The sequence below is a fragment of the Holophagaceae bacterium genome (assembly GCA_016720465.1).
Taxonomy (GTDB): domain Bacteria; phylum Acidobacteriota; class Holophagae; order Holophagales; family Holophagaceae; genus JANXPB01.
Genome location: JADKKO010000001.1, coordinates 1 through 922,746 on the forward strand (window position 1 = coordinate 1; position 922,746 = coordinate 922,746).

General features: G+C 64.0%; 791 protein-coding genes, 12 tRNA genes, 2 other RNA genes, 12 pseudogenes and 1 riboswitch (1 of these 818 only partly in view). Of the genes and pseudogenes, 363 read left to right on the plus strand and 454 right to left on the minus strand.

The annotated features are described in order from the left end of the window. The first annotated feature begins 394 nt into the window (after positions 1-394). The 3 genes from IPQ13_00005 (at position 395) to IPQ13_00015 (ending at position 2,127) form a co-directional block, all read left to right on the plus strand. Positions 395-913: a YvcK family protein gene (locus IPQ13_00005; protein MBL0209294.1), complete on the plus strand. Its 519-nt coding sequence runs from the start codon at positions 395-397 to the stop codon at positions 911-913. Between the two features lie 438 nt (positions 914-1,351). Further along, a complete protein-coding gene (locus IPQ13_00010; GenBank protein MBL0209295.1) occupies positions 1,352-1,816 on the plus strand; it encodes a DUF4388 domain-containing protein in 465 nt (154 codons plus the stop codon). Then, positions 1,813-2,127, plus strand: coding sequence for a hypothetical protein (locus IPQ13_00015; protein MBL0209296.1), 315 nt, complete (start codon positions 1,813-1,815; stop codon positions 2,125-2,127). Before IPQ13_00010 ends, IPQ13_00015 begins: the two co-directional genes overlap by 4 nt. Before the next feature lie 1,640 nt (positions 2,128-3,767). Here the strand turns inward: IPQ13_00015 and IPQ13_00020 are convergent. From IPQ13_00020 to IPQ13_00040, 5 genes and pseudogenes are all read right to left on the minus strand, one after another. Continuing rightward, positions 3,768-4,646, minus strand: a complete 879-nt coding sequence (locus tag IPQ13_00020) for a hypothetical protein (protein MBL0209297.1) — start codon at positions 4,644-4,646, stop codon at positions 3,768-3,770. A 61-nt stretch (positions 4,647-4,707) separates the two neighbouring features. Next, entirely contained in the window at positions 4,708-4,863 is a 156-nt protein-coding gene (locus IPQ13_00025; GenBank protein ID MBL0209298.1) for a hypothetical protein, read from the minus strand. A gap of 149 nt (positions 4,864-5,012) precedes the next feature. Continuing rightward, entirely contained in the window at positions 5,013-5,378 is a 366-nt protein-coding gene (locus IPQ13_00030) for a hypothetical protein (protein ID MBL0209299.1), read from the minus strand. Between the two features lie 108 nt (positions 5,379-5,486). Then, on the minus strand, positions 5,487-6,119 hold the full coding sequence (locus IPQ13_00035) for a hypothetical protein (GenBank protein ID MBL0209300.1): 633 nt from the start codon (positions 6,117-6,119) through the stop codon (positions 5,487-5,489). After that, positions 6,116-6,788 (minus strand): annotated as a pseudogene (locus IPQ13_00040) (ABC transporter ATP-binding protein). The gene IPQ13_00035 and the pseudogene IPQ13_00040 overlap by 4 nt, the downstream one beginning before the upstream one ends. A 62-nt stretch (positions 6,789-6,850) precedes the next feature. Between IPQ13_00040 and IPQ13_00045 the strand changes: the two are divergent. Beyond that, positions 6,851-8,026 (plus strand): penicillin acylase family protein, encoded by a 1,176-nt coding sequence (locus IPQ13_00045; GenBank protein MBL0209301.1) that lies wholly within the window; start codon positions 6,851-6,853, stop codon positions 8,024-8,026. Further along, positions 7,975-9,786 (plus strand): penicillin acylase family protein, encoded by a 1,812-nt coding sequence (locus tag IPQ13_00050; GenBank protein ID MBL0209302.1) that lies wholly within the window; start codon positions 7,975-7,977, stop codon positions 9,784-9,786. Before IPQ13_00045 ends, IPQ13_00050 begins: the two co-directional genes overlap by 52 nt. Before the next feature lie 63 nt (positions 9,787-9,849). On the opposite strand, the gene IPQ13_00055 is transcribed toward IPQ13_00050, so the two are convergent. From IPQ13_00055 to IPQ13_00065, 3 genes and pseudogenes are all read right to left on the minus strand, one after another. Further along, positions 9,850-10,248, minus strand: coding sequence for a hypothetical protein (locus IPQ13_00055; GenBank protein ID MBL0209303.1), 399 nt, complete (start codon positions 10,246-10,248; stop codon positions 9,850-9,852). A 191-nt stretch (positions 10,249-10,439) separates the two neighbouring features. Further along, the gene (locus tag IPQ13_00060; protein ID MBL0209304.1) at positions 10,440-11,201 is read right to left on the minus strand and encodes a cytochrome-c peroxidase; all 762 of its coding nucleotides are present in this window, start codon (positions 11,199-11,201) and stop codon (positions 10,440-10,442) included. A gap of 253 nt (positions 11,202-11,454) precedes the next feature. After that, positions 11,455-12,346: pseudogene (locus IPQ13_00065) on the minus strand (3-hydroxybutyryl-CoA dehydrogenase). A 180-nt stretch (positions 12,347-12,526) separates the two neighbouring features. On the opposite strand from IPQ13_00065, the gene IPQ13_00070 reads away from it, so the two are divergent. Further along, positions 12,527-12,952 (plus strand): SRPBCC family protein, encoded by a 426-nt coding sequence (locus IPQ13_00070; GenBank protein MBL0209305.1) that lies wholly within the window; start codon positions 12,527-12,529, stop codon positions 12,950-12,952. Positions 12,953-12,992: 40 nt separating this feature from the next. On the opposite strand, the pseudogene IPQ13_00075 reads toward IPQ13_00070, so the two are convergent. Continuing rightward, positions 12,993-14,601 (minus strand): annotated as a pseudogene (locus IPQ13_00075) (aldehyde dehydrogenase family protein). Positions 14,602-14,818: 217 nt separating this feature from the next. Between IPQ13_00075 and IPQ13_00080 the strand changes: the two are divergent. From IPQ13_00080 to IPQ13_00100, 5 genes are all read left to right on the plus strand, one after another. Continuing rightward, positions 14,819-15,592: a site-2 protease family protein gene (locus IPQ13_00080; GenBank protein ID MBL0209306.1), complete on the plus strand. Its 774-nt coding sequence runs from the start codon at positions 14,819-14,821 to the stop codon at positions 15,590-15,592. Between the two features lies 1 nt (position 15,593). Beyond that, entirely contained in the window at positions 15,594-16,583 is a 990-nt protein-coding gene (gene trpS / locus IPQ13_00085) for a tryptophan--tRNA ligase (protein ID MBL0209307.1), read from the plus strand. A gap of 58 nt (positions 16,584-16,641) precedes the next feature. Next, positions 16,642-16,718 (plus strand) — tRNA-Lys (locus IPQ13_00090). Positions 16,719-17,366: 648 nt separating this feature from the next. Next, positions 17,367-17,957 (plus strand): hypothetical protein, encoded by a 591-nt coding sequence (locus IPQ13_00095; GenBank protein ID MBL0209308.1) that lies wholly within the window; start codon positions 17,367-17,369, stop codon positions 17,955-17,957. A gap of 131 nt (positions 17,958-18,088) precedes the next feature. After that, positions 18,089-19,084 carry a magnesium and cobalt transport protein CorA gene (locus tag IPQ13_00100; GenBank protein ID MBL0209309.1) on the plus strand — a complete coding sequence of 332 codons (996 nt, stop codon included), beginning with the start codon at positions 18,089-18,091 and terminating at the stop codon, positions 19,082-19,084. 30 nt (positions 19,085-19,114) lie between these two features. Here the strand turns inward: IPQ13_00100 and IPQ13_00105 are convergent, their stop codons facing one another. The 3 genes from IPQ13_00105 to IPQ13_00115 form a co-directional block, all read right to left on the minus strand. Then, a complete protein-coding gene (locus IPQ13_00105; protein ID MBL0209310.1) occupies positions 19,115-20,608 on the minus strand; it encodes an aminopeptidase in 1,494 nt (497 codons plus the stop codon). Between the two features lie 127 nt (positions 20,609-20,735). Further along, positions 20,736-21,113, minus strand: a complete 378-nt coding sequence (locus tag IPQ13_00110) for a carboxypeptidase regulatory-like domain-containing protein (GenBank protein MBL0209311.1) — start codon at positions 21,111-21,113, stop codon at positions 20,736-20,738. Between the two features lie 126 nt (positions 21,114-21,239). Then, positions 21,240-21,605, minus strand: a complete 366-nt coding sequence (locus IPQ13_00115; protein ID MBL0209312.1) for a response regulator — start codon at positions 21,603-21,605, stop codon at positions 21,240-21,242. A gap of 288 nt (positions 21,606-21,893) precedes the next feature. Here IPQ13_00115 and IPQ13_00120 point away from each other — a divergent pair, with 288 nt between their 5' ends. After that, positions 21,894-24,926 (plus strand): DUF11 domain-containing protein, encoded by a 3,033-nt coding sequence (locus tag IPQ13_00120; GenBank protein MBL0209313.1) that lies wholly within the window; start codon positions 21,894-21,896, stop codon positions 24,924-24,926. Positions 24,927-25,344: 418 nt separating this feature from the next. On the opposite strand, the gene IPQ13_00125 is transcribed toward IPQ13_00120, so the two are convergent. Both IPQ13_00125 and IPQ13_00130 read right to left on the minus strand, forming a co-directional pair. Then, positions 25,345-25,926 (minus strand): hypothetical protein, encoded by a 582-nt coding sequence (locus IPQ13_00125; GenBank protein ID MBL0209314.1) that lies wholly within the window; start codon positions 25,924-25,926, stop codon positions 25,345-25,347. A gap of 114 nt (positions 25,927-26,040) precedes the next feature. Next, complete coding sequence (locus tag IPQ13_00130) at positions 26,041-26,580, minus strand: hypothetical protein (GenBank protein MBL0209315.1); 540 nt, start codon at positions 26,578-26,580, stop codon at positions 26,041-26,043. Between the two features lie 234 nt (positions 26,581-26,814). Between IPQ13_00130 and IPQ13_00135 the strand changes: the two genes are divergently transcribed. From IPQ13_00135 to IPQ13_00150, 4 genes are read left to right on the plus strand one after another with little or no spacing between them, the layout of a single operon-like run. Beyond that, positions 26,815-27,831, plus strand: a complete 1,017-nt coding sequence (locus tag IPQ13_00135; protein ID MBL0209316.1) for a 3-oxoacyl-ACP synthase III — start codon at positions 26,815-26,817, stop codon at positions 27,829-27,831. A gap of 12 nt (positions 27,832-27,843) precedes the next feature. Continuing rightward, on the plus strand, positions 27,844-28,737 hold the full coding sequence (locus IPQ13_00140; protein MBL0209317.1) for an alpha/beta fold hydrolase: 894 nt from the start codon (positions 27,844-27,846) through the stop codon (positions 28,735-28,737). Between the two features lie 12 nt (positions 28,738-28,749). After that, complete coding sequence (locus IPQ13_00145; GenBank protein MBL0209318.1) at positions 28,750-30,438, plus strand: AMP-binding protein; 1,689 nt, start codon at positions 28,750-28,752, stop codon at positions 30,436-30,438. Then, positions 30,435-31,427 (plus strand): NAD-dependent epimerase/dehydratase family protein, encoded by a 993-nt coding sequence (locus IPQ13_00150; GenBank protein MBL0209319.1) that lies wholly within the window; start codon positions 30,435-30,437, stop codon positions 31,425-31,427. Before IPQ13_00145 ends, IPQ13_00150 begins: the two co-directional genes overlap by 4 nt. Before the next feature lie 112 nt (positions 31,428-31,539). Here IPQ13_00150 and IPQ13_00155 read toward each other — a convergent pair whose 3' ends face one another. Further along, the gene (locus IPQ13_00155) at positions 31,540-38,247 is read right to left on the minus strand and encodes a hypothetical protein (protein MBL0209320.1); all 6,708 of its coding nucleotides are present in this window, start codon (positions 38,245-38,247) and stop codon (positions 31,540-31,542) included. A gap of 535 nt (positions 38,248-38,782) precedes the next feature. Next, positions 38,783-39,241 carry a hypothetical protein gene (locus IPQ13_00160; GenBank protein MBL0209321.1) on the minus strand — a complete coding sequence of 153 codons (459 nt, stop codon included), beginning with the start codon at positions 39,239-39,241 and terminating at the stop codon, positions 38,783-38,785. 333 nt (positions 39,242-39,574) lie between these two features. Here IPQ13_00160 and IPQ13_00165 point away from each other — a divergent pair, with 333 nt between their 5' ends. After that, positions 39,575-41,245 (plus strand): putative transporter, encoded by a 1,671-nt coding sequence (locus tag IPQ13_00165; protein MBL0209322.1) that lies wholly within the window; start codon positions 39,575-39,577, stop codon positions 41,243-41,245. Positions 41,246-41,313: 68 nt separating this feature from the next. Further along, positions 41,314-41,766, plus strand: a complete 453-nt coding sequence (locus IPQ13_00170) for a DinB family protein (GenBank protein MBL0209323.1) — start codon at positions 41,314-41,316, stop codon at positions 41,764-41,766. Positions 41,767-41,820: 54 nt separating this feature from the next. Here the strand turns inward: IPQ13_00170 and IPQ13_00175 are convergent, their stop codons facing one another. Then, on the minus strand, positions 41,821-42,474 hold the full coding sequence (locus tag IPQ13_00175) for an MBL fold metallo-hydrolase (protein ID MBL0209324.1): 654 nt from the start codon (positions 42,472-42,474) through the stop codon (positions 41,821-41,823). Between the two features lie 101 nt (positions 42,475-42,575). On the opposite strand from IPQ13_00175, the gene IPQ13_00180 reads away from it, so the two are divergent. Continuing rightward, positions 42,576-43,808: an aminoacetone oxidase family FAD-binding enzyme gene (locus tag IPQ13_00180; GenBank protein ID MBL0209325.1), complete on the plus strand. Its 1,233-nt coding sequence runs from the start codon at positions 42,576-42,578 to the stop codon at positions 43,806-43,808. Here IPQ13_00180 and IPQ13_00185 read toward each other — a convergent pair. Next, positions 43,805-45,076 carry a GGDEF domain-containing protein gene (locus IPQ13_00185; GenBank protein ID MBL0209326.1) on the minus strand — a complete coding sequence of 424 codons (1,272 nt, stop codon included), beginning with the start codon at positions 45,074-45,076 and terminating at the stop codon, positions 43,805-43,807. The two genes, IPQ13_00180 and IPQ13_00185, sit on opposite strands and share 4 nt — an antisense overlap. Before the next feature lie 171 nt (positions 45,077-45,247). Here IPQ13_00185 and IPQ13_00190 point away from each other — a divergent pair, with 171 nt between their 5' ends. Further along, positions 45,248-48,154: a carboxypeptidase regulatory-like domain-containing protein gene (locus tag IPQ13_00190; protein MBL0209327.1), complete on the plus strand. Its 2,907-nt coding sequence runs from the start codon at positions 45,248-45,250 to the stop codon at positions 48,152-48,154. A gap of 3 nt (positions 48,155-48,157) precedes the next feature. On the opposite strand, the gene IPQ13_00195 is transcribed toward IPQ13_00190, so the two are convergent. After that, the gene (locus tag IPQ13_00195) at positions 48,158-51,997 is read right to left on the minus strand and encodes an AAA family ATPase (GenBank protein ID MBL0209328.1); all 3,840 of its coding nucleotides are present in this window, start codon (positions 51,995-51,997) and stop codon (positions 48,158-48,160) included. Positions 51,998-52,066: 69 nt separating this feature from the next. On the opposite strand from IPQ13_00195, the gene IPQ13_00200 reads away from it, so the two are divergent. Beyond that, positions 52,067-53,743, plus strand: coding sequence for a carotenoid biosynthesis protein (locus tag IPQ13_00200; GenBank protein MBL0209329.1), 1,677 nt, complete (start codon positions 52,067-52,069; stop codon positions 53,741-53,743). Positions 53,744-53,813: 70 nt separating this feature from the next. On the opposite strand, the gene IPQ13_00205 is transcribed toward IPQ13_00200, so the two are convergent. The 7 genes from IPQ13_00205 to IPQ13_00235 form a co-directional block, all read right to left on the minus strand. Continuing rightward, entirely contained in the window at positions 53,814-56,936 is a 3,123-nt protein-coding gene (locus IPQ13_00205) for a hypothetical protein (protein ID MBL0209330.1), read from the minus strand. 49 nt (positions 56,937-56,985) lie between these two features. Beyond that, on the minus strand, positions 56,986-57,792 hold the full coding sequence (locus IPQ13_00210) for a hypothetical protein (GenBank protein MBL0209331.1): 807 nt from the start codon (positions 57,790-57,792) through the stop codon (positions 56,986-56,988). Positions 57,793-57,960: 168 nt separating this feature from the next. Then, complete coding sequence (locus tag IPQ13_00215; protein MBL0209332.1) at positions 57,961-59,286, minus strand: ABC transporter permease; 1,326 nt, start codon at positions 59,284-59,286, stop codon at positions 57,961-57,963. Next, positions 59,283-60,533: an ABC transporter permease gene (locus IPQ13_00220; protein MBL0209333.1), complete on the minus strand. Its 1,251-nt coding sequence runs from the start codon at positions 60,531-60,533 to the stop codon at positions 59,283-59,285. The genes IPQ13_00215 and IPQ13_00220 overlap by 4 nt, the downstream gene beginning before the upstream one ends. Further along, positions 60,533-61,210, minus strand: coding sequence for an ABC transporter ATP-binding protein (locus IPQ13_00225; GenBank protein ID MBL0209334.1), 678 nt, complete (start codon positions 61,208-61,210; stop codon positions 60,533-60,535). The genes IPQ13_00220 and IPQ13_00225 overlap by 1 nt, the downstream gene beginning before the upstream one ends. A gap of 80 nt (positions 61,211-61,290) precedes the next feature. Further along, complete coding sequence (locus tag IPQ13_00230) at positions 61,291-62,508, minus strand: efflux RND transporter periplasmic adaptor subunit (GenBank protein MBL0209335.1); 1,218 nt, start codon at positions 62,506-62,508, stop codon at positions 61,291-61,293. 123 nt (positions 62,509-62,631) lie between these two features. Further along, positions 62,632-63,540: a thiamine pyrophosphate-dependent dehydrogenase E1 component subunit alpha gene (locus IPQ13_00235; GenBank protein MBL0209336.1), complete on the minus strand. Its 909-nt coding sequence runs from the start codon at positions 63,538-63,540 to the stop codon at positions 62,632-62,634. A gap of 17 nt (positions 63,541-63,557) precedes the next feature. Here IPQ13_00235 and IPQ13_00240 point away from each other — a divergent pair, with 17 nt between their 5' ends. Further along, entirely contained in the window at positions 63,558-64,040 is a 483-nt protein-coding gene (locus IPQ13_00240; protein MBL0209337.1) for a GNAT family N-acetyltransferase, read from the plus strand. Then, positions 64,037-65,434, plus strand: a complete 1,398-nt coding sequence (locus IPQ13_00245) for an HD domain-containing protein (protein MBL0209338.1) — start codon at positions 64,037-64,039, stop codon at positions 65,432-65,434. Before IPQ13_00240 ends, IPQ13_00245 begins: the two co-directional genes overlap by 4 nt. Before the next feature lie 25 nt (positions 65,435-65,459). Here IPQ13_00245 and IPQ13_00250 read toward each other — a convergent pair whose 3' ends face one another. From IPQ13_00250 to IPQ13_00260, 3 genes are read right to left on the minus strand one after another with little or no spacing between them, the layout of a single operon-like run. After that, entirely contained in the window at positions 65,460-65,903 is a 444-nt protein-coding gene (locus IPQ13_00250) for a hypothetical protein (protein MBL0209339.1), read from the minus strand. Positions 65,904-65,956: 53 nt separating this feature from the next. Next, complete coding sequence (locus IPQ13_00255) at positions 65,957-66,445, minus strand: 2-C-methyl-D-erythritol 2,4-cyclodiphosphate synthase (protein ID MBL0209340.1); 489 nt, start codon at positions 66,443-66,445, stop codon at positions 65,957-65,959. Next, a complete protein-coding gene (locus IPQ13_00260; protein MBL0209341.1) occupies positions 66,442-68,007 on the minus strand; it encodes an FHA domain-containing protein in 1,566 nt (521 codons plus the stop codon). The genes IPQ13_00255 and IPQ13_00260 overlap by 4 nt, the downstream gene beginning before the upstream one ends. Positions 68,008-68,127: 120 nt before the next feature. Here IPQ13_00260 and ruvB point away from each other — a divergent pair, with 120 nt between their 5' ends. Next, positions 68,128-69,144 carry a Holliday junction branch migration DNA helicase RuvB gene (gene ruvB, locus IPQ13_00265; GenBank protein MBL0209342.1) on the plus strand — a complete coding sequence of 339 codons (1,017 nt, stop codon included), beginning with the start codon at positions 68,128-68,130 and terminating at the stop codon, positions 69,142-69,144. A gap of 235 nt (positions 69,145-69,379) precedes the next feature. Here ruvB and IPQ13_00270 read toward each other — a convergent pair whose 3' ends face one another. Beyond that, entirely contained in the window at positions 69,380-69,787 is a 408-nt protein-coding gene (locus IPQ13_00270) for an arginine repressor (protein MBL0209343.1), read from the minus strand. A 191-nt stretch (positions 69,788-69,978) separates the two neighbouring features. On the opposite strand from IPQ13_00270, the gene IPQ13_00275 reads away from it, so the two are divergent. The 8 genes and pseudogenes from IPQ13_00275 to argC all read left to right on the plus strand — a co-directional run bounded on the left by IPQ13_00275 (position 69,979) and on the right by argC (position 79,051). Then, positions 69,979-71,130: an aspartate aminotransferase family protein gene (locus IPQ13_00275; GenBank protein MBL0209344.1), complete on the plus strand. Its 1,152-nt coding sequence runs from the start codon at positions 69,979-69,981 to the stop codon at positions 71,128-71,130. After that, positions 71,127-72,116, plus strand: coding sequence for an N-acetylornithine carbamoyltransferase (locus tag IPQ13_00280; protein MBL0209345.1), 990 nt, complete (start codon positions 71,127-71,129; stop codon positions 72,114-72,116). The genes IPQ13_00275 and IPQ13_00280 overlap by 4 nt, the downstream gene beginning before the upstream one ends. Before the next feature lie 250 nt (positions 72,117-72,366). Further along, positions 72,367-73,307, plus strand: a pseudogene (gene argB, locus IPQ13_00285) (acetylglutamate kinase). After that, positions 73,304-74,392: a M20/M25/M40 family metallo-hydrolase gene (locus IPQ13_00290; GenBank protein ID MBL0209346.1), complete on the plus strand. Its 1,089-nt coding sequence runs from the start codon at positions 73,304-73,306 to the stop codon at positions 74,390-74,392. Before argB ends, IPQ13_00290 begins: the two are co-directional and overlap by 4 nt. Further along, a complete protein-coding gene (gene argH, locus IPQ13_00295; protein ID MBL0209347.1) occupies positions 74,382-75,764 on the plus strand; it encodes an argininosuccinate lyase in 1,383 nt (460 codons plus the stop codon). Before IPQ13_00290 ends, argH begins: the two co-directional genes overlap by 11 nt. Continuing rightward, a complete protein-coding gene (argG, locus tag IPQ13_00300) occupies positions 75,757-76,950 on the plus strand; it encodes an argininosuccinate synthase (GenBank protein MBL0209348.1) in 1,194 nt (397 codons plus the stop codon). Before argH ends, argG begins: the two co-directional genes overlap by 8 nt. After that, positions 76,947-78,002, plus strand: coding sequence for a hypothetical protein (locus IPQ13_00305; GenBank protein MBL0209349.1), 1,056 nt, complete (start codon positions 76,947-76,949; stop codon positions 78,000-78,002). Before argG ends, IPQ13_00305 begins: the two co-directional genes overlap by 4 nt. Beyond that, complete coding sequence (gene argC, locus IPQ13_00310) at positions 77,999-79,051, plus strand: N-acetyl-gamma-glutamyl-phosphate reductase (protein ID MBL0209350.1); 1,053 nt, start codon at positions 77,999-78,001, stop codon at positions 79,049-79,051. Before IPQ13_00305 ends, argC begins: the two co-directional genes overlap by 4 nt. On the opposite strand, the gene IPQ13_00315 is transcribed toward argC, so the two are convergent. The 16 genes from IPQ13_00315 to IPQ13_00390 all read right to left on the minus strand — a co-directional run bounded on the left by IPQ13_00315 (position 79,048) and on the right by IPQ13_00390 (position 94,549). After that, positions 79,048-79,623 carry a polymer-forming cytoskeletal protein gene (locus IPQ13_00315; GenBank protein ID MBL0209351.1) on the minus strand — a complete coding sequence of 192 codons (576 nt, stop codon included), beginning with the start codon at positions 79,621-79,623 and terminating at the stop codon, positions 79,048-79,050. The genes argC and IPQ13_00315 overlap by 4 nt on opposite strands. Before the next feature lie 47 nt (positions 79,624-79,670). Further along, positions 79,671-80,678 carry a M23 family metallopeptidase gene (locus IPQ13_00320; protein MBL0209352.1) on the minus strand — a complete coding sequence of 336 codons (1,008 nt, stop codon included), beginning with the start codon at positions 80,676-80,678 and terminating at the stop codon, positions 79,671-79,673. 61 nt (positions 80,679-80,739) lie between these two features. Next, a complete protein-coding gene (locus IPQ13_00325) occupies positions 80,740-81,627 on the minus strand; it encodes a UbiA family prenyltransferase (GenBank protein MBL0209353.1) in 888 nt (295 codons plus the stop codon). Positions 81,628-81,816: 189 nt separating this feature from the next. Beyond that, positions 81,817-84,303 carry a heavy metal translocating P-type ATPase gene (locus IPQ13_00330; GenBank protein MBL0209354.1) on the minus strand — a complete coding sequence of 829 codons (2,487 nt, stop codon included), beginning with the start codon at positions 84,301-84,303 and terminating at the stop codon, positions 81,817-81,819. After that, the gene (locus IPQ13_00335) at positions 84,300-84,461 is read right to left on the minus strand and encodes a hypothetical protein (protein ID MBL0209355.1); all 162 of its coding nucleotides are present in this window, start codon (positions 84,459-84,461) and stop codon (positions 84,300-84,302) included. The genes IPQ13_00330 and IPQ13_00335 overlap by 4 nt, the downstream gene beginning before the upstream one ends. 2 nt (positions 84,462-84,463) lie before the next feature. Continuing rightward, a complete protein-coding gene (locus IPQ13_00340; GenBank protein MBL0209356.1) occupies positions 84,464-85,807 on the minus strand; it encodes a 4Fe-4S binding protein in 1,344 nt (447 codons plus the stop codon). Next, entirely contained in the window at positions 85,804-87,744 is a 1,941-nt protein-coding gene (locus IPQ13_00345) for an FAD-dependent oxidoreductase (GenBank protein ID MBL0209357.1), read from the minus strand. The genes IPQ13_00340 and IPQ13_00345 overlap by 4 nt, the downstream gene beginning before the upstream one ends. A gap of 4 nt (positions 87,745-87,748) precedes the next feature. After that, on the minus strand, positions 87,749-88,072 hold the full coding sequence (locus tag IPQ13_00350; protein ID MBL0209358.1) for a hypothetical protein: 324 nt from the start codon (positions 88,070-88,072) through the stop codon (positions 87,749-87,751). Continuing rightward, complete coding sequence (locus IPQ13_00355) at positions 88,069-88,245, minus strand: hypothetical protein (protein MBL0209359.1); 177 nt, start codon at positions 88,243-88,245, stop codon at positions 88,069-88,071. The genes IPQ13_00350 and IPQ13_00355 overlap by 4 nt, the downstream gene beginning before the upstream one ends. 7 nt (positions 88,246-88,252) lie before the next feature. Continuing rightward, positions 88,253-88,822, minus strand: coding sequence for a cbb3-type cytochrome c oxidase subunit II (locus tag IPQ13_00360; GenBank protein MBL0209360.1), 570 nt, complete (start codon positions 88,820-88,822; stop codon positions 88,253-88,255). A gap of 22 nt (positions 88,823-88,844) precedes the next feature. Beyond that, positions 88,845-90,245, minus strand: coding sequence for a cbb3-type cytochrome c oxidase subunit I (locus tag IPQ13_00365; GenBank protein MBL0209361.1), 1,401 nt, complete (start codon positions 90,243-90,245; stop codon positions 88,845-88,847). After that, positions 90,226-92,040, minus strand: coding sequence for a c-type cytochrome (locus tag IPQ13_00370; protein ID MBL0209362.1), 1,815 nt, complete (start codon positions 92,038-92,040; stop codon positions 90,226-90,228). The genes IPQ13_00365 and IPQ13_00370 overlap by 20 nt, the downstream gene beginning before the upstream one ends. A gap of 10 nt (positions 92,041-92,050) precedes the next feature. Next, complete coding sequence (locus tag IPQ13_00375) at positions 92,051-93,352, minus strand: cytochrome b N-terminal domain-containing protein (GenBank protein MBL0209363.1); 1,302 nt, start codon at positions 93,350-93,352, stop codon at positions 92,051-92,053. After that, positions 93,349-93,774 carry a Rieske (2Fe-2S) protein gene (locus tag IPQ13_00380; protein MBL0209364.1) on the minus strand — a complete coding sequence of 142 codons (426 nt, stop codon included), beginning with the start codon at positions 93,772-93,774 and terminating at the stop codon, positions 93,349-93,351. Before IPQ13_00380 ends, IPQ13_00375 begins: the two co-directional genes overlap by 4 nt. A gap of 40 nt (positions 93,775-93,814) precedes the next feature. Beyond that, positions 93,815-94,018, minus strand: a complete 204-nt coding sequence (locus IPQ13_00385; protein MBL0209365.1) for a cbb3-type cytochrome oxidase assembly protein — start codon at positions 94,016-94,018, stop codon at positions 93,815-93,817. Positions 94,019-94,057: 39 nt separating this feature from the next. Next, positions 94,058-94,549 carry an Rrf2 family transcriptional regulator gene (locus IPQ13_00390; protein MBL0209366.1) on the minus strand — a complete coding sequence of 164 codons (492 nt, stop codon included), beginning with the start codon at positions 94,547-94,549 and terminating at the stop codon, positions 94,058-94,060. A gap of 231 nt (positions 94,550-94,780) precedes the next feature. Here IPQ13_00390 and IPQ13_00395 point away from each other — a divergent pair, with 231 nt between their 5' ends. Beyond that, positions 94,781-95,554, plus strand: a complete 774-nt coding sequence (locus IPQ13_00395) for a DnaJ domain-containing protein (GenBank protein MBL0209367.1) — start codon at positions 94,781-94,783, stop codon at positions 95,552-95,554. A 29-nt stretch (positions 95,555-95,583) separates the two neighbouring features. Here the strand turns inward: IPQ13_00395 and IPQ13_00400 are convergent, their stop codons facing one another. Then, complete coding sequence (locus IPQ13_00400; GenBank protein ID MBL0209368.1) at positions 95,584-97,422, minus strand: long-chain fatty acid--CoA ligase; 1,839 nt, start codon at positions 97,420-97,422, stop codon at positions 95,584-95,586. Between the two features lie 51 nt (positions 97,423-97,473). Between IPQ13_00400 and IPQ13_00405 the strand changes: the two genes are divergently transcribed. After that, positions 97,474-98,391 (plus strand): tyrosine-type recombinase/integrase, encoded by a 918-nt coding sequence (locus tag IPQ13_00405; protein ID MBL0209369.1) that lies wholly within the window; start codon positions 97,474-97,476, stop codon positions 98,389-98,391. Between the two features lie 14 nt (positions 98,392-98,405). On the opposite strand, the gene IPQ13_00410 is transcribed toward IPQ13_00405, so the two are convergent. The 9 genes from IPQ13_00410 to bshC all read right to left on the minus strand — a co-directional run bounded on the left by IPQ13_00410 (position 98,406) and on the right by bshC (position 107,661). Beyond that, the gene (locus IPQ13_00410) at positions 98,406-99,227 is read right to left on the minus strand and encodes a DUF4388 domain-containing protein (GenBank protein ID MBL0209370.1); all 822 of its coding nucleotides are present in this window, start codon (positions 99,225-99,227) and stop codon (positions 98,406-98,408) included. After that, positions 99,227-99,592 carry a response regulator gene (locus tag IPQ13_00415; GenBank protein ID MBL0209371.1) on the minus strand — a complete coding sequence of 122 codons (366 nt, stop codon included), beginning with the start codon at positions 99,590-99,592 and terminating at the stop codon, positions 99,227-99,229. Before IPQ13_00415 ends, IPQ13_00410 begins: the two co-directional genes overlap by 1 nt. Beyond that, positions 99,589-100,332, minus strand: coding sequence for a pyridoxine 5'-phosphate synthase (locus IPQ13_00420; protein MBL0209372.1), 744 nt, complete (start codon positions 100,330-100,332; stop codon positions 99,589-99,591). Before IPQ13_00420 ends, IPQ13_00415 begins: the two co-directional genes overlap by 4 nt. A 70-nt stretch (positions 100,333-100,402) precedes the next feature. After that, on the minus strand, positions 100,403-101,719 hold the full coding sequence (gene glmM / locus IPQ13_00425) for a phosphoglucosamine mutase (GenBank protein MBL0209373.1): 1,317 nt from the start codon (positions 101,717-101,719) through the stop codon (positions 100,403-100,405). A gap of 125 nt (positions 101,720-101,844) precedes the next feature. Next, on the minus strand, positions 101,845-102,666 hold the full coding sequence (gene folP, locus IPQ13_00430; protein MBL0209374.1) for a dihydropteroate synthase: 822 nt from the start codon (positions 102,664-102,666) through the stop codon (positions 101,845-101,847). Beyond that, a complete protein-coding gene (gene ftsH / locus IPQ13_00435; protein ID MBL0209375.1) occupies positions 102,663-104,573 on the minus strand; it encodes an ATP-dependent zinc metalloprotease FtsH in 1,911 nt (636 codons plus the stop codon). The genes folP and ftsH overlap by 4 nt, the downstream gene beginning before the upstream one ends. A 72-nt stretch (positions 104,574-104,645) precedes the next feature. Beyond that, entirely contained in the window at positions 104,646-105,659 is a 1,014-nt protein-coding gene (gene tilS, locus IPQ13_00440) for a tRNA lysidine(34) synthetase TilS (protein MBL0209376.1), read from the minus strand. 28 nt (positions 105,660-105,687) lie between these two features. Continuing rightward, positions 105,688-106,491, minus strand: a complete 804-nt coding sequence (gene bshB1 / locus IPQ13_00445; protein MBL0209377.1) for a bacillithiol biosynthesis deacetylase BshB1 — start codon at positions 106,489-106,491, stop codon at positions 105,688-105,690. Positions 106,492-106,494: 3 nt separating this feature from the next. After that, complete coding sequence (bshC, locus tag IPQ13_00450) at positions 106,495-107,661, minus strand: bacillithiol biosynthesis BshC (protein ID MBL0209378.1); 1,167 nt, start codon at positions 107,659-107,661, stop codon at positions 106,495-106,497. A gap of 220 nt (positions 107,662-107,881) precedes the next feature. Here bshC and IPQ13_00455 point away from each other — a divergent pair, with 220 nt between their 5' ends. Beyond that, positions 107,882-108,349, plus strand: a complete 468-nt coding sequence (locus IPQ13_00455) for a hypothetical protein (GenBank protein ID MBL0209379.1) — start codon at positions 107,882-107,884, stop codon at positions 108,347-108,349. Positions 108,350-108,402: 53 nt separating this feature from the next. Here the strand turns inward: IPQ13_00455 and IPQ13_00460 are convergent, their stop codons facing one another. The 4 genes from IPQ13_00460 to IPQ13_00475 all read right to left on the minus strand — a co-directional run bounded on the left by IPQ13_00460 (position 108,403) and on the right by IPQ13_00475 (position 111,448). Then, complete coding sequence (locus IPQ13_00460) at positions 108,403-109,014, minus strand: hypothetical protein (protein MBL0209380.1); 612 nt, start codon at positions 109,012-109,014, stop codon at positions 108,403-108,405. Between the two features lie 75 nt (positions 109,015-109,089). Further along, positions 109,090-110,127: a type I glyceraldehyde-3-phosphate dehydrogenase gene (locus IPQ13_00465; protein MBL0209381.1), complete on the minus strand. Its 1,038-nt coding sequence runs from the start codon at positions 110,125-110,127 to the stop codon at positions 109,090-109,092. 22 nt (positions 110,128-110,149) lie between these two features. Further along, positions 110,150-111,154 carry a type I glyceraldehyde-3-phosphate dehydrogenase gene (gene gap / locus IPQ13_00470; GenBank protein ID MBL0209382.1) on the minus strand — a complete coding sequence of 335 codons (1,005 nt, stop codon included), beginning with the start codon at positions 111,152-111,154 and terminating at the stop codon, positions 110,150-110,152. Between the two features lie 69 nt (positions 111,155-111,223). Further along, a complete protein-coding gene (locus tag IPQ13_00475; GenBank protein ID MBL0209383.1) occupies positions 111,224-111,448 on the minus strand; it encodes a histidine kinase in 225 nt (74 codons plus the stop codon). A gap of 145 nt (positions 111,449-111,593) precedes the next feature. Here IPQ13_00475 and pyk point away from each other — a divergent pair, with 145 nt between their 5' ends. Then, positions 111,594-113,015 carry a pyruvate kinase gene (gene pyk, locus IPQ13_00480; protein MBL0209384.1) on the plus strand — a complete coding sequence of 474 codons (1,422 nt, stop codon included), beginning with the start codon at positions 111,594-111,596 and terminating at the stop codon, positions 113,013-113,015. A 55-nt stretch (positions 113,016-113,070) separates the two neighbouring features. Next, positions 113,071-113,232 carry a hypothetical protein gene (locus IPQ13_00485; GenBank protein MBL0209385.1) on the plus strand — a complete coding sequence of 54 codons (162 nt, stop codon included), beginning with the start codon at positions 113,071-113,073 and terminating at the stop codon, positions 113,230-113,232. 189 nt (positions 113,233-113,421) lie between these two features. On the opposite strand, the gene IPQ13_00490 is transcribed toward IPQ13_00485, so the two are convergent. Further along, the gene (locus tag IPQ13_00490; GenBank protein ID MBL0209386.1) at positions 113,422-113,700 is read right to left on the minus strand and encodes a hypothetical protein; all 279 of its coding nucleotides are present in this window, start codon (positions 113,698-113,700) and stop codon (positions 113,422-113,424) included. Between the two features lie 65 nt (positions 113,701-113,765). Between IPQ13_00490 and IPQ13_00495 the strand changes: the two genes are divergently transcribed. From IPQ13_00495 to IPQ13_00520, 6 genes are all read left to right on the plus strand, one after another. Further along, the gene (locus tag IPQ13_00495) at positions 113,766-115,001 is read left to right on the plus strand and encodes a CinA family nicotinamide mononucleotide deamidase-related protein (protein MBL0209387.1); all 1,236 of its coding nucleotides are present in this window, start codon (positions 113,766-113,768) and stop codon (positions 114,999-115,001) included. A 4-nt stretch (positions 115,002-115,005) separates the two neighbouring features. Then, a complete protein-coding gene (gene plsY / locus IPQ13_00500) occupies positions 115,006-115,686 on the plus strand; it encodes a glycerol-3-phosphate 1-O-acyltransferase PlsY (protein MBL0209388.1) in 681 nt (226 codons plus the stop codon). After that, positions 115,679-116,692, plus strand: coding sequence for an NAD(P)-dependent glycerol-3-phosphate dehydrogenase (locus IPQ13_00505; protein MBL0209389.1), 1,014 nt, complete (start codon positions 115,679-115,681; stop codon positions 116,690-116,692). The genes plsY and IPQ13_00505 overlap by 8 nt, the downstream gene beginning before the upstream one ends. Positions 116,693-116,761: 69 nt before the next feature. Further along, complete coding sequence (locus tag IPQ13_00510; protein MBL0209390.1) at positions 116,762-117,820, plus strand: zinc-binding dehydrogenase; 1,059 nt, start codon at positions 116,762-116,764, stop codon at positions 117,818-117,820. A gap of 382 nt (positions 117,821-118,202) precedes the next feature. Further along, positions 118,203-119,252, plus strand: a complete 1,050-nt coding sequence (locus tag IPQ13_00515; protein MBL0209391.1) for a bifunctional UDP-4-keto-pentose/UDP-xylose synthase — start codon at positions 118,203-118,205, stop codon at positions 119,250-119,252. An 81-nt stretch (positions 119,253-119,333) separates the two neighbouring features. After that, positions 119,334-121,013 (plus strand): glycosyltransferase family 39 protein, encoded by a 1,680-nt coding sequence (locus IPQ13_00520; GenBank protein ID MBL0209392.1) that lies wholly within the window; start codon positions 119,334-119,336, stop codon positions 121,011-121,013. A 17-nt stretch (positions 121,014-121,030) separates the two neighbouring features. Here IPQ13_00520 and IPQ13_00525 read toward each other — a convergent pair whose 3' ends face one another. Further along, positions 121,031-121,345 carry a hypothetical protein gene (locus IPQ13_00525; protein ID MBL0209393.1) on the minus strand — a complete coding sequence of 105 codons (315 nt, stop codon included), beginning with the start codon at positions 121,343-121,345 and terminating at the stop codon, positions 121,031-121,033. Here IPQ13_00525 and IPQ13_00530 point away from each other — a divergent pair. The 3 genes from IPQ13_00530 to IPQ13_00540 all read left to right on the plus strand — a co-directional run bounded on the left by IPQ13_00530 (position 121,344) and on the right by IPQ13_00540 (position 126,081). After that, positions 121,344-122,837 (plus strand): glycosyltransferase family 39 protein, encoded by a 1,494-nt coding sequence (locus IPQ13_00530; GenBank protein MBL0209394.1) that lies wholly within the window; start codon positions 121,344-121,346, stop codon positions 122,835-122,837. The genes IPQ13_00525 and IPQ13_00530 overlap by 2 nt on opposite strands. A gap of 19 nt (positions 122,838-122,856) precedes the next feature. Then, positions 122,857-123,234 (plus strand): 4-amino-4-deoxy-L-arabinose transferase, encoded by a 378-nt coding sequence (locus IPQ13_00535; protein ID MBL0209395.1) that lies wholly within the window; start codon positions 122,857-122,859, stop codon positions 123,232-123,234. 69 nt (positions 123,235-123,303) lie between these two features. Next, positions 123,304-126,081 (plus strand): TonB-dependent receptor, encoded by a 2,778-nt coding sequence (locus IPQ13_00540; protein MBL0209396.1) that lies wholly within the window; start codon positions 123,304-123,306, stop codon positions 126,079-126,081. Between the two features lie 54 nt (positions 126,082-126,135). Here the strand turns inward: IPQ13_00540 and IPQ13_00545 are convergent, their stop codons facing one another. After that, entirely contained in the window at positions 126,136-128,181 is a 2,046-nt protein-coding gene (locus IPQ13_00545) for a flotillin family protein (GenBank protein MBL0209397.1), read from the minus strand. Positions 128,182-128,322: 141 nt separating this feature from the next. Between IPQ13_00545 and IPQ13_00550 the strand changes: the two genes are divergently transcribed. Together IPQ13_00550 and IPQ13_00555 are read left to right on the plus strand one after the other, a co-directional pair. After that, the gene (locus IPQ13_00550; GenBank protein MBL0209398.1) at positions 128,323-128,964 is read left to right on the plus strand and encodes a hypothetical protein; all 642 of its coding nucleotides are present in this window, start codon (positions 128,323-128,325) and stop codon (positions 128,962-128,964) included. A gap of 30 nt (positions 128,965-128,994) precedes the next feature. After that, a complete protein-coding gene (locus tag IPQ13_00555; protein ID MBL0209399.1) occupies positions 128,995-130,149 on the plus strand; it encodes an MFS transporter in 1,155 nt (384 codons plus the stop codon). Here IPQ13_00555 and IPQ13_00560 read toward each other — a convergent pair. Then, positions 130,118-130,855: a class I SAM-dependent methyltransferase gene (locus IPQ13_00560; GenBank protein MBL0209400.1), complete on the minus strand. Its 738-nt coding sequence runs from the start codon at positions 130,853-130,855 to the stop codon at positions 130,118-130,120. The genes IPQ13_00555 and IPQ13_00560 overlap by 32 nt on opposite strands. Before the next feature lie 34 nt (positions 130,856-130,889). On the opposite strand from IPQ13_00560, the gene IPQ13_00565 reads away from it, so the two are divergent. Further along, entirely contained in the window at positions 130,890-132,305 is a 1,416-nt protein-coding gene (locus IPQ13_00565; GenBank protein ID MBL0209401.1) for an aminopeptidase P N-terminal domain-containing protein, read from the plus strand. A gap of 111 nt (positions 132,306-132,416) precedes the next feature. Here IPQ13_00565 and IPQ13_00570 read toward each other — a convergent pair whose 3' ends face one another. Continuing rightward, entirely contained in the window at positions 132,417-132,971 is a 555-nt protein-coding gene (locus IPQ13_00570) for a hypothetical protein (GenBank protein ID MBL0209402.1), read from the minus strand. Positions 132,972-133,074: 103 nt separating this feature from the next. Between IPQ13_00570 and IPQ13_00575 the strand changes: the two genes are divergently transcribed. From IPQ13_00575 to IPQ13_00600, 6 genes are all read left to right on the plus strand, one after another. Continuing rightward, the gene (locus tag IPQ13_00575) at positions 133,075-133,587 is read left to right on the plus strand and encodes a transcriptional repressor (GenBank protein ID MBL0209403.1); all 513 of its coding nucleotides are present in this window, start codon (positions 133,075-133,077) and stop codon (positions 133,585-133,587) included. A gap of 50 nt (positions 133,588-133,637) precedes the next feature. Next, positions 133,638-134,705: an adenosine deaminase gene (add, locus tag IPQ13_00580; GenBank protein MBL0209404.1), complete on the plus strand. Its 1,068-nt coding sequence runs from the start codon at positions 133,638-133,640 to the stop codon at positions 134,703-134,705. Positions 134,706-134,747: 42 nt separating this feature from the next. Next, on the plus strand, positions 134,748-135,101 hold the full coding sequence (locus IPQ13_00585; protein ID MBL0209405.1) for a hypothetical protein: 354 nt from the start codon (positions 134,748-134,750) through the stop codon (positions 135,099-135,101). Positions 135,102-135,190: 89 nt separating this feature from the next. After that, positions 135,191-135,760 carry a hypothetical protein gene (locus IPQ13_00590; protein MBL0209406.1) on the plus strand — a complete coding sequence of 190 codons (570 nt, stop codon included), beginning with the start codon at positions 135,191-135,193 and terminating at the stop codon, positions 135,758-135,760. Positions 135,761-135,850: 90 nt separating this feature from the next. Then, a complete protein-coding gene (gene ribA, locus IPQ13_00595; protein ID MBL0209407.1) occupies positions 135,851-136,507 on the plus strand; it encodes a GTP cyclohydrolase II in 657 nt (218 codons plus the stop codon). Between the two features lie 357 nt (positions 136,508-136,864). Next, a complete protein-coding gene (locus IPQ13_00600; GenBank protein ID MBL0209408.1) occupies positions 136,865-139,627 on the plus strand; it encodes a glycosyl hydrolase in 2,763 nt (920 codons plus the stop codon). 80 nt (positions 139,628-139,707) lie between these two features. Here the strand turns inward: IPQ13_00600 and IPQ13_00605 are convergent, their stop codons facing one another. The 3 genes from IPQ13_00605 to IPQ13_00615 form a co-directional block, all read right to left on the minus strand. After that, positions 139,708-140,418, minus strand: a complete 711-nt coding sequence (locus tag IPQ13_00605; GenBank protein ID MBL0209409.1) for an rRNA pseudouridine synthase — start codon at positions 140,416-140,418, stop codon at positions 139,708-139,710. A gap of 99 nt (positions 140,419-140,517) precedes the next feature. After that, the gene (locus IPQ13_00610) at positions 140,518-141,585 is read right to left on the minus strand and encodes an AI-2E family transporter (protein ID MBL0209410.1); all 1,068 of its coding nucleotides are present in this window, start codon (positions 141,583-141,585) and stop codon (positions 140,518-140,520) included. Continuing rightward, complete coding sequence (locus tag IPQ13_00615; GenBank protein MBL0209411.1) at positions 141,582-142,145, minus strand: CDP-alcohol phosphatidyltransferase family protein; 564 nt, start codon at positions 142,143-142,145, stop codon at positions 141,582-141,584. Before IPQ13_00615 ends, IPQ13_00610 begins: the two co-directional genes overlap by 4 nt. A gap of 163 nt (positions 142,146-142,308) precedes the next feature. Here IPQ13_00615 and IPQ13_00620 point away from each other — a divergent pair, with 163 nt between their 5' ends. From IPQ13_00620 to IPQ13_00630, 3 genes are read left to right on the plus strand one after another with little or no spacing between them, the layout of a single operon-like run. Continuing rightward, positions 142,309-142,599, plus strand: a complete 291-nt coding sequence (locus tag IPQ13_00620; protein MBL0209412.1) for a ferrous iron transport protein A — start codon at positions 142,309-142,311, stop codon at positions 142,597-142,599. Positions 142,600-142,605: 6 nt separating this feature from the next. Further along, a complete protein-coding gene (gene feoB, locus IPQ13_00625) occupies positions 142,606-144,804 on the plus strand; it encodes a ferrous iron transport protein B (GenBank protein MBL0209413.1) in 2,199 nt (732 codons plus the stop codon). Then, entirely contained in the window at positions 144,801-144,995 is a 195-nt protein-coding gene (locus tag IPQ13_00630; protein MBL0209414.1) for a hypothetical protein, read from the plus strand. The genes feoB and IPQ13_00630 overlap by 4 nt, the downstream gene beginning before the upstream one ends. A 3-nt stretch (positions 144,996-144,998) precedes the next feature. Here IPQ13_00630 and IPQ13_00635 read toward each other — a convergent pair whose 3' ends face one another. Continuing rightward, positions 144,999-145,937: a hypothetical protein gene (locus IPQ13_00635; protein MBL0209415.1), complete on the minus strand. Its 939-nt coding sequence runs from the start codon at positions 145,935-145,937 to the stop codon at positions 144,999-145,001. Between the two features lie 386 nt (positions 145,938-146,323). Here IPQ13_00635 and miaB point away from each other — a divergent pair, with 386 nt between their 5' ends. The 3 genes from miaB to IPQ13_00650 all read left to right on the plus strand — a co-directional run bounded on the left by miaB (position 146,324) and on the right by IPQ13_00650 (position 154,063). Continuing rightward, positions 146,324-147,628: a tRNA (N6-isopentenyl adenosine(37)-C2)-methylthiotransferase MiaB gene (gene miaB / locus IPQ13_00640; GenBank protein ID MBL0209416.1), complete on the plus strand. Its 1,305-nt coding sequence runs from the start codon at positions 146,324-146,326 to the stop codon at positions 147,626-147,628. A gap of 74 nt (positions 147,629-147,702) precedes the next feature. Continuing rightward, entirely contained in the window at positions 147,703-150,852 is a 3,150-nt protein-coding gene (locus IPQ13_00645; protein ID MBL0209417.1) for a diguanylate cyclase, read from the plus strand. A 151-nt stretch (positions 150,853-151,003) separates the two neighbouring features. After that, positions 151,004-154,063 (plus strand): diguanylate cyclase, encoded by a 3,060-nt coding sequence (locus IPQ13_00650; protein MBL0209418.1) that lies wholly within the window; start codon positions 151,004-151,006, stop codon positions 154,061-154,063. 157 nt (positions 154,064-154,220) lie between these two features. On the opposite strand, the gene IPQ13_00655 is transcribed toward IPQ13_00650, so the two are convergent. Continuing rightward, positions 154,221-155,096, minus strand: coding sequence for a DUF1732 domain-containing protein (locus IPQ13_00655; GenBank protein MBL0209419.1), 876 nt, complete (start codon positions 155,094-155,096; stop codon positions 154,221-154,223). Between the two features lie 796 nt (positions 155,097-155,892). Between IPQ13_00655 and IPQ13_00660 the strand changes: the two genes are divergently transcribed. Further along, on the plus strand, positions 155,893-157,041 hold the full coding sequence (locus IPQ13_00660) for a nitronate monooxygenase (GenBank protein MBL0209420.1): 1,149 nt from the start codon (positions 155,893-155,895) through the stop codon (positions 157,039-157,041). Positions 157,042-157,138: 97 nt separating this feature from the next. Then, the gene (locus IPQ13_00665) at positions 157,139-158,047 is read left to right on the plus strand and encodes a DUF1684 domain-containing protein (GenBank protein ID MBL0209421.1); all 909 of its coding nucleotides are present in this window, start codon (positions 157,139-157,141) and stop codon (positions 158,045-158,047) included. A 49-nt stretch (positions 158,048-158,096) separates the two neighbouring features. Here IPQ13_00665 and radA read toward each other — a convergent pair whose 3' ends face one another. Continuing rightward, positions 158,097-159,473: a DNA repair protein RadA gene (gene radA, locus IPQ13_00670; GenBank protein MBL0209422.1), complete on the minus strand. Its 1,377-nt coding sequence runs from the start codon at positions 159,471-159,473 to the stop codon at positions 158,097-158,099. A gap of 250 nt (positions 159,474-159,723) precedes the next feature. Between radA and IPQ13_00675 the strand changes: the two genes are divergently transcribed. Both IPQ13_00675 and IPQ13_00680 read left to right on the plus strand, forming a co-directional pair. Continuing rightward, a complete protein-coding gene (locus IPQ13_00675) occupies positions 159,724-161,598 on the plus strand; it encodes a formate--tetrahydrofolate ligase (GenBank protein ID MBL0209423.1) in 1,875 nt (624 codons plus the stop codon). A 219-nt stretch (positions 161,599-161,817) separates the two neighbouring features. Next, positions 161,818-163,188 (plus strand): tryptophanase, encoded by a 1,371-nt coding sequence (locus IPQ13_00680; GenBank protein MBL0209424.1) that lies wholly within the window; start codon positions 161,818-161,820, stop codon positions 163,186-163,188. Between the two features lie 128 nt (positions 163,189-163,316). Here the strand turns inward: IPQ13_00680 and IPQ13_00685 are convergent, their stop codons facing one another. After that, on the minus strand, positions 163,317-163,475 hold the full coding sequence (locus IPQ13_00685; protein MBL0209425.1) for a hypothetical protein: 159 nt from the start codon (positions 163,473-163,475) through the stop codon (positions 163,317-163,319). 259 nt (positions 163,476-163,734) lie between these two features. Here IPQ13_00685 and IPQ13_00690 point away from each other — a divergent pair, with 259 nt between their 5' ends. From IPQ13_00690 to amrS, 4 genes and pseudogenes are all read left to right on the plus strand, one after another. Beyond that, positions 163,735-164,976: a chloride channel protein gene (locus tag IPQ13_00690; GenBank protein ID MBL0209426.1), complete on the plus strand. Its 1,242-nt coding sequence runs from the start codon at positions 163,735-163,737 to the stop codon at positions 164,974-164,976. After that, positions 164,976-166,190, plus strand: coding sequence for an MFS transporter (locus tag IPQ13_00695; protein ID MBL0209427.1), 1,215 nt, complete (start codon positions 164,976-164,978; stop codon positions 166,188-166,190). Before IPQ13_00690 ends, IPQ13_00695 begins: the two co-directional genes overlap by 1 nt. 212 nt (positions 166,191-166,402) lie before the next feature. Beyond that, positions 166,403-167,694 (plus strand): annotated as a pseudogene (gene amrB / locus IPQ13_00700) (AmmeMemoRadiSam system protein B). Positions 167,695-167,699: 5 nt separating this feature from the next. After that, positions 167,700-168,792: pseudogene (gene amrS, locus IPQ13_00705) on the plus strand (AmmeMemoRadiSam system radical SAM enzyme). An 86-nt stretch (positions 168,793-168,878) separates the two neighbouring features. Here amrS and IPQ13_00710 read toward each other — a convergent pair. From IPQ13_00710 to IPQ13_00730, 5 genes are all read right to left on the minus strand, one after another. Continuing rightward, on the minus strand, positions 168,879-169,565 hold the full coding sequence (locus IPQ13_00710) for an HAD hydrolase-like protein (GenBank protein MBL0209428.1): 687 nt from the start codon (positions 169,563-169,565) through the stop codon (positions 168,879-168,881). Positions 169,566-169,584: 19 nt separating this feature from the next. Beyond that, entirely contained in the window at positions 169,585-170,100 is a 516-nt protein-coding gene (locus IPQ13_00715; GenBank protein ID MBL0209429.1) for an inorganic diphosphatase, read from the minus strand. A 135-nt stretch (positions 170,101-170,235) separates the two neighbouring features. After that, positions 170,236-171,078 carry a hypothetical protein gene (locus tag IPQ13_00720; GenBank protein ID MBL0209430.1) on the minus strand — a complete coding sequence of 281 codons (843 nt, stop codon included), beginning with the start codon at positions 171,076-171,078 and terminating at the stop codon, positions 170,236-170,238. Positions 171,079-171,088: 10 nt separating this feature from the next. Continuing rightward, positions 171,089-172,294: an imidazolonepropionase gene (locus IPQ13_00725; GenBank protein ID MBL0209431.1), complete on the minus strand. Its 1,206-nt coding sequence runs from the start codon at positions 172,292-172,294 to the stop codon at positions 171,089-171,091. Positions 172,295-172,346: 52 nt separating this feature from the next. Next, positions 172,347-172,751, minus strand: coding sequence for a cobalamin B12-binding domain-containing protein (locus IPQ13_00730; protein ID MBL0209432.1), 405 nt, complete (start codon positions 172,749-172,751; stop codon positions 172,347-172,349). A gap of 217 nt (positions 172,752-172,968) precedes the next feature. Here IPQ13_00730 and gdhA point away from each other — a divergent pair, with 217 nt between their 5' ends. Together gdhA and IPQ13_00740 are read left to right on the plus strand one after the other, a co-directional pair. Further along, positions 172,969-174,318: an NADP-specific glutamate dehydrogenase gene (gdhA, locus tag IPQ13_00735; protein ID MBL0209433.1), complete on the plus strand. Its 1,350-nt coding sequence runs from the start codon at positions 172,969-172,971 to the stop codon at positions 174,316-174,318. Between the two features lie 176 nt (positions 174,319-174,494). Then, a complete protein-coding gene (locus IPQ13_00740; GenBank protein ID MBL0209434.1) occupies positions 174,495-177,500 on the plus strand; it encodes a hypothetical protein in 3,006 nt (1,001 codons plus the stop codon). 25 nt (positions 177,501-177,525) lie between these two features. Here the strand turns inward: IPQ13_00740 and rocD are convergent, their stop codons facing one another. Continuing rightward, a complete protein-coding gene (gene rocD / locus IPQ13_00745; protein ID MBL0209435.1) occupies positions 177,526-178,737 on the minus strand; it encodes an ornithine--oxo-acid transaminase in 1,212 nt (403 codons plus the stop codon). A 283-nt stretch (positions 178,738-179,020) separates the two neighbouring features. Here rocD and IPQ13_00750 point away from each other — a divergent pair, with 283 nt between their 5' ends. Continuing rightward, positions 179,021-180,871: an aldehyde dehydrogenase family protein gene (locus IPQ13_00750; protein ID MBL0209436.1), complete on the plus strand. Its 1,851-nt coding sequence runs from the start codon at positions 179,021-179,023 to the stop codon at positions 180,869-180,871. Positions 180,872-181,197: 326 nt separating this feature from the next. Here IPQ13_00750 and IPQ13_00755 read toward each other — a convergent pair whose 3' ends face one another. Genes IPQ13_00755 through IPQ13_00770 form a run of 4 tightly spaced genes read right to left on the minus strand, consistent with a single transcriptional unit; the run spans position 181,198 to position 184,842 of the window. After that, positions 181,198-182,172: a thiamine pyrophosphate-binding protein gene (locus IPQ13_00755; GenBank protein MBL0209437.1), complete on the minus strand. Its 975-nt coding sequence runs from the start codon at positions 182,170-182,172 to the stop codon at positions 181,198-181,200. Further along, positions 182,055-182,912 (minus strand): thiamine pyrophosphate-binding protein, encoded by an 858-nt coding sequence (locus IPQ13_00760; protein MBL0209438.1) that lies wholly within the window; start codon positions 182,910-182,912, stop codon positions 182,055-182,057. The genes IPQ13_00755 and IPQ13_00760 overlap by 118 nt, the downstream gene beginning before the upstream one ends. Beyond that, complete coding sequence (locus tag IPQ13_00765; GenBank protein ID MBL0209439.1) at positions 182,903-184,402, minus strand: GMC family oxidoreductase; 1,500 nt, start codon at positions 184,400-184,402, stop codon at positions 182,903-182,905. Before IPQ13_00765 ends, IPQ13_00760 begins: the two co-directional genes overlap by 10 nt. Further along, entirely contained in the window at positions 184,399-184,842 is a 444-nt protein-coding gene (locus tag IPQ13_00770; protein ID MBL0209440.1) for a hypothetical protein, read from the minus strand. The genes IPQ13_00765 and IPQ13_00770 overlap by 4 nt, the downstream gene beginning before the upstream one ends. Positions 184,843-184,982: 140 nt before the next feature. Between IPQ13_00770 and IPQ13_00775 the strand changes: the two genes are divergently transcribed. Beyond that, positions 184,983-188,225 carry an SMP-30/gluconolactonase/LRE family protein gene (locus tag IPQ13_00775; GenBank protein MBL0209441.1) on the plus strand — a complete coding sequence of 1,081 codons (3,243 nt, stop codon included), beginning with the start codon at positions 184,983-184,985 and terminating at the stop codon, positions 188,223-188,225. A 31-nt stretch (positions 188,226-188,256) separates the two neighbouring features. Here IPQ13_00775 and IPQ13_00780 read toward each other — a convergent pair whose 3' ends face one another. Together IPQ13_00780 and IPQ13_00785 are read right to left on the minus strand one after the other, a co-directional pair. Continuing rightward, a complete protein-coding gene (locus tag IPQ13_00780; GenBank protein MBL0209442.1) occupies positions 188,257-189,930 on the minus strand; it encodes a protein kinase in 1,674 nt (557 codons plus the stop codon). A 30-nt stretch (positions 189,931-189,960) separates the two neighbouring features. Further along, positions 189,961-190,683, minus strand: coding sequence for a hypothetical protein (locus IPQ13_00785; protein ID MBL0209443.1), 723 nt, complete (start codon positions 190,681-190,683; stop codon positions 189,961-189,963). Between the two features lie 196 nt (positions 190,684-190,879). Here IPQ13_00785 and IPQ13_00790 point away from each other — a divergent pair, with 196 nt between their 5' ends. The 5 genes from IPQ13_00790 to IPQ13_00810 all read left to right on the plus strand — a co-directional run bounded on the left by IPQ13_00790 (position 190,880) and on the right by IPQ13_00810 (position 194,462). After that, positions 190,880-191,212, plus strand: coding sequence for a hypothetical protein (locus IPQ13_00790; protein MBL0209444.1), 333 nt, complete (start codon positions 190,880-190,882; stop codon positions 191,210-191,212). 197 nt (positions 191,213-191,409) lie between these two features. Then, complete coding sequence (locus IPQ13_00795) at positions 191,410-191,931, plus strand: hypothetical protein (protein ID MBL0209445.1); 522 nt, start codon at positions 191,410-191,412, stop codon at positions 191,929-191,931. Between the two features lie 444 nt (positions 191,932-192,375). After that, a complete protein-coding gene (locus IPQ13_00800; GenBank protein MBL0209446.1) occupies positions 192,376-193,530 on the plus strand; it encodes a hypothetical protein in 1,155 nt (384 codons plus the stop codon). Beyond that, entirely contained in the window at positions 193,514-193,873 is a 360-nt protein-coding gene (locus IPQ13_00805) for an STAS-like domain-containing protein (GenBank protein ID MBL0209447.1), read from the plus strand. The genes IPQ13_00800 and IPQ13_00805 overlap by 17 nt, the downstream gene beginning before the upstream one ends. Continuing rightward, entirely contained in the window at positions 193,863-194,462 is a 600-nt protein-coding gene (locus tag IPQ13_00810) for a hypothetical protein (protein MBL0209448.1), read from the plus strand. Before IPQ13_00805 ends, IPQ13_00810 begins: the two co-directional genes overlap by 11 nt. A gap of 23 nt (positions 194,463-194,485) precedes the next feature. On the opposite strand, the gene IPQ13_00815 is transcribed toward IPQ13_00810, so the two are convergent. Continuing rightward, positions 194,486-197,947: an adenosylcobalamin-dependent ribonucleoside-diphosphate reductase gene (locus tag IPQ13_00815; protein MBL0209449.1), complete on the minus strand. Its 3,462-nt coding sequence runs from the start codon at positions 197,945-197,947 to the stop codon at positions 194,486-194,488. A 289-nt stretch (positions 197,948-198,236) separates the two neighbouring features. Between IPQ13_00815 and ffs the strand changes: the two genes are divergently transcribed. Further along, an RNA gene (gene ffs, locus IPQ13_00820) (signal recognition particle sRNA small type) lies at positions 198,237-198,332 on the plus strand. A gap of 160 nt (positions 198,333-198,492) precedes the next feature. Here ffs and IPQ13_00825 read toward each other — a convergent pair. After that, positions 198,493-199,323, minus strand: coding sequence for a TIGR02757 family protein (locus IPQ13_00825; GenBank protein MBL0209450.1), 831 nt, complete (start codon positions 199,321-199,323; stop codon positions 198,493-198,495). Positions 199,324-199,426: 103 nt separating this feature from the next. Here IPQ13_00825 and IPQ13_00830 point away from each other — a divergent pair, with 103 nt between their 5' ends. Continuing rightward, complete coding sequence (locus tag IPQ13_00830) at positions 199,427-199,834, plus strand: hypothetical protein (protein ID MBL0209451.1); 408 nt, start codon at positions 199,427-199,429, stop codon at positions 199,832-199,834. 152 nt (positions 199,835-199,986) lie between these two features. Here IPQ13_00830 and IPQ13_00835 read toward each other — a convergent pair whose 3' ends face one another. After that, positions 199,987-200,499, minus strand: a complete 513-nt coding sequence (locus IPQ13_00835; GenBank protein ID MBL0209452.1) for a hypothetical protein — start codon at positions 200,497-200,499, stop codon at positions 199,987-199,989. Between the two features lie 236 nt (positions 200,500-200,735). Between IPQ13_00835 and IPQ13_00840 the strand changes: the two genes are divergently transcribed. After that, complete coding sequence (locus tag IPQ13_00840) at positions 200,736-200,981, plus strand: GIY-YIG nuclease family protein (protein MBL0209453.1); 246 nt, start codon at positions 200,736-200,738, stop codon at positions 200,979-200,981. Here IPQ13_00840 and IPQ13_00845 read toward each other — a convergent pair. The 18 genes from IPQ13_00845 to IPQ13_00930 all read right to left on the minus strand — a co-directional run bounded on the left by IPQ13_00845 (position 200,978) and on the right by IPQ13_00930 (position 217,949). After that, the gene (locus tag IPQ13_00845; protein MBL0209454.1) at positions 200,978-201,646 is read right to left on the minus strand and encodes an ATP phosphoribosyltransferase; all 669 of its coding nucleotides are present in this window, start codon (positions 201,644-201,646) and stop codon (positions 200,978-200,980) included. The genes IPQ13_00840 and IPQ13_00845 overlap by 4 nt on opposite strands. Beyond that, positions 201,643-202,623 (minus strand): ATP phosphoribosyltransferase regulatory subunit, encoded by a 981-nt coding sequence (locus IPQ13_00850; protein MBL0209455.1) that lies wholly within the window; start codon positions 202,621-202,623, stop codon positions 201,643-201,645. Before IPQ13_00850 ends, IPQ13_00845 begins: the two co-directional genes overlap by 4 nt. After that, positions 202,623-203,324: a bifunctional phosphoribosyl-AMP cyclohydrolase/phosphoribosyl-ATP diphosphatase HisIE gene (locus tag IPQ13_00855; GenBank protein MBL0209456.1), complete on the minus strand. Its 702-nt coding sequence runs from the start codon at positions 203,322-203,324 to the stop codon at positions 202,623-202,625. The genes IPQ13_00850 and IPQ13_00855 overlap by 1 nt, the downstream gene beginning before the upstream one ends. Next, positions 203,312-204,082, minus strand: a complete 771-nt coding sequence (gene hisF / locus IPQ13_00860) for an imidazole glycerol phosphate synthase subunit HisF (protein MBL0209457.1) — start codon at positions 204,080-204,082, stop codon at positions 203,312-203,314. Before hisF ends, IPQ13_00855 begins: the two co-directional genes overlap by 13 nt. Further along, positions 204,082-204,798, minus strand: a complete 717-nt coding sequence (locus IPQ13_00865; GenBank protein MBL0209458.1) for a 1-(5-phosphoribosyl)-5-((5-phosphoribosylamino)methylideneamino)imidazole-4-carboxamide isomerase — start codon at positions 204,796-204,798, stop codon at positions 204,082-204,084. Before IPQ13_00865 ends, hisF begins: the two co-directional genes overlap by 1 nt. A 106-nt stretch (positions 204,799-204,904) precedes the next feature. Continuing rightward, positions 204,905-205,513 (minus strand): imidazole glycerol phosphate synthase subunit HisH, encoded by a 609-nt coding sequence (gene hisH, locus IPQ13_00870; GenBank protein MBL0209459.1) that lies wholly within the window; start codon positions 205,511-205,513, stop codon positions 204,905-204,907. Next, on the minus strand, positions 205,510-206,094 hold the full coding sequence (gene hisB / locus IPQ13_00875) for an imidazoleglycerol-phosphate dehydratase HisB (GenBank protein ID MBL0209460.1): 585 nt from the start codon (positions 206,092-206,094) through the stop codon (positions 205,510-205,512). Before hisB ends, hisH begins: the two co-directional genes overlap by 4 nt. Continuing rightward, positions 206,091-207,839 carry an aminotransferase class I/II-fold pyridoxal phosphate-dependent enzyme gene (locus tag IPQ13_00880; GenBank protein MBL0209461.1) on the minus strand — a complete coding sequence of 583 codons (1,749 nt, stop codon included), beginning with the start codon at positions 207,837-207,839 and terminating at the stop codon, positions 206,091-206,093. The genes hisB and IPQ13_00880 overlap by 4 nt, the downstream gene beginning before the upstream one ends. A 139-nt stretch (positions 207,840-207,978) precedes the next feature. After that, complete coding sequence (hisD, locus tag IPQ13_00885; GenBank protein ID MBL0209462.1) at positions 207,979-209,223, minus strand: histidinol dehydrogenase; 1,245 nt, start codon at positions 209,221-209,223, stop codon at positions 207,979-207,981. Positions 209,224-209,351: 128 nt separating this feature from the next. Then, entirely contained in the window at positions 209,352-210,290 is a 939-nt protein-coding gene (gene lpxC, locus IPQ13_00890; GenBank protein MBL0209463.1) for a UDP-3-O-[3-hydroxymyristoyl] N-acetylglucosamine deacetylase, read from the minus strand. An 86-nt stretch (positions 210,291-210,376) separates the two neighbouring features. After that, positions 210,377-211,006, minus strand: a complete 630-nt coding sequence (locus IPQ13_00895) for a 2-C-methyl-D-erythritol 4-phosphate cytidylyltransferase (protein MBL0209464.1) — start codon at positions 211,004-211,006, stop codon at positions 210,377-210,379. Between the two features lie 40 nt (positions 211,007-211,046). After that, positions 211,047-211,889: a septal ring lytic transglycosylase RlpA family protein gene (locus tag IPQ13_00900; GenBank protein ID MBL0209465.1), complete on the minus strand. Its 843-nt coding sequence runs from the start codon at positions 211,887-211,889 to the stop codon at positions 211,047-211,049. Between the two features lie 120 nt (positions 211,890-212,009). Next, a complete protein-coding gene (locus IPQ13_00905; GenBank protein ID MBL0209466.1) occupies positions 212,010-213,836 on the minus strand; it encodes a hypothetical protein in 1,827 nt (608 codons plus the stop codon). Then, positions 213,833-215,029 carry a tyrosine--tRNA ligase gene (locus IPQ13_00910; GenBank protein ID MBL0209467.1) on the minus strand — a complete coding sequence of 399 codons (1,197 nt, stop codon included), beginning with the start codon at positions 215,027-215,029 and terminating at the stop codon, positions 213,833-213,835. The genes IPQ13_00905 and IPQ13_00910 overlap by 4 nt, the downstream gene beginning before the upstream one ends. Before the next feature lie 32 nt (positions 215,030-215,061). Continuing rightward, complete coding sequence (locus tag IPQ13_00915; GenBank protein MBL0209468.1) at positions 215,062-215,607, minus strand: hypothetical protein; 546 nt, start codon at positions 215,605-215,607, stop codon at positions 215,062-215,064. Beyond that, positions 215,607-216,095: a hypothetical protein gene (locus IPQ13_00920; GenBank protein MBL0209469.1), complete on the minus strand. Its 489-nt coding sequence runs from the start codon at positions 216,093-216,095 to the stop codon at positions 215,607-215,609. Before IPQ13_00920 ends, IPQ13_00915 begins: the two co-directional genes overlap by 1 nt. An 11-nt stretch (positions 216,096-216,106) precedes the next feature. Then, the gene (locus tag IPQ13_00925) at positions 216,107-216,613 is read right to left on the minus strand and encodes a hypothetical protein (protein MBL0209470.1); all 507 of its coding nucleotides are present in this window, start codon (positions 216,611-216,613) and stop codon (positions 216,107-216,109) included. 7 nt (positions 216,614-216,620) lie between these two features. Continuing rightward, positions 216,621-217,949 carry a PhoH family protein gene (locus IPQ13_00930; GenBank protein ID MBL0209471.1) on the minus strand — a complete coding sequence of 443 codons (1,329 nt, stop codon included), beginning with the start codon at positions 217,947-217,949 and terminating at the stop codon, positions 216,621-216,623. Positions 217,950-218,071: 122 nt separating this feature from the next. Between IPQ13_00930 and IPQ13_00935 the strand changes: the two genes are divergently transcribed. Together IPQ13_00935 and IPQ13_00940 are read left to right on the plus strand one after the other, a co-directional pair. Then, a complete protein-coding gene (locus IPQ13_00935; protein ID MBL0209472.1) occupies positions 218,072-220,174 on the plus strand; it encodes a S9 family peptidase in 2,103 nt (700 codons plus the stop codon). A gap of 35 nt (positions 220,175-220,209) precedes the next feature. Further along, positions 220,210-220,284: transfer RNA gene (locus IPQ13_00940), tRNA-Thr, on the plus strand. Between the two features lie 1,058 nt (positions 220,285-221,342). On the opposite strand, the gene IPQ13_00945 is transcribed toward IPQ13_00940, so the two are convergent. Next, a complete protein-coding gene (locus IPQ13_00945) occupies positions 221,343-223,415 on the minus strand; it encodes a S46 family peptidase (protein MBL0209473.1) in 2,073 nt (690 codons plus the stop codon). A 376-nt stretch (positions 223,416-223,791) separates the two neighbouring features. Between IPQ13_00945 and IPQ13_00950 the strand changes: the two genes are divergently transcribed. From IPQ13_00950 to IPQ13_00970, 5 genes are all read left to right on the plus strand, one after another. Then, the gene (locus tag IPQ13_00950) at positions 223,792-224,277 is read left to right on the plus strand and encodes a hypothetical protein (protein MBL0209474.1); all 486 of its coding nucleotides are present in this window, start codon (positions 223,792-223,794) and stop codon (positions 224,275-224,277) included. Positions 224,278-224,387: 110 nt separating this feature from the next. Continuing rightward, positions 224,388-225,797 (plus strand): FHA domain-containing protein, encoded by a 1,410-nt coding sequence (locus IPQ13_00955; protein MBL0209475.1) that lies wholly within the window; start codon positions 224,388-224,390, stop codon positions 225,795-225,797. After that, positions 225,794-226,909, plus strand: a complete 1,116-nt coding sequence (locus tag IPQ13_00960) for a hypothetical protein (protein MBL0209476.1) — start codon at positions 225,794-225,796, stop codon at positions 226,907-226,909. The genes IPQ13_00955 and IPQ13_00960 overlap by 4 nt, the downstream gene beginning before the upstream one ends. After that, positions 226,909-227,523, plus strand: a complete 615-nt coding sequence (locus IPQ13_00965; protein MBL0209477.1) for a hypothetical protein — start codon at positions 226,909-226,911, stop codon at positions 227,521-227,523. Before IPQ13_00960 ends, IPQ13_00965 begins: the two co-directional genes overlap by 1 nt. Before the next feature lie 25 nt (positions 227,524-227,548). Next, on the plus strand, positions 227,549-228,859 hold the full coding sequence (locus IPQ13_00970) for a hypothetical protein (GenBank protein ID MBL0209478.1): 1,311 nt from the start codon (positions 227,549-227,551) through the stop codon (positions 228,857-228,859). Between the two features lie 387 nt (positions 228,860-229,246). On the opposite strand, the gene IPQ13_00975 is transcribed toward IPQ13_00970, so the two are convergent. Next, positions 229,247-229,705 carry an Lrp/AsnC family transcriptional regulator gene (locus tag IPQ13_00975; protein ID MBL0209479.1) on the minus strand — a complete coding sequence of 153 codons (459 nt, stop codon included), beginning with the start codon at positions 229,703-229,705 and terminating at the stop codon, positions 229,247-229,249. A 91-nt stretch (positions 229,706-229,796) separates the two neighbouring features. On the opposite strand from IPQ13_00975, the gene IPQ13_00980 reads away from it, so the two are divergent. The 4 genes from IPQ13_00980 to IPQ13_00995 all read left to right on the plus strand — a co-directional run bounded on the left by IPQ13_00980 (position 229,797) and on the right by IPQ13_00995 (position 234,529). Further along, on the plus strand, positions 229,797-230,996 hold the full coding sequence (locus tag IPQ13_00980; GenBank protein MBL0209480.1) for an aminotransferase class I/II-fold pyridoxal phosphate-dependent enzyme: 1,200 nt from the start codon (positions 229,797-229,799) through the stop codon (positions 230,994-230,996). A 40-nt stretch (positions 230,997-231,036) separates the two neighbouring features. After that, entirely contained in the window at positions 231,037-231,534 is a 498-nt protein-coding gene (locus IPQ13_00985; GenBank protein MBL0209481.1) for a YajQ family cyclic di-GMP-binding protein, read from the plus strand. Between the two features lie 219 nt (positions 231,535-231,753). Beyond that, positions 231,754-232,752 carry a polyprenyl synthetase family protein gene (locus IPQ13_00990; protein MBL0209482.1) on the plus strand — a complete coding sequence of 333 codons (999 nt, stop codon included), beginning with the start codon at positions 231,754-231,756 and terminating at the stop codon, positions 232,750-232,752. Positions 232,753-233,560: 808 nt separating this feature from the next. Then, positions 233,561-234,529, plus strand: a complete 969-nt coding sequence (locus IPQ13_00995) for a hypothetical protein (protein MBL0209483.1) — start codon at positions 233,561-233,563, stop codon at positions 234,527-234,529. Positions 234,530-234,661: 132 nt separating this feature from the next. Here the strand turns inward: IPQ13_00995 and tadA are convergent, their stop codons facing one another. The 4 genes from tadA to IPQ13_01015 all read right to left on the minus strand — a co-directional run bounded on the left by tadA (position 234,662) and on the right by IPQ13_01015 (position 237,180). Next, the gene (tadA, locus tag IPQ13_01000) at positions 234,662-235,147 is read right to left on the minus strand and encodes a Flp pilus assembly complex ATPase component TadA (GenBank protein ID MBL0209484.1); all 486 of its coding nucleotides are present in this window, start codon (positions 235,145-235,147) and stop codon (positions 234,662-234,664) included. A gap of 129 nt (positions 235,148-235,276) precedes the next feature. Next, the gene (locus tag IPQ13_01005) at positions 235,277-235,618 is read right to left on the minus strand and encodes a DUF86 domain-containing protein (protein ID MBL0209485.1); all 342 of its coding nucleotides are present in this window, start codon (positions 235,616-235,618) and stop codon (positions 235,277-235,279) included. Next, positions 235,608-235,901: a nucleotidyltransferase family protein gene (locus IPQ13_01010; GenBank protein MBL0209486.1), complete on the minus strand. Its 294-nt coding sequence runs from the start codon at positions 235,899-235,901 to the stop codon at positions 235,608-235,610. The genes IPQ13_01005 and IPQ13_01010 overlap by 11 nt, the downstream gene beginning before the upstream one ends. An 82-nt stretch (positions 235,902-235,983) precedes the next feature. Beyond that, the gene (locus IPQ13_01015) at positions 235,984-237,180 is read right to left on the minus strand and encodes a PilT/PilU family type 4a pilus ATPase (GenBank protein ID MBL0209487.1); all 1,197 of its coding nucleotides are present in this window, start codon (positions 237,178-237,180) and stop codon (positions 235,984-235,986) included. Positions 237,181-237,905: 725 nt separating this feature from the next. On the opposite strand from IPQ13_01015, the gene sucC reads away from it, so the two are divergent. From sucC to IPQ13_01035, 4 genes are all read left to right on the plus strand, one after another. Next, a complete protein-coding gene (sucC, locus tag IPQ13_01020; protein ID MBL0209488.1) occupies positions 237,906-239,063 on the plus strand; it encodes an ADP-forming succinate--CoA ligase subunit beta in 1,158 nt (385 codons plus the stop codon). A 6-nt stretch (positions 239,064-239,069) separates the two neighbouring features. Then, on the plus strand, positions 239,070-239,471 hold the full coding sequence (locus IPQ13_01025) for a hypothetical protein (protein MBL0209489.1): 402 nt from the start codon (positions 239,070-239,072) through the stop codon (positions 239,469-239,471). Positions 239,472-239,591: 120 nt separating this feature from the next. Continuing rightward, complete coding sequence (gene sucD, locus IPQ13_01030; GenBank protein ID MBL0209490.1) at positions 239,592-240,473, plus strand: succinate--CoA ligase subunit alpha; 882 nt, start codon at positions 239,592-239,594, stop codon at positions 240,471-240,473. Between the two features lie 43 nt (positions 240,474-240,516). Next, positions 240,517-240,945: an acyl-CoA thioesterase gene (locus IPQ13_01035; GenBank protein MBL0209491.1), complete on the plus strand. Its 429-nt coding sequence runs from the start codon at positions 240,517-240,519 to the stop codon at positions 240,943-240,945. A 296-nt stretch (positions 240,946-241,241) separates the two neighbouring features. On the opposite strand, the gene IPQ13_01040 is transcribed toward IPQ13_01035, so the two are convergent. From IPQ13_01040 to IPQ13_01090, 11 genes are all read right to left on the minus strand, one after another. Beyond that, positions 241,242-243,605 (minus strand): HEAT repeat domain-containing protein, encoded by a 2,364-nt coding sequence (locus tag IPQ13_01040; protein MBL0209492.1) that lies wholly within the window; start codon positions 243,603-243,605, stop codon positions 241,242-241,244. A gap of 5 nt (positions 243,606-243,610) precedes the next feature. Continuing rightward, positions 243,611-246,274, minus strand: a complete 2,664-nt coding sequence (locus IPQ13_01045) for a HEAT repeat domain-containing protein (protein ID MBL0209493.1) — start codon at positions 246,272-246,274, stop codon at positions 243,611-243,613. Beyond that, complete coding sequence (locus tag IPQ13_01050; protein MBL0209494.1) at positions 246,271-247,059, minus strand: HD domain-containing protein; 789 nt, start codon at positions 247,057-247,059, stop codon at positions 246,271-246,273. Before IPQ13_01050 ends, IPQ13_01045 begins: the two co-directional genes overlap by 4 nt. Further along, on the minus strand, positions 247,056-248,549 hold the full coding sequence (gene hutH / locus IPQ13_01055; protein ID MBL0209495.1) for a histidine ammonia-lyase: 1,494 nt from the start codon (positions 248,547-248,549) through the stop codon (positions 247,056-247,058). The genes IPQ13_01050 and hutH overlap by 4 nt, the downstream gene beginning before the upstream one ends. A 104-nt stretch (positions 248,550-248,653) precedes the next feature. Next, positions 248,654-249,925, minus strand: a complete 1,272-nt coding sequence (locus IPQ13_01060) for an MFS transporter (GenBank protein MBL0209496.1) — start codon at positions 249,923-249,925, stop codon at positions 248,654-248,656. A 237-nt stretch (positions 249,926-250,162) separates the two neighbouring features. Continuing rightward, positions 250,163-251,221, minus strand: coding sequence for an ABC transporter permease (locus IPQ13_01065; GenBank protein MBL0209497.1), 1,059 nt, complete (start codon positions 251,219-251,221; stop codon positions 250,163-250,165). 45 nt (positions 251,222-251,266) lie between these two features. After that, on the minus strand, positions 251,267-252,187 hold the full coding sequence (locus IPQ13_01070; protein MBL0209498.1) for an ABC transporter ATP-binding protein: 921 nt from the start codon (positions 252,185-252,187) through the stop codon (positions 251,267-251,269). Between the two features lie 122 nt (positions 252,188-252,309). Continuing rightward, positions 252,310-252,507: a hypothetical protein gene (locus IPQ13_01075; protein MBL0209499.1), complete on the minus strand. Its 198-nt coding sequence runs from the start codon at positions 252,505-252,507 to the stop codon at positions 252,310-252,312. A 57-nt stretch (positions 252,508-252,564) separates the two neighbouring features. Next, entirely contained in the window at positions 252,565-253,065 is a 501-nt protein-coding gene (locus tag IPQ13_01080; GenBank protein MBL0209500.1) for a hypothetical protein, read from the minus strand. A gap of 40 nt (positions 253,066-253,105) precedes the next feature. Further along, a complete protein-coding gene (gene ispE / locus IPQ13_01085; protein MBL0209501.1) occupies positions 253,106-253,948 on the minus strand; it encodes a 4-(cytidine 5'-diphospho)-2-C-methyl-D-erythritol kinase in 843 nt (280 codons plus the stop codon). A 48-nt stretch (positions 253,949-253,996) separates the two neighbouring features. Next, entirely contained in the window at positions 253,997-257,446 is a 3,450-nt protein-coding gene (locus tag IPQ13_01090) for a protein kinase (GenBank protein MBL0209502.1), read from the minus strand. Positions 257,447-257,553: 107 nt separating this feature from the next. After that, positions 257,554-257,622: riboswitch (S-adenosyl-L-homocysteine riboswitch) on the plus strand. Between the two features lie 70 nt (positions 257,623-257,692). On the opposite strand from IPQ13_01090, the gene IPQ13_01095 reads away from it, so the two are divergent. After that, positions 257,693-259,102: an adenosylhomocysteinase gene (locus IPQ13_01095; protein MBL0209503.1), complete on the plus strand. Its 1,410-nt coding sequence runs from the start codon at positions 257,693-257,695 to the stop codon at positions 259,100-259,102. A 115-nt stretch (positions 259,103-259,217) separates the two neighbouring features. Here the strand turns inward: IPQ13_01095 and IPQ13_01100 are convergent, their stop codons facing one another. Further along, positions 259,218-259,769 carry a hypothetical protein gene (locus tag IPQ13_01100; protein MBL0209504.1) on the minus strand — a complete coding sequence of 184 codons (552 nt, stop codon included), beginning with the start codon at positions 259,767-259,769 and terminating at the stop codon, positions 259,218-259,220. A gap of 41 nt (positions 259,770-259,810) precedes the next feature. Here IPQ13_01100 and larE point away from each other — a divergent pair, with 41 nt between their 5' ends. Both larE and larB read left to right on the plus strand, forming a co-directional pair. Then, positions 259,811-260,641 (plus strand): ATP-dependent sacrificial sulfur transferase LarE, encoded by an 831-nt coding sequence (gene larE, locus IPQ13_01105; GenBank protein ID MBL0209505.1) that lies wholly within the window; start codon positions 259,811-259,813, stop codon positions 260,639-260,641. Between the two features lie 62 nt (positions 260,642-260,703). After that, positions 260,704-261,363, plus strand: a complete 660-nt coding sequence (gene larB, locus IPQ13_01110; GenBank protein MBL0209506.1) for a nickel pincer cofactor biosynthesis protein LarB — start codon at positions 260,704-260,706, stop codon at positions 261,361-261,363. Positions 261,364-261,482: 119 nt separating this feature from the next. On the opposite strand, the gene IPQ13_01115 is transcribed toward larB, so the two are convergent. Further along, on the minus strand, positions 261,483-262,118 hold the full coding sequence (locus tag IPQ13_01115; protein MBL0209507.1) for a hypothetical protein: 636 nt from the start codon (positions 262,116-262,118) through the stop codon (positions 261,483-261,485). Positions 262,119-262,298: 180 nt separating this feature from the next. On the opposite strand from IPQ13_01115, the gene udk reads away from it, so the two are divergent. The 3 genes from udk to IPQ13_01130 all read left to right on the plus strand — a co-directional run bounded on the left by udk (position 262,299) and on the right by IPQ13_01130 (position 264,797). Then, positions 262,299-262,970, plus strand: a complete 672-nt coding sequence (gene udk / locus IPQ13_01120; GenBank protein MBL0209508.1) for a uridine kinase — start codon at positions 262,299-262,301, stop codon at positions 262,968-262,970. 100 nt (positions 262,971-263,070) lie between these two features. Beyond that, positions 263,071-263,577, plus strand: coding sequence for an NUDIX hydrolase (locus IPQ13_01125; GenBank protein ID MBL0209509.1), 507 nt, complete (start codon positions 263,071-263,073; stop codon positions 263,575-263,577). A gap of 32 nt (positions 263,578-263,609) precedes the next feature. Beyond that, positions 263,610-264,797, plus strand: coding sequence for a glycine C-acetyltransferase (locus IPQ13_01130; protein MBL0209510.1), 1,188 nt, complete (start codon positions 263,610-263,612; stop codon positions 264,795-264,797). Between the two features lie 9 nt (positions 264,798-264,806). Here the strand turns inward: IPQ13_01130 and IPQ13_01135 are convergent, their stop codons facing one another. Continuing rightward, positions 264,807-268,991 carry a DUF3857 domain-containing protein gene (locus IPQ13_01135; protein ID MBL0209511.1) on the minus strand — a complete coding sequence of 1,395 codons (4,185 nt, stop codon included), beginning with the start codon at positions 268,989-268,991 and terminating at the stop codon, positions 264,807-264,809. Between the two features lie 226 nt (positions 268,992-269,217). On the opposite strand from IPQ13_01135, the gene tdh (IPQ13_01140) reads away from it, so the two are divergent. From tdh (IPQ13_01140) to IPQ13_01155, 4 genes and pseudogenes are all read left to right on the plus strand, one after another. Further along, positions 269,218-270,252 (plus strand): L-threonine 3-dehydrogenase, encoded by a 1,035-nt coding sequence (gene tdh / locus IPQ13_01140; protein MBL0209512.1) that lies wholly within the window; start codon positions 269,218-269,220, stop codon positions 270,250-270,252. Between the two features lie 187 nt (positions 270,253-270,439). Then, a pseudogene (tdh, locus tag IPQ13_01145) lies at positions 270,440-270,586 on the plus strand (L-threonine 3-dehydrogenase). Further along, positions 270,586-271,503 carry a serine/threonine dehydratase gene (locus IPQ13_01150; protein ID MBL0209513.1) on the plus strand — a complete coding sequence of 306 codons (918 nt, stop codon included), beginning with the start codon at positions 270,586-270,588 and terminating at the stop codon, positions 271,501-271,503. The pseudogene tdh (IPQ13_01145) and the gene IPQ13_01150 overlap by 1 nt, the downstream one beginning before the upstream one ends. 45 nt (positions 271,504-271,548) lie before the next feature. Beyond that, a complete protein-coding gene (locus IPQ13_01155) occupies positions 271,549-272,772 on the plus strand; it encodes a threonine/serine exporter family protein (GenBank protein MBL0209514.1) in 1,224 nt (407 codons plus the stop codon). Positions 272,773-272,808: 36 nt separating this feature from the next. Here IPQ13_01155 and IPQ13_01160 read toward each other — a convergent pair whose 3' ends face one another. Then, positions 272,809-273,930: a metallophosphoesterase gene (locus IPQ13_01160; GenBank protein ID MBL0209515.1), complete on the minus strand. Its 1,122-nt coding sequence runs from the start codon at positions 273,928-273,930 to the stop codon at positions 272,809-272,811. Between the two features lie 70 nt (positions 273,931-274,000). Beyond that, the gene (locus IPQ13_01165) at positions 274,001-276,757 is read right to left on the minus strand and encodes a hypothetical protein (GenBank protein MBL0209516.1); all 2,757 of its coding nucleotides are present in this window, start codon (positions 276,755-276,757) and stop codon (positions 274,001-274,003) included. A 172-nt stretch (positions 276,758-276,929) separates the two neighbouring features. Here IPQ13_01165 and IPQ13_01170 point away from each other — a divergent pair, with 172 nt between their 5' ends. Then, the gene (locus IPQ13_01170) at positions 276,930-277,961 is read left to right on the plus strand and encodes a proline iminopeptidase-family hydrolase (protein MBL0209517.1); all 1,032 of its coding nucleotides are present in this window, start codon (positions 276,930-276,932) and stop codon (positions 277,959-277,961) included. A 65-nt stretch (positions 277,962-278,026) separates the two neighbouring features. On the opposite strand, the gene IPQ13_01175 is transcribed toward IPQ13_01170, so the two are convergent. Then, the gene (locus IPQ13_01175; GenBank protein ID MBL0209518.1) at positions 278,027-280,015 is read right to left on the minus strand and encodes a winged helix-turn-helix domain-containing protein; all 1,989 of its coding nucleotides are present in this window, start codon (positions 280,013-280,015) and stop codon (positions 278,027-278,029) included. A gap of 220 nt (positions 280,016-280,235) precedes the next feature. Here IPQ13_01175 and IPQ13_01180 point away from each other — a divergent pair, with 220 nt between their 5' ends. Further along, on the plus strand, positions 280,236-280,805 hold the full coding sequence (locus IPQ13_01180; GenBank protein ID MBL0209519.1) for a hypothetical protein: 570 nt from the start codon (positions 280,236-280,238) through the stop codon (positions 280,803-280,805). A gap of 212 nt (positions 280,806-281,017) precedes the next feature. On the opposite strand, the gene IPQ13_01185 is transcribed toward IPQ13_01180, so the two are convergent. Further along, a complete protein-coding gene (locus IPQ13_01185; protein ID MBL0209520.1) occupies positions 281,018-281,893 on the minus strand; it encodes a 3-hydroxybutyryl-CoA dehydrogenase in 876 nt (291 codons plus the stop codon). A gap of 369 nt (positions 281,894-282,262) precedes the next feature. Beyond that, entirely contained in the window at positions 282,263-282,979 is a 717-nt protein-coding gene (locus IPQ13_01190; GenBank protein ID MBL0209521.1) for an HAD family hydrolase, read from the minus strand. A 26-nt stretch (positions 282,980-283,005) separates the two neighbouring features. Here IPQ13_01190 and IPQ13_01195 point away from each other — a divergent pair, with 26 nt between their 5' ends. Together IPQ13_01195 and IPQ13_01200 are read left to right on the plus strand one after the other, a co-directional pair. Beyond that, positions 283,006-283,341: a hypothetical protein gene (locus IPQ13_01195; protein ID MBL0209522.1), complete on the plus strand. Its 336-nt coding sequence runs from the start codon at positions 283,006-283,008 to the stop codon at positions 283,339-283,341. 181 nt (positions 283,342-283,522) lie between these two features. Further along, the gene (locus IPQ13_01200; protein ID MBL0209523.1) at positions 283,523-283,711 is read left to right on the plus strand and encodes a hypothetical protein; all 189 of its coding nucleotides are present in this window, start codon (positions 283,523-283,525) and stop codon (positions 283,709-283,711) included. A gap of 5 nt (positions 283,712-283,716) precedes the next feature. Here IPQ13_01200 and IPQ13_01205 read toward each other — a convergent pair whose 3' ends face one another. Further along, positions 283,717-285,744: an elongation factor G gene (locus IPQ13_01205; GenBank protein ID MBL0209524.1), complete on the minus strand. Its 2,028-nt coding sequence runs from the start codon at positions 285,742-285,744 to the stop codon at positions 283,717-283,719. A 215-nt stretch (positions 285,745-285,959) separates the two neighbouring features. Between IPQ13_01205 and IPQ13_01210 the strand changes: the two genes are divergently transcribed. Both IPQ13_01210 and IPQ13_01215 read left to right on the plus strand, forming a co-directional pair. Next, on the plus strand, positions 285,960-286,970 hold the full coding sequence (locus IPQ13_01210) for an aldo/keto reductase (protein ID MBL0209525.1): 1,011 nt from the start codon (positions 285,960-285,962) through the stop codon (positions 286,968-286,970). Between the two features lie 30 nt (positions 286,971-287,000). Further along, a complete protein-coding gene (locus IPQ13_01215) occupies positions 287,001-287,603 on the plus strand; it encodes a histidine phosphatase family protein (GenBank protein ID MBL0209526.1) in 603 nt (200 codons plus the stop codon). Here the strand turns inward: IPQ13_01215 and IPQ13_01220 are convergent. The 7 genes from IPQ13_01220 to IPQ13_01250 all read right to left on the minus strand — a co-directional run bounded on the left by IPQ13_01220 (position 287,569) and on the right by IPQ13_01250 (position 295,494). Then, positions 287,569-288,618: a hypothetical protein gene (locus IPQ13_01220; GenBank protein ID MBL0209527.1), complete on the minus strand. Its 1,050-nt coding sequence runs from the start codon at positions 288,616-288,618 to the stop codon at positions 287,569-287,571. The genes IPQ13_01215 and IPQ13_01220 overlap by 35 nt on opposite strands. A gap of 3 nt (positions 288,619-288,621) precedes the next feature. Next, complete coding sequence (locus IPQ13_01225) at positions 288,622-290,241, minus strand: FAD-dependent oxidoreductase (protein ID MBL0209528.1); 1,620 nt, start codon at positions 290,239-290,241, stop codon at positions 288,622-288,624. Positions 290,242-290,284: 43 nt separating this feature from the next. Then, on the minus strand, positions 290,285-291,787 hold the full coding sequence (locus IPQ13_01230; protein MBL0209529.1) for a polyamine aminopropyltransferase: 1,503 nt from the start codon (positions 291,785-291,787) through the stop codon (positions 290,285-290,287). A gap of 97 nt (positions 291,788-291,884) precedes the next feature. Further along, positions 291,885-292,103 (minus strand): DUF350 domain-containing protein, encoded by a 219-nt coding sequence (locus IPQ13_01235; protein ID MBL0209530.1) that lies wholly within the window; start codon positions 292,101-292,103, stop codon positions 291,885-291,887. Next, positions 292,103-292,282 (minus strand): hypothetical protein, encoded by a 180-nt coding sequence (locus tag IPQ13_01240; protein MBL0209531.1) that lies wholly within the window; start codon positions 292,280-292,282, stop codon positions 292,103-292,105. Before IPQ13_01240 ends, IPQ13_01235 begins: the two co-directional genes overlap by 1 nt. Next, on the minus strand, positions 292,282-294,249 hold the full coding sequence (locus tag IPQ13_01245) for a DUF4178 domain-containing protein (GenBank protein MBL0209532.1): 1,968 nt from the start codon (positions 294,247-294,249) through the stop codon (positions 292,282-292,284). The genes IPQ13_01240 and IPQ13_01245 overlap by 1 nt, the downstream gene beginning before the upstream one ends. 78 nt (positions 294,250-294,327) lie before the next feature. Next, positions 294,328-295,494 (minus strand): pyridoxal phosphate-dependent aminotransferase, encoded by a 1,167-nt coding sequence (locus IPQ13_01250; GenBank protein MBL0209533.1) that lies wholly within the window; start codon positions 295,492-295,494, stop codon positions 294,328-294,330. A 50-nt stretch (positions 295,495-295,544) separates the two neighbouring features. Here IPQ13_01250 and elbB point away from each other — a divergent pair, with 50 nt between their 5' ends. Next, on the plus strand, positions 295,545-296,222 hold the full coding sequence (gene elbB / locus IPQ13_01255; protein MBL0209534.1) for an isoprenoid biosynthesis glyoxalase ElbB: 678 nt from the start codon (positions 295,545-295,547) through the stop codon (positions 296,220-296,222). An 11-nt stretch (positions 296,223-296,233) separates the two neighbouring features. Here the strand turns inward: elbB and IPQ13_01260 are convergent, their stop codons facing one another. Together IPQ13_01260 and IPQ13_01265 are read right to left on the minus strand one after the other, a co-directional pair. Then, the gene (locus IPQ13_01260) at positions 296,234-298,666 is read right to left on the minus strand and encodes a PAS domain S-box protein (protein ID MBL0209535.1); all 2,433 of its coding nucleotides are present in this window, start codon (positions 298,664-298,666) and stop codon (positions 296,234-296,236) included. Positions 298,667-298,721: 55 nt separating this feature from the next. Next, positions 298,722-299,423 carry a hypothetical protein gene (locus IPQ13_01265; protein ID MBL0209536.1) on the minus strand — a complete coding sequence of 234 codons (702 nt, stop codon included), beginning with the start codon at positions 299,421-299,423 and terminating at the stop codon, positions 298,722-298,724. A 31-nt stretch (positions 299,424-299,454) separates the two neighbouring features. On the opposite strand from IPQ13_01265, the gene IPQ13_01270 reads away from it, so the two are divergent. From IPQ13_01270 to IPQ13_01285, 4 genes are read left to right on the plus strand one after another with little or no spacing between them, the layout of a single operon-like run. Continuing rightward, positions 299,455-300,111: a DUF2520 domain-containing protein gene (locus tag IPQ13_01270; protein ID MBL0209537.1), complete on the plus strand. Its 657-nt coding sequence runs from the start codon at positions 299,455-299,457 to the stop codon at positions 300,109-300,111. Between the two features lie 13 nt (positions 300,112-300,124). Further along, positions 300,125-300,802, plus strand: coding sequence for a TetR/AcrR family transcriptional regulator (locus tag IPQ13_01275; protein ID MBL0209538.1), 678 nt, complete (start codon positions 300,125-300,127; stop codon positions 300,800-300,802). A gap of 53 nt (positions 300,803-300,855) precedes the next feature. Beyond that, on the plus strand, positions 300,856-302,697 hold the full coding sequence (locus IPQ13_01280; GenBank protein MBL0209539.1) for a M61 family metallopeptidase: 1,842 nt from the start codon (positions 300,856-300,858) through the stop codon (positions 302,695-302,697). After that, on the plus strand, positions 302,694-303,374 hold the full coding sequence (locus IPQ13_01285) for a glycosyltransferase family 2 protein (GenBank protein MBL0209540.1): 681 nt from the start codon (positions 302,694-302,696) through the stop codon (positions 303,372-303,374). The genes IPQ13_01280 and IPQ13_01285 overlap by 4 nt, the downstream gene beginning before the upstream one ends. 379 nt (positions 303,375-303,753) lie before the next feature. Here the strand turns inward: IPQ13_01285 and IPQ13_01290 are convergent, their stop codons facing one another. From IPQ13_01290 to ruvA, 3 genes are read right to left on the minus strand one after another with little or no spacing between them, the layout of a single operon-like run. Continuing rightward, complete coding sequence (locus IPQ13_01290; protein MBL0209541.1) at positions 303,754-305,295, minus strand: tetratricopeptide repeat protein; 1,542 nt, start codon at positions 305,293-305,295, stop codon at positions 303,754-303,756. A 43-nt stretch (positions 305,296-305,338) separates the two neighbouring features. Further along, positions 305,339-306,274 (minus strand): D-glycerate dehydrogenase, encoded by a 936-nt coding sequence (locus tag IPQ13_01295; protein MBL0209542.1) that lies wholly within the window; start codon positions 306,272-306,274, stop codon positions 305,339-305,341. Continuing rightward, complete coding sequence (gene ruvA, locus IPQ13_01300; GenBank protein ID MBL0209543.1) at positions 306,271-306,861, minus strand: Holliday junction branch migration protein RuvA; 591 nt, start codon at positions 306,859-306,861, stop codon at positions 306,271-306,273. The genes IPQ13_01295 and ruvA overlap by 4 nt, the downstream gene beginning before the upstream one ends. 161 nt (positions 306,862-307,022) lie before the next feature. Here ruvA and IPQ13_01305 point away from each other — a divergent pair, with 161 nt between their 5' ends. Beyond that, on the plus strand, positions 307,023-307,745 hold the full coding sequence (locus IPQ13_01305) for an alpha/beta hydrolase (protein ID MBL0209544.1): 723 nt from the start codon (positions 307,023-307,025) through the stop codon (positions 307,743-307,745). A gap of 247 nt (positions 307,746-307,992) precedes the next feature. Here the strand turns inward: IPQ13_01305 and IPQ13_01310 are convergent. Further along, positions 307,993-308,068: transfer RNA gene (locus IPQ13_01310), tRNA-Ala, on the minus strand. Between the two features lie 98 nt (positions 308,069-308,166). Between IPQ13_01310 and IPQ13_01315 the strand changes: the two genes are divergently transcribed. Beyond that, positions 308,167-308,649 (plus strand): hypothetical protein, encoded by a 483-nt coding sequence (locus tag IPQ13_01315; protein ID MBL0209545.1) that lies wholly within the window; start codon positions 308,167-308,169, stop codon positions 308,647-308,649. A gap of 64 nt (positions 308,650-308,713) precedes the next feature. On the opposite strand, the gene IPQ13_01320 is transcribed toward IPQ13_01315, so the two are convergent. After that, positions 308,714-309,751 (minus strand): 2-oxoacid:ferredoxin oxidoreductase subunit beta, encoded by a 1,038-nt coding sequence (locus IPQ13_01320; protein MBL0209546.1) that lies wholly within the window; start codon positions 309,749-309,751, stop codon positions 308,714-308,716. A gap of 8 nt (positions 309,752-309,759) precedes the next feature. Continuing rightward, on the minus strand, positions 309,760-311,580 hold the full coding sequence (locus IPQ13_01325; GenBank protein MBL0209547.1) for a 2-oxoacid:acceptor oxidoreductase subunit alpha: 1,821 nt from the start codon (positions 311,578-311,580) through the stop codon (positions 309,760-309,762). Between the two features lie 199 nt (positions 311,581-311,779). Between IPQ13_01325 and lexA the strand changes: the two genes are divergently transcribed. Continuing rightward, positions 311,780-312,529, plus strand: a complete 750-nt coding sequence (lexA, locus tag IPQ13_01330) for a repressor LexA (GenBank protein MBL0209548.1) — start codon at positions 311,780-311,782, stop codon at positions 312,527-312,529. 19 nt (positions 312,530-312,548) lie between these two features. On the opposite strand, the gene IPQ13_01335 is transcribed toward lexA, so the two are convergent. After that, positions 312,549-313,610: an isocitrate/isopropylmalate dehydrogenase family protein gene (locus IPQ13_01335; GenBank protein MBL0209549.1), complete on the minus strand. Its 1,062-nt coding sequence runs from the start codon at positions 313,608-313,610 to the stop codon at positions 312,549-312,551. 58 nt (positions 313,611-313,668) lie between these two features. Here IPQ13_01335 and IPQ13_01340 point away from each other — a divergent pair, with 58 nt between their 5' ends. From IPQ13_01340 to IPQ13_01350, 3 genes are all read left to right on the plus strand, one after another. Further along, on the plus strand, positions 313,669-314,196 hold the full coding sequence (locus IPQ13_01340) for a peroxiredoxin (protein ID MBL0209550.1): 528 nt from the start codon (positions 313,669-313,671) through the stop codon (positions 314,194-314,196). Positions 314,197-314,287: 91 nt separating this feature from the next. Then, complete coding sequence (locus IPQ13_01345) at positions 314,288-315,646, plus strand: hypothetical protein (protein MBL0209551.1); 1,359 nt, start codon at positions 314,288-314,290, stop codon at positions 315,644-315,646. A gap of 4 nt (positions 315,647-315,650) precedes the next feature. Continuing rightward, the gene (locus IPQ13_01350; GenBank protein MBL0209552.1) at positions 315,651-316,250 is read left to right on the plus strand and encodes an outer membrane lipoprotein carrier protein LolA; all 600 of its coding nucleotides are present in this window, start codon (positions 315,651-315,653) and stop codon (positions 316,248-316,250) included. A 40-nt stretch (positions 316,251-316,290) separates the two neighbouring features. Here IPQ13_01350 and IPQ13_01355 read toward each other — a convergent pair whose 3' ends face one another. The 5 genes from IPQ13_01355 to IPQ13_01375 all read right to left on the minus strand — a co-directional run bounded on the left by IPQ13_01355 (position 316,291) and on the right by IPQ13_01375 (position 320,328). After that, complete coding sequence (locus IPQ13_01355) at positions 316,291-317,505, minus strand: 2-isopropylmalate synthase (GenBank protein ID MBL0209553.1); 1,215 nt, start codon at positions 317,503-317,505, stop codon at positions 316,291-316,293. 61 nt (positions 317,506-317,566) lie between these two features. Next, positions 317,567-318,370 carry a twin-arginine translocase subunit TatC gene (gene tatC / locus IPQ13_01360; GenBank protein MBL0209554.1) on the minus strand — a complete coding sequence of 268 codons (804 nt, stop codon included), beginning with the start codon at positions 318,368-318,370 and terminating at the stop codon, positions 317,567-317,569. Between the two features lie 39 nt (positions 318,371-318,409). After that, entirely contained in the window at positions 318,410-318,589 is a 180-nt protein-coding gene (locus IPQ13_01365) for a twin-arginine translocase TatA/TatE family subunit (protein MBL0209555.1), read from the minus strand. A 42-nt stretch (positions 318,590-318,631) separates the two neighbouring features. Next, positions 318,632-318,979: a hypothetical protein gene (locus tag IPQ13_01370; protein ID MBL0209556.1), complete on the minus strand. Its 348-nt coding sequence runs from the start codon at positions 318,977-318,979 to the stop codon at positions 318,632-318,634. Beyond that, positions 318,976-320,328, minus strand: a complete 1,353-nt coding sequence (locus IPQ13_01375) for a UDP-glucose/GDP-mannose dehydrogenase family protein (protein MBL0209557.1) — start codon at positions 320,326-320,328, stop codon at positions 318,976-318,978. Before IPQ13_01375 ends, IPQ13_01370 begins: the two co-directional genes overlap by 4 nt. A gap of 67 nt (positions 320,329-320,395) precedes the next feature. On the opposite strand from IPQ13_01375, the gene IPQ13_01380 reads away from it, so the two are divergent. The 8 genes from IPQ13_01380 to IPQ13_01415 all read left to right on the plus strand — a co-directional run bounded on the left by IPQ13_01380 (position 320,396) and on the right by IPQ13_01415 (position 327,229). After that, the gene (locus IPQ13_01380) at positions 320,396-321,091 is read left to right on the plus strand and encodes a MotA/TolQ/ExbB proton channel family protein (protein ID MBL0209558.1); all 696 of its coding nucleotides are present in this window, start codon (positions 320,396-320,398) and stop codon (positions 321,089-321,091) included. Continuing rightward, the gene (locus IPQ13_01385; protein ID MBL0209559.1) at positions 321,088-321,957 is read left to right on the plus strand and encodes a DUF3473 domain-containing protein; all 870 of its coding nucleotides are present in this window, start codon (positions 321,088-321,090) and stop codon (positions 321,955-321,957) included. Before IPQ13_01380 ends, IPQ13_01385 begins: the two co-directional genes overlap by 4 nt. Beyond that, entirely contained in the window at positions 321,954-322,682 is a 729-nt protein-coding gene (gene yaaA / locus IPQ13_01390; protein ID MBL0209560.1) for a peroxide stress protein YaaA, read from the plus strand. Before IPQ13_01385 ends, yaaA begins: the two co-directional genes overlap by 4 nt. Positions 322,683-323,074: 392 nt before the next feature. After that, positions 323,075-323,449, plus strand: a complete 375-nt coding sequence (locus IPQ13_01395; GenBank protein MBL0209561.1) for a DUF309 domain-containing protein — start codon at positions 323,075-323,077, stop codon at positions 323,447-323,449. Beyond that, positions 323,446-325,017 carry an L-aspartate oxidase gene (gene nadB, locus IPQ13_01400; protein ID MBL0209562.1) on the plus strand — a complete coding sequence of 524 codons (1,572 nt, stop codon included), beginning with the start codon at positions 323,446-323,448 and terminating at the stop codon, positions 325,015-325,017. Before IPQ13_01395 ends, nadB begins: the two co-directional genes overlap by 4 nt. 42 nt (positions 325,018-325,059) lie before the next feature. Then, positions 325,060-325,662 carry a CDP-alcohol phosphatidyltransferase family protein gene (locus IPQ13_01405; protein ID MBL0209563.1) on the plus strand — a complete coding sequence of 201 codons (603 nt, stop codon included), beginning with the start codon at positions 325,060-325,062 and terminating at the stop codon, positions 325,660-325,662. Continuing rightward, positions 325,659-326,603, plus strand: a complete 945-nt coding sequence (locus IPQ13_01410; GenBank protein ID MBL0209564.1) for a phosphatidate cytidylyltransferase — start codon at positions 325,659-325,661, stop codon at positions 326,601-326,603. Before IPQ13_01405 ends, IPQ13_01410 begins: the two co-directional genes overlap by 4 nt. Further along, positions 326,603-327,229: a 1-acyl-sn-glycerol-3-phosphate acyltransferase gene (locus tag IPQ13_01415; protein MBL0209565.1), complete on the plus strand. Its 627-nt coding sequence runs from the start codon at positions 326,603-326,605 to the stop codon at positions 327,227-327,229. The genes IPQ13_01410 and IPQ13_01415 overlap by 1 nt, the downstream gene beginning before the upstream one ends. Before the next feature lie 10 nt (positions 327,230-327,239). Here IPQ13_01415 and IPQ13_01420 read toward each other — a convergent pair whose 3' ends face one another. The 11 genes from IPQ13_01420 to IPQ13_01470 all read right to left on the minus strand — a co-directional run bounded on the left by IPQ13_01420 (position 327,240) and on the right by IPQ13_01470 (position 335,421). Beyond that, positions 327,240-327,860 carry a threonylcarbamoyl-AMP synthase gene (locus tag IPQ13_01420; GenBank protein MBL0209566.1) on the minus strand — a complete coding sequence of 207 codons (621 nt, stop codon included), beginning with the start codon at positions 327,858-327,860 and terminating at the stop codon, positions 327,240-327,242. Then, positions 327,857-328,540: an NUDIX hydrolase gene (locus IPQ13_01425; GenBank protein ID MBL0209567.1), complete on the minus strand. Its 684-nt coding sequence runs from the start codon at positions 328,538-328,540 to the stop codon at positions 327,857-327,859. The genes IPQ13_01420 and IPQ13_01425 overlap by 4 nt, the downstream gene beginning before the upstream one ends. A 167-nt stretch (positions 328,541-328,707) precedes the next feature. Continuing rightward, positions 328,708-328,977: a 30S ribosomal protein S15 gene (gene rpsO / locus IPQ13_01430; GenBank protein ID MBL0209568.1), complete on the minus strand. Its 270-nt coding sequence runs from the start codon at positions 328,975-328,977 to the stop codon at positions 328,708-328,710. A 280-nt stretch (positions 328,978-329,257) separates the two neighbouring features. Further along, positions 329,258-329,343: transfer RNA gene (locus IPQ13_01435), tRNA-Leu, on the minus strand. A gap of 113 nt (positions 329,344-329,456) precedes the next feature. Beyond that, on the minus strand, positions 329,457-329,969 hold the full coding sequence (locus tag IPQ13_01440) for a prepilin-type N-terminal cleavage/methylation domain-containing protein (GenBank protein ID MBL0209569.1): 513 nt from the start codon (positions 329,967-329,969) through the stop codon (positions 329,457-329,459). Then, positions 329,969-332,347 carry a hypothetical protein gene (locus IPQ13_01445; protein ID MBL0209570.1) on the minus strand — a complete coding sequence of 793 codons (2,379 nt, stop codon included), beginning with the start codon at positions 332,345-332,347 and terminating at the stop codon, positions 329,969-329,971. Before IPQ13_01445 ends, IPQ13_01440 begins: the two co-directional genes overlap by 1 nt. A 54-nt stretch (positions 332,348-332,401) precedes the next feature. After that, positions 332,402-333,064 carry a hypothetical protein gene (locus IPQ13_01450; protein ID MBL0209571.1) on the minus strand — a complete coding sequence of 221 codons (663 nt, stop codon included), beginning with the start codon at positions 333,062-333,064 and terminating at the stop codon, positions 332,402-332,404. After that, positions 333,061-333,657, minus strand: a complete 597-nt coding sequence (locus IPQ13_01455) for a hypothetical protein (protein ID MBL0209572.1) — start codon at positions 333,655-333,657, stop codon at positions 333,061-333,063. The genes IPQ13_01450 and IPQ13_01455 overlap by 4 nt, the downstream gene beginning before the upstream one ends. Further along, the gene (locus IPQ13_01460; protein ID MBL0209573.1) at positions 333,654-334,505 is read right to left on the minus strand and encodes a hypothetical protein; all 852 of its coding nucleotides are present in this window, start codon (positions 334,503-334,505) and stop codon (positions 333,654-333,656) included. Before IPQ13_01460 ends, IPQ13_01455 begins: the two co-directional genes overlap by 4 nt. After that, the gene (locus IPQ13_01465; protein ID MBL0209574.1) at positions 334,505-335,245 is read right to left on the minus strand and encodes a hypothetical protein; all 741 of its coding nucleotides are present in this window, start codon (positions 335,243-335,245) and stop codon (positions 334,505-334,507) included. Before IPQ13_01465 ends, IPQ13_01460 begins: the two co-directional genes overlap by 1 nt. Next, entirely contained in the window at positions 335,242-335,421 is a 180-nt protein-coding gene (locus tag IPQ13_01470) for a hypothetical protein (protein ID MBL0209575.1), read from the minus strand. The genes IPQ13_01465 and IPQ13_01470 overlap by 4 nt, the downstream gene beginning before the upstream one ends. Positions 335,422-335,709: 288 nt before the next feature. Here IPQ13_01470 and smc point away from each other — a divergent pair, with 288 nt between their 5' ends. The 9 genes from smc to IPQ13_01515 all read left to right on the plus strand — a co-directional run bounded on the left by smc (position 335,710) and on the right by IPQ13_01515 (position 346,000). Beyond that, entirely contained in the window at positions 335,710-339,222 is a 3,513-nt protein-coding gene (smc, locus tag IPQ13_01475; GenBank protein MBL0209576.1) for a chromosome segregation protein SMC, read from the plus strand. A gap of 82 nt (positions 339,223-339,304) precedes the next feature. Beyond that, positions 339,305-340,117 carry a ribonuclease HII gene (locus IPQ13_01480; protein MBL0209577.1) on the plus strand — a complete coding sequence of 271 codons (813 nt, stop codon included), beginning with the start codon at positions 339,305-339,307 and terminating at the stop codon, positions 340,115-340,117. After that, positions 340,114-340,500 carry an NUDIX domain-containing protein gene (locus IPQ13_01485; GenBank protein MBL0209578.1) on the plus strand — a complete coding sequence of 129 codons (387 nt, stop codon included), beginning with the start codon at positions 340,114-340,116 and terminating at the stop codon, positions 340,498-340,500. The genes IPQ13_01480 and IPQ13_01485 overlap by 4 nt, the downstream gene beginning before the upstream one ends. After that, entirely contained in the window at positions 340,497-341,381 is an 885-nt protein-coding gene (locus IPQ13_01490; GenBank protein ID MBL0209579.1) for an ABC transporter permease, read from the plus strand. The genes IPQ13_01485 and IPQ13_01490 overlap by 4 nt, the downstream gene beginning before the upstream one ends. Further along, on the plus strand, positions 341,378-342,145 hold the full coding sequence (locus IPQ13_01495) for an ABC transporter permease subunit (GenBank protein MBL0209580.1): 768 nt from the start codon (positions 341,378-341,380) through the stop codon (positions 342,143-342,145). Before IPQ13_01490 ends, IPQ13_01495 begins: the two co-directional genes overlap by 4 nt. 84 nt (positions 342,146-342,229) lie before the next feature. After that, positions 342,230-343,594 carry a PD40 domain-containing protein gene (locus IPQ13_01500; GenBank protein MBL0209581.1) on the plus strand — a complete coding sequence of 455 codons (1,365 nt, stop codon included), beginning with the start codon at positions 342,230-342,232 and terminating at the stop codon, positions 343,592-343,594. 74 nt (positions 343,595-343,668) lie between these two features. Continuing rightward, a complete protein-coding gene (locus IPQ13_01505; protein ID MBL0209582.1) occupies positions 343,669-344,217 on the plus strand; it encodes an OmpA family protein in 549 nt (182 codons plus the stop codon). A gap of 72 nt (positions 344,218-344,289) precedes the next feature. After that, positions 344,290-345,015 carry a tetratricopeptide repeat protein gene (locus IPQ13_01510; GenBank protein MBL0209583.1) on the plus strand — a complete coding sequence of 242 codons (726 nt, stop codon included), beginning with the start codon at positions 344,290-344,292 and terminating at the stop codon, positions 345,013-345,015. Continuing rightward, positions 345,005-346,000, plus strand: a complete 996-nt coding sequence (locus tag IPQ13_01515; protein ID MBL0209584.1) for a hypothetical protein — start codon at positions 345,005-345,007, stop codon at positions 345,998-346,000. Before IPQ13_01510 ends, IPQ13_01515 begins: the two co-directional genes overlap by 11 nt. Here IPQ13_01515 and IPQ13_01520 read toward each other — a convergent pair. The 4 genes from IPQ13_01520 to aroF form a co-directional block, all read right to left on the minus strand. Next, a complete protein-coding gene (locus tag IPQ13_01520; protein ID MBL0209585.1) occupies positions 345,972-347,099 on the minus strand; it encodes an A/G-specific adenine glycosylase in 1,128 nt (375 codons plus the stop codon). The two genes, IPQ13_01515 and IPQ13_01520, sit on opposite strands and share 29 nt — an antisense overlap. Before the next feature lie 88 nt (positions 347,100-347,187). Continuing rightward, positions 347,188-347,273 (minus strand) — tRNA-Leu (locus tag IPQ13_01525). 51 nt (positions 347,274-347,324) lie between these two features. After that, the gene (gene secG / locus IPQ13_01530) at positions 347,325-347,702 is read right to left on the minus strand and encodes a preprotein translocase subunit SecG (protein MBL0209586.1); all 378 of its coding nucleotides are present in this window, start codon (positions 347,700-347,702) and stop codon (positions 347,325-347,327) included. A gap of 54 nt (positions 347,703-347,756) precedes the next feature. Beyond that, a complete protein-coding gene (aroF, locus tag IPQ13_01535; protein MBL0209587.1) occupies positions 347,757-348,791 on the minus strand; it encodes a 3-deoxy-7-phosphoheptulonate synthase in 1,035 nt (344 codons plus the stop codon). Positions 348,792-348,915: 124 nt separating this feature from the next. Here aroF and IPQ13_01540 point away from each other — a divergent pair, with 124 nt between their 5' ends. Together IPQ13_01540 and IPQ13_01545 are read left to right on the plus strand one after the other, a co-directional pair. Continuing rightward, positions 348,916-349,701 (plus strand): hypothetical protein, encoded by a 786-nt coding sequence (locus IPQ13_01540; GenBank protein MBL0209588.1) that lies wholly within the window; start codon positions 348,916-348,918, stop codon positions 349,699-349,701. A gap of 7 nt (positions 349,702-349,708) precedes the next feature. After that, positions 349,709-350,458, plus strand: coding sequence for a zf-TFIIB domain-containing protein (locus IPQ13_01545; GenBank protein MBL0209589.1), 750 nt, complete (start codon positions 349,709-349,711; stop codon positions 350,456-350,458). Positions 350,459-350,478: 20 nt separating this feature from the next. Here IPQ13_01545 and IPQ13_01550 read toward each other — a convergent pair whose 3' ends face one another. The 3 genes from IPQ13_01550 to IPQ13_01560 are packed head-to-tail and all read right to left on the minus strand — an operon-like array spanning position 350,479 to position 353,223. Further along, entirely contained in the window at positions 350,479-351,189 is a 711-nt protein-coding gene (locus IPQ13_01550) for a triose-phosphate isomerase (GenBank protein MBL0209590.1), read from the minus strand. A 53-nt stretch (positions 351,190-351,242) separates the two neighbouring features. Continuing rightward, complete coding sequence (locus IPQ13_01555; protein MBL0209591.1) at positions 351,243-352,439, minus strand: phosphoglycerate kinase; 1,197 nt, start codon at positions 352,437-352,439, stop codon at positions 351,243-351,245. 52 nt (positions 352,440-352,491) lie between these two features. Beyond that, the gene (locus tag IPQ13_01560; protein ID MBL0209592.1) at positions 352,492-353,223 is read right to left on the minus strand and encodes a class I SAM-dependent methyltransferase; all 732 of its coding nucleotides are present in this window, start codon (positions 353,221-353,223) and stop codon (positions 352,492-352,494) included. Positions 353,224-353,377: 154 nt separating this feature from the next. Here IPQ13_01560 and rbfA point away from each other — a divergent pair, with 154 nt between their 5' ends. Beyond that, on the plus strand, positions 353,378-353,779 hold the full coding sequence (gene rbfA / locus IPQ13_01565; GenBank protein ID MBL0209593.1) for a 30S ribosome-binding factor RbfA: 402 nt from the start codon (positions 353,378-353,380) through the stop codon (positions 353,777-353,779). After that, entirely contained in the window at positions 353,779-354,672 is an 894-nt protein-coding gene (gene truB / locus IPQ13_01570; GenBank protein MBL0209594.1) for a tRNA pseudouridine(55) synthase TruB, read from the plus strand. Before rbfA ends, truB begins: the two co-directional genes overlap by 1 nt. Positions 354,673-354,675: 3 nt before the next feature. Here the strand turns inward: truB and IPQ13_01575 are convergent, their stop codons facing one another. Then, positions 354,676-355,455 (minus strand): EAL domain-containing protein, encoded by a 780-nt coding sequence (locus IPQ13_01575; protein MBL0209595.1) that lies wholly within the window; start codon positions 355,453-355,455, stop codon positions 354,676-354,678. A 147-nt stretch (positions 355,456-355,602) separates the two neighbouring features. On the opposite strand from IPQ13_01575, the gene murD reads away from it, so the two are divergent. Next, on the plus strand, positions 355,603-356,958 hold the full coding sequence (gene murD, locus IPQ13_01580) for a UDP-N-acetylmuramoyl-L-alanine--D-glutamate ligase (protein ID MBL0209596.1): 1,356 nt from the start codon (positions 355,603-355,605) through the stop codon (positions 356,956-356,958). On the opposite strand, the gene IPQ13_01585 is transcribed toward murD, so the two are convergent. The 6 genes from IPQ13_01585 to IPQ13_01610 form a co-directional block, all read right to left on the minus strand. Then, entirely contained in the window at positions 356,959-357,204 is a 246-nt protein-coding gene (locus tag IPQ13_01585; protein MBL0209597.1) for a 4a-hydroxytetrahydrobiopterin dehydratase, read from the minus strand. It abuts the gene before it with no gap. A gap of 15 nt (positions 357,205-357,219) precedes the next feature. Beyond that, on the minus strand, positions 357,220-358,791 hold the full coding sequence (locus IPQ13_01590) for an aromatic amino acid hydroxylase (GenBank protein MBL0209598.1): 1,572 nt from the start codon (positions 358,789-358,791) through the stop codon (positions 357,220-357,222). A gap of 80 nt (positions 358,792-358,871) precedes the next feature. Then, positions 358,872-359,795: a LysR family transcriptional regulator gene (locus IPQ13_01595; GenBank protein ID MBL0209599.1), complete on the minus strand. Its 924-nt coding sequence runs from the start codon at positions 359,793-359,795 to the stop codon at positions 358,872-358,874. Between the two features lie 280 nt (positions 359,796-360,075). Continuing rightward, on the minus strand, positions 360,076-360,621 hold the full coding sequence (locus tag IPQ13_01600; protein ID MBL0209600.1) for a hypothetical protein: 546 nt from the start codon (positions 360,619-360,621) through the stop codon (positions 360,076-360,078). Between the two features lie 34 nt (positions 360,622-360,655). Beyond that, entirely contained in the window at positions 360,656-361,441 is a 786-nt protein-coding gene (locus IPQ13_01605) for an SDR family oxidoreductase (GenBank protein MBL0209601.1), read from the minus strand. 5 nt (positions 361,442-361,446) lie between these two features. Next, complete coding sequence (locus tag IPQ13_01610; protein MBL0209602.1) at positions 361,447-362,742, minus strand: dihydroorotase; 1,296 nt, start codon at positions 362,740-362,742, stop codon at positions 361,447-361,449. 225 nt (positions 362,743-362,967) lie between these two features. Here IPQ13_01610 and IPQ13_01615 point away from each other — a divergent pair, with 225 nt between their 5' ends. Genes IPQ13_01615 through IPQ13_01635 form a run of 5 tightly spaced genes read left to right on the plus strand, consistent with a single transcriptional unit; the run spans position 362,968 to position 370,768 of the window. Next, positions 362,968-363,906 (plus strand): NADH:ubiquinone oxidoreductase, encoded by a 939-nt coding sequence (locus IPQ13_01615; GenBank protein ID MBL0209603.1) that lies wholly within the window; start codon positions 362,968-362,970, stop codon positions 363,904-363,906. Positions 363,907-363,960: 54 nt separating this feature from the next. After that, entirely contained in the window at positions 363,961-365,490 is a 1,530-nt protein-coding gene (locus tag IPQ13_01620; GenBank protein ID MBL0209604.1) for a nickel-dependent hydrogenase large subunit, read from the plus strand. 1 nt (position 365,491) lies between these two features. Next, on the plus strand, positions 365,492-365,947 hold the full coding sequence (locus IPQ13_01625) for a hydrogenase maturation protease (protein ID MBL0209605.1): 456 nt from the start codon (positions 365,492-365,494) through the stop codon (positions 365,945-365,947). 2 nt (positions 365,948-365,949) lie between these two features. After that, positions 365,950-368,979, plus strand: a complete 3,030-nt coding sequence (locus tag IPQ13_01630; protein MBL0209606.1) for a response regulator — start codon at positions 365,950-365,952, stop codon at positions 368,977-368,979. Positions 368,980-368,983: 4 nt separating this feature from the next. Beyond that, positions 368,984-370,768: a response regulator gene (locus tag IPQ13_01635; GenBank protein MBL0209607.1), complete on the plus strand. Its 1,785-nt coding sequence runs from the start codon at positions 368,984-368,986 to the stop codon at positions 370,766-370,768. A gap of 24 nt (positions 370,769-370,792) precedes the next feature. Here the strand turns inward: IPQ13_01635 and IPQ13_01640 are convergent, their stop codons facing one another. Continuing rightward, positions 370,793-372,307: a Ppx/GppA family phosphatase gene (locus IPQ13_01640; protein MBL0209608.1), complete on the minus strand. Its 1,515-nt coding sequence runs from the start codon at positions 372,305-372,307 to the stop codon at positions 370,793-370,795. 127 nt (positions 372,308-372,434) lie between these two features. Between IPQ13_01640 and fbaA the strand changes: the two genes are divergently transcribed. Next, a complete protein-coding gene (gene fbaA, locus IPQ13_01645) occupies positions 372,435-373,463 on the plus strand; it encodes a class II fructose-bisphosphate aldolase (GenBank protein MBL0209609.1) in 1,029 nt (342 codons plus the stop codon). Between the two features lie 10 nt (positions 373,464-373,473). Here the strand turns inward: fbaA and IPQ13_01650 are convergent, their stop codons facing one another. Together IPQ13_01650 and IPQ13_01655 are read right to left on the minus strand one after the other, a co-directional pair. Then, complete coding sequence (locus IPQ13_01650; GenBank protein MBL0209610.1) at positions 373,474-374,298, minus strand: OmpA family protein; 825 nt, start codon at positions 374,296-374,298, stop codon at positions 373,474-373,476. 229 nt (positions 374,299-374,527) lie between these two features. After that, positions 374,528-375,754, minus strand: a complete 1,227-nt coding sequence (locus tag IPQ13_01655; GenBank protein MBL0209611.1) for an HD domain-containing protein — start codon at positions 375,752-375,754, stop codon at positions 374,528-374,530. A 391-nt stretch (positions 375,755-376,145) separates the two neighbouring features. Here IPQ13_01655 and IPQ13_01660 point away from each other — a divergent pair, with 391 nt between their 5' ends. From IPQ13_01660 to IPQ13_01670, 3 genes are all read left to right on the plus strand, one after another. Then, positions 376,146-376,742, plus strand: coding sequence for a PAAR domain-containing protein (locus IPQ13_01660; protein MBL0209612.1), 597 nt, complete (start codon positions 376,146-376,148; stop codon positions 376,740-376,742). A 94-nt stretch (positions 376,743-376,836) separates the two neighbouring features. Further along, a complete protein-coding gene (locus tag IPQ13_01665; protein ID MBL0209613.1) occupies positions 376,837-377,763 on the plus strand; it encodes a class I fructose-bisphosphate aldolase in 927 nt (308 codons plus the stop codon). A 140-nt stretch (positions 377,764-377,903) separates the two neighbouring features. Next, positions 377,904-378,365, plus strand: coding sequence for a DUF1857 family protein (locus IPQ13_01670; protein ID MBL0209614.1), 462 nt, complete (start codon positions 377,904-377,906; stop codon positions 378,363-378,365). A 138-nt stretch (positions 378,366-378,503) separates the two neighbouring features. Here IPQ13_01670 and IPQ13_01675 read toward each other — a convergent pair whose 3' ends face one another. From IPQ13_01675 to IPQ13_01700, 6 genes are all read right to left on the minus strand, one after another. Continuing rightward, positions 378,504-379,202 carry a Bax inhibitor-1/YccA family protein gene (locus tag IPQ13_01675; protein MBL0209615.1) on the minus strand — a complete coding sequence of 233 codons (699 nt, stop codon included), beginning with the start codon at positions 379,200-379,202 and terminating at the stop codon, positions 378,504-378,506. Between the two features lie 16 nt (positions 379,203-379,218). Then, the gene (locus IPQ13_01680; GenBank protein ID MBL0209616.1) at positions 379,219-379,788 is read right to left on the minus strand and encodes a metal-dependent phosphohydrolase; all 570 of its coding nucleotides are present in this window, start codon (positions 379,786-379,788) and stop codon (positions 379,219-379,221) included. Positions 379,789-379,925: 137 nt separating this feature from the next. After that, positions 379,926-380,855 (minus strand): tRNA pseudouridine(38-40) synthase TruA, encoded by a 930-nt coding sequence (locus IPQ13_01685; GenBank protein MBL0209617.1) that lies wholly within the window; start codon positions 380,853-380,855, stop codon positions 379,926-379,928. After that, positions 380,852-381,253: a response regulator gene (locus IPQ13_01690; GenBank protein MBL0209618.1), complete on the minus strand. Its 402-nt coding sequence runs from the start codon at positions 381,251-381,253 to the stop codon at positions 380,852-380,854. Before IPQ13_01690 ends, IPQ13_01685 begins: the two co-directional genes overlap by 4 nt. A gap of 218 nt (positions 381,254-381,471) precedes the next feature. Continuing rightward, a complete protein-coding gene (locus tag IPQ13_01695; protein MBL0209619.1) occupies positions 381,472-382,314 on the minus strand; it encodes a PHP domain-containing protein in 843 nt (280 codons plus the stop codon). Positions 382,315-382,366: 52 nt separating this feature from the next. Further along, positions 382,367-383,878, minus strand: coding sequence for a glycosyltransferase (locus IPQ13_01700; GenBank protein MBL0209620.1), 1,512 nt, complete (start codon positions 383,876-383,878; stop codon positions 382,367-382,369). A gap of 167 nt (positions 383,879-384,045) precedes the next feature. Here IPQ13_01700 and IPQ13_01705 point away from each other — a divergent pair, with 167 nt between their 5' ends. Continuing rightward, positions 384,046-385,935, plus strand: a complete 1,890-nt coding sequence (locus IPQ13_01705; GenBank protein MBL0209621.1) for a serine/threonine protein kinase — start codon at positions 384,046-384,048, stop codon at positions 385,933-385,935. Between the two features lie 246 nt (positions 385,936-386,181). Here the strand turns inward: IPQ13_01705 and icd are convergent, their stop codons facing one another. The 5 genes from icd to IPQ13_01730 form a co-directional block, all read right to left on the minus strand. After that, the gene (icd, locus tag IPQ13_01710) at positions 386,182-387,426 is read right to left on the minus strand and encodes an NADP-dependent isocitrate dehydrogenase (GenBank protein ID MBL0209622.1); all 1,245 of its coding nucleotides are present in this window, start codon (positions 387,424-387,426) and stop codon (positions 386,182-386,184) included. 71 nt (positions 387,427-387,497) lie between these two features. Continuing rightward, positions 387,498-387,677: a hypothetical protein gene (locus IPQ13_01715; protein ID MBL0209623.1), complete on the minus strand. Its 180-nt coding sequence runs from the start codon at positions 387,675-387,677 to the stop codon at positions 387,498-387,500. Continuing rightward, positions 387,678-388,601: a metallophosphoesterase gene (locus IPQ13_01720; GenBank protein ID MBL0209624.1), complete on the minus strand. Its 924-nt coding sequence runs from the start codon at positions 388,599-388,601 to the stop codon at positions 387,678-387,680. It lies immediately after the preceding gene. 98 nt (positions 388,602-388,699) lie between these two features. Next, the gene (locus IPQ13_01725) at positions 388,700-389,566 is read right to left on the minus strand and encodes a 5'-nucleotidase C-terminal domain-containing protein (GenBank protein ID MBL0209625.1); all 867 of its coding nucleotides are present in this window, start codon (positions 389,564-389,566) and stop codon (positions 388,700-388,702) included. Then, complete coding sequence (locus IPQ13_01730; protein ID MBL0209626.1) at positions 389,556-390,566, minus strand: hypothetical protein; 1,011 nt, start codon at positions 390,564-390,566, stop codon at positions 389,556-389,558. The genes IPQ13_01725 and IPQ13_01730 overlap by 11 nt, the downstream gene beginning before the upstream one ends. 240 nt (positions 390,567-390,806) lie before the next feature. Between IPQ13_01730 and IPQ13_01735 the strand changes: the two genes are divergently transcribed. The 7 genes from IPQ13_01735 to trpA all read left to right on the plus strand — a co-directional run bounded on the left by IPQ13_01735 (position 390,807) and on the right by trpA (position 397,311). Next, positions 390,807-392,186: an anthranilate synthase component I family protein gene (locus IPQ13_01735; GenBank protein MBL0209627.1), complete on the plus strand. Its 1,380-nt coding sequence runs from the start codon at positions 390,807-390,809 to the stop codon at positions 392,184-392,186. After that, entirely contained in the window at positions 392,183-392,761 is a 579-nt protein-coding gene (locus IPQ13_01740) for an aminodeoxychorismate/anthranilate synthase component II (GenBank protein ID MBL0209628.1), read from the plus strand. The genes IPQ13_01735 and IPQ13_01740 overlap by 4 nt, the downstream gene beginning before the upstream one ends. Positions 392,762-392,932: 171 nt before the next feature. After that, a complete protein-coding gene (gene trpD, locus IPQ13_01745; protein MBL0209629.1) occupies positions 392,933-393,901 on the plus strand; it encodes an anthranilate phosphoribosyltransferase in 969 nt (322 codons plus the stop codon). Further along, positions 393,901-394,746 carry an indole-3-glycerol-phosphate synthase gene (locus IPQ13_01750; protein MBL0209630.1) on the plus strand — a complete coding sequence of 282 codons (846 nt, stop codon included), beginning with the start codon at positions 393,901-393,903 and terminating at the stop codon, positions 394,744-394,746. Before trpD ends, IPQ13_01750 begins: the two co-directional genes overlap by 1 nt. After that, entirely contained in the window at positions 394,743-395,378 is a 636-nt protein-coding gene (locus IPQ13_01755) for a hypothetical protein (protein ID MBL0209631.1), read from the plus strand. Before IPQ13_01750 ends, IPQ13_01755 begins: the two co-directional genes overlap by 4 nt. Further along, positions 395,365-396,552 carry a tryptophan synthase subunit beta gene (gene trpB, locus IPQ13_01760; GenBank protein ID MBL0209632.1) on the plus strand — a complete coding sequence of 396 codons (1,188 nt, stop codon included), beginning with the start codon at positions 395,365-395,367 and terminating at the stop codon, positions 396,550-396,552. The genes IPQ13_01755 and trpB overlap by 14 nt, the downstream gene beginning before the upstream one ends. Positions 396,553-396,564: 12 nt before the next feature. After that, entirely contained in the window at positions 396,565-397,311 is a 747-nt protein-coding gene (gene trpA, locus IPQ13_01765) for a tryptophan synthase subunit alpha (GenBank protein MBL0209633.1), read from the plus strand. A gap of 21 nt (positions 397,312-397,332) precedes the next feature. Here the strand turns inward: trpA and IPQ13_01770 are convergent, their stop codons facing one another. The 7 genes from IPQ13_01770 to IPQ13_01800 all read right to left on the minus strand — a co-directional run bounded on the left by IPQ13_01770 (position 397,333) and on the right by IPQ13_01800 (position 405,073). Then, positions 397,333-397,947, minus strand: coding sequence for a hypothetical protein (locus tag IPQ13_01770; protein MBL0209634.1), 615 nt, complete (start codon positions 397,945-397,947; stop codon positions 397,333-397,335). 209 nt (positions 397,948-398,156) lie between these two features. Continuing rightward, positions 398,157-399,470, minus strand: a complete 1,314-nt coding sequence (locus IPQ13_01775) for a DUF2252 domain-containing protein (GenBank protein MBL0209635.1) — start codon at positions 399,468-399,470, stop codon at positions 398,157-398,159. Then, entirely contained in the window at positions 399,467-400,561 is a 1,095-nt protein-coding gene (locus tag IPQ13_01780) for a glycosyltransferase (GenBank protein MBL0209636.1), read from the minus strand. Before IPQ13_01780 ends, IPQ13_01775 begins: the two co-directional genes overlap by 4 nt. A gap of 241 nt (positions 400,562-400,802) precedes the next feature. Then, positions 400,803-402,506, minus strand: a complete 1,704-nt coding sequence (asnB, locus tag IPQ13_01785) for an asparagine synthase B (GenBank protein ID MBL0209637.1) — start codon at positions 402,504-402,506, stop codon at positions 400,803-400,805. A gap of 330 nt (positions 402,507-402,836) precedes the next feature. Further along, the gene (locus IPQ13_01790; protein MBL0209638.1) at positions 402,837-404,009 is read right to left on the minus strand and encodes a thiolase family protein; all 1,173 of its coding nucleotides are present in this window, start codon (positions 404,007-404,009) and stop codon (positions 402,837-402,839) included. Between the two features lie 249 nt (positions 404,010-404,258). Further along, complete coding sequence (locus IPQ13_01795) at positions 404,259-404,804, minus strand: DivIVA domain-containing protein (GenBank protein MBL0209639.1); 546 nt, start codon at positions 404,802-404,804, stop codon at positions 404,259-404,261. A gap of 14 nt (positions 404,805-404,818) precedes the next feature. Next, positions 404,819-405,073 (minus strand): YggT family protein, encoded by a 255-nt coding sequence (locus tag IPQ13_01800; protein ID MBL0209640.1) that lies wholly within the window; start codon positions 405,071-405,073, stop codon positions 404,819-404,821. A 79-nt stretch (positions 405,074-405,152) separates the two neighbouring features. Here IPQ13_01800 and bshA point away from each other — a divergent pair, with 79 nt between their 5' ends. From bshA to IPQ13_01815, 3 genes are all read left to right on the plus strand, one after another. Then, positions 405,153-406,508 carry an N-acetyl-alpha-D-glucosaminyl L-malate synthase BshA gene (bshA, locus tag IPQ13_01805; protein ID MBL0209641.1) on the plus strand — a complete coding sequence of 452 codons (1,356 nt, stop codon included), beginning with the start codon at positions 405,153-405,155 and terminating at the stop codon, positions 406,506-406,508. Positions 406,509-406,520: 12 nt separating this feature from the next. Further along, positions 406,521-406,597, plus strand: a tRNA-Met gene (locus IPQ13_01810). Positions 406,598-407,193: 596 nt separating this feature from the next. Further along, positions 407,194-407,850: a hypothetical protein gene (locus IPQ13_01815; protein ID MBL0209642.1), complete on the plus strand. Its 657-nt coding sequence runs from the start codon at positions 407,194-407,196 to the stop codon at positions 407,848-407,850. 257 nt (positions 407,851-408,107) lie between these two features. Here IPQ13_01815 and IPQ13_01820 read toward each other — a convergent pair whose 3' ends face one another. After that, positions 408,108-409,601, minus strand: coding sequence for a hypothetical protein (locus IPQ13_01820; protein MBL0209643.1), 1,494 nt, complete (start codon positions 409,599-409,601; stop codon positions 408,108-408,110). A gap of 242 nt (positions 409,602-409,843) precedes the next feature. Here IPQ13_01820 and IPQ13_01825 point away from each other — a divergent pair, with 242 nt between their 5' ends. Then, complete coding sequence (locus tag IPQ13_01825) at positions 409,844-410,494, plus strand: YceH family protein (GenBank protein ID MBL0209644.1); 651 nt, start codon at positions 409,844-409,846, stop codon at positions 410,492-410,494. 37 nt (positions 410,495-410,531) lie between these two features. On the opposite strand, the gene IPQ13_01830 is transcribed toward IPQ13_01825, so the two are convergent. Next, positions 410,532-411,146, minus strand: a complete 615-nt coding sequence (locus IPQ13_01830; GenBank protein MBL0209645.1) for a peptidyl-prolyl cis-trans isomerase — start codon at positions 411,144-411,146, stop codon at positions 410,532-410,534. Between the two features lie 39 nt (positions 411,147-411,185). Continuing rightward, positions 411,186-411,258: transfer RNA gene (locus IPQ13_01835), tRNA-Ile, on the minus strand. A 94-nt stretch (positions 411,259-411,352) separates the two neighbouring features. Here IPQ13_01835 and IPQ13_01840 point away from each other — a divergent pair. Genes IPQ13_01840 through mnmA form a run of 4 tightly spaced genes read left to right on the plus strand, consistent with a single transcriptional unit; the run spans position 411,353 to position 416,711 of the window. Next, on the plus strand, positions 411,353-412,366 hold the full coding sequence (locus tag IPQ13_01840) for a KpsF/GutQ family sugar-phosphate isomerase (GenBank protein ID MBL0209646.1): 1,014 nt from the start codon (positions 411,353-411,355) through the stop codon (positions 412,364-412,366). Positions 412,367-412,413: 47 nt separating this feature from the next. Further along, positions 412,414-414,609, plus strand: a complete 2,196-nt coding sequence (locus tag IPQ13_01845; GenBank protein ID MBL0209647.1) for an LptF/LptG family permease — start codon at positions 412,414-412,416, stop codon at positions 414,607-414,609. A 57-nt stretch (positions 414,610-414,666) separates the two neighbouring features. Next, positions 414,667-415,563, plus strand: a complete 897-nt coding sequence (locus IPQ13_01850; GenBank protein MBL0209648.1) for a 4Fe-4S binding protein — start codon at positions 414,667-414,669, stop codon at positions 415,561-415,563. Positions 415,564-415,586: 23 nt separating this feature from the next. Next, positions 415,587-416,711: a tRNA 2-thiouridine(34) synthase MnmA gene (gene mnmA / locus IPQ13_01855; protein MBL0209649.1), complete on the plus strand. Its 1,125-nt coding sequence runs from the start codon at positions 415,587-415,589 to the stop codon at positions 416,709-416,711. A 215-nt stretch (positions 416,712-416,926) separates the two neighbouring features. Here the strand turns inward: mnmA and IPQ13_01860 are convergent. From IPQ13_01860 to IPQ13_01870, 3 genes are all read right to left on the minus strand, one after another. After that, positions 416,927-417,001 (minus strand) — tRNA-Cys (locus IPQ13_01860). A 57-nt stretch (positions 417,002-417,058) separates the two neighbouring features. Further along, positions 417,059-417,133 (minus strand) — tRNA-Gly (locus IPQ13_01865). Positions 417,134-417,168: 35 nt separating this feature from the next. Next, the gene (locus IPQ13_01870) at positions 417,169-417,558 is read right to left on the minus strand and encodes a transcriptional repressor (protein ID MBL0209650.1); all 390 of its coding nucleotides are present in this window, start codon (positions 417,556-417,558) and stop codon (positions 417,169-417,171) included. Positions 417,559-417,667: 109 nt separating this feature from the next. Here IPQ13_01870 and IPQ13_01875 point away from each other — a divergent pair, with 109 nt between their 5' ends. From IPQ13_01875 to IPQ13_01935, 13 genes are all read left to right on the plus strand, one after another. Then, complete coding sequence (locus tag IPQ13_01875) at positions 417,668-419,338, plus strand: PAS domain S-box protein (GenBank protein MBL0209651.1); 1,671 nt, start codon at positions 417,668-417,670, stop codon at positions 419,336-419,338. A gap of 343 nt (positions 419,339-419,681) precedes the next feature. Beyond that, positions 419,682-420,059 (plus strand): RNA chaperone Hfq, encoded by a 378-nt coding sequence (locus tag IPQ13_01880; GenBank protein MBL0209652.1) that lies wholly within the window; start codon positions 419,682-419,684, stop codon positions 420,057-420,059. Positions 420,060-420,181: 122 nt separating this feature from the next. Further along, the gene (locus tag IPQ13_01885; protein MBL0209653.1) at positions 420,182-421,540 is read left to right on the plus strand and encodes a 4-hydroxythreonine-4-phosphate dehydrogenase PdxA; all 1,359 of its coding nucleotides are present in this window, start codon (positions 420,182-420,184) and stop codon (positions 421,538-421,540) included. A gap of 98 nt (positions 421,541-421,638) precedes the next feature. Then, complete coding sequence (locus IPQ13_01890; GenBank protein ID MBL0209654.1) at positions 421,639-422,265, plus strand: aminotransferase class IV; 627 nt, start codon at positions 421,639-421,641, stop codon at positions 422,263-422,265. Then, complete coding sequence (locus IPQ13_01895) at positions 422,265-424,298, plus strand: PAS domain-containing protein (GenBank protein ID MBL0209655.1); 2,034 nt, start codon at positions 422,265-422,267, stop codon at positions 424,296-424,298. Before IPQ13_01890 ends, IPQ13_01895 begins: the two co-directional genes overlap by 1 nt. Then, a complete protein-coding gene (glmU, locus tag IPQ13_01900) occupies positions 424,295-425,683 on the plus strand; it encodes a bifunctional UDP-N-acetylglucosamine diphosphorylase/glucosamine-1-phosphate N-acetyltransferase GlmU (GenBank protein ID MBL0209656.1) in 1,389 nt (462 codons plus the stop codon). The genes IPQ13_01895 and glmU overlap by 4 nt, the downstream gene beginning before the upstream one ends. A gap of 43 nt (positions 425,684-425,726) precedes the next feature. Further along, positions 425,727-426,500: an ABC transporter permease gene (locus tag IPQ13_01905; GenBank protein MBL0209657.1), complete on the plus strand. Its 774-nt coding sequence runs from the start codon at positions 425,727-425,729 to the stop codon at positions 426,498-426,500. Then, positions 426,497-427,291, plus strand: a complete 795-nt coding sequence (locus IPQ13_01910; GenBank protein ID MBL0209658.1) for an ABC transporter ATP-binding protein — start codon at positions 426,497-426,499, stop codon at positions 427,289-427,291. The genes IPQ13_01905 and IPQ13_01910 overlap by 4 nt, the downstream gene beginning before the upstream one ends. Further along, complete coding sequence (locus IPQ13_01915; protein MBL0209659.1) at positions 427,288-428,754, plus strand: MCE family protein; 1,467 nt, start codon at positions 427,288-427,290, stop codon at positions 428,752-428,754. Before IPQ13_01910 ends, IPQ13_01915 begins: the two co-directional genes overlap by 4 nt. 39 nt (positions 428,755-428,793) lie before the next feature. After that, complete coding sequence (locus IPQ13_01920) at positions 428,794-429,570, plus strand: DUF116 domain-containing protein (GenBank protein ID MBL0209660.1); 777 nt, start codon at positions 428,794-428,796, stop codon at positions 429,568-429,570. A gap of 34 nt (positions 429,571-429,604) precedes the next feature. Then, positions 429,605-430,531 (plus strand): UbiA family prenyltransferase, encoded by a 927-nt coding sequence (locus IPQ13_01925; protein ID MBL0209661.1) that lies wholly within the window; start codon positions 429,605-429,607, stop codon positions 430,529-430,531. Positions 430,532-430,552: 21 nt separating this feature from the next. Further along, complete coding sequence (locus IPQ13_01930; protein MBL0209662.1) at positions 430,553-431,200, plus strand: polyphenol oxidase family protein; 648 nt, start codon at positions 430,553-430,555, stop codon at positions 431,198-431,200. A gap of 75 nt (positions 431,201-431,275) precedes the next feature. Then, positions 431,276-431,638, plus strand: coding sequence for a septation protein SpoVG family protein (locus tag IPQ13_01935; protein ID MBL0209663.1), 363 nt, complete (start codon positions 431,276-431,278; stop codon positions 431,636-431,638). Between the two features lie 6 nt (positions 431,639-431,644). On the opposite strand, the gene IPQ13_01940 is transcribed toward IPQ13_01935, so the two are convergent. The 5 genes from IPQ13_01940 to IPQ13_01960 all read right to left on the minus strand — a co-directional run bounded on the left by IPQ13_01940 (position 431,645) and on the right by IPQ13_01960 (position 436,287). Further along, on the minus strand, positions 431,645-432,454 hold the full coding sequence (locus IPQ13_01940; protein ID MBL0209664.1) for a hypothetical protein: 810 nt from the start codon (positions 432,452-432,454) through the stop codon (positions 431,645-431,647). Positions 432,455-432,543: 89 nt separating this feature from the next. Then, positions 432,544-433,698 carry a zf-HC2 domain-containing protein gene (locus tag IPQ13_01945; GenBank protein ID MBL0209665.1) on the minus strand — a complete coding sequence of 385 codons (1,155 nt, stop codon included), beginning with the start codon at positions 433,696-433,698 and terminating at the stop codon, positions 432,544-432,546. Continuing rightward, positions 433,695-434,315, minus strand: coding sequence for a sigma-70 family RNA polymerase sigma factor (locus IPQ13_01950; GenBank protein ID MBL0209666.1), 621 nt, complete (start codon positions 434,313-434,315; stop codon positions 433,695-433,697). Before IPQ13_01950 ends, IPQ13_01945 begins: the two co-directional genes overlap by 4 nt. Positions 434,316-434,364: 49 nt before the next feature. Then, a complete protein-coding gene (locus tag IPQ13_01955; protein MBL0209667.1) occupies positions 434,365-435,483 on the minus strand; it encodes a N(4)-(beta-N-acetylglucosaminyl)-L-asparaginase in 1,119 nt (372 codons plus the stop codon). Between the two features lie 729 nt (positions 435,484-436,212). Continuing rightward, positions 436,213-436,287: transfer RNA gene (locus IPQ13_01960), tRNA-Gln, on the minus strand. A gap of 82 nt (positions 436,288-436,369) precedes the next feature. On the opposite strand from IPQ13_01960, the gene IPQ13_01965 reads away from it, so the two are divergent. The 5 genes from IPQ13_01965 to IPQ13_01985 all read left to right on the plus strand — a co-directional run bounded on the left by IPQ13_01965 (position 436,370) and on the right by IPQ13_01985 (position 440,196). Next, positions 436,370-436,978 (plus strand): YigZ family protein, encoded by a 609-nt coding sequence (locus IPQ13_01965; protein ID MBL0209668.1) that lies wholly within the window; start codon positions 436,370-436,372, stop codon positions 436,976-436,978. A 279-nt stretch (positions 436,979-437,257) separates the two neighbouring features. Continuing rightward, positions 437,258-437,644, plus strand: coding sequence for a hypothetical protein (locus IPQ13_01970; protein ID MBL0209669.1), 387 nt, complete (start codon positions 437,258-437,260; stop codon positions 437,642-437,644). Continuing rightward, entirely contained in the window at positions 437,641-438,384 is a 744-nt protein-coding gene (locus tag IPQ13_01975; protein ID MBL0209670.1) for a hypothetical protein, read from the plus strand. The genes IPQ13_01970 and IPQ13_01975 overlap by 4 nt, the downstream gene beginning before the upstream one ends. 4 nt (positions 438,385-438,388) lie before the next feature. Further along, the gene (locus IPQ13_01980; GenBank protein MBL0209671.1) at positions 438,389-439,447 is read left to right on the plus strand and encodes a histidine kinase; all 1,059 of its coding nucleotides are present in this window, start codon (positions 438,389-438,391) and stop codon (positions 439,445-439,447) included. Beyond that, complete coding sequence (locus IPQ13_01985) at positions 439,444-440,196, plus strand: LytTR family transcriptional regulator DNA-binding domain-containing protein (GenBank protein ID MBL0209672.1); 753 nt, start codon at positions 439,444-439,446, stop codon at positions 440,194-440,196. Before IPQ13_01980 ends, IPQ13_01985 begins: the two co-directional genes overlap by 4 nt. Here IPQ13_01985 and IPQ13_01990 read toward each other — a convergent pair. The 7 genes from IPQ13_01990 to gcvT form a co-directional block, all read right to left on the minus strand. Then, a complete protein-coding gene (locus tag IPQ13_01990; protein MBL0209673.1) occupies positions 440,177-440,872 on the minus strand; it encodes a biotin--[acetyl-CoA-carboxylase] ligase in 696 nt (231 codons plus the stop codon). The two genes, IPQ13_01985 and IPQ13_01990, sit on opposite strands and share 20 nt — an antisense overlap. Next, positions 440,872-441,681, minus strand: coding sequence for a type III pantothenate kinase (locus IPQ13_01995; protein ID MBL0209674.1), 810 nt, complete (start codon positions 441,679-441,681; stop codon positions 440,872-440,874). Before IPQ13_01995 ends, IPQ13_01990 begins: the two co-directional genes overlap by 1 nt. 573 nt (positions 441,682-442,254) lie before the next feature. Beyond that, positions 442,255-444,237: an ABC-F family ATP-binding cassette domain-containing protein gene (locus IPQ13_02000; protein ID MBL0209675.1), complete on the minus strand. Its 1,983-nt coding sequence runs from the start codon at positions 444,235-444,237 to the stop codon at positions 442,255-442,257. Between the two features lie 166 nt (positions 444,238-444,403). Next, positions 444,404-444,479, minus strand: a tRNA-Ala gene (locus IPQ13_02005). 48 nt (positions 444,480-444,527) lie between these two features. Beyond that, positions 444,528-446,579, minus strand: coding sequence for a LysM peptidoglycan-binding domain-containing protein (locus IPQ13_02010; protein ID MBL0209676.1), 2,052 nt, complete (start codon positions 446,577-446,579; stop codon positions 444,528-444,530). 12 nt (positions 446,580-446,591) lie between these two features. Further along, on the minus strand, positions 446,592-446,978 hold the full coding sequence (gene gcvH / locus IPQ13_02015) for a glycine cleavage system protein GcvH (protein MBL0209677.1): 387 nt from the start codon (positions 446,976-446,978) through the stop codon (positions 446,592-446,594). Between the two features lie 71 nt (positions 446,979-447,049). After that, the gene (gcvT, locus tag IPQ13_02020) at positions 447,050-448,156 is read right to left on the minus strand and encodes a glycine cleavage system aminomethyltransferase GcvT (protein ID MBL0209678.1); all 1,107 of its coding nucleotides are present in this window, start codon (positions 448,154-448,156) and stop codon (positions 447,050-447,052) included. Between the two features lie 45 nt (positions 448,157-448,201). Here gcvT and IPQ13_02025 point away from each other — a divergent pair, with 45 nt between their 5' ends. Further along, positions 448,202-448,699: a hypothetical protein gene (locus IPQ13_02025; protein ID MBL0209679.1), complete on the plus strand. Its 498-nt coding sequence runs from the start codon at positions 448,202-448,204 to the stop codon at positions 448,697-448,699. 42 nt (positions 448,700-448,741) lie between these two features. Next, a complete protein-coding gene (locus IPQ13_02030; GenBank protein MBL0209680.1) occupies positions 448,742-449,479 on the plus strand; it encodes a response regulator transcription factor in 738 nt (245 codons plus the stop codon). Between the two features lie 85 nt (positions 449,480-449,564). Here the strand turns inward: IPQ13_02030 and IPQ13_02035 are convergent, their stop codons facing one another. From IPQ13_02035 to IPQ13_02050, 4 genes are all read right to left on the minus strand, one after another. After that, entirely contained in the window at positions 449,565-453,200 is a 3,636-nt protein-coding gene (locus IPQ13_02035) for a M4 family metallopeptidase (protein MBL0209681.1), read from the minus strand. 185 nt (positions 453,201-453,385) lie between these two features. Beyond that, complete coding sequence (gene sfsA / locus IPQ13_02040) at positions 453,386-454,117, minus strand: DNA/RNA nuclease SfsA (GenBank protein MBL0209682.1); 732 nt, start codon at positions 454,115-454,117, stop codon at positions 453,386-453,388. Next, positions 454,117-454,674, minus strand: coding sequence for an HAD family hydrolase (locus IPQ13_02045; protein MBL0209683.1), 558 nt, complete (start codon positions 454,672-454,674; stop codon positions 454,117-454,119). The genes sfsA and IPQ13_02045 overlap by 1 nt, the downstream gene beginning before the upstream one ends. Continuing rightward, the gene (locus IPQ13_02050) at positions 454,671-455,744 is read right to left on the minus strand and encodes a PD40 domain-containing protein (GenBank protein MBL0209684.1); all 1,074 of its coding nucleotides are present in this window, start codon (positions 455,742-455,744) and stop codon (positions 454,671-454,673) included. The genes IPQ13_02045 and IPQ13_02050 overlap by 4 nt, the downstream gene beginning before the upstream one ends. 80 nt (positions 455,745-455,824) lie before the next feature. Here IPQ13_02050 and IPQ13_02055 point away from each other — a divergent pair, with 80 nt between their 5' ends. From IPQ13_02055 to IPQ13_02100, 10 genes are all read left to right on the plus strand, one after another. Next, complete coding sequence (locus IPQ13_02055) at positions 455,825-456,541, plus strand: CoA transferase subunit A (protein ID MBL0209685.1); 717 nt, start codon at positions 455,825-455,827, stop codon at positions 456,539-456,541. A 39-nt stretch (positions 456,542-456,580) separates the two neighbouring features. Beyond that, on the plus strand, positions 456,581-457,945 hold the full coding sequence (locus tag IPQ13_02060) for an MFS transporter (protein MBL0209686.1): 1,365 nt from the start codon (positions 456,581-456,583) through the stop codon (positions 457,943-457,945). A gap of 114 nt (positions 457,946-458,059) precedes the next feature. Then, positions 458,060-458,794, plus strand: coding sequence for an HAD family hydrolase (locus IPQ13_02065; protein ID MBL0209687.1), 735 nt, complete (start codon positions 458,060-458,062; stop codon positions 458,792-458,794). Between the two features lie 4 nt (positions 458,795-458,798). Continuing rightward, a complete protein-coding gene (locus tag IPQ13_02070) occupies positions 458,799-460,970 on the plus strand; it encodes an LTA synthase family protein (protein ID MBL0209688.1) in 2,172 nt (723 codons plus the stop codon). Next, on the plus strand, positions 460,967-462,049 hold the full coding sequence (locus IPQ13_02075) for a metallophosphoesterase (protein ID MBL0209689.1): 1,083 nt from the start codon (positions 460,967-460,969) through the stop codon (positions 462,047-462,049). The genes IPQ13_02070 and IPQ13_02075 overlap by 4 nt, the downstream gene beginning before the upstream one ends. After that, positions 462,049-462,939: a hypothetical protein gene (locus IPQ13_02080; GenBank protein MBL0209690.1), complete on the plus strand. Its 891-nt coding sequence runs from the start codon at positions 462,049-462,051 to the stop codon at positions 462,937-462,939. Before IPQ13_02075 ends, IPQ13_02080 begins: the two co-directional genes overlap by 1 nt. A 3-nt stretch (positions 462,940-462,942) precedes the next feature. Next, the gene (locus tag IPQ13_02085) at positions 462,943-464,670 is read left to right on the plus strand and encodes a DNA primase (protein MBL0209691.1); all 1,728 of its coding nucleotides are present in this window, start codon (positions 462,943-462,945) and stop codon (positions 464,668-464,670) included. A 196-nt stretch (positions 464,671-464,866) separates the two neighbouring features. Then, entirely contained in the window at positions 464,867-466,591 is a 1,725-nt protein-coding gene (gene rpoD / locus IPQ13_02090) for an RNA polymerase sigma factor RpoD (protein ID MBL0209692.1), read from the plus strand. Between the two features lie 78 nt (positions 466,592-466,669). Continuing rightward, the gene (gene alr, locus IPQ13_02095) at positions 466,670-467,812 is read left to right on the plus strand and encodes an alanine racemase (GenBank protein ID MBL0209693.1); all 1,143 of its coding nucleotides are present in this window, start codon (positions 466,670-466,672) and stop codon (positions 467,810-467,812) included. Between the two features lie 62 nt (positions 467,813-467,874). Further along, positions 467,875-469,209, plus strand: a complete 1,335-nt coding sequence (locus IPQ13_02100) for a diguanylate cyclase (protein MBL0209694.1) — start codon at positions 467,875-467,877, stop codon at positions 469,207-469,209. A gap of 84 nt (positions 469,210-469,293) precedes the next feature. Here IPQ13_02100 and IPQ13_02105 read toward each other — a convergent pair whose 3' ends face one another. The 8 genes from IPQ13_02105 to IPQ13_02140 form a co-directional block, all read right to left on the minus strand. Then, positions 469,294-470,025, minus strand: a complete 732-nt coding sequence (locus tag IPQ13_02105) for a hypothetical protein (GenBank protein ID MBL0209695.1) — start codon at positions 470,023-470,025, stop codon at positions 469,294-469,296. Between the two features lie 2 nt (positions 470,026-470,027). Beyond that, positions 470,028-472,016 carry a hypothetical protein gene (locus tag IPQ13_02110; protein MBL0209696.1) on the minus strand — a complete coding sequence of 663 codons (1,989 nt, stop codon included), beginning with the start codon at positions 472,014-472,016 and terminating at the stop codon, positions 470,028-470,030. 77 nt (positions 472,017-472,093) lie between these two features. Continuing rightward, positions 472,094-473,737 carry a hypothetical protein gene (locus IPQ13_02115; GenBank protein MBL0209697.1) on the minus strand — a complete coding sequence of 548 codons (1,644 nt, stop codon included), beginning with the start codon at positions 473,735-473,737 and terminating at the stop codon, positions 472,094-472,096. 137 nt (positions 473,738-473,874) lie between these two features. Beyond that, positions 473,875-476,229, minus strand: coding sequence for an LPS-assembly protein LptD (locus IPQ13_02120; GenBank protein ID MBL0209698.1), 2,355 nt, complete (start codon positions 476,227-476,229; stop codon positions 473,875-473,877). Between the two features lie 6 nt (positions 476,230-476,235). Beyond that, the gene (locus IPQ13_02125; GenBank protein MBL0209699.1) at positions 476,236-476,961 is read right to left on the minus strand and encodes a ZIP family metal transporter; all 726 of its coding nucleotides are present in this window, start codon (positions 476,959-476,961) and stop codon (positions 476,236-476,238) included. A gap of 28 nt (positions 476,962-476,989) precedes the next feature. Further along, positions 476,990-479,338 (minus strand): Rne/Rng family ribonuclease, encoded by a 2,349-nt coding sequence (locus tag IPQ13_02130; protein MBL0209700.1) that lies wholly within the window; start codon positions 479,336-479,338, stop codon positions 476,990-476,992. A gap of 35 nt (positions 479,339-479,373) precedes the next feature. Beyond that, positions 479,374-479,610 carry a hypothetical protein gene (locus IPQ13_02135; GenBank protein MBL0209701.1) on the minus strand — a complete coding sequence of 79 codons (237 nt, stop codon included), beginning with the start codon at positions 479,608-479,610 and terminating at the stop codon, positions 479,374-479,376. A gap of 150 nt (positions 479,611-479,760) precedes the next feature. After that, positions 479,761-479,943: a hypothetical protein gene (locus tag IPQ13_02140; protein MBL0209702.1), complete on the minus strand. Its 183-nt coding sequence runs from the start codon at positions 479,941-479,943 to the stop codon at positions 479,761-479,763. A 118-nt stretch (positions 479,944-480,061) separates the two neighbouring features. Here IPQ13_02140 and IPQ13_02145 point away from each other — a divergent pair, with 118 nt between their 5' ends. Further along, on the plus strand, positions 480,062-480,760 hold the full coding sequence (locus IPQ13_02145) for a WYL domain-containing protein (GenBank protein MBL0209703.1): 699 nt from the start codon (positions 480,062-480,064) through the stop codon (positions 480,758-480,760). On the opposite strand, the gene IPQ13_02150 is transcribed toward IPQ13_02145, so the two are convergent. Next, positions 480,757-481,374: a hypothetical protein gene (locus IPQ13_02150; GenBank protein MBL0209704.1), complete on the minus strand. Its 618-nt coding sequence runs from the start codon at positions 481,372-481,374 to the stop codon at positions 480,757-480,759. The genes IPQ13_02145 and IPQ13_02150 overlap by 4 nt on opposite strands. 112 nt (positions 481,375-481,486) lie before the next feature. Here IPQ13_02150 and IPQ13_02155 point away from each other — a divergent pair, with 112 nt between their 5' ends. The 3 genes from IPQ13_02155 to IPQ13_02165 all read left to right on the plus strand — a co-directional run bounded on the left by IPQ13_02155 (position 481,487) and on the right by IPQ13_02165 (position 483,380). After that, complete coding sequence (locus IPQ13_02155) at positions 481,487-481,999, plus strand: Rrf2 family transcriptional regulator (protein MBL0209705.1); 513 nt, start codon at positions 481,487-481,489, stop codon at positions 481,997-481,999. 2 nt (positions 482,000-482,001) lie between these two features. Then, positions 482,002-482,871: a tRNA 2-thiocytidine(32) synthetase TtcA gene (gene ttcA / locus IPQ13_02160; protein ID MBL0209706.1), complete on the plus strand. Its 870-nt coding sequence runs from the start codon at positions 482,002-482,004 to the stop codon at positions 482,869-482,871. 122 nt (positions 482,872-482,993) lie between these two features. Next, the gene (locus IPQ13_02165) at positions 482,994-483,380 is read left to right on the plus strand and encodes a HEPN domain-containing protein (GenBank protein MBL0209707.1); all 387 of its coding nucleotides are present in this window, start codon (positions 482,994-482,996) and stop codon (positions 483,378-483,380) included. A 22-nt stretch (positions 483,381-483,402) separates the two neighbouring features. On the opposite strand, the gene hemG is transcribed toward IPQ13_02165, so the two are convergent. The 9 genes from hemG to IPQ13_02210 form a co-directional block, all read right to left on the minus strand. Then, complete coding sequence (hemG, locus tag IPQ13_02170; GenBank protein MBL0209708.1) at positions 483,403-484,692, minus strand: protoporphyrinogen oxidase; 1,290 nt, start codon at positions 484,690-484,692, stop codon at positions 483,403-483,405. Then, on the minus strand, positions 484,689-485,705 hold the full coding sequence (gene hemH, locus IPQ13_02175) for a ferrochelatase (GenBank protein ID MBL0209709.1): 1,017 nt from the start codon (positions 485,703-485,705) through the stop codon (positions 484,689-484,691). The genes hemG and hemH overlap by 4 nt, the downstream gene beginning before the upstream one ends. Beyond that, positions 485,705-487,069 (minus strand): oxygen-independent coproporphyrinogen III oxidase, encoded by a 1,365-nt coding sequence (gene hemN, locus IPQ13_02180; GenBank protein ID MBL0209710.1) that lies wholly within the window; start codon positions 487,067-487,069, stop codon positions 485,705-485,707. Before hemN ends, hemH begins: the two co-directional genes overlap by 1 nt. 106 nt (positions 487,070-487,175) lie before the next feature. Then, positions 487,176-488,168: a uroporphyrinogen decarboxylase gene (locus IPQ13_02185; protein MBL0209711.1), complete on the minus strand. Its 993-nt coding sequence runs from the start codon at positions 488,166-488,168 to the stop codon at positions 487,176-487,178. A gap of 49 nt (positions 488,169-488,217) precedes the next feature. Beyond that, a complete protein-coding gene (locus IPQ13_02190) occupies positions 488,218-489,477 on the minus strand; it encodes a glutamate-1-semialdehyde 2,1-aminomutase (protein ID MBL0209712.1) in 1,260 nt (419 codons plus the stop codon). A 168-nt stretch (positions 489,478-489,645) separates the two neighbouring features. Continuing rightward, positions 489,646-490,329 (minus strand): hypothetical protein, encoded by a 684-nt coding sequence (locus IPQ13_02195; protein ID MBL0209713.1) that lies wholly within the window; start codon positions 490,327-490,329, stop codon positions 489,646-489,648. After that, a complete protein-coding gene (hemC, locus tag IPQ13_02200) occupies positions 490,326-491,210 on the minus strand; it encodes a hydroxymethylbilane synthase (GenBank protein MBL0209714.1) in 885 nt (294 codons plus the stop codon). Before hemC ends, IPQ13_02195 begins: the two co-directional genes overlap by 4 nt. 135 nt (positions 491,211-491,345) lie before the next feature. Then, entirely contained in the window at positions 491,346-492,470 is a 1,125-nt protein-coding gene (aroC, locus tag IPQ13_02205) for a chorismate synthase (protein MBL0209715.1), read from the minus strand. 94 nt (positions 492,471-492,564) lie between these two features. Then, positions 492,565-493,782: a glycosyltransferase family 4 protein gene (locus IPQ13_02210; protein MBL0209716.1), complete on the minus strand. Its 1,218-nt coding sequence runs from the start codon at positions 493,780-493,782 to the stop codon at positions 492,565-492,567. A 165-nt stretch (positions 493,783-493,947) separates the two neighbouring features. Here IPQ13_02210 and IPQ13_02215 point away from each other — a divergent pair, with 165 nt between their 5' ends. From IPQ13_02215 to IPQ13_02230, 4 genes are all read left to right on the plus strand, one after another. Continuing rightward, a complete protein-coding gene (locus tag IPQ13_02215) occupies positions 493,948-494,865 on the plus strand; it encodes an NAD-dependent epimerase/dehydratase family protein (GenBank protein MBL0209717.1) in 918 nt (305 codons plus the stop codon). After that, positions 494,862-495,911, plus strand: a complete 1,050-nt coding sequence (gene gmd / locus IPQ13_02220) for a GDP-mannose 4,6-dehydratase (GenBank protein MBL0209718.1) — start codon at positions 494,862-494,864, stop codon at positions 495,909-495,911. The genes IPQ13_02215 and gmd overlap by 4 nt, the downstream gene beginning before the upstream one ends. After that, a complete protein-coding gene (locus tag IPQ13_02225; GenBank protein ID MBL0209719.1) occupies positions 495,908-496,903 on the plus strand; it encodes a hypothetical protein in 996 nt (331 codons plus the stop codon). The genes gmd and IPQ13_02225 overlap by 4 nt, the downstream gene beginning before the upstream one ends. Before the next feature lie 67 nt (positions 496,904-496,970). Beyond that, entirely contained in the window at positions 496,971-498,827 is a 1,857-nt protein-coding gene (locus IPQ13_02230) for a peptidylprolyl isomerase (protein ID MBL0209720.1), read from the plus strand. A 40-nt stretch (positions 498,828-498,867) separates the two neighbouring features. Here the strand turns inward: IPQ13_02230 and IPQ13_02235 are convergent, their stop codons facing one another. From IPQ13_02235 to IPQ13_02260, 6 genes and pseudogenes are all read right to left on the minus strand, one after another. Continuing rightward, positions 498,868-499,794 (minus strand): TIGR01777 family protein, encoded by a 927-nt coding sequence (locus IPQ13_02235; protein MBL0209721.1) that lies wholly within the window; start codon positions 499,792-499,794, stop codon positions 498,868-498,870. Between the two features lie 20 nt (positions 499,795-499,814). After that, positions 499,815-501,593 carry a protein kinase gene (locus IPQ13_02240; protein MBL0209722.1) on the minus strand — a complete coding sequence of 593 codons (1,779 nt, stop codon included), beginning with the start codon at positions 501,591-501,593 and terminating at the stop codon, positions 499,815-499,817. Between the two features lie 563 nt (positions 501,594-502,156). Beyond that, positions 502,157-503,795, minus strand: a pseudogene (locus IPQ13_02245) (TlyA family RNA methyltransferase). Further along, positions 503,792-504,160, minus strand: a complete 369-nt coding sequence (locus IPQ13_02250; protein MBL0209723.1) for a hypothetical protein — start codon at positions 504,158-504,160, stop codon at positions 503,792-503,794. The pseudogene IPQ13_02245 and the gene IPQ13_02250 overlap by 4 nt, the downstream one beginning before the upstream one ends. Next, positions 504,157-505,140, minus strand: a complete 984-nt coding sequence (gene mltG / locus IPQ13_02255) for an endolytic transglycosylase MltG (protein MBL0209724.1) — start codon at positions 505,138-505,140, stop codon at positions 504,157-504,159. The genes IPQ13_02250 and mltG overlap by 4 nt, the downstream gene beginning before the upstream one ends. Positions 505,141-505,316: 176 nt before the next feature. Beyond that, positions 505,317-506,975 (minus strand): serine/threonine protein kinase, encoded by a 1,659-nt coding sequence (locus IPQ13_02260; protein ID MBL0209725.1) that lies wholly within the window; start codon positions 506,973-506,975, stop codon positions 505,317-505,319. A gap of 110 nt (positions 506,976-507,085) precedes the next feature. Between IPQ13_02260 and purE the strand changes: the two genes are divergently transcribed. Further along, the gene (gene purE, locus IPQ13_02265; GenBank protein MBL0209726.1) at positions 507,086-507,577 is read left to right on the plus strand and encodes a 5-(carboxyamino)imidazole ribonucleotide mutase; all 492 of its coding nucleotides are present in this window, start codon (positions 507,086-507,088) and stop codon (positions 507,575-507,577) included. A gap of 39 nt (positions 507,578-507,616) precedes the next feature. Here purE and lspA read toward each other — a convergent pair whose 3' ends face one another. Together lspA and ileS are read right to left on the minus strand one after the other, a co-directional pair. Then, positions 507,617-508,111 (minus strand): signal peptidase II, encoded by a 495-nt coding sequence (gene lspA, locus IPQ13_02270; GenBank protein ID MBL0209727.1) that lies wholly within the window; start codon positions 508,109-508,111, stop codon positions 507,617-507,619. After that, positions 508,108-510,936: an isoleucine--tRNA ligase gene (gene ileS / locus IPQ13_02275; GenBank protein ID MBL0209728.1), complete on the minus strand. Its 2,829-nt coding sequence runs from the start codon at positions 510,934-510,936 to the stop codon at positions 508,108-508,110. Before ileS ends, lspA begins: the two co-directional genes overlap by 4 nt. A 187-nt stretch (positions 510,937-511,123) precedes the next feature. Here ileS and IPQ13_02280 point away from each other — a divergent pair, with 187 nt between their 5' ends. Further along, positions 511,124-512,095 carry a DUF2344 domain-containing protein gene (locus IPQ13_02280; GenBank protein ID MBL0209729.1) on the plus strand — a complete coding sequence of 324 codons (972 nt, stop codon included), beginning with the start codon at positions 511,124-511,126 and terminating at the stop codon, positions 512,093-512,095. A 157-nt stretch (positions 512,096-512,252) separates the two neighbouring features. Here the strand turns inward: IPQ13_02280 and ftsW are convergent, their stop codons facing one another. Further along, positions 512,253-513,365 (minus strand): putative lipid II flippase FtsW, encoded by a 1,113-nt coding sequence (gene ftsW, locus IPQ13_02285; protein MBL0209730.1) that lies wholly within the window; start codon positions 513,363-513,365, stop codon positions 512,253-512,255. 109 nt (positions 513,366-513,474) lie between these two features. Further along, positions 513,475-515,130: a methylmalonyl-CoA mutase gene (locus IPQ13_02290; GenBank protein MBL0209731.1), complete on the minus strand. Its 1,656-nt coding sequence runs from the start codon at positions 515,128-515,130 to the stop codon at positions 513,475-513,477. Positions 515,131-515,196: 66 nt separating this feature from the next. Here IPQ13_02290 and IPQ13_02295 point away from each other — a divergent pair, with 66 nt between their 5' ends. From IPQ13_02295 to IPQ13_02310, 4 genes are all read left to right on the plus strand, one after another. Then, positions 515,197-516,822 carry an amidohydrolase gene (locus IPQ13_02295; protein MBL0209732.1) on the plus strand — a complete coding sequence of 542 codons (1,626 nt, stop codon included), beginning with the start codon at positions 515,197-515,199 and terminating at the stop codon, positions 516,820-516,822. Positions 516,823-516,825: 3 nt separating this feature from the next. Continuing rightward, positions 516,826-518,109, plus strand: coding sequence for a GGDEF domain-containing protein (locus IPQ13_02300; GenBank protein ID MBL0209733.1), 1,284 nt, complete (start codon positions 516,826-516,828; stop codon positions 518,107-518,109). A 98-nt stretch (positions 518,110-518,207) separates the two neighbouring features. Then, complete coding sequence (locus tag IPQ13_02305; protein MBL0209734.1) at positions 518,208-518,735, plus strand: hypothetical protein; 528 nt, start codon at positions 518,208-518,210, stop codon at positions 518,733-518,735. Between the two features lie 53 nt (positions 518,736-518,788). Beyond that, the gene (locus tag IPQ13_02310) at positions 518,789-519,499 is read left to right on the plus strand and encodes a ribulose-phosphate 3-epimerase (GenBank protein ID MBL0209735.1); all 711 of its coding nucleotides are present in this window, start codon (positions 518,789-518,791) and stop codon (positions 519,497-519,499) included. Here the strand turns inward: IPQ13_02310 and IPQ13_02315 are convergent. Beyond that, a complete protein-coding gene (locus tag IPQ13_02315; protein MBL0209736.1) occupies positions 519,489-519,956 on the minus strand; it encodes a hypothetical protein in 468 nt (155 codons plus the stop codon). The two genes, IPQ13_02310 and IPQ13_02315, sit on opposite strands and share 11 nt — an antisense overlap. A 150-nt stretch (positions 519,957-520,106) precedes the next feature. Between IPQ13_02315 and IPQ13_02320 the strand changes: the two genes are divergently transcribed. After that, positions 520,107-521,567, plus strand: coding sequence for a PLP-dependent aminotransferase family protein (locus tag IPQ13_02320; protein ID MBL0209737.1), 1,461 nt, complete (start codon positions 520,107-520,109; stop codon positions 521,565-521,567). 121 nt (positions 521,568-521,688) lie between these two features. On the opposite strand, the gene IPQ13_02325 is transcribed toward IPQ13_02320, so the two are convergent. The 5 genes from IPQ13_02325 to IPQ13_02345 form a co-directional block, all read right to left on the minus strand. After that, positions 521,689-522,513: a hypothetical protein gene (locus tag IPQ13_02325; GenBank protein MBL0209738.1), complete on the minus strand. Its 825-nt coding sequence runs from the start codon at positions 522,511-522,513 to the stop codon at positions 521,689-521,691. Then, a complete protein-coding gene (locus tag IPQ13_02330) occupies positions 522,510-524,327 on the minus strand; it encodes a hybrid sensor histidine kinase/response regulator (protein MBL0209739.1) in 1,818 nt (605 codons plus the stop codon). Before IPQ13_02330 ends, IPQ13_02325 begins: the two co-directional genes overlap by 4 nt. Continuing rightward, positions 524,324-525,991, minus strand: coding sequence for a HAMP domain-containing protein (locus tag IPQ13_02335; protein ID MBL0209740.1), 1,668 nt, complete (start codon positions 525,989-525,991; stop codon positions 524,324-524,326). Before IPQ13_02335 ends, IPQ13_02330 begins: the two co-directional genes overlap by 4 nt. A 71-nt stretch (positions 525,992-526,062) precedes the next feature. Beyond that, positions 526,063-526,587 carry an RsmD family RNA methyltransferase gene (locus IPQ13_02340; GenBank protein MBL0209741.1) on the minus strand — a complete coding sequence of 175 codons (525 nt, stop codon included), beginning with the start codon at positions 526,585-526,587 and terminating at the stop codon, positions 526,063-526,065. A 40-nt stretch (positions 526,588-526,627) separates the two neighbouring features. After that, on the minus strand, positions 526,628-527,629 hold the full coding sequence (locus IPQ13_02345; protein MBL0209742.1) for a ketoacyl-ACP synthase III: 1,002 nt from the start codon (positions 527,627-527,629) through the stop codon (positions 526,628-526,630). 248 nt (positions 527,630-527,877) lie between these two features. On the opposite strand from IPQ13_02345, the gene kdsB reads away from it, so the two are divergent. From kdsB to IPQ13_02370, 5 genes are all read left to right on the plus strand, one after another. Further along, positions 527,878-528,669: a 3-deoxy-manno-octulosonate cytidylyltransferase gene (gene kdsB, locus IPQ13_02350; protein ID MBL0209743.1), complete on the plus strand. Its 792-nt coding sequence runs from the start codon at positions 527,878-527,880 to the stop codon at positions 528,667-528,669. Positions 528,670-528,860: 191 nt separating this feature from the next. Next, the gene (gene trxB / locus IPQ13_02355) at positions 528,861-529,835 is read left to right on the plus strand and encodes a thioredoxin-disulfide reductase (protein MBL0209744.1); all 975 of its coding nucleotides are present in this window, start codon (positions 528,861-528,863) and stop codon (positions 529,833-529,835) included. A 76-nt stretch (positions 529,836-529,911) separates the two neighbouring features. Continuing rightward, positions 529,912-530,892, plus strand: a complete 981-nt coding sequence (locus tag IPQ13_02360; GenBank protein MBL0209745.1) for a serine/threonine protein kinase — start codon at positions 529,912-529,914, stop codon at positions 530,890-530,892. Between the two features lies 1 nt (position 530,893). Continuing rightward, the gene (locus IPQ13_02365) at positions 530,894-535,009 is read left to right on the plus strand and encodes a translocation/assembly module TamB domain-containing protein (protein MBL0209746.1); all 4,116 of its coding nucleotides are present in this window, start codon (positions 530,894-530,896) and stop codon (positions 535,007-535,009) included. Positions 535,010-535,040: 31 nt separating this feature from the next. Further along, positions 535,041-535,268, plus strand: coding sequence for a MoaD/ThiS family protein (locus tag IPQ13_02370; protein MBL0209747.1), 228 nt, complete (start codon positions 535,041-535,043; stop codon positions 535,266-535,268). On the opposite strand, the gene dnaX is transcribed toward IPQ13_02370, so the two are convergent. Continuing rightward, positions 535,255-536,901 carry a DNA polymerase III subunit gamma/tau gene (gene dnaX / locus IPQ13_02375; GenBank protein ID MBL0209748.1) on the minus strand — a complete coding sequence of 549 codons (1,647 nt, stop codon included), beginning with the start codon at positions 536,899-536,901 and terminating at the stop codon, positions 535,255-535,257. The two genes, IPQ13_02370 and dnaX, sit on opposite strands and share 14 nt — an antisense overlap. Positions 536,902-537,009: 108 nt before the next feature. Here dnaX and IPQ13_02380 point away from each other — a divergent pair, with 108 nt between their 5' ends. Then, complete coding sequence (locus IPQ13_02380) at positions 537,010-537,930, plus strand: NAD(P)H-binding protein (GenBank protein MBL0209749.1); 921 nt, start codon at positions 537,010-537,012, stop codon at positions 537,928-537,930. Between the two features lie 91 nt (positions 537,931-538,021). Here the strand turns inward: IPQ13_02380 and IPQ13_02385 are convergent, their stop codons facing one another. From IPQ13_02385 to IPQ13_02400, 4 genes are all read right to left on the minus strand, one after another. Then, on the minus strand, positions 538,022-539,056 hold the full coding sequence (locus tag IPQ13_02385) for a radical SAM protein (protein MBL0209750.1): 1,035 nt from the start codon (positions 539,054-539,056) through the stop codon (positions 538,022-538,024). 44 nt (positions 539,057-539,100) lie between these two features. Further along, positions 539,101-539,565, minus strand: coding sequence for a DUF421 domain-containing protein (locus tag IPQ13_02390; protein ID MBL0209751.1), 465 nt, complete (start codon positions 539,563-539,565; stop codon positions 539,101-539,103). Positions 539,566-539,606: 41 nt separating this feature from the next. Then, entirely contained in the window at positions 539,607-540,500 is an 894-nt protein-coding gene (locus IPQ13_02395; GenBank protein MBL0209752.1) for a DUF481 domain-containing protein, read from the minus strand. A gap of 99 nt (positions 540,501-540,599) precedes the next feature. Next, positions 540,600-541,787: a class I SAM-dependent rRNA methyltransferase gene (locus tag IPQ13_02400; GenBank protein MBL0209753.1), complete on the minus strand. Its 1,188-nt coding sequence runs from the start codon at positions 541,785-541,787 to the stop codon at positions 540,600-540,602. 111 nt (positions 541,788-541,898) lie between these two features. Here IPQ13_02400 and IPQ13_02405 point away from each other — a divergent pair, with 111 nt between their 5' ends. Then, complete coding sequence (locus IPQ13_02405; GenBank protein MBL0209754.1) at positions 541,899-543,038, plus strand: alkaline phosphatase family protein; 1,140 nt, start codon at positions 541,899-541,901, stop codon at positions 543,036-543,038. Here the strand turns inward: IPQ13_02405 and IPQ13_02410 are convergent, their stop codons facing one another. Continuing rightward, on the minus strand, positions 543,039-544,079 hold the full coding sequence (locus IPQ13_02410; GenBank protein MBL0209755.1) for an aminotransferase class V-fold PLP-dependent enzyme: 1,041 nt from the start codon (positions 544,077-544,079) through the stop codon (positions 543,039-543,041). Between the two features lie 63 nt (positions 544,080-544,142). Between IPQ13_02410 and IPQ13_02415 the strand changes: the two genes are divergently transcribed. Beyond that, positions 544,143-545,120, plus strand: coding sequence for a 5'-nucleotidase (locus IPQ13_02415; protein MBL0209756.1), 978 nt, complete (start codon positions 544,143-544,145; stop codon positions 545,118-545,120). A 42-nt stretch (positions 545,121-545,162) separates the two neighbouring features. Here IPQ13_02415 and IPQ13_02420 read toward each other — a convergent pair whose 3' ends face one another. The 9 genes from IPQ13_02420 to IPQ13_02460 all read right to left on the minus strand — a co-directional run bounded on the left by IPQ13_02420 (position 545,163) and on the right by IPQ13_02460 (position 556,518). Further along, entirely contained in the window at positions 545,163-547,685 is a 2,523-nt protein-coding gene (locus tag IPQ13_02420) for a protein kinase (GenBank protein MBL0209757.1), read from the minus strand. 3 nt (positions 547,686-547,688) lie between these two features. Beyond that, complete coding sequence (locus tag IPQ13_02425) at positions 547,689-548,792, minus strand: CofH family radical SAM protein (protein MBL0209758.1); 1,104 nt, start codon at positions 548,790-548,792, stop codon at positions 547,689-547,691. Between the two features lie 29 nt (positions 548,793-548,821). Then, positions 548,822-548,986: a hypothetical protein gene (locus IPQ13_02430; GenBank protein ID MBL0209759.1), complete on the minus strand. Its 165-nt coding sequence runs from the start codon at positions 548,984-548,986 to the stop codon at positions 548,822-548,824. Positions 548,987-549,171: 185 nt separating this feature from the next. Further along, entirely contained in the window at positions 549,172-549,510 is a 339-nt protein-coding gene (raiA, locus tag IPQ13_02435; GenBank protein ID MBL0209760.1) for a ribosome-associated translation inhibitor RaiA, read from the minus strand. Positions 549,511-549,622: 112 nt separating this feature from the next. Next, entirely contained in the window at positions 549,623-551,212 is a 1,590-nt protein-coding gene (rpoN, locus tag IPQ13_02440; GenBank protein ID MBL0209761.1) for an RNA polymerase factor sigma-54, read from the minus strand. A 13-nt stretch (positions 551,213-551,225) separates the two neighbouring features. Then, on the minus strand, positions 551,226-551,957 hold the full coding sequence (gene lptB, locus IPQ13_02445; protein MBL0209762.1) for an LPS export ABC transporter ATP-binding protein: 732 nt from the start codon (positions 551,955-551,957) through the stop codon (positions 551,226-551,228). A gap of 11 nt (positions 551,958-551,968) precedes the next feature. Then, the gene (locus tag IPQ13_02450; protein MBL0209763.1) at positions 551,969-553,882 is read right to left on the minus strand and encodes a hypothetical protein; all 1,914 of its coding nucleotides are present in this window, start codon (positions 553,880-553,882) and stop codon (positions 551,969-551,971) included. Next, on the minus strand, positions 553,879-555,582 hold the full coding sequence (locus IPQ13_02455; protein MBL0209764.1) for a DHH family phosphoesterase: 1,704 nt from the start codon (positions 555,580-555,582) through the stop codon (positions 553,879-553,881). The genes IPQ13_02450 and IPQ13_02455 overlap by 4 nt, the downstream gene beginning before the upstream one ends. 3 nt (positions 555,583-555,585) lie before the next feature. Next, on the minus strand, positions 555,586-556,518 hold the full coding sequence (locus tag IPQ13_02460; GenBank protein MBL0209765.1) for an acetyl-CoA carboxylase carboxyltransferase subunit alpha: 933 nt from the start codon (positions 556,516-556,518) through the stop codon (positions 555,586-555,588). 132 nt (positions 556,519-556,650) lie between these two features. On the opposite strand from IPQ13_02460, the gene IPQ13_02465 reads away from it, so the two are divergent. From IPQ13_02465 to IPQ13_02485, 5 genes are all read left to right on the plus strand, one after another. Next, positions 556,651-557,178: a hypothetical protein gene (locus IPQ13_02465; GenBank protein MBL0209766.1), complete on the plus strand. Its 528-nt coding sequence runs from the start codon at positions 556,651-556,653 to the stop codon at positions 557,176-557,178. Between the two features lie 28 nt (positions 557,179-557,206). Beyond that, complete coding sequence (locus IPQ13_02470) at positions 557,207-559,291, plus strand: dephospho-CoA kinase (GenBank protein ID MBL0209767.1); 2,085 nt, start codon at positions 557,207-557,209, stop codon at positions 559,289-559,291. 47 nt (positions 559,292-559,338) lie between these two features. Then, on the plus strand, positions 559,339-559,521 hold the full coding sequence (locus IPQ13_02475) for a type II toxin-antitoxin system HicA family toxin (GenBank protein ID MBL0209768.1): 183 nt from the start codon (positions 559,339-559,341) through the stop codon (positions 559,519-559,521). Positions 559,522-559,536: 15 nt separating this feature from the next. Beyond that, a complete protein-coding gene (locus IPQ13_02480) occupies positions 559,537-559,941 on the plus strand; it encodes a type II toxin-antitoxin system HicB family antitoxin (GenBank protein MBL0209769.1) in 405 nt (134 codons plus the stop codon). Between the two features lie 179 nt (positions 559,942-560,120). Continuing rightward, a complete protein-coding gene (locus IPQ13_02485; GenBank protein ID MBL0209770.1) occupies positions 560,121-561,488 on the plus strand; it encodes a TldD/PmbA family protein in 1,368 nt (455 codons plus the stop codon). A gap of 427 nt (positions 561,489-561,915) precedes the next feature. Here the strand turns inward: IPQ13_02485 and IPQ13_02490 are convergent, their stop codons facing one another. The 4 genes from IPQ13_02490 to IPQ13_02505 all read right to left on the minus strand — a co-directional run bounded on the left by IPQ13_02490 (position 561,916) and on the right by IPQ13_02505 (position 569,013). Beyond that, positions 561,916-563,484 (minus strand): peptide chain release factor 3, encoded by a 1,569-nt coding sequence (locus tag IPQ13_02490; GenBank protein MBL0209771.1) that lies wholly within the window; start codon positions 563,482-563,484, stop codon positions 561,916-561,918. 62 nt (positions 563,485-563,546) lie between these two features. Next, positions 563,547-564,242, minus strand: coding sequence for a hypothetical protein (locus IPQ13_02495; GenBank protein MBL0209772.1), 696 nt, complete (start codon positions 564,240-564,242; stop codon positions 563,547-563,549). Positions 564,243-564,266: 24 nt separating this feature from the next. Next, positions 564,267-566,327, minus strand: coding sequence for a S9 family peptidase (locus tag IPQ13_02500; GenBank protein ID MBL0209773.1), 2,061 nt, complete (start codon positions 566,325-566,327; stop codon positions 564,267-564,269). Positions 566,328-566,508: 181 nt separating this feature from the next. Then, positions 566,509-569,013, minus strand: coding sequence for a sodium-translocating pyrophosphatase (locus IPQ13_02505; GenBank protein ID MBL0209774.1), 2,505 nt, complete (start codon positions 569,011-569,013; stop codon positions 566,509-566,511). 299 nt (positions 569,014-569,312) lie between these two features. Here IPQ13_02505 and mdh point away from each other — a divergent pair, with 299 nt between their 5' ends. The 5 genes from mdh (at position 569,313) to IPQ13_02530 (ending at position 575,124) form a co-directional block, all read left to right on the plus strand. Next, complete coding sequence (gene mdh, locus IPQ13_02510) at positions 569,313-570,245, plus strand: malate dehydrogenase (protein ID MBL0209775.1); 933 nt, start codon at positions 569,313-569,315, stop codon at positions 570,243-570,245. A 46-nt stretch (positions 570,246-570,291) separates the two neighbouring features. Further along, on the plus strand, positions 570,292-570,966 hold the full coding sequence (locus IPQ13_02515; protein MBL0209776.1) for a succinate dehydrogenase cytochrome b subunit: 675 nt from the start codon (positions 570,292-570,294) through the stop codon (positions 570,964-570,966). A gap of 9 nt (positions 570,967-570,975) precedes the next feature. Next, a complete protein-coding gene (locus tag IPQ13_02520) occupies positions 570,976-572,892 on the plus strand; it encodes a fumarate reductase/succinate dehydrogenase flavoprotein subunit (GenBank protein ID MBL0209777.1) in 1,917 nt (638 codons plus the stop codon). 9 nt (positions 572,893-572,901) lie between these two features. Beyond that, positions 572,902-573,693, plus strand: coding sequence for a succinate dehydrogenase/fumarate reductase iron-sulfur subunit (locus IPQ13_02525; protein MBL0209778.1), 792 nt, complete (start codon positions 572,902-572,904; stop codon positions 573,691-573,693). 108 nt (positions 573,694-573,801) lie between these two features. Beyond that, on the plus strand, positions 573,802-575,124 hold the full coding sequence (locus IPQ13_02530; protein MBL0209779.1) for a bacteriohemerythrin: 1,323 nt from the start codon (positions 573,802-573,804) through the stop codon (positions 575,122-575,124). A 111-nt stretch (positions 575,125-575,235) separates the two neighbouring features. On the opposite strand, the gene IPQ13_02535 is transcribed toward IPQ13_02530, so the two are convergent. The 6 genes from IPQ13_02535 to IPQ13_02560 all read right to left on the minus strand — a co-directional run bounded on the left by IPQ13_02535 (position 575,236) and on the right by IPQ13_02560 (position 587,672). Further along, complete coding sequence (locus tag IPQ13_02535; protein MBL0209780.1) at positions 575,236-581,976, minus strand: PAS domain S-box protein; 6,741 nt, start codon at positions 581,974-581,976, stop codon at positions 575,236-575,238. A 19-nt stretch (positions 581,977-581,995) separates the two neighbouring features. Further along, positions 581,996-582,448, minus strand: a complete 453-nt coding sequence (locus IPQ13_02540; protein MBL0209781.1) for a response regulator — start codon at positions 582,446-582,448, stop codon at positions 581,996-581,998. Further along, a complete protein-coding gene (locus IPQ13_02545) occupies positions 582,445-584,676 on the minus strand; it encodes a PAS domain S-box protein (GenBank protein ID MBL0209782.1) in 2,232 nt (743 codons plus the stop codon). Before IPQ13_02545 ends, IPQ13_02540 begins: the two co-directional genes overlap by 4 nt. Positions 584,677-584,690: 14 nt before the next feature. Next, on the minus strand, positions 584,691-585,671 hold the full coding sequence (locus IPQ13_02550) for a phosphate/phosphite/phosphonate ABC transporter substrate-binding protein (protein MBL0209783.1): 981 nt from the start codon (positions 585,669-585,671) through the stop codon (positions 584,691-584,693). Between the two features lie 673 nt (positions 585,672-586,344). Beyond that, complete coding sequence (locus tag IPQ13_02555; GenBank protein MBL0209784.1) at positions 586,345-586,809, minus strand: VOC family protein; 465 nt, start codon at positions 586,807-586,809, stop codon at positions 586,345-586,347. Positions 586,810-586,841: 32 nt separating this feature from the next. Further along, on the minus strand, positions 586,842-587,672 hold the full coding sequence (locus IPQ13_02560) for a M48 family metalloprotease (GenBank protein ID MBL0209785.1): 831 nt from the start codon (positions 587,670-587,672) through the stop codon (positions 586,842-586,844). A 105-nt stretch (positions 587,673-587,777) separates the two neighbouring features. On the opposite strand from IPQ13_02560, the gene IPQ13_02565 reads away from it, so the two are divergent. The 5 genes from IPQ13_02565 to IPQ13_02585 all read left to right on the plus strand — a co-directional run bounded on the left by IPQ13_02565 (position 587,778) and on the right by IPQ13_02585 (position 593,265). Further along, positions 587,778-589,259, plus strand: coding sequence for an APC family permease (locus IPQ13_02565; GenBank protein MBL0209786.1), 1,482 nt, complete (start codon positions 587,778-587,780; stop codon positions 589,257-589,259). 345 nt (positions 589,260-589,604) lie between these two features. Further along, entirely contained in the window at positions 589,605-591,035 is a 1,431-nt protein-coding gene (locus IPQ13_02570) for an amino acid permease (protein ID MBL0209787.1), read from the plus strand. Between the two features lie 96 nt (positions 591,036-591,131). Beyond that, on the plus strand, positions 591,132-591,497 hold the full coding sequence (locus IPQ13_02575) for a four helix bundle protein (protein MBL0209788.1): 366 nt from the start codon (positions 591,132-591,134) through the stop codon (positions 591,495-591,497). A 145-nt stretch (positions 591,498-591,642) separates the two neighbouring features. After that, complete coding sequence (locus IPQ13_02580) at positions 591,643-592,767, plus strand: saccharopine dehydrogenase NADP-binding domain-containing protein (GenBank protein ID MBL0209789.1); 1,125 nt, start codon at positions 591,643-591,645, stop codon at positions 592,765-592,767. A 48-nt stretch (positions 592,768-592,815) separates the two neighbouring features. After that, positions 592,816-593,265, plus strand: coding sequence for a hypothetical protein (locus tag IPQ13_02585; protein ID MBL0209790.1), 450 nt, complete (start codon positions 592,816-592,818; stop codon positions 593,263-593,265). 50 nt (positions 593,266-593,315) lie between these two features. Here IPQ13_02585 and rapZ read toward each other — a convergent pair whose 3' ends face one another. From rapZ to IPQ13_02615, 6 genes are all read right to left on the minus strand, one after another. Beyond that, on the minus strand, positions 593,316-594,188 hold the full coding sequence (rapZ, locus tag IPQ13_02590; protein ID MBL0209791.1) for an RNase adapter RapZ: 873 nt from the start codon (positions 594,186-594,188) through the stop codon (positions 593,316-593,318). 81 nt (positions 594,189-594,269) lie between these two features. Then, positions 594,270-594,704, minus strand: a complete 435-nt coding sequence (locus tag IPQ13_02595; GenBank protein MBL0209792.1) for a hypothetical protein — start codon at positions 594,702-594,704, stop codon at positions 594,270-594,272. A gap of 21 nt (positions 594,705-594,725) precedes the next feature. Next, complete coding sequence (secA, locus tag IPQ13_02600) at positions 594,726-597,368, minus strand: preprotein translocase subunit SecA (GenBank protein MBL0209793.1); 2,643 nt, start codon at positions 597,366-597,368, stop codon at positions 594,726-594,728. 91 nt (positions 597,369-597,459) lie between these two features. Beyond that, entirely contained in the window at positions 597,460-597,915 is a 456-nt protein-coding gene (smpB, locus tag IPQ13_02605) for an SsrA-binding protein SmpB (protein MBL0209794.1), read from the minus strand. Positions 597,916-597,978: 63 nt separating this feature from the next. After that, positions 597,979-598,932: a cysteine synthase A gene (gene cysK / locus IPQ13_02610; GenBank protein ID MBL0209795.1), complete on the minus strand. Its 954-nt coding sequence runs from the start codon at positions 598,930-598,932 to the stop codon at positions 597,979-597,981. A 216-nt stretch (positions 598,933-599,148) separates the two neighbouring features. Beyond that, on the minus strand, positions 599,149-600,570 hold the full coding sequence (locus tag IPQ13_02615) for an adenylate/guanylate cyclase domain-containing protein (protein ID MBL0209796.1): 1,422 nt from the start codon (positions 600,568-600,570) through the stop codon (positions 599,149-599,151). Positions 600,571-600,639: 69 nt separating this feature from the next. Between IPQ13_02615 and IPQ13_02620 the strand changes: the two genes are divergently transcribed. Genes IPQ13_02620 through IPQ13_02630 form a run of 3 tightly spaced genes read left to right on the plus strand, consistent with a single transcriptional unit; the run spans position 600,640 to position 602,953 of the window. Then, entirely contained in the window at positions 600,640-601,509 is an 870-nt protein-coding gene (locus tag IPQ13_02620) for an RluA family pseudouridine synthase (protein MBL0209797.1), read from the plus strand. Next, positions 601,506-602,006: a hypothetical protein gene (locus IPQ13_02625; protein MBL0209798.1), complete on the plus strand. Its 501-nt coding sequence runs from the start codon at positions 601,506-601,508 to the stop codon at positions 602,004-602,006. Before IPQ13_02620 ends, IPQ13_02625 begins: the two co-directional genes overlap by 4 nt. Next, positions 602,003-602,953: a hypothetical protein gene (locus IPQ13_02630; protein ID MBL0209799.1), complete on the plus strand. Its 951-nt coding sequence runs from the start codon at positions 602,003-602,005 to the stop codon at positions 602,951-602,953. The genes IPQ13_02625 and IPQ13_02630 overlap by 4 nt, the downstream gene beginning before the upstream one ends. A gap of 48 nt (positions 602,954-603,001) precedes the next feature. On the opposite strand, the gene IPQ13_02635 is transcribed toward IPQ13_02630, so the two are convergent. Continuing rightward, complete coding sequence (locus tag IPQ13_02635; protein ID MBL0209800.1) at positions 603,002-603,874, minus strand: hypothetical protein; 873 nt, start codon at positions 603,872-603,874, stop codon at positions 603,002-603,004. 137 nt (positions 603,875-604,011) lie between these two features. On the opposite strand from IPQ13_02635, the gene IPQ13_02640 reads away from it, so the two are divergent. The 5 genes from IPQ13_02640 to IPQ13_02660 all read left to right on the plus strand — a co-directional run bounded on the left by IPQ13_02640 (position 604,012) and on the right by IPQ13_02660 (position 610,281). Continuing rightward, the gene (locus IPQ13_02640) at positions 604,012-605,376 is read left to right on the plus strand and encodes a UDP-N-acetylmuramate--L-alanine ligase (protein MBL0209801.1); all 1,365 of its coding nucleotides are present in this window, start codon (positions 604,012-604,014) and stop codon (positions 605,374-605,376) included. A gap of 18 nt (positions 605,377-605,394) precedes the next feature. Further along, positions 605,395-608,073 (plus strand): hypothetical protein, encoded by a 2,679-nt coding sequence (locus IPQ13_02645; protein ID MBL0209802.1) that lies wholly within the window; start codon positions 605,395-605,397, stop codon positions 608,071-608,073. 68 nt (positions 608,074-608,141) lie between these two features. Next, complete coding sequence (locus tag IPQ13_02650; protein MBL0209803.1) at positions 608,142-608,801, plus strand: CoA transferase subunit B; 660 nt, start codon at positions 608,142-608,144, stop codon at positions 608,799-608,801. 4 nt (positions 608,802-608,805) lie between these two features. Further along, entirely contained in the window at positions 608,806-609,240 is a 435-nt protein-coding gene (locus IPQ13_02655; GenBank protein MBL0209804.1) for a hypothetical protein, read from the plus strand. Between the two features lie 6 nt (positions 609,241-609,246). Beyond that, on the plus strand, positions 609,247-610,281 hold the full coding sequence (locus IPQ13_02660) for a quinone-dependent dihydroorotate dehydrogenase (GenBank protein MBL0209805.1): 1,035 nt from the start codon (positions 609,247-609,249) through the stop codon (positions 610,279-610,281). Here the strand turns inward: IPQ13_02660 and IPQ13_02665 are convergent. The 3 genes from IPQ13_02665 to IPQ13_02675 form a co-directional block, all read right to left on the minus strand. After that, entirely contained in the window at positions 610,278-610,979 is a 702-nt protein-coding gene (locus IPQ13_02665; protein MBL0209806.1) for a TetR/AcrR family transcriptional regulator, read from the minus strand. The two genes, IPQ13_02660 and IPQ13_02665, sit on opposite strands and share 4 nt — an antisense overlap. A 115-nt stretch (positions 610,980-611,094) precedes the next feature. Further along, positions 611,095-611,490, minus strand: coding sequence for a hypothetical protein (locus tag IPQ13_02670; GenBank protein MBL0209807.1), 396 nt, complete (start codon positions 611,488-611,490; stop codon positions 611,095-611,097). Positions 611,491-611,935: 445 nt separating this feature from the next. After that, the gene (locus IPQ13_02675) at positions 611,936-612,553 is read right to left on the minus strand and encodes a hypothetical protein (protein ID MBL0209808.1); all 618 of its coding nucleotides are present in this window, start codon (positions 612,551-612,553) and stop codon (positions 611,936-611,938) included. Positions 612,554-612,728: 175 nt separating this feature from the next. On the opposite strand from IPQ13_02675, the gene IPQ13_02680 reads away from it, so the two are divergent. After that, positions 612,729-613,412 (plus strand): phosphoribosyltransferase, encoded by a 684-nt coding sequence (locus IPQ13_02680; protein ID MBL0209809.1) that lies wholly within the window; start codon positions 612,729-612,731, stop codon positions 613,410-613,412. A gap of 19 nt (positions 613,413-613,431) precedes the next feature. On the opposite strand, the gene IPQ13_02685 is transcribed toward IPQ13_02680, so the two are convergent. From IPQ13_02685 to IPQ13_02710, 6 genes are all read right to left on the minus strand, one after another. Beyond that, on the minus strand, positions 613,432-614,055 hold the full coding sequence (locus IPQ13_02685; protein MBL0209810.1) for a hypothetical protein: 624 nt from the start codon (positions 614,053-614,055) through the stop codon (positions 613,432-613,434). A 216-nt stretch (positions 614,056-614,271) separates the two neighbouring features. After that, the gene (gene hutU / locus IPQ13_02690; protein ID MBL0209811.1) at positions 614,272-615,933 is read right to left on the minus strand and encodes a urocanate hydratase; all 1,662 of its coding nucleotides are present in this window, start codon (positions 615,931-615,933) and stop codon (positions 614,272-614,274) included. Between the two features lie 69 nt (positions 615,934-616,002). Next, on the minus strand, positions 616,003-616,863 hold the full coding sequence (locus tag IPQ13_02695) for an MBL fold metallo-hydrolase (protein MBL0209812.1): 861 nt from the start codon (positions 616,861-616,863) through the stop codon (positions 616,003-616,005). 12 nt (positions 616,864-616,875) lie between these two features. Next, a complete protein-coding gene (locus tag IPQ13_02700; GenBank protein ID MBL0209813.1) occupies positions 616,876-617,547 on the minus strand; it encodes an SDR family NAD(P)-dependent oxidoreductase in 672 nt (223 codons plus the stop codon). A gap of 226 nt (positions 617,548-617,773) precedes the next feature. Beyond that, the gene (locus IPQ13_02705; GenBank protein MBL0209814.1) at positions 617,774-618,436 is read right to left on the minus strand and encodes an NAD(P)H-dependent oxidoreductase; all 663 of its coding nucleotides are present in this window, start codon (positions 618,434-618,436) and stop codon (positions 617,774-617,776) included. A gap of 55 nt (positions 618,437-618,491) precedes the next feature. Next, positions 618,492-619,346, minus strand: coding sequence for an SDR family oxidoreductase (locus IPQ13_02710; GenBank protein ID MBL0209815.1), 855 nt, complete (start codon positions 619,344-619,346; stop codon positions 618,492-618,494). Between the two features lie 105 nt (positions 619,347-619,451). Between IPQ13_02710 and IPQ13_02715 the strand changes: the two genes are divergently transcribed. From IPQ13_02715 to IPQ13_02725, 3 genes are all read left to right on the plus strand, one after another. Next, positions 619,452-619,850 (plus strand): helix-turn-helix transcriptional regulator, encoded by a 399-nt coding sequence (locus tag IPQ13_02715; protein MBL0209816.1) that lies wholly within the window; start codon positions 619,452-619,454, stop codon positions 619,848-619,850. Positions 619,851-620,238: 388 nt separating this feature from the next. Beyond that, positions 620,239-620,529, plus strand: coding sequence for a hypothetical protein (locus tag IPQ13_02720; GenBank protein MBL0209817.1), 291 nt, complete (start codon positions 620,239-620,241; stop codon positions 620,527-620,529). Between the two features lie 59 nt (positions 620,530-620,588). Continuing rightward, positions 620,589-621,263, plus strand: coding sequence for a DUF2306 domain-containing protein (locus tag IPQ13_02725; GenBank protein MBL0209818.1), 675 nt, complete (start codon positions 620,589-620,591; stop codon positions 621,261-621,263). A 13-nt stretch (positions 621,264-621,276) separates the two neighbouring features. On the opposite strand, the gene IPQ13_02730 is transcribed toward IPQ13_02725, so the two are convergent. Genes IPQ13_02730 through IPQ13_02745 form a run of 4 tightly spaced genes read right to left on the minus strand, consistent with a single transcriptional unit; the run spans position 621,277 to position 625,487 of the window. Next, complete coding sequence (locus IPQ13_02730) at positions 621,277-621,861, minus strand: nucleotidyltransferase family protein (protein ID MBL0209819.1); 585 nt, start codon at positions 621,859-621,861, stop codon at positions 621,277-621,279. After that, a complete protein-coding gene (locus IPQ13_02735; GenBank protein ID MBL0209820.1) occupies positions 621,858-622,844 on the minus strand; it encodes an XdhC family protein in 987 nt (328 codons plus the stop codon). The genes IPQ13_02730 and IPQ13_02735 overlap by 4 nt, the downstream gene beginning before the upstream one ends. Next, on the minus strand, positions 622,841-625,006 hold the full coding sequence (locus tag IPQ13_02740) for a xanthine dehydrogenase family protein molybdopterin-binding subunit (GenBank protein MBL0209821.1): 2,166 nt from the start codon (positions 625,004-625,006) through the stop codon (positions 622,841-622,843). Before IPQ13_02740 ends, IPQ13_02735 begins: the two co-directional genes overlap by 4 nt. 1 nt (position 625,007) lies before the next feature. Continuing rightward, on the minus strand, positions 625,008-625,487 hold the full coding sequence (locus tag IPQ13_02745; GenBank protein MBL0209822.1) for a (2Fe-2S)-binding protein: 480 nt from the start codon (positions 625,485-625,487) through the stop codon (positions 625,008-625,010). 292 nt (positions 625,488-625,779) lie between these two features. On the opposite strand from IPQ13_02745, the gene IPQ13_02750 reads away from it, so the two are divergent. The 3 genes from IPQ13_02750 (at position 625,780) to IPQ13_02760 (ending at position 632,021) form a co-directional block, all read left to right on the plus strand. Continuing rightward, on the plus strand, positions 625,780-626,793 hold the full coding sequence (locus tag IPQ13_02750; protein MBL0209823.1) for a bifunctional methionine sulfoxide reductase B/A protein: 1,014 nt from the start codon (positions 625,780-625,782) through the stop codon (positions 626,791-626,793). 81 nt (positions 626,794-626,874) lie between these two features. Further along, positions 626,875-629,766 (plus strand): insulinase family protein, encoded by a 2,892-nt coding sequence (locus tag IPQ13_02755; protein ID MBL0209824.1) that lies wholly within the window; start codon positions 626,875-626,877, stop codon positions 629,764-629,766. Between the two features lie 101 nt (positions 629,767-629,867). After that, positions 629,868-632,021: a hypothetical protein gene (locus IPQ13_02760; protein ID MBL0209825.1), complete on the plus strand. Its 2,154-nt coding sequence runs from the start codon at positions 629,868-629,870 to the stop codon at positions 632,019-632,021. Positions 632,022-632,030: 9 nt separating this feature from the next. On the opposite strand, the gene IPQ13_02765 is transcribed toward IPQ13_02760, so the two are convergent. The 3 genes from IPQ13_02765 to IPQ13_02775 form a co-directional block, all read right to left on the minus strand. Further along, positions 632,031-634,718, minus strand: coding sequence for a PAS domain S-box protein (locus tag IPQ13_02765; GenBank protein ID MBL0209826.1), 2,688 nt, complete (start codon positions 634,716-634,718; stop codon positions 632,031-632,033). A gap of 107 nt (positions 634,719-634,825) precedes the next feature. Beyond that, positions 634,826-635,539, minus strand: a complete 714-nt coding sequence (locus tag IPQ13_02770) for a hypothetical protein (GenBank protein ID MBL0209827.1) — start codon at positions 635,537-635,539, stop codon at positions 634,826-634,828. A gap of 472 nt (positions 635,540-636,011) precedes the next feature. Then, positions 636,012-637,193, minus strand: coding sequence for an SCP2 sterol-binding domain-containing protein (locus IPQ13_02775; protein ID MBL0209828.1), 1,182 nt, complete (start codon positions 637,191-637,193; stop codon positions 636,012-636,014). Between the two features lie 245 nt (positions 637,194-637,438). Between IPQ13_02775 and IPQ13_02780 the strand changes: the two genes are divergently transcribed. Beyond that, the gene (locus IPQ13_02780; GenBank protein ID MBL0209829.1) at positions 637,439-638,776 is read left to right on the plus strand and encodes a hypothetical protein; all 1,338 of its coding nucleotides are present in this window, start codon (positions 637,439-637,441) and stop codon (positions 638,774-638,776) included. Between the two features lie 126 nt (positions 638,777-638,902). Further along, positions 638,903-639,748, plus strand: coding sequence for a GNAT family N-acetyltransferase (locus IPQ13_02785; GenBank protein MBL0209830.1), 846 nt, complete (start codon positions 638,903-638,905; stop codon positions 639,746-639,748). A gap of 7 nt (positions 639,749-639,755) precedes the next feature. Here the strand turns inward: IPQ13_02785 and IPQ13_02790 are convergent, their stop codons facing one another. Beyond that, positions 639,756-640,961, minus strand: coding sequence for an acetyl-CoA C-acyltransferase (locus IPQ13_02790; protein MBL0209831.1), 1,206 nt, complete (start codon positions 640,959-640,961; stop codon positions 639,756-639,758). Positions 640,962-640,978: 17 nt separating this feature from the next. Between IPQ13_02790 and IPQ13_02795 the strand changes: the two genes are divergently transcribed. Both IPQ13_02795 and IPQ13_02800 read left to right on the plus strand, forming a co-directional pair. Continuing rightward, on the plus strand, positions 640,979-641,419 hold the full coding sequence (locus tag IPQ13_02795; protein ID MBL0209832.1) for an FHA domain-containing protein: 441 nt from the start codon (positions 640,979-640,981) through the stop codon (positions 641,417-641,419). A gap of 7 nt (positions 641,420-641,426) precedes the next feature. Continuing rightward, positions 641,427-642,197 carry a hypothetical protein gene (locus IPQ13_02800; protein ID MBL0209833.1) on the plus strand — a complete coding sequence of 257 codons (771 nt, stop codon included), beginning with the start codon at positions 641,427-641,429 and terminating at the stop codon, positions 642,195-642,197. Between the two features lie 65 nt (positions 642,198-642,262). Here IPQ13_02800 and IPQ13_02805 read toward each other — a convergent pair whose 3' ends face one another. Next, positions 642,263-643,060, minus strand: a complete 798-nt coding sequence (locus tag IPQ13_02805) for a hypothetical protein (GenBank protein ID MBL0209834.1) — start codon at positions 643,058-643,060, stop codon at positions 642,263-642,265. A gap of 146 nt (positions 643,061-643,206) precedes the next feature. Between IPQ13_02805 and IPQ13_02810 the strand changes: the two genes are divergently transcribed. The 4 genes from IPQ13_02810 to IPQ13_02825 all read left to right on the plus strand — a co-directional run bounded on the left by IPQ13_02810 (position 643,207) and on the right by IPQ13_02825 (position 647,176). Continuing rightward, positions 643,207-643,884 carry a response regulator gene (locus IPQ13_02810; protein MBL0209835.1) on the plus strand — a complete coding sequence of 226 codons (678 nt, stop codon included), beginning with the start codon at positions 643,207-643,209 and terminating at the stop codon, positions 643,882-643,884. Between the two features lie 61 nt (positions 643,885-643,945). Then, positions 643,946-645,235 (plus strand): HAMP domain-containing protein, encoded by a 1,290-nt coding sequence (locus IPQ13_02815; protein MBL0209836.1) that lies wholly within the window; start codon positions 643,946-643,948, stop codon positions 645,233-645,235. 115 nt (positions 645,236-645,350) lie between these two features. Further along, a complete protein-coding gene (locus IPQ13_02820) occupies positions 645,351-646,580 on the plus strand; it encodes a hypothetical protein (protein MBL0209837.1) in 1,230 nt (409 codons plus the stop codon). 143 nt (positions 646,581-646,723) lie between these two features. Continuing rightward, complete coding sequence (locus IPQ13_02825) at positions 646,724-647,176, plus strand: Rrf2 family transcriptional regulator (protein MBL0209838.1); 453 nt, start codon at positions 646,724-646,726, stop codon at positions 647,174-647,176. A 43-nt stretch (positions 647,177-647,219) separates the two neighbouring features. Here IPQ13_02825 and IPQ13_02830 read toward each other — a convergent pair whose 3' ends face one another. From IPQ13_02830 to IPQ13_02855, 6 genes are all read right to left on the minus strand, one after another. Then, positions 647,220-647,729 carry a hypothetical protein gene (locus IPQ13_02830; protein MBL0209839.1) on the minus strand — a complete coding sequence of 170 codons (510 nt, stop codon included), beginning with the start codon at positions 647,727-647,729 and terminating at the stop codon, positions 647,220-647,222. 62 nt (positions 647,730-647,791) lie between these two features. Then, complete coding sequence (locus tag IPQ13_02835) at positions 647,792-648,469, minus strand: YafY family transcriptional regulator (protein MBL0209840.1); 678 nt, start codon at positions 648,467-648,469, stop codon at positions 647,792-647,794. Positions 648,470-648,603: 134 nt separating this feature from the next. After that, positions 648,604-649,866, minus strand: coding sequence for a transcription termination factor Rho (rho, locus tag IPQ13_02840; protein MBL0209841.1), 1,263 nt, complete (start codon positions 649,864-649,866; stop codon positions 648,604-648,606). Positions 649,867-649,957: 91 nt separating this feature from the next. Further along, positions 649,958-650,794: an alpha/beta fold hydrolase gene (locus tag IPQ13_02845; GenBank protein MBL0209842.1), complete on the minus strand. Its 837-nt coding sequence runs from the start codon at positions 650,792-650,794 to the stop codon at positions 649,958-649,960. Positions 650,795-650,948: 154 nt separating this feature from the next. Further along, positions 650,949-651,449 carry a hypothetical protein gene (locus tag IPQ13_02850; GenBank protein ID MBL0209843.1) on the minus strand — a complete coding sequence of 167 codons (501 nt, stop codon included), beginning with the start codon at positions 651,447-651,449 and terminating at the stop codon, positions 650,949-650,951. Next, positions 651,446-652,507, minus strand: a complete 1,062-nt coding sequence (locus tag IPQ13_02855; GenBank protein MBL0209844.1) for an acyl-CoA thioesterase — start codon at positions 652,505-652,507, stop codon at positions 651,446-651,448. Before IPQ13_02855 ends, IPQ13_02850 begins: the two co-directional genes overlap by 4 nt. A gap of 234 nt (positions 652,508-652,741) precedes the next feature. On the opposite strand from IPQ13_02855, the gene IPQ13_02860 reads away from it, so the two are divergent. Continuing rightward, on the plus strand, positions 652,742-654,277 hold the full coding sequence (locus IPQ13_02860) for a DEAD/DEAH box helicase (GenBank protein ID MBL0209845.1): 1,536 nt from the start codon (positions 652,742-652,744) through the stop codon (positions 654,275-654,277). A gap of 150 nt (positions 654,278-654,427) precedes the next feature. Here the strand turns inward: IPQ13_02860 and IPQ13_02865 are convergent, their stop codons facing one another. Further along, positions 654,428-656,872 (minus strand): PBP1A family penicillin-binding protein, encoded by a 2,445-nt coding sequence (locus IPQ13_02865; protein ID MBL0209846.1) that lies wholly within the window; start codon positions 656,870-656,872, stop codon positions 654,428-654,430. 471 nt (positions 656,873-657,343) lie between these two features. Here IPQ13_02865 and IPQ13_02870 point away from each other — a divergent pair, with 471 nt between their 5' ends. Further along, the gene (locus tag IPQ13_02870) at positions 657,344-658,213 is read left to right on the plus strand and encodes an NAD(+)/NADH kinase (GenBank protein MBL0209847.1); all 870 of its coding nucleotides are present in this window, start codon (positions 657,344-657,346) and stop codon (positions 658,211-658,213) included. 105 nt (positions 658,214-658,318) lie between these two features. Here IPQ13_02870 and IPQ13_02875 read toward each other — a convergent pair whose 3' ends face one another. After that, positions 658,319-659,407, minus strand: coding sequence for a phospho-N-acetylmuramoyl-pentapeptide-transferase (locus IPQ13_02875; GenBank protein MBL0209848.1), 1,089 nt, complete (start codon positions 659,405-659,407; stop codon positions 658,319-658,321). A gap of 287 nt (positions 659,408-659,694) precedes the next feature. Here IPQ13_02875 and IPQ13_02880 point away from each other — a divergent pair, with 287 nt between their 5' ends. Continuing rightward, complete coding sequence (locus IPQ13_02880; GenBank protein ID MBL0209849.1) at positions 659,695-662,970, plus strand: class I SAM-dependent DNA methyltransferase; 3,276 nt, start codon at positions 659,695-659,697, stop codon at positions 662,968-662,970. A gap of 556 nt (positions 662,971-663,526) precedes the next feature. Here IPQ13_02880 and IPQ13_02885 read toward each other — a convergent pair. The 5 genes from IPQ13_02885 to mtgA form a co-directional block, all read right to left on the minus strand. Next, positions 663,527-664,885: a UDP-N-acetylmuramoyl-tripeptide--D-alanyl-D-alanine ligase gene (locus IPQ13_02885; GenBank protein MBL0209850.1), complete on the minus strand. Its 1,359-nt coding sequence runs from the start codon at positions 664,883-664,885 to the stop codon at positions 663,527-663,529. Between the two features lie 138 nt (positions 664,886-665,023). Beyond that, entirely contained in the window at positions 665,024-665,638 is a 615-nt protein-coding gene (locus tag IPQ13_02890) for a tetratricopeptide repeat protein (GenBank protein ID MBL0209851.1), read from the minus strand. A gap of 131 nt (positions 665,639-665,769) precedes the next feature. Continuing rightward, positions 665,770-666,882, minus strand: coding sequence for an exo-alpha-sialidase (locus IPQ13_02895; GenBank protein ID MBL0209852.1), 1,113 nt, complete (start codon positions 666,880-666,882; stop codon positions 665,770-665,772). A gap of 2 nt (positions 666,883-666,884) precedes the next feature. After that, positions 666,885-667,154 (minus strand): MoaD/ThiS family protein, encoded by a 270-nt coding sequence (locus tag IPQ13_02900; GenBank protein MBL0209853.1) that lies wholly within the window; start codon positions 667,152-667,154, stop codon positions 666,885-666,887. 75 nt (positions 667,155-667,229) lie between these two features. Then, positions 667,230-667,985 carry a monofunctional biosynthetic peptidoglycan transglycosylase gene (gene mtgA / locus IPQ13_02905; GenBank protein MBL0209854.1) on the minus strand — a complete coding sequence of 252 codons (756 nt, stop codon included), beginning with the start codon at positions 667,983-667,985 and terminating at the stop codon, positions 667,230-667,232. A 587-nt stretch (positions 667,986-668,572) separates the two neighbouring features. Here mtgA and IPQ13_02910 point away from each other — a divergent pair. Then, positions 668,573-669,583, plus strand: a complete 1,011-nt coding sequence (locus IPQ13_02910) for a DUF2235 domain-containing protein (protein MBL0209855.1) — start codon at positions 668,573-668,575, stop codon at positions 669,581-669,583. 442 nt (positions 669,584-670,025) lie between these two features. Here IPQ13_02910 and IPQ13_02915 read toward each other — a convergent pair whose 3' ends face one another. From IPQ13_02915 to IPQ13_02925, 3 genes are read right to left on the minus strand one after another with little or no spacing between them, the layout of a single operon-like run. Further along, a complete protein-coding gene (locus tag IPQ13_02915; protein ID MBL0209856.1) occupies positions 670,026-670,733 on the minus strand; it encodes a 16S rRNA (uracil(1498)-N(3))-methyltransferase in 708 nt (235 codons plus the stop codon). A 7-nt stretch (positions 670,734-670,740) separates the two neighbouring features. Further along, on the minus strand, positions 670,741-671,187 hold the full coding sequence (locus IPQ13_02920; GenBank protein MBL0209857.1) for a DUF3828 domain-containing protein: 447 nt from the start codon (positions 671,185-671,187) through the stop codon (positions 670,741-670,743). A 21-nt stretch (positions 671,188-671,208) separates the two neighbouring features. Continuing rightward, positions 671,209-671,550, minus strand: coding sequence for a TfoX/Sxy family protein (locus tag IPQ13_02925; GenBank protein ID MBL0209858.1), 342 nt, complete (start codon positions 671,548-671,550; stop codon positions 671,209-671,211). Between the two features lie 242 nt (positions 671,551-671,792). On the opposite strand from IPQ13_02925, the gene IPQ13_02930 reads away from it, so the two are divergent. Then, positions 671,793-672,665, plus strand: a complete 873-nt coding sequence (locus IPQ13_02930) for a hypothetical protein (protein MBL0209859.1) — start codon at positions 671,793-671,795, stop codon at positions 672,663-672,665. A 41-nt stretch (positions 672,666-672,706) separates the two neighbouring features. Next, positions 672,707-674,413: a phospho-sugar mutase gene (locus IPQ13_02935; protein ID MBL0209860.1), complete on the plus strand. Its 1,707-nt coding sequence runs from the start codon at positions 672,707-672,709 to the stop codon at positions 674,411-674,413. A 409-nt stretch (positions 674,414-674,822) separates the two neighbouring features. On the opposite strand, the gene IPQ13_02940 is transcribed toward IPQ13_02935, so the two are convergent. From IPQ13_02940 to IPQ13_02950, 3 genes are read right to left on the minus strand one after another with little or no spacing between them, the layout of a single operon-like run. Then, a complete protein-coding gene (locus tag IPQ13_02940; GenBank protein ID MBL0209861.1) occupies positions 674,823-676,523 on the minus strand; it encodes a hypothetical protein in 1,701 nt (566 codons plus the stop codon). A 3-nt stretch (positions 676,524-676,526) separates the two neighbouring features. Next, positions 676,527-677,783 carry a CapA family protein gene (locus IPQ13_02945; protein ID MBL0209862.1) on the minus strand — a complete coding sequence of 419 codons (1,257 nt, stop codon included), beginning with the start codon at positions 677,781-677,783 and terminating at the stop codon, positions 676,527-676,529. Next, positions 677,780-678,676 (minus strand): radical SAM protein, encoded by an 897-nt coding sequence (locus IPQ13_02950; GenBank protein MBL0209863.1) that lies wholly within the window; start codon positions 678,674-678,676, stop codon positions 677,780-677,782. Before IPQ13_02950 ends, IPQ13_02945 begins: the two co-directional genes overlap by 4 nt. 235 nt (positions 678,677-678,911) lie before the next feature. On the opposite strand from IPQ13_02950, the gene ndk reads away from it, so the two are divergent. Further along, positions 678,912-679,331, plus strand: a complete 420-nt coding sequence (gene ndk, locus IPQ13_02955) for a nucleoside-diphosphate kinase (GenBank protein MBL0209864.1) — start codon at positions 678,912-678,914, stop codon at positions 679,329-679,331. A 119-nt stretch (positions 679,332-679,450) separates the two neighbouring features. Here the strand turns inward: ndk and IPQ13_02960 are convergent, their stop codons facing one another. From IPQ13_02960 to IPQ13_02975, 4 genes are all read right to left on the minus strand, one after another. Next, positions 679,451-679,924: a hypothetical protein gene (locus tag IPQ13_02960; GenBank protein MBL0209865.1), complete on the minus strand. Its 474-nt coding sequence runs from the start codon at positions 679,922-679,924 to the stop codon at positions 679,451-679,453. Between the two features lie 3 nt (positions 679,925-679,927). Then, entirely contained in the window at positions 679,928-681,727 is a 1,800-nt protein-coding gene (locus IPQ13_02965; protein MBL0209866.1) for a proline--tRNA ligase, read from the minus strand. A gap of 145 nt (positions 681,728-681,872) precedes the next feature. Beyond that, positions 681,873-682,322: a GatB/YqeY domain-containing protein gene (locus IPQ13_02970; GenBank protein ID MBL0209867.1), complete on the minus strand. Its 450-nt coding sequence runs from the start codon at positions 682,320-682,322 to the stop codon at positions 681,873-681,875. Positions 682,323-682,434: 112 nt separating this feature from the next. After that, positions 682,435-682,689 carry a ferredoxin gene (locus tag IPQ13_02975; GenBank protein ID MBL0209868.1) on the minus strand — a complete coding sequence of 85 codons (255 nt, stop codon included), beginning with the start codon at positions 682,687-682,689 and terminating at the stop codon, positions 682,435-682,437. A 98-nt stretch (positions 682,690-682,787) separates the two neighbouring features. Here IPQ13_02975 and IPQ13_02980 point away from each other — a divergent pair, with 98 nt between their 5' ends. From IPQ13_02980 to recR, 4 genes are read left to right on the plus strand one after another with little or no spacing between them, the layout of a single operon-like run. Then, entirely contained in the window at positions 682,788-683,735 is a 948-nt protein-coding gene (locus IPQ13_02980) for a hypothetical protein (protein MBL0209869.1), read from the plus strand. After that, complete coding sequence (locus tag IPQ13_02985) at positions 683,732-684,367, plus strand: DUF2062 domain-containing protein (GenBank protein ID MBL0209870.1); 636 nt, start codon at positions 683,732-683,734, stop codon at positions 684,365-684,367. Before IPQ13_02980 ends, IPQ13_02985 begins: the two co-directional genes overlap by 4 nt. Beyond that, positions 684,288-684,590, plus strand: coding sequence for a YbaB/EbfC family nucleoid-associated protein (locus IPQ13_02990; GenBank protein MBL0209871.1), 303 nt, complete (start codon positions 684,288-684,290; stop codon positions 684,588-684,590). Before IPQ13_02985 ends, IPQ13_02990 begins: the two co-directional genes overlap by 80 nt. Next, a complete protein-coding gene (recR, locus tag IPQ13_02995; protein ID MBL0209872.1) occupies positions 684,590-685,192 on the plus strand; it encodes a recombination protein RecR in 603 nt (200 codons plus the stop codon). Before IPQ13_02990 ends, recR begins: the two co-directional genes overlap by 1 nt. A 140-nt stretch (positions 685,193-685,332) precedes the next feature. Here recR and IPQ13_03000 read toward each other — a convergent pair whose 3' ends face one another. Both IPQ13_03000 and truA read right to left on the minus strand, forming a co-directional pair. After that, a complete protein-coding gene (locus tag IPQ13_03000; protein MBL0209873.1) occupies positions 685,333-685,584 on the minus strand; it encodes a hypothetical protein in 252 nt (83 codons plus the stop codon). A gap of 33 nt (positions 685,585-685,617) precedes the next feature. After that, positions 685,618-686,415, minus strand: coding sequence for a tRNA pseudouridine(38-40) synthase TruA (gene truA / locus IPQ13_03005; protein ID MBL0209874.1), 798 nt, complete (start codon positions 686,413-686,415; stop codon positions 685,618-685,620). A 394-nt stretch (positions 686,416-686,809) separates the two neighbouring features. On the opposite strand from truA, the gene IPQ13_03010 reads away from it, so the two are divergent. The 4 genes from IPQ13_03010 (at position 686,810) to IPQ13_03025 (ending at position 691,006) form a co-directional block, all read left to right on the plus strand. Further along, positions 686,810-687,106 carry an HU family DNA-binding protein gene (locus IPQ13_03010; GenBank protein ID MBL0209875.1) on the plus strand — a complete coding sequence of 99 codons (297 nt, stop codon included), beginning with the start codon at positions 686,810-686,812 and terminating at the stop codon, positions 687,104-687,106. Between the two features lie 312 nt (positions 687,107-687,418). Then, the gene (locus IPQ13_03015; protein ID MBL0209876.1) at positions 687,419-688,270 is read left to right on the plus strand and encodes a bifunctional hydroxymethylpyrimidine kinase/phosphomethylpyrimidine kinase; all 852 of its coding nucleotides are present in this window, start codon (positions 687,419-687,421) and stop codon (positions 688,268-688,270) included. Then, positions 688,261-689,472 (plus strand): hypothetical protein, encoded by a 1,212-nt coding sequence (locus IPQ13_03020; GenBank protein ID MBL0209877.1) that lies wholly within the window; start codon positions 688,261-688,263, stop codon positions 689,470-689,472. The genes IPQ13_03015 and IPQ13_03020 overlap by 10 nt, the downstream gene beginning before the upstream one ends. A 52-nt stretch (positions 689,473-689,524) precedes the next feature. Beyond that, entirely contained in the window at positions 689,525-691,006 is a 1,482-nt protein-coding gene (locus IPQ13_03025) for a DUF853 family protein (protein ID MBL0209878.1), read from the plus strand. A gap of 89 nt (positions 691,007-691,095) precedes the next feature. Here the strand turns inward: IPQ13_03025 and dusB are convergent, their stop codons facing one another. The 6 genes and pseudogenes from dusB to hemB all read right to left on the minus strand — a co-directional run bounded on the left by dusB (position 691,096) and on the right by hemB (position 698,008). Continuing rightward, a complete protein-coding gene (dusB, locus tag IPQ13_03030) occupies positions 691,096-692,079 on the minus strand; it encodes a tRNA dihydrouridine synthase DusB (GenBank protein ID MBL0209879.1) in 984 nt (327 codons plus the stop codon). Between the two features lie 66 nt (positions 692,080-692,145). Then, positions 692,146-693,630 carry a serine/threonine protein kinase gene (locus IPQ13_03035; protein MBL0209880.1) on the minus strand — a complete coding sequence of 495 codons (1,485 nt, stop codon included), beginning with the start codon at positions 693,628-693,630 and terminating at the stop codon, positions 692,146-692,148. Positions 693,631-693,675: 45 nt separating this feature from the next. Beyond that, entirely contained in the window at positions 693,676-694,584 is a 909-nt protein-coding gene (locus tag IPQ13_03040) for a response regulator (GenBank protein MBL0209881.1), read from the minus strand. A gap of 12 nt (positions 694,585-694,596) precedes the next feature. Next, entirely contained in the window at positions 694,597-696,276 is a 1,680-nt protein-coding gene (locus tag IPQ13_03045) for a diguanylate cyclase (protein ID MBL0209882.1), read from the minus strand. A gap of 282 nt (positions 696,277-696,558) precedes the next feature. Next, the gene (locus IPQ13_03050) at positions 696,559-697,005 is read right to left on the minus strand and encodes a hypothetical protein (GenBank protein ID MBL0209883.1); all 447 of its coding nucleotides are present in this window, start codon (positions 697,003-697,005) and stop codon (positions 696,559-696,561) included. Positions 697,006-697,025: 20 nt separating this feature from the next. Continuing rightward, positions 697,026-698,008: pseudogene (gene hemB / locus IPQ13_03055) on the minus strand (porphobilinogen synthase). 124 nt (positions 698,009-698,132) lie between these two features. On the opposite strand from hemB, the gene IPQ13_03060 reads away from it, so the two are divergent. From IPQ13_03060 to IPQ13_03145, 18 genes are all read left to right on the plus strand, one after another. Continuing rightward, a complete protein-coding gene (locus IPQ13_03060; protein ID MBL0209884.1) occupies positions 698,133-698,708 on the plus strand; it encodes a UbiX family flavin prenyltransferase in 576 nt (191 codons plus the stop codon). A gap of 7 nt (positions 698,709-698,715) precedes the next feature. After that, the gene (locus tag IPQ13_03065; GenBank protein ID MBL0209885.1) at positions 698,716-699,708 is read left to right on the plus strand and encodes an alpha/beta fold hydrolase; all 993 of its coding nucleotides are present in this window, start codon (positions 698,716-698,718) and stop codon (positions 699,706-699,708) included. 158 nt (positions 699,709-699,866) lie between these two features. After that, positions 699,867-700,232, plus strand: coding sequence for a hypothetical protein (locus IPQ13_03070; protein MBL0209886.1), 366 nt, complete (start codon positions 699,867-699,869; stop codon positions 700,230-700,232). After that, positions 700,154-701,011, plus strand: a complete 858-nt coding sequence (locus IPQ13_03075; protein MBL0209887.1) for an NUDIX domain-containing protein — start codon at positions 700,154-700,156, stop codon at positions 701,009-701,011. The genes IPQ13_03070 and IPQ13_03075 overlap by 79 nt, the downstream gene beginning before the upstream one ends. Positions 701,012-701,146: 135 nt before the next feature. Continuing rightward, on the plus strand, positions 701,147-702,286 hold the full coding sequence (locus IPQ13_03080) for an acyl-CoA dehydrogenase family protein (GenBank protein ID MBL0209888.1): 1,140 nt from the start codon (positions 701,147-701,149) through the stop codon (positions 702,284-702,286). 175 nt (positions 702,287-702,461) lie between these two features. Next, a complete protein-coding gene (locus tag IPQ13_03085) occupies positions 702,462-703,127 on the plus strand; it encodes a helix-turn-helix transcriptional regulator (GenBank protein MBL0209889.1) in 666 nt (221 codons plus the stop codon). A 1-nt stretch (position 703,128) separates the two neighbouring features. Then, positions 703,129-704,256 carry an ABC transporter permease gene (locus IPQ13_03090; protein ID MBL0209890.1) on the plus strand — a complete coding sequence of 376 codons (1,128 nt, stop codon included), beginning with the start codon at positions 703,129-703,131 and terminating at the stop codon, positions 704,254-704,256. 68 nt (positions 704,257-704,324) lie between these two features. Then, positions 704,325-704,735 (plus strand): DUF3995 domain-containing protein, encoded by a 411-nt coding sequence (locus tag IPQ13_03095; GenBank protein MBL0209891.1) that lies wholly within the window; start codon positions 704,325-704,327, stop codon positions 704,733-704,735. Positions 704,736-704,753: 18 nt separating this feature from the next. Continuing rightward, the gene (locus IPQ13_03100) at positions 704,754-705,422 is read left to right on the plus strand and encodes an ABC transporter ATP-binding protein (protein ID MBL0209892.1); all 669 of its coding nucleotides are present in this window, start codon (positions 704,754-704,756) and stop codon (positions 705,420-705,422) included. 11 nt (positions 705,423-705,433) lie between these two features. Then, entirely contained in the window at positions 705,434-705,853 is a 420-nt protein-coding gene (locus IPQ13_03105) for a biotin/lipoyl-binding protein (GenBank protein ID MBL0209893.1), read from the plus strand. Continuing rightward, positions 705,831-706,091 carry an HlyD family efflux transporter periplasmic adaptor subunit gene (locus IPQ13_03110; GenBank protein MBL0209894.1) on the plus strand — a complete coding sequence of 87 codons (261 nt, stop codon included), beginning with the start codon at positions 705,831-705,833 and terminating at the stop codon, positions 706,089-706,091. The genes IPQ13_03105 and IPQ13_03110 overlap by 23 nt, the downstream gene beginning before the upstream one ends. Continuing rightward, complete coding sequence (locus IPQ13_03115) at positions 706,079-706,312, plus strand: hypothetical protein (GenBank protein MBL0209895.1); 234 nt, start codon at positions 706,079-706,081, stop codon at positions 706,310-706,312. The genes IPQ13_03110 and IPQ13_03115 overlap by 13 nt, the downstream gene beginning before the upstream one ends. A 285-nt stretch (positions 706,313-706,597) precedes the next feature. Continuing rightward, entirely contained in the window at positions 706,598-707,185 is a 588-nt protein-coding gene (locus IPQ13_03120) for a hypothetical protein (GenBank protein ID MBL0209896.1), read from the plus strand. After that, positions 707,182-707,400 carry a TolC family protein gene (locus IPQ13_03125; protein MBL0209897.1) on the plus strand — a complete coding sequence of 73 codons (219 nt, stop codon included), beginning with the start codon at positions 707,182-707,184 and terminating at the stop codon, positions 707,398-707,400. The genes IPQ13_03120 and IPQ13_03125 overlap by 4 nt, the downstream gene beginning before the upstream one ends. Continuing rightward, positions 707,397-708,182, plus strand: a complete 786-nt coding sequence (locus tag IPQ13_03130) for a TolC family protein (GenBank protein MBL0209898.1) — start codon at positions 707,397-707,399, stop codon at positions 708,180-708,182. Before IPQ13_03125 ends, IPQ13_03130 begins: the two co-directional genes overlap by 4 nt. An 84-nt stretch (positions 708,183-708,266) precedes the next feature. Continuing rightward, entirely contained in the window at positions 708,267-708,770 is a 504-nt protein-coding gene (locus tag IPQ13_03135) for a winged helix-turn-helix domain-containing protein (protein MBL0209899.1), read from the plus strand. A gap of 43 nt (positions 708,771-708,813) precedes the next feature. Next, positions 708,814-708,999 (plus strand): hypothetical protein, encoded by a 186-nt coding sequence (locus tag IPQ13_03140; protein MBL0209900.1) that lies wholly within the window; start codon positions 708,814-708,816, stop codon positions 708,997-708,999. Between the two features lie 93 nt (positions 709,000-709,092). Continuing rightward, the gene (locus IPQ13_03145; protein ID MBL0209901.1) at positions 709,093-709,314 is read left to right on the plus strand and encodes a transposase; all 222 of its coding nucleotides are present in this window, start codon (positions 709,093-709,095) and stop codon (positions 709,312-709,314) included. 116 nt (positions 709,315-709,430) lie between these two features. Here IPQ13_03145 and IPQ13_03150 read toward each other — a convergent pair. The 6 genes and pseudogenes from IPQ13_03150 to IPQ13_03175 form a co-directional block, all read right to left on the minus strand. Beyond that, a pseudogene (locus IPQ13_03150) lies at positions 709,431-710,590 on the minus strand (acyl-CoA dehydrogenase family protein). Positions 710,591-710,960: 370 nt separating this feature from the next. Beyond that, positions 710,961-711,590 carry a thymidine kinase gene (locus tag IPQ13_03155; GenBank protein MBL0209902.1) on the minus strand — a complete coding sequence of 210 codons (630 nt, stop codon included), beginning with the start codon at positions 711,588-711,590 and terminating at the stop codon, positions 710,961-710,963. A gap of 4 nt (positions 711,591-711,594) precedes the next feature. After that, complete coding sequence (locus tag IPQ13_03160; protein ID MBL0209903.1) at positions 711,595-712,818, minus strand: DUF4388 domain-containing protein; 1,224 nt, start codon at positions 712,816-712,818, stop codon at positions 711,595-711,597. 25 nt (positions 712,819-712,843) lie between these two features. Then, positions 712,844-714,199: a hypothetical protein gene (locus IPQ13_03165; protein ID MBL0209904.1), complete on the minus strand. Its 1,356-nt coding sequence runs from the start codon at positions 714,197-714,199 to the stop codon at positions 712,844-712,846. A 176-nt stretch (positions 714,200-714,375) separates the two neighbouring features. Further along, a complete protein-coding gene (locus IPQ13_03170) occupies positions 714,376-714,714 on the minus strand; it encodes a hypothetical protein (GenBank protein MBL0209905.1) in 339 nt (112 codons plus the stop codon). Positions 714,715-714,765: 51 nt separating this feature from the next. After that, a complete protein-coding gene (locus IPQ13_03175; GenBank protein ID MBL0209906.1) occupies positions 714,766-715,059 on the minus strand; it encodes a DUF1844 domain-containing protein in 294 nt (97 codons plus the stop codon). A gap of 145 nt (positions 715,060-715,204) precedes the next feature. Here IPQ13_03175 and IPQ13_03180 point away from each other — a divergent pair, with 145 nt between their 5' ends. Beyond that, positions 715,205-716,224 (plus strand): carboxypeptidase regulatory-like domain-containing protein, encoded by a 1,020-nt coding sequence (locus IPQ13_03180; GenBank protein MBL0209907.1) that lies wholly within the window; start codon positions 715,205-715,207, stop codon positions 716,222-716,224. A 38-nt stretch (positions 716,225-716,262) separates the two neighbouring features. Here the strand turns inward: IPQ13_03180 and xth are convergent, their stop codons facing one another. The 5 genes from xth to IPQ13_03205 all read right to left on the minus strand — a co-directional run bounded on the left by xth (position 716,263) and on the right by IPQ13_03205 (position 719,868). Beyond that, positions 716,263-717,042, minus strand: a complete 780-nt coding sequence (xth, locus tag IPQ13_03185; GenBank protein ID MBL0209908.1) for an exodeoxyribonuclease III — start codon at positions 717,040-717,042, stop codon at positions 716,263-716,265. Positions 717,043-717,063: 21 nt separating this feature from the next. Then, on the minus strand, positions 717,064-717,405 hold the full coding sequence (locus tag IPQ13_03190; protein MBL0209909.1) for an arsenate reductase: 342 nt from the start codon (positions 717,403-717,405) through the stop codon (positions 717,064-717,066). Continuing rightward, positions 717,402-717,749 carry a hypothetical protein gene (locus IPQ13_03195; GenBank protein ID MBL0209910.1) on the minus strand — a complete coding sequence of 116 codons (348 nt, stop codon included), beginning with the start codon at positions 717,747-717,749 and terminating at the stop codon, positions 717,402-717,404. Before IPQ13_03195 ends, IPQ13_03190 begins: the two co-directional genes overlap by 4 nt. Before the next feature lie 134 nt (positions 717,750-717,883). After that, positions 717,884-718,816: a methionine--tRNA ligase subunit beta gene (metG, locus tag IPQ13_03200; GenBank protein MBL0209911.1), complete on the minus strand. Its 933-nt coding sequence runs from the start codon at positions 718,814-718,816 to the stop codon at positions 717,884-717,886. Between the two features lie 2 nt (positions 718,817-718,818). Then, entirely contained in the window at positions 718,819-719,868 is a 1,050-nt protein-coding gene (locus IPQ13_03205; protein MBL0209912.1) for a methionine--tRNA ligase, read from the minus strand. A 276-nt stretch (positions 719,869-720,144) separates the two neighbouring features. Here IPQ13_03205 and IPQ13_03210 point away from each other — a divergent pair, with 276 nt between their 5' ends. Next, positions 720,145-721,170, plus strand: a complete 1,026-nt coding sequence (locus IPQ13_03210; GenBank protein MBL0209913.1) for an IS110 family transposase — start codon at positions 720,145-720,147, stop codon at positions 721,168-721,170. A 381-nt stretch (positions 721,171-721,551) separates the two neighbouring features. Here the strand turns inward: IPQ13_03210 and IPQ13_03215 are convergent, their stop codons facing one another. Next, complete coding sequence (locus IPQ13_03215) at positions 721,552-722,013, minus strand: peptidylprolyl isomerase (protein ID MBL0209914.1); 462 nt, start codon at positions 722,011-722,013, stop codon at positions 721,552-721,554. Positions 722,014-722,169: 156 nt separating this feature from the next. Between IPQ13_03215 and IPQ13_03220 the strand changes: the two genes are divergently transcribed. From IPQ13_03220 to IPQ13_03235, 4 genes are read left to right on the plus strand one after another with little or no spacing between them, the layout of a single operon-like run. Further along, positions 722,170-722,637 carry a hypothetical protein gene (locus tag IPQ13_03220; GenBank protein MBL0209915.1) on the plus strand — a complete coding sequence of 156 codons (468 nt, stop codon included), beginning with the start codon at positions 722,170-722,172 and terminating at the stop codon, positions 722,635-722,637. A gap of 36 nt (positions 722,638-722,673) precedes the next feature. After that, a complete protein-coding gene (locus IPQ13_03225; GenBank protein MBL0209916.1) occupies positions 722,674-723,114 on the plus strand; it encodes a hypothetical protein in 441 nt (146 codons plus the stop codon). Beyond that, entirely contained in the window at positions 723,111-723,404 is a 294-nt protein-coding gene (locus IPQ13_03230) for a (2Fe-2S)-binding protein (protein ID MBL0209917.1), read from the plus strand. Before IPQ13_03225 ends, IPQ13_03230 begins: the two co-directional genes overlap by 4 nt. Further along, a complete protein-coding gene (locus tag IPQ13_03235; protein MBL0209918.1) occupies positions 723,401-724,375 on the plus strand; it encodes a hypothetical protein in 975 nt (324 codons plus the stop codon). The genes IPQ13_03230 and IPQ13_03235 overlap by 4 nt, the downstream gene beginning before the upstream one ends. 85 nt (positions 724,376-724,460) lie before the next feature. On the opposite strand, the gene IPQ13_03240 is transcribed toward IPQ13_03235, so the two are convergent. The 4 genes from IPQ13_03240 to IPQ13_03255 all read right to left on the minus strand — a co-directional run bounded on the left by IPQ13_03240 (position 724,461) and on the right by IPQ13_03255 (position 727,110). After that, on the minus strand, positions 724,461-725,186 hold the full coding sequence (locus IPQ13_03240) for a hypothetical protein (GenBank protein ID MBL0209919.1): 726 nt from the start codon (positions 725,184-725,186) through the stop codon (positions 724,461-724,463). A 24-nt stretch (positions 725,187-725,210) separates the two neighbouring features. Continuing rightward, positions 725,211-725,516, minus strand: coding sequence for an integration host factor subunit beta (locus IPQ13_03245; GenBank protein ID MBL0209920.1), 306 nt, complete (start codon positions 725,514-725,516; stop codon positions 725,211-725,213). A gap of 122 nt (positions 725,517-725,638) precedes the next feature. Then, on the minus strand, positions 725,639-726,343 hold the full coding sequence (locus tag IPQ13_03250) for a hypothetical protein (protein ID MBL0209921.1): 705 nt from the start codon (positions 726,341-726,343) through the stop codon (positions 725,639-725,641). Then, complete coding sequence (locus IPQ13_03255; GenBank protein ID MBL0209922.1) at positions 726,268-727,110, minus strand: hypothetical protein; 843 nt, start codon at positions 727,108-727,110, stop codon at positions 726,268-726,270. Before IPQ13_03255 ends, IPQ13_03250 begins: the two co-directional genes overlap by 76 nt. Positions 727,111-727,332: 222 nt before the next feature. Here IPQ13_03255 and IPQ13_03260 point away from each other — a divergent pair, with 222 nt between their 5' ends. Then, positions 727,333-728,628 (plus strand): anthranilate synthase component I family protein, encoded by a 1,296-nt coding sequence (locus tag IPQ13_03260; protein MBL0209923.1) that lies wholly within the window; start codon positions 727,333-727,335, stop codon positions 728,626-728,628. A 49-nt stretch (positions 728,629-728,677) separates the two neighbouring features. Here the strand turns inward: IPQ13_03260 and IPQ13_03265 are convergent, their stop codons facing one another. From IPQ13_03265 to IPQ13_03310, 10 genes and pseudogenes are all read right to left on the minus strand, one after another. Further along, complete coding sequence (locus IPQ13_03265) at positions 728,678-729,184, minus strand: HNH endonuclease (GenBank protein MBL0209924.1); 507 nt, start codon at positions 729,182-729,184, stop codon at positions 728,678-728,680. A 96-nt stretch (positions 729,185-729,280) separates the two neighbouring features. Next, a pseudogene (gene rmuC, locus IPQ13_03270) lies at positions 729,281-730,170 on the minus strand (DNA recombination protein RmuC). A gap of 523 nt (positions 730,171-730,693) precedes the next feature. Next, positions 730,694-731,197, minus strand: a pseudogene (tsaE, locus tag IPQ13_03275) (tRNA (adenosine(37)-N6)-threonylcarbamoyltransferase complex ATPase subunit type 1 TsaE). A gap of 253 nt (positions 731,198-731,450) precedes the next feature. Continuing rightward, positions 731,451-732,446 (minus strand): hypothetical protein, encoded by a 996-nt coding sequence (locus IPQ13_03280; GenBank protein MBL0209925.1) that lies wholly within the window; start codon positions 732,444-732,446, stop codon positions 731,451-731,453. Between the two features lie 44 nt (positions 732,447-732,490). After that, positions 732,491-734,020 (minus strand): glutamine-hydrolyzing GMP synthase, encoded by a 1,530-nt coding sequence (gene guaA / locus IPQ13_03285; GenBank protein ID MBL0209926.1) that lies wholly within the window; start codon positions 734,018-734,020, stop codon positions 732,491-732,493. A gap of 20 nt (positions 734,021-734,040) precedes the next feature. Next, complete coding sequence (locus tag IPQ13_03290) at positions 734,041-736,008, minus strand: hypothetical protein (GenBank protein MBL0209927.1); 1,968 nt, start codon at positions 736,006-736,008, stop codon at positions 734,041-734,043. Further along, complete coding sequence (locus IPQ13_03295) at positions 736,005-737,960, minus strand: hypothetical protein (protein ID MBL0209928.1); 1,956 nt, start codon at positions 737,958-737,960, stop codon at positions 736,005-736,007. The genes IPQ13_03290 and IPQ13_03295 overlap by 4 nt, the downstream gene beginning before the upstream one ends. A gap of 168 nt (positions 737,961-738,128) precedes the next feature. Next, a complete protein-coding gene (locus IPQ13_03300; GenBank protein ID MBL0209929.1) occupies positions 738,129-740,081 on the minus strand; it encodes a hypothetical protein in 1,953 nt (650 codons plus the stop codon). Positions 740,082-740,245: 164 nt separating this feature from the next. Then, the gene (locus IPQ13_03305) at positions 740,246-742,315 is read right to left on the minus strand and encodes a glycine--tRNA ligase subunit beta (GenBank protein MBL0209930.1); all 2,070 of its coding nucleotides are present in this window, start codon (positions 742,313-742,315) and stop codon (positions 740,246-740,248) included. Further along, complete coding sequence (locus IPQ13_03310) at positions 742,312-743,235, minus strand: glycine--tRNA ligase subunit alpha (GenBank protein ID MBL0209931.1); 924 nt, start codon at positions 743,233-743,235, stop codon at positions 742,312-742,314. The genes IPQ13_03305 and IPQ13_03310 overlap by 4 nt, the downstream gene beginning before the upstream one ends. Before the next feature lie 499 nt (positions 743,236-743,734). On the opposite strand from IPQ13_03310, the gene IPQ13_03315 reads away from it, so the two are divergent. Beyond that, positions 743,735-744,496 (plus strand): Crp/Fnr family transcriptional regulator, encoded by a 762-nt coding sequence (locus IPQ13_03315; GenBank protein MBL0209932.1) that lies wholly within the window; start codon positions 743,735-743,737, stop codon positions 744,494-744,496. A 98-nt stretch (positions 744,497-744,594) separates the two neighbouring features. Continuing rightward, positions 744,595-745,818, plus strand: a complete 1,224-nt coding sequence (locus IPQ13_03320; protein ID MBL0209933.1) for an ABC transporter permease — start codon at positions 744,595-744,597, stop codon at positions 745,816-745,818. A gap of 35 nt (positions 745,819-745,853) precedes the next feature. Here IPQ13_03320 and IPQ13_03325 read toward each other — a convergent pair whose 3' ends face one another. Both IPQ13_03325 and IPQ13_03330 read right to left on the minus strand, forming a co-directional pair. Continuing rightward, positions 745,854-747,005, minus strand: coding sequence for a diguanylate cyclase (locus tag IPQ13_03325; GenBank protein MBL0209934.1), 1,152 nt, complete (start codon positions 747,003-747,005; stop codon positions 745,854-745,856). A gap of 12 nt (positions 747,006-747,017) precedes the next feature. After that, complete coding sequence (locus IPQ13_03330) at positions 747,018-751,238, minus strand: glycogen debranching enzyme N-terminal domain-containing protein (GenBank protein ID MBL0209935.1); 4,221 nt, start codon at positions 751,236-751,238, stop codon at positions 747,018-747,020. Positions 751,239-751,436: 198 nt separating this feature from the next. On the opposite strand from IPQ13_03330, the gene glgP reads away from it, so the two are divergent. Together glgP and IPQ13_03340 are read left to right on the plus strand one after the other, a co-directional pair. Continuing rightward, positions 751,437-753,560, plus strand: a complete 2,124-nt coding sequence (gene glgP / locus IPQ13_03335) for an alpha-glucan family phosphorylase (GenBank protein ID MBL0209936.1) — start codon at positions 751,437-751,439, stop codon at positions 753,558-753,560. Between the two features lie 24 nt (positions 753,561-753,584). Then, positions 753,585-754,721, plus strand: a complete 1,137-nt coding sequence (locus IPQ13_03340) for an HD domain-containing protein (GenBank protein MBL0209937.1) — start codon at positions 753,585-753,587, stop codon at positions 754,719-754,721. Between the two features lie 297 nt (positions 754,722-755,018). Here the strand turns inward: IPQ13_03340 and IPQ13_03345 are convergent, their stop codons facing one another. From IPQ13_03345 to IPQ13_03380, 8 genes are all read right to left on the minus strand, one after another. Further along, positions 755,019-756,149, minus strand: a complete 1,131-nt coding sequence (locus tag IPQ13_03345) for a hypothetical protein (protein ID MBL0209938.1) — start codon at positions 756,147-756,149, stop codon at positions 755,019-755,021. A 76-nt stretch (positions 756,150-756,225) separates the two neighbouring features. After that, positions 756,226-757,488 (minus strand): glucose-1-phosphate adenylyltransferase, encoded by a 1,263-nt coding sequence (gene glgC / locus IPQ13_03350; protein ID MBL0209939.1) that lies wholly within the window; start codon positions 757,486-757,488, stop codon positions 756,226-756,228. A gap of 213 nt (positions 757,489-757,701) precedes the next feature. Then, entirely contained in the window at positions 757,702-758,997 is a 1,296-nt protein-coding gene (locus IPQ13_03355; GenBank protein ID MBL0209940.1) for a DUF58 domain-containing protein, read from the minus strand. 35 nt (positions 758,998-759,032) lie between these two features. Continuing rightward, the gene (locus tag IPQ13_03360) at positions 759,033-760,004 is read right to left on the minus strand and encodes a MoxR family ATPase (GenBank protein ID MBL0209941.1); all 972 of its coding nucleotides are present in this window, start codon (positions 760,002-760,004) and stop codon (positions 759,033-759,035) included. Next, positions 760,001-761,251 carry a DUF4350 domain-containing protein gene (locus IPQ13_03365; protein MBL0209942.1) on the minus strand — a complete coding sequence of 417 codons (1,251 nt, stop codon included), beginning with the start codon at positions 761,249-761,251 and terminating at the stop codon, positions 760,001-760,003. Before IPQ13_03365 ends, IPQ13_03360 begins: the two co-directional genes overlap by 4 nt. After that, positions 761,248-762,774, minus strand: a complete 1,527-nt coding sequence (locus IPQ13_03370; GenBank protein ID MBL0209943.1) for a hypothetical protein — start codon at positions 762,772-762,774, stop codon at positions 761,248-761,250. The genes IPQ13_03365 and IPQ13_03370 overlap by 4 nt, the downstream gene beginning before the upstream one ends. Further along, positions 762,764-763,756: a stage II sporulation protein M gene (locus tag IPQ13_03375; GenBank protein MBL0209944.1), complete on the minus strand. Its 993-nt coding sequence runs from the start codon at positions 763,754-763,756 to the stop codon at positions 762,764-762,766. Before IPQ13_03375 ends, IPQ13_03370 begins: the two co-directional genes overlap by 11 nt. Positions 763,757-763,760: 4 nt before the next feature. Next, on the minus strand, positions 763,761-764,438 hold the full coding sequence (locus IPQ13_03380) for an RDD family protein (GenBank protein MBL0209945.1): 678 nt from the start codon (positions 764,436-764,438) through the stop codon (positions 763,761-763,763). A 112-nt stretch (positions 764,439-764,550) separates the two neighbouring features. Here IPQ13_03380 and IPQ13_03385 point away from each other — a divergent pair, with 112 nt between their 5' ends. Beyond that, complete coding sequence (locus tag IPQ13_03385) at positions 764,551-765,507, plus strand: carbamate kinase (protein MBL0209946.1); 957 nt, start codon at positions 764,551-764,553, stop codon at positions 765,505-765,507. Between the two features lie 337 nt (positions 765,508-765,844). On the opposite strand, the gene IPQ13_03390 is transcribed toward IPQ13_03385, so the two are convergent. Then, positions 765,845-768,889, minus strand: a complete 3,045-nt coding sequence (locus IPQ13_03390) for a hypothetical protein (GenBank protein MBL0209947.1) — start codon at positions 768,887-768,889, stop codon at positions 765,845-765,847. A 153-nt stretch (positions 768,890-769,042) separates the two neighbouring features. On the opposite strand from IPQ13_03390, the gene IPQ13_03395 reads away from it, so the two are divergent. Next, entirely contained in the window at positions 769,043-769,336 is a 294-nt protein-coding gene (locus IPQ13_03395) for a hypothetical protein (protein MBL0209948.1), read from the plus strand. A 44-nt stretch (positions 769,337-769,380) separates the two neighbouring features. Further along, positions 769,381-769,926 carry a hypothetical protein gene (locus IPQ13_03400; protein MBL0209949.1) on the plus strand — a complete coding sequence of 182 codons (546 nt, stop codon included), beginning with the start codon at positions 769,381-769,383 and terminating at the stop codon, positions 769,924-769,926. A gap of 85 nt (positions 769,927-770,011) precedes the next feature. Here IPQ13_03400 and IPQ13_03405 read toward each other — a convergent pair whose 3' ends face one another. The 3 genes from IPQ13_03405 to IPQ13_03415 form a co-directional block, all read right to left on the minus strand. Next, positions 770,012-770,539 (minus strand): biotin/lipoyl-binding protein, encoded by a 528-nt coding sequence (locus IPQ13_03405; GenBank protein ID MBL0209950.1) that lies wholly within the window; start codon positions 770,537-770,539, stop codon positions 770,012-770,014. Between the two features lie 221 nt (positions 770,540-770,760). Next, positions 770,761-772,383, minus strand: coding sequence for an acetyl-CoA carboxylase biotin carboxylase subunit (locus IPQ13_03410; GenBank protein ID MBL0209951.1), 1,623 nt, complete (start codon positions 772,381-772,383; stop codon positions 770,761-770,763). A 15-nt stretch (positions 772,384-772,398) separates the two neighbouring features. Next, entirely contained in the window at positions 772,399-772,575 is a 177-nt protein-coding gene (locus tag IPQ13_03415) for a hypothetical protein (GenBank protein MBL0209952.1), read from the minus strand. A gap of 34 nt (positions 772,576-772,609) precedes the next feature. Between IPQ13_03415 and IPQ13_03420 the strand changes: the two genes are divergently transcribed. Further along, positions 772,610-773,053 carry a hypothetical protein gene (locus IPQ13_03420; protein ID MBL0209953.1) on the plus strand — a complete coding sequence of 148 codons (444 nt, stop codon included), beginning with the start codon at positions 772,610-772,612 and terminating at the stop codon, positions 773,051-773,053. A gap of 162 nt (positions 773,054-773,215) precedes the next feature. After that, positions 773,216-773,737: a DinB family protein gene (locus tag IPQ13_03425; protein MBL0209954.1), complete on the plus strand. Its 522-nt coding sequence runs from the start codon at positions 773,216-773,218 to the stop codon at positions 773,735-773,737. Between the two features lie 43 nt (positions 773,738-773,780). On the opposite strand, the gene coaBC is transcribed toward IPQ13_03425, so the two are convergent. Both coaBC and IPQ13_03435 read right to left on the minus strand, forming a co-directional pair. Next, the gene (gene coaBC / locus IPQ13_03430) at positions 773,781-775,007 is read right to left on the minus strand and encodes a bifunctional phosphopantothenoylcysteine decarboxylase/phosphopantothenate--cysteine ligase CoaBC (GenBank protein MBL0209955.1); all 1,227 of its coding nucleotides are present in this window, start codon (positions 775,005-775,007) and stop codon (positions 773,781-773,783) included. 81 nt (positions 775,008-775,088) lie between these two features. Continuing rightward, on the minus strand, positions 775,089-775,559 hold the full coding sequence (locus IPQ13_03435; protein MBL0209956.1) for a DinB family protein: 471 nt from the start codon (positions 775,557-775,559) through the stop codon (positions 775,089-775,091). A gap of 213 nt (positions 775,560-775,772) precedes the next feature. Here IPQ13_03435 and IPQ13_03440 point away from each other — a divergent pair, with 213 nt between their 5' ends. Beyond that, the gene (locus tag IPQ13_03440; protein MBL0209957.1) at positions 775,773-776,054 is read left to right on the plus strand and encodes a hypothetical protein; all 282 of its coding nucleotides are present in this window, start codon (positions 775,773-775,775) and stop codon (positions 776,052-776,054) included. A gap of 95 nt (positions 776,055-776,149) precedes the next feature. On the opposite strand, the gene IPQ13_03445 is transcribed toward IPQ13_03440, so the two are convergent. From IPQ13_03445 to IPQ13_03465, 5 genes are all read right to left on the minus strand, one after another. Next, positions 776,150-777,607, minus strand: coding sequence for a UDP-N-acetylmuramoyl-L-alanyl-D-glutamate--2,6-diaminopimelate ligase (locus IPQ13_03445; GenBank protein ID MBL0209958.1), 1,458 nt, complete (start codon positions 777,605-777,607; stop codon positions 776,150-776,152). Positions 777,608-777,609: 2 nt separating this feature from the next. Beyond that, positions 777,610-779,751 (minus strand): hypothetical protein, encoded by a 2,142-nt coding sequence (locus IPQ13_03450; GenBank protein MBL0209959.1) that lies wholly within the window; start codon positions 779,749-779,751, stop codon positions 777,610-777,612. Between the two features lie 192 nt (positions 779,752-779,943). After that, complete coding sequence (locus IPQ13_03455; protein MBL0209960.1) at positions 779,944-780,339, minus strand: hypothetical protein; 396 nt, start codon at positions 780,337-780,339, stop codon at positions 779,944-779,946. Between the two features lie 24 nt (positions 780,340-780,363). Continuing rightward, positions 780,364-781,353 (minus strand): 16S rRNA (cytosine(1402)-N(4))-methyltransferase RsmH, encoded by a 990-nt coding sequence (gene rsmH, locus IPQ13_03460; GenBank protein MBL0209961.1) that lies wholly within the window; start codon positions 781,351-781,353, stop codon positions 780,364-780,366. Continuing rightward, entirely contained in the window at positions 781,354-781,815 is a 462-nt protein-coding gene (locus IPQ13_03465) for a division/cell wall cluster transcriptional repressor MraZ (GenBank protein MBL0209962.1), read from the minus strand. 260 nt (positions 781,816-782,075) lie between these two features. Between IPQ13_03465 and IPQ13_03470 the strand changes: the two genes are divergently transcribed. Further along, positions 782,076-783,323, plus strand: a complete 1,248-nt coding sequence (locus IPQ13_03470) for a PAS domain-containing protein (GenBank protein MBL0209963.1) — start codon at positions 782,076-782,078, stop codon at positions 783,321-783,323. Between the two features lie 142 nt (positions 783,324-783,465). Here the strand turns inward: IPQ13_03470 and IPQ13_03475 are convergent, their stop codons facing one another. After that, complete coding sequence (locus IPQ13_03475; protein ID MBL0209964.1) at positions 783,466-783,813, minus strand: histidine triad nucleotide-binding protein; 348 nt, start codon at positions 783,811-783,813, stop codon at positions 783,466-783,468. Between the two features lie 10 nt (positions 783,814-783,823). Here IPQ13_03475 and IPQ13_03480 point away from each other — a divergent pair, with 10 nt between their 5' ends. Next, positions 783,824-784,279 (plus strand): tRNA (cytidine(34)-2'-O)-methyltransferase, encoded by a 456-nt coding sequence (locus IPQ13_03480; protein ID MBL0209965.1) that lies wholly within the window; start codon positions 783,824-783,826, stop codon positions 784,277-784,279. Positions 784,280-784,310: 31 nt separating this feature from the next. Here the strand turns inward: IPQ13_03480 and IPQ13_03485 are convergent, their stop codons facing one another. From IPQ13_03485 to IPQ13_03495, 3 genes are all read right to left on the minus strand, one after another. Next, positions 784,311-785,987 (minus strand): putative Ig domain-containing protein, encoded by a 1,677-nt coding sequence (locus IPQ13_03485; GenBank protein ID MBL0209966.1) that lies wholly within the window; start codon positions 785,985-785,987, stop codon positions 784,311-784,313. An 86-nt stretch (positions 785,988-786,073) separates the two neighbouring features. Continuing rightward, complete coding sequence (locus IPQ13_03490; GenBank protein MBL0209967.1) at positions 786,074-787,144, minus strand: hypothetical protein; 1,071 nt, start codon at positions 787,142-787,144, stop codon at positions 786,074-786,076. A 3-nt stretch (positions 787,145-787,147) separates the two neighbouring features. Further along, positions 787,148-787,579, minus strand: a complete 432-nt coding sequence (locus IPQ13_03495) for a hypothetical protein (protein ID MBL0209968.1) — start codon at positions 787,577-787,579, stop codon at positions 787,148-787,150. 92 nt (positions 787,580-787,671) lie between these two features. Here IPQ13_03495 and IPQ13_03500 point away from each other — a divergent pair, with 92 nt between their 5' ends. After that, a complete protein-coding gene (locus IPQ13_03500; GenBank protein ID MBL0209969.1) occupies positions 787,672-788,028 on the plus strand; it encodes a hypothetical protein in 357 nt (118 codons plus the stop codon). A gap of 38 nt (positions 788,029-788,066) precedes the next feature. On the opposite strand, the gene IPQ13_03505 is transcribed toward IPQ13_03500, so the two are convergent. The 7 genes from IPQ13_03505 to IPQ13_03535 all read right to left on the minus strand — a co-directional run bounded on the left by IPQ13_03505 (position 788,067) and on the right by IPQ13_03535 (position 797,031). Beyond that, positions 788,067-790,661 carry a protein kinase gene (locus IPQ13_03505; GenBank protein ID MBL0209970.1) on the minus strand — a complete coding sequence of 865 codons (2,595 nt, stop codon included), beginning with the start codon at positions 790,659-790,661 and terminating at the stop codon, positions 788,067-788,069. Positions 790,662-791,158: 497 nt separating this feature from the next. Continuing rightward, positions 791,159-792,289, minus strand: coding sequence for an ABC transporter permease (locus IPQ13_03510; GenBank protein ID MBL0209971.1), 1,131 nt, complete (start codon positions 792,287-792,289; stop codon positions 791,159-791,161). 2 nt (positions 792,290-792,291) lie between these two features. Further along, the gene (locus IPQ13_03515) at positions 792,292-793,425 is read right to left on the minus strand and encodes an ABC transporter permease (protein ID MBL0209972.1); all 1,134 of its coding nucleotides are present in this window, start codon (positions 793,423-793,425) and stop codon (positions 792,292-792,294) included. Then, positions 793,422-794,396, minus strand: a complete 975-nt coding sequence (locus tag IPQ13_03520; GenBank protein ID MBL0209973.1) for an ABC transporter ATP-binding protein — start codon at positions 794,394-794,396, stop codon at positions 793,422-793,424. Before IPQ13_03520 ends, IPQ13_03515 begins: the two co-directional genes overlap by 4 nt. Further along, complete coding sequence (locus tag IPQ13_03525) at positions 794,393-795,328, minus strand: ABC transporter ATP-binding protein (GenBank protein ID MBL0209974.1); 936 nt, start codon at positions 795,326-795,328, stop codon at positions 794,393-794,395. The genes IPQ13_03520 and IPQ13_03525 overlap by 4 nt, the downstream gene beginning before the upstream one ends. Next, a complete protein-coding gene (locus tag IPQ13_03530) occupies positions 795,325-796,299 on the minus strand; it encodes an efflux RND transporter periplasmic adaptor subunit (GenBank protein ID MBL0209975.1) in 975 nt (324 codons plus the stop codon). The genes IPQ13_03525 and IPQ13_03530 overlap by 4 nt, the downstream gene beginning before the upstream one ends. Positions 796,300-796,341: 42 nt before the next feature. Then, positions 796,342-797,031, minus strand: coding sequence for a TetR/AcrR family transcriptional regulator (locus IPQ13_03535; protein MBL0209976.1), 690 nt, complete (start codon positions 797,029-797,031; stop codon positions 796,342-796,344). 492 nt (positions 797,032-797,523) lie between these two features. Here IPQ13_03535 and mqnE point away from each other — a divergent pair, with 492 nt between their 5' ends. Both mqnE and IPQ13_03545 read left to right on the plus strand, forming a co-directional pair. Beyond that, a complete protein-coding gene (gene mqnE, locus IPQ13_03540) occupies positions 797,524-798,684 on the plus strand; it encodes an aminofutalosine synthase MqnE (GenBank protein MBL0209977.1) in 1,161 nt (386 codons plus the stop codon). A gap of 3 nt (positions 798,685-798,687) precedes the next feature. Further along, a complete protein-coding gene (locus tag IPQ13_03545; GenBank protein MBL0209978.1) occupies positions 798,688-799,239 on the plus strand; it encodes a 5-formyltetrahydrofolate cyclo-ligase in 552 nt (183 codons plus the stop codon). 3 nt (positions 799,240-799,242) lie between these two features. On the opposite strand, the gene IPQ13_03550 is transcribed toward IPQ13_03545, so the two are convergent. The 3 genes from IPQ13_03550 to IPQ13_03560 all read right to left on the minus strand — a co-directional run bounded on the left by IPQ13_03550 (position 799,243) and on the right by IPQ13_03560 (position 802,398). Continuing rightward, a complete protein-coding gene (locus IPQ13_03550; GenBank protein MBL0209979.1) occupies positions 799,243-799,890 on the minus strand; it encodes a hypothetical protein in 648 nt (215 codons plus the stop codon). Between the two features lie 441 nt (positions 799,891-800,331). After that, positions 800,332-800,658, minus strand: coding sequence for a YhbY family RNA-binding protein (locus IPQ13_03555; protein MBL0209980.1), 327 nt, complete (start codon positions 800,656-800,658; stop codon positions 800,332-800,334). 57 nt (positions 800,659-800,715) lie between these two features. Next, on the minus strand, positions 800,716-802,398 hold the full coding sequence (locus IPQ13_03560) for a SpoIIE family protein phosphatase (GenBank protein MBL0209981.1): 1,683 nt from the start codon (positions 802,396-802,398) through the stop codon (positions 800,716-800,718). Between the two features lie 110 nt (positions 802,399-802,508). Here IPQ13_03560 and IPQ13_03565 point away from each other — a divergent pair, with 110 nt between their 5' ends. The 3 genes from IPQ13_03565 to IPQ13_03575 all read left to right on the plus strand — a co-directional run bounded on the left by IPQ13_03565 (position 802,509) and on the right by IPQ13_03575 (position 808,146). Next, positions 802,509-803,921 (plus strand): peptidase M64, encoded by a 1,413-nt coding sequence (locus tag IPQ13_03565; GenBank protein ID MBL0209982.1) that lies wholly within the window; start codon positions 802,509-802,511, stop codon positions 803,919-803,921. Positions 803,922-803,944: 23 nt separating this feature from the next. After that, positions 803,945-805,477, plus strand: coding sequence for a hypothetical protein (locus IPQ13_03570; protein MBL0209983.1), 1,533 nt, complete (start codon positions 803,945-803,947; stop codon positions 805,475-805,477). A 104-nt stretch (positions 805,478-805,581) separates the two neighbouring features. Continuing rightward, positions 805,582-808,146 (plus strand): protein kinase, encoded by a 2,565-nt coding sequence (locus IPQ13_03575; protein ID MBL0209984.1) that lies wholly within the window; start codon positions 805,582-805,584, stop codon positions 808,144-808,146. A 9-nt stretch (positions 808,147-808,155) separates the two neighbouring features. Here the strand turns inward: IPQ13_03575 and uvrB are convergent, their stop codons facing one another. The 3 genes from uvrB to acpP all read right to left on the minus strand — a co-directional run bounded on the left by uvrB (position 808,156) and on the right by acpP (position 812,037). Beyond that, positions 808,156-810,189 (minus strand): excinuclease ABC subunit UvrB, encoded by a 2,034-nt coding sequence (gene uvrB / locus IPQ13_03580; GenBank protein ID MBL0209985.1) that lies wholly within the window; start codon positions 810,187-810,189, stop codon positions 808,156-808,158. A 198-nt stretch (positions 810,190-810,387) separates the two neighbouring features. Then, positions 810,388-811,635 carry a beta-ketoacyl-ACP synthase II gene (gene fabF, locus IPQ13_03585; GenBank protein MBL0209986.1) on the minus strand — a complete coding sequence of 416 codons (1,248 nt, stop codon included), beginning with the start codon at positions 811,633-811,635 and terminating at the stop codon, positions 810,388-810,390. Positions 811,636-811,797: 162 nt separating this feature from the next. Next, positions 811,798-812,037 (minus strand): acyl carrier protein, encoded by a 240-nt coding sequence (acpP, locus tag IPQ13_03590; GenBank protein ID MBL0209987.1) that lies wholly within the window; start codon positions 812,035-812,037, stop codon positions 811,798-811,800. Between the two features lie 86 nt (positions 812,038-812,123). Between acpP and IPQ13_03595 the strand changes: the two genes are divergently transcribed. The 10 genes from IPQ13_03595 (at position 812,124) to map (ending at position 823,208) form a co-directional block, all read left to right on the plus strand. Next, positions 812,124-813,059, plus strand: a complete 936-nt coding sequence (locus tag IPQ13_03595) for a tyrosine recombinase XerD (protein MBL0209988.1) — start codon at positions 812,124-812,126, stop codon at positions 813,057-813,059. A 248-nt stretch (positions 813,060-813,307) separates the two neighbouring features. After that, a complete protein-coding gene (locus IPQ13_03600; GenBank protein ID MBL0209989.1) occupies positions 813,308-814,276 on the plus strand; it encodes a phosphate ABC transporter substrate-binding protein in 969 nt (322 codons plus the stop codon). A gap of 75 nt (positions 814,277-814,351) precedes the next feature. Further along, positions 814,352-816,472, plus strand: a complete 2,121-nt coding sequence (locus IPQ13_03605; GenBank protein MBL0209990.1) for an ABC transporter permease subunit — start codon at positions 814,352-814,354, stop codon at positions 816,470-816,472. Beyond that, positions 816,472-818,061 carry a phosphate ABC transporter permease PstA gene (pstA, locus tag IPQ13_03610; protein ID MBL0209991.1) on the plus strand — a complete coding sequence of 530 codons (1,590 nt, stop codon included), beginning with the start codon at positions 816,472-816,474 and terminating at the stop codon, positions 818,059-818,061. Before IPQ13_03605 ends, pstA begins: the two co-directional genes overlap by 1 nt. 17 nt (positions 818,062-818,078) lie before the next feature. Continuing rightward, complete coding sequence (locus IPQ13_03615; GenBank protein ID MBL0209992.1) at positions 818,079-818,954, plus strand: phosphate ABC transporter ATP-binding protein; 876 nt, start codon at positions 818,079-818,081, stop codon at positions 818,952-818,954. Then, entirely contained in the window at positions 818,954-819,631 is a 678-nt protein-coding gene (gene phoU, locus IPQ13_03620) for a phosphate signaling complex protein PhoU (GenBank protein MBL0209993.1), read from the plus strand. Before IPQ13_03615 ends, phoU begins: the two co-directional genes overlap by 1 nt. Before the next feature lie 29 nt (positions 819,632-819,660). Further along, positions 819,661-820,398 carry a response regulator transcription factor gene (locus IPQ13_03625; protein MBL0209994.1) on the plus strand — a complete coding sequence of 246 codons (738 nt, stop codon included), beginning with the start codon at positions 819,661-819,663 and terminating at the stop codon, positions 820,396-820,398. A 120-nt stretch (positions 820,399-820,518) separates the two neighbouring features. Further along, positions 820,519-821,166 (plus strand): DUF47 family protein, encoded by a 648-nt coding sequence (locus IPQ13_03630; GenBank protein ID MBL0209995.1) that lies wholly within the window; start codon positions 820,519-820,521, stop codon positions 821,164-821,166. 13 nt (positions 821,167-821,179) lie between these two features. After that, complete coding sequence (locus tag IPQ13_03635; protein MBL0209996.1) at positions 821,180-822,271, plus strand: inorganic phosphate transporter; 1,092 nt, start codon at positions 821,180-821,182, stop codon at positions 822,269-822,271. A 142-nt stretch (positions 822,272-822,413) separates the two neighbouring features. Next, positions 822,414-823,208: a type I methionyl aminopeptidase gene (map, locus tag IPQ13_03640; GenBank protein MBL0209997.1), complete on the plus strand. Its 795-nt coding sequence runs from the start codon at positions 822,414-822,416 to the stop codon at positions 823,206-823,208. A gap of 202 nt (positions 823,209-823,410) precedes the next feature. Here the strand turns inward: map and IPQ13_03645 are convergent, their stop codons facing one another. Genes IPQ13_03645 through IPQ13_03675 form a run of 7 tightly spaced genes read right to left on the minus strand, consistent with a single transcriptional unit; the run spans position 823,411 to position 828,970 of the window. Next, positions 823,411-824,577, minus strand: coding sequence for an acetate kinase (locus tag IPQ13_03645; GenBank protein ID MBL0209998.1), 1,167 nt, complete (start codon positions 824,575-824,577; stop codon positions 823,411-823,413). A 19-nt stretch (positions 824,578-824,596) separates the two neighbouring features. Continuing rightward, positions 824,597-825,187: a phosphoribosylglycinamide formyltransferase gene (locus tag IPQ13_03650; protein ID MBL0209999.1), complete on the minus strand. Its 591-nt coding sequence runs from the start codon at positions 825,185-825,187 to the stop codon at positions 824,597-824,599. Beyond that, positions 825,184-826,170 (minus strand): phosphate acetyltransferase, encoded by a 987-nt coding sequence (gene pta / locus IPQ13_03655; protein MBL0210000.1) that lies wholly within the window; start codon positions 826,168-826,170, stop codon positions 825,184-825,186. The genes IPQ13_03650 and pta overlap by 4 nt, the downstream gene beginning before the upstream one ends. 32 nt (positions 826,171-826,202) lie before the next feature. Further along, entirely contained in the window at positions 826,203-826,550 is a 348-nt protein-coding gene (locus tag IPQ13_03660) for a hypothetical protein (protein MBL0210001.1), read from the minus strand. 20 nt (positions 826,551-826,570) lie between these two features. Further along, a complete protein-coding gene (locus IPQ13_03665) occupies positions 826,571-827,227 on the minus strand; it encodes a hypothetical protein (protein ID MBL0210002.1) in 657 nt (218 codons plus the stop codon). Between the two features lie 58 nt (positions 827,228-827,285). After that, positions 827,286-828,608, minus strand: a complete 1,323-nt coding sequence (locus tag IPQ13_03670; GenBank protein ID MBL0210003.1) for an aldehyde dehydrogenase family protein — start codon at positions 828,606-828,608, stop codon at positions 827,286-827,288. Beyond that, a complete protein-coding gene (locus tag IPQ13_03675) occupies positions 828,605-828,970 on the minus strand; it encodes an Hpt domain-containing protein (GenBank protein MBL0210004.1) in 366 nt (121 codons plus the stop codon). The genes IPQ13_03670 and IPQ13_03675 overlap by 4 nt, the downstream gene beginning before the upstream one ends. A 70-nt stretch (positions 828,971-829,040) precedes the next feature. Here IPQ13_03675 and arfB point away from each other — a divergent pair, with 70 nt between their 5' ends. Further along, on the plus strand, positions 829,041-829,466 hold the full coding sequence (gene arfB / locus IPQ13_03680; GenBank protein ID MBL0210005.1) for an aminoacyl-tRNA hydrolase: 426 nt from the start codon (positions 829,041-829,043) through the stop codon (positions 829,464-829,466). Positions 829,467-829,576: 110 nt separating this feature from the next. On the opposite strand, the gene IPQ13_03685 is transcribed toward arfB, so the two are convergent. Further along, positions 829,577-829,804: a YdcH family protein gene (locus IPQ13_03685; protein ID MBL0210006.1), complete on the minus strand. Its 228-nt coding sequence runs from the start codon at positions 829,802-829,804 to the stop codon at positions 829,577-829,579. A gap of 213 nt (positions 829,805-830,017) precedes the next feature. Here IPQ13_03685 and IPQ13_03690 point away from each other — a divergent pair, with 213 nt between their 5' ends. Together IPQ13_03690 and guaB are read left to right on the plus strand one after the other, a co-directional pair. Then, complete coding sequence (locus tag IPQ13_03690) at positions 830,018-830,935, plus strand: ABC transporter ATP-binding protein (GenBank protein MBL0210007.1); 918 nt, start codon at positions 830,018-830,020, stop codon at positions 830,933-830,935. 50 nt (positions 830,936-830,985) lie between these two features. Further along, positions 830,986-832,446 (plus strand): IMP dehydrogenase, encoded by a 1,461-nt coding sequence (gene guaB / locus IPQ13_03695; protein ID MBL0210008.1) that lies wholly within the window; start codon positions 830,986-830,988, stop codon positions 832,444-832,446. Positions 832,447-832,656: 210 nt separating this feature from the next. Here guaB and IPQ13_03700 read toward each other — a convergent pair whose 3' ends face one another. The 10 genes from IPQ13_03700 to IPQ13_03745 form a co-directional block, all read right to left on the minus strand. Beyond that, on the minus strand, positions 832,657-833,469 hold the full coding sequence (locus IPQ13_03700; protein ID MBL0210009.1) for a GNAT family N-acetyltransferase: 813 nt from the start codon (positions 833,467-833,469) through the stop codon (positions 832,657-832,659). Between the two features lie 403 nt (positions 833,470-833,872). After that, positions 833,873-834,241: RNase P RNA component class A (gene rnpB, locus IPQ13_03705), an RNA gene on the minus strand. Between the two features lie 78 nt (positions 834,242-834,319). After that, positions 834,320-834,946 carry a DNA-3-methyladenine glycosylase 2 family protein gene (locus IPQ13_03710; protein ID MBL0210010.1) on the minus strand — a complete coding sequence of 209 codons (627 nt, stop codon included), beginning with the start codon at positions 834,944-834,946 and terminating at the stop codon, positions 834,320-834,322. After that, a complete protein-coding gene (locus tag IPQ13_03715) occupies positions 834,946-835,410 on the minus strand; it encodes a YqgE/AlgH family protein (protein ID MBL0210011.1) in 465 nt (154 codons plus the stop codon). Before IPQ13_03715 ends, IPQ13_03710 begins: the two co-directional genes overlap by 1 nt. A gap of 49 nt (positions 835,411-835,459) precedes the next feature. Continuing rightward, positions 835,460-835,708 carry a hypothetical protein gene (locus IPQ13_03720; GenBank protein MBL0210012.1) on the minus strand — a complete coding sequence of 83 codons (249 nt, stop codon included), beginning with the start codon at positions 835,706-835,708 and terminating at the stop codon, positions 835,460-835,462. A gap of 9 nt (positions 835,709-835,717) precedes the next feature. Continuing rightward, a complete protein-coding gene (locus IPQ13_03725) occupies positions 835,718-837,193 on the minus strand; it encodes a M14 family metallopeptidase (GenBank protein MBL0210013.1) in 1,476 nt (491 codons plus the stop codon). 89 nt (positions 837,194-837,282) lie between these two features. Beyond that, positions 837,283-838,941: an N-acetylmuramoyl-L-alanine amidase gene (locus IPQ13_03730; GenBank protein MBL0210014.1), complete on the minus strand. Its 1,659-nt coding sequence runs from the start codon at positions 838,939-838,941 to the stop codon at positions 837,283-837,285. Further along, positions 838,929-839,516 carry a hypothetical protein gene (locus tag IPQ13_03735; GenBank protein ID MBL0210015.1) on the minus strand — a complete coding sequence of 196 codons (588 nt, stop codon included), beginning with the start codon at positions 839,514-839,516 and terminating at the stop codon, positions 838,929-838,931. Before IPQ13_03735 ends, IPQ13_03730 begins: the two co-directional genes overlap by 13 nt. Then, on the minus strand, positions 839,513-840,124 hold the full coding sequence (gene rdgC / locus IPQ13_03740) for a recombination-associated protein RdgC (GenBank protein MBL0210016.1): 612 nt from the start codon (positions 840,122-840,124) through the stop codon (positions 839,513-839,515). Before rdgC ends, IPQ13_03735 begins: the two co-directional genes overlap by 4 nt. Next, positions 840,124-841,050, minus strand: coding sequence for a serine/threonine-protein phosphatase (locus IPQ13_03745; protein MBL0210017.1), 927 nt, complete (start codon positions 841,048-841,050; stop codon positions 840,124-840,126). The genes rdgC and IPQ13_03745 overlap by 1 nt, the downstream gene beginning before the upstream one ends. Before the next feature lie 186 nt (positions 841,051-841,236). Here IPQ13_03745 and IPQ13_03750 point away from each other — a divergent pair, with 186 nt between their 5' ends. The 3 genes from IPQ13_03750 to IPQ13_03760 are packed head-to-tail and all read left to right on the plus strand — an operon-like array spanning position 841,237 to position 842,491. Further along, a complete protein-coding gene (locus IPQ13_03750) occupies positions 841,237-842,103 on the plus strand; it encodes a 3-hydroxybutyryl-CoA dehydrogenase (GenBank protein MBL0210018.1) in 867 nt (288 codons plus the stop codon). Further along, a complete protein-coding gene (locus tag IPQ13_03755) occupies positions 842,100-842,246 on the plus strand; it encodes a hypothetical protein (GenBank protein ID MBL0210019.1) in 147 nt (48 codons plus the stop codon). Before IPQ13_03750 ends, IPQ13_03755 begins: the two co-directional genes overlap by 4 nt. Positions 842,247-842,278: 32 nt before the next feature. Then, the gene (locus IPQ13_03760) at positions 842,279-842,491 is read left to right on the plus strand and encodes a hypothetical protein (GenBank protein ID MBL0210020.1); all 213 of its coding nucleotides are present in this window, start codon (positions 842,279-842,281) and stop codon (positions 842,489-842,491) included. Between the two features lie 60 nt (positions 842,492-842,551). Here the strand turns inward: IPQ13_03760 and pilQ are convergent, their stop codons facing one another. From pilQ to IPQ13_03795, 7 genes are all read right to left on the minus strand, one after another. Then, the gene (pilQ, locus tag IPQ13_03765) at positions 842,552-844,789 is read right to left on the minus strand and encodes a type IV pilus secretin PilQ (GenBank protein ID MBL0210021.1); all 2,238 of its coding nucleotides are present in this window, start codon (positions 844,787-844,789) and stop codon (positions 842,552-842,554) included. After that, positions 844,786-845,289: a hypothetical protein gene (locus IPQ13_03770; protein MBL0210022.1), complete on the minus strand. Its 504-nt coding sequence runs from the start codon at positions 845,287-845,289 to the stop codon at positions 844,786-844,788. Before IPQ13_03770 ends, pilQ begins: the two co-directional genes overlap by 4 nt. Positions 845,290-845,303: 14 nt before the next feature. Then, entirely contained in the window at positions 845,304-845,882 is a 579-nt protein-coding gene (gene pilO / locus IPQ13_03775) for a type 4a pilus biogenesis protein PilO (GenBank protein ID MBL0210023.1), read from the minus strand. Between the two features lie 8 nt (positions 845,883-845,890). Continuing rightward, positions 845,891-846,481, minus strand: coding sequence for a PilN domain-containing protein (locus IPQ13_03780; protein MBL0210024.1), 591 nt, complete (start codon positions 846,479-846,481; stop codon positions 845,891-845,893). Beyond that, positions 846,478-847,560 carry a type IV pilus assembly protein PilM gene (gene pilM / locus IPQ13_03785; GenBank protein ID MBL0210025.1) on the minus strand — a complete coding sequence of 361 codons (1,083 nt, stop codon included), beginning with the start codon at positions 847,558-847,560 and terminating at the stop codon, positions 846,478-846,480. The genes IPQ13_03780 and pilM overlap by 4 nt, the downstream gene beginning before the upstream one ends. Before the next feature lie 66 nt (positions 847,561-847,626). After that, entirely contained in the window at positions 847,627-848,343 is a 717-nt protein-coding gene (locus tag IPQ13_03790) for a serine/threonine-protein phosphatase (GenBank protein ID MBL0210026.1), read from the minus strand. A gap of 65 nt (positions 848,344-848,408) precedes the next feature. Continuing rightward, positions 848,409-849,140, minus strand: coding sequence for a DnaJ domain-containing protein (locus tag IPQ13_03795; protein MBL0210027.1), 732 nt, complete (start codon positions 849,138-849,140; stop codon positions 848,409-848,411). A 247-nt stretch (positions 849,141-849,387) separates the two neighbouring features. On the opposite strand from IPQ13_03795, the gene gatA reads away from it, so the two are divergent. Both gatA and IPQ13_03805 read left to right on the plus strand, forming a co-directional pair. Next, positions 849,388-850,905 carry an Asp-tRNA(Asn)/Glu-tRNA(Gln) amidotransferase subunit GatA gene (gene gatA, locus IPQ13_03800; protein ID MBL0210028.1) on the plus strand — a complete coding sequence of 506 codons (1,518 nt, stop codon included), beginning with the start codon at positions 849,388-849,390 and terminating at the stop codon, positions 850,903-850,905. Beyond that, a complete protein-coding gene (locus IPQ13_03805; GenBank protein MBL0210029.1) occupies positions 850,895-852,244 on the plus strand; it encodes a 2-oxo acid dehydrogenase subunit E2 in 1,350 nt (449 codons plus the stop codon). Before gatA ends, IPQ13_03805 begins: the two co-directional genes overlap by 11 nt. A 3-nt stretch (positions 852,245-852,247) precedes the next feature. Here the strand turns inward: IPQ13_03805 and dnaB are convergent, their stop codons facing one another. Together dnaB and IPQ13_03815 are read right to left on the minus strand one after the other, a co-directional pair. Further along, complete coding sequence (gene dnaB / locus IPQ13_03810; GenBank protein ID MBL0210030.1) at positions 852,248-853,618, minus strand: replicative DNA helicase; 1,371 nt, start codon at positions 853,616-853,618, stop codon at positions 852,248-852,250. Continuing rightward, positions 853,618-856,761, minus strand: coding sequence for a hypothetical protein (locus IPQ13_03815; protein ID MBL0210031.1), 3,144 nt, complete (start codon positions 856,759-856,761; stop codon positions 853,618-853,620). The genes dnaB and IPQ13_03815 overlap by 1 nt, the downstream gene beginning before the upstream one ends. A 184-nt stretch (positions 856,762-856,945) precedes the next feature. Between IPQ13_03815 and IPQ13_03820 the strand changes: the two genes are divergently transcribed. The 4 genes from IPQ13_03820 to IPQ13_03835 all read left to right on the plus strand — a co-directional run bounded on the left by IPQ13_03820 (position 856,946) and on the right by IPQ13_03835 (position 860,793). Beyond that, positions 856,946-857,605: a YdcF family protein gene (locus IPQ13_03820; GenBank protein MBL0210032.1), complete on the plus strand. Its 660-nt coding sequence runs from the start codon at positions 856,946-856,948 to the stop codon at positions 857,603-857,605. Positions 857,606-857,622: 17 nt separating this feature from the next. After that, a complete protein-coding gene (locus IPQ13_03825; protein ID MBL0210033.1) occupies positions 857,623-858,738 on the plus strand; it encodes a thiolase family protein in 1,116 nt (371 codons plus the stop codon). Beyond that, positions 858,735-859,976 (plus strand): MFS transporter, encoded by a 1,242-nt coding sequence (locus tag IPQ13_03830; GenBank protein ID MBL0210034.1) that lies wholly within the window; start codon positions 858,735-858,737, stop codon positions 859,974-859,976. Before IPQ13_03825 ends, IPQ13_03830 begins: the two co-directional genes overlap by 4 nt. 85 nt (positions 859,977-860,061) lie before the next feature. Further along, entirely contained in the window at positions 860,062-860,793 is a 732-nt protein-coding gene (locus IPQ13_03835; protein MBL0210035.1) for an ABC transporter ATP-binding protein, read from the plus strand. 43 nt (positions 860,794-860,836) lie between these two features. Here IPQ13_03835 and IPQ13_03840 read toward each other — a convergent pair whose 3' ends face one another. The 4 genes from IPQ13_03840 to IPQ13_03855 all read right to left on the minus strand — a co-directional run bounded on the left by IPQ13_03840 (position 860,837) and on the right by IPQ13_03855 (position 868,263). Beyond that, the gene (locus tag IPQ13_03840; protein MBL0210036.1) at positions 860,837-862,714 is read right to left on the minus strand and encodes a CocE/NonD family hydrolase; all 1,878 of its coding nucleotides are present in this window, start codon (positions 862,712-862,714) and stop codon (positions 860,837-860,839) included. After that, positions 862,714-864,594: a CocE/NonD family hydrolase gene (locus tag IPQ13_03845; protein ID MBL0210037.1), complete on the minus strand. Its 1,881-nt coding sequence runs from the start codon at positions 864,592-864,594 to the stop codon at positions 862,714-862,716. The genes IPQ13_03840 and IPQ13_03845 overlap by 1 nt, the downstream gene beginning before the upstream one ends. Before the next feature lie 75 nt (positions 864,595-864,669). Continuing rightward, positions 864,670-865,485, minus strand: coding sequence for a crotonase/enoyl-CoA hydratase family protein (locus IPQ13_03850; protein MBL0210038.1), 816 nt, complete (start codon positions 865,483-865,485; stop codon positions 864,670-864,672). 78 nt (positions 865,486-865,563) lie between these two features. Then, positions 865,564-868,263 (minus strand): polysaccharide deacetylase family protein, encoded by a 2,700-nt coding sequence (locus tag IPQ13_03855; protein ID MBL0210039.1) that lies wholly within the window; start codon positions 868,261-868,263, stop codon positions 865,564-865,566. A gap of 154 nt (positions 868,264-868,417) precedes the next feature. Between IPQ13_03855 and IPQ13_03860 the strand changes: the two genes are divergently transcribed. Continuing rightward, a complete protein-coding gene (locus IPQ13_03860; GenBank protein MBL0210040.1) occupies positions 868,418-869,230 on the plus strand; it encodes a hypothetical protein in 813 nt (270 codons plus the stop codon). A 318-nt stretch (positions 869,231-869,548) separates the two neighbouring features. Here IPQ13_03860 and IPQ13_03865 read toward each other — a convergent pair. The 3 genes from IPQ13_03865 to IPQ13_03875 form a co-directional block, all read right to left on the minus strand. Next, a tRNA-Leu gene (locus IPQ13_03865) sits at positions 869,549-869,636 on the minus strand. Between the two features lie 72 nt (positions 869,637-869,708). After that, the gene (gene nadE, locus IPQ13_03870; GenBank protein ID MBL0210041.1) at positions 869,709-871,421 is read right to left on the minus strand and encodes an NAD(+) synthase; all 1,713 of its coding nucleotides are present in this window, start codon (positions 871,419-871,421) and stop codon (positions 869,709-869,711) included. A gap of 110 nt (positions 871,422-871,531) precedes the next feature. Beyond that, on the minus strand, positions 871,532-872,683 hold the full coding sequence (locus IPQ13_03875) for a hypothetical protein (protein MBL0210042.1): 1,152 nt from the start codon (positions 872,681-872,683) through the stop codon (positions 871,532-871,534). Between IPQ13_03875 and IPQ13_03880 the strand changes: the two genes are divergently transcribed. From IPQ13_03880 to egtD, 3 genes are read left to right on the plus strand one after another with little or no spacing between them, the layout of a single operon-like run. After that, positions 872,682-873,539: a kinase/pyrophosphorylase gene (locus IPQ13_03880; protein ID MBL0210043.1), complete on the plus strand. Its 858-nt coding sequence runs from the start codon at positions 872,682-872,684 to the stop codon at positions 873,537-873,539. The genes IPQ13_03875 and IPQ13_03880 overlap by 2 nt on opposite strands. Then, positions 873,536-874,696, plus strand: a complete 1,161-nt coding sequence (locus IPQ13_03885; protein ID MBL0210044.1) for an ergothioneine biosynthesis protein EgtB — start codon at positions 873,536-873,538, stop codon at positions 874,694-874,696. Before IPQ13_03880 ends, IPQ13_03885 begins: the two co-directional genes overlap by 4 nt. Before the next feature lie 33 nt (positions 874,697-874,729). Continuing rightward, positions 874,730-875,677 (plus strand): L-histidine N(alpha)-methyltransferase, encoded by a 948-nt coding sequence (gene egtD / locus IPQ13_03890; protein ID MBL0210045.1) that lies wholly within the window; start codon positions 874,730-874,732, stop codon positions 875,675-875,677. A 19-nt stretch (positions 875,678-875,696) separates the two neighbouring features. Here the strand turns inward: egtD and IPQ13_03895 are convergent, their stop codons facing one another. Continuing rightward, positions 875,697-876,899, minus strand: a complete 1,203-nt coding sequence (locus IPQ13_03895) for an AmpG family muropeptide MFS transporter (GenBank protein ID MBL0210046.1) — start codon at positions 876,897-876,899, stop codon at positions 875,697-875,699. Between the two features lie 264 nt (positions 876,900-877,163). Further along, positions 877,164-878,639 carry a polyphosphate:AMP phosphotransferase gene (gene pap, locus IPQ13_03900; GenBank protein MBL0210047.1) on the minus strand — a complete coding sequence of 492 codons (1,476 nt, stop codon included), beginning with the start codon at positions 878,637-878,639 and terminating at the stop codon, positions 877,164-877,166. Between the two features lie 61 nt (positions 878,640-878,700). Between pap and IPQ13_03905 the strand changes: the two genes are divergently transcribed. After that, positions 878,701-879,135, plus strand: a complete 435-nt coding sequence (locus IPQ13_03905; protein ID MBL0210048.1) for a GNAT family N-acetyltransferase — start codon at positions 878,701-878,703, stop codon at positions 879,133-879,135. A 20-nt stretch (positions 879,136-879,155) separates the two neighbouring features. Here the strand turns inward: IPQ13_03905 and IPQ13_03910 are convergent, their stop codons facing one another. From IPQ13_03910 to IPQ13_03920, 3 genes are all read right to left on the minus strand, one after another. Then, positions 879,156-880,796 carry a hypothetical protein gene (locus IPQ13_03910; protein MBL0210049.1) on the minus strand — a complete coding sequence of 547 codons (1,641 nt, stop codon included), beginning with the start codon at positions 880,794-880,796 and terminating at the stop codon, positions 879,156-879,158. Positions 880,797-880,891: 95 nt separating this feature from the next. Next, positions 880,892-881,701, minus strand: a complete 810-nt coding sequence (locus tag IPQ13_03915) for a DUF4349 domain-containing protein (GenBank protein ID MBL0210050.1) — start codon at positions 881,699-881,701, stop codon at positions 880,892-880,894. Between the two features lie 175 nt (positions 881,702-881,876). After that, complete coding sequence (locus tag IPQ13_03920; protein MBL0210051.1) at positions 881,877-883,421, minus strand: hypothetical protein; 1,545 nt, start codon at positions 883,419-883,421, stop codon at positions 881,877-881,879. A gap of 122 nt (positions 883,422-883,543) precedes the next feature. On the opposite strand from IPQ13_03920, the gene IPQ13_03925 reads away from it, so the two are divergent. Beyond that, entirely contained in the window at positions 883,544-884,320 is a 777-nt protein-coding gene (locus IPQ13_03925) for a hypothetical protein (GenBank protein ID MBL0210052.1), read from the plus strand. Between the two features lie 45 nt (positions 884,321-884,365). Here the strand turns inward: IPQ13_03925 and IPQ13_03930 are convergent, their stop codons facing one another. Continuing rightward, positions 884,366-885,145: an energy transducer TonB gene (locus IPQ13_03930; GenBank protein MBL0210053.1), complete on the minus strand. Its 780-nt coding sequence runs from the start codon at positions 885,143-885,145 to the stop codon at positions 884,366-884,368. Between the two features lie 344 nt (positions 885,146-885,489). Beyond that, positions 885,490-886,224, minus strand: coding sequence for a DNA repair protein RecO (recO, locus tag IPQ13_03935; GenBank protein ID MBL0210054.1), 735 nt, complete (start codon positions 886,222-886,224; stop codon positions 885,490-885,492). A gap of 188 nt (positions 886,225-886,412) precedes the next feature. Between recO and IPQ13_03940 the strand changes: the two genes are divergently transcribed. The 5 genes from IPQ13_03940 to IPQ13_03960 all read left to right on the plus strand — a co-directional run bounded on the left by IPQ13_03940 (position 886,413) and on the right by IPQ13_03960 (position 895,555). After that, the gene (locus IPQ13_03940) at positions 886,413-886,898 is read left to right on the plus strand and encodes a Spy/CpxP family protein refolding chaperone (protein ID MBL0210055.1); all 486 of its coding nucleotides are present in this window, start codon (positions 886,413-886,415) and stop codon (positions 886,896-886,898) included. Between the two features lie 449 nt (positions 886,899-887,347). Next, a complete protein-coding gene (locus IPQ13_03945; protein ID MBL0210056.1) occupies positions 887,348-889,114 on the plus strand; it encodes a transglutaminase domain-containing protein in 1,767 nt (588 codons plus the stop codon). A gap of 103 nt (positions 889,115-889,217) precedes the next feature. Next, a complete protein-coding gene (locus IPQ13_03950) occupies positions 889,218-891,164 on the plus strand; it encodes an ABC-F family ATP-binding cassette domain-containing protein (protein ID MBL0210057.1) in 1,947 nt (648 codons plus the stop codon). Positions 891,165-891,260: 96 nt separating this feature from the next. Continuing rightward, positions 891,261-892,544 (plus strand): hypothetical protein, encoded by a 1,284-nt coding sequence (locus IPQ13_03955; protein MBL0210058.1) that lies wholly within the window; start codon positions 891,261-891,263, stop codon positions 892,542-892,544. After that, positions 892,541-895,555, plus strand: a complete 3,015-nt coding sequence (locus tag IPQ13_03960) for a sigma-54-dependent Fis family transcriptional regulator (GenBank protein ID MBL0210059.1) — start codon at positions 892,541-892,543, stop codon at positions 895,553-895,555. The genes IPQ13_03955 and IPQ13_03960 overlap by 4 nt, the downstream gene beginning before the upstream one ends. Before the next feature lie 20 nt (positions 895,556-895,575). On the opposite strand, the gene mutL is transcribed toward IPQ13_03960, so the two are convergent. From mutL to IPQ13_03985, 5 genes are all read right to left on the minus strand, one after another. Then, positions 895,576-897,381, minus strand: coding sequence for a DNA mismatch repair endonuclease MutL (gene mutL / locus IPQ13_03965; GenBank protein MBL0210060.1), 1,806 nt, complete (start codon positions 897,379-897,381; stop codon positions 895,576-895,578). Between the two features lie 156 nt (positions 897,382-897,537). After that, a complete protein-coding gene (locus IPQ13_03970; protein MBL0210061.1) occupies positions 897,538-898,005 on the minus strand; it encodes a hypothetical protein in 468 nt (155 codons plus the stop codon). Continuing rightward, the gene (locus IPQ13_03975) at positions 898,002-898,520 is read right to left on the minus strand and encodes an FMN-binding protein (GenBank protein MBL0210062.1); all 519 of its coding nucleotides are present in this window, start codon (positions 898,518-898,520) and stop codon (positions 898,002-898,004) included. Before IPQ13_03975 ends, IPQ13_03970 begins: the two co-directional genes overlap by 4 nt. Before the next feature lie 7 nt (positions 898,521-898,527). Beyond that, complete coding sequence (locus tag IPQ13_03980; protein ID MBL0210063.1) at positions 898,528-899,850, minus strand: hypothetical protein; 1,323 nt, start codon at positions 899,848-899,850, stop codon at positions 898,528-898,530. Beyond that, positions 899,847-900,815, minus strand: coding sequence for an FAD:protein FMN transferase (locus IPQ13_03985; GenBank protein MBL0210064.1), 969 nt, complete (start codon positions 900,813-900,815; stop codon positions 899,847-899,849). The genes IPQ13_03980 and IPQ13_03985 overlap by 4 nt, the downstream gene beginning before the upstream one ends. Positions 900,816-900,955: 140 nt before the next feature. Here IPQ13_03985 and IPQ13_03990 point away from each other — a divergent pair, with 140 nt between their 5' ends. Beyond that, positions 900,956-903,655, plus strand: coding sequence for a hypothetical protein (locus IPQ13_03990; GenBank protein ID MBL0210065.1), 2,700 nt, complete (start codon positions 900,956-900,958; stop codon positions 903,653-903,655). Positions 903,656-903,745: 90 nt separating this feature from the next. After that, entirely contained in the window at positions 903,746-904,963 is a 1,218-nt protein-coding gene (locus IPQ13_03995; GenBank protein ID MBL0210066.1) for a metallophosphoesterase, read from the plus strand. On the opposite strand, the gene IPQ13_04000 is transcribed toward IPQ13_03995, so the two are convergent. The 3 genes from IPQ13_04000 to IPQ13_04010 form a co-directional block, all read right to left on the minus strand. Further along, positions 904,960-905,319, minus strand: coding sequence for a hypothetical protein (locus IPQ13_04000; protein MBL0210067.1), 360 nt, complete (start codon positions 905,317-905,319; stop codon positions 904,960-904,962). The genes IPQ13_03995 and IPQ13_04000 overlap by 4 nt on opposite strands. Continuing rightward, the gene (locus IPQ13_04005; protein MBL0210068.1) at positions 905,316-906,935 is read right to left on the minus strand and encodes a M28 family peptidase; all 1,620 of its coding nucleotides are present in this window, start codon (positions 906,933-906,935) and stop codon (positions 905,316-905,318) included. Before IPQ13_04005 ends, IPQ13_04000 begins: the two co-directional genes overlap by 4 nt. 89 nt (positions 906,936-907,024) lie before the next feature. Further along, positions 907,025-908,308 carry a hypothetical protein gene (locus IPQ13_04010; GenBank protein ID MBL0210069.1) on the minus strand — a complete coding sequence of 428 codons (1,284 nt, stop codon included), beginning with the start codon at positions 908,306-908,308 and terminating at the stop codon, positions 907,025-907,027. Positions 908,309-908,782: 474 nt separating this feature from the next. Between IPQ13_04010 and IPQ13_04015 the strand changes: the two genes are divergently transcribed. Genes IPQ13_04015 through queC form a run of 3 tightly spaced genes read left to right on the plus strand, consistent with a single transcriptional unit; the run spans position 908,783 to position 910,999 of the window. After that, a complete protein-coding gene (locus tag IPQ13_04015; protein MBL0210070.1) occupies positions 908,783-909,628 on the plus strand; it encodes an Hsp33 family molecular chaperone HslO in 846 nt (281 codons plus the stop codon). After that, positions 909,625-910,332 (plus strand): lysophospholipid acyltransferase family protein, encoded by a 708-nt coding sequence (locus tag IPQ13_04020; GenBank protein MBL0210071.1) that lies wholly within the window; start codon positions 909,625-909,627, stop codon positions 910,330-910,332. The genes IPQ13_04015 and IPQ13_04020 overlap by 4 nt, the downstream gene beginning before the upstream one ends. Beyond that, a complete protein-coding gene (gene queC, locus IPQ13_04025) occupies positions 910,325-910,999 on the plus strand; it encodes a 7-cyano-7-deazaguanine synthase QueC (protein ID MBL0210072.1) in 675 nt (224 codons plus the stop codon). Before IPQ13_04020 ends, queC begins: the two co-directional genes overlap by 8 nt. Before the next feature lie 179 nt (positions 911,000-911,178). Here the strand turns inward: queC and IPQ13_04030 are convergent, their stop codons facing one another. Then, positions 911,179-911,838, minus strand: a complete 660-nt coding sequence (locus IPQ13_04030; GenBank protein MBL0210073.1) for a 50S ribosomal protein L25 — start codon at positions 911,836-911,838, stop codon at positions 911,179-911,181. Between the two features lie 355 nt (positions 911,839-912,193). Between IPQ13_04030 and ppk1 the strand changes: the two genes are divergently transcribed. The 5 genes from ppk1 (at position 912,194) to IPQ13_04055 (ending at position 917,617) form a co-directional block, all read left to right on the plus strand. Further along, positions 912,194-914,326 carry a polyphosphate kinase 1 gene (ppk1, locus tag IPQ13_04035; GenBank protein ID MBL0210074.1) on the plus strand — a complete coding sequence of 711 codons (2,133 nt, stop codon included), beginning with the start codon at positions 912,194-912,196 and terminating at the stop codon, positions 914,324-914,326. 240 nt (positions 914,327-914,566) lie between these two features. Beyond that, the gene (locus IPQ13_04040) at positions 914,567-915,604 is read left to right on the plus strand and encodes an Mrp/NBP35 family ATP-binding protein (protein MBL0210075.1); all 1,038 of its coding nucleotides are present in this window, start codon (positions 914,567-914,569) and stop codon (positions 915,602-915,604) included. Positions 915,605-915,671: 67 nt separating this feature from the next. Further along, complete coding sequence (locus IPQ13_04045; GenBank protein MBL0210076.1) at positions 915,672-916,073, plus strand: carboxypeptidase regulatory-like domain-containing protein; 402 nt, start codon at positions 915,672-915,674, stop codon at positions 916,071-916,073. Between the two features lie 64 nt (positions 916,074-916,137). Beyond that, entirely contained in the window at positions 916,138-916,581 is a 444-nt protein-coding gene (locus IPQ13_04050; protein ID MBL0210077.1) for a PaaI family thioesterase, read from the plus strand. Between the two features lie 19 nt (positions 916,582-916,600). Beyond that, complete coding sequence (locus tag IPQ13_04055; protein ID MBL0210078.1) at positions 916,601-917,617, plus strand: potassium channel protein; 1,017 nt, start codon at positions 916,601-916,603, stop codon at positions 917,615-917,617. 42 nt (positions 917,618-917,659) lie between these two features. Here IPQ13_04055 and IPQ13_04060 read toward each other — a convergent pair whose 3' ends face one another. Further along, the gene (locus IPQ13_04060) at positions 917,660-919,120 is read right to left on the minus strand and encodes a M20/M25/M40 family metallo-hydrolase (protein MBL0210079.1); all 1,461 of its coding nucleotides are present in this window, start codon (positions 919,118-919,120) and stop codon (positions 917,660-917,662) included. 16 nt (positions 919,121-919,136) lie between these two features. Here IPQ13_04060 and IPQ13_04065 point away from each other — a divergent pair, with 16 nt between their 5' ends. Then, a complete protein-coding gene (locus IPQ13_04065; protein ID MBL0210080.1) occupies positions 919,137-920,258 on the plus strand; it encodes a prephenate dehydrogenase/arogenate dehydrogenase family protein in 1,122 nt (373 codons plus the stop codon). Positions 920,259-920,405: 147 nt separating this feature from the next. Here the strand turns inward: IPQ13_04065 and IPQ13_04070 are convergent, their stop codons facing one another. From IPQ13_04070 to IPQ13_04085, 4 genes are all read right to left on the minus strand, one after another. Continuing rightward, the gene (locus IPQ13_04070) at positions 920,406-920,984 is read right to left on the minus strand and encodes a hypothetical protein (GenBank protein MBL0210081.1); all 579 of its coding nucleotides are present in this window, start codon (positions 920,982-920,984) and stop codon (positions 920,406-920,408) included. Between the two features lie 387 nt (positions 920,985-921,371). Further along, on the minus strand, positions 921,372-921,815 hold the full coding sequence (locus IPQ13_04075; protein MBL0210082.1) for a DNA starvation/stationary phase protection protein: 444 nt from the start codon (positions 921,813-921,815) through the stop codon (positions 921,372-921,374). A gap of 53 nt (positions 921,816-921,868) precedes the next feature. Next, positions 921,869-922,417 carry a hypothetical protein gene (locus tag IPQ13_04080; GenBank protein MBL0210083.1) on the minus strand — a complete coding sequence of 183 codons (549 nt, stop codon included), beginning with the start codon at positions 922,415-922,417 and terminating at the stop codon, positions 921,869-921,871. After that, positions 922,414-922,746: the 3' portion of a rubrerythrin gene (locus tag IPQ13_04085; GenBank protein MBL0210084.1), read on the minus strand. 105 nt of this gene lie beyond the right edge of the window; only the last 333 of its 438 coding nucleotides appear in the window; the start codon falls outside the window, past its right edge — the gene reads right to left on this strand; the stop codon is at positions 922,414-922,416. Before IPQ13_04085 ends, IPQ13_04080 begins: the two co-directional genes overlap by 4 nt.

The following is a 922,746-nucleotide window of genomic DNA, read 5'->3' on the forward strand; positions in this document are numbered from 1 at the left end:
CCATCGAACGTTCCTGACCTTCATGGCGCTGCATCCGGACCTGCCCCTTCGAGTGGTGATCCTCGGGGCGGGACGGGCCGGGCTGCCCTGCTCAGGGCCCCGAAATCAGAATGGGAGCGGCCGACCAGCTCTGGCAGCTCACCGGCATCGTCACGGTGTCGGACAACGGAGGATCTTTCGGGACGGCCTGGAGGAACTCGGCGTAATCCCGCCCGGGGATCTGCGCTACTGCTCGTCGGCGCTCACCCGGCAGGAATCCATCCTCAGCGACCTGTTGAGCTACCGGTTCAAAGGCGAAGGAGCCTGGCGGGACACAGCCTGGGCAACCTCATGCTGCTGGCCATGGTGGACATCACCGGGGACTGGGTGAAGGCCATCCGGGAGCTGAGCTGGCGTGCTGGTGACCGCGGGGCGGCTCTTTCCGTCCACCACCGTGCCTGTGACCCTTTGCGCCACGGATGCCGAAGGTCGTCCCTGGCGTCGGCGAAACCGCCGTCAACGAAACCAAGGCGCCCATCCGGTCCATCTGGCTGGAGCCCGGAAGCCCCGGAACCGCTGCCGGAAGCGATGCTCGCCATTCTGCGGGGCGGACCTGATCCTCCTGGCGCCGGGAAGCCTCTACACCTCCACCCCGCCGAACCTGTTGATTCCAGAATTGCGGCGCGCCCTCCAACAGACGAACGCCCTGATCCTGTACGTGGCCAACTTGATGACCGAAAGCCGGCGAAACCACGGGGTTGGACTTGGAGGCCACCTCCGGGCGATCCTGGACATCGGCGGCGTGCGGCCCACAGCGGTGCTGGTCAATGATTCCCCGCCTTCGCCTGGAGGTCCTGGCCCGCTACCTGGAGGAAGGCGGAGCTCCGATCCTGCCATCGGGTCCGGAGACCGCGGGCATTCCCGTGACCGCTAGACCCTTGCTGGACCTGGATGCGTCCGCGGCGAGGCATCATCCGTCGAAGTTGTTGAAGGCTGTCCGGGAATGATTACAAATTATTACCAGGCCAATTTGCCCTCGGGACGCAGCCAGCCTATTCATCTGTGCGTAAATATTTGCCTGAGCTACTGGATATCTGGGATGGGGTGCCGCTGAATGGGGTTGAAGGGCGAATTTGCCACGATGGGCCTGGAAGACATCTTCCAGTGGCTGGCCGTTGCGGAAGAAGACCGGAATCCCTCGAAATCAAAGGCACGTCCCACACCAAGCGCGTGAGCTTCGCCGACGGCAAAGTCACCTCCGTGTGGTCTTCGGATCCCAGGGACTACCTGGGCCAGTTCCCTGCTGGCCTCCAACCGCATCACCGAACAGCAGCTCGCGGAAGCGCTGGCCGCCCAGGAGGATGAGAACCAGGTGCTCGGCAAGATCCTGGTGAACCGCAACCTCATCAGCGAGGCGGAAATCCGCCGGATGGTGCAGACCAAGACCGAAGAAAGCATCTACGACACCTCTCTGGGGCGTGGGGACTTTCGAATTCCCGACAACCGGCTGCCGGACCAGAAGACCATGCTCATCAGCCTGGAGGTCACGGGCATCGTGCTGGAAGGCGCCCGCCGGATGGATGAATGGGAAGGTCATCCGCCAGACCATCAAGGGCGAGGATGCAGTGCTGGGGCCGGTTTCGGAAGTCATCGCCAAAATATGCTGCCGCTCTCGCCGGAAGACGCCGATGTGCTGTTCCGCCTGGACGAGCGCAAGACCATCGCCCAGCTCATGCAGGAACTCCGCAGGTCGGAATTCATCCTCAGCAAGCATCTGCACGGAAATGCTCGAGCGCGGCATCTTGCGGACCATCGATCCGGGCGGGCACCTGAATGACGCCACCCGCCCAGCTCATGAAGGCCAGGGGATTGATGGAAAGGAGAAGCTCCAGAGAGGCCCAGAGTGAACTCCGGCGCCTGCTGCAGGTGGACCCGAAGATCCAGGAAGCCAGCCGCATGCTGGAGATGGTCCAGCACAAAGCTGGAAGACCAGAACCTGGACCAGGAGCAAGTGCTCGGAGCTGGCCCTGGAGCATGGACGAACTGATGCAGACCCACCTGGAATCCAGCGCGAGGCCTTCTGGCCACCCGCGTGAACGGGGTCTGGAGCATCCGCGATGTCATCGCTGGGAGCCCATTTCCTCCTGAAGAGTGCCTGGCCATCTTCGCGAAACTCATCCGCCGTGGGGTGCTGGAAGTGAGCAATGCCGGGCCATCCGGACCCGGACCGCGACGTATAATTGAATTGTGAGAAGCTGGATGCTTCCAATGGGAGGTTCATGCGCCTTGCCACGACCTGCTTCGCGCTGGCGGCCCTCACGCTGCCCCCCTGTGCGCCGCGTCCGCGCCCCCAGTCCAGATCGAAACCCAGGACCAAGGCTCCGAAAGCTTCCCAGGCTGTGGCGAACCCTCCAGGCCCAGGTGAAAAAACTGACCGCCGAGCGCGATGATCTCTCCACGAAGCTCGGGAAGCCGAGTGCAGCAGGAAGACCTCGCCGCGGCCCAGAAGAGCCGGGACCAGCCCAAGGAAGAAGCGGCCTCCGTCCGCAAGGAACTGGAGCAGATCAAGGGGCAGCCTGAAGGAGAACCAGCAAAGCGGCGACAGCATCCTGATGGACCTCCAGGGGCCGCGAAGCCCTCAAGGCCGCGCAGGAAGAGAACGCGAAACTCAGAGCAGACCTGCTCGCCGCCAACTTGCCAAGCTGGCGGAAAGCAGGGGGAAGGCGCCCCGCTTCCCATCACCCCAGACGTGAATCCCGCCCGGCCCATCAACCTGAACCAGGTGCGTCCCAAGGCGAAGAAGGTGGACACCGGCGTGGGTGGTGGTCAACGTGCTCGTCAATGAGAGCGGCGAAGTGCCGGCCACCAAACTGCTGCAGGGCCTGCCGGGCACTGGCGAGTGGGTGGACAAGGCCAACGAGGCTTGCGTGGAGGCGCCAAGCGCCTGGTGTTCGAACCGCTACCGTCGGCGAAGGCAAGACCCGCGTGCGGGTATGGCAGGGCGTGGGATTCTTGTGATCGACTGGAGGCCGAAAAGAAGTCCCAAGTCTCAAGTCTCAGTAAAGCGGCCCCGTGGGGCCTTACTGCATCTCACCGAGACTTTGGACTTGAGACTTGGGACTTCTTGCTCCTCTACTTCCCCCTCGCAGATCCTTCCCCTCTTCTCCCACTAAGCAGCTCACGTCGCCCTGGGGCCCATGCCTGGCAGGCCAGGCGCTGGTCCGGGGAGGCTTTGAGGATGGCGAGGATGCGCTTTTCAGCGGAGAGCGGCTCGCTGAGGTTTTGAGCGCCGCCTTCGATGGTGACGAGGCAGGTTCCGGGCAGCGCATGGCCGCCGCAGCGGTGGTGGAGGTCCACCTCCGGCCTTGGTCGCGATGGCCAGGAGGCTCAGCTCCCGCTCCAGCTGCACCTCGCCTGCGGCTTGCCTTCTGGAATGAAACCAGGAACATGGATGTCCCCGCCAAGAAGGCGCCCGGCGCGGCAGCACAGCATTCAAGGCCGCGGCCGCACCGGGCGGAGCTCCATGTTAGCAGGCGCCTCGGGAGAGGCAGCGCAGGGGGCCGGGTTCCTCCGGATCTCAGCGCATCCAGGGGTTTCGCGTTCAAGCTCCTCCAGGATCCCAGCAGGCCCACCGCGGCCGTGAGCAGGGCGGCCGCCGCCAGCAGCACAGGCGCGGCCCATGGATCCGTTGGCGGGCAGTTCCAGGATTTTCTTCGCGTAGAGGTCCGAGAGGATCCGGGCCCATGCGCTGGCGATGAGGGGACCGCGCTGGCCCCAGCAGCAGGAATTCAGAGCAGGCTGCCCAGCAGGGTGCCGTGGGTGGCGCCGAGGGGTGCGCAGCAGGGCCAGATCCCGCTGCCGGCCCAGGCGGCCCGCCAACAGGCTCGCGGCCAGCACCAGGAGGCTGGAGGCCAGCATGAGCGTGGCGAGGGGCGCGGGCCACGGTCGAGATCAGGTCCAGGATCCGGCCCACCTTGCGGGCCACTTCCGGAGATGTCGATGACCGTGATGTTGAGGGAAGGCCTGCGCCACCTCCGTCTGGATGCGGGCGCGGGGGTCTCCCCGCTTTCAGCTTCGAGGGCCACCAGATCCAGGCGCGGCGCCCCGCTCAGCAAGGAAGGGTGCAGGACAATGAAGAAATTAGGACGCATGGTCTGCCACACCACCTTGCGCAAGGAGGTGACCTTGCCGCGGATTTCCTGGCCCTGCACATCGAAGGCGAGTTCATCGCCGAGCCTGGCCTGGATGCTTTGCGCGAAGAATTCCTCCAGGGAGATTTTCCGCGAGGGGCGCCCTGGGATCGCTCCAGAAGCGCCCGGCGACGAGGGTTTCGCCTTCCTCCAGCACCGCGCGGTAGGTGAGGTTCTGCTCTCCGGGTGCGGAAGCCCTCGCGGCGGGTTTGCTCCTCGTTGCCTTCCACCGCCCCGGGCCCCGCGGACAGGGCGGCCGTTGATCGCCTTGAGGCGCGCCCGCACCAGGGGCGCCACCAAGGGGCTCGCGTCCGGAAAGGCGCTTGGAGCCGGGTTCGCAAGGCCTCGCTCTGGTCCGGCTGGACATCGATGAAAAAGATTAGGGCGGTTGCCCGCGCCGCGCTGTTTCAGGATCGGGCCCACCAGGTCGTCCTTGATGAAAGACGTGGCGAGCGTGAGGAAGATGGCCAGTCCCATCACCGCCATCATGCAGGCGAGGTGAGGGCCGGCTTGGCGCCCAGCTGCGCGAAGCCGAGCTTCATGGCGAGGGCATGCGCGGGGCGAAGCGGCCATAGAGCCAGAGCATCAGGCGCGTGGCCCCCATGAGCAGCGCGAAGAGCAGGGCCAGACCCGCCAGCGTGGCGAAGCCGGCCTTCAGGCTCGGGGCGTTGCGCAACACCAGCCAGGCCGCCACCAGCAGGGCCGAGCCACTGCAAAGCCAGGTCGCGGCGCGGTCCCCTCTCTGGACGGTGGATTCCCGCAGCAGCTCAGGGCCTGACCTTTCCCAGGCGCAGGAGGGGCGGAAGGGAAGGCAGCAGCACCATCGCCGCGGCCGCCAAGGTCTCAGTCAACGGGGGCCATTGAGCCGGGGCGTTCTTCGCCGCTGCGGGGATGATGTCGCCGAGGATCCTGGGGATCGAACGCCGCGGCCGCCGAGCCCGCGGTGAAACCGAGAGCCAGGGCCGCGCCCAGCAGGATCAGGGTGAGTCCGCTGTAGATCAGCACCGGCGCGTTGGGCGGAGCGCCGAGGCAGCGCAGAATGGCCGCGTCGCGCCGCCGGCCATCGAGAAAGGCCGCGAGGATGGCCCAGGCGCCCAGGAGCGCCAGCAGCAGCGTGAACAGGCCCAACTGCTGGATGAACCGATTGAGGTTGCGGATGGGGCGCGCCAGGGCCCCGCTGGCCTCCTCGTGGCTCTGGGCCCGCACCATCGGCCCCGCGTTTCCCGCGAGGGACCGCAGCTTTGGCAGGGAGGCTTCCGACCCCGGCGCCGGGCTTGAGGGTCACCAGCAGGCGTCCCGTCATCCGCGAGCGCTGGGTCATGAGACCCAGGGACCGAGCTGTTGCCAGTTCCATGTGCACCCGCGGCCCGAGCGTGAAGGCCGAGGCCTGGCGGGATTCATCCTGGCCACGATGCCCCGTACGGGCAGGTCGCTGGTGCCGATCCGCAGGGAGGCGCGCGGTTGGATTTCCGTAGATGGAGGGTCCCGCCACCGACAAATGGAAGTTCTCCGCGAGAATCCCTTCCACGAACACGCCGTGGTCCAAGGCCGGGCGGCCCCGGCATCGCCAGCAGGGCCGCCGGTGATGTCCAGCGCTCCCGCCAGCGGATACCCGGGGCCCGCCGCGCGCTCCCCACGAGTTTGGGCGGGAGCCTCCACCGTGGCCATGGTCGCGAAATCATAGACCAGGCAGGCGCGGTCCACCTCAGGAAGGGCCCGGACCTTGGCTTCCAAGCCTTCGGGCATCAGGCCGGTGGCATTCAGGGCCGCATCGCCGCCGAGGATGGCCCGGCTCTCGGAGTGGATGGCGCCCAGCACCCGCGCCGAGAACCCGTACGTGGCCGCAAAGGCTGCGAAGCCCAGGGACAGGCAAAGCGCGATGAGCAGCAGCCTTCCCTTCTGGCGGTCCAGTTCCCGGCCCACCATGCGAAGAAGGAAACCAGCCGTCATGCCGCGCCGTTCCCGAAGCGCCCGCCCTCCAGGAAGACTTGGCGATCCAGGCGGTCCGCCAGGTGGGGATCGTGGGTCACGAGCACCAGCGTGGTGCCCAGGTCCTGATGCAAGGCCAGCAGCAGCTCGAAACACCTTTGAGGCGTTCACGCGGTCCAGGCTGCCGGTGGGTTCATCGCAAAGCAGGATCTTGGGCCGGGCCACGACGGCCCGCGCGATGGCCACCCGCTGGCATTCGCCGCCGCTGAGCTGGCCGGGCAGGTGCGCCATGCGGTGTTCCAGCCCCACCCGGGCGAGGGGCCTCCTGCGCGGATTTTATGGAGAGCCAAGCCCCGCGATCTCCGCGGCGATGACGACGTTTTGCAGTGCCGAAAAATGCTGGAGCAGGTGGAAGGCCTGGAACACGAATCCCAGGTTCCGGGCCCGGAAACGCGACAGGCCCGCTTCGCCGAGGGTTCCCAGCCGGTGGCCCGCGACGTTGACCTCGCCGGAAGTGGGCTGGTCCAGGCCCGCCAGCAGGCCCAGCAGGGTGCTCTTGCCGCTGCCGGAAGGGCCCTCGATGGCCACCGAAAGGCCGGCCTCGAAGGAGCAGGACAGGTTTTCCAGAACCGTGAGGGATTCACCCGAGGGGGATTCAAATATCCGCGACACCGCGCGCAGTTCGATCATGAACCCAGCGTACCGGAACAGACCACGTGAATCCTGGACCCTAGCCGTGAGAATCTTTTCCTATGCGCCATTGGCTGTCCATCCTGCTGTTCCTGCCCACCTGCGCGGGACATGCCACGGCTCCATCCGAAACCCGCCGCACGGTCGTGTTCCTGGGCGACAGCCTGACGGCGGGGCTGGGATTGCCGCTGGAACAGTCCTTTCCGTCCCTGATCGAAGCCCGCCTCCGGGCGGAACGGAGGCCCTGGAAGGTCGTGAACGCGGGTGTCTCCGGCGACACCACCGCCGGTGGATTGGCCAGGCTCGACTGGATCTACAGGCAGAAGGTGGATGTGCTGGTGGTGGCCTTGGGGCAAACGACGGCCTGCGCGGACTTCCCGCCGTCCAGACCGAACAGAACCTGCGGGGATCCTCCAGCGGGCCCGCAGGAAGGCTCCGCGTGCTCCTGGCGGGCATCCGCCTGCCGGATAATTTCGGTCCCCGGGCCCAGGCCCGCTTCGCGGCCATCTATCCGCGCCTGGCGGCGGAATTCCGCGTGCCGCTGGTGCCTTTCCTGCTCGAGGTGTGGCCATGGAACCGGGATTGAACCAACCGGATGGCATCCATCCCAACGCCGAGGGCGCGCCGGGTGGCGGACCACCTCTGGAAGAAGTTGGGACCGATGCTCTCCGGCCCGCGCTGAAGAGCTACACTGCACCAAAGCAATCGTAATGGGTGGAACTGGAGCCTTCATGAAGTGGTTGAAGCGGATCGTGCTGATCCTGGGTGCGGCCTTGGGGCTTGGAGCTCTCTGGGCCTGGTGGACCATCCAGCGCCAGCTCCCGGATGGCGCGGTTCCCGTGATCCATGGCCTCGCCAACCGCGTCCAGGTGGTGTTCGATGCGCGGGGAGTCGCGACCATCAAGGCTGGATCCTTCCAGGACGCCTTCCGCGTGCAGGGCTATCTGTCGGCCCGGGAACGCCTGTTCCAGATGGAATTGCAGCGTCGCACCGCCGACGGGCTGCTGGCCGAAATCTTCGGCCCCTCGGCCTTGCCGGTGGACCGGATCCACCGGGTCTATGGCTTCCACCAGACGGCCGATGCGGCTTCGCCCCAATTGCCCGAAGACGAACGGGACGCCTTGGAGGCCTTTCGAGACGGGGTCAACGCCTTCATCCAAAGCCATCCCGATCGGTGGGGACTTGAATTCCAGTTGCTCGGCATCAACCCCGGCCCTGGACCCCCGCGGATTGCCTGAAGGGCCTGCTGCTGATGCACGAGGATCTCTCCAGCACCTGGAAGACGGAGCTGCGCAACGAAGCCTTGAAAGTCCTGCCTGAACCCCAGCGGCGCGCGATCCAGCCCGTGGCGACGGATTGGGACCAACTCATCATTCCGGATGTGGAAGCGCCGCGCCTGGATGCGGAGCTGCTCTTCCAGGCCCAGCCGCTGTTCAAATCCTCGAAGCTGCCCGGCTTGCCCAAGGATGGGCTCGGCCTCAGCCCATCCGCCGGAGAACGCGATCCCTCCATCGGCTCCAATGCCTGGGTGGTGAGCGGGAGCCGCACCGCGAGCAGGAAGCCGATCCTCGGGAACGATCCCCACCTGGGGCTTTCGAGTCCCGGCATCTGGCTGCCCCTGCGCATCGAAATCGGCGAGCGGCACGCAGAGGGCGTGGCGCTGCCCTTCCTGCCGGGCATCACCCTGGGCCGCAACCAGGCCATCGCCTGGGGATTCACGAATCTGGGCACCGACGTCCAGGATCTCTACCGGGAAGCTCCGAAGGGTGAGCGCATCGAGGACATCCCCGTCAAAGGCCGGGCGGCCGAGCGGTTGCGGGTGCCCTTGGGCGCCCACGGGCCACAGGTGCGGCCGGGCTACAGCCTGAAATGGACCGCCCTGGATCCCGCGAATCTGCGGATGCCCGTCACGAAGCTGATCCGCGCCACGGATTGGGACAGCTTCAACGCCGCCTGCGATGGGTTCCTGGGTCCCGCGCAGAACATCGTCTATGCCGACGCGGAGGGCCACATCGGCTACCGCGCGACTGGTCTCGTGCCCCTCCGGAAGAAGGGCGACGATGGTTCCCTTCCGGTGGACGGCAACGACCCCAGCAACGATTGGCAGGGCTTCGTGAGCCAGGCGGAAATGCCCCGTGTGCTGGATCCGGCCAAGGGCTACCTGGTGACCGCCAACCAAAGGATATTGGGCAGCGGTTTTCCGTATCCGGTCGCCACGCGCTGGGCGAGCCCCGTCAGGGCCAAGCGCATCGCAGAGCTGATCGAAGCCGCGGGCAGGCTGGATCATCAAGGCGCCGAGCGCATCCAGCTGGACATCGCCTCGCCTGAACATCGTGAATTCATGAATCTGGCAACGCAGGCCCTGGACGCGGGCTGGCGGACCGAATTCCAGGGATGGGATGGCCTGGCGGAGGCCGGCTCAAGAAAATTCCTGGAGGCCGATCTGCTGAAGAAGCATTTCCGGGCCCAGTTGCTGAGCCGCCTGCTGCGGGGCACCGGGTGGGACGCGGACAATTTCAGTTCGGACACCGACGACGCCTTGCTGCGGGAAGCCCTGAAAGCGGATCAGGATGCCTGGACCCGCGCAGGCCTTGGCGACAAACAGGAAGCCCTGTCGGAAGCCGCCCGCCTCGCCAGGAAACAGCTGGAGGCGGGCCCCAGGACCTGGGGGGAATCCAACCGCCTGGCCATCCAGAATCCCCTGGGCCGGGCGGGCGGCGTGCTGGGCTGGGCCTACAATCCGCCCCGGGTCGGCCAGAAAGGCGCGAACCACAGCGTCCGCGTCGCCAAGCCGGGATTCGGCCAAAGCATGCGCCTGATCGTGGATTGGGGAGATGCCGACGCCACCACGCTGGTGGTTCCACTGGGCGTGAGCGGCCACCTGGGTTCCAGCCACCGCCACGACCAACTGAAACACTGGCGCGAGGGCGATCCTGCCGGCCAGGCGACCCGGCTCAAGCAGGCAGAACGCGGCAGCGGGCTTGTGTTCCCGAATTGAGCCCTCAGCCCGATGGTTCTCCCGCTGCCATGCCGCGGGAAACGATGGGTTCAAGAATGGTGATCAGTCCGGCACGGGCAGACCGCTGGGAACCGAGGACGGGACTTCTCCGCTCTGGTCGAGCGCGCCGGGATCCGTCAGGGAGTGGAGGAACTCCACCAAGTCGCCGATTTCCGCCTCCGAAAGGGCCAGCGGCGCCGCCACGATGGGATCCAAGGTGTTGAACACTCCTGCCTGGATGATGTCCTGATTTCGCACCTGGCTGGCGAAGCGGGAGGGCAGTTGATTCGGATCGTAGGTCTGGAGCGACTGCCTTGGATTGAGATGATGCCTGACCACGGCTTTGAGGGAGGCATAACCTCCGGCGTGGGTCCAGGGACCGGTCAGGGCTACGTTCCGCAATGGGGGAGTGCGGAATTTGAAACGGTCCGGGGCCAGGCCCTGTTTCGCGCCCCCGGCCATAGTCCAGGGGGGACTCCGCCCCCTTGCCGGGGCCGACCTGGGGCATCGCGAGGTTGTGGAATTTCAGGTCGGTCATCGAGGGGCCCGAGTGGCATTCAGAACAGAGCGCTTTTCCATAGAACAACGCCGCGCCGCGTTTTTGGGCCGCGGAGAGGGTGGTGGAATCCCCGGCCACATAGCGGTCGAACGGGCTATCCGCCATTGCCCAGACGCTGGCTTCGAAAGCTCCGATGGCGTTGGAAGCATGTTGGAATCCCCACTGGGCTTGGGGCACAGCCGGATAGGCGGCCGAGAACAGCCGCACATATTCCGGTATGGCCATCAGACGCGCCATCAGGCCATTCCAGATCCCGGAGAAATCGCTGTCGGCCAGGGCCGCCAGTTCGTTGGGCTGGCCGTCCACCCGGGTCTCTCCCGCGCTGCCCCGCATCTCGTCGCGGGAAGTGACCGGGAACATCGCCTGGGCTGCCAGCGCATTTTCCAGTCCCGGCAGAAGCTTTGGGCCCGCCGGCGTGGTCAAACCGGGTTTGGGCGGTGCCGCTGACCCGGCCATCCCAGAAGAGGACGTTGAAATCGCCGGCGCCGCGGTTGAACACCTCGGGCGCATTACGGGGAATGAAATTCCGGCCGGGTCCATTTTCCCGGTTCGCCCCCAGCCCGGCGCCGCCGGTGCCGATGGAGACGCTGAGCGCGTCCGCGGTGTGCGCGGCCGGGTGATGGCAAGTGGCGCAGGAGATGTCCATGTTGCCGCTCAGGATCTTGTCGAACATCAGGGCCTTCCCCAAAGCGACTTTTTGCGGAGCCTGGGCGGGCGTCTGGAGGGCCCGGACCCCGGCCTTCTCCAGCTTGGAGCGGAGCAGCCCATCCTCGGAGGCGCGGTCTTCCTGGCGGCCGCCGCAGGCTGACAACAGGACCACGGAAAGCAGTGTAGGCAGCAGTAGGGATTTCTTCATGAGTCCTCGCTCGAAGCGTGGGGATGGAAGGGCGCCTGGAACCGGCGTAGCGGTTGGTTTGCCTGGGGCCGAATGGGGGGAGATGCATCATTCTCAACCAGAACCGGACATTTGCCCAGGGTGGCGCCGGATGCAACGCTCCACCTGCGGCGCAGGCCATCCGAGCAGGCGGAACTTCGTTGCGAGGAGGCGTCCTGGCTGGCTGAAGCATCCTGGCGTCGCGCTGGGGGGCCGCGGATGCCCGCGAAAAGGCCTACAAGGAGGCGGGCTCCATGCGCTGCTCGCCTTCCCAGCGGTAGAAGCCCGAGCCGCTCTTGCGTCCCAGACGCCCCGCCGCCACGAGCTGTTTGAGCAACGAGGGCGCCTTGAACCGGGGTTCGCCGAGAGCGTCGAACATCACATCCGCCACGTTTGCGATGGTGTCCAGCCCGATGAAGTCCGACAGATGCAGCGGGCCCATGGGGGTGGCCGCAGCCCAATTTCATGCCCGCGTCGATGTCGGCGGTGCTCGCGAGATGCTGCTCGCGGGAGCGGATGGCGTCCAGCAGGAAGGGCACCAGCAGGCGGTTGACGATGAAGCCCGGCGCATCCGGCGCCAGCACTGGGGTCTTGCCCACCCTCCGGACGAAGTCCTGGAGTGCTTCCACCGTGTCGGCGGAGCTGAGCACGGTCCGGATGATCTCCACCAGCGGCATGGCGGGCACGGGGTTGAAGAAATGCAGCCCCGCCGTGAACGGCTGGCGATCGGGCCCCAGGGCGGCGGCCAGCTCGGTGATGGAGATGGATGAGGTGTTCGAGCAGAGCAGGGTGGAAGGGGCCATGACGCGGTCCAGCTCGGCGAACATCTTCAGTTTCAGGGACAGGATTTCAGGCACCGCCTCGATGACCAGTTCGCAATCGCCCAGGGCGCTCCATTGCAGCGTGCCCTGGAGCTTCGCGCTGAAGACATCGGCCTCCTGCTGGCTGCGCTTGCCCTTCAGCACGGCCCGGTCCCACTGGTTCTGGATGCGGACCAGGCCGCGGTCCAGAGCAGGCTGGTCGACCTCTTTCACCACCACGCTGAAACCCGCTTCGGCCGCGATCTGCGCGATTCCTGCGCCCATGAGCCCGCATCCGACGATGCCCACCGTGTTGACCGAGCTCATGTCCATGGAGGCCTCCGGAATGAAAACAGCTTAGCTCCCCGCCCCGGGATTGCGGGAAACTCTGGGTCGTTGTTCTGGAATAACTCAGTCCTTTCATCCAATGGCACGACATAAGGATCCGTAACTCAACAACCAGAAAAGCATTGGTTGTTTCGTAACGGCTCCTAAGGTGGAGACCCCATGATCATCGCGCAGCACACCCTTGAAACGACGGCCACACCCGAAAACATCTGGGCGCTATGGGCGGATGTGGCTCGCTACCCGGAGTGGGATGGCGGGACCGAATGGGCCAGGCTGGATGGTGGATTCAAGGCGGGTAACCACGGCGAACTGAAGCCGGTGGGCGGCCGGGCCGCAGCCTTCACCATCACCGAGATGGTGGAAGGGCGGTCCTTCTCCGACCTCATAGGGCTGCCCTTCGCTCGGCTGCGGTTCCACCACTCGATGGAACCGACCGGCATGGGCGCCCGGCTGACCCACCGCATCGAGGTGGAAGGCCTTCTCGCCTGGATCTGGGCACGCAGGTTGGGACCGGCGTTCCGGACGGACCTTCCGGCCTCCATGCGGAAACTGGCGCGGCTGGCCGAGCGGCCCGAAGGCCGCTGAAACGCTGGAGCCAGCCGCCAGCGCTAGACCGGGAAGCCGATCAGAGCGAGGCCCAATCCGTCGGTTCCGCGGCAGCAGCACCATAGTTGGTTTCGATCTGCGCGAGCTGCAGCTTGCCGCTGGCGTCGTCGTTCACGGCGTGCCACTTGGTGTAGGAGTCGATGACCCAGATGCCGCTTTCGCGGGTGCCGTTGCCGCTCCAGCCGTTGCCGCCGAAGGGCATGTGGGCTTCGGCGCCGGACGTGGTGTTGTTGATGGAGCTCATGCCGGCCTTGATCTCGCGCTTGAAGCGCTCCACCCAGTGGCGGTTCTCGGTGTAGAGCGAGCTGGACAGGCCGTAGGGCGTGCCGTTGGCGTAGTCCATGGCCTGGTCGAAGTCCTTCACGGTGGAGATGTTCACCGTGGGTCCGAAGACCTCGTTCTGGAACAGCCACATATCGGCGGTGACGTTGTCCCACACGGTGGGCTGCATGTAGATGCCGTGGCTGATATCGCCCTTCACAACCGCGGTGCGGTTGGCGTCAGTCCATTGCGCGCCGCCGCTCAAGCGCTTGGCGCCCTTGTCCTTGGCACCCTCCGCCCAGTGCTCCTCGAAGCCCTTCGCGAAACGCGCATTGATCATGGGGCCGTAGGTCACTTCGGGGTGCGTGATGGGGTTGCCGATCTCGAGCTTGGCGAGGCCGTCCATGAAAGCCTGCTTGAATTCAACTGCGCAGGCCTCGTGCACGATGATGTTGGCGAGGCTGGTGCAGCGCTGGCCTGCGGTGCCGAAGGCTCCCCACAGCGCGCCGCGCACGGCGTTGTCCATGTCGCAGTCCGGCATGATGATCATGGGATTCTTCCCGCCCAGCTCCAGGCTCGGGATCATCAGATTGCGCCCGCACATTTCGCCGATGGTTCGGCCCACCTGGGTCGAGCCCGTGAAACTGAATTTCTGGTAGTAGCCCTTGTCGATGCCCGCCAGGAAATGCTTCCCGCAGCCCGCGCGGCCCTTGCCGTTCACGGTGTTCACGACGCCATCGGGGACGCCCGCATCCTGCATGGCCTTCAGGAAGAGATACGCGATGGTGGGCGCGTCGTCGCTGGGCTTCCACACCACGGTGTTGCCGCAGAGGATCGCGGGGATGATCTTCCAGGAGGGCACGGCCATGGGGGAAGTTGTTGGCGGCCAGGATGCCGCACACGCCGATGGGCCGGCGGTAGGTGTAGAGCTCCTTGTGAGCCATCTCGGAGGGCACGGTCTGGCCGTACAGCCGGCGGCCTTCGGAGGTGAAGAAGGTGCAAGTATCAATGGCCTCCTGCACTTCGCCCGCGGCCTCCCGCGGGGTCTTGCCGATCTCGCGGGTGATGACGTGGGCCAGTTTATCCTTCTGGTCGGCGAGGATCTGGCCGATGCGCTGGATCACGGCGCCGCGGATCGGCGAGGGCGTGGCGGACCAGGTCTTGAAGGCCTTCGCGGCGGCCTTGGCGGCGTTCTCCACATCCTGTTCGCCGCTGTCCGGGAAGACACCCACGAGATCGCGGTCATCCACGGCGGAGCGGGATTCGATGTGGCCGACCCCCTCGACCTCCTTGCCATTGATGTAGTTGAAGCCCTGGATCGTTTTTCCCGCGTGGGCTGCTTCGGGGGCGTTGGGTTTGAGAATCATGTGGGTCGCTCCATATCAAACCCTCAAGGATAACGCGGCCTTCCCAAGTTGTCCGAAATGGTTCCAGGACTCCCTCATAGGATTGGAGAACCGCCCTTCCACGGGTTAGTCTGGATGTCTAAGGGAGAGCGCAGGTGCGCCGCTTCCGGGAAGGCCAGCCCATCTCTGAAACTTCGTGATCCGATCCGGCATCAGGATCCCTCCCTGATCCGGAGCAATGACACTGTCTGGAGTCAGATTGTCTGAAACATTTTCGCTGCCCACGGTCCTCGTCACCTATGTCGCGCTGCTCTTCGCCCTGAGCGTCCACGAGGCCTCCCACGCCACCATGGCCTACTACCTGGGGGACGATACCGCCAAGCGGATGGGCCGGATGACCTTGAATCCGATCGCCCACATGGACCTTCTTGGCACCCTCATCCTTCCGCTGTTGGGTATGCTCACGGGCTGGCGGGTGCTGGGCTGGGCCAAGCCCGTTCCTGTCGACCCCAGGAACCTGACACGCCACATGCGGGCCAGGGTGGGCATGGCCGCAGTCGCGGCCGCCGGGCCTCTGTCCAACTTATTGCAGTCCCTCATCTTCATCCCGATTCTCGCGATCCTGATCCGGAACCTTCCCGGTGCGGTCGAGGCAGAGCGCATGAAGATATTCCAGGCGGCCATGTTCCTGCCCGTGGATGCCTTCACCGGTGGCAGCCTCAGCAATCTTCAGGTGTTCGGCCTGACCCTCCTGGGCCGCCTCGTGATCATCAACGTGGCTTTGGCCCTCTTCAACCTGCTGCCGGTCGGACCCCTGGATGGTTCCAACATCATCCGCGGGTTTCTGCCGGTGGAGTGGCTGTCCAAGTACGATCGGGCTCAGCCTGCCATCTCCATCGCCCTCCTGGTGATGTTCCTGTTCGGGTTCATCGGCATCATCCTGGGGCCGCTCTTCTTCCTGGCCGAAACCTTCTATCTGAATCCAACTGCCCGGTTTTTCCTCGGAGTTTGAAATGCAGCGTGTCCTCTCCGGAATCCAGCCTTCCGGCTCCCAGCACATCGGCCACCTGGTCGGCGCGCTCGACAATTTCGAGAAGCTCCAGCACGGCAACGAAGCCTTCTACATGATCGTGGACTGGCATGCGCTCACGTCGAAGTACGAAGCCGTCGAAGAGATCTGGCCTGCCACCGAAGAGCTCACCGCCTGCTTCCTGGCCACAGGGCTGGATCCGGATAAGGCGACGATCTTCATCCAAAGCCAGGTGAAGGAGCACGCGGAACTGCACCTGCTGTTGAGCATGATCACGCCCCTCTCCTGGTTGGAGCGCGTACCGACCTACAAGGAGAAATTGCAGAATTCCGTGGCCGATCTCAGCAGCTACGGGTTTCTGGGTTATCCCCTGCTCATGGCGGCGGACATCATCCTCTACAAGGCCGACAAGGTGCCCGTGGGCGAGGATCAGCTCTTCCACATCGAGCTGGCGCGGGAGGTGCTGCGCCGCTTCAACTTCATGTACCGCAAGGAGGTCTTCCCAGAGCCCGCCGCCGTGCTCACCCAGACCCCCAAGGTGCCGGGCCTCGATGGCCGCAAGATGTCCAAGAGCTACGCCAATTGCATCTACCTGCGGGACACCGACGCCGAGATCCTGGAGAAGTGCACCCGCCAGATGGCCAGCGACCCTGCCCGGGTCAAGCGCACGGATCCAGGCAATCCGGAGGTCTGCCCGGTCTTCGAATTCCATAAGCTCTTCAGCGACGACGAGACGGTCCAGTTGGTCAACACAGAATGCCGCCGCGCAGGCATCGGCTGCTTTGATTGTAAAAAGAAGGTCGCCGAGGCCATGGTCCGCCGCATTGCCCCGGTGCGCGAAAAAATCGAAGACAACCTCTCCCGCAAGGACCACCTTCGCGACATCCTGCGCACCGGCAGCGCCAAGGCCCGCCTGGTGGCCCAGGGCACCATGGCCGAAGTGCGCGAAGCCATGCAGTTGCCCAGTCTGTGACCCCCCGCGATGAATCTTCACCTTGCGGATATTCCCCCCATTGCTACACTGGAGCGTCGGTTCCTTAGCTCAGTTGGTTAGAGCAGCTGACTCTTAATCAGCGGGTCCAGGGTTCGAGTCCCTGAGGAACCACCACCAACCAAAAGGGCCACCCAAAAAGGGTGGCCCTTTTGGTTGGTGGTGGTTACGGATGGCGCGCAGGTAGCGGTAGGCGTAGGGCGCGTGAGCGCCCGCAGCCGGTTCCGCGAAGCGGAAACCGCGTGCGCAGCCAGCCGCGTGCAAGCTATGGGACGAAACCACCAATGTTTCGAAGTTCCTGCCCACCCAGGAACTCGGCCCCAAGGGCGGCTCTTTTTGTTGGTGGTTACAGTTGACTCGGGCCGCGGGCCCTCGCCCTTCGGGCGGCAATCGGCTGCGCCGATTCCGTCCTATCCTCCCTCCGCTGCGCCTCGGTCGGATGGTGGCGTGCAGGTCGCAGTAGGGCTGGATTGGCGGCAGGCGGGTTCCGAAACGGGGCGCTATCGGCCGGGTGCCACCCTGCTCATTACCTTCTCACTCCGTTTCGTTCCGGTGTCCATCTCCTTTGCCATCGGCGCCTCCGGATCCAGCTCCCTGGCGGCCATTTGGGGGTGTTTGAATTTCCCATCAACCCGATTGACAGCGGGGTGCGAAAGGAGCAAGCTCACTGCGCTTTCCAGCGCATTGACCGTGCGGACCCTCCCGGGTGGCCTTGTCCAACTGGCTTGGATCCGGTTTTCTCCTTCCTTTCCTCGCGGAGGCTTTATGCCTGACCGGTCCCTCTTCTCACGCCTTTATTCCGGCCCGGCCGAATGGCTGATCATCGTCGGACTTGCGCTCACGCTGTTCACGCACATCATCCCGAGCTTCAAGGATGGCGCGGTGGAGAGCGCCCGGGTCCGGGTCGAGACGGCCGAGGAATTGATGCGCCTCGACATGAAGATGTTCGAACGCGACCAGGAGGCGGAGCGGCGGAAGCTGAGTGCCGATGCGGCCATCACTCCGGAGGACCGGCAGAAGCAAGAGCAGGTCCTGAGGGACGCGGCGGACCGGATGCGCAAGGACCTGGAGCAGAAGAACGACACGATGGTGCTCCAGCGGGACTACCTGCGGGCGAAGGCCTCCGCGGCCGGCAGCCGGATCCATCTTCTGTTCGGGTGGGTCGGAAGGCTCATGCTGCTGGCGGGGCTACTGGCCATCACGTTCATGAGCGAAGGCGCCAAGCAGAAGATCGTGCTGGTGGTCCTGCTGGTGGTCCTCTTCAGTTCGCTGGCCGGCGCGAACCTGAGCATTCTCGGAGCGGGCCAGTTCGGGGACTCGTCCGACATGGTCCGCCAGTTGAAATTGAACCGGTGAGCGGGGGCCGCTGAGGCTTAACAGAGATATCCACATCGGGTTCCGGCGGGCCCGGCAAACCGCCCGCCGGTGGAAGGTCCGCCCCGGCGTGGCAGAATGGACCGAACCCACGCCATCGCCAGGATCGCCCCATGTCCACCGTCATCAACAGCGTCGCCTACCGCAACGGCAAACGCCTCGCCGATGTGCCCGTGCCGGAAATCAGCGAGGCGATCAAGGAACCCGGCACCTTCGTCTGGCTCGGCCTGCACGAATCGGATCCCTCCGTCCTGTCGGACATCCAGGAGGAATTCTCGCTGCACGACCTCGCCATCGAGGACGCGCGGAAGGCGCACCAGCGGTCCAAGATCGAGACCTACGGCGATTCGCTCTTCATCGTCATCAAGACGGCGCAGTTGAAATCCGGCAGCGCCGCAGGCCGGGAGGATTGCACCATCGAATTCGGCGAGACGCATTTTTTCGTCGGCCGGAATTTCCTGGTGTCGGTGCGGCACGGCAACGCCCAGGGTTACGCGGACCTGCGGAAGCGCTGCGAGGATAAACCGGACATGCTGGCCAAAGGGCCCGCCTTCGCCCTGTACGCGCTGATGGACTTCATCGTCGACAACTACCAGCCGATCGTGGAGCGGCTGACCGAGGAGTTCGACGCGCTGGAAGTGGATATTTTCCGGGGCCAGTTCGACCAGCTTTCGATCGAACGCCTGTACGAGCTCAAAATAAAATTGCTGCAGCTGCGCCAGGCGGTGCTGCCGGTGGAGGACATCTGCCTGCAATTGATGCGCCTGCATCCGGAGATCATCCACAAGGACCTGCGCGCCTATTTCCGGGACATCCACGACCACGTGGCCCGCACCATCGAAACGCTGGACAACCTGCGTGAAATGCTGACCACCGCCATGACCGTCAATCTGGCCCTGGTGACGGTGCGGCAGAACGAGGTCGTGAAACGCCTGGCGGGCTGGGGCGCGATCCTCGCGGTGCCCACCGTGGTGTTCAGCCTCTACGGCATGAATTTCCACGAAATGCCCGAACTGAAATGGCATTACGCCTATCCGGCGCTGTTGTTCTCCACGCTGGCCGTGTGCGGCGTGTTCTACCGGAAGCTGAAGAATTCCGGCTGGCTGTGACCCACGAGGACAAGGTCCGGGGCCGCCCGATCAGCGCAGCGGCCTCCTAACCACGAAGCTATCCATCAGGTCCATCACAGCATCTTGGGAACGCAGCGGGGTGGCGGGCTGGGGCGCGACCGGGGCGCCGAGCCATTGGCCCAGCAGGGCATAGGCCTGCGCTGCATCGGAGGGCGTGAGCGAAGCCAGCTTGGAGCTGTGGTTGCCGCCGGGAGCGAGGTATTTCCAGACGCCCCGGGACTGGGCCGCGGCCGGAACCGCCAGGGCGCCGGCGGTCCAGGGATCGTTCTCGCCGTAGACGAGGATCACCCGCTGGGCGGAGGTGTCCAGCCATGCCTGGATGTCCTGCATGGACGCGCCGCCATCATAGGCCTTCGAGGCGCCCGCGGGCGGGTAGACCGCGGGCACGTCCTGGCCCGGATACAAGAGCTCCGCGAGGTGGCTCTCCTTGTTGGCGGGATAGCCCAGTTGGTTCGCGCACTGCTGGTAGTAGGCCTGGTAGTAGTCCAGGGTGCTGTCGGCCCAGGTGTACACCACGCCCCGGTTGACCAGGTCCAGGTAGGCATAGAGCGCCTGCGCGGAGGCATCGGCGGGGGGCACCTGGGCCGCGAGATCCGCGTAGCCGTACTGCCAGAGGATGAAGGGGGATTCCAGCACTGCGAATTCAAGGGTCTTGTCGGCGCCGATGAACGCGAAAGTCTCGCCCTTGGACGCCGCATCCGCCTGGAACAGGGTGAGCACTTCGGCCCGCTTCCCGAGGACGGCCCGCTGCCAGGCTTCGATGGCCAGGCTGGTGGCGGCGCTGCCGCGGGATTCGATGAACGGGGGGTAGCGGGTGTCGCCGTTGGCGAGGTTGATGGGCGCGACATAGGCCAGGGTGGCGTCCACGTCGTCCGGGTAGAAGCGGCGGTGGAAGAGGGCGGTCATGCCCCCCTTGCTGCCGCCGGTGTTCAGCCACTTGCCGCTGAAGAGCGGCTTCAGGGCCGTCACGAGCTGGTGTTCGTCCGCCGCGGATTGCTGGATGGTGAGCTTGGACCAGTCCTTGGGCGAGGGCGTCGATGTGGCGAAGAAACGGTGCTCCATGGTGATCTGGTTGGCGGAGAGGATGCGCGTGGGTTCGCCTTGACCGGGATTCTGGGAAATGCTGTAGCCGGTGGTGGCGAGCACCACGGGCGCCGTGCGGGAGCGGTAGAGCAGGGTGACCACCTGCTGGAAGGTAGGACCGCCGCCGGTGGTGTGGTCCGCGGGCTGGGCCAGCGTGAAGCGAAAGAACCGCGTGCCGCCGATGGTGCTGGCCACCTCCGTGACGCCTGAAATCCCAGCGGTGGCGCGCAGGGCCGCGTCGATCTCCAGGGTGGGTGGCGGGGGCGGGATGGGATCCGGGGTGTTCCCCCCGCCGCTGCAGGCCAGCGGCAGCAGGAAAGCCAGGAGCAGCAAGGCGGAGGCCCGCATTGCCCCCAGGACGCGGCGGCCGCCCCTGAAGCCCGATTGAGTTGGCTGCGCGTATCGATCCTTGCGGTTCATGCTTCATCCCCGGCAGAAAAACATCCACTGGGTCCATCTTCGCCCAGGATCGCGGGCAGTCCAGGAGGTTCTTGCAGCGCCTTCAGCGCATCGGGGTGCCGAGGCCGCTGGTGGGGCCAGCCGGTGTTCATCTCGCCTTTTTCTTGCCGATCAGGTGGGCGGTGAAGTTCACGTTGGGCACATCGTGGTTGGTGATGGCCACGGTATGGAAGGAGGGCGAGAAAGTGAATTTGGCGTGGGAGGGACGAAGCGAGTAGCTTCCCGGAGGAACGCTGCGGAAGGCGTAGGTGCCATCGGCCTGGGCAGTGATGGTGCGGGTGGGCTTGCGGTTTCCCGTCAGCGTGAGTTTCGCCCGGAAATCCGCGGAAAGATCCGCGATGTGGCCGGTGATGTCGTACTTCGCTGGAGGGGCGTTCTTGTCGCCCCCGGGAGCGGCGGCTCCGAGGGTCAGGGCAACGGCGAGAAGCAGGCTTGAAGGCCCGAGGAACAAGCTCCGGTTGGCCATGGCAGACTCCCTGGTGGTTAGGTCCGCTCCCAACATAAGGTCCGGGCGGGTGCGCAGGGCCCGGGTCCCAGGTCTTTTGCCGCAGGGCACAGCCGCCATGGCGCCGATTCCATGGAAGGTTGCCGGCTACACGCCGATGCGTTTGAGCAGCTCCAGCAGGACCTCGGGCTCGAATGATTTGCAAAGGTAATGGTGGCGCGGGTTTATCGGCGAATCCTGGGGCTGGTCCGGCGAGATCAGGGCGCTCAGGAAGATGATCGGCGTGGCGGCCGTGGCGGGTATCTGGCCGAGCCGCTCCGCGAGCTGGACCCCATCCATGCCCGGCAGCATCACGTCCATCAGGACCGCATCGGGCTTGAATGCGGTCAGCCTCGCCATCAGATCCTCCCCGTTGGCGGCTGCCATCACCAGGTAGCCGCGCCCCACCAGAAGACGCGTGAGGATCTTGATGGCGATGGGGTCGTCATCGACGATCAGGATGTGCTTGGGCAAGGTTTCCTCGATGCACGGTCCTCCGCCGGGGGGAGGAACAGGTGGGTCCAGCCTGCTGTTGGACGGGCTCCGTCCAGGATCGAAGCCTAGCGCAATTTCCGGGCCCGCGGCCACTCGGTCCGCGAAGGGCCGCCACCGTGCTTTGCGTTCTATGCCACCGTGAACATGCGAAAATTGTCTAAAAAACTAGAGCAATAATAATGCCATTAAATAAACACAAAAATCACAAATGTCCGTTGTCGGGCATATTTTGCCGATGCTATCTTCAACCAGTCCCAGGAGACCACCATGCGCCATGCCGTCTTGCCCTCGCTTCAGGCCTTCCTTCGCGGGTTGGTGCTTCCTGTCCTGATGCTTTCGGGGACCCTCGCTTCCGCCCAGGCGCTCACCAACGGCGACTTTGAATCCCCGTACGTGGCTCCCAATATCGATGGCTGGCTCAAGACGAAGTTCCTGAATACGGGCCTGACGGGCGCCACGCCATACAACGGCACCAGCATCGTGAGGGTCGCCGGGGGAAACGACTTGACGAACGTCGTGACCGCCCCGCCTCCGCCGCCCCTGCCTGAATCCCAGGTGGACGCGGATCTCGGGGCCGCCCAGTCCCTTCGCTGGCCCAAGTTCGGAGCGAAGTGCGTCCTCATCAATCCCCTGTCATCGAGCGCTTTCGGAAACGGCCGGAACGGCAACTCGGTGAAGCAGACCTTCACCCTGGACAGCAGCATGATCGATCCTGCGCTGGCCGGCGGGGACGACAGGCTCCACATCCGCTTCGCCTTCGCGCCGGTGCTGCAAAACCCCGTCGGGCACGGGGCCAACCAGCAGCCCTACTTCTACATCGGCGTCAAGGATGTCAGCAAGGCCAACGTGAGCCTTTATGACAACCTCAACTTCTCCAACCAGCCCGGAAGCCCCTGGAAGTCCGTGGTGATCGGCGGGCAGGCGGTCGTCTACACGGACTGGCAGGTGAAGGACATCGCCCTGGATCCGGCGGTGTATCTCAACGACATCATCGAGATCGAATTCCTGGCGGCGGGCTGCTCGCCGACCGGCCACTGGGGCAAGCTCTATGTGGACGGCTGCTCCGCGGTGATTCCGGGCCTCTGGGTTTCGGTCGTGGCGGACCGGACCACCGTGCCGGTGGGCGGCACCATCCGGTACACCTACACCGTGCGGAACACCGGCGCCACGTCCCAGGCGAACGTCATCGTCGACGCCGTCGCCCCCGTGAACACCACCTTCTTCTCCCTCCAGGACCCAGGCGGGCTGCTGGCTCCCGGCGGTTTCCCCACCCTGGACAACATCGGCACGCTGGCGCCGGGCGCGAGCTACACGTTCAGCGTGGATGTCACGGTGAATGGCGGGACGCCCGCAGGCACCGAGATCACCAGCGGCAACTATTACGCCAAGGCGGACCTGTACGGGGCGTTGTACGGCTCCCCGGTCAAGACCTACGTCGAAGGCCTTGGAACGGACCTCGCAGTGAGCATGACGGCGGGCGTCTCTCTGGCCAACGCCTGCAACACCGCATTCACCATGACGATCACCAACAGCAATCCTGGGGCCATCGCGAGCCAGGCGCAGGCCAGCCTCCCCCTTCCCGCCAATACGCAGCTCGTGAGCGCCACCACGACCTTGGGCCTCGTGACGGGCGCCAATCCGGTGGTGGCCTCGTTGGGCGACATGGCCGTCGGCGGCAGCGCGACCTTCACGGTCACGGTGCGTCCCACCACCACCGCGGCCGTTTCGGGCACCGTCACCGTGTCCGGCAATTTCACGGATACCGTTCCGGCGAATGACACGTCCACGGCCTCCTTCGCGAATCCCTCGGGCGGACCCCAGGTGAGCATCACCACCCAGCCGGTGGGCGCGACCATCTACCCCGGCTCCACCCATTCCATGAGCGTGGTGGCCCAGGACGGCTGCGGCGGCTTCACCTACCAGTGGTACCTGAACGGCGTGGCCGTCGGCGGCGCCACGGCGGCGAACTACACCACACCGGTGCTCCCGATCGGCACCCACAATTACACGGTCCGCGTCACCGAGGGCTCTGGTTTCTACGTCATCAGCAACGTGGCTGTCGTGACGGTGCGGAACCCCATCGTGACGGTGCCGGCCCTCACCAACGGCACGCTTGACCCGGCCACGCCGTCCCCCGCCTCGGTGCCCCTCGGCGGCACCACTGCGTTCACGTTCAACGCCAACACCGGCTACCACGTGGCCTCCGTTTCCGGATGCAGCGGAGCGCTTTACACCAACACCTCCAATGCAGTGAGTTCGTACACCTACACCACCGGGGCCATCAGCGGCGATTGCACTGTCACGGCCACCTTCGCTCCCAACATCTACCAGGTGACGGCCACGGCCCTCGCCAACGGCAGTTTGGATGCGACCACTCCGTCCCCCGCTTCGGTGGCCTACGGAAGCACCACCAGCTTCAAGTTCAACGCCGCCCCGGGCTACCACGTGGCGTCCATTTCCGGATGCGGCGGGCCGCTCTACACCAACACGTCCAACGCGGTGGGGAGCTACACCTATACCACCGGGGCCATCAGCAGCGACTGCGCCATCACCGCCAGCTTCGCCATCAATGTCTACCAGGTGACCGCCTCGGCCCTCGCCAACGGCAGCCTGGACGCGGGCACGCCGTCACCGGCCTCGGTGGCCCACGGGAGCACGACGAATTTCACGTTCAACGCCAACGCTGGCTACCACGTGGCCTCGATCTCCGGCTGCAGCGGAGCTACCTACACCAACACATCCAATTCGGTCGGCACGTACACCTACACCACCGGCCCCATCACCGGGAACTGCGGCATCACCGCCACCTTCGCGCTCAACCTCCTGTACAGCTTTTCCCCGGCTTCGGGCGCGCCTGGCACCGTGGTCTACCTGTCCGGTTCCGTCCTGGGCAGCGCCATTTCGGTGAGTTTCAACGGCGTCCCCGCCACCTTCACACAGGTTTCGCCGACCCAGCTCCGGGCGGTGGTCCCCGCCGGGGCGACCACGGGCCCCATCTTCGTCACCAACGCTGCCGGAACCATGCAATCCACCTCGAACTTCACGGTTCCGGTGCCAGCGCCGCGCATTCTCTCCTTCTCGCCCAACGCGGGTTCGACCGGCACCGTGGTGTTCATCAATGGGTTGAACCTGGGCGGCGCCACGGCCGTCCGCTTCAATGGCACCGCGGCGGTGTTCACAGTTGTTTCCGCCACCCAGCTCAAGGCCACGGTCCCCGCCGCCGCCACGACCGGGCCGATCTCGGTCACCACGCCCTCGGGCACCGCGACCACGGGAATCGTCAAGTTCAAGAAGCTTTGAAGAAAACCTCCAGACAATGGTTCTTCACGGAATTGAGGGAAAAGCTAACCACGCGGAGGGCAGCGGAGGCGCGGAGGGTAGCGGAGAAAAGAGTCTGGCTTTCGTTCTAATCAGGTCAGGTGGGGGTTGAGGGCCGGATGCCGTTGCCGGAATCGTGGCACATAGGAAACCCAGGAAAGAGCCAAAGATGAACCCGCCCCTTTACTTCCTCCGCTTCCCTCCGCAATCTCCGCTACCCTCAGCGTGGTGTTTTTAAGACGCCACGGTGCCTGCTCTTAACTGAAGCAGTTGCTACGTGCCACTTCCCGCATATCCGTGAAGAGCCCAGACAATAGACGAAGCGGGCGCAGGGAAAACCGATTTCCCTGCGCCCGTTGAATTTCTGTCCACCCAGGAAGGATGGCGGAAAGGCCCCGGCCTACCCCCGCGATTTCTCCAGCAGCGCCATCATCAGCAGGCTCAACAGCGCCCGCGTTTCCTCAGCCTCATTCAAAGTGCCATCTTTCGTGATCTCGAACCTGCCTTCGAAGAAGGCTGGCAGTTTCTGGATGCGCATGACCGCGCTGCCCTGGCGGGAAACCAGGTAGGCGGGGTGGAACACGTAGCCCGAGAACATCCCGAGCACCGGGATGCCGCTGAAGATTCCATCCAGCAGTTTGATCCACGGGTTCTCCTCGCCGACTTCCATGGCCAGGATGGAGCCGTCGAAAATGTCGTAATGGGCCTTCCACAGGGATTTCATGCCGCGCTTCTTGACGGAACCCAGGTCGGCTCCCGCCGCGCTGCGGAAATGGTACTGGGCGGAGAAGTCGATGATGCGGTCCGCATTGATGGTGAACAGCAGGTTCGCCTGCTCCTTGTCGGCGAAGACATTGACTGCTTCCTTGAGTTTGAACAGCTGCTGTTTGAGGTAGAAGATGAGCCTGCCGTCCGCATCGGTGACGCTGATCTGCGGAGCCAGCGCGATGGTCTTGAAGGTGAGCGTGAGCGGGTAATTCATGGTTTTCTCCCTTGGGCCATGCACGGTTCCTGGACCTGCCGTTGCCCTGATGGTGCGCGGTCCGCTCGGTCTGAAGCAAGCCTGTCCGTCTTGAATTCGGGGCGGGTGGCGGATTCAGGCTTCGCGGGCTTCCCGGTCGAGGCTGCGCCAGAGGCCCACCGCCAGGATCCCCAGTCCTGCCGCCATGGCCGTGTGGGAGATTCCGTAGAGCGAGGCCCTCAGGGCGTGGTTGCCGAAAATGAAGCTCTGGTCGAGCGCGCCCAGGTCGAGCGCGCCGCCCCGCATGCCGAGCAGCAGGTGATAGCCCTTCCACAGCATCAGCAGCACGCTCGCCAGAGAACCGGGGATGTAGAGGCGCAGTGCCCAGGCCAGCGATCGCGCGGAAAGCGGCGCGGCCCCGAGGGCCAGGCCGATATGAAGGGCCCAGATGGCGGCCAGCGGCAGCAGCACGCCGATGAGGATGGCGTGCCCATGCACCAGGGCCAGGGACAGGACCGACTCCAGATGCATCCCCGCGGGGATGGCTGCGGTGATGGGCAGCTTCCGCGCGGATTCCCGGAACGCGATTCCCGCCAGCAGCCCGAAGACCAGCATGATCAGCGCATAGCGGAGGTGGGCGCGGTAGAAGCGGCGGTAGGGTTCGGGAAGATTCATCTCGGCTCCGGAAAGGGCATCAAGAAAAGTACCGTGAAAGTCCAGGCTGCGGACCCGCGAGCGGACGGCCATCCGGGGCCCAGGTCCGGTAGACTGGTGGAACAGGCTTGAAATCCTTGGCCTGCCTGGTCCATGACCGCCGGCGGAGAAAATCCGCCTGGACCGAATTCCCGACTCCCAACCAAGTATCCGGGCCCAGATGGCAGACTCCCGGTTCCCAGCTCCGGATGGCCCATGCAATTCAGGAATGTTTCGATCCTCGGCCTCAGCCACGTAGACGCCCCGCATCGCGTGGCCTCCGCCGACATGTGCGCCCGCCTCGCGCCAACGCTCGAGCGCCTGGGCATGCGGCCGGATCTGCTGGAGAGCGCCTCGGGCATCGTGGCCCGCAGGTATTGGGATCCTGGGACGCAGCCCAGCGAAGTGGCGGCCCTGGCCGCGGAGAAGGCCATCGAATCGGCGGGCGTCGACCGTTCCCGCATCGGCATCATCATCAACACCTCGGTCTGCCGCGACTACATCGAACCCTCCACGGCCTGCCTCGTCCATAACCGGCTGGGACTGCCGGCGGAGTGCCTGAACTTCGACCTTGGCAACGCCTGTCTGGCCTTCATGAGCGCCATGGAGGTGGTGGGCAACATGATCGAGCGGGGCCAGATCGACTACGGTCTGATCGCCAACGGCGAGAGCGCGCGCTTCGTGCAGGATGCCACCATCGACCGGCTTCTGGGCCCTGACACCACCGAGGAGGAATTCCGCAGCCAATTCGCCACGCTCACGCTGGGCTCCGGGGCCGCGGCGATGGTGATGTCCCGCTCGGACCTGGCGCCCGATGGCCATCGATTCCTTGGCGTCGTGAACCGCGCCGCCACGCAGCACAGCGGCCTCTGCAAGGGGCAGGTCGACGAGATGCGCACCGATGCCAAGGCATTGCTGTTCGCGGGCCTGGGCCTCGCCACCGAGACCTACGCGGAAGCCAAGGACGCGTTCGGTTGGGATGGCGGCAATGTCGATGAATTCGTGCTGCACCAGGTGAGCGGCACCCATACCGCGATGCTCTGCCAGACCCTTGGACTGGACCCGGACAAGGTCATGGCCATCTTTCCCGAGTTCGGCAACATCGGGCCCGCCTCGGTGCCCATCGTGCTTTCCAAAGCTGCGGAATCCGGCCGGATCCGCAAGGGCCAGCGCGTGGCGCTCATGGGCATCGGATCGGGGCTGAACTGCAGCATGGCCGAGGTCGTCTGGTGAGGCGGTAATCCAATGGTGGGGCCTTTCAACGCATCGCTCTTTCCCTTTCCGCCGCACCATTTCGATCGCGGCGCAGGACTCCGGATGCACTACCTGGATGAAGGGAACGGCCCGCCGGTGCTCATGGTGCACGGCAACCCATCCTGGTCCTTCCACTATCGGAACCTGGTGCTCGCCCTGCGCGGAACGCACCGCTGCATCGTTCCGGACCACGTGGGCATGGGCTTGTCGGACAAGCCGGACGACCAGGCCTACACCTACACCCTCGCCCAGCGCATCGATGACCTGGAAGCCCTCGTGGCCTCCCTGGATCTGCGAGAACCGCTGACCCTCGTGGTCCATGATTGGGGCGGGATGATCGGCTTCGGGTGGGCGATCCGGCATCCAGAGCAGGTCGCCCGGCTGGTGATCCTCAATACCGCGGCCTTCCCTCTGCCGGAGGGCAAGCGGCTGCCCTGGCAGTTGAAGCTGGCCCGCACGCCTCTGGGCGCGCTGCTGGTGAGGGGTTTCAACGCCTTCGCATGGGGCGCCGCGCGCGCAGGCTGCGCCCGGCACCCCATGCCGCCGGAGATTTCGGCCGCCTACCGGGCGCCCTACGATTCCTGGGCGGACCGGATCGCCACCTTGCGCTTCGTCCAGGACATCCCGCTGCACCTAGCCGATCCATCTTTCGCCCTGGTGCACCACATCGCCGGGAATCTGGAGCAATTCAAGGCCACGCCCGCGCTGATTGTTTGGGGGGGCAAGGATTTCGTGTTCGACGAGGATTTCCTGGCCCAGTGGCGGGTGCATCTGCCCGCAGCCAGGCTGCGCTACCTGGCTGACACCGGGCACTTCGTGCTGGAGGACGCCTCCGACGAGGTGGTCCCGCTGATTGCCGATTTCGTGCGATCGGGCCATTCTTGACGTGGCCCGCTCATGACTGAACCCGATCCTGAATTCCAGCCTACGCAATCATGCAACATCGCCTCATGGCTGCCAAGGATGGCGCGCCAGCAGCCTGGCACGCTGGCGGTCGTCTTCCCTGACGGCCTGGATGCCGGCGGCAAGCGCGCCTACTCGCACCTGACCTACCGGCAGCTCGACGAGCGCAGCGATCAGATCGCCGCGGGATTGCGGCGCCACGGGCTTCGGCGGGGCATGCGCACGGTCCTGATGGTGAAGCCGAGCCTCGAATTCTTCGCCCTAGCCTTCGCCCTGTTCAAGGCGGGCATCGTGCCGGTGATGATCGATCCGGGCCTGGGCGTGAGCCAGCTCAAGACCTGCCTGCGGGAGGTGGAGCCCGAGGCTTTCATCGGCATTCCAACCGCCCACGCCGCCCGCGTGCTGCTGGGCTGGGGGCGCGCCACCATCTGGCGGAACATCACGGTGGGGTCCCGCTGGTTCTGGGGCGGCAAGACCCTGGCCCAGGTGGCGCCCGCCGGGAAAAGCGCAAGCCCCGTGCTGGAAGACACAGGCGCCGATGAGACCGCCGCCATTCTCTTCACCAGCGGCAGCACCGGCATCGCCAAGGGCGTGGTCTACTCCCACGGCCAATTCATGGCGCAGGTGGACCTCATCCGCGACACCTACGGCATCCAGCCCGGCGAGATCGACCTGCCCACCTTCCCCCTCTTCGCGCTATTCGATCCCGCCCTGGGCATGACTACGGTGGTTCCGGACATGGATTTCACGCGGCCCGCCCAGGTGGACCCCGAGAAAATCAGGACGGCCATCGAGGACTGGGGCGTGACGAACGTGTTCGCCTCGCCCGCCCTGCTCGCCACCGTTGGGCGCCACGGGGAGAAGCACGGGGTGAAGTGGCCCACCGTGCGGCGCATCCTCACGGCCGGGGCGCCTGTGCAGGCCATCACCCTGGAGCGCATGCACCGGATGCTTTCGCCGGAGGCTTTGATCCACACGCCCTACGGCGCCACAGAGGTGCTGCCGGTCACCAGCATCAGCAGCCGCGACATCCTCCGGGAGACGCGGGAGCTGACGGACCGCGGGGCCGGTGTCTGCGTGGGCCGCGTGGTGGCGCCCAACGACGTGCGCATCATCGAGATCACCGACGGGCCGTTGGAGGAATGGTCGCTGGCCAAGGAGATGCCCGTGGGCCAGGTGGGCGAGATCGCCGTGTCCGGTCCGACGGTCACCGCCAGCTACTATGGCCGCCCCGAGGCTACGCGCCTGGCGAAAATCCGGCGGGGAGGCACCATCGTCCATCGCATGGGCGATGTGGGCTACTTCGATGCGGAGGGCCGGCTCTGGTTCTGCGGCCGCAAATCCCATCGCGTGGAACTGAGCGACATGACGCTGTTCTCGGCTCCAGTGGAGGAGATCTTCAACACCCACGTGGGCGTCTTCCGGACGGCCCTGGTGGGCGCCATCATCGGCGGCATGAAGGTGCCCGTCCTGCTCATCGAACGGGATCCGGACGGAGGCGCGGACGCGAATATCGGGGACCAGGATCTCTTCGAGGCCCTCAAGGCCATGGGCGCCAACTTCGCCCACACCCGCGTCATCACCCACTTCATGGTGCACCCCGGGTTCCCCGTGGACATCCGCCACAACGCCAAGATCGGCCGCGAAAAATTGACCGCCTGGGTGCAGGAAAAAATTTCATGATCCTGGTCACCGGCGGCGGCGGCTTCCTGGGGGGCGCCGTGGCCCGGCTGCTGCTCGCCCGCGGAGATTCGGTGCGCTCGCTGCAGCGGAGCGACGCGCCCGCGTTGCGGGATCTGGGCGCGGAGATCGTGAGGGCGGATCTTGCGGATGCGGAAGCCGTCGTTTCCGCCGCAGAGGGATGCGATGCGATCCTCCATATCGCCGCCAAGGCCGGCGTGTGGGGTCCTTTCCAGGCCTACTACCACGCCAACGTGATCGGCACGCGGAACGTCCTCGAGGCCTGCCGCAAGCAGGGGATCCAGCGCTTGGTCTACACCAGCACCCCATCGGTGATCCATGTTGGCGGGGATGTGGAGGGCGTGGATGAAAGCGCGCCGATCGCTTCTCGTTTCGACACCGCCTATCCCGCCACCAAGGCCGAAGCCGAACGTATGGTGCTGGCCGCCAATGGGCCCTCTCTCGCCACGGTTGCGCTCCGCCCGCATCTGATCTGGGGACCCGGCGACCCTCAGCTTGTCGCCCGCATCCTGAGCCGGGCCAGGGCAGGGCGCCTGCGCCTGGTGGGCGGCGGCGCGAAGCTCATCGATTCGGTCTACATCGACAATGCGGCCCACGCCCACCTGCTGGCCCTGGATCGCTTAGAGCCCGGTTCAACCTGCGGCGGCAAGGCCTACTTCATCACCCAAGGCGAGCCCATGGCCCAGCGGGACCTCATCAACGGCATCCTCAAGGCCGGGAACCTGCCGCCTTGCGAAAAATCCATATCGCCGAAGGCGGCCTACGCCGTGGGCGCCGCCCTGGAAATCGTCTGGCGGATCCTGGGACGCGAGGACGAACCGATGATGACGCGGTTCCTGGCCCGGCAGCTCGCCACGGCCCATTGGTACAGCATCTCCGCCGCTCGGCGGGATCTGGGCTACACACCCGTAGTGAGCGTGCGTGAAGGCCTGGCACGCTTGGAAGCGTATCTGCGGATCCACGGGCATTGATCCACCCCTTTCGAGATGTGCATTTCCGAACCCGTGGCATCTATTGCTTTTTGCCCGCAAAGAGAAAAGCCGCCGGTTTCCCGGCGGCTTTTCCTGCTTTGGTTTGTAGGGTCTAGATGCTGTTGATGATGTAGACCGTATTGGCCACGGTGCCTGCCGGATTCTGGACGGTCAGGCGGACCCGGCGCTGCTGGCCTGCGACTGGAGCCGCATTGATGGTCAGGGAGTCGCCATTGCTGACGGTCCAGGTGGTGCCGGTGACCTCTTCCAGGACTCGGGCGGTGGTGTTGCCCGTGAAGGTCATGGTGAGGGTCACGGGCGTGCCCGCGGCGATGGAGAGCGGGCTCGGGAGCGCGCCGGCTTCGGTGATCGTGGCAGTGGGCAGTTCCCAGACCATGACGGTGCGGGTGGTGTCCACGGTGCTGGTGCCCTGGACCAAGCGCAGCGTGAAGCCGTACAGGCCATAGGGAGGAACCACGAGCGACACAGGCACGGAGGTGCCGGTGCCAGGGCTGCCTGCTGGGCCAAAGGGACCATAGATGGTCGTCACTACGCCGCCATCGTCGGTCTGGAGGACAGTGGCGGTGCCGGTGGCATCCAGGTTGTATACCCAGTTCATGAAGATCGAATCACCGACGCTGACGATGGCCGGAGACACCGTGAAGCTGCTGGAGAAGGGCAGCGCGAGGACCGTGACCGTGGCCGTGAAGGTGTCGATGGCGCCCGCGGCGTTGGTGACGACCAGGGTGTAGGTCGTGGTCACGAAGAGCGTGACATTGTAGGACCCGCCGTTCACCACGTTGCCGATAGCCGTGATCACGCCGGTGCCGTCGGAGAAGGTCGGCACCAGGACGCTGGCCTGTCCAGCGTTGATGGTGGCCGGTGTGGCGACCAGGCTGGTGGCGACGGGGAGCGGAACGACCACGACCGTGGCGGTCCGGGTCACGATGGTGCCGGCCCCGTTGGTGACAGTCAGGGTGAAGGTCGTCGTGGCCCCAAGTGCGGCGGTCGGGGCGGGCACGCCCGAAAGGACAGCTCCGATACCGTTGTCCACCGAACCGGTGGCACCGGTGCCGGAGAAGATCGCCGTCAGATTGCTTGTTCCACCGACCGAAACAACGGCCGGCGCTGCGATGAAGCTGGTGGCGAAGGGACCGGACAGCACCGTGATGGTGCGCTGGGCGAAGGCCTGGAAACCCGCAGCGTTGGTGACCGTGAGCTGGTAGGTCGTGGTGGCTGCCGGGGTCACGTTGTAGATGCTGTTGCTTTCAACGATGCCGAGGACCGGGGCCACAACGCCATTGCCATTGGCGAAGATCGGGCGCAATTGCGCGCTTTCGCCGGCGGAAATCGGAGCCGCACCGCCGACCTGGTTCAGGGCTGCGGTGGGAGCCAAGAGCACATCCACGGAGACGGTTTCAAGATCCGTGCTGCCGGCCGTGTTGGTGACCAGCAGGCTGTAAGTGACGGTGGTGCCTGCCGCGGCAGCGGTGGGCGTGACGAGCACCGGGACGCCGGAGGTAGGCGTGGCCGGCAACTGCGCTCCTGTGAAGGAGTTCGCGGAGCCGGTGAGGCCGCCCACGGCGGTGCCGTTGATGAAGAGGGCGGTCAGGTTGATGGAATCGTTGACTGTGATGATGCGGCGGCTGGCCGCAAGGCTGATGGCATTGGGTCCGGACACCACGGTGACGGTGGCCTGGGTGATGGCCGTGTCACCGGCGGTGTTGGTGACCGTCAGGGTGTAGGTGGTGGTCGCGAGCGGCGTGACAGGATAGCCCGCGGCGTTGATCACGGTTCCGACGCCGTTGTTGACGACGCCGGTGCCGTCCGAGAAGGTCGGCGTCAGGGTCGAGGATGTTCCCGCGGTGATCGTGGCGGGGACGGCCACCAGGTTGGTGGCGACGGGTGCCGCGACGACCACGAGGGGCAACGTGCGGGTCACCGTCTGGCCGGCGAGGTTGGTCTCGGTCAGGGTGTGGGTCTGGGTTCCCACCGTGCCAGGGATGTAGGGAATGGCTGATCCGCTGGAGGGAACAATAGGCGACGCAGGATTGCCGAGCGCGTCGCCGTGGGTGATCTCATTGCCATTGACAGCGGGCGTCGAATTGCTGAAGACCGCGGTCAGGTTGGTGACGGCGCCGATGGTCACGGGATTCTTGGAAGCGGTGAAGCTGGTGATGCTCACGGGCTGGATCACGGTGATGGTGAGGGAAGCCGTGGCGGTCTGGCCCAGGGAATCTCTCACAACCAGGTTGTAGGTGGTGGTGATAGTGGGTGCGACCGTGTAGGCCACGCCGCTCAGCACCGTCCCGATGGCGGGAGTGATGGTGCCGGTCGGGTTGACGCCGCCGCCGAAGGTCGGCGTGAGGTCTACGCTGGAACCCGCGGTGATGGTGTCATCCGCGTCGTTGGAGACCAGGGTGGGCACCGTGAGGGCGGGAACCGGATTGACGTCGCGGGTGGTGGTGCTGTTGCAGGAAGCCGAGGCCGCGTTGACCACGGTGACGCCCAGGCCGAATGCGCCCACGCCGGTGGTAGCCCCGACGGTGTACGTGATCTGGCTCGTGCCTTGGCCGGCGGTGATGATGCCGTTGGTGATCGTCCAGGAATAAGTGGATCCGGACTGGTTGGGCACGCTGGCGAAGTGGCCGGTGGTCGTGGCGATCAGGGGTGAAGCTTCAGCGGTGATGATGCAGATCGGTGCATCCACGACCCTGACGGTGGTGTTGGCGGAGGCCGTGCCACCGGTGCCGACGACGGTGAGCACGTAGACGGTGGTGGCCGCCGGAGTCACGGTGAGGGGCGTTCCGGAAGTGATGGCCATCGCGCCGGGATTCACGACATTGGGGCCGACGGTGGCGTTGCTGAAGGTGGCGAAGAGCTGGGTGCTGTCGCCGACGGTGATGATGGCCGGCACGGCGGTGAATTGGGAGATGGACGGGGGCTGGACCACGGTGATGGTCTGGGAATCCGAGGCCGAGGTGCCGGCCCCGTTGGTGACCGTCAGGACGTAGGTCGTGGTGACGACTGGATTGACGCTGTAGCCGACGCCATTCACGGCGGTGAGGGTCATGCCGCCGCCGCTGAGGATGCCGACGCAGTCAGGGCCGCCGGTCCATGTGGGGGTGAGGGTGACCGTTTCGCCCACGGTGATGTTGTTGCTGGAGGCTGCGAGAGCCACGAGCGTGGGAGCGGCCACGATCTTGACCAGGACGCCGGTGGTGTGGGTGACGCCCGCGCCGTTGTCGGCGGTCAAGGTGAAGATGCGGTCGGAATTGTCAGTGCCATCGAGGGCGACGGCGAAGGGCACGCCAGTGAGGAGCGCAGGCGTGGCCAGCAGGCCGGTATCCGTGCCGACCGAGGAGGTGACGGCCGCGTTGGCGGGCGGAGCCGGGAGCGGAATATTGAAGAGCGCGGTCAGGTAGAGCGTATCGCCGGAGGTGGCGACCAGGCGGTCGGACACCAGAGCCTGTGAGAAAGGACCGGCGATCACAAAGATGGTCTCGGAATCCGTGACCTGCAGGCCGGCGGCGTTGGTGACCGTCAGGGTGTAGGTGGTGGAGACGAGGGGCGTGACCACATAGGAAGCGGCGCTGACCACCGGGCCGAGGCCGTTGTTGATGGAACCGGTCCCATTCGTGAACACGGGATTGAGGGTCGCACTCTGGCCGGCCGTGATGGTGTAGGGCGGGCCAAGTGCCGGGACCGCCACGTTCAAGGCCGCGGTCGGAGCAGGCACCACCGTTAAATTGGTGGTGGTGGTGTAGGTGGTGAGGGCCGCGTTGGCGACCGTGAGGGTATAGGTATAGATGCCTGCGGAAACTGCGGCTGCGGTGACGGTCTGAGGCGTGCCGCTGATGACCGTAGGATCTGGGAATGCGCTCGGCGCGACAAAGCCGGCGGCATTGCTGGTGATGTCCTCGGTGGTCGTGTTGTTGAAGATCGCGTAGAGCTGGGTGCTGTCGCCTTCGGTGATGATGTTGGGCTGGAAGTAGAAGGCGCTGGCGAAGGGTCCGGCGAGGACCGTGACGGTGAGGCTGGCCGTGGCCGTAGCGCCGACAGGGTTGGTGACGGTCAGGACATAGGTCGTGGTGGTGGCCGGGGAGACCGGGTAGGCCTGCGCGGAGGTCACGGTGCCGATGCCGGAGATGACGCCGGTTCCGTTGGTGAACGTGGGCGTGATGCTGGTGGTCTCACCGATGGTGATCGGGTTGTTGGACCCGGCCGTGATGGCGAGGGCCGCCGTGGGAACGCCGTAGACGGTGACGGTCGCACCATGGGTGGATGTGACGCCCGCGCTGTTGGTGACGGTCAGCGTATAGACATAGGTGCCGGTCGCGGTGGGTGTGACCGGGAATGGCACTGCATTGAGAGGATTGATCGCTGCGGGGAGGCCGCTGGTGGCTGCGTTCGGGCCAGTGCCGACAACGGAGGCGGTGCCGCCGGTGCCGATGGTGAAGTAGGCGGTGAGATAGGCGGATCCGCCCAGGGTGATGCCCTGGGGTGCCGCGGCCAGGGCGGCCGCGTTAGGACCGGTCAGCACGACGACCGTATGGACGATTCCCGTGGTGGCGCCGATCGAGTTGGTGACCGTCAAGGTGTAGGTCGTGGTCTGGGTGGGCTGGACCGCGTAGGCCGAGCCGCTGAGCACGGGGCCGACGCTCGGCGAAACCACGCCGGTGCCGCCCGCGAAGGTCGGGGTCAGCATGGTTGTATCGCCGGCCGTGATCGGATTCACCGAAGAGGTGAGGCTCGTCGCGGTGGGCAGGCCCACCACGAGGATCGTGACTGAGCGATTGACGGAAACCAAAGCAGCGTTCGTCACCGTCAAGGTGTAGGTGGTGGTGGCGGTGGGATTCACGAAGAGCGAGACACCGCTGGTGACCGGGATTCCTGCTCCCGGGAAGGGCGGGAAGCTGCCGCTGGGAGGAGCGGTGATGACGCCGTTCCCGCCCGAGAAGATGCCGATCAACTGGGAGTAATCCCCGGCGGTGATGGTGGAGGGGAAGGCGATGAAACTATCGATGACGGGATCGCCCACCACGTGGACCGTGAGGATCCGGGTGACGAAGTCGCCGGCGGGGTTGGTTACCGTCAGCGTGTAGGTGGTGGTCTCGAGCGGATTGACCGTGTAGGAGTTGCCGGTGATGACCGAGCCGACGCCGCCGATGAAACCGGAGCCGTTGGCAAAGGTCGGCAGGAGCTGGACGGGGCTGCCGCCAGCCACGGGCGGAGGCGTCGCCGGGTTGGAGAGGAAGGAGATGATGTCTGGCGGAGGAACCACGGTGACGACGGTGCCCGTGGTGGCCGAGGCGCCGGCGGCATTGGTGACGGTCATGGTGTAGGTCGTGGTCACGGGAGGCGTGACCAGGTAGGGCACTCCGTTGAGCACGGGTCCGACCGCATTGTCGACGATGGCGGTGCCGCTGGAGAAGGTTCCGATCAAGCGCGTGGAATTGCCGATGGTGATGATCGGCGGAATCGCGACCAGGCTGATGCCGGTGGGGGCGTCCACCACTTTGATGGTCGTCGAGATCTGGACGAAGGCTCCGGCGGAGTTGGTGACGGTGAGGAGGTAGGAAGTGGTCTGGACTGGCGAAACCTTCACGGGAACGCCGGTCTGGACCGTGCCCAGGCCGTTGTTGATGGAACCCATGCCGTTCGTGAACACCGGCGTCAGGTTGGCGCTGTTGCCGGAGGTGATGGTGCTGGGGCTGGCGGCGAAGGAAGTGATCACGGGCTTGAGGACCACCGTGACGGTGGCGACCGCCGTGGCAGAACCGCCAGCCGCATTCGTGACTGTGAGGATGTAGCTCACCGTGCTGGCCGGGGTGACTGTGACCGGCACGCCTGTGATCGGATTGATGGTCGTCCCATCCAGCGTGTTCGTGATGACCCCGGAACCAGAGGAGAAGCTGGCGGTCAGATGGACGCTATCGCCGATGGTGATCGTGCTGCGGTCGGCGATGAGGCTCAGGTTGGCGGGGAATCCCGTGACCGTGACGGTGACGCCGGACACTGCGGTGTTGCCGGTGGCATTGGTGACGGTGAGCAGGTAGGTCGTCGTCACGGCGGGGCTGACCGCCGAGGTGAGGCCCGGGAACACGGGGCCGACGCCGTTGTTGATGAAACCCGAGCCGCCCGAGAACGAATAATTAAGCGTGGAGGTGGCGCCCTGGGAGATCAGGGCGGGGTTGGCGGTGAAGGAGGCGATGGCTGGCGCGCCCTGGACCACTATGATGAGGCCCTGGGTCACCGAGGCACCCGCGGCGTTCGTGACGGTGAGCGTATAGGTAGTGGTGACCGCCGGCGACACCAGGAAAGGAACGCCGCTCACGGGCGTGATGGAGGTCGCGTTCACGCTGTTGGTAACCGCGCCAGCGCCGCTGCTGAAGGTGGCCGTCAGCGCCACGCTCTCGCCGACCGCGATGGACGTCTTGCTGGCAGTGAAGGAAACCCCCGTGATGGGCGGTATCACATTGATGGGAAGCGTCCGGGCCGCGGTGGAACCGGCCGCGTTCGTCACGGTCAACACATAGGTCGTCGTGACTTGAGGCGAGACCGTGAACGGCTGGCCGCTCGGAATCGAGACTGGCCTTGGATCTGATCCCGGACCAGGAGACACGGAGCCGGTGCCATTCGTATAGACCGCGGTGAGGATCGCGCTCTCATTTTGAGCGATGGTGGTCCTATTCGCGCTGAAGCTGGAAATTGTCGGCTCGGGAACCGGAACAGGAGTACTGCTGCTCCCTCCGCACGCCACCATCAACGCTAGAACCGCGGCGGAAAGGAAGGAGATAAACCTGGCGAGTGGGTTCATAACAATACCCCTTGGAATAGGAAAGTGGTGGAGTGGGCGACGGCAAAAGGATAGTTCTGATCCTTTTTCCCCTAAGGGAGGTGAAAAGTCAAAAAAAAACTGCCCGGCAGCAGGTAAATAATCGATATGTAAATTTTCGCACTTTCCCACTCAAAGTTACTTGAACCTGTTTTTATCTCTGTTTGAAAAATCCTGGTCTAAAGTGGCGCCCGGCGCCCGGAGCGGATTGAGCTTGAGAGATAGCTGTCTAATGAATTTATATAAATACAATATTTACAATACTTATAATATACATGAAGATGGGGCAACGAATTGAATCGTGTTCCCGCTGGCGCAACAGTTGCTTCAAAGCACATCTTGCCAGTCCGGCCAGCGCTTCAAGGGCATTGAGCACTCTTTGCCGGTGATACCAGGTTCAAGCGCGGGGCCTGAAGGGTGGCGTGGCGCGTGTCGCCCCGCATGGCCTAGGGTCCTTGTGTCAACACCGGCGCGGGTCTAGGAATTCCTGTCTTCTTTCCTGACCCGCAGACTGCAATCAGCGGCCATCGGTGCCGGAGAAGAGGGCCTGGAGATTGAGGGATGGCACCCGTGCCTGGGTGGCGAGAGAGACATACTTCCTGGCGAGGGCGTCCTTGCCTGCTCCGAGCACCGTGCTCACGAGCCCAAGGGCTTCCGCCTGTTCAGGCGAAGGCAGTCGTTTGAGGATGCGCAACCAGACAGCTTCCTCCAAAACGTTGAATGCGGTCTGCACTTCGGAAAGGTCGAAGCCGCCGTCGAAACGTTCCTGGGCCACGGCATTGGCATGGGCCACCATCGGGGCCAGATTGCGCTCCGCCACAGCGGCGAGGGTCAGGGAGAGAAGGTTGTCGAGCCGCTGGCAGAGCTGGCCGGCTCCTGCCTTCTCGTAGTGCTCCAGGTGCGCCCGTTTCAACGAGGCAGCCGCTTCAGCGATGATCTCCTGCCGGCTTTCCAGCAAGAACGAATGAAGGTCCATGGAACGCCTCCCCGCTTCGAAGCGCCGCCGCGTGTCGTTGTCGCGTGGACAGGTGCCGAAGCTTTCCTATGTTCGATCCATCGGCCCGTGACTTACGTCAAGACGTGCTTCGATCGCCAACGGGTTTACGCGTGGATCCGAGACTACTCCCCGCAACTTGAAGCCGGCCCGCAGGGACGATTTCAGTGGAGAGAGGGCGGCCGGAATCGACACATCGCCAGGGCTTGCGGATGGGGCGGCCGAAGAGCTGCGCTTCCCCGGGCCCTTGGGAGCCGAGTAGAGCTATCATCAACCCGTTGGCCCCCGCCCGCGCGAAGGGCCGGAGGGGGTCCGATGGACTGGCTCGTGGCGCTGTTCAAGGATGGGTCCGTCGCCCAGGGGCTGCTCATCCTCAGTCTGGTGGTCAGCGCGGGGCTGGCTCTTGGAAATGTCCGCCTCTTCAAGGTGACCCTGAGCGTCGGGGGCGTACTTTTCGCAGGGCTCCTGGCGGGCCACCTCGGTTTCCAGGTCAATGCCGAGATCCTGGAGTTCACCCGGGAATTCGGGCTCGTCCTGTTCGTGTACGCCATCGGGCTGCAGGTGGGTCCCGGCATTGTCTCTTCGCTCCGGGCGCAGGGCTTGACCCTCAACCTGCTGGCGGCTGCGACGGTTCTCGGAGGAACGGGGATCACGATCCTGATCGTCTTTTTCGGAGGGGCGAACCTCCCGGTGGCGTTGGGACTTCTGTCGGGGGCGGTGACGAATACCCCAAGCCTCGGCGCGGCCCAGCAGGCCTTCAAGGACTTGAAGCCTGTCATCGATGACGCCCCGGCGCTCCTGGGCGTCGGCTATGCGGTGGCCTACCCGTTCGGGATCCTCGGCATCATCCTGACCATGCATCTCGTCAAGCGGCTGTTCCGCATCGACCCGGACAAGGAAGCCGAGGAATTCGAGCGCCTGAGGACGCGGCAGGTCAAGCCGATCCTCACCCGCAATTTCGAGGTGACCAACCCCAACCTCGCCGGCTTGAAGGTCGACCGCTTGGTGGAATTGGCCGGCACCGGCGTGGTGGTGACCCGGGTCTACCGCGACGGAAAGCAGCAGGTGGCCACACCCGAGACCACGCTCCAGTTGGGGGACCTTCTCCACGCCGTGGGCACCGAGGCGCGCCTCGAAGGATTCCGCGTCATCATCGGGAAGGCCAGCGAGGTGGAGCTTCCCGCCCTCCCGAGCCAGATCTCGTTCCGGCCCATCATCGTGACGACCAAGGAGGCGGTGGGGAAGGAGATCGATGAGCTGGAACTGGATGAGAAGTACGGGGTCATCATCACGCGGGTGATCCGCTCCGGGGTCGAGTTCTCCCCCACCAAGGGGCTCCAGATCCAGTTCGGCGACCGGCTCATGGCGGTGGGCGAGGAGCAGGCGCTCGCGCAGGCCTCCCGCGAACTGGGCGATTCCATGCGGGACCTAGAAAAGCCCCAGATGATCCCGATCTTCATCGGCATCGCGCTCGGCGTGATCCTGGGCACCTGGCCCATCGCGGTCATCGGGATGCCGGCGGCGGTGAAGCTCGGACTGGCGGGCGGGCCGCTCATTGTGGCGATCCTGCTTTCGCGGATCGGCAAGGTGGGGCCCTTCATCGTCTACATGCCCAACGCCGCCAAGTCGCTCCTGCGCGAGTTCGGGATCTGCCTCTTCCTGGCCTCGGTCGGCCTGAAGGCGGGCGAGCGGCTGTTCTCGATCCTTTTCTCGCAGCAGGGGATCGCCTGGGTGGGGATGGCGGCGCTGATCACGATCGTGCCGCTGGTCCTCGTCGGCCTCGTGGCCAGGGGCATCCACAAGCTCGACTACGTGACAATCTGCGGCCTGCTCGCCGGGAGCATGACCGATCCGCCGGCCCTTGCCTATGCCACCGAGACCTTCAAGAACGATGCGCCCTCCGTGGCCTATGCGACGGTCTATCCCCTGACGATGCTGCTCCGCGTCCTCATCGCGCAGCTCTTCGTCATCGTCGCCCTGAGCTGAGAGCCCCGCTTCCCGGCGGGAGGCCGGGAATTCCGGAACGCCGAGCGGCCGGACGGCATCCCACTCCCATGTCCACCATCGCCGATCCAGCCACCCTTGCGCAGTTGATCGCCCGCCTGAACGCCCTGCAACCCGGCTCTTCCCGCCGCTGGGGCGCCATGACAGCGGGAGAGATGCTCTGCCATCTGGCGGATGTGCACCTAACCGTGATGGACCCGAGTGCCAGGCGCCCAGCGCCCCGGTGGCGCCCTGTGATGAAGTGGATCGCGCTCTATGCGCCCCTCCCCTGGCCCAAGGGGTTCAAGTCGCCGGCCCGCGTGGACCAGCGGAAGGGCGGCACGAAGCCCACTACCTTCGAGGCGGACCGCCAGCGCGCTCTTGGGACCCTCCGGACCTTCGCTGCGGTGCCACCGGAAGCCCTGCCCCCCAACCACGCGGTGTTCGGAACGCTCAGCGCCGGCGAGTGGCACAGGTGGGCCTACCGGCATACGGACCACCACCTTCGCCAGTTCGGGCTCTGATCCACGGCCGCCCCGCACCGCCTCCCTGACGGCCTGTCGACGGTTCCGCTGGCGCTACTTCAGTCCATGCTGAGCCTTGAAGCCAGCCCATCGGGCTTTCAGGCGGATGAAGGCTTCGACATCCTCGCAGCGGAGGAAGGGATTGGTCTCCCGCTCCCAGGCCAGTGTGGAACTGGGCCTGGCGCCGTAGTCGTGGCCCGGCCAGATCGTCGCATGCTCAGGCCATCCGTGGAGCAGGCGCTGCAGGCTGTCCCACTCGATGCGGGCATCCGCGTCGCTTCCGGTGCCACCGACTTTTCCCACAAAGAGAAGATCCCCGGTGATCCCCGCGGCCATTTCTTCCACGAGGAAGGCCAGGTGGTCGTGGTAGTGGCCGGGCACGTGCCAGGCCAGGAGATGGTAGGCGCCGAAGGCCAGGCGCTCCCCATCCCGGAGCACGCGGTCCACGGGCCCCGGGTGGCCCGGTCCGCCCGCCACCACCGCGCCGGTGAGCGCCTTGGCCGCGGCATTGCCATTGCTGTGGTCCGCGTGTCCGTGGGTGTTCAGGATGTGAGTAATGCCAAGGTTCTGGGCTTCGGCGCGCGCCACCAGGAGCCCGGGATCGAAGGATGGATCGATGAGGATGCCGGCGCCCGCCTCCCGGTCCCCGAGCAGGTAGCCGAAATTACGGTCGCCACCCATCCGGACTTGTTCGAAGATGAAGCGCATGTGTTCTCCCGCTCGGGTGGGGCAACCGGTGGATGGTAGATCCAATCATGCCCGCCCGCGCGGGATCGCCGGTCAACGGGGGATCCTGCGATAGTTGAGCCATGGCTGCAATCATCGTGGTAGGGGGAGGCGCGGCGGGCCTGGTGGCCGCTTGGCGGGCGGCCATGAAAGGCCACCACGTGACGCTGCTGGAGGCCAACGGGAAGCTGGGCGTGAAGCTCCGCATCAGCGGTGGCGGGAAATGCAATATCACCCACGATGGGACCATGAAGGCCGTGGCCGAGGCCTTTTCCAAAGCGCAGGCCCGCTTTCTCAAGCCTTCCTTCCACGCCTTCAGCAATGAGGATGTGGTCGCGCTCCTCCATCGCGAAGGCGTCGAAACGTACGTACGGGACAATGGCCGCATCTTTCCATTGGACCGCCCGGGAAGCGCGGCGGCGGTGGTGGCGGCCTTCGAAGCTGTGGTGCGGCGAGCCGGAGTGCTGCTCCGGACCGGAAGCCGCGTGGTGGGGCTCGAGGGCAGTCCTCCCCGGGTCGAGGCGCTTCGGCTTGGAGATGGAACCAGGCTTCCGGCAGATGCCTTCATCCTCGCGACCGGGGGCGCGAGCTATCCCGAAACCGGGACCCGAGGCGAGGTGGCGGGTTGGCTGGAGCAACTGGGCGTGCCGACGCAGCCATGGACACCCGCCCTCGCGCCGATCCCCCTCAAGACACCGCATCCCGGCTGGGAGGGCGTGGCCTTCCGGGATGGGATCTTGAGATTGCAGGAGGGCGAAGGGGGCCGGAGGATCGGCGCCTTCGCGGGCGACATCCTGTTCACCCGGAGTGGCATCAGCGGTCCAGCCGCTTTGGAATTGAGCGCCCGGACCGAATCCGCCCGCAGGGCGGGCCGGGCCTGGCTCGCCTACGATTTCACAGGCCTCAGCGAAGCCGTGTTGGATGCGGAACTCCGCCACGGACAAATCGAAAATCCGCACCTGTCAGCCCGGAACTGGCTTCAGCATTGGATTCCCGAACGGGTGGCGGATTCCCTGTGGCGGGCGGAAGGATTTGGCGACATCCGTCTGAAGCACCTTCCCAAAAGCGTGCGATCCACGCTGGTGAGCTGGGCCTGCGCCTTTCCGCTCGGCCTGCCCGGGGCCGTCCCCCTGGAGCGCGGGGAGGTGGCCGCGGGCGGTGTCGACCTGTCGGCGGTGGATCCCCATACGATGCGGGTCCGGAACTGGGACAACCTCCTGGTCTGCGGGGAGCTCCTGGACGTCGATGGGCCCGTGGGGGGATACAACCTGCAGGCCGCCTTCAGCACGGGTTTCCTGGCAGGGGAATCGGTCTAGCTCCTTGCCTCGCCCACAAGCTTCACCAGGCCTTCAGCCTGGGCCTGGTCCAGGCTCTGTTCAAGGCGGTTCAGCACATCGGAATCGGCCCGGACCTGGTCCCCGGCCATGACGCCCACGCTCCGGTCGCGGCCATGGGTCTTCGCGAAGTACATGCCGGTGTCCGCCACGGAGATGATCTGCTCCCAGGTCAGAAGGGCGGGCAGTTTTTCATCGAAGGGGAAGACCGAATACCCGATGGAGCAGGTGACCTGGATAGTCTGGCCGGAGGGCAGGGTGAAGGGATGGTGTCCGACCCGCTCCCGGATGCGCTCCGCCAGACGGGATGGCGGCCGCCGGTCCGTGTCGCGGGCCACGATGACGAATTCCTCGCCGCCCCAGCGCACCACCACGTCGGGCTTGCGGGCTGTTTCCTCGAGGATGGTGGCGATCTGTATCAGCACCGCATCGCCGGCAAGGTGGCCGTGCGTGTCATTGATGGCCTTGAAGTGGTCGATGTCGAGCATCAGCAGGCCGAGGCTCAGGGCCACCTTCGGGTGGGCGGGATCCATGGTCGGCCTCCAGGAGCGCAGCACCTGCTCTGATTCCATGGACATGAATTCCAGGAGCGCACGCCGGTTCCTGAGCTGGGTGAGATTGTCCCGCAGCGCCATTTCCGCCATTTCCAGGCGCAGAAGCACCTCCCGCCGGTGGGCCCTCGCCAGTTCGAAGGCCAGGAGCATCAAGGCCGCGAGATAGATGCAGAGCAGCAGCAGGAAATTGTGGGTCCAGCGCGTGGATGGGCCCAAAGCCACCATCAGGGCCAGGGACCCGATATTCGGGACGATGTAGAGCGTGTAGGCGAGGAAGCTGCTGCCCATGCTGATCAAGGCCCCGGAACAGATGCCCGCGTCGATGATGCCCAGCAGGGCGACCTCTGAGGGTTCGAGGTCGGGATAGCTGATGATGTTCAATTCGGCGAATCCGAAAGCGATCAGCGTGGAGCCGGTGATGAAGCCCCAAAGCTTCAGGCGGGGGCTCGGAACCTTCCTGAGCAGCAGGAGGCTGAGTGTGCGGAGCAGGGTCACGGCGACCATGAGCATGAGGACCCGGCCGATGGAAGGATGCTGTTGGATCGCCTCGCTCAGGACCGAGCTGGCCACCGCGAGGACCAGCAGCAGGGTCGCGAATGCGGCCCAGGCCCGCTTGTAGAGTTCGTCCACGATGGCCTGTTCCAGCTCCGGCGCGAAGCGCGCCTGGGCATCGGGAAGTCTGAACGGGTTTCGCATGGAAACACCAGAATGGGAGGCCGGGTCCCGAGGGATTCTAGCCCGGAAATCCCCAAGGTCCACCATGGCTCCATGCGATCCGCCGAGTCGGTCCCGCTTGGCACGGGCGGATCCCGTTTGTGTTAAAACTCCATCACGCATTCCCATTCATCGACCGCGATTGGAGTTCCTGTGGGCATACCCATTCTTCGCGCACTTCAGCTTGGTCTGGTCCTCGGAGCGCTGCCCGGGGCGCTGGCGGCGCAAAGCGCGGGCGTGACCACCTCGGATTTGAAAGGCGTGGTTCGCTCCCCGCAAGGGGAACCGGTGCCGGGCGCGGCGCTGACCTTGCGGCGGGCGGATCTGAATGGGACCTGGACCACCACGAGCGACGGGGCAGGCCGCTACCGCTTCCGCATGCTGCCGGCCGGGAATTATCTACTCAAGGCGAAGGCCAAGGCGGAGCACGCCGCCCAGGCACCCGTGACGCTTCAGGTCGGCGGCACCGCCCAACAGGATTTGATGCTGGCCTCGTCCGTTGCTGAACAAACCGTGGCGGTGGAAGCGCCAGGGGATTCCGAACGCACCCAGGTCGCCAGCGTGGTGGACGAGTCCAGCATTTCCAATCTCCCGATCAACCTGCGGAATTTCGCGGGGTTCAGCCTGACCACGCCCTTCGCGGCGGTGGGCAATCTGCCGGCCGGCAAGGGCAGCCCTGATTCTGGTCTGAGCTTCGCGGGCATGACGCCGCGCCAGAATGCTTTCCTGCTGGACGGGTTGGACAACAATGATTTGGGGCTTGGCGCGCCCCGGTCCAGCCTCAGCCAGGAGGCGGTCCAGGAATTCCAGGTCATCAGCGGCGGGTTCTCCGCGGAACACGGCCGGGCCCTGGGCGGCATCGTGAACACCGTCACGAAACAGGGAACCAACGAATTGAAGGGATCCCTGTTCTGGTTCTCCAAAACCGGAAGCCTGGACGCGACCTCCACCACCAGCGCGGAACACCGCCAGCAGTATGGAGCTTCGGTGGGCGGGCCGATCCTCAAGGACCGGCTCTTCTACTTCGCCGCCGTGGAACGCATGCAGCGGACGGACCAAAATATCGTGGCCATCGACCCCGCCGTGGCCGGCCTCATCCGGGCCTCTGGGTTCCAGCTCGAAACCGGAAAACTGCCCTTCGAAGAAGGGGATTCCTCCGGATTCCTGCGCCTGGATTGGGTGCAGAATTCCTCGAGCCGGTGGATTTTCCGGGTTCTCGCGGGGCAATCGGAAAATGAGAACGAGATCCCCTGGGGCGGGCTCACGGCCCGCAGCGCCGGGGGCGCCCGCAGCACGCGCGATCAGACGTTCACCCTCGCGCACCAATGGGCGGGCTCTGCCTGGTTCAACGATTTCAGGCTGATGTTCGCCGACCGGGACACGCGCATCGACAGCCTCGATCCGCAACGGGCGGTCTACGTGGAGATCCTGGGCGCGGCGTATTTCGGGACCCAGCGGCTGGCGGACCAACGATCCCGGATCCGCTACACCCAACTGGCGGACACGCTCTCGACGGTGCGGGGAAACCACACGCTGAAGGGGGGCATCGATCTGCTCCACTCGGAGAACGACGCCACCGTGCCGCAGAATTTCTCGGGAGTGTACCGGTTCCAGGCCATTCCGGAAATCGGCATCGGCAGTTCGATGGCGGCTTTCGCCGCGCCCAATCCCTTCGGCGGTACGGGCATCCCTGTGGCCTTCGTGCAGAGCTACGGCAATCCCCACGCGCGTTTCACCGCCAGGAGCGAGGCTATTTTCATCCAGGATGATTGGCAGGCGCATCCCGCTTTCCTTCTGAAAATGGGCCTGCGGTTCGAACGGGAATCCCTGCCGCCCTTCCCGGACACCGCGGACTATGGCGCAGTCCAACACCCGCCCTCGACCGTGGATCCCGTGCTGGGTCCCACGCAGCTTCCGGCGGGAGCCTACGACTATCCGGCGAATTTCCGCATCCAGCGGGACTGGAGCGCAAATCTCGTCCACCCACGGCTCTCCTTCAGTTGGCAGGCGCGGCCGACCTTGCGCATGTTCGGGGGCGCCGGGCGCTTCGGCGGCCCCACGAACCTGGGCCCCTACTACGGCCTCAGGCTCTTCAACGGGCGCGATGTCCAGACCGTCATCCGGACGCTGCGGGACCCGGTTCTGCTGGGCCCCTTGCCCTCCTGGGCCAATGCGGATGGCGTGGCCCAAAACCACCGCTATGCCACGCTGCCGCCGGGCCCCACGACCTTCGTCCTGCCCGGGGACACAGCCTTCCCCACCATGTGGCAGGAGAACCTGGGCCTTGAATGGATTCCGCGCCCGGCCCATCGTTTCGCCTTGGAACTGGTGCATTCGAAAGCCAAGGGCTTTATGAATGTGCGCGACGTGAACGCCTTCCAGGTCTACTTCAATCCTGCCACAAGCCAGCCGGTCCTCCGGCGCCCGGACCTGCGCTACAGCACACTCAACCGGGTGGATGGAAGCGGCCGCGCCGACTATGACGGGCAGAGCCTCGCCTGGACCTGGAAACGGAGCGGACAATTCCTGCTGAACGCGAGCTATACCCATTCCCATGCCTGGGACAACTTCACGGATTGGACTTCGGATTTCACGCCGCAGAACACCTTCGATCCTTCGAGCGAATGGGGCCCGAGCCTGCAACACCAGGCGCACCGGCTCAGCGCCGCCGCCGTGTGGAGCACGGGCCAGGAAGGGCCGGCCCTGCGCCGCGACTGGACCTTCAGCGGCATCCTGCATTGGGCTTCAGGGCGGCCGTACACCCAATTGGCTGGTTCCGACGCCAACTATGACGGGGATGGCACCTCGGACCGTCCGGCCGGCGTGGGCCGCAACTCGGAGGCCACACCCTCCACTTCGACACTGGATCTGCGCGCTTCGCGGACCTTCAGTTTCAGCGGTTCGAAGCTCGAGCTCATTCTGGAGGTCTTCAATTGCTTCAACCGTTCCAATGTGCTCCAGGTCCAGAACGTCCACGCCTCCGTTACGCCGGAGTACGGAACACCCATCCGCTACGGTCCCAAGCGGCAGTTGCAGTTCGGCGCGCGGTACAAGTTTTAGAGCCTACGCGATCCCAGGCGCGAACAGCCGGGCGGTGGCCTCCGGATTGCGGTAGCCGGCCTCCTTCATTGCGGCGGTGGCCGCCGCCTTGAGATCCTGGCCCTGGGCGTTGCCCAGGAGATGTCCCCGCACCCAGCGCACCGCTTGGACATGCGTGGCCATCCCTTCGTTTTCCAAGGATATTTCCGCTTCCACCAGGCTGGCTTGGGCCTCGTCGTTGCGGCCTTCCAGCGCCAGGGCCACCGCCTGGTCCTTCAGGGCCTGGGCTTTGGAGTTGGCAGAGGGTTCATCGAAGAGGGACTGTATGTCCCGGCGCGCGGCCTTCAGCAGGGCCGCCCGGTTCGCGGGTTCAGCGGCGGCCGTGGCCAGCAGGCAGCGGGCCCGGAGTTCGACGCAGGAGATCCGGGCGCTTTGGGACCGCAAAAGGTGGGATCCCTTCAGGGCGGGCCACTGGGATTGCACGAAGTCCAGGGCGGCCCTGGGTTGTCCCCTGTAAAGGTGGACCGAGGCCCGGCCGATGAGGCGATGGAAGTGCTGCGTGAGGAACCCTGTTTCCGGCCAGCCTTCCAGGGCCCGGTCCATTTCGGTTTCGGCGAGTTCGGGATCGTCCGCGGCCAGGTGGATGTTCCAGCCCACGATTCGCAGGTTCGCGAGCATCAGGACGTCCCCGAGATCCTCTGCCTCGCTGAGCAGCTCTGGGTACCGCTGGGTCGCCGGCCGGATCCGGCCCATGATGATGTTCGCCATGAATGCGAAGAACTGGACGGTGTGGATCTCGTAGGTGACGCCCGTGCAGCTTGCCCTCAGGACCGTTTCGGCCTTCTCCAGCCAGTCGGCTGACGAACGCCAGCGCCCGGTCACCAGGGCGGCGATGCCGGCTCCGATATAAGCCCGCGCCAGGGGCTCAGGCTGGCCGAACCGTTCGGCGAGGGCCATGGTGGTGGCTTGGATGCGCCGCGAAGCACTGAGGTCGCCGCTGCCGCTTTCGGCCGCGCGCAATGCCATTTCATGCGCGAGGCCCCGCACCAGCCGGTAGGGCTCCCCCGCCTCCAAAGCCAGGAGCAGTTGCCGGGCCTGGAAATCAGCGGCCCGGATGAAATCGAATAACCCGAGGCCCATGGTCACCGACCACAGGGTGTCGATGCGGTCGAGCAATTCGGCGGGGATCGCCTCCGCGCTGCGCTCGGTGAATTTGATGCCCCGGAAGTAGAGGCGCAGGCGGTGGAAGACGAGGGAGACAAGGGCCCCCGTGGGCGTGGCGGGGATGCGAACCCCGATTGCCGCCAGCACCTGGCGGGTCGTGGCGAGGCCCTGTTCCAAGTGGCCGCTGCGGAAGAACTCCTCGGCGGCCCGCCGCCGCCAGACGCGGTGGGATGGAGAATCGCCATGGGAGGCGGCATCCAGGAAGACCTGGGCCGCGGCCGCGCCCCGGCCTGTGTTCACCAGGGCCTGGGCCAGCCGGATGCGCAAATCCTGGAGGGAAGGATCCCCGGCCTGCCGCAGGTCGATGGCTTGTTGGTACAGCGTGGCTGCCTGGTCGAAGGCCAGCGCTTCGGCCGCGAGGTCCGCGGCGCTGGAGGAGAAATCCGCCGCCTTGCCACGCTCGCCGCCGGCGAGGTAATGCTGAGCGAGGGCCTGGGGATCCGCGCCGGGGCTCTGCTCCAAGGCCTCGGCCAGCATGAGGTGGCGGCTGGAAATGGCTTCCGCGCCGAGGCTGCGGGCCACCGCCTCCCCGACCCGGTCATGATAGACCTCCAGGGTCCTGTGGTCCGAGGTCCCCCGCGCCCGGGCCAGGTGGCCCGCCCTCAAAGGCGCGAAAGGGTCGGCCTGGCCGGGTTCCGCCTTCACGGCCCGCCGCACCGCGGACCAGGGCAGGGGATAGCCTGCAACCGCGAGCAGTTCCAGAATCTGCCGCGAAATTTCCGGAAGCATCTGGACGCGGATGAGCAGGAGCCGTTCAAGATCTGCTGTTCCAGTGGCGGGCAGCAATTCCGCTCCACCTGGATGGCGGGCCAATTCGCTGATGAAAAGCGGACTTCCGCCAGCCTCGTCGGCGATGTTCCGGGCCCTTGTCTCGTGATCGTCGTGTCCGGGGCGCTCGGGCCCCATGAGCGAAAGCGCCAGTTGGGCCGAGGCCTCGGCGTCCAGCGGTTCCACGGGCAGATCCACGTGGCGCGCTGATTTCAGCATGGGCAGCAGTTCCAACAGGGCCGGGCTTGTCCCGGATTCCTCACGCCGGTAGCAGGCCACCAGCAGGAAGGCCGGACGGTCGGGCGGACGCAGCAGTTCTCCCAGCAAAGCCACGCTGTCCAGGTCGCCCCATTGCAGGTCGTCGAGGACCAGCACCAGGGGGCGCTGGTCCGCCAGGCGCGACAGCAGCGCCCTCAGGGCGGAAAAGGCCCGCTGGCGGGTCTCCAATGCGTCCAGGGAGCCCACGCTTCGGGCCGCGGCCCGCGCGATGGACGGCACCTGCTGGAGCACCGGAAAGAGCTTCGCCAGGGCTCCTATATGCCTGGGCAGCAGTGGTTCCGTCTCCACCGAAGGCATGAACCGCATCACCTGGCTGAGGCCGTCGATCAGGCTGTCGACGGCTTTGAACGGGACCGATTCCTGTTCGAAACACCGGCCATACAGGACGACCGCGCGCGGGTTGTCCTCCTGCACGGAGCGGAGGAAGCGCCGCACGAGGAAACTCTTTCCGATTCCCGAGCTGCCATGCAGCAGCACGGTGCTCGGTTCATCCCGGACGGTGGATTCGAAAGCGGCCCTCAGGGCCGAGACTTCCTTGGCGCGCCCTACGAAAATCCGGCGCAGCGCCTGGGAACCTGGCTCATTCCAGGCCCCGGGTTTTACTGTCCCGGGGTGTCCCAGCCGTTCCATCAGCTCTTGCCGGCCCATGCGAAGCCGGGGATTCCGGTTCAGAAGGGCGACGCAGATCTCATCGAGGTCGTCGGGCACGCCGGGAGCGATGGTGGCGGGACGGGGTGGATCCAGCTCCTGTTTGGCCTGGAGCATCGCCATGGGCGACCCGGTGAAGGGCAGGCGGCCGGTGAGGGATTCGTAGAGCATCACGCCCACGGCATACCAGTCGCTGGCTTCGTCGGCGCGCTGGCCGGCCACCTGCTCGGGCGAGATGTGCGAGGGGGTTCCCACCAGCTTCGGCGGCAGGCCCGGGGCCCAGGCTTCATGGGGCGAAATATCCAGCACGAGCCCGAAATCCAGAATCACCAGCCGGCCCGCCGGGGTCACCAGCACGTTGCTGGATTTCAGGTCGCGGTGGAGTTTCCCGGATGCATGCAGCGCTGAAACGCCGTTGACAAGCTGGCGGAGGGTGTTGCGCAGGCGCGCCGGATCCTTTATGGCCTTGACTTCTCCCGTGTCCGGAACCTGCGCCGAAGGGCCGCTGTCCGCGAACATCGTGGGCTCTTCGCCGGTGACCGCATGGGAAGCGCTGTCCGAAAAATGGATTCCGGCAGGGCCTTGCTCGTCCATCCCCGAAGTCCGGTCTTCCCGACGACCCCCGAAAGCCCCGCGACCCGTCGGCCGCTCATTCCGGACCCAGGCGGAGAAGGGCAGGCCGTCGATGAGCTCCATGGTGAAGTAGGCGCGGTCGCCATCGCTGCCCAGTTCGAACAAGCCCACGAGATTCGGATGCGAGATGTCCGCCAGGGCCCGGAATTCCTGTTTGAACTGGTACAGCGCCTCGGGGCCGACGTTGGTGAGCGTCTTAAGGGCCACCACGGCCTGGCGGTCCTGGTCGAAGACTTCGAAGACCATGCCGAACGAGCCGGAGCCGATGCTCCGGCGGACATGGATGCGGTCGGTCCCCTGGAAATCCCCCACGCGATTGTTCCTGATGAATGGAATTCATAGGGTATCCTGCCATTCAAAATCCCTGTAGCGAGGCCGCGCATGAAAAACGAAGCGATGAAGGACCGCCTTCTCATCATCGCGATGCTGACATTGCTGTTCACTGGTGCAGCGCTCCAGACCCTATTTGGAGCCGCGCTGGGCTCCAAGCCGCCGTTCATCCTCAGCAACCTGGTCTTCAGCGGGCTGGCCCTGATCCACGCCTGGCACATGCTGGGCTGGCGGCGGGCCGCGACCTTCTTCGGGGTGGTCTTCGTGCTGGCCTGGATCGCCGAGAGCCTGAGCATCGCCACCTGCCTGGCCACCTGCTACCACTACACTCCCGTGCTCGGATGGCGCATCGGCCAGGTGCCGCTGTTCGTGCCCCTGGGCTGGTTCGCCATGATCTACAACAGCTACGTCATCGTGAATCTCGCCGCCGAAGGCCATCCGGTCAGCACCAAGGGCGACGGCGTCTGGATGGCCTGGCTGGCGCTGCTCACGGCCTTCGTGATGGCCACCTGGGACCTCACGCTGGATCCCTACATGGTCATCAAGGAGCAGGCCTGGGTCTGGGAGCAAGGGGGCATCTATTTCGGCATCCCGGCCGCCAATTATGTGTCCTGGGTGGAAGTCGTGTTCATCATCACCGTGGTCTACCGGATGGCCGAGCGGGGCTTGCCGCTGCCCAAGAAAAAAATATCTCCCTGGATGGCGGGCGTCCCGGTGGCGGGCTACGCGCTGATGAGCCTTCCCGCCGTGTTCATCGGCGTCCCCGATGCGACAAGGGTGCTCGCGCCCTTCACCGCGGGCATTCCGATCCTGATGGCCGTCGCCCCCCTCATGCAGATGGGGCGCCCCCACTTCAGGGAATGCGGAACGTACCTTCACCGATTGGTCGCGCCGGACCACGTGGTGAGCGACACCGGGTCGCGCATATTATTCATCATGCTGGCCGCGGCCTTCCTGGTCCACGTCGGAATGAACGGACTCCGCCTGCAGCAGGGCGGCCGCCTGCCGTTTGATCAGATGACGGTCTTTTTCAGCATCTTCGTCGTGCTCCACGCCTGTTTCATGCTTGGATGGCGGCGGGCCCTCTGGTTTTTCGGCGCCACGGCTTTCATCAGTTTCCTGTTCGAGTACATTGGCGTGAAGACGGGACTCGTCTTTGGACACTACTATTACACCGACGTGCTGGGCTGGAAGATCCTCGGCGCTGTGCCCTGGCCCATCCCGCTCGCCTATTTCATGGTGCTCTACCCCAGCACGATGATGGCGAACCTCGCAATCCACGGCGCTCCGGTGACGAACAAATTGCCGTGGGGCTGGTCAGCCTTCGCCGCGCTGCTGGGGGCCCTCATCATGAGCGCCTGGGACCTGACCATGGACCCGTACATGTCCCTGCAGCAGAAGGCCTGGATCTGGACCGATGGCGGGCGGTACTTCGGCATCCCCTTCCTCAACTTCTCGGGCTGGGTGTTCACGACCTTCACGGCAGGCCTGGCCTATCGCCTCATCGAATACCGCATCCCTTTGAAGCCCATGGGCCACATGAGCACCCTGGTCGTGATCGCTCCCATCCTCTGCTACGCGGTGCTTCCCATCGGCGATCTCGCCATGGGCTACCCCGAGGCCACGAAAGTCATCGCGCCCTTCTCCATGGGCATCGCGGTCATCGCAGCATTGATGCGCATGGGCGAGCCGGCGGATTTGAAGGCCGGCGAGGAGCATGCTGATTAAAAAAAGCCCGGACACCGCGTCTTAATGCGTCGCACCCATTTGAATGCGAGGGCCACTCCTGAACGGCGGCTCATTTCTTCTGGGCCTTCTGCCAGTCATCGCGGCTCATCGGCTTCAGGGAAAGTTGCAGGGAGGCCAGGCTCTGGTTCAATCCAGGCAGTTCTTTCTGGATATAGGTTTCGACCTCCTTGTCTGCGGCCGCGATGTCCTTTTTCAAGGCTTCCTTGCGATCCAATTGGGCGTTGCTGGGCTTGCCGGGGTAGCCCGTGATGGCGCCGTAGAGCAGCGCGACGAAGTCCCGCAGGCGCTCCTCGCCGGTGATGCCGCCGCCTTCCTTCACGGGGACGTACTTGTTGCGCAGGGTTTCAAGGGTGCCTGTAAAAGCCACGAGGTGTTTCCTCAAGGATTCGTCTGTGGCTTTCGCGCTGAGATCCTTGCTCTGGTCCCGCAGATCCACGATGCGGTCCACGGTGTAGGTCATGGCTTCCAGCACCTGGTACAGGTCCATGGCCGTGGAGAACTGGGCCTCCCGTTCCTGCCGCGTGTGGAGGCTCAAGGGGTCCGGCAGGATCTGCAGGCTGGTGGACAGCGTCTCCTTGCCCTTGGTCATCATCATTGTGTAGGTGCCTTCCAGCACCTGGGGCCCAAGGAAGGCGCCACCGGCGATGGAGGCTCCCGCAGGCACCTTGGGAGCCTTCATCCGCATGGACCAGTAGAGACGGTTCAGGCCCTTGCGCTTATCGCCCGCAAGGGTGTCAATGAGTTTTCCGGAGGCATCGAAAATCTCGAATTTGAGATCGCCGAAAATATGGCGCTTTTGCTGGTAGTACGCGATGGCGGCGCCATCCCGCGGACCACGGCCATCATATTCACCATCTCCGTCGCTCCACCCGTCATTGCCCAGTTCGTTGAAAGTGGAGGGCCGGGTGGGAAGGAAGGTGGCATTTTTCGAGAGCACATCCGGTGTCAGCGTCCGCAAGGGAGTGATGTCATCAATGATCCACAAGCCGCGGCCGTGGGTGGCCAGCACCACATCATGCTCGCGCGGGTGGATGGCGATATCGCGCACGGGAACCGGCGGGAAATCGCCGCCCTTGAAGGCCGCCCATTGGCCGCCGCCGTCCAGGCTGATGAACAGGCCCGCCTCGGTGCCCAGATAGAGCAGTGCCGGGTTCACCGGGTCCTGCTTCACCACATGGGCAAAACCTTTGACCTCCTGGGTGGAAAGGGATTTCCAGGACTTGCCGAAATCGCTGGTCTTGAAGACGCGCGGCTCCATGTCGCCGGTGCCGTGGCCATCGAAGGTCGCGAAGGCCGTGCCTTCATCGAAAGCGCTGGCTTCGATCCAGGAAACCCAGGTGTTTTTTGGGAGACCGGGAACATTGGCTGCGACGTTGGTCCAGCTTTTTCCGGCGTTGCGGCTGAGCTGCAAGTTGCCATCGTCGGTGCCTACCCAAATGGTTTTGGCATTTCGAGGGCTCTCGGAAATGGTGTAGATGGTGCAGTGGGTCTCGGCAGAGGAATTATCCACCGTAAGGCCGCCGCTCTCTTCCTGCTGCTGCTTCTTGGGATCGTTGGTGGTCAAGTCGCCGCCCAGCCTTTCCCAAGTCTGGCCGTGGTCGTGGGAGCGGAAGAGGTACTGGGCGCCCATGTAGACCGTCGTCTTGTCCGTGGGGCTGATCTGCAAGGGCGTGTTCCAGTTCCAGCGGAACTTGGGCTCCCCCGCACTGGGTTGGGGCTGGATGAAACGCGACTCCCCCAGGGTCAGGTTGATGCGGCCCGCATAGCCGCCCTGGCTCTCGGCGTAGACGAAGTTGGGGTCCGTGGGATCCGGCTGCACCCAGAATCCGTCCCCACCATAGAGATTCTTCCAGTGGCGGTTCTGGATGGATCCGCCCGTGCGCGAAGGGCCCATCCAGGAGCTGTTGTCCTGCAGGCCGCCGTAGACGCGGTAGGGCCGTGCCATGTCCACGGCCACGTGGTAGTACTGTGCGATGGGAAGATTGCGCATGAAGCGCCAGTTGGCGCCGCGATCCTCGGTGCCGTAGAAGCCGCCGTCGGTGCCTGCATAGATGCGCTCTGGGTTTTCGGGGTCTATCCAGGTGGCGTGCCAATCGCCGTGGGCGCTGCCCCCGATGACGCTGAAGGTCTTGCCGCCGTCGTCGCTGACGGTCATGTTCAGGCCCGGCTTGTAAACCCGCATGGGGTCTTTCGGGTCCACGAACAGGGCGGCGAAATAGAAAGGCCGGATTACGGTGTTGGCGCCGCTGTGGCCGCGGATCCAGGTCTCGCCGCCGTCATCGGAACGGAACAGGGCGCCGTCCTTGGCCTCCACCGTGGCGTAGACGACTTTGGGATTGCTCGGGGAGATGGCCAAAGCGATGCGCCCGAGATCGCCGGAGGGTAGACCCCGGCCGGTGCCTTCGCTGAGCTTGGTCCAGGTGGCGCCGCCGTCGGTGGATTTGAAAAGGCCGCTGCCGGGCCCGCCGCTCTCGAAAGCCCAGGGCTTGCGGCGGTACTGCCACATGGACGCATAAATAATTTTCGGGTCTTTCGGATCCAGGACCAGGCTTGCGCAGCCGGTGTCGTCATTGATGAATAATATGCGCTTCCAGGTCTTGCCTCCGTCGCTGGTCTTGTAAAGGCCTCGCTCATTATTGCTGTTCCAGAGGTGCCCCATGGCAGCCACGTACACGGTGCTGCTGTCGGTGGGATCCACCTCGATGGCCGCGATGCGCTCGGAATCCGGAAGGCCCATCATGGACCAGTTTTCTCCGCCGTCGGTGGTCTTGTAGAGTCCATTACCCACCGAAACACTGTTGCGCACCCAGGTCTCACCGGTGCCCACCCAAACCGTCTTGGAATCTTTGGGATCGATGCGGATGGCGCCGATGCTCTGGTTGTGCTTGTCGAAGACGGGCTTGAAGGTCGTGCCGCCATTGACCGATTTCCATACGCCACCGCTCGCGGCGCCCACAAAGAGCGTCATGCGCCCTTTCTCGTGAACTCCGTCCATGGCGGAGATGCGGCCTGACATGACCGCCGGGCCGATGTTGCGGATGCCCAGTCCGGAGATGGTTTCAGACTCCACCTTGATGCCCTCGGGATGGGCCACCTGGGCCAAGGCTTGCTGGGTGGAGAGCGCCGCGGCGCCGAGGGAAAGGCAAAGCGTAATTCGCGAAACACGGATCATCGGTTCTCCGTTGGGATATAAGGCTGTTTGATCGGGAACGGGCTCTGGTTCAGCCCTTCTTGACGGGGGCTTCGGGCTTGGCAGGCTCGGTCTTTTTCTCCAGCAAGGGTTCGGCCTTCTTCTCCGGCATCTTGAACTTCGCATCATCGATCGAGGGATTGATTTCAACCTTTTCGATGGTGATCTTCTGCTTCTCGGGGCGGCCCTTGACGCCTGACTCCATGGAATGGGGCATCATCACACCGCCCTCCTCCTTGTAGTCGCCAATGGCGGTTTCGGTCTCCACTTCGGTGCCGCGAATGACCCGCTTGCTGGTCTGCTTGATTTCCAGGAAGGAGTCGGCATCCAAGAAAATGGTCCTGATATTCCCCGATTTCAAGGTCACTTGGAGCTTGTGGGTCGGGCTTCCTTCCAGGTCTTCCTTGCCGAGGTATTCGACCTTGTGGCCCTTCTCCTTGTAGTCCACCAGAGGACCGTCGAGATCCGATTGGTCTTGGGCTGATTTGAGCTCGTCGGCATCCATGAGCTCTGGATCCTTCTTTCCGCCGTAGCCCGCGAAGGGGTTGATGGTCCAGCCGGTTTTGCCATCGAAGGCCTGGATCAAGTGCATGTTCTGGACTGTCACATCCTGATAGAAGCTGCCCGGCCGCTTGTGTTCCATGACGAAGGGCACTTCCATGGGGCCGCCGCTCGCTTTTCCAGTCATGCGCACGGATTTGATGGCCTTGAGCTTCGCCAGGCCCCCCATGGCCTCGATATTCTTGGCGATCACCAAGTCGGCGTTCAGGGCCTGGGCCGTGAGGGGAGCCGCCGCAAGGATAGGTAGGGCGATGAGGTGGAGCAGGCGTCGGGTCATGGGACCTCCGTTTGAGTGCAACAGTGTGAGAGGAAAACTAAAATTCAGGATGCGGGAAAAAGGATGCGGCGCGATCAATGATTTCCAGGGGCCGGCAAGTGCCGCCAACCTGCGGGAATGGGCCGCCGAATGGGAACGACGAGGGCGTTCGGAGGCCTCCTTTCCCAGTCACCGCATGGCTTCCATGGGGCTCAGGCGCGAAGCTTTCAGCGCCGGGTAGAGGCCGAAGATGAGCGCCAGGCCCAGGGCCACGGCCCATGCGATGACCAGGCCGATGGGATTCACCACGAGGCCATAAGGAAAATTGGCGGACAGGGCCTTGCAGACCATGGTTCCGCCAAGGGTCCCGCCGGTGGCGCCAAGCGCCGCCAGCACCACGGCTTCCAGCAGGAACTGGATGAAAATCTCATGGTCCGAAGCTCCGAGCGCTTTCCGGAGGCCGATCTCGAAGCGGCGGTCGCTGAAGCTGATGAGCATGACGCTCAGCACGCCCACGCCTCCCACCAGCAGCACCGTGGCCGCGAGGCTCTGCAACACCACCTGCCAGCCCCAGATCTGGTCCTTGAACTGCTGGTAGGCGCGCACCAGTTCGGCGCCCAGGTCCGCCACCTCGATGTCTTCGATGCCGTGGTGGGCCTGCTTGGCGCGGCTCAGGAGCATGGCGCCAACTTCATCCACATCCTTGTTGGATTTCAGTTTCACCGCCACCTGGCTCAGCTTGTGGCTGGTGTCCATGCGGTCCATGTAGGCTTCCAACGGCATGAGCACGCCATTGCCATCGAGCCAAGTGTCGTCGCTCATCACCTGCAAAGGCGCCAGGACGCCGACGATGAGAAAGCTCTGCCCTTCGAGCCGGACGGTGCGGCCCACCGGATCAGCGCCGCCGAATAGTTTCGAGGCGATGCTCGAACCCACCACCGCGACCGCGCTGCGGCGCTTGGAATCGTCTTCCGTGAGCCCGCGCCCCATTCCGATGCGGCGGTTCATCCAAGGAAAATAGTCCGGAGTCACGCCGATGGCGAAGGTGCGCTCCGTGCCGCCGAGGACGCGCACGGGCGTCTGCTTGTAGGCGCGTGGAAGGAAGGCCAGCACTTTGGCATCGGGCGCCGTGAGCCGCGAGAGATCCTCGTACCGGAGGCCGGGGCTCATGGCAAAACGCTTCTGCTCTTCAGTGGTCTCCGGGTCCTTGGGCGTCAGCATCACCGTGCCATCGAAACTGAGGCCGGAAAATCCGGTGCTGATCTTGTCCACCACGCCGTCCATCACGGAGGTCATGATCACCAGCGCGAAGACGCCGAGCATCAACAGCGTCAGCGTCAGGAAGCTTCGCAGTTTGTGGGCCACGAGTTCCGCCAGCCCAGTGCGGACCACTTCCAGCACCAGGGCCATGCGCGCCTGGAAGGAACGGCGTTGATCGAGGGAAACCGGCGGCGGCTCGACGCTGTCCAACAGGCTGGGGCCCGGCGGCAGGAGGATGGAGGCCGTGTCATTCATAGCGCAGGGCCTCCCATTGGTGACAGCCTCGAAGCCTTCCATGCCGGAACCAGTGCGAACAGGAATCCGAAAGCGATGGCCAGGGCAAAGGCCCATGCGAAGCTGCCCAGTTCCATGCCGAGCGGAACGCCGATGTAGTGGGTGATGAACCAGGAGAAGGCCACGCCGACACCGAGCCCGACAGTGCTTCCGAGCGCCGTGAGCAGAAGCGCCTCGGTCATGAATTCCTTGAAGATCTCTTTGCCGGCGGCTCCGATGGCCATCTTCACGCCCACTTCGCGGACACGCTCCTTCAGCGAAGCCAATTGGATGTTCACATTCACGATGCCGCCGCCCAACAGGGCCAGCACCCCGCTCAGCATGAAGATGATGTCGTAGGCGTCGCCGGTGTCCCGCCGCTTGCGTTCCCTCGCCGCCACGTCATCCAGGCGGAAATCATCCTGCAGGCGATGGTTGACCTTCAGGACCGACGTGAGGCTTTTCGCGAAAGCCTCGATGGTGTCCACCTTCGGGATCCTGAAGGTGAGCCGGTCCACCCGCTGATAGCTGTCCCCCTGCATGCGCTGCTGCACCAGGGTCGCGGGCAAGGCGATGATCCGGTTCTTCCGGCGGAACATGTTGCCCTGTCCCGGCGTGTCGCGGAACCGGAAGACGCGCTCCTGGAGCACGCCCACGACCGTCACGGGAACATCTCCCACGCGGATCACGGCGCCCAGGCCGCCACCGGAAGGGAAATAGGTCTGGTAGGCCTCGCTGCCGAGCACCGCCACCGCCGAGGCGCTGCCGACGTCCGTTTGTGAAAAACCGCGTCCTTGGGCGATGCTGTAGCCTTCGATGGCCAGGTAGTCGCCATTGATGCCGAGCACGCGCCGCTCCTGGTCCGCGAAGGCCGATCGCACCCGTGCACGGGCGTTGCGCTGCACGCTCACGCCCTCCACCTGGACCGGATCCAAGTCGCGGCCATCCTCCATATCCTGGCCGCGCAGCCCGAGGTTGGCATTCTGCAGGGCGGAGCGCGTGCCGTCGTTGCCGATGTTGTTGGGCTGGACATTGAGCTTGTCCAGGCCGCCGAGCTTCACGTAGAGCGTTTCGCTCCGCTTCCGGAAAGAATCGGTGATGGAGAATCCGCCCAGCACCGATGCCACGCCCAGCACGATGCCGAGGGTTTGCAGGCTTGAACGCCCCAGGTTCTCCCGAATCTCAGTCCAGGCAGATTCCAGCCGCAGGCGGAAGGCTCCAGTGCCCATCACGCAGCTCCTGCGATGAGGCCATCGCGGATCTCGACCCGGCGCTGGGCCAGAGCCGCGATGGATGGATCATGCGTCACCAGCACCAGCGTGTTGCCCGCGGCATTCAATTCCTGGAAGAGCGCCAGAACCTCCGCGCCGGTATGGGAATCCAGCGCTCCGGTGGGTTCATCCGCCAGCAGCAGGGCGGGCCCGTTGGCCAGGGCCCGCGCGATGGCCACGCGCTGCCGCTGCCCGCCGCTGAGGCTGCCTGGGAGCACCTTCGCTTTTTCGGGCATCCCGACCTTTTCCAGCAGTGCCATCGCCCGCTCTCGGCGCTCCCTTCCGCCCACGCCGGCATAGAGCATGGGCAGCTCCACATTGCGCAGGATGCTGGCCTTGGGCATCAGGTTGTAGCTCTGGAAGACGAAACCGATCTTCGTGTTGCGGATGCGTGCCAGCTCGCCGCCCGAAAGGCCCTGAACCTCCATTCCGTCGAGCGAGTAGGCGCCGCTCGTGGGCGCATCCAGGCAGCCGACGATCGCCATGAGGGTGGATTTCCCTGAGCCCGAAGGCCCGATGAGGGCCACGAATTCACCCTTGGCCACCGAGAGGTCGATGCCCCGCAGCGCGTGGACGGCGGTGCCGTTGGATCCGAAAGTCTTGGTCAGCGCCGTGGTCTGGATGATGGTGGACATGGCTCGCTCCGCTCGCAGCTATGAGGGATGAGGCAGGAGGCGTGAGGGCTCCTCGTCCCTCATGCCTCGACCCCCCAGCCCTAGTTGTTCTCGTCATCCTTTTCGACCTTCTTCTTGCTTACGTCTTCCAGGCTCACCTGGTCGTCCTTGGCAAGGCCGCTCAGGATCTCGACGCGCTCCAGCGTCGCCACACCGGCCTTCACGGGCACGGCGTCGAAGTATTCCTTCCAGTGGTCCGACAGCCAGATGAACTTCATGCGGCCCGACAACCCATCTTTCGCGCGCTTCAAGTCTTCGGGAGCCAGATTCTTTTTCAGGCGGAAGACCACGGTCTCTCCGTCCTTGCGCTGCAAAGCCTCCAGGGGGACGGATATCGCATTGACGCGCTTTTCCCCCAGGATTTCGACGTTGGCGCTCATGCCGGTCCTGAAGGATTCGCTGAGCTCATCCAGGGCGATCTCCACCTTGAAGACCTTGATTTTTTCCAGCAATTCCGCGGCCGGGGCCACGAAGCGGACCTTGCCCGTGAAGGTCCTCTGCGGGTAGGCGTCCAGGCTGATGCGCACGGACTGGCCCAGGGCGACCTTGGCGATATCGACCTCGTTGAGATTCACGCGGATGATCAGACTCTTGAGATCCGCCACGGTGAACACCACCGTGCCCGCATTGAAGCTCGAGACGCCGCTGGTGATGGTGTCGCCAAGCTCGACGCCCCGCTTGATGACCACGCCATCCATGGGGGCGGCCACCCGTGCGATCTGCGTGGAAGCGTTTCCATTGATGGGGATGCCCCGGTCCTCCACGATCTGGAACCGGGTTTGCGCCGATTTGAAAGCATCCCGGGCCAGGTCCCGTTTCATGACCGCGTCTTTGTAGGCTTCTCCGCCGATCAGTCCCTGATCAGCAAGCGCTTTCTGGGTGAGGAATTGGCGCTCGGCGTCCTTGAGGTTCAGTTGGGCTGTGCCCAGGCTGCTCTGGACTTCGGAAAGGCTTTGGGCCTGGGTGACGTCTGGTTCCACTTCAGCCATCACCTGGTTCCGCTTCACCATGGCGCCCTCGCGGACTTTCAAGCCCACCACGCGGCCCGATACGGTGCTCTTCACGTCCACCTTGGTGTAGGGGTCCACGATGCCCACCTCGCGCACGCTCACCTGGAGATCTTCGGCCTGGACCTTGCCGATGCGGAACGGCGTGTCTCCGGACTTCCCTCCTTTGTCTTTGCCGCCGCTCTTGGCGAAAAGAATGCCCCCCACGATCACCAAGGCAATGACACCGAATATCCACCACCGTTTATTCATGACCTTCCCCTTTGCCATGGAGGCTGAAAAAGAATCCGAGCCAGTCGGGCCTTGCATGGCTCTGGGTACGGGGGAAGGCCGCAGGCGTTTAAAGCGGTTTTGGGGTCTGGTCAGGCGAGGCTTTCAAGCCCCTGCTTTTTCCGCGCACAGGGCTTCCTCGGCCTGGCGTTCGACCGTTCCTTCGAGGTGCCCCGGGTATTCCGGCCCGGGGAGCCAACCCTGGCCTCTAAGCCAGGCTTCGAGGTGGGCGACGGGGTCTTTCCTGGACCAGGTCTCAAGCAGGCCCGGGTCCACGTAGCGCTGGTCGTCGTGTTCCGCATGGCCCTTCATGCGGAAGGTTTCGCATACCAGGAACACGGGGCCGCCGCCATCCAGGCAGATCTGCCGCGCCCGCTTGGAGGATTCCAGCACCTCCAAGGAATTGTTTCCATCCACCACCATCGTGCTGGCGCCCTGGGACCGTTCGCGCATGTGCCCCTTCATCTGCTTGTCGGGGGACGTGGAATAGGCGAACCCGTTCAATTCGCCGACCACGATGAGGGGGAGTTTCTGGACCACGGCGAAATTCAGGCCTTCGGAAAAGGCGCCGGTGGAGGATCCGCCATCCCCGATCCAGGTCATGGCGACCCTGGGTTCCTGCTTCTGCTGAAAACTGAGCGCGACGCCCGCCATGACAGGAATGAGCGCGCCGAGCATGGAGGTCGGGGCGATGATGCCCCGGGCCACGCTGCCGAAATGATTGTTGTGCTCCCGGCCGCCGCTGGGTCCTACGGCCCGCCCCAGGTATTGAAGGAAAATCTCCTTGGGGGTCACACCGCGGGCCAGCATGGAACCCAGGTTCCGGATCATGGGGCCGATGACATCCTGCGGACCCAAGGCCAGCGCCGTGGCGCAGGCGGTGGCTTCCTGGCCCAGGCTGCGGTAGACGCTGCCCATGGTATGGCCCTGGCGGAAGAGCTTGACCAGCCGCTCTTCGACCAGCCGCGTGAGCAGCATCGTTTCGTACAGGTGCAAGGCCGTGGATCGGTCCATATGGGTAGCATAGAACCATGCTCAAGCTCCGGCCCGCCATCCCAGAAGATGCTCCCCTGATCCTCCAGTACATCCGCGAGTTGGCGGAATACGAGCGGGATCCCCAAGCCGCCATTGCCACCGAAGCGGACATCCTGCGCCATGCCTTTTCAGACAATCCGCTCATCCATGTGGTGCTGGCCGAGTGGGAAGGCCAGCCCGCGGGTTTCGCGCTCTACTTTTTCAATTTCAGCACCTGGCAGGGGAAGCCGGGGCTGTACCTGGAGGATCTTTTCGTCCGGCCGCCTTTCCGCGGCTTCGGCATCGGCAAGGCCCTGCTCAAGCATTTGGCGCGCATCGCCGTGGACCACGGCTGCACCCGCTACGTGTGGCAAGTCCTGGACTGGAATGAACCGAGCATCAGGTTCTATGAAGCCATGGGCGCCCGGCTGATGAAGGATTGGATCACCTGCCGGGTGGATGGCGAAGCCTTGAGGCGGATGGCCGAAGGCGCCCCGTGAAGGAAGGCCCGGGTCCCATCCGGCAGGCGCTCGCCCGCGTGTCCGAGGCTCTGGCGCCAGGGGCGCAAGTGGTGGTGGTGGGCGGCTGGGTCCGCGATCACTTGTTGGGGCGCGAGGCCGGGGATATGGATCTGGCCACGGCGCTGATGCCGGAAGACGTGATGCGGCGCGCCAGGGCGGCTGGGCTGAAAGCCTTGCCCACCGGGCTCCAGCACGGCACGGTGACGGTTCTAGCGGATGGCCATGGATTCGAGATCACGACCTTTCGCGGCGATGGGGACTACCGCGACGGGCGCCACCCCGAATCCGTGCACCTGGGCGTGAGCCTCCAGGAGGACCTGGCCCGCCGCGATTTCACGATCAATGCCATGGCGTTGCCCGTGGAATCCCTGGAGGGGGCTGAAGCAACCGAGCGGGTCATCGACCCCTTCGGCGGGAAAAGCGATCTCGAGGAACGCCTGATCAGGGCGGTGGGCGATCCATTGAAACGCTTCGCCGAGGATGGCCTCCGCCCCTTGCGGGCCTGCCGCTTCGCCTCGCAACTGGGTTTCGGGATCGAGAAAGCCACGCTGTCCGCGATTCCGAAGCGGTTGGATGTGTCAGCCAAAGTGTCCGTGGAGCGGGTTTTCGTGGAATGGACCAAACTGCTCTGCGGGCTTGAACCCAAGCGCGGGCTGCAACTCCTGGCCGATTCGGGGCTGTTGGACCTCTGGTTGCCCGAGTTGAGGCCCATGCTCGGCTGCGCCCAGAACCGCCACCATCGATTTCCGGTCTGGGAACATACGCTGGAAACCGTCGCCTTCGCTCCTCCGGAACCTGCGTTGCGCTGGGCGGCGCTCCTGCACGATGTGGGCAAGCCGCCCACGCGGACCGAGGATGGCGGCAGCGGCGTGCACTTCTATGGCCACGAGGCGCTTTCGCTGGAAATCGCTTCCATCATTTTCGCGCGCTTGAAAGTCGGCCACGCCTTCACCCGGGAGGTCCTGGCCCTGGTGCGCCACCATGGAACCCACCCCACGGCCGAATGGAGCGATGCGGCCTGCCGACGCTTTCTCGGCAAGCTATCGGAAGATGGGCTGCCGTTGGAACAATGGGGCCGCTTTCGAATCGCCGACCAGTTGGCGAAGGGATTCGGCGAGGACCTCAACCGCCTTGAACACCAAAAAGTGATGGAGCGCCTCGGGCGGCTCGCCGAGGCCAGGCCTCCCTTGAGCGCCTCCGCCTTGGCCTTGGACGGCAAGGCCCTCATGGCTCTTGCCGGGAGGCGCGGCGGACCCTGGGTGGGCCTGCTTCAAAAACACCTGCTGGAGGCGGTGATCGAGGATCCCGATCGGAACACGCCCGAGGAACTCCGGCGTCGCGCCCTGGCATGGCTGGCGGATTCTGGACGCTAGCCGCTGTCGCGTCTTCCAGGCCAGCCTACTCGTTCTTCCGGGGCGCCAGGGTGCCGGGCAGCAGATCCAGATGGGGCAGGGCGATCGTCGGATCCTCGGTAGCCTGGAGGGAAATCAAGCGCCATTGCCCTTTGTGCAGCAGGAAATCGAACACGAAGAACACAGCGCCCTGGTCGAAGCCGGCCATCATCCAGTGGCGTTGCCAAGTGGCGGCGAGGTAGGGGAGATTCACGGATTCCCAATGCCCTACGCTTCGGGGACCTGGGATCAAGGCATCCAGCTTCGCCTTGAGTCTTCCATCCACATCCACCCAGATTCCATCCCGGGTCCACTCCTTGAGGGCCGTCTCCCAACTGCCTGTGCTCAGGGTCTTGAATCCTGTCTGGATTCTCTCCTGAGCGGGCTGGGCCGCAAGGGGCAGCGCAGCTGCCGCGAGGAGGGAAGCAAGGACGTGCGGGGGACGGAGCATGGGGACCTCTCCAAGAACTGTCGACAGCGCGCGGGAGGTTCCTGGGCCGAACCCTATCCCAAGCGTTGGAGGAGCGCCACGGCCTGGGCCGCCAGGCCTTCGCCGCGTCCGGTGAATCCCAGCCTTTCGGTGGTGGTGGCTTTCACGTTCAAGGCTTCGGCGCCGATGCCCAGGATGGGCGCGATCCGTTCCCGCATGGCCTGGCGGTAGGGGCCGATTCTGGGCCTTTCGCCGATGAGGCAGACATCCGCGTTTTCCACCCGCCACCCGCGGTTCCGCAGCTCGTCCATGACGCGCTCCAGCAGTCGCGCAGAATCCGAATCCTTGAATGCCGCATCGGTATCCGGAAAGTGCTGGCCGATGTCCCCGAGTCCCGCGGCGCCCAACAGCGCATCCATGAGCGCGTGGAGCATGACATCCGCATCGCTGTGCCCTTCGAGGCCGCGGTCGAAGGGCACCTGGATTCCCATGAGCATCAGGGGGCGCCCGGCTCCTGGATCCGCGAAGCGATGGACATCGAATCCAGAACCGACCCTGATCAAATGCTCCTCACGCTGCCGGGGCTCGGCGTGGGGGGATTGGTCCTGCGCAGGGAGCGGTTCTGGCCGGTGCTCGAAAGGCCGCCGGTGTTCTCCTTGGCGTTGACATGGTCGGGGATGGTCAGGATCACCACCGTCCCCTCGCCTTCCTCGCTTCTCACCTCGATGGACCCGCCGTGCTCTTCGATGATCTTCTTGACCGTGGCCATGCCGAGGCCCGTGCCCATCTTCTTCCCGTAGCTGAAGAACGGCTCGAAAATCCTGCGCTGGATTTTGCGGGGGATGCCTTTGCCGTTGTCCGTCACGCGGATCTGCACGCCTCCGGTCACCCGCTCCCAGGTCAAGGACACCTTGCCCTCGCCGGCCTTCTCCGCCACCGCGTCCATGGCGTTGGCTAGCAGGTTCTCGATGACCCGCGCGAAGCGTGCTGGATCCAGGTTCGCGGCGCAGGGAGCTTCGTCGCAGGTCAGTTGCACACCCAGGTCCCCGGCGTGGGGCCGGATGGCGTCCACCATGTTGGTGAGGAAGGGCGTGAGGTCGACCTTCTGGCGCCGGGGTTCCCTGACCTTCGCATAGTCCAGCACATCCATGCTCATTTCGCCCAGGCGCTGGACCGCTTCGAGGATCTTGGACACATGGTGCTTGGATTTCTCGTCGGGGTTCAGGACCTCGAGCAGCTCCGCATGGCCCCGGACCACGAACAGGGCGTTCTTGAAATCATGCACGATGCTGCTGGCCACCTGGCCCACGGTGGCGAGCACCTGGTTGCGCAGGTTGTCCTCGGAAAGCCGCGCCCGTTCGATGGCGATGGCGCAGAGGGAGACGATGGCCTCGAAAATCGGCCGGTCCACGGGTTCTGTGATGATGCGCTTGGAGTCCAGGTAGGCCACGCCGATGCGCTTCCCCTTGAGGGTGAGGGGCAGGCAGAGAATGGTCTTGAGCTGCAGATCCAGGATCGACTGCTGGCTCATGAGCTTTTCATTGTCCGAGACGTTGTGGATCCAGATGGGCTCGCCCCGCTCGAACACCGAATGCACGCTCGACATGGACAGTTGGATGCTGCGCTCCAGCTCCTTGCCCAGGCCGCGCTGCACCTTGGCCTCGAGTTCGCCGCCCTCCAGCAGCATGATGAAGCCCCGGTCCGTGCCGGAAATCGAGAGCAGCCGCTCCAGGGACTGGTCCAGGATGTCGTCCAGCTCGGCGTCTTCGGCCAGCAGTTGCGCGGTCTGCAGGATGGCCTGCATGTTCACTTCGGTGGCGGCCTGGGTTTCGGATTTGAGGGTGATGAAGTAGGCGCCGTCCGCCAGCCGGACGGTGTCGCCGGCCTTCCAGGGGACGCGGGTGATGGGCTTGTCGTCCATGAAGCTGCCGTGCGAGGACTTCAGGTCCTCGATCCACCACTGGCCCTCTTCCATTTCGATGCGGAGATGGGCGCGGCTGATCATGCTGTCCGTGAGCACGATGTCGCAGTGGTTCTGCCGCCCGAGTGTCACCGCCCGGTTCAGCAGCAGCGTCCGCTCGAACCCGTGGCGGTCCCTGAGAAGCATCTGGTGGCGCTGGGGCAAGTAAGCTCCGTGGACAAACCTTGTGAAGACAAAGGTATCCTTTCAGGAGCCCAGCACAAGCAAAGGCTTCGGCGGCGGATCATGTTGAAATGAATCTTCCAAGCTTCTTCCAGGATTGACGTGGATCATCAGCGACATCCCGATTTGGACGCTTTCCAACCCGAGGAAGGCGAATATTCCCTCAGGCCCAGGCGCCTGGGGGAATACATCGGCCAGGAAAAGATTAAGGCGAGGCTCGAAATCGCCCTCCAGGCGGCCCAGCTCCGCGGCGAAGTGCTGGATCACGTGCTGCTGTTCGGCCCGCCGGGGCTCGGCAAGACGACCCTCGCCCATGTGCTGGCCAACGAGATGAGCGTCTCCTGCAAAGTGATTCAGGCCCCGGCCCTGGAAAAAAAGGGCGACTTGGCCGCGATCCTGACGAACCTGGAGGAAGGCGAATTCCTGTTCATCGATGAGATCCACCGGCTGCCGGCGGCCATCGAGGAACTGCTGTATTCGGCCATGGAGGACCGGAAGCTGGACATCCTCATCGGCCAGGGGCCTTCGGCGCAGACGCTGAAGGTGGATCTCCGCCCCTTCACGCTGGTGGGCGCGACCACGCGCGCCGGGCTCATCTCCAAGCCCCTCCACGACCGCTTCGGCATGGTGCACCGGCTGGACTACTACAGCCGGACGGAACTGACGGTCATCGCGGACCGCAGCGCGAAGGTCCTGAAGATCGAGCTGGCCGCCGAAGGCGGCGTGGCCATCGCCCGGCGTTCCAGAGGTACGCCGCGCATCTGCAACCGCCTGCTGCGCCGGTGCCGGGACTATGCCGAAGTGAAGGGGCAGGGCATCATTACCTCCGACATCGCGGATGCCTGCCTCAAGCTGCACGAAGTGGACGACCTGGGCCTGGACGGCCTGGACCGCGACTACCTCGAAGCCCTCTGCGGCAAGTTCAAGGGCGGTCCGGTGGGTGTGCGCACGTTGGCCGCCGCATTGGGTGAAGGCGATGGCGGCGCGTTGGAAGATCTGGTGGAGCCCTACCTCATGCAGATCGGCTTCCTAGACCGCACCCAGCAGGGCCGGCGGGCCACGGAGGCGGCCTACTCCTACCTGGGCATCAAACCCAGCCCGGGACCGCTGTTCGGATGAGGGGCGCTTCTACCGAGTTCCGTTCAATCGAAAAGCAAAAAAAGGACTCACCACCAAGGCACAAAGGGCACAAAGGGCACAAAGGGACTCGTCATGAGCGAGCTTCGCGGATGAAATTCAGGGCCCCGGCGGGCCCGCTTAGGTGAATCGCGCGCGGGCTGGCGTAATCAGCCAAGTGGAGCTTGCGCTGTGTGGTGTCTTGGCGGTGAATCTTCTTGTTGTATGGAACCTCGGATTAACTTAGTGCCGAGGCCACCGCCGCCTTGACGGACGAGAGAAACCGCTGGCCCTGCACGGCGATGAAGATGGTGTCGTCGCCGGCGATGGTGCCCGCCAGCCCCGGGATCTGCAGGGTGTCCAGCTTGATGGCCAGCGCGTTGGCGAAGCCCGGCTCCGTCCGCAGGACCAGCAGGTTCGGCGGCGCTTCGCTGATGATGAAGGTCGGCAGGGTCGCATGGGCCGGTTCGACCCGGCGGTAGCGGCCTTCGACCTTCAGCACGTTCAGCTTCTTCAAGTGCCTGGACAGCGTGGGCTGGGTCAGGTCATGGCCCAGTTTCAGCAGCATGGCCCGGAGCGCGTCCTGGTCCGACAGGGCGTGCTTCTCGATGATGTGGAGGATGATTTCGTCCAGGGTCCGGCTCATGGCAGAAGTATGCAGCTTCATACGTGAATATTCAAGACGCCGGAGGCGGCCTGCAGGATTCGAGGTTGGCGGAAATATTGATGATCGCGCTGGAGATAAAATTTAGTGTTGACCGGCGCATCATGAAAATGTGCATAATATGCATTCAATGACCGGAATGGTCCGGTTCATGCGGATCTATGCGGCCACACGTGCATACAGTTGCCATTCCAGCCTTGCTTCCCACCTACGCGACCTATCCCTTCCCCATCATGAATGGCCGCGGGGACAGGGTCTTCGATGACGACGGCCTCGATTATTGGGACTTCTACGGAGGCCACTGCGTATGCGCCACAGGGCACAGCCATCCCACGGTGGTGGACGCCATTTCGGCCCAGGCCGGGGAGCTGATCTTCTACTCCACCGCCGCGCGGATCCCGCTGCGGGACCAGGCGGCGCGCGCGCTGGTGGCCTTCGCGGACGGGCCGGCCTCGGTATTCTTCTGCAACTCCGGCGCCGAGGCCGTGGAAAACGCGCTGAAGATCGCGCTGAAACTGACGGGCCGCAAGGCCTTCCTGGCCTTCGAGGGTTCCTTCCATGGCAGAACGCTGCTGGCCCTGTCCGTGACGGACGACGCGAAGCTCCGGAAGGACTACGAGGATTTCCTGGTGCCCACCACCTTCCTTCCCTTCGGGGACCTGGCGGCGCTGGAAGCCGCGGATTTCAGCGCCTATGCCGCAGTGATCCTCGAACCCATCCAGAGCATGGCCGGGGTGAAGACCGCTGGCGCCGAGTGGTTCCAGGCCGTCCGGACCAAGTGCCGGGAAGCCGGCGCGCTCCTGATCTTCGATGAGGTGCAAACCGGTCTCGGCCGGCTGGGCAAGCCGTTCGCATCCCATGTGTACGAGGTGCGGCCGGACATCACCACCTGCGCGAAGGGCATCGCCAGCGGCCTGCCCATGGGCGCCCTTTTGCTGAGCGCCGAGGTGGCCTCCCGGCTGAAACCGGGGGACCTTGGCAGCACCTTCGGGGGCGGCCCGATCGCCTGCGCGGCGCTGCTCGCCACCCTGTCCGTGATCCATAGCGAAGGCTTGATGGCCAGGGCGGCGGAAGCCTCCCGGCTCATCCGGCAGGGCCTGGCCGGAACCGTGGTCACCGCCGTGCAGGGGGAGGGGCTGCTGCTGGGACTCCGGGCGGGCGGCCAGGCCGGGGCCCTGAAGCAGTTCCTGCAATCCCGGCGGATCCTCGTGGGCGGTTCCGGCGATCCGGAGGTCCTGCGGCTGATGCCCCCCTTGAACCTGAGCGATGAAGCCATCCAAGCGCTGCTGGACGCCGTCCAGGAATTTCCGGAAGGAAGGCCATGAACCATTTCACTTCGATCCAGGATCTCGGCCCCGCGGGAGTGGAGGCCATCCTGGCCAAGGCGGCCAGATGGAAGGGGCACCATCCCAAGCACCTCGTGGACAAATTGCTGGGGATGGTCTTCTTCAATCCCTCCTTGAGGACGCGGGCCTCCTTCGAGGCCGTCATGGCCCGGGGCGGCGGCAACGCCGTAGTGCTGGAGGTCGGCAACGGCGTCTGGAAGCTGGAGGACCGCCTGGGGGCCATCATGGACGGCGACCGCGCCGAGCACGTGAAGGAGGCCGTGCCCGTGCTGGCGCGGTACGTGGACGCCCTGGCGGTGCGGACCTTCGCCACCTGCGCCGATGATGATGCCGACCATTCGGACCCGGTCATGAATGCCTTCCGGCAGTATTCGACGGTGCCCGTCATCAGCATGGAGAGCGCCCGGGAGCATCCCTGCCAAGGCCTGGCGGATCTGCTGACAGTGAAGGAGGCCTTCGGGGCCACCCGGAAAGTGCCCGTGACGCTGACCTGGGCGCCCCACATCAAGCCCCTTCCGAAAGCCGTTCCCAATTCCTTCCTGCTCACGGCTGCCGCGGCGGGCTGCGAGATCCGCGTGGCCCATCCCAAGGGATTCGAACTGCATCCTTCGGTGCTGGCGGAAGCCAAGGCCTTCGCGGCCTACACTGGGGGGAGCGTCACCGTCACGAATGATCAGAACGGGGCGTTGAAAGGATCCAAGGCCGTCTACGCCAAAGCCTGGGGACCTTCCACCGCGTCGGGCCTGGGCGCTGAAGCCGCGGCATCCAATGCCGACTGGATGCTGACCCGCGGGCACATGGCCAAGGCCTCCCTGGAGGCCATCTTCCTGCACTGCCTCCCGGTGCGCCGCAATGTCGAAGTCTCCGACGGCGTGCTGGACCATTCCAGCAGCCGGGTGGTGGATGAGGCGGAGAACCGCTTCCACGTCCAGCGCGCGCTGCTGGATTGGCTGCTGAACAACTGAGCGTCGGGCCGAAAGTCGGAAAGCCAAACAAGTCGAAAAAGTCGAAAAAGTTAAAAAGTTAAAAAGTTAAAAAGTTAAAAAAATCTAGGAGCCAACACTCGCGCTGCTTTCATCTCCTCTTTTAGAAAATTTCAATCTCAACTTCTCAACTTCTCAACTTCTCAACTTTTTAACTTTTTAACTTTTTAACTTTTTAACTTTTGAACTTTTAAACTTTTGAACTTTTAAACTTTCACCTCCGGAGCCGACCATGTCCCACACGCCGAATCCCTACGCCACCCTTCGGTCCGCCGCCAAGTACGTGCGGCAGTTCCGCCAGAAGACCTTCGTCGTGAAGCTGGGCGGGGAACTGCTGGACCAGCCGGCCATCCGGAAAGCCGTGGCGGAGCAGTTGGCGCTGCTGTGGAGTTTTTCCATCCGCCTGGTGGTCGTCCATGGCGGCGGCTCCTCCCTGGACCAGCTCTGCGAAGCCATGGATCTGCCCATCGCCAAGGTCGGCGGCCGCCGCATCACCAGCCCTGCGGTGCTGGATGCGGCGAAGATGGCCTTCGCGGGCAAGCTGCACATGGATCTGCTGGCGGATCTCCGGGCCGCCGGCCTGCCCTGCGTGGGATTAAGCGGCGTCGATGCGGGTCTCGTCAGCGCCACCAGGCGGCCTCCGGTCCTGGTGCAGGCGGATGGCGCGGTGGAACCGGCCTCCGTGGACTTCGGCCTGGTGGGCGATATCCAGTCCGTGGATCCTTCGATCCTCACCCATCTTCTCGAGGGGGGATTCGTGCCGGTCATCGCGCCCCTCACCGGAGACGATGATGGCGCGGTGTTCAACACCAATGCCGATACCCTCGCGGCCGCCGTCGCGGCGGCGATCAACGCGGAAAAGCTGTTCTTCCTGCTGAAGGTGCCGGGGCTCCTGGCGGATGTCAAACGGCCATCCTCCCTGGTTCCGTTCGCGACCGTGGAAAAGCTTGCCCAGCTTGAGGAGAGCGGGGCCATCACGGCCGGGATGAGACCTAAGCTGGATGCCGCCAGGAAAGCCCTGGCGGGGGCGTGCCCAGCATCCACCTGGTGAGCGGCCTGGCCCCGGATGCGCTGTTGACGGAGGTCTTCACCAACGAAGGCAGCGGCACCATGATCGCGGGGGAGCACGGCCTGGCGCCTTCCTCGCACCAACCCAGCGAGGTTGGCGTATGACCCCGGCCCAGATCCTGGAAAGCCTCGTGTCGATCCCAAGCCCCTCGGGCCATGAAGGGGCCATCGCCGATTGCATCACCTCCCTGCTTGAAGCGAGCGGCTTCGCGGTAAAACGCTCCAACAACAACCTCTGGTTCGAGGTGGGCGGCGGCCTCCCCCGGCTGCTGGTGAATTCGCACCTCGACACGGTGCCCCCGAGCGCCGGCTGGGATTCGGAACCCTTCCATCCCACGTGGCAGGATGAGCGGCTCTACGGACTGGGTTCCAATGATGCCAAGGGCTGCGTGGCCGCCATGATCTGCGCGGCCCTGCAGCTTGCGGAAGCTCCGCCGTCCGACGGAACGGCCGTGTTCGCGTTCACGGCCGAGGAGGAGACCGGAGGCGAGGGCATCGCGACCATCCTGAAGGATCTCGGTCCCCTGGATGCGGCCCTGGTGGGCGAACCGACGAACCTCCAGGCCTGCGGCGCGCAGCGGGGGATGCTCCTCCTCAGATGCGTAGCCCATGGCCGCAGCGCCCACGTGGCCCATTCGAACCTCGCAGACAACGCCATCCATCGTGCCGCCCGGGACATCACGAAATTGGCGGCCATGAGCTTTCCCGGCCATCCCCTGCTGGGGGCGGCCAAGGCGCAGGTGACCCAGTTGGCCGGGGGCCTCACGCGGAACCAGGTGCCCGATTCCTGCGAGTTCTTCGTGGACCTGCGGACCACGCCGAACCAGGATCACCAGGCCCTGGCACAGGATCTGGCCTCCCAGCTCGAAAGCGAAGTCATCATCCATTCCGCGCGCTACCTGCCCAAGGCCACCGGGGCGGAGCAGCCCATTCTCAAGGCGGCCCTGAAAGCCAATGGCAACAAGGGTCCCGTGGGGTCCCACACCACCAGCGACTGGGCCTTCCTGGGAGACATTCCCACCGTGAAGATCGGCCCGGGCGACACCCACCGGAGCCACCAGCCCAATGAATACCTCACCCGTTCGGAGCTGGAGGCCGGGGTGGACTGCTACCTGAAACTCATCCACGCCTATTTCGAGGAAGTGGCCTCGGCCCGGCAGGACAACCCTGAGGCCTGCCATGCCCAGTGAGAAGACCGGCGGCCCACAGCTCTGGGCCAAGGGGCTGCCTCTGGACGAAGCCATCCACCGCTTCACCGTGGGCGATGATCCGGCCACGGACCTGGTCCTGGCTCCCTTCGACGCCATCGGATCGGCGGCCCATGCGCGGATGCTGGCATCCGCCGGGTTGCTGGCCGTCGAGGACGCCAAGGCCCTGGTGGCGGAACTGAAAGTGGTCCTGGATCTGGCCAGGGCCGGGGCCTTCACGATCTCAACGGAGCAGGAGGATTGCCACACGGCCATCGAGGCCCATCTCACCGAAACGCTCGGCGAAGCGGGGCGGCGCATCCACTTGGGGCGATCGCGGAACGACCAGGTGATCCTCGCCCTGCGGCTGTTCTACCGGCAGGCGCTCCTGGATATCGGTGAAGGAGTCGCGGAGCTGGCCCAGGCCTTCCTGGATTTCTCAGCCACCCATCAACAGGTCCCGATGCCCGGCTACACGCATCTCCGGCGGGCCATGCCCTCGAGCTTCGGCCTTTGGGGCGCCGCGTTCGCCGAAGGACTGCTGGAGGAACTGGAGGCGCTGAAGGCGCTCCTGGTCCGGTTGGACAAATGTCCCCTGGGCAGCGCCGCGGGCTTCGGCGCGCCGCTGCCCCTGGATCGCCCCTTGGTGGCGGAACTGCTGGGGTTCTCCGCCGTTCAACGCAGCGTGGTGGATGTCCAGAATTCCCGGGGCAGACATGAATTGGCCATCCTCCACTGGCTGAATTCCGCGGCTTTCGTCGTGGAAAAAGCCCTCTGGGACCTGACCCTCTATACCACGCAGGAATTCGGCTTCATGGCCCTTCCGGATGCCTTCACCACCGGGTCGAGCATCATGCCGCAGAAGCGGAATCCCGACGTGGTCGAACTGCTGCGCGGCCGGGTGGCCGAGCTGCGGGGACTGGCGCACCAGGTGGAGCAGATCGCCATCGGCCTGCCCTCGAACTACCACCGGGAGCTGCAGCTCTTGAAGAAGCCGATGTTTGCGGCGCTGGCCGGCGGAGCGGAGGCCTTCAATATCCTCGCCCAGGTGGTTTCGGGCCTCGCGGTGGACGCGGACAAAGCCGGAGCGGCCTGCTCGGACGATTTGTTCGCCGCGCAGCAGGCCTTCGGACTGGTGGCGCAGGGCCTCACGTTCCGGGATGCCTACCAGGCGGTGGGGAAGCAGATCCAGGAGGGCGCATTCAGCCCGGATCGCGGCGCGCGGACCGCCACGCATGTGGGTTCTTCCTCGGATCTCGGCCTCGGCCAGACCCAGGCGGAATTGGATGGCCAGCGGGCTTGGATCCAGCAGAAAAGAAGTTTTTTCGCCGCCAAGGAATCAGCTCTTTTCGCATCCGGAGACATGAATGGCTAACCAGGTCCTATTGGCATTTTCGGGCGGGCTGGACACCTCCTTTTGCGTGGTTCATCTGCGGGAGCAGGGTTGGTCGGTCAACACCGCGACGGTGGATACGGGCGGCTTCTCCGCCGAGGAGCTGGCCCGCATCGAGGCGGCCAGCGCGGCGCTGGGCGCCGTGTCGCACCGGACGGTGGATGCGCGGGCCGCGCTGTTCGATGGTTTCCTGCGCTACCTGATCTACGGAAATGTGCTGCGGGGCCAGGCCTACCCGCTTTCGGTTTCCGCGGAGCGGGTCTGCCAGGCCCAGGCGGTGGTGGCGGCCGGCAGGGAACTGGGCGTCGACGCCCTGGCCCACGGCTCCACCGGCGCGGGCAATGACCAGGTGCGCTTCGATGTGGCCTTCCGCAGCCTGGCGCCGGAGCTTTCCATCCTCACCCCCATCCGCGACCTGGCGCTGTCCCGGGCGGACGAAGTGGCTTTCCTCGCGTCCAAGGGCGTCGAAGTGCCAGCCAAGACCGCAACCTATTCCATCAATGAAGGCATGTGGGGCACGAGCATCGGCGGCGCGGAGACTCTGGATTCCTGGTCCTCCCTGCCCGAACCGGCCTTTCCGGGCGGCGCGGTTTCCGCGGAGCTATCCCCTATCGAAATCATGATCTCCTTCCAGCAGGGCGTGCCGGTTGCGCTCAACGGCGCGGCCCTGGAACCTGTGGCCCTGGTCATGGCCCTGAACCGGCTGGGCAGGACTTATGGCATCGGGCGGGGCGTGCACCTTGGGGACACGATCCTCGGCATCAAGGGCCGCGTGGGCTTCGAAGCCCCGGCGGCCCACCTGCTCATCGGCGCCCACCGGGAATTGGAGAAGCTCGTGCTGTCCGGGCAGCAGCTTTTCTGGAAGGAATCCATCGGCAACCTCTACGGCTCCATGCTCCACGAAGGAAAGTTCTTCGACCCGCTGGTGCGGGATCTGGAGGCGTTCCTGCTGTCCAGCCAGGCGAGGGTGAGCGGCGACGTGCGGTTGACCCTGCGCCCGCGCTGTTTTTCGGTGGACGGGGTGCGATCGCCGTTCGGCCTGATGAATCCGCACATAGCCAGCTACGGCGAGTCCAACCACCTGTGGAGCGGAGCCGAGGCAGCCGGTTTCGCGAAACTCTACGGGGTTCCCCAGATGCTCGCCTTAAAGGCTGGAGGTGCTCGATGAGGATCCATCTCGACAAAGTCGCGTCCGTGACCCGGAACCTCCGGTTGGACCGGATGGTGACGCTGACCGAATCCATCACGGCTGAATCAGGCACGGTCCTGGCGGGCCGGATCCTGGGCGACAAGAGCGTCTACAACCAGCTGGAGGATGTGTTCGGCCGCATGAGCATGCTGCAGAAAGGCGATCTCATCGTAGGGGCCCTGGGCCACCGCAACGCGCTCCACGGCTACGAGGGCGTATTGCCCACGGCCGTGAAGGCCGGGGACCGGCTCAACGTGCTGAACCTGGGCGGCGTGCTCGGCCATTGCGTTTCCCATAACCCGGATGTGGGGCCGCCCTTCGAGATCGAAGTGCTGGGACAGGTCCTGGTCTACCCGGAATTCCAGAAGCGGCAGGGCCATCCCGCCAAGATCCAGCAGGGCGCTTTGAAACGCGGCGGCCCGCTGCCGACCTGCCCCGTGGTGTTCGTGGCGGGCACCTGCATGAATTCAGGCAAGACCGCCGCTGCCTGCGCCCTGGTGCGGCGGTTCCGGGCCGCTGGGATGCGGGTGGGCGGGTTGAAGCTCACGGGCATCAGCTTGATGAAAGACATCCTCGGGTTGCGCGATTACGGCGCCGAGGTGGCGCTGGATTTCACGGATGCGGGCGTCGTGGCCACCAACGCGGAAAATTCCGCGGCGGCGGCCAAAGTGCTCTTTTCCGAAGCCGCGTCCCGGGGCGTGGATATCATCGTGGCCGAAACCGGGGACGGCATCATGGGCGAGTACGGCGTCCAGGCCATCCTAGCGGACCCTGAGTTGAGAGCCCTCGCCGCGGCCTTCGTGCTCTGCGCCAACGATCCGGTGGGCGTGGCCGGAGGCGTGGAATTCCTGAAGGAGACCTTCGGAATCTCCGTGGATCTTGTGGCGGGCCCCGCCACGGACAACCGCGTGGGGGTGCGGTTCGTGGAAGAGCAGTTGGGATTGCCGGCCCGGAACGCCCGCACCGATGCCCAGGGCCTCGGCGATTACATCCTGGACCTCATCGAGAGCCGGAAAGCGGGGCACGCGTGAAAATCCGCGCGGTCATCCTGGGCGCCGCGGGCTATGGCGGCGGCGAGCTGTTGCGCCTCCTCGGCGGCCATCCCAACGTGGCGTCCATCCTGGCGGTGTCCAAGTCCCATGTCGGCCAACCGTTCTGGAAGGCCCACCCGAACCTCCGGGGATTCGTGGATGGCGTCTATGAGGCGGACGTGGACTGGGCGGCCCTTTCCGAAGATGAAGCCATCGCCGTGTTCTCGGCGCAGCCGCACTTCGACCTGGCGCATCAGCTGGCCGGCCTGGAATCCGCCTGGAAGCTCGCGGGCATCGCGGACCGCGTCCGGCTTATCGATCTCAGCGGCGATTTCCGCCTAGAGGACGGGGCTGCCTTCTTAGCGGCCTACGGCAAGCCGCACCCCTGCGCCGATCGGCTTGGGAGCTTCGTCTACGGGCTTCCGGAATGGAAGGGCGGGGCGTTGCGGGGAGCCACCCGCATCGCCAATCCCGGCTGCTTCGCCACCGCTGTGCAATTGGCCCTGCTGCCCTTGGATGGTCTCGATCTGGGGTTCATCGCGGTGAGCGGCGTCACGGGTTCCAGCGGATCCGGCGCCCTGCCTTCGGAGACCGCCCACCACCCCACGCGGGCCCATGATTTCCGGGCCTACAAGGCCCTGGAACACCAGCATCAGGCTGAAATGGATGGACTGGCGCGAAGCCTGGGGATCGCCGGCCTGCTTTCCTTCGTGCCCCATTCCGCGCCGCTGGTGCGGGGCATCTTCGCCACGCTGCAATTCCGGCTCCCCGAAGGCCTGGATGAAACCGCGCTGCGGCGCCGCTTCCAGGGTTCCTACGGGGAGGCGCCCTTCATCCGGCTGGTGGAAGGATCCCCGCGCATCGCGTCCGTCGTGGGCACGAACCTCTGCGAGATCGGCCTTGCGGTGAAAGGCCGCAGCGCCGCCATCCTCGTCGCTTTGGACAACCTGATGAAGGGCATGGCGGGGCAGGCCGTCCAGAACCTCAATGCATCGTTGGGTCTACCCGAGAAGACCGGGCTTTGGATGCCCGGGCTGTTCCCCGGCTAGCTGCGCTCGTTCCCTTTGCCGTTGGCCCCTGCGCCCACCAGCAGGCCGGCTGCGTCCTCGCCTTTGTGTTCGATGCCGGTGTGGGCCGGAATGGTCACGTGCACCGGGGCATGGGCCGTGGAGCCATTCTTCCTGGTCTCGGCCTTGGCCTTGTCGGTCTTGATCTCCGGCTTGGCTTCTGGCTTGTCCTCTGGTTTTCGGGCCAGGTTTTCGGGTTTGTTCATGCCCCGGCGGGTGCAGGTGCCCTGGAGGGTTCCGCCCTCGTCCACCACCAGGCTGCCGACCTCCACGTCGCCTTCGACGCAGCCGGTGCCGTGGATCTCCAGGCACTCGAGGATCTTGAACACGCCCTTGGCCCGGCCCGTGGCGATCATGTGCTTGGCGTGGATGGTGCCGTTCACGATGCCTGAGGGCGCGATGGTGACTTCGCCTTCGCTGTGGATCGTGCCTTCCACGGTGCCCTCGATCCGCAGGGAATGCTCGCCGGTGTGGATTTCGCCCTTCCAGAGCGTGCCCTTGCCCAGCAGGCTATGGACGACGGGGGAGTGTTCTTTGTTTTTCTGGATGAACATGGGGGGCCTCTGGGGTAAGGGTCGGGTTCGGTCGCCGGAGGAAGCGCTCAGGGCTGACCACCCAGTGTAGACAACCATTCTCGCTGGAGCCGCAAATAGTGCGTGGGGTTCACAGGCTTGCCGCGGAGGCGGACTTCATAGTGCAGGTGGACCCCCGTGGCATGGCCGCTCTGGCCCATCTTCCCCAGGATATCGCCGCGATGCACCGTTTGTCCCGCCTGGACATCCCAGCGGGCCATGTGGCCGTACACCGTTTCCAGATCCTCGTTGTGCTTGATCACCACCGCGTAGCCGTAGCGGTCCATCCAGCCGGCGGTTGCCACGATGCCATCCGCCGTGGCCTGGATGGGGGTGCCTTCGGCGTTGGTGATATCGAGTCCTGAATGGAATCCGAACCCGCCCTCGGCTTCGTCCCTGCGGGCGAAGGGATTCAGCCGCACCCCGAACCCTGAGCTCAGGTAGCCGGCGGTGGGCGGGATGGAGGGCGTATGGATCCATGCGTCGACGATGGGGGCCATCTGCGCTTTGATGGCGAGGGCGGCGCTCTCGCTTTTTTCGATTTCCTGCTTCAGCCTGCTCACCCGGAGCGCCGTGGAGTCCTTGGCATCGGCATTGGACTGGGCGTTGGATTTCTCCGGCTGCCCCGGCATCGGGGGAATCCGCGGGCCGGGATTTTTAGGATCCAGCAGGTGAAGCAGCTCCTCGTGCTGGCGGCGCAGCGCGTTGATCTCCCCCTCGAGTCCCGTGGCCTGGTCCAGCGTGGTGCGGAGGCGGTTCTGCTGCTCTTGGGTTTCCTTGTGGAGCCGGTCGAAACTCATGATTTTCTTCGTGGCCCAGAAGCCATAGCCGGATCCGACCACGGCGATCGCCCAGATCCCCACAGCGCCTCCCGCCAGCCAGGACAGCACTTTCTTGGAGACGGACCACCGGAAGGTGTTGTGGCTGAAGACCAGCATCAGGGTGATGAAGCGGCTGGAGTCCGGTCGGCTGAGCCGGAGCGCTCTGCGGCCATTCTGCGCCACCATCTTGCCGGGCTTCGAAGCGGGGTTGGGCATAGCCTGTCTACCTTAGGGTGGAATCGGGGGATTGTCGAGGAAGGATAGCCGTCGGTTCTCTTCAGGCCACGCCACTGAATCTAACGAGCATCCATTCAATGAAATGGCCGCAGAACAGCACCAGGCCCACCAGGCTGTTCATGGTGAAAAAGGCCTGGTCGATGCGCTCCAGGTCCCCATCCCTCACCAGCCATTGCTCCCGGACCAAGATGCCTGCCACCACAAGCCAGGCGAGCCAGGGGAAGAGGTGGGCCCCCATCTCGCGGTTGAACATCCCCCAGAGCAGCAGGGCCGCGATGTGCAGCCAGCGCGAGAGCCAGAGGGACCAGGGCGTCCCCAGCTTGGCGGGGATGGAATGCAGCCCGCGGTCCTGATCGAATTCCTGGTCCTGGAGCGCGTAAAGAATATCGAATCCCGCGGTCCAGCAGAGCACTCCGCCGGCCAGCAGCCAGGCGGGCGTGTCGATGCGGTTGGTGATGGCGATCCAGGCGCCCAGCGGCGCGCCGGAGAGGGAAAGACCGAGGACCACATGGGCCATGGACGTGAACCGCTTGCAGAGCGAGTACCCGAGGATGATGGCCAGGGCGAGGGGGGAGAGCTTCCAACAGAGCGGCCCGAGCGCTCCCGCCGCCACGCCGAAGAGCAGGGTGCCCGACCCGAGCATCAGCCAGGCGGCCCACTTGGGCAACCGGCCCGCGGGTAGGGCGCGCATGGCCGTCCGGGGATTCTGGGCGTCCACATCCTCGTCCACCAGCCGGTTGAAGGTCATGGCCGCGGTTCGCGCGCCCACCATGGCAGCCATGATCCAGAGCAGGGTACGGAGGGGCGGCATGCCCTGGGCGGCAGTCAGGGCGGCCAGGAACGCGAAAGGCAGCGCGAACACCGTATGCTCGAACTTGATCATTTCGGATGATTCACGTAAGTAATTTAAATAATTATGCTTAATCATGACGCAATGGGACTCCGGCAGAGGCTTCCAGGCTCATGGTCCGGCCGAGGCAAAGCGCTCGATGGTCACGGGGAGGAAGGCCTCCATTCCAGTATCGCATCAGGCGCGGTGGCCGGGCTTCGCCCGGACACCACGCGGGGGACGCGGAGCGAGCGGGCGGTCCCCCTCGTCCATATCAGTTCCTGTTCGTTAGGTGGCCCCTCCTTGACCGTGAAGCTGGAAGGGGAGCGAGGGCCTGTGGACGGCGGACGTCGCGGGTGTCCGCAAGGCATGGTGGAAACGATTCAGGCGCAGGGAATTTCCGATCACCGAGAGGCTGGAGAACACCATGGCCGCTGCGGCCAGGATGGGGTTGAGCACCCCGGCGATGGCCAGGATGATTCCGGCGGTGTTGTAGAAGAAAGCCCAGAACAGGTTCTGGCGCACGATCCGCAAGGTGTGGGCCGCCAGGGCGAAGGTCTCGGGAATGCGCAGGAGCGAATCGCTCATGAGCACCACCGGGGCCGTCTGCCTCGCCAGGTCGGCGCCGGACCCCATGGCGATCCCGAGATCCGCGACCGCCAGGGCTGGCGCGTCGTTGATGCCGTCTCCGACCATGGCGACCACGGCGCCCCCCGCCTGGAGGCGCTGGATAGCCGCTGCCTTCTCGCCCGGGGGCACTCCGCCCACCCATTCATCCGCGCCGACGGCCCTGGCGATGCGCTCGGTGGTGGATTGCGCGTCGCCCGACAGGAGCACAACCCGGATGCCTCTGGCCCTGAGGGCCGAGATGACTCCCGTGGCCTCCTGCCGCGGGCTGTCGCCGAAGGCCATGGCGCCCGCGCAGCGGCCATCCACGGCCGCGAAGGCCACGGTCAGCCCGTCGGTCTGCCAGGCTCCTGCCCGGGTCAGCAGCTCCGCGGGTAGATCGATGCCGTCGGCCAGGAACATCGAGAGGTTGCCCACGGCGGTCCGGCGGCCGGCCACGCTTCCCGCGATGCCCATCCCTTCGCGGACCTGGATATCCGTGGCGTCCTGTAGCGCCAGGCCCTGGTCGCTGGCGTGCCGCACCAGGGCCCGGGCCACGGGATGCTCGGAGTAGGATTCCAGGCTCGCCAGGAGATCAAGATGTTCGGCCATCGACTCCCGGACCCGGAAGACGCCATCGGTGACAGTGCCGGTCTTGTCGAGCACGAGGACATCCACCTTGCGGAAGGTCTCCAGGACCCGCACATCCCGGATGAGGATTCCGTGGGCCGAGGCCGACCCGACGGCGGCGGTGGTGGCCAAGGGCGTGGCGATGCCGAGGGCGCAGGGACAGGCGATGACCAGCACCGCGATGGCACGGAGCATCGCCGTGGTCGGAGGCAGCCCAGCCAGGAGGCAGCCACCCAGGGCCGCGAGGGCGATGACGAGGACGGCGGGAATGAAGATCCTGGAAACCCTGTCCACCACCCGCTCCAGGGGGCTCCGCCCGGCGAGGGCGTTCTCGACGGACCGGATGATCTGGGCCAGCGTGGAATCCTCCCCGGCCCGGGTCACGCGGACCTCCAACACGCCGGCGGCATTCAGGCTCCCGCACACCACCTCGTCGCCGACCCCCTTGGACCGCAATTCCGATTCCCCCGTCAGGACCGATTCGTCGACCTTCGAGGCGCCCTCGATGACGATGCCGTCCGCCGGAAGCCGCTCGCCCGGTTTCACCAGGTACGCGGTTCCCACGTCGAGGGCATCGATGGAGACGAACCGCTCCCGGCCTTCGATCCGAAGCCTGGCCTTCCTCGGCAGCAGGCGGTGGAGCATCGTGAGGGCCTTGGCGCTGCGCTCCTTGGCCCCGCGCTCAAGCATTTTTCCCGTGAGCATCAAGGTGACGATGGCGCAGGCGGTATCGAAGTAGTAATGCTGCCCTCCGAGGAAGGCCTGCGCGCTGCTGTACGCGAAGGCGGCGAAGACACCTGTGGAAATGAGGGCCTCCATCCTCAGGAAACCATGGCGCAGGCCGAGCCAGGCGATGCGGTGGATGGGCCAGGCTGAATACAGGACCACCGGCAGCGTGAGGAGCATCAGGATGAACGGCACCGCGCGCCTGGCCCATTCGGCGATGCCTTCCCAGTAGCTGGCATAGATCACCAGGCTGAACAGCATCACGTTCATCCACAGGGCCCCGGCGACGCCCAGCCGCAAGAGCAGATCCTGCCATTCGCGGCGGTCGCCCTCCCGCTCGGCGCCGTGTTCCACCGCGCGGTAGCCCAGCGCGGCGACCTGCTCTGGGATGCGTCCGGGCAATAGGAATTGGGGGCAGTACTTCACCTTGAGCAGATCGGACGCGAACAGCACTTCCGCCGAGACGATGCCTCGCTCCTTCGCCAGCACATGCTCCACCACCCAGCCGCAGGAGGCGCACCACATGCCGGACAACTGGTAGAGCGCTTCCTTGGTTTCGGCGTCGGCAGGAATGGCCTGGCGCCCCTCCTCGCCATCGCCTCCGCCGAGCAGGCCCAGCTTCAGGCTCTGTTGGAAGATGTCCGTCTGGCGGATGTCCACGCCCGAGGCGAGGATCCCGCTTTCGAAAAGGATCCCATAGACGTTCAAACAGCCCGTGCAGCAGAACCGCTTTTCCACCGCATCGAAGGCCTGGGTCCGGGGGCGCTTGTCCGCGGGCGCGCCGCAGAGGTCGCAGGTCGCGGCCGGGTTCATGAGTGCTGGGCTTGTTTGGGCCTGCCCTGCTCGTCCAGCATCACGGGATCGGCCTGCCTGGAGCCGCGGTAGACATAGATCATGATGCCGATGAACAACAGGCTGATGAGCCCGAACAGCAGCGGGAAGAGGGCGGCTCCCTGTTTCTTGGTCGTCATTCTCAATTCCCCTTGGATGGCATGATGAAGGTCAGTTCGGAGATGTCAGGCGTTTTCGCGTTCGAAGGCTGGGCCAGGATGCGGATCTGGTTCACGCTCTGGGCCCCCGCCCACGGTGGAACCCTCAGGTCCACAGTGTTCTCGAGGAGCTGCCCCGGCGCCAGCGGAACCGGGTTGGGAGCGATGGCCAGCTCCGCGTCCGGAATTCCCTCGACCCAGAGCCTGACCTCCACGGGTTGGCTGGACCGGTTCGCCAGCTTCATCCGGATCCGGTTGGCCACCCGGCCATCGGGCTGGATCTGGTACATGGTCGAACGGTCCGCCGCGATATAGACCAGGACCGGCCGCCGCATGGAAAGCGCCACCCCCAGCCCGGACAAGTAGAAGAGCAACACGAGCAGGATCACGACCCGCTTGGCGTCCCGGAAGCCCCAGCGGTGGTGCCACGGCTCCTTTTGCGTGGAGGCGGCGGTGTTTTTCTCGCCCCAGGAATAATGGATCAACCCCGGATGGCCGACCCTGCGCAGGACATCCTCGCAGGCATCCACGCAATCGCCGCAGTGGACGCACTCGATCTGGTAAGGCGAATCGCGGATGTCGATGCCCATTTCGCAGACGTTCACGCATTTCTTGCATTCGATGCAGGCGTTGGTTTCGTCGCGGTACAGGACCAGGAGCGTGTGCTGGTCCTGGAGCATGCCCTGGAGGTAGCCGTAGGGGCAGACGGTCTTGCAGAAGCCCTGGCGGACCAGGGTGAAATCCAGGAAGGTGATCAGCGTGACCGAAGCGCCGGTGATGCCCCCGGTGGTGACCAGGTCGAAATGGGCCAACCGGGCCATCAGATCCCGCGGCTCCACGAAGTAGGAGGTGAACACGAAGGCCAGGAACACCGATGCGACCGCGAGGATGGCGTAGAAGATGGCGCCCGCCGCGGCCTTCCGCCGGGCGGCCGGCCACCTTGGAACTGATTTCCGGACGAGGCCGGCGGCCCATTTCTCGACCGAGACGCTCCACTCGCTGAAGATCATCTGGGGGCAGGCGTAGCCGCAGTAGATGCGCCCATAGACGATGGCCGAAGCCGCGACCACGAACATCAGGAACATCAATGCGAAAAAGATGATGCTGAATTCGCTGACCCAGAGCTCGATGCCGGCGAAGTAGAAGCGCTGCCGGGGGATGTCGAAGCGCATCAGGTTGGAGAAGGGCAGGGCGACGAAGGCCAGGAAGAAGGCCAGGTGGAACCGTTTCCGGACGCGGTGGTAGTGCGTGTCCGCCGGCGGCAGGGGTGGGAGGCGCTCCACCTTGGGCTTCCGCGCGGGCACCGTTCCGGCGGCGGCCTCCATCACGTTCCGATCGGATACAGGAGCTTGGGATTCTGGGAGGGCACCGACACGCATTCCGTGAAGTGTTCGAAGCGCTTCATCAGGATGGCGTGGGTGGGGCACCTTGAGGCGCACATGGCGCAGCGGATGCAGGTGCTTTCATCCTTCAGCATGACGCCGCCCATCTCGTCTTTCTCCGCTGCGCCGAGGGCTGCGTATTCCGCTTTCGAAATTTCAGCGCCCGCCTGGGAGACCCGCTGCCAGGCGTCATCGTCAGGCAATTTGCTGAGGCCCACCAGCTTGATGAGGTCCTCCGGGCAGACATCCACGCAGCCGTTGCAGGCGATGCAGATGCTGGTGTCGAACACCGTGTTGATGTTGCAGCGCAGGCACCGCGAGCCCTGGCGGCGGGCTTCTGCCTCAGGGAAGCTCAGTTCCACGATGTCCAGAGAGGCGGCGCGGTGTTCGCCTTCCAGCACCGGCGGATTGCAGCGTTCCTGGCGGTGCCAGCCTTCGGCCATGGTGTAGGCCGCCGGGAGCCAGCGCTTGCGCAGCACGATGTCGGTGCGGGTGCCCCGCAGGAAATCGTGCATCGAGCGGGCCGCGGTGTGGGCCGATGCGATGGCGTCGATGAACAGCCTTGGTCCATGGGCGATGTCGCCGCAGGCGAAGATGTCAGGGGCCGTGGTCTGGTAGGTCTCGCGGTTGACCTTGATGAGGCCGCGGTCCGATTCCACGCCATCCTCGGGCTTGAGAAAGGAGAGATCCGAAGTCTGGCCGATGGCGAAGATCACTGAATCCGCGTGGATGTCCTCGATGGAATCCTCGTCGAACTTGGGCTCGAAGCGGCCCTCGGCGTTGAATACCGAGAGGCACTTGACCGTGCGCAGGCCGCCCACTTTGCCGTTGGAGACGATGATCTCCTTCGGACCGCAGCGGTTGTGGAGACGGAGCCCTTCTTCTTCGCCCTCGACCACTTCCACGTCGTCGGCGGGCATCTCCTCCCTGGATTCCAGGCAGACCACATGGACTTCCTTGTCGCCGCTCATGCGCAGGGCCGAGCGCGCCACATCGTAGGCCACCTTCTCGCCGTGGCCCATCTCCTCCAGGGCCTCCGACTTGCTGATGTTCTCCACGGGCCGCACTGCCGACCGCGCCACGTCGTAGGCGACATTGCCGCCGCCGATGACGACGACCCGGCGGCCCAGGGGCATGGGCTTGCCCTCGTTGAAGGCCCGGAGGAATTCCATGCCGTCATAGACGCCTTCGGTCTCGCCGCCAGGCAAGGCGAGCTTGCGCCCGTTGGGCAGACCCACGCCCAGGAAGATGGCCTTGAAGCCCTGGGCCCTCAGATCGGCGATGGTGAAATCGCGGCCGAGCTTCATGTTGCACTTCAGCTCGACCCCCATGGAAAGGATCGCCTCCATCTCATGGCGCACCAGTTCCCGCGGCAGCCGGAACACGGGCACCCCCACCATCAGCATCCCGCCGGGCTCCGAGTTGGCCTCGAAGACCGTGACTTTGTATCCGAGCTGGATCAGGTCGTGCGCCACCGTGAGGCCGCTGACGCCGGCGCCGATGATGGCGATGCGCTCGAAATCGCCCCGGTTGGCGGGCAGCATCCGCTGGTCGCAGCCGGAGCGGTACCGCTCGTAGTCCCCGGTTTCGGGCCCGAACTTATCCGTGACGAAACGCTTGAGTGCGCGGATCGCCACGGGTTCGTCCAGTTCGCCCCGTCGGCAGTTGGCCTCGCAGGGCGCGCCGCAGACCCGCCCGCAGATGGAGGCGAAGGGGTTCGTGGCCCGGGCGATGCGGTAGGCGTCGTCGTAGCGGCCTTCGGCGATGGCCGTCACGTAGCCGCAGGCGTCGGTGTGCACCGGGCAGGCGTCCTGGCACTTGACCATTTCGACCCAGTACTGCGAGTCGTCCGGAACTCTGAGCTGCCAACTTCCTTCGTTCACTGGGTCAATCCTCGTGGAAGGCGCGGATGGTGAAGAGGACCACGATGGCAACGTAGGCCAGGGCCAGCAGGGCCACGATGTACATCAGGGCCGGGCTGGTCTTGGTGGCGGCGTTGAACTGCTGCACCAAAGGGCCGCGGGTGGCGTGGCCGATGTCCCCGTACATCTGGACCACCAGGTAGGCCACGCAGCCAAGGCCGATGACCGGGAAGGCCAGCTTGAGGAAACCCGGCGCATCCGTGCCTTTGCGTTCGGTCATCCAGCCATCAGCGTACTCTTTCAGCTCCTGCTCTCCCTTTTCCGGGGAAACGCCGGTTTTTTCACTCATGGTTTTCTCCTTTCGGGATCATCGGAATCGAACATCGTGTACTTGGCGTCCTCGCTGTGCTCGCCCCAGTACCCGTCCCGCAGGGTCTTGATGAAGAAATGGACCGCGAGGAAGAACATGAGGGCGAAGAACAGGTAGGCGAAGAACACGCTTGGATAGGTGTAATCGTTCATCGCGCCCTCACTTTTCGTAGTCGTTGGCGGGGCGCCAGTCCTTAGCGCGGCCGAGGCTCTGCAGGTAGGCCACCAGCGCCTGGAATTCCGCCGGATTGTTCACGATCCAGGGGTAGGGCGGCATGACGGAGCCCTTGACCAGATCCCGGGGGTTGCGGAAGTGGGTCCGGTGCCACTGCTCGTCGTACTTGCCTCCGACCCTTGCGAGGTCCGGGCCCGTCCGCTTGGTGCCGAACATGTGGGGCGAGTCGTTCACGAATTCATCGGGTGTGGAGATGGGGGCGTCCACGCCCCGCCATCCGTAGCGCTTCGTGTCCGCGAGCAGGGTGCGCACCTGCTGGGTATGGCAGTACCAGCAACCCTCCCGGATGTAGATCTCCCGGCCTTTCAGTTGCTGGGCGTCGAGCTTTACCAGCTTGCCCGTGGGGCCCTTGGCGGGGTCGGTGTTTTCGAAGGGTTTGGACCAGGTCGTGTCCACTAATGGGGGCACCACCGTCGTGAGAAGGCCTCCGATCAGGAAGAGCACAAGGGATGCGATGACGGCCCATAGAGCGTTGTTGTCTGCTTTTTTCAACATGGTTGTTCTCCTCTCGCGCGGCCTAGACAGCCGGCTCCTCTTTGGCGCCCAGAGCGGTCGCAAGTACGTTGTAGGCGAACATCACGATGCCGACGAAAATCAGGACTCCCGAGAAGAAGCGCACGGCCCACACGGGTTTCAGCGCGACGACGGTGTCAATGAAAGGGATGGACCAGTTGTTCCACTGCCAGCCCTGCCAGAAGCCGCCGAGCCATAGGGTCACGAAGAACCCGAGGCCGCCGATCATCATCATCCAGTAGCTCCAGTTGGCCAGGGCTTCGGAGTGTAGCGCCTTGCCCCATAACCGGGGCACGGCGAAGTAGATTCCGGCGATGGCGAAGAAGCTGAAGGTCCCCAGCACGGCCATGTGGGCGTGGCCGGGAATCCAGTCGGTCTTGGAGACGATGGCGTTGACGGTGCGCAGGCTGTGCATGGGGCCCTGGAAGCAGGTCAGCAGGTAGAACACGACGCCGGACATGAGGAACTTCAGGGGCACGCTCTCGCGGAGCTGGTGCCATTGGCCCTTCATGGTGGCGAAGAAGTTGTACACCGCGGCCCACACCGGGATCAGCAGCATCACGGAGAAGGCGATGGCGATGGTCTGCAGCCACTGGGAAATGGGTCCGTGGATCATGTGGTGGGCGCCGGTCCAGACGTAGACGAAGGCCAGGGACCAGAAGCCGACCATGGACAGCTTGTGGCTGTAGAGCGGCGTGTTCGATGAGCGGGGGATCATGTAGTACGCGATGGCCAGCCCCACTGGAGTGAAGATGAGGCCCACGGCGTTGTGCACGTACATCCAATTCAGGTTCGCCTGGTTGGTTCCGGTGGCGAACAGGGTCGCGAAATTGCCGGTGAGGTACACGAAGGCCGTCCACACGATGGTGCCCATGATGTACCAGATGGAGACGTACATGGCCTCGTACTTGCGCTGCGCGATGGTCATGAAGATGTTCGCCCCGAACATGATCCAGGCCACGACCACCAGCACATCCAGGAACATGGGCAGTTCCGCGTATTCCCAGCCCTGGTTCCAGCCGGCCAGCAGGCAGACGACGGCGCCCAGGATGATGAAATTCCAGAGGGCCGCCGTGGCCAAGCCGAGCTTCTCGCTCCAGAGCTTCACGCCGCAGAGGCGGGGGATGATGTAGTAGGTCAGGCCCATGTCCGCGGCCAGCAGCCAGCCGAACAGCATGCCGTTGACGTGCAGAGGCCGGAGCCGCCCGTAGGTAAGCCAGGGGATCGTCCCCATCAGGTCGGGCCACACGAACTTCGCCGCGATGAGCACCGCGATGATGCCCACGATGAAGAAATAGGCGACGGCGCTCACGATGAACCACCTCGCGGTGGCGTCATCATGGACAAGGGCCCCCGAGGGTGCCGAAGCGCCCGCCCCTTCGGCCTTACTTAGTTGCAACTGCATTCTGGCCTCCTTTCGGCTTCTGATTGATGGAACGGATGAAATTGACTAGATCGCCGACATCGTTGTTGTTCAGGCCGTAGTCGATCCAGGGCGGCATGGCGGTGCCCTGCACGCCGTAGAGGATGGATTCGAAGAGCCGCCGGTCGTCCACGCTTCCGACGAACCTGGCGTTCCGCAGGTTGCGGGGCTTGGGCTGGATGTCCAGGGAGTTGGGCCCTTTGCCGTCGGCCTTCTTCCCATGGCAGCCCGCGCAGCGGTTGACGAATTGCGCCTCGCCGCGGGCCACGGATTCCGCGCTCATGGCGATGGGGTTCTTCTCCGGAAGCTGCCGCGCTTTCAGCTCGCGGCGCGGCTCCTTGGTGTAGGCGGTCTGGATGTAGGCGAGCACGCCTTTCGCCTGTTCATCGGTAAGCAACTTCCCCCAGGCGGGCATGGAAGTCCCCGCGACGCCGTTGCGGATGGAATCCACCAGCCGCTGGTCGGATTTGGAATTCATGAAGCCCGCTTTCGTCAGATCCCGCGGGAAGGGATCCAGGTGGATGGCGATGGGTCCGTTCCCGTCCCCCTTTTCGCCATGGCAGCGCAGGCACAAGGCCTTGTAGGTCGCCTCGCCGTTGGCCAGGGCCGGAGCGGCCTTGAGGCTGACGAGGTAGGCCGTCATGGCCTTGAATTCGTCGTCGGTGAACCGGAAGGTCGGCATGATGGAATCCGGCATGGTGGATTTCGGATTCCTGAAATGGTCCGAGATCCACTGCTCGTCCTTGATCGCGCCCTCGAAACTGAGATCCGGGGCGATGCCGCCGTCCCGCGCGCCGAGCTTATGGCAGGCGGTGCAGGCGCGGTCCAGGATGAGCTTCTCGCCCTGCTTGAGCATCTCCGCGGGCTTGATCTCCACCGGCTTGATGGTGGCCTGGACCAGCTCGGCCCCGCCCGTGAGCTTCACCTTGTAGCGCTGGATTTCCGTTTCGGCGAAATTGCGGCCCTTCCGGCTTTTCAGGAAGACCACGAGGGCTTTGATCTCGTCATCCTTCAAATTGAATTTGGGCATGATGGACGTGGCCAGGATCGCGCGCGGATCGGCGATGCGGCCCCACAGGTAATCGAGCTTCCATTTCTTGCCCACCTCCGTGAGGTCGGGTCCGATGGTGCCGTCCGACAGCCCCTCGATGCGGTGGCAGCCATAGCAGTTGGTGGCGAAGAAGAGCTTGCGTCCTTTCTCCACCGTGGCCGTGCCCGCGAACCCTGGGTCCGTGTGGCACTGCGCGCAGTTCGCTTCGAGGTATTCGCCGCCCTTGAGCTTGGGGGCGTAGTCCTTGCGCCAGCTCTCCTGGGTCGTGTGGCCCAGCAGGGGATCCGGCCAGTATTCGTCCTCGCCGTGGCTGTATTTCGGCTCCAGGCCGCGCCCCTGGCCGTCATGGCAGACGGTGCAGCCGAATTCCGAAAACTTGTGGCGCCGCTCCCACTTGCCGTCCTTCTGCGCATCGCCCATGGCGATCGAATAGGGATGGGTCCTGAGCGGCTGGGCATAGGTCGCGAAGCGGGGGTCATCCGAGGCGATGTGGCAAGTGGTGCAGCGGTCCACGCGGGTTTCGCCGAAATTGCTGACCACGATCTGTTCGATGCGGGGAGAACGGTCCGACAGGGCGGCGCGCTCGGCGTCGGTTTTGGCCATGGCGCGGGCCTGGTCGAAGTACGCGATCTGGTTCCGCTCCCAGCGGTGGAAGAACTGGTCGTAGAACACGATCCCGTGGATCAGCAGGATGAAGAAGGTTCCGATGGCAAGTGCGATTCTCATGCGCATCTCCTCACCAGGGCATCACGAAGGCCCAGTTGGGCCCGCGGAAGAAGGTGCCGATGACCACGAACACGAGGTTCGCCAGCACGAAGGTGAGGAAGATGGTGTTGGCCAGCAGCCGTTCCTTCGCGAACCACTTGCCGACGCCCGCCGGCGTCCGGTCGATGTAGGGGGTGATGAACAGCAGCACGACGAAGATGGTCGGGATGCCGATGCCGCCCCAGAAGGCCGAATAGCTGACCATCTCCTGCAGCCCGAGGAAGTACCAGGGCGCCTTGGCGGGGTTGGGGGGGTGCAGGATGTTCACCGGCTCCTCAAGCGGGGCGTTGAACAGCAGCGACAGGATGAGGATCGCCGAGAGGGTGATGACGAAGGTGAACAGCTCCGCCCGGAACAGGTCGGGCCAGGAGAAAACGGTATTGTCCGGCACCTGCCCGGCTTTGGTAATCGGTCCCCGCACCAGCCCCTGCAGGCCGTAGGTCTTGCGGGGTTCGGGCCCGGCGCTCTTCGTGGCGGCGGCCGGAGTGGTGAACTCCAACGTCGGCGTGGCGTCCGCCTCCGGTGGCCGGGATAGCCCGCCATCTTTGCGGATGCGCCAGAAATGGATGGCGATGCCAAGGGTCAGGATGGCGGGAAGCACCGCCACGTGCAGTACGTAGAAGCGCAGCAGGGCCTCCTGTCCGACGCTGGTGCCGCCCATGAGCAGGAACTGGATGTCCTTGCCCACCACAGGCGCGTAGCCGGCGATGGCGGTGCCCACGGTGATCGCCCAGAAAGCCAGCTGGTCCCAGGGCAGCAAGTAGCCGGTGAAGCTCATGAAGAGCGTGAGCAGGAAGAGGACCACGCCCACCACCCAGTTGAATTCGCGGGGCTTCTTGTAGGCGCCGGTGAAAAAGACTCTTGCCATGTGCAGGAAGACCACCGCCACCATGCCGTGGGCGGACCACCGGTGCATGTTCCGCAGGATCATTCCGAAAGCCACCGTTCCCCGCAGGTCCAGCATCCGGTCGTAGGCCTGGGTGGTGGAGGGCACGTAGTAGAACATCAGCAGGATGCCGGTGAGGATCAGGATCACGAACAGGAAGAAGGAGACCAGCCCGAGCCCGAAGGTATAGGTGGCCTTCAGGGAGTGCCGATGCACCTTCACGGGATGGATGTGCAGGAAGAAGTTCGTGAAGCTGGTCGCCGACCTTTCCAGATCATTCGAAGGCAGCGGATTGCGGAAGATGGAATTCCAGACGTTCTTCGGGAATTCCTTCGCCGCGGTCAGGAGATTGGCTTTGGGCGGGGCGGGTTCGGTGGAGGGACTCATAGGCTCAAGTAGCTCCCAGGCGTGATTTCGATGTCTTTGTCCACTTCAAGCTCGCCGTTCGGCGCGAGCGTGACCTTGTACCAGGGCAGGGGCCGTGGCGCGGGGCCACCGGTGACGGTCCCGTCCTGGTCGAAGCGCGATCCATGGCAGGGGCAGGCGAAGCCCGAGTCGCTCACACCCACGATGCAGCCCAGGTGCGTGCAGGTGGTCGAAAGGGCGGCGATCTTGTTGCCTTCCCGGACGACGCAGAGGCCCCGGGCCCCCAGCGTGGCCCGGACTCCGGGCGGAAAATCATCGGGCTTGCCGATGCTGAAGCGCTGGGGCTGGCCATAGGTGGCGCGCGGTTTGATAAAGACGAAATTCGAAATCGCGCTGAGGATGCCCGAGCCGAACAGGCCCAGGCCCGTCAGCCAGCCGAGCATCCGCCGACGCTGCATGGATTCCGGCGACGCCCCGGCGCCGCTACTTCTTTTCAGATTGACTGCCATTCACGCCCTCCTGCGAAGCATCCTTCTTTTTGGGGTCGTCGAGCTCCGACCAGAAAACCTGGTACTTGGTGTCCTCGATGTTCCTGAACCACCCTTTCTTCACCGCGAACACGAAGACGAACAGCGCCCCCAGCCCCATCAAGAGGCTCGCCGCGATGGAGATCCAGGTCAGTTCCATGGCCAGGCAGCCTGCAAAACCATTCCATCCGGGTTTCCCTCACACGCCCACATGGCGGCCGCCTTTCAGGGTCGAACTCTTGGAGTGGGAACTGTGCCGTTCCCGATGGGCCTGAACATGGCCTTCGGCTCCGTGGGCGAGGGCCTCGAACGTCACCGAGGCCAGATTGTCTTCCAGCGACCGGGTGGCTCCCGCCCAGGCGGATTGGACCGGACAGTGGCTGGACAAGGGACAGGTGTGCTCATTGCCGACGCAGTGGTTCAGGGTGATGCCGCCCTCCATGGCATTCACCAGGTCCAGAAGGGTGATCTCCGAAGCGGGGCGCCCCAAGCGGACTCCACCCTTCGCCCCCACCACCGTGGCCAGGATGCCTGCGCTGGACAGGGGCCCGATCAGCCTGCGGACGAATGCCACCGGGAGCATGCGCTCTTCGGCGATTTCGGCGATGGTGACCTGGGTGTTCTCGGCCAGGCTGGCCAAGTGCAGAACCAGGCGGGCTGCGTAGTCTGTGTGTCGTCCGATGCCGAGCATTTTTCTCCAATAAGGTTACGACATTAGTAATAATATAGATTCGATCACAAAATTCAAGCGTCGCCTTTTTCATTTTTTTTCCAAGGAATTGTCTCTCCATCGAGCGATCGAAAGGGGCGCCGCCCACCTTCGGTTTTAAAGGTGTCTTTCAGCGACACGAGCCTAAAATGATGTGAAGAAGCCCTCCGTGTTCCCGAAAAATCCCTATAGACTCTGTTCATCGGCGGCCGCATGAATCCTCACGAGGTACTCCAGATCAAGCCCGATGCTTCCGCCGAGGAAATCATGGCTGCGTACCTGCGGCTGGCCCAGCAATGGCATCCCGACCGCTACACCGGAGCCGAGAAGCTGGAAGCCGCCATGCGCTACCGGGAACTGGCCGAGGCCTTCACCCGGCTCAAGGGCCTCGGGCGCCCCCAGGCCCCGATCGCCTTGCAAAACCCGGCGCCGAACGTGGAACCCGCTCCCTCGGCTGCTTCGGCCGCGCCGATGCCGACCCCTTTTGAGTCCCAAAAGATCCGGATCCAGACCGAGGCGGAGATTGCGGATTCCGCCCCGCGCACGGAACGGACCCTTTACGTGAAGGCGAAAACAGAATTCGAGAACGGCCAATTCCCGTCGGCCCTTGAAAATGTCGCGGAGGCCATCAAACAGGATCCGGAGCAGTATGAAAACTATGCGCTCCAGGTGAAGATCCTGGACGCCATGGATGGAGACAAGCGTTCGCTGGTCCAGGCGCTGGAGCATTGCCTGCGCCTCGATAAAAAAGACGCCGACTCCGCCATCCACATCGCCCAGATCTACCAGTCCATGGGCATGCAGACTCGGGCCACCCGCTATTGGGAATGGGCCTTCAACCTCGCGCCGAAGCATCCCTTCTTCGAGCAGCAGGAGGTGGGCGCGAAGGGCAAGCTCCTGGAGAAGGCCGACGACATCAAGGGATCCATCACGGGCCTGATGGAGGAAGCCAAGGGCATCTTCGGACGCTTCGGGAAGAAGGGCTGAAGCTCAGCTGCCACCGCCTGGCCTTGTGGTCAATGCGCCTCGGACTCGCCTTTGTGGACCTCGTACAGGCCTTCGATCAGGCCGCCGTACATCTGGTTCACCACCCGCCGCTTGATCTTCAGGCTGGGGGTCAGGGCACCGTTCTCGACGGTCAGCTCGTCCGGGATGATGACGATCTTCTTGATCCGCTCGTAGTTCGACAGGGTCGCGTTCACCTTCTCGACGCGGCTCATGAGCTTGGCCATCACGATGGGCTGCTCCACCAGCTCCCTGCGGTTGGCGAAGTGCAGATGCTTGTACCCCGCCCAGCGCTCCAGGGAATCGAAGTTGGGCACGATCAGGGCGCTGATGAAATTGCGCTTGTCCCCGGCAAGCACCGCCTGGGACACGTACTTGTCGGTCTTCAATTCATTCTCGATGGGCTGGGGCGCGATTTTCTTGCCTCCGCTGGTGATGATGAGCTCCTTCTTGCGGTCCGTGATTTTCAACCGGCCCAGGGCATCGAATTCGCCGATGTCCCCGGTGTGGAAATAGCCATCCGTGTCGATGGCCTCCTTGGTGGCGGCCTCGTTGTCCCAGTACCCGAGCATCACGTTGGGCCCGTGGCAAAGGATTTCTCCGTCGTCCGCGATCTTCACGAAGGGCTTGCCGTCCCAGGTGTCGTAGAGGGGATTGCCTACAGTCCCCGGCCCGACCTTGCCCAGGCGGTTGGCGGTGATCACAGGGCTGGTCTCCGTGAGCCCGTAGCCTTCCAGGATCGGCAGGCCGATGGCCCAGAAAAACTCCATTACCTTGGGCATCAGCGGCGCGCCGCCTGAAACGGCGAACCGGATCTGGCCGCCCGTATGCGCCTTGATTTTGGAGAAGACCAGCGCTTTGGCCACGGCGAACCGGAGCGCCAGCCAGCCTGTGGGTTTTTTCCCTTGGTAGAGCAGGGGCACCACCTGCTGCCCGACGAGGTAGGCCCAGTGGAAGAGCTGATGTTTAGGCCATCCGGAGCCGGCGACGCCGTTCATGACCTTCGCGAAGATCTTCTCGTAGATGCGGGGGACGCTGCACAGCACCGTCGGCTTCACCTCCAGGAGGTTTTCAGGCACCGAGTTCACGCTTTCCGCGTAGTAGATGCTCGCGCCCATGTGCAGCATCACGTAGTGGCCGGCCATGCGCTCGAAGATGTGGGTCAGGGGCAGGAAGGAAAGGCAACGGTCCCTGGCCTGCACGGGAAGGGCCTTCAAGGAAGCGTGGACGTTTGAAACGATGTTGCCATGGCTCAACATGGCGCCCTTCGGATCGGCCGTCGTCCCCGAGGTGTAGATCAACGTCAGCAGATCTTCGGGCTTCCGCTCCAAGCCCCATTGCCTCACGAGCAGCCGCCGGCCATCCTGGGCCTTGCCCTCTTCCATGAGCTGAGACCAGGAGAGGACTGTGTGGCCGTGCGCTTCCGGCACAGGCCCTTGGATGAGCACGGCCAGTTCAAGGTCGGGCAGGGTGGGCCAGAGCTCAAGCACTTTGGCCAGCTGGGCCTGGTCGGAACAGAACACCCATCTGGATTTCGAATTGTTCAGGATGAAGGCGGCCTGGGAAGCGATCAGGGTCGCGTAGATCGTGGCGGTGGGAAGCCCTGAGATCGCGCACGCATAGTCGGTCATGGCCCACTCGGGGCTGTTTTCCGCCAGGATGGCCACATGGTTTCCCGGCCTCAGGCCGCGGTCGTACATGGCCAGGGCCAGGCGTTCCACGCTGATTTTCAGTTCCAAGCTCGAGATGGGGACGTAGCGGCCTTCCTTTTTCACCGCCAAGGCATCTGGCAGGTCGAGCTCGACCGCCGCATAAAATAATTCCGCGATGGTCGTGGCAGATTCGTTCACCGTTGTGACTCCGAGATGGAAGGGCTGAAGAGGTGATGGCATGGTAACAGGATGACGTCCCCTTCTCCGCTGGCAGAAGCAGTCCAGGCCTTCCATTTGGAACAACGCGCCAGAGGCGTTTCGCAGCACACTGCGCGGGCGCAAAAGGGCGACCTGGAAAAACTCGTTGCGCATGCCATCGGAGAATCTTGGGCGGGATGGGATGTGAGCCCGCGGACCCTGAGGCGCTTCGCCCTGGAACTCGGCGAGCGGGGCCTGGACCCCGCCAGCCAGGCCCGGATCCTTTCCACAGCCAGGGGATTCTTCAGGTGGCTTTGGGATACCGGGCGCATCCCCGTCAATCCGGCCTCGGGCCTCAGGAATCCCAAGCAGGCCGCCAAGCTGCCGGCCTTCCTGACCGAGGGCGAGAGCGCATCGCTGCTGGATCTGCCGGCCGCTGTGGATTTTCCGTCGGCCCGGCTGCGCTGCCTGCTGGAGCTGCTCTACGCATCTGGGCTGCGCGTTTCTGAACTGGTGGGGCTGGACCTCCAGGATGTGTATTTCGAGCAGCGGACGCTGCGCGTGCTGGGCAAGGGCAGCAAGGAAAGGCTGGTCCCGTTCCATCCGGAGGCCGCCAGCACGCTGGAAACCTACCTGTCGCATAGGGGCCGCCAATTGTCCCTGAAATCCCTGCCGCCGACCGCAGCGGTCTTCATCAACTTGCGCGGCGGCCGCCTGACCGCCACCAGCGTCCGGAATCTGCTCCAGAAGGCCGTGGAAGGCGCCGCGCTCAGGGCGCGCATCAGTCCCCACGCCCTCCGCCACAGCTTCGCGTCGCACCTGCTCGCCCGCGGCATGGACCTCCGCGCCATCCAGGAACTGCTGGGCCACGCCAGCCTCAGCACCACGCAGCGCTACACCCATCTGGACCTGGAGCAGCTCTCGAAGACCTACAATTCAGCGCATCCGAGGGCGAAGAAGAATTCCTGAAGGCTCTGGGCCGACTATGGGGCCGGCCGCACCTGCACGACGTCGCCTTCGTTCAGGCCCCAGGCGCCCAGGAGGTCCTTGGAGATGGCGATGGTGAAGTCGTTCATGCCGGTGACGAATTGGACGGGATCCACGGCGGGGCCGTGGGCCCACATCACGCGCAGGTTGGCGATGGGCGAGCTGCTGTAGGGTTCCAGCTGCCGCCAATGGGCCTCGAGGGACTTGGGCGCTTCCAGGTGGTCACCCTTCTTGAAGAATCCTGTTTTCAGGATTCCGACGTTCACTTGCACTTCGGGTTCGAAAAGTTTCAGGCGGCCTGCGTCGTGGAGGATGCTCGCGGCCTGGAGCACCTGGACTTCGTTCTGTTCCGTCGTCGCCATGACGTCCATGAAATCCCGGTAGCCGTCGAAGTACGGGATGATCTTCCGGTCTTCGGAGTAGATCTTGATTCCCTGCAACAGCGCATCGCCTTGAAGGGTCGGCCAGGGCACGGATTTGAGGTTCGGAAACAGGCTGCGCAGGCGTTTGCGGGAATCCGAGGTGCGGGCCGATTCCATAAGGAGGTCCGGCACCGATCGACGGATGCTGTTGGGGGCTTGGACTTTTTGGGCGATGAACTCGAATTCGCCCTTGTCCCATTCCAGGATCTCGAAGGCCGCCATCTCGCCTTTGCTGTGCGGCGTTTCCGCATGGATCACATCGCCGTTCACCACGAAAAGGGTTCCGGCGATCTTCCCGGCGCTGACTTTGAGCAGACCCGTTTTCTTGTTCACATGCAGCAGCTGGGCCACATCCGTAAGGGAAATGCTCGACAGGTTGCCGCGGAGGTTCGACATCAGTCGGCCTCCCCGATGAGTTCCCGGACCATGAGCAGGATGCGGTCCCGCCCGAAGGGCTTCACAGCATAGACATCCGCCCCCACGCGGAAGCCCTCCTGCCAGTGGGCCTCCTCCTCGAGGCCCGTGAGCATCACGACTTTCGGCGCGTCGGGAAAGCCTTTGATGAATTTGCAGAGCTCGTGGCCGCTTTCCCCCGGCATGTCCACATCGAGGAAGGCCAGGTCCACCTTTTTCACCGCCAGCAGCTTCCGGGCGGGGTCCGTGCTGTCCGCCGTCAGCACCCGATAGCCTTCGAGCGACAAAATATCCTGGAGGAGGCCCACGACCTCCGGCTGGTCGTCAACTACCAGAATGGTCTTCATGGGGCGCCGCCGCTGCCGCCCGGGCCGCCCATGGCGGCGAGCATCTCCTGGACCGCCCGCTCCATGCCCACGAACACCGCCCTGGCGATGATGCTGTGGCCGATGTTCAATTCCTCGATTTCTGGGATGGCGGAGATGGATCCCACGTTGCGCAGGGTGAGGCCATGGCCTGCCAGGACGCGCAGTCCCAGGTTCGCTGAGCGTTTGGCAGCCTCGCGAATGCGTCCCAGCTCAAGGTTGGAATCGCTTCCAAAGGGAATGTCCGAGTAGACGCCTGTATTCAGTTCCACCGCGTCCGCTTCGAGTTTGGCGGCCATCATCACCTGCTCCCGGGAAGGGTCGATGAACAGGCTCACGCGGATATCGGAGGCCTTGAGCTCGCGGATGATCTGGCGTAGGGGCGCCTGCAGGAAAATGGCATCGAGCCCGCCGGTGGTGGTGAGTTCTTCCCGGGTCTCCGGAACGAGCGTCACCATGTGCGGCTTGGGGCCGATGACCGATTCCAGCGCCTCCGGCGTGGCCGCGCACTCGACGTTTAGCGGCAGGGACAGCACTTCCTTCAGGACTTTGAGATCCCTGTCCTGGATGTGCCGCCGGTCCGCCCGCAGGTGCACCGTGATGCCGCTGCAGCCTGCGCTTTGGGCGGCCAGCGCCGCCGCGACCGGTTCCGGTTCGCGTCCCGCCCGCGCCTGGCGCAGCGTCGCCACGTGATCGATATTCACACCTAGGCGTGGACTCAAGAGGGGACTCCCGATGATGCAATTGTGTGGACAGCCCAAGATACCAGACTCCAGGCTTTCGTCAGGGGCTTCATGACATCCCCAGATCGGCCCGGGCGGCGGTCTCGAGGGAGCGCATGGCCGAGGCCAGCAAGGCGGGCTCCCGGGCCTCGACCATGAGGCGCAGCTTTGCTTCCGTGCCGGACCAGCGCACGACCAGCCTCAAGGACCCGTCCACCCCTCCGTGGCGGGCCTCCAGCTCGGCCATAGCGGCCCGCAGGGCCTTGCAGTCCTCCACGGCCCGGCGCTCTTTGGCCCGCAGGTTCACCAATTTCAAGGGCCAGGGCTCGAAGCGCCAGGACCAGCGCTCGGGTTTGGGACGGCGCAGCAGGGCCCGGAGCACAGCTTTAGCCGTGGCCAGGCCATCCCCGGAGGGTCCTTCGCGTTTCTGAATCAGATGGCCGGAAGCCTCCGCGGCCAGATCCCACCCGCGGGCCTGTAGTTCGCGCAGCAGGAATTTGTCTCCGACCGGGGTCCTTACGAAGGCCACGCCCCGCGAGGCGAGGGCTGCTTCCAGGGCGCCGTTGGTCATCACCGTCCCTACGACTCCGGGAAGCGGCTCGCCGGCCTCCAGGCGGTCCTGGGCCAGGAGCCATAGCATCTGATCGCCATCGACCAGTTCCCCCCGTGAATCCAACAGCAGGCAACGGTCGCCGTCTCCATCCAGGGCTATGCCCAGTTCGGCGTTCGCGGCGATCACGGCTTCCCGCAGGGCCCCCAGATGGGTGGACCCCACCCCCACGTTGATGCGCTTGCCATCGGCTGGGACGCCGACCCAGCCCAGGGCTCCCCGCAGCACCCCGGCCGCGAAGGGGGCCGTAGCCCCATGGGCGCAATCCACAACCACCGGAAAATCATCAGGCAGCGCCACGGAGCCGAGGTGGGCGAGGTAGCGTCCCACCGGATCTGAATCCACGCGCAGCGGCGGAAACGGCGGGCCCGGGTCCGCTGAGCATCCGAAGGCGGCTTCGATGGCTCGTTCCTCATCTTCCTCGAGCTTTTCTCCCAGCCGATTGAAGCCCTTGATGCCATTGTCCTCAGGCGGATTGTGGCTCGCGCTGAGCATGACACCCCAGGCCTGGGGCGTCTGTTGCGCGAGCCAGGCCACCGCCGGAGTCGGGACCACGCCGAGGACGGTGGAGCGGAAGTTTCCCAGGCCCCGGAGGAAAGCCTCGGCCATGGGCTCGGAACTCGTGCGGGGATCCCATCCCAGCACGAGGTTCGAAATGCCCCTGGATCCGGCCACCTGGCCCCAGGCCCGACCCCAGCGGGCCACTTCGGAAAGACTCAAGGGTGATTCATAGGCCCGGCCGCGGATGCCGTCGGTGCCGAAATAGCTCAAGGACATAGTTCCCCATGGGTGAAGGTCGATGGTCTGATTGGCATCCCCAGCTCCAGTCGAGCTTCAAGTGGAAACCGCAACTCGCAATCGAAAAGTGTTTCCGCTCCGCAAAGAATTCCGATCATCAGGGATTACGGTATCTCGTGCGTCCGGAAGACGCGATAGCCCATGGCCATGGCTTCCTGGTGGGCAGCTGCGGTGAGCTGGTCCCGCTCCATGGGAGGCAGCTCCGGCGTGCCATTCCGCCAGGCCAGGAACCTTTTCCGGGAGATGCCGATGCAGAACCGCTCCTGGGGCCAGGCAAGAAGCGATGGAAGCCGGGGGAGCAGTCCCCAAAGGGAGGAATCCTCCGGGTAGGTCGTCCCGAAGCCGAATCCAGGATCCAGCACGATCTTTTCCGGTTGGATGCCAGCTTTGAGCAGGCGCTCGAGCATTCCCTTCAGTTCAGAAAGGGCAGGTTCCGCGCTGCGGGGCCCAGGGTCGCCGTAGTCGGGCATCCAGAAAGCGTTGTCCTTCATCCGGCTGCGCATGGCGATGAGCCCGCAGGCCGACCCCTTGGCCAGTTCCAGCATTGGGGGATTTGAAAATCCAGTGACGTCATTCAACACCGAAATGCCCCCTTCCAGGCCCCGTTCGGCTACCTCGGCATGGCGCGTATCGAGGCTCAGGGGGAGTCCCGGGAGCTGTTCCCGGAGCGTCGCCACCACCGGGTCGAGCCGGGCCCATTCGTTCGCCGGCGCCACCTCGGCCGCTCCGGGACGGGTGCTTTCGGCGCCCAGATCGATCATGCCTGCGCCGTCGGCCGCCAGTTTCCGGGCCTGCGCCAGCGCCGCGTCCGGTGCCAGGAACCGTCCCCCATCGCTGAACGAATCCGGCGTGAGGTTCAGGATCCCAATGAAGAAAGGGCCACTCTTGGGGAGTGGCCCGATCGCCGGATGGCCGAACGCCATCATGCGGGATTCAAAGCGGGATCCAACCCTGGATCGGGACTTTTCTCGTTGGCGGCGCCGGAGCCGGCGGAGCCGCCGGGGGCTGGGCGGGGCGGCAGCGTGCCGCCTTTCATGAGCAGCTCCACCTCGGTGCCGTCCAGGGTTTCCCGGACCAGCAGCGCCTCGGCGATGGCGACCAGCGAATCGCGCTTTTCGAGGATGATCTTCTTGGCGCGCTCGTAATTCTTCATGACGATTTCATGCACTTCCGCGTCAATCACCCGGGCGGTATCGTCCGAGAAATTCCGCTGGTGGCCGTAATCGCGCCCCAGGAAGATCTCCTGCTGGGCGCCGCCGAAATTGAGCGGCCCGAGCTTGTCGCTCATGCCGTACTCCGTGACCATGCGGCGCGCGGTGTCGGTGGCCCGCTCGATGTCATTGCTCGCCCCGGTGGAGAGCTGGTTGAAGAAGATCTCCTCGGCGATGCGTCCGCCCATGAGGATGGCGATCTCGCCTTCCATGTACTCCTTGGTGGCGCTGTAGCGATCTCGCTCCGGCAGCTGCCAGGTGACGCCCAAGGCGCGGCCGCGGGGAATGATCGTGACCTTGTGGACCGGGTCGGCCCCCTTGACGCTGGCGGCAACGACCGTGTGGCCCGCCTCGTGGTAAGCCGTGTCCTTCTTGTCCTCATCGGTCATCACCATGGAGCGCCGTTCGGAGCCCATGTAGACCTTGTCTTTCGCGTTCTCGAAGTCCGACATCTCCACCCATTTCTTGTTGGTGCGGGCGGCATAGAGGGCCGCTTCATTGCAGAGGTTGGCGAGATCCGCGCCCGCGAATCCGGGGGTGCCCCGGGCGATGACTTCCAGGTCCACGTCCGGCGAGAGCGGGATCTTGCTGGCGGTGTGGACTTTCAGGATTTCGAACCGGCCCTTCACGTCCGGGCGGTCCACCACCACGCGGCGGTCGAAGCGCCCGGGGCGCAGCAGGGCGGGATCGAGCACGTCCGGCCGGTTGGTGGCGGCGATGAGGATGACGCCTTCGTTGCCTTCGAAGCCGTCCATTTCCACCAGCAACTGATTCAGCGTCTGCTCGCGCTCATCGTGTCCGCCGCCCAGGCCCGCGCCGCGATGGCGCCCCACGGCGTCGATCTCATCGATGAAGATGATGCACGGCGCGCTCTTCTTGCCTTGTTCGAAGAGGTCGCGCACCCTCGAGGCGCCGACGCCCACGAACATCTCGACGAAGTCCGAGCCCGATATGGAGAAGAACTGCACCTTGGCTTCGCCGGAAATGGCCCGCGCGAGCAAGGTCTTGCCGGTGCCCGGGGGGCCCATGAGCAGCACGCCCTTGGGGATCTTGCCGCCGAGCTTCACGAAGCGGGCGGGGTCCTTCAGGAAATCCACGATCTCCTTCAACTCTTCCTTGGCTTCCTCGCACCCGGCCACATCCGCAAAGGTGATGCGTTTGTTGGAACTCGAAAGCCCCTTGGCGCGGGCCTTCCCGAAGGAGAGGGCCTTGTTGCCGCCAGACTGGGCCTGGCGCATGAACACGAACCAGAGCACCACGAACACCAGCAGCGGGCCCCAGAAGATCAGCAGGTACATGAACTGGTTGTCCGAAGGCTTGGTGGCCTTGAATTCATCCAGCTTGGGCGGTTCTTCCTGGCGCCAGCTGAGGATCACCTTGCCGAGATCCTGCATGGGGGGGGCGATGGTCTTGAACTTCTCGATCTGATCGCCCTTGGCGTTCCGGAAGGATGCGCGGTAGGTGCCCTCCACATCCTGCCCTGAGAGCGTCACGGTCTTGTATTTCCCTGCCACGCCTTCGGCGATGAAGGTCGAGAATGGGACTTCCTGCACGTTGTTGGTCTTGGGGATCTGGATGATGGCCACGTACACCAGCACCACGATCCCAACCCAGACAAGCATGCTTTTAACGGCTGAATTCAAATTGAGCCTCCTTAGGGCCTACCCGAAAAGCCCTACGGGCTTCGCAGCCTTTCAGTTTAACCCGCCCGGGGAAGCAGGGCTAATGCCAGAAGGATGCAAACACCAATGCAAAGGTTCATCCCTGTGCGGATCCAGGGTCCAGTGGCCGAACTGGTGGTGCCTCCCATGACCCGCGAGGTGGGGCATCGCCCAGCCGCTCAGATCCCGCAGCAGCGCCGCTTCCCGCGGCCATCCCAGGTGGCGGAAGGCCGCTTCCAGCACCCACCGCAGCTCGTCTTCGCGCCAGGGTTCCGCGCAGAGCCACACCGCGGGCCGTGCGCCTTCCTCCAGGTTCCATCGCTCGCCCCGCCAGGCTTCGACCAGGCGGTCCCGCAGATCGCTGAGCTCACGCACCTGCAGGTGCGTTTCCCAGAGGTGCTGGTCCAGGGCCGGCGCTTCCTGCCGCAAAGCCGGAAGCAGGGCCCGCCAACGATTTCGCGGTGTGAAGCCGTCCAGGTTGCTGGTGTCCTCCCGCCAGGGAAGCCCTTCGCTTTTTAGGTAGTCCCTGAGCTCCTCGCGCCGGGCTTCGATGAGCGGGGACCAGCGATGCCTCTGGCGGGCTGGCAAGGGGACCAGGGATCCCACGCCGCCGCCCCGGCTGAGGCGCAGGAAAACCGTTTCGGTATGGTCTTCGAGGGTGTGCCCCGTGGCGATGAGATCGGCGCCGCAGGAGGCGGCTTCGCGGTGTAGCCAGGCCCAGCGCAGGTCCCGGGCCGCGGTTTCCAACCCCAGACGCTGCTGTTCCGCGTGGGCCGCCACATCGAGCCGCGCTTCCGCCAGATCCAGATCGAAATGCCGGGCCAGTTCCCGGACGAAGTGGCTGTCGTCCCGGGCCTCCGTCCGCAGTTGGTGGTCCGCGTGGGCCATGGACAATTCCAGACCGAGGCTTCCGCGAAGGGAGACGAGCAAAGCCAGCAGGGCCGTGGAATCCCCGCCCCCGGAACAGGCCACCACGACCCGCCGGTTGCCGAGGCTGTCGCCCCGGTGGCGGATGCGGGAGAGCAGGTTCGCTTCGAATCGGTTCACGGGAGAGTCCCGGTGGTGCGCCTTCGGATCACTTCAATCGCTCGAGCAGGCTCAGCAGAGCTTGGGGCACGGGCTTTTCGCACCAGAGGGCTTCGGCCCACTCGCAGAGGAGGAAGGAAGCGAAATGCATGGCCCTCCCCTCCACGCCGCGCCGGAAGGCCGGATGGGCGATGCGGGTGGGGGCATCCGGGGCCGGCGAAAACTGGCTGCCGAATGCGTCGAAGGCCGCCATCCGGGCAGTCCAGACTTCGCTGACATCGAACACCAGATCCGGCGGGCCGGGCATTTCCCCGGCCATCCAGGCAACGGCTTTCGGCCGCCAGGGCAGGCCTTGGCAGGGATAGTTTTTCAATCCTGCGTAATAGGCTGCCTCGCGGCTCAGCCGGTGGGCTCGGCGATGGTCCGGATGGCGGTCCCCGGGCGCCGGAAGGACGAGAACCTCTGGCCGGAGTTCCCTCAGCTTTTCCATCAAGGGGAGGCGGTAGCCCTCTTCCTCGGTGAACCGCCCGTCCGGGAAGCCCAGGCAAAACCGCTCGACGCCGAGGATCTTGGCCGAGGCGGCAGCCTCCCGGCTTCGGGTTCCCGCATCGCCCCGCGTGCCCAGATCGCCCTCGGTGAGATCCAGGATTCCGGCCCGGAGTCCCCGCCGCGAAGCCAGCGCCAGCAGTCCGCCGACATGCACCTCGGCGTCGTCTGGGTGCGCGCCGATGACGAGCAGATCAAGGCCTCCGGGGCGGTCCTCCGGCGGGGGCGGGGGGGCAGGCGGGGGGGCAGCCAGCGCGGGGTGGGGCAGGCTCTGGGTGCGCGCCGATGACGAGCAGATCAAGGCCATCGTTCATGTTTCCTCCACCAGGACCAGGCTTCGGTTGCCATCCATGGCTTCCAGCATGCGGTTGAGGAGCTTTTCATCCCGAAGCCAGAAAAGCCCCGGCAGCACCCGTTCCTGGGCCTTCCCGAATGGAAAGAGCACCTGCCTCAATCGTTCGGGATCCATGTTGAACTGCTGTGCCGCAAGGTCCCGCATCCACCGCCGGTCCAATCGTTCCATGCGGTGACGCGTGCGCTGCAGCTCCTTGGTGAAACGAGCACCGAGGACGGCTCCCCACCCGGGGTCTGGTGGCATCTCCTCGATTTGATGGGATGGGAGCGCCCCTTCCGGGCTTGCGAAGGTCTGCCATTGGCCGTCCCGCAGCGCCTCCAGATCTGAAAGGCGCTCCGCCTTCAGGCCGCAGCCTTTGGGCAGCACGAACACCGAGGGCCTGGCGATGATGCGTGGCGCCGGAAGTCCCACCTGCTCCCACAGAGGTTCGGTCAAGCGCCAGTAGGCCCGTTCCGAAGGTCCCAGCACGGCGGCCTCCACGGGCAGCAGCAGGGATTGCATCAGGGGCCGCAGGGCCGCGCCTGGGCTGAGCCAATGGTCCTTGGGACAAGCTTCATGACGTTCCAGGCGCCGGCGCCGGCCTGTCCGCGGATCCAGGGAAAACCAGGCCGCCTGCTGCCTTGGATCCAGGGGCAGCGGCGCGCCTTCGCGCTCCAGCCGCTCGGCCTGCCCCAATAGGGCGTGATCCAGATCGAGGCTGCGCCACCGCTCCAGTTCCGGTTGGATGGGCTCCCGCACCGAAGGATCCGTTGGAGAAAACGGCCTGAGGCCCAGGCGCCAGAGCGGTCCGCCGAGGCTCAAGGCGTGGCCCCGCAAGGTCTGGCTAGCGGAGTCCGGCACGTCGCCCCACCATGATTCCGCGTCGCGTTGCTGGGATGCGCCCCAGGGCAGCCAACCGGTGGCCGTCCCGTCTGGGGCTTCGAAGCGGAAGCGGTGATGCGCCAAGCGGCCGTTCCCGAGCCCCACTGTCGCCGCCACCTCGGCCCGGTCGTGGTCCTCATCCGCCATCCAATAGACCGCCTCCGCACCCAGGCGCCTGGCTTCCGCCAAGGCCGCCAGAGCCTTGGCCACAGACAACGCAGGCGTCCACCCGGCGCCGATCTGCTGGCCGGTGGCGATCACGGGCCTTCGCTCTGCAGCATTTGGAATCGGCATCCCCGAAGTCTAAGCCGTCGCGACAAGATATCTGGACTGAAAAATTCGCCGTAATGGACACAGTGGCGCCCGAAGTATTTCTTCGCGGCCTCCGGGACATCCATGGTTTGATGCAATTGGATCCTCGAAACAGCCATGCGAAAACCCACCTGGATGCGAAATCCGGCCAGTCCCTGCGAGTCCAGTCATGGTTGAATTGCGGGTCGAACCCTGGATCCTTCCACCCCAGCCGGACTTGGCCAGGCTTGCCATGGAGGTGGCGGACCAGTTCGAGGTCCGGGATCTGCGGGCCTGGCCCGAGGCGCGCAAAGGGGGCATCGGATTCGGTTCCCTGCCGCCCTTCCTGAGCTGGTTCGGGGCGCGGGAGGGCAAACCGCATCTAGTGCTGCTCCAACCGCGCGAGGTGGGCGCCCTGGTGCCAGGCGCCCGGACCGCGCCCATGCCGGACAAGTGGCTGGACACCCTCGATCTGGAATCCCTGGCCCGCCCGCTGGCCCATCATCCAACCTTCGAGGGCGTCGCCTCCGTCCATGTAGTCCACCTCGGACCTGGAGGGGAAGCGCGGGTCCGAACCTACGGAGAGCCCGCGCCGGATGTGGTCCGCGCGGTGCTGGAGAGGCTCAGCGATGTGCGGGTCTGGAGCTTTGCGGATTGAGGCAGAAGTGCTTCGGTTTCCAGACATAAAACGGGAGTTCTGTCCACCCGTGTTCACATGCCATATTTTTCACCCAACATCCGGTGGGCTTTTTTCCACCTTCGGGTTTGCAGCATACCTAAGAGTGTGGTCCCGCCAAGCACAACCCAAAGGCCTACCCAGGCTTGATGTCGAGCTTTCTTAGTCATTGATATTTCCTCGCGGGTCGGGCCAAGGCAGTTCATCGGCGGGTCGAAGGCATCGTCCAACCTGGTCAGAGCCTGGTCGTTCAATTGACGTAATAGCCGCTCCCGATCTTCAGCGATTAAGCCACTGGGCTTATGATTTAGGAAGCGTCTCAAGCTGTTCTCGGTGGCTCCAGCCTGCACAGACAGCCATTGGATCCGCTTAGCTTTGTCTGAATCAGACAATGACCGCCATGAGGCCGGTGGATTCGCAAAGGTCTGGTCCACGAACGAGGTAGGAAGCCTGATGGACTCTGGCTCGGATACATTGCGTGTTGGAAGTCTCTCTCCCGGCAAGAGTGGAATTTCATCCGGGGAATGAAGCACCACCGAGTAGGCGTGGGTGAGCCCAGGCAGGAAGATGCTCCATACGCCAACTAACAGCAGTATGGCTGCCACGATCACTGTTTGCATGGAACGCTGGATAAGGGTTGCGTTCATGATCAAGCCTTGGGAATGGACTCAACTTACGCATTTCCGAGCAAGCATGTGTCACGGCTTGGTCACACTCGCGCATTATTTTCTTCCGTGTTCTTCATTTGTGGTTTCTTCGATTTCCATTGTCAGCACCAATTCTGCCAGCCGTTCCGCATAGCCTGTCTCGTTGTCATGCCAGCCGCAGACTTTCACGAAGCGGTTGCCGAGCACGCGGGTGAGTTGGAGATCCATCACGACGCTCTCGGTGCGGCCGATGAAATCGCGGCTCACGCATTCCGGCTCGGCGAGGTCCAGGATGCCGCGCCAGCGGAGCGCCGCCGCCGCGTCCAGGAAGGCCTGGTTCACGGCTGCCGCATCCACGTCGCGCTTGAGGGTGGCCGTGATGTCCACCAGGTTCACGCTGAGGGTCGGCACCCGCAGGGCGGAGCCGCTGAAGCCGGGCGGCAGGCCCGGCAGGGCCTTGTGCAGGGCGCCGAAGGCCGACGATGTCGTGGGAATGATGCTCAGGAACGCATGGCGGGCCCGGCGCAGGTCCTTGTGGGGCGCGTCGGCGAGGCGCTGGTCGTTGGTGACCACGTGGACCGTACTCATGCCGGCGGCTTCGATTCCGAAAGCTTCCTCCAGAACCCGCAGCATCGGCGCCGTGGCGTGGGCGGTGCAACTGGCATTGCTGATGATCCGGTGCTGTGAGAGGTCCAGGGCGTCGAAATTGACCGGGGCGATGATGGTGATGTCCGCGTCCTTGCCCGGAGCTGAGATGATGACGTGCTCCACGCTGCCCCGGAGGTGCCTCGCCGCGGCGTCCCGTCCCGTGAAACGGCCCGACGCTTCCACCACCAGGGTGGCGCCGCAGCTTTCGAAAGGGATGCTTCCTGGATCTGGTTCATGGAAGAGGGGAAGTTCCAGGTCGGCCACACGAAGCCAATCGCGGCCACTCCGCTTCTCCCCCGTGACCACCATCGGACTGGGGCGGTGGACGGAATCATGGCGCAGCAGATGGACCAGGGTCTGCAGATCCGCCGGGTCGTTCAGCGCGCAGAGGCGCTGCGGCGCCTCCGCCGCCAAGCGTTGCACCAGGATCCGCCCGATGCGTCCCAGGCCGTTGACTCCAATCATGGGTGGATCGGGGTCTTAGAGGTCAAAGCTTCCCCAGCACGTGCAGGCAGAGATCCACGAGCCGCGCGGAGTAGCCCCATTCGTTGTCGTACCAGCCGAAGACCTTGACCATGCGGGGACCGAGCGCCTTGGTGAGGTAGGGATCGAAGCTGCAGCTCGCCGGGCAGCCGACGAGGTCCACGCTCACGAGCTCTTCCTCCAGGTACTCCAGGTAGGGCGCGAGCGGGCCTTCGAGGCTGGCTTTCTTGAAAGCCGCGTTGACGGCGTCCTTGGAGGCTTCGGTCTTGAGGGTCGCGGTGAGGTCCGTGAGGCTCACGTCGGCCGTCGGGACCCGGATCGCCACGCCATCCAGTTTGCCCTTGAGGTGGGGCATCACCAGCCCGATGGCCTTCGCGGCCCCGGTGCTGGTGGGAATCATGGACAGAGCCGCCGCCCGGGCCCGGCGCAGGTCCTTGTGGGGGAGGTCGAGGATGCGCTGATCATTGGTGTAGCTGTGGATGGTGGTCATCAGTCCGAATTCGATCCCGAACGCCTGGTCCAGCACCTGGACCATCGGCGCCAGGCAGTTGGTCGTGCAACTGGCGTTCGACAGCACCGTCTCCTTCGCGAGGTCCATCTCCGCTTCGTTGATGCCCATCACCACCGTGCGATCGGCGTCGTCCGCGGGCGCGCTGATGATGACGTGGCTGACGCTGCCTTGGATATGGGCCGAGGCTGTTTTTTTCTTGGTGAAGAGGCCCGTGCATTCCAGCACCACCTGCGCGCCGAGGGTGCCGAAGGGCAGGTTCTGCGGATCCTTCTCCGCATACACGCGGATGCGCTTTCCATCCAGCACAAGGAAGTCGCCGTCGGCAGCCACGGCGAAATCCGCAGTGCCGTGCACGGAATCGTGCTTCATGAGATGCGCCAGGGTGGCCGCGTCGGTGAGGTCGTTCACCGCGACCACCTGCACATGGGGATCCTTCACCAGCATGCGCAGGACCAAGCGGCCGATCCGGCCGAGCCCATTGATGGCGAGCTTCTTCATTTCAGCCTCCAGACCCGAGGCCTACCAGCCTACTCCACTCGACGGCAGGATGCAGCCGGCGTCCGCGGCTCAGCTCGCCAGGACCACGCGGCGGAGCCGCACCGGGGGCGCTTCGAGCTTTTTTGAAAAAGTGTTCCGGTGGATGCCGAGGTGCCGCGCTGCCGCGCTCTGGTTGCCCTGGTGGGAGTTGAGGACCTCCTCAAGGTAGGTCCGCTCGAATTCGCGCTTGGCCATCTCGAGGGGAATGCCCCTACGCACCATTTCTGCCACGAGGCTCCGCAGCTGCTCACGCATGCCAGTACTCCAGATTCAGACGAGTCCAAGGTTGTAGCACCGCTTCCAAGACGATGCAAAGCCCGATTTGACGGATTCGAACGGGTCCGAAGTCCTGCATTGTGGAAAACCATGTGGAATACTTGTGGATTGAAAGGCCTACTCCATGCGCAAAACCAAGATCGTCATCACCATGGGCCCGGCGCTTCAGGATTCCGCAAAGCTGAGGGAAATTTTATTGGAAGCTGATGCGGTGCGCCTCAACGCCAGCCATGGCGATCCTGTTTCCAGGGCTGAAGTCCTGTCGGACATCCGCGCCTTGAGCCTGGAACTGGGCCGCCACATTCCGGTGTTTCTGGACCTCCAAGGCCCCAAATGGCGCATCGGCCTGCTCGATGAACCGGCGCGGCTGGACGTGGGCAGCGTGGGCATCCTGGTCCCCCCCGGAACGCCCGTCCCAGGGGGATTCGCGTGGACCGCGCCGCTTCCCCATCCGGAACTTTTCGAAGCTGCCAAACCCGGCCAGATCTGGCTGCTGGATGACGGCGCGCTGAAGCTCGAAGTGGTGGAGTCCGGCGCGGGCCGGGTGACGGCGCGAGTGCTGGTCGGCGGCCTCCTGAAAGCGAGGAAGGGCATCCATCCCGTGGGCCTCGACGTGGCGATGAATCCCCTCACCGAGAAGGACCTTGCGGACATCGAATGGGGCGTGGGCCACGGGGTGGATCTGTTCGCCCAGAGCTTCGTGCGCGGCGCCCAGGATGTCCGCCAGTTGCAGGAGCGCATCAAGCAGCACGGCGGCTCGCAGCCCGTCATCGCCAAGATTGAACATCCCCTGGCCCTGGCCCACCTCGAAGAGATCCTCGAAGTTTCCTGGGGAGTGATGGTGGCCCGCGGGGACCTGGGCGTGGAACTCGGCGTGGAGTGCGTCCCGGGGCTTCAAAAACGCATCATCCGCGCGGCGCGCAGGGCCTTGAAGCCCGTCATCACCGCGACGCAGATGCTCGAATCCATGATCTCCAACCCCCAACCCACCCGGGCCGAAGCCAGCGATGTGGCGAACGCGATCTGGGATGGCACGGACGCGGTGATGCTGAGCGCCGAAAGCGCCATGGGCAACTACCCCGTGGAAGCGGTCCAGTGGCTCGCGCGGATCGCGCTGGAAGCCGATGCGCAGCAGCAGCGCGGCACCGATTCCATCCAGCGGGAACTGGCCACGAAAATCCATGGCCGGGCCGATGTGTCCGTGGCTTTTTCCGCCTGCCGGACCGCCGAGGAAATCCAGGCCCGCTGGATCGTCGCCTTCACCGAAGGCGGCGGAAGCGCCCGCATGGTTTCGCGCCTCGCGGGCAAGATATCGGTGCTGGGCGCCACCACGGACATTGCCACGGCCCGGTGCATGGGCCTGCTGCGGGGCGTGAAGGCCCTCATTATTCCGCGGGTGGAGAGCACCGATGCCATGGTTGAAGCCCTGCGTGAATTGCTTCTGGCTCAGCACGAACTGAATCCGGGCGACCAGATCGTGATGACCATGGGGCTGCCGCTCTGGAAGAGCGGCAGCACGAACACCATGAAGGTGATGGGATTTTGAATCCCGAGTCTGAAGTCCCAAGTCTCAAGTTCGCCTCATCGCACAGGGGTGAACAGTGAAAGGGATCCTCAGCCTGCTGCTCATGACCCTCGCCGGATGGGCCGGCTGGTGGCTCGGGGAATTCGTGGGGATCACTACGGCGGTGGTGCTTTCCATGGTGGCGAGCGGCTTCGGCCTGTGGCTGGCCCGGTGGATCGACCGGGAATATTTCGGGTGAGGAACCAGTTCGGAGCTTTGAGCTATGAGCCATGAGCCATGAGCAAATGTGGCTGCGCCTTCGGCGCACCTTGGAACAACAAAGCAAAAGCTCATAGCTCAATGCTCAATGCTCAATGCTCAATGCTCAATGCTCAAAGCTCATAGCTCAAAGCTCAAAGCTCATAGCTCAAAGCTCATAGCTCAAAGCTCATAGCCCCCAGCCCCGCAGCGCATCCAATAGAGCGTCCAACTGGCCTTTTTCGGTGGTGTGGAAGCGGCTCACGAGCTTGTAACCCTGCGCAACCTTCTGGTAGCGGTGCAGCCACAGGAAAGGCCCTTCCCACGGGGCTTCGGGACCGTTGCGGGTTTTGACGAAAAAGGCCACGGTGGTCCACGGCCCGCGGCTCAGCACACGGCGGCCCAACTCCTCGATGGCCGTCTCGTCGTCGTGGTCCAATACCAGATCGTCGATATCAGGGATGATCATTTTTCCAAGCTACTACGCCCACGGCTAATCTTGTTTCTTTATCCCTTGTTTCTGATGGAGCGCCAGTGCGGATCGAATGCATCGCCATCGGCTCGGAACTGCTCACCACGAAGCGGCTGGACACCAATTCGGTCTGGATCGCCGAACGGCTGGCTGGCATGGGCCTCGGGCTCCACCGGAAAACGGCCGTGGGAGACCACCGGGAGGATCTGGCGGAACTCTGCGAAGAGGCCTTCCGGCGCAGCGATGCAATCATCTGCACCGGCGGCCTGGGCCCCACCTTCGACGATTTCACCAAGGAGGTGTGGGCGGACGCCTTCGGCGTGGAACTGGTCGAGGATGCCGGGTGCCGGTCGGACCTGCTGGCCTGGTACGCGCAAAGGAACCGGGTGCCCCCGCCCTCGAATTTCAAGCAGGTGCTGTTCCCCGCTGGGGCGAAACCCCTGGGCAATCCGCTTGGCACTGCGCCGGGGGTTTTCTGGGAGAGGAACGGCAAGCTCATCTTCATGCTGCCGGGCGTGCCCCGGGAGATGAAACGCATGTGGATGGACCATGTGGAGCCCGTGCTGAAACCCCTGGCGGGCGCGGCCACGCACACCCTCCGCCTGGTGGTTTGCGGCGTGCCTGAAAGCACCCTGGATCAGCGCACCGAGGCCATCCGCGACCGCCATCCGCACCTGGAATGGACCATCCTCGCGGGCCTCACCCAGGTGGAGCTCGTCTTGCGGAGCGGCGATTCCATGGCTTTGGAAGCGGCGCGCGAGGAACTGGTGCCGGAGCTGGGACAGGACCTGGCCTGCATCGGGAGCGGCGACCTGGAAAGCGTGGTGTTGGACGCGTTGAAGGCGCGGGGCGAAACCTTGGCGGTGGCCGAGAGCATGAGCGGAGGCTTGGTGGCTTCCAGGCTCACGGCCATCCCGGGCTGCAGCGAAGCTTTCACGGGTGGCGCGGTGGTCTACAGCGCGGCGGCCAAGATCGCCTTGGCAGGTTTGGATCCGGCTTTCCTCCAGGAGCATGGAACCGTCGGCGGACCGACGGCCTTGGCGCTCGCCAAGGGCATCCGTGGAAAATGTGGCGCCACGTGGGGCCTCGGCATCACCGGCAATGCAGGTCCCACGCTCGATGCGGGAGGCAAGGACCGTCCGTTGGGCGACTGCGCCCTGGCTGTGGCGGGGCCATGGGGCGAAGAAACGCGCACCTTCATCGTTCCCGGCGACCGCGTCGATATCCAGCTTCGCAGCGCAGCCTGGGCGCTGGATCTGCTCCGGCGGACGATGCTCTCCGCACCTCTGTTAAGGTGATCCGATGGAATCGCCCCAACCATTTCTGCCTGTTCCGTTTCAGCTTGGGCTCTGGTGCCTGGGCGCCTTCCTCTGCGGGAGCATTCCGTTCGGATTGATCGTGGTGAAGCTGCTGGGGCAGGGCGATGTGCGCTCCAAGGGCAGCGGCAACATCGGCGCCACGAATGTCAGCCGGGTGGCGGGGAAGGGTGCCGGGATCCTGGTGCTGTTGCTGGATGTGGCGAAGGGGATCGTGCCTGTGTTCTTGGCCCGCAAAGCCGGAATCGCAGAATCCTTCCTTCCATGGATCGGGTTCGGAGCGGTGGCGGGCCATGTTTTCTCGCCCCTGCTCCGATTCAAGGGCGGCAAGGGCGTGGCGACGGCCTTCGGGATCGTCCTGGCGGTGCATTGGCGGCTGGGCGCCCTGCCGCTCGCCTTCTTCGTGGCGGCCCTCTGGCTCACGCGCCATGTGAGCCTGGGCAGCATCCTGGCGGCGCTGATGCTCCCCCTCGAGGTGGTGCTGCTGGCCCTCAGCGGGCCCTACGGCGGCTTCCGCGCCCTCGGCGAACATGCGCCCTACCTGATGGCCTGGACCTCCATCGCGGTCCTGGTCATCGCCAAGCACCATGAGAACATCCGCCGGCTGCAGGCGGGCACCGAATCCAAACTCTGGGGTCCCGCGCCCGAAGATGGAACCCATGCCTAGCCGTCCCGATATCGCGGTCTTCGGGGCCGGCGTGTGGGGCACGGCCCTGGCCATCGCGTGGGCCCGCGCTGGGCATCAGGTGGCGCTATGGGGGCATACCCCTTCCAAAATGGAAGCACTGGTCACGACCCGGCGCCATCCGCGGCTGAACGGCATCGAACTCCCCCAGAACCTCCATCCCATGTCCGATCCCGCCGAAGCCTTCACCGCCCGGCTGTGGATTTCCAGCATCGCCACCCAGGCCAGCCCCGCCGCCTGGGCCGCGCTGCGAGCCCAGGCGCCGGATTGGGGCGCCCAGGCGCCGGACCTGCTGCTGCACACCAGCAAGGGCATCCTGGCCCAGGGCCATCAGCGCCTGGCAGAAGCGCTGGAACCTCTGCTGGATAGGCCGGTGGGGGTGCTTTCGGGTCCGACCTTCGCGGATGAAGTCGCGAGGAATCTGCCCTCCGCCATGGTCATGGCCCTGCCTATGAGCGTAAGCGAGGCGCGTGCCGTGGCCCTTCAGCATGAACTGGCCACCGAGCATCTGCGGATCTACCTGAGCCGCGATGTCGTCGGGGTCGAACTCTGCGGTGCCCTGAAGAATGTCCTGGCCATCGCCGCCGGCCTGGTGGAGAACCTCGGCCTTGGGCATAACGCGCGGGCCGCCCTCATCACCCGCGGCCTCGCCGAGATCTCAAGGCTCGTGGCGGCCATGGGCGGCGGCCCCGACACGGTCATGGGCCTGGCGGGCATGGGGGACCTGCTGCTCACGGCCACGGGGCCCCAAAGCCGCAACCGGCGCCTGGGCGCTTATCTCGCGGAAGGCAGAACCCTGGAAGAAGCCCAGGATCTGATGGGTGGCCAGGTGATGGAAGGCGCGAGCACCACCAAAGCTGCGCTGGCGTTGGGGCGGCAATGGGGCGTGGAACTCCCCATCGCCGAAGAGGTGGCGCGTCTGTTGGATGGCGCCAATCCCCGGGAAGCCGTCGGGCGGCTCATGAACCGCTCGCTCAAATCGGAATGATGGCGCGCGGATTCCCTGATTGGGCCCTGCTGGGATAATCAAGCCGATTCAACGGGAATGGAGATCCGCATGAGCAGCCCCTATCGTTTCCGCGTGAAGGAGCACGGTCCCGCCGGTTCAGTGGCGCGAGAGGCCTTCGAGCCTCGAGATCCAAAGCCCGGCTGGGTGAGGCTCGAGCTGAGGGCCATGGCGCTCAACCATCTGGATCTGTGGACCACGGTCGGGCTGAAGGGCTACCCATTGGCGCTGCCGCTGACGCCTGGCAGCGATGGCGCGGGGACCGTGGCGGCCGTCGGGGAGAACACGGCCTTGCCGCCGGGCGTGGAACTGCACGGCAGCGCGATGATCGCGCCCGGGCTCTCCTGCGGCGTCTGCGCGGCCTGCCTGCGCGGCGATGACATGCTCTGCCGCGACTATAAAGTGATGGGCCACGCCTGCGACGGCACAGCGTCCACCCATGTGCTGGCGCCCGCGGCCAACCTGCTGCCCATTCCGGGCAACTGGGATTTCGAACAGGCGGCGGCCTTCCCCCTGGTGTTTCTCACCGCCTGGGAAATGCTGGTGCACAAGGCGAAGCTCAGGCCCGGTGAATCGGTCCTGGTGTGGGGCGGCGGCAGCGGCGTGGGCAGCGCGGCCATCCAGCTGGTGAAGTTCCTCGGCGGCCGCCCCATCGCGGTGGTCGGCGACCAGATGAAGGCCGTGAAGTGCTGGGAACTGGGAGCCGAACACGTCATCGTCCGCGGCATCCAGGATGTGGCGAAGAAGGTCAAGGATCTGACCCAGAAACGCGGCGTGGACCTGGTCTTCGAGCACACCGGCGCGGCGAGCTGGGAGACCAGCGTCTCCGTCGTTGCGCGCGGGGGCCGCATCGTCACCTGCGGGGCTACCACGGGCCGGGAGATCACCCTGGATCTGCGAACCCTCTTTGCAAAACAACTCACCTTTTTTGGTTCCTACATGGGCCGCCGCGAACATTTATGGACCTTGCTGGATCTGGTGCAGCGCAATCCCACCAATCCGCCATTCCGACCCGTCATTGATCGTGTTTTTGATCTTGCGGACTATCCCGAGGCCCAGCGGCATCTTGCGGCGGGGCAGGGATTCGGGAAAGTCGTGTGCCGGGTCTGACCACAAAGCGAAAAGCTGGACCACAAAGACACAAAGACACAAAGAAAAAGGTGGAGCCTTGTGGGGATCCAGGTAGCCGCGCGGGGTTCACTGCAACGCGCTGGTGCGCATTGGAGTGCTTCGATAACTGAGCTCCGACGATGATCTAGTACAGCCCAACAGCCGCATCCCCATCCGTCGGCACCGCATGGACGAACTGAGCCAGGCATTGGGGATTTGGTTCTGAACCTCATCTTTGCTTTTCTTCGTGTCTTTGGGTCTTTGTGGTCAATATTTTGTTCTTTTAATTCTCGAAATCTTTGTGGTCTCAGTGTCTTTGTGGTTCTAGGACTGCCTTTGTGGCGCACCGCTGGTAGACTCAATGGTTTGGCCTGGAGCGTGCATGAAAGTCCTCATCCTCGGTGTCAACGGATTCATCGGTTCCCATTTGGTGGGACGCATCTTGCGCGATACCAACTGGGAGGTGTTCGGGATGGATCTCGGCACCCACAAGGTCACGGAACATCTGGGCCATGACCGCTTCCATTTCGTGGAAGGCGACATCACGATTTCAAAGGAATGGATCGAGTACCACGTGAAGAAATGCGACGTGGTGCTGCCCCTGGTAGCCATCGCGACGCCGAAAATCTATGTCCAGGATCCGCTGCGGGTTTTCGAGCTGGATTTCGAGGAGAACCTCCGTATCGTGCGCCAATGCGTGAAGTACAAGAAGCGCGTGGTGTTCCCGAGCACTTCGGAAGTCTATGGCATGTGCCCGGACGCGGCCTTCGACGAGGAGACCTCTCCACTGGTGACCGGCCCCATCCCCATGCAGCGCTGGATCTATTCCACCAGCAAGCAGCTGCTGGACCGCGTGATCTGGGGCTATGGCCAGCGGGATGGTCTGAAATTCACCCTGATCCGGCCTTTCAATTGGATGGGCCCCAAGCTGGACAGCCTCAACACAGCGAAGGAAGGCAGTTCCCGGCTGGTGACCCAGTTCGTGTGGAACCTGATCCAGGGCGAACCGCTGCAGCTGGTGGATGGCGGCGCGCAGCGCCGGTGTTTCATCGACGTGGAAGACGCCATGGACGGACTGATGATGGTGCTGAAAAATGAGGGCGGGAAGGCCGACGGCCACATCTTCAACATCGGCAATCCCAAACTCGACCACAGCGTCCGCGAGGTGGCGGAGATGCTGCTGGAGCTGTGGCGGGTCCACCCCGAGCGCATCAAGCGCAATATCCCTTTGTCCGGGTTGGTGGAGACCAACAGCGGAACCTTCTACGGGAAGGGCTACCAGGATGTGCTGACGCGGACACCCAGCATCCAGCGGATGCAGGACGCCTTCGGGTTCGATCCCAAAGTCAGCATGAAGGAGGCCCTGGCCAAGAGCCTCGACTTCTTCCTGAAAGAGTACGAAGCCATGGAGCAGGTGGAGGAGGAGGCCTGAGTCCAAAGCCCCGGATCCCTGGGACTCCTTATGCGTCCTGCGGACCTCAAGATCCAAGACCCAGGACCCGAGACAGCCACCATGACGAAGCGTGACCGCACTACCTACCTGCTGCTCTGGGCCATCCTGGGGCTGCTGCCGCTGTTCATGCGGCCGATGTGGGAACCCGATGAGGGCCGCTACGCGGAAATTCCCAGGGAAATGCTGGCTTCCGGGGATTGGCTTACGCCAACCCTCAACGGCGTGCTGTATTTCGAAAAACCGCCGCTGCAATACTGGATTTCCGCGGCATCCATGAAGCTCTTCGGATTGAATGCGGCGGCGGCCCGGCTTCCGCTGGCGCTGGCCTGGCTGATCCTGATGTGGTGCGCCTGGCGCCTGGCCCGGCGCCTGGGCGCCCGCGGACCCATCTGGGCCCTGGTGATGACCGCCACGGTCCTCCTCACCTTCGTGTGCGGCCAACTGCTGACGCTGGACGCGCTCTTCTCCTCCTTCATGGTCCTGGGGCTCACTGCCGCGTTGGAGGCGGTGGCGGCCCGGTTTCGCCAGGAACCCCCGACCGGCTGGACGCTGCTGACCTACATCGCCTTGTCGGCCGCGGTGCTCACCAAGGGGCCCGTCGCGCTGGTGCTGCTGGTCGGGATCTTGGGATTATCGCTGCCCTTCGCTTGGAGGGATCCGAAGCTTCGAAGAGCGGTGCTGATGATGGGGTTCAACCCCCTCGGCTGGCTGCTCTTCTTCGCCTTGACTGCGCCCTGGTTCTACTTCGTCAACCAGGCCAATCCGGGGCATTCGCAATTCTTCTTCATCCATGAGCACTTCACACGGTTCCTCACCCACGAGCACGCGCGGCAGGGCTCGGACAATCCCTTCCTGGACAAGTTCTACTTCCTGGGAATCCTGGCGGTGGGGATGCTGCCCTGGCTCAGCCACAGCATCGTCGGGCTCAAGCGGGGCATTGCCTTCGTGCGCCGGAGCACAGGTCCACAGGGCATTGAAGGCGCGTTGAACCGTTGGACCGTCGCGACGATGCTGATGGCGTTCGCCTGGCCACTATTCTTCTTCAGCGTGTCGGGCTCCAAGCTTCCCCCCTACATCCTGCCGGTGGTGGTGCCGATGCTGGCCCTGGGCTGCACCTTCGAGGAAAAGGGGGAGGAATTCCGCAGCCTGAAGCGGATCGCCATCGAGCTGTTCGTGCTGGGCGCCATCTTTCTGATCGGCGGATTCGCCTTCGCCAAGGAACTCAACCAGGCCCACGGCTGGGTGGCCGGACTGGGCGCCGCGTTCGGGCTGGTGGGGCTGTTTGCCCTGTTCCCCAAGCACCTGACCGCGCCCCGCTGGATGGCCGCCCTGGGCGGTTGCATGCTCGCGCTGGTCTTCGTGTCGGATAAAGTGGCCAGCGCGGGCAAGGACGCGGCTCCCCTGATCCATCGCGCTCCTTCGAATGCCCAGTGGATCAGTTTCGGTGTCTACTTCCAGGGCCTTCCCTTCCACACTCATCAGCGTTGCGTGGTGGTGGCGGGCACGGGGGAATTGGGATTCGGCAAAAGACAGCTGGCCCAGGCCGAGCAGGATCGGTGGTTCATGGAGGATCCCCTGCAACTGGGTGCGGTCGCCCAGCGGATGAGGTCAGAGGATCCATCGCGGCCGGTGTTGGTCCTGGCCCACCGGGAGGATTGGGGCCGATTGCCCGAGGCGCACAGGGCGGAGTGGCAGGAGCTTGGGCGTAATCCGGGGATGGTGCTGGCCCGCTTCAAATAGGACCCGTCATTCCAGGCCTACTTTTCCTTCAAGGCCTTCTTCACGCCCTGGCCGGCTTCCCTGGCGCCTTTCGCGATGTCCTGGCCTGCTTTTTTCGCGCCCTTGCCGACGGCTTTTCCTGTCTTTTTTGCGGCCTTGCCGATGGAGCTGCCACTTTCTTTCGCCGCCTGGCCGACCTTTTTCCCGCCTTCCTTGGCGGTCCGTCCGACCTTCTTTCCCGCTTCGGCCAGGTCCTTTCCAGCCTGCTTGAAATCCGATTTGATCTGCTCCTTGGCGCCCTGGGCGGCGCAGGGCAGCATGGCGAGCAGGGTGCAGATGATGAAGGTGCGCATGGGGCCTCCGCTTCCCATCGAGTATGCGCTTTGCCCGGCGGGGGTGCCGGGTGACACTGGGTGGATGGATGAATTTGATGAATTTTCCGAGCACCGCGAAACGCCGGTTCCGGGACAGCGGATGGGGGAGTGGGTGCGAAAGCACCGCATCGTCATCCTGTATGCGATGTTGCTGCTCGCCGTAATGTCCAGCCGGGGCTTGTGGGGGACCGAGGAACTTCGAATCCCGGACCTGATCCATGACCTTCCGGCTTGGGGAAATCGGCCCCCCCAGGCCTCCGGTGGTCCATCCATCCTGTACCTCTGGCTGATAAAAGCTTCGGCGGGACTGGCCGGACCGCTCGGCAGCGGATCAATTTCAAGTTTTCCGACCTGGGCCTTGCGCCTTCCTTCTGTGGTGGGCTCCATCCTGTTTCTTCATTTTTTCCGACGGTGGGCGTCCCGCTTTCTCCAAAGTGATGTGGCTGGCCTGGCGACGCTGGTGCTCTGTTCCACACCGCTGTGGTTCTGGCAATCGCAGGCCATCCAGGTGGACCTGCTGTATTCCGCCCTGCTCGCCGGGAGCTGGCTCTGTTGGCTGGCCGGCTATCTTCTGCTGCGCCGGCTCGCCGATGGCACCCAGAATGAGCACCGGCGCTGGTTCGCCTGGTCGCAGGTCTGGTTCGGCCTCGCCATTCTGCTCAAAGGACCGCAACCGCTTCTTTTTTCGGCGCTGCTGCTTCTCCTCTTCCTAGCCTGGCAAGCTGATTGGAAGGCCCTGAAAGAAACCCTGATGAATTGGGGGCTGCCCATTCTTTTCATCCAGGGGGTCGTGGGATATGCCTGGAACCTTGTTCCGGTTCCAGACGTTTCCTCGGTGCTGCACGCCTTTTCAAGGATTCAATCCGGCTGGGTCTACGCTGAATACCTGGCGCGGGACCTGTTCCCATGGGTGCTGCTGCTGCCGGCTCTGATCCTTTTCCTGAGAGGCAGCGGCGCCCACAAAGCGCCTCTCGTCCGCTTCCTGATGCTCGCGTTCCTGGTTCCATTTTCTACTTGCCTCTGGGGAGATGGGACGCGGGGAACCGATCCGCTTTTGGCCTATCCGTTCGTGGCGCTGCTGCTGGCGGGATTGCTCCAGCCCGTCTACGTGGCAGGCGTCAGCGCCACCCGCATCCGCCGCATCGGCGCCGTCCTGGCCGCGGCCCTCGGGTTGGCGGCCATCGCTTTTTTCGCGGTGAGCGTGATCCGCCTGGGGGGTGCGGAACTTCAAAGCGCCATCGCACCCATGCTTGGATCCCTGCGCCTGGCAACGCTGGTGCTGGCCCTGGGGGCGCTTTCCGTGGCCATCCGATGCGCTTCGGGCGAAGGAGAATTCCTGGTGCGGGAAACCGCTGCGACCATGTGCGTGGTGTTTTTCATCGTGGGATCGTGGGGGTTCCGCGGTCTGGACTCCAAACTGCATACACCGACCTTTGCGAACGACCAGGCCAGACCCCAGTCCCTGAAATGAAATCATCGAGAGGTGAACCATGTCCCCCAACTTCAAGGCCATTCCGCTCATTCTGCTGGGGGTCTTGCTCAATGCCCTGGCCCAGATCTGTTTGAAGAAGGGGCTCCAGGCGGCTGGCGGGCTCCAGGTGGAACTGGGGTCGCTGGTCCGGGTGATGCTGCAGCCCTGGGTGCTGGCGGGGCTCCTGTGCTACGCCGTAAGCGTGGTGGTGTGGCTGGGGGCGCTCTCCCTGGTGGACGTGAACTATGCCTACCCGTTCCTGGCGCTTGGTTTCATCGCCAATGCGCTGCTGGCGCGCGCCTTCCTGGCGGAAGTGATCCCGCCCATGCGCTGGGTGGCTCTCGCCATCATTGTGATGGGGGTGGGGCTGCAGGCCTGGAGCGGCAAGGGGCATTGAATGGTTTTTGCCATGTACATTTAATGTTTTTGTCAGATAGACTGGCTCCTTCACCTCCTAGGAGTTTTAGTGCGTCTTCTGGCCATCTCCACAAACCGGCTTCGCATTTCCGCCCTCGCAACGCTTCTTGCGGGCGCCTCCCTTTGCGCGCAAACCACCGGTTCGCTGCGGGTGTCCGCCAAGGACGCCAACGGGAAGCCGGCGGCCGGCGCGCGTTTGAGCCTGGTGTCCCTGGACCGGGGCGAAGTCCGGACCCTCGAGACCGATGCCGAAGGCGTGGCTGGAACCTCCGGCCTGATCCCCGGCCGCTACCGGCTCAACGGCAAGGAAGTGCTGCTCCGTCCGGATGAACGGGTCTTCATGGCCGTGCGCATCGGGGACGCGCAGGCCACTGTCGCAGTGGAAGCTTCACCGCTGTTGGCGGAAACCAGCTCGGTGGGGGTGCAGACGCGGTTCACGCAGGCTGAATTGCAGAGCCTGCCCTTCGCGCCGCACCGCTTCGTGGAGCACAGCTACCTGGCGCCGGGCATCACCCCCAGCGGCAAGCCCGAGCCCGTGGTCTACGGCTCCATGCTGGACGCCAACGCCTTCCTGGTGGATGGCATGAGCACCAATCTCAGCTCCACCGGCCGCTTCGGCATGAACATGAGCAGCGAAATCCTGGAAAGCCAGGTCATCACAACCGGCGGCCACAAGGCGGAGGATGGATTCGCGGCCGGAGCCGTGTACAACCAGGTCACCCGGAGCGGCGGCAACGAGTTCCACGGAGCCCTTTTCGCGAGCCGCATCAACCGCGGGAACAATGCCAGGCCCGAGGCCGGCAAGACCAATTCCCCGGATGAGCGCCCCACGGATGCCTCCGAATTCGGCTTCTCCTTCAGCGGCCCGCTGCTCAAGGACAAATTGTTCTTCTTCGGGGCCTTCAACCGCCAATTGATGGCCCAGGATTTCGAGAATGTGCAGCCCATCGGCACGCCGCCCCATCGGCGGATCCAGTCCGAAGACCGGAGTTACCGCTTTCTCAAGCTCTCCTGGGTCATCAATGAGAACCATCGCCTGGACCTGAGCTGGTTCGGCGATCCCGTCATCCAATTCAATTTCGACCTGGCCGGGGACAGCTCCGTGAAGGATTTCCAACAGGCCAACCGCACCCGCGGCGGCAACAGTTTCCTGGCGAAGCACGTCGGGCTGTTGGGCGGAAATCTCGCGTGGGAAAACACCATCGGATTGCACCAGACGGCCTTCCAATGGTCGCCGGCCACGCCCGAGGCCGGGCCTTTCCGGGGCCAACTGGATGCGGCCGGCGGCGAGTCCTTTGGCCGCAGTCCGGAGGACCGCCTGGAGCGCGTGAAAAACCTGACCGTGAAGAGCGAACTCACTTGGTACTACGGCGAGCACGTGGTCAAAGGAGGGATCCAGGCCCTGGATTCGGAATTCACACGGGTGTATCTGCGTCCCTCCGGCGGTCTCTCCTACCTGGATCGTGCCGCCGGAGGCGCAGGTCCCAGCGGAGGGGATCTTGCTGCCATCCGCGCGGGCTTGATCGCCCATGGCGGAAGCGATTACGGGTATGCCAGCGCGGACAGCCTGGCGACCCCGAGCCCTGTGTCAGGCCAGCTCGCCGGCGGCCTGGCGAGCTTCCTCTACCGGCGGACCCTCAGCGACTTGAATGAGTACGGGAATCCGCTCAAATCCAGGACCATCGGCCTCTACTGCCAGGACGACTACCACCTCGACGCATTCTGGACCTTCAACCTGGGTCTGCGCGTGGACAGGGCCAGCGCCGATGGGGAGGACGGCCGGGAACTCTATAGCCAGACCCTATTCAGTCCGCGCCTGGGATTGTCCTGGACTCCCGACGGCCGCGGGCAGACCCGTGTGTTCGGCTATTTCGGCCGCATCTTCAGCCCGCCCTCGCCGGGCGCGCTGCGCCCCGCGGGCGCGACGACCGATGGGCCTTCCACCACGCAGCAGGTCTGGGTGCCATCCCAGGCGGCCTGGAAGACTTATGCCTCCGCTGGTGTCGTGGTGCCGAAAACACTCGCAGTGCAACCTGGTTTGAAGTCGCCTTCCACCGATCTGATCCAGGTCGGCGCCCAGCGCGTCCAGAATCTTGGGGCCTTCTTGGGCGAATGGACTTTGGATGCGCTTTACACCCGCAAATCCATGAAGGATCTCGTGGACACCTACAACCCTGCCTGGGGCTACCTGGCGCCCTCGGATCTCGGGCAGACGGCTTTCACGCCAGGAGTTCGGATCATCGGCAACCTGCCGGGTCTGAAGCGCGATTACAACGGAGTGGACCTGGTGGCCGAGCATGCCTTCCAGGGCGGCCATTGGATGCGGTTCAGCTACACGAATGCGCGCTTGAATGGCAATTCCGAGGTCGGTAATGTGGCCAGCAGCTCGCCGTCCAATACGGGGTTCGCGCAGATCCCAGGGCTGGCGGAGGATTACCGGCAAGGCCGGTACGACGGCCCGCTCAACGAGGATGTCCGCCACAACTTCAAGGCCTACGGCCTGGCCAAACTGCCCCGGAATCTTGAGCTTTCGGGCACCTTCAACATCCGTTCGGGTCTCCACTATGGGAACCTGGCCAGGATTTCCGGAAACACGGTTTTGGCGCCGGGCGAAATCCGCGGCAACCGGGAGCTGCCCTGGGCCCGCAGCTTCGACATCACCTTCGCCTGGCATAAGAAAGTCCAGGGCGCGGACCTGCGCCTGGGCCTGGATGTCCTGAATCTCACCAATGCGCAACCCTTGAGCGCCACGAACAACCTGGCCCAGAAGCCCAACAACTTCCAGCAGGGCCGGGTGATGCAATTCAGCGCCAGGGCTTCTTTCTAGGCAAAGGGGCGGGATCATCCCGCCCCTTTGCCACCTCATCGCCTCGGCCCCGGCTTACGCTTCGGGTTTTTTCATCTGCGCTTTCAGCGCGTCGCGCATGGCCTGGACCTCCGGGTCGCGCGCGGTGGGGGCCGTGACGCCGACGGTTTCGCCGAGCTTGGTGGTCATCAGCAAACCGAGCAGATTTTCGATGAGGTTGCCTCCGCCCGCGCCACCGCCGGACATGTTGATCTTCGGCACCACATCGATCTGGCCCTTCTCGATGGCCTCGGCGAAGCGGTTCATGACCTGCTGGGTGAGCTGGAACTGCGGGCCGCCGTAGGCGCGCACCTGCTCTTCGATGGCGATGGCCTGGGCGATTCCGACACGCGCCGCGCGCTCGGCTTCGCCATCGGCGATGGCCTTGATGCGCTTGCCTTCGCCTTCGCCCATGATGCGCACTTTCTCGGCTTCGGCGCCCGCCAAGGTCTGGATGCGGTTGGCCTCCTGCTGGGCCCGGGCGTAGTCCGCCTTGCCCTGGTTGCTCTGCACGGTGATGGATATCTCCGATTCCGTCAGCATGGTCTGCTGCTTGGCTTTGGCTTCCGCTTCGCGCAATTCCCGCTCTTTCACGGCCGCGCCCTGCTGTCGGGAATAGGTCTCCACCTGTTCGTTGGCGATCTGCCTTGATCGGAGCTGGATCAGGATCTGCTCGATCTGGCCGCCTTGAGTTCCGCTGGTGGGCGTGCCGATCAGGACTTCCTGCAATTCCAGGTTGTACTGTTCGAATTTGGTGCGCATCTGGACGCCGGACTGGTCCTGGATGGCGCTGCGGTCCTGGATGAGCTGGATGAGCGTGCGGGTCTGGCCGATATTCTTGAAGTAGGCGGCCACCATGGGATCGAGCGTCTGTTCCACCAGCCGCTTGATGTCGCCGAAGCGCTGGATGACGAGCGGCGCCTTGCGGTAGTCGATGTGCACCACCACCGACAGCGGCAGGCTGGGCTCGAAGGCGTCCTTGGTGATGAGGCTCACCTCCGCCAGGTTCTCGTCGTAGCGGTGCGCTCCCACTTCAGACTGGCTCCACTTCAGGATGAAGTTCGTGGTGGGCACCATCACCACCTTGCCGGCGTAGGTGTTGAAGGCGTACTTGCCCGGCAGCAATGGATCGTTCCACACGCCGCGGGTGCCCACGGCCACCAGCTCGCCGTGCTTGTAGTCCGCGCCGGTCATGTCCGTGCCCTCGACGCCGGTGTAGCTCACCACCACGCCCACGGTGCCCACTTCCACCACGGTCTTGGGGATGGACTCCACCGTCGCGAAGAGGCGGTTCACGTAGTAGGTGCCTTCCACGATGACCTGGAGCTGGCGGCCGCGAAGGCCTCCCGCCTTCAGGAATTTGTCCGGGTCCTGGAAGTTGTTGTGGTAGGTGTCGGGATGCGCGGGATCGTTGCCCACGGAGGGCGCGATGATCTCGTCGGACGGCAGGCTCGGCCCGTCGTGGACGGTGATGACGCCGATGATGTCGTCGGTGCCCTTGATGACCACGGGGCGGTAGCCGCCCCGCTCGGCGATCACAGCGCTCATCTTGGTGAAGGTGTCCACCTCGCTGCGGTCCAGGGGCAGGTAGAGCATCTGGTCCTCGGTGAGCACTACGAACTGCACCAGGTTGATGGCGTAGATGCCTTCCCGGAGGATCATGCGCTGGGGGCCCTTGGTGCCGCCATTTTGCAGGAAGGCTTCCACGTCCTGGAAATCCCGCGCGCGCTCATTGGAGGCCAGGGCCTGGGAGGCCGGGAGGTCCTTGCCGTCCCTTGCGAAGACGTAGCCGATCTTGCCTTGGGGGATGGTGACCAGCGGCATTTTATGGATGCGGTACTGGAAGGGCATGAGGAGATGCCAGCCGCCGCGGAGGAGACGAGGCTGGAAACCGGCCTCGCCATTCAGCGCGATGAGGCCGGTTTTCACGGACCCCTTCCCGCTGATGAGTTTTTCCACGATGCCTACGCGGTTGTTGGGGATGTACCGGATCCATTTCGAGAGCAGCACCAGCAGGAAGATGGAAAGCAGCGCCAGCAGGAAGGTGGTGCCGGGGTGGCCGAGGAACCATGCGAGGTCCATGAAGACTCCTTTCAAAGAGCAGCGTTGATTCTAACCCTGGCGAAAAGCGGCTCTCAAAGTTGTTCCATGGCGCCGCCAAGGGGCCTGAACCCATCGGCCAGCCGGAGGGTTGATGGGTTATGCTGGCTTCCAGGTTTGTGCATGGACGCTTACGAAAACGACTCGGAATGGCTCGCCTGGCTGAAGGTCCGCTGGCCGCTGGTGATAGGCGGCCTGGTGGTGGCGGCCTGGGGCTGTTCCAACTGGAATTCCCGCGCCGTAAGCCATTCGGCGGGTGTTCTGGTGGCCGAGGAGCCCTTGCAGGAGAACCTGGAGGCAGGCTCGTCCTGGAGCGCCAAAGACCACCGGTTCAAGGCGCTGGCCAACTTCCACATCCGGGCCAGGGTGCTCTCCACCGAACGCTACCGATTCGACCGCGCAGCGGAAATCTCGCCGGTAGATTTCGCGATGGGGTGGGGACCCATGTCCGATTCCGCCGTGCTCAACAAATTGAATGTCAGCCAAAGCGACCGGTGGTTCCACTGGAACGCGAGGACCTTGCCTTTGTCCATGGACGTGATTGTTTCCCACGCAGCCAATATGCATATGATCCCCGCCACCAAAGCGGTGGAACGCCGGCTCCTCAGCGTCAGGGAAGGGCAGGTCGCGACCCTGGATGGCTACCTGGTCCACGTGGATGGAAAGGACGGATGGAAATGGGACAGCTCCCTGACCCGCGAAGATGCAGGCGATGGAGCCTGTGAAGTGATCTGGGTGGAAAAGGTTTCGGCGGCCGACCGTTAGCGGTCCCCAGGGTCGTCTACCATCGAAGGCATGCCGCGTCCCTCGCCGAAGTCACTCGCTCTCTTCGTGGTGGGCTTGGCTTTTTTCACGGACATGTTCCTCTACTACCTGCTGGTGCCGCTCCTGCCGATCTACGCGCGGGAACTCCACCTGGGGCAGATGCGCATCGGTCTGCTCTTCGGCAGCTACGCCATCGCCCTGGTGGCCGTGACGCTTCCCCTGGGCAGCCTGGCGGATAGAGTGGGGCGCCGCCGCCCCATGCTTCTCGGATTATTAGCGCTTGGAGGGACCACGCTGCTTTTCCTGTTCGCCAAGAATTATTGGCTGCTGGTGCTGGCGCGCGGGCTCCAGGGCGCGGCGGGCGCGGCTACCTGGATACCCGGGATGGCCCTGCTCGCAGACCACTTCCCACGAGAACAGCGCGGAAAAGCCATGGGCACCGCCTTCGCCTGCGCCAACCTCGGCGTGCTCACCGGGCCGCCCATCTCGGGCTACCTCACCCAAGGGTTCGGTGCCTCGGCTCCCTTCATCCTCGGCATCGGATTGGTGGCGCTCGATGCCGCGGGCCGGGCTTTCCTGCTGGAGGAATCCTCGACGGACAGAGGCGACCGGATCAGTCCACGGGCCCTGGTGAAAAACCCCGTGATCCTAGTATTCAGCGGCGCCCTGGCCATGGGTTCGGCGTTGTGGGCGGTGCTGGAGTCCACGCTGCCGCTGCACTTCGATGCGGTGATGCATTTCGGTCCTGGCCAGATCGGCCTCTGCTTCGCCGCGGCGGCGGCCACCCATACGTTGACCTCGCCATTGATGGGGCATTTGTCGGATCGCATCGGCCGCAAGAAAGTGCTCATCCTTGGCCTGGCTTTGAGCGCGGTGTTCATTCCCCTGCCGGTGTTCTTCCGCCATACGGCTTTCGTCTTCGCCAGCATGATGGCCCTGGGCAGCATCGCGAGCCTGATCATGTCGCCCTCGAGCCCCGCGGTGGCGGATGCGGTGGAGAAGACCGGGAGCACCAGCTACGGGTCGGCTTTTTCGATCCTGAACATCGCCTATGCGGTCGGCATGATGGTGGGGCCCCTGGTGGGCAGCGCGCTGGTGCAGGTGCTGGGGCTGCAGGCGGCGCTGATCCTGGTGGGACTCGGTTTCGGCAGCTTCATCCTGGCGACGAGGAAAGTCGCGGCTTGAGGGCGCGGTAGATCCACCGGTCCGCGTCGTAGGTCCACGGTCCGCCGTGGAGCCCGCCGAAGGCATCTTCCAGATCGAAACCTGCGGCCTCCAGGAAATTCCGGACTTCCACGTCCGTGGGAATCCAGATGTCATGGCGGAAGGAACATCCGCCCTGCTTCCGCTCCGTCCAGATGCGTTTCCGGTCCGGGCTCCAGCGAACGCGCTCACGGTAGCCGAGGTCTTTCAGCTCCACCCATCGCCCCTCGCAGGACGCCACCCCGCGCTCCAGCGATTCGCGGCCGCAAAGATCCAGCAGCAGCGTTCCTCCAGGCCTCAGCACCCGGGCGAATTCCTGGAGCTGGCGGAGGTTTTCTTCCTCCGTGGCAAAGTACCCCCAGGACGTGAAGGCGCAGAAGACACCATCCGCGCAGGCCGCCCGGAAGGGGAGGGCCCGGAAATCCAGGCGCAGGATGGCGCCCGGGTGTTCCACGCGGTGGCGCCTCAGGTTCAGGGCGCTGAGATCGCCGCCGATGACCTCATGCCCACGGGCTTCCAGGGCGGGCCGCAGGCGGCCCCAGCCGCAGGGCAGATCCAAGACCAAGGCTCCGGCTTCCAATCCCAGCAGAGCCGCCAAGGCCGGGCCTTCGTGGGCGGCATCGCCTTCCTTGTCACGGTAGTGATCGAAGTAGGCGGGGTGGTCGAAGTCGTAGGCGAACCAATCCATGCCTGAAAGTGTAGATTGGAAGCTGGAGGCCAGGATGTTCCGACGCACGGCACTGATCTTTGGTTGCGCCGCGGCGGCGGCTTCGCTGTCGGCCCAGGTTCCGGTGGCGGGCTATCACGGGCTCCGCCTGCCAGTCGCCTTTTTTGCCGGAAACCGCGAGCGGCTGCTCCAGCACCTGAGGAACCTGGGACCGGGCACCCTGGCGATCATCAAATCCATGCCTGAGCAGCCCCGCAACGGCGATGCGGGACAACCCTTCCGGCAGGATTCGGATTTCTACTACTTGACGGGGGTGGAAGAGCCCGGTGCCGTCGCGCTGCTGTCCGCCGATGGCGACAAACCCTACACCTTGCTGGTGCGGTCCCGCGATCCCAAGCGGGAGGCCTGGAATGGACCGCGGCTGGGCGTCGAAGGCGCCAGGAACCTGGGAGCGGACCAGGCTTTTGATTTTCCAAAAGGCGACGAGGTGCTGCTCGAGGCCATCAAGAAAGCCCAGCGGATCGTGCTCGTCTGCAACCTGGACCGCGAGTTCCGGACCCGGATCCTCGATGCTGCGCTGCCGCTCGGGACGGACAACAACCACGGGCAGTTCAAGAAGTCCGTGGTGGACGGACGCCACCTGGTGGCAGAGATGCGTTCCATCAAACAACCCGCTGAGCTGGACATGATCCAGAAGGCGGTGGAGGTGAGCATCGAGGGCCATCTGGCCGCCATGCGGGCCACCCGGACGGCCGCCAATGAAGGCCAGGTGGCCGGGGCCTTCGAGGGTGCGGTCCGCGGCCTGGGCGCGCGCTTCCTCGGCTACGACACCATCGCCGGGGCCGGGAACCAGAGCTGCATCCTGCACTATCCCTTCAATGACGCGCCGCTGCATCAGGGCGAACTGCAGCTCATGGATGCGGGCGCCGAAGTGGGCTATTACACCGCCGACATCACCCGCACCTGGCCCGTGAACGGGAAGTTCTCAACGGACCAGCGGGCCCTGTATGATCTGGTCCTCAGGGCCCAGGAGGCTGGCATCGCCGCTTGCGTGGTGGGCAGCCCGCACATAGCCGCCCACTATGCGGCTTCGCGGGTCGTGAGCGATGGTCTGGTGGACCTGGGCATTCTGAAGGGCGGCAAGGACGAGGTTTATCAGCGCGGCGATTGGAAGCGGTTCTTCATCCACGGCACCGGGCACTGGCTGGGGCTGGATGTGCATGATGCGGGGGACTATGGTCCCAAGGATCCGATCTACCGCGCGGGAGGGCGGCGGCCCTTGGAGGCCGGCATGGTGGTGACGGTCGAGCCGGGACTTTACATCCCAAAAGGCAGCGAAGGCGTGGATCCCAGATGGCAGGGCATCGGCGTCCGGATCGAAGACGACATCCTGGTCACCAAAGCTGGACCGAAGAACCTCAGCGCGCGCCTGCCCAGGGAGGCCGAAGACGTGGAGCGAGCGCTCAAGTAGCTCGGAACAACGAGCCCTGGGCCAACCCGGTGGCGCCCTGCGCTCACCTCCAGGCGCAACTCAGGCCTGGGTTCGAGTCCCTCCCAGGGGCCAGGAACCAAGGGCAAAAGCTCAAGCTTCAGGAGTGTCGTCCTTCTTCACCAGTTTCACCGGGGCGGCAACCCTGGGGAGGTTGGCGACGCCCCTCCAGACGTAGCGAGTGCCCCTTTTCTGGCCCTGCTTGAAGATGACGCCCTCGTCTTCGAGTTCGGCGAAGAAGCGGCGGAGGGTGGCGGGGGCCCAATCACAATCGGAGAGTTCCAGGCCGTCCTGCGCTTCAAAGCTTGAAAGCGCGCCCCGGTCCTGGAGCAGGGCGACCAATCGGGACCTCAATTCTTCCAATTCCTGCCGGGAGCGGCGCACCTTGGTCTTGAAATCCTGCACCAGGCTGGGCGGCCCGGGGACGAATCCAGTGGAAGGCGGGGCAGGCTGGACGATCGAGGCGGGTGCCGCGGCTTCGTGAAGGAGGCCGCCATCCAGGTAAATATCAGTGTCTTCGGCCTTGAATAGCACCACCACGGTGCTGGCAGGGATGCCTTCATTGTGGAGCGCCTCGATGACCCGGTCGCCGATGCGCTGTTTCTGGACCCTGGAAAGAGTTGAGGTGTGTATAACGACCATTGCCATGGGCAACTCCAATTTGCGGGTGAGATACCAGTCTAAGTTTGCTAATAAACAGGTCAAGCAACTTTCCTGAAGAATCCTATTAAGCTGTTGGTTGGGGGTCCCCATGGTCAGAACCCAAGCTGCTCGTAGACACGCCTACCCGGAAGAACAAGCTCGTTTCGAAGCCTTCCTCAGGAGCCGGGACCTGAAGTACACCGGCGAGCGCAAAGCGCTGCTGGACGCGGTATTCACGGCCAAGCACCACTTCGACGCCGACAGCCTCCACCTGGCCTTGCGGCAGAAGGGCAATGAGATCTCGCGGGCCACGGTCTACCGGACCCTGGACCTGCTGGTGCAATGCGGGCTCGTGCGCAAGCAGAGCCTCGGCGACCAGCATGCCCATTACGAGGCCGTCCACGGCGATGAACATCACGATCATCTCATCTGCCTGAACTGCGACACGATCATCGAATTCTTCAGGCCTGACCTGGAAGCAATGCAGGAGACCATCTGCAAGGAATTCGATTTCAAGCCCCTGCACCACAGCCTGCAGATATTCGGGATCTGCCGCGCCTGCCAGGCCAAAGGCACCGAGGGGCTCGATCTGGCCCACCGCGTGAGCCAGCTGCACGCGTGAGCTGAACGCCCGGGATTTGTCTTAAGGACGGCCCGGCGCTAGCCTGGACCATGGCTAACCTCACGTACCAAGACATCCAGCGCCTTCCGAAGACCGACCTCCATGTCCATCTGGACGGGTCGCTGCGCATCCCGACCATCCTGGAATTGGCGGAAGAGCAGAAAGTGAAGCTGCCCGCGGACAGCGTGGACAAGCTCCGTCCTTTCGTGGAGGTGGGCGAAGAATGCAAGTCCCTGGTGGAATACCTGAAGGCTTTCGACGTCACGCTGTCGGTGATGCAGACCTACGATTCCCTGGTACGCACGGCCTTTGAACTGGCGGAGGACGCGGCCAAGGAGAATGTCCGCTACATGGAGGTGCGCTACGCGCCGATCCTCCACCAGCAGAAGGGCTTGACGCTGCACACCATCGTCCAGGCGGTGCTGGAAGGCCTCAAGCTGGCCAGCAAGAAATACGGCATCCGCACCGGCGTGATCATCTGCGGCATCCGGCACATCAGCCAGGAGATGGGCAACAAGATGGCCGATCTCACGGTGGCCTTCAAGAACAAGGGCGTGGTGGGTTTCGATCTGGCGGGGGCCGAGGAAAACTTTCCGGCCAAGAAATTCAAGGATGCCTTCGGGCGCGTGCTGGCCAACAACATCAATTGCACGCTGCATGCCGGCGAGGCCTACGGCCCCGAGAGCATCCACCAGGCCATCCACCTGTGCGGGGCGCACCGCATCGGCCATGGCGTGCGGCTCATCGAGGATGGCGACCTGATGAACTACGTCAACGACCACCGCATCCCCCTGGAATGCTGCCCCCTTTCCAACGTGCAGACCAAGGCCGTGAAGCGCATGTCGGACCATCCCATCCGGCTGTTCTACGACCTGGGGCTGCGGGTGACGGTGAACACCGACAACCGCCTGATGACCAACACCACCGTGAGCAAGGAATTCCTCACCATCCACGAACAGCTGGGCTTCAGCCTGGAAGAGATCAAGGAACTCATCATCATGGGCTTCAAGAGCGCCTTCCTGCCCTACGCCATCAAGCGCGCCATGCTGGGCGAAGTGGTGGAAGAGCTGAAGAACTTCAAGCCCAAGAGCCTGGAGAGCAAACGGGAGCATCTGTAGGGAAGGGCCTGCGGCCTGATAACCTGATGCCTGGGGCCTTCAATGCTTGACCGCCTGCAATCCTTCCTGGACCAGCATTCCCGGGTGCTGCTCACGACCCATGAAAACCCGGACGGCGACGGGATCGGGGCTTGCCTGGCTCTCGCCCATTACCTGCGGTTTCTGGGCAAGGAGCCGCGGATCGTGGTATCTCCAGCCGTGCCCGCGAACCTGCGCTGGCTGGACGCGGATGGCTGGATCGAGGTGTTCGATCCCACGGGCGCCCACGCGGAGTTAGCCGCTTGGCCGGAGGCCTGGCTGTTGGTGGATGCCTCCGAGCCCCATCGCCTGGGCGTGATGCGTCCGGCCTTCGAAGCCACCAAGGCCCCCCCCGCGCCTGCCTGGACCACCATCTGAAGGAAGCGCCCCGGGGCTTTGAATTCGAATTCACGGATCCAAAGGCCACGGCCAGCGGCGAGCTGGTCTATGATCTCGCGGCTCCCCGCATGGGGTTGCCGCTGCCTGCGCCCATGGCCGAAGCGGTCTATGCGTCCTTGATTTCCGACACGGGGAATTTCCGGTTCTCCAACTCCACGGGCAAGGTGCATCGCCTGGCCGCCGGACTCATCGAACAAGGCGTGCAGCCGGCCCGGAGCTACCAGAGGATCTATCTGCAGGATACGCCCTCGAAGGTGAGGCTCTGGGGCCGCGCCCTGGAGCGGATGGGGTTGTTGGGCGGTGGCGCCTTCGGCCTGATGGTCCTCAGCCTGGAGGATTTGAGGGTCTGTGGCGCCACCCACGATGATCTCGATGAACTGGTGCAGGAACCCACCAGGCTGGCTTCGGTCGAGGTGGCGGGGTTGCTTTACGAATTGGCGGATGGCCGCGTCAAACTATCGCTCCGGTCGAAGGAGGCCGTGGATGTGAACGCGGTCTGCAAGCTGTTTGGGGGCGGGGGCCACCGCCTGGCCTCCGGCGCCAAGCTCGACGGACCCATGCCGGCAGCCCGATCACGGGTGGAGGCGGCGGTTCTGGCCCAGTTGACCCAGGATCTGCCACAGACGCGAAGGCAATAAAAAGATGTTCAAACATTTGTCCCGGTTCCAAAATGACGGCATCAAATGGAAGGAGGACCCATCCTTCCTCCATCCTTGGAAAGCTGATTAATGTCCAAAGAGTGCAGCAACGCCCCCAAGCTGGACCTCGTCCAGAAGTTCGAGACCGAGGCGGTCCCCTTTGTCGCCAAGGCGGATGTGCCCTCGATCTTCGGCAAATTCACGGTCTATGGGTTCCTCGAAAAGGCCACGGGCAAGGAGCACCTGGCGGTCGTGGCGGGCGACATCGACAGCCGCAAGCGCATCAACGTCCGCATCCATAGCGAGTGCCTGACCGGCGAAGTGCTGGGCAGCCTGAAATGCGATTGCCGGCAGCAGCTGGAATCGGCCCTGCGCCACATCGGCGAGCACGGCGGCATGGTGCTGTACCTCCGCCAGGAGGGCCGGGGCATCGGACTGCTGAACAAGCTCAAGGCCTATGCGTTGCAGGAGCAGGGCCACGACACGGTGGAAGCGAACCAGCTGCTGGGCTTCGCGGACGACCTGCGCACCTATGGCTCGGCCATCGAGATGCTGCGCTTCTTCGGCATCCGCAAGGTGCGCCTGCTCACCAACAATCCGAAAAAGATCCTGGCCCTGGAGGACGCGGGCATCGAAGTCATGCGCGAGGTCCACCAGCAGGCCAGCAATCCGCACAACCTGCGCTATCTGAAGACCAAGGCCAAAAAAAGCGGCCATCTGCTGAGCTTCAAGGAAGAGCCGCTATAGGATCCGGCGGGTTTCAGCGGAAAAGCGTGGAGCCGCGAAATAGGCGAATAGGCACGAAAAATAGCACGGTGTTTATCCCGTGTCCTTTCGCACCGTTCACGGTCAGGCTTTTCCACCCATGCCACTGAACTCTGATGCGGTAATCTGGATGCCTCGTCTTACGAGCCCATTGCCGAGGTTTCAATGCGTCTTGGATCGCTTGCCTGTCTGGCCTTGCTTGGTATTTCGTTGGTGGCAGGTGAAAAGCCATTGACGAAGACGGAGCAAGGCTCGCGCTTCCATCCTGAGGTGCCCACACCATCGCGTGATGCCCGGGATCAGGCATTTGTGCTTCGGAACAAGCTGCTTTCTGAAAGCATGCTCAAGGCAATCCCTTTCCGCAGTGTGGGCCCATTGGGGCAGGGTGGGCGCGTAGTGGGACTTGCGGCCGATGATCGCAAGCCTTCGGCTTGGGTTGTCGCTTTCGCTACCGGCGGGCTCTGGCACACGAAGAACGAAGGCGCGGATTGGACCTCGCTGTTCGACCATGAAGGGGCCTTCGCGCTGGGCGCCATCGCCGTGCAATGGGGGGAACCCGGGCAGCCGAAAACCATTTGGGCCGGTAGCGGCGAAGCCAATGCCAGCCGCAGTTCCTACGGAGGCTCAGGGCTTTTCAAGAGTAGCAATGGCGGTAAGACCTGGGCCAACATGGGGCTGAGGAACAGCCACCGCATCGCGCGCATCGTTGTTGATCCACGCAATCCGGAAATCGTTTACGTGGCGGCCCAGGGACCGCTCTATACCAGCGGCGGCGAGCGCGGCGTCTTCAAGACCGAGGATGGCGGCAAGAGCTGGAAGCAGGTCCTGGCGGCGCCCAACCGCGCAGGAGCCGTGGATCTCGTGGTGGATTCCGCCAACTCAGGCGTGGTCTATGCGGCGCTCTGGGAGAAGGATCGCAAGCCCTATGATTTCCTGGAAAGCGGCGCGAACAGCGGGATCTACAAGAGCGAGGACGCCGGCGCCACCTGGAAGCGGCTGCAGGGCGGCTTTCCGAATGGCGATGGAATCGGGCGCATCGGCTTGGCCCTGAGCCGCCAGAATCCCTCCAAGCTCTATGCCTTCGTGGACAACCAGACAGCGCGGCCCGACTCCGAAAAGGATCCTTTTGAAGATCCCGAAAAGCTCACCACCAAGCAGCTCGAAAAGCTCAGCAAGGATGAAGTGCTGAAGCTCGATGACAAGAAACTAAAAGAATTCCTGAAAGACAACGGCTTCCACAAGGACATCACCGCCGAGAGCGTGAAGGCCGATCTCATGGGCGGCAAGATCGAGGTGAAGGACCTGCTGGCCTACGTTTCGGACGCGGAGCGGGCGCTCTTCGATGTGCACATCGTCGGCCCGGAACTCTATGTTTCTGAGAACGGCGGCACGACCTGGAAGCGCACGCACGCTGGTCGCCTGGACAACGTGGTCTACAGCTACGGCTACTACTTCGGACAGGTGCGCGTGGACCCAAAGGATGACCGCCATCTCTATCTCTTGGGCATGCCGATGCTCGAAAGCAAGGATGGCGGACAGACCTTTCACGGCGCCAACGGCACGCCGGAATACGCCGCCCACGCTGATTTCCACGCGCTTTGGATGGATCCATCCGATCCGGATCGCGTCGTGATCGGCCACGATGGGGGCCTGGATGTCAGCACCAACGGTGGCCGCAGCTGGCGCGGCATCAAGAATCTGCCCGTCGGCCAGTTCTACACCATCGCCACCGACAATGCCGAGCCCTACCGGATCTATGGCGGCCTGCAGGACAACAGCGTGCGCATGGGGCCTTCGGAACCGCTTCGGCCAGGCGCGCAAAGCGACGGCTGGCGCGACATCCTGGGGGGCGATGGCGGTTTCGTGCAGGTGGATCCCCGGGACAACGCCACCATCTACACCGAATACCAGTTCGGCTCCATGTTCCGCATCAATCCAAAAGCCGGTGAGTTCAAATCCATCCAGCCGCGCCACAAGCTCAAAGAGGCGCCCTACCGCTTCAACTGGATGACGCCGCTGCTGCTGAGCCCCCATAGCTCCGACATCCTTTATGCCGGCACCCAGCATGTGATGCGCAGCCTGGATAAGGGCGCCACCTGGAAGGCCATCAGCGGCGATCTCAGCACAACTCCGAAGGTAGGCAATGTGCCCTTTGGCACGGTGACTTCGCTCTCGGAGAGCCCCCTGCGCTTCGGTCTGCTCTACGCCGGGACCGATGATGGACGCGCCTGGATGAGCCATGACGGCGGGTATGCCTGGCGCGAGATCAGCAAAGGGCTGCCGGCGAACCGCTGGATCACGCGCCTGGAGCCCAGCCACTTCGACGAAGGCACGGTCTACGCGACCCTCAGCGGCCTGCGCAATGACGAGAGCGCCGCGCACCTTTTCAAATCCATGGATTTCGGCGCCACCTGGACCAGCCTCAAAGCCAATCTGCCCGAGGAAAACCTGAACGTGATCCGCGAGGACCCCGCCAACAAGAACCTGCTCTTCGTGGGTTCGGACTTCGGGGTCTACGCCAGCCTGGATGGCGGAGCCCATTGGCAGGCCTTCGCCCACGATATGCCCAATGTCCCAGTGCATGATCTGGCCATCCAGGCCAAGGCCCACGATCTGGTGGTGGGCACCCACGGCCGCAGCGCCTGGGTGGCGCCCATCGAGGCTCTGGAAAAGTTCACGCCGGAAGTGGCGGCGGAACCGATTCATTTGTTCGAACCGAAAAAAGTCCAAGCCCAGAAAAACTGGAAGCGCGATCGGCCCACCTGGTGGCCTCGCGGCGAAATCAAAAGCCAATCCTTCTGGTTCAGCGCATTCAAACCGGGTGCCATCGAACTTCAGCTTTTGACTGAAAAGAAAGAGGCAGTGCGGACCTGGAAAGTCAATGCCAGCGCGGGTCTCAATCGCGTGGACTGGGATCTGCTGGTGGATGCATCCACGATCAAAGGCCTGCCCGACGGCCGCCGCCCCTTCATCCTGCCCGGCAAGTACACGCTTGCCTTGAGCATGGGCGCCGAAAAGCGCGAAGCGCCGCTGGTAGTTGAAGCGCCTAAGGAACCCGTGACCGGCAAAGAAGATGCTGAAGAAGAAGGGGAAGTGATTTGAAACGGCTGTGGGCGGTGGGCTTCAGGCAGTAGGAAAACGATGCCGCACAGGGGCTTCGGCCTGCAACCCGCAGCCCAATTTTACAGGCTCTTAAGCGCTGCCATCTCCATGCCCGTGAGGAAACGCCAAGCGCCGGGCTTCAGGGCCGGGTCGGCAAGCGGCCCGTACTGGATCCGCTTGAGCTTGGACACGGGATGCCCCACGGCGGCGAACATCTTGCGGATCTGCTGGTTCTTGCCTTCGGTGAGCGTCACGCGGAGCCAGGGATTGTCGGCTTTTTCAGCTACTTCAATGCCGCAGGGCTTCAGTTTGCGGCCGCTGAGCCGGAAGCCATCGCGCATCTCCTGGAGCGTTTCCGGTTTCGGATTGCGGTGGACTTTCACAAGATAGACCTTCGGGATTTCGTGGTCGGGTTTCATCAAGGTCTGCGCCAATTCTCCATCATTGGTGAGCAGCAGGAGCCCCTCGGAATTGAAGTCCAGACGGCCCACGGGATAGACGCGCTGCGTGACCCCGTGGATCAGCGCCATCACGGTGGGGCGGCCCTCGTCATCCTTCACCGACGTGATGTAGCCCTTCGGCTTGTTCATGAGGATGTAGACCGGCTGCTCTTTCTCGATGGGCCGGAAATCCACCGTGATCTGGTCGCGGCGAGGGTCGGCCTTGGAGCCCAGCTCCGTCACCAGCTTGCCGTTCACGTGGATGTGGCCCTCGGTGATCAGCTTTTCGCTGGCCCGGCGCGAGGCGACACCTGCGGCGGCGAGAATTTTCTGGACGCGTTCCAAGGCCATTTCAGTCTCCTGTGGCGCCTCACGGCGCGATTGATTCCATCAGCCATGGATCGGCCCTCTGGAATATTCAGTCTGACACAAGTATGGGCAATGGCCCCATCACTGGGTTTCCGTGAACCACGGATGCTGGCGGTAGTCCTCCAGCAGCACGCGGAACACCACTTTCACCGTCACCATCAGGGGCACGGCGAAGAGCAGGCCCAGCAGACCGAACCAGTGCCCAAAGGCCACCAGCGCCAGCAGCACTTCCAGCGGGTGCAGTTTGCTGGCGCGGCCCACCCAAACCGGGGTCAGGTAGAGGCCCTCCACGGCCTGCACGGCCGCGAAAACCAGGACCACGCCGCCCAGCCTCGCGCCGCTGGCCCCCTGCAGCATTTCCAGCACCAGGGCCGGGGCCAGGCCCACCAGGTAGGAAGAATAGGGGATCACGGTGAAGAGCCCAGCGAGAACGCCCAGGATCCAGCCATAGGGAACGCCCATGATCGACAGCGCCAAGCCCTGCAGCAGGGCCATGGTGAAGGCCACGGCGATCTGGCCTCGGATGAAGCCTCCCAACCGCAGGTGGATCTCGGAAACCATGCCATTGGCACGCCCCCGGAACCTGGGCGGCACCAGGGATTCAAGCGAAGCGATCATCCGCGGGCCGTCCAGCAGCAGGTGGTAGAGGATCAGCGGCACCAGGATCAGCGTGACGGCGGTGAGAACGAAGCCCAGCAGGCCCGATCCCGCTTGCAACAATCCCTTCAATGCGGCCGCCGGGTCCAAGGTCTCCAATAGGTTGCGGACCTTTTCCACCCAGGCCGGGTGGGCCTGGATGATGGGACCCAATTTTTTCATCAGCAACTCCTGCCAGTGGGGCAGGGAAGCGTTAAACCTGTCGAATTGAGCCGACAGGAAGGGCACCGAAAGCACCAGCACCGCCGCCACTGAAGCCAGCGAGGCGAAAAGGACGAAGACCACCGCGAAGCTGCGGCGCACGCGCCGGGCCAATCGCTCCACTAGGGGGCCCAGCAGATACGCCAGCACCATGGCCACAAAGAAGGGCATCAGGGCCTGGCGAAGCAGCCACAACGCCACGATCAGGCCGAGGAAGATGGCGGTGAACCGCAGCGGCAGTCCGCCGAGCAGTTCTTCCAGCGCGTGGCGTGGGCGGGACTCGCCGCTCATGCTCCCTCAGCCTCGATGGGGCCGCGGAAGTAGTAGTGGATGCCGCTGGCCAGCACCAAGCCCGCCATGGCGTAGTAGATCCACGGAAGCGCGAACCGCTGCCAGGGCTGGGGGCCCTGGGCGTTTGCGAGCAGGCCCACCCCCAGGGACACGATCTGCGCGCCGGTGGTGAACTTGCCGAGCAGGGATGGCCGCCGGTTGAGGCCGATGTGCTGGACCAGGGAGAGCAGTGCCAGGAACGAGATCACCACATCGCGGCTGATGGAAAGGATCGCCACCCAGGTGGGGATGGGCATCTTCAGATGATCCTTGGGGAGGGCCATGAGGATGAAGGCCGTGGTCATCAGCAGCTTGTCGGCTGCGGGATCCAGGATCGCTCCAAGGGCCGAACCCTGGTTGAACCGCCGGGCGATCCAGCCGTCCAGAAGGTCGGTCAAACCAGCCGCCACGAAGATGGCCAGGGCTTCCCACAAATGGTTGTACCAGACCGCGATGGCGAAGAAAGGCACGGCCAAGATCCGAAGCAGAGTCAACGCATTCGGGATGGTGAGAGGAGTCATTCAGGGTCCAGGCGGCAGGTGTGGGAGGGGAAAAGAAGTGTATCCAACTCGGCGTCCCTGGACATGGCTGAAAAGCGTCGCACGCTTGCGGTCCAACTTGTGATCACAGGCACATTGAGAAGTGCGGCGGGAGCGGTACACTTAATGAAGTGGAGTTGAGACAATGACTCAAAATCAACCTAACCCGATTGCTCCCGAAGCCTCATCGGACTTCCGGTTCCTGAGTCAATTGTTGCCGGGAATGAGCGCCACGGTTGTGCAATTGCAGGCCAAGGGGGCCATCAGGCAGCGCCTTCTCGAGATGGGATTCATCCGCGGCGCGACCTTGAAGGTCGAGAAGCTGGCCCCTCTGGGCGACCCCATGGAACTCGTGTTGAAGGGCTACCACCTGAGCCTCCGCCGGGACGAAGGCGCCTGCATCCTGGTCCAGCCTGTCGCCCAACCCCTGGGCTAGCCTTCCATGCCCGTGATCATCGCGCTGGCGGGGAATCCCAATTCCGGGAAGACCACGCTTTTCAACGCCCTCACCGGTTCGCACCGGCACGTGGGCAATTGGCCTGGTGTGACCGTGGAGCGCCGCAGCGGGACGCTGCAAGCCGACGGCCGGGATCTCGAGGTGGTGGATTTGCCGGGGACCTATTCGCTTTCGGCGAGAAGCGAGGATGAGCGCATTGCGGCTTCGTTCCTGGCGGAGTCGAAGGTGGACCTCATCATCAATGTGCTGGATGCCTCGAACCTGGAGCGCAACCTGTACCTCACGACGCAGTTGCTGGAACTCGGCAAGCCCGTGGTGTTCGTGCTGAACATGATGGACGACGCGGAACGGCGTGGCATCCAGCTCGATATCCCCGCGCTGGAAACGCTGCTGGGCGGCCCGGTGGTTCCCACCATCGGCAACCGGGAAGAAGGCGTGGACGCGCTGAAGGAGGAATTGCTGAAGGTGCTGGATGGCTCGGAACCCAAGGTCCGCAATTTCCTCGCCGAGACCGCGGGCCAAGGACCCATGGACTACGGCCACGATATCGAAGGCGAACTGGCGAAACTCGCAGCCCATATCAAACGGGACGAGACCCTGGCGGAAGCCATCAAACCCCGGTGGCTGTCGCTGCAGTTGCTGGAGGGCAGCGTCGAGGGCATCAAGCTGGTGAACGAGAGCCACGCGCGGGAAGCCATCCTTGGACAGCTGGAAGCCAGCCGCGCCTTCCTGCACGCGCATCTGGGCGAAGACGCGGCCACCCTGCTGGCGGAATTCCGCTATGGCTTCCTGCATGGACTCGTGCTGGAAGTGGCCAAGTCGCCAGTCACCCCGGAGATCAGCCACACCACCAAGCTGGACCGCCTGCTCACGCACCGCTACCTGGGCATTCCCCTTTTCCTGGCCGTGATGGTCGCGATCTATACGCTCTCATTCGTCCTTGGCAAGTATCCGCAGAATTGGATCGATGCCGGATTCAAGGCTCTTTCCGCCGCCCTTTCCGCACGGCTCCCGGCGGGGGAGCTGACAAGCCTGCTCACCGACGGCATCATCCCCGGGGTCTCGGCGGTGATGGTGTTCCTGCCGGTGATCATGATCCTGATGGGCTGCATCAGTTTCCTGGAGGACACGGGCTACATGGCCCGGGCGGCCTTCATCATGGACCGGGCCATGCACCTCATGGGCCTGCATGGAAAAAGCTTCATTCCCCTCCTCATGGGTTCCGGCTGCAACGTGCCGGCGATCCAGGCCGCGCGCACCATCGAGAGCAAGCAGGACAGGCTCATCACGATCCTGGTCACTCCGCTCATCTCCTGCTCGGCGCGGCTGCAAGTCTACATCGTCATCGCGGGCACCTTCTTCACGCCCTTCAACGCGGCCTTGGCGGTCATCGGCATGCATTTCCTGGGCTTCGGCCTGGCCATGCTCATGGGCCGGGTCCTGCGGAGCGCCCTGTTCTCGGGCCCTTCGGCGCCCTTCGTGATGGAGCTGCCGCCCTACCGCATGCCGGTGCTGAAGGCCACAGCCATCCACATGTGGGACAAGGCCCAGGTCTTTCTCACGCGGGCCGGCACCACGATCTTCGCGGGCGCCACGCTGGTCTGGTTCCTCTCCCGGTATCCCGGGATCGCCAACACCGGCTGGAGCCAGGAGTACCAGCAGCAGCGTGCCGCGGTCACGGCTCTGGCCATCCCCCAGGACCAGAAGGACGGCCAGCTCAAGGATCTGGAACTGGCCAGGGAGAGCCGCATCGTGAACAGCAGCCTGGCCGCGAGCCTGGGCAAGATCGTGGAGCCTTTGCTGCGGCCCATCCTCGATCCGGACCAGAAGCGGACCGAGGCCTGGAAGGATGTCATCGCGCTCACGGCAGGTTTTGTGGCGAAAGAAATCGTGGTCAGCACCATGGCCGTGATCCACCAAGCCAGCGAGGCACCCAAGCCCGGAGAAAAGCTGAGTCCGCTGCAGGTGTCGCTGCGGGACCAGACGGGGCTCACACCTCTAACGGCCCTGGCTTTCATGATCTTCACGCTCATCTACACGCCTTGCCTGGGCACGGTGGCCATGATCCGCCGCGAGGCCGGAAGCTGGGGCTGGGCAGGTTTTTCCGTCGCCTACGGGCTGGGCTTGGGCTGGCTGCTGGCCTGGGGCACCGTGGTCATCGGCCGTATGATGGGATTCGCATGAACTGGCAGACGCTCATCGTCCTGATCCTCGCGGCCCTCGCCGCGCTCTACTTCGGCCGCGGCTTCGTGCTGGGCCTCATGGGCAAGGGAGAGTGTTCCAGCGGGGGCTGCTCCAACTGCGGCGAAGGCGGCTGCACCCTCAGCAAACTCGAAGCGCTCAAGCGCGAGTGGGAAGCCAAGAAGCAGGCCTGAGGCTTATTCCGGCTTGATCTCGCCGGTCTCGATCATCCCCTGGATGGTCCGCTGGATTTCCTCATCGCCGACGACCCCATGGCGTTGCAGGGTCTTGACCAATCCAAGGATCAGTTGCCGCGTGCCATAGGAATCCACCTTCTTGATGGAGGAAGGGGCAGCGACCCGGTCATGGATGATCAACGACCCGTCAACCGTTGGCTTGATCGACGGCTGGGTGCCCCGGAGCCCGGGCGCGTCTGTGATGTCGAAGGAAGGCACGGCGAATGGATCGAAGGGATCCGTCGGCGCGAAAACGCCCAGGGGCTCTTCGGCCGGGAGGTGGCGGGCCTCGGGCACCGCATCGAAAAATGGATCCCGGCCGAAACTGCCGGTGGCATTGGATTTGTTGGGTTCCCGAGAGGGCGTGAACTGGATGGCGGGAAGGTCGAAGCTGACCGGAAGCGCATCCTCGGAGGAGAAGGAGCGGCCTACCTCGAAGGTGGTCTCCGGCACCGGATCCGCCTTTCTATACTGCTCGGCGATGGCGGCCCTCAGCATGCTGTGGGAAGCCACCAGAGGCTCGATGCTCAGTCCCGAGGCGAACCGGGCGCTGTCGATGGCATTGAGGTCCGATGGATCGGCCATGGCCAGGATCAGGCTCTTGGGTTCCTTGAATTCGATGGGGAGGATGGTCAACTGCTCGGCCATCCGTTGCGGAATGCGCTTGAGGACTTCGGGCCGGATGTGTTCCAGGGCCTTGCCTTCCAGACGCGGCACTCCGGTCTGCTGGGCCAGGAAATCCATGAGCATGTCTTCGCTGATGAAGCCCAGGGAAACCAGGTTGCCGCCCATGCGCCCGCCGTGGAAACGCTGGTGCCTCAAGGTCTCCGAAAGTTGGACAGGGGTGAGCAGTCCCGCCTCGACGAGCAATTCACCCAGTTTTTTTGTAGGGGCCGACACGATGCATCTGCCTTTCTTGGGATTAGTGCCACAAGATAACCCCATCAAGGGTGGATGCGCTAGCTGAGGTTGCATCGATCTTGGGAAATGCATGGCTGAAGGCCATGATTGCTGGATTTTTCGGAGACAGCCCGAGTCTCCTCACCTAGAATTAAAGGTTTGGTCAGGGCCGCGATGAAGTTCCATATCCAGACCTGGGGATGCCAGAACGGGGCCCCCTCCGCGAGCCGGAGGCGAGCGGGAGCACAGTCCAGTGGACTGTGCGATCGGGGGGTAGTCCACGGGGCCCCCTCCGCGAGCCGGAGGCGAGCGGGAGCACAGTCCAGTGGACTGTGCGATCGGGGGGTAGTCGATTTCATCGGCATTCCCGGAAACGGGGAATAAGCATGAAATTCCATATCCAGACCTGGGGATGCCAGATGAACGACCACGACGGCGAAAGGCTGTCGGGCCTGCTATTAAAAGAGGGTTTCACCCAAGTCCCCGAGGCAGACGAGGCGGATCTGGTGCTCCTGAACACCTGCTCCATCCGGGAAAAAGCGGTCCACAAGGTCTTTTCAGTGCTGGGCCGATTGCGGGAGGAGAAGAAGAAACGGGACGTGCTCATCGGCGTAACGGGGTGCCTGGCTCAGCAGGAGCAGGCGGCGCTGTTCCGGCGGGCACCGCACATCGACTTCGTGCTGGGCACCATGGCCTTGAGCCAATTGCCGCGGTTGGTGGAAAAGGCCAAGTCCGGAAAAAAGCAGGTCATGGATACGGGGGAATATCCCGACAACCACCTATTCCCGCCCGAGGTCGCCAGGCGCCGGAGCACCGCCAAGGCGCTCGTGACCATCATCGAAGGCTGCAATCACGCCTGCACCTACTGCATCGTTCCCACCACCCGCGGGGTGGAGCGCAACCGCCCCTGGCAGGACATCGTGGGCGAAGTCCGCGGCGTCGTGGCAAACGGCTACCGGGAAGTGGAATTGCTGGGCCAGAATGTCAACTCGTTCAATGGCGGATGCAGCTTCGCGGAACTGCTGGACCGGGTTTCGGAGGTGGAAGGGCTGGAGTGGATCCGTTTCACCACGAGCCACCCCATGAATTTCACGAAAGAATTGGCCAGGGTTCTCGTGACGAACCCGAAAGTCGCGCCCTTCCTGCATCTGCCTGTGCAAAGCGGGTCCAATGCGATGCTCCGCCGGATGCTCCGGGAATACACGGTGGAGCAGTATCTGGAGCGCCTGGGCTACCTCGGCGAGGGCCGGACCAAGCTCGGCCTCAGCACGGATTTCATCGTAGGTTTCCCTGGCGAGACCGACGAGGATTTCGAGGCCACCGTGGAACTGCTCGAAACGGTGAAATTCGATTCCTCCTTCAGTTTCATCTACAGCCCCCGGCCAGGCACCGCCGCGCTCAGGCTGAAGGACGACATTCCCGCCAGCGTGAAATCCGGGCGGTTGCAGCGGCTTCAAAAACGGCAACTGGAGCTGGCCAAGGAGAGCAACCTGCGATTTGTCGGCCGAAGGGTGCAAACCCGGGTCGAAAGCCATGGCGCAACCCCTGAGGGGTATTGGATGGGCCGCACGGGAGATTGGAGAAACGTCCATATTCAGGCTGGAGCAGGCCGGATATTGCCGTTTGGAGAGCTGGTGGAGGTGGATGTCACCATGGCTGGTCCCCATTACTTGGGGGCTGAAATCGCCTAGAAGGTAGAACCATATTCTTGTACATAGTCGGCTTTTGGTTCGGTAATATACGGGAATCCCCTGCCTAGGCCCCCATGGTTCGCTCTCTCCAGACCCTCCAGTTGTACCTTATCAATGTCTTTGCGGCCCTGCTGGTGATGCTCATGGTACCTGCGGCGGCTTTCCACTGCGTGGCGGCGGATGCTGCCGAAACGGCACCGCCCGGTCGATATGCCTTCCGGACCTACAATGCCGAGCAGGGCCTGACAAGCCTGGCCATCACCCAACTGAACCAGGATGCCCAGGGCTTCCTGTGGGTGGGCACCGAAGATGGGCTCTTCCGCTACGATGGCAGCCGGTTCCAGGCCTATTCCCTGAAACAGGGATTGCCCTCCAGCCAGATCACCGCCATCCACCAGGATCCCCAGGGCGTGTTGTGGGTGGGGACGTTCGGAGGCTTGGCCCGGAAGGATGGCCAGGCTTTCCAGGCCATCCCGGGGGTTCAGGACGTGCAGGCCCTCGCCACGGGGCCAGACGGGAAGCTCTGGGTCGCCACCACCCAGGGGCCCTTCAGCCTTTCCGGGAAACCCTCCCGGCCCGAGCTCCTCCCCTCCCCGGGATGGCCCGGAGGAGAAGCTTCGGCGCTTTATTCCAAGGTCTCCGGCGGCGCGGTCTGGGCCGCACGCTGGACCCTGAAGAATGGCCGCCCTCTGGCTGAAGTCCTGCGATGGAAGGACGGGATCTGGAAACGGTTCGGCACCCCATCGAACTTCGGGCAGGAACGCATCGACGCCTTGCTGGCGGATTGGGACGGCCGGATCTGGGCCCGGAGCTCGGGCCACTTGTGGGTGCTTCCCACCGGAACCGATCAATTCATCGAGCCAAAAAGCGATCTGCCTTCCATCCGTTCACGGGGATATCTCGCCGCCAGCCGCGATGGAGGCGTGTGGGTCACCACCGACCAGGGGCTCTACCACATCCATGATGGGCAATGGCGCCATCTCGGCGCCGCGGAAGGACTGCCCACCGCCTGGACCCGCACCATGCATGAGGACCGCGAAGGCAATCTATGGTTTTCAAGCCTGGGCCTCTACCGCCTTCTGGGCCTGGAAGCCTGGCAGAGCCATGCGGTCAAGGATGGATTGCCGAGCGAGCTGGTCTGGACCATCCGCCGGGATAACCTGGGTCAATTGCTGGTCGGGACGGACCAGGGTGCGGCCAGGGCGACTGCCAAGGGCTGGAGCCTGATTCCGGGCACCGCCAAGAACGCCATCCGCAGCCTGGTGGAAGGGCCGGACGGAATCCTTTACATGGGCGGGGCCCCGACCGAGGTGCTGGCCTTCAATCCGGCCACCCGACAGACGGACCGCTTCGGCGCTGCCGAGGGTGTCATGGGCAAGCGGATTTTCCGGTTGCTCCTGGATCCTGAAGGCTCTCTTTGGGTGGCCACGGAGGGCGCGGGCCTCCTGCGGGGCAGACGCGAGGGACGCCGATGGTCATTCAAACCCGAGGCCCTGCCTGGCGGCGATGCCCAGGAGTATGTGAGCGATCTCCACCTGGACTCCCGCGGGCGGCTCTTCGCCGCGGGCGCCAAGGGATTGGCGGTGCGCGCCGAGGGCCGGTGGCGGCGGATCACCGTCAGCGACGGCCTCCGGAGGAACCATGTGTCGTACGTAAGCGGGACGCGGAATGGCGATCTGCTCATCGCGTATTTCGATCCTCTCGGCTTCACCCGAGCCCGGTTGGAGGGTGGCCATTTCCGAGTTTTGGGGCATGAGGACACATCCACTTCCCTGGCTTCCGACAAGGTCTACTCCATGGGAGAAGACGCCCTCGGGCGCATCTGGGCCGGCACGGCCCGCGGTGTGGACATCCTCAGCGCCAATGGAACCGAACATTTCGGCCTGCAGGATGGCTTGATCGGCGAAGATTGCGATGCCCAGGCCTTCCACGCGGATGGCGACGGCGGCGTGTGGATCGGCACCAGCGCAGGGTTGAGCCATTACCTCCCTAAGGGAGGCCAAGCCGCCAACCCACCCCCGCCTACGGTGATCCTGGGATTCAAACTGGGCGGGAAAACCTTTTCAGGAACGCCCGCCGCAAGCCTTGAAGTCGACCGGGCCCACAATGATTTCGAGGCGCGATTCGCCGGCCTCAGCTTCGCCAGGGAAGACGCGGTCCAGCAGGAAGTACGACTCGTGGGCCTGGAGGACAGGTGGCGCCCGACGGATTCCAGGGTCGTCCGGTATCCTTCGCTCCCAAAAGGGAGCTACCGGTTTGAAGTGAGGTCCCGGATCGGCGCGGGCCCTTGGGGGGAGGCCCAGAAAATCGGATTCAAGGTCCTCCCAGCCTGGTGGGAAACCTGGTGGTTCCGCGTGGTCGGCGCCCTGGCGGTCCTGGGACTTGGGTCCTGGGTGGTGCTTGGCTACAAGACCCGCGAGGAGTCGCGCCGCAAGGTTCTGGAGGCGCTGGTCCTGGAACGGACCCGGGACCTGGAAAACGCCAACCGCGCCTTGCAGGACCAGACCATCACGGATCCGCTGACGGGGCTCCGCAACCGGCGGTTCCTCCAGTTCCAGATGCCCGAGGAGGCGGCGCAGGCCCAGCGCCGCCACCGTCTGTTGTCCATCAGCCGGGCGGAACGTCTGGACCTGAACATCGATCTGCTGTTCCTGATGGTGGACATCGACCATTTCAAGGAAGTGAATGATCTCTTCGGACACGCCGCGGGCGACCGTGTCCTCGGGCAGGTGGCCCAAGCCCTCCAGGCGTGCATCCGGGACACGGATGCGGCGGTCCGTTGGGGCGGGGAGGAGTTCCTGGTGCTGGCCCGCAACACCAGCCGCAGGGAGAGCACGATCCTCGTGGAGCGCATCCGTTCCGCCGTGGCCCTGCATCCCTTCGATGTCGGCGAGGGCCGCATCCTCCATCGCACCTGCTCCATCGGCTACACCTGTTTTCCCTTCATTCCAGAACAGCCCGCAAGTCTGGATTGGGAGCGGGTCGTGGAGATCGCGGATCAGTGCCTGTACGCCGCCAAACAGGGAGGCCGCGACGCATGGGTGGGCGTCTATCCAAGCGATGACGCGCCAGCCGGGCATTTGATCGAGATGCTCAGGATCGGGAGCCTCAAACCGCTGGCCGAGGATGGCAGCCTGGTGGTGAAGTCCTCCATGCGAGGCACCGAGCAGCTCGATTGGAAGGACGCCCCCAATTACCAGATGGGCGTCCGAGTCGATGGGTGAGACTCAATCCGGGTTCCGGATTATTTCCAAGAAACTAAGTGCGAATTAATCCCGGGACCTGACGATACTTGGGGTAGCAATCACCAGGGAAGTCATGGCCTCCTTTTTCCGTCATCTCTGCGCTGCGGCCCTCCTGTCCGCGGCGGGGGCCATGGTTTTTCCTGCAGCGCCGCCGGCCGATGGAACGCCCGCCGGTCGTTTGACATTCCGCGCCTACAACGCGGATCAGGGGCTCACCAACCTGGCGGTCTGGCAGCTTGTGCAGGACAGCCACGGCTTCGTCTGGGCGGGCACCGAGGCAGGCCTGTTCCGGTATGACGGCGCCCGATTCGAATCCTTCGGGGTGAAGGAAGGACTCCCTTCGAGCGATACCTTGGCGATGTTTTCGGACCCGCAAGGCATCCTCTGGGTGGGAACCCGGCGGGGCCTGGCCAAGTGGAACGGCCAAACCTTCGATCCGATCAACCCGGAACAAGGACTGCCCATGGTTCCCATCGAGGGATTGGCAAGCGGCTCCGGGGGATTCTGGGTGGCCACGCATGAAGGCCCCTATTTTCAGGATCCGGCCGGACGTTTCACCAGGGCCCGCGACTGGCCCAGGGGAGAGGCGACCGCGATCTTCGGCGGCGGGAAATCCGGCCGCATGTGGGTGGCGAGGTGGGATGGCAGTTCCCAGGTGCTGGCGCACCGGGACAGCGGTTGGACGGGCTTCGAGGCTCCTCCGGGGTTGGAAAAGGAACGGATTGACGCCTTGGCCGAGGATGGCGCGGGCCGGCTTTGGGCCCGCACGCCCCGCAGCTTGTGGGTCCTCGATCCTGGCGCCGCCCGGTTCCGCCAGGCCAGCACGCCCATTTCGGTGGTCAGCGATCGTGGTTTCCTGATCCCCGGCCGGCACGGGGACATCTGGCTTCCGACCCAGCGCGGTCTGGCCCATTTGGAGGGCGACACCTGGTCGGTATTGGGCGCCAAGGAGGGCTTGCCGACCACCTGGTGCAGGACGGCGATGGAGGACCGGGAAGGGTCCCTGTGGGTGGGCTCGGTGGGTGTCTTCAGGCTTCTGGGAAGGGGAGTCTGGCGTGTGCACACCCAATCGGACGGGCTCCCCAGCGGGGTGGTCTGGCGCATCTTCCGGGACCGCGACCGCCAGCTCTGGGTGGGCACGGACAATGGCCTCGCCCGCGCCACCTCCACCGGATGGGAAATCCTTCCGGGCACCCTCGGGCGCGTCATCCGCAGCGTGGTGCAAGGGGCGGACGGGGACCTCTACATGGCCGGGGTTCCCGGAAACGAGGTGCTCAGGTACAACCAGAAACAGCGGACTTTCCAACGCATCGAACTGAGCCGGAATGCAGCCGCCAAGCGCATCTTCAGGCTCAACCTGGATCGAAGCGGAACCCTTTGGGCCGGCACGGATGGCGCAGGCCTTTTCAAAGCCCCGCCGGCGAAGGGAGCGCTGAAGTTCGAGCCGGTGGAGCTCCCTTTGGGCACACCCACGGAGTACGTCAGCGACGTACACCAGGATGCGGCAGGACGGATCTGGGTGCCCGGGGAACGGGGCCTCGCCATGAGGGAGAACGGCCAGTGGCGCCGGTTTTCAGCCAAGGATGGGCTCAAGCAGGACCATGCGGCCTACATCAGGTCCACCAAAGGCGGGGATCTGTTGATCTCCTACAACGAACCCCTTGGCCTGACGCTGGCCCGCTATGAGGAAGGCAAGCTCAAGATCATCAAGCAGTTCGATACAAGCGTCGGGCTTGTGGAGGATATGGTGTACCTCACCGGTGAGGACAAGCAGGGAGGCATCTGGATCGGCACCGGGAAGGGCGTGGACCTGATCAGGCCCGAGGGCATCGACCACTTTGGTGTCGCCGAAGGGTTGGTGGGAGAGGACTGCGACAACATGGCCTTCTTCCCGGAGGACAACGGCGATGTGTGGATCGGCACCAGCACGGGCCTTGCCCGCTTCGACGCCAAGGCCTACAAGGGCCTTGGGAAGCCGCCTCCTACGGTGATCACCTCCCTGAAACTGGGCAACCAGGCGTATCCGGCCGGGCCGAAGGCGGTCCAGGTCCCCTACGGTTCGAATACGCTGGATGCCCGCTTCGCCTGCCTCAGCTATCTTCGGGAACAGGCCGTGCACCAGCGGGTGCGGCTCGTGGGGCTGGAATCCGAATGGCATCCCACGGACACCCGCGAAGCGCGCTACCCGGCGCTGCAGCCCGGGAAATTCCGGTTGGAGGTCGCTTCCCGCATCGGATCCGGCGCTTGGGGTCCTGCGGCTGGATTCGATTTCGAAGTCCTGCCGGCCTGGTGGCAGACCTGGTGGTTCCGGTCCCTCGTCGGACTCGGCCTCGCCGGGGTGGTCGCCTTGATCGTGTGGTGGCGGCTGTTCGCCCTCAAGCAGCAGAACCGGCTGCTCGAAGAACAGGTCGCCGCCCGGACGAAGGAACTTGAAGCCGCGAATGAATCCATGGAACTGGCCAATGACGCCCTTGAGGCCGCGAACGAGGCGCTGCGGAACCAGAGCCTGACGGATCCTTTGACCGGCCTGCGGAACCGCCGCTTCCTCGGCGAATGCATGCCCGAGGACGTCGCGGTGGTGAACCGGGTTTTCCACCAGGTGAAGGGGCCGCGCAAGGACAGGCTGGCGCTCAATGTCGACCTGCTCTTCATCATGGTGGATCTGGACCATTTCAAGATCGTGAACGATGAACATGGGCACACTGCCGGCGACAAGGTTCTCCAGCAGATGGGGGAGATCATGAAGGATGCCACCCGGGACACGGACACCGTGGTCCGCTGGGGAGGCGAGGAATTCCTGGTGGTGGCCCGCAATGTCTGCCGCAAGGATTCCACCATCCTGGTCGAACGCATCCGCTCCGAGGTGGCCCTGCATGTTTTCGATCTGGGCGACGGCGGCACGCTGCACCTCACCTGCTCCTCGGGCTTCGCGCTGTACCCCTTCGTGCCGGAGCAGCCCCAGGCCGTGGCCTGGGAGAAGGTTGTGGATGTGGCGGATCACTGCCTGTATGCGGCCAAAAAGGCCGGACGCGATGCGTGGGTCGGCCTTTTCCCCGGCGAAGAGGGGGATGCCGACCTGGTGCTGGATGCCCAGGCCCTGCGCATTCCTGATCTGCTTGCGAAAGGCCTACTCCAGGCGAAGTCCTCCCTGCCGCCGGGAACCGAGCTGGAATGGGACTTGAGCGGCTGAATTCCGCTGTCATTCCAGATTCGCGGCTTGTTCGCGAATCTGATCAAGGACGCCCTTGGATTCCGGGGGTCCCGCTCCGCGAGCCGAAGGCGAGCGGGAGCACGGTCCAGTGGACCGTGCGATCGCGGGTCGCCCAGTGTGATGGCCCAAGGGCGCGCTATTCCAGATTCGCGGCTTGTTCGCGAATCTGATCAAGAACGCCCTTGGATTCCATCACCGCGCGGGTCATGGCCAGGCGCTTGCATTTGCTGCCGCAGGTGTTGAGCTCCCGGAGCACCTCCTGGCACCAGATGTCCACGGCCTTGCCTTCGAGCTTCCCCTTGGCCAGCCGCTCCCCGAAATCATCCAGGTGGGCGGAAAGCCGCATTAGCTCTTCGCGCACATCCTGGCGTTCGGCCAGGGCTCCAGCTTCGGCCACGACCCGTTCGGCCGGAAGCTGTCCCGCGAGCTGGGCATCCTTCAGGACTTGATCAAGGCGCAGGCGGTACAGTTCCGGGAGTTCCGCGGCTTGGGATTCGGCTTCGCGCTGGAGCGATTCCCGCAGCCGCCGCAGATCAGATAGGTTCGATTCGAAAGCTGGGCGCAACCGGTCGGCTTCCTTCGCGCGCCGTCCATTCCAGGTGTCCAGAAGCTCCTTCAGGGCGCCGAGGATCATGGCTTCCAAGCGTTCGGCAAGATCCGAGGCCGGAGGGAGCCAGGCGCCCGGCAGCCGGAAAAAGGCTTCGGCGGTGAGCGGCGGCAGGTTCAACCACTCCGCGTCCTCCTGCCAGGTCCGGGCGATGGAACGGAGCAGGGGCCGGTTCAATTGCGCCTCCAGACCAGGCTCATCCTGGACCTCGATGCTGAGATCCAGTTTCCCCCGGCCGGCTGCATCCCGCACTGCGGCCCTCAGTGCCGACTCCAGGGGGAACAGCGCCGGGGGCATCCGCAGGTTCAGGTCCAGGGCCTTGCTGTTCACGCTGCGCAAACTGAGCCGAAGCTGGCCCTGTTCCAAGGGACGCACCACCTCCGCGAAAGCAGTCATGGATTTCATGTGGACTCCCAGTGGCCGGTTCAGGATGGTCATTTGAACCCCATCCCCCTTTCGAGCTTGGTTCTAAAAGTGAAAATCTAAAATTGAAAAGTTAATCAGAGTCCCGCGCTCGCCAACGAGGACGCCGTCCACGAACGAATTCCGTGTCCCCGGTCACGGGTAGGGTCCATCATTGTCAATGGGTGCGCATCCGATCCTGGTGTCCGCATGCTTTGGAGGCCTGATGGCCCGATATCTTTTTGCAGACGATGCGACCGCCGTTCTCCAGGGCTGGCAGGCCCCCGGCGCCTTGGATCTGAGCGCGGCCTTCCTGAGGGCCGGAGGCTGGGCCCTGCCGCGGACCGAGGCCTTCCCGGATGCCGCCAAGCTGAAAGAACGTCTGCAGGAGCTCGCGGCTTCAGTCCGGGACAATGCCAAGCTCGGGCTGGATCTGAGGGGCCTCCGCGGCGGCACCGAGGGCGTGCTGGCGGCCGCCAGGGAAGCCGGTGTGGCCTTCCTGCTGCACACGGCCGAACTTCCGCCGGCGATGCAGTCGCTGCTGGGGGTCAATGTCCCGCGCATCGTCGCCGTCGCGAACGAGGATGAAGCCAGCCAGGCGCTTGCCCAAGGCGCCTCCGCATTATTGGCTCCGGCCGACAAAGTCCAGGCCCTGAACCACCATGGCCTGCCGATCCTCGCCATCGCCGAGGATGAGGAGCAGGCCAAGCTGGGCATGGAATCAGGTGCCCTGGGGCTTCAGCCCCGGTCTCCCGCGCTCCTGGGCGAGGCTTCCCTGCCGGCATTCACATCACGGTTGATGGAAGGACTGGGTGAAGCCGACCAGAGGTTGTTGCGCAAGGGCCCTGGAAACCTGTCGCGCCTGCGCATCCGCAACCTGGATCTGTCCTATCCGATCCAACAGGGCGGCATGGGCGTGGGCGTGTCCTGGGAGGGCTTGGCCGGGGCCGTGGCGCGGGAAGGTTGCGTCGGACTGGTTTCGGCCATCGGCACCGGCTACCACCCTTCTGCCCATGGGGCACAACGCTTCGGCAGGCCCGATGGAACCTTGTCCCTGAATCCGCCCGCCGCCCTTGAAACCATCCTGCGCGCTGCTTTGGAGCGGGCCGAAGGCCGTGGCGCCGTCGGCGTCAACATCCTGTGCGCCATCGAGGGCTATGAGGCCACCGTGCGGGCCGCCGTGGCCGCCGGGGCCCAGATGATCGTCTCCGGGGCCGGGCTCCCGTTGGCGCTCCCGGATTACGTCGGGGATGCGGATGTGGCGCTGGTGCCGATCGTTTCTTCGGCCAGGGCCCTGGGCGTCATCTGCAAGCAGTGGCAGCGCAAATACGGCCGGCTGCCGGACGCGGTGGTGCTGGAAGGGCCCGAAAGCGGCGGCCACCAGGGCTTCAGCCCCGAGCAATGCGTGGATCCGGCCTTCACCGTCGAGAACCTGCTCCCCTCGGTGCTCTCCGAGCGCGACCGCTGGGGCGATTTTCCGGTGCTGGTGGCGGGCGGCGTGTGGGACCGCGCCGACATCCTGCGCTTCATGGCGCTGGGTGCTTCCGGCGTCCAGATGGGCACCCGCTTCATCGGCACTTTCGAATGCGACGCCCATTCCAATTTCAAGGAAACGATCCTGAAGGCCAAGGCTGAGGACATCGTGCTGATGAAATCGCCCGTGGGGATGCCCGCCCGGGGCGTGCGCACGGCGTTGCAATCCCACATCGAGGATGGCACCGCGCCCAAAGTCCGTTGCGTGAGCCAATGCCTCACGCCCTGCGGCCATGGCAAGGGGGCTGTGCAGGCGGGATACTGCATCGCCGACCGCCTGGCGGACGCCTGGCACGGCGACCGTGACAGCGGCCTTTTCTTCTCTGGCAGCAACGGCGCGAGGCTCAAGGACGTGATGAGCGTCCGGGACTTGATCGAAGAACTCACTCAGGACCCGGGGTTGCAGGGGCGCTGAGTGGAAATCCGGCAGGCCGCCGAAAACAAAATCAGCCACTTGGGGCGCAAAGAACACAAAAATGGGTTTTGTGTTTTTTACGCCATTCGGAGGTGCCATGCCATTCCTTCCGCCAGCCATGCCGCCCGCGGCCGCAGCCGCCCCTGCAACGCCGTCCGATAGTTCGAAGCGAACCGCCTTCCTCAAGGAATTGGACCAATGGCGCAAGAAGCGCCAGGCCAGCCTGGGCAGTGAAAATGGATGGCTCACCCTGGTGGGATTGAGCTGGCTGGAGGAGGGCAGCAACGCTTTCGGTTCGGATTCGGCCAACCCGGTTCCTTTTCCTGAACAGAAAGCCCCCGCGAAGGCTGGCGTTTTCGTGTTGGACCAGGGGCGCGTGAGGGTGAAAGCGGCCGCAGGCGCCGGCGTGAAACTGAATGGCAAGCCCATCGAAACGGACCACGAGCTGGCCCTGAAAAGCGACGCGGAGGGTAAACCGGATGTGCTATCGCTGGGAGATCTTTCCTTCTACGTGATCAAACGGGGAGACCGCTTCGCCGTTCGGGTGAAGGATTCCAAAAGCCCAGTCCTGCTCGGCTTCAAGGGGGTGGTTTCCTTCAGGGCTGATCCCGCCTACCAGGTGGTCGCTGAGTTCGTACCCTACGCCACGCCCAAGGACATCCAGATCCCCACGGTGCTGGGGACTTCGGAGACCATGCAGGCTCCCGGCTACGTCAAATTCAAATTGCGCGGAAAGGCGTTGACCCTGGAACCCGTCGTCGAAGATCCTGCAGACCCGCAGCTCTTCTTCATCTTCCGGGACCGGACGAGCGGGAAAGGGACCTACCCGGCGGGGCGATTCCTGTATGCCGCCATGCCCAAAGACGGCAAAGTGACGCTGGATTTCAACCGTGCCTACAATCCTCCCTGCGCCTTCACCCCATTTGCCACCTGCCCTCTGCCGCCGCCCCAGAACCGGCTCCCCATCGCGGTCAAGGCCGGGGAGAAGGATTACGGCCATCACTGATTGCAGATGGGACCATGCTTTTCCGTGAGCCTCCGCGGGTGTTTTTCCCTTAAAAATTGTCTCCGCTTTCAGCCGCTTGCCGCAGCCAGGCCTTGGCCCGCAGCCGCTCGACATTGATTTCGGCCAGGACTTCGAGGGGGGGCTTGCCTTCAAGGCCCACCTTGGGCACCACGGCAGATGAAAACCCGAGGCGGGCGCTTTCCTGCATCCGCAGGGGAAGCTGGGCGATGGGCCGCACTTCGCCCGTGAGTCCGACTTCACCCATGAACAGGCTTTTTTCGGCGAGCAGGCGCCCAGTGGCGCTGCTCGTCAGAGCCGCCAGCACCGCCAGGTCCGCGGCTGGATCTTCGATCTCGAGACCTCCAGCCACGTTGACGTAGACATCGCGGTCATGCAGCTGAATGCCGCCTCGCCGCTCGGCCACGGCGCAGAGCATGGCCAGCCGCTGGCCGTCGATGCCGAGGGCGGTGCGCCGGGGGATGCCAAGGCCCGCGGACGCCACAAGGGCCTGGATCTCCACCACCATGGGTCGCGTGCCCTGGAGGACCACGGTGGCCGCGCATCCGGGCCGCGGCTCTGCATCCAGGAAGAACGGATTGCCCTCCGCAGGAACGAGCCCGCGCTCGGTCATGGCGAAAACGCCCAGCTCGAAGGCGGCGCCGAAGCGGTTCTTCAGGCTCCGCAGCAGGCGATGGTGGTGGTGCCGGTCGCCTTCGAAGGCCAGCACTGTGTCCACGAGATGTTCCAGCACTTTCGGTCCTGCCAGGCTTCCGTCCTTCGTGACATGGCCCACCAGCACCAGCGGGGTTCCCGTGGCCTTGGCCCAGCGGGTGAGCAATTGCGCGCAGCCGCGCACCTGGCTGACGGAGCCGGCGCTGCTCTCGAAATCCGGATCGAAGAGGGTCTGGATCGAATCGATGAGCAGCAGGGCCGGCTTCATGCGCTCCGCTTCCTCCAGGATGATGCGCACGTCGGTTTCCGCGAGCAGGTGGATGCCGGGGTTTTCGGTCCCTAGTCGCTGGGCCCGGAGCTTGATCTGCCGCTCGCTTTCCTCGCCGCTGGCGTAGAGCACGAGGCCCGGTTCCCGGGCCGCCCATTGCAGCACCAGAGTCGATTTGCCGATGCCCGGCTCGCCTCCGAGCAGCACCACCATGCCCGGCACAACCCCGCCTCCCAGCACCCGGTCCAGCTCCGTGAGGCCCGTGGCGGTCCGCTCGGTGTCGGCGATCTCCACATCGAGAATCGCCACGGGTCCGTTGTAGTGGCCCTGGGCGAAGGAACTGCGGGAGCGCTGCAGGTCGCGCTTCAGGGTGCCGCGGATCTCCTCGATGCTGTCCCAGGCGCCGCAATTCGTGCATTTCCCCATGGCCTTGGGGAAGCGGGTTCCGCAAGCTGTGCATTCGAAAACGGGGTTGGATTTGGCCATGGAAGAAGTGTAGGCCATTCGCTATTATTTCGCTAAATATTTTAAAGGCTACAAAGCGAAGCGGGAATGGACCGGGCGTCTGGGTCAGGGCAGTGGATGCGATCCCACCTTCATTTCCCCCATTGTGATGTAGGTCAAGACCCGTCGGCCTCTGGTCCGCGAGAGGCCTAAGGTAAAGAGAGACTGATGTTGCTTGGGAGTGGCCATGTCTTCTTCGACGGCATTGCATCCAGTGAAAAAGGGATCCCGGATGCCCAGGAAGTCCCCCGTGCCCTGCGACCTGGACATCGCCCAGGGGGCGGAAACCCGGCCCATCCTGGAGATCGCGGGGGAATTGGGCCTGAACGCCCATGATGTGGAACTCTACGGCCCCTACAAAGCCAAGGTGAAACTGGAAGTGCTGGAACGGCTGAACCATCGGCCCAGTGGGAAATACATCGATGTCACCGCCATCACCCCGACGCCTTTGGGTGAAGGCAAAACCACGGTCACAGTGGGATTGAGCCAGGCCCTGGGCGCCCAGCTGGGCCACAAAGTGGTCACCTGCATCCGGCAGCCCAGCCAGGGCCCGACCTTCGGCATCAAGGGCGGCGCGGCGGGCGGGGGCTACAGCCAGGTGATCCCCATGGAGGAATTCAATCTGCACCTGACGGGCGACATCCACGCCATCACCGCCGCCCACAACCTGGCGGCCGCGGCTTTGGATGCGCGGATGCTGCACGAGGCGAAGCTCGATGACGAGGCGCTCTTCGACCGGCTCTGCCCCAGGGACAAACAGGGCTTGCGCCATTTCGCCTCCAACATGCGCGGACGTTTGATGCGCCTTGGCATCTTCAAGTCCGATCCCGAGGACCTCACTTCGGATGAAAGGCGGCGCTTCGCGAGGCTGGACCTGGATCCGGACCGCATCGCCTGGCGCCGCGTGCTGGACACCAGCGATCGTTTCCTGCGGGGCGTGACCATCGGACGCGGCCCCGAAGAGCTGGAATTTTCCAGGGAATCGGGCTTCGACATCACCGTGGCCAGCGAAATCATGGCGATCCTCGCCCTCACCACGGGGCTCACGGACATGCGGATCCGCCTGGGGCGCATCGTGGTGGGTCTGAATAAAAACGGCGAAGCCGTCACCACCGAGGATCTCGGCGTGGCGGGCGCCATGACCGTGCTCATGCGCGATGCGTTGAAGCCGACCCTCATGCAGACCCTTGAAGGCACGCCGGTGCTGGTGCACGCGGGTCCCTTCGCCAATATCGCCCAGGGCAACAGTTCCATCCTGGCGGACCAGATCGCTTTGAAATTGGCCGACTACGTGGTGACTGAATCAGGTTTCGGCGCCGACATGGGCATGGAGAAATTTTTCGACATCAAGTGTCGCACCTCGGGTCTTGTGCCAGATGCGGTGGTGATGGTGGCTACCATCCGGGCGCTGAAAATGCACGGCGGCGGCCCCAAAGTGGTCGCGGGGAAGAACCTTGATCCCGTCTACCTGGAAGAGGACCTGGACCTGCTGGAGAAAGGGCTTCCGAACCTCTTCCACCACATCGCCACCGCGCGGAAATTCGGCGTGCCGGTGGTGGTGGCGGTCAACGGTTTCGCCACGGACTCCATCAGGGAACAGGAATTGGTGTGCAAGGCGGCCATCGAGCATGGGGCCGCGGAGGCAGTCGTGTGCAGCGTCTGGGCTGAGGGCGGCGAAGGGGCGGTGGAACTGGCGGAAGCGGTGATGCGCGCGGCGGACCAGCCCAACGATTTCCATTTCCTGTATCCCCTGGAAGCCAGCATCAAGGAAAAAATCGAAGCAGTCGCAACCGAAATCTATGGTGCTGACGGCGTGGATTATTCACCCGAAGCCGAAGCGCAGATCGCCGAGTACGCGCGCCTGGGCTTCGACCGGTTGCCCATTTGCATGGCCAAGACCCACCTGAGCCTGAGCCATGACCCGGCGCTGAAGGGCGCTCCCAAGGGTTTTCGCATCCCCGTCCGGGATGTGCGGGCGTCGGTGGGCGCGGGCTTCCTCTACGCCCTGCTCGGCAAGATGAGCACCATGCCGGGCCTCCCCACGCGGCCTGGCTTCTACGATGTGGACGTGGATCTGGAAACGGGCCGGATCATCGGGTTGTTCTGATGGGCGGATTGGCTCCCAGCCGCATTCTTCGGTATGGTCAAACCAGAGGTCTTGGATGAATCCTGGATGCCGACAGAAGAACCGGCGCGCGGAGCACGAGGCCAGGTCTGCCTGCGGAGAGGCCGCGGCCTGAAGCCTCTGCTGAGGCGGTCCAACTCCATCGAACGAACCTGCGCCTCTCCGGGGGCGCGCATTCCATTTTCAATTTCCAGGTGAACCATGATCCACACCATCATCGAACCCTTCCGCATCAAGGCCGTCGAACCCATCCGCATGAGCACACGCGCTGAACGCGAAGGCTGGCTTAAAGAGGCCAAATTGAATGTCTTTCTGCTCCCGGCAGAACACGTGCTGCTGGATTTCCTGACGGATAGCGGCACGGGCGCCATGAGCGCGAAGCAGTGGGGCGCCATCATGGAAGGCGACGAAAGCTACGCGGGTTCCAATTCCTTTTTCCGGCTGGAAGCGGTGCTGAAGGACCTCACGGGCTACCAGTACATCATCCCCACCCACCAGGGGCGCGCGGCGGAGCGGATCTTCTTCAGCGTGGCGACCAAGAAAGGCGACCTCGTCCCCAACAACACCCACTTCGACACCACCCGCGCCAACCTGGAATACCAGGGGGCCGAAGCCGTGGACCTGGTGATCCCCGAAGGCCTGCAGCCGCGCACCATCCACCCCTTCAAGGGCAACATCGACCTTGTCCGCGTGGAGGAGCTGCTCAAGCGCGAAGGCCACCGCATCCCCTTCGGCATGATGACCCTCACCAACAACAGCGGGGGCGGCCAGCCCGTGAGCCTGGCGAATCTGCGCGCTTACCGCGAGCTGCTGAACCGCTACGGCAAGCCGTTGATCCTCGATGTCTGCCGCTATGCGGAAAATTCCATGTTCATCAAGCTGCGGGAAGAGGGCCAGCAGGACCGCAGCGTGAAATCCATCGCCCAGGAGATCTTCAGCCTGGCGGACGGCTGCATGATGAGCGCCAAGAAGGACGGCCTGGTGAATATAGGGGGCTTCCTGGCCCTGAACGACGCCAATTGGGTGGAAGCTGCGAAGACCCTCCTCATCCTCACCGAAGGTTTTCCCACCTACGGCGGACTGGCGGGCCGCGATCTAGAAGCCCTGGCGGTGGGGATAGAGGAAGGCCTGCATGAAGACTACCTGCGCTACCGCCTGCGCACCGCCGAGTACATGGGCGAAAAGCTGAAAGCGGGTGGCGTCGCCATCGTGGAGCCCACCGGCGGGCACGCGGTGTACCTGGACGCCAAGGATTTCCTGCCTCATCTGGATCCTGAAAGATACCCCGCCTGGAGTCTTTGCAACGCCTTGTATCTCGAGGCCGGAATCCGCGGCGTGGAGATCGGCTCCGTCATGTTCGGCAAGCGCCTGGAAGATGGGACCGAAACCTACAGCGCGATGGAACTGGTGCGTCTGGCCTTCCCCCGCCGCATGTACACCCAGAGCCACTTCGACTACGCCGCCGAGGCCATCTGCGAACTGAAAGCGCGGGCCCACGAAGTGAAGGGCGTTTCAATGGTCAAGCAGGCCAAGTACCTACGGCACTTCACTGCTGAGTTCGAGAGCGCGTAAGCAGGAAAAAAACACCACGCGGAGGGTAGCGGAGGAGCTGAGGGTAGCGGAGAAAAGCATTTCTTCCTCAGCTACCCTCCGCTTTTTCTCCGCTACCCTCCGCGTGGTGTTTTTTTTCGCTATTCCGATTACCTGATGAACCGCACCACGGCGATCTTTCCGTTCTTCACTTCGTAGATGGCGACAGCGTGGATGGGGTCGCCGCCGGTGCCCGTGATGGCCTCTTCATCCAAGTCGTAATTCCCGACCACCATGCGTTTGACGAGATGGCAGTGGAGCGCCGTCAATTTCTGGAAACGGTCACGGTAGCGGGCCTTGAAGGCCTCTTTGCCGCGGGGCTGCTCTTTTCCGTTAAACTTCGGGACTTACCGATCTGGCGATGGTGTCCGCCCCATAACCGCTCCACGAGCTGCGTCGTCGTTGTAGAATCACCCAGCGAATCGAAGCCAAGCACGGCATAAGGGGCCGTAACAGAATAGTCAGAAGAGCACTGACTATTCTGTAACGACCCCTAATGGCGCCTGCGAACTCGATGGAGGCGTAGGCATGGGTAACTTGAAGCGAAGGCTGGGTTGGACCGCCTGGGATTTGGGCATGGGCTCGGCGGTGGGAGCGCTGTCCGGCGCGGCCTCGGCGGGATTTCTCTGGCTGCTGGGGCGGACGATCCGCCTTCGGCAAGAGCATCTCTGGTTGCTGGCGCTGCTGCCGGTCTTCGGCCTCATCTCCGCCTGGATGTACCGGCGTTTCGGCAAGGAATCCGAAGGCGGCGGATCGCTGATCCTGGACGAAGTTCTGGAATTCAGGGGTCGCGTGCCTTCGCGCATGGCGCCGCTGGTGCTCATCGGTACGCTGCTCACGCATCTCGGGGGCGGCAGCGCCGGCCGCGAGGGCACGGCGGTGCAGATGGGCGCGAGCCTGGCGCGCTCCTTGGGCAAGCTGCCCTTCGCCTGGCTGCGGTTGAACAACTCGCGGCAGCGGCTGCTGCTCATGGCGGGTGTTTCGGCGGGATTCGGCTCGCTCTTCGGGACACCCGTGGCGGGAGCGATCTTCGGCATGGAAGTCATCGCCATCGGCAAGCTGCACTACGAAGGCATCGTCATCTGCGCGGCGGCTTCGATGGTCGCCAATTGGGTCTGCCGCGGCCTGGGCGCGGATCCCATCCGCTACGCGGTGTCTGCGCCTGGATTCACCGGATCTTTGGGCCTCAAGGTGGCGCTCTTCGCCTTGCCGGTGGCCCTCACCGCGGCCGTGTTTTCGGAGTTTTCCCATCGCCTTGCAGCCTGGACGAAGGCGAAATTCGCAGACCGCTGGATGCTGCGTCCTTTGGCGGGCGGGGCGGCGGTCATCGCCCTGTTCTTGCTCTTGCGCGAAGACGGCTACCTGAATCTGGGCCTTCCGTTTTTGGATGCCATCTTTCAACAGCACGCCGCGCAGCCTCCTTGGGCCTTCGCAGCGAAGCTTGCCATCACCTGTGTGACCATCGGATTCGGGTTCAAGGGCGGCGAGGTGACGCCGATCTTCGTCATCGGCGCCCTGCTGGGCGCGGCCCTTGCCCCGGCCCTCCAGGTTCCGATCCCCTTCCTTGCGGCCATCGGGTTCATCGCCCTCGCGGCCGCCGCCAGCAATACGCCGCTGGCCTCCATGGTCATGGGCATCGAACTGTTCGGCGCAGCCTTCGCCGGGCCGATGGCGATTTCCTGTTTCCTGGCGTATGTGCTGGTCGGGCATCGGGGCATCTACGGCGGACATCGCGTCCATACTGCCAAGCAGAGCGGGGGAGAATCCTGATGGCAGGCGAGCGCTGGCTCAACCGCACGGTCTGGGGGATGGCCTTCACAAGCTTCCTCTCGGACCTGGGCCACGAAGCCCAAAGCACCTTGCTGCCTTCGTTCATGGCCGCTTTGGGCTTGCCGCCGGCGGCGCTGGGCGCGGTGGAGGGCATCGCGGACGCGGCATCGAGCTTCATGAAGCTGGGCGCGGGCTGGTTTTCGGATCGCATCGGGAAGCGCAAAGGCCTTGTGGTCTTCGGCTATGCGGCCACAGGACTGGCTTCGGGCATCATCGCCATGGCTTCCGGCTTCCCCCTGATCCTGTTCGGGAAGTTTTTCGGCTGGCTGGGACGCGGCGTGCGAGGGCCGCTGCGGGATGCGATCCTCACCGACAGCATTCCGGCCGATGCGCGGGGCAGGGCCTTCGGATTCCACCGCGCCGGGGACACCCTGGGCGCCATTCTCGGACCCGCATTGGTGGTGGGCTTGCTGGCCTGGGGCGCCGAAGCTGGATTCCCGGCCCTGCCTTGGAACCGCACTTTGATGATGTGGACGCTGTTGCCGGGGCTATTGTCGGCGCTGGCTTTCGCCCTGATGGTGGCAGAAAGGGCGCGCTCCAGACCGAAGCTGCTTTCTTTCCGGCATGCGCTCAGGCAGATGCCCTCCACCTTCCGAGGCTACCTGGCGGGCGTCGGCATTTTCGGCGCTGGGGATTTCGCCCACACGCTGCTGATCCTCGCCGCCACTCAGCTCTTGTCGCCGCGCATGGGAGCCGCCAAAGCCGCCACCTTCGGCGCCGGGCTCTACGTGCTGCACAATCTGTTCTACGCCTTGTCCACCTATCCCGCAGGCGCCATCGCGGATCGATTCAAGACCCACCGGAAAGTCCTGGGGCTGGGGTATCTTGCGGGGATTTCGGTTCCCCTCCTGCTCATCGGCTGCTTTGTGAAGGGCTGGAACAGCCTGCCGCTGCTGGCGCTGATCTTCTCCGTGGCGGGCCTCGTGAACGGGATCCAGGACACCCTGGAGGGGGCCACGACGGCGGAGCTGGCCCCAAGCGACCACCGCGGCCTCGCCTTTGGTCTGCTGGGCGGTGTGAACGGCTTCGGCGATCTGCTCTCAAGCCTGCTGGTGGGCCTCCTCTGGACCCTGCATCCCGCCTGGGGTTTCGGCTATGCGGCAGCCTGCATGGGCCTTGGCGCCTTTTTCACCCTGGCGGGAAAAGATCCATGAAACCCGTTATGCGAGCTGTGGTTCCGCTCTTGGCGTGCGCGGCCTGGGTTCCAAGATCGGTATAAAAAACAGCCACCCGTGGGACAGGAACGGGTTTTTCAACTGAGGTGGCCTATCTTTGGGACATGGGCGCGATCCAGGAAATCCGTGCGGCTGCTGTGGCCGGGCTTTTCTATCCTAGGGAAGCGGATAGGCTTAGCCGCGACATTCAGATGATGCTCAAAGGGGCAACCAGGCAGGAAGCTCTGCCCGGGACGATCAAGGCCCTGATCGTCCCCCATGCGGGGTACATCTATTCCGGGCCGGTCGCCGCCAGCGCCTATGCCCAGCTCCTTCCGCTCCGCGAGGCTATCCGCCGCGTGGTGGTGCTGGGTCCCACCCACCGCGTGCTGGTGTCCGGCCTCGCCTTGCCCGGGGTCCAGGCTTTTGAAACGCCCCTGGGAAGGATTCCGGTGGATAGCGACGCCGTGCATTTCCTCAAGCCGTTGCGCCAGGTATCCATCAATCCGGCCGCGCACGAGCCGGAGCATTCCATCGAGGTTCAACTGCCTTTTCTCCAGATGGTGCTTGCGGACTTCCAGCTGGTACCGCTGGTCGTAGGCGATGCCCCGCCCAAAGCCGTGGCGGAAGTGATCGAGGCCCTGTGGGGAGGACCGGAAACCTTGATCGTCGTGAGTTCGGACCTCTCCCACTACCATTCCTATGAAACCGCCCAGAACATCGACCAGCACACCTGCGCCGGCATCTCGGAACTGCAGGGGGTCGGCAGCCACGAGCAGGCCTGCGGAGCCACCCCCGTGAATGGCCTGCTGCTCGCGGCCAGGCAGCACCGGTTGACTCCCCACCTGCTCGATCTGCGCAATTCCGGGGACACGGCCGGGGACCGGGGCCGGGTCGTGGGCTATGCGTCCTTCGCCTTCACCGGGGAGCCCTAGGCATGGGAACCGACCGCGGGCCGACGCTCCTGGCCATCGCACGCGGCGCCATCGCCGAACAATTGGGCGAACCAGTTCCTGGTTACGAGGCGGCCGGCTGGCTTCAGGAACCCGGCGCGACATTTGTCACGCTTCAGTTGAACGGCGAGCTCCGCGGCTGCGTGGGAAGCCTGTCCGCGAAGAAACCGATCCGGGAGGATGTGGAATGCAATGCGCGGGCCGCGGCTTTCCAGGACTCGCGCTTCAAGCCCCTGTGCCGGAGCGAATATCCAGGCATCGAGATCGAGGTTTCCCTGCTTTCGCCCCTGGAACAACTGACCTTCGACAGCCAGAAACAGCTCCTCAGATTGCTGCGCCCCGGCGTGGACGGCCTGGTGCTGGAATATGATTGGCAAAGGGGCACCTTCCTGCCGCAGGTATGGGAGCAACTGCCGGATCCGAATGTCTTCTTGGCCCACCTGATCCAGAAGGCAGGATTGCCCGCGGGCTTCTGGTCCGATGGGGTCCGGATCTCCCGGTACACGGTGGAGAAGTGGTGCGAGCATGGCAGCCCGGCGTTGCACGGGTAGCGCCAATGGACCCATCCCTTTTCCCCGGCCGGTGGTGGCACCCGCTTGAGCAGGGACGCATCCAATGCGATCTATGCCCCCGCGACTGCAAGCTGGGGGAAGGGCAGCGGGGCGCCTGTTTCGTCCGGCGGAACATCGCTGGCGGGATGGTGTTGACCACCTACGGGCGCTCGTCCGGGTTCTGCATCGACCCCATCGAAAAGAAGCCGCTCAACCATTTCTATCCAGGATCGAGCGTCCTCTCCTTCGGCACCGCGGGCTGCAACCTGATGTGCAAGTTCTGCCAGAACTGGGATATCAGCAAGTCCCGGGACATGGACCGCCTGATGGACCAGGCCGAACCCGGCGCGATCGCCCGCTCGGCGGAAGAATGGGATTGCCGGAGCGTGGCCTTCACCTACAACGATCCGGTGGTGTTCGCGGAATACGCCATGGATGCCGCCGATGCCTGCCATGAGCGGGGCATCAAGACCGTCGCCGTGACCGCTGGCTACATCCACCCGAAGCCGTGCCGGGAGTTCTTCGCGAAGATGGACGCTGCCAACGTGGATCTCAAGGCGTTCACTGACGACTTCTATTTCAGGCTCAGCGTGGCGCATCTGGGCCCAGTGCTGGATACGCTTCGCTACATCAGGCACGAGACCAGCACCTGGCTGGAAATCACGACGCTCCTGATCCCCGGCCAGAACGATTCCACCGGAGAAATCACCGCCCTGTCCGAATGGATCCACCGGGAACTGGGCCCGGAGGTCCCGCTCCATTTCAGCGCCTTCCATCCCGACTACAAGATGGCCGACACGCCGGCCACACCCTTCGCCACCCTGGAGAGGGCCCGCTCCATCGCTCTCGCAGCGGGGCTTCAGCATGTGTACACCGGCAACGTGCATGACACTTCCGGCGGCTCGACCCTATTGCCCCGCGTGCAAGGCGCTGCTCATCGCCAGGGACTGGTATGAGATCGGGGAATACCGCCTGACGGAAGATGGCCACTGCCCGGATTGCGGGGCCAAGATCGCGGGCCGCTTCGATGCCTTTTCAAATCCCTTCGGCAACCGCCGCATACCCATCGGCGTTCACTCTGGAGGGAATCGGGAATGAAGCCACGAATACGACTCGAAGTCCTTTATTCGTGTCTCTTCGTGCGGCTTCGCGGCTGCATCAACTGAAGATTCATCCGCTGCCATTCACTCTGCTCTAGTGAAGGCGTCGTGGATTTCCGGATCGGTGAGTTCCTGCGCGAGCCATGAATCCAGGTCTGGCATCGAATCCAGCAGGATTTCCGCACCCGCAGCCAGCAATTCTTCCCGGCTGCCATACCCGTAGGTCACCCCGACAGCATGGAGGCCATGATCCTTGGCGGCGCGCATGTCGTCGCCCCGGTCCCCGATGAAATAGCCCCCAGGCTCGATCCGGCCCTCCTGCCGCAAGCGCTCCAGCACGGCCGTCTTCGGCTGCCAGGCGCCCTTCAGCTCGGCGCCGAAAATATCGTCGAAGATGAGGTTCAGATCGAACTGGTAGGTGATGCGGCGGGCGAAGAGCCCGGGTTTGCTGGACACGATGTAGATGCGGTGCCCCTGTCGCTTCAGCCGGGCCAGCATGAGGTGCGCGCCCTCATAGACTTCATGTTCGAAGACACCGTCCTCGCGGTAGGCCTCCACGTAGCGGTCCAGCGCCTCCTCCAGTTTTTTGGGGTCCTCTAGGCCGGGAATCATGGCCAGGCTTTCCCGCATCCCGAACCCGATCCAGTCCCGGATGGTGGCTTCATCGGGACAGACCAGGCCCATCTCGCGGCAAACCCGCGCCACGCAATTGCGCACACCGAGGAGCGGATCCACGATGGTGCCGTCGAGGTCGAAGCAGATCAGTGCCATTGGGTCCGCGTCGCCGGCTTCAACCGGGATAGGCTGCGATGCACTGCATGACGAAGGCCTTCGCGGCTTCCTTGCCGGCCCAGCCGTCGCTGTGGACATCCTTCTCCTCGAGATCCTTGTAGGTCAGGAAGAAGTGCTCCACTTCTTTCATGAAGTGGGGCGGCAGGTCCTCGAGGGTCTCGACGTGGGCGTAATTGGGATCATCGACCGCGACGCAGAGCACCTTGTCGTCCTGCCCATGGTCATCGTGCATCTTCAGCAGGCCCACGGGCCTCGCCTTGATGATCACCCCGGGATAGGTGGTGCCGTTGATGAGGACCAGCACATCGCAGGGGTCGCCGTCGGGGGCCAGGGTCTTGGGAATGAAGCCGTATTCCGCTGGGTAGTGGAAAGGGGAGAACAGCACCCGGTCCACGAAAATCATTCCGGTGTCGTGGTCGAATTCGTATTTCACGCGGGATCCCGTCGGGATCTCCACGATGGCGTTCACGACATCCGGCGCGAGCTTGCCCGGGCCGAGGCTGGGATGGGTCATGGGGGCTCCTGAAAGGCCACGGGGCCATTTAAGCACGGGGCCCGCCTCCACCGGGCCAGGAAGCTGTAGGACTCACATGCCAAAGCCGCCAAGTATCGCGAGCTTGGCGGCTTTGGGGGTTTCGTGGGGATCAGGCTATTGCGCGCAGGTTGGGAGCTGCGGTTTCAAGGGCGCCTGGCCCGCGGGCGTGATGGTCAAGGTTCCGCAGGGAAGGCTGAAAGCGGCGGATGCGCTTGCCGCGTCCTTCGTCAGGGAGATCGAACCACTGGTCGGATAGCAGCAGCCTGCGGTCCAGGTCATGGGCGTGGCGCTCGCGATCACGCCGCCGAGCGTGTGCGTGTTGGCCACCAGGTTGTAGCCCCCCGCCAGCTTGAAAGTGTCCGCGGTGGCCCAATCCGCATTCAGGTTCGCGTTGTACAAATAGGAACGGTTCAACTCCGGGTGCGCGGAGTCCGTGAGGACCGCGCTCAAGTTGGTGGCGATGAGAATGGCCTGTTTGGCGGCAGGATTGATGTTGAGGGTCTTCGTGCCATTGAACTCCCAGATCTGGGAGCCCCGGGTCGCTACGAGATGGTTGTATTCCACCGTGTAGGAGGTGGGTGCCAAGTTGCTGAAGGAAACGGAAATGGTGCCGCTCAAGCTGTTCGGGGTGACCATGACGTCGCCGCAATTGTTGAAGGTGTACAAAATGAAGGTGCGGCCTTCTTTCGTCGAGGTCACCTGGGTGATGCAGGACACGGTGGGCGGGCTGACGAGGAGTTGGGCATCCCCGGCCCGGACGAACGTCGGCATCTGCGAGGCGATGGTGGTCCCGTGCTCCAGCGTCAGAAATCCCCAAATTGCTGCCTGGGCCTCATCCGCAGGGATCGCCTGGGGAGCGGGGGGCGCCGGTTGGCGGGAATCCTGCCCTGAACCACCGCAGGCCAACAGGAAGGGAAGAGCTAACGGAAGCAAACGGTAGGACTTAGTGAATGTCATGGTGTCCTCCTCAGGGAGTCATGACTGGAATATAGGCTTCTCCGACCCAATAAACCAGGGCCAATGGGTCCTCCACCGGCCAAAGGGCAATGGGGCAGCGGGCCCCGGGATGCAGATGGCCGAGATCGCCGTGGCCGAGACTCCCGGCCGCATGCAACGTCATGGCTGTGAGGGCCTCCTCGAACGTGAGGCGCAGCTGAAGGCACCCCAAACGCAGCACCAGCAAGGGATCCAGGCATGGGCTCGATCCAGGATTGAAATCCGAAGCCAGGGCCACGCGGCACCCGGCCTCGATCATCTGCCGCGCTGGAGCCCAGTCCCGCATGCCCAGGCACAGGGTGGTCGCGGGCAGCAGGATGGGCGTGACTTCCGCTGCCGCCATGGCCTTCATGCCTGCCGCTGAACAGAACATCAGGTGGTCCGCGGAGGCGGCTCCCAATTCCGCCGCCAGTTCGGCGCCACCGGTCCAGCTCAGTTCATCCGCGTGGATGCGAGGCCGGAGCCCGAGCTTGAGGCCCGCTTCGAAGATCCGGCGGCCCTGCTCGACGGTGAACACGCCCGTTTCGATGAACACATCGGCGTAGCGGGCCACCCCCGGGTGCCGCCGCACCAATTCTGGCAGCCAAACATCCGCCACGATTCGGGAATAGCCTTCCGCATCCCCGGCAAACTCCGCGGGGATGTCATGGGCCGGGAGCAGGGTCGCATCCAGGCTCCAGCCCCTTCGCTTCAATTCCCCGTAGGCCTGCAGCAGCCTGGATTCCGCCTCCAGTTCCAGGCCGTAGCCGGTCTTGGCTTCGATGTGGACGACGCCGCGGGAATGGAGCGTGCGCAGGCGCTCCTCGCCCAGTTCCACCAGCTCCTCCACCGTGGCCGCCCGGGTGGCCCGCACGGTTTCCCGGATGCCGCCGCCTTCTTCGGCGATCTGCGCATAGGGAACGCCATGGAGGCGCCGGTTGAATTCGCCGCTGCGGTCTCCCGCGAAGAGCAGGTGCGTGTGGGGATCCACGAAACCCGGCAGGGCCCACGCGCCTTGGCCGTCGGTAGCCGGGGAAGCGGCCCAGCGAGAAGGCAGGTCCACGCGCCTGCCCATCCAGGCCACCCGCCCGTCGGCCATGGCGATGGCCGCATCCTCGATGCGATCCACCTTCCAGGGCGAATCAGGATCCGGGGTCAGGAGCCCCTTGAGGTTCGTCAGGACCGTCGCGCTGCTCATTCCAGCAGTCTCTCATCCCCGGCGTGGACTCCCGGGCGGGTTTTTCGTCCGGTCAGCCCCGTGCGGCCACTTCCCGCCGGATGAATTCGACCACGTCTTCGGTATTGGTGCCGGGCTGGAAGATCTCGCGGACACCCTGGGCCTTCAGGGCGGGAATGTCCTCGTCGGGAATGATTCCGCCGGCGAACACCAGCACATCTTCGGCCCCTTGGGCTTGCAACAGGCGGATGATTTCGGGGAAAAGCTGGTTGTGGGCGCCGCTCAGGATGCTGAGGCCCAGCACGGCGGCGTCCTCCTGCACCACCGCAGCGGCGATCTGGGCGGGCGTCTGGCGCAGGCCCGTGTAGATCACTTCCATGCCCGCGTCCCGCAGCGCCCGGGCGATGACTTTGGCGCCCCGGTCGTGGCCATCCAGGCCGGGCTTGGCGATGACAACGCGGATGGGGGCTTGGGACACGGTGACTCCAGGACTGCCAATCTTGAGTGTGCCCCAGGGCTTACTTGTGATGCCAATCAAGAAATGAAACGGTACAGTTCTCTAGTCCGGTATCGGCTGTCGTCTAAGTCGTCCATCGCCCTTAAGATTTAGTGGTGGGGCACATCACGCCCTTCGTGCGGATCCCCGCCTTGTTGGAGCTTCTGCTCCGCCTCGACACCTTCCACAAGGAGAAACCATGAGCCAGTACGTCGATGAAGTCCTTGAAGGCCTGAAAAGGCGGGCTCCGTGGGAAACGCTGTTCATCCAGGCGGCCACCGAAATCCTCCACTCCCTGGCCCCGGTGCTGGACAAGGAACCCAAGTACAAAAAGAACGCGATCCTGGAGCGCATCGTGGAACCGGAGCGCACCATCTGCTTCCGCGTGCCCTGGGTGGACGACAAGGGCCAGATCCACATCAACAACGGCTGGCGCGTGCAGTTCAACAGCGCCATCGGCCCCTACAAGGGAGGCATCCGCTTCCATCCCAACGTCACCATGGACACCCTGAAATTCCTGGGCTTCGAGCAGACCTTCAAGAACAGCCTCACCGGCCTGCCCATGGGCGGCGGCAAGGGCGGCTCCAACTTCGATCCCAACGGCAAGTCCGACGCCGAAGTCATGCGGTTCTGCCAGTCCTTCATGATGGAGCTGTGGCGGCATATCGGACCCAACACGGATGTCCCCGCCGGCGACATCGGCGTGGGCGGGCGCGAAGTCGGCTACCTCTTCGGCATGTACAAGAAGCTGCGCAACGAGTTCACCGGCGTGCTGACGGGCAAGGGCCAGTACTGGGGCGGCAGCCTCATCCGTCCCGAAGCCACCGGCTTCGGCATCGTGTATTTCGCCGAGGAAGTCCTGAAGACCAAGGGCGAAAGCATGAAGGGCAAGAAGGTCGCCGTCTCCGGCTTCGGCAACGTCGCCTGGGGCGCGGTCCAGAAGGCCAACGATCTCGGCGCCAAGGTCGTCACCATCTCAGGTCCCGACGGCTACATCTACGATGCGGACGGTATCTCCGGCGAGAAGATCCAGTACATGGAGGAGATGCTCCGCATCGACCGCATGAGCGTCGCCCCCTTCGCGAGCAAGTTCAAGACCGCTGCGTTCCACGAAGGCAAGCGCCCTTGGGAGCAGGTCGTCGACGTGGCGCTGCCCTGCGCCATCCAGAACGAGCTCAACCTGGACGAGGCCAAGCTGCTGATGGCCAATGGCTGCCAAGCCGTGGTGGAAGGCTCCAACATGTCCAGCACGCTGGAAGCGGTGGAATTCTTCCAGGCCAACGGCCACAAGATCCTCTTCTCCCCCGGCAAGGCCTCCAATGCCGGCGGCGTGGCCACCTCGGGCCTCGAGATGAGCCAGAACTCCATGCGCCTGGGCTGGACCCGGGAGGAAGTGGACGCCCGCCTGCACCAGATCATGGTCAACATCCACACCTCCTGCGTGGAGGCGGCCGCGCGCTTCGGCACTCCTGGCAACTACGTGAACGGCGCCAATATCGCAGGCTTCATCAAGGTGGCCGATTCCATGATCGACCAAGGCTTGGTCTGAACCCTGGCCGGCAAATAGGAAAAGGGAGGACCGGCAGCGGTCCTCCCTTTCTTATTCTCTTCAAGAAGCTCGGTTCCTTGGCCCCTTCCTGTTCCCAGGCTGGCGCATCGTACACTTCCAGTTCGCCCCGGCCACGGGGTGATCCGACGTGCCGATGCTCCTGACGAGGCTTTCTGATGATCAACCGTGAATTCAACGAGATCTTCCGGAAATACAAATCCGACAAGGAGATCTTCCACGACCTGATGCCCCTCCGGGCGCGGGAGATCCTGCTGGTGGCCCCGGCCTTCGATGCCTTCACGCTGGAGCAGGACGGCCTGCTGACCGAGATCCTCTTCGAAGGCTACTACCAGCTCAACATGAGCAACCCTCCGCGCGTGACCAATGTGTCCACCTGCGACGAGGCCCTGGAGAAGATCTCCAGCCGCCATTTCGACATGATCATCGTCATGAGCCGGCTCGGGCAGGCGGGCCACATCGAACTCTCCCGCGCCCTTAGGCAGGCGGATTCCAGGATCCCCATCTACCTGCTGCTCAACGACAACGTGGAAGTCGGCATCATGGACCGGCGGCGCCATGAGTTCCTGCAGCACTACGACCAGATCTTCGTGTGGAACGGGAATCCCGAGATCTTCATGGCCATGGTCAAGTTCATGGAGGACCGGAGCAACGTCCTCAATGACACCGCTGTGGGGCTCACGCGGGTGATCCTGCTGGTGGAGGACAGCATCCGCTACTACTCCCGCTACCTGCCCATCCTCTACAGCGAGATCCTGAAGCAGACCACGCGGCTGGCCAAGGACCGGACCATCGACGGGATGTCCCGGTCGCTGTCCATGCGGGTGCGGCCCAAGGTTCTGCTGGCGACCTCCTACGAGGAGGCGATGGCCTTCTGCGACAAGTTCCAGGAGTACCTGCTCTGCGTCATCTCGGACCGCAAATTCCCCAAGGACGGCGTCCTGGACCGGGAAGCGGGGGTCAAGCTGATCCGGGCCCTGAAAGAGCGGAATCCGGAACTTCCGACCGTGCTGCAATCCTCCGATCCGGTGAAGGAGGCCTGGGCGAGGGCCCTGAAGAGCGACTTCCTGAACAAGAATTCCTACACCCTGGGCGCCGAGCTTTCCCGCTTCTTCTATGACCGCCTGGGCTTCGGGGATTTCGTTTTCCGCGACGAATCCGGCCGGGAGATCACCCGCGCGGTGGACATGGACGACCTGCGGGAGAAGCTGCGCGACCTCCCGGTGGAATCCCTGATCTACCACGCTTCCCGGAACCACTTCTCGGCCTGGATCATGGCCCGCGGCGAGGTGCAGGTGGCGCAGGTGCTGGCGCGCTTCCGCATCGACGACTATCGCGATCCCGAGGAGATGCGCACCTTCCTGATGAATGTCGGGGACTACGTGCACCGCATGAAATCCCGCGGAAAGGTCGTCCCGCTCACGGAATCCACACCCGCCGAAGAACTCAACATCCTGCGCCTCGCAGCCGGATCCATGGGGGGCAAGGGCCGCGGCGTGGCCTACACCCACTCGCTGCTCTCCCGCATCGACCTGGCGGGCCTGCTGCGGGAAGCCAACATCCGCATCCCCCGCTCGGCGGTCATCGGAACCGAGGAATTCACGTCCTTCCTGGACCGGAACGATCTGCGGGCGCTGCTCCAACAGAGCGAGGACGACGGCGCCATCAAGCAGCGGTTCCTGGATGGATCGCTAACTCCTGAATTAATGGACAAAATCCGCCTTTATTTGGGCAAGCACGCAAAGTATCCGTTGGCCGTGCGCTCCTCGGGGCTCATGGAGGACAGCCTTTCCCATCCGTTCGCCGGGCTCTACAGCACCTTCTTCCTGCCCAACAACGACCCGGATCCGGCGGTGCGGGAGGCACAGCTCTGCGAGGCCATCAAGCTGGTGTACGCCTCGGTCTACTCCAAGGCCTCCCGCAGCTACTTCCAGGCCATCGACTACAAGATCGAGGAAGAACAGATGGCGGTGCTGGTCCAGGAGGTGGTCGGGAGCAGCTTCGGGAATCATTTCTATCCCCATATTTCCGGCGTGGCCCAGTCTTTCAACTACTACCCCGTGGCCTACACTCAACCCCAGGACGGCATCGCGACCATCGCCGTGGGGCTCGGCAAGTATGTGGTGGACGGCGAGCGGGCCTACCGGTTCGCGCCGCCCTATCCCGAAATGGACATGCTCCCGCCCAAGGAACAGCTCCGCACCACCCAGAAGCATTTCTACGCCCTGGACATGAGCCGCACCGTGCTGGATCTCCCGAGCGGAGAAGATGCCACGCTCATCAGCCTGGACATCAGGACCGCGGAACAGGATGGTGCGCTCCGGCACTGCGCCTCGGTCTGGGACAACAATGACGACCGGATCCGCGACGGCCTGGAGGTTCCGGGGCCGCGGATCGTGAATTTCCGGAACATCCTCAAGTACGATTCGTTTCCCCTGGCGCGGATCCTCAAACAATCCCTGGACCTCATCCGCGAGGCCATGGAAACGCCCGTGGAGATCGAATTCGCGATCAACCTGGATCCCGATCCCCAGAATGGAAGACCCACCTTTTGCCTTTTGCAGATCAAGCACCAGCTTGTGGATGGGGGCGATGTGAACCTCATCGCCTCAGAGCTGGACCCCGCCGACCTGTTCCTCTTCTCGGAGAAATGCGTGGGCAACGGCACCGTCGAGGGACTCCAGGACATCGTCTGGATCGATCCTGCAGGATTCGACAAATTCCACACACCCGAGCTGGCGGCCGGGCTGGAAAGGCTGAACGACCAGTTCCGCGCCCGCTCGGGCAAGTACGTGCTCCTCGGCCCCGGCCGCTGGGGCAGCAATGATCCGCACCTGGGGATTCCCATCGCCTGGTCGATGATCTCCTGCGCCCAGGTGATCGTGGAGTACGCCATGGAGAATTTCCAGGCGGATGCCTCCCTCGGATCCCATTTCTTCCACAACGTGACGTCGCTGAACATCGGCTATTTCACGGTGCCCTATCCCCGGGGATCCAGCCTGCTCGACTGGGATTGGCTGAGGCAGCAACCGGAAGTTTTCCGCCAGGGCTGCCTGGTGCACAGCCGCGTGGAAGCCCCCCTCCGCATCGTCATGGACGGACGCCGCAGCGCGTCCGCCATCTTCAAGCAGGCCCCGGCCCTTGTGAAGATGGACGAGGAATAGTTTCAGCCATTGTCGGCGATCCACATCACGCGAGGACTTCCGTCAACTGCTGCACGGCCCAATCGATCTGCTCCTTGGTGATGACCAGGGGCGGGGCCAGGCGGATGGTGTCCACGTGGGTGTCCTTGCAGAGCATTCCGCGGTCCTTCAGCAGGTAGCAGTATTTCCGCGCGCCGCCGGCCTCGGGTTTCAGGTCCACGCCGGCCCATAGGCCGATGCAGCGGATCGCGCTGATCTTGTCCTTGGGGATGGCTTCGAGCTTCGCCTTCAGGTGGGCGCCAAGCTCCGCGGCGCGTTCCACGAGCTTCTCGTCCATCAGCACGTCGAGCGCGGCCCCGGCCACGGCGCAGGCCAGGGGATTGCCGCCGTAGGTGGAGCCATGGATGCCCGGCGTGAAGACATCCATCACCTCATCCGAGGACAGGAAGGCCGACACCGGGTACAGGCCGCCGGAAAGCGCCTTGCCGATGGTGATGCCGTCGGGGCGGATGCCTTCGTGCTCGAAGGCGAACAGCTTGCCGGTGCGGCCCAGGCCTGATTGGATCTCGTCGAGGATCAGCAGAATGTTGTTGGCGGTGCAGAGTTCGCGTAGGCCTTTGAGGTAGCCTTTGGGGGGAATCACGACGCCCGCCTCGCCCTGGATGGGTTCCACGAACACCGCGCAGGTGTTGGGCGTGATGGCGGCCTTCACCGCCTCCAGGCTGCCGTACTCGACGACCGCGAAGCCCGGCGTGAAGGGCCCGAAGCGGCTGGTGCTGTCGGGATCCGTGCTGAAACCCACGATGGTGGTGGTGCGGCCGTGGAAATTCCCCGAGGCCACGATGATCTCGGCCTTGGGGTACTCGATGCCCTTCTTGTCGTAGCCCCACTTGCGCATGGCCTTGAGGGCGGTCTCGACGGCCTCGGCGCCGCTGTTCATGAGCAGGGCCTTGTCAAAACCTGTCAGTTTGCAAAGTTTTTCGAGCAGCGCCGGGAACTGGTCGTTGCGGAAGGCGCGGCTGGTGAGCGCCAGCTTCTGCACCTGGTCGATCATGGCCTTGGCGATGCGCGGGTGGTTGTGGCCCTGGTTCACCGCCGAATAGGCCGCCAGGAAATCCATGTACTTCTTGCCGTCCACGTCTTCGAGAAAGACCCCCTCGCCCCGCGTGCAGACCACGTCCAGGGGGGAATAGTTGTGCGCGCCGTAACGGGTTTCCAGCTCGATCAGTTCGAGCGCTTTCGAGGTCGCGGTGGACATGGCCGCCTCCAAAAAAAAGGGAACAGTGACTGGATCAAAAAGCCCTTTCCGGACCAGAAACGGGCTTGCTTCCATTCTACGGGATCAAGAGCGCTATTGGGCTGTGACAAAGGTCGTTTCCTCCAACCTGTGAGCTTCGGCGTAAAAACCGGGCCGGGACGACCGGCGGGGCGGAACGTCCTCCATTCCATCCCCTGCATCCCTGTTAAAAATAAAACCTGATTATCCCCCAACCTCAGCCAGTCGTTTTTCAAGATCAAAAGTTCATCCACAGATTCCACAGATGACACAGATTTACAAGTGCCGTCGGCCCGGAAGGAGTCATCATCCCCCTTCTGCTCCGCATGGGCCAACCGGTTTTCAGGGCGGCGGCGGACTCGCGCCTTTGGTGCGGAAGCGCCGCCGCCCTGAAAACCCGCCCGACGAAGTCGCGCGGCCCCGGCCAAGCCGGGGCGGCCCATGCTACTTGCCGGGAGCGGGCTTCATTTCTCCACGATCCGCGTTATTCAATCTGTGTAATCGGTGGAATCTGTGGATTCAAAGTCCCTTTCTCGCATTGTCGTCAAACCATTCCAAGCTGAGGTTCGGGGATCGCCAGGAAATCCTAATAAAGAGGGATGAAGGGGATGAAGACAAGCCAACCTCGGTCAACCAAACACTCCAGCTATCCTGGAACGAACCCAATGTCGGAGGCCCTGTGGATCCAGCATCCAATATTCCACCCGCTGAATTCCTCCGCGCCAACGTGCAGGCTGTCTTTGCCCGCCAGCAGGAAGCACGGTGGCGCATCGCTGCGACGGATACGGAAGAGCGCAAGGCCAAGCTGCGCCGGCTGCTCGATGCCCTCATGGAGCGCCGTGGCGAGGCCCAGGCAGCGCTGGCGGCGGACTTCCGCAAGGCGCCGGGGGAGGTGGACCTCACGGAACTGTACCCGGTGATCTGCGAAATCAAGGATGCGCTGCGGAACCTGGGCCGGTGGATGAAGCCCCGGCGGGTGCCGGCTCCACTGGCACTGCTGGGCAGCGCGGGCACGATCCGCCAGGAGCCCAAGGGCGTGGTGCTCATCATCAGCCCCTGGAATTACCCCATCAATCTGACGCTGGGCCCCCTGGTGTCGGCCATCGCCGCGGGCAATTGCGCCATGCTGAAACCCTCGGAGCATACGCCGCACACCACTGCCTTCATCCAACGGCTGCTGGGCGATCTATTCCCGGAGCACGAAGTCGCCGTGGTGGAGGGCGACGCCGAGGCCGCCCGGGCGCTGCTGGAATTGCCCTTCGACCACATCTTCTTCACGGGGAGCCCCGCCGTCGGCAAGCTGGTCATGGGCGCCGCGGCGCTGAACCTGGCCTCCGTGACCCTGGAACTGGGCGGGAAGTCTCCCGTGCTGGTGGACGCGGACGCGGATCTACGCGAAGCCGCGCGCAAGATCGCCTGGGGCAAGTTCCTGAACGCCGGGCAGACCTGCATCGCGCCGGACTACGTGCTGGCCCACGCAGGCATCCACGACCGCCTGGTGCAGGAACTCAAGCTCGCGGTGGAGTCCTTTTATGGCGCCGACGCGGCGGCATGGAAGCAGAATCCTGATTTGCCCCGGATTGTGAACGCGGGCCACCACGCTCGGCTTAAAGCCGTTCTCGAGGCGGCCGGAGGAAAGGTGGCGGTGGGCGGCGAAGTTGATTCCGCCGAGAACTACATGGCGCCATCCATCCTCACCGACATCGCGCCGGATTCCCCGGTCATGCAGCAGGAGATCTTCGGACCGATCCTGCCGGTCCTGAAAGTGGCGGACATGGACGAGGCCGTGCGCTTCGTGAACGCGCGCCCCAAGCCCTTGGCGCTGTACGTTTTCAGCGGCGACCGGAGGGCCGCGGAGTCCCTGCTTTCGCGGACCACCTCAGGCGGCGCCTGCATCAACGACACGGTCCTGCATTTCGCGCACATGGGCCTGCCGGGCGGCGGCATCGGCAACTCCGGGTTCGGGAAGGCCCACGGGCATTTCGGCTTCGAAGCCTTCTCCAACGCCCGCGGCGTGCTGCGCCAGCGTACGCGCTTCTCGGCCATCCAGTGGATGTATCCGCCCTACACGTCGCGGGTGCGGAAGCTGATCGATCTGACGCTGAAATATTTCTAGTCCGGCGGCATCAATCGAAAAATAAAAAACTCACCGCCAAGACGCCAAGACGCCAAGACGCCAAGAGCGCCAAGAAAAGCCTCTAGCAAGTCGTATAAAATACGATTAATCGTTTGCAAAACCTAAATCGCCTTACCCAACGGTGTTTTTAACGGCCTAAAATTGCTCGGCGCTTCCGCGAGAAAATTTGGAGCCGAAATCAAGATTGCTAGGGATTCTAGGTATTGGTGCCACCGCGGGCGCAAGACGTACAAAAACCTTGTGTTCTGCTTTTCTTGGCGTCTTGGCGGTGAATCTGTATTTTTAACGGCCAACGGTCACAACGTTCACTCGAAGAGCTTCCTGCCCACCGCCCGTCCCACGAAGCGGATGCGGTCCATCCAAGGGAGGCGGCCCAGGGTCGTCCGGACCACGCCCTTGGTGAAGAAGGTCTTCCGGGAGTAGTCGATGGCCACGTCGATGGCCACGGGACGGCCTTCCGACAGGATCGCTTTGGCTCGATCCAGGACCGGCGCGATGTCCGCATCCGTTTTGAGCTGCAGGCATTCGACGCCGGTCCCTGCGGCGATGGCCGCCAGATCGTAGTCCGGGAGTTCGCTGCAGGCCTTCCGGTTGTAGGCGACGCCCTGGAACTGCGCGATCTGCGCCAGCTCCCGGTCCCGCAGCACCAGGAAGGCCGCGGCCACGCCCTGGCTTGCGGCGGTGAGCAGTTCGAGGCCCGTCATCAGGAAGGCGCCGTCCCCCGCCAGGGCGGCCACGGGGACCTCCGGGCAGGCCAGCTTCGCGCCGATGGCCGCAGGCACGGAATAGCCCATGCAGGAGTAGTCCATGGGGCCGAGCAGCCGGCCGGGTTTATCAAGTGTCAGACCTTCAATAGCTAAAAATGTTCCATTACCACTATCAGTTGTGAAAATGGTTTCTGGGCCGAAGAGCTCCTGCAGGCGCTTCAGCAGCCGTCCCGGCGACACGCCGGTTTCCGATGGCGACTGGATTTCGGCGGCGGCTTCGGCGCGGCCTGCGTGGATCCGGTTCCGGAGCTCGTCGCACTTGGCCCGGCCAGGAAGCATCGGCAGCAGCGCCCGCACGAACTGCGCCGAATCGCAGCAGACAGCGACATCCGCCGGGAAATTCCTTCCGGGCACACTCGGGTCGATGTCCACGTGCAGCAGGGGCGAGGGCGGGTTCAGCCCGTAGCTGCCGGTGGCCACTTCGCCGAAACGGCAGCCGATGGCGAGGGTCGCGTCGCAGTCCCCGCCACGGCCCGGGCGAAGGCGGGCGCGGCCGCCCCGAAGCCCGGCCACAAGAACAAAGGGTGGCTCTCGGGGAAGACGCCCTTGCCCTGGAAGGTGCTGGATACCGGCGCTTCCAGCTTTTCCGCCAGGGCGACCAGGTCGGCCCTGGCGCCGGCGGCGCCCAGCCCCACGTAGATCAGGGGACGCTTGGCCTTCGAAAGCAGTTCGGCGCATTGCTTCAGCAGATCCTGGGGGACCGGCGGGACCGTGGGCGGCACCTCCTGCCAGGGGGCCGAGGCGGGCTGCTGCAGCAGGTAGAGGTTTGCCGGTATTTCCACGAAGACCGGGCCCGGGCAGCCTTCCCGGGCCAGGCGGCAGGCGGCGCGGATGGTGCCGTAGATGTCCTCGCCACGCTCGGGGCGGAAGGTACCCTTCGTCACCGGCGCGGCCAGGGCCTGCTGATCCACGTCATGAAGCTGGTAAGCCTTCCCGGTGTCCCGCCGGATGCCGCAGCCCAGCACCAGCATCGGGACGCAATCCATGAAGGCCTCGGCGATGCCGGACATGGCATGGGTCAGCCCCGCCCCGGGCACGACGTTGACGCAGGCCATGGTGCCCGAAGCACGCCAGGCGGCGTCGGCCATGAAGGAGGCGCTCTGCTCGTCCGTCACCAGGACGGACCGCACGGATTTCGAGGTGGCGAGCAGGTCGTAAAGCTCGATGTTGTGGGTTCCGGGAATCCCGAACGCCAGGCGGATGCCTTCATCCTCCAGGGCCTTCAAAACGTGCGCCGCGCCGGTCATTGCCATGCCTTGTCCTCCAGCAGCTTTCCGGCCGCCCGGCCCGCGAGCGCCATGATCGTCAGGTAGGGATTGATCTCCAGCGAGTCGGGAAAGAGGCTCGCGTCGGCCACGCGCAGCCAGGGAATGCCATGCACGCGGCCATAGGAATCCGTCACGGAATCCGAGGGCCCTGAGCCCATGCCGCAGCCGCCCATCAGGTGCGCCGCCGATACGGAGATCTTGCCTTCCTTGAAATGCCGCCCGTGGATGCGTTCGTCGATGGCGGGCGCTTCATCCCGTTCCAGCAGGGGCGGATCGGCGGAGGGCGCGTGGACCCGCTGCGCCCCGGCGGCGAAAAAGATCCGCGCCGATGCGCGGGTGGCGCGGATGAGCGAGGCGACCACCTCGGGCGTGAAACGGTAGTGCACCACGGGCTTTCCCGTCCGGTCCACGGCGACCCGGTTGCCGGGCACCGCCTTGTCGCAGGCCAGGACGAGGATCATCTGCAGCCTCGGGAAGGCGTGCATCAGCTTCGAATGTGGCGCGCCGAACCCTGCCAGGTTCTTCGCGGTGGTGAAGGGGAAGTACATGCAGGTTTCCAACAGGAAGCCCTCTTCAACCGACCGGTCCAGGAAGAAGCTTTTCGGATGGCCCACATCGTTCGTGATGGGGCGGGCATGCTCGGCCGCCAGGATATGCGCGGGATGGCAGGTGAAGCCTTCGCCGACGCGCTTGGATAGGCCGGGAAGGTTGGAACGCAGGAGCAGCGCAGGCGTGCCGATGGCGCTTCCCGCCAGGACGATGGCGCCGGCCTTGATCCGGTACTCGCCGGGCGCCCATTCCGACGGAAGGCCCTTCGAGCCGGGCTTCTTCTCCTGGACCCGGACCAGGATGGCCCGTTCCTCGATCCGGAGCGCTTCGGCGCGAGTGACGACCTCGACCCCCGCGCGCTCGGCGGCCGGGAGCTGGACGCGGTGGGTGCCCTGCTTGGCGGCGTTGGGGCAGCCTAGGTTGCAGAGGCTCGAACCCTTGCAGCCGCGGACATTGATGGGGAACTGCTCGGCCTTGTAGCCGGCCTTTTCACAACCCTCGACGAATAATCGATTGTTTTCGTTCAATAAATCAGGTGGAAGCAGATGGACGCCGTTCTCCTCCGCGTATTTCCTGGCCCTGGATTCAAGATCCGAAAAATCGAGCCCAGGCACGCCCCATCCGCGGATCACCCGCTCCGGCGGCTGCATGGAAGTCCCCGTGTAGACCACCGTGGAGCCGCCGTAGGCTGAGCCGAAGGCGAGGGTCATGGTGCCTTCGGCGGTGAGGAAGCCGCCTTCCTCGGCGTAGAGGGAAGGGGCCATGGACAATTCGCGGCCGTCGAACTCGCTGTCGGCGAAGCGGGGGCCCTTCTCCAGCACCAGGACCTTCTTCCCGTCCCGCGCCAGCCCGCCGAGTTCTTCGGCGACGGTCCCGCCCCCGGCGCCGGAGCCGACGATCACCACATCGTATTGCCGCTCGATCATCTAGGCGCCTCCCAGCCGCGCGGATCGGCGCGGTAGCCGGTTTCCGCCCGCCCTTCCTCGCGGCCGTAGTAGCCCATGAAGATCAAGGTCCGCAGGCCCCAGAAGCCCCGCCGCAGCAGCAGCAGCGGGGCATCCTGGATGCCCAGCAGGAAGGCGTTGCGCCGGGCCGCATCGAGCCCCTGGAAGGTCCTCCCGTACCGGAAGACCGGCAGCAGATCCAGGGCCCGGACGAAGAGCGCCAACTGGCGGCGGAGGCCCGCGGGGCGGGATTCCAGCGCCTGCGCGATGATTTGCTCCAATTCGGTCCAGCCCTGTTCATCCAGCCGGACCGCTTCGGGCACGACGGTGGCTGCCACGGACCGGAATACCTGGCGGACGGAATCGAAGGGCGAGGACGGCATGAGGCAGGGTAGGCCGTTTTGCGGAAAAAATCTCGCCATGAGTTCGGCCCTCCGGCCGCCGGGGGGCCGCGGAGCCGTGGCCGGGCTCAAGTTGCGGATTCGTGCGGGCCTGTTTCTGTTGTAAACTGGAGCGCTTGGTCCGGCTGGGTATCGGCCGACTGCCGTCTCTCGGAGTCCGAATGTCCTTCCGTCGGGTTTGCCTGCTCCTCGCCACCGCGTCCGGCCTCGGATTGGCCCTGTCCTGCGGCGGAGATGCGGGGACGCCGCCTCCGGTGCCGGTGCTCCTGTCCATCAACCCCACCACGGCGCAGGTGACCGCAGGCGACACCCTCCAGTTCTCGGCGACGGTCACCGGCTCCCAGAACACGGGCGTGACCTGGTCGGTGGTGGAAGCCACCGGCGGTTCCATCAATCCTGCCGGGCTCTACACGGCTCCTGAAACGCCGGGCTCCTTCCACGTGGTGGCCACCAGCCAGATTTCCAACACGCTCACCGCCACCGCGCTCGTCGGCGTGCAGGCCAAGCCCGTCATCACGCTCTTCTCGGCCTCCCCGGCCACCGTGAACGCGGGCGAATCCAGCCTGCTCCAGATCGCCTACACCGGCGGATACGGCATCATCGACAATGGCGTCGGCGCCGTCACCAGTGGGGACAATGCCAGGGTCGTCCCGGCGGCGACCACGACCTACACGCTGTCCGTGACGAACCTCATCGGCAGCAAGGCCACCCGCACCGCGACGGTCACGGTGCTCACGCAGCCTGCGATCACGTCGTTCACAGCGACGGCGAACCCCATGACCCTGGGTTCGGGCACGCAACTGAGGCCCGTTTTTTCCGGGGGCACCGGCGCCGTGGACCAGGGCGTCGGAGCCGTCGCCAGCGGCGCCGCGATCCCGGTGAATCCAGCGGCCACTACGACCTACACGCTCACCGTGGCCAATGCGCTGGGCGCGTCGGTGACGCTACCCCTGACCCTGACGGTCGTCCCGGCCCCGGCCATCACCAGCTTCGCGGCCGTCTCCCCCACCATTTCCGTGGGCGGGAGCACCCGCTTGCTCGGCATCTTCGCCAACGGGACGGGATCGGTGGACAAGGGCGTCGGCGCAGTCGCCAGCGGGACGCCCTCGGCGGTCGTGAGTCCCGCGGCCACCACCACCTACACCCTGACGGTCACCAATGCCGCCGGGGCCCAGGCCACCCGCACCGCCACCGTCACCGTCACGAACGGTCCGGCCATCACCTCGTTCACGGCGAACCACACCCAGGTGGATTTTGGCCAGACCGCCACGCTGCAATGGACCTTCACCGGAAATCCGACCTCACTGACGCTCGATGGCGTCGACGTGCTCAGCGGCCCCGCCAGCAAGGTGGTGAACCCCAGGCGCCGCCAGACCTACACCCTGGTGGCCACCAACGCCCAGGGCACCAACACGGCCCAACTCACCATCACCGCCCGGGGGCTGGATGTCTTCGCCGGGAACATCGGCGGTCCCGGCTCCCTGGATGGCACCGGAACCTCCGCCCAGTTGAACCAGCCCTTCTCGGGGGTCTCGGATCCGGCGGGGAACGTCTATTTCTGCGATACGGAGAACCACTCGATCCGCAAGGTCACGCCCGCCGGCGTGGTCACGACCTTCGCGGGGACCAGCGGCACGGCCGGGTACTCGGACGGAGTGTCCGTGTTCACGCTCTTCCGCAGGCCGAAGGGCATCTGCCGGGACGCGGCCGGCAATTTCTATGTGTCGGACACCGGGAACTACGTCATCCGGAAGATCGCCGCGGACGGCCAAGTCAGCACCATCGCAGGCTCGGCGCAGACGAACGGATTCCATGACGGGCAGGGCGCCGACGCGGTGTTCGACCTGCCCCAGGGCATCGCCGTGGACGCCAGCGGCAATCTCTTCGTGGCGGACTACAACAACCACGCCATCCGCCGCATCGATCCGGCCGGAAACGTCACGACCTTCGCGGGCCATGGGGGGCTCGCGGGGCAGACGGACGCCACCGGGACGGCCGCCTTCCTGTTCTGGCCCGTGGGCCTCGCCATGGATGGCAACTCGAATCTCTATGTCACCGAATTCGGCAACAGCACCATCCGCAAGATCACCTCCGGCGCCGTCGTGACCACCCTGGCGGGCAGCGCGCTCAATCCCGGAAGCCAGGATGGGACCGGCACGGCCGCGCGCTTCAACCAGCCGGCGGGCCTGTGCTTCGACCCGGCCGGGAACCTGATGGTGGCGGATATGGGCAACCACACCATCCGCAGGGTCACGTCCGCGGGCGTGGTGACCACCCCCGTCGGACAGGCGGGCGTGAGCGGATACGTGGACGCCAGCGCCAACCTAGCGACCTTCACGGCGCCGGGCGGCCTGGTGGCGCGGCCCGGAGGCACCCAATTGGTGCTCGACACCGGCAACGACCTGCTCCGGGTCATCTCGGTCGACGCGGCGGTGACCACCCTCGCGGGGACTCCGGTGCGCGCGGGATCCACGGACGGCGATCTCTCCCAGGCCCTGTTCTCCATGCCCCAGGGCCTGGCGGTGGGCGCCGACGGATCCGTCTACGTGGCGGACACCGGCAACCACACCATCCGGAAAATCAGCCCCGAAGGGCAGGTCACCACATTGGCCGGGCAGGCCGGGGTCCCCGGCGGGACCGATGGCGAGACCGGCGGGACCTTCAACGGTCCCCAGGCGCTGGCCGTGGACGGCGAGGGGAATGTGTACGTGGCCGATACGGGCAACCACGCCATCCGGGTCGTGTCCAGCCTCGGCGCGGTGCGGACCCTGGCGGGCAAGGCGGGCACGCCCGGCAGCGCCACCGGCCCGGGCGCCGATGCGCGCTTCGACACGCCCACCGGCATCGCCCTGGATGCGGCCGGCGCCGTGTACGTGGCCGACTCCAAGAACCATGTCATCCGCAAAGTGCTGAGCAATGGCACCACCACAACCTTCATCGGCGTTCCCAATGTCCAGGGCAACAACGACAACGCCTTCGGGCCGCCCCGGTTCTCCCTGCCCCAGGCCGTGGCCTTCAGCCCCGCCGGATTGCTCATCGCCGACACCGGGAACGGCACCATCCGCTCCGTCACGGCCGATGGCCAGTCCAGCACCCTCGCGGGGCTGCCGGGGCTGTTCGGCACCACCGACGGCCAGAGCTTCAACGCCCGGTTCAACGGCTCCTCCGGCCTGGCCGTGGACGCCGCGGGGGCGGCCTATGTCACGGACAAGCCCAGCCAGAGCATCCGGAAAGTGGCCGCGGATGGCACCACCACCACGCCCGTGGGCAACCTGGGCCGCGAAGGGATCCTCCTCGGCCTGCTGCCCGGCGGGCTTTTCAGGCCCCACGGCATCGCGGTGACGGCCCTGGGCGACGTGCTGGTGGTTTCCGGCAACGGCATCCTCCAGGTCACGGCGCCCTGAACAACTCCCGCGCCGGAACCCGCCCCTCGCCCTAGCGCCCGCGCTGCTTCGGCAGGGGGCTGAGGCGGATCAGTTCCGGGAAGGGGATGCCCGCATCCACCTCGGCCTCCCAGGGGATGTAGTTCTCGTGGATGATTTTCAAGTGGGAGGGACCCTCGGCCGGAATGCCGAGGTTCCGGATCGGCGACCAGCCCACGGGCTCGCCGTTCAGGAAAACCTGCGCCCCGGGCGGATCCGTGAGGATGGAAAGGACGTGCGGCGGCTTCTTCAGGACGGCTTTCACCGTGCTTTCGTCCGGCTGGACGGTCCGGCTCTGGGAGAGGTAGCCCTCCAGCTTGAACCGGAGCACCGGGCCGCGGCCCTTCAATTCCACCTGCTCCAGCGGCGTCTCGCCGAGCTTCTGTTCCCCGAGGTAGACCGTGGCGCCCGCGGGTTCGCTCAGGACCTGGATGGAGCGCGAGGGCTGCCAGAAGCCCCTGGAAAAATAGCCGCCCGCCCCGAGACCCCCCAGCAGCAGGATCACGAGCGCGGCCCTTCGCAGGCCCGGCCCGCGCTTTCCTGGCCGGCCCGGCGGGATCATGGGCAAGGTGGGCGCCGCAGCCGGAACGGCGGAGCCGTCCGTTTCCGCATGCGTTTCCTGGGAGACCTGGGCCAGCGCCACGGTGTCGGCGGAGATGGGCTCCGGCGTGGGATTCAGGCGCAGGGGATAGGTGGGCGGATCCGGAGCGCTTTGATGGGCCCTGGGATCCGTGCGGGTGGTGGTGGCCGCTTCCGGGGAGGACTCCGCAGGCGCCTGGGCCAGCGCCGGAATGGCATCGGAACTGGCCGGGAGGAAGATGAACGGCGAGGTGCTGGTGTTGGCGGCGTCCAGGCTGTCCAGCAGCTTGGACCGCTGCTCTGGATCCAGGGGCACGGCGCGGATCAGGGCCTCCATGAACAACGGCAGGCTCGGATACCGCTCCGCCGGATCCTTGTCGAGGGCCTTCAGGAAGACGGCCTTCAACTCCGGATCCAGATCCGGCGGAATCGTCGGGGGTTCGTGGACGATGCGGTAGAGCGTCGAGCCCACGCTGGAGGCCTGGTAGGGCAGGGCGCAGGTGAGGGCTTCGAAGGCCGTGACGGCGAAGGCGTAGCGGTCCGTGGCCGGCGAGGGGCTGCTGCCGGTCAGCAGCTCCGGAGCGGTGTAGGAAGGCGTGCCGAACAGCATCCCCTCGGCCGTGAGCCGGGAGTGGTCGCCCCGGGCCAGGCCGAAATCCATGAGCTTCAGGACGCCGGTCTGGCTCACCAGCATGTTTTCGGGTTTCACATCCCGATGCACGAAGCCCGCGAGCTGGGCCGCCTGCAGGGCCGACATGGCCTGCAGGAGCAGCCGCAGGATCTCGTCCGCCGGCAGCTCCATCCTGATGATATGGGCCAGGCTCGCGCCGGAGATGTACTCCATGGTGAGGAAGGGCCCCCACTCGGGATCCACGCCCACGTCGTAGACCGTGATGATGTTGGGATGGTTCAACTGCGCGCTGATCTCCGCCTCGCGCTTGAAGCGCTCGATGGTCTCGGCGGCGTTCCCGCTCTTCTCCTTCATGGTCTTGACGGCCACCGAGCGTTTCAGCAGGGGGTCCGTGGCCAGGTACACCACGCCCATGGAGCCCCGGCCGAGGGCGTATCCCACGTCGTAGCGGCCGATTTTCCGGGGTTCGGGGGTCATGGGGAGCCGGGGAAGGTCAGGGGGCGCGCTTCAGGCTTCAGCCTGGAGCCCGAACACGCGTTCGTAGGTGATCCAGTGGACCCCGAAGGTGATGGGCATGACGAGGAAGGCACCAACATAACAGAAGCATACGCCCACCAGGCTCAGGACGAAGGTCGCCAGACCCAGCCACGCCAGGCCCCAGATGTTGGCCCAGGCCGCGCGCAGGCTCAGCTTCACGGCTTCGAGGCCCTTCAGGCCGCGGTCGGCGATGAGGGGGAAGGTGAAGACGAAAAGCAGGTTGATGAGCACCGAGGCCAGCATGATCAGCAGGAAGGCCGCGACCCAGAGCAGGACCATCGCGGCCATGGTGCCCGCCTGGGCTTCGCGGGAGCCGCCCGAGGCGCCCATGGCCGCGAAAAAGCCCAGGAACAGGCCCGAGAACACCAGCGCCAGGATCAAGGGCACCACGATCACCAGGCTCGCCGCCATCATCAGCAGCGCGGCGATGAAGGATTCCAGGAAGCGGTCGAAGCCCTTGAACAGGGTCTCGAACTTCACCGGCTCCCCGCGCCCCTGGGCCTTGAAGCAGAGGTAGACGCCGCACATCATGGGCCCCAGCATCACCCCCATGGGCGCCAGCCCCCCCAGCAGCATCGCCACCAGCGTGATGCCCAGGAACATCCAGTACTGCCCCTTCACCCGCCCCCAGGCCTCGCCGATGTAGTCGATGGGGGAAATGGACACGCGGTTGAAGGGGATCGGCTCGGGCATGGCGGGCTCCTGCGACACAACCATAAAAGCATTACGCGGAGGAAGATGGGTTTTTCTCAGCTACGCTTTGTACTTCAGCCCCCAGGACAGCGATGTCATTGCATCCAAGGTTGCCCACATCTTCTGAGGCATTCAATAGAGGGGGACAACTTGTCCCCCTCCTTGGTCTGGAGTTCGAAACTCGATCGGAGCTGCCATGACGAATCAACCTGCATTCTTCGAGGGCCATGCCATCCGCCGCGTGTATGACGGAGCCGCAGATACTTGGCTTTTTTCGGTGATCGATGTCGTTCGAGTGCTCACCCAGCAGCCGGATTACCAAGTCGCCCGGAAGTACTGGAACAAACTGAAAGAGCGGCTGGGCAAAGAAGGAAGCCAACTGGTGACAGATTGTCACCAGTTGAAATTGCCCGCTGATGACGGGAAGCTCCGGCTCACGGACATGGCCAACGCGGAAACCCTGCCGATCATTCCTGCGAAGGCCACAGTGAAGAAGCCGGTCAAGAAACCACTATTCAAGAAAACCTAGCCAAAGCGTAGACTTACAGGGATTAATAACCAAAAAACTAAAACAATTTTAGCCACGGATGAACACGGATTAACACGGATGAAGACGAAGAAATTTTATTTTTCTCCGCTACCCTCCGCGCCTCCGCTGCCCTCCGCGTGGTGTAGTTTTTGTTATCCGTGTTCATCCGTGTTCATCTGTGGTTCCAGGAGGCTTGCATGTTCATCCTGTTTGGCCGATGGCACTTCGGGCGCAAGGCGGTGGCCTACCGCGCCGACTGGTGCACGGTCTGCGAACGGCGCATCGTCGCGCAGGCGATCCGGAGCTTCGACTGGTTCCACGTCTACCTGATCCCGCTCATCCCCTTGGGCCATTGGCGGCACTGGGAATGTCCCCACTGTGAGAAACAGCCGCACCTGAAAGGGACCGGGCTGCTGCAGGCCATCATCGTGGCGCTGCTCTTCCTGCCCTTCTTCCTTACCGCGATCCTCTACTGGACCATGTCGACCGCCGGAATGGATGGCGATAACGTCTGGATGATCCGGATCTTTCTCACGGTGATGTGCCTGGTCATGGGCTACTGGGCCTATGCCTACCAGCGCGACCCCAGCCTGAAGCAACGCCTGGCACAGATCGAACCCGCCAGCGAAACCGTCTGCGTGAACTGCGGGAGTGCGCTAAGGCCTTCGAAGCCGCCCTATTGCGAGAGGTGCCAGATGGAGAGGGTCTCGCTAGGGTAGGTGCCGGGAGTGGCATTCTCATTGGATTGAGGGGATGGTGGCTCCAAGATAAAAGCGCTACGCGGAGGGTAGCGGAGAAAAAGAGGAGGCAGCGGAGGAAATAGGGGTTTTCTCCGCTACCCTCCGCGCCTCCGCTACTCTCCGTGTGGTGTGGTTTTCTTTATCTGTGTTGATCTGTGTTCATCTGTGGTTCCAGGAGGCTTGCATGTTCATCCTGTTTGGCCGATGGAACTTCGGACCCAAGCCGGTGGCCTACCGCGACCATGGAAGGTGATATCTGGGTTCGTGGACAGAAAGTGTTGGTGCTAGTGTTGACGTTCCGGAGCCTTTGGTTTGATGACCTCTCACAACTTCACAAGAATTCGATTGTTAAATGTGGATCTAGTTATCTGCTCTTTACCTGATTCATCATCAACCTCGTTTTCATATGCATCGGCAATCTAGATGGCGAACCCAGAACCCAGACACCAGATCTCACTAGGCGACCAATCAAAAAAAGAAGTCGCAAAGCGATTCAAAAATAAAACGAATTTGTTAAAACGACGTGCAAGATCTATTGAAAGAAAAACAGCGAGACGTAGAGCAATTCATAAAGCGAGACGAAAGGAATTAAATTTATTACATTTTGGGGTTTCTAAAGAAGAGGCACGAGAAGATATTAAACTTATGTCTGCTACAAGAAGATATGAGAGGGTTGAAGCACCAGAAGTATTTTCTTTTAATGAGAATCCTGAAGGTGTGATTCAATTTATTAATAAATTAGAGAATTTATTTATAGAAAAACGAAAAACCTGTGTAATGTTGAAAAAAATTAAAACAATCGATTATGGGGCTATTGTTTCGCTGCTTTCCATAATGGTGCAATTCAAGGCAAAGAATATCAAATTTAATGGTAATATTCCGAAAAATGAGAATACAAAAAACATTTTAATAAAAAGTGGATTTTTTAAAAATTTAGCGCTTGAATTTAAAGACGAAGATCAATATCAGATCAATGATGGTGGAAAGAATGAAATTATTACTCATGCAGGTAAGTTGGTTGATTCTGAACTTGGTGACGCTATCATTCAATCCGCATCAAAAACCATTTGGGGTGAGGAAAGAAGGTGTCAGGGGGTCCAGCGCGTCTTAATCGAGCTCATGATGAATACCAATAACCATGCAGCAAATAGAGTTAAGGGTGAGAAACACTGGTGGCTTCATGTGAATCATGACGAACAGTCTGGCATCGTTGGGTTTGCATTCGTCGATTTTGGTGTGGGAATTTTTAAAAGCCTAAATGATAAACCAAATACAAGTAAGTTTTACAATTATTTATCTAAAATTGCAAAGCTATTAAAGCATGGCGATAATGCAGAAATACTAAAGTTAATGTTGAATGGCGAATTTCATCAAACGGTGACTGGAAAATATTTTAGAGGTAAAGGTCTGCCTGGCATCGCTGATGTTCAAAAACGAAATCAGATCACCTCGCTAAAAATTGTAACTAATGATGCATATGCCTCATTAGACGACGATGTATTCCAAAAACTGGATCATTCGTTCTCAGGAACCTATGTTTACTGGGAGATTAGGAGGGACAATGGAAACTGCAAATAAAATTATCTTTAGTATAGCCCGGGCTTTCAGTCGGACACCTGGTCCTCGATATAGAGATGAGGGAAAGAAATCAGGTCAAGAATTAAGAGAGGACCATATTATTGGTTTATTAAACATGTGTATCAAAGATTCTAAACAACTCGAAATCAATTTGGATGGGACGGCTGGGTATGCCACCTCATTTCTCGAGGAAGCATTTGGTGGTTTGATTCGTAACGATAAGTTCAACTTAGAAACGTTGAAGTCAAAACTGAAATTCGTTTCTACAGAAGAAGATTATTTAATTGATGACATTTGGGAATATATTCAAGAAGCAGATAGAGAAAACCGCAATGAAAAATAGAAAAAATTTATTTTCAATAATCTACATAATTATTATAGCCATTTTGGGTGGTTTTTTTGTGGGAAGGTTTTTGTCCCTGCCAGAAATCACATTAGATCAAAATATTAATGCAATTCAATTACTATCAGTCTTGACTACACTATTTGGAATAGTTTTTATTTCTATTATAGTTGACAGAAATAAAGAAATTGACAAAATTAAAAGAGATTTAGTTTTAAAAAGATTGGAAGATTTATACAATAAAGTAGATGAGTTACCACAAATAATTGAAGGCAATAAGGCCAATCAGTATACCATGAAATTAAAGCTTAAATATATTGGTTTACAATCAGTATTTTATAAAAAACTAACTAATAACGCAGCGATTGATGATGGACCAAATTCGATTCATTTCATTGAAATCCACCGTATTCTTAGATTTATGACAACAAACACTGAACTAAAGACTAGCAAAACAAGAGACAAAAACCTTCGAATTGACGGTGATGATTTTGTTTACAGTGATGAACGTATAACAGAAATAGACCAAGAAATTGAAATATTTAAAAATTCGATCAGTATGGAACAAATGAGAATAATTACTTTTTAGAATTTTTTAAAAGGTTATGTTAATTAGCTGCACCCTGTCGTCGCCCCGCACGTCTGGCACTTCATGCAGGCGCCGTTCCTGACCAGGGTGAGGTGTCCGCATTCGGGGCAGGGATCGCCGGTGTAGCCTTTTTCGCGGGCGATGCGGGCGGCGATGGCGGCGGCGGACTGGTGGGGCATGGAGGTGGTGGCGGTGTGCTGGGCGGCCATGGCCATCACTGGTGCTGGCGTCGGCGCTGGGGCCGGTGCTGGCGCGGAGCCTGATGCCGGAGCCGTTCCCGAGGAGGTTTCCGGGGGGAACAGGCTCGGCGTCACTTCGGTGCTGCGGCCGGGGATGCCCATGCCGGGGGCGTGGGTCTCGGGCTTGGCGGTGAGGTTCATGAGCTGGTCGGGCTCCACCTGCGCCAGCTCGTAGCGGCCCAGGTAGGAGATGGCCAGTTCGCGGAACACGAAATCGATGATGGACGTGCTGAACTTCACCGTGTCGCTGCCCTGCACCAGGCCGTTGGGCTCGAAGCGCGTGAACAGGAACGCATCGCAGAATTCCTCCAGCGGCACGCCGTGCTGCAGGCCCATGGACACCGCGATGGCGAAGCAGTTGAGCACCGCGCGGAAGGCCGCGCCCTCCTTGTGGATGTCCAGGAAGATCTCGCCGAGCTGGCCGTCCTCGTACTCGCCGGTGCGCAGGTACATCTTGGTGCCGCCCACGGTGGCGCTTTGGGTGTAGCCGCCGCGACGGTTGGGCAGGCGGCGGCGGTAGGTGCGCACCACCTGCTGGCCCAGCGCGTGCGTCTGCGCCGCGGCCATGGCTTCGATCTTGGCGGCGGGGGCCTTGGCCTCGTCCGCCAGTTCCTCGGCGGCTTCCAGGCCGTCCAGCAGGTCCAGGCTGGTGGCCATGGCCTGGCTCATCTTGGAGCCGTCGCGGTAGAGCGCCACGGCCTTCAGCATCAGGTGCCAGGACGCCGCGTAGATCTCGCCCACTTCACGAACGGTGCTTTCGCCGGGCAGGTTGATGGTCTTGCTGATGGCGCCGCTCAGGAAGGGCTGCGAGGCGCCCATCATGCGCAGGTGGCCCATGGGCTGGATGTACCGCTTGCCGGTGCGGCCGCAGCGGTTGGCGCAATCGAAGATCGGCAGGTGCTCGTCTTTCAGGTGCGGCGCGCCTTCCACGGTCATGGCGCCCGTGAGGGCCTGCACGAAGACATTGCAGGCGGCTTCGCCGAACTCCCGGGCCAGGCGGTCCAGGGGCAGCACGAAGCTGGGATCGAAGGCCGTGGGGAGCTTCTCCTCGATGGCGTTGATCTCTTCACTGGTCCAGCCCTTGGCCAGCAGGTCCCTGCGGCTGATGCCCGGCGTCTCGTCGGTGATTTCGAGCCAGCCCACCACGTAGCGTTCGATATCCGTGATTTGCTGGGGCGCGTAGCCCTGGCGCATCAGGGCTTCGGGGATGGCGCTGTTCACCAGCTTGAAGTAGCCGCCGCCGGCGAGCTTCTTGAACTTCACCAGGGCGAAGTCCGGCTCCACGCCGGTGGTGTCGCAATCCATGAGCAGGCCGATGGTGCCCGTGGGCGCCAGCACCGTCACCTGGGCGTTGCGGAAGCCGAAGGACTGCCCCAGCATGAGCGCCACGTCCCAGCTTTCCCGGGAGGCCTCCAGCAGGGATTTCGGGATGCCCGTGCCCACCAGGCCCTGGGGGATGACGCTCAGGGCTTCGTATTCGGCGGCTGGGGCGTTGTAGGCCGCGCGACGGTGATTGCGGATGACCCGCAGCATGTGCTCCTTGTTCCGTTCAAAGCCCGGGAAGGGGCCCAGCTCGCCGGCCATCTCGGCGGAGGCCGCGTAGGCGTCGCCGGTGAGGATGGCCGTGAGCGCGGCGCACCACTGAGTGCCTTCCACGCTGTCGTAGGGGATGCCCATGCGCATGAGCATGGCGCCCAGGTTCGCATAGCCCAGGCCTAACGTGCGGAAATCGTAGCTTAGCTTGGCGATGGCCTCCGAAGGGAACTGGGCCATGAGCACGCTGATCTCCAGCACCATGGTCCAGAGCCGGATGCCGTGGCGGTAGCCCACCAGATCGAAGCCGCCGTCGTCGGTCAGGAAGGTGCAGAGGTTCAGGCTAGCCAGGTTGCAGGCGGTATCGTCCAGGAACATGTACTCGGAGCACGGGTTCGACGCATTGATGCGGCCGTCCTCGGGGCAGGTGTGCCAGTCGTTGATGGTGGTGTCGAACTGCAGGCCGGGATCGGCGCAGGACCAGGCGGCGGTGTTGATCTTCTTCCAGAGGTCCCGCGCCGGCAGCTTCTTGGCTACTTTTCCATTGGTGCGGTTCTTAAGTTCAAAATAACCGTCACTCTCCAGCGCCCGCATGAAAGAGTCGGGGACACGCACGGAATTGTTGGAATTCATGCCGCCCACGGTGGCGTAGGCATCGCCGTCCCAGGAGGTGTCGTAGCCCTTGATGTCGCGGTCGAAATCGCATTCGGCGAGGCGGCCCAGGCACTGGGCCAGGAAGGCCGCGGGAACGCCCTCCTTCTTGGCGCGGGCCAGGGCGTGGCGCAGGGCCTCGTTGGTCTTGGGATCCGGATCCTTGGAGGTGGAGCCCTCCACGGCTTCGCAGATGAGGTTCCAGTGGCGCTTCACCAATTGGCTGCCCACCGCCAGCATGGCGACCTTGCGCTCCTCCGTCACTTTCCAGTCGATGAAGGCTTCGATGTCCGGGTGGTCCAGGTCCAGCGTCACCATTTTGGCGGCCCGGCGGGTGGTGCCGCCGCTCTTGATGGCGCCCGCGGCCTTGTCGCCCACCGCCAGGAAGCTCATCAGCCCGGAGCTGCGCCCGCCGCCGCTCAAGGGCTCTTCGGCGCCGCGCAACTTGGAGAAGTTGCTGCCGGTGCCGGAGCCGTACTTGAAGATGCGGGCCTCGCGGGTCCACAGGTCCATGATGCCGCCTTCGTTCACCAGGTCGTCGGAGACGCTCTGGATGAAGCAGGCGTGGGGCTGGGGCCGCTCGTAGGCGGACGTGGATTTCTTCAGTTCGCCGGTTTCCGGGTCCACGTAGCTGTGGCCCTGGGCCGGGCCGGAGATGCCGTAGGCGTAGTGCAGGCCGGTGTTGAACCACTGCGGCGAATTGGGCGCGCACATCTGCTTGGCGAGCATGTAGGTCAGCTCGTCGTAGAAGGCCTGGGCGTCCTTGGGGGTGTTGAAGTAGCCGTGGGTCTCGCCCCAGTGCTGCCAGCAGCCCGCCAGGCGGTGGAAGACCTGCCGGGCGTCGGTCTCGCCGCCATTGGCCGCGTTGATGCCTTTGCGGCGGAAATACTTCTGGGCCAGGATGTCCACGGCCACCTGGGACCAGGTGTCGGGAACCATCACGTCCTTGGCTTCGAAGACCACGGTTCCGTCCAGCTTGGTGATCTTGCTGACCCGCGGCACGAAGGTGATGCCCGCGAGAGGCTCCTGGCCTTCACGGGTAAAATGGCGCGCAATCTTCATTGGGACCCTCGGAACGTTATGAAAGATGTTGAATAGGGGGCGGTGCTGCTCGGTCGGAAAAAAGCCAGGACCAACTCATCATCCAGAACTGTGCCGAAATGTCGGCTGATGGCTTGGACCTGAAGGGTAAAACCTCAAGGGATTGTGTCGGAAGACAAGGATCACCCCAAGATATAGGGGTGTCAAGGGATGAGTCGAAAACAATTTAACGTCGTTTGCAGGCCCTTATTTCCTAGCTATTTGGGAGCGGGCTTTGGGTCCGGGGGGGCTCCGCGTTAACCTGATTTCAAGCCGGGCCCCATGCATCGGGGTGCGATGAACCGGGTCAGGTCGGAAGAAGCAGCCCTAAGTCGTTCCCCCGAGTGCCGTGGCAAGCCCGGCCCTTTTGCGCCTGCGGCGCAAAAGGGCCGGGAGTTGAAGAGTTGAAGCGTCGAAGAGTCGAAGAGTTAACAGCGTGCAACTCTCGGTGTTGGCCGCGGACCATTCAACTCTTCAACTTTTCAACTTTTCAACTTTTCAACTTCTCAACTTTTCAACTTCTCGCCTCATCCCTTCCCCGCCCGACAGATCCCCACCAACGGACAGCGCCTGCACCCAGGCAGGGCGCGGACGCCGGGGCAGTCGCCGAGGATGCCCAGGTGCGAGATGGCGAAGTCGTACTTCAGGGGATCCTGGCGGTCCCTTTTCTTGAGCGCGGCGGTGATCTCGGCGGCCATGCGGCCATCCACGGTGTTGCGCTGGGTGAGGCCCACGTAGCGGGCGATGCGGGCCACGTGGGTGTCCACGGGAATGACGAGCTGGTCCTTGGGATAGCGCTTCCAGAGCCCGAAATCCGGCCAGCCCTCCCGCACCATCCAGCGCAGGAACATGCGCCAGCGCTTGCAGGAGGCGCCCTCCAGGGGATCCGGCAGATTGAAGCGCAGGCCATAGGTCGGGGGCAGCTCCACCCGCAATCGCTGCACCAGACGCGAAAGAGCCCCGTCGGCGGTCTCGGCAGGGGCGGGCAGCAGGTGCGCTTCCAGGCCCGCGCCGCTCGCCTGGTCCAGGCGTTTCCAGGCCAGCAGCCACTGCACCAGGTCCGAGCCCGTGTGGAAGCGCCAGACCCAGCCCTGCAAGGCTGCCTCCAGCTCGGCCCGGAGGGCCGGCTCCGCCTGGCTTCGCAGGAATTCCGCCGGCCTTTCCCCCAGGGGCTTCAGCAGGCCTTCGATGGCCCGGAGCATGGGCGCCACCTTGCCGTAGGCGAGATGGGCCGCCACGAAGGCCGTGAGCTCCCGGTCCATGGGATCCGGGAAGCGGAGCGGCACGGCGATGGGGTCCAGGGCCAGGGCCGGTTCCGTTTCGTAGCGCCGACGCAGGGCTTCCAGGCTGGCTTTCATGGCTCCATTGTGCGACAAAACATGATGTTGGCTTGGCCTGCGGCCTTCCACCCGTTACGCTAATGGGTTGGGGTCTGTGCCCCGGTTGGAGACCTTAGACCACATGAGCAAGCGTTCCCTTGGCGGCCTGGCGGACCTGGCGAAGATCCTGGAGGAAGCCTCCAATCCTGAATCGGAACTGCGCGAAGACCGACAAGTGGCCAAGCCGAAGACCGCCCTGCGGAAGGGCGGTTCCGTCAAGCAGACGCGGCCCATCGATCCCAAGCGCATGGCCTGGTACAAGAAGCGGCTCCAGGACCAGGCGGAGAAATCCGAAACGCCCAAGGTAGAAACCGAAACGGTCCCCGAGGGCCCCGTGAAGCAGACCCTCACCCGGGCCGCGGCGGATTCCCTGGGCTCCAACCTGTTGATGGCGACCCTGCAGGCCGCCAAGACCGCCAAGCCCAAGCAGGACGGCGCCAAACAGCGCCCCGAAGCCTGGAAGCGCAAGCCGGGCGATCCGATTTTCTAAGCGCGACAGGCGAGCCCTGGGCAAAGGGTCAAGAGTCGAGGGTCAAGAGTCGAGGGTTCAGAGTTAAAAGCTGCGAACCCCTGACCCTCAACTCTCAACTCTCAACTCTCAACTCTCGACTCTCGACTCTCGACTCTCAACGCAAGCCCCCTTCACCCCACGCGGCTTTCAAGAGCTGCGCGGTGCTTCCGGGCGATCCAGGTTTTCGACAGGGGACGTTCAAGCTGGCCCGATCGCAACTGGCCCAGCTCCAGCAGGCCCAGGTCGATGACCGGCGTGGCCGCATCCAAGGTGCCGTTCTGGAGCAACGATTCCAGTTCGGTTTTCGCGACCACCCTGAGCCTGCCCGAGGCGCGGACGATGATGCTTTGGGCGTCCAGGAAGGGCAATTCCAGGAGCGAGGCGAGCTTGATGCTCTGGCGCAACATGGCGTCGATGGAACAGCCCGAAGGGGAGCTGCCCATGGTGTTCTCCACCACGACGAAAATCTGGTCCTCGATCAGCATCCAGCCGGATTCGATGGCCGTGCTGTGGGTTTTCCAGTGGGGACGGAAGGTGTCGAAGCCTTCGGCGAGCCTGGCCTTTTCCGCTTCATCCAAGGGGCGGGGAAAGGCCATGAGCCAGAGGCGGGCGGTGTCGGGAAAGCCTGAGAATGCGTCGCTCATGCCTTCAGTGTACGGCTTGAATGATTTCTGGTGCTCCGGCAATTGGATTTGTGCTCAACCGTGGGTCGAGGGTCGAGGGTCAAGAGTCGAGGGTCGAGGGTCGAGAGTCAAGAGTCCAGGGTTGAGAGTTGAGAGTTGAGAGGGCATGGGCATCGCTTCTGCCCGCGCTCCAATTGGCCATTGAAAATCGGCAATCGTAGATTCGTGGTCTCCGGCCCACAGCCTAGACTGAAGCCATGAGCACTTGGCACGTCTACATCCTGCGCTGCGGCGACGGATCGTTCTACACGGGCATCAGTCCGGATGTGGAGGCCCGCCTGCAGGCCCACCAGGCGGGCAAGGGCGCCCGCTACACCAAGGGCCGCGGACCCTTCGTGCTGGTCTACCAGGAATCCGCCGGCACCCAGGCCGAAGCCACCCGGAGGGAACGCGAAGTCAAACGGCTTACCCGGGAACAGAAGCAGACACTCATCCGGAGTTAGCCCCTGCCCAACAGCCGGATGAGTTCGGCCGCCAACGGCCGCATCCGTTCGGGATCCGCCAGGTAGGCGCCGCGGGCGGCCACGAGGCGTGATGACGTGGTGCCGAGGACGCTGATCTCCACGAGGCCATGGGCCTTCAAGGTGCCGCCGGTCTGCACGAGGTCCACGATGGCGTCGGCCAGGCCGAGGATGGGCGCCAGTTCCACGCTGCTTTGCAGAGGCACCAGCTCCGCGGTGAGGCCTTCACGCTTCAGCCAGGTGGCCGTGGCCTTCAGGAACTTCGTGGCAATGCGCAGGTGGGGTTTTTGCTTCAGGGCATCGAGGGTGAGGCCTTCCGCGCCGCAGAGGGAGAGCCGACAGGCGCCGAATTTGAGATCCGCGAGTTCCAGCAGGTCCACGTCCACTTCATCCAGGGTGTCCGATCCCACGATGCCCAAGCTGGCCACGCCCGCCGCCACGTAGCGGGGCAGATCGGTGCCTTTCAGGAGCAGCACTTGCACATGGGGCGTCGCCGTGGGAATGCGCAGGACCCTGGAGCTCAGAGCCGCTTCATCCAAAGCCAAGGCGGTGCCCGCGAGGCGAGAAAGCAGCTCCTCGCCTAGGCGGCCCTTGGGAAACGCGATGAGGATCGGCTCGCTGCTGAATGGGCCCGCCGGAAGATTCATCGCCCCGCTCCTTCGAGAGAATGGAAGAGATCGGGCCGCGTTTCCGCCAGATCCAGCAGGGGCGAAAGGCGCACGCAGAAGCCGGCGGCGAACCAGGGTTTGCCCAAGAATGGATAGAGGCCGTCATAGCGGCCGCCCGCGGCCAACTCCTGCTGCGCGCCCGGCGCGTAGAGCCGCAGCGTCGGTCCCGTGTAGAAGTCCAGGCCCTGCACATCCGCCAGGTCCAGCCTTAAGCGCAGGCCTTCGGGAACGAAGGGCGACAGGGCTTCCAGGGTCCTCTGAAGATGGCCCCGTTCGGCCTTCAGGAGGCTGGCATAAGGGCTGCGGTCCAGGACCTGCAATCCGGCGAGGCCGTCGGATTCCGAGAGCAGGGCCTCGACATGGGCCAACAGCCGCGGCGCGGCGGGATGGCCGCCCAGGGCCTCCTTCACGCGGTGGGGCGCCCGGCGCTGCAGGGCGCGGGCGACGGCATCGGCCAGTCCATCCGGCAGCCGCTCGGCTTCCATCGGGCACCGCAGCAGCGCGGCGCTGCCGATCTGGAGGATCGCGGCCCGGAGCCCCAGCGTTGCGGGCACGGCCATGAGGAGCCGGGCCAGCTCCACGTCGGCTTCATCGCGGCTGGCCTCGTCGGTGTGGAGCCGTTCGCAGCCCACCTCGAAGCGCTCCACCGGTTCCCAAGGCTGGTTGGCCCGGCGGAATACGGCGCCCGCGTAGCTCACGCGCGGGGGCGGTTCCGCGAACCGCTTCGACAGCATCCGCGCCAGGGCCGTGGTGTAGTCCCAGCGCAAGGCCAACAGGTGGTCGCCATCGAAAAAGCGCAAGGAAGCAGCCTCATGGGGCTCCCGCATGACGAGCGAGGATCGGAGTTCCTGGTAGCCTGCGCCCGCGAGCAGGCCCATGAGCAGGCCCTCCCAGCGGCGCAGGCGGGCGGCGCCGGGAAAGAGCAGGTCGGGAAAATGCGGCGTGTGCGTGGCCATTATTTTCCGCTCCGGCCGATGTGGCGGGCCTTCAGCAGCGCGACCACATCATGGAGGCTGAGGCCGCGGTCCACCAGCAGCAGCTCCAGGTGGAACACCAGGTCGGCGGCTTCACCGAGGAAATCGTCGCGGTTGGCCTGGGTGGATTCGCGTTCCAGGTTCTTGGCGGCCAGCACCACCTCGCCCGCTTCTTCCACCACCTTCTTCGCGATGCGGTCGGTGCCCTGGGCGAAGAGCTTCCGAGTGTAGCTTCCGGTCAGCGACGCGGTGGCCTTGCGGCTTTGCAGCAGCCTTTCCAGGCGGTCCAGCCAGGGCAGGGTCGTGGCGGCCGAGGCTTCGAGGGCCTGGACAGCCTCGGGCCCCTCGGCCGCGTCGTCATCGAAGCAGCTGCCGGTGCCGCGGTGGCAGGTGGGGCCGATGGGTTCCGCGATGATGAGCAGGCAATCGTGGTCGCAATCCGCGCGCAGTTCCACGAGCTTCAGGCGGTTGCCGCTGCCCTCGCCCTTGGTCCACAGGGTCTGCCGGGAGCGGCTCCAGAAGGTCACGAAACCGGATTGGAGGGTCTTTTCAAGGGCGTCGCGGTTCAGGTAGCCGACCATGCGGACCTCGCCCGAGGTCCCTTGCACCACCGCGGGAATGAGGCCCGTCTCGTCGAAGTGGAGCAGGTTCGGATTGAGCCGGAGCGCGTTCATCGCTTGCATGGTTCCTCCAATCGCATGAGCTGGCCGTGCCCGCTTAAGAATTTCTTGAGGCGGGCGATGGGCAGGGTGCCTTCATGGAAGAGCGTGGCCGCCAGCACCGCATCGGCGCCCGCTTCCAGGGCCTCAAGAAAATGCGATTCCGTCCCCGCGCCACCTGAGGCGATGACTGGAATGTCCAGCTTGGAAGCTGCGCGAAGCAGGTCCAGATCGAAACCTTCCAGGGTTCCGTCGCGGTCCATGGAGGTGAGCAGGATTTCGCCGGCGCCGAGTTCCTGGAGCCGCAGGAGCCAGGGCAGAGCCGATAGGCCGGTGGCGACCTTGCCGCCCTTGATGAACACCCGCCAGCCGCAGTCCGGGTCACGCTTCACGTCCACAGCAGCCACCACGCATTGGGTTCCCACCAGGGCCGCCGCCGCCTGCACCAGCGCCGGATCCAGGACCGCGGCGGTGTTCACGGCCACCTTGTCGGCGCCGTTCCGCAGCAACCGTGTGAAGTCTTCGGGCTTGGCCACGCCGCCACCCACCGTAAAGGGAATGGTAAGTTCCCGGGACACCTGGCGCACCCAGGCCTCCTGGGTGGACCGGCCTTCCTCGCTGGCGCTGATGTCCAGGAAGACCACCTCGTCCGCGCCCTCGGCATCGTAGCGCCGGGCCAGCTCCACGGGGCTTCCGAGATCGCGGAGATGCTGGAAGCGGATGCCCTTCACTACGCGCCCATTTTTCACATCGAGGCAGGGAATGACGCGCTTGGCAGGCATCAGAGCCCTCCCGCGAGCGCCGCGCGGGTGCGCGGATCATCCAGGGCGATGCGGCCTTCGAGCAGGGCCTTGCCGCTGATGGCGCCCTGGACGCCTGGGATCGCTTCCAGGGCGGCCAGATCTTCAAGGCTCCGCAGGCCGCCGGAGGCTTGCACGGAGAAGCCTTCCTTGGCGATCCAGGCGGTGGCTTCCAGGCCCGGCCCCAGCAGGGAGCCGTCCCGGCTCACATCGGTCACCAGCGCGCGGGTGAACCCGAGGGTGAGCAGGCTCTCGAAGACATCCGTCGAGTCGCAGGAACTGGCCGCCTGCCATCCTTTGGTGACCACGCGGTCCCCCCGCAGATCCAAGGCCACAATGACGCGGTCCGCGGGCAGGCCCGCCAATTCCCGTGGCTGCTCCACCGCCAAGGTGCCCACCACCGCATCGAAGCCGCTGTCCAGAACCTGCTCGATGATGCCCCGGCTGCGCAACCCGCCGCCCAACTGGAAGCGCACCTTAGGAAAGAGCCCCGGAAGCCGCTGGAAGTCCGGCTGGCGCGCCAGGCCGAAGGCGCCATCCAGATCCACCAGATGGATGCGGGCCGCCCCGGCGTCCACGAGCTGGGAGATCCAGAGTTCGGGGTCCACTTCGTAGCGGGTGGCCTTGTCGGCCTCGCCGTGCAGCAGGCGCACCACGCCGCCGCCCAGCAGATCGAGGGATGGAATGAGCTGGATCATTTCCCCCCCTGCGGGAATTCGCCGAGGTCGTTGCAAAAAATAAACTGGCCGATTCGGTAGCGTGCCGACATAAGGGGCCGTAGCAAAATAACCTGGACTGCACATGTCATTTTGGCACGGCCCCTAACCAGCGCAGGGACTGGTCCAGCAGGTCCCGGCCGAAGGCGCCGGATTTCTCGGGATGGGGCTGGAAGCCCAGCACCCGGCCATGGGCCGCCACGGCGGTGAAGGGGCGGCCGTGATCCGCGGTGAGCACGGTGCTGCCGCCGACTTCCAGCGCATAGCTGTGGACGAAGTACAGCCAGCCGGCGCCACCGTCCTGGAAGGCCGGATGGGCGGAGGCCTGCGAGGTCCTGGACCAGCCCATGTGGGGCACTTTCACGCCCGGGCCGAGGCGGCGCACGATCCCCGGGAACACGCCCAGACCCGTCGTCTCCGGAGCTTCTTCACTGCCTTCGGCCAGCAACTGCAGGCCGACGCAGATGCCCAGCAGGGGCTTGCCCTGGCGGATCCTGGATGCCAGCGCGGCCCACCAGCCGCGTCGCTGCAGATTGCGCTGGGCAGAGCCGTAGTGGCCGTCGCCGGGCAGCAGCCAGAGGCCGCCTTCCGCGGCATGGGCGGGCGTTTCGGCCCGCTGGTGGGTGTAGCCAAGGACATCCAGCGCCCCTTCCAGGGACGTCAGGTTGCCCGCGCCGTAATCCAGCAGCGTGATCATGTGGTCAAGGTCCCCTTGGTGCTGGGGAGTTCGTCGCCCTGCACGCGGACCGCCTGCTTCAGGGCCCGGGCGAGGGCCTTGAACAGCCCTTCGATCTTGTGGTGGGTGTTCTCGCCGTAGAGTACTGCGGCGTGGAGATTGAACGCGCCGCGGGCGCTAAAGGCCTGGAAGAATTCCCGCACCATCTCCACCTGGAAGCCGTTTCCGAGCATGATCTTCGGCAGCTCCGCCTGGAACACGCAGTAGGGCCGGCCGCTGAGATCCACCACCACGCGCGCCAGGGTTTCATCCATGGGCACATGGGCCTCGCCCCACCGGGCGATGCCCCGGCGGTCGCCCAGGGCCTCCCGCAACGCATCGCCCAGGCACAAGCCCACATCCTCCACCAAGTGGTGGCTGTCCACCTGCAAGTCCCCGGTGGCTTCGATCTCCAGGCCGAACCCGCCGTGCCGGGCGAGCTGCATGAGCATGTGGTCGAAATAGCCGAGGCCTGTGGAAATGCGCGCGTCTCCTCCCTCGAGGCAGAGGCTCAGGGTGATGTTCGTTTCATTCGTGGCGCGGTGCAGGGAGGTGGCTCTCATGGTCGCTCCTGGAGCAGGGGAAGCAGGTCGAGCAGCGTGGGCGCCGAAAGGTCCTGGGGATCCCGGAAGAGATCGCGGTCGGCCCCCACCGCCGCAAAACGCCAACGGAGATCCGGCCGGAGTTCCCGGGCCGAACGCAGACAGGCTGCGTCATCGCGGGTGTCGCCCACGAAGGTGATGGCCTCGGCGCGGAAGGCGTCGGCCAGTTGCAGAAGCCCGCTGGGAGAGGGCTTGCGAAGATGGGGGGCCGCATCGGCGAGGGCGGGCAGCCGCCATCCCAGCACGTCGAAGGCCATGGCCAGTTCCTCCGGCGGACGGCCCGTGAGGATGGCCAGATCGCACCCGAGGGAACGCAGGGCCTCCAGCTCGATCAAGGGCTTTTCCAGTTTGCAGGTCTCGGCGTAGTGCTGCTGGACCACTCTCTGGGCGGGCGGTTCCCGCCGTTGGATCTCGGATTCAAACTCCGGGAAGCCGACGCCGCCTGCGGTCCAAAGGCGCTCCATGGCGCCGTGCTCCGCCAGCACCCAGGCGGCGGAGCAGAGGCGGAAGTCATTGTTGAAACCGCCCACCCGCTTGAAGGCGCGGAAATGCTCGTCGGTCCAGGATAGTCCGGGCACCAGCTCGGCCAGTGCGCGGCTCACGGCCTCCATGAAACTGCGGTCGGCCTCGATGAGCACGCCGTCCACATCGAGCACGAGCAAAGCCCGGCGGGTGCGTGGCGAGGCTGCGGCCAAGGTCGCCTTCAGGGCCGCCGCGGTGCGACGGACCACCTCCTCCGTCCCGATTCCCACCCGGGCCGCGTTCGACCCGGGCAGGGCCCGGGCCAGCAAGCCAGCCTCCTGCAACGCCGGCGCTGGGTCTGGGGAGATGTGCAGGAAATTGGCGGCGCTCGGGGCGACCTCGCGATCCGGCAGCGAGGCCCTCAGGCGATCCCTCAGATCGGCCGTGGAGAAGATCCGCGATTCAAATTCCGCCGCGAAGTCCAGGGCCACATCCAGGGCTTCCAGGCTGGCCGCTGGGATCGAATAGGGCAGTTGCAGCGCGGCCAGTCTGCGGACCAAGGACGGGTCTCCCATCAGGTAGCCCAGGCGCCAGCTCGCCGAGGCCAGGGCCTTGCTGAAAGTGCGCAGCAGGAGCAGGTTCGGATAGCGGTCCACGGCCAGCCGATGGGTCTGCGGCGCGAATTCCGCATAGGCCTCGTCCAGCACCACCAACGGCGGCTCGGGGCGCGCGGCGGCGGCCTCCAGCAGGGGCTCCAGGTCATCGGGTGAAAGCCAGGCGCCGGTCGGATTGTTGGGCAGGGTGATCCAGAGCTGCCGGCAGTCCAGGGCCGTGAACCAGGGCTCCAACGGAAATCCGGTGCCCATGTCCAAGGGGCGCACCTGGCCCTGGTGGCGCCGCACCAGCATGGGGTAGAGGCTGAAGCCCGGCGAAGGGATGGCTACTGTGTCTCCGGGACGGAGGCCCGCCAGGGCCACATGATCCAGAAGATTTCCGCTCGACGGTCCCAGCAGCAGGCCGCCTTCCGGCGCGCCCAGCCGCAGTCGCAGGCGTTCCGCGAGCTCCGCCTGGCGTTCGGGATACTGCTGGAAGGGCAGATCTCGGAGCCGCGCCAACAGGGCTTCCTTGGCCGCGCTAGGCCAGTCGTCGGCTGCCTCGTTCATGTGCAGGCGCACCAGGCCCGCAGGCTCTGAAGGCCGCGAATAGGCTGGTGTTTCATCAAGATCGGGTCGTAGGAAGGACATTCAGGAATCCGTGGGCGAGGTCCGGTGAAGGTGGTAGTTATTTTTAACGGCGGCTTAACCGCGAAAGGCGCGAAAGTACGCGAATTCAAGAACATGATTTTTCGCGAATTTTCGTGATTTTCGCGGTTTCAACTATTTTTCAATGCCTACGATGCTCCGCGCTCAGAGCATGGTGGTAAAGCCCTTCCGCTTGGGCCAGGCGCTGGACCCAAGGGGCCATGGAAGCCGCATCTTCGGCACTGAGGTGGATCAGGCTTTGACGCTTCAGAAAGGTCGCGACGCCCAGCGGGCTCGAATACCGGGCAGTGCGGCTGGTGGGCAGCACGTGGTTGGGGCCCGCGCCATAATCGCCGAAGGCTTCGCCGCTGCTGGGTCCGAGGAACAGGGCGCCGGCGGTGGTCAGGAAAGGCACCCAGGTTTCGGGGTCGCCCACCGCCAATTCCAGGTGCTCCGGCGCCCACTCCTGGGCGAAGGCGATGGCCTGTTCCCGGGTGGCGCAGATGAGCAGGCCGTGGGCGGAAAGGCTCTGTTCCAGAATGGCGCGGCGGGGCGAAACCGCCGCCCGGGCCTCCAATTCGACTGCGACCCGGTCCAGCAGGGACTGCTCCTCGGAAACCAGCACCGCCGCAGCGTCCGGATCATGTTCGGCCTGGGCGAGCAGGTCCTCGGCCAGCACCGCGGCCTCCGCACTGCCGTCCGCAATGATGAGCAGCTCGGTGGGGCCGGCCACGGAATCGATGCCGCAGCGGCCCTGGAGCTGGCGTTTGGCTTCAGCGACGAACCGATTGCCAGGACCCGCGATAAGGTCCACCGCCGGTTCCCCGAAGGCGAGCCAGGCCACCGCCTGGGCGCCGCCCAGGGTGTAGATTTCATCCAGCCCCAGCAGCGCCGCGGTGGCCAGCACGAGTGGATCTGGCCCTTCGGCCTTGGGCGGTGTCACCGCCACGATGCGGCGGACGCCTGCGACTTGGGCCGGGATCACGGTCATGGCGAGGGTCGATGGGTAGAAAGCGCGGCCGCCGGGGACGTACAGCCCCACGCGGGCGAGCGGCACCCAGCGTTCCCCCACGGTGCCGCCCCCGGGCAGGACCAGGTTCAGGTCGGAAACGCAGCGGCGCTGGCCCTCCGCAAAGCGGCGCACATTGGCGATGAGGGATTCCAGGGCTTCGAGGAGTTCCGGGGCCGAGGCCCTGAGATCCGCCAGGGCCTTCCTCAAATCACCCGCGGGCACCCGTAGTCCGTCCGGATCCAGGCGCAGGCCGTCGAAAGCCTCGGTGTATCTGAGCACCGCGGCCAGACCCTCCTGGCGCACGTCCGCCAGGATCCTTGAAACCCGTTCCTGGGTGTCCTGCTCAACCTCCGCATCCCTGCTCAGTCTCGCCACCAGGTCGGAAATCCCACCGGGCAGCTGGGCCCGGTCAATCAGTCGGATGGAGTGGATGAAGCAACACCTGTGTACCTCGCGGGTGGAAAGGGAATCGTCTCAGGCGGAGCGGAAGGCAGCAAGCAGAATTACGCGGTCCCCGCGAACACCGGCGAAAAACGATGCTCGGGCCGTTTCCGGCTTCCGGCGGCAGTTTCGGGCAGTTCGGCCCAGGTCCAGGCGTCAGGCTGTTCCAGGATCGCTTTGGCCAGCTCCACGTGCAGGGCGTGCCCCGCGGCATGGGCTTCCACGAATCCTGCCAGGGGCGCCCCCAGCAAGGCTAGGTCGCCGATGAGGTCGAGCATCTTGTGGCGCACGGCTTCATCCTCAAAGCGCAGCACCTCGTTCAGGGGGCCGTCTGAACCGAAGACCAGGGCGTTGTCCAGGCTGCCGCCCAGGGCCAAGCCCCTGGCCCGCATGGTGCCGATCTCTTCTTCCAGGCAGAAGGTGCGGGCGGTGCCCACTTCCCGCCGGTATTTGTCCGGCGTGAGGCTGATCTCGCGGCTCTGGCGGCCGATGGCCGGGTGGTCGAAATCGATGGTGTATCGGATCCGCAGCCCGAACCCCAGGACCGGGGAGACCCGGATCCACTTGTCATGCTGGCGGACCTCCACCGGGTGGTTGATCTTGATGAAGCGGCGCTGGCCCGCGAGGGTCTGGACCCCAGCCTGGAGGATGGCCGAAACCCAGGGCTCGGCGCTCCCATCCAGGATCGGGAGTTCTTCGGCATCGAGTTCGATGAGCAGATGGTCCACTTCCAGGCCCACCAGGGCGGACAGCAGATGCTCCACGGTCTGAAGGCGGATGCCATCCTTCACCAGGGTGGTGGCCAGGGTCAGGTCCCCCGCCAGCTTCGCATTCACAGGGATATCGGTGCCCGAGGGCAGGTGGCGGAACACCAGGCCGGTGGCGCGATCCACCGGGACGAGCCGCACCGTGCAGGGTTGGTTGCCATGAAGTCCGTTGCCCTGGAGGCTCACAGGGACCGCCAAGGTCTGGGGGCGAGGGTTGCGGTTCCAAATCGTCATGAGAAAAATATCAGCAATATTAATGCCAATTAATAATTATTGATTTAATTATATTTAAATACAATTATTTGTCTCAAATCGTGGTTTTAGCGCCCACACTCTGTGGCCTGGTTCCAATCTTCCGCGGTGGTGATTTTCAAGTTGGAACCCGGAGATGGCACCATCAGGACCCGCAATCCGAGCGCTTCCAGCAGGGCCACATCATCGGTGGCTTCGAATCCCGTTTCCGCTGCCCAGGCAAAGGCCCGCCGCCAGGTGCCCAGCCGGGCGGCCTGTGGTGTCTGCGCCCGGAAAATGGCTTCCCGGGGGACTGTCTCCAACACCTGGCCCTGATGGTCCACCCGTTTCAGGGTGTCCGTGGAGGCCTCGCCCAGCAGGGCTCCGTCCCAGGCTCCGAGGGCGCGGATGGCCGCCATGATCGGAACCGCTGGCGGGAAGGGCCGGACGGCATCGTGGATGAGGACGGTGGAACCGGGTTCATCCGGAAGCGCTGAAAGGGCCGCCAGGACCGAGGCCTGACGGGAGGGACCGCCCTCCACGATCCAGGTCCGCACACCCAGATCCCAGCGCTTGGCCTCGTCCATGCGATCCGGAGGAACCGCCAACGAAATGCCCGCAAGGGCGGGCATCCCGGGCTGGAGAAAGGCCTCGAGGGTGGCCATCAGCAAGGGTCTGCCGCCAAAATCCCGGAATTGCTTGGGTACGCCCCCGCCCATGCGTTCCCCACGGCCGCCTGCGGGGATGACCAGATAGAGGTTAGCGCTGGCGGGTGATGAAGGGTTCGACACCACGGTCCTTGAAGAACTTGGCGACCTTGTCCGCGGCCTGTTCGGCATCCGACAGGTGGAGGTAGGTGCCGGCCCGCACGCGCTTCACCGGGCGGCCGTCCCGGGCGACGCCATCCAGCAGGCTCACGGGTCCGAAGGCGCCCAGTTCGAGTTCCCGGCTCAGGCGTTCGATATTGGCCTTCTCGGCCAGGGCGGCGACCTGGATGGTGTAGGGATTCAACTTGTCCAGGGCCGGGTCCAGCGCCTTCGGGGCCCCGGTATCGTCCACGGTCCGGATCGAGACCTGGGTGAAGCCGTCCGCCAGGAATCCCAGGTCCAGGGCCGCGCGCTTGGAAAGGTCGAGGATCCGCCCCTTCGCGAAAGGCCCCCGGTCATTCACTTTCACGACCACCCGCTTCCCGTTGTCCAGGTTCTCGACTTCCAGGTAGGTGCCCAAGGGCAGGGTGCGATGGGCGCAGGTCAGGTCCTTGGGGTTGAACAGTTCGCCGCTGGCCGTGGGCTTTCCGGAAAAGCCGTCGCCGTTGCCGCCATACCAGCTGGCTTCGCCGGTTTCCTCGTAGCCTCGAGCGGTGGAGGTCGCGGTGTTGGGCCGGTGGCTGCTCCGGCGCGCGGCGGGAGCGACGGCGATCCGGCTGCAGTGCAGCGTGAAGAGGAGACCGAGGGCCGCAGCCGAGGAGGGTGTGAATCGCCGCACCTTGCCCAGGAGGCCGCCGCCGGGGTGTTGGGAGGTAGCGGAGGCCAGACGGATTTCCACCTGGCGGGTCCAGATCAGACCCGCAGTCTTTCCGTTCATGGCCAGGGGCTGGGTCATGCATCTCCGGATAGCTGAAACCGTCGGCACGGTCTATCTGGCTAGTTTACCGGAATGCCTTGAGAAGTAAAGGGAAAATGCCCGGATTCACCCTATTTAAGGCGCGCTCATTGCTTGCCGTCACTGCTTCTCGGGGATCTCGGCCACCAGGAAGGGGCGGGGCTTGTTGCCCCCGGAAACGAAGACGGGAGGCAGGATTTTGATGCGCGCTTCCGCCTGTTCGCGGGACTGGAAAGACCCGCTGAAGATTTGTGTGCAAATTTTATTATCATTCATTTTAATCGGAAGCACGTAGTAGGGGATTCCTGCGCCATCCAGCAGCTTGGCCGCGTTTTGAACGGTCTCCTTCATGCAGGCGATTTCCAGGCGCAGGGTCCAGGCGTTTTTCGGAAGGCTGGCCTTGTGGGCCTTGCCTTGGGCATAGGATCTGCTCAGGTTGGGATCTTCCCGTATGGAAACCCTGGGGGTGACGGGCCCGGTCTTGGGGGAAGGAACCGATGCGGAGGCGCTGGCCGGAGGCTCGGTCTTCGTGGCTTTCGGGGGCTCCGGCGCCAGGTCAGGCGGAGGCGTGGGGCCGTAGGTGGACGTGGGCATGGTCTCCGGCGCCGAAGATTTCACTCCGCCTTTGCTGTCGGCGGAAGGGACTACCAGTTCGTGGGGCGGCAGATTGGAGGATCTGCGGGTCCACCAGTAGCTGGCGAGCGTGCCTCCTCCCACCAGCAGGATCAATCCAAGGATGATTCCCCACTTGATTCCGCCCGGGGCCGCCTCGGCCGGAGGCCCGGCGATGGAATGGCTTGGGGGCTCTTCGATTTCCGGCGGAAGCCGGAGCACGGGGATGGGAATGTTCGGCGTGGGCATGATGGCCTGGCCCGATTCGACCGTGTACGAAAGGGGAACCTGATCGCCGCTGTTGGGCGGGGGCAGGGCCTGGTCGTCTTCCTCATCGTCGCCTGGAAACCCAGGGTCGACCGGGACGTTGGAATCCCGGGAGTCTTCGGAATGCCAGGTCGCCTTGATGCGATCCAGGGCTGAAGAGAGATGGTCCAGGTTATGGGTGGGCGAGGAGGCGGCCTGGATGCTGTGGAAGAGCGGTGGGGTCGGAGACGGTTGTTCATCGAGCCCAGCGGGCGGTTCCGGAACCTCCGACAGGCTGATGATCGGTGGGATCAGGGAGGGCGTTTCCTCCGGCGATGCCGGGAGCGTGGCGGGGGTGGCGAGGGCATCCTCGCCACCGAGCGGCAGCTCGAGCAGATCCTGGGTGGAGGGCTCCGGCTGGTCCTGCAGATGCCCCCAGCCCATCTCCCGCAGGAAGAGCACGAAAGCCCCAAGCCGCACCGGTTCCGCGGCGGCGTCCCGGCTCAGTTCAAGCAGGGTGCGGCGTCCGTTGATGAGGCTGGGGATTCTCGCCAAGTCGGCGGGGAGTTCCAGGCCGTTCAGCCTCAACCGATCCAGCACCATGACCTGCGACAGGGGGCCCAGCAATTCCAGCAGCCGTTCCCGGTCCTTCAGATTCAACAGGCCGCCCAGGAGCAGGGCCGGGGTATCCAGGCTCAGCCGGACCACGGTGGCGTCCAGGGCCTTGGCCATGAAGACCGGAGCCACGTTGGCGGTGCCGATGGCGCCCCACACGACCCGCTCCACCTGGAGCTTGGCCATGTCCAGCAGGTCCCGCTGGGTGATGAAGCCGAGCTGGATGAGGTTCTTCCCGACGCTCATGCCTGGCTGGAGGTTGGCCATGGCGTAGTCCATCTGATCCTGGGTCAGGCGGCCTTTTTCCACCAGGAGGTGGGTCAACCGGTCCAGGGGATGGGTGCTCTGGGCGAAGACGATGCGGCCCTGGTCGAAAAAGATGTTCCGCTGGGGATCGGTGCCCAGGCGCCATTGTCCGGTGGCCCCTTCGCGGTGGCGCTGGAAGAGGTCCTGGAGGGCCGAAAGCGTCGTCATTTGACCACCCAGCGCTGAAGCTTGAGCTTCCCGACCTTGACCAGCAGCTTCATCGCAGTCTTCAGGGCCAGCCGGAACGAGGGATCTGATATTTTTTCCCCGTCGAGGCTCACGGCGCCCTGGGAAATGAGCCGCTCGGCTTCCTTGCGCGACGAAGCGAGGCCCCGTTCCACCAGCAGGCGGGCCAGTTGGATCTCGCCCTCGGTGGGATCCACGTCCACTTCCGGCGCATCGGCTGTCTGGCGTTCGGAGAACCGCTTGGTCCAGCGTTCCTCCGCCTGGGCGGCCTCGGCGGCGCCATGGAATTGGCTGACGATCTCCAGCGCCAAAGCCTTTTTGGCATCCATCGGATGGCCGGCCTTCATGGCTTCGATCTCCGCGGGCAGCTTGTCCGTGAGCAGCAGCCACCAATCCCACATGGTGCTGTCGCTGATGCTCATGGTCTTGCCGAATTGCGTGTCAGCATCCTCCATGAATCCGATGTAGTTGCCGAGGCTCTTCGACATCTTTTCCACGCCATCCATGCCCAGCAGCAGGGGTACCGTCAGCACCACCTGGGGCTGCTGTCCCGAGGCATCCTGGAGGTCCCGGCCGCGCATGAGATTGAAGAGCTGGTCGTTGCCGCCCAGTTCCACATCGGCTTTGAGGGCCACGCTGTCGTAGGCCTGCACCAGCGGATAGAGCAGCTCGTGGAAGCTGATGGGCTGCTGGTCCGCCATGCGCTTCTGGAAATCGTTGCGTTCGAGCAGCTGGGCCAGGGTGAACTTCGAGGCCAGCCGGATCCAATCCTCGCCTTTCAGCGCGCCCATCCATTCGCTGTTGAAGCGGATTTCCGTTTTTTCCGGATCCAGGACCTTGAAGACCTGGTGTTTATACGTTTCCGCATTGGCCAGGACTTCCTCCTGGGTGAGGGCGGGGCGCGTGGCCTTCTTGCCGGTGGGATCCCCGATCAATCCCGTGAAATCGCCGATGAGGAAGATGACCGTGTGGCCGAGTTTCTGGAACTGGGCCATCTTCCGAAGCAGCACGCCGTGGCCGAGATGCAGGTCCGGCGCGGTGGGGTCGAAGCCCGCCTTCACCCGGAGCGGCGCGCCCTTGGCCAGCTTGGCCTTCAATAATTCACGGGTATGGCAGGTCACCGTGCCCTTGAGCAGCAATTCCAGGGTGTCGGAAGTCAGTGCGACAGCAGTCATCCTTGAATCTTCGCGTAAAACCGGTTCATCAGCTAGCGCACCGTGAATTCGATGAGCTGATGGCTGTTCGGATCGCCGGTGGATTTGGGGCCATCCCAGGCGATCCGCACATGCCTTCCGCTGGGAAAGCGGTAGCTCAACCAGCCTCCTCCGACCCTTTGGGTGTATTGCAGATCATGGCTGTCGAGGTCCGGCATCGCCTCTGGGACGGGTTCCAACTCCGGCCGCCAGCCTCTGACTGCCTCCAGGAACTTGGCCTCGGAAGGATACTGCTCGGCGAGTTTCGGGTTGGCGGCGTAGAAGGCCTTCGCGCCCTCGTCGGTCCGGATCTGTTCCACAGCCCTCCGCAGGAAAATCCATTCATCCTGGATCTTCTTCTGCACCATGCCCTTGATCTGCCGCTTGAAGCCTTCAGGGTCCTGCTTGATCCTGTGTTGGAGATAGAGCGATCCGCCCACGCAGGTGCAGAGCAGAACCAGCACCGCGATCCCGCAGCCCAAGCTGATTTTCAGCCAGGTGGCCATCCCGCTTTTGATCGGGGCGTCCCTCCCGCCGTTGTCCCAGCTGGAATCCGCCATCAATTCACCGAGATCATCTGCAGCCGCCCGTTCTCCCAGCGGCTGGCGATGGCGGCGCCGCGGTTGTTGGTGTAGCCCAGCTCCACCTTGCGGAAGCCACCGTTCACCTGGACGTTGTAGCTGATCTTCCCTGTGAAAAGGCTGGGCATCTCCGAGGGCAGGGGCTCGAGTTTCGGGCGCCAGAGCCTGGCCTGCTGCAGGAAGTTCTCCTCCGAAGGATAGGCCTGCCAGAGGTCGGGATTCGCCTGATAGAGCGCCCTGGCCCCCTCGTCGCTCTGCAGTTGTTGGACAGCCTCTTTCAACTGGGCCCATTCACGGCCGTCCATGGTCTTGCCGATGGCCCGGGCGCAGGTGGTCCCCAGCACCACACACCCTCCCAGGCCCAGCAGAAAGATGACTCCGCAGCCCATGGCCACTTTGGCCCAGGTGGACATGCCCTGTTTCCGCTGCATGGGTTGGCCGCCATTGTCCCAACTCGAATCCGCCATGGCTTGCTCCTTCATTCAGTCCAGTCTAGCGAAAGTGCCAGCAACGATCCGTTCTCCCATTTCGTGGCGATCCGGAGGCCCTTCGAATTCCGGTAGGCGATCCAGGCCAGACGCGCCTTCCCGCGATCCTGGACCGTGCACGTAGCCCGGCCCCACAGGGCTCGCGGAACATGGGAGGGCAGGGGCTCCAGCTTGGGGCGGACCTGGGCCACCAGGCGCAGGAAGTCGGCCTCCGTGGAGCAGCCCTGGATGCGTCCGCCAACCTGGAGGTAGAGCGCCTTGGCGCCCTCATCGTCCTGCATCTGGTCCACCATCTGCCGAAGTCGAGGCCATTCCCGCTGCTCCACCGCGGCCGCGGAAGTCCGCTGCAGATCGAAGAGCCCGAACAAGGCCAGGCAAGCGAAGGCAAGCAGAACCAGGCCTAGCGTCGCGAAGGTCAGTTTCCATTTCAATTGCTTGAAGGTGGGCGGGCGCCTGGCCCGCAGCCCTTCGAGCGTTCCGTCCCCGGATGTCATCATCAGCGCATCAGAGGAGATTGCTGGCAAGCTCCGCCAATTTGCTGCGCTCGCCTTTGGTCAGGGTCACATGGCCGCTCACATCCTGGCGCTTGAAATGCTCCGCGAGGAAGCTCAGGCCGTTGGTGCTGGCGTCCACATAGGGATTGTCGATCTGCTGCGGATCACCGGTGAACACCACCTTGGTGCCTTCTCCGGCCCGCGTGAGGATGGTTTTCACCTCATGGGGCGTGAGGTTCTGGGCCTCGTCCACGATCATGTACTGTTCCGGAATGGATCGTCCCCGGATGTAGGTGAGCGGCTCGATGCTGAGGTAGCCGCCTTCTTCAAGCTGGCCTGCCGTGAGCGTCGAGCGCCGGCGCATGTCCATGTTGGCGGCCACAATGAAATCCAGGTTGTCGTAGATGGGCTGCATGTAGGGCCGCAGCTTTTCGTCCACGTCTCCGGGCAGGTAGCCCAGGTCCCGGCCCATGGGCATGACCGGGCGGCTCACCAGCAGCTTGTGGTAGCGCTCATCATCCACGACCTGCACCAGGCCCGCGGCGATGGCCAGCAGCGTCTTGCCGGTTCCGGCCTTGCCCAGCAGGGTGACCACCTGGACGGAATCGTCCAGGAGCAATTCCAGGGCGAACTGCTGTTCGCGGTTGCGGGGCTTGATGCCCCACGGGGGCTGCTCCAGGCGCTTGATGGGATGGATGAGCCCGTCGGACTGGTAGAAGCGGCCCAGGGCCGTATGGCTGGGATTGGCCCGGTCCTGGAGGGTGATGAACTGGTTGGGATTCAGGCGGTGGTCCTCGGGCGGAGCCATGCCCTTGTCGAAGAGCTGGTCGATCTGGGCGCCGTCCACATCCATGGTGGAGGTGCCGGTGTAGAGCTCCTCCAGCTCCACCATGTCGGTGGTGTAGTCCTCAGCCAGCAGGCCCGCCGCATCCGCCTTGATGCGCAGGTTCGAATCCTTGGTGACCAGGACGACTTTTTCTTTGCGGGACTTCAGCAGGGACTGGGCGCAGGCCAGGATATGGTTGTCCGCGTGGTGCTTGTCCAGGCTGGGAATGCCCAGGTCCAGCGGATGCATGGCCACATCCACTTTCACGGTGCCGCCGCCGTCCATCTTGACGCCCACGCTCAGGCTGCCCTTTTCCCGCAGGCGGTCCAGTTGGCGGGATACGGTCCGGGCATTCCGGCCGATCTCGGTCTGGTCCTTCTTGAAGTGGTCGATCTCCTCGATAACCACGATGGGAATCACCACATCGTGTTCCTGGAAATGGAAAATCGCGTTGGGGTCGTGCAATAGGACGTTGGTGTCGAGTACGAAGATTTTCTTGCTCGATGCGGCCAATCTTGCCTCCGATTGTTGTGGGGAGCCTACCACTGACTCCCATTATGGTCACCCCGAATGCCATCATCATGCGATGCTTAATTGCCCTTTGGATTTCGGAGACCCCCATGAGGATTCCCCTGATGACCTTGCTCGCCGCCACCGCGCTCATGGCCCAGACCCCCTTCAAATACCCCGAAACCCGGCGGGAGGCCGTGGTGGACGAGTACTTCGGCACGAAGGTGGCGGATCCCTACCGCTGGCTGGAAGATGACAATGCAGCGGACACCAAGGCCTGGGTGGAAGCCCAGAACAAGGTGACCCGCGCGTACCTGGATGCCATTCCCGAACGTGGGGCCATCAAGGCACGGCTCACGAAGCTCTGGAATTACGAGCGCTTCGGAGTGCCCTTCAAGCGCGGCGGCCAGTATTTCTATAACCGCAACGACGGACTGCAGAACCAGGCCGTGCTCTTCGTGACCGGAGACTTGAAGGATGGCGGCCGCGTTTTGCTGGATCCCAACACCTTGAGCAAGGACGGCACCATCGCCCTGAGCAGCATCTCGGCCAGCGAGGATGGCAAGCTGCTGGCCTATGGCATCTCCGTGGGCGGCAGCGACTGGATCACCTGGAAGGTGCGGGACGTGGCCACGGGCAAAGACCTCGAAGATGAAATCCAATGGTCCAAGTTCAGCGGCGCCTCCTGGGCGAAGGATGGCTCTGGGTTCTACTACAGCGCCTACGCGGCTCCCGCCAAGGGCGATGCGATGAAAGGCGTGAACAAGAACCAGAAGGTCCATTTCCACAAGATCGGGACCAAGCAGGCCCAGGACGTCCTGGTCTACGAACGCCCCGACCACCCGGACTGGGGCCTGGGCGCCCAGGTCACCGAGGACGGCCGGTGGCTCCTGATCCACCAAAGCGAAGGCACCGAAAACAAGAACCGGATCTTCCTGAAGGATCTGTCCCTGCCCGGCTCCGCCATCGAGCCCTTCCTTGATCATTTCGACGCGGACTACAGCGTGGTCGGAAATGACGGCGATCTGTTCTACGTCAGCACCGACAAGGACGCCCCCCGGCACAAGCTGGTGGCCATCAAGCGGGGCCGGCCCGAGAGCAAGGACTGGAAGACGCTGATCGCCCAGGGGAAAGACGTGCTGCGGTCCGTGGATCTCATCGACAACCGCCTGGTGGTGGTCTGGATGCACGACGCCAACGAAAAGGTCGAGGTCTTCGGCTTGGACGGCAAGAAACAGCGGAACATCGCGCTGCCGACCCTCGGCACCGTTGGCGGCTTCAGCGGGCGCCGCCTGGACAAGGAGGGCTTCTACGCCTTCACGTCCTTCACCTATCCGAGCACGGTCTACCGGTTCGATTTCACCACGGGGAAATCATCGGTGTTCAAGCGCCCGAAAGTCGATTTCAAGCCCGAGGCCTTCGAGACGAAGCAGGTCTTTTTCAAATCCAAGGATGGGACGAAGATCCCCATGTTCCTGGTGTCCAAGAAGGGCCTGGAGCTGGATGGCCAGAATCCGACGCTGCTCTACGGCTATGGCGGTTTCGACATCTCGCTGACGCCCAGCTTCGGCGTCCAGACCCTCACCTGGCTTGAAATGGGCGGCGTCTATGCGCTCGCCAACCTCCGGGGCGGCGGCGAGTATGGCTCCGAGTGGCACGATGCGGGCCGCCTGCAGCGCAAGCAGAACGTGTTCGACGATTTCATCTCCGCGGCCGAATGGCTCATCAGCCATAAATACACGTCCACCCCCAAACTCGCCATCCGCGGAGGCAGCAACGGCGGGCTGCTGGTGGGCGCCTGCATGACCCAGCGGCCGGATCTTTTCGGCGCCTGCCTGCCGCATGTGGGAGTCATGGACATGCTCCGCTTCCACAAGTTCACCATCGGCTGGGCCTGGAAGAGCGATTATGGGAGCAGCGAAACCAAAGCCGATTTCGATTCGTTGATCAAGTACAGCCCGCTCCAGAACCTGAAGCCCGGCGTGAAGTATCCGCCCACGCTGGTGTTCACTGGCGACCATGATGACCGCGTGGTGCCCGCCCACAGCTTCAAGTTCGCGGCCCAGCTCCAGGCCGACCAGTCGGGCCCGGCCCCTGCGCTGATCCGCATCGAGACCAATGCCGGCCACGGCGCTGGCAAGCCCACCGCCAAACTCATCGATGAAGCCGCCGATGAATGGGCCTTCGCCGCCAAGTCGCTCGGCATCAAGATCAGCCTCAACCCTTGATCCCGCGCCCCTTTCAGGGCACACTTACCCATTCGGCCGGTGTAGCTCAGGGGTAGAGCAGCTGATTCGTAATCAGCAGGTCGGGGGTTCAAATCCCTTCGCCGGCTCCAAAGATCGCAGTGGGAGGAACGAGAATTCAGCCCACTGCTTCTGCGTATGCGGTCCCGGGATTTGAACCCCCGATCGGGATGGCGCGCAGGTAGGGCAAGCCACGGGGGCGTAGGTTTGGGTGTGGTGGGGGGGTTGTAATGGGAGTGGGGGTGGGGGGGGGGAGGGGGGTTCAAATCCTTGGCTCCAAAGATCGCAGTGGGAGGAACGAGAATTCAGCCCACTGCTTCTGCGTATGCGGTCCCGGGATTTGAACCCCCGATCGGGATGGCGCGCAGGTAGGGAGCCACGGGGCGCGTAGCGTTCCGTGGCGGTCGCCGCAGGCGATGCCCGTGCGCAGCCAGCCCGCGGCCGGAGGCGGGGTTCAAATCCCTTCGCCGGCTCCAAAGATCGCAGTGGGAGGAACGAGAATTCAGCCCACTGCTTCTGCGTATGCGGTCCCGGGATTTGAACCCCCGATCGGGATGGCGCGCAGGTAGGGCAAGCCACGGGGCGCGTAGCGTTCCGTGGCGGTCGCCGCAGGCGATGCCCGTGCGCAGCCAGCCCGCGGCCGGAGGCGGGGTTCAAATCCCTTCGCCGGCTCCAAAGATCGCAGTGGGAGGAACGAGAGTTCAGCCCACTGCTTCTGCGTATGCGGTCCCGGGATTTGAACCCCCGATCGGGATGGCGCGCAGGTAGGGCAAGCCACGGGGCGCGCAGCGTTCCGGGGCGGTCGCCGCAGGCGATGCCCGTGCGCAGCCAGCCCGCGGCCGGAGGCGGGGTTCAAATCCCTTCGCCGGCTCCAAAGATCGCAGTGGGAGGAACGAGAGTTCAGCCCACTGCTTCTGCGTATGCGGTCCCGGGATTTGAACCCCCGATCGGGATGGCGCGCAGGTAGGGCAAGCCACGGGGCGCGCAGCGTTCCGGGGCGGTCGCCGCAGGCGATGCCCGTGCGCAGCCAGCCCGCGGCCGGAGGCGGGGTTCAAATCCCTTCGCCGGCTCCAGAAAAGGCAAAAGGGCTACAGCAATGTGGCTCTTTTGCTTTTTACGGGACAAGCTGTGGAAATTCGAGATTGCGATCCTATTTCCCGGTCAGCTCATCCGCCAGTTGGCCGGCGTCCATGATCTTCCGCAGCGCTTCCAGGATGGCGCGGGCATCGGTGGCCACGGCGCGTTTGGTGTCCGCGTCGTAGACGTAGTAGCCGCCCTGTCCTTCGTACACGCTGTCGAAATTGATGCCGACGAATTCGCCCTTCACGTTCAGCACCGGACTGCCGCTGTTGCCGCCCACGGTGTCGCAGGCGTAGATGAAGTTGAAGGGCGTGCTGAGGTCGAGTTTGGATTGCCGGTCCAGCCAGCGCTGGGGCAGCGTCCAGGCCCCGTCCTCCGCGGCCAGGGCATTGCCGCCCCAGCCCAGATGGCGGTCGTACATCCCCATGAAGGTCGTGAAAGGCTGGGCCTTGGTGCCGGTGCCGGTCGCATAGGTGGTGACGGGCCCGAATCCCAGGCGCAGCGTGAACGTAGCATCGGGATAGAGCGTTTTGCCGAAAGCCTTGAAGCGGGCCTCGGCGATGCGGGCGCCGTGTTCGCTGAACACGCTGGTGACCTCATCCTCCCACTGCTTCCGCGCGGCCCGGTTCAGCAGGTCGAGTTTTTTCGCGAGCAGGATCATGGGATCGACACTGGCCTCGATTGCGGCCTTGCCACCCTCGGCGAGCTGCTTGCGAGCAGCGGGATCGTTCAGGTTCGTGCCTTCCACGGCGGCCTTGGCGACGGCCTCGGGCGTCAGGCCTCCCAGCATGGCCTTCACGAAGGGATGGGCGGCCCCCAACTCATCCGCGGCTTCGCGCAGGCCAGCGGCGAGACGCGCGGCTTCCACGGGTTTTTCAATTGGCCGGGGCGAGGCCAGCCTTGTCCGGGTGGCCTTCAGGTTTCCGTCTGAGAATTCGATGAGCCGTTTCTCCGAAGGCTTGGCGGCTTCGTCCGGCAGACGCACCAGCGTCAGGGCATGGCCCAGGAGCGCCACGCTGCGGGGACCCATGAAGGTGTAGGCCTTCAGCATCGCCTTCTGGCGTTCCACCGCCTGCGCCACGCGCGACCAGCTTTCGCCGACCCTGGCCTGCTGGGCGGAATCCTTGGCCACGGCGGCCCTCAAGGCTGCTTCACCGTCCAGGACCTTGCGCAGGTTTTCGGATTTCGAAAGCCCCAGCAACTGGCCTGAGAGCCGCTTGAAGCCGTTTTCGATGCCGTAGATGGCATCTGCTGCAAGGCGCCGGGCCTCGGGCGAAGTCGCGGACAAAACCTGGAGCGCCTGCTTCTGCCGCGCCATGGACCGGAGCTGGAAGGGGATCCCGAAATCCCGCGCATAAGTCATCTGGGCGTGGGTCTGCTGCCGGAAGGTGGTGCCGGGATGGCCCGAAATGAAGGTGAGCTCGCCGATGGCGGCGCCCTTGGGCTGGAAAGGCAGAAAGGCGGCGGGCCGGTAGGGCTTGCCGTCCTGGTAGACGCGGAAGAGGGAGAAGTCCAGGTTGTGGCGCGGGTAGGTGTAGTTGTCCGGATCGCCGCCGAAGGCCGCCACCTGCAACTCCGGCGCGGCCACCAGGCGCACGTCCGTGAATTTCTGATACCGGTAGAGCCAGTACTCGCCGCCCTGGTAAAGGCTCACGGGTTCGCAGGTGAGGCCGGTCTTCGCCTCTTCGGCTTTCCGGATCTCGCCCAGGGCGTTGCGGCGGGCCGTGAGCGCATCTTTGTCCGCGGTGCCTGGCTTCACGGCGCCGTTCACCCGCGCCGTCACATCCTCCATGGACACGAGCATCATCAACTCGAGGCCGGGCACCTTGATCTCCTGATCGCGCGAATGGGCGGCGAACCCATCCTTCACCAGATCCACCTTCGCCGTGGACACCTGGGCGATGGCGTCGCGGCCCACATGGTGATTGGTGACCACCAGGCCGTCTTGGCTCACAAAAGCCCCGGTGCCGCCTGGGAAGCGCAGCGTGGCCAATTGCAGCCGCTTCAGCCAGGCCGTGTCCAATTCGACGCCGTACTTGGCTTTGATGGTCTTGGCGGGGATGTTGTCGAAGGTCCACATGCCCTCATCGGCTTGGAGCCCGGACATGGCGACAACAGCGAAGAGGAGGGGCGGGAGGCGCATGGGGGATCCAGAAAAAGCAATTCGGATGAAGACACTCTGTGGCTGGAGGCTCGGAAGATCGGCGAAGCAAAGGGTCCATTTTGAGCCGCAGACAGCATCCACGATAGGGAATTTAATGGCTCATGCCGTCGACCGGCCGCCTGGACCTTCATCGACTTGACGTGCCGGTGAAGGGTGCAATGCTGATTCCATCGCCCTGATCCTGGCCATTCCGGGCTGAATCAGTGCCCACATTACCTGCGCTCATCCATCGAGACCATCCGGCTTTTTCGCAATGCCACGTTTCAAGCTTTTTCATCCACGGGAAGGGGACACGCCAGTGATGCTCACAGCGCGGTCCTGCCCGTGACTTGGACGCGATGCGCCAGGAGGCGACATGCATTCGGCCCTGAAACAAATCCTGATCGGCGCGCTCATCGCGGTCACTGCCGTGTCCTGCCGTCCCAAGGAGCAGGCTGCCAAGGGCATGCCGATGGCCCAACTGCTCCAGGCGGGAATCTGCCCTGTGGAGGTTAGCGGATTGTCCCGCTCCATCGGGCCGGTGCCGGCCTTCCAGGTGACGCTGCGCAATCTCTCCGACCGCAAAGTGGATAGCATCCGCTGGACGGTCCTGGTCTTCAAGGGGGACGGATCCTTGGTGGACGGTGGCAAAGGCGAAGGCGGCTATGGCGAGTATCCGGGCATCGCGCCCGGCAGCGCGGTCCAAGGAATGTTTCCGGCGGGCTCGGATGCGGCAGCCACGGCCCGGCTCGTGATCCGGGATATCGTGTACACGGACAAGGTGATGGACATGGAAATCGCCAAGAAGTGGAGCAACGCCAACCACGACGCCGAGGTCCAGAAAGTCCTCGGGAAGCGATAGGAGCTGGCCGTGACCAGGACAAGCGCGGTTCGCCTCATCCAGACCGTGATCTGCCGACCGGCCAGCGCTTCGGGCACGGAGCCGCTTGGGCCGTCCAAGGGGAGATTCTGATGGCGGCGGCGCTGGTGCCCTGTCTCGTCCTGCCTGCGGATGGCCGTCGTTTCACACTCTCGGAAGGTCTGACCGTCGGCCGGGCCCAGGACAATGGCATTTTCATCGAGGATTCCAGCGTCTCCACCCACCACGCGGTCTTCCACAAGGTGGACGAACGCTGGACGGTGAAGGATCTCAATTCCACCAACGGCACCTGGCTCAATGGCGTCCGGATCCAGGGCATGGCCACCTTGTCCGAGGGCGATTCCCTGAAATTGGGCGCTATCCAATTGAAGATTGAAGGGCTCGCGCCTCCTCGGCCCGAAGCCAGGGCGGCCATGCCGCCCCCGCTTCCCGCGACGGTGTTGCCGCCACCCCTGCCGCCCGTCCAGCCGCCTCAGCGCCCTTTTTCCCCGCCCCCGCTGCCTTCGCCGGTGGCGGCTCCGCCGCCCTTGCCCGTTCGCCGGCCCGTGGCTGGCGGAAAATCCCACACCGGACTCTGGATCACCCTGGGCGCAGGTGTCGTGTTGCTGCTGGGCGGAGCCTGGTTTTTGTGGAGCGGCCTGATCCAAGGCGGGAACCTGCGGGGCGTCCTGGCCTTCCGCGAAAACGCCGGGAAGAACCCACGAGAGGCCTTCGCCGAAGCCATGGCTCCGAAGCGGTTGACGGAGCTCAACCAGGCGCTATGGCCCACGGTGGAACCCGAGGCGGGATGGACCTACTTCTTCCGCACCTGCGTGATGGCCGGCGGTCCGCGCATCGGCAAGCGCCAGGCGGTGCTCTTCTACCATCCCTGGTCCGACACGGCCCTGGTGACCCAGTGGGAGGGCCAGGAAAAGCTCACCGACATGGAAATGGTGCCTGGCGAAGCGCTGCGCAGGGGCGGAGCGCCTCCCTACGGGGGAACGCTCGGGTGGACGCGCCTCCAGGCCTACGCGCCGCCGGCGGTGGGGATGGTGACCGCCCAGACCCTCAAGGCTTTCGAAAAGGCTTTTGCCGCGAATACGTCTTTTGAAGCGGCGCTTCCCTGGCTGGCGAAGGCCCAGGCCCGCGAAGCCTGCCGTGTGGCGTGCAGCCTCCAATTCGCCCAGGTGGTGAAGTCCCTGGCCACCTTCAGCGCCTCCTACGACCAGCCTGCCCGCCTCGCGTTCATCCGGCTGCTGGCCATGGGAGAAGCGGCCATCGCCAAGGCTCCGGATACGCCATCGGACTCCGCGAAGGCCCTTCGGAATCTGCCCGGCAAGGCCTGGTCGGGTTTCCAGCCCACGGCCCTCGTGGACACGGATACCCGGGTGCTGGTCATGGCCCACCATCGGGAAAGTCCGGACCTGTTTCTGGGGGTGGTCTTCCGCCGGGACGGCGCGGAGCTCATTCCCGAACGCATGGACCTCATGAGCTTCAACGCCTGCTACGGAGCGCTGAAATGAGACGCCCGACCATCATGTTCTCACTGGCAATCGCCCTCGTCCTTCCGGCCTGGTGGCTCGTGGCCCAGGGCACCGCCGGGGATTCCGCGCATCTGGACCCGATCCTGAACGTCAATCCCGAAGATGGCAGCAAGGCCTTGTGGGATGCCATGGAAACCGTGGGCACCACGGTGACCACCGCCAAGACCGAAGGCGTGGACAAGACGCTGGAGACAGCCCAGAAGGCTTTCGAAGACGCCGCCAAGGGCAATCGCCATGCGGCCAAGCAGATGTCCGGTGCCACCAAGGGCGCCGATGCCCGGGCCTGGCAGGCTGGCCAGTCGGGAAAGGCGAATACCATCCGGAAGATCCGCATTGTGGGGGATCTGATCGAAATCTTCGACGCCTTCAGTTCCGCCGGAGGCTATCTGGCGGAGGGCGACACCACCGGAGCCGCCGCGATCTTCATCAATGCTCTGGGCAAGAAGGGGGCGGCGGGCCTGGGGGCTGCGGGAGGCAGCATCGCGGGACCTGCAGGGGCGATCGTGGGCGCGGAGGGCGGAGGCCAGGCCTATGACGCCTACGTGGCGGCCAAGGTGACCAAGCTGGCCGACGATAAGCGGAATCAGGATGCCCGCGACGCCAACCTCGGGTTTGCCATGACCGGGCGCTATGCGGGGCAGGTCACCTGGGTCACCACGCCCCAGTACGACGCCAGCACCGGCGCGCCTCCCATCACGTTCCGATTCCAAGGCCCCATGACCGCAGACGTGGACCGGGAGGGCAACCTGAAGATGCATTACGAGCTCAAGGGCAACATGGAAGGCCTCGGAATGGCCGGGGCGACGATGGGCATCGGCATGACCATGCAGATGAGCGTCAGCGCAGACCTGGCGGGCAAGGCCAAGGATGGCGTTTTCCAGGCCAAGGGCCATTCGTCCGGCACCTCCCAGTTCAACGTGGATTACAGAGGCCATGCCGGCGCACCGGCCAACCAGAGCCAGACCAGCACCGGCAGCGGTCCCGTGGAAGGCAGCGGGTCCTACACGCGGGAGACGCTCACGGGCACCATCACCTCCATCGGTGTGAAGGCCAAGCCCATCGCCTTCACGCTCACCAAGCAACGGTCCTGATGGTCTATTCCCGCGAAGAATGGGATTGGATGGAGGCGGAGTGGGCCTACCACCTGCATGGGCGGAGCGCCTTCCTGAGCAGCGAGGATTTCCGCCAGCTCCAGGTGTGGGAAGGCGAAAGCGTTCCGGCGGAACTCATCGTCAACGCCATGGGCGCCTACTTCGAACGGCGCGCCCGGCGGCCCCGCCCGAGAGCCTTCGTGAAGGTGGAACACATCGCCAAGGATGTGGCCAAAGGCCTGAAGACGAGGGAGGCCCTCCAGCGCGGCGAGGCGGCCGCCGCGGATTTCGGCGCCTGGTCCGGAGTCTCGGAGCCATTGCGCTCGGACCCGAAAGCCCGCATCGCCTTTGAAACCTGGCAGCGGCTAAAGGCTTCGGCGCCCCCGCCGGACGCGCCGGGTTTCCTGGATCATTTCGATGCGGAAAGATCGGCGCGGAAGGCTCTGCTGGCGCTGGCGGAGGCCCAGCTGGGAGCCGGCCAGGAATCCATCCGGAAGGAGCTGGAGGAACGGCTGATGGAGGCCCAGCTCATGCCTGGTTCGCTGGTGTGGAAACGGGCCTACCAGCATCATTGGGATCTCCGCGTGGCGGAAGCCTTCGGCATTCCAACCTAGAATGGATGCTTTCCCGCGGAGTCCGATGAGCAATCCGGAAGAGGCCTGGAAGTCGCAACTAGACCAGCCAGACGAGGCCTTCTTCAGGACCTTCGCGGCGCGGATCCAGGCGCCGGACGGCGTCCGGGACGCGGTGAGGGAGGCGGTCAAGACGCTCATTCCCCTCATCGATTGGGACGCCTATCTGCCGAACGTGCCCCATGGCTTGATGGGCCTCCGGGCCGTGTTCCGGGTGCGCCCGCTGCTCGCCGAGAAAAGCTTCCACCGGATCCTCGCCACCCAGCTCCATGCCTTCGCCCACGAAGGGCGGCGGTCCGGGACGGGCGGCCTGGCTTCCATCGGGCGGGGCAGCGGCTCCTGGCGGAATGTGCGGGCAGCTATCGCGACAAAGCGGCCGGCCATCGCCTACGGCGAGATGCTCGGGATCGAAGCGCCGACGCTGGACGACTTCCTGGCTGTGGGCGCCTTGGTGCAGAACGATATGGCCAACGTCGGCCACAAAGCGGTGATGGCGCATCACCTGGGCGATTTGTTCCTGGCGCTGGAATCGCCCAAGGCCACGGGCAAGCGCATGTTGGCGCTGGCCGCATGGCTCGCCGCCACGGAACTCACTGACACCTTCTGGAACCAGCGGGCCGGCAAACGGATCAGGGAAGAAGCCCTCCGCGTGGAACTGCGTCCCGCGGGCTTGGACCCCGAAACCCATGCGGCGGGTGCCCGGGAGATCTGCGATCTGGGCTTGGTGGAACTCCTGGACCGCTTCATGGCCAGGATCCGCGACGGCATCGGCGGGGCTGACCTGTTGGCCATGCTGGCGCTGGCCGCCTCGGAAAAGCAATTGGACGCGCGGCGCGATCTGGAAGGGAAGACCACCTGCACGTTCATCTATCTCGCGACCCATGCCCTGAGGCAGATGGAAGGCGGGGACCCGAGGCTCTATGCCCAGGCGGCGGCCCTGGTGAATCTGTTTCCCACCGACGAAGCGGAAGGCCGCGTGAGGCCGAAAGCGCCGCGGCAGATGCCCGGGGATCTGGCCGCCGGTCTTCTCGACGCGATTCTCGATTCGGAACCGCCCCAGGCGATGCACCTGGCCCAATCATTGTTGGAGGCGCAGGGGCCGGAGGCGGTGCTGGAGGTCCTCGCCGAAGCCGCCAGCCAGAACGATCCCGCCTTCAATCACAGCCAGCACCTCCTCAGCATGGCGGCGTTGTTGGATCTCCTGCCCATGCTGCCGGACCATGCCCAATCCGCCCTGTTGATTGCGGTGGCGAAATCCCTCGCCAACAGCCAGGGCACCGCCGATCTGGGGCGGCTGGCGGAGCGGGCGCTGGGATAGCGCAGGGCCGCGATACGCGCGCATCTCAGTCACATCCGAATTTGCATTCAAAAGAATGGCTCTTCACGGATATGCGGGAAGTGGCACGTAGCGACTGTTTCAGTTAAGAGCAGGCACCGTGGCGTCTTAAAAACACCACGCGGAGGGTAGCGGAGATTGCGGAGGGAAGCGGAGGAAGTAAAGGGGCGGGTCCATCTTTGGCTCTTTCCTGGGTTTCCTATGTGCCACGATTCCGGCAACGGCATCCGGCCCTCAACCCCCACCTAACCTGATTAGAACGAAAGCCAGACTCTTTTCTCCGCTACCCTCCGCGCCTCCGCTGCCCTCCGCGTGGTTAGCTTTTCCCTCAATTCCGTGAAAAACCTTATTTTTAAACGCAATTTGTTATCAAAGCTTCGGCAATTCCGTCTTCCGGATGGATTCGAAGATGAGGCTGGTGGCGATGCGCGAGACTTCGGGCCGCGTGGTGAACGCGTCCAGCGCCAGGTCCCTCAGATGGTGCGCGTCCCGCACGGCCACGTGGATCTGGAAATCGTATTCGCCGGTGACGTGGAAGACCGCCAGGACCTCGGGTAGGCCCAGGACGTGCTTCCAGAAGGCTTTCACGATGGGGCGGCTGTGTTTCTGGAGCTGCACGGCGATGAGCGATTGCAGGCCGATGCCCATGCATTCCGGGTCCACCTCCGCATGGAAACCCCTCAGGGCGCCCGTCTCCCGGAGGCGCTGCACCCGTGCCAGGCAGCTTGAGGGGGCCAACCCCACCGCGGCGGCCAGCTCCTTGTTGGATCGCCGAGCATCCTTCTGTAATAGCACTAATAATTCGAAATCTATTCGGTCAAGTTCGATTTTCACGGGTAAACTCCGCAATCAATTCGGCTGAAACCAAATTGGGCGAAATCCACACTGAATGCAACCGAAACCGGCCCCGGAGGCTTCCATGGCGCACCAAGACCATTCCTTTGAAACCTTGGCGGTGCACGCGGGACGGGAAGATCTGGCCGCGCTCGGCGTCCATGCGCCCCCGCTGGACCTCTCCAGCACCTACCCCTTGAAGGACTTGGCGCGCGGCGGCGAGAGCCTGGAACTCATGGCCATGGGCGGCCAGGACAAGGACAATCCGGTCTACTCGCGCCTCTACAACCCCACCGTGGGGCGCTTCGAAGAAGCCCTGGCGCAGCTCGAAGGCGCCGATGCATCCGTGGCCTTCGCCTCGGGCATGGCGGCCATGACCGCCTGCCTGCTGGCGGCCAAACAACGGGGCGGCCACGTGGTCGCCGTGCGGCCGCTCTACGGCGGATCGGACCATCTGATCGCATCGGGCATGCTCGGCCTGGATGTCACCTGGGCGGAGCCGGATGGCATCCACGAAGCGCTGCGCTCGGATACGGCCCTGGTGATCGCTGAGACGCCCGCGAATCCAACGGTCACGCTGCTGGACATCGAATCGGTGGTGGCCCAGGCCTGCGGCGTGCCGGTACTCGTGGACTCCACCTTCGCCACGCCGGTATTGCAGAATCCGCTGAAGCTCGGCGCCACGCTGGTGCTGCACAGCGCCACGAAATTCCTCGGTGGCCACGGCGACGTGCTGGCCGGCGTGGTGGCGACCAATGCCGAATGGGCCACGGAACTGCGGAAGGTCCGGGTCATCACCGGCTCGGTGCTGCACCCGTTCGCCGCCTACCTGCTGCATCGCGGCCTTCCCACGCTGTCTCTGCGCGTCCGCGCGGCCCAGGCCGGTGCCATGGCCATCGCCCGGAAGCTCCAAGGCCACCCGGGCGTCAAGGCCGTCCACTATCCCGGCCTGGAGGGCGGAGATCCCCGCGGCCTCATCGGCACGCAGATGCGCGGCCCCGGTTCGCTCATCGCGTTCGAGGTCGAGAATTTCGAATTCGCCTCGGAGGTCATGGCGGGCGTGAAGCTCATGACGCCGGCGGTGTCGCTGGGCTCCGTGGACACGCTGATCCAGCATCCCGCGGCGCTCACGCACCGGGTCGTGGATGCGGAAGCCAAGGCGCACAGCGGCATCGGCGCCGGCCTGCTCCGCCTGTCCGTGGGGATCGAGGATCCCGAGGATCTGTGGGCTGACCTGGAGCAGGCCATCCTGAAGGCCATGGCCAAAGCAGGGGCGCACGCCTGAGCGTGGAGCGCTGGTACATTAGTGGCTCTGGAGGATTTCCATGGCCGCTGAATGCAGTTTCGATGTCGTTTCCAAGGTGGACATCACCGAGGTGAAGAACGCCGTGGCGCAGGCCATGAAGGAGATCGGGCAGCGCTACGATTTCAAGGGGTCCACGAGCGACATCGAGATGAAGGATGACGCCGAGCTGATCCTCAAGAGCGACGACGAGATCAAGCTGAAGGCTGTGATCGACGTGCTGCAATCCAAGCTCCACAAACGCGGCGTGAGCATCCGCGCCATGGAATACGGCAAGCTGGAGCAGGCCATGAAGGGTACCGTGCGCCAAGTGGTGAAGATCAACCAGGGCATCCCCGTGGAAAAAGCCAAGAAGCTCGTGGCGGCGCTGAAGGACAGCAAGCTCAAGGCCCAGGCCAGCATCCAAGGCGATCAACTGCGGGTGTCGGGCAAGGACAAGGACGTGCTGCAAGAGGCCATGGCCCTGTTCAAGAAGAACGACCAGGGTGTGGACCTGCAGTTCACGAACTTCCGAAGCTGAGCCGCGGATTAAAACCATCAACCACGGATGAACACGGATAAACACGGATAACAATGCCCAAGCATTAGGTTCGGGCCTTTGTCGGGATGCGCCTTCACGCAGGCCATTCGTGCGTTTTTCGGGCCTGTGACCCGGTGTGGGATGAGGAAGCGGTTTTCATCCGTGTTCATCTGTGTTCATCTGTGGTTCCAGTTTTTTCACTTGTCCATCAGTGGTGCCATGTCCCGTCTTGATCTGAGCCGCTATTTCCTGCCCATCGCGCCCAAGCTGGCCGCGGTGGAGGTGGAATTGCAGCGGGTGCTGCGCAGCGATGTGGCGGTGGCGGAAAAGCTGGCGGCCCATGTGCGGGGCGGGCAGCAGGGCAAGCGGCTGAGGCCAGCCCTCGTGCTGCTTGGATCCCGGTTTTGCGGCGTGGATTCGGAGCTCGAAATCCGCTTCGGCGCCATTTTCGAGCTCATCCATACGGCCACCCTGGTGCACGACGACATCATCGACCACGCCAAGCTGCGGCGCGGCAAGCCCACGCTGAACACCATGTGGGGCAACACCCTGACGGTGCTCTTCGGCGATCTGCTCTACATCCACGCCATGTCCAGCGCCATCCAGGGCCGCGATTGGCGGCTCATGGAGATCCTGGCTGAAGTCACCACACGGATGATCGAGGGCGAACTCATCCAGAACGATGTGCTCTTCAGCCTGGAGACCTCGCGCAAGGATTATTTCGACATCCAGGAACGGAAAACCGCGCTGCTGTTCGGCGGCTGCACCGAATCCGCCGCGGTGATGGCGAAGCGCGGCGCGGCGGATTGCGAAGCGCTCCGAAGTTACGGCCTGGAGATCGGCCGGGCCTTCCAGCTCACCGACGATCTGCTGGACTACACCGCCACCAGCGAGCAGTTGGGCAAGCCCGCCTTCAGCGATCTGCGGGAAGGCAAGCTCACGCTGCCCATGCTGAACCTCCTCGAGCGGACCCCGGATTCAGTGAAACCCATCATCGAGCGCATCTGGTCCAATGGCGAAGCCGAGCCCGTATCAAGCTCGGATGAAGCAGAACTGCGCGATCTGCTGGCGACCCATGATGCCCTCCAGGAAACCCGCACCCTGGCCCACAAATCGTCTTCAGCCGCCTCGGAATTGATTCGGGGGCTTGATGGCGACGCGGAAACGAAGGCCCTGCTGCTGGACATTCCAGAGGCATTGCTGGAGCGGACTAAGTAGGGTGCTGCCCTGCAGCAACCCGAAAATCTGGAGCGCGAATCAATCCCGATCACCGTGGATCGCGGAAGCTCTGTCTTTCCCTTGACTCAGGCAGACGCTGGGAGTATCAACCAGCAGGAACCAACCCATGCCAACATCTTGGAACGCCACATTTTCCTTATTTCGCTCTCTTTTCCAACCCCATTCCAGGCTCAAGACCTGGAAACCATCCATCCCCACCGTCCAAATGAGGCCTTTAAAAACCCTATACAGGCAGACAAGGATCAAAAGCTTGTCCAACTTCGGAATGGGGCGGAGTGGACTGAGGGGAATTATACTTTGGTATTATCCGGTGTTAATGTTAGGCCTATACCTATTCGCAGTGGCCCTTCATCTTTGTTTAACATTCCTATTACAGTCAAACCACCAATAACCGATCCTCCGACTGTTTGCGGTGTTACAAAATTATTTAATAGTTTCACTGTCGCTGTGGAGTGGAGTTCAATAATGAACACTGGCAATGTTATATCAAAATCGTTTGATCTTGATATAATTGTGCCAATTGGTAATTGAGGTTTTTATGAATACTCATACGATAATATTAATTTTTATGGGGGTCGCTGGGTACTTCCCAAACCCTGCTATATCCTCCCAAAGCAAGCCACCTCAAGACGCCGTAATTGGAGGCGTTGTAACTCCTTTAGTGAGCGGGAAGGTTCCCGGACCCCCGCCAAAACATAAGGAACGTAAGCCCCCTGAGGGCTTGGTCATGATGGTCCAGGGGTGGTGCCCGAGCGGGGACTGTTCTTTCTCCCGCATTGTGGAGGATATGGCCTTTAGTCATCCGAACCCCACCAAATTAGCGTACAAGGGCACCACCTTTGTTACGAAGGCGGAGGCGGCCAGGCTTTCTTATTATGGAAAATTCTATAATAATAAATTAGCCGATGGTACGGTGGAGAAACAGCCATGGAAATCGGGAGCTACATTTACTTTTTTAGTGCCAAATTCCACGGGTAATAAGAAGACCCAGCATAGACCTATAGGAATTGATAAAAATGGAGATTATTTTTATTATGGCGGTGCTTATGTCAAGCCTGATGAGAAAATTAGAATTCGTACAGATAATTGGATCAATCTAAATGATGACGGCTATTTCGTTCCCTTGCCCATCATAGAAAATCTTGTCGGATACAGCCTGACTTGGGAGCCTGGGAGACGCTTTGCGACGGAGCCTCATATCGTAAATCCCGCTCGAGTGGAGGAATTTCCGGATGATGGCGTTGCCGTGAGCTTCGAGGCGCACCAAGAGAAGGACGCCCTTTTCTGGAAAATCAGCGAGGCTACCCACGGCCTGTCAGCCATGGTGAGTGAGGACGGGGGGAAGACCTGGGTCTCCATTTACGAACCCAATAACCACAAATGGGAAAAGGTAGCAAAGGACGACCATTCCGCCACCGGCTCCTACCGGTGGAAGGAAGGCGAAAAGGGTTACCCCGATCAAGTTAGCGAGGACAGCGGCAAGACCTGGCATGAAGGAAAAAGCCGAACCTGGGATGTAAAAAAGGGCGATTATTTGTGGCCCGACAAGGGGCCGGAGATCAGCACCGATGGCAGAAAAACCTGGCACAGACCCTTCGATGCCATGGCCGAGTGCCCCGGGAAAGAACACGCCTTCGAGCTTCGTCAATCGTCCACGAATGGGGGAGTGCCGCTTCGTTTCCTATTTCAAGGAACCAGGGGGATGCGCGTTTTCTGGAAAATTTTTGAAATTGGAAAGGGTTGGACGGATGAATAAGCACTTGCATGCACCTTCAGAACGGCGGCATGTTCTCCCCAATCCCCACTCAACGGACTGGGCGTGATAGAACTTCACTTGCGCTGATTCATGCGAGCTTATTCACTTCGACCCTGAGCCCAAAGCCTGCCTTCACATCTCCCCCGTCTGCCCCGCCCGCGGATCAAAATTGATCCCCGCCCGCTTGATGGTCTGGATGAAGCTCTCTTTGTCGGGGCACTTCAGGTAGGCGTCCATGGCGGTGACTTTCTTGTCCTGGATCAGGTCCATCAGCACGTCGTTCATGAGCCGCTGGCCATAGGCCCGGCCCACCTGCATGGCGCTGGGGATCTGGAAGATCTTGCCTTCGCGCATGAGGTTCGAGATGGCGGGCGTGATGAAGAGGCTTTCCAGCGCCGCCACCCGGCCGCCGCCGACTTTTTTCAGCAGGATCTGGGAGATGACGGCCTTGAGGGCGTCCGCCATCATCACGCGGATCTGCTGCTGGCGATCGGAGGGGAATTGGTCCACGATGCGGTCGATGGTGCCCACGGCGCTCGAGGTGTGCAGCGTGCCGAACACCAGATGCCCCGTCACGGCGGTCTCAAGGGCGATGGCGATGGTCTCCAGATCGCGCATCTCGCCCACCGGGACGATATTCACCCCCAGAACGACGCCATAAAAAAAGTTCCAAACCCCACGGATTGGGCGGCAATGCTATTCACTGGACTTAGATGTTTGATCCGTCGGTTCTGGGGAAAGGCGTTCTTATGGGAGGGACTTCATAAGCCGCCCCGCTTCCGCGACCAGGGCCGGAAGCTCGGTCGAAACCACCTCCCACACGGTGTCATTGTCCAGGCCGAAGTAGGCATGTGCGAGGTGATCCCTGAAACCGCAGATCATCCGCCAAGGGATATCCGGGGAGGCATCCCTCAGTTCTTGTGGGATTTGCTTGGCGGCTTCGCCGATGACCTCCAGGTTTCTGATCACCGCGTCATAGGCCATCCCGTTGGCTTCAAATTCTTCCTGGGTCATGCCGTTGCTGTAGGAAAACACCTTGGCAGAAGCATCCAGGATGTCCTGCAGAAAGAGTTTCGGGTCACGCAACATGGATAAGGTCCCGTTCGATGACGGGCCGCAAGGTGGGTCTCACAGCTTTGGGGGTGACGAGATCGACTCTTGCACCCAGGATGCTCTCCAACTCGAATTGGAGCCCCATGAAGGCTCGGAAGCGCGTTCGCCCATCGAAGGTCACCAGAACATCGACATCGCTGTTTGGACCCGCCTCATCCCTAGCCACGGATCCAAAGATCGCAAGATCCTGAACGCCAAAGCGCTCCCTGATCCCCGGCAGGGCATCGTGGAGAATCTGCATCGCTTTCTGGCGGTTCATGGTGCGCCCCCAGGTTCATTGTGGGGCTGACGCCACCCCGAGCCAAACGCTATCCGTATTGAAACCCAATCTTCATCCCTTGCTACATCTCCCCCGTCTGCCCGGCCCTGGGATCGAAGTTGATGCCCGCCCGCTTGATGGTCTGGATGAAGCTCTCTTTGTCGGGGCACTTCAGGTAGGCGTCCATGGCGGTGACTTTCTTGTCCTGGATCAGGTCCATCAGCACGTCGTTCATGAGCCGCTGGCCATAGGCCCGGCCCACCTGCATGGCGCTGGGGATCTGGAAGATCTTGCCCTCGCGCATGAGGTTCGAGATGGCGGGCGTGATGAAAAGGCTCTCCAGCGCCGCCACCCGGCCGCCGCCGACTTTTTTCAGCAGGATCTGGGAGATGACGGCTTTGAGGGCGTCCGCCATCATCACGCGGATCTGCTGCTGTCGGTCGGAGGGGAATTGGTCCACGATGCGGTCGATGGTGCCCACGGCGCTCGAAGTGTGCAGCGTGCCGAAGACCAGATGCCCCGTCACGGCGGTTTCAAGGGCGATGGCGATGGTCTCCAGATCGCGCATCTCGCCCACCAGGACGATGTCCGGATCTTCGCGCAGGGCCGCCCGCAGGCCGGATTTGAAACTCTCGGTATGGGTGTGGACTTCCCGCTGGTTGATGAGGCATTTCTTGCGGGGATGCACGAACTCGATGGGGTCCTCGATGGTGACGATGTGATCCATGCGCTGCTGGTTGGCGAGGTCGATGATGGCAGCGAGGGTCGTGGATTTTCCGCTTCCGGTGGGGCCGGTCACGAGCACCAGCCCCTTGGCCAGCAGGGCGAGCTGGCGGACGGGGTCCGGCAGGCCGAGCCGGTCCGGGTCCGGGATTTCATTGGGGATCACCCGGGCCACGAAGCCGGGCCCCACGCGGTCCTGGAAGAAATTCACGCGCAGCCGGCAGCCCCCCAGATCGAAGCCGAACGCGAAATCCGCGTCGCTCCGCGACTGGAATTTCCCCCAGGCGTCAGGGGTGGCCAGGGACTGCATCAGGTCCAGCAGTTGCGTCCGTCCCATGGGCCCGCATTCCCTGAAATCCTGCAACTCCCCATTGACCCGGAAGATGGGATTCTCGTCGCAGGTGCAGTGGATGTCCGAGCCCTTCCGCTCCAGCAGGGCGCTGAACAGCACCAGGGCCAGGGGATGGAGTTCCCGCGGCGCGGCGGGGCCGGCGAAGATGGATTCCACCTTAGGCGCTGGCTCCGGGGGCGGAGGCGGCGGGGGCGCAGGCTCCATGGCCGCCGGGGCCTTGGGTCTGGGCGCAGGCGAGGGGGCCAGTTCCAGGGCGATGGCTGGGGCGGGGGAAAGCGCCGCGAGGTCCGGCGAGGATGGCGGGTCCGACGGTGCGGCGCGTCCAAGCTCCACATCCACGAATTTGATGTCCTGGATTCCGCCGCCGGTGGGGAATCCGTCTTTGGGCTCGGCCTTCAGGCGGTTGCCGATGGCGGTGCGCTCCATGGCGATGCGGTAATTGACGCCTCCGTTCAGGTACTCGAAGGCGATCTGTCCCTGCTGGGACCATGCGTCCTTGTACTGCGGCGGGATCACTTCCTGGGTGATGTGTTCCAGCATGGTCGGGGGCAGGGCCTGGGGCAGCAGCGCCACGTTGCCTCCGCCGCTGAACTCCACGAAGGGAGGCTGGTTCGGCTCGATGCGCAGCGCGCGTCCGCCCCTGGTCACGATCTGCTGTAGGAGCTTGTCCAGCTGGGCCATGAGAGTCCTTTGACGGAGGGGATGAAGCATTCTTACATGGCGGGCACCGGGTCGTTCTCCGTCCGGCATAAAAGGTCGCTGCGCAGTGGCCGGGAATGTACTGGCCACTGCGTAACGGCCCTTAACGGAATACGGTCACAAGATTCCAAAAAAACGTTGGCGATTCCATCCCGGCTCTTAAACTGGACCTTTGGCCCAGGGTGCAGGATCCGCCTCCACGATCCCGCCGGGCACAACTCGGAGTGAGCATGAACATCCATGAGTTCCAAGCCAAAGAACTGCTCCGGCAGTACAAAGTTGCGACGCCGGATGGCCGGGTCGCGACCGACGCCGAGGATGCCCGGCAGATCACCAAGGCCTACGGCGGCCAGAGCGTCGTGAAGGCGCAGATCCACGCTGGCGGCCGGGGGAAGGGCGGCGGCGTGAAATTCGCCACCGACCCGGACAAGGCGGCGGAACTGTTCAAGCAGATGCTCGGCATGAACCTGGTCACCAAGCAGACCGGGTCCGAGGGCCGCAGGGTGTACACGGTCTTCATCAGCAACCCCGTGGACATCGACCGGGAGCTCTACCTGAGCTTCCTGGTGGACCGCGCCAGCTCGCGCATCACCATCCTCGCCTCCACCGAAGGCGGCGTGGAGATCGAGGAAGTGGCCGCGAAGACCCCCGAGAAGATCGTGCGGGTGGCCATCGATCCGGCGGTCGGCCTTTCGGCCTTCCAGGCCCGGGAAGTGGCCTTCGCCCTGAAGCTCGAAGGCGATGCGTTCAAGAAGGGCGTCATTTTCCTGCAGAACCTCTATCGGCTGTTCGTCGAGAAAGACTGTTCCATGGTCGAGGTGAATCCGCTGGTCGTCACCAAGACCGGCGATGTCATCGCGCTGGACGCGAAGATGGGCTTCGACGACAACGCCCTCTTCCGCCACCCGGACATCCTGGCCTTCCGCGACCTGAACGAAGAGGCTCCGGAGGAAATCGAAGCTTCCAAATTCAACCTCAATTTCATCAAGCTCGACGGCACCATCGGCTGCATGGTGAACGGCGCGGGCCTGGCCATGGGCACCATGGACATCATCAAGTACCACGGCGGCTCTCCGGCCAACTTCCTGGATGTCGGCGGCAGCGCCACCGAGGACGCGGTGATGAACGCCTTCCGCATCATCCTGCAGGACAAGGCCGTGAAGGGCGTGATGGTCAACATCTTCGGCGGCATCATGCGCTGCGACATCGTGGCCGGCGGCATCGTGAAGGCCGCGAAGCAGATCGGCATCCAGGTCCCCGTCGTGGTGCGCCTCGAAGGCACCAACGGCGAGGAGGGCAAGAAGATCCTCGCGGAAAGCGGACTCAACCTGATCGTCGCCGAGGGGCTCGAAGACGCGGCCAAGAAGATCGTCGCAGCGACGAAATAGCAGCCCATGGCCCAGGACCTGAAAGCCCAGTACGACGCCCTGTACCAGGAGTACCAGGACGTCATGTACAAAGGCGCCTGGCGCCTGGGCTGGAGCTTCTTCTTCGTGCTCGTGGGGCTCCTCCCCATGATGTATGTCTTCATCTGGCTGGCCGGCCCGCGGACCTGGGAAGCCACACTCTTCCACGCTCCCAAGATCATGTGGATCGCGGCGCCCCTCAACCTCGGAATCGTCGTGTTGCTGCTCTCCCGCCTCTACAAGAGGAATCTGGAGCTGGACGCCATCAAGCAGGATTACCTGGCCAGGCTCCGCGCCCTGAAATCCAACCTTCCATCCGAACCGAAGCCGGTCCCGGATCCAGCGCCAGAGCGGGATTGGGATACCTTTCAGGATGATCCACTGCCCTGACTGAACTCCCGCCGCAAAGCCCAAACTCTTCGACTCTTCGACTTTTCAACTCTTCAACTCTTCAACTCTTCAACTCTTCAACTCTCAAGCCCCAGATTCAATTTCCCAGCGGAGTCTCCCATGTCTGTTCTCGTCGGCAATAACACCAAGTTGATCGTGCAGGGCATCACCGGCCGGGAGGGCCTCTTCCATGCCATCGGCTGCCGCGATTACGGCACCAACGTTGTGGGCGGCGTCACGCCAGGCAAGGGCGGCACGGTGGTCGAAGGCTTTCCGGTCTTCAACACGGTCCAGGATGCGGTCAAGGCGACCGGCGCCAACGCGACGATGATCTTCGTGCCGCCCAGCGGCGCGGCCGACGGCATCCTCGAAGCCCTGGAGGCGGGCATCGCGCTCATCGTGTGCATCACCGAAGGCATTCCCGTGCTCGACATGATGAAAGTGAAGCGGGTGCTGCCGGACTACCCGAAGAGCCGCCTCATCGGTCCCAACTGTCCCGGCGTGATCAGTCCCGGCCAGGCCAAGATTGGCATCATGCCCGGCCGCATCCACCTTGCGGGCAACGTCGGCGTGGTCAGCCGCTCTGGAACCTTGACCTATGAGGCCGTGGGCCAGCTCACGGCCCTCGGCATCGGCCAGTCCACCTGCATCGGCATCGGCGGCGATCCCATCAACGGCACCAGCCACATCGACGCGCTCAAGCTGTTCAACGACGACCCGGACACCCACGCGGTCGTCATGATCGGCGAGATCGGCGGCAGCGCCGAGGAGGATGCCGCCGCTTGGGTCAAGGCCAACATGAAGAAGCCCGTCGTGGCGTTCATCGCGGGCCAGACGGCCCCTCCCGGCCGCCGCATGGGCCACGCCGGCGCCATCATCAGCGGGGGCCACGGCACCGCGGCCGAGAAGATGAAGGCCCTGGAAGCCGCGGGCATAACGGTGGTCCAGAGCCCCGCCGACATGGGCAAGGCCATGGCGCAGCGGCTGGGCGTGAAGGCCTGAAACCGCGAAAGACGCGAAAGTCCGCGAAAAAAGTGGGGTTTGAATGCTCATCTCGCGCGAAATGGTGCTCCAGCAGGACATCGGACTGAATGCCACGCTGTTCGGCGGGGTCATGATGGCGCGCATGGACAAGGCCGCGGGCATCTGCGCGGGACTGGTGAGCCACAACCGCGTGTTCGTGACCCTCAAGGTCTCGGAGCTGTTCTTCCACAGCCCCGTGCGGGCAGGGGAGATCATCGAGTTCTACGCCACGGTGACCCGGGCCGGGACCACCTCCATCACCGTGCAGCTTGAGGTGCGGGTCTACAGCCCCGTGAGCAACGCGCGGCGCGATGTGACCAGCGGCGAATTCGTGATGGTGGCCACCGACGACAACAGCCACCCCGAACCCATCCTTTGGAAGCCGGAGATGCTCAAGGAAGCGACGGCCGAGCCCAATGCGGCCGCCAAACCCCGGCGGCGGAAGCCCTGACACTAAGTTGCGTTCAAAGAAATAGAACCACCAAGCCACAAAGGGCGCAAAGGGACTCGTCATGTGCGAGCTTCGCAGATGAAATTCAGGTGGCCCGGCGGCGGGCTCACGCTTAGGTGTGATCCGCGCCGGGCCACCTGAATTTGCGGGCCTTCGGCCCGCAGGCGCTACGCGCCTCGCGAAGCGATTTTGAGCCGGAATCAGCCATGTTGGAGCTTGGTGTTTTCTTGGTGTCTTCGTGTCTTGGTGGTGAATTTTTATCTTTTCGAATGCAAATTCGTGTGAGGGGGCGGTCCTCATTTCCGGTTGAAGGCCTCCAGGATCCGCTGCATCGAATCCCGCTCCGGCCCTTTCGGCTCGGCCTCGACCGCCTTCTGCAGGGCCCATCGGGCTTCCGGGGTGCCGATGCCCTGAAGGGCCTTGGCCACGCCCATCCGGATCTCGAAGGTCTCGCTGCTGGTGCCGAAGAAGGTCTTCTTTTTCTTGAGTAATTCGGCGAGGGCGGGGACCGCGGCCGCGGCCCCGAGGTCTCCGAGGGTTTCCAGGGCCTTGAGCCGCAAGCGCTCCGGCGAACGGCGGTCCTCCGCCAGTTCCAGGACCGCCGGCGCGCTCGCGGCCGTCTTGATTTGCCCCAGCGCGAAGAGCACCTCGAACTTGGTTTCGGGATCCGTTTCCTTCAGGATGCCCAGGAGATGCGGTTCCGCGGCGGCGCCGCCCAGTTTCCACAGGGCCCTCACCGCGGCGCGGCGCACCCGGCCATCGGTGTGGCGCAGCAGCGGCACGATGGCCGGCAAGGACCCGGCATCCCCGATGTCGCTCAATAGATTCAAGGCATTCCGGACGATGAACCAGACATCCGAGCACATGCCTTCCTGCACCGCATCCACCGCCGCGGAGCCCAGGACCCGCAGGGCTTCGAGCAGGCGCCCCCGGCGGTGGCGTTCGGTCTCCTCGCCCAGTTTGGCCATCAAGAAACCAGCCGCCACCGGGCCCAGCCACTCCAGGAAGGGGAGCACTTCGGCGGTCAGATGCACCTTGTCCAATTCGAACAGCAGTTGCAGGATGCGCTCCACGCAATCGCCTCGCACCAGCCGCGCCTTCAGGTTTTCCAGGCCTTCCTGGCGCCAATCCTGGATTTCTTCGTGGATGCCGCAGAGGTCCTGCAGTTCCATGACGCAGGTCTGGGCGGCGCCGAGGTCCCCGCGGATGACCATGGTCCCCAGGATGATGCTCAGGGCTTCGGTGGCCACTTGATGGATGGGCGCGGAGGTTTCCACGGCGAAATGCGCTTCGAGTTTCTGGGTGAGGGGGCCCTCGGTGCCGGGCGGCAGGCCCGGCTCGCGCATCCAATGGGCGACGCCGGCCAGGGTCTGGGTGGCCGCGAGGCGGAGGTTCTGGTCTTCCACCGTCAGGGTCTCCAGCACCCGCTCCAGGACGCGCTGGAAGGCTTCGGTGCGGTCATGTTCGAGGAGTTCGCGCAGGAAGGCCAACCGCTGTTCAAGGTTCAGTTCCCAGAGCTGCCGGCTCTCCAAAGCCCGGACCACCTTGGCTTCGAGGGTCAGTGCTTCCCAATCCAGCCGGCGCAGCAGCGACTCCGCCAGATTGCCGTCGTAGCCGAGCTGCCGCATGTGGATGGCCAGGGCCCGGACCATGGATTCACGCTCTGGCAACGGCCGCAGCACGTCCTGCAGGGGGCCTTGCAGAAGGTTCCAGGAATAGCCCTGGCCCAGCAGCGTGGTGCCCGCTGCGGCCAGGATTTCCGGGGCCAGTTCCCGGATGCCCAGGGCCAAGCCTTCGGGTTGGCCGGGCAGGGTGGGGATGCCTCCCAGGAGGCTCAACTGGGCCTCCGGAGGCAGGCTCAGGAGGACTTGCCGGAGGACGCTCAATTGGGCCGCGGAAGGCATGCCTTCGCCGAGGCCGAGCTGGTAGCCCATGGCTCCCAGGTTGCCGAGGAAGGCCGGCTGCAGGGTCGCCAGGGCCAATCCGTCGCCGGTGGCCATGGCGCCGAGGATCTCCCCAAAGGCATCCCGGATGATGCTCATCAACTGCTCGGGCGGGCCCAGGAGCAGGGAAAGTTCAAGGGCTTCGGCCGCTTCGAGGCTCATCCCGCCTCCTGCGTCCTGTTCCTGGGCAGGTTCCTCCGCTGGCGGCTCCTCGGCGCTGTCTCCCGATTCCTTGCCGGATTCCGCTTTGGAGCCTGGTCCCGAGTCATCCTCTCCGTCCTCTTCGCCGCCTTCCCCCACTTCCTTGTACCGGGTGAGGCTCACGCGGATGCGCGTGATGCCCGCCCGCTCGAGGATCGGTCCGGGGCCTCCCAGCTCCTCGATCTTCGCGGGCTTCAGCAGCAGCAGGTTCAGCATGGCCAGCAGGTCGGCGCCATCCATGTCCCGCTGGATGATGAATCCCGCGATCATGCGGTCGGAGAACCGTTTGGCCAGCGCCTGGAGGTGGGGACTCGCTCCCTCCACCTTCACGCCATCGGCGAAGACTTTGTCCCTGGCCACGGCCAGATGGAGGGAGGCTTTTTCGGCGATCCACTCCACCAGGGAGTCCTTGGCCTCCGCCAGCGATTTCTGGGTCCTGGGGTGCTGGGCCGTATACATCTGCAGGGCCTTCAGCGCCACTTCCAGGGCCTTGGCTGTTTCGATGAAGGTGGGCATAGGCGTCAGTCCCCCATCAAGCGCATGCGTAAAAGAGCCTTCACTTCGTCTTTGGTTTCTATTTCAAGGGCCAGGGCCATGGCTTCCCGGGCCTCCCGCGTGCCGATGGCCCCCAGGGCCCGGGCGGCGGCCATCCGCAAGGGAAGGGGCTCCAGGCGGCCCAGGAAGCCTTTCTTCTTGAAGAGTTTGGAAAGGACGGGCACCACCTCGGGAGACCCGATGGCGCCCAGCGATTCCAACACCGTCTGGCGCAGTTGTTCAGCCTCGGGACCGGTGGCTTTTCCATCCTGGAGGAGTTCGACCAGGGGCGACACGGCCCTGGGGTCTTTCAGATCGCCAAGCTGGGCTACGAGTTCGAGCAGGGTGTTCGGATCGGCGGCGGGCATGGCCGCGATCAGCAAGGGCACCGCCCGGTCGGCATTCAACAGCCCCATGGACTTGGCGGCCATCCGCCGGACCCGGGCGTCCTTATGCGACAGCGTGAGGGCCACGTCATCGAATGCCGAGCTTTCGCCGATTTCCCCGAGCAGTGAAACCACATTCCGCACCAGGTACCATTCGGGCGCGGCCAGGGCTTCCCGAAGCGGCAGTTCGGCCTTCGGGCCGATGGCGCGGAGCGCGTCCAGGAGCTTGTAGCGTTTGGGGCGGTCCTCCTCCTGCCCCAGCCGGTAGACCAGGTGGCGCGCCGCCGGTTGGCCCAGGAGGCCCAGGAGCCGGTTCAACTGGGAAGCGGCCGGCTCCGCCTGCGGCTGGTAGATGAGCGGCAGCAGCGCATTGACGTTGCGCGCCCCGGCCATCCGCAGGTAGAGGTCGTGCAGGGCCTGGGAAATCTTGGTGCCGCCTGCCCTGGTGGCGCTCGCCACCGCGAGATTCAGGATGTTCTCCACCTGGCGGCTGGCGTAGTCCAGGTCAGGTTTCACCATGGCCTGGGAGACCATGGTTTCGATGCCCTGGCACATCCATCCAAGCGCTTCGGGGTCCATCTCCAGGGTGATGTGCTTCGCCAGGAGTTCCCGGAGCTTGATGTCGTAGTCGAGGGGAAGGCCTGGATCGATGATGCACTCGGTGAGATCCGCGAAAACCTGGGCGGCCTTGCGCCGCGGGGGGTCTTCCTGGCCCCAGAGCGCTTCCTCCAGGGCTTTCCAGAAGGTCTGGAATGCGTCCAGCCGTCCGCTGCGGATGGATTGGCGGCAGATGCTGCCGATCTGGGAGGACTCGAGATCCATCAGGCCCTGGTCCTGCACCGCGAGATTCAGCTTGGTGTCGGTGCCCTGGCATTCCCAGCGGATATCCGCGTAGAGGGCTTCCAGGTCCAGGATGTCCCAACCTTCGAATTGCAGGCGCCCTCTCAGGGCTTCAAGGCTCATCTCCCGGTCTTTCACGCAATGGAGCAGGGTGGCCACCAGGAGGGCCAGTTGGGGGCGGGGTGGGCGGAGGCGCAATTCCACTTCGGCCACGGTCTGCGCCAGCAGTTCCGGCGCCAGATAGTCCATGGCCCGCTGCAGGGCATGTTCGCCCGGCGGGAAGACCGGCAGGCCCAGCAGGATCGAGCCTTGGCTGGTGGGCGGAAGCGACCAGAGGGCCTGCCTCAATGCATCCCTGAGCGCCACGAAGTCCTCGCGGTTCAGCTCGTGCAGTTCCCCCGACCCTTGCAGGGCCGCGAGATCCGCAAAGCGCAGCTCGGATTTCTTGAGGACTTCCAATTGATCCGTCGACCAGGGCGCTGATGCTTTCGGCGGCACCGATTGCGCCGAGTCCGCGATGGGCCCGAACAGTTCCGCCAGCCGCTCATTGAGGGGCGGCAGCACCACCGGCGGGGGAACCGCGGAAACCGCTGGGGCCGGCGGGTCCGCATCCTGGGAGGGATTTGCGGAGAACACGGGCGGCATCGGCAGGGCTTCCTCCGCCGGCTGCTCCGGTTCCGGCAGGGGGTCCCCGAGCAGGGCCTTCAAGGTGTCCCGGGCAGAGGTGAGCTGGGAGGATGCCTTGGGCGTCGCGGGCAGGGGGGGCGGCGCAGCGGGCGGCACGTCGAACACGGAGGGATCCCACTCGGGCGGGAGGGGCCGCGTCAGCGCCCGTGGCGGTGTCGGCAGCTCCATGGGCACATTGGCCAGCGGCATGGTGGTGAGCACCGGGATGGGCGGCGGCGTGGGGACGCGGGGGGGCGTTGGGATGGGTTCCAGCGCGGGGAGCGGCCGCATGGGCACCGGTTCCATGGGAACCGGCCGGCTCAGCCCGCCGACCCCGGAGAGCGTGATGCCTTCGTTCAGCAGGATGTTCGGCATCTCGGACGAGAAGGTGGTCGGACCGCCCAGTTCCACCAATCGCTGCGGCTTGAGCTGGAGGAGGAAAAACAGGATGCGGAGCTCGTCCTCATCCATGCCGCGCTCGAAGCTGATGCGGTGGATGCGCCGGTCGATGAGGGACTGGGCCAGGGAGGTGACGGCCTGGGGCGGGCCATCCATCAGTTGGCCGTTGGCGAGCAACTGGAAGCGACCGCGGGATTGGAACACGTCGATTTCCAAGGAACCCGAGAAATCCAGCTGTTCCGAAAGCGCCTCGAACACGGCCTGCAAGGCCTGGCCGGCCTTGGGATCGTCCGGCGCGTAGAGCTGAAGGAATTTCAGCGTCCGCTGGAAGATCTCCAGCAATGAGAGGTGGGCGCTCATGGAACCAGGCTCTGGGTTGCGTCGGCGGGGGAGGGCTCCATGGGCTCCCTCCATTCCCGGCCGAGCTGCTGGTAGTGCGCCCGGAGGAAGGCGAGCCGGCGTTCCGCCTCCGCTTTGCCAGGAAGTGTGTTCATGCTCGCGGCGATGACTTCGCAGAGCTCCAGCCAGGCCTCGCCGCGCAGCAGGATGTCTTCGGTGGTGATGGGCTGGAACGCGCCGCTGATGCAGCCGAAATGGATGAGGCTGGCAGCGCCCAGCTTGCTCAGCTTGTCGCAGTCCCAGACGCAGGCGGTTTCGATGGGCGCGAGCTTTTTCGTCAGCCGCAGGCCGACGTGGTGCTCGATGGCGTGGCAGACCGCCGGGATCTTCGCCTGAGGGAAGTCGGTGCCACGGAGGATGGTGGAGACTTCGGCCGCCGCATCCGCCGCGTGGGTGTCCTTGGAGAAGGGGTCTTTCAGTTTTTTCCGGCAGTCATGGAGCCAGAGGGCGCACTCCACGATGTCCGGATCCGCCCCCACCTGCGGGCAGAGCCACCGGCCCAGCTTCACCGCCGCGGCGGTGTGCTCGAATCGGTAGTTGAAGACGGGCCGGGCTTCGCCCTCGACTTGATGGGCGATGCCCCAGAAGCGGATGGAATCCGCGTCCGAGAAGGCCCGCAGGTCGGCCTCGCAGCGCGCCCGCCAGGCTCGCGGCACCGCCTTCGCGGGGCCTTCCCCGGCAGCCTCCGGCCCGGGGCCGGAGGCCCCCTGTTTCATGCCATTGGCTTTCGCCCTGGGAGGGTTCATGCCTGGAATTCTCGCATATGGAGCCGCAGCGCTTGAAGGGAAAGGCTGATTTCCTCAAACATAGGCCGGTCCCGCCATACGGCGCAGGATTCCGAAAGTCTCGACATCAGGGGTTGCAGTCCCGCCGCCGGGGCGAGTCCCACCAGGCGGACGCCTTCCAGCGCCATCCGGGCTTCGATGGCCAGCACCTGTTCCAGGCCGTCCACGGCGCGAGTCAGCTTGCGGGCGGCGATGGGCCCCATGCTGACGTGATCCTCTTTGCCGGCGCTCGTGGGGATGCTGTCCACGCAGGCGGGATGGGCCAGGCCCTTGAGCTCCGAAACCAGGGCCGCCGAGGTGACGTGGGCCATCATGAAGCCCGATTCCAAACCGCCGTGTTCCGTGAGGAAGGCCGGCAGATCGCTGGTGGCGGGGTTCACCATCCGTTCCTGGCGGCGCTCCGAGATGCTCGCGAGGTCCGCGCAGATGATGGCCAGCACATCGCAGGCGAAGGCCGGGTACTGGCCGTGGAAGTTGCCGCCGGAGCGCGACTCCTGGGTGTCCGTGAAAATCATCGGGTTGTCCGTGGCGCTGTTCAGCTCGCGCTCCAGGATCCCGCCGGCGAAGCCCAGGGCGTCGCGGGCGACCCCATGGACCTGGGGCAGGCAGCGCAGGGAATAGGCGTCCTGGACGCGGTGGCAGTCGCGATGGCTGTCGGCGATCTCGGAGGTCGGGCCCAGGATGCGCCGCAGGTTCGCGGCCACCTCGATCTGGCCGGGATGGGGACGCGCCGCATGGATGCGCGGGTCGAAGGCGGCCCGGGATCCCCGCAGGGCCTCCAGCGACAGCGCCGCGACTTCGTCCGCCAGAGCCGTGAGATCCCTCAGCCTTTGCAGGGCCAGGCAACCTAGCGATGTGATGAGCTGGGTGCCATTGATAAGGGCCAGGCCCTCCTTGGCCTGCAACTGGATGGGATCCAGGCCCTCGGCTTTCAACGCGTCTCCGCCTGGAATCTGTTTGCCGCCGCGCCAGGCGAGGCCTTCTCCCACGAGCAGCAGGGCCATGTGCGCGAGCGGGGCGAGATCGCCGCTGGCGCCGACGCTGCCCTGGCAAGGGACGACCGGCAGAACATTCTGGTTCAGGCAGGCGGCGAGCAGATGGATGGGTTCGGGGCGGATGCCGCTGTGGGCCCGCAGCAGGCAGTTGATGCGCGCGGCCATGAGCGCGCGTGTCTGGTCCAGGGGCAGCGGTTCGCCCACGCCGGCGGCGTGGCTGCGGATGAGGTTGAGCTGCAATTGTTGAAGCTGGTCCGGCGGGATCACGACCGTGGCGAACTGTCCGAAACCCGTGTTGATGCCGTAGACCGTGCGGCCCTCCGCCAGGATCCGGTCGATCACGCGGCGGTTCTCCGAAACCGATGCGAGCGCTGAGGGGGCGAGTGAAACGGCCTCCCCCGCCGCAATGCGGGACAGTCCTTCGGCATTCAGATCCAGGCCATTCAATTCAATCATTTTTCTACCCGTAAACAGCCATTCTAGCTGGTTTCAACGGGCTCGACGGGTCTCAGAGCGTGTCTTGAAATTCCACAGCGCCCCGCTGGGAGCGCCGGGCTCCATCAACTGGGCACGCTGGCGCCACGGTGCACGTTGCGCAGCGTCAGCGCCAGCACCAGGCCCAATCCCACGGTGGCCGTGGCGATGAAGTAGGGCGACGCATAGCCCCATTTCGCGAAGGCGAAGGTGCCCACGGCGGGGCCGATGATCCGGCCCAGCCCCTGCATGGCTCCCATGGCGCCGAACAGGCTGCCCTGTTCCTCGGCGGGAGTGAGCTGGGAAGCCAAGGCGCTGGTGGCGGTGCTGTTCATGCCTGATCCCCAGGACAGGGGCACCATCAGGAGCAGGAAAGGCCATTTCCAGGGCGAGGAGGGAAGGAATGGCAAGGTGCAGGCCATCAGGGCGAGACCTGAAAGGACCGCCACCCGCTCGGGAATCCGCTTGCTCACCACACGGACCAGTCCGCCCTGATACAGGACGATCAAAATGCCGATGAAGGCGAACAGGTAGCCCACCTCCCGCTGGCCGAACCCGAAGCGCGCATGGGCCAGGAGGCTGAAGGTGCCCTCCATCATCGCGAAACCGGACATGGCGAGCAGCGCGATGAATAGCAATTGCGCCATGCCAGGCGTCCTCAACGCGACCATCAGCGCGTGCCCGCGGCTCTCTTTGGCCTTGGCCATCGCGCGCAATTCGGGTGTGAGCGTTTCGGGCAGCCAAGCCAGCACGAAGGTCGCTGCCAGGAAGGACAGGCCTGCGGCCACGAAGAAAGGCAGGTGCCAGCCGTGCTGCGCCAGCATGGATTCGCCGAACTTCGAGCCTGCCAGCACACCCGCCAGGGCGGGGCCGATCACGAAACCCAGGCCAAATGCCGCGCCGATCATGCCCAGCAGCCGAGAACGTTCCTCGGGCTTGGACCCGTCCGTCATGGCCGCCTGCGCCACGGCGATGTTGCCGCCGGTGATTCCGTCCAGGACCCGGGCCGCGAGCACCCATTCAAATCGCATGGTGAGGGCCATCATCAGGTAGCCGACCGCGGATCCCATCAGCGAGATCCAGAGCACCGGCTTCCGGCCGACCTGGTCGGAGATGCGCCCCAGAATCGGGGTGGCGATGAACTGCATCACCGAAAAGCTGATGAAGACGACGCCCGCCCAGAATGCGCCGACATCCTGCAGGCGCATCCAGCCCGTCACGGCCTGCATCCATGGGGCCTCTCCCTGGGCCGCGATGGATTCGGCGTAGAGCGGCAGGATGGGAATCACGATGCCGAATCCCAGCAGATCCATGAAGACCGTCAGGAAGATGGCCATTCGGGCTTTTCGATCAGTCATCCGTGTTCTCCAACCTTCAAGGATACCGGGCCGATCAGGGAATCAGGAATGCTCATTCCTCGATTTCGAGACGGCAGCCATCGGGGTTGAAGTGGCAAGTCGAAAAGTCGAAAAGTCGAAAAGTTGAAAAGTTGAGGAGTCGAGAGCTTCAAGCCACACTCTTTTAACTTTTCAACTTTTCGACTCTTCGACTCTTCGACTCTTCGACTCTTCGACTCTTCAACTCTTCAACTACGATCACGCCCACCTGAACCGCTTCACCGCGAGGCCGAAGCAGAGGGCGGTCCAGACGAGGATGATCCCGAGTCCGGCAACATGGCTGGTGAGCGCCGCGCCATCGTTGTAGACGGCCCGGAGCGCCTTCAGGAAGGGCGAGAGGGGCAGGGCGATGACGGCCTGCTGGAGCCATTTCGGCGCCGCATCCAGGGTGAAGTAGACGCCGCTCAGGAACATCATCGGGAAGAACAGCAGGTTCGAGATGGCGGCGTAGGTTTCGCTGGTCTCCGCGAAACTGGACAGCGCGAATCCCATGGCCATGAAGCAGGCCGTGCCCGCCACCATCACCACGCTCAGCAGGACGTAGGACCCCTGGTTCTCGATACCGAACACCAGGCGTCCGACGATGAGCAGGAAAATGGTCTGGATCAAGGTGACGGTGAGGCGGTGCATCACCTGGCCCATGAGGAAGATCCACTTGGGGAGCGGTGTCACGGCGAGCCGGCGGAATTTCCCTTTTTCGCGGTAGCTCACATTCACCATGCCCACGGCGAACAGCCCCATGCTCATCAGGTTCATGCCCAGCAGGCCCGGAAGCAGGAAGGCCGCGTAATTGGCCGCCTTGGCATGGCCCGGGCTCTCGGTGCTCACGGGGATGAGCTTCGGCATGGGCTGCCCCTGAAGCTGCGATTGCGAGATGAGAAAGGCCTGCTGGACGATCTGCGCAGTCATCTGGCCCTGGGCCACGAGATAGCTGTTCACCTTCATGCGGAAGCCGTCGCCGGCGGGTTCGACCTGCACCGCGGTCTCGCCCTTGGTCCACCTGGCTTCGGCCTCTTCCGGCGGCAGCGGGATCAGCTTCGTGGGAAAGGTCTCCAGGGTCTTCAGCAAGGCCACGTCCTTGGGCGCCATCTGGACCGGTTGGACCCAGACAACGCTCAGCTTCGGGGCGTCGCCGCCGCGGAAAATCACGCCGAAGCCGAGCAGCATGAGGACGGGGAAGGCGAAGGTCCAGAACATCGCCACCCGGTCGCGGCTGTAGAGTTTCCATTCCATCAAGAACTGGCGCCAGAGAAGCATGTTCACCACCAAGGAAAATCAGGTCGTATAGGGGCTTGCGTGAATTCAGTCTCTTAAGCTGTGGCCGGTCTTTTGAAGGAAGACATCCTCGAGTGTGGCCCGCCGCACATGCACTTGCCGATAGGGGATCCTTTCCCTTTCCGCGGCTTCCAGGAGTTTCGGCAACAGGGATTTCGGGTCCGGGGTCGGGATTTCCCAGAGGTCTCCGCGCAGTTGGATCGGAGTGCCGAGGCGTGATTGAAAGGCCTCCTTGGCGGGGGCCTGGCCCTCGAAACTCAGTTCCACCACGCTCGGTATGGCCAATTGCGAGATGAGCTCCGCCGGCGTTCCCTGGGTGAGCACCTTGCCGTGGTCCATGATGGCCAGGCGGTCGCATAGCGCCTCGGCCTCGTCCATGTAGTGCGTGGTGAGGATCACGGTCCTGCCCTCGGACTTGATATGCCGGACCACCTCCCAGAGGCTTTGCCGCGCCTGGGGATCCAGGCCCGTGGTGGGCTCGTCCAGGAACACCAGCTCCGGGTCGTTCACCAGGGCCATGGCCAGCGCCAGCCTCTGCATCTGGCCGCCGCTCAGGGTGATGTGGTAGGCATCGGCCTTGTCCGTGAGCTGCACCAGCTCCAGAAGTTCATCGGCGGTCCGAGCCTTGGGGTAGTATCCGCCGTAGAGGGTCAGGGCCTCCCGCGGCGTGACTTTGTTGAAGAGAGACGTGCTCTGCAATTGAACGCCGATGCGGGCCCGGATTTCCGATCCATGCTGTTTCCAGTTGAGGCCGAGGATTTCCATTTCTCCGGAATCCGGGTGTGTCAGGCCCTCGATCATCTCCAGGGTGGTAGTCTTGCCCGCGCCGTTGGGACCCAGCAGGCCGAACACTTCTCCTCGCACGACATCCAGGTCCACGCCCGCCACGGCCAGCACCTTGGGGTATTGTTTTTTCAGCCCGCGGACGCGGAGTGCCAGCTCGCTCATGAATGCCTCGTGGAATCCATGATGCCATCGGGGGGAGCATCAGTCGCAATCGCATCGGCGAACCGGCGGCCGGAACCGGTGAGCGGCGCCTGGAAAACTGGATGCCGCGGCGGTCTTCGTCCCTAACGCCCCAGGAACACCTGGCAGGCCATCCACAATGGCAAACCCACTCCACCGGCCGCCACCAGGGGAAACTCGAAAATCATCAGCATGGGCAGCCATCGTTCCGGACGGCGCCGCCGGAGGAAGACCACGCTGGCCGCGAAGATGAACAGCACCGGCACTTCGATGGCGATGAATGGCAGCAGCAGCGGGTGCATGGAGGCTCCCAACGCCCCCAAACATGGGCCCGGGAACAGGCCTGCGCCAGTGCCTTTTCAGAGCCCCTGGATGATCATGTGGTCCAGGTTTCCCGGCCCGGCCTTGGGTTTCCATACCGGGCTCACGGGCACGGTCTGGGGATTGTCATGCAGGGTGTTGCTTCCCTTGTCCCGGTAGATGCCCGTCACCAGGACCACCCCTTCCGCCGTGGCGTGGCTGCCGTCCAGATACACGGTGCCCAGCCGGGTGCCGGCCGGCCCGCTGACGAATGCGGGAGCCGCGGCTTCGTAGGGATTTCTCCGGCTGGAATGGCCGGATTTGGCCTGGAAGGCGCGGATGGCGTTCTCGGCCACCCGGTTCCAATCCACCTGGTCCTGCCGCGTGGAACTCTGTGCTTTGCTGGTGGCGTCTTCGAGCAGCGGGACGAGCTCCTTGAGCGCGGCCTCCGTGGCCTGCTGCGTGGCGATGGCAGGGTCCGAGGACGGCCTGTCCTTCAACCCGAACCAGGCCGCGACTCCGACCACCACAACCACGGCACCGATGACCTTGGGATTCATAGCGCTCCTTCTCGGGGATCCACCCCAATTCCACCACAGATCAATTCCCGGCGGTCCAGATTCCCCAGGACGGGTGGGCCAGGCGCAATCCGCCAGCGGCCATGTTCCGCTCCTCCGCGGTCCCGAAGCGGGCGGCCCAGCAGGAACCAGAACCGCAAAGCAGAGGTTCGCCGCCGCATTCCAGGAGCGCCTGCCGGACCTCCGCGAGCGGAGGGCAGACATAGATCGCCGCTCCGGTGAGATCATTCCGCCAGGGCGGGGCCTGGCGGTCCCCGAGGCCAGGCAGCGCCTCCGGAAACGGATATCCCAGCGAGGAGAGCGCCCGGTAGACCGAGGGCGTGCCCACATGGAGGTCCGGATGGACGATCAGGATCGGCTCCAGCGGGATGTCCCGGAGCGGGAAGACGCGCTCGCCCCGGCCGAGGCCCAGCACGCTGCCGCCCAGGATGAACAGGGGCACGTCCGATCCCAACGTGGCGGCCTGCTGCATCAAGGCTGCCTGCGAAAGGCCCAGGCCGAACATGTCATTGCCGAGCTTCAAGGCCGCGGCGGCATCGCTGCTTCCACCGCCCAGGCCGCCGCCGTGGGGGATCCTTTTTTCGAGATGCAGCGTTGCGGGGAGGGATTTCCCGGCGATCTGCTCGAGCCTTTGCCAGGCCCGCAGCACCAGGTTGGATTCGTCCACCTCAAGCCCTTCGGACTTGGGTCCAGAAAGGGTGAGGCTCAAGGTGCCGGCGGGCTCGGCGCGCAGCGTGTCGGTCAGCTCCGCGACCCCGTCCAAGACGGTGGTCACCAATTCCAGCTCATGGAAACCGTCCGGCCGGCGCTCCAGGATGCCGAGATACCGGTTGAACTTGGCTGGCGCCTGGATGCTCAAGGACATGGCTCCACCATAACCCAAGCAGGCATGGCCAGGAGCAGGTGCTGGAATTCACGCTCCCGCGCTCTTCGCGGCCTCCTCCAGCAGCGGTTGCCATTCGCGGCGCAGCAGCGGGTTGGCCTTCAAGGCGGCCTCGAATTCCCCACGGGCGGCCTGGGCATCTTCCTGCCGGGATTTCGCATCCTTCTGGGCGTTGGAACGGTTGATCAAAAGGGCTCCGCGAAGGGCCTTCGCTTCGGCCTGGTTGGAATTCAGCCTCATGGATTGGTCGATGGCCTCCAGCCCCATCCTCAGCGGTGAAGCCGCATCCGCCCTGGCCCTGAAGGCGAGGGCGGCCTGGGCCAGGGCAAGCCGCGCGCGCAGATTCAGGTTGATGGTCGTCTTGGCGCTGTGGAACTCCGCTTTTTGCAGGAGCGATTCCGCTGATCTGATGAACCCCGGCGCCGCGGCCGGCTGCAGGCGCGCCAGCAGCAGCTCGATCGCCACCTTGCGCTCCCACAGGGATGGCGACGTGGCATCGCGCTTCAAGGCGGCGTCCAAGGCTGCACGGGCCTCGGCCAGGACCGGTCCGTAGGGCCGATTCCGCTCCGCTAGAAGTTCAGCCTTCAGTTGAAGGATGTCGGCGAAGGTCGCCGCGATTTCGCCATAGTCCCGGTTGATTTCACGGGAACGCCGGGAGGCCTGCTCGGCATCCTCCAGGGGCTTCCAGGGCTCCTGTCCGGTTTCGCGGAGGTAGGTGGCCTTGAGCAGCCAAGCCTGGGCCTGGTGGACCATGGCCTGCGGCATGGCGGGGTTGCCCTTAAGGGCCGTCTGGAAATGTCCGAGGGCCAAATCGATGTCCGGCCGCGGATCCTCCCCGTGGGTGTGCCGGTAGGTGGCCAGCAGGTTCCGCACGGTGCCCCGCTCATCCCAGGCATCCGCTAGGTTCGGGTTCAATTCCACGGCCTTGGCCAGGCTGGCGTCGGCCTGTTCGAGGGTCTGCCTGGGGTCCTCGCCGCGGTCGTTCTGCATTCCGGCCATCAGGCTCAGGGCATTGGCGATATTGTTGTAAGCCTGGATGAAGTCGGGATCCAGTTCGATGGCTTTCCGGAAAGCCGCCACGCTCGCCTCAAGGTCGGGCTTGGGGTCGCCGCCCGTCCTGAATCGCGCTTCGGCCCGGATGCCATGGACCACCCCCATGTTCCGGTAGATGACCGAGCTTCGCGGATCCAGGGCCTTGCCCCGCTCCAGAACGGACTCCGCTTTCTGGAGCGCGGGTTCGCCGTCGGCGCCATGGCTGGTCTCCTGCTGGGACAAATACCAGCAGGCGGTGGACAGGCTTTCAATGTTCCGTATATCCATCGGATCGCGGCGGACGGCCTCCTCGGCAGCCGCGACGGAGGCTCTCAATTCCACCCGGCCGTCGCTCCCGTGGTTGGCGAGGTCGCTCGCGCGCTGCCAGCGCAGGCGGGCTTCGACCGCGTGGGTTTCGGCGCGCTCAGGATCCGCCCTCCGGGCCTCCCGCAAGGCTGCCATCCCTTTGGTGAACGGAACTTCGGTGGACTGGCCCTGCTCCCCGCTCACGATCATTTCCACCAACAGGGACTTGGCCTTGCCCAGGAACAGGGAATCGTCGCTCCGGGCGATGGGTAGGGCACGGTCGTAGGCTTCTTCGGATTTGCGGACTGCTTCGACCACCGCCACATATTCGCCCCGCTCCGCGAGGGAGCTTGCCCGGGCCCACCAGATCTGCCCTTCCAGGGCGATGGCCTCGTAGAACCAGGGAATCTGTTTTGAAGCAGCCACCGCTTTCACCAACGCTTCGTCAAAGCGTTCTTCCTGCAGGGCGATGAGGCCTTCGATGTAGGCGCCCGACCCGGAAAGGCTCCGGCCGGCTTGGAGATAGCGCAGGGCCGGATCCCGAAGCTCCGCGGCCAGGGCCTGTTTCCGTTTGGCTCTTTGGGCGGGATCCTGGATCTTCCGAGCTTCGGCCAGGGCCTGCTGGTACAGGCCCGCGAGGGATTGCCCTAACGGCAGGGCGGTTTCGGGCGTGCGGTTTCCGAGTTTCCAGGCGCGTTCCAAGGCCTTCCGGGCCTCCGGCAGATTCCCCAGGGCCAGATGCCCCCGGCCGAGCGCGGTGTTGCCCGGACCTTCAGCCAGGGCGCCCAACTGCTCCATCCGGGCGGTAATGGACTTCATCCGCTCGATGACCAGGGTTTTTTCCGTCCGGAGGTCATGCATGGGGAGCAGGTGCCCATAGCGCAGGATGGCATCGATCTGCTCAGCATCCTGCCCGAACCGCTGGGCCAGTGCCGCCTGCTCCCGGGACCGCAACGCCGTCCGGATGCCCCAGGCTCCCAGGGCCAGGGCCAGCAGGATGGAGCCTGTGATCAATGAACTGGCCACCGGATATCTGCGGACCCGCCGATCGAGCCGCTGGAGCGGTCCGATCTGGCGGGCCTTGATGGGTTCTCCGTCCAGGAAGCGGCCCAGATCGTCCGCCACCGCCTGGGCGGATTCGTAGCGCTTGGCGGGATCCTTTTCCAGGCACTTCAAGGTGATGCTCTCCAGGTCCGCCGGAAGGCTCGGCACGAGCTGGCGCATGGGCCTGGGTTCCTCCGTCAGGATCGCCACCAGGACGTCCATGGAAGACTTGGCTTCGAAGGGACGCTTTCCCGTGAGGATTTCGTAGAGCGTCGCGCCCAGGGAATAGACATCGCTGCGCCGATCCACCGCGACCTGGTCGCCCCTGGCTTGCTCCGGGGCCATGTACGCGGGTGTGCCGACGATCATCCCGGTCTGGGTGAGCCCGCTCGTCTCCTGCACCCGGGCCAGGCCGAAATCCATCACATAGGGCTGGAGGCGGCCGTCGCCGCCTCGTTCCACCATGATGTTGCTGGGCTTGATGTCCCGGTGGATCAGGCCCAATCGGTGGGCGGCGTGGAGGCCCTCGGCCGTCCGCCGGATCAAGTCCACCTTGGCCTCGAGCCCCATGCTCCCGAAGCAATCCAGAAGAGGTTTTCCGTCGATGTATTGCAGGGCGATGTAGGGTTGGCCGCGCCATTCCCCGACCTCGTAGATCCGGCAAACGGCTTCGTGCTCGACCCTGGCCTGGGCCTGGGCCTCCACGGCGAAGCGGCGGGGCGCGGTGCCGGAACCGGCCGAGACGAATTTCAGGGCCACCAGACGGCCGAGTTTCCGGTCCTGGGCCTTGTAGACCCGGCCCATGCCGCCCTGGGCGATGAACCCGAGGACCTCGTACCGCTCCCAGCCGGCAAAGGAGGCTTCCAGGGCCGTCAGATCAGGGTCCTGGGTGGGTTCAGCCTGGGTCGGTAGCTGGGAAGGGTCATTGGATTCCAGGTCGAGCCCAGCGCTGAGTTGATCCACCTGGGCCTGGGAGATGCGGCCGGATTGGATCAGGAATTCCAGACTCATGTTTCCGAGTTCCAGCTCCTCGAGCGAGAGCAATCCCAGGGCCTGGGCCTTGCGCAGGAGACTGGTTTCGCGGGGCTTTTCGTCCATGGTGCCTGGAGGGGAATCCCTCCATCATGCCACCGCGGCCCCTCAGGAGTTCGCTTTTGGCCAGGATTTTCCCTTCGCGGCCAGAGGCGATCTGGCTTAAAATACCTAAGTCCGAGGAGCGCTGCGAGGCAACTGTCCCAGGCTCGGATGCACCTGATCAACGGCGCTCACCTCACAACCCTGCCGGGGCTGGCGAATGGTGAGCGGGCCATCGCCTCCGGCTTTCAGAGCTTGAGGAGGCTTCGCATGGCTTCAGGAACCCAACAGGATTTCCACGTCCAGGATCTGTCCCTGGCCCCATGGGGCCGCCGCGAGATCGCCATCGCCGAAAGCGAGATGCCGGCGCTCATGGCCATCCGGGACGAGTTCGCCGCGGCCCAGCCGCTGAAGGGCGCGCGCATCGCGGGCTCGCTGCACATGACCATCCAGACGGCCGTGCTCATCGAAACGCTGAAAGCCCTCGGCGCGAACGTGCGCTGGGCCTCGTGCAACATCTTCAGCACCCAGGACCACGCGGCAGCGGCCATTGCCGAAACCGGCACGCCGGTGTTCGCCTACAAGGGGGAGAGCCTGGAAGCCTACTGGGAGTTCACGCACCGCATCTTCGACTTTCCCGAAGGCGCGCCGAACATGATCCTGGACGATGGCGGCGACGCCACGCTCCTGATCCACCTGGGCGCCCGCGCCGAGCAGGATTTGAGCGTCCTCGATCATCCGGACAGCGAAGAAGCCCGCGTGTTGTTCGCTTCCATCAAGAAGCGCATCGCCGCCCAACCCGGCTGGTACGCCAAGCAATTGGATGCCATCAAGGGCGTGACTGAAGAAACCACGACGGGCGTGCATCGCTTGTATGAAATGGCCAAGAAGGGCGAATTGAAATTTCCCGCCATCAACGTGAACGACAGCGTCACCAAGAGCAAGTTCGACAACCTGTATGGCTGCCGCGAATCCCTGGTGGATGGCATCAAGCGCGCGACGGATGTGATGGTGGCCGGCAAGGTCGCGGTGGTCTGCGGCTACGGCGATGTGGGCAAGGGCTGCGCCCAGGCCCTCAGCGCGCTCCGGGCCCAGGTCTGGGTGACGGAAATCGATCCCATCTGCGCCCTTCAGGCCGCCATGGAAGGCTACCGCGTGGTTTCAATGGACTACGCCGCGGACAAGGCCGACATTTTCGTGACCGCCACCGGCAATTACCACGTCATCGACCACAGCCACATGCTCCGCATGAAGGACCAGGCCATCGTCTGCAACATCGGGCATTTCGATAGCGAGATCGAAGTGGCCGCGCTGGAGCAGTACACCTGGGAGGAGATCAAGCCTCAGGTGGACCACATCATTTTCCCTGACGGCAAGCGCATCATCCTGCTGGCCAAGGGCCGCCTGGTGAACCTGGGCTGCGGCACGGGCCACCCCAGCTACGTGATGTCTTCCTCCTTCGCCAACCAGACCCTGGCGCAGATCGAGCTGTGGACCAAGCGTGACAGCGGCCAATACCCCATCGGCGTCTACACGCTGCCCAAGCATCTGGACGAACACGTGGCACGCCTGCAACTGCGGAAGATCAATGCCCAGCTCACCGAACTGAGCGACGATCAGGCCAAGTACATCGGCGTGAGCAAGGCCGGCCCGTACAAGACGGACAGCTACCGTTACTGAAAGAGCTATGGGCCGTGAGCCATGAGCTTTGAGGGCAGCAGAGAATTTTCTCTGCTGCCCTCAGCTCCTCAGCTGCCCTCCGCGTGGTGTTTTTTCCTCGTTGCGAGCAGCCAGTTCAATTCGCCTTCATGAATTTCTCGTCGGTTCCCATCAGGATCCAATCGCGGCCCTGCTTCTGATAGGTGGCGTGGCGGTCCTTGGTCTCGCCGATCTTCACGCCCGGGTGCAGCGCTTCAAAGAGCTGGAACTGGGTGGTGGGTTTCACCAGGCGAACCTGGTAGGTGACCACGGCGCTGTTGCCCGCGGGGTCCAGGCGCGTGGCCCGCACGAACTCGGCTTCGGCGGCCTTCACCTGGAAGCCGCCGGAAGGGGATGGCATGGCGGTTTTCGGCGCGTTGGAATTCAACTGGTAGGTGAATTCCTCCCGGTTTCCCAGGTCCCTGCGCTGGATGGCGAACCAGCCGGTCCGGGCCAGGTTGTCATGGAGCAGCAGCAGCTTCTTGTGGGCGTCGCCACCTTTCTCCGCGGACACCTTGGCCGGCACGGGCACCATGACCATCACTGGATAGTCCTTCTTGATGTCGTTCTCGGCCTCGCGCTTTTGCAATTTGGAGGAACCGCAGGCCAGCAGGACGAGGACGACGGGTGCGAGCAGGACACGGCGCATGGGATCTCCAGAGGTTTTGAAAATACTGCCACACTTGGGATATGGATGACGCGCTTGCCCTTGAATCCAGCCTTCTGGACCTGTTGCGGACCCGCGTGGGATCGCGGCGGGCCCTGGTCTGCTTTTCGGGCGGCGTCGATTCCACCCTAGTGCTGGCGGCGTCCATCCGGGCTGGCCTCGACACCTTGGCCCTGCTTGCGGTGAGCCCCTCGCTCCCCCAGGCGGAGCGGGCCGAGGCCCATGCCCTGGCTGGCGAGATGGGAGCGGATTTGCAGGAACTTTCCACCGGGGAAACGGATCTCCCGGCCTACCGCGCCAATTCTGGGGACCGTTGCTACCACTGCAAGTCGACCCTCTACGGCGCCGCGGAAGCCGAGGCCCGCAGGCAGAATCTGGCCGGGGTCCTGCTGAACGGCACGCAATTGGATGATCTTGGGGATGTGCGGCCGGGGCTGCGCGCAGCCTCGGAGCACGAGGTTTTCTCACCGCTGCTGGAGGCTGGATTCGACAAGGAGGCAGTACGCCGATTGGCCCGCCACTGGGGCCTTTCCAATGCCGACAAGGCCGCCGCGCCCTGTCTGGCCAGCCGGTTCCCGGTGGGGACCGAAGTGACGCCGGAGCGACTGCGGCAGGTGGAACAGGTGGAGGATTTCCTCCGCGCCCAGGGCCTCTGGCCCGCCCGGGCCCGCTGGCATGACAGTGTCGTCCGCCTTGAAATAGAACGGGACCTGATTCACCGCGCCCTCGAAGAACCCCTGCGCACGGAATTGGAACGCGCCTGTTGGCGCGCGGGCTTCCGCTTCGTGGCCGTCGACCTGGCGGGCCTCCAGAGCGGGAGCCTGGCAAAGTCCCTGGTGGCCATCGCAAAATAGCGGTCCTATTGCTTTGAAGTGAATTTCACGGTTCTGTTTTCCATTTCAGATCGAGGTAGTTCGTGGATATTCGTTGGGACCATGAACGCGAGCAGCGGACGGGCATCCCGGAGGTTATTTTTTCCCGCGGCAAATCCCAGGAGCAGTTGGTCCGACTCTTCGAGGAAGCGCGCCAAAACCAGCGGATCCGCATCGCGACGCAGTTGACTGAAGTCCAAATGGATGCGCTGGCTCCCATGGCCGCCGTGGACAGGGCCAGCCGGACGGCGGTGCTCAATCCCCGGCCCATGAAAGATTTGCCCCCGGTCGGGCTTCTCACCGGGGGGACTGGGGACATTCCGGTGCTTCTGGAAGCCAAGGCCGTGCTGGATGCTTTGGGCTATCCGTCCAAATCGTTCTTCGATGTGGGCGTGGCGGGCCTGCACCGGCTCCACGGCGTGCTGGACGAACTCCGGGTCTGCCCCATCCTGTTGGTGGCGGCCGGCATGGAAGGCGCCCTTCCTTCGGTGGTCGCGGGCCTTGTGGATGCCCCTGTGATCGCGGTTCCCACCAGCGTCGGCGCTGGCATCAGCGTGGGGGGCACCGTGGCCCTGCATACCATGCTCGCCTCCTGCAGCCCAGGCATCGCCGTGGTCAACATCGACAACGGCTTCGGCGCCGCCTGCATGGCGATAAAATTTCTAAACAGAATGGGAACCGCGATTCACCGCGAACAAAATTAGTCGACCTTGTCGAAGGCTCCGCTGGTGTGATCCTTCTCCTCGACCCTCGACCCTCGACCCTCGACCCTCGACCCTCGACCCTCGACCCTCGACCCTCGACCCTCGACCCTCGACCCGCCTCAGCGCACGGGTTGCGGCGTGGGCAGGGCCGGGAAGGTCTTTTCCTTCACCGGGTCCAGGATTTCACCATCCTTCACCAGGATGTCGGCGGCCATGCCGTAGCCGCCCGGCTCGAAGTCGGTTCCCAGGCAGCAGAACTGGTAGTGGTCGAGCTTGGTGTTGAACCGTTGGCTCAACTTGCCCCGGCGATCCGTGACGTCTTCGATGGGCACGCCCACGAAAGCGCGGTAGGCGAAGGGATGGCCCCAGGGCGCCAGAGGCGCGGATTCGAGGTATTCCGGCACCAGGTCCATGAGGCTGCTCGGATACTCGCCCTTTTTGGTGTTGTATCGCTTGAGCGCATCGATGACCCGCTTCACCGTGGTTTTGACCTCCTGCTGCCGCTGGGCCAGATCTTTTTTCTGCAGCGCGTCGATTTGATAAATATCTCTCCTGGCTTTGGTGGCGGCCTCGGAGTCCGGGAACTGCTTGACGATCTGATCCATCATCAGGCGGGCCGCGTCACCCTGGCCGGCCTGGTTCTTCTGGATCGCATCCTCGTAGAGATGGGTTGGCAGACGCGGATCTTCGCTGTTGCCGCAGCCAAGGGCAAGCAGCAACAGGATGGGCAGGGTGTAGGAAGGTTTCCGCGACATGGCGAATCCAGCATACGGTGCGCCCCGCCCCATGGCAATGAAGGCGCGTCCGCCTGCAAGGCAGGTACGATTGGAGCTGGACCGAGGGGCGGGCGCAGCCGGCCGCGAAGTCGAAGGTCCCGGGGGCCCGGCGGGCAAAGCGCGCATGCGGAACTCCCCGGCAACATGTCAGGGGGAGCGATGCAGGATCATCCGTGGCTGGTGGGAATCGTCGGGGGGTCCGGAAGCGGGAAGACCGCCGTCGCCAACGAGCTGGTGCGCCGCATCCGCAAGGGTTGGGCGAGTTCCGGGAAGGGGGCGGGCATCGGCTCGCTGCTGCTGGATATGGACGCCTACTACGCGCCGCTGGATGTGGTGAAGGCGCGCTTCGGCGACCAGCCCATCAATTGGGACCATCCCCACGCCTTCGACCTGGAATTGATGGCCACCCACATGGCCGCCCTCCGCCGCAAGGAACCCATCCGGAAACCCATCTACGACTTCGCCATCAGCGACCGGACCGGGTTCGGCCCCTCGCTGCCACCCCAGCCGGTGGTGATCCTGGAAGGCCTGCTGCTCCTCGCCCTGCCGGAGCTGCGGGAACAGCTAGATGTGAAGATCTTCGTGGACACGGACGCCGATATCCGCATCCTGCGCCGCATCCGCCGGGACACCAAGGAACGGGGGCGCACCCTGGACAGCGTGATGGAACAATACGAGCAGAGCGTGCGGCCCATGCACCTGGAATTCGTGGAACCCAGCAAACGCTGGGCGGATCTCATCGTCCCCACGGGCGTGGAAAACCGCCGGGCCCTGGAGATGATCACGCACCACATCCTGGGCCGCATCCACTCGGTGGCGGAGAAAGCCTGACATGCGGCTCCTGGCCCGGCATTCCGAAGGATTCGATCCGGGCGCGCCGTGGATCGAGGGGGATGTGAGCACCCGGCAGGACTCCCGGCTCTTCAAGCAGATGGTGGCCCGCCGCACTTCGCCCCACACGGGCCGAGAGCACGCCTTCTACCGCCTGCAGGGCCCTGACTGGGTGAATGTCATCGCCTTCACCGGGGACCTGGAATTGGTGATGGTGGAGCAATACCGGCACGGCATCGATGAGGCCACCTTCGAGATTCCCGGCGGCTGTTGCGATCCCGGCGAGGATCCGCTGGAGGCGGCCAAGCGCGAGCTGGTGGAGGAATCGGGCTTTACGGCTGACCGCTGGATTCCGCTGGGAAGCTGCACGCCCAACCCGGCCACCCAGACCAACCGCGCCCACACTTTCCTAGCCTTGGAATGCCAGGCCACCGCGGACCTGAAGCTGGATCCGGCCGAGGAAATCCAGGTATGGGCCTTCTCCTGGAAGGAACTTGAGGAGTGCCTGCGGAGCGGCAAAATCCACCATGCGCTCGTGCTCACGGCCTTTTTGAAGCTGCAGTATTGGAATGGCTGGCCGGAACTGAGGGCCCGCCTGGAGGCATGAATCTTAAAGGGCACATTTTTTCCGAGGCATCCATGAACCCAAATTTCCTGAACCACCTCCGCGCCGAAGCAGAGAAACTCCGCGAGGCAGGGCTCTTCAAGACCGAGCGCGTGATCTCCAGCGCCCAAGGCGCCCGCATCATGGCCAACGGCCGGCCCGTGATGAACCTCTGCGCGAACAACTACCTCGGCCTTTCAAACCATCCGGCGCTCGTCGAAGCCAGCAAGAAGGCGCTGGATTCCCGTGGTTTCGGGATGTCCTCGGTGCGCTTCATCTGCGGCACCCAGGACGTCCACAAAGAACTGGAAGCCAAGCTCAGCGCCTTCCTCGGCATGGAGGACACACAGCTCTATTCGAGCTGCTTCGATGCCAACGGCGGTGTGTTCGAGGCCCTTTTGGGCGAAGAGGACGCCCTCATCAGCGATGCGCTCAACCACGCTTCCATCATCGACGGCATCCGCCTTTCAAAAGCGCAACGCTACCGCTACGCCAACTCCGACATGGCGGACCTCAAGACAAAATTGAAGGAAGCGGACGGTGCCCGCTTCAAGCTCGTGGTCACCGACGGCGTGTTTTCCATGGATGGCTACATCGCCAAACTTCCAGCCATCTGCGACCTCGCGGAAAAGCATGGCGCCATGGTGATGGTGGATGACAGCCACGCGGTCGGTTTCATGGGCGAAAAAGGCCGCGGCACCCACGAGCACTGCGGCGTCATGGGCCGTGTGGACATCCTCAGCGGCACCCTAGGCAAGGCGTTGGGCGGGGCCAGCGGCGGCTACATTTCCTCGAAGAAGGAGATCATCGAGTGGCTGCGCCAGAAGGCGCGCCCTTACCTCTTTTCCAATTCCCTCGCCCCCGCCATCACCGCGGCAAGCATCGCCGCATTGGACCTGCTGGACAATGGCGATGATCTCCGCCGCCGCCTGCGCGCCAATGCTGCGCATTTCCGCTCCGGCATGAGCAAGCTCGGCTTCCGCCTCCTGCCCGGCGAGCATCCCATCATCCCGGTCATGCTCGGCGATGCGGCCCTCGCCCAGTCCATGGCCAACGCGCTGCTGGATGAGGGAGTTTACGTCATCGGCTTCTTCTTCCCCGTCGTTCCGAAAGGCGAAGCCCGCATCCGCACCCAGATGAGCGCCGGGCATTCGACGGCGGATCTTGATTTCGCCATCGCAGCGTTCGAGAAGGTGGGACGGAACGTGGGTGTGATTCAATAGGCCGCGGAATTAAAGCTTCACACCAAGCGCAACCATGCGTTTTTGGGAGAGGGCGAAGCAAGATGTTTCATCAGATTCCTCCTTTTTCTTATCTTTTACCCTGCGATAACACTGGATAGCAGCATCTGTCTCATTGAGCTTTTCTGCGATGCGGCCCAGAACGAACCACTCATTTCCGCCGGGCTCTTCGAGGCCTTGGGCGGACATCTCCAACCACAGCGTGTCCCTAGCTTCTGTAGTTCGGTCCAGCTCGGCCAGCACTGCTGCGAGTGTGTGCTGAGAGGAAGCATGAATTCGGAGCTGCAAGGAGTGACGGATTGTCTCCAATGTCGCGTTATTCACCTCCTGGCGGGCCACTTGGTCCCAGGCTAGGCTATTGAATTCTTCGGCGCTGGCAGTCCCATTGTTGATCATGGATTGGAGCATTCGGTTCCACTCTTCTCGTTTACCCATGGAATGCAGGGTATTCACCTTGAATTGCAGCAGACGCTGGTCTTCGGGGAACTTTGTCAAGCGGCGATCAAGAATTTCAATGACTGCATCCCATCGATGTTGGGCGGCTAGCATTCCCATCAAGAGCTTGCTGGCGCTTTCCGATTCCGGGTAGGCATCAGTGAGCTTACGAGCGTGAAGCTCAGCCACCTTCCAGTCCTCTCGAGCGGCGTAGGCGAAGGTAAGCGGCAGATCAAAGCGTGCCTTAGCAGCCTTGTCCTGGGCCTTTCTTTGTGACTCTTCCAAAATCTGGATCTGACCCCCATCCTCCTTTTCAAACGCCATCAACGCTGCGGCGGCGACCCTAATTTCCTCAGCGCTTCCTTCATTGCCTCGGGTCCAGAATCGAGCAAATGGATGGCCTTCGATCGGATCGTCACCACTTCCTAATTTGATCTGTTCACGGATTCGGTTTAAGCAGATTCGAGCACCAACAAGGTCTCCAAGCCCCAGCAATCGCAACGTCTCAATACCGTAACTGCCTCTCGCTGAGTCCATCACTGCGATGCGGTATGAATTGTCTTCCTTCACCACATAGAGGATTTCCTCGCTGTTGCCAGCCTGGTTGGAACCTTGGATCGTGATTCGATAACCTTTGGTGTCGTCACCATCCAAGGTATAGGGAACCACGGTGAGGGCGAAATCAAGGGCTATCTCCTTTGACACGCCTTTGGATTGCAGGGAATTGAACGCTGTTAGGATGGCCTGCCTAAAGCTGTTCTTATCGGCCGTGGCGTTCAGCAGTGTCGCAAAGGGGGTCGTGAAGAAAGGCCCGATCTGCGCAAGGCTCTCCTCCCCCGAGAGGGCCGCTTTCAGGTACTCCTTCACGACACTGCGCGGGTCGGATGGATCCAGTTTCACGGTCTCCCACCTACGCACCTTATTAAGGACTTCCACGCGGGCTTGAGTCTGGGTGGCGCTTTCGGTTCCCTTACTTCCTTCATTCAACATTGCAGCGGCCTCGGGGTAATAGCGCAACTGAACCAATGTTTCACCAACCGAGAGCAGTGTGGTCTTACGGGCGTTCGAGTCTGGCAGCAATTCCGCGGCTTCCCTCATGGCCTGATCTTGGCCCTTGTAAAGCAAGGTGGAAAGGATGAGCCAAGTGTTCTTGTGGGCACCCTTAAAGGATTTTTCGGCGAAAGCGTGTGCCTCCTCGAAACGTCCTGTGCGAACCAGCAGGATCTGTATATTCGGATTCATGTCTTCCACCTTCAGCTCAGCCTGGACCACTCGGTATTCCTTTAAGGCTTCTTCCAAGTGAGCGCCCTTGCCGTACCGCAAGCCTGCATGATTGTATTCCAGCAGGATTGCCATCTCGGCCCGGCAAGTCCATTCCTTAGGATCCAACTCGATGGCCTTGCGGTATTCGCGCAATGCGCCTTCCGGGTCCCATCCTTTTGCGAACCTTTGACTGATCAGGTTGTGCTGCAATACCCAGGCAAGAGTCTTATGGGCATAGATGGATCGCGGTTCGAGTAGAACTGCTTCCTGGGCGGCGCCTCGGGCCGCCTCGCCAAGCCCAGAGGCGAGGAAGGCTCTAGCCAGGTGAATGAGCGGGCCGGATTTATTCGGTTCCAGTTTGGCAAATTTTCGAGCCGAGGCGACGGCCTCTTTTACGCGATCCGCTGCAAGGTGTGTTTCCACTTCCTGACCGAAGATCAGGGTAACGACAGATTTGTTCTCGAATGTTTTCAAGAATTCCCGGGCTTGATTAACCTCCTCGGCGGTCCATCGTCGTTTCAAGCATTCCAAGCGGAAATTGGCCAAATACTCGCCGGAAGCGCCCTCCTTGTAGGTTTCGATGAGTGTGGCTGCGCCTATCTTGAAGGTGGAGTCTGGCGGATTAGCAGTGATCCGATAGCCTGACGGGGCGACCAGCCTGTATTTCCATTCACGTGTGGAGAGATTGGGATATTTTAGGTCGGATTTCCGAGGCCGGGAGCTCGAGTCGGTTTCTTTTTCTTCATTATCGTCAAATGCTGGTTGAGCGCGGATGATGGAGCTAAGGTTGGAAACCAGAGGCCAACGATTGATATTGGTCACCGCACTCTGGAAATCGGTGACCGCAACACCCGCCTCCAAGGCCTCGAGTTTCAAGGTGAATGGTTGGTTGAGGTCGCTTCGGATCCCCGGCTCCAATAGCCCCAGGTCCTTGGCAACGTATTGGTCCTTCACATATTTCTTTATGGACTCTCGAAATTTTTTCGGGTCATCGGCGCCTGCGATATTCCTCAATTCCAGTTCCCCGGAACCACTTCCGTAGCTGGTCTCGACGATTCGTGCTTTGCCATGATCCGCGAAAAAGATTTCTCTAGTTTCCCAGATCGCATTCTTTTCCGGTTGTTCTGGGGTGGTGATCAAGCCAACTGTTTCTGTCGCCGCCACCAACACGCGCCGACCTTGGTCGGCTTCGGGCAGTTCTCCTGCACGGGCGAATTCATGAGTAGGATCAATCCACACGGGTTTGTCATTCGCGGATGCGGCGGGCACATAGACGATGGCGTGATCAAAGCCGCTGATTCCCGGAAGGTCTGGATCAACGTCCACTGTATAGCTCACATTGAGGAGAGCTACATGGGCCTTGATACCCACACTTCGGAGCAACGCCACCAGCAAGGTGGCCTTGTCCTTACAGTCGCCAAAGCCGCGTTGAAGAGTTTCGTTCGGGGTGTGCGGGACGATGGCGCATTCTCCGAATTCAATGCCAACGTAGCGGATCTCTTTGGTAAGACGGGCTAGCAGAGCAGCGATCTTTTCCAACGGTTTTTCACGAGCACCGATGGCTTCCAATGCCCAAGCTGAAAGGTCTGATCCCTCGAGTTTGGATTCAACCAATGCCTCATAGGACTTCGACGCCACAGCCCAGGAAGGCACAGTTGTAAAGCTGAGAAGGGGTTGATCCACCAAGTCAGCTGGTCGGTAAGGCTCATTGTGGTGAGGTGCCTCGCGAACGCCGACCCGGAAGCTCATCATCTTTCGATCTCCGATCGAGGTATTCAGGGGCTGGACACCAGGGAGTCCCTTCAGCTTCCATTTCAGTGGCAGGTTTTCCGGCACTGTAAGTTGGACGCGCGTCTCCATGATCGGAACGCTCGATGAAAGGATTATTGTGTGTTTCCCCCCTGCCTTGGTGGAGGTGGAAGTCTCCTTTGTTATTACTTCAACTTCAGCCAGGGAACCCACGCTCAGTTTGGGCAGAGGTGCCGAAACTCGTTTGCGGTCATCGTAGACCTGGGGAGAGTTTTCATTGGCGGAGTAATCACCGATGGTTTTGGGATCGAGTAAATGAACCTTCCCATTGGGTGAGATTACACGCGCTCTGATTTTAGGGCGTTCCTCATGCCATGGGGACCAATCAGCCGAAACTGATCCCCAGGCACTGATGCCGGCCTCGGTCTCTACGCGGAAGACGTAACGATAACGCTGCTCAATGCGGCCATCTGTGTCTAAGGTGATGTGATAGTCCTCTAGCAGCTCCAAGATACTGCTGTTTTCACGCCGCTTGTGAATGGTTGAAGCAGCCAATACCGAGGCTGGATCCGCGCTTAAGGCTGGTGCATTCAACCATGAGGATTCCGGTATGGACTGGACCGATGCTGGACGCGATTTGGCTTGGGCTCCCGAGGTTGTTGAAAAAATGGATCCGGCAATCAAAGCGAGGCTGATTGGATAGACGGTGCGCTGGATGAAATCAATCATGCTTTGACTCCGGAAAGAGGAGGCCTCCTCTATGGATAGAAGGACCACCTTCATGTATAACTTATGTTCTTTGAATCAATCCATTTCATTCAAGCGCTTTGTGCTTTCATGGAATTTACGATCTGAGGAGGGGCCTGGGTGTCCCACCAGGTGACTGCATGACGCATGAAAGAAAAGTGCAGGCAAGATTCTCCTCGGGCAATAATCGGTCGTTCCGGAGGCTCCCATGAAGGCCCTGATCAAATCCAAATCCGAAGAAGGCATCTGGATCACCACGGAGGCGCCGGTGCCCGCGGTGGGGGTGCACGACGTGATGATCCGCATCCACAAGTCGGCGATCTGCGGCACGGATGTGCACATCTACAACTGGGACGAATGGAGCCAGAAAACCATTCCGGTGCCCATGATCGTGGGCCACGAATATTTCGGCGTGGTGGAGAAGATCGGCATCGAGGTGGATGCCTTTAAGCCCGGCGACCGGGTCAGCGGCGAAGGGCACCTGACCTGCGGGTTCTGCCGCAACTGCCGCGCGGGCAAGCGCCATCTGTGCCGCAACACCAAGGGCGTTGGCGTGAACCGGCCCGGTTCCTTTGCGGAATTCCTGGTAATCGATGCGGAAAACGTCTACCACATCCCTGACAACATCTCCGATGAGACGGCCTCGATATTCGATCCCTACGGCAACGCCACGCACACCGCGCTGAGCTTCGACCTGGTGGGCGAAGACGTCCTCATCACAGGGGCAGGACCCATCGGCGTCATGGCCGTTGCCATTGCGAAGCACGTGGGGGCGCGGCATGTGGTCATCACGGATGTGAATGAGTACCGGCTTGCCCTGGCGAAGAAAATGGGCGCCACAGCCACGGTCAATGTCACGAATCAGGACTTGAAGCAGGTCATGCAGGACCTGGGAATGACCGAAGGTTTCGATGTGGGCATGGAGATGAGCGGCAACGCGGCGGCCTTCCGCCAGATGCTGGATGTCATGAACCACGGTGGCAAGATCGCGATGCTTGGCATCATGCCGGGGGAGCAGGCCATTGATTGGGGGAAGGTGGTGTTCAAGGGACTGATATTGAAGGGAGTGTATGGAAGAGAGATGTTCGAGACCTGGTACAAGATGGTCGCCATGCTGCAAAGCGGGCTCGACCTCTCACCCATCATCACGCACCGCTTCGGCATCGATGATTTCCAGAAAGGCTTCGACGCCATGCGCAGCGGGCAGAGCGGAAAGGTGGTGTTGGATTGGGGGGTTAAGTGAGGAGGCGTACACCATGATTCCGACCCACGCCATCGTGGCGCCATCCTCGCCGGGGGCCGACTCCAGACGCGCCACTGAAGCCGCGTACACATTGATCCCGACCCATGCCATCGTGACGCCCTCCTCGCCGGGGGCCGACTCCAGACGCGCCACTGGCGCGCCTTCCGTCACCCGGCGGTCGGGCGGGTACAAGATGGTGGCCATGCTGCAAAGCGGGCTCGACCTCTCACCCATCATCACGCACCGCTTCGGCATCGATGATTTCCAGAAAGGCTTCGACGCCATGCGCAGTGGGCAGAGCGGCAAGGTGGTGTTGGATTGGGGCGTGCAGTAGTGCTGACGAGATCCGACATCGAGGCCGCCCGCTCGCGAATCGCTCCCTTCATCCGCTTCACCCCGATCCTGGACGTGATGCTGCCGACGCCGACCGGGACGATGCCGGTGTCGTTGAAGCTGGAGCACCTGCAGGTCACGGGCTCCTTCAAACCCCGCGGCGCTTTCAATTCGCTGCTGCAAATCTCCGGTGGCAACGTCATCGCGTGCTCGGGGGGCAATCATGGGTTGGCCGTGGCCCACGCTGCGAAGGTGTTGAATAAGCAGGCCATGATCTTCGTGCCCAAGAGCGCGGCGACTACCAAAGTCGAAGCCATGAGGCTCACGGGCGCCGAAGTGCGCCAGGTGGGCGATGTGCCCGCCGAGGCCTTCCGGGCGGCGGAGGATCTGGTGCGGGAAACCGGCTGGCCCCTGGTGCACCCCTATGACCAGGAACCCACGCTGGCGGGGCAGGGCACCCTCGGATTGGAATTGCTGGAACAGAGGCCCCGGATCCGTCGCTGGCTCCTGGCGGTGGGGGGCGGCGGCTTCCCGGCGGCGGTGGCCCTCGCTTTGGCGGGCGAAGCGGAGGTCATTCCCGTGGAACCCGAAGGCTGCCCTGGGTTGTTTGAAGCCCAGCGGGCGGGTCATCCGGTGACCACGAAAGCCGAAGGCATCGCGCGGACTTCCCTCGGCGCCCCGAGCATCGGGGCCTTGCCCTGGGCCATTCTGAAGGATCGCGTCGGCCCCACCGCGCTCGTGAAGGAAGAGGCCATCCAGGCGGCCCAGTCCTGGCTCTGGAGGGAGGCCAGGATCGTGGCGGAACCCGGCGGCGCCGCGGCTCTGGCGGCCCTCATGAGCGGCGCCTGGGTCCCGGATGAGCCGGGCCCCATCGGCGTGGTGGTGTGCGGGGGCAACGCGGACATGCTTCCAGATTGAGATTGAACGAGCTATTGCGGCCGCTTCGAAGGGAAGATGGTAACCATGGATGAATCCCGACCGCCTTCCCAGGATTCCCACATCGCCTTTTGCCTGGAGATCGGGAAGGCGCTGCACAGCTTTGGAACTCCGGCCCACCGCTTCGAGGAGGCTATGCAGCGGCTCGTGGCCTCGCTCGGCCTCGAAGGGGATTTTCTGGCCCACCCCACTGCCTTCTTCGCCGAGCTGCGGAGCGCGGCCGGGCGTGAAGTCTTCATGGTGCGGGCCGAGCCCGGAGAAACCAACCTGGAAAAACTGGTGAGCATCCAGGCCTTGGTGAAGGAAGTCATCCAAGGCAACCTGCCCATCGAGGAGGCCGCCGCTCGCGTCAGGGAGGTGGTGGCCCAGGCGCCGCGTTTCGGCAAAACCATGGTGGGAGCTAGTTTCGGGCTGTCCAGCGGCATGGCGGCGCGTTTCTTCGGCGGCGGCTGGCGAGAGATGCTGCTGGCGGCCATGCTCGGCGTGTTCATCTTCCTGCTCGGCTCCTGGACTTCGAAACACCACCACCTGGCCCAGGTGCTGGTGCTGCTGGCAGCGGCCCTGGCGGGCTTCGGCGGCGTCGTGGCGGCCCACTTCATCCCGAATACCGCGGCCTTCACCATCACCTTGGCGGGCATCGTCATCCTGCTCCCGGGGTTGAAACTCACCGTTGCGTTGCGCGAGGTGGCCACCGGGAATCTCGTGGCCGGGTCCGCGCGGCTCGTGGATGCGGTCATGATCCTGATGATGCTGGCCTTCGGCGTGGCCCTGGGGCGCCAGGTGGCCATGCAATTCGCCATGTCCTTCCGGGAATCGCCCTCGATTCCTCTGGCGGCCTGGACCGAATGGGTGGCGCTCCTGGCGGTTCCCTTCGCCTATCTGGTCCTGTTCCAGGCCCGGAAGCGCGATGTGGGATGGATCCTGCTCGCGAGCCTCGTCGCCTTCATCTCCTCGCGCTTCGGCTCGGCTTGGTTGGGACCCGAACTGGGCGCCGGCCTGGGCGCCATGGCCCTGGGCATCGCTGCCAACCTCTTCGGCCGCCGGACGCGCCTGCCCAACCAGATCATGGAACTCCCGGGCCTGCTGCTGCTGGTTCCGGGTTCCATCGGTTTCCGTGGGCTGGCCTTCCTGACGATGGGTGAAACCGAAGTGGGGCTCCAGACAGCTTTTCGAATGGTCTTCCTGGCGGTGGCCCTGGTGATGGGCCTGAGCCTGGCCAACGCGCTCGTGAGGCCGCGGAAGGGGCTGTGAGCCGGATGGGACGGTTCAGGGAACCTGGATGCGAGTTCAGGGCGTGAGCAGTTCCCTCTTACCAGCCGCATTCACCCGCCAGGCACGTCCGCCTTCCCAGAACCAGGCTTCACCGGCCCGGCCTCTGAGGATTCCCGCGTCGATGCCGAACACCTTTCCCCCATGGAAGGCCGTCACGTGATCGAGGGTCGTGTGCCCCACGACCATGGCTGTGGCCTGGAAATGGGCCAGGGCCTGCGTGACCTCCTCGTCGCTGGAGGAAGGCGGGCCACCGGGTGGCAGCAGGCCGCGGTACCAGATGGGCCCCATGGGGCCAAGCAGCATCGCAGCATCCCCTTCGGCGGTGTGCGATGGCACTCCCCAGGCCGCCTGGAGGCGGGCGTTGATCTGCTTCAAGCTCCAGCCCCGGGCCACCAGCTCCGGCGAGATTCCGCCATGAACGAACAGGATGTTTCCGAGTTTGAGGAGGATGGGGCGGCTGCGCAGCCAGCGCCCAAGTTCCGAGTCCGGACCCAGGAGTTCTGGTTGGGAGGGCAGGCCCTGGATGGTCCCGGCATATTTTGAATTCAGATACCTGAGATCGCCCGCGGCCACCATCACCTCGTGGTTGCCCGGAAGGACATGGACCCATCCGCCCTGTTTCCGGGCGCTCTCCTCGAGCGCTCGGAAAAACCACAGGCACTCCGTGACGCTGTTGCCCCGGTCCATGAGGTCGCCCACGACCACCAGATGGCCCTGGCCGAAGGTCCAGCGCAAGTGATCGTCGACCACCTTCTGGGCCTTGAGCAGGTTCAACAGCGTCTCGAAATGGCCGTGGACGTCGCTTACCGCCAGGATCTTCTTGGGGGCAGGAAAGACGGCCTGGGCTGGCAGCAGCTCCGCGGGCCCCAGGGCGAGCGGACGGGGCGCCACCCCCGGCAAGGCCAAGGCGAAGCGTCCGGTGGCGTCTTCCGTCTCCAACCGTCCACCGCGGATCCGGTAGATCCGGGCGCGGGAGCCCTTCCAGATCACATGGGGGCCATCGTCGGCCTGGAGCGTCTCGGACTGCGCGCCAGGCTGGGCCAAGGGCATCGGTCCGGCCGACAGTCCCGGTCCGAGGATCCAGACGAGGGTCGACAGGATCCGCAGCGCTGGGCGGAGGGGCAAAGCAGGGATCATCCAGGGCCTCGGGAAAGGTCCATTATGCCTGGCGCCTCCGGAATCCTGGGTTTCCTGCCCTTCGCCGGGGCTACCTGGATGCCTCAGGATTGGAGATATAAATGCGGATGAAGGGACGTTCGCCGAGCAGCCCGAACCCATCGAGATCCTTGGTCTTCTTGACCATGCTCTTCTGCCAGAAAACCTCTGATAGCCGGATGGTTTTACCGGAAGGGTAGAAGGTGATCTTGTGTTCCAGCTTGGGGACGTGCTTCTCGAAGCCGGTGATGTACTTGCCCGTTTCAAAGTCGAAGGCTTCCTGGATGAATTCTTTGGGGTCTGAAGGATTGACGGGGATGTCTTCCAGCTCGATCTCCCACCATTCCTCGCAGTATTTGACGCCGTTGGTCTTGCCGATCTTGTGGTTCTTCCATTTGAGATCGACAATGCGGTCCGCGGTGCGGTGCCCTTCAACCCGGCTTTCCGTGTCGCCGTCCATGCGGATCCCCGTGAAGGAACCACCCTCGCCGATGATGAAGCATCGCCACGCCCCCATGTTCTCGAAGGGCTGGAATCCTGAACGGGGCCAGGTCTGGCGGTCGTCCTTGTGGCCCTCCGTGTAGGAGACATAGAGCACCAGCTGGAGGTCCATGCGCAGCCTGGCATCCGTGGAGGGCTGGGGTTTCTTTTCGACGGGGCCGGCCAGGTCCTCGACCTTGACTTCGGCTCCGGCCTTGCCGCCGTCCGCCGTCCGGACCGCCAGGATGAAGAGCTGGTCGTCCTGTCCGAGCGTGAGGGTGCGCGGTTCTTTTCCTAGTTCTCCCTCGCCGCCGCCCCCTCCAGATTGACGCTGGCCGTGCGGTAATCGGTACAGGTATAGCGCCACCCCTGCATCGCGGCTGAGGGCCGTGACTTTGACGGTGCGGGTGGGTCTTGCGGCGTCCCATCCGGGCTTGATGCTCCACAGCTTGGCGGTGAAGGCTGTTTCCAGATCGAACGGGTAGGCCAGGGATGCCTTTGGCGCCAGCGTATCCGTCCGGGCGCCGGCCTTTTCCCGAAGGGTCTGACCGCTGGGAAGGGGCAGCGGGCTGCTTGGATCGAACAGGTAGAAACGCGCGAAATCCTTGTAGAAGCTGGACAGGCCTCGCCCCTTCCCGAAGGTCTCTTGCAGGTACTTGTCGAGCGGGTCCACCACCTGGGCGAGGTCCCCCAGCGAAGGATTGGCGACGGCGGACCACATCGCTTTGAAGTCCGCTCCGCGGGAAACCAGGTAGTCCACGAAATGGGAGGTGGAGTAGTCGTGGAACGAATGGGGATTGTTCCCGGTGTCGCCGGCAATGTGGAAGGTGATGCACTTTTCCAGGTAGCGGGGCTTGATGTCGGCGCCCATGAGGGGCGGTTTGCCGGTGATCTTCATTGCGAGGCGCGCTGCGGCGTAGTCGGCCGTGGCTTCCATCCACCAACGCCGGACGCCCATGGATGCGACATTGAAATACTGGTTCTGGACGGCGTGGAAGAATTCATGGCTGGCGTCATGCCGGGCCGCCTCCGGGTTCTTGAAATTGGCCGCGAACAGGATGTTGCCCGAATAGACATCCCACTGGGATTCCACCACCGTGCTGCCGAAGTAGGAAGTCGCTGAACCTACGAAGGCCCAGATCGGCGTTTTCTGCCGCACCACCGACAGGCTTTCCAGGGCCGAAGGAAACCCTTCGAATCCCGGAAGCGTGAATTTTGGGACGACGCGGGCCTCACGAACGGCGTTCACTGGAACCAGCTCGAATCCGGGAAGGTCGAAGCCCGCTTTCTCGTAGGCCTCGTAAGCCTGATCCAGCCACTCCCCCAAGTTTTTGACGAACCCGTCCGCCCGGACGACGGCGTCTTTTTTCAAGGCCAGGTAGACGATGGGCTCGGCAGGCTTGTGGACGAGGTTGAAATGCCGGGAGGTGTAGGTTTCCCATCCCAGCTTCTTGTAGAGGATGGTCCACCGGCTCAAGTGTCCGGAGCGGATGAGAATGCGCTTCCTTTCCATGTCCACCGCGCCCGGGACGGTCACCCAGGCCCTGGAGGCTTCGTCATAATAGGCCGCGGCCACTGAGGCGCGGGGATCAGCGCCGGCGGGCAGCCGGGAAGCATCATAGGCAAACGCCATGGCCAGGGGCCGGTCGGGCCGGGACTGCCCACGGCCGAGGCTGATGTCATAGGTTTCCCCGCGGGTCAGCGAATCCCACCCGGCAGCCGGGGCGTCCGCCACTGGACGGATCGTGAGCGTGGCGGGGCCGCGGACGGCCCCAGGGGGGATGGCGATCAACACCTGGTCCCCAAGGGCGAGTTTCTGGAATCCCCTGCCCGGCGTCAGTTGGCCTGAAACGCCTTGGCCGGTATCGATTCCGGCCTCGGTGGCGGAGCCTTCAATCCACGCCATCCCAGACCCGCCGGAGGCGGCATTTTGAGCCCAGGTGCCGGGGCTGGAATCCTCGATGGTGTAGGTCCCGGCCGGCAGGACCGCATTGGGATTGGCCACCCAGTAGGCCCGGTTTTCCACGCGAACCTGCCAGGGGCCGTAGCGTTCACCTGTGGAGCTGCGGAGCCCGACCGTTCCGGCCGGCTCGCCCTTACCGGCGTTCCAGTGATAGGTCGTGATCTTGGTGATCCGGGTCGGGCGGTCGAGCCGGAAGAGCGTCGCGCGCGTCGGATGATTCTCCACCGCCTGGACATTGCCGTTGTTGAAGACGGATTGGGCGCCGAGGCCAGCGCCCTGGGCATTTAGCGACCCAGCGAGGATGGGCAGGAAGCAGAGCGCAAGCCAGCGGAGACGATCGCCATGGGGCATGCGAAGGGTCGGCATCTGGGAATTCCTGCTCCTGCATACACCCGCCACCGGCGGGGGTCAAGGCAGGGCCAAAACCGATGTGGTCCGTCCTGGCCATGGCGGGAGTCCGGGAGCTCCCCGCCTTCAAGGCGCTACACCTGAGTCGGGGGTGGATGTATAAGGGAGCCAGCCCTCACCGGAGATGCGCATGCGCAAAATCCTAGGATTCCTTGGTTCGCTTCTCCTCGCCAGCACCGTCGGGTCAGCCCAGAATCAGCCCCCCGCCCTGCGCAGCTACTTCGCCAACAAGGAGGCCATCCAGGCGGGCGGAGCGAAGCTCATTCCCATCAAGACTCCCAAGGGCGAGTTCAAGGTGTGGACCAAGCGCTTCGGGAACAATCCCCGCATCAAGCTCCTGCTGCTCCATGGCGGCCCCGGAGGGACGAGCGAGTACTTCGAATCCTTGGAGGGCTTCCTGCCCGCCGAAGGCATCGAATTCATCTACTACGACCAGCTGGGTTCCTACCGCTCCGACCAACCCAAGGACAACGACTTGTGGGAGACCGCCCGTTTCGTTGAAGAAGTCGAACAGGTGCGCCTCGCGCTGGGACTGGGCAAGGACAACTTCTACCTGTTGGGGCATTCCTGGGGCGGCATCCTCGCCGTGGAATACGCCCTGAAATACGGTTCGAACCTGAAGGGCCTGATCATTTCCAACATGATGATGAGCATCCCCGACTACAACCGCTATGCCGAGACAGTGCTCGCCAAGCAGATGAACCCCGCCGTGGTGAAGGAAGTGAAAGAGTTGGAAGCTAAAGGCCAGTATGAGAATCCGCGCTACATGGAACTGCTGATGCCCAACTTCTATGCCAAGCATCTTTGCCGGCTTCCAGAGTGGCCGGATCCAGTGGTCCGGTCCTTCGCGCACATGAACAAGGACATCTATGTGCTCATGCAGGGGCCCAGCGAATTCGGCGCCTCGGGCCGCCTGGAGAAATGGGACCGCAAGGCGGATCTCAAGACCCTGGCCATGCCCACCCTCGTGATCGCGGGCAAGCACGACACCATGGACCCCGAGCACATGAAATGGGTGTCGCAGCAAGTGAAGAACGGCAGTTTCCTGTTGTGCCCCGAAGGCAGCCACATGTCCATGTGGGACGACCAGCGCGCTTATGGCCCCGGCCTCGTGAAATTCCTCAAAGAGACCGCCGCGGGGAAGAAGACCGTGGCCTTCTAAGATCCTATTTCCGAAGCCGGGAGCCACGCCAGCGATCCTGGAAATGGCCTGGAGGTTTTGAATGACTATCCCCGGTTGCGCGCCAATAAGGCGCGCAGCTCATCGAGCGGCTTTTCCATTGACTTTGGATACTCCCCCCGCGACTGCGCCGTTTCAGCCTGTTGGATGAAAAGCACGGCATATTTCCGTGAAGCAGCCAGCGCCTTGGCATAACGCGGATCAGCCTTGAGCTTCTGCATGTCAGGATCCGTGAGCAGCCAGTCATAAGCAGGCGCCAGACGGGCTACTGTGCACTTGTCGAGCAACCATAGCGCTTCTTCGTCCATACCCAGGCGCACCAACAGGGGACCGTAGAACATGGCCAGATTCGCCCAGTCGATGGATCGAATATCATCTTTTCGCCATTGCGCGGTTAGCTTTCTGGCCAATCCTTTTCCGCCTTCGGTGTCCCCAGCCATGAGGAAGCGCATCAACCGCGAAACAGGCCGCCAATCCGCTTCCGAGTAGGCTTGGCGAGCTTCGTCGAAACGCCCGGCATGGAAGAGACAATAAAACTTCATCCAGGAGTGGAAACCCGGCTCGGGTTCGATCCTGATGGCCCTCTCGATGACGGGGACCCCATCTCCAGCTCGCCCCGTCTGGGCTAGGCACATCGCAATCCAGGCATAACCGGTGGGGTTCATCGGATCCAGTTCCACCGCCCGGGATCCGGTGGCGGCCTGGAAGCCTGCCGTGGGAGACATTGATCCAAGTTTGATGAAGGTCCTGGCATCGTTCGGCGCGAAGCGGGCCGCCTTGAAGATGTATTCCACCGCGGCGGCCTGGTCGAGCGTGGGGCGATTGATTTCGATCATGCTCCGAACCGTCCAGGCCAGGCCGCAACGAGGATCAAGGTCTAGGGCACGCGCGACCCATTGCTCAGCCTCGGCCCATGCTTTGGCATCCTTGGTGTCGCGGTGCTGCAGCTGGAAGATCCATGCGATCTCCGCGGCAAGAAGCGCGCTTCCGGGCTCCATGGACTGAGCCTTCCGGTATGCCGACAGGGCCAGGTCGAAATCATGCAAGTCCTTGGAGGATGAGTACTGCCGCTGGAAATACTTTCCTTCCCGCAGGGCCAGTTCCACATAGGAGTTGAATGGTGGGTGCCCGCCAGTTCCCATCACGCTCCCTGGTTTGATCACTGCGGTGAGGGCTCGGGCGGCGTCGCGGAGAAGGCCGTTGTAGTTGTCCCGGGTTGCCTCGTACTGGCTGGCCCAGCGCACCTTCTGCGTGGCGGCTTCGGCCAGCTTCACGTTCAGGAGCAGGCGATCTCCCTCGGCCGTTACCGTCGTCAGGATCAGGAAATCTGCCTTGTAGGCCTCTGCGATCTTGGGGATGTCTCCGTGGATCTTTTCCACCTGGCCGCTGCTGGGGGGTACCTTTGTGTCCAGACCGACCTCCTGCGCGAGAAGCGTGGATAAAGTGTCGGGCACAGCGTCTGTGAGAAAGGCAGAATCCGGTGCGCCGAAAACTTTCGCCGGCAAGGCCACCACGGTGGGAACGGGAGCTGGAAGGCTCTCTGCGGACCGGCTTCCCCTTGGCTTCCATTGCCACAACCCTCCCGCGACCAGACTTGCCAGGAGCACAGTGGCGGCCCACACCGGATAGTGCCTTCTGCTCGGGATTGAAGGGTGGGGCTCGACACGGTCATCCAGGAAGTTCTCCTGCTCCATTTCCACCTCGACCTCTCCTGTGAAGCGGAATCCTCTTCCTGGTAACGTTTCGATGAAGCGGGGTTCCTTGGAGGAATCCCCGAGCGCGTGTCTCACCTTGAGCGCCGCCGTCCGCAGGGCCCCCTCGAAATCAAGGTTCACATCCCCAGGCCAGATCTCGCTCCGCAATTCATCACGGCTGCGAAGCTCTCCCGGGTGCTCCAGCAGCGCGGCCAGGAAGCGGAAGGGAACGTCCTGCAGAGGTACCGTCGACCCTGCCTGGCGGAGGAGGCCAGTACGGGTATCCACTTCGAAATTATCGAACCGATACCGCCTGAAAACCATGTGGGTTGGGTGGTACATGACTGAAATCCAGGAGGCCAATTCTATCCCCGGCCAGTAAAAAGCTCTGAAAAAAACGGCAATTCAATATTTCAAAGGGGTTTTGTACCTTTGTGGACGGGACCACGGCCTGTATGGACAGAAGTTCACGGCACCTCCACGGGATGTCAATGGCCTTCCTGCCTGGCGAGGAACACCTTCTCCCTCGGGTCAGGATGACCCCAAGCCCAAGGAGGCTCCCATGAAACGATCTGCCCTCGTCCTCTCCACCCTTTTCGCTTCAGGTCTGGTGGCCTTCGCCCAGACCAACGGCACGGACCAGATCCTGCAGGTGGCCGGCGCCACCTGGCCAGGCCCCCACAACGTGGGCATTGTCTGCGACTACTCCCGCAGCAAGGGAGCCGTTGACGCGATGATCGAGTCCTTCCCTCTGGGAAGCAGGATCTATGTTGCCGACATCCGCCAGAGCTCGCACGTCACCAGCGCGTGCAGCGTGCTTGGGAAGCTCCGTCCTCAATACGTCCTTCTGCTGCCGAAGGACCTCCTCGTCCACGATGGATCATTCAATGCCACCTTGGTCATCAGCAATATGAACCGGCGTCAGATCCCCACCCTTGGGACGCTACCCGTCGCACTCTCACAGGGGGCCTGGGCTGTGATGGGGCCGGCCACGGGCAACATGCTGCAGGTGAACCCGACCCTCAAGGAGTACATCGAAACCTATGGGGCGCCCATCAGCCCATCACGCCCGATCGCGAAGGCCCGCGAAGGCCAGGCGAGGTCCTCGCTTTCAGTTATCGCAGCCTATTGAGGAAGGCGAGGCGGGGCAGACTATAAGCATTCCCTTGTGATGATGCCCACGGCCATTCAGGCGTCCGGTTGAATCCACTTTAATCAAGGGGCAGAGACCCTGGGAGGTCTTGCGATGGGCGGGGCGGGTATAGATAGTCTTCTTTGGAAGACAACGTCCGCCTCGCTCGTCCAAGGGCCGGACTGGAGGCCGCCTCCTTTTTAGCTGAAATTTCAGAGTGCGGGCACTGGCTTCTCGCCGCGGTAATCGTAGAATCCGCGGCCGTTCTTCTTGCCGTGCCAGCCGGCGTCCACGAGCTTCTTCAGGAGCGGGCAGGGGCGGTACTTGGGATCGCCCAGGCCTTCGTGCAGCACGTTGAGGATGAACAGGCAGGTGTCCAGGCCGATGAAATCCGCCAGTGTCAGCGGCCCCATGGGGTGGTTCATGCCGAGCTTCATGATGCCGTCGATGCTTTCGACGCCCGCAACACCTTCGTGGAGCGCGAAGATCGCTTCGTTGATCATGGGCAGCAGCACACGGTTCGAGATGAAGCCGGGGCTGTCGTTGCAGGCCAGGGGCGTCTTGCCGAGCTTGACGCTCAGCGCCATCACCGTCTGGTAAGTCTCATCACTGGTGGCGAGGCCGCGGATGACTTCGATGAGCTGCATCACCGGCACGGGATTCATGAAATGCATGCCGATGAAGGCTTCGGGGCGCTTCGTGACCGCCGCGAGCTTGGTGATCGAGATGGAGCTGGTGTTGCTCGCCAGGATCGCACCGGGCTTGCATAGGCGGTCGAGGGTTTCGAAAAGCTGCTGCTTGATCTCCCATTTCTCCGTGGCCGCTTCAACCATCAGGTCCGCCTCCTTGAAGTCCTCCAAAGACGTGGTGGTGCGGATGCGCGCCAGCACGGCGTCCTTCTCGTCGGGCGTCATCTTTCCCTTGTCCACGCCCCGCTGAAGGTTCTTGCCGATGGTGGCGAGGCCTTTGGCGACGAATTCGGCGGAGATGTCCTGCATGACGACATTGAAGCCGCTTTGGGCGAAGACATGGGCGATGCCGTTGCCCATCTGCCCCGCGCCGATCACACCGATGGATTGAATGGACATGGATGCCTCCGAAGCTTCAAGGATAGCGAAGGGATTGCTAATTTAGATGGTTCGAACGTCGATGTGATGCCAGGCACAGGCTTAACCCGATTCGTAATTAAACAAAAGGTTTCACCGCCAAGACGCCATGAACGCCAAGGAAAATTCAATATCTTTCCACCTCGGGATGGATTTCAGGTGGTCCGGCAACTGCCGCGTGTCAGACCTAGTCTTTGCCTGGCCAACTTGATTTCCGGGCTTTTTTTCATATGCGACACGCACCCCGTGGAGCAGTACTGGTTCAAGATCACGTGTGCCGAGGCAGTCCGATTTGCTTTTCTTGGTGCGCTTGGCGGTGAATATTTCGTTCATATTGGATCAAACTCTGGATCAATCGCCCAACCGCGCCAATAGCTCTGGCAGCTCCGCCAGGCTCGCGATTTCGAAATAGTCATGGGTCTCGCGGTTCATGCCTTCAACGCGGTCGTGGGCCCACTGGAGTTCGTAGGGCACATGGACCGCGCGGCCGCCGATGTCGAGCACCGGCTGGATATCGGATTTCAGGGAATTGCCGACCATCAAGAAATGTCCAGGTCCGATGCCGTGGCGCTTCAGGATGGCCGCATTGGTGGGCGCGTCCTTCTCGGAAACCACCTCGACCCTGGTGAACAGAGATCCTAGCCCCGACCGGGCGAGCTTGGTTTCCTGGTCGAACAGATCGCCCTTGGTGATGACCATCAGTTCGTAGTCCCCTGAAAGGCTTTCAAGCGCCTGGGCCGCGCCAGGCATCAGCTCGATGGGGCGGTCCAGCATGTCCTTGCCAAGCTCGATGATTTTCTGGATCTCGGCGCCCTCGATGCGCGCTTCGGTGAGCTGGATGGCGGTCTCCACCATGGAAAGCATGAAACCCTTCACGCCGTACCCGAAATGGCGCAGATTGCGCATCTCGGTCTCGTGGAGCTGGGCGTCGATCCAGGCGTCTTCCCGATGGGGCCGCAGCAGGTCGCGGAAGCGCTCCTGGGTCTCCTCGAAAAGGTTTTGGTGGTGCCAGAGCGTGTCGTCGGCGTCGAAGGCTAGGGTGCGGATGTCGGGGGCTGGCAAGGGAATCCTGCGGTTTGAACCATAATGGCAGCATGACCTCCAACTCCCGATACGCCATGGCCCTCCTGCTCCTGCGTGTTTCCGTGGGCCTATCCGCTTGCTGGAACGCCTGGCCGCATCTGCATGCCTACGGCTGGCATGGCATCAACCTCCGCTCCGGCCTGGCACTGCTGGTCTGGCTGCTGCAATTCCTTAGCGGCGGCATGATGGCGCTGGGCGTGCTCATGCCTTGGTCCTGCGTTCCGCTGCTCATCCTGGCGGCCTCCGCCCTTCGCTGGCCGCCCCAGGCCGCGCCTCTCTTTCCATTGCTGTTGATCCTGGCTTCCATGGTAGGTGGGCCCGGAAAGTGGGCCGTGACCAGATCCTGACTTAGATCTCAATTTATTTTACAAAGGCCACAGCCATTCGTCGGGGAACCAACCTAATCCCTGCCGGCATTTGTCACGTAAGCATGATGGTTGGGGGAGCGTTCTGTACCGCATGGTGCGCCAGGGCGCTTCAGGCAGGGTAAAGCACGATGCGGCGGCGAGGGGATGCATGGAGGAGGGCATGGAAGTCGTCAAGCTGTCCGTGGACCACCGCATCCAATCGAGGCTGGAGGCGCTGACGCTGCTTCAGAATGAAGCGATGCCAGGCCTGCCCTACAACGAACAGGACGCTCTGAAGCAGGCCCTTGAACGGGGCCTGGACAACATGCTCCAGGAATTGTTGATCAGGACCGGGCACCGGGAAAATTGAAGGCCCTATTTTTCGAGCTCTTTCCGGCGGGTCTCCACCACACGCTCGGCTTCCTTGCCTTGCAGTTCCTGCAGGTGGTGGAAGGACCAACTGAAGGTGCCGACGCCCATGGTGAGTGACCGCAACTCCACGATGACGTCATTCATCTCCGCTTGGGGGATGTAGGCGCTGACCACGTCCCAGCCGTTCCATCCGTCGCGGCCGTCGAAGCCGAGGATCTGGCCCGCCCGGCGCGTGGTGACCAGGCGCTGGGCCTTGGCGGTGAATTCATTGGGCACGGAGATGCGCAGTTCGAGGATGGGTTCCAGCAGCACGGGCTCGCACTTGGGAACGCCCTCGGCCAAGGCCACGCGGGCCGCCTGCTGGAAGGCCGCGTCGGAGCTGTCCACCGTGTGGAAGCTGCCGTCGTAGAGGTTCACGGCGAAATCCACCATGTTGAACCCCAGGGGGCCGCGCTTCATGAATTCGAGGGAGCCCTTCTCGACGGAGCTGTGGTACTGCCTCGGCACCGAGCCGCCCACGATGGTTTCCGTGAATTCGAATCCCGAGCCGCGGGGCAGCGGCTTGATGTCGATATGCACATCGCCGAAGGCGCCGTGCCCGCCGGACTGGTGTTTGAAGCGGCCATGCTGCTTCACGGCTTTCTTGATGGTCTCCTTGTAGGGGACCATCGGGATCTCCGAGGCCACGTCCACATTGAAGCGTCCCTTCAGCTTGGAGAGCGCGACTTTGAGATGGATGTCGCCCTGGCCCCAGAGGAGTTGTTCCTTGGTTTCCGGATTGTGCTCCAGGGTGAGCGATGCGTCTTCTTCGCTGAGCTTGTGCAGGGCGCCGCTCAGCTTCACTTCATCCCCGGCCTTCACGGTCTTGATGGAAATGCAGGTGAGGGGCTGGAGAGGATTGGGCCAAGCCAGTTCCACGGAGCCCGTGGGAGCCAGGCCGATTCCCGTATTGGCTTTTTCCAGTTTGCCCAAGGCTACGATTTCGCCTTCCACCGCCTTCGACACCTTCGAGTTGGATCCCCCCTGCGCCTTGAACATGCCGCTGACGGTCATGCCGTTCAGGGCCATGCCGTCCGAGAGATCTCCACGCCAGGCGCGGACGAAACTCAGTTTGCCGATGTGCTGGGCATGGACGGTCTTGAACACCTGGGCCAGGGGCGACTTCTTGGGGACATTCAGGCGGTCGGCGGTCTGGGAGCACTCCGGAGCTTCGTGGCGCAGAGCCTTCAGCAGGCGCGTGATGCCAAGATCCTGCTCGGCGCTGCCGAAGAAGACGGGCACCATCAGATCAGATTGAAGATCCTTGCGCAAGTCCGCATAGATCTCTTCCAGGGGCGGCACGGACTCTTCGAGCAGTTCTTCCATCAGGTGGTCGTCGTGGTCGGCGAGGGCCTCGAGGAGGTATTGCCTCCGGGTGTGTTCTTCCGGCAGCAGGTTTTCGGGCAGCTTGATGAGGTCGGAATCCTTGCCGGGTACGAATTTGTAGGCCCGTTCGCTGACCAGGTCCACGAATCCGGTGATGCGGTCGTCGTCGCGGATCGGAATTTCGCGGAGCAGGAGAGGGCGTCCGCTTACGGATTGCAAGGCTTCCAGGACCTCGGCCACCTTCACGAGATGCGTGTCCACCTTGTTGATGAAGATGATGTGCGGGATGGAATGGTCGTCGAGGAACTTCAGGATCGGCGAGATCGTCAATGCGCGATAAGGGTCCGGTTCGCAGACCACCACGGCCACATCCACCACCATCAGGGCGTTGAGCGTGTCCTGGGTGAACTCCACGGAGCCGGGGCAATCCAGGAAGGTCCAGCTTTCGCCCAGGTAGGTGCAGGAGGCGAGGCTGGTCTCCACGCTCATCTGCCGTCCCCGGGCCTCGGGCGAGGGATCGCCCACGGTGTTGCCATCCTTGACGGTGCCTTTCTTGGGAATGGCGCCCGCTTTGTGGAGCAGGCTCTCCATCAAGGATGTCTTGCCTGAGAGATAAGGTCCGACGATGGCCGCCACCCGCGGCGAGGAAACTACTTTGCCTGGCATCTGGAACTCCTGCTTGAGGGCTATATGATGGCCCAAGTTTCACCCAAGCATGGAGGAAGGCAATAAAAAATGGGTCACATATTCGCAAGCCCGATTGGCGGTAGTCTGTTGCGGATACTCGAGTCCGGGAGGCGCCCGTGTCCGCTACGAACCTGACCGATTACCGGACTTTGGGCCGTTCGGGGCTGCGCGTCAGCCCGCTTTGCCTGGGCACCATGACTTTCGGCCAGGACTGGGGCTGGGGCGCGGATGCCACCACCTCCGAGGCGATGCTGGAGCGCTACCTGGGGGCCGGAGGCAATTTCCTGGATACCGCCAACATCTACACCAAGGGACACTCGGAAGTCATCATCGGGGACTATTTCAAGCAGCGCGGAGGACGCGAACGCGTGGTTCTGGCCACCAAGTTCTGCGGCAACCTGCACAGCGGCGACCCGAATGCCGGCGGGGCTTCCCGCAAGAGCATCGCCTTCAACCTGGAGGAAAGCCTGCGCCGGCTCAAGACCGATTTCATCGACCTGTACTGGATGCACTTCGCGGACCCCCACACCCCCATCGATGAAACCATGAGGGCCCTGGACGATGCGGTGCGGGCCGGGAAGGTGCGGTACATCGGCATCTCCGACACTCCCGCCTGGAAAGTCGTGCAGGGCCAGTACGAGGCCATCTTCCGCAACTGGACACCCTTCATCGCGCTCCAGGTCGAATATTCGCTGATGGAGCGCAGCGTCGAGGGCGACCTGCTGCCCATGGCCCAGGAAATGGGGCTGGGGGTCACACCCTGGTCGCCGCTCAAGGGCGGCCTGCTGTCCGGCAAGTACGGGCGCCACCGGCATCCGGAAAGCGAGGGCCGCCACAAACCGGATTCGAAATACCTCATCGAGCGCACCTACCAGATCCTGGATGCCCTCGACGCGGTGGCGATGGAACAGAGCGAGGATGCGGCGGCGGTGGCCCTGGCCTGGTGCCGCGCCAAAGCCGGCGTCGCCAGCCCCATCCTTGGCGCCCGCACCTTGGAACAACTGGACTCCAACCTCTCTGCCCTCAGGCTGGAACTGACCGCGGACCAGATGAGCCGGCTGGATGCGGCCAGCGAAACAGCCCAGGTGTTCCCGCACAGCTTCCTGGCCAACACCAAGCATGTTATGCAGGGTGGAACCTCCATAAATAAAATCAATTCCGAGATCTGGCCCTTGGCACCGAAGGTGAATCGGGAGCGATGGTAGATGGGACAGGCTCGGAATCCGGAGGCCTCTATGGCGCGCGCGAGCCGACGCATACGATGGATGGGCCTGAGGGCCCTGGTTTCGTGCTTCATGGCGGGACTGCTCCTGGCGGCCTGGGTTCCGGCCGCCGCCCAGGCCGGCGTCGCCCCGCCAACTCCGGGCGACCCCACCACCGTCATCATCCTGCGCCATGCGGAGCGGCTATCGGACGACAAGGACACGCCGCTTTCCGGAGCGGGCGAGGCCCGCGCCAGAGCCCTGGTGCCGCTGCTATCGGGACTCCAACCGGACGTGGTGGTCGTTTCCGAGCTGCGGCGCACCCGGCAGACGGTCGCGCCATTCCTGGAGCGCGCCAAGCGGAGCCCCTTGGTCCGCAGCAACGAGAAATGCATCGAGCTCGCTCAGGAAATCCTGAAGGAGTGGCGGGGCAGGACCGTGCTCGTGGCCTGGCATCGCGGTCCCCATGTGGACCTGGCACGGGCCCTTGGAGTGAAGGAGCCGTTTCCTTCCTGGACCCACGACACCTATGACCGCTACTGGGTGGTCACCATCGCCGCGGATGGCGTAGCCACGCTGGTGGAGAAGACCCAGCCTCCGGTCAAGGAGCCGCCGTCTTCCCCGACCTCCAGATGAAGCCGTCCAGCAGGTAGTGGGTGGCCTGGGGCAGGGCCAGGAGCGGAACGACGAAGACTTTGGCCATGCGGGAAAGGTCCCATCTTTCGCCGAACAGGGTTGGATGGTCGTGCCAGATCCCCAGGTCCCAGAGCCATTCTTCGCCGTAGGCGGCGAGGATCAGCATCGCTATGAAAGCCCATGGCCCGGCTTGGATCAGGGCACCGGCGGAGCCGGTTTTTCCGGGCTCCAGCTTGCTTCGCTGCCAGACCAGCACCATGTAAGGCAGGCCGTGGGGCAGCACGTTCAGCAGGGTGAAGGCCCAGTCGCTGTTGAAGGTGACGATGGCGAGATGCCAGGTGAGGGCAGTGGTGAGGACGATGAGGGTTTTTCCCACTGGGATGAATCGCTCCGATTTCCATCGGATGGATTGCCGGATGGCGAAGAGCCCCAAAAGTCCTAGGTAGAGCGGCAAAGTCGCGGTGGCCAGCCCTGCCGCCAGGGGGCCCGCGAAATCCCCCTCCAGGAACCAGGCGAAGGAACGGGGCAGGTGGCCGTGCCACCAGAGCAGCGGCCACAGGGTCGATGCGTAGATCGACGCCCGGTCGAGGTGGCGGTCAAAAGCCCTGATGCCGGGCTCCTTGCGTTGATAGAGGGCCACCCACCCGGCCTGCTGCCGGATGAAGTGGAAGACCGCCAGGTAGGCCAGCATCCGCCAGAAGAGCTGGCCTGATTGATGGTGCAGCGCCGCCCCCAGCAGCCAGGCGGCCAGCGGGACCAGCGAGTAGCGCGCCGGATGAGCCTTCAACTCCGCGGGGTCCAGATAGGTGCGCAGCCAGGTGGCGTGGACATGGGCCACGTCGACGCCCACCACGGCCAGCAGCCAGATCCAGATGGGCAGCGGCGCCTGGAGCAGCCCCAGCTTCCAGCCCAGGGCCGTCAGAGCCAGCGCCAAGGCGGAGGAACCGCCGAAAGCCGCCAGGTCCAGCCCGCGCGAGAAGAGCCAGGGCTGGGCGGGGGGAATTCGCGGGGCCACGTTTCACCGCCAACTGGGCGATACGATTCCGAAGCTCTCCAGGATTTCCTCGGCGGCCCGGAGGCCATGATCCTGGGCCTCTTCATACAGCGCCAGGCCGCTCAGGTCGGTGTGGGCGAAATGGATGCCCTGATGGGGCTCCTTGGCCCGCCGCAGGGCCTCGCTGAACAGGAAGTTGGGCCGCGGCTGCACCATGGCGTGGCCCCATTGGATGATGTCCACCCGCGCGACGTGGCGGTCCAGGTCCGGATGGGCCTTGCGGAGATCATCCAGCACGAGGTTGACGCAGGTCTGCCAGTCCATGTCCTGCATCCGCTTGCGCTCGGCGCGGTCGTCCAGGTCCGTGAACGGGTAGTAGTACGTCCACACCGTGGGGCCGTGGTCCCGGTAGCTCTGGTGCGTGGCCACCACGTAGCCAAGGCCCGGGCTGTCCCTCAGCACGTTGTCCCAGGCCAGCGGCATGCCCTCTTCCTTGGGCCGCTCCCGGAGGGTGATGTTCGCCACCAGCCAGGGAGCCACGTGGAAGGCGCTAGCACCCTCCGGGCGCTCGGTCCACAGGGTCGGAATCACGTGCTGGGCCAGATGCTGCGGTCCCGCGAAAACCACGCGCTTGGCTTTCCATCCCAGCGCGGTTTCGCTTTTCGAATCGAAACCGCTGACCTGGATGGCATCGGGCGAGATGCGGAGGATCTGGCCCACGGCGACGCCCGTGCGGATCCGGTCCTGGCAGGTGTATTTCATGTGGTTCACCAGGGCGCCGTTGCCCTCGGGCCAGGTGATGATCGGACGGCTGTCCTCGCCGGGATTGAGTTTGCGGGCAGCGAAATAGAAGAGGCCGGCCCAGGCGGAGGTGCTCTCCAGCCGTGTGCCGTAGTCATCCCGGCAGGCATAGTCCAGGAGCCAGAGCAGCCGCTCGGAGGTCAGCCCTTTCTTGTCCAGCCATTGCTTGAAACTTTGGCGGTCGAGGGCCTGGGGTTCCGGCGCGTCGCTGCACTTGGATCTGGGGATGGTGAAGGCGCGGCGCCCCTCGGAGTCCCGCCAGGCCACCCAGGCATCCACCTCGGTGAAGAACTGCTTGTACTGGCGGTCATCGGCCTTGGACATCCCGGCACGGAGGTAGAGGCCTTCCCACCATTGCCCCGCGGCGAAGATGCGCTCTTCGGGGGCTCTCACCAGAGCTTGTTCCGCGAAGACCGGATCGCCCTGCTCCGTGAAGGACTCCACGGCGCCGACTTCCTTGAGAATCCGCACCAGCGCGCGATTGTCGCGGTTCGGGGCCGGCACGTAGTGGCCGCCCCAGGGATAGGCGCTGATGCCGTTGCGCCCGGACCGCGAGGTGCCGCCCACCTGCGATTCCAATTCCAGAAGGAGGTACTTCTTGAAGCCCTGGCCCTCGAACCGCCAGGCGGCGCTCAGCCCCGCGATTCCGCCGCCCACGATGACGACGTCCACCTCTTCGAAGGCCGTGGGCTGGGGCAGCTGCACGTCGCGGACCTTGTGCCCCAGGTCAAGCGAAGGTCCCAGGATCTCGCCGTCGTAGTGCCTGCGCCGCTTGAACCGGTCGCAACCGGCTCCTGCAAGCCCCAGGGCCGCGGTCCCGGCTGTGAACGCGCGCCGCCGCATCACACCGCCGGAGGGCGGGGCGGGGAACTTCGAAGCCCATCGGTCAGGACCATCGTTTCCACTCGGTCGCGTAGAGATGCACCAGCACCTGGTTGTCCAGGCGGTTGATTTCCGTGGGAAGGCGGTCCATGTCGTGGGGGAAGGCGAACATGGCGGCCAACGTTCCATCGGTGAGGTAGCGCAGGTCCGGCAGGGTCGTCCTCGGCATGTCGAAGGGCGCCGGCGAAGCCAACACGAACCCCCAGACACCGAAGGAAGGGACCGGCAGATTGTAGGGACGCGTCTGGAAGCCCGCGGCCTCCACCGTGGCGTTGATGCACCAGAACGATTTCCGGGCCATCAGGGGCGAGGTGCTCTGGATGGCCGCGATCCCATCGGGCGCCAAGGCCTTGCGGAGCAGCTTGTAGTAGCGCGTGGTGTAGAGCTTTCCGACGCTGTAGGTGTGCGGATCCGGAAAATCGATGAAAGCCAGGTCGTAGGGTTCGAGCTGCCGTTGCTCGTTGAGCCAGACCATGGCGTCCTGGTTGACCACTTCCACCCGGCGGTCCAGGAGCGCGCCTTTGTTCAGCTCCCGCATCAACGGCATCTGCGCCGCCAGCGTGGTCATGGCGGGATCGAGATCCACCAGGGTGACTTTCTCGACTCCGGAATGCTTCAGGATTTCCCGCACCGCGAGGCCATCGCCGCCGCCGCAGACGAGGATCCGTTTGGCGCCGGGCTTGAGCGAGAATGCGGGATGGACCAGGGCTTCGTGGTACCGGTATTCGTCGGCGCTCGAAAATTGCAGTCCGCCATTCAGGAAGAGCTGGAAACTGCCCCGGCCGTGGGTGATGACGATGCGCTGGTAGGCTGTGTCCTTGGCATAGACGATCTCGTCGGCGTAGATCTCCTCTTCCACCATCAGTGTGAACCGCTGCGCGAAGACGAGGCCGGCGCCCAGGAGGAGGATCACCGCCACGCAGCGGATGCGCAGCATCTGGCGGTTGCCGAGCAGCGGTTTCAGCAGATGCGTGGACCACCAGCCCACCAAGGCGTTCAACATCCCGAAAAACAGGCAGGTCCGCACGAGGCCGAGCTTCGGCATGAGCAGCAGGGGAAACAGGATGCTGGCGGCCAACGCGCCGATGTAGTCGAGGGTCAGCACCTGGGCGATGAGATCCTTGAAGGCCACCTGTGGTTTCAGGATCCGCATCAGAAGGGGGATTTCCAGGCCTACGAGGGTGCCGATGGCCGCCACCAATCCGTAGAGCAGGGGCCTGAAGGCGTGGGTATGGGCGAAGGCCTGGAAAAGGATGGGCGCCGAAAATCCGCCCACCAGCGCCACAGCCAGCTCCAGATCGACGAAGCGCTGCGCCAGCCCCTTGTGCAGGTGGCGGGACAGGTAGGAACCCAGCCCCATGGCGCTTAAATACACGCCGATGACCGTCGAGAACTGCATGACGGAATCACCCAGCAGGTAGCTCGCCAGGGTGCCGGCCACCAACTCGTAGATGAGGCCGCAGCTGGCGATGACGAAGACCGTGAGGAACAGCAGAGGGACCTTCAATTGCGGTGCCGCGGGCCCGGTCCCCTGGCTCCCCGCGTCCCCCCTGTCAGCCGCTCCGTCCGCCGTCCCCGGCTTGGCTCCGGACGCGGCCTTGGCATCAGCCATGAATGGCCGCCGCGATGATGATGGAGATTCCCAGGATGAGGCTCCCCAGCACGATGCCCAAGGCGACATTCTGGTCTTCCTCCATTTCCTTGCGCATGGAGAAGGGCAGGATCTTGACGAGCAGCAGCCATACGAGGCCCATGATGAGCAGCCCCATCAGCGCGAAAATGCCGGCGGTCTTGAGGTGGGTCAGGAGATTGTAGGGTTCCATCACTTGCCTCCGTGAAATCCGTTGTTATGCAGAAAAGTGCGGTAGGCGCCGGGCGTCTGGCGGACGTCCGGCGGAAGCACAATCCGTTTGCGCGCGCCGAAAAGCTCCATGCCTAAAAATCCATTGGCGGTAACCAGGCCGAAGCCGCCCAACAGTGCCAGTGCGTAAAGGGTGCGCATCAGTCGTCTCCCGATGAGGAATCGCTCGAAGAAGCAGCCGTGTTGCCGTACATGCTTTCCGCCCAGCGGCGGCCCTCGAAGGCCATGACCCGCAGGAGCATCAGCAGCGGAAACAGGATGATGGCGAAGAAGGCGAGCACCACGTAGAGCCAGCGCACGACGCCGGACCTGATTTCCACCCTGAAGCCCTGCACAGGGGGCCGCGGGCCTTCCCAGACCGGGGCGAGGCGCAGCATGTAGGGGCCGGGTTTCAGGCCGCTCAGGAACACCGTCTCGGTGCGGCCGCCCTCGGACCAGGATTCGCCGCCGTCCGTGCCGTGGTAGTAGCTGGAGGTGAGCTCGAACAGTTCTGCTTCGCCGGTCTGCTCGCTCACCAGCGCGCCTTCCACCCCGAGCCAGGCATTCTCGACGGGCGCATCGAGTTTCACTTGCAGGTTCTGGCCGCTCTTGCCGATCTCGATGGGACCTGAAAAGAAGACCTGTTCCGCCTGGTCGGAGGCTGTCCCCGGGGAGGAAGGCCTCTGGCCGTTGAGCAGCGACGGCTGCGTGGCGTCCGGGGCCGGCAGGCGGTCCATGAGATTGTAGGTCTGGGTGAAAATTTTCCGGTTCCGGTGGGAGATGGAGATCACCATCACCAGCGCCACCAGCGCGCCCAGGGCCAGCACCATCCAAAGGGTCATCTGCTGCAGGCGGGGTTTCAAGGGGTTGGGCATGTGCGGCGCGACGCCCTTCGGCGCGGGCGGGGTTCCCGGAAGGCTGAAGGCGTGCCAGATCTCGCTTGGCTCGATGTAGGTGCTCAGGCTCCAGTTGATTTCTTCGCCGCCGCCTTTGTGTTGCTGAGTTTCCGACGCGAGGCTCATGGGCGGGCTGATGTATTCGGAGACGTGGGCCGTCTCGCCCCGTTCCACCTTCCAATAGAATTCGCCATAGACGCCGTCCACTTTGGCATCCACATCCTGGTAGCGGCGGAAGCTCTGGCCTTTCAAAACCACGAAGGATGGATTGGAGTGCCCTTGCACATCGCCTGCGCTCACGGAATCCACCAGGCTCCAGTGACCGTCGCTTTCGGTGAGCCAATGGAAGCCGTGCTTCCGGTCCAGCAGCAGGTATTCGCCCCAGGGATAGGTTTCGCCCTCCACCTTGCAGAACCGGCGCAGGTAGCCGATGCAGGTGTAGGGAACGCCGCGGATCACACCATCGGTGCCCAGCGGAATGAACATCCGCGCATCCGGCTGCTTCAGGGACTTCAGGAAGGCCAGCTTGCCGCCGGACGCGTCCAGCAGCGAACCGCAATAGGGGCATCCCACGCGCTGGGCCTGGTCCGGGCTGTGCAGCCTCAGGGCGCCGCCGCATTGGGGGCACTGCAGGTTCTTGGCCTGGAGCCGGGGACCGGCGTAGGGGTCGCTGCCGCCCTGGCGGATCGCCAGGTCATCGAGGCTCACTTCCCGGCCTGCGTAGAGCGTCGGCGGCTCATCGCCCGCGCCATAGTCCAGAGTCGCGAAGGCGCCGTGGGCGCCCTGGAGGTCGGCGAAGCGGTAGGTGGCGCCTGGCACCACTTTCCAGGGGATTTCGCCTTCGGCCGAGGCGAAGGCCGCGAAACTGGCCTCGCCCACGACCCACGGGATTTCACCCAGCCGCAGCACCGCCCCGGCCTGGAGCTGGTCATAGGCAGGGATTCCGGATCCCGGCGGCTCTTCAAAGGTCAGCAGGAATTTGCCCTGGGCCTCGGCCAGCCAGCCCCAACGCCCATCATCCAGGGCCATGTACCATTCGTCCCACACGCCGCCCAGCGGGTGCGACATCTGCACCCGGCCCGCCAGCGCGAACGCCCGTCCGGCATAGCGGCCCTCAACTCCGAGTTTCAGGGGCGAGCCTGTGTCCACCAGTGCGGCCATCTTGCCGATGAGTTCGGGGTCCCGGTCCGTGCGGGCCGAAAGCGAGCCGCAGGACGAGCACACGGACACCATCGTTCCAGGCCGGAAGCTCAAGGGTGCGCCACAGGTTGGGCAGGAGGATTGGTTGGCCATGGGTTCGGGAGTCGGGTTTCAGTCTACAGGGAGTCTGGGAAGGATGCGCGACAGGCCTTCCCGAAAGATCCCGGAAGGAGTGAGAAGACTTAATACCAGATATCCATCCCTGGACATATCAAAGAAGGAACCTGGATGCGCCAAGGTGGAGGTTTCGCCCAAAAGGCGCAATGCGCAGGCGACGTCATCTTCGCCGTGGATGGCCGGCCGGCGCAGCAGCACAGACCAGCCGCCTTCCACCGGAAGCCGGGAAAGGTGCGGGTGGGCCCGCAATTGGTCATCGAGGCTGTGCAAATTTTCGATGGCCCGTCCGAGCACCGCCTTCCGCCTTGAGGGCGCTTCCAGAAGCGCGGGCGCTGCGGCGGCCTGGGCCGAGGCCGATACGGAAAGATATTGATCCGCAAGAAAGGCCAGAGGATCGAGGCTGGTCTTTGCTTCTCCCCGCAAGAGGATCCACCCCAGTTTCACTTGCGGCAGCAGGGCTACCTTGCTGAGGCCGGACAGCACAAACACGGGGCAGGGCGGGTCCGGGTCCGACAGGGCGGTGCGCAGGGAACCGGCCGCAGGTTCCAGGGCGAAATCCGAGAAGACCTCGTCCACCAGCAAGGCCAGGCCCTTCCTTGCGCAGAGTTCTGTGAGGGCGCGCCATTCGTCCAACGAAAGGAATTGGCCGGTTGGATTGTTGGGATTCACCACCACGATGGCCCGGGTGCGAGGGCCGCAGGCGGACTCCAGCGCGGGGACATCCAGGCACCAGCGCTCATGGAGATAGGCTGGGACATCCACCGCGCTGATCCCTTCCAGGGCTGCCAGGTGCTCGAAGAGCGGGTAGCTCGGGCTGGGCACCAGCACCTGGTCCCCTGGATCGCAAAGCAGCTTGAAGAGCCAGGAGTACGCCTCGCTGGTGGAAGCCGTCAGCAGAATGTCTTCAGGCAAGACGCCGTGCCCGTGATGGGAGGCGATGGCTGCCCGGGCGTCAAGGCTGCCGCAGGGATCGGCCTTGTGGTCGAGCACTTCGTCCGAGGCCAGCGAATGCCTCCATTCCTCCAGCCCGAAATCGAAGCCGCAGCGGGTGGGATTGGATAGCGTGAGATCCAGGAATTCCGGCGAGCCGCGGCGGGCCTCTGCTGCCTTCGAAAAAGCCGTGGGCAGCAAGGAAGGCGGCAGGCGGTTGGAGATGCGCATCAGCCCTAGCATAACGGGAGCATAATGGAGGTCCATTCTCGGAGATTCCCATGGCCAGGGCTATGAATGTTGCGGTGCTGCTGGCGGGATGCGGGCACCTGGACGGCGCCGAAATCCGGGAAGCGGTGCTCACGCTGCTGGCCCTGGACCAGCACGGCGCGAAAGTCCAATGCTTCGCACTGGACAAGGACCAGCACCATGTCGTGAACCACCTCAGCGGCCAGCCCGTGGAAGGCCAGCGGAGGAACATCCTGGAAGAGGCCGCCCGCATCGCCCGCGGCGCCATATTGCCTTTGAGGGAAGCCGATCCCGGGGAATTCGATGCGCTCATCATGCCCGGCGGTTATGGGGTCGCGAAAAACCATTGCGGGTTCGCGTTCAATGGGATCGGCGCCGACGTGCAGCCTGAAGTGCTCCAGTTCGTGAAGGCCTTCTTCGACGCAAAAAAACCGGTCGGAGCCATCTGCATAGCGCCGGCCCTGGTCGCGCTCATTTTGAAGAACAGCGGCAAAAGCGCCGCGCTCACCATCGGCAACGACAAGGGCACCATGGCAGCGCTCAAGGCCCTCGGGGCCGCCCCCCAGGACCGCGCCACGGCCCGTGAAGTCGTCGTGGACGAGGCTTTGAATCTCGTCACGACACCCGCCTACATGTTCGGCGACGCTCGGCTTGCCGATGTTTTCGTGGGCATCGAGCGCGCGGTGGCCGAGGTGCTGAAACGCGCCTGAGTTTCAAATGTTCAGGGCGGCGAGAGCAGGATTCTTGCGAGTTCGGTCAGCAAATCCTTGTATTGGTATGGTTTCCTCAGGAAACCGGCAGGGTCTGCGCCTGTGAAAGGGTGGAGGGCTTCTTCCCGGTTGTAGCCGCTCGACAGGATGACCTTGGCGGAGGGATTCAATTCCTGGATGGCCTGGAAGGTGGCCTTCCCATCCATGCGCGGCATGGTGAGATCCAGGAGGACGAGGAGGATGTCGGTTCCTTGGGCTTGGTATATCTCCACCGCCTGGATTCCATCCGCGGCCTCCAGGACCTGGAAGCCGAGCGATTCAAGCATGGCGCCGGCCGTGGCCCGGATGGTGGATTCATCGTCCACGACCAGCACCGTGCCGGGGGGAAAGGCCGGGCGCGCCGGAGGCGGGGCTGGTTCGAGCGTTTTTTCCACGGCTTGGTGGGCGGGAAAATAGATCCGGAAGGTGGAGCCCTTGCCAAGCTCGGAATAGATGTTGATGCCCGCGTGGTGGCTCCGCAGGATGCCGAGCATGGCCGATAAGCCGAGACCCCGGCCGGACACCTTCGTGGTGAAGAATGGATCGAAGATCCGTGACATGGTTTCCGGGCTCATCCCGATCCCGGTATCCGAGACCTCGAAGATGACGTGGGGGCCTGCGTCCACGGCCTGCCTGGGCAGGTGGCTGGCGATGAAGGCTTCGTCCAGATCCGATGCGCAGGCGGAGATTCCGATCGTTCCTTCGGAGTCCCCGATGGCCTCGGAGGCATTGAGGACGAGGTTCATCACGATCTGCTGGATCTGGGCGGGGTCGCCCTCCAGGGCCGGCAGGGCCTCGGGGACCTGGCTGTGCAGCAACACTTTTTTCGAAATGGAGGCCATGAGGAGGTGGGTCATTTCATCCACCAATCGCCCCAGATCCACCGCCTGGATGAGGAACCGCCCCTTTCCGCTGTAGGTGAGCATCTGGCGGGTCAGGTCCGCGGCGCGCAGCACGGTGCCCTCGATATGGCCGAGATACGCCAGGCTGGGCGAAGCCTTCGGGAGATTCATCTGGGCCAGGTTCAAATTGCCGAGGATGGCCGTGAGCATATTGTTGAAATCGTGGGCCACTCCTCCGGCCAAGAGGCCGAGGCTTTCCAGTTTCTGAGCCTGCCGCATGGCCGCTTCCGCGCGAACCTGGTCGGTCACGTCGCGGGCCACCGCGCAGAGCAGATCCTGGTGGATCTCCTTCAGGTGGTTGGCGCTCACTTCGACTTCGCGGATCCGGCCGTCCTTGTGCCGGTAGCGGCGGCGGCCCACATGGTAGTACTGCTCCGACACCACATGGGCCACGTTCCGGTCCACGGATTCCCGGTCGGCCTCCACCAGGTCGTACAAGGTGAGGGTTTCCAGATCTCCGGCGCCGTAACCGAGAGTCAGCTGGAAGGCGTCGTTGGCTTCCACGATGCGTTTGGTGGTCACCTCGAAGAAGAAGATCATCTCCCCGGCTTGTTCCACCACGGCGCGATAGCGGGCTTCGCTGGCCTCCAGCGCGGCTTCCGTGCGCCGGGATTCGGTGATGTCCCGCACCAACGTGAATCTCAGACCCCGGCCCCCCAGTTCGATGGGCTGGGAAGTGACCTCCACGTCGATGAGCGCGCCGGCCCGGGTCCGGTGCTGGAACTTCCCACGGAGCACCTCGTCGGGGCCCAGGGCCGCCAACCGCGCCCTTGCTTCGAGTCTGGTCTCCGGGGTCCAGATATCTTCTAGGGATTTCCGCTGGAATTCATCCTTGGTCCAACCATAGAGGTCCGCCGCGGCCTGGTTCACCTCGACGAATCCGAGCGTCCGGGGATCGAAAATCCACACCGGATCCGGGATCACATCGAAGAGGTGCCGATATCTGGCTTCCCTCTGGCGCAAGAACTGGTCTCCCTGCTGGATGCGCAGGACCGCTGCGGCCAGCTCAGCGGCTGCCTCCAGAAGCGCCATTTCGGCGGATTCGAAAGGACCGGGTTCACGGTGGTAGAGCGCGAAAACGCCCAGCACAGCTCCGTCGGGACCCTGGATGGGAATCGCGGCGCACGCGGCCAAAGCATGGGCCAGAGCCAGGGCGCGGAAGTCGTCCCAGCGCGGCTCCTTGGCGATGTCCTGCGCCACCGCGGTCCGATTTTCCAAGGCGGCCGCGCTGAAAATCCCTGCATCCGGCTTCCCATCGAGGGCCTGCACGAACCCGGCCGGCAGGCCGGGGCCTGCGCCGTGACGGAGGGTCCGGCCATCCTCGCCGATCACCAGCACCGAGCAGATCGCCTGGCCGGCCCGGGACTCCACCCATCGGCAGAGAAAATCCAGAAGGTCTGCGCTGGAACGGCCCTGGGCAAGTTGTTCCAGCAGCAGGCGCCGGCCCTCCAGGAGCGGGTCAGGTCCTCCGTGCTCCGCGGGGCTGATGCCAGAACCTCCCATGGACGCCTTTCGATGCTTGATGGCCGGATGTTCGATAATGGATGGGGTGGCTCGATTATAGGCCGGATTCCTCCATGGCCGCGTCCACATGGACCCGGGCCATGCGCCGGAGGGCCGGGTGGCGCAGCCCCGTGGAAGCCAGGAGCCTCGCCTCGGGCTCCAGCACCTTGATCCAGTGCGCCGCATGGCCCAGCACCACCTGCGGCTCTGGCATGCGCAGCGTGGCATCGATCAGCTGGAGTATCCGGATCGCGATGGATTCCTGCTCCCTCCAGATGGATTTCTCCAAGGCCCAGAGTTGCGCCGGTTGGAGCGGCGCATGGAAAAGGGCCAGGAGGCCGCTCTCATGGAGCCTGGGGTTCTGGAGGAAGGCCTGGATGACCTTGCCATCCGGAACTTTCCAGACGAGGGGCCATAGCTGTTTTGGCGCCATGGGCGCCAGCGCGCGCCGCTCGCCGAGGGTGAGGCCGGGCCAGAGGTTCAACAGCCGCTCCGTGGCGAAGTTCCGGGCCTGGGGATGGGCCGAGGCATCCGCCGCCACCGCCGCCAGGATCCGCCAGGGCAGGCGGGGCATCAGCCGGGCGCGCAATTGCGCCGGGGCCTTGGGGTGCTGCGCGATCCAGCGCAGCAGCAGGGGGCGCTTCTGGAGATCTTCCAGTTCCGAAGCGGCTTCGAGCCAACCTACGGGCGGCGCGGGATTGCGGAGGAGCCGCAGGAATTTGGGCCATTCGATGGCGGGGGGAAGGGGCCAGCTCACAAAGAATATTCTGCGCTGGCACACTGTTCTGATGGCAGCGGAGTTCAGCATTCTTGGGCGGGGCCGTGCGGGGCGGGCCCTGGCGGGGGCCTGGGGCAGCGCTGTGCCGCTGTTGTCCAGGGAAGGGACTCCGGACGGCTTTGTGCTCCTGGCCGTGCCCGACGATGCCATCCCGGCCCAGGCTGCCCGCTTTCCCGGACGCTGCGCCCATCTCTCCGGCAGCCTCCACCTCGAGGGCGTGCCCTGCGTCCATCCCCTGACCAGTTTCGACGGCCAGGCCGCGGATTGGCGGGGCACGCCGCTGGCGCTCACGGGCGAAGTCCCTGGATTTCTCGTGGAAGCCTTCCAGGAATTGGGATTCGAGCCCTTCACCCTGGATCCGCGGTTCAAGGCGTTGTACCACGCGGCCGCGGTGCTCACGTCGGCCCATTCAGCATCGCTCTGGCTGGGCGCCGCGGAGCTGTTGCGGGCATCTGGAATCGAACTTCCAGGCCGGGGCCTCATGCCCCTGGTGGAGGCCACCCGGCACAACATCGAACGTCACGGAGCGGCGGGGCGCACCGGACCCTTCGTGCGAGGGGACGAGGAGACCATCGCGCGGGACGCGGCCGCGCTGCCCGAAGTCTGGCGGGAAATATTTTTGAAACTAGGGCATCTTGGATGTAGCCATGAACGCAAACCTGAATAACGGAACCACGGATATGCAGCCGGTTTTCAGTCCGGAGGCGCTTGGCGTCTCCACGCCCGGGGTGCGGTTCCGGGACGCCCTGGAGCGGTTGAGCTCCCAGGGCGAATTGAAGGCCAAGCTGCTGCTGGTGGCCCTGGACCACTTCGCCAAGCGTGGCTTCGATGGCGTGCAGGTGCGGGAAGTGGCGGAGGAGGCCGGCGTTTCGAAGCCCACCCTGTACTACCACTTCGGCAGCAAGGAAGGGCTGTTCCGGCAGCTCTGCCTGGTGGCGCAGGCGGTGGTGGCGCAGCGCGTGCTGAACCTGGTGAAGCCATTGCTGGAATCGGTTCCGGTTGGAGCCGAAGCCATCCAGGCCTCCGCGCTGCGATTGGCGAGAGGCTACGTGGACCTGCTCCGCGAAACTCCGGAATTCACTGGTTTCATCTTCCGGTCCATCGCCGTGCCGAGCCCCGACAGCGGCTTCCGGGACCTCATGCCTCTGGTGGAAAAGGCTCTGAGTCCCTTGGGCCTGTACATCCACACCGTCTTTGGCGTGAACCTGGAGCAGGCCCGGAAAGAGGTGCTCATCTTCACGGCGATTTTCGGCGCGCTCATCGAAGAGGGGCTCCGGCGGCCCGAATACGTGATCGACGAGAAGGAGCTCGCCTGGGCCGTGGACCGGTGGCTGCGGGGCCTGGAGCCTGTTTTGTGAAATTGGCGACTCAAGCGTGGGGATTGGCGCTGGGCCTGATGTTGTGGGGAGGAATGTCGATGGCCAAGGGACCTGCGCGGAACAGTGAACCGATCCGGGTGGTGGTCCGTCCCATCAACCTCGCCCAGCACGAAGTGGAAGTCGACCTCGAACTGCCCGGGGAAACCCTGCGAAAGGGGGCCGTGGCGGCGCTTCCGGCCTGGACGCCGGGCTCCTACCTGGTGCGGGATTACGCCCGGTTCGTCGACCGCGTGGTGCTGAAGGATGCTTGGGGGAGGGTCCACCGCCCGGAGAAACTGGACAAACAGCGATGGCAATTGCCCGCGCTGGAAGGGAAGGCGACGCTCAGCTACCGCGTGTTCTGCAACGAGCTTTCGGTGCGCACCAACCATGTGGACGCGGCCCATGCACAGCTGGTCGGCGCAGCCACTTTCATGTACCTGGAGCATGGGCAGGAACGGCCGTTGGAAGTCCGTTTCGAGGGGTTCCCGAAATCCTGGAAGGTGGCTTCGAGCCTGCCTTTGAAGGACGGCGCGCACCGCGCCTCGAATTATGAAGAACTGGTGGATTCGCCCTTCGAGCTGGGGACCTTCCGGCTTCATTCCTTCCGGGCGCTGAACGCGAAGTTCGAATTCGCCATCACGGGCGAACACAACGGGGACGAAGCGAGGATCGTGGATGGAGCGAAGCGGATCGTCACCCAGGCCGGCACCATTTTTGGCGGCTTCCCGTTCCAGCGCTACACCTTCCTTCTCACCTTCAGCCCCAAGGCCCGCGGGGGCTTGGAGCACAAGAACTGCACATCGCTCATGAGCGATCCCTTCCGGTTCAGCAAGACTGCGGGATACGAGGGGCTCTTCGGCCTCATCAGCCATGAGTTCTTCCACGCGTGGAACGTGAAGCGGCTGCATGATCCCGCGCTCGGCCCCTTCGATTACCGAGGAGAGAACTACACCAAACTGCTCTGGTTCCATGAAGGCATCACCGACTACATGGACGACCTGATCGGAATGAAGGCGGGCGTGATCCCATGGTCCACCGAGTCCAAGGAATGGGCCAAGCGTTGGACCGAGAACGGCGAACGGCCGGGACGGGTGGAGCAGAGCCTGGAAGAGGCCAGCTTCGATGCCTGGATCCGTTTCTACAAGCCGACGGAATTCACCCCAAACAGCACCGTGGACTATTACGAAGAGGGCGCCCTGGTGGGCTTGATGATGGATGCGCAGATCCGCCTGGGATCCAAGGGCGCCAAGGGCATGGAAGATCTGTTCGCCCTGCTCTGGCAGCGCCACGGGGAAAAGGGGCTCACCGACGCGGATATCCGGAAGGCTTATCAGGAATTGTCCGGTCTCGATCCGGAGCCCTTCTGGAACGCGCACATCCGCCATAGCGGGCCCTTGGATCCGGCGGCCATCGAGGCGGCTTACGGCCTGAAGTTCGAGGCCCGGGCGCCCTGGGAGTCGCTGCCGCCTGAAGACCTGAAGGACGCGTCGCTCGCCCGCTTCGCCAAAGGATTCGTGGGACTCGAATTCGGAAGCGCCCCGGATGCTGCCACCATCAAGAATGTGATTCCGGGCTCGCCTGCCTTCGAATCGGGCCTCAGTTACGGACAGGAGATCCTGGCCGTGGACGGCTGGCGCACGGCCTCGGGCACGGAAGTCCAGCAGCGCATCGCCGATGTCCCTGTGGGCGGCAAAGCCGAATTCACCGTGGCAGACCGCGGCCGCGTGAAGACCATCGCGGTGCCTGTGATCGAAAATCCCAGGCGCGCATTCCGGATCCTTCCTGACCCCAAGGCCAGTGAAGCGCAGAAGGCGATGTTCACCAAGTGGACCGGCCAGGCTTTTCCAGCTCAACTGCAACCGGCGTTGAAACCGAGAAGCGGGAAACCTTGAGCGCCGCACCGCGCATCGCGGCGATCATCGCGGCCCACGACGAGGCGGAGCATATCGGCGGAGTGGTGGCCGGACTCCTCCCCTACGGCCTTCAACGGATCCTGGTGGTGGATGATGCCTCGGGAGACGGCACCGCTGCGATCGCCGCAGCTGCGGGGGCCGAGATCCTGCATCTTCCGGCCGGCGTGGGCGGCGGAAAGGGCCAGGTGCTGCGCGCGGGCATCGCCCATCTGCGCGGGGGCGATTTCGACTACTACCTGTTTATCGACGGGGACGGACAGCATGATCCGGCGGATCTTGCGGGATTCCTCGATCACCTGGCTGCGCACCCCGAGGCGGATTTCCTCATCGGCAGCCGCTTCAGGGACCGCGGCAGGATCCCGGGGAAACGATGGAAGACGAATGCGCTGGGCTCCTGGACCCTGGGCAGGATCGCCGGGGTGAAATGGGAGGACAGCCAGAGCGGATTCCGCATGATCCGCAAGAAGGTGCTGGATCGCCTGGATCTCCGCAGCACGGGCTTCGCCATCGAGATGGAAATCGCCATGAAGGCGGCCGATTGGAAGCTGCAGTGGGCCCACATCCCCATCCGCGCCATCTACCACGATTGCGGCGGAAGCCATTTCCGCGGAGTGATGGACACCTGGCTGATCGCCTGGTTTTCCCTCCAGTGTTGACTCCGGGTCTGTCAACACGAAAGAAAACGAAAACTGCGGAAAACTAATGGGTTGGTCCGAACCGGAATGGCATTTTTCTGTGGTTATGTAAACACTGTTATAAAACAATTTGATTCATTGTTGATGATTCAGGGCAGGGTACAGAAGTTCATGGAAGATAGGGATTTAGGGCCTCCGGGCAGGGTCAATCCGCAGTGTTTTCCACAAAACATGCGGAAAGGCCACCAAAGGTCTTTTAGTACGTGTAAAGCCGCGCCCATTGCCCTTGTCCGGGGTTTTTCGCTGGGCGAATCGGCCTCCCGTCAAGCGAAAAGGGGTTCCAACATCTTCCGGCAGTCCGTGTGCGGAAAGGCCATGGTGTTCTGGCGGCGCCGTCGGATCATCCACCGATGGTGGTGGGCACTTCGCCTTTCAGGATCCAGGCATCCAGGGTCTCATCCGAGATGCCCAATTTTGTCAGGTGCTCGGTGGCCATGCGCATGCTCTGGCCTTCATCGCGGCAGATGAGCAGGCGGCGTTTCCAGGCATTGATGGTCTGTTCCTTCAAGCCTTCCTCGCCCAGGGACACGCGTTTCTCCAGCAGGAATCCCAGGTTGTTCGCAGCCTTGCGGTGGTGCGGATCCAGGCTCAGGGCCTTGTTGTAGGCCTGGGTCGCTTCCGGGAGTTTGTGGGCCACTTCAAGCGCCACCGCGTAGGCATTCCATACATCCGGATCATCCGGCGCCAGGGTCATGGCTTCCTTCACCATCCGCAACTGGTCTTCCGGGCGCTGGGCCTTGCGGGCGCATTCCGAGAGCCCCAGGTAGGCGCTGTATTCGCTGGGATCGGATTCCAGGGCTTTGCAGAAGGTATGCTCGGCTTCCTTCACGGTGCCCGTTTCCAGGAGCGTGTAGCCGAGCTGGACCTGCAGCTCCGCGGCCTCGGGATCCCTTGCCAAGGCCTCCTGGTAGCAGCGCAGCGCATCCTCCCAGCGTTCGTCCTCGCGCGCCATTTCACCCAGGGCAGCCCAGGGATTGGCGGCTTGAGGGTCCGTGTCCGCGGCCATGGTGAAGTAGGAGATGGCGCCATCGCGATCGCCCAGATCACGCTTGAATTCGCCCAGGAACGACTGGGCTTCCGAGAAGGTGGAGGCAGGCGGGGCCAGCAGGATCAGCTTGTGGAGTTCCGCCTGGGCCATGTCGAGCTGGCCTTGTTCGCCGAAGATTTCGGCCACCATGAAATAGCTGCTGGGTTCGGTGATGTTCAGGCTCCGGGCGCGGTGGATGCAGCGCATGCCTTCCTGGCTTTCGCCGCGCTGCAGGAGGAATTCACCCAAGGTATGCCAGCCCCAGTAGTAGTTGGGGTCGAGTTCCAGCGCGGCGAGCACTTGGGTTTCCGCGGCCGCATGGTCCCCCATCTGCTGGCAGATGATCCCCAGCATGCGCAGGGTCACGGGATTCCTGGGTTGAAGGCTCAGGGCCTTCAGAAGCGCCCCTTTGGCGGCTTCCGGGTGGTCCCGGTGGAGGGCCAGGAGGCCGGTCAATTCAAACGTCTTGGGATCCTGGTCGTCCTTGGCGAGCGCTTTTTCAATAAGGGACTCGGCCTCGTCCAGACGGTTCTCGATGATTCTCAGGAAAGCGAGGTTGCGGAGGTGGGTGGCTTCTCCCGGGTGCTCGTCGCGAACCGCTTCCAATTCGATGGAGAGCCGCCGCAGGTCCTCGGCGGTCGTGTGGTCGCCCTCGCACAAGATCCGCTCGAACCAAGCCTCTTCATGGGCCCGCTCCTCCGCCAAAATCCCATCCAGCACTTCGGCGGCTTCGACATGCAGGCTCCGGGAATTGAGGGCCTTCGCGTAGCGCAGCCTCGACGTGGCATCCGGGCCGAGAGAGGATCTGAAGGCGAAGAGATCAGGATCGAGCAGACGGAGCCAGGGACGCGCCATGGGATACCTCGTAGGTGCTGCCATAGGTTAGCACCGCAGGGTGTCAACCTAACGCGCGAAACACCCCGGCCAGTCCATCACAGAGCAGCTCCGACATGGCGCTTCGGGTTTCCACCGTGGCCGAGCCCAGATGCGGCAGAAGCACTGTCCGGGGAGCTGTTCTCCAGTTCGGGTCGAGATGCGGCTCACCCGCATAGACATCGAGACCGGCGCCTCCCAGGTGGCCCGACTCCAACAGCTCGATAGCGGCCGCTTCATCCAGAATCCCGCCGCGGGCCGTGTTGATGAGCACGGCTCCTCCGGGGAGCATCATCAGCGCATCCCTGTCCAGGAGGCCCTGGGTGGCATCCGTCAACGGGCAATGGAGGGACAGCACCGCGCACCGCGGCAACAGTTCCTGCAACGCCAATCGTGGCGCGGTTTCAGGCCCGAAGTCCACGGATCCTCCGCAGCCTTCCCTGTCCCAGAACAGCGGCTGCATCCCCAGGGCCCAGACCCGCTTGGCAAAGGCCTTCCCGATGGGCCCCGAGCCCAGGATTCCACAGGACTTGCCTGCGAGGCCGCAGCCCAGGAGCTGGTCCGGCGCCCAGCCGCCCCATGTCCCGGAGCGCACCAGGGCCTCTCCTTCCGCGATCCTCCGGGTCACCGAAAGCAGCAGCGCCAGGGCGACGTCGGCGGTTGCGTCCGTCAACACGCCTGGCGTGTTGACGAGGGTGATGCCCCTGGCTCCGCACAGTGAAACGGGCAGATGGTTCACGCCTACAGAATAGGTTCCGATGGCCTTGAGGCGGGGCGCCGCCTGGATGTCGGATTCCGTGACGGGCTCGGAGAGCAGCACCACGATGGCTTCCGCCGACCGCAGGGCCGCATTCCAGTTGGGTGAGCGGTAAGGCGCGACGAGCAGTTCGGGAAACGCCTTGCCCAGTTCTTGAAGCGCGCTTCCCACCAACGGCGAGGTGGAAAGGATCCGGATGCTCATCGCTGGAGCGCCCGCAGCGCCAGGCGGATGGCTTCCGGCAAGGGCGGCCGGGTGGCCCGCAATTCAATGATGGAAGGCATCACCGCGTCCTCTTTGAAACCCAGATTCGTCAGCGCGGAGCGCAGGTCCGATTCCCAGGCGTCGCCCGGCGCAGACGCGCCGCCCAATCCATCGAGGCCCGAAAGGCCGCCCATTTTTTCGCTGAGCTCGAAGCAGAGCTTCTCGGCGGTCTTCTTGCCGACGCCGGGAATGCGCACCAGTAGCTTCACTTCGCGGGTGCGGATGGCCTGGATCAATTCGCCCATGGGCAGCGCACCCAGGGCGGCCAGAGCGAGCTTGGGCCCCACACCATCCACCTTGACGAGCATCCGGTAGAGATCCCGTTCGGAGAGAGAATAGAAACCCAGCAGGGACAGCTCGTTCTCCCGCAGCAGCGTTTCGATCCACAGCGTGGCCTCGTGCCCCACCTCCGGCAGCAGGCCGTAGGTGCCCAGGCTGATGGCCGCGGAATAGCCCACTCCGGCGCATTCGATGAGCGCCTGGTTGGGCAGCTTCTGGATCAATTCACCCCGCAGTCGTCCGATCATGGGGATAGAGTAGCGCGGGGCTGCCCCGGAACGTGCGACCCTGGTCGCACACCCTGCAAGGAAGGGATTGGATTGCCGAGAGACATTGGGGGGGATAGTTTCTTGAATGTGAATAGGGAATGCGGGTTTCTCAGCGCAGGTGTGGGCGTGGGGAGCATCCTTTGAGGGCCATCCTGGTGCATGGCATGGGCCGCACGGCGGTATCCCAGATGTGGCTGGCGGCGAGGCTTCGCCGCCGAGGGGTGAAGGTGTCCCTGTTCTCCTATTCGGCCACCTTCAATACCTTTGACGCCACCGTGAAGCGGCTTGCGGAATTCATCGAAAAACGCAGCGTGAAGGACACCTGTGTCCTCGTCGGGCATTCATTAGGGTGCGTGCTGATCCGCTCCGCCCTGGCGGAACTGCGGGGAGCCGCGCCGAGCGCCTGCTTCTTCCTCGCGCCGCCCAGCAAGGCCAGCCGTGCGGCGAAGGCCTTCCGAAGCTCGGCCATCTACCGTGCGTTCAATGGCGAAATGGGCCAATTCCTGGGCGATCCTTCATTCATGGATTCGTTGCCAATCCCTACGATTCCCACAAGGGTCTACGCGGGCAACAAAGGCCCCAGGGGCAGGCATAGCCCCTTCGGCTTGGAACCCAACGACGGCATCCTCGCCGTGTCCGAAACGCCGCTCTATGAAGGCCAATCCATCATCGAAGTCCCCATGATCCATACCTTCATCATGAACTCCCGGAGCGTGTTGGAGGACATCCTGGAAGCCGCCCGGACAGGCGATATCCGTAGACCCGATCAGGATGGAGGCTCACGCGACGGCGGGCGCAGCGCAGCGAGCACCGGCGGCAACGAGGCCGCAAAAAGCAGCCTTGTTGAGCGGGATGACGACTGACACTAATGGTCGGCGAGGTCGTCCAACCAAATGAAAACGGCGGCCCAAGGACCGCCGAAAAGTAAAAGTTTGGTGGACCCGATCAGGATCGAGGCTCACGCGACGGCGAGCGCAGCGCAGCGAGCATCGGCGGCAACGAGGCCGCACAAAGCGGCCTTGTTGAGCGGGATGACGACCGACTTGAAAAATTGGTGAGGTCGTCCCCTCAATGAAAACGGCCGTCGAGGACGGCCGGAATAACTAACCTTGGTGGACCCGATCAGGATCGAACTGACGACCTCCTCATTGCGAACGAGGCGCTCTCCCAGCTGAGCTACGGGCCCGGGAAGAACCAGTCTATCGGAAGCCCGGCGAGGCTCCAAGTGCGGATTCGCAGCCGCTGGCGTTGACTGGGTGGCGGCTGGAACCGACACTTGCCCCGATGGTCTTCCTGGCGGTTTTCCCCCTGTTGATGCCGGTCCCCGGGCAGGACCAGGATGTGCCAAAGGCCCACCCCTTCGAAATATCCCGCATGGTGGTGTTGGTTCTGGATGGGCCTGGCTGGCGGCCATGGGACGAGCAGGGAACGCAGCCGTTGAAAGGGCGTTCCAAGGTGCCTTCCGCGACGGTCGAAGTGGTGGAATCGTCGGAACGGGATCGCCAACTTCGTTTGCAGGAGTTCAAGACCAGGACGGTTCCTGTGCTCCAGGCCGCTTTCGAGGTGGGGCACGCTTTCAGAACCAATGTCCAGATGCTCGCGGAATTCATGAGCCAGGATCCGGCCCAGCCGCATCCACCCTCGGTTCCAGCGGTCTTCTACAACAATTTCAGGCCACCGCCGGAAAATCCGGCGCTGCAGCTGCAGATGGCAACCGGTTGGTCCCGCTTTCGGGTGGCCGTCCGCAGGGAGGGCTCCACGCGATAAGTTTGCCGACCCCCCCAAAAAAAACCGCCCGAAGAGGCGGTTTTCTTTTTGGCCGATGGGAAAATCACATCAGCGCATCCATGCACTGGGCCAGGACGTCCTTACCGGGTTTCAGCGCGGCCTGGCCGAGGTGGACCAACGGCATGTCGGCGATGTGCGTGATGTCGTGGATGGTCGGTTTCTGGGTATTGACGTAGAGGAGTCCCGTGAGGAACTCGCCCTTCTCCACACCTTCATGCAGCACTTTCATGGCGCCGAAGCGGTCCGTGGGATCGTAGTCTTCGCGCAGGGCGCGGAAGGACACCCGGGAGCCATCGGGGAAGGTCACGACCTTGCTTTCGCCAGCGGGGATCTCCACCTGCTCCAGTTCGTTGAACTGCACGAACCCCAGCTCGTGGAGCGGGAAATCATGGTCCTTGGCGTTCTTGTAGGACTTGGTGGAGCTGTCGTGGTTATTGAAGGTCACGCAGGGGCTGATGACGTCGATAATGCAGGTGCCGTTGTGGGCCATGGCAGCCTTGAGGATGGTGTTCAGCTGCTTGGGGTCTCCGCTGAAGGAACGCGCGACGAAGCCGCAACCCAGCTCCAGAGCCAGGGTGCACGGATCGATGGGGGCCAGCTCGTTCACGGTGCCGTGCTTGAGCACCGAGCCCAGGTCGGCGGTGGCTGAGAACTGGCCTTTGGTGAGGCCGTAGACGCCGTTGTCCTCGATGATGTAGATCATGGGCACGTTGCGGCGGATCATGTGTACCAGCTGGCCGATGCCGATGGACATGGAATCTCCGTCGCCGGAGACTCCGATGTTGACCAGTTCCCGGTTGGCGACACAGGCCCCCGTGGCGATGCTGGGCATGCGGCCATGGACGCTGTTGAAGCCCCAGGCCTGGTTGAAGAAGTAGGCGGGGGTCTTCGACGAGCAGCCGATGCCGGAGTACTTGCCGACCTTGTGGGCCTCGATGTTCATTTCGAAGGCGGCGTTGATGAGCTGGGCCGTGATGCTGTCGTGGCCGCAGCCGGCACAGAGCGTGGACTTGGAGCCGACGTAGTCCTGTTTGGTGAGGCCGAGCTTGTTGGTGGGAGCGGCAGGCGCGGTGGTGGTCATCTCTACTCCTATTTCTCGAACGCGTTGATCTGGTCGACGATGGTCTGGGCATCGAGGGCCATGCCGTTGTAATGCAGCACCGACTTGAGCTTGGTGGCCGCCTCCGGGTAGAACTCGCGCAGCAGGGCCTTCATCTGCCCGTCGCGGTTCTGCTCCACGACGTAGATGACGTCGGACTCCTTGATGAAGGCATCCACCTCGGAGGTGAAGGGCAGGGCCCGCAGGCGCAGGTAGTCGGTCTTCTTTTGGAAGCGCTCCGACAGCACGTCGCGGGCCTCCATCACCGCGGGATCGCTGGATCCGAAGGCCAGGACGCCGCGTTTTGAACCGGTGCCATCCACGATGGGTTTTGGGACGTACTGCTTGGCGGTCTCGTATTTGGCGCGCAGGCGGTCCACCAGCTCTTTGTAGTCTTCTGGCTTCTCGGAATAGAGGGCCATGGCGTTGTGGCCGGAGCCGCGGGTGAAGTAGGCGCCCTTGCCCCCGGGTGTTCCCGGAAGCGAGCGGTAGGGGATGCCGTCCCCGTCCACATCCTTGTAACGGCCCCAGTCCTTCATGGCCGCCAGCTCCTTCTCGCCCACCACTTTTCCGCGGTCGAAGTCGCCTTCCGGGTAGGTGAAGGGTTTGGACATCCAGTTCTGCATGCCGAGATCGAGGTCGGTGACGACGAATACGGGTGTCTGGAAGCGCTCCGCCAGGTTGAATGATTCATAGGCGAAGTCGAAGCACTCGGACATGTTGCCGGGGTAGAGGTTGATGTGGAGGGTATCGCCGTGGCTGCACTTGGCGCAGATGTCGATGTCGCCCTGCATGGTGCGGGTGGGCAGGCCGGTGGAGGGGCCGGTGCGCGCGACGTTGAAGAAGACGCCGGGGATTTCCGAAAAATACCCCAGTCCGATGAATTCGCTCATGAGCGATATGCCGGGGCCTGAGGTCGAGGTCATGCTGCGGGCGCCAGCCCACCCGGCCCCGAAGACCACGCCGGCCGAGGCGAGTTCGTCCTCCATCTGCACGATGGCCACGGTGAGCTTGCCGTTCTCGTCCCGGCGGTGTTCGTCGGCATAGTCGATGAGCGATTCCACCAGCGAGGAGGACGGCGTGATGGGGTACCAGCCCACCACCTGGACGCCGGCGAACATTGAGCCCAGCGCGCAGGCCGCGTTGCCGTCGATGATGATGTTGCCCGTGGTCTTGTTGTCGGGCACGACTTTTAGGCGGTTCTGCGCGGGCATGTTTTCAGCGGCCCAGGCGTATCCCGCATCCACTGCGGCCTGATTGATCTCGATGGCCTTCTGCTTGCCTTTAAGCTGCTTGGTGATGGCATTCTTGGTCTCGTTCATGTCGAGGCCGAGCATCTGGCCGGCGACCCCCACGTAGATCATGTTCTTCACGAGCTTGTGGAGCTTGGGTTCCGGGCAGCTCGCCGTGACCAGTTTCTGGAAGGGCACCGGATAGTAGATGAGATCGTCGCGGAGCGTGTTGAGCTTGAGGGGCTCGTCGTAGATGACCAGCGCGCCCGCGGCGAGCTTCAGCACATCGTCCTTGGCGGTCTCGGGGTTCATGCAGATCATCAGGTCCACGATGGCCTTGCGGGCCACGTAGCCTTTGGTGTTGGCGCGGATCTGGAACCAGGTCGGAAGCCCCGCGATGTTGCTGGGGAACAGGTTCTTGCCGCTCACGGGCACGCCCATCTGGAAGATGGTCCGCATCAGCACGCTGTTCGCGGTCTGGGAACCGGAACCGTTCACGGTCCCGATCTCTATGGAGAAATCATTCACCAGGGTTTTCGTGTGGTCGAGCGTATGGCCGTTTGCGAGCGCGGTGGACATAGGTCCTTTTCCCCTTATCAAGACTCCTTGCGCAAACCGGTTCCTTGAATCAGGGCCGCGCGCCTAGAGAGCAACAATGAACCAGTATATGACGGCAGCTCCGCTCTTCCGAGCCCGGATTCGGGCGATGCGGGGGCTCTAGAAAAAAAACGAAAAAAAAGGGATTGACCCGGAAGCTGCAACTTCCTAATTTGAAATCATGACTTCCACTGATCTCACCAAACGCCAGCTCGCGGTGCTCCAGTTCATCCGCGCGTTCGTCAAGGCCGAAGGGCGCAGCCCAACCCTGTCCGAGATCGGGAAGGGCGTCGGTTCCAGCGCTGTGAGCACCATCCACAAACACGTGCAGCACCTCATCGACAAGGGATTCCTGGGGCGCAGCCATGGCAAGGGCAACAATATCGTGATGCGCGACAAGCGGGCCGCAGCCGGAGGGTTGTCCAAATCTTCCGCGTTGAATGCCGGCGCGGAGGCCGATTTCGAAGCGGAGGCATGGGATGACGAGGAGGGCGGCGGCGGTCCGGCCGGCGGGTCCGGCGCCAGTCCCCGGATCCCGCATCTGGTGCCGGCGCGGATCCTGCCCTTCTGTGGTGATGTGGCCGCGGGAGCGCCCCTCATCCCCGAGACCCGGGCCCTCCCGGTGGAAGTGCCCAATTCCATCCATCGTGAACGGGATGATCTGTTCGTGCTCCGGGTCCGGGGCGATTCCATGATCGAGGACGCCATCCTCGACGGCGATCTGGTGGTGCTGCAGCGCAAGGCCGAGGTCCGCAACGGCGAGCGCGTCGTGGCTCTCATCGATGGGGAGGAGGCCACCCTGAAGGAATACCGCAAGGACAAGCAGGGCGTCTGGCTCATCCCGCATAATCCGGAACTCAAGCCGACCTGCTACGATCCGCGCCGCATCGACCTGCAAGGCGTGCTGGTGGGCGTGATGCGCAGCTGCTGAATCCCAGAATTTCGGTAGATCAGACGAGATCGGCTCTTAGGGCTCGGCCCATTTCCATTGTAGTCAGGAGCCCCCCCAGATCCTTGGTGGCCGCGCCTCCCATGAGGGCGTGTTTCACGGACCTCTCCACGGCCTGGGCGTTATCAGCCCAACCTAGATGCCTGAACATCAAGGCAGTGCTGAGGATAGCGCCCGTGGGATTGGCGATTCCCAGGCCGGCGATGTCCGGGGCCGAGCCATGGACCGGCTCGAAGAGCGCACCGCATCGGAAGGGATGGCCCATGGCCGTAGGCTCGTCAACGACGGCAAGATTCGCCGATGCGGCCAGCCCCATGCCGCCCTGGAAGGCCGCCAGCAGGTCGCTGACGAGGTCCCCGATCAAGTTGTCTGCGGCGATCACGCCGAAGTCACCAGGGCGCTGCACCAGGGCGCACAGCAAGGCATCCGCGTGCATGGCATTGGATCGGACCATGGGAAATTCGGCCTGCATGTGTTTGAACACTCGAAGCCAGAGGCCATGGCCATGTTTCAGCACATTGGCCTTGTGGGCGAGGGTCAGTGGGAAATCCAGGCGTTCCGCCCGCTGGAAGGCGGCCTTCAGCAGGCAGGCCACGGCCACCTCGGTGTGGACCGCGAAGTCCGTGGCGCCTTGCTTGGTGGTTTCGCCCTTCAGGCAATAGGGGCCCTCGGTGTTCTCCCGGAATACCTCCACATGGATGCCGGCGGCCGCAATCCCCTTCAAGGGGACGTGGGCGTCCAGCATGGGCTCGCAGGGCCGGTGGTTCACCCGCAGCCGCAGATCTTTCCGCAGGCGCAGCAGGATTTCCTCCGCATGCCGTCCGTCGGGAACCCTCGGATCCCCGACGGCGCCAAACAGGATCGCATCGAAGCCGTCGCGAAGCCGCACGAACGTCGTGTCCGAGAGGGTTTCGCCAGAGGCAAGGAAATACTCCGCGCCATGGGGAAAAATCTCCCATTCCACCGGTCGGCCGCGGCCCCTGGCCCACTCGAGCAAAGGAAGCGCCTCGGCCAGGACCTCGGGGCCGATTCCGTCACCAGGGATTACTGCGATCCGTGCCATTGCCTAATAGTCACACGACTGGAAGGTGGGATACTGAGTCCAGGTTCAAGGAGCCCTCATGCACAGGTTCACGACTTCAGCCGTTTCAAGCCTTTCGCTGCTCGCCTGCTTCTCCCTCTTCGGCGGCGACGCCAGCGGCCTGAAGGAAGGCCAGCAGGCCCCGCCCATCCAGGCCCAGGACCAGAACGGCAAGACCATCCAGCTGTCGGATTTCGCCGGAAAATCAACCGTGGTCCTGTATTTCTATCCCAAGGACGACACCCCGGGCTGCACGAAAGAAGCCTGCAGCCTCCGCGATGGACACGCGGAGCTCAAGGCTGCGGGAGCCGTGGTGCTGGGGGTCAGCAGCGACGACGTCAAGAGCCACGAGGCCTTCGCAGCCAAGTACCACCTGCCTTTCAGCTTGCTGGCGGACCCGGGGAAGGCCATCATCAACGCCTATGGCGTGAAGATGTTCGGCCTGAACTATGCGAAGCGCGTCACCTTCGTGATCGACCGCAAGGGAGTCATCCGCAAGATCTTCCAGGACGTGAAACCCGCGGGCCATGACCAGGAAGTGCTGGCTGCGGTCAAGGCCCTCGGTTGAATTCAAGCCTTCACAATATTTAATCAAGCTTGGCTGGAAGGCTGATGGCCTTCGAGATACACTCAGTCTTCTCAGCCTTGAGGGTTCAACAATGGTGTTTTTCAATCACGCCACCCGTCAGATGACGGCCAAGATCGTTTATTACGGTCCTGGTTTGTGCGGGAAAACGACCAATCTCAACACGATCTATGGCAAGACATCCACCAAGGCCCGCGGTGAGATGGTGAGCCTCAATACCGAAACCGACCGCACGCTGTTCTTCGATCTTCTGCCCATGGATGTGGGAATGGTGGGCGGTTTCAAGACCAAACTGCAGCTTTATACCGTTCCTGGCCAGGTGTTTTACAACAGCACTAGGAAGCTCGTGCTGAAGGGTGTCGATGGCATCGTGTTCGTGGTGGACAGCCAAGTGCCGATGCTGGATGCCAGCAAGGAAAGCTTGCAGAATCTCGAAGAGAACCTTCGCGAGCTGGGCCTCAAACTGGGCGATATCCCCACCGTTTTTCAATGGAACAAGCGGGACCTGAAAAATATCGTCCCGGTGGAGCAGCTGGAAAAGGAATTGAATGTCCGGGGCCTGCCCAGCTTCCAGTCCTGCGCCCAGGACGGCACCGGTGTCTTCGAGACCCTGCGGGGCATCACCAAGCTGAGCCTCACCCACATCAAGACCCATGTGCTCGGCGAAACCACGGCGCCGGCGCCGACCGCCGGTTCCAGGGACGCCAAGCCGGCCCCCATCAAGATCGTCGTTCCAGACACCATTCCCGCGCCCACCCGGGATCCTTCGCTGCCCTCCGCGGTGGCGCTGACCACCAACGATCTTCCCGCCTTCTCCAAAATGCTGGATGAAGACACAGGCTACAAACCGGCGCCAACGCCGGCTCCCGTCCAACCCATCACGCCGCCCGCCTTCCCGCCCCTCACGCCGGTGTTCCAGGATGCGAACCCGCTTGAGACCCAGCCAATGACCGCCTTGAAGGACAAAGGCGACCATCCCGATTTGAGCGCGCATCCCCTGCCGGATGAAGACGTGGCGGATCTCCCCGCCGCCCAGCCGCCGGTGGCCATCCAGGCCGCGCCCGTCGCGCCTGCGCCGCACATCGAAGCTCCGCCGCCGCCCGCACCATGGTCGCCTCCGACCCAGCCGTTGCCGGAGCCCAAGAAGCCCACCATTTCCCTGGCTCCGATCAAGCATGTGGCGCCCGCGCCGAAATCGCCCAATCCCAAAGATGCGATCAATTCCCTGCTAGGCGAACTGACCATGGTCGGCAAGCTTGGGACTCCGTCGGTGGTGCGCGTGGATCTGCCGGGCGACATGGATCAAGGGGAAGTGGAAGTGATGGTCGTGGTGAAGCAGAAGGGCCAGATCATCGGCGAAGGAAGCCTGAAACGCCCCGCTCCGTCCAAGGGCGTTGCGGCCAAGCTCAGCGTCGAACTCAGGCGTCCCTGATTCCGTGGGGCTCCCCTCCGCATTTCATACCGCTGTTTATTTCTGCCTAGGCGCGGCCCTGGCCTATGGACAGGAACTCCCACCGTGGTGGAAGGCCTTCGCCAACGTGCCCCGCATCCAGTCGGCCTTCGTGCAGACTTCCGACAGCGCGGTCTTCGGCAAGCTGAAACGGAAGGGCAGCGTCCGGCTGGCCAAGGGCGGACGGCTGCGCGTGGTCTATGAGGACGGGTTGGAGCTCGTGGCCGATGGGCGATCCCTGATCCAATTCGATCCCGATACCCGCACCGCCCAGCGGATGGAGCTTTCGGAAGCCGCGCGGGAAGCGCCCTTGCTGCGGTTGCTGACGGATCCAACCAAACTCGGCGGCACCTACGCCATCGAACCCTCCCCCAACGGCCAGGTTTGGTTGAAGCCCCTGAAGAAGGGACTGCCGGAGGTCCGCGTCGAAGGTTCCGGAAGTCTTCCGAAGCGGTTGATGTGGACCGATGCTTCAGGCGCGGGCCAGGTCCTGGAACTGCTGGGCGCCAACATCCCGGCGAAACCTTTTCCGGCTGGCACCTTCGACTTCCAGCCTCCCAAGAACACGCGATGGCTGGGCAAGTAGAGGCGGCGAAGGATGCCTTTCCATAGGAAAACGGCCTGCCTCACAACAAGGCTTCGATCTCCGCGTCGGTGAGGATGCGGTTGCCGCGCTTGGCCCGGTCCAGGATCCGCTCCACCCGTTGGTCGTTCACATCATGTCCATTCATCTCGAGCCAGTAGACGACATTGCTGTGGCCCGCGACGGGGCCGATCTCGATTTCCTGCCGGCGGCCCACCAGGCTGGCGGGAACCGCGCTGTAGACCGCGTCCGCGAGCTGGGCATCGCCGCGCGTGAGCGCCTTCACGATGGCCGCGGCATGGACTCCGGTGCCCGTGCGGAAGGCGTCGCGGCCCAGCACCGGATAGTTGGCCGGAATCTCGACATCGCAAAGCTCCGCCACGCGTTCGCCCAGGGCCGGCAAGTCCGTGAGATCGCCCTCCCAATACCCCATCAGGATGAGGTTCATCATCAGCTGGTCCAGGGCCACATTGCCGCAGCGCTCGCCGATGCCGAGGATCGTTCCATGGAGCCGGTCCGCGCCGGCCTCGAAGGCCGCGATGGCATTCGCCACGCCGAGGCCCCGATCGTTGTGGCCATGCCAGTCCACGCGGATCCGCCGTCCTTCGAGCACTTCCTCGCGGATGAACCGGACGAGGTTGCGGACGCCTTCGGGGGTGGCGTGGCCGCAGGTGTCGGAAAGGCAGATGGCTTCGGCGCCTTCGTCCAGCGCCGCTCGGTAGATGGCCTTCAGGACTTCCGGATTGGCCCTGGTCGTGTCCTCCGTGACCATCATCATGGGAATGGAATGCAGGCGGCAGAAAATGGCTGCGCTGCGCACGGTCTGGACCAGGAAGGCCGCGTCCCAGCCCTCCACGTCCATCCGCACCGGACTGGAACCCAGGAAGGCGCCCACTTCCAGCGGTATGCCGACTTTCTGCTGGATCTCGGCGACATGGACCAGATCGGCCTCGAGGGTCCGCACCGCCGCATTGGGCGAGATGGGCAGACGGTGGTCACGGATTTCAAACAACAGGGCCTTCACGGCCGCCGAAGCCTTGGGTCCGGCCCCGGGCATGCCCAGGTCCACGCTGTGGATGCCCAGTTTCGACAGCCGATGCAGCAGATCCCGCTTGGCCGATATTTCCGGATCCCGCACCGAAGGGCTCTGTAGTCCGTCACGCAGGGTCTCGTCCAGAAGCAGAGGAACCCGTCCGTCCAGGGACGCGGGTGCCCGGCCAGCGCGGTTCCAATCATGGATGAGGGGCGGCCAATTCATTGGCCCAGCTTACCGGGGTCTGGCGCGTCGGCCATCGCAGCGAGGACTTCCCAGCCGCCCCTCATCGCGGCTCGAGGCCATCATGCTTCTGTTTTCTCGGTTCGGCGACCCAGGCCACCAGGATCGAGATGAAGTAGAGGCTGAGCAGGACCGCAGTGAAGAACACGGTGGTGAGGATCACGTCGCCGGGCGTGAAGAAGGCGCTGAACACGAGTATCAGAATGGTGGCATGGCGCCAGTATTTGAGCATCCAGCGGGCCGTGACGATCCGGAACCGCGCCAGGAAATAGAACAGCACCGGCAGTTCGAACATGATGCCGGTGATGAGCACGGTGCTGATGAACAGGTCCAGGTAGTCGGCCACGTGGAGATTGGCCCGCAGGCCCGCCTGTGCGGCCTCCTGGAACAGGATGTCGCCCAGGAACTTGAACGCCTGGTAGTAGGCGAACACGGCGCCGCCGATGAAACATCCGCTGGTGGCCACCACGAAGGGGATGGCCAGGCGCTTCTCGCGGTCATAGAGCCCCGGACGGATGAAGGCCCACAGTTGGTAGAAAAGGAATGGCGCCGCCAGGAAGGCCGCCGCCCATAGCGAGAGCCGCATCAGCGAGATGAAGGGCTCGGTCAGATCCGTGAAAGCGAAGGGCGCGTTGGGCCCGACCAATTCGGAAACCGGGCGGTGCAGTTGCCTCGCCATGGCATCCAGGAAGGGTTTTTCCGCCCATTCCAGCAGCTTGAAGCGCAGGGGCGGGATGCCTTTGTAGCCGAATGGAAAGCCATAGGTGAACGCGAAGGCCGCGATGACGATGAGCAGGGAACGCACGATCCGCATCCGCAATTCCTGCAGATGCTCCCAGAAACTCATCTGGTTGGGCGATGTGTCCGGCGCTGCCACTGAGGTGCGTTATTTCTTTTCGGCGGTGACGTCTTCCTTCACGGCATCCGTCAGCTCTTTGCTGGCCTTCTTGAACTCCTGGATGCCCTTGCCCAGGCTTTTGCCCAGTTCGGGCAGCCGCGAGGGGCCGAAGAAGATCAGCAATCCGAGGCCGATGAGGAGCATTTCCGTGAGTCCGAGATTGCCCATGTGAGCCTCCAATCAGATTTGATGTATCAAGCGTGGTTTTGTTTAAGGAATCAATTCTGCCATCGAAAGGCCGGCGGGGATCTGAATTTCCATGAGCAGCATGGCTTGGCCGTGGGTCTTGCCCTGGGCGTCGGTCTTCACGCTTTCGCTGCCGCCGCCGCCCAGCGAATCATGGAGCAGGAAATTCAGCGCCCGCAGGTTGGGCACCTCGAACCGCTCCACTTCCCCGAAGCAGATCTGGCTGAAGTGGCGCTTCACCCGTTCAGGCGTCACGGCTTCCCGGATGAGGCGGTAGCCCGCGTCGGTGTAGGCGATGAGGCCCACGTTGGAGCCGTCGCCTTTGTCGCCGGAGCGAGCATGGGCAATTTGTCCGAGCTGGATCGTGGTCATCCGACGCTTCTCCTACCGATGGAATGGTAAACCCACCCGTCGGCCTTCATGGCCTCGGGGCGGAAGAGGTTGCGGCCATCGAACATGATCTTGGCCTTGAGCTTGCGCGCCGCGGCATCCAGGTCCGCGGCCTTGTACTGGGGCCACTCCGTGGCGATGAGCAGGGCGTCGGCGCCTTCGCAGCAGGAAATGGGATCGTCCGCATAGGTCACCCGGTCGCCGATCTTGGCCTTCACTGCGGGCACGGCTTCGAAATCATGCACGGCGACGGTGGCGCCCAAGGCCAGGAGGCTATCGATCAGCTCGATGCTCATGGACTCCCGGATGTCGTCGGTATGCGCCTTGAAGGCCAGGCCCCACAGCGCGAAATGGCGGCCCGCCAGCGGCGATGGGGCGCCGCCCACCACATCGAAGTGTTTGCGGATCTTGGAAGCCAGCACCTGCTTCTGGTGGCGGTTGGCTTCCACGGTCGCCGAAAGCGCCATCAATGGGTGCCCGTGCTCCCGGCCGGTCTTGAGCAGGGCCTGCAGGTCTTTCGGGAAGCAGGAGCCGCCGAAGCCGGGACCAGGATTGAGGAAGGCCGGGCCGATGCGATGGTCGGCCCCGATGGCGATTTTCACGTGGTCCACATCGGCGCCGATGGCTTCGCAAAGTCCGGCGATCTCATTGATGAAGCTGATGCGCAGGGCGAGCATGGCGTTGGCGGCGTATTTCGTGAGTTCAGCGGAGGCGGGGTCCATGCGGAACCACTTGCCGCCGGAGGATTCCAGGAAGGGGCTGTAAAGCGCCTTCATCACGCCTTCGGCGAAATCGGTGGCGCAGCCCACCACCACCCGGTCGGGCTCCAGGAAATCGTGGATGGCGCTGCCTTCCCGGAGGAATTCCGGATTGCTCACCACCTCGAAGGCCCGATCCGTTCCCGTCCCGGCGATGAGGGCAGAAACCCGGGCTGCGGTTCCCACGGGCACCGTGCTCTTGTCCACGACGATGAGCGGCCGGGCGTCCTTCGGGCGGAGATCCAGGGCCGAGCCGATCTGGGCGGCCACCTGCAGCACGAAGCGCAGGTCCGCGCTCCCGTCCTCGCTCTGGGGGGTGCCCACGCAGATGAAGGCTGCATCCGCGCCGGCGATGCCATCCTTCAGATCGGTGCTGAAGGCCAGTGTTCCGCCGGCCAGATGGCGGTTGAATAGTTCATCGAGGCCCGGTTCAAAAATCGGAACCTCGCCTTTCCGCAACCGGGCGACCTTGCCCTCGTCCACGTCCACGCCCAGCACGGTATGGCCGGCTTCCGCGAAGCAGGCGGCGGCCACGAGGCCCACGTATCCCGATCCAATGACAATTACGCGCATTCAACCAGTGTACCCCGAGCAATCGGGGCCTGGCTCTTGCTAAGATGAGGGCAGATCAGGAGTTCGCATGTTCGCAATGGCCTTGCTGGAAGGCAATGGGATCAATCTGTGGGAAGTGGTGCTCCACGGCGGGCCCGTGGCCAAATTGGTGCTGTTGCTTCTGGTCTTCTTCTCGGTCGTTTCATGGGTCGTGATCATCCTGAAGGGACTGCTCATTTCCAGAAGCCGCCGGGCCACCGAATCCTTCCGCGCCGCATTCCGGCGCACCAATGACTGGCGGGAGCTGAAGCAGCAGGCGGGTTTCTTCACCATGAGTCCCCTGCTCGGCCTCTTCAATGCCGGCTATACCGAGGTGACCTACCAGCTCCGCACACCGGCCGCGGGCGGCCGGGCCTACATCCGCAGCATGGAAGCCGTGGAGCGCAGCCTCACCCGCGCCTCGGTGGTCGAAATGGGCCGCATGGAACGCCACCTGGGGATCCTGGCCACCATCGCCGCCGTGAGCCCCTTCGTCGGCCTCCTTGGAACGGTCTGGGGCATCATCTATGCCTTCCAGGGCATCGGCGCCACGGGCAACGCGAATCTCGCGACGGTGGCGCCGGGCATTTCTGAGGCCCTCGTGGCCACCGCCATCGGCCTGTTCGCGGCCATCCCGGCGCTCATGGCCTACAACTTCTTCCAGGGCCAGCTCAAGCAGTGGCAGACCGAGCTGGATGATTTCTCCCTGGAATTCATCAGCCTTTCCGAGCGGAATTTCACGTGACCCAGCCCTTGCTGCCGCTTTCCCTGGATTGGGAGGACTGGTTCCAGCTCTGTTGCCCGCCCTTTGACGGCCAGGATGCCCTGGATCGGTTCGAGGACCGCCTGGAGAAGGCCACGGATCTGGCCTTGCAGCTCTGTGCCGAGACGGGAGCCAAGGGAACCTGGTTCTGCCTCGCCGACCAGGCGAAACGCCATCCAGCCCTGTTGCGCCGCATCATCTCGGGCGGCCATCGGGTCGGCCTGCACGGCCTCACGCACCAGCGCGCCTTCACCATGGATCGGGCGGACTTCCGGCAATCCCTGGCGGACGGCAAGGCCCTTCTCGAAGATCTCTCGGGTGTCCGGGTATTGGGCTTCCGCGCGCCGGAATGGAGCCTTCGGGAGGGGGCCCTCGAGTATTGGCAGGAACTGCCGGCGCTCGGGTTCACGTTCGATTCCAGCCGCGCGCCCCTCAAGGTCTTAGGAGATCCTTCCTGGCCGCGGCGTCCCTATCGCCTCGCCCACGGGCTTTGGGAATTGCCGCCGCCAGTGCTGGGCCTCGGTCCAGTGACCGTGCCGCTCTGGGGATGGGCCATGCGCCTGTTGCCGGAATCCATTCTGTTGGCGGAACTCAACGCCTTGCAGGCCGGAAATGCCGGCACGCCCCTGGTCCTGCATCCCTGGGAGCTGGACGAAGGCCAGCCCTTGCTCCCCCAGGCCTCCCTCGGCCATCGCTTCGCCCATCGCGCGGGACTGCGGGGTTATGGGCGGCGGCTGAGGAAGCTCTGGTCCGGCCTGCGGTTGGTGCCGCTGGAGTCCTGGATCGAAGGCAGGGAGTTGGCCGAGGTCCGGGAGTCGGAGCTGGTGCTGCGGGAAGCGCACACGTGAAGCCACTGGTACTGCTGGCGCCATCGGAAGAGAAGGCAAGCGGCGGACATACCGGAAAACTGAGCGAGACCCCCGCCCAGAAGTGGGTGCGGGAGATGCTGGTGGAACTGGTGGTCCATGGCGGTCCGGATGCCTGCGCCAAGGCCTTTGCCGTGAAAGGCGCCCTGCTCGGCCAGGCCCGCGAAGAGGCCCTGGCCCTGCGCCATCCGGTGCCCCTGATGGCTGCGCTGGAGCGCTACCAGGGCGTCGCCTTCGGCGCCTTGGCTGCCGCGACCTTGCCTCGGGAAGCATGGAAGCAGGTCTTCATCCTCTCGAATCTCCGCGGACTGGTGCGTGGCGATGAGATGGTGCCCCCCTACAAGTTGAAGCTGGATGCGATCCCGAGGCTCAAGGCCCATTGGCGCATGCACCTGGGCCCGCTGCTGGCCACGATTCCCGAAGGCCCACTCTGGGAGCTGCTGCCGGGGGCGCACGCCGAACTGCTGAAGGAGTGGGAACGCCCGCGGCACACGCTTGACATCGCGGCTGAGGACGGGAGGGCCATCAGCCATTTCTCGAAGCTGTACCGCGGCCGCGTGGCGAGGTGGATCCTGGAACACGGGCAAGGGGAACCCGCCAAAGTGGCGCGCGGGAGGATTCCAGGGTGCCGTTGGGAGCGGCCCCAGGAGAATGCCAAGGGCGGGAAAATGCTGAGGCTGATCGTGCTTCATGGGGCCGGGGCGTGAGCTGTGGCGACGGCAGGCCTATCTTCTTCCAGCGCCAACCGACGCTTCCCCTTGCCGTGCAGGCATTTCTTAGAACACGGCTGGAAGCGGCGCTTGAGAACCCCGCGGACCGGGCGCTGCTGGCCTGGCCCACGGTGCTGGGCGCGCCAAGGCTGCGGCAGGAATTCCCAAGGGGGATTCCGGAGCAGGCGCTGCTCTCCCAAGCCGCAGGGATGCTGAGGGATCTCGGCGTGGCCGATCCCGGAGCCGCGTGGCGGGATGCCACCGCGCGCTTTCCCGGCACCGCGGAGCAGGGGGAGACGGGCTTCAGGCCCCATCGCGATTGGGGCTCCCTGGGACCTTTGGTGAGCCTGCGGTGCGGGGTCGCGCTGTCCGCGCTGACAGAGGTTCCCATGGATGGAAGCTATGGGTTGAAGGCCGGGGTGGCGCTGTTCAACAGCGCGCTCTACCACGAGACCCACGACGCGCTGGAGGCGCTCTGGAAGGATGCGCAGGGCCCGCTGCGGGAAGGCTTGCAGGGGCTCATCCTGATGGCCGCGGGCTACCACCATCTCCAACTCCACAACCGGAGCGGAATGAAGGCCGTATGGGAGGAATCCTTCCACCGCCTGGATGGATCTGGCGGACTGCTGGACACGCCCTGGGGCAGGGTGGATCATCGCGATGCGATCGAGCGCACAAGGGAGCGCATGGCCTGCATCCATTCCGGGACCGAAGATTTCGAGCCGCTCTGGGCCCTGCCCGTGCCGCGATGGGAGATTCCATGATCACGTGCGATGTGCTGGTGTTAGGCGCGGGCATCGCAGGTTGCGTATCGGCGCTGCGGGCCGCGGAGCTGGGCGCGGACGTGGTGCTGGTGGCCAAGGACGAGCTGGGCCTGACCAACACTTCCTGGGCTCAAGGGGGCATCGTCGGGCTCCCAGGCAGCCACGAAGACGATTCGCCTGCGCTGCTCGCCTCGGACATCGAAGCGGCCGGCGCGGGGCTGTGCCGCCCCGAGGCGGTGCGCCTGCTGGCGGAAGAAGGCCCCCAGCTTTGCAGGGACTTCCTTTGGAGCCGGCTGGGCGTGCCCTTCGACCAGAACGCCGAGGGCGAGCCGGATCCCACCCGGGAGGCCGCCCATAGCGCCAAGCGCATCTTCCACGCGAAGGATGCGACCGGCCTGGCCATCCAGCGCGCGCTCAATGAGGCCGTGGGCCTGCATCCGCGTATCCGCGTGATCGAGAACCGCATGCTGGTGGATCTGCTCACGCTGCCCCACCATGCGGCGGATCCGCTCCAGGTCTATGATCCGCTGCAGGTGTGGGGGGGCTACCTTTTCAACGAAAAAGATGGAGCGGTGACCGCCGCGGTGGCCAAACGGACCGTGCTCGCGACCGGAGGGCTGGGCTACCTCTACCTGCACACGACGAATCCCTCCTCCGCCACCGGGGATGGCCTGGCGGCCGCCTACCGCGCCACCGCGCGCATCGTGAATTGCGAATACATCCAATTCCATCCGACGGCGCTCTACGTGCCGGGCAAACCCCGGATGCTCTTGACGGAGGCCCTCCGTGGCGAGGGGGCCCTCCTCGTGAACCGCAAGGGCGAGCGGTTCATGGAGAAGTACGCGCCGGACCAGATGGAGCTGGCGCCCCGCGACGTGGTCAGCCGGGCCATCTTCCAGGAACTGGCCATGAGCGGAGAGGCTTCAGTTTATTTGGATCTGAGACCCTTGCAGGCCAGGCTCGACATCATGCAGCACTTCCCCACGGTCTACGCAGCCTGCATGGCGGAGGCGCTGGATCCCCTGAGACAGCCCATCCCGGTGGTGCCCGCGGCGCACTATTTCTGCGGCGGCGTGCTGGTGGACCTGGACGGCCGCACGAGCCTGCCGGGCCTCTACGCCGCCGGCGAAGTGGCCTGCACGGGTCTGCACGGCGCCAATCGTCTGGCTTCCACCTCGCTGCTGGAAGGACTGCTCTGGGGCCACCGCGCCGCCGAGGCCATCGCCGGCGAGTTGCCTGGGATCAAGGCCCCGGAGGCACGCCAATTCGCCGCCTGGCAGCCTCCGGTCGAATCCGAGGAACCCGATCCCCTGCTTGTGGATCAGGACTGGAGCCTCATCCGCGCGACGCTGTGGAATTATGCCGGCATCGTCCGCAACGGTGCGCGCCTGGAACGCGGCCGGGCGGACATGGGCTACCTCTACCACCGCATCGAGCGCTTCTACCGCGAAGCGCCCCTCTCCCGGCGGATCATCGAACTGCGCAGCGCCATCATCTGCGCCCGGCTGATCCTGAAAGCCGCGCTCCTCAATCGGGAGAGCCGCGGCTGCCACTACCGGGTGGATTGAACCAGCCCGCATTCTGAGCGATAAGGTACGATTCAGTCATCCATGCCGAGCGTCTACGATCTAAAACCCGCCTTCCAGGGCCTGCTGCGTCCGCTGTTGCGGCGCATGGCGGGCATCGGCGTGACCGCGAACCAGGTGACACTGGCAGCGCTGTTGATGTCCTTCGCCACGGGCGCGGTGATCCTATGGCGGCCAGCGCCCCGCACGCTCCTGCTTCTGCCTGCGGCGCTCTTCCTGCGCATGGCCCTCAATGCCATGGACGGGATGCTGGCACGGGAATTCGACCAGAAATCCCGCCTGGGCGCGCTCCTTAACGAGCTGGGCGATGTGGTGTCGGATACCGCCATCTACCTTCCGCTGGCGCTGGTGCCGGGGTTCCCGGTCTGGCTGGTGTTCGGCATTGTGCTGCTTTCGGCGCTTTCCGAGATGACGGGCGTGCTGGGCCTCATGGTCGGCGCCAGCCGGCGCTATGACGGCCCCATGGGCAAGAGCGACCGGGCCTTTGTTTTCGGGGCGCTGGGCCTGGGCCTTGGTTTTGGCGTGAAAGCCGGGCCTTGGCTGGCGTGGCTTCTCGCGATCGTGCTGGCCCTGCTCCTGGCCACGGTCTTCAACCGCGCGCGCCGGGCCTTGAAGGAGCAAGCATGAGCTGGTCGAACCTTCCGGAACCCTTGCGGTACGCCATTCTTGGCGTGGGCTCCATTCTGGTGGCGGCTTCGCTGCTGGTGGCATCGCTGGCGGTCCTGAGACCCACCAAGGATTTCTCGGAACTGAAATTGCGGGTGCGCACCTGGTGGATCATGAGCGCGGTGTTCCTGGGGGCGCTGGCGTTCAACCGCATCGGAATCCTCTGCTTCTTCGCGTTCCTGAGCTTCCTGGCCCTGAAGGAATTCCTGAGCATGATCCCCACGCGCCGCGCGGACCGCCGCGTGCTGTTCTGGGCCTACCTCGCCATCCCCCTGCAGTACCTGTGGATCGGCATGGACTGGTACGGCATGTTCCTGGTGTTCATCCCGGTCTACATGTTCTTGTTCCTGGCCATGCGCACGGTGCTCATCCAGGAGACCGACGGCTTTCTGAAGGCGGTGGGCACCCTGCATTGGGGCCTGATGGTCTCGGTCTACGCCCTGAGCCACGGGGCCTGGCTGGCGCTGCTGAAACCCACCTACGGCGTTCACGGTGGCGGACTGGGCCTGCTGCTGATGCTTGTCTTCCTGACGCAGTTCAACGACGTGTCCCAGTACATCTGGGGCCGGACGCTGGGCCGAACCCCCGCGTTGCCCAAGGTGAGCCCCAAGAAGACCCTGGAAGGGCTGCTGGGCGGCGTGGCCACCACGGTCACGCTTGCGGTGCTGCTGGCTCCGCGCTTCACGCTCCTGACGAAGTCTGAAAGCCTGATGGCGGGGCTCATCATCGGGTTTGGCGGCTTCATCGGGGACGTGGTGATCTCGGCGGTGAAGCGGGACTTGCATCTCAAGGACAGCGGCCAGCTACTTCCGGGCCATGGCGGAATTCTCGACCGCGTGGACAGTTTGTTCTTTACCACGCCCCTCTTCTTCCATTTTGTGAAGTACCTCGACCGGTTCTGATGCTGCGCTGGTGCTTCTATGCCCTGCTGGTGCGGCCCCTCACCTGGATCGTGCTGGGCCTGAACGTCCGCCACCGCGAACGGCTGCCCGAGGAGGGGCCCATGATCCTGGTGGCCAACCACAACAGCCACCTCGACACCATGGTGCTCATCTCGCTGTTCCCGCTGAGGCTCCTTCCGCGCTTGAGGCCCGTGGCCGCGGCGGATTATTTTCTTTCAAACCGCCTCATGGCCTGGTTCTCCGTGAGCATCATCGGCATCATCCCCGTGGTCCGGGGAGGCGGCGTGGCGGATCCGCTCCAGGGCGTCTCGGAGGCGGTGGCCCGGGGAGATGTGGTGATCCTTTTCCCAGAAGGATCGAGGGGCGAACCTGAACGCTTGGCGGAGTTCAAGAAAGGCTTGTGGCACCTTGGCAAGCGCCACCCGGAGGTGCCCATCCTGCCGGTCTTCCTGCATGGGCTGGGGAAGGCCCTTCCGCGCGGAGAAGCCCTGCTGGTGCCATTCTTCTGCGATGTCTTCGTAGGCGAGACCCTGGCCTGGACCCAGGACCGGGAGGCTTTCATGGCGGCCCTGCGGAGCCGCATGGCAGAACTCGCGGAGGAGGGCCAGTTGCCCCCCTGGGAGTGAATCCGCAAGCTCAAATAGGCCAGGGTCCCGCGCCCTCGCGCACCAGCACGGGTTCTTCTCCGGTGAGGTCCACGATGGTGCTGCCCCTGCCGATGGGCTGGCCGCAATCCACCACCAGGTCCAGGGCATGCCCAAGTTCCTCTTCGATCTCCCAGGCGGAGTTGAGTGTGGCTTCGCCGCTGAGGTTGCAGCTGGTGGTGATGATGGGTTCGTCGAGCAGCTTCGCGAGTTCGCGGCAGAACCGGTGGTCGGGGATGCGAAGCCCCACGATGGGGTGGGCTTTTCCTTTCCCGCTCGATTCCAGATACCTGGGGACCGCGTGGCTCGCGGGCAGCAGGGCGGTATAGGGACCCGGGAACATCTGTTTCAGAAGCCGGAACGTGGGCGTGTCCAGGTGGCGGGTGTAGCGGCAGAGCATTTCGAAATCCGCGCACAGGATGCTCATCGGTTTTTTTTGATCCCGGCCCTTGAGGGCCTGGATGCGGCTCACGGCTTTTTTCCGGGTCGCAAGGCAGCCGAGGCCGAAGAGCGTGTCCGTCGGATAGGCGATGACGCCGTCTTTCAGCAGCAGGTCCGCGATGCGCTGCATCTGCCGGGCCTGCGGGTTTTCAGGGTGGAGGGTGAGGATCATGGGCCGGGTTCCGGGAGGCGGTTCCAGCGGGCCCTTCCTGCGCTGGGGTGCTCGCCGGGGGCTTGGAAGAATCGCTCGGCCAGGCTTTGGTCCAGGAGCGCAGGGACGCCGTTGCGGCGGGCCTGCAGGCTCAGCAGCGCCATGGCGGTGAGGCCATCGCTGATCTCGCCGGCCAGCACTCTCTGGAGGCAGTGTCCGAAGGGCTCGCGATGGACGGCCAATTCTTCATCGTCCTCCGCCTGGTGGTGCCCGTTCGACGCGCGCAGATCCGTCGCGAGGAACAGGAAGGCTTCCTCATCGGTGCTGGAGTTGCTGGGGTGGAAGAATGCCAGGGGCTCCCAGGAATCCGCTTCGAGATTCGTCTCTTCGGCGAACTCGCGGCGGATGGTCTCGAAGGGGCTCTCGTGCGCCTCGCCGCCGCCCTCGGGAATCTCCCAACTGTAGCGCTCCAGCGGATAGCGCCATTGGCCCACCAGCACCACCCGGTCTTCATCATCCAGGGCCAGGACTCCGCAGGCGGAATGCTGGAATCCGCAGACCGTGTAGAGGCCTTCGCGCCCTCGGCGGTGGCGGAAGCGGTCCTCGCGCAGGCGGATCCACCGTGAATCGTAAAGCTGCCTGCGATCCAGGACCTCGTAGGGATCCGGATCCGCGGGGATGGGCAGGAGGGGAAGCTTCATGCTTTAAAGGTAAACCGGGATGAGGTGATGGAGTTCATCCAGATCGAGCTCGGGGGAAAACAGGCCCGCGAAGGGCCGCGAAAAAAGAGAAGGACCGCGAAGAGCTCGGGGTTGTCCTTCCCTATTCTTCGCGGCCCTTCGCGGGCATTCAGTTGGTGCCGGCCGGACTAGCGGCGCAGTCCGAGGCGTTCGATGACTGTGGCGTAGCGGGCCTTGTCCTTGCGCTTCAGGTAATCGAGAAGGCGGCGGCGCTGGCCCACCATGATCATCAAGCCGCGGCGGCTGTGGTAGTCCTTGGAGTGGACCTTGAAATGCTCGGTGAGATCGTTGATGCGCTTGGTCAGCAGGGCCACCTGGACTTCGGGCGAACCCGTGTCCGTGGCGTGCTGCTTGTAGTCCTCGATGATGATGGTCTTCTGATCCAGCGTGAGGGCCATGGTCGGCTCCTTTTCGGGGGTGTCTCCCGTCACCGGCCTCGCAGCCCCGTGCGCCGCTTGGTGGTCGAGTCCGGAGAAAGGCCGGACGCCTGGTGTCGCTAAAAATGGAATTCACTGAATGCCAGAAAGCAAGGTTTGGCACCATGTGAAGCCAGGTTCGTTGTGGTGGCACCCGCTGGGTGCCATCCCTGTCCTGCTGCGCAGGCCAGGGACCGCAATGCGCCCTATGGGTCGCATTCGGCCCTATTCTCCACGCGCCCCCGAAAGGGCGCATGTCGAATGGTGCGGATAGAGGGAGTCGAACCCCCACGTCTTTTGAACACTAATACCTGAAACTAGCGCGTCTACCAATTCCGCCATATCCGCTTCAAAGACCTGTCCGTTTCCCAAGAGAGACGGAAAAGACGAAACTCAAGACTAGCGCGGGCCTGGATCCGCATCAAGTGGAAATCGTGGCGGGCCAGGAACCCCGGCGACGCCTACCATTCCGAATAGGAAATGTTGTTCATGCCGGACCCCTTGGCCTGGCTGTAGACATCGAAGACATTGCCCCCGCCCCAACTGGTGCTGGTGGCTTCATCGTTGATGGAACGCCGGCCCCACTCCGCGCGGCCTGTGAACGGGTCCACGGGGATCCGCCGCAGGAAGCGGATTTTCCCGCTGAGTGTGCCGGTGGCCTGGGCGCCTTCCACGAGCGCTTCAAGGGATTCGGGATAGCCCATGTTCTCCGGGGGCGGCGGCTTGATCCTTTGCTGGTCCACCGCAAGCTTGTAGGCGTCGATCGCCATGCGCATCTCACGGAGGTCCCGACGCAATTCCAGCTCTTTCTGGCGCCTAATGCCGTTGTTGGCCATGGGGATCACCGCCGAGGCCAGGATCAGCAGCACCGTGCAGGTGATGATCAGCTCCATCAGCGTGAAGGCGCGCTGGGCAAGCCGGGACCCGAGGCCAGCCCGCAGCCGGTGAATGCCCCTGGGCCCGCGGAAACGCATCAATTCACCGTCACCAGCGCATTCACCCAGCGGCCGGGGATGGGATTCTTGCCCACCATGAACGTGCCGCTCTGGATGAGGACCGGAGCGTTGCCGGGAGCCAGGGCCTGCACCTGGAGCACGAGCAAGGCGCCGCTATCCACCGAGGCGCCGGCCTTCTTGAAGGTCACGGCGACCGCGCCGTCCTTGCCGGGTTTCTGCTCCAGGGAGCCGCCGTCCGCGGTCAGGAAATCTCCCGGCGTGACTGAAACCAGCTTCAGTTTGGGATCGATGAGCAGATTGAAGGTCCCGGTGGTGAGGCCTTTGGCGCTGCTGGCATTGAGCGTGATCTGCAAACGCTCCCCTTTGGCGAGCGTCTCCGAATAGGGCGACATGAAAAAGACCAGGTCCGCATTGTCCTCCGAACCCTTGGGCTCCGTCCCCCTCGCTTCAGGCGTGGGTTCGGGCTTGGCTTCAGGTTTGGGCTCGGATTTCTCCTCGGGCTTGGCGGGGACCGCAGCCGGCGGCGGCGCGGCCGGATCCGCGGCGGCTGGTTTCACAGGAGCCGGGGCCGCCGCAGCGGCGGGAGCGGCGGGTTTCACCGGCTCCGGCGCCTTGTCCTGATTCGGTTCATCCGGCGGCGTTTGGGGCTTCGGCGCGAAGGGACCGGCCCTCCGGGTGGCGAGATCCGGGTCGAAGGATTCGAGGTCTTCCTTCGTGTAGCTGGGCTTGCGCACCAGCACCGTGCGGATGGTGAGCAGCACGTCGGTCTTGGCTTTGTTCTTCCGCGTATTGCCCAGGAGTTTGCCGATAACCGGAATATCCGAGATGCCCCAGATGCCTTGCAGGCTCTTCTGCTCTTCTTCTTTCAGCAGTCCGCCGAACACCGCGGTTTCGCCGTCCTGAAGCCTCGCCATGGTCTTGATGCTGCGCTTGCCGAGGTCCGGCCGCCCCGCCGTGGACCCGGCTTTGAGCGTGGTGATGTCGGCATCGATCTTCATGGTGATGTCGCCATTGTGATGGACGCGGGGCTCGACCTTGATCTTCACGCCCACGTCCTCGTAGCTGAACTGGGTCGATGCGCCTCCACCCAGGATTCCTCCGAAGCCGCCGATGCCGCCGCTCTGGCCGGTGCTGCTGGTGGGCAGGGACAGCGCGCTTTGGGTGGTGGAGATCTTCTCGCCGATGTTCACTTCGCCGGATTCGCCGCTCAGCACGCGGACATTGGGGCTTGCCACCAGCTTGGCGTCGCCGTTGCTCTTGAGGATGTCCAGGGCGATGCTCGGGAAGAGGAAGCGCAGGTCCGACTTGCTGATGCGGATGGCGCCCTTGTTCTGGTTCAGGCCGCCGGTGTTGTCGATGGTCGCGCCGAGCCGGAAAATGCCGGCGCCGCCGCCCATGCCATCCGTGGGCTGGATCACCGGCAGCAGGCCCACCTGCTCCGCGCTGCTTTCCGTGACTTCCAGCAGCTCCAGGTAGACCATGACTTCGGGCTTGGCCTTGTCGAGCTGGGCCACGATGCGTTCGGCGATGGTCAGTTCATTGGGCTTGGCCTTGATGGTCACGGCATTGAGCCGCTTGTCCGTGAAGATCTTGAGCTGGGGGATCAGCGTTGTGAGGATCTGGCGGACGCCGTCCACCTCGGCGTTGCTCAGGTAGAAGGTCCGGATCAGGTGGTTTTCATAGAGTTCCCGGTTCTGCGGGTTGCTCTTGAAGATCATGATGGTCTGCGTATCGAGCTTCTTGTAGAAGAGATCGTTCTGCAGCATCAGCGTGTCCAGTGCCTGCTGGAAATTCAGGCCCTGCATGTCGATCTGGATCTGCATGTCCTGGAAGGAGGAATGGGGGATGATGTTCACCCCCGATGCCTTGCTCAGGATGGAGAAGATCTCCTTGAGGCTGGTCTTCTTGGAGAAGGTGAGGGAGATGCCTTCGATGGAGCGCGGGTTCAATTGCATGGGGGCCGTGGCTTCGGCCTTGGCCTTGGCCGAGGAATAATCCTCGGCGGATTCCTTGGCTTTCCGGCGCTGTTCATCCAGCTGCATGCGGGCCAGCCAATCCATGGCGATGGAATTGTTGGGGTCCAGCACCAGGGCCCGCTTCAACTCCAGGGCGGTTTCCTCCATCTGCCCGCGGGTCTCCAGGAGCTTGGCCTTCTCGATGTGGTCCGTGGCGGCCAGCGGCGCGGCGCGGCGGTAGCCGTTCCTGGCCTGCACGTTGCCCGGATCCTTTCGCAGGATGGACTGGTACTCGCGGGTCGCGTCCTCGTAGCGGCCTTCCGAAAACGCATGGTTGGCCCGGTGGAGGCTGCAGCCGAGGCCGGCCACCAGCATGACGGCCACGAGCAGGGTTTGAGCCATCCGGGGAGATGGGAATCGGAGGGATCGGTTCAGGTGCATGGGGCCATCCAGAGGGTCGGTTGAGTCTTTAAAAGAAGTTCAGTAAGTGGATTCTCAGAATTCGTTGGTGACTTGGGCCCCGGGGCTCAGGGCGCCGGCGAAGTCCCGGACTTCCAAGGCCATCCGCATGTCCGCGTACTTGGTGTTCTGGAATTCAGCCTGTTTTTCCGTGAGCTTCACGAGCTTCCAGGACGAGTTCTCGATATGGCCGATTTTGAATGTGAACGGTTCTTCGCCCTTGAAGAACGCTCCGATGGAGCCGGCGCTCTTCGAATGCAGGAATCCGATGTAGCGCAAGCCCTGGGGCCGCGTGGCCTCTTCCGCAACGCGAAGGGCTTTCAGGGCCGCAGCCTTCAACTCTTCCTCGGTGGGCGGTGGTGGAAGCTTCACTGGCTCAGGTGGTAGCGGCAGTGGCGCCGGCCCTTCGAAGAGGAACAGATCCCGGTGCATCTTGGCCTGGTTCGGCAGTTCTCCTGCCATGTCCAGCTTGGCGAGATCCGGGAGCTTTCCCAGCAGGCTCAACTGCCGGTCGTCCAGGCCCGCGGCCTGCAGCGATCCTACCCGGCCCGGGCCAGCCTTCCTTTTCGGCGCGCTGGGCCAGAGCCACACAAGGATGACCACGAATACCACCAGCATGCCTTGGGTGCGGCGGTTGGTTTTCAGTTCCTGGAGCAATGCCTTCACATCCAGGCCCTTGGCGAGGGAGCCGTTGCTCATGCTTCCTCCGGCGCGGCGGAATCGGATTTGGAAGTGACGCCGGAATGCCTGAAGGCGCGGAGGGTGACGCTCAGGCGGGCGCCTTCGGGGCTTTCCTCAAGCCGCGCGGAACCCACCGCGAACGGCAAGCCGCTGCCTTCGATCGCCAGCATGAACGGCTTCATGGCCGGGTAGATGCCGAGGGCGGTGAACTCCACATCGATGGATTCCAGGTCGGTGCCCTTGGCGCCTTCGCGGCTCGGGAGCCCGTACTTCACGGTCTGCAGGCGCACGCCGTGCTCCTTCGCTTTTTCGAAAAGGATCTGGCTGAGTTCCCATTGGAGCTGCCCGACATTGCCCGAAGGCATCTTTTTTTCAAGTTCCTCCAGGTGCTTCTGGTCCAGCGTCAGGCGGTCCACCAGCGATTGCCGCTCCGCCAATTGCTGGATCTGGACTGCGAGGAGGGACTTCGCATCCAAGCGGGCCTTTTCCTGCTCATCCCTCCGGCGGGTGGCGTCGGGCAGCACGAAAATGGCGACGCCAAGGGCGGCGAGCAGGAGGATCCCGCCTCCAGCGGCGCGGATCGAACTGGTCCGCAGCGTGGTCACGCTCATGGGCGGCCTCCAAAGCTTCTCTGGCCGTCGGCATTCCTGACGCTGCCATCCGCATTGATCTGGCGGTCCCTCGGCCTGGTCGGGTTGGCCCGTCCGGGGCGGCCCATGGGCCGGGCATCCGGGCGCTGGGGTGGCGGCACGGGCAGCCCGAATCGCTGGGCAGGCGCCTGTATGGCTGGCTGGGGTTGGGGCGGAACGGCGGTCTTGGCCTTGGCCTGGACCGGAGCCATCGGCGCAACGGCTTTCGCTTTTTCAGGCAACGGAAAGGGCTGGTAGGGCGAAGGCACCGAAACCACCGGAAGGAAAATTTCGAAATCGACGCCGCCGCCCGTGCGTTCGGCTTCACGCTCCAGGATCACCTGCAGGAACAGATCGTCCTTTCGGAGCGAATCCATGAACTTCTCCTCGGCTTCACGGGTCCTGGCCTCGCCCTTCAGCTTGAGGGCCACCCGCTGATCGGAACCGCGGACTTTCTGGATGGCCTTGAGCCGCACATCCTGCACCAGGCTCCGTTCCAGTTCAGCGGTGAGGCGGGACCAGGGCAGGGTGCGCTCGGTGAAGATGCGTTCGGCCAGCTTCCAGCGCGGCAGCTCTTTGGTGACGTCCACGGACTTCAGCTGCTCCACCAGCCTGTCCTGCTTCCTCGCGGCGGTTTGGGCGTCGCGGCTGATGAGAACCGCCTGGGCACCGGCTTTCCGCGCCTGGTAGGCGCGGAATCCCCAGACGCCCAAGGTGCCCGCGAGGCATAGGGCTCCGACGGCGATGGCGCTCCAGCCAAGGGTTTCGTGTTGCTGGCGCCAGATCGAAGGCTGTGGGGCCAGATTGAGTTTGAGGACCGGGATGGGCATCAGAGGGCCTCACTCACGGGGATCTCGGGCTGGATCATGTGGAGGGGAATGGAGGTCGGCGGAAAATTCGGCGCGCCCCAGACCCAGAGCTCCTGTGGAGACCGGTTCTCCCGTTGCAGAAAGGCGGAGGAAGGGAGGATGCGCTCGCTGATCCAGGCATCCACATCCACGGGTTCGCTCCACTGGCGCAGCAACGACAGGCTGCGTCCCCAGGCCGCCAGGGTGCCGGTGTACTTTCCGCCCGGAGCCGGGCACAGCGAAAGCAGCATCCCCGGCAGGGCACGGCTGGGGGCCAGCCGGTTGTAGAGCCATAACCAGCGGGGCAGCAGGACGTGCACGGCGCGCCCCATCTTCATCCCGAGCTGGACCCAGGCGTCCCGCTGGGCTTCGGGCATTCCCGCCAGCAGCCAGGCTCCGTCCTCCAGGGCCAGCGCCTGCACTGCGTGGGGCGCGTCCGAGGCCATGGCCTGATTGAACCGCCAGCGGAAGAAGGCATCCCGGGCCTCGGCCCCGGGAGGCAGTTCCACGATGTCCCTGACCAGGACCGCGGGGGCCATCAGGTCGTCCACGATCCATTGCGTGGGTCCGGTGGGCAGTTTCGCGAGCGCTTGGGCCAGATCGTCTTCGCTGGGAAGGCCGTCGGTCGAATGCACCGCGCGGTCGCCGCTCTCGGTGTGGAGGCGGTGGGGCTCGATCCACAGGACCGAGGCGCTCTTGGCCCCGAAAGAAAACAAGCTCATTTCACCTTCTCCTGGTTGCGCTCGTCCTGCTTCATCTTGAGGAACTTCGCGAACCGGGCCTGGGCACGGTTCTGGCCGTGGTACCAGCCCCAGCAGAAAATCACGGTGGCGCTGAAAGCGTGGAGCCACCACCAGCCGCTCATGGGATAGCGCATGGATTCGGGCAAGGGGGGCACAAGAGCTCCAGTGGAAGAAGGAGGCGGATGGATTCGCGGAATGAAGGCAAAGACCTAGTCTATCGCCCGGAGGCTGGAAGCCCAAGCGCGGATGGGACGTGGAAGAACGGCTTGCAGTTGGGTGGGGCGGTGGCGGCGTTCAAGCGCAGTCTGGCCCAAGGTCGATTCGTTCCTGTGCAAGACCAACGCCTGCATTGTTTCAAGCCTGGACCCTTTTGGGCGCGGGCTGAACATGGTATGGAGTAAACCGGGCGGAAGTTCCGCCGGCCTTCCTGGAGTGTTCCGCTTTTGCGTCTAGTCGCCCTCGAATTGAATGGTTTCAAGTCCTTCGCGGATCCCCAGAAACTCATGTTTCCTGGCGGGATGACCGCGGTGGTGGGGCCCAACGGATGCGGCAAATCCAACATCACGGATGCGCTGGCCTGGGTGCTGGGCGAGCAGCGGGCCAGCCTCCTGCGCGGCGCCGAGATGTCCGACGTGATCTTTTCCGGCACTTCGGACCGGCGGGCCACGGGGATGGCCGAGGTGAAACTGTCCCTCGAGATGGCCGATCCGGCGCTGCCCGGAGCCACCAAGGAAATCGTGATTTCCCGCCGCCTCTACCGGGACCAGGGCTCCGAATACCGCGTCAACGGCCGCGAGACGAGGCTGAAGGACGTGCAGGACCTGCTCATGGATACGGGCATGGGGACCCGGGCCTACTCCTTCATCCAGCAGGGGCAGATCGACCTCATCCTTTCCACCAAGCCGAAGGACCGCCGCCTTCTGCTGGAAGAGGCCGCGGGCATCACGCGCTTCAAGCTGCGCCGCACCGAGGCCGAACGGCGCCTCGTGGAAACCAAGGCCAACCTGGAACGCCTGCAGGACATTCTCTTCGAGTTGAACAAGCAGTTGGACAGCCTGCGGCGCCAGGCGGTCAAGGCGAAGCGGGCCGCGGAGCTGGACCAGACCATCAAGGCCACCCAGCGCGTGCTGCTGTCCGCGAAAACCGAGGAATTCCAGCTCCTGAAATCACGGCTGGCCGAGGCCAGGGACCAGTTGGAGCGCCAGGTCTCCCAGCTCACGGTGCAGGTGTCGGAAAAAGCGGCCGAAGTGGGCGCCCAGCGCCTGGCCGTGGATGAAATCCAGCGCAGCCTCGACCGAGGGCAGCGGGCGGTCATGGCCCTGGACCAGCGCCTGCAGTTCATCGAGCAGGAGAAGGGATTTGAAGAGAGCCGCGTGGCCGAATCCACCGGGCTCATCGAGCGCATGGGGTCCCGCCGCCAGGAGCTGGTGCAGCGCGTCACCGCCCTTGCCGCAGAAATCGCGGCGGTGCAGGAAAAGGAGGCCGAAGCCGCCCTCGCCCTGGCGGGACGCGAAACCGCGTTCTCGGAGGTCGAGGAATCCGTGGTGCTGGCGGGCGGGGCGCTGCGGCGCGCCGAAGCCTTCCTGCGCGATCTGCGCCACCAGAGATCCGAAGCCAAGGCCGCGGTCCAGGCCCACCACAAACAGAAAATGGAAGTGCAGAGCCAGATCGCCCAACTGGAAGGCCGGCTGGAAAGCCTCAACCACGAGGAGGCCATCCGGGCGCCGCGGCTGGAAGGTCTGGAGTCGGAATCGATCAGGCTGGGCAAGGAATTGGAAGGCAGCACGGAACGGCTGGAAGCCGTCGAAGAAGCCCTGCGCGTCCGCCGCGGCGAGGCCCGCGACAGGCAGGAGGCCCTCCGGACGGCGGCCAAATCGTTGCAGGAACTCGAAGGCCGGCTCGAAGCCGCCGAACGGCGGTCCAGCCACATCTCGGACTTGCTGCAGCAGGCCAGTGGCTCCGCGGAGATCAAGAAGGGCCTGGCCTGGCTCCGGGAGCGCGGAGTCCGGATCCGCAGCCTCGCCGAGTGCATCGAAGTGGACGAAACGCATCGTCCGGACCTGGAGCGCTTGCTGGATTCCTGGCTCCAGGCCATCGCCCTGGACCAGGCCACGATGGTCGGCACCGCCGAGGCGCCAGGCCAGCTCTGGATGGAAGAGGCAGCGCCCTCCGAACCTTTGCCTGCTCCGGACGGGTGCGCGGCATTGCGGGCGGGTGTCGCCTGGAAAACCGGAGCGCCGCGCATGTTCGAGGCCCTTGTGCATCGCGCCTTCCGTTGCGCAGATGCGGATCTCCCCGGCCTCGCCTTCCAGCATCCGGAACTCGCGTTCGTATCGCCCCGCTTCACGAAATTGCCCTTCGGCCCGGTGCAGCTTGGCGCCGCAGCGCCGGCCGCCTCGCCCCTGAAACTCCAATCCGAACTGGAACGGACCCGGAGGGACCGTGAAGACTTGCTGACAGAAACCGAAGCCGCCGAGGAAGGCCTCAAGCGGTTGCAGGAGGACCATTCAGAAGCCACAGGCCGGCTGGAGGAGATGGAAGAGGATTTCCGGGAAGGACGGCAGCGCACGGAAGCCCTGAGGGGCCAGTTGGCTTCAGCCAACAGCCAGCTCGGCGAGATCAGGGAGGCCGTGGAGCGGGCCGACGCCCTCTGGGACCAGCTTGAGCAGGAGATCAAGACCCACCAGGACCGGCTCCGCATCCTGGAAGAAGCCCCCCACGAGGCCGAAGACGCGGCCCTGGAGGCGGCGATCCACGATGGGGAGGCCAAGGTGCAGGAAGCCCAGGGCGCCCTGGACCAGCGTCGCGAAGTCCGCATGGAGGCGGCGCGCCTGCGCGACGCGGCCTGGGCTGAAAGGGATGCCCTGCAGCGCCAGGTGCAGCTCCAGCAGCGGGGTGTTTTCGACGTGGAAGCGGAATTGAAACGGGTGGAATCGGATCTCTCGGAATCGGACGGGAAGCGGGTCGAAGCCGGCAGCCACATCCAGGAACTCGAGGCCGAGGCCCAGGAGAAATTGAAGGAACGGCAGCTCGCGGGGGATGCGCTGGCTGGGCTGCAGCCGAGGCTGGAGGCCGAAGCCGAGACCCTTCGCGTGCAGGAGCGCGCTGCGAGGGAATTCCAGGAGGCCCTGGAAAACGCCAGGCAACTGCACCATGAGAACCAGGTGGCCGCCGCCCAGGTCCAGGGCGGCGTGGATGCGCTGACGAAGGAAGTGGAACTGGCCTTGGGCCTCGAAGTTCCGGCCTTCATGGCATCCATCACCGAGGAGGAACGGGCCGCCTGGGAGCTGGGAGAACTGGTGCACCAGACCCGGCTGAATGAAGCCCAGAGCAGCCGCCTGGACCTCGGCGGAGTGAATCCCCTGGCCATCCAGGAACTGGCGGAGGCTGAAGAACGCATGGCCTTCATGCAGCAGCAGCAGGGCGATGTCAACGAAGCCATCGGCAACCTGGAATCCACCATCGCGGAGATCAACGCCACCTCTGAGGAACGGTTCCGCGAGGCCTTCGAGTTCATCAACGCCCGCTTTTCGGAAGTGTTCAGGGAAACCTTCGGCGGAGGCAGCGCGCACCTCTCCCTCGACGAGCCCAAGGATCTGCTGGAATGCGGCATCGAAATCACCGCGCAACCTCCGGGCAAGAGCGCCAAGGCCCTCACGCTGCTGAGCGGCGGCGAAAAGGCGTTGACCGCCATCTCCCTGCTCTTCGCGATCTTCCACTACAAGCCCTCGCCATTTTGCGTCCTGGACGAGGTGGACGCGCCCCTGGACGAGGCGAATGTGGGCCGCTTCGTGGGACTGGTGCAGAAGATGAAAGCGGACACGCAGTTCGTCGTCATCACCCACCAGAAACCCACCATGGTGGCCGCGGACACGCTCTATGGCGTGACCATGCAGGAGAAGGGCATCTCGAAGCTCGTCAGCGTGCAGCTGCGCGAAGCGGAACAGCTTGTTTGAAGACCGGCTTTCCATCGCCGGGCATCGATTGTCCAGCGTCCATGGCCCAGCGCCCGACTCGCTCCCCTGCTAGTCTCAACGCATGAATCTCCTGGACTGGGACCTCGGCAATGTGTCGCACGGGATCACCTGGGGCGGCGTCGATGAAGCGGGGCGGGGGGCCTGGGCCGGACCGGTGGTGGCGGCCTGCGCGGTCCTGGACCACCGTACCATCCAGAAATGGCGGCATGTGCTGGAGGATGTGCGGGACAGCAAACAGCTCAAGCCGGCGCGCCGGGACGCCCTGGCTTCCGAGCTGAAGTCCCTGTTGCCCGCCTATGCCGTGACGGAAGTCGACAACCTTGGAATCGACCGGGAAAACATCCTGGAAGCCACGTTCATGGCCATGCGCGGGGCGGTTTCCCAGGTGGCGGTGAAGCCGAGGATCCTGTTCGTGGATGGCAACCAGGCACCGAAAACCGGGCTTCCGGAACGGCTCCTGGTGGACGGCGACGCCACCAGCTGCGCGGTGGCCTGCGCCAGCATCCTGGCCAAGGCCCACCGCGATGAAATCATGCGGGGCATGGATGACCATTACGAAGGCTACGGCTTCGGCCGGCACAAGGGATACGGCACGGCCAAGCACCGCGAAGCCCTAAGGGCATTCGGGCCCTGCGCCATCCATCGGATCAGCTTCGCCCCGGTGATTTCCGCCCAGGTGCCGAGCGAAGCGGTCCGGGACGAGCTGCGGCAGAATCTGGAAAAGTGCGACTCGGTGGTGGAACTGCACTGCTGGGTGGATGTGCATTTGCGGCCCGCCTACGGGAAACTGAAACTGGTCTGGGTTGAGACCCTGAGGCGCCGCTACGCGTCCCTGCTGGCCCGCCTGGTGGCTGGGGAAGCGGGGCTCGCATGAACCCCACGCGAGTGGTGCTGGGCCTGTTGCGGCGCGACGGGCGGTGGTTCCTCCAGCGGCGGGATCCGGGAAACCCGGTGTTGCCCGGATGTTGGGAGTTTCCCGGCGGGAAGGCCGGGATGGGGGAATCGGTTGAAGCCGCCCTGCGCCGGGAATTGCTCGAAGAATTGGGCTGGGAGCCGGCCTCATTCACTCCCATGGAAGGATTCCAGGCTGCGGAACACCGCTACCCCGGCCGCATCGTGAAGCTCCACCCTTTCTTCTGCGAGGGGGAGGCGAGGATCCGGACGGCCCTTTCGTGGGGCTGGTTCACCCTGGATGAGATGCGGGACCTGCGGATCCCAGAAGCCAACCGGTCGTTGTTGGAACACCTGTGCCCATGAGGCGGAGTCTCGCCTCTTCGATCCGCGCCGTAGCATCCATGGGCGGCGTGTGGTTTCTCCTCCAGGCGCTGCCTCGATGGTTGCCGGAGGATCCCGCCCGCATCGCCGCCGGGGAATGGGCCAGCGAATCCGAAGTGGCCGCCCTGCGCCACGCGCTGCACCTGGATCTGCCCCTGCACCAGGTTCTGGCCAATTCCCTGGATGAACTGGTCCACGGATCCTTGGGGATGAGCCTGCGCTTCCACCGCCCCGTTTCGGAATTGCTCCGCAGCGGGCTCTCCGTCAGCCTCCGGCTGGCCTTCTTCAGCCTCCTGCTATCCGGCCTGCTGGCCTGGCTGATGGCGGGGAATTCAGGACGCGCCAAGTGGGTCCGCGCGGCGGCGGTGGCTTCCCCGGTCTACGTCGCCGGTCCGCTGCTGCTCTGGGCCGTGGCCCAGCATGTGCGATGGATTCCCGTGGCGGGGATCCAGGGCTGGGCGACCTGGATCCTGCCTTGCCTCGCCCTGGCGATTCCGCTGGCCGGCCATCAAGCGCGCATTCTCGCGGCCCGCCTCGGATCCTTGCGCGGCAGCTTCGGCCTGCGCACATGGGAGGCCGCGGGGATTCCGGAATCCACCCAGTGGCTGAGATGGCTGGTTCCAGCGGTGGCCGGCCCTTGGATGACCGTGGTGGGGCTCCAGTTGGGAGGGCTTCTGGGCGGCGCGGTGCTCACGGAAACGATTTTCTCGCTTCCCGGCCTCGGCCTGCAATTGGTGGGCGCCCTGTCGGCGCGGGATCTGCCGATGCTGCAAGGCACCGTGTTGTTGGGCGCTGCGTGCTACGTGGCGACCCAGCTGGCGGTGGAGTGGGTCCAGGGGTTCCTGGACCCGAGGTCGCGATGAACAAGGCGCGGTATTCGGCTGCCGCGGTGTTGCTGCTCGGATTCGCGTTCGGCGGCAACGGCGAGGTGGACCTCTTCCATCGTCTGGAGGGGCCCGGCCCGGCGCATTTCCTGGGCACCGACGAATTGGGGCGCGACCTGTTCCTCCGTTGGTGGCTGGGCGGCGCGCGCGCCTTGGCGCTGGGCCTCGGCCTGACCGCGCTCCACCTGTTCTGCGGCACCTCGGCGGCGCTGCTGGCCCATCCTTCGCCGTTGCTCCGCCGGGCCTTGCTGGCCGTGTCGGACACCCTGGCCTCCATACCCTCCTTGCTCCTCTGCCTCTTCCTGCTGGCCTTTCTGAGGCCGGGCTTTGGGGCCCTGGTGCTGGCCCTGGCGGTGGGCGGCTGGATTCCCTACGCGCGGCTTTCCCTTTCCCAACTGGACGCGCTCAAATCGGATCCGAGCCTCCAGCAAGCCAGGTTGTTGGGGGCCGGGCGGCTCCATCTCTGGAGGAGCCATCTGCTGCCGCGGCTCTGGCCCGTGCTTTCGGCCCAGGCCGCCGTGGGGATCGGGGCAGTGGCGCTCGCGGAAGGCGGCCTCAGCTTTCTTGGGCTGGGACTTCCGCCGGAGCAGGCCTCCTGGGGTTCCATGCTGGCTGCGGGCCGGGCCTTCCTGCTGGTGAGTCCATGGCAGGTGATCTGGCCTTCGCTCGGCCTGCTGACCCTGCTGCTGGCCACGGAGGCCATGCGATCCCAAGGAGGCGATGTCCGCGAGAAGACGGGTTGAATGGATATCGGCCTCGCAGGGCTGAAATCCGACGGGTGGGAAACAAGTTTGATAGTCTATGCACACCAAGCATACGGAGTTCATGTGCGCCGATCATTGATAGGGACATTGCTGCTAGCTGCGGGGGTCGGCCTGTTCGGACCCTGGGCCCAGGCCCAGACCAAACCCACGGGGCCGGGAACCGCGCCCAAGCCAGGACCCCAGACCGAGGTGACCGTCGATGCGCGCCAGGGGAAACTCGGCGTGGGCGTTCCCAATCCAACGCTCGCGGCCGGGATCGACGGCGAGGCCGTTGCATCCAATTTCACCGATGTCCTGCGCCGCGATCTGGAGGACGCAGGCCCGTTCGCGTTGTTGAAGGACAAAGTCCCGGCGGCTGTGGATGCTTCCACGGTCAAGCCCTGGCTCGACGCGGGCGCCGAGTGGGTGCTCGCCATGAAGATCACCAAGAACGGCGATATCGTGACGGTGGCGCTGCAGGTGCTCGATGTGAAGGCCACCGCGCAGGGAGAAGGCAAACAGCTCCGCTACGCCTTCAGCAAGAACTACACGGGCAATGTCTCGCTGCTGCGCCGCATCGCCCACACCTTGGCGGATGACCTGGTGGACCGGCTCACGGGCGATCGCGGCATCGCCAACACCAGGATCGTGTTCGTGCGGCAGATGGCGCCTGGCATCAAAGAGCTCTTCCAGGTGGACCGGGACGGCGCGAATCCCATCGAGCTGACCCGTTACGGGAGCCTGACCCTGTCGCCCACCGTGGCGCCGGACGGACGGCTGGCCTATGTCACCTACAAAGGCGGGTCGCCGGAGATCTGGGGCCAGAAGAAGCCCGGCGGCGCCCATGAACGGCTCTATCCGAATTCAGCCTCGGGCGCCCAGGGAAGTTGCTACGCTCCGGTCTGGTCCCCCGACGGGAAGCGGTTGGCCTTCACCCAAAGCGACAGGCGCGGCAACAGCGACATCGTGGTGTTGGACGTGCAGACCGGCCGGGTCCGCAAACTGACCGACGGCGGCTTCATCAACACCGAGCCCAGCTGGAACCCTGCCGGCACCCAGATCGCCTTCACCTCGGACCGCGAAGGAGGTCCCCAGGTCTACCTGATGGAAGAAGACGGCTCCAACGTCCGCCGCCTCACGGTGGAAGGCAGTTATAACGCCAGTCCCGCCTGGAGCCCGAACGGCGCCATGATCGCCTATGTCTCCCGCTTCGAAGGCAAATTCGATCTGTTCGTCTTCAAGCTCGGCGAAGGCAAGGCCTACCAGGTCACCACAGGCGTGGCTTCGAGCGAATCTCCCGCCTGGTCTCCCGATGAGCGCCGCCTAGTTTTTTCCAGCAACCGGGGTGGTAGCATGCAGATCTGGACCACGGACCTTTCGGGCAATTCCGTCAAGCGCCTGACCGGGTTCTCCCAATGCCAAAGCGCCAAATGGACAAGGAGCCGATAGATTTCTCTCGCCCTGCCAGAGCGACTTGTTAAGCTAAGTCGGAAATTCCCAGGGCCCTCATGGAGGTAGTTGTCATGCGATCGGTTCGAACTCTTCTTGTCCTTGGCGCATCGCTGGGGCTGGTCACGGTGTTGGGCTGCAAGAAGCCCGAGCCCACTCCTGAACCGCCTCCCTCCACCGTGGTCAAACCCGAACCGCCGCCGGCGGAAGTGAAGACGGCTCCGGTGGACACCACTAAACCCGTGGATATGAGCGCCGCGAAATACGCGGAGTTCCAGAAAGCCGCGAGCGCAGCGCTGAAGGACATCAACTTCGATTTCGACCGCTCGGATATCAGGGACGCGGACAAGCCTAAACTCCAGACCATCGCATCCTTCATGAAGGCTTTCGGGTCGGCCCGCATCACGATCGAGGGCCACTGCGACGAGCGGGGCACCGTGGAGTACAACCTGGCCCTGGGCGAGCGCCGGGCCTTTGCCGCCCAGAACTACCTTTCGGGCCTCGGCGTGAACCGCGAACGCGTGGGCACCATCAGCTACGGCAAGGAAAAACCCAAGGTCGTGGGCTCCAACGAGGAAAGCTACTTCGTCAACCGCCGCGACGAGTTCAAGCTCCAGAACTAAGCCCTCTTCAAATCCGGAAAGCCACGGGGGGCGTCTTCATGTCCCCCGATTTTTTTTCAAGATGGAGGTCCCATGAATCAGCGCAACCTGGCGCTTGCAGCTATCTTCGGAGGCGTGGCCTTTTTCACGGGGTGCGAATCCGAGGAGCGGCTCAAAGCCGTGGAGAGGGAAACCGGCGAATTGAAGGTGGAGGTCTTCAAGCTCCGGCAGCAGCAGGAAGAAAGCATCCGCAAGGCCGATGGCGACCGCAAGGACGCCGGGGAGTGGCGGGCCGAGGACCGGCAGTTCCGCGCGGATCTGCAGGAAACGCTGCGCCAGCTTTCGGATGCGACCAAGGTCATCAACAACCGCATGGGCAACATCAGCCGCACCGCCGCCGCGGCGCCCGCAGCGGCCGCAAGCGCACCGCCGACCAGCACCCCCGATGATGAAAAAGCCTTCGGCAGCGCGGTACTGGACTACAACCGCGGGAACTATGCCATCTCAGCCGAAGGGCTGGATCTCTTCCTGCGCACCTATCCCAACAGCGTGCGGAAGCCCGATGCGCTCTTCTTCCTGGGCATGGCCTACTACAACCAGAAAAACTACGAGAAGTCCCAGGGCGCCTTCGACCGCATCCTGCGGGACCACCCCAGCTCCAGCCAATTCCTCCCGGCCAAGCTCAAACGCGGCCAATGCCTGCTCAAGCAGGGCTTGAAGCCGGCGGCACTCCGGGTCTTCAAAGAACTGGTCGATGGGTTCCCCGGAACGCCTGAGGCCCGCACCGCCCAACAGGAAATGACTGATCTTGGATACTGAATCCAGGCCGGGCATCGAGCGCTGGCGCGTCCCCGTCCGCATCGATTTCGCGGGGGGCACGCTGGATCTCTGGCCCATCTACGCATTGATGGGCGGCGGCTGCACGGTCAACGCGGCCATCGATCTATGGATCGGGTTGGAGGCCTCCTTCGGCGGCAGCGCCCACACTGTCGAAAGCGAGGATCTGGGGCTTTCATTCCATGGGAAGGACTGGCCGCAAGCCGCGCCGCCCGGCCTCTCCTGGGTGTGGCGCGTGCTCCAGGCCTCGCCCCGGAGGCCTCATTATTTGAACATCAAGAGCCCGGTTCCGCGTGGTTCCGGGCTGGGCGTCTCAAGCTGCCTCGGTGTCGGCTTGCTGGGCCTTTCCATGGGCCTCGAAGCGGGCGAGGAACTTGCGGCCCAGGTGCCTCTGCTGAGGGACCTGGAGGCCCAGGAACTGCAGTCTCCCGCGGGGTGGCAGGATTACTATCCAGCGGCCCTGGGCGGTTGCCTGGCGATGCACTGGGGGCCTCAACCCCGTTGGGAAACGCTCGCGCCCCACCCGGAATTGCTGGAGGACCTGCTGATCTTCTACACCGGCCAGCCGCACCATTCCGGCGCCACCAACTGGGAAGCCTACAAGCGCTTCATCGATGGGGACGCCGCTACGCGCGCAGCCCTGAAGGACATTGCCGCGATCGCAGATGCAATGGTCCTGGCGATCGGGAAGGATCCGGCCGAGGTGGGTGGATTGCTGGAGCGCGAAGGCGCGGCGAGGGTACGGCTTTCCCCTTTCGTGGAGACCGAAGCCATGCGCTCCGTGCGGGACCGCGGCCGGCGTGAAGGCTGGTACTCGGGCATGAAACCCTGCGGAGCCGGTGGCGGCGGTTGCTGCATCCTGGTGGTCAAAAAGGGCGGCCGCGAAGCGGCCCAGGCGGCGCTGGAGGCCATGGCGCTGCCCGTGCTGAAGGCGGAGATCACCCAGCGCGGGTTGCATCGCCTTTGATCCTGGCGAGCAGGCTTGCGGCCGCGGGGCCTTGAACCGGCGTGGTTCCAGTGCCCTTGATAAGACTGCGGAGGCGCTGGTCCCGCTTGCCGAGCGCGATCTGATCCAATTCATTTCCGGTCAGCCACCGGCAGTCATCGGGTCCTTCAAACGCATGCGCCAATCTCAAATGCACAGGGTTCACCATCTCCCGCCGGTGGGTGTAGACCTGGGTCCAGCCCGGCCAGACCTGCATTTCGGTGGATGCATAAGCAAGCAGGGGATCGGCCGCCAGTCCTGATTCCGTCATGCCTGCGGCCTCCACCGTCGGCCATTTCCAAAGTCCAGCCAACATGCCTTGATGGGATGGTTGCCTCAGCAGCCATCGTCCCTCGGCTTCCACCGCCACCAGCCAAATTTCCGATTCTTTGGGTTTCAGGCGTTGAACCACCGGCGGAATCCGGTCCGTGGCATCCGCCTGATGCGCCCGGCAACGGGCAGCCATGGGGCATTTCCCGCACTTGGGAACGGGGGCGCAGATCGTGGCGCCCAGCTCCATGAGGCTCTGGGTGATGCGCGAGGCGCCATGCTTTTCGAGGGCTGGCCGCAGCCAGGAACGCAGATCCTTCGCATGGGGTTTCGGATCCCCTTCGAGCCCCAGGATCCGCGCCGCTACGCGGAAGGCATTGCCATCCAGGGCGGGCTCCGGCCATCCGAAGGCGATGGAAGCCACCGCTGCCGCGGTGTAGGGCCCCAGGCCCGGGAGCTCCATCAGGCCCTGGAAATCCGACGGCCAGCCCCCTGCCTCGATCAGCTTCGCCGAGGCCTGCAGATGCCTCGCGCGGCGGTAGTATCCGAGGCCTTCCCAGAGTTTGTGGATATCGTCTTCGCGCGCTTCGCTCAGGGCTTTGGCATCGGGAAAATTCGCCATCCATCGCTTGAAATACGGGATGACGGTCGCCACCTGGGTCTGTTGCAGCATCAACTCCGAAACCAGCACCGCGTACGGATCTGGATGGGGCCGATCCAGGTCGCCGTCACGCCAGGGCAGATCCCGGCGCTCGGTTTCAAACCATGGGCCCAGTGGCGCCAGCAGGGCGGGGGAGTCAGGCCAATGCATGTGGTCCGAGGGTAGGGGAATGGAGCGGAAACCCGAAGCGCAATTCCGCCGGCAATGGAAAAGAGCGCCCGGCGGGCGCTCTTTTGATTGGTGCCCGCGAGCAGACTCGAACTGCTACGGCTTTTGGCCACCACCACCTCAAGATGGCGTGTCTACCAGTTTCACCACGCGGGCATGAGTGAATGTCCAGGATGCCATCCAAGGGGGACTTGAGTCAATGACGGCCTACTTCTTGGCGGCGCCGGCGGGCGCAGCGGGGGGCGTTCCCGCGGGCGCGGCTCCGGCTGGCGCGGCGGGAACCGGGGCCGCGGGACTCGGCGCGGCAGCGGCCGGCTTGGGCTCCGGCAGCTTGTCCAGCACCGAGCGGTTCTCCTTGACCACTCGGTATTCGATCAGCAGCGAAGTGGCGAGGAGGCAGGCGGCAATGTAATAGGTGATCTTGGCGAGGACCGGCGCGGCGCCCTGGGCGCCGAAGGCCGTGTTGGCGCCGCCGCCGCCGAAGGATGAGCCAAGGCCGCCTCCCTTGGCGCCGGGCTGGAGCAGAATGACCGCCACCAGCACCACGCTGAGGACGATGTGAAGAGTGAGAAGGAAGCTGTTCATGAAAACCCCGAACCTTAGATTCTACCGCGGGATGGGCCATGGCCCAAGGCCGAATCAGAAGGCGAACCCCGAAGCCGGTCCGGCTTTTCGCAGCACGGCGTGGATGTCCATGGATTGATGCGCGAGCTGGATGAAATCCGAGGGCAGCAGGGCCTGCGGGCCGTCGCTCAAGGCTTTCTCCGGGTGGCAGTGGGTTTCCACCAGCAGGCCATCGGCGCCGACGGCCACCGCGGCCCGCGCGCAGGGAATGACCAGATCCCTCCGGCCCGTGGCGTGGCTCGGATCCACCATCACCGGTAGATGGGTCAGCGCTTTCGCGGCGGGCACCACGCTCACATCCAGCGTGTTGCGCGCGTGGTCGCTCCAGGTGCGGATGCCCCGCTCGCACAGGACCACGTTGCGGTTTCCCTCGGAGAGCACGTATTCCGCGGCATAAAGCCACTCCTCCAGCGTCGCCGATGGGCCTCGCTTCAAGAGGATGGGTTTTTCACTTCTTCCCGCCCGCTTGAGCAAAGCGAAGTTCTGCATGTTCCGGGCCCCGATCTGGATGAGGTCCGCGGTCGCCTCCACCGCATCGAAAGTCTCGATTTCAGTTGCTTCGGTGACGATGCCCAGATCGAATTCCGCCCTGGCTTCCTCCAACAAGCGCAATCCTTCCAGGCCCAGGCCCTGGAAGCTGTAGGGGCTCGTCCGCGGCTTGAAGGCTCCGGCCCGGAGCAGTTTGACGCCGGCTTCGGCCACATAGCGCGCCGTGGCAAAGAGTTGTTCGCGGCTTTCCACGCCGCAGGGTCCGGCCACCAGGGCCAGGTCCGGACCGCCAATCTTCACGCCTCTCGCCTCCACCACGGTGCGGCCCGGCGCGGAGTCGCTGGAGGCCAGCTTGAAAGGGGACGTGATGGGCACGACCTTCCGGACGCCTTCCATGGTCTCGAGGCGATCAGGCTTGAACGCCTTGGACGCGTGGGGCGCCAGGACGTGCTGCGCTTCGGCGCCGTCCTGGACCACCGCCCGCACACCGGCGCTTTCCAGCGTTCCAAGCACCGCCCGCACCTGTTCAGCGGTGGCGCCAGGTTCCATCAGAATCAGCATTCAACCCCCAGGTACCATCGTACTCATGGGAACCGCAGAAGTGGCACGGCTCTTGACAACGCATTCATGGAATACCCGTTGCACCCGTCCGTCCCAACCCACATCTTTGACGTAGGAGCGCGATATGAAACGAGAATTTCTTCTCCTTGCTGCCAGCCTGGCCTTCCTGGCTTGCACCCGGCCGGAAGTGGAAGCCTTCAGGTTGAAACCGACGCCCGTCACCGTGAAGATGAGCATCCCGAGTGAAATTCCGCAGGGCGAGGATGTTCGCAAAGAATACTCGGCGGCTTTGCAAGCCAAGCTGGCCACGCGCATCATGGTGGTTCCCGAGGGCGTCCAAGGCCCCGCGGATACTGCGGTGCTCGATGTTTCCATCACCGATGTGAAGCGCTACCGGAGCGGAGCCAATCCTGTGGCGGTGGGCGTCGCCACTGGCGTCGCGGTGGGGATCCTGGGCGCCGCCGCGGGCAACCGCTCCAGCGCCTTCGACGGATTCTGGTGGGGCCTCTTCGCCGCCCACCATGCGGTCCATGCCAGGCGCGCCGAGCTGGACCGGCTTGGGTACAGGCCCTTGGATGTGAGCGCGGTCGTCCGGCTCCGGCAGGCCGGCGGCGAAACCGGGAGAAACGAGCCTTTGGCGGAGTTCGACGTGGGCGGCGACGAGGTGATCGATGCTATGGATCCCCTGTCCCGGCGCGAAGCCGAGGATGTCGGCCGCATCCGCGAAGAAGAGGCCAGGGCTTTCGCCAGGGTCGTTGTGGGCAAACTGCAGGACCGCTTCGGGTGGAGCGCCCATGGCTCGCCGATGTTTTATCGGGCCCCAGGCCCAAAAAATGCGGAAGAAAAAACAGAGCCGGAGGCCACCCCCAAGGAACCGATGCCGACCGGATCAGCTCCGGCCCCGAACTGAGGCGCACATGGAAGCTGGCGTCATCCGATGTGAAGCCTGCGGCGGGCCCGTGGCCCTGGACGAGATCCGCTGCCGCAGTTGCGGGTCCCAGGTGGCCACCGTAGCCTGCCCCAAGTGCATGGGCATGGTCTCGGTCCATGCGCGCCACTGCGGCCATTGCGGCGCGGCCATCGTGCCCGCCGCGGCCAGGAATGAGATCCCATCGGACCTCGCCTGTCCCTCCTGCAAGTCCGTGATGCTCACCAAGACCCGCCTGGGCGATGTGGAAGTAGACCAGTGCTCTCATTGCGGGGGGGTCTGGCTGCGCCAGGACCTGTTCGACCAGGTGAGCGCCGAGAAGGAAGTCCGGGGCCGGGCCCTGGGCGTCCTGCCCATCGCCAGCGGCCCCAAAACCATTGGAACAGGGCCTGTCCGCTACCGCCCCTGCCCGGTTTGCAAGCGCATGATGAACCGCTACAACTACGCGCGGATCTCGGGCGTCATCATCGACGGCTGCAAGAACGACGGCCTCTGGTTCGACAAGGATGAACTCCGCCGGGTGCTGGAATTCATCCAGGGAGGGGGGCTCGACAAGAGCCATGAGCGCGAAGCGGCGCGGGTCGAGGAAGAGGCGCGCACCAAGGCCCAGATGGCCCGCCTGGATCTGGGAATGCACCCTTCCAGCTATGGGGAATTTTCAACCGGTGCCGGCGCCCGGAGGGAAGACAGCCTGTTTTCGGACCTGCTGGACGGTTTTCTGGGCCGCTTCATAATCTAGGCCGCGACGTAGCGGCCGGATCAGCTTTGCGCGATCTTCACCAATTGGGCGAAGGCCGTAGGATCCAGGCTCGCGCCGCCCACCAGGGCGCCGGAGACCTCCGGCACCGTGAGGATCTGCTCGAAATTATTGGGGGTCACGCTGCCGCCGTACAGGATGGGCACGGAGGCGCCGGGTTCTCCCAGGATGACCCGCAGTTCCTCCCGGATGAACGCGTGGGCTTCGCGGACCTGGCGGCCATCCGCGATGCGGCCGGTGCCGATGGCCCAGACGGGCTCGTAGGCCACCCAGATCGGACCGCTGGAAACGCCTTTGAGTACCGAGAGCTGGGACTGGAGCACGCTGTAGGTCTGCTCCCGCTCGCGCTCTGCCATGGTCTCGCCGATGCAGAGCAGGGGCAGAAGCTTGCATTCCTGGGCGGCGCGGACTTTTTTAGCCAGGGCTTCGTTCGTCTCGCCGAACATCTGGCGCCGTTCGCTGTGCCCTAGGATGACGCCGCTGCAGGCCGCATCGCGGATCTGGGCCATGGACATTTCGCCGGTGAAAGCGCCCTTGGGCTCGAAATGCCCGTTCTGCGCGAAGGTGGTGATGCCGCGCTCCCGCAGCTGCGAATGGATGGTCCACAGCAGCACGGTGGGCGGCGCGATGGCCACCCGCACATCCTCCACGGGCGTGTAGTTCTTTGCGAACTCTGTGCAGAAGTTGGAAGCGTCCGCATAGAGGAGGTTCATCTTCCAATTCGCCACGACACAACGCACGGCCGCTCCAGGTTGATGGAAAGAGTCTAGCGCGCCAGCGCAACCACGCCGGGCAATTCCAATCCGCTCAGGAATTCCAGGCTGGCGCCGCCGCCGGTGGAGACATGGCTCATGCGGGCGATGACCCCCGCCTTGGCGGCCGCGGCCACGCTGTCGCCACCGCCCACCAGCACGAAGGCGCCACCATCGGCCGCATCCGCCATCTCCTCGGCGATGGTCAGAGTGCCGCTGGCAAAGGGCTCCAGCTCGAAAACCCCCAAGGGGCCGTTCCATAGAATCGTTTTCGCGGCGCGGATCTCCTGGACGTAGGCGGACACGGTTTCCGGCCCGATGTCCAGCCCCATCCGCCCCTCGGGGATGTCCGCATCATTGGTGAGCGCGCATTCGGCGTCCTCCGCCAGGCGGTCGGCCACCAGGTGGTCCAGGGGCAGCAGCAGGCGGGTGCCCTTGGCCTTGGCCTCCTGGATGAGCCCCTTGGCCATTTCCACCTTGTCGTCCTCGCAGAGGCTCGTGCCGATGGGGATTCCTTCGGCCTTCAACAGCGTGTAGCTCATGGCCCCGCCAATGAGGATGGCGTCGGCCTTGCCCAGGAAATGATGGATGAGCTCGATCTTGTCCGATACCTTGGCTCCGCCCATGACCGCGACCAGAGGCTTTTCCGGGTTGTGCAGGATGCGGCCCAGCGCGGCGAGTTCCTTCTCCATGAGGAAGCCCGCGGCGACGCGGTCTTTCGGGAAATCCGCCACCATGCCGCTCACGGAGGCGTGGGCCCGGTGCGCGGCGCCGAAGGCATCGTTGACATAGGCATCCGCCAGCTTCGCCAGGGCCGCAGCGAATTCCGCTTTGTTTTTCGTCTCACCCTTGTCGAACCGGAGGTTCTCCAGGAGCAGGACCTGGCCGGGTTGAAGGGCCCGGGCTTCGGTTTCCACAGCCTCGCCCACAACGCCGGATGCGAGCCGCACATCGAATCCCTGCTCCTTGAGCCAAGCCGCCACCGGCGCAAGGCTAAAGGCCGCTTCAAAGCCTTCACCCTTGGGCCGGCCCAGGTGTGAAGCCAGCACCACCGACGCGCCCTGGTCCAGCAGGCGCTTCAAGGTCGGAAGGGTCTCACGGATGCGGGTGGGATCCGTGATCGCGCCATCTTTCAAGGGGACATTCAGGTCCGCGCGGAGGAACACGCGCAGGCCCTTTGCATCGAGATCCTTCAAGGTTCGGAAACTCATGGGGACTCCTGGAAGAAAAATTATCCGACAAGCAGCAAGCGGGCATCGGGGGCTATTCCCCCTTTGACCGCTCGAAGAAGGCCAGCCATCGCGGAGAATCCGGCCGGAACCCATTTCCGGAGTAGTCTCCGCATTCCGCGCGCAGCTTGAGCCCCGCTTCCACGGCCAGCCCGGCCAATTCCGCGGGCTCGTAGACGCGGACCGATTCCACCACTTCGCGGGTGGCGCCGGAATCGAGGTATTCGATGCTCATGCGCTTGACGATGCGCTTGCCCTCGATGGTCCGGCGGTTGTGGACGCGCCTGCCCGAATGCTCCTCCACGTCTTCGAGCACGAGGTTTTCCCGCAGGTGGGCCGCGTTCAGGTAATCCATGAGCGCCACGCCGCCTGGCCGGAGCAGGGCCGCCAGATTGTGCAGCAGGGCGCGGTTGTTCGAGTCGCTGAAATAACCGAAAGGGGTGAACCAGAGGCAGATTCCGGCCAGGGAATTCGCCCGGAGGGGCAGGTGGCGCATGTCCCCGCGGAGCAGATGCCCCCGCAAGTGCGTGGGCGCGGCGCGCAGGAGGCTCGGGGAGAGGTCCAGGCCGAAGGCTTCCGGATTGCTCCTGCGCAACCAGTCCAAGTGCCGGCCCGCGCCGCAGGCCAGGTCCAGCACCGGCCCCGAGGCCAGTTCTGGCGCCATCCGCAGGCCGGTTTCCACGGCCAATTCCGCCTCGGCCTCGTCGCGGTTCGCGTAGAGCGCCAGATAATCCTCGTCGAACCAGTCTTTGAACCAATCTTCCATTCCAACAGCCTAACGCTGTGGGGCATGAGCCATGAGCTATGAGCTATGAGCCATGAGCCATGAGCCATGAGCTTTGAGCCAAGAGGCTGAAGCCCACGGCCCGCGGGGCAGGGGTCATCCCCGTTACACTGGGCAACCACCTGAGGACCGATCCATGAACCGCCCCGAACGCCTTGAAGACCAGATCCAGTTCCTGCTGTCCACCATCGTCTTGAGAGAGCTGCGGGATCCGGAGCTGGGTTTTGTCACCATCACCGCAGTGCGCCTGACTCCGGACCGCAGCCAGGCGCGGGTCTACTTCACGGCCCTCCCCACGGAGGGAGGATCCGATGAGGCCCAGACCGCCCTGAGCAGGAAAGCCCTGGGGCGCGCCGCCGGATTCCTGCGCACCCATCTGGCCAAGGTATTGGACATGAAGCGGGTGCCGGAGCTGAAATTCTTCCCCGATGCCTCCCTCGCCGAAGGCAACCGCATGGAGAGCCTCCTCGCGGAACTGGAAAAGGAGCGGGCCGCGCGGCCCGTCGAACCCGAGGCCCCAGAGACGCCGGAAGCCTGATGGAGTCTGGGGTCTGTCTGGTCCACAAAGAAACCGGGGGCACGAGCTTTGATGTGGTGCGCGCGTTCTCGCGGGAAGCCCGGGAAGAAGGCCTGAAGAAATACCCCTTGGGCCATGGCGGCACGCTGGATCCCTTCGCCAGCGGCCTGCTGCTGATCCTCGCGGGCCAGGCCACGCGGCTCATGGAACTGATGCACCCGCTGCCCAAGACCTATGTCGCGGTACTCGCCTGGGGCGCCGAAACGGACACCTGCGACCATCTGGGCCGGCCAATGGCCGAAGGCGATGCCTCAGCTCTCTCTCCGGCCATGCTGGATGCTGCCCTGGCGGCGTTCCTGGGCTGGCGGGACCAGGTTCCGCCCGCGACGAGCGCGAAAAAGATCGACGGCGAAGCAGCCTATCGGAAAGCCCATCGCGGCGAGGAAGTCCTCCTTCCACCCTCGCGGGTCTACCTTCACGAGGCCAGGTGGCTGGACCACGATCTGCCGAAGCGCAGCCGCCTGGAACTCACCTGCCGGGGCGGCTACTACGTGCGGGCCCTGGCCCGGGACTTGGGCCGCCAACTCGGCTGCGGCGCCCATCTTGCCGGACTGGATCGGAGCGCCATCGGACCCTGGAGCGACCCCGCGCCCGGCGCGCGCGAATGGGTTCGCGGCGAAGCCCTGGTGCCGTGGTGCCGCTCCCGCTGGCTCACCGGCGACGAGGCGGCTTCCCTGGGCCACGGACGAGCCATCCCTCTGGGGGAAATGGAGGAGCCCACCTGGAAGCTGCCCGCTGGTTTTCCCGATCCAGTGGCTCCCATCCGCGCGCTCCATGAAGGCAGGCTGGTGGCGCTGCTCCGGGAGCAGGAAGGCGGGCTCCGGACCTTCGCGAATCTGCGCGGGGGGCTGTGAGGGCTACGACGCCTGCTGGCCCTGCCCCTGGGCGGCCTTGATGGCGGCTTCGAGGTCGAGGATGGGTTCCGGGCGGCCGTAGACGAACCCCTGGACCCAGGGCACGTCCGCGTCCATGACGGAGATCAGCTCTTCGTACAGCTCGACTCCCTCGGCGATGAAGCCCACCCGCATGTGCTCGGCAAAGTGGGCCAGGGCGTTCAACAGGGCCGCCTGATAGGGTCGGCGGTGGACCTGCTCCACGAGGCTCCGGTCGGCCTTGATGAAATCCGGCGCGAGCCTGGCCATGTGGGTCAGGGAGGCCACGCCTGCTCCGAGGTCGTCCACGGCGATTTTCAACCCATGATCGCGCAGGCGTTTGGCATACACCTGGAGCTCATCCAGGCGGTGCAGCGAATGGCTCTCGGTGAATTCCACCACCACCTGGCCCGGGTTCACTTCTAGGCCGCCTACCCAACGCGGCAGATGGCTCCAGAATTCCGGATGGGCCAGGGTGCTGGGTTCAAGGTTGATGAAATGCATCCGGTCCACGGGGACGGTCCCTGATAGCAGCTTGAAGGCCGCATCGAGGCAGACCATGTCCAGGCGGACCTTGTCTTCGTAGGGGACGGCGTCATCCGCGAAGATGGTCCCCACGGTGAGCATCTCGCCGCTTTCATCCTTGTAGCGGAAAAGCATCTCCTGAGCCATGATCCGCGCGCTGCGGACGCTGTAGATCGGGTGCGCATAAGGCACCAGGGGCCGCTGGAAGCTGAGGAGGCTGTGGAGGATGTCCGTGGTCAATCTGGCTCCGGGACCCCATGGTGACACTTCGCCGCGGGGTGGAGCAAAGCTTATACCTCAAGGGAGCGGATGCCCACAATTGAGGTTGTTAAGTGTTGTGAAGCGCGGGCGGAGGGTTCCCTGGGCTAGGCTGGAATGGGAGGAACCATGGCCAGGACGATCGTGTTGGGAGCTGGGAAATCCGGGTTGGCCGCCGCCCGCTTCCTGGCTTCCCGGGGCATCGAGGCCGTGGTCACGGACAGCAAAGCTCAGCCTTCGCCTGCCCAGATCGAAGCGCTGCTGCAGGGCCAGATCCCGGCGGTCTGGGGCGGCCATCCCCTCTCCCTGCTCGACGGCTGCGCCGAGGTGGTCCTGAGCCCGGGCATCAGCCCAGGGGTTCCATTCGCGGTGGAGGCCCTCCGGCGCGGCATTCCCGTCATCGGCGAGATCGAGCTGGCGCACCGCGCCCTGCGCGCAAGATCGGATGGCTCCCGCATTCTGGCCATCACGGGCACCAACGGGAAAAGCACCACCACGGACCTGCTCGCGCACCTCCTGGGGAGCAGCGGGCTCAAGGCCGTCGCCTGTGGAAACCTGGGAAAGCCCTTCCTGCAGGCCGTGGTGGAAAACGGTCCCGGCACGATCTACGCATTGGAGCTTTCCAGCTACCAACTGGAGACCATCCAGGATTTCCACGCGGAGGGCGCGGCCTTCCTGAATCTCACACCGGACCACCTGGCGCGCCATGGGACCCTGGAATCCTATCGCCGGACCAAACTGCGCATCTTCCAACGGCAGGCCGAGATGGATCTGCGCGTGGTGCCGGCCTCCCATCCGGAGTGGTGGTCGGACGCGCCTGGAACGGCTGCCACCGCGATGTTCGGATGGGAGGCGCCGGCTGGGCCGGGTGCCTTCTGCGGGTCCGATGGCTGGCTCCGCGCCAAGGATATCGATGGCTCCATCACTGACATCCTGCACCGCTCGGAGCTGAAGATTCCCGGCGGCCACAACGTTGAGAATGCGCTCGTGGCCCTGCTGCTGGCCTGGCATGGAGGCGCGCCCATGGAGTCGATCCGCGGCGGGCTGCGCACTTATCCCGGCCTGGCGCACCGCATCGCTTTCTGTGGGGAAAGGAACGGCATCCGCGCCTACAACGATTCCAAGGGCACCAACGTGGATGCCACGGCCATCGCCGTCCGGGCCCTCCCGGGGCCGCTGGTGCTGCTGCTGGGCGGTACGGACAAAGGCAGCGGCTATCTGCCGCTGCGGGAAGAACTGCAAGGGAAACTGCGCAAGCTCGTCTTCCTGGGGGAGGCCGTCCCGCAACTGGAGCGGGACCTGGGCGATCTGCCCCACGACGTGGTCCCCGCCTTCGATGAGGCCGTGCGCCACGCGCTAGGCCTTGCGAGGAGCGGCGATCAGGTGCTGCTGAGCCCGGCCTGCGCCAGTTTCGACCAGTTCAACAACTTCGAAGAGCGGGGCGAGCGGTTCGAGGCGCTGGTGAGGGAATGGGTCGAACCCTAGTCATGACCCGAAGTGCTTCACCGCCGCATCGATCATCTCCGCCAGCCTGCGGTCCTTATCGGTCACGCCGCCGGCATCGTGGGTCGTGAGCTTGATGCGCACATAGCCCCAGCCGAACTCGATGTCCGGGTGGTGGTTCATGGCTTCGGCGGGCGTCACCACCGCGCTCACGAAATTGAAGGAGGTCAGGAAATCAGGTGTCTTGATGTCGGCGTGCAGGGCCCCGTCGCGTTCGATCCATTGCATGGCTGGCTCCAATCCTCAAAGTATGTCCACGTTTCCAGGCTCCAACAGTTCTTGGATCTCTTCCGTCAGCAGCCAATCGTCCGCTGCTTCGGGCAGCCAGGCCTGGAGGCTGGCCGCGTCCAGTTTTCCGCTTTCCCGCATGGCTCGCACCGCCTCATAGATGGCGGCGGACCGCGGGCTCAGGGCTTCGGCTTTCCGGGCGCGGGCTTCGGCCTCGGCATCGCCCTCGGCGAAGGCATTCTGCTCGCCGAACCACCGGTCCCATTCGCCGGGGTCTGCGGGACCCCCGGCTACGGAGGGTAGGCCTTCGCTGATGAAAAGCAGGGCCCAGGAAGGCAAATCCAATGGCTCGCCATTCTGCTGGGCCCGCAGATTGATGGCCTCATGATCACTCACCATGAATCCGGAAATAACAAGCCCTGACAGTAATTTAAGTTCAAAAGCTCCATGACTTGGCAGCTCGGCTTGGCCGAAGGCCAGCAGGGCTTCGCCCGACCAGGGCTTTCGAATCGCATGACCTTCCCGGGACAAAAGGATGGGTCCTTCCAGGCGGGCGACGGAAGCGCGCAGACCGTTGGAGGAGCCGGGACCATTCGCCACTTCCACCACTTTGCCGCTCAGTTCCAGGCCATCAGAGAGCACCAGGTGGTTGACAGTCCGGGCCCGGAGAGCCTCGTTGAGACCGAAATCCCCGCCCCGCTTCCAGGCCATGGTGGATTCGAAGGCTTCCAGCACCTCGAAGAGATGGTCAAAGTCCCGAGCCACGAAAAGCTGCGGCTGCATGGTGGTGATGTCGTATTCGGTCTCGGCGCAAAGCAGGCTCAGGGGCAGCTTTTCCACTTCCCCGGACAGACAGCGCTCAGCCTCGCCGATGGAGGAGAGCAGGCCTGCTCCGTAGATCTTCGGGCGCTCCAGATCTCCCACCAGTCCGTATTCCGCGGTCCACCAGTAGAGGCGCGAAGCTTTGGTGTTTTCGCTGACGTAGCGGCGGCTGGCGCCGGCGGCCCGCAGGCGCTCCTCGGACAGCCGGATGTCCGACCCGGTGGCCGCGGGGTCCTCCTTCACCACGCTCAGATTGCGGATGGCCTCGAAAACCGCCTGGTCCTCCACGGAGGCGATCGCCTTGAAGCCCGCGACGCCGCTGCGCTTCAGGTATTCGGCGTAACGCGCATCCGCGAGGATCGGCGCATGGCCGGCGCTTTCATGCACGATGTCCGGGGCGGGGGTGTAGTCCACGTGTTCAAAGGTGCGGATGTCCGCGGCGATAGCCAGCACCCCCAGGCTCTGGAGTTCCGTGAAGACCGCCGGGGGGATGAAGCCCCGGACGGACACGGCGCTCCAGCCCAGCCCGGACAGTCTTTCATTCATCTCATCAAGGCTCGGAATGCGTTCCAGGCCGATGCCTGTGGCTTCCAGGCCCCTCAGGTAGCTCTCGACGGCCTTGTCCTTCAAATGTCCCGTCAGCCGGCCCAGGATGTGGCGCCAAACCGCATGGTCCCGAGGCGTATAGGCTTCGCAGTCCTGGGAAACGACGAATCGCTGGAGGTGCTTGGGCAGGGCTTGGATGGCTCGTTCGGTCGGCGTCATGGAGGCTCCAGTTATCAATATGGCGCCTGGGATTGCTGACGGAAATTCAATAAAGATCGATCTTATTGTCGGTTTAACGACTAACTGTGGAACCGGGCCAAGCGGGCCTTCAGGAAACCCAGGCAGGCCAAGGCCTCAGCGCGCGCGCCGCCGGCGGGCTCCAGGGCCACGACCTCCACGAATTGCGGCGTGGGTTCCAGGAGCCTCCAGACGCGCAGATCCGCCGGGAAGGGGGCCAGGGGCCTCAGGTCCGGCGTGATGGCGCCCGCCTTGTAGGCTCGCAGGGCGGGGTAGAGCTGGAGGAAACTCTCCACCCGGGCCACTTCGCGAACGGCGATGCCGGCTTCGGCGAAGCGCTGGCTGTTGGCGCCGCCGTAGGGATCGTCCCGCAGCCAATCCACGAAAGGCTGGTCCGCCAGATCCGCCACTTTCAGGTACTGGCGGGTGTCGTGTTTTTTTGCGGTGGGCGAACCCGGCGCTGCCAGGACGACAAAAGGCAGTCTGGCCAGCACCTGGCTTTCCACGCCTCGGTGCGGGGGCAGGGGCGTGAATCCAAGCGCCAGATCCAATTGCCGGGACTGCACCTGCCGCACCAGATCGAAAGCGCCGCCGTAGCTTGTCTCCAGTTTGATGTCGCGCTTGGCCATCTCCACCGTGATGCCGTCCAGCAGGGCCGTCGAGAGCGTGGGATTCAAGCCCAGCCTCAGGTTGGGTTCCAGACTCGCGAAATCCTGAAGCCGCTTGAGGTCCAATTGATGGAGGGGGCCCTGGGCCGCAGCATAGAGGCGCTCGCCCCGGGGCGTGAGCCTGAGCCGTTTTCCAGGCCCCCTGTCAAGCAGTGGCTCGCCCGCGGCCACGGAATCTTCAAGGGCCCGCAGGTGCTCGCTCACCACACTTCGTGCCACGCCGAGATGCTGGGCCGCGCCTTCCAGCGTCCCCGTCTCCACGGTGATGACGAAGGATTCCAGCCAAGTCAGGTGGCGCTGCAGTTTGCGGAGGGCCATGAGCGGATTATGCGGTGAATCGGCCTCGGGCAAGTAGCTTGAATGCGCGGACCGCTGGAACGCCCACGTTCCTGATGGGTTCTAGATCAGTCAGGGAAGTTGCGCCTTTCACGGATCTTCAGGATGCCACCCTGTCCAGCCAGGATGAAATGTAGTCGGCGACTTCTTCCCAATCCTTCTGGCCGATGGTTAAGTGCGTGCGGGCCGCGGATGCTAGGGACTCCGGGACGACATGGGTTTCATCGGCTGTCCGCTGTTCCGCCAGCGTTTTTGATGAGACTCAGTCCTTGCTGGAATCCTCGGACTTTCCGGCTTCATCCGGGCCGGAGAATCTGGCGGCCTTCAGATGGAATTCGTCCCGCCACACGGCCCGCGGTTGGCCGGGCAGCGGTTCGGCGGCCTTGATTTGAATGCGGCGGAGGCGGCGGATCGCCAGGAGCGCGAGCAGCAACAAGGGCTCTGGGTATTCCGTGAGCAGACGCAACGGAGTCAGCAGGAACTGGTCGGGCCGGGCGCCTCCGGCAAAGTAGTTGTCCAGGATCCAGACTTCTTCGCCGGCCTCGATCTTCAGGCACTCCTCTTTGGTGAGGACGAGGTTGCGCTGGCGGCCGCCGCGCCTAGCCTGCGCTTTGCCCGTGATGCGGCCCTGTTCATCGCGCTCCACGAGCAGAATCTCCACCTTGGAGATGCCCGGTGTCTGCCAGCTCCCGAAAGGCGCAAAGAACACGAGCATGCCCTGCACGAGCACCACGAAGGCGATGCCGGCCACCAGGATCCAGAGCCCCGTGATCGCGGCCCATCGCCAGTTGCCAGGGGAGATCTTCATGGGATGAGTATCGCAGCAGGTGAGTGCCGCGTCCTCAGGCCGTGTAGCCGCCGTCGATCAAAAGTTCACTTCCCGTCATCGTCGCGGCCGCATCCGAGGCCAGGAAATGGATGGCTGCGGCGATTTCCTCTGGCGTTGCGAAACGTCCCAAGGGTTGGGCGGCTTCCAGGCCGGCCCAGGCGGCCGCTTCGCCCTGGGCCGCGACGAGTTCCTGGAAGAAGGGCATGGACGTCCACATGGGTGTGCGGACGCCTGCGGGCACCACGAGGTTGATGCGGATGCCATCCTTGGCGGCAGCGCATTCCAGAGCGGCGGATTTCGCAAGCATATTCAGCCCCGCCTTGCTCGCCGCGTAGGCGCTGGCGCCAGGAGTGGCTTTGAGACCCGAAGCTGAGGACACCAGGACAATGCTTCCGCTATTGCGGCCCCGCATCGCGCGGATCCCGTGTTTCACTGCAAGGAAAGCGCCTTCCAGGTTCACCGCCATAATGTTGCGCCATTCGTCAATGGACATTTCATCCACGGGTTTGGCGAAAGAGATCCCCGCACAGGCCACCAACACGTCCAGGCGGCCGAAGGCTTTCATGGTTTCGGCCAGTGCGGCTTCCCACTGGACTTCATCGCTCACCTCCAGCTGAACGGCCAGGGCTTGGCCACCCGAGTCCGTGATGCCGTCCGCGAGTTCCGCCACCGCGGGAAAATTCACATCCGCCGCCACGACAACGGCGTCGTCCGCCGAGAACCGCAAGGCCGCCGCATGTCCGATGCCCGAGCCCGCACCCGTGATGAAGACGATTTTTCCATCTGGGCGGGACCGCATCTGCCTTAACCCCAAACCCGTTTTCCACCCATCCAGGTCCCAACGATTTTTCCTTCGAGTTCCCAGCCTTTGAAGGGCGTGTTGTAGCTGCGGCTCTGGATGAAGGCGCGGTCGACTTTCACGGTGTCGTCCAGGTCGGTCAGCGTGAAGTCGGCGGGCGCGCCCACCTTCAGCGAGCCGAGGCCTTTTCGGTCCAGGTGAAAGAGTTTCGCGGGGCCCCAGGTGAGCAGGCTGACGGCCTTCTCCAGAGAGACGACATTTTTCCGCACCAGCAGTTGCAGCGTAAGCGGGAAGGCGGTTTCCAGGCCGATGACGCCGAAGGCCGCGATGGGCAGTTCCACTTCCTTGTCGTCCCAGCCGTGGGGGGCGTGGTCCGTGGCGATGGCGTCCACGGTGCCATCCGCAAGGGCCTCCAGGACCGCATCGAGATCCGCATCGGTGCGCAGGGGCGGATTCATCTTGTAGTCCGAATCGAACTTCATCAATTCCTTGTCGCTGAGGGCGAAGTGGTGGGGGGTCACCTCGCAGGTCACGTTCAGGCCCCGGGCCTTGGCTTCGCGGACCATGCGCAGGGAGCCCGCGGTGCTGAGGTGCGCCAGATGCAGATGGCCGCCCGTGTGCTCCGCCAGCACGAGGTCCCTGGCCACCATGGCTTCTTCCGCGGCGCTGGGAATGCCCAGGCAGCCCAGGGCGGCGCTGACGGCGCCCTGGTGCATGTAGCCTTCGCCCGCGAGGTGCTTGTCCTCTTCGTGGGCCACGATGGGGATGTCCAACCAGGCCGTGTATTCCAGCGCCCGGCGCATGATCTCGGCGTTCATGACCGGCAGGCCGTCATCGCTGAAGGCGACACAGCCAGTGGCCTTCAGCGTTCCGAAATCGCAAAGCTCCTCGCCCTCCATGCCCTTGGTGACGGCGCCCAGCGGAAAATAGCGGCAGAGGCCTGCGGCATTGGCCTTGGCGAGCATGAGTTCGGTGATGGCCACGGAGTCGTTGGCGGGCCGCGTATTGGCCATGGCGCAGACGCTGGTGAATCCTCCGGCCACGGCGGCCCGGGAGCCCGTTTCGATGGATTCCTTGCGCGTCTGGCCTGGCTCCCGGAAGTGCACGTGGAGATCGATGAAGCCAGGGGTGAGCAGCTTCCCGTCGGCATCCAGGATCTCCGCGGCAGAGGCCGCAAGCGGATCCCGCCCGGCGTCGGCGCCGATGGCCCGCACCACTCCCTCCACCACCAGCAGGGAGCCGAGGACATCCAACTTCTGGGCCGGGTCCAGGATTCGGGCGTTCTTGACGAGCAGGGACATCGGGCAACTCCGGGTTCCATCATGGTAGCGGAGGAGAAACCCATCCACGGATTCCACGGACTCTGGGCCGGAGGAATGAATTCCCTATACACAATCCGTTCCGGCCATGGTGCAATGGACCCAACTTCAATACCTTTTGGTCCGATATATCCAAACTCGACCAATCGCCACGTTCCCGCAGCGAAGGGCATTCCCTACCCTGCAGGCCAGCGGCAGGGAGGACCGATGCCCCTCACGCTCTATTGGCTACAGTGCGGCGGATGCGGCGGCGACACCATGTCGCTCCTGAACCTCGATTCCCCGGACCTCGTCGAGACCCTCGGCCTGCTCGGCATCGGGATTCTCTGGCACCCATCGCTCTCCAGGGAAAGCGCCGCAGAGCACCGGAGGCTCCAGGAGGACCTGGCCTCCGGCGCGCGGCCGCTGGATTTCCTGGTGGTCGAAGGCGCCGTGATCCGCGGGCCCGGCGGCACAGGGATGTTCGACACCCAGGAGCGGCGGCCCAAGAAAGAACTTGTGGCCGCCTTGGCCCGGCGGGCCCGTTTCGTCCTGGCCGCGGGCACCTGCGCCAGTTTCGGAGGGATCAGCGCGGCGGGTGATATCGAAGCCACGGGTCTGCAATTCCTGCGGGACCGGAAAGGCGGCTTCCTGGGCAGCGGATTCACGAGCCTCGAGGGCCTGCCGGTCATCAACCTGCCCGGCTGCCCCTGCCATTGCGAGGCCTTGGCCGGAACGCTGGCGGCCCTGGCCGCGGGCGAGGCCCTGGAACTCGATGAGTGGAATTCGCCCATGGACTGGTACGGGATGCAGGTCCACCAGGGCTGCCTGCGGAACGAGTACCACGAGTACAGGGTGGAGGACGATGACTTCGGCAAGCGGGGCTGCCTCTTTTTCCACCTCGGCTGCCAGGGGCCTCTCACCCACGGTCCCTGCAACAAGCTGCTCTGGGGCCGGAGGAGCAGCAAGACCCGCATCGGCGCTCCCTGCGTCGGCTGCACCCGGCCGGATTTCCCCCCGCCCTATCCCTTCTTCCAGACCCGGAACATCGCGGGCATCCCCCTGGATCTGCCCGAAGGCGTGGACCGCGCGCACTACATGGCCTACAAGGGCATGGCGGCGGCCGCTGCGCCCAAGCGGCTGATCGACCGGAAGACGAGAATCTGATTCCCCGCGGCTCCCCGCGGGCCGTCCTTCCCCGAGAGGTCTCCAGTGCCACCCATGGTCACCATCAATGCGCCGCTCAACCGGGTCGAAGGGGATCTCGATGTGACCGCCGAGATCACGGATGGAGCCGTATCGGATGCCTGGTGTTCCGGGACCATGTACCGGGGCATCGAGAAGATCCTCATCGGCCGCGGCCCCATGGACGGCCTCGTCATCACGCCGAGGATCTGCGGCATCTGCAGCACGAGCCACCTGACCGCCGCGGCCAAGGCGCTCGACTGCATCACTGGAACGGAGCCGCCTCCGGACGCCGTCCGGATGCGGAACGTGCTCCTCATGGCCGAACATATCCAGAGCGATCTGCGGCACACCTTCCTGACCTTCACGGCCGACTTCACGAACCCGGCCCACGCGGGCATGGATGGCTATGCCGAGGCGGTGAAGCGGTACGAGCCCCTGAAGGGAGAAACGGTCCTCGAGGTGATGCGTGAGACCTCGAAGCTGCTGGAGATCATCGCCATCATCGGCGGCCAATGGCCGCATTCGTCGTTCATGGTGCCAGGGGGCATCGTCTCGGCGCCCAGCGCCCGGAACCGCCAGCAATGCCGGATGATCCTGCGGCATTTCCGCGAATGGTACGAACGCCGGATCCTGGGATGTCCTATCGAGCGCATCCAGGAGCTTGGCTCCTCGGCGGATCTGGATGCCCTCCTGGAACAGGTATCTTCGGGACGGAATAGCGACCTGGGTTGCTTCGCTGCGTTTTCCCGATCCCTGGGGCTTCAGGGCATCGGCCGGGGCCCCGGCGCGTTCCTGTGCTACGGCGCCCTGGAATTGCCCAACGGCACCGCAGTCAAAGGGGCCCAGGAAGGCCCGTTCCTGATCCCGGCGGGTTTCGCCCGGAACGGCCAGTCCGTTGGCTTCGACCAGGTCCATGTGGCTGAACATGTGGCGCACTCCTGGTACGAGGACTACGAGGGCGGCCTCCATCCTGCCATCGGCGAGACCCGGCCCTACGCGAGCGGCTACGAGGCTGGAAAGTATTCCTGGGCCAAGGCTCCCCGCTACGACGGATGCCCCGCGGAGACAGGTCCACTGGCAGAGATGGTCATGGCGGGCAGGCCCCTGTTCAAAGACCTCCTGGCACAATCAGGCCCCAGCGCCTTCGTCCGGCAATTGGCCAGGCTCCTCCGCCCCGCCTGGCTGATCCCGGCGCTGGACGCTTGGCTGGCGGAAGTCTCCGGGGAGGAGGGCTTCTACAAATCCCCGGAAGGAATCCAGGATGGGGAGGGTTTCGGCCTGACCCAAGCCTCCCGGGGGGCCCTGGGGCACTGGCTCCGCATCAGGAACGGGGCCATCGACCACTACCAGATCATCTCGCCCACAGGCTGGAACGCCTCACCGAGGGACTCCGCCGGCATTCGAGGACCCATCGAGGAAGCCCTGCTTGGAACCCCAGTGGCCGACCCCGAAAACCCGGTTGAATTGGGATTCGTTGTCCGTTCCTTCGATGTCTGCCTCGTGTGCACCGTGCATGCCCTCCACCGCGGCGGCCGGTCCACGCTGCGGACGATGAGACCCTGACGTGAAACGCATCATCTGCATCGGGAATGCATTCCAGGATGGCGACTCCGCCGGGGCCCGGGTTCTGGCGCGGCTGGCGGAGGCAGGCCTGCCCGAGGATGTCGAGGTGGTGGACGGCGGGCTGCGGGACCTCGATTTGTTGGGGCTGGTGGAAGGTTCGGAACGGGTGGCTTTCGTGGATGCGGTTTCCGGATTCGCTCCTCCGGGGGCTGTCATCCAACTGGAAGGCGCTTCCCTCGGCAAGGCGGGCGTGGACGTCTTCGGCCACGGAGGCGGATTCTCCTATTTCCTCGGAGCCCTGCCGGGGCTCCTCGGGACCCCCGTTCCTTATTGCCTGGTGGGTCTGGAATCGCCGTTCACTGAAGGATCCATCGAGGTGGCGGCGCGGTGCGCCCTGGCTTTCGCCTCCCAGCCGCCCGCGGCCTGTTCCGGCGCTCCGGGCCCGGAGAGGTGGTGACCATGGACGCTGCGAGGTCCGCGGAACACCTGTTCGCAGAGAACCTGATGCTGGCGAACGAGGTCCAGGTGGCCCACCAGGCCTCCGAGATCGCCGCGCAACTGGTGGTTGAGCAGTTTGTCGAGATGGAAAGGGCCCATCGCCGCCTGGAAGACATGGTCGCCCGGGAACGGGGCCTCAAGGACCGGCTGGAAAAGCTGGACGCCATCGTGAAATCGATCAACCAGAAGGTGGATTTCGAGGGGCTTCTCTGCGCGATCCTGGAGGAGGCGCGCGTCATCCCGGGCGTGGAGACCGCCGCGGTCCTGGTGCTGGATCCGGCCCGGGGCGTCTTCCGTTTCATGGCGAGCCTGGACTGGGAGACGGAACGGGAGGCCCTGGAAGGCATCGAACTGACCCTCCAGGAGGCGGAAGAGCGGTATGTCCTGGGTTCCGTCGAGGCCAGCGAAGACATCTTCCTGGTCCGGAACGTTACGGGCCGGACGGCGCAGGAGAAGATGCTCCACCTAGGCCTCCCCGAGTCGATGATGGCCACGCGGATCCGCATCGACGGCCGGGCCGAGGCCTATTTCATCTTCGACAACAAGCAGGATCCAGAGGCCTTCGGCCCCGATGCGGTGGCCCTCATGAAGGATCTCCAAGGGCATTTCGTCTCCGCCTTCATCAAGGCCCGGACCACGGACCTCCTGAAGCGCTCGCTGCGCGAGACCAACGAGTCCAGGGAAAGGGCCGAGGTCGCCACCCGCTCGAAGAGCGAGTTCCTGGCGAACATGAGCCATGAGATCCGGACCCCCATGAACGCCATCCTCGGATTTGCCGGGCTGGCCCTGAAGCAGGACCTCAATCCAAAGCTGAGAGACTACCTCGAGAAGATCGCGGCCTCCGGGCACCACCTGCTGGGCATCATCAACGACATCCTGGACTTTTCCAAGATCGAGGCGAACAAGCTGGAGCTGGAATCCGTGCCTTTCCATCTCCTGGATGTGCTCAGCCAGGTGGCGGACATGTTCTCGCAGAAGGCCGCCGAGAAGGACCTCGAGCTGATCGTGGGCGCCGCTCCCGAAGTCCAGGACTGGCTGGTGGGCGATCCATTGAGGCTCGGGCAGGTCCTGGTGAACCTGATGAGCAATGCCATCAAATTCACGCGGGAAGGGCATATCCGGTTGAAGGTCGAGGTGGCCGGCCGCATGGAGGGCCGGATCCGCCTGCGCTTCCTTGTGGAGGATTCGGGCATCGGCATGACTCCGGAACAAATGTCCAAACTCTTCCAGGCTTTTTCCCAGGCTGATTCCTCGACCACCCGGGAATTCGGCGGAACAGGGCTGGGCTTGAGCATCTCCAAGCGGCTGGTCGAGAAGATGGGCGGGGAGTTCGCCGTGGCCAGCCGGCCTGGAAGCGGCAGCACGTTCACCTTCACAGGCGTGTTCCCCATCTCCCAGGTGCCCGGTTCGGTGGTCCGCAAGGCTCCGGAAGATGTCCAGGGCCTGCGTGTGCTGGTGGTGGATGATTCGGCGCTCGCGCGGGAAATGCTGGAGGAGCAGCTCCACAGCTTCGGGTTCCGGGCCACCTCGGCCGGGTCCGGCGAGGCCGCCTTGAAGGAGCTGGAAACAAAACCCTTCGACCTGGTCCTCATGGACTGGAAGATGCCCGGCCTGGATGGCATCGAAACCACCCGCCGGATGAAGGACGATCCACGCCTGGCGGAGATTCCCGAAGTGATCATGGTGACCGCCTTCGGCCGCGAGGAAGTGATGAGGGCCGCGGAAAAAACGGGCATCCGCGCCTTCCTCATCAAGCCCGTGAACCCCTCGCTGCTGCTGGATTCGATCCTGGAAGTCCTGGGGCGGCAGGCCATCAGCTCCATGAAGGGGCCGGACCAGGCGGCCGTTTCCTCCGCCGAGAAGCGCATCGCAGGAGCCCATGTGCTCCTGGCGGAGGACAACCCCATCAACCAGCAGGTCGCCATGGAGATCCTGGAAAGCGCCCATGTCCGGGTGGACATCGCTTCCAGTGGCGTCGAGGCGGTCCGCATGGTGGACCAGAAGCGCTACGACGCGGTGCTCATGGACATCCAGATGCCGGAAATGGACGGCTACGAGGCGACGGCGCACATCCGCGAAAAGAACCGGCACGCGGACCTGCCCATCATCGCCATGACCGCCCACGCCATCGCGGGCTACCGCGAGGAGTGCCTCGCCGCGGGCATGAACGACTACCTCACCAAGCCCATCGAACCCCAGCGCCTCTATGAAACCCTGGCCCTATGGATCCAGGAGGGCGCGCGGCAGTTGGGGGAAGGCGTGGATGCGCGCCCGGTGGCGGACCCCGGCACTTGCGCGGCGCCGGCGAGGCCGCCCACCACCAGGTTCTGCCCGCCCTCCCTGGAGCCCCTCCTGCCGCTGATGGACGTGTCCCAGGCCATGGGCCGCATGAACGGCAAGGAAGCCCTGCTGCTCGGCATCCTGCAGGGCTTTGTGGCGGAACTTCCGCGCCCCGAGGAGGCCATCGCCAGGGCCGTCGAAGCCGGGGATGCGGATGCGGGTTTCCGGCGGGCCCACACCCTGAAGGGCGTCGCGGCCAATCTCGCCCTGGCCCAGGTGGCCGAAGCCGCTGGGGAGCTCGAAGGCCTGCTGCGGACCGGTTCCTGCGAGGGCTGTGCGGAGCCCCTGGCCCGGCTGGATGAAGCCATGGCGGGCTTCCGCGAGCTGGCGGGCCCTCTGCTTGCCCTGCGGCCGCCCACTGTGGCGCCGGAAGGCAAGTCCGGGGAGGCCGATCCGAGGAGGGTCCTCCAACTCCTGCTGGAACTCGATGCGCTGCTGAAGAAGAACAGCTACGAGGCCAAAGCGTCCTTGGCGCGGCTGGGCCCCATCCTGCTCGCCGAAGGGACCCAGGAGTCCTTGGATTCCATCCAGGCCCATGTGGCCCGCATGGACTTCCGCGGGGCCCGCGAAGCCCTCCAGCCGTTGATTGACGCCTGGCGGCTTTCGGCCGCGTCCCCCGAACCTGCTCCCACCGACCCGCCCGCGAGGTAGACCCATGAGCATCGATGCCCCAGTCCCCAATCAGCGCGGCCGGGTCCTGGTGGTGGATGATTCCCCCGCCTTGCTGGCCCCCCTCTGCGAACTGCTCTACGAGGACCATGAAGTCATCTTCGCCACGTCGGGGCAGGAAGCCATCGACCTGGCCCATTCCCACAATCCCGACCTGATCCTCCTGGACGTGGTGATGCCGGAGATGGACGGTTTCGAGGTCTGCAGCCGCCTCAAATCATGCCCAGGGACCCTCGATATCCCGGTGGTGTTCATCACCTCCATGGGCGAGGAAGTGGACCACCTCCAGGGGCTCAACGTGGGGGCCATCGACTACATCGAGAAACCCATCAGCCCGGAGGTCGTGAGGGTCCGGGTGAAAAACCACATCCGGGTGAAGCGCAAGCAGGACACGTTGAGGGGGCTCACCTTGCGGGACGGCCTCACGGGAATCGCCAACCGGCGCCGCTTCGACGAAGCCCTGCGGGAGGAGTGGTCCCGGGCCGCGCGCAACCAGACCCAGCTTTCGCTGATCATGCTCGACGTGGACCATTTCAAGATCTTCAACGACACCTACGGCCATGTGGCAGGAGATGATTGCCTGCGCCGGATCGCCGAGGCCCTGACGCGATCCCTCCTGAGGCCCGTGGACATGGTGGCCCGCTTCGGCGGCGAAGAATTCGTGTGCCTTCTCCCTGGCACGGATGCCGCTGGAACCCAGATGGTGGCTGAGCGCTTCCGGGAATCGGTGATCTCGATGGCCATACCGCATGAGCACTCACCCACCGAACCCGTGGTGACCATCAGCCAGGGGCTGGCCACCATGGTCCCGGTGGCCGAAGCGACGCCGGATCTCCTCCTGGTGGAGGCCGACAACCAGCTTTACGAGGCGAAGCGGAACGGCCGGAACCGGATCGAAAAGGCTATGGCTTCGGCGAAGCCGCTCTCCCGGCTCTCCGGGGAATCGCTGGGCAAGGCGCGGCCGGAGCTGCCCACTGTCTTGTTGGCGGACGACGACCAACACATGCGCGCCATCCTCGCGGGACGCCTCGCCTTCCTGCCGGCCAACGTGGAGGTGGTGGCCAGCGCGGAGGAAGCCCTGAACTTCCTCGCCCGCTCCAGGCCCCAACTGGTGCTCAGCGATGTGGTCATGCCTGGCATGGACGGCTTCAGCCTCTGCCTCAAGGTCAAGGAGAACCCGGCCCGGCGGGCCATTCCCTTCGTGCTGCTCACTTCCCTCAGCCGGAACCTTCGCGAACGCAGCGCCCTGGCGGGCGCGGACGATTTCTTGAGCAAGCTGGAGGAGGACCAGATCTTCCGGATGCGGACCCGGTTCCTGCTCGAACTGGGAACCCTGGACACGGCGGAACCAGGGGATCCGGCGGAAACGGAAAACCCGGAGGTGTTCCTTTGTTCTGCCTCCAGCACCATCCAGAAGCAGATGGAGGTCCAGCTCCTGTCCGCGAATATCCGCGTCCATCCAGCTTCCGGGCTGGAGGCCTTGATGCAGGACCTGGAACTGCGCCAGCCGGATATCCTGGTCCTGGATCTCGACCAGGATGCCGGCCAGCTTCTGGATTGCCTGGCCCGGCTGCGGAGCCGCCCCGATTTCGCCGCCCTGCCGGTGCTGCTGCTGGCCGGCAAAGGTGACGAGGACAGGATGCTCCCCCTGGAGGACTACATCACGGACCGGCTGCTCAAGCCCCTCGAAGCCCAGGAGACTCGCCACCGGATCAAACTCCTCCTCAGGCTGGCTGGCGTGCGGAAACGCGCAGGCAGAAGGAATCCATAAAAAAGGGGCCGACCCAGGGCTCTATTAATCCTTCCTCCCGCCGCTCTCCACGTGGATTTCCACGGGCATTTCCAGCATCCCGAAGAGCATCTCGCCCTTGTCCTCCACCGCTTCCAATTCGGCCCGGATGTCGCCTGCCGCCTGGAGGACCAGGCGCAGCTCATCGCCTCCGTTCTCCACGCGGAGGCTGAGCACGGACTGGCGGCGGCGGCGGTCCAGGGCATCGGCCACGCGCAGGATGGCGCACAGTTTTTCGACCACGTTCCGATGCCAGGGCTCCAGTTGGAGGAAGGCTTCGTGCTTGGCGGGGTCCGGCGCCTTGCCCCGGTGGTGGCGCACGACCTGGGAAAGGATCTCGATTTCCTCGGGCCAGAAGCCTTGCAGCGCGGCATTGCGGATCAGGTAGGCGCCATGCTTGTGGTGCCCCTTTTCGGAAATCGAGAAACCGATGTCGTGCAGCCGCGCGGCGTAGGAGAGCCACTCGCGCTCGGGATCGCCCAATTCGAAGTGCGGGCGCAGGGCGAGGAAAAGCTGGTCCGACAGTCGCTGCACGTGGAGGCTGTGGCCGGGATCCGGATCCAGGCGCGAGGCCAGCTGCTCCACCGAACCCCGGCGCCGCTCCGACAAGGGTGGAATGGCCACGCCGCCGTGCTTGAGGGCTTCCCAGACCATGCCTTCGCGCAGCCCCACGGGCAGCACCCGGACCTCGCTGGCACCCACCCATTCCAGCAGGGCCGAGGTCCAGGACGCGCCCACGTGGAGCACCTCGGCGCGCTTGGGATCCACCCCCAGTTTTTCGATCCTGTTCCTGGAATTATTCCGCCAGAGCCGCTGCCGGAACGGCCGGAGCTGTTCGGCCGTGAAGATGTAGGCGCCGCTGGCTCCGCGCCCCAGGTCCTCCAAGGTGCCGGAGGTGCCCAGCACAAGCCTTGTCTTCGACAGGTTCCTGGGCAGCCTCTTGCGCGCTTTCTTGAGCGCCTTGCGGATCAGGGCATTGACCAGCTTCAGGTCCTTGGCCGTGGGCGGGTCCGCCGTGGCGCTGGCATCCGCCAGGCGCTGCAGGCCCCATGGGATGGAGATGCTGGCCTCGATGTGGCCCAGGGCGATCCAGGTCATTTCGGTGCTGCCGCCGCCGACATCCATGAGCACCACGGGCTCTTCGGGGAAGGGGATGGCATGGCTCACAGCCTGGTGGATGAGGCGGGCCTCCTCCTCCCCGGAAATCACGCGGATGGGAATCCCGATCTTCGCGGCCTCGGCCACGAAGTCCGGGGCATTGGCCGCGTCGCGAAGGGCTGCGGTGCCGCAGGCCATCAAGGTTTCGCATTCGAACGAATCGATGATGCGCTTCATCTTCTCAAGGGCTTCCAGGCCTGCAGCGAAGGCTTCTCCGCCGATGCGGCCGCTCTTGGCGCCCCCCCGCGCCAGGCGCACCATGGCCTTTTCCCGGGCCAGCACGCGATGGCCGCCATTGCCGTCGCTCTCCACCACCACCAGGTGGATGGAATTGGAGCCCACATCGATGGCCGAAATCCGCATGGCCCAGGGTAACGCCGGACTGTGACGCCGGGGTACCATCCGGCAGCCGGATTAACCGGCCCGCCAGGCACTCCAATCCATGGCGATGGCGATAAGATGGGCCTTCGACACTCCGAGAGGTCCTCCCATGGCCGTGGTCAATCCCAAGCAGTACCTGAAGATGCTGGCACTCGCCAAGGACGGCCGCTTCGCCTATCCGGCCTTCAACGTGACCTCCACGGAGACCGTGAACGCCGTGCTGCTGGGCCTCAAGCAGGCGAATTCCGATGGCATCGTCCAGATCTCCACCGGCGGCGCGGAGTTCTTCAGCGGCCTGGGCGTGAAGAACATGGCCAAGGGCGCCATCGCCATGGCGGAATACGTGCATCTGATGGCGCGGGAATACGACGTGAACGTGGCCCTGCATACCGACCATTGCGCGCCCAAATACCTGGGCGGTTTCGTGCTGCCTCTTCTGGTGGAGGCCGAACGCCGCGCCGCCGCGGGCCTGGGCAACCTGTTCAACGCCCACATGTTCGATGGCAGCGAACTTTCACTCGAAGAAAACATCCGCATGTCAGGCGAGCTGCTTAAGCGCTGCGCCGCGGTCAATTTGATTCTGGAAATGGAAATAGGCGTGGTGGGCGGCGAGGAAGACGGCCACGACACCAGCGGCGTGGGCAAGGAAAAGCTCTACACCACGCCCCAGGACATGGTGGCGGTGCACCAGGCGCTTTCGCCCATCGGAACGTACATGCTCGCGGCGACCTTCGGCAACGTGCACGGTGTCTACAAACCCGGCAACGTCCAGCTCAAGCCCACCATCCTGCAGGATGGCCAGGCGGCCATCGCCAAGGCCTGCGGCGGCGCCTCGGTGATGCTGGTCTTCCATGGCGGTTCAGGATCGAGCCTCGGGGAAATCCACGAGACCCTGGACTACGGGGTCGCCAAGATGAACATCGACACCGACACGCAGTACGCCTTCACCCGGCCCATCGCCGACCACATGTTCAAGAACTATGACGGTGTGTTGAAGGTGGATGGCGAGGTGGGCAACAAGAAAGTCTATGACCCCCGCACCTACCTGAAGAAGGCAGAGCAGGGCATGGCCGACCGAGTGGCCCAGGCCTGCCAGGACCTGCGCAGCGCCGGAAAGAGCGCGGGGCGGGGGTTGTAGAGGCGCCGTCCTACTGCTTCACCAGCTCCACCCTCCGGTTCTTGGCGCGGCCTTCGTCGGTATCGTTGGTGGCGATGGGCGCGAGCGGTCCCACACCATAGCCTTTCAGACGCGAGGCGGCGATGCCGTGCTGGCTGACCAGGGCCTGTACGACGGCCTCTCCCCGGGCCTGGGAGAGCTTCATGTTGACGTCGTGGGAACCAGTTCCATCGGTGTGCCCCACGACTTTCAGCTTGAGGCCCGGATCCCGCTTCAGGAGCTTGGCAATTTCATCCAGGGCCGGCTTGGAATCGGGCTTCACTTCGGACTTGTTGGTGTCGAAGTAGATGCCGTACAAAGCGATGTGGCCAGTGGCTTTCAGATCATTGCCCATGGCCGCGGCGTCGGCGACGACCTCCTGGGCCATGGCGCCTTTTTCGACGATGGTCAACATATAGCCCTGGCCCCAGGCCGTATCGACCTGCACCCAGGTTTCCATCCCTCCCTTGGCGACCTTCAACGTGGTGTATCGGTTGTCCTCGAACAGGACGCTGCCGCCCACGGCGCGGAACGCCGACTGGTGGTTGCGCAGGATGGCCAGGGGCGACGGCGCCTCGAGCTTGTCGTTGATCTTGTACTTGATCTCAAAAAGCCGGCCTTCGGCGATGGCGGCTGCATCCTTCCCCTTGCCCACCTTGAAGGAAAACTTATCGAAGGGGTTGGTCCGGTAGGTCACGATGTGCATGTTCTGCATGCGCGTGACGAGCGGGTGGTCCTTGGACCCCGGCTTGTCCGCCTGGGCAAAGGCGGGCAGGACGCTGAGCAGCGCGACGAAGAAAAGGGCGAAGCGTTTCATGGAAGCTCCTAGGGGTTGAATGCATCATACGGACCGCATGCGACCAAGGCCCCGATCCCGGAACGATTCTGTTGTTGATAAATCAGCAAAGCACGATATATCAATCATTAAAATGCATGAATGTGCCGTATGGCACAGCCGATCGGAAGTCGGCAGTCCTGTCGCAGCGTGGGATGCACGGGTGCGGCGTCCTGGATCCATCGACCCCGGACTCCCCCCAAAATCCCGGCTAATCCACGGCCATCGAATAACAATCTTCCAGATTCGCACGGAGCAGCTCCACCATTTCGGTGTCCACGCAGCCATCGGATTGGAGCGCCTCGATCTCCTCGAAGACCTGAATGCAGCCAAGGGGGCCGCGGTAGGGGCGATCCTGGGACAAGGCCTGGAAGATGTCGGCGATGGCGATGAGGCGCGCCTCGCGCGGAATTCCCCGGGCCAGGCGGTGGAAAGGATAGCCGGTGCCCAGCAGGTTTTCGTGGTGCATGCTCGCCCATTCCGCGATCTGTTCGCCGGGAAACACGCGCCGGAGGATGTGGTGGGTGTCGTAGCTGTGGCGCATCATGACGGCGCGCTCCTCCACGTCCAGCTCTCCGGGCTTGTCGATGATCATCTCCGGCATGCGCAGCTTGCCGATGTCGTGGAGCAGGGCGGCGATCTCGATCTTGTCGAGAATTTCGCCCGTGAAGCCGTCCAGTTCCGCGAGATGGCGGGCGATGCGGGCGACCCGCGTGGAGTGTTCGTGCGTGTAGTTGCTCTTGGCGTCGATGGTGCGGGCGAACAGCCCGGCAATGGCGAGCGCGTCGCTGGTGCCCAGTTCGACGCCGCCCTCCGGGCCCAGGGCGTCGTCGACCTCCGAATCGATGTAGGACGGATCCATCGCCAGCCAGAAGGATTCCCGGGCGGCCGCGCGGCGGAACGCCTCGACGAATTCTGGCGCGAAGAGCCGCATGCCGAGGCTGGCGATGCGGTCCACGATCTTCGGATACTCCCACAGGATTTCGTTCTTCAGCGTCTGGCCAGCGTAGTAGGGGGACACCAGCGAGTCGACGCGGTCCACCAGGAAGATCAGGTTGGCGGCATCCCGGTCGGCGGCGTCCATGGGCAGCTTGAGCAGTTCCTCCCAGCGCGTGTGGTGCCTCAGGATCCTCGGGGCGAAACGGGCCAGCGGCGGGCAGGCCAGCAGGAAGGCCTCGCCGCGCAGGCAGTGCTCCTGGGCGCCCTCCCATTCCAAGGTCTCGGACAATTGCTTGTGCTCGCGGGTGCGCGACACGCCGCAGTCATGGATCAACCCCGCATGCAGCATCTCGGCGCGGCCCGCGGCATCCCAGCCCAGCTCGGCCGCCACCGCCGCGGCCATCAGCGCGACCCGCTTGCCGTGGTGGACTTCGTCGACGCCGATGAAGTCCAGGGCGCTGGTGAGCGAGCAGAGGGCGCGATGCAGATTGACTTTCATGGGGCGCCTCTCGGACAGTCCGGCAGCACGGGAAAGCAGATTGTGGCATGCGGCAGGTAAAGACGGCCTTGAGTTCTTGGGCGGCCCCGGCGGCCCGGGCGCGATCCATCGAGAAAGCCATCTACGGCTCCCGCGGAGTGCCCGAGATCACTTTCCCCATGGCCGTCCTTGCGCGGTGTCCACCTTCGGAGTCTGCTGGATGGATCTTCCACCCTTCAGGAGCGCGACCATGGCCATTCGACTCCGCACCGCAATGCGCGTTTCCACCATCGTGGCCGCATGTTTCCTCGGTTGGCTCACCGGCAATGCCCTCGGCGCCCAGGAATCGAGGCCATCGAAGCTCAAAGAGGCGGTGGATGGGTACAACCGGGAAGTGGAGAAGCTGAACCAGATGACCGCCGATGTGCAGGTTTCGCTTACCTTCCCGGCGGGAAAAAGCCCCAAGGTGTTCACCAGGGGATGGGTTTTCGGCGCGCGCTGCCTGGTCAATCCCGGCACCAAGGAGCAATTGGACATCTCGGATGAAGTCCGCTGGAAGGGCACCGGCACCTTCGTTCCAGACCACGGTCCCAGGAGCCGGCCGGTATTCAACGCGCCGGGAACGAACCGGATTACCCTCTATTTCGAGGAAGAGGGAAAGGTGGTTTTCGAGAAGACCTTCACAGTGGAGGCCGTAGACCCCGCCGGCTACGCGCGGGTGACCGACAAGGCCTCGTGTCCCGCGGATTACCACGCTTGTCCGGCTTGTCCCCATCCCGTGATCGGACCCATCACATCAGGAAGCCCAACAGTGTTCATCGACGGGTATTCCGCGGCCCGGGTGGGCGATGTGGGCATCCATGCCCCATGCTGCGGAAAGAACCAGTTCGTGATCACCCAGGGGGACCCGGCGGTCCTCATCGATGGGAAACCTGCGGCACGGCGCGGAGACCGCACCCAGCACTGCGGCGGCGTGGGCAAAATCATCGATGCGGCCAAGAAACGCTAGGCCGGGAGCGCAACCTGGAGCTTGCGCGATCGCCACCTTGAGGGTTTGATGGACACACCAATCCCCTCTCTGTTTTCAAATCAAGGAGTGCGCCATGGCCACCGCCCGCGTGAAGGAAATCCTTTCCTGGTATTCGTCGGAAAATCCTGGCGTGAAGGCGAACCTGGCGCGACTCATGAACCATGGGAGGCTAGCAGGCACGGGCAAGTTCGTGATCCTGCCGGTGGATCAGGGCTTTGAACACGGGCCCGCGCGTTCCTTCGCGCCCAATGCGCCGGGCTATGACCCCCGCTACCACGTGGAACTGGCCATCGAAGCGGGCTGCAACGCCTACGCGGCGCCGCTCGGATTCATCGAACATGTCGCCTCGGATTACGCGGGAGAGATTCCGCTGATCCTGAAATTGAACAATTCCGATTCGCTCTCCAAAGGCATCGAGCCCTGCAGCGCCGTCACGGGCTCGGTGGAAGATGCCTTGAGGCTGGGCTGCGCCGCCATCGGCTACACCATCTATCCCGGCAGCGGGGACCGCAACATTCAGTACGAGACATTGCGGGAACTGATCCTGGAGGCCAAGTCGGTGGGCCTGCCGAGCGTGGTGTGGTCCTATCCGCGGGGCTCAGGGCTCAGCAAGGAAGGCGAAACCGCCGTGGACGTGGCGGGCTACGCGGCGCAGATCGCCGCCCAGTTGGGCGCGCACATCATCAAGATCAAGCCGCCGAAAAAGCATCTGGAAGGGAAGGAAGCCGCCGCGGCTTTCGAGAAGGCGGGCATTCCCATCGAAACCCTGGCGGACCGCGTGCGCGAAGTGATCCGCAGCGCCTTCCACGGCCGGCGGATTGTGATTTTCAGCGGCGGCGAGGCCAAGGGCACCGAAGAAGTGCTGGCGGAAGTCCGGGAGATCGCCGAGGGTGGAGCATTTGGCAGCATTATGGGGCGCAACGCCTTCCAGCGGCCCCGGGCCGAGGCCATCGAGCTGCTGCACGCGGTCATGGAAATCCACGCGAAGCTGGGTGGGTGATAGGGCAGGGCTAGGCGGTCGTCCGGAGGCGCCTCTTTCCCTGGCGGATTTCCAGGGCCGGAGTAGGATGGCGGCACCTCTCCAAATCCCCAGACCCCGGCCCCAGCCCGTTGCGGACGGCACATCCAGCAGGAGCGATCATGTATGCGATTTCGGTATCCATGGCAGTGAATCCTCCGGGTGTGAAGCCGCTGCTCACGCTGGGAGAGCTTTGGCGGGGGCTGGAAGTGAAGGCCGAAGATCCGGTGCCCTTCGTCCCCGGCATGGAGTCCTGCAAAATCGTGAGCCGCACCGACGATGGCTTCATCCGGGAGGTGGTGGTGCGAGGCAACACCTTCCAGGAGGCCCTGACCTTCACGCCGCCGGTGCAGATCCTGTACAAACGGATGAAGGGCGAGGACAGCGGCTGGATCATGAACACCCTCAGCGAAGGACCCGCCGGATTCCTGCTGACCTATACCATCGCGCTGAGTTTCACGGGCGTCTGGCCGGGCTCCGATGAGGAAAAACAGAAGGGCGACGAGGTCCTCTTCAACTACGCCAATGCCCTGCGCCAGACGCTGGAATCCATACGATCGAGAATGGCCGAGGGGACGCTGTGATTTCCTTTTTTCGGTCGTGCCGCGGGATTGGACCAGATTTTTGATTGTTATTCGATTCGTCGATCAAGGCATGGGAATAGACGGAGCCAAGCGCTCTTCCTCCCTGTTCACCTTTGCATCGGGGATTCCGAAGCGGCATCAGTCCCTTCGGCTGAGCAGCCGCAGGATGGTGAGGAAGAGGTTGTAGATGTCCAGGTAGAGGCTGATGGACACATCTACGGCATTCCTTCCGGTGGCTGGGATGCTCAGGGCGCGATGGCAGTCGTAGCCGATGTAGAGCGTGAAAATGCCCGCCGCCAGCCAGTCGATCCATCCGGCCGCCGCGAGGGAAGGCACGAACATGGAAACCAGGCGCAACACCACGAGCGCGAGCAAGGATGCGAAAAGCACTCCGCCCAGCTTCGCGAAGATGTTCGGGTAGCTCAGGCCCAGCAGCGTCATCACGCCCACTGCGCAGCCCGTGAGCATCAAGGCCCGCGTCACCAGCGCCATCCCGCCGATGCTGATGTAAACCGTGAGGATCGGTCCCAGGATCAGGCCCATGGGAATGAGCAACAGGTGGTAGCCCAGCAGGGCCACGGGCACTGATTTGGCGCGGCTGGCGACGAAGATGCCCGCCATGGGCAGTCCCAGGGCCAGCAATAGCATCAGCAGGAGTCCAGGCTGGAACTTGATCTGCATGGCCCAGGCGGCCAGCGCGGCATTGAGCGCCAGCCCGTAGAACGTGAGCCCGCCGATGAGTCCCAGGAAGGCCCGGCGCGACAGGGAGTCGGTTCCGATGCGGTCCCAGACGCTGGCGTCGGAGGAGAGAAGTGAACGTTGCTGAGGGTCGGCCATGTTGCGCTCCAGCCTTCTATGGTAACCCCTGCGGCATCAGGCCGAGCTCCTCGCGGTGCGCGTGCAGCACGGCGATGATGCGGGCCAGGTGCCCGTCCTCGGTTCCGCCCGCTGCGTCCATGAGCATGCGGAGGCCTTCGGCGACCTCGGCCCGGTCCACGCCCGCTGCGAAGCTTTTGTCCTTCAGTTTCTTCTTCACCGACCGCGGCTCCAGACCCTCGGTGCGGGTGGGCCGCACCAGGGCGCAGGCCATGCAGAATCCGGTGATTTCATCAGAGGCGATGAGCGCCTTGTCCAGCAGCGAGTCGTAGCTCACTCCCCAGCGGGTGTAGTGCGCGCTGACGGCATGGGCGACGGCGGCTTCGCCCCGCGCTTCCAGCCAGGCCACGATGCGTTTTGGATGTTCCTCGGGCCACTGGTCATAGTCCGCGTCGTGCAGCAGGCCCGCGATGCCGAAGGGCTCGGCATCGGCGCCGAGCCCGGCGCCCAGATCCCGCATCACCAGCTCCACGGCCCGGGCATGGACCCGCAGTTTTTCGGAGGGCGTCCAGTCGCACAGCAGTTGCCAAGCTTCATCTCGGGTGATGGTCATGGTCCGGTCCTTGGCAAATGGCTGCTGGAATCAGATATCCAGATGAGCATTGGGGAAAAAGGAGTTTGCATGGATACTACTTTTATTTATTGGTATTTAGCATCTATGAGCAACTCTGCGAGTGTTTTTATTCAATAAACCGGAATCACCGGCCTCAATGCGCCAGTCTCCGGATCTCCGGAATAGCGGACCCGCTCCAGGAAGAGGCCCGCGGCGGGGGCAGCGAGCCTGCCCCAGCGGAGGTTGGCTTCTTCGGTGGGTGCGTTCAGGTCCGCGAGGATGCGCGCGGGATCTTCATCTCCCAGCGCGCAGGAGACCGCTGCGCCCACCATGCGGCGCACCTGGCTGCGGAGGAAGTGGGTGGCGGTTATTCGCAGCAGGACGAGCGAACCGGATTCCGCGGCTTCGCAGGCCCGGACCTGGACCATCGGCGCTTCCCCGGGTTCCAGGTCCGCGAAGGCTCCGAAATCGTGGTTGCCCTGGAATGCGCCCCAGGCCGCCAGGAGGCTGCGGGGATCCAGAGGGCGCTTCACCCACCAGATGTAGGGCTTCGCGAAGGCGCTGCGGCGGCGGCTGATCTGGTAGAGGTAGCTGCGTTCCATGGCGTCGTGGCGGGCGTGGAAGGCGCTGGAGCAGGGCCGCACCTCCCGGACCGCGAGATCGTGGGGCAGGGCATCATTGAAGAGGCGCTGCAGTTCATGGGACTTGGGCGCGGCCTTGGCCGCCAGATGCAGGTGGGCCACCTGGCCGAGCGCGTGCACGCCGGCATCGGTGCGGCCCGATCCCATCAGCGCCAGCGCGTCGCAACCGGCGTCATGGAGGATTTTTTCGAGAATGCCCGCCACAGTGCGGACGCCCGCGGCGGTCTGCTTGGGCCCCTGCTTCTGCCAACCGGCGAAGCGGCCGCCATCGTACTCGATGAGCAGGCGGAAGGCCGTGGCCTCCTGGGCAGGCCTCGGTCCCCGCTGGGGCTTTGGCAGGCTGCCCGCACGGCGGTGGTCCTGACCGGTTTTGGGGGATGGCGGGAATCCTTTTGGCGGTCCGCCCGGCCTGGGCTTCACGGCTTGGTGACCACGCTTTGCACTTCCCGGAGAAAGGAATCGGGATCGTGGATTGGCTTGGACAGGTAGCCCTCGGCGCCTGTTTCGGCGAGGAATTTCTCCCGATCGCCGTACATGGCATGGGCCGTAGCCATCAGCACGGGGATCTTGGCGGATTCGGGATCGGCTTTGATCAGCTTGGTGATGAAGATCCCATCCACCTTCTTGCCCTGGTAGCTGCTCCGGGCGAGGCTGATGTCCATGATGATCCCGGCCAGCGTGCCGCCTTTGGCCAGGGCCAGGATTTCTTCCACATCCTCGCTGACGATCACTTCGTAACCGCCCATGCGGGTCAGAACAACCTCGATGAACTTGACGTTGATCGGGTCGTCCTCGACCAGCAGAATTTTCTGAGCCATCGGAATCCTCAAATGCGATCTTACCAAGGATCGCAAAGACCGCGTTCAAGCCCTTGCGATAAAAACATCCAGGTCAGTGGGATGGTGGACCGGGAATGGAATGTTGTATGAAAATAGCCTGAACAGCACTGGGCATTCTGTATCAACTTCTATGCCGATGATGCGGCATAGAAGGGTAGACGAGTCAAATGCTTAACGCCTGATAATTCAGTTGCGGCTTAAAAACCATTATCACGGGCGATTTCCAATTCCGCCAACAATTCAGCCGGAACCCTCAACCCGCCCCATCCTGTGCCGAGTTTCAGACCGGGCTTGTTCGCGCCATGGTAGTCGCTGCCGCCGCTCCTGGCCATGCCGAGCCGCGCGGCCAGGGCATTGAAGTAGATCTGCTCGGAGGGGCTGTAATCGCCATAAAAAGCCTCGAATCCGGCCATGCCTTGCTTCTGGAGTTTCGGCATGGCTTCATTCCAGATGAATCCGCGGCCAAAGCGTCCAGGATGGGCCACCAGGGGGATGCCGCCCGCTTCCCAGATCCAGCGGATGGCTTCGGACGTTTCCAATTCCTCCCGCTCGACGTAGCCTGGCGCGTGGTCGCCCACATAGCGCTGGAAGGCGTCCGGCGGCGAACTGGCCGCGCCGCACGCCACCAGCGCCTTGGCGAAATGGGGGCGGGCGACCAGGGCCGTCGGGGCCTGGGCCTGGACCAGCTCCCAGGTGATGGAAACGCCCATGGACTGGAGCTTGCCCACCATGCGCAGGTTGCGGTCTTCCCGGCGCTGGCGCAGATCCACTAGGCGTTTCCGGAGCGTAGCGTCCTGGGGGTCCAGGAAAAGGCCCAGCACGTGGAGCGAGCGTCCCAGGAAACGGCAGCTCAGCTCGATGCCTGGGATCAGCCTGGTTTTCACCGAGGGCTGCTGCCCCAGGAACCGGGGCAGGCCATCGAGGGTGTCGTGGTCCGTGAGCGCCAGGGCCGCGAGGCCGGCTTCCACGCCCATGCGCACCAGTTCCTCCGGGCTATCAGTGCCGTCGGAGAAGAGCGAGTGGCAGTGGAGGTCGAGCATCGGGACGGGTCGCCGCGGAATGGCCGGCGGGCGCCCCAGGCGCTGGCCGGTCCTACTGGATGAGGGAGGATGCTTTCCGTTCGTCTTCCAGTTCTTCCAGGGCCAATCGCCGGAACAGCTGGACATCCATCAGCGAGAAGATGCTCATGTAGGCGAAGCCGTTGAAGAAGAGCACCAGGAACGGGACGGAGGCCCATTTTTGGATCATCACGGAGAAAATGACGGCCGCGAGGTAGTACAGAGCGAAGGCGGCTTCCAGGAAGGTGACCAGGCTCTTGGGCACCTTGTAGGCGTGCTTGCTCAGGGTCTTGCCTTCGGCGTCCATGCCCAGTTTCGGCGTGCGCTTGAATTCCTTGTCGTCGGTGAAGAAGCCTTCCAGCACGGCCTTGGTCTGGTTCATGGCCAGGCCGATGCCCAGGCTCATCAGGGCGGGGATGTACTTCAGCCGCTTGGTCCAGCCGCTGTTGTCCGTGAGTTCCTTCTGGGAAAGGCCGAAATAAAGGCCGACGCTCACGGCGTTCAGCAGGAAGAAGGGCCCGTCGGTGGCCAGCAGCACGTACCAGGGCGTTCCGGCCCGCAGGACCATGCACGGCACCATGATGACCGCGAGGATGACCATCAGGAGGTAATTGCAGTTGGCTGTGAGGTGGAACCAGCATTCCAGCTTCGTGTGCAGGCTCTCGTCGCTCATCCAGATGGTCTTCATGAGCTTGCGGATGACCTGGGCATTGCCCTTGGCCCAGCGGTGCTGCTGGCTCTTGAAGGCGTTCACGTCCACGGGCAGTTCGGCGGGGACGACCAGATCCTTGAGGTAGACGCCCTTCCAGCCTTTGAGCTGGGCGCGGTAGCTGAGGTCGGCGTCCTCGGTGATGGTGTCGTGCTGCCAGCCGCCGGCGTCGGCGATGGCCGCAACGCGCCACATGCCTGCCGTGCCGGAGAAGTTGAAGAAGGCGTTCGAGCGGTGCCGCGCGGTGTGTTCGAAAATGAAGTGGCCGTCGAGCAGGATGCCCTGCACTTGGGTCAGCAGGCTGAAGTCCCGGTTCATGTGCGCCCAGCAGCCCTGCACGAAGGCCACCTTGTCATCGGCGAAATGGGGCACCGCCTTGCGGAGGAAGTCCGCCGTGGGCAGGAAATCCGCGTCGAACATGGCGACAACCTCGCCCTTGGCGGTTTTCAGGCCATTGGCGAGGGCGCCGGCCTTGAACCCCGTGCGGTCCGTGCGATGGATGTAATGGATGTCGAAGCCCAGCAGCTTGTACTTGGCGCAGACCGCCTCGGCGAACTTGACGGTGTCGTCGGTGGAATCGTCCAGCAGCTGGATCTCCAGTTTCTCCTTGGGCCAATCCATGGCGGTGACGTAGTCCACCAGGCGTTCCACCACATTCATCTCGTTGAACACCGCCAATTGCACGGTGACCATGGGGAGATAACCGGCATCGCCCTTGGGCTGGGGCACATCTTTCTTATGGCGGTAATAGAGCAGCAGCATCCACAGGCGGTGGGCGCCGTAGATGCTGAGGATCGTCAGGATCGAAAAGTAGGCGACGAGGACGACAGTCTTCAGTGCTTCCATGGTCGGGTGGGCCCTTTCCGCAAGGCGGGTTGAGTTCACATACACGAGAACGCCTTATTTTGACACGTTTCCTTGGAAAAACAAAAGTTTTTATCGGCTTTGTCAAGCGCAACCTCCCTTATTTCGGTACGATTTTCGAATCAACTTTCCAGGTGACCATGGACGGACCCCAGAACTCATTGCCCTCTGCCATCGGCCGCTACGAGATCAAGCGGCTCCTGGGTTCCGGAGCTATGGGCAGTGTTTACCTTGCCGAAGACCCCCGCATCAAGCGCAAGGTGGCGGTCAAGGTCGTGAAGATGGATGCCATGCGCAGCGATGCGGACCGGCAGGAATTCATGCTGCGGTTCCAGAGGGAAGCGGAGATCTCAGGCCTGCTGAACCATCCGGGCATCGTGGCGATCTACGACGTGGGCGAAAGCGCGCTCGGGCCCTTCCTGGCCATGGAGTTCGTGCCCGGCCAGCCGCTGGACGACCTCATCAAGTCCGGCGCGCCCTTTCCCATCAAGGACAAGCTGCGGATCGCGGCCGGCGTCGCCGAAGCCCTGGACCACGCCCACGCGGCGGGCATCGTCCACCGGGACGTCAAGCCGGGGAATGTGATGATCACCGAGGATGGGCGCCCCAAGCTCATGGACTTCGGCATCGCCAAGCGGGAGGACGCGAATCTCACCCAGACGGGGACCTTCCTGGGCACCCCCAGCTATGCCAGCCCCGAGCAGATCCGCGAAGGCACCGTGGACGGCCGTTCGGACCAATTCAGTTTCGCCGTGCTGGTGTTCGAAATGCTCTCGGGCGTTTCGCCCTTCCCGGGCAATTCCATCAACACGATCCTCTATCGCATCGTCAACGAGCCGCCCATCGAGGTGCAGCCGCCGGTGCTGGGCATCCTGCCCGGCGGATGGCAGCGTATCTTCTTCCGCGCCCTGGCCAAAAAGCCCGCGGACCGCTATGCCTCCTGCGGCGCTTTCGTCAAGGACTTGATGGACGCCACCACCGAAATCGAGAAGGACGAACGGCGTGAACTGCTGGGCATCCTGCGCATGGGCGGCGATGTCCCCATGCCTCCCATCGTGTCCAGGGCCAGCGACGAAACCATGATGGAGCCCTCGTCTCCCTCGATCATGGTGGCGCCGCGCAAGAACAACGGCGGCCTGGTGGCGGCCGGCATCCTGCTCCTCGGATTGGCGGGGGCCGGCGGCTGGTATGTGCTGAAGGGAGGCACGCGGGTCATGGTGAAGTCGGACCCGCCCAAGGCCGCGGTGTTCATCAATGACAAGAAAGCCGAGGGTGAGACCCCCGTTTCCGTGCCGCTCAAGGCCGGGGACAAGGTGCGCATCGAGCACAAGGGCTTCGAGGCCGCGGAATTCACTTTCGCCGCGGGGGACAAGCCAGAACCGAAGCTCAAGCCCATCGTGCGCGAAATGACCCTGAACTCCGACCCGGCCGGCGCTTCGGTGACCATGGACGAGAAACTCCTACCGGGCACGACGCCGGTCAGGGTCACCTGGAACGAAGGCGTGACCCACCACCTGACGCTGCAGAAGGGCGATTCGCTGGGGTTCAACCACGACTATGCCGTGGGTGAAAAACCCGGCGACACGCCGTTGGTGCTGAGGCATCCCGACGATGTGTCCCCCCTGGATCCCACGGCGGCCGCGACCCTCAAGCTGAGCGGAGGATTCTCCGTCCGCCTGCGGGTGGACGGCAAGGACATGGGCGAACTCACCTCCTCGCGGCCGGTCGCGCTGGCGCCGGGCGTCCACAAGCTGGATCTCAGCAACGCCGCGGTCTTCTACCGCGATTCCCGCAGCATCACCGCGTCGCCGGGCCAGAGCATTCCCATCGTTGTGCCGGGCACCGCGAAAATCACCGTGGAAACCCACCCCGGTTCCGACAAGGTCTCCGTGGATGGCACGCCCACCCCGGTTGAAAGCGATGGCAGCGGGTCCATCACGGTCAGCCGCGGCCGCCATGTGATTTCTGTCCGGGGCACCAAGCAGCCGGTGGATGTCAACGGCGACCAGAAGGTGTCGTTCAAGATCTGAGGCTCCGGGTTCCAAAAAGAACGAGGGTCCGCGGTGCGGGCCCTCGTTCCATGTTTGTTGATTCCGGGCGCTACAAGTTCGCGATGATCACATCCGCGAAGCCGCTGCACTTCACTTCGATCGCGCCTTCCATCTGGCGGGCGAAATCGTAGGACGGGGCCCCCTCCGCGATCGCGAAGCGGGAGCGGGAGCACAGTCCTGTGGACTGTGCGATCGGGGGGTGGTCAGCGTGACCAAGATTTCGCGCTACAGATTCGCGATGATGACATCCGCGAAGCCGCTGCACTTCACTTCGATCGCGCCCTCCATCTGGCGGGCGAAATCGTAAGTCACTTGCTTGCTCGCGATGGCCTTGTCCATGGCGTTGATGATGGCGTCGGCGGCTTCGGTCCAGCCCATGTAGCGCAGCATCATCTCGCCGGAGAGGATCACGGAGCCGGGGTTCACCTTGTCCAGGTTGGCGTACTTGGGCGCGGTGCCGTGGGTGGCTTCGAAGACCGCGTGGCCCGTGACGTAGTTGATGTTGCCACCGGGGGCGATGCCGATGCCGCCCACCTGGGCCGCCAGGGCGTCGGACAGGTAGTCGCCGTTGAGGTTGAGGGTCGCGATGACATCGAACTCATCGGGCCGGGTCAGCACCTGCTGCAGGGTGATGTCGGCGATGGCATCCTTGATGACGATGCCGTTGGGCAGCTTGCACCAGGGACCGCCGTCGATCTCCACCGCGCCGAATTCCTTCTTGGCCAGCTCGTAGCCCCAGCGCATGAAGCCGCCCTCGGTGTACTTCATGATGTTGCCTTTGTGCACCAGGGTGACGCTCTTCTTCTTGGTGTCGATGGCGAACTGGATGGCCGCGCGCACGAGCCGCGCCGTGCCTTCCTGGGACACGGCCTTGATGCCGATGCCGCAGGACCCGGGAAAGCGGATCTTCGCGAACTGCTTGGGGTAGTTCTCCTTCATGAAGGCCAGGAATTTCGCGGCGTCCTCGGAGCCCTGCTCGAATTCGATGCCCGCGTAGATGTCCTCGGTGTTCTCGCGGAAGATGACCATGTCCACCTTTTCGGGGTGCTTCACGGGGCTGGGCACGCCCTTGAACCACCGCACCGGGCGCAGGCAGACGTACAAGTCCAGCTTCTGGCGCAGGGCCACGTTCAGGCTGGTGATGCCGCCGCCGATGGGCGTGGTCAGCGGGCCCTTGATGCTCACCAGGTAATCGCGGCAGGCCTGCACCGTCTCTTCGGGAAGCCAGGTGTCGAACTGCTTGAAGCTCTTTTCGCCCGCGTACACCTCCATCCACTGGATCTGGCGCTTGCCGCCGTAGGCCTTGGCCACCGCCGCGTCGAACACGCGCACCGAGGCTCTCCAGATGTCCGCGCCCGTGCCGTCGCCTTCGATGAAGGGGATGATCGGCCGGTCCGGAACGTGGAGCTTGCCGTTTTCGATGCGGATCTTTTCGCCGTTCGCGGGCGGGGTGATCTGGACTGCGGCCATGGAATTCTCCTAGAAATATCCTAGAGCAGCGTCCCATGAAGGCACGACCGGATCAAGCATTCATCAGGGTTTCAGGGCTCACCGCAGGGCGAGGATGGAGACTCCCGGACCACGGTTCCGCCCTTCATGTAACGCGGCTCGAAGGGGCAATGGCGGCATTTTGAGCCACAGCAATATCCGCGGCGGAGGTGATGCTGTTCCGTGAAGACCATGTACGGGCCTTCCCAATAGTGATCGGCATCACAGGCCATTCAAGCCAGCGCCGAGACGGGCATCGGCATTCCGCTGGCCGCCCGGACCTGCCCTTTGGACATGGCGAAATCCATGCGGCCGAGATTGATGCCGCCCCAGCCGACCTGGAAGACATGCGTCTCCCCGCGTTCCTGTTGGATCTTGGTGGGCTGATCCAGGAAGGTGTGGCTGTGGCCGCCGATGATGGCGTCGATGCCCGGCACCTGCTTCGCCAGGGTCAGGTCGTCGATGGCGTCGCCCTGGAGGTCGTAGCCCAGGTGCGACAGCAGCACTACGAGGTCCACTTTCTCTGTTTCGCGCAGGTGGCGGATGACCGGCTTCAGCGCCTCTTCCGGCGCGCGCCATTCCACACCCTTGTGGTTCTCGGGCGAGACGAGCCCCTGGAAGTCCACGCCCACGCCGGTGAGGCCCACCTTGAAGCCGGGGAATTCCTTTACCAGCCAAGGCGAGAGCCGCGCGGCCAAGGCCGGCGCGCCCTTGCAGTCGAAGTTGCAGTTCAGGAATGGGAACGTCGCGAAGGCCATGGCCTCCAGCAGCATGGCGATGCCGTTGTCGAAATCGTGGTTGCCCAAGGTGGAGGCGTCGTAGCCGATCTTGCTCATGAGCTCGAAGTCCAGCTTGCCTTTGTACTGGTTGAAGTAGGGCGTGCCCTGGAAGGTGTCCCCGGCGTCCAGCAGCAGCAGGTTGGGGCTCGAGGCCCGCAACTGCTTCACCATCGTGGAACGCCGGGCCATCCCCCCTTTGCCCGAGGCCTGGCCGCTGCCCGGCCCGAAGGGGTCGATGTGGCTGTGGGTGTCGTTGGTGTGGAGCAGGGTGATGCGCGAGGCAAGGCGCGGATCCGGGCTGCCTTCGGCGCCCCTAAGCGCGAGCTGGCTGGCCGCGGCGGCAGTGGCGATTGATGCGAGGAAATCACGGCGTTCCATATCAGCCTTCCAATCGTTTAATCTCTCAACTTCTCCAACTTCCTAACTTTTCAACTTTTCAGCTTTTCGACTTTTCAACTTTTCAACTTTTCAACTTCTTACTTGCCTAGTTTATGTTCGCGGGCCGCGGCGTAAAGCTCGGGAAGGATGTTGTAGCGGCCCAGGGGCGGCGCTTCCAGAGGCTTTCCGGCCTTGGCCAGGTCCCCGCAGGCGTCCAGCAGCATCTGGCGCATGGCCACGCCGGTGGTGAAGGGGCGGCGGCCATTTTTCAGCGCGGGGATGGCGTCGCCGCCGTTGTACAGGTAGTCCGTGGTGGCCGCCGTCACGACTTCGTCCGGCTTGATGGCGGTGCCATCCTCCCAGGTGATCAGGAGATCGGGTTTGTCCACCGTTCCGGACAGGACCACCTTCACGCCGGAGCTGGGTTCGCTTCCGCGGTGGAGGATGCCCTGCTTGATGGCGTCCATCACGTCCTGGCCGGTCATCTCGATGGTCACCAGCTCATTCTCGAAAGGCATGACGCCGTAGATGTCCGACACTTTGAGCTGCCCCGGCGGGAGATTGGCGCGAAGCCCGCCGCTATTGGTCATGGCGAATTTCACGGGCTTGCCGGCCAACCGGGCGGCCCGGGCGCGCATGGTGTCCGTGACCCAGTAGCCCAGCAGGTTCTCCTCGCCGTTGCGGCCCCGGAAAAGCCCCTTGGGACACGCGCAGAGGGGCAGGTCGAAGGTGGCCTTGATCTCCGCCTGCCGGGGCGCCAGGACCGCCATGATGGCCGGGTCGTCCGCGAATTCCTGGACCACGCCGACGGACTGAGCCTGGAGCAGTCGGGGGGCCGCCTTCGTATCTCCGACAAGGGCCGATGCGGCGGGGGCTGGTTTGGGCAGTGGCGCCGGTGCCACCTTCTGGCAGGCCAGGGGAGCGAGCGCGAGGATGAGCGCCAGTATCGATGTATCAAGCTTCATTTGTTCCGCCCATCCCGGATGTCCCGACCTGCTCGACGGAAATGGCCAATTTTCGGGCCACTTCCAGTTCCGCCCTCACGTTGCGAACTTTTTCATCCTGCCGCCAGAAGAGCGCCGCCAGGCGCAGGAACCAGCCCAGCATCCAGGCGTTGACCACCGCCGCGGCCAGCTCCAGCAGCAGGAACACCTGCACCCTTCTAGCGCTCCCGCCTCCCAGGTGCCAGCCGATCCAGATCGCCAGGAACGCAAGGCCCGCGCGCAGCGCCACGCCGCCGACAATGAGGCTCGTCCATTGCACCGGGTGCATCCAGAGCCGCACGAAACTGCGGCCCCAATGCCGCAACAGGCCCTTGGCACCCGCGCCGCGGCCCACGCGGCAAAGCCACCACTGAAGGCTCAGGGCTGAAACGAAGGCCATGGAGATGAGCGGGATGCCGATGAAGGCCGCCCAGCCGAGGCCCTGGATGCCCGTGCCCCGCAAGGTGGCCAGGATCCAGCGCGTCAGGCCGAACACGATCCCCAAGGGCACCAGGCCGATGAGCAGGGTGTCCAGCAGGCCCAGGAACCAGTGCCTCAGGCGGGCCCGGAACCCCAGGCAATCCGCCTGCATGGCCCATCCGGACCAGAACACCCATACCAGGCAAACAATCGCGAGAAGGGGCAGGGCCGAACCGAAGGGCTCGTGCTTCATGCCCCCGTTTTCCATGAGCTCCCAGATGTCTTTGGCGGTGAGGTGCTCCCCCCAGTTGTTCGGCAGGGAACTGCCGCCCGGCGAGCCCGGAAACCCCGCGAAACCGCCCAGGTGCCGGGCCCACACGAAACTCGTGAGCACTTGGAACGCCGCCCAGGCCGCCATCAAGTGCCAGGACCATTTCGAAAGCCCGCCGCCCACAGCTTCCTTCATGAAGCTCCAAGGCCCGCGCGGCTTCAGGGGATCCTCGGTGTGGATGGTCGATGGGCGTTCAGGCAGCGCGTCGGTAGGGGGTGGGATAGAATCCATCCCTCCATATCACCATAGGTGAGGCTTCACGTCCGTAATGAACGTGTTGACAAGTCCCTCCCGTGAATGCTGAGATACCTTTCATGACGTTCGTTTCCGGCACCTTCGCTCCCGCGGCCTATCTGGGCTGGTGGTGGCGCCGTTGCTCGGACGGGGACGCTACCACCTAGCTGATTTTTTCTCCCTTCCGAGCCCGGTTCCTTTTTGGACCCGGGCTTTTTCATTTGGACTTAAATCCCCATGCTGCTGCGCCGCCTGCTTCCCGCGGATCTCATCACGCCCCTTTCGGCCTTCCTGGCCCTGAAACCCGCGGGCGCCAGCCTGCTGCTGGAATCCTGCGATCTGGGGGAGCGGGTGGGACGCCACAGTTTCGTGCTGCTGGAAGGGCAGGGGGAAGTGCGCCTGGAGCCGCCGGGGAAGGACTGGGTGGAGGCGCTGCGCGAGCTGGCTTCCATTGCTCCGTTGCACAGCGAATCGGATGCTCGGGCGGATCTACCCGGCCCCCGCGAGGCTTTCCCCATCGGCGTGGGCTGCGCGGGCTACGTGGGTTTCGAGGCCATCGCCGCGCTGGAACCGAGCCTGCCGCTGCCCGCGAAGAACAGCCTGGGGCTTCCCACGGTGTGGATGCGGCGCTTCGAGGCCGCGCTGGTGTTCGACCACCTGCATCAGGTGGCGGAATTGCAGGTGCTGTGCGCCGATCGCAGCCAGGGCATGGCGCGGCTGGATGAGCTGGCGGAGCAGTTGACCCAGGTCGCCACGCCCGTGGAACCGGCGCATCAATCCAAAGCCACGGCCCAACTCAGCCAGGCGCAATACGAAGCTTTCGTCATGGCTACGCAGGAGCGGATTCTGGATGGCGATGTCTACCAGATGGTGCCCAGCCACCGCGTGCGCGTGGAGGATCCGCCTTCGCCCCTGGAGGCCTACCGGCGCCTGCGTCGCCTCAATCCCAGCCCCTATGCGTTCCTGCTGGAATGGGATGGTTTCGCGCTGGTGGGGGCATCCCCGGAAATGCTGGTGCGCGTTTCCGAAGGCCAGGCCGAAACCCTGCCCATCGCGGGAACGGTGGCCCGGGGCGGCAGCGATGAAGAGGACGCCGAGCGTTTCGAGGCACTGAAGCGCAATCCCAAGGAACTGGCCGAGCACCAGATGCTGGTGGACCTGGCGCGCAATGATCTGGGCCGCATCGCCATTCCCGGCGGCGTGCGGGTGGAAAAGCCCCTGGCCTTGCAGCGCACGAGCCACGTGCTGCACCTCACCACCACCGTGAAGGCCACGTTGAAGGATGGCCTGGATGCGCTGGATGTGCTGGCCTCCTGCTTCCCGGCGGGCACCGTGAGCGGCGCGCCCAAGCTGCGCGCCTGCCAGCGCATCGCCGAGCTGGAAGGCGACATGCGCGGGCCCTATGGCGGCGCGCTGGTGCGCCTCGGCGCCGATGGCGCCCTGGACACGGCGCTCATCCTGCGCACTGCGATCTATGCGGGCGGCGCGGCGTATTTGCAAGCGGGGGCGGGCGTGGTGCGGGCATCTAGCCCCGCATCGGAATACCGCGAGACCTTGCAGAAAATGGGCGCCGTGGCCGAAGCCCTCGGCGTGAATCTTTCGGAGATGGCGACATGATCCTGCTGATTGATGCCCTCGACAGCTTCACCTACAACCTGGTCCAGGCCTTCGAAACCCTGGGCGCCGAAGTCAAGGTCGTGCGCCACGATGCCATCACGCTGGAAGGCGCCAAGGCCTTGGCTCCCGAGGCCGTGGTGCTATCACCGGGCCCCGGCCACCCATCCGAAAGCCCCGGCCACATGGCCATCGCGCAAAGCGATTGGAAGCTCCCGGTGCTGGGGGTCTGCCTTGGGCACCAGGCCCTGGTGGCGGCCAGCGGGGGCCGCGTCATCCGCGCCCGGGAACCCCTGCATGGCGAAGCCACGCCGCTGCGGCATGAAGGCACGGGACTCTTCGAAGGGCTGCCCCAGGATCTTCCCATCGGCCGCTACCACAGCCTCATCGCTGAGACATCCAGCCTGCCTGCGTGTTGGCGCATCACGGGAACGAGCCCCGGCGGCGAGATCATGGCCATCGAGCACAAAACGTTGCCCCGTTGGGGGGTGCAGTTCCATCCCGAAAGCATCCTCACGCCGGATGGTCCGGCGCTGCTGGCAAATTTCCTGAAGCTGGCTGGGGTGGCGGGACGTTGAAGAGTTGAAGAGTTGAAAAGTTGAAGAGTTGAAAAGTTGAAAAGTTGAAAAGTCGAGAGTCGAGAGTCGAGAGTCGAGAAACCACAGCCCACTGCCGAAAGAATTCCAATGACCTTGCTCACCACGCACAACCCAATCCAACCCTTGCCGCCTGCTACGGCTCGGGAATTGATGAAGACTTTCATCGACCAGGACACCGACGCGCTGCTGGTGGGGGCCTGCCTGGCGCTGCTGGCGCAGCGGATCCCCGAAGCCGAGGAATTGGCGGCCTTTGCCGGAGCCTTGCAGGAGGTCGCCATTCCGTTTCCGGATTCAGGCATGCGCGTGCTGGACACCTGCGGCACCGGCGGCGATGGCGCGTCCACGGCCAATCTGAGCACCCTGGCGGCCCTGCATCTGGCGCATCTGGGCGTGCCGGTGCTGAAGCATGGCAACCGCGCCGCCACGAGTTTGTGCGGCTCGGCGGATCTGCTGGAGGCCCTGGGCTACGACCTGGCCCGCTCCCCTGAACAATTGCTGGCCGATCTGCGGGAGCGACGCTTCGCCTTCCTCTTCGCCCCGGCCTACCACCCGCTGCTGGGCCGCCTGCGGGAGATCCGCAAGCGCCTGGGCATCCCGACGATTTTCAACCTCCTGGGTCCCCTGCTGAACCCCGGCAAGCCGCAATTGCAGCTGCTGGGTGTGGCGAAGGAAGCCCTGGTGAAACCCATGGCGGGCGCCCTCGCGCAGGGGTCCGTGCAGCGGGCCTTCGTGGTCCATGGCAAGGACGCCGAAGGCCGGGGGCTGGACGAAGCCTCCATCGAAGGACCCACCGCGCTCCTCGAAATCCGGGATGGCGCGTTGAAATCCGCGCAGGTGCTGGTTCCCCGCGAGCTGGGGATTCCGCAGCCGGCCAAGAACGCGCTCCGCGTGGAGGACCGGGCCGAAGCGCTGATGGTGGCGAGAGGTCTGCACGGAGGCTCCAGCCATCCGGATTTCCGCCCCGCGGTGGCTGATGCGGTGGCCCTCCAAGTGGCGCTGGGGCTGGTGTTGCACCGGGAGGCGGGACTTGATTCCCTGCCCGATTATTTCCGCGAAGCCAGGAATTCCCTCGATGGTGGATTTGCCCTGCCGCTCCCGACCAGTGTGGAGGTGCGCTGATGGACGCTTTCCCGAGTCCCCAGGATCTGGTGCAGGGCACTGGCCTGGCGCCCAGTTCGCACCTTCAGAAAGTGCTGCTTTCGGAGTTGGAGCGCCTTCCCCAACTGCCCTCGGCGGCTGGCTCCCCAAGAGCGCCGCTATCCGCGGAGGAATGCGGTCCCTTCGAATCCGCGCTGCGCGATGCCTTTTCGAGGGCAGGCGGCGCCATCATCGCGGAATACAAGCAGGGCTCGCCCTCCCTGGGCCCCTTCGCGGCCGGGACCTCCCTGCAGGGCCAGCTCACGGCCTACCGGGAAGGCGGCGCCGCATGCTTCTCGATCCTCGCCGAGCCCCGGTATTTCCAGGGTTCCAGCGGCCATATCGCCCAGGCCGCGGAACTTGGTGTGCCAAGCCTCTACAAAGGGTTCGTGATCTCCGAGGGGCATCTTTTCGATGCCGCGGCATCGGGCGCGCAGGCGGCGCTGCTCATCGCCCGGGTGCTGAAGGAGCACACCGCGATCTTTGCGGAAGCCGCCCGGGCGCTGGGATTGGAACCGCTCGTGGAGCTGCACGACCTGACGGAAATTCCCACGGCCCAGGCCTCCAGGGCCCGCCTGGTGGGCATCAACGCGCGGGATCTCTCCACCTTCACCCTGGGCGCGCCCTCCGCTGCGCCCCTCCGGAAAGCCTTCCCCAACGCGGTCCTGATCCGTGAATCGGGGCTGGCCACACCGGAGGATGCGGTGGAAGCCTTCTCGGTGGGCTTCGATGCGGTGTTGATCGGCGAGGCCCTGATGCGCAGCGCCAATCCGAAGGGCTTCCTGGAGCGGATCCTGGCGGGGGCCAGGACGCGGGCGGCTTCGTGAAGGTCAAGATCTGCGGCCTGACGAATGCCGCCGATGCCGCCTTCGCCGCGGCCGAAGGCGCGGATTATCTGGGCTTCGTGGTGCATCCGCCCAGCCCGCGGCATTGCCCGGACCTGGCCGGGGCCGCGGGCGGGGTGCTGGACCGCGCCGTGCTGGTCACGGTTTCGGACGACGCCACGGCCATCATCCGGATGGCAGCCGCCGCGGGCATCCGGAACATCCAGCCCCACGTGTCTAAAGATCATCGGAAGGAAGTTGTACAACGACTAAAATGTGATGGTTATTTCATAATTCTCCCATGGACTGATGAACAGGCACAGGAGATCCTGCCGGTGGATCTCCACATCTGGGAGTCCGATCCGAAGGAAACGGGCCTGGCAGGCGGCTCTGGGCGCACCCATGGGATGCAGTTCCCGCCGCCGGGCCCCTACCTTTTGGCGGGCGGGCTCGATGCGGACAACCTGTGCAGCCGCGCGGCCCTCATCCCGGCGGAGGCCCGGATCCTCCACCAAGGCTTCGATGCGGCGAGCCGGCTGGAGCTGGCGCCTGGCATCAAGGATCCCGCGAGGGTCCGGGCCTTCATCCAAACCGCCAAATCCATGTTCAACGAGGCTCGCCATGCACGCGACTGAGTTCCTGCTTCCAACCCGTTTCGGCACCGGGGGACTGGGAGGCTGCTACGCGCCGGAGACACTCATGCAGCCCCTGCTGGATCTCGAAGCAGCCTTCCGGAATGCTCTGGATGATTCATCCTTCCTATCTGAATTAAAGTATGAATTGCGTCATTTCGTCGGGCGTCCGACGCCACTCACCTCGGCCCCCCGGCTGGCCGCCAGTCTTGGCTTGAAAGGCCTTTTCCTCAAACGCGAGGATCTCACCCACACCGGCGCGCACAAGATCAACAATGCCATCGCCCAGGCCCTGCTGGCGCGGCGCATGGGCAAGCTGGAGATCATCGCGGAGACCGGCGCGGGCCAGCATGGCGTGGCCGCCGCCGCCGCCTGCGCCCGCCTGGGCCTGAAATGCACGGTCTACATGGGCGTGGTGGACATGGCCCGGCAGGCCCCGAACGTGGCGCGCATGCGGCTCTTCGGCACGGAGGTGGTTCCGGTGGAAGCGGGGCAGGGGACCCTGAAGGAAGCCGTGAACGAAGCCCTGCGCGCCTGGGCCGCGCGCTGCGACAAGGCCCACTACATTCTGGGCAGCGCCCTGGGGCCCCATCCATTTCCGACGATGGTGCGCACCTTCCAGACGGTCATCGGCGAGGAAGCCCGGGCCCAGGCACTGGAACAGACCGGCGCCCTGCCGGAAGCGGTCATCGCCTGCGCCGGGGGCGGCAGCAACGGCCTCGGCTTGCTGGTGCCCTTTCTCGGGGATGGACTGCGCCGGTTCGCGGTGGAGGCAGGAGGACACGGGCCGGCCCTCGGCGAACATGCAGCCCGGCTGGACGGCGGGCGCATGGGCGTGCTGCACGGCTGCAAGACCCTGCTGCTGCAGGATCAGCATGGCCACACTGCCGAGACCGCCAGCATCAGCGCGGGCCTGGATTATCCGGCCCTGGGCCCCGAACTGGCCGCCCTCGCGCTGGATGGACAGATCGAAGTGCTCCGCGCTTCCGACGACCAGGCCTTGGCGGCGGCGCAACGCTTGTGCGAAGCCGAAGGCATCTTGCCCGCGCTGGAATCGAGCCACGCCCTGGCCCTGCTCCCGGAACTCGCAACGCGGGGCTTCGCGACGGTCCTGCTGGGCCTTTCCGGGCGCGGGGACAAGGACCTATCGACCTATCAAACAAAACTAGGCATTTAGGGAACAAAAAACATGAATAATTTGCTTCCTTTCATCATGGCTGGCGACCCTTCCCTGGAGTCGCTGCCGGGCCTGCTGGCCGAAGCCAGGGCCCTCGGCATCGAAGCCATCGAGATCGGCCTGCCCCATAGCGATCCCATCGCCGACGGCCCCGTGCTCCAGGCTGCCGCCCACCGCGCCATCCTGCGGGGCGCCACGCCTTTGCGGGTGCTGGAAACGCTGGCCGGAGCGGCGGAAAGTCCCGATCTGATCCTCTTCACCTACTTGAATCCCCTGCTCCAGATCGGCGCGGAACGCCTGGTCGGGCTGCTGCGGCGCACGCCCGTGAAAGCTTTGCTGGTGGTGGATCTGCCGGATTCCGAGGAACCGGAATTCGAAGCCGCGCTTCGATCCGCGGGCTACCCCATGATCCCGCTGCTTGCGCCCACCACGGATCTGGAACGGGCCAAGAGCCTGCTGGACCGCCGCCCTGATCCCGGTGCCGGCCATCCCTTCGCCCAGCGTTTCGCTTATGTCGTGGCGCGATTGGGTGTCACCGGCACCGGCGGCGCCCCGGACCTGGCGCCGGTCCGGGAGCGTGTGGCGGCCCTGCGAACCCTTTCGGACCGGCCCCTGGTGGTCGGCTTCGGGCTGAGCGATCCCCGGGTCCTGGCGGAAGTGCGGACCATGGGGGCGACCCCCGTCATCGGCAGCGCGCTGGTCCAGGCCCTGGCGGAAGGAGCGCGCCTGGGGGACTACTTGCGGCCGCGGATGGGTTGAAGCGGCTTCCTCGCTGCCGGATCAGGGCAGCGGTCCAGCGGGCGCGATGCTCCCGCGAACATCGGCGAAATCATGCCGCACCGCCTCCAGGCGGGCGCGGTAGGCCTCCATATCGCCGTAGTCGAAGAAGCGGCGGTAGCGGCTGTGGATCGACTTCGGGCGCAGCGCATGCTTGATGGGGCAGAAGTGCTGCTCGGTGCGGGCCGCGACCTCAGAGACCAGGGCCATGAGGCCGTTGAAGTAGCTGCAGTAGAAACAGCCGACCTTTTCGATCCAGTTCAGGTAGGGCAGGGGCCGCCGGTCCATCACCATGTAGTCCCTTCGCTTCACCCGCGGAATTCCATAGGCCGGGAAGCAGACGAACTGGTAGAGCATCACGAACAAATCCAGGAACAGGGCCGGGAAGATGCCTGCGTAGATGACGGGCGACACTAGGTAGGCCAGCAGCCTTCCCTCCCAGAGCCAGACATGGACCCGCTTCCGGCGGGCCCGGTGGGCTTTGCGGATGGTCTCCTGGATGCGGACCCTCCGGCCTTCCAGGTGGTAGCCCTGGCCTTCCCTAAGGCCGTTCAATTCTTCGAGGATCTCCTTCTCGAGCGCCTGGAGCCGTTGCTGGAGATCATCCATCCGGGTCATGAGGTTCTCCCGAGCCGCTTCTCGGGACAGCCGCCTAAGTCAGCATTGGTTCAAAGCCATCGGATCGCCATGAATGTTTATAGCAAGTTGCATAGGCGCGCGGGGGGGCGGCGGGGGGGGGGTGGTGAATTTTTATCTTTTCGGATGCAATTTCGTATTCGAGCGTGGCTTCCAGGCTGGAGAGGGCATCGGCATCGCTCGGGAATGGTTCATTCCCCGGGATCCCAGGCCTCCAGTTCGCCTCCCGCCACGGCCTGTTTGAGGGCTTCCCAGTCATCGGTGGCCTGGTCCGCGTAGCGCAGGGCGAAGGAGGATAGGGCCTCCAGCAACTCTTCGCTTTGCCCCAGATACCCCGCGATCCTGGCGGGATCGCCGCTGCGGGCGTGGGCCTTGGCGAGCACCGTGCCGCAAAGCTCCAGATAATCCCCCAGGATCGCGCCGGCCAAGTCCTGCACCTCGATGCTGGCTTTGTGGTCGGACCACTGCTTCACCAGGAAGGGCGCGCCCAGGACGGTGGTCCAGCCCAGGAAGGGATCCGCCCAGGTCTGCATCCGGTGCTGGCCTTCGGCGGTGTGGCGTCCAGGATGAGGAGTGATAGCCCCATTTAAATATTGTTCCCAAACACTGCCATGTTGGGCTTTGAACTCAATAAATAAGGAATCATCCAAGCCGTTGCCATGGGCCAGGACCAGCACGTCCATCATCCCCAGGGAGCCGCAACCCGCCACCCGGCGGCCGCAACAGACGGGTTGGTAGCCGTCCAGCACCTGCTGGCGCGCGGGGCCCAGGGTGCCGTGGTATTCGCTGAAGGAAGCAAGGAAGGGACTGGCCTCTTCGTCCGTGAGCGGCCGCAGGAAGGGCCCTTTGGTCCTGAACCGCGGTCCCGGGTCGATGGCCTTTTCCAGGAGCTTCTGGGGCGTGTCCCGGCGGGCCTTTTCGAATATGGGCGCCAGGGCGCCGCCATCGTTGTGCGGGCCGACCTCCTCCCGCGAGAGCGCCACGATGCCCATGTCCGCAAAACGGTCCATGCCTGCCATGTATGCGCGGGTGCAGCGGTTGGTGGCCTCCAGGCAAGCAATGTCCGTATGGCCGGCTTCGCGTCCCGCCAGGACTGCGCTGGCCAGGAGCCGCTTCAGATCCCATTCCCAGGGGCCGCGGCAGGTCTCGTCGAAATCATTGAGATCAAACACCAGGCTGCCGTCCTGCTTTCCGAAGGCCCCGAAATTGATGAGATGGGCGTCGCCGCAGAGCTGGCAGTGCAGGCCCGTGGTGGGCCAGGGCGCGAGATCCATGGCCATCAGCGCCGCGTTGCCCCGGAAGAAATAAAAGGGCGACTGGGCCATGCGCCCCCACCGGATGGGCAGCAGGGCCGGGTCCCGATGCGCCACCGCAGCCCGCAGCAGCGAAATCGGCTCAGGGCGGTCCACCGCGGCCGTCCAACGTCCCTGGTCGGCCCGCTTCAGCTGCTCCCGCAGGGCCTTGCCTGCGCTCCTCCGGGCTTCGGGACCAAGCCTCGGCATCATGGGTTCGTCTTTTGGATCACGGGGATCAGGGGCAGGCCCAGGGCCCTAAGGGAGAAGTTCAGGTTGTCGACGATCCTGGGGCGTTCATCCAGGGGCGCGCGGCCTTCCACGAGCAGGCGCTCGCAGAGGGTTTTCGACAGGGGGTACTGGCCCGTCCAGTAGGCCAGGATGGACCATTCGTCCAAGGCTCTCCAGGTGTACACGGAATCATCCAGGAACAGGATGTCCTCCGGCCGCGGAATGGCCGCGGCCTCCTTGGCGAAGCCAAAGCCCTGGGAGTACCGGTGCCGGGCGCGGCAGTAGGCGGCCAGATAGCAGAGCGCCTCGGCCCTGATGGGCCGCACCCGATGGGCCGTCATATAGGCCCGGATCACGAGCTCCTCGTCCATATCGAGCTGCTGGCTGAGTTTGGCGACCTCCAGGAGCGAGTACCAAACCTCCTCATCCCAACCGCCCATGGCCGCCCGCCGCAGATAGGCCTCCCGCGCTTTCAAGGGCTGCGCGGAATCACGGTAGCTCTGGGCCAGGTAGAAGGCATAGCGGGCGTTGTCCGGTTCCTCCGCCAACGCCGTTTCAAGCAGTCTCGCGTCCTTCTCGAATTTCAGCGGGTCCTGGCTGCGGGCCCCGTCCGTATTCACCCGGATGTAGGGGCCTTCCAGCACTTCCGGCTCGTAGGGCCCGCCGCAATCCAGGTGCTCGTGCAGGACGCCCTTGTAGCGCCAGGGCAGGCGGTTGGCCGCAAGGCTCGCGCGATGGTAGGTGGACTCGCCATCCCGCAGCACCACCGTGTAGATGTCTGCGGCCAGGTCCGGCATCCGCCATCCTTCCGGGGCGACGAATTCATTGTCGGCATCGATGAATATCAGGTAGTCCGCCTTGCTCCGGGCCAGCTCGGCCGCCTCGCTGCGGTTGTGGCCGAAGTCCTTCCAGGGCCGCTCCACCAGCTCGCCGGGGATGTCTTTCATATGGTCGCGGATGATGTCCTGGGTTCCGTCGGTGGAGCCCGTGTCCACAATGAGCCAGGCCTGGATGAAGGGCCGGATCGAATCCAGGCAGCGGCGGATCACCCTGGATTCGTTCTTCACGATCATGTTCAGGCAGAGCGTGGCCATAGTCCCAAGCTCAGCACAGATGGGCGGTGCAGGGAAGTGGGCATGGGATTCGGCGCAAAAAGAACCACGCGGAGGGTAGCGGAGGAGCGGAGGGAAGCGGAGAAAACATTTCTTTTCTCCGCTTCCCTCCGCCTTATCTCCGCTCCCGCCTATCGCGCGTGTACGCGCTCCTGTTCGTTTCACTCGCTGAGGCGGGAACCCTCCTCCGCGTGGTTTATTTTCATTCCGTCGTATACCCAGTTTCATGCACATCCATAACCGCCCGGCCCGAGGGATCGGCCATCTTCTGGAAGGCTTCGTCCCACAGCAGTGCTGTGGCGGTGCTGCAGGCTACGCTCCGCTCGAAGGGCACGCAGTTCACGGCCGTGGCGGACGGGAAATGGTGCTCGAAGAGCTGGCGATACAGATACGCCTCTTTGGTCTCGGGGGTCTTCACGGGGAAGCGTTCGTGGGCGCCGCGCATCATGCTGTCGCTGATCTCGTGCTCGGCATGGGCTTTCAGGCCGTTGATCCAGGCGTAACCCACGCCGTCGGAGAACTGTTCCTTCTGGCGCCACAGGATCTCGTCCGGAATCGTGCCGTCGAAAGCATTGCGCAATAAATACTTCTCGATGGGTTTCTCGCGCTTGGCGTTGCGGGGGAGCTTCAGCTCCGGATCCAGCATCATCGCCACGTCCAGGAATTCCCGGTCCAGGAAGGGCACGCGCGCTTCCACGCCCCAGGCGGCGCTGGATTTGTTGGCCCGCAGGCAATCATAGAGGTGGAGTTTCTGCAGCTTCTGCACGGTCTCGTCGTGCAGCGCGTGGCCGTCCGGCGCCTTGTGGAAGTACAGATAGCCGCCGAAGATCTCGTCGGCCCCTTCGCCCGACAGGATCATCTTGATGCCCATGGCGCGGATTTTCCGCATCATCAGGTACATGGGCGTGGAGGCCCGGATGCTGGTCACATCAAAGGTCTCCAGGTGGTAGATCACGTCGGAGAGGGCGTCCAGGCCTTCCTGCACGGTGAAGTGAATCTCGTGGTGGATGGCGCCGATGTGGTCCGCGACCTTTCTAGCGGGGCCCAGATCCGGCGCGCCTTCCAGTCCCACCGCGAAGGAATGGATCTGGGGCCACCAGGCCGGGGCCTTGTCATCTTCCTCCACGCGCTTTTGGCGGAACCGCGCGGCGATGGAGGCGACAATGCTGGAATCCACGCCGCCGGAAATCAGCACGCCGTAGGGCACGTCGCACATGAGCTGGCGGTGGACCGCGTCTTCCAGAGCCTTGCGGAGTTTCGCGGGATCGTAGGGATCGCTGGGGTAGAAACCGGGCTCCGCCCACTTCGGTTCGTAGTAGCGCTGGAAGCCCTTGTCCGCTTCGTGGCCCAGATAGTAATGGCCCGGCGGAACTTCGCGGATGCGCTCGCAGTGGCCCACCAGGGCTTTCATTTCTGATGCCACGAACAGGTTGTCCTGGCGGTCCCAGCCCACGTAGAGCGGGATGACGCCGATGGGATCGCGGGCGATGAGAAAGGTCTCGCGCTTGGGATCGTAGAGCACGAAGCCGAAGATGCCGTTCATGCGGTTCAGGAATTCCTTCGGCGGCAGTTCGTCGTAGAGGTAGAGGATCACTTCGCAATCCGAGGCCGTCTGGAAATCGTGCTCGTGCTTCAATCCCCGGCGCAGGTCCTTGTGGTTGTAGATCTCGCCGTTCACCGCCAGCACGCACCCTTTCAACGTGTCCACCAGCGGCTGGGCGCCATGCTCCACATCCACGATGGAAAGCCGCTCGTGGGCCAGGATCGCCCGCGCGTCGCTGTAGATGCCGCTCCAGTCGGGCCCCCGGTGGCGGATCTTCTTGGCCATGCCGAGCGCCAGCTTCCGCAGTTCGCCGGAATTCGAGCGGGTGGGGTCGATGTTGAGGATGGTGACGAGGCCGCACATGGGGGCTCCTGGAAAGGGCAGGGCACAAAGAAAAACCCCCGATCCGCTTTCGCGAATCGGGGGTGGTCAGGGGAAGTCGTCTGTTAGCTCAGAACCTCGCCGTCCCACGCACGATCCGCGCGGAGGGGCCGATTATTATTGAGGTTGATGAGGCTGTGGAGAGTCATTGATTGGGTTCCAGTAGTTGAGTCTGGCGGATGGGGATTGAAGTCGTCAAGGGGATTCCCGGATGGGATGTGGTAAAAAAACTGAAACCGCGAAAGTCGCGAAAGTACGCGAATTATAAAACTAGTTTTTTCGCGTTTTTTCGCGACTTTCGCGGTTTATTCTTTAGACGCGCTCCACCGCCATCGCAATGGCATTGCCACCACCCAGGCACAGCGCCGCGATGCCGCGCTGCTTGTCGTGGCGTTCCAGGGCGTGGAGCAGGGTGGCCATGACCCGGGCGCCGCTGGCGCCGATGGGGTGGCCCAGGGCCACGGCGCCGCCGTGCACGTTGATACGCTCCACGGGAATATTCAGATCGCGGTGGGTAGCCACGAGTTGAACGGCGAAGGCTTCGTTGATCTCCCAGAGATCCACGTCGTTCACCGACCAGCCGAGCTTGGCCAGCAGCTTCTTGATGGCATCCACGGGCGCCATGAGCACCCATTGCGGATCCAGGCCCGCGGTGGCGGTGCCGAGGATGCGGGCCTGGATCGGCAGGCCATGGGCTTCGGCGAAATCCTCGGTGGTCACCAGGGCCGCGGCCGCGCCATCGTTGACGCTGGGGGCGTTGCCCGCCGTGACGGTGCCGTCCTTCTTGAAGGCGGGTTTCAGCTTCGCCAGGGTTTCCATGGAGGTGTCCGCGCGCGGGCCTTCATCCAGATTCACGATCACATCGCCTTTGCGGCCGGGCACGGTGACGGGCACCAGCTCTGCATCGAAGGCGCCCGAGGCCATGGCATCGAGGGCCTTGCGGTGGCTGTCGACGCTCCAGGCGTCCTGGTCTTCGCGGCTGATGGAATACTTGTCGGCCACCAGATCCCCGGTCAGCCCCATGTGCTGATCGGTCATGGCGCACCAGAGGCCGTCCAGGATCATGCTGTCCAGGGCCTGGGCATGGCCCATGCGCGCGCCTCCGCGGAGTTTGGGCATCAGGTAGGGCGCGTTGGACATGGACTCCATGCCGCCCGCCAGGATGACTTCGTGGTCGCCCAGCCGCACGCCGTTGGCGGCCAGCTGGATGGCTTTCAAGCCCGATCCGCAGACCTTGTTGATGGTCAGCGCCGCCACGGAAGAGGGCAGGCCGCCCTTCAACGCCGCCTGGCGCGCGGGCGCCTGGCCCACGCCCGCGGAGACCACATTGCCGAAGATCGCCTCGGTCACCGGCAGGCCCGGAAAGCGCTCCAACAGCGCTTTGACCACGGGCGCGGCCAGCTCAGGGGCCGACAAGGCGGAAAGCGCGCCCTGGAATTTCCCGACGGGCGTGCGGAGGCATTTGAGGATCACGGCTTGGGACATGGAGCACCGATTGGAATAGAACTGCCACAGAGGAAAAACAAGGGTAAAGCAAACTTCTTAACCGCGAAACTACGCGAATGCACGCTAAAAAAACAAAACGGAATGGCAATGCTTCCCGTCCTCCTCATCCCTCATTCTAGGTCCCGGACGAATGTTTTACCCTCAAGCACTCCCCATTTTTAATTCGCGCTTTTTCGCGTAATTCGTGGTTTCCAGTTTTTTGGCCTGGAGTTACATTACATCCGTGGCTCAAAACCGCTGGCCCCTCGGCTTCAACGGCACATCCTCGTCCATGCTGTTGAAATCCATTTCATCGAGCTTCACGGTGTTGGATGAGGGCGGAAAGCGCTCGGGGGCTTCTTCCTGGAGGAAGCGCCGGGTGCGCTCCATGAGCGATTCCATGTCCTCCAGCATGCGGATCCGCTCCATCTTCATGTTGCGCATCTGCACCTCGAGTTCGGCCACGTGCCGATGGGCTTCGCGGACGATCTCGTCGGCCTTGAACTGGGCTTCCTTCAAGGTGAGATCCTTCTCGCGGTTGGCGGTGTCCAGCACATCTTCCTTGGTGCGCTGGGCCTGCAGCAGGGTCTCGCGGAAGATGCGGTCCTGGTCCTGGTACTGGCGGTTACGCTCCCGGAGGCTCAGGATCTCTTCGCGCATGCGGGAATTTTCGACCAGGATTTCTTCCCAATCGGCGGCGATCTCATGCAGGAACCCGCGCACCTCGCCTTCCTCGAAGCCCCGGAAGGCCTTTTCGAACTCCCGCCTTTGGATGTCCAGGGGTGTGAATTTCATGGAAGCTCCAGATTTCAGGAGGCTGCGCGAAGGAATATGTTCTTGATCAGCGACAGCAGGATGATGGCGATCATGGCGTCGAAGCTGAGCCCGCCGATGGGGGGGATCACGGCCCGGATGGGCAGAAGGATGGGCTCGACGATGGCGTTGAGCAATCGTACCAGCGGGTTTCCCGGGCTGGGCTTGAACCAGGACATCAGCGCCCAGATGATGATGAGGATGGACAAGCCGTCGATCACCTTGGCCAGAATGTAAAACATCAGGGGCATGCCGTATCCAATCAGATAGGTTCATGATAGCCCTAGAGGGTCCAGAATGGCCCTGGGGCTTGTGTCTTTGGAGTTTTCGATGAGGATCGGCATTTCCTGCTACTGGGGGGGGGGGGGGGGGGGCCCCCGCCGGGGAACGGGGGGGGGGGGGGGGGGGGGGCCCCCGGGGGGGGGGGCGCGGGGCCCCGCGGCCGGGGGGGCCGGGGGCCCGGGGGCCGCCGGGGCCGGGGGGGGGGGGGGGGGGGGGGGGGGGGGGGGGGGGGGGGGGGGGGGGGGGGGGGGGGGGGGGGGGGGGGGGGGGATTTCCTGTTACTCGACGTTTGGCGGTTCAGGCGTGGTGGCCACCGAGGTCGGAAAGGCGCTGGCGGCGCGCGGCCACGAGGTCCACATCCTGAGCCCCTCCATGCCGCCCCGGCTCACGGGCTTCGAAAACCGGATCTATTTCCACGAAGTCACCGCGAGTTCATATCCTCTTTTCGAAGCAGCGCCATTCTCCATCGCGCTGGCCTCGAAAATGGCGGATGTGGCCAGCCACCACGGCCTTGAAGTCATGCACGCCCACTATGCCATCCCCCACGCCATGGCGGCTCTGCTGGCGCGCATGGCTCTGGATGGGAAATTGAAGGTGGTCACCACCCTCCACGGAACCGATATCACGGTGGTCGGAGCGGATCCCAGCTACCTGCCCATGGTGAAGCTGGCCCTGCGGGAAAGCGATGCCGTCACGTCCGTCAGCCAGTACCTGAAGGACGAGACCATCCGGACCTTCGGCATGGGCGAACACATCGAAGTGATCCCGAATTTCGTGGAACCGCCCGCCATGGACCACCCGGAATGCCGCGCCTGGCTGGCGCCGGACCAGGCCTTCGTGCTCACCCACATCTCCAATTTCCGGCCCGTGAAACGGGTCATGGACGTGGTGAAGGTCTTCGAACGGGTGAGAAAGGAAGTTCCCACGCGCCTGGTGATGGTGGGGGACGGCCCGGACCGCGCCGAAGCCGAGAACTACTGCCGGGAGCACGGATTCGAAGACGAGGTGCGCTTCACCGGCAAGCAATTGGACATCGGGACTGTGCTGGCCTGCAGCGACCTGTTCCTGCTGCCCTCGGCCACGGAGAGCTTCGGCCTCGCGGCTCTGGAAGCCATGGCCCACCGCGTTCCCGTCATCGCCAGCCGCGTGGGCGGCATCCCCGAGGTCATCCGGCAGGGTGTGGATGGATTCCTGGAACCCGTGGGGGACGTGGACGCCATGGCCCTGGATGCGATCCGGCTGCTCAAGGACAAGGACCTGCGCCGCGCCTTCGGGGAATCGGCGCGGAAGCGCGCGGAAACCACCTTCGCCGAAGATCCGATCATCGATCTCTATGAATCCCTATATGAGCGGGTCCTCTCCACCCCGAAATCCAGCGTGGAAATCAGCGCCCAACCGAGATAAAATGATTGCTTCGGCTGGGTAGCTCAGGTGGTTAGAGCGAGGGTCTCATAATTCCTAGGTCGGCGGTTCGAGTCCGCCTCCAGCCACCATCACCGCCTCCTCAATTTATCCTTGTGGAGGCTTTTTTTTTCGTGTCCCTGGGCATGGGCGGACTCGACCCTTCGGGTTCTCGTCCCGTCTATCGCGCGCGGGGCGCGCTCCCAATCGCGCTTCGCGCTCTTGGAGACGGGAGCCCTCCTCCAGCCACCAATACCGCCTCCTCAATTTATCCTTGTGGAGGCTTTTTTTTTCGTGTCCCTGGGCATGGGCGGACTCGACCCTTCGGGTTCTCGTCACGCCTATCGCGCGCAGGCGCGCTCCCAATCGCGCCTCGCGCTCTTGGAGACGGGAGCCCTCCTCCAGCCTGTGGTGGTGGCCGCAGCGAAAGAAAGGGGCATATCTCTCTGGCCTAGGCCCATTGGTAGGCGCAAAATATCTATGTAGTAGAAACATCTTGAAAGTTGCCTGCCATGACTACTCTTACCGTCAAGCAAGTACTCCAGGCCTACGGGCCAAAGGTGGCTGGCCGGGCTTCTTTGAAGCTGAGGGACCCTATTGAACGCGATCTTCTCATCCGTGCTGGAGATAAACAGGTCAAGCGAGAGACCATCTCACGAACAAAGAAAGCAGGCACGAGGCCGAAGCCTTGAAAGGTCATGGGGATGAACCAGGCTTTAGCCCGTTTCCTTTCCACATCCCGAGGCAGTTGATCCATGCATTCCGGCAATTAGATGTCGACCCGGTGCTGGTCGGCGGTGGTGTTGTAGAAGTCTGGACCGGAGAGCGGGATGGCGTTTTCAAGACTTCGGACCTCGATTTCGTGGGCCCTGATTCCCTGACGGCCAACAGCATCCACCTTTTGGGACTTGAGGGAGTGGAAGGCGGCGATGTAGTAGGTTCTCGGCACGTCTTAGTCGAAGGTGTCCCAGTCGAATTTCCCACTGGGCCACTGGGGGTTGGTGATGCCTATCTGGATACAAGGGAATCCACGGTTGTCGTGCCGACCATTTCGGGGGACATGATTCGATGTCTCAGGCCAGAGGCCTGTGTTTTGGATCGGTTGGCCACTGTCGCCTTTGAGTTCGGCCACTTCGAGCAATACATTCAGGCCCTGGCTGTGGCGGTCGCGCAATGCAACCAGCCCGGTTGGTCCGATCCCTGGATGGAAGTAACGGCGAAGAAGGCAAGGCTCCACCGTATTTGGAGCTTCATGAAAGCAGAGCTGGAGTCGGGGCAGCCTCAGACAGAACGACTGGATGAAGCCATGGGACTTGGGTGGGACCCCATCGGGTACCACCCCTGATCACCCCTTGGGTGAATCAGGATTGAAAATGCTCTTTCTCCGGATTTTATAAAACCCCTTACCAGCACTGGCTTTCAAGAGATTCCATCCAGGTTCTCCTGATTCCTTGGCCGGGGTTCTCGTCCCGTCTATCGCGCGCAGGCGCGCTCTTGGAGACGGGGGGCCCTCCTCCAGCCACCTTCACCGCCCGGTTGAGGGGTCAGAGAATGAAAAAGCCCACCGATCGATCCGGTGGGCTTGGGCATAGGTGTGCGGACTCAGGGGGCGACGGTGACCATGGCCGTGAGCACATCTGCGGTGGCGAAGGGGAATGTGTTGAGCCGGAACGGAGCCTTGCTTGGCTCTGCGTCGTGGGCCTTGATGGCGCGGATGCGGAAGACGTAGCTTTGCCCGGGCTGGAGGATGCCGGGGGGAACGGTCAACGTAGTCTCTTCCGTGATCAAGGAGGCCACGGTGGCCGCGCGGGTGCTCATGCCCTGGGCGAACACTCGGAGCACGGCCACCGAGTAGGCCTCCGCTTCGCCCTTGGCGGGCTCGTTCCAGGCGAGGGCAGGGGACGTGGACAGCCCGGCCTGGGGCAGGAATGCGTCCAGCCCATCGATCGTGGCGCCGAGCACGGGGCTGATGGCCTGGACCATCGGATGGTGGTGCTTGGGCTCCTTGAGCGAATTGGTGGACAGGACACCTTGGATGGGCCGTGGATTGGTGGCGCCTGGCGCCGTGTAGTGGACGCTGTAGTTCTGGTTGATGCTGTAGATCCTTCCCCATTTGTGCGGGAAGGGGTTCCCGTATTGGGCCTCGCCAAGGTCCAGGAAGGTCGTGGCCAGGGAAGAGGGATAGAAGTTCACCAGGTCCGCGGTGGCCGCGATGAATCCTTTCTTGGTGCCCCAGGGGGGCGTATGGACCACGAAGCGCTGGAAGGAAGGCGTGGCGGCAGGATTCACCTGGGCCTGGTAGATGGCGCTGGGCGTGCGGTCCCAAGCCATCCGGACGCTCTGGTTCTGGGGCACGGAAGCCATGACCCCGTTCAGCGTGGAGGGCAGGCCGTCCGTTTGCACCAGCGCGGCTGGTTCAAAGATTCCCGACAGCGCCGAGTAGGTCTCGGGACCCGAGGTGACGGAGCTGAGCTGCGTCAGGCTGGGTACATCCCCCTTGGTGGTGTCCACCATCAGCAGGCCCGTGTCCGCCCAGTCCTGGGTCGTGCCGGCCATGGCGGTGTCGCCGGGCAGGGGCATGTTCGAGGGGGAATAATCTGCGAGGTAGGCGTAGACGCTATTCACGTTGGTGGCATACCACTGGAGGATGTCGGTGGCCGCGAAGGGCGCGAGGCCTGTGACATTGAAGGTCAGCAGCGTGCTCAGGTTGGCGGGCACCGCGTCGGGGCGGCCATAGGCGTAGGTGTCCAGGTCCAATTTATGTTTGTCGGTCCAGACATAGCTTGTGCCGAAGCGGAACCAGAACTCGCCGTGGGGAACCTGCGGAATGGTGAAAGTCCCGTTGGCCAGCCCCGTTCCAGGAATGGTGGTGAAACCACCCAGCCCATCGGGCACGAAAGCCCCGATCGCCGTGGTGGTCAGGTCCTGGGGCGCAGCGGTCATCCCGCTGTTGGTGATGGTCCGGATGAAGCGGGTGCCGGTCACATTCTTGGGGTGCCCGCCTGCCTGAAGCGGGGAGGGAAGGATGGCCGCGCAGATCAATAGCGCGGGGCCGCCCAGGGCAGGGAAGGGACGGCGGGATCTGGATGAAAGCATGCGTGCTCCGGGGTGGGGCGCACCTGAAATGCCGATCGAATGGGCAGATGCGCATGGGTTGGGTTGATGCATCAAAGGTTGCCTGAATCGCAGTCTCAGTCAATTATTAATATGAAATATAAGTGATCATTAATTGCCTACTTGATTATTTCACAAGGTTGTCCAACCGCGTTTCCAGGCTTGTGCCTCACGGGGAACTGAACCGTTCGGGATCGATGGCGGCCTTCTGGTAGAACTGATCCATGACCGATTCACCATTGAACGAGGTTGAATGCCGAATCCTGGGCTGCCTGATGGAGAAGCAGCACACGACGCCGGACTACTATCCGCTGACGCTGTACGCCCTGGTGGCGGCCTGCAACCAGACCTCCAACCGGCATCCACTGGTGGCCTATGACGAGGCCACGGTCTCGGACGGCCTGGAGTCGTTGCGCCAACGCCGCTTGGTCTGGCTGTTGAACGCCAGCGGCAGCCGCACGGTGAAGTACGAACAGCGGCTTTCGGAATCGCTGCACCTGGCGATCCAGGAAACCGCCCTCCTGTGTGTGCTGATGCTACGCGGAGCCCAGACCCTCGGAGAACTCCGGGGGCGTTCGGAGCGCATCTATCCTTTCGCCGACCTGGTGGAGGCGGAGGCGGCCATGCAGGCCTTGCTCCAGGCGGAGCCGGAACCCCTGGCCATGAAGCTTCCCAAGCTGCCCGGCACGAAGGAACCCCGGTACGCCCACCTGCTCGCGGGCCCCGTTGAATGCGAGACCTTGGCCGTGGTCCAAGAGGAAGTCAAAGCCAGAAACCTGCCGCCCCTTGCACACCTGGAATCCGAAGTGCAGAGCCTCCGCCTTGAACTCGCAGAATTGAGAGCCGCTTTTGAGTCTTTTAAAGCGCAGTTTTAAGCGCGGCAGACGCAGTTGAGGGAGCGGGAGCCAAGACTCACTTCTTTTTCGAGCCTGCCTTGGCCGGCGCTTTTTTCGCGGGAGCTTCGGTCAACTCCTGGGCGTCAGTGATGAGCACTGGCGTGACCGGCACATCGTTCATCTGGACATTGTGGGTTGGAACCGCCTTGATCTTGTCGACGGTGTCCATGCCCTCGACGACGTTGCCGAAAACACAATAGCCCCAGCTTTCAGCCCGGGGATCGAGGCTCTGGGAATTGTCTTTCACGTTGATGAAGAACTGGCTGGAGGCGCTATGGGGCTCGTTGGTGCGCGCCATGGCGATGGTGCCGCGGGTGTTGCGGAGCCCGGCTGCCATGGCGGCCTTGGCTTCGTTCATGATCGGCTGGTCCCCGGCCTTCTTTTTCAAATCCGCGGTGAACCCGCCGCCCTGGATCATGAAGGTGGAAATGACCCTATGGAAGGTCGTGCCTTTGTAATAGCCCTTGCGGACATAGCTCAGGAAGTTGGCGACGGTCTTGGGGGCGGCTTTGGATTCCAATTCCAGCGTGAAGGAGCCGAGATTCGTCGTGAACTTGACGCGCGGCTTCTCAGGCTGGCCGGTGGCGAGAAGGGGCAGGGCGAAGAGGAGGGCGAGCAATGTGGCGCGCATGGGCATTCCTTTCTGAAAAGAGTGATGATGGCAGCGGCGTGGCCCCTGTGGGATTCGAACCCACGCCTTAGCGCTTATGAGGCGCCCGCTCTGACCGCTGAGCTAAAGGGCCACCCCCATTCAAACACGGGTTGGATTCGTTTCGCACTGCGGGATGGCCGGGGAATGGCTGGTAACATGGCTCGATTCCCTATGGAGCCTTTGCCTTGGAACAAGAGACCAGATCCTTTGCCGGGCCCGGAACCGGACCGACTTCCGATGGTGAGCAGGGGAAGGGAGTCCTTCGCGCCGCCCTTGGCGCGCTGCAATGGCTGAATGGCCACTGGAACGCGGCCACCGTGACCGACTGGGTGGATTCGGTTTCTGACCAGAAGGGGCGGATCGTGCTTTCCGGCATGGGCAAATCCGGATTGGTGGCCCAGAAGATCTCTTCCACTTTGGTTTCCACGGGTTCCCCCAGCCTGTTCATGCATCCCGCGGAGGCTTTGCATGGCGACCTGGGCATGGTGGTCCCCGGGGATTCTGTGCTGCTGCTCTCCAACAGTGGGGAAAGCGAGGAAATACTTCGAATTTTGCCTAGTTTTTCCCGGCTCGGGATTCCGGTGGCAGCCATCACATCCAATAAAGACAGCTCACTGGGCCTTGCAGCACGCTGGTGCTTTTCTTATCAACTAACTGATGGTGAAGGATGTCCGATTGATTTGGCCCCCATGGCGAGCACCACCATGCAGCTGGTTTGGGGGGACATTCTCGCCGCTTGTCTGATGAACCGGAAAGGATTCACCGCCGAGCGGTTCGCGGAGCTTCATCCAGGTGGAAGCCTTGGTGCCAAACTATTAAAGATCAAGGACCTGATGCATGCTGAGTTCCCAGCGGTAAAGCCGGACGCGACTCTTATCGAAACGCTCAACATGATCTCCAACGGCAAATTGGGCATGGCGGTCGTCCAAAACGGTCCCGATCTCCTGGGGGTCATCAGCGATGGCGATATCCGGCGGGCGCTTGAACGCGCCCAGAGCCAGGGGATCAATCCGCTCCAATTGAAGGCGGCGGACATCCTGAGCGGCCACGCCCCATTCACGATCACCGCGGAACGCATGGCCATCGAAGCTGCAGGGGAGATGGAAAGCCACAAAATCACCTTCCTGGTGGTCATGGAATCAGATAAACCTTGTGGTGTCATTCATATCCACGACCTTCTCAAAGCCAAGGTGATCTGAGATCGTTTGACCGTAAGGTTACATAATATACATTATCGAAAGTAATCATGAAGGAAATTCTCTCCCGCTACACATTGCGCAGATGGCTCTTCCCTATCGGTGGAGCGGTGCTTCTCTATGGGGGATTGCTCCTCTCAAAGGAGCTGGTGGATCTGTCCAAGGAGGTTTTCAATCTCGGGGCTTCCTTCCGGTGGCTCATCCCGCTCCTGCTGTGCGCCGTCCCTGAAACCCTGATGATGGTGCTCCCCATGGCCGCCGTCCTGGGCGGCCTGATGGGCACCCAGCAACTGGTTCAAAGCTCCGAGCTCGTCGCATCCCAAGGATTAGGCATGGGCAGCCGGATGCTGCTCAAGCCCTATCTGCTCCTGTCCTTGTTTCTGTTTTTGCTGGCAGGGGCCAACAGCCACCTCCTGGTGCCTGCCGTGAACCACCTCCAGGCCTCGGTTCGGATCCAAATGTTAGAGGAGGCCCGAACCCGTTTCCTCAGGACAGGCCAAGCTCCCCGGGTCCCCCCTGGGTCTCCTGGCCAGTCGGTATGGATGGCTCCCAATGGTGAGATCCATGTGATGGAGGTCAGCCCCACTGGGATCCAACACATGGTGGCCAAAGGCATTTCCTACTCGATCCAGCCACAACCGGATGGTGGCCACGTCCTGGACATGCGCTTGAACAATTTGGCCGGCAGCGTGTACCAGATCCAGACCGGCAGCGTGGTGCACCTTCACCAGGAAAGCCAGGACCTGCGGTTTCGGCTTCCGGGTGTGTCCAGGATCCTGGCCCCTACTCCGCTTAGATATCTTAAAACATCCGAGATTTTGAAACTGAAATCTCCGGCATCCGCGGTGGAACTGAGTCGGCGTTTGTCTCTTCCATTTGCTTCTGTGGCCTTCCTCCTGCTCGGCATTGCCATGGGCCTCGGACACCCCCGTTTCCAAAGAAGTGGTTCTATCCTGAAGAGTCTCCTCGTCATTCTGATTTATTATTTTTTCAATATGTTATTTGAAAACATGATTATGCAATCAAAATATCAAGCTTTCTATGCTCAATTGTTGCTGCCCTGGATATTCCTTGGCGCTGGATTCTGGTTGTTCCATGGAAAGCTGAAGCCTCATGTATCGAACAACGCCCTCAGCAGAGTTAAAACCAGTGTGACCAAGCGCTACCAGTGGTTCATTGTTCGGATCGGCAGATTCCTGCAGGCGATGAAACCAATGAATCCCAGCACGAGAAATTCCACCGACCGCCATCGATCCAGTATCTTCAATCGCTGGGCTTGCTTGCTTTGGTTGAAGAGCTGGGGCGGCACCTTGGGGACGCTGCTGGCGTTGGACCTGTTGATCGAATACGTGACCCTGGTTGGAGATATCGCTCGCAACCACAAGAATATTATAGATTTCCTATACTATTGGATATTGAATCTCCCCACCTTCTTAAATACAGCCCTGCCCATCACTTTCCTGCTTGGAACCCTGTTCGCCTTCGGCCAAGCCACCCTTAGCGCTGAATGGGTGGCGCTCCGCGCGGGCGGGGTCAGCTTGATCCAATGGATTTGGTACGCCCGGAGAGCCTGGCTATCCGTGCTAATCTCCACGGCCGTTTTACAACTGTGGGTTGCGCCTCATGCTTATTTCAAAGCAGACAATATATATAGACAAATAGTCAATCGACCTACCAACATATTGAGCCGGAATTCCTGGTTATATCTGGGCTCCACGGGCGTGCTCTGGTACCAGCAGGGACAGGTTCGCTGGGGATTCCCGTTGAAACCGGCCATGGAGGCCCCCATCTTGCTCCGCTGGAAAACCGGAGCTGAATTCGCCCAGGGCCTGCCTTGGGGCGGGGCGAAACTCGTCCAGGGACCCGCAGCGGCCATGCTGTTCCCCGAGACTTCCCTGCGGGAACCCACCCACGCGGACATGTCCACCACCGGCGACCTGTTCACCTGGCAGCGTTGGGCTCCGGATCCCAACCGGGCGACCTTGCTTTGGACCCGCATCTTCGCCTGGCTGGCGGGTCCCTGCCTGGTGCTCGCCACGCTATCCTGGGCTTTCCCGGCTCCGCGCAGCGGACGCGGCCAGGCCCTTGGGATCGGGCTGGTGATCGGCCTGCTCTTCCTGGGCCTTCAAGGCGTCTTCCTGGGCGCGTCGAAATCAGGCGAGATCCCGGCGCCCCTGGGTGTGCTGGCACCGATGCTCTTCCTTGCTGGTTTCGGGTTCATGAGGCTCAAGCACCTCAGGACTTGAGTTCCCGCCGCCCTTCCCGCTTCGCGCTGCGCGCATCCCACCGTATTCTGGAAGGCTATGGCTCCAAGCGGCATCAGCATCTCCCGGCGCTACCATGTGTCCAGAAGGATCACCCAACTCCTGCTCCTGGCGCTCTGGGCGCTGCTGCCATGGCTGGATGTGGTCCGGATCGAAATCCAGGGGGGCCAGGGCCCTAGGATCATCTATCTCGGACAGAGCTACCCCATGGATTTTCCCTATGTGCTGGGGCTGATCATCCCTTTCGTCCTCCTCATCTGGGGGATCGCGCTCCTGACCTACTTCAAAGGCCGGGTTTTCTGCGGCTGGGCCTGCCCTTACGGGAGTTGCGTCGAACTATTCGATGGCCTCGCCACCGCCGTCTGGAAAGGCTCCAATCGCAAAGTGGCAGCCTGGATGAAGCGGTCTCCCCTTCACAAGTGGGCCCTCCGCCTGGGCGCTGGGACCACACTGATCGTGGCCCCGGTGCTTCTGGCCATGAGCTTGGCGGCCTACCTGGTGGCCCCGCGGCAGATGATCCACGCTCTCTTTGCAACGCCCTGGGGGCAAGGCGGCATGATCCAAGCCACCCTGCTCTCGTGGGTGGGCCTCACGGTCCTGATCTCCTGGCTGGCCGGCTTCGCCGTGAAATTCCATTTCTGCCGCATGGTCTGCATCTACGGAATGGGCCAGGCCATGGTGGTCTCCACGGCGCCGAAGAACAAGATCCTCCGTCCGCGTTTTCTTCAGGATTCAACCGAAGCCTGCGGGGGATGCCGGGCCTGCTTGAATGCTTGTTTCGTGGACCTAGACCCCCGCGCCAAGCACCTGGTCCTGGGATTTGGAACCGGCTGCTTCAATTGCGGGGACTGCATCGATGTCTGCACCACGGTGCAGGGGCACAGGGACGCCTCCCCGCTGCTTTCCTTCAGAACTTCCCTCAAGGCGGAGCGATGAAGAGACCCGGGGGTTCGGCGCTCATGGATCTGGCCTTGGCGCCGCTGAAAAACCATCCGAGGCTTCGCCCCGGAGACCGGGTGGTGGCAGCCATGTCGGGAGGCGTGGACAGCTCGGTCATGGCGGCCCTGCTGCACTGGGCGGGTTACGAAGTGATCGGCGTTTCCATGCAGCTCTTCGACAAGACCAGAGGCGGAACCACGCCCGAGACCGAAGGGAAATGCTGCACCCTGGACGATTTCCAGGATGCCCGCCGGGTGGCGCATGAGAAGGGTTTCCCCCACTATGTCGTGGATTTCGAGGAGCGTTTCCGGGAGACAGTCATTGATGAATTCGTGGAGGGCTACCTCCGGGGGGAAACCCCAAGCCCCTGCATCCGCTGCAACCAGCACGTGAAATTCAAGACCCTGCTGGAGCGCGCCGAGGCCCTCGGCGCGGGCTTCGTCGCCACGGGGCACTATGCCCGGATCATCCACGACGAGGCCGGATTCCACCTTCTCAGGGCTCAGGACCCAGCCAAGGACCAGAGCTATTTCCTGTTCAGCCACACCCAGGAAACCCTTGCCCGCACGCTGTTTCCGTTGGCGGAGCTGACCAAGCCGCAAGTGCGCCAGCTGGGCCGGGACCTTGGCCTCCACCTGGCGGAAAAAGCCGAGAGCCAGGAAATCTGCTTCGTGACCCAGAACCGGTATGACACCTACATTGAGGAGTCCGGCCGCGCTCCTGACGCCGGGCCGGGGCCCATCCGCCACATCGACGGCCGGGTCCTCGGGTCCCACGAAGGATATTGGCGCTACACAGTCGGCCAGCGGAAAGGCCTGGGTGTGGCCCATCCGACTCCGCTTTACGTGCTGGGCGTGGAACGGGACACCAACACCGTCTGGGTCGGGGATGATGCGGATTTATTCGGCAGCGAAATGCTGGTCCGGGAATTGACCTGGTGCGCAGGCGCGCCGCACAACCCCCTGCCCTGTTCCGCCAAGATCCGGAGCCGTGGCCTGGAGGTGGAAGCCATCGTGATGCCTTTGTCCGGGAACCGCGCGAAGGTGGCCTTCGCGGAGCCCCAACGAGCGATAGCGCCTGGACAGGCCGTGGTCTTCTATCGGGATGAGGAAGTCCTGGGCGGAGGCTGGATCAGCGCGTCTTGAACCATTCGACTCCGATCTGCGCAACGAAGAAGGCCCCTTGCGGGGCCGTTTTCTTGGAGGCGCCGATCGGAATCCGGTGCCCGCCGCAGGCTGGCTGCGCCCGCGGCTCATCCCTTCGATCGCTACGCGCTCTCCGGGGCCGCTAGCGGCGCGCCATCCTGATTCGACTCCGATCTGCGCGATGAAGAAGAAGGCCCCTTGCGGGGCCGTTTTCTTGGAGGCGCCGATCGGAATCGAACCGATGGATAGCGGATTTGCAGTCCGCGGCCTTACCACTTGGCTACGGCGCCTTGATGTCTGGCTTTCTAGCATAAACGACTCGGGCCGCTGATGCGGCCTAAGTTAGGTGGAGCGGGTGATGGGATTTGAACCCACGACTTCAACCTTGGCAAGGTTGCACTCTACCACTGAGTTACACCCGCACTGCTCCTAGATCTTATCAAACCACCGCAGAGCGTCAATGCCTTTTATCCGTGCGCTGGCATTCGGCGCAATGCCCGAAAAGTGAAAGCTGGTGCCGGGTGATGGAAAAACCGGACGAGATTTCCAACTGCTTGAGGGAATCCTCCACGCCGCACACATCCACTTCCACCATCCGCCCGCACCGCTCGCATTGCAGGTGGTGATGGTGGTGCTTCGAATTGCAGCGGACGAAGCGCATGACCTGGTCCTGGCCGAGGATGCTTTCGGCCCAGCCCTCCTGGATGAAGCGTTCCAGATTCCGGTAGATGGTGGGCAGGCCGGAGCGGTTTTCCTCCATGCGGGCCGAAATCTCCTCGACGGTCAGGGGCCGGTCCGAGGTGTTCAGGACGCGCAGGATTCCCTCCCGCTGGGGAGTCTGGCGCATGCCGGCTCCACGCAGAGAAGGCAAGGCCGAGGATTTCGGTGGGTGGCTCACGGGACCAGGATGACAAGAATGCGGCCCGGTGTGAATCCGTTCTCCCGGGACGCAGGAGATGCGGCATCCTGATGCCATGCTCCGCGATCTGATGGAAGCCTCCCCACGAGGGGCCACAGCGCCACCTTTCCTGCCGCTGGCCTTCCGCCTGGCGACCAGCTTCGGCCTCCTGGTGCTTCATCTGGCCTTCCCTCCGGATCCGATCAAAGCCGCCGCCAGCGAGTCCCTCTATCTGCTGCTGGTTTCCCTCTTCTTCATCGAAGCGGTCTGGGAAATCCAGCGGTCCTTGAAGGCCGGATTGGATCCTTTCGCGACCCCAGGACGCGCGAGCATCCGGTCGAATCTCGCCATGGACATCACGCTGGTGGCGCTGCTCATCGCCTTCCAGGGCGTGGACCAGGAACGATTCGCGGCCATCTACCTCTTCCCGATCCTGTCGTCCGCTTTCTACCTGGGCACCACCGAGATCGTCCTCGTCGGATTCATCGCCTTCGCCCTGCATCTGTCCAGCTTCCTGCTCTTCGGGGCCGGCATCCTGCCGCCTTTTGGCCACTCCGGCGCCCCCATGGACCTGGAAACGGCGGAGTGGATCCTGGCCTTCGCCTCGCTTGAGATCTTCGCCGCGACCCTGATCGTCGTCCTCATCCGGAGGAACCTCGAGGGCCTGCGAAGGACCCTGCTGGCCTCCGAAGCCAAGGTGGATGATCTTTCGGCGCTGCACCGCCGCGTGGTGGAGTCGATGGTTTCCGGCCTCATCACCACAGATCTCGACGGCCGGATCACTTCGGCGAATCCAGCCGCCGAGGCCATCCTCCAGCGGGCCCTTCCCATGGGGCGCACCATCGATGCGATCCTGCCCGTGGACCTGGCCCGGCAGGAGATCCTTCCCCGGGAACAGCGCTTCGAGGGAAGCTACATCGCGCCCAACGGGGCGTGGCGATTGTATGGCGGGAACGTCGCGCCGCTCCGGGATGCCGAGGGCAACCAGTCGGGGCACCTGATGCTTTTCCAGGACCTCACGGAGATCAAGGCCCTGGAAGAACGCACCCGGCTCAGCGAGCGGCTGGCGGCCATCGGCGAGCTGTCCGCCGGCCTGGCCCATGAGCTCAGGAATCCGCTCGCTTCCATCCTCGGCTGCGTGCAGATCCTGAAAGGCGAGGGCCATGCCCACGCCATGAATGAACGGGCGCTGGGGATCCTGAGCCGAGAATCCGACCGGGTCAGCGCCATCCTCACCAAGTTTCTGGACTTCACGCGGCCGAAGCCCGTGGAAATCCGCTGCGTCTATGTTCCAGATCTCATCGAGGAGCTCCGGGCGAGCTGGGAAACCGACCCTCGCGCCAAGGGGCTTTCCCTGGGCATCGCCCCGGTTCCCGAGGTCCGGATCAAGGCTGACGCCTTGTGCGCGCACCAGGTATTCACGAATCTCCTCACCAATGCCCGCAAGGCACTGGAAGGAGCCCAGGAGCCAAGAGTCCATCTGGAATTCGAGGAAGATGCAAACCACCTCCTGGTCCAGGTCCGGGACAACGGGTGCGGGATGGATGCCGAGCAGTTGCGGACCCTCTTCGTGCCCTTCTCGAGCACATTCAAAGAAGGCACCGGCCTGGGCATGAGCCTGGTCTTCCAGTTCGTCCAGGCGATGGGCTGGGACATCCGGGTCCAGAGCCAACTGAACCAAGGGACTCTGGTGAGCCTGAAAATTCCGCTTTGGGGCAGCCGGGGTTGAACGCCCCCGGGGGCAACCGATGCCCGGCCCCGTGTCCCAGGTGGCAGGGGGTCGCGATTGAGCCTAAACTTTTCCTACCATTCCCTCATAAACCTGGCAGAGGTTCCTTGTTGGATCCAGTCGGAGCTGTCAGATTCAAGGCCATTCCTAACAAGATTGGCCTATCCGTGCATCCGGCGCCTTTCCCCTGCTCGGCACCAAAGGTCGCACCGCAAATCCAGGACGTTCCATGAACCGCAAGCTGATTCGCCCCAACCTGAACGAAATCAAGGAAAAAATGGGCCGGGGAACCGCCTCGCCGGGACCGGGCGGCGGCGCCATGGTGCTCACGCCGACGCCGACCATGATCCAGCCCGATGGCGCCGTCACGGCCGTGGACCCGAGTGCGCCCATGGCACCCCAAGGCCTTGGCAGCCCCCGGCGGAAGATCGCGCCCCCGGAGCAGACCAATGCCGAAAGTTTTTACTATCTCAAGCAGATGCAGTCCAAAACCCCCGTGGTCGTCGTGCTCCAGGACGATGAGAAGCTCCGCGGCGTCATCGAGTGGTACGACAAGCACTGCCTGAAGATCAACCGGCTCAAGGAACCCAACGTGGTCGTGCCCAAACACAACATCAAATACATCTACAAGCAGGAAGAAGAACCCCGCATCCGCAGGAAGACCAGCGCCAAGAAGGAAGAGATCCTCTCCCCGGACGTGGACCTTCCGCTCTACGATTGAGGGAAGCCGTTGCAAATTAGCAACTCGGTCTTTCTGATCGCCGACAGGCATATGGGGACGCGACCAAACCGCCATGGAATCTCCGGCGGTTCCTAAGCGGCTCCAAACCAGGGGTCTGCTGTTTGAGCCAATCGTTTCCTCCACCCGCCCGCCGCCCGCGCATCGCCGTCACGTTGGGCGATCCCTGCGGAATCGGCCCAGAACTGTTGCTGGGATCCCTTTTCGCCATCAACCGATGGGCGGATGTCATCGTGGTCGGGGCCAAGGCTGGACCGGACCTGCTCGAACCTCAGATGGCGGATGGCCGGCGGGTGCAATGGCGCTGGGGTAACCCGCCCGGTGGCGGGCCTGAAATCCCCGGGGCCAAGTCCCACAGCCTGTGGACGGGCTCCGGAACCTCCTGGGAGCCAAGCCAGCGCCAGCTCATGGGCCACGCCCTCTGGATCGATCCGACCCCTGAAATCACCGCGTCCATGCTCCAGCTCGGGAAAGGCTCGGCCGAATCCGGAAAAGCTGCGGTGGAGGCGGTCCGCATCGGGGCGCATCTGGTGATGGTCGGCGAGGCGGATGCGCTGGTCACGCTCCCCCTCTCGAAGGCCGCAGCGCATCAAGCCGGGTACGACATTCCGGGCCATACGGAATTTCTGCAGGAAATGTCAGGATCGCAGATCACCCGCATGGCCTTTGTGAGCCCCAGCCTGAAGATCGTGCTTCACACCGTCCACCAGAGCCTGCGTTCGGTGGTGGAGGGCATCAGCGCCGAATCTGTCGCGCAGACGCTGAGCTTCGCGGCCGACCGATTCATCCAGCTCATGGGAAAGAATGATCTGCGGGTCGCCCTGTGCGCCCTGAATCCCCACGCAGGCGAATCCGGAGCCTTCGGCAAGGAGGAAACCGCCCTCGCCGAAGCGGTGGTGATCGCGGAAGCCGCGTTCATGGATTTCGACTTGAGCGAAGTCGCGATGCCCTTCGAGCATGTCGCCTCGCCGTTCAGCACCGCGGGTGTTCCGGATGGCTGGGAAATCTTCCCCAGCAAACCCCCGAACCGCCAGAACGCTGGTGCCGCACCCCGCGTGGCGACGACCATGCGTTCTGGGGTCGAAATCCAGCAGCGCTATGAACCCGCCCTGCCACCCAGGCCGAGCACGCGTCCCACTCCCCATTTTTTCGGCCCGCTTTCCGCCGATAGTCTTTTTCCCCGCGCGGCCAAGGGCGAGTTCGACGTGGTGGTGGCCCTGTACCACGACCAGGGACTCATCCCCATCAAAGTGTTGGAGCCATTGCGGGCGGTGAACCTCACTTTGGGCCTGCCGTTCATCCGGACCAGCCCGGACCATGGGACCGCCTTCGACAAGGCAGGGCTTTGGAAATCCGACGCCACGAATTTTCTCGAGGCGGTCGCCCTGGCTGTGCGGCTTGCGGCCCGGGCGAAACGGGAATCCTGGATTGCCGAGGTCGGCTCGGCGAAGGAAATCGGCTGAGCAGCGCCGTCCTGAATGACTATCCGGTCTGGCGGGCCTTCGGGCCTGGCGCATCACGCCTACTTGGCTGGAGCCCCCCCCAGCGGCCCTTCGATGCGGTGCCTCGAACGGCCCTGCGCATCGTGGATGGCCAAGCTCGGGATTGGAACCAGCATCAGGCCCGGCTTCAACGGGGCGCCGCCAGGCTCGGCTGGGAGGCCTCCTGGCTATCCGCAGCTTTGCCTGAGATCGCGGCCTGGGTCTCGACTGCACCCCTGGCCGCATGCCGGATGCAGCTATTCCCCGATGCGGTTTCCATCCGCCTGGAGACGGTGCCTGAGCCTTTTTCAATGTGCCGACTGCTCTCCATGGCTCATCCCCTGGGAGACATCAGGGGCGAGGCGGCGGCCGCCCTGAAAGGGCTTCTGGGGCCCTGGGACATACAGGCGCGGCAGCATGCCTTAGCAAGGCTTGCGGACGACGCCCTACTGCTTTGGCCGGATGGAACCATCGCCGAGACCGCCATCGCGGCCCTGGGGCTCGAAGTGGAGGGGAAGCTTCTCATGCCTCCGAAGGAAGGCCGGGTTTCAAGCATCACCGAAGAACAAGAACTGCCGCTCTGGGCCAGGTCCCGCGGGCTGGATATCCGATACGGACCCATCGGCCTGGATGAAGTTTCAGGCGGGCGCCTTTGGTGCATGAACGCCGTGCGTGGTTTGTGGCAGGCTGAGGTAGTCCAACTCTGATGCTTCAAGACCTGTTCCTCGCCCTGCTGCTTCCCCTGCCCCCCTGGCTCGGGTTCTGGATCTTCCGCCGGAAAGGGAGGGTCGGTCTGAGCTATGGCTATTTCCTGGGGGGAATCCTGGCGGTGCTTTCCCTGCCCTGGCTGACGGTGAGCCGCATCGCGGGCATCGAACCATTGCCCTCGGCCTTCCTCGGCGGGACGCTGTTCGGCTTCAGCCTCTTCGTGCAACTGAACCGCGAAGGCGCCCAGGGCATCCGGCGCCTGGGCTTCGGAGTGGGCGGAGCGACGATCTTCGCCTGGCTGCTGAGCCTGCAGGTGGGGCTCGACGCGATGGAGTCATTCCTTCTGTTCTGGGGCACCACCATCGCCCAGACCGCCCTCTGGATGCTGCTGTCCGATCTCGGGTACCGGCTCAGCAGGGGGCGCTGGCTGTCCGCCCGGGTGCCGGTCGTGGGCGGCATCACCGTGCTCATCTGCAAGGCGCTCTATCATTTCATTCCCGGCAACATCACCACCCTTTCCTTTCCAGCCTCGTTGCTGGTGGGGATGCTGCTCGGTCTCGTGGCGCTGCAGCAGCTCACCTGGCTCCGCGCCCAGGGCATCTGGGTGGAAGGACGCGGGGATGCGGTCCGCACAGCCCTGACGGCGCTGGATGTCGGCGAAAAGCCCGAAGGCCCATCCCTGCTCTATGGCATCGAGTCGGAGCAACCCATGCTCCTGGTCAACGATTCCGGCGCGATCGCCGAGTCCAACGGGGCCTTCAGCCACCTGGTCGGGCTGCCTCGCCATGAAGTCCGCGGCCTCCCGCTTTCCGCGATGCTCCAGGGCCAGGATGCCTCCACCTGGGATGATCTCCGCCAGCAGCTCATCCAGCGGGGACGGGGACGCACTGCCTCAGCCCTGGTCCACAAAGACGGGGCCTTCCAGGATGTGCAACTGGAGGCCGTGCCCTTCGACCGGAACATGGCCTTGATGTGGATCTCCGACCAGCGCGGTGGGACGCTGGCATTGCGCGGGGAATCCGCGGGTCCTGCCCTCATGGGCGGGGAGGTTGCCGGAGCCACCCAGCGCTCGCTCGCGAACGCGCTCGGCACCATCGTCCCGGCCGCGGAACAGATCCTCGGAGAAACCCTGGAGCACGGCACCCGCGAAGCCGCGGAACTGATCCTGCTGGCCGCCCAGCGCATTTCTCCAGGCGGACAGGGGAATGCCCCCGGGGCCTCGCTGGCGGCCGCCCTGGACGCTGCGAAGGCGCTCGATGGCCTGATCCCGAAACTGCAGCGCATGCTGCCTCCGCTCATCCAGATCCAGATCCGCGCCGAAGCGCTTCCGCTCGGAGTCTCCGAAGATGCGCTGCAGCGGGTGGCGACGCATCTGGTGTTGCACGGGCGGAAAGCCATGGGTGCCGGGACCATGACCCTGGTCGTGGAACTCCAGGAGCTCGGCGGCCGGCGCTGGGCCCTGCTTACGATGGATCTCGCTGGATCCCATCTGAAGCACCCCCAAGCGATGCTTGGCCTGCCCTGGCTCCAGCAGGTGGTGGGCGAATTCCGCGGGATGCTCGAACTGACCCAGGATGATCACGGCGGAATCTGGCCGCAGATCTACTTGCCGCTTGCCGAGCCCGAGGCCGCCGCAACGCCGTCGCCCCTGCTCTCCCGCTACATCTGGATCGTGGATCAGGATCCTCTGGTGCGGGAGGCCTTGGAAAACCTCGTAATAAGGAAGGGGGGGCAGGCGATGGCGTTTCCTGGCCTTGGAGACCTACTGCGGGCCAGCAAGAATCAGGATCCTCCCGATGCGCTGGTGCTCGAGCGGTCGCCGACCCTGGAACGCTTCGCCAAGGCCATGAGCGGATTCCAGCGGGAACCCATTCCCACGCTGGTGATGGGCAATGGCCAGGCCCAGCCCGTGAGCCCGCTGAGGCTGGGCCTGATCAAGCTTGGGTTCATCGAGAAGCCATTCCCGAGCCAGGAATTCGTGCAGAGCCTTTTGGCTCTCCTCAGAAAGACCAACGGACAGGAGCGGGCATGAAAACGGTGGCGGTGATTCTCGCGGCAGGCCTTGGCAAACGCATGAAATCCAGGATTCCCAAGGTGCTCCATCCGATCCTGGGGGATCCGGCCTTGCTCTGGGTGTTGCGGGCCCTTCCGGCGGGATTGGAGGCGGCCATCGTGGTGGTGCACCACGGCAAAGACCAGGTGCTAGCGGCATTGGAAAGCTGGCGGGCGGAGGGGCTGCTGCCCTGCCCCGTCCTGACGGTGGACCAGGGCCAGCCCCTGGGCACCGGCCACGCCGTGAGGGCCTGCGAGGCCGGATTGGACCGCCTGAAGGCAGGCCGGGTCCTGATCCTCTCAGGAGACGTGCCCTTGATCCGGGCCGAGACGGTCGAATCGCTTTGCGCATCGGAAGGCTCGCTGCTGGCGATGGAGATTCCGGATCCCACTGGCTACGGAAGGGTGGTCCAAAACCTTGATGGCAGCCTTTCCAGACTGGTGGAGCAGCGGGATGCGGGTCCAGGAGAGCGGGCCATCACGCTCGTGAACGGCGGGGCCTACGCCCTGCCCTGGGCGCCGTTGAAGCCAGCTCTCCACCGTCTGAAACCCAACAATGCCCAGGGCGAACTCTACCTGACCGATGCGGTGATGGAAGTCGCCGCAGAACGTCCCGTCAAAGTCGAGCTTTGCGATCCCGAAGAACTTGCGGGCATGAATTCCCGCGACGACCAGGCCGCCCTGCAGGCTTCGGCCCAATGGCGCACCACCCGGCGATGGATGGCTGTGGGCGTCAGTTTCCTGGATGCCTCCAGCACCTTCCTGGGACCCCGGGTCGTCCTCGGCCAGGATGTGCTGATCGAACCGTCGGTGCGCATGGAAGGTCTGGTGAAGGTCGGCGCCGGCACCCGGATCGGGCAAGGCTCCATCATCACCGGCGGCGATATCGGCAAGGATGTGTCCATCCGCCCCTACTCGATCATTGAAGGCGCCAGGATCGGGGACCATTGCGTCGTGGGCCCCTTCGCGCGATTGAGGGAAGGCACGGAGCTCCAGGCGGGCGCCCATGTGGGCAACTTCGTGGAGACCAAGCAGACCCTGATCAAGAAAGGCGCCAAAGCCAATCACCTGGCCTATCTCGGGGATTCCGAAGTGGGCGCGAACACGAACATCGGGGCCGGTGTGATCTTCTGCAATTACGACGGCGTGAAGAAGCATCGCACCACCATCGGCAAGGACGCCTTCATCGGCAGCGACTCCCAGCTCGTGGCTCCAGTGGCCATCGGGGATGGGGCCGTGGTCGCGGCGGGAAGCACCATCACGGGCGACGTCCCCGCCGGTGCCCTGGCCATGACCCGCCCGGCCCTGGTGCTCAAAGAAGAAGGCGCGGTCCGGTACTGGGAAAGGCTGAAAAAAAAGACATGAGTTAGACTCGATGTTTCGAATGAATCCATGATCCGGGAAACGAATGCTCACCTTTTTCAATAGAGTCGGCGAGTCGCTGGTGGAATTCTTCATCCAGGCGGGCGATTTCGCCGTGATTTCAGCCCGCGCCATCAGGGCCATCGTGAAGCGGCCCTTCGACGTGGAAAACCTGATGCGGCAGTTCGCCGCGGTGGGGGTGAATTCCATTCCCGTGGTCACCCTTACGGGCCTGGCCGTGAGCATGGTCTTCGCGGTGCAGCTGGCCTTCGGTTTCAAGCAGTTCCAGGCCCAGGGCCTTGCCTCCAGCGTCGAGGGGCTGGCCGTGGTCCGGGAGCTGGCGCCGGTCATCACTGGCCTGATGATGAGCGGGCGGATCGGTTCCGCCATGGCCGCTGAATTGGGCACCATGCAGGTGACGGAGCAGATCGACGCCTTGGAATGCCTGGCCACGGACCCGATCCACTACCTATTCGTGCCGAGACTGCTGGCCGCTCTGGTGATGCTGCCCCTCCTCACCGGCATCGCGATCTACGTCGGATACTGGGGCGGCTACCTGATCCTGGTCAACGTCGAAGGCCAGAGCGCCTACACCTTCGCCAGCGAATTCTACAAGCTGATCGGCACGCGGGATCTCCGCATCGCCCTGACCAAGGCCATGGCCTTCGGGCTCATCATCGCCCTGGTGGGCTGCTGGAGGGGCTACCGGACCCGGGGCGGCGCCGAGGGCGTGGGCAACGCCCCCACCAGCAGCGTCGTGACGTCCTCGCTGTGGATCCTGGTGACGGACTTCTTCCTGACCAAGTTGATGCTCGTATGAGCGCCGTCATCGAAGTCGCAAACGTATCGAAGGCCTTCGGCCCCAAAGTGGTGCTGAAGAACGTGAATCTCGAGGTTGAGAAAGGGGAGAGCCTGGTGATCATGGGCGGATCCGGCACCGGCAAGACGGTGCTGCTCCGCATCATCATGGGCCTGCTGACGCCGGACCGCGGGCATGTCGCCGTGGATGGAAAGACCATCCAGGATCTCAGCATCCCCGAGCTCTTCGAGGTCCGGAAGCAGATCGGCATGTGCTTCCAGATGGCCGCGCTCTTCGATTCCATGAGCGTCTTCGAGAATGTGGCCTTCGCCCTCAAACGGCACACGGACATGGGCAAGAAGGACATCGCGATGCGCGTGGACGAGTGCCTGGCCATGGTGGGCCTGAAGGGCAGCGACAAGCTCAAGCCTTCGGAGCTTTCCGGCGGCATGAAGCGGCGCGTGGGTTTCGCCCGGGCCATCGCCCTCAAGCCGAAGATCCTGTTGTTCGACGAGCCCACCACGGGCCTCGATCCGGTCATGACGGATGTCATCGGCCGCATCATCCTGGACTTGAAGCACGAGCTGGGCGTCACCAGCATCACCGTCACCCACGACCTGAAATCGGCCTTCATGATCGGCGACCGCGTGGCCCTGATCTTCCAGGGCGAATGCCTGGCGGTCCAGGAGCCCGAAGCGTTCAAGGCGAATCCCAACCCCGTGATCCAGCAATTCCTGCGGGGCGATGCGGACGGACCATTCCTGCAGGATCCCCCACCTCCCAAACGGTATCGCCAGGAGGCGAGCATATGAAAATCGAAACCAAGGTCGGACTTTTCTTCGTCGGCACCCTCGTGGTCCTGGGCGTCCTGATCTTCAATACGGGAAAATTCAGCTTCGGGAGCGACAACAATTCCAACCATTTCACCGTGTACTTCGACCAGGTGGCTGGTCTCGCAGTCCAGGCCCCGGTCCGCGTGGCCGGCGTGAAGGTGGGGGAAGTGAAATCCATCACCCTGGACCATGGCCGGGCCAAGGTGGACCTGAAACTGAACAAGGATTTCCAGCTTTACATGGACGCGCAGGCTTCCTTGAGCTCCATCGGCATTCTGGGCGAAAAGTACATCGACCTGACCCAGGGCCATTACGAAAAAGGGCCCATCGATCCGTCGATGCTCATCCCCAGCCGAAGCGGCGTGAGCCTGGATGACCTGATGGTCACCCTGGCCGCCATCAGCCGCGATATCAAGGGCGTCACTGGCGCGTTGAACAGCTCCATCGGCGGCGAAGAGGGCCGGGCCAAGCTGGACGAGATCGTGGACAACATCCGGGTGCTCACGGGTGAATTCAGGACCCTCTCCCAGGAGAACCATGCCGCCATCAACCACACCTTGGCGAACGCCGAGGCCATGACCGGGGATCTGCGGGAGCGCATCCCCCGCCTGGCCCAACAATTCGAAGACCTCGGCAAGCACCTGGATGCCCTGGTCCAGGAGACCCGTCCTGAGCTGCGCGGCACCATGCAGGATGTCCATAAGCTGGCGGGCAGCTTCCAGGAGACCTCCGTCAACCTGAAGAACATCACGGCCAAGCTCAACAACGGCGAAGGCACCATCGGCAAGCTGCTGAACGACGACACCACCATCAAGAAGATCAACACCGCCGTGGACAGCCTGAACGACATGCTCGGCGGCTTCAAGGCCATGGACCTGCGTCTGGACTTGAACGGCGCCCGCTGGACTTCCCGCGGGGACAGCCAGGTGGGCCTGGGCATCGAGCTCGTGCCGCGCCACGACTACTGGTATTCCCTGGACTTGAATTCCACGCCGGACGGCAAGATCGCCGATTCGACCCGCACCATCAAGAAAATCGATCCCGCAACGGGCCTGCCGGTCGAAGTTTTGGAGCATACCCGGAACGTGGTGTCCGACCAGGCCCTCACCCTCTCGGCCCAATTCGCCAAGCGCTTCGCGGAGAACTGGGTGCTCAGCGCAGGCATCGTGGAGGGCAAGGGCGGCGCGGGGATCGAGTGGCGCTCCTTCGAGGACCGCTTCCGCGTGGGGGCCCTGGCCTACGACTTCACCAGGCGCGACGACAAGCCCAACCCGCGCTACCGGCTCACCGCCAGCTACCAGTTCTGGAAGAACGTCTACATGAAAGTCGGCGGCCAGGACCTCGGCAACAAGGAACTGCGCACGTTCTTTGTCGGCGGCGGCATCCGTTGGAAGGATGACGATCTGAAGAAACTCGTGGGCCTGGCGAGTTCGGCGAAATAGCGATGGTCCCCCGTTCCCTTGTGGTTGAAAATGGAAGCCATGGCTCCCGACGCACTGCCCGCTGAACGCTACGGGATCTTCCTGTGGGTGCGGCGCGGCGTGCCGGTGGCCTTGATGCTGGGGTTCCTGCTGGTGGGCCTGCTGATGCCCCATGGATTCGGCTGGTGGGCCCTCGCGGCCATGGCCATGGCCGGAGTGGCCTGGCCGACTTTCAAGCGGGGGGAAGCCTATCTTCGGGCCCGCCGCGCGATCATCAGATGGGATGGCATGTGGGTCTGGCTCTTCCGCCCCCTGGCCCGGTCCCTGGGGCAGGAAGACGGCTGGATCCTATCGTTCTGCGGCTGGAACAACCTTCGTGTGCGCGAGGCCTTCGAGCACCGCAAAGCAAGGCGTTCCCTCATCCTCCTGCCCCATTGCGTCCAGCTTGCCAAGTGCAAGGCGCCCATCCTCGATGATATCGAGAAGTGCTATGACTGCGGCCTCTGCCCCGTCGGCGACTACATGCACGGCATTCTGGAAAACCGATGGGACAGCCGCATCACCAACCGCAGCCACAAGGCCTACCGGGAAGCCCGTGAATACCAGCCCGATCTGATCGTCGCGGTGAGCTGCACGGACCGGCTGCTGAAGGGACTCGTGAAGCTGTCTGAAGTCCCGGCCTACGTGATCCCGCTGACCCTGCCCCATGGAATGTGCGTGGACACGCAATTCAGCGTCCCCCACCTGATGGCGGCCATGCAGACCCTCGCCGAGCCGAAGCTGGGTCCGCGCCCCATCGAGGGACAGGACGGCCAGAACGCCGCCAGCGCAGCCTGATGCGGGCCGCCATCGGCAAGGTGTTCCTGATCCCATGAACTCCCCGAGATTCATGCTCCGCGGACTCTTTGAAAAGCTCCTTGGCAAGGAGCTGATGGCCTATCTCCTGCACCTGCGGCCCACGGAATGGCCGATCATGACCGCTCATTTCTTCCTCGGCACCCTGCTGGCGAAAGGCTGGCCCGCCTTCACCACCGGCGCCAAGGGAAGCCTGGCCGCATGGACCATCTTCGTGGTGCTCATGAACGGCGGCACGTTGGCCCTGAACTCGGCCTTCGACCAGGATGAAGGGGATATCGGCTACCTGAAGGCGCCGCCCAAGCCTCCGAGATTTCTGGTCCATTTCGGGTTCGCGCTTCTGGCCGGCAGCCTGGGATGGAGTCTGGTCTTCATCCGCGTGAAACCCGGCGGCCATTACTTCTTCGAGATCGTGATGACCTGCGTGCTCATGAGCATCCTCTACAGCGTGCCGCCCATCCGCCTGAAGGCGCGGGCGGGCTGGGACCTGCTCATCAACTGCCTGGGTTTCGGATTCTTCACGCCCATGGCGGGCTGGGTGTTCACCGGCCGGGGCCTTGAACCCGTGCTGATGAGCCTTTGCATCGGGTTCGGCCTGCTCTTCGCCGCGCTCTATCCTTTGACCCAGATCTACCAGGTCGAAGAGGACACCCAACGCGGCGACAAGACCCTGGTGATCCGCTTTGGCATCGGCCCAAGCCTCTCCTACGCGATCCTGGCCACCCTCAGCGCCCACCTTTGGTTCGCGCAAGCCTGCCTCAAGGCCCATGTCAGCCCGCTCTACCTGCTGATCTCCCTCGCGGCCTGGTTGGGGATCTTGATCCCGTGGCGGCTGCGCTGGCAGAGGATCAGCAGCCAGCAGGCCGAAGCCGGCATGTACCGCGGCCTGGCAGCCTGGGCTATCACGGATGTCAGCGTGCTGGTCCTGCTCTGGCCGAAATAGAAATCCTGAGGCCTGGTCCGGATGCTCATCCCTGCAGTGCGCCCCCCCTTCCCCCTTGCCTGGGGTTTCACCACCAAGCAGGATGACCCGGCTGGCTTGCCTCAGGTGCGGCTTTCCCAGGTGCACGGTTGCGGGGTGGTGGGCGCAACCGAGGCCGTGCAGGAGGCCGATGGCATCTGGACCATGGACCCGGGCGTGAAGATCGGCGTCCGCGTGGCTGATTGCGTGCCGATCCTGATGGCAGGACTTGTGGTTGGGAAACCCTGGATCGCGGCCCTGCACGCCGGCTGGCGGGGCGCAACGGCCGGGATCTTCCGCCACGGCATTGAACGGTTCATGGATCAGGGCGGCGACCTTTCATCCCTCGTATGGGTTTTGGGCCCTTGCATCCAGCCCTGCCATTTCGAGGTTGGCCCGGAAGTCATCGAGGCTGCCCGGCGGGATCCAGCGTGGCGCGAAGGAATGGAATCCCGCGGCCCATCGGGGAAGCCCCATCTTGATCTCCATGGCCTCCTGCGGGCCCAGGGCCTGGACATGGGCCTGGATCCTGCCCGTGAAGCCTCCATCCCCCTTTGCACCGTTTGCGAGGAAGCTAGCCTGTGGTCCTACCGGCGCGGCGATCGCAGCGAACGGCAGTGGGGGTGGATCGAGATCGGGGGCCGCGGGTGACCGCCGCTCAACACGGTTTTCATCCGCGCCCAACTGTGTTTATCTGGGGTTGAAGCTTCATCGGATTGGACGGGCATGCTCAACATCACCGAAGTGCGGATCAACAAGGTCGAAGGGGACGAAAAGCTGCGCGCTTTCGCGAGCCTCGTCATCGACGAGTGTTTCCTGGTCGGCGACCTGAGGGTATTGGAAAACGAAGACGGCTACTACGTGGTCATGCCGAGCAAACGCAAGCGGGACGGTAGTTTCAAGGACATCGCGTATCCCCTGAACACAGGGGCCAAGGATTTCATCCAGGAGAAGGTCCTGTTGGCTTTCGAGGCCGCCACCGGCCGCAAGGCCATCTCCCGCATCGAGCAGGGCGAACCGGGTCCTGTCCGCCCTGATCTGCTGGGTGTCGAGGAATTCGGCTTCACACCCAAGAGCACACCTGGCTGAGCCTGTTCAATACCGGCGCGGGGGTGGCGGCGCGAAATCGCCATCCCACATGCGGTTCCGCGGGGGCTGGGGCGGGTGGACCCGGATCACGCCCAGGCGGCAGAGGGTCTCGCGCCATTCGTACTTGATGAAGGTCTTTTCATAGGCAGTCGCTTCAGGCTCAAAGGCCACGGCGATGGAGGGGGAATACTCTTCGCTGCCGTAGCCTGTGCCGGCCTCATCCTTCTGCTCCATCTGCGGGGACGGCTTGGACAGTTCGCGCGCAGGTGCGCTCGGCGCCATCGAACCGGCACCAGACATGGATCGCCGTGGCTGGTCGTGTCGGAATTGCTCTCGATAACGGGGCATGGGCTGATGCCGGACTTCCGGGAAGGCCGCCAGGGCGATGACGCCCATGGCCGATTCATCATTGAAGGCCGCGGCATAGGAATCCGGCGCCTCGGTGAAGTAGAAGCGGTTGATCCGGTCCCGCCCGGTGCGCCAGCCACCGTATTCCGCCGTGGCGTAGGGCTCCAGGACGTACATCTGCTCGTTGTTGCGCAGCCAGGATTTCCCGCCGGAAAGGATGTTCCGGCCGTCCACCGCGATCACCACGCCCACCCGCCGGTCTAGGTTGTTCCGAATCTGGATGCGGTAGTGCTCGCCCTTCACGGCTTCGGCGTAGACGCGGGAGGCGCCGCCCCGGTTTGCCGCCGGGTAGAGCGGGAGTGTGCGGCCGGAATCGGTCCGGATTTCCATGGTGACGGCGTGGCCGACGCTGTCCGCCACCGCCGGGCCTGAGCAATTCACCAGTCCTGCCGCGAGCAGGAACATCATGGGGGATTTCATGGGAGCCTCCTATCGAATGGGCCTGCTCTGTTAGACAAGAGTCCCCATTCGAAAGTTCCCGAAGGCTGTCCTGGGAATCACCAGCGGATGGTGATGGCGATCATGGAAGGTTCTCCTCCCGAAAGGTCCGGCTGTTCCAGGACCCTGCCGACCCTCGCCAGCCGGGACACCAGTTCCGGCATCCGCCGCGGGTCGAGCCGAGCCCTCAGCATGCGCGAAGCATCGGAATCCCGCCGGGGAAGCAAGGTGGCGCCTATTCTGGCCAATTCCCGTTCGATCAATGGTCTGGCGGATTCAGGCTGGGGCATGTCCAGGCGGATCGCCCAAATTCTGTCATCTGATTTCTCTTTGGGTGCCGCCTGGGCTTGCAATTGCCCCGTGGCCTCGGCCGCCTTCTGCCTGGACGCTTCATCGGCGCGCCTGCTTCGGTCCTCGTGATCCGCGGTGGCCCGATTTTCTGCGTCTCTCGAACCTTTTTTCGACGCGGGGGCCGCTGCGGACTCGGCCAGCACCGGAATCGCTCCTCCCCTTACGGATGGAACCTCGGGAGTAGGTTTCGACGCTTCAAGGGATGGCGGGGGCTCAGGCCGCGCCCTGTCCTTTTCCTCCTTCGCCAAACCCAGCTGGGCGGCTGGGGCAGTCGGTGCTGGGGCGGGCGGAGGCGGCGGCGCGTATTTCGGAGAAAGAGCAAACCCTGATTCCGATGGCTTGGAATCTCCCTGCAGGACCTGGTCCACCGAGTCGGGCGCTGTTGTCGGCTTCTCCGCAAGGCCGCTCCTCGACCCCGGCGTGAGCTGAGCCTGGGCTGCCTCGGATTTTTGGGGCTGGCTCTGAGGTGTTGCCGGAGCCTGGGATCGTTCCAATTCCTTGAATACATCCTGTCCTGGACGCTGGGACTTCATCAGGTAGAAACCGGTGGCCGCCAACAGCAGGATGCTGGCCACCTGGAACTGCGGTCTCATCACCATGGGCCGCAGGAAGCGCCGCCAAAAGGAGTCCTGGAGCGGCGCCTCTGCCCGGACCCTGGCCATGATTTTCGAGGCGAGCCAGGGCGGAGGTTCCACCGGCCTCAGCCCCTTGAGCTGGGAATGGGTCCGCTGGAGTTCCTTCTGCGCGGTTCGGCATTCCGGGCACTGCGCCAGATGGCTGTCCAGCCGGGTCCGCGCCTCGGGCGACAGGGGCTGGTCCAGGGACATGGACAGCAAATCAAGGTATTCGCGGCAGGCCGTCATGGGGCCCCCATGGCGCGTTTCAGGCAATCCTTGATGCCCTCCCGCGCCCTGAACAACCGGGATTTCACGGTGCCTTCCCGCACCTTCAACATCGCCCCGATTTCCTCATAGGAATGCTCCTGGAGGTCCCTCAATACCAGGACTTCGCGGAAATCCTGAGGCAGCTCTGCGATGCACGCCTCTATTTTTCTCCGCATGGCCGTTTCTTCCATCTGCTCCAGGGCCGAAGGGGCCTGGGAAGGTGGCTCCTGGCGCAGTTCGCCGTCATCGGTCTGCCGCGCCGCGTCCAGGGAATAGGCTTCGTGGCTGCGCCGGGCCTTGATCCGCACCAGGCCGTTGCGCGCCTGGTTCAGGGTGATGGTGGTCAGCCAGGTGCTGAACTTGGCTTCTCCGCGGAAGGCCGCGAGGTTCTTATAGGCGGCCACAAAGGCATCCTGCACCACCTCGCAGGCCTCGTCGTAGTCGCCGACTACGCGGTAGGCCAGATTCAGCATGGCCTTCTGGTGGCGGCGCACCAGCCACTCGAAGGCGCGTTCGGACAATTCCGCGCCTCCTGACCGGCAGGCCGACACCAGCTCCACATCTTCGGACTCCTCGTTCAATCGCGGTGCGCTCATCACATTGGACAGTGTAATCGCCGGATATGTTCCCGGGCCCCGGTCCGGCTCATTCACTGGGCTTGCCGGAGAACAATGCCTCCGTGGGCTCTGTGCGCGGACCATGGGCATCGCAAACTGCGTACTTGGACGCGTACAAGGAAACGCCCGCGTGTTCGCCGAGGGCATTGAGGATGTAGAAACTCACGTTGAAGTTGGGAAGTCCCCGGGCATTCAGGAGCGGCTTCCGCACGGTATTGGCCTGGATGCGGCGCAGGGCTTCCATCCCCGCGTCTTTGGGCTTCATGCCCCGCCGCAGCAGCTCGACGATGAGGAAGGAACAGAGGCCATACAGATTCGCCTCGCCCCTCCCGGTGGATCCGGCGGCCCCCACTTGGCCGTCCACATAGAGGCCCGCGCCCAGGACCGGACTGTCTCCGACCCGGCCCGGGATCTTCCAAGCCAAGCCACTGGTGGTGGTTACACCAGAAATCTCCCCTTTTTGATTCACACCGTTGCAGTTGATGGTGCCGTAGAAGTGTTCGGGATCGATGAGCCCATCGCGCACCATCTGCAGGCCCGCTTCGAATCCCAGCCTCGATTGCTGTTTCGGATCCAGCCAGTGATTGGCGTCCGTGCGGCGTTTCCACTCCAGCCACAGCTTGCGGGAATGCTCCGTGTTGAGGTCCGCCTCGATGGTGAAGCCCAACTGGCGGGCGAAGGTCTGGGCGTCGCGGCCCACCAGCAGATGGTGGTCCGTCTGCTCCATCACCGCCTTGGCGACCTTCGATGGGGTGCGGACGCCCTCGATGCAGGCCACGCCGCCGGCCCGTTTCGTCGGCCCATGCATGCAGCAGGAATCCAGTTGCACCACGCCCTCGGCGTTGGGCAGGCCGCCATAGCCCACGCTGTCATCCTCGGGGTCCAGTTCCACAATGTTGACGCCCTGGATGAGCGCATCCAACACATCCGATCCCTGCTCCATCAATGCAAAGGCCTGGGCCACGCAGGTGAGCGGTCCGCCATTCTTGAATCGGTTGCCGTTGGCGCTGGAGACGACCACGGGCTGGGGACCTGCGCGTTTGACCGCAGGCGCCTGGGTCGGTTGGTCTTTCACCGGCAGCGAGGCCGCAATGCCAGCAGCGGCGCCGGTGGTCAGGAACGTGCGGCGGTCGATGGAATGCGGCATGGAACCCCCCGATGGCCTGTCTATCATGATTCACACCAAGCCTAATCGCTTCGGGGAGCCCAAGGCTATCTGTTGGGCAGGAAGGATTCGCTTCGCTCCCCGGCACTGGCTGCGCACGGGAATCCGCCTTCGGCGGACCGGCTGCGGTCGCTCCCGCGCCCTTCGCCTTTCCCTACCTGCGCGCCATTGCCGTTCGAATCCTTCCTCCTTACCGGAAGGCCTCCTCGGAGCAACTGGTTGGGGAGGAAGGATTCGCTTCGCTCCCCGGCACTGGCTGCGCACGGGAATCCGCCTTCGGCGGACCGGCTGCGAACGCTCTCGCGTCCTCCGCCTTTCCCTACCTGCGCGCCATTGCCGTTCGAATCCTTCCTCCTTACCGGAAGGCCTCCTCGGAGCAACTGGTTGGGGAGGAAGGATTCGCTTCGCTCCCCGGCACTGGCTGCGCACGGGAATCCGCCTTCGGCGGACCGGCTGCGAACGCTCTCGCGTCCTCCGCCTTTCCCTACCTGCGCGCCATTGCCGTTCGAATCCTTCCTCCTTACCGGAAGGCCTCCTCGGAGCAACTGGTTGGGGAGGAAGGATTCGCTTCGCTCCCCGGCACTGGCTGCGCACGGGAATCCGCCTTCGGCGGACCGGCTGCGAACGCTCTCGCGTCCTCCGCCTTTCCCTACCTGCGCGCCATTGCCGTTCGAATCCTTCCTCCTTACCGGAAGGCCTCCTCGGAGCAACTGGTTGGGGAGGAAGGATTCGAACCCTCGATACGCAGGATCAAAACCTGCTGCCTTACCACTTGGCTACTCCCCAGTGGAACGGAAAGTGTAGCGCAGGCGCAGGTCTCCGCAAAGCAGGGAGTGTCGTGGGGACCCATCCGTTGCGATACTAGTGCATGCGACGCCTGACGGCCCCGGCCCTGTTCAAACTCCGCGAGAAGGCTTCTGTCTTCCTGACGGAGCTGCACCCTGCGGCCGATGCGGAGGCGCGGAGCGCCGTGCTGGCGAGGCTCCGCAAGCGGGACTTCGATGCGACGCATCATTGCTCCGCCTGGCGGGAAGGCGTGCCGGTGGCGGCCTACGGCGCCGATGACGACGGCGAACCCGGCGGCACCGCGGGCGCGCCCATGCTGCGGGTGCTGGAGGGGAATGACCTGACGGATGTCATCGCCGTCTGCATCCGATGGTTCGGCGGCACCAAACTCGGCACCGGCGGACTGGTGCGGGCCTACACGGAAAGCCTGCAAGGCGCCATCGCTGCGGCCGAGGCCGCAGGCCTGTTCGAGGAGGTCCGGATCCTCCGCATCGGCGAGATCCATGTCAGCCCTGAATTGGCGCACCTGCCCTTCTCGGTGCTGGGCGCCTTTTCAGAAATCGAGATCATGGAGCAATCCTTCGAAGCTGGCGAATCCCTGGTCCGCTTTTCGATGCCCCCCGGCCGCGAAGCCGCCCTGGAGGCCGCCTGGCAGGAACGTAGCCGGGGCGGCCGCATTCGCTGGGCATGAGCACGGAACTTAGAGGCATGGGGTTCTAGCCTTAAGAGCGAAAAACCGCATAGACTCCACTCGCCGACTCCGTTCCGCCGTTCACCGATCAGCCGTAGTCCGCGTCCCTGGCGCTTCGTAGATTGGAAACCGGGGGGCGGATATGTACGGAATGGCGAATCCCGAAATGGTGGTCCCGAGCAACAGCTGGATGCCCATCGCTGCGGCGCTGATGTTGATTGTTGGACTCCTGTTTGCCTTGAAGATGACTTCCCGCCAGGACACCAAAGGAGACAGATCATGAAGGACCCAGGCACCTCGCGCTTCTCATCCAGGCTCATCATGGGCATTGCCGCCATCTTGGTGGGCATCGGGCTCCTGCTGGCGAACCTGGATATGCTGCCCTCGGATCAGATCTTCCGCTGGTGGCCCTTGCTTCTGGTGGCCTTGGCCGTGGGCCGGTTCCTGGACCGGGGCCTCGTCTGGAGCACCGGCGGCCATGTGCTGCTGTGGATAGGAGTCATCGGGCTCCTGGGCGAAACCGGCCACGATGGAATCATCCATGACTGGTGGCCCATGATCCTGGTCTACTTCGGCGCGCTGGTGGCCGTCCGCTCCTTCGTACCGCGTCCCCCGAAACCTGGCAAACCTGAGATCCTCAATGTAACCGACGAGACGAAGCCATGAACGACATGAACGAGACACCCGTAGAAAACAAATCTCCCGAAGGAGCCCCGCGGAGCGCCTTCACCCCGAGGCTGGTGCTGGGCGTGGCCCTGATCCTGGCGGGCGTGGCCTTCACCTTGGACAACCTGGGATTTATGAATGCCCACCTCCTCCTGAAGCTATGGCCCTTGGTGATCATTCTCTGGGGCCTTGCGAAACTTTGGCAGGAAGGCCTGCGCTACGGCGGGGGCGGCCTGTTCCTGGTGGCCATCGGGACCTTCTTCCTGTTGGTGATGCTCGGGCACGGCAACCTGGCGGAGTCCCTGGCGCCCATGGGCCTGGTGGCCTTCGGCATCTGGATGGTCATGCGCGCCCTGCAGAAAAAACGCACTCCGGCCCAGGGCCCCCTGAATTCCGAGCACTACGTCCAGGGCACCGCGATCTTCTGCGGAGCCAAGCGCAGAGTCGTGTCCCAGGCCTTTGAAGGGGGCGAATTCACCGCCATCTTCGGCGGATTCGAAGCGGATCTCCGGGGGGCAGCCGCGGCCGGAAACCAGGTGCGGATGGATGTCTTCGCCCTCTTCGGCGGCGGCCAATTGAAGATTCCTGAGTCCTGGGTCGTGATAAACCATGCCACCGCGCTGTTCGGCGGCATCGATGACAAGACCCAGGATGACTATTCCAAAGCGGCCGATCCCAACGCGCCGCGCCTCGTCCTCACAGGCGTGGTCCTCTTCGGCGGGCTGGAAATCAAACACTGAACCCATGCATCCGATCCTCACCAGCCGCACCCGCCTTCTGGCCTACCTGCTCCTGTGGGTGCCCTTGGGCGGGCTGCTGGCGGGCCTCGCCGTCATGCAGGGCTGGACCCGGCTCGAAGCCCTGGCCCTGGCCGTGCCCATGGCGGTGCTCGGCGCGGGGCTCTACCTCTCGCCCTATTACTTGTGCAGGGTTGTCAATGTGGAGAACCAGAGCCACAGCAACCTCGCCATCATCTGGGGATTCGCGGCCGTCATCGACGCGGGATTGTGGAGCGGCACAGCCTGGGGCGTGGCCCGGTTCCTGGGGCGCTTTGATTCCCTGCACTCCCTGCCCCTGAAAATCACCCCTGCCCTGCCGGTGCTCTGGTCCCTGGGGGTGGTCCTGTACCTGGCCACCGCCGCCTTCTACTACCTGCTCATCGCCTTGCAGCGCGCCCAGAAGGCCGAGGCGGAGCAGCTCCAGTTGCGGATGCTGGCCCAGGAGGCCGAACTGAAGGCTCTGCGCGCGCAGTTGAATCCCCACTTCCTGTTCAACAGCCTGAACTCCATCAGCGCGCTCACCACGGTGGATCCCAAACGGGCCCGGGAGATGTGCCTGCTGCTCTCGGACTTCTTGAGAAAAAGCCTGGGCCTGGGCGAGCGGCGCCAGGTGGCGCTGCGCGAAGAACTGGATCTGGTGCGGGCCTACCTGTCCATCGAGCAGATCCGTTTCGGCGAGCGCCTGAAAGTGGCCTGGGACATCGCGCCCGAAGCCGAGGGCGCGCTGGTTCCCACCCTGCTGCTGCAGCCCCTGGTGGAAAACGCCATCAAGCACGGCATCTCAGCCCTGCCCGAAGGCGGCGAACTGAGGCTTCAGGCCCTGGCGCAACAGGGCACCGTGACCTTCACTGTGGACAATCCGGCCAATCCGGACACCCCCGTGAAACCCGGCCTGGGCCTCGGCCTTCGGCAGGTGCGCCAACGCCTTTGGGGGCGGTTTCCCGACCGCTGCCGGTTCGAATCGGAGTATAAAGAAGGCCGCCATCGCGTGGTGTTGGCCTTTCCCCTGGAGACGGAGCCATGAGCAAGGACACCTTCACCGCCCTCATCGTGGACGACGAAGAACTGGCGCGGGCCCTGGTCCGGGAGCATCTGGAACCCCATCCGGAGATCAGGATCCTGGCCGAATGCGCCAATGGCTTCGAAGCCGTGAAAGCCGCCACTGAACAGAAACCCGACCTGCTGTTCCTGGATATCCAGATGCCGAAGCTGGATGGCTTCGAGGTGCTGGAACTCCTGGAAACGCAGCCCGCGACGGTGTTCATCACGGCCTTCGACCAGCATGCCATCAAGGCCTTCGAAGCCCATGCCGTGGACTACCTGCTGAAGCCCTTCAGCGAGGCCCGATTCGAAGAGGCCCTGGCCAAGGCGAAGGCCAAATGCGTCGCCGGCCAGCCCTCCGTGCCCCGTCCCGCGGAGCTCAGCGCCTCCGCCCGGGACAAGTGGCCGCTAGAGCGGCTCGTGGTCCGGGACGGCTCCAAGGTGACGTTCATCTCCCTGGACAAATTGGATTACGTGCAGGCCCAGGACGACTACGTGGAACTCAAGACCGAGGGCCGCAGCTACCTGAAGCAGCAGACCCTGTCGAGCCTGGAGAACCAGCTCGACCCGAACCGCTTCCTGCGGGTCCACCGCTCCTTCCTGCTGCCCCTGGACCGCCTGGCCCGCCTGGAACAGGGCCTCACCGACAGTTGGACCGCCATCCTGCGCGACGGGACGAAACTGCCCGTGAGCCGCAGCGGCTACGCGAAGCTCAAGGAGCTGATCGGGTAAGGCCGCTGATCTCAGCCGCGCTCAGCCGCTCAATTCCAGCCGCAGTGGCAACCTTCAGACGGCCATCCTCCTCCCAGCCCAACGCCACGCCCTGGCCTTGTTCCCATTGAATGGACGATCCGTTCTCGGGCCAACGGAAGGGGATGGCTGCTTCGGTTTCGAGGTGCTGCCAGGCATCGAGGATGGTGCGCGCCAGCGCGCGTGGATCTGGAACCGCGATGCTCAATTCCTGAAGGCTGGCCGCCGGTATGCGCCTGCCCTTCAGCCTTGGCGCGCTTCGCAGATTCACTCCCAGGCCCAGGATCAGCCGTTCGCCGGCCTTCTCGCCGATGATGCCACCAAGTTTCACGAGCCGCCCCTCGTGATAGGCCACGAGATCGTTGGGCCATTTGAGCCCTAGCTGCACGCCGCAGCCTTGCAGGCATTCCGCCACCTTGGCCATGGCCCGTTGCAGCACGATGCCCGGCATCAATTCCGGTGGTGGCAGGGCCACGGACATCCACAGGCCGGCCCCCGGCGCGCTGATCCAGGCGTTGCCCTGGCGGCCGCGGCCTTCGGATTGCGCATCGGCCACCACAGCGCAATGGCCGAGTTCAGGATGGCGGCGGAGAAAAGCCTGCGTGGAATCCAATTCGGCGAAATGGATGAGCAGCGGCCGCCGCGCAGAACCGGCCATCACGGATGGGTTTTGGCGCCGCGGCGCACCAGTTGCTCATTCCGCTGCCAGATCAGGCGCAGGCCTTCAAGGGTGAGGTCGGATTCCACATGGTGGATGTGGCGGCTCGATTCCGAGATGACTTTCGCGAGGCCGCCCGTCGCCACCACCGTCGCGCCGGGATGTTCCACCAGCAACCGCTCCAGGATTCCGTCCACCAGGCCCACGTAGCCATAGAAGATGCCCGACTGCATGGCTTGCACGGTGTTGCGCCCCACAAGCCGCTCGGGCTCGGTGATCTCGATGCGCGGCAGCCGCGAGGCCCGCTGAAACAGAGCTTCCGCGCTGATCTTCAGGCCCGGCGCGATGAGTCCGCCCAGGTATTCCTTCCGGTCGTTCACCACATCGAAGGTCGTGGCGGTGCCGAAATCCACCGTGATGAGGGGCGCGCCGTATTTCTCGATGCCCGCCACCGCGTTCACCAGACGGTCCGCGCCCAGCTCAGACGGATTCTCGATCAGGACTTTAAGGCCCGTCTTCACGCCGGGCTCGATCCACAGGGGCTCCACGTCGAAGTAGGTGCGCGCCCAGCTCTGCAGGACCGGGTGGAGTGGCGGCACCACGGAGGAAATCACCAGATGCTTGATCTGGGAGGGTTCCAGGTCCTGGTGCCGGAACAGCGCTAGGGTCGACAGCCCGTATTCATCGGCGGTGCGCTCCCGCGAGGTGGCCAGCCGCCACGAACACATGAGCGGCGCCTTCGCTCCCTTCGAGAGGTCGAAGACCCCCAGAACGATGTTGGTGTTGCCGACGTCGACAGCGAGAAGCAGGCTCATGGAAATAGTTTGCCAGATCGGAGTGGCCTGTGGCCTGCGGGCGGCGGACGGATGCCAGGTTGCGGTCATTCCCATAAGAAACAATTTCACCGCCAAGACGCCATATATCAATTCGTCTCCGGGCATCGGCTGAGCCGATACCGGGAAGTGCGCCAAGAAAAGGAATTCCTGATTTCCCACGGACCTCAGCCGGTTATCGCTTGGCACCAACAACGTGAAAAGGGCCATGAATCCACAGATTCCACCGATTACACAGATTGAATGATGCGAAAGGTGGAGAAATGAAGGTTGCTCTTGGCAGGGAGCATGGGCCGACCCCGGCCCTGCCGGGGCCGCGCGACCTCGTCGTGCGGGTTTTCAGGGCGGCGGCGCTTCCGCACCAAAGGCGGGAGGGAGGAGATTACCCCTTCCGGGCCGACGACACTTGGGAATCTGTGGAATCTGAGGAATCTGTGGACAAGCTTTTCATCCTGAAAAACAGGTGGCTGAACTTGGTTGGTCATCAGGAAATGGTATGAACGGGGCGGAACGGATCCCCCCTGATGTCCAGGGACCGAATGAGACCATTCAGCTCTTCGCTGTCTCCAGGGCGCCCTGGGCTTCCTCCCAGGTGTTCATGGCGTAGGCGAGCTCGGATTCCAGGTTTTTCTGCTCATCCAGCCTGGCCGTGAAGGCCTGCCAGTCGTTGGGATCCATGGCGGCCATCTCCGCGGTGAGCGCGGCGATTTTCCCTTCCAGTTCGCCTACCTTGACCTCGGCCTCCTGGGCCTTGCGTTCCAGCCGCTTGAAAGCCTTCTGGGCCTCCTTGTCCACCAGCCTGGGCTTGGACGAATCCTGAGGCTTGGGACTTGGGGCTTGAGGCTTGGGACTTGGAGCTTGAGACTTGGGACTTGCGCCTTGGGACTTGGGACTGGGTTCCTCGTCGGGTTCATCCGCCGTGAGGTCCAGGTCCACCCAGTCCTGATTCTCCTCATAGCCGCCCTCGCGGAATTCAGCCTGGCCTTCGTGGATGCGCAGCAGGCTGTCGGCCACGCGGCCCAGCAGGTAGCGGTCGTGGGTCACCACCACCGCGGCGCCGCTGAAGCTCAGGATGGTGTCCTCCATGGCTTCCATGGAAGGGATGTCCATATGGTTGGTGGGCTCGTCCAGCAGCAGCAGGTTCACCCCATCCCGGATAAGCGTGGCGATGCTGAGCCGCGCCCGCTCGCCTCCGGAAAGCGCCGTGACCGGCTTTTCCACCTCGTCGCCGCGGAAGCTGAACTTGGCCAGGAAGCCCATCACGTCCTGCTTCACCGCGCGTGGATTCACGGCGTGGATCTGCTGGAACACGTTGTTCCTGGGGTCCAGATTCTTGTGGTGCTGGTCGAAATAGCCGATCTTCACCTGGCTGCCGAGCCGGGCCTGCCCGGTGATGAACTGGATTTCTCCCGCGATGGCCTTCAGGAGGGTGGACTTGCCGGTGCCGTTCAGGCCGACGATGCCGAGCTTCTGGCCGCGCTTGATCTGCAGCTGTTCCAAGGGCTTGTACAGCGGATCGCCGTCCCAGCCCACGCTCGCGTTCTCCAACACCAGCGCCACGTCGCCGCCGCGCGTGGTTTCCGGGAACGAAAACTTCACTTTCCGCCGGTCCTGGATGGGATTCGCCAGGCGCTCAAGCTTGGCCAAATGGGTGCGGCGGCCCCGCGCCTGCTTGGTGTTCTGGCCCGCGATGTTGCGGCGGATGTACTCCTCCTGCTTCTTGATGTAGTCCTGCTGACGCTCAAAATGGCGCTCGGCCAGTTCCAGCTCCTGCTCCTTCTTTTCCATGAACTCCGAATAGTTGCCTTCATAGGCCCGGCTCTTGCCCAGTTCGATTTCCAGGATGCTGGTGGCCGTTTTGTCCAGGAAATAGCGGTCATGGGAGACGACCACCACCGTCGCGGCGCTGTCGGCGACGAAATCCTCGAGCCATCGCAGCGAGGGCAGATCCAGGTGGTTGGTGGGCTCGTCCAGCAACAGCAGGTCCTGGCCCTGCAACACGGCCTTGGCAAGCATCACGCGGCTCTTCTGGCCGCCGCTGAGGGCGTCCACGGGCTTTTCGAACTGGTCCTGGGCGAAGCCCAGCGCCTGCAGAATGCTTTCGGCACGGGCGCGGATGCTGAAGCCGTCGAAGCGCTCGAAGGCTTCGGTCACGTCCTGGTAGCGGGCCATGACCGCATCGAGATCCGCGCCGGCTTCGCTCATCCGATGCTCCAGCTCCCGCATCTCGTGCTGCAGTTTTTCCACGTCGCCGAAGGCCGCGAGGGTTTCTTCGAGGATGGTCCCGCCGGTCTCCGGCACCAGGTCCTGGGCGTAGTGGCCCAGGCGGATGCCCCGCTCCTTCGTGGGCCGCACCACGGTGCCCTTGTCCGCCTCCAACTGGCCCAGGAGCAGCTTGAAGATCGTGCTCTTGCCCGCGCCGTTGCGCCCGATGAGGCCCCAGCACTCGCCTTCTTCCAGCGCCCAGGTCACGTCCTTCAGGACCTCGTGGGGGCCGAAGTTGAGCGAGACATGGTTCAGGGAAGCGAGCAAGGCGGGTCCGGGGAAGTTGAAAAGTTGAAAAGTTGAAAAGTCGAGAAGTTGGGGGCGAGGCTTAAGCGATGAGAGTTGATATTCGGGGCTGTTGACTTTTAACTTTTTAACTTTTCAACTCCCGACTTGGCCCAGGCATGAAAAAAGCCGCCGTATGGCGGCCTTTTGGTGGAGCTTAGCGGGATCGAACCGCTGACCTCTTCCATGCCATGGAAGCGCTCTCCCAGCTGAGCTAAAGCCCCAAGGGAACCAGAAGTATCGCATCAAGCCGCGAATGGTTCAAGCCCGTTTCATGGACCGGAGACCTTCAGCCGCTGGCCCACCTTCACACGGTTGCCGCGCAGTCGGTTCCATTCCCGGAGCTTGGCGGCGGTGGTCCCATACATGGAGGCGATGGAAAAAAGGGTCTCCCGACGGCGGACCGTGTGCGTCCGGTCTGGACGGGCGGGCGCCGTGGCCGGGGCGGTCGCGGGCCTGGATGGCCTCGGACCAGGCGCGTCGGGCAGGTGGATGGCGGTGCCGGCGGCCAGTCCGCGGGCGGCGTCGGGATTCAGCGCCACCAGTTCAGACAAGGGCACTCCGAAAGCCTGCGCGATGCTCGCCAGGCTATCCCCGGAGCGGGCCTGGTAGTAGCGAGGCACCGAGGCGCTGTTGGAACTGGTTGGAAGTTCCGTGCGAGGATCGGTGCTCGCAGTGGATGGTGCGACGGCGGGTTGGGCAGGCCGAGAAGCGGCCGACGGAGTTGCCGCCGCGATGGGCCTGGCCGGTGCCGGAGCGCTGGCCGGGGCAGCCGGAGCCTTGATCTCCGCATCCCCGGGAAGGCGCGGAAGCGAAGGCAGGGGCTGGTCGCCGAGAATCCTGGCGCGCTCTTCCCGCGGAAGGAGATCCTTGCCGTCGATGGGAATCGCCGAGGGCGGGGGCACCTGGATCCGGCGTCCGCGCTTGAACTGGGACCTGCTCATATCGTTGGTGGCGAGCAGATCGTCCTCGCTCACCTTGAAACGGGAGGCTACCGTGGAAACCGTGTCCCCCCGGCGGATGACATAGCTCCTGAATTCCAGGAGCTGCTGGCGCGGCAGCCGGGCCAGGGCCCGGGCCGTGGGCGCGGCCAGGGTGGGCGGCACCCGCAGGGTGTAGCGGCCGGGCGGAGTGGTGGCCCGGAGCAGCTCGGGATTCAGTTCGCGGAGGGTTCCGACGTCGGTGCCCGCGAGCCGGGCGATGACCGTGAGGCTGGTCTGCCGCTCGATCTCGACGGTCTCAAAAACGTAAGGGCGCAACTGGGCCACGTTCAGGCCGTAGCGCTCCGGGAAACGGCCCACGAGGATGGCTGCGCAGAGCGAAGGCACATAATTTTTCGTCTCGTTGCGGAGGAAGCGGGAGCGGTAGATGTCCCAATAATTGCGTGTGCCCAGGGCCTGGATGGCCCGTTCGGGCGTGAGGGGGCCGGCGTTGTAGCCCGCCAGGGCCAGATACCAGTCTCCGCTCACTTCGCGGAGCCTTTTCAGGTATCGGGCCGCGGCGCGGGTGGCCTTCACGGGGTCGCGGCGCTCTTCCAGCCAGGCGTTGCCCGTGAGCCCGTAGATGCGGCCCGTGGAGCGGATGAATTGCCACATGCCCACCGCTGCGGCGCGGCTCCGGGCCTCGTTGCGGAAGCCTGATTCGATGACGGCCAGGTAGGCCAGATCCTGGGGGATCCCTTCTTCGGCGAACACCTGGCGGATCATGGGCATCCACTGCGAGGCCCGGGAAAGGGCGTTCTCGATGAACCCGCGCTTTTCAGTGGTGAAGGTGTGCACGAGGCCCAGCACCTTGCTGTTCAGGTCGATGGGAAAATCGAATACGGCGCCCTTCTCGGCCGACTTCACTTTTTCCTGCTCGGCCCGCAGGTCTTCGCCGCTGAGCGTGATGACTTCTTCGGTCACCAGCAGTCCCGGTTCAGGCCCGGCGGGGGCTTCCACTTCCTCGGTTTCGAGCTGTTTTTGAACCTGGTGAAGCCGTTCCAGCAGCGCGAGCACCTCGGGCTTTGTCAGAGTTCCGTCGGGCCAATCCGCCGTCAGGACCTCGGCCTCGTCGCAGCGCTCCGAGGCCGTGTCCCAATCTTCTTCGCCCTCGACTTTGACCGCTGCTTCAGCCGCCTCCACCAGCGCCTTGAGGCGAGGTATGCCGGTCAACGCCGCGAATTTCGGATCGTGCGTGGTTTGAACGGATGATGCCTCGGAGGGGGCCGCCGGCACTGTCGACTTGACCACGGTGGGTTGCAGGACCGCGGGAACCTGGCTTCCCAGGGGTGCGCCTGCCGCCAGCAAGAGCGCCAGGGAGGGTCCGCCAAGCCCCCGCTTCATCAAAAACGCCACCTAGTGGCTTTCCGATCCCACCAGCGCTTCGTAGGCGGTGGCGTCCAGCAGGTCCGCGGGGAGCTCCCCCGCAAGTTGGAGTTTGACCATCCAGCCTTTGCCGTAGGGATCCTCGTTCACATATTCCGGATGGTCGGCCAGATCGCTGTTCAGTTCGGTGACGGTTCCGCTGGCTGGCGCCAGGAGTTCAGAAACGGTCTTCACTGATTCCACGGTGCCGAATTCCTCCCCAGCCGCCAGATCGCCACCCACTTCCGGCAGATCCACGAACACCACGTCCCCCAACGCTTCCTGGGCGTAGTGGGTGATGCCCACCAGCGCGGTTCCGTTCCCCTGGACCCTGATCCACTCGTGGTCCTTGGTGTACTTGAGGTCTGCGGGATACATGAAGCCTCCGAAGCTGGAATGTCAGTGTAAGGGATCTGGGAGCTGGGCTCTAGGCCATGGGCGCTGGAGGATCACTTCTTCCGTTTGTAGAAAGGCGTGGGGATGATCTCCGCTTCGACCTCGCGGCCGCGGATGTCGATGCCGATCCTGCCCCCGACGGCGGACATCCCGGCGGGAACGTAGGCTAATCCGATGTTCGCGCCGATGGTTGGGCAGGGACCGCCGCTGGTGACATAGCCGATGCGCTGGCCATCCTTCACCACCGACATGCCATCCCGCGCGATGTCGCGTTTTTCGGCGGTCCGGAAGCCCACGACCTTCCGGTGGAGGCCCTGGGCCTTCGCGGCCAGCAGCGCCTTCTTGCCGATGAAATCCGCTTCCTTGTCCAGCTTGACGATCCACCCCAGGCCCGCTTCCAGCGCGTTGGTGGTGTCGTTGATCTCATGTCCGTACAGGGACATCCTGCATTCGAGCCGCAAGGTGTTGCGGGCGCCAAGCCCAGCGGGGATCAAGCCCAGCGGGGCGCCGGCAGCCAGGACCGCATGCCAGATTGTTTCTGCGGCCCCGGGCACCACGTAGATCTCGAAGCCGTCCTCACCGGTATAACCCGTCCGGCTGACCAGGGCCGGAAGGCCAGCGACGTGGCCGTGGCGGAAATGGTAGTAGCCGATTTCAGCCAGCGCGATGTCCGTGAGCGGCTGGAGGATTTTCTCCGAAAGGGGGCCCTGGAGCGCCACCTCGGCGGTGGCATCGCTCTCGTTGGTGACGCGGACTTCGAAACCCGTCGTGTGCTCAAGGGCCCAGTGGAAATCCTTCTCGATATTCCCTGCATTCACCACGAGCAGGTATTCGTCGTCCCTCTCCCTGTAGATCAGCAGATCGTCCACGAAGGTGCCGTTCTCGTAGAGAAAGGCCGTGTAATGGATCTGGCCGTTGGCCAGGCCCGCCACATCGTTCGGTGTCAGGTGCTGGAGGTAGTTCAGCGCATCCTTCCCGGCCACGCGCAATTCGCCCATGTGGCTGACGTCGAACAGCCCAGCCTTGGTGCGCACGGCCTCGTGTTCCGCCAGGATGCCCGCCGGATACTGCACAGGCATGTCCCAACCGCCGAAATCCACCATTTTTGCCCCCAGGGCCCGGTGGGCGGCATTCAAGGGCGTCTTTTTTATCTCGGACATGGAACCTCCATCTACTTCAGAGTAGCAATAGTTGAGGAACAACCCATGCGACGCTCGATGCTACTTGTGATCTCGGTCATGCCGCTCATGGCCATGGCGCCCCAGGGCCCGGTTTCCGCCCGGATTTCCAGGGCCTCGGTGCTGTTCGGCCCTGGAATCATCAAGGACCGAAGCGGCGAAACCCCTGCCCCGGCATTCAAGCCCAAGCTCAACGGCAGCCTCCAACTGGAGGGCCTGAATGCCAGGACCACCCCCCGCTTCCGCTTCTGGCTGGTGAAGGCAGGCGATGAAGGCAGGTTGAAAAGGGCCTCGCCCGGCTCCGTGAAGGCAAAAGCCTTGGCCGTCGTCCCCGCAGCCACCGGCATCAAGGCTGAAAACGGGTATTCCTTCGAGGTGCATTGGCCCAAAGGCGCCGTGGAGCCTGAGGACCGCCTGTTTGTGGAGGTTTTTCTCGGCCGCCGCCGGGCGGCCACGGCCATTTCACCCATCCAATCGCTGTTCCTGCCGGCATCGCGGCCCCGAGACAACGAAGAAAAAAGCTGATCCAATGATCCAGACCCCCCTTCGAAGAACCGTTCTGTCCACATGGCAGCCCCTCCTCCAAACCATCTCCAATCCCCTGACGATGGCCTCGCCCTGCCGAGAATCTTCGTGGTCGAGGACGAGCCCAGCCTCCGCAATCTCCTGGTGTCGGACCTGGCCGCGGAAGGCTATTGCCTGGAAGGCTTCAACGACGGGATTCCCGCCCTGCTGCGCCATCGCGAGCAACCCGCCGACCTGCTGATCCTCGACCTCATGCTGCCCGAGATGGACGGGTTCCAGGCGCTCCGCTCCCTGAGGGACTCCGGGGATGACACGCCCGTGCTGATCCTCACGGCCCGCGGGGAGGAACCCGCGCGGGTCCAGGGGTTCCTCCTCGGCGCGGATGACTACCTCGTCAAGCCGTTCTCCATCCTGGAGCTCCTGGGCCGGGTCAAAGCGATCCTCCGCCGCACGCGGAAGCTGGCGGAATCCAAGGTGACGCGGCTTTCCTCAGGCCCCTTCCTGCTGGACCGGGTCCGCATGGAGATCCTCCTCCACGGCGAGAAATTGGACCTGGGCGTCCAGAGGGTCCGCCTGCTGGAAGTGCTTTGGCGCCGCCCTGGGCACACGCTTGCCCGCGCCGAATTGCTGAATCTGGCCTGGGAACCCGACGCGCGCCCCGGCCTCCGGACCGTCGATGTGCACATCGGCCAGCTCCGCAAGCAATTGGGCGAAAAGTGGATCGTCACGGTGGAGGGCCTGGGCTACCGCTGGACGGAACCCGTGGAACCGCTGGACTGAGGCGCTCGCGCTGATGCAAATCGAAAGGAGGGAAGGCCTTCTGGGCGCTTCCCTCCGGTTGTTCGCGGATTGGCAGGCGCCGGCTTCAGCGGATCAAGGCGAGGTTGTAGGGCGTCGTTGCGGTGAAGGCGCCGCTCCAGCCGACCACCTTGATGTAGTAGGTGCCCGTGGCCGCGGTGGTGTTGGTGTAGGTTACGGTTTCCGTCGCGGACCCGCCCGCGCTGGTCTTCAGGATGCTGCCGGTGCTGCTGAGCAGATACAGATCATAGTCTTTCGCCGGGCCGGTCATGTTCACCGTCACCGTGCGGCCGGCGGCGACCGTGATCTTGAAGAAATCCTGATCGGTGGAAGTGCCGATGTAGCCCACGATCTTCGTGACGGTGCCGGCCACGATGTTGGCGGTGGTGGTGGTGCCGTTGCTCTCGACCTCGTTGTAGGTGGTGGATGGCGGCGGATTGCTGATGGTGAAGGCAACGCTGGCGGAAGTGCCGATGTTGCCTGCGGGATCCGTGGCCTTGACCACCAGGGCGTGGCTCGCATTCGTCAAGGTCGTGCTGTCCAGGGCCATGCTGTAGGGCGAAGTGGTGTCCGTGCCCTTGAGCACGCCGTCCACGTAGAAATCGACCTTGGCCACGCCGCTGGCGTCCGAGGCGGTGGCGGAGAGCGTGATGGTCCCTGCGGTTCCGGATTCGCTGGCGGCCACCACCGGGGCCGTCGTATCGGAGCCGACCGTGAACACGAAGCCCGTGGAGGTGCCGATGTTGCCAGCGGCATCAAAAGCTTTGCCCACGAGCGTGTGGCTGCCATTCGCGAGGGTTGCGCTGTCCAGGCTCATGCCATACGGAGCGGTGGCATCCGTCCCTTTCAACACGCCATCCACATAGAAGTCGACCTTGGTCACGCCGATGTTGTCGGAAGCCGTGGCGCTGAAAGACAGGATGCCTGTGCTGCCGCTTTCACTGACGGAAACGGATGGAGCCTGGGTGTCCGCGTTGTTGATGGTGAAGGCCACCGACGTCGACGAACCCACGTTGCCTGAGGGATCATAAGCCTTAGCCACCAAGGCATGGCTGCCATTGGCCAGGGTGGTGCTGTCCAAAGCCATGCTGAAGGGCGAGGCCGTGTCCGTGCCCTTCAAGGCGCCATCCACATAGAACTCGACCTTGGAGACGCCGTTGGCGTCCGTCGCCGTGGCGGCCAGGGTGATGGCGCCCGCGGTGCCGGACTCCGTAGCCGAGACCGACGGCGGCGTGGTATCGGCGGGGCCGCCGCCCACCACCAGCAGGTTCACCTTGTCCAGGATGAAGCCCGTGGAGATCGCTGAATCTTCGGTGCCCACGAAATACACTTGGACCGTCTGGCCCTTGAAGGCGGCGACATTGAAGTTGTACAAGGTGTAGCCCGCCGCGGCGTTCAGGTTGCTGTAGGTCGCCAGGGTCTGGAGGATCGTCCCGGCCGTGTTGCGGATCTGGACCGCGAAGGTATCGTGGAGGCCGCCGGTGGTCTCCTTGGTCTCGATATGCAGGGCGAAGCTGAGGGTGGCCGAGGCCGCGGTCGCTGGAATGGCCACGTTTTGGAAGATGGCGACGCTCCCGGCCGATCCCCGTCCGCCGAATTTGGCGCACTTGGCGCCATCGTAGGGCGGGGTGTTGAGGATGGCGCCGATTTCCATGCCTGAGGTGTTCGACCAGCCCACCCCGTAGCCCTTCTCGAAGCTCCCGTTCTTGATCAACTGGCCGTTGTTGATGAGGAAATTCATCGTGGCGTTGGTGAAGAGCCCGACCGTGTCGGTGGCCTTCGCGACCAGCGTGTGGGTGCCGTCGTCCTGCATGAGGGAGTCATAGGCCATGGCGTAGGGAGATGCGGTCTTCGTGCCGACCAGGAGGCCGTCGAGGAGGAAATCCACTTTCGTGACGCCCTTGTCGTCCGTGGCAGTGGCGCTGAACGTGACCGTTCCCGCCGCGCCGCTCTCGCTGACGGTGACCACAGGCGCGGCATCGGCGCCGGCCCAGGGCCCGCCGACATTGATGCCGGCGAAGGCGTTCCAGACCGCGATTTCCTCAGGGCCTGAAACCGGGTACAGGTCGCGTACGGCCTGGATGCAGGCGATGCGGGCGGCCGCGTAGTCCGTGGATGGCGTCATGTACGTGGTGAGGGCGCGGTACCAGATCTTGGCCGCCTTCTGATTCCCGATGCCCGTCATGCCGCCGGGAAGGAAAGTCGTGGAGGTATCGCCCGAGGTGGTGGCGCCCTGGCTGATGAAATAGAAACAGCGGTTCATGGGGCCGGAGCTGTAGTGCACGTTCAGGGTGGAGAGCGTGGAACTCCAGGCATCTGCGCTTTTCCCGTCCAGGCTCGGCTTGTACATGCGGCGGAACTGGGGCGATGCGGGGGTCGCGATCTGCTCGCCCTGGGTCCAGTTCCCGCCGGTGTCCGGAATGACGCTGCCCTGGCCGTTCGCTCCGCGGTAGTAGAACTCCGTCATGACGCCCATGATGTCGGAGTTGGATTCGTTCAGGCCCCCGGATTCCTTGTTGTAGATCAGCGCCGCGGTGGTGGAGCAGACCCCGTGGCTGAATTCATGGGCGGCGATGTCGAGCGGGGTGTAGGGCAGCCGCTTGGTCCCGTCGCCGTAGGTGATGCACATGCACTGGTCTGAATAGAAGGCGTTGTCGTAGCCGTTGTCGTAGTGCACCCGCGCGTAGGTGTAGCGGCCGAGCCCATCGATGCCGTTGCGCCCGTGGATGTTCTTGTACATGTCCCAGGTGGCCTGGAGGCCGAAAGCCGCGTCCACCGCGACAGTCTGCCCGTTGGCGGAGGTGGTGGGTTCGGGGGCTTCCTTGTAGTCCAGTCCATCGCCCCATGTGTTGTCGGCGTCCGTATACACGGTTCCGGTGCCCGAGGTGGCGTGGTTCATGTCGTTGACTGTGTTGCCTGCGCTCGCAGGCCTAGTGTTGTCCCGCAGTTCAAAACCGGAAGCAGTGGTGTTGGTGTAGAGCTGGACAGTGCCGCTGTACTGGCTGTTGCCGGTGCCGACGGCATTCGAGGTCTGGAGGCTGTCCCATTTTTCGATGATCGCGCCGGTGTGGGCGTCGACCATGTAGTCCGTATGGCGCGTGTCGCCAGGGTTCTCGATCTCCGTGCGGACATGGTAGGCGAGCACGTAGCGGACCAGCCGGGTCTCGAAGGCGGTGGCGTCCAGCTCCCTCGCGCCATCCGTTCCGGACGCATCATCCAGCCCAGCAGTGCGGATCTTGGCCCGGTTCGGGTTGAGGACGCGGGTCTCCAAGGGCAGGATCACCAGTTCCACCCGGGGCGGATGGGCGTAGGCCCCTTGGGGGGACAGGTCGGCGTGGACCAGGCCACGGATCTCCGACTCTCCAATGGACGGCGTCACGTTCAGGAAGATGTGGCGCTTGTGGGCCAGCGTCGGAGGCAGATCCTCGCCTTCCTTCCCGGCATGGACGATCGCTTCGCCACCCCATACCCGCACGCCCTGGTGGTACTGCTGCAGGCGCGTGTGGGTCTGGCCCAGATCATCGTCGTGGACGGCGCGGGAGGTGAAATGGTCCAGTTCGCCGAGGCCGATCTGGGCACGCATGGATTGGATCCGCTGCACGGCGCGGTTCGCGCGGAGCTGCAGCTCGGGTTGGCCAGCGCAAAGCGGCGCTGCCACAAGGACGGTTGCCAGGATGGAAAGGGGTCGCGCGAGCATGGCCATGCCAGCCTCCGTTTCAAATGGACAGGAGCTAAGGAAAGCGCCCAGGAATTTCTGCTGGGTTGTCAGGACAATGAAAAAAAGCGCTGTGGAAAAACAGCGGAAGGCGAGGACGGATGACAACGAACGGAGGAATTCATCAGCCTAAGCAGGCCACCTGCCGGAAGGGTCATGAAATGTTGTGAAATCTATGGCCGCGGCGCCCAGGGCAGCAGCCCTGGAAGCTCCCAGCGCAGCGTGAACAGGCCGTTCTCCTGCTCCTCCACGGCTAGGCCTGCCGCCAAAGGAAGCACTTCCACACCCGCGGCTGCAGCGCGGTCCAATTCCTCCGCGTAGGCCGGATCGATTTCACGGGCCACGTCGAAGGCAGCCACGTCCCCCCGCTGGACGAAGAACACCAGGGCCGCCCGGTGCCCCTGCCCGGCCATGGCGCGCAGTTCCCTCAGATGTTTGGCGCCCCGCTCCGTGACCGCGTCTGGAAAGCAGGCATGGGAGCCGATTCTCAGCGTGGTGTTCTTCACTTCGATGAAAACGCAGCGGCCCTGGCCATCCCTTGCAAGCACATCGATGCGGCTGCGCTCCGAGCCATATTTCTGTTCCGTGCGCACCTCCACCAGGCCAGGCAGCCCGGGCAGGGTCCCGCGCCGCGCCGCATCGGCGACCACCCGGTTCGGCATCCCGGTCTCCACGCCCACCCAGGCGCCCGCGCGTTGGCATGCGAGCCAGGTGTATTTCAGCTTCCGGGCCGGATCGTCATGCTGCGAAAGCAGCACCGCATCGCCGGACTCCCAGCAGGTTTTCATGGATCCCGTGTTGGTCGTGTGGGCCGTGGCCACAGAGCCGTCGGGCAGTTCGACGTCCGCCAGGAAACGCTTGTAGCGATGGATGATCCGTCCCTGGATGAGGTCGCGCTTCTCCATCAGGTCCAAGTTTCCAGGATCCTGTCCACCGCTTCGGGAAGGTCCGCGGCCACCAGGTCCGCCAGCCTCGCTTCCACGCTTTTCCCATAGCCCGTCCGCACCAGGGCAACGCGGCATCCGGCCCTGCGCCCGGCCTCCAGATCGCTTTCCTTGTCGCCGATCATCCAGGACCGCGAGAGATCCAGTCCATGCTCCAGCGCGGCGCGGGTCAGCATCCCGGCATTGGGCTTCCGTTCGGGATGGTCGGGATGGGCATAGTCCCCCTGTCCCTTCTCGTGGTGGGGGGCCACGTACACCGCGTCCAGATGCGCCCCTTCTCCGGCCAGCAATTCGGCCATGCGGGCCGTCACCTGGTCAAAGTCATGGAACCCGAAATAGCCGCGGCCGATGCCGCTCTGGTTGGTGACGACCGCCACCGGTATCCCCAGCGCATTGAGCTTGGCCACGGCTTTGGCCGCGCCAGGGATGAGCACCAGTTCCTCGGGTCTATGCAGATAGTCCACCTCTTCGTTGAGGGTCCCATCCCGGTCGAGGAAGATGGCGGGCTTTCCACTCATGGATGGTATTCGGCGACGAAGACATTGAACTGGCGGGGCGCGGCGGCCTCGCGTCCGCTGACCCACAGCAGCTTCTTCCCATCGGCGCTGAAGTGCGGGAAGGAATTGAAATTCCCCGTGTAGGTGAGCCGCTCCAGCCCCGTGCCGTCCAGGTTCACCTTGTAGATCTCGAAATTCCGGCCCTTGCCCTGGCGATCCTCCCAGTTGCTGGAGAACACCACGGCTTTGCCATCGGGCGAAAAGACCGGCGCGAAGGCGGCGCCGACCAGGTGGGTCACCTGCCTTTTTCCGGTGCCATCGGCGTTCATCACCCAGATGTCCATCTCCATGGGTTCCACGAGGTGTTGCTTCAGGAGTTCGCGGTATTTCTCGGTGGCGGGACCGCCTTTCGGGTAATTGGTGCGCCAGGCGATGAGCTTGGAGTCGGGGCTCCAGACAGCTCCGCCATCGTATCCGACGGCATCTGTCAACCGCTGGAGGCGTTTCCCTTTGGTGTCGGCCTTCCAAAGATCGATGTCGCCGCTGCGTTCCGAGGTGAACACGATCCATTTGCCATTGGGCGCCACGGTGGCTTCGGCGTCGTAGCCATCATGGGCCAGCAGAGACCTCACATCGCTGCCATCGGGTTTGGAGGTGTACAAGTCGTAGCTCGAAAACACCGGCCAGCGATAGGTTCCTGGGGTGAAGGGGGGACTCGGCGGGCAGTCCGCGCCTGCGCCATGGGTGCTGCCGTAGATGATCCGCCGGTCGCCGGGCATGAAGTAGCCGCAGGTCGTGCGGCCCTTCCCGGTGCTGGCCAGGTGCTGGTTTGATCCATCCGCATCCATCACATAGATCTGGTCGCACTCCCGGCCTTCCCGGGTGCTCTGGAAAACGATCCGCTTGCCGTCCCAGCTCCAATAGGCTTCGGCATTGGAACCTGTGTTGGTAAGTTTTTTCACATCTCGAAGATGCGTTTCCCGCAGGTCCCGATGAGGATCTCCAGGGGCGGGCTGGAATGGATTGGGGGTGGGCGAGGCTACCGCGTGGGCCGGCGCAGCAGGCGGCCTGCCCGGTTCCGGGGCCTGCACGCCCAAGGCAAGTACCAGAATTGATGCTGCGATTCCCACGTTCAGTCTCCTCCGCCAAGTCTGGCATCATCAGAGCATCAATGGCATTGGAGGCTCAAGTGATCGACAAGCGTGTGGCTTCGGCCCATGAAGCCGTGGCGGACATTTTTGATGGCGCGTCCCTGGCCGTCGGCGGATTCGGCCTCTGCGGCATTCCTGAGCATCTCATCGCAGCGCTGGTGGAAAAGGGCGTCACAGGATTGACCTGCTACTCCAATAACGCAGGCGTGGATGATTTCGGCCTGGGCCTGTTGCTGCGGAACCGGCAGATCAAGAAGATGGTCAGTTCCTACGTGGGCGAGAACGCGGAATTCGAACGCCAATACCTGCACGGGGAACTGGAGCTGGAATTCTCGCCCCAGGGCACCCTGGCCGAACGCATGCGGGCAGGCGGAGCCGGGATTCCGGCCTTCTACACCCCCACGGCCGCAGGCACCGTCGTGGCGGAAGGCAAGGAAAGAAAAGTGTTCAATGGCCGGGAGTGCGTGCTCGAGCAGGGCATCGTGGCGGATTTCGCGCTCGTGAAAGCCTGGAAAGCCGATCGCCTGGGCAACCTCGTCTACCGGAAAACCGCCCGCAACTTCAATCCCATGGCTGCCACTTGCGGGAAGATCTGCATCGCCGAAGTGGAGGAAATCGTCGAGGTGGGCGATCTTGACCCGGATCACATCCACACGCCGGGAGTCTATGTCCATAGGCTCCTGCTTGGCAGCCACTACGAGAAGCGCATTGAAAAGGTAGTGACGAGGGCTTTGTAGCAAGATTGTTACAACCTGGCCATAGGCTGAACAGGCCTCTTGGCTGCATGGAAGGATCTCGTGGACCACACCAAGGAATACAGAACACGGCGTTTCCTGAACTGGTTCCCGCTGGGGCTCACCTACGCCACCATGTACATGGGCCGCTATAACTTCAACATCGTCAAAAGCGATATCGGCGCCTGGTACCACCTGGACAAGGCCGAAATGGGCATTGTCGCCACCGCGGGCTTCTGGACCTATGGCTTGAGCGTGGCGCTCAACGGACCTCTGGCGGACCGCATCGGCGGACGGAAGGCGATTCTGGTGGGCGCGTTAGGCGCGGCCCTGCTGAACCTGCTGATCGGACTGATGTTCCTGGGCGGCCACACCACTCAGCTCCTGGTGAGCCTGAGCCTGCTTTGGTCCGTCAACATGTACTTCCAGAGCTTTGGGGCGCTGTCAGTGGTGAAGGTGAACAGCACCTGGTTCCATGTCCATGAGCGGGGCGTCTTCGGCGGCATATTCGGCATCATGATCTCGTCGGGTTATTTCCTGGCGACCACCATCGGCGCCTGGCTGCTAGCCAGCTTCCAGAGCTGGACCGTCATCTGGTTCGTGCCGGCCGCGGCCATGGCCGGCATGTTCGCCATCGACTACTTCCTGGTGCGCAACCGCCCCAGCCACGCGGGTTTCCCCGACTTCGACACCGGGGACGGGTCCAACGCCCACGAGGCCGAGGATGCGCCCCTGCCCCTCGTCGATCTGTTCAAGAAGGTCTTCCACAACCCCGTCATTTTGTTTCTGATCGCGGCGGAATTCTGCACGGGCTTCGTGCGGCAGGGCGTGATGCTCTACTTCACGGAGTATCTGGCGGAGGTCTACGACCTCTCCAAGAAGACCCACCTTTTCTGGTGGACCGGTGTGGCCTTCATGTTCGGTGGAATCCTTGGCGGCCTACTGTGCGGCTGGATGAGCGACAAGCTCTTCCAGTCCCGCCGGCCTCCCGTGGCCTTCATCTTCTATTTGGTCCAGGTGGTCATGCTGGCACTGCTCGGCATGACCCTGGGGCGAGGCACCTGGCTCGGCCAAGTATGGGCGATCATCCTGCTTGGGCTGACGGCCATGTTCATCTTCGGCGTCCACGGCATGCTCAGCGGCACGGCCAGCATGGATTTTGGCGGGCGCAAGGCGGCGGCCACCGTGGCCGGCGCCCTGGATGGCATCCAGTACATCGGCAGCGGCCTCACGGGATTCGGGTTGGGCTGGATTCTCAAGACCTATGGCTGGGACGGCATCGCCGCCAGCGGCCACGCGCCCACCCACGCCTGGGTCTGGGTCGGCGCCATCATTCCGTTCAGCCTCATGGGCGCCTTCATCATGACCCGCATCTGGAACGCGAAACCCAGCAGCGCGGCCCATTGATAACTCCCCCGCGGTGGCAAGACGATTGTCCAGAGGCACGCAGAAAAAATCCCCTGCGATTCTCCGCAATCTCCGCGCGCCTCTGCGACAGTATTTCCATTGCCACAGGAACCCATGTCCCCCCACCGGCCCATCCTCGAAGCCCTCGAACGCCTGAAATCCAGGCCTGCCAGCGCACCGCGCCCCATCGCGGTCTATGACCTCGACTCGACGCTGTTCTGCACGGGCCCGCGCAATCTGGCCATCGCACGGGCCTTTTCCGAATACCGCCATCAATTGCGACCTTTTGTGGACCGGCTGGAAGCGCACCGGATGGGCTGGAACGTCATGACGGATCTCCAGGAACTCGGGTTCGCCGACCAGGTGATCCTCACCGAACTACGGCATTTTTGGCGCGCCACCTTTTTCACGGACCACTTCGTGAAAATGGACAGCGTCTACCCCGGCGCTGTGGAACTGGTGCAGGCACTGCGCGAGGCCGGCTGCCTGACTTTTTATCTCACGGGCCGGGACGATCCAGGCATGCGGCAAGGCACCCTCCAGGCCCTTTCCGCCGCCGGTTTCCCGATGCCCGCCGAGGACGTGGTCCTGCGCCTCAAGCCCACCTGGGAAGAAGATGACCTGGCCTTCAAGACCAAGGTCTTCGATGAACTGAATGCCTTGGGCGACGTGGCACTGGCTTTCGAGAACGAGCCCACCAACGCGAACCGATTCCTCCGCGCCTTCCCGGCGGCCACGGTCGTCCTGCACGCCACCATCCATTCGCCGGATCCGGAACCGCTGGATCCGGGCGTCCACGTGCTGAAGACCCTGGCGGCCGACTGGATCCAGAGCTCTGACCTACAATAAACGGATGGCGCTATCATCCCGTTCCAAGACTGAATTCTTGGCCTTGGCCGGCTTTGGACTGCTGGCGCTGCTCACCCTGGGCCGGCTCGCGTTCCTCGCGCATTTCCAGGGCCTGGCCTGGGAGCCGGGCCTGGGCCGCGCGCTGTACCTCGGTTTCAAATTCGACGCCCGGTGGGTCGCCATCCTCCTGGTTCCCCCCTGGCTCCTGTTGCGGACCGAGGGCGGCACAGCGGGTTCTGCGGCCACTCTGCGGCGCTGGGCTGCGCTCTCAGCCCTCATTCTCTCCTTGCTGGTCTATGGCGGTCTGGTGGCCGTGGCCATGGTCGACGATCGGCGCGGCCGGGTTTGGCTCGTGGCGTTTCTGCTGTCAGCCTGGCTGGCCCGTTGGGCTAGCCGGCCCCTGGGGTTGGCCAAGGCCGAAACCAGGATCTGGGGCGCCTACGGAAGCCTGATGATCGGCTTCACCCTGCTCTGCTACGCCTTCGATTTCGGGGCCTTCTCCTACATCCACACCCGGCTGAACGGCACGCTGTTGATGTTCCTCGAAAACTTCGGCACCAGCGCCCGCATGGTCTGGGAAAGCTATCCCGTGATCCCCGGGATGCTTGGGATGCTGGCGCTGCTCGGGTTGGTGGCCTGGCTGCTGAAGAAATTGGCATCTGGACTCAAGCCCCCGGTTCCAGCCAAGGGCCGCAGGTGGGGCGTCGCCTGGCTCGGGGCCCTGCTGCTGGTCTCGGCCATGTGGGGGAAATGGAGCCTCTATCCGCTGCGGTGGGGCGAGGCGTTTGAAGCGCCCAAACCCTTCCACGCGCACCTTGCCCTCAATCCCGTGCTGTTTTTTCTGGAAACTCGGGAAGAGATGGACGGCGGCTACGACTTGAAGGCCGTGCAGGAGAGCCAGGCGCTGATGTCCGCCCATTTCCACACCGTGCCTGCCAACGATCGGGATGGCTTGCCGACCTTGCTTCGCCGTATCGTCCCCCGGCCGCAGGTCCAGGGCCGCCCCAACGTGGTCTTCATCCAGTGCGAAAGCCTGGCGGCCTTCAAAACCTCGCCTTTCGGCAATCCCCTGGATCCGACACCGACCCTGGCGCGCCTGAGCCGCGAGGGCATCTTCTTCGACCGTTTCTACGTGGTCATGGAGAACACCAGCCGCTCCATGTTCGCCACGCTGTTCGGCACCCCCGATGTCAGCAGTGTGCAGAATGCCACCCGCAATCCCCTGCTGGTGGACCAGCACACGCTGCTGAGCTACCTCACGGATTACCGGAAACACTATTTCCTGGGCGGCAGCGCCAATTGGGCGCAGATCCGGGCTGCCCTGCACCACAACCTGCCGGATCTGGCGCTCCATGAGGAAGGCTCCTTCAAAAGCCCCAAAGTCGATGTGTGGGGCATCTGCGACCAGGACCTGCTGCTCGAGGCCAACGAAACCCTGGCGCGGGAACAGCAGCCTTTCTTCGCCTATGTGCAGACCAGCGGCAACCATCCGCCTTTCACGATTCCCCCGCACATCGCCAATTTCCATCGGGCCTCTCCTGGCGCGGCGGAATTGAAAGCCGCAGGTTTCGTCAGCGGCGATGAATTCAATGCCCTGAGGCTCATGGACCATGCGCTGGATGAATTCTTCAAGGCCGCGAGCCGGGAGCCCTATTTCAAGGACACCATTTTCGTGCTCTGGGGCGACCACGGCATTCCCAGGGGCAGCAACGACGCCAGGTTCGGCGATCTGACGCTGGCGATCCATAACGTGCCGTTCATCCTCTACGCCCCTGGCCTCCTCAAGCCGGAGCGGCGCCACACCATCGCTTCCCAGGTGGACATCCTGCCTACGCTGTTAAGCCTGTTGGGCCGTGAGACCGAAACCCAGACCTTGGGCAGGGACCTCTTCGACCCAGCCTTCGACCCCGGCAGTTGCGCCTTCACCTTCACGACCTTCCGGCGGCCACCCGGAATGGGTCTGCTTCAGGATGATCTGTACCTAAATCTGGAACCGGACGGCCGCGCAGGACTGTACTCCGTGGATGAGCCGGAGCCCAAGAACCAGGCCGGCTCCGATCCCAACCGGACCGCGGAGATGACGAAACTCGCCCGGGCCTATGACACATGGAGCCGCTATCTCCTGAGCCACAACAAGCCGCTGGGGCCACAGGATTCCAAGGGGCCTAAACCATGAAGCGCGTGCTGCTTTCGGTCCTGATCACCCTGGCTGCCCTCTGGGCGGTGGGCTGGCCGCCCAGGGCCCGCGTGGATAGGCCCATGATCGGGCTGCCTTCGGCGGGCCGGGCCGGGGAAACGGAGGCCGCCCTCTCAATCCCGTTCGGGGTGCCGGCGGACTTGCAGAAACATCTGAGAACCAAAGGAATGACCGACTATTCATGGACCCTTTCGGGCCTGAGAGCGCGCCCCGCAGATGGGATCGATTCAGCGAAGCCCCGCGACCCGTCGGGACGTTGGAAAGTGGTCCATATCGCGGACCTGCCCCCGCCGGGACGGGATGATCTATTGAACCTTTTCCTCTCCCGGATGGCCGACGTGAAACCGGACCTGATCCTGGCCTCGGGGGATCTGGGTTATGGAGACACCGCCGCGGAATTCGACCGGATCACCACCTTCTTCAAAACTCTGGAAGACCAGGGAGCGGTGGTGGTGTCCTGCCCCGGCAATCATGAACGCAAGGCCTGGATCCAGTACCTGCGCCACTTCGGGCCCGAAACCTGGCACCGGGTCGACTTCGGCCCTTTCACCATCCTCAGCCTGGATAGCGCCCATGGCCGGGACCAACTCACCCCATCGCAGTTTGCGTGGTTCAGGCGGGAGCTGGCTGACACCAAGGGCCGGTGCGTGCTGGTGCAGGTCCACCACCCGGTCTTTCCCAGCGGCCAGTCCGCCACCGGGGAAGCCAAGGGCAGCGGTGGAATCCTGGGCGCCCGGCGGGAAGATTTCATCCAGAGCTGCGCGGACCAGGGCGTGACGGCGGTGCTTTCGGGGCACTGGCACAGCGATGCGGTTTTCGATTCCACCGGCCGTCTGCGGGACGATCGGCCCGATTTTCCCGGCACCAAATTCATCGTCACCACGACCCTCGGAAACGAGATCCGGCGCGTCACCCGCTGGCCGAACGCCTATTTCGGCTGGCGCCTCCTAACCTTTGAACAGGGGCGCCTGTTGAGCTACACCGCTGATCTGGACGGGGACGGGAAACCCGATCCCATCGCCAGCGAGCCGTTGCTCCGCAACGCAGGAGAACGCTGATGGCCTTGGCGTGGCTCCTCCTCTTTCTGGGTTCCTGGGTGCGGTTGCTGACCATCTTAGGGCTGGATTTCCAGCACGGCGCGACGGTGCTGGCCATGGCGCCGCTGGGCCTCGTGGCGATCCATCTCTTCCTGCCCAAAGCGCTCAAAGCGCCTGATCGGCCGCCACTCCGATGGGCACTGGCCTCGCTCACCGGCCTGCTTTCCCTGGCCTTCGTCCGCCTGACCCTCTTGAAGTTCTGGGATCCCGCCGAATGGCTTCCGGCGATCCTCCTGGTGCTGGCCGGCCTTGGAATCGCGATGTTCGCGGGCGAGGAAGGCCCTGCGGACCGCGGTCCCGGTCCCTGGTTCTGGGTTTCCCTTTGGATGCTCCTTTCGAGCCGGGATCCGGTGCTGGGGCTGCTTGGAGCCGGACTCGCCCCGCTCGTGTTCCCATGGGGAAAGGCCCCCGGGGCTGCGGGATCAGGACCGGATGGCTCCAGGCCCATGAGCTGGGTCCTTCCCCTCCTGCTCGGCCTCTTCCTTCCCAGACCTTGGTGGGATTGGGGTCTGCACCCGTCGGCCGCATTGACCGTGGCGGCTTTGGGCTTGGGTGGCGGCCTCGCCGCCCTGGCCAGTTCAACCTCGTTCGGGGCCCGGCTCAGGCGGCTGCCGGACTGGTTGCTCCTGGGGGGCCTCGGGATGGTCGGCCTCCTGTACTCGCCCTCCTGGGGCCTCATCTGGGGCCTCTTGATGGGCATCCTCGCCGGGTGCGCCTTTGCCCGGCCACAGCGGCCTCTGCGCATCGGCGCGGTGGCTGGATACTGGATTCTTGGATTGCTCCTCTCCTTCACCCTCCAAGCCAATGCCTGGCTTCCGGGTCTGAGGCATTTCATCTGGCTGGGCAACTGAACCATGAAAGACCGCGACCTGGTTGAACGCGTGAAAGACGCCACGGACCTGGTGGCCCTGGTGGGCCAGGCCGTGAAGCTGCGCAAGGCCGGCGCGGCCTATTCGGGGCTCTGCCCCTTCCACAGCGAGCGCTCGCCCAGCTTCCAGGTGGTGCCCGGGAAGAACTTCTACCACTGCTTCGGCTGCGGAAAACATGGCGATGCCTTCACCTGGCTCATGGAGCGGGAGGGGCTCAGCTTCCCCGAAGCCCTGGATCAATTGGCGAACGCAGCGAGCATCGAAATGCCGAAGTACAAGGAGCGTCCCGCGGCGGAGGTGGACCAGGAAACCCGCATCCGCACGGTCCTTGATGCCGCCCAGGCTTGGTATGGATTGAAATTGGGCCGCCGCCCGGATGCCCAGGACTACCTGAAAAAACGTGGCATCAGCGAAGGCTTTTCGAAGGAGGCCGGCTTCGGTGTGGCGCCGGATGCCTGGGATGGCCTGATCACCGCCCTGAAAAGCCAAGGCCACTCCCAGGACCTCATCGAGCAGGCCGGGCTCGCTTCGCGCACGGAGCGCGGTTCCCTGGTGGATTTCCTTCGCAACCGCCTCACCATTCCCATCCACGACGCCCGGGGCCGCCTGGCGGCCTTTGGGGGACGGGCCTTCGGCGACGACAAGCCCAAGTACATGAACACGCGGGAGACTTCGCTCTTCCACAAGGGCGAAACGCTGTTCGGAATGCATCGCGCCAAGGGAGTGATGCGCGATGGCGCGGTGGTGGTGGAAGGGTATTTCGACGTGCTGCAGTTGCACCAGCAGGGCATCCACCAGGCGGTGGCGCCCATGGGGACGGCCTTGACCGAGGACCATTTGAGGCTGCTCGGACGTTTCACCAAACGCCTCGTGCTCTGCTTCGACGGCGATGCGGCGGGCCGCCGGGCTTTCGAAAAAAGCCTCCGCCTGGCCCTGCCCCATGGCTTCGATGTGCGCTTGCTCGAATTGCCCGAGGGCGAAGACCCGGATACCTGGTGCCTGCGGGTCGGCGCCGAGGCATTCCGGGAATTGCTGCGCCGGGCGCCGGATTGGACCAGCTTCATGCTCGCCCGGGTGCTCCAGGGGAAGGACATCCGGCGCATCGCCGACCGCATGGAGGCCTTCAAGGAATTGCAAGCCTACCTGCCCTACCTTCCCGACACGCCCGAACGGCGGGAATTGTTCGCGAGTCTGGGCCACCAATTGCAAATCCCCCTCTCCGAGATCCATCGGAGCAGCGGACACACCCGTCCTGCCGCCATCCCTGTGGGACCAGCCCCATCCACCGAACTCAAAGTGGATGAATTGCTGCGCCCGCTCCTGCATTTCTGCCTGGACCCCGAAACCCGCCAGCAAACCGCTGAACTGCCCCACACATGGTGGGAAAACCTGTCGGGGGCGCCCGTTTTGCAGGCCCTGCTGGATGCCGAAGGCGACGAGTCGGCCCTCCCGGATGACATCCTGGCCTTCATCCGGCGGCAAGCGGCCCAGCAGGCGGTCCGGGAAGGCTCCGACGCCCTTCCGGAACGGGCCTTCGCCAAACTCGAAGCCGGGTACATACAACGGGAATTGGGCTTGCTGAACCAGCAGTTGCAGGATCCGGCCTCTTCCACGGACCCGGAGCTGACCCGCCACCTGGAGTCCAGGCAGGCCTCGCTGTTGCTGCGCAAGAGCGCTTTGGCCCGGCAATTGCGGGGTGGTTCTCTGCCCTAAAGTTGGAAATTTGCCCTTGCCTGAAGCGCGAAGTACCCTACACTGAATGGTTCCGGGCTTTCTACAGAATGGGAAAACCCTGCCTAAAGCTGCGAACTGCTGGCTATCAGCCGAGAGCCATGGACCACGACCGAGGCAAGTGCGCAACCGCCCCAGATCCTGAGGCTCCCCGTATCCGAGGTTCTTTGAGGACTCGATGATCCAAACGCCCGCCTGCGAAACCTACTTCGACCTCACCAAGGCATTCATTGCGATCGGCCGCCGCCGCGGGTATGTGCTGGTCGACGAGCTGAACGCGTTCCTGCCGCCCACAGCCAGTTCCCCCAAGGATCTCGAGCTGGTGATGAACATGTTCAACCGCCTGGCCGTAGGCATCGGCGCCACCGAGGCTGAAGCCCTGGAAGCCCGGGACCAGATCGAAGAGGAGCTGCTGCCCCTCGGAATAAAAAACAAGGAAGGCAAGGACGGCGACGTCGACATCGACGGTTCCGAAGGCGACAAGTTCAACGATCCCGTCCGGATGTACCTCAAGGAGATGGGCACGGTTCCGCTGCTCAAGCGCGAGAACGAGGTGGAGATCGCCAAGCGGATCGAAATCGGCGTCCGGCTGGTCATGCGCGCGCTTTCCCGGTCGCGCCTGGCCTCGAGCCTGCTCATCGATATCGGCAAGATGCTCAAAGAGAACCCTGGCAAGATCCGCGAAGTCGTGGGCCTGAGCGACGAGGTGGATGAGGATGAAGATGCCGACAGCACTTCAGCCACCCAGCATGTCCACCACCAGTTCGAGAAATTGCTGGTCTTCGACCAGGCCCTGCAGGATCTGCTGGACCTCAAGCGGGCCGTGGACGCGGGTGAAAAGACCATCGGCAAGCGTCGGAAGATCGGCCGCGAAGTGCTCCTGGCCCGCGCCCGGGTCAGCCGCCAGGTGCGCCGCCTGGGCCTCAACAGCCTGGCCATCACGCGCCTCATCGACCGCATCACCCACCACCACAACCAGGTCATGGCCGGGGAACGCAAGACCCGCGAGCTCAAAGATAGGGTCAAGAATCCCGCCTTCTCCAAGATGAAGGAGAAGTACGGCCAGGAAGCCAAGCACATCAATGAAGAACTGGCGCGCTTCTTCGAGAAGTACGAGACCACGTCCGAAAAATTCCACATCGACTACAACCATCTGAAAGCCGCGGAGTCCATCAGCCGCGCCGCCAAGGCCGAGCTCATCGAAGCGAACCTGCGCCTGGTGGTGTCCATCGCCAAGCGCTACACCAACCGCGGCCTGCAGTTCCTGGACCTGATCCAGGAAGGCAACATCGGGCTCATGAAGGCCGTGGACAAGTTCGAATACAGCCGCGGGTTCAAGTTCAGCACCTACGCCACGTGGTGGATCCGCCAGGCCATCACCCGCGCCATCGCGGACCAGGCCCGCACCATCCGCATCCCGGTGCACATGATCGAAACCATCAACAAGCTCATCCGCACCCAGCGCGAGCTGGTCCAGAAGCTCGGCCGCGAACCCACCAGCGAGGAAATCGCCAACGCCATGGACATGCCCGTAGGCAAGGTCCGCAAAGTCATGAAGATCGCCCAGGAGCCCATCTCCCTGGAGACGCCCATCGGCGAAGAGGAAGACAGCCACCTCGGCGATTTCATCGAGGACAAGACCGTGGTCTCCCCCGTGGAGCAGGTCGTCGGCCAGCGCCTCAAGGAGACCGTCAATTCCGTGCTCCATACCCTCACCGAACGTGAAGAAAAGGTCCTCCGCATGCGCTTCGGCGTGGGCGACGACACCTCCGAACACACCCTGGAGGAAGTCGGCAGCGAATTCGCGGTGACCCGCGAGCGCATCCGCCAGATCGAAAGCAAGGCCCTGCGAAAAATTCGGCACCCTCGGTATTCGAAAACGCTGAAAGCGTTCCTCGGTTGAAGAAAAGCCCCGATGTTCCGGGGCTTTTTCGACTCGCCGAACATTTCCGTTTTCCGAACGGCTAGGCTTGAAGTTCCGATGAATCCTCCCGCCGATGCTCTCGCGCCGCTCCGTCCCAGGCCGGAGGGCCGGGCTTTGCGTGCGGAGATCTCGTTGAGCCGCATCACGCGGAACCTCGCGCGGCTCCAGGCCGTGGCGGGACAGCGTGGAATCTGGGCGGTGATCAAGGCCAATGCGTATGGCCATGGGGCCGTCGCCGTCGGGAGAGCCTTGCAGGGATCCCGGATCGCCGGACTCGCGGTCTCCAATCTGGAAGAGGCCCTCGAATTGAGAGAGGGCGGCATCACCTGTCCGATCCTGGTCCTGGGGGGGCTCCGCCCCGAAGCGATTCCACTCGCCTCCCTGCACCATCTCACGGTGGCGGTGGTCGGCCCCGAGAGCCTGGAAGCCTATGCGCGCCTCCTGCCTGATCATCCCGTGAGGCTCCACCTGAAACTCGACACCGGGATGGGACGCTTCGGATTCCTGCCTTCGGAGTTGGGGGGATGCCAGGATGGCCTCAAGGTGCTGGCCCCATGGCTCGACGGCTTGATGGGGCATTTCGCCACTTCGGATGATCCCGACCGCGGCTTCGCCGACCGCCAGCGCGGGATCTTCCAGAGCTGCCATCAACAACTGAGGGACGCGGGCCTTGCCTTCACGGAAGTCCACCACGCCAACAGCGACGGCTTGGTCCGGGGCTTCCTGGATGGCGATAGCCAGGTGAGGCCCGGGCTTGCCCTTTACGGCCTCACCTCGATTCCCGAAGGCCGTGTCCTGGGCCTGGAACCGGCGATGGAACTCGTGGCGGAAGTCGCCCGCGTGAAGACCGTGCCCGCAGGCACCGCCGTGGGCTACGGGCGCACTTTCGTCGCCCCGCACGCCATGCAGATCGCCACCCTCGGCTGCGGCTACGCGGACGGCTACCGCCGGGATCTGGGAAACCGCGCCGTGGTTGGTTTCGGGGGTACCGACTATCCGGTGGTGGGCCGGGTCTCCATGGATTACCTCACCGTCGCCCTGCCCCTCGGCGTGGCCATCGCGCCGGGCGATCCCATGACGCTGTTCAGCTCCGACCCCGCAGCCCCCCACAGCATCGAAAGGCTGTCGCACTTGCTGGGCACCATCCCCTACGAACTGACCTGCGCCCTGCACCGCCGGCTCGGACGGGTCTACCTTTGAGCCGCGTTTTCGTTCCAGGAATGCTTAATGGCCCGCTATTCTGCGTCTAGTCCTTCCCGCCTATGAACATCGTCGCCATCACCCAATACGCAACCCTGGTCGAACGCCTCCGCATGGCCTATGAGGGGGCTGGGCATCGCGTCACCCATCTGCCGGATCCCTTGAGCGCCCTGGCCACCGAAGCCTGGAACGAGGCCGAGCTGATGCTCGTGGACGGCAGCGGTGACCCCTTGGATGGATTCCGTTTCTGCAGCCTGATGCGCGGCGAAAGCCGGGCGCTGTTCCACAACCTGCCCATCTACATCATCCTGAAGGATCCACCGGCCCTCGCGGACATGGAGCAATTGCGCGAAGTGGACGGGGACGGGTTCGTCGCCGCCAACAGCACCATCCATCAATTGCTGCACCAGCTGGAACCGGTGATGGAGGGCGATCCGGACCGCGCAGGACGCTCGGTGGCCGTCTGCGCCATCGGGCTGCCTTCCGGCCTTTCCCGGAAGCTGCCTGGATTGCTGCAGCACTTCCGGTTCGACCTGAAGGTTCATTCGGCGGTCAAATTCCTGAAGGACTGTGAAACGGTGAAAGCCCCGCTGGTCCTGCTGGGCATCGACGCGACCGGTGAGAGGACACTGCGGATCCTCCAGATGCTCCGGGAACAGGAAGAACGCCCCTTCATCATCCTCATCGGGAAAGCGGACGATGAGGCCATCGAGCGGAAGCTGCTCCTGGCCGGAGCCGGCGACTGGCTCCCTGTGCCGCTTTCAGGTCCGCGGCTCCTGCACGCCTGCCGCCGCGGCCTTGAGTGGATGCATGCCAAGCGCGTGAAATTGGAATTCGACCGCCAGATCAATGACCTGCGGGAACGGCGCATCATGCTGGAGATCGAGGCCGCTTCGCTCCGCAACGAAGTGCTCACGGACCCGCTGACCCAGCTGCTCAACCGGCGCGCCTTCGACCAGAACCTCGAGCACGCGATCTACCAGTGGGAACGCCACAAGCGCCCCTTCGTCCTCATCCTGAGCGACCTGGACCATTTCAAGCTCATCAACGACCGCTTCGGGCACGGCACCGGGGACGAAGTGCTGAAGGCCCTCACGGCGCGGATGCGCCATTCGCTCCGCAAATCCGACCTGGCCTTCCGCATCGGCGGCGAGGAATTCGCGGTGCTCCTCACCGAAACGAACCTGAGGGTCGGAGAAAGCGTCGCTGAAAAGCTCCGGCGTTGCATAGACGGAGAGCCACTGGTCCTGGAAGGCGGCCAGACGATCTTCCCCAGCATGAGTTTTGGCGTCGGCGCCCCCGGGGCCCGCCACTTCAAGGATCTCTTCCAGCAAGTGGACAAGGCCCTCTACCAGGCCAAGAACCGAGGCAGGAACTGCGTCGTGGTGGTGGAGTAGGCTGCCGAGATGCCGGGGTTGCCTGGCCATAAAAGCAAGCCTGGCGGAGGATTGAACCGCCAGGCTTGCCTTTGCTGTCCGCCGTTACTCGATTTCCTTCGCCTGCTTGCTCAATGAGGCCTGGTCCTTCACCTTGTCTGCGGGGACATCCGGGGCCAAGGTGATCTTCTCGGCCCTGGCGATGTTGGAGACGATGCCGCGCACGGTCGTGAATGATTTCACCTGCTGAGGGATCTGCGCGACCACCGCAGAAAGGATCGCCACCTGGGCGGTGATTTGGGCGGCCTTGCCGGCCTGCATCGGATTGCCCGCCAGGCTCTTGCCGGCCTCCTGAAGCGAGGCCAGCGTGGTCGGCGCCGCGCTGGCAGCCACGGCGTCGGCTCCCAGCATCAGCCCCAGGCGCGAGTTGGCCTTGGTGACCACCGCCGACTTCTCCTTCTTGTAGGTCTTCCAGTCCCCCTGGATGGCCGCCATTTCCTGTCCCGCTTCGCTGGCCACCTTCAGCTGCTCCGCATCGATGTTGCCGTCCTTGCGCTTGGCTGCGAGTTCCTTGTACTGGAGGTTCAGCAGTTTCACTTTCGCCACTTTCTCAGGGGGGAACATTTCCATCATCAAATCCATGGCCTTCATGCCCTGGTCGGTGGCGATGGTGACGAAACCGATCATCGAAGCCCCTGCGAGCAGCGCATTTCCCACATCCACCTTGGGACCGGAGGAAGCAGGCGCGGGCTTCTTCAGGAAGCCGCCCAGGCCTTGGGCGGACACAGGAGCCGCAGCGCTTGCGACGAGCAGAAGGATTGCGACGGTGAATTTCATGGCTACTCCGAGGAGGCGGCCCGCAGGGCCTGGTTGAGGTTTTTTTGGAGGGCGGATCCGCCGAGCTTCCTGAGGGAATCCTGGACGTATTCAAAAGCCCACGCCCCCAGGTCCAGCGGTTGAAGAGCCTCGGCTGGCTTTTCGAGTTTCTGGGTGTGGTCTGTTTGCAGTCCCGTTTTCCAGGCTGGCTGGGCCTCGCCTCCGGAGATCAGGCGCACGCGCCATTGGCCGCTGAAAGCAGTTGAATCGCCTTCAGTTCGCCGGCTGAACGCGGTCCCGTTCAATACCACCCGGGGGCCCGTGCCGGCGCCGTCCAAGAGGAAGCGGCAGGTTCCTGGCCCCATGAGCGCCCCGGCCAGCATGGGCGCCAACCATCGGGATTCTGGAATCCAAGCGGGGGCGTCCGCGAATTCCAACGGCCCGAGTTGAATCAGCGGATCCTGGGCGGCGCTGCCGCTGAACCTCAGAACGTCTCCAGGGGCTAATTTTTCCGCGCCGAGGCCTGCGGAGTTCAGAAACCCTTTGGATGGAGCCTGGGCCACGAGCAGCGGACCGAGCGGCGCGCCGGCCGCGTCCTTGACTTCACCCGCCGGGCGCAGCCATTTGAGTGGGGCGAAACGCGAGGGGGGCGCAACCTTCCACTGCGCGGCGCGGGCCGCGTCCACCACGCCTTCCCTGATCTCGATATCTGACACAGGCAGTTCCATCACCTTCGCCTGCACCTTGCCCGCAAGCCGGATGACGGCATTCCGGCATACGGTGAACCAGGCTGCGCCCGCATCCAGTTCCCGGACCCCCGCCTGTTCCACCTGGGCCAATTCCTCCTCATGGTCCAAAAAGGCCGACATGGGATACCGGGCAGATTCGTCGACTCCGGCCCGGGTGGCCAGCACGGCGCCCAAGCGGATCCGGTAGTAGTGCTCCACTTGGCCATCGGCCTTGTTCCGGGTGCCGTGGTATCCGCCCAGGATCCCCATCTCCACCACGCGATCCGGGGACTGCCGGGCGATCAGGGCCACCTCCCGCTGCTCCAGGCTGAGCGTGTTGCCGGTGGTGAGCTGGGAGTGTCGGGCGATGTGGTCGTGGAGGCGCAGCAGCCCTGCCTTGGCGCGCTCGCCGCCCAGTTCGGCAGGCAGCAGGCGCAGGCCGCCGGCCTGGCTCACGTAGTTGCCCAGCAGGCCCAAAAAAGCATCGGGCTCGAGGCTCGGCGAGGTGACCCCTTCCGGCAGTTTCGGTAGGCTTCCACGCCACCTCAAGGCCACCGTGGGCTCCGGGCGCTCCGCGGGCTTGTCCACCACCGTGAGGGTGTAGCGCTCGCCGGGCCCGATGCGCCGGGCAGGATCGGCGACGTCCTGGATGATGGCGTAGCGCGGCTCCACATCCAGGACCTTGGCGTAATGCCCCTGGCCCTTGAGCGTCGCCCCCTTCTTCACTCCCCGCTCCCGGCCGAAGGGCCAGACCCCGCCTTTCGGCAATGCGGACACGACGAGCGTCTGAGCGTCCAGCACGAACGGCGAGGCCTTCTCCTTCATCTGGGCAAGGCAGGCTTCCATCCACCGGGAACAGGCCGCATCGAAGGCCTGGCGGACCAATTCATCCCGCTTTCCGGCTCCGCTGCGGCCCAATTCCACGCTGGCGGCGACCATGCGCGTGGCGGAAAAAAGATTCGCGTTGGTCCACGGATCCAGCACCGAGAGATCCCCTACCACCACCGCTTCGTACTTGTCAATGACGCCGGCGGTGACTTCCCGGGTGACCCGCGCGGCGGTGATGGTCGGCACCAGCACCAGGACGCGCTCGTCCGGCGCGATCATGTCCTCGGGACCGAGGCGCATGATGCGGCCTGGGAACGCGGCGCTGGCCCGCTGCTCGAAGGCAGCCTGGAGCGCGGCCTGGGCGGGCATGCGCCCATCCGGCGACGCGTCAGCCACCAGCAGTTCGGGCGCCAGGGCCAGTTTCACGGCGGTCTGGGCCAGGGCCGGGTGGGCCATTCCCCCGAGGAGGACCCATGCGAGGCCGGGAACAAGAGCCGGCCGCGACAGCATGGGTGAAGAAGGCAAGGCTCCCATCATTTGCCCTTCAAGACCGTGTTCCGCTCGTCCATGGTCTCCACCGCGAACTTATCAATGAGCGTTTCGAGCAGGGCGAGCACGTCCGATCCAGTCTTCCCGTTCAATGCGACGGTGATGGTTTCCGAGCGGGCCTCGCCCCGGAACTGCGGGCTGACGGTCATTCCAGCCCCGCGGAGGGCCTGCTTGATCGCCGCGGTCGACGCGGGGCTCGCGATGTTGTCCACGCGGATGACGTAGGTGGTGGAGGCGGACGCGGTCTCGCGCTTCTCGGCGCGCTGCGTCTTTTTCACGGCCGCACGGAGCTCGTCGGGCAGCACGCTGTCGGCCTTGCGCATGGCCAGCTTGGTGGCGGTAGCGCGGCCCACGTCATCGGAGGCCTGATCGCCGCTGTCGCCCAGGATCACTTTGTCGGGCAGGAGCGTATCGCCGTCCTTGATGCGGATGACGCGATACACCACCTGCGAGGTGTACCGATGATTGTTGTTGATGGGGGTGCAGCGGTTCAGGGCCACGGCCACGTAATCATTCGGACCCACGTCCGGATTGCGTTTGAGCCCCGAGAGGATCACGTTGTACAGGTCGTCCTCGGTCTCGAAATTCCGTCCCATGAGGTCCATATCCAGGAACTTGGTGTTGAGCCCGGATTTCTCGATCATCTCCCCCAGGGAGGCTCGCACCTCATTGGTGGCGCCAGCGCCTTTCTTGGTGGGGTCGGCGTAGATCGTGATGCGGTGGTAGAAAGAGCTGGTGTCGTTGAAGACCGCCCCCGAGGCCGAGGACTTGCTCGAGGATGCGCTTGCGCGGCTGCTGCGGGCATCGATGCTTGAAGCCTTCTGGTTATCCCAGGCAGCCGCTCCTGAGCTGCTGCGTTGGGCGCTCATCTGCGCCGAGCTGCTGCTGGACGCCGCGGCCGAGCCACGATCCCCCTGGACCGCGGCGGCGGACTGCCGGTCCCGGGAGGCCTGCATGGAACCCTGGCTCTGAAAAGCTGCGCTGCCTTTGCTGCTGCTGGCGGAAGCCGCCTGCAGGGAGGACTGGCTGGAACTCGCCGAAGCATGGGAGCTGGATGCCGCGAAAGAGGCCGCCTGCACATTCTTCCGGTCGTCCGTGACTTCCTCCCGGAGGACCAGCGGCTTGGATTTGTCAGCATCCTGGCCTTCGATGGTGTAGGAAAGCACGATCACTTTGAATTTCCCTTCGGTTTCCTGGGCCAGGGACAGGCCAAGGCTGTCCTCCAGGTAGCGTTTCATGGCCTTGCCGTCGATCTTCAGCACAAGCTCGACCACGGCCTTGCCGGCATCCACGTTCGTGGCGGTGACCTGGGAATCCAGCACCATGTTGGCCTTGTGGTTCACCACATCCCGGATGATGCGGTCTGCATCCGCGCCCAGCTTGGCCCGGCTTCCATACAACTGATATACGGCCTGGGCCAGAGCGTCCTCAATGGCCAGGGCCTCGGCGCGCTGCAGGGCAAGCTGGTTGTCGGCGGGTTTTCCCTTGCCCCCCACGGCCATCTCCCCGCGGCCTGATACGGAAAGGGTGTCGCCGCCGAAGAGCAGGGCCGGCAGGAGGATGGGAACCATCACCCGGGCGGGACGGAATAGCGCAGGCATGTGCTGGAACGAGGAGATACGAAGCATGAAGCCTCCTGGGGCGGTTCCCTGGTATGGGGAGCTGAGTGGCGCTGGGGGTAGTGCGCAAGCCTACCAGTTCACATCCGGCCGCGCCAGCCGTTGAAAATGCGCGGATCCGCGATGGCCCTGCCGGGGCTGCGCCCCTACTGCCTCAGCGTGAACAGGTCGCCAAGGCCCCTCAACGTCAGGACCAGATCCACCCGGTCCTCCTTCCCGATGGGGCCGGTCTCGAAAGGGATGGACAACGCGATGTGGGAATAGCGCAGGGTCGCCGCCACGCACGGCGTGGCGTAGGCAAGGCCCACCTGGCTATAGGTGAAACCATGGGACTTGATGTCGTAGTTTGTGCTGAACTCCAGGCGCACCCGGTCATCGAGGAAGCGCTGCATGCCTCCTAATTGGAGGCCCTGCTGCCGCACCAGGAAGCGGTTGATGCCCGTGGAAAAGAACGCCAGATTGAAGTGGCTGCCATCGCGCCTTTTCACTTCGGCGCTAAGGGAATTGTCCGTGCCGCCATCCACCAGATCCGACGAACGTTTGAAGCTGAGGCGGATCATCTCATTGGGTTCCACATCTATATTGCTATCCAATGAATCGAATCCCTTCTTGATGCGGCCATCTCCCAACAGGATGGGACTGAAATGGTATTTGATGGAAAGGCGGAAGCGGACCAGATCCGCGAAGTCCATTCCGGCACCCTGTCTTCCCAAGAAATGCTGCTTGATGCCGATCTCGGCGCTCCGTTCCCCCATGGCGCTGCCATCAACACCTGGTTGGGCATCCACTTCGTCGAACCTGGGCAGTTTGCCCGCCAGGCCGAACTTGCTGTTCTGGGTGAGGGCAAGGAAGGGTTCGACCACATGCCGGATATCGCCGTGGTATCCGAATGCGGACAGGCCCGTGAAGGTCCGCCCCGCCTGCGGCCCCGAGAGCTGGACCTTGATGGAGTCGAAGTAGCGTTTGGCGGAATCCCCTTCGGCGCGGAAAGGATCGAAAGCGGAATTGATCGCCGGATCCAGGGAGGTGCCGCTGGCTCCGGAATTCGGATCGAAGACCGCCTCTTTCAGGGTGGCGCCGTAGCGCGTGTAGCGGGCCAGGAGCTGCGCGTCCGCGCGGAACGGTCCCCACTGCCCCAGGCGTCCATGGACCCGAAGGAAGCCGTCGTCCCGGCCCCAAGTGTAGCGGCCTTCGGGGTCGTCTTCGCCGGTCTGGATCTTGTAGCTGAGGCGGCTGGTGCGCCAGGAGCCATCCAGGTAGAAATCGCCCAGGGGAATCGGGAACAATCGGGCCTCCACCTGAGGCAGCACCTGGCGCTTCAGCGAACTCGGAAAGTCCGTGCGGAAGAAGGGATCATCCGGCAGAAAGAAGCTCCGTTGTTCCTGGGCCGTGAAGGCGAAACTCGCCCACTGGAAACTTTTTCCCAGATAGAAGGCGCTGTCGAAGGGCCGCGTGCCTAGCTGGCCGGGCCCCCTTCCATAGTCCGCATCGATCAGGCTGTCGGACGCCTGGTTGATGTCTGCGGTGAGCTGCCAGCCATCCTCCCGCTGCCACACTTCCTTGAAACTGAAGCGGGAGCGCCGCTCGTCGCTGCTGCGCTCATTGATGAACTGCCCCTGGAAACTGCCCTGGTGCGTAGGTTCGGGATTCCACCTTGATTCCAGGCCCCAGAGCACCCCTTGTTTTGAAAAATACTGGGGCGAGAACGTGAGGTCCGAGCTGTCTCCCAGGGTCTGGAAATAGCTGAGCCCCACCGTCGCTCCGAGCCGGCCGCTGTACCCCAGCAAGGGCGGGAGCAGGCCGGAGCTCCGCTGGGCCTTGGCCGGGTAGATGGCCCAGGGGACATAGAGCAGGGGAACGTGGCCGACGATGACGCGCGCATGCCTGAGCGTCGCGAAGCCGTCCAGATCGAGCTTCAACTCCGAAAGCCGGGCCCGCCATCCCGGCTCTTCCTGGGGGCAGGGACTCAGTTCCACTGCCTTGAAATCCCAATGCTTAAGGGTCGTGAAATTCACGCTGTCCGAACGCAGCGCCCAATCAGGGGGGATCTCCAGTTCCAACCCGCGCGCCTCGCCGACCTGGTGCTTCCAATCCATGGAGAGCCGGTCGCAGCGCAATCGCAGGTCAGGCGCTTCGAGCCGGATATGGCCCTCGGCGGTGAGCTGCCCGGTGGCCGGTTCGTAGCGGATGCGGTCTGCCAGGAGCAGCACTTCTTCAGTCTCGATGGCGCCGCCTTCGATGCTCCAGGAATCCACCGTCTCCACGACCTTCTCGCCGCGCCACCGGAAGGGCACGCGCTTGGTGGAAGCGCCGCCTGGATCGAAGGGCCTGAGGGGCAGCAGAGCGATGGCGTCGGGCCAGGGCTCGTTTTGTTGGAGGGGCGGCCAGTCCGGCAGGGCCGGCAGGTTTCGGCCCGCCGGGCTCTGTCCTGCCAACGCCACCCACGATGAAGCCGCCAGCAGCCTTGCCAACCGTGGCCACATGGAGGTGGGGGGGCGCATGAAGCCTCAACCGCCGTGCTGGTGAGGTGCGATCAATTGAGTGGCCAGGAAAAGGCCGAAGCCGATGAGCAGAGCCAGCGTGCTCTTCCAGCCCTTCTCCTTCTGGGCCTCGGGCAGCAGGTCCGAGCTGGCCACGTAGATCACCAGGCCGCCGGCCATGGCCAACACCGGGGCGGGATTGAGGTGCATGGCCGACTGGCTCATGGCCCCGATCAGGGTCGCCACGGCCAATCCTGCGGATGCCAGCAGGGCGCCGCGCCTGCCATAGCCCCGGGCCAGGAAGATGCTGGAAATCGTGGCCCCCTCCGGGATGCGGTGGAGGATAAGCGCCATGAACATGAAGAGTCCCAGGTTGCTGCTGCTCCGCACCGCCGCCGCCAGCGCCAGGCCATCCATGAAGCTGTGGAGCGAGAGGCCCACCAGCGCCATGATCCCCGTCATGGGGCCGCCCTCCATGTGCGTCTCTTCGCCGTAGTGGAAGTGGATGGTGATGCCGTGCTCCATCACGTGCACCAGCAGGAATCCCCCCAGGACCCAGAAGGCCGTCCCCTCGCCGCCCTGCTCCAGGCTTTCGGGAATGATCCGGACAAGGGCCGCGGACAGCAGGTAGCCCGCCGCGATGCCCGAAATGAGCCGCATGGTGGAGGCGCGGCCCTGAAGGAAGCGCACCACCATCCAACCTCCGAGGAGGGTGGCCAAGGATGCGAGGAGGGCCTGAACCGCAAGGGACATGGGATGACCGACTATGTCAGGGTTGCGATCACGCTTTCACTTTCTTCTGGACGATTTTCGGAGCGGATGCCTTGGATTTGGGTTCAGCCGCCGCCATGGCTTTCTCCTTGGCCGCAGGCTGAGCGTCCTGGGCCGGCTCCGCCTTCCTGGACTTGCTGGAGGGCTTGGGCTTCGGAGCTGGGATCGGGACGGTCTCGTCTCCAGCGGCATTGGGCTTGGCGGCCTTGGCCTTCGAGGCCTTGGATTTTGTTTTGGCGGCGGGAGCCTCAGGGATCATTTCAGGCGCCGGGGCGGGCATGGTGGCCGTGGGCGCGGCGGCACCAAGGCGCCTTGGACGCGGGGTCGGCAGCAGCAGGGCCGCCACGATTTCTCCCGAGAGCACCGGAGGTTCGATGACCACCCGGCTGGGGGCATCTTGAGGGGGTTGGACCGATTTGGCGGATTTTCCATGTCCTGCCGGTTTCGGCGCGGGGGCCGCGGCGCCCGGGACCTCGGCCGCTCCAGCGGCCTTCTCCTCGGGGGCGCCTGCAACAGTCGGACCTGCTGAGCCGGTTTTCGCGGCGCCGCTCCGGCCCCGCCGGCGCCGGCGGCCGGACTTGGAGGGGGCTTCCTCCTTGCCGCCTTCCGCATCGGCCTCGGCACCTTCATCGTCCTCGGGCTTCGCGCTTTCAAACAAAGCGCGGAGGCGCTCCCGCTCATCCAAGGCCGCCCGCTGCACATCCCGGCGGTCGTGCTTGAATTCGGCTGCTTTGGGGAGACCGCGCTTGGAGGCTTCCTTCCCCGCCTTCGGCGCGTTTTCTCCAAGCGCCTTGTCAAAGGAAATGGCGCTGTCGCCGCCCAGCACGACGGTCTCATCTTCGGGCTCGATCATGCGTTCCACATGGGTCTTGGCCGGTTTCTCCTCCGCCTCCTCCTCGCGCTTTTCAATCTCGGCGACCATTTCGCCATAGGCCACCGCGGGGTCCGCCAGCATCACCACGCTGCCGCCGAAGGTGTCCTCCAGCTCCTGCAATTCGCGGCGCTTCTGGTTCAACACCTGGATGGCGGTGGCCGGGGCCAGCTTCACCCGGAGTTCCTTCACGTCCCCATGGCTGAGGATCGACTTCATCCGCCGGATGACGGAAATCAGGAGCGCCTCGGCGCTCTTCACCTGGCCCGATCCCTGGCAATGAGGGCAAGGCACATGGGTCGTCTGCTGGATGGAGGGCCGCAGCCGCTGGCGGGTCATCACCAGCACGCCAAAACGATTGATCTTGCCGACTTCCATACGGGCCTTGTCTTCGCGCAGGCCTTCCACCAGCTTGTCCTGCACGGCTTTGTTGTGGCTCTCCTTCTTCATGTCGATGAAATCGATGACCACGAGCCCGGCGAGGTCCCGCAGGCGCAGCTGGCGCGCGGCTTCTTCCGCGGCTTCCATGTTGGTGCGGAAGGCCATGTCCTCGACCCCTTCCCCGGAGGTCTTGCCGCTGTTGACGTCGATGGCGACCAGGGCTTCGGTCTGGTCCAGCACCAGGGCGCCGCCGCTGGGCAGGCCCACCCGCCGCGCGTAGATGCGGTCGATCTGGTCTTCGGTCTGGGCTTTGGAGAACAGGGGCTTGCTTCCGGCATAGTGCTTCAGCACGTGGGCGTGCTGGGGCATCGTGCGCTTGAAGAAATTCTGCGCCGCGTGGAAGGTGTCCAGATCGTCGATGAGAACTTCTTCCATATCCGCGGAAAACGCGTCCCGGAGCGTCCGGGTCACCACGTCGTCCTCCTGCCACACAAGGCCCGGACCCTGCCGCTGCTTGTAGCGCGTGAGGACTTCCTTGTAGGTGTCGAGGAGGTATTCCAGATCCTTCTGGAAATCCTCCTTGGTGACGCCCAGGCTGGCGGTTCGCACGATGACGCCCATGTTTTTCGGGATCTCCAGCTCGTCGATGAGCTGCTTGAAATATTCGCGCTCCTCGCGGCTTTCGATCTTCCGGCTGATGCCGTTCACGGGATTGCCCGGCGTCAGCACCAGGTAGCGGCCCGGAAGGCTGACCTGCGCGGTCATCATCGCGCCCTTGCTGCCGATCTCTTCGCGGACCGCCTGGACCAGGATCTCCTGGTCGCGGTTCAGCAGATCCTGGATGCGCCCCCGGCGGCCGTCCGGGCTCACCATGTCCCGGGGCAATTCGCCGAGCGGCAGGAAGCCGTTCTTTTGGCCGCCATAATGGATGAAGGCCGCCTGCAGGCTCTGGTCCGCCCGCACCACCTTGGCCTTGTAGATGTTGCCCTTGATCTTTTCGTTGTGGATGAATTCCACATCGAAGTCGAGGAGCGTGCCGTCCAGCAGTGTGGCCACGCGGATTTCTTCGGGATCCGTGGCGTTGATCAGCATGGATTTCTTGCTCAAATGAGTTCTCCTTGACAGCCCGGCCCGGAGCGGATTCACCGCAGCATCGGGACCTTGCGCTGGATTTGAAACGGAATGGTGATGGGGATGGGAGATGGCGGTTCTGAAAACCTGACCAGCCAATTGGCACCGATCGGGGAAAGCTTCCGGAAACGCCTGAAAAGATTAGGCAATAGCGCCTGAGATTTGTGGGCCGCCCGAAGATGACGCGGTAATCCGGTTTCGCCGGTGGCTTGAATGGATTCTCGCAGCAGAATGCCGTGGAAGTCCACTTCTCACGCCAAACCCTAGACGGGCGCTAGGTTTCCGGGCCATGATGGCAGCGGAGATCCATCCATGGCCCCTGCGAAGAAGACCACAAAACCCGAGCCGAAAGCCAAGGCACTCCCAGCCAAGGCGCCAGCGAAATCCGAATCGATCGCTCAGACCAAGGCAGCAGCAGCCCCCAAAAAGGCATCTGCGGCAACGAAGAAGCCAGCGTCGGATTCTGGACCGGCATCGGATAAACCAAAACCAGAACTGGAGAAAAAATCAAAACCCGGACCAAAAAAGAAGATTCTCGAACCTGCTGAGATTCCATCGGGGGCAACGGCCGGCAAATCCAAGCCAAAATCAAAATCGGCACCTGAACCGGCCCCTGCGGCCGCCCCACCCAGCGCTCCCACGCCCAAGGCAGCGGCAGCCAAACCCGCGGCGGACGCTGGCAGCCTCTCGTCGGGGCACGTGCAGTCCGTCCTGCAAGCCGTGAAGGAAGGCAAAGCCATCGAATTGATCTTCAGGGACGCCGAGGCCGATCCACCACGCACCTTCGAGCCCCGTCAGCTCATCTTCGATACCCTCACCCAGGCTTGGTTCGTGTGGGGCTGGGACCGCCGGTACAACGCCGAGCGCCACCACCGCCTGGATCATCTGGCCGAAATCAATCTGGTGGACGGCCCGGGCAGGTCCGCGCAGGGTCCCTACAAGGAGGGCACCCCCGCGAATCTAATCGGGGGCTGGCTGGGGGGCGAACCCATCCGAGTGAAGGCGACCCTTCAAAAACAGTGGATCTTCGCAGTGAAGCAGGCGCCGCCCGCCTTCCCCGAATTCAAGATCGAGGATGGCGAGGATGGCAGGGCCACCGTTTCCTTCGTGGCCACGGACCTCCGCGCCATCGCCCGCTGGTGCCTGCAATTCGGCGAGGGCATCCAGGTCCTGGAACCCCAGCGTCTCGTGGACCGCATCAAACAGGTGGGTGTCGCCTGGGCCGGCAAGCCCGTGGCCGCTGCCCTGCCTCCCGCGCCGCGGCCCGCGCCGCCACCGGCGCCCCGACCCGAACACAAGCCGGAACATAAATCGGAACATCGCCGGGACTATGCCAAGGAGCGGGAAGACAGTCCTAAAAAGGGTCCGCGGGTCGAGATAAGGGTCGAAAAGCTCTAACGGGCCTGGGAGAACAATCCCAGCACCGCTTCGGCCATGCGCTGGCCCTTGGGCGGCGTCTCCACGATGCTTCCAAGCAGTTTCTGGGATCCACCGGGCTGGAGTTCGAAGAGCCAGATGGTGGGGACCTTTTCGACGGCCTGGGGCGCAACGCCGCTGGGCCAGGCCGCGGCCTCGACCTTTTTATCGCGATACACGCCGATGTACCGGATGCTGACGAAAGGATTGGGCTCCTTGGTGAGGGCCAGCAGATCCGGCAGTTCCGCTTGGCTGTCGCTGCACCAGGATCCGAAGGCCACCACCAGGGTGCACGGAACATCGATGGCCTTCCAACGGGCGGCCCAGTCGGCCTTGATATCGCGATGCTTCGTGTTGTCGCGGAAAATGGCCCGATGCGACAGCAGCGCTTCCCGGCTGGTGGCGCCTAGCAACACCGCCTGGTGGTCCTTGCTGTCGGTGGGCAGCCCGCCCTCCTTTTCGGCGGGGAGCAAATGCGGCTTCGCGGGCTCCTGCTTTTCCTGCCCAGCCTGGCCTGCCTCTTCCTGCTTCCCCTGCTGTTGTCCGGGCGTCGCCAGCAAGGAAGCAACCAATAGAAAAACCTGGAGCATGGCCACCTCTGCCCTCCAGCATACGGCCCGTCAAATCCGCGCCCCAATTGGTTTTTAATAAATTGACGAAAACAGTCAGGAATCCTATATTCAGAAGAGGAAGAAAGGAAGTTTTCAGGTGAAAATCTCCGCCCGCGGCCGCTACTCCATGCAGGCCCTCTTCGATCTGGCCCACCACAGCCACGGAGAGCCCGTGCCGCTGCACCAGATCGCCGAACGTCAGAGCCTTTCGCTTCCCTTCCTGGAGCAGATCTTCCACAAGTTGAAAAAAGCCGGCGTCGTGAAGAGCGTGCGCGGGCCCAAGGGCGGCTACGTGCTCACGAGGCCGTGCAGCCATGTGAGCGTGGGCGAGATCCTGCGCCTGACGGATGCCAGCCTCTACGCCGTGGCGAAAAACGATCCGGAGCAGGGCCGCCAGATCCTCCTGGAGGACGAACGCATGAGCGAACTGCTCTGGCGCCATCTGGAAGAGCACATCACGACCTTCCTTGAGAAAGTGAATATCGCCGACCTCTGCACCGAAACCCAGAGCAACACCTGCCCCGTCTGCACCTGCCCGGAATATGTCCGCGAGGCCCAGGTCTCGATGATGAATGGCAAGCAAAAGGGCTGCGCCGCATTGATGGCCTGAGCGTGGCCAATCCCTGCGCTCTGCCAGCCTTGCTCGACCCTCCATGCGAAGCGGATCTTGCTTCGCTTCCCAAACTGGAGAAGCGGATCCTGCGCAGAGTGGGCGAAGCGATCCAGACCTACGGGCTCATCGAGGACGGAGACAGGATCCTGGTGGGGCTGAGCGGGGGCAAGGATTCCTGGGCCCTCCTGGACGTCCTCACCTCGCTTCAAAAACGCGCCCCCGTGAAATTCCAGGTGCATGGCATCACCGTGGATCCGGGCTTCCCCAAGTTCGATCCGGACCGCATCGCCGAGGTCTGCGAGCAGCGCGGAATCCCCCACGAGGTGCTGGGCGCCCCCATCGACGCGCTCGTCCGGCAGCGGCCCGAAGAAACCCCCTGCATCATCTGCTCCCGGCTCCGGAGAGGGGTCCTCTACTCCTACGCTAAGCAGCACGGGTTCACGAAGATCGCCCTGGGGCACCACCTCGATGACCTGCTGGAGACCCTGCTGCTGAACCTGTTCTTTGGGGGAAGACTGGCGACGATGCCCGTCCGCCTCAGGAGCGACGACGGCGCCAACACGGTGATCCGCCCCCTCGCCACCTGCGAGGAAGCCGACCTGCGCCGCTTCACGTGGCTCAAAGGCTACCCCATCGTGCCCTGCGGATGTCCCCTGTGCGCATGCAGCGTCGCGGAGAGCAGCCGTAAACAAGCCAAGGAACTGATCCGGCAATTGGAAGCCAGCATTCCCCGGATCAAGAGTTCGATGCTCAAGGCCATGGGCAATGTCAAAGGCTCGCATCTGCTGGACCCGCGCCTGGGCGCCCTGGCAGCCATCGGCGCGGATGAAGCTGTGGAACGCCTTTGCGGAATTCCGCCTCAGCTATGAATGTTGCGGCACCGCATAAGGGGCCTTATAAAATAATCAGAAATGCGCTGATTATTTCAAAACGGCTCCTAGGATTCGGCTGATTGGGCGTATGGTGGAACACCGCCGTTGAGGAGGCCCGCATGAAGGAACTGAGCGCCCGGTGGATCGCGAAGGCCGAAGCCCACCTGGAAACGGCCAAGCGCGAATTGGCGGTGAAAAAGGGCGGCAACCCCGATGCGGTCTGCCTGCATGCCCACCTCTGCGTCGAGAACTACCTGATGGCGCGGTTGCAGGAGGGCGAGATCAACTTCCCCACCACCTCCCACCTGGCTGTGCTGCTCTACCTGTGCGCTGACATCGAACCTAGCTGGGAGTCCCACCGTTCGCACCTGAGCAAGCTCAGCGCCATCAACCGGATCATCCTGGAGCCCGAAGAGAGCGCGACCCCGGCCATGGCCAAGGAGGCGCTGGAACACGCCTCGAAATTCCGCGACACCGCCCGCAAAACGCTTGGGATGAAGAACTAGGGCCGCCAAGGCCCCGCGATCCTCAGTTTTCCTCTTTGCGCTCGACCCAGGCTTCCACGCCTTCGACCACGTCCCGCACGCCTGGGCCGAAGCGCGCGTTGCTGATCCAGTCGATGCCTGCCGGAAGCCCGGCCAGCGCGGCCTTCACTCGGCTGCGATGGCCCATTTCCGGCCTTGGGATGGCGCGGTCCGCAAGTTCCTCCCGGACCTGGAGAGGCTCCCCAAGTCGGGGCACCCAGGATCGGAGGACCTTCTGCACACCGCCGGATTCCGAAAGCGAGGGATCCATTTCAAAGGCGCCGCCCAGGAAGGCTCTCAACTGCATGAGGTCCGGGGGCGCGCTGTCGGGATCAATCCACGAAGGCACCAAGGCGCCCAGAAAACCGTGGCCCTCAGGCGGGTGCACCAGGAATCCGAAGGAATCATCCAGCGGCGCCAGGCGCGCATGGCGGCTATGGCGCAGCCGCACCGAAGTGTAGGGGATCGCCGCCAGGGCTTCGGCGCTCTGCGGCGCGATGGGCCCCAGGAGCACTGAAGCCTCATAGGCCGGAAGGGCCAGCAGCACGCGGTCCGCTTCCCGCAGTTCCCCGGCTCCCCAGACCCGCCAGCGTCCTGATTCCAGCCGCTCCAGGCCTTCGGCCCGCAGTCCGGTCCGCACCCCGGAAAGCCGCTCGGCCAGCCGCTTCGGCAGCATCCCCATGCCGCCCTTCGGCACCATCAGCGAGCTGCTGCCTCCGCTTCTCATGCCTTTGAAGAGGGAACCTTTGGCTTCCCACTGAAGCAGCTTGGGAAGGGCCTCCACCGAAAGGGATTCCGCCGGGGCCGCGAGCACTCCCGCCACCATCGCGGGCAGCAGGTTTTCAGCCACCCCGCGCCCCAGGCGCCGCGCGACGAAGGCTGACAAATTCTCCTCCGGCTCTAGGGAACGGACCGGAACGAAGGGCTCCATCATCATCCGCAGCTTGGCCGTGACGCTCATCAGCCTGGAAAACAGCAGGGCCACGGGCGCGGCCGGAACCGGAATCAGCGATCCGCCCATTCCCACCCAGCGGGCTCCGTGGCCGGGACTCCGCACTTCCAGCTCCAGTTCCTTGAACAAGCGGTCCGCCGCGGAGCCCGGCGCCACGAGCACGCCCTGCGGTCCCCGCTCGACATGGCCGGGCCGCCCGTCCGCGTCCGGCCATGGCAGCGTGCGGACCCACCCGCCGATGGTCTCCTGGGCTTCCCAGACTTCCACGGCCTCGCCGCGTTTCTGCAGATGCCAGGCCGTCACGAGGCCGCTGACGCCGCCGCCGAGGATGAGTGTCGTCATGTCCTGGCTCCTGGGGATAGCGCTTCCAGCGTCAGCCGCGTCAGGCAGCGGATGTAGCTTGGATTCACGCCCGGCGCGGGCAGCCGCCGGTAGGTGCGGATGCCGGCTTTCTTGGCCAACGCGGCGTACTCGATGTCCAGTTCGTGGAGGGTCTCGATGTGTTCGCTGACGAAGCTGAGGGGCAGGACGATGACATCCCGTCCGCCGAACTCACCCAACACTTTCTTCAGGGCCGGGGTCAACCACCGGATAGGGCCCACCCGGCTCTGGTAGGCCAGCGTGGAACCGCCGGGAATGTCGCCGATGCGGGCCCTGAGCGCCTCCACGGTGGCCTTGATCTCCTCCTCGTATGGATCGCCGGCCTCGATCTGGCTCATGGGCAGCGAGTGGGCGCTGAAGATCACGGTCGCGTAGGGCAGCTCATCGAGCGCTTCTCGGAGCGGAGCTTCCATGGCGTCCAGGTAGTCGGGGTCCGTGGAATAGGCGCGCACCCCTTCGAGGACCGACATGCCCATCTGGGCGGCTTCTCGCTCGAGTTCTCGGATGCTCGAGCCGGTGGTCGCGATGCAGTCGTGGGGGTACAGGGTCACGGGCAGCAACTTGGTGATTCCCCGCTGTTTCAGGGCTTTGAGCAGGCCTTGCGCGCGTGGCTGGGTGTACCGGAAGAGCAGCTTCACGGGCTCCTGGCGTCCGGCTTCGCGGAGATTCCTGCGCAGGGCCGACGCCTGCTCCGCCGACTGCCGGAGCAGCGGCGACCCCCCGCCGATCTCTGCGTATTTCGCCGCGGTGCCCTTGCGCCGGAACCTGGCGATGGCCTTGGCGTACGTGGGCTGGAACCAAGCGGGCCCAGGCAGCTTGATGAGCTCCCGGTCGCTGAAAAGGTTGTAGAGGAAGGATTGCACCTGGCCCAGATTGACGGGGCCGCCCAGATTCAACAGCAGGACCGCCGTATCCACCTTCGGGCCGGCCATGGCAGCTTCGGCGTCGGCCCGGAGTTGGGAGAGGAAGTCCATCAAACGGTCCTGGAGAACTTCGTGGTGGCCGCCATCTTCGCCAGGTAGGCGTCGAAGGGCATGGCCAGGTTGCGCACGAAACGGCGGCCCAGTTCGGTGACGAACACGCCTTCGTCCCGCAGTTCCACGATGCCGAAGGGGACTTCCTCCTGGAGCTGCGCGAGGGCATCGGCGAAATGGTCCGGCCCCACGCCGAAGCGGCGCTGCATGTCGTCCCAGCGCAGCTCGAAGCGGCCCATGATCTGATGGATGGCCCAGCGTCGGAGCTCGTCCTCCTCGGAGCAATGATGCCCCTTGTGGACGGCGAAGCGGCCGGCATCCACCGCGTGCTCCCACCGGGAGAGGATCTTGTCGTTCTGGTGGTAGACGCCCCCGATCTGGCTGATGGCGCTGGGGCCGAGGCTCACCATGTCCGAGCCGCCCTGGACCGCGTAGCCCATGAAATTGCGGGTGAGGCGGCCATCATGGATGGCTTTGGCAAGCGGGTCGTCCGGATGGGCGAAATGATCCATCCCCACGGTCAAATAACCAGCTTTTTCAAGCAATTCTGAGGCAAGCAACAGTAAATCGAGACGCAGATCCGCTGTGGGTAGGGTTTCTGAGGGGATGCTCCGCTGGAAGGGCATCATGGAAGGCAGGTAGGCGAAGCCGTAGACCGCCAAGCGGTCCGGGCTCAATTTCAGAGTCTCCTCGAGGGTCCTCCGGAAAGTTTCCATGGTCTGGCCCGGCAGCCCATAGACCAGGTCCAGGTTGACGCCGTCGAAGCCTTCCGATCGCGCCTGCCGCACTGCGGCTAGGGTCTGATCCCAGGTCTGCCCCCGCGTGATCAGTTCCTGCACATTCTCGTCGAGGTCCTGCACGCCGAAGGAGACGCGGTTGAAGCCCATCTTCCGGAGCGCCGGCAATTGATCCTCCCGAAGGAAGGTCGGGTCAGCTTCCAATGAGACTTCCGCGCCGGGCAACAGAGGAAAACGGGTCGTTATCAGATCGAACACCCGTTGAAGATCCGGAACATTCAGGTAGGTGGGCGTTCCCCCTCCCCAATGCATCTGGATCACGCCCCGGCGGTCCGGAAGGTGGCTGGCCCAGAGCTCCGCCTCGCGGTCCAGGGTGGCAAGGAAGGCGCCCACCGGATCGTATTTCGGGCTGATGACCACGTTGCATCCGCAGTAGGCGCAGCGCCGGCTGCAGAACGGAAGGTGCGCGTAGAGCGACAGGGGCTCTGCGCTGGCATTGGCCCGGCCCAAGGCCTCCACCACCTCGGTCTCTGGAAAGTCGTCCTGCCACACCGGAGGCATGGGATAGCCCGTGTACCGGGGCCCTGGGCGGTCGTAGCGCTGGATGAGTTCAGATAGGTTAAGCATGTTTATTAACCGCGAAAGGCGCGAAAGGACGCCAAATTATAGAACCTGGTTTTGTTTTCGCGTATTTTCGCGTCTTTCGCGGTTGACAGAATTCGTAGCTCCAATTTCATTTCTTCACCTCTTCGATCACGGCTTGCAGCACGTCGGGATCCGTTTCCGGCACCAGGCCATGTCCCAGGTTGAAGATGTGGGGTGCGCCCTTCATGCAGTCCACGATGGCCCGGGCCTTTTTCACCGCGGTTTCCTTGCCCGCCAGCAGGGCGGCTGGATCCATATTGCCCTGCAGCACCTTGGTGGCGGAAAACCGCTGCCGCGCTTCAGCCATTGGCACCTGCCAGGGAATCGCCAGCCCGGCGCACGGCAGGTCCGCGAGTTCTTGGGGCTGGTAGCCGCTCCGGGCGAAGAACAGGACCGGGGCCGCGGTCACCTGCTCCAGCGTCCGCTTCACGGCCGGAAGCGAAAATTCCCGGGTGTCCGCGGGATCCAGCTCCCCGGCCCAGGTGTCGAAGAGCTGCACGCCTTGGGCGCCCGCGCCGATGTGAAGATTCAGCAGGCGGGCCGAGACATCCGCGAGGCGGTCCATCCACTTCTTCGCTTTCACGGGCTCCTGGTGCAGGAAGGCCTTGGCGCGGGCCCAGGTCTTGCTCCCCTTGCCTTCGAGGCCGTAGGCCAGCAGGGTCCAGGGCGCTCCGGCGAATCCGAGCATCGTGACATGCTCCGGCAGCGCGGCCTTGGTTTTCTTGATGGCGGCCTGGACAGGTTCAAAAATTTTCTCGTTAAGTTCCACGTCAGGATCAATCTCGTCGAGCGTGCGCGCGAGCCGCGGGCCGCCCTCCGGGATCGTCACGCCGCAGCCCAGCGCCTCCAGGATCACCAGGATATCGCTGAAGATGATGGCTCCGTCGATTCCTGGGAATCGGCGGATGGGCATCAGGGTGACCTCGGCCGCCAGGTCGCTGTCGTACATGAGTTCCTCGAAACTCGCCTTGGCCCTCAGGACCCGGTACTCCGGCAGGAATCGCCCGGCCTGGCGCATGAACCAGACCGGGGGTTTATCGAGGGTTTCGCCCTGGAGGACGCGGAGGAGGGGTCGGGTCATCTGGGCTCCATGCGAAGGCTCCTGCCTCCGGTAGATTTACGTGGGGCGCTCATGCTTGGAAGTCCGGAGCCACGGCGGCCACGGCCTGTTCGAATTTCGCCAGGGCCTCGGTTCCATGGGCCGCGCTCAGGAAGGCGACTTCATAGCCGCTGGGGGCGAGGTAGACTCCCTGGCCCAGCATGAGCCCGTGGAGGCGGTTGAATTGGGTGATGGAGTTGGTTTCGATGCGGTCCGCCCGTTTTACCCCGCCCTGGAAGACAGGCCAGAGGAGGCTTCCGATGTGCGGGCAGTGCAGCCCTGGGATCCGCTCGAACGCCTTGGACCAGAGATTGGCGCGGTGATCGAGATCCGCATACACGGCGGGCGTCAGCCTTTCGAGGGTGGCCAGCCCGGCGGCCATGGCCACGGGATTGCCCGACAGCGTGCCCGCCTGGTAGACGGGACCGTCCGGCGCCACCACGGCCATGATGTCCTTGCGCCCCCCATAGCAGCCCACCGGCATGCCGCCCCCGATGATCTTTCCGTAGGTCACGAGGTCCGGCTGCACGTTGTAGAGCCCCGCCGCTCCGCTCGGCCCCACCCGGAAGCCGCTGATGACTTCGTCGAAGATGAGCAGCGCGCCGTGCCGGGTGCAGAGTTCCCGGAGGGTCTTCAAGAAATCCAGTTGCTGGAGCAGCAGCCCGTTGTTGGCCGGGACGGGCTCGATGATGACGCACGCGGTGTTCATGCCGTGCTCGTCGAAATAGCGGGTCAAGGCGCCGAAATCGTCCAGTGGCAGCACCGAGGTCAATTCGCCGATGGCTGCGGGAACCCCTGCGGAGGAAGGCTCTCCGAAGGTCACCAGACCCGAGCCGGCCTTCACGAGCATCCCGTCGCTGTGGCCGTGGTAGCAGCCGTCGAATTTCAGGATGCGGTCGCGCTTGGTGAAGCCCCGCGCGGTCCGGAGGGCGCTCATCACCGCTTCGGTGCCGCTGCTGACGAAGCGCAGCTTCTCGATGAATGGCACCATCTCCTTGATGCGCCGGGCCAGCGCCAATTCCCGCCGCGTGGGCGCGCCGAAGGTCAGGCCCTCCTTCATGGATTCGGATACCGCGTCGATCACGTCAGGATTCGCGTGGCCGAGGATCAGCGGGCCCCAGGACATGCACAGGTCGAGGAAGGTCCTGCCGTCCTCGTCCTCGAACCAGCATTCCCAGGCGCGCTTGAAGAACTTCGGCGTGCCGCCCACCGCGCGGAAGGCCCGCACCGGGCTGCTGACGCCGCCGGGGAAGTGGGTCAGAGCTTCTTTGAAAAGGTCGTCATTGGTCATGGCTCATCCCTATGTTCGAAGTCCAGAGTCGAGAGTTGAGAGTCGAAAAGTTAAAAAGTTGAAAAAATAGTTCTGGCGGCCTCCCGACTTGTTGACTCTTCGACTCTTCGACTCTTCGACTTTTTGACTTTTTGACTTTTTGACTATCCGGCCTTGGACCCATCGTCCTCATCCCTCGATCACTTCCTGCGTCGGCGCGAAGGTGCGGAGCAAGTGGATCAGCGCATCTTTTCTGGGTTCGCAGACTCCGTGGACCTCCGCGCCGGAGGCTTTGAAGGCGTTGGCGGCGCGCTCCCCCCAGGCGAAGCGCAGCAGATCGCCGGGAATGCCCGCCAGATATTCGGCCTGCAGCGGACTCAAGGCCAGGACCGCATCCACCCCGGGCAGTGTGGGTTCGGGTTTGGTGGGGACTTCCCGGTGGGTGATCCAGGGATGGATGCGCCAGGCGGTTCCCTTGGCGACCGCCTCGATGTATTGGCGGCTGCGTTCGCCCCGGGCCAGGACGAACTCGCCCCCGTCGGGATAGGCCTGTTGAAGCATGTCCCATAAACTCTCGGCCGTGGCCTGCCGGGGACGGCGGAGATGTTTGGAATCGACGGATTCAAGCCCCAGGGTCTGTTCGGTGCCTTCACCCTGCACCACCACGTCCATGGACCTGGCCACCCAGACTTTGACCGCCTGGGCCGCCGCAGGGCTCAGCACCAGCAGGGCTGAAACCGCTTCGAGCGCCATGGGCGGCGTGGCGTGGGTGAATTCCTGGACCGTGATGTAGTAGGGCACCGGCTCCCAGCCCGCTTCGGCCACGGCGCGGCAGAGGGGATGGTCCAGGGGACGCGCCAGAGCCAGTTTCACGCGAGCCCCATCTGATTGAGAACGCTTGAAACCAGTTGGGCGTCGTCCTCGCCGATGGCTTCGCCCCGTTGGATGCCGGAGTCCGCCGCGAAGGCCCCGCGGAGCCGGATGCGGCCATCTTCCTGCCGCTGGGCCAGGGCGCCCAGGGGCTGCTGGCAGCCGCCGCCAACCCCAGCCAGAAGCGCGCGTTCAAGTTTCACGCAGCGGGCCGTCAGGGGATCGTGCAGATCCACAAGGGCCTCGATGAGGTCGGCGCGGTCGCTGCGTGTTTCAGCCAGCAGAGCCCCCTGCCCCGGCGCCGGGAGCAATTCCTCGGGGGTCAGGGCCCGGACCTCCAGATCCGAGAGATCGAGGTCGAGGCGCCGCAGGCCCGCAGCCGCGAGCACGGTTCCGTGCAGCGGCTCGCCCCGCAGCTCGCCGTCGCGCACGCGCTGGACCCGCGTGGGCACATTGCCGCGGATCCATGTGAACCTGGCATCGGGGAAGGCGCTTTGGAGCATCCGCTCCCGCCGCACGGAGCTGGTGCCGATCAGACAGTCCTTGGGCGAGTCCTTGCGCATCACCAGCCAATCGCCGCAATCCTCGCGGGCTGGGATGCAGGCGATCTGGACGCCCCGGGGCCGTTCCAGGGAGACATCCTTCAGGCTGTGGATGAGCAGATCCACGGTGTTGTCCGCCAGGGCGTCTTCCAATTCCTTGGTGAAGAACCCGGAACCTCTGGATTCATCCAGGGGTCCGCTCAGCCACTGGTCGCCCGAGGTCGTGTAGCGTTTCCAGTCGACCCGGAAGCCCTTGGACTCCAGGTGCTTCACAAGGAATTCGGCCTGGGCCACCGCGAGCAGCGAACCCCGAGTCCCGACGATCGCAGTTGGTGTAGTCATGCCCAGGTCACCCCTTTCAATCCACTCATGATATCCAAGCCCCGCGGGCGTCTCAGCGGCACAGGAACCACCCATCATCTTCCCTTAATTCCATCAGGCCGTCACGCCCTAACGCGTGACGCCAGGGGCGGCGGATCAGGCGCCCAGCAACCTCTCGACCGCCTCCCAGTCCCACTCTGCGGCCACCTCCAGCGATCCTTGCCGGAGTTCCTGCTGGGTGAGATATGTGTCATAAATCACGAGGGCGGCCATGCTCTCGGCCACCGGCACGATGCGCGGCGCGATGCAGGGGTCATGGCGCCCCCTGGTCGAAATCTCGGCGGCTTCGCCATCCCTGGTGATGGTCCTCTGAGCCTGGCTGATGGAACTGGTCGGCTTCACCGCGAGCCTGACCACCACGGGCGCGCCGGTGCTGATGCCGCCCAGGGTTCCGCCGGCGTCATTCTTCTCGGGACCTCCGGGGGTCAGTGGATCGTTGTTCGCGCTGCCGCGTTTTCGGGCGGATCCGAAGCCGCCGCCGATCTCCACGCCTTTCACGGCGCCGATGCTCATCATGGCGTAGGCCAGGAGGCCGTCGAGCTTGGCGAAGGTGGGATCGCCCAGGCCGATGGGCAGGCCCTCGATCCAGACCTCCACCACCCCGCCCACGCTGTCGCCTTCGCGGCGGGCGGCTTCAACAGCCGATTTTTGCGCCTCGAAAAGGTCCGGGTCCGCCACGCGCAGCGGATTCTCCTCCACGAATGCCCAGTCGATGCGTTTGCCCTCAATGCCCGCGATTTCGCGATTGAATCCGCGGATGGTGATGCCGAGAGTCCCCAATTGCTGCTTGGCCCAGGCGCCCGCCGCTACCCGCGCGAGGGTTTCCCGCCCGCTGCTGCGACCGCCGCCCCGGGGATCCCGGATGCCGTACTTCCGGTCGAAGGTGAGGTCCGCGTGGCCTGGGCGGAACAGCTCCGCGATGGCCTTGTAATCGGAGCTTTTCTGGTTCTCGTTGAACACCACCAGCGCGATGGGATGGCCTGTGGTCCTGCCTTCGAACACGCCGGAAAGGACCTGCACCCGGTCGCCCTCGCTGCGCGGCGTCACCAGGTCCGACTGGCCGGGCCGCCGCCGGTCCATCTCCTTCTGGATCGCGTCCAGATCGAAGGGCAGCCCGGGTTTCACGCCATCCAGGACCACGCCCACCGCTGGGCCGTGGCTTTCGCCAAAGCTCAGAATCCTGAACGAGCGGCCGAAGGTGGACGGGGAATCGAAAAGCATTCCCAATGCTACCCAGTCTCTCAGGCTTGGTCTCTCAGGCTTGCTGCTCGTGTGCCTGGAAACCTTCCGGCCGTAAACCGGGCCGATGCGGCCATCAGGCCCGCAACAATTGCAGCAGCCTCGCCCCGATGGCCGTGCGGCCGAACCTCATGCGGCAGGCGCGGTCCGCCTCCGCGCGCCGGCGCATCACCTCCGCATCCGGAAGCGACCGGATTTCCTCCAGCGCACCGCACAGGGCCGATGGATCGAAGGCATCCACGCACCACCCGATCCGCCCCCCTTCGAGGATCTCGAAAGGCCCGCCATGGTCAGGGCCGATGAGCAGCAGGCCCTTGGCTGCGGCCTCGGGATAAACCATGCCGAACGGCTCGTCCAAGGTGAGGAGCGCAAAGACATCGCAGGCGTCGTAGACCTCCCGCAGGCCCTCATCCGGCAGGAAACCGTGGAATACCACCGAACGCTCCAGACCCAGCTCCCGGGAAAGGGACTCCAGGCGGGGCCTGCTCTCTCCTTCGCCCACCACATGCAGCCGCGCGGAAGGGTCCGCTTTCGTCCTGAATTGCGCGAAGCCCTTCAGCACCGTGTCCACATTCTTGAGCACCTCCAGCCTGGAGTGGACGAGCACCTGGAGGCCGGATCGATCCAGGCCCCGCTGCTTGGCGACGCCTTCGGGAAAGCGCACCATGGGGTAGATGACTTCCACCTTTCTGGGCCCATAGGCCGCGCAAAGGTTGGCGGCGGAAAATTCGCTCAGGGCCCAGAGTTCGTCGAGCCCATCGATGGCTTTCAGATCCGCTTCGCGCAGCGAGCGGTAGGTTCCGTTCCCGGCCACCTTTCGATCGCTCGCCGCAAGCCGTCTTGCAAAGGCCTTGAGCGCATCGGCATCCCGCTCCCCCTCCTGCAACTTGGCCACGAGGGTCGGATTGGCGGCTCTTGGGTGGAGGCCTCGGGGCGGTTCGTTGCAATGCCAGATTTTCCGAGCGCCGGTCGCGGAGGCCCCGAGCATCGTGCTGCAGGGCCAGTTGTAGGCGATCACGGCGTCGAACCCCTTCAATTGCGGCTCGGCCCTCAGGCCCCTTGCCCGTTGTTTTCTTAGGCGATCCCAGAAGAGGAATGCGTCCCGCCAATGGCGTTTGGGGACCAGGCGCAGGTCCATCCCAGCCAGGCGGTCCCCCCAGCGGTCGGGGTCATATCCGAAGGTGATGATGCTCAGTTCATGGCCCTCTTCCAAGAGGAAGCGGCCGTGGGAAGCCGCCAGGATTTCGGCCCCGCCCAGGGTCTTGAAGGCTGGATGGAAGAGGCCGAGCTTCATGGGCGCTGGTGGTTTCGGGGTTCAGGAGTCATTGGAATCCAGTGTACACAAGCCCTCGCGGATTCCATTCCCGCGGACGGGCGAGGCGGCCGGTTCATTTGGGTTTTCCCGGAAGGGCCGGTCCCTGCCAGGATGGTCGTTCAACGTCACACTAGGTTCCTCCTCATGATCCGTCGCATCCTCCTCACTGGCGCTTCCGGCTTCGTGGGCCAGCACATGGCCCGGTTGCTGGTGGCGCGGGGTTTCCAGGTCGCCGCGCTGCAACGCGGATCCCTGGGCATCGAGCTTCCGCCGATGGTCGAGCGGATTTACGCGGACCTTGCTGATCCAGCCTCGCTGGCCACGGTGCCCAGGCGATGGCATGGCGTGATCCACCTGGCCGGGGCCTCAGTCCCGAGCCTCTTCACCACCACGGCCCCGGTGGTGCAGAACGTCGCCATGACCTTGAATCTCCTGGAACACATCCAGGAAGCCCGCATCCTGCTGGTTTCCAGTTGCCACGTCTATGCCCCGTCGGATCAACCCAGATCCGAGGATGGCCCCATTGTTCCCCAGGGCCGCTACGGCCTGAGCAAGCACCTCGTCGAACAACTCGCGCCCCATTACGCCCAGCGCCTCGACATCCGCATCGCGCGCCCCTTCAACCACCTGGGCCCCCACCAGCGGCCGGAGCTGGTGGTCCCTTCCCTGCTCCGCCGCCTGAAGACCGCCAAGGACGAGTCCGGGCCGGTGCGGATGCAGGGCATGAACAGCGTCCGGGACTTCATCGATGTGCGGGATGTGGCTGCGGCCTACCTGGCCATCCTCGAACTGGAATCCCCTGAGCACCGCGCGTTCAATGTCTGCACGGGCAAGGGCAGGAGCATCGGCGAACTGGTGGCTCTGGTGCTCCGGCTGCTGGGTTCCGAACGCGAGGTCCGCTTCGACGGCAAGCCCAATTCATCCGATGACATACCCTTCCTGGTGGGCTCGCCGGAACGCCTGGTGGCTGACTCCGGGTGGAAGCCTGAACTCAGCCTTGAACAAAGCCTGCAGGCGATGTTGGAGACGATGCAAACGATTCCTATGGAAGGTCAGCCATGAACGATAAAAAGGTCGCCCTCGTCACCGGCATCACAGGACAGGATGGAAGCTACCTGGCGGAATTGCTGCTCTCGAAGGGCTACCAGGTGCATGGAATTGTCCGGCGGGCCTCGCTCTTCAACACAGATCGCATCGACCATCTGCATGTAGGCGAGCATCCCGATCCGAGCTTCTTCCTCCACTACGGGGATCTTTCGGACGCCGGGGCCCTGCGCAATGTGCTGGACGAGGTCCAGCCGGACGAAATCTACAACCTGGGCGCCCAGAGCCACGTGCGCGTGAGCTTCGACCAGCCCGAATACACCGTCGACGTGGTGGCCGTGGGCGTGGTCCGGCTGCTGGAATCCATCCGCAACTACCAGAAGCACAACCAAAAGCAGATCCGCTTCTACCAGGCCAGCAGCTCCGAGATGTTCGGCTCCGCCAAGCCGCGCCAGCACGAGGGCACGCGCTTCGAGCCGCGCAGCCCCTACGCCTGCGCCAAGGTCTACGCCCACTACCAGGTCATCAACCACCGCGAAAGCTACGGGCTGTTCGCGTGCAACGGCATCCTGTTCAACCACGAAAGCCCGCGCCGCGGCGAGACTTTCGTCACCCGAAAAATCACCCGCGCCGCCACGCGCATCAAGCTTGGATTGCAGGAAAAACTCTTCCTCGGGAACCTCGACGCGAAGCGCGACTGGGGCTTCGCCGGGGACTACGTGGAGGCCATGTGGCGCATGCTGCAGCAGGACCAGGCCGATGACTACGCGGTGGCCACCGGCTCATCCATTTCCATCCGGGCCTTCCTGGACCTCGTCTTTGAAAAACTGGATCTGGACTGGCAGAAATACGTGGAAGTGGACCCGCGCTATTTCCGTCCTGCGGAGGTGGACCATCTCGAAGGCGACCCCTCGAAAGCCAGGAAACTGCTGGGCTGGGAGCCCAAGACCGATGTCAAGATGCTGGCCGGCATGATGGTGGATTCCGATCTGCGCATCGCGGAAAAGGAACTGCTGCTGAAGAACGCCGGGCATGGCGGGGCGACGCCGGGAGGGTATCGGTGAGCGGTCCAGCCTGGGGCTTGAAGGGCCTGGAGCGGCGCCTGCGGTATTTCTTCAGACCCACGGCGCGTCTTACCAAACAAGTCCAGAACCTCAATTCCAAGCTGGGTCCAGAGAAAGTCCGGAATCTCCTGGCGGAACCGCTGGTTCGTCAGATACGTACCCTTCCCCCTTCCACTCCCCTCGAAGAGGCCGAGTTTTCGGTCTACAGCCAGTGGGGGGAGGACGGGATCATTCAGTTCCTGCTTGCCCACGTGCCTTGCCCCAACCGTACTTTCGTGGAATTCGGGGTGGAGGATTTTTCCGAAGCGAATCTCCGCTTCCTCATCGAACGGTCCCCCTGGCGCGGCCTGGTCATGGATGGAAGGCCGGACCTGGAAGCCCTGATCCAGGCCACGGGACTGGCCTGGCGGCGCCATATCCAAGCGAAAAGCGTCTTCATCACTGCGGAGAACATCAACGGCCTGGTCCGACCCTCCATCGTCGAGCCGGAACTGGACATCCTCAGCATCGACCTGGATGGGGTCGACTATTGGGTCTGGAAAGCCTTTTCAGCCTATTCCCCCAGGATTGTGATCGCCGAATACAACAGCCTGTTCGGACCTTCCGCCACCATCACGGTCCCCTACCAGCCCGACTTCCAGCGTGCGAAGGAACATCATAGCCACCTGTACTTTGGGGCATCCTTGGGGGCGCTGATCACCCTCGCCCAGAAGAAAGGCTATTCCTGCGTGGGCTCGACCTCCACGGGGGTGAACGCCTTCTTCGTCCGGAATGACGTGCGGGGCCGCCTTCCCTCCCTGACCTCGGAGCAGGCCTGGCGCGACCTGTGCGTGCGCGAATCAAGAAACCCCGAAGGGAAGATGTCCTACATTTCCGGATCGGACCGCGTCAAGGCCATCGAACACTTGCCCGCGGTGGATGTCCGGACCGGGCAGACTGCCCCCATCCGGACATTCATGGCTGCGGGACCCAAGGAAAGCACCAGCCTCTGAGGGCCGACAGGGTGGCGGCCGAATGGGCGCTGCCCCTTAACTTGAACAACTTTCCGAGGACCCATTGATGCTTCGCTATCCACCCTTCAAGCGTTGGCTGCCCATGGCCCTGGCATCGGGGGTAATCTCGGGCCAACCCGTGCCAAAGCCGAAGGCCACAGCACCGCATTTCACCATCCGCGAGTCCATCCAGGCCGAGTGGCAGCGAGCCGCGCCGAACCTCGAAATAGGCGCGCTGCCCCGGGTCGACCGCGAGCGCTACGAGCTGACCCTGCGGCGCATCGGCGCGCCGGGCATGCCCAAGCTGCTGCCCCCTGAGCTGGAGAACCCGACGGTCGAAATCTGGGAAGCCAAGGCCAAGGAAGCCAGGACGCCCCGGGAGCGGTTCACGGCCCTGCACTTCCTGAATCGATTGAAAAGCACCAAGGCATTGACTGCCTTGGACGGCCTGAAGCCCGAAGATGCCATGACCTGGCCCAAGCACCTCTACCTGGACGCGAATATCGCCACGGCACGTCTGCAGGGTGGCGAGGTGTCGGAAATTCTGGGGAGATTCTTGAACGCGTTGGGAAAAGCGGGCAAGGCATCGCCCGTCCGAACCCAGGCTGCGCGCCTGCGTCTGGTGATGTCGGGCAAGGAAAACGAACTGCTTCCGCTGGTAGAGGCCACGCCAGGCGCAACCCTGGCGATGCTGGATGCTTGGAATCGCGGCTCCCTGGCTTCCCGGCAAGCGTCGCATTCGAAGTTATTCCAGGTCTGGACCGGAAATCTTGATGCTCCCGCCAAAGGATTGGAACAACCAGAATTCAGCGCGGCGTGGAGGGCCCTGGGCCTGCTTCCATTGCGTCCCCAGAATCTCCTCCGATGCACCGAAGGACTGACTCAGCGGCTTCTGGAAGGACTCCCGGAACCCCTTCCGCCTTCCCTCGCGCCGGGGGCATTCCTCTGCCTTTCCATCGCGAATCCGCGCATCCTCCCGCTGGCTGCGAAGAAACTTGGCAGCGCGACCGACCCACCCATTCGAGAAGAGGTCCGCCAGGCCCTCGCCTTCAAGAGCGACACTAAGCTTCCAGGGCTGCTGCATGGAGCCGGGCTCGCTGCATTGCGGGCAAGTGGTTCGGAGTCTGCGAACGCCATCCGGGAACAGCTGCTCAGGGGCTCCGACCCCATCGCCCGTTCCGCTGCCATCGAAGATCTCCCCGAAGCCCCCGCTGATCTCGACACCCTGACTCAGCTCGCCTGGAAAGACCGCGATCTGGAACCCCAGCAAACGCTCATCGAGAGTTATTCGCGATGGAAGCTGGCCAACGAAAAACAGATCGAATTGCTGAAGCCTTGGCTGCAGCACCCGGATTGGGCGTGCCGCTATCTGGCCTACCAGCAGCTCGTGAAGCTCGACCCCACAACGCCTTGGCCCACCACGTCCGAGCCAAACGAGCGCGAAAGAATACTTCTCAAAGAAGCGGCGCGCCTGGCCTCATCCGGAAGGCCGCTGCGCCTTCGCATCACCTTTTCCGGCAAGCGCCGTGTGACCTTGCGCCTGGATCCCACCGTAGCGCCCATCAATGTCGCGAACCTCGCGACGCTGGCGCGCAAGGGCTTCTTCAACGGCCGGCTGGTGCCGCGGGTGGTGCCGGACTTCGTGGTGCAGATGGGCTCGCCCTACGACACCATGGACGGCGGCCCGGGCTATTCCGTGCGCTGCGAGAACAGCCTGGACTGGTACGGCCCCGGCAGCGTGGGCATGGCGCTCTCGGGCAAGGACACCGGCGGTTCGCAGTTCTTCATCACCACCAACGCCACGCCTCATTTGACCGGGAAGTACACGCGCATGGGAGAGGTGGAGGATCCGGACCGCGCCCTGAAGATCCTCGATGATCTGGAATTGGGCGCGAAGATCGAGCGCCTGGAGGTCCTGGAATAGGCAGGATGAATGGGGGTCGCGGTTCCCTCGCCGTCCCGTTTCAGCCCAGCAGATCGGCCAGCGCGTCCTCTGCCTTTTCGAATTTGAAAACGTAGCCCATCCGCTGGGCGCGTAAAGGGTAGACAAAGGCGCCTTCAAGGACTTCCGAGGCCATTTCACCAAGTAGAATTTTGATGCCTAACTCAGTCAGGACGGATGGGATAGGCATAATCGGGCGATGCAGTTGCCTCCCGAGCAGGCGGGTGAAGGTCTCGTTGGTCAGGGGGCGCGGGGCGGTGCCATTGATGGCTCCGCTCCAGGCGGAATTTCCCGCGGCCTCAAGGTACAGCCCCACCATGTCGTCGATGTGGCTCCAGGAAAAGCCCTGCTGGCCATGGCCCAACTTGGCGCCCTGGAAGAGCTTCATGGGCAGCACCAGCTTCGCCAAGGCACCCCCGCTTCTCGCGAGCACCACGCCGCTGCGGATTTTGACCACGCGGACCCCAAGTTTCAATGCTCTATCCGCCGCTTCTTCCCACGCGAGGCAAAGGTCAGCCAGGAATCCCTTCCCCCTGGCGTCCTGCTCGGACACAGGTTCTCCACCGCGGGGACCGTAGAATCCGATGGCTGATGCGTTCACGAGCGCTCTGGGTTTAATCCTGCAAGCAGACATGGCCTCCACCAGTCTGGATGTAAGGCCAACGCGGCTTTCCAGCAATTCCCGCTTGTAGGTTTCATTCCACCGCTTTCCTGCGATGCTCGCGCCCGCCAGGTTGATGACCGCATCGGAACCATCCAGGACGCCTGGAAGCTCGTCATATCCGCGGACCATGGCGCCTTGGGGGAGGAGCTGCCGCGAAGGATCCCTGCTCAGCACCGTGACTTGAACCCCTTGGCCCACGAGCGCAGCGACCAGCGGGGTGCCCACCAGCCCGGATCCACCAGCCACCACTACATTGCTGAGGGGTTCATCGCGCGTCCCGGTCATCCATAGACTCCATCCGGCGTTCAGTGGCCTGGATCCCCGCTGGCCGATTCCAGGGTCAGGCGGATGGGCGAAGCCAAGGGCCGCCCATGCTCAAGGGCTCCGGACCAGGGCCGGTATCCCTCCTTCTTCACCACCAATTGCTGGCGCTGGGAAGGTCCCGGCAATTCCAGGCCATAGAGTGGCGTCTGGCCTTTGGGTGCGCCATCCACGTAGACCTCGGCGTTCAGGGGTTCGCTGAGCACGTAGGTGTAGTCCTTCCAGAGCTGGAGCGGCACCTTGCCGGGGTTGTCCTTGGAGTTGAGCTTCACCGTTTCGCGATTGTGGAAAGGGAAATCCAGCACCAGTTCCTGGGCGTTGGCTTTCACTTCGGCGGTGAGCGGCGTGCGGCCCGGCAGGAGCCGCCCGTCCACTCTTGCTTCCGCCCCCGGAGGAAAGGATTCGATGTGCAGGGATCGGGTGGCTGTGGCGTTGTGCCAGGCCCACCCGCCCAAAGCCAAGATCAGCAAACCAGCCGCCAGGGCCCAGTTGGTGAAGGAGGCAGGAAGCTCCTTGGTAGCGGAGGAGGTTTCCGCCACAGGCTCTGGGGGGGTGTAACGGTAGCTCGGGGCCGGCGGCGCTTTCCGGGGCCCAGAAGTGTCGGCAGGTTCCCTGGCAGCGCTGGCTGCCCTCAGAAGGCTCTGGGGCGGAATGATCGTTGAATGGGATTCCTCGGGCTCTCCTGGCGCCGCGCGGCGCTCAGTCTGGCCGATCGCGGCTAGAGCATCTTCGGTGGGGACATCTTCCTGCACTATGCCGCTGCTGGGTTCTTTCGGCATCAGCAGCTTGCCCGATGATTCCTGGCGGGGTTTCAAGGGCGCATTGAAGGGCTGGGAGTCGTCAAAGGGGTTTTCCGCGAATATCTGGTCCACCGTCATCGTGGATTTTTCATCCCCCTGGAGCGCGATGGGCGTGGGCACTGGGATCATGGAGATTTCAGCCTGGAGCGCGGGTCCCACCCGCGCCGCCGCGGCCAGATCCACCAGGAACCCCCGGGTGTCCGGGTAACGCAGGGCCGGGTTGAGGTCCAGTGCCTGCCGCAGGACCCTGGCAAGCTTCGGATCCATGCCTTCGGGAATCACCGGCGGCTCATGGACGATGTGGTACAGGATAGCGCCCAGGGTGTCGCCCGGATGGGGCATGCGTCCGCCGGAGAACATCTCGAAGGCCGTCACCGCGAGCGCGTAGCGATCGGTAGCCGGCGTGGCCTCGGCCCCTTTGAGCAGTTCCGGGGCGGTGTAGGACGGGGTCCCCACGATCATGCCGACGGTGGTCAGTTTGGATGCGTCACCCTTGGCAATGCCGAAATCCATGAGCTTCAGGCGGCTATCGTGGCTCACCAGAATGTTCTCGGGCTTCACGTCCCGATGCACCACGCCTGCGCCTTCGGCAGCCACCAGCGCCTTGGCGCATTGCAGGAGCAGGCGCACTGCCTCCTCCGCATCCAGGGAATCGCCGCGGATGAGAGCACCCAGGCTTTTCCCTTCCACATATTCCATGGCCAGGAAAGGTCCGCTGACGGGATCCTCGCCGACATCGAAGATGGTGATGATGTTGGGATCGTTCAGCCGCGCGGAGATCTCGGCTTCCCGCTGGAACCGGATCAGCGCGCCGTGCTGCTGATCGCCGGTCTCCTTCACCACTTTGATGGCCAGCCGCCGCTTCAGCAGCGGATCGAGCGCGAGGTAGACCGCGCCCATGGCACCCTGGCCGAGCAGCTCTAGAACCTTGTATCTGCCGATGGACTCGGGGATCGCGGACATCCGGTGCTCTGTGGAACGGGATCGATTGGGGCTTGGAGCGATTGGGTGGGATAACACATAAAGCATATCAGCGCGGGCCATGCCCTGCCTAGATCCCTGGTTTCTTTGGATAAGGGTTGTATTATTCCATCGCCACCCGAAATCCCACCCGCGCAATCCAACCTCAAGGAGCCCAGATGTCCGACCTGACACGGGATGATTTCATCCAGGCGCTCAAGGACAAGAAGAAGACCTTCGAGCACATGGACTTCGAGAACATGGACCTGCGGGGCATCGATTTGCAGGGACTCAACTTCACCGGCTCGAACCTCTCGTTCGCCAAGCTCACCGGCAACCGCATGACCGAGGCCAACCTCACGCGGGCGGACCTGAGCGAATCGGAGCTTTCAGGCTGCAAACTCATGAGCGCCAACCTGGAAGGCGCCATCCTGCGCAAGGTGGACCTGACCGAGGCGAACCTCACCGGCGCGCGGCTCCAGCGTGCGGACCTGCGGGGAGCCGACCTGTCCCGCGCCATTTGCGCCGAGGCGGACTTGCGCGGTGCGGACTTGACGCGCGCCAAGTTATCCGTGGTTGATTTCCGCCTGGCGAACCTGGGAAGGGCGAACCTCACCGGCGCCATGCTCCGGGGCGCGCTCATGCGCGGCGCCGATCTCCGGGAGGCCATCCTGGAAGGGGCCACCGGACTGGAGCAGCAGGTCTCCCCCGCCCAGACCATCGAGTCCCCGCTGCCCAAGGCGAAGGATTCCCAGCGCATCTCCACGGCCCAGCCGCCCAGGGCCGCCACCACGGCCACGCCCATTCCAGCCTCCCAGGCGGGCCGCACGCAGGCCATGCCGCCGGGCCGGACCCAGACCATGATCCCTGGATCCATCCTCACGCGCCCCGCTGGCCAGCCCGCTCCGCCAAAAACGGCTCCCCGCGCCAAGAAATACCATCCGCCCCTGCGCCACATCCCCGCCTTGATCTTCACATCCTCGGGCTGGATCCGCGGCCAGTTCCACGTGCCGGTGATGCATGGCTTCCTGGATTTCCTGAACCGCATGGGCGAACTCCTGAAGCTTACGGACGTCACCTTGCCCCATCTCAAGCGGGAGGTCGCCTTCTTCGGCCTCCGCCGCGATTCCGCGATCATGGTCATCCCGGACTGCGAGGAGGATCTGCTGAGCCTGCCCACCATCACCGGCAATGCAGAGACGCACCAGACCTCCTTCCTCATGGCCAGCGGCAGCGTCAGCGGCAACATGACCATCGAAGCCGACATCCGGGTCTCCGACTACCTGGGCCAGGGCAAATGGGTGGTGCTGCGGGATTGCGAGGTGGGCTCCCACGGCGGTCCCGGCGGCCGCAGCAAAGTCGCCGCCTTTCCCCTGCTGGTGCTCAACACGTCCAGCGTCATCGGGACCTCGGACGAGAGTCTGGTCAGCTAGCCGAATCCAGAGCGTCATCGGAAAAGCCGCTGCCGCGGCGCTTCTCCGCAGATAGAGCAGGTATTCCTTGTTCCCTTCGCTGCCCCGCACAGGACTTTCCATGAGCCCCTGGGGCGCGAGTTCGGACACTTCGAAAAAGCTCCAGATTTCCTTGCAGACCCGCTCATGGACGACCGGATCCCGCACGATGCCCCCTTCCCCCACATCGCCGCGGCCGGCCTCGAATTGAGGTTTTACAAGAAGGATCGCTTCCGCGTTTTCCGTAAGGCTCGGCAGCAGTGGAAGGATGGTCAGGCGCAAAGAAATGAAACTCAAATCCGCCACCAGCAATGAACAGCGATCAGGAATGCGGCCCGAGTCCCAATTGCGCAGGTTGCATTGCTCGATGCTGACCACGCGGTCATCGCTCCGCAGTTTCCAATGGAGCTGGTTGGTGCCCACATCCACGGCGTAGACCTTTCCTGGCGCCGCGCTGGAGCAGGCAGTCCGTGAAGCCTCCGGTGGAAGCGCCCGCATCGAAGCAGATGCGATCCTGTGGATCCACGCCGAAGGTTTTCAAGCCGCCTTCCAGCTTCAATCCCCCCCGGCTGACAAAAGGCAGCGCTTCGCCCCTCAGACGGATGGCTGCGGCCTCGTCCACCGCCGTGCCCGCCTTGGTGATGGGCCGGTCCTCCACCAGCACGTCCCCCGCCAGGATGCGGGCCTGGGCCAGGGTGCGGCTTTCCACCAGCCCGCGCTGGACCAGCAGCACATCCAGCCGGACCTTCATCAGCGCCGCGCCTTCAAGCGGCCGCGTTCGCGGATCTGGATGCCCATGGAGGCGCCCCCAAGGACCGCCGCGTTGTGGAGCTCCCCCGTCACCACCAGGGTTTCACCGAGCCCCGGCAGCGGATCCTTGGTGGCGACCCAAAGTTCCCCGGTGCTGTCCTGGATCTTGTAGAACCGGGTGCCCACGAAGGGCAGTTGGTTGGAATCAATGACCCGGCCTTTCACCTTCACGGATTTGCCTTCCAGGCTTGGGGCTTCTTTCCGCACCTCGCCGATGGGCCGGGTGCCGAAGGGGAGCCGATCGCATCCGACGAGGAGGAGAACCGCCACGGTCGGCAGCAGGGCTGTGCGGACAAGTCTTGCCTTCATGCTTTCTCCCGCTTCTGTCTAGAAATTTCGGCGCGGTACAGCGCCACGTTCCGATTGTGCTCCCCCAAAGTGCGCGCGAACCGATGTCCGCCCGTCCCGGTGGCCACAAAATACAGCGCCGCCCCGTCCGCGGGCCGCTTCGCGGCCTCGATGGCGGCAGGGCTGGGGATCGCGATGGGCGTCGGGGGAAGGCCGGCCACGCTGTAGGTGTTGAAGCTGCCGGGCCGCGCGATGTCCTCGCGCAGGGGCGCCGTGAACCGTAGATCGCCACTGAGCCACCGGGCGTAGAGGCTGGTGGGATCGCATTGGAGGCGCATGCCGATGCGCAGGCGGCGCGCGTAGACACCCGCCACAATGGGCAGCTCTTCCGGAATGTTGGTCTCCTTTTCCGCGAGGCTCGCCAGGATGAGCGTTTCGTAGGGCGGCAGGGCGCCGCCGTCCAGATGGGGACGGACACCCCGGTGGAAGGCCTCCACCATCGCCAGGAAGATCTCTTCGGGTTCCATGGCGTGATGGACCCGGTAGGTCGCCGGCGCCACCAGGCCTTCGAGGCTCAGGGCCTCCGGAAAACCTGCGGTGGCCGCCAGGTTCGGACTCGCCCAGAGTTTCCAGAACACGTCCTCGGGCACGAATTCCTTCAAGCGCGCTTGCACGGTCCAAGCATGGGCCGCGTAAGGGATGACGATGTTGGTGAAATGGATCTCGCCGCGGCGCAGCTTGCTGGCCACTTCCGACAGGCTGGCCTGGGAATCGAATGTGTATTCGCCGCGGATGAGCTGCAGGCGCCGCGCCCGGGCCCACAGCTTGAACAGCGGCGCGGAGCGGATGACGCCCTCCCGTTCCAGCTGATCGGCGATCTGGTCCACCGTGGCTCCCTTCTTGATGAGCACCGTGCCAGGCATCATCAAGGGGCCGCTCCGCTGCCAGCTCCAGAGCGCCCATAGCGGCGGCAGTGCCAGTAGGGCGGTTGCGAGGAGCATTCGTCGGGACGTGCGGGACCTAGCCATCCTACGAGGTTATGAGCTATGGCTTCGCTGGGCTATTTCGTTTTATGGGCGCCGCCGGTCCTCCCTGATTGAAATGCCAAACAGCGCCAGGCGTTCCAAATCATCGATCGAAAAATACCGAGCCGGCTCCACGCGATGGCATCCACCCGTCACTTGGCCTCCGGGGCGCCTTCAGGGTCCAGCTTGATGGGCTCCCGATTCGGCCGCAGGGCATCCAGCTTGATGGTTCTGGGAACGAACCCCGGCATCCTCACCTCGAGGGTGTGTTCCCCTTTTCCTGGCACGCGCTTGAGCAGCATGGGGCTCGCGCCGACGGACCTGCCATCCAGGAGGATCTCGGCCCCGGCCGGCTCGGTTTCCACTTTCAAATCGTAGGGCGCCAGCTCCAGCACCAAACTTACGAAACCATCCTCGGGCGTGAGATGGCGTTCCACGGTCCGGTAGCGCTTCTTCACGACCCTCAAGCGCCGGCCGGGTTCGGAAAGGGTGATCCGGTCCAGGGGCGCCTGGCCCAGATACACCCCATCCACATAGACCGAGGCCCCGGCCGGTTCCGTGTGGATGGTGATTTCCTCCAGGCCATTGGGCGAGGCGAGCCAAAGATCCAGGCCGATGCCAAGCACCACCAGAACCGCCAATCCGCCCCCGATCCATTTCACCCAGGGAATCACATGGCGGGCCGACAAGTTCGTGGGGATGCTCGAACGGGACTGGGGCCGCGGGGTCTTCACTTCGGGGGCCGGATCGTCCACACCGCAGGCCCGATACAAGTCGCTCACGAAAGCATCTGGATCCGCGTAGCGGTTGCGGGGATCGAGGGCCAGCGCCTTTTCGAAGACCACCTGAAGGCTTGGCGTCACATCCATGGGGAATTCCACCATCCCGGCGCGGATGTGCTCCAGGGTCTCCCGGGTCCCGGGTCCTCTAAATGGAAGCTGCCTCAGCAGGGTCTGGAAGGCCGTCACCGCGAAGGCGAAATCATCGGTCTGCGGCGAGGAGCTCGCTCCGCTCAGCAACTCCGGAGCGGTATAGGAAGGCGTCCCGATGAGCGCGCCGAATTGCGTCAATTCATCCTTCTGATGATCCTCCCGCTGCGCTTGGGCATCTCCGCCGGTGGGCTCGCTGTCCTGCGCTCCGTGGCTGGTCAGCACTTCCAAGTGGGGTTCATCGCTGTTCTGGGCGCCCGCGGCGGAGAGCAGTCCCCAGGCGGTGGCGTACTTATCCGCAAGCAGTTCGGCTTCCGGCAGGGATTCGGACGGACCCGCCCCGGCGCCCGGGGCCTCTGGGCCGCCAGGAGGAATCCCGGGGATTGCCAGTTGGATTCCCATGACTTTGGCCACGCCGAAATCGATGAGCTTGGCCTGGCCGTCGCGGCTCACCAGGATGTTGGCGGGTTTCACATCCCGGTGGATGATGCCGCCTTGGTGGGCGCAGCGCAGGGCCTTCGCAATCTGCCTGAGCCAATCCAGTTTCTCCGCCGTCGTGGCGGAACCCTCCTTCAGGATCTCCGCCAGCTCCCGTCCGTCCACGTACTCCATCACCATGTAGGGGCCATGGTTGATGTCGTGGCCCACGTCATAGATGGCCACGATGTTGGTGTGCCGGATCCGAGCGCCCAGCGCGGCCTCGCGCCGGAAACGGGCCAGGATCACCTCGTTCTCAAGCATGTTGTCGCGCTTGATCAGCTTGACGGCCACCTTCATGCCGAGCCCGGGGTCATCCGCCAGGTAGACGCGCCCCATGGCGCCCTGCCCCAGCGTGCCCACGACGCGGTACCGCCCGATGGATTCCGTATGGACCATTGCCATGGAACCATTGCGGGCGCACGGTTGAAAAAAATCAACCGGGAAAGCGGGAGCCTTCGTCCAGGGGCTCATTGATCCCTTGAAAGCCAACCAGGATCAGGCATCCTGGAAGCATGGGCACCAAACCGGTCGTCGGCATCGTGATGGGCAGCAGGTCGGACTGGGAGACCATGCGGCCGGCGGCGGATTGCCTGGAGGCTTTGCAGGTTCCTTTCGAGGCGCTGGTGATGAGCGCCCACCGCACGCCGGACAAGGTCTTTCAATACTGCGTGGACGCCGAAGCCAACGGCCTGCGCGTGATCATCGCCGGAGCCGGCGGCGCGGCAGCCCTGGCCGGCATGATGGCCGCCAAGACCCATCTCCCGGTGCTGGGAGTCCCCATGCCCACCAAGGCGCTCAATGGGCTGGATTCGCTGCTGTCCATCGTCCAGATGCCTGCCGGAATCCCCGTCGGCGCCCTGGCCATCGGCAAGCCGGGCGCCACCAACGCCGCGCTCCTGGCTGCCAGCATCCTGTCCCTGAACGATGCCACGCTGCGCGGAAGGCTGTTGGCCTACCGCGAAGCCCAGACCCAGGCCGTGCTGGCGAACGACAAGCTGTCTTGAACCCGGGCGGAGGCCCGCAGGCGCCAGGCCGTCAAAGAATCATTCAGCCGGCACGGCTTCCACGGCCTTCTTCGTTCTAAGCAGCGCGATGCCGAACAGGATCGCGCCCACCACGATGCAACTGTCGGCGACGTTGAAATACCAGTAGTGCCAGGTGCCGAACACGAAATCCAGGAAGTCCACCACATGGCCGTGCAGGATCCGGTCCAGGCCGTTCCCGCAGGCGCCGCCGAGGATCAGTCCCAGCGCCACGCGCTCGAGCCTGGGCGTGGCTTCGGCCAGGAACAGACGCCCGAAATAGACCAGCGCGGCGATGCCCGCCAGGCTGAAGAGTCCCACCCGCAGCCATTCGGGGGCCGAGTGCAGGGTGCCGAAAATGGCGCCCTTGTTGAACCCGAGGGTCAGACTGAAAAACCCGTCAATGATGGTTCTGGAGTCCCCCGGGAAGTGGAGGATGCCCAGGATCCAGGCCTTGGACGCGTAATCCGCAGCCAGGGCGCCGATGGGGAGCAGGAGCCAGGCCAGGCGCTTCATGCGGGCTCCGCATCAGAACCGTCCACCACGTCCCTGCAGCGGCCGCAAAGGTCCGCATCCGAGCCCTTCCCGTGGCCGCCCTTGTGGTTCCAGCAGCGGGGGCATTTGATGCCTTGATGGGTGGAAACTTCCACGTTCAGCTCCGCGGAATCGAAAAATTCGAAGCCCGACACCACGAACAGGTCATCCAGCGATTCGCGGAGGCTCTTCAATTCCAGCTGGACGGATTCGGGAAGGCCGATCCGCACCGAGGCGTCCAGGCTGGTGCCGATGGTCTTGGCGGCGCGGTGCGGTTCCATGGCTCCCTGCAGGGCCTCCCGGACGGTCCAAAGAGCGTGCCACGCCTCGCTCTCGGGCACGGCGGCGCCCTCCGGAAAGCGCTGTTCGAAGACGCTGCCGGCCGCTCCCGGAATGAATTCCCACACCTCGTCGGCCGTGAAACTGAGCACCGGCGACAGCAGGATGGCCAAGCCCTGGGCCAGCTTGAAGCACAGGCTCCGGCAGCTGCGGCGGCGCGGGGAATCCAGGGCATCGCAATAGAGGCGGTCCTTGATGATCTCGAAGTAGCGGCCGCTCAATTCAAGCTGGCAGAACCCATGGAGGGCCTGGGTCGCGCGGTGGAAATCGAAGGCCGCGAAGGCCTCCCGGACTTCGACGCAGAGGCGGCCGAAGGCCTTCCAGACCCAGGCGTCCAGCGGCGTCCATTCCCCTGCCGGCACCAGGTCCCTTGCTGGATCGAACCCATCCAGCGCGCCCAGGAGGAAGCGCAGGGTATTGCGGATCTTGCGATAGGAATCGGCGCTACGGTCCAGGATCTCCTTGCCGATGCGCACATCCTCGTTGTAGTCCACGCTGCACGCCCAGAGCCGCAGGATGTCCGCGCCGAGCGTCTTCATGACTTCCTCGGGCGAGACCACGTTGCCCAGGCTCTTGGACATCTTCTGGCCTTTGCCGTCCATCACGAATCCGTGGGTCACCACGGTCTGGTAGGGCTTCTTGCCGCTGGCGGCCAGGTTGAAGAGGAGCGACGAATGGAACCAGCCGCGGTGCTGGTCGGAACCTTCCAGATAAATGAAGCTGCCGTAATCGGCCCGGGAAAGTTCGGAATGCGTGTCGCAGACGACGCCCGCGCTGACGCCGGAATCGATCCACACATCCAGGATGTCCGTCTCCTTCTGGTACTGGCTGGCGTCGATGCCGAGGCCCGCCACCAGGTCTTCCACGCTGATGTCCGACCAGGCTTCGATACCGTGTTTCTCGATCGCCGCGGCGGCGCGTTCGAAGAATTCCGGGCGGACCAGGGGCTCGCCGCTCTCGATGTGGCGCAGCACCGTGATGGGCGTGCCCCAGGCCCGCTGGCGGGAAATGCACCAGTCCGGCCGCCCCGCGATCATGGCGTGGATGCGGTTTTCGCCGATGGCGGGCACCCAGCGGGTTTCCCGCACGCCTTCCAGCCCCAGCTCCCGCAGGCTCTTGCCGCTGCCCTTGAGATCGGTGTCCATGGTGATGAACCACTGCTCGGTCGCGCGGAAGAGGATGGGCGTCTTGGTGCGCCAGCAATGGGGATAGCTGTGCTGCATGGAATCCTGGTGCAGCAGGGCGCTGGCGGCCTTGAGCTTCTCGATGACGATGGCATTGGTATCGAAGATGTTCTTGCCCGCCAGCTCCGCATCCTCCACCGTTTCTAAAAACTTGCCGTCAGGCCCCACATACTGGAACAGCCCCAGATGGCTGGCGATGTTGAAGTCATCCACACCGTGGTCGGGGGCCGTGTGCACGAGCCCAGTGCCGGTATCCGCGGTCACATGATCGCCAAGCAGGACCGGGCTTTCTCGATCGATCCAAGGATGGCGGGCCACCAGCGTCTGGAATTCCCTGCCCTTGAAAATGGCTTTCGTGTGGAGCGTGAGACCCAGCTTCCTGTTGAATTCTTCAAGCAGAGGGACGGCCACCACATAGAAGATGTCCTGATCTCCCACGCGCTCATAGGCCACTGCGTACTCGAGATCCGGATGCATCGCGATAGCCCGGTTGCTTGGCAGAGTCCAGGGAGTCGTGGTCCAGATCGGAAGGAAAAGCCTGAAGGGGCCGGCCGGCGTGATGCCGGAATTCGAAAGAAAGGCCCGGGCCCGGTCCTTGGGCACCTCGAAACGCACATAGATCGCTGGGCTGGTCCTGTCCGCGTACTCGACTTCGGCTTCGGCCAGCGCGGTCCGCGCGCCGTAGCTCCAGTGGACGACCTTCAATTTGCGCGTCACGGCGCCGTGTTCGAACAGCTGGCCCATCTGCCGCACCACCGCGGCCTCGTACTTCGGCGCCATGGTCAGGTAGGGTTCGTCCCAGGCGCCGAGAATGCCCAGGCGCTGGAAGGCGGCACTCTGGGTGTCCACCCACTTGGCGGCGAAGGCACGGCATCTCTCCAGGAACTGCGTCCGGCTCAGCTCCCGGCGCTTGGGGCCCAGATCCTTTTCCACCGCGTGCTCGATGGGGAGGCCGTGGCAGTCCCAGCCGGGAACGTAGGGCGATTCATAGCCTTCCATCCATCGGGATTTGACGACGACATCCTTCAAAATCTTGTTCAGCGCATGGCCGATGTGGATGGCGCCGTTGGCATAGGGCGGCCCGTCATGCAGCACAGCTCGCCCTTTGCCGGTGCCTGCCGCGTTGTCGGCCCGGCGCTTCGCCTCGACCCGCTTGTACAGGCCCTTGGCCTTCCATGCCTCCAGCCGCTTGGGCTCCCGCTGCGGCAGATCCGCCTTCATGGGAAAGTCCGTCTTGGGCAGATAGACCTTGTACTTCTTTTTCTCTACCGGTGAACCACTCATTGGCCGCCCTCGTGCGTCAGCGGAGCGCACCCAAGCGCCCCGGAGTTAAAGGTCTAGTTGAACATGCTGAAGCCCTGCTGAAAAGGCGCGATAACAGCCGGGTTATCCTGATTGCGTGGACATTCCAGCCAGCTCTGCCCTTCAGCGATTCGAGCACGCGATCGGTTCCCCGGAACCGGACTGGGACATGGCTTTGGCCCTGCTGCCGGAACTCGATAAGGAAGGCGGCGCAGAAGAGGCCCAGGCGCGGTTGCGCCATCACCGCATGCCCAAAGGCGCGCACCCTTCGAAGCTCAAACAGTTGAAGATCCGCCTCGGTGTGGCGGCGGAAAAAGCCAGGGACCGGCGTAGCGCAGAATCCAGGCTCGACGCCGGACGCGGCATCCTGCGCCTGCGCTATGGGCGGGGCGAAGCCCAGGCCCAGCTTAATCCCGCCCAATTCCTGTCCCTGCTGGCAAGGGTCCTGCAGGCGGCCAGCCTGGCCCCGGCCTTGAGCCTGGAACGCACGCCCCGCCCCTTGCTGGCATTGGGGCATCCCTTGCCGGTGGGCCTCACTGGCCGCTCGGAATGGGCCGATGCAGAGCTCAGCCCCATGCCCGATGAACCCGAAGACACCCTGCTGGCGAGGCTAAACGCGGCCGCGCCAACGGGCCTAGTTTTTTTGTCCTGCGTGTCGCTGCCACCCTATGCCACGCCGGTGCTGGAATTGTCCCGCATGGCCCATTGGCGTTGGCCTTGCCCCCCGGACATGCGGCCCGAAGCCGCACCGCGGCTTGCGGCTTTCGAGGCCGCCGCAAGCTTCTGCATCGAAAAGACGGGCAAAGTGGGCGGCCAGAAATCCGTGAAGCAGGTCGAAGTCCGCCATCACCTCGTCGCCCTCGCCTGGGAGGAAGGCAACCTTGCCTTCATCACGCGGATATCGGCCAAGGAGGCACTGAATCCCCAGAAACTGCTGGCGGGCATCCTGGGGCTCGAAGCCTCCGCCATCCTCGGCATGGAGCGCATCGCCGTGGACCTGGCTGAGGATCCCCGCCTCCAGCAGGCGGAGCGTTTCGAACCCAAACTGCGGAACATCTACGAAGACGCCGTGCTGCTGAGCGGCGGCCCCAATCTCCAGATCATCGACGACGACGAAGACGAACCCCTGCATCTGGGATGAGCCTCGACGATGCAGAATCGTGGGTGATTGAAAAGCACTACGCGGAGGGCAGCGGAGGTGCGGAGGCAAGCGGAGAAAAGGAATCGTGTAAAAGCCCTGGGTGGTTTTCCTCCGCTCCCCTCAGTCCTTTCTCCGCTGCCCTCCGCGTGATTGCTTTTCACGCCCCGGCTTCCTTGGAAATGCTCAGCAGCAAACCCAGGCAGACCAGGCTGATGATCAGGCTGGTGCCGCCGTAGCTGATGAAGGGCAGCGGAATGCCCTTGTTGGGGGCGATGCTCAGGACCACGCTCATGTTCATCAGGGCCTGCACCACCAGGAGCAGGGTCAGGCCCATGGCGCAGAGTTTCAGGTAGCTGTCGCGCACCATCCGCGCCACGCGGTAGCCGCGCCAGAGGATCCCGGCGAACAGCGCCAGCACGATGACGGTCCCGACGAGTCCGGTCTCCTCGCCGATGACCGCATAGATGAAGTCCGTGTGGGCCTCGGGGAGGTAATGGAGCTTCTGCATGGAAGCGCCGACTCCTACGCCGAAGATGCCGCCGTTGCCGACCGCAATGAGGCTTTGCAGCGCCTGGTGGCCCTGGCCCAGGGGATCTGCTTCGGGATTCAGGAAACTCAATACGCGGGCCCTGCGGTAGGGCTCGAACCAGACGAAGGCCGCTCCCACCGCGATCAACACAGGCCCCACTACCGCGAAAATCCAACGCGGCGCGCCCCCCAGGAAGATCAGCAGCATCACCACGAAAATGACCAGGAAGGTGGTGCCGAAATCCGGTTCCCGGAGGATCAGCGCCAATGGCACCAGCAGGATGCCGAACAGGATCAGGAGCTTCGGAATGGAATTCTGGCGTTCATCCCAGGCATCGGCGTGCCGCACCATCCACCAGGACACGATCAGCACCGACAGGGGCTTGAAGAATTCGGAAGGTTGCACGCTTTGCCCGAAGAGCCGGATCCAGCGGTGGGCGTTGTTCACCTTGGGAAAGAAAAACACCGCCATGAGGAGGATGACCGTCAGCACGTAGAGCACCTGCAACACCCGTGGATTGTCCCGGATGGTCCCCAGATCGACCTGGGACAGAGCCAGCATCAGGGCCACGCCGATCACCCCGGCGATGAACTGCCGCGCGAAGAATGCCGTGGCCGCTTCATGCCCGTAGTCGCCTTTCAAGGCCGAGGCGGAATAGATCCACACCATGCCCACGGCCATGAGCAGGAATGCGTAGAAAAGCATCTGGCGGTCGATGGGGCGGCGGACGTCTGGGGTCATTCAGGCACGAGGCGGTGGTGATGAGGTGGCGAGGAAGAAGGGTGGAAGCCTCCATCATGCGCCCTCGTGCCCCATACCTCAAACCGTAGAACCCAGGCTCCATCCATCGCTAATGGACCAGCCGCTCCTGGTATTCCCCGAACACGCCGCGCAGGGCATCGCAGATCTCGCCCACGGTGGCCTGCGTTTTGACGCATTCGAGGATGGGAGGCATCAGGTTGCCGCTCCCCTTGGCGGCGGTCCGGAGGCCTTCCAGGCCCATGCGCACGGCGCCGTTGTCCCTGGCGGCGCGCACAGCGGCGATCTGCTCTCGGCGCCGGGCGCCGAGGGCCTCGTCCACGCGCAGCAGTTCCGGTTTCTGTTCGCTGTCGAGGGTGAATTTGTTCACGCCCACGACGATTTGTTCGTTCTTCTGCACATCCAGTTGATACCGGTAGGCCGCGTTCTGGATCTCGCGCTGGGGAAATCCCTTCTCGATGGCGCCGACCATGCCGCCCAGTTCATCCACCCTGGCGAGCAGGGCTTCGGCCCGCTGTTCCAGTTCGTTGGTGAGGCTTTCCACGTAGTAGCTCCCGGCGAAGGGATCCACCACATCGGCGATCTTGCTCTCGAAAGCGAGAATCTGTTGTGTGCGGAGAGCGATGCGCGCCGATGTTTCAGTAGGCAGCGAGAGCGCTTCATCCCGGGAGTTCGTGTGCAGGCTTTGGGTTCCGCCGCACACGGCCGCCATGGCCTGCACGGTTGTCCGCACGATGTTGTTGTCCGGCTGCTGGGCGGTGAGCGTGCTGCCTGCGGTCTGCGTGTGGAAGCGCAGCATCTGCGATTTCGGATCATCGGTCTTGAAGCGGTCCTTCATGATGCGGGCCCAGAGGCGCCTCGCCGCGCGAAACTTCGCGACTTCCTCGAAAAACTGGTTGTGGCTGTTGAAGAAGAAGGACAGCCTTGGCGCGAAGGCTTCGAGTTTCAATCCGGCCTCCAGGGCCGCCTGCACGTAGGCGATGCCGTCCCCGAGGGTGAAGGCGATCTCCTGGGCAGCGGTGCAGCCCGCTTCGCGGATGTGGTACCCGGAAATGGAAATGGTGTTCCAGTTGGGCACCTGGTCCGCGCAGAAGGAGAAGATGTCGGTGATGAGCCTGATCGAGGGGCGGGGCGGAAAGATGTAGGTCCCCCGGGCCATGTACTCCTTCAGGATGTCGTTCTGGATGGTGCCGCTGACCTTGTTCCAGCCGATGCCCTGTTCTTCGGCCACCGCCAGGTACAGCGCCAGCAGCACCGCAGCCGGGGCGTTGATCGTCATGCTGGTGCTGACCTTGTCCAGGGGGATGCCACCGAACAGCGCGCGCATGTCCTGGAGGCTGGCGATGCTGACGCCGACTTTGCCCACTTCACCCAGCGCCATGGCATGGTCGGGATCCATGCCGATCTGGGTGGGCAGGTCGAAGGCCACGGAGAGGCCGGTGGTGCCCTGTTCCAGCAGGTAGCGGTAGCGCGCGTTGCTCTCTTCGGCGGTGGCGAATCCCGCGTACTGCCGCATGGTCCACAAGCGCCCGCGGTAGCCCGTGGCCTGCACCGAACGCGTGAAAGGGAATCGGCCGGGGGCCCCGAGATCACGGAAGACATCGAAATCTTCAAGATCCGCCGGATGGTAGCTGTTCTTGAGGGGGATGCCCGAGCTGGTCTCGAAGCTCGGCTGCCGCAGTTTGGAGGGATCTTCCTGGATCTCCATCTGCTCCCGCACCTGTTTCAGGAAATCCTTTTGATACATGCCGACTCCACAATCCGCTTGAACCTAGTCTACTTGCTAGACTCTTGCTACGTCCCCGAGGTACCCATGCTGATGGCTCCGCCGCCGCCCCCCGTCGTGCTGATCACAGGAGCCGATGTGTGGCTCGACGATGGCCGGATTTCCGGCGTCAAAGCCTCCCAGGCCGTGGCCCTGCGAGGCTCGCGGATCGTGGAGGTGGGGCCTGAAGCGCAACTTGCGAAACGCTTCCCGATGGCTTCCAGGGTGCAACTCAAGGGAGGCACCCTGCTGCCAGCCTTCACCGAAGGCCACGCCCATGTGGGCGGACTGGGCAGGACCAGGCTGGAAGCGGATCTGGGCGGAGCCAAGGACGCCCATGACGCGGTCCAGCGCGTGAAGGCCTGGTCCGCGGCCCATCCCGGCGGTTGGATCAAGGGCCGGGGCTGGGATCAGAACCGATGGCCGGGCAAGGCCTTCCCCACGGCTTCCGACCTGGATGCGGTGGGCGGGGACCGGCCTGCTTTTCTCCAGCGGGTGGACGGCCATGCGGCCTGGGTGAATACCGCGGCCCTGAAGCTGGGGGGAATCTCCGCATCCACTCCCGATCCCAAGGGCGGGCGGATCCTCCGCGACGCCAAGGGCAACCCCAGCGGAATTCTCATCGATGGCGCGGTGGACCTGGTGTCCAAGCACATTCCGGAGCCCACGGAGCCGGAGCGCCGGGAAAAACTGATGGCGGGCCTGCGGGAATTGCGGAACGAGGGTTTCGCCGCGGTCGCGGACATGGGTGTCGACCTTCAGGAATTGGCGGCCTATCGCGCCCTGGCGGCCGAAAAAGCCCTGCCCATCCGCGTCTTCGCCTACCTCTCGCATGATCCCGCGCTCCTGCTCCAGGAACTGAAGCAGCCTCGTCTAGCGGCCACCGCTTTCTTCCAGGTGCAGGGCGTGAAGTTCTACCTGGACGGCGCCTTGGGAAGCCGGGGGGCCCGGCTGACCCTGCCCTACAGCGACGATCCGGCCACCAGCGGCCTCTGGGTCACGGAACCCGGCACCGTGCAGCGGGATGTCACCTCCACGCTGAAGGCCGGCTACCAGCCGGCCATCCACGCCATCGGCGACGCCGCCAACCGCGCGGCTTTGGACATCCTTGAGACAGCGAAAAAATCGTCCCGCAATCCGAACCTCCCCCGCATCGAACACGCCCAGATCGTCGATGCGGCGGATGCGCTGCGCTTCGGGAAGGCGGGGATCATCGCTTCGGTCCAGCCGGTGCACTGCACCTCGGACCACGCCTGGACGCCAGCCCGCCTGGGCCCAGGGCGGATCCAGGAGGCCTTCCCCTGGCGCAGGTTTTTAGAAGGCGGCGCAGTGCTGGCCTTTGGAAGCGATGCTCCGGTGGAGAACCCGAATCCCTACATCTCGCTCGCCGCCGCCGAAACCCGTGAAGACCCAGGCGGCGATCCCCCCGGCGGCTTCCTGCCGGCCCAGAAACTCACCCGCCTCGAAGCTCTGCGTGCCTACACGTTGGGGAATGCCCAGGCCCTGGGCCGCAGGGAAATGGGCCGCATCAGGAAAGGCGCCGTGGCGGATCTGCTCTGGGTGAGCGCGCCCATCCTGGCCTTGAGCCCTGCGGAGCTCCGCCGCCTCCGGCCCGGGAGGATGTGGGTGGACGGCGTGGAAGTGAAGCTTCCTGCCGCGGCTCCGGCCCGCTGAGCCATGGATCTCATCAGCCCCCTGCCCCTGGCTCCCGAGGACCGGATCTACCGGCGGGAACTGCAGCTGGGGCTGCTGGCGGAGCTGTTCCGGCACACGAAAGTGGCCCTCGTCTTCCTGATTCTGGTGCTGGCCATCATCTGGAAGCTGCTCGGCCCGCTGGCGGAAAACCATCCGCTGTTCCCGTGGATCTTCATCGGGACCGCGGGGATCGCCTTGCTGAGGCTCGTTTCCATCCGCGTGCTGGAGCAGAGGCCCCGTTGGCTGCCCGAGCCGCAGCACCGCCACCTGGTCTTCCTGGTGGGCAGCACGCTCATGGGAATCGCCTTCGGCGCCATCAACTGGATCATGGTGCCTCTGCTGGATCCCATCCAGCTGGCGCTGCTCGGGCTCATCTGGACGGGGGTCAATTCCATCGCGGTCCAGAGCATGGCGGGAAGCCCCTTAGCCTTCGCCCTCGACATGCTGCCGAACCTGGGCTCCTTCGAGGCGATGGTTTTCATCCGGCCGCCCATCCCCCACAACAGCCTGTTCCTGCTGCTGTTCGCCATCTACATGGCGGCGCTGCTCGTCATGTCGTTCCGGTTCCACCAGAGCCTCCGGGGGGGCATCCTCCAGGGCCTCAAGCTCGGGGATCTGGCCCTCAGGGACAGCCTCACGGGCCTGCGCAACCGGCGCTTCCTCCAGGAATTCATGGAAACGGAGATGGAGCGCACCCTGCGCACCTGGTCCGTGAACTACAACGGATCCTCGCTGCCCTCGAGCAGCCTCGCGCTCATCATGCTGGACCTAGACCATTTCAAGAACGTGAACGACACTCATGGCCATGAAGCCGGGGACGAGGTCCTGCGCCAGTTTTCGCTCATCCTGCGCGATGCCGTCCGAAAGCCGGACCTGGTGGCCCGCTGGGGCGGGGAGGAATTCGTCGTGGTGGCGGTGGACACCCTCCGCACCCCGCAGCTGACGCTGACCGAACGGATCCGAGCGGCGGTGGAAGCTCACCCCTTCCGCCTGCCCAACGGCCAGACCATCCGCCAAACCTGCTCGGCCGGCTACGCCTTCGTCCCCTTCCTGGAATTGGATCCCGATGGGATGGCCTGGGACCAGGTGCTCAACCTCGCCGATGGAGCTCTGTACGTCGCGAAACGGGAAGGGCGGAACCGCGTCTGCGGCGTGATGCCTGGCCCCGCTCTGGCGGATTCGCCCCGGGCCCTCGTCGCGGTGGGCAAGGATCTGGAAGCCCCCATGAAGGCGGGCCTGGTGGGCCTGGTGCGCAGGAATTCCTAGCGGCTTCCAACTGGTCTAGCGGGAAATGTGGAAACTGGTCCAATGGGATCCGCCTGCGCCAGGGAAGACTGGTGTCTGAACCCTCATCAGGAGCCCACATGCGCACTCGCATCCTCGCCAACCTCGTCCTCGGCGCCGCCCTGGCCTTCGGCGCCGCCCCCGCGGCCCGCGCCCAGGCCACCCACCTGGGGGTTTTCCCCAAGCAGATGGTGAAGATCAACTACCTCGGTTTCTGGGACGGGACCACCTTCACGGCCCAATGGTCCGACTACCAGTTCGGCGTCCTCACGGGGGATGGGACCAAGAGTTTCGTCGTCCCCAAGGGCAAGACCCTGATCCTCACCGATATCGAAGTCACCATCCGCTGCCAGACCGCGGTGACCGCTGCTCCCAGCATCCAGCTCGGCGCCTACATCGCCGACCCCGCAGGCAATGCTGTATCCATCCTCAACCGGTTCATCCCCACCCGGCAGACCGTGGGCCACGAAATGCAGCGCACGCCCATGACCGCCGGTTATGCCATTCCCGAGGGCTACCAGATCGTGGTGGATCCGATCGATCCCGCCAATGGAATTCCCAGCCACTACTTCAGGCGCGTGAATCTGCTGGGCTACTACATCGAGTAGTTCTTTTCTACTCACGCATTCCCAGCAAGACGAAGGGCCATGGTTCCTGCACAATGGGCCAGCCAGGCCGGGTGGCCCTTCGACCTGAGGTTCCCCTGTTAGCGCCGAGCATCCTTTCGGCGGATTTCGCGCAACTCGGGGGTGCGCTGGCGATGCTTGAAGCATCGGGCGCCGAGGTGGTCCATGTGGATGTCATGGATGGCCGTTTCGTGCCCAACCTCACTGTGGGAATGCCCGTGGTGGCGGCCCTGCGCAAGGCCACGAGCCTGCCCCTGGATTGCCACCTGATGATCGTGGAGCCAAGCCGGTATGCTCTGGAATTCGTGGAGGCCGGCGCCTCGTGGGTATCGGTGCATCAGGAGGCCGACCCGCACCTCCACCGCACCCTGGATTCCATCCGCAAGGCGGGCGCCAAGGCCGGCGTGGCGCTCAACCCAGGCACGCCCGTGGAGACCCTCATCGATCTCATCGGCGATTTTGATTTCGTGCTGCTGATGAGCGTGAATCCAGGTTTTGGCGGCCAGAGTTTCATCCCCCGAGTCCTCGATAAAGTGAGGCGCCTGGACGCCCTGCGGACGGGGAGGCAGGCGCCCTTTCTCATCCAGGTGGATGGCGGCGTGGGCCTGAAGAATGCCTCGGAGCTTGTGAAGGCTGGGGCCGATTGCCTGGTGGCAGGCAACGCGGTATTCAAGGCGCCTGATCCAGCCAACGCCATCCACGAACTTCAAGCGGCCATGAGGGCGGCTGCACGCTCTAGTGGCTGAAGGGGCGCGATTTCCTCTGCCGCTCGTTGTGTAGCGTTTTGTAGGCAGGGTAGAGCAGCCGTTCCGCCGTTCGCATCCGCAGTTCCAACACCTCTTTCAATGATTGCCAATCAGCTCGCAGATCCCCGGCATGGATATCGCGATCGCCATCGCCTTCATGGCTTAGCCAATGCTGGAAGAAGGCCTGGGCTTCTTCTGCAAAGCCGCGGAGCGGCTGGATCCATTGGTCCATGATCTCGGCGATTTCGGGTCTCCGCCGGGCTTCGGCGTCAAGCACCGCGACCAGCAGATCATCCTCCACCCGCAGGTGGAAAAGGACTCGCACTTGGAGTGCAAACAGCAGGTTGAGCCCGCCATCCGAAAGAAGCGACTCGGGCTGGATGCGCTCAATCAGCTCGCATACACCTTGGCGTTGGATCGAAAGATTGTGGATCAGGGGGAAGCCGAGAGTCGTCATGCCGCAGCTCAGGCTAAAAATGCCGGGACAGAAATAATCGGATGGTGGTTCATGTGGCTCTCCTCCACCACATGTGTACGATGACTATTGGATCAGCCTGTAGACCAGTTCAACGATTCATCACTAGACCACTTGGAATTCCCAACGCCCATGCGCCTTCGCGACCTCGCCATCAGCCTTGACCCGGGCGCTAGAGAGTCCTTGCAGCTTCAGATCACGCGCGCCCTGGGCCTGGCCATCCGGAATGGGCGCATCCAGCCTGGCATGGCCCTTCCCGGCTCGCGGCAGATCGCGGAGGAACTGGGCGTCCACCGCAACACGGTGCTGGCCGCCCTGCGGGAGCTGGAAGCAGAAGGATGGGTCGAGACCCGTCCCGGCAGCGGGACCTTTGTCGCCACCACCCTGCCGGACCTCACTCCATGTTCCTGGGGCGCTTTCGACGACGAGCCTCAGCTTCCCCCTTCGGACCCTGGCTATGACCTCCCCATCCAACTGAGTCCCATCACGACGCCCTTCCAGGCGCTCATGGACATGTCGGAAGGCTTGGCGGATGTGCGGCTCGCGCCCACGGAGGCCCTCGGACGCGCCTATCAGCGCGCAATCCGGCTCCACGGTGATGAACTCCTGCAATATGGAGAGCCCAAGGGCAATTTGATGCTGCGCCAGGCCCTTGCCGCCATGCTCTCCGAACGGCGGGGATTGGTGGCCGACCCGGACCAGATCCTGGTGACCCGGGGCAGCCGCATGGCCCTGGACCTGGTGGCTCTTTCCCTGTTCAAACAAGGCGGGGTCATCGCCGTGGAGGACCCGGGCAACCGGGCCGCCTGGGAGACCATCCAACAGAGCTGCGGAGCAGTATTGCAGCCAGTTCCGGTGGACGCTGAAGGGATGGATCTGGACGCGTTGGAAATCCTGCTCGAGCAGCAGCGGGTGGATCTGATCTACCTCTCGCCCCACCACCAGATCCCTACGACCGTGGTCTTGAGCCCCAACCGGCGCATGCGCCTGCTGGAACTCGCGCAGCGGTACCGCATGGCCGTGCTGGAAGACGACTACGATTTCGAATACCAGTACGACGGCAGATCCCTGCTCCCTCTCGCCAGCGGCGATCCCACCGGGCAGGTGATCTACATGGGCTCCTTGAGCAAACTCATCGCGCCGGGGGTTCGCCTGGGCTTCCTGGTGGCGCCCAAGGGACTGGTGGAGCGGCTCGCCAGGGTGCGGCTGCGCATGGATTGGCAGGGGGATCGCGTCCTGGAGTGGGCCGTGGCGGACCTTTTCCGCGACGGGGACATGGCGCGCCACGTCCGGAAGGTCCGCAAAGCCTACGAGGAACGTCGGGACCATCTGGTCGCTTGCCTGCGCGAGGAGCTGGACGATGCCCTGTCGTTCAACGTTCCGGAAGGCGGTCTCGCCCTCTGGGTCCAGGCCAAAGCTGGACTGGACCTTGAGGCCTGGACTGAGCGGTGCAAGCAGCAGAGCTTGATCATCAAGCCCGGCAGCCATTTTTCCTTCAATCAAACAGCCATCGGCGCCACGCGGCTAGCGTTCTCCCAATTCGAGCCGCGGCAACTCGAGGACGCGGTACGCCGCATGAAGGCCTGCCTTTGACAGACGTCAATACGGGCGCTCCTGGACGCCGGCCTTGGGGAGCGAGGAGGACGGTTCAACATGGCCCGCCCGCTGGTCCGGTCCTGGCATTTACTACCGGACCGGTTGGTGGAACGCCGCATCATTTCTTCGGGAGCAGCAGGATTGCCTTCAGGCGGGCGAGGATATCGAGCCTCCCATCGGCCTTGGGCAGATGCAGCACCACGACATGCTCGCCATTGGCGCCGGCCACCCAGGTGGAAAGCCCCTTCGGATCGTTTGCTCCCGGAAGGGACGGGGCAAGGCCTGTCTTGAACCACCATTCAGCGCCCTTGGTGATCCACCCGTCGAAAGCTCCGCTCATCAGCCGCTTGCAGAGGGAAAGCAGAGGTTCCTGATCCGGGTCTGCCAGCCACTTGGCCATGGCCAGGGGCGTCGTCCGCAGCAGATCTCCGTCGCCGATCCACTCGGGGCCCATCGCCGGAATGGTTTCCCCAGCCTTCACGCGGTTGCCCCAGAAGGGTTTGAAGACTTGTTCCAGCCGGTATTTCGCGGCACCTTCGCCATAGTCCTTCTTCCACCGCTCCGCGGACTCCAGGCTCCACACCAGGAAAGCCAAGTTGCAGCTCTCGGCGGTGGCCTTGGCCAGATCCACTTTCCCGTGGCCCTTGCGGTTCCAGCAGCGCAATCCGTTCAGCTCGCCCTTGCATTTGAAGCTGACCATCTTGGCCGCCCATTCTTCCCCCTCGAGCCGCAGCCAGAGCAACATGGCCAGGCTGCCCATGGAATCCTCCCTGGCTGCTTCTCCGAAACCCTTGGAAGCACCGTCCGCAGAGGCCATCGCGAATCCCTCCCCCGGTTGCAGGGCGGGCGCGGCGAGTCCCGCCGAGGGGGGGCGGTGAGCTTGGCTGGGCGCCTGCGCCCCAAGGGCCGAGCAGACGCAGATCGCCTTGAGCATGGTTTTCATACAGCCTCTGGATCCAACTGAAGCAAAAGGTTCAGGTAGGTGCCCTCGCCCTTGTTCCTCAGTTCCAGCGCGGCCTGGTAGGAGGACATGAGCTGGACGCAGGCGGGCAGTCCGGCGCCTGGTTTGCGCACCCCCAACACAAGGTCTTCCTGGGGTTCCTCCCGCAGTCCTGAAAAGGGTTCGAAGGCGCGGTCCAGATTCTCTGGGGGGATGGGACCCCCTTCGTCCTCCATCTCCAACAGGTATTTCCCGTCCACCACAGCGGTCCGCACAAGCAGGAGCGGCGAGGGCGTGGGGCCGCCCAGGGCATGGCGCACCATCTGGGAGACGGTCTCGGAGAAATCCCCGTAGATGCCGAAGACTTTGGCTTCCGCGGCTCCGATCTCGAGCCTCAGGTCGCGATCCCCCAAATGGCCCTCGATGGACATCAACTCCAATTCCTGGGCCAACAGGTCGTCCAGGTGGATCCATTCGGGGCGCACGCTTTCCTGCTTGCCGACCCGGCGCGTGAGGGCCTTCACGAGGCTGGCGATCTGCCCGACCGAATCCTTGATCTGCGCGACGGAATGCTTCCATTCGCCGCTTCCCTGCTCCATCTGATCCAGCGCCGAACTTTGCACCTGGAGCGTGGCCACAGGCGTCTGCAGCCGCTTGGTCATCTTCTGGAAGAGATCCCCCAGGAGCGCCTGGCGCTCCCGCAGGCTGAGGGCCGCCTGGGCCTGGTGGACCTCCATGTAGGCGGATTCCACGATTTCATAGCTGGAGGCCAGGGCGCGGGAACTCTCTCCCAGGCTGAAGATCAGCTCCGCATTCTGGAGGCTCACCTGGGCCAATCCGCCGATCAGTGAAACGAGCTCCACTTCAAAGGGCAGGTAGGGGCGATCAGCCTCGCGGCTCAGGGCCCAAAAGCCCCACAATTCGCCCTCGGACTGCCGATGGGGCATGGGCAGCAGCAGGGATTGGGAAGGCTGGGTCCATAGTCCCAGGACCAGCCCCGGCTCCCAGAAGGGGGATTGCAGCAGGTGGTCGCCGAATATGGGGCCTTCGTTCATGACGCCCTTGAGGCGCACGGGCAGCACATGGTCACCGCGCACGGAGGCGGTGATTTCGGACCCGCTTTCGATCCACCGCTGCCCTTCGAAATAGCCGCCGTCCGCCTGGACCCGAAAAGCATGGAGCGTTCTCAGGCCGAGATCCTCCTGGGCCCGCCCCAGGATCCGGGTGAGCAGGGACCTGGGATCGGGCTCCGCGACGATGCTCTGGCTGAGGGCCAGCAGCCGGGACAGATTGCGGTTGCGGATCTCCAGGGCCTCCTGGGCCTCCTGGAGCTTCCGGTTGGAGCCCTGGGCTTCCTTGAGGCGCGCCTCCAGGTGCTCCACGATCTGCTGGCTGAACTGGCGCAGCACCGCGCCTTCCCTCCCCTGCTCCACCTTGTCCCGCTGGCCCCCCAGATAGGCCTCCACCTGCGCGGTGAACTGGAACGGATCGATGGGCTTGGAAATGTAGCCGTCGCAGCCCGACACCAGGGCCGTTTCGCGGTCGATTTTCATGGTCTTCGCGGTGAGGGCGATGATGGGGATCCCATTCAGGTCCGCGTTCTGCCGCAATTTCGTGGCCACTTCGAAACCCGACAGGCCCGGCAGGTTGATGTCCAACAAGACCAAAGCGGGTTTCAGTTCCACCGCCATCTGGTAGCCCTGGAGGCCCTCCTCGGCCCAATGCAGTTCGTAGCCCGCCTGGCCGAGCAGGCGCTGCACCAGACGCCAATTGACCGGGTTGTCCTCGATGCAAAGGATTTTCTGCTTCGGGCTCATGGAGCGCCCTCCCGGAGGAGAGGCATCTCGATGATGAAAGTGCTCCCCTTGCCTTTCGCGCTTCGGGCGCGGATCTGTCCATTCATGAGGCCCATGAATTTCTGGCTGATGGCGAGACCCAGGCCCGTTCCTCCAAAGCGGCGGGTGATGCTTCCATCCACCTGCTGGAAGGGCTTGAAGAGCCGCTCCATCTCGCTTTCGCTCATGCCGATGCCCGTGTCGCGGATTCCGATCTCCAGGTTCCCGCCGGTGCGGGCCGCGAAGAGGGTCACTTCGCCTTCCTCGGTGAACTTGATGGCATTGCCGACGAGGTTCGTCATGACCTGCTTCAGCCGTGCCGCGTCTCCCAGGACCTTGGCCGACCACTCCGGCCGGTCGAAGCTCAAGGTGATGGGCTTCTTGCGGATCAGGCCCGCCGCCAAGGCCAGGACCTCATCGACGAGAGGCAGCGGGTCCACTTCCTGAAGGTCCAATTCCATCTTCCCGGCTTCGATCTTGGAGAGATCCAGGATGGAATCAATGTGCCCCAGAAGCTGGGTGCCATTTTGGAAGATGATCTGGAGGTCTTCCCGGACGTCTGGAGCCACGCGGTTCGTCTCCTCCTGCATGAGCATGCCGGAGAAACCGATGATCGCGTTGAGGGGCGTGCGGAGCTCATGGCTCATGTTGGCCAGGAACTCATCCTTCATGCGGTCGGCCTGCTGGCGCTTCTTGTAGCTGTCCATGAGGCTGAGATTGGCTTCCCGCAGTTCGCGCGTCTTGTCCTCGACCTTGGACTCCAGGGTGTCGGCCCAGGCCTTCAATTCCCCCCGGCTCTGCTCCAGGCCCTTGGTCCGCTCCTGGACCAGCTGTTCCAGGTTCGCCCTGATCTCCTCGAGTTCCCAGATGGTTTCCATGAGCTGGCGGGTCCGCTCCTGGACCCGGTATTCCAGCAGGCGGTTCTGCCGTTCGATTTCGTCCCGGCTGACCCGGAGCTTGTTGGTCATGATCTGGAAGTTCCGGCTCAGTTCCTCCAGCTCGTCGCGGGAGTGGGCGTCCACGGCCACATCGTCGAAATTGCCCTGGGCCACCATCTGCGCGGCGTTGGTGAGCTGGATGATGGGCTTGAGGTAGCGGCGGGACATGAAGGCGGTGAGCACGATGCCGAAGCCCATGGTGCTGAGTCCGACGATCAGGCTCAGGCGGAAATTTTCATCAACGGTCCGCCGCGATTCATCGGTGCTGAATCCGAGCACCAGGGTTCCCGATTTTTTGGGGGTATCGCTGTAGATGACCGGTGTCATGGCCACCACGACGCCATCCTGGGTCCGGGTTAGGACTTTGGAATCGCTTTTGCTCTTGGCGTATTCATCCGTCCAGGCGGGCGTGCCCTCGGTGGAATCCACCCGGTTCCCAGCGGAGTCGTAGACCACGCTGAAACTGAAGGCGGGGATGTGCTTGACCCCCACCAACACGTTCGCGATGCCTTCGCGGTTCCCGGCGGTGAGCGCCGGGGTCAGCGCGTAGCTGGCGGTTTCCGCCACCTGGCGGGCGCTCAGCTCCGCCTGGTGCCGGATCTGGGACTCCACCCGCCGCGGATAGTACACGACATTGAAGGCGAAAAAGCTGAGCACCAGCAAACCTAGGATGAAGCCCAGCTTCGTCTTGATCGAAATGCGAAGCATGGCTGGAAGTGTAAGGCCGTCTGGCCAAAATCACGAAGCCGTCAAAATCGCAGGAACGGCCTCGGGGGGGCTCAGCGTCTTTCCAGGAAGTGGAACCGCGCGGTTCCGTAGCTCCGGGTCTCGATCAGGACCCAGCCTGGTTGCGGGACGAGGTCCGTGCGCGCATCCGTCTCCCACACCAGGACCCCGCCATCCGACAGCCAGGGGCGGACCCGGGCCGCCAGTTTTTCCCATAGTTCCCCGGAAACCGCGTAGGGCGGATCAGCAAACACCACCGCAACCCCAAAGAAGGATTCCGGCCCCAGTTTCAATGCATCCTTGCGGAGCAGGTTCACGTCGCAGAGCTTCAAGTTCTTGTGGAGGAAGGGCTGCGGATCCGCCTCCACACAAGTGACCGGACTGTAGCCCCGGGAATGGGCCTCCAGGCCCACGGCTCCGGTGCCGGAAAAGAGATCCACAAAGGCCCCCGCCGGCCAGGCTTGCAGGATGGAGAACAGGGCTTCGCGGGCCCGGTCCGCCGTGGGGCGCACTTCCCGTTCGTCTTTGGCCGGCCCCGCCAGCCGGCGGCCCTTCATGGACCCGGCGATGATCCGCATCACGGACCTTCGTAGCGCCGGAACCGAGGGCTGGCCACTTTCAATAGGTCCATCGGAGCAGGACGGTGCCCCAGGTGAGGCCTGCGCCGAAGGCCGAAAAGAGCACTAGGTCCCCTTTTTCAACCCGGCCTGCCTCCCGGGCCTGGTGCATGGCCGTGGGAATGGTGGCGGCAGTGGTGTTCGCGTAGCGGTCGATGTTCACGGCCATGCGCTCGTTCGGAAGTTCCAGCCGCTTCACGGCTGCATCCATGATCCGCAAATTGGCCTGGTGCGGCACGAACAGCTTCAAATCGGAGGGAGAGAATCCATTGCGGTCCAGCATGGCGCGGCTGCCCTCGGCCATCTCGCGCACCGCGAACTTGAAGACTTCCGAGCCGCTCTGGTGGACGAAGTGCTCCTTGGCATCCACGGTTTCGTGGCTGGCAGGCCGACGGGATCCGCCCGCGGGCATGTGCAGCAGGTAGCCACCGCTGCCATCGATGCGATGCTCGAAATCGAGGATGCCGAAGCCCTCCGCCACCGGCTCCAGGATCACCGCGCCCGCCCCATCGCCGAACAGGACGCAGGTGGCCCGGTCCTCCATGTTGATGATGGAGCTCATGACATCCACGCCCACGACCGCGACCTTCGAATAGGCGCCTGACGCGATGAGAGATGCCCCGGCGGTGAGGGCATAGACGAATCCGGAACAGGCCGCGGAGAGGTCGAAACCGAAGGCGTTCTTGGCGCCGATGGCATCCTGGATGCGGCAGGCCGTGGAAGGGAAAAATGTATCGGGCGTCACCGTGGCCACGATGATGGCTTCCAGCTCGTCTGCCTCCATGCCCCGCTGGTCGAGCGCCATGCGCAGCGCCGGAACAGCGAGATCCGATGCGCCCACGCCCTGTTCGACCCAATGGCGGGACCCGATGCCGGTCCTGGGCCGGATCCACTCGTCGCTGGTCGCCATCACCTTGGAGAGGTCGTCGTTGGTGACGCAGCGTTCCGGGTAGTGCTGGCCGGTGGCGGTGATGCCTACAGGACGGGCGAAATGACGTGTCAAACGAGCCTCCGGACCAAACCCTTGATTGTGCCTTCAAACCACCAGGACGCCAAGGCACCACAAAGACTCAAAGGGAACCACAAAGAAAAAATTAAAAAGCGAACCACAAAGACACAAAGACACGAAGAATGACTGCTGATGCAGACGATTGTTTTCTTCGCGTCTTTGTGTCTTTGTGGTCAACTTTTATCTTTATTGTTTTTCTCCTGGTTGATTTTTTTTCGTGGTCCCTTTGAGTCTTGGTGGTTATGCGCACGCTCGCCGTTCTTCCTTCCCGTTTCCAGGCCTCGCGTTTTCCAGGCAAGCCGCTGGCCTTGATCGCCGGGAAACCGATGATTCAGTGGGTCTTCGAAGCGGCCTCCAAAGCCTCGGGGGTGACCCGCGTGGTCGTCGCCACGGATGATGGCCGCATCGCATCCACGGTGAGGGGATTCGGCGGCGAGGCCGTGATGACCGACGCGGCCCTGCCCTCGGGCACGGACCGCACCGCCGCGGCGCTCGCGGTCCTGGAGGCTTCCGGGGAATCCTTCGACTGCGTGCTGAACATCCAGGGCGACGAGCCCGCCATGCACCCTGACACGGTTTCCGCGGTGGTGGCGTTGATGCGGGAGGATCCGGACCTGCCCATGGGAACCGCTTCGTGCCCCTTCGCGGATGCGGACGAACTGTTCAATCCCAATGCCGTGAAGGTCGTCACCGATGACCGCCAGAGGGCCCTTTATTTCAGCCGCAGCCCCATTCCCTACATCCGCCATTCAAGCCTTTTCAAAGCGGATTTCCGCCCCTGGATGGACCCTGGCCAACTCAGCCTGTTCAAGCGCCACCTGGGGCTGTACGCCTACCGTCCGGCGGTATTGAAGGCCTTCACCAACCTGCCTCCCCATCCCCTTGAGCAGACCGAAATGCTGGAGCAGCTCCGCGCCCTGGCGGCCGGCATTGCCATCGGTGTGGCCTTCACGCCCCACTTGAGCATCGGCGTGGATGTGCCGCAGGACGTGGCCGCCGCCGAAGCCCTGCTGCGGGAGCGCGGACTCGCGTAGACTGGGGAGTCCTGGGCCCTAGGACTTGACTCTCAAGTCGAGGGTCGAGAGTCGAGAGTCGAGAGTCCACAGCCCAAAATGGAGCGATCGTGTCCCACCACAAAGTCATCATCTTCTCGGTATGCCGCTGAAGCGTCATACACGAGACCTCAACCCACCCCCCACCAGGCAATACGTCCACTGAGGCTTCGATGAGCAGTTCACACCACAAGGTCATCATTATTGGCACCGGTCCCGCGGGCTACACTGCGGCCCTTTATGCTTCCCGGGCAAACCTGTCGCCGCTGGTGTTCGAAGGCGTCCAGCCCGGCGGCCAACTCACGATCACGACCGAGGTGGAGAATTTTCCCGGCTTCCGCAATGGCATCCTGGGCCCTGAGCTCATGGAGGAAATGCGCGAGCAGGTGCTGCGGTTCGGCACCACCATCAAAAGCGAAACCGTGCTCGCGGTGGACCTGTCGGCGAAGCCCTTCGCCTTGAAGACCGACAAGTCCGAGTACACGGCCGATGCGGTCATCATCGCCACGGGCGCTTCGGCCAAATGGCTGGGCATCGGCAAGGACCAGGAGCTCTCCATGAGCGGCGGCGGCGTCAGCGCCTGCGCCACCTGTGATGGGTTCTTCTTCCGCGGCAAGGAGATCGCCGTGGTCGGGGGCGGCGACACGGCCATCGAGGAAGCGACCTACCTCACCAAATTCGCTTCCAAGGTGAATCTCATCCATCGCCGGGACAAATTGCGGGCTTCAAAAGCCTTGCAGGAGCGGGCCGCCCGGAACGAAAAAATAGCCTTCCATTGGAACAAGGGCGTCGAGGAGGTCCTGACTTCGACGATCGAAACCCCGATGGGCGAGAAGGTCGAAAAGATCCGGGCGCTTAGGCTCAAAGACACGGTGGACGGCAGCGGCTCGGAGCTGGCTGTGGAAGGCCTTTTCGTGGCCATCGGCCACCAGCCCAACACCCAGCTTTTCACTGGCCAGCTCCCCATGGATGAGACCGGCTACCTGAAGGTCGAGGCCGGCTCGAGCCGGACGGCCATTCCCGGGGTATTCGCCTGCGGCGATGTGCAGGACCATGTCTACCGCCAGGCTGTCACCGCGGCGGGCTCAGGCTGCATGGCGGCCATCGACGCGGAGCGGTGGCTCGCTGCCCAGGGATTTGTCGAATAGGCGCGCTTCGGATCAAAAAAACCCAGTCGGACGCTGCTTTTCCCCCATAATGGCGGCACAGAGATAAGGCTTCATCGTGCTGTCGAAGGACCAGACCCTAGGGAAGTACCAGATCCTCGACCGCCTCGGCGCGGGCGGCTTCGGGACGGTGTACCTGGCCATGGACACCTGGGTGAACCGCAAGGTGGCGTTGAAGGTCCCGCACCAGCAGCAGGAAGAGATCGTGGACCTGCTGAAGGAGCCGCGCATCATGGCGGCCCTCAAACATCCCAACATCGTCGAACTCATCACGGTGGAGCGGAAGAACGGCACCTTTTTCATGGTGCTGGAATTCATCGAGGGCGAAAGCCTGGACCGCCTCATTCGCAAAGACCGCACCCTGACGCCGACCCGGGCGCTGGAGATCGGCCTGGATATCTGCGCCGCCATCGCCTTCGCCCACGCCAACCAGATCCTGCACCGGGACCTGCGGCCCGCAAACATCCTGATGACCAGGGACGGGGTGGCCAAGGTCACGGATTTCGGCACCAGCCGCATCCTGGAAATGCAGAAGGACGGGTTCGCCCGGACCCGCATCGGCTCCCCGCCGTACATGGCGCCCGAGCATTTCCGCGGCCGCGCGGTATTCCAGAGCGACCTCTGGTCCCTGGGCATCACCATGTACGAGATGCTCACCGGGACGGTTCCCTTCTACGACGCGGACCCGCTGAAGATCGCCCAGGCCTTCCAGACCCAGCCCATCGTCGCGCCGCACCTCAAGAATCCGAATGTCCCGAAGCAGCTTTCTGAAGCCGTCATGAAAGCCTTGAGCGTGAACCTCGGCGACCGCTACCTCAGCGCCCAGGCAATGTTCGACGCCCTGAAAAAGTTGAAGGACGGCGTCGCCAAGGACACGCGCCCTCTGGGATCCGCGGTGATGAGCCCTTCGGCCACCGGCAGCATCACCGTGCCCAGGCCTTCCACTTCCTCCAGCACCCAGCAGCGCCTCTGCCGTTTCTGCTACCGCCCCATGGCTCGCATGGCCAGCACCTGCCCGAGCTGCGGCGAGAAGAACTGAAATGGCCGCGGAGCTTCCAGGCGGCGGCGGGATCAACACGGAGCCCAAGGGACCTCCTGCCAAACCCGCAGCGGGCCCGAAGCCGCGGAATCGGCGCATGCGGCGGATCACCTACCTGCTCGCGGCCGGCGGCCTGGCTGCGGGGGCTGGTGCCTGGCTCGTGCGCCAGCCCTTCGTCGGAGACTACGCGCTCCGGAAGGCAGGCGAGTTTGTGATGGAGGAGACGGGCCTCAGCTTCGAAGCCCGCAAGCTTGAGGTGAGCCTCTTCTCTGGGCTGGTGGCGGTGGACGACATCCGCCTGGGCGGGGATCTCTTGAGAATCCATCGACTCGAAATCCAAGGAGGACTGTTCACCCTTTTCGGCGGCCAGCCCAATATCCACCGCATCCTGGTTTCGCGCCCCGAGCTGCGCCTCGACGCCAAACGCCTGGCCGGGCTGAAACTGAAACCCCATCCCCCCCGAAAGGAGCCCTGGCCCCAGGCCAGGCTGGACGTATTCGAACTGAAGGATGGTTCCATCGAGATCCGTGAACCGGAATGGGGATTGCCGCAAGCGAATTCATCCTTCGCCGTGCACGCAACCGGCCTCGGCCCCAACCGCCTGCGGGTCGAATTCAAGGCCACGGAGATGGCCATGAAGGCCCCCGGCGGATTCGCCAAGGGCCACGCGGAGATCACCGCGGACCTCTCCGCGACCCTTTTGAGGCTCCTGAAAGCCGAGGTGGAATTCGGCCATCAGAAACTCCAGGCCAGCGGCACCTTTGAACCCAAGTCCGGACGGATTTCTGCCAAGTCCAAGTCGATCTTGGACCTCGCCTCCGCGATGAAGTTGGGCCTCCCTGCTTCGAAGCGGGCCACGAGCGGCCAGCTCATGGCAGATCTCGGAGTGGAAGGCACCTTCGGCAAACCCAATTGGGACCTGCACCTTCTATCGCACAAACTGAACCCGGGCGTGCTGGATCTGCACGCCGGCAAATTGGAACTCAAGGCCGGGGGGAATCTGCAAGAAGCCAGGCTCCGCGCTTTCACCTGGCTTTCCGAGGATGGCGATGTCGCCATGGAAGGAGAATGGAAAAAGGGGCTCCGGACCGCGGTCAAATTCCAGGCGGCCAAGGTCGATCTCAATCCGCTGGCGGCCTTTTCGCGGGTGGGGCAGGCCAAGGATCTCCATGCGTTCATCGAGGCCGAAGCGGCGCTGCGAGGCAATCCCTGGGGCAAGGGCCTGCGGCTTGATCTCCTGCAGGCCCAAGCCGTGGGCCGTTTCCAGCGTTCGGGCAGCAGCGTCGGAGATTTCAAGGCAACGCTGGAAAACAGCCAGGTCAATCTCAGCTCGCTCAACCTCCGCTTGGAGGATCTGGATGTGCAGGCCCAGGGATCAGGACGGGTCGCCGCCAAAAGCATCGAGGATCTGAAGGTCCAGGGCCGCATAGAAACAGACGCCGCCAAGGTCGCCACGGCGCTCCGCGCCTGGGACGTGATCGACCTGGATATGGCCGGCCGGGTGGTTGCGAAGGCCGACCTTTCCATCCATCCATCCAGCGGAGTGCAGTTGAATGGCGATCTCGCTGTAGCTAAGCCGCGCTGGCACGGCGCTTCAGCGGATCGGCTCGAAGCGAAGGTCCAACTGCGCGGCAGCGCCCTGGACATCCAGGACATCGTCGTGGCCGAAGGCGAAGGCCGGGGCCATGGCGACATCTGGCTGACCTGGGCCCAGGTCCCGGCCGGGGGCAATCAGTTCGATGCCTGTTTCCGGGTATCCAGGCTTCCGATTTCCGGGGGATTGAAGGCAGCCGATCAGGGTGATCTCCCCATCGAGGGCACCGCCAGCGGTTGGGCCCGCATCTGGGGCCCCTTCGACGCATTGCAGATGCGGGGCGACGGCTTGGCTGAACATGCGGTGGCCTACGAGCTGAGCATTCCTGCGGCCTGGGCCGAATTCAGGATGGACTTGGCCAAGGACCGGATCACATTGCCGGAATTCCGGATCGCTGAATCACCCGGCGCGCTTTCCCTGGGGGATGCTGCTCCCCAAGGCGCGCTAGCCCTCAAAGGCAGGCTTGAGCTGGATTTGAACCGGAACGCCTGGTGGGGGGATTTCGGCGGCACGGTTGATTCGAGCCTGCTTGCGGTCCCGGGTCCGCGCCTGCAGGCCGAGGTGTCTGGCCATGTGGAAGGACCCTGGGAGAATCCATTCGGCCCCATGCCGCTGCCGAATGGCGCTGTGAAATTCAGCCGCGCCCGTGTTTTCGCCGGGGACCAGAGCCTTGAAAACCTGGAAGGCTTCTTCCAAGCCAATCGAGGCGCAGCGGAGGGATGGATCGCCCAGGGGGGCGCGGCGGCCAAGATCCTCGAACTAGCCGCCTTTGACGACGATGGCGTCCTTCGAACCGGAGGACACCTCCGGCTGGACGCCACCAGCATCGACACGCCGCAGCTGGCTGCGCGCCTGACCCAGGATCTGATGGAGGATGTGCGGCTGGACTCAGATTTCTCCGCCACCTGGGAACCCGAGGGGTTCCACTGGCAGGGGCGGGTGAACCAGCTGCTGGCGAGATTCCCCGCCTTCGATCTGACCCAGGCCCAACCGGCCTTCGTGCACGGCAACCTCGATGGCATCCAGATCGACCTGCCCCTGGAGGCCCGGGAACGGGCCGCCAACCGCGCCGGCGCTGCCCCCACCACAGGACACCTGGCCCTGCATGGCCTGGTGCCCTTCTCGACGACGGGCCCTCTGGCTTTGCAGGCCAAGGGTTCCGCCGATCTGGGCGAATTGAAAACCATCCTCGATGGACTGATGGAGGTGGACCCCTACAGCTTGCTTGCGGATCTCCAGCCCTCCGGCTCCACCAAGGTGGACCTGCAACTTCAGGGCACGCCTGCGGATCCGCTGCTCGACGGGACGCTTCAGGTCGAAGGCGGCCGCATCCGGGTCCGCACCTATCCGCAAAGCGCGGAAAACATCAACGTCACCGCCCATTTCCATGGCCGCGAGATCAGCATCCCCGAATCGGCGCCCCTGCAAGGGCAATTGGCCCAGGGAAGCCTCACGGCCTGGGGCACCGCCCTTTGGCAATTGGGCGGCCTGGCCAGCTATGACCTGAAGGCGAATTTGTTCGATTTCCAACTCCGGGATGTGCCCGCGGGATTCGAGGTGGGCGGCAGCCTGAAGGCCCGCCTGTCCGGGAACGACGAGGACGGCGGTTTGCTGAAAGGCACCATCCAGGCGGAACGCATGATCTACCGCGCCGATATCAATCTCACGGACATCCTCCTGAATTCGACCACCGGCACCACGGCGCTTTCCAGTTTCGACCCCGACGATCCCTTGGCCCGCATCAAGCTGGACCTGGATTTGAAATTGAACCAACCTTGGCGCTTCGATACCAACCTGTTGAAGCTCGAAGGCATACCGCAAGGATCGTTCAAGGTGCTGGGGACCCTGGCCCGCCCGGGGCTCAAGGGCAAGATGGAATTCATCCCGGGCGGCAGCCTCACCAACCTGCTGCCCGCCGGCGATGTGACCGTGGAACGGGGCTCCATCGACTTCAGCGACCCCATGCGCTTCAATCCCTTCATCAATATGCAGGGCCGCATCGATGTGCCGCCCTATTTGGTGAACCTGAGCATCACAGGAAGGGTGGATCAGCTCACCGTGGCGCTCTCATCGACCCCCAGCCTGCGCCAGGACGAAATCACCGCCATTCTCGTGGACCCGGCCGCCGCGCCGGTCATCGGCTCCACCCTCGGAGGCAGTTCCCAAAGCGCCTTGAACTATGGGATCGCTTCGGCCGGTTCCGGCCTCATCGGGACCTTGGCCCTCGCCAATTTCCAGGAACAGCTCCGGCGCACCTTCAACCTGGACCGCCTCAGCGTCTCGCCGCGAACCGGCGCCACCGGCACTGCGGAAGTCAGCATCACCGCGGGCAAGAGCTTCGACTTCCTGGGCCGCCGGACACCCTTGCTCTACACCTACCATCGCGCCGGAGAGCTCATCACCCACAGCGGCAAAGCCGAGTGGAGGTTCGGGAACTACGTCCTGCAGTTCGGTCTCAGCCGCGCAGGTTACGAAGCCGTGAATCTCACCGGCGAAATCCGGCACACCTGGAGCCCGAAGTGAGGGATGGAACCATGAGCATGGGCGCATCCCAATGATCACGGTTCTTGCCTTCGCGAGGTACCGCGCGCTGCTGGGCTTCGAGCGGATCGAAGTGCCCTGGACCCAGGCGGCGACCCTGGCTGGACTGTTGGAGGATCCGCGGTTCGAGCCGCTCCCGAAGGAAGCTCTGCTGGCGGTGAACCAGGCCTTTGTCAAACGGGATGCCCGATTGGACGATGGGGACGAAGTGGCGCTGATGCCGCCTGTCAGCGGGGGCTAGCCCGCTTCACTTCCATGATCTCGCCGCCGCTGGCCCGCAGCAGTTCCTGGAAGGCCGGTTCGCGCCGGAGTTGATCTTCGGGGCTGCCGGAATCGGCTTCCTCGAAGGTGATTTCCAGACCCGTGAGTCCCGGAAGCAGATTGGCCAAGGCTTCCAGCAGATGGGGATTCGTGCGTTCCCGCTCCAATCCAAGGACCGAAGCCCGGGCGTTTTCAGGGAAACTCCAGCGGAGCACAGGGGCTTCCCATCGCAGCTCCTTGGCCAATTGCGGCAGGCTCGCGAGGGCGCGCGGAAGGCCGCCGGGGCTGGCGTTCAGGACATTCGCAAGCCGGCTGCGCAGAGCCGCCGAATCAATGGGAGCCTCCGGAGTTGAAATTGGAACGGGGTTCCCGACCGCTTGGTTTTGGGATTCCGAAAGAACGGGCGGAACAGCCTGCGCCGGTGCCCCGGAGTTCCGTCCAGGGCTGGCCGCGCTGCTGGGCGCGGAGCTGGGGGTGGCTGTTGGATTCGCGCCCAGGGCGGCTCTCTGGGATGGAAGCGGCGCCATCGTGGAAGTGCCGCTAACCAGGCCATCTAGGGGCGCGAGATGAGGCAACTGGGCGGCGGTCAGCAGAGCCAGTTCGACCACCACCTGCGGCAGGCTGGAATCCCGCAAATCGCGTTCCCGTTGCAGGAGCATTTGCAATACCCGGGCGGTCCGGAGCATTTTTTGAGGGCTCTGATCCTGCCGGGTCTCGGCTTCCAACCGGTCCCGGAAGGCCAGCAGGAGTTCCCGCCAGAAATTGACCCAGTCGGCGCCCAGATTGGCGAGCGCCTGGCAGTGGTCCAGGATCGCGATCGTGTCCCCGGCGCCCAGCGCATCCAGCACGCCCTGGACCCGCACGGCAGGCACGATGCCCAATTGTTCCCGCACCACGTCCTCGCGCACATGGCCATCGCCGGCCGCGATGACGCGGTCCAGCGTGGTGAGCGCATCGCGCATGGAGCCCTGCCCCGCCTCCGCCACCAACCGGAGGCTGTGGGGTTCGCAGGTGACGCCTTCGGAATCGCATACCTGCTGGAGGCGGCCCTCGATGAGGCCCACGGGAATCAGGCGGAACGGATAGATCTGCACCCGGCTCTTGATGGTGTCCGGGACGTCCTGCAATTCAGTGGTCGCCAGCACGAAGATGGCGTGGGCCGGCGGCTCTTCGAGCATTTTCAGCAGGGCGTCGAAGGCCTGCCGGGAGAGCATGTGCACTTCGTCGATGATGTAGACCCGGTAGCGGCAGAAGGCCGGCCGTGTCTGCACCTGCTCCCGCAGCGCCCGGGCGTCTTCCACCGAGGCGCGGCTGGCCGCGTCGATCTCGACGATGTCCAGATTCGTGTCGGGCTGCTCCGATGCCTTGCAAGGATCGCAGACCCCGCAGGGGGTGGCCGTTGGCCCCTCGACGCAATTGAGGGCCCGGGCCAGGATGCGGGCAGTGCTGGTCTTGCCGGTGCCGCGGACTCCCGCGAACAGAAAGGCCTGGTGATGGATCCGGCCGCTGGCCTGGGCCCGTTTCAACGCATTGCTTAGCGCATGGACCGACGCTTCCTGGCCCACGAGATCCGAAAGCAGGCGGGGGCGGTACTGAAGGGCAAGAGTCGTCATGGATTCCATTCTAAGGGGCGGAAGTCACCCGTCTGCCATTGGATGTGGGAGAGATTCGTCTGACGGTCAGCCCCGGCCGGAAGGTGCCAGTCCAGGTGAACGCTTATCATGGCCGTGGAAGGAGGGCGCGGGATGCAGGTGGTGGTGGCGGGGGCTTCGGGCTTCATCGGGCAGAGGCTGGTGCGTGAAGCGCTCGCGCAGGGACATGATGTTTTCGCCCTGATGAGGGTGGATTGCAGCGCAACCATCGATTGGGAGCCCGATTCGGCAGGAAGTCTCACCACCCTGCCCTGGGGGGCGGACCCGGAGGTTCTGGAGCAGGGATTCAGCCTGCCGCGCGGAGCCTGGGTCATCAATGCCGCGGGCCTGCGCAGGGAGCGCCCCGGACTGGATCCGGACAAGGTGCATGAAACCATCTGCAACACCGTGGTGGAGCTGGCCGAAGCCCTGGAAGCCTCGCGGCTGGTCCACCTGGGCCCCCTCCAAGGCCGCCATGGAGATGCCTTCAGCCGTGGCAAAGCGTTGATGGAACGGCGTGTCCAGGAAAGCAAGGTGCCCTGGTCCATTGTTCGCTCGGCACCGGTCTACGGACCCGGCGATGAGCTGTTGGATGGCATCGGCGTGTGGATGGCCAGCAGCCCGCTCCTCCCCAGGTTCCTGGAAGCAGTGCCTCTGCAACCCCTCTGGGTCGGGGATCTGGCCACAGGCCTGCTCCGGAGCCGGGAGGGGGTGCAGGAAGTCGGCGGCGAGCGGATTCTTTGGGGGGAGTTGCTCGAAAAGTGCGCTGAGGCTGCGGGCAAGCGCCTGATGGGACCTGTCCTGCCGGAGTCCACAATCCTCCGATTCGCTCGGACTTTCGGGCACCGGTCCCTTTTCACGGATCTGGTTCCTTTCACAGAGGCTGGGGTGTTGCGCCACAGCCATGGCTACGAAGTGGCTCAAAACGACCTGCCCGGGATGTTGGGGGGACCTCCAAGAAGTCTGGAAGACTACCTCCGTGCCGAATGGCCCTATCGGTACAAGAAATAAAACCAGCCGCAGAAGCAAGGGATGAGCTGTTGAAATCCATGAATTTCCATCAACGGCCAATTCGCGCCGAGAGCGGCGGATTGGAGCGGTATCAACTGGCTTGGGTGAATAGAGAGGGCTGTTGGCCTGGAACGAACCGGGTCGGAGCGGAAATTCGTGCGCCGGTTGCCCAGACCGGCTCTGGCATCAGCCTCTGGGGTCCCCTTGACCTCGATTTCCCGGGCCGGGAACCTGATCGGACGGGGGCTGCCCCGGTTCGTCGACAGAGCGCTTCCTTGAACGCCTGCCGAACCTGTTCCCGATACGCGGGCTCCAAAATATGCAGCCAACGGTGCGCCGCAAGCAGCGAATAGAACGGATCATCCTTCAGGAGCCGCAGACCTCCAACCCAGGCGCTCCTGGCCCCACTATCCCGGACCCGGCCGGCAAAACCAGCGATGTCCCTGACGGCCAATAGCGGTGTGGCGCCGATGGTGACTGGGATGCCGGCTTTGGAGAGCTGCTCCACCGCGCCCCAACGGCTCGGGATGGAGGGCGCATCCGGCTCCACGATCTGCCGGACGGCATCATCATCGGTGGGGATGGAAAAACCGACCGAGAGCCGACCTCCGAATGCTTTCAGGAGTTCCAGATCCTGAAGCACCATGGGAGATCGGGTGTGGAGGATGACCTGGGTCGTGGGGCAGGCAAGCAGGACCTGGAGGCATTTCCGGGTGAGCCGGAAGTTCCGCTCGATGGGCTGGTAAGGATCCGTGGCGCTGGAGATGAAGACCGATTCGTTGTGAAGTTTGTGGCGCTGGGCCCAGAGTAGCTCTGGGGCGTTGAGCTTGGGGGTGACCCATCGGCCCCACTCCTGGGGGTCATGCAGGCCCTTGGCCCTGGCCGAAGGGTTGGCCTCGGCCAGATGGCCACTCTCCTCTTGGCCGGCCAAGGGAGCTGGATACCCCCGCACATAGCAGTAACGGCAGCCATGGCTGCAACCGCGGTAAGGATTCAGGCTGAATCCCCACCCATAGCGGGCATCTTTTTGGGGTCGGAGGATGCTTTTCGCCTCTTCCGGCTCCACCTGGAAGTCGCGAAAAAGCCTGATGGGCATGGCATCAAGGGAAAGCAGGGCGTGAGTCATGCCCTTTAATATTCGCCTTATTTTCGCCTTGTCAAGATCCCCGTTTATTTTTTTGCAATGACATTGATGCGCCCGTTGGTTTCCAGGATGGCCAGGTGCACCTCGGAGATTTCAAGCAGATTGGCCTGCCGGACCGCGGCCATGAGTTCATGGTGTGAAATCCGCTCCTTGGTGAGCACGGCTTCATCGGCCAGGCCGTTGTGGATGATGATCTGGGGCTTGCCGTCGATCAAAGCCTCCATCCGCTTGCTCTTGTAGGTCAGGTAGCCGACCACCGAATTCACCGCCACCAGGGCGCCGGCCAGGAGGAAACCGGCGCCGACGGTGTTATCTCCACCATTCATACTGTTCTGCACCGTGTTGCTGAGCACCAGCAGCAGCACCAGGTCGAAGGGCGCCAACTGGCCCACCTGCCGCTTGCCGGTGAGCCGCAGGGCCACCAGCAGGAATCCATAGACAAGCAGGGCCCGCAGCACGAATTCCCACCAGGGCTGCTGCAGCTTCCACATGGAAGCCACCACGCCCAAAGGCCCATCCAAGGCCAGGAACATCAGAAATTGATGACCAGGGAGGTCGTGAACATCGTGTCGGTCTTTTTCAGGGCCACGGGGACCAGGCCCAGGGTGGCGCCTGGATTGAGGATGGACATGACGGGAACACCGACGGCATTGGGCTTGTTCTTGTAGGCCAGGTCATAGCCGATTTTTAGGGCCAGACGATCGGACAAGTTGGTGCTGAGGGTGGTCTTCCAAATGACCAGATGGTCGTCGGTCTCCTTGGTGTTGCCGACGTAGGCGGCTTCGGAGATGAGGAACGAAGCCGCCCAGAGTTTTTGCTCCACCCTGCCGGAGACCTGCCAGGTGCCATGGTTCTCCTCGAAGCCCTCCGTCACGAAGACCGGCCGCTCCTTGGTGAAACCCACGCCCAGATCGGTGCGCAGCTTGGTTTCTGGCGTGTCCAGCCACTGCATGCCCACGCCCACGATGGCCCGCGTCCTTGAGTCCAGTCCCGCGGGCTTGTTGGTTTCCCAAGCCACGCTTCCGAAGCCGAAGAAGCGCCCGATGAAGGTGCGATCGTAGCGACCGTTGGCGAAGTAGGAATCCGAAGTGAGCGTCTTCGTCTCGGTTTCCGAAAGGACATAGCCGCCAGGATTGGTGCTGAGGCCCGTGGCGCTGCGGACGGTGTTGGTGGTCTCGATGCGCACCCCGCCGAAATTCACGGCCAACGAGGCATTGCTCCACTTGTAGAGGAATTCATTGGAAAAGCCCAGGGAATCGCCCTTGGAATTGCCGCTGGTGGACACCAGGGAAAGGCTGGCCTTGTCGGTCCAGGCCCGCGCGGGGCTCGCCGCGGCTGAGTTGGCGGCTGCCTCCGGGGTGCCGGCGGCCAAGAAAGCGGCCGAGAACAGGCTCGCCGAGGCGGAAAAGATTCTGCGCGAAAGCATGGCGGACTCCTTTATTGGACGGAAGGATCAGGAAGGCATGGGGTGGATTTAATTCCAGGAAACTATACCTGAATCGCCCGGATCATGGCCTCGGCACGTTCACAGCACCCTCAGCCACAACCCTTTCAGGTAGAAGCCCTCGGGATGATTGAGCGCGTAGGGATGGTCCGCGGGCTGCCCCAGATGGCCCAGGACCTGGGCCTCGCGCCCCGCTTCCAGCATCGCGGTCCACACAGCCTCCTGGAAGCGGATGCGGTCGAGATGCTGGCTGCATGAAAAGCACCAGAGCATGCCTCCCTTTGCGGTGGCACGGGCGCCCAGGCGGAACACATCCTTGTAGGCCTTGAAGGCCTTCTCCACATCCTTGCGCTGCTTCGCGAATGCGGGAGGATCCACGACCACGCGATCGAAGGATTCGGCCTTGAATTCGCGCATCAGATCAAAGGCGTCGCCTTCCAACCGCGTGTGCCGCGCGGGATCAAGCCCATTGGCTTCCCAATCTTTTTCGCATTGATCCAAGGCCGCGGCGCTGGTGTCCAGCGTGGCGACCTGGGTTGCGCCGCCCAGCCCCGCGTGGACGGAGAACCCGCCGGTGTATCCGAAGGCGTTCAGGATGCTGCAATCCTTCGACACGCCCCCGAGGGTCACTCGATGCTCCCGCTGATCCAGGAAAAGGCCCGTTTTCTGGCCCTTCAGCAGGTCCACGGTGAATCGCGCCTTGCCTTCCTTGATGGTGATTGGACCGGCCAGGGAACCCTTCAGCAGGCGGTTCACGACCTCCAGTCCCTCTTCTTTGCGGCCGGCTTGGCTGCGTTCCACGAAGACCGTGCAGCCGATCCGCTTGCCGAGGGCCAGGAGTTCCGGCCACCAGGCTTCCCGGAGCGCTTCCAGGCCCGCGGTGCCCACTTGGACTACCAGGGCGTGCGCATAGCGGTCCACCACCAGGCCCGGCAGCAGATCCCCTTCGCCGAAGATCAACCGGCAGGCCCCCTCGGGGTCCATCAGGCCCAGGTCCATACGCAGGCGCAACGCGGCTTCAAAGCGGCTCTTGAAAAAGGGTTCGTCGAGCGGCGCATCTTCGTGGCGGAAAATGCGCACGCTCAGGGCGTTGGAAGCGCTCGCGGTGCCTGTGGCCAGCACGTTGCCCGAGTGGTCCGCAATGCGCACCAGTCTGGACTCCGGCTTGGTTTCCAGCGCGCCGGAGTAGATCCAGGGATGCAGTTTTCCTAAAAGCGCCTCCTTGCCAGGTTTCAGTCGGATGATGGGGTAGGGTTTGTGCGGGCTCATGTTTCCACTTTACCGACCGTTGCCAAATGGCCAGCGCTTTTCTGACAGCTCGTTACGGACGAATGATGGCCTGACGCACACCCCATCCGCCCAATGGTTCACACTGTTCCCATGCGACTGAAGCTGCTGTTCTCCTTCCTGATGGGTGCCTGGCTGGCGGCGGCGCCACCGGTGTTGTTCCTCAGCTTTGATGCGCTGGGAGCAAGTTCCTTCACCTCCCGGACCATGCCGCGGCTTTGGAAGCTGTCCCAGGAGGGGAAGCGCGGCGAGGGCCTGCCGCCTTTCCCTTCCACCACTTTCAACGGCCACGCCACGCTGGCCACGGGTTGCTGGCCCGAACACCATGGCATCGTCTCCAATTCATTCATGGAACCCGGCAAGGGCTTTGTCGCCTACACCTCGAATGCGGGCCTCCTCCAGCGGGAGCCGCTGTGGGTGGCGGCCACCCGCAGCGGAGTGAAGTCAGCCGTCTACCATTGGCCCTGCGCCACAGGTCCCTGGGAAGGGGTGCTGCCTTGGCGCCTGGAAGACTACAAGCCGGGACAGGCCGACAGCCTGGCCATGGCCTTCAGCGAAGCAGCCCTCGACGAAGGCGCCGGCCTGGTCATGGCCTACTTCTCGGGCATGGATGAAGAAGGCCATATGCAAGGACCCGATTCCCAGGAAACGACCCAAAAACTGAAGCGCACAGATGATGAAGTCGCGCCATGGCTGGAACGCATGATGGCCTCGCATCCAGGCCTGCGGGTGGTGCTCGCGGCGGACCACGGCATGGCCGCCATGCGGGCACGGATCCACCTGCCTTCTCTGATCAAAGGCTGTTTCACCCGCATCATCGTCCACGGAGGCAGCGCCTACATCTACAGCAAGCCTGGACGCACGCGGGCGGCCAAGCGACGGCTCCAAGCCGCGGGCCTCCAAGTCTGGGAACGGGCCGAACTGCCAGCGGAATACCACCTCGGGGGCAACGCGCGCGTGGGCGATCTCATCGTGCAGGCGCCCACCGGATCCTGGCTTGCGGGGGCCAGCGGTCCCGCGGCCGCCAAGGAAAGATTGGGGCGCCGGGGCGCCCATGCCTATGACAGTTCCAGGGCTGCCATGCGCACCTGGCTGGTGGTGCTGGGGGACGGCCGCGGCGACTTGGGCGAAGTGCCCATCTGGGACCTTGCGCCCAGCATCGCAGGCTGGCTGGGGATCACCTGGACCGTTCCACCGGATGGCAGGCCGATCGGGTTGAAGCCCCCGGACTGATCATTTCCGGAGGATTTTCTTCAAGGCCTCGACCAAGCGCTCCACCGATGCTTCCGGGGTTCCCGGCAGCATCGAGATGCGGATGACCTGCCGGGCTTCCGCTTCGCTGTAGCCCAGGGCCATGATGGCGTGGCTGGGCTTGGTTGCGCCGCTATGGCAGGCGCTGCCTGTGCTGATGGCGAAGCCTGCGAGATCCAGGGCCATGTGGACCGCTTCGCCGTTGTGGCCGCGCAGCAGGAGGGAGCTGGTGTTCGGCAACCGGGGTTCAGCTTTCCCGATGATTTCGAACTCGGGCGACCAGGAGGCCACCTCGTCTTCCAGGGCGTCGCGGAGGGATTCCAACATCGCATTCTGGGCCAGGCGGCCAGGCAGATGGTTGACGGCCTCTGCAAGCCCCAGGATGGCTGCGGTGTCCTCGGTTCCGCCTCGGCGTCGGCGTTCCTGGGGACCTTCCATCGTCGGCGCCCAGGGCAGGTCCGGGCGCATCCACAGCAACGCCGCGCCGCGCGGCCCGCCCATCTTGTGGGCGCTGAAGACCGCCGCATCGCAATCCGAAAGCTCCACCGCCACCTTCCCCCAGGCCTGGCAGCAGTCCTTGATGCGGACCGCGCCCGCCACCTGCGGCATCTCATGGATGATTCCGCTCTCATTGTTGGCGGCCATTTGCACGATCGTCGCCGCGCCGCTGAGCTCGCAGGGCAGCCAGCGGACATTGGCCCAGGACCGCAGCGGGTTCAGGCAGGCGCTGTGCTCGCCGGGATTCACAACGGCGGGCATGAAGGTCAAAGAGGGGTCCAATCCGCGGATGAGCAGGTGCAGCGCCTCGGTGGCGCTGGCGCAGAACACGAGCTGGGAAGGCGGAACCTCCAGGTTCGCCGCGATGGCTCGACGGGCTTCCTCGATGGCGGCCCGGGCGGCCTGGCCTTCTCGGTGGGTGCTGGTGGGATTGGCCCACGCTTCCCGTTGGGTTCTCTCCATCACCTGCACCACGCTGGGCAGGGGCGGCGCGGTCGCGTTGGCATCGAAATAGAAGCGATCCATGCACCGATGATGGCAGAAGCGGGCAGGACTGGATTCCTGAGCAGGAACGAAGCAAGCTGGAGCATGCCCAAAACCCTTGAAGGCCAGTTGGTCGTCGCCATTTCCTCCCGGGCGCTCTTCGACTTCGAAGAGGAGAACAAGGTCTTCGAGGAAGCGGACGATCGGGCCTACATGAGCCTCCAGCTGGATCGGCTGGAGCAGCCGGCCCGCCCCGGCGTCGCCTTCCCGTTGGTGAAGAAACTCATGTCCTTCAACACCGACCGGGAAAAGCTCGTGGAGGTGGTGATCCTTTCCCGCAACGATCCCGTGAGCGGCCTGCGGGTCTTCCGGAGCGCCCAAGCTTCAGGGTTGCCTCTGGAGCGTGGCGTGTTCACGCGGGGGCGCAGTCCCTTCCAGTACCTGAAGCCGTTGGGGGCCAGTCTTTTTCTTTCGGCGCTCGAATCCGATGTGCGCGCGGCGCTTAATGCGGGGTTCCCGGCGGCCCGGGTCTATGCGAACAGCGCCATGACCGCCGAGAGACATCCCACCGAAGTGCGCATCGCCTTCGATGGCGACGCGGTGCTCTTCAGCGACGAGGCGGAACAGGTGTACCAGGCGGAGGGCATGGACGCCTTCCAGCGCCACGAAACGGAACACGCGGGCGATCCCCTTCCTCCGGGCCCCTTCAAGCCTCTGCTGGAGGCCCTTCAGCGCCTCCAATCCGCCGCCGACGACGACAGCCGCCTGAACAGGATCCCCATGCGCATCCGCACCGCGCTGGTCACCGCGCGAAGCGCACCGGCCCATGAACGGGCCATCCGGACCCTCATGCAATGGAACGTCAACCTCGATGAGGCCATGTTCCTGGGTGGGCTGGAAAAGGCGGATTTCCTGCGGGAATTCGAGCCGGATTTCTTCTTCGACGACCAGACCCGCTACTGCGACACCGCGGCCCAGGTGGGTCCCACCGGCCATGTGGTAAGCGGCGTGGTGAACGGGAACCACAAAGAAAAAAACCGTGCACATGATCAGGACTTGGGTCCCTCGGCTCTCGACTCTTGACTCTCGACTTGAGACTTGGGACTTGAGACTTTGCCATCCCCTTCACCTGAAGGCCGGATCCCTACCCGCGACGGCCTTTTTGCCGTGGTTCAGCCGGTCCGCTTCTTCAAGCAGCTGCTGGGCTGCTGATCTGTCGCCAGCCTGCGCCAAGACCCGGCCCATGTGATACAGGTTCACCGAGGCGCTGCGCCGCTCCCAGGGTGGAAGCGCATACCCAGGCGACTGCACTTTTCCCAGGTAGCCCATGAAAAGGCTCCTGGCCGCTTTCCTGTCGCCTGCCATCTCCTTGCCCAAGCCCTCCAGCAGGCAGGAGATCACGTGGCCCGAAGGCCAGGCTCCACGCAAACCCACGATGGAGCGTTGAAAGAGCTTTTGGTCTTGGAGATCGCGGGCCGCCAACGCCAGGGTCACCTTCAGCAACCTGGAGCTCGGCACTTGTTGAAGGCCCTGTTCCAGCCGGGCCCTGGCTTCGCCTGGGCGGCCCAGCCAAAGCAAGGAGACGCCGGCGGTCAGGTAGGTGTATTCCGCCGACGGTTGCAGCGCCGAAGCCGCATCGGCCTGGCGGATGGACTCCTCGAGATCGCCGTCGTTCTGCATGAGCACGGCGCTGCGGAAGAGGGGGATCCAGTAATCTGGCGCGAGTTCGATGGAACGCCGGTAGTGGCGCCGCGCGATGGCGTGGGCCTCGGCTCCTTCCTCGTAGGCCCAGGCATCCCCCAAGGTCACATAGGCCAGGTAGTCCGCCGGGTCCAAGGCCACCGCATGGGAGGCTGCTTCCTTGGCCTCGGCGTAGCGGCCCTGGAAATTGAGGGCCCCGGCCAGTTCGCGGTGTGCGAAGGAAAGGCCGGGATCCAGGCGGATGGCTTGGCGGGCCTCCTTTTCAGCCTCGAGGAAGTGCGCGTGGGACTGGACGACGTTGCCCAGGTGCCCCTGGGAAGCAGCGATGCCCTGCAACGCATGGGCCAGGCCAGCATGAACCGGCGCGTAATCCGGCTCCTGCCTCGCTGCCTCCAGGTAGAGTTCGCGGGCCGCATCGAAGGCAGCCCTGTTTCCCTTGGCCGAGAGGTCCAGGGCCCGGGCGTAGAGCTCCCGCGTGTGCGGGTCCTTGGCCCGGGAATGGGCGTTCAAGGCTGTCCCGGCGGGCCGCAGTCCCATCATGCCAGGCAGGTGGTCCTGCAGATCGTCTTCCAGCTTCAGCAGGCCACCGGTGGTGCCCTCGGTCGAGTACTGATCCTTCACCTGGCCGCGGGTTCCATCCATCAGCCTTACACTCACCCGGACCTGGTCCCCGGAGACCTGATACCTGCCCAGCACCAGGATGTCGCTCTTCAGTTCCTTCAAAAGTTTTTGGATATTCTTCGGTGGCTGGCCCGGTTCATCCCCCAGGCGCACCATCGCGTCCGCGACCCAGAGACGGTCCAGCACCACCAGGTCCCCGCGCCGCAACAGGCCCGTGGCCATGGCATCCACGAGGCTCGTGCCGAGCCAGGACTGGTCTGCGTTAACTCCCATGGATTCCAGCGGCAAAACCGCGACAACAGTCTTGTCCGATGGGGGGGCCGGGTGGAGGCCATCCTTGAACCTCCACGCGGCCCAGCCCCCGGTCCCCAGAAGCGCCAGCGCAGCCCCCGACAGGGCCCACTTCACAAAGGGTTTGCGGGACCGGAGCACGGGCGTTTTCGCAGAGACTTTCCGGAGGGTCACCGCGTCCGGCAATACGATCGCTCCAGGTCCCTGGCCGGAGAATCCGCCCAAGAGCAGACCGAAGGACCGCAGCCCCGGAAACCGGTGGACAGGGTTCTTTTCCAGCAGCCGGTCCAACGCCGAGGCCAACTGGGGGTCCAGGTCCGGCCGCAGGTTGGACAGCGGTTCCAGCTCGTTTTTCAGGATGGCGTGGAGGGTCTCCACAAGGCCCGCCTGCCGGAACGGATGGTTCCCCGTGGCCAATTCGCGCAGCACCACGCCCAGGCTGAACTGGTCCGATGCCGGTCCGACTGCCTCTCCCCGGACCTGCTCCGGGCTCATGTACGAAGGTGTGCCGGCAGAAAACCCTGGATTGGTTTCTTCCATCCGGGTCACTTCGGAACCCCCGGCCGAAATCGGCACGGTGCGCTTGGACACGCCGAAATCCAGCACTTCCAGCCGGCCTTCGGCCGTCAGCACCAGATTCGCGGGTTTGATGTCCCGATGGACGATGCCTTTCTGATGGGCATGGTCCAGCGCCTCGGCCGCCTGCACCGCCAGGTTCCGCAGATCGGACTCGTCCCACCTGCGGCCGGTCTGCTCGACCAGGGTCCGGCCCTCCACGAACTCCATGGCGATGAAGGGCGCCCCCGCCACCTCGCCAGCGTCGAATACCACCGCGATGTTCGGATGCGTGAGCTGCGAGGCGGTCTTGGCCTCGGCGATGAGGCCTCTGCGGCTGGCTTCGTCCAGTTCCTTGAGGACTTTCAGAGCCACCACGCGTTCCAGGCGCAGATCCAGGGCCTTCCAGACCTGGCCCATGCCTCCTTCGCCCAGGAGTTCGAGGAGCCGGTAGGAACCGAAATTGGCGCCGGGTTCCACGGCCTAGACCGCCGCAGGCGCGGAGTTCACGGGTCCGTAGATATTGTCGCGCTGCCATGGCTCGAAACCGGCGTCGCGGATGAGGCGGACCATCTCGTCCCTGTTCACGCTGTAGCAAGTCCCCGCGGCGCTCACCACGTTTTCTTCGAGCATCAGCGAGCCCATGTCGTCGCACCCATAGTGGAGGGCCACCTGGCCGGTCTTTTTGCCCATGGTGACCCAGCTGGATTGGATGTGGGGGACGTTGTCCAGGTAGATGCGCGCTGCCGCGATGGTGCGCAGGTATTCGGCATCGGTGGTTTTTTCGAGCTTGCCTTCCCAGACCGTGTGGCCGCTCTGGAAGGGCCAGGCCACGAAGGCGGTGTAGCCGCCGCCATTGTTCCTGGCCAGCGCCCGGTCCTGCTGTTCGCGGATGACGCGGAAATGCTCGATGCGTTCAGCCAACGTCTCGGTGATGCCGTACATCATGGTGGCGGTGGTTTTCAGGCCGGCCTCGTGGGCGGCTTCCATCACCTCCAGCCACTTTTCCGGGCCGCCCTTGAGGGGGGCGATCTTCTTGCGGATGCGTGCCACCAATACTTCCGCGCCGCCTCCGGGGATGGAGCCCAGGCCCGCATCCTTGAGGTCCTCGATGGTCTTTCGCAGGGATTGTCCGCTGAGCTTCGCCATCATCTGGATCTCCACGGGCGAGAACCCATGGACCCAAATGCCCAGGTCGTGTTTGAGGTAATGCACCAGATCCAGGTAATAGCTCCAAGGCAGATCGGGATTCACCCCCCCCTGCAGCAGGAAGCCCGTTCCGCCCAGGGCCTTGGTCTCTTCCGCTTTCTGCCGGAGTTGTTCTTTGGTCAGCACGTAGCCGCGCGCGTCGCCCGGCTTATGGTAGAACGCGCAGAACGTGCAGTAGACATTGCAGACATCGGTGTAATTGACATTGCGGTCGATGATGTAGCTGACTTTGCCGGCGCCGTTCTTGCGATTCCGCGCTGCCGTGGCGGCCAAGCCCAGGTCCGCGAGCGCCGCATGATCCAACATGTGCAGAGCCTCGGCCTCATCCAGGCGGATCCCCCGCTCCACCTTGTCGAGGATGGCCGCGGTGAGTTCCATCCCGGCGGAGGCCAGAGGCAGGGTCATGCTCAAACCTGGTAGCCCATGATCCGGAGGCAGCGGCGGCAGACCGAAGCCTGGTTCTCGATCCCATGGTTGAAGTGGTCCATGGTGTATTTGCACCTGCACTTTTCACAGACCTGGGTCGGCTCTGCGGTGTCCTTGGGAGCATAGAGGTGGGTTGGATCTGGCATCAAGGATCTCCGTGAACTTCCAGCTTAGCCGCCCTGGACCTGGAGAACCACGCAGTGTTGCCCACCACGGAAAAAACCGGGAACCGCGAAAGGCGCTAAAAAACGCGAAATCAAAATTTGTTTTTGATTTCGCGTTTTTTAGCGCCTTTCGCGGCTCAATCTTTTCCAGATGCCAAATTTCGAAATCATTCCGCCGCTTCGAGCGGCTCCAGGGGGAGCTCATGTTTGCCCACATGCAGCACCGTCACTTTTTTATCATGCCGTTTGTGGGCCTGGGCCTCGAGCTTATCCATGGCCACGGACAGGCTCTTGTACATATCTGCAGATTCACTGGAGGCCACGAAGGTGTCGTGGCGCGTTTTGAGCGCCACTTCGACGGCATGGCGGTGGTTGTCCACGGAAAAGATGACATGGACATCGATGACGTCGTCCAGAAACGCCGTCAACTTGTCCAGGCGCTCCTTGGACCCAATCCGAAGTGCCTCGGTGACTTCCACATGGCGACCGGTGAAATGAACCTTCATCGTTCCCTCCTTCTGCGGGCCGGAGCCCGGAAAAACAACTGGGACGCGCATTCGGACGGGCGGGACGGTCCCGCCTCCCGGTAATTCCTGAAACCCTGCCGCATAAATCCATCTACCTCTGGCGCCTTCGTGACGCGGGTGGAATCTTGAGTTCTTCACGGTACTTGTTCACGGTCCTCCGGGCCACCTGGATGCCATCTTGTGCGAGCAGCTTCGCCAGGGTTTCATCGGAAAGGGGCCTCGAAGCCTCTTCGGCCTGGACCAGGGCCTTGATCCGGTGCTTCACCACCGTGGCGCTGACATCAGCTCCGCTATCCGAGCCCAGGGAAGCGCTGAAGAAATAGTTCATGTCGAAAAGGCCCTGGGGCGTGTGGATGGTCTTGGCCTTCACCACTCGGGAGATGGTGCTCTCATGGAACCCGGTCGCCTCGGCCACATCCCGCAGCACCATGGGCCTGAGGCCCTCCACTCCCTTCTCCATGAAGTCCCGCTGCAGTTCCACCATGGCCAGGGAGACCCGCAGCACCGTGCGGTTGCGGTCCTCGACGCCGCGGATGAAGTCCCGGGCGGAGCGGTAGCGCTCGCGGATGAAGTCCTTGTCGCCCTTCACGTCCGAAGATGCCAGGAAATTCCGGTACTCGCCGCTGACGCGCAAGCGGGGCAGTCCCTCGTCATTCAGGTAGACCTTCCAGCCACCGTCATCACCCTTGAGCACCACGATGTCGGGCTTCACCACCCGCTCGCCCTCGGGGTCGAAGGCCCGTCCCGGGGCCGGATGCAGATGCCGCAGCACCGCCAGGGCGTCATCGAGCTCCTTGTCATCGCACTGGAGCACTTTTTTCAGCTTGGTGTGGTCCTTCTGGCCCAGCAGATCCGTGTGGTTCCGGATGATGCGGACGGCCAGATCGTCGGGCTCGGCGCCCGCGTGGCTGAGTTGCAGCAGGAGGGATTGCTGCACGGTGAAGCAGCCCACGCCGCTGGGATCGAATTCCTGGAGGATTTCCAGCAGGGCATGGAGTTGTTCGACGGTGACGCCCAGCTCGGCCGCCAGGGCTTCGGGTGTGGCTTCTCCGGGTTCATCGGGATCCATCCGGAGAAATCCTTTGGCATCCAGGAAATTCTCGATGAGCCGTTCCAGCCGGGGAATGCGGGGATCTTCCTCATCGAGGGTCTCGTGCAATTGGGAGACCAGGTGCTCCCGCAGGGTTTCGCTGGAGGTGAGGCGGTCCTCCCAGGACGTGCGCTCATCGTCCGGGAGGCTGCTGGTCCGGGGCAGATCCGTATCCCAGCTGTTCTCGGCGGCCATGTCCACTTCCTGGACCTGGGCGACGCCTTCCTCGGTGAAGGCCTCCAGGTTGGATTCCGGGTTCATCTCGCTCATGGCATCGAGCATCTCGTTCATGGGCCCGAGATCCACCGTGTCCACGCCCTCGGTCAGCTCCACGCCCTCCTGGGCCACCGCGTCCTGGGCATCCTGGCTCACGTCCGAGTCGTGGCCCTCCTCCAGGGCCTCCAAGGTGGGGATTTCGTCGCCCTCTTCGGCCAATTCCAGGAGGGGGTTTTCCTCCAGCTCCCGTTCCACGGTCTGGCTCAGCTCCTGGAGATTCATCTGCCAGAGCTTCAGCTTGAGCTGCATGGACGGCGTCAAAGCCAGGGTTTGGCTTTGGGAAAGACGCTGGGTGAGATTGGGGCCTTGGGCCATGTTGCTTTGTATCCTAATCCAACTTAAACCGATCCCCGAGGTAGACCCGTCGAATATCCGGGTCTTCGGCGATCTCCTGAGGCAGCCCCTGTTTCATGATCATCCCATCGGCCAAGATATAGGCCCGGTCCGCGATCTGCAAGGTCTCCCGGACATTGTGGTCCGTGATGAGCACGCCAATGCCACGTGCTTTCAAATCATCAATTAGGCCTTGAATCTCCATGACCGATTTGGGATCCACACCAGCAAAAGGCTCGTCCAGCAACATTATTTGGGGATCCGTGACCAGGGCCCGGGCCAGCTCGCAACGGCGGCGTTCCCCTCCGGAAAGACTCATACCCAAGGTGTTCCTGACTTTGCCCAGGTGAAAATCTGCCAACAAACGCTCACATCGTGCGATCTGATCAGGTCGTGGGATGGGCTGCAACTCCCCGAGGGCCATGAGGTTTTCCCACACCGTGAGACCCCGGAAGACACTGGATTCCTGGGGCAGGTAGCCGATTCCCATGCGGGCCCGGCGGTGCATGGGCTGCTGGGTAATGTCCGAGCCCTGCCAGAAAATCCGGCCCTGATCGGGCGCTTCCACGCCGACGACCATGTAGAAGGTGGTGGTCTTCCCGGCGCCGTTGGGGCCCAGCAACCCGACGACCTCGCCCGGGGCCACCGCAAGGCTCACATCCCGGACCACGGTGCGATCCCCGAAGGTCTTTTTCAGGTTTTTTGCCTCCAGGCAGATTTGGGCCATGGCTCAAGGTCTCAGAAAGACGCTGGGAAAAGGCGCGGGGGGGGGGGGGGGCGGGGGGGGGGGCGGGCGGCGGGGGGGGGGGGGGGGGGGTCGCGCGGGGCGGCGGGGGGGGGGGGGGGGGGGCGCCGGGGGCGGGGGCCCGCCTGGCCGGGCGGGGGGGGGGGGGGGGGGGGGGGGGGTCGGCCCCCCCCTGTCGCCCCGCCCAGTTTCAGCCCCCCCCTATGCCGGACCCGCCCCTGCCACCTCGCCATCTGGGAATTGATATCCAGATCCAAGGCTTCGCCCCGGCCCTCGCCCATGCGGCCCCGCAACAGGACGCCTCCATCCGCCTTCACGGACTTCACGATCCGGCCCGGCCCAAGGGTCACCAGGATGCGATCCGCCCTGAGCCTCCAACCCAGACCCTGGCATTCCACATGGCCGGACAGAGTCACCTTGGCAGCATCCGAGTCCCCGAGATCAGCCTTGATCGTCACATCACCTTGGCTGGCGGCCAGAGAACCCATGATGCCCTCCGGAAACTGCAACCGCTCCCCCTGCCGGACGATCCGGAGGCCCGTAAGCCGCTCCCTCAAACGCGTCCAGGTGGCGGGCCGTCCCTGGATCGTCCAGGCTGGCGCGGCGCCCTTCTTCGAGTCCTCCCAAAGAAATTTGGCGCCCCGCAGATTGCCCCCGCCGAACAGATCCGCCAGCACGGGTCCTTCAAACACCCAGCGCTGTGGATCGCCGGAGCCAGCGCCGGCGGAAAAGGTGCCCTCCTCGCTGCGCCCATGCACCGGAGCCTCCAGCCTCCACTTGTTCGTGGCCCGCTGCACCATGGCCCGCGGGCTGCTCAAGCTGCGGCGCCCCCACGTGAGGAGGGCTGAACCCTCGGCCCGGGCCTCGCCCACCAACAGGTCCTTGGGCAGATCTTCGCCTGCTCCCTGGCGGAACAGGATGCGGGGGGAGTTCAGCGCCAGCCGCGATCCATCCAATGGTTGGTCCCAGACCACGCTGCCTTCCAGCCGGAGGCCGGCCCTCGTCCAGCGGACCCCATTGGACTTGAGGCGTTCTTCCCCTCCAGGCACCGCCCGATGGGCCTGGAACTGCTTCAATTCGATGAGGTCCACGGTCGCCCCGGGTTTCGGCCTGGGAGCGAAACCACCGGCGGCCTCGCCTTTCCAGCCGTCGTCCCGTTCAAAAGTCAGAGGTCCGGGCCACCGGAATTCTTCGGCCTTCAACTCGGCGATGTCGGCCTGGACGGTGCCTCCCTGGACCACCGCCTTCACCTTCCGGAACTGCCCTTCCTGAAAAGCCGACTTGGCCCAGAGGCTGTCCGCCTCCATCCGCTGGAGAGAACCCGCTTCGAGGGATTCCCACAGCACCGGACCACGATCCACCTCCATCCTTCCATCGCTCGAGCGACGCCAGCCCGCCGGGAGCGCCCAGCGCCCTTTTCCACTGCCTTGCAGGGTTTCCCAGTGGAGCGGGGCCAGGCCTTCCCAGGCACCCTTCTGCCAGCGCAGGGCCGGACCGGTGCCCGCCACATGGCCGCGGCCGAGCACGTCCCCGCTGGGCGAAGTGCCCTGCAGGTCCATGGGCGCCTGGAGGGTCCACTGGCCCTCCTGCCGCTGGGCCGCCGGTGACTCCATGCCCCATCGCACGTCTGGCTCTTCCAGCGCGCCGGTGACGCCTTGCAGGCGGAGATCAGATTCCTGTCCTTCGATGATGCGATAGGAAAGGACGAAGCGGCCGCCGTCCAACTGCTCGGTGATGGTGCCGCGGATCCCCTTCGGAGCGCCGGGAAACACGCTGTCCTTCGGCGCCACGATCTTGGGTCCCCGGCCGATGAAGATGAGGCAGGCGCCAATGGTCCCGGCGATGAGCAGCCACCCCGCGGCGGTCCACGCGGGGTTCCTGGCGGAGGCCCAGGCCAGGGGACTCATGAGCCTGCCTCGTCGCCGACGAATCCGTCCACCAGGTAGCTCCGGCCCCAGCGGGGCTGGTCCTGCACGGCGCAGGCCATCCGGATGAGATCGCCCTTCACTAGCCCCTGGCTCGGCTCGGCGCCGGAAAACCAGGTCAGCGGTTCGGAAAGGCCCACCAGCCGCAGTTTCACGTGGCCATCGCCAAATGGCTGGGGCGCCGACTGCAGGGCCCCCTGCACCACCGTCAGGACCGGCGGGAACCCCTGCCCGAAGGGTTCCAGGCGATCCAATTCCAATGGCGCGGGCACCAGCTCCGGGCCCTGGCCGTCTACTGGAACGCTGGGCGATCGCAACCCCCGCGCCTGCTGGGAGGCACCGCGCTGCAAACTCTGGCGCACGAAGGGCAGCTTGGCGAGATCGAAGCTCATGCCCGCCGCGGCCCGGTGGCCGCCACCGCTCAACAAAAACGGCTCGGCCAGCTGGAGCAGCTCGCCCAGGTCGAAACCTTCAGGCGCACGCAGGGAACATTGCGCCACGCCGTCCAGCACCGTGCAGACGCCCGTGGGGCGTCCGCTTTCGCGCATGCGCTGGCCCGCCACGATGCCGATGACTCCCTTGTGGGCCGATGGCTCGACCACGAGATCGAAATCCTCGCCGTTGGGCGCCGATAGGTTCATGGCGAGGCTCCGCTGGATCTGTCGGCGCTCCGCATTCAGCGATTCGACACGCGCCGCAAGGGTCTGGGCTTCCCCGGAATCCCTCGTCAACAGCAGCCGCACCGCATCTTCGGCTCCCCCCATCCGGCCCACCGCGTTGAGGCGGGGTGCCACCCCGAAGGCGATGTCCTGGGCCCGGACCACGTTCCCGTTTTCGATCCGTGCGGCCTTGAGCAGGGCCGCGAGGCCCGGACCGTTGGCTCCGCGCAAAGCATCGAGCCCGCGGCGCACCAGCAGGGCGTTTTCCCCCTTCAAGGGCATCATGTCGGCGATGGTGCCGATGGCCACCAGCTTCAGCAGGCCATCGAGGAAGGTCCTGTCTTCACCTTTGCTGGAATCGGCATCCAACAGGCCCTGGGCCAATTTGAACGCCACGCCGACACCGGCGAGGCCGCGGTTGGGGTAATCGCCGAGGTGGGGATGGACAACGGCCTTGGCTGGCGGCAGCTCGGCGCCCAGCGAATGGTGGTCGGTGATGATCCAGTCCATGCCCAGCTCTGCGCTGGCCCGGACTTCCTCCACGCTTCGCACGCCGCAATCCACCGATATCAGGAGATCCGGATTCCGGGTTTCCTTCAATTCGCGGATGCAATCCAGATGCAGGCCATAGCCATCGGAAAACCGGTTGGGGATGAAGGAGCTGACCCTGGCGCCAAGCTTCTCCAGCACGCGGACCAGCAGCGCGGTCGCCGTCACCCCGTCTACGTCGTAGTCGCCGTAGACACAGATGGAGAGGCCCTTCTCGGTGGCCTGGCGGACGCACGCCACCGCCTCCCCCAGGCCCGGAAGCAGGTAGGGGTCCGTGCAGCGCGACCAGGCCGGATCCAATCTCCAGGCCAGGTCCTCCGGTTGATCCAGGCCCCGGAGCCAGGCCAAGCGCGCGGTCCTGGTATCAATCCCCAACTCCCGCGCCATCCGGGTCCAGGGCTCCGGCCCCGGCGGAATGGCCCGGCGGAGACGCCAGGGCTTGGCGCTGGAGGCACTGGCCTGCGTGCCTGGCATGGCCTAGCCCACGCTGCCCATGGAAGCGAATTTTTGGTAGCGGGCTTCCACCAGGTCGGCCGGCGCGAGTTCCGACAGTTCCGCGAAGGCCTGGCCCACGGCATCCTTGAGGGCCATGGCGGCGCCATCCCAGTCGCCATGGGCGCCACCGAGGGGTTCCGGAACGATGCCGTCGATGACGCCCAGTTCCAGGAGGGCCGGAGCCGTGAGCTTCAGTGCGCTGGCGGCTTGCGGAGCCATGGCGGGGTCTTTCCAGAGGATCGACGCGCAGCCTTCCGGCGAGATGACGGAATAAATGGCGTTTTCCATCATGAACACCCGGTCCGCCACTCCAAGTGCCAGCGCGCCGCCGGAGCCCCCTTCGCCGATGACCACCGCCACCACCGGCACGCGCAGCTTGGCCATCTCAAGCAGGTTCCGGGCGATGGCTTCCGCCTGCCCGCGCTCCTCGGCATCCACGCCGGGGTAGGCGCCCGGGGTGTCGATGAGGCAAAGGATGGGCCGCTGGAATTTTTCCGCCATATGCATGAACCGCAGCGCCTTGCGGTAGCCCTCGGGCCTGGGCATCCCGAAATTCCGCAGGATCTTCTGCTTGGTGTCCCGGCCCTTCTGCTGGCCGATGATCATGACCGGGTTCCCGTCGATCCAGCCCAGGCCGCCCACGATCGCCGCATCATCGCCGAAATTGCGGTCCCCGTGGATCTCATCGAAGCGGTCGCAGATGCGTTCGATGTAGTCCAGCGTGTAGGGGCGCTTGGGATGGCGGGCCAGCTGGGCCCGCTGCCAGTCCGTGAGACTGGAAAAGGCCTCGCCTTTCAATTTTTTCAGCTTTTTTTCGAGCTTCTCCTTTTTCACGGCCTGGGCCGGATCCATCTCAAGGGCCCGGATTTCCGCTTCCAGCTCCAGGATGGGCTTTTCCAGCTGGGCCAAATCCATTGCCTGTTCCGGGGATGGGTCGCTCACGTAGGCCTCGAAAGGGGTTCGCTTCGAGTGTACCGGAACCTGGCAAAGGGAGCCTTGCGGGCCTACGCTGGCCACCCATAGTGGATCAGGAACAAGGAGGTTCCCATGCGCCATCCATTGCTTCTCCTCGCGCTCCCGATGCTGGGCGCCGCCGCCAGCGACTTCCAGGAAGTGGACGCATCCAAACTGCCGAACATTCCTGGTCCCTCCGCCTCGCAGCTGTCCGATCCCGCGCGGGGCATGGGTTTCTCCGGCCTGGACGCGAAAATCCGCACCCAGGCCCGCCGCGCAGGCACCGTCCAGCCCGCGGTGGCCCTGCCTCCAGGACCGTTGAAGGTGAAGGATAAGGTGTCGGACGTTGCCGGTTGGAAAGCTTATCGCGTGGAAGTACCCAGCCATGGATCCATCCACATGCGCCTGCGGGGGCTCCATGAAGGCTGGTTCGTGGTCCGGACCATTAACAAATGGGGCGTCATGGAGGAGGGGATGCTCCAGAACCTGATCAAAACCGGCAATCCCGAGGCCAGCTACACCAACCCCACCATGAAGGCCAGGACCATCTATTTCGTGGTGGATACCACCGAGCTGAACATGGCCGGCGAGGACTATACACTCGAAGTCACGACCTCCTAGGCTGCACCCTACGGCCTACTATGGAGGGATGCTGAACCCTCCCTTCCCGGTCCTTGGCCTCAGCGGCGGCATCGCCGCAGGCAAGAGTTTCGTCGCGCAGGAGATGGCCAAGCGCGGGTGGGCGGTCATCGACGCGGACCAGTTGGCCCGGGAAGCGGTGGAGCCCGGCAGTCCGGGTCTGGCCGAAGTGGCGCAAGCCTTCGGCCCGGAGGTCGTGGGGGGCGATGGCAGGCTGGATCGAGCGCTCCTGGGCGATCGGATCTTCGGCGACGATCAAGCGCGGGCGCGCCTCAACGCGATCCTCCACCCCCGCATCGAGGCCCTCCGGAATGACCGGCTGGCGGCGCTTCCACCTGGCACCAAAGGCGTTGTGCTCGATGCAGCCCTGTGGGTGGAGCGAGGCCGGACCCATCACTTCGATGAATTCTGGATTGTCACCGCGCCGGAAGACTTGCGCCTACGCCGCCTGCTCGGGCGGGATGAACTGCCGAAGGACGCGGCCCTCGCACGCCTGCGCTCCCAGAGCCACGACGCGGAAAAAGCGCTCCATGCGGATGTGGTGATCGTGAATGACGGGCGCGGCCTCGCCGAGATCCTTGATCGGGCCGAAGTCCGCCTTCTGGCAAACTGGAGGATTGCCCGGCAGCGCCGTTGGAAGGACCGCATGAATTCGAAATTCTCGCCCGAAGAGCTACGACAGATCCTTGAAACCCTGCTTTCCAAAGGCGGGCAGTACGGCGAGGTCTTCGTGGAAACCCGGCGCGCCTGCGCCCTGGGCATGGACGACGGCCGCATGGAGGACGTGGTCGCCAGCGAGACCTTCGGCGCCAGCCTCCGCGTGATGGAAGGCGAGACAACGCGCTTCGCGGACCTTATAGCGCCAACTTTTGACGAGTTATTGGAAGATGCCAGGCTGTTGGCCGCGCCCGGCAATGGGCCCGCCGCAGCCATCCCTCATCTGCAGGCCTTTACTCACCCCACCCCCAGCCCTGTGGAAAGGGATCCCGCGGCGGTCCCGCTATCTGAAAAAGTGGCGCTGGTGCGCCGCACGGAGACCCTGGCGCGGGAGCACGGCGAAAGCCTGCGCCCCGGCGCCCTCAAGCAGGTGTCCGTGGGCTACGGCGATTCCACGCAGAGCGTCTGGATCGCCTCCGCCGAATGGAAGGATGAGGCCTGGCAAACGAGTCTCAGCGCGGATCATCGCACCCAGGAAGTGCTGCGCCTCAACGCCACCTCCGGCGACGGCGTTCAGCTCCAGAGCGGCTATCAGGCCCTGGGCGAGACCAGGGGCTTTGAACTGTTCAGCGAGGAAGCCGTGGCGAGGATCGTCAAGGAGGCCGTGCGCTTGAGCATCCAGGCCCTCGACGCCAAGCCCGCGCCGGCGGGCACCTTCCCCGTGGTGCTCAGTTCATCGGCCGGCGGCACCATGATCCATGAAGCCTGCGGCCATGGGCTGGAGGCGGATCTCGCGCTGGCGGGCATGAGCGCCTTCGCGGGAAAACTGGGCCAGCGGGTGGCCGGGGACTGTGTGACGATCATCGACGACGGCACCCTGCCCTTCAAGCGCGGCAGCCAGAGCATGGACGACGAGGGCAATGCCGTGAGCCGCGTGGTGCTCATCGAAAATGGCATCCTGAAGAACTATCTCCAATCCCGCAAAACGGCCCGGAAGATGGGCCGGGAAGCCACGGGCAACGGCCGCCGGGAAAGCTACCGCCACATCCCCATCCCCCGCATGAGGAACACTTTTCTCGCTCCCGGGAACGAAGCCCCCGAAGCCATCCTGAAGGACCTGGACCGCGGCCTGCTGGTGAAGCACATGGGCGGCGGCCAGGTGGACACCGTCACCGGCAACTTCGTCTTCCAGGTCACCGAAGGCTACTGGGTGGAAAAGGGCGTGGCGATGTATCCCGTGAAGAACGCCACCCTCACCGGCTGCGGACCCGAGGTGCTGGCTTCCCTCACCCGCATCGGCTCGGACCTCCACCACTTCGACATCGGCACCTGCGGCAAGGACGGCCAGGGCGTGCCCGTCAGCGACGCCCTGCCCACCATCCTGGTGCCGGCCCTGGTGGTGGGCGGCACGGCGGAACCGCTGCCGCAGGTGATCTGATCACTCTCACCCCTTGTGCAATGTGTAGGCGTGTGTATTATTAACCCATGGACAGCCGTTCCCTCATCAAGAAGCTTGAAGCGGACGGTTGGGAACTGGTGCGCGTGACAGGAAGCCACCACCATTACCGGCACCCAACCAAACCAGGAACCGTCACGGTCCCACACCCGAAGAAGGACCTGAAAAAGGGCACTGGCAATTCAATCCTCAAGCAAGCGGGCATCAAGTAAACCAGGAAAGGAGAAATGATCATGCGCCGCGTCTATTTCGCCGCCATCCACAAGGATTCCAGTAGCGACTACACAGCGCTTTTCCCCGGTGTCCCTGGCTGCATCACGGCCGCGGATACCCTTGAAGAGCTTGATGCCATGGCCCGGGAAGCGCTCCAGGGCCATCTCGATGTGTCTCGCGACTATGGGGATCCCATTCCGGCTCCCTTGGACCTAGCCGCCGTTAAAGCCCACAAGGACGCCAAAGGCGCGGAATTCTTCATCGCCGTTACTGTCCAGGTGGAGGGCGGCAAGGCCGCCCGCTTGAACATCACGATGCCAGAGGAATTGGTCGAGGAAGTGGATGCCTACTCCAAACGGCGTGGTCTCACCCGAAGTGCCTTCCTCGCCCGGGCCGCGCGCCAAGCCATGCATGCCTGATCACCTGGCCAGCATGAAAACCTTTCCCGTTCTCCACTTCCGATGGCCCACATCCAGTTGATCCGCGGCGGCATCACGGCCCAGGCCGTGGATGCCATCGCCCATGTGGACATTCGTATCCATGCATTCAATAACGATAATTTTTAAGCACTTAATGATGCGCTATAGAAGGAATCCTGATGATCCAAACGTTCATCCCCGAATCCCTTGAGTCCCGGCTGCTGGAAGGCATCCGCCACGCTGAAAGGCTTGGCGCCGCCGGAGCAGAAAGCTTTGTTTCCGTCTCCCGTTCCCGCAAGGCCAAGGTGCAAAATGGCGAGCTGGAGGACCTGAGTGTTTCCAAGCGCGGCGGCATCGGCGTCCGGGTCTTGCGCTCCGGGGACAAGGGCATCAAGGTGGGCTCGGCCACCACCACAGATCTCTCGCGTCCTGATTTCAAGGACCTCTTCGCCCAAGCCTGGGAATTGTCCGAGCTGGGCGACGAGGATCCCTGGATCCGGCAGGCGGACCCCGAAGGCGTGGATGATCTGCCCAGCCGCTTCGATGGCCGGGGCGCGGACCTGACCGCAGAGCAAAGAATCGCCCGGGCCCATGCGCTGGAAGCCTCGGCCCGGAAGGCCTCCTCCAAAGTCGTGGCCGTGCGCGGCGCCACCTGGGCCGACGGCGAAGGCGCGTCTTTGCTGCTCACCCAGAAGGGCGTGCGGGCCTATGACCTGGCTTCCAGTTGTTCCGCCAGCATCGAACTGGCCGTGGCCGAGGGCGAAGACCGCCAAGCCTCCTGGCACTGGGACATGGGACGCCATCCGGACAGCTTCGACCTCGAAGCGGTGGGCGCCGAGGCCGCGGTCAAAGGCGAACAGAAGTTGAATCCCAAGCCCCTGCCCGCGGGCAAGTACCCGGTCGTGCTGCACCCGGAAGTGGCCGTGGACCTCTTCGGCATCATCGCGGGGATGCTCTCGGCGGAATCAGTGCTGAAGCAGCGCAGCCTGTTCGCCGGCAAGAAGGGCGCGCTCATCGCGTCCCCCCTGCTCTCCCTGATTGATGACGGGCGCCTGCCGAACGGCCTGGGCAGCGAGCCCTGGGATGGCGAGGGCCTCTCCACCCGCCGCAATGTGCTGGTGGAAGACGGTGTATTGAAGACCTACCTGCACACCCTGAAGACCGCAGCGGAAATGGGCGAGGCCCCCACGGGCACCGCCAGCCGCGGCCTCGGCGGCAATCCGGGCGTGACGCTGTTCAATCTTTTTCCGAAGGCCGGTGAGAAGTCCGCTGCTGAGTTGCATGGCATGGCGGGCAACGGCGTGCTCATCACCGAGTTGATGGGCTTGCACACCGTGGACCCCGTCAGCGGCGACATGAGCGTGGGCGCTTCAGGCCTCCGCATCCGCGACGGCATCCTGTGCGAGGCCGTGGACAAGATCACCTTCGCGGGCAACCTCCGCGACTTCCTTAACCGCATCGTCGCACTGGGCAGCGATCTCCGCTGGTACGGCAGCAGCGCCGGGCTTTCGATCCTGCTGGAAGAGATGCCGCTGGGCGGAAGCTGATCGTAAAGAGGTTCATTTTCAGCAGCCACGAAGCCACACGAAGGGCACGAAGGCCGCAAATAAAACCGTCGTGTCATCTTCGTGCCGCTTCGTTGTTTTTTTCAGATTGAATCCTGATTACCCACGAGACTCAGCCGGAAAAAGCATCCCGCGAAGGGCCGCGAAATCTCTTTTGCCGCACCAGCGCTTTTGCGACCAGGAGACTCATCTTGGACCAGCCTCGCGGATGGAATTCAGGCGGCCCGGCGCGGATCGGGGGGGGCGGGGGCCGGCGCGGGCGGGGGGTGCGCCCCCGCGAAGCGATACCGGGTTGAACCACTTTTCGCGGGCCTTCGGCCGAGCGCAGCGGATTCGCGGCCCTTCGCGGGCACGCTTCGTCGGTTGAGATTGGGGGATAATCAGGGATTGAATCGCAGCGGAACAAAGCCTACTTCGGCGGGTGTTCCAGGAACCCGATATCCGGATTCTTTTCGGCGGTGGTGCGTCGCTGCCAGTCATTCTCGAACAGCACGGCCGGATTGCCCTCGCCATCTTCCACCAATTCTCCCCAGAAGCGCGTGGGATCGGGCCAGCCGCCGCGCAGCCAGCGGGCCATCTGGAAACTCCGGGATTCCAGGATCACCGGGCAGGCATACTCTTCCTTCAGACGGTGGGCCAGCACTTCGAACTGCAGCTTGCCAACGGCGCCGAGGATCGGCAGCGGGGCGCCGCCCTTGGGCCAGAAGACCTGCACCACGCCCTCTTCGGCGATCTGCCCCAGGCCTTTTAAAAAGCCTTTGCGGGCGCCCGGGTCGGCGAGGCGGACAGCTGAAAACTGCTCGGGAGAGAATTTCGGCACCGCATGGAACTCCAGGGGCCCCGCGTCGCTGATGACATCGCCGATGCGGAAGAGCCCCGGATTGATGAGGCCCAGGATGTCGCCGGGCCAGGCCTCGTCCACGATCTGCCGCTCGCGGCCGAAGAACATGTGCGGATAGTTGAGTTTGATGTTCTTTTTCCCGCGCACATGCAGCGCGTCCATGCCCCGCTCGAAATGGCCGCTGACGATGCGCGCGAAGGCCACGCGATCGCGGTGGGCCTTGTTCATGTTGGCCTGCACTTTGAAAACGAAGGCCGTGAACGGCATTTCCGGACCCACTGCGCCGCCATCCTGGAGGGGCCGCGGACCGGGCGCCGGCGCCAGGTTCAGGAATTCATCCAGGAAATCCGCCACGCCGAAATTGTTCACTGCGCTGCCGAAGAACATGGGCGATTGTTTCCCCGCCAGGAATTCCGCTTGATCAAAGGGCGGCAGCACGTGGTTCATGAGATCCACATCATCCTTGAGCTGCTGAAGTTCGGCCTTGGAAAGGAGGGCCACGATTTCCGGATCCTCCAGGCTGCCCTCGCCGACCATGCGGGCCTTGCGGCCGGCCTTGGCCCGCTCGAAGAGCTGGATTCTACCCGTCGCCCGCACGTACACGCCCTTGAAATCCGGCCCGGAGCCGATGGGCCAGGTCATGGGCACCGCGTGGAGACCAAATAGCTCTTCGACTTCATCGATCAATTCCACGGGCTCGCGGCCCGGACGGTCCAACTTGTTCACGAAGGTGAAGATCGGGAGATTGCGTTCCTTGGCCACGCGGAACAGTTTTTTCGTCTGTTCCTCCACGCCCTTGGCGCAGTCGAGGAGCATCACCACGGAATCAGCGGCGGTCAGCGCGCGGTAGGTGTCTTCGCTGAAATCCTGGTGGCCCGGCGTATCCAACAGGTTGATGCAGTGGCCCTGGTATTCGAACTGCATGGCGGCGGAGGTGACGGAAATCCCGCGCTCCTGTTCGATGCTCATCCAGTCGGAATGGGCCGCGGCACCGCCCTCCCGGGACTTGACCGAACCCGCCCGGTCGATGGCCCCGCCATAGAGCAGCAGCTTTTCGGTGAGCGTGGTCTTGCCCGCGTCGGGATGGCTGATAATCGCAAACGTTCGTCGGCGGGCGATTTGTTTCGAGAGGTCCATGGGCATCCAGCAAAAAGAAACGGCCCGGTGGGCCGTTAAGGAATGATATCAGCCACGCTGGGTTACTTCATCAGTCCGTATCGCTGCTTCAGCTCAAGTTCCTGCAGCTGGAGCGCGTCCGCGCGGGCCTTCAGGGCATTGGCCCGATCTGCGAGCTGGATGGCCGCGGCCTCCGGCCCAGAGGTTGAGAGCGCCTGTTTCAGGTCGCGCAACAAGTCCAGACCCGCGTCCAGGCTCGCGAGGCTCTCCCGGTGATAGGCGGCGCAAGGATGGGGCGGGGAGATGGCGTATAAGCGGTTTCGCGTTGCCTCGGCCTGCTGGATCATGTCATCGAAGCCCGACATGTCCCCCTTGCCGAGGCCCGCCACCACCTGCTGGGCCATGGTTTCAGGATCCCCGCTCGTCGAGGGGTGGATGGCTTCAACGGCCTGGAAATAGGCCGCCACCGAGGCGCGGGCGGGGTCGCCCGGGGAGATCACCGTTCCTGAAGGAGTCGTGGCGGAGGGTGGCGTCGGGTCGGACTGTGAAATCCCGGAGGAGGGAGATCCGACTCCGCTGATCGTCGGCGTGAGCGGAAGTTCATGAGCCGGCGCCACGGGTTTCATCAGGGAGGAAGTGCTCGGTCCAGTCCTGGCTTCTTCGAGATGCCTGCGTCCGGATTCCCGGCCCAGAAGAAATGCTATTCCGAGCACCGCGAGGACAGCCACGCCCACCAGGCCCGCCAACAGGCTTCTTGGCAGCTCGATCTTGGCGCTCATGGCTCTGGCAGCTCCCGTTGCCCGCTATTTCTTGATCCCCACCTGCCTCAACATCCAGGCCATCTCGAAAGCCTTGTCCTTGAGCGCGTCGTAACGCCCAGAGGCGCCGCCGTGGCCCGCCGGGTCCATCTTGCATTTCAGCAGCAGCGGGTTTGAATCGGTCTTTGAGACGCGCAGCTTGGCCACGTACTTGGCGGGCTCCCAGTACATCACCTGGCTGTCGTTGAAGCTGGTGGTGACGAGGATCGCCGGGTAGTTCTTCTTTTCGATGTTGTCGTAGGGGCTGTAGGACCTCATGTAGTCGTAGGCGGCCTTCTCATTGGGGTTGCCCCACTCCAGGTACTCGCCCACGGTGAGGGGCAGCGTGGCGTCCATCATGGTGTTCATCACATCCACGAAGGGCACCGCCGCATGCACCGCCTTGAAGAGGTCGGGCCGCAGGTTGGTGACGGCGCCCATGAGCAGGCCTCCGGCGCTGCCCCCTTCGATGACCAGGCGGTCCTTGGCTGTCCATCGGTTCGCGATAAGCCAATCGGCGCTGTCGATGAAATCGGTGAAGGTGTTCTTCTTCTTCATCAGCATGCCGTCGTCGTGCCAGGCTTCGCCCATTTCATTCCCGCCCCGGATGTGGGCGATGGCGAAGACCACGCCCCGGTCCAGCAGGCTCAGGTTGTTGCTGGAAAAGGCCGCGCTCATCCCGTAGCCGTAGGATCCGTAGGCGTAGAGCCAGAGGGGATTCTTGCCGTCCAGCTTGGTGCCTTTGCGGTACACGGCGGAGATCGGGATCTTCTTGCCATCCCTGGCCTCGGCCCAGAGCCGTTTGCAGGCATACCTGGACGCGTCGAAACCACCCAGGACCTCGGTCTGCTTCAGGAGTTTCCGCTTCCGGGTGGCCATGTCGTAGTCATAGACGCTGTTGGGCGTCACCGGGGACTGGTAATTGAACCGCAGCAGGCGGGTGTCGTATTCCGGATTGCCTCCGGGGAAGGCCGCATAGACTTCCTCGGGAAAGGCGAAATTATGCCACTGCCCCTTGGCGAAATTCAGCACGCGGAAGCGCGTGAGGCCTTCGGCCTTGGTGGTCGCCACGATGAAATCCTTGAACAGCTCCACGCCCTCCAGCAGGGCCGCAGGGTCATGCGGAATGAATTCCTTCCAGGCTTTCGGATCGAGGTCCGCATCCGGCGCGGTGACCACGCGGTAGTTCTTCGCGCCCTTGTTGGTGCGGATGTAGAAGAGCCCCTCCCGATGGTCGATGCCGTATTTGTGGTCCTTCTCCCGGGGCAGGAAGACCTTGGGTTCCTCCTTCGGCCTGGCCGCGTCCAGGTAGCGCATTTCAGTGGAGTCCGTGGCGCCGATATAGACGATGAGGAATTTCTTGTCCTTGGTGCGGCCCACGCCCATGCGGTACAGCTCGTTCTTCTCCTCGTACACCTTCTGGGGGGTCGACCCTGGGTCCATGCGCCAGAGTGTGTCGGAACGCTTGGTGACGGCGTCCTCGGTGGTGAAAAAGACCGTGGCGCTGTCCGAGGCCCACTCGGTGGAAGTCACCCGGTCGGCCAGGGGGGCCGTGACAGCGCCAGTCTCCAGATCCTTGATGAATAATTTGTACTGCCTGAAGCCGGTGTCGTCCGTGGTGAACATGAGCTTCCTGCCATCGTCGCTCACATCGAAGGAGCCCAGGCCGAGGTATTTCTTGCCTTTGGCCAGCTCGTTCTGGTCCAGCAGGACTTCTTCCTCGGCGCCCTTGTCGATGCCGGCCGCGGAACCGTGCTTGCGGCACTGGATGGGGTACTGCTGGCCCTCCACCGTGCGGGAATAGTAGAACCATTCGCCGCGCCGCGCCGGCACGCTCAGGTCCGTCTGCTTGATGCGGCCGAGCATTTCCTTGTAGAGGGCCTCGCTGAACGGTTTCAGCTCCTGGGTCTGGGATTCGGTGAAAGCGTTCTCCGCTTCGAGGTATTTCGCCACCTCCGGATTCGTCTTCTCCCGCAGCCAGAAATAATCATCCTTCACGGTTTCGCCATGGCGGACTTCCGTGTGGGCGCTTTTGGCGGCCAAGGGCGGCTTGGGGTCACTTGCCATGGCCACGGCCGTCAAAAGGGCCAGCAGGGCCGGAGTCCGCAAGGTCGCGATAGGTTTCACGTGATGCTCCTGGGCGAATGTGCTGCACGTCCCATGATACGGAAAAGGAGCGCCCTGGGGCGCCCCTTAGCAATTCCGGAATGCGGAGATCCAAACAGGATCCCTATTTCTGCTACGCCTGCTACTTCATTTCCACCGCCGGGATCCGCATGCCGTAGAAGGAGCGCCATACGAAGACCGTGGAAATCAGGAAGAAGATCAGGGCCGCGATGTGCGCAGTGTCCGGGTTGAGTTCGATGGCGAGCTCGACGGCCAGGAGGCCGAAGAGGGTCGTGAACTTGATGACCGGATTCATGGCCACCGAAGAGGTGTCCTTGAAGGGATCGCCCACGGTGTCGCCCACGACGCAGGCATCGTGGAGGGGCGTGCCCTTGGCCTTCAGCTCGGTTTCCACGAGCTTCTTGGCGTTGTCCCAGGCGCCGCCGGCATTGGCCATGAAGATGGCCTGGTAGAGGCCGAAAATGGCGATGGAGATCAGGTAGCCGATGAAGAAGTAATGGTTCGCGCAGGCGAAGGCCAGGGTGGAGAAGAACACCGCCAGGAAGATGTTGAACATGCCCTTCTGGGCGTACAGGGTGCAGATCTCCACGACCTTCTTGGAGTCCTCCACCGAGGCCTTCTCGGCGCCGGCGTCCAGGTTGATGTTCTGCTTGATGAATTCCACCGCCCGGTAGGCGCCCGTGGCGACCGCCTGGCAGGCGGCGCCCGAGAACCAGAAGATGACCGCGCCGCCGGTGATGAGGCCCAGCAGGAACAGGGGATTGATGATGGACAGTCCCTTGAAGACGTTGTCGGGGCCGAACTTCCCGTTGAGCAGCTGGATGATGGAGAAGATCAGCGTCGTGGCACCCACGACCGCCGTGCCGATGAGCACGGGCTTGGCGGTGGCCTTGAAGGTGTTGCCCGCCCCGTCGTTCTCTTCCAGGTACATCTTCGCATTCTCGAAATCGGGCTTGAAGCCGAAGTCCTTCTCGATGTCCTGCTCGATGCCCGGGATGGCTTCGATGGTGGAGAGCTCGTAGACCGATTGGGCGTTGTCGGTCACGGGGCCGTAGGAATCCACGGCGATGGTGACGGGGCCCATGCCCAGGAAGCCGAAGGCCACCAGGCCGAAGGAGAAGATGGCCGGGGCCACCATGTGGACTTCGAGCCCGAAGGTGGAGACGAAGTAGGCCGCGCCCATGAGGACGACGATGCAGAGGCCCATCCAATAGGCGGAGAAGTAGCCCGCCACCAGGCCGGAGATGATGTTCAGGGAGGCGCCGCCTTCCTTGGAGGCCGTGACGACTTCTTTGACATGGCCGGAATTGGTGGAGGTGAAGACCTTCACCAGTTCAGGGATCAAGGCGCCAGCCAGGGTTCCGCAGGTGATGATGGTGGAGAGCTTCCACCACATGCCGTTGGGGATGTCGCCGATGAGCGCCTTGGACAGGATGTAGGTCATCACGATGGAAAGGATGGACGTCAGCCAGACCAGCGTGGTCAAAGGAGTTTCGAAGTTGAATTTGGCGGCGTCCTTGAACTTGGCTTTCGCCCAGGCGGCGTTCAGCCAGTAGGAGATCGCTGAGGTCACGATCATGCCCACGCGCATGACGAAGATCCAGACCAGCAGGGAGACCTGCATGGCAGGCACCGGCACCGCCAGGATGATGAAGGTGATGAGCGCGACGCCCGTGACGCCGTAGGTCTCGAAGCCGTCGGCCGTGGGGCCCACCGAATCGCCCGCGTTGTCGCCGGTGCAATCAGCGATGACGCCAGGGTTGCGGGCATCGTCTTCCTTGATCTTGAATACGATCTTCATCAGATCCGAGCCGATGTCGGCGATCTTGGTGAAGATGCCGCCGGCGATGCGGAGGGCCGCGGCGCCAAGGGATTCGCCGATGGCGAAGCCGATGAAGCAGGGGCCGGCGGAATCACCGGGGATGAAGAGCAGGATCGCCAGCATCAGGAACAGTTCCACCGAGATGAGCAGCATGCCGATGGACATGCCGGACTTCATGGGGATCGCCATGGTCGGGTAGGGCTTGCCGCCGAGGGATGCGAAGGCCGTGCGGGAATTGGCGAAGGTGTTGATGCGGATGCCGAACCAGGCGACCGCCACCGAACCCAGAATGCCGATGATGGAGAAGAGCAGCACGACCACCACCTGGGCCCAGCTCATGGGCGTGTGGGCCAGGAATTTGAAGTACGCCACCATGATCACGGCGATGAAGGCCCACAGGATGGCGATGAACTTTATTTGGGTCAGCAGATAGGTCTTGCAGGTCTCATAGATCAGCTCGGAGATCTCGAGCATCGATTTGTGCACCGGGAGTTTGCGGATCTGGCTGTACTGCACGAGGCCGAAGGCGATGCCCAGCACGCAGATGAAAAGCCCGATCAGCAGCAGATTGTGCCCCGTCATTCCCATGAAGCTGCCCTCGAGGGCCGGGATCTTCAGTTCCGCCTCGCCGCCGGCGAAGGCCGGGGACGCGGCGAACAGGGAGAACATCGCGAACGCCGCGCCTTTGAGGATGCGGGGGGAGGACAAAAAGCCGAACAGGCGTGCCATCGCCGCCATACAGGTACCCGGTGTGTTCATCGAACCTCCCAACAATCGTATGGTCGTCCCGGTCCACGCAGACATGGAGGCCGGAAATCCAGAAATAAAACAGAGCCGCACGAAATCGCAGACTTTCTGTGATCGGCATGGTGAAACGTTACTTTACCCAACCCAGCCGGAACGCCGCAAGGGTCCAGGCCGGCCGGGCTTGAATGCTTTTGGTCACAAAGCCGCCCGCGCCGCCCCCGCAACCATTCTTAATCTAGTGAATTGGCGCCCCTTGGCGGGTCTCCGCCCCGGGTTTAAGACTTTCTGAAGACAATCCGCCGTGGTACTCCTAGATCGTTTGGGATGGCCGGGCCATTCATCTTTCGGGAGATGCCATGAATCGCAGTGGGCGGCGCAAGGTTACGGTGGTAGGTGCGGGTTTCGTGGGCTCCACGGCGGCCCAGCGGATCATCGAGAAGGGTCTGGCGGACGTGGTGATGGTGGACATCGCCGAGGGCATCCCCCAGGGCAAGGCGCTGGACATGATGGAATCCGGCCCGGTGGAAGGCTTCGACATGGCCATCGTCGGCACCAACGGCTACGAGGCCACCGCCGGCTCGGATGTGGTAGTGGTCACCGCGGGCCTGCCCCGCAAGCCCGGCATGAGCCGCGACGACCTGTTGAAGACCAACGCGGGCATCGTCAAGGGCGTCTGCGAGCAGGTCGCCAAATACAGCCCCGACGCGATCATGATCATCGTTTCCAACCCGCTGGACGCCATGTGCCACGTGGCCCTGACGGCCTCCGGCTTCCCCGCCCACCGGGTCATCGGCATGGCCGGCGTGCTCGACGGCGCCCGCATGCGCCACTTCATCGCCGATGCGGCGAAGGTTTCCGTCAAGAACGTGCAGGCCTTCGTGCTGGGCGGCCACGGCGACACCATGGTGCCCCTCATGCGCTACGCCACCATCAGCGGCATCCCCGTGGACCGCTTCCTGGACAAGGCCACCATCGACGCCATCGCCACCCGCACCCGCAACGGCGGCATCGAGATCGTGAACTACCTGAAGACCGGCAGCGCCTACTACGCGCCGTCCTCCAGCGCCGTGGAGATGGTGGACGCCATCCTCAACGACCGCAAGGAGCTGCTGCCCTGCGCCGTCTACCTGAACGGCCAGTACGGCGCGAAGGATCTCTTCCTCGGCGTGCTCGCCAAGTTGGGCAAGGATGGCGTGGAGCAGGTCATCGAGCTGGAATTGCTCCCCGAAGAACAGGCCAATCTCGACAAGAGCATCGCCGCGGTCAAGGAACTCGTGACTTTGCTTTAAAGCGGCTTTCTGGTTCATTGGGAAATAGGATTCGCAGGGAGGCTTGATGCATTCAGGAGCGGGATTTTTCGGCTCGTCCGTAGGGAAGAAGATCGTGATGGCCGTCACAGGCATCATGCTCATCGGCTTCGTGGTGGTCCACATGGCCGGCAACCTCCAGCTCTACCTGCCCGCCCACGGCGGCGAACACCCGCTGGATGCCTACGGCACCTTCCTGCGCACGCTCCTCCACGGGAGCGGCATCTGGATCGCGCGCGCCGCCCTGCTCTCGGCGGCCGGCCTGCATGTCTGGGCCGCGGTGGGCCTCACCCTCATGAACCGCGCGGCCCGTCCCATCGACTACCAGAACCAGCAGTACGACGCCTCCACAATCTCCTCGCGGTGGATGCGGGTCAGCGGCGTGGTGGTGCTGGTTTTCATCGTCTTCCACCTGCTCCATCTGACCATCGGCTCGGTCCTTCCGGACTTCGTGCACGGCCAGGTCTTCCACAACGTGGTGACGGGCTTCCAGGTGCCGTGGGTCTCGGCCTTCTACATCATCGCGATGCTCTGCCTGGCCACGCATATCCACCACGGGATCTGGTCCATGCTCCAGACCCTGGGCCTTTCGCATCCCCGCTTCAACGGGCTGCGCAACCGGTTCGCAACGCTCCTGACCATCGTGGTGATCGGCGGCAATATCTCCTTCCCCATCGCCGTTCTCACCGGCTTCGTACGTTAAGGACCCGCCATGGAACTCAAATCGAACATCCCTGAGGGCCCGCTCGAAAAGAAGTGGGAGAAATACCGCAACGACATGAAGCTGGTGAATCCCGCCAACAAGCGCAAGTACAAGATCATCGTGGTGGGCTCCGGCCTCGCCGGCGCTTCCGCCGCCGCTTCCATGGCCGAACTCGGCTACGAGGTGGATTGCTTCTGCTACCAGGATTCGCCGCGCCGCGCCCACTCCATCGCGGCCCAGGGCGGCATCAACGCGGCGAAGAACTACCACAACGATGGCGACAGCGTCTTCCGCCTGTTCTACGACACGGTGAAGGGCGGCGATTTCCGCGCCCGGGAAGCCAACGTGCACCGCCTGGCGGAAGTCAGCGTGAATATCATCGACCAGTGCGTGGCCCAGGGCGTGCCCTTCGCCCGCGAATACGGCGGCCTGCTGGACAACCGCTCCTTCGGCGGCGCGCAGGTCTCGCGCACCTTCTACGCCCGGGGGCAAACGGGACAGCAGTTGCTGCTGGGCGCCTACCAGGCCCTGGAGCGCCAGATCGGCCTGGGCAAGGTGAAGATGCACACCCGCCACGACATGCAGGAGCTGATCCTGGTCGATGGAGTCGCCAAGGGCATCGTCACCCGCGACATGGTCACCGGTGCAATCGAATCCCACCTAGCGCACGCGGTATGCCTGGCCACCGGCGGCTACGCGCCGGTCTTCTACCTGTCCACCAACGCCATGGGATGCAACACCACCGCCATCTGGCGCGCCTTCAAGAAGGGCGCCGCGTTCGCGAATCCCTGCTTCACCCAGATCCACCCCACCTGCATCCCCGTCACCGGCGACCACCAGTCGAAGTTGACGCTGATGTCGGAATCCCTGCGCAACGACGGCCGTGTATGGGTTCCCAAGAAGCCCGGCGACAAGCGTGCCCCCAATGACATTCCCGAAGACGAGCGCGACTACTACCTGGAACGCAAGTACCCCAGTTTCGGCAACCTCGCGCCCCGGGACATCGCCTCCCGCGCCGCCAAGGAGGCCTGCGACAACGGCCTGGGCGTCGGCGAGACCGGCCTCGGCGTCTACCTGGATTTCGCGGATTCCATCAAGCGGTTGGGCAGGCACGCCATCGAAGAGAAATACGGCAATCTCTTCGAGATGTACGAGCGCATCACCGACGAGAATCCCTACAAGACGCCCATGCGCATCTATCCCGCGGCCCACTACACCATGGGCGGCCTCTGGGTGGACTACAACCTCATGAGCACCATCCCAGGGCTCTTCGTCATGGGCGAAGCCAATTTCAGCGACCATGGCGCGAACCGCCTGGGCGCTTCCGCCCTGATGCAGGGCCTCGCGGATGGCTACTTCGTGGCGCCCTACACCGTGGGCAACTACCTGGCGGGCGTGAAACCCAGCGAACACCCGACGGCGGCCCACGCCGCCGTGCTCGCCGCCGAGGCTTCAGTCAAGGCGCGGGTTGAAAAACTGATGGCCATCAAAGGCACGAAGACGCCCACGCATTTCCACCGGGAGCTGGGCAAGATCATGTGGGAGCACTGCGGCATGGCCCGCAACGAAGCGGATCTCAAAAAGGGTCTGGAACTCATCCCCAAGTTGCGGGAGGAATTCTGGTCCGATCTGCTGATCCCCGGCGCCGGGAACGAACTGAACCAGTCGCTGGAACACGCGGCCCGCGTCGCGGATTTCTTCGAATTGGCAGAGCTCATGTGCCTGGACGCCCTGCAGCGGCGGGAGAGCTGCGGCGGCCATTTCCGGGAGGAATCCCAGACGCCGGACGGCGAAGCCCAGCGCGACGACGCGAATTTCTGCCACGTCGCGGCCTGGGAATACATGGGCGAGGGACAGGCCCCGGTCCGCCATATCGAGCCGCTCACCTTCGAGAACGTCCACCTCGCCACGCGCAGCTACAAGTAGGAGCGACCGATGTCCTCAGAAAAGAACCTGAACCTCACCCTCAATGTCTGGCGCCAGAAGAACGCCCAGACCGAGGGCGGATTCGAGACCTATGCCGCCCCGGGCATCAGCACGGACATGTCCTTCCTGGAGATGCTCGATGTGGTCAACGAGGAACTGATCACCAAGGGCAATGACCCCATCGCCTTCGACCACGACTGCCGCGAAGGCATCTGCGGCACCTGCTCCATGGTCATCGATGGCCGCCCCCACGGCCCCAAGGAGCGCACCACCGCCTGCCAGCTCCACATGCGCAGCTTCAAGGACGGCGACACCATCGCCATCGAGCCCTGGCGCGCCGCGGCCTTCCCGGTGCAGAAGGATCTCATCGTGGACCGCGGGGCCTTCGACCGCATCATCGCCGCCGGCGGCTTCATCAGCGCGCCCACGGGCTCCGCCCAGGACGCCAACGCCCTGCCTGTCTCCAAACAGAACGCAGATCTCGCCATGGATGCAGCGGCCTGCATCGGGTGCGGCGCCTGCGTGGCCGCCTGCCCGAATGCCTCGGCCATGCTCTTCGTCTCGGCCAAAGTGAGCCAGCTCGCGTTGCTGCCCCAGGGCCAGCCCGAACGCTACATCCGCGTGCGCGACATGATCGCGCAGATGGACGCCGAGGAATTCGGCACTTGCACCAACCATGGCGAATGTGAAGCCGCCTGCCCCAAGGGCATCAGCGTCGAGAACATCGCCCGCATGAACCGCGACTACCTGAAAGCCAGCCTCACCTACCGGCCCGAAGTGGCCAGCGGTGGCGCAGGGTGATCATGGTTCGCCCCATTCAGCTTCTGCAATACAGGAGCATCGACGATGGAAAAATCACCCCACGAACCATCCTCGCTGCCCTGGTATCGGGGTGAACTAAGAAGAAAGATGACCGAGCTCGAGCAGGAAATCTCCGCGCATCGGCACACGCTCGATTTGTTGCGCCAGACTGAAAATGCCTACGGGCGGTTCGTTCCCCACCAGTTGATCCGGTTGCTCCACGCGGAAAGCATCCTTGACCTCGAGTTGGGATCTCAGATCGAGAAGACCATGACGATCCTGTTTTCGGACATCCGCGATTTCACACGCCTGTCCGAATCAATGTCGCCCCAGCAAACCTTTTCCTTCATCAATTCATATCTTGGCGAAATGGAGCCGGTCATCAGCCGGCATGGCGGCATCGTCGATAAGTACATCGGCGACGCCATCATGGCTTTATTCCCATCAGGCGCGGACAAAGGGTTGCATAGCGCCATCGGAATGCTCGCCCAGTTGCAGACCTATAACGAGGGGCGGATGCGGGCCGGTTACTCTCCCATCCGGATCGGCATCGGCCTCAACACCGGCATCGTCATGCTCGGCACCGTCGGCGGGACGCAGCGGATGGAAGGCACAGTCCTGAGCGATGCGGTGAACCTGGCAGCGCGGCTGGAAGCGACCACCAAGGTCTATCAAACCCCGCTGCTGATCAGTGAACACACGCTGTACGCGCTGGCTGACGAGTCAGGCTATTGCATCCGTTTTTTGGATCGGATCCGCGTCAAAGGGAAAAGCCATCCACAATCGGTCTATGAAGTTTTTGACAACGATTCCCAGCAAACGCGGACCGGCAAGATGGCGACCCGGACCCTGTTCGAGGAAGCGGTGGCCTACTATCACTTGAAGGCAATCGATAAGGCCATTCCATTGCTGAATTCGTGCCTGCGCGAGGTTCCAGAGGACCGGCCCGCGCAGATATATCTATGGCGGTGCCAGAATTTTATGGCCACAGGACATCACGAAGGCACCGGAGAGCTATGCAAACTTGAGTGGCGTGATGAATTCCTGGTGGGCATCGACGAAATCGACAATCAGCACCGCGAGCTGCTCGCAAACATCAACCGCCTCGCAACCATGATCGCCACCGGGGACACCTCGGGAATCGATGGAATCCTGGCCTTCCTCGGGGAGTATGTGCAGTTCCACTTCGGCACAGAAGAGCGGATCATGCGCGAACTGTCCTATCCGCTGATGGGCGACCATGTGCGTGAGCATCAGAAACTCATTGAACAGTTCATCCGGCTGAAGGGCGAAATAATCGCTGGATTGCACGACCCCCTTTATCTCGGCTTTCGGATACAGCTGTTCCTGTTCGACTGGTTCGCCAACCACACCACCAAGACTGACCGCCACCTAGGAAAGTTCATCCGAGCCGGCAGCGAAGCAGGCTGATCAAGGCCAACGCCGATGCCGTTCAGATAATGCAGCCACGGCGCCGCATGAATGAATTAAGTTTGTGTGCAATTTGCGCCCCTTCGTGGCGTCCTTTTCCCCAGAGTGAGGCTAGCCTCGCCTGCTATTCACCATCTGTTCCTCAAGGAATAGCTCCAACTGCTTGAAGGCTGCCCTCAGGGTCTTCACGAGCGGCTCAAGATCCGCCCCGCTGCCGGTCCTCGCAGCCTGTTCCAGCACCTGCGCGGAGTCCGCGAGTGTTTTCGCTCCCACGAGGAGACTCGATCCCTTGATGCGGTGGGCGTAGCGGGCCGTTTCCACCGGGCTCCCTGCGGACAGGGCAGACGAGAGCTCGGTCAGGTCGGCGCGGGTGGAGTCGCAGAAATTCCGCAGGATCTCCAAAGCGCTGACGCGATCGCCTTTGCAGAAGCCCCCCAAGAACCCCAGGTCCAGGGGCGGCTCCGCCGCCGGGGTGTCCGGTGCTGCCTCGGCCCGCGGCGTCTCTGTGGGCAGGTCGCACATGAGGGCCGCTGCCGCGGGCATCCACTTCCTCAATTTAGCGTCCAGATCCGGGATGCTGACGGGCTTGATGATGCAGTCATCCATGCCCGCCTCAAGGCAGCGTTCATACTCGCCCTTCAAGGCATTGGCCGTGACCGCCAGCACAGGGGTCCGCGCCGCTTGGGCGATCTCCTCGATTTTCCGGATCTCCCGCGCGAGCTGGTAGCCGTCCATCCGGGGCATCTGGATGTCCGTGAGCACCAACCCGTAGGTCGTTCTTCCCATGGCTTCCAGGGCGGCCACCCCGTCCTCCACCGCGTCCGCCTGGTAACCGGCCATGCCTAGCTGCTTCATGAGGACCAGCCGGTTCGTGGGGTGGTCTTCCACCAGCAGCACCAGACCACGGGCCGCTTCAGCCACCTCCCGGGGCGGAGCTTCCCTCGGCGACCAGGGCTCGGGCGCGGCCCGGTCCAACAGGCTCGGCTCAGCGATGGGGAACATGGCGGCGAAGGTGAGGGTGGTGCCCTTTCCTTCCTCGCTTTCCATGGTGATGGCGCCTCCCATCATCTGCGCGAGGCGCCGCGCGATGGACAGCCCCAGCCCGCTCCCGCCGAACCGCCGCGTCGTCGAGGATTCCCCCTGGACGAAAGGCTGGAAGAGCCGTTGCTGGTTTTCGCGGGAGATGCCGATGCCCGTGTCTGTGACCTGGATGGCGAGGGTCTGGCCGGAGGCGTCCGAAGCGGTGACCTTCGCGCGCAGGGCCACACTGCCCTGCCGCGTGAACTTCAAGGCGTTGCTCAGGAAATTGCCGATGATCTGGCCGAACCGGACCGGGTCCGCCAAATGGGCGGGAGCTATCGCGGAATCCAGTTCGCAGCGCATTTCGAGCCCCTTCTGCGCGCCTCCGCTGGAATAGCTCGCGAACGTCTCTTCCAGGATCTTGCCCAGGGAGACCACCTGAGGTTCCAATTCCAGTTTCCCGGCCTCGATCTTCGAGAAATCGAGGATGTCCCCGATGATCCGCAGCAGCGACCTGGCGGAAGCAGAGATGGTGTCCAACGCGGTCCGCTGATCCGTGTCGAGTTTCGTATGGGACAGGATCTCCACCATCCCCATCATGCCGATCATCGGGGTGCGGATCTCGTGGGTCATGGTGGCGAGGAATTCCGATTTGGCCTGGCTGGCCGCTTGGGCCTGCTCGGCCCGGATCCGTTCCGTCAGGTCGGACATGGCCCCGATCATCCGGAGCGCATTGCCGCTCGAATCGCGGACGACGTAGCCGCGGTCCAACACATTGGCATAGGTTCCATCACTCCGCTGGAACCGGTACTCGCTGGACCAATCGGATCCTCCCCGGCCGATCACTTCCTGCACGCTGGACGTGACCCGCTCCCGGTCTTCGGGGTGGACCCGTTCCGTATGCCATTGCGGCGCGGAGCCAACGTCCTGCGGCATATAGCCGAGCATGGGCAGGACGGAATCTCCCCACACGGTCCGGTCCGCCACCAGATCCCAATCCCAGATGGCGTCCTGGGTGGCCCGTTGGGCCAACTGGTAGAGTTCGGCCTGGCGGCGGTAGGATTCCTCGCTCTGCCGCAGCGCTTCCTCGGCCCGTTTCCGCTCCGTGATGTCCCGCGCGGCCGCGAACACGCCTTGAAGGTCCCCAGCTTCGTTGCGGTAGACCGTCGCGTTGTAGAGCACATCAGTGGTGCGCCCGGAACGGTGTCTGATCGTCAGCGGATAGTCGCGCACATAGCCCTTGGCCAGCACTTCCTGGTAGCCCGCGCGGGCCTTTCCGGGCTCGGTGAAATAGTCCGCGAAATCGGTCCCGATCAAGCGTTCACGCTCCACGCCGGTCACTTCTTCGGTCGTCTTGTTGACATCGGTGATCTGTCCGCCGGGGCTGATGGTCAGCAGCGGATCCAGGCTGGCTTCGATCAGGCTGCGCATGTAGAGCGCGGTGGCGCGCTGGACCTCTTCGGCGCGCTTGCGCTCGGTGACCTCGTTCAGCGAGAAGACCAGATACTCGACCTCGCCTTGCGAGTCGAGGATCGGCACGAGGGTCCAATCCCAGTAGGTGGTCCCGCGCTCCGGCTGGTCCGGGTACACGAAGGCCCGGGTGAAGGTGGTGAAGGGGTGCTTCTCGCGGACGACCTCCTCGAAGATCGCTTGCGCATCGGACGGGTACAGCTCGAAATGGTTCCGGCCGATGAGTTCGCCGCTCTCCTTGCGGGTCCCTCTGGCATAGGCTTCGTTGACCCGAACGAAGTTGAAATTTCGGTCGAGGACCACCAGGCAGCTCAGGCTGTGGTTGAAGATCGTCTCCGCCAGTTTGAATTGCTCAAGCGCGGCTGATTGCGCGCGTTTCCGCTCCGTGATGTCGCGGTCGATCCCCCGGTAGCCCTTGAATGCGCCCTGGACATCGAATACGGGGGCGCCGCTGGTTTCCATCACGACCTCGTGGCCGTCCTTGTGGCGGTTGATGTTTTCGATGGCCAACATCGGCTTCCGCTCGGCAACCACCTCTTTGAAGATGCCCGCCACCCTTTCCGCCTCGGCCGCGGGCATCAAGTCAAACGGCAACCTGCCGATCACTTCCTGGGGCTCATAGCCCAGCAGATCCCGCACCTTGGGGCTGCAATAGCTGTATCTGCCCTGCTCATCGACCTCCCAGACCCAATCAGAAATGGTTTCGACGAGGTCACGGAACCTCTTCTCGCTGGCTGCCATGGACTCTTCGGCGCGTTTGCGCTCGGTGATGTCCTGCACCGTGCCGATGGAACGCAGCGGCGTGCCCGCCTCATCGTAGAAGGTCTCGCACCGCTCATTGACGTACTTCACCCGGCCATCCTTCATCAGCAGCCGGTGCACGATGTCGTAGGGAACCTTCGCCTTGACCGATTCGGTGTAGGCCTTGTTGACGAAGTCTCGGTCGTCGGGATGGATGGCCTCCAGGAAGGCCTCGTAGGAGGCGCCGAACGCCCCCGGATCGATCTCGAAGATCCGGTATATCTCATCGGTCCAGGCGAGCGAGCCGCTCCGGAGATCCAGGTCCCAGTTCCCGATGTGCGCCATGCGCTGGGCATCCTTCAAGCCAGCCTCGCTGCGCTGCAGGGCTTCATTGGCCAGCTTCCGTTCCGCGCGCGCCCGCAGGCCAACGATGCCAAAGGCCAAATCGGCGGCCAGTTCCTCCAGAAGCTGGATTTCGGCCGGAGTGAGCAGGGCCGTCTCCGTCGAATAAATCAGGAACGCGCCGAAGGGCTTCCCGCTTTCATCCGCGAGAGGCAGGACGATGGTGGATCGGTATCCGTGTTCGCGGGCGCCTTTATGCCAAGGGGCCATGCAGGGTTCAGCGGCAATATCCTGGACATGGACCGTCCGGCCTTCGCGGATCGCGATCCCGCAGGGCCCCTGCCCGCGTTCTGCGCCACCGTCCCAACTCAGCCGGGCAGCGGCGATGTACCCGCTATCGTCCCCGGCCCAGGCCACCGGACGCACTGTCTTCCCTTCGTCCTGCTCGGCATACCCGACCCAGGCCATGCGGTAGCCAGCCTCTTCGCACACAATGTGGCAGACGCTCTCAAGCAGGGCAGGCTCGTCCTCGGCATGAATCAGTGTCTGGTTGCAACTGCTGATGGCCCTCAGTTCCCGATTCAGCCTATGCAGCGCATCTTCGGACTTCTTGCGCTCGGTGATATCCAGGAAGGTGACGACCCCGCCCACAGGCCCCTTCCCACTCATTTGCGGATAGGACGAGTATTCAACCGGAATGGAGGTGCCATCAGCCTTCCAGTAGACTTCATCTGTAACGTGGCTCCTCTCCCCCTTCAACGCGGATCGGAGTATCCGGCACTCCTGCGGCGGGAACGGGGTGCCGTCCGGACGGGTATGGTGGAGCAGCGCGTGGGCGTTTTTACCGAGCAGGTCCGACGCATCATGGAAGCCCAGAATGCGCACGCAGGCCGGATTGCAGAAGGTGCACCGCCCTTCCAGGTCGATGCCGTAGATCGCCTCGCCCGTGGAATCCAGCAGCAGTTGGAGCTTCTCCTGGGTCTGGCGCTGGGAGAGGGCCATGGCGATCTGCTCCGCCATCCGCTCCAGGAAATGGATGCGTTCCAGGGTGAAGCGGCCCTTGGCCCTGTCGTTGAGCTGGATGAGGCCCTGGATCTCCTGGCCGTACTGGAATGGGGCCAGGGCGATGGATTCGAAGCCCAGGCGGATGCACAGCCCTCTGGTGAACCGGCTTGTATCCAGGCCCATGGGATCGGCCAGGAGGTCCGTGGTGCTGTTCGTCCAGAAACTCCCGCCCTCGGTGAAGCAGGGATTCGCCGGATCGAACCGGCCGCGGAGGATGTCGCCGCACATGCATTCCAGCACCGGCTTTCCCTCCGCATCGAGCATAGGCTTGGCCTCCGGATCCCGGCGGCATAAGCGGTCTTCCGTCTGGAGGAATTCAGGAGAGAACCCTTGGGACTTGAAATAAGGAAAATCGTCGCCTTCCTTCAACCGGATGCCCACTGCCTCGCAGCCGCTCCATCGCTTTAAAAAGGCGACCACGTCCTCAAGCAGATCCTTCGTGGAGCCCCGGGTGTTCAGGATATTGAGCAGGGCCATGGAATCGTCCCGTTCCCTCCGGCGCTGGACCTCTTCGGAAATATCCGTGAGCATGGCGACGCTGCCCAGGCGGAGGCCGCCGGCCTCCTTGATGGGCGCAGCGGAAATCCGAACGTCAAGGAGCGAGCCGTCCTTGCGCAGGAATCGGGTTTCCATGCGCCCAGGGTCAGCTTGGCCAGGCTTGCCGCCAAGATGGAGAAGCCCGGCCCGTTCCACCGGGCCTAGGAATTCCTGGACCGGCCGGCCCAGCATTTCCGCCTCGGAGTAGCCGAGCATGTCGCAGAGACGGGGATTGACCACGGTCGTCCGGTCGTCTGGATCCAAGGTCCAGATCCCCTCCAGGGCCCCATTCACGATTCTCCGGAACCGGATCTCGCTCTCCTTGAGCGCCTCTTCGGACTGCTTGCGAAGGGCTTCATGATCGATGTTGTCCAAGGCATAGGCGAGATCCGCAACCAACTCTTCCAATAGCGCGATGCGATCCGGTTTGAAAAATCCATGGGTGCGGGAATACAGATTCAGGACCCCAAAGGTCCCGGCACCGCGCTGGATCGGGAACGCGGCGCTGGAACGTATTCCGTATGCGTAGGCTTTCGCCCGCCACGGCTGGACACAGGCCTCCTCTAGCCAGTCCGAGGTGATGAAGGGGCGGCCCTCCGCGAGGCAGCGGGCCGTCGGGCCGTGGGACTCAGGTTCCTCGCCGCCCAGGGGGATGCGCAGGCCCGCGATGTACTCGCGGAAGGGTCCGTAGGAAGCCCGCACCTCGACACGGTCCCCCTCCGGGGCGATCGTGCCGATCCAGGCCAGGTCGAAAAGGCCGTACTGGACACACACCTGGCAGATCTGGGCGAGGAGCTCGTCTTCAGAAGCTGAATGGATGATGGCTTCGTTCGCGTGGCTCAGGGTGGCGTACAGGTCCGAAATGTTTTGCCGGTCTTCCTCAAGTTGGACGCGGTCCGTGATCAGGCGGCTGACGCCGAGCACCTGGGCGACCTTTCCGGAGGGATCCGTGAGCAGGGTGGTGACGGTTTCGGTGGGCACGACCGACCCATCCTTGCGGAAGGCTGAATACCGGTCCGTGGCCACCCGCTGGGATTCGTCCCCGGCCTCCAGGGCGGGGATCCGGATTGCCAGGCCCGCTTTCAATGCCCGGTAGGACTCCGGCGTCAACGCCTTTTCCAAGGGAAGAGCCGCGAACTCCGAGGGTGCGAATCCGGTGATCTTTTCCACCGAGGGGCTGAGGTAGGAGAATTTTTCCAGCGGAATATCGAACAGCGCGATCACCTCGGATGCGTTGTCGGAGATCAGGCGGTAGAGTTTCTCGCTCTCCTTGGCACGGACTTCGAGCTGCTTGCGCTCGATGGAATAGTGAATCACCCGGGCCAGCGCGCTTTCGGTGAGCTTGCTCTTGATGAGGTAGTCCTGGGCGCCGAGCTTGAGGCTTTCCAACCCCATGGAAGCGTCTTCCATGCCGGTGAGCACGACGACGGGCGTGGAAGCGGCCCTGGAAAGGACGATCTGGACGGTGGCCAGGCCCTGGCTGTCGGGAAGGCCCATGTCGAGCAGCACCAGGCTTGGCGACGCTTCCTCCATCCGGGCCAACCCGGAGCTGAGCCGGGTCTCGCTCAGCAGTTCTATGGAGCCCATGCCCCGCAGCATCTCCTTGACATAGCGGATGTCGGCGGGGTTGTCCTCGATGAGGAGGATCTTCAAGGGTGCTTGTCCGGCCGCGTCCATGGGGCGCTCCTGGTGGAGGTCAGCGGTGGGCATCCGGGGGAAGTTTCACCACCGTCAGCCAGAAGTCCTCGATCGATTTTACAACCGAGATGAATTGGTCCATGTCCAATGGCTTGGTGATGTAGCAATTGGCGTGCAGGTTGTAGGTCCGCAGGATGTCCTGCTCGGCGCTGCTCGTGGTGAGGATGACCACCGGGATGGCCCTGAGGGCGGGGCTCTCCTTGATCTCGGCGAGCACTTCCTGGCCGTCTATCTTGGGCAGGTTCAGGTCCAGCAGGATGAGATCGGGACGCGCCGCCTTGGCATAGGCGCCCTGGCGCTTCAGGAAGGCCAAAGCTTCCACGCCGTCCTGGACCACCGACAGGACATTCCTGACTTTCCCTTCCTTCAGCGCCTCCCGGGTCAGGCGCACATCGCCAGGATTGTCCTCCACGAGCAGGATCTCGATGGGTTTGCCGTTGTCCGAAGTCATTGCATGGGCCCTCCATGGTCGGGAATCGTGAAATGGAACGTGGATCCTTTCCCGAGTTCCGAATCCACCCAGATCTTTCCTCCGTGCCGCTCGACGATCTTCTTGCAGATGGCGAGCCCTATTCCTGAACCGGGATACTCCTCGCGCCCGTGCAGCTTCTGGAACACGATGAAGATGCGGTCGAAGAACTGGGAGTCCATCCCGATTCCGTTGTCCGACACGGAGAAGGCCCACTCGGATCCCTGGCGGGCCGCCGCCACGGCGATCTCGGGCGGCCTCCCGCTGCGGAATTTGATGGCGTTCCCGATGAGGTTCTGGAATAGCTCCGCTAGCTGCCTGCCGTCCGCCCGGACCACCGGCAGCCCGCCCCTGGCGATCTTGGCGCCGCTTTCCTCGATGGCGACCCGGAGGTTCCGCAGCGTTTCATCCAGAATGGCGCTCGTGTCCACCGGCTCGAACGGACTTCCGCGGGTGCCCACCCGCGAGAAGGTCAGCAGATCGTTGATCATCTTCTGCATCCGCGTGGCGCCGTCCACGGCGAACTGGATGAACTCCCGGCCGTCCTGGTCCAGGCGCTCGCCATACCGCCTTTCCAGGAGCTGGGTGAAGCTCGCGATCGACCTCAAGGGCTCCTGGAGGTCGTGGGAGGCCACGTAGGCGAATTGTTCCAGCTCCCTGTTCGAGCGCTGGAGTTCCACCACGGTCCGGTTGAGCTGTTCCTGCGCCTCCTTCAGCTTCGCGACGTCCCGGGCGGCGGCGAACACGCCCGCCACGGCTCCGGCTTCATCGCGGTACACCGAGGCGTTGTAGAGCACCGGCGTGGCGCGTCCGTCCCGGTGGCGCACCTCCAAGGGATAATCCCTGACCGCCCCTTCGCTGAACACCTGCTGGTAGCCGGCCCTGGCCTTTTCCGGCTCGGTGAAATAGTCGGCGAAATCGGTTCCGACCAGTTCCTCCCTGGACCGGCCGGTCACGATTTCGGTGGCGGCATTCACATCGGTGATCCGGCCGTCGCGGCCGATGGTCACCAGCGGATCCAGGCTGGCTTCGATCAGGCGGCGGGCATAGAGCGACGCCGAACGCAGCGCTTCCTCCGCCTGCTTGCGGACGGTGAGATCGGTGAAAGCCGCCAGCAGATCCTCTCCCAGCAGCACGCCCGAGATTTCCATGGTGCGGACATCCCCGTTCTTGCAAGCCACCCTGCACTCGAGCGGCGGGATGTCGTTCCCCGCCTCGACGGCGGCCTGAACCGCGGTATTCCAGGCCTCCATGAGGCCCTGGCGATAGCCTTCGTCCGGATATGCCAGCCGCCACCAAGTTTGGATGGACGGCAGATCCTCCAGCGTGTAACCGAACACCTGCTCGAACCGGTCGTTGATGTACTGGATCTCTCCACTTCTCGCTACGAAGGCCAGGGGCACCGGCATGGCCTTCTCAAGGCGGCGGAAGCGCGCCTCGCCTTCGGCCTTGGCCTTTTTCTCCTCCTCGATCCCGTCCAGCGTCCGGTACAGATGGCGGGCGAGCACTCCGATTTCATCGGCGCGCCCGAGATCCATCCGCTGGAAGGAGTGTCCACGTTCCGCATCGTCAGCGACCGCCGCCAGGCGGTTCAACCCATTGGTGAACCTCCGCGCCAGCCAGGTGGCCATGGCTGTGATGATCAGCAGCAGGAGAATCGCGATGCCGACTCCAGCCGAAGCATTCCCGCGCAAATTGGCATTCGCCGTGTCCCTCGTCAGTTCGACCCGCACCCAGCCGATCAGGTGGTTGCCAGCCTTGATCGGCACGGCCACATCGATCAGGTTGGATTCATCGAGCAGTATTTGGGGCTCAGGTTGTTGCGCCAGCAGGCGCTGGCTGACCGCATCGCTGAAAAACTGGCCGACCTGTTCGGGCTTTGTGGACGCCAGCGCTTCGCCCTGTGGTGAAAGCACAACGGCAAACTTCAGGTCGATGGCGTGCGAGGCGCCTTTCAACACCTCCTGCAATCCCGCGATATCGTCCGCCAATACCCAGGAGGTGCTGCTGAAGGAGAGCGTCCGCGCCAGGTCAAACGCGTTCTCGGTGCCCTGGGCGTAGAGGAAATTCCTTTGATAGGAATAAAGCAGATAACCGCTCCCCAGGATGGTGGCCAGGGAAACCAGGGAGAAGGACCACACGAGCTGGCGCCGGATGGATCGGCCCCATCCCCGGGCCAATCGATCAAGCAAGTGGCGGATTGGATTCATTGGGCTCACCGGGCTCAGTGCTCGATCTGACGGACCGTATCGGAAAACTTCTTCAGGAATTCCCGCACCGGCCGGTAGGTTTCATCGGTTGCCGGTTCAAAACGCGAGATGGGCAGGCGGTCCAGCATGGCCTTGCCCTGGGCGGTTCCATGCAATCCGAACAGCAGGCGGGCGAATTGGTCGGCCACGGGCGCTGGAACATCCAGCCGCGCGACCCAGGCATTGTTCTTCAAGGGTTCGGTTTCCCATTTCACGAGGAGTTGGGCGGCCATTTCTGGATGCTCCTGGCGGAAGATCTTCCAAGGCACGGGCCAGGTGGCCCCAGCCGCCACATGGCCGAGGTACACATCCATGATCGAGGACTCCTGGGAGCCGACGTACCGGTTCTCGATATCGCGGTTGATATCCAGGCCGTGGGTATGGAGGTAGTACTGCGGCTGCATGGTCGCCGCCAGGGCGGTCGCGGCCGGATAGCACACCGATTTGCCTTTGAGGTCCCGGACCTCGCGGATGCCGCTGTCCTTGCGCACCAGGATGATGCCGCGGAACACCTCGTCCTCCCCCATCTTGCCGAAGACGCGGTACCCATGCTTGAGTGACAGGACCGTCTGGTATGGATTGGGCATGGCGAAGGAAAAATATCCCGCATAGAGCTTCTTCTCGAACTCTTCGTAGTTGCGCGAAGCCTCCAGTTTGAAACGGGCTTCTGGCATGTGGCTGTTCATGTAGTCGACGATCGGTCCGTACCTCTCCATCAACCGCTGCGGGTTATGCAGGGGATGGATGCCGACCACGTATTCGGCAGCCGGTTGCGGATGCTTCGGACCGAGCCCGGGCTGGTACGCGCTTTGGCCCGACCGGTCGCAGGCGGCTCCCGACAGCGCGAGGGCAAGGCCTGAGGCAAGGAGGCCCAGAAGGCTCTTCTGGAACCCCGGGACTCGGGCCACCGGGCCTATGGCCCCGGCCTGGATGCGGGCGGGTGTTCGCAGGCCCATCTCAGTACCTCAAAGAGCAAGGTTAGTCCCCGCGGCCACGGACCCATCCAAGGATCCCGCCCGCATCCGCGAGTTGTACCCTTTGGCACAACTTCCTGCCGATGAACCCCAGCGGCAATCCCTGCATCAAGCCTGGATCATTCATGATTCTTGGAGGATTGAGCGGTTCATCCGCACCCTCGCAGGCGAAGTAGGGGCCGCGTAGAATTGGCATAAAAACGCGACCTGATTACCCACGAGCCTCAGCCGGAAAAAGCATCCCGCGAAGGGCCGCGAATAGCGGCCATGCCACGGGTATTAGCTTGGCCGATGCTGAGAAAAGGTGAAGGAAGGGCCGCGAAATCTCCTTTGCCACACCAGCGCTTTGGCAACCAAGGGACTCATCATGGGCCAGCTTCGCGGATGGAATTCAGGCGGCCCGGCGACGGGCTCGCACCAAGGTGTGATCCGCGCCGGGCCGCCTGAATTCGCGGGCCCAGGGGCCCACGGGCGCTGCGCGCCCCCGCGAAGCGATACCGGGTTGAATCACTTTTCGCGGCCCTTCGCCAGAGCGCAGCAGCTTCGCGGCCCTTCGCGGGCACGTTTCCTCGGCTGAGATTGGGGAATCATCAGGAAACGCAATTCCGCCGGCTGATCCGCCCCCGCGGGGCTGTGGCCAACCGCCGAATTAAGCTCAGGGCTGCTGGGCTTTCGCCCGGCGATCCAGTTCTTCTGGCGGCACATCCTCGATGTGGGTGGCCACATACCAGACATGCCCGAAGGGGTCCTTCAGCCCCCCGGTGCGGTCGCCGTAGAATTGGTCCGCCAAGGGCCGCTCCACCGTCGCTCCCGCCTCTACAGCCCGGGCGAAAACCCGGTCCACGTCTTCAACATAGAGCATCAGGCTCACGGGCGATCCACCCCAGGTTTCCGGGCTTTTTGCACCCATGTCCGGGTGCTCGTCCGCCAGCATGATGGGCGAGTCCCCGATGCGGATTTCGGCGTGGCCGATGCGGCCGTCAGGCGCTTCCATCCGGAATAGTTCGACCGCGCCAAAGGCCTGTTTATAGAATTCCAGTGCCTTGGCTGCGCCGCGGACGATCAGGTAGGGCGTGACCGAGTGGTAGCCCTCGGGGATGGGTTTCACGGGGGTAGGCATGGAGTCTCCTTGCGGTGTTCGGTTGGATCTTCTTATCGTTTCTTCAAGCTGGTGCCCAGGGTCAGGGCCGCCGGCATTCCAGTGGGATATCGCCGGGAGATCTCACCGCGCAATTTTTCTTCGCGGTTTTCCGGGTTCGGATGGCTTTGGAACCACTCCACGCCGCCCCCGCCCAGGGATTTCAGGATCTGCATGACGCCCACCAGGGCGTGGGGGTTGTAACCTGCCTCCGACATGAATCGGACCCCGAGCACGTCCGCCTGGGATTCGTCGTCCCGGGTGAACTTCAGGTTCGCCAGATTGCCGCCCAGGGCCGCAATGCCGGCGGCGCGCTTGCCTTTGTCGGGATCATTCGGATCGCTGGCCACCACGCCGATGATGCCCACCAGCACGTTGATTCCCATGGCCTCGGTCAGATGCTCGGCGCTGTGCCGCCCCACCACATGGCCGATCTCATGGCCCAGGACGCCAGCGAGCTGGGCTTCATTGTCCAGACGGTCCACCAAGGCCCGGGTGATGCAGACCTGCCCCCCGGGAAGGGCGAAGGCATTGGCCACCTTCCTGTCCGCCAACAGGCGGAACTCGAAAGGATAGCCACTCATCCTGGCCGCGCTGTTGGCCACGACCTTGTCCCCCACGGCCTTCACAATGGTCTGCAACCGCGGGTCCGGATCCAGTCCGCCGCCCTGCTTAACCATTTCGGGCATGGCTTCCCGCCCGAGTTTCACTTCCTCCTCCGGCGTCAGGGACACGAACTGCCGCTTGCCCGTGATGGCGTTCTGCGTCTGGGCGGGCACGCAGGCGAGATGGCCCAGCAGCGCGAGGAGGATTCCGAAGAATGGCCAGATGGATCTGGAACGCATGACTGCTCCGGCAGGTTGAATTGAAGATGATTCTACTCATTCCCCGGGCCGCGTTCCAAAGCCCGGAGGTTGCAGGCATGCTTGAACCACACTTCCGGGGCATCCATGGCAGAACCATCCGGCTACCGCCGCGATATCGGCTTCTTTTCGGCCACGATGATCATCTCCGGCTCCATGATCGGATCGGGCATATTCATCGTGAGCGCCGACATCGTGCGGCAGGTGCATACCGGGCCAATGCTCCTGCTGACCTGGTGCATCACGGGCGCGTTGACCCTTTGCGCGACCCTCAGCTACGGCGAACTCACCGGCATGATGCCAAAGGCCGGCGGGATGTACGTCTACCTGAGGGAAATCTACGGCCCCATGGCTGGCTTCCTCTACGGTTGGGCCTGCTTCCTGGTGATCGAATGCGGCTCCATCGCTGCCGTGGCGGTGGGCAGCGGCCGCTACATGGGATCCTTTTTTCCGGCCGTCAACGATGCCCGATGGCTGATGGGTCCGTGGCACATCAAGGCTTGGCAGGCCATGCCGGGCATCGCCCTGGGGCCCTATGAATTCGGCCTCACGACGGCGCGGGCGGTGGGCATTGCCGTGATCTTCGTGATCGCCCTGGTGAATACCTACGGCGTGAAACTCGGGGCCTGGACGCAGAATCTATTCTCGGTGGCGAAACTGGGTGCCATGGCCGCCCTCATCCTCTCCGGCCTCCTGCTGGCGCCGAAGATCCTGCCCGTGGCCGGCCCCTACGTGCCTCCGATGGACATCGCGCCCGTGACGCTGCTGGCGGCGCTGGTGGTGGCGCAGGCGGGGAGCTTCTTCTCCTGCGACGGATGGCACTACATCGGCAATGTCGGATCGGAGATCAGGAATCCGAAGCGCACGCTGCCCCTCGCCCTGCTCGCGGGGCCCACCCTCGTCATCGGCCTCTACCTGCTGGCGAACCTGGCCTACCTGCGACTGCTGGGCCCTACCGGCATCGCCACCGCCACGGAAGACCGCGTGGGCGCCGCGGCCCTGGGCGCGGTCTTCGGGCCGCTCGGCGGCTCGCTCATGGCCGGGGCCATCATGGTCTCCATGTTCGGTTTCGTGAACGGCGCCTCTTTCACCACTGCCCGCGTCTACCAGGCCATGGGCGAAGACGGACTGTTCATCGGCGGCGCCGGAAAGCTCAACCGGTTCGGCGTCCCCGCCTGGGCCCTGTGGCTGCAGACCATCTGGGCCTGCATCCTCACGCTCACGGGCACCTTCGAACAACTTGTCGAATACTGCACCTTCGCGCAGCTGCTGGCAGTCGTGTCGGTCGTCGCAGGCGTGGTGGTGCTGCGCATCAAGAAGCCTGATCTGGCGCGCCCCTACCGAACCTGGGGCTATCCCGCCGTGCCCATGATCTACCTCCTTGGCGCCGGAGGCATCCTGGTCTTCCTGCTCCGCTTCAAGCCTGGCTTCACGTGGCCTGGGCTAGTGCTCGTGTTGCTGGGGGTGCCCGTGTATTTCTGGCGCTCCCACTATAAGTCGGAATCCGGTCAACGGCCACCTGACCACCCCCATATCGGACAGGACAAGGGTTCCCGTGTCCGCAAGTGAAACGAGCGGGAGCACGCATTGCGTGTGATACACGGGAGTCCTGTCCTCCCGCTCTTCGCTCCGCTCAGTCGCGGACGGGGCCCCGGGGCCTGGGCTAGTGCTCGTGTTGCTGGGGGTGCCGGTCTATTTTTGGGCGGCGAAGCAGCATCCGATATTGAATTCCTGATCGACAAGCAAGCTCAGCCACTTGTTTTTCGCGATTGTCGATTCATCGCCCTTTCGCGTATCAGCGCCAAGCGATTCCTGGGTGAGGTTCAAGGGCAATCCGGTTTAAATTAAACTCTCTCCACCTCACCACTTCGCCCATCAACCCTCAACCCTCACGACTTGATTCCCGGGGTATCCATGTCTGCTGCATCCGGCTTCCGCCGCTCCATCGGCCTGTTCGACGCCATCATGCTGGTTGCGGGTTCCATGATCGGCAGCGGCGTGTTCATCGTCGCGGGGGACATGATCCGCACCGGCGGAACGGGTTCCTTCCTGGTGTGGGCCTGGGTGCTTACCGGGGTGCTGACGGTCTTCGGCGCCCTGAGCTACGGCGAGCTGGCGGGCATGTTCCCCGAAGCGGGCGGCCAGTACACCTACTTGCGGGAGATCTACGGGCCCATGACGGGATTCCTCTACGGCTGGACTTTTTTCGCGGTCATCGAGTGCGGCACCATCGCCGCCGTGGCTGTGGGGTTCGGAAAATACCTGGGCACTTTTCTTCCCTTCGTGAATGACACGGCCTGGATCGGCCCGCATTTCCCATCGGGTCCATGGAAAGTGACGGAAACCATCATCGTCGGCCCCTACAACGTGGGCCTCACCAGCGCGCGGCTCTCGGGCATCCTCATCATCCTGATGCTGAGCTTCGTGAACGCCTACGGCGTGAAGCTGGGCGCACGCATCCAGAACCTGTTCACCGTGGCCAAGATCGGCAGCCTCGCGGCGCTGATCATCCTCGGGCTGGTGCTGAAGCCCGCTGCAGTGGTCAGCTCGGCACCCATCGCGCTCGCGGATGGGGCTACCGCCCTGCCCTTTCTCGTGGCCCTGCTGGTGGTGCAGACCGGTTCCTTGTTCAGCGCCGATGCGTGGAATTCCATCACCTTCATCGCCGGCGAGGTGAAGGAGCCCAAACGCACCATTCCGTTCTCGCTCCTGATCGGCACTTCACTGGTATGCGGCCTCTACATCCTGGCCAACGTGATCTACCTCAAGGTGCTGGGTCCCCAGGGCATCGCCATGGCGCCCAACGATCGCGTGGGCAGCGCCGCCTTGAAAGCGATTCTCGGACCGGCAGGGGAAGGCATCATGGCGGGCGCGATCCTCTGGTCCATGTTCGGCTGCACCAACGGACTGGTGCTCAGCGGCGCGCGGGTCTACCACACCATGGCGATGGATGGGGTGTTCCTGAAGAAGGCCGGAACCTTGAACAAGAGCGGCGTGCCGGCCTTCAGCCTGGCCATCCAGGCGGTGTGGGCGAGCCTGCTGACCCTTTCTGGAACCTACGGCCAATTGCTGGATTACGTAGTCTTCGCAGCGCTGCTTTTCTACGTGCTCACGGTGCTGGGCGTCATCATCCTGCGCGTGCGCGAACCGGGCCTTCAGCGCCCAGTCAAGGTCTTCGCCTATCCGCTGCTTCCGGTGCTCTACCTGATCGGCGCCCTCGCCATCATGGCCGCCCTGCTGATCTACAAACCCGCCTTCACGTGGCCGGGGCTGCTGATCGTGGCCACGGGAGTGCCGGTGTATTTCGCGACGCGGGGGCCGAGGGGTGAGGAGTTGAAGAGTTGAAAAGTCGAAAAGTCGAAAAGTCGAAAAGTCGAAAAGTTGAAGAGTCGAGGAGTCGAAGAGTTGAATTGATGGGGTGTTGAAAGTGGAAGGGATGTTGTGCAGCGATTCACTGAGCTGAAGGTATGGCAACGCTCCCAGGCGCTGGTCCTGAAGGTCTACAAGACCACTGCATCGAATTTTCCTTCGGATGAACGTTTCGGGCTGACATCCCAGCTCCGACGAGCCGCGGTTTCGATCCCTTGCAATATCGCCGAAGGATCGAAGCGCCGGACGAACAGAGACTATGCCCACTTTCTCAATATGGCCGAGGCGTCACTCACGGAAGTAGAATGCATCATCCTGATCGCCCGGGATTTGGACTATATCACACCACATGACGCCGAATCGCTCATCCTGGAATGCATGGCGATCGCCCGAATGCTCCACGCTCTCCGGCTCAAGGTGGAACCAATAACCAAGTGAGCCAACCAAATCCCTGAACTCGACTTCCCCACCCTCCCAACGCATCAACTCTTCAACTCTTCAACTTTTCAACTTTTCAACTAACTCTTCAACTTTTTAACTCTTCAACTCTCAACCCCCATCTCCCCCACCCCCCGGTGCCCCCATGCCCACCCAACACATCATCGTTCTCGGCGCGGGCCGCGTGGGCGCAACCATGGCCCGGGACCTCGCTCCGGATTTCCAAGTGACCGTGGCGGATGTTTCCGACGCGGCTCTTTCGCGCCTCCAAGGGCTGGGCACGCGCAAGGCCGATCTGTCCACTCCCGCGGGGGTCGCTGAGGCCGTCGAGGGGGCGGATCTCGTCATCGGCGCCGTTCCTGGCTTCATGGGCTTCGAGACAGTCAAGGCCGTGCTGGAAGCAGGCAAGGACATCGTGGACATCAGCTTCTTTCCCGAGGACCCCTTCCTGCTGGATGGCTTGGCGACGCAACAAGGCCGCGTGGCGGTGATGGACTGCGGTGTGGCGCCGGGCTGCGGCAACATCCTGCTGGGCCACATGGCCACGCAGCTCGACCGCGTGGACCGCTTCGTGACGCTGGTGGGCGGGCTGCCTGCGGTGCGGAGCTGGCCCTTCGAGTACCAGGCTGGGTTCTCCCCCATCGATGTCATCGAGGAATATACCCGGCCCTCGCGCTACGTGGCCCATGGGAAAGAAGTCGTGATGCCGGCTCTCTCGGAGCCGGAACTCATCGAATTCCCAGGCATCGGCACCCTGGAAGCGTTCAACACCGATGGGCTTCGCACCCTGCTGCACACCATCGACGCACCCTTCAAGATCGAGAAGACCCTGCGCTACCCAGGCCACATCGAGAAGATGCGAATGCTGCGCGAGGTCGGCTTTTTTGGCAAGGAGCCCATCGATGTGGGTGGCGTCAAAGTCGCGCCGCTGGATCTCACCACCAAGCTGCTGTTCCCCATGTGGCAGATGAAGGAAGGCGACGAGGATTTCACCATCCTGCGGGTCATCGTCGAAGGCGAGAAGAACGGCCGAAAAGTGACCCACACCTTCGACATGCTGGACCGCTACGACCGGGCCACCGGCACCACCTCCATGGCCCGCACCACGGGTTACACCTGCACCGCCGTGGCGCGGCTGGTGGCCTCGGGCGGCTATACCCGCAAAGGCATTTCGCCGCCGGAGTTTGTGGGTCGCGAACCGGGTGCCAAGGATTTCGTGCTGGCCGAGCTGCAGAAGCGCGGGATCCGGTTCAACGAGGCTGTTGAGTGAGACGGCTTCTCACGGCGGTACAATGAAGGCTTCCTGGAGGAACCACCTATGCTTTCCATTGTTTCTGCCCTCGCCATGACCGCCCTCGCGGTGCTCCCGCAAACCGCGGAAGCGCCGAAACCGGCCTGGTCCGCCACCACCCTGGAAGCCGCGGCCACCGAGGCCAACAAGGCAGTGCTGAAAAACGGCAAGGCCATGGCCGTCACCGGCGAGGTGGTGGATCTGTCCTGCTACATCCAGCTCGGCAAGCGCGGCGATGGGCACAAGGCCTGCGGCGCCAAGTGCGTCACCAACGGCGCTCCCGTGGGCATCGTCACCAAGGAGAACAAGGTCTACATGTTGGTGGCCGAGCAGCACCACCCGCGCCGCGACGGGCAGCTCGGCTTCGCCAAGGAATACGCTGAGAAGATGGGGACCACCGTCACCATCCATGGCATGTTGAGCGAATTCGGCGGGATCCCCACCATCTTCGTGGAAGCCACCCCAGCGGCGAAGTAGGAACCCGGATGGCATTATGGAAGGGGGCCCGCTCGCGGGCCCCCTTCCGTCTACCGGTCCAGCCCGGCCTTTGGGTCCCGCAGCTCCCGGTGCTGCACGAGCAGGCGGGGCGTGAGATTCTCCAGACGCTGCGCGAGCATTTCCGCCAACGCCACGCTGCGGTGTTGGCCGCCGGTGCAGCCGATGGCCACGTTGAAGTAGGCGCGGCCCTCGGCCTCCACCTGGGGCCAGCACCAGCGGATCCAGTCCTCCACCCGGGAAAGGAATCCCGTGAAGCCTTCGTTACCCAACAGGTAGTCGCGCACAGCGTCGTCCTTGCCCGTCAGCGGCCGCAGGTCGGGGCGATAGTAGGGGTTGGGCAGGAAGCGGGCATCGAGCACCACGTCGGCCTCGGCAGGCAGGCCGAATTTGTACCCGAAGCTGAGGAGCCGGAGCGATGTCCCATGCTCCGGCAGGTCGGGCAGCATTTCCTTGAGCCGGGCCCTCAACTGGCTCAGGGTGAGGCGGCTGGAATCCAGGATCAGGGTGGCCTGCGCCCTCACGGGCTCCAGGAGCTTGCGTTCCCGGGCGATGCCTTCGGCCACGCTGCCCTCCCCGGCCATGGGGTGGGGCCTGCGGGTCTCGGAGAAGCGGCACAGGAGCACGTCGTCGGTGGCTTCGAGGAAGAGGAGTTGCGGGGCCGTGCCCCGCGCCCGAAGTCGGCTGATGAGCTCACCTACTTCCGATGGGAATTCCAGATGCCGGCTGTCCATGCCCACCGCCAGCCTGCCTAGGCCAGGGTTCACCCGCGCCTCGATCTCGATCAATTGCTCGATGAGCGGCGCGGGGACATTGTCCAGGGCCGTGCAACCTGCGTCTTCCAGCGCGCCCAGCACTGCCCGGCGGCCGGCGCCCGAAAGACCCGTCACGATGAGGAGTTCCATGGATCAAGGCTAACGCAGGTGCGGGATCTGAGGTACCAAGGCTGGAGAGTGGGGCCCGGAACCTTTCTTCACTCCGCGCCCTCACCCCTGTTGCAGGTAGCCATGCAGATCCTCGGCGATCCGGTCCATTCCGAGGAAAAAATGGAAGGGCGGATGGACGGTCCCATCGCGGCAGATGACCTTCAAGCTCCAGAGCCCCATGAGCCTGGACCCTACGCTCGATTCCAACCGCAGTTCGGCGATGGAGGCGGAGTCCAATTGGATGGACCCCAGGCGGGTGCCGAGGGGTGTCTTCAGGTTGTAGCTGAGCCCGCGCGCCGCGCTGATGCGGATCCAGGAGCCGGACACATAGCGCAGGGCGAAGAGCAGGACCGGGATCCAGAGCGCCCAGACCAGGAGAGCCCAGCGGTGCGCCGCGGGCCACAGCAGCGCGGTGCTCAGGGCGGCGAAGACCGCCACTCCCAACAGCAGCCGCTTGGAGGGCTGCAGATGGCGGTCCGGCAGGATCAGTTTCATGGATGCGGAGCCAGATCCGCCTTATTCATCGTCGACACCGCCGACATTGAAGCGCATGACGCGCTGGACGCCTTCGCCATCCTTGCCGTTCGAGGTGGTCACCAGGGTGCCTTGCTCGTCGGGGCCCATTTCGATCACTTCCGGCTCGCGGAAGAAATCGTCGTCGGGAACGTAGGAAGGCTGCGGCTCCACGCGGAACAGGTAGGAAACGATTTCGTCCTCGTAGCCAAAGCGCATCTGCTCGAAGTACTCGTAGCTCTCCTTCTTGTACTCCACCAGGGGATCGCGCTGGGCGTAGCCGCGGAAGCTGATGGCCTCCTTCAAGTGGTCCATGACCAGCAGGTGCCGTTTCCAGGCGGAGTCGATGATCTGCAGGATCGACCAGCGCTCATAGGAGCGCATGCCCTCGCCGCCGAGGCGCTCGTCCTTCTCCAGGTAGACCTTCTGGACCAGTTCCGCCAGGGCGTCGATGGACTGGGCCATGGGCATCGCCGCGATGTTGCCGATCTCCTCCCCCCTTAGCGCAAAGAGCTGCTCCACCCGCTCCTTGAAGGCTTCGGTGTCACGCTCGCCCTTGTCCTGCAGGTAGTCGTTGCAGAGCCCTTCGGCGATCTCCCCGGAGATGCGCAGCATGTACTCCTTGGTGTTGCCCTTCAGGATCTCGGTGCGCAGGTTGTAGAAGAAGATCCTCTGCTTGTTCATCACGTCGTCGTATTCGAGCAGATGCTTGCGGATCTCGAAGTTCTGGGTCTCCACGCGCTTCTGGCTCTTTTCGATGGCCCGGCTGACCATGCCCGCTTCGATGGGCTCGTCGTCGCTGGCGCCCAGCGTCGCCATGAGGCTCTTCATCTTGTCGCCGCCGAAGATGCGCATCAGGTCGTCGTCCAGCGACAGGAAGAAGCGGCTGGAGCCCGGATCGCCCTGACGGCCGGCGCGGCCGCGGAGCTGGTTGTCGATGCGGCGGCTCTCGTGGCGCTCGGTGCCCAGGATGTGCAGGCCGCCCAGGGAGATGACCTCTTGCTTCTCGGCTTCGGTCTGGGTGGCGAGTTCTTCCACGAGGGCGCTGAATTCGGGCGTCTCCTTGCCGTCGAGGTCATAGAATTCGATGCCGCGCTTCTTGGCCTCCAGCTTGGCCAGGCCTTCGGGATTGCCGCCCAGCAGGATGTCGGTGCCGCGGCCCGCCATGTTGGTGGCGATGGTGACCGAACCTTTGCGGCCGGCCTGGGCGATGATCTCGGCTTCCTTTTCATGGTGCTTGGCGTTGAGGACCACGTGGCGGAGCTTCGCGGCCTTCAGCAATTCGCTCACGGCCTCGCTGCTCTCGATGCTGGCGGTGCCCACGAGGATGGGCTGCCCGATGGCATTGAGCCGTTTGATTTCCTCCACGATGGCCGCGGACTTTCCCTTGGCGGAGGCGTAGATGACATCCTGGTAGTCGGACCGGATCATGGGCTGGTTGGTGGGCACGACCACCACTTCCAGCTTGTAGGTCTGGTGCAGTTCCGCGGCCTCGGTCTCGGCGGTGCCGGTCATGCCCGCGAGCTTCTTGTACATGCGGAAGAAATTCTGGAAGGTGACCGTGGCGAAGGTCTGGTTCTCGGCGTTGACTTCGACGCCTTCCTTCGCCTCGATGGCCTGGTGCAGCCCGTTGGACCAGCGGCGGCCGGGCATCATGCGGCCCGTGAACTCGTCCACGATGACCACTTCGAGGCCTTTCCCGTCCTCCTTGGGCTTGACCATGTAGTCCACATCCAGCTTGTAGAGGTTGTGCGCCAGCAGGGCCTGGCTGAGGCCGTGCAGGGTCTCGATGGCGCTCGGATCATAGAGGTTCGGCACGCCCAGCAGGGCTTCCGCGTGGCGGATGCCGTCGTCCGTGAGCATCACCTGGCGGTCCTTCTCGTCCACCTTGTAATCCGAATCCTTCACGAGTTTCGGCACCAGGGCGTCGATGACGAAGTATTTGGACGTGTCCTCTTCGCTCGAGCCCGCGATGATCAGCGGCGTCCGGGCCTCATCGATCAGGATGGAATCCACCTCGTCGACGATGGCGTAGGGGAAACCGCGCTGGGTGAAATCGGCGAGGTCCCATTTCATGTTGTCGCGCAGATAGTCGAAGCCCAGCTCGTTGTTGGTGGCGTAGGTGATGTCGGACCCATAAGCCTCACGGCGCTGGTCGTCGGTCAATCCGTGCTGGATGACGCCCACGCTCAGGCCCAGCCAGCTATACAGGCGGCCCATCCATTCCGCGTCGCGGCGGGCGAGGTAGTCGTTCACCGTCACCAAGTGCGCGCCGTGGCCCGTCAGCGCATTGAGATAGAGCGCCAGCGTGGCGGTGAGCGTCTTGCCTTCGCCGGTGCGCATCTCGGCCACCTTGCCCTCGTGGAGCACCATGCCGCCGATGAGCTGCACGTCGAAATGCCGCATCTTCAAGACGCGCCTCGACGCCTCGCGGCAAACCGCAAAGGCTTCCGGCAGGATCTCGTCCACCGTGGACCCCGCCGCCAGCTTCTCCTTGAGGTACGGCGTCTTGGCTTTCAGCTCGTCATCCGAAAGCGCCTTGATGCCTGGTTCCAGGACATTGATTTCCTGGACCCTGGCCCAGAGGCGTTTGAGCTCGCGGTCGTTCTTCGAGCCGATGATCATTTTCAGGATTTGGTCGAGCATGAGGGCTTCCAATCACGTAAACCGTTGATTGTACCGCGTGAATCGGATGTTTCCAAAGCCTATAAACCGGCGCACAGCCCAGTTTCACGGATCATTGGTGGTCGCCCTTGCGCACGCGGTCCATTTCACGCTTGCTTTCGCGCGCTTTCAGCGCCTCCCGCTTGTCGCCCTGGGTCTTGCCGCTGGCCAGGGCGATCTTCACCTTGATGATGTTCTTCTCGTTCAGGTAGATGGCCAAGGGGATGATCGTGAAGCCCTTGCGGACCGAGCGGGACAGGATCTTGGCGATTTCCGCGCGGTTCAGCAGCAGCTTGCGGGGCCGCAGCGGGTCATGGTTGGAATCGGTGCCGAATTTGTAGGGCGAGATGTTCGCCTGCTTGAGCCACAGTTCACCGTCCTGCGCGTCCACATAGGCATCCTGCAGCTGGCCGTGGCCTCCGCGCAGAGCCTTGACCTCCGTGCCCACCAGGACAAGCCCCGCCTCCCACGTATCCTCGATGTGGTAGTCGTGGAAGGCTTTGCGGTTTCGGACTAGATCTTCACCCATGGACTTAAGTCTAGCGGTTCATTCCGGAAAACAGTCGGCCACGGATCGCGCGGATCGCCACCGTCAAAGCCCATCCACCGGCCCATCGGCTTCGGCATACAAAGGATGGCTGAGGTAGCGTTCGCCGGTGTCGCAGAGCACCGCGACAACCGTTTTCCCTTCCCCCAGCTCGGCGGCGACCTTGAGCGCCGCGTGGACGATGGCGCCGGTGGAGATGCCCGAGAACAGGGCTTCTTCGCGGGTCAGGCGGCGGGCCATGGCGACTGCATCCTCGTAGCTCACATCTTCCACCCGCTGGAAGGCCTCGCGATTCAAGATGCCCGGAACGAAATTCGGACCGATGCCCTGGATTTTGTTGGGACCCGTCGTGCCCTTGCTCAGCAGCGGCGAGGTTTCGGGTTCCACCGCCACCACGAGCGTTCCAGGCTTGCGTTGCGCCAGCACCTCGCCCACGCCGGTCACGGTGCCGCCGGTGCCCACGCCCGCCACGAAGGCATCCAGTTCAGGCACTTGTTCCAGAATTTCGAGGGCCGTGGTCTTGCGGTGCACGTCCGGGTTCGCGGGGTTGTCGAACTGGCGCACCAGGAAATAGCTCGAATCGCCCGCGGCGATCTCCTCGGCCTTCTCCACAGCCGCTTTCATGCCGCCCGCCCCGGGCGTCAGCACGATCTGCGCGCCGTAGGCCTTGAGCAGCGCGCGGCGTTCCAGCGTCATGGTGTCGGGCATCACGAGAAGAATCGGATAGCCCTTGGCCGCGGCGATGAAAGCCAGGCCGATGCCGGTGTTGCCGCTGGTGGCTTCCAGGATCTTCATGCCGGGTTTCAGCGCGCCTTGGCCCTCGGCCTCGCGGATCATGTTCAAGGCGATGCGGTCCTTCACGCTGCCACCTGGATTGGCGCTCTCCAGCTTGACGAAGACCCTGGCTGAACCCTTTGGCACGACACGGTTCAGGCGCACCACCGGCGTGCAGCCCACCAGGTCGTAAATGTGATCGACGCGATTGGGGCGCTGGGGCATGCGGGTCTCCTTGAAGGTCCCACCAGCATACAAAGCCTACTTTTTTGGTCAACTTTAAATTTTTAAGTCAGAAAAGAACCACGCGGAGGGTCGCGGAGAGGCGGAGGGGAGCGGAGGCTAGGTGCTAAATGAGCGCCCGACGCTTGATCAGACCGATGTGCTTCGTGGCCTTCGTTCTCTTCCAAACCTTCTCGTGGCTGCTTGAAGAATCTGTCCTCAGGGGATCTCGTAGACCGTGAGGGCCTCCCGGATGCCGCGCAGCGAGGCCTGCTGGGGCATGGCCTGGATGCCGCGGCCAGCCAGGAGCCGGGCCACACCCGGATTGGACACCACGGGCTCGGTGGTGAAGATGGTGTTCGACTGGGCGAGGCCCTGCACCCGGGCGGCGATGTTCACGGTCTGCCCGAAATAGTCCAGCCGTTCGTTGAGGGTCACCGCCAGGCAGGGACCTTCATGAAGGCCGATCTTCAACAAGAGGTCTTCCCGGTCCACGGGCTCGTTGAGCAGGCCCATGGCTTCCCGCATGCGGAGCGCCGCCTGGAGACCCCGTTCCGGCGTGGGGAAGGTGGCCATCACCGCGTCGCCGATGGTCTTCACCACGGAGCCGGATTCCGAACCGACCACCTCGTGCAGCACCCGGAAATGCGCGCGGACCAGGTCGTAGGCCACCAGGTCGCCCACCCGTTCGTAGAGTTCTGTGGAGCCCTTCAGGTCCGTGAAGAGGAAGGTCAGGCTCGTGATCTTGAGGCGCTGGTTGATGTCCAGCGTGTCGGCCCGGTAGAGATCCCGGAAAGTCTGGCGGGTCAGCAGGTCCTTCGCGGTGAGGAAGCGGCGGCGGTGGCCCATCAGCTCGTGGAGCTGGTCGTTGGCGATGAAGATCCCGGGCAGCACGCGGTGGTCCGTCTGATTCTCCAGCGTGAGGCGCAGGGGGCCTGGCCGCAGCTGCAGGGTGCCCGTAGGAGCGCTGGCTTCGTTGAACACCATGGTCAGATCCTGGCGTTCGCGGGTGGGCTCGCCCTGGACATCGAGGAACATCGCCGAGTGGGTGACGCCATCGAACACGATGATGAATTCCGCCGGGAGCTGGACATTCAGGATGCACTTCCCCCGGGCCGGGATCTCATCGGCATCGAGGGTCAGCGAGGCCAGCAGGTCCTTGAAGGCGGGGCCCTCAGGAAAGCGGATGCCCGAGCCCCAAAAAATCTGGCGGTAGTAGTCCCACATGGGCAGCGAATGGGGATCGTGGGCGGCAATCCGGCGGACGCCGGGGCTCACGGTGAAGCTCACCTCCACCATCTCGTCCAGAGTGGGCTCATAGCCTCCGGCGCACAGGGAGCAGTAGTAGGTGGCCTTGTCCACGGACTTAAGACTGTGCGCAGCCTCCAGCACACCGCCGCAGCCCGGGCAAAGCAGATCCCAGGAAAGTTCAAAGAGGCCGAGGTGGGAGGCGTGGACGAAGGCGTCCACGCACTGGCCTTCATCAAGGCCAGAGCGGGCGGCGAATTCGTAGGCGTTCACGCGGATGAGGTCCCTGTCCTCGCCTTCCCGCACGAGGCGCTCGATGGCTTCGGCGGCCTGAGCGCCCTGGGGGCCGACCACCTGCCGGAGCAGGGTGAATCTTGAGGCTGCGTCGCTCACGCGGTCGAGTCTACGCCGGAATACCTCGCTTCTTGAGCGTTTTGTCAGCCCTTCCCGTAACCTGGATGAATGGCGCTTCAGAAATGGACTTTTATATCGGGCACAGATGACACGGGTCTCCGGCTGGACCAGCTCGTGGCCAAGCGCACGGGCCTTTCGCGGCGGTCGGCCCGGGAAGCCCTGAAGCTGGGCGGCGTGCAGGCGGACCGCAAACGCGTCCGCGTGGCCGGAAAAATGGTCCAAGCAGGCATCGAGATCCGCGTGGCTTTCGATCCTGATCTGCCAGCCGTACCGACCCTGCACATCCAGGTGGTGTTTGAAGACCAGTGGCTCCTGGTGGTGAACAAGCCCGCGGGCATACCCACCCAGGGCACCTGGGCCTCGGACCGGCACGATTTGATGGCGTTGATCAAAACCCAACGGCCGGATTTGAAATTGTTTCTGCATCACCGGTTGGATCAGGGGACTTCGGGCCTGCTGATCTTTTCAAAGGACGCTTCCATCAACGCGGAACTGACCCGGAAATTCACGGAACATGGCGTGCGCAAGACCTACCTCGCTCGGGTATCCAGACCCCTTGAAGCCTGCACCGTCAATCGGCCCATCGGGCGCCTTCGGAACGCCGTGCCCGGGCGCTTTGGGGTTGAAGGGGACTTGATGGAACCCAAGGAGGCCCTCACGACCTTCAGGCCCGCCACGCAGGAGGAATGCGCAGATTTGCCCCCAGGACACTGGATCATCGCCGAGCCCCGCACGGGCCGGACACACCAGATCCGGGTGCACTTGGCGAGCCTCGGCGCGCCTGTCCGTGGCGATAGGCTCTATGGCGGGGAGGAAGCGCCGGAATTGGAACTGCATGCCTGGAAGCTGGTCCTGGACCATCCCTCCACCGGGAAGGAAATCGAATTCCTGGCACCTCCGCGGTGGATCCAGGGATGAAGATCTTCCGGCAGCTAGGATCCTGCGGCACCGCGATCGTCTTTCTGCCGCTCGCCTGGATCGCCGCCTGCTTTCTGGGCCGCGCTCTCGCGCAAAGCGGCTATGAACGCCAGATCACCGGGCAGTCCAGGGCTTTCCGGATGCCGGAGGCTGCGGTTCCAGGCGGCGGCACGGTCGTGGAAGATCCCCTGGCCTTGGCAGAACTTCAGAAATATTTACGGATCTGGAATCTTGAGCCCGGCGCCTGCCCTGCTTTTCCGGACGCCTCGCGAATGCCATGGAGTTGGAATCCCCTGCATGGCTCCGCCACCATGATGCGCCTCCAGCAGAAGCAATCCTTCCTGCAGAGCCAGCATCACGAGGTGCGCCGGCAATCCACCGGAAACGGACAGTTCCGCTACTTCATCCAGCCCGATAAGGAAGCCGCGCTGGGGGGCCGCCGCTTCAGCCTGGATGTACGAGGCGATTCCATCCAACAAGCCCGGGAATTGAAATGAAACTCCCCTTGCTATACAACCCGCTCGCTGGGACCTCCCGGAAAGATCCAGACTCCCTCCTGGCAGGGCTTCCGCCCGGCCATCGCGCGCGGATCGAGCCCATCGCCTTCGGCCCCCCCTATGATTTCACCCCCCACATCGAACAGGCCCGAGCCGCCGGCGGACCGCTCCTGGTGTGGGGCGGCGATGGAACGATCCACCACGCGGGCATCGCGCTCTCGGCCGCGGGCTGCCCGGTGCCCCTGGCGGCGGTTCCCGGGGGCAGCGGCAACGGCCTGGTGCGGGGCCTGCGGACGCCCCTAGAGCCCAGTGGCGCAGTGCTGCGGTTGCTCGAAGGCCGGGAATTGCGCATGGACCTGCCCCGGATCGACGGAGAAGCCTTTTTAAATCTCTGCGGGACAGGGTTCGAGGCGGCCATCGCCCACGATTTCCACGGCGGCACCGACCGGGGTTTCCTGAGTTATGCCAGGCGTTCCATAAAATTGTGGCGGAACTTCGAGCCTTTCGGCCTGCGCTGGGATGCGCTTCAGCCTGAAACGGCGCCCCCAAAATCGCGAAGCGACCTCTTGCGGGCGGCCTGGAATGGCCCCGAGCCGCCGCTCCCGGACTTCGCCTGGAGCCTCTGCATCGCCAACCTGCCCCAATATGGCTCGGGATTCTGGATTGCGCCCCACGCGGATCCTGTCGACGGAATCCTGCAGTGGGCAACCCTTGCCAAGCCCCGCAACCTGGACCTGCTGACGCAGCTGCCCTCGCTTTTCCGCGAGGGCGGCCGCACCCACCTGCGCCAGGAGGGACGCCTCCTCAGGGCGACCCTCCGCCTGGACCGCAGCCTGCCCTGGCATCTCGACGGCGAACCCGCCGAAGCCCGTGATCGCGCGGAATTCACACTGGAGCCCCAGGTCTTCAGGATGCAAGTGACGGATGCCTGCCCCTGGAAATCCTGAGAAAAAAAACGGCACCCGAGGGTGCCGTTTTTCAGATTGCCGGGGAGTTCACCACCAGCCTCGTCCCCGAGTGGAAGAACCGAAGCCCACCCAGGTGGGACGGCGGAATTGGGCGCTCATGTCCAGGTGGTTGCCCCATACACCCTGGGCAACCTTCACGTCCTTTAGATCCACGGTGGCCGGATCCCAGGAACGCTCGACGATGAGCTGGTAGGGATAGGCCTTGGAGGACATCCAACCCGGATCATCCGCGACGACGTAGACCGCCTGGGCTTCGTCTTTGGGATTCTTGAAGGTCACTTCGGGGGTCCCGGTGGCGATCAGGTTCTGCAGCATCCCCTCCTGCAGATCGCCCCACTTGTTCATCATGACCAGACGGAACCAGCCGCGGTTCGTGTGGTTGAGGCTCACATGCAGCGTGCCTTTGGCGGGCACCACGAAGGCATAGCCTTTCCAGCCCTGGGGGAAGTCGGCGTAGTCGCTGACCTCGAGCGCGTCGTCCGCCACGCGGGTGCAGGCCACGAAACCCTGCCGGGACATGAACTGGATCTCTGCAAAGATGTCCCGGTGGCCCCAGAACACGGAATTGGGCAGGAACACGCAAGGGTTCCAGTGCTGTTCCCGGCCATAAACGCGGGTGTGGACGCCGCTGGCCAGGACTCCATGCACGGCCGGTGCGTTCCCTGCGGATCTGCGGTCCGGCGCCACGGCAAGCGACGACCCGCGGGACCCTGGTGTTGCTCCGATGGAACGGTCGGTGCCCAGGCCTCTCTGATCCGCTCCGCGGCTATCCGAGGACCCCCGCTGGGTCGGTGTCATCTGGCGTGAAGAGCCCTGGGACCTGCCACGGTCCTGGCCCAACAGGCCGGTGGCCAGGCAGCCCAATGCTGTGATGGAAGCGATGATTCTGGGTCCGTTCATGGGCACCTCCTGAAGTTGGTTGGGATCCGGGAATGCAGCATCCAAAGCCGTGCCACTTCCTTCTAAGTGTGGGTCGACTGTGAAGACTATGCTAGAAGTTCTCCTGATCAGACGTTTGGATGAAAGGAACCCCCAGTTTGTTTGGCACCATTCGGCATATTCATTTCGTTGGCATTGGCGGCATCGGCATGTCCGGCATCGCGGAAGTCCTGGCGAACCTGGGCTTCCAGGTCTCGGGCACGGACCTGAAGGAAAGCCCCGCCACCGAGCGCCTGCGTTCCCTGGGCATCGAAGTCCATCTCGGCCATGAGGCAAAACACATCGAGGGCGCGCAGGTTGTGGTGATTTCCAGCGCCGTGCGGGGGGACAACCCGGAGGTTCTGGCAGCCCAGGCCGCCAAGGTCCCGGTGATCCCGAGAGGCGAGATGCTCGCGGAGCTCATGCGGTTGAAGCGGGGCATCGCCGTGGGCGGATCCCACGGCAAGACCACCACCACCAGCATGATCGCCCAGGTACTGAGCCAGGCGGGCCTGGATCCCACCATCGTCATCGGCGGCAAGCTCGGGATCCTGGGCTCCAACGCGAAGCTCGGGAAAGGCGACTACCTGGTGGCCGAAGCGGACGAAAGCGACGGAAGCTTTTTGATGCTGAATCCCACCCTGGCCGTCATCACCAACATCGACCGGGAACATCTGGACCACTACAAGGACATCGAGGAGATCCGCGCCGCCTTCGTGGAATTCGCCAACAGGGTGCCCTTCTACGGCTCCGTCTTCGCCTGCATGGACGATCCGAACGTGGCCCAGGTGCGGCCCTTGCTCAAACGCCAGGTGAGGACCTACGGCACGAATCCCCAGGTCGACCTGAGGGCCCATGACATCCGCCAGGATGGATTCGTCAGCGCCTTTTCCGTGACCGCCTTCGGTGAATCCATCGGCGATTTCTCCATCCAGGTGCCGGGCCACCACATGGTGCTCGATGCGCTCGCGGCCATCGGAGTGGCGCTGGAATTGGGCGTGGACCGGGAGAAAATCCGCACGAGCCTGGCCACCTTCAACGGCGCCGAAAGGCGCTTCACGAGAAAAGGAGAGAAGGATGGCGTCCTGGTGGTGGATGACTACGGCCACCATCCCACCGAAATCGCCGCCACCCTCAAGGCCGCGCGGAAGGGGTTCCCGGAGCGCCGCATCGTCGCCGCGTTCCAGCCGCACCGGTACACCCGCACCCAGGCCCTGCTGGAGGAATTCTCCCGCGCTTTTTTCGAAGCCGATGTGGTGGTCATCACCAACATCTACGGCGCCAATGAAACCCCCATTCCAGGCCTTTCCGGGGAGAGCGTCGTGGCGGGCCTGCGGGCCCATGGCCAGCGGGAAGTCCACTCGGTCCCCAGGGTGGAGGACCTGCCGGAATTCCTGAAGAGCATCACCAAGCCCGGGGACCTGCTGATCACCTTCGGCGCCGGAACCATCACCCATGCGGGTCCCGCCTACCTGGAACGCTAAGCCCCAAAGGAACAACCCATGAAGGCAATCGCACTTCCGGCGCTCATCGCCCTGCCCTTGAGTGCGCAGGTGCTGGCGCCAGGCCAGTCACCCGCCCCGGCCTGGTTTCCCGCAAAAAGCTACCGGGCTGGACTCCCGCTCCCCAATGCGGGCAAGGCCTATACCCGGCATGCGGACCTGGTGGCCTACGCGAGCGCCCTCGCGGCCGCGGCACCGGACCGCGTGAGGCTGTCCACGCTGGGCCTCACCGAAGAAGGCCGCCCGCAGCCCTTCCTGATCATCAGCAGCCCCGGGAACATCGCGAAACTGGAGCAGTTGAGGGCCGAAAACGCGAAGCTCTCGGACCCCCGGACCTGCTCGGAACTGGAAGCGGAACAGATCGTCCGGGCCAATCCGGTTTTTGTGTGGCTCGGCTACAGCATCCATGGTGCCGAACCCAGCGGCAGCGAGGCTTCGCTCGCGGTGGCCTACCATTATGCGGCCGCGCTGGACGCCGAAACCCTGAAGCAGTTGGACCGGGTGGTGCTGCTGCTCGACCTGACCCAGAATCCCGATGGCCGGGAACGGGCCATCCAGTCGGTCTCGGAGGTCCTGCAAGGGGCCAACCCCTCGGATCCGCAGGATGCGCAGAACACCAGCCGCTGGCCCGGCGGGCGCTACAACCACCGCCTTTTCGATCTCAACCGCGATTGGGCCTGGCAGACCCAGGGCGAGAGCCGCGCCAAAGCGGCGGCGTACCTGCGATGGAACCCCCAGGTGCTGGCGGACCACCACGAGATGTCCGCGGAAAGCAGCTACTACTTTCCGCCGACCATGCAGCCGGTCCACGACGCCATCCCGACACCGATCTCGGGATACTGGCAGCAGACCTTTGGAAAGGGCGTGGCCAGGGCCTTCGATGCCAACGAATTCAATTTCTTCAGCAAGGATATTTTCGATCTCTTCTATCCCAGCTACGGCGACAGCTGGCCCAGTCTCCACGGCGCCGTCGGCATGACCTTCGAGATGGCGGGCCAGGTGGGCCTGGCCTATCGCCGCCGGGATGGAGAAACCCTGACTCTGGAAAAGCGGGTCCAGCGCCACTTCACCGCGAGCCTGGCAACGGTGCGGACTGCCTCCGAGAACCACGAGGCCCTGCTCATGGATTTTCAGAAGGTCCGCCGGGAACGGTCGAGCCTGGGGGAGCGCGCGGGTGCCTTCTTCATCGCCGAGGGACCGGATCCAGGGCGTTCCAGAGCCATGGTGGAGCTGTTGCGCCGCAATGGCATCGAGGTGCAGCGCCTGACCGAAGGGCTCGGCACCGCCAATCTCGATCCCATCGGCGTGGGAATCCTGCCGGCCACGGTGAAACCCGGGAGCTACCTGGTTCCGCTGGACCAGCCCCTGGGCGCCCTGGCCGAGGCGCTCCTCCAGAAGGAAGCGAAAATGGGACCCAAGCCCAGTTACGATGTCACGGGCTGGAGCCTTCCCCTGAGCTTCAACGTGCCGGCATGGCACGCCAAGACCAGGCCCAAGGTGGGTGTCGAGCCGCTAGGCGGAACAAGCGAGGCCAGCGTCCCCGAAGCCCGTTCCGCGTATATCCTGCCGGCCGGGTTCGAGGGCCGGGAACGCACGCTCGCGGCCCTGCTCAATGAAGGCTTCAGAGGAACCGTAGCCACCGAACCGTTTGGAATGCAGCACCAGCGCTTCGAGCCAGGCGCGGTGGTGTTTCCCTTGCGCTTGAATGATGGCGCCAAACTGCTGGCCCGGGTCCGGGAGCTCGCCTCGCAGAACCGCCACCCGGTCCTGACGGCCGATACGGCCCTTTCGGATTCGGGGCCGGACCTGGGTTCGGACCGCGTCCACATCCTGGCCGTGCCCAAGGTGGCCGTCCTGGTGGACCGCCCTGCGGACCCGACGGCCCTGGGCGCGGTGATGCACACCCTGCGGGAAACCGGCATCGCGTTCGCGCAGGTGCGCGCCGAGCGCATCGACGGCGCCAAGCTCCACCGCTACACTCACATCATCCTGGTCGACGACAATTCCGCGGGCAAAGGCTGGCAGCGGGTCCTGGGCGATGGAGGAGCTACCAAGCTCAAGGCCTGGGCCTCCGATGGCGGCGTGCTGCTGGGCCTGCAGGGCGGCGCCATCTACGCGAGTCGCGCGGGCCTGGCGGATGCCGGTTTCCAGTTCCTTTCGAAGAAGGCCGAGGAGGCCCGGCTGAAGGAAAAGGACCCCAAGCGCGAGGCGCCGAAACCCGATGCCGCGGACCTAATCCAGCCCTGGGCCGGCCGTGAGCAGCGGGATTTGCAGGAGACCATCCCCGGGGCGCTGCTGCGCGTGAAAGTGGACCTGGGCCACCCCCTGGCCTGGGGTCTGCACACCCCCGATGCGGCCGTGTTGAACACCAGCGACAGCATCCTGGAATTGAGTCCCGGCGGAGAGAATCCCATCTACTATCCGGGCAATCCGAAGAAGGACCCGAAGGACGCGAAAAACACGGTCGAAGGCGAACCCTTGAAAGTCTCCGGCCTGCTGCCCAAGGCCCTGGAACCGAGGCTGCGGCTGACTTCGTACGCCCTCCGGGAGCACCGCGGAGCCGGGGCCGTGATCCTGTTCGCGGGCGATCCGGTGTTCCGCGGCATGAGCGCCTTCACGACCCGCGCCTTCCTCAACGCGATCTTCTTCGGCGCCTACCGGGCCAGCTACGAAGACTGATCCTCACCGGCCGCGCGGACAAGGCCCCGATGTCCGTTTATGCTGGAAGAACCCATATCGAGGAATCCATGGCCCTTACCCGCGACCAGCTCGTCCGCCGCGCAGCCCTTGAACTGCAGGACGGATTCTATGTGAACCTTGGCATCGGTATCCCCACCCTAGTTGCGGGGGCCATCCCCGAAGGCATGGAGGTCATCCTGCAAAGCGAAAACGGGTTGCTAGGCATGGGTCCCTTCCCTACTCCGGATGAAGTGGATGCGGACCTCATCAACGCGGGCAAGCAGACCGTGACAACCGCCCCGGGCGCGTGTTTCTTCTCCAGCGCCGACAGCTTCGCCATGATCCGCGGCGGCAAGATCGACTTGAGCATCCTGGGGGCCATGCAGGTGGACATCGAAGGCAACCTGGCCAACTGGATGATCCCGGGAAAAATGATCAAGGGCATGGGCGGCGCCATGGATCTCGTGGCCGCGGCCAAGCGCGTGGTAGTGGTGATGGACCACACCAACAAGAACGGCGAGTTCAAGATCCTGCGGAAATGCAGCCTCCCGCTCACGGGCACGCGCTGCGTGCACCGCATCATCACCGAACTGGCGGTCATCGACGTGGTGCCGGGTCGCGAAGGCCTGCGCCTGGTGGAAGTCGCCCCCGGCGTGACGAAGGAAGAAGTGCAGGCCAGGACCGAACCGCCCCTGGTGATGATCGATGTCCGCGAGATGGAGGTTTGAACCCATGAAAATCCCAGTCGTGCTATTCCTGGCGCTCCCCTTGATGGCCTGCGGCGGTGGAGAGCTCGCTCCCCACGCGCACAAGGGCCGCGCGACCCTTGGCCGCCTTCAAAGCGACCATGCGACGGCCGCCAAACCAGCCTTCAAACCGACCCTCGCCCTCAGCCCCAAAACCGTGGCCCTGGCGCCAGGCGCAACCCAGAGCTTCAGCGCCCAGATCAACTACGAGCCCGATGGCCCCCGGTTCCCGCGCCAGCCCGTGAGCTGGAGCGTGGTGGAGGCCGGTGGAGGCGAAATCACCCGGACGGGTCTCTATACCGCTCCCGCCGCCGCCGGCACCTATCACGTGAGGGCCGAGCGGGAGGACCACCCGGGGGTTTCGGATACGGCGACGGTGACGGTGGCCGCGAAGGGCGAGCCGGGCTCGCCAAAGCAGTGAAGCCTGATGCCCAACCTCTACCGCCTCATCCGCCCGCTGCTCTTCTGCCTCGACCCTGAGCGGGCGCATGATCTGGCCTTCTGGGCCGGAGGCCTGGCCCAGCGGTTGCCGCTGCCCGAACCCAGGCTGGCCCCGGCCCTGGCGGTGGATGCCTTCGGCCTCGGTTTTCCCTCGCCCCTGGGACTGGCGGCGGGTCTCGACAAAGGGGCAGAGCTGTTGCCGTTCTGGAAGTCCCTGGGGTTCGGCCATGTGGAAATCGGCACCGTCACCCCCTTGCCCCAACCTGGAAATCCGCGTCCACGCCTGTTCCGCCTGCCCAAGGAAGGAATCATCCTGAATCGGATGGGGTTCAACAGCGAGGGCGCCGAGGCCGTGGCGGCCCGGCTGAAGCGGCGTCCGTCGGGCCTCATCATCGGCGGCAACCTGGGCAAGAATAAGGCCACGCCCGAAGAAAATGCCCTCGCGGATTACGCCGCCGCCTACCGCCTGATCGCGCCCCAGGTGGATTACATCGCGCTCAACGTGAGCAGTCCGAACACACCGGGATTGCGGAACCTCCAGGCGCCCGCGGCCCTGGAGCCCCTGCTTTGCGGCATGCTTGCACTGCGGAAGGAGATGGGCCTGGAAGCCCAGCCCTTGCTGCTGAAGCTGGCCCCGGACCTGGCCTTCGAGGATCTCGACGGCATTGTGGAAGTCTCTGTTTCCTCCGGGATTTCGGGCCTCATCGCCACCAATACCACCCTGGACCGGAGCATCGTGGATCCGGCGAACCGGAGCAAGGTCGAGGCCTGGGGACCGGGTGGACTGTCCGGCCGGGGACTGGCCGCCAAAGCCAGGGCAGTGCGGCTGCGGTTGCTGGGAGCCCTGAAGGGCCGACTGCCCCTGGTGGCCTGCGGCGGCATTGGCTCGGCCGATGATGTGGCCGAGGCCCTGAAAGATGGCGCGATCCTGGCCCAGATCTATACCGCCTTGATCTTTGAAGGACCGGGCCTGGTGGAGCGCATCCACCGGGAATTGCCCAGGCGTTTAGCGGAGGCCTAAGCTTGAAGGTCAGGTGGTTCCTCAAAAAGGCCCCGTTGGGGTTCAAAGATCCTCGGTTGATCAAGCCCCCGTACCAACGCAGCCAAGGTTCGTTGAAAAAAAGGCCGGAACTGCATATCGAAAACATACAACCCAGGCGTTTGCAATAGTTCCTTGACCATTGGCGTCGGATCGCACATCTGCCACACGCCCAGGATCAGCCCATGGATCTGGAACACCAGTTCCAATCCCTGGCCCGGTCCGAGAAAGGGCAGACGATGCTCCAGATTCCGTGCGGAGCGGGCGGCGCGGACAGCCAGGAATTCCTTGAATCTCAGCAGGGCCAGGCGGTCCACGTTGTGCTCCAGGACGGTATGGAGAATGCTCAACAGCCCCGGCAGGTGGGGACAGGAGTCCAGCGCTTCCACCACCAAGGCCGATAAGGATTGGGGGCTCAGGGGAGTTTTGGAATACCCCAACGCTTCGTCCAGAGCCTCGTAGAACGTCAACAGCCCCTCTTCGGCAAGCGTCAGGAAGAGTTTTTCTTTTGTATTAAAATAAATAAAGATAGTTCCCTTGCTCAATCGACTTTTTCGAGCGATTTCCGCCATGGTGATGGCCTGGAAGCTGGCGGTCTTGAACAGTTCCAAGGCGACCGCCAGGATCTCATGCCGCCGTTCTTCCTTCTCGTGAACCTGCCTTGCCCGCCGCTGTCCCATGGCGCTATCCCATGCAATATATTAATGACCAACGGTCATCAATATAAATAACCATTGGTTATTTGTCAATTAGACCATGCCATCACCTTGAAAATCATAGACTTCCCAAATGGTGCTAGTTCGTATCGCCATCCACGTAGACCCAGGCGCCCGCCTCCCGGGTGAACCGGCTCAACTCAATGTGAAGCTGGCGCTTGCCTTGGACTTGAAGGCTGGCGTGGAACTTCACGGTGCCGGTTTCATCCCCCGGCCCCCCCTGCTCGGTCGATACGATCTTCAGCGAAACGCACCTGATCGTGCGGCAGTACTGGGCCAGTTCGCTGCGGTCGAGTTTGGCCCGCTCGGCTTCCGAGGTGGTCTTCATCAAGTAGTCCACCTTGGCCAGGGCGTAGGCGGAGAAGCGGCTCCGCATGAGCTGGGCCGCGGTTTCCACGGCCTTCTTCCCTTCGATGAAGGGTTGGCAGCACCGGTCGTAGGTGAGTTTGGAGGTGCAGGGACAGGGTCTCGACATGCTTAGAGCCTCTTTCAGAATGAGACGGGGCCGCGACGGAGGTCAGCCGCGATGCAGCGCAAGGAAGGGGCCGCAGCGGCGTATAGATCATACGCTCAAGGCCCGTGACGCCGCGATGTCCAGGCCCTGAGAGCCCGCAAGGGCGGGCGGGACGCACCGTGTTCCGCTGGGCGTGGATGCTGGCCCCGTCCCTCCCATGTATCGAAGGCCGCACCGCGGCCTTCTCCCGCGGCAAAGCCGCGGACACGGGCCCCTGGCTGGGGCGGCGGGCTTCGCGGGGCTGCGTTACCCTCCCGTGGCGTATGGTCGATACGCCGTGGTCGGCTGCCTTCTTGGTATCGGCTCCGCCGATACGCAAGACAAACTGATATCTGCCCCGCTCGCCCGGCGCTCCCAGCGCGGCCACGCCTCATTCTGAAACAGGCTCTAAGATTCTAGCTGTCTTTCAGGCCTGCCAGCTCAAGCGGTAGATGTGGCGGCAGGACTCGGGCCCCGCATCCATCGGCTCCTGATACTCGACCTGCACGCCCTGGGCCCCGGTGAGTTCCAACGCCCTCTGGGTCCAACTGGTGAGCCCTGGCGAATACCATTCGGGAAAGAACCCATCGGCCCACACGCTGATTTGCGCATGCCCGGGACCCGATTCGTCCACCACCACGCACCCGCCCTTGGTGTAGTGGGCGAAAAACCTGGGGATGCTGGCCAGGAGAAACCCTGGGGTCATCATTTTCAACATCCAACGGTGCAAGGTGGTGAATTCTTCCTGGGCCGCGGCCTGGCCCGCCTTGCCGGCATCATGGCGTCCCGACCAGAGGATGTAAGCCTGGCTCAATTCAGTGAAGTGGCGTTCCTGGACCCAGTCATAGAGGCCCAGGGGCTTTTCGAACTGCGCCCGGCAGGGTCCGGAAACCCGCGCCAGCAGCGCCTTCCAGGCCTCCTCGCCGCCGTGCCGCAGCACCACCTTCCGGATCTGCACGATGTTCGGGCCCCGCACCTCGGTGACCCTGGCGCTCTCCTGGCCGGATTCAGGAATCGGTTTCGGGTTCAGCGTCGCGGTATCCATGAGCCCCCCCTCGATCGGGGTTGCCCCAAGATGGGGCAACAAAGGAAAAATGCTCTTGAATGTTTAAACATGCAGGCAATTTTGTCCTAGCCGCGCGATCGGAATACCCAAGCAGAACCCGTGCTGCCAAGCCGTAGTTGACGTAGTTTGGGGTGTTGCCGAGCGGGTGCACTCCATGTCAAGCGTCCAACACGGGTCCAGGGTGACTTCCGACCGATTTCGAGACCGTCAGCAGGCTGGGAGGCTTCTGGCCAAGGCCCTGATGCACCTGGGAAACAAAACTCCGCTCGTATTGGCCCTGCCCCGGGGCGGTGTGCCAGTGGCCGCCGAAGTCGCTGCGGCCCTCGGGGCCCCCCTGGATGTCCTGGTGGTCCGCAAGATCGGCGCGCCCTTCCACCGGGAACTCGGGGTCGGCGCCCTCGTCCTGCTCGGCCGGCCGGAAGTGGTGTGGAACCTGCCGCTGCTTCAGGAGCTGGGGCTATCCGAGCAGCGTTTGAGCGGCGAGGTGGAGGATCAGGAGATCGAAGCCCGGCGCCGCCTCGCGGCCTATCGAGGCGACCGCCCTGCACCTGGACTCGAGGGCCGCACCGTGATCCTGGTGGACGACGGGCTCGCCACGGGCATCACGGCCCAGGCAGCCCTGCAGGCCCTGCGCCGCGCTGGTCCCGACCGCCTGGTGCTCGCGGTGCCCGTGGCGCCGCCGGACACGCTGGCCAGGCTTTCCGGGGAAGCCGACGAAATCGTGTGCCTGCTGCGGCCATCCTGGTTCAGCGCGGTGGGCCAATTCTACGAGGACTTCGACCAGACCTCGGATGAGGAGGTCATTTCACTGCTGGCCTCGGCCCGGCTCCGGGGGTGAGGCTCCCCATTTCCAGCTTTCAGGGATTCCAGGTCACGCGATAGCGGTGGCACACCGAATCCATTCCGCGTCCTGCCGGGGGCTGGTGGTGGATGCGCAGGTCCTTGGCGCCGCTCAGTTCAAGGGCGCCCTGCAGCCAGCCCACGAGTCCGTGGGAATACCATTCACGGTAGTAGCCCTGGGCCCAAAGCTTCAGGACCGCTTCGCCGGAACCGATATGTTCGACCGTGCCCTTGCAGCCGCGGTAGTAGAGCCCCAGCATCCGCGGCGCGTTGTTGAGCAGGAACTCCGGGCTCGCCAGCTTGATCAGCCAGCGGTGCACCATCAGCAGTTGTTCGCGCGCTGCGCTGCGGCCCCGGGAGAGGATCCAATCCGGTCCCTTGAATTCCAGGAAGGCCAGGTTCATCTCCGCCGCCAGATCCGCGTCGACCCACTCATAGCTTCCGATGGGCCCCATGAACAGGGACCGGCATTCCTCGGACACTTTTTCCAGCAGGGCTTCCCAGGCGGGCTGTCCCCCGGCCAACAGCACGGCCTGGCGGATCTGCTGGGTCACCGGACCGCGCACATGGGAAACGCGGAAACTCTCCAGCATGGGGGCCGGCACGGGGGTCGGCATCGTTGCGCACAGGGGTTCTGCCATGACCATCATGAGTTTTATTTTATGGAATCAAGGCCCGCGAAGGGTCACGGCTCAGTCATGGAAAACAAAGAATTTTCCATGAAAAATAAGGCTTTCAACCAAGCCAACGAGACTCAGTTTCGACCAAAGCCAGCTTCCAGGCCGGTCTGCGCCGAACCCTTGGCCCCGCGTCTCAATTGTTCATCATGGCGGCCATGACAATCGCCCTGGGGGAGATCAGCCCATCGGAATATGCAGGCCGATCCGCGTCGCGTGGTCGGCGGCTGCTTCATAGCCCGCATCCGCATGCCTGAACACGCCCATGGCTGGATCATTCCACAGCACCCGGGCCAGGCAGCGGTCCGCGCGTTCGGTGCCATCGGCCACGATGACCACGCCCGCATGCTGGCTGTAGCCCATGCCCACGCCGCCGCCGTGGTGGATGCTGACCCACGAGGCGCCGCCAGCCACGCTGGTCATGGCGTTCAGGAAAGGCCAGTCGCTCACGGCGTCGCTGCCGTCCTTCATGGCCTCGGTCTCGCGGTTGGGGGAAGCGACACTGCCGCTGTCGAGATGGTCGCGGCCGATGACGATGGGCGCCTTCACTTTTCCGGTCCGCACCAGCTCGTTGAACTTCAATCCTGCAAGATGCCGCTCCCCGGCGCCGATCCAGCAGATGCGCGCCGGCAAGCCTTGGAACGCGATCTTTTCCTGCGCGGCTTTCAGCCACCGGATCATGCCTTCGTTTTCCGGGAACAGTTCCATCATCGCGGCATCGGTCACGGCGATGTCTTCGGGATCCCCGCTCAGCGCCACCCAGCGGAAAGGGCCGATGCCTTTGCAGAACAATGGGCGGATGAAGGCAGGCACGAAGCCCGGAAAATCGAAGGCGTTCGTCAGCCCCGCCCGCTGGGCCTGGGCGCGGATGTTGTTGCCGTAGTCGAAGGCCACGCTGCCGTTTTTCTGGAAGGCGAGCATGGCTTCCACGTGGGTCCGCATGGACTGGAGCGCGCGATCGACGTAGGTCTTGGGATCAGACTTCCGAAGCTCAGCCGCCTGCTCAAGGGAAAGCTCCGCCGGGATGTAGCCGTTGTACTCGTCATGGGCCGAGGTCTGATCCGTCACCAGGTCCGGCACGAAGCCGCGCTTGAGGATCTGCGGCAGCAGTTCCGCAGCATTCCCCAGCAGGCCGATGCTGCGCGCCTCCTTGGCGTCCACGTAGGTCTGGACAAGGTTCAGGGCCATCTCCAGGTTGTCGGTCCATTCGTCGAGGTAGCGGGTCTGGATGCGCTTTTCGATGCGGGTTTGATCCACCTCGATGGCCAGGCAGACGCCGCCATTCATGGTCACCGCCAGAGGTTGCGCGCCGCCCATGCCGCCCAGGCCCGCCGTGAGCGTCCAGGTGCCCGCCAGCGTGCCGTTGAAATGCTGGCGCGCGGCTTCCGCAAAGGTCTCGTAGGTACCTTGCACGATGCCCTGGGACCCGATGTAGATCCAGCTTCCAGCGGTCATCTGGCCGTACATCATCAGGCCCTTCTGATCCAGTTCGCGGAAATGCTCCCAGGTCGCCCATTTCGGCACGAGATTGGAATTGGCGATGAGCACGCGAGGGGCCTCGGCGTGGGTCCTCACCACGCCCACCGCCTTGCCGCTCTGCACCAGCAGCGTCTCGTCATCGCCCAGATGCTTGAGCTCCTTCACGATGGCGTGGAAGCAGTCCCAGTTCCGCGCGGCCTTGCCCAGGCCGCCGTAGACCACGAGGTCTTCGGGGCGCTCGGCCACCTCGGGATCGAGGTTGTTCATGAGCATCCGCAACGCCGCCTCCTGCACCCACCCCTTGCAATGCAGATGCGTCCCACGGGGCGCGGTGATGACAGGGTTTTCGGTGGCGGTGGACATGTCGGCTCCGAAGGAACGCTCCATTCTACCGGGGGCGGCCAAGGTACGATCACAGTGTGATCCGGCGGATCAGAGCTTTTTCAGGTACTCCAATCCTCGCTCCAATTCCCTCCTCATTTCCTCAGGTGTATCCGTTCGCTTCGGCGCGCCGTGGCCCGGCAGGACCCATCGGAATTCGAAATCCAGCAGCTTCTCCAATGACTTGAGCTGCCGGGGCCAGGAATGCCAATTGAAATTCTTCGATGCCGAGAGCATCTCCCGTTTGGGGTTCCACCACAAATGATCGCCGGTGAAGAGGAAGGTCTTCCGGTACAGCAGGCATGCGCTCCCGGCCGTGTGGCCCGGGGTGGGAATGAAAAGCAGGTCCGGGGCCAGTTCAACGGGATCGTCGCCCTCGATGTAGCGTTCCAGCCCCGGATAATGGTCCCCCGCATGCATGATGCGTTCGCAGCCAAAGCGATCATGCAAGGCCGCGTGGTCCGCCACGTCATCCTGGTGGCTGAGCACCATGGTTTCCACCCCGCCCAATTCCGCGATGCGCTTCATCAGCGGTTGCGCGGCCCGAGGGGAATCCATCATCACGTTGCCGGACCCACGGCGGATGAAGTAGCTCCACGCGCCGAAACTGTTCTCGGCGGTGTAGCCGCAGAAATGGACTTCATCCTCGATGGGATCGGGAAAGGCCCGCAGGGCCTCCGCCATGGAAGCCTTGTCCTCGCTCCCGATGCTGCCCGTGGGGCAGGCCAGCAAGGCCATGGATGCCCGCAGGCGCTGTGTTTCACTCGGTTGCCGATGGACGCTGGAATGATCGCCTGCATCCAGGAATACATCCGGCGCCATGGTGTAGCAGGTGCCGCAGTCGATGCAGCTCATATCCACGAAAAACGCGCCAGGGGCGTTGTCCGGATAGGCTTTGGATCGCTGAGCCATCAACCCATTCCCTCAGCCCCGATAGATCCGCTCGGTCTCGAAAGCCCCCGGCTTCTGCGTGTGCAGCCGCCAGAACTCATCGGCGATCTGATCCGGATCGAAGGAGGTGCCCGGCGCGATCATGCCGCAGATGGTGACCGTGGCCACGTGGATTCCCATGGGGGCCAGCTCCTGCGCAAGGCAGAAACAAAGGCTGCGCTGGCCGGCCTTGCCGATGCACAGGCTCGCGCCGCTGGCGAATGGACTGATGGCGGAACCGCCGCCGGTCAGGATGATGGTGCCCTTCCCCTTGGCCTTCATGGAGGGAATCACTTCCTTCGCGGAGACCAGGAAGCCGCCCACCATGCTGCGGAACTCATGGTCCAGATCCTCGAGGTCCAGTTGCGAGGGCAGCGCCTCGCGGAACACCGAGGCATTGTAGATCAGCACGTCGGGCTCGCCCAGGCTGCCGTAAACGGAGCGGAAGGCGGCCTGCAGGGTGGCGGGATCCGCGGCGTCCACACCATAGCCCCAGGCCGGGATGCCTTCCTTCCGGAGCCGGTCCGTGAAGGATTTCACAGCTTCCAGGCGCCGGGCCATGAAGGCGATGCGGTAGCCCTCTTTCGCGAAGCGGTGCGCCAGCGAAAGACCCATGCCCGGCCCCATCCCCACAAGGACCATCAGGGGTTTGGTTTGTTCGTCCATTTGCGGCTCCATTCAATGAATCCACCCTAGCCGATCCAGCGGAGGATGCGCCGTGATTTTCCAGTAAATGACTGCCCAGACCGCGCGGTTCATGGCCGGTGGGCCGATCCACGCCGCCGGAGAGCACTGCCCGGCAGGCAGCCGAGCAACGCTTCCGGTGGCGCGTGGGCCCCTCGGTCTCGTCGAGCCAAGTTGGAGGCCCAGCGCATGGCGTCCGCAAGGCGCTTCAGCGGGACTGCAGCAGTTCGGATTCCGGGAAGCGGACCTTGGGCAGGCTGGCGTACTTGTCGCCCTCGCTGCGGTAGCCGGCGGCGCAGGCGCAGACGGTCGCATAGCCTTCGGCTTCCAGGCCCAGGATCGCGTCGTAGGCGGCCGGGTCCAAACCCTCCAGCGGGCAGGTATCTACGCCGAGCAGGGCCGCGGAGGTCATGAAATTGCCCAAGGCGATGTAGGCCTGGCGGGCGGCCCACTGATCGATGGTGGTGGCCTGCGGTCCGCTCACGAGCTTGTCCACCATGAAGCCCCGGAAGCCTTCCAGAGACTCGGCGCTGACACCGCGCACTTCAGCGATCCGCTCCACGTAGCGGTCGATGTGCGCCTCGCCCATGGCTTTCTTGATGGCGAACACCACCAGGTGGGAAGCATCCTCGATCTGGGACTGCCCCCAGGACGCGGGCCGCAGCTTCGCCTTGAGCGCGGGATCCGTGACCACGACGAACTTGTAGGGCTGTAGGCCGTAGGAAGACGGCGTGAGCACCAGCGCCTCTTCCAGGGCCTTCCAGGTGTCTGGATCGAGCTTGCGCGTGGCGTCGAACTGCTTGGTGGCATACCGCCATTCAAGCTGGTGGATGAGGGCGTCGGAGGAAATGGCAGTGGATGTGGAGAGCATCATGACTCCTTGAAACGAGTGAATGAAAGGGCGGGGGAACTTGGGGTGCACCTCGTCACTGGAAGGCGCCGAGGTGCTCCTGGAGGAATGCGTCGAGCGTGCGGGGAGCCGCGCCGGTCACCAATTCCACGGTGCCGGTGGTGGGTTCTGCGATGCCGCGGCGGACGCCCTGGTTCAGCGTCACCATGCCGTAGGCGTACCAGTCGTCCATGCCCATACCCTTCATGGCCTGGAAGGCGGCGGCATCGTTGACGGGCACGTAGGCCACCTCGCGCCCCAGCAGCTTGCCCAGCCGGGCGGCCACGTCGGCGTAGCCCAGGGCCTCGGGGCCCGTGAGGTCGTAGACCAGGCCTTCGTGGCCCGGTTCCGTGAGGGCGGCGGCGGCCACGGCGGCGATGTCCCGGGTGTCGATCCAGGCCATGCGGCCGTCCCCGGCGTTGACGTAGACCGGCTGCCCCGCCTTGATGGCATGGGAATAGAAGGCCACCCAGTTTTGCTGGAAAAAAGTAGGACGCAGGATGGTGTACGCGAGCCCCGACTCCTCCAAAGCGCGTTCGGCCCGGGCGTGGGCCCGGAACAGGGGATTCGAGGAATCAGCGCTGACCCCCTGGGCCGACAGCTTGACAACGTGCTTCACGCCCGCGGCCTTCGCCGTTTCGATGGCGGCGATTTCCAGGCGGTCGAAGTGCGAAGCCGACGAGAGGAGGAAGAGTTTGTCCACGCCCTGGAGCGCGGTTTTAAGGGAGGCCTGGTCCCCGAGATCGCCTTTCACGGCTTCCACGCCCTGGGCTTTGAGGGACTCCAGGGAGGCTTCGCTGCGGGCCAGGGCCTTGAAGGCCGCGCCCTTCCCCTTCAGGGCAGCCACAAGCTGCTGCCCGACCTTTCCAGTGCTTCCGGTGATGAGGATCATGGGGTTCTCCTTTTCCTATGGTTGCGGCCGTTTGGACCGTAGCCTATGATTAAGGTGCTTACTCCCTTTTGGAAAGTAGGCACTATTTTGGAAGGTAGGTACCCAATGGTTAGAAAAGCTTGCGCGCTCCACCCGAATGTCCTCAGCGGCGCCTGCCCCACCCGCCGGGTCCTGGATCTCATCGCCGACAAATGGACGACCCTGGTCATCTACCTGCTCTCCAATGGCAAGCAGCGCTACGGGGAGCTTCACAAGCGCATCGAAGGCATCAGCCAGAAGATGCTCACCCAGACGCTGCGCCAGCTCGAAGACGACGGCCTGGTGAAACGCACGGTCTACCCCGAAGTCCCGCCGCGCACCGAGTACGAGTTGACGCCCCTGGGCGAAACGCTGAGGGCGCCGCTCTCCGCGCTCTGCCAGTGGGCCGAGGAGCACCTGCCCGAGGTGGAAAAGGCCCGGAGCCGGCACAAGGCGAAGCATGCGGAAATGCCGAAGGGCGCCTGAGCCGGTGATACCGCCGGTGTTTGGGATTTGGTTTTTTATCCCCGTAAATCCCCGTTTTTCCCGGCCAAAAAAAGCTGTTAAAGCCGGGGACAAACGGGGATTTACGGGGACAAAGAAATACTAGGTCGCAGTCGTTCAAGCCCCGGCCGCGGGCCATTCCTTCAGCTCCTGCCCCAGGAACTGCGCAGACGCTACGAATGGAATTCCAGCGGCCTGGCGACGAAACCTCTGGCCGCGTCCATGAAACTGGAAAGTGGACTACAGCTTGTAAAATTCAGGCAAAAATATTTTTTTGCGACGTTGACTCATCTTCATGAGTGGCGATCATTGGGGTACCCATCACGCCCATTCTTCCCCAACCCCTTTTTCCTTTCCGAAAGGTGATCCCATGCGGACCATGCTCACGGTCAAGATGCCGGTCGGCGCCGGCAACCGCGCCATCCAGGACGGCAGCCTCCCCAAGATCATGCAATCCGCCATGGCTGACCTCAACCCGGAGTGCGCCTACTTCTTCCCCATGGACGGCAAGCGCACGGCGCTCTTCGTCTTCGACCTGAAGCGCTCCGAGGACATCCCCCGCATCGCCGAGCGCTTTTTCAGCGGCCTCGACGCCGAGGTGACGCTCACGCCCGTGATGAACGCCGAGGATCTGAAGAAAGGGCTGTCCAGCCTTTCCTGAGCCGACGGAAATCCAACCCCTTTTTTGTGCAAACAACCAATTCGACCAGGAGGAATTCCATGCCGGATCAACCTGTGGCAACCGCAGCCCAGAAAAGTCCTATCCAAGCCAAGCATGTGATGTGGGTGGTGTTCGTGTTGATGGCCCTATTCGTGCTGTTGACGCGCGAGCGGTCCCTGCTTGATCCCGCTTCGTTCCTGCGCCTGCGCTATGCGCCGGTCCCATTCCTGATGTTCGCGCACGGCATTCCCGCGGCGCTAGCGCTGGTGCTGGGCGTCTTCCAGTTTTCCAGCCGCCTGCGCCAGCGGCAACTGCAAGTGCATCGCGTGCTGGGGCGCATCTACGTCGCCAGCGTGGCCATCGGCGCTCCGGTGGCGGTCGTTGTTGCCCTCAAGCTGCCGATACCATCCCTGTTCATGGCTTCGCTGGTACAGGCCGGGGGCTGGGTCCTAACCACCGCCACGGCCCTCTACTGCGTGCGCGCGGGCAAGATCCAGCAGCACAAAGAGTGGATGATGCGCGGCTATCCGTTCGCCATGGCCTTCGTGGTCAACCGCGTCATTCTCTCCATCCCCGCAGTCCAGGCCATGGGCGTGTTCGGCCTCATCACTGTGGTCTGGAGCACCAACGCCGTAGCGTGTTTTCTCCCCTCCTACCTGATCGCGTGGCAGGCCTTGGCCGCGTCGAACAAAGCGGGAAAAAAGGCCGCTGGGCCACAAAAAGCGCCGGTGTGACCGAGGCTGGGCATCAGGATTGCTCCATCCTGCGCCGCATCGCTTCGTAATCAACGATCGTGTCGATGTCCATCTCGCCCCCCAGCAGAGGCAGGCTCAGAACATCGGCCTCATCAAGCAAGGCGCGCGCGCCGCGGTCGCCGGTGAGGCCCTTCAGTGATTCGAAGCAGCGGCGCGGGAAAAGCGCGGGAATGCCCGCAGCCCCCGCGTAGGATGCCGCGGCGATGCGACCGGGTTCTAAGCTGCGCGCCTCCATGAGGCTTCTCAGGAAGTCCGCATCCACGGCGGGCTGGTCGCAGGCCATGACCAGGGCCGCGATGGACGCCTGAGGCACCGCGGCGGCGCCCGCCCGGATGGAGGAGGCCATGCCCTCCTCCCACTCCTTGTTGACGACCTTGGTGCAGGGTAGGCCCGAAAGAGCCGCTCCTACCGCTTCCGCCTGGTGCCCCAGCACAACGAGCAGGGGGTCGCAGCCGGCCTGCAACGCGATTCTAGCGGCGCGATGGACGAGCGTTTCGCCATCGAGCGCCATGAGTTGTTTCAACTGGCCCATGCGCCGCGAAGCTCCGGCCGCGAGCAGGATCCCGGCCACGCTCACGGGGCGCTGAGCGCGTGGATCGCGCCCTTGGCATCCCGCAGATGGCCAGCCTGCCTGCCGCTGGACACCGCCTGGATTTCCGCGAGGATGGCGAGCGCGATGGATTCGGGCGATTCGCTGCCGAGATCCAGGCCCACGGGCGAGTAGAACCGCGCGGCCTGTGCGGATGTCGGCGCCGTTTCAAGCTCCGAGAGGAGGCGCTGGCCCCGGCGGCGGTGGCCCATGAGTCCCACGTATCCGGCGGCGCTGGGCATCAAGAGCTTCAGCCAGCCGCTGTCCATGTCGAAATGATGGGTCAGCAGGATCGCGGCGCTGCGGGCATCCAACGGAACCTCCGCCAGGCCCATGGAAGGCCTCAGGCACTTCACCGCATCGGCCCCGGGGAAACGCTGGGCTCGGGCGAAGGCGGGGCGATGGTCCACGATCCCCACGAAAAACCCCAGGGATTTAGCCATGGTGGACAAGGGCCTCGCATCCTCCCCGGCGCCGAAAATCCAAAGGGCGATGGGCGGGTTGAATTCCTCGACGAAGAGATCTGCCTCCTGGGGCTGCTCTCCGTCCGCCAACAGGATCCGCTCCCCCAGCCGGGATTCCTCCAGCCGCACGGCCATGCGGGTGGAGCGTCGCTCCAGCAGCGCGGCTTCCACCTGGCTTATCCAATCCGCCGCCTCGATCCGCTCCACCAGGATCTCGGCCACGCCCTCGCAGCCGGACCCGGTGCCCCAGATGAGATCCAGATCATTGCGCAGGTCATAGCGGAGCAGCAGCGGCTTGCCGGTCCTGAAACATTCCTGCCCCCGCGCGAACACATCGGCTTCCAGGCAGCCGCCGCTGAGGGAGCCATGCACCGGGCCATTCGCATCCATCAGCAGCCGGGCGCCGGGCTGCCGGTAGCTGGAGCCCTCCACGCGCACCAAGGTCGCCAGCAGGAAGGGGCCTTCGGCGGAATGGATGGCATCCAGGATCGGGCGCAGACCGCTCACGCTCTGCCTGCTTTTAGAATCTTGCCGGGTGTCATCGGCAGGCTGCGGATGCGCTTGCCGGTGGCGGCGAAGATCGCATTGGCCACGGCGGGTGCGATGGGCGGCAGGCCGGGTTCGCCGACACCGCCGGGGGGCAGATCGCTCTTCACGATGTGGACTTCGATCTTGGGGGTGTCCGCCAGGCGCAGCACCGGGTAGTCGTTGAAATTGCCCTGCGCCACGCGGCCCTTCTCCAGGGTGATCTCGCCGTGGAGCGCCGCGGAAAGGCCGTAGATGATGCCGCTCTCCATCTGGGCGCGGATGTTGAGCGGGTTGACGGCCAGGCCGCAATCCACGGCGCAGACCACGCGGTGGACCTTGACGGCGCCATCGGGTTTCACTTCCACCTCCGCCACTTCGGCCACGTAGGTGCCGCAATCGAGGTAGGCGTGGGCGGCGATGCCCATGCCGCGGCCCTTGGGATGCTTGGCCAGGTGCCAGGCCTTCCACCCGGCCTTGGCGGCGGCCAGCTCGATCACCTGGCGCAGCCGCGAAGCATCCAGCTCATCCTTGCCGACCTTCCGTTTTCCATCCTGCTTGAGGAGCCCCAGGCGGAAAGCGAGGGGATTCTTGCCGGCCTTGTGGGCCAGTTCATCCAGGAAGGATTCGGTGACGAAGGGATTGAAGGAAGCCGGCACCGCCCGCCAGAAACCCACGGGGATCGGCGTGTCGCTTTGGGCCCACTCCACCTGCAGGTTTGGAATTTCGTAAGCCAGGTCCGCGGCGCCGGACAGTTCCGCGGCTTCGGGTGGCCAGGGCATCTTCAGCGATGCGGCGATGGAGGGCCCAGTGAAACGGTGGTGCCAGGCAAGGGCACGGCCTTTCTCATCCAGGCTCGCGGACAGGTCGTGCAGCGAGCCGGGGCGGTAGTAGTCGTGCTGGGTGTCGTCCTCCCGCGAGTACTGCACCTTCACCGGCGCGCCCGCGGCCTTGGAGCATTCCACCGCTTCGAGAATGAAATCCGGCATGGCCCTGCGCCCGAATCCGCCTCCCAGCAAGGGGATGTGGACTTCGATCTGCTCGGCCTTCAGGCCCGTGAGCTGCTGGATGGCGGCCATGGACCAGCCGGGGCCCTGGGAGGGCGCATAGATGTCGCAGCGGTCCGGCCTCACATCCGCCACCCCCACCATGGGCTCCATGGTCGCGTGGGCCAAGAAAGGACAGTCGTAGCGGGCATGGACTGCGTCCCCGCCCATGGCCGCGAGGCCCTCCCCTTCCTTCCGGACCACCTTTCCCGGCGCCTTCAACCGGGCTTCAAAATCCTTCCGGATTTCCGCCGTGGAGGCGGTTGCATGGGCCCCTTCGTCCCATTGCAGCTTCAGCGCCTCGCGCCCCCTCAGCGCTGCCCAGGTGCTGTCCGCGAGCACGGCCACGCCGCTTGAGATGGCAAGGATGCGCTTGACGCCGGGCACGGCTTTGGCGGCCGAGTCATCCATGGATTTCAGCTTCCCGCCGAAGACGGGGCAGCGTTCCACGGAGGCGTAGAGCATTCCCGGCAGCTTGAGGTCCGAGCCGAACTGGGCCCGGCCCGTGACGATGTCCGGGCCATCCACGCGTTTGACATCCGTGCCGACGATGTGGAAATCCTTGGGATCCCTCAGGGGCGGATCCTTGGGAGGCTCCAGCTTGGAAGCGGCCTTCACCAGGTCGCCGAAGGCGATCCGCTTCTTGCCGTGGAGGATGAAGCCCATCTCCGCCCGGCAGGCGGCCCGGTTCACCTTCCAGCGGTTCGCGGCGGCGCTGATGAGCATCTCCCGCGCCGTGGCGCCCACGATGCGGTAGGGCTTGAAGGTCCCCCGGGTGCTCTGGCTGCCGCCGGTGATGCCCAGGTCCCCGAACTTCGCGGCGCTGCTGGCCTGCTGCACCTTGACCCTGGACCAATCCGCCCCGAGTTCCTCGGCCACGGCCATGGCCATGCTCGTGCGGATGCCCTGCCCCATCTCGGACTTGTTGGCCCAGATGGTGATGGCGCCATTCCGGTCGATCCGCAGGAAAGCGCTGGGCGCCAAGGCGCTGTCGGGCTCCGCCGGAGCGGCCATGCCGAAGCGCAGCTTGGGTTCCATGGGCAGCGTGAAGGCGAGCGAAAGGCAGGTGGTCTTGACGAAGTCGCGGCGGGTGGACATCTCAGGCCTCCTTTCCGGCTGCGCACTCATCCCCCGCGGCGCGCTTGATGGCGCAGCGGATGCGGTTGTAGGTGCCGCAGCGGCATAGGTTGCCGTCCATGCCTTCATTGATGTCCGCATCGGTGGGATGGGGATGCCTGGACAGCAGCCAGGCGGCCTGCATGATCTGGCCGGGCTGGCAGTAGCCGCATTGGGCGACGTCCTCTTCGATCCAGGCTTTCTGCACCGGGTGGGAGCCGTCCTTCGAGAGGCCCTCGATGGTCGTCACGGCTTTTCCGGCCACCGCCTTGATCGGGGTCTGGCAGGCGCGGACCGCTTCGCCATCCAGATGCAGCGTGCAGGCGCCGCAGAGGCCCGCTCCGCACCCGAACTTGGTGCCGGTGAGGCCGAGCACATCCCTCAGCACCCACAGCAACGGCATGTCCGGATCCGCTTCCACGGCCTTGGAGAATCCGTTGACGGAAAATTCAAAGCGGGTCATGGGCACCTCAGGGGACTTTGTTCACACTCTAAGCTCAGTCGCAGCGCCGATCAATGGAGACGGTGGGCCATGGGCTGGGGGCCGGAGGTTCAACTTCTCGACTTCTTGACTTCTCGACTTCTCGACTTCTCGACTTTCTTGACTCCTCGACTCCTCGACTTTTTCCCCGGAACGCTCCCCCAGGTTCTGGCATCAGAGTTGGTGAGAAGGAGCGGCTACCGTGATGATGATGAAATGGGGTATTGCGGCGATCCTTACCCTGCTCGCGGGGGCCGGCATCGCCTTCCTGCCGATGCAGACGGCCACCAAGACCTCGACGGTCCTGCAATCCATGGAGAAAGCCAACGTGAGCGATTCCAAAAAACCCGGCCAGGCGGAACTCAAGCAGCGGCTCACGCCCATGCAATACAAAGTCACCCAGGAGGCGGGCACCGAGCCGGCCTTCCGCAACGAATACTGGGACAACCACCGCGAGGGCCTTTACGTGGATGTGGTCAGCGGCGAGCCCCTGTTCTCCTCCAAGGACAAATTCGATTCAGGCTGCGGCTGGCCCAGCTTCTCCAAGCCGTTGGAAGAAAAGAAGGTCGTGGAGAAAACAGATTCATCCTTCGGTATGGCCCGCACCGAAGTGAGGTCCAGGAATAGCGATTCGCATCTGGGCCATGTGTTTGACGACGGCCCGGGCCCCACCCACCTGCGCTACTGCATCAATTCGGCGTCGTTGAAATTCATCCCGGTGGAAGATCTCGAAAAAGAAGGCTTCGGAAGCTACCTGCCGGTCTTCGGAAAAACTGCGCCCAAAAATGCCGAAGCGCCTGTTGCGTCGAATGTCGCGACCCTGGCGGGCGGCTGCTTCTGGGGCATGCAGGAGCTGATCCGCAAGCAGCCGGGCGTCACCACCACGCGGGTGGGCTACACCGGCGGCCACTTGCCGAATCCCAGGTACGAAGACACCCACGACAGCAAATCGGGCCACGCCGAAGCCATCGAAATCCATTTCGATCCGGCCAAGACGAGCTACGAAGCCATCCTGCGGTTCTTCTTCCGGATCCACGATCCCACCACGCTGAACCGCCAGGGCAACGACACGGGCAGCCAGTACCGCTCGGCGATCTTCTTCCATGGCGAAACCCAACGGCTAGTGGCCGAAAAAGTGAAGGCCGAAGCGGATGCCAGCGGGAAATGGCCTCGCAAGGTGGTCACGGAGATCGCTCCCGCCTCGATGTTCTACCCGGCCGAAGAGAACCACCAGGACTACCTGCAGAAGCACCCCGGCGGCTACACCTGCCACTACATCAGGAACTGAAAGGTCCCTGGGCATAGGCTCCCGGCTGGTCTGGATCCGATTGTGTGTTAGCTTTTCCGTATGCTTTTCTACGGAGCTTCCATGCGCAAAGCCCTGCTTCCCCTCATTCCCTGCTTGATCCTCGCAGCGGCGCCGGAATCTCCCAAACCCCTCAAAAGCGGCCAGGCGGGCCAGACCGCCAAAGCATTTCCCTTTCCAATCCACCAGAAGACTCTGCCTAATGGACTGAAAATCGTCGTTATTCCAACGGGACTCCCAAATCTGGTGAGCCTCCAGATCCCCGTGAGCACCGGCTCGCGGAACGAAGTGGAGCCCGGCAAATCCGGTTTCGCGCACTTCTTCGAACACATGATGTTCCGCGGCACCAGGACCGTTCCCCCGGAGCTGTGGAATCAAGCCCTGAAGGAGACCGGCGCGTCGCAGAATGCGTTCACCTCGGACGACCTGACGAACTACCACACGCTCTGCTCGAAAGATGATCTTGAAGGCTGGATCAAGCGGGAAGGGGACCGCTTCCAGAATCTTTCCTACAGCGAGGAAGGCTTCAAGACCGAGAGCCGCGCGGTGCTCGGCGAATACAACAAGAATTCCTCCAACCCCATCCAGAAGCTGCTGGAAGTCCAGCGCGACGCGGCCTTCACCACCCACACCTACAAGCACACGACCATGGGCTTCCTCAAGGACATCGAGGACATGCCCAACCAGTTCGCCTACTCGAAGCAGTTCTTCGACCGCTGGTACCGCCCCGGAAACGTGACCGTGATCCTCACCGGCGATGTGAGGCCTGAAACGGCCTTCCCGATGGTGGAGAAATACTTCAGTGGCTGGAAGCGGGGCACGGCGAAACCGCCCGCCGTTCCCGCCGAACCGGCCCCGGCCAAGCCCGTGGATGTGCGCCTGCCCTGGACGAGCCCCACCCTGCCGTACATGACCGTGGGCTTCCACACGCCCGCGAAATTCAGCACGGCAGACAACAGCTCGGAGGCGCTGTCGCTGGCTTCGGAACTGCTGTTCGGGTCCCGTTCGGAGCTGTACCAGCGCCTGGTGGTGCGGGAACAGAAAGTCGACCAGTTCTTCGCCTTCGGCGGCGGGGCCAAGGATCCGGGGCTCTTCACCATCGGCGCCCGCGTGAAAAAGGCCGAGGACCTGGCCTATGTGCGCGATCTCATCCTCGACACCTGCGCCTCGGCCCGGGCCCTGCCCTTCTCCAGCGCCAAACTCCAGGACGCCAAGAACGAGGCCCGCCTTGCCTTCGCGCGGAGGCTCGATTCCACCGATTCCATCGCCGGCCTCATCGCGCGGCTGACCTCCTACGGCCGGGATCCCGAAGCCGTGAACAAGCTCGCAGTCCTCCGGGATTCCGTCACCACCAGCGACCTCGCGCGCATCGCGCAAGCCACCTTCCTGGACAACCGCCGCGTCATAACGACGCTTGCCCATGGCGGCTTCCCCGCCAACCTGGACCAAGCCTTCGAGGGCGTGGAGGCCCGCGCCGCCAAGCTTGCTGAACTTCCAAACCTGCCCGTCCTGGAGCAGCCCAATGCCGCATCGCCGCTGGTCACCTTGCGCATGGCCTTCCGCGCGGGCTCCATCCACGATCCCGCCGGAAAGGAGGGCCTGGCCCAACTCGCCGCCAGCATGGTGGCCGACGCCAGCACCAAGAACCGCGGGCTTTCAGAGTTGGAAAAAGCCTATGCCGCCACGGGATCGGGCCTAGGCGCCCTGGTGGACAAGGAACGCACGTCCTTCAGCCTCACGGCGCCCAGGATCAAGGCCGGCGAAGCCCTGGACCTGGCCATGGAACAGATGCTCGAAGCCGGCTTCAAGGAGGAGGATTTCCAGCGCCTCAAGTCCCAGCAGCTCAACGCCCTCAACGTAGGACTCAAGGCCAGCAACGACGAGGAACTCGGCAAGCTGGCGCTGGAATCGCGCATGTTCGCCGAACCCTATGCCCATCCCGTGCTGGGCACCGCGAGCGGCATCCAGGCCATCTCGCTGGCCGATGTGAAAGCCTTCGCGAATGCCTACTACACGAAGAAGCGCCTTTCCATCGGCCTTGCGGGCTCCTATTCCGCCGAAGACAAAGCGGTCGTGCTGCGCGGCCTGGACAAGCTTCCCGGCACCGATGCGCCCAAGGTGAGGGTCAGCGAAGCCGAACACCTCAGCGATGGCTCGCATATGCACATCGTCACCAAGGAGACGCGGTCGACCGCCATCTCCATCGGCATTCCCCTGCGCGAGCGGGATGCGGAAGGCCGGCCGGTGGATGCGCGGGTGAACCGGAAGCATCCTGATTTCGCAGCGCTCTGGGTGGCCACGGCCTACCTGGGCCAGCACCGCAACAGCACCGGCGTGCTCTACCAGCGGCTGCGCGAAGAGCGCGGCCTCAACTACGGCGACTACACGTATCTGGAAGCCTTCCCCAACGGTGGCCGCCAATTCCAGCCCAGCCCCGGCGTGGCACGGGCTTTCAACATCTGGCAGGTCTGGATCCGCCCGGTGGAGCCGAAGAATGGCGCCTTCGCCCTCAAGGCCGCGCTCTTCGAGGTGCAGAAGCTCATCGCCAACGGCATGTCCGAGCATGATTTCAATTCGACCCGCACCATGCTCGTGAAGTTCCTGGACCATCTGAACGATACGGGCTCGAAAAAACTGGGGCACGACATGGACGATGCCTACCTGGGCGTGGGCCCCTACGCCGACACCTTCAAAGCCAAGCTGAAGGCTCTTTCCCGCGAGGATGTGAACCGCGCCATCAGGAAGTACCTGCGCACCTCCAACCTGGATATCGCCGTGGTGACCAAGGACGCGGACCAATTCACGAAGGACCTGCTGGCGGATGCCTCGCCGATTCCCGCCTACACCGCGCCCAAGCCGCAATTGAAGGACGAGGACCTGGCCATTTCCAGATTCAAGCTGGATGTGGATCCGAAAAACATCTCCAAAGCGGCCCTGGAAGCGACGTTCAAGTAGAGACGGGGCCTGAAGCCGGGAGTCCACAGCCGGGAGCCTGATTCCTTCCGCGGAACCTCCGTGGAATCCAGGGCAATATTGGATGTCCCCCGGGAGTTTCATTGCTGCCCTTCCTGCTGGCGGTGCCTGCCCTCGTCCAATCCCTGCCGCCGGACCCCCGGGATTTGCCGGGGGCCTGGGAGCGGATGTTGGAAATGCACCGCGAGGAGCAATATCCCTGGCCCCGATGGCGCCTTCTGGCGCGGGTTCCGGTGAGCGCGGACACGCTGCGGACCGATCCGCTGTTGAGGCTGCTCTCTTCCGGCGAGCTGGGCTTGAATCCCTATTCCGCCAAAGAAACAGGCGCCATCTGGACCCAGAAGGAATGGCCCCAAAGCCTCGATTGGGCGCTGATTTCCCCCGAGGGCAACCTGGCGGCGACGGGCTCCGGCGCGCCCTCGGGTGCAGCCCTGGAAGGCCCCATTTTCAAGAGCGCCTGGAAGAGCCGGGGAGAGCGGTTCGCCGACTTCGTGAAAAGCCAGAATGCCTCCGGCGAGGCCTGGGGTGATGCGCTTCAGGATGCGGGCCATTTGATGCATTTCATCGACACGCTGCTCCAGGCGGATGCCCAAAAGCCGCTGCCATGGTGGGTTTGGGAGACACCGCTCCCGGATCCGCTGCTGCTCGCCCTGAAGGAAAAATCCGAAAAGGAATGGATCAAGGCCCTCGAAGGCCTGCGCCGCCAGAAAGGCTATGAACGCTGGCCAGGATTGTCCGGCGCCTTGGCCCTGGCTCCCGAGACGCCCTCCCAGGCCATGAAGGATGCGCTCCGGCCCCTGCTCGGGGAGCTCGTCCAGGAATTGCACCGTACTCCCCAGAGCGGGGCCCTGTGGTCCGCCTGGTCTCAGGTGGCCAGACGCCTTCCGGTGGAAACCAGCGAGTTCACGCCCTCCCTGTTCGCGGTGCCCGAAGGGGATCCCTGGCCGCCCCCCGCGGGCCTGCGCGCGGCCGTGCCGCTGTTGAAGGCGCGGGGTGATCTGCGGATGCTTCTCGCCTATTGCCGCAACCAACTGCACTCACCAGTTCCGGGGACCATCGGATCGGAAGAAGCCTGGCGCCGGGAGCGCATGCAGCGGATCCAGGATTGGGGCCTGCCGGGCCTGGAGGCCCTGGCGGGCCTGAGGGCCGAAAGGGACGGATTGGTCTGGATCGAAGAGCTGCACCGCTTGTGGGGCAAGGAGTGGGCGAAATCGAATCTCCATGCCTTCCTCCGCCGCCTGGATCCAGAGTGGCTGCCGGAAAGCTGGGACAAGGCCCTGCGGGCCGAGCCCCTTGAAGATCCTCCCCTGCCGGAGCCGCAGGAACCATTTTCCGCTCCCTATTTGGCCCTGGATGCCCAAAATGACGCGGGGCTGGCAAAGGGCTGGAGAGCCCTGCGCGAATCTTCCGAACTGGACGCCTGGGGCCCCGGGGATCTTCAGTGGAAGTCCCTTTCCAAAGACCAATTGAAACGGGTGCGGGAGGACTTCGGCCTCGATGCGAAACCCCGCTGGTTCCTGTTCCAGGGCAGCAGTCTCAAGGCCAGCGGCACCGGCGCGCCCGATCCGGCCTACATCCAGGGGCGCCTGCGCAGCCTCGGCGTCCCCAGGTTGGAGGAGCTCACCGGTTTCCTGTCCCGGCACCCGGAACAGAGGGAGGCCCGTATCGAACGGTTCCAACTGCTGCGCAACCGGCTGCCTCAACCGAGGCTGGAAGCTAATTTCCGCTTGGATGCCGAAGCGGCCCTGTTGCCCGTCACGCCGCAAGGCGCCTGGTCCCCCTCGGGCGAAGCCTGGCGCTCGTCCGCGCAGCGGGTGCTCCCCAGGCTTGAGGAATCGCTTCGCCACTGGCCCTCGGACCTGGGCGCCTGGAAGGCCTGGCTGGCCTGGTCGGAGTTGGCCGCCCTCAAGCCCAAGGCCGCGGCCTTGGCTGCAACCCTGGAGCCGTGGCCCCGGCTCCGTTTTGAAGCCGAGCAGCTCATCGCCAGGCAGCTCAGGAACCGGGGGGATTGGAAGACCTTGCAGACCTTCGCCCAGGACCGTTGGGACGCCCTGGTGGACCAGGCGCGCCCCATCCACCCCGCCATTCCGGATCTGGATCCACGCTCGGCCAATGAGCTGGATGTCTGGCTTTCCTTCCTGGAAGACGTTTTGCAGGCCCAGGGCCAACCCAACGCAGCCAGGCCGTTGCGGGCGAAGTACCAGGAGCTGACGCTGCGGAAGCCCCACGGGAAGTGATGCGGAATCCTACCCTTGGCCCTCGGCCGGGAAACGCCAGGGAATGGACATTTTGAAGACCGAACCCTCGAGGTAGGCGCTCTCGACCTGGATGGTGCCGCCCATGAGTTCCACAAGATTCTTCGAGATGGCCAGGCCCAGGCCTGATCCGCCGAAACGCCGGGTGATGGATGTATCCACCTGGGTGAATTTGTCGAACAATTTCCCGAGTTTTTCCCGGTGGATCCCGATGCCCGTATCCTCCACCACCGCTTCCAGGCGGCGGGCCGCCGGGTTGAAACCCATGTGCAGCCTCACAGCTCCGCGTTCCGTGAATTTCAGCGCGTTCCCGACCAGGTTCACGAGGACCTGGCGCAGCCGCTGGGGATCGCCCACCAGGAGGGGCGGCAGGGTGCCATCGATATCCACGGAAAAAGCCAGCCCCTTCTGCGCGGCCTGGGAGGTGAAAAGGCTCCGGACCTCTTCGCCGACCTTGCGCGCGTCGAAGGGCAGCTCTTCCAGTTCCATCTGGCCCGCTTCGATCTTGGAGATATCGAGAATGTCGTTGATCAAGGCCATCAGGCCCTGGGCGGAGGTGCCCACGGTCTCGGCCAAGTCAGCCTGGTCTTCATCCAGGCCCGTCTGCTGGAGCAGGTAGTTCATGCCGATGATCGCGTTCATGGGCGTCCGGATTTCGTGGCTCATCACCGCCAGGAACTCGCTTTTGGCGCGCGACGCTGCTTCCGCGGCCTCCTTGGCGGTCAGCAGTTCCTTTTCCGCCATCTTGCGGGGGGTGATGTCGTTCATGGAACCGGCCATGCGCGTGGCCCGGCCTTCCGCATTCCAGATGGCCTGGCCGCGGGAGCGGAACCACCGGTATTCGCCGCTGGGCATCCGGAATCGGAACTCGATGTCGTAGGGCCGCCGGTATTTGATGTGCTCATAGATGGCCCGGCCGATGCTTTCCTGGTCGTCAGGATGGGCCCATTGGCCCCATTCGCGGACGTTGGGAGGATCGACTCCAGGGGCCAGGCCCAGCAGTTCCTTCATGCGGTCGGAAAAGTAGGCTTCGCCTGTTTGGAGGTTCGTGTCCCAGATCCCTTCGTTGGAACCCTGGGATACCAGCGCATAGCGTTCTTCGCTCTCGCGGAGGGCTTCCTCGGACTGCTTCCGTTCCGTGAGGTCCCGGATGGAGGCGATCCGCACGAGGCGGCCCTTGTACATCACGGAGCTGCCGGTGATCTCCGCCGGGAAACTGCTGCCGTCCTTGCGCAATCCAGAGATTTCGTAAGGCGTGGTGCTGCCCGATCGCACCATTTCCGCGATCTTTCCGCGGTCCTGCTCCACCGCGAGGCTAAGCGCGGAAAGGCCGATCATCTCCTCGGCGGTCCCCCCCCACATCCGCGCGAGGGAATGGTTGGCGTCGATGATGATTCCGTTCTCGTTCATCAGCACGCCATCCGTGGTGCCTTCGCTCATGGCCCTGAAGCGGCTCTCGCTGTCCTGCACCGCCTGTTCCGCCTTCTTCCTCTCGGTCAGGTCGTAGAAGGCCGTCAGGAAGGCGGTCTTGCCATCGAACTTGATGACTCTGGAGGTGACCTCCACCAGCCTCGGGCCGCTGGAGGTCTTCATTTCCAGCTCCATCCGGTCCACCCGGCCATCTCTGAAGATGCGCTCCACGAACGTATCCCGGTCCTCGGGATGCTCATAGAAAGTCGGGGACTGGAGCCCGATGACCGCTTCCCGCTTGAGGCCCACGAACTCCTCCATGGGGCCGTTGATATAGAGGATCTCCGGCTCGGGATAGCCGATGATCACCATGGGCACCGCCAAGGTTTCCGTCACCATGCGGAACCGGCCTTCGGATTCGCCAGCTGTGGCTTCGGCGATATTCCGTTCGGAAAGCAGCGCGCTCAGCGCCATGGAGGTGATCGCCAGCACCGTCAGGAAGGCCCTGAGCAGGACCATGGATGGATTTCCCGCCCCCGCCACCAGGGGACCGAGTCCGCTGATGGTGGCAGGGATGGCGAAGGCCGCCACCAGGGCCACGGCGAAGATCGATCCGCGTTGGCCGAAGCGCAGGCAGGCCCAGATCACCACGGGGTAGACCAGGAAGGGCAGCCGGTAGTGTTGGGAGCCGAATCCAACCCCGTAATACGAAACGACGCCGAGCAAGGCCAGCATGGCCGCGAATTCAGCGATCTCCGCCCGTTTGGACCTGGGCCAGGGCTTCACGGCCATCAGCAGCAGCGGCGTCATCAGCAGGCCGCTGGTGGCTTCCCCCAGCCACCAGCGGCCGAAGAAAGGCAGGAATGCGCCCCAGGGAAGCATGCCTCCCAGCGCGAAAATGGTCGCTCCCAGGGTGGCCCCCACCGTGGTGGAAACCAGCCCGCCGAAAACCACCAGCACCACCACGTCCCTCAAGCGGTTCATGCCCAGATCGAAGCCGGCCCTCACCATCAGCCAATAGCCCAGCCAGATTTCAATGGTGTTCGCCATGGCGATGCCGAGATCCACCCAGCCTGGCGACTTGGTGTTCAGCATCACCGTGGCCAACGCGCCGATGAACACGCCCGGCCAAAGCTTCACCCCCCCGATGAGCAGCGCAGCCAAGGCGATGCCCTTGGGCAGCCAGAGCGCAGTGTCGCGGCTGTCCGGGAACGTCATCAGATAGGAACACTTCGCGGCCAGCGGATAGACCGCCGCGATCAATAGCATCTGGAATACAAGCGTTCGCCAGCGGGGTGTCATTGAGTCCTAGCTTAACGACCCCCAGGACGGTTAGGAACCGTTATGGAATGACCGGGATATCCCGTTCCATTGGATCACCAGGCCAGTTTCTGGATGCTTTCGCGGATTTCAGCCGGCGCGTCCAGCCGATGCAGGCTCCGATCCAGGCGGCTGAGGTACGCCTCGCGAAGCGCCTTGCCCGGCTTGGACCAGTCGGCCCGGTCCCAATCCAGGGCCAGGAGGGACCCGGCTCCGTCGATGATGAAGTTCGTCGCATTGAGATCCGGCGCGTGCAGGCCCCAGGCAGAAAGCGAACCGAGCAACGCGGCCAGTTGCGGCAACAATTCGCCCGTCCGTCCAAAGTCGCGCGCCCAGGGCGATGCATCCACGTGGCGCGTGAAATAGATGCCTTCCACCCCCCAATAATGGGGACGGAACGCAAAGCCCATCGGTTCCACCGTGGGAAAGCCGTTCTCCCAGAGCGCCCGATGGATGTCGGCCTCCTTCTGGAAGCGTCCGCTGGTGAAATAGGTCCGTTCGTTCACCTGCCTTATGGCCCCGCCCCGCCGGTAGGGCCGCAACACCACCTGCCCCCGTCGGTGGACGCCGCCCCGACCGAAGGCTTCGCCGAGGCGGCTGGGCGCCCCCGAAAGATCCAAATCTGGAGGCCCGACTCGGATCCAATCCGCCCCGAGATCTCCCAGGTTCTGGTTTTCCATCCGCGTCCAGGGACCCAGTCCCTTGCGAGTCTGGTAGGGCCAGGAATCCGGGAGGGGGGGAATGCGCGCGCTCAAAGTTGTCCTGTTCACCTGCTTCAGCTTCGCCTGCTTCGCCTGCCCTGGAAACCCCGATTACAGAGTTGAATAGTTCCCTTCGCTGAATCTCTGTGGACGGACGAACCTCTTTACGCGATGCGGCGCCGAGGACAAGCACGGTCTCGCCCCCCGCGACGAAATCCTTTGTTAGGTTGGCGAAAGGACGGGATCGGGCGGTGGTGTTGGATCTGCGGCTTGGAATTCATGACCGGGATTACCGGAGCCTGAATTCAAACGACTTGCAGGTTGGCTTCAGTGCGGCGCGCCGCGGACGGAATCCACTGCACAAAAAATGCAGCAATCCGTAAAGACCCTGTGAACAAAAAACTTCGACGGGGTAAACGCGGAGATTCCCACAAGGGCTGCGGAAAAGCCCCCAGGCAATGACTGCCGGGTTCCACACCGGCCATCGTCCCGGCGCCTTCGCGAAGTTTTCGGAAACGCGCGGGTCCTCGCATCCATTGCTTCAGAGGCTGACCCGCTTGAAACTCTTGGCGACTTTCTGCATGAGCAGGGGATCCCCATCGATCTTGATCTTCCCGCTCATGAAGGCTTCCTGGGCGTTGAGCTGGCCTGTGCTCATGGCGGTGAAATCGTCGGGCTTCGCAGTCAGCGTGGTGTCAGCTGGACTCAGGAGGCGGGGCACCACCACGCAGCGGCCGTCGTGGATGAGCAGGGTGTATTCCACATCATCGAGCTTGTAGCCCACCACCGCTTCCAGGTCCCCGGCCTTCTCCTTGTCGAACCGTTCAGGCATGGATTCCAGAATGGCCTGCGCCGGATTCACCGCCGCGTCGAACAGTCCGGTGTAGGCGGCCACCTGCGTGAAGTCGCCCTTGAAGGAGGCCTGGCCGCTGAGCAGCGCCCCCACCAGATTGAGTTTCCCCACATTGAGCGCGGCGAAGTCCCCGTCCGTGAGGCTGACCGTGTGGACGCCATCGCATTCGCCCGGGCGCACGGACAGGTTGTCCGGCGTGAAGCTCAGGGTGTAGGGAGCGCCGTCCACCTTCAATTCGAGCGTGCCGCTGGCTCCGCCCTTGTAGCGCCTCGATAGCGTCGCCAGGGCCTTGCCGCCGGGGGTGGCGGGAAATTGGATTTCAGGATTCTTGGACCAGGTTTTCCAAGCGGCCCGCAGCCTGGTCATGTCGCCGCTGAACTGGATCTGGCCGGAAAGCAGGGCGGGACCCGGGTCCTGGAGGCCGGTGAGCAATCCGCGCACCGCGGATTCCTCGCCCTTCAATTCATCACCTTCGCCAAAAACCTCCGCGCCTACGGCCAGGGAGATGGGTTGGCCCGCCAGCTTGAGCCGGGCTTCGGCCAGCTCCTTCAACGGCGTCTGCGGTCCCTTTTTCGCTTCCGGCTTTTTGAAAAATTTCGGAAATTTCTGCAGCAGCATCAAGTCACCGGCGCCCTTGAGCTTGCCGCTCATGAAGGCCTGCATGGCATCAAGCTTCCCTTCGTTCAACGCAATCCAATCCTCCGCCGCGATCTGCACCGTGGAGGAGGCATCAGCCTTGTATTCCCTGAGCAGGCTGAAGGCCCCGTCCGCGATCACGCAGGTGTAATCTCCGCCCCCTTCTCCCGTGACCCTGTAGGCCACCGAAGCATTCACGCCCACGGCCTTGTCAGGCAGAAACAGTTCAGGCATGGAAGAAAAGATTCCGTCCACTGTAAGCGCCATGGCGAGCCCCCGGATCAAGTGTTGAGAATGGCGCCACAGTGGATCCCAATGCAACGGCTTACCAAAAGTCAGGTGGTTTTCGAAGGACCATGGACTTGCCCGGTTGATAAATGAGACCAATGGGTCCAAAATATAATTTGCAATTTATTCCTCACCCAGGAGGCCCCATGAGGCAACCCTTCAGACTTCCCTTCCTAACCTCCGTGTTTGCGATGGTGGCCCTTGCAGTCGCACTCCATTCCGCGGCTCTCCCCGCCGCCGCGGCACAGAAGACACCAGCGAAAGGAAAAGCGGTGGCTGCCTCCAAACCACCTGCGAAAAAAATTCCCCTTTCAAAGGAAACCCTCGCCTGCCTGGACTGCCACCAGCAGGAGGCCACTCCTGCCGCCACCAAGCAGTGGGCCGGCAGCCGCCACGCCACGGCCGGTGTGGGATGTTTCGAGTGCCACCAGGCGGACAAGGGTTCACTGACCGCTTTCGAGCACAACGGATTTTCCATCACGGTGCTGGTCTCACCCAGGGACTGCGGCCGCTGCCACGCCAAGGAGAGCAAGGAATTCGAAGCCAGCCATCATGCCAAGGCGGGCCAGATCCTCGGCTCCCTGGACAACGTCCTGGGTGAAGTGACCGAGGGCATCCCCGCTGCGAACGCCGGCTGCAAACAGTGCCACGGCGGTGTGGTGAAAGTGGTGGCGCCCGGGAAACTGGACGCGGCGACCTGGCCCAACACCGGCATCGGCCGCATCAATCCTGACGGTTCGCGGGGCAGTTGCTCCGCCTGCCACAGCCGCCACGCTTTTTCCACTTCGGTGGCGCGCCAGCCTGAGAACTGCGGCAAGTGCCATCTCGGCCCGGACCATCCGCAGGCCGAGATCTACAACGAAAGCAAGCACGGCATCGCGTATAGGGCCAAGATCGGCGAGATGAACCTGGACTCCAAGAGCTGGGTGCTGGGCAAGGACTACAGCGCCGCTCCCACCTGCGCCACCTGTCACATGAGCGCTACTCCGGAACTACCGCTCACCCACGATGTCGGCGCCCGCATCAGCTGGACCCTGCGCCCCGAAGTCTCACAAAAACTGGAGAATTCAGAGGCCCGCCGCACGGACATGCAGAAGGTCTGCGCCAATTGCCACGGCTCCAACTGGGTCCAGGGCCATTACGCGCAGTACGATGCGGCCGTGAACCTGTACAACGATAAATTCGCGATTCCCGCCAAGGCCATCATGAAGAAGCTGCGCGATGCAGGGAAGCTCACGCCCACGCCTTTCGACGAGAAGATCGAATGGATCTACTACGAACTGTGGCATCACGAAGGCCGGCGGGCGCGCATGGGCGCGGCCATGATGGGCCCCGACTACACGCAGTGGCACGGCTTCTATGAAGTGGCCAAGAATTTCTACACCGAATTCCTGCCGCACGCCGAAGAGCTGTTGCCAGGCGTCACCAACGACGTGAAGGCCATGGACGACCACAAGTGGCTGCAGGGCCTGTCGAAGGAGGATCGGGCCAGGATCGAAAGCTACTACCAGAAACGCTACGGCAAGTAACTCCTGGACCACAAAGGCACAAAGACACAAAGTCTTCTTTGTGTCTTTGTGCCTTTGTGGTCTGCTTTTTACTTTTTATATTTGCTTTGTGGTTCGAAGTTCTTTGTGGTCCCTCCAAGGAGGCCGATGCCCAGCCCGCCGATCGACGTTCTCAGCGCCTCCGGCTTCAGCCTGGATGCCTTGACGGCGCTATTCAACCGCGGCTTCGAGGACTATCTGTTCCCGGTGAACCTGACTCAAGAAAGCCTGAGCCACCGCATCTGGACAGAGGATGTGGATCTCCATTCCTGCAAAGTCGCACTGGTGGATGGTGAGCCGTCGGGTTTCGCCTTCATCGCCAGGCGAGGGTGCCGGAGCCGCTTGGCGGCCATGGGCGTCATCAAGGAATCCCGGCAGCAGGGAGTCGGGCGGATGCTCGCCCGCGCGATCCTGGCCGATGCCAGGGTCCGCCACGGCGGTGGCGACCGGGAGATGCGGTTGGAAGTTTTCGAAGACAACAATGCCGCCCGGAAACTCTATGAAGGCGAGGGATTCCGGATCCTGCGGCGGCTGTCGGGCCGCACCTTGAGCTCTCCGAGGGCGGCCTCAGCTCCATTGGAATTGCACGATACGCCTGTGTGGAATCACGTCGTATCCGCCGAAGCGATGGACCTGCCCTGGCAGTTGGAACCTGAAACCTTGGCAGTGCTGGGGGCCCCGGCGCGGGTGGCGAGCCTGGACGGCAAGGCCTGGGCGCTCATCTATGGATCGTCCGCAGCCATGCTGGTGCTCCGGGGGCTTTACGTGAGGCCTGGCCATCGGCGGCAGGGTTACGCCACGAAACTCATCGGGGCCTTGGCCGCCATGCACCCTGGCCGCACCATCCATTTCCCGCCCCTGATCCCTGAGCCCATGGGAACAGGATTCTTCGAGCGCCTCGGCTTCCAGGCGGACGCCATGAACCAGGTGGAGATGGCCATCTCGTTTTTGTAGCTGCCATTCAGCAGCGCTCGATGACCACCGCCATGCCCATGCCGCCGCCGATGCAGGCGGAAGCCAGCCCATAGCGCTTGCCGGTGGAGCGCAAACGGTAGGCGAGGTGCAGCAGCAGCCTTGATCCGCTCGCGGCCAGCGGGTGCCCCAGCGCGATGGCCCCGCCGTCGACGTTGGTCTTCGCGGGATCCAATTCGAGATCGTGCATCACGGCCAGGCATTGGGCGGCGAAGGCTTCGTTCACTTCGACGAAATCCATGTCGGCGAGCCTCAGGCCGGCTTTGTCCAAGACGGCCCGGATTGCGGGCACCGGGCCCAGGCCCATGCGCGCGGGTTCCACGCCGACTGCGCTCGAAGCCACCACCCGGGCGATGGGAGTCCAGCCGCGCTTCGCGGCTTCGTCGCCAGTGGTCACCACCATCGCAGCGGCGCCATCCACGATGCCCGAAGCATTGCCGCCTGTGACGGTTCCATCCTTGCCGAAGGCCGCCGGCAGCTTCGACAGGGATTCGGCGGTCGTGCCGGGACGCATGTGGTCATCGCGGTCCACCACGATGGTCTTACGGCCCTGCGGAACTTCCATCGGCGCGATCTCTTCCGCATAGATCCCTGAATTCCACGCGGCCTCGGCCCGGGCCTGGCTCGTGGCGGCGAAGGCATCCTGGGCTTCCCGCGTGATGGCGCGGTCCTTCGCGATGTTCTCGGCGGTCTGGGCCATGTAGAGCCCGCATTGGGTGTCGTAGAGCCCCTGCATCAGGCTGTCTTCGAGCTTTCCGGCACCGAGTTTCAGCCCCGAGCGCAGATCGCCCCGCAGCACGAAGGGCGCCTGGCTCATGGCCTCCATGCCGCCCGCGAGGACCGCCTTGGCGTCGCCCGCCTGGAGCATCCGCGCGGCATCGGCCACCGCCTCGAATCCCGAACCGCACAAGCGGTTCACCAACAGGGCTGGCACTTCCTGGGGCACGCCGGAATTCAGGCCCACATGTCGGGCCGCGTACAGCGCATCGGCGGTGGTGTGCAGCACCATGCCGAACACCACATGGCCGATGTGCCCGGGATCCACCGAAGCCGCCTGCAGCGCGGCTTTCCCCGCGTGGGCGCCGAGGTCCTGGGCGCGCTGGTGGCGCAGCAGCCCGTTGTACTCCGCGAAGGGCGTTCGCTTGCCCGGCAGCAGCAGGATGTCCATGGCTGTTCCTCCTGGGGTAGAATCCATCCATCTTCCTCCAATTCATGATGCGCCGCTTCGATCTCACCCCCGCCTCCTCCTCCTTCCTCATCGGGAGGGATCCCGCCGTGACGAATCTCGGCAACAACCTGACTCCCGTCAAACTGAACAGCGGGAGGGTCTCGCGATCCCACCTGCTTCTGAAATTCGAAGGCGGGGAATGGTGGGCGCAGGATCTCGGATCCACCAACACCACGGTCTACCAGGGCGTCGGGAAGCTCCTGGCGGGCGAACCCACGGTCCTGCCCAGCGACCGGCCCTGCCGTTTCCTGGTGGGCGGCTACCTGGTGGTGCTGAACCAACTCCGGGGAAAGGCCTACGTGGAAGTCCACGATCCCCACGATACCGGCCCCACGGACGCCAATGCCGCCACGACCCGCATGGAATCCCTTTCGAATCCGCTCAGGAAGCTGGCCCGGAAAGCCTCCAAGCTGATGGGGAAGTGAGGCCGCCATGGAGCCCGTCGACCAGCCCCGGAAATCCCCCCACGAAACTGCGAAATTCAGCGTCCAGGAAATCCTGGCCCGCCTCGAGGAAGGCCGGGTCTATGTGCGGCGCACCGAGGAAGGATCGATGCTGGAGACCGCCCACGCCGGAACGCCGGCAGTGGAGCGCCGGCACGCGCACAGCGGCGGAGCCGCCAAGGAACGCCGGAACTTCACGCCTCTGGAGGTCCCCACCTTGTTCCCGGAGAAGGCCGCCATCCTCATTCTGCTGGTGGGCGGCTTCGCGGACCAGCGGGCTCTAGGCCAACCCATCCCTTTTTGGAAAGACGACGAAGGCGGCAATTACCTCATCTGGCAGGCGCTCCGCGCGGCGGGACTGCTGCACAAGAAGGACGAGGAGTTTGCCATGGGACGGGGCGGATTCTGGGATGACAAGCCGCCCCGCACCCATGGGCTGGCCATGACCTACGCGGGCTTTTCACCCAAAGGCGAGATCGTCGATTTCAGCCGCATCACGCGGCCCTGGAATCTGGACCGCCTGCAGACCTTGATCTTCGAGGCCCATACGCGCTCCATGGGCAAGCTCAAGGTCGTGACCCTGGGAAACGCCGCGCGGGTCATGGTCTGCGCGGCCGCCTACGGCCTACCGGACGTGCCCATCCTCTCGCTTTCCGAACCCACGCAGGAAACCCTGGCCGCCCTCAGGCTCGGGCAGGCGGCAGCCGCGGACCACTGGATCGAGTGGGCCGCGAATGTTCTGGCCATCGGGAAAAGCTGACCCGTTCCTAAGGGACAGCGCGCAGCAGACATTGTCCTAGGCAGGTTGCTCCGCCCATCGCAGGATCATTCGGCCGGACCGGCCTCATGCCGCCCCAGATAGTGCTGCCACACGCCGCCGACGCTGCGGGCTTCCGGCGCATAGGCCTGCATGTAGTGGCCTGCCACGGCGAACAGGATCCCGACCACCACGAATGGCAGCGCCGTGCGCTTGAAGGCCGAAAACACCCAGTTCCCGCCCTCCTCCACATGCTTCAGCCGCTTGTACAGGCCAGCGCTGAGAGCGCCGTCGAGCGCCACATCAGCGAGGATCGTCGGCGCCTGGTAGATGATCCAGAAGGCCGCCAGCAGGGCCGCGGCCAGGGCCGCGACCACGAGGATCACCACCACCGCCTCATCGCCGTCCAGGCTGAAATCAAAGGATCCGCCCCCTCCGCCGCCCCCGGAAACCACCGGCTGCGCGGGCATGGCCTTCGGCAACAGCATCGGCGCCTGGGGCGAGGATTGGAAAGAGGATGCCGATGCGCCGCCCCCGCGGAATGAAGGCAGTTCGATGTCGCTGGCTTCATCCACCAGGTCCACCACATCCTCGATCTCCACGATTCCCATGTCCACCTGGATGCGGCGCCCCTCGAAATGCAGCCAGATGCGCAGCAGGCCCAGGAACGCGAGGTAGGCGCAGGCCACGGAGCAACCATAGCGCCAACCCATGTGGAGGATCCCGAGATGCAGCATGGCCCAGGAGGCCAGCATGCCCGCCAGGGCCGTACCCATGACCATCATGCTCATCTGCAGCCGTGGGTAGTTCTGCTGCTCCAGATAGAGCCTCAGCCTTTCCAGCGTGGCCTTCTTTTCATCCGCCATGTCCGGCTCCCGAAGCTAGGCTGAATCCAGAAGCTCGAGTTCGACGCTCTAGAGCGTTGGGAATCCGGTGGTGGGTGGGCATAGGACTATTGTGCAGCAGGAGCGCGGCGCCGGAATGTTAGTCTTTGGATCATGAAGCGTGAGCCATGAGACTGCTGATTGTGGAGGATGATCCCAGGGCCGCCAAGGCTCTGGAACGGAGCTTCGGCGAGCATGGCTTCGGCGTGGAATTGGCTCTTGATGGCGAATTGGGCCTGTCCCTGGCGGCGACCGGCGAGTTCGATTGCCTGGTGCTGGATGTCATGCTGCCGAAAATGGACGGGTTCACCGTGCTGACGGAACTTCGGGCCGCCGGAATCCTGACGCCGGTGATTTTCCTGACTGCCCGGGACGCTCTCCCCGACCGCATCCGGGGCCTTGAATTGGGCGGCGGCGACTACCTCGTCAAACCCTTCGCCTTTTCTGAATTGCTCCTGCGCGTCCACAACCTGCTCGGCCGCGGATCCGAAGCTGCGCCGCGGAACTGGGTCATCGGGGACCTGACGGTGATGCCTTCGCAGCGGAAGATTTTCCGCGCTGGAACGGCCCTGGTCCTCAGCGCCCAGGAATACGCCCTGCTGGAGATCCTGGCGCGAAACGCCGGGCACACCGTCACCCGCACTCGCATCGCGGAAGAACTGTGGGACATGGCTTTCGACGGGGATCCGAACCTCGTGGACGCGGCGGTCCGGCGCCTCCGCCGGAAGGTCGATGATCCATTCCCAGACAAGCTAATCCGCACCCAGCGCGGCGTGGGCTATATCCTCGAAGTCCCCTGTGTTTGAGCATGCCAGGCGGTCCATCCTGCTGCGCCTCACTGTTTCGGCCGGCCTTGGGATTTCCCTCATGGCTGCCGCAACCGGCATCTACCTCTATTCTTCCTTCCGCCACGCGATCACGGTCACCGTGGTCAGGGAATTGGAAACCACCGCCAAGGTGATTGCGCACCGGTTGGACGAGGACCATCTTCCATTGAACAAGGAGGTTCTGGACGTTGGCGAACATCTCCAGGTCCGTGTGGCGGATGCAGAAAAGAAAGTCCGCCTAGAATCGAAAGGCATGGACCAGTCGGTGCCGTTGGCCGTGTACCCGATTCCAGAGCGCCCGTGGACATTCCAGGAAGGACGGAAGGACCTGGAACACAGCCTGACGCTGCTATCGGTCCAGTATTCCGGAGGATGGGTCCAGATCGCCCGCAACCACGACACAGAGGATGAATTGCTGCGGAAGTTCAGGACTTCTTTGTACAGGGTCCTGGGCGTCATCCCCGTCCTGGCGGCGCTCATCGGCTATTGGTTCATGCGGCATTCCCTAGCCCCCTTGAAACAATTGGCGGAGCGCACCGGAAGCATCAAACCGCAAAACCTCCAGGTCCGGCTCGATCCGGCCGAATTCCCGAGCGAACTGGAGCCCATCGCCCTTGCCTTGAATGGAACGCTTGGCAGGCTTGAAACCGCCTTCACCCGCCTGGGCGAGATGAACAGCGACATGGCCCACGACCTGAGGACGCCAGTCCATTCCCTCCGGCTGGAGATCGAGGGACTTCTCTCGCGGCGCGGCAATCCCCCGGAAATGGATGAATCGCTTTCGGGGATGATGGAAACCCTGGACCACATGGCCGCGGTGATCGAGCAGATGCTGTTCCTGGCCCGGACCGAGGACCCCGCCACCCAGATCCAAAGAGCCAGCCTGGACGTGGAAGCCCTCCTCCAGAGCGCCGCGGCACCCTTCGAATCCATCGCGGAGGAATGCCAAGTCAGCATCGGGATCGAGATCGCCGGCGATAGGGAGATGGCCGGGGATCCCACGCTGCTCCGCCGGGCGCTGCACAACCTGCTGGCGAATGCGATCAGGCACTCGAAGCCGGGAAGCCACGTGGTCCTGCGGACCTTCGTCGAACCGGGCAAACGGATTTTGGAAGTGCAAGATCAAGGCGAGGGCATATCCGCGAGCCTTCTCACGCGGTTGGGCCAGCGGTTTCTGCGCCAGGATCCATCCCGGGACCAGCAGAAAGGCGGAGCTGGACTGGGTCTGGCCATTGTGCAAGGCATCGTGCGGATGCACGGCGGAACGTTCGAGATCGAGAGCCAGGAAGGGATCGGTTCCCGGACAAAAATCACATTGCCCTCAACCTGATCAACTCGTCAGGTTGGGATCGAGAGCCCGTCAGGTTGGAAACCTAGTCTTGGGACACCGGAGTCTTTAGTACCCGGCCCAACCAAGATTGCGCCAGAGGCGCGGGAGGTTTCGCATGAGGTTCCTGAAATATATGGCCCTGGCTTCACTGGGCTCCATCCAACTGCTGGCTGTCCCCGCCTGGAGCCGATTGACGGGCACCAGCTGCAACGCCTGCCACGCGACGCCCACCATGCAGCTCAATTCCACCGGCCTGGAATTCCTGAAGAACGGTCACCGCATGGACGCCACCAAGGTGGATCCCAAGGACCAGAAGCTGGATAACTACATCAGCATCGTCTTCAAAGGGCGCGCCTACGCCGACAAGAGCGACAACAAAGCCATGGGCGCCGTGCAGAAGCCATCCACTCAGCTGGAACTCCATAGCTTCTCGATCTACACCGGCGGAGCCCTGAGCGAACGCTTCTCCTATTTCGCCGAAATGTACCTGAACGAGAACACCGGGAGCACCTCCGGGTCCAACATCGTGCAGGGCGACGCTTCCCGGAAGAAGATGGCCGAGGCCTTCATCCAGTACAACCAGCCCATCACGAAAGACACCTTCCTGGCCATCCGCGGCGGCGAGATCCTCCCTGGCATCCTCCACGTCTTCGGCGTGGGCGCCCGGTCCGCGGAGCAGCGCGCCCTGGTGCTGAATGGCGGAAATGTGGGTTCGAACCCCTATAAACCCTTCAACCGCCAGCAAGGCGTCGACGCCACCCTGGTGAACAAGCACTTCGAGTTCGCCGTGGGCGTGCTGAACGGCAGCGCCAACACCAACTCCCTCGACGCCGACAACCACAAGGATGTTTTCGCCAGCGCCCTGTGGAACTTCGACAGCCACGAGAGCGCCCTGGGCCTCTACCATTACACCGGCCAGTACACGAACTACGCCACGGCCAACGACCCCAGCACGGCCATCACCTTCGACAACAAATTCGACCGCACCGGCATCCTGGCCCGCTTCATCCGCGACAACTGGCGCGTGGTGGGTGTCTACTTCACCGGCAAGGAAACCTTCAACGCCGCGGGCCTCGAGGCCAAGAACAAGGGCTACTATGCCCTGGTGGACTACAATTTCAGCGATTCCTTCGGCGTCTTCGCCCGGACCGATTACTTCAAGCCCCGCGACGACCAAGACGCCAACACCAAGCAATTCATCGTGGGCCTGAACGGCATGCTCTACCAGAGCGACAAGGCCGGGGCCCGCTGGAACCTCGAGTATCTGGACCAGGACCAGAAGCCATTGACCGGTGCCAACGTGAAGAGCAGCCAACTGCGCTTCCAGGTGACCTTCGGCTTCTAGGCTCCACGGAAACGCATGATTCGGAGGGGCGCTGGATGCGCCCCTCCGAGATTGTCCCCTCCCCATGTTCCCTTCCGGACGAGGCGTGCATCCAACCGGAAGGCAGGATTCGGAGGCGCCGTCCCAGCGAGGGAAAGGACACCGTGCTCGCGCTGAACAAGACCACCGGCTATGCCATTCAAGCCCTGGCCTCTCTCGATGAGCCCGGCGGCAAGCCCAAGTTCATCGAGGTGATCGCCGCGGAAACGATGGTCCCCCAGCCTTACCTCCGGAAGGTGATCCGGAAGCTGTCCGCCTTGGGGTTCATCCATACGCGCCAGGGCCTCAAAGGCGGAGCGATCCTCGCGAAGCTTAAAAAAGAAATCACCCTGTTCGACATCGCGGAAGCCACTGGGTCCTTCGGGCCCGAGTTGGATCAGCTGCTTCCCCCGGGAGAGGGCGGGATCCTCCATGCGAGCCTCTGGGAGGAGCACTGGGCGGGACTCCGGGAGGAATTGGTCAGGCACCTGCGCTCGGTGACCTTGGCGGACATCACCCAAGAGAAGAACGCGGGCGAATCCGAGTCCAGGGATGCATCCGGAGTGTCTCCCTGCTGACCAAGGTAGCCCTGGACCGCTGGTGCCGGGTCCAGGTCCCCGGCTACACCGCTGGCGCCGGTACGCCCATGGCCGCATAGGTCTCCAGCACCGGTCCGTAGAACTCCGGAATCCGAAGGCCCGCCTGGCGCATGAGGACGGTCATCTGCCCGCGGTGGTGGGCTTGGTGCATGGCCAGAGCCAGCAGGGTGTAGCCCCGGGCCCAGACCAGTTGGCCGAACAACTTGTCCTCCTTGAACAGGTCCGCATCGCTCCATGCCTCCAGTTCCTTGAACAGGGACGTGGCCGCGTGTTCGTACTGGATAGCGATATCGGCCATGGATCCACCGGATGCCAACGATGCGTTCTCCGCCGGCCCATCTACTTTCAGGCCGATCTCCGCGGGCAGAGAGACCAGGCTCTCCACCAGATGTCCTGCCAGGCGGCGAAGATCCCGATGGGCGGGCGACACACTTTGCCCGGCGGCGGTGTCCGGGATGGCCCTGATCACTTTCAGGGTGTCGATCACTTCTTCCTGGAAGTGCTTGCGGAAGTCGTCGAGGCGTCGGTACATCGGATGCTCCTTGAAATGGACTCCCAGCTTCCCAGGCCCTGCCGCCACCGGTATGGCAGCAATCATTGGGATTCCACCTGCGCAAGGTAATCCGCCAACTCCTTCCCTTCCTCAGAGGAGAAGGGTTCTCCCACTTCCCAGGACTTGAGCCGGTCCACCCGGAAGGTCCGGAAACCCTGGCGGATCTCGCACCAGGCCGCGAGGGTCCAGGTGCCGCCCCAAAAATAGAGCCCCAGCGGGCGCAATGAACGTTCGCTGGCCTTGCCCTCCTTGTCCTCGTAGGCCACGCGCAGGCGCAGGCGGCTGCGCACGGCCTGGCGAAGGTCCGCCAGCGGCGCCTTGTGCGCCTCCGACACATGGAAACCCGGAGCCTCCAGCACCGAATCCCTGAGGGCGCGGCGCAGGCCCTCCGTGAGGCCCGATTGCAGCTTGCGGCGGGCGGTGGCGGCGGCCTCGGCCAAGGCCGGATCCGCCCAGGCCGAGGCGATGTTCAGGCCCAGGAAGATAGCCTCGGCTTCATCCACCGTGAACATCATCGGCGGCAAATCGAAATGCCGGGGGAGCCGGTAGCCGGTTCCCGCTTCACCCTCAATGGGCACGCCGGAAGCCTGCAGGTCCGACATATCCCGGTAAAGCGTGCGGCGCGATATGCCCAGCTCTTCCGCGATCCGGGCCGCCGTGCTGAGCCGGTCTCGCCGGAGGATCTGCACGATCTGGAAAAGGCGGTCCGCACGGCGCATGTTTAATTGTAATCAAACACCAGCGGCCCCATACGCGCGGAGCGGATCGCTTGGGCGCGATCCGTTGGAACCAGCTCATCGCTATTGAGTTTGGCGTGCTATCTAGGTACGCCAAACTCAATAGCGCGAGGCGCCTAGCGCCTCGGAGCTGGCTCTTGAAGATTGGCCAGGAACTCTTCGTTGCTCTTGGTTTTGGCGAGGCGGTCCAGGAGGAGCTCCATGCTCTCCACGGGACCGCTGCCGCTCAGGATCTTGCGCAGGACCCAGATCTTGGCGAGCTTGGGGGCTTCGATGATCAGGTCTTCTTTGCGGGTACCGCTCTTCTGGATGTCCATGCTCGGGAAGATGCGCTTGTCGCTGAGTTTCCGGTCCAGCACGATCTCGCTGTTGCCGGTGCCCTTGAATTCTTCGAAGATCACGTCGTCCATGCGCGATCCGGTCTCGATGAGCGCCGTGGCGACGATGGTGAGGCTGCCGCCTTCTTCGATGTTGCGCGCGGCGCCGAAAAAGCGTTTCGGCCGCTGCAGCGCATTGCTGTCCACGCCGCCGCTCAGCACCTTGCCCGAAGGCGGCACCACGGTGTTGTAGGCCCGCGCAAGACGCGTGATCGAATCCAGCAGGATGACGACATCCTTCTTGTGCTCCACCAGGCGCTTGGCCTTCTCGATGACCATCTCAGCCACCTGGACGTGGCGCGTGGCTGGCTCGTCGAACGTCGAGGAGATGACCTCGCCCTTCACGTTCCGCTCCATGTCCGTGACTTCCTCGGGGCGCTCGTCGATGAGCAGCACGATGAGGAAAACCTCCGGATGGTTCGCGGTGATGGAGTTCGCGATGTTCTGGAGCAGCACGGTCTTGCCCGTGCGCGGCGGCGCCACGATGAGGGCGCGCTGGCCCTTGCCCAAGGGTGTCATCAGGTCCATGACGCGGGTGCTGAGCTCCGCCGCGTCGCGTTCCATCTTCAGCAGGGAGGTCGGATAGAGCGGCACCAGGTTGTCGAAATGGGCCCGGTCCTTGGCCAAGGGCGGCGGATCGAAATTCACCGCGTCCACCCGCAGCAGCGCGAAGAATTTTTCTTCGGCCTTCGGCGGCCGGATCATGCCGCTCAGGGTGTCGCCCGTGTGCAGGTTGAATTTTCGGATCTGAGAGGGTGAAACGTAGATGTCCTCGGGGCCCGCCAGGTAGTTCTGCTCCGGCGCGCGCAGGAACCCGAAACCTTCGGGCAGGACCTCCAGGACGCCTTCTGCGAAGAAATACCCCTCCCGGCTGGCCTGGGATTCCAGCACCCGGAACATCAGCTCCTGCCTCCGCATGGACAGCGGGTTTTCGATGTTCAATTCCTTGGCAAGCTCCGCCAGACGGCCGATGGGCTGCTGCTTGAGCTCCGAGAGGCTCAAGGAGGCGGCGCTAGCGGTTTCTTTAGACACGGAAACCCCATGGAGGAACGGGTGAGGACTTCAAAGATGTTGGTTGCTTGAATGGTCCAGCTTAGGCCTTTTTGGCCGGCCGGGCTAGTCCAACAAAGCCCAGGACCCTTTGGACGAAGGCTTTCGGATCCTCCACGGGAAAGGAGTGCCCGATGCCCGCCACCATTTCCAAGCGGGCGTGGGGAATGAGCTGGGCGGTTTCCAGGCAGCGCCAGGGCGGGGTGAGCAGATCCTCGGCACCGCAAAGCAGCAGGACCGGGGCCGAAATCCGGGGCAGCCGGTCCCGGATGTCCCAGCCCGCCACCCCGCGGATCTGGTGGAGCGGCCCGTGGATGGGCCCCCGCCCCGTCACAACCTGGTGATAGGCCCGCAACACGCCGTGGCGGGCTTCCAGAAAGCGGTCGCCCCATAGGAACGGCGCCACCGCGTCGAATTGCATCAGGGGGCCACCGACTTCCAGGCACCGCGCCCAGTGCTCCGATTTCAGGCCCATCGCGAAATCGGTCCAGGCCACGGAACTGGTGAGCACCGCCCCCGCGAAGGCCTGCGGGTGGTCCGCCAGCAGCTCCAGGCTCATGGCCGAGCCATTGGAAAGGCCCACCAGCCATGGCTTTTCGACGCCCAGGGTCTGCATCAGTTCCCAGGCTTCGGCCGCCAGCAGGGCCGTGGGATAGGGGCCGGGCTCCGGCGCGTCGGAGCGGCCCTGCCCGCGCGAGTCGAACGTCAGCACCCGGAAATGGCCAGCCAGGCCCGGCAGCACGCCGGCCCACATGGTCGTATCGCTCAGCAAACCATTCAGCAGCACCAGCCAGGGTTTTGAAGGGTCTCCCTGGACGCGGTAGTGCAGCCTCACGCCACTGGCAAGGGTGGCGAAGGTTGGCTGCGGGCGCGGAGTCATGCTTGATGGTGGCAAATGGGCGAGGGAAAAAACACCGCGCCGAGGGTAGCGGAGAAAAGATCGAGGGAAGCGGAGGTTGACCTGCATTCCAGTTTTTCTCCGCTTCCCTCCGCTCCTCCGCTACCCTCCGCGTGGTGTTTATTAATACCCTGCATCACAACTCCCCGCGCAGTTCCGCTGGTTTGAAGTGCCGCTCGAACCGCCACCCTTCACCCGTCCAACCGATGATGGTGCAACTGGCCTTTTTCACGTCGAGGGACTTGCCGGTGAGCTGGCGGATCAGGGTGGATAGAAAGGGTTCGTGGCTGGTGATGGCGATGAGTTCGGTCGCGCGCGCATTGACCACGAGACGCCGCAACCACTGGTCCATATCCTCCGCATCGCCGTGCGGCGTGAATCCGTCGGACACGCCCACAGGAAAGGCGTGGGCGGAATCGATGGCCATGGCCGCTTCCTTGAGGCAGGCCATGCTTTCCATGGCGCGGCGGTAGGGGCTGCTGATGCCGCGGCTGGGAATGCAGCCCCGCGCAACAAGTCCTGCCATGGCTGCGCGGGTCTTGGCCCAACCTTCCTGCGTCAGGGCCCGTTCTGCATCCGGCAGGCCGGGCCGGGATTCCTCGGCGATCCCATGCCGGATGAGGAGCAGCTTGGTCATGGCATCCCCCGCTTCGCGGCCATGTGCCTCAAGTGTTCCAGCCTCCGCCGGTGGGCAGCGAGGTAAGCGGCGTCCTCCTTGTAGGTGGCGGGATGGACGCGCGGCACCGCTTGGGGACGCAGATCATCATCCACATTGACGAAGGTGAAGATGCAGGCGTTGGACAGGTTGATCTGCTTGCGGTCCCGGGAAATCCGCATGATGTCGGTCTCGATGCAGACCGAGGAACCGCCCGTGTAGACGGCGCGGCTCACCAGATGGAGCTTGTCGCCCATGCGGACGGGCTGCACGAAATTGATCCGGTTCACCGCGACGATGACCGGCCGGTCCGGCGCCACTTCCTCCGCGCAGATGGCACTCTGTTCGTAGGCCCTGCGGATCAGGTGGCCGCCAAAGATCTTTTCCGGCACATTCTCGTGCTCCGGGTAGGTGCGGTCCCAACTTTCGGTCACGCAGCGGCCCGCCACCAGGCCGTCGAATCCCCGCTCATCCTGAGCTGCATGCAATTCCGTGAGCAGGGCGTGCTCCTGGCGGCTGGGCGGTTCCTGAGCCTGCTGCAAGCCCTTGCGATAGGCCTCGCGCCGCTCGATGGCCCGTTGCCAGCGCCGTTTCCCCAACTCATCGGCTGGCTGGAAAGCTGGAAGCACGAGGCTGAGCGCGCCCTCGCCGGCGGTGCTCCGCGCCACCATGGTGAAATAGCAGGAAGCGATGTGGGCGGCGGGTTCTGTGGCCGTCGCGGGATGCTCCACGCGGATGCCCACCTCCATGGAGGTGCGGCCCACGAAATTGATGCGGGCGCCGAACACCAGGTCGCGCATCAGGTCCGCGGCATTGCGGATGTAGATGTTGTCGATGGCCGCCGTCACCACCCGCGCATCAGGAAAGCTTTCGCGGACGTAGGCCAGGGCAGCCTCTTCAGCCAGCTTGTCCAGCACTTCCAGCAGCAGCCCGAAACGCACGTTGCCCTTCACGGGCTGGTCGATGATCCGGTACCGCTTCCGCAGTTCGGCGTCCGTGGAGAGCGGAAGCGTGACGACGAGTTCTGTGGCACCAGGCATGGGGCATTGTAGCTGGGCAGTAGGCAGTAGGCCGCAGGCCTTTAGACTTTTCAACTTTTCAACTTTTCAACTTTTCGACTCACAACCCTCGACTCTCGACTCACCACCCAAAGCCCACACCCGGAAATCAGCACTCGATCCCCCGCCCATTCCATGGGAAACTAAAGAATTAGGGCCAGATCCGGCAGGCGCGGCGCGCCTCTTCCCGCGGGACAGTCGCCCACGGGAGCTTTTGTGAACACGAATACCTTCGCAGCCTTGGGCTGCAATGCTGCCCTGGTGGCGGCCCTCGAACGCCGTGGCTACACGACGCCCATGCCCGTGCAGGCGGAGACTTTCAAGGCCGGCATCGCAGGCCGTGACCTACTGGTGCAAAGCCGGACCGGCTCAGGCAAGACCCTGGCCTTCGGCCTGCCCCTGATCCACCGGCTGACCCCTGAAAAATATCCGCAGGCCCTCATCCTGGCCCCCACGCGGGAATTGGCCCAGCAAGTCGGTGAAGAATTGCGCAGCGTGGATCGCGGCCTGAATATCGCGCTGCTGGTCGGCGGAACGCCCTACCAGCCCCAGATGAAGGCGTTGCACTACGGATCTAGCATCGTGGTGGGCACGCCCGGCCGGGTGATGGACCACCTGGACCGCGGGAGCCTCGATCTCTCAAAAATCTCCATGGTGGTGCTCGACGAGTGCGACGAGATGCTCAACATGGGCTTCATCGAGGACGTGGAAAAGATCCTCGCCGCCGCCCCCAAGGGGCCGCAGACCTATCTCTTTTCCGCCACGCTGCCGCCGCCCATCGCCTCGCTCGCCAAGCGCTTCCTCAAGGATCCGGTGAAGATCCAGCTCAGCGGCACCGGAGAACAGGCCCAGCATGCGGACATCGCCCACGCAGCCTGCCTTGTGCCCGACCACGTGCGGGTGAAAGCCCTCGTGAACCTGCTGCTGCTCGACAACCCGAGCGCCGCCTTGATCTTCACCAAGACCAAGGCCGAGACCGAGGAAGTGGCCGAAGCCCTCACCCAGGCGGGCCTGAGCGCGGCCTTCCTCCACGGCGATCTGGTGCAGGCCTCCCGGACCCGCATCCTCAACCAGTTCAAATCCGGCAAGCTGCACCTGCTCGTGGCCACCGACGTGGCCGCCCGCGGCCTGGATATCGGCGGCCTGCCGCTGGTGGTGCACCTCGGCATTCCCCACCAGCTCGAGAATTACATCCACCGCAGCGGCCGGACCGGGCGCGCCGGCGCCAAGGGCACCTCCATGTCCCTGGTGGCCTGGAAGGAAAGCCGCATCCTCATGGCCTGGGCCCGCCGGGGTGGCTTGAACATCGTATGGCGCCCCATCCCGCAGCAGGGCGACCTCCGCACCGCGGCGGCCCAGCGCCTGGCGGAAAAGCTGAAGGCAGCCGACACGCTGGCCCATCGGCCCGAGGCCGAATCGCTGCTCAGCGCCTACGCTCCGGTGGACCTGGTCTCCAAACTGCTGAATTTCATCGAACGGGAAGAAGCCACCGGCTTCGACATCCCCGAAGAACCGGCCAGGGACCGGGTTCCCTACAAGCGCGAGAATGCCAGCCGACCCTACGCGAAGCCGACCTTCGACCGCGGCGACAAGAAGCCTTTCGAAAAGAAGCCCTACGAAAAGCGGTCCTACGAAAAAAAGCCTTTCGAGAAAAAACCGTTCGAGAAAAAGCCCTATGCGGCCGGAGACAAGGGCGGCTTCAAACCCAAGGCCGACCGCCCAACGGGAACACCGTTCAAAAAGAAGGGTTGAGGCGGGGCAAGGGCTTTGAGCTATCAGCTATCAGCTATCAGCTGATCTGGAAGCGCCTGCGGCGCGCCATAAGTAAAGTCGCGGCCTCCGGCCGCATCCCAATAAAGCTCATGGCTCATAGCTCATGGCTGATAGCCGATTGCCCACTCCTCACTGCTCCTTCGGCACTTCCATCTTCGTGAAATCGACGGGCTCCGCGGGCTGGTCCTTCGGCAGGTCCTGGCCCCAAAGTTTGATCTCCGAGGCCTGGGAACGGGCCTTGGCCTTGCCTTCGAGGATCCGCTTGATGGCTTCCGCATCGGTGGATTCCTTCGGCGCCGCGCCCCGGGGAAAGGCCAGGTGCAGCACCTTGTCCGTGGTCGCTCCGCTGGCCAGCAGGCCCGTCATGTGGTCGATGTTCGCCCACTCCACAGTGTCCGGCGCCTTGAAATCCTCCCGCGGGGTCGTGGGCAGCGCGGTCTTCATGAATTCCACCCAGATGGGCACGGCCACCTTCCCGCCGTCGGCGCCTTTGAAGATGGTCTTCTTGGTGTCGAGGCCGACCCATACGCCGCAGGCGATGCGCGTCGAGAAGCCCAGGAACCAGGCGTCCGTGTGGTCGTTGGTGGTGCCGGTCTTCCCGGCCACCGGCCAATTCAATTCGTTGGTGCGGGAACCGGTGCCCGCGGTGGCCACGCCCTGCAGGCATTGGACCAGCTCGAAGGCCACGGCCGGGTCGATCAGCGGTTCGCCGGGCGAGCCTTCGAAGGATTCCAGCTCGCGGCCGTTGCGGTCCACGATGCGCTTGATGAAAAAGGGCTGGGGGCACTGCACGCCGCCGTTTCCGATGGTCGCGTAGGCGCGCGTCATCTCGCGGAGATTCAGGTCGGCCGCGCCCAGGGCCAGGCTCGGATAGGGCGGGATCACGCTTTGGATCCCGGCCTTCCTGGCGAAAGCGATGGCGTTCTGGATGCCGATTTCCTCTAGGGTCCGCACGGCTGCGACATTGCGGCTGTCCCGGATGGCTTCCCAGATGGGAATCGGGCCCCAGAAATCGCGCTCGTAGTTCTTCGGTTCGTAGGATTTCGCCCCCCGGGCCGTGGGCCGCGCCGACACGATCCCTTCGGGCGAAGTGGAGATGCTGAAGTGCTCCGCATCCACAAAGGTCGTGGGGACATCGTTCACGATGGATGCGGAAGTCTTGCCTTGTTCGAAGGCGGCCCCGTACACGAAGGCCTTCATGCTGGAGCCGACTTGGCGCTGCGCCTGCATGGCGCGGTTGAACTTGGAGCGGTTGAACTCATAGCCTCCCACCATGGCGCGGATCTCGCCGTTTTTCGGATCGATGGCCATCAGCGCCGCTTCCACTTCCGGTTCCTGGTCCAGCTCGACTTTGGTGGGCAAGCCCTCCCTCTGCTCTTTGATGAGGAAGCGCGGACTCGATCCGCGCACCAGGATTTTCTCGATGCCCTTTCCAGCCCACGCGAAGGAATTCGGCGGCGCTTCCAGCTTGGCGTTGCCGATGCGCACGGTCGCGGTGCCGTCCGTCCAGCCGAGGATGATTCCCCGCACGGAATCCCCCGCCTCGAAGTAGCGGTTCCAACCCGGCAGTTTGGCGGTCTCCGGCTCGTTCACCACCGCGATGGCATCCTTGCGGAAGCCCCGGCGCCGGTCCACGTTCCGTAGCCCCTTGCGCACGGCGTCGTTCGCGCCGGCCTGCCATAGCGCATCGATGGTGGTCGTGACCTCCAATCCACCGTTCAGCACCGCTTCCCGGCCGTACTTTTCATACAGGTATTTGCGCACCTCCTCCACCACATAGGGCGCGACCTGTTCCTCCTGCGCGTTCTCCCGCGCCAGCCGGATGGGGCGCTGGATGAGCGTTTCCGCGTCGGATGCCTTCAGGTAATGCTCCGCCGCCATGCGCCTCAGCACATGGTCGCGGCGAACTTTCGCCGCGGCCCTCGATTTCGGGTCGGGATTGTAGGGGTTGTACCAGTTGGGATTCTGGACGAGGCCGGCGAGCATGGCGGCTTCTTCCGGAAGCAATTGGGGAGCGCTTTTCCCGAAATAATACTGGGCCGCGGACTCGATGCCGTAGCGGCCGCCGCCGAAATAGACTTCGTTGGCGTACATCTCCAGGATCTGTTTTTTCGAGTAGGCCTTTTCGAGCTTGGTGGCCAGGATGATCTCTTTCAATTTACGGTCGAGCTGCTTCTGCCGCTTGGCCGTGACCGTGCGCACCAGCTGCATGGTGAGCGTGCTGGCGCCCTCCTTCCGCTTGCCGCCTGACTTCGCGAAATTCCAGGCGGCCCTCAGGAACCCTTTGGGATCCACGCCCCGGTGCTTGAGAAAATCCGCGTCCTCCGTGGCGATGATGCCCCCGATGAAGGCCCGCGGAATATCCCCGTAGGGAATGACCACGCGGTGCTCTTCCGCGAAGACGCCGATGATGTCGCCGTTGCGGTCCAGCACCTTGGTGATGGTCTTGGGAACCCGGATCGCGAAATAGGTGAGGTAGCTGTCCGCTTCGCGGGAATAGATGGACCAGAAGACGGCGAACACCAGGCCCCCGCCCAGTATCACGGCGACGGAGGCCAAGAGCAGGAATCTCACGAGCGGGTTCTTTCTGGCACTGCGGATCAAGGGTGGTTGGCTCTTCGGTTTGGGTGGTGTCGGCATCCTATAAGAGTACCTGTATGCCAAGAGCCTGTTTCAGAATGGGGCGCGGCCGCGACGGAGGTCAGCCGCGATGCAGCGCAAGGAAGGGGCCGCAGCGGCGTATCGGTCATACGCTCAAGGCCCGTGACGCCGCGATGTCCAGGCCCTGGGGGCCCGGGGGGGGGGGGGCACCCCCCGCGTTCCGCTGGGCGTGGATGCTGGCCCCGTCCCCCCGGGGGGGGGGGGCCCGGGGGGCCCCTCCCCCGGCCGAGGGCCGGGGGGGGGGCCGGCTGGGGCGGCGGGCTTCGCGGAGCTGCGTTACCCTCCCGCGGTGTATAGTCGATACGCCGTGGTCGGCTGCCTTGCCCCGCTCGCCCGGCGCTCCCAGCGCGGCCACACCCCATTCTGAAACAGGCTCTTAGATCCATGTCCCCCACCGCGGCGATAATCGCCAAAGCCAAATCCCCCCTGCTGCCAAAAACCCTGGCCGAAGTGGCGCCATGCTTTCTCGGCCGGGGCTGGCGCCTGGTGGCGGACGCCTCGCTCGCGGGCCCCTGGTCCGAAGCAGGCCTGGACCCCGCTTCCCTCCAGATCGATGAGGGCCTGGGAGATGCTCCCGAGCTGGGCCTGGTGCTCGGGGGGGACGGCACATTGCTGTCCGCCGCGCGGCGCGTGGGCCTGCGCGGCGCGAAACTGCTGGGCGTCAACCTCGGCTCCCTGGGTTTCCTCACGCCGCATTCCGCGCCGGACGCCAAGCGGGCCGTGGAGGCCTACCTCGCCGGGGAACTGGCCGAGGATCCCCGCATGATGCTGCACGCGGAACTCTGGAGGGACGGCGGAAAGATCATGGAGGCTGAAATCCTGAATGATGCTGTGCTGGCCAAAGGGGCCCTGGCGCGCATCATGGACATGCACCTATCGGTGAACGGCCAGGAGGCCGCGCTCATCAAGGCCGACGGCCTGATCGTGGCCACCCCCACGGGATCCACGGCCTATTCGCTCTCGGCGGACGGCCCCATCCTGCATCCCGGGCTCGAAGCCCTGGTCATCTCCCCCATCTGCCCCCACAGCCTGACGCTCCGGCCCCTGGTGGTGGATGCGGCCATGCGCGTGGCCATCACCGTCGGCGACGCGGAGGACGCGCACCTGACCCTGGACGGACAGATCGGCCAGGCTGTGCGGCAGGATGACCGCGTGGAGGTGAGCCGCAGCCCCCACACCATCACCCTGCTGCAAAGCCCCGCCCTGCCCTACTTCCAGCTGCTGCAGCAGAAGCTGCACTGGGCGGACCGGTAATAGTCGAGTCCCAAGTCGCAAGTCTCAAGTCTCAAGTCGCAAGTCGCAAGTCCCAAGTCTGGATGTCTTCAGCTCTTGACTCTCGACCCTCGACCCTCGACTTTCTCAACGCAGCTTCAGCGAGGCCAGCGCCAGCACCGAACACACCACGGCGGTGATCCAGAGCCGGATGACGACCTTGTTCTCGTGCAGGCCGCCCAGTTCCATGTGGTGGTGGAAGGGCGCCATGCGGAAAATCCGCTTGCCATCGCGGAGCTTGAAGCTGCTGATCTGGATGATCACGCTCACGGCCTCGATGACGAAGAGCCCCCCGGCGATGGAGAGCAGCAATTCCTGCTTGATGATGAGGGCCGTGGTCGCGAGGGCTCCGCCCAGGCCGAGGGCCCCGGTATCGCCCATGAAGACTTCCGCGGGGTGCGCGTTGAACCAGAGGAAGCCGAGGCAGGCGCCGGCCATGGCGCTCATGAAGATGCTCAATTCGGCGCCGCCCGCGACGTAGGGCACCACCAGGTAGCTCGCGATTTTCACGTTCCCCGCCACGTAGGCCAGGATCCCGAAGGTGATCGCCACGATGAGCGTGCCGCCGATGGCCAGGCCGTCCAGTCCATCCGTGAGGTTCACGGCATTGCTCGTGCCCACCATCACGAAGGCGATCCAGGGCAGCAGGAAGTAGCCCACGTCCGGCTGGTAATTCTTGAAGAAGGGCATCGACAACTGGCTGGTGTGCGCGCCGCGCAGGCCGAAATCATGGATGAGGAAGGCCACCACCAGGGCAATGGCGGTGAGCCAGGCCATTTTCTGCCAGGAGCGGAGGCCTTCGTTCTTCTTCTTCAGCAGTTTCCGGGTGTCGTCCACCGCGCCCACGGCGCCGAAGCCGATGAGGGATGCCAGCGCCACCCAGATGGGGATGCTCTTCAGATCGCACCAGAGCAGCGTCGAGAGGGTCGTCACCAGCAGGATCAGGATGCCGCCCATGGTGGGCGTCCCCGCCTTGCCCTTGTGGTTCTGAGGCCCCTCCTCGCGGATGTGCTGGCCCATGTTCAGGCGGCGCAGCGTCCGGATCACGAAGGGCCCGAAGATCAGCGACAGCGCAAAGGCGAAGGCCGCGGCCATGGCCGCGCGGAACGTGATATAGCGGAAGACGGAAACGCCGGGGATGAACTCGCGGAAGGGATAGAGAAGCCAAGGCAGCATGTAGTTGGGGCTCTCGAAATTGGGAAACAAAGGGATGGATGATCGGAAAATCCCATTGTCACCGGAATGGGACCCGGCGCCCACCTCTTGCGGAACTTTCCGTCCCAATGGGCGAATCGGGTAAGCCAAAGGGAGTTCTGCACTTATTCAAAGAGCACCAGGAACCGCGAATGGCGCGAATTGACGCGAAGTGTTTTTGCCCACTTTTTATTAGCGTTCATTCGCGTCATTCGCGGTTCCGGTCATTTCCAACGAATCTCTGGACCGCCACCCGATAAGATGAACCCATGCCCCGGAACGTACGAGACTTCATCACCCGCTGGCAGGCCGCGGATGGCCCTGAGCGCGGGAACATGCAGCTCTTTTTGCATGAGCTGATCCAGACCTTGGATCTCCCGCAGCCTGAACCCACCGGCGCCTCCAGCGGCTACTGCTTCGAAAAGCAGGTGCCGAACTACAACCCCGAAGGCAAATTCACCAAGAACTACATGGATCTGTACAAGGCCGGCTGCTTCATTTTGGAGGCCAAGCGGACATCGGATGCTTTGCGGGCGCAGCGTGGATCGGGCGGCGGAGGCGGGGGCAAGGGGCAGAAACCGATGGTCCATGCTCCCGGCTTGCCCGGTCTGATCGAAGAGCCGCGCACGCCGGGCTACCGCGCCAATGCCACCTATGACGCGAAACTCGAAGCGGCCTTCATCCAGGGCATCAGATATGCCATGGCCCTGGGCCTTCAGGGGCCGCCGCCGCCCTTCCTCATCGTGTGCGACATCGGCCACAGCTTCCACATCTGGAACCGCTACGACCCCAAGGCGGGCGGCGGCTACGGCGGTTTCGGCGCGCGGCGCATCATCATGCTCGAGGAGCTGGAAGATCCTGAAATCCAAACCTATTTCCGCACCATCTGGACAAACCCGAAAGCGCTGGACACCAGCCGCCTGCGGGCCCAAGTCACGCGCGGCATCGCCCAGGAACTAGGCGAGCTCGCCAAGGAACTGCAAAGCGCCACCCGGAGCAAGGATGAAGTCGCGCACTTTCTCATGCGCTGCGTCTTCACCTGCTTCGCCGAAGACATCGGCCTGCTGCCCGGCAAGCCCTTCACCGAGGGCTTGCGGCACCTTGAAAAAGATCCCGACGAAGCCCATGCCTTTCTTCAAGGCTGGTGGAAAGTCATGGACGAAGGCGGTAAATGGGGCTGGGAGAAGGTGCTCCGCTTCAACGGCGGCCTGTTCAAGGACACAAGCGTTCCACCACTCTCTCAAGCGCAGATCGCCCTCCTGCGCCTGGCTGCGGAAAAGGACTGGCGCGATGTCGAACCCGCGATCTTCGGCACGCTGCTGGAAAGCGCGCTGGAAGACGACGAACGCCATCGCCTGGGCGCGCATTACACGCCCCGCGCCTACATCCAGCGCCTGGTGGACGCCACCTTTGGCCAGGAGTTGCGCCGCCAGTGGACGGAAGTGGAAGACGAACTCGCGGGGATCCTGGAGCAAGGCAATACCGAAGCCGCCGTCGATGCCGCCAAGGCCAAGCTCCGCGCCTTCCACCAGCACCTGGCCACGCTGCAATTCCTGGATCCCGCCTGCGGCAGCGGCAACTTTCTGTACGTGGCCTTCGACACCTTGAAACGTCTGGAAGGCGAAGTGCTGCGCCGCATGGAGGAGCTGGGGGAATGGTTTTCGGCCCTGGAGCTGTCCCACGAGCGCATTTCCCCGGCCCAGTTCAAAGGCATCGAGATCAACCCGTGGGCCGCGGGCATCGCCGAGCTGGTGCTGTGGATCGCGTACCTGCAATGGTTCCGCCACAACCATCCAGCGGGCAATCCGCCCGAGCCCGTGTTGCAGAACTACGGCAGCATCGAGCAGCGGGATGCCGTGTTGGATTTTGATGGCGAAGAAGCCACTGGAACCAGCCGCTGGGATGGCAAAACCACCAAGCTCGATGCGCGGGGCCGCGAAGTGCCGGATGACACCGCGCGCGCCCACACCACGCGGCTGCTGAACCCAAGGCCGGCGCTTTGGCCCCAGGCCGACTACATCATCGGCAATCCGCCCTTCCTAGGCAACGCCTCCATGCTGGGCAACCTGGGCGTGGGCTACACCGAGGCGCTGCGCGCGGCCTACCCCGAGGTGCCGGATACCGTGGATTTCGTCCTCTACTGGTGGCACAAGGCTGCGCTGGCGGTACGTTCGGGCAGGACACAGCGGTTTGGGCTGATCACCACCAACAGCCTGCGGCAGGTGCGCCAACGCGGAGTCATCGAATTCCATTTATCCCCTTCATCCCTGTTTAAAAACAGAATAAACATGGTTAACAGGGATGAAGGGGATAAAGGGGATGACTACAAACCATTGAAGCTTTTGTGGGCAATCCCCGATCATCCCTGGCACGGCGAAGGCGCCGCCGTGCGCATCGCCATGACCGTGGCCGGGCTGGAAGGTTCGCCCGTGCTCGCCCGTGTCGTATCCGAACCAAAAACCCCCGATCCCGAGCACGCCGCCGCAGGTTTGGTGATCGAAGAAGCGCCCGTGGACAGCATCCACGAAGACTTGAGCGGTGGCGCCCGCGTGGCGGATGCCATGGCGTTGAAGGCCAACGATGGCCTTGCGAGTCGCGGTATGCAACTGATCGGTTCAGGCTTCATCGTCACACCCGCGCAATGGAAGGATTGGAAGCGCCCCACCGTGGTCCATCCCTACCGCAATGGCCGTGACCTCACGGACCATCCACGAGAAGTCATGGTCATTGATCTGTACGGGTTGGCTGAGGAGGAGGTTCGAAAAACCTACCCGGCCATCTACCAGCATCTGCTCCAGACTGTGAAACCCGAACGGGAAGAGAACAATGACTCAACCACTCGAAAGAATTGGTGGATTTTCGGACGGAATCGCGAGGAAATCCGCCCTGCCTTGAAGGGCCTGTCCCGCTTCATCGCCACGGTGGAAACGAGCAAGCACCGCACCTTCCAGTTCCTGGATGGCGCCACGGTGCCCGATAACATGATCGTGGTCATCGCCAGCGGAGACGCCCTGCATCTGGGCATCCTCAGCAGCCGCTTCCATGTCGTGTGGGCACTGGCTGTGGGCGCATTACTGGGTGTTGGGAACACGCCTCGTTATTCGAAATCCCGCTGTTTCGACCCCTTTCCTTTCCCCGATGCCACCAAGGCCCAAGCCGCGCGCATCCGCGATCTGGCCGAAGAGCTGGACGCGCACCGCAAGCGGGCCCAAGCCCTGGGCCTGGGCATCACCGCCCAGTACAACCTGCTGGAGCGCCTGCGCAGCGGCGAACCCTTGACGGAAAAAGAACAAGCGACCGACGCCCAAGGCCTGGTGAGCCTCCTGCTGGCGCTGCACCAGAAGCTGGATGCCGCCGTGGCCGAAGCCTACGGCTGGGACGCCGACCTATCCGAACCCGACATCCTGGAGCGCCTGGTGGCCCTGAACCAGGCCCGCGCCTTGGAGGAAGCGAAGGGCAAGGTCCGCTGGCTGCGACCGGACTATCAGGCGCCACACCCACCCACGGGAAATGCCGAAAAACAAGCAGCGACGTCAAAGCGCTGAACGCACCAACTTGCTCAGTTTTTCATCCGTGTGAATCCGTGTAATCCGTGGCTCAACAGCTTTTCAATCGGGGACGCAGCCCAATGAAAAGGCATGTCCACCACCCCATTTCTTTGTCCCCGTAAATCCCCGTGAATCCCCGTGGTTTTTCACGGGATTGAAATCACATTCAAGTAGCTACCGTTCAGGAAAGCAGCGTTTCTTTTTGGATCGTCCACGGTGGGTTCGAATCCCATTCCACGGCCCCTTTCAGCGCGAACAGCTCATAGACTTCCCAGGCCCTTTCGGTCCCTGGGAGTCCTGATTGAGGTGGCGTGTGGTGGGGCCTTCCGTTAACCCCACATGGCACTCCGATCATCGCAATGCGGTAGATCGTGTTACGGCCGGAAGAATGTCACCGTGTCACACACGCCAGGGAGAGTATGCATTCCTGGATGGGCGATCACAAGCCAAACCCGGCTTTCAGTTCTTTGTGACCTTTGTGCCCCTTTGTGGCCAAAATTGTTTTATTAAGTATCCGTTGTCTCACTTTTTATTTGCCGTTGCGCTTCCGTGATCACGCCACGCCTTTGTGGTCCAGGATCCAGGCCACGGCCTGCTCCGAGGTCCAGTAGCGGCTGCCTTTGACCAGGATGCGCGTCCCGTCTGGAATGGCGCCGAGGCCCGCCGGGTCGTCCCGCAGGGAGTCGAAATCCGGGAAGTGGGCCGCGCCCGCGCCGAAGCCACTGGCCATGGCATCCGCGAAATCGCCGTAGACCCAAAGCCGCTCGAATCCCAAGGCCTGCAACCCCTCGCCGACTTCCTGGTGCAGGCGTTCGGAGCTTTGGCCCAGTTCCCTGATGCAGCCCAGCACCGCCATGGGTGCGCCGCCTTTCAGCTCCAGCAGCGATTCCGCGCAGGCCATGATGGAATCGACGCTGGCGTTGTAGCTCTCGTCCAGCAGCCAGCCGCCGCCGGCCATGGCGTGGAGCCGGCCGCGGCCCGCTTCCGGTTCCACGGTGCCCAAGCCCTCCGCCACCTGGTCCCGGTCGAAGCCCGCCAGCAGCGCGATGACCGCCGCAAGGGATGCGTTGCGCACCTGGTGGGCGCCGCGGAGTTTAAGCTCGATTGGCAGGTCGTACTCCGGGCAGCGCAGCGTGAACCGCTCGCCCCGGGACCCCAGGGATTCGATGTCCGCCCAGCCGTAATCCTCCCCGTCCCCGACGGCCACGGCCAGTTCCTGGCCCGCCCATTCCTGTTCGGAAATCCATCGGCACCAGGGGTCCATGGCCAAGTGGACCCAGGCTCCGCCCCGCCGGAGCCCGGCGATGAGTTCGCCTTTGGCGCGGGCGATGCCCTCCTGCCCGTCAGGGAAATTTTCCATGTGCGCGGTTCCGATCAGGGTGACCACGCCGAAATCCGGCGGCGCTATTTCCGTCAGCCGCTGGATTTCGCCCGGCGTGCTCATGCCCATCTCCAGCACCGCGGAGGATTCGCCCACCGGCATGGTGGCCAGGGCCTGGGGCATCCCCAGCGTATTGTTGCGGTTCCCCGGCGTCTTCCAGCCGCCGGTCGCCGCCGCCAGCAGGTCCTTGGTGCTGGTCTTGCCCACGCTGCCGGTGACGCCGAACACCGCATGGGGGCGGACAGCCTTCAGGCGCGCCTGGCCCCAGCACTGCAAGGCTGCCAGAGTGTCCGGCACGACCAATTGCGGAATCGGCAGATCCAATAGGTGGTCCACCAGGAGGCAGGCCGCGCCCAGCTCTACGGCCTTGGCGGCGAAGAGGTGTCCATCCCTGCCCGCTCGGATCGCCACAAAGCATTCCCCGGGCTGGAGCGTGCGGGTGTCCAGCGAAAGCGCGGCGGGGAAGACGGACCCGTCACCCCGCAGCTCGGCCTGGAGGAGTGAAGCCACTTGATTGAGGTCGAACAGCATAGGATCCACCTGTTCGGACGGCCTGGCCCGGCCAGGTGATGGATAGGGGCGGAAGATCGGACAGCCGAGGGCAGCTTGCCCGCGGGAACGGCGATCTGATGATAATCCACCTGGCCAGGATGCTGGCCCAGCCGACAGCTATTTGATCTTGGGGTTCGATTTCACTTCGGCGATGGCCGCGCGGGCCTGGGCCGCCTGCTGGCTCGCGGGATCCAATTCGATGATGCGGTTCCAGGCCTTGATGGCCTTCTCGTCCTGCTTCAGGTCCTGGGAATAGACGACCCCCATGTTGAACAGGCTCTGGGTGTGCTTGGGATCGAGTTTCGCCGACTTCTCGAAGTTGGCGATGGCCTTGTCATAGGCCATCAGCTCGCGGTACATGACGCCCTGGTCGGTGAGGATGTCGGCGTTGTTCGGTTCCAGTTCCAGGGCCTTGGCATAGGCGTCCACGGCCTTCTGGGGCTGGTGGGTGTCGAAATAGTCGTTGCCGAGCTGTTTCCAGGCGTTGAGGTTCTTCGGTTCCCGGGCCACGATCTGGGTGTTGGCGAAGATGCGCGACTGGGCTTCCATCGCGTTGGGCATCACTCCCGCGTTCGGGGGCATTCCCGCCGGCGCGCCGGGCGATGGCATGGGCACGGCCGCCGCGATGGTCGCCGGCTGCTGGCCGGCGCTGCGGCTGTTGCCGGTGAAATAGCCGATGATGAATCCGGCCAGCAGGCCGATCACCAAACCGATCACGATGTTTTTATTCATGGATGAATCTCCGTCCCGTCAGGCCCATCAGCGAGGCGAGGGCACTGGAATTCTTGCATGGAACGGATTCCAAAGCTGTGATCCCTGTCTCACTTGGGCCCCGCAGTCGCAGGATCCCCCGGGGCGATCGGCTACGCCACGAACTGCACCGCATAGATGGGCGGCAATTGGGTCGAAACGGTCTGCCAGTCGTCCCCTCCGTTTACCGTGACCCAGAGCGAGCCGGTGGTCGAGCCGAAAGCCAGGCGCGATCCGCTGCGGTCGATGTCCAGGGCGTGCCGGTACACAAGGTCGTAGGCATGGGTTTGCGGGAGCCCGTTCCGGAGCGTTTCGAAGCTGCGGCCGCCGTCCCGGGTCCGCGTCACCACCACGGCTCCGCCCACAGGCACGCGCCTTTCGTCTTTGATGGATGGCACGAACCAGGCGATCTCCGGGTTGTCCGGATGCACGGCCACCGCGAATCCGAAGACCGATGGCGCAACTTCCTTGATCTCCTCCCACCGGCCGCAGCCATCAGTGGATCGAAAAATCCCGTTGTGGTGCTGCGCCCAGAACACGTCTGGGCCCGATGGGCATTGCACCACCCGATGGGGATCCTGGATGTCGGGATCGAAGGCCTGGTCCGGCGGCATGTATTCGGCGCGCATCCCGTCCGCCCGGCAGGCCCAGGAAATTCCGCGATCGGTGGTCTGCCACACGCCCCCGCAGGAAACTCCGACCGTGACTTTGTTCCCATCCCGGGGGTCCACGCAGATGGAGTGGATGCCCGGAAAATCCGCGCCGCCGCCATTCCAGAGCTTGCGCCGGGGTTCCTCCCACAGGGTCCGCACCATCGTCCAGGTAGAGCCATCGTCTTCGGAATAGAAAAGCCCGCCGGGGATGGTGCCGCACCACAGCAGGCCCGGCTGCGAGGCGAGGCCAGGCTCCAGGGACCAGATGAGCTTGAGTTTCCAAGGCACCACGCGGCCCATGGAATCGATCTCTTCCACGCCTTCCGGCGGGTCGGGATAGACCGGCACGCCGACCTCCTCCCAGGTGGCGCCGCGGTCTTTCGAGCGGTGCAGCTTCACGCCGAAATGGCCGTGGTCCAGAGCCGCGAACCAGGTTCCGCTGCGGGCATCGGCCAGGGCCAAGGTCACATTGTCGCCAAGGAAGGAAACGCCCTGGATCTCCCACGTTCCGGCCATGGTCCGGCCGATGGTGAAGAGACCCTTGCGCGTGGAAACGAGCAGGGTGCTGGACATGGTCAACCTCCGGAAAGGGCCTGCATGACGAAGACTTCGGCGTCCTCTTCCACGGCATCGCTCAGGCCGCGGCGGTCCGAGACGGCCTGGCCGTCCACGAAGACCACCATGTGGGCCCGCAGCGCGCCGTGCTCGTCCAGGACGTAGCCGCGCGATCCGGGATAGAGATCGAAAGCCGCGTCCAGCGCCTCCCGCGCGGTGCCGCCCCTGACGGTGCAGGGCGGGCAGGAAATGTGGCGTTGGAGATTGCCCGTGAACACGACGCGCGGCATTAGGGAGACCTTCCGGGACCGGATTGTGTGTGAGAAGCCGTCGCAGAATGTCTCGCACCCGCCGGCCTCTGTCAATCAGTTCCCCAGGTCCTTCACCACCTGTTCGCCGCCCAGCTGCCCCATCTGGCCCAGGATCCAGGCCTGGCGCCCACGGACATAGGCACTGGGGGCATCCACCCGGTACTTGTGGGGATTCGGCAGCACCGCGGCCAGAAGAGCTGCTTCGCTGGGGCGCAGCTTGCTGCTCCGCTTGTGGAAATAGGTCGTCGAGGCCGCCTCCACGCCGTACACGCCATCGCCGAATTCCACGATGTTCAGATAGACCTCCAGGATCCGCCGCTTGGACCACCCCAGCTCGATGAGCATCGTGAAGTAGGCCTCGGCGCCCTTGCGCAGCCAGGAGCGGGACTCCCAGCAGAACTGGTTCTTGGCGGTCTGCTGGGACACGGTGGAGGCGCCGCGCTTGCGCTTGCTCCGCTCGTTGTGGGCGTAGGCCTTTTCAATGGCCTTCCAGTCGAATCCGAAATGCTCCGGGAAATTCTGGTCCTCCGCGGCGATGACCGCCAGGCCCACCGAGGGCGACATGTCGTCGAGCGGGACCCAGGTGTGGCGCGACGTGTAGGGTTCGCTGCTGAACCACGAGGCCACGCGCCGCTCCACCATCAGCGCCGAGAAAGGCGGATGGACGAAGCGCAGCAGCAGGACCAGCGCTACGCTGCCGGTTAGGAAACCCATCAAGCCCAGGGCGGACCATCGCAGACCTCGCCGCCACCACGTTTTCGTCTTCGATGCCACGTCTACCCCGCTGGATCTGAATCCACAGATAAGCATGAACCGGGTCATCAGGCCCAGTCAGACCTGGCAGCTTTGAACCACAGATGACACAGAAAAACGGTTAATCCACAGATTGCACCGATTCACACAGATTCTAAAAATGGGGAAGTGCCGACTTGATTTCGTGTGCCGTCCAGAATTTCGAGGAAGAACCGCATCTACAAGGTTTCACAAATGCCCCTTTGTCTGAAGTGGCATGGCCGCAAGACCTGATACGAATTTGCATTCGAAAAGATAAAATTCACCACGAAGACACGAAGAAAGCACCAAGCTCCAACATGGCTGATTTCGGCTCAAAATCGCTTCGCGAGGCGCGTTGCGCCTGCGGGCCGAAGGTCCGCAAATTCAGGTGGCCCGGCGGCGAGCTCACGCTTAGGTGTGATCCGCGCCGGGCCACCTGAATTTCATCTGCGAAGCTCGCACATGACGAGTCCCTTTGTGCCCTTTGTGGCTTGATGGTTCTATTTCTTTGAATGCAACTTGGTATGAATCTCTTGTTTTTGAATCTGTGTGAATCTGTGGAATCTGTGGATACCCGATCTGTGGAATCTGTGGTTCTATCTCAGTAGAATCCACACACACCCATGCCCAAACGCCTCGTCATCTGTTCGGACGGAACCTGGAACAAGCCGGACCAGTCCACCGGCGGCGTGCCCACCCCCACCAACGTCGTGAAACTGAGCCGGGCCGTGGCTCCCCAGGACCAGGCCGGGACCGAGCAGCGGGTCTACTACCATGACGGCGTGGGCGCCCGGGGCGGCTGGTGGAAACGGTTCACGGGCGGAGCTTTCGGCGAAGGCATCGACGCCATCATCCAGGCTAATTACCGTTTCCTGATCGATAACTACGATCCCGGCGATGAACTCTTCCTGTTCGGGTTCAGCCGGGGCGCCTACCTGGTGCGCAGCACGGTGGGCCTGGTCCGCAACTGCGGCCTCTTGAAGCGCGAGCACGGCGGCCAGCTCGATGCGGCCTATGCGCTCTACCGCCGCCGGGACGAGGCCTCCAGCCCCCGGGCCGAAGAGGCCGCGGCCTTCCGGGCCGCCTATGCCTGGGAGCCCCGCATCCGCTTCATCGGCGTCTGGGACACCGTCGGATCCCTGGGCATTCCGCTCAGGCCGCTGCGTTTCTGGACCAAGGAATTCTATGAATTCCATGACGTCAAGCTCAGCACCTGGGTCGACTACGCCTTCCAGGCCCTGGCCGTGGACGAGCGCCGGAAACCCTTCGCGCCGACCCTGTGGCAGGGGCAGCCCGGAGCCGGAGCGCAGATCCTGGAGCAGGCCTGGTTTCCAGGCGCGCATTCGAACATCGGAGGCGGCTATGTGGACCATGGGCTCTCGGACTTGGCCCTGCTCTGGTTGGCGGAAAAGGCCAGAGCCTGCGGTTTGGACCTGGACATGCCGCCCGGCATCCTCCCCGACGCCCTTGGCGGAATCCAGGATTCCATGACCTTCTGGTATCGGATGCTGGGCGAAAACGTCCGGCAGATCAGCCCGGGCTCCGATGGCCAGTTCATCGCCCCAAGCGTGAGAGCCCGCCAGCTGGGCACCGCGGATTACCGCCCGCCGAATGTGCCCTGGCCTCCGCAATGAAAGAGAATAAAAAGCCACAGATTAGGCAGATGAAAAACTGATCACCCACGAGCCTCAGCCTGAAAAAACATCCCGCGAAGGGCCGCGAATAGCTGCCATGCCACGGGTATTAGCCAGGCTGATGCCGGGGTGAAGGAAGGGCCGCGAAATCTCTATTGCCACACCAGCGCTTTGGCGACCAGGAGACTCATCATGGGCCAGCCTCGCGGATGGAATTCAGGCGGCCCGGCGCGGATCACACCTTGGTGCGAGCCCGTCGCCGGGCCGCCTGAATTCGCGGGCCCAGAGGCCCGCGGGCGCTGCGCGCCCCCGCGAAGCGATACCGGGTTGAATTCACTTTTCGCGGCCCTTCGCCAGAGCGCAGCGGCTTCGCGGCCCTTCGCGGGCACGCTTCCTCGGCTGAGATTGGGGGATGATCAGGTTGTATTTTTCTGCGGCAGCCTTAATAGAGCCGCCCCACCAAGGAGGCCAAGGCTGTCTCCACGCGCAGGATCCTGGAGCCCAGGTCCACGGGACGGAATCCGCAATCGACCAGGCTTTGGACCTCGGCATCCAGCCATCCGCCTTCGGGCCCGATGGCGAGCGTGGCCGGTTGGGCGACGCCGCGGGGACACGGCTCCGTTGAACCGGGGTGGGCCACCAGCGGCAATGTGCCTTTCGCCATGGCCGGCAGCTCATCCTCCACGAAGGTCCTGAAGAACCTCGCCAGGCGCAATTCCGGAAGCACCGTGTCCTTGGCCTGCTCAAGCCCAAGTATGCGTTGCAGCAGCAGATTTTCATCACTTATCCGTGGACTTTTCCAATAACTCTTCTCGACTTTCCATGCGTTGAGCAGCACGATCCGCGCGATGCCGAGGCTGGTGGCGGCCGCCAGGGCGCGGTTCAGGACTTTCGGCCGCGGCAGGGCGAGTATGAGCGTCAGCGGCAGTTTGGGCGGAGGCTCCTGATCCAGCTGCACTTCCATTTCCAGCGACGCAGGATCCAGGCGGGTGATTCTTCCGAGGCCCATCTTGCCGTTCAGGACTCCCACGCTGAGCGCATCGCCGGCCGCCGCTCGGTGGACATCCAGGACATGGGCGAAGCGCCGGCCTTCGAGCCGAGCGCGGCGAGGATCGATGAAGTCCTCCTCCTGGAGCAGCACCAGGTTCATGCCCGGTTCACTTCCCGAGCAGGCTGCGCAGGCTGCTCCCATCCTCGTAGATCAGATCGTCCACCCGCCATCCATCCGGAGTGTTGCGCAGCTTGACGGCGACCGTCCGGCGCCGGCCGTTGCCCGTGAGCACCACCGGAATGCGCGTGGCATCCCCGATGATCTCAGCCTTGCCGACCACGAACCGCTTGGGATATTCCTGGCTGTCCGTGAACGGATCGCCGTTGATGGCCGGGACCTCGTCCGGATTGGCCGGCCGGGCCAGTTCGGCGTTCAGTTTGGCCAGCAGATCGGGGCTCAGCCACTTCGCCTTGCGCGCCACCGAGGCCTTCGAGAACCCCATGTCGTGCTTGAGGTGGTCCGCGTAAAGGGCCCGCGCCACCTCCGCGGGCCATTTCTGATGGGCCGGCGCCGGTGGGCGCACCGCAACCGTTGCCAGGAGGAAAGGAAGCACGAAATGAATCATGAAAAGAGTTTAGCGGGCTTTCTTCTTGCGCGGTTTCGAGCCCGCGACCCGCAGCGCCTTGGCCATCCAATGCGCCAATTCCTCGGCATCTTCCAGGACTTCCTCGGGCACTTCGTAATAGCCCATTGCCCGCTCGTCCCCAAAGGGATGGAAGGCGTCCATGCCCTTGGCCTCGAAGTCGGCGCGATTGCTGTCGTCCACCTTGAAGTAGAGCCGGTCGTCATCCATCAGCGCGAAGAAAAGCGGGCCCGAGTAGATCCCCACGCCGCCGAACATGGATCTCGCGCTCACGGGCGCCGCGGATCCCAACTGGTCCAGCACAAATTCCCGGTAGGTCGCGCTAACCGCCATCTTGAGCCCTTCTTCCATGGATTTGGAGGTTTCGCATGCTCAGGAATGGATTTTACGATTTCCGAAAATCGGAAATTTGAAATGGGAGCCTGATCCTGGCTGCGCCAGGTCTGGTGCTTCCAGCATCACACCACCCCCGCGCCCACCCACGCAAGAGACCGGGGTACACTTGGACAGATGAGGCGCATTCGATTCCAATCCTTCCCGGTCCAGGCGCTGGTCATTGGAGCGCATGAGCCGTGGTGAAAGCGAAATCCGGAGTCAAAGCCCCCGCCACCAGCGGGCCGATTTCCATCCAGCTTCTCTCCGAGGCCCGTGTCCTTGAGCTGCACCGGGGCCTGGTGGCCTTTTCCGCCGCCACCGAAGCGCCGGTGAAGGATCTGGGGCTGCGGGACGAGGTCCTGCTGGAGGCCGCGGTGTCCCGCCAATTCCAAAGCACGGGCCTGTTGATGGAAGGTTCCGATCCCAGGGAGAAGACCGCCGCCCTGCTCCAGGGCCTGCTCGACGAACTCCCCTTCTACGATGGCAACGCGCAAACGGCGCTGCTGGCGACGCTGATCCACCTGGACCTGAACGGTTTCGCGCCCAACCAGGTTTCCCACGACGATCTGTACCGCCTTGTTTCGGCCCTGATCACCCATGAAACGGGCGAATTGCCGTTGAGGGGGGCCAAGGCCGCAAGCCGCAAGGCCGGTGTGAAGGCCACCCACGAAGATGAATTGTCCCGGGTGTTCCAATGGCTCATGGCCAATTCCAGGTGGGCCGACCGCCGGGAATATCCGCTCCCATTGCCCGAACTGAAACGCCTCCTGAACGGCCTGGACGCGGATCTCGGCGATCCGGCGGCCGGGCAGATCGAAGTGCTCAAGGCCGATGCCCAGACCGAAAAACGCTTCCTGGGACTGGGTTCCAAGACCGTGTCCCGCATGGTCCCAGTGATGAAATTCCCGGATCCGGGCGAGGACGGCCTGGTATCCGCCAACATCCTCCGTGACATCCAGAAGGCGCTTGGACTTTCCAGCCAGGACGAAAAACCCCTGTACGACTGGCTCGCCAAGGTTCAATCCTTCCTCAGGCAATACCAGACGCTTTGGCCGAGGCTGGCGAAGCTCTAAGATTTCGAGCGAGCTCCGAAGCCATCTCCTCAGGGGTCCCCATGTCCATCGAAGTCGCGCTTTCCTACCTCTCGTCGCCGCATCTCGAAGCCGATCTCCGCGCGGAATTGCAGGTCCTCATGACGAGCGCGGAGTCCGGAGACGCCGCGGCCTCGAGCGAGCTGGCGGACCGCTTTTCGGAACCCCTGGCCTTCGGCACCGGCGGCCTCCGGGGCATCATGGGGGCCGGCCTGAAGCGCATGAACAGGCCCAACGTGCGGCGGACGACCATGGCCCTCGCGACGGTGGCGAAACTCCACGCGCCGGGCAAACAGGTCGCGCTCGTGGGCTTCGACACCCGGCACAACTCTGCGGATTTCGCCCGGGAAGCCGCGCGGGTGCTCGCCTCGGAAGGTTTCCAGGTGTACCTGGGCGACCGGCCCCTGCCCACGCCTTTCCTCTGCTACGCCATGCGGAAATTAGGCGCCGCCTGCGGCGTTATCATCACCGCCTCCCATAATCCCAAGGCCTACAACGGCTACAAAGCCTATGACGACCGCGGCGCGCAGGTGCTCGATCCCTGGGATATCGAGATCGAAGCCAACTCGGCGGTGCTGCCCCTGGTGCCGAAAAGTCCTGCGGAATCCCTGGACCAGGGCATCCGCTCCATCCCGCAGGAAATCGAAGAAGCTTACCTGGCCCTGGGCCTGGCCCTGCGCCAGCAGCCCGCCCAGTACGAGCATGCCAAGCTGCTGTTCACCCCCTTCCACGGCACCGGCGGCGCCTTCGTGCCGGAGCTCTTCCGCCGCGCGCAGATCCCCTTGGATCTCTGCGGATCGCAGTCCGCGCAGGATGGCGACTTCCCTACCGCCCCCCGCCCCAACCCCGAGGAGATCGCCGCCTACGCCGCGCCCCTGGCGGACGCCCAGCGCCTCGGCAGCGACGCCATCCTGGCCAATGATCCCGACGCCGACCGCATCGGCGTGGTCGCGAAACGGGCCGGCGCCTGGGAGTTGATGAGCGGCAATGACCTGGCCGCCCTCACGCTGGACTACCTGTGCCGCCACAAAGGCCTCCGCGGCGTGTGCGTCAGCACGGTGGTCACCTCGGATTTCATGGCCGAAGTCGCGCGCCACCATGGCCTCCAGGTCATGTGGACCCTCACGGGCTTCAAGAACATCGCCGCCTGCATGGACCGCCTGGTGGAGGTCCGCGAACCCTACGCCTTCGGCGCCGAAGAAAGTTTCGGAATGCTCCTGAGCGATGAATTGCGCGACAAGGACGGCGTCATGGCGGCACTCGTGGTGGGTGAAATGATCGGCCATTTCAAGGCCGGTGGCTTGGGGTTGTTCGAAGCCGTGGATGCCCTGCAGGCCCGCATCGGCACCTTCCACAACCGCCTGGTGAACCTCGAGGACCCGCGGCCCGGAGGCGCCCAGCGATTCGGCGATGCCATGGCGCGCATCCGGTCCGCTGGCCTCGCGCAGCTCGGCGGCGAAAGAGTCCTGTCCTGGGAGGACTTCCAGAGCGGTTCATGGCACGGGCCGAAAGGCCAAGTCGAGCCCATCCTGGATCGCCCCGATCGCAAAGATATCGCCCAGGAGATCCCCCGCAGCAATGTGCTGAAATTCCGGCTGGAAAGCGGAGCCTTCGCCGCCTTCCGCCCCAGCGGCACCGAACCCAAGCTCAAGATCTACCTCCAAAGCCGCACGGACACCGCGCTGCTCGACAAGCTCGAAGCGGAAGGCAGGGAGTTGCTCGGAATTTAGGGGCCGTTATGGTTTGGCCAGTGCCTTTCTGGCCAAACCGTTACGGCCCCTTATGTCGGCCGCAGGCCGACGCCTCGGATGTTGCTCAACCCTAGGTCGGAGGCGTTACGGCCCCTCCAGCTATCGGACGCAGTGCGCCCTCCTGCTCACTTCGTTCGCAGAGCTGGAGCCTCTATGTCGGCCGCAGGCCGACGCCTCGGATGGTGCTCAGCCCTAGGTCGGAGGCGTTACGGCCCCTCCAGCTATCGGACGCGGTGCGCCCTCCTGCTCACTTCGTTCGCAGAGCTGGAGCCTCTATGTCGGCCGCAGGCCGACGTCTCGGATGGTGCTCAGCCCTAGGTTTGGAGGCGTTAGGGCTCCCCCAGCTATTGGACGCGGGCGTCCTGATGAGACCCTTCGACGAACCGGGTTACGGCGTCGTCGCCATCTGCCGGAAGGCCGAGTAGGAATTCGGCGATGGGACCGACGCCAGGCCCACCACCCGGAAGGCCCCCTGCTGTTGGCCGGGGGCCTGCATCCTCCGCAGGCCCGCGCCTGGGTTCAACCGGGAGAACATCATCGCCGAGGCCTTTTCGGTTGAGGCCGCGCCGACCTCCCCCCCGTTGATGGATCCGAACTGCCCATGGTCCACGTTCACGGGCCTGCCCGCGCGGAAGCCCCAGCGGTCATCCCACCCCGCGAAGCCCGTGAAATCGGGGACCTGCACCGCATGGGCGCCCGCCCCCAGCCAGCCTTCGCTGAACAGCAGGTACCAGTAGACCTGCTCCTGGTTCCCGTTCTGGATCAAGGCGAACTGTTCCAGCCGCGGCAATGGATTGACCGAAGCCCAGCTCAATCCCGGACGCAGGTAAGGGCCTGGAAGCCAATCCACCTGGAAGGGCTGCACGGGTGTGGGGAAGTTGATGGCCAGGGGCCCCGGCAAGGCCTGGCTGCCCCCGTAGACGGCCTCCCAATGGCCGGTGCCGAAGGCGCCGAATCCATAGGCGTAGCTGTCTCCGGGCAGGCCGTAGGCGGCTGGGAAGGCTGCATAGGACGGCAGGGCCGTTCCGTCCCCCAGCCCGAAATACTGCCCTCCCGACGTGAAATAACGGACGCTGCCCTGGATGGTTTCATCAGCCGCCACGGGCCCATAGGTGATGGCTTGCGCGGGCCCAGGAGCGAACCCATCGACGGCGAAGTCCACGTCCCGGGCCGCGTTCCCCTGCGCGTCGCGTCCCCGGTCCAGGAACAGCCGCGTGGGCGCATGGGTAGCGGGATCGGAATAGAGCCAGCCCGCCAGGTCCCCCTTGCCCTTCAACACCTGGGTCAGATAGGAATCAGCGCCGCCCTCGAACAGCAGCGCGGCCGCGCTGGTCACCAGGTAGCCCGATGAGGCTCCCTGGCCCAACAGGCGGCCCTGCAGCGAATAGAGGACCGGGTCGGGGCCGGGCGGCGGATCGCAGATGAAATAGACCCCCAGCGAATTCGATTCGGGCAGGGTCTGGAAAATGTAGTTCATCTGGAAGGCCTGGAAGGAGCCGATGGCGCAGTTGTACCCATAGGCCAGGCCATAGCGCCCCGCCGGATCCGTCACCGCGGCGAGGTAGGTACCCTGTTGTCCTTCCAGCAGCCGCCAGGAGGCATCGCCATCCTTGAAGGCCATGAAGGGGAGGTTGGCCTGGTCGTAGTTGACGTAGGTCGAGACCGGCAGCAGCCGGGCCGCCAGGACGCCCACCTTGAAAGCCGATTCCTGCGCTTCGAAATTCCCGCGGGCATGGAGCGTGAAGGCGCGATCCCCGGCGGTGGCGGACACAGGCACCCGCACGGTTATCTTGGCGGTCGCCGGGCCAGAGCCGAGGCTGAGGTTGGCTGGAGACACCGAAACCGCCAGCTCCGTCCCCTGGGGCGCCACCGCAAGTTCGACCGCGCCCGTGAAACCATCCAAGGGGCGGACGGTCACCGTGAAGACGCCCGCGGTGTCCGGCGCCACCGGCAGGGAGGCAGGGTCCAGGACCAGTTCCACGCCGGGAGCGCGGAGCGGCATGGACGGATTTTCCCCGGCGCAGCTCAGGCCCAGCGCCAACGCAAGGCCCGCCGCACATCCCTGGATCCGTTTCCGGACTTCGTCCACAGCTCACCTGCCCTCGAAACTTGGCCCAACGATTCCCGCGATGCGCTGCTTGCGCAAGAGCAAAGTGCGGAAGCGCTCCTGGGCCTCGAGCAGCGCCGAGCGGCGGCTCGGTTCATCGCCCATGGATTTGGGATCGCCCAGGCGGTCCACCTCTTTGCGGGCCAGCTCCAGGGCCGCGTTCACCCGCAGGACGCGCACTTCGCGCCGCCCTCCCTTCCCATCCTTCAGGTCCCTGGCATTGTTTTCAGTCCAGAGGGGTTCATAACTCACATTTCTAAGCTTCACCTGCTCGTGGCCGCTCAAATCCAATTCCTTCGTGAAGACCACGCGGAGGGCCGCGCTGTCCCGGTTGTCGCCGCCGGATACCGGAAAGAGGTCGGCGCGGTAGAAGCGGTCCTGGTTGGCGATGAAATTGCCCAGCGAAAAGGCCACGATGGCGGTCCGCCCCCCTGCCTCAAGCGGCTCGATGGGCTGGAGGACATGGGGATGGGAAGCGATGATCAGGTCGGCGCCGGCCTCGACCAGGCCCCGGGCGATCTCGCGCTGCCGCTGGGTCGGTTCATGCTGGTACTCGTTGCCCCAATGCAGGCTAACGACCACAGCGTCGGATCTGGAACGGACGGCCCTGATGGCTGCCTTGGCGGGTTCCAGGTCCAGGGGCCGCACCCAGGGTTCCGTGGCCTTCCGGTTGAGATCTATGTTGAATAGATCAGTAAAAGCCAAAAAAGCGAATCTAATTCCATTTTTTTCAATAATCACCGGCTGTTCGGCCTTGGCCTGGGTCTCGCCGGTGCCCACGGCCACGAGCCCGGCTTCCTTCAAACGGTCCAGGGTTTCGGTGATGCCCGAGGTGCCCTGGTCGAAGGCATGGTTGTTGGCGGTGGAAAGCACCGTGAACCCGCTGGTCCGGAGGGCCCTGGGGAGGCCTTCCGGGGCGTTGAATTGGAAGGGCACGCCGGGTTTTCCGGTGCGGGGCGCCACCGGCGTCTCCAGGTTGCCGAAGGCGATGTCCGCGCCCTTGAGGATCGGGAGCACGTCCGCCCACAGGCTCGGAAAGCCGGCCTCCGCCTGGTCGGGGGACTGCATGGCCGCCTTCTTCACGTCGGTGTGCATCATGATGTCGCCCACGGCCACGAGCTGCGCCTGGGCGACCACTTTCGGCAGCCGCGCCACATCGGGATCAGGCTTCGCCGGTCCCGGCTTCCGCCCGCAGGCCAACGCCAGCAGGAGGCAAAGGCTGGCTGTTCTCAGATCGATCAATGGGGATCCCCGGGCCCTTGGCCTTCCCCCGGACCGTAGAAGACTTCGACAGGGACTGCGGGAAGCGCAGCGCGCACCTGGCTGGCCAGCGCATCCAGTTCCGCGGCCCCCAGAGGCCTGGCCTCGGGCTCCGGCGTGGGACGCGCGACGGTATAGATCTGGATGGCCTGGAGCCGACCCCCCATGCCCTGGATCCCTCGCAGGATGCCGCAGTAGGCCTCGATTTCAGCCGGGGACGGACCCTTCCCTTTCCAACTCAGGAAAAGCGACTGGATGGTCAGCGGCCGCAACCGGGCCGTAACTTCAATATTTTCGAGGATGCGCCCGAAGGGGACGGAGGTCCGGTTGATCTCCTGGTAATAGGCCTCGGTGCCGGCATCGAGCTTGGCCCATATCTCACCGTTGTTGGCCATCAGGATGTCGAGGCCCTGCACCACCTCCCGGGCCTGGAGGCGGCTGGAATCGGTGATGAGCACGAGCTTCACGTCCTCCAAGCCCCGCGCCCACTTGAGATGGGCGATGCGCTCCACCACCTCGGCGAATTCCTTGGCCGTGGTGGGCTCGCCGTCGCCGCTGAAGGCGATGTCGTTGAGCCTCCGCTGGTCCGGCCGGGCCGAATCGAAGGGGGGGGACATGAACAGGCTGCCGTCCAGCGTAAGGTCCAGCAGGGCGGACATCTCCCGTTCCAGCAGGTCCAGGTCGATGTCGCTGCGCCTGCCGGGGGTCCTGCGGTCCACTTCGCAATAGACGCAATCGAAGTTGCACACCTTGTCGGGATTCAGGTTCACGCCCAGGGAAACGCCCTTCGACCGGCGCGAGATCACCGGATAGCAGTAGACGAAGTCCTCCCAGGCGCGGCGGTGGTCGAGGTGGGCTGGAATGAGTCCGGTCATGGGTTGGGCTTAAAGAAAAACACTACTCAGCTAAAGGCCCGAGCCGCAACCAAATTGAGCGACTCGGTCCCCCAAGCCTTTGCGCTTGTTAGGTTTCCATGGCCCAGGCACACTTAAGGATTAGGATCCGCGCCATAGGAACCTGCGCAGTCCAGGTTGTTTTGATACGGCCCTTTATGTCGGGGCGCCCTCGAACCGGCCAGTTTATTTTTCAGCAACGCCTTTGGGAGAAAACATGTCCTTCGAACGCACCTTCGCCATCGTCAAGCCGGATGCCGTGAAAGCCGGCCATGTGGGCGAAATCGTCAGCGCCATCGAGCGGAGCGGCCTCTCGGTCCGCAGCATGAAGCGCGTGCGGCTCAGCGCCGACATCTGCAAGGGCTTCTACCACGAGCATGTGGGCAAGGGTTTCTACCAGGAGCTGGAAGACTTCATGACCGAAGGCCCGGTCGTGATGATGTGCCTGGAGGGTGAGGGCGCGATCCTGAAATGGCGCGATCTCATGGGGGCCACCAATCCCGCCAACGCCGCGGATGGGACGCTCCGCAAGCGATTCGGCACCAACATCGGCCGCAATGCCACCCACGGCTCCGACAGCCCCGTGAGCGCGGCGTTTGAGGTGGGGTATTTCTTCAATGCGTTTGAGCTGAGCTGAGGGTCGAAAAGTTAAAAAGTTAAAAAGTTAAAAAGTTAAAAGAGCGCCTCTCGGCGCTCTTTGCTTTTGCAGGACTCTTCGACTCTTCAACTTTTCAACTCTTCGACTTTTTTGACTTCTCACCCCTCTTTCACCGCCCACAAGGCCGCCTGGCATAGCCGCTTCACGCCGCCCACGATATCCATGGTCTGGAGCGTGCTTTCGGTCAGCCAAACGCCGCCTTCGGGGGGCGTGGGGAGCTGGTCCTGGGAGGCCTTGCACCGCAGGAGGTGGGTGAGGTACAGGCGCTGCTGGCCTTCGAGTCCTTCCAGGCGCAGCAGCCAGGGCGTGGGGAGGCGCGAGGTCCGTTCGTCGAAGACCACCGGCAGCTTGCTGCTATCCGAGAAGCGGAAGGGGATCTTCCAGGTGGCGTCGATCAGGTTCTGGAGCAGCGCCGGGGGCAGGAATCCAGGCGCCCAGGGAACCTGGGGCGGCATGAGCAGTCCCCGGTGCGGGGAATGCACCGAAGGCACCAGAAGCACGGAAGGATTCGACGAACCATGCACCAGCACGCCTTCGATGAAGGTGGTCAGGTAGATGGGACCCTCGGCCATTCTCTATCTCCCTCCGGCGGACGACAGTTCCTTCATGATGCGGTTTTTAGCATTCTGCACCACCTCTAAGATTTGACCAGGGGAGACTTTCTCGACCGCCTTCGTGCGGCGGTCCCGCAGCTCGATCAGGCCCTCCTTCAGGCCGCGGGCGCCCACCATGATGCGCAATGGGAAGCCCAGCAGGTCCGCGTCCTTGAACTTGGCGCCGGGGCTCAGGCCCTCGCGCTCGTCGTGGAGCACTTCGAAACCGGCGGCTTCGAGGTCTTTTTCCACCTGGTCGGCCACGGCGCTGACTTCCGGATTCGCCGGGTCCAGGCTGAGCAGATGGATCTGGAAGGGCGCGATGGGCCAGGGCCAGATGATGCCGTCCGCATCGTAGTTCTGTTCGATGGCGGCGGCCACGGTCCGCGTGACGCCGATGCCGTAGCAACCCATGACCATGGGCTGCTCCTTGCCCTGCTCGTCCAGGAACGTGCAGTTCATGCTCTTGGAATACTTGACCCCGAGCTTGAAGACCTGGCCCACCTCGATGCCGCGGAAGGCCTGGTAACGACCGCCAGGTTTTCCAGTCTGGGCGCAGCGGGTGCAAGCATCGCCTTCCACCGCCATGCGGATGTCGGCGAAAGCGCAGCCCGGCAGGTCGCGCTCCGGCGACAGGCCGAAGTGGTGGTAGTCCGTTTTGTTCGCGCCGCAGGTGAGATTGACGGCGCCCTGCAGGCTGAGGTCCACGATGATCTGGACGTCTTTCAGCCCGACGGGCCCCATGAAGCCCGACTTGGCGCCGGTGAAGGCTTCGGCTTCTTCGATGGGAAACAATTCGATGTCCGTGGCGCCGGCGAAGTTCTTCACCTTCACCGGATTGACCTCGTGGTCGCCCCGGAGCACCGCGCCCACGAGCCGGGTGGTCTGGTCTCCGAACATCGCGCGGTACAGGAAGAACTTGCTGGTCTGCGGAACGGGCATTCCGCCGGGATGCTCCGCGTCGATCATGGCCGCGGCCTGCGGCTCCTGGCTCAGGATGCCTGGGGTGCAGAAATGATCCCGCTTCAGGGCGAAGGCCGCGCCGTTGTCCCGCAATCCTTCCTTTGGCGCCTCGGTCTTTTCGATGTTGGAGGTGTATTCACAGGCGTCGCAGCTCAGGATCCCGTCCTCGCCGCTGCCGGCAAGCACGTGGAACTCGTGGGTGAAGGAGCCGCCGATGGCCCCGCTGTCGGCCTCCACGGGCCTGAACTTCACGCCCAGCCGCGCGAAGATCCGCTTGTAGGCCTCGAACATGACCCAATACTCGCGGTCCGCGTCGGCATCATCCACGTGGAAGGAATAGCCGTCCTTCATGATGAATTCCCGGCCCCGCATGAGGCCGAAGCGCGGCCGGATCTCGTCGCGGAACTTGGTTTGGATCTGGAAGACGCTCATGGGCAGCTGCTTGTAGCTGCGCACGGTGCGGCGGACCATGTCCGTGACCACTTCCTCGTGGGTGGGCCCGAGGCAGAACCAGGTGTCCTTGCGGTCCCTGAAGCGCAGCAGCTCCTTGCCATAGAAGGTCCAGCGGCCGCTCTCCTCCCACAGCTCCGCGGGCTGGACCGTGGGCATCAGGATCTCCTGGCAGCCGTCCTTTTCGAGCTCTTCGCGCACGATCTGCTCGAACTTGCGGATGCTGCGCAGGGCCAGCGGAAAGTAGCTGTAGATGCCGGCCGCCTGTTTCTGGATCATCCCCGAGCGCATCATCAGCTGCTGGCTGACGACATCGGCGTCCTTGGGCGTCTCGCGGAGCGTCTGGATGAGGAGTTTCGATTGCTTCATGTGTGTCCCATTTTCAAAAGAGAAACTACGCGGAGGGTAGCGGAGGAGCGGAGGAGCGGAGGGGAGCGGAGAAAACAAGGGTTACAAAGGATTTTTTTTCTCCGCTACCCTCCGCTTCCTCAGCTACCCTCCGCGTGGTGTTTTTTCAGTTCAGCAGCGATCCGATGAGCTGGCTCGCGGCCTTGCCGTCGAAGGCGCCGCCTGCGGAAGCCTGGAGGGATTTCATCACGAGTCCCAAATCCTTTTTCGAGCTGGCCCCGGTCGATGCGATGGCCTGGCGGACTGCTTCTTCGAGCTGGGCTCCCTCCAGCATGGCCGGCAGGTAGGGCTTGAGGATGGCGATTTCGGATTGTTCGGCCGCGGCGCGGTCCGGGTGGCCGGCCTTCGCGTATTGCTCCACGCTGTCCTCGCGGCTCTTCACCAGCCTCTTGAAGACAGCGATGGAATCCGCCTCGCCGAGCCTCCCCTGGGGGCCCAGCCCCTTGGCGATGGCCTCGTTCTTGTAGGCCGCCAGGGCCATGCGCAGCACGCCCGTCCTGGCGCTGTCCTTCGCCAGCATGGATGCTTTGAGATCGGCCTGGAGGCGGTCGAGCATGGGAACCTCGTGGATGGCAACGGCCGGGTCTTCAACCCCGCCGGAGGATGTTGGTAAATGCGAAGAACGGCGCCAAAGCGCCGTCCCTCTTCAACCCATAGCTTACAGCCTGCTAGGCCTGCTCGTACTTGATGACTTCCACCGGGCAGCCAGCGGCGGCGGCGATGATGCTGTCGGCCAGTTCGGTCTGCACGTCGTCGTTCAGTTCGCTCATTTCCTCGCGGTTCTCGCTGTCGATGCCGTCCTTCCGCACGCCGCCCATGATGTTGCAGCTGGTGTCCGTCACGTGGAACACGTCGGGGGTCTCCGCCTCGCAGGCATTGCACACGATGCAGCCTTCTTCGATCCAAACCTTGGTGATTGCCATGGGGTTGTCTCCTCCGTCTCCACACTGGGCGAACCCTCCAAGATTATCAAAGGACCCGGGCATCTCCAAGCGCGGACCTTGTGGGAGAATCGAGGTCCGTGGCCTCCCGAGAGCTCGACATCCTGACCCGCATCCGGGCTTTGCTGCCCGGGGGCGAAGCGCTTGTGGACGATTGCGGCGCGGTTCCCTCCGCGCCGCCGGGCGAAGTGCTTCTGGTCACAACCGACCTGATGGAAGAGGGGATCCACTTCCATAGGGCGTGGCATCCGCCGGAACTCCTCGGTTCGAAGCTGTTGAATGTGAACCTCTCCGACCTGGATGCGTCCGGCGCCGCTTGCCTGGGATTCACTCTCACGCTGGCCCTGCCGCCGGACCTGGAGATGGCCTGGGTGGAATCGCTGCTGAAGGGACTGGCTGAGACCGCGCGCGGCTCAAACCTCCAGGTGATCGGGGGCGACACGGTGGGCAGGTCCCAAGGCATCGGCCTCGGCATCACCGCCTTTGGCTCCGCCAGGCGGTGGCTGCGGCGCGACGGGGCCGCCATGGGCGACCGCATCTACGTGGACCAACCCTTGGGCCGCAGCCTGAGGGGTTTGAAAAAACTCCAGGCCGGCGAAAGGTGGAATGCGGCCCGGCCGGACCCCGACATCGCCTGGCACCTGGATCCGGAACCCATGCTCGGACTGGGCCCGCGGCTCGGAGGCATCCCGGAAGTCCATGCGTGCATCGACCTTTCGGACGGGCTTTCGAAGGATCTCAGGATGCTGGCGAAAGCCAGCGGCGTGACGCTGGAATTGGAGCCGGGGCTCGCCGCTGACGAACTTTTCGGCGGCGAAGACTACGCCCGGTGCTTCGCTTCCTCCATGGAGCAACAAAAGCTGGAGGCCTGCCTGGGGATTCCGCTGAGGGCCGTGGCCGTGGCCGTGGAGCAGCGGGAATCGCCGCTTCTCGTCTATGATGGAGGTTCCTGGATTCCTTTGGATGACCGCAGCTTTGACCACTTCGAACGCTCAGACCGCCCCCCGGACCGCACCGGCCATTCATGAGTGATGCCCCCGGCCCACCCGGCCCACCGGCCTCGCCTGCCCAGGTAAAGCCCTCGAAGGGCCTGTACGCGAAGCTGAAGCTGCACATCCTCCATCCGGACCTGAGCGCCGAGAGCATCGCCTGGAGCTTCGCCCTCGGGCTGGCCGTGGCATTCAATCCCCTGCTCGGCATGCATACGGTCATGATCCTGCTGTTCTGCGCGCTGTTCCGCGGCCTGCACCGGCCGCTCATGTTCCTCGCGGCCTTCATCAACAATCCGTGGACCATGGTGCCCATCGCCACCGCCTCGGCCTACCTGGGCAATTTCCTCAGGGGGCGGGGCATGAACCTGGACCTGTCCACCATCCACTGGCGAGAGATCGGCTGGCGCAGCTTCGTCACCTGGCAGGGCTTCGAGGCCATGCACGACATGCTCAGGCCTGTGCTGAAATCGTACCTGTTCGGAGGCATGCTGCTGAGCCTCCTTGCCATCCCCGCCGGTTACTGGGCCATGCTGGTGCTAGCCCGCCGCATGCGGCGGATCCATTTCCACCATTCACACGGAGGCACCCATGGACATGCGATTCCTGATGAAGCAGGCCCAGGCCATGCAGGCGAAACTGGCGGAAGCCCAGAAGACCCTGCGCGCTGAAGGCACCGCCGGCGGCCAAATGGTGAAGGTCACGGTGAACGGCGCGAAGGAGGTCCAGCAAATCTCCATCGCCAAAGAGGCCATGGACCCCGAGGATCCTTCCATGCTCGAAGACCTTCTGCTGGCGGCCTTCAAGGATGCGGCGCTGAAGGCCGATGAGGCCATGGCCAAGGCCACCGGAGGCATGGGCGCCGGGTTGAACATCCCGGGGCTGAAGGCCTGATGGACTTCCCCGCTCCGCTCCAGTCGGTGGTCGACGCCCTGCAGAAGCTCCCGGGGGTGGGGGCGAAAAGCGCGCAGCGGATGGCCCTGCACCTTCTGAAAGAAGGGCCGCAGGCCATGGAGCACCTGGGCCATCTGCTGACGCAGGCCGCGCAGCGCGTGGGGTTTTGCGAACAGTGCGGCGCCTTCACGGACCAGCCGGCCTGTTCCATCTGCCGGGATCCGAAACGCGATCCCGCCTCGCTGGCGGTGGTGGCGGAGGCTTCCAATGTCCTGAGCTTCGAACGCAACGGCCAGTTCCGCGGGCGCTACTTCGTGCTGGGCGGGCTGATCTCCCCGCTTCGCGGCATAGGCCCCGACCAGCTCAAGATCCGCGAGCTGCTCAAGCGCCTGGAGGATCACAAGGTCCAGGAGATCATCCTCGCCCTGAATCCCACCATGGATGGAGAGGCCACGGCCGCATGGCTGGCGCGGACCCTGGAACCGCTGCGGCTGAAGGTCACGCGGATCGGCATGGGCCTTCCCGTCGGCAGCGACCTGGAATACGCCGACGACCTGACGCTCAGCCGGGCCATGGAAGGGCGGCGGCCCGTCAATAGCTGATACGAGTTTCATTCGAAAAGATAAAAATTCACCACAAAGACACGAAGACACTAAGAAAGCACCAAGCTCCAACATGGCTGATTTCGGCTCAAAATCGCTTCGCGAGGCGCGTAGCGCCTGCGGGCTGAAGGCCCGCAAATTCAGGTGGCCCGGCGCGGATCACACCTAAGCGTGAGTCCGCCGCCGGGCCACCTGAATTTCATCTGCGAAGCTCGCACATGATGGGTCTCTTTGTGTCCTTTGTGTCCTTTGTGTCCTTTGTGTCCTTTGTGTCCTTTGTGTCCTTTGTGTCCTTTGTGTCCTTTGTGTCCTTTGTGTCCTTTGTGTCCTTTGTGCCTTGGTGGTCCTATTTCGTTGAATTCAACTTGGGCTGAATCCCGGAGCGGCTCCAACCGGCCTGGCGGCGGCGGTCCGGCCCGCTGGCTTCAACCTTCGGGCGGCTCCGGCCATGGGCTCGGTTCCCCGATGCCCCACCGGCGCTGGTACCACACCTGGTCCATGTAGAGGCCCAGGGCGGGGGCTGAAATGCCGGATCCGCGGCGGTCCCGCCCGGCGAGAATGCCCGGGATAGAATCCGGCGCTTTTCGGCCGCGGCCGATGTCCACCAGCGTCCCGGTCATGATCCGAACCTGGTGCATCAGGAACCGGGTGCCTTCGAAGACCAAGTCCAGGGCGGGTCCTCGGTCCACCAGTTCCACCTTGAACAGGACGCGCACTGCGGATGTGGCCGAACATTCCGCCGCGCGGAAGCTGGAGAAATCATGCTCGCCCACGAGGTGCGCGGCTGCCTGGGCCATGGCTTTCCGGTCCAAGGGCGCTTTTCCGAACTGATGCCAGGCCCGGTCCAGCAGGAAGGGATCCGCCGAAGGCCCCTCCTGGAGTTTGTAGACGTACCGCTTGGCCACAGCATGGTGGCGGGGGAAAAAGCCGGCAGGCGCGGGCTCGGCGGTCATGACCCGGACCTCCCCCGGCAGATGGGCGTTGAGCGCCGCCATCAGGCGGTAGGGGTCCCAATCCCTCGTTGCGAGCACCAGGACCCCCTGGGCCCGGGCATGCACCCCCGCGTCCGTGCGGCCGGTTCCCTGGGGCATAGGCGCCCCGGAATCGATGGCTTGAAGCGCCTTCCAGAATTCCCCCTGGACGCTCCGCAAAGTGGTCTGGATTTGCCACCCGAAGAAGTTCGTGCCGACGTAGGCCAGGCGCAGGAAGAAGGGAAAGGACATGGCCTCATTGTAGGCTTGGGGGGCTTTTCCGCGGCCAAGATTCCGTGGAACGTTGCGATTGCTTTGCTGTGGAACAATGCTGCTTCCGGAAGGCCCACCATCAGTGCATCTGCTTATTTTCTAGAAGTTAGGACAGAGTATTTATGGGTCTTCAGCCATCCATCGACCACCTAGATCTCCTGTCCATGCCTGATTACGAAAAAAATTATTTGAAAACCCTTGACATCACTACATCCTGACCGTACCTTCGTTGGAGTTTAGCAAAAACCTAGGAACCGTAAGGGTTTCCAGCTCCTTCCTAATTGAAAAGCCAGTGGAACCGGGACATCTCATGGTGGGGTGATTCCGATTTCCTTTACCCGGGGACCGATGTCCCCATTTTCGGAGGTATTACATGAATAAAGCCGAACTGGTCACCGCCATTTCGGACAAGGCCGGAATCACCAAGGCCCAGGCTGCTGCAGCCCTGGACCAGATGATTTCCAGCGTGTCCGGCGCCCTGCGCACAGGCGACAAAGTCACCCTCGTGGGCTTTGGAACCTTCTCGACGGTGAGCCGCGGACCCCGCACGGGCCGCAATCCACGGGACAACAAGCCCATCAAGATCGCCGCGAAGAAGGTCGCGAAGTTCAAGCCGGGCAAAAAGCTTGCTGACGACGTGAACGGCAAGGGCGGTAAAAAGAAAAAGTAATACCCGAAATCGCAGTTATCTCCTGAAACTTGGTGATGTTGTTCAGCCCACTTCAGTGGGCTGAATTTTTTATCTATTACTGTTTTTCACCCATTATTTTTTGTTCCACACCAAGAAAATCAAAAATCGGCTCTGCCTACGCTTCGTTCCAACGGGTCCGCCTTAAATACCGCCATGGTTGGATCGAGCGGAGGAGTAATCCGGGAAAAGCCCTGCCTTCCCCGGCCTGGGGTCCAGGTCCTCCTGTGAAGGCCCATGGATGCACGATTCCTCTGGCCCCGGCCTCCAGCGATGTCATTCTTAAGGGTTCGCATGACCAGCCCCCAGCCCCTGAATCCGACGCCTCCGATCGCCCTCTGCCTGGGCGGCCTGGATCCGTCCGCCGGGGCGGGCCTGCTGCGGGACGTGATGACGCTTCAAGCCCTCGGTGTCCATCCCATGGCCGTCAGCACAGCCGAAACCATGCAGAACGGCCTCGCCTGCCTGCGCGTCGAAGCACCCTCCATGGACCCGGTGAAACGCATCGAGGCCCTTGGGCCGCACCTCGCCGGGCGGTGGGGCGTGAAGCTGGGCATGGCGGCCTTGGATGAATCCACTTTCCTGCGCCTTGCAGCCACCCTGAAGGCCCTGGATCCACCCATCCGGATCTGGGACCCCATCCTGGCCCCCTCGGCGGGCGTGGGGCTCCATGACGGGGCGGATCTGCGCCGCATGGCGGATGTCCTGCTCAAAACAAGCGGCTGGGTGGTGAGTCCCAATCGGGGAGAATCCGCCGCGGCCGCCGGCCTGCCTCCGGACCAGATCCAGACCGCCGAGGCTGGCCACCTGGCCCGCCCCTGGCTGGAGCGGGGCGCCAAGGCCGTGTGGCTCAAGGGCGGCCATGCTCCGGGTCCCGGGGTCCAAGATCTCTGGATCACGGAGGACGGCATCACGCCCCTGCCCGCTTCTCCCCGTCTCCCGGGGCAGCGGCGGGGCACCGGCTGCACCCTGGCCGCCGCCTGGCTGGGGCTGAGATTGTTGGGGCGCTCGGAACTGGCCGCCGCGGGAGAATCGGCGGAGCGCCTGCGGAATCGCTGGAGCCAGGCCTTCGCGCCCGGCGGAGCGGGCCGCCCGCTCTTCGCGCCAGAGGCGCTGGCCGGCCCGCCGGAGGCCCCGTGCGATTGACGGAAGGCAAAGGCTATTTCATCCGCTGCGCCGCCGACACGCCCTTCGCGGGATGGACGGGCACCCGGGTTCTGGAGGGCGTCGCCCCCACGGCACCGCTATCTCCCTGGATGGCCCTGCGGGCCCTCAACGAGATGGCCTCCCTCCTGCCCGGCGGCCTGGCGCTGGTGTGGGACGCGGAGCCCTCCTGGCTCCATGCGCTGAGCGGCGATTCCCGCACGGGATTCTTCCAGGCCCTGAGCACCCTGCCCGGCCTATCCCTGCATCTGCGCGAGGCCGCGGCCGGGCATTTCAGCCATGGCATTTTCCGGGGCTGGATCCATGGTCCCGGCATGCCCACCGGCGCCGCCGGAGAGCTTTGGCGCCATGGGGCGCTCGGCTGGGTGCCCGATGCCGGCAAGGCCTGGTCCCTGCCGGATTTCGGCCATGTGCCCCACGGTGAAACCGCCCTCCTCGGCGCCTCCGATGAGGTGGTGCCTGGTTTCCTGTGGGGCGAGCTGCTGTTCCCTCTGGGGGCCCTCTCCTCGCTGGATGCGGAGGGCATCGCGGCGGACCTAGAAGGCCTCCAGACCGAACTCGAACGCGCCTTCAGCCTGCGCCTGGCCGAAGGAGGCTGGCCCTCGGCCCTGCCCTTCCAGCGGAAGCGCTGCGGTTGGCGCCTGGGGGTCCTCGGGGGCTCCGAATTCCAGGGCGCCAGCGGGGATTGGAAGGCCGCGGCAGACGGCCTGGCCGGCCTCGTGCGCGTCCTTGAAGCGCGCCTCAAATCCTCCATCCAGGCCGGTCCCTGCCATGATGCCGGGGTGGCCCACCAGTTGGGGCTCCAGGCCATGCGCGAGGGCCTCCCCTGGCGCAACAGCCTGCCCCTTCCGCCCGCGCCCCCGAGCTTCACCACGGGCCTTGGCGCCGACGCCCGCGTTCCTTCTCCCCTGGAATCCCGCGCCGCCTTCCCGCTTCCGCTGCGGGAACTGCTGCAGCATCCGCCCATCGCGCTCCTGCGGGTGCCGGCCGTGCCCAGCGAGGGCGCCGCCGAGGCCCTGCTGGCCCGCTTCAGCGCCACGCCTGCGCTGCGCTGGCTTCCGCCCGACATGCCTCTGCCGGGGCCCTTCCTCCCCGAGCAGCCCTGGGCTCCGGCGGGCGATTTCCCCTTTCCCTCGGACCCAAGCGCGGGCGTGCAACTGGGCTTGTTCGGAGAATGGGAATGAACGGGATACTGAAGCAATTCCCTCGAAGCTGGGGCCGCCTCCCGGAGCCGTCATGACCAACCCGCTCATCATCGCCAAAGGATCCCAGGACCTGGAGATCCTCCCCCGCATGGCCAACCGCCACGGGCTCATCGCCGGGGCTACGGGCACCGGCAAGACCGTGAGCCTGCGCGTGATGGCCGAGCGGTTCAGCGCCATCGGCGTGCCGGTCTTCATGGCAGACGTGAAGGGCGATATTTCGGGCATGGCCAAGGCTGGGTCCGAAAATCCGAAGATTTCCGAGCGCCTGCAGACCCTGGGTTCCCCGGACTTCGCCTTCCAGGACTGTCCCGTCACCTTCTGGGATCTCTTCGGCCAGGCCGGGCATCCCGTGCGCACCACCATCAGCGACATGGGGCCCCTGCTGCTGTCGCGGATGCTGAATCTGAACGACACCCAGGAAGGCGTGCTGTCCATGGCCTTCAGGATCGCCGACGACAATGGGCTGCTGCTGCTGGACCTCAAGGACCTGCGCTCGATGCTGCAATATGTCGGGGACCACGCCGCGGATTTCAGAACCCAGTACGGAAATGTCAGCGCCGCCAGCATCGGCGCCATCCAGCGGGGCCTGCTGGAACTTGAGAACCAAGGCGGGGCGCACTTCTTCGGCGAACCGGCGCTGGACCTGGACGACCTGATGCAGACCGGCCCCAACGGCCGCGGCATGGTGAACATCCTTGTGGCGGACAAGCTCATCACATCGCCGAAACTCTATGCCACGTTCCTGCTCTGGATGCTGTCGGAACTCTTCGAACGCATGCCGGAAGTGGGCGATCCCGAAAAACCGAAGCTCGTCTTCTTCTTCGACGAAGCGCATTTGCTTTTTGAAGATGCGCCGGACGCGCTGCTCGCCAAGATCGAACAGGTGGTGCGCCTTATCCGCTCCAAGGGCGTGGGCGTCTACTTCTGCAGCCAGAATCCCCTCGACATCCCCGACAAGGTGCTGGGGCAGTTGGGGCACCGGGTGCAACATGCGCTGCGCGCCTTTACGCCGCGCGACCAGAAAGCCGTGAAGGCCGCCGCCACGACCTTCCGCACCAATCCGGACGTGGACGTTGAAACGGCCATCACGCAGCTGGGCGTGGGTGAGGCTTTGGTGAGTTTCCTGGATGAAAAAGGCACCCCTGGCATCGTGCAGCGGGCGTTGATTTATCCGCCCCAAAGCCAATTGCCGCCCCTCGACGACAGCGAGCGCAAGGGTGTCATCGCCCAAAGCTTGGTGGCGGGGCATTACGAGAAGGAAGTGGACCGCGCAAGCGCCTTCGAGATGCTGAAGGCCCGCGCCGAACAGCAGGCCCAAGCGGAACAGCAGGCACAGAAGCAGGCCGCCGAGGCCAAGGCTGAATCCGCGGGAAGCAGCCGCATGGGCTTCGCCGAATCCTTCGGCAAAAGCGTTGTCCGCGCCGCCGGCAGCCAGATCGGCCGCTCGCTGATCCGCGGCGTCATGGGTTCCCTTTTTGGCGGCGGCGGCAGCCGGAAGAAGAGCCTCTGGTGATGTCTGCGCTTCAGAAACAATGAATTACGCGGAGGCTAGCGGAGAAACACCAGAGGGAAGCTAGCCTCTGGAATAGCCTTTCTACCCCGTCACGCCGCCTGCATGTGTTTCAACGCTTCCAGATCCGCGAGCAGTTCTTCGGGGTCGCTGCACTGGTTCAGTTTCTGGCGGAAGGCCACGCCGCCGGGGATGCCTTTGGTGAACCAGGAGCCGATCTTCTTGATCTTGTGCAGGGCTTCGCGGGGCTCGAGCAGTTCAAGAAGGATGCGGAAGAAGCGCAGCGTGGCGTCCACGCGCATCTCTGTGGTGACCTTGTATTCCGGGTCGAGCACTTCGCGGAAGATGAAGGGGTTATAGAGCGCGCCGCGGCCGATCATCACGGCGGCGCAGCCGGTTTCGCGGTCCATGCGGAAGGCGTCCTGGGGCGTGATCACATCGCCATTGCCGATGATGGGATAGCGCACGCCCGCATCCACGGCCCTGGCGATGATGCTCCAGTCTGCGTGGCCTTCGTATTGCTGGGCCCGGGTGCGGGGATGGATGGCCAGGGCCTCGATGCCCGCCGCTTCGAACATGTGTAGGAAATCCAGGAATTCCCCGCGCTCTTTCTGGGAAGCATCCCAGCCCGCGCGCATCTTCACCGTGACGGGGATCTTCACAGCCTTCACCATGGCCGATACACAGGACTCGGCGAGCCTGACATCCCGCAGCAAGGCCGAGCCCGCGCCGCCTTTCGTCACGTTGCTGGCGGGGCAGCCCATGTTGAGATCCACCAGGTCGGCGCCGGCCTCCTCGCAGAGGCGCGCGGTCTCGGCCAGCACCGAGGGCGTGCCGCCGGAAAGCTGCATGGAGTAGGGATGTTCGCCCGTGTTGGCCATCATCTTCTCGGCCTTGCGGGCGGACCGGACGAGCGCCTCGCTGGAGATCATCTCGCTCACCACCAGCCCCACGCCGCCGATCTCCTTGATGAATTTGCGGAAGGGCTGGTCGGTGATTTCGTGCAGCGGCGCCATGACCAGCCGGGGACTGATCTCCAGATCGCGGATGAAGAATGAGCCGTGGGGAAAGGACAAGGCGGTGGTCGCTCCAACGCTACAGAATACGAGCTATCCGCGGGAATCCCAGCCCAAGTTCCAGGCTCACCCCTTCTTCCGCTTGAAGAGGTTGCTGAAGAACTTCTTCACCTTGCCCGGTTCCTCGGCCTTGCCTTTGGGAGTCGTCCGGGCCGCGCTGGGTTTCTGGAGGCGGATGGGATCGGGCAGGGGAACATCACTACGGAGTTGGGCCGTCCATGGAACGAACCCGGTTTTCTCGACCTTGAGGGCATGGGTCCCGCCGCCAGGAATTTCAAGGTTTTCCAAGGGTGTCTGGCCTTTGAGATGGCCATCCAGGAAGACCTGGGCGCCAGGCGGCTCAGTGCGGACCCGGACATGGTAGGGCGCGGCCTCCAGCTTCAGGACCAAAGCCTTTTCGGCCGGCCCCAATTCATGGTCCAAGGCCACATGGCCCTTCTTTTCCAGGCGCAGCCTTCGGGTCCCCGCGGCGATGCGCAGGTTGCGGAGCGGCGTCTCTCCGTACGCCTTGCCATCCACCAGCACCAGGGCGCCGGGCGGATCGGACTCCACGCTGATGATCCTTGGGGCCCGGGCCAGCCAGGCCCATGCGCCGGCCACAAGCAGAACCGCGGCCGCCGCCCCCAGCCCGACCCAGCGGCGGCGCGCCAGGCGGTCCTCCTCCGCTTCGATGACCGGCAATGGCAGCTGCGAGGAGGCCATGGGCGCCGCGGGTTGCAGCCTGGCCCGCGTCCTGGTTTCTTCGTCCACGGGAAGCGCCTCGACGAGGTCGGCCATGAAGGCCGCCAGGTCCGGGTGGCGGTTCAGCGGCTCCTTGTCGAAGGCCCGCTGGAACACGCTCTTCAAACCCGGCGCCATGCCCTCCGGATACCGCGGCGCTTCGTGAGCGATGAGGAACAGGGTGGCGCTGATGGTATCGCCCGCGAAGGGGGCGGCTCCCACGATGCATTCAAAGGCGGTGACGGCGAAGGCCCATCGGTCCGTGGCCGCGGAGGCGCGCTGCCCCGCCAGCAGCTCCGGCGCCGCGTAGGCCGGCGTTCCGAGGTAGACCGCGGTGGCCGTGACGCTGGGATCGTCGTCCCGCGCGATGCCGAAATCCATGAGCTTGAGCCTTCCGTCGGGCGTGATGATCAGGTTGTCCGGTTTCACGTCGCGGTGCACGATGTCGGCGCGGTGGGCGGCCTCCAGCGCGCTGCGGAGCTGCCCGAGGATCGGAATGGCCTCCTCGGGCGCCAGGGGCCCGCGCTGCAGCCGTTCTCGGAGGCTTTCGCCCTCCACGCGCTCCATGGCGATGAAGGGGCCGATGCCCGGCTCGTCGCCCACATCGAACACCGTGACGATGTTCGGATGGTTCAGCCGGGCCGAGATCTCCGCTTCCCGCTGGAAACGCCGCAGGCCATCCCGGCGGGAAAGGGCCGCACCCTGGACGACCTTGATGGCGACTCCCCGTTTCAAGCGCGGATCTTCCGCAAGGTAGACCACGCCCATGGCGCCTTCACCGAGGGTGCCCAGCACCCGGTAGCGGCCGATCGTCGTGGGATCCAGGCTCATGGGCGCGCCCTGCCCGGCGAAGGCCTGGACCGGATCCTCAAGGCATCAGACCTTCAGCCGATTCACACGGCGGGCGGATTCTAGGACGGAAAGCCTCAGGAGTATTTTCAGCCGCTGCCGGAGGTCCGCGGCGTCGGGATTCTTGCCCAGGAATTCCGAAGCGCCGCATGGGGCCTCGTTCAACTCGGCTTTCAGATCCGCATCGGAGACGAGCATGAGGATGGGCACATGCGCAGTGGCTTCGGCGCTGCGGATCCGCCGGGAGACTTCCACCGCGTCGCCGTCATTCGGATCATGTTCCAGGATGAGAAGATCCGGCAGGAGATCCGATTCGAGGGCTTCTGAAAGCGGCGCCAGGCCTTCGAAACCTTTGGGCATGAAGCCTTCCCGCTCGAGCTGGGTGGTGATCCGCAGGCGCAGGGATTGATTGGTGGCGGCCACCAGCACCAACGGCTTGAACGAGGAATCCTTGCTCAAGGGCACATCGGCCGGGGCGGCGCCGCCCAGTTCCCTTTCGAGGCTCCGGATCAGCAACAGGGTGGAGAGCCTCGCCTGCAGTTCGATGACCGAGGGCGGTTTGCGCAGGAACCCCGTGGCCCCCGCGGCATAGCTGCGTTCCTTCGCATCGCGTCCCAGGGCCGTGAGGAGCACCACCGGCACTCCCTTCATTTCCGCAAGCCTGTTCATCCAGATGCAGGCTTCGAACCCGTCCATGCCTGGCATCACCACATCCATGAGCACCAGGTCGGGCTTCTGGTCCGGGATCATTTTCACGGCTTCTTCGCCATTCTTGGCGGTCACTACATCGCAGCCCAGGGTCCGCACCTGGGCTTCGAAGAGCCGGCGCATGAACGAATCGTCATCCACCAACAGCACCTTGCATGATGCAAGATCATGTCCAAAGCCGAGGATGATCCCCATGGGCTGAGCCCCTTCCAGATCGTGAATTGTCATTTTAACGCGGTCCTAGGCGCCAGCGACCACGATGCGGTTCCTGCCCTGGAATTTGGCCTCCAGCAGGGCCTGGTCCGTCAACTGGAGCAGGGCGTCAGGATCCGCGCCAACATTGGTCTTGCCCGGAAAACCGGAAAGACCGCCGCTGAAGGAGACCATCAGGGGCTCGTTTTCCGAAATGGCCTCCAAGCCCCGGTAGTGGTGCGATGAGAACAATTCGCGGATGGCGTCCAGGCGTTCCATGGCCGAATGCTCATCCGTGTCCAGCAGGATCGCGCCGAACTCGTCGCCGCCCAGGCGGCCCAGGATGTCCGTTTCCCGGAGCTGCTGCTGCAGGTGGCGGGTCAGGCTCCGGATGATCCGGTCGCCCACGGGATGCCCGTAGGTGTCATTGACGGATTTGAACTCATCGATATCGATGATGGCGAGGGCGAGTTTTCCCTGGCGCCTCGCGGCGCGCGAGAGTTCCAGTTTGAGCTGGTACTTGAAATTTCCATGGTTCAGAAGCCCGGTGAGGCTATCCCGGTTCATGTTGGCCCGGAGCAGCCGCGCGCGGGTCACCCTCGCCGCCAGCGAAGCTACCAGATGCTCCGCGGAGATCGGCTTCTCCAGGAAGTCGTCGCCGCCCATGGAGAGCCCGTTCATCTGCCGGTCGAGATCGGTTTCCGAGGAGAGGAAGACGATGGGAATGCCCATGAAGGCATCCTGCTGGCGGATGACCGTGGCCAGTTCGAGCCCCGAGCAGCCAGGCATGTAGAGGTCCATGAGGACAAGGTCCGGCCGTTCCGTGAGCAAGGGCTCCATGACCTGCAGCGGGTTGCCGACCACGGTGACCTGCATGCCGGCCCGGCGCAGGATGCGGGCGTAGTGGGTGGACTCCGTCGCGGAATCCTCGATCATGAGGATGCGGTAGGCCTCGGGCCCCCGATAGCCCACCAGCACTTCCAGGCGGGCGATGAGCAGCGGCATCTCCAAGGGCTTGGTGAAATACCCGAGTCCTCCGGCCCGGACGGCCTCCAGCCGCGCGCTCAGGTCGTCCCGGACGGATATGAACAGGGTCGGCGGCAGCGCCATGCCCTTGGCGATGAGGCCCGCAAGGAAGGCCGGGCCCGCGAGTTCCCCTTCCGGATGGATGATGTCCATGACCAGCGCGGCCGGCATCTCCTGTTCCAGGGAGGCGGGCACATCGGACAGGCACCGGCAGAGTTTCACCCGGTAGCCGAAGCCTTCGAGCTGCAGCAGCAACTCCCCCGAAAAGAATTCATCGTCGTCCACCAGCAGCACCAGGGGGCCCTGGCCGGAGGCGCCGGCGGCATCAAGGGTCGGAAAGTCCAGGTATTCCGGCCGCGGCGGGAAGACCTGCAAGGCCCGCGAGGCCGCTTCCCTGAGGTTCTCCACCGCGCCTTGCAATTTGCCCACCGGGGCCTTGTCAGCGAGGGCCTCCTCAAGCGTCCGGGCGCACTCCGATAGATCCTTGAACCCGAAAGTGCCGGAATTCCCCACGAGGCTATGGGCGATGCGGTGCAGCACCTGGAAATCCGCTTCACCCGATCCGCCGCGGCCGCCCCCGCCCTCCTGGACCTTGGCCCAGGTGGATTCGATCTCCGCCATTTTTTCCGGAATGGCCTTGGCGAACCCATCCCTCAAGCGATGGAGTTGGACTTGAAGATCGCGGTGAGCATCTTCTTTCACGTGGTCCTCGTGTTTTGGGCCTGTATTGTTCCCTTGGATCATACGCGGTGACGGAGCAGCCTGCCACCGGAGGGAGGCATTAATCCGAGAAGCATCCGGAGATTCCATGAAATTTAGATGCGGGGATCCACATCGCCCGTACCCGAGCCCTGTTCGCAAAGCCCAGGATCCAGGCGCATGGCGCCGCAACAGAAGCCCTTGGCCAAGGTATTTTTTGCCCGATACGGAAGCAGGAAAGTCGGCCTGTTTGTGACAATCATCAACACCAGGAATCCGGCTGATTCAACGCGGAAGAATCCTTGGGATCCGGTCGTGGATGTCCATGAACTCCGGCGGCGAGGGCTCCGTGACCACGTAGAGCGGTGTCGCCGGGGCCTTCCGCAACTTCAAGCATGCGATGCCCTGGCCTGATTCCAGGTCGAACCAGTGGCTCTTCCCCCTGTGGTCCTTCTCCATCCATCGGACCGGGAAGACCAACAGCGGTTCCGGATCCCAACGGGTCCAGTACGTTTTGGCAAGGCTCTCCGCCCTGGCCCATCCACCTTCCGGCCAGTCGCCCGATTCCTCCTTGCGCCTTCCCCACGGCAGCCAGAGATCCATTTCCTCGTCCACCTGCAACGCGGCCTTGGGGTTGGGAAAGGTGACACGAATGAATTCAGGCTCGGATGGAAACAATCCGTGCGCGGCGGCGTTGCCCTTGCGGGTCCTGAATTCAAGCCCGCCGCACATGACGATCTCCTTTCCGGCCCTTACCCTTCCTTCAGCCAGCGGGCGGCCTGCCGGGCGAAGTAGGTGAAGATCATGTCGGCGCCCGCCCTCCGGATCCCCAGCAGGCTCTCCAGCACCGTGCGGCGCTCGTCCAGCCAGCCGTTGAGGGCCGCCGCCTTGAGCATCGCGTACTCGCCGCTCACCTGGTACGCCGCGACCGGAAGCGCAGTGGATTCCCGCACCACCCGCAGCACGTCCAGGAAGGGCAAGGCCGGTTTCACCATGACGATGTCGGCGCCCTCGTCTTCGTCCAAAGCCAGCTCCCGCAAGGCTTCGCGGACATTGGCGGGATCCATCTGGTAGGTCTTCTTGTCGCCGAATTTCGGCGAGGAACCAACGCGTCGCGGAAGGGATTGTAGAAGCTGGACGCGTACTTCACGCAGTAGGAAAGGATGCTCACATCCGTGAAGCCCTTGGAATCGAGGCCGCCCCGGATGGCGCCGATACGGCCGTCCATCATGTCGCTGGGGCTGATGACATCGGCTCCGGCTTCGGCGTGGCAGAGGGCCTGCATGATGAGGATCTCCACAGTCTCGTCGTTGAGGATCTTGCCGTCCTTCACCAGGCCGTCGTGGCCATCGCTGTTGTAGGGATCCAGGGCCACGTCGGTGATGACCAGGGCTTCGGGGAATTCCTGCTTGATGGAGCGGACGACCCGGGGCACCAGGCCCGATGGGTTGTAGGCCTCGCGCCCGTCGGAGGTCTTCTGGGCCTCGGGAATGGCCGGGAACAGATCGAATCCCGTGACGCCTTCCTTCAACGCGCCTTCCACTTCGCGGAGCACCCCGTCGGGGCTGAGGCGGAAGCAGCCGGGCATGGAGCCGATGGCCTGGTTTTCCGCTCCCTCGTGAAGGAACAGCGGCAGCACGAAATGTTCGGGGCCGAGATGGGTCTCCCGCGCGAAACCGCGGATGGCGGCGCTCTTGCGGTTGCGGCGTGGACGCTGGGGAAGATTCAAGGACATGGAGGACTCCGAACAAAGGCCATAGTCTGTTGGCTGTGGGCTGTGGGCCAAAGCAGCTCTTGCCTACAGCCTACCGCCTACAGCCCACAGCCCACAGCCTACAGCCGCATGTCACACTGGTTCCATGGACGGGAAACGCTTCACTGTGGCCATCACCGGCGCATCGGGCGCGGCCTTCGGCGTCGCGGTGCTGCGCCGCCTGGCCGCCAACGTAAATGTGACCGAAGTCGCACTGCTCCTGTCCCCGACGGGCCGGCGCTGCCTGGCGGACGAGACCGGGCTTGCGGTGAAGGACCTCTGCGCCCTCAGCCCCAAAATCACCCATCACGATGAGCGGAACCTCGGCGCTGCGATCTCCTCGGGCAGCTACCGCCAGGATGGAATGGCCCTTGTCCCCTGCAGCGCCGGAGCCCTGGGGCGCATCGCTTCGGGCATCAGCGAGAGCCTCGTGAGCCGCGCGGCGGACGTCTGCTTGAAGGAGCGGAATCCACTGGTGCTCTGCCTGCGGGAGACTCCGCTGAACCGGATCCATCTGGAGAACATGCTGAGGGCCCACGATGCCGGCGCCATCGTCATGCCCATCATGCCCGGCTACTATACGAAGCCTTCGGGGCTGGAGGACCTCTTCGACGCCTTCGCCACCCGCGTCCTGGACCAGCTCGGGTTGCCGGAGCCGGATTCCCGGCGATGGACAGGGTGACCGCTCCTTGACCAGCCCGCCGATCACAGCGCCGCTGCCCTGCGTGGCCCCCTGGTGGGCGCGGAGCGCGCATGCCCAGACCATCCTGGGCGACCAGTTGCCGTCGCCCGTCCCCCGGACGCCTGGCGAACCCATCCGGGTGGGACTTGAGGACGGCGATGCATTGGCAGGCCGGACCTGGGCTGGGGCCACCGACACGGTGGTGCTGCTCTTCCATGGCCTCGGCGGCTCCCATGACGCCACCTACATGAACCGGGCGGTGGTTCTCTCGCAAGCGCGGGGGCATTCCATCTGGGCCATGAACCACCGGGGCTGCGGCGAGGGCCGGAGCCTGGCCAAGGGCACCTACCACAGCGGCCGGGCCGATGACATCGGCGCCGTCGTCAAGGCGGCCCGGCAGGCCCATCCGGGAAAGCGCATCGCCGCCATCGGGTTTTCGCTGAGCGGGAACGCGCTGCTCCTGAATCTCGGTGAGGGCATCGGCGTTTTCGAAAAGCCCGATGTGGCCATCGCGGTGAACCCGCCCATCGACCTCGCCCGCTGCGCCGTGAGGCTCAAGACGGGCTTCAACCGGATCTACGACCTCCGCTTCGTGATCCGCTGCCGCCGCTCCGTGCGGGAAAGGGTCGAAGATGGGCTCATCCAGGACATCTACCGCATCCCGCGCTTCTGCACGCTCACGGATTTCGATGAATTCTACACGGCTCCGGCCAGCGGCTTCCGGAACCGGGAACACTATTACGAGCGCTGCTCGGCGGGACCGCACCTCGCCAATATCCGGAAGCCCACGGTGATCCTCATGGCCGAGGACGACCCTTTCGTGGCGGTGGAATCCTTCCAGGAATTCGAGCTGTCCGGCTCAGTCCATCTCCACATCGAAACCACGGGCGGGCACATGGGCTACCTCTCGAAGGGCGATCCCTCCAAACGCTGGCTGGATATGGCTCTCGGCCACTACCTGGATGCGCTGCTCGAACGGGTGGCTGAGGTACCTGTTTGAAGCTCAAGTTGAAAGAGTCGAGAGTCAAGAGTTGAGAGTTGAGAGCGGAACCACTCATCGCCTAACTCTTGACTCTAAACTCTTGACTCTCGACTCTTGACCCCTGACTCACGCCCTCCCAGTGGTGGCAATCATCCAATGGCGCCACACTACAAACCATGAGCGCCTTCGGCTTCGACACGCCCCGCCCCGCCCAGCTCCGGCGCTTCGGCTTCGTTTTCTACACCGCGGGTCTTAGGATGCAGAAGGCTCTAGCGGAATACGTGGCCGACCCCGGGAATCCCGACCAACTGGTGATGCTTTCACACAATCCGGTGTTCACCCTGGGCCGGAACGCATCGGCGGCGGACATCCACGTCAGCGCGGAATTCTGCGCGCAGCAGGGCGTGGAGATCCAGCAGACGGACCGCGGGGCGAGGTCACCTACCACGGTCCTGGCCAGATCGTGGTCTATCCCATCTGCAATCTTTCCGGAGGACGCCAGGATGTGGGCCGCCTGGTCCGGGGCCTGGAAGAAGCCATGATACGCACCGCGGCCGATTTCGGCGTGGCGGCGGACCGGCTGAAAGGCGCGCCGGGCATCTGGGTGGACACCTCCAGATTCCGGAAAGGCGGCGGCCTTGAAAAGCTCGGCGCCGTGGGCCTCCACCTGCGCCGCTGGATCGCCACCCATGGCATCGCCTTCAACGTGGAGCCGGACCTCGGGCACTTCAGTTGGATCACGCCCTGCGGCTTCACCGATAAAGGCGTCTGTTCGCTCCGTACTTTGCTGGGACCTGCCGCGCCGGATGCCGAAACCGCCGCCGACCACCTCCAAAAGCACCTATGCGAATGCCTGGGCCTGGCCATCCAGCCTTCCAACCCTTCCAGCCAGAGTGTCAGCGCCCTCACCTGGAGGCGCGGCCCCGGCGGCCCTGAGATCCTGATGATGCTGCGGGTGCCTTCCCACGGACTTTGGTGGCAGAGCGTCACCGGCATGATGGAACCCGGCGAGACCTGCGAGGAAACCGCCCACCGGGAGCTGAAAGAGGAGACCGGGCTCACTGGGACCCTGGCTCCGCTGCCCCTGAAGCACAGTTTCTGGGTGGATTCGAGCATCATCCACTTCCCGGATCCCGAGCCCCGCTTCAATACCGAGACCTGCTTCCACATGGAAGTGCCATACAGCTCGCCCGTCCTGCTAGCGCCCGATGAGCACAGTGAGTTCAAATGGTGCGGGATCAGCGAGGCCCAAGGCTTGATGAGGTGGGAGGGTTCCAAAGCCGCGCTGCGGCTGCTGGAAAAGGAATTGAACGGACGATGAGACCGGGCCGGCGCTGTTGCGTCGCTTCGAGCCTTGAATCGTGACCCTCGTGGCGGCTCCCGCCCATCGGTCCCGGTGGAACAGGAGGTTTTGCCTGCATCTCGATTTACCCTGAGATTGTAGCGAGGAGCCGCCATGTTTCCCATCTTCACCGAAGACCAGCTCGCCATCCGGGACGCCGCGCGGGAGTTCGCGCTCCACGAGATCGAGCCCGGCGCCATGGCCCGGGACCACGCTTCGGAATTCCCGGCCGCCATCATCAAGCAATTGGGCGAGATGGGCTTCATGGGCATGAGCATCCCCGAAGCCTACGGCGGCGCGGGCGTGGATTACTTGAGCTACATCCTGGCCCTGGAGGAGATCGCCCGCGTGGACGCATCGGTGGCCGTCACCATGAGCGTGAACAATTCCGTGGCCTGCGCGCCCATCCTGAATTTCGGCACCGAGGCGCAGAAACAGAAGTATCTGAAACCGCTCGCGTCCGGTGAAGTCCTCGGTGGCTTCATGCTCACCGAGCCCAACGCGGGCAGCGACGCGGCAGCCCTGAGGACCAAAGGCACGAAGGTGGAGGGCGGCTGGAAGCTGAACGGCGCCAAGGCCTGGATCACCAATGGCAGCGTCGGGAAATATTTCATCGCCATGGCCATCACCCATCCGGAAAAAGGGAAGAAAGGCATCAGCGCCTTCGTGCTCGATGCAGAGCAGCCGGGCGTCTTCATGGCCAAACCCGAAGAAAAGATGGGCCTGCGTTCCTCGAAGACCGTGATGGTGGCGCTGGAAGATGCGTTCGTCGCAGACAGCGATCTGCTGGGGGAATACGGCGAGGGACTGAAAGTCGCGTTGAACGGCCTCGACGGCGGACGCATCGGCATCGCGGCCCAAGCCCTGGGCATCGCCCAGCGGGCCCTGGACGAGTCCATCGCCTATGCGAAGACCCGCTACACCTTCGGCAAGCCCATCGGCGAGCACCAGGCCATCCAGACCTACCTGGCCGAGATGGAGGCCCGCGTCCAGGCTTCGCGGTTGCTGGTCTACAAGGCCGCGTCCCTGAAGAACGATGGCCTGCCCTGCACGCTGGAGGCCGCCACCGCCAAGCTCTTCGCCACCGAAAACGCTACTTGGGTCTGCGACCGGGCGGTGCAGATCTTCGGCGGCTACGGCTACAGCCGCGAGTATGTGGTCGAGCGCCTGTACCGCGATGTCCGCGTGACCACCATCTATGAAGGCACCTCCGAGATCCAGCGCATGGTGGTGGCCAGGCAGCTGCTGAAGTAACTCCCCAAGGCAGAATGACCCCAGCGCCCCTCGGTGCAAGGGAGGGTGCCCGGGCCGGAGGCCCATCTTGCCGCCTGGAGGAGGTCAAGCGGGTTGAAACAAAAAATATTTTTAAATCATGGTTGACAAAGTAAACAATGTTTACAAAATGAACCTTGTTGAACTTGGAGGCCCCATGGGACCCATCGACCGCCGGGAACGGGAAAAGGAAAAACTGAAAAAGGAGATCCTCGACGCGGCGCGCTACCTGTTCGCCCGGGACGGCTACGATTCCGTCACCATGCGGGCCATCGCCGAGCGCATCGAGTACAGCCCCCGCACCATCTACCTGCATTTCAAGGACAAGGAAGACCTTGTTCGGGAGCTTTGCCAGCACGACTACAGCGAGTTCGGGAAGGGCTTCGCCAAATTGGCCGCCGAGAAGGATCCCGTCCAGCGCCTGAAGGGGCTGGGCCTGGCCTACGCGCGGTTCGCCGAGGATTTCCCCAACCACTACCGCCTCATGTTCATGTCCGATTCGCCCGACTACGAAGGCAAGGGCGAGGAGGAGTGGAAGGGCAATCCCGAGATGGACGCCTACGCCTTCCTGCTCGGGACCGCGGCGGAGGCCATCGCCACGGGCCGCCTCCGTCCGGTTTACAAGGATGCGGAACTGCTGGCCCAGACCGTGTGGGCGGGCATCCATGGCGTGCTCGCCCTCCACTTCTCCAAGTGCAACGACCCCTGGGTGAAGTGGCGCCCCTTGAAGAAGCGGGTGAGGACCATGGTGGACCTGCAGGTGGACGGCCTGCTCGCGGAGCCGGCCGCGGCCAGGAGCCGCGCCGCCAAAAAGAGGTCCTGACATGGTGGACCTGGCCCTGAAGATCCTCCTGCACGACAAGCTGCGCTTCACCATCACCGTGGCCGGCGTCGCCTTCGCCGTGGCCCTGGTGTTGTCCCAGGTGGGCCTTTTCTTCGGCCTGCTGAGCAATGCCACGCTCACCATCCGCAACGCCAGCGCGGACTTGTGGGTGACCTCCCGCAACACGCCCAACGTGGATTTCGCCCACGAGTTCCCGGAGACCTACGTGAACCGCGTTCGGTCGGTTCCCGGTGTCGCCAGGGCCGACAACCTTATCGTCACCTTCATGAACATCTCGCTGCCCAACGGCGCCGAGGAGGGCGGCATCTTCTACGCGCTGGAAGACTTCGGCGCCTGGAACTTGCCCTGGAGCCTGAAAGAAGGCGATATCCAGGACCTCCGCCGCGGGGAATTCATCTTCATGGACGAAAGCTCCAAGCGCCGGCTGGGCGACTTCGCCACCGGCGACTTCCGGGAGGTGCAGCACCGCCGGCTCCGCATCGCGGGCCAGTCCCGGGATGCGAAATCCTTCACCACCACCCCGGTCTCTTTCATCGATTTCAGGCGGGCCCAGGAGATGAATCCCGATCTGCTGAAGGGCAACACCAGCTACATCCTGGTGAAGCTGGCGCCCGGGGCCGATGTGGCGGCGGTGAAGACCGAGATCCGGCGGCGCCTGCCCTTCAACGACGTGTACACCTCCAATGAATGGGCCTCCAAATCCGAGGCCTACTGGATCAAGAACACGGGCATCGGCCTCAACGCCTTCCTGGCTGTGTTCTTGGGCGTCCTGGTGGGCGTGGTGGTGGTGGCCCAGACGCTCTACACCTCCACCATGGAACACATCAAGGAATTCGGCACCGTGAAGGCCATCGGCGGCAGCAACGCCGACATCTACCGCATCCTGGCCCGCCAGGCCACCATCGCCGCGGTGCTGGGCTTTGTCCTCGGCCTCGGACTGGCTTTCGCCCAGAAGCCCGGCATCGAAGCCATGGCGCTGAAACTCATCATGCCTGCCTCCACCATCGCCATCGTGGCAGTCGGCACCCTCCTGCTCTGCCTCGCCTCCGCCATGGTCAGCTTCCGCAAGGTGGCCAACGTGGACCCAGGCCTTGTCTTCCGGAGTTGAGGAAGACGGCCGCGTTCTCCGGCCCCTCCTCCCTTGCCCCGGCTCCCCCTTCCCCATCTGGATTTCCGATGATCTCCGCCCTGTTGGCGCTCTTCTTCCTGTCCGCCTCTGCGATCCACGTCTACTGGGCCGCCGGGGGGCGCTCCGGCACCGGGGCGGTGCTCCCAGAAGTGGACGGGAAACCGCTGCGCACGCCTTCCGCCGGCACCACTGGCCTGGTCGCCTTCCTGTTCGCGGCCGTGGCGGCGCTGGTCCTGGGCCACGCTGGACTATTCCCCCTTCCCCTTCCACCACCCTGGCCCGGCCGCCTGCTCAAAGGGATCGCCGCCATATTCGCTCTCCGGGCGGTGGGGGAATTCAACTACCTGGGATTCTTCAAGCGGGTCCGCGGCTCCCGCTTCGCCAGGCTCGACACCCTGCTCTATTCGCCGCTCTGCGCGGCGGTCGCCTGCGGTCTGTGGGCGATCTCCCGTTCCTGAACCCGAAGGAGGCAAGCCATGACAGTCTTAAAAGGAACCGATCTCGCCAAGACCTTCCACGATGGCAGCGTGGAAACGCAGGTGCTTCGGGGGGTGTCCCTCGAACTCCAGGCGGGCGAGGTGGTCTCCCTGGAGGGGCCTTCCGGATCCGGAAAGACGACCCTGCTTCAGATCCTGGGCTGCATCCTTTCACCCAGCGCCGGAACCCTCCACATCCACCAGCACCAAGTGGACGCCGATTCGAAGCGGCTGGCGGCTGTGCGGCGCCGCAACATCGGCTTCGTATTCCAGCAGTACAACCTGTTCCCCGCCCTGAGCGCGCTGGAGAATGTGCAGTACGCCATCAATCTGAAAGGCGTGAAAGGTCCCGCTGCGAAACACGAGGCCGCCGCGCTGCTTGATTCGGTGGGCCTGTCGGACCGCGCCGGGTATCTCCCCCGCGACCTTTCGGGCGGCCAGAAGCAGCGCGTGGCCATCGCCCGGGCCATGGCCTGCAAGCCCAGCGTGCTCCTGGCGGATGAGCCCACCGCCAACCTCGACAGCGCCGTGGGCGCCCAGATCCTCGACCTGTTCAGGGACCTGGCCAAACGCGAGAACCGCGCCCTCCTCATCGTCACCCACGATCCCAAGGTCCGCGACATCGCGGACCGCGTGCTCCAGATCCACGACGGCCTCCTGCATCCCTGAAAGGAAACATCATGAAGACCAGCACCGCTCTTAAAATCATCCTCCCCCTCACCGCCGCTGCGGCCCTCACCGCGATGGTGCTCATCCAGCGGGAACCGGGCCGCAGGGAAGCCGCCGCGCCCGCCCAGGGCGCCGCCTCCGGGAACAGTCCGGTGCGCTGCGAAGGCCGCGTGGCCGCCTATCCAGGTTTCGACGTGGTCGTCGGCACGGATCTGGGGGGAACCCTGGAATCCATGGCGGTCCACGAAAAGGATGCCGTGCGGAAAGGCCAGGTGCTCGCGCGCATCGATGACCGCGAACAGCGCGCCTCCCTGGAGGCCGCGGAGGCCCGGTCCGCGAACAGGGCGCCGAAATCGCCTTCCAGGAGCGTGAAGTCGCGCGTCGGCGGCAGCTTTCAGCCAGGGGGCCCTGGACCGGCGCAGCCTCGATGATTCCGAGAACCAGCTCCGCCTCGCCCAGGCCCGCCGGGATGCCGCGAAAGCCTCCATGGACCAGTTCAGGGTCCAGATTTCCAAACGGCAGATCCAGGCACCCATCGACGGCGTGGTGCTGGAGCGCTTCGCCAACGCGGGAGAGACCCTGGCTCCGGGCGCCCGCATCCTGCGCCTCACGAACCTGGGGCGCACACGGATCGAGGCCGAGGTGGACGATCCGATGTGTCGCGCCTGAAAGTCGGCAATGCCGTGGAGGTCCGGGCCGAGGGCACCCCGGAGACCTGGCGCGGAAAAATCGAGGAACTGCCGGATGGCGTCGGTCCCCGGCGCCTCAAGCCCCAGGATGCCGCCCGCCCCACGGATATCCGGATGCTGCTCGTGAAGATTGCCTTGGACGAGGCTGCCCCCCTCAAGCTCGGGCAGAAAGTGGAGCTGCGGATCAGCCAGACGAAGTGATGTCTGGGAGCCCGCAGAACCATCCGGGGCGGACCAGCCCCGACCTTTTTCAACAGGTGATGAATCTCTCCCTTGCCCTCGGCCCACGAGGAAGGCATTCTGCTGGTTCGCCGCCGTCTCTGCTGATCCGTAGCTGGCACGGCGAGCCCGGCCCAGCCACCAGAAAAGCCCTGGTTATCCTAAACCTCACCCATTCGCGGCCCGTAGGCCCCGAGAGCCTTCCCTGGCGCCGGTCTTGATGACAGTTGTTTGATGTTTTCCGATTTTGCCGATCAAGGAGTGACGATGCCCCGAACCACCACGGCCGCTTTCAAGGCCTTCCCCGCCCTCTTCATCGCGTTCGGTCTGGTGGCCCAGGACACTGCGGCAGGCGCCCCGGCCGTCCAGCGCATCACCTTGCAGGATGCGGTCCAGACTGCGCTCAAGAACAACCTCCAGGTCGGCATCGCCGAACAGGTCCGGGATGCGGCCAAAGCCGGCGTCCTCATCAACCAGGGCGCCTTCGACTGGTCCCTCCAGAGCGGCCTCAGCTTCGGCCATACCAAGACGGCGAGGATCAGCGTCCAGCCGTTGGGCGGGACCATCATCACGTCGGACTACGAATTCACGACCACCACCCGGAACATCAATGCCACGGTGACCAAGCCTTTTGAATGGGGAGGAAACCTCTCCATCGCTTTCGGTTCCCAATCCCCGCTGTATTCCTCGACGGATTCGTCCGGCACCAGCACCTCGGTCACTTCCACCGGCCAGGTGAACGGGCCGACGCCGCTCCCCACGACCAATCTGAGCCCCTTCCCCTACAGCAGCAGCCTCTCCGCGACCTACACCCAGAGCCTGCTGCGCAATGCGGCCGCTACGCGTCCAGCGTGAACCCCATCGTGGCCAAGAAAGGCTCCATACAGGCGGACTACGTCTTCCAGCAGTCCATCATCGCCCTCGTGGCCGATACGGAATCCAAGTACTGGGATTTGGTCTTCGCCAAGCGCAACCTGGAAAACAAGCGGCAATCGCTGGCCCTGGCCCAGAAGCAGTTGAACGAGAACCAGATCCGGGTCCAGGTGGGGACCCTGGCCCCATCGAAGTGACCAGCGCCGAGGCTTCCGTCGCCCAGCGCGAGCAGGACATCATCGCCGCCGAGGCGCAGCTTGAGAACGCGAAGGATGCCCTGGCCAGGGCCCTGTTCCCGGATGCGGCCAAATCCGCGAATCTCGACGCCTCGGACGCGCCCAGCATCGAACCCTTCCGGTTCGACGAAAGCACCGCCGAAAAGACCGCGCTGGACAGGCGGCTGGAACTGAAGGTCTCCAAACTGGACCTCGAATCCAAGCAGGCCCTGGAAACCTCCGCCAACAGCAAGCTCAAACCTCAATTGGACCTGAACCTCGGCTATGTGGGCGCTTCCAACGCCCACGACAGTTTCAGCGGCGTGAACACCGATCTGACGGGCTTCAAATACCCCGGTTACAACGTCGGACTGACGTTCTCCATCCCCTTCGCGAACCGCACCGCCAAGGGCGGCCAGTCCCAGGCCCGGGCCAACCGCCGCCAAAGTGAGCTGAGCCTGAGGGACCAGGAGCTCGGAATCGTCCTCCAGGTCCGAACGGCCTACCGCAACCTCGAAGCCGCCGCCAAGGGCGTCGCCGCCGCTGAAAAGACCCGGATCTTCCGCGAGAAGAACCTCGACGCCGAGAAGAAGAAATTCGACAACGGCATGAGCACCAACTTCTTCGTGCTTCAAAGGGCCGATGAGCTGGACACCGCCCGCTCCGCCGAACTCCAGGCGCGAATCACCTACGCGAAGAACGTCACCACGCTTGAGCAGTCGTTGGGCACGTTGCTGGAAGCCCGTAAGCTCGAAGTGAAGTAGTCCCAAGTCTCAAGTCTCAAGTAATACCATCTAGCAATCAATAGTTAATGACCTATATTTATCCCAGCCCTATAAGGAGCCGGGATGAAGAACTTGATCACACCAGACAGAGAAACCATCGATGCGCTTGCTGAGCGTCTGAAGAAAGCCGAGGGCAAACCTGAATTCCAACGGATTCAGTGCATCCTGCTTCGCGCTACGCTCGGGGCATCCGCCAAGGACATCGCCCAGGTGGTGGGCTGGACAACGGGTACAGTCCGCGTGATGCACTCGCATTATGCAAAGGAGGGCGATGCCTTCTTCGAGATCGTCCATCGGGGCGGACGCCATCGGCAGAACATGACAGTGGAAGAAGAGGCCACGTTTCTCGCGCCCTTCTTTGAACAGGCCAAGGTTGGAGGCATTTTGACGGCTTCCGAGATCAAGGCTGCCTACGAGGCCCAATTGGGACGGGAGGTCGCCGAAAGTACTGTCTACCGTCTGCTGGCACGGCATGGCTGGCGGAAGATTGCGCCGCGTCCGAGTCATCCGAAAGCTGACCCGGCGGCGCAGGCCGCCTTTAAAAAAACTCGGCGTGGAAATCGCTGAAGAAACAGCACGCCAAGCCGCGGCCGGGCGCCCTGTCCGTCTCATGTTCCAAGACGAAGGCCGCTTCGGCCGGTTGAGCCGCCCCGCAAAGTGCTGGGCGCCCAGGGGTGTCCGCCCCATCGTGAAAAACCGCCTCGTCCGTGAATACACCTACGCCTTCGCGGCCATCAGCCCGAAGGATGGCGTCATGGACAGCCTGATCCTCCTGCCGTCAACGCCGAAACCATGAGCCTGACACCGCGAACCGTCGCAGACCGCCACCGGATGATTTCATCCTCATGGTACTGACGGGGCCGGGTGGCATAAAGCCGGAGGCCTAGTCGTGCCGCAGAACAGGCGGCTTCATGTCCTTCCGCCCTACAGCCCGGAATTGAACCCGGTCGAACATCTCTGGGACCACCTAAGGGAGAAGCACTTCGCCAACAAGCTGTTCTCATCCATGAAAGCCGTGACTGACCAGCTTTCCTCCTCCCTGAGAAAGGCCGAATTCGACGCGAACATGATCCAAAGCCTCTCCGGATTTGGATATGATGAATTTAACTAATGATCGCTAGTTGGTATAAAACGGCCCCTTTGGGGCCGTTCTCTTATTTTCTTGGGACTTGAGACTTGGGACTTGAGACTTGGGACTTGGGACTTGGGACCCATCGTTAGCTCTCGCTAGCGATAAGCGGGAATGCCAGTCACTTCCTGCCCGATCACCAGTGTGTGCATGTCGTGGGTCCCTTCGTAGGTGTAGACGCTTTCCAGGTTCGCCATGTGGCGCATGACGGGATATTCGTCCAGGATGCCGTTGGCGCCGAGGATCGTGCGGGCCTTGCGGCAGATTTCGAGGGCGGCGTTCACGTTGTTCATCTTGGCCATGCTCACCTGGGCGGGCGTGTACTTCTTGGCGTCTTTCAGCCGCCCCACCTGCAGCGCCAGGAATTGGCCCTTGGTGAGTTCCGTCACCATCCATGCAAGCTTCTCCTGCTGGAGCTGGAAGCTGGCGATGGGCCGGTCGAACTGGATGCGGTGCTTCGCGTAGTCCAGGGCGCACTGGTAGCATGCGTCCGCCGCGCCCAGGGCGCCCCAGGCGATGCCGAACCGCGCCTGGGTCAGGCAGCCGAGCGGGCCCTTCAATCCTTTGACGTGCGGAAGCAGGGATTTTTCTTCCTCCACGATGACGTCCTCCAGCACCAGCTCCGAGGTGGTGGAGGCGCGCAGGGACCATTTGCCCTTCATTTCAGGCGCGCTGAAGCCCGGCGTTCCCTTTTCCACCAGGAAGCCACGGATGCCGTCTTCGGTCTGCGCCCACACCACCGCCACGTCCGCGATGGTGCCGTTGGTGATCCACATCTTGGTGCCGTTGATGCGCCACTTGCCGCCGGGTTCGCGCACGGCCTTGGTCAGCATGCCGCCGGGGTTGGAGCCGAAGTCGGGCTCGGTCAGGCCGAAGCAGCCGATCTTTTCGCCCTTGGCCATCTTGGGCAGCCAGTACTGTTTCTGTTCCTCGCTGCCATAGGCGTAGATGGGCCACATCACGAGGCTGCCCTGGACGGAGGCGAAGGAGCGCAGGCCCGAATCGCCCCGTTCCAGTTCGTACATCAACAATCCGTAGGCAACGCTTGAGAGTCCCGCGCAGCCATATTCCTCGGGCAGCGAGGGGCCGTAGAAACCCAGCTCGCCCATCTTGGGGATGAGATGCTTGGGGAAGGTCTGCGCCTGGGCGTGCTTCTCGATGATGGGCAGCACTTCCCATTCACGAAATCCCGGGCGGTCTCGCGCACCATGCGCTCTTCGTCCGTAAGCAGGCCCTGGAAGCCCATGTAATCCGTCATGTGGGTGAAGGTGGCGTAGGCGCCGGCCATGAAAAACTCCTGTGCCCTGAAGCCTCGGGCTTTGTCCCGCCGGATCGGTGGCGGGGGGTTGGAAATCGGAGCACTGCAGCAGCGCGCTCCCGGGACAGGAACAAGCGTCCAGGCCCAACCTTGGAGTTTAACGCCAAGGGCCAGGATGCCGAAGGCAGAAAGGAGTAGCGGCCGTGGGCAGTGAGCTTTGAGCTTTGAGCTATGAGCTTTGAGCTTTGAGCTTTGAGCTTTGAGCTATGAGCTTTGAGCTTTGAGCTTTGAGCTTTGAGCTTAAAATCGACCGCGCCAAAGGCGCGACCTGAAAAGCTCATGGCTCATGGCTCATAGCTCATACCCTTCTTCACCCCTCGGCCAGCTTGGGCGGGAATGGCATGGAGGCTTCTGCAGGATCCTGGATCAGGGCCTTGGAGGTCGATGCGGGCTTTTCGTAGCAGTGGCGGCAGCGGGCCTCGTAGGCCTCCGAGGCGCCCACCAGGACCTGTCCTCCGCTGCGGATGGTGCGTTGGCTCCGGCTGGCCACGGCCCCGCAGACCACGCAGATGGCCTGGAGCTTGGAGACGAACTCCGCCTTGGCGAGAAGGACCGGCATGATTCCGAAAGGCGCCGCGGCGAAGTCCTGGTCGAGGCCCGCCACGATGACCCGCACGCCGCGGTCCGCGAGTTCCTCCGCCAGGTCCACGGCGCCTTCATCCAGGAACTGGGCCTCGTCCAAGGCCACCACTTCGACCAGGGGGTCGAGCAGGTCGCGGATCTCGCGGGAGTGGCGGATGGGTATGGCATCCATTTTCTGCTGGCTGTGGCTGGCCACCGCCGCCCTGTCATAGCGGTCATCGATGGCCGGCTTGAAGACCTGCACCTTCTGCCGGGCGATCACCGCCCGTTTCACCCGGCGAATCAGTTCCTCGGACTTGCCGCTGAACATGGGACCGCAGATGATCTCGATGGAGCCGTTGCGCTGATGGACGTACATCTAGCTACTTGCCCTTGGCTTGAGGGGTAGCCGCCGGTTTGGCGGGCTCGGAGCCCGTTGTTTCCGCCGCGGGGGCTTGAGCTTTGGGATAGGGCGCGAAAAGCGGATCCGGATATTTGGTAAGGTCCGCGACGGGATTGGAGGCGTCCTGCAGCGGGCGGCCCAATGATTTGGCCAGGGGGATGCCGCCGTCGGCGGGGGAAGCCATGCGCAAGGCCCAGGCCTGGCGTATGCGCGTGACCACGTCCGGCGTATCCCGCAGATCCGCCGGTTGGAGGCTGGCGAGCCCTTGGTTCAAGGAGGTCCGCCCCTTGGGGACGTAGGTGAGCAGCGGGAAGAGCACGAGCGCCGCGACCCAGGGCCAGAAGACCTTCGAGGGGCCTTCGGGCTCATCGGACTTGCCCAGGTCGGGATCATCGGCGGTCCACGGCCTCGAAGGCCGGTTCACATCGGCGCGGATCGGCTCGATGAGGCCCTGCTCAAGCAGGTCGGCGATGGTCTTGCAGGTGTCCAGCTCCTCGTAGCGGCTCACCAACAGGACATCCTGCACACTCTGGGACTGCTCGAAGTAGGTGAGCACGGTTTCCAGCTCGTGGCTCAATCCCGAACTGCCCTGGGTGCTGGTTCCGCTCTGGCCGTCCAGGATCGTGGACAGCTCGCGGTCGATGTCCAGCTTGAGCGCGTTTCCTTTGGCGGTCTTGGCCAGGGGCGTGGAAAGGTCCGGAAGGCGTTTTTGGACCTCGGGCCACTCGTCCTGGATGCGGGCGGCTTCCATGAGCACCGTATCCACGGGGATCGGCGGGAAATGCTCCCGGTCCAGATCCAGGGGCAGCATGGAATCGAAGCGGTAGTCCCCCTCCTTCCAACGGAAGGTGCGGTAGATGATGGCCATGGCCTGGTTGAACAGCGCGTCCTGCAGATCCTGGGCGGTGACCTTGCCGCTCTCCAAGAGCAGCGTGCCCATGAGTTTCAGGGTCTGGCGCTGGAGCTGCACGATCTGCATCAACTCCTCGCCGCTGAGCCTTCCCAGCCGGACCAGCATGGTGCCGACCCGGTCCTCCAGGCGCACCTGGTTCGAGTCGCAGCCAACGATTTCGCCCAGGTCGAAAAACACTTTGACGAATTCCTGGCCCCGGGACAGCACCAGGGTGCCGCTCTTGCCCTGGATCTTGATCATGTTGAACAGGGAGAAAAGATCGAAATCCCGCAGCGAGCCTTCGAGTGCCATGGGGAAAACCTTTCAGCGAAAGACCCTAAGATTTCCTGGGGAGGAGCTTGATCCAGGAACGCAGGAACAGGATAGCCATCAACAGGGCGCCTACCGGGAACCAGACGCTCACGGGGTCCGGCAGGATCTCGCCCGGATAGCGCACGGTCTGGCCCATGGTCAAGGTGAGCCCGAAGGCGAGGCAGAAGAAGAGCAGCTCCAAGAAGCCTTCGCGGGTCTCGCCGATGAAGGCCTGGTCCGCGCCCGGCAGCAGGACGATCAGGGCCCGGTGGATGCGACGCTGGGAGGTCTGGAACTCGGCAACTTCGTCGAGCTTGCGCTTCCGGCTTTCCGCATGCAGGCCGTCTTTCAGGGTGAACAGGTGGTGGCACTTGGAACACACCTGCGGATCGTCGCTGTCGGTGGTCCTGAACGGCTCCCCACAGCGGGTGCATTGGCTCGCATGGGCCTGCTGGATGCTCTGCCTCAGCCTCACCAGGAACAGCGCCACGGCCAGGATGGGCAGAATGAAGTTCAGGGCGACGCCCTTGTCCTTGATGTGCTCTGTCCATTCCGTCGGAATCGGAGAGTTGTAGGCGTCCATCAGGGCCCTGATCCGCACATCCGTGTCGGGCAGCGGGGAGGCGAAGGTGCGCTGGTCCTTCCTGGACTGGTTCACCGCCTCCAGCCGCTCGTAGGCCAGGGCATTCACCTGCCTCGCCTCGTCCTGCTTTCCGATGCCCAGCACGGTGTCCAGGTGCTCGAAAGCCAGCACGCTCTGGTTCACCAGGATTTCGATGCTCCTGGGATTCACCTTGAAGGCGTTGTCGAATTCCTTGGAGGCATCCTCGTGCTTGTTCTGCTGGTACAGGAGACGCCTAGATTGTTGAGCACCTCGGCCTGGTCCGGATGATGGCCCAGAAGGCCGCGGAAGGTGCCCTCGGCGGCGACCCAGTCCTGCCTTTGCAGCTGCTGCCAACCCCTCAGGAATTCGCGGTCCTGCTCCGGAAGGAACCTCAGGACCTGGGCATCCGCCACGCGCACCTGGGGCTGCAATTGGAGCGCCACGATGCTGGGGCGGTTCGTGCGAGGCCTGGGGCTCGAAGACCGCAAGCACCGGATGCACCAACTGGAGCACCAACAGCGCCACGACGGTTTTGACTTCCTTGCTGTTCAGGAATGGCGCGAGCATCCACAACCAGAACATGGCCATGACGCTGGGGTCCAAGCCCGCAACCAGCGGCAGCGTAATGGCGAGCCCGCCCAGCAGGGCCAGCACCAGCGGACTGATGCTGCGGCGGAGATGCCCTTCCTCCCAGAGATGCCGGAACACCTGGCGGTAGCGCATCGTGAGGCAAAGGGTCCACCCCACAGCAGCGTGGCCGCCATGACCCTCAGCCACCCCGCATGGTGGACGATCCAAAGCCACCGGTTGGTGGCGTGGAACATCCGGAGCTGGTTGAGCTTGATCACGTCCGGCAGGCTCCAGATGTAGCCGCGGATGCCCTGCTGCCTCATGAGGGTGATCCGGGTTCCCAGGAGCGATGGATGGCCGGGTCCAGCGCTCCACGGTCTGGATCACCTGCAGCCCCAGGTCAGGATTGCCCTTCTTTCCCAGTCTCTGGCCCAGAGCCCCATCGCATCCACCAGCGGCATCACGTCGATGGTGGCGTAGCCGCGCCTCAGCAACTCCACTTCCTGGACCGCCACCTGGACAGCCTGGGGATCGCCGCTTTCAAAGGCCTTTTGAAGCCGCTTGGCCCGATGGCTCAGCGCAATGGCGGGAATGAGCTCCGGAGCCGGCAGCGCCTGGGCGGGTGGGATCTGCGGAATCCCCAGGCTAGGCGCGCCTGCGATCCCCACAGGGGGCCCGGGATTCGTGGCTGGCGGAGGCGCTGCCCAAAGCGACACCGACATCAGCATGCAACTCAACGCGTTCAGAGTCCGGCTGGATCGCATAGGAGTTCCCTAAGAGCGTGGTTCACTGGGGTTGTCGATGGCGGCTGCGGGTTGTAGATCAAGGATCCGGAGTCGAAGCTGGTACAGCACTTCTCTCAGCTCGCTGGATTCGGCTTCCGTCAGATTACCTTGGACTTTCGATTGGAGAATGTCGATCAGGTCCACATAAAACCTGGCCACGCCCGGGTTCGCCGGCGGCTGATCCCGCATCTCGGGATGGGGCACGCCCATCGCCATGAGAGCCTGTTCGGCCAGCAAATGAACCAATCTGGAAAAGGACGGTTCAGGAACCGATGCCTTCATTTAGGACCCCGGGATTTTCCAGAAGCCTACCACACCCTGGTGCACATAGCCGAATCAGCAGCGGTCCTTTGGATTGTGCTAACCATCACTTGTCCGCACCCTTGCCGCGATGGGAGCATGTACTTATTAGATTCGGGAGGATCCCATGCGCAGCTTTTTTCCTTTGATCCTGACCTCGGCCATTTGCGTGACCCTGGCCGCCGATACGACCGGCGGCATCTCAGGCAAAATCACGACCAAAGGCGGTCAGCCCATTCCCAGCGCAGTCGTGACCCTGAAGCGGCTGGACATCACCTATGTCAAAGAGCTCAAGGCCGATGCCAAGGGCAAATACATCCAGGTGGGCCTGAATCCCGTGGAGTATGACGTCCTGGTCCATGCGGATGGATTCGTGGACACCAGGGACCACTTCAAGATCCCCTTGGGCGAATTGATGAAGAAGGACTTCACCCTTCTCACCCCCGAGGAGGCCAGGGCCGCCGGCCCGGGAACCACAACGACCGCGGTCCCGTTGGACCCTGCCGCCAAGTTGGAGGACGCCGGCTACGCAGCGTTCAATGAAGCCACAAGCCACTACAACGCCAGAGAGTGGAAGCAGGCCGAGCCGTTGTTCGAGAAGGCCTTCAGTTCCTTGACGGAGTCCCTTGAACAGACCAAGGACGAAGCCGCCAAAACGGCCATGCAGGAAAAATTCAAGACCGTCTCCCGGGTCTACGGCCTGGTGCTCTACGAAGTGGGCAAGGAGGATAAATCCGTCGCCAAATTCGATAAGGCGAAGCCGTTGCTCGAACAGGCCTATGAACTGAACAACAAGGATTTGCGCCTCGTCGAAGCGCTGCTGACCATCGCCAAGGAGAAGGGCGATAAGGAGGCCATGGCCAAGTACCAGGATGCCACTGATTTAATCGTTGGCCCCCGTCCGGAGAATGCCTACAACGATGGCGTCGTGGCTTACAACGCCAATCGGTTCAAGGTGGCCAAGGAGTTCATCCTCAAAGCCATCCAGATCGATCCGAAGTTCGCGGACTCCTACTACATGCTGGGCCTCATCGAGACCAACAACAACAGCCTGAGGGCCGCGAAGGAGGCTTTCAAGAAGTGCCTCGAGCTGGCCCCCACCGGCAAACATGCGGGCGAGTGCAAGGAGTTCATCAAGGCGCTTTAGGCCTGGCGGGCCGCGGGCTCTTAGCCTGAGGCCGGAAATCAGTCCTTCAATTCCAGGCTGATGGGGCAATGGTCACTGCCCATCGCATCCGCGTGGATGGAGGCGCCGTTCACCCGCGGCATGAGCGAATCGCTCACCAGGAATAGATCGATCCGCCACCCGACATTCTTGGCCCGCGCGCCGCCCCGGGCGGTCCACCAGGTGTAGAGGCCCGGCACGCCCGGGTTCCGCTCTCGGAGCACGTCCACCATGCCCGCCTTGAGGTAGCCCTTGAATCCCTCCCGCTCTTCGGGCGTGAAGCCCGGGTTCTTCACGTTGTCCTTGGGACGTGCCAGATCGATTTCTTCGGGCGCGACGTTCATGTCGCCGGTAAGGATGATTTTTTCACCCTTCTTGTGCCGGGATTTCAGGATGCCCGCTAGATCGGCCGCGAATTTCTGTTTGAAAGGCAGCCGCACCAAGCCGGCGGAAGCGTTGGGAAAGTAGCCGGCGATGAAGGTCAGTTCCCCCAGCGTGCTGACGATGATGCGCCCTTCGGCGTCCACTTCCGCCAGGCCCAGCCCCTTCGTGTGCTTCCACCCCGAGCCCTTCCGTGTGAGCGTGGCCGAGCCCGCGTAGCCCTTCTTGGCCTGGGAGGGGAACCAGCAGACATCGAAACCGGCCTCCAGCTGCCGACGGACATCCAGGTCGATCTCTTCCCATTCGCAACGGATTTCCTGGAGGCTCAGCACGTCCGGATCGGCTGCCTCCAGCCACTCCATGAAGCCTTTCTTAAGCGCGCTGCGGAAGCCGTTGACATTCCAGCTCATGAATTTCATGGGGACTCCAAACACGGGAATTCAGTTCGCGATGTCTTCATAGGCTGCGGGATCGAAGCCGATGATGGCGCCCCGCGGATGCACCAGGATAGGCCTTTTCAGGAGATTGTTGTCCTGGACCATCAGTGCGATGGCCTCCGCTTTCGAGATCCGCCGGTCCTTGAGTCCCAGCTCCTTGTACTTCGGACTTCTGGTGCCCAGCATGGGCGCGGGATCCTCCGGTAGCAGCGCCTCCAGTTCAGCGGCATTCAGAGGTGTCTTGAAGTAGTCCCGCACCATGGCCTCGATGCCCAGCTCAGCGAGCTTCGCCTTGGCGTTGCGGCAGGTGGTGCAGGAGGATTTCATCCAGAGCACGGCTTTCATAAGGCCTCCACGAAGCGTTCCCAGAGGCGCGTGGATTTGATGCGCCAGTAGGCCATGAGCAGCAGGACCGGGAATCCTTTGAATTTCCCTTGATGCAGCAGGACCACGCGATCGCCCTTGCGTTCGATGAGGTAGCGGGACCACTCCTCGACTCCGGGGAAGGGCCGCTCCTGGTGTTGGATCTCCGCCCTGGCCTCATCCCGCATCAGAAGCTGGGGAAGGGCATGCCGATGGCGGGGATGCCATTCGCCGTAGCGGCCGCCATCCAGCAGCCGTTCCACCACGCGCTCGAAGGGGGCGTCGGTGTCCCTGAGCAATTCGAAGGACCAGACCGGGAGTTTCATCGCGCTCCTCGGCTCAATGCGCCGTCGAAAACGCTGAACCGCGAAACACGCCAAAGGGCGCGAAAGGGGCTGCACCTGATCCTTTTTCGCGTCTTTTCGCGATTTTTGCGGTTCGGCTCTTACGCATCCAAATCCTACTTCACGATGAATCCCGGCTTGGCGTCGGCCGGCGGCGCCACCAGGTATGGCTTGCTGGAATTGTCGCTGGCGGCCAACAGCATCCCATGGCTTTCGATCCCCATGAGCGCGCGGGGGGCCAGGTTCGCCACCACCACCACCATGCGGCCCACCAGTTCTTCGGGGCTGTAGCCCGTGGCGATGCCGCCCAGGATCGTGCGCTGCTCAAAGCCCAGATCCACGGTCATCTTGATGAGCTTCTTGCTCTTGGGCACGGCCTCGGCGGTGAGGATCCGGCCCACGCGCAGATCCGTCTGGGCGAAGGTGTCGTAATCGATGACGGGCCGGAGCTCCGGCACGTCGAGAGGTGTTGCCTCCGCCTCGGCGGGTGCGGCGACGGTTTCTTCCACGGCTTTCATTTCCACTTCCTTGTCGATGCGGTTGAAAAGGGGCGCGATGGTGCCGATGGTCTCCGGCATTTCGATGGCCCAGAATTCGGTCGCATTCAGGCGTCCAGGTTCGCTCACTTCCCCCTTCAGGCCCAATTGTCCCCAAAGGGACTGCGCGATTTCAGGCATGACCGGCGCGATGAGGACCGCGGAGACTGCGAGTGAACGCCATAGGACGCAAAGAGCATAGTCCATCCGCAGCTTCGCATACGAATCGTCGGCTTCGATTTTGGCGATGTTCCAAGGCTGGACATCGACGATGAAGGCATCCCTATCCCGGAGCGCCGACCAAAGGAGATCCAGCGCTCCATGAAAGTCGTTGGCGGCCGCATGGGCGCGGAATTTCGCCGGAATGGCCATCCAATCAGCATGCAAGGAAAAGTGGGGTTCCAAGGTGGCTTGCCAGTCCTCCCCTGCATCGACTGGCATCTCCTCGCGGAGCATCTCCGGCCCCAGCCTGCGGAGATCGGCGAGGCTCCCGCCTCGATATTTCTGAATCATGCTCAATGTCCGGGAAGAAAGATTTCCCAGGCCATTGGCCAAATCCGCATTGAGCCGGTCCATGAACCCTCGAAGGAAAAACCGCGGTCGTGGCCGATCTGCATGTCGCGCAAGAAGTAGAAGCGCAAGGCATCGTTGCCGAATTTCAGCAGGGTGTCGGGCCGCACCACATTGCCCTTGCTCTTGCTCATTTTGTCCTCGCCCATGAGCCACCAGCCGTGGGCGAGGATCGTCTTCGGCAGTTCGAGGCCCATGGCCATGAGGAAGGCCGGCCAATAGACCGCATGAAAGCGCAGGATGTCCTTGCCGACGAGCTGCAGGTCCGGCGGCCAGGCGCCATCCGGCGCGCCGGTGAGGTAGTTCAGCAGCGCGTCGAACCAAACGTAGACCACGTGCTTCCCGTCGCCTGGCACGGGAATGCCCCATTGGATGCTGGTGCGGCTGATGCTCAGGTCCTGCAATCCGCCTTCCACGAAGCGCTTCACCTCGTTGAAGCGGAAATCCGGCTGCACGAATTCCGGATGCGCCGCGAAGTATTCCAGCAGGGGCTTTTCATACTTTGACAGTTTGAAGTTGTAGGTCTCCTCCTCCAGCTCCACCAGCTGGTGGGCGAGCCCCTGGGCCTGCAGCTCCTTGGCCTGCATTTCTGTGACAAAGGCCTCGTCGCTGACGGAATAAAGCCCTTTGTAGGTGGACTTGTAGATGTCTCCGCTATCGAGCAGCTGCTGAAAGCGTTCCTGCACGACCTTGCGGTGGTCAGCGTCAGTGGTGCGGATGAAGCGGAAGTGCGTCATGTCCATGCGCTTCCAGAGCTCGGTGTAGTTGGCGACCACTTCATCCGCCAGAGCCTTGGGGGTGATACCACGGGCCGCCGCGGCCTTTTCCACCTTCTGGCCGTGCTCGTCGGTGCCCGTGAGGAAGGCCACGTCTTCGCCCATCATCCGGTGGAACCGGGCGATGACATCCGCCAGCACCGTCGTGTAGGTGTGGCCGATGTGGGGAATGTCATTGACGTAGTAGATGGGCGTGGTGAGGTAGAAGGGCTTGGACACTGAATGACTCCGGAACTTCCAGTCTACCGGGAGCGGTGGGCGGTGGGCTGTGGGCTTGTACGTTGGCATCAACCCCTGAACTTGGCTTTGCTGAAGTCCCAGGGGCCTGGGGGGCGTGGGCCTGCTCTGAGCTTGGGTTGAGGCCCGTCTGATAGATATTGCCACGTCCCCCAATCTGCTGAACCTCCGCCGAACAGCCATCATGGTCGAGAACCGAGTCGCAAGCATGTGCGCGAATGGGGTCCAGCAAGGCCTGAAGGGGAAAAGGAGGCTTTCATGCCTGACGTTCACAACCCCACTCGCTGGCTTGGCGTGGATGTCGCCAAAGCCACTTTCCACGCGGCTTTGGCCCGCGCCGATCTGGACGCCCGGCCTCCCACTAGGGAGTTCGCGCGCTCTCCGGACGGCGCCCGCGAGTGCCTGGCGTGGGCCGCGAGCTTGGCACCCGGCACACCACTGGCCGCGGTGATGGAGGCGACAGGGGGCTACTCCGAACCCCTCGCGGCCTGGCTGCGCGGCCTGCGCCCGGAGCTTCCCGTCGCCATCGTGAATCCGCGCTGGGTCAAGCACTATGGCCTGAGCCTCGGTGTGCGCGACAAAACCGATCGCGTGGACGCCATCGTGCTGGCAACCTTTGGGCAGGAGCGCCATCCATCTGCGCACGTTCCCATGTCCGAGACCTACTCCGTTCTCCACGCGATGGTCCGTGAGCGCGAAGCGCTCCTGAAAGCCGCTCTGGCCACGGAGAACCGGGACGAACTGCCAAGCAGATCTGCGGTAGCCCAGGAAGTCCGGGGAGCCATCATTCGCGAGATGAAGGCTGGGATCCAGCGCCTCGACGCGGCGATCTTGGCCCACATCAAGGCGGACGAAAACCTCCATGCGGACTACCGGATCCTCGTGAGCATCGCGGGCATCGGCCCGGTGGTCGCATCGGGCATCATGGGCGAACTCGGCGATCTCCGAAGGTTCGAGGACGCACGCAAACTCAGCTCCTTCGTAGGGCTCGCGCCCAAACACCGCCGCAGCGGAACCTCGGTGAACGCGCCGCCCAGGATGTCCAAGCAAGGAAATCCAAGAATCCGGCGCCTGCTCTACATGAGCGCCCTGACCGTGATCCGCGGGGACAATGACCTGGCCGTCATCTACCGGAGCGACATCACGCGGGGCAAACCTCCGAAAGTGGCCCTCGTCGGAATCATGCGCAGGCTCATGGTGCTGATGCGTGCCCTCCTCGTTGAGAATCGCCCCTTCGAACGCCACCACACCAAGGCCTGGCCCGAAGAAGTTCAAGCAGATTGAGGTTGAGATCCTGCCATTCCTTTCACAGCGGAGCCCATCCCAGCCCGCGGGCGGCGCGGTCAAAGCGAAGCGGGAGCGCAAAGGCCGTGACGCGGCCTTTGACTCAGGCGCAAGCCTGCCTCCGCGCACCGCGGCATGCGCCTTTGCGTCCTTGACCGCGCCGGCCGCGGGCGGACACTCGACCGCAGAAAGGAGTGGCTGCCCCTTGACAGGGAACACACCATCTATCAGCTATCAGCTATCAGCTATCAGCTATCAGCTATCAGCAAATTCGATGCGCCCTCGGCGCGCCACTAATATCGTCGCGGACTCCGGCCACATCCGAATGAAGCTCATAGCTCATGGCTCATGGCTCATAGCTCAAGGCTCACAGCTGACGGCTCATTCCTCGACCACCGTCACCTTGAGGATGCGGTCGTCGGCGCGGATGGCCTGCACCACAGCGATGTCGGCGGGTCCGACGGCCTTGCCGAATACGGTGTGGACACCATCCAGGTGGCTGGGATTGCCGCCATTGACGATGAAGAACTGGCTGCCGCCGGTGTCCTTGCCCGCATGGGCCATGGAGAGCGCGCCCAGCACATGCTTGTTCGGGTTTCCGGCCGTTTCGCACTTGATCTTGTAGCCAGGGCCGCCGGTGCCTGGAATCCCCCCGGCGCCCTCGCGGGTGTTCGGGCAGCCGCCCTGGATGACGAAGTTCGGGATGACGCGATGGAAGGCCAGGCCGTCATAGAAGCCGGCGGTGATCAGCTTCTTGAAATTCGCCACGGTGCCCGGGGCATCCTGGTCGAACAGTTCGATGTTGATGTCGCCTTTGGCGGTCTGCATCAGCACACGGCTCATGGTCACTCCTTTAAGCAATCTCCCAGCATAAGCCGTTGCGGGGAAAAAACTCGTTCGTTTTGATTCTGGGCCGGCATAAGGCGCCGTAACGCACTGGCCAGAAAAACGCTGGCCACTACGTAACGGCGCCTAAGATGGATGGCGGAGGCAGGCATCATGAATTCAAGGTGGGCATCCCTTCTGGTTCTTCCCGCCCTCGGGTCCCCGGCCCCGCCACCGGACGCGCCGCGCGCGAACAAGGTCGAACTTGGCGGAACCTCCTACCAGTTCCAACCGCTCAAATTGATCCTTTCCACACCCAGCGTCCAGATGAAAGGGAAGCGGATGTTCCGCCTTTCGGGGCGCCTGGTCCCTGCCGCCGGCGAGGCTGTGGCCATGGAACTCACCGCCTCGGAGACAGGTTCGATCTACCTTCTCAAGCTGACCCGCCCGCGCGGGAGCGGGCAGGACGTCTGGGCCGCCACCCTGAAGACCAAAGTGCAAGTGCAGGAACTCCAGGCCAAGGCCGGAGGCGCGCTCCGCCTGGAGCTGTCCGGCCCTTTGGCCGCGACCCTTGAAAAGGGCGGAGGCTTCACCCATTGGAACGGCGGAATCCTGGCCCGCTTCAATGGGGTTTCTGAGTGAGAACTTTTAAGCCACACTGGAGGCTGGAGATCGAACATGAAGCAAGCCCAACGATCGGCATTCGTGGCAGGAATCGCGCTATTGGCAGCGCTCGGATGCAACCGTCCCAAGGCGATCCATTCAGTGGCCAAAACCGCCCCGGTGAGCGTTCCGGGCGGGACACTCACCCTGGCCTTCACCCGGAAGGTCCTAGGGCCGTTGGAATTCAGCCTCGACGGCGTCCGCATCCCCGTCAAACAGAGCTCCAAGGGCGGGAAAACGCTGCTGGTCACGGGCATCTCGGAGGGCCGCCACCGCTACTTCCTGGAAAGCAACCGCGATGCCTTCGGCCCAGACCAGGGCGAACTCGAAATGGGCGCCTCGCAGGGCGTCTATTATGTGGTGTTCGCCCAGCGCTTCGAGGCGGTCCTCTACGGCAAGAACGCGCCGGCGCCCCCCGCGGAAGGCCTTCCTGGGGTAAGCGCCATCTTGAAATGACCATCCTGGCCCAAACACGCCTCCACCAGCGCGTGCTGAGCGGCCATGGAACCTTGATGGGGCAGTGCCTGGAAGCCGGCCTTCCCGTGGCCTCGAGCTGCTCGGGGCGGGGTGCCTGCGGGAAATGCGCGGTCACGGTGCTGGAGGGCATGGAAGCCCTTTCCCGGCCCGGCACGCATGAGCTGCTGGTGCTGACCCGGAATGCCTACCCCGACTGCGTGAGGCTCAGCTGCCAATGCCGTGTGCTGAACCGCTCCGCGAAAGTCCTTATCACCACGGGCTATTGGTGAGGCGCCGGGCCTGGATCGCGGGACTGGCCATGGCGGCCGCCACCGGTTGGGCGGGCTTCACGGCCTACAAAACCAGGGCAGTGGCGGCGGAACTGGTGGATCCCCCTTTCTACCGTCCGCAACCGATTCCGGTTGTGGATCAGACCTATGCGGAACTGGCCAAAGGGGAAAGTTCCGACCCCGGCGGAACCTGGAGCTCCGAACAGGTGGACGGGCTCCAGCTTTGGACCCTGCGAAGGGCCCAGCCGGCCAAAGGCATCGTCTTGCTGCTCCATGGCTTCGGCGATGACCGTTGGGGAACCAGCCCGGCGCTCAAGTGGTTCCCCGGACTGGATGCGGCGATCTTCACCTACCGCCGCCGGGACGACGCCCTGCGAACCGGCGGCCCTGTTCCGCCGGTGACCTTCGGCGCCCGGGAATCCGAAGAGGTGGTCCGATTGGTCCGACACTTGGAGGTCCGAGGTTGGCGCAGGAACCAGATCCTGCTCATGGGCCGCAGCCTGGGGGCTTCGGTGGGGCTCCTGGCCTTGGTCCGACTGGAGTCCGATAGCCGGGGCCCCCTGGCCGGCATCATCTGGGAGGGGGCCCCGGCCAGCTCCCGCAGCTTCGGCGAAGCGCTGGTCCGGGGGCCGGCAAACCGGCTCTGGCACCCCTTCGTGGCGCCCCTGGCGGGGAAATTCGGCAGCGCCCTCGCCGCCAGACGCGGGGGCTACGAGGTTCGTGAAACCGATGTGCTGGAACGCATGGGAGGCCGCACCTACCTCACCCCAGCTCTGTGTTTCCTGGCCACCGAGGACCGCCTGGCCTCGCCCCAGGCCCAACGGAAAATGGCGGACCGCTTCAACACGGTCCGCCTGCTGGAAATCCCCACCTGGCACCTCAACTGTTCGGCAGTGCTGGGTCCGCACTATGCGAAGGCCATCCAGGCTTTCACCGAGGATGTGCTGAAGGGAGAGGGTTCAGAGCATTAGCTCCCGTTCCGTGGGAAACAACACGGCCGCAAGGCCGATAAAAAAGGGCCTCGAAAGAGGCCCTTCGGCAACTTGGAAACGCCGTCTACTGGTCGTTCATGATCTTGCTGACGAGCTTGGGCGACATGCTCTTGATGATGGGTTCGAAGACCTGATTCACCATGCTCTGGTCGTACTGGATCTCGCTGCCGGTGCCCGCGACCTTCACGCCCACGTTGCTGACTTTGCTGTCATCCCCCACGGCGCCGATGATCTCGCCGGTCTCCACGTCGATGACGCGGGCGTCCAGGCGGCCGGAGAATTCAGCCTTGCCGACGTTCACGCTGCCGGCCACGGCGCCGGCGGTCGCATCGCCGGTGAGTCTGGCGACCCCAAGGCCAGTGAGCCACCCGGTCTTGAATCCGCTTTTCTTGAAGGCGAAGCGGGTGATCTTGCCGGTGATCATGTATTTCACGCCGAGGAGTTTGCCCATCTTGACGGCGGTCTCAGGGTCCACTTCGCCGCTCTGGCCGAAGGCCTGTTCGCCGCGGATCTTTTCCAGCGCCGCGCGGTCGATCAAGCGGATCTTGCCCGATCCGGCCTCGGAGAGCTCGGTGACGAAGAGATCCTGGATGACGCTGGCCATGCGGGATTCGCTGTTGTGGTTGTCGCCATACCAGGACCAACCCTCGTAGGCGTTCTTGGCCACGGGGAATTCAAGGATGGCCACGCGCGGCCGCTTCGATTTTTCAACCTGGGCGTTGAGGGCCTGTCCAGGCAATGCGAATCCCAGCAGGACGGCTGAGGCGATGAAGAAGTTGCGGAAACGCATGATGGAGCTCCTTTCAATGGATGGTTACTTGGAATCGTCGTCGATGAGCTTGCTGCGCAGTTCTTTGCCGAGCTTGAAATACACGACGCGCTTGGGCGGTACTTTAATGCTGTCGCCGCTGCGGGGGTTCCTGCCGATGCGGGCCTTGCGGTCCCGCAGCCGGAAGCTGCCGAAGCCCCGCAATTCCACACCATCCCCGGTGCGCAGGGCGCCGACGATGCTATCCAGGAAAACATTGACCAGCAGGTCAGCGTCTTTCTTTCCCAGGTCCAGTCGCTCCATCAGGTGCTTGGACAGATCAGCTTTCGTGAGGGTTTCCATCGGATCCATGGGATCTCCAGGTTTACTTTGGGGGTGACACCCATCATCACCGAGTCTCGGCTTGGGTCAAGTACCCCTGTTCTCAAAAAAAAAGGGGGACGAGGCCCCTTTAGGTTAAAAACCGCGCGGTTTCAGTTCAAGATCCAATCCAGCAGGAAGCGCGGGCCCTCTCCAGAAGCCCCCTGGGAGCGGAAATCCCGCTCCTTGGTCGACCACCCGCCGCTCAGGTCCACATGGGCCCAGGAGGGGTGGTCCACGAATTCCGAGAGGAACAGCCCCGCGGTGATGGAGCCGCCCCACCGGATGCCGGTGATGTTCTTGATGTCCGCCAGGGAGCTGCGGAGCAGTTCCCGGTATTCCTCCACCAGGGGAAGCTGCCAGAGGTGCTCGCCCGTGGCATTGCCGCCGTCCAGCAGGCGCTCCACCAGTTTCTGGTCGGTGCCCATGACCGCGTTGACCCCGTCGCCCATGGCGATGAGGGCGGCGCCGGTCAGTGTCGCCAAATCCACGATGTGGTCAGGCTTCATCTCCGAGGCCCAATGCAGCAGGTCAGCGAGCACCAGCCGGCCCTCCGCGTCGGTGTTGAGGACTTCGATGGTCTTGCCCTTGCGGCTGCGGAGCACATCGCCGGGCTTGTAGGCGCTGCCGCCGGTCATGTTCTCCACCAGGCCCATGAGTCCCGTCACCTTCACCGGAACTTCGAGCTGGGCGCAGGCCACCAGGGTGGCCAGGACGATGGCCGCGCCGGTCATGTCGTCCTTCATGGTCTCCATGCTCGAGGCATCCTTGATGGACAGGCCGCCGGAATCGAAGCAGACGCCCTTGCCCACGAGCACGATGTGCTTCTTGGGTTTTCCTTCGGGGTGTAGTCCAGCTTCACCACCCTCGGCGGACGGGCCGAGCCCTTGCCGACGCCGAGCACACAGTTGAAATTGCCTTTTTCCAGCGCTGGGACATCCAGCACCTCGCAGTGGAGCTTATGGTGCTTGGCGAGTTTGACCGCTTCGGCGGCGAAGCTTTCGGGGTACATCTCTGCGGCGGGCGTGTTGGCCATGTCGCGGACGCGGTGGCAGGCCTCGACGCCGGCCTCGATCTGGGACTGGCGGCGGCGCGCCTTGCGGGTGTCGTCGCCGTTCGTGAAGATCTCGACGCTCTTGAACCGCTTAGCTTCGGCCTTGTCGCCCTTGAACGCCACCTGGTCGTAGTCCGCGAGCAGGATGCCCTCCAGCACCGACTCCTGCACCTCGTCGTGGCCCAGCGCCGAGGTGGCCGGCGCCACCACGCCGACGGAGGCCCAGTGCTTCTTGACGGCATGGCGGCCCGCGGTTCCGACCGCTTTGCGGATTTTGTTGAGGGTTAGGGCTTCTTCTTCGCCCAGACCGACCAAAAGCATCCAACGGCTGTCCTTCACGCCATTGGGGTGGTGGAGGGGCACCATCTCCATGAAATCCGCCTTGAAATCCCCTTCGTCCATCACCTGGCGCACCACCTTGCTGATGGCCAAAGGCAGGCGGTGGCGCTCGCGGCCCGAGAACACTGGAACGATGAGCACATCGCCGGAGAAATCCTTTCCGGGCTGGGAGCTGATTTCAATCGTGGGCATGGGGCCTCCTGGGACCTTCGAGGCTATCCTCAACTTTCATCTCCAGAAAGTGATTTTTTTTGCCATTAACCAGGCAATCGCCCTCAAGGAGGAATAATTCCCGCGGTCGGCCGGGGACCGGCCCGAGGGGCTGCAACGATCCGGCCAGGGTCGCGGCGGCCAGCAAGCGTGGCTCCAGGACCTTTTTAAGGTGGGCCAGGTTGACGCAGGGCAAGATGGAGCATGGCCCTCGCCGAGCGTCTCAGCCCCACCCACAGGCAGCCCATGGCCCTGCCCCGGCCCTGGCCCGGCTGCGCCCAGGGCCTGCTGCGGCGCGGGGCATCCTGGCTCCATGGCGAGGGCTGGGGCGGCGACCTGCTCGGCCTGCCCGCCGGCCCGCGACTGGAAAGCCGGTGGAATGGGCATGATTGGATCACCACCCTGGACGGCCGCCCGGAGAAAGGCCGCCCCTTCGACCTCCTGGAGCAGGCCGCGGAGGCTGGCCATCCATGGATCGGAGCGCTTTCCTACGAACTGGCTTGCTGGGAAGCGGGGCTCCCGCACCAGGTTCCCTCCCTGGGAGCCTTGGGGCAAGCCTGGCAAGGCCTGAGCCATGCGCTTCATGTCGATGGCGGAACCGCCGAAATCTGGCGCTGGGGAGACCCGCCCGTGGCGGATATCCAAGGCTTTCTGGCCGAAGCTGAAGTCCCGGCCCGGCCCCAGCTCGGCGCCCTCAAGCCCAGGTGGAGCCAATCCACCCACCGGGAAGCGGTGGAAACCATCCGCGCGCGGATCCTCGACGGCGGATTCTATGTGGCGAATTTGTGCGTGCCCTTCGACGCCGCCTGGACCGGCGACAGGGCGGCCCTGGCGCTTTCCTGTTTTCAGCGCGCCGAGCCTCCCCGTGGAGCCTTCCTGCCCTTGGGTCAAGATGGCCTGGCTCTGCTCTGTCTCAGCATGGAGCGGGTGCTCGGCAAGTCCGGCTCCACCCTCGTCTCGGAGCCCATCAAGGGCAGCGTTTCCCGCACTGGCGATGCCGCAGCGGACGAAGCCGCGGGCAGATCTCTGCTCACGGATCCGAAGGAACAAGCCGAACACACCATGATCGTGGATCTAGTGCGCAACGACCTTGGCCGGGTCGCGGAAGCGGGCTCCGTGCGGGTCCCGGAGCTCATGGCCCTGCGCGCCTATCCCACCGTGCAACACCTTGTGAGCCGTGTGGAGGCCGAGGCCAGGCCCAATGCAGGGCTCGCGGAAATTCTCCGCGCCATGCTGCCCGGCGGCAGCGTCACGGGTGCTCCGAAACATGCGGTCTGCACCCATATCGCCGGTGTTGAGGCCGCCCCCCGAGGATTTTATTGCGGTGCCCTGGGCTGGATCCGCGGAGGCGAATTCGACTTGGCCCTGCCCATCCGGACCGCGCAGCTTGTTGACGACCATCTGATCTACTGGGCTGGCGGCGGCATCACCCTGCGCAGCGACGCCGCCAAAGAGTGGCGGGAATTGCACCTGAAGACGCAAGTGATGAGGCAGCCCTAAGCCACCAGATTTGAGCCATGCTCATGGCTCAAAGCTCATAGCTCCGTATTTACGCCGCCGAAGCTTCCTTGATGATCTCCTCGAAGCGCTCGAAGAGGTGCGCCCTCGGCCCCTTGGGAACCTTTTTCAGGATCATGCCCGCCTGTTCGGGCGTCCGCCCGCCCTTCTTCTGGTTGCAGGCCAGGCAGCAGGCCACGAGATTCTGCCAGGTGGTCTGGCCGCCCTGGCAGACCGGAACCACATGGTCCACGGTGGTGGCCTTGTGGGAGCAGCCCTGGTACATGCAGGTGTGGTGGTCCCGCTTCATGACGCGCCGCTCCAGGCGCCCCATGAGCAGCTTGGACTCCGAACAGGCCGACGCATGGGGGAAAATCACCAGCATGAAGGGGCTCCGGAATTCCAGGTTCCGCTCGAAGGTGGCCGGCAGAAGCACGAAGGCCCTGCCCCCGGCCACGGCCCGGATGGCCTTGCGGCGGGTCATCTCCTGCATCGGGACATAGTTCTGGTCCACGGCGATCACGTCGCCCGCCCATGAACGTTCCCTGCGGATGGACATCTTGATTTCCAGAATGAATGAAGCAATTAAGTCATTCTGGGACCATTTTCGCCTATTGCCCGTGTTTTTAACGAAAGAATTTCAGATATTCCTTGTTCAGGCTTCCTCATCCAGGTATCCCAGGGCCGCTTGGGCTTCTGCCTCCGGCAGCGCCTCCACCTTGGTGAGCCTGTTGCCCATGATCCGGTTGCGGTCGCTCACGGTCCCGAGTTTGGTCTTGGCCTCGTCCAGTTTCTTGTCCAGGGCCTCCAGGGCCTCTCCGAATTTGCCGAACTCGGTCTTGATGGCGCCCAGCACCTTCCAAACTTCGGAGCTCTGCTTGGTGAGGGCGAGGGTCTTGAATCCCACCTGCAACGCATTGAGAAAAGCCGTCAGCGTCGTCGGGCCGACGATGGTGACCTTGCAGTCCTTCTGCAGTTTTTCCAGGAGCCCCGGCCGGCGGAGAGCCTCGGCATAGAGCCCTTCGAAAGGCAGGAAGAGCAGGGCGAAGTCCGTGGTGTCCGGGGGGGCCACATACTTGTCCCGGATGTCGCGGGCCTGGCCCAGCAGGCGGTTTTCCAGAGCGCGGGCCGAGATCTCGACGGTGGCCAGATCCCCGATTTCATAGGCCTCCATCAAGCGCTGGTAGTCCTCGATGGGGAATTTGGCGTCGATGGGAAGCCATACGGTCCTCCCCTCTTCGGGGCCCGGGAGCTTCACGGCGTATTCCACGATCTCGTTGGACCGGGGACGGACCTTCACATTGGACGCATATTGCGAAGGCGCCAGGAATTGTTCCAGCAGCGCGCCAAGTTGCGCCTCTCCCAGCACCCCGCGGGTCTTCACGTTGGTGAGCGCGCGTTTGAGCCCGCCCACATCGCTGGCGAGATTCTGCATGGCGCCGAGGCCTAGCTGGACCTGCTCCAGCCTTTCGGAAACCAGCTTGAAGCTTTCCCAGCCGCTGCTTCCAACGTGGCGTGGAGCTTCTCGTCCACGGTGTGGCGCATCTGCTCCAGTTTGGCCTCGTTGCTTTTCTGGATGCTGTCCAGCTTGTTCTGACCTGGTCCTGGACCTCTGAAGCTGGTCGTTCTGTTCCTGGCGTCCATCCTTCAACGCAGCCTGGAGGGTCCTGTTGAGGGCTTCGAACCGTTCCGCGAGCTGCCTGGACTGTTCCGCGAGGGCGTTGCCCCGGCCTTCCGCCATATCGTTCGAGGAAAGCCTCCCAAGGGCCTCCGCCAGGGGCTTGAGCTGGGAGGCCAATTCTGACTGGAAGTACCTGCCCTGCTTCTCGATCTCCTCGTCCAGGTGCCGATGCAGGGATTCCACCTGGCGCCCCTCATCGGGCCTCGCGCGCAGGGCGGCCCAAACCGCTGCCAGGGCCGCAAGAAAGGCGAGGACGGAGAACAAGGTGGCCAGATCCATCATTCCATCATGACCGCTGGGAGGCTTCGGGCACTGTCCATGTGGCCTGCCGCCCGTTCCCTGGATCTCCAGCTTCAGCGCCGCCACCCATCCCGTGGGCCAGGGGCCCTTGCTGCCGGCCCATTCCACCACCAGGAAATCCTCGGCAGTCACCTGTTCCTCGAGGCCCAGGGTCCAGGCGCCGGTCTCCCCCAGGCGGTAGAGGTCGAGATGGAACACCTTCCCACGCGGCGAGTCATAGCGGTGCAGCACCGCGTAGGTCGGCGAGGCCACATCGTCGCCGTTGCCTCCCAGCCCCGCCACGAAGCCCCGCGCCCAGGTGGTCTTGCCCGCCCCGAGTTCTCCCCGCAGCAGCCAGGTCCCGCCCTTCGGTGTGAGCCCCGCGAGTTCTTCGCCAAGCTGTTCCGTGGCGAGGTCGTCGCCCAGATACCGGGTCGTCACGCAGGCCGTCCTGCATACAAGTCCCGGAGCAGCTTCGGCAGCTCTTCCGCCAGATCCCTGGGCAGCAAAGGACCTGGCCCAAGCCGGTCCGCGGACTTGCCATGGAGCCAGGTGGCGTTGATGGCCGCCGCGCGCGGGGCTGAGGACCTGGGCCCGGAGGCCGGCCACCATGCCGGCGAGGAAATCGCCCGTGCCGCCGGTGGCGAGGCCCCAGTGTCCGCTGTCGTTGATGTAGAGATAGCCGTCCTCCGCGGTGATGCTTTGGGCTCCCTTGAGCAGCAGGACCCCAGGTCCCTTCGCCACGGCCGAGGATTGGTTCAGCCGCGCCCGGGTTGTTTCGGCCTTGGGAAGGCGGAACAGGCGGGAGAATTCGCCCTGATGGGGCGTGATGATCGTGTCGGGCCGGGCCATCCACATGGACCCTTCACCGTCCTTCAGGGCCGAGGCGTCCAACACCAGCGGGCCCTTCCACTCTGGAATTTCCGCCGGGGCCGACCAACAGCACATCTGTGTTTTCGGGCACCTCGCCATCCCAAGTGCGCACCATCGCCTCGGGCACCTGGCAGGCGATTTCAGCGCGCACATCTGCATCCGTGAGCACCGTCACCAGGCCCGCGCCTGCCCGCAGCGCACCGAGGGCCGCCAACACTGCGGCGCCGCTCATGCCTACGCTTCCCGGCGCGGATCGCCACATGGCCCTTGTCGCCCTTTGTGGGCATTCCAGGGATGGGCACCCGGCTGGATCTTGTTCACCAGCCAATGCCGCGGAACGATGCCGGGCTTCTTGGGCGCCGGGTTGAAATAGATGATGCCCAGGTCCACCACCGTGATCTCCCCGCAGGCGCCGGGCCGGCATCAGCGTGGCAGAGCTTCCGGTAGCCAAAGCAGGCGGTGCGGGTGGCATAGCTCCCAGGCAGTCCGGGTCGTCCGGGTGGAGTCCGGAAGGCTGGTCCAGGGCCAGGATTTCGCAGCGGCCCCTCCGGTAGTTCCAGTGGTCGGCCCAGGCTTTGGCGACTCCCGTCAAGGGGCGGTTCGCGCTCAGTCCGAACATGCCGTCCACGAACCAGGCGGTATCGCGCAAGCGGGGTTCCGCCGAGGGGTCGTCCGTGAAGCCGATCTCGCCCCCCGCCGCGAGCCATTGCTGGTGCTGGATCTCCGCGTCCCCGGTCCAGGTGGCGTCGGGCGAGAGGGCCCACACCCGCACATCCTGCCAGCGCTCGCTCAGCAACCGCGCCACGGCCAGCGCGTCGCCTCCGTTGTTCCCGGGGCCCGCCACCACATCCACGCGCACGCCTTCGGGAATCAGCGCCACCGCCCCCTTCGCGGACAGTTCCTGGAGCTCCAGCGAGGTCACACGTCCCGACTCGATGGCCAGGCGTTCCAGCGTTCGCATTTCTTCGGCGGTCAGGATCGGGATCATGGGGAAGAGTCTAAGCCGTTAATAACCCAAACCCAATGCTGGATTTATTCGTATTCGATGGTCGCGGGCGGCTTGCTGGTGATGTCGAAGACCACGCGGTTGATGCCCTTCACTTCGCGGACGATGCGCTGGGCGATGCGGTCCAGCAATTCGTGGGGAAGCCGCGCCCAATCGGCGGTCATGAAGTCTTCGCTGGTCACGGCCCGGAGCGCGCACATGAACTCGAAGGTGCGCTCGTCGCCCATGATGCCCACGGTCTGCACCGGCAACAGCACTGCGAAAGCCTGGCTGGTCTTGGCATACCAGCCGCTGGTTTTCAATTCATCGAGGAAGATGGCGTCGGCTTCCTGGAGGATCCGCACGCGCTCCCGGGTGATGCCGCCCGGCAGCCGCACCGCGAGTCCCGGACCAGGGAAGGGATGGCGCTGGTTCATCTCTTCGGGGAGACCTAGCGCCAGACCTGTTTTTCTGACTTCATCCTTGAACAATTCCCGCAGAGGCTCCACCAGTTTCAGCTTCATGCGTTCGGGCAATCCGCCCACGTTGTGGTGGCTTTTCACCAGCACCGCGCCGCCGATGCCGCTGCTTTCGATGACGTCGGGATAGGTCGTGCCCTGCCCCAGGAAATCCGCCGCGATTTTTTTCGCCTCGCGGTCGAAAACATCGATGAAGGTCGAGCCGATGATCTTGCGCTTGGTTTCAGGATCCGTGACACCCGCCAGCTTGCCGAGGAATTCATCGCTGGCATCCACCCAGACGACGCTCAGGTCGAAGGGCGCGAAAAAGGCCTGCACCTGCTTCATCTCATCCTTGCGCATGAGTCCGTGGTCGACGAACACGCAGGTGAGCTGCTTGCCGATGGCCCGGTGCAGCAGCAGCGCCGCGACGCTGGAATCCACGCCGCCGCTGAGCCCCAGGACCACACGGCCACCGCCTACCTGGCCGCGGATCTGCGCGACTTTTTCTTCGATGAATTGCCCTGCGTTCCAATCGAGTCTCATGCCGCAGTGTTCAAGGAAATTCAAGAGCAGGGCGCTGCCGTTGACGCTGTGGGTGACTTCCGGATGGAACTGGATGCCGTAGCGCCGCAGGGCCTGGTCCTCCATGGCAGCCACGGGCACGGTGGACGTGGCGGCGGTGACGGCATAGCCGGGCGGCGCCTTTTCCACGTGGTCGCCATGGCTCATCCAGACCACCTGTTCGCCGGTCATTCCGGCGAACAGGATGCTGTCCTGGCCCTGGCAGCGGATGGAGGCCTTGCCGTACTCCCGCTGAGCGGAACGATGCAGCTCGCCGCCGAAATCCCGCGCCATGAGCTGCAGCCCATAGCAGATGCCCAGCACCGGAACGCCGAGTCTGAAAATTTTCGGATCGATGCCTGGCGCGCCTTCCTCCAGCACGGAATTCGGGCCTCCGCTCAGAATGACGCCCCGCAAATCCTCGCCGGCGATTTCCTCAGCGGCGGCGCTCGGCGGATACACCAGTCCGAACGCCCCCAATTCCCTCAAGCGCCGCGTGATGAGCCGCGTGTACTGGCTGCCGTAATCTAGGATGGCGATGCGCTCGTGATGCATTCAGGCCTCGTGGTTCTGGATCAGATCGCTGGTTTGAAGCTCAAGGCGTCGTCAACGAAACGCTTTAAAGCGCTCCGGTCCTTCCGTTGCTGCTTCACGCCCTCTTCCCGCTGGCTGAAGGGGAAATCCACCGATGGGCGCTCCTGATGGAAGGCCATGTGGACCTTGTTGCCCTCCTGGCGGGCCTTCCAGGTCGTCTTCCGGAATGGCGTCTCCAGGACCTGTTCGGGCGAGACTGGAGCCAAGGGGTTGGCAAAGGTCAGGACCGCTTCGAAAGTCCGGGAGCTTGAAGCGTCCAGGTGGACCGGGAATTGGCGAGGAATCCCCAACTTCTGGATGGGCTCAGGAGTGTTCGGCAGGCAGATGTTCCGGAGCACCAGGTCGCCCCCTTCGCGAAGCAGGACTTCCGGCACATCCAGGGATAGCTGCACCTCCAGCGGCCGGCCAAGATCCAGCGGGTCGCCCAGAGGGCCCAGCACCGTTTTGGCATTGCTGGGTAGGTCCAGGAGGTTCAATAGGAATTTCTCTAAATCCTTCCGGGTTCCGTGAAGCCCTGCGGAACGAAGCCCCCACGCATCTCCAACCTCCCTGAAGGTGAGGGTGCCTGTCATCCGGCCGCTGGCATCCACGCTGGCTTCCAGCCGCTGGGTCATGCTCGATGGCTCTACGGCCAAGTCGGGAATCTGGGCCCATGCGGCTCCGTCTTCGGTGCAGATCAGGACTCTCCCGCGCCGATGGGCCGGGGGGAGCCACCCTAGCTGGGTCAGGCGGGAAGTCGGGTCCACGAGCAGGAATCGGCCTTTGGTTGTTTCCACCTCCGCCGGCAGTCCAAGGCTCTTGTCCAGCCGGATGGCGCTGATGACGTGGTTGAACAGGTACGGGTTGAGGGCTTCGGATTCCTCGATCCGCCCTTCCATGATCCGTGCCAGCACGGGGTAGGCTTTGAACCCGAGCTGCGAGGCGGCTCCGCTTAGGCAGGAAGTCAAATCCTTGCAGTCGCCATACCGTTTGCGGACCACCTCTCCGCTTTCTTCAGGGATCCACCCACGGTCTGGCGTGAGGTAGACCTGCTTGTAGGTCAACTCTCGGCTCATCCACCTCGACGCTGCCCGAAGCCCATCCAATCCCATCCCAGCGACGCCCGGAATGGCGGTGGCCTTGTTTTTCGCCTTGTACTTGCTGGCGACCCAGCGCGCGAAACCTTCCCAATTATTGAGGTCAGGCAGACCCTCGGCGTCGTCCACGCATACCACTTCCACCCGCGGCAGGACGTTATGCCAGTTCGGAAGGGCCGATTCATGCTTGGGAATGGCGGGAACGTTCTCCAGGCGGATTGACTGGTAGGCCTTGAACACGGGTTCCTGGAGCCAGGGGGCGAAGTGGTAGCCCGTCACACGCAGTTCCTTTGGCGTGGTCACGCCCGAGAACCATCCCCCCTCCTTGGCGAATTCCACTTCCCACCGCCGCACGGGGTGGGTTTCCATGGGCATGGCATAGGCCACCGCCCCCATGGGCATCCGTTCCATTTCCTGGCTTTCGAAAGCCACGAAGCTCCCCTTCACCACGCCCTCCAGGGCGGCCATGGACACATGGGTGGTGCTGACCTTGCCGCCGGAATCGGAATCGAAAAGCACCAGATCATCCCTGTCCACCCTGGTCACGGTATCGTCCGGCCGCAGGTTCCAACCCCTAAGCTTCTTGATGCGGCTGGAGGAGCCGCCCAACCCGTGCCTTGAGTAAACGCCTTCGCCTGTCGCCTTTTCCCCTAGGACTTGGACCAGCCGGAAATGACGGCGGCGGATTTCGCCGTTGCCCACGTAGGCGAATTCGGTGCGGTCCAGCAGCACCCAGGCATCGGCATCCTCGGGCGGTTTTTCCGTAGTGGCGGCCAAGGCATAGGCCTGGGCCCAATCCGGGAGCTTCCCGATCTTCCAGCCTCCGAAAAGCTCCGCAGCGCTCAAGGCCAGCAAACATGCCGCGCGTTTCATTTCACCCTCTCTGCGACCAACTGCCGCCGGCAGGCTTCCTCGATCCAAGAGATGAACGTCTTGAGCTTGGGATACATCGCCGCGGGCCCGAGGGACTCGGCCACCTCCACCCGCAAGACCACCTGAATCTCGTCGCCGCCAGGTGTTGACTGCTTCTCCGCCGACCAGGACACCCGTCCGAACTCATTGGAATGGTTGATCTCGCTCGCTCCCGACCAGGCATATCCCTTCGGCAGCTTGATGCGGCTGTTGGCCAGATGGATCTTCTGGTAGGGGAGCACGATGAAATCCTGGCGGGTCTCCGGCCACTTGCTGGGCACATACAACGGCCATTGCATGAAGGGAAAGGGTTCAATCTCCAAGCGGCGCCCGGTCTCCCGCTCCCTGGCGCCCTCCACCTCCCAGCGGAGGTCCTCGCGGGAATTGGTGGCGTTGGCCACCTCGGCCTTGGTGATGGTCACGGACTTGGAGATCTGCTCCAGGCTTTCTTTCAAGGTCTTCGACTGCTCCTTGGGTTCCAGCCTCATGAAACGGGAACGCTCCACGTATTCGGGATAGCCCGAAAAGCCGACCTTGAGTTTCACGGCATCCTGGTCCTCGCCGATATCCAGCTGGTAGGTATAGCGGATCTGATTGAAATTCGCGGACTGGGTCCCCATCCCATCGAATTTGCCTGTCCAATCGGCGGTATTCACCACGAAGGCGGAGGTGCCTTGGTAGTCCGGGTTCAGCAATCCCGTCGCGGCGTAGCGAAGGGCAGGGTCCATCCAGACCGTCCCATTCGCTCCATCATCCACGCCGAGGATGACGTCCGTGAATTGATTCGGGTTCCTGACCCTGGGCGCGATCCGCCTCCGGTCCCGGTCTGCGACGAAGGCGATCTTGGGCTTGATCCCGGCATCCTTCATCACAGAAAAGGCCAGGAAGAACATCCCCCAGCCATCCGTGGCGCTCTTCTTCGCGCTCTGGTTCAGGTCGGCGGAATCGACCTCCCAGTCCGCCTTGCCCCCCTTCAAGGCCGCTTTTTCCGCGTAGGTCAGCGCAGACAGGTTGATGATCTGGGTGTTCAGACGGGAAAGAATCTCGCCCGCCTGCTTGGCTGGGCTACCGTTCAAATTCTTTCGGAGGATTTCGGAGAGGTCGCGGTAGGTCGAACCTCGGGATGGTTTGTCCACGAAATAGGGTTTGTAGATTTTCGTCACCACATCCTGCCAGAAGCCCGCATCGTCCTTGCTGTAGGAACGCGATAGGTAGGGGTGGTCCGGGAACACCTCGATCCGCGGGGCGGTGAACCCGGCACCCACTGCGAACGGGATCGATTCGACAGGGGCGAGGTTTTCCATCGTGAAGGTCTTAGAATCGGAAGTCTCTGAGACCGTCGGCGTCCCTTTCGTGTTGCCCTGGCGAAATCCCCAATTCCACGCCAAGCGTTTCGAGACATCCACCTCCAGTTTTTGTGTGGGGTACCCAGGGGTCCAGGTCCAAGTGTCCATCTGCCCAAGGCCGAACCGCGCGAGCTCAAGGTAGTAGCATTTCTCCTTCCACTTGATATCCACCACGCAGTTCGCGGAAAGGCCCGGCGGCACCAGTACCTTCTTTTCGATTCCGCCGGTGTTGGTCGCCAGGGCCGTCTTGGTCTGGAGGTCCTTCTTTGAATCGAAAAGCACCACCTTGCCGTCCGGATAGACCGTGCGGCCCACTAGGTCGTAGGCTTCTTCGGGAAGGTCGGGAAGGTCCGCCACGGACTTTCCTTGTTCGCTTAAAATCCGAAAGCGGTAGATCCGCTCGATGTAGCTGTTCTCGATGTGGAACCTGTCCCTGATCACCACCGCGCCCTTGCCCGCCGCGTCCTTCATCGCCCAGACCTCAGGTGCGATGGGTTCCCATTCGGGTTTCCCGGCCGCGGACAGCGCGAGGGGGAAAAGCAGGAGAGAAGGAGAGAGTCGTCTCATCTGGAATGCTCCAAGATTGGTGGAGTTAGCGAGCAGCAAACTTTGGTACAGAAAATATTTTGTTCCACCCTCGACAGAAGCCTGATGACTGTTTCCATAAGAACTGCCTGCATGCGTTAACAGGTTTGATGTCCGCCCTGCCCGGTGAAGACAAGCATGCCACGCGCATCAGTTCACTTTTTCCACGATCAAGCGCCGTCGACAAGCCTCTTCCACCCAGAACACGAACTCCTTGAGTTTCGAGTACATTGTGGAGGGGCCCAGGGATTGGTTCAACTCCACACGGAGCACAACCTTGATCTCCTCCGCGCCAAGCGTGGACTTCTTCTCGGCCATCCACACGACTCTGCCGAACTCATTGGAGTGCACGATCTCCTTGATGCCTTTCCAGACGTAATCCTTCGGCAGTTCGATGGTGCTGACAGCCAAGTGGATTTTATTATGGGGAAGGACGATGAATTCCTCCCGGGTATCCGGCCATTTATCCGGCACAAAGAGCGGCCATTGCATAAGCGGGAATGGTTCAATCTCCAGGCGGCGCCCTGCCTCCCTCTCCCTGGCGCCCTCCACCTCCCAACGCAGATCTTCCCGGGGATTGGTAGCATTGGCAACTTCGGCTTTGGTGATGGTCACGGACTTGGAAATCCGCTCCAGGCTCTCTTTCAAGGTCTTTGACTGTTCTTTGGGTTCCAAACTCATGAAGCGGAAACGCTCCGCATATTCTGGATAACCTGAAAAACCAACTTTCAATTTCACCGCATCCTGGTCTCCGCCGATATTCAAGTGGTAGGTATACCTGGTCTGGTTGAACCCTGCGGACTGGGTTCCCAGCCCTTCGAATTTGCCCGTCCAGTCGGCGGTATTCACTACGAAGGCCAAGGTGCCCTGATAGTCCGGGTTCAGCATCCCTGGCGCGGCAAAACGGAGAGCGGGGTCCATCCAAAAAATCCCATCCCCTGCCTGGTCCACACCCAAAATGAGGTTCGTAAATTGATTGGGATTTCTTGTTTTAGCCACGATCCGCCTTACGTCCCGATTCGCGACAAATGCAATCTTGAGCTTGATCCCGGCATCCTTCATCACGGAATAGGCCAAAATGAACATTCCCAAGGCATCGGTGGCTCTTTCACTCGCGCTTTGGTTCATATCGAAAGGATGCAAATTCCAATCCGGTTTGCCTCCGGCCATGAGTGCTTTTTCCGCATAGGTCAAAGAAGATAGGTTTTTTATCTTGGTATTCAGGCGGGAGAGAATATCCCCGGCTTGCTTGGCTGGACTACCATCCAAATCCTTTCGTATTTCTTTTGACAAGGCTCTATAGGCGAATCCACCCGATGGTCTTTCATCGAAGAGAGGCTTGTAAATTCGGGCCACCACATCCTTCCAATAGGCCTCATATTCCTTGTCGTAAGAATCCGCGATGTTTCGAGGGATCGGAAAGATCTCTAGACGCGGTGCATCGAATCCCGGCCCCACCGTGAACGGCACCCATTCAGTGGGTGGGAGATCCGTCAATGTGAGTACCTTGGAATTTAATGTATCCGTGGAAATTAATTTCGATTTTCCATTCCCTGGGCGGAAATTCCAGTTCCAGGCCAGTTCCTTCGAAACTTCCACTTCCAACTTGTTGGTGGGAAAACGGGGTGTCCAAGTCCAAGTACGCATCCACCCGATACCGAAAGTTGGCATCCGACCCATGTCGCCCCGTTCCTTCCATCTGACATCTACTATGCAATCCGCAGAAATACCTGGCGGCACCAGCACCTTCTTTGTGCGATCGCCTCTTTTATCAGTCAGGATAACCTTGGCCAAGAGATCCTTTTTTGAATCGAAAATGACGACCTTGCCGTCCGGGTAGATAGTGCGACCAGCAAAGTCGTCCGCGCTTATCGGCAGGTCGGGAAGCTCGGCAATCACCTTCCCCTGTTCGCTGAAAATCCTGAAACGAAAGCTCCTCTCTACAAAGCTGTTCTCAACATGGAACCTTTCCTTGAGCACCACCCCGCCTTTGCCGGTTACGTCCTTCATCGTCCAGGCCTCCGGTGCTACCGGCTCCCAGGCTGGTTTGTCAGCCGCACAGGCCACAGCAGGAAGAAGAAGGAGGGCGATGGCGTTCCACATTGGATGTACCCCTGGAAATGATTGAACTCGGAAGCCAAAAGCGTAAAGCGAGGGATTAATTGTGGGAGGAACAAGGGATAACCACGATGCCCCTAAGCCTGATTAGATGGATTGCACCCTGGGTGATCCGTTGTTACTGATTGAAGCAACTTGGTGCTCCAAATTCATTGCCACTGGGAAAAGTCCGCCACGCGCAGGAAAGCCTGGCGCTGGCGGTGGAGCAACGAAAGTCTGGCGGCGCGCAGCGTGGCATCCTCGCACTTCACCATGACGGCGGTGAAGAAGGCTTCCAGAGGCTGGGAGAGTTCGGCGAGGGCAGCAAGGAGCGTCGCATGGTCCGGAGCGGATTCGAGCGATGCGAGATGCGCGGCAAGGGCCTTCTCCTCGATCTGCTGAAGGACCGCGACATCGAAGGCATCCGACGGGATTTCATCTTTCAAGATGTTGCCGATGCGCTTGGCGCTTTGGGCCAGGGATTCGAAGCGGGGATCATCAGCGAAGGCGGCGAGCGCTTCGCACCGGGCCTTGAGATCCACCAGATCGCTCCAGCCGGCGGGCAGCGCGGAACGCCGCACGGGGCCCGCGTATCCGGCCTGCTCCAATTGAAAGGCCACGCGGTCCCGGAAGAAGGATTCGAGAGCCGCCATGGTGTCCGCTTCGGGTTTGGTGGCCTTCGATCCCACGACACCAAGCGCGATGCGCGCCAGCTCCATGGCATCCACTGGCCAACCCTGTTCCCAGAGGATGCGCGTCACCCCCTGCCCCGCGCGACGGAGGGCCAGTGGATCCTTGGAGCCCGACGGGATGATGCCCACCGCGAAGCAGCCCGCCACCGTATCCAGTTTGTCGGCCAGTGAAAGCAGGCAGCCTTCGGTGGTGGACGGAATGCCATCCTCGGCTCCGACCGGTCGGTAGTGCTCCTTCACGGCCTGCCACACCGCCGCCGGAGCGCCTTCGCGCTTGAGGTACTCGCCGCCCATGATGCCCTGCAGCTCGGGGAATTCACCCACCATCAAGGTGCGTAAATCGGCCTTGGAGAGCCGCGCGGCTTCCTTAGCGTGTTCGGGATCCACGCCTACCTTGGGGGCAATCTCTGCTGCGATGCGCACGATGCGTTCGGTTTTCTCGAAGTAGGTGCCGAGATCCCGCTGGAAAGTGAGGTTCTTTAATTTATCGAGACGTGTTTCCAGCTTGGCTTTGCGGTCCTCCGCGAAGAAGAACCGCGCATCGTAAAGGCGGGCCTTCAACACCCATTCATTGCCAGATTTCACGAAGCCCGCCGGGTCATCCATGCGGTTGGCCGCGGCCAGGAAGAAGGGCAGCAGGTCGCCCTTGGCGTCTTCGATGCAAAAGGATTTCTGGTGCTCCTTCAAGGACGTCACCAGCACCTCCTTGGGCAGTTCCAGGAATTCCCTGGGGAATTCGCCGCGCACGATCATCGGGAATTCCACGATCTCCGCAAGCGTGTTCAGCAGCTCTTCATCCATCACCACGCGGCCATCCACGGCCTTTGCCAACTCGTGCAACTGCGCCTCCATGCGCTGGCGCCGCGCTTCGAAGGAAACCACCACGCCCGCTTTCTCCAGCGCGGCCTCGTAGTCCTCAGGCTGATCAATCACGATGGGGGCGGGGTTCTGCATGTGATGCAGCCGATGCCCCCAAGTGGTGTTGGAACTGCGGACGCCATCCACCGTGAAATCCACGACTTCGTCTCCGAACAGGCAAAGCACATTGCGGATGGGCCGCACGAATTCGAAGTCCGAATTGCCCCAGCGCATGGCCTTGGGGACGTGGAGTGATGCGATGAGCTTCGGCAGTGCCTCCGCTAAGAGTTCAATCGTGGGACGGCCATTCTTGGTGAGCGTGACCACCGCGCAGGGTTCCTTTTTCCCCGCAGGCTGCTCGAACCGCACCGCAGAAAAATCAACACCCCACTTCTCCGCGAACTTTAGCCCCGTCTGGGTGGCCTTGCCTTCGGCATCCACACACATTTTCTGGGGTGGGCCGACCTGGGTTTCTATTTGGTCGGGTTCCATTTCCCTAACTTTCTGAATGTGCACAGCGATCTTTCTCGGTGACACCAACAACCCTGGAGAAACCGGATATGCATCACCTTCCGCCGCAGGAAGCTCTTTAAGCAGCCCGCCAATCAAATCAAATTGCAACGGCTTTAAAAACCGCGCCGGAATCTCCTCGCAATGCAGTTCCAGTAAAAAGGTGCGCGTATCGCTCATTTCGCCACCCCCTGCTTTTCATTCGCGTTCTTCGCGGCATTCGCGGTTCCAGGTTCTTCATGCTCCAGGTACGCCCTAGCGCACCCCGATGCCAGATCCCGCACCCGCTTGATGACTCCGGGGCGCTCCGTGGTGCTCACAGCGCCGCGGGCGTCGAGGACGTTGAAGGTGTGGCTCATTTTGAGGGCCTGCTCGTAGGCGCTGCGGAAGTGGCCGAGGGCTTTCAGCAGGCGCCAGCCTTCTTTCTCGTAGGCGTCGAAGAGCGTGCGGTGCAGATCCAGGTCCGCATGCTCGAAGGAATAGGCGCTCAGCTCGAATTCCTCCCGCTGGCGCACCTGGCGGTAGGTGACGGGGAATACGCCGTCGTCGGTCTTCACCTCGCCCCACGTGAGGTCGAAGATATTGTCATAGCCGCCCAGGAACATGCAGATGCGCTCGATGCCGTAGGTCAGCTCGGCGCTCACGGGCCGGCAGTCGAGACCGCCCACCTGCTGGAAGTAGGTGAACTGGCTGATCTCCATGCCGTCCAGCACCACCTGCCAGCCCACGCCCCAGGCGCCGAGCGTCGGCGATTCCCAGTTGTCTTCCTCGAAGCGAAGGTCGTGCTTGGCGAGGTCGATGCCGAGGGCCGAGAGCGATTCGATGTAGAGATCCTGCACCTTCGCCGGGCTGGGTTTTAGGATCACCTGGAATTGCAAATGCTTGTAGACCCGAAAAGGATTTTCGCCGTAGCGGCCGTCCGCCGGTCGCCGGGATGGCTCCACGTAAGCCACGTTCCAGGGTTTCTTGCCGAGTGCCCCAAAGAAGGTGAGCGGATTCATGGTGCCCGCGCCCTTCTCGATGTCGTAGGGCTGCCCGATGAGGCAGCCGCGGTCGGCCCAAAAGCGCTGAAGGCGCAGAATCAGTTCCTGGATATGCATGGAAACCCGCGAAAAACCTTCATTCTAGCGGGCGGAACGGGATCTAGGAACCAATAAACCGCTGCGACGAGCTAACTTGATCATCCGGACCGGAGCGCACGGCAGGCGCTATCGCCAAATACACGGGAAACCGGTGGTTATTCCGCCCGAAATCCGATGCCGGGCGATGGTGCGATCCATGAGCGGCTGCCTGTGAGGTCAAGCATCGAGTTAATGCAAGACCTGGGCCCAAGACCGTTACGGGTCCATTCAATGGGTGGATTTGTGCCCAAAGGCACAACCCCTTCCAATCAGGAGTTTATTGCCCCAGCGCACTCTTGGCCGGAAGTGTCAAAAGGATTACATTGATGGCCCTGCGGGTTGGGACCCGGATCTGTGCTCCCTTTGCACAGGATCGATGGTACTGGCACGAAAGGTGAAAATTTCGATCCGGGATATGGCTTTTCGTTCCATCTGGGAGAGCGGAAATTTGAAGGAATGAACCATCGCAGGGGTGGATATGTGCACCGAGTGTACTCAGGATCGATATATCGAAACCTATTTTCGCAAGCCCTGGGGCCGGGAATTCTTCTCCTGCATGGGACCCGAGGCCCAGAAAGCCTTTGACGCTCTCAAGGAGCCCCGGAGCTTCCGGGCGGGCCAACAAGTGTATGCCCAAGGAGAGCCGGCCCAAGGCATCTTCATCCTGGTTTCGGGGAAGCTGAGCGTAAGACGGAAGTGCGCCCAGGGCCGCTTCCAGATCCTCCAGATCCTGCTCCCCGGCGACAGCGTCGGCGTCATTCCGGTCTTCGACGGGGAGCCGACCTCCTGCAGCGTGGTGGCTCATACAGAGGCGACCTGCTGGTTCCTGCCCGCGGAGCCGCTGCGGCGGCTGGCCTTCAAGCACGAGGAAGTTGGAGAAGCGATCCATCGCCACATCTGCGCCAAGTTCCGGAATCTCGTCGCGGTCCTGGAGGGCATGAGCCTGCACAGCGTCCCGGAGCGCGTCGCGAAGCTGCTTCTCGACCAGCACCGCCGCAACCCCGGCCGCTCCCTACTGGAATTCCCGGAAGGGGAAGAGGATCTGGCCCACTACATCGCCTGCAGCCGCTCCACCTTCAGCCGCGCGCTTCGGCAGTTGGACGACGAGGGCATGATCCGGAACACCTTCCCGGTGATCCGCCTCGTGGACCTGCCCAGGCTAGAGGCCTTCGCAAGCTGCGGGGCCATGGGTCTGGACCACCATCGCGCGAGATCCGAAAGCGCCCCCGTCCCGAGATGATGTGCCGGAGGGCACAGCTCAGTCCAAGGCCCGGGACACCTGCCTCGGCAGACCTCATTCTGGAGCAGCGGGATGGCCGATGCGCCTGAAGGTGGCCCATGCATCCACTGGACATGATTGCCCTCACTTCCTCCAGCCTGACGAAGAACCGGCTCCGGGGAGTGCTCACCACCCTCGGGATCGTCATCGGCGTCGCGGCCGTGATCGTCATGATCGGCATCGGCGAGGGCAGCAAAAAGGCGACCCAGGACATCATCCGGAGCATGGGCACCAACGTGATCATCGTGCATCCGAGTTCCCACTCCAGGGCAGTGGCCGGACCCCTGGGGCTTGGCGCGGTGCCGACCCTCACCTTTGAGGACGCGGAGGCCATCCAGCGGGAGTTGAAGGACACGGTGGCTGCGGCGACTCCAGTGGTGCGTTCGCCCCGGCCCGCGGTCTACCAGAACACCAACTGGCTGGTGGGAACTGTCCTCGGCGTGAATCCGATGTACCCGTCCATCAACCCCTGGAATCTCGAAAAAGGCCGCTATTTCAGCGATGAGGAGGTGCGGAACCAGGCGAAGGTGTGCGTCCTGGGGAAGACCGTCCAGGAGAATCTATTTCTCCAGGGCGAGGACCCCATCGGCAAGACCATCCGCATCGGCAAGCTCCCCTTTGAAGTGGTCGGCGTGCTGGAGCGCAAGGGCGGCGGTCCCCGGGGCGACCAGGACGACACGATCCACGCGCCCTACACCACCGTGATGCGCAAGGTCATGGGACGGGACCGGATCCAGCAGATCGCCATCTCCGTGGCCCGGGAGGATCTCATCGTCCAGGCCGAGGCGGAGATCACGACGCTGCTCCGGCAACGCCACCGCCTGAAGCTGGACGACGAGAATGATTTCAACATCCACCTCCAGCAGGACTGGCTGGATGCGGCGGCGGAACAGAGCGGAGTCATCACGATGCTGCTGGGCATCGCGGCCGCCATCAGTCTGGTGGTGGGAGGCGTCGGCATCTCGAACGTCATGCTGGTGGCCGTCACGGAGCGGACCCAGGAGATCGGCCTGCGCAGGTCCGTGGGCGCGACCCAGCGGAATGTGATGTTCCAGTTCTTCTTCGAGGCCCTGGCCCTGTCTGTTTCAGGCGGTGTCCTGGGAATCGGGCTGGCCTTCGCCAGCCTGTGGATTCTGCAGAAACTGGGGCTCCAGGCCCTGACCCAGGGCTGGGCGGTGGCGCTGGGGTTCGGATTTTCCTTCCTGGTGGGCACCGCGGCAGGTTTCTTCCCGGCGCTGAAAGCCGCCAAACTCAGTGTCATCGACGCCATCAGATCCGAGTGACCTGAGCGGAAGGATGGAGTGCGGGCCCACCTTCATCATTCCTCGGGCCCGCGGTCCGGGGAGTCCTGGGGCACCATGAGGAAGCGGCCCCGCCCCAGCCGCTTGGCCTGGTACATGGCGGCGTCCGCCTGGTCCACCGCGGCCTGCGCAGTGGTCCCGTCGGCGGGAAGCACGCCGCCGATGCAGCCGCTGATGGAGACCACGGCATCATTGAGCTTGAAGGGGCGTTCCAATAGTTCGATGACACGCCTGGCCACCATTCCGGCTTCCTGGACATCGTCCAGATCATCCAGAAGGAAAACGAATTCATCGCCGCCGAACCGCGCGAGGGTGTCCCCTGGGCGCAGGCAACCCTGCATCCTTTCGGCCACGGCCCGCAGCAGGACGTCGCCGGCCGCGTGCCCCAGCTCATCATTGACGGGCTTGAAATCATCCAGGTCGAGGAAGAGGACCGCCAGGATGAACGATTTGCGGCTCCGGGATTTCAGGGCCTGGTCCAGGCGGTCCATGAACAGGACCCGGTTGGGCAGTCCCGTCAGCGCATCGTGCAGGGCCTGGTAGGCATGGCGGCGCGACTCGGTCAGGTCCAGCAGGGCCATCACCGCCCCGCCCAGGGGCCCGTTCCCCACCCGGATGGGACTCGCGTTGGCGAGGATGGCGCGGGTGGTCCCGGCGGACGTCCGCAGTTCCAGCTCCAAGTTGTGCACGGTCTCCCCGCGCAGGGCCCGGTGGATCGGGTGTTGGTCCTTTCCCAGGTGGACGCCGCCCTGGCTTCGGAAAGGGGACTGCGACGGCGAAGGATTGACGAGCAGCTCCGGCGCCTCGGCCATGGCATGGGCAGCCCGGTTCACCACCGTTAGGCTGCCCTTCGCGTCGGTGGCGACGATGCCTTCCGAAAGGCTCTGGACCAGCGAGTGGATGAAGCTCCGCTCTTCTTCCAGCGCGAGGTAGGACTGCCGCAGGATCCGCAGCTCGCGGGAGACGAAAAAGTACACCAGGCACGCGGTGGCCAGGACGAAGAGCAGATCCTTGGCGAAGGCGAAATGGAAGCTGTAGGTGGGCGGAGCTAAGTTGATCACCCAGTCCGAAACCCCAATGCCGCAGGTGGCGATCAATGCGTAGGCCAGGCTGATGCGAAGGGGAGGTAGATGTCCGAAAGCTGCTTCAGGGTGGAGGGTCCGCTTCATGGTCGCTCCCCGTCAGGAATGCGGCTGCTTCAGCCGCATCCAGACCCGCAGCGCCTCGCTGGCGCTCCAGGCTTGGGCATCGCACCCCCTGGGCCGGTGGGGCGCATCGCCATCCAGGATTTCCGGGAGATGGCCCAGACAGCCTTCTCCCAGAAGGCGCCCTAGACCGCCGATCTGGGCCCGGGCTGCTGCGACGGCCGCAGCATCGAAATCCCAGGCCGCCGCCAGCGCTTCGCAGTAAATCGGGAGCCACCAGACCCAAGCGGTCCCATTGTGATAGGCCGGCTTGCGCCGGGTATCCTCGTCCCCTTGGTACTGGCCCCAGTAGGGATGGATCGGGTCGTTGAGCGGCCTTCCATCGGCGGCATGGAGGGGGCGGGGCGGCTCCGCAGGCAGGGGCGCCAGGCTCCGGAGCGCCCCGGGCACCAGGAGGTGGCGGGTGGCCGCATCCACCATGCGACGGGCTCTGCTGCCATCTATGCAGCCCAGCGTAACGGCCAGCAACTGATTGGGACGGAGTCGCGGGTCGGGCACGGCCTCCGATGCGGGCACGCCCTCGGGGGCCTCGAGCACATCCGCGCACCAGCCCGCGTCTTGGACCCAGAATCGCTCGAGGTTCGCTTGGGCCTTCATGGCCAATCGCGCCCACGGTTCGCGCGCCTTGGCTCCGTCCAATCGGGCGAGCTGGCGCAGGAAACGGATCCACAGGACTTGGATCTCGATGGGATAGCCTTCCCTCGGCGTGCAGGCCGGGTAGCCGGTGTCCATCCAGGTATGGCGGGCCGGACTGAAGATCAACGCGGATTCCGGATCCATGCGCACACCGGCCTCGGTGCCCGAAAGGTGATGGTGGCCCAGGGACAGGAGCACATCCCGAAGACGTCTGCCGTCCGGAAGCTTGGTTTCGTAGAATTCCTGTCCTGAGGCCGCGGCAGTCTCCTCGCAGGCCAGGGCGAACCAGAGGGGCGCATCGGAGGTCACCCGGTCCCCACCGGCGCCCAGGCGATTGGGCAGGCTGCCCCGGCGCTCCTCGGCGCCGAGGGTCAGCAGGACGCTCCTGGCTTCAGAAACCATGCCGCCGGCCACCAGGCCCCGCACCACCACCGCAGCGTCCCTGCCCCAATCCAGGAACCAGGGGAACCCTGCGATGACGGTCCGTCCCTCTCCCCGGACCGCGATGAAAGCCCTGGTCGCCTGCCGCAGTTGGTCTTCGAAGCTTTCCCGGAACGGGGGCACCCAGACCGGCGAGGGGGGATCCTCCGGTTCGGCGCAAACCGTCAGGATCGTGGACCCGCCGGTCTCCAGCGGTAGCTCGAACCAGCCAGGGCTCCAGGCATCGCCATGGTCCCGCTGGCCACGTTCCCCCTCCAGGGAATGCGCCAGGTGGGCCCACTCCGGCCCGGGATGGTAGAGGCCGCCGCTCACCCAGGCCCGGAGCAGCTGGTCGGGTGCGGGCTGGAAGGTGAAGCCTGGCCGGTCAGCCATCGCCTGGGTGGAGGCATTCCAGTGGCCATCCACCGCTTCGGAGGCCTCGGTTTCCTGGTGGTAAGAGCGGTCCTCCAGGTAGAGGCGCACGGTGAGGCTGATCTTGGCTTCCCGTGGAATCTCACCGGCGTTGGAGCGCCCGAAGCGGAGCTTCACCGCATTGCGATCCTGGACCATGTCCGCTTCCAGCCACAGGCGCAATTGGCGCCCGTCCCCCGCATGCACCTGGAAGGTCCAGGAGGCCGGAGGGCCCGGTTCCACGGACTCCAGGGAAACCGCGTCCAGGGCCGTGAGGAAGCCGTCGGCGTTCACCCACACCCGGGCCTGCTTCACCAGCACATGCCGATCGCAAGGCCCTGAAGGATCCAGGTTCGCGCCCAGTAGACAGTCGTACTTGGAACTCACCGGGCCCAGATCCGCCGGGATGCGGGCCATGCCTCCCCGGCCGTTGGTGAGGAGCACATGCCCTCCCCGCGCGCGCGGATGCGGGGTCGGGTCGGCTGAGAGGAACCGGATTCGACCCGGTTCCCGTTTGAAGGGTTCCGCCAGCCTGAGGAATTCCAAATCGAATTCATCCTCCCGGAGCCCGGGCCGCGGTGGATAGGCGGCGACGTGGCAGCCAGGCATCGGGATGGACTGGACATGCCACTCCACATCTCCGCTGCGCATCCGGAGCCTGAATGGCGCCGGGTCCCGGAAGAGCATCCAGTGGTCCGGCGGAACCGGCAGCACGCGTTGCAGGTCGGAGGCTTCCCAAAGCTGGGCCGAGAGATACTGCCCAGCCTCCATGGCGCGTTCCAGGGCACCCAGGAGGCCCGATTCCAAGCTTGCCGAATCGAGCCTTCCCATCGAGCCCAGGAAGGCCAAAGGATCCTTGGCGGCCAGGGCGCCCAGGGCGCGCCAGTCGCACGGCCCCAGGCATTCGGAAGGAAAGGCGACGGCCAGTTGCTGCAAAGCCCAGGCGGACTGGGCCCGGAGTTGCCGATAGGCCTCGCCCGCCAGGCCCCGGGGCTGCGGCGAGTCCGCCAGGCAGTAGGCCGCCGCCGGGTCCAGCTCCACCTGGTATCCATCCTCCACCGTGCGTTGGACCGGGATCGCCTGCCCCAGCAGGTCCGCCCTGCTGGCGCTGAGCAGCGCACCATCCGAACGGGACAGCACTAGCGATCCAGGATGCTCCTGATCCAGGTTCACCAGCACCAAGCATCGGTCCTCTCCATCTTCGGAGATGCGTTCCATCGCCAGGACCTGGGAGCCTTCCGGGCTCATGCGGCGGAGACGGGCTCCATCGAAGAAGCAAGGGTGTTCCGCCAGCAGGTCCGCCAGGCGGCCGAGCTCCGGGACGAGATTCGGCTCGCGGCCCCAATTCAGGTCGCTGCGCCGGTGGACATCGATCCGCTGCACCGCGAGCCACTCCACGCCGCAGGTGTACCCGAAAGTTCCGCATACGCTCGCAAGCGCGCACAGCCGGTTGCGCATCAGCGACCACCCGGCGCCTCTCGCAGCCAGGCGGGGATTGTCGTGGGTCTCGCTGTAGTGCACCAGCGAGCCCAGGCGTTCCGATTGCCGCACCACATGGTCCAGGTAGGCCGAAACCTGCTGCCCATCGTAGTTTTGGAACAGCTCGGAGTAGGCCCACTGCATTCCGCCTTCGCCAAGCAGGCTTTCGGTCAATTCCCAGGCGCCGCCGAGGCCTTCCAGCAGGAAGACCGTGTCCGGGAAGAGCTGCCGCACCCGCGCCTGGATGTACTGCCATGCGGCGAGCGGAACCATGTAGCCGGCGTCGCAGCGGAAACCGTCCACACCCCGCCGGCACCAGACCAGCAGCGCCTCCGCGAGGAGGTCCCACAAATGGGGATGGCTGTCCTCCAGTTCCACCAAGTCCCCCCACACCACGCCCCAGGCCCCGGGATTTCTGAAACGGCCGCCGGGTTCGCGCCGGAACCACCCGGGATGCTGCTCCATCAGCCGCGATCCCCATCCAGTGTGGTGCACGACCAAGTCCAGGAAGACCATTCCATTCCGGGCATGCACCGCATCCGCCAGCTCCTGGAACTGGTCCTCGGCGGTGGTGCGTCCGTCGAAGGAAACCAGCGCGGGGTCGATGGCGGTGAGATCGAGGGTCGCATAGGGGCTCCCGAACTGACCGAAACGCGCATAGGTCGTGGGCGTGGGGGCCAGCGGCAGGAGGTGCAGGATGCGGCAGCCCAGGGATCCGAAGATGTGGGGCACCTGGGCCGTGAGATCCCGCAGCTTCCCCGATGGGGGAATGGCGGTCCAAGCGTCCCGTTCCAGAAGTTCCGAAGCGCTGTCCGCCGCCGGACCAACCGGCGGAACCTCGCCGAAAAGCCGCGGAAAGGCGCAATAGACGACGTTGGCGCTGCGCAATTTGTCGGGGTTCACCGACAGGCCGAAATCGCTCCCCTCGGGCCAGTGCTGCCGTCCCTCCGGATCCACGCAGTAGGCCTTGGCCCGGAAATGGCCCACTTCCGTCAAGGGCAGATCCAACCGCCAATTTCCTTGCCTTCCGAGCAGGGGAATATCCCTCCAGGAAGCTCCCGCGAAGGTTCGCGGTTCTCTGGAAACGACGCCCGCCAGGGCGATCACCTCTTCCCGCGCGCAGGCGCCGCGGGTGAGGTTGGTGCGCAGGAAGGCCTGCCACCCCGGAGCCCCCGCCGCGGGGTGGTTGAGCAGCACCTGGAGCCGGTCTCCCACAAACCGCACCGCATGGGTTCCTGGAGCAGGTTCCATCTGGGGACGGAGCACGGAGACCTCGGAGAGCTTCGGACTGTGGACGGCGGACAATGACCACTGAGCATGGGCAGCTTAATTCCCCGGCGGCAAGGGGGCCGGGAGAAGTTGCCATTAGGCACGGATCGCAGGCCATGGGCCGGACCTATACTAATCTCACTTAGCTCCGACCATCGGATCGTCCATGCCGGAGACCTCATGGAATCCATGCGGGACAAGCTCCTGATCTTGGCCCAGAACCTTTGGTGGACCTGGAGGCCCGAGGTGCGGGCCATCTTCCACGAACTGGATGAGGATTTCTACACGCGGGTCCACCGCAGCCCCGTGGCGGTGCTCAAGGAGCTGGACGAGGCCCAGGTGGAGGAGCGCATCCGCGAAACGGACCTGCCCTCCCGCATCGACCGGGCGCGGCGGCAGCTCACGGAATACCTGAACCCGGTGACCACCTGGGGCCTCATCCGGGCGGGGGCCCTGCAGTCCAGGCCCGTGGCGTATTTCTCTGCGGAGTTCGGCCTGCACGAATGCATTCCGATCTACTCCGGAGGCCTGGGAATCCTGGCGGGGGACCATCTCAAAGGGGCTTCGGATCTCGGTGTTCCCCTGGTGGGCGTGGGCCTCCTCTACCGCGAAGGCTATGTCCACCAGGTGCTGGACAAGGAGTACTGGCAGCAGGACGTGGTGGAGCCTTTCTTCGTGAAGGATCTTCCCTTGGACATGGTCAAGGATGTGGATGGCAAACCCCTGCGGGTGGGGGTGGAACTCCCCGGCCGCATGGTGTTCCTGCGCATCCAGATGGCTGATGTGGGGCGTGTGAAACTCTTGCTCCTGGACACGAATGATCCCGACAACGACCAGCCCGACCAGCAGCTCGCCGCGCGGCTCTACGGCGGTGACCAGCGGATCCGCATCCAGCAGGAACTGCTCCTCGGCGTGGGCGGGATGCGGGCCTTGAGGAGCCTGGGCATCACGCCGGGAGCGCTGCACCTCAACGAGGGGCACAGCGCTTTCGCCATCCTCGAATGGGCGCGGCAGAAGAAGGAGGTCTGCGGCACGGATGCCTGGAAGGCGCTGCGGGAGGTGGCAGCCTCGACGGTGTTCACCACCCACACGCCCGTGGAGGCGGGCCACGACCGCTTCCCGCCGGACCTGGCGGAGGACCACCTGCGCTTCCTGTCCGAAGGCCTGGGCCTCCATCTGCAGGAGGTTCTCGGCCTGGGGCGGACCCATCCCCATGACCCCACCGAGCCGTTCATGCCCACCGCCATGGCGCTCCGCCACGCCCGGCGCGCCAACGGCGTCTCGGCCCTCCACGGAGCCGTGGCCCGGGAGATGTGGCGGGCGCTCTGGACCGACTGCCGCTGCGAAGACGTGCCCATCGGCCACGTGACCAACGGCGTGCATCTCTCCACCTGGCTGGCCCCGGAGATGAACAGCCTGTACACGACCCGCCTGAGCCCCGCCTGGAAGGAATCGCTGGCTCATCCTTCCACTTGGACCTCCATCGAATCCATCGACCCGGGGGAGATCTGGGAAGTGCGGCAGGTCATGAAAGCCCGGACCATCCGGTTCGTGCGGGCCCATGTGGCCCGGACGCGGGAACGCCTGGGCTTGCCGCCCCTGGATCCTCCGCCCCTGGAGCCGGAGGCCCTCACCATCGGGTTCGCCCGCCGGTTCGTGCCCTACAAGCGGCCGGACCTGCTCTTCACCGACCTGGACCGGCTGGCGGCGCTGCTCAACAATCCCAAGCGCCCGGTGAACCTGGTCTTCGCCGGCCGCGCCCACCCCGCGGACCGGGAGGGCAAGGCCCTGATCCAGCGGGTCGCGAAGTTCGCCGACGAAGCCAGGTTCAACCATCGGATCGTGTTCCTGGAAGGCCACAACATCCATGTGGGACGCCAGCTCTACCAGGGCATGGATGCCTGGCTCAACACGCCCCGGCGGCCCATGGAGGCCTGCGGAACCAGCGGCATGAAAGCGGTCCTCAACGGGGCGCTCCACATCTCCGTGCTGGATGGATGGTGGGCCGAAGCCTACGACGGCGAGAACGGCTTCGCGATTGGCAACGGCGAAGTGCACGTCGATCCGGCGATCCAGCACGGGCGGGATGCGGAGAGCCTCTTCCGGCTCCTGGAGGATGTGGTCGTTCCTCTCTACTACGACCGCGGCGAGGATGGGGTGCCGCGCAACTGGGTGCGCCATGTGAAACGCTCCATCCGGACCATGGCCTGGCGCTACAACGCGGACCGCATGGTCATGGACTATGTCCGGGAGCTCTACCTGCCCGCCGCCAGGGTCTCCTCCTGCCAGATGCCATCCCCTTGAACCGATCCTCCACGGAGCGCCAGGATGACGAACGGATCGATCTACCAGCACCAGGATGGACTCGCCTGCGTGAGCGGCGTCCAACCGCTGCGCGAACGCCTGAGGGAATTGCACAGGGTCATCCAGGTCCGGCTTCCCTTCGTGGCCAGGGTCGCCGTGGCCTTGGTGGATGAAGGCACCCACACCCTGAAGACCTATGTGCACAGCAGCGGGGATGACAATCCGCTCTCCAACTACGAGGCCTCCCTGGAAGAAGCGCCTTCCCTCAGGGAGACGATCCATATGCGGAGCCCGCGGGTGGTGAACGATCTGTCCCTGTTCCAGGATGGGGAACATGTCCACACCCGGCGGATCTGGGAGCAGGGGTACCGGGCGAGCTACGCCCTGCCCGTCTTCCAGGAATCCCGGCTGGCCGCCTTCGTGTTCTTCAATTCCCGGGAGAAGGAATGCTTCACACCGGCGGTGCTGGAGGACCTGGACCTCTTCGGCCACCTCATCGGCCAGATGGTCAACGAGGAGCAGGGCAAATACAAGATTCTCCTGGCGGCCCTTCGCACGGCCATCCAGATGATCCACCAGCGCGATCCGGAGCTGGGAGGCCATCTGGAGCGGATGGCCCACTTCTCCCGCATCATCGCGCGGCACCTCAACGGCCTCGGCCGCTACGACTTCAATGACCAATTGGTCGAGCACATCTTCCAGTTCGCACCGCTCCACGATGTGGGCAAGATCGGGATTCCGGACCGGGTGCTCATGAAGACCGGGAGGCTGGATCAAACGGAGAAGGCGCTGATGCGCACCCACACCTCCCTGGGGCGCCAGTTGGTGGACAACATCGCCAAAAGCTTCGGCATCGAGTCCATGGAACAGATCAGCCTCCTGAGATCCGTGACCGAGCTGCATCACGAAGCCATGGACGGCAGCGGCTATCCGAAGAGCCTGCGCGGGGAGGAGATCCCCATCGAGGCCAGGATCATCGCAGTGGCCGACGTGTTCGACGCGCTCACCAGCGAGCGCCCCTACAAGCAGGCATGGAGCAACGACGACGCCTTCGCCTACTTGATCAAGGAGGGGGAGACCACCCTGGACCGGGACTGCATCGAAGCCATGATCCTGAACCGCGAGGCCGTGGAACGCATCCAGACCCTCTTCAGGGACTGATCCGGATCAGCGCTCACACCCAGTTGCCGTTTGTAGGGTAGAAAAGACTCACCGCCAAGACACCAAGACCGCCAAGGGCACTCGTGATGGGCCAGCTTCGCGGATAGAATTCAGGCGGCCCGGCGATGGCCTCACGCACCAGTGTGATCCGCGCCGGGCCGTCTGAATTTGCGGGCTGTGAGCCCGCAGGCGCTATGCGCCCCCCGCGAAGCGATTTCGAGATCAAATCAAGGGCGGCGGAGTTTTGCTTTCTTGGCGGTGAATTCTTTCTTTTTGAATGCAACTCTGTATCAGGTGTCACCGCGCGCCCAGTTTCTCCATTTCCACGGTGGTGCCATCCGGGCGGGAGCTCAGCCCCAGCAGCGATTCGGTCCACCGCTTGCCTTCTTCCACCGCGGGCTGATCGAAGGGATCCACCCGGAGCGCGAGGCCCGTGAGGGCCACGATGAGCTGCCAGGCCATGAAGAGGCTGCCGAGATTCGATTCATTGGGAGTGCTGTCCAATTGCCACCAGACGATCGGCAGGTTCGCATCCGCCAGGGCGTGCTGGGTGCCCTCGGCCTCCGCTTCCAGGATCTGGGAAGGCTTCCACCGGCTGAGGCCCGGAAATGGGCACAGGCGCGGGGGAGCCAGGTACTCCTCTTCCGGGGGGCCGCCCATGGTGAGCAGGAAGACTCCCACGTCCTTGGGACCCGCGATCCAGCGCTGGAGCTGGGAATGCTGGTCCTGGGGCCCCAGGGCCTGGATGGGGGTGAGGCCCACCCGCGTTCCATCCTTCGCGATCTTGCCGAGGCTTTCCGCCACCAGTTGCACCCACCAGGCGCCCAGGCCACGGAGGCGGTTGCAGTAGGGCATCAGGACCCAGGTCTTGATGTTCCGGTGGTATCCCTCCAGGAGCTGGTCCACGGCCATCCAGACCCTCGAACCCCAGGGGCCGTGCCCATCCTGGGTCTCCTGGGCCACGCGCCGGGCCCCCTGCAGATAACTGAAGATGTCCTTTCCCATCCACGCCAGCGGCAGCGTCCCGGTGGGTGTGAAGGCCGAGTAGCGGCCGCCCACATCGCCTGGCAACTGCAGCAACTGCCATCCTTCGGCCCGGGCCATGCGGGCCAAGGGATTGCCGTCATCCTGCGTGAGCACCAGGGGCGCCTGCTTCCACCTTCCCCAATCGGGCTTCGAGCGGAGATGGGAGATCCAGGTCCAGGTTTCCAGCGTGCGCCCGCTCTTGGAGGCAAAGACCAACTGGTCGGTGTATCGCAATAGTCCGGCCTCCTGCTCCGGTCCCGCCAATGGAACCCAGTCTTGCCGCTGGCGCGTGTTTCCCAGGGCCTGGACGAGGGTGTTGGAGGGGCCCATTGAACCTCCGATGCCGCACCAGAGCAGCCTCGCATCCGGATCGAGCACTGGGAAGCGGGGCGGTGGATCCATGAGCCTCAACCATCCGGACATAGGATGGGATTCAAGTTCTGACCAAAGCCGGGCGTGGTCCATGAAACCTCCTGTTTCAGCCCAGGTTCCGCTGCAGGAGCTTGGGCGTGATCAAAGTGATGCCTACCGGGGTGACGTGGAACCGGCGGGCATCCTCATCGGGATCCTCGCCCACCACCAGGCCCCTTGGGATCCGGCACCCTCTTGCGAGAATGGCGCGGCGCAGGCGCGAGCCCTCCCCGATGTCCACATCGGGGAGGACCACGCTTTCCTCGACCCGGCTGTGGGGATGGATCTGGACCCGGTTGGAGAGAAGGGATCCCAGGATGCGCGCCCCTTCCAGCACGCAGCCAATGCCCACCACGCTCTCGTGGTTGGTGGCCGAAGTCTCCAGTTCGCTGCGGATGAATTTGGTCGGGGGCAGCTGCTCCATGTGGGTGAGCACGGGCCAGGCATCGTCGTAGATGTCCATGGGCGGCCGGGGACAGGTGAGGTCCATGTTGGCGTCCCAGAACGAATCCAGCGTGCCCACATCCCTCCAGTAGGGAATGCCCGGCGAGCTCTGGACGCAGCTCCGCTCGAAGCGGTGCGCCATCACCCGGGCTCCCTTCGCCACCACATACGGGATGAGGTCCCGGCCGAAATCATGGGACGACCCCAGCTCCCGGGCATCCCGTTTCAACTGGTCGTAGAGGAATCCGGCATTGAAGAAATAGATCCCCATGCTCGCCAGGGCCCGGTCCGGTTTGCCTGGTATGCAGGGCGGATCCTCCGGCTTTTCCACAAAGCCCACGATGCGGTCCTGCTCGTCCACCTGGACCACACCGTAATTTTTCGCCTCGGCGCGCGGCACCTCGGTGCAGGTGATGGTGAGATCGGCCTCCCGGGCCAGGTGGTCCTGCAGGAACGGCTTGTAGTCCATGAGGTACACGTGGTCCCCCGCCAGCACCAGGACGTTGCGCGGGCTGTGGGCCATGATGTTCTGGAGGTTCTGGAACACGGCGTCCGCCGTGCCCTGGTACCAGCTCTCGACCCCCGGGCGCTGTTCCGCGGGATAGGCATGCACGAACTCGTTCAACCGCCCGCTGAGGAAGCTCCAGCCCAGCTGCAGATGCTCCAGGAGCCGGTGCGCGTTGTACTGGGTGAGCACCATCACCCGCCGGAATCCGGAATTCACGCAGTTGGACAGCGTGAAATCGATGATCTTGAACTGCCCGCCGAAATCCAGGCCTGGCTTTGAGAACCGCTCTGTGAGCCCCTCCAGCCGTTTACCCCGCCCGCCTGCCAGGACCACCGTGATGGTCTGCCGCGGCGAGAGGGGCGGGGCCTGGAGGATCATGGCTTTCCTCACGAAAACGAGACCCCGGAAACAAGGTTCCCGAGGCGGTCGGTTCCAAGAACCCGCTGGCTCATCCCTACGGTCGAGTGCGGCCTGTTGGTCCAGAGAAGTTAAGTTCCGGCCAGCGCAGGGGGAAGGTCCCCTAGGGCAAATATGCGGAACGGCACATGTTTCCTGGGGCGCCCCGGTCCCCTGGACTGGAATGGTCCTCGCCTAGAGGCGTCCGCTCCGCTTGATCTCCAGATACCGGTTCACGAGGCCCGCCGCCAGGTTCTGGGGCAGCACATCCATACACAAAGCGCCGTGGGCGCGCAGGCGGTCGAAGGCTTCGCGGCGGGCGCCCAGGTAATCGTGCAGGGCGCCGGCCCGCAAGGCATCCCGGAAATCATGGATGCGATCCTGCAAGGCGGCGTCCAGGGCGGCTTCCCTCAAGGATACGAAGAGCACCAGATGCCGTTTCCGGAGCAGCGCGAGCGCGGGCTGCAGGTCCTCGCTGTCCTCGTCGCGCAGATTGGAGACAACCACCACCAGGGACCGCTTGGTGAGCCGCGTGGCGCAGTCCTTGGCGGCCGCCAGGAAATCCGAGGCGTGGGTCGTGGGTTCCAGGTCATAGAGGGCATTGAGGAACGCGTTGAGCGTTGGCATGGCCTTGCGGGGGTTCAGCACGCGGGCCGGGCCGCCGAAGGTCTGAAGGCCCACCGCATCGCCCTGGCGCAGCGCGACGTAGCCCAGCAGCAGCAAGGCGTTCAGGGCATGGTCAAAATGCGAAAGCTGTCCGCTGCTGGATTCTATTTCGGATTCCTTGGACCGCATGCGCCGCCCGCAATCCAGCAGGATGACCACCTGCTGGTCCCGCTCCTCCTGATATTCCTTGGAGATGAGCTTGCGCATGCGGCTGGTGGCCTTCCAATCGATCTGGCGCAGGGCATCGCCGCGGCGGTATTCCCTGAGCTGGTTGAATTCCATGCCCTCGCCGCGCCTGCGCTTGCGAAGGATGCCCAGGGAGGGCAGCCGCCGGTCCGTAGCCCTGAGCGCCGACCCAGCCACCATGGCGAAATTCGGATAGACCTTCACGGTTTCGCCCTGCCCTGCCTTCCCATTCCGCCGCCAGAAACCCCAGGGCGAATCCAGCAGCACCTGCACCGGCCCGAAAGCGTGGAGCCCTCGGCCCATAGGCCGGACCCGGTAGTGCACTTCGGCCCAGGCTCCGGGGCCCAGGTCCACCTCCTGCGGCAGGCCTCTCGTTTCGCAACGTTCGGGGTGGTGGTCATAGATGTTCAGCCGGAGGGCAGCGCCGCTGGCATTGCGGAGGCGGATGCCCACATCGCTCCAGGCGCCCAGGGGCAACGAGCCCGCCACCCGCCGGGCGGCCGCGGGCGGCTCCAGAAGGAAAGCCCGCAGCGCATCCAGGCTCAGCACGACGATGAGCATGGTGCCTGCGATGATCCAGATGCTGAGCAGCGCCGGCCGCCAAACCGCGGGCAGGGCCGTGGCCAAAAGAACGGCCATGGCCCAAACCGCCCGCCGGGTGGGAATCATCAGGATCACCGCCTCGGTGCCGCCACTTTTTCGAGGATGCCGTCCAGGATGCCATCCACGGTGTGGCCTTCCAGCTCCGATTCCGGGGCCAGGGCCAGGCGGTGGCGCAAGGCGGGCTTGGCGATGGCCTTCACGTCGTCGGGGGTGACGAAATCCCGGCCCGCCAGCAGGGCCGAAGCGCGTCCGGCGCGCACCAGGGCGATGGCGCCCCGGGGCCCGGCGCCCATGGACACGCCCGGCCAGCCACGGGTGGCCCGGGTGATGGCGATGGCGTAGGCGAGCACCGCATCGTCCACCCGCAGCGTGGAAACGATGGATTGCACTGCGAGGATGTCCTCGGGCGAAGCCAGCGCGCGCACATCCTCCACGCGGAGGGAATCCCCCACCTGGCCGTCGGTGACGCGGCGGACCAGATCCACTTCGGCGCTTTCGGCGGGATAGCCGATGTAGACCTTCATCAGGAAGCGGTCCAGCTGGGCCTCGGGCAACGGATAGGTGCCCTCCTGCTCGATGGGATTCTGGGTGGCGAGGGCCATGAAAGGCGCATCCACAGTCAGGCTCTGGCCATCGATGGTGACCTGCCTTTCCTGCATGACTTCCAGCAGCGCGCTCTGGGTCTTCGCCGGGGCGCGGTTGACCTCGTCCGCCAGCAGCAGGTGCGTGAAGACCGGCCCTTTGCGCAGGGTGAAGGTGCCGCTGGCCGGGTCGTACATGGAGTGTCCCATCACATCCGAGGGCATGAGATCCGGCGTGAACTGGATGCGGGCGTGCTGGCCCCGGAAAGTCCGGCAGAGCGCCCTCACCAACAGCGTCTTGCCCAGGCCCGGCACGCCTTCGAGCAGCACATGGCCGCCCGCGAAAAAGGCCGTCAGCACTTGGTCCACCACGGCTTCCTGGCCCACGAGGGCTTTGGCGATCTCGCCGCGCATGGCGGCGGCCAGGGCAGTGGCCGATTCTAGGTTCAGGTTCGCGCTCATAGCAGTTTCCTCAAGTGTTCGAGTGTGCGGATGGCAGCGGTGAATTCCGCCGGGGTCGCGTAATGGTCTTCGAATAGAGCGCGGAGCAATTGCTGGTCTGGCAGCTGCGAGAAGGCCGCGAGCTGGACCTGGAGCAGAGGCAGGGGCAGCCGCGCCCAGGCCGGATGGGTGCTTTCGATGCGCGCCATGAGCGCCGCACGCGTCACCTTCACCAGGCGGTCGCCGGCGCCTTCATGCCAGAGGAGCCGGCCGCTGGCGTCGACGTGCTCCAGCAGGCTGCGGCGTGCCGGGTCCGGCACCGGCATCAGGGGTCCGAACCGCGGCGCGGCCTTCCAGAACAGGACCGCCACGAGCGCCCCCAGGCTGAGCAGCGCCATCCACGCATGTCGGCCCAGCCAACCCATCAGCCCCTCCGAAGGATCGCCGCGCAGCAGCCAGATATGGCCCGTGGCCGGCCTATCCTTCACCAATTCCCAGAGCAGCTCCGCATGGTCGCGCTTGACGATGCGGTAGTTGGTGAACCCGTCCAGATCCGTGAAAACGAACACGCGGCCCTTGCCCAGCTCAAAGCGCAGGAAGTGCGCCGCGGCTTGGTCCTGCTGGATGCCCGCGGCTCGATCGCGGCGGCCGGCAAGGCGGATCCACGGATCGGTGTCCACGAGGAAAGGAGCCTCGCCATCGCGCAATCGGAGTTCCCCCGAGGCCCTGAAGTCGAGCAAGGGATTTCCGCTGCCGGACCCGGCGGATCCGTCCTCCGCCTCCGGGTCCGCCTTGGAGGGCGCCGGGGGCTTCACGCCGACGACCCGCACGCCCAGCCGCTCCATCAAGGGATCGCGCAGCGCGAAGGAGGAAACTGCGTTGGGCTGCTCCTCTTTTTCCTGGATCACGCGCTGGCGGGCAGCGCTGGCGGAGGCTTCATCGGCCTCGAGAATCAGCAGGCCGCCCTGTTCCACGAATGCGCCCAGCCGCCGCGCCTGCTGGGGGCTGAAGCCATGGCCGCGATCCAGCATCAGCAATGTTCCGGCCGGGTCCAAGTGCTCTGTATCGGCCGGCAGCCCCTCGTGGAAGCTCGCGGCGCGGCCGTTTTTTTCGAGCAATAGCTGCGCGGCGAGCATGGGGTTGCGGAGGGCTTCGGGTTCGAACCGGGTATGGATTTTTTCCGTGCGCCAAGTGGTGAAATGGAGCGCAGCCCAGATGCCTGCGCCCAGCAGCGCCAGCAGCAGCGCGATGGCAAGGCCGCGCTTCATGGTCCGCCCCGCTGGAAATGCTCCCGCCAATCAGCGCAGAGCCGCTGCGCCAGTCCATCCTCCGGCGGCGTGTGGCGGTAGGCGGTGAGCAGCCAGGCTTTCGTGAGGGCGCCGAAATAGGCCTGGCCGCCCTTGCCGAGCACATCGCCGGCCGCCCGCAGGCAGTCGCCCTCGGTGGAGCCGATTCCGAGCTCCACCAGGTGGGTATGGACCAGGGCGACGAGAGCGCCCCGGTACAGCAAGGCCAGCGCTTCGCGCCGCCGTCCCTCCCGCCACAGGCTCCATGAAGCGGCCGGCACATCCTCCGGCAGGTTTTCCGGCCTCATATCCAGGCCGAAGAGCGCGTCAGGGGGCTGCAATGCTTTTTTCTGCCGGAAAGCCCGCCCGATGGCCGATCGGAAATGCCAGAGAACCCAGGCCACGGCCGCAAACAACAGGGCGATGAAGATGCCTTTGAGGAAGGGCGCCAGGCTTTCGCCGAGCCATTTGATCCACCCGAAATCGAATTTCGGCCGTTTTTCTTTGGGGTCGTCTTTCTTGAACAGCCATTGGGGGACCTTGATCTCCTTTGCCTCCCCGAATTCCTTGCGCTGCATGATCTCCGCAATCTGCCGCTTGGCCTGGCTCTCCGGCCGCATCCCGGGCGTGGGCTCGGTCGGTTCCAGGAGGCCCTGGGCCGCCGTGGCTGGCGGCGGTTTCGGCTGGCCGTCGGCGATGAGGGTCCCGGATGCCAGCGTGAAAACCAGCGCCGCCTGGAGGACCGCGCGGACCCCGGCCTTGGAGATGCGTTGGGCCAGCGCCCGGAATGCCAGCTCGATGTCCCAGCCTTCCAGTTCGGCCCGCCGCACCAGGTAGAGGCCGAAACCGCCTGCCACATAGAACGGCTCGATGATGCCCGTGCCGGCGAAGGCCGCGACGAAGAGCAGGCGGCCGGGGGCAGGGCCGGAACCGCCCTGGTTGAACAGCCAATCGAAGAAATTCCAATCGCTGGAATTCGGCACGAGCATCGCCACTAGGCCCAGAAAGGCCATCTGCAGGATCAGGTCGAAATGCAGGCAGGCCAGCATGAGCATCGCCGCCGAGCCGCCCCCATGCCTGGCCATGACGGACCAGCGGCGCCGCCAGGCGGCCCGCTTCAATCCCTCGAGCTGCCAGAGCGGAAGCGACATGGCGCGGCCAGGCGCGAACCTCCGCCAGGTCAAGCTGGCGATCAGGCCGGTCCGCGGCCCGCCGAAAAAACGTTTCAACGTTTCCATGGGCCCGGGCACCTGGCCGAAGGTGGCTTGGGACAGCACAAACAGCGGCAGGCGGTCCAGCGCAGGCTTCAACCACCACAGCGCGAGGAAGGCCCAGCCCGGGTGTTTCCAGAAGAGCGCCAGCAGCAGCGCCGCCAGGGGAGCCAGCGCCAGGAACCACGGAAGGAACACGGCCCGGGCGTGTTTCTTCAGCAGGAGAAATCCCAGATCCACTGCCTCCAGGGGCGGGCGCGGGCGCACGACGACCTGCAGGTCCTCAACCCGCATGGACATCACCGGGGCCGCGGCCCGCCAGCAGGAAATAAGCCAGCAGCAGGGCCGCCATTGCGCCGCCGAAGGCCAGCTTCAGGCCGAAGGGCACATCCACCTGGGAGGACCAGAAGGCCTCAACGAAGGCCGCCATGAGGGTCATGGCCGCCGTTCCATACATGATGCGGACCGCCTTGCGGGCGGCCTCTTTCAAGGACTCCAGGCGCGGCCTGCGTCCGGGGGCCAGCCAGGCGAAGCCGATCTTCAACCCAGCGGCCCCCGCGAAGATCGCCGCCGTGAGTTCCAGGGCGCTATGGCCGACCACGAATCCGTAAAAGGTGTGGGCGAGCCCGGCATTCACGAGATGTCCTTCCACGGTGCCGAACATGAGGCCGTTGTAGACCAGGAAGAAGATGGAACCGAGGCCCAGCAGCAGCCCCGTGGCGAAGCACTGGAAATCCAATCCGATGTTGTTGCGGATGTAGAACCCGAACATGGCGACATCGGTGTCGGCTTCCCGCGCCGGGCCCAGGGCCCTATTGCCAGGGCTGTACATCGCCTCGAACTGCGCCAATTGCGACGGCGCCATCATCAGGAACGCCGCATCGGGTTTCAGCCGCACCGCGGCCATCATGGCGCCGTAGGGGCCGAGCATCAGCAGAGCCGAAAGCGCCACCAGCCGCCATTCCGCCCGAATGGCCCTGGGAAATCCGCTGCGGATGTAGTTGAGGCCGTCCATGGACAGACCCGCGCGGGCGCCGTGCAGCCGCTGATGGGCCCGGAGCACGAGTCCGTTGAGCCGGTCCATCAGCAGCGCGCTGTACTGGCGTTCGCGGGCCAGGGCGAGATGGTTGCAGACCTGGCGGTACAAGCGCGGGATATCGTCGGGCGGAATGGGCGCGGCGGCAGGGCCGTCCCCCTTTTTGCCGCCCGCGTCCAGCCAACGCTCCAGGGTTTCCCATTGGAGCTGGTGCTGCGCGATGAAAGCTTCCTGTTTCATCCGCTCACCGCCCCACCAGGGCCCGCGCCATGCCCGCCAGCCGCTTCACGCCTTCGGCGCCCTGGAACCCGGTCAGCGGCTCCGCGAGGGTCGCCAGCTCTTCGGCCCTCTGGGGGCTGAAGGTGCCTGCCCGTTCCCCGAAGGCGATGATGGCCCGTTGATCCTCGAGGCTCAGCGGGCAGGGGGGCGGCAAAGATTCCACATCGAAATGGCGCAACCGCGGGCTCCCCTTGCGCACGTGCACCACCACGGTGCCCGCGGCCAGATCGCCCAGGCGCTTGAAGTCCCGGGACAGCAGCATCGAAATCAATCCGAAGCCATAGAGGAAGGGCAGGAAATCCACAGTCAGCAGCAGATTCCGGGCCAGGCTGGCGGACCAGGTGACCGGACTGCCGTCGTCCAGCAGCACCCGCAGCCCGGCGGCTTTCTTTCCCGGTGTCTGGCCGCTCCAGAACACTTCGCAGAAGACCGGGTAGAACCACTCCACCAGGAACAGGCAGATGAAGAACAGGCCCATGCCCGCCCGGCCCAGAAAAGAAAAACCGATGCCGAGCACCAGGTAGGCGACCGCGCGGATGAGCACATCCACCAGCCAGGCCTGCGCCCGCGCCACCGGCCCCGCGATCCGCAGATCCAGGGTGATGCCCTCCGGCGTCTCGATGGGCCGCGCCGTATCGAGCATCACGCCCGCACGTTCGTGTTGGCGGTATTTTGCGAGTCGGAGTTCAAGCTCAAGAAACCTGGGAAAGCACCAGTCTATACGATAAACTTTTTGTTTTTGCCGAAAGCCCCACATGTCCTCTGCGTCCAGAAAAATAGCCCTGCTCGCCATCGGCGGAAACGCCTTGCTGAAAGAAGACGAGCGAGGCCTGCAGGAAGAGCAATTGGAGAACGCGCGGGACTGCGCGGAGATGCTGGCCCGCGTGGTGGCCCAGGGCTACTCGCTTTGCGTGGTGCATGGCAACGGACCGCAGGTTGGCAACCTGCTCATCCAGCAGGAATCCGCCTCCAACCAGATACCGCCCTACAACCTGGATATCGCCGTGGGCATGACCCAAGGATCCATGGGCTACATGCTCGAACGCATGCTCATGAACCGCCTCCATTTTGAAAAACTGGACGCGCCCGTGGCCACGATCCTCACGGAAGTGGTCGTGGACAAGTCCGATCCCGGCTTCGAGAATCCGACCAAGCCCATCGGCCCCTTCTACCCGGAGTTCCGCGCGCTGGAACTCATGCGGCAGAAGAAATGGAAGATGAAGGAGGACAGCGGCCGCGGCTGGCGCAAGGTGGTGCCTTCCCCCAGCCCCATCGAGATCGTGCAGCTGGCCGCCATCAAGGACCTGCTGGAGCACGGGCACTGCGTCATCGCCGGCGGCGGCGGCGGCATCCCGGTGATCCGCGACGCGTCAGGACTGCTGGTGGGCGTGGAAGCCGTCATCGACAAGGACCGCCTGAGCGCGTTGCTGGCGGCCAACCTCGGCGCGGAGCTTTACATCATCCTCACGGGCGTCGCGAAGGTGGCGCTGGATTTCGGGAAGCCCGCCCAGCGCTGGGTGGACCGCATGACCGCGGCGGAGGCCAGGGCCCACCTCGCGGACGGCCAATTCCCAGCGGGCTCCATGGGCCCCAAGATCGAAAGCGCGCTGTCCTTCATCGAGGCCGGCGGACACGAGGTCCTCATCACCACCGCCGAAGCCCTGAAGCATGAAGACCCGGAAACCGTGGGCACGCGCATCACGCGAGGTTGAGCTGGCCCACCTGGCTCCCAGGGAATACCCGCGAAGGGCCGCGAAATCGCTGCGCTCAGGGGAAGGGCCGCGAAAAATCTGTGTGTCTCGGGTATCGGCCCGGCCGATTCCCGAAAAGAAAAACCCACACGAATCGCACCGGAAGCCCCGAGTTCCACAGTGCTTCATTCCGGCCCGGAATCGCCTCGCGGGGGCACGCAGCGCCCGCGGGCCACTGCCCCTTGATGAGCCCCCCCGAGGCGATGAACCGGTGTGGCAAAATGTTTTTCGCGGCCCTTTTGCTTTGTTCTTCGCGGCCCTTCGCGGGGATCTGTTGCCCAGCTGCTCCTACCGGCCTTCACGCCAGCAGCACGAAGGCGATGCGGAAGGTGCTGCCGTGGCCGGGCCGGCTTTCCACCGCGATGTTCGCGCCGTGGGCGTCCACCAGGCTCTTCACGATGCTCAGGCCCAGGCCCCAGCCCTTGCCGATGTCGCCGATCTCCACCTGGGTGAAGGGCTGGAACAGCCGTTCCATCTCCCCCGCATCGAACCCCCGGCCCGTGTCCCAGATTTCCAGGACCCAGCGTTCCCCCTTAACGCTGGACCTCACGCCCACGCTGCCCCCCGGGGCCGTCACCTTGAGGGCGTTGCCGAACAGATTGAGGAGGACCTGCTGAATGGCCAGGGCATCCGCCAGCACCTGGCCTTCGGCCGGGCCGACTTCCCATGAAAAATGCAGCCCGGCCCATTCTGCCTTCAACCGCAGGGCGTCTTCCATCCCCTCCAGGAGCGTGTGGGGGAAGGCGCGGACCATGTGCAGCGTCTGGTCCACGGCCTCGCTGCGGGACTGGTCCAGAAGCCGCCGCAGCAGCCCATCCAGGCGCTCCGCCTCCTTGGCGATGATTTCAAGCTGGGCCGGCGGGCTCTCGCCCCGGTCCTGCGCCTCGATCCCCATCTGGTCCGCGAGCAGGTTGATGGTCGTGATGGGCGAGCGCAGGTCGTGCACCACCATGCGCGTGAACACCACCTTCGACTCCAGGATCTGCTTGACCTGCTCATGGGCGGCCTCGAGTTCCTGGTTCCGCTGGTTCAGGGACCGCGTGCGCTCTCCCACCTGAAATTCGAGCATCCTCGCCACGCGGCGGAGGCGGAGGGTCCGCCAGTGGATGAAAGCCCCCACCCCGGCGAGGCCCAGAAGGACCAGCGCCAGGCGGCCGAGGGGATGTTCCACCCAGGTGGGCCGGACCTTCAGCGAAACCGGAGGTCCCTCCAGCCAATGACTGCCGTCCTGGCTGGTCCGCACGCGGAACTGATAGGAACCCGCCGGCAGGTGTTCGTAGCGCACGGTGTTGCCTTCGCTGATCCGCTGCCACTCCTGGGACAGTCCTTCGAGATGGACTTCATAGATGGGCGGATGGTCGAAGATGGGCATTCCCAGCTCGAAATTGAATTCGATGAACTCCCGCCGGGGCGGAAGTTCTAGCTGGGCCGGCAGGTGGGCGCGCGCCCCCGGCCAGGCCGCTTCCAGCACCTGGGGCGTGGGCATTCCGGGCAGGCGCAGCGGTTCCCGGGTGTCCAGGATGCACACCCCGTTGATCATGCCGAACCAGAGGCGGCCCTTTTCATCGAGGCGCACCGACCCCTGGTTCGTTTCATCGGAGAGCAGGCCGACGGATTGATTCAAGTGGAGCAGGCGGCCGTCGCCCTCGAGCAGGGTCACGCCTTTGCCGTGGCCGATGGCGACCCGTCCCTGGCCTCCGTCGCCGACGAAATAGATGTTCGCGTCCGGGAGGCCTTCTTCGATGCCCATGCGCGTCCAGCGTCCATCTTCATGCGTATAGAGCCCCTGCACGGTTCCCACCAGCAGCGAACCCCGGGTGTTCCGGTGCATGGTGAGCACGCTGACATTGTCGAAGGGGGTTTTCGGGAAGGCCCGGACCAGGCGCTGGCCGTCGAACCGGTACAGTCCCTTGGAACACCCCACCAGGACGCTGTCGCCATCTTTGGCCAGCACGTAGGCGTCATTGACCCCGGCCTCCCGGGGCATCTCGATGGTGCGTTCCACCCGGCCCGAGAGGTCCATTTCCACGAGCCCGCGGTCGGTGCCGACCATGAGCATGCCGCGCCAGGCCAGGACCTGGAAGACGCGCGCATCCCCGAGGATCTTCCCAGGCTGCACCCGGGCATTTTTCCAGCGCCCCATGCCCTTGGCGCTGCCCAGCCAAAGTCCGCCGCTGCCATCCGGATAGAGGCTCCAGATCTCGTTGGAAGGCAGCCCTTCCTTGATGGTCCACCGGGCCGTGAGGCCTTTGCCTTCCGTCCAGAGGTAGAGGCCGCGGCTGGTGCCCAGGAAGGTGCCGATGCCAGGCAGCGGTTCGATGGCCAGCACTGCGCCCAGTTCGAAGGGCACCTGCGTTTTGATGCCGTGGAGTCCCGGCACCGCGAGGGCATACAGCCCGGCGCCGTCGGAGCCGATCCAGAGGATGCCCTGGTGGTCCCGGTAGGCCAGGTTGATGTGCTCCTCCGGCAGGCCGTCCTTCATGGTCCACCAGCGGTTGGCTCCGCCGGGAGACTGGGTCCACAACCCATCGTCGCCGAGCCCCACCACCAGGGAACCATCCCGGTCGAAACTGAAATCCTGGAGTTTGGGGACTCCGTCGTAACCCTTCAAGGGGATCGGCACCCAGGCGCCGTCTTCTTTCCTGAAGAGGCCGGGGCGCGTGAGCACGCAGGGCCTGCCCTTCGGGTCCAGCACGATCTTCCAGACCTCCCGCGCAGCGACTTCTTTGGGAAGGGTTTCCTCGATCAACCGATGGCCATCCCAGAAGCCCACCCTGCCCTTGCGCGTGCTCAGCCAGAACCCGCCCTGGGCCTGGGCGATCCCGTAGATGGGTTCTTTGGGCCACGCACCCAGAGCCACCTGCTGGAACGCGCTGCCATTCCAGTGGTAGAGCCCGCCTCGGGTTCCCACCAGCATGCCCCCGGCGCCATCCTCGGCCAGACAATAGGAATTCATGGCTGGAAAGCCTTCGGCTGGGCCGAAGGACTGCACCTGGCTGCCCCGGATCCGCGCCAGGGTGGCGTCGACCTGGGCGACCCAGATGGCCCCTTCCCGGTCCTCCAACAGGGCGGTCACCTGGCCGACGCCAAGGCCCTGGGCCAGGCCGAAGCTCTTGAAACCGGAGGCTCCCAGCCGCGCCACGCCGCCCTGGGTCCCCACCCACAGGAATCCCCTTCGGTCCTCCAGCAGCGCCCGCACCTGGCTCTGAGGCAGGCCGTCGCGGCCGTCGAAATGCCTGAAGGCCAGGGGCTGCGCAGGAAGCGCCAGGCCGATCCCCAGCGCCGCCGCCAGGCACGCCAAGCGGCGGAGCAGCGATGCAAAGGGATCAAAGGAGTCGCGCATGGTTGGAAAAGGGTTGGGAGGATTCAGGACGAGCTTAGCCTCGTTCACCATAAAACCGATATTTTTCCGCCCTTGCGCCGATGCGCTGGAGAGGGCCCCTTCAGGTCCGGTCGGATCCATGGTTAGCTGTGCAGACAACCCTTTGGAGCGCCGATGTATGCCCTCGCCATCGTCCGATACCGGAAGCCCCTGGACGAAGTATTGACGGTCCTGGACGAGCACCGGGCCTACCTGCGGACGCTGCAGGACAGGGGCCTGCTGCTGGCCTCCGGACCGCTGGATCCCAGAAGCGGCGGAGCGCTGCTGCTCAGGGTTCCGGATGATTCGGTCCATGCCTCCCTGGACCGCATCCGCGACGAGGATCCATTCACCAAGGCCCGCCTGGCCCAGTACGAACTACTGCCCTGGTCCCCCGTAATCGGAATCGAAGGATTGGACAAACTATGAATGCCATCCGCTGCCTAATCATCTCCATTGCAGCCGTGCTCCCCATGCAGGCACAAGAGGCGGACCTGCATCTGGACGCGGGTCTGGCCACCAGCCTGGACCGCGACTGGAAGAGCCTGCGCGACACCTCCGGCGAGGCAGGCGTGGTGACCAAATTTCCCTTGGCGATCGAGGGGGCCTTGGTGTTTCCGAAAGGGCCCGGTGCCATCCGCGCGGCCCTGCGCATCGCCGTGGATGAGCCCTTCAGCAATCTCCAGCTCGGCGCGGATTGGATCCATACCTTTTCAAGGAAGGGGGCGGAAACCGTCTATGGCAGCGCCGGCCTGAGCTTGAACAACGTCAAGGGCCGCATCCAGGTGGCGCCCCCCAATTATCCGGATCCGGGCGCCTATGAGGAGCGCAGCCAGAGCGCCAGGCCTGGCGTCCGGTTGGGCATGGGCTACGCCTTCAACCGGAATTTCGCCTTCGAGTGCGCCGTGAACTACATCAGCCTGGGAAGCACCGGCGCCAATGGCTTCCTGCATTCCAGCTCGGTCTACATGACGCTCACAGGCTCCTACCGCATTCCGAAAATCCTTGGCGGAAAGTAGAAGTCGGAAGTCGATTAGCCACAGGCAGGACCGTGGCTCATTCTGCATCCTTTCGGTATCGCTTCGCGATGCGCGAGGCCGCCCGCTAATTCCCTTCGGGCGCCACGAGGATCATGAGGGTTCCACCCGTCTCCACGGTGGCGCCCTCTTGTACCGTGATTTTGGAAACTCTTCCCGCTGAAGTCGCTCTCAACTCATTCTGCATTTTCATGGCCTCCATGATGAGAAGGGGCTGGGCTTCGATGACGGTGTCGCCCTCTTTGACCAGGAGCTTCACGACCTTGCCGGGCATGGGAGCCGTGAGGGTGCCGCCGGAGGATGCGGCGCCGCCGGCCGCCGCCAGGAGGGCCTTGCGCGGGTCCTGCAGCGCAAACTCGTAGGGGGCGTCGAAGAGTGTCGCGCGGAAGCCCTGGACATCGGGATCGGCCTGCTTCATCGCATCCAGGCGCACGTCCACGGATCGGCCGTCCATGATCACCGACCAGCTTCCGGGCTCCATCTCCAGGATGTCCACGGCCTGGGCCGTGCCGTCCCAGACAAGTGTCGTCACGCCATCCTGGCGAAGGATCTCGACATCGTGGGTTTCTTTACCAATGAGAAGTGTGCGTTTCATGAGTTTCTCCGGCTATGTGGGGGGGGTTGAAAAACGAATTTCAACCCCCCGGGATTGTTTGGGGGGGGCCCCCCCCCGCGGCCGGCGCCCCAAACCGGGTTGGGGAAGGGTGGAAATAATATTTGAAAAAATTTTAAATAATTTAAATTCATTCGACCACCAAGAAGTAAAGGACCTAACCAAGTCTTGAGAGGAACAACAAAAGCTTAAAGGACCACAAATTAATAAAGGTTGTCAGACACAAACACAAAGACACAAAACCTTGAGTAAAAAGAGCATTTCTTTGTGTCTTTGTGACTTTGTGGTTCATCTTTTTGCCTTTGTGGTTTCTTAGCGTCTCGGTGGTTCAAAGGCGACCTGTTGAACTTTCCCCAATGCTTCCATGCATCAGGCCTGCCTTCGCTTGAACCCGCGGGCTGGGAGGCCCGCCGTTCTTCGTTGTCCAGCTCCGCGACCAGGGCGGCGGCCACGGCGAATTTCAGGTTGGGGCCGGCTTCCTTCTTCTTCCAGAAGGGTTTGTCCAGCATGCCCGTGTGCAGCGCGCCGCTGCGGAAGGGTTCGTGCTCCATGAGCACTTCATGGAAGGCCACGTTGCTGCGGATGCCGCCGATGCGGTATTCGCCGAGCGCGGCGCGCATCTTGTCGACGGCTTCGAGGCGCGTGGGGCCCCAGGTGCTCAGCTTCGAGATCATGGGGTCGTAGAACATGGACACTTCGCTGCCCTCGCAGACGCCGCTGTCGTCGCGCACGTTGGGGCCCGCGGGGGTCCGCAGGAAGCTGATCCTGCCGGGGCTCGGCATGAAGTTCTTGTCCGGGTCCTCGGCGTAGATGCGGCATTCCATCGCCCAGCCATTGAGTTTGATTTCGCTTTGGGCCAGTGGCAATTTTTCGCCGCGAGCCACGAGGATCTGCCACTTCACCAGGTCCTGGCCCGTGATCCATTCGGTGACGCAGTGCTCCACCTGGAGGCGTGTGTTCATCTCCAGGAAGTAGAAATTGCGGTCCGCGTCCGCCAGGAATTCCACGGTGCCCGCGCCCACGTAATTCACGGCCCGCGCCACCTTCAGCGCCGCCTCGCCCATGGCCGCGCGCATCTCCGGCGTGACGTGGGGGCTGGGGGCCTCTTCGATGACCTTCTGGTGGCGCCGCTGCACCGAGCACTCGCGTTCCCACAAGTAAACGTAGTTGCCGTGCTGGTCGCCGAAGATCTGGATCTCGATGTGCCGGGGCTGCTGGATGGCTTTCTCGATATAGACGCTGTCATCGCCGAAGGAAGAAAGCGCCTCGCCCCGGGCGCGGGGCAGCCCGGTCTTCAATTCCTCGGCGTTCTTCACCAGGCGCATGCCCTTGCCGCCGCCGCCCATGGCGGCCTTCAGCATCACGGGGAAGCCCATCTTCTCGGCTTCCACCAGCAGGTCTTCGTCGCTCATGGTTTCCTGGATGCCCGGCACCACGGGACATCCAGCCTTGATGGCCACGATCCGCGCCTCGGTCTTCGAACCCATGCGGACGATGGACTCGGGCCGCGGCCCGATGAAGGTGATGCCGTTCGCTTCGAACAGCTTGGCGGCCTCGGCGTTCTCGCTCAGGAATCCGTAGCCCGGATGGATGGCGTCCGCGCCGGATTTTTTCGCCGCTTCCAGGATCTTCTCAACCACAAGGTAGGACTCCCGGGCCGGAGCCGGCCCGATGCAGTAGGCTTCGTCCGCCATGCGCACATGCAAGGCGCCCCGGTCCACCTCTGAATAGACGGCCACCGTCGGGATGCCCATCTCACGACAAGTGCGGATGACCCGGCACGCAATTTCGCCCCGGTTCGCGATTAATACTTTGGTCACTGGCATATGTATTCCTTTGAGCTATTTCCTGTGGTCCATGGCTGTGGCTACGCGCTTGGCGAGATACCGGTCCCCGATCGCTTCGCTCCCGCTCCCGCTTCGCGGGTCGCGGAGGGGACCTCGCATCTCGCGACAAGTGCGGATGACCCGGCACGCAATTTCGCCCCGGTTCGCGATCAATACTTTGGTCACTGGCATCGTCAAACTCCGAATTTCCGGCATCATCGAAGAGATGCGAACCCCCAGACTAGCAAACGCGGGCTTGGCTTTCCTGCTTGCACTTTCCTCCGGCGCCTGCGGCCGCAAGGGGGATCCCATTCCGCGCCCCCGGGCCGAGCCCCAGGCGCCCGCGGCGCAATGGGCGGCCCTGAGGCAGCTGGATGTGGTGCTGCCGGCCCGCGATGCCCGCGGCGAGTCCCTGGTGGGCCTGGAGATGCTGCGGATCTTCTACGTGCCTTTGGGCACCGTGAAACCGGGCCCCCGCGAGATCGTCGCCAAGGGCGAAGTGGTGGTGGAGCGCCGCCGCCCCAATCTGCCGGCCCCCGGCAAACGGATGCGCATCGACATGTCCGACCTCATCCGCCCCCAAGGCTGGATGGTGGTGGTGGCCGTCCGGGTGGGCGATGTGGCCGGCCCACCCTCTGACACGCTGGTTTGGCTGGATCCGGCGTTGTGAAGGGGGGGTGAGTGCGGAGTTGAGAGTTGAGAGTCGAGGGTCGAGAGTTGAGAGTTTAGAGTCGAGGGTTGAGAGTCGAGAGTCGAGAGTCCATCACCATCGTCGGTTCCGTGTTTCAATCGCCCATGAAAAATCGATAATCGACAATCTCGGAGAACCACCATGCCTCTATCCATGATCGCCCTTCCCCAGCCCGACGAGTACGCATCGTCCTACGCGGGCTACATCGCCAAAGTGCCCGAGCTGAATGTGCTCGAGGCCCTGGAATCCAATCTGGATGAACTGGCGTTGCTCGGATCCGTACCCGACCACCAGGCGGGCCACCGCTACGCCCCGGACAAATGGAGCATCCGCGAAGTGGCGGGGCACCTCATCGATGCGGAGCGGGTGTTCGCCTACCGCGCCCTGCGGTTCTCGCGGAAGGATGCGACGAATCTGCCCGGCTTCGATGAAAACGAATTCGTGGCGGCATCGGCCCACGACCGCTGCCGCCTGGAGGATCTGCTGGAGGAGTTCCGGCTCACCCGCCAGTCCAACCTCTGGATGTTCCGCGGCATGACGCCGGAGATGCTGGAGATCCGCGGCACCGCCAATGGCCATGCCATGAGCGTGCGGGCCGCGGCGGCTGTCATGGCCGGGCACCTGAGGCACCACGTGGGCGTTCTGAAAGAGCGGTATTTGTGACTACGAGCTATGAGCTTTGACCTGATGGCTCATGGCTGATAGCTCATAGCCCATTTCCCATACGGAATTTGGAATCCAGCCGCTCGGCCCACCAGGCCACCAGCGCAAGGGCCAGTCGGTCCTTCGGAAGCGGGCCCAACGGGGCTTGCGGGCCTTCAGGGGTCACCGGAGTCAGGGTATTGTCCTGGTGGCCGAAGGCCTTGCCTGTGGAAATGTCATTGACGAACACCGCATCGAGTTTTTTCTTGGCCAGCTTGGCCGATGCGTTTTCGACGTGGCGTTCGCTTTCGGCGGCGAAGCCCAAGAGCCATTGGCCCCGCGGTCCCGGCCTTTTCTGCATTCCGAGATTCAGCAGGATGTCTTCGGTCCGGACCAGCATCAAGGTTTCCGGGCCATCGCCCTTCTTCACTTTTTCGGGCGCAACTTCTTGGGGCCGCTGATCGGCCACGGCGGCGGCGGCGATGCAGCCATCCATGTCCGGCCAGCGCTTGGCGCAGGCGGCCATCATGGCCTCCGCGGTCCGCACGCGCGCCGTGTCGATTCCATAAGGCGCGGCCAGGTCACCCCCCAGCACCAGGTGGACCTCCGCACCCGCATCCCTCATGGCGCGGGCGATCTCGATGCCCATCTCCCCGGTGCTCCGGTTGGTCAGGAGCCGCACGGGATCCAGGTCTTCGCGGGTGGGGCCCGCGGTCACCAGGACCTTCTTTCCCTGGAGCTGAGGCAGGCGGCCGCTGCCCACGGCGCGGATGGCGTCGGCGATGCGCTCGATGTCCGCCAGCTTGCCGGCGCCGGCTTCGCCGCAGGCCAGCATGCCTTCAGCGGGTTCCACCACCGTATGGCCGAAGGACTTCAAGTGCTCGAGGTTGGCCTGCACCGCCGGGTGCTCCCACATGGCCGTGTTCATGGCCGGTGCCCAGAGGACCGGCGCCTTGGTGGCCAGCAATAGCGTCGAAAGGAGGTCGCCAGCTAAACCGTTTGCGGTCTGGCCGAGCATATTGGCGGTGGCCGGCGCCACGGCCACCACATCCGCCCAGCGCGCCAGCTCGATGTGCTCGACGCTCGGGCTGGGCCGCCATTCATGGTGATCGGGATTGGCGCCGTAGCAGGGCTCGCCTGTCAGCGAGGCCAAGGTCAGGGGCGTGATGAACCTCGCTCCCGCTTCGGTGAGCACGCAGCGCACGATATGGCCCCGGTTCGTGAGCAGCCGCGCCAAGTCCGCCGCCTTGTAGGCCGCGATGCCACCGGTGATGCCGAGCAGGATTTTCATGGATGGGTCCAGGGTTCCGGGGTCCGCCCCCGGAGGTCCATCGTCCATCGTCCATCGAAAATCACCAATCGAAATTCCTGCTCAGATCGCTCCCTTCAATCCGTACAGCTTCCGCATCAACCCGATCTGCCCCAGGTGGTAGCACTCATGCATGTAGAGGAAGGCCACAAGCTGTTCCAAAGGCTGCTCGGTGCCCGAGAAGGGATTCGCCGTGGGCAGGTCCCAATCCGGCACGCCCTGGCAGGCGCCCTTGATGCTCTCATCGGTGGCGTTGAAGGCCGCACAAAGGGCCGCGTATCCCAGATGGGAGGCTTCGCCGCTGCCGCCGCGCGCGTAGTTTTCTTTCCAGACGGGTTCATCGGGGACGGTTCCCCCCAGCCGCGTGATCAGGCTGCGGCGGCTGTAGACCAGATGCCCCATGATCCAGGCCGGACTCGACACCCCATCCGCCGGGCGATGGCCGGCCATCTCGTCCGTGAGGCCGCCGGAGTTCATCTCCAGCATGCGCAGATTGAGCTTGAAGCAAGACCGCCATAGGTGACCGCGTTCCATGGAACCTCCATTGGAGGATCAGCTTAAGGGCCCTTCCTGCCATCAGGATGAAAAAATATTCCTGGGCGGCGGCCCAGCGGCCTCGGGAATGCAATTGGAAAACCGCCGGATGGATCGCCCATCCAGCCATGCCGGCCCGCCGCGCCCCTTCTGCTTATTCTGTATGGCTTCCCGGCCCTTCCTCCGGTACACTTGGGGGTTCAGGAGACGTCCATGGTCCGCACCATCGTTAAAGTTCCGGCTGAGATCGGCAACAAGTACCGCTTCGTGTCCGTGGCCGGCAAGCGCTGCGACCAGCTGCAGCGCGGGGCCTATCCCAAGGTCGAGGTGATCGTGCCCATGACCAAGCAGGGCCATGCCCAGGACGCCCCGAAACTCGCCAGCTTCTGGGCGCAGGTGGCCGTGCGCGAAGTCGAGGAAAGCCGCATCGCCTTCGAAGAGCCGGATATCACGCCGCTGGACTACACCACGGAGCTGCCCATCTCGGTCGAATAGGAATTCCGCTTTCGAAAAATCCCCGGCCCGGCCGGGGATTTTTTTTATCCGGGAAAACGCCCGGCGGCTTCCGGACCGATGGCTTCCATCTCCGCCTACAGGGTTTTCAGGACCGCCTCCACGGCGTTGCGGTCGCTGTAGGGATGTTTCACGCCTTGGATCTCCTGGTAGGGCTCATGGCCTTTCCCCGCGAGCAGGAGCAGGTCGCCGGGGCGGCAGGCCGACAGGGCCTCGCGCACGGATTCCGCGCGGTCGGCGTTGCGGTGGTAGCGGTTCCGGTCGGTCCGGATCGCCTCGGGAACGCCCGGCATCGCGTCATCCAGGATGAGCTCGGGATCCTCGGCCCTAGGATTGTCGCTGGTGTGCCAGATGACATCGGCGCCCGCCGCCACGGCCGCGGCCATGATGGGCCGCTTGGTGCGGTCGCGCTCTCCGCCGCAGCCGAAGAGCACATGGAGCCGGCCGCCCGGGGGCAGCATGCGCCGGCCTTCCGCCAACAATTTTTCCAGGGCATCGGGGGTGTGCGCGTAATCCACCATCACACCGAAGGGCTGGCCGCAATCGATCCGCTCGATGCGCCCGGGGGCGCCGGCGATCGTGGATATGGCCGGCAGGATGGCCTCCAGGCCGAATCCCGCTTCGGCGATGGCGGCCAGGGCCGCCAGTAGATTGTAGGCATTGAAGCGGCCCAGCAGCGGACTTTCGATGGGCCAGCTCCCCTTGGCCGAGTGCAGCGTGAAACGCGTTCCCGTGGGTCCCAGCTCAAGGTTCGAAGCCCGGTAGCAGGCGGGCCGGTCGATGGCGAAGGAGGTCGCGTCGAAGGTTGCCAATTCACGGCGTCCGTAGGGATCATCCACATTGACCAATCTTTTTTCACTCTGCCGGAACAGGCGCCATTTTGCTTTTAGATAGCTCTCCATGTCCCCATGGAAATCCAGGTGGTCCTGGGTGAGATTTGTGAAGACGCCCACCTTGAAGCGCGCCCCGGCCACCCGGCCGAGCATGAGCGCATGGCTGCTCACCTCCACCGCCGCTGCGCGATCGCCGGCGTCCGCGGAACGCCGCAGCCAGCGGTAGAAATCGGTGCTTTCGGGAGTCGTGCGCACGGCTTCTGCTTCCAGATCGCCTGCCGCATTCATCACCGTGCCGATGAGCCCGCAGCCGATTCCGGCTCCGCGCAGCAGTTGGCGGATCAGGACCGTGGTGGTGGTCTTGCCGTTGGTGCCCGTGACCCCGATAAGCGCGAGCAGCTCATCGGGGTCCCCGAAGAACCGCTTCGCAAGGGCCGCCATGGTCCAGCGTCCGCCCAGCATCCGCCCGAAGGCCACCTGGCCGGGAACTGCCGCCGGAGACTCGCTGAGCACGGCCACGGCGCCTGCCGCGACCACCTGGGGGATGAACGAGGCACCATCCGCTTTCAGGCCGCGGAGGGCCGCGAAGGCCCATCCGGGACGGATCTCGCGGCTGTCGCTGGTGATGCCGCTGATCTCGATGCCCAGCGGTCCTGCCGCATCCGCGACATCGAGACCCGCAATCAACTCATCGAACCGCATGGCTATTGTTCTCCGACACGGATCCTGACGACCGTTTTCGCGTCTAGGGCCGCGCCGGGCTCGGGGCTCTGGCTGAGGACCCGCGTGGCCATGTCGCCGCTGGGGCGGCCTTCCACCTCCGGAACGCCGCCGCTCATGACGATGCGCTGGATGGCGGTCTTCAAAGCCAGGCCTTTCAGCTCAGGCACCCGGCCCCGCTCCACGTGGACCACGGCCTCGTCGCTCTCGCTGCTGGGCCAATCCCGGAGGGAAAGTTTCAGGTCCGGCGTCTGGTCGGCCGAGCTGGCGTTCTGGCGGTAGCGCCAGATGGCGTCGCCGATCTTCTTGAACAGGGGCGCCGCCACGTCGCCGCCGGTGACATCCCCCTGGGGATCGTCCAGCATGAAGATCATTCCGTACTGGGGTTTGTCCGCCGGGAAGAAACCCATGAAGGATGCGTAGTGGCGGCGCGGATCGTATTCCCCATTGATGAGCTTCCGGGCGGTGCCGGTCTTGCCGATGGCCTCGACACCCTCGAGTTTCGCCTTCTTGCCGGTACCGTTGGTGATGACGCCCTTCAGCACTTCGCGCATGAGGGCGGAGGTTTCCTCGCTGATGACCTGCTTGCGCATCAGGGGCTTGGTTTCCTTCAGCAGCTTGCCCTGGTCGTTGTAGATGTCCTTCACCAGGAAGGGCCGCATGAGCTTGCCGCCGTTGGCCACGGCGCACCCGGCCATGAGGATCTGCAGCGGGCTCGTGGAAAGCCCGTACCCGTAGGAGAAGGTGATCTGCGTGGGGAACGACCAGCGGTCCGGCGCGATGAGCCGGCCCGCGGTCTCGCCGGGGAAATTGAGGCCCGTGGGCTCGCCGAATCCGAAGGCCCGCAGGTACCGGTAGTGGTCCGAGGGATCCACCCGCAACCCGAGCTTCGCCGCGCCGATGTTGGAGCTCTGCGTGAGGATCTCCTCGAAGGTGAGGACTCCGTGGTGGTGGGTGTCCGTCACATTGATGTTGTTGCCGAAATTCCACCGTCCGGGGCCGCAGTCGATCTTCTCGCCCAGGTGCACCTTCCGCTCCTCCAACGCGATGGAGGCGGTGAAGATCTTCATGGTGGACCCCGGTTCGTAGGCGTCCTCCACGGGATGCACCTTGCGGGCGAGTTTCTGGCGCTCCTGTTCCTCTTTCAATTCAGCGCGCTCCGACGGATTCAAGTCCGACAGGGGCCGGTTCATGAATTTGGCGGGGAGGATGTGGTTGGGATTGAAGGTGGGCGTGCCAGCCATGGCCAGGATCTCGCCGGTGTTGGCATCCACCACCACCGCGTAGGCGGTCTGGGGATGGCTCAGGCGCACGCCTTCCTCCAGGGCGTCCTCCACGATGTGCTGGATGGTGGCGTCGATGGTGAGCTGCATGCTCATCCCGTTCACCGGCACCTTGGCGTAGTTTTCCTGGAGGATGAGCAGGTGCCCTTTGGCGTCGCGAGGCGCGATGAGCCTGCCCTGCACGCCGGACAGCTCTTCGTCGTAGGCCTGTTCGATGCCGAGCTGGCCTTTGCCGTCGATGTTGGTGAACCCCAGGATCTGGCAGGCCAGGCTGCCCCTCGGATAATGGCGGCTGCTTTCGGGCAGCAGGCCCAGGGAATCGTCCGCCAGGGCCCGCACGGCCGCGGCCTTGGATGGGCCCAATTGCCTTTCGATCCACACGAATGGCTTCTTCGTGAGGAGGCGCTCGAGCACCACGCGCTTCGGGATGTCGAGGATCCCCGCGAGCTTCACCGCCACCTCGTTGGCGGCTTTGACGTCGGGATTGCCCCAGCTCCGCTCCTCTCCCTTTTCCACTCTGTAGTCCGGGTAGAAGGCCTGGGGCGTGCAGAACAGGCTTTCGGATTTCAGGGAGATGGCCAGGCTCTCGCCGCGCCGGTCCAGGAGTTCCCCCCGCACCGGCGGGATGGGCACCTCCACCGTGTGCTGGTGTTCCGCGCGGATCCGGTAGCGCTTGTGTTCGACGACCTGGAGATGGATCAGCCGGATGAAGATCAGCGCCGCCCAGAGCGCCATGGCGCCCAGCACCCAGGGCAACCGCGACGCCACGCGCTCCCGAGCCTCGGGCCGGCCGAGGAGGCGGCGGGGCTGGGTGTTGCCGAGGAGCGTTGCGAGGAGGGCCATGAATCCGGGCTGAAGGCGGGAATGCCAGTAATCATCCTAAGGGAAGTCCCGGGCCCTGGCGCCCTGGGACGAGAATCGCTGCGGAGCGCTGTGCCAGGAGGGAGGCGGGGCCATCATCCGTAACTCCGCCTCCTGGAGTTGGAGGAACTCCATGCGCGCCTGGCGCCGCGCTTCCGCAGCGAAGTTGTTCCCCTATTTGTTCAGGGGCAATGCGAATTCATCCGAGCTGACCGGCCGCAATTTGGCCAGCTTCTGGTCCTGAGTGGTGAAGCGGCGCTGGATCATGAAGCTCTGCTTGCGCGGCTGGAGGCCCATCTGCGTGGCGAAGCCCTGGACTTCCTCGTCCCGCTGGTAGCGGCTGCGTTCGAGCATCAGTTTCCGCTGGTCCTCCTGGGCCTTCTGGATCTGGTCCTTCACATGGCTCATCTCGTAGCTGAGCCGCGTGTTCTGGAGGTTCAGGTAGACCATGGAAGCCAAGGGCATGGCCACCGCGAACACGAGCATCAACATGCGCAGGATGCCCTCGCTTTCGACGGTGCGGACGCCCTGGGGCTGGCGGGTCTGGGGGGTGAAGCGGCTGTGGTTCATGGGAACCTCGTGGAAATTTTCGAATTACAAGCTGCTGTTCTCGGTCGAGGGGAGGAGCCGTTCGGCGATCCGCAGCCGGGCGGAACGGGAGGGCGGGTTGTCCTGGCATTCGGTGGCTGAAGGCGTGATCCCGCCCGCATGGATCAGGCGCACGAGCTTCGGCAGCACCGTCGGCGACTCGCGCCCGGGGCCGTCGTAGATTCCCGAAAGGCGGCGCAGCGTCTGCTTGACGATGCGGTCTTCGAGGCTGTGGAAGCTGATGACCGCAAGGCGCCCGCCGGGGCGGAGGTGCTGGACCGCCCGCTCGATGGATTCCGCCAGCCTCACCAGCTCGCCGTTGACGGCGATGCGGATGGCCTGGAAGGTGCGCGTGGCGGTGTCGGATCGGTGCTGGCGCTTGAGCGCCGCGGTCATGGGAAGCACGGAATGGACGGCTTCGGCCAGGTCGGCGGTGGTGTGCAGGCGGCCTTCATGGAAGGCCCTTAAAATGGCCCGGGCGATGGGACGGGAGGCCCGCTCTTCGCCGAACTGGTAGATGGCATCGGCAAGGGTCGCGTCGGTCTGCTCGGCGATCCACTGAAGGGCGGTGGGACCACCTTCGGTGTCCATGCGCATGTCCAACGGACCCTCGTCGCGGAAACTGAAACCGCGAGCGGGCGATTTGAGCTGGAGCGTGGATACGCCCAGATCCATCAGGATGGCGTCCAGGCCGTCAGGGGCTTGCAGCGCCTGCCAGGCTTCGAAGGCGTGATTCGTCCAGACGTCCTCGTAGTTGGACGCCAGGATGTTCAGCCGCGCATCGGAACCCAGGCGCGCCTTGGCCGCCTGGCGGGCTTCGGGATCCCGGTCCACGCCCAGGTAGCGGGAGTCCGCGTCGCAGCGCGCCAGCAGCGCTTCGGCGTGTCCGCCCAACCCCAGGGTGAGGTCGAGGATCCGCGCCGCCGGGGGCAGCAAGAGGTTATCGAGCACTTCGAAAAGAAGCACGGGAGTGTGGACGGGGGCCGAGGTCATCACCTATATCCCCAGATCCGCAAGCTGGGCCAGGTCCTCGGCCGTGAGAGGCTCGGTGGCCAGGCGGCGCTCGAAGTTGGAACGGCTCCAGATGGCCAGATGGTCCATCTGGCCCAGGATGGCCACCTCGCCTTGCAGCTTGGCGGCTTCCCGGAGGATTCCCGGGATGACGAAGCGGCCCTGGGCGTCCGGCTCCACTTCGCTGCCGTAATAGGCCGTGATTTCAAGGAACTTGCGCTTGGCGGGATTGGTGGAAGGCAGGGCGCCCAGGCGGGCCTCGATGGCCTCCCAGATGGGCATGGGGTAGAGGCGCCCCGCGATGCCGTCCATGGAAGTCAGGTAATGGCGGGAGCTTCCCCCACCCTCGCTGGTGGCGAAGGTATCCAGGTCGGCCTTGAAGGACGTAGGCAGCTTGAGCCGCCCTTTTTCGTCCACCGTGGCCGGTGAATTGCCGCGGAGTCGCAGCACGGGTCCCACCTTTCAACAAAGAGCACCAGGACTCGGATGGGGAAGTGAATTGCAGTGAGTTGGACCACTATTACCCACTTCATTCCATTTTTTGCCACTGATTGCCACTCACGAGTGTAGGACCGCACTAAAACCACTCAAGCCAAAAGAAAAACGAAAAATAAACTATATAAACGAAAACAAATGAGACCGTTTCACCCTAGTTACGTCCCTGGAACAACGGAAAACCGTGGATTCACCCATACTTTGGTCATCCCATGAATCGAACGCCCCAACTCCCCGCCCCGTCCCTCGCCGCATTGGCCCTGGTGGTCCTGGGCACCTGGATGGTGATGTCCCTGGGCCAGCCCCTGGGCCTCATCCTGGGCGGGCCCTGCTTCCTGACGGGCGTCGGCCTGCTGCTGCTCCAGGGCTTCCTGCATTTCGATTCCCAGGCCCGGGTCAAGTCGGAGCTGGAGCAGGAAAACCAGTCCTTGAAGGACCTCAGCCGCCAAGAGGACCATCTGCGCCAGGGAATCCTGGCGAACCTGCGGGAAGGCGTGGTGCTCCTGGACTCCGGGAAGGAAGTCCGCCTTTACAACCCCGCTGCCCAATTGCTGCTCAGCACCTCAAGCCGCCTCACCATGGGCGGTTCCCTGCCCGGGGTCTTCCGGGAACCCGAGACCCTGCGGTGCATCGAACTGGCTTACGCCGGCAGGGAAACCGAATGGACCCTACGCCGGGATCCCCGGTCGCTCCGCTTGAGGGCCACCCCCTTTGAATCAGCGGATGGAAGCCGCAGCGTGCTGCTTACGCTGGACGACATCACCCGCCAGGAAGCCCTGGAAACCACACGCCAGAAATTCATCTCCAACGCCAGCCACGAACTCAAGACGCCCGTCACCAGCATCCGGCTCGCCACCGAAAATTTGCTGGACGGCGGTTTCGTGGCTCCGGGCGGAGAAAACAATCTGAAGGCCATCCTCCGTTCCGTGGACCGGATGACCATGCTGCTGAACGACATCTCAGAGCTTTCGCGCATCGAGACCGGCGCGCTGCGGCTGGAAGCCAGGCCCATCCAGCTCGCGCCCTTCCTGCCCCAGATGGTCGAGGAGATGCGCCACCAGGCGGAACCACGGCGCATCGCGTTGAGAGCGGATCTGCAACCGGGTCTCGAAGGGCTGGCCATACAGGCTGATCCCCTGCGCCTGCACCAACTGCTGGAAAACCTGCTCTCCAACGCCATCAAGTTCAGCCCCGAGGGCTCCGAGGTGGTCCTGCGGGTCCAGCAGAACGAGCCCTGGCTTGTCTTCAGCGTGCTGGATTCAGGACCCGGCATCGCCGAGAGCGACGCCAAGCGGATCTTCGAGCGGTTCTACCGGGCGGCCTCCACCCGCGGCGTCCCCGGCACCGGCCTGGGCCTCGCCATCGTCAAGCATCTGGTCCTGCTCATGGGCGGCGAAGTCAGCCTGCAAAGCGAACTGGGAAAGGGATCCACGTTCACTGTGAAACTGCCGATGGGCTGAGGGTGATGGGCTATGAGCTCTGAGCTTTGAGCTATCAGCTGATCTGGAAGCGCCTCCGGCGCGCCATAAGCAAAAACCGCGGCCTCCGGCCGCATCCCAATGAAGCTCATGGCTCATGGCTGATGGCTCATAGCTCAAACCATCATTGGCACAGCTTCCCCCCAAGCACTCTCCCTCCCAGCAGGTGGTAGTGCAGATGGAAGACCGTCTGGCCCGCGTCGGAGCCGCAATTGGCGATCAGCCGATAACCGCTGTGGGCGGTTCCGAATTCCTTCGCGAGCTGCGCGGCCACCGCGGGAATGCGCGCGGCGGCTTTTTCGACTTCGGGCGTCAGGTCGTTGAGCCCCTCGCAGTGGATCTTGGGGATGATGAGCAGGTGCACCGGCGCCTGAGGCGAGATGTCCTTGAAGGCCAGAAGCTCCTCGTCCTCGTACACTACGCCTGAGGGAATTTCCTTCCTCGCGATCCGGCAGAACAGACATTCGCTCATCAGGGACTCCTTGTTCAACATCATCCTGCACCAGCCCGAGATTCCGCAAAACACCGGCAGCATAGGCCGCCTTTGCGTCTCCAACAATGCGAAGCTGCACCTCATCCACCCCCTCGGCTTCGAGACCAGCGACTACTACCTGCGCCGCGCGGGACTTGATTATTGGGAGCACCTGAATCCCACCCACTACGACGACTGGGCCGCGTTCCTGGGCGCCCATCCGGCCATGCGGCTCTGGCTCTTCAGCACCAAGGCCACGCGCCGGCACACGGACGTGGCGTTCCAGGAAGGCGATGGCCTGGTCTTCGGCCGCGAGACCGTCGGCCTTCCCGAAGAGCTGATCCAAGCCCACCCCGATGCCCTGATCCGAATCCCCATGACCGGGGATTTCCACCGTAGCTTGAACCTGGCCCAGGCGGCCGCGGTGGGGCTTTACGAGGCCTTGAGGCAAACGCAGGGCTGGTAGCTTCGGACGTTCAACCAGCCAGGCCCAAGGATCAGGGCACCGAAAGGACCTGCACCCCACGCGCGGGAATCGCGATGGGAAAGGCGGGTGTGGTGGTCTGTGGCGACTGGGACGCATCGCTGAGGGTCCACAACTGCCACGGGCCCGCCAGGGCCAGATTGCTCAGGTCCGTGGGCGTCCAGGAGGAACTGGAATCACCCAGGTTCACCACGAGGATCACCGGCTTTCCATTTCCATCCCTGCCGGCGAGGGCCCTGAGATTCGAGTCCCCCTGGAGATCCACCGACAGCCGCTCCGTGGTTGAAGCCATCTTCGACCAGGCCTGGAAGGCGTAAGCGTTGAGCTTTGCGGTGCCCACCCCCAGGAAGAGGCCATAGCCCTCGGGGGTATTCGAGTTGGTGTCGTTCCCCCGGTAGTGGAACAGACGGTCGATGGAGGCGTCCTGCATCCTGATCCAGCCGGCCGTCAGGATGGAACAGCCCAGGGCGCCGGAACGGAGCAGCCGGGCCTGGTCCAGATTGGCGACGGGATCCGTGAACGTGTTCCACTCGGTCAGGTAGATGGCCGTGCCGGTCAGGCCGCGGCCATCCAGTTCGGTCCTCAGACCGGCGGCCATGGAAGCGGGTTGTTCGGGATCGTTGGTGTAGACGTGGTAGGACAGGAAATCCAGCGGGGCGCCCTCCGCCTGCACCTTGTCCAGGAATTTTTTCAGCCAACCGGTGCTCGAGAAATTCGTAGCGCCCGCGTGGGTGAAACCGGGTCCGCCGATGAGCAGCGTGGGGTGGGCCGCCCGGAGAGCCTTGGCCGTATCGACGTAGAGGGAAAGGAACTCATCGAGGCTGCGGCTCCAGAACATGACGCTGTCCGGCTCGTTCCAGATCTCCACCGCCTTGATGGCGCCGGAGTAGCCGTTCCATTGCGCTTCCTTGTAGTGGCGGATCACCTGGACGCCTGCCTGCACCCAGTTCGCACGTTCGGAGGGGGTCGGTGCCTTGGCGAGCGCGGCGCTGTCGCCGAGGCGGAAGAACGGCTCGAAGCCGCCGGAAATGATGGCCGAGAAATGCTGGTCGCTGATGGTGAAGTCATAGCTGCCCTGCGCATTGGGATCCAGGGCGCGGTTCGGGTACAGGGTGGACATGTCCAGCGGACCTGGCCCCGTTTGACCGGAGGGATAGATCAAGTGGTCATGGGTGCGGACCGCCCTGACCCCGATGGTCTGGTACGCGGTGGCGAGGTTGGCCGTCATCGACGGGCTGGCGGGCAGAGGGCCCGCATTGATGCCCAGCAAGGGTTTGATGGCCTTGCCGGTGCCTGCGCCGATGCGGACCATGGGCCCCGACACCGATGCGCTGACCACCAGCGCGAAGATCTGGGTCCCGGTGCGGTTGGCGCTGTCCCTGGCCTGGACGCTGAAGCTAGAAGCGCCCGCTGTAGCCGGCGTTCCGCTGAGCGTCCCGGCGCTGCTGAGGCTGAGCCCCCCGGGAAGCGATCCCGAGGACACCGTGAAGGTGTAGGGGCTCGTCCCGCCGCTGGCGGTGAGGACCTGGGAATACGCCACGCCCGCCGTCCCGTTGGGCAGGGAGCTGGGGCCGAGGGTGATGGCCGCCGGTGGCGGCGGCGCCGTCTCTCCCGACGGGGAACCGCCCCCGCAAGCCAGCAGGCAGGCCATGGAAAAGGTCGTCAGCGCGCAGCGGCAGGACATTCGCACGGTAGCCTCCTGGGGTGATGGAACCCTGGAATCGAAAACGGGTTGAAGGCGCTATCGACTGCTTGAAAATTTTCAGGGTGTTCGAGTCAATCGCGCACCCCTGGCGGCCCCAGTCCCGGTATGCGCTTCGCTGCCGCCCGCGCCTTCGGAAACCGGGCCTCGTCGAGCGCGTCCACCACCGGCCGCAGGGCGGCCAATGCGGGACTGGGACGCCGGGCCAGGTCCATGAAAGCACTGGCCAGATCATCATCATCGGCCCGGCCCAGGCGCGCGGCGATCGCCGAAGCTCCCACCCCCATGACGCCCATGAACGCGAGCGCCTCGGTCCATCGGCCGCGCATGGATGGGACCGGAACCCAGTTTGCGCGGTCCAGGACCAGCCCAAGCCACCGCTCGGCTAGGCCCGGCGCGATGCGGATCTCATCGATGCCGATCCAGGGCAGCCTCCGGCCATTTTCCGCGTCGAGGATCAGCGCCTCGGTCCCTGCGCCGTCCCGGAGCACCGCCAGGGCTTCGCGCAGCCGCAGCCGATCGGGGGCGTCCATGGAAGCAGCCTGCCAGGCCGCGAGCACCGGCTCCGCCGCCCGCGACCAGACCGGGAAGTCCACGCGGCACTGGGGGCAGTGGAGCAGCGCGTAGACCTCCCTGCCCCGCACGTCCACCCGCCCGGTGAAGCCCGCCCGGCGGCCGCAGGTCTCGCAAGGGTCCGCCAGCTCCGTGAGCGTTCCCACGCCATCGTAGCGGGCCGCGGCTGGCAGGTAGGGCGCCAACCCTTTTTCGCGGGCGAAGGGCTGCTGCGCCCGCGGGTCGGCCGCCAGTACAGCCTCCAGGCGCGCCCGGAGCACCGGCCCTTCAATAAGGACGTAGCGGGGTTCCGTATGGACTCCGGCCAGCACCCAGACCTCCTCCATGTCGGGATCCGGCAGGGCGGGATCATGCGGATCCGCATAGCGGCCCAGTTCCTCCGTGGTCTCCACCCGCGTTGCATAGCCGACCTCCTGCTCGGCCTGGCCAGGACCACCCACGCGGAAGCGGGCCCGGCCTGCGCCCGGGACGCGCAGTTCCGCCAGCGCGGCCAGCTCAAGGTGGAGCGCCAATGGCGCTGGCAGCGCTTCCGAGGGCGAGAGGTGGCAGGTGACGGGTCCCTTGGTCCACATGGATCAATACCTCAACCGCGGGGTGTCCAGGTTGTGCTCGGACAGCCACCAGCTCTTCAGCGTGCCCGTGGATGGCTCCCAGGCCGCTTCCACGCGCAGCTCCGCGGGACTGCCATCGAGCGCTTGGACCGGGAGATCGAACGCGAACCGCCTGGACACGGGGGCTTCCCGGAGGAACAGCGTCAGCCAGGGCGCGATGGCCTCCTGCACCAGTCCGAATTGATCGTCCCGCAGCAATACCTTGGGCCAGGCCGCCTCCTCCCAGTCTGCGCCCTGGAGCAGCTTGTAGCTCACGGAGCGGGCAACCACGCGCTCCTCCCCCAGGCGGAACGCGAAGCGCCGCTCCTGGGTCGCCGCGACCCGGTCCGGATACGTTTCCACGATCCTTTTCCATGCGGATTCGGTGGTCCCGCCGGGAAATCCTGGATTGAACATAGGGGCCCCCGTCGTTCTCCTGATTGGTTGCTGTTCACACATGGGTAGACAGCGAGCATAGGACATGGGTTGGAACCGCCTAGTATGGGTTCATGAAAAAATCCGGGAAAAGGCATTTCCTGTTCGCGGCATCAGGCATCGGGTTCGCAGCGATCGCGGTGATCGCATGGCCCCGGCCCTTCCAGGGGACATGGCATCAATCCGGCGGCGACGCGGAGTTCGCGTGGCAACGCACAAGCTCATACCGGTTTCATCGCTACCGCGCCAAAGGCTATCCGCCTCTCGAAGAATCGGGCTGGTACTGGGTGGCGAACCAGGAAGGAAACACCTACACGTTGAAGGTGTGGATTCCCGGCCACCGGGGCGAAGCGGGCAGGATCGAAGCGCATGTGCTCCGGATCATCGATGGCGCCCGCGGAGAGATCAACGGCTTTCAGGCCAGCCGTTGAAGCGCATCGGTCAATGAGGGGCGCCATTCCAAGACCGATCACTCCACCCCTTCCATCACAAACAAAGTCGACAGCCTGCGGCGGTAGTTCGTGACCAGGGTGGTGCCGTCGGGGGTGAGGCGGGCGTTGTCGAGGCGGGCGTCCAGGTAGCCGGGGGGCGCGACGGTGCGCCAGGGCACCTGCTTCCCGGAAGCCGGATCGAGCGCGTGGATCGTCACGGGCAGCCGGCCGGGGCGATAGACGAGGATGCGCTTCATGTCGGGCATCCACTGGAGCACCCACTGGCCGTCCTGCAAGCCTTTCACGAAGGTCGGCGGGCCTTCGGGCGTTTCCAGGTCCCAGAGCGCGGGACCTTCGCGGCCCCGGGCCAGGAAGTGGTGGCCATCTGGCGATAAAAAAGCGCCCCGGAGCGGCAGGGTCGTCCCTTCGGGCGTCAGGGGCCGGGCCTGGCCACCTTCGAGATCCTGGATGTAGACGCGCGTGCCCTTGCCGGCTTCCCCGCCCGAGTAGATCAGGCTCCGGCCGTCGGGTGTGAAGGCCATGGAAAAATAGTTGTCGATGCCGTGGGCCGGCAGCGACTTCGCGTCGCCGGGCCCCGTCCGGAGCAGCGCCACGTGGGGCTGCGGGCTCCGCAGCACCGTGGCCACCCATTTCCCGTCCGGCGAAAGCGCGGAAGGCGCGCCGCGGCCCAGGAGCATTGCGGGGCTCCCATCGGTGCGGCGGAGGAACAATTCGTAGTCCGGGCCCGAGCTTTCGCCCTCCTCGTCGAACAGCAGGCTGGTCCCGTCGGCGGACAACGCCCACAGGTAGGACCAGGTCCGCCAGGACAGATCCCGGACCTCCTTGTCTTTCAGGAACAGGATGCCCGTGCGCTGGTTCTCCAGGCTGAGCAGGATGCGCCCATCCGCAGCGATGTCATGCAGGTAGAGCGCGCCGGGAATTCGGAGGGCCAGACGAGGCTCGCCCGGGGGCTCGACCACGTAGAGAGAACTGTCGATGCTGGCCTCCGCCGCGGAGAACCAGATCTCCTTGCCCTTCCACGCGAGTCCGTTCGCGGAGCTCCAGTCCTTTGTGAGCCGCCGGACTTCGCCGGTGGCGAGGTCCAGCCGGCAGACCCGTCCAGCGTCATCGTTGGGGATCGGATGCTCGATGAAGGCCAGGGCGCTTCCATCCGGTGCGAAGCGGAGATGGCTGAACCAGCCCGTCGTCTCCGCCTTCACTTGCCCGATGGGATGTTCCACCCGCCAGCGGCCCTCCACATGCCTCACCACCGCCGGTTCCCCCGCGGGGGACCAATCGGCCCACTCGACGCCCGGCAGCATCTCCCGCGGAGCCGTGGCATCCATGGGCGCCCGGGCGAGGGTCCCGCGGAATATCCAGATGTTCGGCTGCTCGCAACGGAGGCCCAGGGCCAACTCGCCTTTTGAAGAGATCCCCAGCAATTGGGCATTCTCCAGGCCCAGCGGACGGTCCTCGATGTGGTCGAGCCGGCTGGTATAGAGCTTGAATGGCTCTTCTCCCCACGCGGCGCTGTAGACGATGCCTCCGCCGTCCGGAGTGAACCGGGCGGCATGGAGCTGCCCTTGGCGGAAGCTCACGCGCGTGTAGCTGGGTTGGGTGGCGGAGCCCCGGGAGCGCCCCCCCAGGAACCAGGCCGAAAACAGCCCTCCGATGAGCAGCGCCGCCACCGCAGCGCCCAGGGCCCAGCGCCGCCAGGAGGCGCGGAAGCGCCCGGCCGCGCGCGGACCCCCGAACCCGCTGCCCATGGCGGATTCCAGATCGAAGGCCACGTCGCGCATGCTCTGGAACCGGGCTTCCGGACGCTTTTCAAGGCAATGGAGGATGGTCCGCTCCAGGGCGGGCGGCAGGCCGCCCCGCAGGGAGCCCGGCGGCTCGGGCTCGTCCCGGATGATGGCGGCAAGGATCTCCGGCGCCGAAGGCCGTTCAAATGCCTGGCGTCCGCTGAGCATTTCATAGAGCACCAGACCGAAGGAGAAAATGTCCGAGCGATGGTCCACCGCTTCGCCGCGGGCCTGCTCGGGGCTCATGTAGCCCACGGTGCCCAGCAGGGTCCCGGAAATCGTGCTCACGTCATCCTTCCGCCCCGCGGGTTGCGTGTCCGTGAAGGCGGTCTCCCCGACGGGTCCGTTCCTGGGCGTCCGTTTCGCAAGGCCGAAGTCCAGGATCTTCAGGCGGCCGTCCCGGGTGATGAACAGATTCTCCGGCTTGAGATCCCGGTGGGTGATGCCCTTGTCGTGGGCCGCGGCCAGGCCGAGGGCCATCTGGTGGGCCAGATCCATGGCCCGCTTCGGCGGCATGGGCCCGGCGGAAATGGCTTCCCGGAGGGACTCGCCCTCCAGCAGCTCCATGGCGGCGTAGTGGACCTCGCCCTCCTGGCCGATATCGAAAATCCCAAGGATGTTCGGATGTGAAAGCGCGGCCACCGCCTTGGCTTCCCGCTCGAACCGACCCAGGAACTCGCCCTGCTCCGCCAAGGCGCGCGGCAGCACTTTCACGGCCACCTCGCGCTCCAGCTTGGTGTCCAGGGCCTTGTATACCTCGCCCATGGCCCCGGCGCCGATCTGGCCCAGGATCGTGTACGGTCCGAGCTGGGCGCCGGGTTGGAGCGTCATGAGCTGCTGCCGGAGGGAAGCAGACGCCCCTTGGCTGCAGTCTCGGCGGGAGCGCCCCGGTTCAACGACCTGATCCGGAGCGGAAAGGGAGTTCTGGCCGGAGCCGCCGGGGCGTTGCAGAGGATTGGCATGGGGGATTCCTGGTCCTGGATACACCTAATGACTTGCGGGGGTCAAGGCAAAGCCTCAGCGTCCGCGGGCTGGGACCACCAGCCGAAATCCGCACCTGGAGCCGTCTGGCGGAAGCTCATACGAGTTTGCATTCGAAAAGATAAAAATTCACCACCAAGACAAAGAACAAGAAAGACCATGCTCACATGGCTGATCTGGCTCGAAATCTGGGGGGCGTAGCGGCGGGCGAGGCGTTCGTGGCGGCGCGGATCAAGCGTGAGCCCGCCGCCGGGCCACCTGAATTTCATCTGCGAAGCTCGCACATGACGGGTCTCTTTGTGCCCTTTGTGCCTTGGTGGTCCTATTTCTTTGAATGCAGCTTGGAATCAGGCCATGGTCTTCTTGAAGCGGCCCGCGGCGAGCGCCAGCAGCGCCGCGCCGAGCACGAACAGTTCGAGCATCTGGGGCCAAAGGACGCTGAAGCCAACGCCCTTAAGGAATACGCCCCGGATGATGATGAGGAAGTGCCGGAGGGGGTTCAGATAGGTGAGCCACTGCACCGGCTCGGGCATGTTCGCGATGGGATAGATGAAGCCGGAGAGCAGGATGGCGGGCATGGCGAAAAAGAACGCGGTCATCATGGCCTGCTGCTGGGTGCGGCTCATGGTGGAGATGAGCAGGCCCACGCCCAGGGTGCTCATGAGGTAGAGCCCTGTGGCGAAGAAGAGCGTAGGTGGATTGCCGACGAGGGGCACTTTGAACCAGAAGACCGCCACGAGGCTCACCAGGGCCACATCCACGAAGCCGATGAGGGCGAAGGGGACGGTCTTGCCGAGGATGAATTCCAGCCTTCCGATGGGCGTCACCATGATCTGCTCCATGGTTCCGATCTCGCGCTCGCGGACGATGGCCATGCTCGAAAGGATGATGGAGATGAGCATGACCAGCGAGGCGATGACGCCGGGCAGGAAGTAGTAGCGGCTCTCCAGGTTGGGGTTGAACCAGGCCCGGGAGGCCAGCGACACCGGGTCGGAATCGAATCGCACGCCCGCGCTGCGCGACATCCGGCCGATCATCGTCTTCTGGTTGTGCGCCGCGGCGATCCGCGACGCGTAGGAGAGCACGATGCCCGCGGTGTTGGAATCCGAGCCGTCGAGCAGGAGCTGGACCACGGCGGTCCGGCCTCCGTTCAGCTCCTGCCCGAACCCGCGGTTCAGGCGCAGCACCGCCTTGACGTTCCCGGAGTCGATGGCTTGCCGGACCTCTTCTTCGCGGCCCAAGCGCCGCCGCACATCGAAGTAGCCGGAGCCTTCGAAGCGGGCCACCAGTTCCCGGCTGGCGGGCGTGTTGTCCAGGTCGTACACGGCCGTCGGGATGTGGCGCACATCCGTATTGACGGCGTACCCGAAGATCACGACCTGGAGGACGGGAATGACCAGGATGACGGCGCGCATCCTCGGATCCCGGAAGACCTGGATGAATTCCTTGATGAGCATGTGCTTCAGCCGTTCGAACATGCTCACACCAGCCTTTTTTTGAACGACGTCACGGCCAGGCCCAGCATCGCCGCGCCGAACACCACCATCAGCAGGCATTCCAGCCACAACTCCGAGAGTCCCATGCCCTTGAGGTAGAGGCCCCTCAGGATGGTCACGAAGTAGCGCGCGGGCACCAGGTAGGTGATCACCTGCAGCGCCTTCGGCATGTTCGCGATGTCGAACATGAAGCCCGAAAGCAGGAAGGCGGGCAGGAAGGTGGTCGTGAAGGCCATCTGGCTGGCGAGGAGCTGCGTCTTGGCGAGGCTGCTGATGAGGATGCCCATGCACAGCGCGCCCACGAGGTAGACCGCCGACACCGCGGCGAGCAGCAGCAGGCTTCCGCGCATGGGCACCTCGAAGAGGTACCGCCCGGCCAGCACCGAGAGGATCAGGTCCAGCACCCCCACCGCGAAGTAGGGCATGAGCTTGCCCAGGATCAGCTCCGGACCCCGCACGGGGGTGGAGATGAGCTGCTCCATGGTGCCGGTCTCCCACTCCCGCGCCACCGTGAGCGAAGTGAGCACCGCAGCGATGAGCATGATGATCACGGCGATCAGGCCCGGGACGATGAAGATCCGGGACTGCATGTCCGTGTTGAACCAGACCCTCGGGCGGAGTTCCAACGGAATCGCCGGCACGCGCCCCGTGAGCCTCCGGGCCTGTTCCAGGACGATCTCCTGCGAATAGCCGCGCACGATGGATTCCGCGTAGCCCAGGGCCAGGGTGGCGGTGTTGGCGTCGCTGCCGTCGGCCAGGATCTGCACCTGGACCGGCCGGTCCGCCGCCACCTTCCGGCCGAAATCCACGGGCACGACCAGGGCCATCATGGCCCGGCCGTGGTCGATCTCCTCCTCCGCCTCCCCATAGCCACCGACGCGGCGCACCAGCGAAAAGTACCGCGACCCCTCGAACCGGGACACCAAGTCCCGGCTCTGGACCGTACCGCTCCGGTCCCACACCACCAGCGGCACCCGGTCCACGTCGAGCGTGAGGGCATAGCCGAAGAGCAGCAGCAGCACCAAGGGCAGGAAGATGCTGATGCCCAGGGCCCTGGGATCCCGCAGGACATGGATGAATTCCTTGCGGGCCACCGCCCAGAGCCGGACCGGGTTCATCGGGCGAACTCCTTCTGGGCGCCTTCGATCCGGTCGCGCGCCTCGATGAGCGCAACGAAGACATCCTCCAGCGAAGGGGTGATGCGTTCCGCGGCTTCGACCGCGAAGCCAGCGGTTTCGAGAGCTTGGCGGAGCCGGGGAGCAAGAGCCTCGGCGTCGCCGGTCATCACGTGGATCTCGCGTCCGAAGAGGGCCGCGTCCCGCGCGCCATCCAAGGCCGATGCCACTAGGAGCGCCTCCTGGGGCTGTGCGCAGGCGATGCGCAGCACCTGGTCGGGCATCGCGTGTTCCTTCAGGTCGCCGGCGGTGCCCTCGGCGATGAGTTCCCCCCGGTAGATGAGCGCCAGGCGGTCGCAGTACTCGGCCTCCTCCATGTAGTGGGTGGTGACGAATACGGTCACACCCGTGGCCGCGAGGCCGTAGATCAGATCCCAGAATTGACGCCGGCTCAAGGGATCCACGCCCGAGGTCGGCTCGTCCAGGAAGAGGATCCGCGGTTCGTGGAGCAGCGCGCAGCCCAAGGAGAGACGCTGTTTCCAGCCCCCCGGCAGCAAGCCTGTCCGAGTCTTGCGGTGGTCCTGGAGGCCTGAAATCTGAAGCACCCATTCCTTGCGGGCCAGCTTCTTCTCTTTCGGGATCCGGTAGATGCCGCTGAAGAAATTGATGTTTTCCTCCACCGTCAGATCTTCATAGAGCGAGAATTTCTGGCTCATGTAGCCGATGCTGCGCTTGATCTCCTCCCGTTCGGTGTGGATGTCGAAGCCCGCCACGGTGCCGCTGCCCCCGCTGGGTTCCAGCAGCCCGCAGAGCATGCGGATGGTGGTGGACTTGCCCGCGCCGTTGGGTCCCAGGAAGCCGAAGATCTCGCCCTGGCGCACATCCAGGCTCACGCGGTCCACCGCTACGAACTCCCCGAAGCGCCGCGAAAGATCCCGCAGCGTGACCGCCAAAGGCGCGGGTTCAGGCGTCATGAGGCCCTCCCCTGGACGTTTTGCGGAAGCGCGGAGGTGAAGACATCCTCCAGTGATGGCTCGTCGACGCGGATTTCGAGGCAGGCCAACCCTTCCCGTTTCAGCACGGTCCCGATGGCGGAGCGTCCCCGATCGACGTCGTCCACCACCACGTGCAGGCGGTCGCCGAACAGAGCGACAGAGCCAAGTTCCGCCTCCCGGAGCAAGGCCCCTGCCCTCCGCACCTGCTCACAGCGCACCACCAGGAGCGTGCCCTTCATCAACTTCTTGACGCCGTCCACCGTATCGCACGCCAAAAGCTTCCCCTGGTGCATGAGACCGATGCGGCTGCAGCGCTCGGCTTCATCGAGGTAGGCGGTGGACACGAAGATGGTCACCCGTTCCCGCAGGAGCTGGTAGAGGATGCGCCAGAAGTCCCGGCGGGAGACCGGATCCACGCCGTTGGTGGGTTCGTCCAGGAAGAGCACCTTGGGTGTGTGGACCAGGGTGCAGGCGAGGCCCAGCTTTTGCTTCATGCCGCCAGAAAGATCGCCCGCGCGGCGGCGCTTGAAGGGGGTCAGATTGCTGAAGGCCAGCAGGCGGTCCACGCGCTCGTCGCGCCCTTTGCGGCCCACACCGTAGAGGTCCGCGTAGAAATCGATGTTTTCGATGACCGTGAGATCGGGATAGAGGCCGAAGCGCTGGCTCATGTAGCCGATGCGCTCCTTGATGGATTCGGCCTCGCGCGCCACGTGGAGCCCATCCACCCACGCATCCCCCGAAGTGGGCGCCAGGATGGCCGTGAGCAGGCGCATGGTGGTGGTCTTGCCCGCTCCATCCGGGCCGACCAATCCGAAGATCTCCCCTTCCGCCACCGAGAACGACAGGCCGTCCACGGCCAGGACCCCGCCGAATCCGCGCGTCAGGGCTTCGACCCGGATGGCGTCGGTCAAAACTGGATCTCCGCGTCCGCGGGCATGCCGGGCTTCAGCTCCAGGTTCGGATTGGGAACGTCGATCTTGATGCGGTAGACCAGCTTCACCCGCTCCTTCTGCGTCTGGACGCTCTTGGGCGTGAATTCGGCTTCCGAGGAGATGAAGGACACGCGGCCTTCGTATTTCTTGCCCGGGTAGGTATCCGTGGTCAGGTAGACGATCTGTCCGGTTTTCACCCGGCCCAGATCCGTCTCCTCGATGTAGGCCCGCAGCCAGAGCTTGGTCAGATCCGCCAGGGTCACCACCGACGTTCCCGGGGCCACATATTCGTTGGGTTCCACATTCTTGGAGAGCACCACGCCGGCGGTGGGCGCTGTCAAAGTGGCATAGCCCAGCTGAGTCTGGGCCAGGGCCAGGGCCTGCTGAGCCTGCTCGTACCGGGCCCTGGCCTGGGCGATATCCTCGGCCCTCGGCCCCATCTTGACGAGCGCATGCTGCTGTTCGGCTTGCCGGGCTTTGGCCTTGGCCGCCAGAAATGCGGCATGGGAAGCCTCATAGTCGCGGATGGAGAGGATGCCCTGCTTGTAGAGATCATGGATCCGGGCTTCATCCGGCTCCTGCCGCTTCAAGTCGGCGGTGGCCTGATCCAGGGCGGCCTTCGAGGCTTCGACCTCCTCCTTGCGGGATCCGGCGAGCAGCTCCGCCAGGGCGGCCTTGGCGGTGGCCGCATTGGCCTGCTGCATGGCCACCTGCTGTTCCAGGTCCCTGGCATCGAGCCGGGCGATGAGCTGCCCCTGCTTCACCAGGAGCCCCTCGTCCACGGGGCGCTCCAGCACTTTGCCCGGAACCCGGAAACTGACTTCCGTCTGGACCACCTCCAGGTTTCCGGAGAGCCGGAGGCGGTCGCTTGGTCCGCTCCGGTCGCAGGTGACGAGCAAAGCGCCCGCGATCATGGAGGCGGCGATGGGGAGGAGGGATTTTCGATACATGGATGGGACTCCTTCGTGAAGCTGGATGGCGGAGGGCCAGCTTCAGGTGCCGGCCAAGGTGCTGAGGAAGGCCAGCCCCTCCTGGGGCTTGGCGGCCACTCCCCGCCAGAAAAGTTCGAACCAGGCGCGCTCCGCCCAGGCCACGGCATCCTCGGCCTTGATCTCGATGAGCTGAGGCGCCATGACCGGGATCAGGTCCAGGATCTCGAATTCCATCCGGATGAAGAAGAAGACCCCCAGCATGGGTGGCAGATCGGCCCGGATGTGCCCCCGCTGGATACCCTGCCGCATAAGCTGGGTCAAGGTCTGCAGAAGGGGCGAGATCCGCTGGGTGAGCGCGTCCATGGTGCCCTCGGCGCCCCGGACGATCTCTCCGCGGACCGTGGCGCGGAAGCCCGCGTCATGGACCAGACGGGTGTGGTAGGTCTGCAGGATGGCCCACAGCCGCTCGGCGGTGTGGCGGGGGTCCTCGGGGTCCGCGATGCTTTGCAGCATCTGGAGCATGTCCGGGAATTTGCGGTCCAGGAGCGCGCTGAACATCGCGCCCTTGCTTTCGAAGTGGTAGTAGATCAGCGCGGGATCGCAGCCGGCCTCCCGGGCGATGGCCCGGATGCTGGCGCCCTGCACCCCTTCGCGCGCGAATACCGCCTGGGCCGCATCCAGCAGGTGCCCCGGATCCACCTTCTTGGCCTTGGGTCCGCGGTTCCGGGATGGTTCGGCTCGCTGGGGCAATGGCCCTCCATTTCAACACACGTTGAAATATGGATTGAACCAGCTTTCGCAGCAAGTGGAATCTTCATCAAAGGTTGAAACCCAAAGCGGGCGGACTGGATCCGCGCAATGCCCGCGAAGGCGGATGCCTAGTCGCGTTCCATCGTGTAGAAAACAATTCACCGCCAAGACGCCAAGCACGCCAAGGATACTCATCATGTGCCAGCTCCGCGAATGGAATTCAGACGGCCCGGCGACGGCCTCACGCCTTGGTGTGACCCGCGCCGGGCCGTCTGAATTTGCGGACCTTGGGCCCGCTGGCGCTACGCGCCCCGCGAAGCGGTTTCGGGCTCAAATCAACATTGATGGAGTTTGCTTTTCTTGGCGTGCTTGGCGTCTTGGCGGTGAATTCTATCTTTTTTAAGGCAACTCCGTATGATGCCACCGCCCGCGTCCCGCCTGGAACCTGCGCCCGCCATCCGCAGCCGGTAGACTGGAACCAGAGGTCACGCAATGCACGCCCTTCCCCGCCCGCTCCGCTCCTACATCCGCGACGAACGCCTGCTCCCGGTGGCAGACAAGGTCGCCCGGGGCGAGCGCCTATCTTTCGAGGACGGCCTGCTGCTTTACCAGACCCAGGATCTGAACGGCGTGGGCGCCATGGCCCATCATGTCCGCCTTTCCAAGCATGGCCTGAAGACGTACTTCGTCGCCAGCCGCCGCCTGAGCTACACGAACATCTGCTATACCCACTGCCAGTTCTGCGCCTTCCAGGCCAAGCCCGGCGACCCGCGGGCCTATGTGCTCAGCGCCGAGGACATCATCAAGGACCTGGAGAAGCCCGAGAGCGCCGGCGTCCGCGAACTCCACATGGTGGCCGGCCACTACCCGAAACTGAAGATCGAGTATTTCGAGGACCTTTTCCGGAAAATCAAAGCGCGCTTCCCCGATATGCACCTGAAGGTCTTCACCATGGTGGAGATGGACTACTACGCGCGGGTCAGCGGCATCTCCATGGAGGAATTCCTGGACCGCTGCGTGGCGGCGGGCCTGGAGAGCTGCCCCGGCGGCGGCGCGGAAATATTCGACGAAGGCATCCGCGAGCAGATCTGCATCGGCAAGAAGGATGCGAACGTATGGCTGAAGAACGCGGAGCTGTGCCATGCGAAGGGCATTCCCACGAACTGCACCATGCTCTACGGCCACATCGAGGAGCCCAGCCATAAGGTGGACCACCTTTTGCGGCTGCGGGACCTGCAGGACCGCTCCTTGAAAAATGGGAAGACGGCCTTCCTCGCCTATATCCCCCTGGCCTACCAGAACGAGAACAACGAGCTGAGCCGCACCCACGTCATCCACGAGACCACAGGCGATGGTGATCTCCGCGAGATCGCCGTGGCCCGGCTGCTGCTCGACAACGTGCCGCACATCAAGGCCTATTGGGTGATGATTTCGCCAGGAATGGCTCAAGTCGGACTCTCCTACGGCGCCGATGACCTGGACGGCACCATCATCGAAGAAGAGATCGCCCACGACGCCGGCGCCCTGACGCCACAGGGCCTCACCAAGGCGGAGCTGGCGCGCCTCATCCGGGCCGCAGGCTTCGAGCCCCTGGAGCGCGACAACCTGTACCGGACCTACGCGGAGGAGCCGCCGCTTCCGCAGCCGGTCTGACCGATGGATTCGAAGTCCGAGCTGCGGAAGCGGATCCGCGCGCTGCGAAGCGGGCTTCCGGAGCCTGAACGCGTACGGCTTTCCGGCCTCATCTGCGATTCGCTCCGGCAGTTCTGCATCAGCCGCCGCCTCCACCGCATCGCTGCCTTCTGGCCCTTCGGTTCCGAGGTGGATCTGCGGGACTTCGTCCGCGCCCGCCCGGATTGGAGTTTCTACTTCCCCAAAGTCGTCTCTTCGTCGCCGCCGCGCCTGGCCTGGGGCATGGAACCGCTGGAAATGGGGTTCTACGGCCTGATGGAGCCCCATTTCGCGCCGCATTTCGATCCCCCCGCCCAGCTCCTTCTGGTGCCGGGGCTGGCCTTCGACGATCGGGGCTACCGCGTGGGTTATGGCGGCGGATACTACGACGCGCTCCTGGACCATGTCGGACCGGAGCTGATCGTGATGGGCGTCGGTTTTGAAGCGCAGGTCGTGGATCACGTCCCCGAAGATCCCCACGATATGCCCGTGGACTGGCTCTGCACCGAAAAGCGCATCCGGGATCTGAGGGATTGACAGCTAACCGTCGTTACCGTTCAGTTTTTTCTCGAAATAAACATCGCCGTTGATCACGGTGGCGGTAAATCCCATGCGTTTCAGAAATTCCGTATGCTCGCTTAAATGGGATCGGGTCCGGATCGTGTGGACGTTGCGTGCTCTCAGGTAGTCGCGGTCCTTGTCGAAGATGAATTTCCCGACCTTGTAATCGCGGAATTGCGGAACGGTATAGTTGACCTCCACGACGATCGTCCCTTCTTCGGCCTTGCGGGCCACGAACAGGTTTGCGATGGTCATATCGCGCAGGACCATGAAGCAGATCCGCCCTGCATCCTCCGTGAACTGGAAGCCGGGAAAGTACTTGGCGAGGTCTTTCCTATAGAACTTGAGGAAGCTCCCAACGATCTCGTCGCCGGTCCGGATCTGGACGAATTCGAAATGTTCCTTCCGCGAGTAGAGACTGGCGAGTTGCGCCATATTGATGATAAAAAGCACGCTGTTCGTCAGCATCACGGGAAATGCGTGGATCAGCCCGCCGTATAAAATGAAGGTGAGGTTGCCGAAAAGATTGATCCAACGGAACCACAGCGCCCGCTTGACAAGAAGCGATGTGGCCAGGAAAAGCGTTGCGAGATAACCGAGAGCTGAAATCATGTTGGACACCTGCATAACAAATCCTGATTACCCACAAACCTCAGCCTGAAATCGCTTGGCACACATACGCGAAAAAGGCCATGAATCCACAGATTCCACCGATTACACGATGAAGGGGGAAGGGGGGGGGGGGGCCCCCCCGGGGGGGGGGGGGGGGGGGGGGGGGGGGGGGGGGGGGGGGGGGGGGGGGGGGGGGGGGGGGGGGGGGGGGGGGGCCGGGCGGGGGGGGGGGGCGGCCGCCCCGCGCGGGGCGGCCCGGGGGGGGGGGGGGGGGGGGCCGGGGCCGGGGGGGGGGGGGGGGGGGGGGGGGGGATAGGGAGGAGGTGCCTCTGGGCCGACAATACTTGGGAATCTGTGTCATCTGTGAAATCTGTGGATGAGTTTTTAATCGTGAAAATTAGATAGCTAAACTTGCTTTGTTATCAAATTGTCTTTTATGCAAAAAGGCACCAGGCCTCAGGATTCGGAGCTTGAAGGCCCCTTTCCGCTTGGTAGCGGAAATTTCGTCACTTTCGTCCGGCTTGGCCGGAAAAACAGCAATGTCTTGCCGATGCTCCACACATGCTCCAGGCCGCTGATCTTCCCGCACAGCGCGGCAATGACGGTTTTTTCGTCCTCGAAGGTGTTCTGGTTCAGTTTGATCTTCACCAGCTCTAGGCTGTCCAGCATGATGTCCAATTCCGAAACCAGCGCCGGCGTGACGCCGCCCTTGCCGATGTGCACGACAGGCTTCAAGTGGTGGGCCTCGCCCTTCAGGTACTGGCGCTGTTTGGGTGTGAGCATGGCGGTCTCCGGCTAAGCCAGTCTAAAGCACTCCACGGAAGCATGGACTTTCTGCGCTCAGCGCCGCCGCACCAACACCAGGGTCCGGTCGTCGGCCAGGGGGGCGCCGCGGGTGTGGCGGTCCAGGGAATGGTGGATTTCATCCCCGATCAGCGGGAGGGGCTTGCCTTTGTGGGCGCTCACGGCGTTCCGGATGCCCACCATGTCGAAATCGATGCCCGCGGGATTCTGGGCCTCGGTGATGCCATCGGTGTACAAGGCCAGCATGTCGCCCACCTCGAGCGTCTGCTCGTCCTGGCCGTAGGGCGTGCCCGCCAGCATGGCCAAGGGCATGCCGTGGGAGCCCAGTTCCGCTTCGCTGCCGTCCGCCCTCAGCAGCATTCCTGGATTGTGGCCGGCGTTGGTGAACTGGATGGTTCCCGTGGCCGGATCCAGCAACAGGAAAAAGGCCGTGATGAAGCGGTTCTTGGCGGTGTGCAGGCCCAGCGCGCTCGAGAGCCGTGACGCCAGTTCGGACGGGGGCAGCATGATCTCCGCCCAGGCGTACATGTAGGCCGTGAAGGCCGCCATCATCAGGCCCGGCCCCATGCCCTTGCCGCTCACATCGGCGATGGCCACGTACAGCTTGCCGTCCGGCCGGGGCCAGTAGCCGTAGAGATCCCCGGAAACCTGCCGGGAAGCCTCGTTGGAGCCGTACAGTTCCCAGCCCACCACCACGGGGTCCTTCTCGGGCAGCAGCTTCTGCTGGATCTGGCGGGCCATGGCCAGCTCCTGGTCCATGGCCTTTTTCTTCTGCACCTCCTCCACCAGCCGGGCGGTGCGGATCTTGGCGGCGGCGATGTGGGCGAGGGCGGTGACCAGGCGCAGGTCGTCCTCGGTGAAAGGCTCGCGGTACGCCTTGGCGTCCATGTAGATCAGGCCGATGACCTGGCCCTCATGCTCGAGGGGCGTGACCATGATGGTGGCCATGCCGCTGCGCACGATGCTGGCGGCGGCGGAGGTCCTCGGATCGTCGAAGGCGTTGTTCACCAGCAGCGCTTCGCGCCGTTCCATGGCCGCGTCCACGAGGGTCTGGCTCAGCTTGATGGGCTTGCCCTGCAGGAACTCGTTGGTGCGCACCACCACCGGCTGCAATTCGCCAGCCAGATCCCTCAGCATCACCACGCTGCGGTCCGGTTCGAAGAACTGGAAGAGCCGCTCCATCAGGTGGTCCAGCAGGATTTCGGTCGCCACGTCCTGCACCAGTTCCAGGGTCAGGTCGCTGACCATCGCCAGGGCGTCGAGCCACCGCTTGGCCTGGTTCTCGGGGTGGACCGTGCCATAGGAGCCGCTGCGCAGCTCCGCCGCCCGGAACACCATGGTGCCGCTGGACAATTGGTCCTTGGCGCCCTTGTCGATCTGCACCGCCGACATCATGGTGATATTGGTGGGTTCTTCCCCCAGGGTCATCATCACGGTGCCCAGCACCAGCTGGTCGCCGGCCTTCACGGGGTGGACTCCCCTGATCCGCTCCCCGTTCACCATGGTCCCGTTCAGGGAGCCCAGGTCCTCGATCAGGGCCTTGCCGTCCATGACTTCCAGCCGCGCATGGTGCCGCGACAGGCTGGCGTCCTCGACGACGATCTCGTTCTGCGCCGACCGGCCGATGCGCCAGGAGGACTGGTCGGGACCCAGCATTCGCGGGGCCTGGCCGGGGATTTTGAGGAAGAGGAGGCTCATGGGTGTGATAACACGGGTCATGCTAGCAGCGGCTTCGCTGATTTTTACATTTTCCTTTTCACGCCCCCATGGAATCCGAGGGCGGGCCCGGATCCTGGCACCATAGGGGACATCCACCTTCAGGAGCTCCCATGAAGCTGTCCACCCGCGCGCTTTGGACCTTGGCACTGCCCCTCCTCTTCTCTGCGCGCCTTCTGCCCGCCGCCCCGCCGCCCCGCACCCTGCGGGTGGATTACGTGCATCAGGGCACCGCCACCACCGAATCCTTCGGCCTGGACCGGGTGGTGCTGGAACCCCTGCCCTGGCCGGGCAATCCCGCCAAGCCTGTGGATGATTCCAATCTCGGCAAGTTCAAGTTCGAGGTGCGGAACGCCAAGACCAAGGAATTGCTGTACTCCCGCGGATTCGCGAGCATCTTTGGCGAATGGCAGGACACAGCCGAGGCTGCGAAAAGGAGCCGGGCCTTTTCTGAATCCTTCCGGTTCCCGAAACCCGGCGGCCCCGTGGAGATCCACCTGTTCCGCCGCGCCGAAGGCAATGGCTGGAAGGAAATCTGGACTCTGGACGTCGACCCCGGCGCGCAGGACGTGGACACGTCGGCCCCACTCAGCGCCGGAGGCCTGGTGGCGATCCAGAAAAGCGGCGACCCGTCCTCGAAAGTGGATTTCCTGATCCTCGGCGATGGCTACACCGCCGCAGAGCGGCCCAAGTTCATCAAGGATGCGAAACGATTGGCGGCGCTGCTTTTCGCTGTTCCGCCCTACCAGGAGCACAAGACGGATTTCAACGTGTGGGGCCTCTGCCCGCCCGCGCGCGAAAGCGGCATCTCCCGGCCCAGCACGGGCATCCACCGGCGAAATCCCGCCGGATCGACCTATGATGCGTTCCAATCCGAGCGCTATGTCCTGACCTTCGACAACCGCGCCTTCCGCGAACTCGCCTCCCAGGCCCCCTACGATTTCGTCGAGATCCTGGTGAACGGCCGCACCTATGGCGGCGGAGGCATCCACCAGCTCTACAGCACCGTCGCCAGCGACAACGCCTTCTCGCCCTACATTTTCGTGCATGAGTTCGGGCACCACCTGGCGGGGCTGGCCGACGAATACTACACCAGCGATTCGGTGCTGGAGGCCGGGAAGCCGCGCACCGAGCCCTGGGAGCCCAACGTCACCGCCGATCCGGAGCGGCCCAAGTGGATGGCCTTGCTGAGCCCCGGCATCGCCTTGCCCACCCCTTGGAAGAAATCCGAATTCGAAGCCTTCAGCCACGGGATCCAGGCGGAGCGCCGCGCCATCCGGGCGGCCGGCAAGCCGGAAAAAGTGATGGAGGATCTGTTCCGCCGTGAGCGCGAGCACGAGACCCGGTTGCTCGGCACCGACCTCCACAGCGGCGAAGTGGGCGCCTTCGAGGGCGCGAACTACGAGGCCACCGGCTACTTCCGGAGCCAGGAGGACTGCATCATGTTCACCCGGGACGAAGTCGGCTTCTGCGCCGCCTGCGCCAAGGCGATCAGGGGCGTCATCGCCCAGTACGCAGGACATTGATACCCATGGCCACAGGAGCCCCCATGCCGCGCTTTCTGCTCTCCCTGCTTCTCCTGGCGCTCGCCGCCTCCCCCGCCCTCCGGGCCCAGGAGCCGGTGAAGGCCGCCTCTGTGGAATCCGCCAAACCGGAGTCCGAACCGAAGCCCGAACGTTCCGTCACCCACCACAGCCTCCGCATGGGCGGCGTCCCCCTGGCCTACACCGCCACGGCCGGGACCTTCATCCTGCGTGATTCCAAGGGCGAGCCCTGGGCCCGCCTGGGCTACACCGCCTACATGAAAGATGGCGCGGACGCGGCCTCCCGGCCCATCACCTTCGCCTTCAACGGCGGGCCGGGCTCATCCTCCATCTGGCTGCACATCGGCGTCCTGGGGCCCAAACGCGTGGTGACTCCCAACGCCGAGTTCGCGCCCCCCGCGCCCTACCGGATGGTGGACAACGAGGACAGCCTGCTCGACATTTCCGACCTCGTAATGATCGATCCAGTGGGCACGGGCTTCAGTTCCGCGGTGGGCAAGGCCACGGACAAGGATTTCTGGAGCGTGGATCCAGATATCGAATCCGTGGCCCGGTTCATCGCGCAGTTCACCGGCGAGGCGGGCCGCTGGAATTCGCCGAAATACCTGCTGGGCGAGAGCTACGGCACCACCCGCGGGGCCGCCATCGCGGACTACACGCAATCCAATCTGGGCCTGGCCTTCAATGGCGTGGTGCTTGTTTCGGTGGCCATGGACCTGGAATCCATTTTCACGTTCCCGGGAAACGAGCGGCCCTATCCGTTCTTCCTTCCGACCTTCACCGCGGTGGCCGCCTACCACCACGCGCTGCCCGCCGAGCCGAAGGATGTGCCCGCGCTGCTGATCGAAGCGCGGGCCTTCGCGATGGGCCCCTACCTGTCAGCCCTGCTGAAAGGGGATCGCCTTCCTGTGGCGGAGTTGGATGCGGTGGCTGAGAAAATGCACGCCTTCACGGGGCTTTCGGTGGAGTACATCAGGGCTGCGCGGCTGCGGGTGAACCCCAACGCCTTCCGCCAGGAATTGCTGCGCGCCAAGGGGCTCACCGTGGGCCGCATCGATGCGCGGTACACGGGCCCGAATCAGAATCCGCAGGCCGAGGGCGCGCCCTGGGATCCCCATGGAAGCGCCGTTGGCGGGGCCTTCACGGCGGCCTTCATGGACTACCTGCACAAGGATTTGAAATTCGGCGATGGCAAGGACTACCGCGTGTCAGGCCGCGACATCGGCCAGTCCTGGGATTTCAAGCACAAGATCGGCAACGCGACGCAGGCGATGGTGAACACCACGCCGGACCTGGCCCACGCCCTGCTGACGAATCCCCATCTGCGCGTCCTCGTGCTCAATGGCCTGACGGATCTCGCCACGCCCTTCCTCGCCACGGAATACACCATGGACCATCTGAACCTGCCGCCGGCCTACCGCGACCACGTCGAACAGAAATACTTCGAGTCCGGCCACATGATGTACCTCCATGAGCCCGAGTTGAAACAGATGAAGAAGGAATTGGCTGCGTTCATTAAAAAAACGATGCACCCCTGAAGCGTCATTTCTGCGGCAACCAGCCTGATGGCGCTTCATCCGCCAGGCCTTTGAATTTTCCATGCTCCAGCGAAGTCTTGGCTTTATGATGGGGCCTAACCCCCATGCCCATAGAACCTGGAACCAGACTCGGCCCCTATGAGATCCTTTCGCCCCTCGGCGCGGGGGGCATGGGCGAAGTGTGGAAGGCCCGGGATTCGAAACTCGACCGCATGGTGGCCGTCAAGGTGCTTCCGGGCCATCTCTCCGGCAACCCCGATGCCCTGGCCCGCTTTGAGCGCGAAGCCAAATCCCTCGCCGCGCTCCAGCACCCGAACGTGATGGGGATCTTCGACTTCGGAACAGAGGGAGATCTGACCTTCGCAGTGATGGAACTCCTGGAAGGCGAGACGCTCCGGGAGGTCATCGAGCGCGGCCCGCTGGCTCCACGGAAAGCCATCGAGATCGCCGGACAGATCGCCCTTGGCCTGTCCGCGGCCCACAGCAAGGGAATCATCCACCGGGATCTGAAGCCCGAAAACGTGTTCGTGCTTCAGAACGGCCGGGTGAAGCTCCTGGACTTCGGCCTGGCCAAGACCCATGGGGCGCTCGCGGGTTCCGAAGCCGCCACCCAGGCCACCACGGCCGCCCCCGGCACCCTGGACGGCACCATGCTCGGCACCGTGGGCTACATGAGTCCCGAGCAGGCCCGGGGAACGCCCGCGGACGCGCGGTCCGACATTTTTTCCTTCGGATGCCTGCTTTTTGAAATGTTGTCGGGGCACCGTCCTTTTGAAGGTCTCACCACCGTGGATGTGCTCCACGGGATCCTCCATGCGGATGTGGACCTGGAAGGCACTGATCTGTCCCCGGGCCTGCGCCGCATCCTGGAGCACTGCCTGGACAAGAATCCGGCGCAGCGCTTCCAGAGCGCGCAGGATCTGGCTTTCGCCCTGGAGTCCAGCGTCAGCACGACGAGGGAGCCTGGGTCCTCAGGGCCCCGGCCGCTCCACTCGCCGCCGGCTTCCCGCTCCAGGCTCCGCTCCGTCCTCCTTGGCGCCGCGCTGCTGGGTGCCGGCATCGGCGTAGGGGCGTGGTGGGCCCACCGGTATTTCCAGAAACCCCTGGCCACCTTCAGCAGGATCACCTTCCGCCGGGGCAATGTGCTGCACGCGCGGTTCACTCCCGATGGCCAGAATGTCGTCTATTCCGCGGCCTGGGACGGGCGGCCCAGCGAGATCTTCCTGGCCCGGACCGATGGATCCGGTTCCCGGTCCCTGGGCATCGAGAACGCCACCATCCAATCCGTGAGCGCCCAGGGCGACCTGCTGGTGATCCTGAAGCGGGGCGCTCTCTCGGCCACCACCGCCGGCGCCGGAACCCTGGCCCAGGCCTCCCTGGATGGCGGAGCGCCCCGGGAACTGCTGGAACGCGTGTGGGGAGCGGACTACGGACCCGACGGAAAGAGTTTTGCGGTCGCCTACCAGGCCAAGGAAGGCGGTCCGTACCAGTTGGATTATCCCCTTGGGACGCGGCTGTTGGAGTCCCCGGGCATCCCCCTCACATCCGTGAAAGTCTCGCCCACCGGGGAGTGGGTGGCGGTGGCCGTGAACGAGCCAGGCGCCGCGTCCATCATCCTGGTGGACCGCCAGGGACGCAGCCGCCTGATCTACCGCATCGCGCGCAGCAGCGATGCGGAATCAGCCTGGTCGACGGACGGGACGCGGCTTTATCTCATGGATGGAGAAACGCTGCTGGCCCTGGATCTGGATGGAAAGGTCCACCGGATCCATACCGACTCCACCCTCGCGGCGATCCACCACGTCTCGAATACTGGCCGGATGCTCGTGGAGCGGGAGGTGGTCCGGCGGATCTCGTTGGTGCGCCGGGATGGCAAGGACACCAACCTGGCATGGCAGCAATTCACGCTCCTGGTGGATCTTTCCAGCGATGGCGAGTGGGCGCTGATGGACGAAAGCGGCGGACGCCTCGGGCCCACAGGCCAGCCCCTGCTGCGGCGCACGGACGGGAGCCCGCCCAAGCTGCTGGATCCTGGTGTCCCCTTGGCGCTCAGTCCCGATGCCCGGCACGTCCTCGTCCGGCTTCCGGGCAAGCCCGCGCGGTTGCGCCTGGTGCCCACCTCCGCCGGCGTTCCCATCGATCTGGCCCTGGAAGGATGGGATTCCCTGGAAGGAGCCTTCGCTCCGGACGGGACCCGAGTCTACGCCACAGCGCGGCAGGGCGGTGGTTCCACCCGCATCATCGAGTTCCCGCTTGATGGCCGCCCGGGCCGGGTGGTGGGTTCCAAGCTGGCCAGGTTCGAAGAGATCACGCCGGACGGAAAACACTTCGTCGCGCTCGATGACCAGCGGCGCATCTTTCTCGCCCCGGTCTCCGGCGGGCCGCCGGTGCCTGTCGAGGCCCGCCTGGATGAAGGCGACTACTTCGTGGGGTGGAGCGCGGAAGGGCAGCTCAGGATCGCCCACGCCGAGGACTCGGCCCACCTGCGGCTGGACCACCTGGACCTTCGGAGCGGCAAGCGGTCCGCCTGGACCACCCTCGGCCCGCCCGAAAGCACGGGGGCCGTGCGCATCCGCTCGGCTAAAGCGAGCCGCGACGGCAAGACCCTGGCGTTCACCACGGGGCTTGTGGATGTGTCCGACCTGCTGGTCATCGAGGGCTTGAAATGAGGCTTGGCCTCAGGGGATGACCGGTCCCGCCGCGCTGACGGCGCCCAGGACCTCGGTGAATCTCTCCCTCCTCACCCGCAGGATCCGGTCCCGCAACTCGGCCGCCTCCTCGAATTTCATCTGCGAAGCGAGGTCCTTCATGCGCTTGTCGAGCTTGGCGATCTCTTTCTGGAAACCCCTGTCGTCCAGGTAGAGCATCGGCTCTTCGGCGGCCTTCTCCTTGGGCACACTGATGAATTCCCGCGCCAGGGCCTCGCCCATCACGTCGTCAAGATTGCGTTTGACGGATTCCGGCGTGATGCCATGCAGCAGGTTGTACTCCACCTGCTTGGCGCGGCGGCGGCTGGTCTCGCCCAAGGCCGCCGTGATCGATTTCGTCATCACATCGGCGTAGAGGATGGCCTTGCCGTTCACATTGCGCGCCGCGCGGCCGATGGTCTGGATGAGCGAGCGCGTGTTGCGCAGGAAACCCTCCTTGTCGGCGTCGAGGATGGCCACCAGCGAGACTTCCGGCAGGTCCAGTCCTTCGCGCAGCAGATTGATGCCCACCAGCACATCGAAATCGCCCCGGCGCAGCCCCTTGAGCAGCTCCACGCGCTGCAGCGTATCGATCTCGCTGTGCAGGTATTCGCATTTCACGCCCACTTCCTGGTAGTAGGCCGTGAGCTGTTCGGCGAGCTTCTTGGTGAGCACGGTGACCAGGATGCGTTCGTCCTTGGCGGTGGCCTTGCGGATCTCCTCCAGCAGGTCATCCACCTGGGTGCCCACGGGACGGATCTCCACCTCGGGGTCCACCAGACCCGTGGGCCGCACCACCTGCTCGGCGATGACGCCGCCGCTCTGCTGCAATTCATAGTCGCCCGGCGTGGCGCTCACGTAGATCACCTGCTTCACGCGGCTCTCGAATTCCTCGAATTTCAGCGGGCGGTTGTCCAGGGCCGAAGGCAGGCGGAAGCCATACTCCACCAGCGTGGTCTTGCGGCTGCGGTCGCCGTTGTACATGCCATGGAGCTGGCCCGTGGCCACGTGGCTTTCGTCCATGAAGAGCACGAAATCCTCTGGGAAATAATCCAGCAGCGTGTGGGGCGGCTCGCCTGGATTTCGGCCATCAAGGAAGCGCGAGTAGTTCTCGATGCCGGAGCACATGCCCATCTCCTTGAGCATCTCGATGTCGTAGATCGTGCGCTGGTGCAGGCGCTGCAGCTCGACGATCTTGTTCCCTTCGCGCAGTTCATTCTCCCGCAGCTCAAGCTCGCTCTTGATCTCGCGGATGGCGACTTTCAGTTTGTCCTCGGGCGTCACGTAGTGGGTCTTGGGCCAGATGGTGAGCGACTCCAGCTTCTCGATGACGAGGCCGCGCAGCGGGTCGATCTTGGACAGCCGCTCGATCTCGTCGCCCCAGAGCTCGATGCGGTAGCCCACGTCTTCATAAGCTGGGTAGACCTCGATGACATCGCCACGGACGCGGAAATTGCCGGGCTCGAAGGCGGTCTGGTTCCGTTGGTACTGGATCGCCACGAGATCCCGCAGCAGCATGGCGCGGTCCCGCGTCTGGCCCACTTCGAGATTCACGCTGAGATTCAGGTAGCTGCTGGGATCGCCAAGGCCATAAATGCAACTGACCGATGCCACCACGATGGTGTCGCGGCGTTCCAGCAGATTCCGCGTGGCGCTGAGGCGCAGCTTCTCCAGCTCCTCGTTGATGGCGGCATCCTTCTCGATGAAGAGGTCCCGCTCCGGCACGTAGGCTTCGGGCTGGTAGTAGTCGTAGTAGCTGACGAAATACTCGACCGCGTTATCCGGGAAGAACAGCTTGAACTCGCTGAAGAGCTGCGCCGCCAGCGTCTTGTTGGGCGCGAAGATCAAAGCGGGCCGGTTAAGGCGAGCGATGGTGGCAGCCATGGTGTAGGTCTTCCCCGAGCCCGTGACCCCCAGCAGCGTCTGCCAGCGGTCCCCATTCTCGATGCCCGCCACCAGCTGCGAGATCGCTTCCGGCTGGTCGCCAGCGGGCTCGTACGGGGCGTGCAGCTTGAATTCGCGCATGGAAAGAAATTAACGGAAGAAGCGAGAAAAGTCGAAAAAAAAGGAAATACACCACGCGGAGGGTAGCGGAGGAGCGGAGGAGCGGAGGGTAGCGGAGAAAAAAACCTAGTTATGTAATGCCCAACCATCACCAGGAAAGATTTGTCAGTCCTCAGCTTCCCTCCGCACCTCCGCTACCCTCCGCGTAGTCGCTTTTTCTTAAACCCTTCTCAATATCACGCACGCGTTGGTTCCGCCGAAACCGAAGTTGTTGTTCAGCGCGACATTGCCATCCAGCGTGCCCGCGACATTCGCGGTAACGTCCAGGTCGCATTCGGGGTCCTGGTTCTCGACGTTGATGGTGGGCGGGATCTTGCCGGTATGCAGGGCCAGGGCGGTGAAGATGGTCTCGATGCCGCCTGCCGCGCCCAACAGATGGCCCGTCATGGATTTGGTGCTGCTCACCTTCAGGGCCTTCGCGTGGTCGCCGAAGACGCCCTTGATGGCCATGCATTCCAGCTTGTCGCCGGCGGGCGTGGAGGTGCCGTGGGCATTGACGTAGTAGACATCTTCGGGGCTCATCCCGGCGTCCTTCAGCGTGGCGCGCATCACCCGCATGGGGCCGTCGCCATCCATGCTGGGGCTGGTGATGTGGTGGGCGTCGCCGCTCATGCCGTAGCCCGCGATCTCGGCGTAGATCTTCGCGCCCCGCGCCTTGGCCATTTCGTACTCTTCGAGCACCACGATGCCTGCGCCCTCGCCCATCACGAATCCATCGCGGGCGATGTCGAAGGGGCGGCTGGCCTTTTCGGGTTCCTCGTTCCGCGTGGAGAGCGCGCGCATGGCCGCGAAGCCGCCGACACCGAGCTGGGTGATGACGCTGTCAGTGCCGCCTGCAACCATGCGATCCGCATACCCGTGCATGATGAGCCGGGAAGCGTCGCCAATGGCGTGGGTGCCTGTGGCGCAGGCCGTGGCCACAGCGCTGTTCGGACCCTGCAATCCATGGCGGATGGACACGAAGCCCGACGCGAGATTGATGATCAGGCTGGGAATGAAGAAGGGGCTGATGCGGCGCGGACCGCGGTAGCCGTTGGCTTCGTCCCAGATGGTGCTGAGGCCGCCGATGCCCGAGCCGATGAGCACGCCGAACATCTCGCGCTCGGCCTTGGACATTTCCTGGTCCGCGAACCCCGCATCCGCCATGGCTTCAAAAGCCGCGGCCATGGCGTACTTGATGAAGATGTCCATCTTCTTCTGTTCTTTTTTATCAATGGTGTCGTCGGGATTGAAGTCCTTCACCTGGCCCGCGATCTTGCAGGCATAGTCGCTGACATCGAAACGGTCGATGGTGCTGACGCCTGATTTTCCCTCCAGCAGATTCGCCCAGGTGGCCGGGACGCTGTTTCCGCAGGGATTGATGGTGCCCATGCCCGTGATGACGACGCGGCGACGGCTGGTCTGCATGTTCATGGCGGCACCTCAAAGTGATGGGCTGTGGGCGGCGGGCTGTGGGTTTTGGCAGTAGCAACGATTTGGCCCACAAGCTACAGCCTACCGTCTACCGCCGAATAAAAAGCGCCGCACGGATTCAAATTCCATGCGGCGCTTCAGAATCGGGGAAACAGATCAGCCCTTGTGGTGCTTTTCGATGTAGGCGATCGCGTCGCCCACGGTCCGGATCTTCTCCTGCTCGCTCTCGGGAATCTCAAGGCCGAAGGCTTCTTCGATGGCCATGATGATCTCAACGGTGTCAAGGCTGTCGGCCCCAAGGTCATCCACGAAATTGCTGCCTTCGGTGATGGAATCTTCCGGCTTGGCGAGCTGCTCGGCGATGATCGCGATGACCTTTTTATGGATTTCTGCCATTGGGTTCTCCTGGACTTGAACTTGAGGAGCCTATCATGGCCCGGCATTTGTTCCAAGCATCGATCTGCGCGCGGTAGCCTTTCTCCATGCCCCGAGCTCCCCAGACAGCGGAACCCGAAGGCGGCTGGCCTTTGGGCTGGGCCGCGTCCTTGAAGGAATTCGAGGTCCATCTCGCAGTCGAACGGGGACTTGCCCCGAATTCCGTGTCGGGCTACCTCTCGGACCTCCGCTTTCTCGCCGCCTGGGCCCTGGAGCGGGAACTGCCGCCCTCGGATCTGGACCGGGACCGCATCACAGCTTTCCTCGTCTCCCAGCACGCCGAAGGCAAAGCTTCCCGCAGCGTCGCGCGGCTCTCTTCCGCTCTGCGGCAATTCCTGATTTTCATGCGGATGGAGGGCGCCGGCGCGGCCGGGCCCGAAGCCGTGGTGAAGCCGCCGCGGCCTCCGCGCATCCTGCCGAAAACCCTGAGCGAAGCCCAGGTGGAAGCCCTGCTCAAGGCTCCAGACGTGAACACGCCCATGGGCGTGCGCGACCGCGCCTGGATCGAATTGCTCTATGCATCCGGCCTGCGGGTCACGGAGCTGGCCACCCTTTCGGCGCTGCGGGTCTATCTGGATGAGGGCTTCATCAAGGTCATGGGAAAGGGCCGGAAGGAGCGGCTGATTCCTTTCGGCGATGGGGCTGAGCATTGGATCCGGCAATGGCTGGTCCTGCGCCCGGGATTCAAGCCCTCGTCCGATGCGCTGTTCGTGGGCAAGGGCGGGGACCCCATGACCCGCCAGCATTTCTGGAAAATGCTGAAGGTCTTCGCAGCCGAGGCTGGCATCAAACGCGACTCCATCAGCCCCCACGTGCTGCGGCACGCCTTCGCCACCCATCTCCTGGACCACGGCGCCGACCTCCGCAGCGTCCAGGCCATGCTCGGCCATGCGGACATCAGCACGACCCAGATCTACACCCACGTGCATCAGGCCCGGTTGAGGGAACTGTACGACCGCATGCATCCGCGAGGCCAAAGATGAGGCTATGAGCTTGGAGCTATGAGCTTTGAGCTATGAGCTATGAGCTTTGAGCTTTGAGCTATGAGCTGAGCCATGAGGTGTGCCCCTGCGGCGCACTGAAGGATGCGGCCATTGGGCCGCCGCCTCATTTAGCTGATAGCTCATGGCTGATAGCTCATGACCCCATCCCCGTTACAGAGTGTTTACACGGAATCCCAACCGCCTTTCCCCCGGGCCGGGAACCTAGACGGGTCCCATAGGAGCATTGCATGCGCAAACATCTGGCTCTGGCCCTGGCCCTCATCGCCCCTGGCATCGCATCCGCCCAGGCCGTGAAGGTGGACGCCAAGCTTTCAATCTACAAGAAGACCTCCGGCATCTCCGGGAACTTGAATTCCATCGGCTCGGACACGTTGAACAACCTCATGACCTACTGGGTCGAGTCCTTCAACAAGCAGTATCCGAATGTGAAGATCCAGGTGGAAGGCAAGGGCTCCAGCACAGCGCCCCCGGCGCTGATCGAGGGCACCTCCCAGCTCGGTCCCATGAGCCGCGAGATGAAGGGCGAAGAGATCGACAAATTCGAGAAGAAATACGGCTACAAACCCACCAAGGTGGCCGTGGCCATCGATACCCTGGCGGTGTTCGTGCACAAGGACAACCCGATCAAATCCCTGACCCTGCAGGAAGTCGACGCGATGTTCTCGAAAACCCGCAAGGGCGGGCATCCGAAGGATGCTAAAACCTGGGGTGACCTGGGGTTGAAGGGCGCCTGGGCTCCCAAGCCCATTTCCCTCTACGGACGCAACAGCGCGTCGGGCACCTATGGCTACTTCAAGGAGCACGCGCTCTTCAAGGGCGATTACAGGGACACCGTCAAGGAGCAGCCGGGTTCCAGTTCCGTCGTGCAGAGTGTCTCCAGCGATCGGACCGCAGCGGGCTACTCGGGCATCGGCTACGCCACTTCCGGCGTGCGCGCCGTGCCTCTGGCCGACGAGAAGCGCTATAACGGCGAGGCCTTCCAGGCGACCTACGCGAACGCCCTCAACGGCAAGTACCCCATGGCCCGGTTCCTCTATGTCTACATCAACCACAATCCCAAGAAGCCGATCGATCCCCTGACCAAGGAATTCATCAAGTTCGTCCTCAGCAAGGAAGGCCAGGAAATCGTGGTGAAGGACGGCTACCTGCCCCTCACGGCGGCCATGGAAACCTCCGAGATGAAGAAATTGAACTGACGAATGGATCATCCGTCCCCAGACAAGCGTTCAGCCCACCAGGCCCAAAAGCGGGCCCGGTGGGTTGATCGTTTCATGGCCGCGCTCATCTCCGTGGGCGGCCTCACGATCATCGCCGCGGTACTGGGAATGATGGTCTTCATCGCCAAAGAGGCGATGCCCCTTTTCCGGCCACCATCTTCAGCCTCTTTGGGGGCCTTCAAACTGCCTCCTTCCCAAGGCCTGCTCGTGGATGAATCCGGGAAGGCCGCGGTGCTGGTTTCACCGCAGGATGGACTCCAGATCCACCGCCTTCCCGATGGGCAGCTCCTTTCTACGCTGGCGGACGGCCCGGCCCGCCCCTGGCGGTCCCACACGCCCCTGCAGCCTCGCGGGGAAATGCTGGTGCAAGGACAAGATGGCAAGCTCGCCGTGGGCTCGCTGAAATGGTCTAAAACGCCAGGAGAAAACAATCCAGCCAACTGGGTCCTGGAACCCAACTGGGAAGGCGCGATCCCCGTCCAGGGCGAGATCCGGCAATTGCAATCCTTCAGGATCGCTGAAAGCGCCGGCATGAGCGGCGGCCGGACCCTCCGCCTGGTCGGTTCGGCTTCCTCCGGTCTGGTGTGGCTGGAATCCGCGCTCGATGAAACAAAACCTGTCGCCTTGAAGCCAGTTCCCTTGCCGCCCGGACTCAACGCCACCTGCGCCATCTGGAACCTGGACGCGAGCGCGCTCTACGTCGGCACCCAGGAAGGCGCGGTCCTCGATTTCAAGATGGAAGGAGAACCCGAACTCCTGACCAGCTCTGAATTCGGCGAGCCCGTCAGCGCGCTTGGCTTCACCATCGGAGGGACTTCCCTGCTGGTGGGCGGAACAAACGGCAAGCTGGTGGCGTACCAGCAGGTCCGCGTGAACGAGGTTTTCCAGCTTCAGCCTTTCCATGCCTTTCCCTCCCTCAGCGGCGCGGTGCTCGGGTTCTCGCACGGCCTCCGGGACAAGCGGTTCCTGGCCTGGACCTCCTCCCAGGTGGTCGTGGACCACTTGACCACCGAGCGAAGGCTCTTCAGCGCGGCCGTGGATCATGCCGCGCAGGCGGCCATCGCGCCCCGCGGCGACCTGGTCCTCGCAGGCTCCAGCGATGGCCTGGTCCGATCCTGGAGCCTGGCCGCCCCCCACGCCGATGTCAGCCAGAAAAGCCTTTGGGGCAAGGTCCACTACGAAGGCTATGAGAAGCCTGATTTCGTCTGGCAGAGCACCGGGGGCACCGATGATTTCGAGCCCAAGTTCGGGATGATGCCGCTGATTTTCGGGACCCTGAAAGGCACGCTCTACGCCATGCTTTTCGCGCTGCCCCTGGCCATTTTCGCCGCGCTCTACACCAGCCAGTTCGCCAGCTTGAACTTGCGCAACACCATCAAGCCCGCCGTGGAGATCATGGCTGCCCTGCCCTCGGTGGTCCTGGGTTTCCTGGCGGGCCTCGTGCTGGCTCCCCTCTTTGAAAAAGTGGCGGTGGAACTTTTGCTTTTTCCGCTCACGACCCTGCTGTGCGTAGGGCTCCTCCTGCCCTTCTGGAGCCGCCTTCCCCACAGATGGCGCACCATCTGGGGCGATGGCCGCGAGGTCATCTGGGTGGCGCCGGTGCTGATCCTGGGCCTATTCGTGGCCTACCAAGCGGGTCCGTGGTTCGAGCGGGCCTTTCTCGGAGGCAGCTACCGCGGCTGGCTCCAGTCCGCGCATGGCATCACCTTCGACCAGCGCAACAGCCTGGTGGTGGGCTTCGCCATGGGATTCGCGGTGATCCCCATCATCTTCACCATCAGTGAAGACGCCTTGAACTCAGTTCCGAAATCCCTCACCAGCGCCAGCCTGGCCTGCGGAGCATCCCCCTGGCAGACAGCCTGGCGCGTGGTGCTGCCCACCGCCAGTCCCGGCATTTTCTCGGCGGTGATGGTGGGCCTGGGCCGCGCCATCGGCGAGACCATGATCGTGCTCATGGCCACCGGCAACACCCCGGTGATGGACTGGAGCCCCTTCAACGGCATGCGGACCTTGGCGGCCAACATCGCGGTGGAAATACCCGAAGCGCCGCTGCACGGATCGCTCTACCGGGTGCTCTTCCTGGCGGCCCTGCTGCTCTTCGCTTTCACTTTCGTTCTCAACACCATCGCAGAGCTGGTCCGCCAGCGCCTGCGCAAACGATTTGAGAGCCTCTGATGATGCGCTTCATGCAATGGCTCCGGCGCGGCAACGTCTTCATCTGGTTCTCGGGCGCCATGCTTTCCCTCTGCCTCCTGATGATCCTGGGACTTGTGGGATTCCTGGCCGTGAAGGGCCTCGGAGTGTTCTGGCCCCAGACCCTGGTCCAGGCCCAAGGGCCCGAGGGCCCCATCCTCGGCGAGATCACCGCCTTTGAAGCCCCCCAGGGGACGGAACCCGCAAAGGTCCAATTCCGCGTAGGCAACCGGGACATCTTCGGCCAGGATTTCAAATGGTTCAAGGCCGAGGAAATCAGCGGGCGCCAACTGCCGAAGGATGCCTTGCTGATTGAACGGCTGGAAAACGGCGTCTTCATCGGCCGGATCCAGGATATCTCCCGGGAAGGACAGGTGATCGCCAAGGAGGGTGCCGCGGCGGAAGAGGTGAAGCGCCTGCTCCCCGCCACCAACAAGCTCCAGGCCCGGATCCGGGACATCGAGAAGGGCGCTGTGGGGGACCTGAACCGGAAGCTCGACGACTGCCGCCAAGCCCTGGATTCCGCGGGCGATCCGAAGGCGCGGACAGCCCTTGAACAAAAAGAACAAGGACTCAAGTCCCAGTACGACCGGCTCCAGACGGAGTTGGATGGACTGCGGGCCACGGCCAGAACCCACAGCGTGACCCTGCTGGCGGTGGATGGCCAGACCAAGGAAATCCCGCTCGGGGGCATCGTCCGGATCGTGCCGGCCAACGAACTGGGCTGGTTTGGGAAGGTCCGCCTGTATTTTTCAAGGCTCTGGGAATTCGTGGCGGACGACCCGCGGGAGTCCAACACCGAGGGAGGCATTTTCCCCGCCATTTTCGGCACGGTGATGATGGTGCTGATCATGTCGGTGCTCGTGGTGCCGCTGGGCGTGGTGACCGCGCTTTTCCTGCGCGAATACGCCAAGGATGGCCTGCTGGTGCGGGCGGTGCGCGTGGCGGTGAACAACCTGGCCGGCGTTCCCTCCATCGTCTTCGGCGTGTTCGGCCTGGGCTTCTTCGTCTATGCCGTGGGCGGCACCATCGACCAGCTTTTTTACTCATCGAAACTGCCCACGCCCACCTACGGGACGGGCGGCATCATCTGGGCCTCCCTCACCCTGGCCCTGCTCACGGTCCCCGTGGTGGTGGTGGCGACCGAGGAAGCCCTGGCGGCGGTGCCGAGGAACCAGCGGGAGGCGAGCCTGGCCCTGGGCGCCACCAAGTGGCAGACCATCTGGAACGTGGTGCTGCCGGGCGCCGCGCCGGGCATCCTCACCGGCTTGATCCTCGCCATGTCCCGCGGCGCGGGCGAAGTGGCCCCGCTCATGCTCACCGGCGTGGTGAAACTCGCGCCGTCGATGCCCCTGGATGGTTCCTTCCCCTTCCTGCATCTGGACCGGAAGTTCATGCACCTCGGCTTCCACATCTACGACGTGGGCTTCCAGAGTCCCAACAGCGAGGCCGCCAAGCCCATGGTGTTCATGACGGCCCTGCTGCTGCTGCTCGTCGTGGTCTTCCTCAATCTCTTCGCCCTGAGGCTCCGCCGCAAATTGAGGGCGCGCTTGGGCGGGAGCACCTTCTGATGCAAGCTGGAGCGCATATGGAAATCGATGATCCCAGGATCGTGCCGGAGCCGTTGGCCCTGACGGAGCCGCCCGCGCCGCACGCCCCTGCGGCCAAACTGGCGGACCTGCCGCTCACGGATGCGTCCGTGCTCACTTCGCCGACGATGCTGACGGTGGAGGATCTGGACCTTTTCTACGGCTCCAAACAGGCGCTGTTCGATATCAACCTGAAGGTCGCCAAGAACACCGTCATGGCTTTCATCGGTCCTTCCGGCTGCGGAAAAAGCACGCTGCTGCGCTGCCTCAACCGCATGAACGACCTCATCGAAGGCGTCCGGATCCAGGGCAAGGTCAGCATCGGCGACGCGAATATCTACGAGCCCGGCGTGGATGTCATCTCCCTGCGCAAGCGGACGGGAATGGTCTTCCAGAAATCCAATCCCTTCCCGAAATCCATCTACGAGAACGTGGCCTACGGGTTGCGCATCCAAGGGGTCCGGGACCGGCAGACCCTTGACGAGGCGGTGGAAACCAGCCTTCAATCCGCCGGCCTCTGGGAAGAAGTGAAGGACCGCCTCAAGGACTCGGCCCTGGGCTTGAGCGGCGGCCAGCAGCAGCGGCTCTGCATCGCCCGGGCCCTCGCGGTCAATCCGGAAGTGCTGCTGATGGACGAGCCCTGCTCCGCCCTGGACCCCATCGCCACGAGCCGCATCGAAGAATTGATATTCGAACTGAAAAAGAAATTCACCATCGTGATCGTCACCCACAACATGCAGCAGGCCGCCCGGGCCTCGGATTTCACGGCCTTCTTCTGGCTTGGAAAGCTCATCGAATCTGGTCTTACTGAGAAGATGTTCACCAATCCGCGGGAACGCATGACCGAAGACTACATCACTGGGAGGTTCGGCTGATGGCTCGCCATTTCGATTCAGAATTACAGGACCTGCGCGACGGCTTGATGGCCATGGCGGGCCAGGTCGAGGAGATGATCGACCTTTCGCAGGCCGCCGTGAGCGAAGGGTCTTCCGCCAAAGCCGAGCAGGTGAAAGCGCTGGACCGGCTGGTGGACGAGCAGGAGCTGAAACTCGACCAGGCCTGCATCGACCTGCTGGCCCTGCGTTCCCCCATCGCCACGGACCTCAGGCTCATCGCGTCGAGCCTCAAGATCATCCCCGAGATCGAGCGCATCGGCGACCACTGCTGCAACATCGCCCGCCGGGTGCTCTACATCCATCCGCCGGTCCTCGCCGGCGACTCCCTGGAGCGGCTGGCCGGGGAAACCCGCGGCATGGTGCGGGAGGCCGTGAACGCCTTCGTGAAGGGCGACGCTGAAATGGCCCGCGAGGTCATCGCCGCCGACGACAAGGTGGACGCGCTCTATGTCCAAATCTACAAAGACCTGCTGCGCCTCATGCTGGCGGATCCCCTGTGCATCGAGCGGGCCAGCAACCTCATCATCGTCATCAAGAACTGGGAGCGCATCGCCGACCAGGCCACCAACATCGCCGAAGAAGTGCTGTTCATCCTCGAGGGCGTGAATGTGAAGCATCCCTACCTGCAGGCCGGCAGGGAACAAGCCGAAGACTGAAACGCGCTGCATCCGCTCCCGGATGATCCTTGAACCGCATCTTGAAAGGCCCCCCGATGCCCCACCTATTGCTGCTGGAAGACGACCCGGACATCCGCTTGGGGATGGAGCAGCACCTTCAGCGGGAAGGCTTCACGGTCAGCGCCCTGGAGAACGGGAAGGACGCCCTGCGGCTCCTGCAGCAGGTTTCGAATGGCCTGGCGCCCAAGCTGGACGTGGCCCTGCTCGATCTGTCCCTCCCCGATATCGATGGCCTCGATGTGCTCCGCACCATCCGCAACACCGCCGCCCTCCGTTCGCTGCCGGTGGTGCTGGTGACCGCCCGTTCGGAGGAGATCGACCGCGTGCTGGGCCTGGAACTGGGGGCGGACGACTACATTTCCAAGCCCTTTTCCACCCGTGAGCTGCTGGCCCGCATCCGCGCCATCCTGCGCCGGGCCAGCTTCCTCGACGAAACAGCGAAAGGGCAGATGCTCGCCTTCGGACCTATTTCCGTGGACCTGGACATGCACGTGGCCCGGGTGAACGGCGAATCCCTGGACTTCACCCGGCGCGAATTCGAACTGCTGGCCTACTTCCTGAAGAATCCCCGCCGGGTGCTCAGCCGCGAGAAAATCCTCCAGCAGGTCTGGAGCCTGGAATACCTGGGCGAAAGCCGCACCATCGACGCGCATGTGCGCAGGGTCCGCGCCAAACTCGGAGAAGCCGCCAACCTGATCGAGACCGTGGTGGGGGTCGGCTACCGGCTCGGCAGCGTGGACGCCTGAAACTGGCTGCGCGCGGCGGACGCGGCCAAGCGCCTGCGCCCACAGCCCGCGTTTTTTTACTTCTTTGTTCCATTCCGTTCAGGCGGCAAACTGGGTGTGTTTGCTTGGAATGGAGAACCGATGAGCCTCAATGCGGTCATGCGCTGGCTGAAGCCACGAGAGATGGTGTTCTTCGATCTGCTGGACGAGTCGGCGGCGAATGTGCTGGCCACGGCCCAGTTCTTCGACCAGGGCCTGCGCGCCGGCGACGTGGCCACCTGGGCCGACCTGCGGCGGGAAATGAAGGAGCTGGAGCATAAAGGCGACGAGCTCACCCACGACATCATGGACCGGCTGAACCTGACCTTCGTGACCCCCCTGGAACGGGAGGACATCATGGAGCTGGCCCATTGCCTGGACGATGTGGTGGACAAGCTGGACGCGGTGGCGGAGCGGTTCGTGCTGTACCGCATCGAGACGGTGCTTCCCGCCGCCATGGAACTCAGCAATTTCGCGGTTGAAGGCGCCATGGAGGTGGTGGTGCTCATCAAGAGCCTCCGCACCATGTCGGACGGCAAGGAGATCAGCCGCCGCATCCGGCACGTCCACAATCTGGAGAACAAGGCGGACGCCGTGTACCACTCCGCCCTGGCCCAGATCTTCGAGGATCCCAAGGATCCCATTCTGCTCATCAAGTGGAAGGAGATCCTCGACATCCTCGAGGAAGCCACGGATGACATCAAGCATGTGGCCCAGGTGGTCGGCAGCACCATGATGAAGAACGCCTGAGGACACGGACCCAATGCTCGAATACGTCCCAGCGGCGCTGATCGCCATCGTCCTCTTTTCCTGGACCATCGATTACATCAACGGCTTCCACGACACGGCCAACGCCATCGCCACCGTCGTGTCCACCGGTGTGATGCCTGTCAAGTACGCCATCGTCATGGCGGCGACGCTCAATTTCACCGGCGCCCTGATGGGCACCTCGGTGGCCACCACCATTGCCAAGGGGCTCGCGGACAGCTCGCAGATGGTGCCCGCGGTCATCATCGCGGCCCTGCTGGCCGCCATCCTCTGGGACCTGCTCACCTGGTGGTTCGGAATCCCGAGCAGCACCAGCCACACCTTGATGGGTGGCCTCGCCGGCGCGGTGATCGCCCATGCCGGGGTCTCGGGCCTCAAATGGGCCAAGCTGCGGGAAATCGGCGCATTCATCGTGATCTCCCCCCTGCTCGGCTTCGTGGTGGCCGCGATCCTCATCATCACCATCCTGTGGATCGTCCGGCGCATGCGGGTGCACAAGGTGAATTTCGCCTTCCGCAAGATGCAGCTGCTCTCGGCGGGCGCCATGGCCTTCACCCACGGCCAGAACGATGCCCAGAAGGCCATGGGCGTCATCTGTCTGGGACTCATCACCTACGGATTCCTGCCTCCGGGCGCCGGCAACGTGCCCGTGCCCCTCTGGGTGAAGATCGGCTCGGCCCTCATGATGGGCGCCGGCACCGCGGGCGGCGGCATGAAGATCATCAAGACCCTGGGCCACAAGATCGCCAAGCTGAAGCCCATCCACGGGTTCGCGGCCGAAACCGCGGCGGCCATCGTCCTGTTCACGACTGCGCATTTCGGCATCCCGGTATCCACTACCCACTCCATCAGCGGCGCCATCATGGGCGTCGGCACCAGCATGAACGCCAGCGCCGTGCGCTGGGGCCTGGCGGGCAACATCTTCATGGCCTGGATCCTGACGATCCCCGTGAGCGCCATGCTGGCCATGGGGTTCTACCAGGTCCTCGTTTTCGCCGCGCCCGACCTCAAAACCAATCCCCGCGTGATCCGGGTCCAGACGGCGGCCCCCGCCCAGCTTCCCGCTCCGCCGGGGCCCGGCCACTGATTTCGGCTGGCCTGAACCGGAAGCCCAGGGCCAGGCCCTCAGCCTCGCCGAGGCGGACCGCAGGCGGCGAAGCGCCCCGGGCCGGCGGATCTTGAAATGAAATCCTGGCCGGCCAAGTTACACTGAGACGCAGGAGCCTTCCTTGCTTTACCGCGAACAGATCCGTTACAAGAGCCGCAAGGAGATCGAAAAACTCCGCACGGCCGGACGGCTCGCGGCCAATGCGCTCAGGACGGCGGCCAGGGCCGCCAAGCCAGGGGTCAGCCTTCTGGAACTGGACAAGATCGCCGAGACCTTCATCCGCAAACACGGCGCTGTGCCCAACTTCAAGGGCTACCACGGATTCCCGGGGACCCTTTGCACCTCGGTGAACGACAAGGTGGTCCATGGCATCCCGACGGCCTACATCCTCCAGGAGGGCGATGTCATCGCCATCGATTGCGGCTGCCGCCTGGATGGCTTCAATGGCGACACCTGCCTGACCGTGGGCGTGGGCCAGATATCCGAAGAAGCGAAGATGCTGATCCAGACGACCCAGCTCGCCATGTTCGTGGGCATCGAGCAGTGCCGGCCGGGCCTGCGGCTCGGCGACATGGCGACCGCGGTGCAGACCTTCGCCGAGGAGCGCGGCTACAGCATCGTGCGCGAGTACATCGGCCACGGCATCGGCCGCGACCTGCACGAGGATCCCCAGGTGGTCTACGCCGACCAGCGTCCCGGCACGGGCTTCCGCATGGAACCCGGCATGACCATCACCATCGAGCCCATCCTGAACACCGGTTCCCCAAAATGCCTGGTCGAGGCCGATGGCTGGACCGTGCGCACCCAGGACGGCGGCCTGAGCGCCCAGTTCGAACACGCCATCGCCATCACCAAAGACGGACCCGACATCCTCTCGATTCCCGATCCGGAATTCGAGCTGGAGGATGGACTGTAAGAAAGCTAGGGGCCATGAGCTATGAGCCATGAGGTGTCGGCGGCAGCTCCTCGGCTTTGGACGGAGGGCATTCGACTTGGGTCTTGAATCCCTAGCCCTGGTCCCGGGTCTGATCTGGATGCGGCCAAAGGCCGCGCCTTGCATCGTGCGCCGAAGGCGCCGCTAGATCACCTCAAAGCTCATAGCTCAAAGCTCACGGCCCTCATTTCACCGTTTCCCTGGCGATCATCAGTTCTTCGTTGGTGGGCACCACGGCGACGGCGACTTTCGAGGCGGGGGTGGAGATGAGCCGTTCCCCCTTGCCCTCCGCATTGGCGGCCTGGTCCAGTTCCAGCCCCAGGTAGCCCAGGTGGCTGCAGACTTCCGCGCGCAACCGGGGGCTGTTGGTGCCGATGCCCGCGGTGAAGGTGATGGCATCCACGCCATCCAGCACCGCGATGTAGCTGCCGATGAACTTCCGCACATCGTAAGTGAGCAGATCCCGGGCCAGCGTCGCCCGCACATTGCCTTCGTCGGCGGCGGACTCGATCTCCCTGAAATCGCTGGAAACGCCGCTGATGCCCAGGAGGCCGGACTTCTTGTTCAGCAGGTCGGTGATCGCGTGGTAGTCGAGATGCTCTTTTTCGATGAGCAGATCCACGATGCTCGGATCCAGCGTGCCGCAGCGGGTTCCCATGATGACGCCCTGCAAGGGGGTCATGCCCATGCTGGTGTCCATGCTGTGGCCGTGCAGCACCGCGCAGACCGAGGTGCCGTTGCCGATATGGCAGGTGACGAGCTTCAGGCTCCGCAGCGGCCTGGCGAGCAGGATGGCGGTGCGGGCCGCCACGAAGGCATGGCTGCTGCCGTGGAATCCGTACCGCCGGATGCCGTACTTCTGGCTCAACTCGAAGGGGATTCCGTAGATCCTGGCGTAATCGGGAATGGTGTGGTGGAAGGCCGTGTCGAACACCGCGATGTGGGGAATATCGGGGAACATGTGGCGCGCGACGCGGATGCCCAGCGCGTTCGGAGGGTTGTGCAGCGGGGCATACAGGGCGTAGGCCTCGATGTCGGCCAGGACTTCATCGGTGATGAGCACGCTCTCGCCATATTTCGGCCCCCCATGGACCACGCGGTGGCCCACCGCATTGATGCGGCGGCCCTTGGGAACGATCCGCGCCACCACCTCCAATACGTCGCGCAAGGCCGTATCGTGGTCGGGTATCGGCATGTCCCGGCTTTCGCTGTCCTTCCCTGCGGTCCACCGGAAGAACCCATCCACCCCGATGCGCTCCGCCATGCCATCCAGCAGGAGCGATTCGTTCGTCATGTCGAAGAGATTGAACTTGAGGGACGAGGAGCCGGAATTCAGGACGAGGACGAGCATAGGTGCTCCAGAAGATGCGCTATCGGATGCCGCTGAGATAATCCGCCATGGCCTTGGGATAGAGTTTCATCTCCTCGGCGTAGACGCGCTGCTGAAGGGCTTCCGGAGAATCTCCGGGCAGCACCGGGACGCGGCTTTCGGCGAGCTTGCGCCCATGGTCCAGCTCGTTGTCCACCAGGTGCACCGTGCAGCCGGATTCCATTGCGCCCGAAGCCAGCACGGCCCGGTGGACATGCATCCCGTACATCCCGGGCCCGCCGAACCTCGGCAGAAGCCCGGGATGGATGTTGAGGATCCGGCCTTCCCACTCGGGCGGAATGACGAGCTTCCGCAGCCAACCCGCCAAGGCGATGAAATCGGCGCCCGACGCCTCCGCCGCTTGCAGGCAGAGCTTGGAGTGGGCCTCCTCCCCCATGGCGTCTTTGGGATCCAGGACCACGACCAGGAGCCCTTCATTCCTCAGTTTCGCCACCCCCGGCGCGGTCTCCTTCGAGGCCACCACAAGGACGGGTTCAGCGGGAATGCGGCCCTCCCGGCAAGCGCGCACGAGGTTCAGCGCATTCCCGCCTCCGCCCGAAATGAAGAGCGCGAATTTCTTCAAGCTGCTCATGCGGCGCCTTGCAGGATCGTCAGCACCGCCACATCCACGATATCGCTCTCGACGCAGCCGCGGCTCAGGTCGTTGCCTGGCTTCGAAAGCCCCTGCAGCAGCGGGCCCAGGGCCGCGGCGCCGCCCATCCGCTCTGCGGTCTTGTAGGCGATGTTGCCTGCATCGAGATCGGGAAAGACCAGCACGTTGGCCCGGCCAGCCACCTCGGAACCCGGCGCCTTGCCCGCGCCGATCCTCGGAATGAGCGCCGCGTCCATCTGCAGTTCTCCGTCCGCGCAGATCCCTGGAACCCGCGCCTTCAGAAGGTCAAGGGCCGCCCGCACCTTTTCCACCCGGGGATGCTCGGCGCTGCCCTTGGTGGAAAAACTCAGGAAGGCCACGCGGGGCTCGACTCCCAGGATCCGGCGGGCGCTCAAAGCCGCCGCCTGCGCGATGTCGGCCAGTTGCTCCGCGGTTGGATCCGGCACCACCGCGCAATCGCTGAAGATGAGGCCGCCCCGCTCACCGAACTGTCCATCGGGATGGATCATCAGGAAGCAGCTGGAAACCGTCTTGATCCCGGGGGCCGGACCAAGGGTCTGCAGGCAGGCCCGGACCGTCTCCGCCGTGGTGTTCAAGGCCCCCGCCACGAACCCGTCCGCAAGGCCCTGCCGCACCATCATGCCGCCGAACCAGAGCGGCTCCCGGACCGCCTCCAAAGCCAATTGCTCGGTGATGCCTTTGTGGCGGCGCAATTCCCAGAAAGCACCGGCTAGTTCGCTGCCAAGTTCATCGCCACCGGGATCCAGGATGGAAATGCCGCCGAGATCCAGACCCAATGCCTGGGCGCGCCTGGAAATCGATTCCGGGCCCCCCAGCAGCGTGACCTTGCATAGTTCCATGGAATTCAGCGTGGAAGCGGCTTTCAGGGTCCGGTCGTCGCGGCCCTCGGGCAGCACGATGTGGCGTTTCAGCTCCCGGGCCCGTTGACGGAACACGGCCATCCAGCTTTCGTAATTGGCATTCAGCATCGCCATCACCGGTTCTTCCGTCTTGGCAGGCCCCGGTCCGCCAGGAATTCCATGGGGTCCAGTCCCGTCCGCTCTCTGAAAACCTCGCCCAGGCTCGGCACACCCGAGCTGGCCTCGTCCAGGTACATCTGCTCGATGCGGTGCATGGGGAAGAAGCGCGTGTCCAGGGCCACTTGATCCGCATGTCCGCGGTTCACCAGGGCCAGCACATCCTCCCAGGGGGCGATGTCGATGCCGCGCACCGCGATTCCCGCGGTCTCGAGGCCGAGGATCCGGCCCCAGAGCTTCTGTCGCGGCGCCGTCACGACCACCACCACAAGTTGTCCGCGCTGGAAAGGGAATGAGAGCGGCATGGGAACCTCCTAGCCTCGCCCTAGAAAAGCCATGGGAGCCAGGCCAGGCCTTCGGAGGGCCGTCCGGCCTCCGCCGCCTGCCATTGTGCGGCATCTTGAAGGATCCATTGGGGACCCCACCAGGCCACGCGCTCCAAGGTGACTTGTTTGGAAAGTTCCTGACCGGGCGTGTTACTGCCCAGGCCCTTGGGAAGGCGGAGGTTGATCAATTGCCTCTGGGCGAAGAGGTCCCTCGCGGCCTCGTCGAAGTCCCATCGCACGCGGTAGTCCACTTGGCACCTCGTAGCGCCTTCGGCATCCTTCGCGGGCGAGACCCCCAGCACATCCACAAAGACGAGTTGCCCGGCGGGGACCTTTAGTGCGCGGCCTTCAACGTGGCCGATGCGGAGGGCCTCGGGGCCCCAGTTCTTGCCGTCCCAGAATTTCATGAGCTGCAATTGCGCTGATGCGTTGGATCCTGGCTCGGGGGCCGGGATGGCGGCCTCCACCTGGCGCGGATAGCCCAGGCTGGCTCTCAACAGGATTTTCGCGTGGACTCTGAATATCGCCGGCGCAGCGGCAGCCTTGCCCGTGGCGCTGCCCGCGATGCGAGGACCCTGGATCCAGAAGCATTTCCACCCCAGGAGCGCCGCGGCCAGGAGCCCCAATTTGAGAAGGCGCCTGGGCCAAGGATTCATCCATGCGTTCGCAAATGCCATGGACCCATGATGACTCATGGACGCCCCGCGTAGGCAATCAGAACACTGGCCCCCGCACGACCATCCTGGGTTCAGTGAAGGATTCCATGGCCCAGCGGGGGCCTTCGAGGCCTTGTCCCGAACCCTTCAGCCCGCCGAAGGGCGCGGCATCCATGCGGAAGGTCGGGGGCAGGTTGATCAGCACGCAACCGGCCTGGAGCCTGTCTTCGGCGAGCCTTTCGTGACTTGCATCACGGGTGTAGACCGAAGCCCGCAGTCCGAATCGCGTGTGGGCGGCGCGGCCCAGGCCGTCTTCGAAATCCGCGACCTTCGTCAGCACGGTGATGGGGCCGAACAGCTCGTCGCACTGCAGCGGGTCGCCCTCGGAAACATCCGTGAGGATGGCGGGCGGCAGCAGCGCGCCCCTGCGGCGGCCGCGGAGCAGCACCGAAGCTCCGCCCTGGACGGCGCGCTCCAGCGAGGCCTCCAGGCGCGCGGCCGTAGCCTCGTCGATGAGCGGGCCCACAACCGTGGCCTCCTCCATGGGATCGCCGCAGGGAAGGGCTTTTACCGAATCCACGAAGGCCGCGGCAAAGGCATCCCATAGATCTTCGTGCACGTAGATCCGCTGGGCCTTGCAGCAGCTTTGGCCGGCCGCCGCCACAGCCGCGGGGGCCAGGACCTTGGCTGCCGCGGCGGCATCAATGCCCGCATCCAGCACCACCGCCGCATTGCCTCCCATCTCGAGGATCAAGGGTTTGCCTCCGAGGATTTTTTTCAAGTGGTGGCCCACGCGGTCGCTGCCCGTGAAGCTCACCACCTGGATCCGCTCATCGAGCGCCAGGGCCTCAGCCGCCTCCGGCGGCACATCCGCGAACTGCAGCAGATGCTCCGGAGCGTTCAGTCCTGCGCGGGCCTCCTCAAAGGTGTCGAACAGCAACTTGGAGGTGCGGGGCGCCTGCGGGCAGGGTTTCCACACGGCGCTGCACCCCGCGGCGATGGCCGGGGCGAGCTTGTGCAGGGCCAGATTCACGGGAAAGTTGAACGGTGTGATGGCGAGCACCGGGCCCCGAGGGATCCTCTGGAGCCTGGCCAGGCATCCCGCTGAACCAGCCATCACATCGTAGGGGATGGCTTCTTCTCCGAAGGCGGCCAGCGCTTCTTCCGTGGCTTGGAGAGTGATGAGCCCGCGCTGGAGCTCGGCGCGGGACAACGAGATCGGTTTGCCGGTTTCCTGGGTCGCGAGCCGCGCAAGCTCTGCGGCCGATGCGGCCACTCGCTCTCGCCAGTGCTGGATCAACGCGCGCCGGGCGTGCCTGGGTGCGTGGCGCCATGCCTCGAAGGCCTGCACAGCCCTGGGTGCGAACAGCTCGATGCTCATGGGCCCAACCTTTTCTGCTCATCCAGCAGCGCAGCCCGCACCTTGGCGGCCTCGGCCTGGAAAAGGGGGATGAGGCCCGCGGTGCCCGGAAGTTCATCCAGGCGGCCTGCATCCTCAAGGCGCTGGCAGAGGCCCTGGAGTCCATAGGCCCCCAGACTGGCGGACGTGCTTTTCAGCGTGTGGGCGATCTTGAAAACGGAACGCGCGTCGCCTTCGCCATGGGCCTTCAGCAATCCTTCCACCCGGTCCGGCAGCTGCTCCAGGTAGACCTGGATGAGGTTGCCCAGCAGGCTGCCGCCGTCATGGCCCTTGAAGGGCCGGAGCTGGTCGAGGGCCAGGGGATCGAGGGTCGGAGCATTCATGGGACCTGAAAAGATAACGCGTTTTCCACCTGGTTGGTCTGCGGCGTTGCCGCTCATGGGATCATCGCCCATGGCTGATCCCATCCAAGTCAACGAGCGCGTGGTGGTGCCCGAGCGGGCCCAAAAACTGAAGGCGGTGCGCAGCGGCGGCCCAGGCGGGCAGAACGTCAACAAGGTATCCAGCAAGGCCGAATTGCGCATCGACCTGGCGCTGATCGAAGGCCTGGACGAAGGAGCCCTGGCCCGTCTGCGCCACCTGGTCCGCAACCAGGTGGACGCGGAGGGCCTTTGGATCATCAGCAGCGACCGATTCAGGGACCTGCCGAAAAACATCGAGGACAACCGGGCCAAGGCCATCGCGGTCATCGCACAGGCCCTCGTCGTCCCGAAAACCCGCCGCAAAACGCGCCCCTCGAAGGGCAGCAGGGAGCGCCGCATCGAATCGAAAAAAAGACTTGGAGCCGTGAAGGCAGGGCGCCAGGGTGCCTGGGATTGACCCAGATACCGTTTAATTGATGAAGCGCCGAAACCGCACGAAGGAAGATATTCGTGTCTTATTCGCGCTGCCTCGTGGCTGCTATCCCACCGAAGTCCGGTGGTCCCGGCCTAGTGGTCCCGGCTGACTTCCTGGATGATGCGGTAGATGCGCTCTTTGGCGCGGAGTTTGATCTTTTTCAGTTCCACTTCTTCCAAGGATTCCTGGGCGGAAAGGCGTGATTTGGTGCGGAGGCGCCCCAGCCGTTCATCGGCGGCCCGGTGCTCTTCCATGAGCTTGCGGAATTCGAAGTGCTCCTTCATGAGCTTTTCTTGAACATCAGGCCGCAGGAAATCCATAAGAACCTCCAGAAACCGCCTCCGCGAGGCGGGTGATCCATCTGAACCAGGATGTCTGAATGACCCGAAGGTACGCTCCATTTAAGGTGCGTCAAGGGATGAAAAACCTGGAGTGGTGCAATGGTTGCTTCACGGCCCCGAACCCAGGAATTTCCTTTAGCAATGGGACCGTTCCTAGGCCATCCTCGTGCCATGTCCCTTGTGGTGGATCGGTTGAGCTTAGCGCGCGCGGACGGAGTCCAGCTCCTGGCTCCGCTGAGCCTGGAACTCGGGCCGGGAGAATGCTTGGGCCTGGTCGGAGAATCCGGATCCGGCAAAAGCCTGCTTGGCCAGGCGCTTTTCGGGGTCCTGCCCCCGGGGGTCCAGCAGGTTGGAGGCTCAATCCGGGCCTACGGCACCGCCCTCAATGAACCCTCGAAGGCCCGGGACCGGATCCGGGGCCGCCGCATGGCCTGGGTGCCTCAGGATCCGCTTCAGGCCCTCAATCCATTCATGAGGGTGCAGGACCAGTTGGCCCTCCTGCCAGGCATCCACCTGGGCGAAACCACATCCCAGGCCGTCGCGCGGCTGAGCCCGCTCCTGGAACGCCTGCGCCTGCCCACGGACAAGGCCTTCCTCCGCAAGCATCCCCACGAATTGAGCGGCGGCCAGCGCCAGCGCTTGCTGCTCGCCCAGGCCCTGAGCTGCGACCCGGATCTTTTGGTGCTGGATGAACCCACCACGGCCCTGGATCCCACCGTGCAGGCGGATTTTCTTTCCCTGATGCTGGAACTCCAGGCCGACAGGTCCCTGGGCTACCTCTGGATCAGCCACGATCTCGGCGTAGTGGCATCCGTCACCACGCGGCTGCTGGTGCTCTACGGCGGCGAGGCCATGGAAGCCGGGCCCACCTCGCGCCTGCTGCGAGCGCCCCGCCATCCCTACACCCGACGCCTGCTGCAGGCCGCCAGGCGGGAGCCCAGCCACGAAGCTGGCTTCCTTCCGGGCCCCGCAGAGCGGCCAAAGGGCTGCCCCTTCCAATCCAGGTGCCCGGAAGCCCAGGCCGGCTGCGCAGCCTGGACAGCCTGGCGCGGAACCACCGCGGACGGATTGCGCTGCGAATCAGAGCTAGATGGGGTGTCCCGGCTGTGAGAGCATGAATTGCAAGGTTCCGCGCGACGTGGACCGGAATGGATGAACCCATGCTGACCTTGCCTCTGATGGAAGCCCTGACCTTCGACGACGTGCTGCTGGTGCCCGGTTTTTCGAGCACGCATCCGAATGCGGTGGACTTGAGCACGCAGCTCACGAGGGACATCCGCCTGAACATCCCGCTGCTCTCGGCGGCCATGGACACGGTGACGGAAAGCCGCATGGCCATTGCCCTGGCGCAGCTTGGCGGGCTTGGGCTCATCCACAAGAACCTGAGCATCGACGACCAGTCCGAAGAAGTGGACAAGGTGAAGCGTTCGGAATCCGGCATGATCACGAACCCCATCACCATCGCGCCGGACGCCCCGATTCGGGACGCCGAAGCCCTGATGGCCAAATACAAGATCAGCGGCGTGCCCGTGGTCCAGGGGCACAAGCTGGTGGGCATCCTCACCAACCGCGATCTGCGCTTCGAGACCCGCTGGGACCTGCCGGTTTCCGAGGCCATGACGAAGGAGAAGCTCGTCACCGTGCCCGTGGGCACGACCTTGCAGGAGGCCCAGGCGATCCTGCAGAAGCACCGCATTGAAAAGCTGCTGGTGGTGGACGCGCAAGGGGCCCTGAAGGGCCTCATCACCGTCAAGGACATCGAAAAGTCCATCAACTACCCGAACGCTTGCAAGGACGGGTTCGGCCGCCTGCGCGTGGGGGCAGCCCTGGGCGTCGGCAAGGATCTGCTGGACCGCGCCAAGGCACTGGTGGAGGCCAAGGTGGATGTGCTTTGCCTCGACAGCTCCCACGGCCACAGCCAGGGGATCCTGGACGCGCTCCGGATGCTGAAAAGCGCGCTGCACGATACCCCGATCCTCGCGGGCAACGTCGCCACCTACCAAGGCGCGAAAGACCTCATCGATGCCGGCGCCGCCGCCGTGAAGGTGGGCATCGGACCTGGTTCCATCTGCACCACGCGCATCGTGACCGGCGCCGGGATGCCCCAGATCACCGCCGTGTCCGAGGCCAGCCGCGCCTGCCGCGAAGCGGGCGTGCCCTGCATTGCCGATGGCGGCATCAAATTCAGCGGCGACATCGCCAAGGCCGTGGCGGCCGGCGCGGACGCCGTGATGATCGGCAGCCTGTTCGCAGGCACCGACGAAGCGCCGGGGGAAACCATTTTCTACAGCGGCCGCACGTTCAAGACCTACCGCGGCATGGGCTCCCTGGGCGCGATGAAGAAGGGATCCGCCGACCGCTATTTCCAGGAAGGCAAGGACGACTCGAAGCTGGTCCCGGAGGGCATCGAAGGCCAGGTCCCATACAAAGGAAAGATGGGCGATCTGGTCACCCAGCTCATGGGCGGCCTGCGCGCCGGCATGGGCCTGAGCGGCGGCAAGGACGTCGTGGACTTCCAGACCAAGGCGAAGTTCGTGAAGATCAGCAGCGCCGGGCTCCGCGAAAGCCATGCGCATGACGTAATGATCACCAAGGAAGCCCCGAATTACCGGATGGATTAGGGGCCGTTGCGCCTTGGCCAGCGCTTTCCTGGTCAAGACGTTACGGCCCTTTATGTCGGCCAAAAGAGCCAACACGATGGTTGATGGACCGAGCAAGGTCGAAAGCATTGCCGCCTCTGCTACCGATCGCAGGCCGACGCGATGGGTGATGGTCCGAAGGAAGGTCGGTGTTGTTTCAGTCCACGTCGCACCCCGGCCATCGCTCCTGGCTCAGCGCTCCCGCACGAATTCCAACTTCGGATAGGCCACTTGGAATCCCATTTTTTCTAAATTGAATTGGGAGTGTCCATGCGGCGCCGTGGCGCTGCAGGCGAGGGTGCAGTCCAATGCCTTGGCGAAGGCCAAGCGGGTCTGGATAAGTGCGCCCTGCCCTCCCCGCCCGCGGAATTTCGGGCGCACCGAAGTACCTGAAAGGGCCGCGGTGTTCTCGTAAATGCCAACGGTTCCAGCGCCCACAGGCTCCTCATCCAAGAAGGCCAGAAAGCAGGTGGTGCCCTTCGCTTTGGTGGTCGGGAGCATGATACCGAGTCCCTCGTCGCTGAGTTCGTCGCGTTCGAAGAAGCCAGCGGCAACCACGCTGGCGAAGAGTTTTTCTTCGCCGGGTTCGATGGGCCGCACCATGAATTCCGATGCCGGGTCTGGCGGTAGTTCATCCATTTCGCGCATCCAGACCTGCTGGAACATCTGAACGCGATAGCCGCGTTTGGAAAGAAATGCGTAGAGGCCTGGATCCGCCCCCGCGCTGAGTTCAAGCACCGTGGGGCGGCCGAGGATGCCCTCAAGGGCATCCAGTTCCCCCTCCTTCATGGGTCCGTCCAGTCCAAGAGCAAGGCCCTGGTTCAAAATGTGTCCAGGGCCTAGGTACACCGCGAAGGCGCCCCGTTCCCGGCTCCCGATGCGCTCGCAGCGCGCGCCGGATTCAGGATTCATGAGAGCCTGGGCTTCCGCCATGGCCTGATTCTGCGAAGCCTGGGCGAACTCCAGACGGCGGCAGAGGGATTGCAAATCGAGTTGTGCGTTCATGGGTGTTCATTCCTTTTCGTTCAGATGAGTTTCGCCGCGCGCATCGCGCAGCCTTCAACATGCATGCGTCCTGGAGCTAGGCCCTGACGGGCCCCTCAGCAGGGTCCAGGCGACACGCGAACGAATGTTAGGAAGAACAGAGGCCTACTCGAAAGAGATGTTCAGCATAGCGTAAAAAAATACTACGCGGAGGGTAGCGGAGGTGCGGAGGGAAGCGGAGAAAAACCATTGTTGAAATTCCACCGATCTCCTCAGCTACCCTCCGCTTTCTCCGCTCCCGCCTATCGCGCGTATACGCGCTCCTGCTCGCTTCGCTTGCAGAGGCAGGAACCCTCCTCCGCGTGGTGTTCTTCAATCTTAGGTCCAATACCCAATGCAAAAGCACGGCCCTCTTGCGAGGGCCGTGGTGGATCGGTAAGCCGGATTCTGTCCACCCTCGCGGGCCGTGACGTCATTCCTCTGGGACCCGCATCACTGCTGGCCTCTAGCGACCTACCCGCCGGCTCGATCGGGCCAATCCTCACTGATCGCTCAGCACGCCGGCTTATTTGGTCTTGCTCCGTGAGGGGTTTACCATGCCCGCCCTGTCGCCAGCGCGGCGGTGGGCTCTTACCCCACCCTTTCACCCTTGCCTGTGCTCCTTGCGGAGCCATCGGCGGTCTGCTCTCTGTTGCACTTTCCGTCGGATCGCTCCGCCCTGGCGTTACCAGGCTCACTGCCCTGCGGAGTCCGGACTTTCCTCTGCGCGTTAACACAGCGACGCCCTGATCCACTTGTCCAGGCTATCAGCAATCAGCTCTCGGCTTTGAGCTATCAACTTTGAGCCCATGGCTCATGGCTCGCCCCTGATTCACGGCTTGTACCACCGCCACAGGTACCAGGCGACCACGCTGCGGTAGGGACGCCATTGTTCGGCGCGCTGGCGCATTTCCTTGAGATTCACTTTCTCGATGCCGAACACGTCTCCGTAGGCGGCGCGGACGGCGAAATCATCAACGGGCCAGATGTCCGGGCGGCCCAGACGGAAGATCAGCAGCATCTCCACGGTCCAGCGGCCGATGCCGCGCACATCGGTCATGCGGGCGATGATTTCCTCGTCGTCGAGCTTGCGGAGGCCCGCCCAGCCCGGCACCAGGCCCATCAATGTCTTCTCCGAAAGGTCCCGCATCGCGGCGGCCTTCGCTGCGCTCAATCCGGCGCTTCGAAGCAATTCGATGTCGGCGGCCAGCACATCTTCGGGGCGCAAATGCCTCGACTCGAACAACCCCTTGAAACGCCCCCAGATGGTGGCGGCGACCTTGCCGTTGAGCTGCTGGTAGACGATGGATTCGGCCAACGCCTCGAAGGGGCTGTGGTTGGGCCGCAGCGCCAGCTTGAAATCGCCGACTTTCTGGATGACGCGCTTGAGATCCTTATCCTTGCGCAGCAGTTTCAGCGCCGATGCAGGATCGAATTCCAATTGAAAGCGGGCCGCCATCAGTTGGATTCGGCGCTGATGGCGACGGTCCATAGGCCCGTGGGATCGGGGTGCATCAGCCATCCCGAATTCACCGGGCGCTCGACCCACGCGCCTTGTTCCAGTTCCTGGTCGAGCTGCATCGGCCCCCATCCTGCATAGCCCAGGAACAACCGGAAGCGGCTGTCGGGGTCCGTCATCAATTCCTCCAGCAGATCCTTCCGATGGCTCACGAAATGGGTGAAATCGAGCACCGTGTCCTCGGGGCCCGGCAGCCCGCCTTCCACCAGCAGGATGCCCCGCTGGGGGTCCACGGGGCCGCCGCGCCAGGCGGTGGCCTCCTCTGGACCCGCGAAGTCGAGGCCGCTCTCTTCGCAGATCTGCGCAAGCGCGAGCGGCAAGGGGCGGTTCAGGATGATTCCCAAGGCCCCCTCGTCGTCGTGCTCCACCAGCAGCAGCACCGAGTGCATGAAATTGGGGTCCATGAGCAGAGGGCTCGCCACCAGGAGACAGGGGGCATTTAGCGTCATGGGCCTAGGATAGCGTGCTTGCTCCATTTTCCGGCGGGATGTCCTCATCCAGGAAATAGCCCGGGTCCTCGATCTCCACCAGCTCGCCGAGGCCCAGCCTGCGGAGCGTTTCCTCATTGAAATCCGCTTCCTGCCAGCGCGGGTCCGACTTCCCGTTGAAGAAATGCTGCGAGGCCTCGCCCGCTTGGTAGCTCCCGGCGCTCAACCAGAGATGGACCCAGCCGATGTGGTTGATGCGCGCCCAGATCTTCATGGTTGATCCTTAACGGGAAGGCAGCCCCGGCACCCGCCACATGGCCAGTTCATCGCCCAATCCAGGAACCGGCAGCAGCCCATTCTCGATGGCCCCGTCGTCGCTTTCGGGTTCGCAGAAATAGACGGCGATGGCCCCCAGGGGCTGGTCGGTCCGGACCAGCCCGGCGCCCGGAAAGGCGGCGCGGGGGCCCGTCTTCCAGGAAACAGACAGTTCCCCCACCCGGGCCGCTTCCAGGATGGCCCGGCCCCCTTCGGAGCCCAGATCCTCCACCACCGGAACCTCCACGTCGAAGCTGCCGGCCGCCGCTTCCACCGAGAGTCCGTGCTGGCGCAGGTGCGCCGCCAGGGGCGCGGCCACAAGGTAGGCGGCGGGCCGCTCCACGACCTTGGTCCCCACGAACCGGCCGATGTGCGGAATGGCCACGGACGCCGGCGCTCCATCCAGCGTGCGCGGAATCCGGGTGAGGATCTCAATGGGCTGGTCGAAGCGCTCGAGGCCGTAGCGCACCGCCACGCGGTCCCTCGGGATGCGGCAGGCCGACACGGTCCGCAGCACATCATCGCCATGGGCGGCCACGAAGCGCAAAGTTTCGAGCATGAACGCGTAGGCGGTGCGCACGCGCTCCGCGAAGGTGATGTAGGAATAGCACTCCAACAATAGGTCCATGCGGCTGGTGAGCCCGCGGTAATTGCTGCCGAAGCGTGGGTGATGGGGATAGGTCATCCAGCCTTCCCGAACGGCGCTGCCTGGATCCGCCTCGCCATCCGTGTCCAGGACCCGTTCGTCCTCCACGAAATTGCCGTACCACCCCGCGTCCAGCCCGTGGTTCGCCTTCAAGGCGGCGGTGACGGGACCCAGAAGCTGCTCCCGCATGTAGAGGATCGGTTCCGCGCGGCCGCTCTCGATGGTGTGGGGGATGTCGTAGGTCATGGAAAAGCGGTGGACCGATCCGTTCGTGGCATGGTTGTCGATGGTCAGGTCCGGCTCCCAGGCCTGGCAGACCCGGGTCTGCAGCAGGCGCATTTCGATCGATTCCTGGCGCATGTAGTCCCGGTTCAGGTTGATCCTGCCGGCATTCACGCGGGTGCCCACGCCGCTTTCCGGGCCGAGCTGCCCGTTCAGTTTCGGAAGGTTCAGCTTGCGGTTCCCGGGATCGATGGCGTCGTTGCCGTCGGGATTGAAGAGCGGCGCGATGACCAGGGTGAGCCTGGCCAGGATGTCCCCTCCGTCCAGGCGGCCCTTGTCCGCCAGCAGGTCCCGCGCCAGCATCAGGCAGGCCTCCTTGCCTTCCACTTCGCCTGCGTGGATGCCGCTGATGACCAGCACCACCGGGAGGCCCAGGGCCTTGGCCTGGGCGGGAGTCTTCACGCCTCGGGATGACAGCACGAGCAGGGGAAGGTCCCGGCCTCCGGGGCTGGCGCCGAATGAACTCACGGACAGGCGCGCATCGCCTAGGGCATCGAGCGCGGCGATGAAGGCCATCACGTCCGCATGGCGGGATGTCTCTTCGTAGGAGGTGGCTTCAGCGCGGGTCTGGAGGGACATGGGAACCTCGTCTGTATTCGTCCGGATCACTTCTTGAAATAGGCCCGGATGCCCTTGACCACCGCCTCGGCATAGCGCTGGCGGAACTCCGCGTCGCGCAGGTTGGCGGCATCATCTTCGTTCGTGAGATTGGCCACTTCCACCAGGACCTTGGTGCGGGCCGCGCTGTAGCGGATGACGGCGGGGATGAAATTCCTACCGTCGCGGTGGATCACATTCCGGATGGCGCGGTTCGGGTGGACGAGGATCCTGGATTGCCTGAGCGCCCTTACCAGCGCTTCGCCGAAGAGGCGCGACCGGGCCTCGCCCTGCAGTTTCTCTCGGGAGCTGAAGGACGCGCGGCTGCCCTTCTTCATCTCGCGGACGCCGGCGCCCCGGTTGGGGCCCAGCGAGAAATTCGAAGGCACGAAGCTGGCGCCAGGCACATAGACCATGGTGCCGCGCGCCGAGGGATGCAGGCTGTCGGCGTGGAAGCTGATGAAGAGGGTCTTCTGGGCGTCGCCCTTGCGCAAAAAAGTGGTGAAAAGGTCGTTGGCCAGCACCCACCGCAGATGGACGCTCACGGCGCTGGGGCTGTCGCCGTCGATGGCGAAGGGGGGCGTGGTGAGGACCTGCGCGATCCTGCTGGGGACTGGAATGTCGTCGCGCAGCTTGAATCCGATCCCCGGGTAGCGGATGGTGCTGCTGACCTGCGCATCGGTGGCTTCCTCCAGGATCTGCTTCACGCGGCAGCAGATGTCGTAGACGAAATCCGATTCCCAGATGCCGTTGGCCGAGGCCCCGCGGTCGATCCCGCCGTGCCCCGCATCCAGCACCACCCGCAGGCCCCCCAGCTTCGGCCCCGCATCGACGCGCCGGGTCTGCCGGACCTCCTCGCGCATCTCCTGGTCGGCTTTCAGGGCCACGGTCCCTTCGGGCTGGAAGGGGGCCGACAGGGCTTTCGCGGGAATCTTGATGAGGGTGCCCGGCTGGATGCTGCGGACGTCGCCGATGCCGCTCCGCCGGGCGATCTCATCGGCGAAGGCATTCACCTCCTTGGCATCCACCCGATCCGTGTAGCGGATCACCACCGAGGAATAGAGGGCCTCGCCCTTGCGCAGGCGGTAGGCCGCGTATTTTCCTTCCCTGTCCTCGTCGAAGTCCAGCAGGGCGCGGTAGGCGGCGATCTTGCCATCGTCGTCCAATTCGTCTTCCGGCTGGCTGTGGACCGGAGGCGTGCCGCTGCCGCCCAATTCCGGCGACAGGAGTTTCTGGGGAATGCGCCAGAGGTCGCCCGCATTGAGCTTCTCCGGGTTGCCGGGATTGGCTTTTTCGAGCTTGTCGTAATTCTGGCCGTGCCCCATGAAGAGCGAAGCCATGAGCCAGACGGACTCCAGCTCCGGCCAGCGAACTTTATGGATCACTTCCTCGCGTTTCCACTGGTCCTCCGGGAACAGCGACTCCAGGACCCAGCGCTTGCCTTCGGCGCTCAGGTCCTCGAAAACCGCCCAGCCGCCGGATGCTCTGCGGAGCAGAAAAGTCCGGGGCAGCGGCTTCGCCTCGATCAGGAGCCCTTTGCGGAACTGGAGGCGGAGCACGGCCCGGCCGCCGCCGGGCACCGGGGCCCGGACCTCCACGGGCGCGGGATCCGCGGCGAGAAGGCACACCGTGGGCGCGAGGAGGAGCAGGGTCTTCAGGACTCCCACGGCGTTTCGTCTTGATCGGAAAAGGCTTCGCCGGAAAGCCCGCTGCGGACCCAGGATTTCAGCAGCTCCTGCATCGCGGCCGGATTCCCGGTCCTTTGCGGCAGGAATCGCTTGAAGCGCCGCTCCAGATGGCCGGCCCCTTCCTCGAGCAGGAACAGCCGGTCGGTGATGCGGCCCACGGGGTCTTTCGAGGCGGTGGGCGGCAGTTTGAGGCCGCTCAGGTCCAATCCCGCGGCCTGCAGCGTGAAGATCCACTCCATGTCGCCGGCGAGGATCCGCAGCTTCGCGCGGACGGGCCGCATGCCGCGGCTGATGGCTTCGAAGGCTTCGCGGCTTTCCGCCGGATTGCCTTTGCGCAGGGAGATCTCCTTCACCTCCCCCTGTTCGGACTGGAGCGTCACCGCGTCATCCACGAAGCAGCTCGAAAGATCCCCTTCCTGCCCCGAGGCTCCGCCCTCGGTGAGGCCGCGCATCCAGAGCCATAGGAGGAATTCCTCGCCCAGGAAGCGCCCCTGCTCGATGAGCTCCAGGGGCTTGGAGGGTTTGGCGGACTTCGCTGAGGTCGGTTGGGTCATGCGTCTTCCAGGGCGAGATCCAACGGATCCAGGGCCATCAAGGTCTCCGTCGGCAATTCAGGCGCGATGCGGCCTGCGAGGAGCAGCGGCGCCAAGGGCTGGAGCTCGCAGCCGAAGGACTTGATGAAGAGGCTTTGCAGCGAGCCCTGGGCCCTGCTGGAACCCGCGGTGGTCCAGAGCAGGCCACCATTCAGGTCCCAAGCCAGTTCCACGATCCTGGGCGTGGGCAGCACTTTCCGCAGCAGCTCCACCTTCACCTCATCCTGGAGGGAAATGCGGGCTTCCTTGCCCACGAAGGCGAGATCCTTCTCCTGCATGAGCGTGCGCAGCCGCAAATCCACGTGGGCCTTCAGAAGCGCATTGGGCACCCGGCGCGTATCCATCCGCAGCGCGAACAGCGCGAAGCGGTCCTGCGTGACCCAGTCCGCGTCTGGGGGAAGGATCAGCGGATTGCGCCAGTCGCACCAGCCCATGCGCTCCTCCTCGACGCCATCCTCGAAGGGCCTGAACATGTCCTGCTTCAGCCCCGCGATGAGATCCTCCTCCGAGGGCACCGGACCCATCACAAGGAAGCGCCGCAGGGACAATCCACCCTGGGTGAGACTCACTATTTGCCTCCGAAGATGCGCCAACCGCCGCGCTTGGGATCTTTTGCCGGGCGGGTCCGTGGAAGGGACTCCAAGGGATTGATGACCACGGGTTTCTCGCCTTCCGCGGGCAGCGGAAATCCTGGATCATCCAGGGCGAGCAGCAGGGCGGTGACGTTGTCCCGGGCGCCGTGGAAAAGGACTTCCTCGAGCATCAGCTCGAGGGTGCGCCGCGTGGAGTAGCCATAGGCGAGATTGGCCTGGATCCGCGCATCGGTGATCTCGCCGTGCAATCCGTCGCTGCAGAGCAGCAGCCGGTCCCCGCGCCGCAGGGGCACTTTGCCCAGGACCGCCACGATGGGCTGCGGCGCGCCGATGGCCTGGGTGATCATGTTGCGCTGGGGATGGGTGCGGGCCTGCTCCCGGGTCAAGGTCCCGCTGTTCACCATCTCGTTCACCAACGTCTGGTCCACGGTGAGCTGCAGCAGTTCCCCCCGCCTGAAAAGATAGGCGCGGGAATCGCCCACCTGGCAGATGTAGGCGAAGCCGTTCCAGAGGACCGCGGCAGTGAGCGTGGAACCCATGCCGCGCGACGAGCGGTCATTGTCTGAATAGCGGAGCACCGATTCGCTGGCGCCCTCGGCCGCTACCTTCAGCGTTTCCAGCAGGCCTTCCTCGGTGGCATCCTCGGCGGGAAAGCGCCCCCAATGCCCGAAAATGTGCAGCGCCGCGGCGGCCAGCCCCTCGCGGCTGGCGACCTCGCCCGCGGCCGCGCCCCCCATCCCGTCCGCCACCGCCGCCAGGAGGCCGCTCCTGCAGACTTTTTGCATGCGCAAAGGCCCATTGACGATGGGCTCCTCGCCATCCAGCGCATTCACGAGATAGGCATCCTCGTTGTTCTTGCGAACTTTTCCGAGATGCGTGATGGCGGCGTAGTCAATGAGCATGCAGGGGTGCGCTTAGAATCAGGGTTGGACTCGGTGTGATTAACTATAGCCTCACGAGGCTTCGATGTCCGGCCATGTTCCATTCTTCGACCTGTTGCTTGGGAGTCCGGCCTCCCCTGGCTTCGCCACGGCCGCGGCCGCTGGGCCCATGGGCATCCCCCGCGCGCCAGGCTGGGAACGCGGTTGATGGAGCGGTTGGCCATCATCGGTCCAGGCACCCTGGGACTCTCCCTCGCGCGGTGGGGCGCGGAGTGCGGGCTCCAGGTGGCCCTCGCTGGACGGAACCGGGACCATGTGGACAGCCGGCTGGGGGAAGCCGACCTCCGCTGGGAGATCGCCGTGCGAAAAGGCCGCATCACCGCCGGTCAATGGCAGGAGGCCCGCGGGCGGCTGCGTGGGTGCGGCACCTGGGAAGCCGCAGTGGAAGGCGCTCGCTGGGTCCTGGAGGCCCTGCCTGAGTCCCTGGATGAAAAGGCGCAGGCCTGGTCGCGTCTGGATTCCTTCCTTCCCGGGGTGGTCTCCCGGCTCACCGGCACGTCCAGCATTTCATCCGCCTCCATCCAGGCGGCTTCGGGCATGGGTTCTCCTCTATTGGCCTTTCATTGCTTCGTGCCGCTGGAACGGATGGGCATCGTGGAGTTGGCAGGCGGAGAAAGGGTTCCCAGGATAGCCCTGGAAGGGGCTCTGGCGCTCGCGGCGCGCCTGGGAAAGCGTGTGGCGATGGTCCAGGACCAGACAGGCTTCGCAGCCGCTAGAATGGCCCTTGCCCAAGGGTTGGAAGCCATGCGGCTGCTAGAATCCGGCATGGCGAGCGCCGAGGATCTGGATGCCCTGCTCACCCAAGGGTACGGCCATCCGGTCGGGCCCCTGGAATTGTCGGATCGGATAGGACTGGATCTGCGGTTGACGATTGCCAAGCAGATCTTTGCTTCCACCGGTGATCCGCGCTTTGATCCTCCGGGAATCCTCCGGCAATTGGTGGACCAGGGAAGATTGGGTTTGAAGACCGGCGCGGGATTCTTTGAATGGGATGAAAAGGGGAAACGCAGATGATTCCCTGGATCCTGACGGCTTTTGCCCTCCTCGTGGGGCTATGGTTGGCCTACAAAATCGGCAAGATTGTGCTTCGAATCGCCGCGGGGCTGGCTTTCCTGGCATTCATCGCCGCGCTGATCTGGTACATTTTTCTAAGATGACTTATTAAGTTCCAATCTTTGAAGGAGCAACGATGGCAGCCATTTCTTGCACCCATTGCGGCGCGGATCTCACCGCCCCCCAAAGCGTCCGCATCGCGGAGTACCATTTCGGCCGCCTGGAGAAAGTGGATCAGGAACCGCTGGCTGGACCTGGATTCAAGTACCATTTCGAGCAGCCGGACACCTTCACCATCCTGTGCAATTCGTGCAAGCGCCTCGTCAGGACCCTGCCCATCCGCCGGTAATGTTTTCCTGCAACAACCAAAAGGGCCCCGTTCGGGGCCCTTTTGGTTGAGTGGATCCAATCAGTTCTTGATGATTCTAGGTGTGATGAAGATCAGCAGCTCCGCATTGCTTTCGGAGGTGGTCTTGTTCCTGAACAGCCACCCGAGGAGGGGGAGCTTGGAGAGGAAAGGGACGCCTGCGCTGCCGTTGCTGGTGCTGTTGGTGTAGACGCCGCCGAGGATCGCGGTCCCGCCATCCCTGACCAGCACGGTCGTATTGATGGATTTGCGCAGGATGGTGGGCGACCCCTGGACCGTGCGGCTGAAATCGGCCTCGGATTTCTCGATCTTGAGATCCATGAGGATGGTGCCGTCATTGGTGATCTGAGGCGTCACGTCCAGTTCCAGGTTCGCATCGACGAAGGCCACGGTGATGGCGCCGCCGGCTGCTCCGCCTTGCTGGCTGGGATACGGGATTTTCTGGCCCGCCAGGATCTTGGCCGCCTTGTTGTTCTGGGTGACCAGTTTCGGCTGGGAGACGATCTTGACTTTGCCTTCCTTCTCGAGGGCCTGGAGGATGAAGTTGATGCTGATCCGGTTGCTCAGGAAGGAAACCCAGTACTCCGCAGCGGCGCCCGGGATGCTGGTGATGCCGTCCTTGCCTGGCGCGAAGCCCAGCGTGACGTCATTCTGGCCGGCCCCGGGCCGGTTGTTGATGGAGTTCCAGGAAGGGCCGTTGCTGGTGACCCAAGGAGCCGCGGCCCCGCCGATGGTGAGATCAGCGCCGCCGCCATTGGTGGTGGGCCATTTCACGCCGAAGGCTTTGTCGAAGTTGCCGCTCGCCTCGACGACGCGCGCCGAGATTTCCACCTGCTGGATCTGGACATCCAGCTGAGCGATCAGGTCATCGACCAGCGGAAGATTGCGGGGCAGATCCGTGATGATCAGGGTGTTGGTCCGCTCATCGCTGATGATATTGCCGCGCTTGGTCACGACCTTTTCGAGAATGGCTTTGACGTCTCCCACCTTTGCGTAGGAAAGCGGACGCGTGACGCTCTGGAGGTCGCCCGCGAGGGCTTTCGCCTCGTCGAGGGCCTTGCGGTCGTTCTCCTCCTTCTGGAGTTTGTCCACCCTGGCGACGCGCAGCACGCCATGGTTGATTTCCTTGCCGAGGCCCGCATTCTTCAAAATCATGTCAAGGACGAGGTCCGCCGGGGTATCCGTGAATTTGAAGTTGTAGGTGCCCTGGACATCCTGGTCCATGATCAGGTTCAAGTGCATGCTGTCGGCGATGATGCGGAGGAATGTGCCCAGGTCGGCGCTAGGAATATCGATGGTGATGGGGGCGCCCACGTATCTGGCTTCCTGTTCGCCCAGCGTCCGGCCCGCCTGCTGGCCGTAATTGGAATTCCCAAGATTCCCCTTGCCAGGTGCCTTGGATTCCTGGGGCTGAGGCCCCAATGAGGAAGGCATCAGTGCCGAAGCCGTGATGACCGGAAGGAGGCGATAGGGAGCGCCCACCGAAGGCACCGGAGCCGTGGGTTGCACTGCCAGTGCGGCAGGCGCCTTCACGGGTTCGATGAGGACGTTGGATTGGGCTTCCTTGGGGGCTTCGGCTGGAGCCGCCACAGCAGGCTCAGGGGAAACTGCCGGTGGGGGCGGGGGTGTTGGCGGAGCCGCAACCTCGGCAACCGGTGTCGCAGGACTTCCCGCAACAGGTTCCACAGGGCTGGCGATGATTTCCGTTGGAACCGGAACCACAGGCGTAGGCCTGATTGATTCCGCGACCGTCATTTGTTCGGCCGGCACCTGGACGGCCGGGGCGGCTGGCGCAAGCGCGGGGGAGGATACCGCAAACCTGGCCTGGACCGCGCCACTGCCAGGCAGAAGCACCAGATCGATGCCATCGGCCTGCTTGGAGACAGTGACTTGCGTGCCGGGAACAACCTCCAGCACGAGCCTGGTCACCGGCTCCGGGGAAACGGCGAACTGGGCGACCCTGTATTTCAGGATCAATGGATGCGCAAGGGCGGCCAAATCCTTTTTGGAGAGCTGATTGCCACGGTTCACGCCGGGCAGGTCCACCACAACCCTGTAAGGGGAGGACAGCACCTGGAGGCGCGGAGCAGCCGTGAAACCTGGGATTTCGATTTGAAGCCGTGCACCGGAGCTATCCACTGGCATGAGGAATGCCTTTTGGAGGGTCACCGACCGCGGGGCTGCTTCAGTCTCTGGGGGAGCCGCCGTGAGGGAACCGTTTGGCACCCCCGCCAGCACCACGCCCCCCGCAACCAGCAAGGAACACAGGCGAGCATTCATCGTTTACCCTCCTCGCGTTTAAAAGTCTTAGTGATCGTCTTGTATTGAGTCTTGACGGTTGAATTTGGATCCCACTGGTGGAAAGTGACCGCCTTGTCATCCACGCTCACAATCTCGCCATCCCTGAATTTGTATCCCGATGGGAGGAAACGGACATTTCCCCGACTATCTGTAACAACAGCAAAAAACTTGCCTTCCCTTTTAATGATGCCTTTCACCGCGATGTCATCGACCATGTCGCCGCGTTTAGCTGGCTCGGCATCGGACGGCGCGGAGAAGGGATCACGGTTGATCGTCGGACGATAGGGGATTGCTTTCCGCGCAATGAGATCTTCAGGGGTAGGCTGGCTCTCCGCATTGCCGCCTGTTTCCGCGGGGTTCGCGGCTGGCGCCGTCTCGCCTGGTTTCGCGCTCGATTTCTGGGCCTGTCCCCATAGGCCAAGAACGAGGGTCGAAGCCAGTAAATGAAGCGCGAGGTGGTTGATTCTTGGCCGGTTCATGGTTGGATGCTCCGTCACTTCTTCTTGGTCTCTGCGCCGATATCCGCAGGGGCCTGGGCAGGGTTATAGACGAAGGCACTGATCCGGCAGGTGGCGGTTGCCGGGAACACGGATTTTGCATCGGCTCTCTTGAACTGGATATTGGTCATATTGATGATCTTTTCATAACCGGAGATCAAGGAGGCGAATTGTCCGAAGGAATGGTATCCAACCCGGAAATCGAACTTCACAGGATATTCGGTGTAGTAGGTGGTTTTGATCGGGGGTTCCAGGGAGAAAGAACTCTGGTCGATACCGGCGTTGTCCGCAAGCTTCTTCATGCGGATGGGCATCTCCCCGCGATCCTGCTCCGAAGGCATCACCTTGATGAGTTCGTCGAGCCGTTTTTCCGTCTTGGTGACTTCATCTTTGAGCTTTTCGTAGTTCGCTTTCAGCTGGAAGCCTTTGTCCACTTCCTTCTGGAGGCTGTCGATGCTGGCCTGGATGCTGACGAGCTCATCCCGCTTGCCGCCAAGGACAAAATAAATGACGATGCTCAATACAATGCCCGCCAAGGCACCCAGGAGGATCTGATTTCGGAGCTGGGTATTCATCGCTTACCTCAGGCCGGGTTCTGGAGATCAAAGGAGATGGAGAAGGAGATCGTGTTTCCCTGCTTGCCCGCGCCGGGGTAGTTCACGTTCTTGAACCACCGCGTGCGGCTCTGTATCCGGTTATAGAAAAGCACAACGGCTTCGAAGGTCCGGGCTTCGCCGCGGATCGTGATGTTCATGCCGTTCTGCGTGACCGCGCTGAACCATACGTCATCGGGAAGGCTGTTGGCCAATTCCTCCATGAAATGGACTGGCAGCTCCTGGTTCTTCTTGAGGTTCAGCATGACCTCTTCTTTTTTCTGGAGAACTTCCTTCTGATCCCGGAACTTCTTTTCCAGGTCGATGTATTTCTTCAGTTCTTCCACTTGCTTGGCGAGTTGATCGCGCTTCTGGTTCGATCGGTCGATCTCATTGTTGAGCCAGATGTAATAGACGCCGCCGATCGCCGAGAAAAGCAGCACGAACAGGATTCCGGCGATGGGAAGGGTGGACCTGCCGGCGCCTTCATCCTGCGCGTAGACCTGCATGGGCTCGGCTTTATCGAGTTTCTTGCCGGGGCCTTGAGAGAGCGCGTCTCCGAGGAGGTTGATCCTGATCATCGGTCCCCCACTTGGCGCAGAGCCAGGCCCACGGCCACTGCAGCCGCACATCCAATCTCCCGGGCGGCGGCCGGGTCGACGCTTCGGTCATCCAGCTCAATGAGTAAAAAGGGATTCATGCGGTCCACCGACACGCGAAGGCGGTCGCCCAGCACATCCGTGAGGCCCGTGACCTTCGCGCTGCCACCGGCCAGAAGCACACGGTCCAGCCGGTCGATCTTGAAACTGGAACGGAAGAAATCAATGGTGCGGCTGAGCTCGTCCGTGAAGGCGTCAGCGATGGCAGCCAAGGAAGGCGCGACCTCTTCGGGACTGCGGCCTTCAGCGGATCTTCCCTGCTTCAGGGCTTCGGCGCCTTCCCGATTCACGCCCCAATCTTCCATGAGCTTGTCGGTGAAGCGGTTCCCACCCCAGGCGATATCGCGCCAGAAGACCGATTTGTTGCCGACAAGCATCGTGAGGTTCGAGAAATTGGCCCCAATGTTGACCAGGGCGACGACTTCGTCATTGCCCCCGGCAGCGGTATTGATCTCGTAGGCATTCTGAAGCGCGAACACGTCCACATCCACGACCGAGGGCCTGGCCCCCGCCTGGGCGACGCAAGAGATATAGGCCTCGAGCTTGTCCTTGCGGCAAGCCACCAGGACCACATCCATGTTCCCTTCGGCGGCGCGCTCGTCCAGGACTGCGTAGTCCAGGGCGTAGGAATCCAGTCCCTGGCCGGCGGGGAAGAAGCTTTCGGCCTCCCACCGGACAGATTCCGCAAGTTCCGCGGGGCTCATCAGCGGGAAAGTCACTTTTTTGACCATCACCTGCTGACCTGAAACAGAAATGGCCACATCCCTCGATTTAATTTTCTGTTCGGCCAAGACCTGCCTAATGGCGGATGCGACGGCGTTGCTGTCCATGATGTCGCCATCCACGATGGCGTCCGTCGGAATGGAGGCCATGCCCAGCTTTTGCAAGCGATAGCGTTGGGCGCTCCCCTTTCCTATAGGTTGGAGTTCGCACACCTTTACCGAGCTGGAGCCAATGTCCAGGCCAACGAGCGACTTGCTTTTGCTACCGAAAAGACCCACTGGGAGCCTCGCTTTGATGATGAATGGTTCTAAATAATAACGTCCTGGATGGGTACGTCAAGCTTTTCAGACAGATGGACCATCCTCATCAGACGAAAACCCGATCAAGATGGCCGTGATGTTGTCTTCTCCTCCGTTTTCCCTGGCCTTGGCAATTAGACGACTTACAGCATTTTCTAATGATTTTTCAGCCATGGCGATGGACCAGATTTCAGAATCCGTGACCATTCCTGACAATCCATCAGAGCAAAGCAAAAGGCGATCCATTTCTTTAAGTTCGAATTCCTGGACTGAAACGTCCAGTTCTCCCCCATTGCCTAAAGCCTGGGTGATGACATTCCGGAAGGGGTGGACCCGGGCTTCAGCGGGTGTGAGGATTCCGTGGGTGACCTGCTCCGCGACCCATGAATGGTCCTTCGTGATCTGGCGGATGCCCTCGGGATCCAGGATGTAGGCCCTGGAATCCCCGACATGGGCCAGGGTGGCCCGAACCCCCTGTACGAGGCAGGCGACCACCGTGGATCCCATGGTCTCCCGCTCGGGGTTATTACGGATATCCTCCACGATGGCTTGGTCCGACAGCAGCAAGGCGACTTTTAGACGATTACCATCGTAATTAAGGGTGACATCGTATTCGAGCGGCCAGGTGCGGTCCTTCTCCACGGTCTGCTGAACGAATTGGGCGACCCGGTCCACCACGATCTGGCTCGCCACTTCTCCCGCCGCATGCCCGCCTAGACCGTCAGCCACCACGAAAAGGCCCAGTTCGGGCTCCGCCCGCATGCTGTCCTCGTTGTGTTTCCTGACACAACCAACGTCTGTGAGTCCTGCAGACACCAGGCGCATGGTCAACCTCTCCTCAGGATCTTATTGAACAGGGTTTTGGCCTGCTGGCCTAGGTCCTTGAGGTCCTTGATGTCCGGACCCTTGCCCTTTTCTTCTTTGGTTTGGACTGATGCTAAACCCATCTTTTTCAATAATTTATGATTAGGCGCGATCTCTTGGGCTTTTTGGATGAGCACCGCCGCCCGGGTGTGCATCCCCGTGGCCTGATAGTGCTCGGCGAGCCGCAGGATCGTTTCGATATTCTTGGGCTGCAGGTTGTGCGCGGCTTCGTAGCATTTGATCATGGCTCGCAGGTCGCCCCCCTTGGTTTCGAGGATTTTAGCCTGGAACAAGTGATAGTCCGCCTTGTTAGGATCCTGGCGGATCGCGAATTGGACCAAGCCGAGGGCGCGCTCCACATCAAGGTTCTGGAACGCCTTCACCCCTTCCTGGAACCAATCCTCTGGAGTCCGTTCCGCCGGACCGGGCCCTCCGCCTGCGCTGGCCGCTGCGGGAACCGAGGCGCTTTTGGGGGCAGTGGCGTTTTTAAACTCTTCTTCCGCCCAACTCCTCCGCTCGGGGTCCTTCAACACGTTAAAAGCTTCTGAAATGTCCCGGAACTTTGTTTCAGCCACTTCTTTCTGGGGTCCGGTGAAGCGATCTGGATGCCACATCTTGGCAAGGCGGTGGTAGGACGCCTTGATTTCGTCGGCAGATGCGCCTACACGGATTTCAAGAATGTCGAAGGGGTTCATCGTGGTTCCGATTGCTTGCGTCGCCATGCCTGCTTTGAAAGTTAGAGGGTTGAAACCTGGATGGTAGCCTAGTTCTCATTGGAAGATAGAGTGCAAACCCGATCATAGCTTCATGCGTGATCAATCTCCAAACCAGATGCAGGCCCCTGCTCCCCATCCCCGGCCGATCCGCCGATGGTTCAGGGCGCTGGACCCTATCTCCCCGCGGGAATGCAGCCGGTTTCGGGGTTAAAGCGATCCGGAATTGATGGCACACTGGTTGGCTCGGAGACGCGCATTGGCTGCCACCATCGGGACAGGTTCGTTGGAAATCGTCCGGGATGGACTAAGGGCAGGCGACCTATCCTCAGAGGCCCTGGTCCGGATCTGTTTGGATAACATCGAACAGCTGGACCCCTGCCTCAACGCCATCCTCTCTACGGATCCGGAGAAGAGCCTCAAGCTCGCGAGGGCCGCGGACCTCCGGCTTCGCCAAGGCGAACGGGGGGCCATGCTGGGCATACCGTTTGTATTGAAAGACAACTTTCATTGGACTGGCCTCCCTGTGAGCAATGGCTCCAGAATCGCCAAGGGCTACATCGCCCCTTACGATGCGACGGTCGTCAAACGGCTGCTGGAGGCGGGAGCTGTTCCCATCGCCAAGGCCAACATGGATGAATTCGCCATGGGTTCCAGCGGTGAATACAGCGCCTTCGGGCCCAGCCGGAACCCGTGGGACACCAGCCGGGTGCCGGGCGGCTCCAGCAGCGGGTCCATCGTCAGCGTGGCCGCAGGCTACGCGCCCTTCGCGCTGGGCAGCGATACCGGCGGCTCCGTCCGGCTTCCCGCAGGGTTCTGCAACGTCACGGCTCTGCGGCCCACCTACGGCGCGCTCAGCCGGTACGGAGTCACGGCCATGGCCTCCAGTCTGGACCAGCCGGGCCCGGTGGCGAGGTCGGCCGTAGGTGTCGCGGCGGGGTTCAGCGTAATGGCCGGGCGGGATCCTCTGGATTCCACCAGCGTGGACCTTCCGCACGCCAGCCGGCTGGGCGATCTGAAACCGGCCCCGCTCAAAGGCCTGCGGGTGGGGGTTCCAAAGGAATATTTCGGCGAAGGCCTCGACCCAACCGTGCGGAGCATCGTCGAAGCCGCCCTGCTGGCGCTGGAGCAAGAAGGCGCCTCGGTCGTCGAAGTCTCCCTGCCCCACACCTCCTATGCCATCGACACGTACTACCTCATCTGCACCTCCGAAGTGAGCAGCAACATGAGCCGGTTCGACGGCGTGCGCTACGGTGCTCGCAAGCCATCCGACAGCCTTGGAGGGATGGTGGCCGGAACCCGCGAACTTGGCTTCGGCCCGGAGGTCAAGCGCCGCATCCTGCTCGGAGCCTTCTGTCTTTCCAAGGGCTACTACGACGCCTTCTACCTCAAGGCCCTGAAAGCCCGCACGCTGATCACCAAGGATTTCACGGACGCCTTCGGACAGGTGGACATCATCGCAACGCCCGTAAGCCCGGGTGTGGCCTTCCCCATTGGCGACAAGACCCTGGATCCCATGGCCATGTACCTGGCCGACGCCTATACGGTGACCACTCCGCTGGCCGCCCTGCCCTGCCTCTCCATGCCAGGCGGCTTTTCCAACGGTCTGCCGGTGGGGGTGCAGCTCATCGGCCCCTCCCTCTCGGATGTGCGACTGTTGGAAACGGCCCACGCCTTCCAGCAGATCACGAACCACCACCTCCAACCGCCGCCGGTCTTGAACCAAGGAGCCAATCATGGCATTTGATGTCGTCATGCCCCAGATGGGTGAATCCATCGCCGAAGCCACCATCCTGAAATGGCACCGCAAGGTGGGCGAGCAGATCGGCAAAGATGAAACGCTGTACGAAATCAGCACCGACAAAGTGGATGCGGAAATCCCCTCGCCTGTCCAAGGCACCCTGCTCGAGATACTCGTGGAGGTGAATGCCACCGTGCCGGTGGGCAGCGTGGTGGCGCGCCTTGGCGATGCCTCGGAACTGGGCCAGGGCCGCCCCGCGGTGGACTCCGCCCCCCTGCCCGCGGCCACCGCTCCGCTGGCGGCTCCGGTCCACCCCATGAGCACCGAGGATGACAACAGCCTCGAGAACCGGCTGCGCACGAAGTCCTCGCCCCTCGTCCGCGAAATGGCAAGGCAGCACGGCGTGGACCTCTCCCAGGTGCCCGGCTCCGGGCAACAGGGCCGAGTGACCAAGGAGGACATGGATGCCTTCCTGGCCAGGCGCGGTCCGGCCGCGCCAGCCCCCGCATCCGCGCCGACTTCGGGCGATATGCCCAGGATGGCAGCAACCCATGATCCCGGCGCACCCACCCTGGGCGCCGTGCCTGGGCTGGCGGTCCCGCCCGCGCCCCACGTCCCGGCCTTCGGGGCCGGCGAGCGCGTGAAGGTCGAGCCCATGAGCCGGATGCGCAAGATCATCGCGGACAACATGGTGAATTCCAAGCTCCGCGTGAGCCCCCATGTATACACGGTCTTCGAGCTGGACATGAGCAACGTGGCGCGGCTCCGGGCCAGGCACCGCCAGGCCTTTGAGGAATCCTACGGCACCAAGCTGAGCTTCATGCCCTTCATCATGAAAGCCGTCATCAAGGGACTTCAATCCTTCCCGGTGGTGAACGCCTCCGTGGACGGCGACAACATCGTCTACAAGCAGGACATCAACCTGGGCATCGCCGTAGCGTTGGACTGGGGCCTCATCGTGCCGGTCGTCAAACATGCGGACAGCCTGAACCTGGGCGGCCTGGCGCGGTCCCTGAACGACCTTGCGGAGCGGGCCCGCACCAAGAAACTCACACCCGATGAGATTTCCGGCGGCACCTTCACCATCACGAACCCGGGCGTTTTCGGGGACATCTTCGGCCTGCCCATCATCAACCAGCCCCAGGTCGCCATCCAGTCCATCGGCGGCATCGTGAAGCGCCCTGTGGTGGTGACGGACGAGAACGGCAGCGATGCCATCGCCATCCGCCAGATGATGTATTCAGGCCTCAGCTTCGACCACCGCATCGTGGACGGAGCCGTGGCGGACCAGTTCATGAGCGTCGTGAAAAAAGAGCTGGAAACCGGGGCTTTCGGCCTGGAATAGAACTCAGTAGTTGGGTCCGCTCTCGCGGATCCGTTCCCGGAAGGTGGCGTATTCGCCCTCGAAATAGAGGGGGATGCTGCCGGTGGGACCGTTGCGGTGTTTGGCGATGATCAGCTCGGCTTCGTTTTCGGGTTCCTCATTGGCTGGGCCTGGGTTGGTGCGCCGGTGGATAAAGGCGACCATGTCCGCGTCCTGCTCCAGGGCGCCCGAGTCGCGGAGATCCGATAGCTGGGGGCGGTTCCCGGTCCGGTGCTCCACTTCGCGGTTGAGCTGGGACAGCACCACCACGGGCAGGCCGTGGTCCTTGGCGAGCAGCTTCAGTCCGCGGGAAATCTCGCCGATGCGCACGGCCTCGTTCTGTTTGGCCGCCCTGGAGCTGTCGGGGCTGCTCAACAGCTGCAAGTAGTCGATGATGACCAGGTCCAGCTTCTGGTTCGCCTGGCTGAGGTGCCTGTCCACCATCGAAATGATCTGGGGCACGGTGATGCTGGCGAGATCGTTGATGAACACAGGAAGTGCGAGCAGCTCGCTTCGGGCTTCTTCCAGGTGATGCCGGTCCTGGTCGCTGAAACTCCCAGCCTCGACGCGTTTCATGTTCACGCGCGCTTTCGCCGCGAGCAGGCGCAGGAAGACTTCTTCCGACGACATCTCGAGGGAGAAGAAGGCGACATGGGCGTTCTGCTTCATGGCCGAACGCAGCATCCAGTTGAGCGCGAGCGCCGTCTTGCCGACTCCAGGCCTGGCCGCGAGGATCACGAGATTACCGGGGCGCAATCCCTGGGTGAGGTCGTCGAACCGCTCGAATCCCATCCGGAGCCCCGCGGAGCCCCGGCCTTCCAATCGCTCCAGCAAGGCAGGCATCGCTTCGGCTTCCACCGCGGCGATGTGCTCCAGGCCCTTCCTGCGCTGGTCGCCCTGGGCGAGCCGGAACAGGTCCTGCGCGGCTTGCTCGATGAGGGTTTCCGGTGGAGCCTCTTCGGCGCCGGCCTGGCGGGCGATCCCGGCGCCGATGCGGATCAGGTCGCGCAGCTTGCGCTTCCGCACCAGCAGCTCCGCGAGGATCTGCGGGCGGCCCACTTCTTCGGCGCTGAGCAGTTCCACGAGGCCAGGGAATCCGCCCACTTTCCCGAGGGTGTCTTCCTGGTCCAGCACATCTTTCAAGGTCAGGGCGTTGACCTCGAGCCGCGCTTCGATCAGGGAACGGAGGCCCAGAAAGACGGCGCGGTGGGCGGGGTGGACGAAGTCCTCCTCGCGGAGCTGGAAAACGATGTCGGCCGCGTCCTTCTCAGCGCCCGGCGCGCAGCACGTGGCCAAGAGGGACCGCTCCGCGTCCACGTCCTCCGGAAGCTGGTCCGGAAGCCAGTCCGTGGCCATCAAAGACCAGGAGGAACGTAGCCGCCGCCATTCACGTCCACGAAAATCGGATTCGTGATGGCGATCGGGTAGATGCCTTTCTGGACCTTCGACCAGGGCGAGCCGGCGCGGTAGGGACCGGTCTGGCTGAGGGAAACGCCGGCTTCCACCACGATCCAGGCATCTTTAGCAGCGGGCAGATTCAGGGCCACCGAAGTGCCGCGTTGCCGGAAATCGCTCCCTGGGCTGAAGGTGCTGGGGTCCAGGGTCTGGGCCACCTCGCCGTTGACGATGATCCGGACCTGGTCCAGGGGGACCCAGTCCGGCGCGTAGATGGTGATGGAGACGCTTTGCGCCGCGCCGCTCACCATTCCGCCGGAGCCAGTCCCGTTGATGCTCACATCCAGCAGAGGCCCCGTGGAAGCAACCGCAGCGCCGCTCTTCAGGGCGTTGAGCACAGGACTTAGATCGGAATCCGTGGGAATGGCCGAACCCAGCTTCAGGTAGGTGCGGGCCAATCCAACCGGCGTATCGAGGCTGTAGACCCCCGAAGAGAGTCCGAGCCCTTTCGTGAAAGTGGCCGGAGTCTGCTGGTTCAGCAGGGCGAACCAGTCGCGGCGGACCGATTTGAATTCCGTGAACCAGGGATCCGGATTGGTGGCGCTGAATCCTTCGGCGCGCAACAGTTCAATCGCATTGAAACTGCCATTCGTGGCGCCTTGGGACAATGGGCCCGTGGCATTCCACCAGGCATTCACTCCGGTTCCAAGGGCCACGGCGGGATTGAAATTGCGGAGGGTGAAGAGTCCTTGAGGGCCCCTGGGCCGCTGCACGACCACATAGGAGCCCTCAGACTGTTTGATGAAATCCGCCAGGTTCCACCCTTGGGAGGGTTTCGCGCCGCGGTTGCGTTCCGCCCGCGGCGCCGGAGTGAAATAGGCGGTGGCCACGCCATCCTGGGCCAAAGTCGTGCTCCGGGCGCCAAATGCCAAAGGATCTGTTCCGATGGCGGTGCGGTAGGAAGCATCCAGGCCGATGAGGTTGAACTCAGACACGAAGTCCTTGTAGATCTGGCCGGAATCCGGAAAACGGTCAGTATCCAGGAGCCCAACCACGCTTACATTCTCCGCCAATGCGGATGAAAGCATCTCGCCCGGCAGCATGCCGCCACCCGTGGCCTGGGAAGGTCCGGGCACGTCGAAGGCCGCCCAGCCGCTCGGGGTGGCCGCCGGAACGATGATGAAGGAATGGCTGAACAAGGCCCCCGAGTCGGGAACCGTGGTGGCTTCGACCACCTGGGAATCCAGATGGCCTAGGGGGCCGCGGGTGGCGAAGGCCATGAATTTCCCCAACGGGAAGGAAACGATCGCGGAACTGGCCCCAGGCAGCCCTCCAGGTACGAACGAGGAGCCAAAGAGCTGGTTTCCGGCCCGGAACTGGTAGCTGCCAAAATTCGCGCCGGTGACGAGTTTCGCTTTTGTGACCGGATCGAATGCTCCCGCCAGGCTTCTGATCCTTTGGAAAGCCGGGTCGGGCGTGGAGCCTTGGCCAGCGAAGGTGAAGCGCAAGGGCTGGAAATTGCCTGTGGTGATGTCTTTTGTCCTGGCGGAAAAGGCGTGCGGAACAACTTTGGAGCCGATGTATGAATCCCCTTGGGAATTATTGGGGACGACGACGTCTCCTCGCTCTGGCGCGAGCTGCTGGGTTATGAAAAATTCATTGCTCCCGGTGAACTTTTCAATGATGAGCGGCGTCTGAAGGTCGGGGCGGATGGTGGTGTCCAGGCCGTTGGTGAACTGGGTCTGCGTGTGGCTCTGGTTCCTGTTCCGGATGATGACGCGGTAGCTTCCGACCGGCAGGGTGGTGCCAACTTGGCCCACCGAAGACAGCGAACTATCAGGGGTTTCCAGCCAATCCACACGCTCGAGGCGCCAGATGGGGGCGGCCTCCGTACCTTGGTTCCGCTCGAACCTGATTTCGGTTTGAAGCTCCCCGCCGATCTGGGCCGTGCCAAAGGTCGAGTAGATCACGGAGCCTAGTTCCTGGGTTGTGGCCCTCGCGGTCCGGTCCACCATCATGGTGTTGAAGATTCCGGTCGAGCGGTTCGTCACGGCGCTGCCCGTGCTCTGGCCGCCGACGATGAAGAGTTTCCGCCTGTAGGTGACGGACTGGCCTGCGCCCAGGCTTCCCGCTGGGAGGCTTCCCACCACGACTCGCTGCGGAAAGACGGGCCGGTTCTCAGAAAGCGTGTTTTGGGGATCCGAGGCCACCAGGAGGTGGTCCGCATCCAGCGGCAGGATGCCGAGGCTCGTGTGGGAATCCAGGGTTTCGGCCGCGGGTTCCACACCGATGAATCCTGCCATCCCGGCCCGCACGCTCGAGGTGAGCGGGTGGGCGAAATCGCTGCCTGGAATCTGGACGCCCCAGGCGTCCGAGGGCAACGGGGAGCCTGCCGCATCGGCATCGGCCGGCACCACGATCCGAAGTCCGCCCCCGATCTGATACAGGAAATCCCCCAGGTTTTGCACCGATACCGTGGCGCCGCCGGAATTCTTGACGGTCGTTTCCAGGGTGTAGAACCGATCGGTGGTCCCGAGCGTGACCTTGTGGGAAACGGTGAGGCCCTGCACGCGGCCCGTGGGATCCCAGGTGGCGCCGCCCAGCTTGTGCTTGGTGTCCAACAGGTAGCCGGTCATCTGGATGCTGTAATCGCCATTGCCGGCCACCGGCGCGATATGGTCGAACACGAGGGGCAATTCCGGATCCTGGTTCACCACGGGGGTGAGGCGGTCCAGCATGTCGCCCGGGATCGACACCCGCTTGAAGCTTGTATCCAGGCCGATGTAGCTGATGTCGATGATGCTGCCGCCGCTCGCGGCCCCAGCCACCGCCTGCCCCGATCCAAAGGGCGTGCCATCCACCGCCAGTTCCACGAAATCGTTGCCCAGATAATAGTCCCCGGCTGCCGCCTCGGCCTTCATGCCTGCGGGCCGGTCTCCGCCGATCGCCGGGATTTCCATCCCCGCCAGGGAACTTCGCTGGATCCCGGTGGCCCGGAAGCATCCGAGGCCCGCGCCCAGGAGCAGGGCGGGGAGGGCTAACGGGAACAGATTGCCGAAATGCCGGAAAGCAAGGGCGTTGTTGGCTCGATCATATCGGTTCATTCGGCTTCCATTCACTTCAGGACCCCTGTCGGGATCAGTTGATGCATGCGGGTCATGGGCAAGGCGGGCGTCTCGATTTGGGTCGAAGGTTCTATGCTAACCCACGATGGCTTCTTCCGATTCAGCTGGTTCCCGCCCCGCGCCGCCCGCCCGTCCCGGGCGGCGTGCCCGATGGATCTGGTTGATGCTCGCATTGCTCTTCTTGGGCGATCTGTTCTGGACTGCCGAAAGGTTCCCGTCCCATAGCCGGGGCCGTGTTTTCTCCCTGGCCGCGGCTCCGGATTTTTCAGCTCCGGTGCTGGTGCTCGGGGCCGGCATCTACTCTGATGGCGAACCCACCGCCGTGCTGGAAGGGCGGCTCCATGCGGCCCTGGATCTCTACCGCACCGGAAAGGTGACCTGGATCCTGGTGAGCGGGGACAACCGGGCGGCCAGCTATAACGAACCCCAGGCGATGCGCAGGTGGTTCCTGAAGCAGGGCGTGCCCCCCGACCTGGTCATCGCCGATTACGCCGGCCGCAGGACTTATGACAGCCTGAAGCGGGCCAATGTGATATTCGGACTCCAACGCCTGGTCGTGGTCACCTCCGACTTCCACATGGCCCGGGCGATCTACCTCGGAAGCAGCCTGGGCCTTGACATCTACGGGGTTCCGGACAGCACCCGGGAACATACCATGGGTTCGCGGATCTGGTTCTGGATCAGGGAATACGGAGCCCGCCACAAGGCTTTGGTCGACACCCTGTTCCCACCCTCGACCCGGCTGGGTCCCCGGGAGCAGACGCCGGGCGAGCCTCAAAACCCTGCCCAAGTGCCGCTTGCCTTGGAAAAGGCCGTGCAATGAAGTTGAAGGATGTGCATTTGCTCGCAGCCAAGCGCCTGCCCCAGGGCCGCTACGGCGGGAGCCTGGCGGGCGAAGGAGCCGTCAAACTGGGCCGGCATTGCGTCCAAGGCCTGCTGGAAGAAGCCGGACCAGATCCATCGCACCTCTTTTGGGGCATGGCGCGGAGCCACACCCAGGGCATGAACCCAGGCCGAACCATCGCGCTCGGCGCAGGCCTGCCGGTGGAGGTGCCCGCCACCACCCTCAACATGGCCTGCGGCTCCAGCCTCCAAGCCCTCATCTTCGGCGCTCTGGTGCTGGAAGGCGGCGCCGCCGGGACAGTCCTGGCAGGCGGCAGCGAAGCCATGAGCGACACCCCGCACCTGGTGCCGGGCCTGCGCTGGGGCTATCGCATGGGCCACCGCCATCTGCCGGATGTGATGCACCAGGATGGCCTGCGCTGCCCAGTCACCGGCCTGCTCATGGGCGAGACCATCGAAAGGCTAGCGGCCAGGCGCGGCATCTCCCGGGAAGCCAGCGACGCCTTCGCCCTGCGGAGCCACCGCCGGGCCGGGTCGGCGGATTTTTCAGCGGAACTCGTCAACCATCCGCGTCTCGCCAGCGATGAGTGCGTGCGGCCGGATAATTCGCTGGAAGCGCTTGCCGCTCTTCCGCCTGTCTTCAGCAAGGACGGCCAGGTCACCGCCGGCAATGCGTCGGCCCTTTCCGACGGCGCCGCCGCGGTGCTACTCGGACGAGGCCAGGGGGCGGGAAGCCAGTCTCCGCTGGCGCGCGTCCTGGGCTGGAGCGAATCCGCGGTGGACCCCATGGACATGGGCGAAGCGCCCGTGCCTGCGGTGCGGAGGTTGCTCGCAGAGCATGGCCTTGCGGTGGGCGACATCGATCTGTGGGAAATCAATGAAGCCTTCGCGGCCCAGGTCCTGGTCTGTGTCCAACAACTGGATCTGGATCCAGGGAAACTCAACGTGGCCGGTGGAGGGGTTGCCCTGGGACATCCCATCGGAGCTTCGGGCATCCGCATCGTCGTGACGCTCATCCACCAATTGCGGCGGCGCGGCGGCGGCCTGGGTGTGGCGACGCTCGGCATCGGGGGCGGCCTGGGTCTCGCCCTGCTCCTGGAAGCCACTCCTTGAGCGGGGCCCGGGTCCCCGTCTGGAAGGAGCGTCCGCTGCGCAATTTCCTGCTGGCGGCCCTGGCTTCCAACATCGGGAACTGGGTGCAGATCTTTTCGGAACAATGGCTCGTCTATCTGCTGGCGGGGCCCCTGGCGGCGCGGTGGGCGGGTCGGCTGGGATTCGCTTCGGGCATCGCGGTGCTGATCTTCACCCCCCTGGGCGGGAGCCTGGCGGACCGCCTCGACCGGAGAAAAGCCCTGGCCTCGGCGCAGGTGTTTCTCATGCTGCTGGCCCTGGCCATGTGCCTGCTCGCGGCATTCCACCAGCTCACCCTTCCGAGGCTGCTGTTCTTCGCTATGGCCAGCGGCCTGGGAGCCGCGGTGAGCATGCCCATGGGCCAGAGCCTGATCGGGGATCTGGTCCCCCCGGACAAGATCCCCGCGGCATTCGGACTCATGTCCGCCCAGTTCAATCTCAGCCGCATCATCGGCCCCGCCCTAGCGGCTGCGCTGTTCCCGATCGTGGGCGCGGCAGGCAATTTCGGCCTCAACGCTTTGTCCTTCCTCGCCTTGGTGGTGGTATGCCTCCGCCTGCGCCTGCCCCAGTCCCAGCATCCCACCGCTGACCCGGGTTCCTATCTCAAGAGTTTCAGGGCCTTCCGGGCCGATCCGCAGCTCTCGGCCCTGCTGGTCATCGCAGGTGTCTGGGGCTTTTTCGCCTGGAGCTACTTCCCTCTGCTCCCCGTTTTCGGCGCCAGGGCCTTGGGTCTCGGAGAACGGGGCGTGGCGGGCCTGCTCTCGTGTTTTGGCCTCGGGGCGGTGCTGGGATCCCTGGCCGTGGCGCGGGATGTGTCAGGCCGCGACCGCTTCCCCCGCATCCTCTTGGCGTTCGGAGGATTCGGCCTCGGGCTCGGGCTTCTGGGCGGACTTGCGCATCCCGGCGCCGCCTTCCCGGCCATGTTCATCATGGGGGCCTTCCAGGCCACGGGCTTGTCGCTCATGAGCGGCACGATCCAGCGGAAGATCCCGCCAGGCTTGCGGGGACGGGCGAATGCCATCTACCTCACCGCTGTCATCGGCATCACGCCCCTTGGCACCTTGGCCGCCGGTGAAGTCGCCCAACGCCTAGGCAACCAGGGCCCCAGGCTCGTGATTCTGGCGGATGGCCTCATCCTGCTGGCTTCGGCCCTCGGATTGACCCTTTTCCTTCGAAGACGGCAAAACCCCATGGACCAGCAGGCCGGAGGGCCGGCCTAAACCATCCGCCCTCCCGCGCGAAGCCATCCTAGCCAAACGGGGCGCCTAGGCCTCACTCTAGATGCTGGAACCACGGGGAACCGACATGACCGACTCATCGCTGATCGTGTTCAAGGACATCACCAAGGTCTATGTGATGGGCGATATGGAGGTGCGCGCCCTCGACGGGGTTTCCCTCTCCATCAGCCGGGGCGAATACGTGGCCATCATGGGGCCCTCGGGATCCGGCAAATCCACCATGATGAACGTCATCGGCTGCCTGGACTCCCCCACCCAGGGCACCTATGAGCTCAACGGGAAATTGGCCTCGGCCATGAGCGATGACGAGCTGGCCCAGATCCGCAATGAGGAGATCGGTTTCGTGTTCCAGACCTTCAACCTGCTGGCCCGCACCACCGCCATGCAGAACGTGGAATTGCCGTTGATCTACGCGGGCATGAGCCCGGCGGACCGCCATGCGGCGGCGCGCCAGGCCCTGGAGAATGTCGGGCTTGGAACCCGCGGCGAGCATATGCCCAACCAGCTCTCGGGCGGCCAGCGGCAGCGCGTGGCCATCGCGCGGGCCCTGGTGAACAATCCCTCCATTTTATTGGCGGACGAACCCACCGGCGCCCTGGATTCCAAGACCAGCATCGAGATCATGGCGCTTTTCGAAGAGCTGTACCAGAAGGGCAATACGATCATCATCGTCACCCACGAAGAGGACATCGCCCGCCATGCCCACCGCATCGTGAAGCTCCGGGACGGGAAGATCATCCACGATGAGCCCAACGAACCCATCACCAGCGCGGAGCACTTGGCGCATCTGAGCCTGTAGGCTTAGGGGCGTCGGGCAGCGACCCGGTTGTCCGCCTCGACGGCTACTTCAGCACCCCCAGGACCAACCGCGATCCATCTTCTCCACCCCAGTGGAGCCTCTGCGTGGCCTTTCGGTAATCCCCCGCCTTCGGGTTGCCATTGCGGAGGAAGGTCTGGGGATTGCGGTCCACCAGCGGAAACCAGGTGCATTGGACCTGGACCATCAAGCGGTGGCCAGCCTTGAAGGTGTGGCACACATCGTTCAGTGAAAAGTCCACCCGGGCCGGCTGGCCGGGCACGAAGGGTTCGGGGTGCTCCAGTGAATTGCGGAACTTCCCGCGCATCACTTCGGCGCGCAGGAGCTGCTGGGTGCCCCCGAGCCGCACCTTGTCCGGCTCCCCCGCTTCATTCTTGCCGGGGCCGGCCAGGTCCGGCGCATCGTCCGGATACACATCCACGACCTTCACGATCCAGTCGCTGTCGGTGCCGCTGGTGGAGACCTTGAGGCGCGCGTGGATGGGCCCCGCCAACCTCAGGTCTTCCTTGAGAGGTTCGGTCTGGAACACGGCCACATCGGGCCTCCTCGATGCGAAACGCTGGTCCTCCACCACATATTCCTTTGAAACGTCCAGTTCGACGTCCTGGGTGTAAGGCACAGGCCTATCAGGATCGCTGATCCAGGATTCCGAGCCGGGGGACGGCGCAGCCGAGCCCAGGCTCAGCGCCCCGTCCTCCCGGAAGTACAAGGCCACCGCCTTGGATTCTCTGGGTGGCCAGGCATCGAAACGCTCCCAACGGTTCGCGCCGGTTTCAAACACCATCGCCTTCGGCAGTTGGGGGTCCGGAGCGCCTTTCAGATGGCGCATGAAGAACGGAAACTCGATGGCCTCCTGGTAGTGCTTGGACACTTCCGAACCGAAATCCACATTGCCCAGGCGGCGGTATGCGGGGACTCCCCATCCGCCGTGGTACCACGGACCCATCACCAGGTGGCGTTCGGTGCGCGGACTCTGGCGGCCCAGGGCCAGGTCGACCTGCAGCGGGCCGAAGGGATCCTCGTCGTCGAAAAATCCCCCCACCATGAGCACCGCCGGCTTGATGTCCTTGAGGTGGGGCCGCAAATTCCGGGATTTCCAATATGGGTCGAGGTTGGGATGCGCGACGACATCGCTCCAGCTCTTCACTTCGCCCTTGAAGAATTTCTTATCGAGATCCTCCAGGGAGCCGCTGCGGAGGAAAAAGCGGTACCCATCTTCGGTTCCAGGGTCGAAGCGCCGGTCCGCGGGCGGCCAGACCTGGGTGGGCGCGGGGCGGGGCCAGCCGAAAAACGTCTGGAATCCGAAGGCCTGGCTGAGGAACAGCGCGCCGTTGTGATGGTCATCGTCGCCTTCGAAAATATCGGTCACAGGCGCCTGCGGCGATACAGCCGCCAAGGCCGGGTGGGCATCGATCATGCCCGCCGCGGCATAGAAACCCGGATAGCTGACGCCCCACAGGCCGACTTTGCCGTTGGTGGAAAGGTTCTTGACCAGCCAGTCGATGGTGTCGAAAGCATCTGTGCTCTCATCGACGTCCCTCGGAGCCTTGCGCGGCTTGTGCGGTGTCATCTCAGTGAAGGAGCCTTCGCTCATCATCCGGCCCCGCACATCTTGGAAGACGAAGATGAATCCTTCTTCCATGAAGCGCCGCGATGGTCCCAGCTCCCGCCTGAACTTGTCCGGCCCGTAGGGCGCCACGCCGTAGGGGGTCCGCTGCATCAGCACCGGGTAGGTTCTCGAAGTGTCTTTGGGCGCGTAGATGGACGTGAAGAGGCGCACGCCGTCGCGCATCCGGATGAGCACTTCCCGCTTGGTGTAGCGCTCCTGGACCTGATTGGCCGCCGGCGCCTGGGCGGCCAGGACGGCCGGAAGCATCAGGAATGGCGCACAGCTCAGCTTCATCACGGCTCCAGCACCGGCAGCACCAGGCTCGAAGCCTGGGCCCGGTTGTGGTGGAGGCGGATCGTGGCCTTCTTGAAATCAGAATCCTTGGCCTTGTTGATATCCAGGAACACCTGCGGATTGCGGTCCATCAAGGGGAACCAGGTACTGTGGACCTGCACCATCAGGCGGTGGCCTTTCCGGAAGGTGTGGAAGATGTCATTGAGCTGGTAATCCACGGCGGTCGGAACATCCGGTTCGAAGGGTTCAGGCTTCGAAAGCGAATCCCTGAATTTGCCGCGCATCACTTCCCCCCGCACCATCTGCTCCGTGCCGCCCAAGGGACTGTATTTGGCCCGCGGCGGGAGTTTCTCGTCGGGATCTCTGTAATCGTCGGGCCACACATCGATGACCTTGACCACGAAATCCGCATCCGTGCCGCTCACTGAGACCCGGAGGTGGACTTGGATGGGTCCGGCGACGGTCAGGTCCTTGTCGAGCACCGAAGTCTCGAACACCAGCACATCCGGCCGCGTGGACACGAACCGCTGGTCGGCCACCATGTACTCCCTCACCATCCCAGTGTCGATGCCCGGCCAGAACGGCACGGGACGGGCCGGATCGCTGATGTACTCGTCAAATCCCCCACCCTGGGGGGGCACCGCGAATCCCAGCCGGCCGCCAGGCTGGAAATAGACTTCCGTGGATTTCGCCGTCCTGGGCGGCCATTGATCCAGGTGCCGCCAGACATTCCGTCCGGTTTCGAAGACCGTCGCAGTGGAAAGCTTGGGCGCCGGCGCATCCTTCAGGTAGTGCATGAAAAAGGGGAATTCGACCTCCTTCTGGAAGTATTCGGATGTCCTCGCGCCGAATTTCACATCGCCGAGCTTGTCTCCAGGCGTGCGGTTCCAGCCGCCGTGGACCCAGGGGCCCATCACCAGGAAGTTCGTGGTGGCAGGGCTCTGCTTGCCCACTTTGTCGTGCACCTGCAGGGCGCCGAAGAGGTTTTCAGCGTCGAACCAGCCGCCCACCGTGAGCACCGCCGGCTTGATGTCCTTCAGGTGGGGCCGCAGGTTCCGCGACTGCCAGAACGCATCGAAGTCCGGGTGTTCCATCATCTCGTTCCAGAAAGCCACCTGCCCATGCAGGAAGCGCGGATCGGCATTCGACAGCGCGCCCATCTTGTTCAGGAAGAAATCGTAGCCGTCCGGCGTTCCATGCTCGAAGCGCCTGCCCCATTCGGTGGTCGGCTTCGGGCGCGGCAATCCGAAGGTCGCCATGAAATTGAATCCGTGGGGCAGCCAGAGCGCGCCATTGCGATGGAAATCATCCCCGGTGAACCAGTCCGTGACCGGCGCCTGCGGCGAGCTGGCCTTCAGCGCGGGATGCGCGCCGATCATGCCCGCCGCGGCATAGAAGCCCGGATAGCTGATGCCCCACATGCCAACGCGGCCGTTGTTGCCGGTCACGTTCTTGAGCAGCCACTCGATGGTGTCGTAGGTGTCGCTGCTCTCGTCCACATCGGTGGGCTTGGTTTTGTTTTCCAGATGCGGCGTCATGTTGTTGAAGGTCCCCTCGCTCAGGAAGCGGCCGCGGACGTCCTGGTAGACGAAGATGAAGCCCTCCTTTCCGAAGAGCGCCGTTGGGCCGAGGTCCGTCTTGAACTTGCCCTCCCCGTAGGGAGCCACGCTGTAGGGCGTGCGCTGCATGATGAACGGATAGGTTTTCGCCGTGTCCTTGGGCGTGTAGATGCAGGTGAACAGCGCCGCGCCATCGCGCATGGGCACCATCACTTCGCGCTTGGAGTAGTGTTCCTTCACGTAATCCAGCCCTTGGGCCGGCAGGACCGTGGACAGGATCGGAAGCAGCAGCAAAGGCAAACGCAAACCCACACGCGGCATCAACCTCATGGCGACTCCAGAAAGGATGGAGCGAGGATACCAGGGTTTGGCATCGTAATGCGATGGTTCTTCGATTCAGTCCCTGAACACAGGTGCCTGCTTGCTCATGGCGGCCATCATGGCGGCTTGGATGTCCTCAGAGACAAGCATGGCAGCGTTCCAGGTGGCGATGGCCGCGAGGCCATCGGCCACGCTGTGGTCGCGGGTGTAGTTGAGCATCTCCTTGGTGCCGCGGATGGAGAGGGGCGATTTCCCGGCGATCTGGGCCGCGATTTCAAGGACACCGGCCTCCATCGTTTCATCGGATTCGAAGACCTGGTTCACCAGGCCGCAGGCGGCGGCCTCCGGGGCCTTGACCTTCCGGCCGGTGTAGGCCCATTCCCGCACCAGGCCTGGCGCCACCAGCTTGGGAAGGCGCTGGAGCGAGCCCACATCGGCCACCATGCCGATATCGATCTCCTTGATGGAAAAGTGCGCGCTTGCGGTGCAGTAGCGCATGTCCGCGGCGGCCACCATGTCCAGCCCAGCCCCGACGCAGGCTCCGTGGATGGCTGCCAGCACCGGCTTCCGGCAGCGCTCCAGGCTGCTGAGGCAATCCTGCAATTGCAGGATCAACCCGCGCAGTTTCTCAGCGGCGCGGCCCTGGCAATCGTCCTTGATGGCTTGCTGCACGCCCATGAGCATGGCCAGGTCGATGCCCGAGCAGAAATGCCGCCCGTTGCCCGAAAGCACCACCACGCGCGCTTCCGGCGTTGCGTCGGCCCATCGGAAGGCCTCGCCGATCTCACGCCACATCGCTTCGTCCATGGAATTCGCCTTGTCCGGCCGGTTGAGCCGGATCCTGGCGATGCCTTGCTGCAGTTCAACGATCAAAGTCGTGAAGTCAGGCATGGGTGGCTCCTGGAATGATTGCCGTCCAATTGTGACCATGATTGCGGTCGGATCGTTGGCTAGCCTATTGAATCAAGGTCACAGCTGCTTCAGCATGCCCTTGGCATAGTCGGCGTTGGGGGCACTGGGGGCCAGTTCAAGGAAGGTTTGGATGGCCTTTCGAGCCTTTTCCTTGTCACCCAGCTTGGCGTATGCGTCACCCAAGTTGCAGTAGGCGATGGCGCGGGAGGGGTCCATTCGCAACGTATTCTCGAACCAGCGTACGGACTCAGCGAACTTGTCCTGTTTGTAGTAGACGAAGCCCAGGTTGTTTGCGGCCAGGGCGAAGTCGGGCCTCAGCTTGAGGGCTTCCGTGAATTCCGCTTCCGCATCTGCGTAGCGCTTTTCCCTGAAGGCCTGGAGGCCCCGGTCATTGGCTCGCTGGGCTGACCGGCGCGGCGCCATAGCCACGGGCTTGCCCGCCACCAGCTTGGCCTCTCCACCCTCGAGGGTCTTTACCATCACCGGCGCAGGCGCCTTGGCCGCTCCTTGCTGCTTGATCATCTCAAACCTGGCGTCCAGCTTCTGGTTTAGGGCTATGGCGGCGCTCTCAAGCTGCTTCGTGCCGGGGCTCAGGAACTCGTTTTCCGCCGGGAGCTCGAAGACGAACTCGCCACCCTCGGAACCAGGGAGGCTGCCGAACGCGGGCGTCTGCTTGGAGACACATGAGACGGCGGGGGCAATGTAAGCCACAAGCTCTGTGGCCGTTATGAAACTATCGCCGTTCAGATCCGCTTTGCCGGAAAGCCCCTGGAGCAGGGTCCAGGTGAAGATTGAGTGCCCGCCAGGTCCACCATCGGAAACCATCTGATCCGCGCCTCCGGCGGTGAGCATCTGGCGTCCGATGCGCTTGGCATTCTCCCTCAGGAAATTCTGAGAAGGCCCACCCCGGGTGAGCCCAAGGCCGCTGTAGCAGGAGTCCATGATGAAAAGCGCGTGTTTGGCAGGGATTGCTTCAGCGATGTTCTGCAGCTCTGTCATGGGGATGGCATCCGTGGCTACGTTGGCGGGATCCGAATCCACGGGCACTAAGTAACCCAGATCCCGGCCCGACGATAGCTTGCGCGTGGCGCCGTGGCCCGCAAAGAACACGAAGACACGGTCGTCCCGCTGGAGGGAGCTGGAGCCCAGCTGCCCATTGAGGACGTTCAGGATCGCGGCGCGGGTGGCCTCCTGGTTCTTCAACATGAAGACGTGGTCCTTGGCGAAGCCGAATTTCTCAACTAGGTCTCGGCGCACCGCCTCCGCATCCCGCACCGCGTATTGCAACTTGGGCCACTTGGCGTATTCGTCGATGCCCACCACCAGGGCCCAGCTGTCCCGGTAGCCCGTAGTGGGGACAGTTTTGGCGGAGGCGGGTAGCGTGGCCTCCCCCACTTTGAAGCCGGTGCCATCCCAGGTGGCGAAGCGGTATCCATCGGCGATGAGCCGGTCCAGGATGCCTGGAAGGGCCCTCACCGTACGGGCATTGATGTCGTGGAAGAGCACGATGCCGCGCTGCTCACGGTCGATTTCCCGGAACACGCGGTCGGCGATGGAGTTGGGCACGGGATCGGCCCAATCCAGGCTGTCGATGTTCCAGAGCATGGAGCGCAAGTGGATCCCTTCCAGGGTGCCCAGGGCCGTCCTTGAGTGAGCCCCATAGGGGAAGCGGAATAGATGGGAGCCGTCCCCCTGTATAGCCTTGAGCAACACGGCGGTGCGGAGAGCTTCATCCCTCAGCGCCGCGTCATCCTGCTTGGCGAAGTTCGCATGGCTGAAGCTGTGGTTCCCAAGCTGGTATCCAGCCTCCACCAGTTTCCGGCTGACGGCCGCGAGGCGCCCGGGCTTGGCCTGACCGTCGGCCCCGATGGTGCCGAGGTTCTCTCCCAGCTCGAAAAACAGCCCGGGCACACCGTACTGCTTGAGGACCATGGCGATTTCTTCGGTATAGGTTCCATGCGGCCCGTCGTCGAAGGTGAGCATCAGGGTCTTGGCGGGGAGCGACTTGCCCGTAATCTCCAGCGAATCATCCGCCAAGCCGGTCTTGGGCGGGTAGGGAATGATGATGCCGTAGTCCTTAAGGATCTGCTCCCGGGAGATAAGCGCGCTCAACTTGGCCACATAGTCGTCCCAACGCTGGCGCTGAATCGCAATACCACGCTCCTCGAAGCGCCCGAAGATCTGCTTCAATTCCTTATCGTAGAGGGCCTCAATCTCGTCGAGGGCGGATAGGTCCTCGGAGATCCTTCGGTGCAGCTTCACCGCCGGCAGTGACTGATCCTGTGCGACCCCTTGCAGGAGCGCCCGGAGATCTTCACGAAAGGCCAGCCGGTCGGCGTCGTATAGCCCCTCGCCCGCCTCGATCCAAGTGAGCACTTCATCCATCACTGAGAACCGCGTGTTGTGTGGTGAGGCCGCCACCACTGCCATGGCCTGCTCCAGAACGGCCGAGCGGGCCTGGTTGTCATAGTAGATGGCGTGCCCGATGCGATCTATGGGTTCGCGTTCCCCGGACTGCAGCGATTTTTCATTCGCGAAGAGCACGATGAGCCTCCTGTACCCCACCAGTGCTTCGTGCAGCACAGCCAGGAGCGGCTCCGCATCAGGCTTGGCCTTGGGGTGCGCTATCAGCTCCTTCAGCCGGGCCTGGGCGGTGATGGCGGGAATAACGCGGGGCCTGCTCTGCGCGATCCAGCCGATGGCAATCCCTCCAAGGACAAGCACGGCAAACAGCAACAAAGCGAGTGTCTTTTTCATCGAGAATTCCGGTTGGGTTTGCATGAATGTCTGAAGGGCCAGTCTAACGACACGCGCATCGGGTTTGTGGCTGCATCAACATTGACGGTTTATCCCCTAAACCAGGTACGAAAACTGACGTATTGCCTCCTCGAAACCCTTCCAGGAGGCATCCATGCCCGCATTCCGCCCCGTCGCTTCCCTCATCCTGGCCCTCGCAGCCACGGCCCTGGGCGCCCAGACCTTCGTCCTCCAGCCTGCCCAGGCCGCAGCTGTCACCGAGAGCCATACGGTGGCCTTGGCCAACGGCTCGAACCTCTCCATCAAGAACACCAACGGACGCATCAAGGTGGATACCTGGGACCGGGCCGAAGTGGCTTTCACGGGCCAGTTCAAGCCCAGCAGCAAGGATGAGCAGGTGAAGGTGGTGTTCGAATCCAGCCCCAAGGGCCTGGAAATCCGCGGCGAATATCCCAAACACCAATCTGGATGGGGAAGCTACCGCGGCGCAGTCTGCGAGATGGAACTCAAGGTGCCCCGCAATGTGCTGGCCCATATTGACACCGTCAATGGCCGCATCACGCTGACCGGACTCGAAGCAAAAGCGGATTGTCAAACGGTCAATGGCGCCATCGAGGCCCAGGATCTGAATCATGGCCTGACCGCCGAGACCGTGAACGGGGGCATCTCCCTGGACAATGTGCGCGGCGCCATCAAGGCCTCCACCACCAATGGCGGCATTTCGGGCAAGGGTTTGGACGGAATGGGCCAAGGCATCGAGCTGTCCACGGTGAATGGAGGTCTGAACGTGACCATGGCGAAGCTGGAAGGATCATTCCGGGCCACCACGGTCAACGGCCGGGTCTCCGTCAACACCAAAGGCGCCGAACAAGTGACCGCCACGAAGCACCAGGTGGAAGCCACCTTTCCCGGCAGCAAGCAGGTCATCCGCATGAGCACTGTGAATGGCGGGCTGGTGGTGAAGTAGGGGCCACGACACCCTCGATTCGAGTCCGACCACCTGGTTCAAAGCCTCTTTTGAGCACCTCTATCTACTCGGTCGTGAAAAACCCCACGTGGGTTCCCGACTTCGCAGAGTGCTTTGTGCACTCTGCTTCGTCACCCCACGGGGGTTTTGGTGCCGGTGGCCGGACTCCGGTGCCCGCCGCGTGGCTGGCTGCGCACGGGAATCCCCTTCGGGGACCGACTGCGGACGCATGCGTCCTCCGTCTTTCCTTACCTGCACGCCATCCTCGATTCGAGTCCGACCACCTATTTCAAAGGCCCCGGATGGGGCCTTCATTCTTGGTGCCGGTGGCCGGACTCGAACCGGCACTAGGGGTCGCCTAACAAGATTTTGAGTCTAGCGCGTCTACCAATTTCGCCACACCGGCATGGGGCTAGGATACCGGGCTGGCGCGGGTTTTCAAAGGGGATGATTCAACCACCGCCCATTGCCCGCATCCTTAAAGCGCCGTCAACGGTATCCGCCTGCCCTGCCCGAAGGCCTTGGGGCTCACTTTCAGATTGAAGGGAAGCTGCCGGCGCTTGAACTCTGTGCGGCGCAAGAGGCCCAGGATGCGCGGCAGGGCTTTTCGGGCGGACTCCAGGTCGGCGCCCTCCATCAACAATGCGAGATCGTCCGCGAGGCCTTCCTCAGGTCGCTGCGCCTCGATCACCGCGCCCAGGATGGCATCAAGCACGGCGTAGGGCGCGAGGCTCGCCTCGTCGGTCTGGCCAGGGCGTAGCTCGGCGGTGGGAACTCTGCTGAGGATGCCCGGCGTGATGGCGTCTCCCAGTTCACGCGCCAGCCCGTAGACGCGGGCCTTCAGGCAATCGCCAAGGATGGCAAAGGCGCCGATGCCATCCCCGTACAGCGTGAAGTAGCCCGTGGCAGCTTCGCTCTTGTTGCCCGTGTTGAGCACCGCGACCCGCGGGGTGCCCAGCAGTGTGTGGACCTCGGGTTCCGAGGTGAGGGCCATGAGCAGCATGGCCCGGGCCCGGCTCTGCAGGTTCTCGTCGGTGATCGTAAACGCGCGGTCCGGAAAGGCGCCTTTCATGGCTGCGGCTGCTCCAGCAAAAGGCGTGTCCGCATCGAGGCAGATGAACTTGATCCCCAGGCGGTCGGCCTGGTCCTTCGCCAGGCTCAGGCTTTCGCCGCTGGAATACGCCGTCGGCAAAGCCACGCCCAGGACGCGGTCCGGCCCAAGAGCATCCACTGCGACCGCTGCCACCACCGAGCTGTCGATGCCGCCGGAAAGGCCGATGACCACTGCTTCCAAGCCCTGCTTGGCCAAGTTGTCCCGCAAACCCAGGTGAAGGGCATCGCGCAGCCATGGGCCCTCCTCCGGACTGGCGGGCCAGGATGACCCGGCCGCCTCGGTATCCACCCACACGATGCCTTCGGTGAATCGCCGCCCGCCCTGCCAGGTCCCGTCCGGCTGCGCCAGACAGGAGCCGCCGTCGAAGAGTAGCCAACTCTCGGCACCCACCCGGTCCGCGTAGACCAGGGGCATGCCGTGGGTCTTCGCGAGACCCTGGATCAAGGTCTTCCGCTGCTGCTCCTTCGATGCGATGGCCCAGGGCGCGGTCCTGCCGGCCGGGAGCCAGGAGCCGAGCATCGTCGGGCTGGCGGAGGCGTTCAGCAGCAGGGTGGCGCCCGCCCCGGCGAGATCAGCGATGGGATCGCAGGCGTAATGGACCGCGGCGCCGCTGAAGTTGCGGTCGGCCCACAGGTCCTCGCAGATGGACAGGCCGATGCGGTGGCCGAGATGCTCGATGAGCTTCGGCAGTTCCGGTGAAGGCTCGAACCACCTGTGTTCCTCGAACACGTCGTAACTGGGCAGCAGCCGTTTCCGGACGACCTGGCGGATGGCGCCGTCCTGGCACCACCACAATTCATTGAACAGGCGGCCGGTGGGGCTCGGGCTGAAGGTCCCGAGGACCAGAGGCACCGTCCCGCTGAGGTTCGCCAATCGCCTGGATGCTTCGGCCACCCGGGTCCGCAGGCCGGCTTCCCACATCCGGTCCTCGGCCAGGTACCCGGCCATCGCCAATTCCGGCGTCACCACCAGCTCGGCGCCTTCCGCCACGGCCTTGGCGTAGGCCGCTTCGATCCCCGCACCGTTCGTGGCCGGATCGCCGAGCCGCTGATTCAGTTGGAGCAGAGCGATTCGCATGCATCTAGGTTATGAGGTCTGAGGCACGAGGGATGAGGTAAATAAGGCCCGCTCGATCGGCGCGGCCAAGATTGGACCTCATCCCTTGCGCCTCATGCCTCAGATCCGGCTCACCACCAGATCTCCACCCGGGTGCCGCCTTCTTCGCGCTTTTCGAACCGCAGATCCGCGCCCTGGGCGTTGATCCACTTCAAGGCGAGTGGCAGTCCGAGGCCGGTGCCGTCGGGGCGGCCGCTTTCGAAGGGCCGCAGCATCCGCAGCAAGGTGTCCTCGCCCAGACCAACTCCCTGGTCGAGGATCTGGATGCGGGCGTCTTCCACCACCACGCGGATCTCGCCGCCCCGGGGCGTGGCCTGGCAGGCGTTCTCCAGGAGATTCAGCAGCGCCTGATGCAGGAGCATCGGATCCGCCATGGCGAGTCCCTGGCCTTCCAGCTTCAAGACGCGGCCATGGCTGAGGGGCCGTTTTTCGATCTCTGTGATGACGGCGCCAGCCACTTCTTCCAGCCTCGTTTCCGAGTACTCGGGCTCCAGCGGCTTGGCCCATTGCAGGAATTTCTGGATGACCCGTTCCAGTTCGTCGACTTCATCCAGCAGGTCTTTGGAAACGTCCACATGGCCCGCGCGATAGAGCAACTGGCCGTGGCCCTTGAGCACCGCGAGGCCGTTCTTCAACTGGTGGGCCACGCCGGCGGTCATCTCGCCCAATTCGGCGAAGCGCTCCCGCAATTGGCGGCGGCGGTCCTCGGCCTCCTGCTCGGTGATGTCTTCGAAGGAAAGCAGTGCGCCCACCTGGTCCGGAGCCGCGATCCGCCGTAGCCGCCAGCGCTTAAGGGCCCCCTGGGCATTGGAACCCTCGCAACGCCAGCCCGGGCCCGGGTCCCCGTGAAGGCCTTCCAACAGCCACGGGAATGGCTCCAGCACGAAGGCGGCATCCAGGCCCACCACGCCGGGCTTCACGCCCAGCAGTTCGCGGCCCATGGAATTGAGCGCCGCCACCTGGTTCTTATGGTCCACCCACAGCAGCCCGAACGGCAGCGCATCCACCAATTTTTCATGGACCGTGCGCAATTGCCCCAGGGTCGCCGCCAATTCGCCCCGCTCGTGGAGGCTCCGGCTCACGGCACCCAGCACCAGCAGCTCGGGATCTTCCTTGGGCGAGCGGCGGTTGCGGAAGACGCGGATGCCGAAAATCGCCGCGCCGAACAGCAGCATCCCCACCGGGATGGCCATGGCGATGAGCGAGTCAGCGGGAAGTTTCATGGAATTCCTGCCCTCAGATTACGCTTGTTCCATGGATCAGCATCCCATCTACATCCTGTCCGGGGGTTCCGGCGAAACCGCCATGCGCATGGTGGCCGCCGCGCTCACGCAGTTCCACTCCGGCGATGTCTCGGTCCTGCGGCGTTTCCAGAACGTCTACACCCAGGAGGACATCGAGCGGATCCTGCAATTGGCCGCGGAAAAGCGGGCTGTGATCGTCCACACCATCGTGAGCCGGGAGCAGCGCATCTTCCTCGACCGGCGCTGCGCGGACCTGCGGCTCACCCAGGTGGATCTCTTCGGGGACCTGCTCAACACCCTGGGACTCTACTTGCGGGAGAGCCCCGACGAACGCCCGGGCCTGTTCCACGCGGTGGGCGACCGCTATTTCAAGCGCATCGAAGCCATCGAATTCGCCTTGAAGTACGACGACGGCGCCGACCTTTCGGGCATCGCCACCGCGGACATCGTGCTGGTGGGCCTTTCCCGCACCAGCAAGACACCCCTTTCCATGTATCTCGCCATGGAGGGCTACCGGGTCATGAACGTGCCCCTGGTGCCCGGCGTGCCTGTCTCGCCGGACCTGGACAAGATCCCCCAGGGCCGCATCGTGGGTCTCACCATCCAGCCTGACCGGCTGCAGGAGATCCGACTGAACCGCCTGTCGCGGCTTGGCGCGGGCGGGTTCGCGGACAAGTACAGCGACATGGGGCACATCCTGGAAGAACTCACCTACGCCGAGGGCGTCTTCAGGCAGCACCGCCGCTGGCCGCTCATCGATGTGACGGGGAAGAGCATCGAAGAGACCGCGGGCCTCGTGCTGGACCGCGTCTTCGGCAAGGAGAGGGCGGTATGAGCGGAGCTCTCCCGCGGTACCTGGCCGTCCGCGGAAAGACCACGGAGCTGTCCGCGCCCCTCACGCCCGAAGACCAGGTGGTCCAGGCCATGCCCGACGCCAGCCCGACCAAGTGGCATCTGGCGCACACCACCTGGTTCTTCGAGACCTTCATTCTCGTTCCCGGTTTGCGGGACTACCGCCTCTTCGATCCCGCCTACGGCTTCCTCTTCAACAGCTACTACAACGCCATCGGCCAGCGCCAGCCGCGAAACCAGCGCGGCCTCCTGACGCGGCCCGGACTTCAGGAAATCCTCGCCTACCGGCGCCATGTGGATGCGGCCATGGAGGCCTTTCTACAAACTTCGCCCGGCCCGGACCCGGCACTCCTGGAGCTGGGCCTGAACCACGAGCAGCAGCACCAGGAGCTGATCCTCACCGACATCAAATACCTGCTGGGATCCCAGCCCCTCAAGCCCGCCTACCGCCCTGCCCCGACGAGCGCGCCGACCCCGGCGCCACCGTCGAAGTGGATCGCCTTCGACGAAGGCCTGCGCGCCATCGGCCATGGCGGGAAACAATTCGCCTTCGACAACGAGGGGCCACGCCACAAAGTTTTCGTGAACGCATTCGAACTCGCCTCGAGGCCCGTCAGCAGCGGGGAGTATCTCGAGTTCATGCATGATGGCGGCTATGCGAAACCCGAGCTGTGGCTTTCGGACGGCTGGGACGCCGTCCGCGCCCAGCGCTGGGATGCGCCGCTGCACTGGCGGAAATCCGAAGAGGGTTGGAAGGTCTTCACCCTCCAGGGAGAGCAGGAGCTGGATCCTGGGAGGCCGGTCTGCCATCTGAGCCATTACGAAGCGGATGCCTATGCACGATGGGCCGGCGCGCGGCTGCCCACGGAATTCGAATGGGAGGCCGCGTCGGGCCATCCAGCCCCCGCACAAACTTCCGGCGATGTGTGGGAGTGGACCGCCAGCGCCTACCTGCCCTACCCGGGCTTCCGGATCGCGGAAGGCGCCGTGGGCGAATACAACGGCAAGTTCATGAGCGGCCAGATGGTGCTGCGGGGCGGCAGCGTCGCCACGCCTCCGGGCCACATCCGCCCCACCTATCGGAATTTTTTCCCGCCTTCCGCGCGGTGGCAGTTCTCAGGATTGCGGTTGGCGCGGTAGACGGAAATGACGCCACCCGTCTAGCCTGATCCGATGCCCGCATCCCGCATCGCCCCTGCCCTGATGGATGAAGTCCGGACTGGCCTTCTTTCCGTTCCCAAGCGCCTGCCGCCGACGCTCTTCTACGACGCGGAAGGATCGGCCCTCTTCGACCAGATCACCGGACTGGCCGAGTATTACCCCACGCGGACTGAGCGCGGGATCCTGGAACGGCATGCGGCGGACATGCTCCAGGCGGCCGGGACGGACCTCGAGGTGGTCGAACTGGGCTCCGGCAGTTCCGTGAAAACGCACCTGCTTCTGAAGGCGCTCCTGGAACGCCAGGGACACGGCGCCTACGCCCCCATCGACGTGAGCGACTCGGCCCTGGAGCAGGCCAGATCCGCTTTGGCCGCAAGCTTTCCTCCGCTCGAGGTGCGGCCTGTCCATGGAGATTATCTGGATGGCCTGACCTCGCTGGAACGGCGTGGGACGCGGCGCCTGGTGCTGTTCCTGGGTTCCACCATCGGCAATTTCGATCCAGCACACGCCACGGAATTTTTACGATCCGTGCGGGAAGCCCTCCAGCCCGGGGATGCGCTGCTCATCGGTATGGACCTCGTCAAGGCGCCCTCCATCCTCGTTCCCGCCTACGACGACGGCCTTGGCGTCACCGCCAGGTTCAACCTGAACCTGCTGGCCAGGCTCAACCGCGAATGGGGCGCGGATTTCAGGTTGGACGCCTTCCGCCACATCGCGCTATGGAACGGGGCCGAGTCGCGCATGGAGATGCACCTGCAAAGCCGGGCCCGGCAATCCGTCTGCATACGCGCCCTGGACCTGGAGATCAGCCTGGAGGAGGGTGAACGCATCCATACCGAGAACAGCTACAAGTACCGGCCGGGCATGGGCGAAGCCATTCTCGGCGACGCAGGCTGGGCGCTGGAACGCACCTGGACAGACGATCAGAGGTGGTTCGCCCTGCATCTCGCCCGGTGCTGAAACGCCATTTGCGCCGGCGTCAGGACTCGAGGCCCGGCGCTTCCTCAGGCATCTGCCAGCGGTTGTAGCGCAGGAGCATCAGCAGTCCCGGAATGGAAATCCCCATGCACAGCAGGAAGAAGCCGGGCCACCCCATCCACTTCACCAACTGGCCTGCGGGACTTGAAAATACCGTGCGGGTCAGGGCCATGAGGCTCGACAGCAGCGCGTATTGCGTGGCGGTCATCCGTTTGTCGCAGATGCGCATGAGGAAGGCCGCATAGGCCACCATGCCGGTGCCGAAGCAGAAGTTTTCCGCGCCGATGGTGGCCAGCATGAGCGGCCGGTTGTGCCCGATGACCGCCAGCAGGAACGGTGCGGTGATGCTCGCGGCCTGCAGGATGCCGAAGAGGATCAGGGATCGCCGCAAGGACCAGCGCCGCATTACCAGGCCGCCCAGGAAGGCGCCGATTAGCAGCGAAACCAATCCCAAACCTTTCGTCGCGAGGCCGATTTCGGTCTTGCTGAAATCCAGGGTCATCAAGAAGACCGTGTTCAGCGAGGCCGCCAGCATGTCACCCAGCTTGTAGAGGATGGTGAAGGCCATCATTTCCAGCGCGCCCTGGCGGGAGAAGAATTCCGTGAAAGGCTTCACCACCGCATCCACCAAGGTGCGCGGTGGATTGGCGCCGGCGGGCTCCGGCGCGAACCAGGCTGTCAGCATCCCCGGCACCATCATGGCCCCCATCACCAGGTAGACCACGCGCCAGGTGGTGCGGTCCGCGAGCCAGAGCGCGAAAGCGCCGCCCACCAGCATCGCGATCCGGTAGAAATTGATGTTGAGGCTGGAGCCAAGCCCGAGATCGCGGACCGGCAGCAGTTCGGTGCGGTAGGCGTCGATGACGATGTCCTGGCTGGCGCTGAAGAATGCGACCATCAGGGCCAGGCCGGCAATGAGGCCCAGGTTCTGGCTCGGGTTCCCGAACGCCATCGCGGAGAGGCCCAGCACCAGGGCCAATTGGAAGATCAGGATCCAGCCCCGGCGGCGGCCCAGGAAGGGCGGCGTGAAGCGGTCAAGGATGGGCGACCACAGGAATTTCAGGTTGTAGGGCAGGCCGATGAGCGCGGAAAGGCCGATGAGGCCGAGATCCACGTGGGAATCCTTCATCCAGGCCTGCAGCGTGGAATTGGTCAGCAGCAGGGGCAGGCCCGACGCGAACCCGAACAGCGAAACCGCCGCCAAGGGCGGCAGTGATTTGGTCCGGGTTTCAGCAGTCGGCATATTGGATGGTAATGGGAAAACCTGGAACCGCGAATAACGCGGCAATCTGCAATTAAAGGCTTAGAACCGCGAAATAACGCGAAAATCCGCGAATAGAACAAAACCTGATCATCCCGCAAGCTCAGCCTCTGGACCTCGCACGCACCCCCGAGGCATGCAGATTCAAGCGGCACGGGAATAGCAGGCTTTTTTCGCGTCCTTTCGCGCCTTTCGCGGTTAAAAAACCTACAGTTCCGCTTCCATCCGCTCCACGATGGTCTTCAGCACCTTGATCCGCCCGAAATTCTTGTCCTCGCTTTCCACGAGCGTCCAGGGCGCATGGCCCGGGCTGGTGCGGTCCACCATGTCGCACACCGCCTGCTGGTAGGCGTCCCACTTCTCGCGGTTCCGCCAGTCGTCGTCGGTGATCTTGAACCGCTTGTAGGCCGTGTCGCGGCGCGCCTCGAAGCGCCGCAATTGCTCCTCGGGGCTGACGGTCAGCCAGAACTTGCACAGGATGGTCCCATTGCGGTGGAGCTGCTCCTCGAAATCGTTGATCTCGCCGTAGGCGCGCATCCAGTCCACTTCGGCGCAGTAGCCTTCCACCCGTTCCACCAGCACCCGCCCGTACCAGGTGCGGTCGAAGATGGAGAAGCGGCCATCCCTGGGCAGGCGCCTCCAGAAGCGCCAGAGGTAGGGCTGCGCTTTTTCCTCGTCGGTGGGCGCCGCGATGGGGATGACGCGGTAGATGCGGGCGTCCAGGGCCCCGGTGACCCGGCGGATGGCTCCGCCCTTGCCCGCGGCATCGCTGCCCTCGAAGGCCAGCACCACTGAGCGCTTCTTGAAGGATTTGCTGCGCGTGAGCAAGTTCAACCTGCCCTGGAGCCGTTCCAGCTCCACGTTGTAATCAGCTTTTTCCATGCGTTGGGTCAGGTCCAGCGTCTGGAACACGTTCACGGAATCCAGGCGGGAGGGCAATGGAGGCGCCAAGAGCCGGGGCTGGTTCGCCGCTCCATCAAGCCGGCGCCGCAGCGCGTCGTGGATGAACTGGCCCACGGTGAGGGCCTGGTAGCGGAAATCCGTAGCCTCCACGATGGTCCAGGGGGCGTCCGCAGTGCTCGTGGCGGTCAGGGTCTTCTCGCAGATCTTCCGGAACTTGTCGTACATCGCGAAGTGTTCCCAGTCCTGCTCCGTGACCCGCCACCTGGTGAGGGGATCAGCTTCCAGTTTCTTGAGCCGTTTCTTCTGCACATCCTTCGAAAGGTGCATCCAGAACTTGAGCAGCAGCGCGCCCTCGTCCAGAAGCATGCGCTCGAAGCGCTGGATGCGGCTGATGCTCTGGTCCAGCTGCGCATCCTTGGTGTCGCCGTGCGCGCGCTGGAGGATCGGAAAGGAGTACCAGGAGCCGTTGAAGATCCCGATCTTCCCCTTCGGCGGGAGCTGCCTCCACCAGCGGAACATGTGGGGCCGCTCCCGTTCTTCATCCGTGGGCGGCTCCAGGCCGTGGGTCTCGATGTGCCGGGGGTCCATCCAGCTATTGAGCAGGTTCACCGTCTCGCTCTTGCCCGCGCCGTCCACGCCGCCGATGAGCAGGATCACCGGGAAACGGGGGGCCTGGGCCAGGTCGAATTGGGCGTCCAGCAGCAGCTCCCGCAGCTTGGGTGCTTCCAGTGCGAACGTTTCCTTGTCGACCTTATGGCCCAGCTCCGCGGATTCGAACATGGTGGCTCCCGGAAAGTGAGCCCAGCTTACTCTCCTTCGCCACTCCCGGCAGAATGGAAGCATGACCCTGCGCCTGCGATGGATCGAGCACCTCTCACCGGCCTACGCGCTGTCGGTGGCCTTGCGCCGCGATGTCCTGCGCAAACCCTTGGGCTTGGAGTTCACCGAGGCCCAGCTCGCAGCGGAATCCGCCAGCTTCCACCTGGCGGTCTGGGGGGAAGATGTGCTGTTGGGCACGCTGCTGCTCACCCCACTTGATGGGAGTTCCATCCAGATGAGGCAGGTGGCCGTGGATGAGCGGAAGCAGGGCCTCGGCATCGGTCGGCTGCTGGTCGCGGAGTCCGAAGCCGAGGCGGCGCGCCGCGGCTTCCACCGCATCATGCTCCATGCCCGGGATAGCGCCGTGGGCTTTTACCTGAAGCTAGGCTACCGGCCCGTGGGCGATGAATTCATCGAAGTGGGCGTGCGGCACCAGGAGATGGAAAAACGGCTTTAAGGGCCACCGCTCGCCACCCGTCAATAGTCATTCGCCAGCTCCGAGGCCCGCACCGGCTTCTCGAAGGCCTGGAACGCCGGCGCGCCGGCCTTCTGCGCAATCCATTCCGCCACGCGGATGCCATCCACGGCCGCACTGGTGATGCCTCCGGCAAAGCCAGCGCCTTCGCCGCAGGGGTACAGGCCCGGGTGCGATACGGACTGTCCATCCTCTCCCCGGAGCAATTGGATGGGGCTGCTGGTGCGGCTTTCGATGGCGAGGAGAAGCGCATCGGCGGACGTGAAGCCATGGATCTTCTTATCGAAAACGGGCAGCGCCCCGCGCAACTGCTCCTGCACAAAATCCGGAAGGCACAGGCGGATGTCGGAAGGCACCGCGAAAGGCCGGAAGCTGGTGCGCGGCAGCTTTCCGCTGGCTTTCGTCCGCATGAAATCCACCACGCTCGTGGCCGGCGCGCCATAGGTTTCGCCGGCGGCCCGGAAGGCCTTCTGTTCCCAGGTCCGCTGGAAGTACATGCCCCCAAGGAGATGGTCGCTGCCGAAATCCGATGTGGCAACCTTGGCCACCAGGCCGCTATTGGCGAAGCCGGAATCGCGCTGCTCATTGCTCATGCCGTTGACCACCACGCCGCCTTCCTCCGAGGTGCACTGGATGACTTCTCCGCCAGGGCACATGCAGAATGAGTAGGCCGCGCGGTTCAGGCCGAGATTGCAGACCAGCTTGTAGTCTGCGGGTGGAAGGCTCGGGTGCCCTTTGGAGGGGCCGTATTGACTCTTGTCGATGAAGTCCTGGGGGTGTTCCACGCGCACACCCATGGCGAAGGGTTTCTGCCGCATGGCGACCGCGTGGCGGTGCAGCATCTCGAAGGTGTCCCGGGCGCTGTGGCCCGGCGCCAGGACGATGGCGTCGCAGGGGATTTCCTCGCCATCCTGGAGCACCGCGGCCTTTACCTTCCCGTTGTCGAACCGGATGTCCTCGAGCCTGGATTTCCAGCGGTACCGGGCGCCGCGGGCCTCGGCATCCTTGCGGATGAGCACCGAGCATTTGCGGATGACATCGGTGCCCACGTGGGGTTTGGCGAGGTAGAGGATGCGCGGGTTTGCGCCGAATTTTACGAAGGTCTCCAGGACGTAGCGCGTGGCGGGGTGGCCGATGCGCGTGGTGAGCTTGCCGTCGCTGAAGGTGCCCGCGCCCCCTTCGCCGAACTGGGAATTCGCTTCGGGATCCAGCTTGCCCTGGTGCCACAGCGCATTGATGCTCTGCACGCGCTCGCCCATGGCGGGACCGCGCTCAAGGATGATCGGCTCGATGCCGTAGTCCAGCAGCCGCAGGGCGCAGAAGGTGCCCGCGGGCCCGCTGCCCACGATGACCACGCGAGGTTTCCCCGGTGCCGGCGCGACCACGTAGGGGGAAAGCGCCGGCGCAGCTTCCAGCTTCAGGCCGGGCGGCAGCGGCACACCGGAAACATCGCGCTGGGTTTCAAAACTCAAGGCCGCCAGGAACCGGATGGCGCCCTTGTGCCGCGCGTCCAGGCTGCGGCGTTCCAGCACCACATCCGAAAAATCCAGCGGTATCCCGCCCAACGCACGGCTCAATGGCTTGGCCAGATCCAGTTTTTCCTCGCCCAGGTCCAGCGGCAGGTTCGTGAGGAGGTAGCGCATGGGGGCTCCGGCGAAGGGATTCTTGGGGGAATCAAGGCCAGAACCAGTGTAGCGCGGCGGGCTTCAGGCCGCGGGGCTCGAAGCCCCAGATAGCCTCAGCTCGCCTGCGGAACTTTCCTGCGAGCCAAGATCCGCCGGATGGCCATCCATGTTCCTGTTCCAAGGACCAGCCACGGCGCCAGGAACACCAGGGCAGAAACCACCAGCGCGAGCAGCTGGACGAGCAATTCGACAGAACTACGGGCGGCCACGGCTACCGGCGCGAAGAGGCCGGGTTTCTTGGGTTCGAGCGCCTTGGTGATCAACAGCGGTTCATGCAGCTCCACTGTGATGGTGGACATGGACACCATCTGCTGGAAATAGCGCCGCTGCCCCTCCATCTGCTCGATCTGCTCCGTCACCTGCGAAAGCTGCTGCTCCGCTTCCAGCAAATCTTCCATCTTCGAGGTGCGGGTGCGCAGGATCTCCCGCATCCGCACTTCAAGCTGGCGTTTGTTGATGAGCCTCGCTTCCAGGTCCGCGAATTCCCTGGTCACATCCTGGGTGTTGACCCCCTCAAATTCCACCTTGCCAATGGTGCGGAGGGCGTCCAATGCCTGGAAGTAGCGATTCGGCTGCACTCGCACCACCACGGTGCCAGTGGCCCGACCCTGGTCCTGGCGGTTCGCTTTGATATCCGCGATGTACCCCCCGTTCTCAGTGGCGATGCGCTGAAGTTTGGCGAACGCTTCGTCGAAAAGCTTCACTTCAAGGGACAACTGGCCCGTACGGATGAGTTTCTGGCTGGCGATCATCGAGTTCTGGGATGCGTCGGCGGATGCATTGACCAGACCCGGAATGAGAGGATCGCCGGATGTGGGCCGAGGTTCCGGTTTGGACGCGTGATGCTCAGGTGGCAGGCTCATGAACTCACTGTTGGCTAGCGGCCTCCCAGTCTTGTGGTTCGACAGCCATACGAGACCTGTGGATCCCGCAAGGACTACCCCCGCGACAGTGAACAAAGCAATCTTGCTCGGCCTCATGGTGGCCTCCTCATGGATGGTGTTCGTGGATGATGGAATTCTTCCGGGCCCTGTCCGTTCAGTTGGTTTCTTTGGTCACGAAGCTGCCGCCCCAGATGGCTTGGGAATCCCAAGCGGAGAAGGCCTTCGCGAACTGCTGCATGTCCTTTTCAGTGATCTTCCCGACGGGGGTGACGAAGTAGACGACCGTCACACGGATGGGTTCCTCGGCCCGGGCGCCGCGCCAGTTCGCCCCGGTGGAATAATGGCCTTCTGTCTCGCCGTGGCCGATGGCGACCTTCGAGAGGCCGGGTTCTGCCTTGAATTTTTGATCTCCTTTGTATTCCATTGGCGTGGGTTTGGGGGCCTGGGAAGGCGAAGGTGAGGGCGGAGCCAAGGAAACCATGTCGCTGGCCACTCCGCCGACCACACCTGCCGCAGTCCCCGGCGCGGGATAGCCGAAGGCCCACGCCATGGGCGGCGTCCCAAGATTCGAGAGCTGCGCCTTGGCGTCGCGCCGCAGGGGAATCTGGATGAGGTAGTAGCGCTGCACGTCCACGTCCATGCCTTTGGCCTTCAATTCTTTTTCGAGTCGGCGCAGGTCCTGGCGGTCTTCGGCGCGGCTGGCGGTGAAGGGCGCCTTCTGCCCATGGATGTTGGCGTAGAGCATCTGGTGGGTGCCAGGCCCCACGATGGCCTCGCTGCTGCCCTCGATGACGTCGGTGATGACGAAATTGGTGGAGCCGTAGGGGAAGATGCTGAAGTTGAAGGCAGCCCTGGGCGGCGTCGCGCGCTTCCGGCCTCCGCGGCTCCAGGCGCCTTCCATGGACCAGCTCGGCACCGGCACGATGGCGAACTGGTTCGAGACGATGACATTGCGGTCGCGCGCCTGGGAGCTGAGGCCCAGTTCCCGCAGGCGTTCGGGCAGCGTGCGTTCCAGGGTGCGGCCGCCCTCCTTCACGTGGATCTTGATGCGATCGCTGGGCACCATCAGCACTTTGTCGCGGAAGTTGTTGTCGCGCCGGACCGAAAGCGCCAACTGCGCCGAGCCCGGATCGTTTTCGTTCCGGCGCACCCAGATGCCCACATCGCTGATGCGGTCCCCCCACACGCTGTTCTGATGGCGTCCGATGTCCTCCCAGGAAATCTTGACCGGGCTGAAGCTGCGCCCGTGGAGCAGGGCCAGGAACCCGGGCTGGTTCCACGTATTCACCGTGTCCGCGAAGTAGGTCTCCCACGCCACCGGCGGCACCGGCGGAATTGGCCGGGGGGGCGGGATCCGGTGGACCAGCGAACCGATGGCCCCTACGACATTCCTGACCGTGGAGGAACCGGCGCCGATGTCGAGTCCCAGTTCCTGGGCGATTTCCACGGCGGCGAAGTCCACCTTGCTGTTCCCGAGACCATGCGCCTGGGCCTCCTGCACCGCCAGCAGCACGTTGGCGCGGATGCTCGCGGCCTCGGCCGTTGTGAGGCGGATCCCCTGCTTGGCGAAAGCGTCACGGATCTGGGAATCGCTCGAAGCCGCGCCCTGGAAGATCGCCTGGGCCTGGTGTCCGGCGCCTTTGCCGGGTGCGCCAAGGATCGCGAGGCCCAGCAATGGAAGGAGCAGGACAGATTTCATGGAGGCCTCCGGTTTTTTTATGTTCGGAAAGTTAGACAAGGCCCATCGCTGGAAAGTTCCCGCAGGCCTCGGGCCCGCCCATGAACGTTTCGGCCATTCACGGCAATATGAAGGTGGAGGTCATGATGTCCGTTGTTCTTTCCGCCTTGCTCCTGCCGGCCCTGCTGGCCCAGGCGCCCGCCCGCAAACCCGCCCGTACCGCCAAACCAGCCAAAGCCGCCCCCGCCCCAGCGCCTGTCAAGAGTGCCGCTCCAGCCGCAGCCGTCGATCCGACGCCCTACTTCAAGTGCATCCTCGGTTTGAAAGGCACCATGCGTACCGTCAGCCAGGCCCGGGATTCCGCAGGAAACCCGACGGTGGAACAGAAGACCGAGACCTTCGACTACCGGATTCCAGGATGGATGAAGGAGAATGCCTACCCTGAAGGCGCCGTGGTCTGGGAGTTCTATCCCTCCCACGAAGCGGATGCCAAGACGACGGGCCGGGTGGACATGGTCATCGAAAACGGCGGCGAAACCGTGCGTTTTTCCTCCACGGACCCGACGGCCTATGGCACCTTCGCCTTTTCCTCCCCCGCCCGGGGACGGGCGGTGTCGGCCCTTGCGAGCATGGCGATCACCGGCACGGCCCAGGTCGTGAAGGCCGGGGTCAGCACCACCGAAACCCGCACGGTCAGCAGCATTCCCTTGCCCAACGTGAGGAAAGGCCCCCAGGACTACGCCGCGCCGACCCTGCTGTTCACCGGTTCGGGACTCTGGGCGCTTCCCAACGCCAAGAGCGCCTTCGACGCCCAGGCCAGCATCGTGTACGCGCATTCCAAGGGCAGCCTGCGCGCGGACGGCAAGGTGGACGTGGCCTTCCAGCTTCACCCCGAATCCCGGTCGGCCACGCCCAAATAAACAACCCCGGCGCAAACGCACGCCTCCAGATGCTCCGCGCCGGTTTCATCCGCGCAACCTGAATTGCAGTGTGAGGTGGAACCGCGCGCTGTGGGGCTGCCCGTCCAGGCGCGCGGGCGTGAACCGCCATTGCTGGGCGGCGCGGATGGCGTCGTTCTTGAAGACCACGTCGCCCGAGGCCATCTTCACCTCGGTGGGGACGCCCTGCTCATTGATGGTCATGATCAGCACCACGTCGCCTTCCTTGTGCGCAAGGCGCGCCAGGCTCGGATAGATGGGTTGGATCTGGTGGAGGATGCTCACCGAGCTGGCGCTCACTTCCACGGGTGCGCCCCACCCGACTTCGGGCGTGGTCGAAGTTGTTCCGGGTCCGGTTTTTCCGCCTGGGGCAGTGGAGCCGGCTGGATCTCTCGCGATCAGGCTTCCCTGATCGTGTGTCCCGAGGGCCAACGGGGTTTCCGGAACGCCGATCTGGGGGCGTTCGGCCGGGATCGGCGCATCGGTGTTTTCGGCTCCAAGGCCGCGCATGGGAGGTGGGGCTGTCGCCACAACCGGCCTCGGGGCTGGTTCAACATCCGCAATGTTGACCACCGCGATCTCGCGGTCCGTCTTGATGATGCGTTCACGGATCGCCGGCGAGGCCTGGGCCACCAGCACGGCTCCCGCCGCGAGGGCGCAGTAGAGGTTCGCGCTCATCAGGAAACTGAGGCGGCGGTCGGTCTTGGGGGCCGCGATGGAGTGGACCTGCAGCCCGGGGTGGACCACGGTGATGGCGGGAATCCGGGTAGGCCGAAGGCTGCCCTGCTGGAGGGTCTGGGTGGACATGGGAGGCTCCTTTATGTGACTGGAAAACGGGCCCTGGGACCTGGAGGCCCGGCCGGTGCCCCCAGTGCTTTCCGCCCACGTCGATTCAACCCGGGAAGCAGCATTCGGATCGTTGCGAAGCCTTGGATGGCTTGCACTCCGTTTCGATGTCCCAAAGATCGTTGGGTAGAGAATCGTTCATCGGGAACCCGAGTCAATGCTTCCCCCTAGAAGTTACGGCAACGCGACGAATCCCCCATTCACCACGCGAGTGTCACGGCCGGAAGGCCGATTCCAGTGGATTTCCGCGGTCTGGTCACCAAGGACCATGACAGAACCGGAAGAAATGGCCCGATGCCGCGCCGCTACATCACCATCCGGTGCATCACGTCATAGCTCCGCAATCCGCCGCCGAGTTCCCTCATCAACCGGCTGCGGAGCAGCTCCGTGCAGGCGCGGGCGGCCTGGAGCCGGACGTCCGGGGCATCTTCGGCGGAACAGGTCCTCAGGGTCCGCAGGTGTTCGCGCGTGCCCGGAGGCAGGGCTTCGGCGGGATCCATGGGCGTGCAGTCGGCGCAACGCCAGCCATGGTCCTCCGAGAGCATCACGATGGGCGCGGTTCCATGGCCGCAAGCCCCGCAAAGCCGCGGATGGGGCAGCAGGCCCATGCAGTGCAGAAGCCAGTGCTCCGCATAGGCCAGGATGTTCATCGCGCGGTCCGGATGGTCCTTCAGCGCGCGGCCGCAGGCGCTCAGCAGGCGGAACAGCCGCTCGTCTTCCACGCCCTCCTTCGCCACGCGGTCGAAGATGTCCGCAAGGCACGCCATCACCAGATTGGATTCCAGATGCCCCAGCGTCAGGGGCGAATGCTGCAGTTCGCAGCGGGTGACACGCCGCAGATCAGCCTGCTCCTTCCCGAAAAAGCCCACCTTCACAAGGCTGAGCGGCTCGAAAGCCGATACCCATTTGGCCGATGGTTTTTTCGCTCCCTTGGCGATGCCGGACTTGCGTTCGCCGTGCTCCGTGAGGAACGACACCACCAGACCGCCATCCTGGAAGGGCGAGGGCCGCAGCACGATGGCCTGGATGGTTTCGATCACGGGGGCTCCTGCCTCCAGGCTACAGGAAGGCTGTTGGCTGGAGATCCAGGCTTGATGATCGGGGACCAGCGGCCATCGCGTTCCGGGTCCTGGACCCTCGTTCCGCCTGCCGCTTGGAAATAGTTCCTCAACCAATGGCCTCCAGACCGCCTCTCATCTTGCGAGGCACAAACCAATCGGAGGCCCCCATGAGCATGAACTTCAAACTTTTGATCCCCTTCAGCCTGGCTGCGGTTCTGATGGCCCAGGCGCCACCCCCCGGACCGCCCCAGGAACTTCCCCGCCTCCTGGCCGGCAGGATGGGCATGCGGGCCGGCTTCTTGGCCAGGAAACTCAACCTGAGCGCCGACCAGAAAGCCGCAATGAAGGCCATCGGCCAGAAGCACAAGGACGAGATGAAGGCCAAGCACCAGGCGAAGCGGGAAGCCCGCCAAGCCTTCCAGGCCGTGATGGCGGATCCCAATGCCAAGCCGGCGGACATCCAGGCCGCCCACCAGGTGCTCAGCCAGCGGGCCCTGGACGCGGCCCTCGCGGGCCATGCCCTGCGCGTCGAGATGCGCGCGGTGCTCACCCCTGAGCAACAGCTCCAATCCGACCAGTTGCGGGAGGAATTCAAAACCAGGCACCAGAGGCGGATGATGCATCTGCGCAAGGGGTTGGGCCTGGAAGGATGAAGGCCGCGGATCCTTGAAATAAGGGGCTCCCACGGGAGCCCTTTTTTTGCCGTGGATCAAATTTCCTGATTACCCACGAGCCTCAGCCGGAAAAAACATCCCGCGAAGGGCCGCGAATAGCTGCCATGCCACGGGTATTAGCCAGGCTGATGCCGAGAAGGGGTGAGGGAAGGGCCGCGAAATCTCTTTTGCCACACCAGCGCTTCGGCGACCAGGAGACTCATCATGGGCCAGCCTCGCGGATGGAATTCAGGCGGCCCGACGATCACACCGGCGAGCCCGTCGCCGGGCCGCCTAATTGGCCAGGCGGGCGCTACGCGCCCCGCGAAGCGATACCGGGTTGATTCACTTTGGCCCTGCCAGGCGCGGCTCGGCCCTTCGCGGCACCCCTCGGCTGAAATTGGGGGATAACAAGGTCAAATTTTTCCACCTCCTGCCAGACTGGACGGATGCGCCTTTTTCTCCATCTGACCTTCCTTCTGCTATTGACGGTGCCCGCATTCCCACAGGCGCCGGAGGTCCAGCGCTTCAGGCAGTGGGTGGCGGGCCAGGAATTGGGAGGCGCCGAAAGCCGGACCACCTTTGAAGGCGCTGCCACCCGGATCGAACGCCGCGAATGGATCAACTTCACGCGGCTGGGCATCGAAATCCAGCAGGAGATCAAGGAGACCAGCGTCCGGAATGCGGATGGCAGCCTTCATTTCACCTGGCGCACGCAGATCTCCAAGGAGCCGCTGGAAGGCGAGGCGGACTGGTCGCCCTCACGCCCCAGGGAGCTGCGGGTGAAATCCAACGGCTTTGAAGCGAAGGTCATCCCCATGCGGACCGGCGCCCTGCTCTGGCCCCGGGACGTGGATGGCAGGATGCGCGAAGCGGCCCGCCTCAGGAAACCCGTGAAGATCAGCAGCTATTCCTTCACCACCCAGCAATGGACGCAATTGGACCTCAATCCCGTCGGGCCTTCCCCCTTGCCCGGCTTCCCCGACGCGGTGCTTTTCAAAGGGCTGGAAATCGACGGCGCCACGCGCGCGGAAACCTCGGTCTGGGTGAGCCCCACGCGCGGCGATCTCAAACACACCGGAGAGATGATGGGCCTGAGCCTGGTGCTCCAGCTCGCCGAGCTGCCGGACCCCATCGGCAGCAGCAAGGGCAAGGAAGCTTTTTTCGAGCAGAGCCTGAAGACAATCCCGCAGCATCCCTTCCAGCCCTGGCTCACGGAGGTGCGCCTCCGGTGGCAGGGCGCCAAGCCGCTGCAGTTGCCAGAAGATCCGCAACAGCATCAGGTGAAACCCAACCTCTTCGCGCTCACCTCGAGCGCGCCTCTCAAGGCGGAAGAGGCCAAGGAACTCCCGGTCAGGGGCAAGCCATCAAAGGAAGATGCGCCCTTCCTCGCGGCCACGCCGATCGTGCCCTTCAACGACCCGGCCTTCGACGGGCTGGTATTCCGCATGAGGGCTCCCAAAGGGGCCTCGCGCTGGGTGCTGGCCCAGCTCGTGACGGACTTCGTGTGGGAATGGATCGCCCAGAAAGACTACACAGTGGGTTTCGCCTCGGCGCTCGAGGTCTGCCGCAATCCGCGCGGGGACTGCACCGAGCATGGCGTGCTCGCGGTGGCGCTGCTCCGGAAACTGGGGGTGCCCGCCCGCGGCGTCGTGGGCTGGATGGCGGCCGGTGAAAACCTGGGTCTGCATTTCTGGGTGGAAGTGAAACTGGGCCGCCGTTGGGTGCCGGTGGATCCCACCTTCGACCAGGCCCCGGCCTCTGCCTTCCGCCTGAAACTGGGCACCACCGACTTGGCGGACCTGGGCTCTGTGGGTTGGGACAACGCCGGCCAGATCTTCGGCGGCGGAACGTGGAAAGTCGAAAAGCCTGATGGCCTCGGCGACCTCCGCCTGGAGGCCGGAGGAGAGATCCTTCATGCGCCTGGGGGCACGCGCCTGCGGGCAGCCGGATCCACCTGGAGTCTGGGTGCCGGGCTGGTGCTGCATCGCGAAGGCGGGGACCTGAACATTTCCGCCGTGCCCCGCCCCTATCCGGAGTCTTTGGAAGGGGCCAAGCGCCTGCAATCCGGACGTTGGTCGGGTTGGTGGCAGCCCAAGGAGCAAAAGCTCTTCGTGGATCTCGGCGACCGCCGCTGGCTGGGCGTCGAACCGCTGAACGAGCACGGCTCCGCGGCCTTCATGGACAGCCTGGTGGTGGAGGGCCCCGGCCGCTAGGCTGCCGGCGCTCCGAGGCGCCGAGGAAGACGCTTGCGAGCCGGCCCGTTTCAGGACGAAGGGTCCTGCCCGATCCGTGAGATTCTATTGGATTGGAGTCGCAATGCCTGTCGCGCTATCCCTGGTCAATGCGAGCAAAGCCTATGGCGCCCAGCCCATCCTGGATTCCATCAGCTTCGGGCTGCAGGAAGGCGAAAAAGTGGGGCTCATCGGCCGCAATGGCGCGGGCAAGAGCACCCTCTTCAAGTTGCTGGCGGGGGTGGAGGCGACCGACAGCGGCGAAGTGATCATCACCCAGGGGCTGCGCGTGGCGCGCCTGAGCCAGGAGCCGCACTTCGCCCCCGGCGCCTCCGTGCGGCAGGCGCTGGAGGACGCGCTTCAAGACCACCGCAAGCTGCTGGACCGCCATGCGGCCATCCATGAGGAGCTGCATGGCGATGGCGGAAGCGGAGCCAGCGGATCCAAGGCCGAGCGGCTCCACCAGGAGCTGGATGCCATCGAACACCATCTGCATCACATGGGCTGGGATCTGGAGCCGCGGTTGAAGGAAGCCTGCACCACCTGGGGGCTGGCGGACGTGGAGGCCGAGGTGGAGTCGCTGTCCGGCGGCTGGCGCAAGCGCGTGGCGCTGGCCCAGGCCTGGCTGAAAGATCCCGACGTGCTGGTGCTGGACGAACCCACCAACCATCTCGATCCCGAGCAGGTGGAGAAACTCGAAGCCTGGCTGCTGGGCTTCGAAGGCGCGCTGCTGCTCATCACCCACGACCGCCACCTGCTGGATTCGGTGGTGGACAAGATGCTCGAACTCGACGGCGGCAAGCTGGCTGTCTACGAAGGTTCCTACAGCGATTACCTGCTGCTGAAAGCCGACCAGGAATTCCGCGAAGCGCGCTTGACGGACCACATGCAGAACCGCCTGCGCCGGGAAATGGCCTGGCTGCGGCGCGGCGCGAAGGCCCGCACGCGGAAATCGAAGCTCCGCATCCAGGACGTTCTGGACCTCAAGGACGACGTGGACGACCGCAGCCGCAGCGAATCGCGGGAGAGGCTGACCTTCGCGGGCGGTTCCAACCGCAGCGACGCGCTCGTGTCCGGCCGCGGCCTGCATTTCCGCTACACCCCCGAAAGCCCGGACCTCCTGGGCGGTCTCGACCTCGTGCTGCAACGAGGCATGCGCATCGCGCTGCTGGGTCCCAACGGCTGCGGCAAATCCACCTTGCTGAAGGTGCTCATGGGCGATCTCCAGGCCAGCGGCGAACTGACCCGGCACCCCAAGCTGTCCATTTCCGTCATCAGCCAGGGCCGCGGCGAGCTGGACGGCGATGCCTCCGTGCTGGACAACCTGGCGGAGCGCGCCGCGGTGGTGCGCATCGGCGGCTCCGACATCCTGGCCCACGTCTATCTCACACGGTTCGGTTTCCCCGTGGACCAGCAGAAGCGCGTGGCCTCCACGCTCAGCGGCGGCGAGCGCAACCGCCTGCTGCTGGCGCGCACCATGCTGCATCCGGTGGATCTGCTGGTGCTGGACGAACCCACCAACGATCTGGACATCCCGACCTTGCAGAACCTCGAGGAAGCCCTCCAGGACTATCCGGGGACCCTGCTGCTCGTGAGCCACGACCGTTTCTTCCTGGATCAGGTGGCCACGCACACCCTGGCCTGGAACGGCGCGGGCTCGCCCCTGTGGGAGCTGTACGAGGGCAGCCCGGCAACCGTGAAAAGCCTGCGCGAGCAACGGGCTTTGGAGTCGGAAGCCTCGAGTTTCAAACCCGAACCCGCGAAGACCGGCGCCAGGATGGAGAGCAGTGGCTCCAAAAAGCCCCGCCTTTCCCAAAAAGAGCAGCGCCGCCTGGGAGAAGTCGAATTGCAGATGGCTTCCCTGCACGAGCACATCGCTGCCTTGGACACTATCCTTTCAAGTCCTTCGGCCTTCCTCACCGCCGAGGCCTCGGGCCACCTGGCCCTGAAGGACCGCGATGCCGCCAAGGCCGCCCTGGAGGCCCTGGAGCTGGAGTGGATGGACCTGGAAGAAAAGCGGCAAATTCTTTGACGCCCCCCAGCCGGGATCCAGCCTGGAGGTGGCGTTCCTCCAGGGCGGATCATCGATTTGATTGCGGATGAACCCCGCAGCAGTCACCCTGCGGGGATGAATTTGTCACTTTTCAAGGACACGCTGCCCGACGGGTCGAGCTTGGCCCCGGTCCAGATCCCCGGATCGAAATCCGTGACCAACCGGGCCCTGCTGCTGGCGGCGATGGCGCCCGGCACCTCCACGTTGCATGGCGGGCTGGAGGCCGAGGACACGCGTTGGATGCGCGAATGCCTTTGGACGCTGGGCCTGCCCGTGGTCGAGGTGGAAGATGCCTGGAGCATTTCCGGCGGTTTCGCCCCCAATGCCGCCGCACCCATCTATGTCGGCGCCTCAGGCACGACGCTGCGGTTCCTGGTTCCATGGCTGGCCCTGAGCGCCAGAGTCCCCGTGCGGATCAACGGCGCCGCCCGGCTCTTCGAGCGGCCGCTCGGGCCATTGCTGGCGCCCCTTCTGGCCCTGGGGGCGAAATGGCGGTTCGAGGGAAACGGAGCCTGGCTGCACCCGGCGCCCGAAACGCCGGATCAGTTGGACGCGATGATCGATGGCAGCCTGAGCAGCCAATTCATCACGGGCCTGGCGATCGCCGCCGCCGGCCTCAGAAAGGGCGGGACCCTTTCCTGGGACAGGCCCGTGGCGAGCGCCAGCTACCTGGAGATCACGCGCCACTGGCTCTCCCGTTTCGGCTGTGAAAGCGAGCTGCGGGAATCCTCCTGGCAGATCCCCGGCAACAAACTCGATGCCGTGGAGATCGCTCTTCCCGGCGACTGGAGCGGCGCCGCGGCCTTCCTTGCCGCGGCGGCGGTGACGGGCCGGAGCGTCACGGTGGGGCCCCTGGATTCCGATGACCCCCAGGGCGACCGGGCGGTCGAGCGCATCCTCCGGGACGCCGGCTGCGCCAGCCACTGGCACGGGCAGCGATTGTCGCTTTCCGGGCCGCTGCTCCGCGGCATCCACGCTGACCTCACGCTCTGCCCCGACCTCGGCCCGGTGCTGGCGGCCACCTGCGCGTACGCGCCGGAGCCGTCCAGGCTGACGGGCCTGCGGACCCTTCCCCACAAAGAATGCGACCGGCTGGATGCTTCAGCGGAGCTGGTGCGCTGGCTGGGGGGCGAGGCCGACATCATCGGCGACCACACGCTCGAGATCCGCCCTGCCCCAGCGTCCAGGGCGCAGGTCCAGCGGGCTCCATTCGATCCCCGCAATGACCACCGCATGGCCTTCGCGGCGGCGGTGGGGGCCTTGAAATGCGGCGGCGAATTGTTGGATCCAGACTGCGTGGCCAAGACCTTCCCTGGGTTCTGGGAGGTGTGGCGGGAGATGTTGCGGAGGAATCCGTGACGCTCAGGGCAGCTTGGCTCGGCCACTGGAAACCCCCATGGCCGTTGACCCGCGGACGCAAATGGGGCGACCTTCCCTGGGCGCTCTTCGCCATCAGCGAAGCCTGGTTGATGGGTGGCCGAAATGGCCGCTGGCCACGGTGCGAATGGGAGGCCCGGCGTCCCTTCGGCCCGCGCCCGACTTCGCTTCCTGGACAGTGGGATGCGCAACCCGCCCATGAATGGATTTCGCTGTTGCGCCACGGCAGCGCCAAGATCCCCGCGCAGGTGAAGGGCCCCAAGGACGACCCGCTGCTCACCTGGTGCTGGTCCGCCCTGCTGGAAGGCGATGGCGCCCCCTTCATGGCCTATGGCTCCGTGCTGTTGGACCGGGCCACGCGGCAGCGCTGGATCCCGCTGCTGGGCGCGGCGGATGGCTCCGGCAGGCTCCACCTTCCGCCCTTCCTTGATGTGCTCGTGCCGGAAGCCTATAAAAACCTGCCGCAGGATTGGTGGCCTTTTCTGCTGCGGTCCCTGGATGCTGACGGCAATCTGTTGCCCGAGGGCGCGCTGGGTGAGGTTCCCTTCGACCGCCTGCGCCCTTTCCTCGGCCAATTCTCCCTTAGGGAATTGCCGGACTCGCTGCGCGATTGCGTGGGCGCAAGCTGGCTGCAAGAACTCAGCGACGGCCAATGGATGATCGCGCCCCAGGTGCGCGCCTTCGCGAGGGGCGGAGGACCCTCCACCGGGTTGTGCCCGGCATCCCTGGCGCTTGGGGATGAACCAGATGGCAGCTTTCGCGAACTGCTGGATGGCGGTGTCCCCTCGAAGCATCCCGATGGTTGGACGTCCATCATCAGCGCTGATCTTTCCGGGTCACCTCGACCCTCCTGTCCCGGGCCGAGCAACGACCCGACCTGGGACCGGCTGCGGGTGCGATGGGGGGCAGACCTCCCAGAAACCGTGGCCGGCTATCCCGGCTGGGGAAGCTGTGCGCATCCTTGCTCTGATCCCTTCCATTGGATGGCAGAAGGCCGGCGTGCCTATTTCGCCCAGGATCTCGAAACCGCCCTGCACGCCTTCACCTTGGCCCATGCCCACTTTGAGCGGTTGGATTCGCCGTTCTGGAGTGACCGCGCCGCGGCCAATGCCGAACTGGCGGCGCTGCATTGGGCTGACCACCAGAATTTGCCTTTCTGGCAGAACGCACAGGCTAAGCCGCTGAGCCCCTTCAAAGAATTGAACGAGGTGAACCGGCTCATCGTCGGAGGTGATTGGAAAACAGCTTTGAACCGATTGCGCGCACTGACGGAAATCTTCCCCGAGGAACCCCACGCATGGGTGCTGATCGGTCAGCGTGGCCTTGAAACGGGCCGCCAGGACTGGATTCGCGAGGCCCTTCCACACGTCGCAGATGAAGGATCCAGACTGTTGTTCGAAGCTTCGCTAGGTGAAATGATCGAACCTCCGCCACCGGCTCTCCATCCAGAGCAGCGCCTGCTATGGGAGTTCCACCGCCTGCTTCGGGGCCATGCGGAATCACAAGATTTTTGGAGCGCATGGGGGGCCTGCCCCAGCCATTTTTTGCGGCTTGAAGCGGGCCTCGCCCTGCTCGAAGCGCGGGAAAGCGAACGGAATCCATCGGTGCTGCTGGCGCTTCAGGCCATCGCGGACCGCGCCGCCATGAAGCATCACCAGGATCGCCTCGGCCTCCTATGGCCCTCACCGGTATTGGGTTTGGAACAGGATCCAAAGGAATTGCTATGCCGCTGGCTCTCGGCGCGCGCCCGCCCGACCTGGCTGCTCTGGGGAGATCCCATGGAAACCATGGGCCATGGAGAGGTGCCGCCCGAGGGGCTGCTGAGCCGCCTGCGCCAGGACGGGCAGGTGGCGCCGTGCGAGCTGCGGGGATGGATCTGGTGGGGCTTCCCCTTGCACTGGGAAGGCGCCGCCGTGGGCTCGGCGCTGCTGGCCTTGAAACCCGGCGAGTCGTTGGAGCCGCCATTGGACCCGCAACTGCTTGCCCCATGGCTCGCGAAACTGAATCCCGGCGTCCGGCCTGAGCCCGTTCCCGAGGGCGGGGAACTGCTCATGGACGGCAGCGACCCCATGGCCACCCTGCTCCGCGAATTGGTGCGGGTGGCGCCATCGGAGCTCCCGGTGCTCATCCTCGGTCCCACCGGCAGCGGGAAGGAACTCACCGCGCGGGAACTGCACCGGCGGTCCGGCCGGCCGGGTCCCTTGGTTCCCGTCAACTGCTCGGCCTTTTCAGAGAGCCTGATGGAATCGGAGCTGTTCGGCCATGTGAAGGGCGCCTTCACGGGCGCGGCATCGGATCGCAAGGGCGCCATCGAGAGCGCTCAGGCGGGAACGCTTTTCCTCGATGAAGTGGCGGACCTCTCGCCTCGCCTGCAATCCCTGCTGCTCCGGGTCATCCAGGAACACGAGGTGCGGAAAGTCGGCAGCGACCGCTCCGTGCGGGTGGATGTGCGCTTCGTGTCTGCGACCCATCGGCCCCTGGAGGAACTGGCCGCCGCCGGCGCCTTCCGGCGCGACCTGCTGTACCGCCTGCAGGGCACCTCGCTGCGCTTGCCGAGTTTGAGGGAACGCAGCCATGAGTTCCCCTATCTGATGCCGCGGCTGGTTTCCATGATCGCAAAGGCGAGCAAGCGGAAAGCGCCGGAACTGGCCACCGGACTCGCCCAATCCCTGGCCAGGCTGCCCTGGCCCGGCAACGTGCGGGAACTCCGCCATGCCATCGAACGCGCGCTGCTGCGCTGCGGAGAGGGGCCATTGAAGCTGGAGCATTTCCCGGAACTCCAGCAGCCGGAATTCCAGTCGAGATCCTGGGAAGAGGCCACCCATGGCTTCCAGCGGCGCCTGCTGCTGGAAACCCTGCGCCGCTGCGGTTTCCGCGCTGCCGAGGCTGCAGAAACATTAGGCATCGCCCGCCCCGCCCTCTACACCGCCGCCAAGCGCCTGGACATCGATCTCGTGGCCGAACGAAGAAATTGGAATCCAGACGGGGCCTAGCGCCTAGCCGCGGCCTCGTCTCACGTCCTTCTTCCGAAGCTCCGCTCCAGTTCCCCCAGGGTGAGTTTCTTGATGATCGGCCGGCCATGAGGGCAAGTCTGCGGGACCTCGCAATCCATCAGGTCCTGGATGAGCTGCAGGGCCAGTTCCGGGGGGAGCACATGATGCTTCTTGATGGCGGCGCGGCAGGCGAGCTCGGCGTTGAGGTCCTTGCGGAAGGCGTCCAGATCCGCGCTGCCGCCCGCTTCCAGGCGATCCAGCAGATCCTCCAACAGCGACTGCGGGTCGCGGTCCGACAAGAAGTCCGGAAGGCCCCGCACCACCAGCGCTTCGCCGCCGAAATCCTCGGCCTCGACGCCCACGCGGTTCAATTCTTCCAGGAAAGGCCTCAGTCGGGACAAGGCCGCAGGCCCGAAGTGGACGACCTTGGGCGGCAACAGCGGTTGGACTGCCGGCCGATGATGGCGGAGAAACAGACGCTCGAACAGGATGCGTTCGTGGGCCACGTGCTGATCCAGGATCCACAATTCCGGATCGCCGTCGCCACGGACTTCTGCGAGCAGGTAGGTGTTTTCGAATGCCCCGAGGTATTTGATTTCCTGGCCTGCCTCCACGTACCCCACGGATTCAGCAGCGCCCGTGGAGGATGTGCCGAAGGCGTATTCACGTTCCAGATCGGCCCCGGCACCCGGGTGGAAGGCCGACGCCAGCGCATCCACGGCCCCCCTCGCGCTTTCCTGCCAAAGGCGCGGGTGTTGCGGTTCCTGCCGTGCCGGCACCGGCAGCTCGAATTCGCTTTCCTGGGGTTTGGGCGGCATCTCCAGCACGCTCGCCAGGCCGCCCCGGAGCTGTTCCCAGGCTTCGCGCGCCGCGCGGCTCACGAAGGGAAAAATGCGGTTGGGCTCCCGGAACCGCACTTCGGCTTTCGTGGGGTGCACATTCACATCCACGGCCTCGCTTGGAATCTCAAGGTAGAGGACCGCCGCCGGATAGGCGCCTTTCGGGAAGAAACCCTGCCAGGCCTCGGAAAGCGCCGCCAGCAGCAAGCGGTCGCGCACGCTCCGGCCATTCACGAAGAGATAAAGATGATTGCGGTCGCGGAAGCTCAGATCCGGTTTCGAGAGGTAGCCGTGAAGCGACCAGGGCGCTTCGCCGCTACGGAAAGGAACCATTCCCGACATTTTTTCGCCCAGCAACGGCCCCAACCGCGCACCGGCTTCCGCCACCGGCGGCAAGACCGTGGACCCTCCGCGATCACTGCGCAACGTCCAATGGACATCGGGTGTCGCGAGAGCCAGGCGGGTAGCCACGCCCCATAGATGCGCATGCTCCGTGTCAGTGGATTTTAGGAACCGCTTCCGCGCAGGCAGCTGGGCGAAAAGATCGCGAATGGCCACCGTGGTGCCGCGGCTGCGGGGCGCCGGCTGGACCTCCTTGATGATCCCGAATTCCGAACGCAGGCGATGCCCGTCGCCTTCGTTTTCGGCGCTGTGCAGCTCGAAGCGGGCCACCGAGGCGATGGATGGCAGAGCCTCCCCGCGGAATCCGAAACTCGAGAGATGGGTCAGATCCTCCGCCGTGCGGACCTTGCTCGTGGCGTGGCGTTCCAATGCCAGGTAGAGCTCGTCCCGCGCCATGCCGCAGCCGTCGTCCGCCACGGACAGCAACCGCTTCCCTCCTTCTTCCCAGGCGATCTCCAGCCGGGTGGCTCCAGCGTCCAGGGCGTTCTCCACCAGCTCCTTCAAGACTGACGCCGGCCGTTCCACGACCTCGCCCGCCGCGATCTGGTTCGCGACTTGATCGGTGAGAACGCGGATTTTCGGCATCGCTCCAGTCTAATCGGCCTGTGGGCTGTTGGCGTTGGGCTATCAGCTATCAGCAATGAGCAATGAGCTGACATGGAGGCGCCTCCGGCGAGCCATTAGTAAGGTCGCGGCCTTTGGCCGCATCCCCATAAAGCTGACACTCATGGCTCATGGCTCTCACGATGGATTCAGCGAGACATCCCCGTCCGGGACTTCCACGACCCGCGGCTGCTTCAAGGCCGCCAACTGGTGGATGCCGTAACCGGCCAGGAACAGCAGATTCAAGACGCCGTGGATCCAGGCGAAGGCCAACCGTGAATTTGGTTCCACGGCCACCTGCACGGCGTAGCCGCTCAGCAGCATGGGAGCCAGGATCAGCGCGAGCGCAACGCCGGTCGCCCGGCCGCCGGGCCGGCCGCTGCGCCACATGGGCAGCACGTGCCCTCGCACCAGCATTCCCAGAGTGAAGACCAGCAGGGGGCCTGCGAGGACGTGCAGATGCTGCAGCGTGGCTTGCAGGGGATGCGCTTCCAACCCGAACTCCCCCGCGCGCTGCCCGTAGTAGCGCAGCCATCCGTAGAGCAATCCGGTGGCGCCCGTGAGCAGCGCGGCGAGGTTCAGGCTCCAGCGTTCCAGGCTTGTCATTTTTTTTCACCGTAGAGAACCTGCCAAAGCGCCAGGCAGCGGCGGGAGGCGCTGGTGAGGGCGTTGGCCGTGAGGGTCGCTCCGCTTAGAGGGCGGATGCCATGCTTGAGGCTCAACTCGTCATCCAATTTGCGGCCCGCGAGCTGCTGCTTCCAGGCCTCCTTCGCCATGTATTCCTGAGGCTCGTGGAACTGGATGACCTCCACGCGAAGCACCCGGCCTTCGCTCGATACCGCCACCATCACTGTTTCATTCAGCGTCCGCACGCGGTGCGTATCGAAAAAGGCCACTCCCAAGGCCTTGCCATCCTTCGCGGCCTCGTAGGCGATCCACCAAAGACCCGGCAGGTCCTCCTTCGAGAGCTGCTTCACCTTTGTGCCCTGGGCCTCGGTGAGGAAGTGTTCCTTCCTTGTGAACGTGGCTCCGGGGAAAGCGAGTTTCAATGCGCCTTCCCGTGTCGGCAGAGCCGCCGCCAGGGATGTGGCTGCCATGAAGACGAGGACGGCGGTTCGCATGGGGACCTCAGAAGTAGTATCCGACACCGAGGTTGAACTGGTTGCGTCCGGTCCCGGCCCCGTTCCGGATGCGGTTCATGTCGGCCTTCATCGCGACCTGGGGAATGGGTTTGTACACCACGCCGTAGGTGAGCACCTTCTGATCCAGGGCCTTGTCCAGCGTGACCCCGGCAGCGGCCTTCGCCTGGGGATTCAGGGATTCCGTGCGGATGAATGGGATGAGAGCCTGCTTCGAGCCCACGAGGCCGAGCACGTCATAGCCCATTTCCAGGTAGTGCCCTTTCTGCTCCGTCCCCAACTGGCGGGCAGGATTCGTGGCCGCGAGGGCCGAGAGGCCATTCTCGTTGTGGCTGCCGCGAACCACGAGGGCCCGGGCCTGGAAGCCCTGGAACCGGACCTCGCCATGGAAGTCGAAGACCTTCGTGGTCAGGTTCGGAAGGCCGTCGGCCTGCTGGCTGTTCCCGTGGTAGAAGCTGATGCCCAACAGCGCGCCGGGAACCGGATTCCAGTCCAGGCGGCCCGCCCAGGCGAGGCTCTCGGCCAGGGCCGCCGCGCCATTCTGGCGGCCGCCGCGGATGCCGCTCTTGGTGAAGCGCGAGGCATCCAGTCCATTCACCAGGTAGAGGCGGTAGCTGAAATTGGCGGGCAGCTCGCCGTGAACGCCGACGCCGTTCTCGCGCCAGGTGCTGGGGATCAGCTGCTGCTCCACGAAGGGCCGCTTGGCGCCAAGGAAGGTGGGGGGCTCGTGCATTTCGTTGATGAAGCCCATGGGCACGAGCATCATGCCCGCCCGGACATTGAAGGCCCTGGTGACAAGGAAGTCCAGGTAGGCGAACTCCACGGCCACCTCGCCCGGCTCTTTCTGTTTCACATCGGTGACATTGGCGCCGGTCTTGGTCACGTTCTGGGCACCGCTGGTCTTGGCGTGCTCGAATTCGATCTCCGCGTTGAAGACGATGCGCTCGTTGAACTTGAATCCCAGGTAGATGATCTGGCGCGCGAAATCGAGGCCATTGGACTTCGGGCTGTAAGTTCCGTTCTCCACCTTGGAGTCGAAGTTCTCGTAGACCATTTCGCCGTAGCCGCCGATGGAAAGGCCGCCCTTTGTCTCATAGACCTTGGAAGCCGCGGGGGCAAGGCCATGCTTTCCTTCCCCCTTGGCCACGGACACTTGGGAACCGGTCTTCTGGGCTTCCAGCTCATTCGTCAGGATGTCCAGTTTCCGCTCAAGGTCGGCGATCCGTTTCTCTGTTTCCGGTTTGGGGGCCTCCTGGGCAGAGGCCGGCCCTGCCAACAAGGCCAGGGCGAAGATGGTCAGCAACTGCTTCATGGTTTCTCCATTGGAATTGGATTGGGATGCATGGCTGCGAAGGCCGGGCTCATGCGCGTCCGCCCACTGTTGAGCAAAAAGATCGCGGCGATGGCGTGGCGCTTGGCCCAGGCGAGCCCGCGCGCAGGCCCCATCACGTACAGGGCCGTGGAAAGGCAATCGGCCTCGAAGGCCGAGGGGGCGATGACGGAGACACTGCCCCAGTCAGCGCAAGGCCGGCCATTCCGCGGGTCCACGATGTGGCTGCCATGCTCCGACAGGCCACTGCTGGCCAGGCTCGCATCTTTCAGCGCGATGGAGAATCGAGGCCGTGTCCGGTCCTTCGGGTCAGCGATGGAGACCTCCACCGTCGGCCCGAAGGCCATCAACTGGCCCCCGAAATCGAGAAAGCCTGAACGGATGCCGGAATGGGCGAGCCGGGCCCTCATGCGGTCCAAGGCATACCCCTTGGCGAAACCGCCCTCATCAATGCCGGCGCCCTGTCTCAATCGGGCGGCACCACGCCGATAGCTCAAGCGAAGATGCCGGGCACCGCTGGCGGCGCGGGCCTCGGCCAACTCCGATCGGGATGGCTTGCGTCCGCCCTCCCGTATTCCGTACGCAGAGAGCAATCGGAACAATAGGGGATCGAAAGCCCCTCCCGTGCGGTGGCTCTGGCCGCGGGCCCGATCGAGCAGATCAAGCCACTCCCGATCCAAAAGCACCGCCCGCCCATCCGCTTGATTCAATCGGCTGAATACACTGTCCGGTTTCCAGGTGGAGCAGGCCGCTTCGATGCGGTTGCATTCGATGAATGCCGCTTCGGAAGCCGATGCGAGCTGTTCCTGTGCCCCACCTTCAATTCTCAGCGAAAGCCGTGTCCCCATGGCCAGGACTTCACGGTGGAATCCCGGCTCCTGGGCCGGGGTCAGGCCCGAGAGGAGCAGGGCGAGGGTCACGGGGGTGATGGTGCGAAGGCGGAGCAAGGAAACCTCTGTTGAGACTGAGACTCTATCAATAATAGATTCCGGTCAAGCATAAATTGGGACCTCTTCTCTTTTTGTGCATTTCGTCACTGCGGGGGTCTTCGATGCCTCGCTCACAATCCCTCAGGCACACTGATTGGATGCGATTCATAACCGGCACCCTCACTGCTTTGGCCTGCCTGGCCGCTCCTCTGCCAGCCCAGCGGATCCAGGCGCCGGACGCGCCTTGGAAGACCATCCAGACGGTCCATTACCGCATCCACTACCCGGTGCGCGGAGGCTTTGAGCCTTTCGCCATGGAGATCGCCTCCAAGATCGAGGGCATCCACACCCGGGTCTCCGAATGGGTGGGTTATGAATCGCCCAAGGTGGTGGAAGTGCTGCTCCGGGACCCCCGAATGGAAGGCAATGGCTTTGCCTATCCGCTCCTGGACCATCCCTTCGTCGAGTTGTGGAGAACACCACCGGAAAGCGACAGCGGCATCGCGCATTTCACCACCTGGCCCGAGATGCTGGTGACGCACGAGTTGGCGCATATCCACCACTTGACCCGCCCCCTCGGCAATCCCCGCTTCCTGGACAAAGTGCTGGATCTCCCGGTCGGTCCGGTGACGCTCAAAGCCCCGCGCTGGGTGATCGAGGGCTATGCCACGGTCATCGAAGGCCGCGTCACGGGCAGCGGCAGGCCCCATGGCGTCCACCGGGCCGCGCTGCTGCGCGAATGGGCGCGGGAAGGAAAGCTCCCCGACTATGGCGAATTGAACGGCTTTGGCGGTTTCCGCGGCGGCAGCATGGCCTACCTGGTGGGCAGCGCGTACCTGGAATGGTTGGAGCGCACTGAGATGGCGCGCACCGGTGAGAAGGACGTGCTTAAAAAGCTCTGGCGGAAACTGGCGGCCCACCGCAAACCGGGATTCAACGCGGTCTTTCTGAGAACTTTCGGATTCACCGCCGAAGATGGGTATGACCGCTTCCGCTCAGAACTCTCCGCGGACGCTCTCGGCCTTGAACGGCGAATGAAGGAACAACATCTCACGCGCGAAGGCGAGGTGTTCACCAAGGTGGATGGCGAAGTCACGGAACTTGCCGTGAATCCGGACGGAACCCGGCTGCTGGCCCGGGTGCTCACGCCCACGTTCAAAGGGCTGCGCGTTTGGGACCTCAGAGAACCGGTCAAACCGAAACCGGGATTTAAACACCCGAAAGTCGCAGATCCGGATGTCGCACCGTTGAAACCCACGAAGCCAGCCGCGTGGGAATTGGGTCGGAGAAATGGCGCGATACCGGAAAAGCCTTTCTGGACAAAGGCCCAGGCGATGTCCGATCCAACGAAACAGGAAAGGAAACCTGGATCCATTCCCCAGCAGGACTTCATCGCTTTCTCGGTGCGGGAACCCGACGAGGAAGGGACGCTCCGGCGCCGCGCGAAAACCTGGCAGCCTGGAACACCCAAGGTGGCCGGCATTGCGGCAGGTTCAGCGGCTCGATTGGAAAAGTCCACGGGCTTCCGCACGGTCGAATCCGATGGGCTGGGTTCCATCTGGACGGTTCCGCCCGGGGAGCCAGGCCGCCCTGGTTTGGAGTCCACCTCGATTCCGGTGGTTCGCACGCCCGCCTCAGCTCGGCTTCCGTCCCCGGCGCCTGATGGGAAAACGCTCTACTACGTTCAACTCGGCGCGACGGGATGCGAGATCCGGCGGCTGGATCTGACCCTGGCGCCCCTGACACCGGTACCCGTTCCTTGGGGCGATTCCTTTTTCGCCGTGGACGCGGTGAGGCCAAGACCGGATGAAGCATCCCAGCTCCCGCCGCCCCTGGCGCCGCCGCCCGCCCACGACTACGCGGTGGGCGAGACGATGCGGGCGGGGTTCCGCTCGGGCCTCACCCTGGCGCCATCCGGTGAATCCGTGGAACTTGGATTCGGAGGATCTGACCTGCTGGGGCGGCTTTCCTGGCAGGTCCTCGCCGCGGCCGGGGATGCGGCCGGTCCTCGGGGCGCCCAGGCCAGCATGGTTTACCGCGGGTGGCGTTGGGTGCCGGGGTTCCAGGTGTTCTCCTCCCTGGAGAGGCCATCCAGCCAGCGGCGCGGCCGCGTAGAAGGCTTCGACCGTCAACGCACGGGCTGCGCGGTGGAGTTCGCGTATGAATCCAAAAACACGGCGCCCGCCTTCTTCAAACCGACCCTTTCCTTTGAACGGGTGCTGTTCAAGGAAGCCCCGAACCTGCGCGCCAGCCGTGGATTACTTGGCCTGGATTTCGGCATTTCCCGCTTCTGGAACCGTGGTGAAGCCTGGGGGGTCCGGCTCTCGGCCCGCGCGAAAGATGGCGTCGGCCGCACGGATGGCAACCGCTGGCAATTGCAGAGCGGTTCAGTGCAGGTGAGGATCTTCACACCCTGGACCCAACTCGCCTTGAAGGCGGAATCCGCCCGCGTGACCGGCGATCCGACGCCACTGGACCGACTCCACCTCGGCGGACTGGGCACCAGTTTGGCGCCGCTTGGCCTCGATTGGAATCGAGCAGAACAACCTGCCCTGCCCTCCTACGCTGCCATCGGAGATCGTTTGCATCGCCTGCGCGCCGAAGCGGGTTCCGCGCTTTGCGCCTATGTGGAACACGTGGCGGTTTGGGACCATACTCAGAGCCGCCCGGCCTACACGAAGGTGGCGGGCCTGGAACTCGATCTCATGAGGCTCATCGGCAACACCGAATTCATCGATCGCGTGGTGGGGCCCATGACCTTTGTGGCGGGAATCCACCGTGTGCTGAAGGACGGGAGCCAGGGTGAGGCCATGCAGGGCCGCAGCATCGCCACGCTCAGCATCGTGTTGAGGCCTTGACCGCACGCCAGGAGCTCCCGTGCTGAAGACCACTGCCGCCAGGATTCCAGTCGCGCCTGATTCCAGGCTTTTCCGCGCCTGGCCCGCCGCATGATCTTCTTCTTCCTCTTCGGCTTCATCCTCGCGCTGCAGCTGCTCCACTGGCATGTCCTCCGGCGGATCGCTCCACATTGGCTCCGGCCATGGCTGCCCTGGCTCATCGCGGCGATCCATGTGCCCTTGGTGGCCTACTTCGCCCTGCGGTTCCTGGGCGCGCCTCCCAGCGGGTTCAGCCATATCCTGCGCCCCTTTGCCCGGGCCGGATTCTACTTCCAGGCATTCACGGCGGTTCATCTGGCCATCCTGGCCCTGGCGGAGACCCTCTGGTGGTGGCGGTTCAGGCACCACCTTCCGGAACTGGAAACGGAAGCCGAAGCCGATGCGGAAGCCGAAGATCCGGAGCGCCGGGCTTTCCTCCGCAAGGTGGCCACCGCAGGCTTCGGCCTGGCGGCGTCGGGGGCGGGCTACGGCGCTTCCGAAGCCTATGGAGATCCGGGCATCACGCGGATGGAGCTGGCTTTTCCGGACCTTCCTGCGGGCCTCGACGGGCTTAAACTCGTGCAGCTCTCGGACCTCCACATCGGCCCCATGCTGGGAGCCCCGACCGTGGCCCGCTGGCGGGCCCTCGTGGCTCGCGAAGCGCCCGATCTGCTCTTAGTCACGGGCGACCTCGTGGACAGCATGCCCAGCGAAATCGGGCCTTTCATCGAATCATTCGGACATTTTCCAGCGGCCAAAGGCTGCTTCGCCATCCTCGGCAACCACGACTACTTCACCGATCCGAGGCCCATCTGGAAGGAGCTCGAAGGCGCCGGATTCCAGTGCCTGGAGAACGCGAACCGGCTGGTGGAGCGGAATGGGGCGCTGCTCGCGGTTCTCGGAATTTCCGATCCCATGGCTTCCAACGGCCGCTTCCGCGGGATCCGCTTCGGCGACGGCCCCCGGCCCGAAGCCGCCGTGCAAGGCATTCCTGACAAGGCCTGGCGGTTGTGCCTCAGCCACCGGCCCAGCAACTGGGACCTGGCGGTGCGAACCGGCGCCAGACTCACACTCAGCGGCCACACCCACGGCGGGCAGGTGAATATCATCCCTGGCGTTTCCAGCGCCAGGATGATGGGCCCCTACACGCGAGGCCTTTTCGAGGAGAACGGCTTCAAGCTCTACGTCAGCCGCGGGCTGGGCGTGGTGGGGATTCCCATGCGGCTTGGCGCGCCGCCTGAGATCGTGGTGATCACCCTTCGGACCGCGCGGCCGCCGGCCGGCGCCTAGGCTTTGATGGGCTCGATGGTCCCGCAGTTCGTGCAGATCCGTTTGGCCTTGTAGGCGGCCAGCCGCTCGCGGTCGTTCCGGCGGGCGGCGATGAAGATGGGCACCCAGGCAAACGCCAGGGCAGCGATGGGCAGGATGGTGCGCAGGAACTTGCCTTCTGGCGCGAAGAATGGCGCCAGCATCAGGATCCAGAACAGGATGGCCATGATGAAACCGTGGATGGTGGCCCGCCGCGTAGGGGGGGAGATCCGCCCAAGCAGATCGAGATCTGGATCCGCCTTCCTGACCTCCTCGTTGTACAGATCGAAGAGTTCCACGAATTCGATGGATCCGCAGTTCAGGCATTCGTCGTTCATCTGGCGGCCTTCGACCCTGCGGCCTGGCGCACCTGTCCCAAGGGATCCCCCTTCTTCCAGACCGGCATCTGCGGGGCATTGGCGACCGCGTAGCCCAGATTGAGCGTGAACTGGGCCTGCTGCACCATGCCCGAGAGGTCCCAGGCGGGGTCGAATTCATCCGTCACCTGGTGGTAGCGCTGGGAATAGGCCGCGGCTTTGCTCCTGGATGCTTCCTGATGCTGCACAAAGACCTTGCCGGAATTGATGGAAAAAGCCGGGACGCCCACATTGGCGAAACTGAAGTGGTCGCTCCGGAAGTAGCCCCCGCCGAGGTCCGGTTCCACCTTCGCGACAGCCAAACCCATCTTATGCGCCACACCGGCAGCGGTGGCCCCCAGGGTGGTGCGCTCGCTCCCCTGGGTGCCGATATCCCGGGTCGCGCCGACGAAATTCATGCTGTCCAGATTGAGGTCCGCGGCGGTTTTCATCAGAGGCCATAGCGGGTGCCGGGCGTACGCTTTGCTTCCGAGCAGGCCCTGCTCCTCTCCGAAGACCAGCAGGAACATCTGGCTGCGCTTGGCGGGACGCTCCACGGCCGCTTTCGCCATGGCCAGCACGGCCGCGGTGCCTGAGGCGTTGTCCACCGAACCGTTCCAGGTCTGGTCCCCGGCGCCTTCGCCTTTGCCCAGATGGTCCCAGTGGGCGGAGTAGATCACGACCTCGTCCTTCAATTCCGGATCGGTCCCCGGAACCACCCCGGCGATGTTGCCTTGTTCCACCAATCGCACTGAGCAGACCACATGGCCTGTAGCCTTCAGTCCCAGATCCACGGGCCTGAAGTCCTTGCGCTCGGCCTTGGCGGCCAGTTGGCCTAGGTCCTGGCCAGCGGCTGCGAACAGGGCTTTCGCCGCTTCGTGGGTCAGCCAGCCTTCCACATCCGTGGCCCCGGCGCCCTCGGCCAATTGGAACCGCTCGTGGGCCCACCCGTTCTTCACCACGCTCCACCCATAGGAGGCCGATGCGTCTGTGTGGATGAGCAGGACCCCTGCGGCCCCCCGGCGGAGCCCTTCTTCGAACTTGTAGGTCCACCGGCCGTAATAGGTCAGGGATTTCCCCCCGAAACGGTCCGGTTCCTCCGCCGTGGGCTGCGGGTCGTTCACCAGCATCACAAGGACCTTGCCCCGGCAGTCCGCATTTTTATAGTCGTCCCAGGATTCCTCAGGCGCCGCGATCCCATACCCCACGAACACCATGGGGGCATCGAAGGCCATGTCGGCCTTGGCGCTGCCGGACGAAAACACGATCTGGTCACCGAAGCTGAGCGGCAATTCCGCCTTCCCGCTGCCCGCAGAAGCGAATTTAAAAGTGCTCTCTGCCGCATTCGTCTTCACGCCGGCGATTTTCGCCGTCTGGCGGAAACTGCCGCCATTCCCAGGTTCCAGGCCCATGGCGGCCAATTGCGTCTCCAAATAACGCATGGTGAGGTCGCTGCCCCGCTGCCCGGTTCCGCGTCCTTCCAGCAGATCATCGGAGAGAAAAGCCAGGTGCGCGCGGAGCGGCGCTTCCTGGACTTTCGGGGCCTGGGCATTCAGCAGTGCCGGCAGCGCAACAGCCACCATGAATTTCAAGCGCATGGACTTGCCTCCTAGGGAATGATTCTATGCGGCCGCGGCGGAATAAGTCCGCCGTGGCGGAGCCCGGTGCGGAATTAATTCGAGACCGGTCAGCGCCTCGTCCACGCGAAAGCCTGGAATCCTTCTCCCTCCCAGGACAGAGGATGGGGCCGGAAACAGCTCGTGGCGCCGCTGTCCGCGCCGAATTCCCGCGGCCATACAGGTGCCGCTTCCAGTTCGCCATGGGCGGTCCGCACCCAGGCGCGATGGTGTTCGCCTTCTTCAGGAAGCCATGAACACACGGCGTAGATCAGCAGTCCGCCCGGCTCCAGCTTCGGGATGGCGGCCCGGAGAAGGTCACGCTGCATGTCCGACAACCGCGCCAAATCGATGTTTCCGGCTATCCAGGGCAGCTCGGGATGTTTCTGCAGGGTGCCGCTCCCCGAGCAGGGCGCATCCAGGATGATGAGGTCATAAGTCCCGGTCGTGTTCGCCAGGTAGTCCGTGGCTTCCGCAAGGACCACATCGGCCCTCACCGCGCGATCAGCGAGATTCTTCTTGAGCCATTCAGCCCGTTTGGGTTCGCGCTCGACCGCCGTGATGCGGGCTTCCGGGAACCGCGATCCGAGCGAAGTCGTCTTGCCGCCGGGCGCGGCGCAGGCATCCAGGATATTCGCGGGCCTTGCTTCCCACCGGAAGGCCATGAGGGCCTGGGAGCTGCGGTCCTGCACCATGCCGGCGCCGCTTTGAAGCCAGCCTCCTGGAAAAGGCGCGCCTTCCCGCAGGCTCCAGCATCCCGCCAACCGCGGATCCGGTTCGAGCTCCGGCGGCGCATCTCCCCGCAGCACGCGGAAGGCGGGGCGCGGCGGCGCCTGAAGTTTCGCCCACAGCGCTTCGATTCCAGGTTTGTCCGCGCCATGATGCGGCTCCAAGGCTGCCTCAAGCACCGCATCCACGAAAGGCGTGCGGTCCAGGGAAGCGGCCAGCGAATCCAGCTCTGCGCGCAGCTGAAGCCGATTTTCCGCGCCGCGGCGCAGCAGCGCGTTCACCAGGCCTTTGTGCGGCGGGAATCCGAGCGCCTGGTCCGCAGACAGCTCCACCGCCTCGTTCACGGCCGCGTGGGCCGCCACGCCCTCCATCCAGGCCAACTGCGCAAAACCCACGGCCAAGGCCACCTGGGAGCCCAGAGGCAGGCTTCGCGACTGATCCTTTAACTTGGGTTTCACATGCGCCTGGAGCCGACCCCAATGGCGGAGGCAGAGGCCGAGCAGGGCCTGGGCAAGCCCCGCGTCCTCGGACGAAAGCCCCTTGTCCCAGCGGTCGCTGACCCGGTGCCCCGCCCCAAAAACAGCGTGAAGGGCACGGGCAGCGGCGATGCGGGAGGGCGTGGGCATGGGGGATCCTGGATTCAGATGCAAAGGATGAAGGCGCGCTTTTCACCTTAGAGCGTGTTTTAAAATTCCCCCGTGCCGCGACGGAGGTCAGCCGCGATGCAGCGCAAGGAAGGGGCCGCAGCGGCGTATAGATCATACGCACAAGGCCCATGACGCCGCGGTGCGCGCGGCTGGCCCCGTCCCTCCCATGTATCGAAGGCCGCACCGCGGCCTTCTTCCGCGGCAAAGCCGCGGACACGGGCCCCTGGCTGGGGCGGCGGGCTTCGCAGGGCTGCGTTACCCTCCCGTGGCATATAGGCGATATGCCGTAGTCGGCTGCCTTGCCCTGCTCGCCCGGCGCTCCCAGCGCGGCGCGGGGGAATTTTAAAACACGCTCTTTGATCCAATTGAAAAAACAAGGCACAAGGTACCACCAGGGCCCGGGATCCCGGTCTGCGCTCGGAAGGTCGGCGGCCCGCCCGCTACAATGGATCCATGCCCGATTTGCCTTTCCATGTGGCCCGCGTGGTCCGGGGCCTGACCCACGACCATCACATCCGCATCGCCGTCCTGGACGCCAGCCCGCTGTGGGATGGCGTCCGGCGCGGCCACCCCCATCTGGACCGGGATGCCTGCGCCTGCCTGACGGAGCTGCTCTCGGCCACAGCGCTGGTGCAAAGCCGGGGGCATTCGGCCGAGCGGCTGCAGCTCCTGCTGAAGGGCTCCGGCCGGGCCAAGGCGGTGGTGGCGGACTCCTGGCCCGATGGGACGATCAGGGGCGTGCTGGATGTCTCGGAACAGGCCGCCGGCCCTTGGGTGCTGGCTCCGGGCATCCTGCAGGTGATGCGCTCGAACCCCGGCGGCAAGCCCTATATCGGCAGCCTGGAATTGGTGGAAGGCGGCGTCGCCACGCAGGTAGAGGCCTACCTGCTGCTGTCCGAACAAGTGAAGGCGAGCCTCACGCTCTGGTGCGGTCCGGAAACCGGCGAAGCCGGCGGCCTCATGGTCGAACCCATGCCCCACTGCCCGCCGGAACGCCTGGCGCGGCTCATCCAGGCCATAGAGGGCCTGGATGTCGTGCCCCATTGGGAGCGCACCACGGAATTCCTCCTGGATTGGGTCAGCCAGGGCAAGGGCACCGAAGAAATTTCCAGCTCCGACCTGCACTACCGCTGCCGCTGCAGCCGCCGCTCCCTCATCGAGACGCTTCAGGGCTTTCCGGAGGCCCAGCAGCGGGACCTCTTCGCGGAGCTGGGCGCGCTGGAGGTACGCTGCGACTACTGCAGCACGGTGTACCTGGTGACCCGGGATGAGCTGCTGGGGGAGGGCCACGCCTCGTGACGGCATCCGGCATCAACATCACTGTCCGCGGACGGCCGTTGGGGTCGCCGCTTTCCACTTGGCTGAATTTCCGTGTGGTGCCTTTTCTCGCGGCCCACCTGGTCAAGCTGCTGGCCTACACCCTGCGGGTCCATTACGAGGGCCTGGAGCCAGTCCAGGATCTCATCCAGGCCGACCGCCGTTTCATCCTAGCCTTCTGGCACCGGCGGCTGGTGATGATGCCGCTGGCCTATCCATTCAAACGCAAAGGCCGCGGCGTGGCGATCCTCGCCAGCGACAGCAAAGACGGAGAGCGCAGCACAGCCACCTGGAAATGGTTCGGCATCCACGCCGTGCGTGGAACGGCCGCCGACGACGGCGCGAAAGCCCTGGTGCGCATGATCCGCGCCGTCAAGGAGGGCTGGGATTTCGGCATCACACCCGACGGCCCCAAAGGTCCGCGGCAGGAATTGAAACCCGGCGTCATCGCCCTTGCGAAAAAAACCGGGGCTGTCATCGTGCCGGTGTGCGTGGCGTTCGACCACGCCTGGCATTTGCAAACCTGGGACCGGATGCCCATCCCCATGCCATTCGCCAGGTGCATCGTGCGGTTCGGGAACCCCCTGGGCGTGCCGGCGGACGCCCGTGAAGCCGAGTGGAATCCCAAAGTCGAAGACGCGCTGAATGACATGGAAGCCTGGGCAGAAGGGATGGGCCATGCCTGAGCTGGCGGTCGTGTCGCTTTCTGGCGGAATGGATTCTTGCGTGGCCGCAGCCATCGCGAAGGCCGAGGGCTTTGAGCTGGCGCTCCTGCATGCGGACTATGGGCAGCTCACGGAATCCCGTGAGCGGCAGGCCTACCACGACATCGCCGAGTTCTACGGCGTGCCGCCCTCCCGCCGCCTCGTCATCTCCTTCGAGAACCTGCGGAGGATCGGCGGTTCCGCTCTCACCGATCCGGACATTCCGCTGCCGGAAGGCGACCTGGCCCGGGCGGGGATTCCCTCCAGCTACGTGCCTTTCCGCAATGCCCACCTGCTGAGCACCGCTGTGTCCTGGGCCGAAGTGCTCGGAGCCACGGCCATTTTCGTGGGCTTCGTGGAAGAGGATTCCTCGGGCTATCCGGACTGCCGCGAAGCTTTCCTCCGCAGTTTCGAGCAGACCGCCGACCTGGGCACTAAACCGGAAACTCGCGTGCGCTTTTTCGCGCCGCTCATCCATTCCAGCAAGGCCCAGATCGTGCAGAAGGGCCTGGAATTGGGCGCTCCGCTCCACTTGAGCTGGTCCTGCTACCGGCGGGAAGACAGGGCCTGCGGGACCTGCGATTCCTGCCTGCTCAGGCTGCGAGGCTTCCAGCAGGCGGGAGCTGTGGATCCGGCTCCCTACGCGTAGGTTTGGGAATCGTTCGAGAGTCAAGAGTCAAAAGTCGAGAGTCAAGAGTCAAAGTCGAGAGTCGAGAGTCGAGAGCATTTCGGATTTGGGATGAGGAAAGAGGATATGGCTCTATCTTAATCCGCCGCCACACGAAAAGGGCCGCTTTCGCGGCCCTTGCGGAACATCCTGGAGCGGGACTATTTCTTTTCGTCCTTCTTGCCTTTCTTGGCGACTTCAGGCTCCGCTGCGGCCGCAGGCGCCGCAGCAACGGCGGTCTCCTCGACGACTTCTTCCGCGGTCTTGGCGCGCACGGCGCAAACGACCTCGTGCTCGCCACCGAGGATGCGCAGGGTGGACGGAAGGTTCAACTGATCAAAGCGGATGGAATCACCGATCTTCAGGCCTTCCACGTTCACGTCGATATGGCCGGGGATGAGGCTCGGCAGGCACTCGATTTCCAGCATGCGGTGGACGAAGTCCAAAGAGCCGCCCTGGCTCTTCACGCCGATGGGAACGCCCATCAAGCGGACAGGGATCTTCACGCGCACCTTGTGGGTGGGATCCACGCGCAGGAAGTCGATGTGCACGAGGCGGCCCGTCACGGGATGGCGCTGCACGGCCTGGATGATGACGTGGCGCTTGATGTCCGTGCCTTCGCGCTGCATGTAGACCATCGAGTTGCGCCCGCTCTCGGAGGCCAGGATGCGCGCCACGGTCTTGGGGCTGATGGCGATGTTGGCGGGGGGCTCGTTCAGGCCGTACACCACCGCCGGCATGAGGCCGGACTTGCGGAGCTTGGTGTTGGCGGCCTTGCTGAAATCCGTGCGCAGGCTCACTTGGATGATTTCGTCACTCATGGTTCCTCCTACCTGACCGGATTCAACCGGCCCTCTCGTTAGGCAATGGCCCGGGCGGGCCGGATCGTTCTTCCGCGACGGAAGGCGAAGGGACTAGTGTGCCTGAAATGGTTGAAAATTCAAGGAGTCTTGGGGGGCGGGTCCCAAATCCAAAGTCCCAAGTCCCAAGTCTCAAGTCTCAAGTCGAGAGTCGAGAGTCGAGGGTCGAGAGTTACGATCAGCAGCTCTTGACTCTTGACTCTCGACTCTCGACTCTCGACACTCGACCCACAACTCACAGCCGGCTCCCGTCACACCCAATTCACACCCGTGGCCCGGATGGTGATGAGATATATCAATGGCCATGAAACGCCCCATGCCCCGCCCCGAGGAACTCATCAACCGAGAGCTGGCCTGGCTTGATTTCAACGAGCGCGTGCTGGAGGAGGCCGAGGACGCATCGGTCCCTCTGCTGGAACGCGTGAAATTCCTTTCCATCGTGTCCAACAACTGGGACGAATTCTTCATGGTCCGGGTGGCCGGCATCTGGAGGCAGATCGACGCGGGCATCACCCAGCCCGGCGCGGACGGGCTCACGCCCCGGCAGCTCATGGACCGCATCAGCCAGCGCCTGCACGAGGGATCGGCCCACCAGCATGCGCTCTTCCACAACACCATCGAGCCCATGCTGAAGGCCGAAGGGATCGCCATCCTGAACCCCGCGGACCTCAGCCAAGGCGACCGGGATTTCGTCAGCGAATACTTCGAGCGGAGCCTGATGCCCCTGATCACCCCGCTCGCCGTGGACACGGGCCATCCCTTCCCGCGCCTGGCCAACCGCGCCATGGTGCTGGTGGCGGAGCTGGAAGCCCAGGAGGCGCTCGAAGAGAATTCCATGTTCCCGCTCTCGGAGCTGAGCATCATCCACGTGCCCGCCTCGGTCGCCACGCGGTTCCTCCGCATTCCATCGCAACCGGGAACCCACACCTTCATCACCCTGGAAAATGTCGTCCGGATGCAGCTGGAGCGCCTTTTTTCGGGCTACGAAGTGAAGAATTGCAATGCGGTCCGGGTGACGCGGGACTCGGACCTGGTGGTGGAGGAGGATCCGGAAGAAGACCTGATGAAGACCGTGGAGGAAAGCCTGCGCAGCAGCCGCCGGGGCGCTGCCGTAAGGCTCCAGTACGAGCGGGGCCTCTCCAAGGCTCTGCTGGACTTCCTGATCGAGGAATTGGAATTGAGCGCCGAGGACCTCTATCCCACCGAGGGTTTCACGTCCTTTTCGGATTTGATGGAACTCTACATGCAGCTCGACCTTCCGCACCTCAAGGATCCGCCGCTGCCGCCGCTGCCGGTGCCGGCGCTGGAGCAGTGCGAGAGCGTCTTCGAAGCGATGTCCAAGCGGGACATCCTGTTGCAGCATCCCTACCAGAGCTTCGACGATTCGGTCGTCCGCTTCGTGCGGGAAGCCGTGGAGGATCCGAAAGTCCTCGCCATCAAGATGACCCTCTACCGCATGAGTCCCACGAGCCCCATCGCCGCGTCCCTGGAGCGGGCCGCGGAGCGCGGGAAGCAGGTGGCCGCCATCGTGGAGCTGCGGGCCCGGTTCGACGAAGAGGCCAACATCGCCTGGGCCAGGCGCCTGGAGCGGGCGGGCTGCCACGTGGTGTACGGATTGCCCCACTACAAGACCCACGGAAAGGCCTGCCTCGTGGTGCGCCAGGAGGCCGACGGCCTCCGCCGCTATTGCCATCTGGGCACCGGCAACTACAACGAGCGCACCAGCCGGCTTTATTCGGACCTGGGGATCTTCACCGCCCGGCCGGAATTCGGCGAGGATCTTTCGAACCTGTTCAATCTGCTCACGGGCTACACCAGACCGCCCAAATTCAACTACCTGCTGCTGGCGCCGCAGTTCTTCCGGCGCAGCCTCACCGAGCGGATCCAGCGCGAGATGGAACATGCGAGGGCCGGCAAGCCGGCGCGGATGATCCTCAAGATGAACGCGCTGGTGGATCCCAGCATGATCGAGCTGCTCTACGAGGCGAGCCAGGCGGGCGTGCAGGTGGATCTCATCGTGCGGGGCGCCTGCTGCCTGCGCAGCGGGGTGAAGGGCCTCTCAGAGAACATCCGGGTGCTGTCCATCCTGGACCGCTTCCTGGAGCATGCCCGGGTCTATTATTTCGCCAACGATGGCCATCCCGAGACCCTGCTGGCCAGCGGCGACCTCATGCCCCGCAACCTGGACCACCGCGTGGAGGTGGCCTTCCCCCTGGTGGATCCGATCCTGGCGGCGGAGATCGTCGAAACCCTGGAGTTGCAGCTCGCGGACAATGTGAAGGGACGCATGCTCGGGCCGGATGGGCAGGTCCAGCGCCGGGGCCTGAACCCGGACGGGCCATTCATCCGAAGCCAGGTCCGCGCCTATGAATACGGCTATATGCGGAGCGGCGCCGGAGCCATGACCCAGAAGCTCACGGAGTTGCGGCCGGGGGATCTGGGGTTTTAAACCGGGGGTCTTGTCGTCGGCCGATATAGTCGCTGGGTCCTGGTTCCGCTCAGGACCAATGGAATAGAAGTCGAGAGTCAAGGGTCGAGGGTCGAGGGCGAAACACCCAGGCTCTCGACTCTCGACTCTCGACTCTTAACTCTTAACTCTTAACTCTTAACTCTCGACTCTCGACTCTCGACTTGGGGCTTTGGACTTCCGCTCCGAGGCTGCAAACTAGAGGGCTGGAGACAACTGACCATGGACAAACGAATCAGCCGCGCAGCGATTTTCGACGCCGTCAACGCCTATCAGGTTCCGGGGACATCGGCCACACTCGCGACCTTGAAAGCTGTAAAGGGCATCACCGTCGAAGGCGGCGCCATCACGGTCTCGCTGACCCTGCTTGACGCCTACCAGGACCGCGAACAGGCCATTCGCCAGAATCTGGCGGAACGGCTCCGGCAGCAGGACGCCGTCGAAACCACAGACATCCGCATCGACTGGGAAAAAACGCCCCAGGTGGAGTACAAGAACCTGCTTCCCTCCGTCAAGCACGCCATCGTGGTAGGCAGCGGGAAAGGCGGCGTGGGCAAGAGCACCGTAGCCTGCAACCTGGCCGTGGCCCTGGCGAAGCAGGGCCTCAAGGTGGGCCTCCTCGATGCGGACCTCTACGGCCCCAGCATGGGCATGATGTTCGGCATCTCCGAAGGCCCCGAAGGCACCCCCGAAGGCAAGATCATCCCCATCGAAAAATTCGGCCTGAAGCTCATGAGCATGGCCTTCCTCATCGATGAGGATCGGCCCGTGATCTGGCGCGGACCCATGCTCAACAAGGCGCTCACCCAGTTCTTAGGCGACGTGCTATGGGGCGACCTGGACGTGCTGCTGATGGACCTGCCGCCGGGCACCGGCGACACGCAGATCTCGCTCATCCAGAACGCCAGCGTGGCCGGCGCCATCGTGGTGAGCACCCCCCAGGACATCGCGTTCCTCGATGCGAAAAAGGCCATCGGCATGTTCAACACCGTGAAGGTGCCGATTCTCGGCGTCATCGAGAACATGAGCAGCTTCCTCTGCCCGAAATGCGGCGAGGAGACCCAGATCTTCGGCCACGGCGGCGTGAAGGCCGCTGCGAAGCGGATGGACCTGCCCTTCCTGGGCGAAGTCCCCATCGATCTGGCCATCCGGGAAGGCAGCGACAACGGCCGCCCGCTGGTCGAGGCCCATCCTGATTCCCCCCAAACCCAAGCATTCATGGATATGGCCACGGCCCTGCGCAAGACGCTGGGATTGTGAGCCGGGAACCCCCGGCCCCTTTCGTGGCACTCTGCATCTAGACGCAAATCCCGTCCAGGAGTCCCCAATGTCCCACCTTTCCCGGCCCTTCTTCGCGCTGCTGTTCGCGTCTGCCCTCATGGCCCAGCTGCCGACCAAGCACCCTGTCCCGCAGTCCCCGCCGCGCGCCAAACCCGAAAAGCCCGAGCCCCAGGTCGAACCGGACAAGACCAATGGAAATGTTTCCGCCTATGTGGCAAGGGAGGACGGCAAGCCCTTCGAGGGAGCGGTCGTGATCCTGGAGCTGGATGGCCAGGAGGCCCGCGCCGCCGCCACCGGCGAGAATGGCTACGTCACCTTCGTCTGGGTGAAACCAGGCATCTACAAGGCCATTTTCCGCCGGGAAGGCTACGCGGAGTCCGTGGTGCCGCGCGTGAAAGTCGAGGGCGGCAAGAACATCGACATCAAGGCCGTGCTGAAGAAGAAGTGAGTCCTTCGCCGAAATCCAGCCACGCAGGCTGAAGCCGGGGGCCAAACAGCTTAGACTGTAGCCTATGCCCCCGATCCAGATTCCCGACGTGCTCGCGCCCGACCTGCTGGACCGGGTCTGGGCCCGCTTCGCGCCGTGGCCGCTCATCCGGGAATGGGACATGACCTTCGAGGAGATGGAGCCGGGAAAGGCGACCCTGCGGCTGAAGCCCAACAAGCACACCATCAACGGCCCCAGGGGCAACGTGAACGGCGGCGTGCTGGCCACGGTGGCGGACATGACCGCGGCCCTGGCCCTCTGCACGGTCTTCGATGGGCTCATGCCCTTCGCCACGCAGGACCTGCACATCCGGTATCTCGAGCCCGCCAAGGGCGAGGTCATCGGAAAGGCGGAAGTGGTGCGCCTCTCCAAACGCGGCGCCGTGCTGGAATGCCGGCTCACCTGCGGCGGCCGCCTGGTGGCCCATTGCACGGCGCACTTCAGCATCAAACCCAACCTGCCCGGGTGAAGCTCCCTTGAGGACCGCCATGCTCCGCAGCCTCGCTCCCATGCGCCGTCTACGCGAAGCGGTGGCCTTGCTGTTCGCCGTGGGCGTATCCGGCGCCATCGGCTACCACATCCTGGCCAAGCTCGGGTGGCTGGACTCGTTCTACATGGCGATCATCACGCTCTCCACGGTGGGCTACCGGGAATTGGGAGAGGTGAACGACAGCACCAAACTCTTCACGATCTTCTACCTGGTGACCGGCCTGGGCGTGGCGACCTACGCCATCTCCAACCTCACGGCCCTCATCGTGGAGGGCGATCTGCAAGGCTATCTGCGGGAGCGGCGCATGGAAAAACGGATGGAATCCCTGTCTGACCACATCATCGTCTGCGGCTTCGGCAAGATGGGGTTCCAGGCCGCCTGGGAGCTGAAGCACGCGGACATGCCGTTCGTCATCATCGAACTCGAAGAGAACAAGGGCCGCTCCAATCCGCGGTTCAACGACGCCATCATCCTCTACGGCAACGCCATGGACGAGCTGGTGCTGGAGAAGGCCGGCATCCGGAGGGCCAAGGGCCTGATCACCGCCCTCACCACCGATGCGGACAATGTGCTGGTGACGCTCACCGCGCGGCAGATGGCGCCCAAGATCCCCATCGTCGCCCGGAGCGCCAAGCTCGGCACCGAGAGCAAGCTGATGGCCGCAGGCGCCACCCACATCGTGAGCCCCTACGAGATCGGCGGCCGGCGCATGGCGGCCCTGCTGCTGAATCCCGACATGATGAATTTCTTCGATGTGGTGCTGCACCAGGACCAGCTCGAGCTGGGCATGGAACGGATCCACGTCCATCAAACATCCATGCTCGTTGGGCAGACCATGCGCGACATGCGCCTCCGGGACAGCACCGGAGCCTTGATCGTAGGGATCAACCGCATCGGCTCAGGCCTGCGTTTCAATCCCAAGGGCGAAGAGACCTTCCAGGCAGGCGATGACATCCTGGCCCTGGGCCCCAGCAATGCGCTGGAAGCCTTGATGAAGCTGGCAGGCGGGGAATGAAAGCCTAAGAATGGCCTTCGAGCTGGTGGCCTGCGCCGGCCATCAATACGAGGCAGGGGCCTTTTTCTCGGTCCTTTCGATGACTTTATGCGGCAGCCGCGGCGCCATGTCCGCCAGGCCCAGCGCGGTCACGGCCATGGCGGCGGCGCCCTCCGCGAGGGCTTCGGGCTTCACGTGCTCGAGGGTGTCCGCCTGGCTGTGGTGGGTCGTCGTGAAATAGTCCTCATTGTCCTGGATGCCGAAGAAGGCCGGGACGCCTTCCGCCAGGAACGGTGCGTGGTCGCTGTCCTCACTGGATTCCAAAGGCAGCTCCCGCACGCCCATTTCGTTGAGGGGCGCGATGGCCTGGGCCATGAACGGCCGCAGGTCCTCCCGGCCTTCCATGGCGAAGCCCCGGACCCGGCCGGTGCCGAGGTCATTGATGAGCACCGCCTGGATGTCCTTGAGTTCACCCGCATGCGCCTTCACGTAAGCCTTGCTGCCGAAAATCCCCTGCTCTTCCCCGCTGAACAGCACCACGCGGATGGTTCTCCTCGGTTTCACCCCGGCGGCCTGGATGGCGCGCAGGGCTTCGAGTACAGCCACGCTGCCGGTGCCGTTGTCCGTGGCGCCGGTGCCGAGATCCCAGCTGTCCAGGTGGGCCCCCAGGATCACGACTTCCTCGGGCTTCTCGGCACCGCGGATCTCGCCGATGGAATTGTAGGCCTGCACCGGTTTCTCCGAGGCCGTGCCGCCGAGGTTCAGTTCCAGCTCCAGGCTGCCGTGCTTTTCCATCAGCCGCTTCAAGGTGTTCACATGCTCCCGGTTCACGAAGGCCGCGGGGACGTTGGGCAGGAAGCGGCCGCCCCTGGGCGAGCCGGTCATGGTGAGGAATCCGCCCTCCTTCTCCGACCCCATGAGAAAAGCCGCGATGCCTTCGGTGCGGACCGCGCCGAAGAGCTTCATCATCTTCTCGCGGCGGCCCTTGGGGTCCCCTTCGGCTTTGGGGAAGGAACCCATCAACACGATCTTGCCCTTCAGGTGCCCGATGAGTCCCAGCATCTCATCCAGGGTCCTGCCGCCCAGCAGCACCAGGCCGCCTTTGAGCGGGCCGCGGGTGGCAGGACTCCAGGCCATCTGCGCCACCTGCAGGTTCATGCCGTTGTGGCCGATGATGCGCGCGGTTTCCACCCCGCGGGTCCACCGGGGCCCGAAGTCGTAGGCTTCGCGGTGCACGTTCGCAAGGCCATAGGCCTTCATCCGCCCCTCCATCCACTCATGGGCTTTCTCCAGCCGTTCCGAGCCGGTGAGCCGCGGGCCGATCTCGTCGCAGAGGTACTGCAGATTAGCTATCGCCTGCCCGTGGTCCCTGATCTCCGCCATGACCTTCGCCGCCGGGGTGGTGGCCGCGGCCGCCACGTATTCCGCGCCTTCGCGGGTGGGTTTGCCGCGTTCCGCGACGGGAGCTGGAGCCTGCGCGAGCAGCGCCACGGAAGCGACAAGGACGAAGAACAGACGGTGCATCGGCGACTCCTGGAAAATGGAACCTCATCTTACGAGGAAAGTCCTGTTTCCGCGAAACGGATTAGAATGGTTGTCTCAACTCAAGAGGTCCTCCTTGCGCATCGGCATCATCGGATTCGGCCGCTTCGGAGCGGCTTTGGCGGGGCTGCTCCGCGAGGCCGGCACGCCAGTGCGGGCCTGGGACCCGGCTGCCCCGGTGCCGGGGGAATTCCGGGTGGAGAGCTCTGCGGCCCTGGCTCGGTGGGCCGATTTCATCGTGCTGGCGGTGCCCATCCCGAGAACCGAGGCGGTGCTCCTGGGACTACGGCCTTATTTGGAGTCACGACATATCGTGATCGACGTGGGGAGCGTGAAGACCGTCCCCTGCGCCGTGCTAGACCGGCTACTCGGCGACGACGTGCCCCATGCCGGCACCCATCCTCTCTTCGGCCCCCTGAGCCTGGCCCGGGCGGACCCGCTCCAGACCGTGATCTGCCCCAGCCCACGCCATCCCCAAGCCGCCAAGCGCGTGCGGGATTTCTTTGAGAATCTGGGCAGCGGCGTCATCGAGTCCACGCCCGAAGCCCATGACCGCGTCATGGCGCATACCCATGCCACGGCTTTCTTCCTTGCCAAGGGCCTGCTGGACATGGGCGTGGAGGAGGTTCCCTTCGCGCCGGCCTCTTTCCGCGCCCTGGCTGCGGTGATCGAAACCGTGCGGGCGGACGCGGGCCACCTTTTCCTGGCCATCCAGAACGAGAACCCCTATGCCTCCGAGGCCCGCGCACAGCTCATCTCGGCGCTCCAGGGCATCCACCAACGCCTGGAGGCGCCCCAGGACCAGAGCCAACCCACGGCCATGGACCTGCCGGATCTCGGGGCAGCCTCCCCGGCCCTGCGGGAGGTGCGCGAGGTCATCGATGCCATCGACCAGGAGATCGTGGAAACGCTGCGCCGGCGCAGCCAGCTCAGCGCCCGTGCCGGGGAAGCCAAGCGCCTTCTGGGTGCCCCCGTGCAGGACCCCCTGCGGGAGGCCGAGTTACTGAAGACGCGCCGGACTTGGGCGGCTCAGGCCGGGTTGGATGCCGATGAAGTCGAAGCCTTCTTCAAAGCCATCCTGCATATGAGCCGGCGAACGCAGGGGCATGGCCCGATGTGAGGGGGAGTTTGTGGGAGTCGAATAAGTTGAAAAGTCGAAGAGTCGAAGAGTCGAAGAGTTGAGGAGTTGAGTATCAACGGAGGTAGCAAGAATCTCGACTTCTCTAACTTTTTAACTTTTCAACTTTTCGACTTTTCAACTCCAAGATCAAGCGCCGAAGCGCTTGGAGACTTCGCTCCACTTGATGTTCTCGACAAACGCGTCCAGGTACTTCGCTCTTGCGATGCCGTAATCGACCATGAACGCGTGCTCCCAGCTGTCCAGCACCACCAGCAGGTCCTGCTCGATGGGCAGGCCCAGGTGGTGCTCGGCGATGAAGTAGGTGTGCAGTTTCCCGTCGCGGCGGTTGCGGGTCAGCAGCGCCCAGCCGGGACCGCTCATGGCGCAGGCCTTGAGGTCGGCGATGACCTTGTCCTTGCCGCCGAAAGCGTCCAAGGCCGTCTGCAGCCCGGCGCTGATGGTGGCGTCGGCGCCCAGGTTCTCGAAGTACAGCTCGTGCAGGAAGGAGCCGTTGAAGGCCACGGCCTCGCGGCGCTTCAGCTCCGTGTACTCGTTGAAGGAGTAGTTGGGCTTGGTGTTGTCGGCGGCGGCCAGCTTCTCTTCGATCTCGTTCAGCTTGGCGATGTAGCCCTTGTAGAGCGTGAAGTGCTGGTCCAGCTGGGCGTCCGAGAGGCCCTTGACGGCGCCTCCCTTCAGGTGGTCATAGGATTTGGCGGTATAAGCCATGGAATTCTCCTGGAAATGCGCGGTTGCGCGGGATTCGGATGAACGCGCCGGGGCGCGGTCCAACAGTGTAGGGAAAAAACGCCTTCCTTCAAACCCGGAAGCGGCCTGCGATGGCCTGGACCGCCGCTCCGTCCGCTCCGGCGTTTCGGTTGAAGAAACCTTCATCGCGGTATCCCGCGAAAAGCCGGAACGGCTTCCGGACTCCAGATCCCAGAACCTGGGTGGCGAGGCCATGCAATGGCCCGATCCCCTATACTGTCGATATTCCGGTAAAGATATCGGTATTGAACGATATTTCGTTCTTGATGGGTGGATGGTGCAGCCCGCTGATTTCCACCTCGCGGTTGCCCAGGACCCGGGCCCGGCGCCCGAGCGAAGTCCAGTCGTTCAACCGAGCATCTCCCGCAGGAACCAGGCTTCCTTCTGGTGGACCTGCACAAAGCGGGTCAGGAGGTCGGCGGTGCCCGGGTCATTTTCCCGGGAGGCCAGGTCGATGCCTTCATGCAGGAGGCCGATGGCTTTTTCCTCCGAGGCCAGGGCCTCGGCGAGCATCGCCCCGGGATCCAGGTGTTTCTTGGGATTGCTGGGCTTCACGGAGCTCTGGGACTCCATCTGGGAGGGCGCGTGGATAGGCGTCCCGCCCAGGATCCGGATGCGTTCGCCCAACTCGTCGATGGTGCCCTCCACGGCCCCGTGCAGGTCGTCGAAACGCAGGTGGTAGTCGCGGAAATGAGGTCCCGAGACCATCCAGTGGTAGCGCTTGGCGTTGAAGCCGATGATCCAGGCGGTGGCCAACTGGGCGTTGAGGTGGTGGATGAGGCTTTGGCTCATGGAAACTCCCTGGAAATGGGTGGTCATCTTATCGGGCCTGGAAGAATGCCGGCTCAAGGGAGCCAGCCTGCCCAGGACCCGGCGGGTTCGAAGCGCCCCGACAGGGCCCCATGGACTGACACCAGGGCCACCGGGAGATCATCAGGGGGAATCTGGTAACGCAATGCCAGCACCGCCGGAAGCCGGTCCCCCGGACCTGCGGCGCCTCGGTCCACAGCCGGCGTCACAAAGGCGCCGGACCGCAGTTCAAGAGTCAGTTGTTCCGGAAACCCGCGGAGTGCTTCCAGCTTCTGGTCGCGCTCCGCCACGGGCAGTCCGAAGAGGAGGCTGGCGGCGAGGGAAAGCTCGCCAGATTCACGGCGGGGCGCGAGAACGGAAAACGAAGCCCGGACTTCCGCTTCCTCTGCGGCATCAATGGAGCCAAGGGTCTTGCCCTCGGCCCAGAGGGTCTCCACCACCTGGTCTTCGACGCTCTCCTGGGTCTCCGGCTGGAAGACGATGCCTGGGGCCAATTCCAGGCGCAGGCTCAACGCGCGTTCGAGCAACGGCTCGCGGGCCAGATACCGGGCTTGTTCGGCGGCCACGTCGAAAAAGGCGCTCATCGCGCCGCCACGCCCTGCTCCAGCTTCGCCAGCGCAGCCTGGAAGCGACCCGCGTGGAAGCGCTCCACCTTGGCCAGGGTCTCGAACCATGCAGCGATGTCCGCGAAGCCTTCTTCCCGGGCCTTGCGGGCGAAATCCGGATACATGTCCGTGTATTCGTAGGTTTCTCCGGCCACGGCCGAGGCGAGGTTGGTTCTGGTGTCGCCAAGAGGCAGGCCCGTCGCGGGGTCGCCGGCTTTTTCGGCCAAGAACATCAGGTGCTTGAGCGCGTGGCCCGTCTCTCCGTCTGCGCTGTGCTTGAAGAGTTCGGCGGTTTCGGGAAGCCCCTC

Coding starts and splice junctions, on each gene's coding strand:
- feoB (MBL0209413.1), top strand. CDS start 142,606: ATGCCCGTGATCATCGCGCTGGCGGGGAATCCCAATTCCGGGAAGACC.
- IPQ13_01050 (MBL0209494.1), bottom strand. CDS start 247,059: ATGAACCCTCCCAGGGCGAAAGCCAATGGCATGAAACAGGGGGCCTCC.
- IPQ13_02630 (MBL0209799.1), top strand. CDS start 602,003: ATGAAACTCCCCTTGCTATACAACCCGCTCGCTGGGACCTCCCGGAAA.
- IPQ13_02075 (MBL0209689.1), top strand. CDS start 460,967: ATGAAGCGCGTGCTGCTTTCGGTCCTGATCACCCTGGCTGCCCTCTGG.
- IPQ13_02675 (MBL0209808.1), bottom strand. CDS start 612,553: ATGGATACCGCGACGCTGAACCCGAAACCGATTCCTGAATCCGGCCAG.
- IPQ13_02110 (MBL0209696.1), bottom strand. CDS start 472,016: ATGGCCCACCCGGCCCTGGCCCAGACCGCCGTGAAACTGGCCCTGGCG.
- IPQ13_02585 (MBL0209790.1), top strand. CDS start 592,816: ATGCTTTCCATTGTTTCTGCCCTCGCCATGACCGCCCTCGCGGTGCTC.
- IPQ13_02620 (MBL0209797.1), top strand. CDS start 600,640: ATGGCGCTTCAGAAATGGACTTTTATATCGGGCACAGATGACACGGGT.
- IPQ13_01425 (MBL0209567.1), bottom strand. CDS start 328,540: ATGAAGCTTCCCCTCCTGCCCATCCCCGCGGATCCGGATCCCTACGAG.
- IPQ13_02625 (MBL0209798.1), top strand. CDS start 601,506: ATGAAGATCTTCCGGCAGCTAGGATCCTGCGGCACCGCGATCGTCTTT.
- IPQ13_01895 (MBL0209655.1), top strand. CDS start 422,265: ATGCTTCAAGACCTGTTCCTCGCCCTGCTGCTTCCCCTGCCCCCCTGG.
- IPQ13_00690 (MBL0209426.1), top strand. CDS start 163,735: ATGGGTAACTTGAAGCGAAGGCTGGGTTGGACCGCCTGGGATTTGGGC.
- IPQ13_01935 (MBL0209663.1), top strand. CDS start 431,276: ATGCTCAACATCACCGAAGTGCGGATCAACAAGGTCGAAGGGGACGAA.
- IPQ13_03105 (MBL0209893.1), top strand. CDS start 705,434: ATGAAGACCAGCACCGCTCTTAAAATCATCCTCCCCCTCACCGCCGCT.
- IPQ13_03545 (MBL0209978.1), top strand. CDS start 798,688: ATGGATTCGAAGTCCGAGCTGCGGAAGCGGATCCGCGCGCTGCGAAGC.
- IPQ13_01200 (MBL0209523.1), top strand. CDS start 283,523: ATGGAAGTCGTCAAGCTGTCCGTGGACCACCGCATCCAATCGAGGCTG.
- IPQ13_01510 (MBL0209583.1), top strand. CDS start 344,290: ATGAATCAGCGCAACCTGGCGCTTGCAGCTATCTTCGGAGGCGTGGCC.
- IPQ13_00955 (MBL0209475.1), top strand. CDS start 224,388: ATGGCGGCGGCGCTGGTGCCCTGTCTCGTCCTGCCTGCGGATGGCCGT.
- mltG (MBL0209724.1), bottom strand. CDS start 505,140: ATGCTCCTCGCAACCGCCCTACTGGCACTGCCGCCGCTATGGGCGCTC.
- IPQ13_01040 (MBL0209492.1), bottom strand. CDS start 243,605: ATGCCCACCTTCATCGAAACAGCCAAGGCCCTGGAAGTGGCGCTGAAG.
- IPQ13_00545 (MBL0209397.1), bottom strand. CDS start 128,181: ATGGACCTCGCATGGTTCCTCGGCCACCCCGGCACCACCTTCCTGCTG.
- IPQ13_02835 (MBL0209840.1), bottom strand. CDS start 648,469: ATGCGCCGTGCGGACCGCCTTTTCCAGATCGTGCAGATCCTCCGGCGA.
- IPQ13_03140 (MBL0209900.1), top strand. CDS start 708,814: ATGTTCCAAGACGAAGGCCGCTTCGGCCGGTTGAGCCGCCCCGCAAAG.
- IPQ13_02800 (MBL0209833.1), top strand. CDS start 641,427: ATGGAGCCCGTCGACCAGCCCCGGAAATCCCCCCACGAAACTGCGAAA.
- IPQ13_03880 (MBL0210043.1), top strand. CDS start 872,682: ATGGAATTCCTGCCCTCAGATTACGCTTGTTCCATGGATCAGCATCCC.
- IPQ13_02475 (MBL0209768.1), top strand. CDS start 559,339: ATGGACAGCCGTTCCCTCATCAAGAAGCTTGAAGCGGACGGTTGGGAA.
- IPQ13_01595 (MBL0209599.1), bottom strand. CDS start 359,795: ATGGCCCTCCGCAAACTGCAGCGCCACCTGACTTGGCTGGAATCCTTC.
- IPQ13_01205 (MBL0209524.1), bottom strand. CDS start 285,744: ATGCCAGGCAAAGTAGTTTCCTCGCCGCGGGTGGCGGCCATCGTCGGA.
- IPQ13_01750 (MBL0209630.1), top strand. CDS start 393,901: ATGGACGCTTTCCCGAGTCCCCAGGATCTGGTGCAGGGCACTGGCCTG.
- IPQ13_03595 (MBL0209988.1), top strand. CDS start 812,124: ATGCCCCGAGCTCCCCAGACAGCGGAACCCGAAGGCGGCTGGCCTTTG.
- IPQ13_01080 (MBL0209500.1), bottom strand. CDS start 253,065: ATGAATCCCAAGGTCATCGGTGCCGTGGTTGTGGTGGTCGGAGTCGCG.
- hemN (MBL0209710.1), bottom strand. CDS start 487,069: ATGCTTAACCTATCTGAACTCATCCAGCGCTACGACCGCCCAGGGCCC.
- IPQ13_03675 (MBL0210004.1), bottom strand. CDS start 828,970: ATGAATGCTCCGACCCTCGATCCCCTGGCCCTCGACCAGCTCCGGCCC.
- IPQ13_01705 (MBL0209621.1), top strand. CDS start 384,046: ATGGACGGACCCCAGAACTCATTGCCCTCTGCCATCGGCCGCTACGAG.
- IPQ13_03530 (MBL0209975.1), bottom strand. CDS start 796,299: ATGTATCGAAAATCCCTCCTCCCCATCGCCGCCTCCATGATCGCGGGC.
- IPQ13_03320 (MBL0209933.1), top strand. CDS start 744,595: ATGCATCCACTGGACATGATTGCCCTCACTTCCTCCAGCCTGACGAAG.
- IPQ13_02830 (MBL0209839.1), bottom strand. CDS start 647,729: ATGTACCGACGCCTCGACGACTTCCGCAAGCACTTCCAGGAAGAAGTG.
- IPQ13_01880 (MBL0209652.1), top strand. CDS start 419,682: ATGATCCAGCCCGATGGCGCCGTCACGGCCGTGGACCCGAGTGCGCCC.
- IPQ13_01175 (MBL0209518.1), bottom strand. CDS start 280,015: ATGTACCACCCAACCCACATGGTTTTCAGGCGGTATCGGTTCGATAAT.
- IPQ13_00525 (MBL0209393.1), bottom strand. CDS start 121,345: ATGCGCACCTTCATCATCTGCACCCTGCTCGCCATGCTGCCCTGCGCC.
- IPQ13_01870 (MBL0209650.1), bottom strand. CDS start 417,558: ATGCGCCAGACTCCCCAGCGGGAGGGAATCCTGCGCGTCCTGAACACC.
- IPQ13_00240 (MBL0209337.1), top strand. CDS start 63,558: ATGCTCAAGCTCCGGCCCGCCATCCCAGAAGATGCTCCCCTGATCCTC.
- IPQ13_01920 (MBL0209660.1), top strand. CDS start 428,794: ATGGCTCCCGACGCACTGCCCGCTGAACGCTACGGGATCTTCCTGTGG.
- IPQ13_01550 (MBL0209590.1), bottom strand. CDS start 351,189: ATGAACCTCCTCTATGCGGACGCTTCCAACTTCTGCACAGAGTTCGCA.
- IPQ13_04055 (MBL0210078.1), top strand. CDS start 916,601: ATGCTCCGCAGCCTCGCTCCCATGCGCCGTCTACGCGAAGCGGTGGCC.
- IPQ13_01480 (MBL0209577.1), top strand. CDS start 339,305: ATGAATCTCCTGGACTGGGACCTCGGCAATGTGTCGCACGGGATCACC.
- IPQ13_00805 (MBL0209447.1), top strand. CDS start 193,514: ATGGAAACTGCAAATAAAATTATCTTTAGTATAGCCCGGGCTTTCAGT.
- truB (MBL0209594.1), top strand. CDS start 353,779: ATGGAGTCTGGGGTCTGTCTGGTCCACAAAGAAACCGGGGGCACGAGC.
- trpS (MBL0209307.1), top strand. CDS start 15,594: ATGCAGCGTGTCCTCTCCGGAATCCAGCCTTCCGGCTCCCAGCACATC.
- IPQ13_00585 (MBL0209405.1), top strand. CDS start 134,748: ATGCTTGACCGCCTGCAATCCTTCCTGGACCAGCATTCCCGGGTGCTG.
- IPQ13_03435 (MBL0209956.1), bottom strand. CDS start 775,559: ATGGAACGCGGTCACCTATGGCGGTCTTGCTTCAAGCTCAATCTGCGC.
- IPQ13_03990 (MBL0210065.1), top strand. CDS start 900,956: ATGCGATTCATAACCGGCACCCTCACTGCTTTGGCCTGCCTGGCCGCT.
- IPQ13_03255 (MBL0209922.1), bottom strand. CDS start 727,110: ATGCCCACGATTGAAATCAGCTCCCAGCCCGGAAAGGATTTCTCCGGC.
- larE (MBL0209505.1), top strand. CDS start 259,811: ATGGATGACGCGCTTGCCCTTGAATCCAGCCTTCTGGACCTGTTGCGG.
- glgC (MBL0209939.1), bottom strand. CDS start 757,488: ATGATCCTCCAGGCCCCGCCCCTCTCGCCGCGGCAGACCATCACGGTG.
- IPQ13_01335 (MBL0209549.1), bottom strand. CDS start 313,610: ATGGCACGGATCGCAGTAATCCCTGGTGACGGAATCGGCCCCGAGGTC.
- IPQ13_02810 (MBL0209835.1), top strand. CDS start 643,207: ATGAGACTGCTGATTGTGGAGGATGATCCCAGGGCCGCCAAGGCTCTG.
- IPQ13_02785 (MBL0209830.1), top strand. CDS start 638,903: ATGCCCAGCCCGCCGATCGACGTTCTCAGCGCCTCCGGCTTCAGCCTG.
- IPQ13_01950 (MBL0209666.1), bottom strand. CDS start 434,315: ATGAGCGCACCGCGATTGAACGAGGAGTCCGAAGATGTGGAGCTGGTG.
- IPQ13_00560 (MBL0209400.1), bottom strand. CDS start 130,855: ATGGATTGGTTCGCCTACGACTTCGACCACCCCGCCTACTTCGATCAC.
- IPQ13_04070 (MBL0210081.1), bottom strand. CDS start 920,984: ATGGCTTATACCGCCAAATCCTATGACCACCTGAAGGGAGGCGCCGTC.
- IPQ13_00355 (MBL0209359.1), bottom strand. CDS start 88,245: ATGAACGATTACACCTATCCAAGCGTGTTCTTCGCCTACCTGTTCTTC.
- IPQ13_03410 (MBL0209951.1), bottom strand. CDS start 772,383: ATGCCAGTGACCAAAGTATTAATCGCGAACCGGGGCGAAATTGCGTGC.
- IPQ13_00575 (MBL0209403.1), top strand. CDS start 133,075: ATGGTCAGAACCCAAGCTGCTCGTAGACACGCCTACCCGGAAGAACAA.
- IPQ13_02900 (MBL0209853.1), bottom strand. CDS start 667,154: ATGCCGCGCGTCGTGTTCACGGGCAATCTCCAACGCCACATTTCCTGC.
- pta (MBL0210000.1), bottom strand. CDS start 826,170: ATGGCCGTGTTCCGTCAACGGGCCCGGGAGCTGAAACGCCACATCGTG.
- IPQ13_02385 (MBL0209750.1), bottom strand. CDS start 539,056: ATGACTCACGCCCTGCTTTCCCTTGATGCCATGCCCATCAGGCTTTTT.
- IPQ13_00695 (MBL0209427.1), top strand. CDS start 164,976: ATGGCAGGCGAGCGCTGGCTCAACCGCACGGTCTGGGGGATGGCCTTC.
- IPQ13_00015 (MBL0209296.1), top strand. CDS start 1,813: ATGACGCCACCCGCCCAGCTCATGAAGGCCAGGGGATTGATGGAAAGG.
- IPQ13_02965 (MBL0209866.1), bottom strand. CDS start 681,727: ATGAAGCAATCGAAACTCCTCATCCAGACGCTCCGCGAGACGCCCAAG.
- IPQ13_01395 (MBL0209561.1), top strand. CDS start 323,075: ATGGATGGAAGCTATGGGTTGAAGGCCGGGGTGGCGCTGTTCAACAGC.
- IPQ13_00830 (MBL0209451.1), top strand. CDS start 199,427: ATGAGCAAGCGTTCCCTTGGCGGCCTGGCGGACCTGGCGAAGATCCTG.
- IPQ13_03330 (MBL0209935.1), bottom strand. CDS start 751,238: ATGGAACCTGCTCCAGGAACCCATGCGGTGCGGTTTGTGGGAGACCGG.
- IPQ13_01315 (MBL0209545.1), top strand. CDS start 308,167: ATGGTCTTCCTGGCGGTTTTCCCCCTGTTGATGCCGGTCCCCGGGCAG.
- IPQ13_00490 (MBL0209386.1), bottom strand. CDS start 113,700: ATGATCATCCCTGATATCGACGATCTGGTATTGGACCACGACGACGAG.
- IPQ13_01210 (MBL0209525.1), top strand. CDS start 285,960: ATGACTTTCGGCCAGGACTGGGGCTGGGGCGCGGATGCCACCACCTCC.
- IPQ13_01185 (MBL0209520.1), bottom strand. CDS start 281,893: ATGTCCATTCAATCCATCGGTGTGATCGGCGCGGGGCAGATGGGCAAC.
- IPQ13_00760 (MBL0209438.1), bottom strand. CDS start 182,912: ATGGCAATGACCGGCGCGGCGCACGTTTTGAAGGCCCTGGAGGATGAA.
- IPQ13_01485 (MBL0209578.1), top strand. CDS start 340,114: ATGAACCCCACGCGAGTGGTGCTGGGCCTGTTGCGGCGCGACGGGCGG.
- IPQ13_01790 (MBL0209638.1), bottom strand. CDS start 404,009: ATGTCCCAAGCCGTGATCCTCAAATGCCTCCGCACGCCCGTCGGGAAA.
- IPQ13_03495 (MBL0209968.1), bottom strand. CDS start 787,579: ATGTTCAATCCAGGATTTCCCGGCGGGACCACCGAATCCGCATGGAAA.
- IPQ13_02535 (MBL0209780.1), bottom strand. CDS start 581,976: ATGGACGCGGCCGGACAAGCACCCTTGAAGATCCTCCTCATCGAGGAC.
- cysK (MBL0209795.1), bottom strand. CDS start 598,932: ATGCCCCAGCGCCCCAATCGCGTCGATCACATTTACGACCTGGTGGGC.
- IPQ13_02465 (MBL0209766.1), top strand. CDS start 556,651: ATGCGCCATCCATTGCTTCTCCTCGCGCTCCCGATGCTGGGCGCCGCC.
- IPQ13_00020 (MBL0209297.1), bottom strand. CDS start 4,646: ATGGGACTGGCCATCTTCCTCACGCTCGCCACGTCTTTCATCAAGGAC.
- IPQ13_01070 (MBL0209498.1), bottom strand. CDS start 252,187: ATGAGCGAGCTGGCACTCCGCGTCCGCGGGCTGAAAAAACAATACCCC.
- hutH (MBL0209495.1), bottom strand. CDS start 248,549: ATGATTGAATTGAATGGCCTGGATCTGAATGCCGAAGGACTGTCCCGC.
- IPQ13_02555 (MBL0209784.1), bottom strand. CDS start 586,809: ATGCCTACCCCCGTGAAACCCATCCCCGAGGGCTACCACTCGGTCACG.
- IPQ13_01520 (MBL0209585.1), bottom strand. CDS start 347,099: ATGCATTGGCCTGACTCCCCCGCCCTGCTGGCGCCACTGGGCCCATGG.
- IPQ13_01455 (MBL0209572.1), bottom strand. CDS start 333,657: ATGAGCGTGACCACGCTGCGGACCAGTTCGATCCGCGCCGCTGGAGGC.
- IPQ13_03700 (MBL0210009.1), bottom strand. CDS start 833,469: ATGAACGCACAACTCGATTTGCAATCCCTCTGCCGCCGTCTGGAGTTC.
- IPQ13_03050 (MBL0209883.1), bottom strand. CDS start 697,005: ATGTGCGGCGGGCTTGAATTCAGGACCCGCAAGGGCAACGCCGCCGCG.
- IPQ13_02715 (MBL0209816.1), top strand. CDS start 619,452: ATGGTTAGAAAAGCTTGCGCGCTCCACCCGAATGTCCTCAGCGGCGCC.
- IPQ13_04040 (MBL0210075.1), top strand. CDS start 914,567: ATGGACAAACGAATCAGCCGCGCAGCGATTTTCGACGCCGTCAACGCC.
- IPQ13_04045 (MBL0210076.1), top strand. CDS start 915,672: ATGTCCCACCTTTCCCGGCCCTTCTTCGCGCTGCTGTTCGCGTCTGCC.
- IPQ13_03420 (MBL0209953.1), top strand. CDS start 772,610: ATGCGAACCCCCAGACTAGCAAACGCGGGCTTGGCTTTCCTGCTTGCA.
- IPQ13_02320 (MBL0209737.1), top strand. CDS start 520,107: ATGCGCCTTCGCGACCTCGCCATCAGCCTTGACCCGGGCGCTAGAGAG.
- IPQ13_01375 (MBL0209557.1), bottom strand. CDS start 320,328: ATGCGCGTAATTGTCATTGGATCGGGATACGTGGGCCTCGTGGCCGCC.
- IPQ13_02415 (MBL0209756.1), top strand. CDS start 544,143: ATGCCCAAAACCCTTGAAGGCCAGTTGGTCGTCGCCATTTCCTCCCGG.
- IPQ13_00155 (MBL0209320.1), bottom strand. CDS start 38,247: ATGAACCCACTCGCCAGGTTTATCTCCTTCCTTTCCGCCGCGGTTCTA.
- IPQ13_03095 (MBL0209891.1), top strand. CDS start 704,325: ATGATCTCCGCCCTGTTGGCGCTCTTCTTCCTGTCCGCCTCTGCGATC.
- IPQ13_02260 (MBL0209725.1), bottom strand. CDS start 506,975: ATGGCAATGGTCCATACGGAATCCATCGGGCGGTACCGCGTCGTGGGC.
- IPQ13_01065 (MBL0209497.1), bottom strand. CDS start 251,221: ATGCTTCTCTGGCGCCAGTTCTTGATGGAATGGAAACTCTACAGCCGC.
- IPQ13_00405 (MBL0209369.1), top strand. CDS start 97,474: ATGACGTCCCCTTCTCCGCTGGCAGAAGCAGTCCAGGCCTTCCATTTG.
- IPQ13_03790 (MBL0210026.1), bottom strand. CDS start 848,343: ATGCGGGCGGAGCCCGAACTGGGCCTTTTCGTGGTGGCTGACGGTCTA.
- ileS (MBL0209728.1), bottom strand. CDS start 510,936: ATGAGTGGTTCACCGGTAGAGAAAAAGAAGTACAAGGTCTATCTGCCC.
- IPQ13_00325 (MBL0209353.1), bottom strand. CDS start 81,627: ATGATTAAGCATAATTATTTAAATTACTTACGTGAATCATCCGAAATG.
- lpxC (MBL0209463.1), bottom strand. CDS start 210,290: ATGACGATTTGGAACCGCAACCCTCGCCCCCAGACCTTGGCGGTCCCT.
- IPQ13_01845 (MBL0209647.1), top strand. CDS start 412,414: ATGAAGGAAATTCTCTCCCGCTACACATTGCGCAGATGGCTCTTCCCT.
- IPQ13_02635 (MBL0209800.1), bottom strand. CDS start 603,874: ATGAACGGACCCAGAATCATCGCTTCCATCACAGCATTGGGCTGCCTG.
- IPQ13_01670 (MBL0209614.1), top strand. CDS start 377,904: ATGTATGCGATTTCGGTATCCATGGCAGTGAATCCTCCGGGTGTGAAG.
- IPQ13_02565 (MBL0209786.1), top strand. CDS start 587,778: ATGGCAGAACCATCCGGCTACCGCCGCGATATCGGCTTCTTTTCGGCC.
- secA (MBL0209793.1), bottom strand. CDS start 597,368: ATGCTCGACCAAATCCTGAAAATGATCATCGGCTCGAAGAACGACCGC.
- IPQ13_01720 (MBL0209624.1), bottom strand. CDS start 388,601: ATGGAACGCCGTGATTTCCTCGCATCAATCGCCACTGCCGCCGCGGCC.
- IPQ13_03380 (MBL0209945.1), bottom strand. CDS start 764,438: ATGCTCGATACGGCGCGGCCCATCGAGACGCCGGAGGGCATCACCCTG.
- IPQ13_02740 (MBL0209821.1), bottom strand. CDS start 625,006: ATGTCCACCCGCCGCGACTTCGTCAAGACCACCTGCCTTTCGCTCGCC.
- IPQ13_02325 (MBL0209738.1), bottom strand. CDS start 522,513: ATGAAAACCATGCTCAAGGCGATCTGCGTCTGCTCGGCCCTTGGGGCG.
- IPQ13_01005 (MBL0209485.1), bottom strand. CDS start 235,618: ATGTTGCGTGACCCGAAACTCTTTCTGCAGGACATCCTGGATGCTTCT.
- gatA (MBL0210028.1), top strand. CDS start 849,388: ATGGCACACTGGTTGGCTCGGAGACGCGCATTGGCTGCCACCATCGGG.
- IPQ13_03735 (MBL0210015.1), bottom strand. CDS start 839,516: ATGACCCAACCGACCTCAGCGAAGTCCGCCAAACCCTCCAAGCCCCTG.
- IPQ13_01365 (MBL0209555.1), bottom strand. CDS start 318,589: ATGGGCAATCTCGGACTCACGGAAATGCTCCTCATCGGCCTCGGATTG.
- IPQ13_02745 (MBL0209822.1), bottom strand. CDS start 625,487: ATGACCCGCTTTGAATTTTCCGTCAACGGATTCTCCAAGGCCGTGGAA.
- IPQ13_00135 (MBL0209316.1), top strand. CDS start 26,815: ATGCAATTCAGGAATGTTTCGATCCTCGGCCTCAGCCACGTAGACGCC.
- IPQ13_01125 (MBL0209509.1), top strand. CDS start 263,071: ATGGTGGCCCGCCGCACTTCGCCCCACACGGGCCGAGAGCACGCCTTC.
- IPQ13_03355 (MBL0209940.1), bottom strand. CDS start 758,997: ATGGCCGTTCTTTTGGCCACGGCCCTGCCCGCGGTTTGGCGGCCGGCG.
- IPQ13_04030 (MBL0210073.1), bottom strand. CDS start 911,838: ATGAGTGACGAAATCATCCAAGTGAGCCTGCGCACGGATTTCAGCAAG.
- IPQ13_01965 (MBL0209668.1), top strand. CDS start 436,370: ATGCGACGCCTGACGGCCCCGGCCCTGTTCAAACTCCGCGAGAAGGCT.
- IPQ13_03160 (MBL0209903.1), bottom strand. CDS start 712,818: ATGGCACTCGAAGGCTCGCTGCGGGATTTCGATCTTTTCTCCCTGTTC.
- IPQ13_02680 (MBL0209809.1), top strand. CDS start 612,729: ATGTCAAGCGTCCAACACGGGTCCAGGGTGACTTCCGACCGATTTCGA.
- IPQ13_02065 (MBL0209687.1), top strand. CDS start 458,060: ATGTCCCCCCACCGGCCCATCCTCGAAGCCCTCGAACGCCTGAAATCC.
- IPQ13_03400 (MBL0209949.1), top strand. CDS start 769,381: ATGCAGGCACAAGAGGCGGACCTGCATCTGGACGCGGGTCTGGCCACC.
- IPQ13_02765 (MBL0209826.1), bottom strand. CDS start 634,718: ATGCTATTGATCGCGGCGGTCTATCCGCTGGCCGCGAAGTGTTCCTAT.
- guaB (MBL0210008.1), top strand. CDS start 830,986: ATGCTGACCTTGCCTCTGATGGAAGCCCTGACCTTCGACGACGTGCTG.
- IPQ13_02710 (MBL0209815.1), bottom strand. CDS start 619,346: ATGATCCTCATCACCGGAAGCACTGGAAAGGTCGGGCAGCAGCTTGTG.
- IPQ13_00680 (MBL0209424.1), top strand. CDS start 161,818: ATGATCCACACCATCATCGAACCCTTCCGCATCAAGGCCGTCGAACCC.
- IPQ13_00505 (MBL0209389.1), top strand. CDS start 115,679: ATGCCTAGCCGTCCCGATATCGCGGTCTTCGGGGCCGGCGTGTGGGGC.
- IPQ13_00865 (MBL0209458.1), bottom strand. CDS start 204,798: ATGATCCAGCTCATTCCATCCCTCGATCTGCTGGGCGGCGGCGTGGTG.
- IPQ13_03260 (MBL0209923.1), top strand. CDS start 727,333: ATGGCCCTCGCCGAGCGTCTCAGCCCCACCCACAGGCAGCCCATGGCC.
- IPQ13_03345 (MBL0209938.1), bottom strand. CDS start 756,149: ATGGATCCACCGCCCCGCTTCCCAGTGCTCGATCCGGATGCGAGGCTG.
- IPQ13_02530 (MBL0209779.1), top strand. CDS start 573,802: ATGACCGAGCTCGAGCAGGAAATCTCCGCGCATCGGCACACGCTCGAT.
- IPQ13_03520 (MBL0209973.1), bottom strand. CDS start 794,396: ATGACGCCTGAACCCGCGCCTTTGGCGGTCACGCTGCGGGATCTTTCG.
- gdhA (MBL0209433.1), top strand. CDS start 172,969: ATGAGCCAGTACGTCGATGAAGTCCTTGAAGGCCTGAAAAGGCGGGCT.
- metG (MBL0209911.1), bottom strand. CDS start 718,816: ATGATTCAGAAATATCGAGGCGGGAGCCTCGCCGATCTCCGCAGGCTG.
- IPQ13_03325 (MBL0209934.1), bottom strand. CDS start 747,005: ATGAAGCGGACCCTCCACCCTGAAGCAGCTTTCGGACATCTACCTCCC.
- IPQ13_03405 (MBL0209950.1), bottom strand. CDS start 770,539: ATGAAACGCACACTTCTCATTGGTAAAGAAACCCACGATGTCGAGATC.
- IPQ13_03795 (MBL0210027.1), bottom strand. CDS start 849,140: ATGAACCCCTTCGACATTCTTGAAATCCGTGTAGGCGCATCTGCCGAC.
- IPQ13_00570 (MBL0209402.1), bottom strand. CDS start 132,971: ATGGCAATGGTCGTTATACACACCTCAACTCTTTCCAGGGTCCAGAAA.
- IPQ13_02240 (MBL0209722.1), bottom strand. CDS start 501,593: ATGTCCGCGATCCCCGAGTCCATCGGCAGATACAAGGTTCTAGAGCTG.
- IPQ13_03310 (MBL0209931.1), bottom strand. CDS start 743,235: ATGCATATCCAGGAACTGATTCTGCGCCTTCAGCGCTTTTGGGCCGAC.
- IPQ13_02650 (MBL0209803.1), top strand. CDS start 608,142: ATGGCCCTTACCCGCGACCAGCTCGTCCGCCGCGCAGCCCTTGAACTG.
- IPQ13_01180 (MBL0209519.1), top strand. CDS start 280,236: ATGAAACGATCTGCCCTCGTCCTCTCCACCCTTTTCGCTTCAGGTCTG.
- IPQ13_02250 (MBL0209723.1), bottom strand. CDS start 504,160: ATGAAGGCAAGACTTGTCCGCACAGCCCTGCTGCCGACCGTGGCGGTT.
- hisH (MBL0209459.1), bottom strand. CDS start 205,513: ATGATCACGCTGCTGGATTACGGCGCGGGCAACCTGACGTCCCTGGAA.
- IPQ13_00200 (MBL0209329.1), top strand. CDS start 52,067: ATGAAAAACGAAGCGATGAAGGACCGCCTTCTCATCATCGCGATGCTG.
- tadA (MBL0209484.1), bottom strand. CDS start 235,147: ATGCGCGATCTGGAGACCATCGCCATCGCCCTTGAGACCGCCGTGACG.
- IPQ13_03710 (MBL0210010.1), bottom strand. CDS start 834,946: ATGGCGGCCCGCTTTCAATTGGAATTCGATCCTGCATCGGCGCTGAAA.
- IPQ13_02425 (MBL0209758.1), bottom strand. CDS start 548,792: ATGGAACTCACCGCGGCCATCCTCGACAAGGTGGAGCGGGGGATCCGC.
- IPQ13_02750 (MBL0209823.1), top strand. CDS start 625,780: ATGCAGACGGCCACCAAGACCTCGACGGTCCTGCAATCCATGGAGAAA.
- sucD (MBL0209490.1), top strand. CDS start 239,592: ATGTCTGTTCTCGTCGGCAATAACACCAAGTTGATCGTGCAGGGCATC.
- IPQ13_03290 (MBL0209927.1), bottom strand. CDS start 736,008: ATGAAACGCGCGGCATGTTTGCTGGCCTTGAGCGCTGCGGAGCTTTTC.
- IPQ13_03635 (MBL0209996.1), top strand. CDS start 821,180: ATGCTCGAATACGTCCCAGCGGCGCTGATCGCCATCGTCCTCTTTTCC.
- rbfA (MBL0209593.1), top strand. CDS start 353,378: ATGAACCGCCCCGAACGCCTTGAAGACCAGATCCAGTTCCTGCTGTCC.
- arfB (MBL0210005.1), top strand. CDS start 829,041: ATGGCTGATCCCATCCAAGTCAACGAGCGCGTGGTGGTGCCCGAGCGG.
- IPQ13_02305 (MBL0209734.1), top strand. CDS start 518,208: ATGCGCACTCGCATCCTCGCCAACCTCGTCCTCGGCGCCGCCCTGGCC.
- IPQ13_01650 (MBL0209610.1), bottom strand. CDS start 374,298: ATGAAACGCTTCGCCCTTTTCTTCGTCGCGCTGCTCAGCGTCCTGCCC.
- IPQ13_02045 (MBL0209683.1), bottom strand. CDS start 454,674: ATGAGTGGAAAGCCCGCCATCTTCCTCGACCGGGATGGGACCCTCAAC.
- IPQ13_01640 (MBL0209608.1), bottom strand. CDS start 372,307: ATGCGGATTTCGGCCATCGATGTGGGCTCCAATTCCATCCACCTGGTG.
- fabF (MBL0209986.1), bottom strand. CDS start 811,635: ATGCAGACCAGCCGTCGCCGCGTCGTCATCACGGGCATGGGCACCATC.
- IPQ13_02645 (MBL0209802.1), top strand. CDS start 605,395: ATGAAGGCAATCGCACTTCCGGCGCTCATCGCCCTGCCCTTGAGTGCG.
- argG (MBL0209348.1), top strand. CDS start 75,757: ATGGCTAACCAGGTCCTATTGGCATTTTCGGGCGGGCTGGACACCTCC.
- ispE (MBL0209501.1), bottom strand. CDS start 253,948: ATGTCCTTGAGCATCCAGGCGCCAGCCAAGTTCAACCGGTATCTCGGC.
- IPQ13_00105 (MBL0209310.1), bottom strand. CDS start 20,608: ATGAACCGCAAGGATCGATACGCGCAGCCAACTCAATCGGGCTTCAGG.
- trxB (MBL0209744.1), top strand. CDS start 528,861: ATGAGCAGTTCACACCACAAGGTCATCATTATTGGCACCGGTCCCGCG.
- IPQ13_03745 (MBL0210017.1), bottom strand. CDS start 841,050: ATGCTCATTGACTACGCCGCCATCACGCATCTCGGAAAAGTTCGCAAG.
- IPQ13_00380 (MBL0209364.1), bottom strand. CDS start 93,774: ATGCTCGGCTGGCTGACGGGCCTGGGCCTGTTCGGCTCGGGCATCCTC.
- IPQ13_00845 (MBL0209454.1), bottom strand. CDS start 201,646: ATGAATCTTCCGGCGGGCCCATTCAGCAGCGAGCCGATCCTCATCGCG.
- IPQ13_00925 (MBL0209470.1), bottom strand. CDS start 216,613: ATGATGACATCCGGGGACGGAACGCTCGAAGGGCTGCGGGCCAGGCGC.
- IPQ13_03395 (MBL0209948.1), top strand. CDS start 769,043: ATGTATGCCCTCGCCATCGTCCGATACCGGAAGCCCCTGGACGAAGTA.
- IPQ13_01240 (MBL0209531.1), bottom strand. CDS start 292,282: ATGCGCACCCTTTACGCACTGGCACTGTTGGGCGGCTTCGGCCTGGTT.
- IPQ13_02025 (MBL0209679.1), top strand. CDS start 448,202: ATGCGACGCTCGATGCTACTTGTGATCTCGGTCATGCCGCTCATGGCC.
- IPQ13_04075 (MBL0210082.1), bottom strand. CDS start 921,815: ATGAGCCAAAGCCTCATCCACCACCTCAACGCCCAGTTGGCCACCGCC.
- IPQ13_03300 (MBL0209929.1), bottom strand. CDS start 740,081: ATGTGGAACGCCATCGCCCTCCTTCTTCTTCCTGCTGTGGCCTGTGCG.
- IPQ13_00785 (MBL0209443.1), bottom strand. CDS start 190,683: ATGCCCGAGCCGATCCCCTTCAACCGCGTGTCCATTTCCCCCATCGAC.
- uvrB (MBL0209985.1), bottom strand. CDS start 810,189: ATGCGCGAATTCAAGCTGCACGCCCCGTACGAGCCCGCTGGCGACCAG.
- purE (MBL0209726.1), top strand. CDS start 507,086: ATGGGCACCAAACCGGTCGTCGGCATCGTGATGGGCAGCAGGTCGGAC.
- IPQ13_00815 (MBL0209449.1), bottom strand. CDS start 197,947: ATGAAGATTGCGCGCCATTTTACCCGTGAAGGCCAGGAGCCTCTCGCG.
- IPQ13_00385 (MBL0209365.1), bottom strand. CDS start 94,018: ATGGAACTGACCTGGATCTCCATCGCGGCGAGCCTCTTGATGGGGCTG.
- IPQ13_00365 (MBL0209361.1), bottom strand. CDS start 90,245: ATGCAGTTGCAACTAAGTAAGGCCGAAGGGGCGGGCGCTTCGGCACCC.
- IPQ13_01725 (MBL0209625.1), bottom strand. CDS start 389,566: ATGAAGCTTGATACATCGATACTGGCGCTCATCCTCGCGCTCGCTCCC.
- rocD (MBL0209435.1), bottom strand. CDS start 178,737: ATGTCCACCGCGACCTCGAAAGCGCTCGAACTGATCGAGCTGGAAACC.
- IPQ13_01410 (MBL0209564.1), top strand. CDS start 325,659: ATGAGCTGGTCGAACCTTCCGGAACCCTTGCGGTACGCCATTCTTGGC.
- IPQ13_00565 (MBL0209401.1), top strand. CDS start 130,890: ATGTTCCGACGCACGGCACTGATCTTTGGTTGCGCCGCGGCGGCGGCT.
- IPQ13_03860 (MBL0210040.1), top strand. CDS start 868,418: ATGCCCGCATTCCGCCCCGTCGCTTCCCTCATCCTGGCCCTCGCAGCC.
- IPQ13_02925 (MBL0209858.1), bottom strand. CDS start 671,550: ATGGCGGTTAGCGCGACCTACCGGGAATTTGTGCTGGACCAGTTGGGA.
- IPQ13_02570 (MBL0209787.1), top strand. CDS start 589,605: ATGTCTGCTGCATCCGGCTTCCGCCGCTCCATCGGCCTGTTCGACGCC.
- IPQ13_03415 (MBL0209952.1), bottom strand. CDS start 772,575: ATGCCAGTGACCAAAGTATTGATCGCGAACCGGGGCGAAATTGCGTGC.
- IPQ13_00150 (MBL0209319.1), top strand. CDS start 30,435: ATGATCCTGGTCACCGGCGGCGGCGGCTTCCTGGGGGGCGCCGTGGCC.
- IPQ13_00665 (MBL0209421.1), top strand. CDS start 157,139: ATGCCATTCCTTCCGCCAGCCATGCCGCCCGCGGCCGCAGCCGCCCCT.
- pilO (MBL0210023.1), bottom strand. CDS start 845,882: ATGAATACCCAGCTCCGAAATCAGATCCTCCTGGGTGCCTTGGCGGGC.
- IPQ13_03975 (MBL0210062.1), bottom strand. CDS start 898,520: ATGCGAACCGCCGTCCTCGTCTTCATGGCAGCCACATCCCTGGCGGCG.
- IPQ13_01370 (MBL0209556.1), bottom strand. CDS start 318,979: ATGACCACGATCCAGCTCGGACAAATTGCCCATGCTCGCTCCGGCGAC.
- IPQ13_03670 (MBL0210003.1), bottom strand. CDS start 828,608: ATGAGCATCGAGCTGTTCGCACCCAGGGCTGTGCAGGCCTTCGAGGCA.
- IPQ13_02775 (MBL0209828.1), bottom strand. CDS start 637,193: ATGCCTGAACTGTTTCTGCCTGACAAGGCCGTGGGCGTGAATGCTTCG.
- IPQ13_02455 (MBL0209764.1), bottom strand. CDS start 555,582: ATGCCAGGCACGCAGGCCAGTGCCTCCAGCGCCAAGCCCTGGCGTCTC.
- argH (MBL0209347.1), top strand. CDS start 74,382: ATGCCCAGTGAGAAGACCGGCGGCCCACAGCTCTGGGCCAAGGGGCTG.
- phoU (MBL0209993.1), top strand. CDS start 818,954: ATGGCTCGCCATTTCGATTCAGAATTACAGGACCTGCGCGACGGCTTG.
- IPQ13_02395 (MBL0209752.1), bottom strand. CDS start 540,500: ATGCTTTCGCGCAGAATCTTTTCCGCCTCGGCGAGCCTGTTCTCGGCC.
- IPQ13_00175 (MBL0209324.1), bottom strand. CDS start 42,474: ATGCGCTTCATCTTCGAACAAGTCCGGATGGGTGGCGACCGTAATTTC.
- IPQ13_01380 (MBL0209558.1), top strand. CDS start 320,396: ATGTTCGCAATGGCCTTGCTGGAAGGCAATGGGATCAATCTGTGGGAA.
- IPQ13_02790 (MBL0209831.1), bottom strand. CDS start 640,961: ATGGATTCTACCCCAGGAGGAACAGCCATGGACATCCTGCTGCTGCCG.
- IPQ13_00795 (MBL0209445.1), top strand. CDS start 191,410: ATGTTCATCCTGTTTGGCCGATGGCACTTCGGGCGCAAGGCGGTGGCC.
- IPQ13_03390 (MBL0209947.1), bottom strand. CDS start 768,889: ATGCGCGACTCCTTTGATCCCTTTGCATCGCTGCTCCGCCGCTTGGCG.
- IPQ13_02470 (MBL0209767.1), top strand. CDS start 557,207: ATGCTGAACCCTCCCTTCCCGGTCCTTGGCCTCAGCGGCGGCATCGCC.
- IPQ13_00950 (MBL0209474.1), top strand. CDS start 223,792: ATGCATTCGGCCCTGAAACAAATCCTGATCGGCGCGCTCATCGCGGTC.
- IPQ13_03875 (MBL0210042.1), bottom strand. CDS start 872,683: ATGAAACTTCCCGCTGACTCGCTCATCGCCATGGCCATCCCGGTGGGG.
- IPQ13_02695 (MBL0209812.1), bottom strand. CDS start 616,863: ATGGCTCAGCGATCCAAAGCCTATCCGGACAACGCCCCTGGCGCGTTT.
- IPQ13_01280 (MBL0209539.1), top strand. CDS start 300,856: ATGTCGATGGCCAAGGGACCTGCGCGGAACAGTGAACCGATCCGGGTG.
- pap (MBL0210047.1), bottom strand. CDS start 878,639: ATGTTCGAATCCGCGGAGCTGGGCCATAAGGTCGACAAGGAAACGTTC.
- IPQ13_02700 (MBL0209813.1), bottom strand. CDS start 617,547: ATGGACGAACAAACCAAACCCCTGATGGTCCTTGTGGGGATGGGGCCG.
- IPQ13_01740 (MBL0209628.1), top strand. CDS start 392,183: ATGATCCTGCTGATTGATGCCCTCGACAGCTTCACCTACAACCTGGTC.
- IPQ13_04060 (MBL0210079.1), bottom strand. CDS start 919,120: ATGCACCGTCTGTTCTTCGTCCTTGTCGCTTCCGTGGCGCTGCTCGCG.
- IPQ13_03715 (MBL0210011.1), bottom strand. CDS start 835,410: ATGGACCCCAATTTCATGCACTCGGTGCTGCTGCTGGTGGAGCACGAC.
- IPQ13_01325 (MBL0209547.1), bottom strand. CDS start 311,580: ATGTCCACCGCGCTCGCAAACGGCCATACGCTCGACCACACGAAAACC.
- IPQ13_00895 (MBL0209464.1), bottom strand. CDS start 211,006: ATGGGCGGGGGCGTACCCAAGCAATTCCGGGATTTTGGCGGCAGACCC.
- IPQ13_02815 (MBL0209836.1), top strand. CDS start 643,946: ATGGCTGCCGCAACCGGCATCTACCTCTATTCTTCCTTCCGCCACGCG.
- IPQ13_01135 (MBL0209511.1), bottom strand. CDS start 268,991: ATGATTGATTTCATCCAGCGCACCGTCTATCCAATCAGCCTCGCTTTG.
- IPQ13_01655 (MBL0209611.1), bottom strand. CDS start 375,754: ATGAAAGTCAATCTGCATCGCGCCCTCTGCTCGCTCACCAGCGCCCTG.
- dnaX (MBL0209748.1), bottom strand. CDS start 536,901: ATGACGACTCTTGCCCTTCAGTACCGCCCCCGCCTGCTTTCGGATCTC.
- IPQ13_00610 (MBL0209410.1), bottom strand. CDS start 141,585: ATGAGCGGCGAGTCCCGCCCACGCCACGCGCTGGAAGAACTGCTCGGC.
- IPQ13_01925 (MBL0209661.1), top strand. CDS start 429,605: ATGAACTCCCCGAGATTCATGCTCCGCGGACTCTTTGAAAAGCTCCTT.
- IPQ13_02850 (MBL0209843.1), bottom strand. CDS start 651,449: ATGACCAAGCTGCTCCTCATCCGGCATGGGATCGCCGAGGAATCCCGG.
- IPQ13_01675 (MBL0209615.1), bottom strand. CDS start 379,202: ATGGCCGACCCTCAGCAACGTTCACTTCTCTCCTCCGACGCCAGCGTC.
- IPQ13_01560 (MBL0209592.1), bottom strand. CDS start 353,223: ATGGAAGATTGGTTCAAAGACTGGTTCGACGAGGATTATCTGGCGCTC.
- secG (MBL0209586.1), bottom strand. CDS start 347,702: ATGAACAGCTTCCTTCTCACTCTTCACATCGTCCTCAGCGTGGTGCTG.
- IPQ13_00630 (MBL0209414.1), top strand. CDS start 144,801: ATGAACTGGCAGACGCTCATCGTCCTGATCCTCGCGGCCCTCGCCGCG.
- IPQ13_01820 (MBL0209643.1), bottom strand. CDS start 409,601: ATGCTTTCATCCAGATCCCGCCGTCCCTTCCCTGCCCTGGGCGGCCCC.
- IPQ13_02665 (MBL0209806.1), bottom strand. CDS start 610,979: ATGGGACAGCGGCGGGCAAGGCAGGTTCACGAGAAGGAAGAACGGCGG.
- asnB (MBL0209637.1), bottom strand. CDS start 402,506: ATGTGCGGCCTCGTCACCATCCTCAACATCGACCCCACCCGCTCGAAT.
- IPQ13_01165 (MBL0209516.1), bottom strand. CDS start 276,757: ATGCCGACCCTTCGCATGCCCCATGGCGATCGTCTCCGCTGGCTTGCG.
- trpD (MBL0209629.1), top strand. CDS start 392,933: ATGAAGACTTTCATCGACCAGGACACCGACGCGCTGCTGGTGGGGGCC.
- IPQ13_00320 (MBL0209352.1), bottom strand. CDS start 80,678: ATGCCCAACCCCGCTTCGAAGCCCGGCAAGATGGTGGCGCAGAATGGC.
- tdh (MBL0209512.1), top strand. CDS start 269,218: ATGAAGGCCCTGATCAAATCCAAATCCGAAGAAGGCATCTGGATCACC.
- IPQ13_02880 (MBL0209849.1), top strand. CDS start 659,695: ATGCCCCGGAACGTACGAGACTTCATCACCCGCTGGCAGGCCGCGGAT.
- IPQ13_00835 (MBL0209452.1), bottom strand. CDS start 200,499: ATGAGCGACGCATTCTCAGGCTTTCCCGACACCGCCCGCCTCTGGCTC.
- IPQ13_02070 (MBL0209688.1), top strand. CDS start 458,799: ATGGCGCTATCATCCCGTTCCAAGACTGAATTCTTGGCCTTGGCCGGC.
- IPQ13_01730 (MBL0209626.1), bottom strand. CDS start 390,566: ATGGATTCTATCCCACCCCCTACCGACGCGCTGCCTGAACGCCCATCG.
- IPQ13_03805 (MBL0210029.1), top strand. CDS start 850,895: ATGGCATTTGATGTCGTCATGCCCCAGATGGGTGAATCCATCGCCGAA.
- IPQ13_02505 (MBL0209774.1), bottom strand. CDS start 569,013: ATGTCTGCGTGGACCGGGACGACCATACGATTGTTGGGAGGTTCGATG.
- IPQ13_02820 (MBL0209837.1), top strand. CDS start 645,351: ATGAGGTTCCTGAAATATATGGCCCTGGCTTCACTGGGCTCCATCCAA.
- IPQ13_00880 (MBL0209461.1), bottom strand. CDS start 207,839: ATGTCCTTCCTACGACCCGATCTTGATGAAACACCAGCCTATTCGCGG.
- IPQ13_03920 (MBL0210051.1), bottom strand. CDS start 883,421: ATGAAATCTGTCCTGCTCCTTCCATTGCTGGGCCTCGCGATCCTTGGC.
- IPQ13_02365 (MBL0209746.1), top strand. CDS start 530,894: ATGGCCGCGGAGCTTCCAGGCGGCGGCGGGATCAACACGGAGCCCAAG.
- IPQ13_03950 (MBL0210057.1), top strand. CDS start 889,218: ATGCCTGTCGCGCTATCCCTGGTCAATGCGAGCAAAGCCTATGGCGCC.
- nadE (MBL0210041.1), bottom strand. CDS start 871,421: ATGCGAATCGCTCTGCTCCAACTGAATCAGCGGCTCGGCGATCCGGCC.
- IPQ13_00605 (MBL0209409.1), bottom strand. CDS start 140,418: ATGGCCTTGGAACGCGTCCAGAAAATTCTCGCCGCCGCAGGTGTCGCC.
- IPQ13_01970 (MBL0209669.1), top strand. CDS start 437,258: ATGAAGGACCCAGGCACCTCGCGCTTCTCATCCAGGCTCATCATGGGC.
- IPQ13_00840 (MBL0209453.1), top strand. CDS start 200,736: ATGAGCACTTGGCACGTCTACATCCTGCGCTGCGGCGACGGATCGTTC.
- IPQ13_03425 (MBL0209954.1), top strand. CDS start 773,216: ATGCCTCTATCCATGATCGCCCTTCCCCAGCCCGACGAGTACGCATCG.
- kdsB (MBL0209743.1), top strand. CDS start 527,878: ATGCGCACGCTCGCCGTTCTTCCTTCCCGTTTCCAGGCCTCGCGTTTT.
- IPQ13_01225 (MBL0209528.1), bottom strand. CDS start 290,241: ATGCGGCGGCGCGCGTTCACAGCCGGGACCGCGGCCCTGGGGCTTGCA.
- IPQ13_00060 (MBL0209304.1), bottom strand. CDS start 11,201: ATGAAGAAATCCCTACTGCTGCCTACACTGCTTTCCGTGGTCCTGTTG.
- IPQ13_01275 (MBL0209538.1), top strand. CDS start 300,125: ATGCAGCCGGTTTTCAGTCCGGAGGCGCTTGGCGTCTCCACGCCCGGG.
- IPQ13_02400 (MBL0209753.1), bottom strand. CDS start 541,787: ATGAGCCCGCACAAACCCTACCCCATCATCCGACTGAAACCTGGCAAG.
- IPQ13_02480 (MBL0209769.1), top strand. CDS start 559,537: ATGATCATGCGCCGCGTCTATTTCGCCGCCATCCACAAGGATTCCAGT.
- IPQ13_03215 (MBL0209914.1), bottom strand. CDS start 722,013: ATGAGCCGTGTGCTGATGCAGACCGCCAAAGGCGACATCAACATCGAA.
- IPQ13_02780 (MBL0209829.1), top strand. CDS start 637,439: ATGGTGGCCCTTGCAGTCGCACTCCATTCCGCGGCTCTCCCCGCCGCC.
- IPQ13_00510 (MBL0209390.1), top strand. CDS start 116,762: ATGAGCAGCCCCTATCGTTTCCGCGTGAAGGAGCACGGTCCCGCCGGT.
- IPQ13_01445 (MBL0209570.1), bottom strand. CDS start 332,347: ATGCACCTGAACCGATCCCTCCGATTCCCATCTCCCCGGATGGCTCAA.
- IPQ13_03885 (MBL0210044.1), top strand. CDS start 873,536: ATGAGCGGAGCTCTCCCGCGGTACCTGGCCGTCCGCGGAAAGACCACG.
- pstA (MBL0209991.1), top strand. CDS start 816,472: ATGATGCGCTTCATGCAATGGCTCCGGCGCGGCAACGTCTTCATCTGG.
- IPQ13_00850 (MBL0209455.1), bottom strand. CDS start 202,623: ATGGCCACGCACACGCCGCATTTTCCCGACCTGCTCTTTCCCGGCGCC.
- mutL (MBL0210060.1), bottom strand. CDS start 897,381: ATGCCGAAAATCCGCGTTCTCACCGATCAAGTCGCGAACCAGATCGCG.
- IPQ13_01605 (MBL0209601.1), bottom strand. CDS start 361,441: ATGCGGTCCCGCCCAGATGGAAAAATCGTCTTCATCACGGGTGCGGGC.
- IPQ13_01930 (MBL0209662.1), top strand. CDS start 430,553: ATGCTCATCCCTGCAGTGCGCCCCCCCTTCCCCCTTGCCTGGGGTTTC.
- IPQ13_01215 (MBL0209526.1), top strand. CDS start 287,001: ATGGCGCGCGCGAGCCGACGCATACGATGGATGGGCCTGAGGGCCCTG.
- IPQ13_00390 (MBL0209366.1), bottom strand. CDS start 94,549: ATGCTCGGCATCGGACGACACACAGACTACGCAGCCCGCCTGGTTCTG.
- IPQ13_03850 (MBL0210038.1), bottom strand. CDS start 865,485: ATGCCTGACTTCACGACTTTGATCGTTGAACTGCAGCAAGGCATCGCC.
- IPQ13_02490 (MBL0209771.1), bottom strand. CDS start 563,484: ATGGACCTCTCGAAACAAATCGCCCGCCGACGAACGTTTGCGATTATC.
- IPQ13_03175 (MBL0209906.1), bottom strand. CDS start 715,059: ATGAAGGCATCGGTTCCTGAACCGTCCTTTTCCAGATTGGTTCATTTG.
- IPQ13_01555 (MBL0209591.1), bottom strand. CDS start 352,439: ATGAGTTTCCGAACCTTGAAGGATCTCGATGCAAAGGGCCTGCGCGTG.
- IPQ13_00535 (MBL0209395.1), top strand. CDS start 122,857: ATGTCCCCCAACTTCAAGGCCATTCCGCTCATTCTGCTGGGGGTCTTG.
- recR (MBL0209872.1), top strand. CDS start 684,590: ATGGACTTCCCCGCTCCGCTCCAGTCGGTGGTCGACGCCCTGCAGAAG.
- IPQ13_00645 (MBL0209417.1), top strand. CDS start 147,703: ATGGTTCGCTCTCTCCAGACCCTCCAGTTGTACCTTATCAATGTCTTT.
- IPQ13_00360 (MBL0209360.1), bottom strand. CDS start 88,822: ATGTTGAAAAAAGCAGACAACAACGCTCTATGGGCCGTCATCGCATCC.
- IPQ13_01600 (MBL0209600.1), bottom strand. CDS start 360,621: ATGAAGATCTCCCCTGGCAACTGGCGATGGGCCGCGATCACGGGGCTC.
- IPQ13_00555 (MBL0209399.1), top strand. CDS start 128,995: ATGCCGCGTCCCTCGCCGAAGTCACTCGCTCTCTTCGTGGTGGGCTTG.
- IPQ13_03845 (MBL0210037.1), bottom strand. CDS start 864,594: ATGCCGCGTGTGGGTTTGCGTTTGCCTTTGCTGCTGCTTCCGATCCTG.
- IPQ13_03650 (MBL0209999.1), bottom strand. CDS start 825,187: ATGAGCAGCTTGAAGAAATTCGCGCTCTTCATTTCGGGCGGAGGCGGG.
- xth (MBL0209908.1), bottom strand. CDS start 717,042: ATGAAATTCATGAGCTGGAATGTCAACGGCTTCCGCAGCGCGCTTAAG.
- IPQ13_03560 (MBL0209981.1), bottom strand. CDS start 802,398: ATGACCCGTGTTATCACACCCATGAGCCTCCTCTTCCTCAAAATCCCC.
- miaB (MBL0209416.1), top strand. CDS start 146,324: ATGAAATTCCATATCCAGACCTGGGGATGCCAGATGAACGACCACGAC.
- IPQ13_00900 (MBL0209465.1), bottom strand. CDS start 211,889: ATGACCCAGCCCCTGGCCATGAACGGAAAGACTGCGGGTCTGATCTGG.
- IPQ13_03665 (MBL0210002.1), bottom strand. CDS start 827,227: ATGAATCCTTGGCCCAGGCGCCTTCTCAAATTGGGGCTCCTGGCCGCG.
- IPQ13_00935 (MBL0209472.1), top strand. CDS start 218,072: ATGACCTTGCTCGCCGCCACCGCGCTCATGGCCCAGACCCCCTTCAAA.
- IPQ13_00550 (MBL0209398.1), top strand. CDS start 128,323: ATGGACGCTTACGAAAACGACTCGGAATGGCTCGCCTGGCTGAAGGTC.
- murD (MBL0209596.1), top strand. CDS start 355,603: ATGGCCAGGACGATCGTGTTGGGAGCTGGGAAATCCGGGTTGGCCGCC.
- IPQ13_00185 (MBL0209326.1), bottom strand. CDS start 45,076: ATGCGAAACCCGTTCAGACTTCCCGATGCCCAGGCGCGCTTCGCGCCG.
- IPQ13_02935 (MBL0209860.1), top strand. CDS start 672,707: ATGTCCATCGAAGTCGCGCTTTCCTACCTCTCGTCGCCGCATCTCGAA.
- mtgA (MBL0209854.1), bottom strand. CDS start 667,985: ATGCTTATCTGTGGATTCAGATCCAGCGGGGTAGACGTGGCATCGAAG.
- IPQ13_03220 (MBL0209915.1), top strand. CDS start 722,170: ATGAATTCAAGGTGGGCATCCCTTCTGGTTCTTCCCGCCCTCGGGTCC.
- nadB (MBL0209562.1), top strand. CDS start 323,446: ATGATCACGTGCGATGTGCTGGTGTTAGGCGCGGGCATCGCAGGTTGC.
- IPQ13_00600 (MBL0209408.1), top strand. CDS start 136,865: ATGCTCAAGGCAATCCCTTTCCGCAGTGTGGGCCCATTGGGGCAGGGT.
- ruvA (MBL0209543.1), bottom strand. CDS start 306,861: ATGATCGGACGACTGCGGGGTGAATTGATCCAGAAGCTGCCCAACCAG.
- IPQ13_03760 (MBL0210020.1), top strand. CDS start 842,279: ATGGCAGCCATTTCTTGCACCCATTGCGGCGCGGATCTCACCGCCCCC.
- IPQ13_01775 (MBL0209635.1), bottom strand. CDS start 399,470: ATGATGCCGAGGCTTGGTCCCGAAGCCCGGAGGAGCGCAGGCAAGGCC.
- IPQ13_03970 (MBL0210061.1), bottom strand. CDS start 898,005: ATGACAAGCCTGGAACGCTGGAGCCTGAACCTCGCCGCGCTGCTCACG.
- IPQ13_01095 (MBL0209503.1), top strand. CDS start 257,693: ATGGCTTCAGGAACCCAACAGGATTTCCACGTCCAGGATCTGTCCCTG.
- hisB (MBL0209460.1), bottom strand. CDS start 206,094: ATGAGAGCCACCTCCCTGCACCGCGCCACGAATGAAACGAACATCACC.
- IPQ13_01830 (MBL0209645.1), bottom strand. CDS start 411,146: ATGCGCGCCACATTGCTCGCCCTCCTCTTCGCCCTGCCCCTTCTCGCC.
- IPQ13_00350 (MBL0209358.1), bottom strand. CDS start 88,072: ATGAGTGAAAAAACCGGCGTTTCCCCGGAAAAGGGAGAGCAGGAGCTG.
- IPQ13_00170 (MBL0209323.1), top strand. CDS start 41,314: ATGTCCACCATCGCCGATCCAGCCACCCTTGCGCAGTTGATCGCCCGC.
- egtD (MBL0210045.1), top strand. CDS start 874,730: ATGCCCGCATCCCGCATCGCCCCTGCCCTGATGGATGAAGTCCGGACT.
- IPQ13_04005 (MBL0210068.1), bottom strand. CDS start 906,935: ATGCGCTTGAAATTCATGGTGGCTGTTGCGCTGCCGGCACTGCTGAAT.
- IPQ13_00960 (MBL0209476.1), top strand. CDS start 225,794: ATGAGACGCCCGACCATCATGTTCTCACTGGCAATCGCCCTCGTCCTT.
- fbaA (MBL0209609.1), top strand. CDS start 372,435: ATGGCCGTGGTCAATCCCAAGCAGTACCTGAAGATGCTGGCACTCGCC.
- IPQ13_02485 (MBL0209770.1), top strand. CDS start 560,121: ATGATCCAAACGTTCATCCCCGAATCCCTTGAGTCCCGGCTGCTGGAA.
- IPQ13_02985 (MBL0209870.1), top strand. CDS start 683,732: ATGAGTGATGCCCCCGGCCCACCCGGCCCACCGGCCTCGCCTGCCCAG.
- IPQ13_03080 (MBL0209888.1), top strand. CDS start 701,147: ATGTTTCCCATCTTCACCGAAGACCAGCTCGCCATCCGGGACGCCGCG.
- IPQ13_03660 (MBL0210001.1), bottom strand. CDS start 826,550: ATGCCGCTCTCATTCCCTTTCCAGCGCGGACAACTTGTGGTGGTGGTC.
- IPQ13_00985 (MBL0209481.1), top strand. CDS start 231,037: ATGGCCGCTGAATGCAGTTTCGATGTCGTTTCCAAGGTGGACATCACC.
- IPQ13_00145 (MBL0209318.1), top strand. CDS start 28,750: ATGACTGAACCCGATCCTGAATTCCAGCCTACGCAATCATGCAACATC.
- IPQ13_00100 (MBL0209309.1), top strand. CDS start 18,089: ATGTCCACCGTCATCAACAGCGTCGCCTACCGCAACGGCAAACGCCTC.
- IPQ13_02580 (MBL0209789.1), top strand. CDS start 591,643: ATGCCCACCCAACACATCATCGTTCTCGGCGCGGGCCGCGTGGGCGCA.
- IPQ13_00330 (MBL0209354.1), bottom strand. CDS start 84,303: ATGAACCCGGCCGCGACCTGCGACCTCTGCGGCGCGCCCGCGGACAAG.
- IPQ13_03450 (MBL0209959.1), bottom strand. CDS start 779,751: ATGGCCCTCCTCGCAACGCTCCTCGGCAACACCCAGCCCCGCCGCCTC.
- IPQ13_03210 (MBL0209913.1), top strand. CDS start 720,145: ATGCCTGACGTTCACAACCCCACTCGCTGGCTTGGCGTGGATGTCGCC.
- tatC (MBL0209554.1), bottom strand. CDS start 318,370: ATGAGTTTCTGGGAGCATCTGCAGGAATTGCGGATGCGGATCGTGCGT.
- IPQ13_03515 (MBL0209972.1), bottom strand. CDS start 793,425: ATGAACCCGGTCCGGCTCTGGGCGGTGGCCCGCAAGGAATTCATCCAT.
- IPQ13_02185 (MBL0209711.1), bottom strand. CDS start 488,168: ATGACCCGACCCCTCCTCCGCGTCCTCCAGGGCGAAACCCTCGATAAA.
- IPQ13_03720 (MBL0210012.1), bottom strand. CDS start 835,708: ATGAAGATCTGGGCGCGCATCAACCACATCGGCTGGGTCCATCTCTGG.
- IPQ13_02380 (MBL0209749.1), top strand. CDS start 537,010: ATGGCCGTGGAAGGAGGGCGCGGGATGCAGGTGGTGGTGGCGGGGGCT.
- IPQ13_03835 (MBL0210035.1), top strand. CDS start 860,062: ATGACCGACTCATCGCTGATCGTGTTCAAGGACATCACCAAGGTCTAT.
- IPQ13_00520 (MBL0209392.1), top strand. CDS start 119,334: ATGACGAAGCGTGACCGCACTACCTACCTGCTGCTCTGGGCCATCCTG.
- IPQ13_01585 (MBL0209597.1), bottom strand. CDS start 357,204: ATGCAATGGATCGAACGCGACGGGGCCCTGCACGCCGACATCAAGACA.
- IPQ13_03340 (MBL0209937.1), top strand. CDS start 753,585: ATGACGAACGGATCGATCTACCAGCACCAGGATGGACTCGCCTGCGTG.
- IPQ13_01945 (MBL0209665.1), bottom strand. CDS start 433,698: ATGACGGCCTGCCGCGAATACCTTGATTTGCTGTCCATGTCCCTGGAC.
- IPQ13_01800 (MBL0209640.1), bottom strand. CDS start 405,073: ATGCCCCTGATGTTTTACATTCTGGCCAAGGTGATCGACGGCTTGTCC.
- IPQ13_02755 (MBL0209824.1), top strand. CDS start 626,875: ATGCGCAAAGCCCTGCTTCCCCTCATTCCCTGCTTGATCCTCGCAGCG.
- IPQ13_01690 (MBL0209618.1), bottom strand. CDS start 381,253: ATGGCTCAGAAAATTCTGCTGGTCGAGGACGACCCGATCAACGTCAAG.
- IPQ13_01415 (MBL0209565.1), top strand. CDS start 326,603: ATGCTGCGCTGGTGCTTCTATGCCCTGCTGGTGCGGCCCCTCACCTGG.
- IPQ13_02705 (MBL0209814.1), bottom strand. CDS start 618,436: ATGCTCTCCACATCCACTGCCATTTCCTCCGACGCCCTCATCCACCAG.
- IPQ13_00660 (MBL0209420.1), top strand. CDS start 155,893: ATGGAAGGACTGGGTGAAGCCGACCAGAGGTTGTTGCGCAAGGGCCCT.
- IPQ13_01405 (MBL0209563.1), top strand. CDS start 325,060: ATGCCGAGCGTCTACGATCTAAAACCCGCCTTCCAGGGCCTGCTGCGT.
- mqnE (MBL0209977.1), top strand. CDS start 797,524: ATGCACGCCCTTCCCCGCCCGCTCCGCTCCTACATCCGCGACGAACGC.
- IPQ13_03505 (MBL0209970.1), bottom strand. CDS start 790,661: ATGACGCTCCAACCCGGCGCCCAGCTCGGACCGTACACGATCCTGGGC.
- IPQ13_02720 (MBL0209817.1), top strand. CDS start 620,239: ATGCGGACCATGCTCACGGTCAAGATGCCGGTCGGCGCCGGCAACCGC.
- IPQ13_00140 (MBL0209317.1), top strand. CDS start 27,844: ATGGTGGGGCCTTTCAACGCATCGCTCTTTCCCTTTCCGCCGCACCAT.
- IPQ13_02165 (MBL0209707.1), top strand. CDS start 482,994: ATGAAGGAACTGAGCGCCCGGTGGATCGCGAAGGCCGAAGCCCACCTG.
- IPQ13_03245 (MBL0209920.1), bottom strand. CDS start 725,516: ATGGATCCGATGGAAACCCTCACGAAAGCTGATCTGTCCAAGCACCTG.
- IPQ13_03230 (MBL0209917.1), top strand. CDS start 723,111: ATGACCATCCTGGCCCAAACACGCCTCCACCAGCGCGTGCTGAGCGGC.
- IPQ13_02300 (MBL0209733.1), top strand. CDS start 516,826: ATGGATCTCATCAGCCCCCTGCCCCTGGCTCCCGAGGACCGGATCTAC.
- rapZ (MBL0209791.1), bottom strand. CDS start 594,188: ATGGAACTCCTCATCGTGACGGGTCTTTCGGGCGCCGGCCGCCGGGCA.
- IPQ13_01155 (MBL0209514.1), top strand. CDS start 271,549: ATGGATGAATCCCGACCGCCTTCCCAGGATTCCCACATCGCCTTTTGC.
- IPQ13_03575 (MBL0209984.1), top strand. CDS start 805,582: ATGCCCATAGAACCTGGAACCAGACTCGGCCCCTATGAGATCCTTTCG.
- coaBC (MBL0209955.1), bottom strand. CDS start 775,007: ATGAAAATCCTGCTCGGCATCACCGGTGGCATCGCGGCCTACAAGGCG.
- IPQ13_02310 (MBL0209735.1), top strand. CDS start 518,789: ATGGGCCAGCCAGGCCGGGTGGCCCTTCGACCTGAGGTTCCCCTGTTA.
- IPQ13_02125 (MBL0209699.1), bottom strand. CDS start 476,961: ATGTCCCTTGCGGTTCAGGCCCTCCTCGCATCCTTGGCCACCCTCCTC.
- IPQ13_03645 (MBL0209998.1), bottom strand. CDS start 824,577: ATGCTCGTCCTCGTCCTGAATTCCGGCTCCTCGTCCCTCAAGTTCAAT.
- IPQ13_03120 (MBL0209896.1), top strand. CDS start 706,598: ATGCCCCGAACCACCACGGCCGCTTTCAAGGCCTTCCCCGCCCTCTTC.
- IPQ13_00790 (MBL0209444.1), top strand. CDS start 190,880: ATGACGAATCAACCTGCATTCTTCGAGGGCCATGCCATCCGCCGCGTG.
- ftsW (MBL0209730.1), bottom strand. CDS start 513,365: ATGACCCCAGACGTCCGCCGCCCCATCGACCGCCAGATGCTTTTCTAC.
- IPQ13_03155 (MBL0209902.1), bottom strand. CDS start 711,590: ATGTACGTCCATCAGCGCAACGGCTCCATCGAGATCATCTGCGGTCCC.
- IPQ13_01985 (MBL0209672.1), top strand. CDS start 439,444: ATGAGCAAGGACACCTTCACCGCCCTCATCGTGGACGACGAAGAACTG.
- IPQ13_01795 (MBL0209639.1), bottom strand. CDS start 404,804: ATGAAATTCACACCCCTGGACATCCAAAGGCGGGAGTTCGAAAAGGCC.
- IPQ13_00215 (MBL0209332.1), bottom strand. CDS start 59,286: ATGAATGACACGGCCTCCATCCTCCTGCCGCCGGGCCCCAGCCTGTTG.
- rpoN (MBL0209761.1), bottom strand. CDS start 551,212: ATGGCCCAAGGCCCCAATCTCACCCAGCGTCTTTCCCAAAGCCAAACC.
- lexA (MBL0209548.1), top strand. CDS start 311,780: ATGACTTCCACTGATCTCACCAAACGCCAGCTCGCGGTGCTCCAGTTC.
- IPQ13_01850 (MBL0209648.1), top strand. CDS start 414,667: ATGGCTCCAAGCGGCATCAGCATCTCCCGGCGCTACCATGTGTCCAGA.
- IPQ13_01100 (MBL0209504.1), bottom strand. CDS start 259,769: ATGCGCCGTGTCCTGCTCGCACCCGTCGTCCTCGTCCTGCTGGCCTGC.
- IPQ13_03315 (MBL0209932.1), top strand. CDS start 743,735: ATGTGCACCGAGTGTACTCAGGATCGATATATCGAAACCTATTTTCGC.
- gcvH (MBL0209677.1), bottom strand. CDS start 446,978: ATGTATCCCGCAGACCTCAAGTACACCAAGGACCACGAGTGGATCAGG.
- glmM (MBL0209373.1), bottom strand. CDS start 101,719: ATGTCCTTGAGCTATTTCGGCACCGACGGCATCCGCGGCCGGGCCTAT.
- IPQ13_02410 (MBL0209755.1), bottom strand. CDS start 544,079: ATGGATCGCTTCTATTTCGATGCCAACGCGACCGCGCCGCCCCTGCCC.
- IPQ13_00270 (MBL0209343.1), bottom strand. CDS start 69,787: ATGAGCCGGACCCTGGACGAAATCATCCTCCACATCATCGAGAAGCAC.
- IPQ13_01235 (MBL0209530.1), bottom strand. CDS start 292,103: ATGGAACCCTACAATCTCCTGACCCACCTCAAGACCGCCGGCATTTTC.
- IPQ13_01460 (MBL0209573.1), bottom strand. CDS start 334,505: ATGCCCATCCCGGTCCTCAAACTCAATCTGGCCCCACAGCCTTCGATC.
- IPQ13_01715 (MBL0209623.1), bottom strand. CDS start 387,677: ATGGCCTGTGATGCCGATCACTATTGGGAAGGCCCGTACATGGTCTTC.
- aroF (MBL0209587.1), bottom strand. CDS start 348,791: ATGCTGATTCTGATGGAACCTGGCGCCACCGCTGAACAGGTGCGGGCG.
- IPQ13_04050 (MBL0210077.1), top strand. CDS start 916,138: ATGCCCCCGATCCAGATTCCCGACGTGCTCGCGCCCGACCTGCTGGAC.
- IPQ13_01090 (MBL0209502.1), bottom strand. CDS start 257,446: ATGGACGAAAAGCCCCGCGAAACCAGTCTCCTGCGCAAGGCCCAGGCC.
- IPQ13_01010 (MBL0209486.1), bottom strand. CDS start 235,901: ATGAACCGCCAGAAAGCGATGCAGATTCTCCACGATGCCCTGCCGGGG.
- IPQ13_00305 (MBL0209349.1), top strand. CDS start 76,947: ATGAGGATCCATCTCGACAAAGTCGCGTCCGTGACCCGGAACCTCCGG.
- IPQ13_01990 (MBL0209673.1), bottom strand. CDS start 440,872: ATGGCCGGTTCTGCGCGGCGGCCGCTGCTCATCCATTTCGCCGAATTG.
- IPQ13_01025 (MBL0209489.1), top strand. CDS start 239,070: ATGGCCCAGGACCTGAAAGCCCAGTACGACGCCCTGTACCAGGAGTAC.
- IPQ13_03600 (MBL0209989.1), top strand. CDS start 813,308: ATGCGCAAACATCTGGCTCTGGCCCTGGCCCTCATCGCCCCTGGCATC.
- IPQ13_01955 (MBL0209667.1), bottom strand. CDS start 435,483: ATGCCGCATTCCATCGACCGCCGCACGTTCCTGACCACCGGCGCCGCT.
- glgP (MBL0209936.1), top strand. CDS start 751,437: ATGGAATCCATGCGGGACAAGCTCCTGATCTTGGCCCAGAACCTTTGG.
- aroC (MBL0209715.1), bottom strand. CDS start 492,470: ATGCTTTTCGATTCCCCGTCCACCTTCGGCCGCTCGTTCAGGATTCTG.
- IPQ13_03615 (MBL0209992.1), top strand. CDS start 818,079: ATGGAAATCGATGATCCCAGGATCGTGCCGGAGCCGTTGGCCCTGACG.
- IPQ13_03510 (MBL0209971.1), bottom strand. CDS start 792,289: ATGTTCGAACGGCTGAAGCACATGCTCATCAAGGAATTCATCCAGGTC.
- rpoD (MBL0209692.1), top strand. CDS start 464,867: ATGATCCAAACGCCCGCCTGCGAAACCTACTTCGACCTCACCAAGGCA.
- IPQ13_02230 (MBL0209720.1), top strand. CDS start 496,971: ATGCTTCGCTATCCACCCTTCAAGCGTTGGCTGCCCATGGCCCTGGCA.
- IPQ13_01610 (MBL0209602.1), bottom strand. CDS start 362,742: ATGTCCCTGCTCGTCAAGAACGCCCGAATCCTGGACCCGGCCCAGAAG.
- IPQ13_02460 (MBL0209765.1), bottom strand. CDS start 556,518: ATGGATTTGGCCCAGCTGGAAAAGCCCATCCTGGAGCTGGAAGCGGAA.
- IPQ13_00965 (MBL0209477.1), top strand. CDS start 226,909: ATGGTCTATTCCCGCGAAGAATGGGATTGGATGGAGGCGGAGTGGGCC.
- IPQ13_02405 (MBL0209754.1), top strand. CDS start 541,899: ATGCGACTGAAGCTGCTGTTCTCCTTCCTGATGGGTGCCTGGCTGGCG.
- IPQ13_04015 (MBL0210070.1), top strand. CDS start 908,783: ATGCCCGATTTGCCTTTCCATGTGGCCCGCGTGGTCCGGGGCCTGACC.
- IPQ13_01545 (MBL0209589.1), top strand. CDS start 349,709: ATGGAAGCTGGCGTCATCCGATGTGAAGCCTGCGGCGGGCCCGTGGCC.
- IPQ13_01045 (MBL0209493.1), bottom strand. CDS start 246,274: ATGAGCGCCCACCTCTCATTGCTGGAGATCTTCCAGCGGACGCTGAAA.
- IPQ13_00910 (MBL0209467.1), bottom strand. CDS start 215,029: ATGACTGCTGTCGCACTGACTTCCGACACCCTGGAATTGCTGCTCAAG.
- hemH (MBL0209709.1), bottom strand. CDS start 485,705: ATGGACTTCCTCTCCCAACTCCGGGCCGACGCCGAAGCTGCCATGGCC.
- hisF (MBL0209457.1), bottom strand. CDS start 204,082: ATGCCTGCCAAGCGCGTCATTCCCTGCCTCGATGTGAAAAATGGGCGC.
- IPQ13_03040 (MBL0209881.1), bottom strand. CDS start 694,584: ATGACAATTCACGATCTGGAAGGGGCTCAGCCCATGGGGATCATCCTC.
- IPQ13_02500 (MBL0209773.1), bottom strand. CDS start 566,327: ATGGCAAGTGACCCCAAGCCGCCCTTGGCCGCCAAAAGCGCCCACACG.
- IPQ13_01770 (MBL0209634.1), bottom strand. CDS start 397,947: ATGACCCGGATGGATGATCTCCAGCAACGGCTCCAGGCGCTCGAGAAG.
- IPQ13_00410 (MBL0209370.1), bottom strand. CDS start 99,227: ATGTCGAACCTCCGCGGCAACCTGTCGAGCATTTCCCTTACGGATGTG.
- IPQ13_03470 (MBL0209963.1), top strand. CDS start 782,076: ATGAATCGAACGCCCCAACTCCCCGCCCCGTCCCTCGCCGCATTGGCC.
- IPQ13_00225 (MBL0209334.1), bottom strand. CDS start 61,210: ATGTCCACCATCATCCAGACCACGGCGCTGACCAAGACTTTCGGATCC.
- IPQ13_03085 (MBL0209889.1), top strand. CDS start 702,462: ATGGGACCCATCGACCGCCGGGAACGGGAAAAGGAAAAACTGAAAAAG.
- ribA (MBL0209407.1), top strand. CDS start 135,851: ATGTCCAAAGAGTGCAGCAACGCCCCCAAGCTGGACCTCGTCCAGAAG.
- IPQ13_00220 (MBL0209333.1), bottom strand. CDS start 60,533: ATGGGCACTGGAGCCTTCCGCCTGCGGCTGGAATCTGCCTGGACTGAG.
- IPQ13_00465 (MBL0209381.1), bottom strand. CDS start 110,127: ATGATTGGAGTCAACGGCCTGGGACGCATCGGGCGGATCCTGGTGCAA.
- IPQ13_02890 (MBL0209851.1), bottom strand. CDS start 665,638: ATGAATAAAAACATCGTGATCGGTTTGGTGATCGGCCTGCTGGCCGGA.
- IPQ13_00710 (MBL0209428.1), bottom strand. CDS start 169,565: ATGGCACTGATCTGCTTCGACCTCGACGGCACCATCGTGGATCCGCTC.
- IPQ13_01060 (MBL0209496.1), bottom strand. CDS start 249,925: ATGACTGATCGAAAAGCCCGAATGGCCATCTTCCTGACGGTCTTCATG.
- gap (MBL0209382.1), bottom strand. CDS start 111,154: ATGAAGAAGCTCGCCATCAATGGGCTCGGCCGGATCGGCCGCTTGGTC.
- IPQ13_03225 (MBL0209916.1), top strand. CDS start 722,674: ATGAAGCAAGCCCAACGATCGGCATTCGTGGCAGGAATCGCGCTATTG.
- IPQ13_03550 (MBL0209979.1), bottom strand. CDS start 799,890: ATGCAGGTGTCCAACATGATTTCAGCTCTCGGTTATCTCGCAACGCTT.
- IPQ13_01590 (MBL0209598.1), bottom strand. CDS start 358,791: ATGACGCCGACCGAACGAGCCATCCAAGCCCTGCCCAAGCACCTCCAG.
- smpB (MBL0209794.1), bottom strand. CDS start 597,915: ATGGGTGAAGATCTAGTCCGAAACCGCAAAGCCTTCCACGACTACCAC.
- IPQ13_01340 (MBL0209550.1), top strand. CDS start 313,669: ATGCACAGGTTCACGACTTCAGCCGTTTCAAGCCTTTCGCTGCTCGCC.
- IPQ13_02660 (MBL0209805.1), top strand. CDS start 609,247: ATGCCCAACCTCTACCGCCTCATCCGCCCGCTGCTCTTCTGCCTCGAC.
- IPQ13_02990 (MBL0209871.1), top strand. CDS start 684,288: ATGGACATGCGATTCCTGATGAAGCAGGCCCAGGCCATGCAGGCGAAA.
- IPQ13_03035 (MBL0209880.1), bottom strand. CDS start 693,630: ATGAGCCTGGATCCCACGACGATCGGCCGCTACCGGGTGCTGGGCACC.
- hemG (MBL0209708.1), bottom strand. CDS start 484,692: ATGACGACACTCATCCTCGGCGGCGGCGTCAGCGGCCTCGTGACGGCC.
- IPQ13_03840 (MBL0210036.1), bottom strand. CDS start 862,714: ATGAAGCTGAGCTGTGCGCCATTCCTGATGCTTCCGGCCGTCCTGGCC.
- acpP (MBL0209987.1), bottom strand. CDS start 812,037: ATGGCAGAAATCCATAAAAAGGTCATCGCGATCATCGCCGAGCAGCTC.
- IPQ13_03925 (MBL0210052.1), top strand. CDS start 883,544: ATGATGTCCGTTGTTCTTTCCGCCTTGCTCCTGCCGGCCCTGCTGGCC.
- IPQ13_01450 (MBL0209571.1), bottom strand. CDS start 333,064: ATGAGCAACGGCTCCCTCGCCAAGGGCCTGGATGTGAAGGCATTGCTC.
- IPQ13_01170 (MBL0209517.1), top strand. CDS start 276,930: ATGCGCAAAATCCTAGGATTCCTTGGTTCGCTTCTCCTCGCCAGCACC.
- IPQ13_03475 (MBL0209964.1), bottom strand. CDS start 783,813: ATGAGCGAATGTCTGTTCTGCCGGATCGCGAGGAAGGAAATTCCCTCA.
- IPQ13_03750 (MBL0210018.1), top strand. CDS start 841,237: ATGGAGCGGTTGGCCATCATCGGTCCAGGCACCCTGGGACTCTCCCTC.
- ftsH (MBL0209375.1), bottom strand. CDS start 104,573: ATGCTTGTCTGGGTTGGGATCGTGGTGCTGGTGTACGTGGCCATCATC.
- IPQ13_01735 (MBL0209627.1), top strand. CDS start 390,807: ATGCTGCTGCGCCGCCTGCTTCCCGCGGATCTCATCACGCCCCTTTCG.
- IPQ13_02080 (MBL0209690.1), top strand. CDS start 462,049: ATGGCCTTGGCGTGGCTCCTCCTCTTTCTGGGTTCCTGGGTGCGGTTG.
- IPQ13_03455 (MBL0209960.1), bottom strand. CDS start 780,339: ATGAACCACAGCCGCTTCACCCCCCAGACCCGCCAGCCCCAGGGCGTC.
- IPQ13_03360 (MBL0209941.1), bottom strand. CDS start 760,004: ATGAGCGCGAACCTGAACCTAGAATCGGCCACTGCCCTGGCCGCCGCC.
- IPQ13_03570 (MBL0209983.1), top strand. CDS start 803,945: ATGCCGCGCTTTCTGCTCTCCCTGCTTCTCCTGGCGCTCGCCGCCTCC.
- IPQ13_03780 (MBL0210024.1), bottom strand. CDS start 846,481: ATGATCAGGATCAACCTCCTCGGAGACGCGCTCTCTCAAGGCCCCGGC.
- IPQ13_02210 (MBL0209716.1), bottom strand. CDS start 493,782: ATGAAGCTCGGCCTCTTCCATCCAGCCTTCAAGACCCTGGGCGGGGCC.
- IPQ13_03365 (MBL0209942.1), bottom strand. CDS start 761,251: ATGAAGCGCGGCCTTGCCATCGCGCTGCTGCTGGCGCTGCTGGGCGCA.
- IPQ13_00715 (MBL0209429.1), bottom strand. CDS start 170,100: ATGACCCATCCCAGCCTCGGCCCGGGCAAGCTCGCGCCGGATGTCGTG.
- IPQ13_02845 (MBL0209842.1), bottom strand. CDS start 650,794: ATGACTCCGCGCCCGCAGCCAACCTTCGCCACCCTTGCCAGTGGCGTG.
- IPQ13_00780 (MBL0209442.1), bottom strand. CDS start 189,930: ATGACCCCCGAACCCCGGAAAATCGGCCGCTACGACGTGGGATACGCC.
- IPQ13_03060 (MBL0209884.1), top strand. CDS start 698,133: ATGGACGGGAAACGCTTCACTGTGGCCATCACCGGCGCATCGGGCGCG.
- sucC (MBL0209488.1), top strand. CDS start 237,906: ATGAACATCCATGAGTTCCAAGCCAAAGAACTGCTCCGGCAGTACAAA.
- IPQ13_01495 (MBL0209580.1), top strand. CDS start 341,378: ATGAACAAGGCGCGGTATTCGGCTGCCGCGGTGTTGCTGCTCGGATTC.
- raiA (MBL0209760.1), bottom strand. CDS start 549,510: ATGAAGGTTCATTTCACCGGTCGCCATGTGGAAGTCACCGAGGCACTT.
- IPQ13_00620 (MBL0209412.1), top strand. CDS start 142,309: ATGACTCAAAATCAACCTAACCCGATTGCTCCCGAAGCCTCATCGGAC.
- IPQ13_02915 (MBL0209856.1), bottom strand. CDS start 670,733: ATGAACCTGGTGCTGCTCCAGGAGGAGGACTTCATCGATCCTCGCCGC.
- IPQ13_00810 (MBL0209448.1), top strand. CDS start 193,863: ATGAAAAATAGAAAAAATTTATTTTCAATAATCTACATAATTATTATA.
- IPQ13_03770 (MBL0210022.1), bottom strand. CDS start 845,289: ATGAACCGGCCAAGAATCAACCACCTCGCGCTTCATTTACTGGCTTCG.
- glmU (MBL0209656.1), top strand. CDS start 424,295: ATGAAAACGGTGGCGGTGATTCTCGCGGCAGGCCTTGGCAAACGCATG.
- IPQ13_01975 (MBL0209670.1), top strand. CDS start 437,641: ATGAACGACATGAACGAGACACCCGTAGAAAACAAATCTCCCGAAGGA.
- IPQ13_02035 (MBL0209681.1), bottom strand. CDS start 453,200: ATGGCCATGCTCGCGCGACCCCTTTCCATCCTGGCAACCGTCCTTGTG.
- lptB (MBL0209762.1), bottom strand. CDS start 551,957: ATGGCCCAAATCTGCCTGGAGGCAAAAAACCTGAAAAAGACCTTCGGG.
- IPQ13_03195 (MBL0209910.1), bottom strand. CDS start 717,749: ATGAAACTCCCGGTCTGGTCCTTCGAATTGCTCAGGGACACCGACGCC.
- IPQ13_00165 (MBL0209322.1), top strand. CDS start 39,575: ATGGACTGGCTCGTGGCGCTGTTCAAGGATGGGTCCGTCGCCCAGGGG.
- IPQ13_02805 (MBL0209834.1), bottom strand. CDS start 643,060: ATGGCGGATGAAAAGAAGGCCACGCTGGAAAGGCTGAGGCTCTATCTG.
- truA (MBL0209874.1), bottom strand. CDS start 686,415: ATGTCCTTTCCCTTCTTCCTGCGCCTGGCCTACGTCGGCACGAACTTC.
- IPQ13_00775 (MBL0209441.1), top strand. CDS start 184,983: ATGTCCTTCCGTCGGGTTTGCCTGCTCCTCGCCACCGCGTCCGGCCTC.
- IPQ13_01660 (MBL0209612.1), top strand. CDS start 376,146: ATGACCGCCGATGTGCAGGTTTCGCTTACCTTCCCGGCGGGAAAAAGC.
- IPQ13_01075 (MBL0209499.1), bottom strand. CDS start 252,507: ATGCACCCGCTGCTGCTGCCATTCATCGCCATCGAAGTGCCGGTGCTG.
- IPQ13_03025 (MBL0209878.1), top strand. CDS start 689,525: ATGACCAACCCGCTCATCATCGCCAAAGGATCCCAGGACCTGGAGATC.
- IPQ13_01260 (MBL0209535.1), bottom strand. CDS start 298,666: ATGGGAGGTTCTGGCATCAGCCCCGCGGAGCACGGAGGACCTGACCCG.
- IPQ13_04000 (MBL0210067.1), bottom strand. CDS start 905,319: ATGAACGACGAATGCCTGAACTGCGGATCCATCGAATTCGTGGAACTC.
- IPQ13_00180 (MBL0209325.1), top strand. CDS start 42,576: ATGGCTGCAATCATCGTGGTAGGGGGAGGCGCGGCGGGCCTGGTGGCC.
- IPQ13_02115 (MBL0209697.1), bottom strand. CDS start 473,737: ATGCTTCGTATCTCCTCGTTCCAGCACATGCCTGCGCTATTCCGTCCC.
- IPQ13_03070 (MBL0209886.1), top strand. CDS start 699,867: ATGAGCGCCTTCGGCTTCGACACGCCCCGCCCCGCCCAGCTCCGGCGC.
- pyk (MBL0209384.1), top strand. CDS start 111,594: ATGCGCAAAACCAAGATCGTCATCACCATGGGCCCGGCGCTTCAGGAT.
- IPQ13_03905 (MBL0210048.1), top strand. CDS start 878,701: ATGACCCTGCGCCTGCGATGGATCGAGCACCTCTCACCGGCCTACGCG.
- IPQ13_03555 (MBL0209980.1), bottom strand. CDS start 800,658: ATGCTCACACCCAAACAGCGCCAGTACCTGAAGGGCGAGGCCCACCAC.
- IPQ13_00280 (MBL0209345.1), top strand. CDS start 71,127: ATGAACCATTTCACTTCGATCCAGGATCTCGGCCCCGCGGGAGTGGAG.
- IPQ13_01295 (MBL0209542.1), bottom strand. CDS start 306,274: ATGAGCATCCGGATCCTTTCCACCTCGCCGTTGGTGGGAAGCGCGCTT.
- IPQ13_00230 (MBL0209335.1), bottom strand. CDS start 62,508: ATGAATAAACGGTGGTGGATATTCGGTGTCATTGCCTTGGTGATCGTG.
- IPQ13_02685 (MBL0209810.1), bottom strand. CDS start 614,055: ATGGCAGAACCCCTGTGCGCAACGATGCCGACCCCCGTGCCGGCCCCC.
- IPQ13_00675 (MBL0209423.1), top strand. CDS start 159,724: ATGCCCAGGAAGTCCCCCGTGCCCTGCGACCTGGACATCGCCCAGGGG.
- IPQ13_02450 (MBL0209763.1), bottom strand. CDS start 553,882: ATGAGTCCCCTGGCCTGGGCCTCCGCCAGGAACCCCGCGTGGACCGCC.
- IPQ13_04065 (MBL0210080.1), top strand. CDS start 919,137: ATGGAACCTCATCTTACGAGGAAAGTCCTGTTTCCGCGAAACGGATTA.
- IPQ13_00315 (MBL0209351.1), bottom strand. CDS start 79,623: ATGTTCATCCAGAAAAACAAAGAACACTCCCCCGTCGTCCATAGCCTG.
- IPQ13_04010 (MBL0210069.1), bottom strand. CDS start 908,308: ATGCCCACGCCCTCCCGCATCGCCGCTGCCCGTGCCCTTCACGCTGTT.
- IPQ13_00855 (MBL0209456.1), bottom strand. CDS start 203,324: ATGCAAGCGATGAACGCGCTCCGGCTCAATCCGAACCTGCTCCACTTC.
- hutU (MBL0209811.1), bottom strand. CDS start 615,933: ATGTCCACCGCCACCGAAAACCCTGTCATCACCGCGCCCCGTGGGACG.
- IPQ13_01490 (MBL0209579.1), top strand. CDS start 340,497: ATGAGGCGGAGTCTCGCCTCTTCGATCCGCGCCGTAGCATCCATGGGC.
- IPQ13_03180 (MBL0209907.1), top strand. CDS start 715,205: ATGCGCAGCTTTTTTCCTTTGATCCTGACCTCGGCCATTTGCGTGACC.
- IPQ13_02055 (MBL0209685.1), top strand. CDS start 455,825: ATGGCATTGGAGGCTCAAGTGATCGACAAGCGTGTGGCTTCGGCCCAT.
- IPQ13_02335 (MBL0209740.1), bottom strand. CDS start 525,991: ATGCTTCGCATTTCGATCAAGACGAAGCTGGGCTTCATCCTAGGTTTG.
- IPQ13_03630 (MBL0209995.1), top strand. CDS start 820,519: ATGAGCCTCAATGCGGTCATGCGCTGGCTGAAGCCACGAGAGATGGTG.
- plsY (MBL0209388.1), top strand. CDS start 115,006: ATGGAATCGCCCCAACCATTTCTGCCTGTTCCGTTTCAGCTTGGGCTC.
- IPQ13_02975 (MBL0209868.1), bottom strand. CDS start 682,689: ATGGCAATCACCAAGGTTTGGATCGAAGAAGGCTGCATCGTGTGCAAT.
- IPQ13_03755 (MBL0210019.1), top strand. CDS start 842,100: ATGATTCCCTGGATCCTGACGGCTTTTGCCCTCCTCGTGGGGCTATGG.
- trpA (MBL0209633.1), top strand. CDS start 396,565: ATGAATAATTTGCTTCCTTTCATCATGGCTGGCGACCCTTCCCTGGAG.
- IPQ13_00095 (MBL0209308.1), top strand. CDS start 17,367: ATGCCTGACCGGTCCCTCTTCTCACGCCTTTATTCCGGCCCGGCCGAA.
- IPQ13_00770 (MBL0209440.1), bottom strand. CDS start 184,842: ATGGCGAGATTTTTTCCGCAAAACGGCCTACCCTGCCTCATGCCGTCC.
- IPQ13_02010 (MBL0209676.1), bottom strand. CDS start 446,579: ATGAAGCGGGGGCTTGGCGGACCCTCCCTGGCGCTCTTGCTGGCGGCA.
- IPQ13_01940 (MBL0209664.1), bottom strand. CDS start 432,454: ATGATGTTCCTGCTCGCGGCAGGACTGGTGAATTGCTCAGGCCCGGCG.
- IPQ13_02100 (MBL0209694.1), top strand. CDS start 467,875: ATGAACATCGTCGCCATCACCCAATACGCAACCCTGGTCGAACGCCTC.
- IPQ13_00045 (MBL0209301.1), top strand. CDS start 6,851: ATGCGCCATTGGCTGTCCATCCTGCTGTTCCTGCCCACCTGCGCGGGA.
- sfsA (MBL0209682.1), bottom strand. CDS start 454,117: ATGGAGAAGCGCGACCTCATCCAGGGACGGATCATCCATCGCTACAAG.
- IPQ13_00290 (MBL0209346.1), top strand. CDS start 73,304: ATGACCCCGGCCCAGATCCTGGAAAGCCTCGTGTCGATCCCAAGCCCC.
- IPQ13_02295 (MBL0209732.1), top strand. CDS start 515,197: ATGCTGATGGCTCCGCCGCCGCCCCCCGTCGTGCTGATCACAGGAGCC.
- IPQ13_02670 (MBL0209807.1), bottom strand. CDS start 611,490: ATGTCGAGACCCTGTCCCTGCACCTCCAAACTCACCTACGACCGGTGC.
- IPQ13_02030 (MBL0209680.1), top strand. CDS start 448,742: ATGGCAGCCCCTCCTCCAAACCATCTCCAATCCCCTGACGATGGCCTC.
- IPQ13_00110 (MBL0209311.1), bottom strand. CDS start 21,113: ATGGCCAACCGGAGCTTGTTCCTCGGGCCTTCAAGCCTGCTTCTCGCC.
- IPQ13_01980 (MBL0209671.1), top strand. CDS start 438,389: ATGCATCCGATCCTCACCAGCCGCACCCGCCTTCTGGCCTACCTGCTC.
- IPQ13_00515 (MBL0209391.1), top strand. CDS start 118,203: ATGAAAGTCCTCATCCTCGGTGTCAACGGATTCATCGGTTCCCATTTG.
- IPQ13_03980 (MBL0210063.1), bottom strand. CDS start 899,850: ATGAAGCAGTTGCTGACCATCTTCGCCCTGGCCTTGTTGGCAGGGCCG.
- IPQ13_01250 (MBL0209533.1), bottom strand. CDS start 295,494: ATGCGCATCTCCAACCGCCTGCCGCCTTCCTTGCTGCCCACGGCTTTT.
- IPQ13_03170 (MBL0209905.1), bottom strand. CDS start 714,714: ATGTCGGTGTCGCTTTGGGCAGCGCCTCCGCCAGCCACGAATCCCGGG.
- IPQ13_02550 (MBL0209783.1), bottom strand. CDS start 585,671: ATGGGCCTGCGAACACCCGCCCGCATCCAGGCCGGGGCCATAGGCCCG.
- radA (MBL0209422.1), bottom strand. CDS start 159,473: ATGGCCAAATCCAACCCCGTTTTCGAATGCACAGCTTGCGGAACCCGC.
- IPQ13_03010 (MBL0209875.1), top strand. CDS start 686,810: ATGAATAAAGCCGAACTGGTCACCGCCATTTCGGACAAGGCCGGAATC.
- ppk1 (MBL0210074.1), top strand. CDS start 912,194: ATGCCCCGCCCCGAGGAACTCATCAACCGAGAGCTGGCCTGGCTTGAT.
- IPQ13_00210 (MBL0209331.1), bottom strand. CDS start 57,792: ATGACCCGACGCCTGCTCCACCTCATCGCCCTACCTATCCTTGCGGCG.
- IPQ13_02190 (MBL0209712.1), bottom strand. CDS start 489,477: ATGACCAATGACGACCTTTTCAAAGAAGCTCTGACCCACTTCCCCGGC.
- IPQ13_00250 (MBL0209339.1), bottom strand. CDS start 65,903: ATGCTCCGTCCCCCGCACGTCCTTGCTTCCCTCCTCGCGGCAGCTGCG.
- IPQ13_01130 (MBL0209510.1), top strand. CDS start 263,610: ATGAACCCAAATTTCCTGAACCACCTCCGCGCCGAAGCAGAGAAACTC.
- IPQ13_01440 (MBL0209569.1), bottom strand. CDS start 329,969: ATGCGTTTCCGCGGGCCCAGGGGCATTCACCGGCTGCGGGCTGGCCTC.
- lspA (MBL0209727.1), bottom strand. CDS start 508,111: ATGAAGCGCCTGGCCTGGCTCCTGCTCCCCATCGGCGCCCTGGCTGCG.
- IPQ13_02515 (MBL0209776.1), top strand. CDS start 570,292: ATGCATTCAGGAGCGGGATTTTTCGGCTCGTCCGTAGGGAAGAAGATC.
- IPQ13_00160 (MBL0209321.1), bottom strand. CDS start 39,241: ATGGACCTTCATTCGTTCTTGCTGGAAAGCCGGCAGGAGATCATCGCT.
- IPQ13_03605 (MBL0209990.1), top strand. CDS start 814,352: ATGGCCGCGCTCATCTCCGTGGGCGGCCTCACGATCATCGCCGCGGTA.
- IPQ13_00995 (MBL0209483.1), top strand. CDS start 233,561: ATGGCCTTTAGTCATCCGAACCCCACCAAATTAGCGTACAAGGGCACC.
- IPQ13_00030 (MBL0209299.1), bottom strand. CDS start 5,378: ATGGTGCGGGCCCAGAGCCACGAGGAGGCCAGCGGGGCCCTGGCGCGC.
- IPQ13_00750 (MBL0209436.1), top strand. CDS start 179,021: ATGACACAGATTTACAAGTGCCGTCGGCCCGGAAGGAGTCATCATCCC.
- gcvT (MBL0209678.1), bottom strand. CDS start 448,156: ATGTCCGAGATAAAAAAGACGCCCTTGAATGCCGCCCACCGGGCCCTG.
- IPQ13_01620 (MBL0209604.1), top strand. CDS start 363,961: ATGGTCACCATCAATGCGCCGCTCAACCGGGTCGAAGGGGATCTCGAT.
- IPQ13_02540 (MBL0209781.1), bottom strand. CDS start 582,448: ATGACTTCGGACAACGGCAAACCCATCGAGATCCTGCTCGTGGAGGAC.
- IPQ13_03445 (MBL0209958.1), bottom strand. CDS start 777,607: ATGCGGTTCGATGAGTTGATTGCGGGTCTCGATGTCGCGGATGCGGCA.
- IPQ13_01905 (MBL0209657.1), top strand. CDS start 425,727: ATGCTCACCTTTTTCAATAGAGTCGGCGAGTCGCTGGTGGAATTCTTC.
- IPQ13_00740 (MBL0209434.1), top strand. CDS start 174,495: ATGATCAACCGTGAATTCAACGAGATCTTCCGGAAATACAAATCCGAC.
- IPQ13_00475 (MBL0209383.1), bottom strand. CDS start 111,448: ATGCGTGAGCAGCTGCGGAGCCTCGTGGCAGAAATGGTGCGTAGGGGC.
- IPQ13_02960 (MBL0209865.1), bottom strand. CDS start 679,924: ATGGCCGAGGGTCCCATCTACCTGACCACCTTCATCGAAGGCGTGCTG.
- IPQ13_02520 (MBL0209777.1), top strand. CDS start 570,976: ATGGAACTCAAATCGAACATCCCTGAGGGCCCGCTCGAAAAGAAGTGG.
- IPQ13_02545 (MBL0209782.1), bottom strand. CDS start 584,676: ATGAATCCAATCCGCCACTTGCTTGATCGATTGGCCCGGGGATGGGGC.
- hemC (MBL0209714.1), bottom strand. CDS start 491,210: ATGACTACACCAACTGCGATCGTCGGGACTCGGGGTTCGCTGCTCGCG.
- udk (MBL0209508.1), top strand. CDS start 262,299: ATGCAGGATCATCCGTGGCTGGTGGGAATCGTCGGGGGGTCCGGAAGC.
- IPQ13_00915 (MBL0209468.1), bottom strand. CDS start 215,607: ATGGCGGATTCCAGCTGGGACAACGGCGGGAGGGACGCCCCGATCAAA.
- IPQ13_03190 (MBL0209909.1), bottom strand. CDS start 717,405: ATGAAAGCCGTGCTCTGGATGAAATCCTCCTGCACCACCTGCCGCAAC.
- IPQ13_03280 (MBL0209925.1), bottom strand. CDS start 732,446: ATGATCCCGATCCTGACCGCCGAAGAAATGCGAACGCTGGAACGCCTG.
- IPQ13_00205 (MBL0209330.1), bottom strand. CDS start 56,936: ATGATCCGTGTTTCGCGAATTACGCTTTGCCTTTCCCTCGGCGCCGCG.
- IPQ13_03815 (MBL0210031.1), bottom strand. CDS start 856,761: ATGAACCGATATGATCGAGCCAACAACGCCCTTGCTTTCCGGCATTTC.
- IPQ13_00335 (MBL0209355.1), bottom strand. CDS start 84,461: ATGACGACCAAGAAACAGGGAGCCGCCCTCTTCCCGCTGCTGTTCGGG.
- IPQ13_03385 (MBL0209946.1), top strand. CDS start 764,551: ATGTCCTCTGCGTCCAGAAAAATAGCCCTGCTCGCCATCGGCGGAAAC.
- IPQ13_02950 (MBL0209863.1), bottom strand. CDS start 678,676: ATGACCGGACTCATTCCAGCCCACCTCGACCACCGCCGCGCCTGGGAG.
- IPQ13_03305 (MBL0209930.1), bottom strand. CDS start 742,315: ATGAGCGATACGCGCACCTTTTTACTGGAACTGCATTGCGAGGAGATT.
- IPQ13_01875 (MBL0209651.1), top strand. CDS start 417,668: ATGCGGCATCCTGATGCCATGCTCCGCGATCTGATGGAAGCCTCCCCA.
- IPQ13_00800 (MBL0209446.1), top strand. CDS start 192,376: ATGGCGAACCCAGAACCCAGACACCAGATCTCACTAGGCGACCAATCA.
- IPQ13_01270 (MBL0209537.1), top strand. CDS start 299,455: ATGGCAGCGGAGTTCAGCATTCTTGGGCGGGGCCGTGCGGGGCGGGCC.
- IPQ13_02655 (MBL0209804.1), top strand. CDS start 608,806: ATGAAAATCCCAGTCGTGCTATTCCTGGCGCTCCCCTTGATGGCCTGC.
- IPQ13_00080 (MBL0209306.1), top strand. CDS start 14,819: ATGACACTGTCTGGAGTCAGATTGTCTGAAACATTTTCGCTGCCCACG.
- IPQ13_01465 (MBL0209574.1), bottom strand. CDS start 335,245: ATGAGCTTGTTTTCTTTCGGGGCCAAGAGCGCCTCGGTCCTGTGGATC.
- IPQ13_00980 (MBL0209480.1), top strand. CDS start 229,797: ATGGCGCACCAAGACCATTCCTTTGAAACCTTGGCGGTGCACGCGGGA.
- pilQ (MBL0210021.1), bottom strand. CDS start 844,789: ATGAATGCTCGCCTGTGTTCCTTGCTGGTTGCGGGGGGCGTGGTGCTG.
- IPQ13_03685 (MBL0210006.1), bottom strand. CDS start 829,804: ATGGATTTCCTGCGGCCTGATGTTCAAGAAAAGCTCATGAAGGAGCAC.
- IPQ13_00055 (MBL0209303.1), bottom strand. CDS start 10,248: ATGGCCGGGGGCGCGAAACAGGGCCTGGCCCCGGACCGTTTCAAATTC.
- IPQ13_00125 (MBL0209314.1), bottom strand. CDS start 25,926: ATGAATTACCCGCTCACGCTCACCTTCAAGACCATCGCGCTGGCTCCG.
- IPQ13_01245 (MBL0209532.1), bottom strand. CDS start 294,249: ATGGTGTCCGTGTGCTCGTCCTGCGGCTCGCTTTCGGCCCGCACGGAC.
- IPQ13_00370 (MBL0209362.1), bottom strand. CDS start 92,040: ATGAGAATCGCACTTGCCATCGGAACCTTCTTCATCCTGCTGATCCAC.
- IPQ13_02725 (MBL0209818.1), top strand. CDS start 620,589: ATGCCGGATCAACCTGTGGCAACCGCAGCCCAGAAAAGTCCTATCCAA.
- IPQ13_03855 (MBL0210039.1), bottom strand. CDS start 868,263: ATGAAAAAGACACTCGCTTTGTTGCTGTTTGCCGTGCTTGTCCTTGGA.
- IPQ13_03490 (MBL0209967.1), bottom strand. CDS start 787,144: ATGTGGACCAAGGGACCCGTCACCTGCCACCTCTCGCCCTCGGAAGCG.
- IPQ13_01665 (MBL0209613.1), top strand. CDS start 376,837: ATGGCCACCGCCCGCGTGAAGGAAATCCTTTCCTGGTATTCGTCGGAA.
- IPQ13_02290 (MBL0209731.1), bottom strand. CDS start 515,130: ATGTATCAAAAGGATTTCCTGAAACAGGTGCGGGAGCAGATGGAGATC.
- IPQ13_02595 (MBL0209792.1), bottom strand. CDS start 594,704: ATGAAACTGATCCTGCCGGACCGCCATCTGCAGCCCTCCAAGCGGCTG.
- IPQ13_03910 (MBL0210049.1), bottom strand. CDS start 880,796: ATGCGCTACCTCCTCACGAACCTGCCGCTGGACCTGGGCGAGGAAAAA.
- IPQ13_01345 (MBL0209551.1), top strand. CDS start 314,288: ATGGTGTTTTTCAATCACGCCACCCGTCAGATGACGGCCAAGATCGTT.
- IPQ13_03375 (MBL0209944.1), bottom strand. CDS start 763,756: ATGAAACAGGAAGCTTTCATCGCGCAGCACCAGCTCCAATGGGAAACC.
- IPQ13_03370 (MBL0209943.1), bottom strand. CDS start 762,774: ATGCGGGTTGAGGACCTGCAGGTCGTCGTGCGCCCGCGCCCGCCCCTG.
- IPQ13_01290 (MBL0209541.1), bottom strand. CDS start 305,295: ATGGCGCGTCCCTGGCTCCGTCTGCTCGATCCTGATCTCTTCGCCTTC.
- IPQ13_02120 (MBL0209698.1), bottom strand. CDS start 476,229: ATGCGCCCCCCCACCTCCATGTGGCCACGGTTGGCAAGGCTGCTGGCG.
- IPQ13_00650 (MBL0209418.1), top strand. CDS start 151,004: ATGGTTTTTCCTGCAGCGCCGCCGGCCGATGGAACGCCCGCCGGTCGT.
- IPQ13_01825 (MBL0209644.1), top strand. CDS start 409,844: ATGACCGATTCACCATTGAACGAGGTTGAATGCCGAATCCTGGGCTGC.
- IPQ13_00920 (MBL0209469.1), bottom strand. CDS start 216,095: ATGGCGGATTCGAGTTGGGACAATGGCGGCCAACCCATGCAGCGGAAA.
- IPQ13_03565 (MBL0209982.1), top strand. CDS start 802,509: ATGAAGCTGTCCACCCGCGCGCTTTGGACCTTGGCACTGCCCCTCCTC.
- IPQ13_03265 (MBL0209924.1), bottom strand. CDS start 729,184: ATGTCCATCCGCAGGGAACGTTCATGGGCGGGCGACGTGATCGCCGTG.
- IPQ13_00530 (MBL0209394.1), top strand. CDS start 121,344: ATGGGGCCTCCGCTTCCCATCGAGTATGCGCTTTGCCCGGCGGGGGTG.
- IPQ13_02390 (MBL0209751.1), bottom strand. CDS start 539,565: ATGTGGAAGCTGCAGCAGCCCTGGTGGGAATTCGTGCTGCGGGCCCTG.
- IPQ13_01420 (MBL0209566.1), bottom strand. CDS start 327,860: ATGATCCTCACCCTCCACCCTGAAAACCCGCAGGCCCGGCAGATGCAG.
- IPQ13_03995 (MBL0210066.1), top strand. CDS start 903,746: ATGATCTTCTTCTTCCTCTTCGGCTTCATCCTCGCGCTGCAGCTGCTC.
- folP (MBL0209374.1), bottom strand. CDS start 102,666: ATGATGGCGTTCGGCCATCCGGCGATCGGGCCACTCCCCAAGAGTGGC.
- IPQ13_00120 (MBL0209313.1), top strand. CDS start 21,894: ATGCGCCATGCCGTCTTGCCCTCGCTTCAGGCCTTCCTTCGCGGGTTG.
- IPQ13_00590 (MBL0209406.1), top strand. CDS start 135,191: ATGGGGTTGCCGCTGCCTGCGCCCATGGCCGAAGCGGTCTATGCGTCC.
- alr (MBL0209693.1), top strand. CDS start 466,670: ATGAATCCTCCCGCCGATGCTCTCGCGCCGCTCCGTCCCAGGCCGGAG.
- IPQ13_02795 (MBL0209832.1), top strand. CDS start 640,979: ATGATGCGCCGCTTCGATCTCACCCCCGCCTCCTCCTCCTTCCTCATC.
- trpB (MBL0209632.1), top strand. CDS start 395,365: ATGCACGCGACTGAGTTCCTGCTTCCAACCCGTTTCGGCACCGGGGGA.
- IPQ13_03295 (MBL0209928.1), bottom strand. CDS start 737,960: ATGAGACGACTCTCTCCTTCTCTCCTGCTTTTCCCCCTCGCGCTGTCC.
- IPQ13_03090 (MBL0209890.1), top strand. CDS start 703,129: ATGGTGGACCTGGCCCTGAAGATCCTCCTGCACGACAAGCTGCGCTTC.
- IPQ13_00070 (MBL0209305.1), top strand. CDS start 12,527: ATGATCATCGCGCAGCACACCCTTGAAACGACGGCCACACCCGAAAAC.
- IPQ13_02430 (MBL0209759.1), bottom strand. CDS start 548,986: ATGCCAGATCCAACCCACCTCTATGCTCCCAAGGACACCGCAGAGCCG.
- IPQ13_03930 (MBL0210053.1), bottom strand. CDS start 885,145: ATGTCCACCCAGACCCTCCAGCAGGGCAGCCTTCGGCCTACCCGGATT.
- IPQ13_00415 (MBL0209371.1), bottom strand. CDS start 99,592: ATGAAGACCATTCTGGTAGTTGACGACCAGCCGGAGGTCGTGGGCCTC.
- IPQ13_02235 (MBL0209721.1), bottom strand. CDS start 499,794: ATGACCGGGACGCGCGATGAACCCCTCAGCAATGTAGTGGTGGCTGGT.
- IPQ13_00945 (MBL0209473.1), bottom strand. CDS start 223,415: ATGCGCCTCCCGCCCCTCCTCTTCGCTGTTGTCGCCATGTCCGGGCTC.
- IPQ13_03820 (MBL0210032.1), top strand. CDS start 856,946: ATGCTCGCATTGCTCTTCTTGGGCGATCTGTTCTGGACTGCCGAAAGG.
- IPQ13_01780 (MBL0209636.1), bottom strand. CDS start 400,561: ATGATCGTGAAGAACGAATCCAGGGTGATCCGCCGCTGCCTGGATTCG.
- mnmA (MBL0209649.1), top strand. CDS start 415,587: ATGGATCTGGCCTTGGCGCCGCTGAAAAACCATCCGAGGCTTCGCCCC.
- elbB (MBL0209534.1), top strand. CDS start 295,545: ATGGCCAGGGCTATGAATGTTGCGGTGCTGCTGGCGGGATGCGGGCAC.
- bshA (MBL0209641.1), top strand. CDS start 405,153: ATGAGGATCGGCATTTCCTGCTACTGGGGGGGGGGGGGGGGGGGCCCC.
- IPQ13_01015 (MBL0209487.1), bottom strand. CDS start 237,180: ATGGAGCCTGCGCCCCCGCCGCCTCCGCCCCCGGAGCCAGCGCCTAAG.
- IPQ13_02280 (MBL0209729.1), top strand. CDS start 511,124: ATGGCTTTGGCCCTGCTGCCGGAACTCGATAAGGAAGGCGGCGCAGAA.
- IPQ13_00905 (MBL0209466.1), bottom strand. CDS start 213,836: ATGACGACGCTTTCGGCCCTCCAGGACCTCTTCCAGCGCCACCGCGAA.
- IPQ13_02370 (MBL0209747.1), top strand. CDS start 535,041: ATGATCACGGTTCTTGCCTTCGCGAGGTACCGCGCGCTGCTGGGCTTC.
- IPQ13_00395 (MBL0209367.1), top strand. CDS start 94,781: ATGAATCCTCACGAGGTACTCCAGATCAAGCCCGATGCTTCCGCCGAG.
- IPQ13_00235 (MBL0209336.1), bottom strand. CDS start 63,540: ATGGACCGATCCACGGCCTTGCACCTGTACGAAACGATGCTGCTCACG.
- IPQ13_03135 (MBL0209899.1), top strand. CDS start 708,267: ATGAAGAACTTGATCACACCAGACAGAGAAACCATCGATGCGCTTGCT.
- IPQ13_02085 (MBL0209691.1), top strand. CDS start 462,943: ATGAAAGACCGCGACCTGGTTGAACGCGTGAAAGACGCCACGGACCTG.
- IPQ13_00725 (MBL0209431.1), bottom strand. CDS start 172,294: ATGAGCAGCGCGACGGTCCTGACGAACCTCAAGGGGCTCCTGACCCCG.
- IPQ13_01505 (MBL0209582.1), top strand. CDS start 343,669: ATGCGATCGGTTCGAACTCTTCTTGTCCTTGGCGCATCGCTGGGGCTG.
- IPQ13_00825 (MBL0209450.1), bottom strand. CDS start 199,323: ATGAAAGCCAGCCTGGAAGCCCTGCGTCGGCGCTACGAAACGGAACCG.
- IPQ13_01615 (MBL0209603.1), top strand. CDS start 362,968: ATGCCCCTCACGCTCTATTGGCTACAGTGCGGCGGATGCGGCGGCGAC.
- IPQ13_03955 (MBL0210058.1), top strand. CDS start 891,261: ATGAATTTGTCACTTTTCAAGGACACGCTGCCCGACGGGTCGAGCTTG.
- IPQ13_01630 (MBL0209606.1), top strand. CDS start 365,950: ATGGACGCTGCGAGGTCCGCGGAACACCTGTTCGCAGAGAACCTGATG.
- IPQ13_02875 (MBL0209848.1), bottom strand. CDS start 659,407: ATGCTGCCTTGGCTTCTCTATCCCTTCCGCGAGTTCATCCCCGGCGTT.
- IPQ13_01355 (MBL0209553.1), bottom strand. CDS start 317,505: ATGAATTGGCCGCCCCTCATCCATGATTGGAACCGCGCTGGCCGGGCA.
- IPQ13_01115 (MBL0209507.1), bottom strand. CDS start 262,118: ATGTCGCGGAAACCTTCCTACACCCTGCCCATCCTGTTGCTGCTTGCC.
- IPQ13_00130 (MBL0209315.1), bottom strand. CDS start 26,580: ATGAATCTTCCCGAACCCTACCGCCGCTTCTACCGCGCCCACCTCCGC.
- IPQ13_03240 (MBL0209919.1), bottom strand. CDS start 725,186: ATGCGTTTCCGCAACTTCTTCATCGCCTCAGCCGTCCTGCTGGGATTC.
- IPQ13_01910 (MBL0209658.1), top strand. CDS start 426,497: ATGAGCGCCGTCATCGAAGTCGCAAACGTATCGAAGGCCTTCGGCCCC.
- icd (MBL0209622.1), bottom strand. CDS start 387,426: ATGGCCGCAGTCCAGATCACCCCGCCCGCGAACGGCGAAAAGATCCGC.
- IPQ13_00765 (MBL0209439.1), bottom strand. CDS start 184,402: ATGATCGAGCGGCAATACGATGTGGTGATCGTCGGCTCCGGCGCCGGG.
- mdh (MBL0209775.1), top strand. CDS start 569,313: ATGAATCGCAGTGGGCGGCGCAAGGTTACGGTGGTAGGTGCGGGTTTC.
- IPQ13_02560 (MBL0209785.1), bottom strand. CDS start 587,672: ATGCGTTCCAGATCCATCTGGCCATTCTTCGGAATCCTCCTCGCGCTG.
- IPQ13_03940 (MBL0210055.1), top strand. CDS start 886,413: ATGAGCATGAACTTCAAACTTTTGATCCCCTTCAGCCTGGCTGCGGTT.
- IPQ13_03945 (MBL0210056.1), top strand. CDS start 887,348: ATGCGCCTTTTTCTCCATCTGACCTTCCTTCTGCTATTGACGGTGCCC.
- IPQ13_02870 (MBL0209847.1), top strand. CDS start 657,344: ATGTCCCCCACCGCGGCGATAATCGCCAAAGCCAAATCCCCCCTGCTG.
- IPQ13_00615 (MBL0209411.1), bottom strand. CDS start 142,145: ATGACTCCTCTCACCATCCCGAATGCGTTGACTCTGCTTCGGATCTTG.
- IPQ13_01915 (MBL0209659.1), top strand. CDS start 427,288: ATGAAAATCGAAACCAAGGTCGGACTTTTCTTCGTCGGCACCCTCGTG.
- IPQ13_02525 (MBL0209778.1), top strand. CDS start 572,902: ATGTCCTCAGAAAAGAACCTGAACCTCACCCTCAATGTCTGGCGCCAG.
- bshB1 (MBL0209377.1), bottom strand. CDS start 106,491: ATGGCCTTGATCTGCTCGTCATCGGCGCGCACCCAGAGCCTGCCCCAC.
- IPQ13_02105 (MBL0209695.1), bottom strand. CDS start 470,025: ATGAAATTCACCGTCGCAATCCTTCTGCTCGTCGCAAGCGCTGCGGCT.
- IPQ13_01035 (MBL0209491.1), top strand. CDS start 240,517: ATGCTCATCTCGCGCGAAATGGTGCTCCAGCAGGACATCGGACTGAAT.
- IPQ13_01695 (MBL0209619.1), bottom strand. CDS start 382,314: ATGCTCGACCTCCACTGCCACTCGCTCTTCTCCGACGGCACTGATAGC.
- IPQ13_01320 (MBL0209546.1), bottom strand. CDS start 309,751: ATGACCACCACCGCGCCTGCCGCTCCCACCAACAAGCTCGGCCTCACC.
- IPQ13_03015 (MBL0209876.1), top strand. CDS start 687,419: ATGACCAGCCCCCAGCCCCTGAATCCGACGCCTCCGATCGCCCTCTGC.
- IPQ13_02340 (MBL0209741.1), bottom strand. CDS start 526,587: ATGCGGATCATCGCCGGGTCCATGAAGGGCCGCCGGCTGGCGGGGCCG.
- IPQ13_00460 (MBL0209380.1), bottom strand. CDS start 109,014: ATGAACGCAACCCTTATCCAGCGTTCCATGCAAACAGTGATCGTGGCA.
- queC (MBL0210072.1), top strand. CDS start 910,325: ATGCCTGAGCTGGCGGTCGTGTCGCTTTCTGGCGGAATGGATTCTTGC.
- IPQ13_03915 (MBL0210050.1), bottom strand. CDS start 881,701: ATGAGCCTGCCACCTGAGCATCACGCGTCCAAACCGGAACCTCGGCCC.
- IPQ13_02315 (MBL0209736.1), bottom strand. CDS start 519,956: ATGACGACTCTCGGCTTCCCCCTGATCCACAATCTTTCGATCCAACGC.
- IPQ13_00455 (MBL0209379.1), top strand. CDS start 107,882: ATGGTTGAATTGCGGGTCGAACCCTGGATCCTTCCACCCCAGCCGGAC.
- IPQ13_03440 (MBL0209957.1), top strand. CDS start 775,773: ATGGTCCGCACCATCGTTAAAGTTCCGGCTGAGATCGGCAACAAGTAC.
- IPQ13_00035 (MBL0209300.1), bottom strand. CDS start 6,119: ATGACGGCTGGTTTCCTTCTTCGCATGGTGGGCCGGGAACTGGACCGC.
- IPQ13_02895 (MBL0209852.1), bottom strand. CDS start 666,882: ATGTCCAGCACCCTGCTCGTTTCCACGCGCAAGGGTCTCTTCACCATC.
- IPQ13_02970 (MBL0209867.1), bottom strand. CDS start 682,322: ATGCTCGACCGCCTCCAGGCCGATCTCAAAGCATCCATGCTGGCGAAG.
- IPQ13_02495 (MBL0209772.1), bottom strand. CDS start 564,242: ATGAGCGCCAAGATCGAGCTGCCAAGAAGCCTGTTGGCGGGCCTGGTG.
- IPQ13_03500 (MBL0209969.1), top strand. CDS start 787,672: ATGAAAAAATCCGGGAAAAGGCATTTCCTGTTCGCGGCATCAGGCATC.
- IPQ13_01195 (MBL0209522.1), top strand. CDS start 283,006: ATGACCTCCAACTCCCGATACGCCATGGCCCTCCTGCTCCTGCGTGTT.
- IPQ13_03725 (MBL0210013.1), bottom strand. CDS start 837,193: ATGGCCTTCATCGCCGCGCTCGATGCCCTAGGCGATGCGCGCCTGTCC.
- IPQ13_00655 (MBL0209419.1), bottom strand. CDS start 155,096: ATGAAATCCATGACTGCTTTCGCGGAGGTGGTGCGTCCCTTGGAACAG.
- IPQ13_00990 (MBL0209482.1), top strand. CDS start 231,754: ATGTCCCGTCTTGATCTGAGCCGCTATTTCCTGCCCATCGCGCCCAAG.
- IPQ13_02910 (MBL0209855.1), top strand. CDS start 668,573: ATGCCCAAACGCCTCGTCATCTGTTCGGACGGAACCTGGAACAAGCCG.
- IPQ13_01635 (MBL0209607.1), top strand. CDS start 368,984: ATGAGCATCGATGCCCCAGTCCCCAATCAGCGCGGCCGGGTCCTGGTG.
- IPQ13_00375 (MBL0209363.1), bottom strand. CDS start 93,352: ATGAGTCCCTCCACCGAACCCGCCCCGCCCAAAGCCAATCTCCTGACC.
- gmd (MBL0209718.1), top strand. CDS start 494,862: ATGAACGATAAAAAGGTCGCCCTCGTCACCGGCATCACAGGACAGGAT.
- IPQ13_01540 (MBL0209588.1), top strand. CDS start 348,916: ATGAAACGAGAATTTCTTCTCCTTGCTGCCAGCCTGGCCTTCCTGGCT.
- IPQ13_00720 (MBL0209430.1), bottom strand. CDS start 171,078: ATGACATTCACTAAGTCCTACCGTTTGCTTCCGTTAGCTCTTCCCTTC.
- add (MBL0209404.1), top strand. CDS start 133,638: ATGGCTAACCTCACGTACCAAGACATCCAGCGCCTTCCGAAGACCGAC.
- IPQ13_02885 (MBL0209850.1), bottom strand. CDS start 664,885: ATGCTGTTCGACCTCAATCAAGTGGCTTCACTCCTCCAGGCCGAGCTG.
- IPQ13_02855 (MBL0209844.1), bottom strand. CDS start 652,507: ATGCCTGGTGCCACAGAACTCGTCGTCACGCTTCCGCTCTCCACGGAC.
- IPQ13_04080 (MBL0210083.1), bottom strand. CDS start 922,417: ATGAGCGCCTTTTTCGACGTGGCCGCCGAACAAGCCCGGTATCTGGCC.
- ndk (MBL0209864.1), top strand. CDS start 678,912: ATGTCCTTCGAACGCACCTTCGCCATCGTCAAGCCGGATGCCGTGAAA.
- IPQ13_03100 (MBL0209892.1), top strand. CDS start 704,754: ATGACAGTCTTAAAAGGAACCGATCTCGCCAAGACCTTCCACGATGGC.
- IPQ13_02330 (MBL0209739.1), bottom strand. CDS start 524,327: ATGAGCCCGAAGCAGAAAATCCTTTGCATCGAGGACAACCCGGTCAAT.
- IPQ13_02215 (MBL0209717.1), top strand. CDS start 493,948: ATGATCCGTCGCATCCTCCTCACTGGCGCTTCCGGCTTCGTGGGCCAG.
- dnaB (MBL0210030.1), bottom strand. CDS start 853,618: ATGGCCACGGACTGGCTTCCGGACCAGCTTCCGGAGGACGTGGACGCG.
- IPQ13_00970 (MBL0209478.1), top strand. CDS start 227,549: ATGAGCAATCCGGAAGAGGCCTGGAAGTCGCAACTAGACCAGCCAGAC.
- guaA (MBL0209926.1), bottom strand. CDS start 734,020: ATGCATCACGAGCGCATCGCCATCCTAGATTACGGCAGCCAGTACACG.
- rpsO (MBL0209568.1), bottom strand. CDS start 328,977: ATGGCCCTCACGCTGGATCAGAAGACCATCATCATCGAGGACTACAAG.
- IPQ13_01160 (MBL0209515.1), bottom strand. CDS start 273,930: ATGATCCCTGCTTTGCCCCTCCGCCCAGCGCTGCGGATCCTGTCGACC.